At 61.7% G+C, this 916,111-nt stretch carries 834 protein-coding genes, 25 pseudogenes and 2 riboswitches (1 of these 861 cut by a window edge); of the genes and pseudogenes, 394 read left to right on the plus strand and 465 right to left on the minus strand.

The genetic code is table 11. The features are described from left to right. Positions 1-413 precede the first annotated feature (413 nt). The gene (locus C2L66_RS23375) at positions 414-1,514 is read right to left on the minus strand and encodes a malate/lactate/ureidoglycolate dehydrogenase (protein ID WP_060606416.1); all 1,101 of its coding nucleotides are present in this window, start codon (positions 1,512-1,514) and stop codon (positions 414-416) included. A gap of 101 nt (positions 1,515-1,615) precedes the next feature. Further along, the gene (locus C2L66_RS23380) at positions 1,616-3,076 is read right to left on the minus strand and encodes a M20 family metallopeptidase (protein WP_060606413.1); all 1,461 of its coding nucleotides are present in this window, start codon (positions 3,074-3,076) and stop codon (positions 1,616-1,618) included. A 182-nt stretch (positions 3,077-3,258) separates the two neighbouring features. Between C2L66_RS23380 and C2L66_RS23385 the strand changes: the two genes are divergently transcribed. Together C2L66_RS23385 and C2L66_RS23390 are read left to right on the plus strand one after the other, a co-directional pair. Beyond that, a complete protein-coding gene (locus C2L66_RS23385; protein ID WP_054934988.1) occupies positions 3,259-3,567 on the plus strand; it encodes a superinfection immunity protein in 309 nt (102 codons plus the stop codon). A 35-nt stretch (positions 3,568-3,602) separates the two neighbouring features. Continuing rightward, the gene (locus C2L66_RS23390) at positions 3,603-4,757 is read left to right on the plus strand and encodes an epoxide hydrolase family protein (protein WP_060606410.1); all 1,155 of its coding nucleotides are present in this window, start codon (positions 3,603-3,605) and stop codon (positions 4,755-4,757) included. A 45-nt stretch (positions 4,758-4,802) separates the two neighbouring features. Here the strand turns inward: C2L66_RS23390 and C2L66_RS23395 are convergent, their stop codons facing one another. After that, positions 4,803-5,216, minus strand: coding sequence for a winged helix-turn-helix transcriptional regulator (locus tag C2L66_RS23395; protein ID WP_060606407.1), 414 nt, complete (start codon positions 5,214-5,216; stop codon positions 4,803-4,805). Positions 5,217-5,298: 82 nt separating this feature from the next. On the opposite strand from C2L66_RS23395, the gene C2L66_RS23400 reads away from it, so the two are divergent. Both C2L66_RS23400 and C2L66_RS23405 read left to right on the plus strand, forming a co-directional pair. After that, the gene (locus C2L66_RS23400) at positions 5,299-5,616 is read left to right on the plus strand and encodes a DMT family transporter (protein WP_035988128.1); all 318 of its coding nucleotides are present in this window, start codon (positions 5,299-5,301) and stop codon (positions 5,614-5,616) included. Between the two features lie 45 nt (positions 5,617-5,661). Then, positions 5,662-5,759: riboswitch (ZMP/ZTP riboswitch) on the plus strand. Between the two features lie 38 nt (positions 5,760-5,797). Next, positions 5,798-6,430, plus strand: coding sequence for a LysE family translocator (locus C2L66_RS23405; protein WP_060606404.1), 633 nt, complete (start codon positions 5,798-5,800; stop codon positions 6,428-6,430). Between the two features lie 910 nt (positions 6,431-7,340). Here the strand turns inward: C2L66_RS23405 and C2L66_RS23415 are convergent. The 3 genes from C2L66_RS23415 to C2L66_RS23425 form a co-directional block, all read right to left on the minus strand. Further along, positions 7,341-7,613 carry a YodC family protein gene (locus C2L66_RS23415; RefSeq protein ID WP_054934996.1) on the minus strand — a complete coding sequence of 91 codons (273 nt, stop codon included), beginning with the start codon at positions 7,611-7,613 and terminating at the stop codon, positions 7,341-7,343. Between the two features lie 531 nt (positions 7,614-8,144). Then, positions 8,145-9,644 carry an MFS transporter gene (locus C2L66_RS23420; protein WP_060606399.1) on the minus strand — a complete coding sequence of 500 codons (1,500 nt, stop codon included), beginning with the start codon at positions 9,642-9,644 and terminating at the stop codon, positions 8,145-8,147. Between the two features lie 47 nt (positions 9,645-9,691). Next, on the minus strand, positions 9,692-10,324 hold the full coding sequence (locus C2L66_RS23425; protein WP_060606397.1) for a TetR/AcrR family transcriptional regulator: 633 nt from the start codon (positions 10,322-10,324) through the stop codon (positions 9,692-9,694). A 636-nt stretch (positions 10,325-10,960) separates the two neighbouring features. On the opposite strand from C2L66_RS23425, the gene C2L66_RS23430 reads away from it, so the two are divergent. Next, complete coding sequence (locus tag C2L66_RS23430; protein WP_231950167.1) at positions 10,961-11,137, plus strand: LysR substrate-binding domain-containing protein; 177 nt, start codon at positions 10,961-10,963, stop codon at positions 11,135-11,137. 33 nt (positions 11,138-11,170) lie between these two features. Continuing rightward, a pseudogene (locus C2L66_RS41305) lies at positions 11,171-11,454 on the plus strand (PAS domain-containing protein); the annotation flags it as partial. Between the two features lie 42 nt (positions 11,455-11,496). On the opposite strand, the gene C2L66_RS23440 reads toward C2L66_RS41305, so the two are convergent. From C2L66_RS23440 to C2L66_RS23460, 5 genes are all read right to left on the minus strand, one after another. Continuing rightward, positions 11,497-11,928 (minus strand): YeeE/YedE family protein, encoded by a 432-nt coding sequence (locus C2L66_RS23440; protein WP_060606394.1) that lies wholly within the window; start codon positions 11,926-11,928, stop codon positions 11,497-11,499. 7 nt (positions 11,929-11,935) lie between these two features. Beyond that, entirely contained in the window at positions 11,936-12,364 is a 429-nt protein-coding gene (locus C2L66_RS23445; protein WP_060606390.1) for a YeeE/YedE family protein, read from the minus strand. A 109-nt stretch (positions 12,365-12,473) separates the two neighbouring features. Next, complete coding sequence (locus tag C2L66_RS23450; protein ID WP_060606387.1) at positions 12,474-12,971, minus strand: TPM domain-containing protein; 498 nt, start codon at positions 12,969-12,971, stop codon at positions 12,474-12,476. Positions 12,972-12,973: 2 nt separating this feature from the next. Then, positions 12,974-13,825 (minus strand): TPM domain-containing protein, encoded by an 852-nt coding sequence (locus C2L66_RS23455; RefSeq protein WP_060606385.1) that lies wholly within the window; start codon positions 13,823-13,825, stop codon positions 12,974-12,976. After that, the gene (locus tag C2L66_RS23460) at positions 13,822-14,463 is read right to left on the minus strand and encodes a LemA family protein (RefSeq protein ID WP_060606382.1); all 642 of its coding nucleotides are present in this window, start codon (positions 14,461-14,463) and stop codon (positions 13,822-13,824) included. The genes C2L66_RS23455 and C2L66_RS23460 overlap by 4 nt, the downstream gene beginning before the upstream one ends. A gap of 383 nt (positions 14,464-14,846) precedes the next feature. On the opposite strand from C2L66_RS23460, the gene C2L66_RS23465 reads away from it, so the two are divergent. The 4 genes from C2L66_RS23465 to C2L66_RS23480 all read left to right on the plus strand — a co-directional run bounded on the left by C2L66_RS23465 (position 14,847) and on the right by C2L66_RS23480 (position 20,134). Next, entirely contained in the window at positions 14,847-15,614 is a 768-nt protein-coding gene (locus C2L66_RS23465; RefSeq protein ID WP_225031534.1) for a BON domain-containing protein, read from the plus strand. Between the two features lie 174 nt (positions 15,615-15,788). Further along, entirely contained in the window at positions 15,789-18,653 is a 2,865-nt protein-coding gene (locus C2L66_RS23470; protein ID WP_054935000.1) for an AAA family ATPase, read from the plus strand. Between the two features lie 506 nt (positions 18,654-19,159). Next, positions 19,160-19,639 (plus strand): lecithin retinol acyltransferase family protein, encoded by a 480-nt coding sequence (locus C2L66_RS23475; protein WP_060606376.1) that lies wholly within the window; start codon positions 19,160-19,162, stop codon positions 19,637-19,639. 228 nt (positions 19,640-19,867) lie between these two features. Continuing rightward, on the plus strand, positions 19,868-20,134 hold the full coding sequence (locus C2L66_RS23480) for a hypothetical protein (protein ID WP_082670447.1): 267 nt from the start codon (positions 19,868-19,870) through the stop codon (positions 20,132-20,134). Between the two features lie 70 nt (positions 20,135-20,204). Here the strand turns inward: C2L66_RS23480 and C2L66_RS23485 are convergent, their stop codons facing one another. Both C2L66_RS23485 and C2L66_RS23490 read right to left on the minus strand, forming a co-directional pair. Further along, the gene (locus C2L66_RS23485) at positions 20,205-20,522 is read right to left on the minus strand and encodes a chaperone modulator CbpM (RefSeq protein WP_054935002.1); all 318 of its coding nucleotides are present in this window, start codon (positions 20,520-20,522) and stop codon (positions 20,205-20,207) included. 6 nt (positions 20,523-20,528) lie between these two features. Further along, entirely contained in the window at positions 20,529-21,470 is a 942-nt protein-coding gene (locus tag C2L66_RS23490) for a DnaJ C-terminal domain-containing protein (protein ID WP_060606373.1), read from the minus strand. A gap of 432 nt (positions 21,471-21,902) precedes the next feature. On the opposite strand from C2L66_RS23490, the gene C2L66_RS23495 reads away from it, so the two are divergent. Next, positions 21,903-22,373, plus strand: a complete 471-nt coding sequence (locus C2L66_RS23495) for a CreA family protein (protein ID WP_054935003.1) — start codon at positions 21,903-21,905, stop codon at positions 22,371-22,373. Positions 22,374-22,568: 195 nt separating this feature from the next. Here the strand turns inward: C2L66_RS23495 and C2L66_RS23500 are convergent, their stop codons facing one another. Next, positions 22,569-22,772 carry a hypothetical protein gene (locus tag C2L66_RS23500; protein WP_054935004.1) on the minus strand — a complete coding sequence of 68 codons (204 nt, stop codon included), beginning with the start codon at positions 22,770-22,772 and terminating at the stop codon, positions 22,569-22,571. A gap of 447 nt (positions 22,773-23,219) precedes the next feature. Here C2L66_RS23500 and acs point away from each other — a divergent pair, with 447 nt between their 5' ends. Continuing rightward, positions 23,220-25,118: an acetate--CoA ligase gene (gene acs / locus C2L66_RS23505; RefSeq protein ID WP_233445035.1), complete on the plus strand. Its 1,899-nt coding sequence runs from the start codon at positions 23,220-23,222 to the stop codon at positions 25,116-25,118. Between the two features lie 401 nt (positions 25,119-25,519). On the opposite strand, the gene C2L66_RS23510 is transcribed toward acs, so the two are convergent. Both C2L66_RS23510 and C2L66_RS23515 read right to left on the minus strand, forming a co-directional pair. Beyond that, positions 25,520-27,181, minus strand: a complete 1,662-nt coding sequence (locus C2L66_RS23510) for a cation acetate symporter (RefSeq protein ID WP_054935005.1) — start codon at positions 27,179-27,181, stop codon at positions 25,520-25,522. Next, positions 27,178-27,483, minus strand: coding sequence for a DUF485 domain-containing protein (locus tag C2L66_RS23515; protein ID WP_054935006.1), 306 nt, complete (start codon positions 27,481-27,483; stop codon positions 27,178-27,180). The genes C2L66_RS23510 and C2L66_RS23515 overlap by 4 nt, the downstream gene beginning before the upstream one ends. A gap of 463 nt (positions 27,484-27,946) precedes the next feature. Between C2L66_RS23515 and mgtA the strand changes: the two genes are divergently transcribed. Together mgtA and C2L66_RS40770 are read left to right on the plus strand one after the other, a co-directional pair. After that, the gene (gene mgtA, locus C2L66_RS23520; RefSeq protein ID WP_103323717.1) at positions 27,947-30,616 is read left to right on the plus strand and encodes a magnesium-translocating P-type ATPase; all 2,670 of its coding nucleotides are present in this window, start codon (positions 27,947-27,949) and stop codon (positions 30,614-30,616) included. Positions 30,617-30,837: 221 nt separating this feature from the next. Then, positions 30,838-31,380 carry a hypothetical protein gene (locus tag C2L66_RS40770; RefSeq protein ID WP_148654626.1) on the plus strand — a complete coding sequence of 181 codons (543 nt, stop codon included), beginning with the start codon at positions 30,838-30,840 and terminating at the stop codon, positions 31,378-31,380. An 80-nt stretch (positions 31,381-31,460) separates the two neighbouring features. Here C2L66_RS40770 and C2L66_RS23525 read toward each other — a convergent pair whose 3' ends face one another. Next, positions 31,461-31,814, minus strand: coding sequence for a BON domain-containing protein (locus C2L66_RS23525; RefSeq protein ID WP_060606370.1), 354 nt, complete (start codon positions 31,812-31,814; stop codon positions 31,461-31,463). Next, positions 31,814-32,464: a BON domain-containing protein gene (locus C2L66_RS23530; RefSeq protein WP_060606367.1), complete on the minus strand. Its 651-nt coding sequence runs from the start codon at positions 32,462-32,464 to the stop codon at positions 31,814-31,816. The genes C2L66_RS23525 and C2L66_RS23530 overlap by 1 nt, the downstream gene beginning before the upstream one ends. Positions 32,465-32,697: 233 nt before the next feature. Between C2L66_RS23530 and C2L66_RS23535 the strand changes: the two genes are divergently transcribed. Next, positions 32,698-33,657 carry a universal stress protein gene (locus C2L66_RS23535; RefSeq protein WP_060606364.1) on the plus strand — a complete coding sequence of 320 codons (960 nt, stop codon included), beginning with the start codon at positions 32,698-32,700 and terminating at the stop codon, positions 33,655-33,657. 25 nt (positions 33,658-33,682) lie between these two features. Here C2L66_RS23535 and C2L66_RS23540 read toward each other — a convergent pair whose 3' ends face one another. From C2L66_RS23540 to C2L66_RS23550, 3 genes are read right to left on the minus strand one after another with little or no spacing between them, the layout of a single operon-like run. Then, positions 33,683-34,348, minus strand: coding sequence for a hypothetical protein (locus C2L66_RS23540; RefSeq protein WP_060606361.1), 666 nt, complete (start codon positions 34,346-34,348; stop codon positions 33,683-33,685). Between the two features lie 33 nt (positions 34,349-34,381). Continuing rightward, positions 34,382-36,889 (minus strand): cation-translocating P-type ATPase, encoded by a 2,508-nt coding sequence (locus tag C2L66_RS23545; protein ID WP_082670445.1) that lies wholly within the window; start codon positions 36,887-36,889, stop codon positions 34,382-34,384. A gap of 13 nt (positions 36,890-36,902) precedes the next feature. Beyond that, positions 36,903-37,379, minus strand: a complete 477-nt coding sequence (locus tag C2L66_RS23550; RefSeq protein ID WP_060606358.1) for a hypothetical protein — start codon at positions 37,377-37,379, stop codon at positions 36,903-36,905. Between the two features lie 339 nt (positions 37,380-37,718). On the opposite strand from C2L66_RS23550, the gene C2L66_RS23555 reads away from it, so the two are divergent. Continuing rightward, positions 37,719-39,083 carry an MBL fold metallo-hydrolase RNA specificity domain-containing protein gene (locus tag C2L66_RS23555; protein ID WP_060606356.1) on the plus strand — a complete coding sequence of 455 codons (1,365 nt, stop codon included), beginning with the start codon at positions 37,719-37,721 and terminating at the stop codon, positions 39,081-39,083. A gap of 404 nt (positions 39,084-39,487) precedes the next feature. Here C2L66_RS23555 and C2L66_RS23560 read toward each other — a convergent pair whose 3' ends face one another. Both C2L66_RS23560 and C2L66_RS23565 read right to left on the minus strand, forming a co-directional pair. After that, positions 39,488-39,727, minus strand: coding sequence for a hypothetical protein (locus tag C2L66_RS23560; RefSeq protein ID WP_060607275.1), 240 nt, complete (start codon positions 39,725-39,727; stop codon positions 39,488-39,490). Between the two features lie 65 nt (positions 39,728-39,792). Beyond that, complete coding sequence (locus C2L66_RS23565; RefSeq protein WP_054935015.1) at positions 39,793-40,443, minus strand: BON domain-containing protein; 651 nt, start codon at positions 40,441-40,443, stop codon at positions 39,793-39,795. A 161-nt stretch (positions 40,444-40,604) separates the two neighbouring features. On the opposite strand from C2L66_RS23565, the gene C2L66_RS23570 reads away from it, so the two are divergent. Together C2L66_RS23570 and C2L66_RS23575 are read left to right on the plus strand one after the other, a co-directional pair. Next, the gene (locus tag C2L66_RS23570) at positions 40,605-41,201 is read left to right on the plus strand and encodes a rhomboid family intramembrane serine protease (RefSeq protein WP_060606353.1); all 597 of its coding nucleotides are present in this window, start codon (positions 40,605-40,607) and stop codon (positions 41,199-41,201) included. Between the two features lie 92 nt (positions 41,202-41,293). After that, the gene (locus C2L66_RS23575; protein ID WP_060606346.1) at positions 41,294-41,962 is read left to right on the plus strand and encodes a SagB/ThcOx family dehydrogenase; all 669 of its coding nucleotides are present in this window, start codon (positions 41,294-41,296) and stop codon (positions 41,960-41,962) included. 225 nt (positions 41,963-42,187) lie between these two features. Here C2L66_RS23575 and C2L66_RS23580 read toward each other — a convergent pair whose 3' ends face one another. The 3 genes from C2L66_RS23580 to C2L66_RS42390 form a co-directional block, all read right to left on the minus strand. Then, positions 42,188-42,625 carry an Hsp20/alpha crystallin family protein gene (locus C2L66_RS23580; protein WP_054935017.1) on the minus strand — a complete coding sequence of 146 codons (438 nt, stop codon included), beginning with the start codon at positions 42,623-42,625 and terminating at the stop codon, positions 42,188-42,190. A 64-nt stretch (positions 42,626-42,689) separates the two neighbouring features. Next, the gene (locus tag C2L66_RS23585; RefSeq protein WP_233444965.1) at positions 42,690-42,983 is read right to left on the minus strand and encodes a BON domain-containing protein; all 294 of its coding nucleotides are present in this window, start codon (positions 42,981-42,983) and stop codon (positions 42,690-42,692) included. Between the two features lie 117 nt (positions 42,984-43,100). Beyond that, complete coding sequence (locus C2L66_RS42390; RefSeq protein ID WP_148654625.1) at positions 43,101-43,400, minus strand: universal stress protein; 300 nt, start codon at positions 43,398-43,400, stop codon at positions 43,101-43,103. A 238-nt stretch (positions 43,401-43,638) separates the two neighbouring features. Between C2L66_RS42390 and C2L66_RS23590 the strand changes: the two genes are divergently transcribed. Genes C2L66_RS23590 through phaZ form a run of 4 tightly spaced genes read left to right on the plus strand, consistent with a single transcriptional unit; the run spans position 43,639 to position 49,477 of the window. After that, complete coding sequence (locus C2L66_RS23590; protein WP_319636738.1) at positions 43,639-44,523, plus strand: polysaccharide deacetylase family protein; 885 nt, start codon at positions 43,639-43,641, stop codon at positions 44,521-44,523. A 44-nt stretch (positions 44,524-44,567) separates the two neighbouring features. Then, the gene (locus C2L66_RS23595; RefSeq protein ID WP_060607266.1) at positions 44,568-45,782 is read left to right on the plus strand and encodes a putative glycoside hydrolase; all 1,215 of its coding nucleotides are present in this window, start codon (positions 44,568-44,570) and stop codon (positions 45,780-45,782) included. Continuing rightward, complete coding sequence (locus C2L66_RS23600; protein WP_082670444.1) at positions 45,737-48,157, plus strand: exo-beta-N-acetylmuramidase NamZ domain-containing protein; 2,421 nt, start codon at positions 45,737-45,739, stop codon at positions 48,155-48,157. Before C2L66_RS23595 ends, C2L66_RS23600 begins: the two co-directional genes overlap by 46 nt. Positions 48,158-48,175: 18 nt before the next feature. Continuing rightward, complete coding sequence (phaZ, locus tag C2L66_RS23605; RefSeq protein WP_063803378.1) at positions 48,176-49,477, plus strand: polyhydroxyalkanoate depolymerase; 1,302 nt, start codon at positions 48,176-48,178, stop codon at positions 49,475-49,477. Between the two features lie 187 nt (positions 49,478-49,664). Here phaZ and C2L66_RS23610 read toward each other — a convergent pair whose 3' ends face one another. From C2L66_RS23610 to C2L66_RS23625, 4 genes are all read right to left on the minus strand, one after another. After that, entirely contained in the window at positions 49,665-49,940 is a 276-nt protein-coding gene (locus C2L66_RS23610; protein ID WP_060606338.1) for a DUF1488 family protein, read from the minus strand. A 540-nt stretch (positions 49,941-50,480) separates the two neighbouring features. Then, positions 50,481-50,672 (minus strand): DUF2964 family protein, encoded by a 192-nt coding sequence (locus C2L66_RS23615; RefSeq protein WP_060606335.1) that lies wholly within the window; start codon positions 50,670-50,672, stop codon positions 50,481-50,483. Positions 50,673-50,686: 14 nt separating this feature from the next. Beyond that, positions 50,687-51,163: a universal stress protein gene (locus C2L66_RS23620; RefSeq protein WP_054935024.1), complete on the minus strand. Its 477-nt coding sequence runs from the start codon at positions 51,161-51,163 to the stop codon at positions 50,687-50,689. 36 nt (positions 51,164-51,199) lie between these two features. Beyond that, complete coding sequence (locus C2L66_RS23625; protein WP_060606332.1) at positions 51,200-52,216, minus strand: universal stress protein; 1,017 nt, start codon at positions 52,214-52,216, stop codon at positions 51,200-51,202. Between the two features lie 273 nt (positions 52,217-52,489). On the opposite strand from C2L66_RS23625, the gene C2L66_RS23630 reads away from it, so the two are divergent. Further along, on the plus strand, positions 52,490-52,957 hold the full coding sequence (locus C2L66_RS23630) for a hypothetical protein (protein WP_054935026.1): 468 nt from the start codon (positions 52,490-52,492) through the stop codon (positions 52,955-52,957). A 49-nt stretch (positions 52,958-53,006) separates the two neighbouring features. Here C2L66_RS23630 and C2L66_RS23635 read toward each other — a convergent pair whose 3' ends face one another. The 12 genes from C2L66_RS23635 to atpD all read right to left on the minus strand — a co-directional run bounded on the left by C2L66_RS23635 (position 53,007) and on the right by atpD (position 61,541). After that, complete coding sequence (locus C2L66_RS23635; protein WP_233444966.1) at positions 53,007-53,666, minus strand: potassium channel family protein; 660 nt, start codon at positions 53,664-53,666, stop codon at positions 53,007-53,009. Positions 53,667-54,004: 338 nt separating this feature from the next. Continuing rightward, the gene (locus C2L66_RS23640) at positions 54,005-54,253 is read right to left on the minus strand and encodes a hypothetical protein (protein WP_054935028.1); all 249 of its coding nucleotides are present in this window, start codon (positions 54,251-54,253) and stop codon (positions 54,005-54,007) included. A gap of 219 nt (positions 54,254-54,472) precedes the next feature. Continuing rightward, the gene (locus tag C2L66_RS23645) at positions 54,473-54,928 is read right to left on the minus strand and encodes a hypothetical protein (RefSeq protein WP_060606327.1); all 456 of its coding nucleotides are present in this window, start codon (positions 54,926-54,928) and stop codon (positions 54,473-54,475) included. Continuing rightward, positions 54,916-55,806 (minus strand): F0F1 ATP synthase subunit gamma, encoded by an 891-nt coding sequence (locus C2L66_RS23650; RefSeq protein ID WP_054935030.1) that lies wholly within the window; start codon positions 55,804-55,806, stop codon positions 54,916-54,918. Before C2L66_RS23650 ends, C2L66_RS23645 begins: the two co-directional genes overlap by 13 nt. After that, entirely contained in the window at positions 55,803-57,356 is a 1,554-nt protein-coding gene (locus C2L66_RS23655; protein WP_060606323.1) for a F0F1 ATP synthase subunit alpha, read from the minus strand. Before C2L66_RS23655 ends, C2L66_RS23650 begins: the two co-directional genes overlap by 4 nt. Then, positions 57,343-58,086, minus strand: coding sequence for a F0F1 ATP synthase subunit B family protein (locus tag C2L66_RS23660; RefSeq protein ID WP_060606315.1), 744 nt, complete (start codon positions 58,084-58,086; stop codon positions 57,343-57,345). The genes C2L66_RS23655 and C2L66_RS23660 overlap by 14 nt, the downstream gene beginning before the upstream one ends. Positions 58,087-58,093: 7 nt before the next feature. Next, on the minus strand, positions 58,094-58,339 hold the full coding sequence (locus tag C2L66_RS23665) for a F0F1 ATP synthase subunit C (protein WP_054935033.1): 246 nt from the start codon (positions 58,337-58,339) through the stop codon (positions 58,094-58,096). Next, on the minus strand, positions 58,336-59,034 hold the full coding sequence (locus C2L66_RS23670) for a F0F1 ATP synthase subunit A (RefSeq protein WP_060606312.1): 699 nt from the start codon (positions 59,032-59,034) through the stop codon (positions 58,336-58,338). Before C2L66_RS23670 ends, C2L66_RS23665 begins: the two co-directional genes overlap by 4 nt. Continuing rightward, positions 59,031-59,324, minus strand: coding sequence for an N-ATPase subunit AtpR (locus C2L66_RS23675; RefSeq protein WP_054935035.1), 294 nt, complete (start codon positions 59,322-59,324; stop codon positions 59,031-59,033). Before C2L66_RS23675 ends, C2L66_RS23670 begins: the two co-directional genes overlap by 4 nt. Next, a complete protein-coding gene (locus C2L66_RS23680; RefSeq protein ID WP_060606309.1) occupies positions 59,317-59,631 on the minus strand; it encodes an AtpZ/AtpI family protein in 315 nt (104 codons plus the stop codon). Before C2L66_RS23680 ends, C2L66_RS23675 begins: the two co-directional genes overlap by 8 nt. Then, positions 59,628-60,059, minus strand: coding sequence for a F0F1 ATP synthase subunit epsilon (locus tag C2L66_RS23685; protein ID WP_054935050.1), 432 nt, complete (start codon positions 60,057-60,059; stop codon positions 59,628-59,630). Before C2L66_RS23685 ends, C2L66_RS23680 begins: the two co-directional genes overlap by 4 nt. A gap of 15 nt (positions 60,060-60,074) precedes the next feature. Then, complete coding sequence (gene atpD / locus C2L66_RS23690; RefSeq protein WP_060606307.1) at positions 60,075-61,541, minus strand: F0F1 ATP synthase subunit beta; 1,467 nt, start codon at positions 61,539-61,541, stop codon at positions 60,075-60,077. 203 nt (positions 61,542-61,744) lie between these two features. On the opposite strand from atpD, the gene C2L66_RS23695 reads away from it, so the two are divergent. Next, a complete protein-coding gene (locus C2L66_RS23695) occupies positions 61,745-62,359 on the plus strand; it encodes a LemA family protein (RefSeq protein ID WP_060606304.1) in 615 nt (204 codons plus the stop codon). 96 nt (positions 62,360-62,455) lie between these two features. Beyond that, entirely contained in the window at positions 62,456-63,481 is a 1,026-nt protein-coding gene (gene adhP, locus C2L66_RS23700; RefSeq protein WP_054935039.1) for an alcohol dehydrogenase AdhP, read from the plus strand. Between the two features lie 78 nt (positions 63,482-63,559). On the opposite strand, the gene C2L66_RS23705 is transcribed toward adhP, so the two are convergent. From C2L66_RS23705 to C2L66_RS23715, 3 genes are read right to left on the minus strand one after another with little or no spacing between them, the layout of a single operon-like run. Beyond that, positions 63,560-64,090: a flavodoxin family protein gene (locus tag C2L66_RS23705; RefSeq protein ID WP_060607264.1), complete on the minus strand. Its 531-nt coding sequence runs from the start codon at positions 64,088-64,090 to the stop codon at positions 63,560-63,562. A gap of 52 nt (positions 64,091-64,142) precedes the next feature. Then, entirely contained in the window at positions 64,143-64,889 is a 747-nt protein-coding gene (locus tag C2L66_RS23710) for a beta-ketoacyl-ACP reductase (RefSeq protein ID WP_060606296.1), read from the minus strand. A 1-nt stretch (position 64,890) separates the two neighbouring features. Next, positions 64,891-65,394 carry a hypothetical protein gene (locus C2L66_RS23715; protein WP_054935041.1) on the minus strand — a complete coding sequence of 168 codons (504 nt, stop codon included), beginning with the start codon at positions 65,392-65,394 and terminating at the stop codon, positions 64,891-64,893. Between the two features lie 205 nt (positions 65,395-65,599). Here C2L66_RS23715 and C2L66_RS23720 point away from each other — a divergent pair, with 205 nt between their 5' ends. Genes C2L66_RS23720 through C2L66_RS23730 form a run of 3 tightly spaced genes read left to right on the plus strand, consistent with a single transcriptional unit; the run spans position 65,600 to position 67,789 of the window. After that, positions 65,600-66,439 (plus strand): universal stress protein, encoded by an 840-nt coding sequence (locus C2L66_RS23720; RefSeq protein WP_060606293.1) that lies wholly within the window; start codon positions 65,600-65,602, stop codon positions 66,437-66,439. Positions 66,440-66,455: 16 nt separating this feature from the next. Next, the gene (locus tag C2L66_RS23725; RefSeq protein ID WP_060606291.1) at positions 66,456-66,959 is read left to right on the plus strand and encodes a universal stress protein; all 504 of its coding nucleotides are present in this window, start codon (positions 66,456-66,458) and stop codon (positions 66,957-66,959) included. Beyond that, on the plus strand, positions 66,956-67,789 hold the full coding sequence (locus tag C2L66_RS23730) for a universal stress protein (RefSeq protein WP_060606289.1): 834 nt from the start codon (positions 66,956-66,958) through the stop codon (positions 67,787-67,789). Before C2L66_RS23725 ends, C2L66_RS23730 begins: the two co-directional genes overlap by 4 nt. Positions 67,790-67,922: 133 nt before the next feature. Here the strand turns inward: C2L66_RS23730 and C2L66_RS23735 are convergent, their stop codons facing one another. After that, positions 67,923-68,381, minus strand: a complete 459-nt coding sequence (locus C2L66_RS23735; RefSeq protein WP_060606286.1) for a universal stress protein — start codon at positions 68,379-68,381, stop codon at positions 67,923-67,925. A 552-nt stretch (positions 68,382-68,933) separates the two neighbouring features. Between C2L66_RS23735 and C2L66_RS23740 the strand changes: the two genes are divergently transcribed. The 4 genes from C2L66_RS23740 to C2L66_RS23755 all read left to right on the plus strand — a co-directional run bounded on the left by C2L66_RS23740 (position 68,934) and on the right by C2L66_RS23755 (position 72,404). After that, complete coding sequence (locus C2L66_RS23740; protein ID WP_054935053.1) at positions 68,934-69,581, plus strand: response regulator; 648 nt, start codon at positions 68,934-68,936, stop codon at positions 69,579-69,581. 360 nt (positions 69,582-69,941) lie between these two features. Next, positions 69,942-70,703 (plus strand): fumarate/nitrate reduction transcriptional regulator Fnr, encoded by a 762-nt coding sequence (fnr, locus tag C2L66_RS23745; RefSeq protein ID WP_409372640.1) that lies wholly within the window; start codon positions 69,942-69,944, stop codon positions 70,701-70,703. 257 nt (positions 70,704-70,960) lie between these two features. Beyond that, positions 70,961-71,992, plus strand: a complete 1,032-nt coding sequence (locus tag C2L66_RS23750) for an Acg family FMN-binding oxidoreductase (RefSeq protein ID WP_060606283.1) — start codon at positions 70,961-70,963, stop codon at positions 71,990-71,992. A 67-nt stretch (positions 71,993-72,059) separates the two neighbouring features. After that, complete coding sequence (locus tag C2L66_RS23755; protein WP_062916716.1) at positions 72,060-72,404, plus strand: c-type cytochrome; 345 nt, start codon at positions 72,060-72,062, stop codon at positions 72,402-72,404. A 135-nt stretch (positions 72,405-72,539) separates the two neighbouring features. On the opposite strand, the gene C2L66_RS23760 is transcribed toward C2L66_RS23755, so the two are convergent. The 3 genes from C2L66_RS23760 to C2L66_RS23770 form a co-directional block, all read right to left on the minus strand. Beyond that, positions 72,540-72,857 carry a hypothetical protein gene (locus C2L66_RS23760; protein WP_060607260.1) on the minus strand — a complete coding sequence of 106 codons (318 nt, stop codon included), beginning with the start codon at positions 72,855-72,857 and terminating at the stop codon, positions 72,540-72,542. A gap of 166 nt (positions 72,858-73,023) precedes the next feature. Next, positions 73,024-73,533 carry a hypothetical protein gene (locus C2L66_RS23765; protein ID WP_060606282.1) on the minus strand — a complete coding sequence of 170 codons (510 nt, stop codon included), beginning with the start codon at positions 73,531-73,533 and terminating at the stop codon, positions 73,024-73,026. Between the two features lie 179 nt (positions 73,534-73,712). After that, positions 73,713-74,837 carry a porin gene (locus C2L66_RS23770; RefSeq protein WP_060607257.1) on the minus strand — a complete coding sequence of 375 codons (1,125 nt, stop codon included), beginning with the start codon at positions 74,835-74,837 and terminating at the stop codon, positions 73,713-73,715. A 502-nt stretch (positions 74,838-75,339) separates the two neighbouring features. On the opposite strand from C2L66_RS23770, the gene C2L66_RS23775 reads away from it, so the two are divergent. Beyond that, a complete protein-coding gene (locus tag C2L66_RS23775; protein ID WP_060606278.1) occupies positions 75,340-76,881 on the plus strand; it encodes a methyl-accepting chemotaxis protein in 1,542 nt (513 codons plus the stop codon). Positions 76,882-77,223: 342 nt separating this feature from the next. On the opposite strand, the gene C2L66_RS23780 is transcribed toward C2L66_RS23775, so the two are convergent. Next, entirely contained in the window at positions 77,224-78,387 is a 1,164-nt protein-coding gene (locus C2L66_RS23780) for a porin (RefSeq protein WP_054935076.1), read from the minus strand. 850 nt (positions 78,388-79,237) lie between these two features. Between C2L66_RS23780 and arcD the strand changes: the two genes are divergently transcribed. From arcD to C2L66_RS23800, 4 genes and pseudogenes are all read left to right on the plus strand, one after another. Continuing rightward, positions 79,238-80,719: an arginine-ornithine antiporter gene (gene arcD / locus C2L66_RS23785; protein ID WP_060606275.1), complete on the plus strand. Its 1,482-nt coding sequence runs from the start codon at positions 79,238-79,240 to the stop codon at positions 80,717-80,719. A 28-nt stretch (positions 80,720-80,747) separates the two neighbouring features. Then, positions 80,748-81,131: pseudogene (locus C2L66_RS23790) on the plus strand (arginine deiminase family protein); the annotation flags it as partial. A 15-nt stretch (positions 81,132-81,146) separates the two neighbouring features. Then, positions 81,147-81,431: pseudogene (locus C2L66_RS23795) on the plus strand (ornithine carbamoyltransferase); the annotation flags it as partial. Between the two features lie 606 nt (positions 81,432-82,037). Further along, positions 82,038-82,274 (plus strand): hypothetical protein, encoded by a 237-nt coding sequence (locus tag C2L66_RS23800; RefSeq protein ID WP_054935060.1) that lies wholly within the window; start codon positions 82,038-82,040, stop codon positions 82,272-82,274. 290 nt (positions 82,275-82,564) lie between these two features. On the opposite strand, the gene C2L66_RS23805 is transcribed toward C2L66_RS23800, so the two are convergent. The 5 genes from C2L66_RS23805 to C2L66_RS23825 form a co-directional block, all read right to left on the minus strand. Next, a complete protein-coding gene (locus C2L66_RS23805) occupies positions 82,565-83,800 on the minus strand; it encodes an MFS transporter (RefSeq protein WP_060606265.1) in 1,236 nt (411 codons plus the stop codon). Positions 83,801-83,844: 44 nt separating this feature from the next. Continuing rightward, complete coding sequence (locus C2L66_RS23810) at positions 83,845-84,405, minus strand: hypothetical protein (RefSeq protein ID WP_054935062.1); 561 nt, start codon at positions 84,403-84,405, stop codon at positions 83,845-83,847. A 93-nt stretch (positions 84,406-84,498) separates the two neighbouring features. Further along, on the minus strand, positions 84,499-85,299 hold the full coding sequence (locus tag C2L66_RS23815) for a hypothetical protein (RefSeq protein WP_060606263.1): 801 nt from the start codon (positions 85,297-85,299) through the stop codon (positions 84,499-84,501). Between the two features lie 148 nt (positions 85,300-85,447). Next, positions 85,448-86,833, minus strand: a complete 1,386-nt coding sequence (locus C2L66_RS23820; protein WP_060606260.1) for a sigma-54-dependent transcriptional regulator — start codon at positions 86,831-86,833, stop codon at positions 85,448-85,450. Then, positions 86,818-88,302 carry a sensor histidine kinase gene (locus C2L66_RS23825; RefSeq protein WP_060606257.1) on the minus strand — a complete coding sequence of 495 codons (1,485 nt, stop codon included), beginning with the start codon at positions 88,300-88,302 and terminating at the stop codon, positions 86,818-86,820. Before C2L66_RS23825 ends, C2L66_RS23820 begins: the two co-directional genes overlap by 16 nt. Positions 88,303-88,942: 640 nt before the next feature. Here C2L66_RS23825 and C2L66_RS23830 point away from each other — a divergent pair. After that, positions 88,943-90,319: a sialidase family protein gene (locus tag C2L66_RS23830; RefSeq protein ID WP_225031563.1), complete on the plus strand. Its 1,377-nt coding sequence runs from the start codon at positions 88,943-88,945 to the stop codon at positions 90,317-90,319. A 44-nt stretch (positions 90,320-90,363) separates the two neighbouring features. On the opposite strand, the gene C2L66_RS23835 is transcribed toward C2L66_RS23830, so the two are convergent. After that, the gene (locus C2L66_RS23835; protein WP_231950034.1) at positions 90,364-91,437 is read right to left on the minus strand and encodes a TadG family pilus assembly protein; all 1,074 of its coding nucleotides are present in this window, start codon (positions 91,435-91,437) and stop codon (positions 90,364-90,366) included. 52 nt (positions 91,438-91,489) lie between these two features. After that, on the minus strand, positions 91,490-92,035 hold the full coding sequence (locus C2L66_RS23840; protein WP_054935067.1) for a TadE/TadG family type IV pilus assembly protein: 546 nt from the start codon (positions 92,033-92,035) through the stop codon (positions 91,490-91,492). 539 nt (positions 92,036-92,574) lie between these two features. Between C2L66_RS23840 and C2L66_RS23845 the strand changes: the two genes are divergently transcribed. Further along, positions 92,575-92,943, plus strand: coding sequence for a hypothetical protein (locus C2L66_RS23845; RefSeq protein WP_054935068.1), 369 nt, complete (start codon positions 92,575-92,577; stop codon positions 92,941-92,943). Between the two features lie 260 nt (positions 92,944-93,203). On the opposite strand, the gene C2L66_RS23850 is transcribed toward C2L66_RS23845, so the two are convergent. The 4 genes from C2L66_RS23850 to C2L66_RS23875 form a co-directional block, all read right to left on the minus strand. Beyond that, on the minus strand, positions 93,204-94,382 hold the full coding sequence (locus tag C2L66_RS23850; RefSeq protein WP_409372641.1) for a DUF4382 domain-containing protein: 1,179 nt from the start codon (positions 94,380-94,382) through the stop codon (positions 93,204-93,206). Between the two features lie 679 nt (positions 94,383-95,061). After that, positions 95,062-95,334, minus strand: a complete 273-nt coding sequence (locus tag C2L66_RS23860) for a hypothetical protein (RefSeq protein ID WP_060606252.1) — start codon at positions 95,332-95,334, stop codon at positions 95,062-95,064. Between the two features lie 417 nt (positions 95,335-95,751). Further along, on the minus strand, positions 95,752-99,672 hold the full coding sequence (locus C2L66_RS23870; RefSeq protein ID WP_325098868.1) for a WD40 repeat domain-containing protein: 3,921 nt from the start codon (positions 99,670-99,672) through the stop codon (positions 95,752-95,754). Then, positions 99,623-100,990 (minus strand): toll/interleukin-1 receptor domain-containing protein, encoded by a 1,368-nt coding sequence (locus C2L66_RS23875; protein WP_060607251.1) that lies wholly within the window; start codon positions 100,988-100,990, stop codon positions 99,623-99,625. Before C2L66_RS23875 ends, C2L66_RS23870 begins: the two co-directional genes overlap by 50 nt. A 677-nt stretch (positions 100,991-101,667) precedes the next feature. Between C2L66_RS23875 and C2L66_RS23880 the strand changes: the two genes are divergently transcribed. Both C2L66_RS23880 and C2L66_RS23885 read left to right on the plus strand, forming a co-directional pair. Then, positions 101,668-102,360 (plus strand): phosphatase PAP2 family protein, encoded by a 693-nt coding sequence (locus C2L66_RS23880; RefSeq protein WP_054935079.1) that lies wholly within the window; start codon positions 101,668-101,670, stop codon positions 102,358-102,360. A 381-nt stretch (positions 102,361-102,741) separates the two neighbouring features. Beyond that, complete coding sequence (locus C2L66_RS23885; protein WP_054935080.1) at positions 102,742-103,656, plus strand: hypothetical protein; 915 nt, start codon at positions 102,742-102,744, stop codon at positions 103,654-103,656. Positions 103,657-103,798: 142 nt separating this feature from the next. On the opposite strand, the gene C2L66_RS23890 is transcribed toward C2L66_RS23885, so the two are convergent. From C2L66_RS23890 to C2L66_RS23905, 4 genes are all read right to left on the minus strand, one after another. After that, on the minus strand, positions 103,799-105,562 hold the full coding sequence (locus C2L66_RS23890) for an MOSC and FAD-binding oxidoreductase domain-containing protein (RefSeq protein WP_060606249.1): 1,764 nt from the start codon (positions 105,560-105,562) through the stop codon (positions 103,799-103,801). Between the two features lie 96 nt (positions 105,563-105,658). Continuing rightward, positions 105,659-106,597 (minus strand): aldo/keto reductase, encoded by a 939-nt coding sequence (locus tag C2L66_RS23895; RefSeq protein WP_060607248.1) that lies wholly within the window; start codon positions 106,595-106,597, stop codon positions 105,659-105,661. A 112-nt stretch (positions 106,598-106,709) separates the two neighbouring features. Next, complete coding sequence (locus C2L66_RS23900) at positions 106,710-107,837, minus strand: YbdK family carboxylate-amine ligase (protein ID WP_054935082.1); 1,128 nt, start codon at positions 107,835-107,837, stop codon at positions 106,710-106,712. A gap of 366 nt (positions 107,838-108,203) precedes the next feature. Next, positions 108,204-109,151, minus strand: a complete 948-nt coding sequence (locus C2L66_RS23905) for a hypothetical protein (protein ID WP_098021642.1) — start codon at positions 109,149-109,151, stop codon at positions 108,204-108,206. Between the two features lie 732 nt (positions 109,152-109,883). On the opposite strand from C2L66_RS23905, the gene C2L66_RS23910 reads away from it, so the two are divergent. The 3 genes from C2L66_RS23910 to C2L66_RS23920 all read left to right on the plus strand — a co-directional run bounded on the left by C2L66_RS23910 (position 109,884) and on the right by C2L66_RS23920 (position 114,040). Beyond that, a complete protein-coding gene (locus tag C2L66_RS23910) occupies positions 109,884-111,452 on the plus strand; it encodes a DUF3300 domain-containing protein (RefSeq protein WP_409372599.1) in 1,569 nt (522 codons plus the stop codon). A 326-nt stretch (positions 111,453-111,778) separates the two neighbouring features. Further along, the gene (locus tag C2L66_RS23915; protein WP_054935083.1) at positions 111,779-113,110 is read left to right on the plus strand and encodes a DUF3300 domain-containing protein; all 1,332 of its coding nucleotides are present in this window, start codon (positions 111,779-111,781) and stop codon (positions 113,108-113,110) included. 12 nt (positions 113,111-113,122) lie between these two features. Continuing rightward, the gene (locus C2L66_RS23920) at positions 113,123-114,040 is read left to right on the plus strand and encodes a DUF2950 domain-containing protein (protein WP_054935084.1); all 918 of its coding nucleotides are present in this window, start codon (positions 113,123-113,125) and stop codon (positions 114,038-114,040) included. Between the two features lie 169 nt (positions 114,041-114,209). Here the strand turns inward: C2L66_RS23920 and C2L66_RS23925 are convergent, their stop codons facing one another. From C2L66_RS23925 to C2L66_RS23970, 10 genes are all read right to left on the minus strand, one after another. After that, positions 114,210-114,635, minus strand: a complete 426-nt coding sequence (locus tag C2L66_RS23925; RefSeq protein ID WP_224099480.1) for a hypothetical protein — start codon at positions 114,633-114,635, stop codon at positions 114,210-114,212. 332 nt (positions 114,636-114,967) lie between these two features. Next, positions 114,968-115,357 (minus strand): BON domain-containing protein, encoded by a 390-nt coding sequence (locus C2L66_RS23930; protein ID WP_060606246.1) that lies wholly within the window; start codon positions 115,355-115,357, stop codon positions 114,968-114,970. Positions 115,358-115,387: 30 nt separating this feature from the next. Beyond that, entirely contained in the window at positions 115,388-116,533 is a 1,146-nt protein-coding gene (locus C2L66_RS23935; protein WP_054935086.1) for a porin, read from the minus strand. An 83-nt stretch (positions 116,534-116,616) separates the two neighbouring features. Beyond that, entirely contained in the window at positions 116,617-118,245 is a 1,629-nt protein-coding gene (locus tag C2L66_RS23940) for a 3-(methylthio)propionyl-CoA ligase (RefSeq protein WP_060606236.1), read from the minus strand. Beyond that, positions 118,233-118,706 (minus strand): Rieske (2Fe-2S) protein, encoded by a 474-nt coding sequence (locus C2L66_RS23945; RefSeq protein ID WP_060606232.1) that lies wholly within the window; start codon positions 118,704-118,706, stop codon positions 118,233-118,235. Before C2L66_RS23945 ends, C2L66_RS23940 begins: the two co-directional genes overlap by 13 nt. Before the next feature lie 39 nt (positions 118,707-118,745). After that, complete coding sequence (locus C2L66_RS23950; RefSeq protein WP_060606229.1) at positions 118,746-119,306, minus strand: RBBP9/YdeN family alpha/beta hydrolase; 561 nt, start codon at positions 119,304-119,306, stop codon at positions 118,746-118,748. A gap of 19 nt (positions 119,307-119,325) precedes the next feature. Next, positions 119,326-120,174 (minus strand): TauD/TfdA dioxygenase family protein, encoded by an 849-nt coding sequence (locus C2L66_RS23955; protein ID WP_060606226.1) that lies wholly within the window; start codon positions 120,172-120,174, stop codon positions 119,326-119,328. A gap of 10 nt (positions 120,175-120,184) precedes the next feature. Further along, positions 120,185-121,165 (minus strand): quinone oxidoreductase family protein, encoded by a 981-nt coding sequence (locus C2L66_RS23960; RefSeq protein WP_054935091.1) that lies wholly within the window; start codon positions 121,163-121,165, stop codon positions 120,185-120,187. 77 nt (positions 121,166-121,242) lie between these two features. Continuing rightward, positions 121,243-122,562 carry an MFS transporter gene (locus tag C2L66_RS23965; protein ID WP_060606223.1) on the minus strand — a complete coding sequence of 440 codons (1,320 nt, stop codon included), beginning with the start codon at positions 122,560-122,562 and terminating at the stop codon, positions 121,243-121,245. Between the two features lie 153 nt (positions 122,563-122,715). Further along, on the minus strand, positions 122,716-123,771 hold the full coding sequence (locus tag C2L66_RS23970) for a beta-keto acid cleavage family enzyme (RefSeq protein ID WP_054935093.1): 1,056 nt from the start codon (positions 123,769-123,771) through the stop codon (positions 122,716-122,718). 203 nt (positions 123,772-123,974) lie between these two features. Here C2L66_RS23970 and C2L66_RS23975 point away from each other — a divergent pair, with 203 nt between their 5' ends. The 3 genes from C2L66_RS23975 (at position 123,975) to phaC (ending at position 127,495) form a co-directional block, all read left to right on the plus strand. After that, a complete protein-coding gene (locus tag C2L66_RS23975) occupies positions 123,975-124,976 on the plus strand; it encodes an AraC family transcriptional regulator (protein ID WP_054935094.1) in 1,002 nt (333 codons plus the stop codon). Positions 124,977-125,255: 279 nt separating this feature from the next. Continuing rightward, positions 125,256-125,729 carry a MaoC family dehydratase gene (locus tag C2L66_RS23980; RefSeq protein ID WP_054935095.1) on the plus strand — a complete coding sequence of 158 codons (474 nt, stop codon included), beginning with the start codon at positions 125,256-125,258 and terminating at the stop codon, positions 125,727-125,729. After that, positions 125,726-127,495, plus strand: a complete 1,770-nt coding sequence (gene phaC / locus C2L66_RS23985; RefSeq protein WP_060606220.1) for a class I poly(R)-hydroxyalkanoic acid synthase — start codon at positions 125,726-125,728, stop codon at positions 127,493-127,495. Before C2L66_RS23980 ends, phaC begins: the two co-directional genes overlap by 4 nt. Before the next feature lie 89 nt (positions 127,496-127,584). On the opposite strand, the gene C2L66_RS23990 is transcribed toward phaC, so the two are convergent. The 5 genes from C2L66_RS23990 to C2L66_RS24010 form a co-directional block, all read right to left on the minus strand. Then, the gene (locus tag C2L66_RS23990) at positions 127,585-129,396 is read right to left on the minus strand and encodes an ABC transporter transmembrane domain-containing protein (RefSeq protein ID WP_060606217.1); all 1,812 of its coding nucleotides are present in this window, start codon (positions 129,394-129,396) and stop codon (positions 127,585-127,587) included. Positions 129,397-129,493: 97 nt separating this feature from the next. Continuing rightward, a complete protein-coding gene (locus C2L66_RS23995) occupies positions 129,494-129,739 on the minus strand; it encodes a hypothetical protein (RefSeq protein ID WP_060607242.1) in 246 nt (81 codons plus the stop codon). Positions 129,740-129,773: 34 nt separating this feature from the next. Continuing rightward, the gene (locus tag C2L66_RS24000; RefSeq protein ID WP_060606214.1) at positions 129,774-130,070 is read right to left on the minus strand and encodes a 4Fe-4S dicluster domain-containing protein; all 297 of its coding nucleotides are present in this window, start codon (positions 130,068-130,070) and stop codon (positions 129,774-129,776) included. After that, positions 130,067-130,381 carry a hypothetical protein gene (locus C2L66_RS24005; protein WP_054935099.1) on the minus strand — a complete coding sequence of 105 codons (315 nt, stop codon included), beginning with the start codon at positions 130,379-130,381 and terminating at the stop codon, positions 130,067-130,069. Before C2L66_RS24005 ends, C2L66_RS24000 begins: the two co-directional genes overlap by 4 nt. A gap of 16 nt (positions 130,382-130,397) precedes the next feature. Further along, positions 130,398-130,985: an RNA polymerase sigma factor gene (locus C2L66_RS24010; protein WP_054935100.1), complete on the minus strand. Its 588-nt coding sequence runs from the start codon at positions 130,983-130,985 to the stop codon at positions 130,398-130,400. A gap of 320 nt (positions 130,986-131,305) precedes the next feature. On the opposite strand from C2L66_RS24010, the gene C2L66_RS24015 reads away from it, so the two are divergent. Then, on the plus strand, positions 131,306-132,808 hold the full coding sequence (locus C2L66_RS24015) for an HdeD family acid-resistance protein (RefSeq protein ID WP_060606211.1): 1,503 nt from the start codon (positions 131,306-131,308) through the stop codon (positions 132,806-132,808). Positions 132,809-132,840: 32 nt separating this feature from the next. Here the strand turns inward: C2L66_RS24015 and C2L66_RS24020 are convergent, their stop codons facing one another. Together C2L66_RS24020 and C2L66_RS24025 are read right to left on the minus strand one after the other, a co-directional pair. Then, positions 132,841-133,680 carry an isocitrate lyase/PEP mutase family protein gene (locus C2L66_RS24020; protein WP_060606208.1) on the minus strand — a complete coding sequence of 280 codons (840 nt, stop codon included), beginning with the start codon at positions 133,678-133,680 and terminating at the stop codon, positions 132,841-132,843. 120 nt (positions 133,681-133,800) lie between these two features. After that, positions 133,801-134,226: an OsmC family protein gene (locus C2L66_RS24025; RefSeq protein ID WP_035988268.1), complete on the minus strand. Its 426-nt coding sequence runs from the start codon at positions 134,224-134,226 to the stop codon at positions 133,801-133,803. Positions 134,227-134,552: 326 nt separating this feature from the next. On the opposite strand from C2L66_RS24025, the gene C2L66_RS24030 reads away from it, so the two are divergent. Then, entirely contained in the window at positions 134,553-134,846 is a 294-nt protein-coding gene (locus tag C2L66_RS24030; RefSeq protein WP_054935112.1) for a DUF4148 domain-containing protein, read from the plus strand. Between the two features lie 145 nt (positions 134,847-134,991). Here C2L66_RS24030 and C2L66_RS24035 read toward each other — a convergent pair whose 3' ends face one another. The 4 genes and pseudogenes from C2L66_RS24035 to C2L66_RS24050 form a co-directional block, all read right to left on the minus strand. Further along, positions 134,992-135,546, minus strand: coding sequence for a carboxymuconolactone decarboxylase family protein (locus tag C2L66_RS24035; protein ID WP_054935103.1), 555 nt, complete (start codon positions 135,544-135,546; stop codon positions 134,992-134,994). A gap of 32 nt (positions 135,547-135,578) precedes the next feature. Beyond that, entirely contained in the window at positions 135,579-136,916 is a 1,338-nt protein-coding gene (locus C2L66_RS24040; protein ID WP_060606205.1) for an aspartate aminotransferase family protein, read from the minus strand. Positions 136,917-137,183: 267 nt separating this feature from the next. Beyond that, a complete protein-coding gene (locus C2L66_RS24045) occupies positions 137,184-138,044 on the minus strand; it encodes a MurR/RpiR family transcriptional regulator (protein ID WP_060606202.1) in 861 nt (286 codons plus the stop codon). A gap of 774 nt (positions 138,045-138,818) precedes the next feature. Next, positions 138,819-140,020, minus strand: a pseudogene (locus tag C2L66_RS24050) (DNA recombination protein RmuC). Positions 140,021-140,415: 395 nt separating this feature from the next. Between C2L66_RS24050 and C2L66_RS42395 the strand changes: the two are divergent. Further along, positions 140,416-140,658 (plus strand): DUF4236 domain-containing protein, encoded by a 243-nt coding sequence (locus C2L66_RS42395; RefSeq protein ID WP_082434072.1) that lies wholly within the window; start codon positions 140,416-140,418, stop codon positions 140,656-140,658. Between the two features lie 818 nt (positions 140,659-141,476). Here C2L66_RS42395 and C2L66_RS24065 read toward each other — a convergent pair. The 4 genes from C2L66_RS24065 to C2L66_RS24080 all read right to left on the minus strand — a co-directional run bounded on the left by C2L66_RS24065 (position 141,477) and on the right by C2L66_RS24080 (position 147,700). Next, positions 141,477-142,595, minus strand: a complete 1,119-nt coding sequence (locus C2L66_RS24065; protein ID WP_098021640.1) for an Imm72 family immunity protein — start codon at positions 142,593-142,595, stop codon at positions 141,477-141,479. Further along, positions 142,592-144,160, minus strand: a complete 1,569-nt coding sequence (locus C2L66_RS24070; RefSeq protein ID WP_060606187.1) for a hypothetical protein — start codon at positions 144,158-144,160, stop codon at positions 142,592-142,594. Before C2L66_RS24070 ends, C2L66_RS24065 begins: the two co-directional genes overlap by 4 nt. A 2-nt stretch (positions 144,161-144,162) precedes the next feature. Next, positions 144,163-146,931, minus strand: a complete 2,769-nt coding sequence (locus C2L66_RS24075) for a type VI secretion system Vgr family protein (protein ID WP_060606185.1) — start codon at positions 146,929-146,931, stop codon at positions 144,163-144,165. A 598-nt stretch (positions 146,932-147,529) separates the two neighbouring features. Continuing rightward, positions 147,530-147,700 carry a diguanylate cyclase domain-containing protein gene (locus C2L66_RS24080; protein WP_082670443.1) on the minus strand — a complete coding sequence of 57 codons (171 nt, stop codon included), beginning with the start codon at positions 147,698-147,700 and terminating at the stop codon, positions 147,530-147,532. Positions 147,701-147,949: 249 nt separating this feature from the next. On the opposite strand from C2L66_RS24080, the gene C2L66_RS24085 reads away from it, so the two are divergent. Continuing rightward, complete coding sequence (locus tag C2L66_RS24085; protein ID WP_054935115.1) at positions 147,950-148,741, plus strand: EAL domain-containing protein; 792 nt, start codon at positions 147,950-147,952, stop codon at positions 148,739-148,741. Between the two features lie 421 nt (positions 148,742-149,162). Here the strand turns inward: C2L66_RS24085 and C2L66_RS24090 are convergent, their stop codons facing one another. The 11 genes from C2L66_RS24090 to C2L66_RS24145 all read right to left on the minus strand — a co-directional run bounded on the left by C2L66_RS24090 (position 149,163) and on the right by C2L66_RS24145 (position 161,616). Beyond that, on the minus strand, positions 149,163-149,513 hold the full coding sequence (locus C2L66_RS24090; RefSeq protein WP_054935116.1) for a copper-binding protein: 351 nt from the start codon (positions 149,511-149,513) through the stop codon (positions 149,163-149,165). After that, the gene (locus tag C2L66_RS24095) at positions 149,510-152,713 is read right to left on the minus strand and encodes an efflux RND transporter permease subunit (RefSeq protein ID WP_060606182.1); all 3,204 of its coding nucleotides are present in this window, start codon (positions 152,711-152,713) and stop codon (positions 149,510-149,512) included. The genes C2L66_RS24090 and C2L66_RS24095 overlap by 4 nt, the downstream gene beginning before the upstream one ends. Continuing rightward, positions 152,710-154,251, minus strand: a complete 1,542-nt coding sequence (locus C2L66_RS24100) for an efflux RND transporter periplasmic adaptor subunit (protein ID WP_060606179.1) — start codon at positions 154,249-154,251, stop codon at positions 152,710-152,712. Before C2L66_RS24100 ends, C2L66_RS24095 begins: the two co-directional genes overlap by 4 nt. Positions 154,252-154,262: 11 nt before the next feature. Then, the gene (locus C2L66_RS24105) at positions 154,263-155,558 is read right to left on the minus strand and encodes a TolC family protein (protein ID WP_060606176.1); all 1,296 of its coding nucleotides are present in this window, start codon (positions 155,556-155,558) and stop codon (positions 154,263-154,265) included. A gap of 93 nt (positions 155,559-155,651) precedes the next feature. Further along, positions 155,652-156,017, minus strand: a complete 366-nt coding sequence (locus tag C2L66_RS24110) for a hypothetical protein (RefSeq protein WP_060606173.1) — start codon at positions 156,015-156,017, stop codon at positions 155,652-155,654. Positions 156,018-156,241: 224 nt separating this feature from the next. Then, positions 156,242-157,183 (minus strand): copper resistance D family protein, encoded by a 942-nt coding sequence (locus C2L66_RS24115; RefSeq protein ID WP_054935121.1) that lies wholly within the window; start codon positions 157,181-157,183, stop codon positions 156,242-156,244. Next, positions 157,183-157,557 (minus strand): copper homeostasis periplasmic binding protein CopC, encoded by a 375-nt coding sequence (copC, locus tag C2L66_RS24120; protein ID WP_060606170.1) that lies wholly within the window; start codon positions 157,555-157,557, stop codon positions 157,183-157,185. Before copC ends, C2L66_RS24115 begins: the two co-directional genes overlap by 1 nt. 65 nt (positions 157,558-157,622) lie before the next feature. Continuing rightward, positions 157,623-157,970 carry a copper-binding protein gene (locus tag C2L66_RS24125; protein WP_054935123.1) on the minus strand — a complete coding sequence of 116 codons (348 nt, stop codon included), beginning with the start codon at positions 157,968-157,970 and terminating at the stop codon, positions 157,623-157,625. Between the two features lie 63 nt (positions 157,971-158,033). After that, positions 158,034-159,329: a copper oxidase gene (locus tag C2L66_RS24130; protein ID WP_060606167.1), complete on the minus strand. Its 1,296-nt coding sequence runs from the start codon at positions 159,327-159,329 to the stop codon at positions 158,034-158,036. Between the two features lie 2 nt (positions 159,330-159,331). Then, complete coding sequence (locus tag C2L66_RS24135) at positions 159,332-160,837, minus strand: TolC family protein (RefSeq protein WP_060606163.1); 1,506 nt, start codon at positions 160,835-160,837, stop codon at positions 159,332-159,334. Positions 160,838-161,208: 371 nt separating this feature from the next. Then, on the minus strand, positions 161,209-161,616 hold the full coding sequence (locus C2L66_RS24145) for a hypothetical protein (RefSeq protein ID WP_060606161.1): 408 nt from the start codon (positions 161,614-161,616) through the stop codon (positions 161,209-161,211). A 246-nt stretch (positions 161,617-161,862) separates the two neighbouring features. Here C2L66_RS24145 and C2L66_RS24150 point away from each other — a divergent pair, with 246 nt between their 5' ends. From C2L66_RS24150 to copM, 3 genes are all read left to right on the plus strand, one after another. Next, positions 161,863-162,063 (plus strand): heavy-metal-associated domain-containing protein, encoded by a 201-nt coding sequence (locus C2L66_RS24150; protein WP_082434077.1) that lies wholly within the window; start codon positions 161,863-161,865, stop codon positions 162,061-162,063. Positions 162,064-162,081: 18 nt separating this feature from the next. Next, a complete protein-coding gene (locus tag C2L66_RS24155) occupies positions 162,082-163,044 on the plus strand; it encodes a YVTN family beta-propeller repeat protein (RefSeq protein WP_060606158.1) in 963 nt (320 codons plus the stop codon). Positions 163,045-163,182: 138 nt separating this feature from the next. Next, a complete protein-coding gene (gene copM / locus C2L66_RS24160) occupies positions 163,183-163,533 on the plus strand; it encodes a CopM family metallochaperone (RefSeq protein WP_409372642.1) in 351 nt (116 codons plus the stop codon). 49 nt (positions 163,534-163,582) lie between these two features. Here the strand turns inward: copM and C2L66_RS24165 are convergent, their stop codons facing one another. The 5 genes and pseudogenes from C2L66_RS24165 to C2L66_RS24185 form a co-directional block, all read right to left on the minus strand. Continuing rightward, positions 163,583-164,296, minus strand: a complete 714-nt coding sequence (locus C2L66_RS24165; RefSeq protein ID WP_060607239.1) for a phosphatase PAP2 family protein — start codon at positions 164,294-164,296, stop codon at positions 163,583-163,585. Positions 164,297-164,511: 215 nt separating this feature from the next. Further along, positions 164,512-166,671 (minus strand): annotated as a pseudogene (locus tag C2L66_RS24170) (copper-transporting P-type ATPase); the annotation flags it as partial. A 116-nt stretch (positions 166,672-166,787) separates the two neighbouring features. Beyond that, the gene (locus tag C2L66_RS24175; protein ID WP_054935162.1) at positions 166,788-167,444 is read right to left on the minus strand and encodes a methyltransferase family protein; all 657 of its coding nucleotides are present in this window, start codon (positions 167,442-167,444) and stop codon (positions 166,788-166,790) included. Continuing rightward, the gene (locus C2L66_RS24180) at positions 167,428-167,688 is read right to left on the minus strand and encodes a DUF2933 domain-containing protein (RefSeq protein ID WP_082434079.1); all 261 of its coding nucleotides are present in this window, start codon (positions 167,686-167,688) and stop codon (positions 167,428-167,430) included. Before C2L66_RS24180 ends, C2L66_RS24175 begins: the two co-directional genes overlap by 17 nt. A gap of 25 nt (positions 167,689-167,713) precedes the next feature. After that, complete coding sequence (locus C2L66_RS24185; protein WP_060606149.1) at positions 167,714-168,145, minus strand: hypothetical protein; 432 nt, start codon at positions 168,143-168,145, stop codon at positions 167,714-167,716. Between the two features lie 646 nt (positions 168,146-168,791). On the opposite strand from C2L66_RS24185, the gene C2L66_RS24195 reads away from it, so the two are divergent. Next, on the plus strand, positions 168,792-170,129 hold the full coding sequence (locus tag C2L66_RS24195) for an ATP-binding protein (RefSeq protein ID WP_233444969.1): 1,338 nt from the start codon (positions 168,792-168,794) through the stop codon (positions 170,127-170,129). Between the two features lie 243 nt (positions 170,130-170,372). Then, on the plus strand, positions 170,373-171,179 hold the full coding sequence (locus tag C2L66_RS24200; RefSeq protein WP_060606147.1) for an RMD1 family protein: 807 nt from the start codon (positions 170,373-170,375) through the stop codon (positions 171,177-171,179). Between the two features lie 22 nt (positions 171,180-171,201). Here C2L66_RS24200 and C2L66_RS41755 read toward each other — a convergent pair. After that, a pseudogene (locus tag C2L66_RS41755) lies at positions 171,202-171,396 on the minus strand (NADP-dependent glyceraldehyde-3-phosphate dehydrogenase); the annotation flags it as partial. A gap of 110 nt (positions 171,397-171,506) precedes the next feature. Between C2L66_RS41755 and C2L66_RS24210 the strand changes: the two are divergent. Further along, complete coding sequence (locus tag C2L66_RS24210; protein ID WP_060606144.1) at positions 171,507-172,193, plus strand: gamma-glutamylcyclotransferase; 687 nt, start codon at positions 171,507-171,509, stop codon at positions 172,191-172,193. Positions 172,194-172,386: 193 nt separating this feature from the next. On the opposite strand, the gene C2L66_RS24215 is transcribed toward C2L66_RS24210, so the two are convergent. Beyond that, positions 172,387-172,839: a hypothetical protein gene (locus tag C2L66_RS24215; RefSeq protein WP_062916795.1), complete on the minus strand. Its 453-nt coding sequence runs from the start codon at positions 172,837-172,839 to the stop codon at positions 172,387-172,389. Between the two features lie 1,091 nt (positions 172,840-173,930). Between C2L66_RS24215 and C2L66_RS24220 the strand changes: the two genes are divergently transcribed. Continuing rightward, positions 173,931-174,167, plus strand: a complete 237-nt coding sequence (locus C2L66_RS24220; RefSeq protein WP_035988279.1) for a hypothetical protein — start codon at positions 173,931-173,933, stop codon at positions 174,165-174,167. An 87-nt stretch (positions 174,168-174,254) separates the two neighbouring features. On the opposite strand, the gene C2L66_RS24225 is transcribed toward C2L66_RS24220, so the two are convergent. Continuing rightward, positions 174,255-174,638, minus strand: a complete 384-nt coding sequence (locus C2L66_RS24225; protein WP_060606141.1) for a hypothetical protein — start codon at positions 174,636-174,638, stop codon at positions 174,255-174,257. A 106-nt stretch (positions 174,639-174,744) separates the two neighbouring features. Here C2L66_RS24225 and C2L66_RS24230 point away from each other — a divergent pair, with 106 nt between their 5' ends. Then, positions 174,745-175,536: a phytanoyl-CoA dioxygenase family protein gene (locus C2L66_RS24230; protein ID WP_060607237.1), complete on the plus strand. Its 792-nt coding sequence runs from the start codon at positions 174,745-174,747 to the stop codon at positions 175,534-175,536. A 24-nt stretch (positions 175,537-175,560) separates the two neighbouring features. On the opposite strand, the gene C2L66_RS24235 is transcribed toward C2L66_RS24230, so the two are convergent. The 4 genes from C2L66_RS24235 to C2L66_RS24250 all read right to left on the minus strand — a co-directional run bounded on the left by C2L66_RS24235 (position 175,561) and on the right by C2L66_RS24250 (position 177,413). Next, positions 175,561-175,866 carry a hypothetical protein gene (locus C2L66_RS24235; protein WP_224099708.1) on the minus strand — a complete coding sequence of 102 codons (306 nt, stop codon included), beginning with the start codon at positions 175,864-175,866 and terminating at the stop codon, positions 175,561-175,563. Positions 175,867-176,148: 282 nt separating this feature from the next. Then, positions 176,149-176,514: a hypothetical protein gene (locus C2L66_RS24240; protein ID WP_231950039.1), complete on the minus strand. Its 366-nt coding sequence runs from the start codon at positions 176,512-176,514 to the stop codon at positions 176,149-176,151. A 174-nt stretch (positions 176,515-176,688) separates the two neighbouring features. Next, positions 176,689-177,033 (minus strand): hypothetical protein, encoded by a 345-nt coding sequence (locus C2L66_RS24245; protein WP_054935140.1) that lies wholly within the window; start codon positions 177,031-177,033, stop codon positions 176,689-176,691. Positions 177,034-177,242: 209 nt separating this feature from the next. Next, on the minus strand, positions 177,243-177,413 hold the full coding sequence (locus C2L66_RS24250) for a hypothetical protein (protein WP_233444970.1): 171 nt from the start codon (positions 177,411-177,413) through the stop codon (positions 177,243-177,245). A gap of 223 nt (positions 177,414-177,636) precedes the next feature. Between C2L66_RS24250 and C2L66_RS24255 the strand changes: the two genes are divergently transcribed. After that, on the plus strand, positions 177,637-178,827 hold the full coding sequence (locus tag C2L66_RS24255) for a porin (protein ID WP_060606133.1): 1,191 nt from the start codon (positions 177,637-177,639) through the stop codon (positions 178,825-178,827). Positions 178,828-179,026: 199 nt separating this feature from the next. On the opposite strand, the gene C2L66_RS24260 is transcribed toward C2L66_RS24255, so the two are convergent. From C2L66_RS24260 to gltA, 10 genes are all read right to left on the minus strand, one after another. Next, on the minus strand, positions 179,027-180,382 hold the full coding sequence (locus tag C2L66_RS24260) for an LLM class flavin-dependent oxidoreductase (RefSeq protein WP_060606131.1): 1,356 nt from the start codon (positions 180,380-180,382) through the stop codon (positions 179,027-179,029). A 43-nt stretch (positions 180,383-180,425) separates the two neighbouring features. After that, positions 180,426-181,775, minus strand: a complete 1,350-nt coding sequence (locus C2L66_RS24265) for an LLM class flavin-dependent oxidoreductase (protein ID WP_054935144.1) — start codon at positions 181,773-181,775, stop codon at positions 180,426-180,428. A 61-nt stretch (positions 181,776-181,836) separates the two neighbouring features. Continuing rightward, positions 181,837-182,181 carry a DUF3088 domain-containing protein gene (locus C2L66_RS24270; protein WP_054935145.1) on the minus strand — a complete coding sequence of 115 codons (345 nt, stop codon included), beginning with the start codon at positions 182,179-182,181 and terminating at the stop codon, positions 181,837-181,839. Between the two features lie 126 nt (positions 182,182-182,307). Next, complete coding sequence (locus C2L66_RS24275; RefSeq protein WP_060606128.1) at positions 182,308-183,531, minus strand: acyl-CoA dehydrogenase family protein; 1,224 nt, start codon at positions 183,529-183,531, stop codon at positions 182,308-182,310. 224 nt (positions 183,532-183,755) lie between these two features. After that, entirely contained in the window at positions 183,756-184,484 is a 729-nt protein-coding gene (locus C2L66_RS24280) for a cysteine hydrolase family protein (RefSeq protein ID WP_060606125.1), read from the minus strand. 107 nt (positions 184,485-184,591) lie between these two features. Continuing rightward, positions 184,592-185,182: a TetR/AcrR family transcriptional regulator gene (locus C2L66_RS24285; RefSeq protein ID WP_060606122.1), complete on the minus strand. Its 591-nt coding sequence runs from the start codon at positions 185,180-185,182 to the stop codon at positions 184,592-184,594. A gap of 101 nt (positions 185,183-185,283) precedes the next feature. Continuing rightward, the gene (locus C2L66_RS24290) at positions 185,284-186,867 is read right to left on the minus strand and encodes a class I adenylate-forming enzyme family protein (RefSeq protein WP_060606119.1); all 1,584 of its coding nucleotides are present in this window, start codon (positions 186,865-186,867) and stop codon (positions 185,284-185,286) included. A gap of 136 nt (positions 186,868-187,003) precedes the next feature. Next, positions 187,004-187,747: a DUF2278 family protein gene (locus C2L66_RS24295; RefSeq protein ID WP_054935150.1), complete on the minus strand. Its 744-nt coding sequence runs from the start codon at positions 187,745-187,747 to the stop codon at positions 187,004-187,006. 43 nt (positions 187,748-187,790) lie between these two features. After that, a complete protein-coding gene (locus tag C2L66_RS24300) occupies positions 187,791-190,070 on the minus strand; it encodes an amylo-alpha-1,6-glucosidase (protein WP_054935151.1) in 2,280 nt (759 codons plus the stop codon). A 1,279-nt stretch (positions 190,071-191,349) separates the two neighbouring features. Continuing rightward, on the minus strand, positions 191,350-192,651 hold the full coding sequence (gltA, locus tag C2L66_RS24305) for a citrate synthase (RefSeq protein WP_060606116.1): 1,302 nt from the start codon (positions 192,649-192,651) through the stop codon (positions 191,350-191,352). Between the two features lie 404 nt (positions 192,652-193,055). Here gltA and C2L66_RS24310 point away from each other — a divergent pair, with 404 nt between their 5' ends. Then, positions 193,056-193,457, plus strand: a complete 402-nt coding sequence (locus tag C2L66_RS24310) for a hypothetical protein (RefSeq protein ID WP_054930561.1) — start codon at positions 193,056-193,058, stop codon at positions 193,455-193,457. A 15-nt stretch (positions 193,458-193,472) separates the two neighbouring features. Here C2L66_RS24310 and C2L66_RS24315 read toward each other — a convergent pair whose 3' ends face one another. The 3 genes from C2L66_RS24315 to C2L66_RS24325 all read right to left on the minus strand — a co-directional run bounded on the left by C2L66_RS24315 (position 193,473) and on the right by C2L66_RS24325 (position 196,375). Further along, positions 193,473-194,255, minus strand: coding sequence for an alpha/beta fold hydrolase (locus tag C2L66_RS24315; RefSeq protein WP_054930611.1), 783 nt, complete (start codon positions 194,253-194,255; stop codon positions 193,473-193,475). 184 nt (positions 194,256-194,439) lie between these two features. Further along, positions 194,440-195,492: a rod shape-determining protein gene (mreB, locus tag C2L66_RS24320; RefSeq protein ID WP_054930562.1), complete on the minus strand. Its 1,053-nt coding sequence runs from the start codon at positions 195,490-195,492 to the stop codon at positions 194,440-194,442. A gap of 223 nt (positions 195,493-195,715) precedes the next feature. Next, positions 195,716-196,375, minus strand: a complete 660-nt coding sequence (locus tag C2L66_RS24325; protein WP_060607234.1) for an alpha/beta hydrolase — start codon at positions 196,373-196,375, stop codon at positions 195,716-195,718. 290 nt (positions 196,376-196,665) lie between these two features. Between C2L66_RS24325 and C2L66_RS24330 the strand changes: the two genes are divergently transcribed. Then, positions 196,666-198,318 (plus strand): DHA2 family efflux MFS transporter permease subunit, encoded by a 1,653-nt coding sequence (locus C2L66_RS24330; RefSeq protein WP_060607231.1) that lies wholly within the window; start codon positions 196,666-196,668, stop codon positions 198,316-198,318. Positions 198,319-198,340: 22 nt separating this feature from the next. On the opposite strand, the gene C2L66_RS24335 is transcribed toward C2L66_RS24330, so the two are convergent. The 18 genes from C2L66_RS24335 to C2L66_RS24420 all read right to left on the minus strand — a co-directional run bounded on the left by C2L66_RS24335 (position 198,341) and on the right by C2L66_RS24420 (position 216,675). After that, positions 198,341-199,096 carry an AraC family transcriptional regulator gene (locus tag C2L66_RS24335; protein ID WP_060606115.1) on the minus strand — a complete coding sequence of 252 codons (756 nt, stop codon included), beginning with the start codon at positions 199,094-199,096 and terminating at the stop codon, positions 198,341-198,343. Positions 199,097-199,375: 279 nt separating this feature from the next. Continuing rightward, positions 199,376-200,170: an MBL fold metallo-hydrolase gene (locus C2L66_RS24340; RefSeq protein ID WP_233444971.1), complete on the minus strand. Its 795-nt coding sequence runs from the start codon at positions 200,168-200,170 to the stop codon at positions 199,376-199,378. Between the two features lie 218 nt (positions 200,171-200,388). Then, a complete protein-coding gene (gene dmpG / locus C2L66_RS24345) occupies positions 200,389-201,432 on the minus strand; it encodes a 4-hydroxy-2-oxovalerate aldolase (protein ID WP_060606108.1) in 1,044 nt (347 codons plus the stop codon). Further along, complete coding sequence (locus C2L66_RS24350; RefSeq protein ID WP_060606105.1) at positions 201,429-202,391, minus strand: acetaldehyde dehydrogenase (acetylating); 963 nt, start codon at positions 202,389-202,391, stop codon at positions 201,429-201,431. Before C2L66_RS24350 ends, dmpG begins: the two co-directional genes overlap by 4 nt. Before the next feature lie 223 nt (positions 202,392-202,614). Further along, complete coding sequence (locus C2L66_RS24355; protein ID WP_060606102.1) at positions 202,615-203,382, minus strand: 2-keto-4-pentenoate hydratase; 768 nt, start codon at positions 203,380-203,382, stop codon at positions 202,615-202,617. Continuing rightward, positions 203,379-204,176, minus strand: coding sequence for a 2-keto-4-pentenoate hydratase (gene mhpD / locus C2L66_RS24360; RefSeq protein ID WP_060606099.1), 798 nt, complete (start codon positions 204,174-204,176; stop codon positions 203,379-203,381). Before mhpD ends, C2L66_RS24355 begins: the two co-directional genes overlap by 4 nt. 64 nt (positions 204,177-204,240) lie before the next feature. After that, the gene (trpC, locus tag C2L66_RS24365; RefSeq protein WP_060606097.1) at positions 204,241-205,026 is read right to left on the minus strand and encodes an indole-3-glycerol phosphate synthase TrpC; all 786 of its coding nucleotides are present in this window, start codon (positions 205,024-205,026) and stop codon (positions 204,241-204,243) included. A gap of 194 nt (positions 205,027-205,220) precedes the next feature. Further along, positions 205,221-206,342 (minus strand): porin, encoded by a 1,122-nt coding sequence (locus C2L66_RS24370; protein ID WP_060606094.1) that lies wholly within the window; start codon positions 206,340-206,342, stop codon positions 205,221-205,223. 115 nt (positions 206,343-206,457) lie between these two features. Then, positions 206,458-207,696, minus strand: coding sequence for a dienelactone hydrolase family protein (locus C2L66_RS24375; RefSeq protein WP_060606091.1), 1,239 nt, complete (start codon positions 207,694-207,696; stop codon positions 206,458-206,460). A 48-nt stretch (positions 207,697-207,744) separates the two neighbouring features. Beyond that, positions 207,745-208,458 carry an SDR family NAD(P)-dependent oxidoreductase gene (locus tag C2L66_RS24380; protein WP_060606088.1) on the minus strand — a complete coding sequence of 238 codons (714 nt, stop codon included), beginning with the start codon at positions 208,456-208,458 and terminating at the stop codon, positions 207,745-207,747. Next, positions 208,448-209,482: an amidohydrolase family protein gene (locus C2L66_RS24385; protein WP_060606084.1), complete on the minus strand. Its 1,035-nt coding sequence runs from the start codon at positions 209,480-209,482 to the stop codon at positions 208,448-208,450. Before C2L66_RS24385 ends, C2L66_RS24380 begins: the two co-directional genes overlap by 11 nt. A gap of 24 nt (positions 209,483-209,506) precedes the next feature. Beyond that, complete coding sequence (locus tag C2L66_RS24390) at positions 209,507-210,040, minus strand: 3-hydroxyanthranilate 3,4-dioxygenase (protein WP_060606081.1); 534 nt, start codon at positions 210,038-210,040, stop codon at positions 209,507-209,509. Between the two features lie 48 nt (positions 210,041-210,088). Then, a complete protein-coding gene (locus C2L66_RS24395; RefSeq protein ID WP_060606078.1) occupies positions 210,089-210,514 on the minus strand; it encodes a RidA family protein in 426 nt (141 codons plus the stop codon). Beyond that, positions 210,511-212,001 (minus strand): 2-hydroxymuconic semialdehyde dehydrogenase, encoded by a 1,491-nt coding sequence (locus C2L66_RS24400; protein WP_060606075.1) that lies wholly within the window; start codon positions 211,999-212,001, stop codon positions 210,511-210,513. The genes C2L66_RS24395 and C2L66_RS24400 overlap by 4 nt, the downstream gene beginning before the upstream one ends. A 116-nt stretch (positions 212,002-212,117) precedes the next feature. Beyond that, entirely contained in the window at positions 212,118-212,423 is a 306-nt protein-coding gene (locus tag C2L66_RS24405) for a Zn-ribbon domain-containing OB-fold protein (protein ID WP_060606072.1), read from the minus strand. Continuing rightward, complete coding sequence (locus tag C2L66_RS24410; protein ID WP_060606069.1) at positions 212,420-213,586, minus strand: thiolase family protein; 1,167 nt, start codon at positions 213,584-213,586, stop codon at positions 212,420-212,422. The genes C2L66_RS24405 and C2L66_RS24410 overlap by 4 nt, the downstream gene beginning before the upstream one ends. A 24-nt stretch (positions 213,587-213,610) precedes the next feature. Then, positions 213,611-214,966, minus strand: a complete 1,356-nt coding sequence (locus C2L66_RS24415; RefSeq protein ID WP_082670441.1) for an MFS transporter — start codon at positions 214,964-214,966, stop codon at positions 213,611-213,613. Between the two features lie 86 nt (positions 214,967-215,052). After that, positions 215,053-216,675 (minus strand): ATP-dependent acyl-CoA ligase, encoded by a 1,623-nt coding sequence (locus C2L66_RS24420; protein ID WP_060606063.1) that lies wholly within the window; start codon positions 216,673-216,675, stop codon positions 215,053-215,055. Positions 216,676-216,761: 86 nt separating this feature from the next. Between C2L66_RS24420 and C2L66_RS24425 the strand changes: the two genes are divergently transcribed. Continuing rightward, positions 216,762-217,670, plus strand: a complete 909-nt coding sequence (locus C2L66_RS24425; protein ID WP_060606061.1) for a LysR family transcriptional regulator — start codon at positions 216,762-216,764, stop codon at positions 217,668-217,670. Between the two features lie 127 nt (positions 217,671-217,797). Here the strand turns inward: C2L66_RS24425 and C2L66_RS24430 are convergent, their stop codons facing one another. Then, the gene (locus tag C2L66_RS24430; RefSeq protein ID WP_060606059.1) at positions 217,798-218,424 is read right to left on the minus strand and encodes a TetR/AcrR family transcriptional regulator; all 627 of its coding nucleotides are present in this window, start codon (positions 218,422-218,424) and stop codon (positions 217,798-217,800) included. Between the two features lie 236 nt (positions 218,425-218,660). Between C2L66_RS24430 and C2L66_RS24435 the strand changes: the two genes are divergently transcribed. The 3 genes from C2L66_RS24435 to C2L66_RS24445 all read left to right on the plus strand — a co-directional run bounded on the left by C2L66_RS24435 (position 218,661) and on the right by C2L66_RS24445 (position 221,767). Continuing rightward, positions 218,661-219,134, plus strand: coding sequence for a nuclear transport factor 2 family protein (locus C2L66_RS24435; RefSeq protein WP_060606056.1), 474 nt, complete (start codon positions 218,661-218,663; stop codon positions 219,132-219,134). A gap of 24 nt (positions 219,135-219,158) precedes the next feature. After that, positions 219,159-220,595: an MFS transporter gene (locus C2L66_RS24440; protein ID WP_082670439.1), complete on the plus strand. Its 1,437-nt coding sequence runs from the start codon at positions 219,159-219,161 to the stop codon at positions 220,593-220,595. Positions 220,596-221,176: 581 nt separating this feature from the next. Further along, entirely contained in the window at positions 221,177-221,767 is a 591-nt protein-coding gene (locus C2L66_RS24445) for a c-type cytochrome (protein ID WP_060606050.1), read from the plus strand. A 200-nt stretch (positions 221,768-221,967) separates the two neighbouring features. Here C2L66_RS24445 and C2L66_RS24450 read toward each other — a convergent pair whose 3' ends face one another. The 3 genes from C2L66_RS24450 to C2L66_RS24460 all read right to left on the minus strand — a co-directional run bounded on the left by C2L66_RS24450 (position 221,968) and on the right by C2L66_RS24460 (position 224,560). After that, entirely contained in the window at positions 221,968-222,630 is a 663-nt protein-coding gene (locus tag C2L66_RS24450) for an SGNH/GDSL hydrolase family protein (RefSeq protein WP_060606047.1), read from the minus strand. Between the two features lie 375 nt (positions 222,631-223,005). Further along, positions 223,006-223,722: a pirin family protein gene (locus C2L66_RS24455; RefSeq protein WP_060607228.1), complete on the minus strand. Its 717-nt coding sequence runs from the start codon at positions 223,720-223,722 to the stop codon at positions 223,006-223,008. A 73-nt stretch (positions 223,723-223,795) separates the two neighbouring features. Then, complete coding sequence (locus C2L66_RS24460) at positions 223,796-224,560, minus strand: SDR family NAD(P)-dependent oxidoreductase (protein ID WP_060606045.1); 765 nt, start codon at positions 224,558-224,560, stop codon at positions 223,796-223,798. A gap of 142 nt (positions 224,561-224,702) precedes the next feature. Between C2L66_RS24460 and C2L66_RS24465 the strand changes: the two genes are divergently transcribed. The 8 genes from C2L66_RS24465 to C2L66_RS24505 all read left to right on the plus strand — a co-directional run bounded on the left by C2L66_RS24465 (position 224,703) and on the right by C2L66_RS24505 (position 234,723). Beyond that, positions 224,703-225,620, plus strand: coding sequence for a LysR family transcriptional regulator (locus C2L66_RS24465; protein WP_054930570.1), 918 nt, complete (start codon positions 224,703-224,705; stop codon positions 225,618-225,620). A gap of 663 nt (positions 225,621-226,283) precedes the next feature. Then, positions 226,284-226,937, plus strand: a complete 654-nt coding sequence (locus C2L66_RS24475) for a DsbA family oxidoreductase (protein ID WP_060606042.1) — start codon at positions 226,284-226,286, stop codon at positions 226,935-226,937. Further along, a complete protein-coding gene (locus tag C2L66_RS24480) occupies positions 226,934-228,082 on the plus strand; it encodes an FAD binding domain-containing protein (RefSeq protein ID WP_060606040.1) in 1,149 nt (382 codons plus the stop codon). The genes C2L66_RS24475 and C2L66_RS24480 overlap by 4 nt, the downstream gene beginning before the upstream one ends. A 37-nt stretch (positions 228,083-228,119) precedes the next feature. Then, positions 228,120-229,334 carry an MFS transporter gene (locus tag C2L66_RS24485; protein ID WP_060606038.1) on the plus strand — a complete coding sequence of 405 codons (1,215 nt, stop codon included), beginning with the start codon at positions 228,120-228,122 and terminating at the stop codon, positions 229,332-229,334. Positions 229,335-229,488: 154 nt separating this feature from the next. Beyond that, on the plus strand, positions 229,489-230,601 hold the full coding sequence (locus C2L66_RS24490; RefSeq protein WP_060606035.1) for an alkene reductase: 1,113 nt from the start codon (positions 229,489-229,491) through the stop codon (positions 230,599-230,601). Positions 230,602-230,672: 71 nt separating this feature from the next. Then, complete coding sequence (locus tag C2L66_RS24495) at positions 230,673-231,953, plus strand: cytochrome c (RefSeq protein WP_060606032.1); 1,281 nt, start codon at positions 230,673-230,675, stop codon at positions 231,951-231,953. After that, entirely contained in the window at positions 231,950-232,462 is a 513-nt protein-coding gene (locus C2L66_RS24500; RefSeq protein WP_054930576.1) for a (2Fe-2S)-binding protein, read from the plus strand. Before C2L66_RS24495 ends, C2L66_RS24500 begins: the two co-directional genes overlap by 4 nt. Next, on the plus strand, positions 232,459-234,723 hold the full coding sequence (locus C2L66_RS24505) for a xanthine dehydrogenase family protein molybdopterin-binding subunit (protein ID WP_060606029.1): 2,265 nt from the start codon (positions 232,459-232,461) through the stop codon (positions 234,721-234,723). The genes C2L66_RS24500 and C2L66_RS24505 overlap by 4 nt, the downstream gene beginning before the upstream one ends. Positions 234,724-235,174: 451 nt before the next feature. On the opposite strand, the gene C2L66_RS24510 is transcribed toward C2L66_RS24505, so the two are convergent. Further along, the gene (locus tag C2L66_RS24510) at positions 235,175-236,131 is read right to left on the minus strand and encodes a TnsD family Tn7-like transposition protein (RefSeq protein ID WP_082670438.1); all 957 of its coding nucleotides are present in this window, start codon (positions 236,129-236,131) and stop codon (positions 235,175-235,177) included. Positions 236,132-236,133: 2 nt separating this feature from the next. Between C2L66_RS24510 and C2L66_RS24515 the strand changes: the two genes are divergently transcribed. Continuing rightward, positions 236,134-236,370: a hypothetical protein gene (locus C2L66_RS24515; protein WP_060606024.1), complete on the plus strand. Its 237-nt coding sequence runs from the start codon at positions 236,134-236,136 to the stop codon at positions 236,368-236,370. 64 nt (positions 236,371-236,434) lie between these two features. On the opposite strand, the gene istB is transcribed toward C2L66_RS24515, so the two are convergent. The 7 genes and pseudogenes from istB to C2L66_RS24550 all read right to left on the minus strand — a co-directional run bounded on the left by istB (position 236,435) and on the right by C2L66_RS24550 (position 243,166). Further along, positions 236,435-237,244, minus strand: a complete 810-nt coding sequence (gene istB, locus C2L66_RS24520) for an IS21-like element helper ATPase IstB (RefSeq protein ID WP_060606021.1) — start codon at positions 237,242-237,244, stop codon at positions 236,435-236,437. Next, positions 237,234-238,750, minus strand: a pseudogene (istA, locus tag C2L66_RS24525) (IS21 family transposase). The gene istB and the pseudogene istA overlap by 11 nt, the downstream one beginning before the upstream one ends. Positions 238,751-238,862: 112 nt before the next feature. Beyond that, positions 238,863-239,747: pseudogene (locus tag C2L66_RS24530) on the minus strand (transposase); the annotation flags it as partial. A gap of 330 nt (positions 239,748-240,077) precedes the next feature. Next, complete coding sequence (gene mdlC / locus C2L66_RS24535) at positions 240,078-241,625, minus strand: benzoylformate decarboxylase (protein ID WP_233444972.1); 1,548 nt, start codon at positions 241,623-241,625, stop codon at positions 240,078-240,080. 191 nt (positions 241,626-241,816) lie between these two features. After that, positions 241,817-242,176: a hypothetical protein gene (locus C2L66_RS24540; protein WP_060606015.1), complete on the minus strand. Its 360-nt coding sequence runs from the start codon at positions 242,174-242,176 to the stop codon at positions 241,817-241,819. Then, on the minus strand, positions 242,173-242,571 hold the full coding sequence (locus tag C2L66_RS24545; RefSeq protein WP_197496851.1) for a hypothetical protein: 399 nt from the start codon (positions 242,569-242,571) through the stop codon (positions 242,173-242,175). The genes C2L66_RS24540 and C2L66_RS24545 overlap by 4 nt, the downstream gene beginning before the upstream one ends. 127 nt (positions 242,572-242,698) lie before the next feature. After that, entirely contained in the window at positions 242,699-243,166 is a 468-nt protein-coding gene (locus C2L66_RS24550) for a cupin domain-containing protein (RefSeq protein ID WP_060606004.1), read from the minus strand. Positions 243,167-243,628: 462 nt separating this feature from the next. Here C2L66_RS24550 and C2L66_RS24555 point away from each other — a divergent pair, with 462 nt between their 5' ends. Further along, positions 243,629-244,900, plus strand: coding sequence for a phthiocerol/phthiodiolone dimycocerosyl transferase family protein (locus tag C2L66_RS24555; protein WP_060606001.1), 1,272 nt, complete (start codon positions 243,629-243,631; stop codon positions 244,898-244,900). Here C2L66_RS24555 and C2L66_RS24560 read toward each other — a convergent pair. Next, the gene (locus C2L66_RS24560) at positions 244,897-246,231 is read right to left on the minus strand and encodes a sensor histidine kinase (RefSeq protein WP_060605998.1); all 1,335 of its coding nucleotides are present in this window, start codon (positions 246,229-246,231) and stop codon (positions 244,897-244,899) included. The genes C2L66_RS24555 and C2L66_RS24560 overlap by 4 nt on opposite strands. Positions 246,232-246,920: 689 nt before the next feature. Between C2L66_RS24560 and C2L66_RS24565 the strand changes: the two genes are divergently transcribed. The 11 genes and pseudogenes from C2L66_RS24565 (at position 246,921) to C2L66_RS24615 (ending at position 259,324) form a co-directional block, all read left to right on the plus strand. Continuing rightward, positions 246,921-248,723, plus strand: coding sequence for an FUSC family protein (locus C2L66_RS24565; RefSeq protein WP_060605995.1), 1,803 nt, complete (start codon positions 246,921-246,923; stop codon positions 248,721-248,723). A 600-nt stretch (positions 248,724-249,323) separates the two neighbouring features. Continuing rightward, complete coding sequence (locus C2L66_RS24570) at positions 249,324-250,340, plus strand: alpha/beta hydrolase family protein (protein WP_060605993.1); 1,017 nt, start codon at positions 249,324-249,326, stop codon at positions 250,338-250,340. Positions 250,341-250,785: 445 nt separating this feature from the next. Next, positions 250,786-252,230, plus strand: a pseudogene (locus C2L66_RS24575) (IS1182 family transposase). A gap of 557 nt (positions 252,231-252,787) precedes the next feature. Continuing rightward, a complete protein-coding gene (locus C2L66_RS24580) occupies positions 252,788-253,537 on the plus strand; it encodes an IclR family transcriptional regulator (RefSeq protein WP_054930615.1) in 750 nt (249 codons plus the stop codon). 40 nt (positions 253,538-253,577) lie between these two features. Then, positions 253,578-254,351, plus strand: a complete 774-nt coding sequence (locus tag C2L66_RS24585; protein ID WP_054930581.1) for a transporter substrate-binding domain-containing protein — start codon at positions 253,578-253,580, stop codon at positions 254,349-254,351. 17 nt (positions 254,352-254,368) lie between these two features. Then, positions 254,369-255,037, plus strand: coding sequence for an amino acid ABC transporter permease (locus tag C2L66_RS24590; protein WP_017774876.1), 669 nt, complete (start codon positions 254,369-254,371; stop codon positions 255,035-255,037). Then, complete coding sequence (locus tag C2L66_RS24595) at positions 255,034-255,798, plus strand: amino acid ABC transporter ATP-binding protein (RefSeq protein WP_054930582.1); 765 nt, start codon at positions 255,034-255,036, stop codon at positions 255,796-255,798. The genes C2L66_RS24590 and C2L66_RS24595 overlap by 4 nt, the downstream gene beginning before the upstream one ends. Then, positions 255,795-256,343, plus strand: a complete 549-nt coding sequence (locus tag C2L66_RS24600) for a HutD/Ves family protein (RefSeq protein ID WP_054930583.1) — start codon at positions 255,795-255,797, stop codon at positions 256,341-256,343. The genes C2L66_RS24595 and C2L66_RS24600 overlap by 4 nt, the downstream gene beginning before the upstream one ends. Beyond that, positions 256,340-257,740, plus strand: coding sequence for a formimidoylglutamate deiminase (locus C2L66_RS24605; protein ID WP_060605990.1), 1,401 nt, complete (start codon positions 256,340-256,342; stop codon positions 257,738-257,740). The genes C2L66_RS24600 and C2L66_RS24605 overlap by 4 nt, the downstream gene beginning before the upstream one ends. A gap of 28 nt (positions 257,741-257,768) precedes the next feature. Next, positions 257,769-258,588: pseudogene (gene hutG, locus C2L66_RS24610) on the plus strand (N-formylglutamate deformylase). Between the two features lie 4 nt (positions 258,589-258,592). Then, positions 258,593-259,324, plus strand: coding sequence for an IS6 family transposase (locus tag C2L66_RS24615; RefSeq protein WP_060605987.1), 732 nt, complete (start codon positions 258,593-258,595; stop codon positions 259,322-259,324). A gap of 735 nt (positions 259,325-260,059) precedes the next feature. On the opposite strand, the gene C2L66_RS24620 is transcribed toward C2L66_RS24615, so the two are convergent. Beyond that, the gene (locus C2L66_RS24620) at positions 260,060-260,479 is read right to left on the minus strand and encodes a helix-turn-helix domain-containing protein (RefSeq protein WP_060605984.1); all 420 of its coding nucleotides are present in this window, start codon (positions 260,477-260,479) and stop codon (positions 260,060-260,062) included. Between the two features lie 1,403 nt (positions 260,480-261,882). Here C2L66_RS24620 and C2L66_RS24625 point away from each other — a divergent pair. The 3 genes from C2L66_RS24625 to C2L66_RS24635 all read left to right on the plus strand — a co-directional run bounded on the left by C2L66_RS24625 (position 261,883) and on the right by C2L66_RS24635 (position 263,984). Next, positions 261,883-263,031, plus strand: a complete 1,149-nt coding sequence (locus C2L66_RS24625; protein ID WP_054930587.1) for a porin — start codon at positions 261,883-261,885, stop codon at positions 263,029-263,031. Positions 263,032-263,190: 159 nt separating this feature from the next. Then, positions 263,191-263,565, plus strand: coding sequence for a hypothetical protein (locus tag C2L66_RS24630; RefSeq protein ID WP_103323719.1), 375 nt, complete (start codon positions 263,191-263,193; stop codon positions 263,563-263,565). Between the two features lie 41 nt (positions 263,566-263,606). Further along, complete coding sequence (locus C2L66_RS24635; RefSeq protein ID WP_060605976.1) at positions 263,607-263,984, plus strand: hypothetical protein; 378 nt, start codon at positions 263,607-263,609, stop codon at positions 263,982-263,984. 58 nt (positions 263,985-264,042) lie between these two features. Here the strand turns inward: C2L66_RS24635 and C2L66_RS24640 are convergent, their stop codons facing one another. Then, positions 264,043-265,533, minus strand: a complete 1,491-nt coding sequence (locus C2L66_RS24640) for a sensor histidine kinase (protein WP_158512180.1) — start codon at positions 265,531-265,533, stop codon at positions 264,043-264,045. Between the two features lie 396 nt (positions 265,534-265,929). Beyond that, complete coding sequence (locus C2L66_RS24645; RefSeq protein ID WP_054930591.1) at positions 265,930-267,201, minus strand: porin; 1,272 nt, start codon at positions 267,199-267,201, stop codon at positions 265,930-265,932. Between the two features lie 362 nt (positions 267,202-267,563). Between C2L66_RS24645 and C2L66_RS24650 the strand changes: the two genes are divergently transcribed. Beyond that, complete coding sequence (locus C2L66_RS24650; RefSeq protein WP_060605967.1) at positions 267,564-268,490, plus strand: LysR family transcriptional regulator; 927 nt, start codon at positions 267,564-267,566, stop codon at positions 268,488-268,490. Positions 268,491-268,549: 59 nt separating this feature from the next. Here the strand turns inward: C2L66_RS24650 and C2L66_RS24655 are convergent, their stop codons facing one another. Further along, positions 268,550-268,828 carry a DUF4148 domain-containing protein gene (locus C2L66_RS24655; protein WP_054930593.1) on the minus strand — a complete coding sequence of 93 codons (279 nt, stop codon included), beginning with the start codon at positions 268,826-268,828 and terminating at the stop codon, positions 268,550-268,552. Between the two features lie 308 nt (positions 268,829-269,136). On the opposite strand from C2L66_RS24655, the gene C2L66_RS24660 reads away from it, so the two are divergent. The 6 genes from C2L66_RS24660 (at position 269,137) to C2L66_RS24685 (ending at position 276,905) form a co-directional block, all read left to right on the plus strand. Continuing rightward, positions 269,137-269,454, plus strand: coding sequence for a DUF4148 domain-containing protein (locus tag C2L66_RS24660; protein WP_082433792.1), 318 nt, complete (start codon positions 269,137-269,139; stop codon positions 269,452-269,454). 206 nt (positions 269,455-269,660) lie between these two features. After that, the gene (locus C2L66_RS24665; RefSeq protein WP_060607223.1) at positions 269,661-270,335 is read left to right on the plus strand and encodes a response regulator transcription factor; all 675 of its coding nucleotides are present in this window, start codon (positions 269,661-269,663) and stop codon (positions 270,333-270,335) included. 177 nt (positions 270,336-270,512) lie between these two features. Next, the gene (locus C2L66_RS24670) at positions 270,513-273,758 is read left to right on the plus strand and encodes an efflux RND transporter permease subunit (protein WP_060605964.1); all 3,246 of its coding nucleotides are present in this window, start codon (positions 270,513-270,515) and stop codon (positions 273,756-273,758) included. Further along, on the plus strand, positions 273,748-274,971 hold the full coding sequence (locus C2L66_RS24675) for an efflux RND transporter periplasmic adaptor subunit (protein ID WP_054930595.1): 1,224 nt from the start codon (positions 273,748-273,750) through the stop codon (positions 274,969-274,971). The genes C2L66_RS24670 and C2L66_RS24675 overlap by 11 nt, the downstream gene beginning before the upstream one ends. Continuing rightward, positions 274,964-276,409, plus strand: coding sequence for an efflux transporter outer membrane subunit (locus C2L66_RS24680; protein ID WP_060605961.1), 1,446 nt, complete (start codon positions 274,964-274,966; stop codon positions 276,407-276,409). Before C2L66_RS24675 ends, C2L66_RS24680 begins: the two co-directional genes overlap by 8 nt. A gap of 217 nt (positions 276,410-276,626) precedes the next feature. After that, positions 276,627-276,905, plus strand: a complete 279-nt coding sequence (locus C2L66_RS24685) for a DUF4148 domain-containing protein (protein WP_054930597.1) — start codon at positions 276,627-276,629, stop codon at positions 276,903-276,905. A 294-nt stretch (positions 276,906-277,199) separates the two neighbouring features. On the opposite strand, the gene C2L66_RS24690 is transcribed toward C2L66_RS24685, so the two are convergent. From C2L66_RS24690 to C2L66_RS24710, 6 genes are all read right to left on the minus strand, one after another. Further along, positions 277,200-277,883 carry a winged helix-turn-helix transcriptional regulator gene (locus tag C2L66_RS24690; protein ID WP_060605959.1) on the minus strand — a complete coding sequence of 228 codons (684 nt, stop codon included), beginning with the start codon at positions 277,881-277,883 and terminating at the stop codon, positions 277,200-277,202. A gap of 49 nt (positions 277,884-277,932) precedes the next feature. Then, entirely contained in the window at positions 277,933-279,324 is a 1,392-nt protein-coding gene (locus C2L66_RS24695; RefSeq protein ID WP_054930599.1) for a sensor histidine kinase, read from the minus strand. 19 nt (positions 279,325-279,343) lie between these two features. Then, a complete protein-coding gene (locus tag C2L66_RS24700; protein ID WP_054930600.1) occupies positions 279,344-280,021 on the minus strand; it encodes a response regulator transcription factor in 678 nt (225 codons plus the stop codon). 1,187 nt (positions 280,022-281,208) lie between these two features. Next, the gene (locus tag C2L66_RS24705; RefSeq protein WP_054930601.1) at positions 281,209-281,517 is read right to left on the minus strand and encodes a DUF4148 domain-containing protein; all 309 of its coding nucleotides are present in this window, start codon (positions 281,515-281,517) and stop codon (positions 281,209-281,211) included. A 1,044-nt stretch (positions 281,518-282,561) separates the two neighbouring features. After that, positions 282,562-282,888, minus strand: coding sequence for a hypothetical protein (locus C2L66_RS40780; RefSeq protein WP_148654623.1), 327 nt, complete (start codon positions 282,886-282,888; stop codon positions 282,562-282,564). Positions 282,889-282,990: 102 nt separating this feature from the next. Next, positions 282,991-283,446 carry an NAD(P)/FAD-dependent oxidoreductase gene (locus tag C2L66_RS24710; RefSeq protein WP_224100717.1) on the minus strand — a complete coding sequence of 152 codons (456 nt, stop codon included), beginning with the start codon at positions 283,444-283,446 and terminating at the stop codon, positions 282,991-282,993. Between the two features lie 19 nt (positions 283,447-283,465). Between C2L66_RS24710 and C2L66_RS41760 the strand changes: the two are divergent. Next, positions 283,466-283,603: pseudogene (locus C2L66_RS41760) on the plus strand (IS91 family transposase); the annotation flags it as partial. 436 nt (positions 283,604-284,039) lie between these two features. Here C2L66_RS41760 and C2L66_RS24720 read toward each other — a convergent pair. After that, complete coding sequence (locus C2L66_RS24720) at positions 284,040-284,924, minus strand: LysR family transcriptional regulator (protein WP_054930602.1); 885 nt, start codon at positions 284,922-284,924, stop codon at positions 284,040-284,042. A 100-nt stretch (positions 284,925-285,024) separates the two neighbouring features. Here C2L66_RS24720 and C2L66_RS24725 point away from each other — a divergent pair, with 100 nt between their 5' ends. Together C2L66_RS24725 and C2L66_RS24730 are read left to right on the plus strand one after the other, a co-directional pair. Beyond that, positions 285,025-286,176 carry a TDT family transporter gene (locus tag C2L66_RS24725; protein ID WP_082670436.1) on the plus strand — a complete coding sequence of 384 codons (1,152 nt, stop codon included), beginning with the start codon at positions 285,025-285,027 and terminating at the stop codon, positions 286,174-286,176. A gap of 62 nt (positions 286,177-286,238) precedes the next feature. Continuing rightward, a complete protein-coding gene (locus tag C2L66_RS24730) occupies positions 286,239-287,228 on the plus strand; it encodes a malate dehydrogenase (RefSeq protein WP_060605956.1) in 990 nt (329 codons plus the stop codon). 570 nt (positions 287,229-287,798) lie between these two features. On the opposite strand, the gene C2L66_RS24735 is transcribed toward C2L66_RS24730, so the two are convergent. The 13 genes and pseudogenes from C2L66_RS24735 to C2L66_RS24805 form a co-directional block, all read right to left on the minus strand. Beyond that, positions 287,799-288,842 (minus strand): hypothetical protein, encoded by a 1,044-nt coding sequence (locus C2L66_RS24735; protein ID WP_148654622.1) that lies wholly within the window; start codon positions 288,840-288,842, stop codon positions 287,799-287,801. A gap of 82 nt (positions 288,843-288,924) precedes the next feature. Continuing rightward, complete coding sequence (locus C2L66_RS24740; protein WP_103323720.1) at positions 288,925-289,878, minus strand: SH3 domain-containing protein; 954 nt, start codon at positions 289,876-289,878, stop codon at positions 288,925-288,927. Positions 289,879-290,519: 641 nt separating this feature from the next. Continuing rightward, the gene (locus C2L66_RS41765) at positions 290,520-291,041 is read right to left on the minus strand and encodes a hypothetical protein (protein ID WP_148654621.1); all 522 of its coding nucleotides are present in this window, start codon (positions 291,039-291,041) and stop codon (positions 290,520-290,522) included. Continuing rightward, the gene (locus tag C2L66_RS24750) at positions 291,032-292,051 is read right to left on the minus strand and encodes a hypothetical protein (protein ID WP_060605944.1); all 1,020 of its coding nucleotides are present in this window, start codon (positions 292,049-292,051) and stop codon (positions 291,032-291,034) included. Before C2L66_RS24750 ends, C2L66_RS41765 begins: the two co-directional genes overlap by 10 nt. Continuing rightward, positions 292,042-293,232, minus strand: a complete 1,191-nt coding sequence (locus C2L66_RS24755) for an SH3 domain-containing protein (RefSeq protein ID WP_060605942.1) — start codon at positions 293,230-293,232, stop codon at positions 292,042-292,044. The genes C2L66_RS24750 and C2L66_RS24755 overlap by 10 nt, the downstream gene beginning before the upstream one ends. Before the next feature lie 80 nt (positions 293,233-293,312). Further along, positions 293,313-293,696 (minus strand): annotated as a pseudogene (locus C2L66_RS24760) (DUF2345 domain-containing protein); the annotation flags it as partial. A gap of 291 nt (positions 293,697-293,987) precedes the next feature. After that, positions 293,988-294,719, minus strand: a pseudogene (locus tag C2L66_RS24765) (IS6 family transposase). A gap of 113 nt (positions 294,720-294,832) precedes the next feature. Further along, on the minus strand, positions 294,833-295,642 hold the full coding sequence (locus C2L66_RS24770; RefSeq protein WP_082670434.1) for a class I SAM-dependent methyltransferase: 810 nt from the start codon (positions 295,640-295,642) through the stop codon (positions 294,833-294,835). Positions 295,643-297,057: 1,415 nt separating this feature from the next. Then, positions 297,058-297,381: pseudogene (locus C2L66_RS24780) on the minus strand (TPM domain-containing protein); the annotation flags it as partial. Positions 297,382-297,383: 2 nt separating this feature from the next. Beyond that, positions 297,384-297,671, minus strand: a complete 288-nt coding sequence (locus tag C2L66_RS24785) for a hypothetical protein (RefSeq protein WP_060605937.1) — start codon at positions 297,669-297,671, stop codon at positions 297,384-297,386. 82 nt (positions 297,672-297,753) lie between these two features. Next, complete coding sequence (locus tag C2L66_RS24790; RefSeq protein WP_054930619.1) at positions 297,754-299,160, minus strand: DUF2252 domain-containing protein; 1,407 nt, start codon at positions 299,158-299,160, stop codon at positions 297,754-297,756. A 327-nt stretch (positions 299,161-299,487) separates the two neighbouring features. Then, positions 299,488-300,012: a flavodoxin family protein gene (locus tag C2L66_RS24800; RefSeq protein ID WP_158512179.1), complete on the minus strand. Its 525-nt coding sequence runs from the start codon at positions 300,010-300,012 to the stop codon at positions 299,488-299,490. Between the two features lie 273 nt (positions 300,013-300,285). Next, the gene (locus C2L66_RS24805) at positions 300,286-300,537 is read right to left on the minus strand and encodes a hypothetical protein (RefSeq protein WP_318248529.1); all 252 of its coding nucleotides are present in this window, start codon (positions 300,535-300,537) and stop codon (positions 300,286-300,288) included. 220 nt (positions 300,538-300,757) lie between these two features. Between C2L66_RS24805 and acsA the strand changes: the two genes are divergently transcribed. Genes acsA through C2L66_RS24830 form a run of 5 tightly spaced genes read left to right on the plus strand, consistent with a single transcriptional unit; the run spans position 300,758 to position 305,932 of the window. Continuing rightward, positions 300,758-302,521 (plus strand): acetate--CoA ligase, encoded by a 1,764-nt coding sequence (gene acsA / locus C2L66_RS24810; protein ID WP_060605936.1) that lies wholly within the window; start codon positions 300,758-300,760, stop codon positions 302,519-302,521. Continuing rightward, entirely contained in the window at positions 302,518-303,537 is a 1,020-nt protein-coding gene (gene pdhA / locus C2L66_RS24815) for a pyruvate dehydrogenase (acetyl-transferring) E1 component subunit alpha (RefSeq protein WP_054930622.1), read from the plus strand. Before acsA ends, pdhA begins: the two co-directional genes overlap by 4 nt. Next, positions 303,534-304,508, plus strand: a complete 975-nt coding sequence (locus tag C2L66_RS24820; RefSeq protein ID WP_060605935.1) for an alpha-ketoacid dehydrogenase subunit beta — start codon at positions 303,534-303,536, stop codon at positions 304,506-304,508. Before pdhA ends, C2L66_RS24820 begins: the two co-directional genes overlap by 4 nt. A 27-nt stretch (positions 304,509-304,535) precedes the next feature. Further along, complete coding sequence (locus C2L66_RS24825; RefSeq protein ID WP_054930624.1) at positions 304,536-305,684, plus strand: dihydrolipoamide acetyltransferase family protein; 1,149 nt, start codon at positions 304,536-304,538, stop codon at positions 305,682-305,684. Beyond that, the gene (locus C2L66_RS24830; protein WP_054930625.1) at positions 305,681-305,932 is read left to right on the plus strand and encodes an acyl carrier protein; all 252 of its coding nucleotides are present in this window, start codon (positions 305,681-305,683) and stop codon (positions 305,930-305,932) included. Before C2L66_RS24825 ends, C2L66_RS24830 begins: the two co-directional genes overlap by 4 nt. Before the next feature lie 19 nt (positions 305,933-305,951). Here the strand turns inward: C2L66_RS24830 and C2L66_RS24835 are convergent, their stop codons facing one another. From C2L66_RS24835 to C2L66_RS24875, 9 genes are all read right to left on the minus strand, one after another. Continuing rightward, positions 305,952-306,419, minus strand: coding sequence for a CBS domain-containing protein (locus C2L66_RS24835; protein ID WP_054930626.1), 468 nt, complete (start codon positions 306,417-306,419; stop codon positions 305,952-305,954). 119 nt (positions 306,420-306,538) lie between these two features. Continuing rightward, positions 306,539-307,042 (minus strand): BCAM0308 family protein, encoded by a 504-nt coding sequence (locus C2L66_RS41775; RefSeq protein WP_082670432.1) that lies wholly within the window; start codon positions 307,040-307,042, stop codon positions 306,539-306,541. Between the two features lie 213 nt (positions 307,043-307,255). Continuing rightward, entirely contained in the window at positions 307,256-307,708 is a 453-nt protein-coding gene (locus C2L66_RS24845; RefSeq protein ID WP_060605933.1) for a CBS domain-containing protein, read from the minus strand. Between the two features lie 77 nt (positions 307,709-307,785). Next, entirely contained in the window at positions 307,786-308,748 is a 963-nt protein-coding gene (locus C2L66_RS24850) for a hypothetical protein (RefSeq protein ID WP_060605931.1), read from the minus strand. A gap of 3 nt (positions 308,749-308,751) precedes the next feature. After that, the gene (locus tag C2L66_RS24855) at positions 308,752-309,909 is read right to left on the minus strand and encodes a hypothetical protein (protein ID WP_060605928.1); all 1,158 of its coding nucleotides are present in this window, start codon (positions 309,907-309,909) and stop codon (positions 308,752-308,754) included. A 20-nt stretch (positions 309,910-309,929) separates the two neighbouring features. Continuing rightward, positions 309,930-311,252 carry an erythromycin esterase family protein gene (locus C2L66_RS24860; protein WP_060607217.1) on the minus strand — a complete coding sequence of 441 codons (1,323 nt, stop codon included), beginning with the start codon at positions 311,250-311,252 and terminating at the stop codon, positions 309,930-309,932. 92 nt (positions 311,253-311,344) lie between these two features. Continuing rightward, entirely contained in the window at positions 311,345-312,058 is a 714-nt protein-coding gene (locus C2L66_RS24865; RefSeq protein ID WP_060605925.1) for a phosphoribosyltransferase, read from the minus strand. A 96-nt stretch (positions 312,059-312,154) separates the two neighbouring features. Beyond that, positions 312,155-312,808, minus strand: a complete 654-nt coding sequence (locus tag C2L66_RS24870; RefSeq protein ID WP_060605922.1) for a dienelactone hydrolase family protein — start codon at positions 312,806-312,808, stop codon at positions 312,155-312,157. A gap of 220 nt (positions 312,809-313,028) precedes the next feature. Continuing rightward, positions 313,029-313,517: a hypothetical protein gene (locus C2L66_RS24875; RefSeq protein WP_060605919.1), complete on the minus strand. Its 489-nt coding sequence runs from the start codon at positions 313,515-313,517 to the stop codon at positions 313,029-313,031. Positions 313,518-313,561: 44 nt separating this feature from the next. Here C2L66_RS24875 and C2L66_RS24880 point away from each other — a divergent pair, with 44 nt between their 5' ends. The 3 genes from C2L66_RS24880 to C2L66_RS24890 all read left to right on the plus strand — a co-directional run bounded on the left by C2L66_RS24880 (position 313,562) and on the right by C2L66_RS24890 (position 316,681). Continuing rightward, positions 313,562-313,795 (plus strand): hypothetical protein, encoded by a 234-nt coding sequence (locus tag C2L66_RS24880; RefSeq protein WP_060605916.1) that lies wholly within the window; start codon positions 313,562-313,564, stop codon positions 313,793-313,795. 26 nt (positions 313,796-313,821) lie between these two features. Continuing rightward, entirely contained in the window at positions 313,822-315,579 is a 1,758-nt protein-coding gene (polX, locus tag C2L66_RS24885) for a DNA polymerase/3'-5' exonuclease PolX (protein ID WP_060605913.1), read from the plus strand. A 139-nt stretch (positions 315,580-315,718) separates the two neighbouring features. Continuing rightward, positions 315,719-316,681, plus strand: coding sequence for a ribose-phosphate diphosphokinase (locus C2L66_RS24890; protein WP_054930633.1), 963 nt, complete (start codon positions 315,719-315,721; stop codon positions 316,679-316,681). A 260-nt stretch (positions 316,682-316,941) separates the two neighbouring features. Here the strand turns inward: C2L66_RS24890 and C2L66_RS42400 are convergent, their stop codons facing one another. Next, positions 316,942-317,238 carry a DUF4148 domain-containing protein gene (locus tag C2L66_RS42400; RefSeq protein ID WP_082670431.1) on the minus strand — a complete coding sequence of 99 codons (297 nt, stop codon included), beginning with the start codon at positions 317,236-317,238 and terminating at the stop codon, positions 316,942-316,944. Between the two features lie 189 nt (positions 317,239-317,427). Further along, complete coding sequence (locus tag C2L66_RS40795) at positions 317,428-317,997, minus strand: hypothetical protein (RefSeq protein WP_148654620.1); 570 nt, start codon at positions 317,995-317,997, stop codon at positions 317,428-317,430. Positions 317,998-318,512: 515 nt separating this feature from the next. Between C2L66_RS40795 and C2L66_RS24900 the strand changes: the two genes are divergently transcribed. Next, on the plus strand, positions 318,513-318,695 hold the full coding sequence (locus C2L66_RS24900) for a hypothetical protein (RefSeq protein WP_148654619.1): 183 nt from the start codon (positions 318,513-318,515) through the stop codon (positions 318,693-318,695). A gap of 64 nt (positions 318,696-318,759) precedes the next feature. On the opposite strand, the gene C2L66_RS24905 is transcribed toward C2L66_RS24900, so the two are convergent. The 3 genes from C2L66_RS24905 to C2L66_RS24915 all read right to left on the minus strand — a co-directional run bounded on the left by C2L66_RS24905 (position 318,760) and on the right by C2L66_RS24915 (position 320,222). After that, a complete protein-coding gene (locus tag C2L66_RS24905) occupies positions 318,760-319,110 on the minus strand; it encodes a hypothetical protein (RefSeq protein WP_054930634.1) in 351 nt (116 codons plus the stop codon). Positions 319,111-319,134: 24 nt separating this feature from the next. After that, a complete protein-coding gene (locus tag C2L66_RS24910) occupies positions 319,135-319,338 on the minus strand; it encodes a cold-shock protein (protein WP_054930640.1) in 204 nt (67 codons plus the stop codon). A gap of 314 nt (positions 319,339-319,652) precedes the next feature. After that, entirely contained in the window at positions 319,653-320,222 is a 570-nt protein-coding gene (locus C2L66_RS24915) for a flavodoxin family protein (RefSeq protein WP_054930635.1), read from the minus strand. A 759-nt stretch (positions 320,223-320,981) separates the two neighbouring features. On the opposite strand from C2L66_RS24915, the gene C2L66_RS24920 reads away from it, so the two are divergent. Then, positions 320,982-321,782 (plus strand): DUF1269 domain-containing protein, encoded by an 801-nt coding sequence (locus C2L66_RS24920; protein WP_054930636.1) that lies wholly within the window; start codon positions 320,982-320,984, stop codon positions 321,780-321,782. 239 nt (positions 321,783-322,021) lie between these two features. On the opposite strand, the gene C2L66_RS24925 is transcribed toward C2L66_RS24920, so the two are convergent. The 5 genes and pseudogenes from C2L66_RS24925 to C2L66_RS24945 all read right to left on the minus strand — a co-directional run bounded on the left by C2L66_RS24925 (position 322,022) and on the right by C2L66_RS24945 (position 325,854). Then, complete coding sequence (locus tag C2L66_RS24925; protein WP_054930641.1) at positions 322,022-323,320, minus strand: nicotinate phosphoribosyltransferase; 1,299 nt, start codon at positions 323,318-323,320, stop codon at positions 322,022-322,024. A gap of 114 nt (positions 323,321-323,434) precedes the next feature. Continuing rightward, positions 323,435-323,950 (minus strand): BCAM0308 family protein, encoded by a 516-nt coding sequence (locus tag C2L66_RS41780; protein ID WP_082433795.1) that lies wholly within the window; start codon positions 323,948-323,950, stop codon positions 323,435-323,437. Positions 323,951-323,999: 49 nt separating this feature from the next. After that, positions 324,000-324,692: a CBS domain-containing protein gene (locus C2L66_RS24935; protein ID WP_060605907.1), complete on the minus strand. Its 693-nt coding sequence runs from the start codon at positions 324,690-324,692 to the stop codon at positions 324,000-324,002. Between the two features lie 11 nt (positions 324,693-324,703). Next, the gene (locus C2L66_RS24940; protein WP_233444974.1) at positions 324,704-325,039 is read right to left on the minus strand and encodes a GYD domain-containing protein; all 336 of its coding nucleotides are present in this window, start codon (positions 325,037-325,039) and stop codon (positions 324,704-324,706) included. Positions 325,040-325,269: 230 nt separating this feature from the next. Then, positions 325,270-325,854, minus strand: a pseudogene (locus C2L66_RS24945) (nicotinamidase). Here C2L66_RS24945 and C2L66_RS41785 point away from each other — a divergent pair. Beyond that, a complete protein-coding gene (locus C2L66_RS41785) occupies positions 325,735-326,394 on the plus strand; it encodes a hypothetical protein (RefSeq protein WP_233445048.1) in 660 nt (219 codons plus the stop codon). The pseudogene C2L66_RS24945 and the gene C2L66_RS41785 overlap by 120 nt on opposite strands. Positions 326,395-326,647: 253 nt before the next feature. Here the strand turns inward: C2L66_RS41785 and C2L66_RS24950 are convergent, their stop codons facing one another. The 9 genes from C2L66_RS24950 to C2L66_RS40800 form a co-directional block, all read right to left on the minus strand. Then, positions 326,648-326,947, minus strand: a complete 300-nt coding sequence (locus tag C2L66_RS24950) for a hypothetical protein (protein WP_060605905.1) — start codon at positions 326,945-326,947, stop codon at positions 326,648-326,650. Positions 326,948-326,994: 47 nt separating this feature from the next. Then, on the minus strand, positions 326,995-327,537 hold the full coding sequence (locus C2L66_RS24955) for an Hsp20/alpha crystallin family protein (RefSeq protein WP_060605902.1): 543 nt from the start codon (positions 327,535-327,537) through the stop codon (positions 326,995-326,997). 305 nt (positions 327,538-327,842) lie between these two features. After that, positions 327,843-328,412: a hypothetical protein gene (locus tag C2L66_RS24960; protein ID WP_054930649.1), complete on the minus strand. Its 570-nt coding sequence runs from the start codon at positions 328,410-328,412 to the stop codon at positions 327,843-327,845. Between the two features lie 103 nt (positions 328,413-328,515). Next, complete coding sequence (locus tag C2L66_RS24965; RefSeq protein ID WP_148654618.1) at positions 328,516-328,833, minus strand: hypothetical protein; 318 nt, start codon at positions 328,831-328,833, stop codon at positions 328,516-328,518. A gap of 39 nt (positions 328,834-328,872) precedes the next feature. Beyond that, a complete protein-coding gene (locus C2L66_RS24970; RefSeq protein WP_054930650.1) occupies positions 328,873-329,337 on the minus strand; it encodes a CBS domain-containing protein in 465 nt (154 codons plus the stop codon). A gap of 110 nt (positions 329,338-329,447) precedes the next feature. Further along, positions 329,448-330,026, minus strand: a complete 579-nt coding sequence (locus tag C2L66_RS24975) for a lipid-binding SYLF domain-containing protein (RefSeq protein WP_054930647.1) — start codon at positions 330,024-330,026, stop codon at positions 329,448-329,450. A 242-nt stretch (positions 330,027-330,268) separates the two neighbouring features. Continuing rightward, positions 330,269-330,910 (minus strand): response regulator, encoded by a 642-nt coding sequence (locus tag C2L66_RS24980; protein WP_060605896.1) that lies wholly within the window; start codon positions 330,908-330,910, stop codon positions 330,269-330,271. A 316-nt stretch (positions 330,911-331,226) separates the two neighbouring features. Next, positions 331,227-331,484, minus strand: coding sequence for a hypothetical protein (locus C2L66_RS24990; protein ID WP_054935269.1), 258 nt, complete (start codon positions 331,482-331,484; stop codon positions 331,227-331,229). Positions 331,485-331,812: 328 nt separating this feature from the next. Continuing rightward, positions 331,813-331,977, minus strand: coding sequence for a hypothetical protein (locus tag C2L66_RS40800; RefSeq protein ID WP_158512177.1), 165 nt, complete (start codon positions 331,975-331,977; stop codon positions 331,813-331,815). Between the two features lie 276 nt (positions 331,978-332,253). Between C2L66_RS40800 and C2L66_RS24995 the strand changes: the two genes are divergently transcribed. Further along, entirely contained in the window at positions 332,254-332,562 is a 309-nt protein-coding gene (locus tag C2L66_RS24995; RefSeq protein WP_103323722.1) for an HPF/RaiA family ribosome-associated protein, read from the plus strand. 387 nt (positions 332,563-332,949) lie between these two features. Beyond that, complete coding sequence (locus C2L66_RS25000; protein WP_060605891.1) at positions 332,950-334,650, plus strand: ABC1 kinase family protein; 1,701 nt, start codon at positions 332,950-332,952, stop codon at positions 334,648-334,650. Positions 334,651-335,677: 1,027 nt separating this feature from the next. On the opposite strand, the gene C2L66_RS25005 is transcribed toward C2L66_RS25000, so the two are convergent. Then, positions 335,678-335,914 carry a hypothetical protein gene (locus tag C2L66_RS25005; protein WP_060605888.1) on the minus strand — a complete coding sequence of 79 codons (237 nt, stop codon included), beginning with the start codon at positions 335,912-335,914 and terminating at the stop codon, positions 335,678-335,680. A gap of 76 nt (positions 335,915-335,990) precedes the next feature. Continuing rightward, positions 335,991-336,565, minus strand: a pseudogene (locus tag C2L66_RS42510) (YadA family autotransporter adhesin); the annotation flags it as partial. 359 nt (positions 336,566-336,924) lie between these two features. Between C2L66_RS42510 and C2L66_RS25015 the strand changes: the two are divergent. Both C2L66_RS25015 and C2L66_RS25020 read left to right on the plus strand, forming a co-directional pair. Further along, entirely contained in the window at positions 336,925-337,602 is a 678-nt protein-coding gene (locus C2L66_RS25015; RefSeq protein WP_225034127.1) for a heme-binding beta-barrel domain-containing protein, read from the plus strand. Between the two features lie 275 nt (positions 337,603-337,877). After that, the gene (locus tag C2L66_RS25020) at positions 337,878-338,186 is read left to right on the plus strand and encodes a hypothetical protein (protein WP_148654617.1); all 309 of its coding nucleotides are present in this window, start codon (positions 337,878-337,880) and stop codon (positions 338,184-338,186) included. 410 nt (positions 338,187-338,596) lie between these two features. Here C2L66_RS25020 and C2L66_RS25025 read toward each other — a convergent pair whose 3' ends face one another. Further along, the gene (locus C2L66_RS25025) at positions 338,597-339,211 is read right to left on the minus strand and encodes a PAS domain-containing protein (protein ID WP_082670472.1); all 615 of its coding nucleotides are present in this window, start codon (positions 339,209-339,211) and stop codon (positions 338,597-338,599) included. 407 nt (positions 339,212-339,618) lie between these two features. Between C2L66_RS25025 and C2L66_RS25030 the strand changes: the two genes are divergently transcribed. The 5 genes from C2L66_RS25030 to C2L66_RS25050 all read left to right on the plus strand — a co-directional run bounded on the left by C2L66_RS25030 (position 339,619) and on the right by C2L66_RS25050 (position 343,462). Next, positions 339,619-339,822 (plus strand): cold-shock protein, encoded by a 204-nt coding sequence (locus C2L66_RS25030; RefSeq protein ID WP_007584087.1) that lies wholly within the window; start codon positions 339,619-339,621, stop codon positions 339,820-339,822. Positions 339,823-340,015: 193 nt separating this feature from the next. After that, positions 340,016-340,243 carry a hypothetical protein gene (locus C2L66_RS41790; RefSeq protein ID WP_062916888.1) on the plus strand — a complete coding sequence of 76 codons (228 nt, stop codon included), beginning with the start codon at positions 340,016-340,018 and terminating at the stop codon, positions 340,241-340,243. Between the two features lie 147 nt (positions 340,244-340,390). Then, entirely contained in the window at positions 340,391-340,966 is a 576-nt protein-coding gene (locus C2L66_RS25040; protein ID WP_060605877.1) for a hypothetical protein, read from the plus strand. Positions 340,967-341,086: 120 nt separating this feature from the next. Beyond that, a complete protein-coding gene (locus C2L66_RS25045; protein WP_060605874.1) occupies positions 341,087-341,419 on the plus strand; it encodes an H-NS family nucleoid-associated regulatory protein in 333 nt (110 codons plus the stop codon). 498 nt (positions 341,420-341,917) lie between these two features. After that, on the plus strand, positions 341,918-343,462 hold the full coding sequence (locus C2L66_RS25050; RefSeq protein WP_060605871.1) for a methyl-accepting chemotaxis protein: 1,545 nt from the start codon (positions 341,918-341,920) through the stop codon (positions 343,460-343,462). A 272-nt stretch (positions 343,463-343,734) separates the two neighbouring features. Here C2L66_RS25050 and C2L66_RS25055 read toward each other — a convergent pair whose 3' ends face one another. Next, a complete protein-coding gene (locus tag C2L66_RS25055) occupies positions 343,735-345,144 on the minus strand; it encodes an amidase (RefSeq protein ID WP_060607214.1) in 1,410 nt (469 codons plus the stop codon). 180 nt (positions 345,145-345,324) lie between these two features. Here C2L66_RS25055 and C2L66_RS25060 point away from each other — a divergent pair, with 180 nt between their 5' ends. Then, the gene (locus tag C2L66_RS25060; RefSeq protein WP_054930696.1) at positions 345,325-345,900 is read left to right on the plus strand and encodes a TetR/AcrR family transcriptional regulator; all 576 of its coding nucleotides are present in this window, start codon (positions 345,325-345,327) and stop codon (positions 345,898-345,900) included. Between the two features lie 466 nt (positions 345,901-346,366). Here the strand turns inward: C2L66_RS25060 and C2L66_RS25065 are convergent, their stop codons facing one another. Continuing rightward, positions 346,367-347,272, minus strand: coding sequence for a LysR family transcriptional regulator (locus C2L66_RS25065; RefSeq protein ID WP_060605868.1), 906 nt, complete (start codon positions 347,270-347,272; stop codon positions 346,367-346,369). Here C2L66_RS25065 and C2L66_RS25070 point away from each other — a divergent pair. The 4 genes from C2L66_RS25070 to C2L66_RS25085 all read left to right on the plus strand — a co-directional run bounded on the left by C2L66_RS25070 (position 347,271) and on the right by C2L66_RS25085 (position 351,124). After that, positions 347,271-348,263: an alpha/beta fold hydrolase gene (locus tag C2L66_RS25070; protein ID WP_233444975.1), complete on the plus strand. Its 993-nt coding sequence runs from the start codon at positions 347,271-347,273 to the stop codon at positions 348,261-348,263. The two genes, C2L66_RS25065 and C2L66_RS25070, sit on opposite strands and share 2 nt — an antisense overlap. 88 nt (positions 348,264-348,351) lie before the next feature. Beyond that, positions 348,352-348,858, plus strand: coding sequence for a YkgB family protein (locus C2L66_RS25075; RefSeq protein ID WP_054930697.1), 507 nt, complete (start codon positions 348,352-348,354; stop codon positions 348,856-348,858). A gap of 88 nt (positions 348,859-348,946) precedes the next feature. Beyond that, complete coding sequence (locus C2L66_RS25080; protein WP_060607211.1) at positions 348,947-349,486, plus strand: carboxymuconolactone decarboxylase family protein; 540 nt, start codon at positions 348,947-348,949, stop codon at positions 349,484-349,486. Between the two features lie 60 nt (positions 349,487-349,546). Further along, complete coding sequence (locus tag C2L66_RS25085) at positions 349,547-351,124, plus strand: alpha/beta fold hydrolase (protein WP_233444976.1); 1,578 nt, start codon at positions 349,547-349,549, stop codon at positions 351,122-351,124. Between the two features lie 762 nt (positions 351,125-351,886). On the opposite strand, the gene C2L66_RS25090 is transcribed toward C2L66_RS25085, so the two are convergent. The 3 genes from C2L66_RS25090 to C2L66_RS25100 form a co-directional block, all read right to left on the minus strand. Next, positions 351,887-353,257, minus strand: coding sequence for an FAD-dependent oxidoreductase (locus C2L66_RS25090; protein ID WP_060605859.1), 1,371 nt, complete (start codon positions 353,255-353,257; stop codon positions 351,887-351,889). A gap of 106 nt (positions 353,258-353,363) precedes the next feature. Beyond that, positions 353,364-355,013 carry an FAD-dependent oxidoreductase gene (locus C2L66_RS25095; RefSeq protein WP_060607208.1) on the minus strand — a complete coding sequence of 550 codons (1,650 nt, stop codon included), beginning with the start codon at positions 355,011-355,013 and terminating at the stop codon, positions 353,364-353,366. Between the two features lie 128 nt (positions 355,014-355,141). Continuing rightward, complete coding sequence (locus C2L66_RS25100) at positions 355,142-355,603, minus strand: DUF3331 domain-containing protein (protein ID WP_233444977.1); 462 nt, start codon at positions 355,601-355,603, stop codon at positions 355,142-355,144. Positions 355,604-355,969: 366 nt separating this feature from the next. Here C2L66_RS25100 and C2L66_RS25105 point away from each other — a divergent pair, with 366 nt between their 5' ends. The 6 genes and pseudogenes from C2L66_RS25105 to C2L66_RS41795 form a co-directional block, all read left to right on the plus strand. Further along, positions 355,970-356,941: a GlxA family transcriptional regulator gene (locus C2L66_RS25105; RefSeq protein ID WP_060607205.1), complete on the plus strand. Its 972-nt coding sequence runs from the start codon at positions 355,970-355,972 to the stop codon at positions 356,939-356,941. A 311-nt stretch (positions 356,942-357,252) separates the two neighbouring features. After that, positions 357,253-358,053 carry an SDR family NAD(P)-dependent oxidoreductase gene (locus C2L66_RS25110; RefSeq protein ID WP_060607202.1) on the plus strand — a complete coding sequence of 267 codons (801 nt, stop codon included), beginning with the start codon at positions 357,253-357,255 and terminating at the stop codon, positions 358,051-358,053. A gap of 42 nt (positions 358,054-358,095) precedes the next feature. Then, positions 358,096-358,857, plus strand: a complete 762-nt coding sequence (locus C2L66_RS25115; protein WP_060605853.1) for an SDR family oxidoreductase — start codon at positions 358,096-358,098, stop codon at positions 358,855-358,857. A gap of 166 nt (positions 358,858-359,023) precedes the next feature. Further along, a complete protein-coding gene (locus C2L66_RS42170) occupies positions 359,024-359,158 on the plus strand; it encodes a hypothetical protein (protein ID WP_257722141.1) in 135 nt (44 codons plus the stop codon). Then, entirely contained in the window at positions 359,155-360,390 is a 1,236-nt protein-coding gene (locus C2L66_RS25125; RefSeq protein ID WP_060605849.1) for an MFS transporter, read from the plus strand. Before C2L66_RS42170 ends, C2L66_RS25125 begins: the two co-directional genes overlap by 4 nt. Further along, positions 360,359-360,666 (plus strand): annotated as a pseudogene (locus C2L66_RS41795) (GlxA family transcriptional regulator); the annotation flags it as partial. The gene C2L66_RS25125 and the pseudogene C2L66_RS41795, both read left to right, overlap by 32 nt. 109 nt (positions 360,667-360,775) lie before the next feature. Here the strand turns inward: C2L66_RS41795 and C2L66_RS25135 are convergent. The 3 genes from C2L66_RS25135 to C2L66_RS25150 all read right to left on the minus strand — a co-directional run bounded on the left by C2L66_RS25135 (position 360,776) and on the right by C2L66_RS25150 (position 363,528). Then, the gene (locus tag C2L66_RS25135; protein ID WP_060605846.1) at positions 360,776-362,221 is read right to left on the minus strand and encodes an IS1182 family transposase; all 1,446 of its coding nucleotides are present in this window, start codon (positions 362,219-362,221) and stop codon (positions 360,776-360,778) included. 547 nt (positions 362,222-362,768) lie between these two features. After that, positions 362,769-363,152 carry a hypothetical protein gene (locus C2L66_RS25145; protein ID WP_060605843.1) on the minus strand — a complete coding sequence of 128 codons (384 nt, stop codon included), beginning with the start codon at positions 363,150-363,152 and terminating at the stop codon, positions 362,769-362,771. Positions 363,153-363,180: 28 nt separating this feature from the next. Beyond that, the gene (locus C2L66_RS25150; RefSeq protein WP_054930671.1) at positions 363,181-363,528 is read right to left on the minus strand and encodes a hypothetical protein; all 348 of its coding nucleotides are present in this window, start codon (positions 363,526-363,528) and stop codon (positions 363,181-363,183) included. A gap of 469 nt (positions 363,529-363,997) precedes the next feature. Here C2L66_RS25150 and C2L66_RS25155 point away from each other — a divergent pair, with 469 nt between their 5' ends. Then, positions 363,998-364,720: a hypothetical protein gene (locus tag C2L66_RS25155; protein WP_148654616.1), complete on the plus strand. Its 723-nt coding sequence runs from the start codon at positions 363,998-364,000 to the stop codon at positions 364,718-364,720. Between the two features lie 215 nt (positions 364,721-364,935). Beyond that, the gene (locus C2L66_RS40805) at positions 364,936-365,430 is read left to right on the plus strand and encodes a hypothetical protein (protein ID WP_148654615.1); all 495 of its coding nucleotides are present in this window, start codon (positions 364,936-364,938) and stop codon (positions 365,428-365,430) included. 346 nt (positions 365,431-365,776) lie between these two features. On the opposite strand, the gene C2L66_RS25165 is transcribed toward C2L66_RS40805, so the two are convergent. The 5 genes from C2L66_RS25165 to C2L66_RS25185 are packed head-to-tail and all read right to left on the minus strand — an operon-like array spanning position 365,777 to position 371,603. Beyond that, complete coding sequence (locus tag C2L66_RS25165) at positions 365,777-366,547, minus strand: SDR family oxidoreductase (RefSeq protein WP_054930674.1); 771 nt, start codon at positions 366,545-366,547, stop codon at positions 365,777-365,779. 10 nt (positions 366,548-366,557) lie between these two features. Further along, positions 366,558-368,399 (minus strand): IlvD/Edd family dehydratase, encoded by a 1,842-nt coding sequence (locus tag C2L66_RS25170; RefSeq protein ID WP_060605837.1) that lies wholly within the window; start codon positions 368,397-368,399, stop codon positions 366,558-366,560. Then, a complete protein-coding gene (locus C2L66_RS25175) occupies positions 368,377-369,708 on the minus strand; it encodes an aspartate aminotransferase family protein (RefSeq protein WP_060605834.1) in 1,332 nt (443 codons plus the stop codon). Before C2L66_RS25175 ends, C2L66_RS25170 begins: the two co-directional genes overlap by 23 nt. 55 nt (positions 369,709-369,763) lie before the next feature. Next, the gene (locus C2L66_RS25180) at positions 369,764-371,005 is read right to left on the minus strand and encodes a branched-chain amino acid ABC transporter substrate-binding protein (protein ID WP_233444979.1); all 1,242 of its coding nucleotides are present in this window, start codon (positions 371,003-371,005) and stop codon (positions 369,764-369,766) included. Beyond that, positions 370,905-371,603 carry an HAD family hydrolase gene (locus C2L66_RS25185; RefSeq protein ID WP_054930676.1) on the minus strand — a complete coding sequence of 233 codons (699 nt, stop codon included), beginning with the start codon at positions 371,601-371,603 and terminating at the stop codon, positions 370,905-370,907. The genes C2L66_RS25180 and C2L66_RS25185 overlap by 101 nt, the downstream gene beginning before the upstream one ends. A 93-nt stretch (positions 371,604-371,696) precedes the next feature. On the opposite strand from C2L66_RS25185, the gene C2L66_RS25190 reads away from it, so the two are divergent. Beyond that, complete coding sequence (locus C2L66_RS25190) at positions 371,697-372,656, plus strand: TetR/AcrR family transcriptional regulator (protein WP_224100706.1); 960 nt, start codon at positions 371,697-371,699, stop codon at positions 372,654-372,656. A gap of 150 nt (positions 372,657-372,806) precedes the next feature. Then, positions 372,807-373,159 (plus strand): annotated as a pseudogene (locus C2L66_RS41800) (SET domain-containing protein-lysine N-methyltransferase). A gap of 179 nt (positions 373,160-373,338) precedes the next feature. Here C2L66_RS41800 and C2L66_RS25200 read toward each other — a convergent pair. Beyond that, positions 373,339-374,163, minus strand: a complete 825-nt coding sequence (locus tag C2L66_RS25200; protein WP_233444980.1) for an MFS transporter — start codon at positions 374,161-374,163, stop codon at positions 373,339-373,341. A 380-nt stretch (positions 374,164-374,543) separates the two neighbouring features. On the opposite strand from C2L66_RS25200, the gene C2L66_RS25205 reads away from it, so the two are divergent. From C2L66_RS25205 to C2L66_RS25225, 5 genes are all read left to right on the plus strand, one after another. Beyond that, complete coding sequence (locus C2L66_RS25205) at positions 374,544-375,329, plus strand: PadR family transcriptional regulator (RefSeq protein WP_060605831.1); 786 nt, start codon at positions 374,544-374,546, stop codon at positions 375,327-375,329. 34 nt (positions 375,330-375,363) lie between these two features. After that, entirely contained in the window at positions 375,364-376,191 is an 828-nt protein-coding gene (locus C2L66_RS25210; RefSeq protein WP_082670429.1) for a siderophore-interacting protein, read from the plus strand. 25 nt (positions 376,192-376,216) lie between these two features. After that, a complete protein-coding gene (locus C2L66_RS25215; RefSeq protein ID WP_060605826.1) occupies positions 376,217-377,482 on the plus strand; it encodes an MFS transporter in 1,266 nt (421 codons plus the stop codon). A gap of 1,028 nt (positions 377,483-378,510) precedes the next feature. Then, the gene (locus tag C2L66_RS25220) at positions 378,511-381,066 is read left to right on the plus strand and encodes an adenosylcobalamin-dependent ribonucleoside-diphosphate reductase (protein ID WP_098021633.1); all 2,556 of its coding nucleotides are present in this window, start codon (positions 378,511-378,513) and stop codon (positions 381,064-381,066) included. Between the two features lie 97 nt (positions 381,067-381,163). Continuing rightward, a complete protein-coding gene (locus C2L66_RS25225; RefSeq protein WP_082433803.1) occupies positions 381,164-381,685 on the plus strand; it encodes a hypothetical protein in 522 nt (173 codons plus the stop codon). Positions 381,686-381,825: 140 nt separating this feature from the next. Here C2L66_RS25225 and fdhA read toward each other — a convergent pair whose 3' ends face one another. Further along, positions 381,826-383,025: a formaldehyde dehydrogenase, glutathione-independent gene (gene fdhA / locus C2L66_RS25230; RefSeq protein ID WP_054930709.1), complete on the minus strand. Its 1,200-nt coding sequence runs from the start codon at positions 383,023-383,025 to the stop codon at positions 381,826-381,828. A gap of 197 nt (positions 383,026-383,222) precedes the next feature. Here fdhA and betI point away from each other — a divergent pair, with 197 nt between their 5' ends. From betI to C2L66_RS25255, 5 genes are all read left to right on the plus strand, one after another. Beyond that, a complete protein-coding gene (betI, locus tag C2L66_RS25235; RefSeq protein ID WP_007590103.1) occupies positions 383,223-383,813 on the plus strand; it encodes a transcriptional regulator BetI in 591 nt (196 codons plus the stop codon). A 38-nt stretch (positions 383,814-383,851) separates the two neighbouring features. Beyond that, on the plus strand, positions 383,852-385,321 hold the full coding sequence (gene betB, locus C2L66_RS25240) for a betaine-aldehyde dehydrogenase (protein ID WP_060605823.1): 1,470 nt from the start codon (positions 383,852-383,854) through the stop codon (positions 385,319-385,321). 11 nt (positions 385,322-385,332) lie between these two features. Beyond that, on the plus strand, positions 385,333-387,051 hold the full coding sequence (betA, locus tag C2L66_RS25245) for a choline dehydrogenase (protein WP_060605820.1): 1,719 nt from the start codon (positions 385,333-385,335) through the stop codon (positions 387,049-387,051). Positions 387,052-387,227: 176 nt separating this feature from the next. After that, the gene (locus C2L66_RS25250) at positions 387,228-388,643 is read left to right on the plus strand and encodes an MFS transporter (RefSeq protein ID WP_054930711.1); all 1,416 of its coding nucleotides are present in this window, start codon (positions 387,228-387,230) and stop codon (positions 388,641-388,643) included. 252 nt (positions 388,644-388,895) lie between these two features. Beyond that, the gene (locus C2L66_RS25255) at positions 388,896-389,114 is read left to right on the plus strand and encodes a hypothetical protein (protein WP_060605818.1); all 219 of its coding nucleotides are present in this window, start codon (positions 388,896-388,898) and stop codon (positions 389,112-389,114) included. A gap of 16 nt (positions 389,115-389,130) precedes the next feature. Here C2L66_RS25255 and C2L66_RS25260 read toward each other — a convergent pair whose 3' ends face one another. The 6 genes from C2L66_RS25260 to C2L66_RS40810 all read right to left on the minus strand — a co-directional run bounded on the left by C2L66_RS25260 (position 389,131) and on the right by C2L66_RS40810 (position 395,940). Continuing rightward, positions 389,131-390,276, minus strand: coding sequence for a metallophosphoesterase (locus C2L66_RS25260; protein WP_060605815.1), 1,146 nt, complete (start codon positions 390,274-390,276; stop codon positions 389,131-389,133). A 263-nt stretch (positions 390,277-390,539) separates the two neighbouring features. Continuing rightward, entirely contained in the window at positions 390,540-391,883 is a 1,344-nt protein-coding gene (locus C2L66_RS25265; RefSeq protein ID WP_060605813.1) for a sigma-54-dependent transcriptional regulator, read from the minus strand. Between the two features lie 638 nt (positions 391,884-392,521). Beyond that, a complete protein-coding gene (locus C2L66_RS25270) occupies positions 392,522-392,821 on the minus strand; it encodes a hypothetical protein (protein WP_054930715.1) in 300 nt (99 codons plus the stop codon). 299 nt (positions 392,822-393,120) lie between these two features. Then, positions 393,121-393,444, minus strand: a complete 324-nt coding sequence (locus tag C2L66_RS25275) for a hypothetical protein (protein WP_060605810.1) — start codon at positions 393,442-393,444, stop codon at positions 393,121-393,123. A 175-nt stretch (positions 393,445-393,619) separates the two neighbouring features. Continuing rightward, complete coding sequence (locus tag C2L66_RS25280; protein ID WP_060605807.1) at positions 393,620-395,611, minus strand: hypothetical protein; 1,992 nt, start codon at positions 395,609-395,611, stop codon at positions 393,620-393,622. 140 nt (positions 395,612-395,751) lie between these two features. Continuing rightward, positions 395,752-395,940: a hypothetical protein gene (locus tag C2L66_RS40810; RefSeq protein WP_148654614.1), complete on the minus strand. Its 189-nt coding sequence runs from the start codon at positions 395,938-395,940 to the stop codon at positions 395,752-395,754. Here C2L66_RS40810 and C2L66_RS25285 point away from each other — a divergent pair. The 6 genes from C2L66_RS25285 (at position 395,939) to C2L66_RS25310 (ending at position 402,350) form a co-directional block, all read left to right on the plus strand. Continuing rightward, positions 395,939-396,796 carry an ABC transporter ATP-binding protein gene (locus C2L66_RS25285; RefSeq protein ID WP_224102319.1) on the plus strand — a complete coding sequence of 286 codons (858 nt, stop codon included), beginning with the start codon at positions 395,939-395,941 and terminating at the stop codon, positions 396,794-396,796. The two genes, C2L66_RS40810 and C2L66_RS25285, sit on opposite strands and share 2 nt — an antisense overlap. Continuing rightward, the gene (locus C2L66_RS25290; RefSeq protein ID WP_054930718.1) at positions 396,793-397,611 is read left to right on the plus strand and encodes an ABC transporter permease; all 819 of its coding nucleotides are present in this window, start codon (positions 396,793-396,795) and stop codon (positions 397,609-397,611) included. The genes C2L66_RS25285 and C2L66_RS25290 overlap by 4 nt, the downstream gene beginning before the upstream one ends. Then, entirely contained in the window at positions 397,608-398,585 is a 978-nt protein-coding gene (locus C2L66_RS25295) for an ABC transporter substrate-binding protein (protein WP_060607197.1), read from the plus strand. The genes C2L66_RS25290 and C2L66_RS25295 overlap by 4 nt, the downstream gene beginning before the upstream one ends. 79 nt (positions 398,586-398,664) lie before the next feature. Then, on the plus strand, positions 398,665-399,990 hold the full coding sequence (locus C2L66_RS25300) for an amidase (RefSeq protein ID WP_054930738.1): 1,326 nt from the start codon (positions 398,665-398,667) through the stop codon (positions 399,988-399,990). Positions 399,991-400,060: 70 nt separating this feature from the next. Then, the gene (locus C2L66_RS25305) at positions 400,061-400,726 is read left to right on the plus strand and encodes a GntR family transcriptional regulator (protein WP_060605804.1); all 666 of its coding nucleotides are present in this window, start codon (positions 400,061-400,063) and stop codon (positions 400,724-400,726) included. A 112-nt stretch (positions 400,727-400,838) separates the two neighbouring features. Beyond that, positions 400,839-402,350 (plus strand): amidase, encoded by a 1,512-nt coding sequence (locus C2L66_RS25310; protein ID WP_060605801.1) that lies wholly within the window; start codon positions 400,839-400,841, stop codon positions 402,348-402,350. 2 nt (positions 402,351-402,352) lie between these two features. Here C2L66_RS25310 and C2L66_RS25315 read toward each other — a convergent pair whose 3' ends face one another. From C2L66_RS25315 to urtA, 7 genes are all read right to left on the minus strand, one after another. Continuing rightward, complete coding sequence (locus C2L66_RS25315) at positions 402,353-402,667, minus strand: FmdB family zinc ribbon protein (protein WP_082433806.1); 315 nt, start codon at positions 402,665-402,667, stop codon at positions 402,353-402,355. 53 nt (positions 402,668-402,720) lie between these two features. Beyond that, positions 402,721-403,953 (minus strand): formamidase, encoded by a 1,233-nt coding sequence (gene fmdA, locus C2L66_RS25320; RefSeq protein WP_054930721.1) that lies wholly within the window; start codon positions 403,951-403,953, stop codon positions 402,721-402,723. Positions 403,954-403,989: 36 nt separating this feature from the next. Further along, complete coding sequence (gene urtE / locus C2L66_RS25325; protein WP_054930722.1) at positions 403,990-404,679, minus strand: urea ABC transporter ATP-binding subunit UrtE; 690 nt, start codon at positions 404,677-404,679, stop codon at positions 403,990-403,992. Between the two features lie 24 nt (positions 404,680-404,703). Then, positions 404,704-405,447, minus strand: a complete 744-nt coding sequence (gene urtD, locus C2L66_RS25330; protein ID WP_054930723.1) for an urea ABC transporter ATP-binding protein UrtD — start codon at positions 405,445-405,447, stop codon at positions 404,704-404,706. Continuing rightward, entirely contained in the window at positions 405,444-406,589 is a 1,146-nt protein-coding gene (gene urtC / locus C2L66_RS25335) for an urea ABC transporter permease subunit UrtC (RefSeq protein WP_060605798.1), read from the minus strand. The genes urtD and urtC overlap by 4 nt, the downstream gene beginning before the upstream one ends. A gap of 46 nt (positions 406,590-406,635) precedes the next feature. Continuing rightward, positions 406,636-407,553, minus strand: a complete 918-nt coding sequence (gene urtB / locus C2L66_RS25340) for an urea ABC transporter permease subunit UrtB (protein ID WP_060605795.1) — start codon at positions 407,551-407,553, stop codon at positions 406,636-406,638. A 66-nt stretch (positions 407,554-407,619) separates the two neighbouring features. Continuing rightward, positions 407,620-408,885 carry an urea ABC transporter substrate-binding protein gene (urtA, locus tag C2L66_RS25345; RefSeq protein ID WP_054930726.1) on the minus strand — a complete coding sequence of 422 codons (1,266 nt, stop codon included), beginning with the start codon at positions 408,883-408,885 and terminating at the stop codon, positions 407,620-407,622. A 229-nt stretch (positions 408,886-409,114) separates the two neighbouring features. On the opposite strand from urtA, the gene C2L66_RS25350 reads away from it, so the two are divergent. After that, positions 409,115-412,573, plus strand: coding sequence for an ATP-binding protein (locus tag C2L66_RS25350; protein ID WP_409372604.1), 3,459 nt, complete (start codon positions 409,115-409,117; stop codon positions 412,571-412,573). After that, positions 412,566-413,534, plus strand: coding sequence for a response regulator transcription factor (locus tag C2L66_RS25355; protein WP_082670427.1), 969 nt, complete (start codon positions 412,566-412,568; stop codon positions 413,532-413,534). The genes C2L66_RS25350 and C2L66_RS25355 overlap by 8 nt, the downstream gene beginning before the upstream one ends. Before the next feature lie 206 nt (positions 413,535-413,740). Here the strand turns inward: C2L66_RS25355 and C2L66_RS25360 are convergent, their stop codons facing one another. Together C2L66_RS25360 and C2L66_RS40815 are read right to left on the minus strand one after the other, a co-directional pair. Then, positions 413,741-415,321 carry an isocitrate lyase gene (locus C2L66_RS25360; protein ID WP_060605789.1) on the minus strand — a complete coding sequence of 527 codons (1,581 nt, stop codon included), beginning with the start codon at positions 415,319-415,321 and terminating at the stop codon, positions 413,741-413,743. Positions 415,322-415,454: 133 nt separating this feature from the next. After that, a complete protein-coding gene (locus tag C2L66_RS40815) occupies positions 415,455-415,655 on the minus strand; it encodes a hypothetical protein (protein WP_148654613.1) in 201 nt (66 codons plus the stop codon). 235 nt (positions 415,656-415,890) lie between these two features. On the opposite strand from C2L66_RS40815, the gene C2L66_RS25365 reads away from it, so the two are divergent. Then, positions 415,891-417,234 (plus strand): MFS transporter, encoded by a 1,344-nt coding sequence (locus C2L66_RS25365; protein WP_060605786.1) that lies wholly within the window; start codon positions 415,891-415,893, stop codon positions 417,232-417,234. Between the two features lie 378 nt (positions 417,235-417,612). Continuing rightward, positions 417,613-418,398 (plus strand): Crp/Fnr family transcriptional regulator, encoded by a 786-nt coding sequence (locus tag C2L66_RS25370; RefSeq protein WP_054930730.1) that lies wholly within the window; start codon positions 417,613-417,615, stop codon positions 418,396-418,398. On the opposite strand, the gene C2L66_RS25375 is transcribed toward C2L66_RS25370, so the two are convergent. From C2L66_RS25375 to C2L66_RS25390, 4 genes are all read right to left on the minus strand, one after another. After that, complete coding sequence (locus tag C2L66_RS25375; protein WP_054930731.1) at positions 418,395-419,087, minus strand: aspartate/glutamate racemase family protein; 693 nt, start codon at positions 419,085-419,087, stop codon at positions 418,395-418,397. The genes C2L66_RS25370 and C2L66_RS25375 overlap by 4 nt on opposite strands. A gap of 45 nt (positions 419,088-419,132) precedes the next feature. Continuing rightward, a complete protein-coding gene (locus C2L66_RS25380; protein ID WP_054930732.1) occupies positions 419,133-420,635 on the minus strand; it encodes a sugar ABC transporter ATP-binding protein in 1,503 nt (500 codons plus the stop codon). Between the two features lie 85 nt (positions 420,636-420,720). After that, positions 420,721-421,695, minus strand: a complete 975-nt coding sequence (locus C2L66_RS25385; RefSeq protein WP_060605783.1) for a sugar-binding protein — start codon at positions 421,693-421,695, stop codon at positions 420,721-420,723. Between the two features lie 86 nt (positions 421,696-421,781). Beyond that, positions 421,782-422,738, minus strand: a complete 957-nt coding sequence (locus C2L66_RS25390) for an ABC transporter permease (RefSeq protein WP_054930734.1) — start codon at positions 422,736-422,738, stop codon at positions 421,782-421,784. 443 nt (positions 422,739-423,181) lie between these two features. Between C2L66_RS25390 and C2L66_RS25395 the strand changes: the two genes are divergently transcribed. Both C2L66_RS25395 and ypfJ read left to right on the plus strand, forming a co-directional pair. Further along, entirely contained in the window at positions 423,182-424,072 is an 891-nt protein-coding gene (locus tag C2L66_RS25395) for an NAD-dependent epimerase/dehydratase family protein (RefSeq protein WP_054930735.1), read from the plus strand. Positions 424,073-424,542: 470 nt separating this feature from the next. After that, a complete protein-coding gene (gene ypfJ / locus C2L66_RS25400; protein WP_054930740.1) occupies positions 424,543-425,409 on the plus strand; it encodes a KPN_02809 family neutral zinc metallopeptidase in 867 nt (288 codons plus the stop codon). Positions 425,410-425,488: 79 nt separating this feature from the next. Here the strand turns inward: ypfJ and C2L66_RS25405 are convergent, their stop codons facing one another. Further along, a complete protein-coding gene (locus tag C2L66_RS25405) occupies positions 425,489-426,820 on the minus strand; it encodes a leucine-rich repeat-containing protein kinase family protein (protein WP_060605781.1) in 1,332 nt (443 codons plus the stop codon). Between the two features lie 122 nt (positions 426,821-426,942). Here C2L66_RS25405 and C2L66_RS25410 point away from each other — a divergent pair. Then, a pseudogene (locus tag C2L66_RS25410) lies at positions 426,943-427,194 on the plus strand (helix-turn-helix transcriptional regulator); the annotation flags it as partial. Positions 427,195-427,267: 73 nt separating this feature from the next. On the opposite strand, the gene C2L66_RS25415 reads toward C2L66_RS25410, so the two are convergent. The 4 genes from C2L66_RS25415 to C2L66_RS25430 all read right to left on the minus strand — a co-directional run bounded on the left by C2L66_RS25415 (position 427,268) and on the right by C2L66_RS25430 (position 430,407). Next, entirely contained in the window at positions 427,268-427,750 is a 483-nt protein-coding gene (locus tag C2L66_RS25415) for an OsmC family protein (RefSeq protein WP_060605775.1), read from the minus strand. A 28-nt stretch (positions 427,751-427,778) separates the two neighbouring features. Next, complete coding sequence (locus tag C2L66_RS25420; protein ID WP_060605772.1) at positions 427,779-428,711, minus strand: 2-hydroxyacid dehydrogenase; 933 nt, start codon at positions 428,709-428,711, stop codon at positions 427,779-427,781. Positions 428,712-428,804: 93 nt separating this feature from the next. Beyond that, positions 428,805-429,317 (minus strand): DUF1697 domain-containing protein, encoded by a 513-nt coding sequence (locus tag C2L66_RS25425; RefSeq protein ID WP_054930744.1) that lies wholly within the window; start codon positions 429,315-429,317, stop codon positions 428,805-428,807. Between the two features lie 76 nt (positions 429,318-429,393). Further along, on the minus strand, positions 429,394-430,407 hold the full coding sequence (locus tag C2L66_RS25430) for an aldo/keto reductase (protein WP_060605769.1): 1,014 nt from the start codon (positions 430,405-430,407) through the stop codon (positions 429,394-429,396). Positions 430,408-430,566: 159 nt separating this feature from the next. Between C2L66_RS25430 and C2L66_RS25435 the strand changes: the two genes are divergently transcribed. Beyond that, positions 430,567-431,478 carry a LysR family transcriptional regulator gene (locus tag C2L66_RS25435; protein WP_054930746.1) on the plus strand — a complete coding sequence of 304 codons (912 nt, stop codon included), beginning with the start codon at positions 430,567-430,569 and terminating at the stop codon, positions 431,476-431,478. Between the two features lie 16 nt (positions 431,479-431,494). Here the strand turns inward: C2L66_RS25435 and C2L66_RS25440 are convergent, their stop codons facing one another. The 3 genes from C2L66_RS25440 to C2L66_RS40820 all read right to left on the minus strand — a co-directional run bounded on the left by C2L66_RS25440 (position 431,495) and on the right by C2L66_RS40820 (position 433,122). Further along, a complete protein-coding gene (locus C2L66_RS25440) occupies positions 431,495-431,758 on the minus strand; it encodes a DUF2164 domain-containing protein (RefSeq protein ID WP_054930747.1) in 264 nt (87 codons plus the stop codon). A 111-nt stretch (positions 431,759-431,869) separates the two neighbouring features. After that, positions 431,870-432,691, minus strand: coding sequence for an alpha/beta fold hydrolase (locus C2L66_RS25445; protein WP_054930753.1), 822 nt, complete (start codon positions 432,689-432,691; stop codon positions 431,870-431,872). Between the two features lie 221 nt (positions 432,692-432,912). Beyond that, positions 432,913-433,122 carry a hypothetical protein gene (locus C2L66_RS40820; protein ID WP_146174457.1) on the minus strand — a complete coding sequence of 70 codons (210 nt, stop codon included), beginning with the start codon at positions 433,120-433,122 and terminating at the stop codon, positions 432,913-432,915. A 339-nt stretch (positions 433,123-433,461) separates the two neighbouring features. Here C2L66_RS40820 and C2L66_RS25455 point away from each other — a divergent pair, with 339 nt between their 5' ends. Continuing rightward, complete coding sequence (locus C2L66_RS25455) at positions 433,462-434,652, plus strand: polysaccharide pyruvyl transferase family protein (protein WP_060605764.1); 1,191 nt, start codon at positions 433,462-433,464, stop codon at positions 434,650-434,652. A gap of 167 nt (positions 434,653-434,819) precedes the next feature. Continuing rightward, complete coding sequence (locus C2L66_RS25460; RefSeq protein WP_060605761.1) at positions 434,820-436,289, plus strand: sensor domain-containing diguanylate cyclase; 1,470 nt, start codon at positions 434,820-434,822, stop codon at positions 436,287-436,289. A gap of 35 nt (positions 436,290-436,324) precedes the next feature. Here C2L66_RS25460 and C2L66_RS25465 read toward each other — a convergent pair whose 3' ends face one another. Beyond that, entirely contained in the window at positions 436,325-436,639 is a 315-nt protein-coding gene (locus C2L66_RS25465) for a VOC family protein (RefSeq protein ID WP_060605760.1), read from the minus strand. 165 nt (positions 436,640-436,804) lie between these two features. Here C2L66_RS25465 and C2L66_RS25470 point away from each other — a divergent pair, with 165 nt between their 5' ends. Beyond that, positions 436,805-437,197: a VOC family protein gene (locus C2L66_RS25470; protein ID WP_054930751.1), complete on the plus strand. Its 393-nt coding sequence runs from the start codon at positions 436,805-436,807 to the stop codon at positions 437,195-437,197. Between the two features lie 21 nt (positions 437,198-437,218). On the opposite strand, the gene C2L66_RS25475 is transcribed toward C2L66_RS25470, so the two are convergent. Continuing rightward, positions 437,219-438,199: an AraC family transcriptional regulator gene (locus C2L66_RS25475; protein ID WP_060607191.1), complete on the minus strand. Its 981-nt coding sequence runs from the start codon at positions 438,197-438,199 to the stop codon at positions 437,219-437,221. Between the two features lie 368 nt (positions 438,200-438,567). On the opposite strand from C2L66_RS25475, the gene C2L66_RS25480 reads away from it, so the two are divergent. Both C2L66_RS25480 and C2L66_RS25485 read left to right on the plus strand, forming a co-directional pair. Then, positions 438,568-439,620: an NAD(P)-dependent alcohol dehydrogenase gene (locus C2L66_RS25480; protein ID WP_060605759.1), complete on the plus strand. Its 1,053-nt coding sequence runs from the start codon at positions 438,568-438,570 to the stop codon at positions 439,618-439,620. A gap of 189 nt (positions 439,621-439,809) precedes the next feature. After that, positions 439,810-440,769: a LysR family transcriptional regulator gene (locus C2L66_RS25485; protein WP_054930756.1), complete on the plus strand. Its 960-nt coding sequence runs from the start codon at positions 439,810-439,812 to the stop codon at positions 440,767-440,769. A gap of 743 nt (positions 440,770-441,512) precedes the next feature. On the opposite strand, the gene C2L66_RS41805 is transcribed toward C2L66_RS25485, so the two are convergent. Genes C2L66_RS41805 through C2L66_RS25520 form a run of 7 tightly spaced genes read right to left on the minus strand, consistent with a single transcriptional unit; the run spans position 441,513 to position 448,875 of the window. Beyond that, positions 441,513-441,782 carry a hypothetical protein gene (locus C2L66_RS41805; protein ID WP_054930757.1) on the minus strand — a complete coding sequence of 90 codons (270 nt, stop codon included), beginning with the start codon at positions 441,780-441,782 and terminating at the stop codon, positions 441,513-441,515. A 12-nt stretch (positions 441,783-441,794) separates the two neighbouring features. Next, positions 441,795-442,259: a dihydroneopterin aldolase gene (locus C2L66_RS25495; RefSeq protein WP_054930758.1), complete on the minus strand. Its 465-nt coding sequence runs from the start codon at positions 442,257-442,259 to the stop codon at positions 441,795-441,797. After that, on the minus strand, positions 442,256-442,906 hold the full coding sequence (locus C2L66_RS25500) for a sarcosine oxidase subunit gamma (RefSeq protein ID WP_054930759.1): 651 nt from the start codon (positions 442,904-442,906) through the stop codon (positions 442,256-442,258). The genes C2L66_RS25495 and C2L66_RS25500 overlap by 4 nt, the downstream gene beginning before the upstream one ends. After that, positions 442,896-445,895, minus strand: a complete 3,000-nt coding sequence (locus tag C2L66_RS25505; RefSeq protein WP_060605758.1) for a sarcosine oxidase subunit alpha family protein — start codon at positions 445,893-445,895, stop codon at positions 442,896-442,898. The genes C2L66_RS25500 and C2L66_RS25505 overlap by 11 nt, the downstream gene beginning before the upstream one ends. Continuing rightward, entirely contained in the window at positions 445,892-446,191 is a 300-nt protein-coding gene (locus tag C2L66_RS25510; protein WP_054930761.1) for a sarcosine oxidase subunit delta, read from the minus strand. The genes C2L66_RS25505 and C2L66_RS25510 overlap by 4 nt, the downstream gene beginning before the upstream one ends. Before the next feature lie 22 nt (positions 446,192-446,213). Then, positions 446,214-447,458, minus strand: coding sequence for a sarcosine oxidase subunit beta family protein (locus C2L66_RS25515; protein ID WP_042313915.1), 1,245 nt, complete (start codon positions 447,456-447,458; stop codon positions 446,214-446,216). Positions 447,459-447,486: 28 nt separating this feature from the next. After that, positions 447,487-448,875, minus strand: a complete 1,389-nt coding sequence (locus tag C2L66_RS25520) for an L-serine ammonia-lyase (protein ID WP_054930762.1) — start codon at positions 448,873-448,875, stop codon at positions 447,487-447,489. A 369-nt stretch (positions 448,876-449,244) separates the two neighbouring features. Here C2L66_RS25520 and C2L66_RS25525 point away from each other — a divergent pair, with 369 nt between their 5' ends. Further along, positions 449,245-450,330, plus strand: a complete 1,086-nt coding sequence (locus C2L66_RS25525) for a GlxA family transcriptional regulator (protein ID WP_054930763.1) — start codon at positions 449,245-449,247, stop codon at positions 450,328-450,330. A 112-nt stretch (positions 450,331-450,442) separates the two neighbouring features. On the opposite strand, the gene zwf is transcribed toward C2L66_RS25525, so the two are convergent. The 3 genes from zwf to lhpH form a co-directional block, all read right to left on the minus strand. Next, positions 450,443-451,927, minus strand: coding sequence for a glucose-6-phosphate dehydrogenase (gene zwf, locus C2L66_RS25530; RefSeq protein ID WP_054930764.1), 1,485 nt, complete (start codon positions 451,925-451,927; stop codon positions 450,443-450,445). 217 nt (positions 451,928-452,144) lie between these two features. Further along, positions 452,145-453,062 (minus strand): bifunctional Delta(1)-pyrroline-2-carboxylate/Delta(1)-piperideine-2-carboxylate reductase, encoded by a 918-nt coding sequence (gene lhpI, locus C2L66_RS25535; RefSeq protein ID WP_060605757.1) that lies wholly within the window; start codon positions 453,060-453,062, stop codon positions 452,145-452,147. 22 nt (positions 453,063-453,084) lie between these two features. Next, positions 453,085-454,092 carry a trans-3-hydroxy-L-proline dehydratase gene (lhpH, locus tag C2L66_RS25540; protein ID WP_060605754.1) on the minus strand — a complete coding sequence of 336 codons (1,008 nt, stop codon included), beginning with the start codon at positions 454,090-454,092 and terminating at the stop codon, positions 453,085-453,087. A 196-nt stretch (positions 454,093-454,288) separates the two neighbouring features. Here lhpH and C2L66_RS25545 point away from each other — a divergent pair, with 196 nt between their 5' ends. After that, positions 454,289-455,026 (plus strand): FadR/GntR family transcriptional regulator, encoded by a 738-nt coding sequence (locus tag C2L66_RS25545; RefSeq protein WP_054930767.1) that lies wholly within the window; start codon positions 454,289-454,291, stop codon positions 455,024-455,026. A gap of 867 nt (positions 455,027-455,893) precedes the next feature. Here the strand turns inward: C2L66_RS25545 and C2L66_RS25550 are convergent. Both C2L66_RS25550 and C2L66_RS25555 read right to left on the minus strand, forming a co-directional pair. After that, on the minus strand, positions 455,894-457,441 hold the full coding sequence (locus tag C2L66_RS25550; protein WP_060605751.1) for a methyl-accepting chemotaxis protein: 1,548 nt from the start codon (positions 457,439-457,441) through the stop codon (positions 455,894-455,896). Between the two features lie 180 nt (positions 457,442-457,621). Continuing rightward, complete coding sequence (locus C2L66_RS25555) at positions 457,622-458,572, minus strand: AEC family transporter (RefSeq protein ID WP_060605748.1); 951 nt, start codon at positions 458,570-458,572, stop codon at positions 457,622-457,624. 107 nt (positions 458,573-458,679) lie between these two features. Between C2L66_RS25555 and C2L66_RS25560 the strand changes: the two genes are divergently transcribed. Further along, positions 458,680-459,630: a LysR family transcriptional regulator gene (locus C2L66_RS25560; RefSeq protein WP_060605745.1), complete on the plus strand. Its 951-nt coding sequence runs from the start codon at positions 458,680-458,682 to the stop codon at positions 459,628-459,630. Here the strand turns inward: C2L66_RS25560 and C2L66_RS25565 are convergent. Further along, positions 459,621-460,391: a CbtA family protein gene (locus tag C2L66_RS25565; RefSeq protein WP_060605742.1), complete on the minus strand. Its 771-nt coding sequence runs from the start codon at positions 460,389-460,391 to the stop codon at positions 459,621-459,623. The two genes, C2L66_RS25560 and C2L66_RS25565, sit on opposite strands and share 10 nt — an antisense overlap. 21 nt (positions 460,392-460,412) lie before the next feature. Beyond that, positions 460,413-460,637, minus strand: a complete 225-nt coding sequence (locus C2L66_RS25570; protein ID WP_060607189.1) for a CbtB domain-containing protein — start codon at positions 460,635-460,637, stop codon at positions 460,413-460,415. 44 nt (positions 460,638-460,681) lie between these two features. After that, a riboswitch (cobalamin riboswitch) is annotated at positions 460,682-460,836 on the minus strand. Between the two features lie 47 nt (positions 460,837-460,883). Between C2L66_RS25570 and C2L66_RS25575 the strand changes: the two genes are divergently transcribed. After that, entirely contained in the window at positions 460,884-461,459 is a 576-nt protein-coding gene (locus C2L66_RS25575; RefSeq protein ID WP_060605739.1) for a histidine phosphatase family protein, read from the plus strand. 15 nt (positions 461,460-461,474) lie between these two features. Here the strand turns inward: C2L66_RS25575 and C2L66_RS25580 are convergent, their stop codons facing one another. Then, positions 461,475-461,873, minus strand: a complete 399-nt coding sequence (locus tag C2L66_RS25580; RefSeq protein WP_054930775.1) for a hypothetical protein — start codon at positions 461,871-461,873, stop codon at positions 461,475-461,477. Positions 461,874-462,086: 213 nt separating this feature from the next. Between C2L66_RS25580 and C2L66_RS25585 the strand changes: the two genes are divergently transcribed. The 3 genes from C2L66_RS25585 to infA all read left to right on the plus strand — a co-directional run bounded on the left by C2L66_RS25585 (position 462,087) and on the right by infA (position 463,501). Beyond that, on the plus strand, positions 462,087-462,305 hold the full coding sequence (locus C2L66_RS25585; protein ID WP_060605736.1) for a hypothetical protein: 219 nt from the start codon (positions 462,087-462,089) through the stop codon (positions 462,303-462,305). Between the two features lie 513 nt (positions 462,306-462,818). Next, positions 462,819-463,106, plus strand: a complete 288-nt coding sequence (locus tag C2L66_RS25590; protein WP_035988551.1) for a hypothetical protein — start codon at positions 462,819-462,821, stop codon at positions 463,104-463,106. A gap of 131 nt (positions 463,107-463,237) precedes the next feature. Beyond that, a complete protein-coding gene (infA, locus tag C2L66_RS25595; protein WP_007743365.1) occupies positions 463,238-463,501 on the plus strand; it encodes a translation initiation factor IF-1 in 264 nt (87 codons plus the stop codon). Positions 463,502-463,624: 123 nt separating this feature from the next. On the opposite strand, the gene C2L66_RS25600 is transcribed toward infA, so the two are convergent. Beyond that, positions 463,625-464,332 carry a GntR family transcriptional regulator gene (locus C2L66_RS25600; RefSeq protein ID WP_054930772.1) on the minus strand — a complete coding sequence of 236 codons (708 nt, stop codon included), beginning with the start codon at positions 464,330-464,332 and terminating at the stop codon, positions 463,625-463,627. A gap of 177 nt (positions 464,333-464,509) precedes the next feature. Between C2L66_RS25600 and C2L66_RS25605 the strand changes: the two genes are divergently transcribed. The 3 genes from C2L66_RS25605 (at position 464,510) to C2L66_RS25615 (ending at position 467,810) form a co-directional block, all read left to right on the plus strand. Beyond that, complete coding sequence (locus tag C2L66_RS25605) at positions 464,510-465,769, plus strand: cyanate transporter (protein WP_060605735.1); 1,260 nt, start codon at positions 464,510-464,512, stop codon at positions 465,767-465,769. A gap of 312 nt (positions 465,770-466,081) precedes the next feature. Next, the gene (locus tag C2L66_RS25610; RefSeq protein WP_054930776.1) at positions 466,082-466,657 is read left to right on the plus strand and encodes an ANTAR domain-containing response regulator; all 576 of its coding nucleotides are present in this window, start codon (positions 466,082-466,084) and stop codon (positions 466,655-466,657) included. Between the two features lie 10 nt (positions 466,658-466,667). Then, positions 466,668-467,810 carry a CmpA/NrtA family ABC transporter substrate-binding protein gene (locus C2L66_RS25615; protein ID WP_060605734.1) on the plus strand — a complete coding sequence of 381 codons (1,143 nt, stop codon included), beginning with the start codon at positions 466,668-466,670 and terminating at the stop codon, positions 467,808-467,810. Positions 467,811-468,635: 825 nt separating this feature from the next. Here the strand turns inward: C2L66_RS25615 and C2L66_RS25620 are convergent. The 4 genes from C2L66_RS25620 to C2L66_RS25635 form a co-directional block, all read right to left on the minus strand. Then, positions 468,636-469,577: a choline ABC transporter substrate-binding protein gene (locus C2L66_RS25620; RefSeq protein ID WP_054930778.1), complete on the minus strand. Its 942-nt coding sequence runs from the start codon at positions 469,575-469,577 to the stop codon at positions 468,636-468,638. Positions 469,578-469,616: 39 nt separating this feature from the next. Then, entirely contained in the window at positions 469,617-470,594 is a 978-nt protein-coding gene (locus tag C2L66_RS25625) for a GlxA family transcriptional regulator (RefSeq protein ID WP_224101237.1), read from the minus strand. Positions 470,595-470,726: 132 nt separating this feature from the next. Then, positions 470,727-471,632 carry a choline ABC transporter permease subunit gene (gene choW / locus C2L66_RS25630; protein ID WP_054930779.1) on the minus strand — a complete coding sequence of 302 codons (906 nt, stop codon included), beginning with the start codon at positions 471,630-471,632 and terminating at the stop codon, positions 470,727-470,729. Further along, positions 471,625-472,797, minus strand: a complete 1,173-nt coding sequence (locus C2L66_RS25635; protein ID WP_054930803.1) for a quaternary amine ABC transporter ATP-binding protein — start codon at positions 472,795-472,797, stop codon at positions 471,625-471,627. The genes choW and C2L66_RS25635 overlap by 8 nt, the downstream gene beginning before the upstream one ends. 452 nt (positions 472,798-473,249) lie before the next feature. On the opposite strand from C2L66_RS25635, the gene C2L66_RS25640 reads away from it, so the two are divergent. Next, the gene (locus tag C2L66_RS25640; protein WP_060605733.1) at positions 473,250-474,962 is read left to right on the plus strand and encodes an IlvD/Edd family dehydratase; all 1,713 of its coding nucleotides are present in this window, start codon (positions 473,250-473,252) and stop codon (positions 474,960-474,962) included. Positions 474,963-474,964: 2 nt separating this feature from the next. Continuing rightward, the gene (locus C2L66_RS25645; protein WP_233444981.1) at positions 474,965-475,894 is read left to right on the plus strand and encodes a dihydrodipicolinate synthase family protein; all 930 of its coding nucleotides are present in this window, start codon (positions 474,965-474,967) and stop codon (positions 475,892-475,894) included. 68 nt (positions 475,895-475,962) lie between these two features. Here C2L66_RS25645 and C2L66_RS25650 read toward each other — a convergent pair whose 3' ends face one another. Further along, positions 475,963-476,199 (minus strand): hypothetical protein, encoded by a 237-nt coding sequence (locus C2L66_RS25650; protein ID WP_054930781.1) that lies wholly within the window; start codon positions 476,197-476,199, stop codon positions 475,963-475,965. A 512-nt stretch (positions 476,200-476,711) separates the two neighbouring features. Here C2L66_RS25650 and C2L66_RS25655 point away from each other — a divergent pair. After that, the gene (locus C2L66_RS25655) at positions 476,712-477,389 is read left to right on the plus strand and encodes a response regulator transcription factor (protein ID WP_231950052.1); all 678 of its coding nucleotides are present in this window, start codon (positions 476,712-476,714) and stop codon (positions 477,387-477,389) included. A gap of 78 nt (positions 477,390-477,467) precedes the next feature. On the opposite strand, the gene rhaS is transcribed toward C2L66_RS25655, so the two are convergent. From rhaS to C2L66_RS25685, 6 genes are all read right to left on the minus strand, one after another. Next, the gene (rhaS, locus tag C2L66_RS25660) at positions 477,468-478,475 is read right to left on the minus strand and encodes a rhamnose ABC transporter substrate-binding protein (protein ID WP_060605732.1); all 1,008 of its coding nucleotides are present in this window, start codon (positions 478,473-478,475) and stop codon (positions 477,468-477,470) included. An 80-nt stretch (positions 478,476-478,555) separates the two neighbouring features. Beyond that, complete coding sequence (locus tag C2L66_RS25665; RefSeq protein WP_060605729.1) at positions 478,556-479,584, minus strand: ABC transporter permease; 1,029 nt, start codon at positions 479,582-479,584, stop codon at positions 478,556-478,558. Further along, positions 479,577-480,638: an ABC transporter permease gene (locus tag C2L66_RS25670; protein ID WP_060605725.1), complete on the minus strand. Its 1,062-nt coding sequence runs from the start codon at positions 480,636-480,638 to the stop codon at positions 479,577-479,579. Before C2L66_RS25670 ends, C2L66_RS25665 begins: the two co-directional genes overlap by 8 nt. Further along, positions 480,635-482,164, minus strand: coding sequence for a sugar ABC transporter ATP-binding protein (locus C2L66_RS25675; RefSeq protein ID WP_409372605.1), 1,530 nt, complete (start codon positions 482,162-482,164; stop codon positions 480,635-480,637). The genes C2L66_RS25670 and C2L66_RS25675 overlap by 4 nt, the downstream gene beginning before the upstream one ends. Positions 482,165-482,208: 44 nt before the next feature. Next, positions 482,209-483,102: an amidohydrolase family protein gene (locus tag C2L66_RS25680; RefSeq protein WP_060605719.1), complete on the minus strand. Its 894-nt coding sequence runs from the start codon at positions 483,100-483,102 to the stop codon at positions 482,209-482,211. A gap of 46 nt (positions 483,103-483,148) precedes the next feature. Next, positions 483,149-483,475, minus strand: a complete 327-nt coding sequence (locus C2L66_RS25685) for an L-rhamnose mutarotase (protein ID WP_060605717.1) — start codon at positions 483,473-483,475, stop codon at positions 483,149-483,151. A gap of 149 nt (positions 483,476-483,624) precedes the next feature. Here C2L66_RS25685 and C2L66_RS25690 point away from each other — a divergent pair, with 149 nt between their 5' ends. Further along, positions 483,625-484,593, plus strand: coding sequence for a LysR family transcriptional regulator (locus C2L66_RS25690; RefSeq protein ID WP_054930789.1), 969 nt, complete (start codon positions 483,625-483,627; stop codon positions 484,591-484,593). Between the two features lie 825 nt (positions 484,594-485,418). On the opposite strand, the gene C2L66_RS25695 is transcribed toward C2L66_RS25690, so the two are convergent. From C2L66_RS25695 to C2L66_RS25715, 5 genes are all read right to left on the minus strand, one after another. After that, complete coding sequence (locus C2L66_RS25695; RefSeq protein WP_060605714.1) at positions 485,419-486,201, minus strand: SDR family NAD(P)-dependent oxidoreductase; 783 nt, start codon at positions 486,199-486,201, stop codon at positions 485,419-485,421. Between the two features lie 12 nt (positions 486,202-486,213). Beyond that, positions 486,214-487,392, minus strand: a complete 1,179-nt coding sequence (gene rhmD / locus C2L66_RS25700; protein WP_060605711.1) for an L-rhamnonate dehydratase — start codon at positions 487,390-487,392, stop codon at positions 486,214-486,216. A 40-nt stretch (positions 487,393-487,432) separates the two neighbouring features. Further along, the gene (locus tag C2L66_RS25705) at positions 487,433-488,770 is read right to left on the minus strand and encodes an MFS transporter (RefSeq protein WP_060607183.1); all 1,338 of its coding nucleotides are present in this window, start codon (positions 488,768-488,770) and stop codon (positions 487,433-487,435) included. Between the two features lie 101 nt (positions 488,771-488,871). Beyond that, entirely contained in the window at positions 488,872-489,624 is a 753-nt protein-coding gene (locus tag C2L66_RS25710; RefSeq protein ID WP_054933870.1) for an SDR family NAD(P)-dependent oxidoreductase, read from the minus strand. A gap of 1,009 nt (positions 489,625-490,633) precedes the next feature. After that, positions 490,634-491,218 carry a hypothetical protein gene (locus tag C2L66_RS25715; RefSeq protein WP_062916979.1) on the minus strand — a complete coding sequence of 195 codons (585 nt, stop codon included), beginning with the start codon at positions 491,216-491,218 and terminating at the stop codon, positions 490,634-490,636. A gap of 148 nt (positions 491,219-491,366) precedes the next feature. On the opposite strand from C2L66_RS25715, the gene C2L66_RS25720 reads away from it, so the two are divergent. The 8 genes from C2L66_RS25720 (at position 491,367) to C2L66_RS42410 (ending at position 499,514) form a co-directional block, all read left to right on the plus strand. Beyond that, the gene (locus C2L66_RS25720) at positions 491,367-492,401 is read left to right on the plus strand and encodes a toll/interleukin-1 receptor domain-containing protein (RefSeq protein ID WP_060605705.1); all 1,035 of its coding nucleotides are present in this window, start codon (positions 491,367-491,369) and stop codon (positions 492,399-492,401) included. Positions 492,402-492,734: 333 nt separating this feature from the next. Next, the gene (locus C2L66_RS25725) at positions 492,735-493,421 is read left to right on the plus strand and encodes an NADPH-dependent FMN reductase (protein WP_060607181.1); all 687 of its coding nucleotides are present in this window, start codon (positions 492,735-492,737) and stop codon (positions 493,419-493,421) included. 404 nt (positions 493,422-493,825) lie between these two features. Further along, entirely contained in the window at positions 493,826-494,044 is a 219-nt protein-coding gene (locus C2L66_RS25730) for a hypothetical protein (RefSeq protein WP_009769690.1), read from the plus strand. A gap of 137 nt (positions 494,045-494,181) precedes the next feature. Further along, positions 494,182-495,087, plus strand: a complete 906-nt coding sequence (locus C2L66_RS25735; protein WP_054933861.1) for a hypothetical protein — start codon at positions 494,182-494,184, stop codon at positions 495,085-495,087. Between the two features lie 99 nt (positions 495,088-495,186). Beyond that, positions 495,187-496,641, plus strand: coding sequence for an indoleacetamide hydrolase (iaaH, locus tag C2L66_RS25740; protein ID WP_060605702.1), 1,455 nt, complete (start codon positions 495,187-495,189; stop codon positions 496,639-496,641). Between the two features lie 6 nt (positions 496,642-496,647). Then, on the plus strand, positions 496,648-497,397 hold the full coding sequence (locus C2L66_RS25745; RefSeq protein WP_054933859.1) for a CDP-diacylglycerol diphosphatase: 750 nt from the start codon (positions 496,648-496,650) through the stop codon (positions 497,395-497,397). Positions 497,398-497,535: 138 nt separating this feature from the next. Continuing rightward, positions 497,536-498,624, plus strand: a complete 1,089-nt coding sequence (locus tag C2L66_RS25750; RefSeq protein WP_060607178.1) for a fatty acid desaturase — start codon at positions 497,536-497,538, stop codon at positions 498,622-498,624. Between the two features lie 296 nt (positions 498,625-498,920). After that, entirely contained in the window at positions 498,921-499,514 is a 594-nt protein-coding gene (locus C2L66_RS42410; RefSeq protein ID WP_158512176.1) for a hypothetical protein, read from the plus strand. Here C2L66_RS42410 and C2L66_RS41820 read toward each other — a convergent pair. Continuing rightward, positions 499,481-499,615 (minus strand): annotated as a pseudogene (locus C2L66_RS41820) (sugar ABC transporter substrate-binding protein); the annotation flags it as partial. The gene C2L66_RS42410 and the pseudogene C2L66_RS41820 sit on opposite strands and share 34 nt — an antisense overlap. Here C2L66_RS41820 and C2L66_RS25770 point away from each other — a divergent pair. The 8 genes and pseudogenes from C2L66_RS25770 to C2L66_RS41825 all read left to right on the plus strand — a co-directional run. Further along, positions 499,607-499,795: pseudogene (locus C2L66_RS25770) on the plus strand (taurine ABC transporter permease); the annotation flags it as partial. The pseudogenes C2L66_RS41820 and C2L66_RS25770 sit on opposite strands and share 9 nt — an antisense overlap. Positions 499,796-500,159: 364 nt before the next feature. After that, complete coding sequence (locus C2L66_RS25780) at positions 500,160-501,140, plus strand: AraC family transcriptional regulator (RefSeq protein WP_322789547.1); 981 nt, start codon at positions 500,160-500,162, stop codon at positions 501,138-501,140. Between the two features lie 90 nt (positions 501,141-501,230). After that, positions 501,231-501,797: a carboxymuconolactone decarboxylase family protein gene (locus C2L66_RS25785; protein WP_060605690.1), complete on the plus strand. Its 567-nt coding sequence runs from the start codon at positions 501,231-501,233 to the stop codon at positions 501,795-501,797. Beyond that, on the plus strand, positions 501,794-502,873 hold the full coding sequence (locus tag C2L66_RS25790; RefSeq protein WP_060605687.1) for an acyl-CoA dehydrogenase family protein: 1,080 nt from the start codon (positions 501,794-501,796) through the stop codon (positions 502,871-502,873). Before C2L66_RS25785 ends, C2L66_RS25790 begins: the two co-directional genes overlap by 4 nt. Then, positions 502,870-503,634: an ABC transporter ATP-binding protein gene (locus C2L66_RS25795; RefSeq protein ID WP_054933853.1), complete on the plus strand. Its 765-nt coding sequence runs from the start codon at positions 502,870-502,872 to the stop codon at positions 503,632-503,634. The genes C2L66_RS25790 and C2L66_RS25795 overlap by 4 nt, the downstream gene beginning before the upstream one ends. A gap of 28 nt (positions 503,635-503,662) precedes the next feature. Then, on the plus strand, positions 503,663-504,853 hold the full coding sequence (locus C2L66_RS25800) for an ABC transporter substrate-binding protein (RefSeq protein WP_060605684.1): 1,191 nt from the start codon (positions 503,663-503,665) through the stop codon (positions 504,851-504,853). After that, positions 504,846-505,673, plus strand: a complete 828-nt coding sequence (locus C2L66_RS25805) for an ABC transporter permease (protein WP_060605682.1) — start codon at positions 504,846-504,848, stop codon at positions 505,671-505,673. Before C2L66_RS25800 ends, C2L66_RS25805 begins: the two co-directional genes overlap by 8 nt. A 67-nt stretch (positions 505,674-505,740) precedes the next feature. After that, a pseudogene (locus C2L66_RS41825) lies at positions 505,741-505,875 on the plus strand (nitroreductase family protein); the annotation flags it as partial. Here the strand turns inward: C2L66_RS41825 and C2L66_RS41475 are convergent. Continuing rightward, the gene (locus C2L66_RS41475; protein WP_060605679.1) at positions 505,870-507,153 is read right to left on the minus strand and encodes an acyl-CoA dehydrogenase family protein; all 1,284 of its coding nucleotides are present in this window, start codon (positions 507,151-507,153) and stop codon (positions 505,870-505,872) included. The pseudogene C2L66_RS41825 and the gene C2L66_RS41475 sit on opposite strands and share 6 nt — an antisense overlap. Before the next feature lie 282 nt (positions 507,154-507,435). Between C2L66_RS41475 and C2L66_RS25820 the strand changes: the two genes are divergently transcribed. The 3 genes from C2L66_RS25820 (at position 507,436) to yghU (ending at position 510,580) form a co-directional block, all read left to right on the plus strand. After that, positions 507,436-507,726: a co-chaperone GroES gene (locus C2L66_RS25820; protein WP_060605676.1), complete on the plus strand. Its 291-nt coding sequence runs from the start codon at positions 507,436-507,438 to the stop codon at positions 507,724-507,726. A 13-nt stretch (positions 507,727-507,739) separates the two neighbouring features. Further along, on the plus strand, positions 507,740-509,380 hold the full coding sequence (gene groL, locus C2L66_RS25825) for a chaperonin GroEL (protein WP_054933849.1): 1,641 nt from the start codon (positions 507,740-507,742) through the stop codon (positions 509,378-509,380). Positions 509,381-509,707: 327 nt separating this feature from the next. Continuing rightward, positions 509,708-510,580, plus strand: a complete 873-nt coding sequence (gene yghU, locus C2L66_RS25835; RefSeq protein ID WP_054933848.1) for a glutathione-dependent disulfide-bond oxidoreductase — start codon at positions 509,708-509,710, stop codon at positions 510,578-510,580. 72 nt (positions 510,581-510,652) lie between these two features. Here yghU and C2L66_RS25840 read toward each other — a convergent pair whose 3' ends face one another. Continuing rightward, complete coding sequence (locus tag C2L66_RS25840) at positions 510,653-511,051, minus strand: nuclear transport factor 2 family protein (protein WP_176056893.1); 399 nt, start codon at positions 511,049-511,051, stop codon at positions 510,653-510,655. An 81-nt stretch (positions 511,052-511,132) separates the two neighbouring features. On the opposite strand from C2L66_RS25840, the gene C2L66_RS25845 reads away from it, so the two are divergent. Next, positions 511,133-512,074, plus strand: coding sequence for a LysR substrate-binding domain-containing protein (locus C2L66_RS25845; RefSeq protein ID WP_060605671.1), 942 nt, complete (start codon positions 511,133-511,135; stop codon positions 512,072-512,074). 164 nt (positions 512,075-512,238) lie between these two features. Here C2L66_RS25845 and C2L66_RS25850 read toward each other — a convergent pair whose 3' ends face one another. Further along, the gene (locus C2L66_RS25850; RefSeq protein WP_054933845.1) at positions 512,239-512,769 is read right to left on the minus strand and encodes a winged helix-turn-helix transcriptional regulator; all 531 of its coding nucleotides are present in this window, start codon (positions 512,767-512,769) and stop codon (positions 512,239-512,241) included. A gap of 232 nt (positions 512,770-513,001) precedes the next feature. Here C2L66_RS25850 and C2L66_RS25855 point away from each other — a divergent pair, with 232 nt between their 5' ends. The 5 genes from C2L66_RS25855 (at position 513,002) to C2L66_RS25875 (ending at position 518,761) form a co-directional block, all read left to right on the plus strand. Continuing rightward, entirely contained in the window at positions 513,002-514,096 is a 1,095-nt protein-coding gene (locus C2L66_RS25855; RefSeq protein WP_060607176.1) for an NmrA family NAD(P)-binding protein, read from the plus strand. Between the two features lie 70 nt (positions 514,097-514,166). Next, positions 514,167-514,772: a hypothetical protein gene (locus C2L66_RS25860; protein WP_060605668.1), complete on the plus strand. Its 606-nt coding sequence runs from the start codon at positions 514,167-514,169 to the stop codon at positions 514,770-514,772. 149 nt (positions 514,773-514,921) lie between these two features. Continuing rightward, the gene (locus tag C2L66_RS25865) at positions 514,922-516,049 is read left to right on the plus strand and encodes an alpha/beta fold hydrolase (protein WP_201001572.1); all 1,128 of its coding nucleotides are present in this window, start codon (positions 514,922-514,924) and stop codon (positions 516,047-516,049) included. A 616-nt stretch (positions 516,050-516,665) separates the two neighbouring features. Beyond that, positions 516,666-517,847: a glycosyltransferase family 9 protein gene (locus C2L66_RS25870; protein ID WP_060605665.1), complete on the plus strand. Its 1,182-nt coding sequence runs from the start codon at positions 516,666-516,668 to the stop codon at positions 517,845-517,847. 125 nt (positions 517,848-517,972) lie between these two features. Continuing rightward, the gene (locus C2L66_RS25875) at positions 517,973-518,761 is read left to right on the plus strand and encodes a phosphate/phosphite/phosphonate ABC transporter substrate-binding protein (RefSeq protein ID WP_060605663.1); all 789 of its coding nucleotides are present in this window, start codon (positions 517,973-517,975) and stop codon (positions 518,759-518,761) included. A 22-nt stretch (positions 518,762-518,783) separates the two neighbouring features. On the opposite strand, the gene C2L66_RS25880 is transcribed toward C2L66_RS25875, so the two are convergent. From C2L66_RS25880 to C2L66_RS25895, 4 genes are read right to left on the minus strand one after another with little or no spacing between them, the layout of a single operon-like run. Next, a complete protein-coding gene (locus C2L66_RS25880; RefSeq protein WP_060605661.1) occupies positions 518,784-520,796 on the minus strand; it encodes an acetyl/propionyl/methylcrotonyl-CoA carboxylase subunit alpha in 2,013 nt (670 codons plus the stop codon). Positions 520,797-520,849: 53 nt separating this feature from the next. Beyond that, complete coding sequence (locus C2L66_RS25885; RefSeq protein ID WP_060605658.1) at positions 520,850-521,635, minus strand: enoyl-CoA hydratase/isomerase family protein; 786 nt, start codon at positions 521,633-521,635, stop codon at positions 520,850-520,852. Between the two features lie 28 nt (positions 521,636-521,663). Further along, positions 521,664-523,271, minus strand: coding sequence for a carboxyl transferase domain-containing protein (locus C2L66_RS25890; RefSeq protein WP_060605655.1), 1,608 nt, complete (start codon positions 523,269-523,271; stop codon positions 521,664-521,666). A gap of 19 nt (positions 523,272-523,290) precedes the next feature. Continuing rightward, entirely contained in the window at positions 523,291-524,472 is a 1,182-nt protein-coding gene (locus tag C2L66_RS25895) for an isovaleryl-CoA dehydrogenase (RefSeq protein WP_060605652.1), read from the minus strand. A 310-nt stretch (positions 524,473-524,782) separates the two neighbouring features. Between C2L66_RS25895 and C2L66_RS25900 the strand changes: the two genes are divergently transcribed. The 3 genes from C2L66_RS25900 (at position 524,783) to C2L66_RS25905 (ending at position 526,270) form a co-directional block, all read left to right on the plus strand. Continuing rightward, positions 524,783-525,577 carry a TetR/AcrR family transcriptional regulator gene (locus C2L66_RS25900; protein ID WP_054933837.1) on the plus strand — a complete coding sequence of 265 codons (795 nt, stop codon included), beginning with the start codon at positions 524,783-524,785 and terminating at the stop codon, positions 525,575-525,577. An 85-nt stretch (positions 525,578-525,662) separates the two neighbouring features. Continuing rightward, the gene (locus tag C2L66_RS41340; RefSeq protein ID WP_007743066.1) at positions 525,663-525,818 is read left to right on the plus strand and encodes a hypothetical protein; all 156 of its coding nucleotides are present in this window, start codon (positions 525,663-525,665) and stop codon (positions 525,816-525,818) included. 50 nt (positions 525,819-525,868) lie between these two features. After that, positions 525,869-526,270 (plus strand): PRC-barrel domain-containing protein, encoded by a 402-nt coding sequence (locus tag C2L66_RS25905; RefSeq protein ID WP_054933836.1) that lies wholly within the window; start codon positions 525,869-525,871, stop codon positions 526,268-526,270. 54 nt (positions 526,271-526,324) lie between these two features. Here the strand turns inward: C2L66_RS25905 and C2L66_RS25910 are convergent, their stop codons facing one another. Then, a complete protein-coding gene (locus C2L66_RS25910) occupies positions 526,325-527,230 on the minus strand; it encodes a LysR family transcriptional regulator (protein WP_054933835.1) in 906 nt (301 codons plus the stop codon). A gap of 112 nt (positions 527,231-527,342) precedes the next feature. On the opposite strand from C2L66_RS25910, the gene C2L66_RS25915 reads away from it, so the two are divergent. Next, positions 527,343-528,884: an MFS transporter gene (locus C2L66_RS25915; RefSeq protein WP_060605649.1), complete on the plus strand. Its 1,542-nt coding sequence runs from the start codon at positions 527,343-527,345 to the stop codon at positions 528,882-528,884. A 51-nt stretch (positions 528,885-528,935) separates the two neighbouring features. On the opposite strand, the gene C2L66_RS25920 is transcribed toward C2L66_RS25915, so the two are convergent. Continuing rightward, the gene (locus C2L66_RS25920) at positions 528,936-529,517 is read right to left on the minus strand and encodes a YMGG-like glycine zipper-containing protein (RefSeq protein WP_035996691.1); all 582 of its coding nucleotides are present in this window, start codon (positions 529,515-529,517) and stop codon (positions 528,936-528,938) included. 217 nt (positions 529,518-529,734) lie between these two features. Between C2L66_RS25920 and C2L66_RS25925 the strand changes: the two genes are divergently transcribed. Together C2L66_RS25925 and C2L66_RS25930 are read left to right on the plus strand one after the other, a co-directional pair. Then, positions 529,735-530,268: a MarR family winged helix-turn-helix transcriptional regulator gene (locus C2L66_RS25925; RefSeq protein ID WP_060605646.1), complete on the plus strand. Its 534-nt coding sequence runs from the start codon at positions 529,735-529,737 to the stop codon at positions 530,266-530,268. Next, positions 530,265-531,479: an MFS transporter gene (locus C2L66_RS25930; protein ID WP_060605643.1), complete on the plus strand. Its 1,215-nt coding sequence runs from the start codon at positions 530,265-530,267 to the stop codon at positions 531,477-531,479. Before C2L66_RS25925 ends, C2L66_RS25930 begins: the two co-directional genes overlap by 4 nt. A 27-nt stretch (positions 531,480-531,506) precedes the next feature. On the opposite strand, the gene C2L66_RS25935 is transcribed toward C2L66_RS25930, so the two are convergent. Both C2L66_RS25935 and C2L66_RS25940 read right to left on the minus strand, forming a co-directional pair. Beyond that, entirely contained in the window at positions 531,507-533,000 is a 1,494-nt protein-coding gene (locus C2L66_RS25935; RefSeq protein ID WP_060605639.1) for an aldehyde dehydrogenase, read from the minus strand. 97 nt (positions 533,001-533,097) lie between these two features. Beyond that, a complete protein-coding gene (locus tag C2L66_RS25940) occupies positions 533,098-533,649 on the minus strand; it encodes a cupin domain-containing protein (RefSeq protein WP_060607170.1) in 552 nt (183 codons plus the stop codon). A 436-nt stretch (positions 533,650-534,085) separates the two neighbouring features. Here C2L66_RS25940 and C2L66_RS41830 point away from each other — a divergent pair, with 436 nt between their 5' ends. The 12 genes from C2L66_RS41830 (at position 534,086) to C2L66_RS26000 (ending at position 548,225) form a co-directional block, all read left to right on the plus strand. Then, positions 534,086-534,292, plus strand: a complete 207-nt coding sequence (locus C2L66_RS41830; RefSeq protein ID WP_039901929.1) for a hypothetical protein — start codon at positions 534,086-534,088, stop codon at positions 534,290-534,292. 306 nt (positions 534,293-534,598) lie between these two features. After that, entirely contained in the window at positions 534,599-535,387 is a 789-nt protein-coding gene (locus tag C2L66_RS25950) for a gamma-glutamyl-gamma-aminobutyrate hydrolase family protein (RefSeq protein WP_054933830.1), read from the plus strand. Between the two features lie 35 nt (positions 535,388-535,422). Next, positions 535,423-536,757 (plus strand): glutamine synthetase family protein, encoded by a 1,335-nt coding sequence (locus C2L66_RS25955; protein WP_054933864.1) that lies wholly within the window; start codon positions 535,423-535,425, stop codon positions 536,755-536,757. Positions 536,758-536,791: 34 nt separating this feature from the next. Further along, complete coding sequence (locus tag C2L66_RS25960) at positions 536,792-538,228, plus strand: aspartate aminotransferase family protein (protein ID WP_060605636.1); 1,437 nt, start codon at positions 536,792-536,794, stop codon at positions 538,226-538,228. Between the two features lie 89 nt (positions 538,229-538,317). Next, the gene (locus tag C2L66_RS25965; protein WP_054933828.1) at positions 538,318-539,439 is read left to right on the plus strand and encodes a polyamine ABC transporter substrate-binding protein; all 1,122 of its coding nucleotides are present in this window, start codon (positions 538,318-538,320) and stop codon (positions 539,437-539,439) included. Between the two features lie 222 nt (positions 539,440-539,661). Next, the gene (locus C2L66_RS25970) at positions 539,662-540,807 is read left to right on the plus strand and encodes an ABC transporter ATP-binding protein (protein ID WP_233445040.1); all 1,146 of its coding nucleotides are present in this window, start codon (positions 539,662-539,664) and stop codon (positions 540,805-540,807) included. Beyond that, positions 540,804-541,781 carry an ABC transporter permease subunit gene (locus C2L66_RS25975; RefSeq protein ID WP_060605630.1) on the plus strand — a complete coding sequence of 326 codons (978 nt, stop codon included), beginning with the start codon at positions 540,804-540,806 and terminating at the stop codon, positions 541,779-541,781. The genes C2L66_RS25970 and C2L66_RS25975 overlap by 4 nt, the downstream gene beginning before the upstream one ends. Next, on the plus strand, positions 541,778-542,689 hold the full coding sequence (locus C2L66_RS25980; protein WP_060605626.1) for an ABC transporter permease subunit: 912 nt from the start codon (positions 541,778-541,780) through the stop codon (positions 542,687-542,689). The genes C2L66_RS25975 and C2L66_RS25980 overlap by 4 nt, the downstream gene beginning before the upstream one ends. Before the next feature lie 38 nt (positions 542,690-542,727). Next, positions 542,728-544,299 (plus strand): DUF3138 family protein, encoded by a 1,572-nt coding sequence (locus tag C2L66_RS25985; protein ID WP_054933825.1) that lies wholly within the window; start codon positions 542,728-542,730, stop codon positions 544,297-544,299. A gap of 185 nt (positions 544,300-544,484) precedes the next feature. Further along, positions 544,485-545,780, plus strand: a complete 1,296-nt coding sequence (locus tag C2L66_RS25990) for an NAD(P)/FAD-dependent oxidoreductase (protein ID WP_060605623.1) — start codon at positions 544,485-544,487, stop codon at positions 545,778-545,780. Beyond that, on the plus strand, positions 545,780-547,084 hold the full coding sequence (locus C2L66_RS25995; RefSeq protein WP_060605620.1) for an NAD(P)/FAD-dependent oxidoreductase: 1,305 nt from the start codon (positions 545,780-545,782) through the stop codon (positions 547,082-547,084). The genes C2L66_RS25990 and C2L66_RS25995 overlap by 1 nt, the downstream gene beginning before the upstream one ends. A 130-nt stretch (positions 547,085-547,214) precedes the next feature. After that, a complete protein-coding gene (locus C2L66_RS26000; RefSeq protein WP_060605617.1) occupies positions 547,215-548,225 on the plus strand; it encodes a DUF2891 domain-containing protein in 1,011 nt (336 codons plus the stop codon). 86 nt (positions 548,226-548,311) lie between these two features. Here C2L66_RS26000 and C2L66_RS26005 read toward each other — a convergent pair whose 3' ends face one another. The 4 genes from C2L66_RS26005 to C2L66_RS26020 form a co-directional block, all read right to left on the minus strand. Then, positions 548,312-549,760 (minus strand): MFS transporter, encoded by a 1,449-nt coding sequence (locus C2L66_RS26005; RefSeq protein WP_054933821.1) that lies wholly within the window; start codon positions 549,758-549,760, stop codon positions 548,312-548,314. An 84-nt stretch (positions 549,761-549,844) separates the two neighbouring features. Then, positions 549,845-550,135, minus strand: coding sequence for a hypothetical protein (locus C2L66_RS26010; RefSeq protein ID WP_060605615.1), 291 nt, complete (start codon positions 550,133-550,135; stop codon positions 549,845-549,847). Positions 550,136-550,351: 216 nt separating this feature from the next. Continuing rightward, positions 550,352-550,621 (minus strand): DUF1488 family protein, encoded by a 270-nt coding sequence (locus tag C2L66_RS26015; protein ID WP_035996740.1) that lies wholly within the window; start codon positions 550,619-550,621, stop codon positions 550,352-550,354. 447 nt (positions 550,622-551,068) lie between these two features. Next, positions 551,069-551,623, minus strand: coding sequence for an SRPBCC family protein (locus tag C2L66_RS26020; RefSeq protein ID WP_060605612.1), 555 nt, complete (start codon positions 551,621-551,623; stop codon positions 551,069-551,071). A gap of 176 nt (positions 551,624-551,799) precedes the next feature. On the opposite strand from C2L66_RS26020, the gene C2L66_RS26025 reads away from it, so the two are divergent. Together C2L66_RS26025 and C2L66_RS26030 are read left to right on the plus strand one after the other, a co-directional pair. Next, the gene (locus C2L66_RS26025; RefSeq protein WP_060605609.1) at positions 551,800-552,210 is read left to right on the plus strand and encodes a PPC domain-containing DNA-binding protein; all 411 of its coding nucleotides are present in this window, start codon (positions 551,800-551,802) and stop codon (positions 552,208-552,210) included. Positions 552,211-552,390: 180 nt separating this feature from the next. After that, a complete protein-coding gene (locus C2L66_RS26030; RefSeq protein WP_060605607.1) occupies positions 552,391-553,287 on the plus strand; it encodes a fructose bisphosphate aldolase in 897 nt (298 codons plus the stop codon). Between the two features lie 81 nt (positions 553,288-553,368). On the opposite strand, the gene C2L66_RS26035 is transcribed toward C2L66_RS26030, so the two are convergent. After that, positions 553,369-553,836, minus strand: coding sequence for a PRC-barrel domain-containing protein (locus C2L66_RS26035; RefSeq protein ID WP_054933816.1), 468 nt, complete (start codon positions 553,834-553,836; stop codon positions 553,369-553,371). A 268-nt stretch (positions 553,837-554,104) separates the two neighbouring features. On the opposite strand from C2L66_RS26035, the gene C2L66_RS26040 reads away from it, so the two are divergent. Beyond that, positions 554,105-554,293, plus strand: coding sequence for a DUF2970 domain-containing protein (locus C2L66_RS26040; RefSeq protein ID WP_007745548.1), 189 nt, complete (start codon positions 554,105-554,107; stop codon positions 554,291-554,293). A 16-nt stretch (positions 554,294-554,309) separates the two neighbouring features. On the opposite strand, the gene C2L66_RS26045 is transcribed toward C2L66_RS26040, so the two are convergent. Next, positions 554,310-555,725, minus strand: coding sequence for an aminotransferase-like domain-containing protein (locus C2L66_RS26045; RefSeq protein ID WP_060605604.1), 1,416 nt, complete (start codon positions 555,723-555,725; stop codon positions 554,310-554,312). Between the two features lie 79 nt (positions 555,726-555,804). Continuing rightward, complete coding sequence (locus tag C2L66_RS26050; RefSeq protein ID WP_060605601.1) at positions 555,805-557,325, minus strand: MFS transporter; 1,521 nt, start codon at positions 557,323-557,325, stop codon at positions 555,805-555,807. A gap of 124 nt (positions 557,326-557,449) precedes the next feature. Between C2L66_RS26050 and C2L66_RS26055 the strand changes: the two genes are divergently transcribed. Both C2L66_RS26055 and C2L66_RS26060 read left to right on the plus strand, forming a co-directional pair. Further along, the gene (locus C2L66_RS26055; RefSeq protein ID WP_054933813.1) at positions 557,450-558,328 is read left to right on the plus strand and encodes a LysR substrate-binding domain-containing protein; all 879 of its coding nucleotides are present in this window, start codon (positions 557,450-557,452) and stop codon (positions 558,326-558,328) included. 231 nt (positions 558,329-558,559) lie between these two features. Then, positions 558,560-558,820: a DUF1488 family protein gene (locus tag C2L66_RS26060; RefSeq protein WP_035996768.1), complete on the plus strand. Its 261-nt coding sequence runs from the start codon at positions 558,560-558,562 to the stop codon at positions 558,818-558,820. Positions 558,821-558,822: 2 nt separating this feature from the next. Here C2L66_RS26060 and C2L66_RS41350 read toward each other — a convergent pair whose 3' ends face one another. The 8 genes from C2L66_RS41350 to C2L66_RS26095 all read right to left on the minus strand — a co-directional run bounded on the left by C2L66_RS41350 (position 558,823) and on the right by C2L66_RS26095 (position 565,921). Further along, positions 558,823-559,158: a hypothetical protein gene (locus C2L66_RS41350; protein WP_170117176.1), complete on the minus strand. Its 336-nt coding sequence runs from the start codon at positions 559,156-559,158 to the stop codon at positions 558,823-558,825. Next, positions 559,100-559,675 (minus strand): H-NS family nucleoid-associated regulatory protein, encoded by a 576-nt coding sequence (locus tag C2L66_RS26065; RefSeq protein ID WP_060605599.1) that lies wholly within the window; start codon positions 559,673-559,675, stop codon positions 559,100-559,102. Before C2L66_RS26065 ends, C2L66_RS41350 begins: the two co-directional genes overlap by 59 nt. A 489-nt stretch (positions 559,676-560,164) precedes the next feature. Continuing rightward, positions 560,165-560,473 carry a DUF4148 domain-containing protein gene (locus C2L66_RS26070; protein ID WP_054933811.1) on the minus strand — a complete coding sequence of 103 codons (309 nt, stop codon included), beginning with the start codon at positions 560,471-560,473 and terminating at the stop codon, positions 560,165-560,167. A 200-nt stretch (positions 560,474-560,673) separates the two neighbouring features. After that, positions 560,674-561,039 carry a response regulator gene (locus tag C2L66_RS26075; protein ID WP_054933810.1) on the minus strand — a complete coding sequence of 122 codons (366 nt, stop codon included), beginning with the start codon at positions 561,037-561,039 and terminating at the stop codon, positions 560,674-560,676. Between the two features lie 70 nt (positions 561,040-561,109). Further along, complete coding sequence (locus C2L66_RS26080; protein WP_060605596.1) at positions 561,110-561,649, minus strand: hypothetical protein; 540 nt, start codon at positions 561,647-561,649, stop codon at positions 561,110-561,112. Then, a complete protein-coding gene (locus tag C2L66_RS26085) occupies positions 561,646-562,386 on the minus strand; it encodes a methyl-accepting chemotaxis protein (RefSeq protein ID WP_060605593.1) in 741 nt (246 codons plus the stop codon). Before C2L66_RS26085 ends, C2L66_RS26080 begins: the two co-directional genes overlap by 4 nt. A 17-nt stretch (positions 562,387-562,403) precedes the next feature. Continuing rightward, positions 562,404-564,794 (minus strand): HAMP domain-containing protein, encoded by a 2,391-nt coding sequence (locus tag C2L66_RS26090; protein WP_060605590.1) that lies wholly within the window; start codon positions 564,792-564,794, stop codon positions 562,404-562,406. Positions 564,795-565,018: 224 nt separating this feature from the next. Beyond that, a complete protein-coding gene (locus C2L66_RS26095; RefSeq protein ID WP_060605587.1) occupies positions 565,019-565,921 on the minus strand; it encodes a YihY/virulence factor BrkB family protein in 903 nt (300 codons plus the stop codon). Between the two features lie 439 nt (positions 565,922-566,360). Between C2L66_RS26095 and C2L66_RS26100 the strand changes: the two genes are divergently transcribed. The 4 genes from C2L66_RS26100 (at position 566,361) to C2L66_RS26115 (ending at position 570,600) form a co-directional block, all read left to right on the plus strand. Further along, the gene (locus C2L66_RS26100) at positions 566,361-567,389 is read left to right on the plus strand and encodes a sugar ABC transporter substrate-binding protein (RefSeq protein ID WP_054933805.1); all 1,029 of its coding nucleotides are present in this window, start codon (positions 566,361-566,363) and stop codon (positions 567,387-567,389) included. A 144-nt stretch (positions 567,390-567,533) separates the two neighbouring features. Then, positions 567,534-568,523 carry an ABC transporter permease gene (locus C2L66_RS26105; protein ID WP_054933804.1) on the plus strand — a complete coding sequence of 330 codons (990 nt, stop codon included), beginning with the start codon at positions 567,534-567,536 and terminating at the stop codon, positions 568,521-568,523. A gap of 22 nt (positions 568,524-568,545) precedes the next feature. Then, entirely contained in the window at positions 568,546-569,346 is an 801-nt protein-coding gene (locus C2L66_RS26110; RefSeq protein ID WP_054933803.1) for an ATP-binding cassette domain-containing protein, read from the plus strand. A 30-nt stretch (positions 569,347-569,376) separates the two neighbouring features. After that, a complete protein-coding gene (locus C2L66_RS26115; RefSeq protein ID WP_054933802.1) occupies positions 569,377-570,600 on the plus strand; it encodes an ROK family transcriptional regulator in 1,224 nt (407 codons plus the stop codon). On the opposite strand, the gene C2L66_RS26120 is transcribed toward C2L66_RS26115, so the two are convergent. Then, positions 570,594-573,671, minus strand: coding sequence for a transglycosylase domain-containing protein (locus C2L66_RS26120; RefSeq protein WP_054933801.1), 3,078 nt, complete (start codon positions 573,669-573,671; stop codon positions 570,594-570,596). The two genes, C2L66_RS26115 and C2L66_RS26120, sit on opposite strands and share 7 nt — an antisense overlap. Before the next feature lie 362 nt (positions 573,672-574,033). On the opposite strand from C2L66_RS26120, the gene C2L66_RS26125 reads away from it, so the two are divergent. The 4 genes from C2L66_RS26125 to C2L66_RS26145 all read left to right on the plus strand — a co-directional run bounded on the left by C2L66_RS26125 (position 574,034) and on the right by C2L66_RS26145 (position 577,925). Next, the gene (locus tag C2L66_RS26125; protein WP_060605583.1) at positions 574,034-575,311 is read left to right on the plus strand and encodes an NAD(P)/FAD-dependent oxidoreductase; all 1,278 of its coding nucleotides are present in this window, start codon (positions 574,034-574,036) and stop codon (positions 575,309-575,311) included. A gap of 129 nt (positions 575,312-575,440) precedes the next feature. Beyond that, positions 575,441-576,124: a TetR/AcrR family transcriptional regulator gene (locus C2L66_RS26130; RefSeq protein WP_060605580.1), complete on the plus strand. Its 684-nt coding sequence runs from the start codon at positions 575,441-575,443 to the stop codon at positions 576,122-576,124. A gap of 1,007 nt (positions 576,125-577,131) precedes the next feature. Beyond that, complete coding sequence (locus C2L66_RS26140; protein ID WP_054933795.1) at positions 577,132-577,470, plus strand: hypothetical protein; 339 nt, start codon at positions 577,132-577,134, stop codon at positions 577,468-577,470. Between the two features lie 137 nt (positions 577,471-577,607). Further along, complete coding sequence (locus C2L66_RS26145; protein ID WP_082670423.1) at positions 577,608-577,925, plus strand: hypothetical protein; 318 nt, start codon at positions 577,608-577,610, stop codon at positions 577,923-577,925. A 25-nt stretch (positions 577,926-577,950) separates the two neighbouring features. Here the strand turns inward: C2L66_RS26145 and C2L66_RS26150 are convergent, their stop codons facing one another. The 6 genes from C2L66_RS26150 to C2L66_RS26175 all read right to left on the minus strand — a co-directional run bounded on the left by C2L66_RS26150 (position 577,951) and on the right by C2L66_RS26175 (position 582,965). Further along, entirely contained in the window at positions 577,951-578,286 is a 336-nt protein-coding gene (locus C2L66_RS26150; protein WP_035996812.1) for a hypothetical protein, read from the minus strand. 105 nt (positions 578,287-578,391) lie between these two features. After that, positions 578,392-579,168: an AraC family transcriptional regulator gene (locus tag C2L66_RS26155; protein ID WP_054933797.1), complete on the minus strand. Its 777-nt coding sequence runs from the start codon at positions 579,166-579,168 to the stop codon at positions 578,392-578,394. 153 nt (positions 579,169-579,321) lie between these two features. Continuing rightward, positions 579,322-580,614 (minus strand): FAD-dependent oxidoreductase, encoded by a 1,293-nt coding sequence (locus tag C2L66_RS26160; protein ID WP_060605574.1) that lies wholly within the window; start codon positions 580,612-580,614, stop codon positions 579,322-579,324. Further along, positions 580,611-580,883, minus strand: a complete 273-nt coding sequence (locus tag C2L66_RS26165; RefSeq protein WP_060605570.1) for a (2Fe-2S)-binding protein — start codon at positions 580,881-580,883, stop codon at positions 580,611-580,613. The genes C2L66_RS26160 and C2L66_RS26165 overlap by 4 nt, the downstream gene beginning before the upstream one ends. Further along, on the minus strand, positions 580,876-582,003 hold the full coding sequence (locus C2L66_RS26170; protein ID WP_060605568.1) for an NAD(P)/FAD-dependent oxidoreductase: 1,128 nt from the start codon (positions 582,001-582,003) through the stop codon (positions 580,876-580,878). Before C2L66_RS26170 ends, C2L66_RS26165 begins: the two co-directional genes overlap by 8 nt. After that, entirely contained in the window at positions 582,000-582,965 is a 966-nt protein-coding gene (locus C2L66_RS26175; RefSeq protein ID WP_060607162.1) for a 4-hydroxyproline epimerase, read from the minus strand. Before C2L66_RS26175 ends, C2L66_RS26170 begins: the two co-directional genes overlap by 4 nt. Before the next feature lie 348 nt (positions 582,966-583,313). On the opposite strand from C2L66_RS26175, the gene C2L66_RS26180 reads away from it, so the two are divergent. Beyond that, on the plus strand, positions 583,314-584,219 hold the full coding sequence (locus tag C2L66_RS26180; RefSeq protein WP_054933791.1) for a dihydrodipicolinate synthase family protein: 906 nt from the start codon (positions 583,314-583,316) through the stop codon (positions 584,217-584,219). A 73-nt stretch (positions 584,220-584,292) separates the two neighbouring features. Here C2L66_RS26180 and C2L66_RS26185 read toward each other — a convergent pair whose 3' ends face one another. Then, on the minus strand, positions 584,293-585,018 hold the full coding sequence (locus C2L66_RS26185; protein ID WP_054933790.1) for a response regulator transcription factor: 726 nt from the start codon (positions 585,016-585,018) through the stop codon (positions 584,293-584,295). A gap of 264 nt (positions 585,019-585,282) precedes the next feature. On the opposite strand from C2L66_RS26185, the gene C2L66_RS26190 reads away from it, so the two are divergent. After that, complete coding sequence (locus C2L66_RS26190) at positions 585,283-586,590, plus strand: MFS transporter (protein WP_060605565.1); 1,308 nt, start codon at positions 585,283-585,285, stop codon at positions 586,588-586,590. A gap of 88 nt (positions 586,591-586,678) precedes the next feature. Then, a complete protein-coding gene (locus C2L66_RS26195) occupies positions 586,679-588,196 on the plus strand; it encodes an MFS transporter (protein ID WP_060605563.1) in 1,518 nt (505 codons plus the stop codon). Positions 588,197-588,289: 93 nt separating this feature from the next. Here C2L66_RS26195 and C2L66_RS26200 read toward each other — a convergent pair whose 3' ends face one another. Continuing rightward, positions 588,290-588,562, minus strand: coding sequence for a hypothetical protein (locus tag C2L66_RS26200; protein ID WP_054933788.1), 273 nt, complete (start codon positions 588,560-588,562; stop codon positions 588,290-588,292). Between the two features lie 145 nt (positions 588,563-588,707). Next, positions 588,708-589,145, minus strand: coding sequence for a DoxX family protein (locus C2L66_RS26205; RefSeq protein ID WP_054933787.1), 438 nt, complete (start codon positions 589,143-589,145; stop codon positions 588,708-588,710). Positions 589,146-589,400: 255 nt separating this feature from the next. On the opposite strand from C2L66_RS26205, the gene C2L66_RS26210 reads away from it, so the two are divergent. Then, positions 589,401-590,132: a DeoR/GlpR family DNA-binding transcription regulator gene (locus C2L66_RS26210; RefSeq protein WP_054933786.1), complete on the plus strand. Its 732-nt coding sequence runs from the start codon at positions 589,401-589,403 to the stop codon at positions 590,130-590,132. Between the two features lie 837 nt (positions 590,133-590,969). On the opposite strand, the gene C2L66_RS26215 is transcribed toward C2L66_RS26210, so the two are convergent. The 8 genes from C2L66_RS26215 to deoC all read right to left on the minus strand — a co-directional run bounded on the left by C2L66_RS26215 (position 590,970) and on the right by deoC (position 600,733). Next, positions 590,970-592,016 carry an ABC transporter permease gene (locus C2L66_RS26215; protein WP_054933781.1) on the minus strand — a complete coding sequence of 349 codons (1,047 nt, stop codon included), beginning with the start codon at positions 592,014-592,016 and terminating at the stop codon, positions 590,970-590,972. Position 592,017: 1 nt separating this feature from the next. After that, on the minus strand, positions 592,018-593,550 hold the full coding sequence (locus C2L66_RS26220; RefSeq protein ID WP_054933780.1) for a sugar ABC transporter ATP-binding protein: 1,533 nt from the start codon (positions 593,548-593,550) through the stop codon (positions 592,018-592,020). Positions 593,551-593,629: 79 nt separating this feature from the next. Next, positions 593,630-594,634: an autoinducer 2 ABC transporter substrate-binding protein gene (locus tag C2L66_RS26225; RefSeq protein ID WP_035996855.1), complete on the minus strand. Its 1,005-nt coding sequence runs from the start codon at positions 594,632-594,634 to the stop codon at positions 593,630-593,632. Positions 594,635-594,743: 109 nt separating this feature from the next. Continuing rightward, on the minus strand, positions 594,744-595,763 hold the full coding sequence (locus C2L66_RS26230; protein WP_054933779.1) for an ABC transporter permease: 1,020 nt from the start codon (positions 595,761-595,763) through the stop codon (positions 594,744-594,746). 50 nt (positions 595,764-595,813) lie between these two features. Further along, complete coding sequence (gene rbsK / locus C2L66_RS26235) at positions 595,814-596,773, minus strand: ribokinase (RefSeq protein WP_054933785.1); 960 nt, start codon at positions 596,771-596,773, stop codon at positions 595,814-595,816. Positions 596,774-596,775: 2 nt separating this feature from the next. After that, entirely contained in the window at positions 596,776-597,240 is a 465-nt protein-coding gene (locus tag C2L66_RS26240) for an RbsD/FucU family protein (protein ID WP_054933778.1), read from the minus strand. A gap of 69 nt (positions 597,241-597,309) precedes the next feature. Beyond that, positions 597,310-599,709: an aldehyde dehydrogenase family protein gene (locus tag C2L66_RS26245; protein ID WP_060607159.1), complete on the minus strand. Its 2,400-nt coding sequence runs from the start codon at positions 599,707-599,709 to the stop codon at positions 597,310-597,312. A 13-nt stretch (positions 599,710-599,722) separates the two neighbouring features. Then, a complete protein-coding gene (gene deoC, locus C2L66_RS26250; RefSeq protein ID WP_054933783.1) occupies positions 599,723-600,733 on the minus strand; it encodes a deoxyribose-phosphate aldolase in 1,011 nt (336 codons plus the stop codon). Between the two features lie 302 nt (positions 600,734-601,035). Here deoC and C2L66_RS26255 point away from each other — a divergent pair, with 302 nt between their 5' ends. The 3 genes from C2L66_RS26255 (at position 601,036) to C2L66_RS26265 (ending at position 603,006) form a co-directional block, all read left to right on the plus strand. Then, positions 601,036-601,818 (plus strand): DUF72 domain-containing protein, encoded by a 783-nt coding sequence (locus C2L66_RS26255; RefSeq protein WP_409372606.1) that lies wholly within the window; start codon positions 601,036-601,038, stop codon positions 601,816-601,818. A 323-nt stretch (positions 601,819-602,141) separates the two neighbouring features. Continuing rightward, complete coding sequence (locus C2L66_RS26260; protein WP_060605560.1) at positions 602,142-602,582, plus strand: Hsp20/alpha crystallin family protein; 441 nt, start codon at positions 602,142-602,144, stop codon at positions 602,580-602,582. 16 nt (positions 602,583-602,598) lie between these two features. Beyond that, on the plus strand, positions 602,599-603,006 hold the full coding sequence (locus C2L66_RS26265) for an Hsp20/alpha crystallin family protein (RefSeq protein WP_060605557.1): 408 nt from the start codon (positions 602,599-602,601) through the stop codon (positions 603,004-603,006). Positions 603,007-603,087: 81 nt separating this feature from the next. Here C2L66_RS26265 and C2L66_RS26270 read toward each other — a convergent pair whose 3' ends face one another. The 5 genes from C2L66_RS26270 to C2L66_RS26290 all read right to left on the minus strand — a co-directional run bounded on the left by C2L66_RS26270 (position 603,088) and on the right by C2L66_RS26290 (position 606,297). After that, entirely contained in the window at positions 603,088-604,650 is a 1,563-nt protein-coding gene (locus C2L66_RS26270; RefSeq protein ID WP_060605555.1) for a tetratricopeptide repeat protein, read from the minus strand. Between the two features lie 126 nt (positions 604,651-604,776). Next, positions 604,777-605,106: a hypothetical protein gene (locus C2L66_RS26275; protein WP_233444982.1), complete on the minus strand. Its 330-nt coding sequence runs from the start codon at positions 605,104-605,106 to the stop codon at positions 604,777-604,779. A gap of 89 nt (positions 605,107-605,195) precedes the next feature. Further along, on the minus strand, positions 605,196-605,435 hold the full coding sequence (locus C2L66_RS26280; RefSeq protein WP_060605549.1) for a hypothetical protein: 240 nt from the start codon (positions 605,433-605,435) through the stop codon (positions 605,196-605,198). Positions 605,436-605,477: 42 nt separating this feature from the next. Next, complete coding sequence (locus C2L66_RS26285) at positions 605,478-605,846, minus strand: nuclear transport factor 2 family protein (RefSeq protein WP_060605545.1); 369 nt, start codon at positions 605,844-605,846, stop codon at positions 605,478-605,480. Positions 605,847-606,042: 196 nt separating this feature from the next. Further along, entirely contained in the window at positions 606,043-606,297 is a 255-nt protein-coding gene (locus tag C2L66_RS26290; RefSeq protein ID WP_007585681.1) for a hypothetical protein, read from the minus strand. Between the two features lie 129 nt (positions 606,298-606,426). Between C2L66_RS26290 and C2L66_RS26295 the strand changes: the two genes are divergently transcribed. From C2L66_RS26295 to flhC, 6 genes and pseudogenes are all read left to right on the plus strand, one after another. Then, positions 606,427-607,296: an MmyB family transcriptional regulator gene (locus C2L66_RS26295; RefSeq protein WP_457920650.1), complete on the plus strand. Its 870-nt coding sequence runs from the start codon at positions 606,427-606,429 to the stop codon at positions 607,294-607,296. A 9-nt stretch (positions 607,297-607,305) separates the two neighbouring features. Further along, positions 607,306-607,848, plus strand: a complete 543-nt coding sequence (locus C2L66_RS26300; RefSeq protein ID WP_054933769.1) for a GNAT family N-acetyltransferase — start codon at positions 607,306-607,308, stop codon at positions 607,846-607,848. Between the two features lie 85 nt (positions 607,849-607,933). Next, positions 607,934-608,743 carry a 2OG-Fe(II) oxygenase gene (locus C2L66_RS26305; protein WP_082434000.1) on the plus strand — a complete coding sequence of 270 codons (810 nt, stop codon included), beginning with the start codon at positions 607,934-607,936 and terminating at the stop codon, positions 608,741-608,743. Positions 608,744-608,844: 101 nt separating this feature from the next. Next, a pseudogene (locus tag C2L66_RS41835) lies at positions 608,845-609,508 on the plus strand (YeeE/YedE thiosulfate transporter family protein); the annotation flags it as partial. Positions 609,509-610,056: 548 nt separating this feature from the next. Further along, positions 610,057-610,377, plus strand: coding sequence for a flagellar transcriptional regulator FlhD (gene flhD, locus C2L66_RS26315; RefSeq protein ID WP_054933768.1), 321 nt, complete (start codon positions 610,057-610,059; stop codon positions 610,375-610,377). Positions 610,378-610,394: 17 nt separating this feature from the next. After that, entirely contained in the window at positions 610,395-611,021 is a 627-nt protein-coding gene (gene flhC / locus C2L66_RS26320) for a flagellar transcriptional regulator FlhC (RefSeq protein WP_054933767.1), read from the plus strand. A gap of 100 nt (positions 611,022-611,121) precedes the next feature. Here flhC and C2L66_RS26325 read toward each other — a convergent pair whose 3' ends face one another. From C2L66_RS26325 to C2L66_RS26345, 5 genes are all read right to left on the minus strand, one after another. Next, a complete protein-coding gene (locus C2L66_RS26325) occupies positions 611,122-612,450 on the minus strand; it encodes an Nramp family divalent metal transporter (protein WP_054933766.1) in 1,329 nt (442 codons plus the stop codon). A 1,037-nt stretch (positions 612,451-613,487) separates the two neighbouring features. Continuing rightward, the gene (locus tag C2L66_RS26330; RefSeq protein ID WP_060607156.1) at positions 613,488-615,041 is read right to left on the minus strand and encodes an efflux transporter outer membrane subunit; all 1,554 of its coding nucleotides are present in this window, start codon (positions 615,039-615,041) and stop codon (positions 613,488-613,490) included. A 14-nt stretch (positions 615,042-615,055) separates the two neighbouring features. Then, positions 615,056-618,241 carry an efflux RND transporter permease subunit gene (locus C2L66_RS26335; protein ID WP_054933762.1) on the minus strand — a complete coding sequence of 1,062 codons (3,186 nt, stop codon included), beginning with the start codon at positions 618,239-618,241 and terminating at the stop codon, positions 615,056-615,058. A 73-nt stretch (positions 618,242-618,314) separates the two neighbouring features. Next, positions 618,315-619,637: an efflux RND transporter periplasmic adaptor subunit gene (locus C2L66_RS26340; RefSeq protein WP_060605538.1), complete on the minus strand. Its 1,323-nt coding sequence runs from the start codon at positions 619,635-619,637 to the stop codon at positions 618,315-618,317. 33 nt (positions 619,638-619,670) lie between these two features. Beyond that, a complete protein-coding gene (locus tag C2L66_RS26345; protein WP_054933760.1) occupies positions 619,671-620,525 on the minus strand; it encodes an alpha/beta hydrolase in 855 nt (284 codons plus the stop codon). 197 nt (positions 620,526-620,722) lie between these two features. Between C2L66_RS26345 and C2L66_RS26350 the strand changes: the two genes are divergently transcribed. Together C2L66_RS26350 and C2L66_RS26355 are read left to right on the plus strand one after the other, a co-directional pair. Beyond that, positions 620,723-621,727 carry a LysR family transcriptional regulator gene (locus C2L66_RS26350; protein WP_060605535.1) on the plus strand — a complete coding sequence of 335 codons (1,005 nt, stop codon included), beginning with the start codon at positions 620,723-620,725 and terminating at the stop codon, positions 621,725-621,727. Positions 621,728-621,905: 178 nt separating this feature from the next. Then, positions 621,906-622,214, plus strand: a complete 309-nt coding sequence (locus C2L66_RS26355) for a DUF4148 domain-containing protein (RefSeq protein WP_060605530.1) — start codon at positions 621,906-621,908, stop codon at positions 622,212-622,214. A gap of 203 nt (positions 622,215-622,417) precedes the next feature. Here C2L66_RS26355 and C2L66_RS26360 read toward each other — a convergent pair whose 3' ends face one another. From C2L66_RS26360 to C2L66_RS26375, 4 genes are all read right to left on the minus strand, one after another. Then, positions 622,418-623,485, minus strand: coding sequence for a purine-nucleoside phosphorylase (locus tag C2L66_RS26360; RefSeq protein ID WP_060605526.1), 1,068 nt, complete (start codon positions 623,483-623,485; stop codon positions 622,418-622,420). Between the two features lie 247 nt (positions 623,486-623,732). Continuing rightward, the gene (locus C2L66_RS26365; RefSeq protein ID WP_054933757.1) at positions 623,733-624,659 is read right to left on the minus strand and encodes a cation diffusion facilitator family transporter; all 927 of its coding nucleotides are present in this window, start codon (positions 624,657-624,659) and stop codon (positions 623,733-623,735) included. A gap of 43 nt (positions 624,660-624,702) precedes the next feature. After that, positions 624,703-625,764, minus strand: coding sequence for a selenide, water dikinase SelD (gene selD, locus C2L66_RS26370; RefSeq protein WP_060605522.1), 1,062 nt, complete (start codon positions 625,762-625,764; stop codon positions 624,703-624,705). Between the two features lie 139 nt (positions 625,765-625,903). Continuing rightward, positions 625,904-630,745 carry an NAD-glutamate dehydrogenase gene (locus C2L66_RS26375; protein WP_060607155.1) on the minus strand — a complete coding sequence of 1,614 codons (4,842 nt, stop codon included), beginning with the start codon at positions 630,743-630,745 and terminating at the stop codon, positions 625,904-625,906. A gap of 521 nt (positions 630,746-631,266) precedes the next feature. On the opposite strand from C2L66_RS26375, the gene C2L66_RS26380 reads away from it, so the two are divergent. After that, positions 631,267-632,709 (plus strand): acetate kinase, encoded by a 1,443-nt coding sequence (locus C2L66_RS26380; RefSeq protein ID WP_054933755.1) that lies wholly within the window; start codon positions 631,267-631,269, stop codon positions 632,707-632,709. A gap of 80 nt (positions 632,710-632,789) precedes the next feature. Here C2L66_RS26380 and C2L66_RS26385 read toward each other — a convergent pair whose 3' ends face one another. The 7 genes from C2L66_RS26385 to C2L66_RS26415 all read right to left on the minus strand — a co-directional run bounded on the left by C2L66_RS26385 (position 632,790) and on the right by C2L66_RS26415 (position 640,790). Continuing rightward, a complete protein-coding gene (locus C2L66_RS26385; RefSeq protein WP_060605519.1) occupies positions 632,790-634,313 on the minus strand; it encodes a hypothetical protein in 1,524 nt (507 codons plus the stop codon). A gap of 8 nt (positions 634,314-634,321) precedes the next feature. Next, the gene (locus C2L66_RS26390; protein ID WP_060605517.1) at positions 634,322-635,035 is read right to left on the minus strand and encodes a C39 family peptidase; all 714 of its coding nucleotides are present in this window, start codon (positions 635,033-635,035) and stop codon (positions 634,322-634,324) included. Positions 635,036-635,038: 3 nt separating this feature from the next. Then, positions 635,039-635,494, minus strand: a complete 456-nt coding sequence (locus tag C2L66_RS26395) for a hypothetical protein (protein WP_060607152.1) — start codon at positions 635,492-635,494, stop codon at positions 635,039-635,041. 202 nt (positions 635,495-635,696) lie between these two features. After that, on the minus strand, positions 635,697-636,926 hold the full coding sequence (locus tag C2L66_RS26400) for a hypothetical protein (RefSeq protein ID WP_060605514.1): 1,230 nt from the start codon (positions 636,924-636,926) through the stop codon (positions 635,697-635,699). Positions 636,927-636,943: 17 nt separating this feature from the next. Next, positions 636,944-638,173 carry a hypothetical protein gene (locus C2L66_RS26405; protein ID WP_060605512.1) on the minus strand — a complete coding sequence of 410 codons (1,230 nt, stop codon included), beginning with the start codon at positions 638,171-638,173 and terminating at the stop codon, positions 636,944-636,946. A gap of 749 nt (positions 638,174-638,922) precedes the next feature. Continuing rightward, on the minus strand, positions 638,923-639,759 hold the full coding sequence (locus C2L66_RS26410) for an alpha/beta fold hydrolase (RefSeq protein ID WP_060605509.1): 837 nt from the start codon (positions 639,757-639,759) through the stop codon (positions 638,923-638,925). Continuing rightward, positions 639,756-640,790: a M14 family zinc carboxypeptidase gene (locus tag C2L66_RS26415; protein WP_054933750.1), complete on the minus strand. Its 1,035-nt coding sequence runs from the start codon at positions 640,788-640,790 to the stop codon at positions 639,756-639,758. The genes C2L66_RS26410 and C2L66_RS26415 overlap by 4 nt, the downstream gene beginning before the upstream one ends. Positions 640,791-641,100: 310 nt before the next feature. Between C2L66_RS26415 and phnC the strand changes: the two genes are divergently transcribed. From phnC to C2L66_RS26445, 5 genes are all read left to right on the plus strand, one after another. Next, positions 641,101-641,979, plus strand: a complete 879-nt coding sequence (gene phnC, locus C2L66_RS26420; protein ID WP_060605505.1) for a phosphonate ABC transporter ATP-binding protein — start codon at positions 641,101-641,103, stop codon at positions 641,977-641,979. A 54-nt stretch (positions 641,980-642,033) separates the two neighbouring features. Continuing rightward, positions 642,034-643,002, plus strand: a complete 969-nt coding sequence (gene phnD, locus C2L66_RS26425; protein ID WP_054933748.1) for a phosphonate ABC transporter substrate-binding protein — start codon at positions 642,034-642,036, stop codon at positions 643,000-643,002. Next, positions 642,999-643,832, plus strand: a complete 834-nt coding sequence (phnE, locus tag C2L66_RS26430; protein ID WP_060605502.1) for a phosphonate ABC transporter, permease protein PhnE — start codon at positions 642,999-643,001, stop codon at positions 643,830-643,832. The genes phnD and phnE overlap by 4 nt, the downstream gene beginning before the upstream one ends. A gap of 312 nt (positions 643,833-644,144) precedes the next feature. Further along, positions 644,145-645,416: an IS256 family transposase gene (locus C2L66_RS26435; protein ID WP_409372571.1), complete on the plus strand. Its 1,272-nt coding sequence runs from the start codon at positions 644,145-644,147 to the stop codon at positions 645,414-645,416. An 873-nt stretch (positions 645,417-646,289) separates the two neighbouring features. After that, the gene (locus C2L66_RS26445; protein WP_060605498.1) at positions 646,290-647,126 is read left to right on the plus strand and encodes a DMT family transporter; all 837 of its coding nucleotides are present in this window, start codon (positions 646,290-646,292) and stop codon (positions 647,124-647,126) included. Positions 647,127-647,138: 12 nt separating this feature from the next. Here the strand turns inward: C2L66_RS26445 and pdxR (C2L66_RS26450) are convergent, their stop codons facing one another. After that, positions 647,139-648,695, minus strand: a complete 1,557-nt coding sequence (gene pdxR, locus C2L66_RS26450; protein ID WP_054933744.1) for a MocR-like pyridoxine biosynthesis transcription factor PdxR — start codon at positions 648,693-648,695, stop codon at positions 647,139-647,141. Positions 648,696-648,814: 119 nt separating this feature from the next. Here pdxR (C2L66_RS26450) and C2L66_RS26455 point away from each other — a divergent pair, with 119 nt between their 5' ends. Beyond that, on the plus strand, positions 648,815-650,098 hold the full coding sequence (locus C2L66_RS26455) for a 4-aminobutyrate--2-oxoglutarate transaminase (RefSeq protein ID WP_054933746.1): 1,284 nt from the start codon (positions 648,815-648,817) through the stop codon (positions 650,096-650,098). A gap of 671 nt (positions 650,099-650,769) precedes the next feature. Here C2L66_RS26455 and C2L66_RS40830 read toward each other — a convergent pair. After that, positions 650,770-650,979 (minus strand): hypothetical protein, encoded by a 210-nt coding sequence (locus C2L66_RS40830; RefSeq protein WP_148654612.1) that lies wholly within the window; start codon positions 650,977-650,979, stop codon positions 650,770-650,772. 27 nt (positions 650,980-651,006) lie between these two features. Here C2L66_RS40830 and C2L66_RS26460 point away from each other — a divergent pair, with 27 nt between their 5' ends. Next, on the plus strand, positions 651,007-652,473 hold the full coding sequence (locus C2L66_RS26460) for an NAD-dependent succinate-semialdehyde dehydrogenase (protein ID WP_054933743.1): 1,467 nt from the start codon (positions 651,007-651,009) through the stop codon (positions 652,471-652,473). Positions 652,474-652,567: 94 nt separating this feature from the next. Here C2L66_RS26460 and C2L66_RS26465 read toward each other — a convergent pair whose 3' ends face one another. The 7 genes from C2L66_RS26465 to C2L66_RS26495 form a co-directional block, all read right to left on the minus strand. Further along, complete coding sequence (locus tag C2L66_RS26465) at positions 652,568-652,879, minus strand: helix-turn-helix domain-containing protein (protein WP_060605496.1); 312 nt, start codon at positions 652,877-652,879, stop codon at positions 652,568-652,570. Positions 652,880-652,894: 15 nt separating this feature from the next. Then, entirely contained in the window at positions 652,895-653,278 is a 384-nt protein-coding gene (locus C2L66_RS26470) for a type II toxin-antitoxin system RelE/ParE family toxin (protein ID WP_409372607.1), read from the minus strand. A 212-nt stretch (positions 653,279-653,490) separates the two neighbouring features. After that, positions 653,491-654,465, minus strand: coding sequence for a lipoyl synthase (lipA, locus tag C2L66_RS26475; RefSeq protein ID WP_060605490.1), 975 nt, complete (start codon positions 654,463-654,465; stop codon positions 653,491-653,493). 2 nt (positions 654,466-654,467) lie between these two features. After that, complete coding sequence (locus tag C2L66_RS26480) at positions 654,468-655,580, minus strand: acetoin dehydrogenase dihydrolipoyllysine-residue acetyltransferase subunit (protein WP_060605486.1); 1,113 nt, start codon at positions 655,578-655,580, stop codon at positions 654,468-654,470. Positions 655,581-655,595: 15 nt separating this feature from the next. Beyond that, the gene (locus C2L66_RS26485; RefSeq protein ID WP_060605483.1) at positions 655,596-656,600 is read right to left on the minus strand and encodes an alpha-ketoacid dehydrogenase subunit beta; all 1,005 of its coding nucleotides are present in this window, start codon (positions 656,598-656,600) and stop codon (positions 655,596-655,598) included. Positions 656,601-656,638: 38 nt separating this feature from the next. Further along, positions 656,639-657,616, minus strand: coding sequence for a thiamine pyrophosphate-dependent dehydrogenase E1 component subunit alpha (locus C2L66_RS26490; protein ID WP_054933738.1), 978 nt, complete (start codon positions 657,614-657,616; stop codon positions 656,639-656,641). Between the two features lie 74 nt (positions 657,617-657,690). Next, positions 657,691-658,821 (minus strand): ATP-NAD kinase family protein, encoded by a 1,131-nt coding sequence (locus tag C2L66_RS26495; RefSeq protein WP_060607148.1) that lies wholly within the window; start codon positions 658,819-658,821, stop codon positions 657,691-657,693. Positions 658,822-659,273: 452 nt separating this feature from the next. Between C2L66_RS26495 and C2L66_RS26500 the strand changes: the two genes are divergently transcribed. After that, positions 659,274-661,223 (plus strand): sigma-54-dependent Fis family transcriptional regulator, encoded by a 1,950-nt coding sequence (locus tag C2L66_RS26500; RefSeq protein WP_054933736.1) that lies wholly within the window; start codon positions 659,274-659,276, stop codon positions 661,221-661,223. An 18-nt stretch (positions 661,224-661,241) separates the two neighbouring features. On the opposite strand, the gene C2L66_RS26505 is transcribed toward C2L66_RS26500, so the two are convergent. Then, entirely contained in the window at positions 661,242-662,213 is a 972-nt protein-coding gene (locus C2L66_RS26505; protein WP_060605480.1) for a helix-turn-helix transcriptional regulator, read from the minus strand. 151 nt (positions 662,214-662,364) lie between these two features. Between C2L66_RS26505 and C2L66_RS26510 the strand changes: the two genes are divergently transcribed. Further along, positions 662,365-662,664, plus strand: coding sequence for a putative quinol monooxygenase (locus tag C2L66_RS26510; RefSeq protein WP_233444983.1), 300 nt, complete (start codon positions 662,365-662,367; stop codon positions 662,662-662,664). Between the two features lie 296 nt (positions 662,665-662,960). Beyond that, positions 662,961-663,347 carry a DUF2917 domain-containing protein gene (locus C2L66_RS26515; RefSeq protein ID WP_054933733.1) on the plus strand — a complete coding sequence of 129 codons (387 nt, stop codon included), beginning with the start codon at positions 662,961-662,963 and terminating at the stop codon, positions 663,345-663,347. Positions 663,348-664,364: 1,017 nt separating this feature from the next. Here the strand turns inward: C2L66_RS26515 and pcaF are convergent. After that, the gene (gene pcaF, locus C2L66_RS26520; protein WP_060605477.1) at positions 664,365-665,567 is read right to left on the minus strand and encodes a 3-oxoadipyl-CoA thiolase; all 1,203 of its coding nucleotides are present in this window, start codon (positions 665,565-665,567) and stop codon (positions 664,365-664,367) included. Positions 665,568-665,967: 400 nt separating this feature from the next. Here pcaF and C2L66_RS26525 point away from each other — a divergent pair, with 400 nt between their 5' ends. Then, a complete protein-coding gene (locus tag C2L66_RS26525; RefSeq protein ID WP_060605474.1) occupies positions 665,968-666,792 on the plus strand; it encodes an IclR family transcriptional regulator in 825 nt (274 codons plus the stop codon). Between the two features lie 49 nt (positions 666,793-666,841). Here C2L66_RS26525 and C2L66_RS26530 read toward each other — a convergent pair whose 3' ends face one another. From C2L66_RS26530 to phnF, 4 genes are all read right to left on the minus strand, one after another. After that, positions 666,842-668,032: a M20 aminoacylase family protein gene (locus C2L66_RS26530; protein WP_054933724.1), complete on the minus strand. Its 1,191-nt coding sequence runs from the start codon at positions 668,030-668,032 to the stop codon at positions 666,842-666,844. 102 nt (positions 668,033-668,134) lie between these two features. After that, the gene (gene phnN / locus C2L66_RS26535; protein WP_060605471.1) at positions 668,135-668,734 is read right to left on the minus strand and encodes a phosphonate metabolism protein/1,5-bisphosphokinase (PRPP-forming) PhnN; all 600 of its coding nucleotides are present in this window, start codon (positions 668,732-668,734) and stop codon (positions 668,135-668,137) included. Further along, on the minus strand, positions 668,731-669,471 hold the full coding sequence (locus C2L66_RS26540) for a DUF1045 domain-containing protein (protein ID WP_060605468.1): 741 nt from the start codon (positions 669,469-669,471) through the stop codon (positions 668,731-668,733). Before C2L66_RS26540 ends, phnN begins: the two co-directional genes overlap by 4 nt. Beyond that, the gene (phnF, locus tag C2L66_RS26545; protein ID WP_060605465.1) at positions 669,468-670,226 is read right to left on the minus strand and encodes a phosphonate metabolism transcriptional regulator PhnF; all 759 of its coding nucleotides are present in this window, start codon (positions 670,224-670,226) and stop codon (positions 669,468-669,470) included. The genes C2L66_RS26540 and phnF overlap by 4 nt, the downstream gene beginning before the upstream one ends. Before the next feature lie 199 nt (positions 670,227-670,425). On the opposite strand from phnF, the gene phnG reads away from it, so the two are divergent. From phnG to C2L66_RS26595, 10 genes are all read left to right on the plus strand, one after another. Beyond that, positions 670,426-670,929 carry a phosphonate C-P lyase system protein PhnG gene (gene phnG / locus C2L66_RS26550; RefSeq protein WP_060605461.1) on the plus strand — a complete coding sequence of 168 codons (504 nt, stop codon included), beginning with the start codon at positions 670,426-670,428 and terminating at the stop codon, positions 670,927-670,929. Beyond that, a complete protein-coding gene (gene phnH, locus C2L66_RS26555; RefSeq protein WP_054933719.1) occupies positions 670,929-671,576 on the plus strand; it encodes a phosphonate C-P lyase system protein PhnH in 648 nt (215 codons plus the stop codon). Before phnG ends, phnH begins: the two co-directional genes overlap by 1 nt. After that, on the plus strand, positions 671,576-672,688 hold the full coding sequence (locus C2L66_RS26560) for a carbon-phosphorus lyase complex subunit PhnI (RefSeq protein WP_060605457.1): 1,113 nt from the start codon (positions 671,576-671,578) through the stop codon (positions 672,686-672,688). The genes phnH and C2L66_RS26560 overlap by 1 nt, the downstream gene beginning before the upstream one ends. Further along, on the plus strand, positions 672,685-673,593 hold the full coding sequence (locus C2L66_RS26565) for an alpha-D-ribose 1-methylphosphonate 5-phosphate C-P-lyase PhnJ (protein WP_060605454.1): 909 nt from the start codon (positions 672,685-672,687) through the stop codon (positions 673,591-673,593). Before C2L66_RS26560 ends, C2L66_RS26565 begins: the two co-directional genes overlap by 4 nt. Beyond that, entirely contained in the window at positions 673,590-674,360 is a 771-nt protein-coding gene (gene phnK / locus C2L66_RS26570; RefSeq protein WP_060605451.1) for a phosphonate C-P lyase system protein PhnK, read from the plus strand. Before C2L66_RS26565 ends, phnK begins: the two co-directional genes overlap by 4 nt. Positions 674,361-674,371: 11 nt before the next feature. Beyond that, complete coding sequence (gene phnL / locus C2L66_RS26575) at positions 674,372-675,127, plus strand: phosphonate C-P lyase system protein PhnL (RefSeq protein WP_054933715.1); 756 nt, start codon at positions 674,372-674,374, stop codon at positions 675,125-675,127. Positions 675,128-675,152: 25 nt separating this feature from the next. Then, complete coding sequence (locus tag C2L66_RS26580; RefSeq protein WP_054933714.1) at positions 675,153-676,286, plus strand: alpha-D-ribose 1-methylphosphonate 5-triphosphate diphosphatase; 1,134 nt, start codon at positions 675,153-675,155, stop codon at positions 676,284-676,286. A gap of 341 nt (positions 676,287-676,627) precedes the next feature. Further along, positions 676,628-677,410, plus strand: a complete 783-nt coding sequence (locus tag C2L66_RS26585) for an ABC transporter substrate-binding protein (RefSeq protein WP_054933713.1) — start codon at positions 676,628-676,630, stop codon at positions 677,408-677,410. Positions 677,411-677,680: 270 nt separating this feature from the next. Beyond that, a complete protein-coding gene (locus tag C2L66_RS26590; protein ID WP_060607145.1) occupies positions 677,681-678,796 on the plus strand; it encodes a succinylglutamate desuccinylase/aspartoacylase family protein in 1,116 nt (371 codons plus the stop codon). Between the two features lie 344 nt (positions 678,797-679,140). Further along, a complete protein-coding gene (locus C2L66_RS26595; RefSeq protein WP_054933712.1) occupies positions 679,141-680,313 on the plus strand; it encodes a porin in 1,173 nt (390 codons plus the stop codon). Positions 680,314-680,438: 125 nt separating this feature from the next. Here the strand turns inward: C2L66_RS26595 and C2L66_RS26600 are convergent, their stop codons facing one another. Then, a complete protein-coding gene (locus C2L66_RS26600; RefSeq protein ID WP_054933711.1) occupies positions 680,439-680,663 on the minus strand; it encodes a hypothetical protein in 225 nt (74 codons plus the stop codon). 313 nt (positions 680,664-680,976) lie between these two features. On the opposite strand from C2L66_RS26600, the gene C2L66_RS26605 reads away from it, so the two are divergent. Then, positions 680,977-681,228 carry a hypothetical protein gene (locus C2L66_RS26605; protein WP_060607142.1) on the plus strand — a complete coding sequence of 84 codons (252 nt, stop codon included), beginning with the start codon at positions 680,977-680,979 and terminating at the stop codon, positions 681,226-681,228. Positions 681,229-681,254: 26 nt separating this feature from the next. Here C2L66_RS26605 and C2L66_RS26610 read toward each other — a convergent pair whose 3' ends face one another. After that, positions 681,255-682,226: a threo-3-hydroxy-L-aspartate ammonia-lyase gene (locus C2L66_RS26610; protein WP_176056874.1), complete on the minus strand. Its 972-nt coding sequence runs from the start codon at positions 682,224-682,226 to the stop codon at positions 681,255-681,257. Positions 682,227-682,375: 149 nt separating this feature from the next. Then, positions 682,376-683,296: a LysR family transcriptional regulator gene (locus C2L66_RS26615; RefSeq protein ID WP_060605446.1), complete on the minus strand. Its 921-nt coding sequence runs from the start codon at positions 683,294-683,296 to the stop codon at positions 682,376-682,378. Positions 683,297-683,392: 96 nt separating this feature from the next. On the opposite strand from C2L66_RS26615, the gene C2L66_RS26620 reads away from it, so the two are divergent. Beyond that, positions 683,393-684,523: a DSD1 family PLP-dependent enzyme gene (locus C2L66_RS26620; protein WP_060605443.1), complete on the plus strand. Its 1,131-nt coding sequence runs from the start codon at positions 683,393-683,395 to the stop codon at positions 684,521-684,523. Between the two features lie 10 nt (positions 684,524-684,533). Here the strand turns inward: C2L66_RS26620 and C2L66_RS26625 are convergent, their stop codons facing one another. Beyond that, positions 684,534-685,166: a helix-turn-helix transcriptional regulator gene (locus tag C2L66_RS26625; RefSeq protein ID WP_054933708.1), complete on the minus strand. Its 633-nt coding sequence runs from the start codon at positions 685,164-685,166 to the stop codon at positions 684,534-684,536. Positions 685,167-685,356: 190 nt separating this feature from the next. Between C2L66_RS26625 and C2L66_RS26630 the strand changes: the two genes are divergently transcribed. The 4 genes from C2L66_RS26630 (at position 685,357) to C2L66_RS26645 (ending at position 688,333) form a co-directional block, all read left to right on the plus strand. After that, entirely contained in the window at positions 685,357-686,103 is a 747-nt protein-coding gene (locus C2L66_RS26630) for a carbonic anhydrase family protein (protein WP_060605440.1), read from the plus strand. An 81-nt stretch (positions 686,104-686,184) separates the two neighbouring features. Beyond that, the gene (locus tag C2L66_RS26635) at positions 686,185-686,583 is read left to right on the plus strand and encodes a DUF6232 family protein (RefSeq protein WP_054933706.1); all 399 of its coding nucleotides are present in this window, start codon (positions 686,185-686,187) and stop codon (positions 686,581-686,583) included. Positions 686,584-686,721: 138 nt separating this feature from the next. Next, positions 686,722-687,060 (plus strand): hypothetical protein, encoded by a 339-nt coding sequence (locus C2L66_RS26640; protein WP_060605436.1) that lies wholly within the window; start codon positions 686,722-686,724, stop codon positions 687,058-687,060. Positions 687,061-687,253: 193 nt separating this feature from the next. Beyond that, positions 687,254-688,333 (plus strand): hypothetical protein, encoded by a 1,080-nt coding sequence (locus C2L66_RS26645; protein WP_060605434.1) that lies wholly within the window; start codon positions 687,254-687,256, stop codon positions 688,331-688,333. A gap of 101 nt (positions 688,334-688,434) precedes the next feature. On the opposite strand, the gene C2L66_RS26650 is transcribed toward C2L66_RS26645, so the two are convergent. Beyond that, the gene (locus C2L66_RS26650; RefSeq protein ID WP_054933703.1) at positions 688,435-690,888 is read right to left on the minus strand and encodes a glycogen/starch/alpha-glucan phosphorylase; all 2,454 of its coding nucleotides are present in this window, start codon (positions 690,886-690,888) and stop codon (positions 688,435-688,437) included. Between the two features lie 381 nt (positions 690,889-691,269). Between C2L66_RS26650 and C2L66_RS26655 the strand changes: the two genes are divergently transcribed. Together C2L66_RS26655 and C2L66_RS26660 are read left to right on the plus strand one after the other, a co-directional pair. Continuing rightward, complete coding sequence (locus C2L66_RS26655) at positions 691,270-691,497, plus strand: hypothetical protein (protein ID WP_035997216.1); 228 nt, start codon at positions 691,270-691,272, stop codon at positions 691,495-691,497. A 288-nt stretch (positions 691,498-691,785) separates the two neighbouring features. Then, positions 691,786-693,168, plus strand: coding sequence for an MFS transporter (locus C2L66_RS26660; RefSeq protein WP_054933729.1), 1,383 nt, complete (start codon positions 691,786-691,788; stop codon positions 693,166-693,168). Positions 693,169-693,239: 71 nt separating this feature from the next. Here the strand turns inward: C2L66_RS26660 and ltaE are convergent, their stop codons facing one another. The 4 genes from ltaE to C2L66_RS26685 form a co-directional block, all read right to left on the minus strand. Continuing rightward, the gene (gene ltaE / locus C2L66_RS26665) at positions 693,240-694,244 is read right to left on the minus strand and encodes a low-specificity L-threonine aldolase (protein WP_060607136.1); all 1,005 of its coding nucleotides are present in this window, start codon (positions 694,242-694,244) and stop codon (positions 693,240-693,242) included. Between the two features lie 91 nt (positions 694,245-694,335). Continuing rightward, a complete protein-coding gene (locus tag C2L66_RS26670; RefSeq protein ID WP_060605429.1) occupies positions 694,336-697,083 on the minus strand; it encodes a bifunctional diguanylate cyclase/phosphodiesterase in 2,748 nt (915 codons plus the stop codon). Continuing rightward, the gene (locus tag C2L66_RS26675) at positions 697,080-697,886 is read right to left on the minus strand and encodes a substrate-binding periplasmic protein (RefSeq protein ID WP_060605427.1); all 807 of its coding nucleotides are present in this window, start codon (positions 697,884-697,886) and stop codon (positions 697,080-697,082) included. The genes C2L66_RS26670 and C2L66_RS26675 overlap by 4 nt, the downstream gene beginning before the upstream one ends. 710 nt (positions 697,887-698,596) lie before the next feature. Then, positions 698,597-699,955, minus strand: a complete 1,359-nt coding sequence (locus C2L66_RS26685; RefSeq protein WP_054933697.1) for an MFS transporter — start codon at positions 699,953-699,955, stop codon at positions 698,597-698,599. Between the two features lie 904 nt (positions 699,956-700,859). Here C2L66_RS26685 and oxlT point away from each other — a divergent pair. From oxlT to C2L66_RS26725, 8 genes are all read left to right on the plus strand, one after another. Continuing rightward, positions 700,860-702,209, plus strand: a complete 1,350-nt coding sequence (gene oxlT, locus C2L66_RS26690; protein ID WP_054933696.1) for an oxalate/formate MFS antiporter — start codon at positions 700,860-700,862, stop codon at positions 702,207-702,209. Positions 702,210-702,536: 327 nt separating this feature from the next. After that, a complete protein-coding gene (locus C2L66_RS26695) occupies positions 702,537-703,556 on the plus strand; it encodes an AAA family ATPase (RefSeq protein ID WP_054933695.1) in 1,020 nt (339 codons plus the stop codon). After that, positions 703,553-704,419, plus strand: coding sequence for a DUF58 domain-containing protein (locus C2L66_RS26700; protein ID WP_060605421.1), 867 nt, complete (start codon positions 703,553-703,555; stop codon positions 704,417-704,419). Before C2L66_RS26695 ends, C2L66_RS26700 begins: the two co-directional genes overlap by 4 nt. Further along, positions 704,416-705,294, plus strand: coding sequence for a hypothetical protein (locus C2L66_RS26705; RefSeq protein ID WP_060605413.1), 879 nt, complete (start codon positions 704,416-704,418; stop codon positions 705,292-705,294). Before C2L66_RS26700 ends, C2L66_RS26705 begins: the two co-directional genes overlap by 4 nt. Continuing rightward, positions 705,291-706,289 (plus strand): vWA domain-containing protein, encoded by a 999-nt coding sequence (locus tag C2L66_RS26710; RefSeq protein WP_054933692.1) that lies wholly within the window; start codon positions 705,291-705,293, stop codon positions 706,287-706,289. Before C2L66_RS26705 ends, C2L66_RS26710 begins: the two co-directional genes overlap by 4 nt. Next, the gene (locus tag C2L66_RS26715) at positions 706,286-706,846 is read left to right on the plus strand and encodes a hypothetical protein (RefSeq protein ID WP_060605410.1); all 561 of its coding nucleotides are present in this window, start codon (positions 706,286-706,288) and stop codon (positions 706,844-706,846) included. The genes C2L66_RS26710 and C2L66_RS26715 overlap by 4 nt, the downstream gene beginning before the upstream one ends. Further along, positions 706,843-707,847, plus strand: coding sequence for a vWA domain-containing protein (locus tag C2L66_RS26720; protein WP_060605408.1), 1,005 nt, complete (start codon positions 706,843-706,845; stop codon positions 707,845-707,847). Before C2L66_RS26715 ends, C2L66_RS26720 begins: the two co-directional genes overlap by 4 nt. Before the next feature lie 99 nt (positions 707,848-707,946). Then, entirely contained in the window at positions 707,947-708,270 is a 324-nt protein-coding gene (locus C2L66_RS26725; protein WP_054933689.1) for a hypothetical protein, read from the plus strand. A gap of 14 nt (positions 708,271-708,284) precedes the next feature. Here the strand turns inward: C2L66_RS26725 and C2L66_RS26730 are convergent, their stop codons facing one another. After that, complete coding sequence (locus tag C2L66_RS26730) at positions 708,285-708,659, minus strand: winged helix-turn-helix transcriptional regulator (protein WP_054933688.1); 375 nt, start codon at positions 708,657-708,659, stop codon at positions 708,285-708,287. 91 nt (positions 708,660-708,750) lie between these two features. Between C2L66_RS26730 and C2L66_RS26735 the strand changes: the two genes are divergently transcribed. After that, positions 708,751-709,533 (plus strand): SDR family oxidoreductase, encoded by a 783-nt coding sequence (locus C2L66_RS26735; protein ID WP_054933687.1) that lies wholly within the window; start codon positions 708,751-708,753, stop codon positions 709,531-709,533. A gap of 52 nt (positions 709,534-709,585) precedes the next feature. Here C2L66_RS26735 and C2L66_RS26740 read toward each other — a convergent pair whose 3' ends face one another. The 13 genes from C2L66_RS26740 to C2L66_RS26800 all read right to left on the minus strand — a co-directional run bounded on the left by C2L66_RS26740 (position 709,586) and on the right by C2L66_RS26800 (position 723,802). Further along, complete coding sequence (locus tag C2L66_RS26740) at positions 709,586-710,515, minus strand: LysR family transcriptional regulator (RefSeq protein ID WP_054933686.1); 930 nt, start codon at positions 710,513-710,515, stop codon at positions 709,586-709,588. Between the two features lie 118 nt (positions 710,516-710,633). Then, on the minus strand, positions 710,634-711,914 hold the full coding sequence (locus C2L66_RS26745; RefSeq protein ID WP_060605405.1) for an MFS transporter: 1,281 nt from the start codon (positions 711,912-711,914) through the stop codon (positions 710,634-710,636). 400 nt (positions 711,915-712,314) lie between these two features. Then, entirely contained in the window at positions 712,315-712,938 is a 624-nt protein-coding gene (locus C2L66_RS26750; protein ID WP_060605402.1) for a DAK2 domain-containing protein, read from the minus strand. Between the two features lie 13 nt (positions 712,939-712,951). Further along, positions 712,952-713,962 (minus strand): dihydroxyacetone kinase subunit DhaK, encoded by a 1,011-nt coding sequence (locus C2L66_RS26755; protein ID WP_082670471.1) that lies wholly within the window; start codon positions 713,960-713,962, stop codon positions 712,952-712,954. 19 nt (positions 713,963-713,981) lie between these two features. After that, positions 713,982-714,983: an ABC transporter permease gene (locus tag C2L66_RS26760; RefSeq protein WP_035997269.1), complete on the minus strand. Its 1,002-nt coding sequence runs from the start codon at positions 714,981-714,983 to the stop codon at positions 713,982-713,984. Next, entirely contained in the window at positions 714,980-716,542 is a 1,563-nt protein-coding gene (locus tag C2L66_RS26765; RefSeq protein WP_060607133.1) for a sugar ABC transporter ATP-binding protein, read from the minus strand. Before C2L66_RS26765 ends, C2L66_RS26760 begins: the two co-directional genes overlap by 4 nt. Positions 716,543-716,611: 69 nt before the next feature. Next, a complete protein-coding gene (locus C2L66_RS26770; protein WP_054933681.1) occupies positions 716,612-717,718 on the minus strand; it encodes a sugar ABC transporter substrate-binding protein in 1,107 nt (368 codons plus the stop codon). 93 nt (positions 717,719-717,811) lie between these two features. Further along, positions 717,812-718,492: a class II aldolase/adducin family protein gene (locus tag C2L66_RS26775; protein ID WP_054933680.1), complete on the minus strand. Its 681-nt coding sequence runs from the start codon at positions 718,490-718,492 to the stop codon at positions 717,812-717,814. Next, on the minus strand, positions 718,489-719,577 hold the full coding sequence (gene mtnA / locus C2L66_RS26780; protein WP_060605395.1) for an S-methyl-5-thioribose-1-phosphate isomerase: 1,089 nt from the start codon (positions 719,575-719,577) through the stop codon (positions 718,489-718,491). Before mtnA ends, C2L66_RS26775 begins: the two co-directional genes overlap by 4 nt. A 43-nt stretch (positions 719,578-719,620) precedes the next feature. Next, positions 719,621-720,889: an S-methyl-5-thioribose kinase gene (gene mtnK / locus C2L66_RS26785; RefSeq protein ID WP_060605392.1), complete on the minus strand. Its 1,269-nt coding sequence runs from the start codon at positions 720,887-720,889 to the stop codon at positions 719,621-719,623. A gap of 28 nt (positions 720,890-720,917) precedes the next feature. After that, positions 720,918-721,613 carry a GntR family transcriptional regulator gene (locus C2L66_RS26790; RefSeq protein ID WP_224100870.1) on the minus strand — a complete coding sequence of 232 codons (696 nt, stop codon included), beginning with the start codon at positions 721,611-721,613 and terminating at the stop codon, positions 720,918-720,920. Between the two features lie 134 nt (positions 721,614-721,747). Further along, positions 721,748-722,623, minus strand: coding sequence for a sugar phosphate isomerase/epimerase family protein (locus C2L66_RS26795; RefSeq protein WP_060605388.1), 876 nt, complete (start codon positions 722,621-722,623; stop codon positions 721,748-721,750). 54 nt (positions 722,624-722,677) lie between these two features. Further along, positions 722,678-723,802, minus strand: coding sequence for an ABC transporter ATP-binding protein (locus C2L66_RS26800; protein ID WP_060607130.1), 1,125 nt, complete (start codon positions 723,800-723,802; stop codon positions 722,678-722,680). 304 nt (positions 723,803-724,106) lie between these two features. Here C2L66_RS26800 and C2L66_RS26805 point away from each other — a divergent pair, with 304 nt between their 5' ends. The 7 genes from C2L66_RS26805 to C2L66_RS26835 all read left to right on the plus strand — a co-directional run bounded on the left by C2L66_RS26805 (position 724,107) and on the right by C2L66_RS26835 (position 731,363). Further along, a complete protein-coding gene (locus C2L66_RS26805; protein WP_054933674.1) occupies positions 724,107-725,459 on the plus strand; it encodes an ABC transporter substrate-binding protein in 1,353 nt (450 codons plus the stop codon). 25 nt (positions 725,460-725,484) lie between these two features. Continuing rightward, the gene (locus C2L66_RS26810; RefSeq protein ID WP_231950053.1) at positions 725,485-726,420 is read left to right on the plus strand and encodes a carbohydrate ABC transporter permease; all 936 of its coding nucleotides are present in this window, start codon (positions 725,485-725,487) and stop codon (positions 726,418-726,420) included. Next, positions 726,417-727,322: a carbohydrate ABC transporter permease gene (locus C2L66_RS26815; protein WP_035997298.1), complete on the plus strand. Its 906-nt coding sequence runs from the start codon at positions 726,417-726,419 to the stop codon at positions 727,320-727,322. The genes C2L66_RS26810 and C2L66_RS26815 overlap by 4 nt, the downstream gene beginning before the upstream one ends. 49 nt (positions 727,323-727,371) lie before the next feature. Further along, positions 727,372-728,352, plus strand: coding sequence for a sugar-binding transcriptional regulator (locus C2L66_RS26820; protein ID WP_060605386.1), 981 nt, complete (start codon positions 727,372-727,374; stop codon positions 728,350-728,352). Between the two features lie 17 nt (positions 728,353-728,369). Continuing rightward, complete coding sequence (locus C2L66_RS26825) at positions 728,370-729,116, plus strand: SDR family oxidoreductase (RefSeq protein WP_054933671.1); 747 nt, start codon at positions 728,370-728,372, stop codon at positions 729,114-729,116. A gap of 65 nt (positions 729,117-729,181) precedes the next feature. Further along, entirely contained in the window at positions 729,182-730,216 is a 1,035-nt protein-coding gene (locus tag C2L66_RS26830; RefSeq protein WP_060605383.1) for an NAD(P)-dependent alcohol dehydrogenase, read from the plus strand. Between the two features lie 55 nt (positions 730,217-730,271). Further along, positions 730,272-731,363 carry an alcohol dehydrogenase catalytic domain-containing protein gene (locus C2L66_RS26835; protein WP_060605380.1) on the plus strand — a complete coding sequence of 364 codons (1,092 nt, stop codon included), beginning with the start codon at positions 730,272-730,274 and terminating at the stop codon, positions 731,361-731,363. 80 nt (positions 731,364-731,443) lie between these two features. On the opposite strand, the gene C2L66_RS26840 is transcribed toward C2L66_RS26835, so the two are convergent. After that, on the minus strand, positions 731,444-731,884 hold the full coding sequence (locus C2L66_RS26840) for a hypothetical protein (RefSeq protein WP_060605376.1): 441 nt from the start codon (positions 731,882-731,884) through the stop codon (positions 731,444-731,446). Positions 731,885-732,010: 126 nt separating this feature from the next. On the opposite strand from C2L66_RS26840, the gene C2L66_RS26845 reads away from it, so the two are divergent. Continuing rightward, positions 732,011-732,316, plus strand: a complete 306-nt coding sequence (locus C2L66_RS26845) for a DUF4148 domain-containing protein (RefSeq protein ID WP_060605373.1) — start codon at positions 732,011-732,013, stop codon at positions 732,314-732,316. Between the two features lie 189 nt (positions 732,317-732,505). Here the strand turns inward: C2L66_RS26845 and pdxR (C2L66_RS26850) are convergent, their stop codons facing one another. After that, positions 732,506-734,011 (minus strand): MocR-like pyridoxine biosynthesis transcription factor PdxR, encoded by a 1,506-nt coding sequence (gene pdxR, locus C2L66_RS26850; RefSeq protein ID WP_060605370.1) that lies wholly within the window; start codon positions 734,009-734,011, stop codon positions 732,506-732,508. A 116-nt stretch (positions 734,012-734,127) separates the two neighbouring features. On the opposite strand from pdxR (C2L66_RS26850), the gene C2L66_RS26855 reads away from it, so the two are divergent. Both C2L66_RS26855 and C2L66_RS26860 read left to right on the plus strand, forming a co-directional pair. Further along, positions 734,128-734,766, plus strand: coding sequence for an FMN-binding negative transcriptional regulator (locus tag C2L66_RS26855; protein ID WP_060605366.1), 639 nt, complete (start codon positions 734,128-734,130; stop codon positions 734,764-734,766). 39 nt (positions 734,767-734,805) lie between these two features. After that, positions 734,806-735,129: an antibiotic biosynthesis monooxygenase family protein gene (locus C2L66_RS26860; RefSeq protein WP_060605363.1), complete on the plus strand. Its 324-nt coding sequence runs from the start codon at positions 734,806-734,808 to the stop codon at positions 735,127-735,129. 220 nt (positions 735,130-735,349) lie between these two features. Here the strand turns inward: C2L66_RS26860 and C2L66_RS26865 are convergent, their stop codons facing one another. Then, complete coding sequence (locus C2L66_RS26865; RefSeq protein ID WP_233445042.1) at positions 735,350-736,957, minus strand: alkaline phosphatase family protein; 1,608 nt, start codon at positions 736,955-736,957, stop codon at positions 735,350-735,352. A gap of 447 nt (positions 736,958-737,404) precedes the next feature. On the opposite strand from C2L66_RS26865, the pseudogene C2L66_RS26870 reads away from it, so the two are divergent. Next, positions 737,405-738,151 (plus strand): annotated as a pseudogene (locus C2L66_RS26870) (COG4705 family protein). 54 nt (positions 738,152-738,205) lie between these two features. Continuing rightward, complete coding sequence (locus tag C2L66_RS26875) at positions 738,206-738,640, plus strand: hypothetical protein (RefSeq protein ID WP_060605360.1); 435 nt, start codon at positions 738,206-738,208, stop codon at positions 738,638-738,640. 46 nt (positions 738,641-738,686) lie between these two features. Here the strand turns inward: C2L66_RS26875 and C2L66_RS26880 are convergent, their stop codons facing one another. Beyond that, a complete protein-coding gene (locus C2L66_RS26880; RefSeq protein ID WP_409372643.1) occupies positions 738,687-738,983 on the minus strand; it encodes a cupredoxin domain-containing protein in 297 nt (98 codons plus the stop codon). A gap of 98 nt (positions 738,984-739,081) precedes the next feature. Further along, positions 739,082-740,026 carry a metallophosphoesterase family protein gene (locus C2L66_RS26885; RefSeq protein WP_060605353.1) on the minus strand — a complete coding sequence of 315 codons (945 nt, stop codon included), beginning with the start codon at positions 740,024-740,026 and terminating at the stop codon, positions 739,082-739,084. A gap of 218 nt (positions 740,027-740,244) precedes the next feature. Between C2L66_RS26885 and C2L66_RS26890 the strand changes: the two genes are divergently transcribed. From C2L66_RS26890 to C2L66_RS26935, 10 genes are all read left to right on the plus strand, one after another. Continuing rightward, positions 740,245-740,433, plus strand: a complete 189-nt coding sequence (locus C2L66_RS26890) for a hypothetical protein (RefSeq protein ID WP_060605351.1) — start codon at positions 740,245-740,247, stop codon at positions 740,431-740,433. Between the two features lie 8 nt (positions 740,434-740,441). Further along, entirely contained in the window at positions 740,442-741,182 is a 741-nt protein-coding gene (locus tag C2L66_RS26895; protein WP_233444984.1) for a hypothetical protein, read from the plus strand. A gap of 236 nt (positions 741,183-741,418) precedes the next feature. Next, on the plus strand, positions 741,419-742,576 hold the full coding sequence (locus C2L66_RS26900; protein WP_060605346.1) for an amine dehydrogenase large subunit: 1,158 nt from the start codon (positions 741,419-741,421) through the stop codon (positions 742,574-742,576). A gap of 7 nt (positions 742,577-742,583) precedes the next feature. After that, the gene (locus C2L66_RS26905; RefSeq protein ID WP_060605343.1) at positions 742,584-743,150 is read left to right on the plus strand and encodes a MauE/DoxX family redox-associated membrane protein; all 567 of its coding nucleotides are present in this window, start codon (positions 742,584-742,586) and stop codon (positions 743,148-743,150) included. Further along, a complete protein-coding gene (gene mauD, locus C2L66_RS26910; RefSeq protein ID WP_060605340.1) occupies positions 743,147-743,764 on the plus strand; it encodes a methylamine dehydrogenase accessory protein MauD in 618 nt (205 codons plus the stop codon). Before C2L66_RS26905 ends, mauD begins: the two co-directional genes overlap by 4 nt. 40 nt (positions 743,765-743,804) lie before the next feature. Then, positions 743,805-744,344, plus strand: coding sequence for a methylamine dehydrogenase light chain (locus tag C2L66_RS26915; RefSeq protein WP_060605338.1), 540 nt, complete (start codon positions 743,805-743,807; stop codon positions 744,342-744,344). Continuing rightward, positions 744,341-744,850, plus strand: coding sequence for a c-type cytochrome (locus C2L66_RS26920; protein WP_060605336.1), 510 nt, complete (start codon positions 744,341-744,343; stop codon positions 744,848-744,850). The genes C2L66_RS26915 and C2L66_RS26920 overlap by 4 nt, the downstream gene beginning before the upstream one ends. Next, positions 744,847-745,410 carry a c-type cytochrome gene (locus C2L66_RS26925; RefSeq protein WP_060605333.1) on the plus strand — a complete coding sequence of 188 codons (564 nt, stop codon included), beginning with the start codon at positions 744,847-744,849 and terminating at the stop codon, positions 745,408-745,410. Before C2L66_RS26920 ends, C2L66_RS26925 begins: the two co-directional genes overlap by 4 nt. A gap of 25 nt (positions 745,411-745,435) precedes the next feature. Then, the gene (locus C2L66_RS26930) at positions 745,436-746,941 is read left to right on the plus strand and encodes an aldehyde dehydrogenase family protein (protein ID WP_060605330.1); all 1,506 of its coding nucleotides are present in this window, start codon (positions 745,436-745,438) and stop codon (positions 746,939-746,941) included. Between the two features lie 116 nt (positions 746,942-747,057). After that, on the plus strand, positions 747,058-748,296 hold the full coding sequence (locus C2L66_RS26935) for a porin (RefSeq protein ID WP_054933653.1): 1,239 nt from the start codon (positions 747,058-747,060) through the stop codon (positions 748,294-748,296). A gap of 815 nt (positions 748,297-749,111) precedes the next feature. Here the strand turns inward: C2L66_RS26935 and C2L66_RS26940 are convergent. Genes C2L66_RS26940 through C2L66_RS26955 form a run of 4 tightly spaced genes read right to left on the minus strand, consistent with a single transcriptional unit; the run spans position 749,112 to position 753,866 of the window. Further along, positions 749,112-750,179, minus strand: a complete 1,068-nt coding sequence (locus tag C2L66_RS26940) for a 2-aminoethylphosphonate aminotransferase (RefSeq protein WP_060605327.1) — start codon at positions 750,177-750,179, stop codon at positions 749,112-749,114. Next, positions 750,179-751,363: a phosphonopyruvate decarboxylase gene (gene aepY / locus C2L66_RS26945; protein WP_060605324.1), complete on the minus strand. Its 1,185-nt coding sequence runs from the start codon at positions 751,361-751,363 to the stop codon at positions 750,179-750,181. Before aepY ends, C2L66_RS26940 begins: the two co-directional genes overlap by 1 nt. Then, positions 751,360-753,069, minus strand: a complete 1,710-nt coding sequence (gene aepX / locus C2L66_RS26950) for a phosphoenolpyruvate mutase (RefSeq protein WP_054933648.1) — start codon at positions 753,067-753,069, stop codon at positions 751,360-751,362. Before aepX ends, aepY begins: the two co-directional genes overlap by 4 nt. A 26-nt stretch (positions 753,070-753,095) precedes the next feature. Then, complete coding sequence (locus C2L66_RS26955) at positions 753,096-753,866, minus strand: phosphocholine cytidylyltransferase family protein (RefSeq protein WP_060605321.1); 771 nt, start codon at positions 753,864-753,866, stop codon at positions 753,096-753,098. A 272-nt stretch (positions 753,867-754,138) separates the two neighbouring features. On the opposite strand from C2L66_RS26955, the gene C2L66_RS26960 reads away from it, so the two are divergent. The 3 genes from C2L66_RS26960 to C2L66_RS26970 all read left to right on the plus strand — a co-directional run bounded on the left by C2L66_RS26960 (position 754,139) and on the right by C2L66_RS26970 (position 759,027). Beyond that, positions 754,139-755,236 carry a molecular chaperone DnaJ gene (locus C2L66_RS26960; RefSeq protein WP_060607123.1) on the plus strand — a complete coding sequence of 366 codons (1,098 nt, stop codon included), beginning with the start codon at positions 754,139-754,141 and terminating at the stop codon, positions 755,234-755,236. A gap of 211 nt (positions 755,237-755,447) precedes the next feature. Then, on the plus strand, positions 755,448-756,989 hold the full coding sequence (locus C2L66_RS26965; protein WP_054933646.1) for a methyl-accepting chemotaxis protein: 1,542 nt from the start codon (positions 755,448-755,450) through the stop codon (positions 756,987-756,989). A 289-nt stretch (positions 756,990-757,278) separates the two neighbouring features. Then, complete coding sequence (locus C2L66_RS26970; RefSeq protein WP_060605318.1) at positions 757,279-759,027, plus strand: peptidoglycan D,D-transpeptidase FtsI family protein; 1,749 nt, start codon at positions 757,279-757,281, stop codon at positions 759,025-759,027. 9 nt (positions 759,028-759,036) lie between these two features. Here C2L66_RS26970 and C2L66_RS26975 read toward each other — a convergent pair whose 3' ends face one another. Next, entirely contained in the window at positions 759,037-760,650 is a 1,614-nt protein-coding gene (locus tag C2L66_RS26975; RefSeq protein ID WP_060605315.1) for a tetratricopeptide repeat protein, read from the minus strand. 435 nt (positions 760,651-761,085) lie between these two features. On the opposite strand from C2L66_RS26975, the gene C2L66_RS26980 reads away from it, so the two are divergent. Next, positions 761,086-761,340 carry a DUF2866 domain-containing protein gene (locus C2L66_RS26980; protein ID WP_007581331.1) on the plus strand — a complete coding sequence of 85 codons (255 nt, stop codon included), beginning with the start codon at positions 761,086-761,088 and terminating at the stop codon, positions 761,338-761,340. Positions 761,341-761,412: 72 nt separating this feature from the next. Here C2L66_RS26980 and C2L66_RS26985 read toward each other — a convergent pair whose 3' ends face one another. Both C2L66_RS26985 and C2L66_RS26990 read right to left on the minus strand, forming a co-directional pair. After that, a complete protein-coding gene (locus C2L66_RS26985; RefSeq protein ID WP_036001582.1) occupies positions 761,413-761,655 on the minus strand; it encodes a hypothetical protein in 243 nt (80 codons plus the stop codon). Positions 761,656-761,734: 79 nt separating this feature from the next. Beyond that, entirely contained in the window at positions 761,735-762,265 is a 531-nt protein-coding gene (locus tag C2L66_RS26990; RefSeq protein ID WP_054933642.1) for a lecithin retinol acyltransferase family protein, read from the minus strand. Between the two features lie 451 nt (positions 762,266-762,716). On the opposite strand from C2L66_RS26990, the gene C2L66_RS26995 reads away from it, so the two are divergent. Together C2L66_RS26995 and C2L66_RS27000 are read left to right on the plus strand one after the other, a co-directional pair. Then, complete coding sequence (locus tag C2L66_RS26995) at positions 762,717-763,001, plus strand: hypothetical protein (protein ID WP_035997411.1); 285 nt, start codon at positions 762,717-762,719, stop codon at positions 762,999-763,001. Positions 763,002-763,006: 5 nt separating this feature from the next. Then, positions 763,007-763,777: a PP2C family protein-serine/threonine phosphatase gene (locus C2L66_RS27000; RefSeq protein WP_060605313.1), complete on the plus strand. Its 771-nt coding sequence runs from the start codon at positions 763,007-763,009 to the stop codon at positions 763,775-763,777. A 21-nt stretch (positions 763,778-763,798) separates the two neighbouring features. Here C2L66_RS27000 and C2L66_RS27005 read toward each other — a convergent pair whose 3' ends face one another. The 9 genes from C2L66_RS27005 to C2L66_RS27045 all read right to left on the minus strand — a co-directional run bounded on the left by C2L66_RS27005 (position 763,799) and on the right by C2L66_RS27045 (position 776,454). Beyond that, positions 763,799-765,151 (minus strand): sigma-54 interaction domain-containing protein, encoded by a 1,353-nt coding sequence (locus C2L66_RS27005; RefSeq protein WP_054933640.1) that lies wholly within the window; start codon positions 765,149-765,151, stop codon positions 763,799-763,801. Further along, on the minus strand, positions 765,148-768,204 hold the full coding sequence (locus C2L66_RS27010; protein ID WP_060605310.1) for a peptidase domain-containing ABC transporter: 3,057 nt from the start codon (positions 768,202-768,204) through the stop codon (positions 765,148-765,150). The genes C2L66_RS27005 and C2L66_RS27010 overlap by 4 nt, the downstream gene beginning before the upstream one ends. Before the next feature lie 33 nt (positions 768,205-768,237). Further along, complete coding sequence (locus C2L66_RS27015; RefSeq protein WP_054933638.1) at positions 768,238-768,990, minus strand: peptidylprolyl isomerase; 753 nt, start codon at positions 768,988-768,990, stop codon at positions 768,238-768,240. Between the two features lie 91 nt (positions 768,991-769,081). Continuing rightward, positions 769,082-770,455: an HlyD family efflux transporter periplasmic adaptor subunit gene (locus tag C2L66_RS27020; RefSeq protein WP_054933651.1), complete on the minus strand. Its 1,374-nt coding sequence runs from the start codon at positions 770,453-770,455 to the stop codon at positions 769,082-769,084. Further along, the gene (locus tag C2L66_RS27025; protein ID WP_060605308.1) at positions 770,433-772,997 is read right to left on the minus strand and encodes an FHA domain-containing protein; all 2,565 of its coding nucleotides are present in this window, start codon (positions 772,995-772,997) and stop codon (positions 770,433-770,435) included. The genes C2L66_RS27020 and C2L66_RS27025 overlap by 23 nt, the downstream gene beginning before the upstream one ends. Positions 772,998-773,271: 274 nt before the next feature. After that, a complete protein-coding gene (locus tag C2L66_RS27030; protein WP_054933636.1) occupies positions 773,272-774,702 on the minus strand; it encodes an efflux transporter outer membrane subunit in 1,431 nt (476 codons plus the stop codon). 263 nt (positions 774,703-774,965) lie between these two features. Further along, positions 774,966-775,229, minus strand: coding sequence for a hypothetical protein (locus tag C2L66_RS27035; RefSeq protein ID WP_054933635.1), 264 nt, complete (start codon positions 775,227-775,229; stop codon positions 774,966-774,968). A gap of 293 nt (positions 775,230-775,522) precedes the next feature. Further along, positions 775,523-775,960: a DUF4399 domain-containing protein gene (locus C2L66_RS27040; protein WP_054933634.1), complete on the minus strand. Its 438-nt coding sequence runs from the start codon at positions 775,958-775,960 to the stop codon at positions 775,523-775,525. A gap of 68 nt (positions 775,961-776,028) precedes the next feature. Beyond that, on the minus strand, positions 776,029-776,454 hold the full coding sequence (locus C2L66_RS27045; RefSeq protein ID WP_007733396.1) for a DUF4399 domain-containing protein: 426 nt from the start codon (positions 776,452-776,454) through the stop codon (positions 776,029-776,031). Between the two features lie 250 nt (positions 776,455-776,704). Between C2L66_RS27045 and C2L66_RS27050 the strand changes: the two genes are divergently transcribed. Beyond that, the gene (locus tag C2L66_RS27050; RefSeq protein WP_060605305.1) at positions 776,705-778,585 is read left to right on the plus strand and encodes an SUMF1/EgtB/PvdO family nonheme iron enzyme; all 1,881 of its coding nucleotides are present in this window, start codon (positions 776,705-776,707) and stop codon (positions 778,583-778,585) included. A gap of 40 nt (positions 778,586-778,625) precedes the next feature. Here the strand turns inward: C2L66_RS27050 and C2L66_RS27055 are convergent, their stop codons facing one another. Further along, entirely contained in the window at positions 778,626-780,761 is a 2,136-nt protein-coding gene (locus C2L66_RS27055; RefSeq protein WP_060605302.1) for a serine/threonine protein kinase, read from the minus strand. 653 nt (positions 780,762-781,414) lie between these two features. Here C2L66_RS27055 and C2L66_RS27060 point away from each other — a divergent pair. The 11 genes from C2L66_RS27060 (at position 781,415) to C2L66_RS27110 (ending at position 785,831) form a co-directional block, all read left to right on the plus strand. Then, positions 781,415-781,639 (plus strand): hypothetical protein, encoded by a 225-nt coding sequence (locus tag C2L66_RS27060; RefSeq protein ID WP_054933630.1) that lies wholly within the window; start codon positions 781,415-781,417, stop codon positions 781,637-781,639. Positions 781,640-782,275: 636 nt separating this feature from the next. After that, positions 782,276-782,500, plus strand: a complete 225-nt coding sequence (locus C2L66_RS27065; protein WP_062917094.1) for a hypothetical protein — start codon at positions 782,276-782,278, stop codon at positions 782,498-782,500. Positions 782,501-782,546: 46 nt separating this feature from the next. Beyond that, positions 782,547-782,774 carry a hypothetical protein gene (locus C2L66_RS27070; protein WP_054933629.1) on the plus strand — a complete coding sequence of 76 codons (228 nt, stop codon included), beginning with the start codon at positions 782,547-782,549 and terminating at the stop codon, positions 782,772-782,774. A 48-nt stretch (positions 782,775-782,822) separates the two neighbouring features. Beyond that, entirely contained in the window at positions 782,823-783,047 is a 225-nt protein-coding gene (locus C2L66_RS27075) for a hypothetical protein (RefSeq protein WP_054933628.1), read from the plus strand. 92 nt (positions 783,048-783,139) lie between these two features. After that, positions 783,140-783,376 (plus strand): hypothetical protein, encoded by a 237-nt coding sequence (locus C2L66_RS27080; RefSeq protein ID WP_060605297.1) that lies wholly within the window; start codon positions 783,140-783,142, stop codon positions 783,374-783,376. An 809-nt stretch (positions 783,377-784,185) separates the two neighbouring features. Further along, positions 784,186-784,410 (plus strand): hypothetical protein, encoded by a 225-nt coding sequence (locus C2L66_RS27085; RefSeq protein ID WP_060605295.1) that lies wholly within the window; start codon positions 784,186-784,188, stop codon positions 784,408-784,410. Between the two features lie 48 nt (positions 784,411-784,458). Then, on the plus strand, positions 784,459-784,683 hold the full coding sequence (locus tag C2L66_RS27090; RefSeq protein ID WP_060605292.1) for a hypothetical protein: 225 nt from the start codon (positions 784,459-784,461) through the stop codon (positions 784,681-784,683). A 47-nt stretch (positions 784,684-784,730) separates the two neighbouring features. Continuing rightward, positions 784,731-784,955 (plus strand): hypothetical protein, encoded by a 225-nt coding sequence (locus C2L66_RS27095; RefSeq protein WP_060605289.1) that lies wholly within the window; start codon positions 784,731-784,733, stop codon positions 784,953-784,955. 46 nt (positions 784,956-785,001) lie between these two features. Then, the gene (locus C2L66_RS27100) at positions 785,002-785,229 is read left to right on the plus strand and encodes a hypothetical protein (RefSeq protein ID WP_054933629.1); all 228 of its coding nucleotides are present in this window, start codon (positions 785,002-785,004) and stop codon (positions 785,227-785,229) included. A 48-nt stretch (positions 785,230-785,277) separates the two neighbouring features. After that, a complete protein-coding gene (locus C2L66_RS27105; RefSeq protein WP_054933628.1) occupies positions 785,278-785,502 on the plus strand; it encodes a hypothetical protein in 225 nt (74 codons plus the stop codon). Between the two features lie 92 nt (positions 785,503-785,594). Next, positions 785,595-785,831, plus strand: coding sequence for a hypothetical protein (locus C2L66_RS27110; RefSeq protein ID WP_060605286.1), 237 nt, complete (start codon positions 785,595-785,597; stop codon positions 785,829-785,831). Positions 785,832-786,050: 219 nt separating this feature from the next. Here the strand turns inward: C2L66_RS27110 and C2L66_RS27115 are convergent, their stop codons facing one another. After that, positions 786,051-786,752 carry a FadR/GntR family transcriptional regulator gene (locus tag C2L66_RS27115; RefSeq protein ID WP_054933621.1) on the minus strand — a complete coding sequence of 234 codons (702 nt, stop codon included), beginning with the start codon at positions 786,750-786,752 and terminating at the stop codon, positions 786,051-786,053. A 210-nt stretch (positions 786,753-786,962) separates the two neighbouring features. On the opposite strand from C2L66_RS27115, the gene C2L66_RS27120 reads away from it, so the two are divergent. From C2L66_RS27120 to C2L66_RS27140, 5 genes are all read left to right on the plus strand, one after another. After that, positions 786,963-788,516 carry a sugar ABC transporter ATP-binding protein gene (locus C2L66_RS27120; RefSeq protein WP_060605283.1) on the plus strand — a complete coding sequence of 518 codons (1,554 nt, stop codon included), beginning with the start codon at positions 786,963-786,965 and terminating at the stop codon, positions 788,514-788,516. After that, positions 788,509-789,540, plus strand: a complete 1,032-nt coding sequence (locus C2L66_RS27125; protein WP_060605280.1) for an ABC transporter permease — start codon at positions 788,509-788,511, stop codon at positions 789,538-789,540. Before C2L66_RS27120 ends, C2L66_RS27125 begins: the two co-directional genes overlap by 8 nt. Before the next feature lie 57 nt (positions 789,541-789,597). After that, positions 789,598-790,545: an ABC transporter substrate-binding protein gene (locus C2L66_RS27130; RefSeq protein WP_054933618.1), complete on the plus strand. Its 948-nt coding sequence runs from the start codon at positions 789,598-789,600 to the stop codon at positions 790,543-790,545. 185 nt (positions 790,546-790,730) lie between these two features. Further along, the gene (locus C2L66_RS27135; RefSeq protein ID WP_054933617.1) at positions 790,731-791,741 is read left to right on the plus strand and encodes a zinc-binding alcohol dehydrogenase family protein; all 1,011 of its coding nucleotides are present in this window, start codon (positions 790,731-790,733) and stop codon (positions 791,739-791,741) included. Between the two features lie 31 nt (positions 791,742-791,772). Continuing rightward, complete coding sequence (locus C2L66_RS27140) at positions 791,773-792,936, plus strand: mannitol dehydrogenase family protein (protein WP_060605277.1); 1,164 nt, start codon at positions 791,773-791,775, stop codon at positions 792,934-792,936. A gap of 49 nt (positions 792,937-792,985) precedes the next feature. On the opposite strand, the gene C2L66_RS27145 is transcribed toward C2L66_RS27140, so the two are convergent. Both C2L66_RS27145 and C2L66_RS27150 read right to left on the minus strand, forming a co-directional pair. Next, complete coding sequence (locus C2L66_RS27145; protein ID WP_060605274.1) at positions 792,986-794,491, minus strand: GGDEF domain-containing protein; 1,506 nt, start codon at positions 794,489-794,491, stop codon at positions 792,986-792,988. Between the two features lie 276 nt (positions 794,492-794,767). After that, positions 794,768-795,331 carry a DUF3331 domain-containing protein gene (locus C2L66_RS27150; protein WP_231950056.1) on the minus strand — a complete coding sequence of 188 codons (564 nt, stop codon included), beginning with the start codon at positions 795,329-795,331 and terminating at the stop codon, positions 794,768-794,770. 268 nt (positions 795,332-795,599) lie between these two features. Here C2L66_RS27150 and C2L66_RS27155 point away from each other — a divergent pair, with 268 nt between their 5' ends. After that, on the plus strand, positions 795,600-796,571 hold the full coding sequence (locus C2L66_RS27155; RefSeq protein ID WP_035997496.1) for a GlxA family transcriptional regulator: 972 nt from the start codon (positions 795,600-795,602) through the stop codon (positions 796,569-796,571). Positions 796,572-796,762: 191 nt separating this feature from the next. Further along, positions 796,763-797,563, plus strand: coding sequence for an SDR family NAD(P)-dependent oxidoreductase (locus C2L66_RS27160; RefSeq protein WP_035997499.1), 801 nt, complete (start codon positions 796,763-796,765; stop codon positions 797,561-797,563). 217 nt (positions 797,564-797,780) lie between these two features. On the opposite strand, the gene C2L66_RS27165 is transcribed toward C2L66_RS27160, so the two are convergent. Further along, entirely contained in the window at positions 797,781-798,566 is a 786-nt protein-coding gene (locus C2L66_RS27165; RefSeq protein ID WP_035997501.1) for an IclR family transcriptional regulator, read from the minus strand. A gap of 185 nt (positions 798,567-798,751) precedes the next feature. Here C2L66_RS27165 and C2L66_RS27170 point away from each other — a divergent pair, with 185 nt between their 5' ends. Together C2L66_RS27170 and C2L66_RS27175 are read left to right on the plus strand one after the other, a co-directional pair. Beyond that, a complete protein-coding gene (locus C2L66_RS27170; RefSeq protein ID WP_054933627.1) occupies positions 798,752-800,035 on the plus strand; it encodes an MFS transporter in 1,284 nt (427 codons plus the stop codon). 4 nt (positions 800,036-800,039) lie between these two features. Further along, on the plus strand, positions 800,040-800,486 hold the full coding sequence (locus tag C2L66_RS27175) for a type II 3-dehydroquinate dehydratase (RefSeq protein ID WP_060605271.1): 447 nt from the start codon (positions 800,040-800,042) through the stop codon (positions 800,484-800,486). A 163-nt stretch (positions 800,487-800,649) separates the two neighbouring features. Here the strand turns inward: C2L66_RS27175 and C2L66_RS27180 are convergent, their stop codons facing one another. Then, entirely contained in the window at positions 800,650-801,570 is a 921-nt protein-coding gene (locus C2L66_RS27180) for a helix-turn-helix transcriptional regulator (RefSeq protein WP_035997509.1), read from the minus strand. 233 nt (positions 801,571-801,803) lie between these two features. Between C2L66_RS27180 and C2L66_RS27185 the strand changes: the two genes are divergently transcribed. The 11 genes and pseudogenes from C2L66_RS27185 to C2L66_RS41840 all read left to right on the plus strand — a co-directional run. Further along, the gene (locus C2L66_RS27185; protein ID WP_036001596.1) at positions 801,804-802,958 is read left to right on the plus strand and encodes an ABC transporter substrate-binding protein; all 1,155 of its coding nucleotides are present in this window, start codon (positions 801,804-801,806) and stop codon (positions 802,956-802,958) included. After that, entirely contained in the window at positions 802,955-804,529 is a 1,575-nt protein-coding gene (locus C2L66_RS27190; RefSeq protein ID WP_060605267.1) for a sugar ABC transporter ATP-binding protein, read from the plus strand. The genes C2L66_RS27185 and C2L66_RS27190 overlap by 4 nt, the downstream gene beginning before the upstream one ends. Then, the gene (locus C2L66_RS27195) at positions 804,513-805,466 is read left to right on the plus strand and encodes an ABC transporter permease (RefSeq protein ID WP_060605265.1); all 954 of its coding nucleotides are present in this window, start codon (positions 804,513-804,515) and stop codon (positions 805,464-805,466) included. The genes C2L66_RS27190 and C2L66_RS27195 overlap by 17 nt, the downstream gene beginning before the upstream one ends. Continuing rightward, positions 805,463-806,434: an ABC transporter permease gene (locus tag C2L66_RS27200; RefSeq protein ID WP_060605262.1), complete on the plus strand. Its 972-nt coding sequence runs from the start codon at positions 805,463-805,465 to the stop codon at positions 806,432-806,434. Before C2L66_RS27195 ends, C2L66_RS27200 begins: the two co-directional genes overlap by 4 nt. A gap of 58 nt (positions 806,435-806,492) precedes the next feature. Further along, a complete protein-coding gene (locus C2L66_RS27205; RefSeq protein ID WP_054933610.1) occupies positions 806,493-807,563 on the plus strand; it encodes a 2,3-butanediol dehydrogenase in 1,071 nt (356 codons plus the stop codon). 4 nt (positions 807,564-807,567) lie between these two features. Then, positions 807,568-808,476: an NAD(P)-dependent oxidoreductase gene (locus C2L66_RS27210; RefSeq protein ID WP_054933609.1), complete on the plus strand. Its 909-nt coding sequence runs from the start codon at positions 807,568-807,570 to the stop codon at positions 808,474-808,476. A gap of 30 nt (positions 808,477-808,506) precedes the next feature. Beyond that, entirely contained in the window at positions 808,507-808,791 is a 285-nt protein-coding gene (locus tag C2L66_RS27215) for a YciI family protein (protein ID WP_035997526.1), read from the plus strand. A 21-nt stretch (positions 808,792-808,812) separates the two neighbouring features. Next, positions 808,813-809,676 (plus strand): intradiol ring-cleavage dioxygenase, encoded by an 864-nt coding sequence (locus C2L66_RS27220; protein ID WP_035997529.1) that lies wholly within the window; start codon positions 808,813-808,815, stop codon positions 809,674-809,676. Then, the gene (locus C2L66_RS27225) at positions 809,673-810,752 is read left to right on the plus strand and encodes a maleylacetate reductase (RefSeq protein ID WP_060605259.1); all 1,080 of its coding nucleotides are present in this window, start codon (positions 809,673-809,675) and stop codon (positions 810,750-810,752) included. Before C2L66_RS27220 ends, C2L66_RS27225 begins: the two co-directional genes overlap by 4 nt. 72 nt (positions 810,753-810,824) lie before the next feature. Beyond that, positions 810,825-811,895 (plus strand): SDR family oxidoreductase, encoded by a 1,071-nt coding sequence (locus tag C2L66_RS27230; protein ID WP_060605256.1) that lies wholly within the window; start codon positions 810,825-810,827, stop codon positions 811,893-811,895. Between the two features lie 3 nt (positions 811,896-811,898). Then, positions 811,899-812,030, plus strand: a pseudogene (locus tag C2L66_RS41840) (ketopantoate reductase C-terminal domain-containing protein); the annotation flags it as partial. 134 nt (positions 812,031-812,164) lie between these two features. On the opposite strand, the gene C2L66_RS27240 reads toward C2L66_RS41840, so the two are convergent. Beyond that, positions 812,165-812,731: a phosphate-starvation-inducible PsiE family protein gene (locus C2L66_RS27240; RefSeq protein WP_060605251.1), complete on the minus strand. Its 567-nt coding sequence runs from the start codon at positions 812,729-812,731 to the stop codon at positions 812,165-812,167. A gap of 434 nt (positions 812,732-813,165) precedes the next feature. On the opposite strand from C2L66_RS27240, the gene C2L66_RS27245 reads away from it, so the two are divergent. From C2L66_RS27245 to C2L66_RS27260, 4 genes are all read left to right on the plus strand, one after another. Continuing rightward, the gene (locus C2L66_RS27245; protein WP_035997538.1) at positions 813,166-813,408 is read left to right on the plus strand and encodes a hypothetical protein; all 243 of its coding nucleotides are present in this window, start codon (positions 813,166-813,168) and stop codon (positions 813,406-813,408) included. Positions 813,409-813,435: 27 nt separating this feature from the next. Beyond that, on the plus strand, positions 813,436-813,675 hold the full coding sequence (locus C2L66_RS27250) for a DUF6566 family protein (RefSeq protein ID WP_054933604.1): 240 nt from the start codon (positions 813,436-813,438) through the stop codon (positions 813,673-813,675). A gap of 188 nt (positions 813,676-813,863) precedes the next feature. After that, positions 813,864-815,099: an NAD(P)/FAD-dependent oxidoreductase gene (locus tag C2L66_RS27255; RefSeq protein ID WP_054933603.1), complete on the plus strand. Its 1,236-nt coding sequence runs from the start codon at positions 813,864-813,866 to the stop codon at positions 815,097-815,099. 58 nt (positions 815,100-815,157) lie between these two features. After that, positions 815,158-815,430: a UBP-type zinc finger domain-containing protein gene (locus tag C2L66_RS27260; protein ID WP_036001599.1), complete on the plus strand. Its 273-nt coding sequence runs from the start codon at positions 815,158-815,160 to the stop codon at positions 815,428-815,430. 51 nt (positions 815,431-815,481) lie between these two features. Here C2L66_RS27260 and C2L66_RS27265 read toward each other — a convergent pair whose 3' ends face one another. The 3 genes from C2L66_RS27265 to C2L66_RS27275 form a co-directional block, all read right to left on the minus strand. Beyond that, a complete protein-coding gene (locus C2L66_RS27265) occupies positions 815,482-818,319 on the minus strand; it encodes an ATP-dependent Clp protease ATP-binding subunit (protein WP_060605249.1) in 2,838 nt (945 codons plus the stop codon). 373 nt (positions 818,320-818,692) lie between these two features. Further along, a complete protein-coding gene (locus C2L66_RS27270; protein ID WP_036001602.1) occupies positions 818,693-819,322 on the minus strand; it encodes an Hsp20/alpha crystallin family protein in 630 nt (209 codons plus the stop codon). A gap of 108 nt (positions 819,323-819,430) precedes the next feature. Next, on the minus strand, positions 819,431-820,006 hold the full coding sequence (locus C2L66_RS27275) for an HdeD family acid-resistance protein (RefSeq protein WP_060605245.1): 576 nt from the start codon (positions 820,004-820,006) through the stop codon (positions 819,431-819,433). A gap of 608 nt (positions 820,007-820,614) precedes the next feature. Here C2L66_RS27275 and C2L66_RS27280 point away from each other — a divergent pair. From C2L66_RS27280 to C2L66_RS27300, 5 genes are all read left to right on the plus strand, one after another. Next, positions 820,615-821,223 carry a helix-turn-helix domain-containing protein gene (locus C2L66_RS27280; protein WP_233444985.1) on the plus strand — a complete coding sequence of 203 codons (609 nt, stop codon included), beginning with the start codon at positions 820,615-820,617 and terminating at the stop codon, positions 821,221-821,223. Positions 821,224-821,583: 360 nt separating this feature from the next. Further along, positions 821,584-822,114 (plus strand): DUF1269 domain-containing protein, encoded by a 531-nt coding sequence (locus tag C2L66_RS27285; protein WP_035997555.1) that lies wholly within the window; start codon positions 821,584-821,586, stop codon positions 822,112-822,114. 160 nt (positions 822,115-822,274) lie between these two features. Beyond that, positions 822,275-822,484: a hypothetical protein gene (locus tag C2L66_RS27290; RefSeq protein WP_051454122.1), complete on the plus strand. Its 210-nt coding sequence runs from the start codon at positions 822,275-822,277 to the stop codon at positions 822,482-822,484. A gap of 65 nt (positions 822,485-822,549) precedes the next feature. Next, positions 822,550-823,764 carry an alkene reductase gene (locus C2L66_RS27295; RefSeq protein WP_082433996.1) on the plus strand — a complete coding sequence of 405 codons (1,215 nt, stop codon included), beginning with the start codon at positions 822,550-822,552 and terminating at the stop codon, positions 823,762-823,764. A gap of 1 nt (position 823,765) precedes the next feature. Continuing rightward, positions 823,766-824,209 carry a host attachment protein gene (locus tag C2L66_RS27300; RefSeq protein WP_318248509.1) on the plus strand — a complete coding sequence of 148 codons (444 nt, stop codon included), beginning with the start codon at positions 823,766-823,768 and terminating at the stop codon, positions 824,207-824,209. Between the two features lie 63 nt (positions 824,210-824,272). Here C2L66_RS27300 and C2L66_RS27305 read toward each other — a convergent pair whose 3' ends face one another. The 3 genes from C2L66_RS27305 to C2L66_RS27315 are packed head-to-tail and all read right to left on the minus strand — an operon-like array spanning position 824,273 to position 827,291. Beyond that, positions 824,273-825,181, minus strand: coding sequence for an amidohydrolase family protein (locus tag C2L66_RS27305; protein WP_060607117.1), 909 nt, complete (start codon positions 825,179-825,181; stop codon positions 824,273-824,275). 50 nt (positions 825,182-825,231) lie between these two features. Next, positions 825,232-826,509, minus strand: a complete 1,278-nt coding sequence (locus C2L66_RS27310) for an MFS transporter (RefSeq protein WP_054933598.1) — start codon at positions 826,507-826,509, stop codon at positions 825,232-825,234. A 59-nt stretch (positions 826,510-826,568) separates the two neighbouring features. Beyond that, positions 826,569-827,291, minus strand: coding sequence for a GntR family transcriptional regulator (locus C2L66_RS27315; protein WP_054933623.1), 723 nt, complete (start codon positions 827,289-827,291; stop codon positions 826,569-826,571). A gap of 222 nt (positions 827,292-827,513) precedes the next feature. Between C2L66_RS27315 and C2L66_RS27320 the strand changes: the two genes are divergently transcribed. After that, a complete protein-coding gene (locus C2L66_RS27320; protein WP_289814675.1) occupies positions 827,514-828,761 on the plus strand; it encodes an MFS transporter in 1,248 nt (415 codons plus the stop codon). A 68-nt stretch (positions 828,762-828,829) separates the two neighbouring features. Here C2L66_RS27320 and C2L66_RS27325 read toward each other — a convergent pair whose 3' ends face one another. Together C2L66_RS27325 and C2L66_RS27330 are read right to left on the minus strand one after the other, a co-directional pair. Continuing rightward, positions 828,830-830,461, minus strand: coding sequence for an amino acid ABC transporter permease/ATP-binding protein (locus C2L66_RS27325; protein ID WP_060605242.1), 1,632 nt, complete (start codon positions 830,459-830,461; stop codon positions 828,830-828,832). Further along, entirely contained in the window at positions 830,461-831,390 is a 930-nt protein-coding gene (locus C2L66_RS27330; RefSeq protein ID WP_060605239.1) for an ABC transporter substrate-binding protein, read from the minus strand. Before C2L66_RS27330 ends, C2L66_RS27325 begins: the two co-directional genes overlap by 1 nt. Positions 831,391-831,776: 386 nt before the next feature. Between C2L66_RS27330 and C2L66_RS27335 the strand changes: the two genes are divergently transcribed. From C2L66_RS27335 to C2L66_RS27365, 7 genes are all read left to right on the plus strand, one after another. Next, positions 831,777-832,808 carry an acetamidase/formamidase family protein gene (locus C2L66_RS27335; protein ID WP_060605237.1) on the plus strand — a complete coding sequence of 344 codons (1,032 nt, stop codon included), beginning with the start codon at positions 831,777-831,779 and terminating at the stop codon, positions 832,806-832,808. Between the two features lie 137 nt (positions 832,809-832,945). Then, positions 832,946-835,321, plus strand: a complete 2,376-nt coding sequence (locus C2L66_RS27340) for an acetamidase/formamidase family protein (RefSeq protein WP_060605234.1) — start codon at positions 832,946-832,948, stop codon at positions 835,319-835,321. A 138-nt stretch (positions 835,322-835,459) separates the two neighbouring features. Next, positions 835,460-836,362, plus strand: coding sequence for a polysaccharide deacetylase family protein (locus C2L66_RS27345; protein ID WP_060605230.1), 903 nt, complete (start codon positions 835,460-835,462; stop codon positions 836,360-836,362). Positions 836,363-836,438: 76 nt separating this feature from the next. Continuing rightward, positions 836,439-837,290, plus strand: coding sequence for an ABC transporter substrate-binding protein (locus tag C2L66_RS27350; RefSeq protein ID WP_233444986.1), 852 nt, complete (start codon positions 836,439-836,441; stop codon positions 837,288-837,290). A 57-nt stretch (positions 837,291-837,347) separates the two neighbouring features. Next, a complete protein-coding gene (locus C2L66_RS42300) occupies positions 837,348-839,048 on the plus strand; it encodes an amino acid ABC transporter permease/ATP-binding protein (RefSeq protein ID WP_060605223.1) in 1,701 nt (566 codons plus the stop codon). Between the two features lie 13 nt (positions 839,049-839,061). Continuing rightward, a complete protein-coding gene (locus C2L66_RS27360; RefSeq protein WP_060605220.1) occupies positions 839,062-840,078 on the plus strand; it encodes an alpha/beta fold hydrolase in 1,017 nt (338 codons plus the stop codon). A 336-nt stretch (positions 840,079-840,414) separates the two neighbouring features. Continuing rightward, positions 840,415-841,008: an IMPACT family protein gene (locus tag C2L66_RS27365; RefSeq protein ID WP_054933590.1), complete on the plus strand. Its 594-nt coding sequence runs from the start codon at positions 840,415-840,417 to the stop codon at positions 841,006-841,008. Between the two features lie 81 nt (positions 841,009-841,089). Here C2L66_RS27365 and C2L66_RS27370 read toward each other — a convergent pair whose 3' ends face one another. The 5 genes from C2L66_RS27370 to C2L66_RS27390 form a co-directional block, all read right to left on the minus strand. After that, positions 841,090-842,757 (minus strand): GMC family oxidoreductase, encoded by a 1,668-nt coding sequence (locus C2L66_RS27370; protein WP_060605217.1) that lies wholly within the window; start codon positions 842,755-842,757, stop codon positions 841,090-841,092. Between the two features lie 65 nt (positions 842,758-842,822). After that, positions 842,823-844,040 (minus strand): mandelate racemase/muconate lactonizing enzyme family protein, encoded by a 1,218-nt coding sequence (locus C2L66_RS27375; protein WP_060605213.1) that lies wholly within the window; start codon positions 844,038-844,040, stop codon positions 842,823-842,825. Next, a complete protein-coding gene (locus C2L66_RS27380; RefSeq protein ID WP_054933587.1) occupies positions 844,041-845,360 on the minus strand; it encodes an MFS transporter in 1,320 nt (439 codons plus the stop codon). A 152-nt stretch (positions 845,361-845,512) separates the two neighbouring features. After that, positions 845,513-846,937 (minus strand): aldehyde dehydrogenase, encoded by a 1,425-nt coding sequence (gene aldA, locus C2L66_RS27385; RefSeq protein WP_060605211.1) that lies wholly within the window; start codon positions 846,935-846,937, stop codon positions 845,513-845,515. Positions 846,938-847,327: 390 nt separating this feature from the next. Further along, complete coding sequence (locus C2L66_RS27390) at positions 847,328-848,068, minus strand: H-NS histone family protein (protein WP_060605210.1); 741 nt, start codon at positions 848,066-848,068, stop codon at positions 847,328-847,330. Positions 848,069-848,418: 350 nt separating this feature from the next. On the opposite strand from C2L66_RS27390, the gene C2L66_RS27395 reads away from it, so the two are divergent. The 3 genes from C2L66_RS27395 (at position 848,419) to C2L66_RS27405 (ending at position 852,727) form a co-directional block, all read left to right on the plus strand. Continuing rightward, entirely contained in the window at positions 848,419-850,434 is a 2,016-nt protein-coding gene (locus tag C2L66_RS27395) for a VTT domain-containing protein (protein ID WP_060605209.1), read from the plus strand. Between the two features lie 124 nt (positions 850,435-850,558). Next, positions 850,559-851,602 (plus strand): VTT domain-containing protein, encoded by a 1,044-nt coding sequence (locus C2L66_RS27400; RefSeq protein ID WP_060605205.1) that lies wholly within the window; start codon positions 850,559-850,561, stop codon positions 851,600-851,602. Positions 851,603-851,824: 222 nt separating this feature from the next. Beyond that, entirely contained in the window at positions 851,825-852,727 is a 903-nt protein-coding gene (locus tag C2L66_RS27405; RefSeq protein WP_054933582.1) for an aspartyl/asparaginyl beta-hydroxylase domain-containing protein, read from the plus strand. 30 nt (positions 852,728-852,757) lie between these two features. On the opposite strand, the gene C2L66_RS27410 is transcribed toward C2L66_RS27405, so the two are convergent. Next, positions 852,758-853,831, minus strand: a complete 1,074-nt coding sequence (locus tag C2L66_RS27410) for a diguanylate cyclase (protein WP_060605201.1) — start codon at positions 853,829-853,831, stop codon at positions 852,758-852,760. A 363-nt stretch (positions 853,832-854,194) separates the two neighbouring features. Next, on the minus strand, positions 854,195-855,136 hold the full coding sequence (locus tag C2L66_RS27415) for a LysR substrate-binding domain-containing protein (RefSeq protein WP_060605200.1): 942 nt from the start codon (positions 855,134-855,136) through the stop codon (positions 854,195-854,197). A gap of 221 nt (positions 855,137-855,357) precedes the next feature. Here C2L66_RS27415 and C2L66_RS27420 point away from each other — a divergent pair, with 221 nt between their 5' ends. After that, complete coding sequence (locus C2L66_RS27420) at positions 855,358-856,947, plus strand: inorganic phosphate transporter (protein WP_060605197.1); 1,590 nt, start codon at positions 855,358-855,360, stop codon at positions 856,945-856,947. A gap of 103 nt (positions 856,948-857,050) precedes the next feature. Here the strand turns inward: C2L66_RS27420 and ppk2 are convergent, their stop codons facing one another. The 11 genes from ppk2 to ehuR form a co-directional block, all read right to left on the minus strand. After that, on the minus strand, positions 857,051-857,977 hold the full coding sequence (ppk2, locus tag C2L66_RS27425) for a polyphosphate kinase 2 (RefSeq protein ID WP_054933578.1): 927 nt from the start codon (positions 857,975-857,977) through the stop codon (positions 857,051-857,053). A 151-nt stretch (positions 857,978-858,128) separates the two neighbouring features. Next, positions 858,129-858,515: a VOC family protein gene (locus C2L66_RS27430; RefSeq protein ID WP_060605194.1), complete on the minus strand. Its 387-nt coding sequence runs from the start codon at positions 858,513-858,515 to the stop codon at positions 858,129-858,131. A 118-nt stretch (positions 858,516-858,633) separates the two neighbouring features. After that, a complete protein-coding gene (gene ggt / locus C2L66_RS27435) occupies positions 858,634-860,364 on the minus strand; it encodes a gamma-glutamyltransferase (protein ID WP_060605192.1) in 1,731 nt (576 codons plus the stop codon). Positions 860,365-860,518: 154 nt separating this feature from the next. Further along, a complete protein-coding gene (locus C2L66_RS27440; protein ID WP_060605190.1) occupies positions 860,519-861,916 on the minus strand; it encodes an aspartate aminotransferase family protein in 1,398 nt (465 codons plus the stop codon). Between the two features lie 38 nt (positions 861,917-861,954). Continuing rightward, positions 861,955-863,460 carry an NAD-dependent succinate-semialdehyde dehydrogenase gene (locus C2L66_RS27445; protein WP_060605187.1) on the minus strand — a complete coding sequence of 502 codons (1,506 nt, stop codon included), beginning with the start codon at positions 863,458-863,460 and terminating at the stop codon, positions 861,955-861,957. Between the two features lie 985 nt (positions 863,461-864,445). Continuing rightward, positions 864,446-864,922 carry an Lrp/AsnC family transcriptional regulator gene (locus C2L66_RS27455; protein ID WP_060605184.1) on the minus strand — a complete coding sequence of 159 codons (477 nt, stop codon included), beginning with the start codon at positions 864,920-864,922 and terminating at the stop codon, positions 864,446-864,448. After that, entirely contained in the window at positions 864,919-865,938 is a 1,020-nt protein-coding gene (doeB, locus tag C2L66_RS27460; protein WP_060605181.1) for a N(2)-acetyl-L-2,4-diaminobutanoate deacetylase DoeB, read from the minus strand. The genes C2L66_RS27455 and doeB overlap by 4 nt, the downstream gene beginning before the upstream one ends. Positions 865,939-865,942: 4 nt before the next feature. Then, the gene (gene doeA / locus C2L66_RS27465; protein ID WP_060605178.1) at positions 865,943-867,172 is read right to left on the minus strand and encodes an ectoine hydrolase DoeA; all 1,230 of its coding nucleotides are present in this window, start codon (positions 867,170-867,172) and stop codon (positions 865,943-865,945) included. 9 nt (positions 867,173-867,181) lie between these two features. Then, positions 867,182-868,183 (minus strand): cyclodeaminase, encoded by a 1,002-nt coding sequence (locus C2L66_RS27470; RefSeq protein ID WP_054933567.1) that lies wholly within the window; start codon positions 868,181-868,183, stop codon positions 867,182-867,184. 13 nt (positions 868,184-868,196) lie between these two features. Further along, positions 868,197-869,171, minus strand: a complete 975-nt coding sequence (eutB, locus tag C2L66_RS27475) for a hydroxyectoine utilization dehydratase EutB (protein ID WP_060605175.1) — start codon at positions 869,169-869,171, stop codon at positions 868,197-868,199. Positions 869,172-869,328: 157 nt separating this feature from the next. Then, entirely contained in the window at positions 869,329-870,759 is a 1,431-nt protein-coding gene (gene ehuR, locus C2L66_RS27480; protein WP_176054615.1) for a MocR-like ectoine utilization transcription factor EhuR, read from the minus strand. Positions 870,760-870,983: 224 nt separating this feature from the next. On the opposite strand from ehuR, the gene ehuB reads away from it, so the two are divergent. The 4 genes from ehuB (at position 870,984) to ehuA (ending at position 874,243) form a co-directional block, all read left to right on the plus strand. Continuing rightward, positions 870,984-871,838, plus strand: coding sequence for an ectoine/hydroxyectoine ABC transporter substrate-binding protein EhuB (ehuB, locus tag C2L66_RS27485; RefSeq protein WP_098021626.1), 855 nt, complete (start codon positions 870,984-870,986; stop codon positions 871,836-871,838). Between the two features lie 181 nt (positions 871,839-872,019). Continuing rightward, positions 872,020-872,703: an ectoine/hydroxyectoine ABC transporter permease subunit EhuC gene (gene ehuC, locus C2L66_RS27490; protein ID WP_060607099.1), complete on the plus strand. Its 684-nt coding sequence runs from the start codon at positions 872,020-872,022 to the stop codon at positions 872,701-872,703. Further along, positions 872,700-873,359 (plus strand): ectoine/hydroxyectoine ABC transporter permease subunit EhuD, encoded by a 660-nt coding sequence (gene ehuD / locus C2L66_RS27495; protein WP_060605172.1) that lies wholly within the window; start codon positions 872,700-872,702, stop codon positions 873,357-873,359. Before ehuC ends, ehuD begins: the two co-directional genes overlap by 4 nt. Further along, the gene (gene ehuA / locus C2L66_RS27500; protein WP_405083877.1) at positions 873,356-874,243 is read left to right on the plus strand and encodes an ectoine/hydroxyectoine ABC transporter ATP-binding protein EhuA; all 888 of its coding nucleotides are present in this window, start codon (positions 873,356-873,358) and stop codon (positions 874,241-874,243) included. The genes ehuD and ehuA overlap by 4 nt, the downstream gene beginning before the upstream one ends. A gap of 40 nt (positions 874,244-874,283) precedes the next feature. Here the strand turns inward: ehuA and C2L66_RS27505 are convergent, their stop codons facing one another. The 5 genes from C2L66_RS27505 to C2L66_RS27525 form a co-directional block, all read right to left on the minus strand. After that, on the minus strand, positions 874,284-875,687 hold the full coding sequence (locus C2L66_RS27505; RefSeq protein WP_054933564.1) for an MFS transporter: 1,404 nt from the start codon (positions 875,685-875,687) through the stop codon (positions 874,284-874,286). A gap of 876 nt (positions 875,688-876,563) precedes the next feature. Continuing rightward, positions 876,564-877,328: a phosphocholine cytidylyltransferase family protein gene (locus C2L66_RS27510; protein WP_054933563.1), complete on the minus strand. Its 765-nt coding sequence runs from the start codon at positions 877,326-877,328 to the stop codon at positions 876,564-876,566. 21 nt (positions 877,329-877,349) lie between these two features. Further along, complete coding sequence (locus C2L66_RS27515; protein ID WP_054933562.1) at positions 877,350-878,354, minus strand: flippase-like domain-containing protein; 1,005 nt, start codon at positions 878,352-878,354, stop codon at positions 877,350-877,352. Then, a complete protein-coding gene (locus tag C2L66_RS27520; protein ID WP_374727064.1) occupies positions 878,351-879,163 on the minus strand; it encodes a HalD/BesD family halogenase in 813 nt (270 codons plus the stop codon). The genes C2L66_RS27515 and C2L66_RS27520 overlap by 4 nt, the downstream gene beginning before the upstream one ends. 41 nt (positions 879,164-879,204) lie before the next feature. Then, the gene (locus C2L66_RS27525) at positions 879,205-879,891 is read right to left on the minus strand and encodes a CDP-alcohol phosphatidyltransferase family protein (protein ID WP_035997659.1); all 687 of its coding nucleotides are present in this window, start codon (positions 879,889-879,891) and stop codon (positions 879,205-879,207) included. A gap of 257 nt (positions 879,892-880,148) precedes the next feature. On the opposite strand from C2L66_RS27525, the gene C2L66_RS27530 reads away from it, so the two are divergent. Both C2L66_RS27530 and C2L66_RS27535 read left to right on the plus strand, forming a co-directional pair. Then, positions 880,149-880,586, plus strand: coding sequence for a hypothetical protein (locus C2L66_RS27530; RefSeq protein ID WP_036001637.1), 438 nt, complete (start codon positions 880,149-880,151; stop codon positions 880,584-880,586). A 678-nt stretch (positions 880,587-881,264) separates the two neighbouring features. Continuing rightward, the gene (locus C2L66_RS27535) at positions 881,265-881,699 is read left to right on the plus strand and encodes an HIT family protein (protein WP_060605169.1); all 435 of its coding nucleotides are present in this window, start codon (positions 881,265-881,267) and stop codon (positions 881,697-881,699) included. A gap of 26 nt (positions 881,700-881,725) precedes the next feature. Here the strand turns inward: C2L66_RS27535 and C2L66_RS27540 are convergent, their stop codons facing one another. Beyond that, entirely contained in the window at positions 881,726-882,229 is a 504-nt protein-coding gene (locus C2L66_RS27540) for a hypothetical protein (protein ID WP_035997690.1), read from the minus strand. Positions 882,230-882,915: 686 nt separating this feature from the next. Between C2L66_RS27540 and C2L66_RS27545 the strand changes: the two genes are divergently transcribed. The 5 genes from C2L66_RS27545 (at position 882,916) to C2L66_RS27565 (ending at position 887,749) form a co-directional block, all read left to right on the plus strand. Continuing rightward, a complete protein-coding gene (locus C2L66_RS27545) occupies positions 882,916-884,070 on the plus strand; it encodes a porin (protein ID WP_035997692.1) in 1,155 nt (384 codons plus the stop codon). A 274-nt stretch (positions 884,071-884,344) separates the two neighbouring features. Next, positions 884,345-884,767: a hypothetical protein gene (locus tag C2L66_RS27550; protein WP_060605166.1), complete on the plus strand. Its 423-nt coding sequence runs from the start codon at positions 884,345-884,347 to the stop codon at positions 884,765-884,767. 225 nt (positions 884,768-884,992) lie between these two features. Further along, positions 884,993-885,331 carry a hypothetical protein gene (locus C2L66_RS27555; RefSeq protein WP_054933572.1) on the plus strand — a complete coding sequence of 113 codons (339 nt, stop codon included), beginning with the start codon at positions 884,993-884,995 and terminating at the stop codon, positions 885,329-885,331. Positions 885,332-885,460: 129 nt separating this feature from the next. Continuing rightward, complete coding sequence (locus tag C2L66_RS27560) at positions 885,461-885,970, plus strand: metal-dependent hydrolase (RefSeq protein WP_060605163.1); 510 nt, start codon at positions 885,461-885,463, stop codon at positions 885,968-885,970. A gap of 189 nt (positions 885,971-886,159) precedes the next feature. Continuing rightward, positions 886,160-887,749 carry an alanine/glycine:cation symporter family protein gene (locus C2L66_RS27565; RefSeq protein ID WP_054933558.1) on the plus strand — a complete coding sequence of 530 codons (1,590 nt, stop codon included), beginning with the start codon at positions 886,160-886,162 and terminating at the stop codon, positions 887,747-887,749. A gap of 13 nt (positions 887,750-887,762) precedes the next feature. Here C2L66_RS27565 and C2L66_RS27570 read toward each other — a convergent pair whose 3' ends face one another. Both C2L66_RS27570 and amaB read right to left on the minus strand, forming a co-directional pair. Continuing rightward, positions 887,763-888,935, minus strand: a complete 1,173-nt coding sequence (locus C2L66_RS27570) for an NAD(P)/FAD-dependent oxidoreductase (protein WP_054933557.1) — start codon at positions 888,933-888,935, stop codon at positions 887,763-887,765. A gap of 129 nt (positions 888,936-889,064) precedes the next feature. After that, positions 889,065-890,564, minus strand: coding sequence for an L-piperidine-6-carboxylate dehydrogenase (gene amaB, locus C2L66_RS27575; protein ID WP_054933556.1), 1,500 nt, complete (start codon positions 890,562-890,564; stop codon positions 889,065-889,067). A 325-nt stretch (positions 890,565-890,889) separates the two neighbouring features. Here amaB and C2L66_RS27580 point away from each other — a divergent pair, with 325 nt between their 5' ends. Further along, positions 890,890-891,522 (plus strand): helix-turn-helix domain-containing protein, encoded by a 633-nt coding sequence (locus C2L66_RS27580; protein WP_054933555.1) that lies wholly within the window; start codon positions 890,890-890,892, stop codon positions 891,520-891,522. A 910-nt stretch (positions 891,523-892,432) separates the two neighbouring features. Here C2L66_RS27580 and C2L66_RS27585 read toward each other — a convergent pair. Together C2L66_RS27585 and pcaQ are read right to left on the minus strand one after the other, a co-directional pair. Further along, complete coding sequence (locus C2L66_RS27585) at positions 892,433-893,560, minus strand: 4-hydroxyphenylpyruvate dioxygenase family protein (RefSeq protein ID WP_060607096.1); 1,128 nt, start codon at positions 893,558-893,560, stop codon at positions 892,433-892,435. 116 nt (positions 893,561-893,676) lie between these two features. After that, entirely contained in the window at positions 893,677-894,819 is a 1,143-nt protein-coding gene (pcaQ, locus tag C2L66_RS27590) for a pca operon transcription factor PcaQ (RefSeq protein ID WP_054933547.1), read from the minus strand. A 109-nt stretch (positions 894,820-894,928) separates the two neighbouring features. Here pcaQ and pcaH point away from each other — a divergent pair, with 109 nt between their 5' ends. Together pcaH and pcaG are read left to right on the plus strand one after the other, a co-directional pair. Next, positions 894,929-895,633 carry a protocatechuate 3,4-dioxygenase subunit beta gene (pcaH, locus tag C2L66_RS27595; RefSeq protein ID WP_054933546.1) on the plus strand — a complete coding sequence of 235 codons (705 nt, stop codon included), beginning with the start codon at positions 894,929-894,931 and terminating at the stop codon, positions 895,631-895,633. A gap of 2 nt (positions 895,634-895,635) precedes the next feature. Continuing rightward, on the plus strand, positions 895,636-896,226 hold the full coding sequence (gene pcaG, locus C2L66_RS27600) for a protocatechuate 3,4-dioxygenase subunit alpha (protein ID WP_060605157.1): 591 nt from the start codon (positions 895,636-895,638) through the stop codon (positions 896,224-896,226). A 179-nt stretch (positions 896,227-896,405) separates the two neighbouring features. Here the strand turns inward: pcaG and C2L66_RS27605 are convergent, their stop codons facing one another. The 4 genes from C2L66_RS27605 to C2L66_RS27620 form a co-directional block, all read right to left on the minus strand. After that, the gene (locus C2L66_RS27605) at positions 896,406-897,191 is read right to left on the minus strand and encodes a class II aldolase/adducin family protein (RefSeq protein WP_060605155.1); all 786 of its coding nucleotides are present in this window, start codon (positions 897,189-897,191) and stop codon (positions 896,406-896,408) included. 91 nt (positions 897,192-897,282) lie between these two features. Continuing rightward, entirely contained in the window at positions 897,283-897,537 is a 255-nt protein-coding gene (locus C2L66_RS27610) for an H-NS family nucleoid-associated regulatory protein (RefSeq protein WP_035997725.1), read from the minus strand. A gap of 326 nt (positions 897,538-897,863) precedes the next feature. Then, positions 897,864-899,516 carry an acyl-CoA synthetase gene (locus tag C2L66_RS27615; RefSeq protein ID WP_060605152.1) on the minus strand — a complete coding sequence of 551 codons (1,653 nt, stop codon included), beginning with the start codon at positions 899,514-899,516 and terminating at the stop codon, positions 897,864-897,866. Between the two features lie 310 nt (positions 899,517-899,826). Then, entirely contained in the window at positions 899,827-900,135 is a 309-nt protein-coding gene (locus tag C2L66_RS27620; RefSeq protein ID WP_036001651.1) for a hypothetical protein, read from the minus strand. A 352-nt stretch (positions 900,136-900,487) separates the two neighbouring features. On the opposite strand from C2L66_RS27620, the gene C2L66_RS27625 reads away from it, so the two are divergent. The 3 genes from C2L66_RS27625 to C2L66_RS27635 all read left to right on the plus strand — a co-directional run bounded on the left by C2L66_RS27625 (position 900,488) and on the right by C2L66_RS27635 (position 903,841). Next, positions 900,488-901,387 (plus strand): DUF72 domain-containing protein, encoded by a 900-nt coding sequence (locus C2L66_RS27625; RefSeq protein ID WP_054933553.1) that lies wholly within the window; start codon positions 900,488-900,490, stop codon positions 901,385-901,387. Positions 901,388-901,521: 134 nt separating this feature from the next. Further along, the gene (locus C2L66_RS27630) at positions 901,522-902,985 is read left to right on the plus strand and encodes a metallophosphoesterase family protein (RefSeq protein ID WP_060605150.1); all 1,464 of its coding nucleotides are present in this window, start codon (positions 901,522-901,524) and stop codon (positions 902,983-902,985) included. 22 nt (positions 902,986-903,007) lie between these two features. Next, the gene (locus C2L66_RS27635; protein WP_060605147.1) at positions 903,008-903,841 is read left to right on the plus strand and encodes a hypothetical protein; all 834 of its coding nucleotides are present in this window, start codon (positions 903,008-903,010) and stop codon (positions 903,839-903,841) included. A gap of 8 nt (positions 903,842-903,849) precedes the next feature. On the opposite strand, the gene C2L66_RS27640 is transcribed toward C2L66_RS27635, so the two are convergent. From C2L66_RS27640 to C2L66_RS27655, 4 genes are all read right to left on the minus strand, one after another. Beyond that, positions 903,850-906,237 (minus strand): penicillin-binding protein 1A, encoded by a 2,388-nt coding sequence (locus tag C2L66_RS27640; RefSeq protein ID WP_225033081.1) that lies wholly within the window; start codon positions 906,235-906,237, stop codon positions 903,850-903,852. 249 nt (positions 906,238-906,486) lie between these two features. Further along, on the minus strand, positions 906,487-907,962 hold the full coding sequence (mctP, locus tag C2L66_RS27645) for a monocarboxylate uptake permease MctP (RefSeq protein ID WP_060605144.1): 1,476 nt from the start codon (positions 907,960-907,962) through the stop codon (positions 906,487-906,489). Continuing rightward, positions 907,959-908,156, minus strand: coding sequence for a DUF3311 domain-containing protein (locus C2L66_RS27650; protein ID WP_054933538.1), 198 nt, complete (start codon positions 908,154-908,156; stop codon positions 907,959-907,961). The genes mctP and C2L66_RS27650 overlap by 4 nt, the downstream gene beginning before the upstream one ends. A 245-nt stretch (positions 908,157-908,401) precedes the next feature. Next, positions 908,402-909,295 carry a LysR family transcriptional regulator gene (locus tag C2L66_RS27655; RefSeq protein WP_035997750.1) on the minus strand — a complete coding sequence of 298 codons (894 nt, stop codon included), beginning with the start codon at positions 909,293-909,295 and terminating at the stop codon, positions 908,402-908,404. Positions 909,296-909,462: 167 nt separating this feature from the next. Between C2L66_RS27655 and C2L66_RS27660 the strand changes: the two genes are divergently transcribed. The 8 genes from C2L66_RS27660 to C2L66_RS27690 all read left to right on the plus strand — a co-directional run bounded on the left by C2L66_RS27660 (position 909,463) and on the right by C2L66_RS27690 (position 916,110). Further along, a complete protein-coding gene (locus C2L66_RS27660; protein WP_060605141.1) occupies positions 909,463-910,188 on the plus strand; it encodes a pirin family protein in 726 nt (241 codons plus the stop codon). A gap of 44 nt (positions 910,189-910,232) precedes the next feature. After that, positions 910,233-910,643 carry a DoxX family protein gene (locus C2L66_RS27665; protein ID WP_054933535.1) on the plus strand — a complete coding sequence of 137 codons (411 nt, stop codon included), beginning with the start codon at positions 910,233-910,235 and terminating at the stop codon, positions 910,641-910,643. A gap of 318 nt (positions 910,644-910,961) precedes the next feature. Next, complete coding sequence (locus C2L66_RS27670; protein ID WP_054933534.1) at positions 910,962-912,098, plus strand: porin; 1,137 nt, start codon at positions 910,962-910,964, stop codon at positions 912,096-912,098. A 177-nt stretch (positions 912,099-912,275) separates the two neighbouring features. Further along, positions 912,276-912,410 carry a hypothetical protein gene (locus C2L66_RS42175; protein ID WP_007731897.1) on the plus strand — a complete coding sequence of 45 codons (135 nt, stop codon included), beginning with the start codon at positions 912,276-912,278 and terminating at the stop codon, positions 912,408-912,410. A gap of 168 nt (positions 912,411-912,578) precedes the next feature. Further along, entirely contained in the window at positions 912,579-913,607 is a 1,029-nt protein-coding gene (locus C2L66_RS27675; protein ID WP_060605138.1) for a fatty acid desaturase, read from the plus strand. 48 nt (positions 913,608-913,655) lie between these two features. Further along, positions 913,656-914,003 carry a MocE family 2Fe-2S type ferredoxin gene (locus C2L66_RS27680; RefSeq protein WP_060605134.1) on the plus strand — a complete coding sequence of 116 codons (348 nt, stop codon included), beginning with the start codon at positions 913,656-913,658 and terminating at the stop codon, positions 914,001-914,003. After that, positions 914,000-915,247 (plus strand): NAD(P)/FAD-dependent oxidoreductase, encoded by a 1,248-nt coding sequence (locus tag C2L66_RS27685; RefSeq protein ID WP_060605131.1) that lies wholly within the window; start codon positions 914,000-914,002, stop codon positions 915,245-915,247. Before C2L66_RS27680 ends, C2L66_RS27685 begins: the two co-directional genes overlap by 4 nt. Next, positions 915,244-916,110: a sugar phosphate isomerase/epimerase family protein gene (locus C2L66_RS27690; protein ID WP_060605128.1), complete on the plus strand. Its 867-nt coding sequence runs from the start codon at positions 915,244-915,246 to the stop codon at positions 916,108-916,110. Before C2L66_RS27685 ends, C2L66_RS27690 begins: the two co-directional genes overlap by 4 nt. Here C2L66_RS27690 and C2L66_RS27695 read toward each other — a convergent pair. Continuing rightward, positions 916,100-916,111: the end of a LacI family DNA-binding transcriptional regulator gene (locus tag C2L66_RS27695; RefSeq protein ID WP_225033071.1), read on the minus strand. The gene runs 996 nt beyond the window's last position; 12 of the gene's 1,008 nt are visible here — the last part of the coding sequence; the start codon falls outside the window, past its right edge; the stop codon is at positions 916,100-916,102. The two genes, C2L66_RS27690 and C2L66_RS27695, sit on opposite strands and share 11 nt — an antisense overlap.

The following is a 916,111-nucleotide window of genomic DNA, read 5'->3' on the forward strand; positions in this document are numbered from 1 at the left end:
AAGCATTGCGAGCCTAAAACAGACCAGAATCTGGTGGGGCGGCCTAACCAACAGAAGCATGCAGTTCTTCATAAGTATGGCGACGCCCGCTGGGCGGGCTTCTTGCCAGGCGCGGCTGGCGCAAACGATTGCCGCCTGAAATAAAACTTCGAACAAGCGTTTTCACCGCCGCTTCAATAAGGGCGCAAAGCGGTAATTAGAATATCTGTTTTAATTCCGGCGAATGCGTGCGGCGAACGTTTTAGTGCAATCCGAAATTATTCTGATTGCATTGTTTTGTGAATTCGTGGCGAGCAGAGGCAAAAAGCGGCAAACGGGCAAAACCGCCGCTGTCAGTCGTGAAGGGCAGTCGGTGCTCGACGCGCGCCCGTCGATCGGTGCGCATGCAACGGCATGCGCAGTGACGGTGCGCTTTACTGCAAGCGCGCGGACCAGCGATCGGCGATTTCCTGCGACAGGCCCGCCGCGAGCGCGGCCTCGCGGATCTGCCGCCACGTCTGCGGATCGACGGGAATGCCGTTGGCCTCGCGCTCGGCGCGCGTCGCGCGCTCCGGCTCGCCCGGCGCATAGATGCACTCCGCGCCGCCCGCGAGCGGCGACGCCTTCACCCATTCGACGAACGAGTCCGCCTCGGCCTCGGCGTTGGGCGCATCGAATGCGGCAGGATCGGCGATCACCGACAGCATGCAGTTGATGATCGCATGGGTCTTTTGCAGCGTGTCCTCGTGGGTCGTGTAGCCGCCCGACAGCGCGCCGCCGAAAATCTCGCACATCGCCGCGAGGCCGAAGCCCTTGTGCCCGCCCGCCTGTCCGCCGACCGGCATCAGCGCGCCGAACGGCGCTTCCATCATCACTTTCGGCTCGACGGTCGGCTCGCCTTCGTGGTCGATCAGCGAGCCGGGCGGCACCTGCTTGCCCTGGTTGTACGCCACGCGCGTCTTGCCGTAAGCGACGGCGCTCGTCGCGAAGTCGAGCACGAGCGGCGCCCTGCCCTCGCGCGGAAAGGCCGCGCAAAACGGATTCGTGCCGATGCGGCGGTCCGCGCCGCCGAATGGCGCAACGAGCGGATCGCCCGCCACGTTGACGAAGTGAAACGACGCGAGGCCCGCCTTCGCGCACTGCTCGGCCCAATGCCCGATCCGCCCGATGTGATGCGCGTTGCGCAGCGCGACGGCACACACGCCGAGCTTTTTCGCACGCTCGATGCCGAGTTCCATCGCCTCGTGCGCGACGACCTGGCCGAAGCCCTTGCCGCCGTCGACGGTCAACACCGCGCCGACATCCTTCACGACGCGCGCATGCCCATTCAGCTTCAGCTCGCGATCGCGCAGCGAATCGACATAGCGCGGAATCATGCCGACGCCATGCGAATCGTGTCCCGTGAGATTGGCCGCGACGAGGTGATCGGCGACGAGCCGGGCTTCACGCGGCGAACTGCCCGCCTGCTCCCATATCGCGCGCACGTAGGCGTGCAGGTGGTCGACGGGAATACGGGGAGCGTGCGTGTCGTTCATTCGATGATCGGTTCGTCAAAGGAAACAGATAGACAGTGAGAGAAGCCGCCGGCTTCTCTCACGCGAAATAACGCTTCAGCGTCGAACGTTCGGGACGGACCTCAAGGCGCGGCGGCGATCACCTCGGCGACCGCCGCGGTCAGCTTCTTGCCGTACGGCACATGCAGGAACTCGTTCGGACCGTGCGCGTTCGACTTCGGCCCGAGCACGCCGCACACCATGAACTGCGAGGTCGGAAAGCCCGCCTTCAGCACGTTCATCAGCGGGATCGTGCCGCCCTGCCCGATGAACGCGACGTCCGCGCCGAAGTGCTGGCGCGACGCGTTGTTCAGCGCCGTGCCGAGCCACGGCGCGAGTTCCGGCGCGTTCCAGCCCGTCGCGGCGCCCGCGTCCGGCTTGAACGTGACCTTCGCGTTGTACGGCGGATCGAACTCCAGCAGCGACTTCAGCTGCTGCACCGCGTTTTCTGCGTCGACGAGCGGCGGCAGACGCAGCGACAGCTTGAACGCGGTGCGCGGACGCAGCACGTTGCCCGCATCCGCGAGCGACGGCAGACCCGCCGCGCCCGTCACCGACAGCGACGGACGCCACGTCGAATTGAGCAGCGCTTCTTTCGGATCGGTGGTGGTCGGCAGCACGGGGCCGCCGTCCTGGCCGCAGGCCCACGGCAGTTTTTTCCACACATCGTCGCCGAGAATCTTCGCGGTCGCTTCGGCTTCGTCGAGACGGTCGAGCGGAACCGGGCAATGGAAGCCCTTGGGCAGCAGCGTGCCGTCGGCGGCGTCTTCGAGGCGCTCGAACATTTGCCGCATGATGCGGAAGCTCGACGGCGCGATGCCGCCGTAGCCGCCCGAGTGAATGCCCTCGTCGAGCACCTGCACTTCGAGGTCGCCGGACACGAGGCCGCGCAGCGACGTGGTGAGCCACAGCTGATCGTAGTTGCCCGCGCCCGAGTCGAGGCACACGACGAGGCCGACCTTGCCGAGCCGCTCGCGCAAGGCGTCGACGTACGGCAGCAGGTCGTAGCTGCCCGACTCTTCGCAGGTTTCGATCAGGCCGACGCAGCGCGGCCGTTCGATGCCTTGCGCGTCGAGCGCGGCCAGCGCCGTGAGGCTGGCGTAGATCGCGTAGCCGTCGTCGGCGCCGCCGCGGCCATAGAGCTTGCCGTCTTCGAGCTTCGGCGTCCACGGGCCGAGGTCGTTGCGCCAGCCGTCGAACTCCGGCTGCTTGTCGAGGTGACCGTACAGCACGATGGTGTCCGTGCTGCCCGAGCGCGTGGCGGGCGATTCGAAGAAGATCACGGGCGTGCGGCCCGGCAGACGCACGATTTCCAGCTTCAGTCCGCGCACGGGCTGCTGCTCCGCCCACTTCGCGGCTTCCGTGATCACGCGCTCGATATAGCCGTGTTTTTCCCAGTCGGCATCGAACGCCGGGCTCTTCGCGGGCACGGCGATGTAGTCGGTGAGCGCCGGCACGATCTCGTCGTTCCATTTGCGATCGACGAATTCGCGCAGTGTGTCGTGATTCAGCTTTTGAGCCTGTTGGGTATCGTCGGAGATCATGATGGCGGGATCCGGTGCAGTCGAAACGCACATGATAGACCTTACGGCGCGGCTTGCCGAATTCGTGTGAACCTCATGTAAACAACAAGGGCACCTGCCTTGCAATCGCCCTTCAAACCGCAAGCGAACGATGCCCGATCGCGCGACAATGGAAAGATAGATGGCACGTCTGTGGAGGCTCGATGAACACCGTGATGATGATACAAGGCGTCGCGGCCTTCGCCGCGCTGGGGCTGTACTTCCTGCCGTCCATCATCGCCGACCGCCGCAAGCGCTACGACATGCTGACCCTTGCCCTGTTCAATGCATGCATGGGCTGGACGGTGTTCGGCTGGATGATCGCGATGTACTGGGCGTGGCAGCCGAATCCACCCGTCAATCTGGAAGGCGAAGTGGTGCGCTCGCGGCGCATCATCAGCATGCGAAGCTTTACGAAGGGGCTCGGCGAGCGCGTGCGGATGCGCGAATCGCGCGACCGTTCGGCCAAGTAGCACGCAGCCTGCCGCTCAACGACCAGGACCACACGATGCAAATCACTCCGTTCCGGATTTCGATTCCCGACTTCGAGCTTGCCGCGCTCAAGACGCGCCTCGCGCAAACACGCTGGCCCGACACCTTCGACAGCGCGCCCTGGGCGCTCGGCACCGACATGAACTATTTGCGCGATCTCGTCGATTACTGGGCGAGCGGGTACGACTGGCGTGCGACGGAAACGCGGCTCAACCAGGAGCCGCAATTCGTCGCGCAGCTCGGCGATCTGGCCGTGCATTTCGTGCATCGGCGCGGCACGGGGCCGAAGCCCTACCCGCTCGTCATCACGCATGGCTGGCCAGGCTCGTTCATCGAGTTCGCCGAACTGTTGCCGCAGCTGTGCGACCCGGCGTCGTTCGGCGCGGACCCTGCCGACGCATTCGATGTCGTCGTTCCGTCGATGCCCGGCTATGGCTTTTCGGAACGGCCTTCGAAGCCGGGCATGTCGGTGTTCGCGATCGCCGGCCTGTGGGTGGAGCTGATGCGCGGCCTCGGCTACACGCGCTTTGGCGCGCAGGGCGGCGATCTGGGCGCGGCGGTGTCGATCGCGTTGGCGGCCGGCCATGCGCAGCATGTCGACGGCATTCATCTCAACTTCCTGCCGAGTTCATATGCGCCGGGCGTCCCGCCCGACGATCCGTCCATCACGCAGGAAGAGCGGGATTTCCTCGCATCGAGGGCCGTATTTGCCGATGCCGAAGGCGCCTACGCGCACCTGCACGCGACGAAGCCGAACACCGCGGCGTTTGCGTTGAACGATTCGCCGGCGGGACTGGCTGCGTGGATCGTCGAGAAATTCCGTGCGTGGAGCGATTGCGACGGCGACGTGGAGCGCGTGTTTTCGAAGGACCAGTTGCTGACCGATCTGTCCTTGTACTGGCACACGCAGACGATCGGCTCGTCGATGCGGCTCTACGCGGAAACGCGCGCGCGGCCATTGCGCTTCGAGCCCGGCCAGCGCGTCACGCCGCCGCTCGGCTTTGCGCGCTTTCCGAAGGAGATCAGCCGGCCGCCGCGTTCGTGGATCGAACGTGTGTTCAACGTCACGCAGTTCGCGGATATGCCGCGCGGCGGGCACTTCGCCGCGATGGAACAGCCCGCGCTGCTCGCTGAAGAGATTCGGCGTTTTTTCCGGCCGCTGCGCGGCTGAGCGTTCAATCGCGCGTCGTTATCGACGCTAGCGACGTTATCGACGTTAGCGACGCGACTGTGCAAGCGTATCGAAGCGCTCGCGCGCGGCGTCGAGCGCGCCGCCGTGCGTTTCCGCCCAGCGGTCGAGCGTGACGAGTGCGTCGCTCAACGACAGCCCGAGCGCGCTCAACCGATATTCGACATGCAAAGGTTTCGTGCCGCACACGTCGCGGATCACGAGGCCGTTGCGCTCCAGTTCGCGCAGCGTCTGCGACAGCACCTTCTGCGAAATACCGCCAATCTTGCGCAGCAGCGCGTTGTTGCGCATCGGTCCGTTTTGCAGCGCGGGCAGGATCAGCAGTGTCCATTTACTCGCGATCAGTTCAAGCGCGAGCCGCGACGAACAGGCCTCGTCGAATACGTTGCCTGGGTGCTGCGCGTCGTGCGGGACGTCGACGGAATGGTCCGGCGCGGACATTGCCATGGTTACCAGAAGGTGCGTAATGGTCAGCGGGTCACTATACCTCTACGCTGCGTCCATTCTTCAAATGGAGGTAGTGATGGCGTGGTTAATCCTGCTCGCGGCAAGCGTCGTTGAAATCCTGATGGGTCTCGCGCTCAAGTATGCGAATGGCTGGACGCGTTTCTGGCCGAGCGTCGGCGGCGTGGCGGCCGCGCTTGCGAGCGTCTTCCTGCTGACGCTCGCGATGAAGCACCTGCCCGCAGGCACCGCGTATGTCGTGTGGACGGGCATCGGGTCGATGGGCATCACGCTGCTCGGCATCGTGCTGTTCGGCGATCCCGTGTCGGCGCCGCGCATCGCGTGCATGGCGATGATCGTTGGCGCGGCGGCGGCGCTCAAGTGTATCGACGGGTAGTGCGCTTTTTGTATCTGGCATGCGACGGCAGCGCGCGAAACAATTCGCTGTTCGCGCGACTGGCGCTCAATCGAGGTGGATCACCACCGGGGAGCGCGAACCGGGATGCAGATCCCGTCACGCCGCGCGCCTGGGCCTTGCCTTGATCGTTCGATCGGTCTTCCTTCAAGGAGCTCACGCAATGCCTCAAACCTCGCATCTCGTTGCATTTGCCGTTGTCGCGCTCGGTATGGCGCTCACGCCCGGGCCCAATATGATCTATCTGATCTCGCGGTCGATCTGCCAGGGGCGCGTGGCTGGTCTGATTTCGCTTGGCGGCGTGGCGCTGGGTTTCGTGGTTTATATGTTCTGTGCCGCGTTCGGCATTACGGCGTTGCTGCTTGCTGTGCCGTTCGCGTATGACACGCTGCGGTTTGGTGGCGCGCTGTATCTGCTCTATCTCGCGTGGCAGGCTGTGAAGCCGGGCGGACGCTCGCCGTTCCAGGTGCGCGATCTGCCCGTCGATAGTCCGCGCAAGCTGTTCACGATGGGCTTTATCACGAATTTGCTGAATCCGAAGATTGCGGTGCTTTATCTTTCGCTGCTGCCGCAGTTTATTGATCCGCAGTATGGGAGTGTGCTTGGGCAATCGCTGATGTTCGGTGTGGTTCAGATCGTGCTGAGCATTTCGGTTAATTCGGCCGTCGCGATGACGGCGGGATCGATTGCTGTGTTTCTCGCGAGGAAGCCGACGTGGGTCGTGGTGCAGCGGTGGATGATGGGGACGGTGCTTGCTGGGCTCGCGGTTAGGATGGGGATGGACGCGGGGCGGTAGGTTTTGATGTTTTGGTTTTGGTTTTGGTTTTGGTTTTGGTTTTGGTTTTGGTTTTGGTTTTGGTTTTGGTTTTGGTTTTGGTTTTGGTTTTGGTTTTGGTTTTGGTTTTGGTTTTGGTTTTGGTTTTGGTTTTGGTTTTGGTTTTGGTTTTGGTTTTGATGTTGTGTTCTTGGCTGTTGCGCTGGCATCCGCCTCATGACCCCGCGCTGGCATCCGCGATCCGTTAGCGTGCTTCAAGCGTTGCCCCTGTGCGGGGCGGCACCTACTTTTCTTTGCCGCCGCAAAGAAAAGTAGGCAAAAGAAAGCGGCTCACACCGCCAGCCCTTGACCTTTGTCCACGGGCCCCCAACGTCCCCACCCTTCACACGGCAACGCCCTTGTTCGTGTGCGTTGCCAACGCGCTGAATGAGCGCCTCACCCACTTCAAACACCCGTACATGTGCCAGCGGCAGCGAATGGTATGTGCCGCCCAGGTGGCAAACTGTGTGTAGGTTGTCGCGTCGTATGGCTTGGCGCTCTTACAGGGTGGGAGGCGTGCGCTATCGGGTCCGGAGTGGTGCGCGTATGGCGCGAAAGCCGACACACAGTTTGCCACCTGGGCGGCCGTGGATTGTCTGGCGCGGCGTGCTGAAACGCGGGGATATGAAGCGGGTGAGGCGCTTATTCAGCGCGTTGGCAACGAACGTGAGTCACGTGATTGCCGTGTGAAGCGTAAGAACCTTTGGGGGCCCTCAGGCAAGTATTAGCGCTGGCGGTGTGAGCCGCTTTCTTTTGCCTACTTTTCTTTGCGGCGGCAAAGAAAAGTAGGTGCCGCCCCGCACAGGGGCAACGCGTGAAGCACGGAAACGTAGCGCGGATGCCAGCGCAAAGGCCAAACAACCAAACCGCAGAGCGACAAAGCCCCCCACGTTCAAACCGAAACCCCACCCACAAACTTATGCACCAACCCCGCCGGAATTGACCGTGGCTGCCGCCACACCTCATCCTGCCCGAAGGTTTCCTGCCGCAATTCGCCATGGTCATCGAACCACTGGCAAACGAGCCATTCTCCCGTTTTCCGGGCAATCGCCCCGGCATAAGTCACCGTCATCCGCGGCCCGCCCGCTTTGAGCGTCACCACGTCACCGACCATGATTTGCACCGTTTGCGTCGTGTCAAATGCGTCGAAAGTAGCAGTCAGCATGGATGTCCCCGTTATAAGCATTAGGCTGGCTGGAAATTCACTGCCATAAACGCACCGCCGTCCAACGAATTATTAAGAGTGGGGGAAGATTAACAATCGAATATTTCGGCAGCAAGTAATTTTTATTGGAAGCGTTTGCAGCAAAACCGAAATAGACAGGCGGATATCTCGAACGTTCGTCCTTTATTGTTTAGTCCGGCAATCGCCTGTCAGTAAAGGCGGCATGTTGTCGCGCAGCACGGTCCAACCGCAGTTTAGGCGAATGTTCAGGGTATACGTAAATAAGCCCGGCCACCCACCGTCACGATACTGACATTCTGCGCGTTATTACCGGTCTAAAAACCATGCGCCACGCTTGAACGCCGCCATCTGTGAATAAGCGCATCACTGCTGAACGAGAAACAATAGTTGCAATGCGCAATGCACCATGGCTGCAATCGTATGACGCATACGCTGAAAACGTTATCAGATGATTTTCACGCGTATTTTTGTTCCGTCAAAAAACAAAAATGCAGCCGCTCGGGATTTTCCCTAAGCGGCCTTGATCGCCCGCAAGGAAGCGCGCTGCTGATGCCGGACCAACGTCACGCTGAGCGCAATACAGATCACCATCAAAACCGCGTTGATCGCAAGGCTGCGCTGGAACGCATACGCATAGCCGGCCGCCGATGCGTTCGCCGACAATGCGCCAAAGAACGCGCCGCTAATGGCAGCCGTGCCGAACGCCGAGCCGATCTGTAGCGTCGACGTCACCACGCCCGATGCAAGCCCCGCCTTCGCCGGCTCCACTTCGCCGAGCACGATGCGCATGATGGACGGCAACACGAGCCCTTGCCCGACGCCGGCAAGAACGAGCCCGGCATAAAACGATGCACCGAGCGCCGCGTGCGTCGCAGCCCAGCCCGTCACCGCGAAACCAAGCGCCATCATCGAAAAGCCGAGCGTCAGCACATAAGCCCCGATGCGCCGCACCACCGCGGGCGACGTCAGCGGCCCGGCGACGAAGCCGAGCGCGAACGGCATGATCGCGATGCCGGATTGCAGCGGCGTCCAGTGCAAACCCGTCTGCAGATAGATGCCGTACGTGAGAAAGAACGCGCTATTGCAATAGAACAGAAAGGCGAGCACGAGCCCCGTCGAAAAGGCCGGATTGCGGAACAGCTGGAGATCGACGAGCGGGCTGCCGCCGCTGCGCTCGACGCGACGTTCAGTGGCAATGAACGCGGCAAGCGCAGGCACGGCGAGCGCGAACATCGCGAAGGTCCACCACGGCCAGCCCGCTTCGCGGCCGTGCGTCATCGGATAGATCAGCAGGATCAGCACCAGCGACAGCAGCGCGACGCCTTTCAGATCGACGCCCTCGCGCGTCGCAGACTGATTTTCCGGCACATACTTCCACGCGCCGATAAACGCCAGCACGCCGACGGGAATGTTGATCAGAAAAATGGCGCGCCAGTCGAGACCGAACGGCTGGAAGGTGATCAGCGCACCGCCGCCCAGCTGCCCGACGATCGACGCGAGTCCGAACACGAAGCCGTAAAAGCCCATCACGCGAGTCTGCTGATGCAGCGGCACGACGGCCCGCACCGTCGCGAGCACCTGCGGTGCCATCACCGAGGCAGCCATGCCCTGCACGATGCGCGCGATCACGAGCACGTGACCATTCGGTGCAAAACCGCACAGCGCAGACGCGACGACGAAGCCCGCCATCCCCGTCATGAACATGCGCCGCCTGCCGAACAGGTCGCCGAGCCGCCCGCCCGTGATCAGCAACACCGCGTACGCCGACGCGTAGGCGGACACGATCAGCTGCAATTGCGCGTCGCTGGCGTTCAGGCCCGTGTGGATCGCGGGCAGCGCCAGATTGACGATGAAATAGTCGAGCGGCGCGAGAAAGGCCCCGACGAACAGCACGGTCAACGCAAGCCCTTGCCGCTCGAAACGCTGCTGCCCTTGCACCTCGACGCGCGGCTCCGCGCTGTCGACGCCGGGCCGGGACGCGGACGGCAAACTCACGCCCGACGCTTTCATGCATCTATCATTCATGACTGAACGTTCAAAAATTCGAGAAAAAAATTTCAGGTGAGCGCGCGCATCGCGATGTCGACGACCGCTTTCAGTTCGTCTTCCTTGCGCTTGCATTTGTTGAGCACACGCAAGCCTTGCGTCATGCACAGCAGAAAATCCGCGGCCGCCTTTTCATCGAGGTCGCCGTTGAATACACCCGTGGCCTGACCGCGGATCACGGCCGCCGCGAGCAGCGTGACGACGCGCCGCTGGATTGCGCGGATCTTTGCGTGCAGCGCTTCGTCGTCGGGTTGCAGTTCGAGCGTGCTATTGGTGATGAAGCAGCCGCTCAGCGACGACGCGGTGCGCGTGTGATGCAGCAGCGCATTGCGCAGCGCGACATCGGGCGGGACATTCGCGTTCAGGCGCTCGACGAGGCCGGCAATCGCTCCTTCCGCGTAATGATCGAGCGCGGCCATCATGATGCCGTGCTTGTCGCCGAATACGCCGTACAGACTGCCGCGCAGCACGCCCGTCGCGTTGCAGAGATCGTCGACAGATGTCCCGTGAAAACCGTTGCGCCAGAACACCTTGCTCGCCTCGGTGAGCACGGCTGCCGTGTCGAATTCGCGCGGGCGGCCACGCGGACAGGTTCCCTCCGCCTTGGCGGCGCTCGCGCGCCGAGGTGTGGTGTGATCGATCATGCACGGAAGTTTATGACTGTTCGTTCAATAATTCAAGGACAAATCCTCTTGGACTGCGCCTGATGGCTGTCCCTGCACAATAGACCGTGAAAATTGAGCAATAGACTCGGAAACTTCGCTGGACGGCCGAGGGCAATCTCGCCGGTGCACTGCCAAGCCGATTGACTCGATCTCGGCCGAAGCGGACGTTGGGGTGCCGATGGCTCAGGTCGAAGTTGCAGCGGCCATTCGGTTTCGGCGCACTGCTCGCCGGACAATCGTTTTCCGTCGATCGGTCGCGTCCTCTGCGGCTGTCAATTACCCACTGGAAATTGTCGACCCGTGGCACTCTCCGATCGGGCATGGTCGCACCGACCGGCCAACTCCGTCGCCTTTGTACGCTCTCGCAGTCACGGATAGCGCAGTCACCGACGTCCACCGGGTGTTAGCGCCACGAATACAAGCTGTGAAGGTTGACGCCGCACTATCCAGCGCGCTGGAGGATGTTTCCAGGATACGCCGTTTATCTTGCATCGGTGCGCGCCTACACTCCGTTCGTCTCAGCGATATATGCCTATGTGCCGTGCAGGTCCCGGCGCGTAGTTTCGCGCATATATCACCCTTGCGGCAGGTCTGGCTGGGGTTGGCGTCATTCAGATTTTCACTTTCAAGGTACGGCCCTTCATAGAGACCGGGCAACTGGTGTCGTTCCTGCAGGGTTTGGAACCACCACCGTACCCTTACCACGTCGTTTATCCCCGCAACCGCTACCTCAGTCAACGCGTAAGGATTTTCATCGACTGGCTTGTTGGGATGTTCGGCGAACTGGGCTAACGGGAGTTGATGAAATTGCTTCGGCTATATCGTCACCCGGACGACATCGACCGCGTCAAAGCCAGGCTCGCGGCGCATCTCGAACACAAGCACGCATACGACGTTGAATATCGGGCGCGCACGTGGTCCGACGAGTTCCTGTGGGTACAGTCTCGTGGGCAGGCGTTATGGAACGGCGCCGGTGAGCCCTATCGGATGGTCGGTTGGATTACACGCTGATCGATCAGCTTGTCACTTGTGTTCGACGGATCGCCTCGGATCTGCGTCCCGCCATGCTCGACGATCTCGGCCTGATTCCGGCAATCGAATGGCGGACCGGTGACTGAACTCCCGCGCCCACGTAAAGCGATATCCAGCATTCAGGCCTGCTGCCGACTCAGCTTCGCGCGCTCGAGAATCTCGAACACGGCCATGCCGCAGACCATCGCGGCCACAAAACCCCACCCTTTCCCAAAGCCGGCGCCCAAGGCGACCAGTGCAGGCCCCGGGCAAAATCCAGCGAGCCCCCAGCCGATGCCGAACACTGCGCTTCCCACCACGAGCCTCAACGTCACGGCGGAGCTGGCTGGAATCTGCATGGGCAGACCCAGCAGCGATCTTTTGCGGCGTTGCGCAAACAGGAACGCGATTGAGCCGACGGCTATCGCCCCGGCCATCACGAATGCAAGTGACGGGTCCCATCGTCCCGCGAGATCGAGAAATCCCAGCACCTTTGCCGGATTGGCCATGCCGGACACCATCAGACCAACGCCGAACAGAAGCCCGCCAAGTAATGCCGTAAGCAAAACCATTTCACCCTCACAGCAGATGTCTGGAAACGAATACGGTCAGAAAGCCGCTCACCATGAATGTCGCCGTCGCGACAAGCGATCGGATAGACCCTCGCGAGATGCCGCAAACGCCATGGCCGCTGGTGCAACCGCTCGCGTAACGCGTGCCGATGCCAACCAGAAAGCCAGCGACGAGTATTTCGCTCCATCCGGCCTGGATATCCGGCGCGATCGGGCGACCCAGCATGGCCGCCAGCACAGGCGATCCAATCAGCCCTGCAAGAAAAGCAACACGCCAACCTGCGTCTTTCTGTGGCGCACCCAGCAGGCCACCGAGAATGCCGCTGATGCCGGCGATGCGCCCGTTGAACAAGACGAGCACGGCAGCCGCAGCGCCGATCACCAGGCCGCCAGCCAGTGACAGACCGGGCGTGAAACTCGTGAAATCAATCGACATGCCCCCTCCTTCTGATCATCAAGCCAGATCATCCGTTTCGCGGACATTACCGCGCTGCATCCTGTCAGGAGTTGCGCAACCTGCGTCAGTCCGGGTTCCCTGTCGGGTATCACAATACAGCTGGCTTGCTCGGTAACTCACTTCGCCGGTCCTGCCTGGCGGGAAAGTGCCTTTCGAGCAGTTCGCTTACCTGCTCGACACCCAGCAGCACGCCGGCTTCATACTTTCCACGCCGAAAATTCGCCTCCATGCTCTGGCAGATGGATTCCCACTCGGTGGCGAGCACGTGAGCATGCACGCCTCGATCTGCAACGATTTCGACGTCACGGTCGGCAAGCAGGAGATAGATGAGTACGCCATTGTTGTGCTCGGTGTCCCACACCCGCAGTTGTGAAAAGACGTCGATCGCCCGCTCTCTTGCAGACATGCTGGTCAACAGCGCCTCGATTGGAAGCGCTCCCTCGACCACGAATCGAACCTGCCCGATATGGGCCTGATGACTTGCCAGAACCGCTTTCTCGATTGCGCGTAGCGTGCGCGGAGGGAAGGCAACCTTTACGTTCCACCGCGTGAGGAGCAGGTGTCTCACTATCCGTTTCATTCCCATGGCTACCACCTGCCCGAGGCCCCACCGCCGCCAAAGCCGCCGCCGCCGCCGCGAAACGTCGTGCGGCTGGACGCATTACCTGGGCCGCCACCAATGGCACGCCCCCCAACGAACGCCCCCAACCCGCTCCCCAACAGGGTAAAAAACAGGGCAATCGTACCGGCGACGATTGCGATGAGAACTGCCCCCGACAACAACCATGCGACCACCGCAACAGCGCCACCCGTCGCGACTGAACCCACCAGACGCCCGAGCACCGAACGAAGCACTCCACCTGCGACCAGCGTCAGGACGAAGAGTACGGGCAGATAGCCCCTGACGCTCCCGGCGTCTCCGCGCGTCTGCGTATCTGGCGCTGGCAATGGCTCGCCGCTGATGACATTCATCATGCTGCTGACGCCGGCCGACACGCCTCCATACAGATCGCCTCGCCTGAATCTCGGGACAATCACCTCATTAATGATACGGCTGCTGGTCGCGTCGTTGAGAGCGCCTTCGAGGCCATAACCAACCTCGATGCGAAGCGTCCGGTCATCTTTTGCGACGATGAGGAGTGCGCCATCGTCGATGTTCTTGCGACCGAGTTTCCACTGCTCGACAACACGCATGGAATATTGCTCGATCGTTTCGGGCTGTGTCGTTGGCACGATAAGCACGGAAATCTGGCTTCCTTTCTTCGCTTCGAACGCCTGCAGTGTCTGCTCGAGCGAAGCCCGCTGTTCGGTCGTGAGCGTTGCTGTTTCGTCGGTGACCCGCGCAGTCAAAGCAGGGATTCCGACATCCGCACTTGCGACTGATGACCAGAATGGAATGAGCGCGAGTAGTACTGTCCGCGCTGCCTTCAGGATGTTCAATTGGTCGCCCCGCTCGCCGGCGCCGGGGCCGCTTCGAAATTAACCTGCGGAGGCCGGGAAACTGCGGCTTCGTTCGACACCGAGAAGTTGGGCTTCTCCTTAAACCCGAAGACACTCGCCGTCAGGTTGGACGGAAACGAGCGCACTGTCACGTTGTAGTCCTGCACTGCCTTGATGTAGCGGTTTCTCGCAACGGCGATCCGGTTCTCGGTTCCTTCGAGTTGCGCCTGCAGGTCGCGAAAATTTGCATCCGACTTCAATTGCGGATAGTTCTCGGACACGACCAGCAGCCTTGATAGCGAACTCGTCAACTGGGCTTGCGCCGCTTCAAATTTCGAAAATGCTTGCGGATCGTTGATCAGCTCCGGACTGGCCTGCACCGACCCCACTCCCGCGCGGGCTTCCGTCACACGCGTCAGCACATCTTTTTCCTGGCTGGCGTAGCCCTTGACGGTATTCACGAGATTGGGAACGAGGTCGGCGCGACGCTGGTACTGATTCAGTACTTCCGACCAGCTCGCTTTCACCTGTTCGTCCTGCCTCTGAATAGCGTTGTAGCCGCAGCCGGAGATTCCCAGCACAGCGATTGCCATTAACCACGTCAACATTGCGCGCATTGGAGTGTTCCTGTTTTCCATCCGGTTCCTGGTTCTTCTTCTGCCCGTCTATCGTCGTTTCCGACCTTGCGCCGCAAGTCGCCACAGCGGCAGCAGCTTCAGGCTACGTCGAGGCAGACTGCTGTATTTGACGCAGGTCAAGCTCGCTACGAACTCGCACGGCACCAGCTGTCAGAGCCGGTTTCGCCGGTAACGGCTGGACCGTACGAGGGGGCATCGTGGCCGATATCGCTGCAGGAACCAACCTCTTCCCCGTGCCGCCGCTACCAGGACGCTTAAAATCTGAGCGACCAGCTTCAATCCATAACTGTTGATGAAAATCAAATGGCCCGCCTTATTCAGTCTCAAAATCGACCAGGATTCGAGACCACGGCAAGGCACAGGACTGTCTCACGCGTTTTTCAGTGACATACACAGGGTTGCATAACTGGCTTGCCTGTCGTCACTGCGTCAGTGTCAAGGATAAGGTCTCCAAGGTACAGGAACTGGACATGACTCCGACGGCAACCTTTCGCATCTCGCCTCGAGATTTCGAACTAGCCAATTCGATAGTTGACGTCATTCGGCGCGATCCCTCGTTATGCACGGAACCCGTATGTGTCGACGTGCGCGATGGAAATGTGACCTTGCGGGGTACGGTGTCGCGCTACGCGGCGATGATCGCCACGTGCGCTGCGGCCGAAGCCGTACCAGGCGTCTGCGGTGTGACATCAGACCTGACCGTTCAGATACCTGGGCCGTTGCGCCGTACCGACGACGAAATACGCGACGCCGCGCTCGCCGCCCTCAAGTGGAAAGCATGCCTGCCGCCGGGCTCGGTGAATGTGTGCGTGCGCGACGGAAGCGTCACGCTGCTGGGACAGGTTGACTGGTCGTACCAGAAGCGGTTAGCCGAACAGGTCCTCGAACCGCTCGATGGCCTGACTTCGATATGCAACAAGCTTTGTGTCAGTGACCGCCAGGTTGAGATGGAAGTCCTACGGAGAATCCGCACGGCGCTGCAGGTTGCCGCGCAGGCGCAAGCAGACGCAATCGAAGTCGAAGTGCGGGACGGAACCGTCTATTTGCGCGGGAGGCTGCCGTGCATCAGCGGGCGTGCTGTAGCGTGCTCTGCCGCACGAGGTCACCCGGAAGTGCGCAGGCTGTGCGATGAATTGCATGTGACGACGTGATCGTTGCGATTCGAAGCGATATCACGCCTGGGGTATCTCAACCGCGGCGTTCCCCTTTCTTGATCGATCTCAAATCATGCGGCAAATCGCGGCCCAGAATCGTCCTATCGATCTGCGCCAGGTGTGGTGCAGCTTCCGGCCAGACAGCCAAAGGACACTTCAAGGAGACAGACTATGGCGCAACACATGTGCGATCTCTGCGGCGCCCGGCCCGCGTCCGTGCGCGTCGCGGTTGTACAGAACGGACAACGCAGACAGCTGGACGTTTGCGACTATCACTACGCGCAACTCACACGCCATCAGCGTCAGGTGTCGCCGCTCGAGTCACTGTTCCGTGGCGGCCTGTTCGACGACTTCTTCGGCGATCGACCTTCGCCGCGGCAACCAGCCAGGGGTGCTCTGCCGGCCAGTTCCGCAGTCGAACGGGATGGCGTGAACCTGCAGCAACACTTCAGCGACCAGGCACGGGAAATCCTGCAGCGCGCTGCAGAACGCGCAGTGCAGTTCGGCAGGCATGAAGTGGACACGGAGCATCTCTTATACGAACTCGTCGACAGCGACGCCGTGCAACGCATTCTCAACGGCCTGAAGATTTCCGGCGCGGATCTCCAGGCGTACATCGACCAGCATGCGCTAAAGGAAGAAGCAGCGACGAGGCGAACCGATGGCGAGATCGCTGTCTCGCCGCGATTGAAGAGCGCGCTTGAGCGCGCGTTCATGGCGTCGCGCGAATTTGGTCACAGCTATGTCGGGCCGGAGCACATGCTGGCCGGACTCGCCGAAGTGACCGACAGCTTTGCTGGTGATCTACTGATGAAATACGGGCTCACGCCTCAGGTGCTGCGCCAGCAGGCGATCAAGTTTGCCGGTACGGACGAAGCCGGTCCCCAGCCCGCGAGCGACACACCGCAGTTGGACAAATACAGCCGCGACATCACACGTCTCGCACGCGAAGGCAAGCTCGATCCGGTGATTGGTCGCTCGAAGGAAACCGAAACGCTGGCGGAAGTACTGGCGCGGCGCAAGAAGAATAACCCGGTGCTGATCGGCGAACCGGGTGTCGGCAAGACCGCGATCGTCGAGGGACTTGCGCAGCGAATGATCAGCGGCGATGTACCGGAGACGCTGCGTGAAAAACGGCTTGTCGAACTGAATGTGAACTCGCTGGTTGCGGGCTCGAAGTATCGCGGCGAGTTTGAAGAGCGCGTCAAGCAGGTGATGGACGAAATCGCCGCGCACAAAGACAGACTCGTATTGTTCGTGGATGAGGTGCATACGATCGTAGGTGCCGGACAAGCCGGTGGCGAAGGCGGTCTCGACATCGCCAATGTGTTCAAGCCTCCGATGGCGCGGGGCGAGCTGAATCTGATCGGCGCGACCACCCTCGCCGAGTACCAGAAATACATAGAGAAGGACGCCGCGCTCGAGCGTCGCTTCCAGCCGGTGCTGGTGAGCGAGCCAACCGTCGAGCAGACCATCAGCATCCTGAGGGGTCTGCGGGACCGCCTCGAGGCACATCACAAGGTCGCGATACTCGATGACGCCTTCGTTTCGGCAGCCGAGCTATCGGACCGCTACATCACGGGCCGCTTTCTCCCAGACAAGGCGGTCGATCTGATCGACCAGGCAGCCGCGCGCGTGCATCTGTCGTCGACCTCGCGCCCCGCCGAGATCCTCGAACTGGAGTCTGAAATCGCACAGATCCGGCGCGAACAGGATTACGCGGCATCGCGCAAGCAGTTTGAGCGCGCCAAAGAACTCGCCGAACAGCTTGCCACGAAGGAAACCCAGCTGGCAGACGCTACCGCGATCTGGAAGCGCCGCGTCAGTTCGAGCAGCGCCGAAGTCAGTACCACGCAGGTGGCCGAGATCGTCGCCAGGATGACGGGCATTCCCGTCGCCGACCTGACCCAGGAGGAAAAGGACAAGCTCCTGAAACTCGAAGCCCGGCTGCATGAGCGCGTCATCGGCCAGGAAGAGGCGATCACCGCGGTTAGCGATGCGGTTCGGCGCAGCCGCGCAGGCCTCCAGGCGGGTCACCGTCCGGTGGCGGTGTTCCTGTTCCTCGGTCCGACCGGCGTAGGCAAGACCGAGCTGGCAAAGGCACTCGCCGAGGTCATCTTCGGCGATGAAGACGCCATCGTGCGCGTCGACATGAGCGAATACATGGAGCGGCACGCGGTCGCGAGGTTGATCGGCGCGCCCCCGGGCTACATAGGTTACGAAGAAGGCGGCCAGTTGACCGAACGGGTGCGGCGCCGCCCGCACAGTGTGATCCTGCTCGACGAGGTCGAGAAAGCGCATCCGGACGTCTATAACGTCCTGCTACAGGTGTTTGATGACGGCCGCCTGACCGACGGCAAAGGTCGCGTAATCGACTTCGCCAATACGCTGATCATCGCGACCAGCAATCTGGCCTCCGATGTGATCATGGGCACCAGGCGCAGCGGGCCAGGCTTTTTGCCAGGTGATGGCAATGGCGCTAGCAAAAGGAGCAAAGGCCGCAGGAGCGACGCGGGCGACACGATGCGCGACGGCGTGATGACCGTGCTGCGTTCGCACTTCCGGCCTGAATTCCTGAACCGGATCGACGAGATCATCATCTTCGAATCGCTTACGGAAGCCCAGATTCGCTTGATCGTCCGGCTGCAGCTTGAACACGTCGCTCGTATGGCAAAGAGCCAGGATATCGACCTGGTGTTCGACGACAGTATCGTCGAGCAGCTGGTGCTCGAAGGCTATCGGCCCGAGTATGGCGCACGGGAACTGAAGCGACGCATCCGTCAGGTTATCGAGAATCCGCTGGCGAAAGAAATGCTCGACGGCCGCATTAAGGAAGGCAGCAGGATTTCCTGCCGCTTCGACGCAGAGCAGGACTCGGCAGCGTTCGAGCTCGTTGCGCAACCTGGCGGCAGGCACGAGAAGGCCAGGATCCCCGCCAGTTCCGAAGAATCCGGGGACAGCGAGGCCGGCAAGAAACGCAAGCCCCCAGTGCGTAAGCGCAGCCCCCGCACCGGCCCGCGCGATATGACGCCGTGATCCGACAGTGCATGGACAAGCCTGCGCTGCACGATGGTTGTGCGGCGCGGACTTGCCACGCCGCTATTCGAGTTACACGGGAAGCGGCGTCAAGAACGCACCGGCGCTGCCGTGAAGCGGCGAGGCTGTCGACTACGAAGTCCACCTGTCGGTGTCGCCGCATTCAGGTCGTGTATCTACCAACCAGGTATCAACGCACCGACCTGTCTTGAAGGCAGGTGGGTCATCGTACCGTTCGAATTTTGGCGCACCCATCAATGACGGGGCGCGAGACCTCGACTCCCCTCCAGGCTCAGAGCATCCCTCTCCCGGTATCGGACAGTTCTGATATCGCTTCCAGATATCGGATGGCAAGTCCAGCCGTGGCCGATTGTTGCCGAATGCGCCGTTACCAATACTAAAGGCACGTCATCAAGCTGAGTTTCAGTCCAGCTGTAGCCTGTGTTCTTGTGTGGACGGCATGGCCAGGCACCAGCAGGAACCAGCTCATTGCGCAGGAGCCAGCCATGAACCATCGTGATCATGTGCAGGACGCAAACAACGCGTTCCAGCCCGACCTGCCGCGCGGGGTACATCTGGCCACGCGGCGTCCGGGTTATGTCCACCATGGCATCTATATCGGAGACGGAAAGGTTATCCACTACGCGGGCTTTTCCCGGCGCCTGTGCCGGGGCCCCGTTGAAATCGTCTCGATCGACCAGTTTGCGGCGGGTTTCGGTTTTGAGGTGATCTCCCATCCCTTTGCGAAATATGCGGGCCTTGCCGCCGTGCACCGTGCAGTGTCACGCCTCGGCGAACGCAACTATCGGCTTCTGACCAACAATTGCGAACACTTCTGTCTATGGTGTCTGTTCGGGCATGGCAAAAGCGAACAGGTCCGGGCATGCATCCGCAACCCGGCACACGGAGTGGTCGTGCTCGCGACGCTGGTCGTATTTGCGCTGGGCAGGCAATGGGAGGTTGCTGCGTCCGTCTCCCTCAACTGAATCGCGGGTCAGGAAAAAAAGCGGGCCCCGATCAACGTGCGCGCCTCATCAGCCGGTCACGAAAAGCAGTTGAAGATCGTCCGGCAAAATGGCCTCTCCGAAGCCGCGTCGCCAGTCGTTATCCAGCTTCAGGGCGCATTGACACCGATCAAGTCAATACAGTCCGCCGCAATGCAACATGTCGGCAAGAACTGACTCGCACCAATTTGTAAGGGAGCACGGTCGAGAATGAGCCTGTACGGTGAACTTGAGCGCGAGCTTGCACATATCAGAACAGCTATTGCACTGCTTGAACAGACACGCGGATATTTTTCCTCGCAGACGCCCGTTGGCGATCCGGCTTATTGGGCCGAAAGGTTAAGGACAGCCGTGAGCGGTTACGTAAGCGATCGCGCAATCGAAAAGCAGGCGGAAGAGCTTCTCGCCCGCCTGAACACGCTCAAAAACATGCGCCCCAAAGGTAGATGTTGCGGGCGAGGAAATCCGAACGCGTAGGAAATCCAGATTCTGCCGACCGATTTGAGCGTCAGGATTGTCGACCCGTCGTCCAATGGGTAGGGTTCGTTCAGTTGCCGGGCGAGCGCCGCGAACCTGTCTTTAGAGCGTCGATTTCGTCGAGCAGATCCAGGGCGAGCGCAATACCCGGCGCGTTGATCTGAAAATCGCGAGCCAGCCGAAAGGCAGTGCGCGCGCGACGCAGCGAAGCCCCACTAAAACGCCATTCCTGCGGTCCCGCTCCCTTCGGATCAAACACGCCTTCGGCAACCCAAAGGGTTATTTCCTCTGCCGATGCACCACTTGTCCGACTCAGTTCGACGAGAGTGAACTCAACGCCTTCATCGACGATCTGGCCCGCCAGCCAGGTTGGCTCGAATTCTTTCATAGTGAACTACCCATAAAGCCGCGCACGCGGGTCGAAGTTAAACGCCTGCCGCATGGCGTTGTAAGCAGCTTTGGCTGGCTCGCTGTCGGCTGGCGGCAATACGATGTTCAAGATCACGTACAGGTCACCGGGCGGATTCCCCGGAATTCCCTTGCCCTTCAGCCGCAAGCGTCTGCCGCCCGCCGAGCCCATTGGCACCGTCATTTCAACCAGTCCGTCGGGCGTCGGCACCTTGACATGTGCGCCAAGCGCCGCCTCCCAAGGTGCCACCGGCAAATCGAGCAAGACATCGCCTCCATTTACACGAAAGCGCGGATGCGCTCGAAACGCAATTTCCAGATAGAGATCCCCCGCCGGTCCGGCTCCCACTCCGGCTCCTCCCTGGCCCGCCAGTCTCAGGTGCTGGCCTGCTCGCATGCCCTTTGGAATGGAAACGTTCAGCGTACGCAACTGCAGCGAAACATGCCCTTGATCGTCGATGACAGGCAATTGCAGCGAAATCGTGCGCTGTGCTCCCCGATAGGTATCCTCGATATCGATCAACACTTTGGCATGGTGGTCCTGCCCCGTCGCCCGGGACGGCCCCTGCCGTGTCTGCGCCGCTCGGGTGCTGCCAAACATGGCTTCAAAAAAATCCTTGAGGTCGGCATGCGCGCCAGCTTCGTCACCCGCGCCACTGAACTCGAACCCTTCATCCCAATTCGGTGGAGGCTGGAAATCCTCGCCACTGTGCCATTGGGTTCCCAGTCGATCGTATGCTGCACGCTTCTCCGGATCCTTGAGCACCTCATAGGCCTCGCCCAATTCCTTGAAGCGTTCCTCCGCGTCGCTGTGCCCGCTGACGTCCGGATGATATTTGCGCGCGAGCTTGCGGTATGCGCGCTTGATCTCTTCCTGAGTCACGGTACGCTCCACACCCAGGATCGCGTAATAGTCCTTGTATTTCATTTCGGGGCACACCCATAAGGGATGGAGATGGCAGCACGCCTGATTCGCGCCAGGCATTTGCGATGCATTAACTGTACCGCAGCATGAGCAGAACTGGCGCCCTGGACAAGGCGATTGCTTTGCACCATGCCTGCCGCGCAGCAGCGCTCACCCGGCAATATTGCTGCAGTTTTCCCGTGGGCGCATTCAAGCCGCTTCACCGGGGCGTCCACCGCGCGGGAATGTGCCACCGCGCCGATATCGACGTAGTAAAGGGGGTTTCCAGGAAGGCAAGCAGTCTGGTAATAAGTGCGGCGTTGTCCGGCATGCCCGAGAGTAAGTGCATCTCAGGATCGGCTCCCGTTGACTTCGGTCAATGACGGTTGCATGTGTGCTCGTAATCTGGCTCAAACAACTACACAACCAGCCAGGCGATTTCGTAGGAGACACGCCATGACACGTCACTTTTCGATTTCCTGGATTCTGGCAGCACTGTTGCCGTGCGCGGCGTTTCCAGTTCATGGCGAGGATTTAGCGAGAATCGCGACTCACTCCCATCGCTATGGCGGGCAGATCAGGGTATCCGCCTACGACGACCCGCTCTTGAAAGGCGTGACCTGCTACGTTTCCAGATCTCATGATGAAAATGGTTTTGGCGGTAGCGCTGCGCCTACGCCTGACGTTGAAGTTTCCTGTCATCAGGTGGGCAAGTTGGAGACGCCGAACAAGATCCCTCACCAAGCCCAGGTTTTCGACGCTACGGTCGACCCGATTTTTGGTCTCCTGCATATATTCCGGATTCTGGACCCGAACCGACTGACGGTCCTGTATTTCAGTTACACGGAAAACGAATTGGCGGGGGATCTGCCGGGTCACGTCGACGTGATCCGGTTACCAGTACGTAGAAGACCGACCGAAGAATAAAGACGCAGGAATTCACGGCACCAATCCATCAGCATCGGCCGGGGCCATACGGCTCCACTCGACGAGTCGCACGGTCGGACTTCGTCCGCCTTCGAGCAATCGGAAAAAGAACTAGATGATCCAGGCAGGCGTGGTTCAACTCGCGTTCACGAGCGCGGCGTGCGCATTACGCTAAGTGCCCCGCGTCGTTAGCCCCTAGAGCGAGGTGCACGCGTTGAACTCTGAAAGCAGACACGTCGAGGTATAGGCGTCGGCGAATATTTCCGACTCGGTCTCCGCGTGTGTCATGAAATCAAGTTTGTTCAGGTGGATCACGACAGCAAACAGCACGATCGCAATGAAGACATGCGTGACAAATGCGGCCTTCTCAAGCATTTTGATGTCGACTCTAATCTGCATAAACTCACTCCGCGTGTGAAGTGTGAATCGCGGCGTAACGATGCTGGATCACGGCTTTGATCGCGGCACGTCCTTCGCGGCCTGGGTCTCAGCATAGTGATGAAACCGTCGACACAACTGATCTGGATCAACGCAAAATCGGGCGGCATCGCGCCCGACCCGGACTGGGGCCAACTCCCAAATCCTGTTGCTTGATCTGAATCAACCGCTCCCCTCTGCCACAAATCACACTGGTGGGGACGCCCGAAATCGCCCCCGCTCCGCACAGATAAAAGACAATCAAACCGTACGGCATGATCAATTGCCCCACGCGGCATGGATTGGGACGCGCGCCTGGCTGTTCTTTCCATACATCCACGTGAGGAGATTATGTCCACGACCCATGCGAGCACATACCGGCCTGACCCCGCAGATCTGCCGCTTCTGAGGGGCACGGCTATCGACGGCATGCCCGCCTATGAAGCGCTCGTCAACGAAGCGCAAACCGACCGCCTCGGATTCTGGGCACGGCTCGCACGCGAGCACCTGACCTGGCGGCGTCCCTTTACCCGGGTGCTGGATGAATCGAATGCGCCGTTTTTCAAATGGTTCGACGACGGCGTGCTGAACGCGTCGTACAACTGTCTGGATCGTCATCTGGACAACGGCAATGCGAACAAGACTGCAATTATTTTCGAAGCAGACGACGGTACCGTTACGACAATCACGTATCTGGAATTGCATGCACGTGTCTGCAGGTTCGCCAACGGTTTGCGCGAGCGCGGAATCGGTCTGGGCGACCGGGTGATGATCTATCTTCCGATGTCCATTGAAGGTGTCGTCGCGATGCAGGCCTGCGCCCGTATCGGCGCGCCACATTCGGTCGTATTCGGCGGCTTCTCGGCAAAATCGCTGCACGAGAGGATGGTCGATGTGGGCGCGGTTGCCGTCATTACAGCCGATGAACAGATGCGCGGTGGTAAAAGCCTGCCATTGAAGTCAATTGTTGACGAAGCGCTCGCTATGGGCGGCACAGACGACGTCCATACCGTAGTCGTATATCGCCGTACAGGCGGGTCCATCTTATGGGACGAGACACGCGACTGCTGGCTTCACGAGATCGAAGAGGCGCAGCCGGACACCTGCGAACCCGAATGGGTGGGGGCCGAGCATCCCCTGTTCGTGCTGTATACGTCCGGCTCGACGGGCACACCTAAGGGTGTGCAGCACAGTACGGCGGGCTACCTGTTGTGGACGTCGGTGACGATGAACTGGACATTTGATATCCAGCCGCACGACGTGTTCTGGTGCACAGCGGATATCGGCTGGATAACCGGCCATAGTTACATCTGCTACGGCCCGACAGCCGTCGGCGCGACGCAGGTTATCTTCGAGGGCGTACCAACATGGCCGAATGCCGGACGCTTCTGGGACATGATCGCGCGACATAAGGTCAGCATCTTCTACACAGCGCCAACTGCTATCCGCTCGCTGATCAAGGCATCGGAATCGGATGGAAGCGTGCATCCCCGGAGCTTCGACCTGTCCTCGCTGCGCCTGCTCGGCACAGTCGGCGAGCCGATCAATCCGAGCGCATGGCAATGGTACGCGCAAGAAGTAGGCGGCGGACGGTGCCCTGTGCTCGATACGTTCTGGCAAACCGAAACGGGTGGTCACATGATCGCGCCGTTGCCTGGTGTAACGCGGCTGGTGCCGGGTTCGTGTACGTTGCCGCTGCCGGGTATCGACGCTGCCATCGTCGACGAAACGGGCGTCGAACTGCCCAATGGACAAGGCGGACTGCTCGTCATCAAGCAGCCGTGGCCGTCGATGCTGCGTACCATATGGGGCAATCCGGAGCGGTTTCGCCACGGCTACTATCCATCGGAACTGGGCGGCAACCTTTATCTGGCCGGTGACGGCGCGATCCGCGACCCCGAGACAGGCTATTTCACCATCACCGGTCGAATCGACGACGTGCTGAACGTCTCCGGCCACCGCATGGGTACGATGGAAATCGAATCAGCGCTGACTGCGAACCCGCTTGTTGCCGAAGCAGCTGTCGTCGGCCGGCCGGACGAGACAAGTGGTGAAGCTATTGTCGCGTTTGTCGTGCTGAAAGGCCCACGTCCTGCTGACGGCGACGCAAAGCAGATTGCAGATCAACTTCGCGCGTGGGTCGGTAAAGAGATCGGCGCGATTGCCAAGCCCAAGGAGATCCGCTTCGGCGACAGCATGCCAAAGACGCGTTCCGGGAAGGTAGTCCGTCGGCTGTTGCGCTCCGTTGCAAAAGGCGAAGCGATTTCGCAGGACGTGTCTACCGTGGAGAATCCGGCCGTGTTGCATCAGTTCAGTCAACACACGTAAGCACGCGCTATCCACGGATGCCGACCGCCCGGTCCGCCTCGACCGGACGGTCATTCGTACGTCTCCATCTGCACACACAGACGATCGACTCGCGATCGTGGCAGCCTGACTCAATAGCCCCGCCAACCTGTCCGCAAAGAAGACATCGTCATAGAAATCCCGCCCTGTGCGTGTGGGGAATCTCTCTCGCGCTCAACCCCGTTCAAGCTCAGCACTTCTCGTCGCCAATAAATCGCCTCCTGAGTCCTCGTTCCCGCTGGATAAAAAAAAACCCCTCCAGCAAAGGAGGGGACAACTTCCCACACGGGGGCTTACTTGCCGGAAGGATGCACACCCAGAGTCAACCCGTCGCCAGTTGCAAGCTTGATTCCTGAGCAGCGTTACCAGTCGCAAGTTCTGGTTTAGTGACTCGCGCCTTCCACCGCTCCGATGCCAGTCTCCGAGCGTACCGACTGCGCCTCAAATCCGGCCTGATCAATGCGGCCGCGAGCGGACTTGTCCGTCACGGAGAAAAGCCAGATGCCGAAGAAACCCATCGCCATCGAAAAGAGTGCCGGCGACGCGTAAGGAAAAGGCGCGTTCGAGAAATGGAACACGTCAACCCAAACTGCTTTCGAGAGAACCGTCAGCAACACGGCCGATATCAGCCCGAGAAAGCCGCCGATGGTTGCACCGCGCGTCGTGCAGCCGCGCCAGAGCACGGACATGAACAACACCGGGAAGTTGGCCGACGCGGCAACAGCGAAAGCCAGCGAAACCATGAAAGCGATATTCTGCTTCTCGAACACGATTCCGAGCACGACAGCTACGATACCCAGCACGACCGTCGTGACGCGCGAAACGAACAGCTCGTTCACACTCGGTGCCTTACCATGCTTGAAGACGGTCGCATACAGATCGTGCGACACAGCTGATGCGCCGGCGAGTGTGAGACCCGCGACGACGGCAAGAATCGTCGCAAATGCAACAGCGGAAATGAAGCCGAGAAACACGTTCCCGCCTACAGCACTCGCAAGATGCACAGCAGCCATGTTTGTCCCGCCCAGCAGCTTGCCCGCAGCATCCTTGAAGACAGGATTCGTGCTCACCAGCACGATCGCGCCGAAGCCAATGATGAAGGTCAGAATGTAGAAGTAACCGATCCATGTCGTCGCCCAGAACACGGACTTGCGCGCTTCCTTCGCATTCGGCACCGTAAAAAAGCGCATCAGGATATGCGGCAGCCCCGCTGTGCCGAACATCAGCGCGATTCCGAACGAGATCGCCGATATCGGATCCTTGATGAAATTGCCGGGGCCCATGATAGAGGCCTTCTTCTCGTGCACCTCGACGGCCTTCGCAAACAGCGCTTCGGGGCTGAAATGAAACTGCCACAGCACCATGAACGCCATGAACGAAGCACCGGCAAGGAGCAGGCATGCCTTGATGATTTGCACCCAGGTGGTTGCCGTCATGCCTCCGAACAACACGTACACCATCATGAGCGCGCCCACGATCACCACGGCGATCCAGTACTCGAGACCAAACAGCAATTTGATCAACTGCCCTGCACCCACCATCTGCGCGATCAGATAGAACGCCACGACAACCAGCGTGCCCGAAGCGGCGAACGCGCGGATCGGGGCCTGCTTGAAGCGATATGCCGCAACATCGGCGAACGTAAATCTGCCGAGATTGCGCAGCCTTTCAGCCATCAGGAATGTGATGATCGGCCAGCCCACCAGAAAGCCGATCGAATAGATGAGACCGTCATAGCCGTTCGCATAGACGGCCGCCGAGATGCCCAGGAACGACGCAGCCGACATGAAGTCACCGGCAATTGCAAGTCCGTTCTGAAAGCCGGTGATGCCGCCACCTGCTGTGTAAAACTCCGCAGCGGAGCGCGTTCGTCTCGCCGCCCACTTGGTAATGAAGAGTGTCGCGACCACGAATACGACGAACATCGTGATTGCGGTCCAGTTGGTAGCCTGTTTGACCGTCTGCCCCATGTCTGCGCCAGCAGCGAAACAGCGCAATGAGACGACAGACAGCGCCGCGAGCGCGAGAAGACGTCGTGCGTTCATGCTGCCTCCCGCTTGATCTGCTCGGTAAGCTGGTCGTATGTGCTGTTGGCGCGACGTACGTAGAACCCGGTGACGACCACCGTGAACACGATGACGAATAGACCAACTGGCATCCCCCATGTCATCACACCTGCGCCCATCTTTGCAGCAAGAAACTGCTTGTCGAATGCAATCAACAGAACATAGCCGTAATAGACGACGAGTACGAGGGCGGTCAGCGTCCACCCAAGCCTCGAACGCTTTCGCACCAGTTCGCGGTATGCCGCGCTCGATTTGATTTTTTCTGCGAGTTTCAGATCCATCTTCGTCTCCTGCATGGAAAGCTTCCGCTGACTGACAAACACCCTCTTCCGGCCGTAGTCGCGACGAGGGGCATCTATTGGCACCTCGGGTCCCGCTAGGGATGTGGTGCAATGCATTCGCGCATGCGGTTCGATGCGTCGTTGTTCTGATGCGCTCGGTGTTACGTTAAACGCACCCGCTTACCCGCTTCTTACGGCGTATGACTTCTCGCGCCGGGGTTTACACGAAGATTCGCGCTTCCCTGCGGCCATCGACGCTGTCTGACTACGCTGTGCCGGGCGTCTCGCGCCGATGTGACGTTGATAGTTAGACGGCAATGCAGCGTCGCGATTGACGTAAGTCAACCGGATCCCGATACGTCGACCTCAAGCTCTGGGCGTACCGGTCACGAGTGCGCAAACGGTGAACGTGATCTTTTCCAATCGAAATCGGTCGATGCTCATTCATCGATAACGTGCCCCGATGCAAACAGCCGGCAAACACAGCACCCGTGATATCCCACCGTTTTTGGCGCGCTTGCGGCGTTCGTCGCGTGGCGCGGATCGCCAGACACATGCAGGCGCGGGCGCACTAGCCGAGCTAGCGCGTTTTTCTCCAGACGACGCTCTGGAACGACTGCACAGCCTGAGGGCCGGTCTCGAAGACGAGGAAGCCGACCGTCGCTTTCGCATCTCAGGCCCCAATCGCGTATTTCATGAAGTACACCACACATTCATCGACGAACTCGCGGCACGGACGCTCAATCCGCTGAATCTGCTGCTTCTCGTTCTTGCAATCGCGTCTTACGCTCTCGGCGATCCGCGGGCCGCGGTCATGATCGGCGTAATGGTCATTCTCAGCACGTCACTCAGTTTCATCCAGGAACATCGGTCGAATCGGGCCGCTGACGCACTCCGAAAAATGGTGCGAACGACTGCAACGGTAATGCGGCAAACGAAAGGACCCGGCTCGACGCAAATCGAAATACCCATCGAGCAGATTGTGACGGGCGACGTCGTATTGCTGTCAGCGGGAGACATGGTCCCCGCCGATCTGCGACTGATCTCCGCGCGCGATCTTTTCGTTAACCAGTCGGCCTTGACAGGAGAGTCGATGCCGCTTGAAAAGTCTGCACAGCCTTGCCTGACACCCGTGGAATCCGAGTTCGAGTTGTCGAACATCTGTTTCATGGGCACTGCGATCATCAGTGGCGTGGGTTGCGGCGTGGTCGTATCGACTGGCAAGACAACGATATTCGGACGTATTGCCGACGTAGTGGCGGAGCAGCGCGTGCAAACCAGCTTCGACAAAGGTGTCACGCGGTTCACGTGGCTGATGATCCGCTTCATTCTGGTCATGGCTCCCCTCGTTCTCGTCATCAATGGTGTGACGAAAGGAAACTGGTTCGACGCGCTGCTTTTCGCCGTCGCCGTCGCCGTGGGACTCACGCCGGAAATGCTGCCGATGATCGTGACAGTCAATCTCGCCAAAGGCGCAATGGACATGTCCCGCAAGAAGGTAATCGTGAAGCGCCTGAACGCGATCCAGAATTTCGGCGCGCTGGACGTGTTATGCACCGACAAGACGGGAACGCTCACTCAGGACAAGATCATCCTCAAACGTCATCTCGACATTCACGGCAACGAATCGGATCGCGTACTCGAATATGCCTACCTCAATAGCGCACATCAATCGGGCCTAAAAAATCTGCTCGACGTGGCCGTGCTGAAGCACGTCGAACTTCATGAGCAACTCAAGGCTCACGAGAACTACGTCAAGATCGACGAGATGCCTTTCGATTTCGAGCGCAGGCGAATGTCGGTCGTCCTCGCGCGGGACGATGGCGCTCATATCGTGATATCGAAGGGCGCGGTCGAAGAGATGTTCTCTGTTTGCACACGTTTCGCAATAGATGGCGATACGGGTGCGCTCGACGAAAGCCACTACGCCGCTACGAAGGAGATCACCGACGCGCTCAACGCCGATGGCTTTCGTGTGGTGGCAGTCGCCTATAAGGAAATACCGCCTGAACAGACCATCTATTCCGTCGCCGACGAATGCGGGATGACGCTGCTTGGCTTCATTGCGTTTCTCGATCCACCGAAGGATACCGCCGCTGCGGCGCTCGCCGCGTTAAAGGCCAGCGGCGTGCAGGTCAAGATACTCACCGGGGACAACGACCGTGTCACTCGCAAGATCTGCCATGAGGTCGGCATCACTGTCGACAGGATCGTGCTCGGCAGGGAGATCGAACTGCTCTCCCCCGCTGAACTGGCCGATCTGGCAGAACAGGTGTCGGTTTTTGCGAAGGTATCGCCTTCGCAAAAGGCGGCTATCGTCGACGCACTTCACAGCAAGGGGCACGTCGTGGGCTTCCTTGGTGATGGCATCAACGACGGTCCCGCGCTCAAGGCGTCCGACGTGGGCGTGTCGGTCGACAGCGCCGTCGACATCGCGAAGGAATCGGCAGACATCATCCTGCTCGAGAAGAGCCTTGCGGTGCTGGGCGAAGGGGTTCTTGAAGGCCGGAAAGTGTTTGGCAATATCACCAAATACATCAAGATGGGTGCGAGTTCGAACTTCGGAAATATGTTCAGCGTACTAGGCGCCAGCATCATGTTGCCATTCCTTCCGATGGCGCCGATTCAGGTACTCACGAACAATCTGCTCTACGACTTCTCGCAGACGGCCATACCGACCGACAACGTCGACCCGGAGTATCTGAGCGAACCGCGCCGGTGGGATCTCGGCAATATCATGAAGTTCATGCTATTGATGGGTCCGGTGAGTTCGCTGTTCGACTACGCCACCTATTTCATGATGCTGCGCATGTTCAACGCGTGGGACAACCCTGCTCTATTTCAGACCGGCTGGTTTGTCGAATCCGTGATTACGCAGACACTCATCATTCACATCATCCGCACCGCCAAGATGCCTTTTATCGAAAGCAGCGCCAGTCCTGCCCTGCTCGCAACGACCCTGCTCGTTGCCGCGACGGGCGTCGTACTGCCATTTACCCCGATTGGCCGCGTGCTCGGCTTCACCCCTTTGCCGTGGGCGTATTGGCCAGCTCTAATGCTGATTCTGCTTGGCTATATGACGCTCACGCATTTGATGAAAACGTGGTTTATCAAGCGTTTCGGACTGAGTTGACCTGCGCAAGATCCGCATTGCGGTCGTTCGTCTTCTCCGCAAGGCTGGTTACGATGCCTGTCAGGCGTACCACGCCAGCCCGCGCATGTATGGCCGACTTCCCGAGTCAGATGCCAATAGTTGATATGCGTCAACCCACAAAGGTCGAGACGCAAGCTTAATGAATGGCGAAAGCCACAGAGACGTAGCGCCCTGGAAAACCCCTGTTGGCAGGAGATCGCATGCTTCCGATCGAAATCCCTTCCGCGCAGCGCCGACGTGACGAACCAGCCCGATTCTGCTTTCGCTACCGCAGACATCGGCGCCATGCAGGTGCATACGACGTCTTCATCGAACTGGACGATACAGGAAACCATTGCCACATAGAGATCCATCATGCCAACGTGCCCACTGAAGAGCGGCGTCCCTTCACCGCCGGACCTCTAAACGTTCGCCGCCTGGGCAACGCTGTGAATCTGCTCGGCCTGGTTGACCGCGTCGTCGGCAAGGACAGGTCACGCCCCCTACCCGGTGGCCTGGTATTCGCCGCTCGACTTAAACCTCCGTATGTGCTCGCGCCGTCCGTCGCCCGGCGTCTACATACGGACAATAGCGGATCGCAAGCGAGGAGGAAACAGAACGGCGGCGGCCCCATTTCGCATACCCCGCCTCTGCGCGCATTTCAGTCCGAGCATGAGACGAAGATGATCCATAGAGATAGAGCGCCGCGTGCTCGCGCGCGCCATCGCTACCCTATTCGTCGGATCTCCTGGACCCGCGCGTGACCACCGTTCTTTTACACGCAGGAGAACGTTCGCCGAGCGTTCAATCGCGGTTTCAGAGCTTTTCTCAGCGATTCACGCCGTCAAGAAGCGAGTGGCAAACGCCCGCCCAGGTTAAACGGATTGTTGAGTTCTTCCGCTCCGCATATTCCTCCCGCTCGCATCTCTATCGCGGCTCGCTGGACGTCGCGATCCACGTTTCCGGTAAGCGTTACGCTCCCGCGCTCGACCTCAACACTGATGCTGTGAGGCGACAAACCTTCGACAGACGACAGAGCGACTACGATTCTAGAGGCGAGTTCCTGGTGCACCGTATCGTTGAAAGCGCGGCCTGCCTTCAGGCGGACGAGGACCTTGCGTTCCTCGTCTCCAATGGCACGAATCGCACGCTCCACAGCGCTGAATGCCGACGCAGGTGCAACAGCGGACCTACTCATCAGCCGATCACCAGCCGATCGATGATAGTTTTCACACCCGGTGTAGAGCGCGCCGCGCCCCAAACAATCGCGCGCTCCACAAGAGAGCTCAGGCGCCCCGTCAACGTGACGCTCCCTTTGTCGACCTGCACGCCCAGGTGTTTCATTTCACGGTCCGTGTGCCGCTGGATTGCCTTGCGGATGTTGTACTCGATATCGACGGGAGACACCGACCCGGAAATCCTGATGTCGTTTGTCACGCCTGTGACGCCCCGCATATGTTCGATGTTTTTCTCGGCGATGTGACTTCGGTAGCCGCCCTGGACTTCGCCGCTCAATGTCACCCAGCCCTTTTCGACCTTGATCTTGACGGCATCCTCTTCGAGACCGGAGATCCAGTCGAGCACCGCTCTGACGCTCAACGCAATGTCCTCATCGGTACGACGATTGCTTTCGGCGAGCCGCACGTCGATGTGCGTGACCACGGCCGCGACGCCGGCAATCTTGAGAGCGCACTTCTCGGCAGCTACCTTCTGCGCATAGTCCGCGACCTGTCCGGAAAGCGTGACGATGCCATCGACAACAGCGACGCCTATCCGGTTCGCGTCGATTGCCGGATTGGTGCCCAGATCATCTTCCACTTCCTGACGCAGTTGACTATCCGGCTTCATAACCAATGCCCTCCTGGAATCCATTTGTGGCGCACTGAACACTCCACGCTCTCAGCGTAGCGTCCACAAACCGGGCACAATTGATCGATATCAATCTCACCGCGTGGCAACGAACTCACCTCAGGGAAGTGCCGGCGCGGCGTGGTGCACTAGAACTTGACCAGGATCAATTGGGCACGCTTCGCTGAACGGAGAATCTATCAACGAAGTGCGGACTGAAACGGAGGAGCATCATGGCGCAAACATCGAACCCTGGCACGACGGCCTCAAAGAGCGCATTTCGGCGCGTTATGCTGGCCGTGGATGACTCGGAGGCGACACTGCGCGCAGCCGAATATGCAAAAGCATTGTTCGCCGACCGTGCAAAAATCAGGCTCGTAACGGTGGCCCAGAACCCGCGCACGCTGTTTCCTCTCGGCGCGACGACTCAGGGTTTTCTTGCCGCGGCGAGAGATGAGATCATCGGCGATGCCCGCGCCGCGCTTGCGAAAATTGAAGCGATGTTCGCCGGGATAGAGTTGGAGTTTGGACTGGTCGATCTCTCCGTACATAGCGGCAATACGGCCGATGCACTGCTCGCTACCGCATCGCACTGGAATGCGGATCTGCTCGTGATGGGCATGCGGCATCACCATGGTCTGTTGCGCTGGATCGAAGGTACCGTATCGGAGCCGGTGGCGCAGCGCGCGACCTGCTCTTTGCTGCTGGTGCCAGAGGATTGCCGTGTTCCTACGGACCGGCCCCCCGCGCGTATGGTCTTTGCACTGGATGGGAGCGCATGCTCACTCGCTGCTTTGCAGACGGGTCTCCAGATAGCTACCCCAGATGCGCTGCTGCGCGCGGTCTACGTCGTGGACCGGGCCGTCCATCTGTTCGATGACGGTGCCGCCGCGACGTTGGAAAGCGCATATCTGGAGCAGGGTTACACTGCGCTCGAGCGGGCCGCGCGCATCTGCGCCGATCAGGGCCGCGTCGCGGAGACCGCCCTGATCAAGACGCATACCACCCACGACGATGTTCCGCACGCAATCGTACGGGACACGGCGGAATGGAATGGCGACCTGCTCGTTCTCGGCACCCATGGCAGACGCGGTATCGCGCGATGGCTTCTCGGCAGCGTGGCCGCCCGCACCGTGCGGCTCGTGGATACGCCGGTGCTGCTTGCGCGTAGCGGCGAAGCGACGGCGGACTAGCCGGAACATGACGGCTGGCGGGCATCTACGGCGCCTTCTTTCGCGCCGACAGGCGACGTTTGCTCGTCCGCTCCCCAACGCCCTCCCTTCGCCAATGGGAAGGCCGCAGCCGCAATCTGCGCTCGTGAAGCAGCAAGCTCCAGTCCAGGCGGACGAAGAGCACAACCAGTCCGATCGTCGCGAGTTGCGACGCTATGAAATAAAGGCTGAAAAACGTGCCCTCGAACTCAGACTCTGGATCGATAAGACCATGCACCCACTGCGCGAGACTGGCCCATGCCGCATAACTTGCCACGCGCCCGATGAAGAAAGGCACGCCTATTAGCCAGAGATTCGCGCGCATCAGCCCATACGCGATGAAAAGATAATTCGACGGCAGTGGACTGAACGCGTAAAGGAGGAAGGCGCCCGCCATCGCGGCCTTGTGCCGACTCAGACGTGACTTCAGTATGTCGATATTCTCGCGGTCCGCCTCGCGCAGCCATCTGCTGCGCACCAGCCGTCCCGCGCTGCGCGCGAGCACCAGACGCGCACAGGTTGCCGCGCAGGCCGCGACGAGCGCGACCAGGAAGGGATTGGCTTCGGGACGCTGGAACCCGATCCAGGACATCGCGAGCCAGGTCGGCGGCGCGAACGCGGGAATCAGGTTCAACACGAACACCGCGGCGAACAGGATGAACAGATACTTCACGTCAGTGGTCTCACCTATATGCGTTCGCCTGACTCAGCCCGACCACGCCAGGACCGCGTACAGACCAAAGACACGCGCTATCGAGGGCGCCATCAGCAGCACACAAAGCGCGATCAGCGCAAAGCCCGCGACGGCCAACCCGTATGGATTCGTATCCCGCAGATGACGTGGCACGGCCCCTCTCGCCAGCAGGCGCACGGCCAGCATGATGCCGACGTTGCCCAACACCAGCATTGGAAAGGCGACCGTGCGCGCGGCGACTGCGTCGAATCCGCCCGACAACATCGAGGCATACGCCAGGACCACGGCAAGGCCTACCGCGCATCCGATCGCCACGCTGGCCGCGAGCGCCCGGTTGGTCATCAGGCGCTCGCCGGCGCGCCTCGGCGGTTCGCGCATGACGGTTGGCTTTTCGCGCTCATTCTCGAAGACGATCGAGCAAACGGGCGCGATGATCATCTCGACCGCCACGATATGCAACGGGCCGAGCATCGGCGGCCACCCGGCGAGAACGGGAATCGTCGCGGCGGCGATCATGGGCAAGTGCGCCGCCACCGAAAAGCTGATCGCCTGCTTCAGATTGGCGTAGATGCGCCGGCCGAGACGAATGGCCAATACGATTGGCGTGAAGTCGTCCCGCAACAGTACGAGAGACGCAACTTCGCGTGCCACCTCGGCGCCACGCCGGCCCATCGCGATGCCAATATGCGCGGCCTTGAGTGCCGGTGCGTCATTGACTCCATCGCCCGTCATGGCGACCACCTCGCCGGCGCGGCGGAATGCATTCACCAGCCGCAACTTCTGCTCGGGTGTCACGCGCGCAAACACGCTCGTGTCGCGTATCACCCGTTGCAGAGCTGCGTCGTCCATGGCGACGAGTTCGGCGCCCGTCATGACGCGCGCGGTATCGATGCCAACCTCCGCGGCGATCGCGCGCGCCGTCGACGGATAGTCTCCCGTAATCATCACGACACGCACGCCAGCCGCCTTGCATTCGGCAATCGCGCCCGCGACTTCCGGGCGCACGGGGTCGAGCAAGCCAACGAGTCCCACGAACGTGAAGTCGAAATCGTGCTGTCTGTCGGGCCATGTCTCGCCGCGATGCCGTGCTCGCGCCACCCCGAGCACACGCAATCCGTTCTCCGCCATCCGTGTCGCACGCTCGAGCACCGCTTGCGCGTCATGAGGAGACATTCCGCACAATGCGCAGATCGCTTCGGGTGCGCCCTTGCAAGCCACCAGACGATCGCCGCCATCGGAGGTCTGCCACCCGTGCGACATCGCAGGCAAGTCGGGCGTCAACGCATACTCCTGCACGAGCGACCAATGCCGGTGCAAGCGGCCCGTATTGGCAAGGTATGCTTGTCCCGCCTCGTGAAACGCGCGCTCCATCGGGTCGACGGGTTCGATCTCGCTTGCCAGCACGAGATACTCGATCAGTTCATGAAATACGGGGCTGATTTCCGGCGCGTCGCTCCTGATCCAGGCTTCGTCGCCGTTCGCATAGAGCACGCGCAATGACATACGGTTTTGCGTCAGCGTGCCCGTCTTGTCGACGCAGAGCACCGAGGTCTGCCCGAGCGTCTCGATCGCGCTGAGCCGCCGCGTCAACACGCCCTCGTTGACGATCCGGCGCGCGCCCAGTGCCATGAAGACGGTCATGATGATGGGGAGCTCTTCGGGCAGGATGCTGATCGCAAGCGTGATTCCCGCCAGTAGTCCCGGCAGCCACGCATCCGTGCGCCAGCGGTAGGCAAGAACCAGCAACGCACAGATCAGCATTGCCAGGGTCGCGAAACGCCTGACGAATGTGCGGATTTCGCGCTGCAAGGGCGACTGGGTCTCTTTCACGTCGGCAAGTTGCGTACCGATCTGGCCCAGTTGGGTCTTTGCGCCGATTGCTGTCACTGTCATGCAACCCTGGCCTCTGACGACCATCGTGCCCGAGAACAGCACGTTCGGCATGGTGGCGGGCAGCGGGCCGTCCGGCGAGCCCGCGAACTTGTCGACAGACATGGATTCGCCCGTGAGCAGCGACTCGTCCACGCTGAGTTCGTGCGCTTCCACGAGCAGGCCGTCGGCAGGCACTTTCGCGCCTTCTTCGACGAAAACGACATCCCCGGGAACGAGTTCCACCGCCGACACGGAAGTCCGTGTTCCATCGCGCAGCACGTGAGCCCGCGGCGCCGACAGGTCCCGCAGCGCGCGCAGCACGCTTGCCGTGCGATGACTCTGGAACATGGTCAGCGCGACTTCCGCTACGACGAAAGCAAGCAGCGTCATTGCTTGCGGCGTATCGCCCAACAGACCGTACAGCACCGCCGCAATGATCAGCAACACAAACATCGGCTCTGCGAGCACATCGCGCACCGTGCTCCACCACAGGTTGCGCGAGGCCGAAGCGATCACATTGCGGCCGTGCACGACGCGCAACGCGGCGACTTCGGCCGTCGTCAGACCGATGGCAGGGTTCGCGCCGGGTGTCGATCGAGTTGCACCATCGTCAACGAACGCCTCCGATGGCGTATCTTCGCGTCTCATGAACGGGCGCCCGCTAGAGACCCACCGACGGTCGACAGCGCGGGCAGCTCGCGTTCGTGCCCCGCGCGGCGCGCTCTTCGAGCGACAGATGAAGATCGGCGCCGCCGCGACGCGGCACACTCACCCACCGGGCCACTTCCGAGCCTCCTGCATTCGCGATGATGCGATAGCGTCCCGCCGGAAGCATGATGTACAGGAACGGCCCTTCGGTGCGGGTGTCGAGCAAGGTCTTCCCGCCCGCGTCGGCAATGCGGACGCCGACGTCTGCGAGATAACCGCCGCCGGGCGACGTGAACATCATGCGAAGACTGTAGCGCGGGGCGAGCGAGAGAAATGCCTTAGCTTCGTCTTCGCCGACGCCTCCCGTCATATACAGCAGACCGTTCGTGCTCACTGCTTCCGGGAGCGATTGCGCGGGCACGGCAATGCTCGCCGTGCCGATGCAAAGCACGAAGCACATCGTACGCAAAAAGTGGTCGAAGCGTTTCATCTGATCTGACCTCCTGAAAGTGCGCGCGGGGGCCGATCAGTCGGCATTTTTCCAGATGACGTAGTACATCACCGCAAGCGCAACCACGCCGACCAGCGCAATGAATCCGCATCCGAGCGCGACCAACCTGACCATTGCCGTTCTCCGGAACGTCTATCAATTACACCAGGCTAACACCCGCGACGGACGCGCAGTTGACACAAGTCAAGCCGGCTCGCACACGCGTCAGTGTTTTCAGTCGAGCGGCTTGAGCGATCCGTTCATGACCTGGATCAATGGCATCACGGCCACATCGGATGCAATGGAGCTTGTGAACATGCATCTGTCTGCGGAGGAGCGATGAAGCTGACCTTTCTCGGTGCGAGCGAAACCGTGACCGGCTCGAAATATCTGCTGGAAGAACCCGGCGTGCGGCTTCTCGTCGATTGCGGGCTTTTTCAGGGCGTGAAGAATCTTCGGATGCGCAACTGGGTGCCGCTACCCGTCCCGGCGGATTCGATCGACGCTGTGATACTGACCCATGCACATATCGATCACAGCGGCTATCTGCCGTTGCTCGTGCGCAATGGTTTTCGCGGCGCCGTGTACTGCACGCCGGGGACAGCTGCGCTCTGCGAAATCATGCTGCGCGACAGCGCGAGGCTTCAGGAGGAGGAAGCGGATTTCGCGAACCGCCACGGATTCTCCAAACATCATCCGGCGCTGCCGTTGTATACGCTCGAAGACGCGGAACGCGCGCTGCATCTGTTCGTGCCACGCCCTTTCGACACCCCCGTCGAGTTGCGGCATGGCATCTCGTTCCGGTTTCTGCCCGTGGGCCACATCCTCGGCGCGGGAAGCGTTGTCGTGTGCCGCAATCACAAGGTGCTTGCGTTCTCAGGGGACGTGGGACGGCCGGAAGATCCGATCATGCGCGAACCGACACCGCTGGCGCACGCGGACTATCTCGTCGTCGAATCGACCTACGGCGACCGTCTTCACCCGGATACCAATCCCGAAGATGAGCTTGCGCAGCTGTTCAGCAAGACCTTTGCGAAAGGCGGTGTCGTCGTAATGCCGTGCTTCGCGGTCGGGCGCACACAGGAGATCCTCTACTACATCTCGAAGCTGAAAGAAAAGGGGCGCATGCCGAATGTGCCCGTGTACCTCGACAGCCCAATGGCGACAAGCGTCACGGATGTCTACCGAAAACACCTCGACGAACATCGGTTGACCATCTCCGAAGCGAACGCGATGGACAAGGTGGCGATCATGACCCGAACCGTCGAACAGTCGAAGGCAATTGCCTCTCACAACGGTCCGATGGTGATCATCGCGGGTAGCGGAATGGCGACGGGCGGCCGGGTGCTGCATCACCTGCGCCTCTACGCATCCGATCCGCGCAATACCATTGCGCTCGTCGGATTCCAGGCGGCGGGCACGCGTGGCGCAGCGCTCGCGGCGCACGAAAGCTCGATCAAGCTGCATGGCGAATACGTTCGCGTGCGCGCCAATGTCGTATCGATCTCGTCCCTGTCGGCGCATGCGGACTACCGTGAAATGCTGCAATGGCTATCGAGTCTGCGGGACCCGCCAACGCGCACCTTCGTGACGCATGGCGAGCCGGGAGCCGCCGATGCGATGCGGCGACGCATCTCAGAGACGTTCGGGTGGGCTTGCGAGGTGCCGACCTATGAGCAATCGGTTGAACTGGATGGGCTATAGAAAGAGAGAGCGGCAGCCGTAAGCCGACGCCCCTCTCGACGGCTCGCAGACGAGCGCGGCGAGCAGGGTCAGCGTTTTCTGTTCATCGCCCGGCCGTCGCGAAACAGCGCCGCTGCGGCGATTGCGCCAGGAAATCGTATAAACCGTGTAGCCAGCGTCGACCACGCGGCGTGCTGCACAACGGGATTGGTGGCGACGAATTAGCTGGGCGAGCATGCATCCAGCCATTGGCGCGCAAGAGCCTGATGCGAGTGATCTCGCTGCGATGGCGCGTCTACGCGACGGAACGCTCGCGAGCATTCTCGCGCACTGCAGCGAAGGCGACGGGCGAATCGGGGTTTCGTCAGCACCACAAACACATTGTCCACGCGATCCGCGCAAAACAGCGCATAGACCGCCTGGCCTCACATCTTGAACGTTTGCGCCATCTTGAGCTCTATCCATGTCATCCCTTCGCGCAGGGCGTCGAGAACGGCATCGCGTTCAGTGTTGAACTTTTTCCCTTGACGAAAGGCGTGTTCGAATTCACCTTGCGGCGACGAATGCCTGACGTGGATGGTTGAACGATATCCGCCCTCTTCAGCGGGCTCCGTCTGCACGTTCACAGACCATGCACCTTCCTGCACGTTTCCCGACAAAGTCATCTGATGCTCCATTTTAGTTCGCAGCCACGCTCCGCGCGGGAGCCGCGACTGCGACATGCGTCAGGTCATTCGACGACGATATCGTCGACCACAGCGCGCACACCGGGCGCACTCCACGCGGCCCCTCTCGCCACTGAACGCTCCGCATAAGAGCCCACCTTGCCCGTCAGCGTCACCGTGCCATCCTTGACGTCGATACCGATGTGTCTGACCTCGCGTTCGGCGTGCCGCTGCATGGCCTGCGCGATTTTTGCGGCGATGTCCTCCGACGCGACGTTACCGCGGACCTCGATCCGATTGGCGACGCCACGCACGCCGCGCATGTGGCTGATTGCGCGGGCGACCACATGACTCTGGTACGCCCAGTCCACCACGCCCGTCAACGTCACCCAACCCTTCTCGACCTGAACCTTGACCGAATCGTCGGGCAGGCCGACGGTCCAGTGCACGATATCGTGTACTGCAATGCCAATGTCTTCATCGGTGCGCTCGTCCTTCTGAGGCAGCCGCACCTGCATCTCCACAACGACGGCCCGCACGCCGGCCACGCGATGCGCCGCCTTTTCCGCTGCAAGCTTCTCTGCGTAGCTCGGTGGATGTCCGGAGAGCGTGACGACGCGATCCGTCACCTCGACCCCGATGTCCGTCGCAGTAACGGCTGGATCCCACTCAAGTTCCTCCTCGACTTCATTCTTCAACTGCCGGTCTGATTTCATCGCGCAACTCCTGGAAATGAATCGTGGCTCGACCCACAAGAACCAAGCTTCAACCCGCAACCGGTTGAGCGGACTGATTCAGATCAATCGCGCGCATTTTCGCTGCCTTAACCTGATCCAGGTGTTACCTGCACACCTGTCCTTCGCATAGCCGCCAGCCCATGATTCCCTTTTTGATTGCACTCAACGTACTGGGATTCACGATCGAGGCAATGAGCCCCACTTCGCTGATCGACCGTTTTGCGCTGTGGCCACTCCAGCCCGAGACCAGCGACGCGCCCGCCTTCCATCCCTGGCAACTTCTGACTTACAGCGCGTTGCACGCGAATCTCACGCATCTCGCATTCAACATGCTCGGGCTGTTCATGTTCGGCACCGAGGTGGAACGTGTGCTCGGTGCTCGTAAAATATTGCTGCTCTATGCCGCCAGCGTGGCGTGTGGCGGATTCGCGCAGTTATTCATCGGCCTGAAGCTCGCAGGCAACGCGTATCCTGCAATCGGAGCGTCCGCTGGCGTATTCGGTGTCCTGGTCGCGTACGCCCTGATCTTTCCGCAGCGGCGGGTGGTACTTCTGTTTCCGCCCATTCCAATGCCCGCGTGGCTATTTGCCACCGGGTATGCGCTGCTTGAACTGTTACTGGGGATGTCGCGCGAAGCACCGGGCGTTGCCCACTTTGCGCACCTGGGCGGCATGGTCGGCGCCTTTGCGCTGATCGTCTTCTGGTCTCGCAAGCGGCATCGCGGCCCGCTTGACTGAAGTCAAGTGCGAAACATCGGCTCACCACTATCCTGGAAACGATGCACTGCCGGACGCGCGCGTGCATCCGTCCATCCATGGAGGAGTCGACCATGACCAACACACAACTGCTGACCTACGAACCCGCTCCCGTTCGCGCACCGGCTCGTGCGCGGGGTGAAGCCCCCGATTTCATCGAACTGCCCAAGCCTGACATGTCTTCCGGCGCACCATTGATGAAAGCACTCGCGCTGCGCTCCAGCACTCGCGAGTTCTCCGATGCGCCGCTTGCGCCCGCCACGCTTGGCGCGCTGCTATGGGCCGCCGACGGCATCAACCGTCCTCGCGAAGGCGGCCGCACCGCGCCCTCGGCGCACGCATTCAATGAAATTGACCTCTATGCGGTACTGGCCAACGGCGTCTATCGCTACGATGCGCCGATGCACCGGCTGGTGCTCAAGCATGCAAGCGACGCACGCAATCTGACGGGCTATCAGGACTTCGTTGGCGATGCACCGCTGGATCTGGTCTACGTAGTCAACATGTCACGCCTGCTCGAGATGCCGTCGCAGCAGCGTGACATCTTCTCCGCTGTGGTCGCGGGCGCCATGGCGCAAAACGTAGCGTTGTATTGCGCGTCCGAAGGCCTGGGCTGCGTCGTTCGAGGCTGGATCAACCATCGTTTGCTGAGCGACGCGCTGAAACTGAACGAAGACGAGTTACCCATTCTCGCGCAGACAGTCGGCACGATGGGTACGTCGCTGACTTCGCTTGCTGACTGAAAAATAGACCTCGCGCGACGCCCGGATGATGCAGGGTGCCGCGCGTTCGACACTGTCTCTTTACAGACGATTGCACAAATCCAGAACCAAAAAAAGAAAAGGCGGACCTGTAACTCAAGCCCGCCCTGCTTTGCGTCAGCCGTACCATTTCGTGGTTCAAGGCACTTTTGGTTTCCTATCTTTCCCACATATGCAACGCGTCGAATGACGCGCCGCCACGCCCGATCAACTGATCGTCAGGCGCTTCTGGTCGGTCGGCGCCCGTTTCGGAAGGCTCAAAGACAGCACGCCGTCTTTATACTCTGCCTTCGCGTTGGCTTCGTCGACTTCGCCCGCCAGCGAGAACGAGCGGCTGAACGCGCCGGAATAGCGCTCGCGCCGTATCACGCGCTCGCCATCCTTCTCTTCCTTGTTACGCTCGACCTTCGCATTGATCGAGACGATGCGCCCGTCGATCTGCACGTCGATATCCTTCTTGTCGACGCCCGGAAGCTCTGCCTTCACCGTATAGGCGCCGTCGCTCTCCGTCACATCGATCTTCATGGATGCAAGCTCGGTGTCCTGGGTTGTCGCCATCGAACGCATGGGACGGAAGAAACCCTGAAACAGATCCGCAACGACGGGATCCATCGAGAACGGGTCAAAACGCGTCAGATTGCTCATTGCACCTCTCCTTCAAGTAAGCAGGCCAGCACATGGCCACGATTGTCCGACCGCTAAAGCCGGCTCACAGCGTACCTGCGGCGCACGGCAGCCGCAGACGCACAATTTCATCTGCGATCGCTACGCGCCGATCGACAGGTAATCGATGACGTTGCGCCGCGTGGCGCGCCGCCAGCTTTTCCGCGAAGCTACCCAGATGCCCCGCGAGGGTGACGATACGGTCGCGTACTTCGACCCCCGTACTTCGACCCCCGTACTTCGACCCCCGTACTTCGACCCCGATACCTGCCGCGTTGATCGATGGATCCGACTCCAGTTCCTGCTCGACGTCCTTCCTCAACTGCATGTCGTTTTTCATAGGGTCTTTCTCCTGCACACAGGGCATGAACGTTCCTATGCCCTTCATGTCTTCGCGCGTTGTCGCATCTCGAAGCGATGTCTTTAGCGTACTCACGCGGGAAGCTCCGCAGTTGATTCAAGTCAATCGCGCCGTGTGCGCGAGCGAGACGTGCCGTCCGCAGCTTGCGGGCATCGCGCGAGGGGCATTGCGTCGGCATCGTGATTTCCCTGGGACAACGAGAAGCGGCATGTCCGTGAACGGCGCAACGGCCGCTGCGACGCTGCCATGGCGCCATCGCGCTTGCGGACCGGCACCGTGTGTGCCGAGCACCGGCAAATCGGCACACCATGCGTGCGCGGCTTGCAAGATCGCGATGCCCAGCTCCCGACGCAAGGCCTGGTCGACTTCCTGCCACAAGGCTTCGTCCGATTTCATGACGTGCCCCAAGTCTGCTGTTTCGCGACAAGTCCAGCTTCGTCGATAGCGCCGCACAAGGGTTGATGTCGATCAATCGCCCGCAATCCACATGGATCACGCGCATTGGCGCCGCCACTGTCCGGGCCCCGTTGATACAGATCAAGCCGGTGGCCGCAGGCTGCGACTTAAATATGCAGACAGTCCATTACGGTGGCGCAATGCGGCGCAATCGCGCCAACCTTCGCGGAGGTCCGTCGTGTCGCACAAGACGCTCGTATTTCATCGGGATGCACGGCAACTGCGGGCAATGCATCGCGCCGCAGCTCTGTTTCTGCTGGTTGCAATCGTGTCGATGATCGTCACACTGGTGGCCACGCCCTCGGCATTCGCAGCGCAAGGCGCCCATGACACGGTCTCGGCCGTCGCGATTCTTGTCTACCATCGGTTCTCCGATACCGCCGACGATTCGATGACCGTGCGCGTCAGCACCTTCGAAGCACAGCTTCGCTTCCTGAAGCAGCACGGCTACGAGATCGTGCCGCTGCGCGCGATCGTAACGTGGCTGCGTGACCCGAACGCGACGCTGCCGCCCAAAGCCGTCGCGCTGACCGTCGACGATGGTCATGAGTCGGTCTATCAAAGACTGATGCCGATCGCGCAACGCGAGAAGATGCCCATTACCCTCTTCGTTTATCCGTCCGCGATTTCGAACGCGTCATACGCAATGACCTGGGAGCAATTGCGTACATTGCGGGCGACGGGACTGTTCGACGTGCAGTCCCATACCTGGTGGCATCCGAACTTTCATGTCGAGCGGCGGCGCCAGTCGCCTGCTGAATTCGAGCTTTTCGCCAGCACGCAGTTGCAACATTCGCGCGAACTGATTGAGTCCAGACTCGGCGGACAGGTCGATATGCTCGCCTGGCCCTTCGGCCTGTATGACGACGATCTCGTGCGCATCGCGGGCAAGCTCGGCTATGTGGCCGCCTTCACGCTGAATCCGCAACGCGTGAAACCGTCTTCGCCGCTGCTGGCGCTGCCTCGTTTTCTGATGGTCGACGACGTGACGCCGCGCATACTCGGCCGTCTGCTCGGTGAGCCGGAGACGCCATCCGTCCCGGCGGCGGAGGTTCGTCGGTGAAGAAACGTCGCGTCCTTCTATACTGCGTTGCGGTACTCGTCTGCATCGGCATCTCGCCATCGCGCGCGGCGTTCGAGGTGCAAGGGGTCATCGTCGATGAAGCGACGCATCGGCCGATACCGCACGCGACGGTGACGCTCGACGGTAAACCTCAATATGCCGACGCCAACGGCAGCTTCGCCAGTGCCGGCACGGTCCGCATCGTCGCGGCGCGGGCACCGGGCTACCGTTCGGCATCCGTCAGTTTGAAGCCCGACCAGCCGCTCGTCGTTTCGCTGACGCCGTTCCGCGCCCGGGGCGTTTATCTGTCCATATACGGCGTGGCGACGCCGAGCTTGCGCGACGCGGCCGTTGCCCTCAAGGAAACCAACGGAATCAATGCGTTGGTGATCGATGCAAAAGGCGACCGGGGTCTGACGTCCTATCCAAGCGAGGCGCGCGAGTCGATCGGTGCAGCTGCGAACGCGCCCTCGCCCGCGCCCGTGGTCCGCGACATGGCCGGGCTGCTGGAGAACCTGCATCGCGAAGGCCTGTACCTGATCGCACGAATCGTCGTTTTCAAGGATGATCCACTCGCCACCGCGCATCCCGAATGGGCCGTTCGAGATGCACAAGAGAATGTCTGGCGGGATCGTGAAAAGCTGCAGTGGGTCGATCCATTCCGGCATGAAGTCTGGAAGCACAACCTCGACGTTGCGGAAGAAGCGGCCCGTCTCGGCTTCGACGAAATCCAGTTCGACTATGTGCGCTTCCCCGATGCACCGGGGCTGATTTTCAGCGAGCCGAACACGCGAGCGAACCGCACTGCCGCGATCACTGGTTTTCTCCAGGCCGCGCGCGCCCGTCTGGCCCCCTACAACGTTTTTGTTGCCGCCGACATTTTCGGCTACGTATGCTGGAACCTCGACGACACCGCGATTGGCCAACAGCTAGAAACGCTCGGCGCGCCGCTCGACTATATTTCGCCGATGCTCTATCCGTCCGGCTTCACGTGGGGGCTGCCCGGATGCACCAGGCCGACTGCTGATCCGGGACAGATCGTGCGGCGCTCGCTCGCCGAAGCACAGCGGCGCACCGGGTTGCCTGGGGTGCGGTTTCGCCCGTGGCTGCAGGCATTTCGCGACTACGCATTCGATCACCGTGACTTCGATGCGGATGAGATTCGTGCGCAGATCGATGCCGCTGACGCCGAGCATACAGATGGGTGGATGCTATGGAATCCCCGCAATCGCTACGATCCCGCGCAATTGCCGCACTGAGGCCGTTGGGTGCGTTCGCGTTCATTGCCTGGTCCGCGGCCTCGCACGCGCGAACCGATACCCTGCTGTTCGATGGGACGGCACGCGCCGTGCTTTCGCAGATCGTCTGGAGTGAGATAGCAAACGGCCGCGTTCCCGGGGCCGTTATTGTCGCCGGCACAGCTGACGGGGTATCGGCGCGGTTGGTTCTGGGCAACCGCATGCTCCGTCCGCACGTGGAACCGATGACAGCTGACACCGTGTTCGATCTCGCGTCGCTGACCAAGGTCATCGCTACGACGACTGCGATCATGCAACTCGTCGAGCGAGGCAAGCTGGACCTCACCGCGCCTGTCGCCCGTTACTGGCCCGCATTCGGCGCGCAAGGCAAGGCGCAGATCACCGTGCAACAACTGTTGACCCATACGTCCGGCTTGCCGGCCGAACCACCCGGCCTCGGAATAGCTGCGCAGCATCGCATGAAGCCGGCGGTGCTCCTGCGCAATATCGCCGGCATCGAACCCGTCGCGATGCCGGATGAGCGTACCGTCTATAGCGACGTCAACTTCGTCGTGCTTGGCGTGCTTGTCGCGCGCGTGTCCGGTATGCCCTTCGACGCGTATTGCCGCAGGTTCATATTCGCCCCCTTGGGTATGCAGGACACCGGCTTCACACCCGATCCGGCAATTTCCGCTCGCGCTGCGCCGACGACAACCGATTCCCACGGTATGCGCCAGGGCCGCGTCCACGATCCGCTCGCGAGCGCGCTCGAAGGCGTAGCTGGCAATGCGGGACTTTTTTCCACGGCCGCCGACCTGGCGCGTTTCGCGCGCATGCTCCTGAACGGCGGGCTTGCGGACAGCGAAGGCGCGACACCTGCCGCGGTCCGACGCGCACGCATTCTTCGTCCTGAAAGCATCGATAAGATGGCAGTGCCGCTCTCGGCTGACGCAACGCCGCCGTGGCGGGGCCTCGGCTGGGAACTCGACGCGCCGCTGGCTACCAACCGTTACCGTCTGCCGCCCATCGGCGCTATCGGCCACACGGGGTTCACGGGAACGGGCATATGGATCGATTTCGTGACACGGCGCTTTCTGATCGTGTTGACGAACCGCGTTCACGAAGCGAATGGCGGCGATGCTGCAGCGTTGCGTGCGCAGACGCTCGCGTTGCTGTCGAGCGGCATTGGGCCGGTGACGCCACGACAGATCGCACACGCGGTGCCGGATGCGCGCGATGCGCTCGGGCGGGCTGTGCGCCCGCCTGCCGCAAACGGTCCGGTGCGCACGGGCATCGACGTGCTCGCCGCACAACAGTTCAGCACGCTCGCGGGCATGCGAATCGGCCTGGTCACGAATCGCACCGGCTTCGACGCGCACGGCGAGCGGACAGTCGATGTGCTGCTGCACGCGCCGGGCGTGACACTGGTCAGGCTATTTTCGCCCGAACATGGACTCGATATCGATGCGGACGAACCCGTGCGCGACAGCGTCGATCCGTCGAGTGGTCTCGTCGTGCATAGCCTGTATGGGGATACGAAGCGCTTTGCGCCCGGCGCGCTCGACGGGCTCGACGCGCTGGTGTTCGACCTGCAGGACGCCGGGGTGCGCTTCTTCACGTACGAGACGACGCTGGGCTACGCACTGGAAGCGGCCGCAGCCGCGCATATTCCGCTCATCGTGCTCGACCGGCCCAATCCGCTCGGCGCCGACCGCTTCGGTGGTCCGTCACTGGACGCCGAGCGTGACAGCTTCACCGGGTATTTCCCGCTGCCGCTGCAGCACGGCATGACGTCCGGCGAACTCGCCAGACTGTTCAACGAAGCGCGGCATATCGGCGCGGACCTGCGGGTTGTGCCGATGGAAGGTTACCTGCGATCGATGCGTTTCGCGGATACGGGCCTCGGTTGGCTGCCCATATCGCCCAACCTTCGCACGCTGTCCGCGCTCGATCTATATCCCGACGTCGCACTGCTGGAGGGCGCGAATGTGAGCGTGGGCCGTGGCACACCGCATCCATTCGAATGGGTCGGCGCGCCGTGGATCGACGGCGCGAGGCTCGCTGCCGCCCTCAACGGTTCGCGCGACGACGCCCGCTTCGAACCCGTCGATTTCGTGCCGACCGAATCCACCTATCGCGGTCAACTCTGTCACGGTGTCCGCATCACGCGAACGCAATCGGCACGCGCGCCGGGGAGTCTCGGCGTAGCGCTCGTCGCGACCCTGCACACCCTGTATCCGCAAGCTTTCGATATCGCCGCGACACGCGATGCGATCGGCTCGGCAGCGATATGGCAGGCGATCGAGCGCGGCGATGGCCCCGACGCGCTGCAGACACTGATGGCCCGCGAAGCCGATGCGTTCCAGCCGGTCCGGCAACACTATCTGCGTTACTGACGGTTAAGGGAGCCGAGCATGTGGTATGGCCTCTTTGATGCACAACGACGTGCGGCTCGCGCTCTCGCCGGCGAATCTCGCAACGCGTCGCCTATCGAGGGGCCGCAGCAGACGCTTTGGAACTTCCACGAGGACGGGGCGAACGCATTCAGCCAATGGCTGCTCAGAACCTCCTGCGCCTATGACCACGCGCCGCCGTTCGCGATCCGCTCGGTTTGCCGCCACGGCAGACAACTCGAGGTTGTCGAAACCTCCGTCGAAACCTTGCCCGTCGGCACGCTGCGCAAATTCACATGTCGTCGAGGCGCAGCGGAACCGGCCGAAAGCTGGCCCGTCATGCTCTGCGCACCGCTGGCCGGACACCACGCCGTCATGTTGCGAGAAACAGTCGAAACGCTGCTGGAAGAGCGCGATGTGTTCATCACGGACTGGGCCGACGCGCGCGACGTCCCGCCCGAAGCTGGCCCGCTTTCGCTCGACGATTACGTTCTGGCGCTCGAGCACTTCATATGTACTGCCGCCCGGGCGGGACATCCGCTGCACATCATGGCCGTTTGCCAGGCGACCGTACCCGTTGTCGCGGCGGCCGCATTGCTGCTCGCCAGCAGTCAGGCCTCTCCCTTCGCCAGCGTCTCGCTGCTGGGCGGTCCGATCGATACCCGTGTGCAGCCGACCTTGATCGACCGGTTCGCGCGTTCACATCCGCTCGACTGGTTCCGACGAAACGTCATCGACGTCGTGCCCGCACCGTATCGCGGCGCCGGGAGGCGGGTCTACCCCGGCTTCGTCCAGCAGGCGGCCATCATCGCCGCGCATCCGGAGCGGCAGCTTCGCCTGGAGTCGGCGTACTGGTCGAACTGGTTCACAGGCGCCATGCCGGACGCCATGCGCGCGCTGCGGTCCTTGAACGAATATGCCGCCGTGCTCGATATGGCGGAATGCTATTTCCTCGACATCATCCGTGTGGTGTTTCATGAGTACCTGCTTCCGCGCCAGATGTGGTCGGTCGCAGGACGGCGTGTCGCGACGCAGGCGCTGCGCCACACGCCGCTATGCACGATAGAAGGCGACAGCGACGACATTGCGGGCCCCGGACAAACGCACTGCGCCCATGCGTTATGTCGTCCCATTCCGTTGCGATCCGATGCACAGCTTACGGTATCCCAGTGCAATCACTACGACCTCTTCACCGGCTCGCGCTGGCGGGATCTTGTGCATCCCGAGCTATGCCAGTTCTGGCACCGGGCGCAACGAGACGCGCTGGCCGCGGCTTGCATGACGGAATACGCGAGACAAGCGAACGACGGGAGGCACGCATGACCATCACGCCCACACGCAAATCGCCTGGATGCTCTGCTCCAACCGTGAGCCGCGGCGCGTTGCATCGTACAAACCGCGTTCGTGCCGCACAGCGCGAGGTATGCGGGCTCGATACTGCCTTGCAGAGAGCGGACACCTATCGTCATCCCGCAGGGATTGCACGGGCCGTCACGCAGGCGCAGGCCGCTCAGTTGCAAAAGCGGAAATAGCCGCTATGCAGAATCACGGGTTTGCCGCCGACTTCATTCAACAGACGTTGCGCGGCAAGCACGATTTCTGCGCGATGCGCGATGAACGCGTCCACCAGGTCCTCTTCTCGCGATGACCGCGCGCCGAAGTGATCCTCGAGCGCTTCGGCTGTAATCGAACACTCGATCAGGCGATCATCGACGAACGCAGGAAACTCCAGTGCAAGATCAGGTGCGCAGTATTCAGGCGCACAGGAAGGAAATGAAATGTTCATAGCCATCATCCATGGTCAGAAGACGTCTCGCAGCTGACGGGTTCAGCTCGCGCGATCTTTCCAGCCTATCGGCCCGAGCGCGGTTCCCGTTGACGTACATCAACCCGGGTGCCTGCGCGAACGTCACGCGCCGCTTGCAGCCCATGGCGATCGTCCCACGTCGCAAGCAGGCACGACGGCCCTCTGTTCCCGCCCCAGGCCGGGCGCAACGGACACGCGCGCAGTGTGCTCGAACTGAACGCGGGTACGTAGCCATGGCTGCGCACGGAAGCCTATTTTCATGGTCCGCAGATTCACATCATGGCGGGCGTCACGCTGCGAAGATTCAACGAACTCGTCGCACTTGCCGGTGGATGCGTGTACGCGCCGATCGGTTGGGGCGAACTGCCCGGCGTCCCGGCTCATCTCGCCGCGCGTGTCTCATGAATATGCTGGATCAGCGCCGTGAATTTCGCGCTGTCATTGACGAGCAGCTTGAATGCAAGGCGCAGGATGCCTCTCACCTCGTTCCCGCCTGATCGCGGCGGACGATAGCGTGCATCATCGTCCGTCTCCAGTCGAGAGATTAAGCAGCGTCACGACACCGGCAATCGAAACTGTCACGATGACGACGCCCCAGCGGAACGCGATGGCGTCGTCGAAGATCAGCCCGTGAATCGTCCAGACGAGCGCGCCAAGAGACACGAATACCCCGGCGAGTGCGAGCACGATCCTGTATTGCTGGCGGCGCATGGGTCGTTCCCGCGTCAGGCGTCCGTCCCGGACTCGTGCTCGGGCTCCGCGCCGCGGACCAGCAACACGGGACACTCGGCAAAGCGGACGAAGCGCTCGGCCACGCTGCCGAGCACAACGCGGCGCACGCCTCGACGGCCATGCGTGCCGAGCACGGCCAGGTCAACGCCTGTTCGCGCAGCGTAGTGTCGAAGTGTTTCGGCGACGTCCTCCGAAAGCCGCTCGGTTTCGATCAATTCCGCTTCGCACCCGACGCCCGCCGCCTTGCACGCCGCTTCCGCATTCTGGAGGGCCTCGCGGCCATCCCTGCGCAGCGCATCGACGAGTGCGATCGGGTCGTAGTATCCCGCATAGCTGAAAAGCGGCGTCTTGTCGACGACATAGACAGCGTGAACGGTACCCTGCGTGAGACTCGCCATCTTCACGGCCTGTTCCAGCACGTGCGCACTCGACTTGCTGCCGTCCAGCGCAACCATAATCCGTTTGTACATGATGGACTCCTCCTCAAGGAAAGTACGAACCACAATTCAAAGGAAGACGGGCGGCGGCGAAACGGCACCTTCCGATGCCACCGGCTGTTCGTTATTGCCTGCTGATTCGGCGCGCGTCGCGCGCCCCGCCGAAGGAGGACAGACAAGCACGGGACACTCGGCATCTCGCAGCGTGTGCCCGACGACATGACCAGGCAGCGGATGCATGAGCATCGGCCGGCTGCTCGACGCCATCACCACGAGGTCGGCCTGCCACTGTCTTGCTTCGCGCAGAATGACGCTGGCGACACCGTCATATTCGAGGTCTGTTTCACCGAGTGCGGTTTCTACCGGGAGCGACGCGCGCTTCATCACCGCTTCCGCCTCGGCCAGTGCGCGTGTGTCGTCATGATCGAAAAAGCCGTGCGGCAGCAGCTCTCTCAGCCCGGAGTGGCCGTCCGCTACATAGACCACCCTGAACGTGGCGCCGCTGGGCACGATACGTGACGCAACACGGAGCGCCTCCATGGAGGCATCAGATCCATCGACGGCAACGAGCACGCGCGCTACGGCTGCTTCCATTCCGCCGAGGCACGCGGTCGGCACGTGCAGCACCGGGCAATGGGACACGGCGACAAGTTCCTCGGGATCGAGCCTGCACGCCCAACGATGACTGCGTGGGTGCGAAGCGACGGCGATCAGGTCTGCGTGCCATTTCCGCGCGGCCTCACTCAACGCGTCGGTCGCGTGACGATGCATCTCTGCGAGATCGATCAGCTCGGTCTCCGGACGCGCCATGTATTCTGCCGCTTCATGCGCAGCCTGATTGAGACGGGTCTGTGCCGCATGCAGCATCGCGCGATGGGCTTCGCACCAGTCCGGATACGACAAAAGAAGCGTCGGGACGAGCGCGGCGGGGTTGCAGATCACATCGACGAGCCGCGCCAGCGCGTGAGGTGCTGCAAATCGCAACGCGAACCGCGTCAAAGGGATGAGGCCCGCGCCGCCTTCAGCGGCAACCAGTACCCGTTCTAACGCGACCGGTGCCGTGTCGTATGCCATTTTGCTGTTCATCGCCTTCCCTCATCCCCATTGCTGGCGTGTGCGCCAGGCATGCTTCTATATTCGATGCTCGCGTGCAGGCGGGATTGATTTGTATCAACGGTCGTCGAGGTGCTCGACCTCGCGCGTGTCACACTGACACCGGACGCGGAATACAAATCTTGATGTGCCTCAAACGAGCAGGCGAAGCGGGGTCTAGAGTCGATGTCGAAGCTATATTCATTGGACCGGGCGCGCGACATCGCGCGTCGAGATGCGGCTTTTTCAGAAACTCAGGAGACAGGCATGGATACCGCTCGCTCTGATCTGCACGCCACGCCACCAACTTCATGGTGGGGACATGTGCCGTCTTACCATTTGCCGTCGGGCGCAACGTGGGAGGCATTCGCTCTGGCACAGGCCGAAGCGCTCACGAAAGGCACGGCGCTCTGGAATGAGATGTGGATGCGTGTAGCATCCGCCAAAAGTCCGCTTGACTATGCGGTGGCGGCCACCTTGATGTGGCCCGACTGTGCCTCGCAGACCATGCTGTATTGCAAGCGCCTGTCAGACCTGGTCTCGGGTGCGTATCTCGATGCGAACGGCAGCGCAACCATCCCGCAGTCGGCTGCGTCGCCTGCGGCGACACATGCCCAGACAAAGCCGGAATCGACGTCGTGTCCGCCTGCCGACAGCCACGCCGCGAATGCACGACCGTACGCGAGCCGGTCAGTCAAACGTCCGGTTCCCGTTCCGCAGTTTCGCGGCGAGTAAAACGGCTCATCCGGCGCGACGACACGTGAAGCCGTCGCGCCACATCGCTTCATAGTCCGTGTTGGTCTCGCGGCACGGAATGAAGCGCTTCGGCGTCAGTGATCGCATCGCTCGATGGAGTAAGGCTTTCCCGCAATGCCCGCAACTCCGCGCGCAGCTGAACAATTTCGGCGTTCAGGTGTTTGATGTCGCGGTGCATTTCGCGGCGCAGCGCTCGTTCCTCTTTGCCGATGAACGCTGCCGCAATGCTGGCAAAAACCAGCGACAGCATGCCATACCCCAGTAACACGACGAACACGGCAAACACGCGCGATGCAGGTGTGGTGGGTGCGATGTCTCCATAACCGACCGTCGCGCTGCTTTCAAACGCGAGCCAAAGACCGTCGGCATAGTTGTGGACCCTCGGTTCGAGCCATAGGAATCCCGCACCTGCCATTGCCAGCACGCCGGCACCTGCGATCAGCAGGCCAATGAGTCGGTTGGGCGCGAAAAACACCTTCAACGACAGGACGATGCGGATCGCCACGAGGCCCACGAAGAGCAGCCGTAACACCCATTCGACTGTCTGCCACGGCGGCGCGCCCCACCCCGCGCTGAATGCGGCGCCGATCATGATCGTCACGTCGAGGCGATTGTGCGCAAGCCATGCTTTCGGCTTCCTGCTCGTGTGGAGCATCCACAGCAGGCAGAGCGCGAAGCCCGCGAACATGCACAGGTACAGGCTTCGCGCTACCGTCAGCGCTCCCTCTGAAGTCGACGTGAGTTCGCCATAGAACGCGGGGATGACAAGCAGGCTCCATCCGCACAGAAGCCAGCGAACGACGCGCCACGCGTGAACTGCGCGCGCACCGTCATGCGCATCCGCGCCGCCGATCGAAAAGAAGTCGAGCCCGTTAGCCATCGCGCAGGTAGAGTGGGAGAAGACGCTTTATGACATCGGGTGCTGCGAGCAGGCCAATGTGCCAGCAAAACGCCGATGCCGTTGCTTATCAGGCTATTCCATGCCTCGACGCATCGCTTGACTCAGATCAGGGTCTGCCATTGCAGTCAGAATGCGAACAGCCGCGTGCCCATGGCGGGCGACGGCGGCACGGGCGGAAACACATCCCACTCGCCGTTGCCGTGCCGGAAGAACACGATGCTCAACTGCCCCGTGGGCACCCGCCCTTCCAGGCGGACAAAACGCACGCCGGCGATGCCGAAACGTCCTGTTTCCGTCACGCGTGCCGGGACAGACCTCGTCGGCGCGAGCCATTTGTCGACGAGCGCTCTCAGGGAAATGGCGTGGCTGTTCATCTCGCCCTCCTCAATCTGTCCGTGGCCGCCACCGAAACTGATGTACAGGTGGTTAGCTACAGTATCGAGGGTGCCCTCGTCGATTGAAATCAGAGGGACTTTAAACGAACGTAGTAATTGCTTTCGAGCAATAGGAAAATTCCTAATCCAGGCGGCCTGTTTGCTGAGTCTGGGAGTGGCCCGGGCGCCCGGAAGACATTGGCTTCGGCGGAGCCGGGATCAGTCGCTCCGCTTCTCCAGCCACGCCCTGAAACCCGCCTCCACCGAAATGACCGATTTTGCGCACGTCGAATACAGCAGCCCGGCGTTGCCGTCGCTGTCGTACATGCCGCGGCACATCGCCTTCAGCCGGATGGCAGCGCCGCCTTCGCCGTCCGGGTCTTTCGACGCGGCCAGATAGACGAAGCCGAACGCATGGGGAAACGCCGTCTGAATCACGGCATCGTCGGCCTGCACGATGCGCGTCGCGGAGTGCCCTGCAATGTACGTTCTTGTGCGAGTCCATGCGTCATCGCAGGCGGCTGCCGTTGCGCAGACGATGCTCGCTTGCTGGCGAGCCCTGAAGAGCTCGACCTCCTCAGCGCGAAACAGCGTTTCGTGCGACGCCGTTGCACACGCTGCAAGCCATGCCGATCCGACAAGAGCAATGCACAGCCCGATATTCATCCGTGCCATGATGCCCCCTGCGCGCCCGATTGCATTGGCGTCCGCGCCGCTGTCGTCGCGAGTTCGACGATCTCGGAAGTAATCTCGTCCTGACGCACGATGCGCGACTCTCGCACCAGCGTTTCGAGTTTTGCCGCCACGTGATCGCTGGCAGCGAGCATCGCGTTCATGCGCGCCAGGTTTTCGGCGGCAAAGGAGAGCATGAGGCTCTCGCATAGCTGCACATAGACATAGCGTTCTGCGAGTCCCGTCAGCAGCCTGTCGAAAGGCAGCGTCAGCACAGGCGGCGGCCGTGTCGAAGCCAGCTTGAACCGTTCGAAATCGAAGGGTACGAGCCGTCTCGTCACGATGTTGTCGTGGGCCCCCGACACGGGTACGGCATGCATCAACCATACCGCCGAGACGGCATGGTCGCCGAAACGTGCGAACACGGCGTCGCTGATCGCGCCGGCGGTTCTTGCCACGTCGTTCGCGTGGCTCGCCATCGGCGCGGACCACACGCAGGACATCCCGCGTTCGTCGGCGAGCAACATGCCTCGCGTGCCGACGACAAAAAGCTCGGCTTGCGTATGCGACAGGAAATCCTCCACCCGTTCCCAAAGCCGCTCGTTGAATCCGCCCACGAACCCTTGCTCGGTGCACAGCACGATCAGGATCTGTGCGCGCTCTGGTCGCGGTCCAGGCTCGCGCGCCGACTGCGCCGGCGCGGCCGCCAGCACCATGGCGATCGCTTCGCCCACCGTCACGGCGACGGAGCGGATGCCTGCCAGCCGTTCCTGCGCTTCGCGCTCCCGCGCCGCTGCCATACCGCGCATCGCGCCGATGACGGCATCCAGCTGATGTGCCGCAGCGATCCGGCTGTCGATTTCGCTCAGTTTGCTGGTCATCGCGGCGCTCCCTTCGGTGTCGCATCGGCGACAAGTTCGTCGCGGGCGCGGCCGATAATGTCGCGCAACACGTCCGACAGGCGCTGACGCTGCGCAGCATCGAGCGAACCACGCAACCCGCCAGCATCGCCCGCAAGTGCCTGCGCGATATCCAGCGCCTTGAGCTTTTGCCTTGTTCGCGCAAGTGCATCGAGCGGCGCGCCGTCGAACAGGCCATCAGCGAGCGCTACCAGCAAGGCAATCTGATCGACCGTGCGCAACGCGGCGAAGCGCGGTTGCGCAAAAAGCGCACGTATCCGTCTGCCACGCTCGATCTGTGCCGTCACCCGGGCGTCCGCCAGTCCGCCAAAGCGGCTGAACACTTCCAGCTCGAGGAACTGCGCATACTCCAGCCGCAAGCGGCCCGCCACGTCGCGAAGCGCGGGATGCTGCGCCTTCCCGCCGACACGGCTGACGCTGAGGCCCACATCGACAGCCGGCCGCTGGTTCGCGGCGAACAGACCGGCGTCGAGCACGACCTGGCCATCGGTAATCGAAATCAGGTTAGTGGGAATATAGGCCGACAGATTGCCCGCCTCGGTCTCGGCAATCGGCAGCGCAGTCAGCGAGCCGCCGCCCAACTCCGCCGACAGTTTCGCCGCACGTTCGAGCAGACGCGCATGCAGGTAGAAGATATCGCCCGGATATGCCTCACGGCCGGGTGGCTCGCGCGTCAGCAACGCGAGTTCGCGATGCGTTGCCGCATGTTTGGTCAGGTCGTCGATGACAATCAGCGCATGCTGCCCGCGGTCGCGAAAATACTCGGCGATCGAGAAACCCGCGAACGGCGCGATCCACTGCAAGCCTGGCGGCGACGCCGCCGACGCAACCACGACGATGCAGCGTTCCGGCGCACCGTACTGCCGGATTGCATCGACGACACGCTGCACGGCCGTCGAGCGTTGACCGACTGCGACATACACGCAGATCACGTCGCCATGCTTCTGGTTCACGATGGCATCGACTGCGAGCGACGTCTTGCCCGTCGCACGGTCCCCGATGATCAGTTCCCGTTGACCGCGCCCGACGGCGAACAATGCGTCGACGATGAGCACGCCGGTTTCCAGCGGCTCGCTGACGAAATCGCGGGCGACAATCGCGGGCGCCGGGCGTTCGATGGGCAAGCGCCCCTCTGCCTGGATCAGGCCGCCGCCGTCCAGCGGTCTGCCAAGCGGATCCACCACTCGGCCGAGCAGCGATTCGCCAACAGGCACATCGAGCACGGTGCCTCTGCGGGTCACACGCATACCGGCTTTCACGCCGCCGCTGCTGTCGAGCAAGACCACGCTCGGCACGCCGACGTCGAGGGCATGCACATATCCGGCGACGCCGCATTCGATATCGACGAGTTCGTCGAGCGCGACATCGGGCAAACCCGACACGAAGGCGATGCCGTCGGCAATCTGCTCCACGCGGCCAATGCCCGTCGCGCGCGCTTCGAGTTCGATGGCTGCGAGTGTGTGACGTTTCGATGTCAGCCAGGTGTCGTCCGTGTCGTTACGTGCGTCCATCGTCGCCCTGTAGTCCCGATCGAATCTGTTCGAGCTGGTCTCGCCAGCTATTGCGCACGACGGCATGCGTGCCGGCCAGTTCGAGGCCCGCGATCAGCGCTGGCTCGATCTGCGTGCGCAGCGCAATTGGCCGCCCAAGCACGGCGGCGAGCGCAGCTTCGCAGGCGGCTTGCTCGTCGCCCGTCAACGCGCGCGGCACGATCAACTGCAACGCGCCGCCCGCCGACATGTCGTCCCGCGCAGCGGGCGACAGCCTGAGTACACCGTCTGCGAGGCCGTCGACGAACGGCATCACGCGCAGCGCATCCGGCACGCGCTCGAGAAGCTTGCCCGCGATATCGACCGCCAGGTGCACCGCACGCACCGACGCCGCCTCGTCATGGGCCTGCCGCTCCTGCCCGATCTCCGCAGCGGCCTGCTCGCGCAGCCGGGCAGCGTCTTCCTGTGCCGCTGCGACCAGCACGGCGCGCTGCTTCGACGCGTCGTCGCTAGCCTGCGCCATGGCGTCGGCCCGGTGTGCGGCAAGCCCGGCATGCTCGGCCGTCATCGCGGCTTGCTCTTGCTGAGCTGCGAGCCGCGCGGCCTCCGCGTCGCGCAGCATCGACACAGCTTGCGCCTGGCGCTCGGCGATGATCCGCGCGATGGGCCGAAACAGAAAGCGCCCGAGCAGCCAGACCAGCACCAGCACATTGACGGTCTGCAAGAGGAGCGTCGACCAGTCGATCTTCATCTTCGCGCTACTTCACAAAGGGATTGGCGAACAGCAGCAGCAACGCGATCACAAGGCAGTAAATCGCCATCGTTTCGATCATCGCGAGTCCGACGAACAGCGTGCGCGACACCGTGCCCGCTGCATCCGGCTGCCGCGCGATGGCATCCATCGCGGCCGCCACTGCGCGGCCCTCCGCGAGTGCCGGGCCGATTGCGCCGAACGACACAGCCAGCGCGGCAGCGGCGATGCTGACGATTTCAATCAGGTTCATGTCTGTCCCTTTTGCTTGTTGTGAACGGGAAGATGCGCTTCGCCAACCGCGGCGCCGATAAAGACCATCGCAAGCACGGCGAAGATGTAGGCCTGCACGGCGCCCGTCAGCAGGTCCAGCGCCATCAGGGGAATCGGAACGAGCATCCCGGCAAGCGACAGCACGATGCCCACGACGAACACGCCGCTCATCACATTGCCGAACAGACGCACCACGAGCGAGAAAGTCCGCGTGATCTGCTCGACTACATTGAGGGGAATCATCACCCACGTGGGCTCGGCGAACGTTGCCAGGTAGCCGCGCATGCCGCGCGTGCGCACGCCATGCACGATGGTGGCGAAGAACACGACCAGCGCGAGCGCAGCATCGGTTTCCAGATGGGCAGTCGGCGGCTCGATACCAGGTACGAGCGATGACCAGTTCGCCACCAGCACGAACACGAACAGCGTGCCGACCAGCGAGCGATAAGGCGCGGGTCCCGTTTGCATCGTGTCGCGAATCTGCGCATCGATCGTCTCGACCAGCAGTTCGAGCGCCGTCTGCGTGCGGGAAGGTTCGAGCGATAGCCTGCGTGTAAGCAGCGCCGACACGACGGCCAGGCTCGCGATGATCGCCCACGTCACGATCACGGGCGCCGTGATCGCGATGGGGCCGGCGTGTATCAGCGGCTCGGTTGTCAATGGCGAGTGCATCATGCTTCGACCCGGTGAAGCGCAAGCGCAACGCTGCGGGTCCAGATGAAACCCGCTGCTCCGCCCAACAGCGCGAACGCGCCCGCTTTCGCCAACGCGAAAAAAAGAGCCGCCGATACGGCGAGACGCGCGACCTGGATCGCCAGTGCGAAGCGGGTGCGCCCCGTTGCAAAACATGCTGCGTTCCAGCGCAACGAAGCGAAGTGGACACCTCCCGCCAGCAACCCGACCGCCAGTCCGATTGCGGCAAGCGCCAGCGCGCCATGCAGACCGCCAAAAACAGTATCAGTCACGCTTCCTCCCTTGCTGTCGGTGCATCCACTTCCATGCGGACCACAGTCCGAGCGCGGCGCCGATCATCAGCAACGGCGCCGAAAAAAACACCTTCGTTCCTGCCATTCGGTCGAGCCAGCGGCCCAATGCGAGACAGGCGAGTGTCGGCAAGACAATCGTCCAGCCAAGAATCCCGATCTGTCCAAGCCGTGCGGCAAGCGAGGGTTCCGGTTCATCCCGCGCGAGCACATCGCGCTGCGCGGCGCGGCGCGCAGCATTTGCCATGCCGTCCTTTTGACCGGCATCGTCCGGAGGTTGCCCGGTCATTCGAACTCTCCCCGTGTTTTCTGCGGACTCAGGTAGCGCAACATCTGCCGCACGGCCTGTGCATGAATGCGTGTCTGCTCGACCCGGGCGCGGCGGATCGCATCGAGACGGTTCGCGCGCGCCCGATGCACTTGCGCTTCGAGCCCCGCCAGCGAGTCTCCCGGTTCCGCTTCACGGCAAGCCAGAGAAACCGTCGTTCCATTCGATACGATCAGAACGCCGCCATCCACCGCGCAAAACTGTTCATTGCCGTCGGGTGTCGTCCAGCGCACCACTGACGCGCTCAACAATGTCACCATGTCCGCGTGCCCCACCCGGATGCCGAAAGCGCCGCTCTCGTCTTCCGCACGCAACGAACGGATAGCGAGCGTGTCGACCACCACTTCGCTGGGCGTCGCGATGGTCAGTGTCAGCGTGGTGAGCGGCACGTTCACTTTCTCCCGTCAGGCCGCGGCGCGCACGTCCGCGTCTTGCCGGCTGCGCATCTCTCGCTCGCGCGCCTCGTCGAGCGTACCGACCATGTACAACGAACGCTCTTGCCAGTCGTCGCATTCGCCGTCGAGAATCGCCTTGCATCCGGCGAGCGTGTCGGCCAGTGCGACGGACCGGCCGGGCTGCCCCGAGAACGCCTCCGTGACCGCGAAGGGCTGCGTCAGAAAGCGTTGCAGGCGGCGCGCGCGTTGTACGAGCTGACGGTCCTCGGCGCCGAGTTCCTCGATGCCGAGGAGCGCGATCACATCCTGCAATTCGCGCTGACGTTCGATGACGCGCCGCACGGCATTGGCAATAGCGGCATGGTCATCGCCCACGACGAGCGCATCGAGCAGGATCGACGTCGAGGCGACGGGATCGACCGCAGGGTACATGCCTTCCGCCGCAAGCGAGCGCGACAGAACCACCATGCTGTCGACGTGCGACGAAATCGTCGTCACGGCCGGGTCGGTGAAATCGTCGGCGGGAACGTAGACGGCTTCGATGGCCGTCACGGCCGCTTCGCCCACCGACGCGATGCGCTCCTGAAGCGCCGCGACCTCGCTCGCGAGCGTGGGCTGATAACCCACCCGCGACGGCATGCGCCCGAGCAGCCCCGATACTTCGGCACCCGCCTGCACGAAGCGGAATACGTTGTCCATCAGCAGCAAGACGTTCTGTTTGCGCTCGTCGCGGAAGTACTCCGCGACGGTCAATGCGGTGAGCGGCACCCGCCAGCGGGCGCCCGGCGGCTCATTCATTTGCCCATAGACGAGCACCGCGCGCGGCAACACGCCCGAGCTGCGCATGTCCGAGAGCATCTCGTGGCCTTCCCGCGAACGCTCGCCTACGCCCGCGAAAACCGAGATGCCGCCGTGCTGCTCGGCCATCGCGTGAATCAGTTCCATCACGAGCACGGTCTTTCCCACGCCCGCGCCGCCGAACATGGCTGCCTTGCCGCCGTGCGCGAGCGGCGTCAGCAGATCGATGATCTTGATGCCCGTCGAAAAAAGCCGGGTGGCGCCCCGCTGGACGGACAACGCGGGCGGCGGCCGGTGGATGGCGCGGCGCTCGACACCGTCCGGCAGCGGACCTTGCGAATCGCACAGTGAGCCAGCCACATCCAGAAGCCGGCCAAGCACGCACGTGCCGACGGGAACCTCGATCGCGCGGCCCGTCGCATGCGCCGGCATGCCACGCGCAATGCCCGCCGTCGCCTGCAAGGCAAGTGCCCGCACGACGGTATCGCTGACGTGCGCCTGTACTTCGACGAGCACCTGCCGGCCGGCTGCCACCGATACGAACATGGCCGTATCGACGGCGGGTAGCGTTTGCCCGGTGAAATCGACATCGATGACGGCGCCGCGCACCGCGATCACCCGCCCGGCCGCCGGGGCTGTGCCGGCCTGCCCGTCGTTTTCACCATGCTGGATCGACACGTTTTCCGCTCCATAGCGAATTCATGAACCCCTTCAAGATAACGGCCCGCTGCGTGTCAAAACTGATCCTGATCAACGACAGCCCGATTCTCTCGAATGCCGCCGGAAAAGCTTTCTAATCGTGAACCGGTTGACAGGGATCAATGGCCGGGGCGTGAACCGTTCTACGCTCGACAGGACTGATCTCCAATGAGCGATGCGCGATGACGAAGTCCCTTCTGTTCATTCCTCTCCTGTTCGCTTTCTGTGTGCTTGCGGGCTGCGGCACAGATCGCCCGCATGTACGCAATGACGAAGCGCAGGCGGCATTCTCCGAGGTTCTCGATCTGTATAACGACCGTCTTTCACTGGCCGACGAAGCGACAGCGCTGGCACGCCCCTACCTGCCAACGGGTTCGTCCGTACTCGCGGATATCGCCAGTGCCCGCTCGAGTGTCGCCGCGCTGCATGCGACGCCGGAATTCGTCGAGGCGCCAGCGTTATTCGCGCGCTTCGATGTTGCACAACGTCAGTTGACGGACGCGATGTCGCAATTGATGGTCGCGTGCGAATCCGTGCACAGGCTGAGCGTGACGCCGCGCTTTCGTCAGCTTCAGGCACGCCTCGCGACGTCGGCGGGACGCATCGCGGCTGCGCGCGATGGCTACGACAGTGCTGCGCGGCGCTACAACGCTTCGCTGCATGACTTTCCATTTAGCCTCGCGCAAGCCATTCATGCCGATGCCGGGAAGCCAACCTTCTCGGTGCGCGACGGTTCGCCCGTGCACCGCCGGCCCCGCACGGACTTCGGCGCACTACGCGGTTCGCTGCGTGTCTAGCGCGGTCGCGCGCACGACGCCTCTCTGTGCGGCGTGCCATCTGCTGTCACTGCTGTGGATCCCTGCCGCAGCGGTATTCTTTTGAAGGAGCAAAACATGACGCGTCACATGAAGGCCGCCGTCGTTCATCAGTTCGGTGCGCCGCTGAGTATCGAGGAAGTCCCTGTTCCCGAGGTCGGGCCGGGCCAGATTCTGGTCAATATCAAGGCGTCGGGCGTCTGTCATACCGATCTGCATGCAGCCGACGGAGACTGGCCCGTCAAGCCGTCCTTGCCCTTCATTCCGGGCCATGAAGGCGTGGGCTATGTCGCGGCCGTCGGCAGCGGCGTGAGGAACGTGAAGGAAGGCGACCGGGTGGGCGTGCCGTGGCTCTATACGGCCTGCGGCTACTGCGAGCATTGCCTGAGCGGCTGGGAAACGCTTTGTCACGACCAGCAAAACACCGGCTACTCGGTCAACGGCGGATATGCGGAATATGTGCTCGCCGATCCGAACTACGTCGGACACCTGCCCGACAACGTCGCATTCGACGAAATCGCTCCCATTCTCTGCGCCGGTGTCACCGTCTATAAAGGCATTCGCGTGACAGACACGCGTCCTGGCCAGTGGCTGGCCATTTCAGGCATTGGCGGCCTGGGTCACGTCGCCGTGCAGTATGCGATCGCGATGGGCCTGCACGTCGTCGCCGTCGACATCTCGGAAGAAAAGCTGGCGCTCGCACGCAAACTGGGCGCGAAGCTCACGATCAATGCGAACACGACGGACCCCGCGGCCACGATCCAGAAGGAAATCGGCGGAGCCCATGGCGTGCTGGTAACAGCCGTATCGCGCAGCGCATTTGCACAGGCACTCGGCATGGTACGGCGTGGCGGAACGGTTGCGTTGAACGGCCTGCCGCCCGGCGACTTTCCGTTGCCGATCTTCTCAACCGTGCTCAATGGCATCACGGTGCGTGGTTCGATCGTCGGCACGCGTCGCGATTTGCAGGAGTCGCTGGATTTTGCTGCACAGGGCAGTGTCCGTGCGCATATCCATCGCGACCGCCTTGAAAACATCAACAAGGTGTTCGGGCAATTGCGTGAGGGAACTGTCGATGGGCGCGTCGTGATGGCGCTCGACTAGCTTGCGAGGACAGGCGTCGTGAACGATTCAGCGACGCCTGTCCCTGTCCGATACGGATGGACGCGCCGTGCTCACTCTTCACACGCCCCATTCTGCTTCCAGCCGGGTGGCCAGCTTGTGCCTGATTTTCCGCGCGAAGCTCTGACGCAGCTCGCCATCGATCCGCTGATGCACGTCGTGCGTGGTAATTGCACATGTTGCGACAGGCGTCTGATGCGCCGTACCCGCGAGTTGCTCCAGCGCAGGCTTTGCCCCGCTGCCGCCGAGACAGCAGAACAGCGCGAGGCTCCGGATCTGTGCGCCATGCTCGGCGAGCCATGCCAACGCAGGTGCCGAAGCATGGCTGGCCCATACGGGAGAACCCATCACGACCAGTTCGTAGCCCGATGGATCGTGCAACGCGGGCATGATCCTGACCCGACGCCGGCACAGCGCGTCGATCAGTGAACGCAGATAGCCGCGCGCGCCCGCGCGCGACGCGTTCCCGCCCTGCTCACAGATGGGTTCGATATCGGCGCCAAGTTCCGCCGCCAGCATCTCCGCGATTCGACGCGTCGTGCCGGTGCGTGAGAAATACACCACAAGTATCGTGCTGCGAGGTTCGGACACGTCGGTCTCCATGGGTCGTGGCGGCGATCTGGCGATAACGGCGACGCCGGATTCATTCCATGTGCATCCCGCCGTTGATGGCGAGATTGGCGCCCGTCATGAACGCCGCTTCATCGGAGCAGAGAAACGCCACGAGTGCTGCGACCTCTTCTGGACGTCCGAGCCGCCCAACAGGTATCTGCGGCAGAATCTTCGTTTCCATGACGTCGTGGGGGACGGCCTGAACCATCGCTGTTGCCAGATACCCCGGCGACACCGTATTCACCGTGATACCGCGCTTCGCGACTTCCAGCGCCAACGACTTCGTGAAACCATGCACCCCCGACTTCGCAGCCGAATAATTGGCTTGTCCGAAGGCACCACGTGAACCGTTCACCGAACCGACATTGACAATACGTCCATAGCCACGCTCGACCATGCCTGGCAGAAACTGCTTGGACATGTTGAACAGTCCATCGAGATCGGTGCGCAGCACTACATCCCAATCAGCCTTGCTCATACGGGCAAACGTCGCGTCGCGTGTGATGCCGGCATTGTTGATGAGGATATCGACCTTCTTCAACTCATCGAGTACGCGTTTTGCGCAACGCTCGCACGAATCGTAATCGGTGACATCGGCTTCATACGCGTGAAAGTTACGGCCCAGATCACGCTCTTTCATCAACCACGTCGCAACGTGGTCATTTCGCATCGAGTAAGACATGGCCACTGTGATGCCGGCATCGTACAGCGCCCTGCTGATCGCTGTCCCAAGCCCGCCCATGCCGCCCGTGATGAACGCCACACGTGCTGTTTCCATGTCAGACTCCCGTGCCCGTTGCCTGATGGACAGGCGATTGAGTTGCATGCTCCTCGGGCGACGGTGCAGCGCCATGAACGATCGCGTCCTGACATGCCCGCAACCACGCACTAAAGCTGCCGATGGGCGCCTCGATGCCGGGCAGTTTCTGCAGCGGGGAAAAGCAGAACGCACGCCATGCGCCGGACCCAGAGGTAAGCGCCTCAACGAATTCCGCCTGACGCCTCGCCATCTGCATGCATGCATCGCCCCATATCGAGAAACTTTCGTTCGTGTATTGCCGTGTCGCTGACTGGATCGCACTGATCAGACCGTACCCGTCGCCCGAACGTGACAGCGCCGTTTCGACACGGCGCAGGGCATCGCGATCGCGCGCAAATATCCGGCCGGCCAACGTGTTGAGATCGCGACACCAGTCTTCGGCAACCTCGGTCACGTGTAAGGGCGCTGCCAGTTCCGCGCGGCACAATTCGAGCGGCGCAACAGCATCGGATTCTCGCTTCATGATCAATGCTCCACAGTCGGTGAATGGCAAAAGCTCCTCTCCCTAATCTAGCTGCGCATCACCGGAATAGATTGACCTGCATCAAGCCGACTTCCCGGATCCCGAGCCTTGATCTGCATCAACCGCCGCGGCGGATCGCCTCATAGACTCAATTGCACCGCGGGTGTGCGCCCGCTTCTCCGTATCGACACCTGGAGCCTTGGCGATGAGCTACCCAAGCATTCTCGTTCACCTGGACACGGGCACGCATGCGCAGTCCCGTCTCGAACTGGCGTTGCAGTTCGCGCATCGCTTCCACGCAAAACTCACGGGCGTCCTGTGCACCTTTACACCAGATCCGCATGCGCTCTTCGTCATGGCTGGCACCGTCGGTTACTACGTCGAGCACGAGCGGCAACGGGAAGACCGCTGCGCGACGCTCCAGCATCACTTTCACGCAGCGCTCACGCGTAACCAGATTGAGGGACGGTGGATCGCGACAACCGGCTATGCGAACGATGTCATGCCGCCATACGCGCGCCTTGCCGACCTGGTCGTCGCAGGCCAGACCGATCTGGACGATCCCGAGTCGTTCGTCGCCGAGCAGTTCATCGAGAATCTGGTGATGGCAGCGGGGCGTCCCGTGCTGGTGGTGCCGTCGAGCGGCTCTTTCACGGAATGCGGCAAGCACATTCTCATCGCATGGGACGGAAGCCGCGAAGCGACACGTGCGGTTCACGATGCGCTGCCTTTTCTGTCGCACGCCAGGAAAGTGACGCTGATTACCGTCAACGCGGAACGGGACGCGCCGGATTGCCCGCGCATTCCCGGGGCCGATATCGCGGTGACGCTGGCACGTCATGGCGTGAAAGTCGAGGTCCGCGAAGTCGCCGCCGAACGTGACACGCCAGTCGGAGACGTCCTGCTCTCTCAGGCCTCCGACCTTGACTGCGACATGATCGTAATGGGCGCGTACGCGCACACGCGTTTGCGGGAACTGGTGATGGGCGGCGCGACGCGCACGCTCCTCCGGTCGATGACAGTCCCCGTTCTGTTCTCGCACTAACCTTGGGAGAGGTGCCATGTATAGCCGCATACTCGTTGCACTCGACGGTAGCGACACGGCGTCGCGCGCGCTCGATACAGCATTGAAGCTCGCTGTGGAACATGGGGCGCAGTTGTTGCCGCTGTACGTGATCGACGTGCCCGTGATCGCCTACGACGCACCCGGCTTCGATCCATCCATCATCCGGGACGCCTTCGAAGAAGAAGGCAAGCGCATCTCATCGGATGCCAGGGCTCGCCTTGAAAAGCGCGGCGTGACGGGCACGCCGCAAGTCGTCGAGGTCACGCCGCCCGGCGAGGACGTCGCGCATCGCATCAACGCGATGGCCGCGCAATGGCATGCCGATCTGATCGTCATGGGCACGCATGGCCGGCGTGGCTTCCGGCGTCTCGTGCTGGGAAGCGTCGCGGAACGCGTGCTACGAAGCGCAGCCTGCCCCGTGCTGATGATTCCGGCACGTGCCGCCGATCTTCCCGCCGGTTCCGCTGCTGCAACGTCCAATGAAAAGGCATTGACATGAGCTACAAAACGCTGCTCGTCCATATCGACGATAGTCGCCACACCCCGATCCGGATGGCGCTGGCGCTCGATCTTGGGCGGCGCTGGGATGCTCACCTGATCGGGCTGTACGCCGTGTCCACCGACACATTCAGGCGATCGTTCCCGCAGGACGATCGTGCGTCGTTCGCCGCGTTCGAAGCACAGCTGGCCGAGCGCCAGCAGAGCGCGCACGACGCCTTCCTCGCCGCTGCGGAGCGTTCCGGCCACCGCAGCATCGAATGGCGAGCGCCACGTGGCCCTGCCCTGGAGGTGGCCACCCTGCATGCTCGCCATGCAGATCTGCTGATACTCGGTCAGGACGATCCACGGGATGCAGCGTCGTACGTTGCCCCAAAGTTCGTCGGCAGTCTGGTCCTCGACGCGGGCCGTCCGGCGCTCGTGATTCCTCATGCCGGCACCGTGAACTCGCCGGGAGAAAATATCCTGGTCGCCTGGGACGGCAGCCGCGAAGCGGCGCGCGCCGTAGCGGACGCGCTTCCGTTACTCAAGGCGGCGCGTTACGTGTCGGTCGACATCGTACAACGAGCCGAAGCGCATTCGGAGGCACCCGTCGGAATCGATGTCGCAGCGTGGCTGGACAGCCACGGCGTCAACGCGTCGTTTTCGCTGACTCCGCCCCGTCCCGCCACAAGAACGGGCGCATCGCTGCTCGCTCGCGCGTCGGATCTACACTTCGATCTGATCGTGATGGGCGCTTACGGGCATTCCCGTGCGCGTGAGCGGGTATTCGGCGGCGTCACGCAGACAATGCTCGGATCGATGACCATACCGGTGCTGATGTCCCATTGAAAGGGCGCCCGGCGTGGCGGTGACAACAACGTGCTCCGAAGGTCATCCGCCTCGCCGGCAAGTAGGCGTCCACGACAACACGCATTCAGACGGGCTACGCACCGCTCCCTCCGAAAGCGCAGGCCGCCCGAATTTACGGGAGATGGGTTGAATCGTGCCGCACGACGAGCACCGGCTTTTGCGTAGCACGCAAAACCGACTCGGCGACACTGCCGAGCAAAAGCCGCCGCGTGCCACGCCTTCCGTGCGTGCCAATCACGATGACGTCGGCGTCGCATTCATCAGCGGCCCGCGCCAAAACCGTGGAAACGTTTTCACCGTATGCGTCGATGGCCCGCACGGTTCCGCGCACGCCGGCTTCGCGCAACACCTGCTCTGCCCCTTCGAAGACCCTGCTGGCAATGCTCGCGGCGATACGCGTCTCAGGCTCGAGGCCATATGCGTTGTCGCCTTCCGCCGGCCACTTGCCTCTATCCACGACGGACAGCACCTCCACGACCCCATGCGACAGTTTGGCCAGCCGCACGGCTTCTCCTAGCGCGCGCTGCGCGCAAGCGCTGTCGTCGAGCGCGACGACGATTCGTTCATACATGGTCCACCTCCGTCCAATATGCCGCTGCCCGGAAAGGCGCGGATTGAAGGTAATTGACAGTGTGGTCCTGCTCGCTCCGTTGAACTTGACTCACGTCAACGGCTGCCCAAACCTCAAGTGCGCATGCCGAACATTCTGCGAACTCCCGACTGCGGCGGCTGACGCTGCGCGACGCCGCCGAACGCGTAAAATTGAATATGAGCCTGAGCGGTCTCGGGCTGAATGGCGGGTGTTTCAGGCTAATCGTCAGAACATATGTAAAACAGCACAGATACCCGCCACGCGGGGACCTGCATGAACGTCCGGGTTAGCAACTGTTCGCGATCGAGCAGTCCGTGCTAGCGGATGTCGTGCGAACTCGCGTTGCCAACGTGGCGTCATGAGGCATTTGCGCCGTATGCGAGGAACCGTCGATTCGACTGTTGCACTTACCAGCGTGTACGAACGGCACATGCCTCGCGGTGTCGCGCAGATCGAGACCGCGCAGAACACAGATTTTTCGATATTCGTGACGTTCCTACTGCTGTCCGTTCAACACGGAGAGATTCCGTCATGATCAAGGTTCTGCTTGCAGACGATCACACGCTCGTGCGTGATGGATTGCGCCATATTCTCCGGAGTGCAAGCGGGTTCGACATCGCTGGCGAGGCTTGGGACGCCGTGACGACCATTGCGTTAGTCCGGAACAATGATGCGAATGTGCTGGTTCTCGACCTGTCGATGCCTGGGCGCAACGGCATTGAACTCATCAAGCAGATCAAGGACGAGAAACCGTCGTTGCGCATCCTCGTGCTAACCATGCACGCGGAGCAGCAGTACGCCGTGCGAGCCTTTAAGGCCGGCGCGTCAGGCTACCTGACGAAGGAAAGCGCGAGCACCGAGCTCGTCGGCGCCGTCACAAAAGTCGCTTCGGGCGGCGTTTATATCAGTCTTTCGATGGCCGAACGCTTCGCCCAGAATCTGAACGAACCCGTGGACGCGTTGCCGCACCACAAGCTTTCCGACCGCGAGTTCGACATCTTCCGGCGCATCGTCGCCGGCCAGAGCATCACCGAGATTGCAAATGAGCTCTGCCTGAGCGTCAAGACCGTCAGCACCCACAAGACCCGCATCCTCGAGAAGATGGAGATGCCCAACGAAAACGCCCTCGTACGCTATGCAATACGCAACAAGCTCATCGACGACGAGGACGACCTCTGAAGATCGCACGCCCGTGCCAATCTGACTAGGATTTTTCCTACAGCACTGCCGGCATTCCTATCTCGTCTTAAAGCAACACCGATGTATTTTTGAGATACGTCCGCCGATACTGGTTCACATGGAGAAGGTCATGTCGGTACCACGACTGACATGCCAAGTGCGATTGCGTTACCTTTGCGCCGCGCTCGTCCTGAACACAACACCCAACTAACAACGATTGCTCGCAACAGCAGGGACACCTCTCCTGTGCGAGGTATCCGCGCACACCAAGGCGCTCCGTACAACTGCCTCGATCATTAACGCGTCACGCGCGCACAACTGAGCAAAGAGGAGACGATGATGCTTTCGCCGACTGCCCACATGCCCGATCGGTTTCCCGCGCGGCACACTAACGTCATTCCCATTCAACCGGCCACCAATGACACGGAGTCAAGGCAAGGCACAGTCCGCTGCTCCACGTGCTCGATGCGTTCAATCTGCATGCCGCCCGAATTGAGCGCTGAGGATCTGGCGAAACTGGATACCGTCATCTATTCGAGCCGCTCCGTCAAGCGTGGCGACACGCTGTATCGCGCCGGTGACGGATTTCAAAGCATCTACGCGATCCGGGTTGGATCCTTCAAAACCGTCGTGATGCATCGTGATGGTCGCGAGCACGTGACAGGCTTCCAGATCGCTGGCGAAGCGCTGGGTCTCGATGGCGTATGTGCAGGTCAGCACAACTGCGATGCAATCGCGCTCGAAGACAGCGTCGTCTGCATCATCCCGTTTGCCAAACTCGAAGTACTGTGCCGCGAGTTGCGGCCGATGCAGCATCATATCTATCAGATGATGAGCAGCGAAATCGTCCGCGAGTCTGGGCAAATGATGTTGCTTGGCACCATGTCCGCCGAACAGCGTTTAGCGGCGTTTCTCCTCAATCTCTCGAAGCGGTTCAAGAGGCGCGGTTTTTCAGCCGCTGAGTTCAATCTGCGCATGACGCGTGAAGAGATCGGCTGTTACCTTGGGATGAAGCTGGAAACCGTCAGCCGGATGTTCTCCAGGTTTCAGCGCGACCGTCTCGTCTGCGCGAACGGCAAGACGGTGAAGATCACGGACCCGGACGGGCTCGCAAGAGTTTGATTCGCCGATGCCCCAGATGCGCCTGACTTCTGCCAGGCGCCTTGTTGCCACGGCCCTGTCCTCGAATACCATTGCGGGGGAGTCCCTCACTCGGCACCCGTCTGCACACGCGTGCCGCCGCACCTGCGGGTTGACGCTTTTACGCTGCTCCCGCCTCGCCTCAATGCATCGCCAGAAGATTGACCTGCCTCAAATGTTCCCCAACGTTGCGTGCCACGATGAAGAGAAGTCCATCAAGGATCGAAAGGAAGAGTCCCATGAGCGCGCCCGTGTCCACCTCTGCCTGGCAGATCGACGAGCACCTGTTCGACGCCCTCGCGCCGATGAAGGAACAGATCCGCTTCGCACTGCAATATGCCGTGCTTGCACCCTCGAATCACAACGCGCAACCCTGGCGGTTCATCGTGGACGGGGACACCGTCCACCTCTGCGCCGACCGCACACGCGCGTTACCCGTCGTCGATCCTTTCGATCGCGAGATGCTGATCAGTTGTGGTGCGGCCTTATTCAATTTGCGCGTCGCGCTGAGCCATTTCGGACTCGCCTGGTCGATCAGGGTTTTCCCGTCCGACTTTGATCCCGATGTCGTCGCGCGTATCAAGGTCACCACTACAGGTCCCCACGACCCGTCCCTGGCGAATCTGTTCTGTGCCATAACGAAACGCGTGACAACCCGCTCGCCGTTTGCTAATGAACCCATCGCCGAATCCTTCAAAAACGGGATGATCGATGCCTGCGAGGCGGAAGGTGCCATTGCAATCTGCGTAGATGAAGAATCTTCCCGCCAGTCCATCGCGCAGTTGATCGCGGAAGCCGACCGCATGCAGTTTGCCGATCCACGCTTTCGCCGTGAACTCGCAAGCTGGATTCACCCGCGCCGGCACTCCGACGGCATGCCGGCGTATGGCGTGGCCGTGGGTAGCCTGCTCGATTTCGCACTACCGCTTCTGGCGTCAGTCGTTCGTGTATTCGACGTCGGTGCCGGGACGCCCGCCACCCATCAGCGGCTCGTCGAGGGCTCCCCGCTGCTCGTAGGCATTGCGACCATGCGAGACGACCGGGAGGCCTGGCTGGCTGCGGGGCAGGCGCTCCAACGTATGTTGCTGGTCGCCACGGCCAACGGGTTGACAGCGTCGTATCTGAATCAGCCCATTGAAGTCGCTACGCTGCGCGATCAACTCAGATCCCTGCTGAACGTCGACGCCGTGCCTCAGTTGTTGCTGCGCATCGGCCGTGGCCCAGATGCGGACCATTCGCCGCGGCGAGCTTTATCTGAAGTCGTAGATTGATGCGGGGAAATTTGCCTTCGGTAATGAAAAGAGAACAAATCCTGAACAGACAAAAGGAGTCGTTGTCGTGATTCATGCACGCCCCATCATTTTCCTTGCCTGCGCGTCGAGCCTATTCCTCGCCAGTGCGAGTCAAGTCCGCGCTCAATCAAATGAACCGGGTGGGTTGGTCGATCAGCATCACTGCATGTTCTGCCACACATCCGATGCACCCTTTCTTGCGCCTTCGTTCCATCAGATCGCAGATCGTTACCGCAACGTACCGAACGCAACACAGATGCTCGAAATCAAGCTTAGAAAAGGTGGGCGTGCACATTGGGGCGACACGGCCATGCCGCTGCCCCCGGAACGCGGCGGGCCCATCTCAGCAGAGGACGCTCACCAGTTGATCCAATGGGTGATGACGCAATAGCAGCCGACCGACTAACACTCGATAGATGCGGTCTCGTTCCTCGGCTAGCCTTGAGAGATCGCAATGTCACGATGCAAGCGCTCTGGAATGAAATAAAGGCTCCCGAGCGCGTGGAATGGCGGCGCAGCCGCCCCGTTAATGCTGCCGTCTGTCGATATCGGTTGCGGCCTGCAGCCATTGTTCTGCCGCATCGAATGCGCAGCGAACCGCCTCTTCTGGATTTACTTTCGCGCAGTGGCCGATGGGCCAGAGGTCGTGCGCAGGCGTGATGAGGTCGAGGCGAACATCGTACGTAACGCTTCCCGCCTGGGATCGAACCGCTTCTATCGCCAGATGACAGTTCGGGACAAGTGCGCAAAAGCGATTGAGCCGCACGAGTTGAGACGCCGCCTCGGCCTCGAGTTGTGACGTTCCGCAGAAGCCAAGATAGACAATTTGCATACCGATGCCCATTCTTTGCCTCCTACTCTTGCGAGCGTTTCCCGCCACTCGTTCAACCACATGGGGGCTCCCGCACATCATGACTCGCGCCCGGATAGGCTCGTTGACCCACATCAATCTTCAAACGACGCTTCAAAGCGTACAGGAGAGATCGTTCGAACCAACACTGCGACGCGTCTTATCGAATAACCATAACACCATGATCCGTTGATCCGTAAAGCAGGCACCGGGGGTGATCCTGCACGATGCGCTCCACCAGTTCAAGGTGCTTATCACGAGTCTCAACGATCAGGAGAACACACCCGCGCCGTATCGCATCAATGAAATGCCTGTACCGCTCACCCGCCTCCTCGATACCAAGCGTTGTCGACAGCCACTCTCCGAACCCGACGCCAGCGAGCGTAAGTGCCAACACGGCACCTCCCGCGACCGTCACACCAATAGGCAAAAGCATCATCGCAGCAAGCCCTGCGATCGTTCCGACCACCGCGCCTGCTGCTATCCCGCGCGCCACAATCTCCTTGATTTCAGAGTTTTCGACCAGCGGTGCTTCCGGTAATTCGTCAAGCGCGATATCCTGGTTTGCAACAAGGTGAATATGACGACGCTCGATCCCGCCACGCACCATTTCGCCCACTACAGTTCGCGCGACGTCGGGATCGGGGAGGAGAAAATACACTCGGCGCATGCCAAACGCTCCATTCCGGTTTGCGTACTAATCAGGATACGAAGGCATAACCTTGGCGCGTTGATCTGTCTCAATCCCCATGGAAACAGCAATTGGCTGCACATCCGGATCGGGGCTCCGAAGCACATCGCTCCTGCCAGGCACCGACGCCACTCGTTAGTCTTTCGTGCAGTCATCCATTAAAAGCGATGACGCAGCCCGATCGCCGCCACCAGTTGATTGCTGCCTGACGCGCGCGGGAAGTTCGATATCTGGGCGCCATGAATTCCTGTACCCTCAAGCTCGTTGGCTCGCTGATAGATCACTTCGCCGTACACGTCGCTTCGCTGGGAGAGGAAGTACGTGTTTAACAACCCGACCTGATGCCATTTCGGATATCGCGTCCCCGCCGGCGTGTCGAATCGTCCGTAAGTAAAGACGTAGGCAGCGGATATATGCCATTTTGGCGTGACGAAATAGCGCACGTTCACCTCGATGTTATCGAAGCGGACGGCGTCGTGCGGAAGTTTTATCGCGGTGTCCGCCACGTTATTGATCGACGTGGCGTTGTCGAGTCGTGTCTCGCTGAGTACGAGACCGAGCGTCGCTCTGGTAAGCCTATAGTTCCCACCCGCGGCGTAGGTTCGCTGACGGTCCGCGTTAAACGGCGCGCCAGCCGGCTCCGCGCCATCCGTATTGGCAGTAGCCAGATTGGACGCGTGATTGAACTGAAAATAGCCAGCACCAACGCGCATCTCGCCGAGGTGATAGCTGGCGCCAACGCTGTATTCCCGGCTATCGCTAAAGGCACCTGGCTTGTTTGAAAAACCGTAGGTGCCGCCGAACGCGAGTCCATGTATATCCGGACTCGAGTACTTTACTGCGTTGTTCGTGCGAGTGTAATTGTCGAGGTTGTCGTTATCGAAAGGGTGCGCGAACGCCGTCCCGCCGTATGTGGTCCCACCCAGCGCGAACGGTTCGACGTATTGCACGACTGCATCGAATTGCCTGCCCAACGTCAGCGTTCCTTTGCTGCGGGAACTCAACCCTACGAATGACTGGAAGCCAAACAAGCGTCCTTGTTGTGCCGCCGCGCCCGTCATTACCGAGAAGCCGTTTGTCAGCGTCATGATTGCGTTCAGGTCGTTGGTTATCGGATCTTCTCCCGTGAGTATCCAGCGGCTTATGTTGACGTCGCCATTCTTAATCTGCCATGCGGAATGAGCATCTGCTGTGCCTCCTGCATCGCTGACGTAAGCGATCCCTGCATCCATCGAACCCGTGAGCCGCAACGAACCCTGTGCATGCACGGCTGGAGCGGCCATAACGAGAAACACCCCTGACTTCCACCATGCATGAGGGCGAGTCAATCTGATGAACTTGTAAATACTCGTGACGTGCGCGAAACGCGCAGCGGCGTGGCGCTGAGCCGTAGCCTCGAATCTTTTCATTGAACGTTGGACGTTGTGATATTGACGCCGGCCAGTAGTCTCCCTGACTAAACACCGTGGCGCTCGATCTGATTGGCAAGCAAAATCGATCGCCTTTTTACCATCACGTCGCCCGTGCATTGAGACGCCAACCTGTAACAGTCCCTTCTCACACCGAAAGCGAATCGCGCAGATGCACATCCGCTTCCGTCAGATCGACAACCCATTCCTGAGCACACGTCAAAGCGGCATTCATGCAACTTCCTGCAAGGGACCTTTGCTCGACAGCCTCTGATTCGGTTTGTCGCGCTGCCGATAAAGCGTGTGCAGCAAAGAAAAGCCATCACTTGCCGCACCACACGGCACCGTCGACGACACCACATCAAGGTTGGAAAAAATGAAGCTGTCCTTCTCCCAGAAGCTTTGGCTATCACTCGTACTGAGTCTTTCGTGTCTCACGGGAATATATATCCGTGACGCTTTCCAGACGCGACGCATTCAAATGGAAGAGCGAAAAGACGATCTGATGCATGCGACCGAGATCGCACTCGGGGTGGTTAAAGCGCTCGCGGCCGAGAGCGCGTCAGCGACGATGCCGGAGGCCCAGGCCAAAGCGAAAGCCTTGGAAATTCTTCGCAACTCGCGTTATGGAGAGGATGGGTACTTCACCATTCTCGACTCACGACCGGTCATCCTTATGCACCCGATTCATCCGGAAATGAACGGGAAAGACGCGAGCGGTTATCGCGATCCGGACGGCGCTTACGTATTTCGTGACTTTGTCCACGCAGTGGGCCCGCGCGGCAATGGCTTTACCGAATTTTCGTTTCCGCGCCCCGGCGCGCGCGAGGCGTCCCGGAAGATTTCGTATCAGTTGCGCTACGCGCCCTGGGACTGGATCATTTCCACAGGGCTATATGTCGACGACATCGATACGGAGTTCCGCGCTGCGCTGTACCGCAGTCTCGGGTGGCTGGTCGTCGCCGCCGCGTTGCTGTCCGCAGCCGTCGTCGTGCTGAATCGCAATCTGATGCGTTCGCTTGGCGGCGAACCTTCCTATGCCGCTGAAATTGCTGACAGAATCGCTAGCAACGACCTGACGGCTGTCGTCAACGTCGCGCGCGGCGACAGTTCGAGCCTGCTGTTTTCCATGCGACGGATGCAGGCGGAACTCACGGGTACGATCCGCACTATCAGCCGGTCCTCCGACGCAATCGCGTCGAGTGCGCATCAACTCGCAGCCGGGAATCGGGACCTTTCGCAACGAACCGAAGAACAGGCGGCGTCGCTCGAAGAGACGGCCGCGAGCATGGAACAGCTCACTGCAACGGTTACCCAAAACGCGGAGAACTCCAATCAGGCGAGCAGGCTGGCCGAGGAGGCAATGCGAGCAGCCGAGCACGCCGGTAGCATCGTAGACCAGGTCGTCGGTACGATGAACGAGATCAATGCCGACTCCGGAAAAATGGCGACGATCGTGGACATCATCGAGGACATCGCCTTCCAGACCAATATCCTGGCCCTCAATGCCGCCGTTGAAGCAGCACGTGCGGGTGCACTGGGCCGGGGATTTGCCGTGGTAGCGTCGGAAGTCCGTTCCCTTGCACAGCGTTCATCCGGAGCATCGAAGGAGATCCGTGAACTGATTTCCGATTCCGTGCACCGGGTTCAGACTGGAACCCGTTACGTTCAGCAGGCTGGTTCCGCGATGAGTGGCATTACCACTGAAGTCAAACGCGTGACGGGCATCATGACCGAGATAGCATCGGCCTCTCAGGAACAGAGCAAAGGCATCGGCCAGGTCAGTGAGGCGGTGACGCAAATGGATAAAGTGACCCAACAGAATGCCGCCATGGTCGAGGAGGCGGCCGCCGCGTCACGCTCTCTTGAATCTCTCGCCCACGACCTGAACGCCGCGATATCGATGTTCAAGCTGTAACGCCACTGCCGTTAATGCGCTAGACGTGAGTGATTGCAGCAAACGCAATCCGTGCGGTAATCGGTAACGAACTGTTCCACGATTCGCCCGGAATTCAAGGCGTTCGACTATATACAATCCGGTTCATCGTTCAAATGCCATCGAGGTCAATCATGTTGAGCGACGAGGCACATGGGCATCGGGATCGGTCCGTCCGGTCTTTCCTTCGGTGGGCCAGGACAAGCGATCGTTTTACAGCAAGCACCAGGCACTTGTTTGCCGACCTACCCGCTCATCCGTGAAGCGGTATGCACCGCGCCGGCATGCAACGCCGGCGCGAAGATATTGCACCGTTGCCGTTTGTTAGAACACGTGCAGCAGTGCAACGCGGTAGACCATCTGGTTGCGACCCGAAGACACGTCTGCCGAGCCTGGAATGTTCGCAAAGTCGAAATCGGTGCCCGTATTTGCACTGACCGCATGCTGATAGGCACCTTCAGCGAACACCGACGTTCGTGCTGACAGATCATAATTCAGCTTCATGCTGAGTTGATGCCACTTCGGATCGAACTTCCCAACGGTTGAGGAAAGCTGAGCCTGGGTGTACGTGTAGCATGCGCCGAGATAGAGAGCGGGTGTGAAATGATAGAGTCCGCTCACTTCGAAGTTATCGAACTTCCATGCGTTCCATGTGCCGCCAGTTGGTTGGGTGGTGCCGGTGAAGTACGCATTCGATGTTGGCGCATAGACGTCGACATGCGAATAGGCAAATCCAACCAGCGTCTTGCCAAACGTGTAGTTGACGCCAACCCCGATGTTCTGCTGTGAACGTGCATTGAACGTATTGTCGCTTGTCACCGCTCCTGACGAATTGGCGGACGACGAGGTCGAAGAGCTCGCGTTATTCAGCTTGAGATACGAGCCACCCACCTGTAGCCCTCCGTTCTGATACTGCGCACCGAAACCGTACAACCGGTTGTTTGAGAATCCCCCCGCCTGGTTGCTGAATGCGTACATGGCCTCTGCGCTGAAGCCATGAATGTTCGGCGTAACGTACTTGACCGAGTTGTTGACCCGAAACGAGTAATCGGTATTGTCGTTATCGTAAGGGTGTGAAAACAGATAACCCGTCCAATTGCCATTCGCCGTCATGGGAGAAAACATATCGACGCTGGGGTCGTACTGTCTGCCGACTGTCACTGTGCCATACCGATCGGACGCGATGCCGACAAAGGCTTGCCTGCCAAACTCTCTTCCACCCTGCCCCATCTTTCCCGTATTGACGTCGAAACCGCTTTCAAGCTGGAAGATAGCCTGGTAACCGTCTCCCAACGTCTCATTGCCCTTTAGACCCCAGCGGCTTCCGTAGTCGTAACCACTTTGCATCTGGTATGCGTCGTGGCCGCGCGCATTGGTCGTGTAATTAAAGCCATCTTCTATTTTCCCGTAAAGCGTGACGCTGCTTTGTGCGTTTGCCGATGTCGCGATCACAAGTGCTGGCAACACCAGACATATTTCTTTTCTCACCACCGCTAGCCCCCTTCCGTTGAATGTACTGACGTATCGTCGAACAGCCGATCAATGATCGCGCCACAGGACATCCGCGAACACGAATCAATCGATCGACGCCGAACGTTAAGTCATTCAAATTTCCTCGCGTATCCGCGAAGCTGGAAAGGTCCTTTACGCCTCACACAACACTTCATTCGTGGCTTGATGTTCATCGCACAGAATCCTCATCTACGTGGCCCTCCTGACTCCGATGAACCCTGATCCCCCTCGTCATAACTCCCATGTTCCTGTGGCGCAGTGCTATTGCGATGCACTGCAGCAGCACCTTCGGCGGCGAGGTTTTTGTCCCGGCAATGCGGATCTCTGCCTGCGCCGAAACGCGATCCCGCGAGTCGGAGCTCGATGATTTCCGCTTTGAGCTGATCTCTCGTGAGATCGGGAGATGACTGTGCAAGCACCCAAACAGGAACAGCAAGGACAAGCGCGACGGGCGCCACCTGAATGAAACGAAGCAGATTCGATTTCAAACTGAGACCTTACGGTAACGATGACTCTCGACACGACACCTGGTTTGAGGTTTCGCGCAGTCTACTTGTGTGACAGTTGCTCGTGAACCGTGGCAACTGGAAGGGATTGTTCCGGAAAGCGCTCTTGTTCCGGCCTGGCCGCTCGGGTGAGCGTCCTGAACTTCGTTATAGAAGTGAGTCCGTGTACAAACGCGGTCGTTTAACCTTTGCGCGATCTAAGTCACGGAGGTTTGCGTACGGTCGCATTGACCGATTCATTGCGAGGCTGATCCAGATCAATCGCGCAGAGGCACGCCAGTGACTTAATTGTCTTATCTCGAAACCCGCGAGGTCGCGACATGAAGAACCTGGCCGACTTATTGCCGCATGCATCCGTGCCTGCGCCGCAGGCAAAACCCGCCGTATCACCGACGAAACCTCTGCGCCTTGGTTTGCTCACGGCGCTGGTCATTGGCTCGATGATAGGTAGCGGAGTCTTTTCGCTTCCGCAGAACATGGCATCGGGAGCGGGCGCGGGCGCGATCCTGCTCGGCTGGCTGATCACAGGCATCGGCATGCTGATGCTCGCCTTCGTCTATCAAACACTTGCCAGCCGCCAACCGGATCTCAACAACGGCATCTACGCGTACGCGCGCGCCAGCGCCGGCGAATTTGTCGGCTTTAACTCGGCGTGGGGTTACTGGGTCAGCGCGTGGATCGGAAACGTCGGTTACCTTGTCATTGTGTTCGGCACGCTCGGCTATTTCTTTCCTGTGTTCGGCGACGGAAACACGCGCGCGGCCGTGCTTGGCGCGTCGATCGTCCTATGGATCATGCACGCGGTGATACTGCGTGGTGTACGCGGTGCGGCGGTGCTCAACGCAGTTTCGACGATCGCGAAGATCATCCCCCTTCTCCTGTTCATCGTGCTTGCGATGGCTGCATTCAGGAGCCACATTTTCACGCAGGACTTCTGGGGCGCGGCAAAGCTGGGCAGCGCGTTCGCGCAGGTAAAAAGCACGATGCTAATCACTGTGTGGGTGTTCATCGGTATCGAGGGGGCCAGTGTATTTTCAGCGCGTGCGCAACATCGCGAGGACGTTGGGCGCGCGACGCTGATCGGCTTCTTCGTCGTGCTGCTGTTGCTGATGGCGGTGTCGCTCCTGTCGCTTGGGATTGTCTCTCAGGGCGAACTGGCGGCGATGAAAAACCCGTCAATGGCGGGTGTACTCGATAAGGCAGTCGGCAGATGGGGCGCCGTGCTGATCAGCATCGGCCTGCTTGTCTCAGTTGGCGGTGCCTTGCTGGCCTGGACGCTGCTCGCTGCTGAAACGCTGTTCACTCCGGCGAGCGACGGCGTGATGCCAGCATTCCTGTCGCGCGAGAACATCCACGGCGTGCCTGCCAATGCACTCTGGGTGACCAACGGCCTGGTACAGCTTTTTCTCATCATCACGCTGGTTTCGAACGCGACCTATCAGGCGCTCATCTCGCTCGCGACCTCGATGATCCTCGTGCCGTATCTGTTCTCGGCGATATACGCCACACGCATTGCGGTGCGCGGCGAAGGCTATGCACAGCCGGATCGCGCGAGGTCTCGCGACATTGCAATCGGCGCAATGGCAACCGCGTACTGCTGCTGGCTGCTGTACGCGGCCGGGCCGAAATATCTGTTGCTCTCCGCTCTGCTCTACGCGCCCGGCGCAATCCTCTATTGCTGGGCGAAACGCGAACGCGGAACCCGCCTGTTCAAGCCTTTCGAGCTTCTGCTCCTTGCAGCGCTCGGTACCCTTGCCGTCATTGCCGGCTGGCTGCTGTGGAACGGCGGACTTAGCCTGTAGACCACGAAGGATAAAAAGGAGAATAACCATGACGCATGGCGTGTATTCCGAAGTGGGCACCTTGCGCGAAGTGATCGTCTGTCGCCCGGGACTCGCTCAGGCGCGCCTGACGCCCGCCAACTGCCATGACCTTCTGTTCGACGACGTGCTTTGGGTATCGCGGGCAAAGACCGATCACTATGCATCCGTCAGCACGATGGAAGAGCATGGCGTCGAGGTGCTGGAAATGCATGATCTTCTTGCAGACATCCTGCAAGGGCGGGAAGCCCGCGAGTGGATTCTCGAACGCAAGCTAACGCCAGGCGTCGTCGATGCAGAACTGGGCGCACAGCTCGTGCCCTGGTTTGACGAAATGAAGCCGGAAGAACTCGCTGCAGAGGTTTTCTCGAAGATCAGCGCGATGTTCTTGCCTGTGAGCCTGCGAACCGATTCCGCCAGTTCGCAACTCGGCCGCAAGGAATCGCTGAAAGACACCGCGCGTGTGTTGGGGCGCCTCTACGACGGAATTGAGTATCGTGGCTTTCATCAGACGACCGTCGAAGAACTGGCCGCGTACTCACATGTTCCCGTCTGGAACGGCTTGACCGACGAGTTCCATCCGACTCAGGTGTTGGCCGACCTCCTGTCCATGCAGGAGTTCGGTGATAAACCATTGCATGAACTGTCGTTCTGTTATCTGGGTGACGCTCGCTTCGACATGGGTAATTCGCTAGATTGCAGCACGAACGCAACACTACTGCCCAGCCCCGTCATCAATGCTCGTGCGGCGACATGGGCTGGAGCCTTGAGTCCGTGATAACGCGGTAGTTATCGCGGCACGAAGCACTTCCAGCGTATCCGGAATCGCGCGAAGAGTGATGAGCTTCGATCGAGCGGCACCGAACCAACGATGACGAGCGCGCACTCGCAGAACGGCGGCCGCGCGGGCGTTTTTAAAAGACGCATCGTACCGGCTATTGCGCGTATAGTGATTTCACATGCCACTCCCGGCGTGAAAAGGGAGCGATCATGGAAACGCAGGTCTCTACGTCATATCGTGGGTACACAATCGACGTCTCAATCCGACCCAGCGAATCAGATTGGATGAAGGGTCGTCTCCGGTATGCAGCTTCGTGGGTGATCATTCCACCGGATGTATCGGCGAGACAGGTCGAGAACCTGACGGAGCCATCCAGATTCCTGACGCGCGATGCCGCATTGACGTATGCCGAGCACACGGCAAGGAAATTCATCGACGACTGCTTCGCGCCTGCCCCGGCGAACAGGCCGCAATGTTGAACCCCATTCTCTTCCCCGGCGCATTACGCGCGAGGCGCTCATGTTTCGAGTGATCCCATATCGCGGCTTCGAGATCCGCGTAACGTTGACGCCAGTTGAGCGCGACCTTTACAGCGTCACGTTCCAGATAACGGGGCACAACATCAGTGCTGACAATCTGGATGGTGCGCTCATCAAAGTTCGCCATGGTCCTTTCACGGAACGTTGGGCGTATCTGGTCGCGGAAATTGCTGGGCAAGCGGCGATCGACGTCCTGGCAGGGCCGCAAGGTGACTGACCAGTAACGCCTGAGTTTTGCCACCCTCGGACTTCCGGCAGCTCTTTTTGCGCGTCTGAGAACCGGATACCTTCCAGCCGCCTACTGCTAAGGCCGGACAGTATCGATGCAAGTGACTCACCGCAGATGGCAATGGGCTATGTGACGCATCTGGCCTTCGACCTGGCGAGAGTCAGTCTCGAACAGTTCCGCGACGGAACACACAATAATCAACGAGAAGCACCCGCCGGGACGCAGTACGACGCCCGCAGTGGCGGCAAGCGAGATGCCCCAGGAGAGGAAAGTCGGATTCATGTAGTAAGCGAGTTGGGACTGGCCCGATCGCGGCGAATGCCGCAGGCCATCTTCAGGGAGGTGCCGAACCGCAACCACAGCGCGAGCGAACCCGTCGACACAGCGCCCAGCACGAGAAATGCCGTCGCGTAGCCGAAGTGCTGCGCAAGCATGCCGCCCAACGCAGGGCTCAGCGCGGCACCGGCGCCCTGCACCGTCATCACCACGCCCTGACCCACATTCACGCGCCCGGTGCCCTGCAGCAGCCGCACGACGAGCGCCGGAACAGCGACGCTTTGCAGCCCCGCTCCAACGCCATCGAGCGCCTGCACGGGCCACACGCCCCAGGCCGTGATGAACATTGCTGCGACGAGGCCACGCAGCGGCAACGCGAGAAAGGTGATCAGGATGACCCGCCAGTACCCGAGTCGCTCGATCAGCCGGTTCGCGACGCACGCCGCGGCCACCATCACCAGTTGCGCGACCACGATTGTTTGCGCGGTGAACGCGCTCGGATCGCCCTTGTGCGCGGCGACGACGGCAAGGCCGTAGAGCGGCAGCATCGCGGCATTGCCGAGATGAAACATCGCGAGCGCGGCGGACAGCAGCAGCAATGGCCGGCAGGTCAGTAACACGCGAAAACCGCTCGCGTGCTCGTGCTCCTGTGCGGACGACGTCGCGGCTAGCCCCCGTGCGCTGTCGTGATCGATCGAATCGCGACGGATCAGCAGCGTCGAGATGACGGACAATGCACCGAAGCCGCCCGCAAGCGCGAAGATCGCGCCGAACCCATAGCGCCAGCCCAGCCAGCCCGACAACGCCGCACCGACGACATTGCCCGCGTGATTGGCCACCTGGTTGCGGCCGAACTGCCGGTCGAAGCCGCGTTCATGGAAGATTCCAAGCGTCACGCCTGCCACCGCAGGCCCAAGCGCGGCGCCCGTGACCGCCGTGAGAATCTGCGATGCCGCAACCATCCAGTACGAATGCGCCACCCACAGCACGAGCGAAGCGAGCGTTGTCATCACGCCAGCCGTGACGATGATGCCGCGCTTGTACCGGCTTGCGTCGACGAGTGCGCCGGCTGGCGACGTAGCGAGCATGCCCGCGATGCCGCCAAGCGTCATCACCGTACCGATCGCATCGGTATGCCAGCCCTGCGCCTGCAGAAAGACGCCGAGAAACGGCCCGATGCCCGCCTGCACATCGGCCATGAAGAAGTTCAGTGCTTCGAGCGCGTACTGGGGGGGCATCGGTCGCTCACCGTTGTTCTCTACTGATTCGCCGTCGCAACGCTTTACGCGTCAACTGCTGCGTCGACCAGTTCGGCGATCTCGTCCACTTCGATGGTTCGCCCGTGCCTGGTCCCGATGCCGTGCCCCCACGCCTGAACGTGCACCTTCGGCATGAGGTATGACGCCAGTTCGGCGGCCGCATGCGGCGGCATGCGCAACGACGTGCCATCGTCCAGCAGCGCGCCGCGCAGCTCGCCCTTCGGACCGAATAGCGGCAGCACCACTTCGCCGCTCGCCTGCATCGGTCTGCGCTCCACTTCCGGCCGCTGATGTTTCTCGCCGTCGTGATGCGGACCTTCGTCGAGAATGACCCTGCCCGTCTTCGTCGTGACTGACACGGCCGCGATCATGTCTGCGCTGCGCGGCTTTACGCCTCGCACGCGGATCTCGTCGCCCACCGCCACATGCCGCGCGATCTGTCGCGACAGGTGGGGCGGAAAGTGAACCTGCCGCGGTTGACGCGAACCGAGCACCAGGCCGTCGAGTTCGCCGTGCGGGTTCAAGAGAAAACGCGTCACCGTGCCGCGTGTTTCGGGGAGGCTGTCGGGATCGATCCAATGCATGTCGCTAGTCCTTTTTTTCGCTGATGGTTTATCTGGCTGAAGTCATACGCAGCACGAGGCCAGGAATCATAGGTGTGACCTCATAGGTGTGGCTCAAGGCGCCGGTAGCGCGCGGTCGTAGAGCCGGGTCAGGTTGCCGGGCGATCCGAATGCCGTCGCCTGCAATGCCGTGCCGTACTGGTTTCGGGTGCCATAGCCCTGCGCAGAAACCTTCACGCCCGTTTGCACGAGCGTTGGAAACTGCTGGGCGACCGGCGGTGTGAGCTTGATCACGGTGCCGTCGGCGAGAATCACGCCATCGGGTTCGCCGCGCGGTGCAGTCGTGACGTGCGCCACCTGGCCCTGCGCGCTCAGGCGCGACAGCCCCGCGCCGCGCAGTTCACGCGGCAGCGGCAGCGCCCCCGGCTGCGGCGGCTGATCCACCAGTTGCTGGCCGCTGCGGGTGTCGATGATGCGCTGCGCCGTCAGATTGCCGGCCGCATTCCGCCACCCGCTAACCTGCACCTCGTCGCCCAGGCGAACCGTCGCGGTGAGCTGTGCGCCCATGTGCGGCGGGAAATGCACGAGCACGCCGTCGCTCGTCAGAAAGCCATCGACATCGCCATCCGGATTGATGAGAAAGCGCGAGACGGTGCCCTGCGCGGTAACAGCAGGCCCGACGTCGGCAAGCGGCCCGCCGCCGCGCGGCGGCGGGAACGGCACCATAGGAGCCATGTCTCGCGGCGGTACGGGTGGCATCGCGCCTGTCGCGACGGGAGGCGGAGGCGCAGCGGGCGGCTCGGGTTGCGTCTGGGCCGCGCATCCCGCGCTCGCCACGACGAGCGCCGTAACATGGATTGCATTCAGGACGCGCGCCGTCGCATGGCGGCGCGGGTACTTCGGTATCGCTTGCATGGTCCACTCCTTCAATTGGCGTGGAGTGTTTTGCAAGGCCTATGCCATTGACCGAAAGCCCGTGGCGCCGGGCAGCGATGCGATTGAGCCGGAACGCAGTGTCAAGCAACCGGACAGTTGCCGTCCGTTTTTCCGACACCTGGGCACGTCAGGCATCAGAGTCGGACAGGCCCAGACTCGCCAGACGCGTGTAGAGCGACTGCCGGCTGATGCCGAGCCGGCGCGCCGCTTCGGCGCGATTGCCATCGGCGAGCGCGAGCGCTCGCGTAATCAACGCACGTTCAAGTTGTGCGAGCGCTTCGTTCAGTGGAAGTTCGATGAGGCTCGCGGGAATCGCGTCGGCCGGGTGCGTGCCTGAGTCGAACAGGAAGGCGAAGTCTTCACGCGTGAGCAGCGAAGAGGACGCGAGCGCATGCGCGCGCTCGATCGCGTTCGCCAGTTCGCGCACGTTGCCAGGCCAGGTGAAGCTGACGAGCAGGCGCTGGGCGTCGGCGGAGAGATGCTTGCGCGCCTCGTCGGACGGTCCTGCCAGCGCCACGAGAAAGTGTTCAGCCAGCGGCAGGATGTCCGCTATCCGCTCTCGCAAGGGCGGCATGTACAGCGGAATCACATTGAGCCGGTACAACAGATCCTGGCGAAACGTGCCCGCTGCGACCATGCCCGGCAGGTCGCGATGGGTCGCGGCTACGAGGCGTACGTCGACTGCAATCGTGCGGCTGGTACCGAGCGGCGTAATCGCCCGCTCCTGCAGCACGCGAAGCAGCTTAGCCTGCATCGCCAGCGGCATGTCGCCCACCTCGTCGAGAAAGAGCGTGCCGCCGTGCGCCTCTTCGAAACGGCCGCGCCGCTCCGCATGGGCCCCCGTGAACGCACCCTTGCCATGGCCGAACAGCTCGCTCTCGAGCAGATCCTGCGGAATCGCCGCGCAATTCACCGCAACGAACGGACCGTCGGCGCGCGCTGACGCACGATGCAGCACGCGCGCGGCCACTTCCTTGCCGGTGCCCGTTTCGCCTGTGATCAACACGGTCGAGTTCGTGCCCGCCGCACGGCCGAGGCGCTTCTGTACGTCGCGCATGGCTTCGCTGACCCCAAGCAACTGCGGTTCACGTGAAGACGGCTCCTCCGCAAACGCCTGCGCCGCTTCAGGCGCCGGCGCATCGACACGGGCCGCAAGGATGCGCTCAAGGAGTCTCGCGATCTCGTCGCGGCCGACCGGCTTCGTCAAGTGCTCCCAGGCTCCGAGCCGCATCGCGCGGATCGTGTTGTCGCTGGTCGCATACGCGGTCAGCATCACAACGGGAACCTGCTGCGGACCTGTCAGTCCGCGCAGCGACTCGAGCACCGAGAGACCATCCGCGTCCGGCAACCGGAAGTCGAGAAAGATACAGTCGGGCATCGGATGCTCACGCAACGATTCAAGCGCTGCTTCACCCGAGCGCGCCTCGAGCGGCGTGTGGCCAAGGTCGCGGACAGTTTCTGCGAGGCCGTCGCGAAAGGCGTCGTCGTCGTCGATGATCAGGATGGTCGCCATGGTATGTCGATCACAAAGCAGGTCTGATTGGACTCCTGGGCGAGCCACGCGCGGCCGCCATGGGCCGACGCGATCTCGCGAACCACAGCAAGGCCGAGACCCGATCCGTCGGGCCGGCCCGTCACGAATGGCTCGAAGATGCGCTCGCGTTCGTCTGCCTTCACGCCGGGACCATCGTCGAGCACCTCGAGCCTGAGCCGCTTGCCGCCGTCCTGGGTCGTGGCACGTGCCCGGACCGTGACCTGTCCGCCGGACGGCGCATGCCGCAGTGCGTTGACGATCAGGTTATCGAGCGCGCGTGCCAGTTGCGCGGCATCGAAAGCGGGACGCGTGGCACAGGAATCGGCTTGCGACGTCAACGATAGGTGCCGGTTCTCTGCGCCCGCTTCATGCGGACGAACGACATCGGAGAGCCACGCGGGCAGATCGACTTCCTGGGCGCGAATGATGACCGGCTGGGTTAGCGCAAGCAGGCTCGCGAGCTGCGACTCGACACGCCCGACCTGCTCGATGACGGTTCTCAAGGCAGCCTCCCGGCGTGCCTCGTCACCCGCGAGCGCGTTTTCCGCCTTGAGCCGCATCGCCCCTACGGGATTGCGGATTTCATGCGCGATCTGCGCGGCCATCTTGCCCAGCGCGCCGAAGCGCTCCGCCTGCCCGAGCTTTGCGCGCAGTTCGCCCGCTTCACGCTGAAGACGGTCGGCGCGCTCGACGTATCGATTGAGCGCGTCGACGATGTTGTCCAGATCCCGTTCGCCGAGCCGCTCGATGTGCCTGCCCTGTTCAAGCCTGCCGTTCGGCGCAAGTGCCAGTTCGAGTTGCGTGAGATTACGCTTCCAGCGCCTGAAGGCCATGGCGAGCAAGAGCGCCAGCACCACGATGATCGCGAGTACGCCTGCCAGCAAGGTCGCCGCGCGCTGACCATACGGCCCGAACGGCGGGCGCGCGCGCGTGAGCACCCATGCGAAGAGCCCGGCATGATGCGGGACGGGGCAGGCGACGGCGATCACTGCATCAGCACTCGCGGGTACGACGTCCGCCCGCATCTGGCCGGTGCTGGCTACATTGTGCAGCGTGCGGAGAATGAGCGGCGTTTCCGCCTCGGGGATGTCGCGCTTCACGCCGCTGCCTTCATAGGTCGGAAACGCATACGCGAGAAAGCCATTCGGTGCGCCGGCCGTGGGTGCGACACTCCAGAAGCCGCCTTCGATACCCTCCGTGCGGATCAGCACGAGATCGAGCACGGCATGCATGAGATCGACGTCAGCTTCATCCGGCCGCCGTATCGACAGATCGTAGCGCGATGCAACCGCCGTGCACGTCGCTGTCGCCTGTTGTTTCGCGGCATCGACACGCTCTCCGAGTGCCGACGACAGCATCAGCCACACGGCTACGATCAACATGCCACACAGGATGGCGACAAGTATCCACAGTACGTAAAGCTGGGTGGAGAACGACGGTCTCGGCATAAGGAGCCTGCACGGGAACTGAACGAGGATGATCATTAGCAAATTCTCTGCCGCCATCCGTGGATGACAGCGCGTTCGTTCAATTGTGCCTCAGCGCGATAATGCGGCGGACCGGGATTGCGAAAACCGATGCGTTCGCTTTGTTTCGGCATCAGCGTTCTATGCGGAAACACAGGCCGACTATGGATCGACGAATAAGAGTGCGTATCGCTTTCAATTGTTACAAAAAACTCGCGCAACGTCTTTCGTCACGACCTAGAGTCCATTCCACGCATCTGACAAATGACCGTCGTGGCAAAGAGGCCAGTCATCATGAACCGAGGTTTCTGATGCGTGAGAAAACCGTTTGCTATGCGTAGTTCAGTCTTGACCGATGCGCTGGCGGTGACCAGCGTTCGCGTTCTGTGGCGATCGAAGCGGTAGCACCTAAGGCGAGCGAACAATGGCGGAAACAAAACGCGCCGACGAAGCCGTCGTTGAAAACATCGGCGAAGAAGCAAGCCACTCCACTGATTTCGCAACCGCTAGCAGGCTACAGCACGTTGCTACAGGCCGCAATGGAAAGGAGCCTTCCATGCGTTGCTACAAGCCCCGTGTAGTGTTGAGTAGCATCCCGCTCGTTATTGTCCTCGCCACAATCATGCCGACCAGTCGTGCTGCGCCCGTTCTGGTCTCCGGTCCTAGTCCCTTTGCGAGTTGCACCACAGGCGGCCCCGGCACGAACTATCTGAACGCCGAAGTCGAGCCCTGGATCGCCAGCAGCCCGGCCAACCCCACGAAACTGATCGGCGTATGGCAGCAGGACCGATGGGACAACGGCGGCGCGCACGGCCTGGTTGCCAGTTCATCGAGCGATGGCGGTTTTACATGGAGTAAGCCAGCGCCATTGCCATTCAGCGCATGCGCGGGCGGGACAGCTTACGAGCGCGCGTCCGATCCGTGGGTGTCGATTGGGCCCGATGGCAAGGCGTACGCTGTTTCGATCTCATTCAATCAATCCGACAACAGCAATGCGGTACTCGCTTCGGTTTCGAACGACGGCGGCCTGACGTGGGCGCTACCGAGCACCATCATCGCCAACAACGAACCGACATTGCAGTTCTTCAACGACAAGGAGTCGGTGACGGCGAATCCCGTCAAGGCAGGCGTCGCCTATGCCGTGTGGGACCGGCTGGAATTGCCGAACGGGAACCCATACGCCAACCGGCATACGGCAGCGTTCCGGGGGCCGACGCTGTTCTCGAAGACGACCAATGGCGGTAAATCATGGAGCACACCAACCGAGATCGTGAAAGTACCTTCCCGCCAGCAGACCATCGGCAACCAGATCGTGGTCAATTCGCAGAAGGGAACGCTCTATGACTTCTTCAACCTGATCTCTCCGCCGTTTTCCAAAGCGGCCGGCAAAGTGGCGTTCATCAAATCGACCGATGACGGCGCAACGTGGACGAAGCCGAAAGTCATCTCGGGGCTGCAGACCGTATCGGTCTTCAATCCGAATACCGGCGATGCGGTCCGTTCAGGGGACATCATTCCCGAGCCCGCAATCGACCCGACTACCGGGCGGCTCTACGTCGTGTGGCAGGATTCCCGCTTCAATGGCGGGCAGTACGATGAGATCGTGCTTTCCACGTCAGGTGACGACGGCGCGACCTGGAGCACGCCGATACGGGTCAACACGCCCACAGGACGCCCCGCATTCAATCCGGGCATCGTTGTCAACTCGTCGGAAAGCGTTGCCGTGACGTACTACGATTTCCGCAATCTGGCGGCTGGCAACATCACTTCGCTACCGACGGATATCTGGCAAACGACATCGGCCAACAAAGGCGTCACGTTCGGCAACGAAATCCACCTGGCGGGCTCGTTCGACCTCACGACTGCACCGAATGCCGAAGGATTCTTCGTCGGGGACTATCAAGGGTTGATCGCGATCGGCTCGACATTCGTGCCGTTCTTCGTACAAACGAACACGGGAAATCTCACAAATCGCACCGACGTGTTTGCACAGCCGTAGATGCCAGGGAGCGATTCGATCCGTGAAGCGGACCTGGCGGCGGGTCACTGCACCAGGCGCGGCGGCGTGATGGCACCATAATTCGGTCCCACGCCGCCAGAGTTCGCCGCCTGGCACTTATCCGGCTGATTGCTCATCTGCACGAGTATGTACGGCTTCGATCCGTTGTCCGCCTTGAGAATGCGCACACAGGCAAACGCCACCACGGGCTGATAGCCCGTCCCGACACTGTTGACGACGGGCACCGTTTCGTACTCGCACGAATGGTCTCCGTTAGCGCTGCAGTTGTCGACCGCCGTGAAGAGCGTGTTCTTTTCGCCAGGCTGGATGTACGTGCCGGGTTGCGAGCCAATGCCGAGCGAATCGGCATTCTGGCCTGCGATCAGTCCTCTCACGAACGGCACATCGTTTTGCTGACTGGTCAGTGTCGTCCACTGCCCCGCTTCGCAACCATTTGCCTGATACGCCGACGAAATCTGGAAGACGTAGGGCGTATTGGGCGTCTGATTCACCGTCTGTCCGCTGAGGGGTGCCGTGCTCGTTGCCTGCTTCGGTGAGTTGGTCGAGGTGTTCCAGTAGTTGTCGTAGAGGCATTTCGAAATCGCGACGGGAAAGAGACCGCGGGGACCAACGTACCCTGGTCTCGACACCACCGCTGTCGCAATGGCAGCGGCCGACAGCGACGACACGCCCAGAATGCCCGCCAGATAGACGGGGATGCCACCGTTCGCATTGGCCGTACTCTTTGTCATCGTCACCTGGATAGCCGGCAGATCGTTCGCCCCAGGCGTAAATGGCACTGCCTGCAACTTGCCGGGCGCACCCGTCACGTTCCAGTAACCCGAGGCAATCTGCGTGAACTTGATCGCGGCGCCCTGGACCTTGTTCGAACTCGATGCCGTCGCAAAGCCCGATGCCTTTTGTGTCGCCGAACTCCAGTCAGGTGCCGTCGCCGTGGCATTACCGCACTGCGTACGCTGAAACAGACACGGCGCGCCCGCAAGTGCCGCAGCGTCGGCGGCATTCTGCAATTCGTTTCGCGCGACCAGCAAGTTGCCGATATCGATTGCCAGCGCCGCGAACCCTAGCAGCATGACCAGACTTATCGCAGTGACCACGGCAACGGCGCCTCGCTGCCTTGCTTTACTTTTACCGTGCATGATGGCCGTCTCACTCGTTGTTCATGATCGTGGTGGCCGTCATGACGATCGGCCCCGTGAATGCGGACAACATGGCACCCAGCCCTAACCCTGCGTACTGGTACGAAACGGTGACCGTGAGCGGCGTGCCGAACGTGCCGCCTATTCCGGATGGCACACTGACCGTCGGCGTGTTGCTTGAGCCAAACGTAATCAGATAGTTCTGGCAATAGGCCAGGACCACATTCGTGACGTCCTGTTTGCTCGGCTTCGGATTGCGTAACACGACACCAGCGCGTGCACCTTCGCGACTCGCATTCGTGATCATCGCCTTATCGTAAAGCGCCACCCCAAACTCGGCGGTGCTGAAGATGATCAGAAGCAGAAGCGGCAACACGATGGCGAATTCCACGGCCGCCACACCGCGTTGCGCCCCGAGATTCCTTCGGCGACGATTGTTCGCAACAGGTACATCGCCACTCACGCCATCGTGTGGAAGCGCACTGTCATTTACCCGTCGACTTAAATGCCGGGTGACGGTCGATGACCGGCTCTCACGTGCAGATTTGCGCTTCATGAACTCCCCCGTATTCGCTTGATGTATTGCCGGATGAATCCGGCTTTCGTCTTGCGCGTCGTATCCGTCAGAGCGAATCGACGCGAAGCGCCTGCAACTTCGCAAATGACATGCCAATGCCGGATACACCTTGCACACATGGGTCATCGCGACCGTTGCTTCGGGTTCTGCAGCGCAGGCCCGCCATGGACGTTTCAGCCTGGACACGCATGATCGATACGTCCGACGCGAGATGTCACGTCTTTCTATAATTAATGGCGTTCGGCTGAATTAACGGTAGCCGTCCGACCTGTCTCACGCTTGAGACAAGGCGGAGAAGCGTGCGAATAACGGAGGCGTATTCGCTTAAGCATCCCTTAAGCAATCGCGGCTATAACCGCTCTTAGATCAGCTTCGCCGCGCAGAAACATTCTTCATAAAAGAGACTCCGCGCGATGACTCGTTCTGCGCTTCGACAGATGTCCAGCCGACGCAACTGTCGCTAGAGGTAACAGACGCGAAACATGGTCACGAACCATTCGTGGCGAAAGGAGCCGGGAATGCAAGTCATTCGCTACGGTTTCAGTCATCAACGATCGGTCAGCGTGCTGTGCGCTTTGATATTGTCGTCGGTCGACGCACGCGCCGAATCGGTATGTCCCGCCTATGTAGAACTGCCGACAGGCAGCGCTTTCAATCTGGCGCGCCTGATTGCGGACACAGGCTCACCCGAGCTTGCACTCAGGAAGATTCGGGCTGCACTCGCGCAAGTCTCCGCTGCGGGCGGATGCCCCAAAGCCGAAGAGCCGAGTGCGTGTCAGGAAACATTGGCCGTGGCGAGAAAGGCGATGGCCGCGCTTCAGGCCTGTACGGCGAAGCCATCGCCCGAAGAAACGGCCGAACAGAACCGACCGGCGCCATCGAAATAGCGCAATGCGTTTTTTAGTGGAAATGCATGTTGTTTCGCAGCCGCTTATTAGCAGTTTCCTTTCTTGGCCTGACCCGGCGGGCAGTAGCCATTGCCCGGCCCTCCCTGCGGCTTGCCTTGCGGTACGACCACTGCATGAGGTTCATCGGGCAAATACACCGCGCAGCCTGACAATCCAGCCATTGCTGTCGTCAACAGGATCATGATTATTTTCATGGCGTGAATGGGGAAAGACCTCGTGGCCTCTCCCGCGCTCCCGGTCTAAAAGTTGAAATTGATACCCGCCTGGCTGCCCGACGACACGTTGACGCCCGTCGATTGAGTGGCGCCGCTCGCGCTATCGGCTTCGACGATATAGCCCCCAGTCGCAGCGGCCGACTGCGACAGCGCGACTGGCAAAGACCCGTTGTAGGTGCCCGTCAACGTCGCCACTGCCGGCGCAGCGAGCGTGTATGCGCCTGTATCGAGATTGGCGTTCGTCGATGTCACCTCGTACGATCCCACGCCGTCATTTTGCAGCCCGCGCATTGTGGCCTGTGCAGATGCCGTTACCGTGCCTGAAATCGTATTGACGGCGGACGACGGCAACGTAATCGGTGCCGCCGATGTTGCGATCGTCGTTTTGGCGCCCGCCGTGACGGGCACAGCGTGAATGACGCCGTTCGCGTGCCCATTAGGTTGCCTGTTATCCACAATCACAACATCGTAATTGCCGTTCGACGAACTCTGCACAAGCGGGCTCAGAATGAACTGGCCGCTGCTGTCCGCGACCGTGCCACGAATGACGTGGCCGTTCTGTTCCGCGTAGACGGTCGCCCCGGCCTCCGCCGTCGAGACATATCCCGCGATACTGCCGCTTACCACCATTGGAGTGGCCGTGACAACCGGTTTCAGGCTGTAGGTGCCATTGCCGCGCGCAACAATCGACTTGCATGCATTGAAGTCGAGTACGAGGTCCACAAGCGTATTGGCCTGGACCGTGAAGGGCTGAATGATCTTGTATCCGCTCTGTGTCGCACTCGGTGTTGCAAGTGACTGCTCGGCCGTCGTGCCACTTACGACAACAGAATTGGCGACCGTGTTGCCCTGATTCTGCGCGAGTACGAGTCTGATCTGCTGGTATTGGCCCGCAGCAAGCGGCGCTCGACCGAGATCAGTCAGGACGCCATTGGTCAGCGAAAGAAGATCGATCTTCTGCGGCGACGGCAGCGTGATATCGGTCCACCCGCCGTCGGTATCACCGGCAGAAGAACTTGCGTTGACGCGTACCTTGGTGACAGTCACATACACATGATCGAAACCGCAAGACGGTGCATCTGTCATTGCCACGTGCAGTGTGCCAGTGTTACTGCTGCTGTTGTCGCCGCCACCCCCTCCGCATGCAGCCAGCGCAAATGGAATCGCCAGTATGCAAAGCCGCATTTTTGTCGTTCTCATGATTCGTCCCTGATGATCTTTTTGTGTGGACAGAAGTGTACGGAAACAGGCGGTAACTTTGCTCAGAGAATTGCAATCGTCTGTAACGGATTGCGCCCAAGCGTCGACGACCCAGCATGCGTTGTGTGGATGAAAATCACTATCGACTCTATGGCCGGTATTCGCTTATACGGGCGCGGTGAAAGTCATGGTTCATGCCCGCACGGCGCCTTCTATCATCGCTTGAAGTCAAAAGAGCATTTAATCGCGAAGAGTGCTTCGGTTTCCCCACGGGCATCACAGGTCACGCTCTCGCGGACCGCGCTTTCGTTCAGGCACAGAAGTTCGGCGCACATACCGGCATCCCGTGCGAAGACACATGCGGCATCTCGCTCGACAACAACGGGTTCCTACGGACGGGCAACGATCTTCACGACGCGAATATGCTGTAGATATCGTTGCAGACCAGCGTCGAAGGTATTTCGCCAATGGCGATATTCGCTTGGGGTCGACGAGGCGTGTCGCGTCGGCAGTGGGTGAAGGCGCAGAGTGGTAGCGCAGATACAGGGGTTTCTGTCTCGCGTTTATTGAACAAACTGGCAGGGTGCAGCGAGACAGCGGAAGAAAGAAAGCAAAGACGCGCAGGCAGCCTGCGCGTCTCTTAGCGAATACATCGACAGTTACCCTGCGATCAATCCGCGATTTACGAACCGAAGTACACAGGCTTCATCCCATCGTTTGCATCCGGGCGGATCGAGCCTTCGATCTTGTGGCCCACACGGGAAACAGCGCTGCGGAACGCACGCAGTTCGTGATGGCTACCCGACGCTGACGTGCCATCGGCGACGCCGCCGGAATCTGCAGCAGCCGCGACTTGCGTGTTGATCGGTGCGGCCGTCTCGGTGGATTGAGCGAACGACGAGACAGCGGGAATGGCGAGGGCAGCAGCAACAACGAGCGATTGAACGAGTTTCATGGTACTTACCTCCAGGCTTGATTTCTCCGCAAACACCCGTTTGCGTTTCAGTGATGCCAGTCTAGGCCGGAGGCGGCTCGTAATTAAGTCCTCGCAGAACAATTGAATGTTGCCGATATAGGTACAAACCCCAGGCGGCTCGACGCGGTGGCAGACAACGGGTGCCACCCGCCTGGGCCCGTCAGATACCCAATGCGCAGCCGTCTTTGCGATGGTCCGACGCACCGGCCAGCGTGCCGTTTTCCCAGTCGATCCAGATTGCCCGCTCGCCGCCGATAGCCCAGTTCGGCGGCGCCAGCCTGACTCCGCGCCGGGTCAGTTTGTCGCGCGTTGCCGCCGGCAAGTGGCTTGAGCTTCGACGACCCCCGTGCCCGGTTGCGGAAACCTGATTCGCGCCGAGCGTTCAGCAAACCACCCTCACCGACAAACCGGCTTCGGCGCGGGCAACGCCGCACACGTCTTGCGATAAGGCATACCCGACATAAACTGCCGCCACTCCGCACAGTCAAGATTGCGATTTGCAATCGCGCAAGCATCCGTCAGCATCGACTCGCTGTCCCAGTTGCGCAACGACACCGTCCGATCCTCATGCAGCACGGCCACGCGACGTCCACCCGGACTGATGTCCACGCTCGACACCGTGCCGCCAGCGGCGCGCAGCCGGGCCAGTTGGCTCCCCTTGCGCAGATCCCACACCTGGCGTTCCCCCTTCGCTTCGCCGCTGACGAGCGCCTCGCCGTTGCCCACGAATACCAGCCGGTCAACCGGGCCGTCATGAGGGCCGAATCTGGCCACCGTTTGTCCGCTTTCGACGTCGTGCAGAATCGCCATCTCATCGTCGCCCCCCGATGCGAGCCGCTTGCCGTCAGGGCTGAACACCAGCTGCCGCACCCGATCCTTGTGCGGATCGGCCAGTTCCGTCATGGCCGCTCGCGAGCCGAAGCGGTACAGGCGCACCACGCCATCGTCGCCCCCCACCGCCAGCACCCGGCCGTCAGGGCCAAACGCGACGACTTCCGACCCGCGCTTCCCCGACAGCACGGTGTCGCGTCCGGTGTCGATCTCGTACACATGAATCGAGCCGTCCGACAGCGTGATCGCAAGGCGCCGATTGTCCCAACTGATCGCAAAGCGCTCGACGTCGGCATCCGCACGTTTCTGAAGCTGCCGAAGGACGCGACCCGTCATATCCACGACATCGACGGTGCCGTTGGCCCGCTGAATAGCGAGCAGCGAACCGTCAGGACTGAATTCGGCGCGGCGCATGCCGGGCTCGCTGCGCAATTGCGTGACATCATCAGGATTCCAGAAGTCCGCGATATCGGTGCCTTCGGGAACCGTCGCCAGCACCTTGCCGCTGCGGTTGAACTCCACTTCCTCAGCGTGATACAGGCCTTTGCCGGACCGCAACACCGACCCCGGCGCAAGCGACCATATGGTGTAAAGCGTCTCCTGTTGATCGATCTGGTACGCGACGGTGTTCCCATTCGGCGCAAACTGAAAGGCGGCCAGGCGCTGTCCTTGCCGGGTCTTGACGCGCGCGCGCCCGCCGTTGACGGGCTGAACCATCTCCTGCCCGCTGGCGAGGGCCGTGGCCAGCCAGCGGCCGTCCGGGCTCAATGCCATGCGAACGGCCCTGCCGTCTTCAGCCGCAACCGTGCCGATCTTTTGCAGTGGCTGCAGCTTCCACACGCTGGTCGTATGAGCGCTTCGAAGCGCAAAAAAACCGCCTCCGGACTCGAACACTGCCTGCAATTCGCCTTCGGCTGCGTCCAATGTTCCGATGACCGTATCCGTCGATTCATCGCGAAGCTCGACGACGCGCTTGCCGTCGGGGTTGGTGTGGAGCAGCGCATCGAAGCGGCAGTCGGGTGTGCGCGTGAGCGAAGGGCGTGTGGTCCTGAGCGAAGCTTCAGCAGCCGTCCCAGGACCGGTGGCGGCTACGCCGGGCAGCGGCGCAACGACGATGCTGTCCCCGGAACCGTAAAGCAGCGTCGCGTCTTCGCGGCCGAATCCAAGGCATCGACCGTCGCCGGTGCCGACGCGCTTCAGCACAGGGACACCCGGCTCGCCGGGCATCGTCAACACATGGACGGACGAATGCCCGGCAACCGCGACGAACTGACCGTGGTGACTGACGGCTATCCTGCTGATGTCGGGGGCATTGCTGACGGAGACACGCCCGATTTCCTTCCCATCCCGCACTTGCCAGGCAATGACGGTATGCTTCGCATCGGCCGATACGAGCCGTGACGTGTCCTGATCGTACGCCAGCGCCTGCACGGCAGCTTCGTGGCCTCGCCAACGCCGCAGCACGGTCCAATTCACCAGATCCAGGTCGATGACGTCGCCGCCGTCGGTGCCCATGGCCATCCGCTTGCCGTCAGGGCTGGTTGCGGACGCGGTCACCTTGTCGCCGATCGGCAGCATTTTGTGCACGCCGTCGTCGGCAATCAGCCGCGCCAGTTGCGTAAGCTGCGCATCCAGCCGAACCGGGGCGGCGCGGCTGGCTTCGGCGCCCAGCAGCAGCGCGCGATCGGGATGCTCCGCGTCCTCGGCGCTGGCGTTGGCAATCACGCCGGAGATGATCGCCTCGCGAGTCAGTTGCCCGGCATGAGCGGTGGCTTCGTCCGCCCGCTTCTGCTGGATAGCCGCCAACTCGGCATCCTTCACCGCGACCGCCTGTGCTTCTTTGGCCCGACGATCAGCCTCGGCGGCGGCGTCGCCCATCTTTTGCAGCTCCACTGCCGCCCGCTGCATCTGTTGCTGGGCTTCCTCGATGGCGAGCTTCGCCCGGATCGATTTCTCGGTCTCCTTGACCAACTGCTGCTTCGCGGCCACGGCATCGTTCTGCGCCATGCGGGCACGGTTTCGTTGCACCGTCGCTTCGTACGCGGCGTATCCGGCACTGGCCAGCAAAGCCATTGCAAACACGAGCGCGAAGCCAACCCACATCGCGTTGCGACGGTTACGCCGTTGTATCTCCAACGCCTCACGCACGCGCGCGGCCGCGGCCGCCGCCGCGTCACGGGCCTGCCGCGCATCGCGACTGTCCTTGACAACGCGTGTCAGCACGTCGTGGGTCAGTTCGAGCCGGCGCACGCCGAAGCGCTCATCGACGCGCAGCAGCCGCCCGGCCACGAGCCGCTCGATATCGCCGCGCGAGATACCGGGCAGCACGAGTGCATCCTCGAGCGCATAGCTGTCCCGATGGCCGGCGTCCGTGATCAGCTCATCCTCGATGAACACGCGCACGCGCGCGTCGACATCTTGCAGTGAACGCTCATAGAAATCGACCAGTATCTCGCGCTCGGCGCTCGCCACCAGCTCGGCACCGATGTGATCGCTACCCTGTGCGATACGGCGCAAGTTCAGTTCGCTACAGATCACGCTCAGCAGTGCGGGATCGACCTCCATCCGGCCATAGTCGTCCGCCGAAGGCGCTTCGGCGCGATTGCGCCACGCGAGACCGATGATGCGTTCAGCCACCGCCGGCACCACGAGCGCGCTGCCGCTGTCGACCACCGCACGGGCCTGGTAGCCGTCCATCGGCAACAGACGGTAGCGGTTGCGCATCAGCGACGGAATGTTCGCGCGCAAGCCTTCGACGTCCGCGAGGAAGTCTTCGCGAAAGCTCAGGACGACCTTGCAGTCCCGGCGGCTGAAATCGATGCTCTGCGCGGGTACCGCACCGGCATCGAGCGCCTGGCGCAACGCTTCGGGCGGGCGGTTCTCGATCAGGTCCGACAGCTCGTTGACGAACGCAGCAGCGCGACGGCGCGTCTCCTCGTCGACCTGGCCGAGGGTGAACAGCTCTTCGAACTGGTCGAAAACCAGCACGGGAATCACGGCCCGGTTGCGGGTGTTCCAGAAGCCGGCGCCCGCGCGATGAAAGTGTTCCCACAGCGACGCCTGCGGCAGCGGCGCGGTTGCATCGACGCCGGCGGCGCTGCAAGCGGCGGCGAGCGCCTGCCAGACCTGGTCGCGCAGCGGCAAGGCGGCACCGTGCGCGAGACGTATCATCACGGGCAGATGCAGATTCTCGCGCAAACGCGGAAAAAGTCCCGCATTGAGCAACGAGGTCTTGCCCAGCCCCGAGCGGCCGAACAGGACGGTCAGCACTTCACGGCGCACCAGCCGCGCCAGTTCTTCCGCCTCGCTCTCGCGGCCGCGGAAGAAGTACTGGTCCGCCTCCGTGAAAGACGCGAGGCCTGGCCAGGGGCGCGACGGCGTCAGCGCGTCTGCCGACAGCGCTTCGTGACGGGAGTCCAAGGCATCATCGGCCATATCAGCTCCGCCGGCCGCGGCTGGAGATTCGCCGGTAGAGATCGCGCACATGCGTGACGAACGTCTCGTCCGTGCGTGCACCCGGCAGCGTCATCCATTGGGCGGCGCGAAAGCGGTCGGGAAGCCAGTCGCCGTACTTGGGCGTGTCATCGATCACCACCGGGACGAGGAAGGGCTCGTCGGGCGCCATGCCGCGAGCGCGCTCGTCGGCGGCCATCCACTCGCGCCAGAAGTAATCCCGCCGCCGGCTCGGGTCCTCCGTGGCGCGCGAAATCACGGGCATGAACAGGCTGCTGGTGTCCACGCCGCGCCGGATGTTGCGCTGCCAGTCATCGCCGCCGCGGAGCTCGCTTTTATCGAACCATACGTCGATGCCCGCAGCATCGAGTTGTTGCGCCAATCCTTCTACGGCGTCGAGGTCCTGACTCGAGTAGCTGATGAACACCGCCCCCTCGATGGCGCGCGGCGCGACGGGTGTCGACGGTGCCGTCGCAACGCCCGTGGGGTGACGCTGGCTCCAGCGGGTGCGCAACTCGGCGCAGAAGACGGTCGGCTCCAGCGACACGACGCGGGTCGCCGGACTGAAGTCCGCAAGAAAAGCCTTCAGCGCCGGGTCGCGCGCGGCCATTGGATCGACCAGGTACTCGACCGTCTGGCGAGGTGACGAGAGCCGCTCGTTCTTGGCCGCGCGCAGGAAGAAGCGCGCGAGCCAGTCGGGGAGCCGGCAGCCGAGCAGCAACAGGTGATCGTCGCGCAACGCATCGAATAGCAGCTTCGGCCGGCGCGCGTCGTCCTGCAACGCGTGCAGGAACTCCAGACGATCCTCGTCGCAGATCACCCAATCGGGCGCTGACGACTGGCGGCCGAGCAGATGGAACACGGTCGGCGCGGCGAGGCGCCCGCGAGGCAGCGGCAGATCGGCAGGTCGATTCGGGGAGAAGCTCACAACGCAAGTGCGCGATTCCCCGCCGTGACGGACAAGGTCGATCGCGCGAGTCAGCAAGCCGTCGAACGAAAGCGTCACGAACAGATCGAACGGAGCCACGGCAGCGAGGTCCAGCAACGCTTGAGGAGGATCGACCGCCAGATCTCTCACAACCTGAGAGGTGCGAACGTACAGATCTTCCTTACGCGCGCGCGGCAGCAGCAGGTAACGGCTGACGACGTCGTCCAGCCGCGGAGGGTTGTCGAACTCAGTCAGGCCGATGCGGAGCTTTTCGGCCAAGCGGGTGGCTACGAGCGCATCGAATCCCAACGATTGACCGTCTTGACTGACGGGCAACAGCCCGTCATCCACCACTGCAACGACCCGCCCTTCGTCGATGTAATCGAGAAGGTCGCTCCAGAAGAATTCGTCGAGTTCTTCCACGAAATTCACTCCTGGAAATGTAAACTCCCCTGCTCATTTGACGGGTGCGGGTAGCCGGCTCCGCCGCGAAGCACTGGCGTCTGCCATGACGCACTCGTCATCCGTAGCTCTTTCGACTGATAAAAAACGATTGGATCATGCCTTTTGTCAAAAGACGCCGGTTATGGGAGCAATGAGGTCGGGCCGGTCACCATTTTGTCTGAACACACTGACTCAGATCGACGATAGAACATCGGGTGGCGCAGCGACAGGGCGCTAGGTGGGACAGCGCACATTCGGCGCTGCAAATTCCTTGCAGGAAAAGCGGCAGGCGGTGAGAAATCGCCTCGTCTGTCGGCATTCACCGTCGTTCCAGCGCACCCTGCGCCAACGATGCGCCTCCCGTCACGAAGGGATTCTTCGCCCCAATAAACCCGAACGCTGATTTCAATCGCGGATAAATTTTATATTTACTTCGACATACTTAATAGTTATCAGAAACCACCCAATGTCCTGCTCAACGGTGAATTCAGAGCGCGCATGCGCCGCCCAGCGAGGATACGCGCGCAGTACGCTTCAGTTAAGGCCGACGATGAAATTGCGCGGTAAAACTTGTCAGGAAAAGTAAGCGCCATAAATGCGGCGCACCGGGTGGGCTATGCTAATCCCGATGTTACCGGCTCCTTTCTTACTAACTAATGAATAGCTTCGATTCGTCTATTGAAACATATCTGTCCAACATACACCTCGGTCAATTCGCGACTCGCAGCATAGAAGCCATTGCTGACCTTTACACCTTCAAAGGCCTCGTACTCCTACCCCTGCTGTGGTGGATGTGGTTTCAGCAGGGCGAGCGCCGCGAATGGCGGCGACAGATGGTTCTCGCGACGCTACTCAGCGGTGTCGTGGCGCTGTTCGTCGGAAGGCTGCTGACTCACTGGCTGCCGTTCAGAGTGCGTCCCATCTATAGCACCGAACTGCATATGAACTTCGCCGGCAGCAATATCAAGGACGCACTGCTGACGAACTGGAGTTCCTTCCCAAGCGATCACGCGATGCTATGGATGGCGATCGCCACCGGCATCTTCCTCGTGTGGCGCGGCATCGGTGTGCTGGCGATTCTCTATGCCATTCTGTTCATTTGCGTACCACGCGCCTATCTCGGCTATCACTACCCAACCGACTTGCTGGTGGGCGCCGCTGTGGGAATCGGGATTACTTATGTCATGACGCGAGAGGCGATCCGCGTGCGCTATGCAGCTCCGGCGCTGCGATGGATCGAACTACGCCCAGGTCCGTCAGCGATGCTGGCCTTCATTCTGTGCCTCGAACTCGTGACACAGTTCGACGAACTGCGCAAGCTGGCGAGCGGTGTGATCAAAAATCTATGAACCACTCGTTGCGGTGCGGCTGGAAGCGCGTCGGCGCTCGTGTAGCGACCTGGGCCGTCAGCGCATCCCCGGCGCGTCCGCGCTGCTGACGTCCCGTCGTCTGCTGCAAAAGCACAAAGCCGGGCAGCGCCCTGCTCGCCAACATGGTCGACATGCTTGCTGCAAAGCAATGCGCTCAACGTCGATACGGCCGATCCGCTCCACCCCGCCCGATGCGATGAACTCAGCAACCAGAAGGGTGCGCTAGCGCACCGAACCGCGTTTGATCGGTTTTGCCTCAGGTGTACGATTTCCGCAAATCCCACGCATTGCGCGGTATTTGGCTTTGACGACAATATATTTCGTTTTCCTTACGGAAATCACATTGCAAGGAGTGATTGCATGGACATCTCCGCGGGTTTTCCGGTCCCTGAAACGACATTGCCAGACAAGTGGATCGACGTAGATTCCTCAGTGTTTCGAGAGCGTTTCGAGCGGAAGAGCTTCGAGGTCGCCCATCACCTGGCATCTCATCCGCAGTTCCAACTCTCTCAATTGATGGAGTTGACGGAGCGAACCCTGAGAACGCGCCCATCTGATCTCTACTACGACATGGGTGACGTCGCGCCGGGTCAAAAATGGAAAGATACGAATCATGCGTTCTCACCGCTGGATGCGTTGGACCAACTGGAAGATTCAAACGCATGGTTCATCCTGAGAGATGCGCAAAGAGATCCGGCCTACACCGAGCTATACCGGCATGCGATTGCAGAGGTCAAGGATATGATTGGCGGCGGCATCGAATCCAAGATCAGAAATGAGGAGATCATCATTTTCATAACGTCGCCGAAGCGGGTGACGGCATATCACATCGATCGTGAATGCAATTTCATTCTTCAAATCCACGGAGAAAAGGATTTGTACGTGTTTGATCGGGAAGATCGGCAGATTCTTCCGGAGGAGGAAATCGAGCAGTTCTGGACGATCGACAACAACGCGCCAAACTATAGACCCGAACTGCAGGACCGATCGCGCTTGTACAGATTGGCCCCGGGAAATGGCGTTCACGTTCCGGTCAACTGCCCGCACTGGTTGAAGAACGACGACAATATCTCGGTGACTTTAAGCGTAAATTTCCAGTTTATTGACTCTATTCGAGCGGATATCTATCGGGCCAACTATTACCTCAGGCGGCTTGGATTCAATCCCAATCCGCCTGGACAGAGCGCGGTGCGTGATCGGGCCAAGGCAATGGCGTATTCGACGGCGAGTGCCGTCCGCAGAGCGGCCCGGTCCGCTTTGAAAAAAGGCGGCTAGTCCCGAGCCGGCCCGTATGATTCCCAAGGCCCTCGTGGAAACGAGGGCCTTTTGCCTTATGGGCTTTCATCGCGTGCAACCGGCGCCTTATATATGCACCGGCCCTGCCACCCCTTTCGTCCACCTCACCGCGAAAACGACATCACAAATCGACTACGATGTCTCCCGCAGGTCGCGCGCAGCAGATGAGCACATTGCCGTCGGCAGGCTTGTCGAGCGGTTCCGGCTCATAGGCAACCGTCCCCGAAACAAGCCCGCTCTCGCAGTTGTGACATACACCCGACCGGCATGACCATCGGACGGGCACGTCGCAGGCTTCGGCCAGTTCAAGAATACTTGGGTAGGCAAGCGCATTCCAATGTGCGGCGATGCCGCTGCGCGCGAACGACACCAGTGGCCCCTCGGCGACCTCCGACGGCGGCAGATGCGGAGCGCGCACCGACGTCCCCGTCACGCCAGGATTGAACGACTCGACACCGCCGAAGCGCTCAAGGTGGAGTCGTGAACCCGGAACGCCCATGCGCTCCAGCGTTCCCTTCATGTCGTGCATGAACGACGCCGGCCCGCAAAGATAGACATCGGCATCGACGGGAAGGCCGATCTTTTCCAACGCCGTTTGCGACACACGCCCCGTGTCGTCGAAGTCGTCACCCATCCGATCGCTCGCGGCCGGCGCGCTGTAGCACACGTGGCCGCGCGCGTGCTCGAGCATGTTGAGCAAGCGCCTGGATTCGGCGCCGAACGGATGATGCTCGCCATCGCGGGCAGCATGTATCCAGAGAACCTGTCGCCTGGACCCCGCCACCGACAGCGCATGCAGCATCGAGAGGACAGGCGTCACGCCGATTCCGGCACTCAGCAATACAACGGGCCCGATGCCTTCTTTGAGAACGAAGTCCCCGCGCGGAGCGCTGACGTCGAGCGTATCGCCCACGCGAACACGATTGCCCAGATAGGTGCCGGCCGCACCGTTCGGCTCCAGCTTCACGCTGATGCGATAGTGGCCAGTCGACGGCGCACCTGAAAGCGAATAACTCCGAAAGAACGCCGGATCTTTAGCGCCCTGTCTCAAACGCAATACCACATATTGCCCCGGACGAGCCTGCTGAAGTGGCAGCCCATCCGTTGCCTCGAACACGAATGAAAGAACGTCGGCGGACTCTCGCTGGATTGCCGCGACTCCGAGCTGTCGAAAGCCTGGGGTGACCGCATTCGACGTCGCAGCGGGGGCAAGCCCCGCGTTGCCGCTAGTCGCGCCTGAGTCGATGGCGCCGAGTAGCGTGTTGAACGACGCTCGCCATCCGGGAGACAGCGCATCGATACACACTGCACGCTCCAACCGGTCACGTGGATGGACAGGCGAATACAGCAGCGCATTGATCTCTTCGACGGTCATCTGCTCCTTCGCCCCTCGCAGCTTGACGATCTCGTCGCCCGCACCGACGTCGCCTTCCTGCAGGACGCGCAGATAGAACCCCGGGCGTCCGCTGGAGGTCAACAAGGCCGCCATGCGCGGCTCGTCCATGCGGATGCCGAGGCGATAGCAGGTCACGCGCGGTTGCGTGACTTCGAAAATTGCATGACCGATCTTGTAGACGTCGCCGATACAGACTTCACGGTCCGGCAACCCATCGATGGTGAAGTTCTCGCTGAACTGTCCAAAGCCGAATTCCTTCCTGTGCAGAAACGCCTGCCAATGTCGATACGAGTCGATCTGATAGGCGAGCACCGCGCGTTGTTCCCCGCCATGTCCGCCAAGGTCCCCTTGACCGTCGCCGTCAAGGCCCAGACGCCTCGCGACGCACCGCCCTTGCACGGGCAGCTTCCAGCTTCCCGTATGCACGGTCCGCCCGTTCCATTCGATGTCGCGCGGAAGGCCAACATTCACCGATAGCAATCGTGCCATGTCACTCACACCTCGATACGGTTTCCGGCAGAGCGCGTCATTCCCGCAGCGCTCCGATGCGTCAAGCGATTCGTTAACAAGGGCCGTAAGCCGCTCTCATTGACGTGACGGAATGAATCCCGGCGTGCCCGTCTTCACGACTTCGTTGTATCGTCGTCTGGTCTGAATCTGATTGATCTCTTCGAATGCGTCTGCGGGGAGCGCGGAGATATTGAAGTTTTCTCGCGCGCGAGCTGCCGTCTTTGGCGTGGTCAGCATAGCCGTGCCGCGTTGCACGGCCCAGGCGAGTAGAACCTGCGCCGGTGTTTTCTCCACACGCGCGGCGATCGTTGCGACGGCGGGATCGTCGAGCGGGCCAGGCCTTATCCCATGTCCCAGCGGAGCAAAGGCCAGAAATATGATCCCGTTCGCGTTGCAGAACTCGAGAAGCTCCGTCTCCGGCAGATACGGATGGGCTTCGACCTGCACCGCCGCCGGTTTGATTCTTGCCGCTTCGTATAGGGGTTGCAGTTCATTCAACGTAATGTCGGACAGCCCGATCGCCCGGCATCGTCCACCGTCGACGAGCGCTTCCATCGCGCGCCATGTGTCGAGCAATGTGACACCGGCGTCATAGATGACGTCGCCATTCCTGTCGCGCGGGTCCTGGTCGTCTCCCGGCTGGAACGCAAATGGCGTATGGATCAGGTATAGATCCAGATAGTCGGTTCCGAGCTTCTTGCAGCTTGCCTCGAAAGCCAGTGGAACGCGCTCGGGCCGATGATTCGAGTTCCAGAGCTTGGTCGTCACAAAGACCTCTTCACGAGCCATCCCCCTGGCCGCGAGCCCTTTGTGCAGGGCCTCTCCCACTTCGCCCTCGTTTCTATATCGCTCGGCACAGTCGAGGTGTCGATACCCCTGCATTACGGCATCGTAGACAGCCGTCCTGGTCGTGGCTGCATCGGGAATCAGCGTGCCGAACCCAATGGCAGGCATGGCGCCAGGCCCGTGTTTGAGCGGAATTTCTCGCAACTGGAAATCTGTCGGCAGATCCATGGCGCTACCTCCGTAGCCTCGCATCCGGGAACCGATGCATGCCGGCTACGATATCCGCTATCACCCATGGGTGCAGCGGACGTGCCCTGCCGCTGTCTACACAAGCCGGCGTCTATGCCGGCATCTGCGCGCCGCGCCAGACCTGACATTGCTGGCGCGCGACCTCATGCAACGAATTGTGCACGCCGTAGATTCGGCGCAGCCACATTGCGTCGCTGACACCTTCAGTCACGGTACGCCTGACGATATCGATACCTTCCTCCGCGCCGAGTATGCGCGCATGCTCAGCGACGGCGTCCAGCGTGACGAGAATGTCGTCTCGAATCGGACCGCGATGCCCAGTCTCCGGATTCACGCATAGACCGTCCAGACCATAGCGGCAGGCCATGAACCGGTTCGTCCGATACACTTCGTAATCGCGCTCGCTGAGGTGCACAGGCTTATCGACCAGCAGATAGCGCGCAACCGCCTGGATATAAGCAGCGATCGCGGCGGCCCATTCGATGCGTAGCGGCGTATCCATGACGCGTATCTCGATCGTGCCGTATCCCGGGCTTGGACGTATATCCCAGTAGAAATCCTTCAGGCTATTGACGAGGCCCGTCTTCGCCATGCGCTCGAAATAGGCTTCGAACTCGGACCACGTCGTCACGAAGGGCGCGCGTCCCGACAAAGGAAAAGGCGCAACCGAATTGAGCCGGGCGCACTGAAACTTCGTGTCACTGCCCTGCACATACGGCGAGGAAGCAGCCAGCGCAATGAAGTGCGGAACGTAACGCGACAGCGAATGCAACAGAACGAGCGCCGAATCGGGATCCGGGCAGCCTACATGCACGTGCTGGCCAAAGATCGTGAACTGCTGGTATAGCGCGCCATATAGCCCCATCAGATATTCGGAGCGCTCGCGCCCGTCGGAACGCTGGTCGTACCAGTTCTGGAAAAAATTCGTGCCGCCGCCGCAGACCCCGACATTCAGAAAGTCGGCGGCCCGGACCAGGGTATCGCGAAGCCCCTGCAATTCGCGCCTCGCCTGGTCGAAGTTCTGGCATATGCCTGTCGACAACTCGATCATCCCCTCGGTTGTCTCCGGCTTGATCGCGCCTGCGAAGCTCTGTTCGCTCACCCGGTTCAGTAACTCCGTCGCCGCCTTCGTCAAGTTGTAGTCATGGGTATTGACGACCTGAACTTCGAGTTCGACGCCCATGGTGAATGGATCGGATGATGCAAATGGCTGCAGCATGAGATGCCCTCTCGCACATCGATGCTCGCGCCCGGCCGTGACTTACGCGCCGGCGCTGCCGCATCGGGTCGGATAAGCGTTGAGCATGAGCGCTGCCGAATGCAGTACCCGACTCAACCGCACTGTCGCATGTCGATCGGAGACGAGCCCGAACGGGGTATTTCATCATACGCGCCCCTGGCTGTCCGCATTGCGCCGCCTCTCGAAGTCCACCACCGGAATGCGTGCACGCATTTCGTGCAGGACGTCGCGCCAGCCCGTCAACGCCCGGCAGCCGCTCCTTGCATCGCGCGATTCAGGGTTTATACCGACTCCCGGTGCGGTCAACGACTCCTTCGCTGACGAGATGAGCGTTGCGCCGATACCTTAGAAACTCACGGCGAACCCGAACGACACGCCGTGCACGTTGTGTCCAAAGACGTATCTCACGAGAGCACGCGTGCGGGTGATGACGATCGGATACTTGCTGCTGTCGAGTTCGAGTCCAACGCCCAATGACGTGAGATCGTTGAAACCGAGCACCCCGGCGCTGTCGCCGAAGTAATGCGAGTAGGCGAATTCCAGTACATAGCGGACCGGCCGGTCGAGTGCATGCCAGCCTGTCGGCGCGCGCCAGCGCGTCCACAGGCTCACCTGTTGCGCCGTGGCCGAACCCTGAACAGCCTCCGACGAGCCGCCGAAGCTGCGCAGATAGATATCGGTCGCGCGCAATTCAGCGTCGATCTCATAGGTTGCGCGGTAGTGTTCGAAGTCGAGCACGAGCGAGCCGCCATAGCCATATGCATCCAGCGATCCATTGTTCAGGAACTGAAGGTTGCTGTCGGTCACACGGTTGACGACAGACTGCCCGATCTTCAGATCGCTCGATACGCGCCCGATCGTGCCGTTGAGAATCGGACGGAATACGAGTTCATCGGTGATCCGGAAGTCCCATCCGATCCCGACCGTGCTGCTGAACGTGTTCCACCGGGTTGGCAATGTGCGCTGATCGGCTCCGTCCGTGGCGACGAACATCGGGTCGTAGCGGCTGTACGCGAGCGTGCCCTCGACGTACAACGGAAAGGACCTGCTGATCGTAAACCCGCCCCCCAGTTGCGACTGACCGAAGCCAGGATTTCCGGAAGTAGCATTGTTGATCGAAAGCGAACTGGTGGTGACATCCGGGACCGTCGTATAGCTCATCACGGCGAGCACCGCATCGGCGTGCCGCTTCACGTTGCCGCCGATGACGGTGCGGTTCGACAGTTGTTGATCCGGTACTGCCTGGGCGTGAGCCGGAAGCGGCAGCAAGGCGATGATCAGGCCCGTGCCCATCGCCAGGCATAACGTGTAACGCGGCCGTGGCCGCCGGAAGATGGCCGTCGCCAGTCTGGCCTGGCGACCGTCCTCGAGACTGCAAGCTGACTCAATGGTGCGAAACCGCATCAAGCCCTCCCGTCAATTGACGCGTGCAGTTGCTTTACTTTGGTGGCGGCCAGTCTCCAACGGGAGCCGCGCCACGGCCACACTACCGCCCGGCGGCCGCTCGCGGCTTTCGATTCATGCCGGGCTGCCGAAGCGCGGCTCATCCTTTATCGTGGTGGTTCACATCCGCTTCGTCAATCTGTCGACACGCGATGCCCCCAACCGACGCAGCCAACCCATGCGGGCGACACATCAGCGCCACTACCCGAAACAGGCATCGCGAACAATGCGAAAAGCGAATCCATTGGCCGGATTGTTTCAGTAAAGATGGTGCGTGAAGGCATATGAGATCGAACGCAGCGCGCGATATGCGCTTCTTGTCTCGATGACTCTAGTTGAATGCCGCGATCCCGCCAACCTGTCGATGGAGTACTTCGTGCGCGCCTGTCATCTTCCGGAATTGCAGTATTGGACCCGACTGGATCTAACTGTACCGATCGTGCATCGAGTACTAATCTAATGAGTAAATCATCATCGGCTCGTCGTGCAGCGTCGCATCAATCTCTACTGGTCAGCGGACTCATCTGCTTCTCATGCGGCCTTGTGCGGTAGACGCCGCCTGACGGATAAACAGGGGTGGCCATGTCGATAAGGATTACACGACTGTTGAGCAGCAGCCTCGTCGTCCTGTTGGCGGGCTGTCCATCGAAACAGCAGGAGCAGCAGACCCAGACGCAAGCCGCTTCGGCGCCTGCTTCCGCGCCAGCCTCCGCACCAGCTTCTGCTCCCGCCACGGCCTCGATCGCGGCCGTGGCGTCGGCGCCGCTCGCGGCCTCCGTGCCGCAGCCTCAGGCCCAGCCATTCCCGCCGGAAGAAATCGAGGCGTTGGTCGCACCGATCGCGCTCTATCCCGACTCGCTGCTATCGCAAGTCCTGATGGCGTCGACATATCCGCTCGAGATCGTGCACGCTGCCCGCTGGGTGAAGACGCACAAGGACCTGAAGGGCGACGCTGCCGTGCAAGCAGTGCAAGACCAGCCATGGGACGTCAGCGTCAAGTCGCTGGTGGCTTTTCCGCAGGTTCTTGTACCGATGAATGACAAGCTCGACTGGACGCAGAGGCTTGGCGATGCATTCCTCGCAAATGAAAAGGACGTGCTCGACGCTGTGCAGCGCTTGAGGATACGTGCGCAAAAAGCCGGACATCTGGCGTCTAACGAACAACAGAAGGTCATTGTCGAAGCACCCGCCCCGAGTGCGAACGGCCAGCCCGTGCCGGCGCAACAAACCATCGTGCGCATCGAGCCATCCAATCCCCAGGTCGTCTACGTGCCCTCCTACAACCCGACCGTCGTCTACGGCGGCTGGAGCGCTCCCGCCTATCCGCCCACCTACTGGCCGCCGTATCCCGCCTATTATCCCGGCGCCGCGCTCGCGAGCGGATTCGCGTGGGGGCTCGGTATCGCTGCGGCAGGCGCGATCTTCAGCAACTGCAACTGGGGCGGCGGCGACGTCAACATCAACGTGAACAAGGCCGCCAACATCGACCGCAACTTCGACCGCACCAAGGTGGAGGGCGGCAAATGGAAACACGATGCGGGGCATCGTCAGGGTGTCGCCTATCGTGACAATGCGACTCGCAACCGGTACGCGAACGGTGTGCAGGGCGCCGACGCGCGACGCGACTATCGCGGCCGCACCGGCGGCGCTACGGAGCGTGCGGGGGTCGCCAATCGGGCCGAAGCCGCAAATCGCGCGGATCGTCAGAACAATGTGACGACGGCCAACCGTGCGGGCCGCAACGCGGGCGCCGGCAACCGGGCCGACAAGGCGGCTCGAAGCACCACAGCCGGCAACCGGGCCCAGACGTCCAACAGGACCGCTGGCGTCAACAATCGCGCACAGACGGCCAACCGCGGCGCTGCAACCGGCGACCGCGCACAACTGTCCAATCGCACGCCGACGGCGAGCCATGGAGCGCAAACGCCCACTCGCGCGCGCTCGTCGAGCGCGCAAACCGGTTACGGCGGCGCAGGCGGGTACGCGGGCGGCGGCCGCGACTCGGCATTCCAGGGTGTCGGCGGGGGCGCGGCGGCGACGCAGCGGGACTTCAATCGCGGGCACGCGAGCGCGCAGTCTTCGAACTTCAACCGCGGGAGCGGCGCAGCCCGAGGCGGCGGAGGCGGAGGCGCACGCGGCGGCCGGCGCTAGTTCGTCGCGTGACAGCCCCTTACCGAAAACATATCGCTACCCCGGTTCACGAGCGGTGAGCCGTTACGCTTCGTCTACTGATCGGATGCGATGAAGCATGAACCCGTCGCGAAGCAGAGATGTCAGGCACGCCAGCGCCGTCGTCAATCGCCGCCCAGTTTGCCCTGCGCCCGGAAGCACTGACTATTTGCATCGCAAGCGCCGATAGATGTTCTAACATCATATTGAGAAGACGCCGCAATATCCGCAAGCCATTGTGCAATCTGCCATCAGTCGCAACAGGACCGTTCGTCGAAGTTCCTGTCATCCAGTCTGAAGGAGCGGCCATGTCCTCGTGGAATCTACGACGGGCCAAAGCCACGTGTCTTTGGCTGCTTGTCGTGCTGGCGCTCGGAGCGGGCTCCGCACGTGCCCAAAACGAGCAGCCTGCGCCTGCCGAAGCATTCAAGCCGGAGGAAATCGAGGCGCTGGTCGCGCCGATCGCGCTGTATCCCGATTCCGTGCTGTCGCAGGTATTGATGGCATCGACCTATCCGCTGGAGATCGTGCACGCGGCACGCTGGGTCAAGGCCAATCCCAACGTCAAGGGCGACGCTGCCGTGAAGGCCGTCGAAAACCAGCCGTGGGATGTCAGCGTGAAATCGCTCGTCGCGTTCCCACAGATTCTCGAACCGATGAATGACAAGCTCGACTGGACCCAGAAACTCGGCGACGCATTTCTCGCGCAACAAAAGGAAGTGTTCGCCGCCGTGCAGCGACTGCGCGCCCGCGCGAAAGACTCGGGCAACCTCAAGTCGAACGAACAGCAGAACGTGGTCGTCGAACCGGCACCTGCGGGTGGCCAGACCATCGTGAAGATCGAGCCCGCGAATCCGCAGGTAATCTACGTGCCCGCCTACAACCCGACCGTCGTCTACGGTGCCTGGAGTTATCCCGCCTATCCACCGACCTACTGGCCGCCCTACCCGGCCTACTATCCGGGCGCGGCGCTGATGACGGGGTTCGCATGGGGCATCGGGCTCGCCGCGGCAGGTGCGATCTTCAGCAACTGCAACTGGGGCGGCGGCGACGTCAACATCAACGTCAACAAGGCCGCGAACATCGATCGTAACTTCGACCGCACCAAGGTGGAAGGTGGACGCTGGCAACACGACGGCAGTCATCGCCAGGGCGTGGCGTATCGCGACAATGCGACCCGTGAGAAGTATTCGCGCAATGTCGGGGGCGCCGAGGGACGCAATGATTTCCGCGGGCGTGACGCGGGCGCAGGTGGACGCGCCAATACAGCCGACCGGGGGAACGCAGGCAATCGCGCATCGGTCGCGGACCGCTCGAATCTGGGAGATCGGACGGGCGATCGGGCGGGCGATCGGACAGGGGACCGGGGTGGCGTGGGGGGCGTTGACAGATCCGCTGGCGGCAATTTCGGCGGCGGCGCGAACCGCGCGGGCACCAGCGACTTTTCGCGCGCCAGCGATCGCGTGGGTGGCGGTGGCGGCGTCAGCGGCGGCCGCGACAACGCATTTCAGGGCGTAGGCGCAGGCGGCGCCACGCAACGCAGCTATGACCGGGGACGCTCCAGCATGCAGGGCTCGGGCTTCAGCCGCCCGGCCGGCGGCGGCATGCGAGCGGGTGGCGGGCGCGGCGGAAGACGCTAGGGAGACACGAGCATGAAATCCACCTCAAGATTTCGTCCGGCATGGCTTGCGGGCATCGTGCGCACCTTTGCCGTTGGCTGTGCACTGTGTTTCGCCACATTGACGGCGGCGCACGCCGAGAAGGACTTCAACACGCCCGATGCCGCGATGAACGCATTCGGCGAAGCCGTCACGAACAACGACGAGGCGACACTGCAATCCATTTTCGGGCGCGACTTTCGCGATCTGATTCCGCCCGTCGGCGCCGACATCCGCAGCCGCTTCCTCGACGAATGGGGCAAGGCGCACCAGGTCGAGCAGACCGGCGACAATCACGCCCGTATTACCGTCGGCAACGACGGGTGGACGTTTCCTGTTCCACTCGTGAAGGGTGCGAAAGGATGGCACTTCGACATGCAGGCGGGCGCGGAGGAAATGCGCTTGCGGCGCATCGGCCGAAACGAACTCGCCGTCATTCAGACGATGCTCGCGATCTACGACGCGCAGCGCGAATATGCCCTCACCGATCACGATGGAGTCGGCCTGCTCAGGTATGCGTCGAAACTGTCGAGTTCGCCGGGAAAGCACGACGGCCTCTACTGGCCGACCGAGCCCGACGCGCCTCCTAGTCCGCTCGGCCCGGCTTTCGTGCAGGCGGCCACTCGCCACGCCGCGGATGCCGGATACCACGGCTACCACTACAAGCTGCTGACGTCGCAAGGTCCGCATGCGCCGGGCGGTGCCTACGACTATGTCGCGCATGGCAAGCTGTTCGGTGGCTTCGCCGTTCTCGCATGGCCCGTGCGCTACGGCGACACGGGCATCAAGAGCTTCATGGTCAGCCATGCAGGCCAGGTCTACGAACGCGATCTCGGTCCCGATAGCGCGGCGAAGGCGAAGGCGATTTCCTCGTTCGATCCCGGACCCGGCTGGGCGAAGGTGCAGCCTTGAAAAGACGCAGGCCAGCCGATTGGTGTGCCGCGTGACCCCGTGGCGGCAGCCGGCGTCTTTCTACGCTCATTGCCGCCAACGTCGCGGTCGCCAGTGCGACGACCAGTAAGGCGATACGAGAGCGATACGAGAGCGATACGAGAGGCCGTCATGCCGAGGCGCAAGACCCTCAGCGCCCCATGCGCCGATCGTAGCTGCGCGAAATGCGGTCGAGCAGCGTGGGGTCACGCGCGTCGCGTGAGTTGAACTGCACGACCACGCTGCCGTCGGCTTGCTGGCGTACGCTCGCCGTCACGGTGCTGCCATCGAGCGTGCCGACGACGTTGCCGCTGCCCGGGTCCTGGACGGTGACCGTCACGCCCTCGTCATGCATGGCGCCCGACGCAGCGGCAAACGACCGATCGTAGCTGGCTGGCGTCATCACGACGGTTCCTGGCGGCGCCGCGTAGTAGGGACATCCCGCCAGCGGCAGCAGGAACGCCCAAAGGCCGATGCGCAGGATGCGCGCGACGTCGAAACGTTCGCGAGCCGCGGGCCCGGGCCCGACGGCGTTTCCCGAGTCTGCGTGAAAGTACCGTTTGCTCCATGGCGTCATCGCGATTCCCCTCGACCGGATACGGCGATCAGCAATGCACATACGCACGCGAATGCCGTCGCCGCTTGAACCTGACATCGACATTCAGATAGCTACGACTGAAAGTAAAGCATAGCTCCCCTTCCGCAGGTTGCCGATGCATTCAAGAAACAGCGTCAGATACTACGGTTGACGCTGACATCATGATGCCGCGCGTGTTCGACCGCGATCCGACGGCAGCGCGTAATGCTCGCTCTTCGGCGCAGCCGTTCACGACAGAACTTGCCCGCCTGATGTCGTGATGCGAGGCCACGGCGACGAAGAGCAACCCGCACGCCGCCGCCAGCGTTTGCCTACATCCCGCCGAAAGGCTTCTTCACGACCAGTTTGTTGGTCACCGACGTCACGCCCGGAACGCCTTTGGCGATCTCCACGACCTTGTCGATCTGCGACGCATCGGCCACCGAGCCGTTCAACGTTATCGCGCCGTCTTTCGCCGTGACGCTGATATCCCCGGCGCTGATCTCCTTCTGCTTCCCGATGGCGGCATACACCTTCCGGCGCAGCGCCCGATCCGCTTTCCTGCCTGTTGCGGGTGCAGCCGCACCGGACGCCGTCGTCGCGGATGTGCCCGGTACGCTGGCGGGCGCCTTCGCCGGCTGCCCCGACTGGCACCAGGCACTCATGGATGCTGCGACGAGCGATGCCACGACGGCCAGTTGAACTACGTAATTGCTTTTCATCGAATACTCCCGTTGATCTCCGTGGCGGACTCAGAACGTATGGCGAATGCCGATCATCGCCGCAGTGGTCGACTCTCCCGGCGCAACCGGCGCGCCGTAGATAATCGTCTGGTTCATGGTCCCCTTGTTGTCGACATAGCCGACCTGCGCGTAAGCCCTGGTCCTCTGCGACAGGCTGTATTCGGCGCCCACTGCAAATTCGCTCGAGTGGTTCGCTGAATGGTTCCGGTCTTTCAGGTAGTAGTAGCCGGACGTGACCTTGAAGCGAGGATTGAACTGGTAGCCAAGACCGCCCGATATCATTTCGAAGTCGGCGGTGTTGCTCTTCGCTGGATTCTTGCCGACGCCGTAAGACGCGGATAGCGAAAACCCGCTGATCGTGTACATCGCGCCGAAGTAGTAGAAACGGTTATTGGCAAGACCTGTCGCGGGCACGGCGGGCGCGGCCGGATAGGTCAGCGGGAACGGGTTCGTGTCGTGTCCGTTGTAGTACACGGCAGACAGGTTCAGACCGTAGTTCGAATACTTGAGCACGGCGGATTCACGCGTGCCGCCCTGGAACTGACCGCCGACGCCGCCCGGCGCATACTCCAGCGCAACCGAGGCCCCATAGAATTTCGGCGAATTGTAGACGAGCGCGTTGCTGTCATACAGGGCGCCGATCGGCGCGTTGGTACTCGTGCCGGGCCAGCCGGCCGCCTGATTCATGCCCAGCCACGCAGTCAGGATACTGCCGAAATACTGCGCGCCGCGCACGTCGGTTTCGGCCATCGCGTAGATCATCGGGATGATCTGCCGCCCGGCGTCGAACGTGCCGAATGGCCCGGCTACCCCGACCGTCGCAAACTGGTTGAAGATCGCCGTCGTGCCCGGCGTATCGGCGAGACCGAACTTGCCGTTCGTGGAATTGAACACGCCCTGCAGCTTGAAGTTGATCTTGTAGCCGCCGCCGAGATCCTCGCTTCCCTTGAGCCCCCAGAAGCTGGCGTAGATACCGCCGTCCTTGAGCTGATAAACGTGGCCAAGGTTCGGCGCATGCGGCTGAAAGGTCGCCGCCGACGTGCTCTGATACAGCATCCCGGTGTCGATCACGCCATACAGCGTCACCGACGATTGCGCATGGGCTGCCGTGGCGAAAACCGCCAGCGCAGCAGCGCAGCATGACTTCAGTTTCATTCCGTCTCCTCTGGTTCCATACATGCCGGGATGTTCCCGGTCGTTTCTTGATTGAAAGTACGCGTACCGCGCCGCGTCGCGTGTCAGGCCGTCAGGTAATAGTCTGCGAACCGATCTCTCAGCTGGTTCTTGAGCACTTTGCCCGTCGCGCCGACGGGCACGGTATCGATGAACACCACCGCGTCGGGTTTCCACCAGCGCGCCACGCGCCCGTCGAGGAACGCGAGCAGTCCGTTCGCGTCCAGCCCGCTTCCCGGCTTTTTCACGACCAGCAGCAACGGCCGTTCGTCCCACTTCACATGGCGCGCGGCAATGCAGACGGCAGTCGCGACGTCGGGATGCAGGCACGCGACGTTTTCGATGTCGGTCGAACTGATCCATTCCCCGCCCGACTTGATGACGTCCTTGCTGCGATCGGTGATCTGCATGAAACCGTCGGCGTCGATCCTTGCGATATCGCCCGTCGGAAACCAGCCGTCGCGCAGCGGCGGCTGCCCTTCGCTGCCAAAGTACTCCCGCGCGACCCATGGGCCCCGCACCAGCAGATCGCCCGCCGCGACGCCGTCCCACGGCAACGCGGCGCCATCCGCATCGACGATCTTCATGTCGATGCCGAACACCGCGCGCCCCTGCTTCGCCTGCACCTCGTAACGCTTGCAGCCAGGCAGCGAGAGCTGATGCGCCTTGAGGCTGCAGACCGTGCCGACCGGGCTCAATTCCGTCATGCCCCAGGCGTGCAGGACCTCGACGCGATGCGACTCCCTGAACGCCGCCGTCATCGCCGTCGAACACGCAGCGCCGCCGACGATCGTGCGCCTCATGTGCGAGAACGCGCCCTTGATCGCGTCGACGTGTGCGAGCAGACCCTGCCAGACCGTCGGCACACCCGCCGACAGCGTGACCTGCTCGGCTTCGATCAGTTCGTAGAGGGATTGACCGTCGAGCGCCGGGCCCGGAAACACCAGCTTCGCGCCGACCATGCACGCGATATACGGCAATCCCCACGCGTTCACATGGAACATCGGCACGACGGGGAGAATCGCATCGCGCGCCGAGCAGTTGAGCGAATCGGGCAACGCCGCCGCATAGGTGTGCAGCACGGTCGAGCGGTGGCTGTACAGCACGCCTTTCGGGTTGCCCGTGGTGCCCGACGTGTAGCACAGCGACGAGGCGCTGTTTTCGTCGAGCAATGGCCATTCGAACACATCGTCGTGAAGATCGACGAGGTCTTCGTAGCACAACAGCATCGTGGACAGGCCGTGCGTTTGCGGCATGTGCGCCCGATCGGTCATCGCGACGAAGAGCTTCGGGCTTTTCACGCGCGGCGCGACGCTCTCGATCAACGGCAGGAACGTGAGGTCGAAGAACACCACGCGATCCTGCGCGTGCTCGATGATGTAGGCGAGCTGATCGACATGCAGCCGCGGGTTGAGCGTATGCAACACGGCGCCGGAGCCCGACACGGCGAAGTAAAGCTCCATATGGCGATAGCCATTCCACGCGAGCGTCGCAACCCGCTCGCCATGCCCGACGTCGAGAGCCGCCAGCGCATTGGCCATGCGGCGCGCGCGTTGCGCCAGATCCCGGTACGAATAGCGGTGAATATCGCCTTCGACGCGTCGCGACACGATCTCCCGCCCGCCGTGATGGCGTTCCGCGTGCGTCAGCAGCGACGCCACCAGCAGCGGCTGCTGCATCATCAAACCTTGCATTGTTGCTTCTCCTGTCTGGTCGCGCATTGCCGCGCTTCCGGTTGCCCTGCTGCCTTGCCGTCTGTACCGTCTGTACCGTCTGTACCGTCTGTACCGTCTGTACCGTCTGTGCCGTCTGTGCCGTCTGTGCCGTCCACCGGCGCCGCGCCCTGTTCGTCGAGATTCAGGACCAGCTTCGAACCGACCGTCGCGACAGCAAACGCGGTGAGCCTCAAGCTGCCCGCGCCGGGCGTGCATCCCGTGCGCAGATCGAAGCGCAGGCCGTGTGCGGGACAGCGCAGCATGGACCCTTCCATCTGCCCATTCCCGAGCGACGCGCCGTTGTGCGGGCACGAGTCGTCGATCGCGTAAATCGCGCCGTCGACGTTGAAGACCACGATGCAGCGACCGTCGACGAATACCCGCTTGCGCTGGCCCGGCCCGATTTCGCCGGCAACACCGATCCCTACCTGACGTGACATCGCAGGCTCCTTTCCTTGCCAAATGAGGTGACAGTCAGATCAGAGCAACTCGCCGATCAGCGTCGTCGCCCGCGGCCATTCTCCAAAGCCCGCAGCGGGATTGAGATGGCCGACTTCGCCGAGATCGACGAGACGGCTGCCCCAGTCACACGCCATCCCTTGCACACGCTCGAACTGCGCGAGCGGATCGTTACGGCTCGCACCGACGATGCTCGGAAACGGCAGCCGTTCGCGCGGAATGGGATGCCAGCCGTTCGCTGCGAGCACATCGAAACCCGGATAGCCGGCCGGCAGCGGCGTTTCGAGGTCGGCAGGCGCGGCGAGCAGCGCGCCGTGAATCTTGCGGTCGTGCTGCCTCGCCCAATGCACCGTGATCATCACGCCCGCGCTATGTGCGACCAGAATGACCGGGCCATCGATCTTCGCGAGCGCCGCATCGAGTGCCGCGACACGCGCCGCGCAACTGAGCCCGTCGTGTTCGAGCGGCGGCACGCAAGCCGCGTTCGGCAGCGTCTGCGCGAGCAGCGTTTGCCAATGCCCGGCGACGTGATCGCGCAAGCCCGGCACGATCAGAACGGTGGGTGTGAAAACGGGAGTCATGACAAGCTTGCCTTTCCCGTCAATACGGCTTGTCGCCGATGATCCCCGCACGCTCCATCTTGCGATGGCTCGGCGGGTAGTCCATCACCGCATAGTGTTGCGTGCTGCGGTTGTCCCAGATAGCGATGCTGTTCGGTTTCCAGCGCCAGCGCACCTGGTATTCGGGTATGTACGCCTGGCTGATCAGATAGCGCAGCAGATCGCCCGCGCCGGGATTCGCGTCCTGTCCGAAGCGCACCCGCGCCGCCGTGTGATAGTTGGTGAAATGCGTGGTGAAGGCGTTCACGAACAACACCTTCTCGCCCGTTTCCGGGTGCGTGCGCACCACCGGGTGCTCCGCGTCCGGGAACTGCGCCTTCAGTGCGAGGCGTTTCTCGACGGGCATCGCCGCGCCGAAACTCGCCTCGATGCTATGCCGGGCACGCAAGTCCGCGATCTGCGTCTTGATGTGCTCGGGCAGGTTCTCATAGGCGAGGACCATGTTCGCCCACATCGTGTCGCCGCCCACGGGCGGACACTCCACGCAGCGCAGCACCGCGCCGAACTGCGGCGCTTCCCGCCAAGTGGCGTCGGCATGCCACGCGTTCTCGTAGCGGTCGTTGGGCTGCTCCGGATTCTTGTAGATGCGCACGAGGCCGGGATGATCCGGGTCGCTGCCTGCGACGGGATGATCTTCCAGTTCGCCGAAGCGCCGCGCGAACGCCACATGCTGGGCGCGCGTGATGTCCTGGTCGCGCAGGAAGATCACGCGGTGTGTCAGCAGCGCCGCGCGGATCTGCGCGAACAGGCCGTCATCGTGGATCGCATCGGCGAGCTGCACGCCCGTCAGTTCGGCGCCGATCGTGCACGTCAAGGGTTCGACTCGCATGACTTGTTCCTCAGATGACGAAGACCGACGAGCCGGTCGTCTTGCGCGCTTCCAGGTCGCGGTGCGCTTGCGCTGCGTCCTCGAGTGCGTAACGCTGGTTGAGTTCGATCCTGATCCGGCCCGCGGCGATATGCCCGAAGATTTCGCCTGCCAGTTCGTTCTTTTCGACCGGATCGGCGATATAGTCGGCCAGCGCCGGGCGCGTCAGATAGAGCGAGCCTTTCACCGCCAGCATCTGCGGATTGAGCGGCGGAATCGGACCCGAAGCCGTGCCGACGCAGACCATCAGACCGCGACGCTTGAGCGAATCGAGCGAAGCCTCGAAGGTATCCTTGCCGACGCTGTCGAACACCACGTTCACGCCCACGCCGTCCGTGAGTTCGCGCACGCGCTTCGCGACGTTCTCCCGGCCGTAGTAGACGATATGGTCGCAGCCATGCGCACGGGCAACCTCGCCCTTGGCTTCCGTCGAAACCGTGCCGATCACGGTCAGGCCCAGCAGCTTCGCCCATTGCGACACGATCAGCCCAACGCCACCCGCAGCCGCGTGCAGCAGGATGACGTCGCCCGGCTTGAAGCCGTAGATACGGCGCATCAGATACGCCGCCGTCAGGCCGCGCATGGTCATGCCAGCCGCCGTTTCGCTGGAGATCGCATCGGGCAGCTTGATGAGCGGACCGGCGGGAACGAGGCGTTCGGTGCTATAGGCGCCGAGCGTATTGACGAAGCCGGTGTAGGTCACGCGATCGCCCACCGCGACGTTCGTCACATCCGGGCCAATCGATTCGACCACGCCCGCCGCCTCGACGCCCATGCCTGCAGGGAGTGGGACGGGATAGAGGCCGCTGCGGAAATACGTGTCGGCGAAATTCAGACCCACTGCCTCGTGACGCAGGCGGACCTGTCCTGGGCCGGGGTCGCCCACTTCCACGTCCTCGTAGCGCAAGACTTCGGGACCACCCGTTTCATGGAAGCGCACTGCCTTTGCCATGTTGAATCTCCTGTTCATTACTCAAACTACACATCGTTTCTTGCCTGCGTCATCACGCACGCGCTGCCATCGATCAATCAGCGTGCGGCTTCTTCACGCAGCGTATTGAGACGATCGAGGTCGCGAGCGTAATTCCGCTTGCCGATAAAGAATGCAATCGCGGCGACGAGCGGCGCAAACGGCACGAGTTGCAATGCGCCAAGCAGTCCGAGCCGGTCGGCCATGACGCCCGTGAGCACTGCGGCGGGCGCCAGACCCAGCAGGTTGTTCGCGAGCGTCAGGGTCGCAAATGCCGAGGCGTGGATCGACGGCGGCGTGAGGTTGGCCACCATCGCACCCGACGGACCGCTCGCGCCTGCGCAGAAAAACATGCCGACACCGATCACGATCAGTTGCAGCGGACCCGCGGGCATCCGAAAGCCGATCGCGAGCAGCGTGAAGCACACGAGGCAAAAGGCGATCGCGGCGGCCCACTTGCGTTCGCGTCCCTGCTTGCTGAGGCGGTCCGCGAGCGCGCCGCACACTACCATGCCGACGCCCGTCACCAGCACGAACACTGCCGCGCTCGTTGCAGCCTTGCCGGTGGGCATGCCGTAGTAGCGATTCAGGAAGCTCGGCATCCACGCCCAGACAGCGGCGGGAACCAGCAGATGGATACCGCTGCCGACATAGGCGCACACGACGGACTTCGTCGAGAACAGCCCCTTCATCAACGCGCGCAGGCTCATCCGCACGCCGAGCCCTTCCGCCTTGTTCAGGCTTGCCGGCTGCAGCCGGGCGAGACGCTTTTCGGTAACGACCAGCCGGTAGACGATCACCAGCACGATCCCCAGCGCCGCCATCGCGCCGAACGCCATGCGCCAGCCCATCTGGGCCGCGACCGCGCCGCCGAGAGCCATGCCCAGCACCGAGCCGAACGCGCCACCCGCCATGAACGTGCCCGTCAGCGTGGCGCGCAGCCGTGCGGGGAAAATGCTCAGGACCACTGCGATCCCGACACTGCCATAGGCAGCCTCGCCGATACCGACGAACGCCCGCGCCAGCAGCATCTCGCCGTAGTTCGTCGAGATCGCGCAGCCCAGCGTCGCGAGACTCCACATCGCCGCCATCAGGACAATGCTTTTCACGCGGCCCCAGCGATCGGCAAGCACCGACAGCGGAAAGGTCAGCACGCCGACCATCAGCGCGACCACGCTGCTAAGCGAGCCCAGCCGGGTATCCGAAAGGCCCCACGCGGCCTTGAGCAGCGGAAACACGGCATTCAGCACTTGCCGCGACATGTAGTCGGAGAGCAGCAGCCCGACCGTCAGGGCAAATACGATCCACGCATAGCCGCGCACATCCGTTTGTGTGGCGGCAACATTGCCCGCCGTGGGCTCGGCATGCTGCATGAGCATGATGTGTCTCCTTCGTCCCGCTTGATGGCGGCCGCCTCTGCCCGCAGGTCACGGCGACCGGTTATGAATATCGCAGTTCGTTCCCCGGCGCTAGCCGGGGAACCCGACCTTCGAAGGCCGCGACAAGCGACATCTGGGTTGCACGCCCACCCGTCACGCCGCGCGCAGCGGCAAGTTCCTGACGCCCGCCTCGCGGTTCGGCGCCATGCCGTTGGCAGCGAGCGTCTCATCGGCCGTCTCGTACTGCACGCCGATGCGGTAGATCTCGCGTGCCTCCTTGCCGGTGGCGATGTCGCGCCCGAGTTCGCGCGCCACACGCACGCACTGCTCGATCTGCTGCACCGACGTGAAGCGGTTGCCGTGCTGGTCGATGATCGTGTCTTCGATACCGCAGCGAGGATGCAGGCCCATCGCCATTGCCATCATGTTGAACGGCAACACGTTCTTCAGCAACGACTCGGCAGTGAGCGTGCAGCCATCCGGCGCGCGATGCACGAAGTTGAAGAAATTGAACGGATTCGGACCGTCGAAGCCGCCGCCGATGCCGATCCACGTCAGGTTCAGCGGACCCTTGTAGACGCCCTTGCGCACCAGACGCTCGAGCGTTTCGAGCGCGTGGATGCCCGTGAGCTGGAAGTGCGGCTGAATGCCCGATGCCTGCAGGCGGCGCAGATGTTCCTCGACCCATGCCGGGCCCGCAGGCACGGTCATCTCGCTGTAGGCAGCCATGAACGCGGGGTTCGACAGCGACGTGCCTGCCAGGTACTCCGGATAAAGCAGCTCCATGATGTTCATTTGCGTCGTGTTGATCGCGACCGTCACCTGGTCCGGTTTCGGGTCGAGATCGGCGAGCATGTGACGCGTATCGTCGGAGAGCCACTTCGCGGCCTGTCCGTCGTCTTCCGGTGCGAACGATATCGAGCCACCCACCTGGATGATCATGTCGGGCACGGCGGAACGCACGCCCGCGATCAGTTCGTTGAACTTCGACAGACGCTTCGAACCCTTGCCGTCCAGTTCGCGCACGTGCAGGTGAAGCACCGTGGCACCGGCGTTATAGCAATCGACGGCCTTCTGGACCTGTTGCTCCATCGTCACCGGAATGTCTTCGGGGAAGTCATCGGGCATCCACTCCGGACCATACGGGGCGGTGGTGATGACGACCTTGTCCTGGTTCTCCGGGTGGAGCGAATCGTCGAGAAACTGCATCTTGGTTCTCCAGTGCGGGGTGATGGTTTTCGGTGTCGCATCGCATCTGCAACAACACCTGACCGTTATCCGCACAGTACGGGAATCACGCGCTACACTTTTGTGATTGGGCGCCATTGTTTTAGCGTTGCATGCCACTGCGTGAAAACCCTGGCCTGTGGCAGATGCGAACTGGCAGCCTGCACGTTCAAGCGGGAGTAGCGATGGAAACGATGCTGCGATCGGTAGCGATGGGCGGCTATTTCGATGTGACACGGCGGCTCGGACTGAACCCGATCGAACTCGCGCAGCAGGTCGGGATCGATGCGGCCGCGCTCGCCAATCTGGACGATCGCGTGCCCGCCGCTGCATGCTGCCGGCTCATCGAACTGACGGCCGACAAGGCCTCTTGCCCGACCTTCGCCCTGCAAATGGCGGAAACCCGCCAGAAGTTCGGCACGGGCGTGGTCAACGTCCTGCTCGCCCACAAGCGCACGTTGCGCGAAGTGTTGCTCGCGGCAGCCGAATACCGGCACCTGCTCAACGAAGCGCTGGCCGTCTACGTCGAGAACGCGGGCGACACGGTCACCATCCGGGAGGAACTCGTCGTTGAACCGGGCACCCCGACAAAGCAGGCAATCGAGCTGGCGGTCGGCGTACTGGCGCGCCATGCCAGCGCTCTGCTCGGCGACCACTGGAAGCCGCGCACCGTTCACTTCACTCATGCCGGACCTGCCGACCTGACCTTTCATCGAAGGTTCTTCGGCTGTTCACTGCAGTTCGGCAGCGACTTCAACGGCTTCGTTTGCGCGGCGGCCGATCTCGACTACCCGAACCCTGCCGCCGATCCAGAACTGGTGCGATACGCTGAAAGCCTCGCCACGCCGCTGAACGCGGCGAATGCCGACTCGGCTGCGCTCGAAGTGCGCAAGGCGATCTACCTGCTGCTGCCGATCGAGCAAGCCACGGTCGAGCTGGTTTCGCGGCAATTGGGCCTGAGCGTGCGCACCATGCAGCGGCAGCTCGAATCGGCGCAGACCAGCTTCTCGACGCTGGTCGAGGAAGTCCGGCGCGAACTGGCCGTGCGCTATATGAGCAATCCACGTTATCCGATCGGCCGGGTTTCGGCACTGCTGGGCTACTCGCAGCAAGGCTCGTTCACGAAGTGGTTCACTTCGCAATTTCATATGACGCCGCGCGACTGGCGAAACAGCCGGTCGAAATGACGATACGGCTGACGCCGTCATCACGCACGCCGGCTTCCATCCGGCGTATCGCTCTCGACATACTGGCGCGCGCCCGCGCGCGACCGTCCCGCTTTGCCGCGAAGGTCAGCATGGCCTGCTTTGTCACTGCAACGGCAGATTTCGACACCGGCATGAACAGGCGCTGACAGTACGATGTCGAGCACGACAGACGGCTCGGACCCACTGGCCGACGCCGTTCCATGACGTGCGAGACACGATGAAAGCGGGGAATGCACGCCCCGGCAACTGGACAAGCGCATGAACGAACTGAACGGATACGACTACGAAGACCTGCAACCTGGCATGAGCGCCAGCTTTGCCAAGACCATCACGGAAGCCGACATTCTGTTGTTCGCTGGTGCGTCGGGCGACATGAACGCGGTTCACATCAACGAGCAATTTGCGCAGACGACGCCCTTCAAGGGGCGCATCGCGCACGGCATGCTCACGGCGAGCATCATCTCCGCGGCGATTGCCGGCCGGATGCCGGGTCCAGGCACCGTCTATCTTGGACAGAACCTCCGCTTCAAAGCCCCCGTTCGCCCAGGCGACACAGTGCATGCCGAAGTGACCATCAAGGAACTGATACCGGAAAAACGCCGCGTGGTGATGTCGACGATCTGCACGGTCGGCGGCAAGGTCGTGATAGAAGGCGACGCGCTCGTCATGCCCACTTCGCGCCGCGGCCTGGCTGTGGCATCCACGGATCTTTCAGGCCGGGGATCGAAATGAACAGGTTATTTAGCATCCCGGATGAGTTTGCCAAAGGCTGGCTCGATGCCGGTTTCGATTTCTGGCGCGGCATGCCGCTGACGGAGCGTCCCGGAACGACCGTAACGGACGCCGACGGCAACGACATCCATCCCGTCACGCCCGGTGCGCGCAACATCATGATGCGTGCCCAAACCCGATACTGGCAACAGCAAACAGCGCTTTGGCACGGCGTCTTTTCTCGCGTGCCCGGCGCACACCCGGGCACGGGTGCTGCCGTGAAGCCAGCGCGTGGCGACGGGCGCTTTCGTGCCGAAGAATGGTCCGCAAATGGCTGGTTCAGCTTTCTGAAGGAAAACTATCTGATCAACGCGCAGATGCTCGAAGACCTGACCGAGGCGAGCGCGTTGAACGAGAAGGAAAAACACAAGCTCCGTTTTTTCATGCGGCAATTCATCGACCTTGCGAGTCCTTCGAATTTTGCTGCGACCAATCCCGAAGTGATCCGGCGTGCGCTCGAAACCAGCGGCAGCAGTCTGCTGGCGGGCCTCACGCATCTGCTGGAGGATGTGAAGCGAGGCAGCATTTCGATCACTGACCAGAGTGCGTTCGAAGTGGGCCGCAGCGTTGCGGTGTCCGCAGGGTCGGTGGTGTTCGAGAACGATCTGTTCCAGCTGATCCAGTACGCACCGCTCACGCCAACGGTCGCGCGGCGCCCGCTCGTGATCGTCCCACCTTGCATCAACAAGTTCTACATTCTGGACCTGCAACCCGAGAACTCCTTTGTGCGCTTCGCCAATGACCACGGGCTCACCGTGTTCATGGTCTCGTGGCGCAACGTGGACGCACAGACGGCACATACCGGCTGGGACGATTACCTCGAACAGGGTGTGATGAAGGCCATCGAAGTCGCGCGCGCCATCAGTCGCGCCGATAAGGTCAATGCCTTGGGCTGGTGCGTCGGCGGGACGATGCTATCGTCCGCACTGGCTGTGATGCGCGCCAATGGCGACGAGTCGGTAGCCAGTGTGACCTTGCTGACGTCGTTGCTCGACTTCAGCGAACCGGGCGACCTCGGCGTGTTCATCGACGAGGCGGGTGTCGCGATGCGCGAGCAGACGATCGGCCGCGGCGGGCTGTATCCGGGGCGTGAGCTCGGCTTCACCTTTCAGACGCTACGCGCCAACGATCTGATCTGGCCGTACGTCGTGAACAACTACCTGAAGGGCAAAACGCCGGCCGCATTCGATCTGCTGTACTGGAACGCGGACACGACCAATCTTCCCGGTCCGATGTATAGCTGGTATCTGCGTAACATGTATCTGGAGAACAATCTCCGCGTGCCCGGCAAGCTCACGATGTGCGGCACGGCCGTCGATCTCAAGCGCATCGACATGCCTGGCTATCTGCTCGCAACGCGGGACGATCACATCGTTCCCTGGCAATCCGCGTGGCGCTCGACACAACTGTTGGGCGGCAAGGTCGAATTCGTGCTGGGTGCCAGCGGGCATATCGCTGGTGTGATCAATCCCGCGTCGAAGAACAAGCGCAGCTATTGGACGAGTGGGACGAGTGGGACGAGCGCGACGAGCGCGGAATCGGCCAGCGACGCCCGGGCATGGCTCGCGTCCGCCGAGGAACAGCCGGGTAGCTGGTGGAACCATTGGATCGTCTGGCTGAAGCAGCATGCGGGCGAGCAGGTGAAAGCGCGCACTGTGTTGGGAAGCGCGAAACACCGTCCGATCGAACCGGCGCCCGGCAGGTATGTGAAGGTGCGCGCGGACTAGTGTGGTCGCCGCGCCATGCTGCTGTGTTTGCGGCCATCAGAACGGAGAACGGCTGGCGGCCGGGTGCGGCGCGAATTCGCCCGCCCGGCTCACTGAAATCCTGCATGAGCGCGCGAGCTATCCCGCTCCACACTGCTCCCATGCAGTTCGCCAAACTGCAGTGCCGCAAGCTGCGCATACAGCGGCGAATTCTGCAGAAGCTCTGCGTGACGGCCTTGCGCGACAATGCGGCCCTGGTCCAGAACAACGATGCGATCCGCTTGCTGCACAGTAGCAAGACGATGCGCGATCACGAGTGTGGTACGGTTCATCGCGGCGTTGTCCAGCGCCGTTTGCACGAGCCGCTCGCTCGCGGCGTCGAGCGCGCTGGTCGCTTCGTCGAGCAGCAGAATGGGCGGATTCTTGAGAATCGCGCGTGCGATCGCAAGGCGCTGACGCTGACCGCCCGACAGCCGCACACCGCGCTCACCCAGAAACGTGTCATAACCTTGCGGCAGTTCCTCGATAAAACCAGCGGCCGCCGCCATTCCGGCGGCGCGCTGCACCTGAGCGAGGGTTGCGTCGGGCATCCCGTAGCGGATGTTGTCGAGCACGCTGCCCGAAAAGATCACCGATTCCTGCAACACGACGCCAATCGCCTTGCGCAACGAAGCGAGCGATACCTGATCCGTCGACACGCCGTTGATCAGGATGCCGCCCGACTGCGGCTCGTAAAAGCGCAACAGCAACTGAAACAGCGTCGTCTTGCCCGCGCCAGACGGCCCCACCAGCGCGACATGCTCACCCGGACGCACATCGAGCGAGAAGCCGGAGAGCGCGGCGATGCCGGGACGCGACGGATAGGAAAAGCTCACGTCGTGGAAACGGATACCGTCGCCCTGCGCGGGCAGCGGCACGGTCGTCGCCGCTTCCTGCACCGGCGAGCGCGCGGCCAGCAATTGCAGAAGCCGCTCGGTTGCGCCGGCAGCCCGCTGCAGATCGCCCCACACTTCGGCGACGGCGCCCACCGCGCCCGCCGTGAATACCGCATAGAGGATGAACTGCGACAACTGTCCCGCTGTCATCTGTCCGGCGAGGACCGCCTGTGCGCCCAGCCACAGCACGAACACGACGGCGGCGAAGACGAACACGATCACCACGGCCGTCAGCGACGCGCGCGCGCGAATGCGTGTGAGCGCAGTGTCGAAGGCCAGTTCCACGGCGCCACCGAAGCGCTTCGCCTCATACGTCTCCTGCGTGTACGACTGCACGGTCGGCATCGCGTTGAGCACCTCGCCCGCCAGCGCGCTGGCGTTCGCGATCCTGTCCTGGCTTGCGCGCGAAAGCCGCCGCACGCGCCGCCCGAAGATCACGATGGGCGCGACCACGACCACCAGCGTCGCGATAATGTAGCCGGATAGCACGGGACTCGTCGTGATCAGCATCGCAATCCCGCCGACGGCCAGCAGCACGTTGCGCAATCCAAGCGACAGGCTCGTGCCAACTACGGTCTGGATCAGCGTCGTGTCGGTGGTGAGGCGCGACAGCACCTCGCCCGTCTGCGTGGTCTCGAAGTACTGCGGGCTCATTCGCATGACGTGGTCGTAGACCGCGCGGCGCAAATCGGCCGTGACCCGTTCGCCGAGCCACGACACCCAATAGAAACGCAGAGCCGTCGCGGCGGCGAGAATCAGCGAGACGATGAAGAGCGCGATGAAGTAGCGATCGATATGCGTGCGGTCGCCGCTCGCGAAGCCACGGTCGATCAGGTACTTGAACGCGACGGGGAGCGCCAGCGTCGCGCCCGCCGACGTCAGCAGCGCGAGGAACGCGAGCGCCCAGCGCCGCGCATACGGACGCAGGAACGGCAGCAGGGCAAAAAGCGGAGCGACACGTAGCGTGCGCGCAGCGGTATCGGGCATGGAGTGTTCTGTGTGGATCAGCGACAGGTCGATTATGTCAGCCCGTCGACTGGAATGTCGGCGGCACGGTCCGTGGACGGATACCGTCCGTTTGCGGCTAGAGCAGATTGTCGTCTTCTGTCGTCAGCGCGTCACCGTCGTGATGTCGTTCGAGGCGCGCGGCGGCTTCAAGCATATGCATTCCGGCGGGCGTCAGCATCGGCCGATGCCATCCGCCGGCGCGCGGCTCGATAGAGATGAGCCGGTAATCCAGCAAGGTATCGAGTTCGATACGCGTCGTGTCGATCTGATCGGGTGCGCTGCGCACGAGCATCAGCGTAGCCAGTTCATGTGGACTGAGCATGGTCGTTTCCTCAACCATTATCGGGCGCGCCGGTTCAGCGCATCCTGACGAGCGTGATGGCGTGCTCCGGACACGCCGACACGCACTGGCCGCATGCGCGGCACGCGTCCGCACGCGGCGCGTAGGCGACCTTCATGCCGTGCACGCGCAGCTTGACGCGTTGCAATGGGCGCAGCGCCTGGTAGTCGGCCGCATCGATGCGGCGGATGTCGAAGACGTTCTCGGGGCAAACCACCGCGCAATCCGCCTTGCCCTCGCAGCGGGCGAAATCGACCTTGGGGACGATCGCGCCGGGCGGCTGTTTGCAGGCCGAAGTGGCATTGTGTGTCATGTGCCCGCTCCCTCGTTGTGGCGCGAAGCAGACGCCGGATCGTTGCGCAACCGCTCGCGCTCTTGTTGCGTCATCTGTTGCCAGTGCCGCCATTGGCGGGCTTTGTAGCAGCCCCCATGTCCGCGGAATCCGCCGAACAGAATCCGGCAGAGCACGAGCAGACCGATCGCGCGCGGATAGTCGATCGCATGCGCATCGATCACGAGGGCCGGGATGATCCAGTTCCATAGGCTCATGACGATCCAGCCCAGCAACGCAATGATCAGCACGAGCAACAGCGCCTTGGCGACAATTTTTCGGCGGAACTTCATTCCATTCTCCTTGGGTTCATATCTCGAAGCCGTCGTAAGACGATCGCAGGCGTTCGCGCAGATGCAGGACCGCATAACGCTTGCGCGCAAGCAGCGTGTTGACGCCTACGCCCGTCGCGGCCGCCATCTCCTTGAAGCTGCGGCCGTCCAGTTCGTGAGCGATGAACACCTCGCGCTGGTTCGCGGGCAACTCGTCGAGCGCGGCGCGCAGTGTGTCGAGCAGCGCCGCGCGTGCGTAAGCGGCCTCGGGCCCGGCATCGGCGGAAGGCAGCGTCAGGTCCAGGCGGTACGGGTCGTCGGCTTCTTCACCATCGACGGTATTGACGGCATCGGGCAGAGGCGCTTCTTTCTTCTTGCGGAAGCGGTCGATGATCCGGTTTCGCGCGACGCGAAACAGCCACGCGCCGACCTGCTCGACGGGGTCCGGCAGCCGCCAGGCCTCGACGAGTTCCTCGAAGACGTCCTGCAGGATGTCCTCGGCTTCGTCCTGGTCGATGACGCGGCGGCGGATGAAATTGCGCAGCCTCGGACGCTCGCGGGCAACCGTATCGGCAATTTCGCGGTCCTGCTCGGTCATCGTGCTCGGGGCGTTTGGCGGTTCCATACCCGTGATGACGTTCCGCGAAGAAAAATATTGTGAGGCGCGCGACTGACCCGCAACATTTTGTCCGGCGGGCGAGCGGTTCAAGGTGGCGTGTCGAGAAAGCTCGACAGACTCGACGAAAAAATTCACCGCTTATCGTCACACAAAACAGGCGTTTCAGCCCTCGACCTGCATCCTGGCAACTGTTCTCATACTCACCAGAATCGCACTATGATGCGTTCTGTTGCCGACGCGCGGCACAGCCCGCGTCGCCCACGGCAAGCGCAGTCCGGCTGGTCTCCTGGCGTAGGGCACCGGGGAAGTGCGGCAAGGATGAAATCATGGTCCGTCTCGCGATGATTCTTCTTGGTGTCGACTATCTTCGCGTCCGCTGGCGCGAGCTGTTGATGGTCGGCTGCCTGAGTGTCGTGCTCGGTGTGACGATCTTCTGCGATGCGCTCGACGGCGCGCTGTGGTTCCCCATCATGCCGTTTGCCGCCCTGCTGATGCTCGAAGGCGTCGCGACGGTATGCGTCGCGTGGACGGGCATGGGTGGCCAGCGCACCCTGCGCTACGTGAAAGGGACCACGTTCATTCTGTCGGCGGCGCTCGTGCTGGTCGGCGGGGAACACGGCAACTTTATTCTGTCGATGATCTTCGGCACGCTGTTTCTCGTGGATGGCGCATTGCAGATCATCGCGGCCAGAGTGGTCCGCTACCGGAAGTGGAAAATCGCAGCCGCAGGCGGCGCACTGGAGGTTGCGATTGCAATCTTCTTCTACCAGCCCTACCCCGATCACTATGCGGGCACCGTCGCGTACTGCGTGGCATTCGGCTTGCTGTTCGGCGGCTGGAACATGATCCTGCTCGCCATGCGCGTACGGCGAATGGCCGTCAATCCCGCCGTCGCCGATGAGCAAACCGCTGCGCGTGCAACTGCATCGGCAGCGGCCGTCACGACGCAAGCGCCCGCCGTACAGCCGCGCCCGCTGCCGGGCTCATTCGACGGCCCACCCGAAGCGCACGAACCTGTGCTGACCGTGCACGTCTGGACGCCCGTTGGAACAGCGAAAGCCGAAGCGCGGCGGCAGCCGATCGTCGACCGTTACATCGCAGCCGTCGACAAGAACGGCTCGATCTCGACGGGGCACGCCGCGCTCGAAACAGCCGAAGGCATTTATATCAGCCTCTACCCGGCCGTTGAAATCGAGAGGTCGCCGGAAGAATTCTCGCGGATCCTGCGCGCGACCCGCGACAACGATGTGCCCGGTGTGTTCCAGCCGGACTACGCGACGGAATCGGCAGCATGGTGTCCGTCGACGCGGCAGATCCGCATCCGTAACTACGATCCCGAGCGGCTCGCACGCTTCTGGGCCGAGTATCGCCGCGATACGACCTATAACCTCACGTACCGCAATTGTTCGAGCACCGTCGCTAAAGCGCTGGAAGCGGCGATCGAGGGTGCATCGGTGCGTGCCTGGGGAAAGCGCGGCGGCTGGCGGCCGTTCCTGCGCGTGGCGACCACGCCCGAACTGTGGGTCGCGGCACAGGTCAGAAAACGCTCGGCGACGATGGCATGGACGCCGGGACTCACGCTCGACTACGCACGCGCGCTCAGCATGCTGGCCGACCCGCGCCCGTCGGGATGGGTGAAAATGGCGCGCCTCGCGCTGCGCACGATGTACGCATCGCGCCAGCGCTGGCGCGCGGAAAAAGCAGCCGCGCCGAACATCTATGATACGGACGCCGACGGCCAGCCCCCGGATTCGGAACAGACGTTGGCGCAGCCATGGCAGCCGGTCGCCGATCAGCATTACCCGGCAAAACGCCCGGACGCTTCGTAACACGCGCGGATCACGCCACGCGCCGCGCTGCGTCAATCGGGCTTGCGCACGGCCGCAAACAGATCGGTGATCTCTTTCATCGTCGCGGCTTCGTTCGTGTACGTGAACGTACCGCGCCCGAGCATTTCGTTGGCGGCGCGCAGCAACGCGCCCAGCGCCGCACGCGCGAGCGCCCCGCCGACGCTGATCCGCTTCACGCCCATCTGCGCCAGATCGTCGACGGAAAACGGCATGCCCGCCATGCCCATCAACACATTGACGGGCCGGTCGACGGAACTGACGACGGCGGCAATATCCTCACGCGTTTTCAGTCCAGGCGCATAGAGCACGTCGGCGCCCGCCTCCTGGAAAGCCTGCAGGCGGCGGATCGTATCCGCGAGATCGGCGCGGCCGTTCAGATAGTTCTCCGCGCGCGCCGTCAGCGTGAACGGAAACGGCAGCGAACGGGCCGCTTCCACGGCGGCGCGCACGCGCTCGACGGCGAAGTCGTGGGCGTAGATGGGGTCGTCCGCGCGGCCCGTCGCGTCCTCGATCGAGCCGCCGACGACGCCCGCCGCAGCCGCCTGGCGAATCGTCTCGGCCGCGTCTTCCGGCGCGTCGCCGAAGCCGTTTTCGAGGTCCGCGCTCACGGGCAGGTCCGTCGACGGCGCGAGTTCGGCGAGATGGCGGATCATCTGCTCGCGGCCGACGGCGTTATCCGGCAAGCCCAGCGTGAACGCGTAGCCGGCGCTGGTGGTAGCCAGCGCCTTGAAACCGAGCGCTTCCAGCAGGCGCGCGGAGCCGATATCCCATGGATTGGGAATGATGAACGGCGCGCTGGCCTCGTGAAGCGCGCGAAACGCCCGCGCCTTGTCTGCTCGTGTTGTTGTCATGGCGGCTCCATCGGTCGCGCAAGTGGATGCGGAAGATTCGGAATGTGCGGAACGGGAAGTGTTGCCCGGCCTGTCTCGCGACCGGGCAAAAGCAGAAGATGCGCAGATCGCGCCGCTTGCTCAGGTTTCGAGCTTCGCGTCCATCGTGATCGTCGCGTTCAACACCTTCGAGATCGGGCAACCGGCCTTGGCGTCGGCTGCGGCCTTGTCGAACGCGGCCTTGTCGCCGCCCGGAATCTTCACTACGACGTCCAGATGCGAGGCCGTCACCGCGAAGCCGCCGCCGTCCTTGTCGAGCGTGACCGTGGCCGTGGTGGCGATACGCTCCGGTTTGATGTTCGCCTTGCCGAGCTCGGCGGACAACGCCATCGAAAAGCATCCCGCATGCGCCGCCGCGATCAGTTCTTCGGGGTTCGTGCCGATGCCGTTTTCGAAGCGCGTCGCGAACGAATACTGCGTGTCCTTCAGCACGCCGCTGTCGGTGGAGATCGAGCCCTTGCCGTCTTGCAGACCGCCCTGCCAGATTGCTGATGCCTTGCGCTTCATTAGTCGCTCCTGTGTCGCGTTCGTGCTGCCGCGTTCCCCACCACGATGCCGGCCGCGACGGTCCCGCCCGGAATCACGCGGCGCCGGCATCGGTCACGCGTGCCGCGCCGAACCCGTGGGCCGTGGGCGTGGACCGAAGCTTCATCATAGGCGGATATCGGTGGCACTGCCGTGAAGCAGCGTGCATGCCCATTATTTCATCCACTGCAAGAATCTTTATCCAATCTGCCGCTTTTTTCATCACCCTGGCGGAAATACACTCTGCTCAACGGTTCGGACATCGGTGTTCAAACCGAACCGATCAACAAATGTTCCCGGAGGTCATCATGAAATCGCTTCTTTCCGCAGTGGTCGTCGCATCCGCCCTGATCGTTCCCGCTGCCGCGTTCGCCCAGCAAGCCAATGGCCCTGTGACGCGCGCGCAAGTCCAGGCCGAACTGGTCGCCGCACAGCAAAACGGTTCGCTCGACCAGAACGACGTGGCGTATCCCACGGCCAAGCCGCAATTCGGTGCCACGTCGGGATCGACGGAAGTTGGCGGCGTCTCGGCTGGCTCGTCGCAATCGGGCAAGCGTCCGAGCGTCGAACAGCGCATCTTCTCGACGTTCCGCGGCAACTAAATTGTTCGTGATGACGCGGCGCGTGTGATCCGGCACGAGTATTCGACAATCACGCGCGACCGTCGAAACAACGAAGGCCCCGGCTGACGCATCAAGTCAGCCGGGGCCTTTGCTTTTGCCGCGCCGCTTTTGTCGCGCGGCGCGCTTACTCGGCGAACGGCAGCGAGTCCTGCCCTTGCGCGCGCATGCCGAACACGTTCAGCGTCATCGCGACGAGCGCGTAGTAGCCGAGCAGCCCGACCAGATTGATCGCGACCTCGTGACCGAAGCGTTCGACTGTCTTCGCGTAGGTGGCGTCGGTCACGCGCTTCGCATCGTACAGTTCCGTCGCGAATGCGTAGATGAGCGCATCGTCGGCGTCGGCGAACGAAGGCGTCTGTCCGAGGCGGATCGCTTCGGCGTCTTCGGCGCGCACGCCCGCGTCGAGGGCGATCGGATAGTGGATGAACCATTCGGCCTGCGCCTGCCAGCGCGAGGCCGTGACGAGAATCGCCAGTTCCGACAGCCGCAGCGGCAAGCCCGTCTTGTAGCGGCAGAACGCACCGAGGCGCTGCGCGTGCTGCGCGAGTTCGGGGCTATGAATCCAGCCGAGAAACGGCCCGTTCAGATTGCCGCGCGGTCCCGACAGGATTTCGTCGAGCACGGCTTTCTGGTCGGGCGTCGCGCGGCTGGCGTCGAAAGGAGGCAGGCGGTTGGTCATGAATCGCTCTTCGTGCAGGGTGGGTGGGTCGATCAGGCAGCGCCCGATGCCGCGAGCGCGCCTTCAATCGAATCCGTCAGGCGGCTGACGATCTCTTCGATATCGCGCGGCGTGCAGATGAACGGCGGCGCGAGCAGCACATGATCGCCGATCTTGCCGTCGACGGTGCCGCCCATCGGGTACACCATCAGACCGCGCTGGAACGCTTCGCGCTTGATCGCGGCATGCAGCTTCAGTTTCGCATCGAATGGCGTTTTCGTCGCGCGGTCCCGCACCAGTTCGACGCCGACGAACAGCCCGCGTCCGCGCACGTCGCCGATATAAGGATGCTGCGTATAGTGTTCGCGCAGCAGCGCGCGCAGTTGCTCGCCACGCGCTTTCACGTTGTCGAGCAGATGTTCGTCGGCGATCACGCGCTGCACTTCGAGCGCGGCGGCGCAGGCCGTCGCGTGGCCGATGTAGGTGTGGCCGTGCTGGAAGAAGCCGGAGCCGCCTGTGATCGCCTGGTAGATTCTGTCGCTCACGAGCGTTGCACCGATCGGCTGATAACCCGCGCCAAGGCCCTTTGCGATGGTCAGCAGATCGGGCGTGACGCCGTCCTCCTCGCACGCGAACAGGTGGCCCGTGCGGCCCATGCCCGACATGATTTCATCGAGAATCAGCAACACGCCGTAGCGGTCGCACACCGCGCGAATCTTGCGGAAATACTCGCGCACAGGCGGCACCGCGCCTGCTGTCGCGCCGACCACCGTCTCCGCGACGAACGCGGCGACCGAGTCGGAACCGAGTTCGAGAATCTTCTGCTCGAGTTCGTCGGCCAGACGCTGCGCGAACTGTTCTTCCGTCTCGTCCGCGCGTTGCTCGCGATACGCGTAGCACGGGCTCACGTGATGCGCGTCGATCAGCAACGGCAGGAACGGCTCGCGCCGCCACGCGTTGCCGCCGATGGCGAGCGCGCCCAGCGTATTGCCGTGATAGCTCTGGCGGCGCGCGATGATATGCCGCCGCTGCGGCTGCCCCACTTCGACGAAATACTGGCGCGCGAGCTTCAACGCCGCCTCGATCGCCTCCGATCCGCCCGACACGAAATACACATGCGCGAGACCTTGCGGCGCGCGTTCGACGAGATAGCTGGCGAGTTCCTCGGCGGGCTGCGTCGTGAAGAACGACGTGTGCGCGTACGGCAGTGCCTGCGCCTGACGCTTGATCGCATCGATCACGCGCTGGTTGCTGTGGCCGAGGCACGAGACGGCCGCGCCGCCCGATGCGTCGATATAACGCTTGCCCGTCGAATCGACGATCTCGATGCCCTCGCCTTTGACGGCGACGGGCAAGGTCTGCTTCGGCATGCGGTGGAATACGGTGGTCATACACTTTCCTCGAGTGAGCCAGTGAGCGGAAGCCGGCGACGCTCAGGCCGCCGTGCGTGCAATGAAGGTTCGCCGGGCCGGCGGCCGATTTCATACGACCCGCCCGCTATCCGATGCAACTCCCAACCCTGCTTCGGCACACGACACCTCGAACGTCAATCAACACGCGATGCACGTTTATAGTTCATTACAACATATGTTGTCAATGACGACGCAATCCGCCCGTCTGTTGCAGGAACGGAGTCTTTGCAGGTCGTGGGCGCCCGGTCAGGGCACGTAGGCGCCTTTCGCGTGCAGCGACTGCTCGGCGAGTTCGAGCTGCTGGACGGCGTCCGTGCCTTCGAGCGCGAGCAGATGCGCGACCAGCGATTCCGCAATCGCCGTCGCCGCCACCAGCGACGGGAAGAACGACGGGCTTTCGTGCGAGAAGATCAGCACCTTGTCGGCGTTCAGCGCGATGGGCGACACGGCGCTGTCAGTGATCGCGATGAGCTTGCTGCCTTTTTCCAGCGCGGCTTCGGCGACGCGCGCCGCCTCGACGGAATACGGCGCGAAGCTGACGACGACCGTCGCGCTGTCGCGTTCGATGCCGCGTAACTGCATTTCGAGCGTGCCGGCTTCGCCCGTCAGCAGCGACACGGACGAGCGAAACAGCCGGTATCCGTAGACGAAGCCGAACGCGACGGGAAAGCACGACCGGAACCCGGCGACATGCACGTGCGGCGCGCGCCGCAACAGCTTGGCCGCCTCGACGGTGACGCGCGTATTGTGCGCGGCCGTCACTTCGAGATTGTGCTGTTGCGCGACGAGCAGATCGTGCGCGAGGGCGTCTTTCGCATGACCCTTGACGAGGGATCGGGCACGGCTCGTCAGCCGCTCGGGCCGCGTGCGTACCCGCGCCACGAACAGATCGCGCAATTCATTCCAGCCCGGAAAGCCCAGTTGCTGCGACAAGCGCACGAGCGACGCCGGTTGCACCTGCGCGCGCTCGGCGACCTTGCGCATCGACGAGACGGCGACCTCGTCGGGGTGATCGAGCAGAAACGCCGCACCCATCTGGAACTGCGGACTGAGTTCTGAGAAACGTCCACGGATCAGGGCGGCGAGCTGGTCGAAGGTATCGGGCATGTGGTGTACCGGGGATGGGGATGACAACAAATGTTATCACCCGGTATGGAGGCAACGCCCGGCTCGACACGGTTGGTGAATCGCAAACGATTCCTGTCCTATCGTAATTCGACCTGTCCCAGCAATATCTCGCAAATCAAACTGGCCTGAGACTCAGGGCACCAAACAAGGATTCGCAATACAAACTGGCCTGATAGCCGTAACTCATTGATTCGAATACACGCAGTGCGAACCTACGGTGACGTATCGAACACGGGCGGAGAAGCGCCGCATAGGTGTTGCAAGATTTACAAGCGACAGCGCCTTCCCCGAATGCGAACCGGGGCAATGCAGACCGCCCTAAATTCAGTGGGTTAGCTGAAGCACTTGCAAACAAAACTGGCCTGCGAGAATGCAGTTGCAAACGATATCTGGCCCGACAAAGTCGACCATAGTCAATTGATTTTAAAGGGCTTTTCCAAGCTACAGAAGAGATGCCCGTGGCCGCAAGATAGGATGCAATGACACCCTGCCAAATTGCGCGTAGCGAAGTTGCTGCGCCGAACCGAGCTCAACAACAGTCTGTCGAATCGGTCGCTGGTTAGTTAAGCAGCCGAGTAAGCACGAAGTTCCTTCTCACTTCGAGCGGAATCGAGGTCATCGACGGAAACAACGACTTCCATGGCCCGCACGTAGTCTTCGAGCAAGTCCGCTTCCCGCGCGCCCAGCCGTCTGTCCCAATCGCTTTCTAGCCGCTGCGACCTCGTCCGCCTCCGGAGCAGGCCGCCGCCGATGCTAGTTTTCGGTCACAGCGTCGAGCGACGACGTCGAATCGGCCAGTCCAGCAATATCCGAGGTCATATCTGTTGAGGCGGCCTCGACAAGATTTGCCGGGAGTGTCTTGGATGGCTTTACACCCATTTCCCGTAGTAGTTCTGCCTGACGGATGACGTTTCCTCTACCTAATGAGAATTTGTTGTGCGCTTGGTCATACGCCTTCTGCGCCTGGTTGATTCCTTTTCCGACCTGCTGCAAATCCTCCACAAACCCACAAAGTTTGTCATACAACTCGCCGCCCCTGCGCGCGATATCCTGGGCGTTGCGGCTCTGTTGTTCCTGGCGCCAGAGGTGCGCCACAGTCCGGACCACGAACAGCAGCGTCGATGGACTGACAACCAGCACATTCTTACGCCACGCCTCCATGAAGAGGTCGTTGTCATTCGCCACTGCTAGCATGAAGGCCGGCTCAATCGGAATAAATGCGAGGACGAAATCGAGAGACCGCCCGTAAAGCGCCTGATATTGCTTTTCAGAGAGCGCTCTGATATGCCCCCGAACGGACTCGACGTGTTGGCGTAACGCGACGGTCCTCTCCGCGTCGGTGTCCGCTGAAGCGTACCGTTCGTAAGCATTCAGGGATACCTTCGAACCAGCTTTTTCTCGTCCGGAAGGTTTATCACCACGTCGGGTTGCGCACGCGTTCCGTCCTCACGCACCTGACTGTCTTGAACCAAGTACTCTTCTCCCTTCCGCAGACCCGACGATTCGAGCACTCGCTCGAGAATCAACTCGCCCCAGTTACCCTGAATCTTCGCGGAGCCCTTCAATGCACTCGTCAGATTCTTGGCATCCTGACTCAGCACCTGGTTGAGGTCGACCAACTGCTTCACCTGAGCTGCAAGCGCGGAACGGTCTTTACCCTCTTGGATGTAGACCTCTTCCACCTTCCCTTGGAATTCCAGCAGTCGCGCTTTCAACGGCTCAAGCAGCGTCCCGATATTCGTCTGATTCTGTTCCGTAAAGCGCTTCGACTTCTCCTCGAGAATTTCGTTGGCTAACATCTTAAACTGATTGCCCAGTGCCTCTTTCGCCTCTTGCAACAACGCTATTCGATACAACGCACAACGGTGAAAGCGTCGCCGCGAAAATATACTCGCAGGCGCTGCCACCCGAGCGACAAGCCAAGTTGCGGGCAATGGCGCAAGTTGGCGACACATACCTCAAGCAGATTGCCGCGTGGCCCATCAGTGTTCTCACAACAATTGTCCGGCGGGGATGACTGCTAGTCCGTCAGGCTGTGTCCCGATGGCTATGCCGACGAACGCTCACCGAATATCTGCAGATGGGCAATGGCAATGCGACGATGGCTTCATGAGATTCGGGGCAATCTGCATGGCGATTCAAGCAACGCCAGCCAATGCTCACCTCATCGGAATGGGAACGGACTGGGAATGCAACACCGGATTCCGGCGCGTTGGGAACTTCTGTTCCGCCGTGAACATTCCGCCAAACGCACACCTTGCCGATACATCGACCGGATGGGCGTGCGACTCAGGGTATCGAATGGCCAACAACTGGTGCATGCCTCACTAGGCAAAAATCGGGGGACAAAATGGGGCTGAGTTACAGAAAGTCGATTTCAGCGGGACCATTCCGCTTCAACCTGTCAGATAGCGGCATCGGAGTCTCGGTTGGCGTACCGGGCTTTCGCGTTGGCAGCGGTCCTCGTGGCAATTATGTATCGATATGTCCGTGCTGTTGCGCTTGTATGCACCTGTCGGATACGCCGAGTCTTCGGGGCAAGTTCGCAGTCGAGAACGCATTTCAATTCGATACCGGTTATCGGCTTCTATAAAAGTAAGTGTTCGCAACTTACTCACAGACGACTATCCAGAACTGCGACTACAGATACCACTTCACATGCAACAGATGGTCGAGGCATCGGTTATAAATGTTTCGCGAAATCGCGGACGAAAAATCGAGCCTTAGGTTGCTGTCAAAAACCGATGCGAGGGTACATCCGTCCAGCACCAACGAATTTTCCGTTTCGATGGCTTGCGCCAGCGGTAACGCACGACTGGCAAGCATTGCTCGTCGGACGACGTCGTCATCGCTCGGTTTCGCCGACGGCCAGAATCACGATGACTCGACCGCATTTTCAACTGACATCCATCGGCCTGTCGAATGGCTTGTTGCGAGATGGGAAATGACCAGAAACGTAAGCAACTCGGACTGTGCGCGAAGGTCGAATCGGAAATAAAGTGTCATCTAGAGAAACTCTCCTACGACTCATTGTAGGACGGTCTGCATGACTTCAATGGTCAACATTATCGTTGAAGCTCTGTACAGCTGCGTATCCACGCACTATGTGTACATCAATCGAGCAACGCTATGCGGCCAATCAATGCTCGTAATACGGCCGCTCCCTGTTACCACGTATCGACTGCAACATGTCAAGTCGTTTCGGTCTCCGATAATTGGGCCTTCCGCGCTGCAGGTATTGCAAGAAACTGGAGCGACGAGATTGGCCAGCGGGCGACCGTCGAAGGATGAGTCAGCAACCCCGTCAAGCACCGGACCGTTACAGTCTGTCTTATCGTCGTTAAGGAAGAGTCGACGGCTCACGTTTCCAGCTCCTTTCCGGAATCCGGTTGTCCACAATGCGTCAGACGTTCACCCTCTTCTGACGAGACGCCATGTGACCCAGTGAACCCGGCGCTCACCAGAACCGGCTGCGCTCGCGAGCACGTCCGGCATGACCATGCCCTGCAATGCCTCGATGCGGTGATTGTCGAAGTCTGTCGCTTCCCAAGTGCCAGTAACCGGGCAAATGTCACCTGTTCGAACTTCAATTTCTGCTTCAGGTTCCTCGTGAGCGGCGCCTTCATCAGCGGGCGCATCTCGGTGCTGCGCAACGAGGAAATATTGTGACTCGTCGGGAATCACTCCATCCTTATACCGCGTGTCCTCCCACAATAGCCGCCAGTGAGTACTGGTGACCGCGGACTGCAAGGTGCGTGGGTCAGGCCGCCCTTTGATATTCGGAGCGGGAGTTCCTTTAACCAGATAGTTAAAGCACCCATTGTTTTCTTCCGTCTTTTCCCCGACTGATAGCAGCCCTAGCACCTTGCCGCGACTAATCTTTACCGGCTCCCAAATGCCGTCGACGGTAACCTCGTCGCCGGACTCGATTACCGGACCTTGGGGTGGAGGAACTTGTGGAAGCGTTGGCGGAAAAACGGGGTAATCCAATTCGTAGAACTGGTACGTATATCGGTCCGGGTCCAGAAGTAATGTCGCCGACTGTAGCTGAGCAAAATTGTCGTTTGAGGCGGCCACCTCGAACGGCGCGTGTTCCATCTGGAACTCGGATGCACGCATCAATCGGGCAAGTCTGTCTACCTTGGGCGGATATGGAGCCTGTTGTGCGCCTCGCTCCCAGTACGACGGGTGGGGAAAGAAATACTGGCAGAGATGATAGTAACGATTGACCGCGAGCTTCAGTGGTTGACCATCTTTCCAAATGAAACGATATCCGCGCGCTAGCTGTTCCAGTCCTTTGTCATATAGGCTCAGAATCTCATAGATGGTTGAAAGGTTGTCAGCTGGCATGTACTCCGGGTCGTCCTCGGGCCACGTGTTGACCGCAACTTCGTATTCGTTGGCAAAGGTGGCAAACGCGTCACGCTTCCTTTTCCAGAGCGCATAGCTTGTCAGCCTCTGAAGCAACCAGAAGACTTGACGGCGAGTCAGGTCATCCTGCATGTCGTACTGTTTCATTGTATATATCACCGTTGCGTCTCGTGATTGGCGCCCGCTCTCACTGCAGCCGTCTTCACACTATTCGTCTGCGTGACCTTGCTCTGAACTTCATCGGTCGAGAGCCTCCGTGTTTTCGCCGCATAGCTGATATCGTCCTCGAATCGGCTGTACCCGTACACCTTTTCGACGTTTTCCCACTTCGTTTCAATGAAATCAACCCGAATACCGTCGATAATCATTGGCCCGTTGGCAGCTCGCTCGCCAGCTTTGATTTTTTCGCCAACCTTAGTTATCTCATCTGCCAGTGTGCCCAAGGCAATCACTACCTGCTCCCCTCCACCCTCCAGATACTGCACTGGCGTCGAACTTCCGAACTGCTCCGCAATCTTGCCTTGCCAGGCCTTCGCCTGTGGCATGCGCTCGGCGAAATCTTCTGGAAGATGCAGGACAACCAGATATCCGTTGCCGTTCCAGGTGTCGAGGACAGCGGAACGTGTGCGCCATTCTTCAGCGTTCTTAGGGGCCTCGCCGACACCCCAATATGCCGGGTTGCGCCCTCCGGCAGAACTTCCCGGTTTGTATGTCGCCAGCTCAGACTTCCTGCCAAACGCCCGATACAGCTTTTTCCCCGCTAGTTGCTGGGCGTCCACTGCCTTGATTTCGCCGTGAAATGAAGCGACGTCCAAGAACACCGTTTCCTCTCCAAACACGGGCATTTTGCCTGTCTTTCCAAAGAGGTTCGGCCACCCCTCGTCTATCTTAGGCTGATATTTGGCCCGAATCAGCGCCTCGGCCTCCCCCCCATCTGCTGCGCAAGCGGCGGAAGGAAACTTCCCTTTGCGGATTTGCCTCGCGAGCTTGCGTTCCTCCAGATACGCCTCGGCCTCGCGTCTTACCTTCGGCATGCCACCCGTGGCAATCTCGTGAATCTCGCCACGATAGACCATGTTCTGAAGGGTCTTCAACTTCGCATCGAGCTCCTTGACAGCCTGGGGAACCATTTGGTCAGCAAGGTCCTGAAGGGCGCGAAAACCGTCGCCAACACGTGCGAGTTGCGCGCGCCAGACCTCCGGCAGAAGTTGTCCAACGCGAGCTTTCAGAGAGCGCTCGATAGCCAGACGCACGGTTGCGCAGAAGTCTTTAACCTTAGAGAGCAACTGCGACTGGTACTTGCCGACGTCTAGCGCCTTCAGCCACTGCGGCGCGTCGCCATGCCCCATCCGGTTCAGGAACTGAACAACCTCCTGCAGCAGTTCGGCATCCTTTGCTGCGTCACCCGCGGCTCGTAGGGCGAGCCGGCCAACGCCCTTGATAACGCCGCCGACAACGGGAATCAACGCGAATATCAGAACGACGAACAGAACCCACTGCATCACCTCCTGGCGTTTTCGAGGGTCCGAACTCATGCCTATACCGACGGACAGCAGGTCGCGTACGGCTGTGGCGTCACCGACTAGCGGAATCATGCCGATGGCGGCGTCCGTGATGACCTGGCTGATAGTCTGCTTTTCGTTGAATGCACCCTGCAGTGTGCCCCAGCACCACTGACCGACCTCCAATGAAGTGGCCTTGAAGTCATCTATGCTCCAGCTCACTGTCACGCTCCCCCGTGCTTCTGAATCAGCGAATCGATGTCAGCCTCAGACAGTTGTTCTCCTTTAAAGTCTGGATTGCTGGTTTTGTCCTTGCGAGCGTATGAGCGTGCGTCGGGTCCAAGCTCGACCTTGACGGGGCCTACCGGGACATCATTAAGATTCATCCGTCCCTGTGCGTCTAAGGTGCCTTGCCGCGTGCTACCGTCGGATAGCGTGGCTATATATTTAGCTCCCTGCACCGGTTCATCGTCGTGATACAGATACTGCATCGCCGTATCGTATTTGGATGTCGGCAGCGCCGGCAGCGGGTATGTGGTACTTGTGGGCCCGTTGAATGAGTGCTGGCTACCCATGATGTCTATCTTTCCGGGGGCATGGATTTCAATGTTGCCTCCCGCAATACGAACGTATGCGCCGCCCGAGGTCAACAGGATTCCCTGATTTGCTGCTGCCTCGATTGTTTCGGTGGCGGACAGTACGCGAAGCGTCTTCTGCGCAGTTATCTCTACGTTATCCGAATGGGCTTGAATCTCCACCTTCCCCTTTGCGGCAAACAGTTTCATGCCGGCGTTCTGGACGAAGAGGCTGATACGCTGCGCCACGCTTGCGACCAGTGACTTGCCTGTCGCTATATGTATGCTCTGCCCGCTGACAAAATTCAGTTGCTCGTCGGCCGCAACATGCGTGGAATGAGGGGTGGACAGCGCAATGCCCGCCGGGCTCGCGAACAGCATCAAGGGCTCCTTGAAAGCATTGGCGTTGCCGGTGCCACCGCCAGCTGTATTTCCTCCTGACGACGCTCCCGGAACGCTGCTTTGTGTCGCATCGGTGAACGCTTTCAGCGACTCCCGTCCGTCCTTCAGGCTTTCAGCCTGATGGGTCTCGCTAGCATCCGATAACGACTCCAGCACACTCCCCGAATTGACGAGTTGCTGCTGCGCGTCGCGGACATCAAGCGGCTGGCTCGACGAACCGTTCGCCGGATGAGTCGACACGTACAAGCCTTGTCCGGCCCGCACGGCGCCGTAGGCGTCCGACTTCAGGTCGAATCCGCTGCCCAGGTATGAGCCGCGGTTGTTTCCCGACTGCTCGATGAGATATCCGAGATGCAAATGGGCATTGGCGCTGGTCGAATAGAGGTGAACGCGGTTCTGGCCGGTCGAATCGTCCATCACCAGCTGGTTGTAGCCGGCGCCACCAAGCTCTTTGGACTTGTACCCTGATAGCAGCCCGTTGGAATGCCAATGGGGGGACTTCTCAGCATTGAAAACGCGGCCGGTGACGATGGGCCGGTCACAGTCGCCATCGAGGAAAGAAACGATGACCTCTTCGCCGACGCGCGGCACGTGAACGCCGCCATAAGCTGCGCCCGTGTCTGAGTAGGCCACCCGCACCCAGCAGGAAGCATTTTCATCGCCGCTGTTCAGTCGGTCCCAATGAAAGCGGACCTTGACGCGGTTCAACTCGTCAGTGAAAACTTCAGCGTTGGCTGGCCCGGCGACCGTAGCGGTCTGCATGCTCATCACCGGCTTGGCATGCTCGAACGGGCTACGGAATGGAACGGTGCGGCGCTGGAGTTCAGCTTCAACGAGATAAAACCCCTCGCTCCCGTCGCCGTGGGCGACCACAAACTTCGGTGCGGCGCCTGCATGCGCCGCGCGCACCCGCGACAGCTCCGTCGAGAGACTGTGCGGGAAATCGGCCGTGGTGGAGACAGGCAGATTGTTTTCGATGTACCAATGCGTAGCAATGACCGCGAACTGTCGCTGTTTGTCTGGGTCCCGGTCGTGTTCCGGGTGGCCTTCGAGCTGGAACCACTTTCCGGCATCGATGTTCCGTACGCCACCAACAGCCATGAAGCGCTTCGCCCGTGACTCCCACTCCTCCATCCGGATTCTGGAGAGGTGGTCGCCGCGGTCCTGCGTCAGATGCGTATATGCGCCGGTATATTCGTAGACCTCGGTCTGGACCGGCAGACTGCCGTGAGTCGACAACGTGGGCACGTTGGTGGACTTTTCAGCGCCGGGAGATTTGTAGTCGAATGTCCTCGTCGACAACGAGGAACTATGCAGGGTGCGTGAACCCGCCCATTGAACCCAGGCGTCTGGCGAAGTGTTCGTACCCGCGCGAGCGAACTGCAGCGTTTCAGGTACCGCTGGCTTCAGCGAATACACGTCGTCCGTGATGACAAGTGTATGCGATGCACCATCATCGGCTTGCTCGAAATAACCGAACAGACCCTCCGATTCCATCAGCCGCTGACAGAAATTCCAGTCGTCTTCGTATTGAACGCAAAAAGACCGCTGCGGCAACGGTGTTCGCAATTCGAATCGAAAGGCACCCTGAGCCTGCGGATGCTGATTAAATACGTCGGTGAGAATCTCGTCGACGGATTTATCCTGCCAGACACGCGCGTCTTTGCGAAATCGCAAAAAATGCAGCCACGATGAAAAAGCAATCTGGTAGCTCGTGATACTGCCGTTTGAGCCAAGTCGACGCACCGTATGTGCATAACCGTGATGCGGGCAATAAGACTTGTCCGCCTGCTGAATCCAAAGCGTAACGGGCTGGGCTATAAGCGATTTAAGCTCAATGGACCCCGATGTCGATATCACATCGACTGTGAAATCAAAATTCCGGCCAAGGCGGGACCTACCAATGGCGCGCTGAGGCACCAGAATGTTATCGCCCAATGGGCCATCCAGCTTCAGCAGGCGCCCTTGCTGCATCATCACCCGAGCCGTCAATCCCGTTATGTCTTGCGCACCCATAGCGTCGTCTTCTATTTACATTGGCAGCCGCCGGCGCAATTCTACGAAATAATGCGAAAAATGGACAGGGAGAAATAGCGAATCGGCAGCTCCGAATATCCACCGTTCTGTGCGCGATTTTATGCAAATTGACTTAACAATTAACGATTCGACTCTCAGCTACCCCCTCAAACACCCTTTAACTATCTTGGAACAGATAGCGTATATGGCTCCAGCCGGTTGCCTTGCATTCAATTGAGATTTTCCGAATCAACCTCAATGCGCTCGGCATTATCGACAACAGTTAAACCGTCCCTTGAGGAAGGCACGCCACGTTTTGTCAAATTCGCTTCTGCAGGGGTAGAAACGGTCGACCTTACGCCGGATGGCGTCGCTCCGTCCACTGCGTTTTCGGCGACAAGCATGCGGTTTCTACCCATACGTTTTGCGCGTTAAAGTGCTGAGTCCGCCCATTCGAACAGTTCTGCAACATCCGACGGACGACGCATTTTCCCTTGCGCCACTCCCATGCTCAGCGTGACAACCTCCAAGGGGCTTTTAATATGGGTCAAGTGCAACGATTCGACCGCCGCTCACGCGTTCAGCCGAAGCCAATGCCTCAGCGGGCCCACAGTTCGCCGTTGAAGTTTTTGAAGTGGTCAACATCGGCAAACAGAATAGCGACCGCTTCAGCCGAGGGATGGCGGTTCTGCCAACGCAGGCGCTGCTCAATCCAGCTGTCAAGGTATCGACGATTCCACAAGCCGGTGAGGCCGTCGACGAACGCCATGTCTCGGAGCTCCTGCTCTTCTCTGAAACTTGAGCGCGGTTGGCCACGGTCAGACGCAGAAACCTAGACAATACCGAGACAGGATTAGCGGCTGGGGACATGACGTTGGCGGCCTAGAGCCTTAATGCTGCCGCGCCGCGGTACTCATCCCGCTAAAGTCTGTCCGGTGTTCTGCCGACAATATACTTACATACGATGATGCCCTCCTGTCATTGAAATCCCCCCGACAAACCCAAGTGGCAATGGCAGATGAACGCTTTCAAGATTCATTCGAAGGACGAGACAACCGACCAGCTTGGCAAGTGCTACGGCTGTCGAGAGTCAACGCAGGCACCCATTGATATTGCGTTCGCCTTTCAGCCGATTGTCGATGTGAACAGTAGAAGCATCTTTGCTTGTGAGGCGCTCGTGCGCGGTCCCCGCGGCGAGCCTGCCTATTCAGTGCTCTCTCAAATCGACGCCGCGAATCGCTACCAGTTCGACCAGCGATGCCGGCAAGTCGCCATTGCCAGCGCCGCCGCGCTTGGCATGGATTCGCTTTTGTCGATTAACTTCATGCCCAATGCGGTCTATAAGCCAGAAGTCTGCATTCGCAGCACGCTGGACGCGGCTCGGGCGCACGGCTTTCCAATCGAACGCATCGTTTTCGAGACCGTCGAGGGCGAAGATGTGCGCGACCGGGCGCATCTTGTCGATATCTTCAGGGCCTACAAGGAGTTTGGCTTCCAGACAGCGATTGACGACTTCGGTGCGGGTTATTCCGGGCTATCACTACTTGTCGACTTCCAGCCCGACCTCGTCAAGCTCGATATGGCGCTCCTACGTGGCATCGATACGGATACCGTGCGGCAGAAAATTGTCCGGGGCGTCATTACTATCTGCAATGACCTCGGCATTCGTATCATCGCGGAAGGCATCGAAACAAAGGGCGAACGAGATTTCTTCGTCGCACATGGCGTCAGCCTCATGCAGGGTTACTGGTTTGCAAAGCCGGATTTCAATGCCATTCCGAGCATTGACGATTCTGCTTACCAGGGCTAAGACTGGAAATCTTCCCATCTGGCATCATGCCGCAATCCGATGCTTATAGTAAGGATGCACCTTGTCCTCAAGAATCGCGTATTGAGCAGCAAGGTCTTTCGGATTCGGATTGAGCCAGGCCGCGACAAAGGGCTGTAAGCGGGCAGACTCATCTTCCACCTGCACGGCGAGAAGCTCGCCGGCCTGTGGGGACTGAACGAGAGGACTCTTGGTATCCGGCAGAGCATTCCACCGACCGGGTAATTCAGACCCAGCCAGTGAACGCTCTCAGCGAGTCGTCAAGACCGCTTTTGCAGCCCGATTCAAGCCGAAGGCGTGCCATTGCCTTATTGCATTGCCTTGTATCGCTGGGCCTACAGCCGGTTCAGTCAGGCCGCAACTGACCGTTGAGGGCAGGCTGCGGCCACGAATCAGCAACTCGTCACGACTGTTTTTCCAGCTTCACGATGGTCAGCGTGCCGTCGACGTTTTCGACACGCACCTTGACCTTGTCGCCTTCGTGAACGCGTTTGACCATGTCTGCGTCCTTCGCCTTGAACGCCATGGTCATCGGCGGCATGCCGACGTTCTCCAGTGCATCGTGCTTGATGGTGACCATTCCGGTAGCAGCATCAACCTTCTTGACCTCCGCATCCGTCAGTGCATTATTCGAGGTCATCTTCTTGGCCGATAGCTTCGCAGACATGCTCATGCCAGCCATGTCGTCACCTGCGAATGCCGGACCGGCCACAACAGCTACGAAAGCGGCGACAGCAACAATCATCTTCTTCATTGAGTTTCTCCAGTTTGAACAGAGGGCACTTGCGTGCCGGAAGGTACTGCATGAGGAAACCGCGCCTGGTGCCTCACGCGACGGCGCTGCAACAGTAACCAGGCTGCGGGAATAACGAACATCGAAAGGATGGGCGCGGTGACCATGCCGCCGACCATCGGCGCGGCGATGCGCTGCATGACTTCCGAGCCGGCACCGTGACCGACAATGATGGGAATCAGGCCGGCAAGGACAACCGAAGCCGTCATCGCCTTGGGGCGTACGCGCAACACGGCACCTTCGCGGATTGCGTCGAGTAGCGTGGCCTCCGTCATGGGCTCGCCAAGCTCGAGTCGCCGGTTGAGTGCACCCTTCAGGTATAGCAGCATCACGACGCCGAATTCGGCGGCAACGCCGGCAAGCGCAATGAAGCCGACCGATGTCGCAACGGACACCGCGTGACCCAATACCCAGATGAGCCAGAAGCCGCCGACGAGCGCGAACGGCACGGTCGACATCAGCAGAAGTGCGTCAGCCGCGGAACTGAACGTGAGGAAGAGCAGCACGAAAATGACAACCAGCGTGACCGGAATAACGGTGCGCAACTTCGCCGCCGCCCGCTCCAGGTACTCGAACTGTCCCGACCACGCAATCGAATACCCGGGCGGCAACTGGACCTTCTCTGCGACGGCGCGCTGCATTGCCTTCACGGCCGACTGCAGGTCCACGTTGCGAATATCGACGTAGACGTAGCCCGAAAGCCGCGCGTTTTCGCTGCGAATCGACGGCGGCCCATCGGCAATCTGCAGGTTGGCCACATCGCCCAGCTGTATCTGCGCGCCACGGTCGGTCACAACCGGTAACTGACGCAGCCGCTCGAGCGAGTCGCGGACCTCGCGTGGATACCTGATGTTGATGGGAAAGCGCTCCCGTCCCGTAATGACCTCGCCGACATTTTCTCCACCGACCGCCGATGAAACCACAGACTGAACATCGGCCACGGAAAGTCCGTAGCGCGCGGCCGCCTGCCGGTTGATGTCGACGTTGATGTACCGGCCACCATTCACGCGTTCGGCCAGCGCGGACGACACGCCCGGCACATCTTTCACCACTGCCTCAACCTGCGTGGCAATCCGGTCAATCTGCGTAAGGTCAGCGCCGGAGATTTTCACGCCGACGGGCGACTTGATTCCGGTGGAGAGCATGTCCAGACGGTTGCGGATAGGCGGCACCCAGAGATTCGACAGTCCCGGCACTTTCACCGTGCGGTCGAGTTCGTCCCTCAGCTTTTCCGGTGTCATGCCGGGTCGCCACTGGCTGCGTGGTTTGAACACAATCGTGGTTTCAAACATTTCGAGCCCAGGAGCCGGGTCGGTGGCCGTTTCAGCACGCCCCGACTTGCCAAATACTGTGGCGACCTCGGGCACCGTCTTGATGAGCCGGTCGGTCTGCTGCAGCAGTTCAGCGGCTTTCTCGGTCGAGATGCTAGGAAGCGCCGTTGGCATGTACAGGAGGTCACCCTCGTCGAGCTGGGGCAGGAACTCGCCTCCCAGTCGCGACAGCGGAATCGCGGTCAGCACGAGCGCCACGACGGCGAGTCCGATGGCGAACCAGGGACGGCGCAACGTCGCTTCCAGTAACGGCCGATAAAGACGCACCAGTACACGGTTGATGGGATTCGAGGCTTCGTGCGGGATGCGCCCGCGAATCAGATAACCCATTAGCACCGGAACCAACGTCACCGACAGACCGGCAGCGGCCGCAATCGTGTAGGTCTTCGTGAACGCCAGCGGCGAGAACAGTCGGCCCTCCTGTCCTTCCAGCGAAAACACCGGGATAAAGGACAGGGTGATGATGAGCAGCGAGAAGAAAAGCGCCGGCCCGACTTCGGCTGCTGATGTCGCAATCAACTCCCATCGCTGCACGGTCGTAATGGGCTTACCTGGATGCGCGTGCTCGTACGCCTCCAGGTGCTTGTGCGCGTTCTCAATCATCACGATGGCCGCGTCAATCATCGCGCCGATGGCAATCGCAATGCCACCCAGGGACATGATGTTCGCGTTCACGCCCTGATAGCGCATCACGATGAAGGCGGCGAGCACGCCGAGCGGCAGCGACAGGACCGCGACCAACGCGCTGCGCAGATGGAACAGGAAGACGGCGCACACGATTGCGACCACGATGAACTCCTCGATGAGCTTGTCCTTGAGGTTGTCCACCGCGCGTTCGATAAGCTGAGAGCGGTCGTAGGTCGTCACCACTTCGACGCCTTGCGGCAGCGAGCGCTTCAACTCCGCCAGTCTGGCCTTCACCGCTTCAATGGTTGTCAGTGCATTCTTGCCAGAACGCATCACGACGACGCCACCGGCTACCTCGCCCTGGCCATTCAGTTCGGCAATGCCCCGGCGCGGCTCCGGGCCAATCTGGATACGCGCGACATCGCCCAGCAGCACGGGTGTGCCTGCGTCATTCGTTCGCAACACGACATTGCGGAAGTCATCGAGGGAATGCAGATAGCCTGACGAGCGGACCACATACTCAGACTCGGCGAGTTCGACCACCGAGCCGCCGGACTCCTGGTTGGCCTTGCCCAGTGCATCGGCCACCATCCCCTGCGTGATGCCGTAAGCCCGCAGTTTGTCCGGGTCGAGCACGACCTGGTACTGGCGCACCATGCCGCCGATGCTCGCCACCTCCGATACGTCCGGCACGGACTTGAGCTCGAACTTCAGGAACCAGTCGTTAAGTGCCCGAAGCTCCCCGAGGTCGTGCCGACCCGTGCGGTCGACCAATGCGTATTCGTAGACCCAGCCCACGCCGGTAGCGTCCGGACCAAGTGAAACCGTCGCGCCCGGCGGCAAGCGGCTTTGCACCTGGTTAAGGTATTCGAGCACGCGGGAGCGCGCCCAGTACTGGTCGGTCTCGTCGTCGAACAGCACATACACGAATGCGTCACCAAACGACGAGTAGGCGCGAATGGTTTTCGCGCCCGGCACACCGAGCAACGTCGTCGTAAGCGGATACGTGACCTGGTCCTCGATGACCTGAGGCGCCTTGCCCGGATACGACGCCTTGATGATGACCTGCGTATCCGACAAGTCAGGCAACGCATCGAGCGGCGTTTCCTCGAGCGAATATACGCCCCATGCCGTGATGAGCACCGTCGCGAGCAACACCAGAAACCGGTTGTGAATGGACCAGCGGATAAGGCGTGCAATCATTTGGCGCCTCCCATCGGTTCGACCTTCGTCAGCGCGTATCCGTCGTCGGACTTTTTGAAGACGAAGTGCGCCGTCTGGCCGGGCTTCACATCTGCGAATGCATCGGACGCTGGCTTGTTGAATGACATCGTCATCGCGGGCCAGCCGAGCGCCGGCACGGGCTGATGCGAGAACGTGATGTCCGCAGCGGTCACCTTTTCGACCTTGCCGGTAGTCTCATAGCTTTGTGCGGCAGCGGGTGAGGAAGCCGCTTCCGGCGCACTTGCTCCTGTACCACTGCTACCCTCGAGTCTGGGCAGGATGCCCTTCAGGCTAGCTTCCGAGTCAATCAGGAACTGGCCTGACGCAACGACCGTGTCTCCGTCATTCAGGCCGCTGGTGACTTCGGTCAGGTTGCCGACATCATTTCCGACCGTGACGTTCACGGGCTGCAGGTGACCGTCAGCATGCTTGACGATGACGACCGAGCGCTTGCCTGTCGTGATGACGGCTTCAGACGGTACAAGTAGCCGCGAGACCGGCTTCTGCGCCGCGACGCGCACGCGCATCAGCATGCCGGGTGTGAGTTTCAAGGCGGAGTTATCGATTTCCAGACGCGCCTGCAGCGTGCGGCTCGTGGTGCTGATGCCGGGCAGGATTTCGCGAATCTGCCCCTTGAAATGCTGGGTCGCGTCACCGCTGAACGTCGCGTCAACGGTCATACCAGGACGCACGGTCAGCGCCAGGTTCTCGGGAATTTCGACGATGAGCCAGAGCTTCGAAAGCCCCGCGACCTTCGCCAGCGTCTGGCCGGGCAACACCTGCGCACCGTCCCGGACATTCAGTTCACTCACCACGCCCGTCTCGGGCGACGACAGGACAATATGGGTCTGCGCCTTGCCCGTGCGGTCGAGGCTCGCGATGACGCTCTCGGGAATAGACAGCGCCCGCATGCGCGCACGCGACGCTTCCAGCAAACCCATATCCATCCCGCCGCGCTTGAGCGACAGATACTCTTCCTGAGGTGCCAGCCAGTCCGGCACAAAGAGCGATGCAATCGGTGCGCCCTTCGAGATGCGTTGCATCGGAGCGCTCGCGTACAAGCGGTCGATGTAGCCCGTGACGCGCGTCTGCACGACGTCGGCCTGTGATTCATCGAATTGCGTGGTGCCGACGGCGTCGAATCCTTCCGTGGTTTCCTCACGCTGCACGCTCGCGTAGCGGATGCCCAGGTTTTGCTGGAGCCCCGGGTCTATCCTGACGCCGGTCGAGCTGCCACCTTCATCCGCGTACACGGGCTCGAGCTGCATGTCCATGAAAGGTGACTTGCCTGGTTTGTCGAAGTGCTGGTTGGGCACCATCGGGTCGTGCCAGTACAGCACCTTCTTGCCAGTCTTCGGGTCGACCTGGTCGCCCGACGCAGTGCCCGCAGCAGGATTCATGGATGTGGCCATATCAGTCGTCGAGGCGTGATGGGTGCCCGCGAAGTAGCCTGCACCGAGCAATGCCGCGCCGGCAAATACCAGTAGAACGGCGCGGACCAGTGGTTTATTCATCATCGTTCTCTCCTTCACTGGCCAGCGGCCATCGTCGATGGCACAACCTGGTACTCGAGCTGTGCCCAGGTCTGGGAAACATCGCGCCTGAGGTCGAGCACCTGAAGTTGCGCATCAAGCTGCGCGCGACGTGCCGCGAACGTATCGGCAAGCGAGCCTGTCCCTGACCGATAGGCAGCGTTCGCAAGCTGCACGCGCTGGTCGGCCGCGGGCAGCAGCGATTGGCTGAGATTGGCAATACGTTCGCGGCCGCTGGCGAGAGTAGCTGACTGGGCCTGAATATCCGCTTCAACCTGACGCTGCGTGTCCTCGTACAGCAGGCGCGCCTTGGTGGCGAGCTCCGACTTCTCGGCGGCGTCGCGGTTCTGGCGGTTTTTGCGGTTGATGGGCAGCGGGATGCTTACGCCAACCGACACCATGTTCGAGTACGCACCACCGCGTTGCTGGTAGGCAACCTCCCACGTCCAGTTGGGACTGCGCTCACTGTTTGCGACCGCCGTGTCGGCGTCGGCAACCGCGATGTCGTCGGCTGCGGCTACCAGCGTAGGCTGGACCTGCTTCAGTTCCTCGGGAGGCAGCGACGACACGAACGACGCCGGCGCAGGCGGCTCACCTGTGACGTCGGAAACGGGTGTCGCGGTCCAGCGCGAAAGCGCAATGAGGGCAGTCTTGTACGTCTGCTCGGCCTTGAGCACCTGGTCCTGCGTCTGCGCGAGCATCGCCTGACCCTGCACGACATCGGCGGCAGTCGCCTTCGCGCCCCGGTACGAGGCTTTCGTGGCGGCGAGTTCGTGGTTCATGTGCTCCAGCAGTTCCTGCTGGAGCGAGACGGCCTTCTTTGCATAGATGGCGTTAAGCCATGCACCGGCCGTCTGCTGACGCACGTTGGCGAGTTGCAGCAGATAGCCGTCGTGTCCACGATCGACCATCTGGTTAGCCAGTGTCGAGCGCAATTGCCGCTTCTCTCCCGAGACCCATTCCTGCTCGATACCAATGCGGCGCATCGTCATGAAGTCCTGGCCGATGGTGAATTTCTGCGGCCCGGTGACGGGCAGATTGTCAACACCTGCCTTGAGTGTCGGGTCTGGTAACTGGCCGGCCTTGACGGCGGCCTCCGAACTGGCGCGTTCCGATGCCTGTGCCGCCTGCATCGCAGCCGAGCGGTCGGTTGCGGACTGCAATGCGGCCTCAAGCGTGAAGGACGCGTTCTGGGAGTGCGCGGCGGCACTCGCGAGTATCAGCGCGACGACGGGCAAGCGCGCGCGCAGTGATGCACGCCGGCGCGGCGTGCCGATAGTTTTTGGTTGCATGTTCTAACCCTAACGGCGGAGACCCAATAGGGAATCCACGTCCTGGACGCAGGACGACCTCGCCGCAGATGCGGCGAACCAGTCAGACGAGGGTTAGATTGCTCTGGGAGGTCGCCAGAGGCCGCCCGGCTCGCGGCAAGCGAAGCACTCGGCGTAGTCAAAGACGACCTGATTGCTGACAGCCATGGGGTGACTGACGGTCGCCTGCGCAGGTGGGTAGTAGATGCTGGCGAACTGACACTGGGCCGTTATCTTGCATAAAACGCCCTTGGCCTTGCCCGCCGTCGGTGACTTCATCATGTTGCAGCCCGGCATGTCGACGGACATGGCGCCGTCGTCGTCATGCATGGACGCCGACTGCTGCATCGGACATTCGCCTGCCAAGCCGGTGGCTGCCAGCCCGCTCAGGGGCAGCATCGCACACAGCAGCAGCAGGAAAATGGTCCGGAGAATCTTCATGGCGTCAATCGTAGCGAATGCATTCTATCCTGGTTGCCCGGATATTTCCGTGGTGTTCCCTGGGCGAAATAATCGCGGGTCAGAGCATCGTAAAAAAGGGACCCGGCTTTACGCACGGGTCCCGTGAAAGACGGTCAAGCCTCACGTCGGTAAAGGAGCCCGCCTTCATCGACCGTCGGCGACGACCATCTGCGTGGACGTTGCGCGCATGAATGCATTGCGGCTTACATGGTCCCTGGCAGAGGACTCGAGACGAGAACCGCAGCGGCGACAAGCACGCCCGCCAGGACAACTGACTCCACATGCAGAACAGTGGCAAACCGTTTCAGCCGTCGGGCGATGCCTTCCGTGTGTCCTTCCCTCAACGAGGCAAGCAACTGCGGCATCTCGAAGAACCGGTTATGTCCGCCAAGCGCGGCAGCAATCAGCACGAGCGCGAATTTGAGCAGCAGCACTTGGCCGTACGCCGACGTCACAAGGCTCTCGGGTGCATTCACACCACGCCAGCCGTTGTATGCGCCGGTAATAAAGAGGACGACCAGCGCGAGGGTGGCAGCGTCAGAGAGTGATTGGACGAACGCAGCACTGTTCGCCCGCTCCGGGACGGGTGCACTGAATATGCGTGGCAAAACCACATACGTTGTCACGAGGACAAGTCCTACCCATACGCTGATAGCGAGCAGGTGTACCCAGTCGACCCACACTGGAAGGCTCAATACACCCGCATCGACGGGGTGGCCTGCGTGGCTGCGTGACATTGCAACACCGGCGAGCGCGAGCCAGATTGCCGGCTTGAAGCGTATCTGACGTCCCGACTGCACGAGCGATAGAATCATCATCACCAGCATCAAACCTGCGCCCGCCAGCCATGCATGGCCAAAGCCAGTTTCCACCAGCATCGAGCGGACGGCTGGGCCTGCCTCCCCGAGCGTTGATTCGCTCATCAGCGCGCAATGAATCCAGAAGGCGATTGCACTAGAGACAAGCACAGTGAGCGAACCGATGCGCAGGGTGAGCAGCAAGTGCCAGCTGACTCTGGTCTGCCAACGCGATGTGCCGCGAGACAGCCACGTGTCGCTCAGCAACGCTCCCACCAGAACAGCAAAGCTGATGTTCTGGAGCGCCACGAATGCAAGCCGCAAGACGCCGAGGAAACCGTCATTCATCACTTCACCGCAAACGTGTAGGTGCCTTTCGTCTTATGGGCGTCATGCGTCATGACAGTCCATTGCACCGTGTACGAGCCGGAGGCGAGCTTCGGAATCGCGACCGTAAGCACGCGCGGGTTCGAGGAATCGACTTTGGCTTTTTCTTTGGTCGCGGATGCGCCGGATGCATCGACAACCTTAATCGTGCTGAACGACGATTCGAGGTCCTCGTTGAAGGTCAGATTGAGTGACTGTGGTGACGTATCGACCGTGCTGCCCGCCGCCGGTGTCGCGCTTTCAAGTTTGCCGTGCGCAAATACGAGCACAGGTGAAAGTATGAAAGCAGTGGTTGCCACTGCACGAACAGAAAGTCTGCGCATTTTGGTGTTCATGACTGTTGCCTCCCTGAGAATGAATCGTGACGCTCTGCCGTTGTACGGCGGATGTCCCTTTGTACTCACTGCTTCTGCAGCTTCGTCACGGTGAGCGCGCCATCAACTTCTTCTGCGACGAAGTCAATCTTGTCGCCGACCTTCACTTGCGACAGCATGGCCGGGTCCTTGACCTTGAACACCATCGTCATCGCTTCCATATCGAGGTTCTCGAGTGGCCCGTGCTTGATGGTCAGCTTACCGGCGGCGTTGTCCACTTTCTTGACCTCGCCGTGCGACATGCTGCTCTTCGCGTTTGCCCCCTGTTGCGCACCGCTTGCCGGTGTCGTGTTGCCCGTGTCACCGGCCGCATATGCAGTTGCCGAGACGGCCATGGCACAACCCAGCACAATCGAAACAATCGCATTCTTCATCACGCTCTCTCCTGCAGTTGAAGTAACAAACCCGGCTGGCGTCATGTCCAGCCTTCTATGAAATCAGCTATCGGGCAGTTCACCCGTGTACTCGTATGCCACGGTCCCCTTCGGATGTTTGAACCAGCCCGGGTCGCGGTAATCGTTGCGACCGAGTCCTTCACGCACTTTGACGACAGTGAACATGCCGCCCATTTCCAACGCACCAAATGGCCCGGTACCCGTCATCATCGGCAGTGTGTTGTCCGGTAGCGGCATCTCCATCTCACCCATCGAACCGCCGGAACTGCCCATCGCCATGTAGTCCGGCACAAGTTTGTTGATACGTTTCGCCAGGTCTTTCTGCGGTACGCCAATGAGGTTCGGAACCTGATGCCCCATCGCATTCATCGTGTGATGCGACTTGTGGCAGTGAAACGCCCAGTCACCGGGCCGGTTTGCCGTGAACTCGATGGCGCGCATCTGACCGACTGCAACATCGGCGGTCACTTCCGGCCAGCGAGCAGAAGGAGGAATCCATCCACCGTCAGTTCCGGCGACCTCGAAGCTGTACCCGTGAAGATGGATGGGGTGGTTGGTCATCGTCAGATTGCCGAAGCGGATGCGCACTCGGTCTCCTGCGCGTACCGGCAGCGGGTCGACGCCAGGAAAGACCCGCGCATTCCACGTCCACATGTTGAAGTCCGTCATTTCGTTGACGCGCGGAGTGAAGCTCCCCGGGTCGATGTCGTAAGCGGACATCAGGAACACGAAGTCGCGGTCCACCTGCATGACGCTGCGGTCCTTCGGGTGCACGATGAACGTGCCCATCATCCCCATGGCCATCTGCACCATCTCGTCGGCATGCGGGTGATACATGAAAGTGCCGTGCTTCTCGAGCTGGAACTCATAGACGAACGTCTTGCCGGGCGGGATGTGCGGTTGCGTAAGACCGCCAACGCCGTCCATCCCGGACGGCACGAGCATCCCGTGCCAGTGAACGGTGGTGTGTTCAGGCAGTTTGTTGGTCACGAAGATACGAACCTTGTCACCTTCGACCGCCTCGATGGTCGGGCCAGGTGCCTGGCCGTTATAGCCCCAGAGATTTGCCTTCATGCCTGGTGCCATTTCGCGAACGACCGGCTCGGCGATGAGGTGGAACTCCTTCCAGCCGTTCTTCATCCGCCAGGGCAGTGTCCATCCGTTAAGCGTGGCCACCGGCGTATAGGGGCGACCATTGGGAGGAACAAGCGGCGGCTGCGTCGCCGTTTTTTCCATGATTGGCGCTTCTGGCAGTGAAGCCGCTCCAGCCTTGCTGACCAACGCCGCACCGAGGAGCGCCGCGCCTGAGCCGCCGAGAAAATTTCGACGTGAAACCATGTTCATTTACCTTCTGAATTCATCGGCGACGCGGGCTGCGTCGCAGGAGCGGGCAACGGCGAGTCCTGCATCGGAGCCGCTGCTGGTTGCGCGGCAGGAGCCGGCGCTTCAGCGCCGCGCAGTATGTCGGGCGCTTGCGCAATGGCAAGCCGCGGAAGCCGGCCACCCAGCGACTGTTGAAGGTCCGTCTCCGCAAGCCAGTAGTCTTTCAGCGCGTCGATGTATCCGTTAACGGCCGCGACCTGGTCGCGCGAATCGGCGAGCAGTTCGAATACGCTTGTCAGCATGCCGTTGTAGCGCAGCAGCATTTCATCCGAGATGGTCTTGCGCACAGGCACGACTTCATCGCGGTAGTGCCTGGCAACGTCGTAGCTCGTCACGTACGCGGAGTACGACTCGCGAACCTCGGAACGTGCATCAATCGCCGTCTGGGCAAGCCGGTTCGCCGACTGCATGTAGATAGCTTCGGCCCGTGCGACTTTCGCGCTGCCCCAATCGAAGATGGGAATATCGACGCTGATTTCGTACCCGTGCTCGTGCCCCTTGTCAGTCTCGAAGTTGTCGAGATAACCAACGTCCAGCGCATTGATGAACCGGGTTGCCTTGCTCAGACCCAGCGAAGTTGCAACGCCTTGTGTTCTCAGCTTCGCCGCCTGAATATCGAGGCGGTTTTGCATCGCAAAGCTCTCGACGTCATTCAGTTGAGGCCTGTCCTTCGGCACGTCAGGCAGACGGTCCTGCAGCTTGTACTGGGTTCCTGCGCCCCACAAGCCCATCGTGCGTGTGAGCTTCTCCCGGGCTACGACCGATTGCTGTCGGGCCTTGGCCAGTTGCGCGACCGACTCAGCGTAAAAAGCCTGCTCGCGCGCATAGTCGAGCTTGCTGAAACTGCCGGCCTGACGCATGCGCAACGCGAGTTCTGCCCCAGCTTCGGCCGAGTCCTTGACCTCGGCGGCGTAAAGGGCGGACTGCTCTGCAGCTACCGCGTTGACGTAGGCCTTTCGGGCGTCAGCAGCGACGATGAGCATCGCGTTGGCAGTCTCGAGCTTCGTCTGTTCAAACCGCCGACTCTCGATGCGGGTCGCCACCGGCAGAGTGAGCACCCCCAATACGCCCATCGAGAAGGTCCGGCTGATGCTGATGCCATCGCTCCAGTGCGTCCGACTGAACGTAAATCCGGGATTGGGCAGACGACCCGCCTGCACGAGGTCGGCCTCGGAGATGCCGAGTTCGGCGTACGATGCCTGGAGTCCCCGGTTGTTCAGCAGCGCGACCTGAACGGCATCGTCCATACCGAGCGGCTTCGACAGCAGTTCCTGAGTGCGCTTGAAAACGGCTTCACGGTCTTCGTCGGTTTTGACGTAGACCGCATCCTTGCCAAGCCGCTCAGACGCGGTAGTCGATACGGCGTTGAATCCCCCGTCCTTGGAGAACGTCGTGCAGCCGGCGAGGAGTGTTGTCGCGAAAGCGATGCATGCCAAGCGGTTAGGAGCGAGGTATCGAATCATTTCGACTCACCTCCGTGCTCGTGCCCGCCCTTCCCCTCTTGTGGCGATTCGGCTTGTTGACCGTGCTTCGTTCCAGTCTTCCGTTGACCGGGCGCGACAGCGCGATTCAGCTGTTGCCAGCCGGGTGTTTCCCCGTCCTGCCAGGATTTGTAGCCGTCAAACGCTGACTGCACGGTGACAGCCGGAACCGATGCCCCGGCATCTGTCGGGTCGGGCAAAGCAGCGTGCGCGAGCAACGGCAACACTGCGCCCGCGCCGATAAGCGCCGCAGATATTGTTCGCATGAATTTTTCTCGTCGTGAACCATCCGGAGACCATGACGGGCTCCAGAAAGACCTTCCGGTCGCAGCCAATGGCCGCGACTGCGTGGATTAGACGAGAATGGACCGAGGAGGACGTTCAATGCCGCCGGTCAGGAACAACGCGACGCCGGCGTCTGCAGGCATTGAGACAGAGAAATGAGTCAGGTCAGTCGAAGCGGAAACCGCAGAGACGGCCGGTAACGCTGCACCGACACAGCAGGATGCGCAGGTGAGGCACGCGTGAGCGTGGTGGCCGCCGTTATGGTCGTGGCCGTTATGGTCGTGGCCGTCGTGGTCATCAACGTCCGCCACGACCTCATGTTCGTCCATCGGCCCAGATTGGCCGAGATGGCGAGTAGCAGATTCGTTACCGGCCACTTCCGAAGGAGCACAAACCATCGAGACGGCCGCGAACGACTGAACCGGAAGGCTCAGTGCCAGCAGCACGACGAGAAAGAGTTTGCGCCAGTAGGACATGGGTGCAAAGTTTAGCACGGGGTCAAGGCCACTGTAAGCGCGCCAACGTGTCAGTGTGTAACGGCAAAAAGGCTGAGTTGGGGTAGTTTCACTCCCGCGTGAGGTTGGCGGGTCAGATGAATCCACGTGTTCGCGAAGGCATCCACGGCGTTGCCATGTCGGACCGGCGATTTCGCCCCCCCATTGACCTTCCCACCATGGGAAGGTGCATTCTGTACAGGTTGCCAGTTACAAGGAGCCGGAAAAATGGAATTCAACGTGCCCGATATGTCATGCGGCGGATGTGCGAGCGCCGTAAGCAGGGCGATAACAAACCTGGACTCGGCTGCCAAAGTCGAAATTGATGTCGCAGCAAAAACGGTGAAGGTCGGGTCAGCGCTGACGCAGGGGCAGATTGCCTCTGCAATTGAGGCGGCCGGTTTCCATCCGACGGCAACCACGTCTTAAGCGCGGGGAGATGGTGGCATGCGGACTGTATTAGCAGCGCTGGTTTTCGTGTTGACGGTTCAGGCACCCGCGCGGGCGGAAAACGTCATTGTTCTGAATTCCGGCGACGCGAGCGTGAGCCTTATCGATGAGGTAAGCCAGAAAGTAGTCGACACGATTCCCGTTGGAAAGGAACCCCATCATCTGATGGCGACGCCTGACAACCAGTCCCTGATAGTGGCTAACTCGGTCGGCAACAACCTCGTCTTCCTGGACCCAAGAAGCGGTAAGGTCCAGCGATGGCTGTCCGATATTGAAGACCCGTACCAGCTCGGCTTTTCAAACGACCGAAAATGGTTTGTTACCAATGGGTTGCGGCTCGACCGCGTGGACATCTATCACTACGACGGCAAGGACTTTTCCCTCGCCAAACGGGTGCCACTTTCGGCGATGCCGAGCCACATGACTTTCACCTCCGACAGCAAAATCGTCTTCGTGACGCTGCAGGAATCTGGTGAAGTCGCGGCGATTGACCTGGCGACCCAATCCGTACTGTGGAAGATGCCGGTCGGAAGGGCTCCAGCCGGGCTCTGGCTCACTTCCGGCGACAAATATCTCCTGGTGGGCATGACGGGTGCTGACTATGTTGCCGTTGTCGACTGGCGTGTACGCAAAGTCGTAAAAACCATTCACACGGACAAAGGGGCGCACAACTTCCGGTCTCTTGCCGATGGCCAACATGTGCTCGTGACAAACCGCGTCGGTAACACCATCAGCATCCTTGACCAGAACACCTTGATGAACGTCGGAACCATCACTGGATTGCTGCCAGGACCAGACGACATGGAACTGACCCCAGACCGGCAATATCTGTGGGTCACGTTCCGCTTTACCCGCTACGTGGGCGTCATTGACATGAAGACGCTGAAACTCGTCAACACCATCAAGGTCGGGAAGTCACCCCACGGTATCTACTTCTACAATCGCGCGCCATTGTTATAGGAGCACAAATCTGGGAGGTCGCGATGGACATTCACAGCGAACTGGGTCAAGCCCTGTCGTGGCAACAACATTGAAAACAAGGAGGTGAACATGCAAGCGCGAATTTCAATCAGGTCACTAGCCGTTTGTGCCGCATTGATGCTCGGTCTCACGGCTGGCCCCGCAAGTGCCCAGCAAGGAGCGTCCATGCCAGGCATGGCCATGAGCAGTTCTTCTGACGCTGACTCATCCGGCTCAACGCCGGCATTCAAGGCTGCAGACCAGAAAATGATGCAGAAGATGCAGGCACCGGCTTATACCGGTGATGCCGACAAGGACTTCGTCGCGCATATGATTCCCCACCATCAAGGCGCTATCGACATGGCTGAGGTAGAACTCAAGTACGGTAAGGACCCTGAGATGAAAAAGCTGGCACGAAGTATCGTCAAGGCCCAGAAAGAAGAAATCGCCCTGATGCAGCGATGGCAGGCCAAACACGGCAGCAAGTAAGCAACGTGTCCAGAGGTGAGCGGCGCACTCGAATGGCGATATCCCTTTGCTACATGGCAAAGCGGATGAAATCTAAGCTGTGACGCAAGGAAATATGCATCACGGCGTTCGCTAGAAAAGTGGAAAGCGCGACGACCCACAATACAGAGGACCCTTGCCTGTCGCGGTCACGGAGATGATGGGCAACAGACAGAAACGCAATCCAGGCGATACCGAGACTGAGGCCAGCCAGGACGTCCGAAAACCAATGGACACCAAGGTATATGCGGGAAAAAGATATCAGCGCTATTAGCGAGCCGCTTGCCACGGCAATCCTAAGTTGCGTATCTCTTTGATGACCTCGGCACACGAGATAAGCGAGGAAGCCATAAACGACGATACTCAATGTGGCGTGGCTGCTGGGGAACGAAAACCTCTCAATGCCATCGTAGATTGATACCGGCCGTAGCCTCTGAACGGCGAATTTGAGCATCTTGACGAATGCCTCCGCCGTCACCACAGCCGCAATCCAATAGCCTGCGGTGCGCCATTCGCGCCGATATACCAGCACGAGAAGCACGGCCACAGACACGGGTAGCGTTACGGCGGCATCGCCAAGCTCCGAGACCGCCACCACTATGTGGTCGACAAAGGGAAAGCGAAGTCTCTGCAGTCCGTCATGAAGCACCCCGTCGACGGTGACCAGGGGGTCCTTGCTAAGGATGTCTTCCAGGATGCCCAGAAACAGCCAGATACCGCCAAGTACCAGAACGACGGCCACCATCAACCTCGCGAAGCCGGTACGGCGAAGTACAAGTCGCCACCCCGGTCGGTCGCTGTCCTCTGCTTCGGGCTCTATGTGCGAACACCGTCGCAACAACTTGCCGGATAGGCTGCTCAGCAACTCCATCGATAACCTACAAATTGGTAAAGAATTAGATAGCCAGTCGCGCTGCTAGCACCTGGCTTCCACGTCCACGCACTGGCCTGGATAACGATTCACGTCCGAACCCTGCGCAGACGCAGCGCGTTCCCGATGACAGACACTGAACTCAGCGCCATCGCCGCACTCGCGATAATCGGGCTAAGGAGAATGCCGAGCCACGGGTAGAGGACCCCTGCGGCAATGGGGATGCCGATGGCGTTATAGGCGAACGCGAAGAACAGGTTCTGGCGGATGTTCTTCATCGTCGCCACGCTCAGCGAGCGAGCCCGCGCGATGCCTCGAAGGTCGCCTTTTACGAGCACCACCCGCGCGCTGTTCATTGCGACGTCCGTGCCCGTCCCCATCGCGATGCCCACGTTCGCCTGAGCAAGCGCGGGGGCGTCGTTCACGCCGTCTCCCGCCATGGCCACGATACGCCCCGACTTTTGCAGTTCCTGGACATGCCTGTATTTGTCTTCTGGCAGAACACCCGCCTTGACGTCATCGAGGGCCAGGGACGCTGCGACCGCGCGAGCCGTGACCTCATTGTCACCCGTCAGCATCACAATCCTGACACCGGTTGCCTTCAACTGCCGCACGGCCTCCGGTGTCGTGCCTTTGACAGGGTCAGCCACGCCGATATAGCCTGCCATCTCGCCGTCAATCGCGAGATACATGACGGTCTGTCCGGCCTCGCGCAGGCGGTCCGTGTCGTGGTCCACAGACCTGCAATCAACGCTCAGGTCCGCCATCAACCGGGCGTTACCCAGGGACGCCGCGTGCCCATCAATTTTTCCTGTCACGCCCTTGCCCGGCACGGAGTCAAAGGTGTCGACGTGTGCGGTCGTGGCTCCCGCTTCTTTTGCGAATGTCGTGATTGCCTGCGCGAGCGGGTGCTCGCTTGCGCCCTCCAGGCTAGCGGCATAGCCGAGAATCCGCGATTCCTCTGCGGGATTGACCGCGACCACCGTCTGAACGCGCGGCTTTCCCTCTGTCAGCGTACCTGTCTTGTCGACGACGACGGTATCGACTTTCTCCATCAGTTCGAGAGCTTCCGCATCCTTGATGAGCACGCCCTCCTGGGCACCCCGGCCAACACCGACGATGATGGACACGGGCGTAGCAAGCCCGAGCGCGCAGGGACATGCGATGATGAGCACACTAATGGCGACGACCAGAGCGTTTGCGAGCGCGGGAGTAGGTCCTGCAACAGCCCAGACCAGGAACGCGGCGACCGCGATGCCTATGACCGACAGCACAAACCAGCCGGACACCTGGTCCGCAAGCTTCTGGATAGGAGCACGGGAACGGCCCGCGTCCGCAACCATTTGCACGATGCGCGCGAGAAGGGTGTCCGAGCCGACCTTCTCCGCGCGCATCAGGAACGTTCCAGTCTGGTTGACCGTTGCGCCCGTCACCTTGCTCCCTGCAATCTTTTCCGAAGGGATGGATTCGCCCGTAATCATCGATTCGTCGACGCTTGAGCGACCTTCTGTCACTTCACCGTCTACGGGAATCTTTGAACCGGGTTTGACGCGCAAGATGTCGCCGACGATGACAGCCTCAAGAGGGACAGTCTCCTCCGCTCCATCTGGCCCGATGCGAACCGCCGTGTGCGGGGCGAGTTTCAGCAAGTCACGAATCGCGCTTGATGTGCGTGAGCGCGCGCGAAGTTCGAGCACCTGCCCAAGCAGAACGAGGGTCACAATGACGGCAGCAGCCTCGAAATACAGGGGCAGTTCCTGTCCGTGGCGGAATGCCTGTGGCAATGCGTTCGGGAAAAACAGTGCGAACACGCTGAACACGTAGGCGGCCGCGACGCCCAGCCCGATGAGGCTGAACATGTTCAGCTGCCGGGTCGCGAATGACTTCCATCCGCGCTCAAGGAATGGCCAGCCGCTCCATAGCACGACAGGCGTGGCAAGCAACGCCTGGCCGCATTGGGACCAGGATGCTCTCATCCAGTGTGGGGCGCCGGAAAACAGCCCGTCGATTGCGGACTCGATGTTGAACGGCAGAATCATTTTGCCCATCGTCATCATCAACAGCGGAATCGAAAGGACAAGCCCCACCCAGAAGCGCCGTGTCATCGACTCCAGTTCGATATTTCGCTCCTGCGTCCCGGCCGGAAGCACCGGCTCAAGCGCCATACCGCAGATGGGGCAAGAGCCAGGGGCAGACGCGCGAATTTGCGGATGCATCGGGCACGTGTAGACAACGCCGGTATCCGGCGCAGGGATGTTCCCCTCGTCCATGGCGCCGAGTGTGCGGGCGACACCCCCGCTCGCCCGTTGCGAGTCCCCGTGAACATGCGTATGCGATGAGGCCATCGTGTGCGTCCCGACTCAGCTTAATGAACCTTGACCGTATCGTCCCCGTACAGTCGCGGAATAAAGCGCGGCGTGTGTGATGCGTACTCTCGCCAGGCGTCCCCGAAGCGCGCTTCCGACTCGCGCTCTTCCTGGATTGCGAGCCTGAAGTACATCAATACGAGTACCGGAAACATCACCAGTGTGACAAGCGTCGGCCATTGCAGCAGGAAGCCAAACATGATGACGACAAATGCAACGTACTGCGGGTGCCGGATTTTTGCGTACGCGCCCGTTGTCGCGAGCTGTCCGACGCGTTGTGCCTCGTACAGAACGTGCCACGCGGTCGACAGCAGATAGAATCCGCCGAAAATAAAGACAATGCTGAGAATGTGCGGAAGCGCGAAATGTGGGTCGCCGTGTCGGCCCGTCATCGTCCACCAGATGTGTCCGGAGTCGTGTGTGAACAGATTGGTTTGTGGAAACCGTGTCTGTAACCAGCCCGATAAAAGATAGATAGTGAGCGGGAATCCGTACATCTCCGCGAAGAGCGCGACGACGAAGGCCGAAAATCCGCCGAACGTGCGCCAGTCGCGCCCGGTCGCCGGCTTGAAGAAGCTGAAGGCGAAGATAATGAAAACCAGCGAGTTGATGACGACCAGACTCCAGAGTCCGTAGCCGCTACCGATGCTGCTCATGGTCGCCTCCGTGTTCCGATGATCCTTCTTCATTCGCTGGACTGCGATGGCCATGACCATGTCCGTGATGCATGAAAAGATGCATCAGTGGGCACGAAAGCAGCAAAAGGTACGGCAGCACGCCAAGGAAATGCGCTCTGTGCTCAGAAAAGACCAGGAACAACGCAATAGTCGCGAACACCAGCAGCGCAATCGCCGACCGTGACTTCCAGAAGGGGCGCGAGCCGTGCGTGGTCTCGTCCATGGTCACCTCCGGTTAGATATTGAATCTACTTGCCTGTAGGCGGATTCTGCGCAGACTGCCGGTCCATCATCGCCTGCATCATCATTTGCATCATGTCGAGGCGCATTTCCATCATCTCGTGCTTCTGGCCTGACATCGGCATCCCGCTTGAATCCTGCTTCATCATGTCCATCATGTGCATGCCGTTCTGCATGGACTTCATCTGCTCATCCATCAGCGCGGCGCGCTCTTCGGGCGTAGTCGCGGCCATCATCTTTTCGTGCATTGCCTGCATCTGCTTCATCTGCTGGTCAACGCCTGCGAGTTTTTTGCTCTTTGCCGACGGCGCACTTGCTGTCGCCGGGTGATGCGCTTTGTGGGCGACGGCATCAGACGCCGGTTGAGCGCCAGTCGCAGCTCCAGCTTGCAGTACGAGAAGCGACGCAGCAATTAGTGCGAGCCGTTCTGGAAAAGTCATTCGTGCCTCCGTGAACACGGTTACAGGCAGCCGCCTCTGTGCCTGCTACCTTGAATGTATCGCCGCGCAGGGTGCGCTAGTTGATTTAGCTCAACCGAACCTTTCCGCTCAGACGGCCTCGCAACAGGCCTCGGCACGGAGCACCACCAAGCGTGGCGCCCTTGCAGGACTTGATGTATGTCAAGCCACCGAAGCGGAAGCCGCCGCAAGACGAAATGACACAAACGTGCGCCGTGGGCGCGAGAGTTGGCACGTGAATCTGTCGAATCGTAGGAGTCTCCCTATGCCAGGCAGCCAGAATCTCCGATGGCGCCCGACGCTTGGTTCGGACGGCTTTTCACGGTCCTGAATGGGAGACGAAGGGAGAAACATCGGCGAGTTCGTCGTCTTCGTCGTCAAGGGGCGGGATATCCGCCACATCGCTCACGGCGAACCTGAATGCGAGGCATTGGCAGACTGGCCGATGTTTACGACTGGAGAACATTGGCCACTGTCCTGTCAGTCGGCTACCGTTTGACGCGTAGGGCGAAGCGTGCGGCTTGATGTATGTATCTAGACGAAGTTCCGGGCGACTTGGTATTCGGGGTCCACAATTACATCAGTCGCCGCCCTTTTGCCGTGGTAACTTTTCTGGAAGAACTCAACCATGCCCAGGCCGCTCGCGTCGCCCACGGTCAGCCGCGTCCTGCGCACGGGCACCCTGGTGACTCAAGAGTTCGATGCACGCTTGGGTCGGTCCCCGGACTACGCTGCTGAAAACGAGGCGCTGCATGCGCTGGCGAAAGCGTTGACTGCGTCGCACTCAGCCATGCTTCAGACGCTGGTTGATACGGCCCTAACGCTGTGCGATGCCGGCAGTGCCGGCATCAGCCTGCGCGAAGCAGGCGCCGGCCAGGCGTCCGCGTACCGCTGGGTTGCGGTCTCGGGTCATTGCGCCAACCGGGTCGGTCACATCATCCCATCCGACGACAGCCCCGGAGGCGTCGCGGTAGCAGTCGGCGCTCCGCAGCTCTTTGCTTTCCCGAAACGGCATTTTGCCTGTCTGGCCAGCATCGTTCCCGAAGTCACTGAAGAACTAGTGGTGCCGGTCCCGGGCACGCCGGAGCCTTGGGGGGCGCTCTGGGTGATGTCCCATGACGACGACCAGCACTTCGACAGCGAGCATCGCCGCATTCTCAAGAGCCTGGCGGATTTCACCTGCGCCGCGCTGACCATCGCAAAAGCCAAGGCCGACGCCGAAGCGCGCGCCGTAGAGGCCGAGACGGCACGAAATGCGTTGTCCAAGGTCGCATGCGCCAAAGATGATTTCATCGCCACGCTGGGTCATGAACTGCGTGGTCCGCTTGCTCCTATTGATAGCGCGCTGGCAGCCGCGCAAAAGTTGGCGGCCGGCCGTCCCGCCGTTTTGTCAGCACTGGCCGTCGCCAACCGGCAGGTGCAGCAGCTCAAACGTATCGTCAGTGACCTGCTCGACGCTTCACGGGTGCGTCACGGCAAGCTGTCAGCGCGGCCTGGCTACGCATCGCTGGGCGACATCATGAAGGACGCTATGGCCGCTGTGAGCGACGAGGTCGAGCGACGCCAGCACCAGCTTCGCGCAACACTGCCTCCGTATCCCGTGACGGTCTTTGCTGATGCGCCCCGACTGACGCAGGTCATCTCGAATCTTCTGGGGAACGCGGTCAAGTACACGCCACATGGCGGTGTAATTACCGTGAACGTGGACGCGCCCGAGTCGGGGACGGTACCTGAACACGATTCGACGCCGCGCGAGCTAGTCGTCACCTTCAGTGACAACGGCGTGGGCATTGCCCCCGACGAGTTGCCACGCGTCTTCGACCTGTATGCGCAGTCCCCCTCCGCTCGGACGGTGGCAGAAAGGAGCGCTTCGGCAACGACCCGTTCACGCTGGTTTGATGTCAAGCCGGCGACGGTATGGTTGAAGGTGCGCGCGCTGAAGAAGCTGAAGGACGCAGCGGCATAGGCACCCCCGCCGCTTGTTAGAAGGCCCGCTTTTCGAGCAGGCTTTTTTAATGACATCTCCGACGTAACGCGGTCCGAACTCGCTACGGCAACTGTGCCCCAATGGCAACCCAACGCCTGCGTGTTCCCAATTGTTGGCTGAGTTTTCCGGCGTCCAAGACTGCGGTGGGTCAAACGCATACCGCAGCATTGGGTTCACGCCTATACTTTGCTTTCGATGACGTCAACGAATTGAAGTGACCCAATGTCGAATCTCGCCATCAGTTCGCTTCCGCAGGTACACGCCCGTGCGCATCTCATCGCCGACCGGATTGACCTCAAAAACTTCAAAATCACCGATTCACTCGCCACCACACCGCTGACGGTGACGGTAGGCGGCGCTGACGGCATCGCCATTCTTTTCAGGTACGGCGTCGTCGTGCTTTTTGGTGTGTCGTTCGGTGATGAGCAACAGTTTCTCTCCTCGTTAGCTCAGTTGCTGTACAACGCTTACGGACGACCTCAACTCGAAGAAATCGCCATCCAGAGCGGCAAGACGAACGTTGGGGTGCAAGGCGGTGCGGTCTGGCTCGATGCGCTGACGTTGGAAAAGGCTCAGGTGATAGCGGACAGCCTCAGCAAAAGCCTTGTGCTGTCGATGTATGAAGACAAGACCGCGAGCGAGTTCGATAGCATCATTCCGTTGGCATCGGAACTGGCGAAAACAGGAAAAGTGAGCGCGGACGCCAAAACGCTGCTCTCAAAAATTGGCGGGATGCTCCTAATCGAACACCGCATGGTCGGCCGGGCTGAAATCGGCGACAAGCCGGAGACCCTTTGGGAACACCCGGAGCTCGGCGGCCTTTATGCACTATTGGAGGACGAATACGAACTTCACGAGCGACAAGCCGCGCTTGAACGCAAGCTGCAGCTAATTTCGGGAACTGCGCAAACCCTGGCCGAAATTGCGGAAACCAAACACGTTCACCGCCTCGAATGGTATGTCATAGGCCTTATTGCGCTTGAAATCGTGATTGGTTTGGCGGACCTGACGCATAAGTTTCTTTTCTGAGTCCTTTCGCCTGGCCGGCCGTCGTGCTGCCCGCAGAATCCTTGCGCCCGGCAAATACGAAAACGCCCGGACTTCGCTGGCATTCGCAACTGAGATTAACACGGCATACTTGATTGACGAGCGGGTCGACCAACGCACCAATCTGAGCAGGGACAGTGCCGAAGGTGCTGACCTGCCCGTGGTCCGACGAGATGACGTACTCCAGCGGTGTCCCGATTGTCGCCGCTGAGTCGTAGGTGCGTCTATCAACACGCTATTTCTCCACCAAAGGAGCTCCGTCATACTTTGCCCACGTTTGGGGGCATTCCCATCACGACAAGGCACGACATGTTGACACGCCAAGCTATTCATTCGGGCGCATACCTGGAGAACTTTGAGTCCCTGCCAGATTTGTGGTCGCGAGAACGCATCGAAGCATACCTCGCGGAGACGATGCGTGACCGACCGGCGGACGCAACTGACGTCTGGATTCTCGCTTACGGGTCACTGATATGGAATCCGACGGTGATAATGGCTAGCAAACAGGCTGCAACGCTGCACGACTGGCAGCGGAGCTTCTGTCTTCGCATGGTTGTCGGCCGCGGCAGTCCGGATAAACCTGGGCGCATGCTTGCATTGGAAGCCGGTGGTCATACGGATGGTGTCGCATTGAAACTCTCAGAAGACACCGTCAACGAAGAGCTCCTGCTCGTATGGATTCGCGAGATGGTGCTCGGGTCATACCTGCCGAAATGGGCACCGGTGACATTCAGGGATGGCGCACGGACACACGCATTAGCGTTCGTAGCCGACACCACACGCGACCAGTTCGAGCCCGATTCTTCGGTGCCGACCGTTGCACCGTTTATCGCGTCTGCCTCCGGCAATTTCGGCACCAACGTCGAATACCTACACAAGCTTCATGCCTCGCTTGAGGCGCATGGCCTGCAGGACCCATACATCGATGCCCTCTCAAACGCGACTAAACAATTTCAGCTGAAGCCGGCATGCGACCTTCGCGGCGTCCACGAATGACTCCCCGAGGGTAACCATATCGTCTGCATTGCCTCCGTTACCGAAGGCGAGACGGCGGCGAACTGGAGCATCGAACCTGGCGATGCCCGGAAGTATCGAACTTCCAGAGCCATAGGATGAGCAGCAAGCGGCCTGAGAATCTGATACAAAAGCACAGAGACCGGCAGCCTGCGCGATGTACATCGCGCAGGCTTTAGTCGGCGTTCAACGCGGCGACACGCCTCAGGCATTCGTCGAAAAGGTCTTTATTCTTGCGCCTGAGCTTCCGCAAGTCCACCAGCACCGCTTCAAACCGGGTCGCCTCGGTACTATGTTTGATGTCGTCAATTCGCGCCTTGATGTCGAGGAACGCGTCGATAGCATCGTCACGTTTTACGTTGCTCTGCCTTATGAGCGAGTCGAGGGCGTCGGAGATGCGGCCAAGCTGCTTGCCGTAGCTCTCCTTGCTGACAATTGCCCGCTCCGCCGCAGGATTGCTCGAATTCGTCTGATTGACTACCAGACCCGCAAATGTCCACGGCAGTATCGACTGTTGAAGGTGCTGCGGTGTGGCAAAAAGCGCTTCCGCGAATGGGGATGGCCATAGCATGGCCGACCACGGCCACGGTATGTCTCGACTATCTGGTGACATGTTGTTCTCCTTCATATCAACGACACGTGTGCCATTCGTCGCGACAGGAGCGACGGCTGAATGCGTACCCGGAAACGCGTGTGTCGAATGCCGCCAGTAACAATCGTCTATGCGAAAGAATATTGTCTGTTAGGTGGCGCACGCGTGCGACCTGATAGCATTGCCGTCAACGCACACAGCATAGGTGTTGATGCTTCGGCCGGCCGAGCTCAAAGAGTCTGGCCTTCGATGGAGTTCGCATGCCGCATTCCTTGGGCAATCGGCTTCGCTTTGGCCTGGTAAGTCGGGAAGCAGCAGCTGCCGCATTGTGCCATCTCTTGAAGCCGGGGCGGCTCTACTGTCCGGACCGACCGCAGGAGGCGTATAGTTCTCGGAAGTGGCCGGCTGGCACGTTAGCTCATCGCTAAATGGCGCATGAGACGGACACGCTTCCTTGGGGCCTTGCAAAGACCTCAGGCACAGGCGGCTGGTTGAATACCAGAAAACAAGGGTGAGCTCCTCGGCAGTCTGCACATCCGGGCATGCCACCATCTCGGTTTGGAGCCAAAGGGGCTGGCGCGTCTGCTCTCAGATGGAAAGAGTGACCTGTTTTTCCTCTACCCCTCCTCTCGACCCGTTGCCGAGTCTGAGTTAAGCAGCAACGTTCGCCGAAACCCTAGGACAGATATCGTTTGCGAATCGCGTAAATCCGCTGTGAGGGCCTGGGCCAGATTCTTTTGCGACACAAGTTATGGGCATTTGTTACAACCCATTCAACATCAACGTGTTAGACGACCTCTTTGGGCCACTTTTCGTTTGCGAGCCACCAGGTCACCTGAAATCTCACAATGCAAAATCATCGCCCGTGTCACAAAACCGCATGCTGCATGGCAACGCGGAGGCGATGCACATGAGGAAAATACGTTTCGTTAGGTGAAATGAAACTAGCAAACTATTGATTTTACATCGATTTTTATCCGTTCGCCGCACCACACTCCGTGCTCGCGACCATCTCCTGATTCGGTACTCTCTTATACAAGAGGTGGAGACTCGACGACGACCAGCCGACCGATCGGCGAACCGGTGCGACCCGCCCAGTGCTTTTTCATACCGCTGGAGAAAATCAGATGTTGCACGTTTATGTCGAACCCGTACCGAAGGGCCGATGGGGGCCCATAGATGGATACACCGTCGAATTCAAGGACGGCACCAAGGTGACCCCGGAGATCTACCGCTCGGAAAAGCTCGCCGTCGGTGAGATCAAGCTGCGCGGCTATGTGCCGCTTCTCGCAAAGGTGCGCATCACCGACAAGGCCGTCACCGAGCACTGGCAGGCGGACGGGCAACCACTGCCGCAAGACTGACGACGACCCGCCGCGCACATTCGCTGCGCACAACGCGTGCTTCGCGCCCGTCCTCTGGCGAAGCACGCGCCCACCCCGCATGAAACATCACCTTCCATCTGGCTGGCGCAACAACGCTGCCTGACATGCCGCGCGGATAAGCAGGTACCGCTCCGCGCGCCTGTCGATATGAATATGATCGGTAAAGGTAGCCTGCATTCCGGCCGGATCGACGAGGCATGCGTGGCACTCGGCGAGACGCATCGCAAGCGGCAGCGCCCTGCTCGACAGCATGACCCGGCGCGTGACATCGACAGCGCTCGAATCGGGCATGTGCCAGCGACGCATCGCGCCGGCCGCCTGCGACGGCGACAGCCACCATCGTGTTTCCGCATAGACGAGCAGATGCAGCGCGACAATCAGCGTAAGCAGTTTGACCTGAGCTTCCACGTCGCAGTCGAATGCGGCTTGAGTCATGCGTGCGTTGCTCATTTTTCGCTCCCCACGAATCGATGCACAGCCGCGAGCATGAAACAGGCCCGACGCCGCGCCACGTATTACAGTGGAGACTTCCATCAACGCCATGCCGGAGACGCCGATGAGCCGCTATACGACAACCGAACTCGACTCGCTTGCCAGGCAGTTCGACGCCGACGGGATGGTCGTGCTGCGCCGTCACTTCCCCAAAGATACCTTGCTGAAGTGGCGCAAGGCCTTCGACGTGCTGCTCGAACAGCGCCTGCGGGAAAGTGCGACGGCCGTCAGAGGACCGAACCGGCATTACATTACGCTGCCCTTTACAGGCGAGTTCGCCGATGAAGCGATTTTCGCCGACCCCGACGTGCTGGGCATCGTGGAGCGTGTGGCGGGCGACGAGCCCGTCATGTGCCAGCTCGCTTCCGACACGCCGCTTCTTGGCTCCGACTATCAGGACGTGCACCGCGACACGCCCGCTCTCTTCGATGGCTTTCCGGAAACGCCGTCGTTCCAGCTGGCCGTCAATTTCCCGCTATGCGACGTGACGCCCGAGAACGGACCATTCGAAACCACGCTGGGCACGCATCGCATGCCCGATAAGCAAGCGCAGGAAGCGTATCGAACCGGGCTGGCGCCGATGCACACGATCACCATGGAACTGGGCGACGTCATGATCCGGGACGTGCGCGCGCTGCATAGAGGAACGCCGAATCTGACGAAAGCGCCCCGCCCCATGGTCGTGATCGGCTATAGCCGCAGCTGGTACTTCCGGCCGGAAGTGAAAATCGATGTGCCGGAAAGCGTGTATCAGCGCCTCAGCGCCACAGGCAAACGGCTTCTGCGCTATATGCCGCGCGTGGACGACGCCGATGCCGGCGCAGCGGGTGAAAGCTACACCAAGTTCGCCTATTGAGCGGTTCCTTACGGCGTAGCCTGCCTACTTCGCTGCAGTGCGCCCGTCGTTCTCCACGCCGTCAGCCTGGGGCCCATGCGCGCACGCTTCAAGCGCGACGACGGCTTTCTTCGCCACCGCCATCGTTTCGTCACACACGGCGCGCCGCACCGACTTCGGGCAACCGCCGTTTGCGGCGATCTCGTTGAGTGCGCCTCTGGCCTTCCTGAGCGCGGCCTCCGGAGAACCCGTATCCGCGATCAGCCGGGCGATGTTGAACACGCTGCCCGACGGCAGTATCACGTAGTCGGGACAGGTGGACTCGGCGTGGACGGGCGTCGCAACAAGCAAGGCGAATGTAGGAGGAACAAGCCTGGGAGCGAGCGTGCGAACAAGCGCGGAAACACGCCCAGTGGAGCGAAAATTGATCGGCATGACGGGCGACCTCCGAAATGGACATCGACGCTGGCGCCGGTTGAACCGGCTAGTCCGGGCCCTTTTCTGATCGTTGACTGGCAGCGACACGCAGATCGCATTTGCATCAAACGTTATAGCTGCGCAGCCTTAACGATCGCTTACGCCCGTTGCATTCTTAGCTTTCCGCCTGATCTGACGGCTTGATGGATTGGTCCGTCAAAAGTGCGGGTGACATTCGAACGTGAGTTGCGCCTCGTGAGTTTCGAGCGCCCGCACGCCCCTGGACGACTCCGACACGACGCTTGGCACCTCGCCGCGTTGCGCGCAAAAGTTGCTTGCGCTCTGCATGACTGCCTTGTGAGACCTCGCCCACGCCGCGTTACCGCCCGCCGCCGATGCGTGCAAGGTGTATCGCCCTGCATCGCCCGTCTCGACGACCGGACTGGAACTCGCGCACGCCTGCATCAGCAAGGGCACGAGCGCGACGATCGCTGCACTTGCGGCGCGCCGCCGCGCCACGACTCTCACCCGTTGCCTGATCAGATCGACCAGCGCCGACAGGACTTGGTTGACTCCAGACATATTCACGACAACCTCTAAGCTGAATGCTCGCACCTGCACGATGCGGTGCGCGACGATTGCGAAGTATGAATTGGCCCCGTCTCGCGATCAGCTATCGAAGTTGCAACACAGTGTTCGCCCGGTGCACGCTCCCAATTCAGCCCGACGTTTGCCGAGCGTTTGCCAGGAACATGTTCAAAGCGCTTCCTGACACAACGACATCATCCGTTGCACCATCGTGCTCGCTTCGTTCAATTCCATCTCGCTCGTGAAGAGCGCATTGACGCTGGACAGACGCACGGCGATGCCCGCATCCAGCAGATCCTTGCTGGCAATCTTCAACGCGAACTGGCCGATTCTGACGCGGTCGAGCCAATCCATCTTCACATCGTTTTTCGCGAGCCAGCGGCGGCAACATTCGACGACATGATCGACGCGCCATTCCTGCGTCAACGCGTACGACGCTGCCGCGATGGCCACGAGGTAGCAAAGCAGTTCTGGACGCGCGCTGCCCGCGTCATTGAATTCGGGTTTGAGCATGGGTTGTGGACCTCGATTCTGTTCGGCCTGTCTTCAGTACGTATGTGCTTTTGCACCGAAAACAACCTGCGCACATGGCAGACGGGGCGACTCCGATGAGCGCCCCGTCGCACCCGGTTCAGCGTGCCTAGCCGAAAGTCTACCCCTTTTTGCGCCCCCGCCGATTTGATGAGCGTCCCTTCTTGCGCCAACACAAACCGGCCGCCCGGTCAGCGCAGCGCCCGTCGTACGCCGAGCGCGACGATCACGGCACCGCATGCGCGGTCGATCCATTCCTGTGCGCGGCGATACGCGCCCGACACGGCCTCATGCGACAGAAACAGCGCGACGCCGACGACATAAACAGAGAACACGGCCGCCACGGCGGAGAAATCGATCATGGAGCCTCGATGAATATCGATTGGAGTTGCGAGTCCGGAGAGAGGGCCACTATGCCATAACGTAATCCGCTATGCGGCTGATCTGCATTCCACTGCGAAAGTCCGTTGTAAATCGCATTGCACGCGGATAACAAAGTAGAAATAGTTGCTTCGTGTTGAGTGTTCTCCCTAATAGCATCGGGTTCCTTATTAACCATGTGACTTCTACAAAAAAGGGAATCCAATGAAGCGTGTTGTTCTGGCCAGCGCCGCAAGTCTTGTCGCTGCATCGCCCGCGCTCGTGCATGCGCAGAGTGCCGTCACGTTGTATGGACTCGTCGACGCGGGCATCACCTATACCAACAACCAGAAAGGCGCGAGCAACATTCAGCAGACCAGCGGCAAACTCAACGGCAGCCGCTGGGGCTTGCGCGGCGCCGAAGATCTCGGTGACGGACTGAAGACGGTCTTCACACTGGAAAGCGGCTTTCGTCCGAACGACGGCACAGCGGCACAAGGCGGACGTCTGTTCGGCCGCCAGGCGTTCGTGGGCCTGCAGAAGACGGGCATCGGCACGGTGACGGTTGGCCGGCAGTACGAGCCTGTGACCGATCTCGTCTCGCAGTATGCAGGCCCGGGCTTCTGGTCGCCATCCACGCACATCGGCGATAACGACAATCTGAACCAGACGTTCCGCGTGAACAATGCAGTCAAGTTCCGCAGCGACACGATTGCGGGCTTCACCGTCGACGGTCTCTACGCATTCAGCAATCAGGCGAATAGCAGCAACGGCACGGGCTTCAGCAACAACCGCGCATGGGGCGTGGCGGCGAACTACACGAACGGTCCGTTTTCGATCGGCGGCGGCTATAACGTATTGAATCATCCGAACGCCGCATCGAACACGGGTGGCGCGATCGGCGGCGCATCGACCACCTCCGGCGACGACTACAGCGGCGCGTTCTTCTATGGATTGAATGGCGGCGTCGTGCGTCAGCAGATCGCGGCAGCGGGCACCAGCTACGCGCTCGGCGCGGCGACATTCGGCTTCGCATGGAGCCATACGCAGCTCGACTACAGCGACGGCTCGTCGCGCAAGTTCAACAACTACGATCTGAACGCGCGCTATCTGTTCACGCCCGCGCTGACGCTGATCGGCGTGTACACCCACACGGATGGACGCGCGACCAATCTGCCCGGCACCAACGGCGCGAACCTGAAGCCGCGCTGGCACCAGTTCACGCTTGGTGTCGATTACGCGCTGTCCAAGCGCACCGACCTCTATCTGTCGGCGGCGTATCAACTCGCGGCGGGCGATGCATCGACACGCGTCGGCACGGGTTATCAGAAGATCGCCGCGATTGCCGACGCCGGCACGGCTTCATCGACGAACCGTCAGGTCGCAGTTTTCTCGGGTGTGCGCGTGAAGTTCTGATAGTTCTGGTATGGGCTCGAATGCGTCACCCGTCGCGGGTGACGCAAGCACTCGATTCCACGCGCTCGACAATGCGCCTGCGTCGACACATCGAGCGCGAAGACGCGTTCATCGCACATCAACGGACGCGTTGCGAGCCCGAGCGCACAATGCCGCCCCGCTGCCACTGCAATTGACGCGCGCCGTCACACGTATCAGGTCAAGACGTCGCCGTTTCGCGTGCATAGCGCGAAACGGGCCGCGCCAAACCGAGGTTCTCGCGCAGCGTGCGCCCTTCGTACTCGCTGCGGAACAGCCCGCGTCGCCGCAGTTCCGGCAGCACGAGCCGGATGAAATCGTCGAGGCTGTTGGGCAGCAGCGCCGGCATCACGTTATAGCCATCCGCACCGTAGTTGACGAAGCGCTCTTCGAGCGCATCGACAATCTGCTCCGCCGTGCCGACCAGTTGCCAGTGTCCACGCGCGCCCGCGATGCGCAAATACAGTTCGCGGATCGTGAGGTTTTCGCGCCGTGCGAGTTCGAGCGCCAGCGACTGGCGGCTCTTGCTTGCGTTGGTTTCCGGCAGTTCCGGAATCGGGCCGTCGAGCGGATAGCCGGACAAATCGAAGCCGCCCGTCACCGTCGAGACCAGCGCGAGCCCCACGGCGGGATCGATCAGCGCCTGAAGCGCGTCGAACTTTTCGCGTGCCTCGCTTTCCGTCACGCCGACAATCGGCATCACGCCGGGCATGATCTTCAGATCGTCCGGCTCGCGGCCATACGCCGCCATCCGGCCTTTGACGTCCGCGTAGAATGCGACGGCATCGTCGAGCGTCTGCTGCGCGGTGAAGATCACTTCCGCCGTGCGCGCGGCCAGCGCCTTGCCCGCCTCGGACGAGCCCGCCTGCACGACGACGGGCCGGCCCTGCGGCGAGCGCTCGACGTTCAGCGGCCCGCGCACATTGAAGAACTCGCCGCGATGGTCGAGCACATGGCGCTTCGACGGATCGAAGTAGCGCCCCGATGCCTTGTCGCGCACGAACGCGTCTTCGTCCCAGCTATCCCACAGACCTTCTACGACCTCGGCGAATTCGACCGCGCGCTCATAACGCCGCGCATGCGCGAGATGCTCGTCGAAGTTGAAGTTCTTCGCCTCGTGCGCGCTCGACGACGTGACGAGATTCCACCCGGCGCGCCCGCCACTGATGTGATCGAGTGACGCAAACTTGCGAGCGATGTGATACGGCTCGTTGAAGGTCGTCGATGCCGTTCCCACCAGACCAATCCGTTGCGTGACGGCAGCGAGCGCCGACAGCAGCGTCAGCGGCTCGAACTGCGCGACATAGCTGTGTGCCGTGCGGCTCAGAAAATCGACGTTGTCGCCGCGCGTGCCCGCGCCGTCCGCGAGAAAGACCAGATCGAACTTCGCGGCCTCCGCGGCCTGCGCGAGCTGCACGTAGTGCCGGAAATCGCGCCCGGCGTCGACCAGCGAGTCGGGATGCCGCCATGCGGCAATGTGGTGCCCCGTCGGATAGAGAAAAGCGCCGAGGCGAAGATGACCCTTGCGTGAACTCATGACTGGAGAGAATAGGCGTGGATGGGCGTGAATGGGCGTGGACTCAGGCACTCTTGCGCCATAGCCGCGCATTGTCGGGACGCGCGAGCCCAAGGTGCTCGCGCAGCGTCGCGCCTTCGTAGCCGGTGCGGAAGAGGCCGCGCTTCTGCAGGATCGGCACGACGCCGTCCACGAAGTCCTGCAGACCGTCCGGCAACGCATCGGGCATCAGATTGAAGCCGTCCGCTGCGCCACCGTTGAACCAGTGCGCGATATCGTCGGCGATCTGCTCGGGCGTGCCGACGATCACGCGATGCCCCGTGCCGCCCGCCAGCGAGCGGATCAGTTCGCGCACCGTGTAGCCGTGACGGCGGCCCTGCGCGAGGGTCGCGTGAAAGAAGGTATGGTTGCCGTTGCCGCCGCCGGGCAGCGCGAGATCGTCGGGCAACGGCTGGTCGAGTTTCAGGCGCTCAGCGTCGATGCCCAGCGTACCCGCGAGGCGGTTCAGGCTGTAGCGCCACGGAATCTGATCGACCAGTTCGTCGCGGCGGCGCAGCGCCTCGGCCTCGGTCGCGCCGATGATGGTCGTGAGACCGGCGAGCACTTTCACGCCGGGCCGCCCGTATGCGGCTGCGCGCGTGTTGAGATCGCGCCGGTACGCCGCCGACTCCTCGAACGACTGTGACGCCGAAAACACCGCTTCCGCGTGGCGCGCGGCGAGATCGCGGCCATCGGGCGAACCGCCCGCCTGCACCAGCACGGGATGCCCTTGCGGCGAGCGCGGCAGATTCAGCGGACCTTGCACATCGAAGTGCCGCCCGCGATGCGCGACAGGATGCACTTTCGAAACATCGACGAAACGGCCACCCGCCTTGTCGCCGACGAACGCGTCGTCCTCCCAGCTGTCCCACAGCGCCTTTACGAGTTCGGTGAACTCGGCAGCGCGCTCGTAACGCTGCGCATGGTCCGGCACGGCGTCGCGGCCGAAGTTGCGCGCGGATGCAAGATCCGCCGTCGTCACGACGTTCCATCCCGCGCGTCCGTTGCTCACATGGTCGAGCGTCGCGAAACGCCGCGCGATGTTGTACGGCTCGTTATAGCTCGTCGATGCCGTGCCGATCACGCCGATGTGCGTGGTCGCGGCCGCGATGCTGGCGAGCAGCACGGTCGGCTCCAGCGCGGTGATGGGGCGGAAATCGATCTGGTCGACGATCGCGGCGTTATCCGCGAGAAACACGGCATCGAGTTTGCCCGCTTCGGCGATCCGCGCGACGCGCACATAGTGATTGACGTCGACGAAGGCGCGCGGGTCGGCGTCCGCCAGCCGCCACGCGGAAGGCACGAAGCCCGAATGCAGGATGTTCACGTTCAGATGCAATTGGCGCGGCGTCGCCGGTGCCGTGTTACGGCTCATCGAAATTCTCCGCTGTGTCGGGTGCGCCTGGACGCGCACTCATGATGCTTTCGCTGATGCGTCAATGCACCTTCGGAAAGCCGTGCCGCTCGGCAAGCAGATCGAGGATGCGGCGCGTGTCGGTGATGAAGCGGCGGTCACCCAGCGCTTGCGCATCGGCTGGGGCGGGTTGCTCGTCACCCAGCACGAGCACGGGCAAGCCTTGATGCGCTTCGTCGAGTGCTTCGACGACGGCCTCGCGCGGACGCTCGAACGGCACGCGCCGCACGTCGAGCCGCGCGACGCGCGCCGGGTCGCTGGCGAGCAGCCCTTCGATGGGCGCGCCGTCGGGACAGATGAAGCGTTCGCCAGGATAACGGGGATCGGTAAATCCGGGTTCGAGCAACAGAAGAAGATCACGGCTCATCGCGCGAGGCACCTGATTGGAACGTAACGCTGGTATTGTCGAATGCGGCGCTTGCACGCCGCCACGAAGAAATCGCCACATCGATATGCCGTGGCGCGCTATGCGCGTTCGCGCGTACGAATCACCCTAGAAAACACGGCCTTCCGTCAGATGCGTCGTCACGCCGTTCAACTCGTAATCGCCGATCACGCGCGCTTTGTGCAATAGCGGGTTGTGGCTGAAGATGGTGCGCAGATTGCGCCAGTGACGATCGAAGTTATGCGCACGCGAGGTCGCCGATGCGCCGCCCGCTTCGAACATGCGCTCGGCCGCATACAGCGCGAGCTTGCTGACGATCAGCTGCGTGCGCGCCGTCGCAAGCGCGCCTTCGAGCACCCGTGCCTCCGCATCGGGCTCGCCATTGCGGATCGCCTGCGACGAGCGCTCCAGCACGCGCGCGTTGTCGCGCACCAGCACGTCGATGGTATGGCTGTGTGCCGTCAGATCGCCGATCACCTGCTGGATGAACGCGTCTTCGCGCGCCGATGGCGCCGGACTGTGCAGTGCAGGACGGCCATGCCGCAGCACGTAATTCGTCGCATCCGCGACGACGTTGCGCACGATGCCCGCGCCCACTGCGACGAGATGCAACTGCCGCAGCGCGCCGCCGTGACGGCCGGCCAGGGTCGTCTGCACACGCGGCGTGACTTCGTCCGCGAGAACCAGCAGGTTGTCGAATTCGAGGCTGCCGCTTGCCGTCATCCGCTGGCCCATTCCGTCCCAGTCGTCGAGCACGCGAAAGCCCTCGCGTTTGACGGGCACGATGGCGATCACAGGATTGCCGTTCTCATCCTGCAGGTTCAGCCGCGCGAAGTCGGAGAACGCCGTGCCCGTCGCGTAGTACTTGCGGCCGCTCAACCGGTAGTGCTCTCCATCGCGGCGCAGTTGCGTCGTGATCTCGCCGGGACGGGACGTGCCCAGCTCCGTCGACGCGCCACCGAAAATCGCGCCCTCGGCCACACGCTCGATCTGCAACGCGTTGAACGCCGTGCGCGGCGATAGCAGCAACGACTCGGTCTGGTCGAAATGAATGCGCAGCGCGTGCGCGAGGTTGCTTTCCCCGGCAGCAAGCGTGGCGATCACGTCGAACACGTCTTCGAGCGAGCCGCCCAGGCCGCCCCACTCGACGGGCAACCGCAAACGCCCAAGCCCCGATTGCCGGAACAGCGCGAAGCCGTCAACCGGCAACTCGCGCTGCGCCTCGCGCGACGCCGCGCCTTCGCCGATGGCTTTTGCTAGCGCGGGCAAGCCGGCGAGCGTCGTCTGCAGGCGTGCACGTGCGGCACGATCCGTGAGGTCTTGAGCGGGCATTCGTGGTTCCTTGTTCTGGACATGCGGACCGGCATGAACATGCCGGACGTCGACGTTTTGTCGACCAATGAGCGTGCCAGTATAGGGACGGCTTCTTTCCCGGTTAACGACCGATTTTCGCTTACGTTATTCGCGTGAGTGCAATGAAGAAACCGATTCGGCTTTGCGACGATCCAGCAGCGAAAGCGCAGCAAACGCTGCGCATCGGATTCGTCCGGGTCCGATCAGGACGTGAGTTCCCGCACTGTCCGCTCCGTCGTCCACAGCGCGTGCGCGAGATAACGGAAGTTGATCATCGCGGCCAGATAGCCATCGCCGTCCGGCAATCGCGGACCTGCCGTCGCGTCACGCACCACGGCAACTTCGAATCCTTGTTCGATCAACTCGCGCAAGTGCGATTCGATACAAAGATTCGCCGCCATGCCGGCGAGAATGATCTGCGACACACCCTTCTTGCGAAGTTGCAGCGCGAGGTCGTTCGTCTCCGGACCATACACCTTGTGCGGCGATGCGATGATGGTTTTGCCGTCGAGAATGTATGGCTTGTACTCGTCAAGAAAGTCCGCGCCCGATCCCTCGAAATCCTCCAGCGTGTTCGGCCCTTTGCGATCGAACATACAGATGTTGTGCATCACCTTTTCCAACGGACCGCCAAAGTGCCACTCGTGGTCGCACGGATAGTAGTAATGCGGCGAAATCGCCACGGTGAGGCCCACCTGTTTCGCCGTCTTGAACAGTTGCCCGAGATTTGCAACCGTATTGTTCTCGGTGATGCTCGGGCCGAACACCGGCCAGCTCGCCCCTGACGGACTCAGGAAATCGTTCTGCGGATCGATGACTACCAGTGCCGCCCTCGCGGGGTCCAGTTTGAAGCCGGTTTGCGGCAACGCCGGATTGGCCGGGTCGGCGTATGGGTTTGCATTCTCTTGCGCTGCCTGGTTCGCGTTACTCATAAAACCCTCCGTATAAAAGTCACAACATGGGAATACGGCAACCGCGCAAAGTCCGGATGCGCATCAAATATAGATGACCGGTCGCTTTATAAAAATCGCAAAAAAAATCAACGAAGCAAGCGAGGCAATACGACCTTCTCGAAACGCTCGTATGCGTTACCGCTCTGCTCGATCTTGCCGCGCATGACTGCGCCTTCGTAAGCCTCGATCACGATCGCCGCGAGTTCGTCCGCGTTCTGCTTGCGGTCCAGTTCATTGCGCTCCTGCGCCTCGCGCAAGCAGACTGCAAGCGCCTCTTGCCAGCGCGCAAGCAAGGCCAAGAGTTTCGAGCGCGCCTCGTCGCTGGCGTTCGACAGTTCCAGTGAAAGATTGCCAATCAGGCAACCCAATGCGAAGTCGCTCTTGCTGTGATCGTCCGTCAATGCGCGGAAGAATTTCGCAATGCGCGCGAGCGGCCTGATTCGCGCGTCGTACAGAATCGGACCATGACGGTCCTCGATGGACTGCCAGTAGTCTTCGAGGATTTCGGCCGCAAACATCTCCTTGCTTTCGAAGTAGTTGTAGAACGAGCCCTTCGGCACGCCCGCAGCCGTCGTGATGTCCTGCACGCCGCAGCCGTTGAAACCACGGTCGTGAACTACCTCGCGCCCAACTGAAAGCAGGCGCGAACGCACTTGAGGATTGGCAGGACGTGGCAACTTCGTGATCTCCGTTGATTCGATAGATAACAAGATAACCGGTCATCTATTTATTGTCAACTTCACCGCCGAATTCGGCCGGCCCAGCCGATGTGATTGCATCAACGGGCGCCAAGGCGCTCGCTCATCGGCCGACGCGTACGGAACGACGGCTTGTCCATGCCGGCATGCGCCTGAACGAACAACGTCCTTTCGATCGCGATCCTGTCCACCTTGCCCTGCTCGGTGAGCGGTATCGCTTCCGTCTCCGACAACCTGACCGCGTTTGCCACCAGCTCGCCGAACGCCGCTTTCAGGGCATGCGTGCATCGCGCGACATCCACGCGCTGTCCGGCCCAAGGCTCGACGACGGCGTTCCATGCATGTTCGCCACCCTGGGTATTCGCCGCGAATGCCACGGCATATCGCACGTCGGGCAACCGGCAGAGCACATCTTCGATATGCACGGGACCGATGATGCGCTGATCGATTTGCGCGACGTCGGATGAGCGGCCCATCACATGAAGATAACCTGCATCGTCGATCAAGCCGATATCACCCGTCAGGCACCAGCCGTCCTTGAACTTCTGCGTGCTCTCGACGGCCTGATTCCGGTATCCACGCGCCACGGCAGCCGACCGGACTTCGATGCTGCCAGCGCGCCCGTTGGCCGCGAGCGTGCCGTCGGCGCAGCGCAGGCGCACGTCGACGCCGGGCCGGATGCGCCCGGCGCTGTCCAGACGCGCTGGATTCGTCGCGTAGTCGGGTGGCGGCAGCACGCTGACGAGTCCCGCTTCGCTTGCGCCATACATATGCGCGAGCACCGGGCCGAGACGCCGGGCCGCACGTTGCCGCAGGGCCGCGGGCGCCGAGCCGCCGACATGCGCAATACAGCGTAGCGACGACAGATCGCGACGGCCGACGTCCGGGTGATCCATCATCGCGAAGAGTTGAGGCTCGACGAGAAATACATCCGTGATGCGTTCAGACTCGATCGCTGCAAGCGTCGCCCGCGCGCTGTACTCCCGTTCGAGCACGACACTGCCGCCGCCGATCAACGTCGTGTCGACCAGCACTTGCGACAGGTACGCGAGCGGTCCATTGATCAGTTGACGCCGCTTGCCGTTGCGCGCCGACATCACCATCGCGGAATAGGCGGCGAACGAGCGGCGGCTCGCTTTCGGCACGCCCGTGGTGCCGCCGGATGAGACGATCACCCCAAGCTCGTGCGGCACGGCCCGGCTTTCGAGCGGTTGGTCCGACTGCACGCTGGCGAACCTGTCGAGATGCACCCATGGACTCTCGTAGCCGACAGAAACGATGCGCTGATCGACGGCGTCGCGGACCAGATGGGCGGTCTCCGGAAACACGACGAGCAGCGTCGGCCTGATTCGCGCCAGCAAGATCGCGCGGCTTTCGGCACGCGCCAGCGCAGGCATGAACATGGTGGCCGCGCCGAGCAGGTTCGCCGCATAGCGGACGGCGAGCGCATCGGGGCGATTCGGCGCATGGAGCGCGACCACCGCGCCACGGCCTATGCCGAGTGCGCCGAGCGCTCGCGCGTAGCGGTAAATCGCGCTGCGCAACTCGCCTCTCGTGACGTCTTTTCCCTGATAGCGGATGACGGGTTCGTAGGCACGCGTTTTCAGCTCATTCAGTAGTGCATCGACATACGGGCGATAGATCGTTTCTGCATGGGCTTCCATGTCGTTCTCCTCAGATGACGTCCCGAATGCGGGCTCTGTTGAGAACATCTTGCCGTTGCAGAATGAGACGGGAATTAGAGAACGGGAAAGATGAATGCGACCCGGGCGGCAGCGCACAGCCGCATAACGTCGGGCGTTAGTCGAGGATCGGATGCGACGTGCCGGGAATCGGCCATCCCCGGTTGTCGGTCGGCACGAGCTGGGTCTGAAACGCGACGAATAGCGCCTCGAAGCGCCCGTCCACTTCGACCATCACCGCGCCGTCCTGAAACGCGCCGTTCTCCGACGAATGATCCCTCACGCGGCTGCCCGGCTGCGGCTTCGGATTGCCCTGATTCATATGCGTTTCGTGCAAGCCGTCGTGCCCGGGCTCGAACAGGAAGCCGAAGCCGTACACGTTGACGTTCTTCGCCGGCTTCCAGCCGCGCCGCATGTCGTTGCCGCTCTTGCCCGGATACAGATAATCGACGGGCGCCGCCGACATATCCAGTTGCAGCATGTCGTTGACGAGCGCGTTGATGTCGTTGTGCGCGTTCGCGGTATCGAGCGTGATGGGCCGCATGGCCGACAGATCGACCAGACGCGGATCATGCACGTAGTCGAGCTTCGGAAACCCGGTCTGAGTCAGGCCGGGCGGCAGCTTGGAGAGATCGGCCGCCATCGGGTGATCGAAGTACTGGCGCCACGAATACAGCACGTGATAGCCGGCGGGTCCCGTCAGCGAACTATCCGATTTCACATTCGTGACGATCCGGAACTGGCCGCCCGCCGGATCGTCGACCACGATCACGTAGTGCGGATCGCCCTTGTAGCCGTCGAGAAAAGGCACGCCGAGCTTCAGCGTGCCTTTGAACACGACATAGACGTTCTGTTGTGGCATATCGCGCTCCGTCGCAGGCCCAGCGGCGATTGCAGCGATCGCCTTACAGCAGCGCGATCACCCGCACATCGCCCTGCTCCGCCGACGCCACGACCTTGCCCGCCACGCGCCGGAACGTGATCGACACCGACGCGTCGCCGACACGCAGGTCGCCGATCTCGATCCAGTCGATGCCCTCGGGCAGCATCGGCTGTTCGATCAGCACTTCGCGTTTTTGCGCATCGATGGTCATGCCCAGACACGCTTCGAGCATCATGAACGGCGATCCGGCCGCCCACGCCTGCGGCAGACACGCGACGGGGTACGCCGTGGGCGGTTCACCGCGACGGCGCGGAAAGCCGCAGAACAGCTCGGGCAGACGCATGTCGAAGTTGACGGCCGCCTGGAAGAGCGCCTGCAGCAGACGCACGGCCGCCGCCTTCGCGCCGTAGCGCGCGAGCCCGCGCGCGCAGAGGGCGTTGTCATGCGGCCATACCGAGCCGTTGTGATACGCCATAGGATTGAAGCGCGGCTGGCCCGCCGCCAGCGTGCGTACGCCCCAGCCCGTGTGGAAGAGCGTCGATTCGAGCGCGCGTGCGACGGCAACGCCGCGTTCGCGCGAAGGCAGCCCGAACGCGAGCAGATGGCCCGCGTTCGATGCGAGCACGCGGCACAGGTCGCCCTTGCCGTCGAGCGCGATGCCGTAAAAGTTCGAATCGTCCATCCAGTACTTGTCTTCCACGCACGCGCGGATCGCCGTGGCGCGCTCCGTGTAGCGGACGGCGTCGTCGGACAGGCCGCGCAGCATCGAGAACTGCGCCATCGTGTCGAAGGCGGCGCTCGCGTAGGCCTGCACCTCGACGAGCGCGATCGGCCCTTCGGGGAAGCGTCCGTCCGCGTGAAAAACGGAATCGTGACTGTCCTTCCAGCCCTGATTCGCAAGACCGCCGTCGGATGCGCGCTGATAATCGAGCAGCCCGTAGATATTGCGGTCGCAGACGCCCGCTACCCACTTCGCCGCGCGTTCGAGCGCGGGCCACAGTTCGTCGACGAGTTGCGTGTCGCCCGTGCGCGCCACGTAGGCGCCCGCGAGCACGATGAAGAGGGGTGTCGTATCGACCCCGCCGTAATACAGCGCGAACGGCACCTCGCCCGTCGCCGCCATTTCGCTGCGGCGCATTTCGTGCATGATCTTGCCGACGGCGGCATCGCGGAACGCGGAATCTTCCGTCGCCTGATGCTCGGCAAGAAAGCGCAGCACGCCGCGCGCGAGGCCGGGTTGGAGCCACAACATCTGCAGCGACGTGATGACCGCGTCGCGCCCGAACGGCGTCGAGAACCAAGGAATGCCGGCATACGGATACGGCCCGCTGGCGAGATCCGTCGTGAGCAGGTTCAGGTCGGCCTGCGAGCGGTCGATCCACGCATTGAACAAAGGGTTGCTCGAACGCACGCGCGCCGACGCGCGGCGCCGTTCGCGCATCACGAGGTGGGCATCGACGAGTGCCGCGCGCACGGCCGTGCGGCCCACTCGCGGCCGGGCCGCGTCGACCTGCGAGACGTGCAGCTCGGTGACGGTATGGGTTGATTGCGGCACGTCGATGTCGGGCGCGCCCTTGTGCGCCGCGACCTGCACGGCCACTGACAGATAGATCGACACGCACGCCTGGGCGGGGAGATTCACCGAATAATCGGCGCGGTCGGCGAGCAGCTTGTCGGGCATCGGCGAGAAAGCGACGCGCACGTGGCGCGTCACGTCGTCGAGTCCGATATAGCCGAGCAGCACTTCGTTCTTGTGCACGCGCGGCGTTTCGACCTTGCCCTGATTCGCGCGCTTCAGGCCGCGCACTTCGAACATGTCGCGGAAGTCGCTGGCAAACGAGATGGACAGCGGCACGACGGCGTCTGTCGTGCCGTAGTTGGTGAGTTCGATCGCTTCGTTCATGACCGTGCCCGACAGCACACGCACGCGCTCGACGTGAATCACGCCTTCCGGCGTGCTGTTGCCGCCGAGCGGCGGCAGCGGACGGTTGGTCAGATGCGCGGTGAATGACGTGTTGTCGCTGCTGACGCTGCCCGAGAGCAGCGAAGGCGCGCGTCCGCCGAAGGTGAGGCGCAGTTGCGACAGTACGCGGGTGTCATTGACGAACAGGCCGTCGTCGTGGCCCGTGACGTCGCCTAGGGGATCGTTGACGATAAACGTGCCGCCCGACTTCAGCACGTGCTGGGTTGCGCTCGCGACGTTCAGGTTTTCAGGCGCGATGAACACGCCGTCGGTCTCGTCGCCGCGATAGTCCACGCCGCCCTGATGGGACAACCCGCCGAGTGCTTCTGGATCCTGCATCAGCTTGCTCCTGTGCTAGTGGCTTCGTTTCGGTGATTGTAGAAGGTTCGTGGGATTACGACAGAGGATAGTGCCGCAGGTGCCACGATTCTTCACGATTTTTTCATCAAGATGGGGGTGAGGCGTGCTTGGCACGGGTCGTGCGGTCAGGTTTCTGAATGCTTCAGCTTCCTGGTGGGGGGGCGGGATTGTTTCGCTAGCGGCGACTTTATTTTCGCGTTAATTGCTTCGCTATCCTGTTGAACTGGGACACGCTGGGGGCGTGTAGTGGTTCATTGTGGGGTTGGTCTTTTGTGCTTGCAGCCGCGTGATTTCTTTGTGCCTCTTCGTGCTTCTTTGTTCGGTGTTTTGACCGTTGTGCTGGCATCCGCGTTACGTTAGCTTGCTTCACACGTCGCCCCTGTGCGGGGCGGCACCTACTTTTCTTTGCCGCCGCAAAGAAAAGTAGGCAAAAGAAAGCGGCTCACACCGCCAATTCTTGACGTTTACCCACGGGTCCCCAACGTCCCCATCCTTCACACACCAGCGCCTTGGTTGGTGCCCGTTGCCAACGCTTCGAACAAACGCCTCACCCGCTTCGATCACCCGTACCAGGTCGAGCGGCTGCGAACCGTATATGCCGCCCAGGTGGCAAACTGTGTGTAGGTTGTCGCGTCGTATAGCGTGGCGCTCCTACCGGGTTGGGACGCATGCGCTATCAGTCCGGAGTGAGGCGTGTGAGGCGCTACGGCCTACACACAGTTTGCCACCTGGGCGGCCGTGGACTGTCTGGCGCGGCATGCTCAAACACGGGTGTGTGAAGCGGGTGAGGCGCTCATTTAGAGCGTTGGCAACGGACGTGGGTCACGTGGTTGCCGTGTGAAGCGTAAGACCCTTTGGGGGCCCTCAGGCAAGAATTAGCGCTGGCGGTGTGAGCCGCTTTCTTTTGCCTACTTTTCTTTGCGGCGGCAAAGAAAAGTAGGTGCCGCCCCGCACAGGGGCGACGCGTGAAGTGAGCTAACAAATCGCGGATGCCAGCGCAAAGGCCCAATACACCGAACGGCGCCGACGCGTGAAGCAAGACAACAAATCGCGGACGCCAGCGCAAAGCTCCAACCACCGAACAAAGAAGCATGAAGCATGAAGCACAAAAGAAAAGTCGCAGATGCAATCAAAAAAAGCCCCCCATCGCAGACAAAAAAAAAGCGCCACCCCCGTCATACGGAAGCAGCGCCTGCACTTTCAAAAAACACCGCGTATAGCGGCCTTCAATCCCACACCATACAAATAAAAAAAACGCTCACCGCCGAGCGATCGGCCGAGCCTCCCTCGACGTTTCCCCAACGAACAACTGCCTCGGACGCCCGATCTTTTGCTCCGGATCAGCGATCATTTCATTCCACTGCGCGATCCACCCCACAGTCCGCGCAAGCGAGAAAATACAAGTGAACATCGCAGTCGGAATACCCAACGCACGCTGCACGATCCCCGAGTAAAAATCGACGTTCGGATACAGCTTCCGCGATACGAAGTATTCGTCCTCCAGCGCGATCTTTTCCAGCGCCATCGCAAGCTTGAACAGCGGGTCGTCGTGCAGCCCAAGTTCGTTCAGCACTTCATGGCAAGTCTCGCGCATCAGCTTCGCGCGCGGATCGTAATTCTTGTACACACGGTGACCGAAACCCATCAGCTTCACACCCGAGTTCTTGTCCTTCACCTGCTCGATGAACTTCGGAATGTTGTCGACGGAACCGATCTCTTCCAGCATGTTCAGCGCCGCTTCGTTCGCGCCGCCGTGCGCCGGGCCCCATAGACACGCGATCCCCGCCGCGATGCACGCAAACGGATTCGCACCCGACGAGCCCGCCAGACGAACCGTGGACGTCGACGCATTCTGCTCATGGTCCGCATGCAGAATCAGGATACGGTCCAGCGCGCGCACCAACACTTCGTTGACCTTGTACTCCTCGGCCGGGGTCGAGAACATCATGTGCATGAAATTCGCGCTGTACGACAGATCGTTGCGCGGATACACGAACGGCTGGCCGATCGAATACTTGTACGCCATCGCGACCAGCGTCGGCAGCTTGGCGATCATGCGGATCGCGGACACGTCGCGATGCGTCGGGTCGGAAATATCGAGCGAGTCGTGATAGAACGCCGACAGCGCGCCAACGGCGGCAACGAGGATCGCCATCGGGTGCGCGTCGCGGCGGAAGCCACGGAAGAAAAAGTGCATCTGCTCATGCACCATCGTGTGCTTCGTCACGGTGTCTTCGAATTCCGCCTTCTGCTCCAGAGTAGGCAGTTCGCCTTTCAGCAGCAGATAGCATGTTTCGAGAAAGTCCGCATTCTGTGCGAGGTTATCGATCGGATAGCCGCGATACAGCAACTCGCCCTTGTCGCCGTCGATATACGTGATAGCCGAATTGCACGACGCCGTCGACATGAAGCCCGGATCGTAAGTGAATTTGCCCGTTTGCCCGTACAGCTTGCGAATGTCGATGACATCAGGACCCAACGATCCTTTATAAACGGGCAGTTCGATCTTCTCGTCGCTATCGGAGAACGACAGCGTGGCTTTAGTCGTTGATACGTTCATCAGGGATTCCTTTCGACATTGCATTGCTCTGAACATGCGAGGCCGGATGCGCCGCGCCTCACAACGCACCCGGACAACAATCGTGCGCGCCGGCTAGTACGCGTTTTGCCGCACCGGCAGCCCTCAGCATTCTAAGACGCGCACGGCGTTTGATTGCATCCCTCGCGCGCAACAATCCATCTCGCACCAAGCAATACTCGACCAGCCGGCAAGGCTTCGCATCGACAGACAAATGAAAGTAAGCGCACCCGCAGCAACAATGTTTTGCTTTACGCAAGACGCCAAACGCGATCGCGTCTGAGATACTGAACCCGTGTTTAGCTTCCCCTGCAAACACATTGCTGTCTTGGACCCGCCACTGAAACGGCGGGTCTTTTTTAAAGTCAGACACAGGAATAACCACAATGAACATGAACCTCGACACGCTCTTTCCCGCGACCGAAGAAGCCGAAGACATCGCTGTCACGGCGCTGAACCACCAGGACATCGTACTGGCGATGTCGGCCGCACTCGCCTCGGAAAAGGTCGCCGTGCTGCACATGCTGTATCCGCGCACCGACGCGCGCACGCATCGCAGCCTCGACGAACTGGTCGACCGTCTGCATGGACATGGCCTGCATCAGGTCGCGCGGCTCGTCTCGCAGGAAGCGCACTATCTCGTGTTCAAGGAACCCGCCAAGGCGTGGAAGGCATTCAACGAAATCCGCCACGACTCGCTCGCAATCGGCGTGCATCTGTACTATTGCGGCCTCATCGGCGAAGGCGCCGAGCGCGCGCTCGACATCGACGCGCACGCTAAAGACTGATGCTTTAAAAGAAGCTCAACGCGTACCTTGAATGAACGCGTCGACGAAGCGGTTGAAGGCGGCAGGATGCGCGAGGTTCATCCCATGCGATGCGCCCATCACCGTTTCGCGCCGCGCGTCCGGCAGCCATGACGCGAGCGTTTCGGCCGCGCGCCGGAACATCAGCGGACTCTTCTCGCCGTCGATCAGCAGCACGGGGCACTTCACGTCATTTGCGCTCTCAGGCGTATAAGCAGGCAGCGGATCGCGAAACTGGCGCGCGAGCGTATGCGCGTTGTCGGTCGCCATGCGCCGGAAGGCGGGGGTGCTCTTCGCCCAGAAACCCGGGCGGCTCACGGAATCGACGAACAGCTGAAGGCCGGCGTCGACCTGCCCTTCTTCGATCAGTTGCGCGGCACGCGCGCGTAGCGCATTGACCGTCTCCGGCAGGCTCGCCGGCGCGCGTCCCGCAATCTGCAATGGCCCGCCGGGATCGGCGAGCGTCAGCGTCTTCACGTGCTGGCGATGATGCCGCGCGAAGTGATACGCGACACAGCCGCCGCGCGAATGACCCACGACATGCGCAGGCCCCGCGCCGAAGCGCTCGATGAACTGCGCGACCTCATCGGCATGATTGCGCCAGCTGAACGGGATCGCGGCGGGCGTTTCGACAGCGGGCCAATAATGCGTGAGGCTCACGGCCACGCATCGATAACGCTTCGACAGACCCGCGAGTTGCGGCTCCCAATAGCGGTAGTCGCACAGCGAGCCGTGCACGAACAGCAGCAGTTCGCCCTCGCCCTGTTCGACGTACGGCATGCGCAAGCCGTTGGGCAATTCGATGGAAAGCGTGGATGAAGCGGAAGTCTGATTCACTGAGAGAGGCAAATGAAAAGGCGCGCATTATCCATGATTTGCGCGCCGCAAAAGCCTCATTTTCACATGACGCCGGCACTCACGCGCGCGACGGAAAGCACGCTGTAAGCAATGTCAAACGATTGCGTCAGTCGTACGCGGCGGAATCGAGCAGCCCTGCGCTCGCCGCCGCACCGGCGCCACGCACGGCGCACGTGAGCGGTTCGTCGGCGACGCGCACCTCGAGGCCCAGCTCATTGCTGAAATAGCGCGCGAGATTGCCGAGCAGCGCGCCGCCGCCCGTCAGCACGATGCCTGCGTCCGCGATATCGGTGACGAGTTCGGGCGGCGCGTTTTCCAGCGCGGCCTTGACGGCCACCAGCACCTGGCGCAGCGGCGCGGCGATCGCGTCGACCACGTCCTGCGTCGACAGCTCGACCGTGCGGGGCAGGCCGTCGTCGACGCCGCGCCCCGTCGCGCGCATCGTGTCCGGCGGCACGACGGCAAGCGCCGAACCGATGGTCTTCTTCACATGCTCGGCGGTCTGCTCGCCGAGCAGCACGCCGAAGTTGTTGCGCACATGCTTGATGATGGCGGCATCCAGCTGATCGCCGCCGACACGGATCGAGCCGCTGTACGCCGTGCCGCCCAACGCGATCACGCCGATTTCCGTGGTGCCGCCGCCGATATCGACCACCATCGAGCCCGTCGCCGACGACACCGGCAAGCCCGCGCCGACGGCCGACGCGAGCGATTCATCGATCAGGTTCACCTTCCACGCCCCTGCGGCAGCCGCCGCCTCGCGGATCGCGCGGCGTTCCACCTGGGTCGCGCTGGCCGGGACGCAGATCGTGAACGCCGCGCGACGCCCGAAGAGCGGACGCGGGCGAGCCATATCGACGAACTGCCGGATCATGTGCTCGGCGGCGGAGAAATTGGCGATCACGCCGTGGCGCATCGGCCGCACCGCTTCGAGGTTGACGGGCACGCGGCCGAGCATCTGCTTGGCCTCGCTGCCCACCAGCGCGACGCGCCTGCGTCCCGCCGACTCCTGCTTGTCGAAGCACACCACGGACGGCTCGTTGAGCACGATGCCGCCGTCGTCGGTATAGATCAGCGTATTGGCAGTGCCGAGATCGACCGCCACGGACGAGCGGAAAAGGCGCCCAAAAAGCGATGACTGCGCATTCGATCTGGCCATGTTCAGGCTCTTTTGAAAGAAGTGAGCTGCGTTGCAAGCAGCGAAAACGTCAAACGTACGGCGCAGCAATGCTGCGCGTGCGTTCCTCGGAAACTTTTTCCGGCTCTTGATCGCATATCGGCAGATGCCAGGCGAACTTTAGGAGAATGATTTCGAAAACGTCTTACGGCCGCTTACATGCGGTCGAAAGACGTATCGCGCTGAGGAGGGGAATGCGAAGGAATCAGCTGCGAGCAAGCGGCGCAAGCGCGCGCACGAGGGTTTCGCGGCCCAGCGCCACGCCTTCGCCGGAAATCGTGTGGCCGACGCCCGGCAGTGCGAACGCCTCGACGTCGAAGCCCGCGTCGTGCAGCGCAATGGCCGCACGTTCGGTTTCTTCGACGGGGATCACCGCATCGTCTTCACCGTGAATCAGCGTCACGGGCGTGGCGCTCTTCGCGGTGACGGGCGACGCGAGCCGCCCGGAAAACGCGACCACCACGGCTGCGCCTTGCGGATTCGTCGCCACGTGATGCAGCGACATCATCGAACCTTGCGAAAAGCCCACTAGCGCGAGCTGGCCGTAGCCGAGGCCCTGATGTGCAAGCTCGGCGTCGAGCATCTTGTGCAGCGCGGGCCACGCAGCCGCGACGCGCCCCGGACGGTTCTGCTCGTCGACATCGCGCAGGCTGAACCACTGACGCCCGCCGAAGCCGCCGTCGAACGGCTCGCTACCGTCGAGCGACGTGAAGGCCGTTTGCGGCAGCGCTTCGCGCCAGATATCCGCGAGCGGCACGAGGTCCTGAGCATTGCTGCCGACGCCATGCAGCAGCACGACCAGCGAAGTCGCAGGTCCCGCGGCGGGTGCGAGCCGCCAGCCGTTGTCGAATTGTTCCCAGGCCATCGCCTTCATCCTTTCACTTTCATATTGCGCGGCGCGCACCGCGGGCCTTGCGCCGCTGCCCGATCAGGCATCGCCCGCGAAGGCGGGAGCATACGACGCGCCCCGTATTTTTGCGTGCTTTTCACGCAAAACGTCTGCAGCGCCCAACACCTGACATCGGCGCACGGCTCGGCACTGGACAACGCATTTCTGATTCGCTCTGCGCCGCGCGCCTGGGCACCTGGCCGATGCCGTTCGGCGCTTGCGACTATCATCGCGATGATGCGCCGCGCGAGCCTGCCCGGCAACCGATGCCGCGCGACACCTTTTCACCGACGGAGACCCGCTTGAGCGAACCGAAACAACCTGACCCGTCGTCCGCCCCGCCGTCCGCCCCTTCGAAGCCGGCCGGGCCGCCGAGCCCGCCCGCGCCGCCGCCGCTGCAGGGCGGTCAGCTGGCGCTCGCGACCTTCGCCGTCGCGCTGGCCACGTTCATGAACGTGCTGGACACCTCGATCGCCAACGTTGCAATTCCAACCATTTCGGGCAACCTCGGCGTATCCGTCGATGAAGGCACATGGGTCATCACCGTGTTCGCCGCATCGAATGCCGTATCGATTCCGCTGACGGGCTGGTTCACGCAGCGCTTCGGGCAGATCAAGCTGTTCGTGGGCGCGATTCTCGGCTTCGTGATTGCATCGTGGCTGTGCGGCGTCGCGCCGTCGCTGCCCATTCTGCTGTTCGCGCGCGTGTTGCAGGGCGTGGTCGCGGGGCCGCTGATTCCGCTGTCGCAAGCCATTCTGCTCAGCTCGTGGCCGAAGGCGAAATCGTCGACGGCGCTCGCGCTATGGGCGATGACGGCGACCGTCGGCCCGATCGCGGGCCCGGCGCTGGGCGGTTGGATCACGGATAGTTACTCGTGGTCATGGATCTTCTACATCAACATTCCCGTCGGCATTTTCGCGGCGGGCGTCACGTGGATGATCTACCGCTCGCGCGAAACGCCGACCCGCAAGCTGCCCATCGACGTCGTCGGCCTCGGCCTTCTGATCACGTGGGTGGCGTCGCTGCAGATCATGCTCGACAAGGGCAAGGACCTCGACTGGTTCGGCTCGCCCGTGATCGTCGCGCTTGCGGTCACGGCCGTGATCAGCTTCGCGTTCTTCCTGATCTGGGAACTGACGGAACCGAACCCGATCGTCGATCTGCGGCTCTTCACGCAGCGCAATTTCCTTGGCGGGACGATCGCCATTTCGGTCGCCTACGGCGTGTTCTTCGGCAACCTCGTGCTATTGCCGCAATGGATGCAGGAGTACCTGAACTACCGTTCCGTCGACGCCGGACTCGTCACCGCGCCGCTCGGCATCTTCGCCGTGATACTCGCGCCCGTGATGGGCCGCGTGCTGCCGCGCTCGGACGCGCGCATCATCGCGACGCTCGCATTCGTCGGCTTTGCGATCGTGTTCTTCATGCGCTCGAACTACGTGGTCGAGATCGACACATGGCATCTGGTGCTGCCCACCTTGCTGCAAGGCATCCCGATGGCAATGTTCTTCGTGCCGCTGACGGCCATCATTCTGTCCGGGCAACCCGGCCCAAAGGTGCCGGCCGCGGCGGGCCTGTCGAACTTCGTGCGCGTGTTTTGCGGCGCGGTGGGCACGTCGATCGCCGGCACCGCGTGGAATAACCGCACGATCCTTCATCACGAACGCCTGACCGAGCAGGCCAACGCCAACAATCCCGTCTTCGCGCAGCAGATCGACAACACGCAGTCGCTGCTGCATGTGAGTCCGTCGACTTCGAATGCGCTGTTCGATTTCACGGTGAACACGCAGGCCGCGATGATGGGGCTCAACGATATTTTCTACGCGTCGGCGATCATCTTCGTGCTGATCATTCCGCTCATCTGGATCACGCGGCCCGCGCGCGGCGGCGGTGGCGCGGATGCGTCGGGCGCGCATTGATGCCGACGCCCGCGCGTGAGCCCTAGCGGAAGAAACGCGCGGGCGTCTCGCCCAGCGCGTCCTTGAACACAGCGATAAACGACGACACATCGCTATAGCCGACCTCGAGCGCCACCTGTGTGACGCTCGCGCCGGTGCCAAGCCGCATCAACGCAGTCAACAGCCTCAGTTGCTGCCGCCACTGGCCGAAGGTCAGGCCCGTTTCCTTCGTGAAGAGCCGCGCCGCCGTGCGTGCGGTGATCGACGCCTGCCCGGCGAAATCGTCGAGCACGCCGGGGCGCGCCGGATCGGCAGCGAGCGCGTCGGCAATATGGCGCGCGCGCAGATCGCGCGGATATACCAGCGACAGCGCCGCTTCCGTCAGCCTCGGCAGGCGGTCGGCGATCACTGCCAGCAGGCGCAGCTGCTCGGCGTCGGCGGGCGCGGTCGCATCGAATCCGGACGCCGCCCCGAGCAACTCGTCCATCAGGCCGCTCACGGCCACCACGCAACAGCGCGCGGGCGCGGGCAGCGCGTTCTCGTCGGCATACAGGATGCGCAACACGACGGGCGTCGCCGACGACATCCTGTGCAACACGCCCGGCAATATCCAGACAGCGTGATGCGACGGCGCGACCCACAGCCCGCCCTCCGTATGCACGGCCAGCACGCCTTCCGCGACCTGCACGAACTGCGCGCGGCGCAGGCTCCGCCACGGTTGGTCGAGCGCGTCGTGGCGCACGCCCAGCACGAAAGCAGAACGGGCAAAAGAATCGGGATCAGGGAGCCCAGCACTCATTGAACGTGTCCGTTTAGCCCTGTTGGGGAGCGAAACCCATCAAGACTAGCATGCAGCGCGCTTGCATGCTTTATCGCGGTGCAGCAGCGCGGCCGGTCCAATAAATATGGGAAAACATCAAAGTCTGCTGGCAATCTTGACCGGAAGGGCGATGGCACCGTTGGAGTTTCACGCGGCAGACGTGGTCAAAGTTTGCGGCAGCAAATGGGCCACATAAAATCATGTTGCATCGCGCCAGTGCGGAGTTGCGAAAGTTAGCAGCCCCGCAGCAGGAACTGGCTAGAGCAGATCCAAAATCCTCTCAGGGCTAATAAACTCATATCGGTAGGCGGTATCCGTGCGCCGGATAAAGCCGGCGCACGGATAAGGGAAGTGCGCTGGCAGGATTAGCGTATCGGAGTCGGCGTGCGTTTCGAAAAAAATTCGCCGGGATTGACGAGACTGCTCGGGGTCGACGCAAAATCGGGTGTTCCAGTCGGGGTTTTCGCACTGAATGGCCGTATGGAACAGGTCCCCCGAAATCACCGCGCGCTGTCCGTCGCTTTCTATGCGAACCCCAACGTGTCCTGGCGTATGTCCCGGGAGCGGGATCACGCAAATCGACGGAGTGATCACATGCCTCGCATTGATGAAATCGGCTACTCCGAACTCGAACAGCGGGAGGATGCTATCCCCGACGTAGTCACCCGTACGTTCGAGCGGAGACGTTGCTGAGTCACTCGTCCAGAATTCGAACTCTTCGTCGACGAACAGGTATCGCGCCCGCGGGAACGTGGGCCGCCATCCGCCGTCGGCGTAGTAGGTGTTACAACCGACATGATCGACATGCAGATGCGTGGAAAGCACCAGGTCGACGTCGTCGACACGGATACCCGTCGCCTGCAGCCGGCTCAGCCAGCCGAAACGGGCGTCGTTGAATTCGCCTCGCGCTCTGAGCTTGCAGTCCCCGACGCAGGTATCCACCAACAGCGTGGTACCCTCGCTTTCGATGAGAAAGCCCTGGATAGCGACGACGAACCGCCCGCTGCTCACGTCGTAGAGTTTGGAATCCGAAGCGGCGACGGACTCCGACATGGAGTGCTCCGTCGCCTGGGGATAGAGTTCCTGCCATCGCAGTAGCGGCGCGACTGACTCCGCTATTACGGTGACTTTGACAGCACCGATTTTCAACTGGTACGCAAGCGGCTGATGCGGACGGGAAGCCGAGAGGGTTTGCATGATGGTCGACCAGAATCGCAGCTACTCGCTGCGACTATCAAAAGGACACGAGGCGACGCCTCCGTCACAACGGCTCACTGCGCTTCACTAGTGGTCGGCGCTTGACGTTTTAGCAGATCCAGCGCTACATCGACGATCATGTCTTCCTGGCCGCCAACCATCTTGCGCACGCCGAGTTCGACCAGAATATCGACGGTCTTCAGCCCATATTTGCTGGCGACGAGTTCTGCATGACGCAGGAAGCTTGAATAAACACCGGCGAAACCGAGCGCAAGCGTTTCGCGGTCAACACGTACCGGCCGATCCTGAAGCGGCCGGACTAGATCGTCGGCCGCGTCCATGAGTCGATACAAGTCGCAGCCATGATTCCAGCCCTGTCGATGTGCCGCCGCAATGAACACTTCGAGCGGCGCGTTACCCGCGCCCGCGCCCATGCCAGCCAGACTCGCATCGATGCGATCGCACCCCTCTTCCACTGCAACCAGCGAATTAGCCACGCCGAGGCTCAGATTGTGGTGCGCATGAATTCCAGTTTGAGTGTCGGCTTTCAAAACCTCTTTAAATGCCCGAAACCGGTCGCGGACATCGTTCATGCCTAGCGCGCCACCCGAATCGACCACATAGATACACGTCGCGCCGAACGTTTCCATCATCTTCGCCTGTTGAGCCAGCTTATGCGGTGTAGTCATGTGGCTCATCATAAGAAAACCCACCGCATCCATACCAAGCTCGCGAGCAAAGTCGAGATGCTGGCGGGAAACATCGGCTTCCGTGCAATGCGTTGCGACGCGTACAACACGTGCGCCTGCATCAAAGGCCTGCCGTAGATCGTGAGTAGTACCGATGCCGGGGATCAGCAACGTAGCAATCTTCGCCCTCTCGACGCTTTGCGCTGCGGCTGCAATCCATTCGACGTCGGTGTGAGCGCCGAATCCGTAGTTGAAGCTCGATCCCTGGAGTCCGTCCCCGTGAGCGACTTCAATGCTGTCGACGCCGGCATCGTCGAGGGCCGCAGCAATCGCCTTGACGTGGCCGATGCTGTATTGATGACGGATCGCATGGCTGCCGTCGCGCAGCGTAACGTCCGAGATGTAAAGTTTCTTTTCAGCTGAAATCATTGCGCCGTCTCCTTGTTACCGCGAGCGATGCCGGCGGTCATCCGGCGCTTTGCCATCATGTCACCACAGGTGAGTGCGGCCGACGTCATGATGTCGAGGTTGCCTGCATACGACGGCAAATAGTGGGCAGCGCCTTCCACCTCGAGAAATACAGATGTTTTCAGCCCGTGCCGCGGACCAAGGCCAGGGACGTTGAGTGGTCTGTCCGGCGGCACGACGTCGAATTGGACGGACTGCTTCAGGCGGTAACCCGGCACATAATCCTGCACGCTTCGCACCATTTCCGCGATGCTCGCCTCGATAGCCGCCGGCTCCGCGTTTTCCGATAGCACGAATACGGTGTCGCGCATGATCAACGGCGGCTCCGCAGGATTGAGAACAATAATCGCCTTACCGCGCTCCGCTCCCCCAAGCTTTTCGATAGCGGCCCGCGTCGTCTCGGTGAATTCGTCAATATTTGCGCGCGTTCCTGGCCCCGCAGATCGACTGGAAATCGACGCGACGATCTCCGCATAGTGAACTTTAGCAACGCGTGAAACGGCCGCCACTATAGGAATGGTCGCCTGGCCGCCGCAGGTCACCATATTCATGTTCGTCGCGTTCTCTTCTTCCAGATTGATCGATGGGATCACATATGGGCCGACCGCAGCGGGCGTCAGGTCGATCACCTGAATCCCATGCGCCTGCAGCACGTCGTTGTGATGTCTGTGCGCGCCTGCTGATGTCGCATCGAAAACGATATCGATCTCTTTGAATACCTCCAGCCGCAGCAAGCCGTCGATCCCTTCTGCTGTCGTCGGTACGTCCATGCGTGCCGCACGCGCCAAGCCTTCCGAATTCGGATCGACGCCAACCATAGCACCCATTTGCAGATGCCTGCTATTTCGCATGACCTTGATCATCAGATCAGTGCCGATATTGCCAGGTCCGATGATGGCGACCTTCACCCTCTCATTCATGTGTCGCTCCAAAATGTGTGTACGGCCAACCGTACGGCGCCGTCCGTAGATAGTGCTGGCGGCAACATGCCTGTAGCACGACCGACTCTCAATTCGTACACCCAGCGTTAGCGCCCGCAATGGCGACGCAGGTGCCCGCGGCTCCTTGCGCGAATCTCGCTACCAGATCCTGCCATCTGATAAATGTGACTAGTGCCTGTATGTCGAGGAGGCCTGCCTTGCGTCACCTCCTGATGTCAAAGTGCGCGCTGCCCAATCGTTCGATATCGACCGACACATGTTGTCCCGGCTTGATCCATTCCGCCGGAGTCGCCCCACCTGCCATCACGACCCACCCCGCCTGCAAGGGCTCGCCCGCCTCAGCGGAAAGCCGTGCGGCGGCGATCAGTGACCGCAATGGATGGCCGAGCAATGCCGCGGTTGATCCGACCTGCACGACGCGTCCATCGATATTCAGCGTGAGGCCAAGATTCGAAACGTCGACACTCGGGTCGCACCAAGGACCGATGACATAGCCGCTCGACGACGCGTTGTCCGCTATCACTTCGGGCAGCGTGAACTTGAAGTCCTTGTAGCGTGAGTCGATGATTTCGAGCGCAGGCGCTATGGCCTCGACAGCGGCTAACGCTTGTGGTCCTGTCACATCGCCATCGAGCGATCGCTTTAGTACAAACGCAATTTCGGGCTCGACCCGCGGATGCACGAAGCGTGATAAATCAATCGCCGTGCCCTCTTCGATCTGCATATCGGAAGTCAAACGTCCCCAGATCACATCCGACAGGCCCATTTGGAGCATCTTCGCGCGGCTGGTAAAGCCCATCTTGACACCTACGCGTCGATGGCCGCGCTCGACGCGACGTTGGATCGACGCCGCCTGAATCGCATAAGCCATATCCAGCGATAGCCTGCTTTCCGGGTCGAACTGGGCCATTTCCGTCGCGTTGGCTGCTGCCTCATCGAGCTGCCTCGCATATTCCATCGTGGTCGTCATTGACGTGCCTCGCTTAGATCATGGTCAAAGACTGCGCGGACCGAGCCAAGTCCATTTATGCGCGCCTCAAATACATCGCCAGGGCTGACGGCTGCCATCGGGCCCAACGCTCCCGATAAAACAAGGTCGCCAGCTTTTAGCGGCGTGCCAAGCGCATTCATCGTTCGGGCGAGCCACACAACGGCGTTGACCGGGTTGCCCAGACACGCGGCGCCCGCACCCACTGAAACAAGCTCTCCACCCCGCTCCATCGCCATGCCGCAAAGACGCAGATCGATACTCGACAGCTTGCGCGGGCTGGTGCCGATAACGTACGCGCATGACGATGCGTTATCGGCGATCGTATCGGCGATGCGAATATTCCAGTCCGCAATACGGCTGCCCACGATTTCAAGTGCGGGTAGCGCGTACTCAATCGCACCAAGCACCTCGACGTGGCTCGGATTACTCTCTGTGATATCGCGGCCGATGACGAACGCGATTTCCGCTTCGATCTTCGGTTGAGTGAGGATTGAAGCCGGAATGGCCTCGCCGTCGCCATAGCCCATGTGATCAAACAACATGCCAAAGTCGGGCTGCTCGACACCGAGTTGCTTTTGTACCGCCAGCGACGTCAAGCCAACCTTGCAGCCAACGAGGCGCCGACCATCTGCCAGTTGCTGTTCTGTGTTGATCCGCTGAATCGCATACGCCTCTTCAATACTCAGTTCCTCGTACGTCTCACGCAATGGCGCAATGTACTTGCGTGTCTTCGCTGCGTTTCGTAGCGCGGCCGCCGCCTGTTGGATTCGCATGATCTTCCTGATCTCTCTACTATGAGTGCAATGCACTTAAATACCGGTGCCGCTTCAGCGATGCCTAATAAAAGATACGCTTGAGCGCTGCACCTGGGTCCTCCGCTCGAATCAGCGCTTCGCCGATCAGAAAATGATCGACGCCTACCGCCCGGAGCTTTCTTACATCGTCCGCGCTCCGAATGCCCGACTCCGAAATCACGACCCTGTCATCGGGGATGAGTCGGCGCATTGCAACGCTTGTTTCGATGGTCGTTGCAAAAGTCGCCAGATCGCGGTTGTTCACGCCTATTAGCGGGGTCTTCAACATTAGCGCCGAGTCCAGCTCACGAGCGCTATGAATTTCCACGATCACAGCCATGCCTAGTTCGGACGCGAGACTCTCCAGTTCCCTCATTGCACCGGGACTGAGGACTGCTGCAATCAGCAGGATGCAGTCGGCGCCCATTGCTCGCGCCTCCCAAACCTGGTAAGCGTCCACGATGAAGTCTTTCCGGAGGACCGGCAGGCTTGACGCACGACGCGCCGCACCGAGGTCTGATGCCGATCCCTTGAAGAACGTCCAGTCGGTGAGCACGGAGAGACAGGCTGCGCCCGCCTCCTCGTACGAGGTTGCAATAGCCGCGGGATCGAAGTCCGGCCTCAGAATGCCTTCGGACGGACTGGCCATTTTCACCTCTGCAATAACGCCGGGCAGGCCTTTGCTACGCTTGTCGCGAAGGGCAGCAATGAAGTCTCTTGAGTCGACGGTCGTTGCGATCTCTCGAAGCGCAGTTTGCGGCATGCGTTCTGCTGCCAGCCGAACTTCGCGAGTCTTGCAATCGATAATCCGGTCGAGAATCGTATTCATACTGTTGTGCAAACCATTGTCTGTTCCGATACAAGTCCCACTCTCAACGCTCGACTGCCGCGCCTGCAGCGGCGATGGCGGTTTTTCTCTCTGGCCAGGGGCTCAACTGCCCGTCCGTCGGTCTCGCGCGTCACTGCGCGACACATGCAGCCGTCTGGCCGTCAGGCCCGCTTCCAGGAGACTTCAGCGCAGCGTCAAAATTTATGACGTATCCCCGCCACCACAGCCGCTTGCTCCTTCGTGCTCGACGGCGATGACAGGAACAGCACGGCTGTCGCCCTTGAACCTGAAGCACGGATGTAGTTGGCGTAGGCGAATATGTCCGTTCTCTTTGAAAGAAAATAGTCGAGACTCAGTTGCCCCTGGTTCCAGTGCGGGTTCGAGTCAAGACCGCCGTAAGTGCCGTGCGTATACAGGTAGGCAGCCGAAGCGAACAGCGCCGGGGTGAACTTGTACACGCCGACCAGGCTAAGGTTGTCCAGATGCAGGCTGGTGGTATCCAGGTAGTCATAGCGGACATCAGAAACAATGCCGCCGAGGCTAAGCCTGTCGAAGCTGTACTCGGCTCCTCCTGCTATCACGCGCTGTTTGCGCACCCCGACGGAAGAACTGAGCGGGCTCGAATGAAACAGCTGGAAAGGAGCGCCGGCATAGTCGTCGCTGACCGCACCACCCGGGTTCGCCGTGCCCGGATGGTCAATTTCAACGTAGACAAGCGAATATCGCTGCATACGCGCGTCGAAATTGACACCAGCACTGAACGCACGGTTCTGCTGGAAGCTGCCCGCCTTGTTGCTGAACGCGTATAGCGATTCGAACCCGAAACCGCCCCACACCGGACTGGTGTACTTGACGGAGTTGCTGTATCGGAAGTTTCCTTCGATGTTGTCGTTGCTGCCGACACTGACGCCCAGACCTGGACCCATGGCCTGTGGCTCGATACGGTTCAGATAGTCCCACAGCACGTCATACTGGCGGCCGAAAGTGATTCTTCCGTACGTCGGACTCGACAGTCCGACAAATGCCTGCCGTCCGAACATCCGCCCGCCTTGCCCAAGCTTGCCACTGTTGCTGTCGAAGCCGTTCTCCAGCGTTCCGACTGCTGACAGGCCGCCACCCAGGTCTTCATTCAACTTGAATCCCAGGCGATTATTCTGATTGGCTCCGCTTATCATCGTCCAGTTGGTGTGGCCGCCCTGATTGCTGACATAACCCAGCCCATTGGAAATGATTCCGTAGAGGGTCACCGAGCTTTGTGCCATTGCCGAGGCGGACGCAAATGCCGTAACTGCCAGTACACCTAACTTCATTTTCATGACGGAACCCGTATGGTTGATGCCCGCGACGGGGCACGATTTTTCCTTTGAAAGCAAAGCTCGACTAGCGGATCCGGCTTGCGCCGACGTCAGGCTCCCCGCTGCCTACCCAACTTCAGATTGGTTTCCCTTCGCTCGAGGCCCAGTTCTTCATCAGCTCGTTGCTTGGCAAGGTCTCATCGATCATCTTCTTCGCCGTCTGGATTCCGGCGATCGGCAGCCCCGTGGGATCGAGAACGCCAATCTGTACCAGCACCGACGCCTGATCCCAGTAGATATGCTCGTTGTACAACTTATCGCCACGGAAACAGATCACGGCGAGCATGGGAATCTCGAAGTACTTGCCGGTCGGCGCCAGCCCCGGAAGCATATAGTCGATCTCGCGATCGTGCGTTGCACAGAAGATGAATTCGTCGACGATGCGGTCCGCACCGATGGTGCGCGAGATCGGAATAAAACGGGCGTCCCCCGGATTGGCGTGAACGAAGTGATACTTGTAGAACCGTTTGAGATCGTTGTATCCCACCCCGCCCGTCATGGTCGGCACGTGATTGACATAGGGCGCCGAGACCATGGTCGGCATGATCGAATCGACATCGCGCGATTCGAACTCGTGGTAGCAGTGCAATTCCCAGATGGAATTGAGGTCATAGATCGGTCCGAGCACTTTACGCAACAACGCGAGAGTGCGTGAATAAGCCATCATCGCTGCCGGCTTGTCGAAGTGCTCACGTTGCGGGGTCGCGAAAGCGTGGTCACAGCCTGGATACACGTATTGCTCGACCGCAGGTAGTGCGGAAAGTGCTGACTGGATCGTCTCGCGTGTTGCCTCGGGGCATAACGCGTCATTACCAGCAAAATGAAAAACCATCGGGCAGCGGATCGACGGCACATCTTCCATATAGGCATCGAGCCCGACACCGTAGTAACTCACCGCGCAGTCGATTTCCGTGCGAGCAGCGGCCAGCATCGCGAGTTTTCCGCCCAGGCAAAAGCCTACCGCGCCGACTTTTCCGACGTGTTGATCGAGCGAGCGGAGGGTCCTGATCGTCGACGCAATGTCGGTTATCGCCAGATCAACATCGAACTCGTCGTTGTATCGCAACGCCGTGGCAAAGTCCTCGCCGGTGTAGCCGAGATTGACGCCGCGCTTCATGCGCCAGAACAGGTCGGGCACCAGCACCACATAACCTTCCTCGGCGAATCGATCGGCCATGTCCAACATATAGGCGTTGATGCCGAAGATTTCCTGCAACAGGATCAAGCCCGGCCCGGACCCTTGCCGGGGCCGCGCGAGGTACGCGGAAAAGGCTTGGCCGTTGCCCGCATCAATGTCAATGTATTCACCGTTCATGATCTTCGTCCTTTACTCAATGCAACGTTATTGCGGGTTAGGGTGCGTTCAAATAATCAAAAGGCGCGCATGCAGCGCCTGACGATCCGCGGCGAGTTCACGCGCAATCTCTTCTGCCATCGCGCCCATGTAGACCTCGTCCGCTCCGCCCTCCAATGCTGCAAGCACGGCGTCGACTGCTTCTCCGACCGGGATCTTCGGAGGCGGGACGTTCCGGCTCATTTCCGTGTCGATGGGTCCGGGAAGAACAGAAATGACCCGGACGTGATGCGGCGCGAGTTCGGCTCGCGCGCCTTCCGTCATTCGAAGAGCGGCAGCCTTCGATGCACTCAGCGACGCCATCGACGGCAGGGCGACGCGCGCGAGTATCGAAAGAATGTTGATGATCGCGCCGCCGTTCGATCTGAGCGCCGGTGAGAATGCACGCATCATGTTTAACGTGCCGAAGTAATTCACCTCCATTTCGGCACGCGCCGCTTCCGCGTCATTGGTCTCCAGTACCGGCTGCGTCCGGTTCAGTCCTGCGTTGTTGATCAGTAGCGTGATGTCATTGGCGTTGGACGCCGCGCTCGCCACCTGGTCGATGTTCGTGATGTCCACTTCAACCGGCACGACGCGCGGATCACCGTACGCGACGCCTTCCATCTTCTTGACGCCCGCGTAGACCTTGCGCGCGCCCCGCTCCAGCAACGCATCGAGCAGACCCGCACCGAGCCCGCGGTCGGCGCCCGTCACGAATGCCACGCAGCCTTCAATTTGCATTACGACCTCCTGAACCGCACTGAGGCGCCAGGTTGAAAAAACGTTGGGAATTGACGCCGAGGATTTTCTCCTTCGCTGCGTCGCTCAATTGCGGGTGATTCGTTACAAGGTCGCCCACCACCTTCTCGCCCAGTGGGAACGGATAGTCGGAGCCGAGCAACACACGGTCTTCGCCCATCGTCTCCACGAGCAACCGCAAGGCACCATCGCTGAAGACGGCACTATCGACATGAAAGCGATCGACGTACGAAGCCGGCGGGTTCGGGCAATTCTCGCGAACGATGTCTCGTTGCTCCCACGCGTTCTGCACGCGGCCCAGCAAGAACGCAAAGCTGCCGCCGCCATGGGCGAAGCAAAGTTTGAGTGTCTTCGGGATGCGTTCGAACGCCCCCGAGAGAATCAGCGACACTATGCTCAACTGTGTTTCAGCCGGCATGGCGACGAGCCAGGGCAACATCCACTTCTTCATGCGACCGTCCGTCATCATGTCCCATGGATGCACGAGCACCGGTATATCGTCGTTCGCGCAATGCGTGAGAAACGTCACCAGTTGATCGTCGTCGAGATCGCGCGCGCCCAGGTGATTGCCGATCTGCACGCCCCGATGACCGGCACGGTGTGCACGCGAGGCTTCCCGGCACGCCAGTTCGACGTCCTGCAGCGGCACTTGAGCCAACGGCATCAGGCGCTGCGGCGCGTGCGAGCAGAATTCCAGCGCGCGATCGTTCATGCGCACGGCCCATTCATGCGCCGCTGCTGCAGCGTACCGATAGCCGAACATCACGGGTGTCGCGCACATCAACTGGATGTCTACGCCGCATCTGTCCATCTCTTCAATCCGCGTGGCGGGATCCCACAAAGCGCGATAGACGGGTCGAAACTCGCGCTTGCCTGTCATGATCATCCCCGTCTCGCCGTCTGTATCGACCTTGAGCCACGGCGCATGCTCTTGATCTAGCCCACTTGCTTCGTTGTGCGAAATACGCGGAAAAAAGTGGGAATGCATGTCGATTCGCACTGTCATGTTGATTTGCTCTGGATGGTTCCGTTAATCAGCTCGGCCTTGCTTGCCCGCATGAACAACGCCGCAGCGCGGACAGCGACGCGTTTCTTCCGATGCGTAAAATGCTTCGAAGAGCGGAGGCAGGTCGTCGACGATGCTCTTTAGTTGCAACTCGACGCGATGAACGCGCTCCCCGCATGCATCGCAATACCACTCGAATCCATCCATTACGCCGTCCGGACGTTGACGCTCTATCACGAGGCAGGCGCTTCCCGGCTCTGGCCGCTGGGGCGAGTGACGTACGTGCGGCGGCAGTAGAAATACATCCCCTTCTTTCAGTTCGACGCGCTCGCGCCTGCCGTCGATCCACAAGTTGAGGTAGGCGTTGCCGCGCAGTTGATAGAAAAACTCCTCGAGCGGATCGTCGTGATAGTCGGTTCGCCGATTCGGTCCGCCCACCACTGTGACGATGAAGTCGCTGTCCTGCCATATCTGCTGGTTGCCGACCGGCGGCTTCAATAGATGCGCGTGCTCGTCGATCCAACGTTCAAAGTTGAACGGCTTTCCATAACTCAGCATGCTTGTCTCGCTTAAAAGAATCGATACGTTGAGCGTGCGGTTGGCATTTCAGCGTACCGGCACGTATGCGACTGCTTTCATCTCGACAAGCAGGTGGGGATGCGGCAACTGATGAACGGCGACAGTGGTTCGTGCTGGACCCGTCTCGTCGAAATACTCCGCATACACTTCGTTGTAGCCACCAAAGTCGCTCATGTTCACCAGGAACGCTGAGATTTCGACCAGGTTCGAAAGGTCCGCGCCCTCGCTCTTCAGGATGTCGCGGATGTTTTCGATGACGGCGCGCGTCTGTCGACGAATATCGAGTGTGGCAGTGCCGAATTCATCAGCCGATGCGCCATCGATTGTGTTGTCCGGACGTCGGGAACTGGTGCCCGATACGAACAGAAAGTCGCCGGCTCGCGCGATATGCGGGAAGCGCCCGCGCGGCGTCGCCTTGCCCGGCACTACACGCCCTTCAGTGGTCTGATTCATGCAATCCTCACGCAGACGTTCGTCAATTCCGAATAGAAGTCGAGCGAATGGCGACCGCCCTCGCGTCCCAGTCCCGACAGTTTCGCGCCGCCGAATGGCGTGCGCAGATCGCGCACGAACCAGGCATTGACCCATACGATTCCTGTCTCGATTCGCCTGGCAACTCGATGTCCGCGCGCAAGCTGTGTTGTCCAAATGCTTGCGGCAAGGCCATAAGCGCTGTCGTTGACGCGCTTTACGACCTCCTCTTCGCTGTCGAACGGCGCGACGTGGCACACCGGTCCGAATATCTCTTCGCGTACGCATCGGGCGGAATCGGGCAAGCCAGTCCAGATCGTCGGCATGACAAACGCGCCGTCATCGCGTGCGTCGCCAAAGCTCGGTGCGCCGCCTCCCGTCACGACAGTGGCGCCTTCTTCGACGGCGAGACGGAAATACGACAGCACCTTGTCGCGATGGCCGCGCGATATGAGCGGTCCCATCGTCGTAGCCGGGTCGTCGGGCGCCCCGACGCGCAGTTTTTCCGCCTGTTCCTTCAAGGCAGTCACAAAGCGTTCGAAGATCGGCCGCTCGACGTACACGCGTTCACTGCACAGACAGACCTGGCCGGCGTTCGTGAAACTCGATTTAAGTACGCCGGCGACCGCCGCATCGAAGTCGGCGTCCGCGAACACGACGGCCGCATTCTTGCCGCCCAGCTCGAAAGAAACCTCTTTGACGCCGTCCGCAACGGCCTTCATGATCGTGCTGCCGGTGCGCGACTCACCTGTGAAGGTGATTGCACTGATATCCGGATGCCGCGTGAGGAATTCGCCCGCCGCGTTCTGACCATGCCCATGAATCAGATTGAAGACGCCGGGTGGCAAGCCGACCTCGTGCATGACTTCGGCGAGCAACGAAGCGGAGCTGGGTGTCTCCTCGGAAGGCTTGGCGACCACGCAATTGCCCATGGCCAGCGCCGGCGCCACCTTCCAGGTGAACAACAGCAAGGGCAGATTCCACGGCGATATGATGCCGATCACGCCGAGGGGCTTGCGCGTCACGTAGTTAATCAGCTCACTGCCGTCCGCTGCGTGCGTTTCGAAGAACTCACCGCTTGCCGTGCGGACAAGATCCGCAAAGGTTCGGAAATTCGCGATGCCGCGTGCAATGTCGAGGGTGCGGGCCTGCGCGACCGGACGACCGGTATCGGCAACTTCGGCGGCCACGAACTCATCGAAGCGAGCCTCGATGCCGTCTGCGATCTTATGCAGCCAAACCGCCCGCTGCGCCGGCGTGGTGTCGCGCCAGCCGGCTCTCTGCGCAGCGTGAGCCGCACGGACGGCGTTATCGACCAGCGCAGCGTCCGCCTCACAGACATCGGCAAGCTTGCGACCGTCGACCGGACTCAGGTTTGCAAAGGTCGTGCTGCTCCCCACGAACTCACCGTTGATGTAATGGCGCAACAGCTGCCCGTCGCGCGAGGTCGAAACCAATTGTGATGTCACACCCTTCTCCTGCCTGATTGAATTTGCCTTTCCACGCACATGTTCGAGGTTGCATGGATCCTCACACCCCTCCGCCACATCTGTCGGCGTCGCTGGACGAACAGTTGCGCCACGGCTCAGGCGATGGGTAGCGCGAGAACGCGGTTGTGTTCGTCGATTGCAAGGCCGACGTCGTCGCCTACCCGCACGGCGCGCTCGAGCCGCGCGATGACGATCGGGCCAACGTCCGTTGTAACGCTCGCAAGAAGCACGTCTGCGCCGTCTTGTGCGCCGACGCGACGGCGCACCGTCGTGAATTCGTCAACAGTGCCGCGTTCGGCCGCTCGCTCGAGCCACCCAGCGCCACCGCACTCGAAGCAGAAATAACGCGCAGGAAACACGGTCGAACCGCACTGTTTGCACTGGAATACCTTGAGCGTCATTGCACACCTCGCTCAACCGCTTCGAGCACCACGGCATTCGCACACATGCCATAGCGATACTCGACCATTCCATAGCCACTCACGAGCGCCAGCCGGGCATTCGGCACCTGCCGCTCCCCCGCACGACCGCGCAATTGGGCTAGCGCCTCCACGAGACCATGCATGCCGCCCGCAGCTCCTGCCTGCCCCGCGGACAGTTGACCACCGGAGGTATTCACCGGCAGGTCGCGCGATGCGATGCGCGCGATCATCGCCCGCAGGTCGCCGTCGGGCGCGAAGCCGAGATCCGCCAGTTGCGCAATCGCCATCACGGGGTAGTCGTCATAGACGGAGACCATGTCGATGTCGTCCGGCGTGACGCCTGCCTGCCGCCACAAATCGCCGGCGATCGTAGCCAATGAAGTCTCAGTGCCATCCCCTGTCTGGTCGTCGCCGTTGTAACGGCATTGCAGAGAACGCACACGGACATTCCGGGCGCGACGCGCGAGATCGGCGCGCGCGATGATCACGGCGTTGGCGCCGCTGACCACGGGTACGCAATCGAACCGGCCCAACGGGTCAGCGATGATCGGCGCTTCGAGATAGTCGTCGATGGTCAGCGGCGTTCTATAGATAGCATTCGGGTTCAGCGCTGCCCAGGCGCGCTGCGCGACGCACAGCGCCCCATAGTCGCGTCTAGTCAGGTTGTGACGCTTCGCGTGACGCTGCGTGAGCATCGCGAACAGTCCGTTCGGCCCACCCAGGTCGAGCGGGCGCAACCAGTTTCGCGTTGTCAGGTTGTAGTGATCGACCAGCTGCTTGAAGTCAGCGGGCTCGAATCGGTCGCCGGACACCAGCGCAATCACCTTCGCGTCGCCGTGCTGAATTGCGCGTATAGCGTGCTGCAGCATATTGATGGCGCTTGCTCCACCGTGACAATCGTCCATGCACCAGCGTGGGCTGAGTCCGAGGCGCCAGGCGAGATCGATAGCATGGTCAGGAGCCAGTGTGAAAGACGCTACGCCGAGCCCGTCGATGTCTTTCGCCGTGAACCCGGATTCGTCGAGCGCGGCGGCGAAGGCCCGGGCAAGCAGATCGCCTGTGGAATCTGACGTCGCCTGTCGCCGGTACGGTATTTCCACACCGGCTGTCAGTAGTGCTTCGTCGCATTTGTCGAGTGTCATTTTCGATTTCCTTGAGCGCGACGATCAACGCTCGCGACGAGCAACCGTCTCGTGTGTGAAGAACAGTGAGATCACGGTGACCATGCCGAGGGCCGCCATCAGCAAAGCCACCGGCCAGGCTGCGTGATAGTGCGCGAGCAGCGCCGTCGCCAGCAGTGGCGACAAGCCGCCTGCAAAGACCGACGAAACCTCGTGTCCAAGCGCCATACCCGAGTAGCGCACTTCCGTGGTGAACAGTTCGCCCATCAGCGCGGGTTGCGTACCGAGCATCGCGCCGTGGCACACAGCATTACCGAGCAGGAATGCCAGCCAGATGAGAGCCGGGACCTTCGTATCGAGGAGCCAGAAAAACGGAAACGCGATAATGACGACACCCAGCGCACCGATCATGTACACGGGCTTGCGACCCAGACGGTCGGACAAGCGGCCCCACAACATCAGCGTAACGAGTTCCACCGCCATCGAGACGATCACGCCAGCGAGCATGATCTGGTTAGGTACGCCGATGAACTTCCCATAGACGAGCGCAAAGGCAATGACAATGTATGAGGCGCCGTTCTCGGCAACACGCAGCCCCATAGCCATTAGAACTTCCTTGGGATGTTTCCGGATGACGTCGAGTACCGGCATCCGCGCCCTTCTACCCTCGGCCTCGGCCTTCGCGAATTCGGCGCTTTCCGGCAACCGCGAACGGATATAGACGCCCACACCGAAAATAGCGATCGACAGCAGGAAGGGAATACGCCAGCCCCACGTCATGAACGCATCCTTCGGCAACATCTGCACGAGAAAGAAAACGCTCGCCGACAGCACAAAGCCTCCGCCGACGCCGATCTGGCTCATCGATGCGTAAAATCCGCGCTTCTCAGGTGGTGCGGACTCGCTGATCATCAGCACCGCGCCACCCCATTCGCCGCCCGCCGCGATGCCTTGCAATATGCGCAGGACTATCAGCAGCGCCGGCGCCCACAGTCCGACCTGGGAGTAAGTTGGCAGAAAGCCGATCAGAAAGGTCGCACCGCCCATGATCGACAGTGTCCACACGAGGGCACTCTTTCGACCATAGCGATCGCCGATGTGCCCAAACAGCGCGCCACCTAATGGACGAGCGGCAAACCCGACCGCGAAGCCCGCGAACGCGACAAGCGTGCCCAGCAGCGGGTCGGTTCCTTTCGGAAAGAACAGCTCACCGAAAACGAGCGCCGCGGCCGTGCTGTACAGGAAAAAGTCATACCACTCGAGCGCGTTGCCGGCGACCGACGCGAACACGATCCGGCGTAGGGATCTCTCGTCGACAGAGACCGCGAGCGGCTCTGGCACCACTTGAGATGGCGTGCTTACAGCAGAAAACGTTCGCGTGCTAGTCATGGGAGTCTCCATGTGTACATTCGAGATGTCCTCGATGTTGCTGTCTCAGTTGCTATGCGTTGAAGCGGCCCAAGCTTCCGGGAAAGGGGCAGCTCGCTTCATCGACGCTTGAGTCGGTAGCCGGACGTTTCCAGATCCCACGTCGTGGCGGTAAGGCCGGTTTGCCGCAATTTGAATTTCTGGATCTTTCCGTTTTCGGTCTTCGGCAGTTCCTGCTCGAAGTCCAGATAGCGCGGCACAGCGAAGTACGGCAGGCGCGGTTCGCAGTAGCGAATCAGATCGAGTGGCTCTAACAGCTCACCGTCACGCAGACCGATTACGGCCATCACCTCGTCTTCCGCGAGTGCGGAATTCACGGCGAACACAGCCGCCGTTTCGACCGACGGATGACTCAACAGCACTTGCTCGACCTCGTATGAGGAGATGTTCTCGCCTCGGCGGCGGATCGCATCCTTCTGACGATCGACGAAACGGAAATAGCCATCGGACTCACGTATGACGCGGTCGCCCGTATGAAACCAGAGATTGCGCCAGGCCTTCACCGTTTCCGCCGCCATGCCGAGATAGCCGCTTGCAAAGGAAAACGGCTCGTCGGCACGCAGGATGAGTTCGCCGGGCTCGCCGTCGGGTACAGGCTGATCATGCTCGTCCACGACTCGCGCCTGGAAGCCTTGAGCCAGCCTGCCCATATATCCGGGACGTCGTGCGCTCGCGACGCCGCCGATCACCGCATTCGTTTCCGTCGAGCCGTACCCGTCGATCAGTGCAATGCCGCAGCGAGCGGTGAATTCGTCCTGGAAATGTCCCGGCACGCCCGGTGCGAGCGCGACGCGGACCCGATGACTACGCTCGTTGGCAGCGACCGGCCGGCCCAGCAAGATGGGCACCATCGCACCGAGAACGAACGTCACGGTCGCTTGCGTGGCCACCAGGGCGTCGAAAAAGCCGCTTGCCGAGAAACGCCGGCCCACGACAAGCTGAGCATCCTTCATCAACGCCTGAAAGAAACTGTTGAGTGCGTTTGTATGGAAAAGTGGCAAACATGTGTACAGGACGTCGCCCGCGACAACTCCCAGATCACGCGCAGTGTTATGCCCCCACCAGTAGAACTGGGCGTGCGGGCAGATCACCCCTTTGGACAACCCGGACGTTCCCGACGTATAAAGCACGGCCAACGCATCTCCGTTCTCCACCTTCGCTGCTGGAATCGGCTCTGCTGCCGGCGGAAACGGGGAAGTCGCGTAACGGGGCGCAAGTGAATCGGTCGCCGGATCGCCGATAAGCCAGATGCGCTCCAAGGGAAGATCTCTCGCCTCGAGCGCGTGTACAACATCCACAAGATGGGCTTCGGCAACTAGCAGGCGGGCGCCCGAGTTGCGCAGAATGTGCTCGAGTTGCAGACCGCGCGATGCGGTGTTAATCGGAACGACCACCGCGCCGAGCCATCCGCAGCCGAGGACGACTTCCATAAATTCTGCCCGGTTTCCGCACAGCAATGCGACGTGGTCACCGCGCTTGACGCCATGGGCGGCCAGTGTGCCGGCGCGGCGCGATGCGACCTCCACAGCATCGGCGGCGCTCCATACAGTAGTTCCGTCTGAAAAGAGCGGACCCGCCCCGTTTCGTGCAACGCGCGCCGTCAGCAAAGCCGGCAAAGTGCGCGACGAAGTAACCGCTGTTTCTTCTACAGGCTGTTCGACGATCGTATCTGTCAGTTCCATGAACACTTGCCTCTCCTATGTGTGAGGCCAGTCTAGGATCCGTTAATATATCGGTCAAATCGATCAAATTTAGGGTGTACATAGACGTGATCAATTATCACAGCGTCGATCTCAACCTGCTGCGCGTCTTCCAGGTGATTCTTGAAGAACGGAGCCTCACACGCGCGGCGCAGCGACTCGATCTGTCGCAGCCCACGATCAGTTATTCGCTCGGGCGTCTGAGGTCGCTTTTTGATGATCCGCTTTTCGTTCGCACGCCTGACGGTATGTTGCCTACGGCCACCGCGGAAAGATTGGCTGTGCCGGTCAGCAACGCCATTGCGTCGATCCGCGAAGCATTGCGGCAAAGCGAAGAGTTCGATCCGGCGACGAGTACGCGCGAGTTTCGTTTGGCGATGTCTGACATCGGGCAACACGTTTTTCTGCCACGCATTTGCGAGAAACTTGAGCGCGTTGCTCCGGAAGTGCGTCTATCAGCCGAGCAGGTGCCGCTGCGAGAAGTTGAGGAGAAGTTGAGGCTCGGGCAAATCGATCTCGCTATAGGCAATCTTCCGTCGCTCATGCCGGTCACGAACCACGCGCTACTGTTTCGCGATGAGTTTGTGTGCATGACGCGAAAGCGCTCCGGGCTACCGGTCAGGAAGTTGTCACGGCAAAAATTCCTGGAATTCCTGCATGTGAGCGTGACAACCAGCGATAGCAGCCACCTTGCGATTGACGACATCCTGCGCACGCAGGGTTTGCACAGGCGTATTGCACTGCGAGTGCCCCATTTCACGGTTGTTCCGCAGATCCTGCAGCGCACGAACTGGATGGTGACACTCCATAAAGGCGCGGCACTTATGTTCAACGAAACGGGCCAGTTTTCAATCTATCCGATGCCGGCGGATATTCCTGACATTGAATCCACCGTCCATTGGCATCGTAACTTCGACAATGACGAAGGAATCCGTTGGTTCCGCCAACTTGTCATCGAGACGTTGCATCTCGACTGACACGCATCGAAAAAGACGGCCGTCCGGTCTTGCTCCTGGGCCAATCCTTGACTGATCGGCTTCATGGGCTAATGTCCGCGGCTCAGTTGCCCTCAGGCAACGAGGGGCTTTTCTGGGTTTTTCAGACCTACTTGGGCATCGACTGGTCCACTGCGGCATCCCAGATCCCCATCGCGTCAGTCGCAGCCTTCTCGATAACGGCATACTTGATGCGATCGCGGGCGAGCACAGACAGTCCCTGGAAGAAAGAGTCGAGCGCGATGGACAGCGATGTCGGATCCGTGCTGCTGCGCAGTTCTCCGCTCTTGATGCCCCGCGCTACGCAGGTGCGAAAGCCGGCGCGGGTGCGACTACGCACCTCACGAAGCAACTGGGTGACGGCTTCACTGCCGATGGAACTGGCCTCGACAACGCCCAGCGCAACCATACAGCCTTTCGGATGGCCGCTCTCAGTCTGCATCCTTGCCGACCGGAGCAGCGCAAGGAACACGCCCTCCCGTGGCGGAAGCGACGTGTCATGGAGACTACGCGTCACCTTGCCATAAAGCTCCATGTATCGTGCCAGCGCCTCCTTGTACAGCGCCTCCTTGGACTCGAAAGCCGCATAAAAGCTGGGCGCGGAGATGCCGCCGCCGATCGCCGCCTTCAGTTGCGACAAAGACGTCGATTCATAGCCATGTTCCCAGAACAGATGCATTGCCGAAATGATCGCCGCATCGCGGTCGAACGTGCGTGGCCGACCCCGCTGAACCATGAAAAATCTCCGTCGGTAAAGATATATATACTAGTCGATACACAATCGTTGAGCAAGTCGCAACTTGCAAACATCCCGCGCATGGCAGCGGGTCGTTCAAAAGGACGGTTGACATGGCCTTACACGCCCCCTTATATTTGTACCACTCGGTATGTAAATTGAGAGCAGCGCGGGGCCACTACATAAGCCCCGCATTTTTTTAGCCATTTATGTACCACTCGGTACGGAATACACCCATGTCCAAAGAACTCGAAGCACGTCTTGACGCAATCGAAAGCCGCTTCGCCATCGATGCGCTGATCGCTAACTACGCCGAGGCGTTCGACACCATGAACATCGAGCTGCTGGCCACTCTCTGGCATCCCGAATCGCGACTGCTGCTGGGTGCGAATGGCAACTCCGAGGGCATGGAGGCCATCTTGGCGCAAGCACGCATCAACATGAAACGCATGCCCCACATGCATCATTGGATGGCGAACGCCCTGATCACGATTGACGGTGACAACGGCCACGGCCTGGTAGCGGCGGATTGTCTCTTTTACGACGTCGATCAGGGCACGCTCCAGGTGAGCGGCCAATACCGCGACGTCTATCAGCGACGCCACGGCCGCTGGGCATTCCTGGAGCGCACCTTCACCATGCACTACGCCACACCGCTCCAGAACTGGCACCCCATCACGGGAACTGAACGCTTCGGCCGTCCGGCCTGACGCGGTCCGCAGCCGCCGAGACTTATGCATATGACAACCTCATCCACGCGTCGATGGTCGGCGTTCGCGGTGTTGCTGGTGGGAGCATTTCTGCCTCCACTGGACTTCTTCATCGTGAACGTCGCCCTGCCGTCCATTCGAAGCACCCTCCACACGAGTCCTGCAGAGCTGCAACTCGTCATTTCCGGATACGCCGCGGCCTACGCGGTATTCCTTATCACAGGAGGACGGCTAGGCGACCTCTTCGGCCGGCGGAGGATCTTCCTCTTCGGCGTCACAGGTTTCGGACTGACATCGGTGATCTGCGGCTGCGCATCGTCACCCGCCATACTGATCCTCGGGCGTGTGCTGCAGGGCCTGAGCGCCGCCGCCATGGCACCGCAAGGACTGGCCTCCGTTCACGCCCTGTTCCCAGAGAAGGAGCGAGCGCGCGCCTTAGGCCTCTACGGCGCCGCGGTGGGACTGGCTGCCGTAGCCGCGCAGGCGCTCGGGGGTGCCTTGATCTCTGCGAACATCCTTCACCTGGAATGGCGCGTGGTCTTTCTCATCAACCTGCCGGTCGTCGCCGCCGTCCTGATCTTCGGGCTACCTTTGCTACCCGACGTCCGCGGTGACAGCCCGGCAGCTGTAGACCGGATCGGGGTGCTGCTTTGCGCGCTCACGCTGGGCTTGCTCATCGTGCCCCTGGTCGAAGGGCGGGAACTGGATTGGCCGTGGTGGGCCTGCGCAATGCTGATCGCGTGCCCCGTCGCTGGCGTAGCCTTTTGCCGATATGAGATGGCCTACGCTCGCCGAGGCGGCGTGCCCTTAATCAGCGTGGAGCTGGTCCAAAGGCCTGGCCTGATGAGCGGGCTTACGGGCGTCCTCTTCTTTTACGTCGTCTCTGCTTTCTTCCTGACGTTCTCCGTCTATCTCCAGGGGGCGCTCGGCATGAGCCCATTCGAGACAGGGCTGGTTTTCCTGCCGTTCGGGGTCGGCGCCTTCATCGGGCCGCTGACGACGCCGCTGGCCATCCGCCTCTTCGGCGACCGCGTCCCCGCCATCGGCATGATGCTCGAGGTCGCCGGCTGCGTACTCCTCGCCGCCCTCGTATCCGGCGCGCCCGGACAGATACCGGCCCAGTTTCCGCTTTTCGGGGGCGTAGCACTCCTGGGATTCGGTCAAGGCTGGGCGCTGCCGACGCTGGTTCGCTCGGTTATCAATCGAGCGCCTTCGACCGGTTCCGGGATGATCGCGGGCATCACGAATTCGGCGTTGCAAATCAGCGCAGCACTCGGTGTCGCGGTCATCGGCGGTGTCTTCTTCAGTGTCGCAGGGACTTCACCGGATCCGCAGACCCTGGCCCGGGCACTGGTTGTCGCAATGATGTGCGTCGGTGGCAGTCTGACCGTTTCCGCCGTACTGTCTATCATCGCTTCAAGATCGAGCGCTCATGCCGCTGCAAGGACGGCGCCTCGTTGAGTCCATCCCGCCATCGCGCTCGTCGACTTGAGTGGATGCCCACCTGCTGACACGCTTGCGCGATCACCGCTCCAAGTAGGGATGTCTCGTTTGAAGAGCACGACGCGTCCGGAATGGAAGCGGCCAGATAGATCTGTTGCTGCGCCTCGGCCCGATCGAAAGGAGTCAGCTAGGTGGCCGGTGCCAGGAGTGCACGAGCCGTTCGAACGACGGCTTTGCAAGAGAGCCGCCCGGCAGAAAATGGCCGAACCCGGTCCTGCATTGAAGGGCTAACCTGGGCGATTGCTGGTCAGCCGAGTCGATCAGCAGTCGACCCGTTGCCGTCATTCAACTCTCGACAGCGGCAACGTCCGTTTTCAAAGTCCCACCGCCATTCGTTCACACCGGGACGCGTGACCCTTGTCGGCCTTGGCTCGCAACCTGCAACTGATGCGCAGACAGCGACGAACCCGAGAGTTCGTGAACATAAATGTCCAGCGTACACCTCCGGTCAGATAACAAATCGGTAATCTGCGCGTCGCTGTTCGGTAAGCAGGGCCACGGAGAATAGAAGTTCACAAACCCTATACGGCACGCACATCATGTTGTCCCTCCGTTCCAGAGTTACGACGATTGTCGCCACCGTTGCTGCGTTGTTCTTTTTGCTCGTCGCTGCAGGTTTGGCCTTCGTGTATTCCGGAATGTATGACGTCTCGGCAAGTTCCAAAGACAACCCGATCATGGCGAAGCTGCTGCATGATACGTACGAAGCCTCGATGCACCGGCACGCCAGATCTGACGTCGCACCTGGCGATCTGCTGTCGTTTGAAAACATTCGTTCGGGGGCGAAAATGTACGACTCCAGCTGTGCCCTCTGCCACGGTGCACCCGACCGTCCACTGAGTCTCATCGGACAGGGTATTCAGCCCGCCGCGCCCTCGCTCTTGTCTGCCAGCCGTCGGAATAAGCCCGAGCTGATGTTTTGGACGATCAAGCATGGCGTAAACATGACAGCTATGCCTTCGTTCGGGAAGACGCAGTCGGACCAGGCGATCTGGCAAGTGGCCGCGTTTATCTACGCCGAGCGCGGAATATCGAAGGATAAATACGAGCAGCTCGTACATCGCAACGCCCAGGTTGACAACACGGGTGTCGCTCTCACAGGTCCGAAACCGGAGCCAGGTAAAGAATGACCGAGCTGTTCTGATTCACTTGCCCGGTCGGTTGAATGATTCTCCTGGGTCTATAACATGAAACGCGTTGCTCGATGACCGAGCGCCAGCGTGAGCAAAGGGCATCTCATGGCCGATCGCTGCCGACTCCAGGCCCCCACGGCTGCCTGATAGTGCTCCTCCCGACGGCTTTAGAGCTAGTCAGTGGGCGGCGTGTCTAACTAACTTGAGCGTAATGTTTTTTCGGCTCTTGCGGCCGTCATACATAGCTCATGGAGCAGGTTCACGTCGGCAGAACTTAGTTTGATTTCGACTGCCCCGTCGGAGACCGCGTCAATGTCGGCAAATGAGAAAACGTGAGTGCACGCCGCTAAATATGACCCTATCATTGTTGGATGGCTTCCATCGGGCTCGTATAGGTCGATTGCAGGCCGCAGATTGCGAAACTGATCCCATGCCAGGCCGACTGGAATGACTCTGGCTCCCGTCACTTCAGCCAATCCCTGAAACGCCTGAACTATTTTCGCCTGCGACGCTGGGTCGTCCTTCCGAGCCCAAGTCATGTACAAATATGGCCTGGCACCGGCGGCTTGAATCTCATCGACGAACCTTCGCACATATTCCTGCATGCTTCTCAATGCGCGGAGCGGCCGAGTGCTTTGGTCCTGCAACACGACGGCATTCCATGTCTGGCCAGCCAGACGCTTTTGGACTTCGCCGCGGTTCCAGTGCGCCGCTAGCGACGCTCCGCCGAATGCAAGTACATCCGCCTTCACCCGCATACCAGGCATGCTTGCCTCAAGGAGGCGGGCTACCAGCGTTGGCATATCGTTTCTCGTTGTATAGCTGTTGCCAACAAAGAGGACTCGAAATTCGCTGCTCATAGTAGTGACGGGATATAACGACCGGTTTGCCAATCGATGCGATCACCGCAACGACATACCAATGCTGCTTCGTTCCGCATGGTACCCCGTTGAACGGCCACTCACCTGTGTGGCGACGAATGAGGTTGCCCTGAGTTGGTAGAAGCGGTCTGGCGATCCCGTGATCTCCCGTTTGAGCCGTGTCGAACTTCCGCTCTTTGCATGCATCCGCGTACGCTGTCGACAGAGAGTGGCCGAAAGCGCCCCTTACAGCTATCCGATCAGGTGGCGTCTAAATCTGCTGTTCACGCAAATCAGTCGCATAGAGCTATCGGGTAAGACGTTCGCGCAGATCTCGGTACAGCGGGAAATGTCGATACTGGCAAGCGAAACGCCTCACGCATCGTTACGCAAACGTTCAACGATCACGACATCCATGTCGTCGCGTGCCGTCAACGTAAGCTGCGCTTGATTGCGGATAGCAACGCCGTCGCGAGGCGCCAGGCGGACGTGTCCCACGTCGAGCCTCCCATGATCCGCGACCAGATAGGCTGACCCCGGCATCGGCAACGTGTGCTGCATGCTCGTGCCTTCGCGTAGCGTCGCGATACGCACGCGTGCATCAGCGTTGATCGGCAGCGCGCCCGCGGCCACGTCGTCCGCGTCGCCGCTCGCCAGTGTGATGAAGCGGCCTTCACGTAATTCGCGTGAACATGCACGCGTCGCCCAGCGGGGCGCACCGCCCGGCGTGCGCGGGCGCAACCAGATCTGGAACAGCCGCGCCGGTACGTCTTCCTCGTTGCGCTCGGCGTGATGGATCGCGGTGCCCGCACTCATCGCCTGAACGGAACCGGCGACGAGCCGCGCGCGATTTCCCGCATCGTCTTCATGCGTGATCGCGCCCGAGCGCACCCACGTGACGATCTCGACCTCGCGATGAGCATGCAGGCCGAAACCCGAATGCGGCGCGAATTCATCGTCGTTCCATACGTAAAGCGGGCCAAGCGGCGCATGGCCGTCGCGCCCGGTCTCACCAAAGCGGAAATGCAGCCGTGCGGCGAGCCAGTCGCGCCGGATTGCGCCTAGCGAGAAAAAAGGACGATGTTCGATCAAGATGACACTCCGTTCGAGCGAGTCAGGCGGGAATGCGATCATGGCTGACCGCATCCGCGTGTCCAGGCCACATTCAGATCTGCTGCTGACCACCATCGACGAACAGCTCGACGCCATTTACGAAGCTCGCATCGTCCGAGGCGAGGAACAGCGCAGCGCTGGCGATTTCGCCGGGTTCGCCAAGACGTCCCATGGGAATCTGCGCAGCCAGGTAGTCAGCGAGGCCCTGACGCTGCGCGGCGTCGTCACCGGCCAGATCGAGCAGGCCTGGCGTGCGGGTTGCGCCGGGGCTGATCGTGTTCACGCGGATCTGACGGTCCTTGAGGTCGAGAATCCAGTTGCGTGCGAAAGAGCGCACCGCGGCCTTCGAAGCCGAATAAACGCTGAATGCCGCCGTGCCCGCGCTGCCCGCTGTCGAACCCGTAAGAATCACCGATGCCCCCGCGGCGAGCAGCGGCAGCGCCTTTTGCACCGTGAACAGCACGCCCTTCACGTTGCGATCGAATGTGTCGTCGAAGTGCTCTTCGGTGATGCTGCCAAACGGCACCATCGAACCGCCGCCTGCGTTTGCGAACAGTACGTCCAGACGCCCCTGTTCTTCCTTGATCTGCGCGTACAGCGCGTCGAGTTCGCCGAGCTTCGTGGAGTCCACGCGCACGCCGGTTGCTTTGCCGCCCGCTTCGTGGATGCCCTTCACGGCGGCATCGAGTTCGGCCTGTCGGCGGCCCGTGAGGTAAACGTGCGCGCCTTCAGCCGCGAAGCGCTGGGCGGTGGCGAGGCCGATGCCGCTGCTTGCGCCGGTGACGAGTGCGATCTTGTTATCGAGTTTGCGTGCCATGGTGTTGCTCCTTCGGTTTCGTTCAGGGGATGTTGGGGTTCGGTGTTGCGTGCTGCGATGTGAGGAGAATATCGACGGGCTGATCTTTCCGAAATAGAATTGATTGCAAACCAACATTGCAAAAATGAAAAGATGAGGACGAATGGCGAAACTGCCTGATTTCGAAGGACTCGCGATGTTCGCGAAGGTCGCCGAGGAAGGATCGTTCGCGGCGGCGGCGCGCGCAATGGGCGTGTCCGTGGCGACGGTCTCGCGCGGCGTGGCCCGCCTGGAGGACCGGCTGGGCGCACGGCTCTTTAACCGCACGTCGCGCCAGTTGTCGCTTACCGAGTTCGGCCGGACGATCTGCGAGAAAGCCAGCGAGATCTACCGGCAGGCCGAGGAGGCGGAAAGTGCGGCGCGCGAGATGTCGGTGCAGCCGCGCGGGCTGGTGCGCCTCGCCGTGCCGATGTCGTTCGGGTTGCGCTGGGTCGCGCCCCTGCTGCCGGATTTCTTTCGCGCCTATCCGGAGGTGTCGATCGACCTGCATCTATCGGACGCGCCGGTCGATCTGGTCGCCGATGGCTTTGACGCCGCGCTGCGCATCGCCGCGTTGCCGGATTCGTCGCTGGTCGCGCGGCGGCTGTGCGCGGTGACGCAATTCGTGGTGGCGTCGCCCGACTATCTGCGGCGCGAAGGGCGGCCCGCTCATCCGCGCGAGCTGGTGGACCGGCCGTGTCTGTCATACGCATATCGCGCGCGTAGCGAGGTGTGGCGTTTCACGAACGACGCAGGCGAGGAAGAGCCGGTGATGCCGACCGGCCCGCTGCGCGTGACGAATTCCGATGCACTGTTGCCCACCTTGCTCGATGGTCTGGCGATCGCCGAGCTGCCTGAATTCATCGCCGGTGAATATCTGGCCGATGGCCGTCTCGAAGCGATCCTGACCGACTGGTCGCTGACGAGGGGCGGTCTCTACTTCGTGACGCCGTCAGCGCGCGCGCGACCCGCGAAGGTGGCGGCGCTGTCCGATTACTTCGCTGAGCATCTCTCCGATCCTACGTGGCGATGGCCGAAGTGATGCGCTGGCGAATCTGATTCGCGAACCCCAATACACCGGCGCAGGTATTTGCGGAATATGAAGTCGAAGCGCTCGTGCCGTCGACGGGGAAAATCTATCGGCAGATGCATTGCCGGGCGGCTCGTGACACGGGACGAAACCTGGTGTGATCAGACCCACAGTGGCGGCAACCTCGTTGCAACTGGCTTATGTCGCCGCGGGACATGAGTCGGCAGAAACTCGACTAGTGAATCTCTTTTGTATATGGCTCCGCTCATTCAGAACGTCGGCATCGACAGGCTCGTGCCCGGTAGCGACTAACAGCAAGGAGTCCTGTTGCGGAACGTTCCTGTATGAAGCTGAACAGCTTTTAATTGTTCTTAATAAGTGGCGCGATCGGCCGCCCATTGAATACATTCCACATCAACAGTGAGTAATGTTTGCTTGAACGGACATTCGACAAGTTGTTTCAGGCAACCCGGGTGAATGCTTCACGCCAGAACATTGCAATGACTGGCGGATCTATCGCGGGATTGGCGGGCGCCCTCACTCTACGTGTACGGGCCGAGAAGTACAAATCCGTCGAACGTTGCGTTCACCGCAACCCGAGATTGCGTTTTGGCGGGATTCTGCGGCGGCTACGCGAGCTATATCCTCTAGGCGCTATCTGGTTAAAGGTGCAACATGCAAACCATTCAGGTCGAGGTCAATTACGACTTCATTTGTCCGTGGTGCTGGATCGGACAACGTAATTTTGTCGCAGCGCTAGCGCAAGGCAGCGCAGGCGAAACCGTATCGATTCGCTATGTGCCATTCGAATTGAACCCGTCAATGCCCATCGACGGAATGGATCGCCGCGTGTATCGCACGCGGAAGTTCGGCAGTTGGGCGCGCTCGCAAATGATGGACGGGCAGGTCGCAGCCGCTGGCCTGGCCGTTGGCGCGCGGTTCAACTACGACATCGTGCAACGCACGCCGAATACGCGCCTTGCGCATCGCCTCATGCAGTTCACCCAGGAGCGCAACGAGCCGCAAAAGACGGCGGCGCTTTATGAACACGTTTACGCGGCGTATTTCTCCGATGGCCTCGACATCGGCGTGCTGGATACGCTTGTGGCGATAGCGGCCGTACAGGGCTTCGACCAGAATGCGGTACGCGCCTATCTGGTCTCGAATGCCGGTAACGACCAGATCGATGCCGCCCGCCAGCACGCAGACAGCCTGGGGGTTCGCACCGTGCCCACTATTGTGATCGACGGGGAAACTATCAGCGGCGCGCAGCCGCCCGACGTCTTCACGCAAGCGCTGCGCTCGGCGGCACTCAGGAGCGCAGCATGAGTTCGATCGGGAAACACCGGGCAGTTGTGATCGGCGGATCGCTTGGCGGCCTGCTGACAGCCTCGACGTTGCGCGCGGCGGGCTGGGAGGTCGACGTGTTCGAGACGTCACCGGGCCCGCTCGATAGCCGCGGCGGGGGCGTAGTGCTTCAGCCTGACGTGCTCGATGCGCTGCAGTTCGCTGGCGTGAAGCCGCCGGATCCGCCGGGCGTGCCTTCGGGCGAGCGCATCTACCTCGACCGCGAAGACAAGCGCGTCGAGGAACTCTATATGCCGCAGATGCAGACTTCATGGAGCCTGTTGTACCGCGCCATGAAAGACGCCTTGCCGGCGCAACATCTGCACTCGGGCGAAACCTTCGTCAATTTTCGCACGGAGGGCGACAAGGTCGTCGCGCTGTTCGACAACGGCCGCAGTGAAGAAGCGGATCTTCTGGTCGGCGCAGACGGCATCCGCTCGACGCTGCGCAGCCGGCTGCTGCCCGAGGTGATGCCCGCCTACGCCGGTTATGTGGCGTGGCGCGGACTCGTTGAAGAACTCGATCTGCCAGCACAGGCCGCGAGCACGTTGCGCGGACACTTTGCATTTCAGGAGGGGGATGGCCATTCAGCCCTCTCCTACATGATCCCGGGTGACGACGATTCGACCGAAGTCGGCAAGCGGCGCTGGAACTGGGTGTGGTATCGCAAGTACAGCCGCGCGCAGCTCGAGCAGTTGCTGATCGACCGCAACGGCGTAGCGCGGCCGTTTTCGCTGCCGCCGGGCTCGACCAAAACCGCCGACATCACCCAGCTTCGCGCCGATGCGAAGCTCATGATGGGGCCCACATTCCGCGCGCTAGTCGATTCAACCGAAGATCCATTCATGCAGCCTATCGTCGATCTGCGCGCGCCGAAAATGGTGTTTGGCCGCGCCGTGCTGCTCGGCGACGCCGCGTCGGTGCCGCGCCCGCACACAGCCGGCAGCACCGCAAAGGCCGCATCCAATGCTCACGCGCTGGCGCTCGCCCTTCTGTCGGCACAGCGCAAAGGCGAAACGATCGATTCGGCACTGAAGCATTGGGAAAGCCAGCAGTTGCAACGCGGCAAGCTCATGACAGAGCTGGGCATCTCGCTCGGCAACCGGCTAATGAAGATCGCCCGTTGAAGCTACGAATTCGTGTTTCATGGTTCAAGGAGTTGTTATGTCTACCCCTGCATCAGTGACGACGGGCGCTAGCAGCGCCGCCAAACTCACGCGAAGTCTGATCGCGCTGTTTGCCTTCTGCTGCGGCGCAATTGTCGCCAACCTGTATTACGCGCAACCCATCACTGAGTTGATCGCGCCGGACATTCACATGTCCCCGGACACGGCCAGCCTGATCGTCTCGCTCACACAGATCGGCTATGCGTTCGGTCTGTTCTTTCTCGTGCCGCTCGGGGACCTGCTCGAAAACCGCAAGCTGATGATCACGACCGCCCTGGTATCGATAGTGAGTCTCACAGCTGCGGCCTTTGCTCATCAGCCCGGCCTGTTCCTTGGGATCTCCCTGCTGGTGGGCTTCAGCTCGGTTGCCGTGCAGATCCTCATTCCCCTCGCCGCGCATCTTGCGCCGGACGAGTCGCGTGGCAAGGTGGTCGGCACCATCATGAGTGGCCTGCTGCTCGGCATCCTGCTGTCGCGTCCGATCTCAAGCGTGGTGGCCGGCCACTTCGGCTGGCGCGTGGTATTCGGTTCCGCAGCCGTACTGATGGCTATAGTGACCACCGTGCTCGCGCTGACCATTCCGCGCCGGCAGCCCGAGCACAAGGCCACGTATTTCGAGTTGATCGGCTCGCTCGGCCATTTGCTTCGGACAATGCCCGTCCTGCGTCACCGGTCGCTGTACCAGGGCTTGATGTTTGCGTCGTTCAGCCTGTTCTGGACGGCGATCCCCGTCGAGTTGACGCGGCAGTTCGGCTTGTCGCAAACGGCGATCGGCATCTTCGCGCTGGTCGGGGCAATCGGTGCAACGTCCGCTCCTGTTGCAGGACGTCTCGCCGACGCGGGGCATACGGCGCGCGCGACACTGATAGCGCTGGTAGTGGGTGCGCTCGCCTACACGCCTGCATTGATTCACCCAGCGTGGGGCGTATATGGCCTCGTGGTGACGGGCATCGTGCTCGACTTCGCGGTGCAGATGAACATGGTGCTCGGGCAACGTGAAATCTACGCGCTGCACGCGGCGAGCAGAAACCGTCTGAACGCGTTGTACATGACGAGCATCTTCGTTGGCGGCGCCTTTGGCTCAGCACTTGCCAGTCCGCTCTATCAGCACGGCGGCTGGCCACTGGTGGCGGCGGTTGCTACGGCCTTCCCGCTCGTCGCGCTGCTGCACTACCTGGCAATTGGCCGTCCCCACGCCGCGCGTATCGCCTGACACGCTCTGTCGACTCCGACATCCGGGCGGCGATGCTGCCTGGCTTAATAAAGTTTAAGCGTGATTTCAGGAATTTTTGTGGCGCTGACGATAGGCTAGCCAGCACAGTCCCCAGACCTGAGCAGCGCTTGATCGCTTGCCTAAGGAATCAGATATGTCCTCCCTTTCGCCCCTTCTCAGCGGGTACGACCTGCATGGCCTCGTTCTGCCAAATCGCGCCGTGATGGCGCCGATGACGCGCTCGCGCGCGCCCGTGCGCGGCCGCCCGACAGAGATGATGGCCCAGTACTATGAACAGCGTGCTTCCGCCGGGCTGATCATCACCGAGGCGACGAATGTCAGCCCGGCATCGGCGGCTTTCGAGTTGACGCCTGGCATCATGACGTCCGAGCAGATCGACGGCTGGCGCCACATCACCGACCGGGTCCACGCTGCCGGTGGGCGGATCTTCATGCAGCTCTGGCATAGCGGGCGCGTCAGTTCGTTCACCCTGCTTGGCGGTGAAGCGCCGCTCTCGCCCTCCGGCGTGAATGACGATATCGAGAAGTTGCAGGTGTGGGCGCAACTGCAGAACGGCAACTACACGCGCATTCATGCCACACCGTCGCGCGCCATGACGCTCGAAGAGGTGAAGCTCACCATTGACGCATTCAGGCAAGGCGCGGTCAACGCGATGACCGCCGGCTTCGATGGCGTCGAAGTCCACGCCGCCAATGGTTACCTGCCGCATCAATTCCTCTCGTCGACCACGAACACGCGCGACGACCACTACGGCGGATCGATTGCTAACCGCGCGAATTTCTTGCGCGAAATCCTTATGGCAATCGGCACATCAGTGCCGATCGGCAAGGTCGGCGTGCGCATCTCGCCGTATGCCCACTACAACAACGTCCGCGACGCCGACCCGGACGGCACCTATGACTACGTCGGCAAGATGCTTGGCGAGTTCGGCGTGGCATACGTCCATGCGGCCGACACGAACGGTTGGAGCGGCGCGCCGGATCTGCCGCGCATCATCGAACGGATCCGCAAGGTGTTCGACGGCCCGCTGATGGTCAACGGCGGCATTTCGGTCGACCACGCCGACGCATTGCTTCGCGCTGGCGATGCCGATCTTGTTGCGTTTGGCCGCGCGTACATCGCAAATCCCGACCTGGTCGAGCGGATCGCCAACGGGGCGCCGCTCGCGACGCCACACGCAGCGGGCTGGTACGGCGGCGACGGCACCGGTTATATCGACTATCCGTTCGCTGCCCGCGCCGCGTGACGGTGAGAACAACAACGCGCGGCGTAGGCGCGCGAAATTATCAATCGAGACGTGTGATGAAAGGTGCGTGAATGACTCTCAAGCCCAGATTGCTGTGGGGAGGAGGCCTGGTCGTCGTGGTCGTGCTGGTTGCCGCTCTGGCGCTCATGTGGAAGCCTGCCATCGCGCCGATCAGTCCGCCCCCGGCTTCGTCGTTCGACGCGCAGTCACGGCTCGCCGGTGCGCGTGTCGTGGCGCTTGGCGACTGCGTTGTGTGCCACACCGCGAAAGGCGGCCAGCCCTTCGCCGGTGGCCTGCCACTCGCCACGCCCTTCGGCACCATCTATGCAACCAATATCACGCCCGATGTCGACACGGGTATCGGCGGCTGGTCGCTCGAGGCCTTCACGCGCGCGATACGTTACGGCGTGGCTCGCGATGGCCACCTGCTCTATCCCGCGTTTCCGTATATTCACTTCACCCGCATGTCGGACAGTGACATCTCGGCGGCCTACGCATACCTGATGACGCGGGAGCCCGTCAAGGCAACCGCGCCCGCGAACGAACTGATCTTCCCGCTGAACTTCAGGCCCTTGCTCGCGTTCTGGAATGTGTTGTTCCTGCATCCTGGCGCAGAGGTGGCGGACGCCTCACACGACGCGCAGTGGAACCGCGGCAAGCTCCTGGTAGACGGACTCGGACATTGCGCCTCGTGCCACTCGCCGCTCAACCTGATCGGCGGCGAAAAGCACGGCCAGGCATTCGATGGTGGCGTCGTGGACGGCTGGGACGCGCCTGCGCTCAATGCGCTCGGCGCCGCTCCAAAGCCCTGGACCCAGGCGCAACTCGTCACCTATCTGCGCACCGGACGCGCCAGCGAGCACGGCGCCGCCGCGGGCCCGATGCTGCCAGTTACGCGCGATCTCGCCACCGTACCGGAAGAAGACGTGCAGGCGATCGCCACTTACATCCTGTCGATTCAGAAGCCTCAGCCAACGCCGCCGAATGCACCCGCGCCGACTGCTGCGCTGCCCCCCGAGGCAAAACGGGGTGCGGCGCTGTTCGCGGCGTCATGCGCGCAATGCCACGGTCCCCACTCGCCCATGCAGTCGATTGGTGGGCGCCCGACGCTCGCGTTCAGCACTGCTGTCAATGCCGCGACGCCGCGCAACGCGATCCAGATGATTCTCGGCGGCATCAACTGGCATGGCGAAGATTCGATTAACTACATGCCGGGCTTCAGCGAGGTCTACAGCGACCAGCAAATCGCCGATCTGACGTCCTACATCCGCGCGGCCTATTCGCAGCACGATCCGTGGAAAGACGTTGAACGGTCGGTCGCAACAATCAGAAAGGAGAACGACGCGCGATGATCACTCTTACCGTCAACGGCGTGCAGCATAACCTCGATATCGATCCGTCGACGCCCTTGTTGTATGCGCTACGAAACGACCTGCATCTGCATGGCGCAAAGTTCGGCTGCGGACTCGGACAATGCGGCGCCTGCACGGTGATCGTGGGCGACAAGGCTGTCTTCTCGTGCCTGATTCCCGTATCGGCGATCGGCAAACGCGCGGTGCGCACGGTCGAAGGCCTCGGCACGATCGAGCATCCCAGTGCGTTGCAGAAGTCGTTTATCGATCACCAGGCGGCGCAGTGCGGTTATTGCATCGCCGGGATGATCATGCGCGCCCAGGCCCTGCTCGATCGCAACCCGCGGCCGACAGAGCGCGAAATACTCGAACATATGGAACCGAACCTCTGCCGTTGCGGCACCCATCTGCGAATTCTTGCCGCGATTCGCGAGGTCGCGCACCTGCCGGCTGGCGACACGCTCTCCAACGAACCCATGGAGATAGCGAGCCTCGGAGGCGCGCAATGAGTGATACGGACGACAAGATCGACGAGGGACGCCGCCGCTTCATGCTGTCCGGCGCGCTGGTGGTGAGCTTCAGCATGTTCCCCGGCGTCAGCGCCATGGCGCAGGAAGTGATCGCCGATGAAGGCGCCGCCGTCCACATCGGGAAGGCAACCCAGGCACTCGCCGGCAGCCTGAAAACCAACCCTTATCTCGACGCCTGGATCAAGATCGATGCGGCGGGCAAAGTGACCGTCTATACGGGCAAGGTCGAACTCGGCACGGGTGTGCGCACCGCGCTGCTGCAAGTGGCGGCAGAAGAGCTGGACATGGCGCCCTCGCTGATCACATTCCTGACGGCCGACACAGGCGTCTCGCCCGATGAAGGGCTCACGGCCGGCAGCCACACGATGGCCGATAGCGGCAGTGCGCTGCTCAATGCGGCCGCCCAGGTTCGCGGCCTGCTGGTCGACGCGGCCGCGAAACACTTCGGCGTAGACAGCAAGCAGCTGGTCGCGCACAACGCGGTCATCAAGACGCCGGACGGCCGCAGCATGACGTATGGCGAAGCAGTCGGACTCGTCGATCTGCATCGCGTCGCCACGCCGACTTCTCCGCTGAAAAACCCGGCCAGCTTCGACATGATCGGCACCTCGCTGCCACGTGTCGATATTCCCGCCAAGGTGACGGGCGGCGCGAGCTATGTTCACGACATGATGATGCCGGGCATGCTGCACGCGCGCGTCGTGATGCCTCCCGTCTACGAGGCGAGGCTGCTGGACACCAATACCGACGAAGTGCTGAAAATGCCGGGTGTGGTCAAGGTGGTCCGCAACGGCAGCATGCTTGCCGTGGTCGCGAGAGTCGAATGGCAGGCGGTGCAGGCGCATCGCGCATTGTCGGCAGGCTGCAAGTGGACGCCTGGCCGCGCATTGCCCGATCCCGCCACGGTGCACCGCGACCTCAAGCAGATCTCCACCCAGCACATCGAAATCGCTAACACGCATCAGCCGGCTGGCGCGGCAGTGAAGACATTGAGCGCGAAATACACGAAGCGCTACATGATGCATGGCTCGATTGGCCCATCCGCCGCCGTCGCGTTGTACAAGGACGGCGAGATGACCGTCTGGACGCATTCGCAAGGGGTGTATCCGCTGCGCGACGGGCTCGCCGAAATGATGTCGATGCCGAAGGACAAGATCCGCTGCATTCACGTCGAAGGGTCAGGCTGCTACGGTCACAACGGCGCGGACGACGTCGCTGCCCACGCCACGCTCATCGCCCACGAAATCGAAGGTGCGCCCGTGCGTGTGCAATGGATGCGCGAGACAGAGCATACGTGGGATCACTACACGCCAGCGATGGTCACGGAAGTCAGTGCTTCGCTCGACGCAACCGGCAAGATCGTGGACTGGAATTACGCGCTGTGGAGCAGCTCTCACAACGAGCGGATCGTCAACGCCGGGCGCCTGATTCCCGCCCAGATGCTGGAGAAGCCGTTCGTGCCTGCGCCCTCGGTGCCGATGGTGCAGCCAGAAGGCGGTGGCGACCGCAACGCCATTCCGCTGTACTCGATTCCGAATATGCACATCATGAACAACTTCTCGCCGACGATGCCTTTGCACACCTCGGCAATGCGCTCCCTCGGTGCGCATATGAATGTGTTCTCAATCGAAGCCATCATGGATGAACTGGCAGCGGCCAGCGGCGCCGACCCGGTGGCGTTCCGGTTAAAGCATATGCAGGACCCGCGTGCACGCGATGTCATCCAGCTTGCCGCGCGAAAATTCGGCTGGCCGAGACGGACGCGCAAGCGCAATCATGGCGTCGGATTTGCGTTCGGCAAGTACAAGAATCTTATGGCGTATGTGGCCATGGCCATTGAGGTATCCGTCGTGCCCGAGACCGGCCAGGTGGTGCTGGAGCACGCCGAAGTGGCGGTGGACTCGGGGCAGATCGTCAATCCGGATGGGATTCGCAACCAGATCGAAGGGGGCGTCGTTCAGGCCGCAAGCTGGACGCTTTATGAAGAACTCAAGTTCGATACATCGAGAATCCGCAGCTTCGACTGGAGCACTTATCCCGTCCTGCGCTACTCCGCGGCGCCGCGTAGCATCAACGTGCATTTGATCGATCGTCCGGGTGCGCCGTTTCTTGGCGCGGCCGAGGCGTCTATGGGCCCGACGGCTGGCGCGCTCGCCAACGCGTTGTTCGACGCAACCGGCAAGCGGCTGCGCGACATGCCGCTGGCCGGCGACAGATTGCGGGAGCTGATCGACGCGTAACGCGCTCGGCGGTGGTCACGCGGTCGACGCGAGTCGCGTGATTCCTCACGACGAAAAAACGGCGAGCCATCCCGGTTCGCCGTTTTTCCTGCGAATGTAAGGCGACGGGGCATCGCGAGGATAAGTCGGCGGGCGTCTGGCTGCAGCTACAAACAGATCGGTATAACTGGGCAGCCTCCGCAGACTTTGTCGTGCCCCAACAAATTATGGAGATACATCAAAGTCTGCGGCGAAAATCCATCGAAACGCGGTTATCGCCGTTGATGTTCCACGCGTGGGACATATTTAAAGTTTGCGTCAGTTATCTCTAGTCTCGAGATCGCATCGGATTCAAGAACGCAAAGTCCGCGGGAGGTATGTGCCAACGGCAATATGACTGCGGCAATAACAAGGGTCATAGCAAAATTGTGACGCACTGCAGCAATCGACGCCCTAACCGTCCCGATTAGGGTCAACACTGGCTCGTGAAGTGAACCAACAGCTCGATTTCACGAATTCGCTGCCGCTGGCTGGTGGTAAATCTCGTGCGCCGCAACCCGGCCATGTGTATGGCTTCGTCGCAGTCACCCAACCGTTGTTCCGATGCCAAAGTGACGAGCCAAGAAATGACACGTTCGCGATAGGCCTGCTGGCATTCCTCCACTTCCGCCAAAACGGCCGAAAAAGATTGACTCGGAGTCCTTACTTGCCGAAAGCCTCCTCGATCAAGAATGGCGCTCTTAGTCGCTCTGATCGGTGGCTCAATTAACATCAGCTGGCGACACGCGTAGCGAATCTCGTCGGAGGTCGGTTCATACACCCTGCACGGCTGGCGCGACCGATGGCGTCGATTAAACGTGAGCAGCCAATCACGGTCATTTTTCAACAGGGCCGCATATACCTTTGAATTGGCTTCGACCGCGGCGGTGATGCGTTTTTTCGATGAAATATTCTCAACCAGTCGGCGCCACGTCGAGCGCAATTTTCTGACTTCTTGCTGGGGCAACATTTTGAGATTTCCCAGCTTTTCCTGTTGCGCCCAATACCGCGCGGTAGTTGGATCCAGATGGAGCTCTTGTGCCGCACGATCGATACTCGCCCCTCTACTGACCAACGCACGAAATCGACTACGATAGCGTGGCCCATACGAGGTCGGTCTCAATTTTTTGGGGACATGTGCAGTTGTTTTCAACGCTCTATATGCTATCCCGCACGTACACACGAGCCTCCATGCGCCTCTACACGTTGGCGAAACGTTGAAAACATCAGCAGGTCGATGTAACGCACCTGTACACGAATTCGGTCCCAAAACTGCAGAAACGATCTCCCTCTCGTCTGAGTAAGTTGGACTTTCATGCCGAATCCCTGGCAAATACGATCCAGGCAATTCGATGCAATGTTCGAGAAATGACTCTCCTGCGATGAACATGAATGGGTGACGATATCCGTCTTAGGTTGGAATCGGCTCCTCAAGATCAGTTTCTTCGGGAATATATCGAGTTATGGATCCGATATCGTGACTGGACATTTACGGGTGGTGGAGATACAGACCTGCAAGAACTGGCACATGCGATCGACTCATGGCATGACAAGCTACGCAAGACCGACGCGGTTTTCAATCATATATACCAGCCACTGTTGCGCTACCTGGAAATAGCCGAGTGTTGATTTGCACCGGAATCTGACGCACTTTTTGCATCTAAAATTGACCCACCTTGGATGTGCTGCAACGTCAATCCGGTGCGTCGATTTCCTCCTCTTTTTGCCGTTTGGGTGGGCTTTTTCGGGTTGCAGCCCGCGAAGCGGGCTGCCCCGCCGTGCTGTTTTTGAAGCGCCACGAATCGTTACCCGTTTCGACTATGTGGCAGTGGTGCGTAAGTCGGTCGAGCAGCGCGGTCGTCATCTTTGCGTCGCCGAACACGTTGGACCATTCGGTGAAGCTTAGATTGGTCGTGACGAGAATGCTCGTGTGCTCGTAAAGTTTCGAGAACAGGTGAAACAGCAGTGCGCCGCCCGTTTGAGTGAATGGGAGATAGCCGAGTTCGTCCAGAACGATGGCATCGACATACATCAGGCGATTTGCGAGTTGCCCGGGCTTGCCGGCGGCCTTCTCGGCCTCAAGCTGGTTCACAAGCTCAACAGTGGTAAAGAATCGAACTCGTTTTCCGTGGTTCTGTATAGCTTCGATACCGATGGACGTCGCGAGGTGCGTCTTTCCTGTGCCCGGGCCGCCAATGAACACGATGTTCTGCGCGGATTCGCAGAACCGGACTGTGTGGAGTTCGCGAACGAGCGCTTCATCGACGCTTGCCTGCTCGAAGTCGAACCCGGCAAGGTCACGGTGTGCAGGGAAGCGCGCAGCGGCCATCTGATAGTTGATTGACCGGACCTGCCGCTCAGCTGTCTCTGCCTTCAGCAGCATCTGCATGAATTGCTCCGGGTCGAAGTCGTTGTGACGCGCCTGCGCAACCAGTTCGGGCCACGCTTGCGCCATTCCGTGAAGCTTCAACGATTTGAGAAGTGCAGCGGTTTCATTCGACATGACCGTCCTCCTCGTTACGCATGACGCGAAGTCGCTCATAGCGGCGAACGTCTGCAAGCGGTTCGACGTTGAGCGTGATGGCTGTCCTGACTACATCGCCTGAGCGTGCTGCAGGGCTTTTGAGTCGAGCGAGGATGTTCAGAACATGCTCGCCGCTCGGCCGTCCTGACTCTAGCGCCAGCTCGACGGCAACCAGCACTGCCTCCAGACCATGAATGGGCGTCGCCGCGAGCACCTGTACCATCACGCGGTCGCCGCCAGCCTGCTTCAGCAAGTGCTTCTGCAGACGCTGCATCGGCTCAGGCATCGTCAGAAACGGTGCCCCGTTCCGTAGAGACCCGAGTTTCCGCTCAACCAGAGTGATGTAATGCCGCCAGTCGTAGAAGGTTTGATAACGGTCGAAGCTGCGCGGGTGGCGGGCAATCTCGATGCCGTCCGCCACAAGGCTGATGTAGGTCGGGTAGCAACGGAGGCTGACGATTTGGTGCGCATATTCGGTGGGCACGCCATAACGGTTCCGGTCGAGATGCACCAGGCTCGTTGGCGAAACGCGTACAGGCTTCTCGATGTAGCCATCGAACGGCTTCGGTATCTGCATTAACCTCGGACGTTCATCCAGCAGCGCATCTTCGACGCTTAGTTCCGGCCACTGGGGATGTCGCAATTGCTTCCACGCCTGATGGCACCGCTCGGCCAGCCATATGTTCAGGACCTCAAGTGACTCCCACCGAATGCTCACTGCGTCGTGCCAAATCTGCCGACGACGGTCCTGGACATTCTTTTCGACGATGCCCTTTTCCCAGCCAGCCGCGCGGTTGCAGAACTCAGGCTCGAACAGATAGTGGCCGCACATCGCGTGGAAGCGCGCATTGATAGCTCGCTTCTTGCCCGGACCAACCTTGTCGACGGCGGTCTTCATGTTGTCGTAGATGCCGCGTCGGGGAACGCCACCTAGCGCGACGAACGCTCGCGCGTGGGCATCAAACAGCATCTCGTGACTTTGCGTCGGATAGGCGACCAGCCAGAATGCCCGACTGGCAGCGAGCTTCATGTGAGCGACTTCAACCCGTCGCCTGAGCCCGCCGAGAAACACGTACTCGCAACTCCAGTCGAACTGGAATGCTTCGCCGTATTCGAAGGTGAGCGGCACGAACGCGCCGCGCTGCGCCCCCGATCGCGCTCCTTCTTCCAGTTGCGCACGAATGCGGAGACGCGGTCATAGCTGCCATCGTAGCCGGCAGCTCGCAAATCCTCGTACATCTGGGTCGCGGACCGGCGCTCTCGCCGGGGTCGCCTCGTGTCCGCGACCAACCATAGCCGCAGTTGCTCCGACCACGGGTCGATGACGCTGCTATTGACGCGTTTGGCGTATTTCGGCTCGCCCGTCGATGGTTCGCGCAGCCACCGGCGGATAGTGTTCCTCGAGAGCCCCGTTTGTCTCGCAATGTCCCGAAGCGGGACGCCGTCGCGGAAATGCATCCGCCGAATCTTGGCCAACATGCTCACGGTTATCACTCCGTTCTCCTGCCTGGCGTCCAAGCAGGAAGTTGAACATGTGGGTCAATTTTCGATGCAAATTTCTAGCGGAAGTGGGTCAGTTTTATCCGCGTATCAACACGATGCCTTTCTCCTGAACCATCCACGCAAGCATCGCCCCTGTTCCGTAGGCAGTGTCACCGACCAGACGCTTGGGTTTGAGTGCGAAGCGCTGTTCAACCCTATCGACCATCGTCTTGGTGGATTCCCCCTCCTGCGTTCTGTGTGCAGGTGTAGCCTCAACATCGACGATGATCCCCGCGTGCAGGTCAATCAAATAGTTTGTTGAGTATGCGAAGAACGCTGGTCCACCTGGCGCGGCGGTGTAGCGTGTGGCTGGATCGGTTAGCGAGATTCGTTTTGGCGGTGTGGCGGACTCCACGTCATCGGATGGCGCAGGGTTCGCTTCCTCCAGCGCACTTAAATACTCTTGCGCCGCCCGGCTCGGACTGTCGCCCTGACGCCAGTCGATGACTTCTGTTCCAGGTACTCCGCGAGCACGATTTGCGTCCGCCTTGACCACGCTCGCATCGACGGCGAAGCCTTCACCTTCAACAAGTCCTTCGCTCATACAGCGACGCAGGACAGATTCGAAGACGTGCCGCAATGCTTCGCTGTCGCGGAATCGTCCGTGTCGATTCTTGGAGAACGTCGAGTGATCGGGGACTGCGTCTTCCAGGCCAAGGCGACAGAACCAGCGGTAGGCAAGGTTGAGATGTACCTCTTCGCACAGACGTCGTTCGGAGCGAATGCCGAAGCAGTAGCCCACAATCAGCATGCGGATCATGAGCTCAGGATCGATAGAAGGCCGACCGGTGTGGCTGTAGTGCGGTGCGAGGTGCTCGCGAAGTCCATCGAGGTCGAAGTAGCGATCAATACCGCGCAACAGGTGCGTGCGCGGAACATGGTCATCAAGGTTGAAGGCGTAGAAGAGTTTGTCCTGACCACCACCTTGTTGACCCATCATGACGTTCACCCCCGTCGATCAATGTCTTCCAGGATAGCCAAAATTCGATTTGGCGGGGAGTTTTTCAACAGAATCGGCCGAGCCCGGATATCCGTCGGCTGACGACAAACGGCCCCCCGGCTGATCGCCGAACTTCCCTAGTCGACCCTTCTCTGCCGTTGACGGAATTACGATCGGAAAGGGCGGCTTTCGAATACATAGCCGTCGTCCGATTGGTTCGAGCAGGCACATTCAGCCGGCCTGTCCAGCCTGAAGTTGCGGTGCGTAATGAAACGCCGACACGGAAACCCGGTATTTCGACGCGAACCGATCAAGCACAAGCAATCAGGTTTACGTGGCCGGGGCGTCCAGCACCGTAGGGACCTCGATCAACATCGGGGCATTCGACGTCAACGCGGCCGACAATGCGTGCCTGAGCCGATCGGACGTGTCCGCTTGCACCGCGTGCACGCCGTAGCCTTTTGCGAGCGCGACGAAGTCGATGTCCGGCACATCTAGCCCCGGCACGTTATCGACCTTCAGCACGTTCGCAAACCAGCGCAGCGCGCCATAGCTCCCGTTCTTCATGATCAGAAATATGACGGGGATCTTATACTGTGCCGCCGTCCAGAGAGCAGTGATACTGTAGTTTGCCGAACCGTCACCGATGATCGCGATGACCCGACGGGACGGGGCAGCGAGTTGCACGCCGAGCGCCGCCGGCATGCCGAATCCGAGTCCACCGGCACTGGCGAAGTAATAGCTACCCTGATGTTCAAGACGCAGCCGCTCCCAAAGGACAGAAGTCACCGATGGCGCTTCGTTCACGTAAATGGTGCCCGCTGGCGCAATCTCGTCAACGATGTCAAAGACACCGCCGGCCGTCAGCATGTCGGGGCGCCCGGCCACGTCAGCGGCTCGCGACGGTCTCGGAGCTGGGGCCGGCAAAGGGCGGCCCATGCTGGGGACTCGTTCAGTTAGCGCTTCGAGAACCGCACGCACATCGCCAACAAAAGCGTCGCCGATTGGCGCGCGTGCGGCTTCCTGTGGATCCCCGACGATCGCGACAAGTTGCGCACCATCGGGTAAAAAATCACCCGGCTCGTACTGGTGATAGCGAAATACGGGCGCACCAAATACCACGATCAGGTCGTGCCCCTTCAACGCGGCGGACAGACTCGCGATCCCGGCGGCAAGCGGTCCTCGAAAGCAGGGATGGCTGGTGGGGAATGGACAGCGCCCGGCGGAAGGTGCAATCCACACAGGGGCTCCGAGCTTCTCCGCGAGTTGGATGGCAAAGCCATTCGCTTTGCAGGCATCGACATCGGCACCCAGCACCAGAACGGGACTTGCTGCTTCGCACAAACGTTTGACAAGACCGTCAAGCGAGGTAGCATCGAGCGATCCCGCTGCACATACCTGACGCCCAATCAGTGCTTCAGATCGAGGATCTACCTCGGCCGTCCAGTCGTCATAAGGCACAGACAGAAAGACCGGGCCGGACGGCGGCAGCGACGCCATGTGCATCCCACGGTTGATGGCGAGCGGCACGTCCCTGGCCGTGGCTGGCTCCTGACTCCATTTGACCAACGGCCGTGGCAAAACCGTCGCATCCAGATTGGTCAGCAATGGTTCGATGCCGCTCATCGCCCTCGTCTGCTGTCCAGCCAGCACGATGAGCGGCGAATGGGAGTTACATGCATTGGCAAGGGCGCCCATCCCGTTGCCGGTTCCGGCGGCGGAGTGCAGATTGACGAGCGCTGGCTTGCCCGTTGCTTGCGCATAGCCGTCTGCCATCGCAACTGCGACGCCCTCGTGCAGCGCGAGGTAGTATTGGAAGTCCGACGGGAACTCACTGAGAAAGGGTAACTCGTTCGATCCGGGGTTCCCGAAGACCATCGTGATGCCATGTTGACGCAGGAGCCTATAGGTACAGTCGCGAACACTCGTCATTGGTTTTACCTCGTGCTGATAGCACCCAAATGCGATTGGATCGGCGTTGAAATACGCTGATCGCCAATAGGCCGGACGTGCACCTTCGGCCGCGGAGGAAGACAGAACGGGGCGCGGCCCGTCGCGGATACCGGCTTCTACTTGTCCTCCGCCGATGCCGCCCAAGCCGAGCGCATGTCCCGCAACACCCAGGTGAGCGCCTCATCGGGAATCAGATAACCGCCGATACCATCCGTAAACAGAATGTCGTAGATCCGGCGGCTCACGGCATCGATCGTCGCCGGGTCAATCTCGCCAGTGGCCGGCCGAGCCGGCAGCAGGATCGTGATCGTATCCGGCTCCTGCGGCACGACTTCGATACGGTAATCGCCGGCGGGCATCGAGCCGAAGTACTCCCTCAGTCCCCCGACGGGATCGTCAATCAGTCGGCTACGCGCTGCCGGATCGCGCCGCAGCGTGCAATAGTGCGCGGTGAAAATATCGTGCCCGTCGTTCATTGGTTGTTCCTCCGGAAACTTTGGCGCATGCGCAACAGTTCCAGCTTCAGAGTCTGCGGCATGATCCAGCAGAACAGCTCGCCGCTCTGCCACAAATCCATCTGATTGATTACGGTCCGGGCATCTTCCTGTCGCGCCGCAAGTGGCGGAATTACGAAGTAAAGCGTATCGGGCCGCTGTTGCCGGATGTCGATCTTCACATCAGGCGATACCTCCACCCCAACGGTTTTCAACGCTCGCCGGGGATCGCGCTCCAGCATTTCGGCAAAATCAGGATATGTCCACGCAAGCTCGACCAGCCGGCGTTCCAGCGTCACACCACCTGCCTTTTCTGTCTTGAGTCGCACAGCCACCTCCGTCAAAATCCGACGACCTTCATGATGCACATCGGGCAACACATCCTCCTGACATCCTCTCACCCGACGGGCCGAAATCCTTGAGCTTTGTCAATCATCACCAATTTGACCGTCCCAACCATTCAGAGGACGTTGCACGCGCAGCGATCTCTCTCGCCGTACCCGGTCAGGGGCGACGAAGGGGCGGTCCCAGGAAGTCAACGCCCCATTTCCCGGCGAATGCTGTCAGCAGCGCGGCGTCGGGCCGGCCCGCCTTCATCACATCGCCCAACTCGGTGAAGAAGGCTTTGGCGTCAAGACCAGGGACGATCAGAACCAGTTGCCGCGAAGGGCGGTCGTCGAGGTTGACAAAGCCGTGTGGTACACCGCCTGGCACGGTGATCGTATCGCCGACGTTTGCGACGAATCGTTTTCCCTCGACCTCGAACAGGTAACGTCCTTCGAGCACATGAAAAATCTCGGTCTCGGCATGCCTGTGAAATGGAGGACCAAACCCCGGCGCATTGCATGTCTCGATCATCGTCAGTTGATTGCCGCTCGTCGACGGCTCCATGCACAAGCGAAGCTCTAGCCCAATGGCAGGAACCTTGATGGATGGATCGTCCGTCCGGGTGGTTGATAGTCGGAATGTCATGACGTTGTCTCCTCTGTTCACCGCTGCGATGGATGCATTTTGCGCGATGGGAATTAGCCAGGAATGAGGAGCAGCGTTCGCGCACCCCGCCGTGTCTCAGTCACCCTTAACGCGTCGCCGTCTTCGAGTCATGCATCGTTTATGAAACACCCGAAACGCCCATTTTCGATCAGACCTGGTCACCTGCGACGTCCGTGTGGGGCCAACCGGTGCGTCGCGCACTCGCTGTCACGAGAGCGATCGTCGTCCGCTTACGTCTGACTAATTCAGGGCTAACTCCGGGCTCTTACGATGCACAGCACTGACGCATGAGTCCGTGAACAGGCAAAGTCCCCGGTCGCGTTCCATGAAATCCGCGCATTCGCTCGCGAACACGATGATCTGGACAGGGAATCCCGCGATTGCGATTGCCTGACTGGTGACACCGCCTTTTTCCACTGCAATTCTTTTCAGGAGCCGGTAATGGAAACGCTCGACTACGAACAGACTTCGCTTGCCCGAGTGGCCCCTGCGAGACGCGTTTACCGCCAAGCTTCGCCGACGGAACTGACATACATCGAAACGCGCACGAACGTGGTGAGTCGAAGCAGCATCGCCGGAACGGTCACGAGAGACCAGTTCGATACGGCTGTGTCATACCTGGAATCGCGCTACGGCATTCTTCGTGCGGTCGTCGAGGACGGGCAATTCGTGGAACGGGCAGTAGACTCTTCGCCGGTCAAAGCCTGGCTGCCTTCCGATATGTATTCCGCCGATGATGTCTATGCGAAGCTGTTGAACGCCGAACTGGATACGCGGGTCAGCGTTTACAGTATCCACGTTATCGCCGGAGATGATGCGCTCGAAGTTTTTATTCATAGCGCGCATGCAATTACGGATGCAACCTCCCTGGTCGAACTGCATTCGTGTCTCGCGCATTTCTGCGATTGCGTCGTCCGCGGGGTCGCGCCGACCCTGCGGGTGCAGCCCTTTCCGAACCCGGTGGATGCAGCCGTAAGTCAAAGCCTGGCTTCGCTGCAGGCAGACCACCTCTGCACTCCGCCGTCCTTTTCCGGGGCATTCGCAGAAATCCCGATGCGTGCACTACCCGCGGGCCGGTCCTTGACACATCGTCTGGAGCGCACCGTGATCTGCGCGGACGACATGCATCGGATCAGCGCGGCAGCACATGCGCACGGTTCTTCCGTCCATTCACTCATTCTCGCCGCGTTTGCCCTTTCGATTCGCGACCTAACCCTGGGTAGCCCACGCCAGATCCTGATGCGGTCGAACCTCGACATGCGCCGCAGGCTTGAGCCACCTGTCTCCACGGAACTCGTCTTTACGGCCATCACGGGACACATCAGCTCCATTCCCGATCTCGACCAGCCGCTGTTCGACATCGCAAAGTACGTTTTTCATGAAATTCACGAAGGTGTGCACAATGGGCTTGTCTTTCACGACTACCTCAATTATCCGAACTCGTATGGCAGCACGAAACAGCCGCCCGTTGCGCTCAATATCTCCGACATGCAGAGGATCGACTTTCACTGGCCGACGCAGAAGCTGAGCGTGACAGGCTTTGAATTTGCGTTAGGGTGGACGAAAACGTTCCCCAACGTCTCGATCGCGGTCTATGACGGAACACTGATCGCGAACACGGTCTATGTTGAAGAGTTCATTGATCCCGCCATTATGCGGGCCATCTCTGAACAGGCAGTGAGCAGGCTGCTCGCCGCGTGCCAGTCCAGTTAGTTTCCGGGCGACGGGCGCAACGGCAAGACGAGTGTCGCGATCAGCCCGCTCTGGCCGTCGCGACGGTTTTCCAGCGAAATCGAACCACCGTGTTTCTCGACCACTGACTTCACGATCGACAGGCCCAGCCCCGTGCCTTCGACCGTTTCAGATTTCAACCGGAAGAAGCGGTCGAATACGCGGTCGAGCGCGTCCTCCGGAATTCCGGGTCCGGTATCAGTGATACGGACGACAGCATTCGTCGCATCCGCAAATACGTCGATGTCGATGCATCCACCCGCAGGCGTGTAGCGCAGCGCGTTCTCGATCAGGTTGCGCACTGCCATGCGCAGTTCTCCAGCGTGCGCATGCAGGTGCACGGCTTCGAAGCGCTTCACACCCAGGTCGATCAAGCGGGCATCCGAGACGGGCAGCAGATCGGCAACCAGCGTCTGAACCATCTGGCGCAAGTCGATTGCGTCGTCGACCGCATCGGGATCACGTTGCGCATCGGCACGTGCGAGCTCGAGAAGCTGCCGGATCATCGTCGCAGTGCGGACGATCGCTTCGCGCAACTCGCGCGTGCGCTCGGCGCGCGCGGTCGCATCGGGTGCATTTTCCAGGTTATCGATACGCAGTTGCAAAACGGCAATCGGTGTACGCAGTTCATGTGCCGCGTCGGCGATGAAACGCTTCTCTCCTTCGATGCCGATCTGCAAGCGCGCAATCATCCTGTTGATCGAATCGGCGAACGGCTTCACCTCTTCAGGTGCGTGCGATATGTCGAGCGGCGTCAGGTGGCCAATGCCAACGGCTTCGGCATCTGAACTCGCACGTTCCAGCGAAGCGAATGCGGTGTTGACGACCATCGGGATCGCAAACCATACCAGCAGGATCAGGAAAAATGTGGGTACCAGACTCTCGAGCGCCGCGCGTCCTGCGGACTGCTCGCGAAACGCCACGGGCTGGCCGACCTGATAGGTCAGATCATCCGCACTCTTCCTCAGCGTGTATATCCGATAGCGATGACCGTTGATCCGCTCAACCGAATAGCCGCCTGGTGCGTTCCTGTTGAATATGACTTCGGGGTCGGTATTGTCGGTCGGCGTGGAGAGTCCCTGTTTCCATATCTGCCCGACGAAGCCGTCGATCGAATGCTGCGGCGGGCCATTCGTGCCGATCGTGCCCACCTTGCCAGCGGCAAGCCATACCGCCGCGCCCTGCAGATGAACATCAAGCAGTTCGTCGATGTGTCTCATCGTAAGCCAGTACGACGCGCCGGCATCGGCGAGTCCGACGACGGCGAACAGTACGATTAATGTTCCGATGATCCGGCTCTTCAACGATTTCATGGCGCGAAACTCCGGCCTGTTAGTCGTGCGCATACGGTTATGACGGGATCTGCGTCATACGCGACGAAAGTACTGCAGGTATCCGCGCGCGCTTTCAGCGCTGGCCGGCCAAACTCGTCCAGCACTCTCAGTGCATAATAAGGGGACATAGCTCGCACGCGAGATCGTGCGCCGATTCAGGTTATCTGACAACGGGCTCGACATGCCTGCTTGAACCGTGGGACCGTCCTCAGCGCACGCTACACTGACGTGCCGCGCCTGCGCGCGAGGATTCGTTCGAGGACCGCCCGTCCGTTCGAGCCTGTGCCGCCGTAGCAGCTCGCGCAATACGCGCGAATCGCACGATGGTCAAGCTGTGAAGAAAGCACATGGCGCAATCCACACATCAGGTCAGTGAGTACCGCGATGCATCAGATAGTCCCGCTCGTTGTATGCGCGTTCACCAGTGCGACATGCCGCCCAACGCCCAGACTTCCTCAAAACCGCTCCGCCAGATTGGGCGAACGCGTAGTCTACGGGGCGCTGCCGGGCCATGCTCCATGTGATATCCGCACAACGCCCGTCCGCCCCGCACTATTGCTGGAACCAGGTCCAAACCCGGGAGTGTGCGCGTTTGCAGGTGTGTGTGCATGAATCGGCCGCCCAATTCGATATCGAATGCACCTGCGCCCCCCGCGCCCTCATTCGGTATGGGCATCCTTTTCCGTTTGCGGAAGTCGGGGGCGCGATGGCCCTTCGGCTGCCGCGCCGCGCTCAGCGTCGGGTTGCCGGTCGCCATGGGATGGGCGGCTGGCGACGTAGCGGCCGGGTTGACTGCAACGATCGGCGCATTTACGTCGATGTATGCTACAGACCGGCCATACCTGAATCGCGCGCGGCTTCTCGCGGGCATCGCTCTGTCGTTCAGCGCCATCGTCGCACTCGGCGTGTGGGTGCAGCAGTGGCCCACTGCGGCTGTGCCCCTCATCGTCGTGATCGCGATGGCGGCGACCTTCATCTGTCATTCACTCCGGATCGGACCGCCGGGCGCCTACATGTTCGCGCTTGTCTGTGCCGCCGGCACCTCCATGCCAGTCTCTGTCGATCGTATCGGCTGGCTCGTGCTGGGCGGCGGCATGGTGTCGTGGGTCGTGCACATGTGTGGGGCGCTTTTTGCACCGCGAGGCCCGGAAAAGGCGGCGGTCGCCGCCGCGGCGGACGCGGTGGCTCAATTCGCGCAGACGATGGGCACACAGGCACAAGATTCCTCGCGCCACGAAGCGGCGCTAGCACTTCATCACGCCTGGACCACACTCGTCACGTTTCAGCCCGCGTCGCAACACACCGATAACGCCCTCGCATTGTTACGTGCGCTCAACCGGGAACTACATCTGATTTTTGCCGCTTGCGTCGATGCCGACGAATCGACTGCGGGCAAACTGGCCACCCTGAGCGAACGCGCCCGTGACATCGGCATCCAGGCGACCGTTCTCCGTGCAGGTCAGGTTCCGCCCACAAACATTTCGCCCGTGCCGCTCGGACGACCGCCCATCTGGCAATTGTTGCGGGACAATCTTTGGGTGCGTTCGCCGGCATCGATGGTCACGGCACGCGTGGGATTCGCGGTCGTCGCGACGGGCCTAGTCAGCGTTACCTTGGGCCTGGAACGAGCGTATTGGGCAATTGCAACGGCAGTGCTCATGCTGTACCAGGGCCTCGACTGGGTGCGAACCGCGCAGCGTGGACTGGAGCGGGCCATCGGCACATTCGTCGGGCTGGTTCTCGCTGGCGCAATACTCACCGTGCAACCCACGGGTCCGTGGCTCATCGCAACCTTGATGGGCCTGCAGCTTGTGATCGAGATGCTGATCACCCGCAATTACGCTCTGGCTGTCGTTTTCATCACGTCGAGCGCACTCGTTGTCGCTTCCGGCGGCCGGTTCCTATCCGACCCCGGCGCCCTGCTCTGGGCACGTGGTGTTGACACCAGCATCGGCTGTGTGATGGCACTGCTCGTTTATGCTTTGCTCGGCCCCCGCGGCTCGCCTGCCTCCCTGCGCGAGCGGATGGTCCAGACCTTGACTGCAGTGCAGTCCGCACTCGACCACGCTGCTCCCGGCGGCGCGAACACTGATGCAGCGCTGCGCATTCGGCGCAATCTTCAGAACTCCCTCTTCGCACTGTTGAGCTCTTATGAGACCGAGACGGGCGGCATTCGACGTTATCGCGAGGCAGCTGAGCGTCTGTGGCCAGCGGTCGTCGCCACGCAAAGATTGGGCTATAAGGTACTAGCTGTGTTCTGGTCGATTGAAGCGTCAGACGACGCTGCCAACGTTGCCACGGCCCGCGCCCATCTCACGGCTGATGAGCGAGTCGCCGTCAAGGCGGCATTGGAAATCGTTATCGCCGCGGTGCGTCAAAACATCGGGCCGGTTGAGCTTCACCGATCGCCGCCTCCGCTGCGAGAAGAGCTGGTGGATCTGGGTGTGACGCTTGTCGCGGATGAGCGTTGAGAGTGCAAGGTGAACGCTTCCAGGCAGTTGGCGCCCTCGCGATCGACTCTGCTCGCGTCAACGGGCTTACGTGAGCGAAAAAGAGGAAATTTCGGAAAGCCGCGTGTGGTGCGTCGTAAGCGGGACAACCGGCGCAAACACGACGAACAGGCAAAGGGCGAACTGATGCGGAACAACTTCAAGCCAGGCGTGTCGACAGCGCGTATGGTCATGGATCACGGTACTCACCCAATCTCGTCCTGATCTGGATTCCGTCGGCCAGACTCACGCCGAGATGCTGGTGGTTCGATCGTCAAAGTGGCGAGCCTTCATGCAGGTCGGACACTTGCAGCGACGCTCGAGCTGGTCACACCGGCCCCGCTGTTTAGCTTGTCAACGGGGCACGATTTATAATGCGTTGAAACATCACAGTTGACAAAATGCCGAAGGACGCGGAATCACCGGATTTCACCTGGGCATATAAGCGGGCATAACGACGGCGCGAGCAAGCTCAACGTAATTTCGCTGGTTTACTCGGGTAATTCCGGTTAATACCAGGTTAGCAATCTGTCGATAGCGCGGTTTGCGGGCAGCACATTCTGGTGTGCGGGGAATATCCTTATGAACACAAATGCAGGTAATACCGGCATGGCTTCAGTGGATCACGCGCCGCTGCAGGTGCATGAAATCGGCAGCTTTCACGTAGGCGGCAATATAGTCTCGCTATCGGGTATGGCTCCGCGGATGCGGGTAAGTACCGCACGCGGCGCGGTTCATCCTATCGATCCCAACGGGGAAATGATTGTTGGTCAGATGTACGTGCAATATGTGAAGCTGGCATCCCCGCGCAGCGAACACCCTCTTTTGCTATGGCATGGGGGCGGAATGACTGGTGTCAACTGGGAAACGACGCCAGACGGGCGTGCTGGATGGCAAATGTACTTCCTCAAGGCAGGCTTCGATGTATTCGTTTCCGACGCGGTCGAACGGGGTCGCGCTTCGTGGGCTCCGTATCCCGAGGTCTATCCCGACGCACCGTATTTTCGTACGGCCCGTGAAGCCTGGGAGGAAACGTTCCGCTTCGGACCGGCAGGCTCCTGGAGTGTCGATCCTGCGCAGCGTCATTCTCACGAAGGACTCCGCTTTCCCGTCGCTCATATGGAAGCGTTCATGAATCAATTTGTACCTCGCTGGGGTAGCAATGACGTGCTCACCCAGCATGCGTATGACGCGCTCGTTGCCCGTCTGGATAGCAGCATCATTCTGACACACAGTCAGGGCGGCAATTTCGGATTTAAAGCGAGCTTGCGCGCGCCCGATCGCATCAGAGCGGTCATTTCGTTAGAGCCGTCGGGTGCACCCGATCCTGATCAATACGATCCCGCGCCATTACGCCACGTACCTCATTTGTTCATTTGGGGCGACTATCTCGGTCAGCACTCTTTCTGGATCAATTCCATCCCCAACGTGCGGCGCTGGTACGAAGCGCTGACCGCCGCGGGCACAGACACTCAATGGGTGGATCTGCCCGCATGTGGGATCGTCGGCAACAGCCACGCACTGATGGCTGACGATAACAGTGATGCTATCGCTAAAATCGTGCTCAACTGGATTCGAGAGAGGGGACTCGTCAGCTAAAACGAGTGCTCATCTTCCCGGTGATGACTATGCGAATCCGACGCACAAAATCCGGTGAAAATGTTTGATCACTTCGAACAGCGCCCTGCTTTGGGTAGATAGATGTCACCTGCTCGCCGCAATTCGCAGCATTGCTTCTGGCGGTGTTTACCTCTAGCTCTGGGGCAATTCTGCACGCCCGCAGGTGGCGACGACGTGCGGATAGCTATAAACCCATAATCGCCTTGGTGGAGGCGCAAAGCGCTCCGCCGCATTGATGGCCGACCTCGATGACAGAACGGCCGCTTGCCGCGGCGTAACGGACGCTTGAACGTCGTATTTCCCCCTACACCGAGTGACGGCTCGTGGCCGACTGCCGTCCGAGGTGGCGGCCGTGGACGACCCAGAGTGTGTGAAAACGCATTGATCGCCTAAACTGAATCAACGCATTGAGCCCGGGTGACTCATGAAGCGATTCGTTGAAGGCGATGACCGCAAGCAGGTCGCACTACTTCCAGAATGCGTCGATGACTACATCGGACAGGACAACCCGGTCAGGGTCATAGACGCCTTCGTCGACGAACTGGATCTTGCAGAACTCGGTTTCGACGGTACCACGCCGGCGATGACGGGCCGCCCGTCCTACCATCCGGGTGTGATGCTGAAGATCTATATCTACGGCTACCTGAACCGGATACCTTCCAGCCGGCGTCTTGAGCGTGAATGCCAGCGCAACGTCGAGTTGATGTGGCTAACGGGACGTCTGGCTCCGGACTTCAAGACGATCGCCGACTTTCGCCGTAACAGCGGCGCAGCCATTCGCAATGTATGCCGGCGTTTCGTCGAACTGTGCCGTGGGTTGAAGCTGCTGTCCAGTGACATGGTGGCCATTGATGGTAGCAAGTTCAAGGCGTCAAACAGCCGCGACAGGAACTACACGGCTAGCAAGATCGACAAGCGTCAGCAGCAGATCGAAGAAAGCGTGCAGCGGTATCTCGACCTGATTGCAACCGCAGACCGGACCAGTCCAACAGGTTTCGATGTGAAGACCGTTCGCCTATACGAGAAGATCGCCCGCTTGCGTCAGCAGATGCGTGAGCTCGCACAGATCAGGAAGCAATTAGAGAAGCAACCGGACAAACAGCTGTCGATGACGGATCCCGATGCACGCTCCATGGCAACAAGCGGAAAAGGCTCCGGCATAGTGGGCTACAACGTTCAGGCAGCCGTAGACACGAAACATCATCTGATTGTTGAGTACGAGGTAACCAATGTCGGAAACGATCACGGACAACTGAGCAGAATGGCGATAGCTGCGAAGGACGCGATGGGCAGATCGAAGCTGAAGGTGGTGGCTGATCGGGTTACTTCAGCGGGCCAGAGATACGTGCATGCGATCTGAACGACATCAGTGCGTATGTTCCCAAGCCACTCACCTCTGCATCCCGGAAGAAAGGCCTCTTCACCAAGGCCGACTTCGTCTACGTGGCAAAAAGCGACGTGTATCGATGCCCTGCGGGCGAGCGAGCCATTCATCGATTTACGACCGTTGAGCATGACATGAATCTGCGGGTTTATTGGCCAAGTGCCTGCCCGCGTTGTCCTATGAAGGAGCGATGTTCACCCAGCGACTATCGCCGCATCCGACGCTGGGAACACGAGAACACATTGGAAGCCATGCAGCGCCGGCTTGACCGGAAACCCGACGCAATGACCATCCGCCGAAGTACCGTCGAGCATGTCTTCGGTACGCTGAAGCACTGGATGGGTCCTGCACACTTCCTGACCAGGACGCTCAGGCGAGTGAGTACGGAGATGAGCCTTCAGGTGTTGACCTACAACCTGAAGCGGGTCATGAACATACTTGGCATTGCGGGGACGTTGAAGGCCATGAAGATGGCCGGAAGCTAAAGCCCCGAGGGGCTTTGTTGGGCTCGTGATGTTCGATTAGTGCAAACTCGTCGTATCAACCTCGATCAACCTGACCGGCAATCACCCGCTTAGCGGTAGAAATGGAGTTTCCACACACTCTGGACCCTGAACCGCCGGTCGCTGGATCATGATTTTGGCGTCGGGTAATGAAATACACCGGTTATTCGACCGCAGGGCCGAAATTTAAAAATCACGGAAAGCGATGTCATGGTGGCCGCACCCTGATCAAACGACGCGTCAAACGAGGCCATGTGTTGGAAGAAACCATGGCTGCTTTCGTCCGACCAGTCGACGAGCCATGCGAGTGGCTCAAGCCGGCAGGTCCAAATTCAAAAGAGCTAACTTCAGTGCCTAGCGCCGTGCGATCGAGGCGACGTTCGCATTGCGGTACTGCTGCGGCTGAGCATGGTTTTAGGTATGGGATAGTGTAAACCCTAAGTCGATATTCCCATTGAATGGGAATCGCATTTTTGTCCAGCGGGAGCGACGTGGCATTCTGCGTGATCGGAATCCCATCTCTTCGGGCAAAACTCAACGTGAAACAGGAATCCAGCGTCATCGGCGCCGAGCGCCTGCTGCTCGTACTTGCTTCGCTCGCGAGCCACGGCAAAGCCATGTCCGTGAAGGACATGCTCGGCGTGACCGGCCTCGCGCAAAGCACGCTCTATCGCCAGATCGCGCTGCTTAAGCGCTGGGGCTTCGTGACGGAGGACGCGGGCTGCTATGCCCCTGGTCCTGTGAGCCTGCAGCTCGCACTCGGCTTCGACATCAATTCGATGCTGGTCGAAGCGAGCCGCGACGGCATGGCGGAGCTCTCGCGCGCGACGCAGGAGAGCGTCGGGCTCATCATCGCCGTGAACGACCAGGTGATCTGCCTCGAGATGGTCGAGAGCACGCACTCGCTGCGTTGCTCGTTCGAAAAAGGCCGCGCGGTGCCGTTGCGCGCGGGCGCGTCCGCCAAGTCGCTGCTCGCCTTCATGGCGGAGAGAACGCGCAACGAAGCGCTGGAGCGCCAGTTCGCCGGCGACGACGCGGCGCGGGCCGCCCTCGAAACGGAGCTCGAGCGCATTCGCGCGCGCGGTTACGCCGTAAGTGACAGCGAAGTCGATCCCGGAGTCTGGGGCGTGAGTGCGCCCGTGTTCCGGCGCATGTCGCGCGGCGCGGGCGCGAGCGCATCGATCACGCTGATGGCCCCGTCCTTGCGCGCGGCGGGCCGCGAACAACAACTCGCCGACTGGACCGTGCGAACGGCCAACAGCATTTCTACCCGACTGCAATCTGCCTGAGCCTCACTCAACCACGACCACACACTTTGGAGCCCGCACCATGAAACTGAAAACCCTTCTCTCCACTGCAAGCCTCGGCATGGCGTTGCTGACGGCGATCGCGCCCGGCACGGCATCCGCGCAGGATTCGAACGCGCTCAACGTTGCAACCGACGCAACCTTCCCGCCGATGGAATTCGTCGACAAAGGCCAGCGCACCGGCTTCGACATCGACATCATGAACGCGCTGGCCAAGGCGATGGGTAAGCAGGTCCAGTGGACGGACATCGACTTCAAGGGGCTCATTCCGGGTCTTGTGGCGCGGCGGTTCGACGCGGCGATCTCGGGCATCTACATCACGCCTGAGCGCGCGCAAGTGGTCGATTTCACACAGTCCTACTTCGCGGGCGGTCTCTCCGCGCTCGTCAAGGCGGACTCGCCGATCAAAACCCTCGCCGATCTCAACGGCAAGAAAGTAAGCGTGCAGGTCGGCACGAAGTCAGTCAATTTCCTGCGCGACAACTATCCGCAGGTGCAGCGAGTGGAGGTGGAAAAGAACCAGGAGATGTTTGATCTCGTTGGTATCGGCCGTGCCGACGCCGCCGTCACTGGCAAGCCCGCCGCGTATCAGTTTGTGCGCACGCGCCCCGGTTTCCGTGTGCTCGACAAGGAGTTGACGACCGAAGCGTACGGCATCGCGGTGCGCAAGGATGAACCGCAACTACGCGACCAGATGAACGCCGCGCTCGCGAAGATCAAGGCGGACGGCACTTACGACGCCATCGTGAAGAAGTGGTTCGGCGCGAGTACCAGCACTGCGGCGAACGCCAAGTAATCCGGCGGACCCGACTCATGCAACTCGACTTCACGCCGGCGTTCGCCGGTTGGGCCGACATCGCGCACGGCGCGCTGGTCACAGTTGAAGTGACCGCCGCCGCGCTCGTGCTCTCGTGCCTGCTCGGCCTCCTGATTGGCATCGGCCGGCTCTATCCGCAACGGCGGCTCGTTTACGGCTTTTGCACCGGCTACTTGATCTTCTTCCGCGGCACACCGCTGCTCGTGCAGCTGTTCTTGCTGTTCTTCGGCCTGCCGCAGTTCAATATCCTGCTTCCCGCGTTCGTCTGCGGGATGCTCGGGCTTGGGTTGTATTCGGCGGCCTACGTGTCGGAGATCGTGCGCGGCGCGATCCAGTCCGTGGATCGAGGACAAATGGAAGCGGCACGCTCCATCGGCATGTCGTCGGGACAGGCCATGCGCGCGATCATTCTGCCGCAGGCCATCGTGCGCATGATCCCCCCGCTCGGCAATGAGTTCATCGCGCTGATCAAGAACTCGGCCCTGGTGTCGCTACTGACGATCGACGACCTCATGCACGAAGGCCAGAAAATCATCAGCGTGTCCTACCGGTCGCTCGAAGTGTATATCGTGATCGCGCTCGTGTATCTCGTGCTCACGCAGGCGACCAACTTCATTCTTCATCGCGTCGAGCGTCGGCTGCGCGCAGGAGGCATGGTGCAATGAGCAGCGTTCAACCCATCGTCAGCATTCGTGAACTCACGAAGTCGTTCGGCACACATCGCGTATTGAACGCCATCGACTTCGACATCCAGCCGAGCCAGGTCGTGGTCGTGATCGGGCCGAGCGGTTCCGGCAAGAGCACCTTCCTGCGTTGCTGCAATGGACTGGAACAGCCCGAGCGCGGCACGATCGATATTTGCGGTCACCGGCTCGTCGATCACGGCACGATGCTCAAGGACCGCCCGCTCAACGCGCTGCGCACCGAAGTGGGCATGGTGTTCCAGTCGTTCAACCTGTTCCCGCATCTCTCGGTGCTGCACAACATCACGGTGGGTCCGCGCATGCTGCGCGGCGCCTCGAAAGCCGACGCCGAAGCCGCTGCGCTTGCCCTGCTCAAGAAGGTGGGTCTCGAGCACAAGGCGGATGCGATGCCTGCGAGCCTTTCGGGCGGCCAGAAGCAGCGCGTCGCCATCGCGCGGGCTTTGGCGATGCAGCCGCGCGTCATGCTCTTCGACGAACCGACTTCCGCGCTCGACCCCGAACTTGTGGGCGAAGTGCTGCAGGTGATGAAGCTGCTCGCCTCCGAAGGCATGACCATGCTCGTTGTTACGCACGAGATGGGCTTCGCGAAGGAAGTGGCCGATGTCGTGGTCGTGATGGATGGCGGCGAGATCGTTGAAGCGGGGCCGCCCGCGCAGATTTTCTCGACGCCCACGCAACCCCGCACCCGCTCGTTCCTGCAGGCCGTGCTGTCGCGCGCGTGAACCCGACCTTGATACGCGGCGCCGCGCTCGTGGCGTCGCCGTGGAAAAACGGCGGCGGCATCACGCGCGACGTCGCGTCCTGTGCGCACGCGTGGCGCGTGAGCATTGCCGATATCGATCGCGACGGGCCGTTCTCGCGTTTCGACGGCATCGACCGCCTGTTGATGGTTCTCGACGGCGCAGGGATGACGCTCGGTGGCGCAGGCGTCCTGGGTGCGTTTGACGTTGCGCACTTCACCGGCGAGGCGCCAGTGACGGCGCACCTCGCAAACGGCACGGTGCGGGTGTTCAACCTGATGACGTACCGCGGCGCGGCGCGCGCCTCAGTCGACATCGTGCGCGCGCCGGGGCGCCGGACCTTCGCCGCGGACACGGCGTTGCTGCTTTGCGCGCAGGGATCGAGCGAGGTGCGGGCCGGGCCGGCGTGCATCGCGCTGACGCCACTCGACACGCTGCGCATCGACCGGGCGAATCCCGTCGAGATCGCCATAGAAGGAGATGGCGTGCTGGTGTGCACGTCGCTGAATACGGATGCCGACTCTTGAATTTATCACCGAAATCGCTCTTCGCAGCCCATGCGCTGCTGCCTGACGGCTGGCGCACCAACGTTCTGATCGAGTGGAACGACGCGGGTACGCTCGTCGCCGTTACGCCCGACACAACCATCGCGCCGACGGATGCCGGGGTCGCAGCGGGGCCGGTCATTCCGGGCATGCCGAACCTGCATTCGCACGCGTTTCAGCGCGCCATGGCCGGCCTCACGGAATACCGCGCCAATCCCACGGACAGCTTCTGGAGCTGGCGCGACCTGATGTACCGCTTCGCCGCACGCATCACGCCCGAGATGCTCGGTGCGATAGCGCGCTGGCTGTATGTCGAGATGCTCAAGGCGGGCTATACGTCCGTCTGTGAGTTCCACTACGTGCACCACGCGCAGGACGGCGGCCGTCACTCGCATCCGGCCGAACTCGCGCAGCGCGTCGTGGATGCCGCGGTCGAGACCGGCATCGGCATGACGATGCTGCCGGTGCTCTATCAGTACAGCGGCTTCGGCGCGCAACCGCCGCGCGCCGACCAGCGCCGCTTCATCAACGCGACCGACGCCTTTCTGGAGCTTCTCGGCGCGCTGCGCGCCGCGCGTCCGGAACACGGCGCGCTGCGTTACGGAATCGCGCCGCACTCGCTGCGCGCTGTATCGGAGGATTCATTGCGCGCCGCGCTCGAAGGACTCGACGCGATGTCGCCCGGCGCACCGGTGCATATCCACATTGCGGAGCAGACCGCGGAAGTAGATGCCTGCGTCGCAGCGCTCGGCGCACGGCCCGTGCAATGGCTGCTCGAGCGTTTCGACGTCGACGCGCGTTGGTGCCTCGTGCATGCGACGCACGTCGACGAACGCGAAACGCTTGCACTCGCGAAGAGCGGCGCGATAGCGGGCCTGTGCCTCACCACTGAAGCGAATCTCGGCGACGGCCTGTTCCCCGCAAGCGACTACCTCGATGCAGGAGGCGCATTCGGCGTCGGCTCGGATAGCCATATCGGCGTGGACTGGCGCGCGGAACTGCGCCTGCTCGAATATGGCCAGCGGCTCGCGCGGCGTCAGCGCAACGTGCTGGCCTCGCCGCAGGCATCGCATGTCGCCGACCGCCTGTTCCAGGGCGCGCTTGCGGGCGGCGCACGTGCGACCGGCCGCGCGGCCGGCGCCCTCAAGCAGGGCGCGCAAGCGGACTGGATCGTGCTCGATCCCGACCATCCCGATCTCGCCGAGCAGACCGGCGCGACGTGGCTGTCGTCCGCCGTCTTTTGCGAGCACGGCGAAACACCGGTGCGCGACGTCTTCGTCAACGGCGAGCGCGTGATCCACGAGCGCCGTCATCGCGACGAAGCCAGGCTTTACGCGGACTATCGTCGGGCGTTGGCGCAGCTTCTCGCCGACGCCTGAGCGCAACCGTCAACCGATCCCAGGCTCCATGAACGATCTCTTCTCACTCGACCGCGGCGATGCGCCGCTGATGATTTCCATTCCCCATCTAGGCACGCACATCCCGGTTGCGCTGCGCGACCGGTACACCGATATCGCGCTGAACGTCAGCTGACACTGACTGGCATCTGGACCGCCTCTACGGATTCGCCCGCGCGCTCGGCGCAACGATTCTAGGTGCGCGCGTGTCACGTTACGTGATCGACCTGAACCGGCCGTCGAACGACGAGAGCCTATATCCGGGGCAGACCACCACGTCGCTGTGCCCGACCGAGACCTTTCGCGGCGAGCCGCTGTATCGCGACGGCTGCGCGCCGGACGCGGCCGAACGCAATCGCCGCGTGGCCACTTACTGGCAGCCGTATCACGACGCCCTGCATGAAGAACTGACGCGCTTGCGCCGCCAGCATCTCAACGTGCTACTGTGGGAAGCGCACTCGATCGCGAGCGTGCTGCCACGGTTATTCGAAGGCAAGCTGCCGGACCTGAACATCGGCACCCAAGATGGCCGCAGCGCCGCGCCTTCAGTGCAGGAAGCGGTGCAGCGCGTCGCCGCGGCGAGTCCGTTCACGTGGATTGCGAACGGCCGCTTCAAGGGCGGCTTTATCACACGGCACGCCGGCGCGCCGCATGACGGCGTGCATGCGGTGCAACTGGAGATGTGCCAGTCCACCTACATGAGCGAGAACGCGCCGTTCGACTATCTGCCCGAGGTCGCGAAGAAAGTGGAGCCGGTGGTACGCGGCATGGTGAATGGTGCGCTCGACGCAAGGCGGTGTCAGGTTGGTGGACAGACAACGGTAGAATGAAGCGATGAACAAGACGAAATCGCTTTATCACGGCCACCGCTTCCCTGCTGTTGTCATCAGTTGCGCCGTTCGCTGGTATTTCCGGTTCAACCTGACCCTGCGCGACATTGAGGAGTTGTTGCTTGACCGTGGCGTCGTGGTCACGTACGAGACGGTCCGCTGCTGGTGCGACAAGTTCGGCGCGGGATTCGCCCGGTGGGCGAAGTTGGTGCGGCGGAAGTCGGGCAGCACCTGGCACCTTGACGAGATGTTCGTGACACTGCGAGGCGAGCCGTATCTGTTGTGGCGTGCGGTCAACGAGCATGGTGCCGAGCTCGACGTGCTGGTACAAAAGCGCCGTGATAAGGCCGCCGCGAAGCGCTTCTTCAGGCGGGTGCTGCGATCAAACCCGGTGCCGCGCAAGATCGTTACCGATCAACTGCGCAGTTATCCGGCGGCGAAGGCTGACATTCCTGAACTCGCTCAGGTAAAGCACGTCTTCGTCAAAGCGGCTGCTCGCGTGAACAACCGCGCCGAGAACAGCCACCAGCCAATCCGCAGGCGCGAACGCCAGATGTGCGGCTTTCGTGACGCGCGTCGCACGCAGGCGTTTCTCTCATGCTTCGGCCCGATCCGGCAGCACTTCGCGTTGCCCAGACATCAGATGAACGCGGCATGTCATCGCGCCATACTAAAAGAACGCCTCGCCACATGGCATAAATGGGCTACCGCAACCGCAGTCGAACGAGTTAGCTGATAAGGATACCTACGCGGTATACAGACACGTAGCCTACGCACCTCAACTTGACAGTGCCGGCGATCAGGGTACCCGCCCCATTCCAGAGCCGATATGTGCTGCTTGTCGGTGAGACGGTGCTCGGCTTCGCGCTGCGGTGATTGGGAGCGAGGCGATGAGCTTGTTCGGCCTTCCGATACCGCCTCCATTCGGGGCGGCGGACAAGGCAACACGCCATCGGCGAAACTTAGATCTTGTAGGCTGGACCACCATTGCCGTCGCGGCTGTCCATGCCGCGGCCGCGCTTTTTCATCACATCGTTTTACGGGATGACGTACGGCAAATGCTTCCAGGGCGAGCGCATGACAACAAGCGGACGGCCGCTGGGACAGGCTTTTAAGTTCCTCGGTAGACTTGCGTTTTTACGATACGGGTTTATCCTTACCCCGTCTCCTCCATGTCTCCTCCTGATATGGATTCGGCCCGCTATAGCGCGGGCTTTTCTTTTTTGGCTGACTGAGCGCGAGGTTGTTCCGGGTGCCGCCATTTCTGCTGGGCAGAAAGCGCAAGAGCCACGTGCCATAATCCAAATAGCTTACGCGGCCCCGACGGAGCTCGCGTCGACCACATGCGTATGGCGCTCCGGCCGCAGCCCCCTTGGCTCGCCGGATTTGAAAGAAATCGTTACGGTCAGTTGTAAGTCGACGGAGCCCCAAGCCTCGTCGAGTCGCTCGCCCACGAGCGAGCGTCCGCCGTTCATCGCCCGGCGTCGTGGGTCGCCATTGCCTGCCAGACACTTGGGGATGTGCCGATGACTTGCTTAAAAACCCGACTGTAATGTGCATAGTCAGCGAATCCGTATTTGTGCGCGATTACGGTCAGGCTTAAATCGCCTTTTTGCAGATCCCGTTGTGAACTGCGCACCTTTGCTCCAAGGCGCCAACTGTGGGGTGTCGTTCCTGTGGTGCGTTTGAACACGCGCAGGAAGTGCCCCTTTGACATCCGAATAGAAGCTGCTACAGCTTCTATCGACGTACCAATACACAGTGTCGCAAGCATCAGGTCCTTGGCCGCTTCAACAGCATCAAGCTCCCTAGCCAAGCGGCTGTCTTCCGCTTCGCTCATCGATCCGCAACTTTCGTCTTGCGCGGCCAGAGGGTTGGTGATTCGTTCCATGTCTTAGAGAATCAAAAGGCAGCTGGGCTTGACATCCTGTCGCATGGAAAACTTGTTTCATAGCCTCGTGCAATCAAAACACTCTTGATTTGGAATCAATAATCGACCGGGAACCGGCAAGCGCTTCGCCGTGTGTCTGGTAAGCCAACCGGAAACAGCTGCGCGCCACAGCGTGGTGAGCATCTCATTCCGACGGAATGTCGCGCCTGGCCACACTCGTGCGTCCGTCACCGCCCACCATGTCCGACCACCGCAGCGAACCGGCCGCAGTGAGGAAAGCACGATACAGCCGCCGTCATGGTACAACCACCCGCACTGCCCGGAAGACCTGCAGGCAGCCCAGTGGATTTCTAACCCCGCAAAAGCGGACATCTGAACTTGGCTGGACAGCGGACATCTGAATCTGGCTTTGACATGTCTTGAAGGAATCCTATATTTTTATGCGACGCTTCAAGCGACGCGTTGAAGTTGCGTCCCGCGTAGCTAGCGCGCTAACTATGGATGTAGCCGAAATCGTGAGGGATCAAATGAAAGCGGGTGACAACCCCGCGAGCAGATCCGCAGCAGGCTCGACGGACGGTCGGGCTGACATCAGCGACGCCCTCAACTGGCGCACTGGACAGAAAAGAACCCGGAACGATGTCCGGGCGAAAGGCGTGAACGATGTTCCAGCCAAACCATGAGGCACTCCCATCTGGCTATCACTATTCACCACCTGCGTGAATTGCGCCGCTTGCAAAAAGGCATGTGGATGTTATTCCTTCCCCCCCTTCACGACCCTGCTTGAACCGAAATCCTGCATGCCCGTTCTTCGATTCGGTCCTGCGCTCACAAATCGGGAATTCGAGACGGTACGGCGATCCGCATACGCCAGACGCGAAGGCGACGAACGGAGTCCTGCGTGATGGTAGTCTGCGTTCTGGTCAATCTTTGCTTGCGCGCCGACCGGGGCGATCGCTACCAAAAGAAACACGAGCCGAATTGTGGTTCTCGCGAGCAGTTTCCTTTTAATTTTCCATGTAGTCATGCGTCACCTCTGAGTTTGCGGCAGGAACCGCGATCTCGCGTTCATCCGTTCATTTCGACACACTCTAAAAGAGAGCATACAGAAAAGTCCCGATCCGACCGAAAGCAGTTAGATGAATTATTCTTTAGGTTAGGACTCGCTCCGTATTCCGAATTTATTGGCCAGCGCTGCTCTCGGATTTCGCTCCGATGCTCGCCAAATAGTCGCCACAATCCGCTTCGCTGCAATTCAGAATTTCAGTGTTTCTTTCCCGCCTTAAAAACTGGCTCCCTAGACTCACAACGCGCTCAATCAAGTGCATCTGCGCGGCCGCCACATAGCGGGTGCGCAGTCTTTCCACTCAACCTGAACGATTAGTGACCAAGGAACGACGGGAATGAATACGAAAATGCGGCTGCTGATTCCTGCACTGCTGATGTGGGCTGGGAGCGCCTGCGCGCAAAGTAGCGTGACGATGTATGGCCTGATTGACGAGGGTCTGAACTTCACAAATAACGCAGGGCATGGCTCCGCGTATCAGATCAAGAGCGGTGACGTCGTAGGCAGCCGGTGGGGTCTTAAGGGCGTGGAAGACCTCGGCGCGGGTAACAAGGCTGTGTTCGGACTCGAAGGAGGCTTCGATGCAAGCACCGGGCAACTGGGTCAAGGGCAGCGCCTCTTTGGCAGACAGGCCTATGCTGGCCTCGCCTCGGAAACCTATGGCACGCTGACGCTGGGCCGCCAGTATGATCCAACCGTCGACTTCTTCAGCGCGCTGACGGCAGCCGGCAATTGGGAGGGTGACCTTGGCGCCACCCCGTTTGACAATGACAACTCCGACTGGGATTTTCGCGTCAACAATTCGGTCAAGTATGTCTCTCCCACTATTGCAGGGCTCACGGGCGAAGCCATGTACGGCTTCAGCAACACCGCTGGCGGCTTTGCTGAAAACCGCTTGTACAGTGTTGCTGGCCAGTATCAGAATGGCGGACTTACGGCGGCGCTGGCCTATATGAAGATCGACAACCCCGGCGCGGGTACGTCAGGCGCCGTCACCAACGACGCGGTGTTCAGCGGTTCGTCCCAACAGAATATCGATGCCGCTGTCGGCTACAAGTGGAACAAGTTTTTCCTCGCGTTCGATTACTCCCATACCCAGATTGACGCACCGACCGCTAATGCCTTTCTGACTGGCACCATTCAGCCCCAGGGCGGCACGTGGTCGTCATGGAAATTCGACAACTTCCAGCTCAATGGTCAGTATTACTTCCAGCCGGATCTGTGGATCGGTGCCGCCTATGCATATACGCTCGGAAAGCTAGACTCGACGGCAGGCGACTACAGCCCGCGATGGCACCAGGTATCACTGATGCTTGACTATGATCTCAGCGCGCGGACGTCGCTTTATCTTCAGGGCGCGTATCAGCACGTTCAGAGCGCTCATACAGGTACGGAATTCGACAACGCACAGCTTCTCGCCAGCCCGGCCGCGTCGTCGTCGCCGAATCAGATGGTTTATCGCGTCGCGATGATTCATCGCTTCTAGTCGCGTCACCCGGTGAGTGCAGTCGAGGATACAGATTGTGCCTTGGATCACGCGCCGCCGAACCTAAAAACTCTTTCATCCGTTTGGCGTTGCATCACGCTGCGATGGTACGTAACTTCCGTGTCGTACCATCAACCGTCTTTGGCTGGAGGCAATCTTATGCATCACGGGCTAAAAATCGAAATGTTCGGAAACAATGGACAAAATGTGTTATCGATTACGGTCGGCACACGTCAATTACACATGGACGGCCATGAGACTGAACGGTTGATCGAACGTCTCGGCTTCTTCCGCGCCGCGATGCGTCCTGGCATCGCGACTCAGATGTCTCCAACGCATCATTATGTGATCGAGATCAACCCGAGCTGGCATGCGGAGCCACACCCCAACGGAGATGGACTCGTCGTATTGTTGCGGCACACTGGCTACGGCTGGACGGGCTTCTTCATTCCACATGCCCAGGTGCCGGTGCTTCTCGATCAGTTTGCTAATTTCATTGCCACACCGGTACCTATACCAATGTCGGCGAACTGACCAGGACCCTATCTCAAGCGCCCCACTATCTGGAGAACACAATGCTGTCCGATATCGACATGGAGATTATTAACGAGTATGGCGAGCAATCTCTGCTGCTCAAGCTTGGAAATGATCGTGCACAACTCGACGCATCGCAGCTCGATCAACTGATCGAGTACCTAAGCACGGTGCGCTCCGACGTCGGGCCTGAGACCTCCGACACACCGGCCCTTTCACATCAATACGTAATAGAAACCGCGCCACGTTGGCAAACAGTTCAAAACCCACTGCTGGATGGACTCGTCGTGTTCTTCCGTCATAGCGGTTATGGTTGGACAGGCTTCGGTTTGCCACGAGCCAGCATCGAACGGCTCAGCGAGATCATGGCTCCTCTGGGCGCCTCGCATGCAAGCGAGCGAACCCGTCTCTTCATGTGAAACAGTTCCGCACGCGGCGTTCCGCGCCGCGGGTTCTGCGCACCCAGCCCGCTCCACTTTACATTGCAGGATGCAGCATATGCGGCCAGAACTCGATCGTAATCAACGCACCACAGTGCTTTCCATCACACCCGTCTCCGATGTGCATGCGGAAATCGTGCAACCGTAATACCGCGGCGACGATCGAAAGGCCGAGGCCCGTCCCCCCTATATGTGTATTGCGGGCGTACTGCGTGCGGTAGAATGGTTTCGTCACCGCCTCACGTTCGCCAACAGGGATGCCAGGCCCCTGGTCGGCGATCGTGATACAAGGCCCGCAGAGCGAAGGATGCAAACTGAGCGTGACACGTGTGCCCGCCGGTGCAAACTTGATTGCGTTATCGAGCAGGTTCCCAAGCGCCTCTATGAGCAGTTCACGGTCGCCGTGAATAGCATTCACCGGTACTGCATCGTATTTCAACTGGATGGACTTTTCTTCAGCGAGCGGCGAGTAAAGCTCGACCAGTTCCTCTGCCAGTACGTTCATAGATATCGGCCTGAAGCCACTGCGCCGTTGCATCGATCCAATCTCTGCGATGCGCAGCATCGCGTTGAAACGCAACAATACCGAATCGGCCTCCGCGCGCAGGCGTTCGATTATTTCATCGGCCACTCTATCACCGCGCTGCGCCGCATGCTCAGCCAGACTAGCCAGTTGCAGGCGTAATCGGACGAGGGGTGTGCGCAAGTCATGCGCGATGCCATCGCATGTAGTTTTGATCTCTGCGATCACACGCTCGATTTCATCGAGCATCCGATTGACGAGATGCGCGAGCATATCGAGTTCATCGCGCCCCTGCACCCGCAGCCGCTGATCGAGATCCCCCCCCGCAATGAGCGCCGTAACGCGGCGCATGTCCGCCACCCTGCGCATCTGGTGCAAGCTCAGCAGGAGGCACGCCACAACACTCGCGACCAGGCATAACAGCGCTCCTCCCAGCGCTGCGTGCATCAGCTCGTTGCGTACGCGTGTCACATCGGCCAGGCTGCGGGCAATGATGAGCCGCTTTCCGTCTCCACGGCGCTCTCCCATTGCCCTCACGATCAGAGCCGCATGACCGTTCGCCAGTGTCAGCGTCACGCCCTTGGTCAAGCCGTGCGCGGCCCCCGGGGCATCGAGAATCAACCCCGCGGGCATGTCCACCATGTCGCCCGCGACGTGCCGCCCATTCGCGTCGAACAGGCCGTAATAGTTCACGTGGCGATGCTCGCGCTCGATGCGGCTGTCGATCGTGGCCGCGAGTTCGCTGACGGGTACCGAATCGAAATAGCGCAACTGCCATCGCACGCCGGCGTCGGCTGCACGTTCCATTGCACGAGTCACCGAAAACTCAATCACGCCGATCAGCACCGCCATCGACACCGCGAACACGGGAACGAAGATCGCAAGCCATCGAAAGGTCGTTGTGTGCCACTGCCGGCCTAATTGTTCCCCGGGCGTGGCAGCATCCCCCTCGACCGGCTGACTTTCGCTTCTCAGTTGACCAACAGGTTGAGCGATGTCGATCACACGCGCCTCGCAGATTCGAAACGCGCAGTCCCGCATCGATTCGCATGCGTGGGGAAGCTTGCATTTGTACTGTGGTAAGCGGGGTTCTCTATTTTCATTGCTGTTCGCTCTCGACTGATGAATGACATGTTGCGCACGACGTGCGCATTACAAGGCGTGTCGATGATATCTATTCATGAAGCCGTGAAGCGCTACGGAAACATGAAATCGGCCGGTGTGCGATTGCGACGGTACGGGGCAGTGAAGCTCTCGGTCTGAAGCCGCGTGACGACATTGCGCGAGACCCGCTGCCCTCCTGCACAACCGGGCAAAACCATGAAGGAAAGTTTATGAATTTTGTTGGCCCGCATCGACGGCATCGTCAAAAACAACCCGACGATGCGCGCCGCTCCACTTCTAGAACAACGTGCGGATGCCGGCGGCTACGATGTAGTCCGTCGGTTCGAATCCGTCGAACGCCGCCCCATTGAACTTTGAGAACATGTAACCCGCGTACACATCGGTGCGCTGGCTGAGACGGTAGTCCGCGACCAACGAATATTGAAGCTGGTTGCCGCCTGCCACGCCGTGCGACTGCATTGTCTGCGTATCGTAGAAACCTGCCGCCAGATCCAGATGTGGTGTGATCCTGTAGTCGCCACCAATGAAATACAGATTATTCTTGCTCGGAGTAGAGTTATTGGTCAGCGTCCCCGAGAAGCCGTAGTAGTTAACGATTGTCCCCGCGACGGCCGGGTCGCTTGGAGCTTTCAGTTCGAAACGTTCGTAACCGCCTTTAAGCGTTGCAGCGCCGAACGAATATTTGGCAGCCACCATGAAGTCTTCGTCGTTATTCAACGTTAATGTACCGACGCTCGTCCCGACGAGCGGACTGCCCACCGCATTCGCACCCGTTAGCGCGCCCGAGTGAACGGCATCCCGTGCGCTGTAGTAAGTCGCCTGTATCCCGAGGCCGTTCGCTTCATAGCCGACGTTTGCGCCGAACGTCGAGCCGGCGCCGAACTTGCCTGCCACGCCGCCGAAGCTATATGAGATACCATAGTTGAAAGGACCTGTATGGTTCGTGTATTTGATGTTGTTATCGGTACGCGATCCTTCCGTGATACCCCCCGCAGAATACGAACCTGAGAAGCCAAGCGGGGAGAATAGTTGAGAAGCGAATACCGGGTCATAGTTGAGGATCGTATCGAATCCCAGTGTCGTCGTGCGGCCGAGCGCCACAGAGCCGAATGTATCGTCGCGCAAGCCGACGAACGCCCCCCGGTTGAATAACTGTCCGTTCAGCGCAGATGCCGCGCCCACCGTGCGGTTCGTCCCCGCAATCGAACCCGCCGCGTTGTTGAGTTCGCCAGACTGCACATTGATGCCGGACTCAAGGCCGAAGAATGCGTGCAGGCCGCCGCCGAGATTTTCATTGCCACGGATACCCCATCGGGAGTCAGACATGCCGCCATTGAACATCCCATAGACGGGATGGTTAAACTGACGGCTCACTTTGCTTACCGGATTGACGGTTGCAGGAAATAGTGCACTGGCATCTGCGCTATGTTCGACAGCGCCGACAGCAACGTCGAGCACGCCATATAGCGTCACGCTGTTTCCGTCGTCCGCATGTGCGGCGCCGATCAAAGAACTCAACATGGCCGTGGTAATCAGATGCTTCTTCATTTATTAAGTCCCCTTGGACGTAGATCGAGTGGTCGCGACATAACGTGCGGTTCGCTTTCTTGCGTACATATGCAAGTGCCGGCACATTAGATCGAAAGCTTCCGACACCTGCTACCAAGGTAATGATTGAATGAAGAAACTAAGTATTCCGGAAAATTAAATACACTTGCTTCATAAGGCCACAAGGGCTTGCGACACTATCAAATGGTCGTCCCTTAGTTGCACGCGCGCGACACGGCTCCTGTCGACGCTTTCGCTTTTCATACCAAGCTAACGAGTAAACATTTCTTCACAAACATGTGGTGTGAAAGTTAGACGGTGTATTCGATGATGCATGGCATCGCCGGACTGGAGTCCTTTGAATGAACCAGATTCAGGGAATGCGCGTTTTCATGCGAGTGGTTGACCTGAACAGCTTCGCGCTCGCAGCACGTCAGTTGGGTATGTCCCCCGCTGCCGTGACTCGCAGCATCAACATGCTCGAGGCACACCTGAACGTGCGTCTGATCAATCGTTCAACGCGTTGCCTTTCATTGACCGAAGCGGGCACAGAATATCTTGAGGGGTGCCGGAGCATTATCAATACGCTCGACGAGATCGAGTCGAGCCTGATCAAGACGACCCGGTCGCCGCACGGAACGTTGAGGATAGCCACCTCCGCTGCGTTCGCGGTAACAGAGCTTTGCGAACTGCTCACCGCCTATCACCAGACCCAGCCGCTCGTCGACTTCGACATTACGTCGTTTGACTCGCAGATCGACATGATCGAAGGCAGTTTCGATGTAGGATTCGTGGATACGCGCCGCCAATCCGGCTCGTCTATGGTTAGCCGGGAGCTCGTAAATTTCGACGAAGTGCTTGCGGCGTCGCCCGCATATCTTGCGCGGCGCGGCGCGCCCGCCATGCCCACCGCTCTCGGCTCACACAGCCTGCTCATCGTTTCCGATGGCTCCCCACGAGCATGGGAATTGACGGACGGTACGGAAATCTACCGCGTCCAGGCGCTGCGCAATGCACTGCGTACGCCAAGCCATGCGGTAGCGCATGCCGCAGCCGTCAGCCATCTGGGCATCGCCTTGCTGCCAACGCCACTGATCCGCCACGATCTCGAACGAGGCGTGCTGGTGCGCGTTCTCGAGTCATATCCTCTCAAAGACGCATCGCGTACTGTATCGATCGTCTACGCCGGACGCACTCAGTTGACTGCAAAAGTGCGCACGTTCATCGACTTCTCGGTCGGTTTCTTCCGCGCCAAAGGTCGCTCCGTCCCACTTCGTGCTGTGGCCTAAACCACCCGACTGCGCAACGGGTTGCGGGCAACCGGCAAAACGCCGGTGCCCGTCACGCATCAGTGATGTGCATAGATCGTTTTGTTTAGCCAGGCGAGTTGGCCGTCCTGCCGCGCCCGAATCAGTTCCTGTTTCACCTGCGCACGGGTCTTCCCTTGCTCGTTGCTATCCGGGAGAACCCATTGCCCCCCCTGGATTTCACCTGATTGGAGCATCGTGCCCGTAGTGGCGGGCAATAATGAAGGCCCCTGCGGCGATGCGTTCGATTGCGCGAACGCGGTTCCCCAGGAAACGACGATCGTCGACGCCGTGATAAAGAAGATCAGGTTTCGCTTCATGATGCCCCTCCGGACGATGAACAGTATTGCGGATTGTCGATGATGGCAACGTCTCCCCTGAATCAACGATACGGGCGCCGCGCTAACGCCACGACCATCCACGCATGAAGAAAATTTTATCCGCCCGTCGGGCAACTCCCGGCTGTGCGCGAGATGCCGTCTAAAACGACCTTCATCTCTCTAAGGCCGTTCTGCGAGTTCCACCCTCCTACCCTGTTTAGCGCGCTTGTCGTGTTTTATACGGTCCGCACCGAGGAACACGGTCATTGATACGCGTGCTCTGCGATTTTTCTCTGGAGATGACGATCATGAATCGAACATTCAGGACGCTAGCGTGCACCGCACTGCTTGCCGTCACAGCCTCTGCATTCGCCGCTGGAAAACTCACGCCCCAGCAGTGCAACGACTATCCGTTCACACCGCTTAAAGGACCCGTCACGCACGCCCAATTGATGAACGAACTGAGCGAACTCGAATCTGTGGGATATGATCCGTCCGGTGGCGGCGATGCTGACTACCCGGCCCCCCTGGAAGAAGCCGAACATCGGCTCCATCTCAAGTACGAAGCGGACTGTGCAGGCGCCGCACCTTCCGGTATTTCGGCACAAGCAGAATCCGGACAATAGCGTAACCTATACACGGGTCGGGCCCGGCCCGAAAACCGCCGCGCCCGCGACAGATATCAATGAAATGCCAACCTCTATTTCATGAACATCGCAACAACATAAAGAATCCTTAATCGACATAGCTGCAACCTGTTAGTAGAGCTCCCCGAAGATGACCAGCGTCTTTCATACACGGTCTCAAACGGCCGCCGACACAGGTGAAGCAGATGCCGAAAATTCTCACTATTGAAGATGACGATCTGGTCGTCGAAGATGTGGTTCGCGCCTTGACCGCGAGCGGCTTTAACGTCGATGTTGCCCGAACTGGGCGCGACGGCATGGCCAAGGCCATGTCCGGCGATTATGATGTCATCACGATCGACCGGGTGCTACCCGACCTCGACGGACTGAAGATCGTCTCCACGATGCGCGGCGTCGGGATCGAAACACCCGTACTTGTGATGAGCGCGTTGTCCAATGTGGACCAGCGCATTCAGGGGTTGCGCGCCGGTGGCGACGACTACCTGATAAAACCATTCTCCCCCGAGGAGATGTCCGCTCGCGTCGAAGTGTTGATGCGACGCCGTCCGCGCGTAGGCAAGGAAGAAACGGTGCTGCGTACTGGACCGCTCGAACTCGATCTGATACGCCGTCGCGTTACGTATCGCGGCCAGGAACTGTCACTGCAGCCCACCGAACTACGTTTGCTCGAATTCATGATGCGTCATGCGGGCCAGGTGCTCACCCGTACGATGATCTTCGAGGCGGTATGGTGCTGCCGCTTCGACCCTGGTACGAATCTGATCGATGTGCACGTAGGCCGTTTGCGGCGGAAGATCGATGTGGCTGGCGACTCCCCGCTCATTCGCACCATTCGCGGGTCGGGCTATTTACTGGGATGACGCTCCCGGTATCCAGACTCCGTTACATGTCGCAGCGGGCATTAAACATCTTTCATGTTAGTAGACGCTGTGCGTTAGCGTCCTTTCCCGACAATACGGGCTCCCGCTTGTCCTGGTCGACGGCCAAAAATCCCTTTTGGTCGCGCTTGATGAGTGCCCTGCACGGAGTCGTTGTCCATGCTGAAAATTGTCCGGTTAGCGCTGGTCCGGCCTTATACCTTCATCGTTCTCGCTCTGCTCATCCTGATTGCCGGCCCCCTCGCCGCGCTACGCACACCCACCGACATCTTCCCCGACATCCGCATTCCCGTTATCAGCGTTGTCTGGAGCTACACCGGCCTTCAGCCGGACGACATGTCCGGCCGCATCGTCACGTATTACGAGCGCACGCTCGGCACGACGGTCAACGATGTCGAGCATATCGAGTCCCAATCGTTTCGTGGCTACGGCATCGTGAAGATCTTCTTCCAGCCTAACGTTGACATCCGCACGGCCACTGCGCAGGTGACGTCGGTCTCGCAGACAGTTCTAAAGCAGATGCCGCCCGGCACGACCCCGCCGCAGATTCTGAACTACAACGCGTCGACTGTTCCCGTGCTGCAGATCGCCCTGACAAGTAACAAGCTCGACGAACAGAAGCTCGCTGACTACGCGACGAACTACATCCGGCCGCAACTACTCAGCGTTCCGGGCGTTGCAATCCCAACGCCTTATGGCGGCAAGACACGTGAAGTGCAGATCGACCTCGACCCACAAGCGCTCCAGGCCAGACAGCTCTCGGCTCAGGATGTTGCGAATGCGCTTGCACAACAGAACCAGATCGTCCCCGCCGGTACCGAGAAGATTGGCCCGTTTGAGTACAACATCAAGCTGAATAACAGCCCGATCGCGCTCGCGGAGCTCAACGATCTGCCGATCAAAAGCGTGGGGGGCTCGACGATCTATATCCGCGATGTCGCACATGTGCGCGACGGCTTTCCACCGCAGACCAACATAGTGCGCGTCAACGGCCAGCGCGCCGTGCTGATGAGCATACTGAAGAACGGTAACGCCTCGACCCTGGACATCATCGCCGGCGTTAAAGCAAAGTTACCGATCGTCGAGGCCACGCTGCCGTCCTCGCTTAAGATCGTGACCCTGGCTGATCAGTCGACGTTCGTCAAAGGTGCTGTTAGCGGCGTCGCCCGTGAGGGCGTGATCGCAGCCGCGCTGACGTCACTGATGATCCTGCTCTTTCTCGGTAGTTGGCGCTCAACGCTCATCATCGCAGCATCGATCCCGCTTGCCGTGTTAAGTGCGATCGCCGCGCTCGCGGCCTTGGGTGAAACACTGAATGTGATGACGCTAGGCGGCCTCGCCCTGGCGGTCGGAATTCTAGTCGATGACGCGACCGTCACGATCGAAAATATCAACTGGCATCTTGAACAGGGCAAAGACGTACGCTCCGCGATTCTCGACGGCGCTGCTCAGATCGTCACGCCCGCCTTCGTCTCATTGCTTTGCATCTGCATCGTATTCGTCCCGATGTTGCTGCTGAACGGCATCGCGCGCTATCTGTTCGTGCCGATGGCAGAGGCCGTCATCTTTGCGATGGTCGCATCGTTCATCTTGTCGCGCACGTTCGTCCCGATGATGGCAGCCTATCTGTTGCGACCCCATGCTTCAGATGGCCACGCGTCTGGCGAGCTTTGCGCCGTGATGGCGGCACACGGCGCAATGGATCACGTGATACCGTCGCGCAACCCACTCGTTCGCCTGCAACGCGGGTTTGAACACCGCTTCGAGCGCTTGCGCAGAATTTACCGTGTGCTGCTCGGGCTCGCTCTGACGAGCCGCCTGCGTTTCGTCACGGGTTTCATGGTAGCCGTGATCGGCTCGCTGGCGGTGCTTTCGCCATGGCTCGGCCGCAATTTCTTTCCCGACATCGATTCGGGGGCAATTGTCGTTCACATGCGCGGACCTTCTGGCACGCGTATCGAAGACACGGCCGCGCTGGCCGACCGCGTCGAGGATGTCATACGCGAAATTGTCCCGTCCGACCAGTTGGCCAGCATCACGGACAATCTCGGTCTGCCGAACAGCGGCATCAATCTGACTTACAACAATAGCGGTACCACGGGACCGCAAGACGGCGACATACTGGTGTCCCTGCGCCCCGACCATGCTCCAACGTCCGGTTATGTGAAGACGTTGCGTACGAAACTGCCGCGCACCTTTCCTGGGGTGACGTTCGCGTTCCTGCCCGCGGACATCGTTAGCCAGATTCTCAATTTCGGAGCACCGGCACCCATAGACGTGCAAGTCGCGGGTCCCAATCAGGCCGCGAACCACCGCTATGCGATCGAGCTGTTACGCAAGATCAGGCTGATTGGTGGTGTCGCCGACCCACGTATACAGCAGGCGTCTAACTACCCCGAATTTACCGTGAGAGTGGACCGTTCGCGGGCCGACCAGCTTGGCATTACCGAATCCAATGTGACCGACTCCCTTGTCGCGAGCCTCTCGGGCACGAGCCAGGTCGCGCCATCGTTCTGGCTCAACTCGCACAACGGCGTGTCCTATCCAATCGTTGCACAGACACCCCAGTACCGGATGACGTCCTTGTCCGCCCTCTCCAATCTCACAGTCAGCGGCGCCGATGGCCGGTCGCAACTGCTCGGTGCGATTGCATCGATTACGCGCGGTGCCGGCGATCTCGTGATTTCGCACTACAACATCATGCCGCTCTATGACGTCTTCGCCACGATGCAGGGGCGCGACCTGGGAGCCGTCGCCGCTTCGATCCAGCATGTGCTCCATGCCACGGCCAAAGACCTGCCCAAGGGCTCGACTGTCACGCTGCGCGGCCAGGTACAGACAATGAATGGCGCATTCACCGGGTTGCTGCTTGGCCTGGGCGCTGCTGTGCTGCTGATCTATTTGCTGATCGTCGTGAATTTCCATTCATGGAGCGATGCGCTGGTCATTGTCAGTGCTCTTCCTGCCGCACTTGCGGGCATCGTGTGGATGCTCTTCACCACGCAGACGCCGTTGTCCGTGCCGGCGTTGACGGGCGCAATTCTTTGCATGGGGGTCGCGACGGCGAACAGCATCCTCGTGGTCAGCTTCGCGCGCGAACGCCTCGCGGTGGGCGGCGACCCGTTGGTCGCGGCGCTGGAAGCGGGCTTTACGCGTTTTCGCCCAGTACTGATGACGGCACTGGCAATGATCATCGGCATGACACCAATGGCGCTCGGCATGGGCGACGGCGGCGAGCAGAATGCGCCGCTCGGGCGAGCCGTCATTGGCGGCCTGATGTGCGCGACCTGCGCGACGCTGTTGTTCGTCCCCGTCATCTTCAGTCTCGTTCATCGAAACGACCGCCCTCAACCTGCTCAATGTTCTCTTACCAGTAACGATCGAGGAGAATCGCATGTCCACTGAAATCGACGTCCGTTCGCCGCGACGCCTCAATCACCTGAAGCTGGCCGGTATTGCCGCGCTGCTGGCCGCAGCGGCCATTGTCGGCAGCGGCATTACAAGCCGCATACATAGCCGCTCCGAAGTCGCGGACTGGACCCGGGCGCAGGCAATCCCCACGGTATCGGTCGTGCAGCCGCGCGCGCCCGTCTCTGCCCAACAGCTCGTGCTGCCCGGCCGGCTTGCTGCGTACATCAACGCGCCGATCTATGCGCGGGTGTCCGGCTATCTGCACGCCTGGTATGCGGACATCGGCACCCACGTGAAGGCGGGCCAGGTGCTCGGTATGATCGACACGCCTGATCTCGACCAGCAGTTGCAACAGGCGCGTGCCGATTTGCAGAACGCCGAAGCTAACGAAAAACTCGCAGCCACCACGGCGAAGCGCTGGACCCTGATGCTTTCGCAGGACTCTGTCTCGCAACAGGAAGCCGATGAGAAAGCCGGGGATCTCGCTGCCAAACAGGCCACTGTCGCCGCGCAACAGGCGAATGTCGCGCGCCTTGAAGCGCTTGAATCGTTCAAGCGCATTGCTGCGCCGTTCGATGGCATCGTGACCGCGCGCGACACGGACGTTGGCGCATTAATTGACGCCGGCGGAGGCAACCGCCCCCAACTCTTCACCGTGTCAGATGCGCACCAGCTGCGCGTCTATGTGAGCGTCCCGCAAAGCGAAGCCGCCTCGATCCGCACCGGCATGAGCGCGACGCTCACCGTGCCCGAGCGGCCGGGGATGACTTTCGACGCCCATCTCGTCGATACCGACGATGCCATCACGCCATCTTCAGGCACGCTGCTCGTACAACTCGCGGTCGACAACCATCGAGGCCTGCTCATCCCCGGCGAGTACACCGAGGTGCATTTCTCGCTGCCCGCGAGCAGGCGCGCATTGGAGGTCCCAGCGAGCGCGTTGATCTTCAGCGACGAAGGGCTTCAGATAGCTACTGTCGACAGTGGCGGACATGCGACTCTCAAGCACGTTGCGATCGCGACCGACCTTGGCACACAAGTCATTATCGGGTCTGGACTCGATCGCGCCGACCGCGTGATCGACAACCCGCCCGACTCGCTCGTCGATGGCGATGCCGTCCACGTCGCGGCCGCAAAGAACCCTGGTAACGACACGCGTGCAACGGAAGGCTCGAACCCGGGGCCGGGGGAGCACACGCATGGCTAGCCTGTCTGTTTGTGCGTCGCTGGCGGGCGCTGTCTTCGCGATCTCGTCATTCAGCGGATGCTCGTTCGCGCCGCAGTACCATGCCCCCCTCACGGAGATACCGGCCACGTTCAAGGAAGCTGGCAAATGGCAAACCGCGTCGCCCGCCGACCGAGTGCCGCGCAGTGCGTGGTGGACGGTCTTTCATGATCCCGTCCTTGATCGCCTCGAAGCGCAGGTCGGGGAAGCGAACCCCGATGTTGCCGCCGCCGTCGCCCGTCACGACAAGGCACTCGCACTCGCCGACCAGGCGCGTGCGAGCCTGTTTCCGACCATTGGCGCCGGGGCGCAGGTCCAGCGCATAAGGCAATCCGATAACCGGCCGCTTCGCAGCCCAGACCAGCCGTCCGTCTACGACTCAAGCACGTTCGATGTCGGCCTCGACTATGAAGTGGACCTATGGGGCAAGGTCCGCAACGAAATCGCCGCCGGAACTGCGACGGCCGAAGCCAACGCGGACGATCTTGCATCGTTGCAACTGAGCCTGCAGGCACAGCTCGCAAGCGACTACTTCGATCTGCGTGGTCTAGACGAACAGCAAAAACTTCTTAACGACGCCGTGGCGACTTATCGGCGCGCGCGCAATCTCACACAGAGTCGGCATAACGGCGGCATTTCCTCGGAACTCGACGTCTCGCGCGCAAGTACGCAATTATCGGCAGCGCGTGCGGCCGCCGACGACACCTTGGCGCGCCGCGCGCTCGATGAACATGCAATTGCAACGCTTGTCGGCGTGCCGGCATCGCAATTCACATTGCCCGCGAATGCCGTGCGTCCTTACCTGCCGCATATCCCGGCGGGGATCCCTGCCGCGCTGCTACAGCGCCGTCCGGACATTGCGTCTGCGGAGCGCACCGTCGCCGCCGCCAACGCGAAGATCGGCGTCGCCAAGGCGGCGTTCTTTCCCGATCTTTCGCTAAGTCTGGCCGGTGGATACCAGACCGACGTGTTGTCTCCGTGGCTCATCACGCCCAACGAGATCTGGTCAATCGGTCCGACGTTGCTGTTCACACTGTTCGACGGTGGCCGACGAACGGCCATCACGCACGCCGCCGAGGCACAGCTTGCCGAGAATGGCGCGAAGTACAGGTCCATCGTACTGAGCGCGTTCCAGCAGGTCGAAGACAACCTTGCGCTATTGCATCATCTCGGCGACGAATCCATGCAGGAGCAGGATGCATTGACCTCTGCGCAGCGCACGCTGACCCTGTCTACGTCCCGCTATCGCGACGGCGTGGTGAGCTATCTCGATGTCGTGACCGCGCAAACGACGGAACTGAACACTGAGATCAGTGCGTCGGCGCTCTACACGCGCCGTTTGACGGCGGCCGTAAGGCTCGTCCAGGCGCTGGGTGGCGGGTGGACACCAAACGGCACCGGAGCCGTCGCCGCGCGCTGATGCGTTGTGCGTTTCGCCTTGCAACGTTGAATGGCCTTTCATGAAAACGCAGCTCTATCGGGGTTCTCAGCGCACTACGCCGAGGAAAGCATAAACGGCGCATGAATATCTTTTCATACTGGTACCGCCAAAGCGCTAGTTCCACCTGTCTATCCTGATTCGTGTCCGATGCAACAACTCCGCATCGGTCATTCATTGCATAATATGGAGAACTAAGATGCATAAATTCACTTTGACAGCCGCGGCCTTGGGCCTCATCCTCTCCGCCTCGGCATTCGCACAGAGCACTCCCAGTACGCCCGGTACCTCGGGTGCCGCTGCCTCGCCTGCGCCACAGGTCGCGCAGAGTTCAGTGCCTGCCATGGCGGGGCAGTGGGTGCCACCTTATGGTGAAGCGGTTCAGCCCAAAACGCGTGCGCAGGTCTACCAGGAACTCATCCAGGCCGAGAAAGACGGACAGCTGGCCTATCTGAACTCTACCGTCTACGCGCACTGAGCGTCGTAGCGCGGATCTGCCATGAACGCGATGAACAAGCCTCGTCCACCTCGCGCGCTGTACCGACTTACAGCACGCCTCACGCTCATCGTCACGGTCCTGCTGTCGGGCTGCGCAGCGCAAAACACGCAGGCCGCCGGCGGTTGCGTCGGACCTCCGAGCTTTTGCAATATCTATTTTGGATCGTGAGCCGTTGAAGCCGGAATGCCCATATGCGTGGGCATTCCGCTTTATAGAAAGGAAGCAACGCGGGCACGACCGTGCGCCACAGGCAGCACGTGGTAGCCAGACAGACTAGCGCGTGCAGGAGATTTGATAGCCGAAACGGCTTACTGTTTCGATCTTGATATATGGGAATCGCTGCACCAGTTTCCTGCGCAGACGCGAAACAACCAGATTGACGCTTGCGGGGTCGACATCCTCCTTTTCCGACCATGCATACCGGATCAACTGGTCCCGTGGCACGGGCATGTTTGGCTGACGCAGCAGACATTCGAGAAGCTGATATTCACGCTTCGTCAGCGAAAGACGGGTGTTGCCGTCGACCAGCTCCCGCGTTGCAGTATCGAGCCTCGGGAGAACGCGCGCCGTCATGGCTTCGTTCCCTACCTTCGACGACGATCGGTGCAAAGCTAGCATCCGCTCGTGAATTTCGATGAACGACCACGGGTACGACAGACAGGCGTCGGCACCCGCGCGCAGCACGCTGATTCGATCCTGTGTGTCGATCGAACGTACCATTACGACTACTAGCGGACTATTCGGCAGACTCGCGAACAGCGGCACGGCGGCAAGCATCACGGCCCGTGCGGCCGCGTCGGCGGCCAGCACGACCACAGCATCGAAGGGCTCGTGGGACGCGAGAAATAGTCCGTCCCGTGCATCTTCAGCGCGTTGCAGACTATGTGCACTTTCCTGAAATGCCTTGTGCAGCCAGCCGGCTTCGGGAATTGCCGGTGACACCAATAGGATGCGCATGCGATCAGAGTGAATCGAATGGTTCGACTACGAATATGAACATGGCGGTCTACGCGAGTGTATGTGACCAGCATTCGACCGCCGCGCGGGTGCCCGGTGCGCAGTCGTCGATGGTCAGCCTGAAGTCGTGAACCCTCATGACGGCGCACACGACACTCAGGCCCAGCCCAGACCCTGCAAGATGCCGGGTCTGCTCGGCGCGGTAGAATCGTTGCATGATGGCGCCCCGTTCCGTGCTGGGGATGCCCGGCCCGTTGTCGATCACGGCTGCCAGCGGACCGAACGGCGTTTGTTTGAGCTCGATGCTCACCACTCCGTTATCAAGCACGAACTTAATCGCATTGTCGACTAAATTGCTCAGCGCTTCGAAAAGCAGCGCGCGATCGCCATGAATGAGCTCGACCGGCTCGCTTTGTACGGTCAATTCGATTGAGCGTGCCTCTGCGAGCGGCTCATACAGTTCACAGACATCGCGCACGAGGTCTTCCAGTTGCACCTGTGCAAATCCCCCGCGACGTTGCAACGCGCCGATTTCTGAAATGCGCAACATGGCGCGAAAGCGCTCTAATAATGAATCGGTTTCCTTGCGTGCGCGCGAAAGCATATCGAGAAGCATGGGATCGCCGCATGGTCGTGCATGCTGGTCGATATGTGCAAGCAGCGTACGCACGTGAGCGAGCGGCGTGCGCAGATCATGAGCAATGCCGTCACATGCGCCTTTCACTTCTGTCATCAAACGCTCGACCTCGTCGAGCATGTGATTGACGAGATGCGCAAGCATGTCGAGTTCATCTCGCCCGCCTACGGGCAACCGCTGATTTAGATCACCCCTCGCAATCGCCTGCGTAACCCGCCGGATGTTACTCAGCCGGCGCACCTGCCGAAAGCTCAACGCAAGGCCTCCCGCCATCCCTACGATCAGGCAGAACGGGCCGGCGATGAGCAGGGTGTTCACGAGGTCGTCGCGGATGCGGATGATGTGGGTTAGATCGCGCGCCACAACCAGAATATCACCGTTACTGCTGCGATTGGCCATCGCGCGGACCACAGGCGCGGCCACTCCTTCGCCGACAGGTAACGTACGGTCGAGCGTGACGGGACTACGATCGGTCGGCACGCCGCGCGGCACGCGCGTCACGTCCCCCGCAATGTGCTTCCCATCAGCCGCGAACAGCCCATAGTATGCGGCATGCATGCGCTCGTGCTCCAGACGGCGCTGAACGGCTTCAGCAACTTGATCCTGCGGGAGCGAATCAAAATAGGTAAGTTGCCAGTCCATCACGATATCGTTTTGTCGCTCCATTTCTCTCGTCACGACGAAACAGAGCACGGCGAGCAGCATCATCACCGTGATCGAAAAGATCAGCCCGTAGGCGGAAAGGAGCCGAAGGTTTGCGGTATGCCAGCGGCGCGATAGGCTCGAGCCAAGTGCAATAGTCATCTCGGTAGCGAATGATGATTTAGCCGAATATGTAGCCAGAGCCACGGACAGTTTGAATCATGGGTTGCGTCCCCGGAGGATCGATCTTCTTGCGAAGCCTTCCCATATGAACATCAATCAGGTTGGTGCCCGGGTCGAAGTGATAGCCCCACACTGCTTCGAACAACATCGTACGGGTGATCGTGCGTCCGGTATGACGCATCATGTACTCGAGCACGCGATACTCAGTCGGCAGCAGAGGAATTTCCTGCCCGTCGCGCGTTACCCTGCGTGCAATAAGGTCGAGTTCAATCGGACCGACCGTCAGCGAGGTTTCAGACTGCCCATGCGGCGTCGAGCGCCGCCGCAACAGCACTTCGAGTCGAGCAACCATTTCCTCCGGATCGAACGGCTTCGTGAGATAGTCGTCGCCACCCGCTCGCAACCCTCTTACACGCTCATCGACATCGCCCAGTGCGCTCACCATCAGAACTGGCGTGGTGATGCCGATGCTGCGCATGGTTTTCAATATGGTCAGGCCATCAACGCCTGGCAACATCCTGTCGAGCGTGATGATGTCGTATTCGTCGTTGAGCGCGTGGGTCATGCCATCGCGCCCGTCGCTAATACGCTGAACGGAGTATCCGCGTCGCGTCAGTTCGTTGACGATCTCGCTTGCGGCGACATCGTCGTCTTCAATGGTGAGCACTCGCAACATAGGTCTGCTTCAGACACCGCCGGCACGGCAAATAGAGGTTGGCTTGGGGGTCGCACACACGCGTGAAAGCCCACGCATTACATAGCTTTCAGTCAACGTTCTGAAAATGCAAGGTTAGCTGTATGCGAACGCTACGACCGCAGCATTTCAATGAAGAAAAATATAAGAACCTGATGGCGCATGTCGAGGCGCGCGGCCCAATGTGCGCTCCTGTCCCTGAAACGTGTTTAAGCGACTTATGATGCGTCTCCCGTCGAGACCCGCCTCTTAACAGGCACACTAGGCGACATCAACCTCGCAATACCGGATCGCTTCGCAACCACAAGGCCCGCAACGAGACAGAGCAAGACGAGCATGAGTGGAGGAGGGTCTTCGTCATTGAAGGGCCTGACACCGCATCAGGCGTCACCTGAACGGCGGCAGCTGCGATAATGCAGCGCAAAACTTAAATTCGACTTAATAGTTGAGAGCGTGATCGTCTAATTTCTAAGACAGGTCGATACAAGGACAAGACTTGATCAACAAGAAAAGAGCGAGATGACAGGGATGTGCCGGCGATTTAACGCCAGCTTCCGGGGGTGGAAGTAGAACGGATGGCGCGAGACCGAGGACGTGTCAAGGTCCTTGTCCATGAAGCTTGCCGACGGTTGTTCGAAAGCGAGACACACCGGCGACTGCCCCGGCTTGGCTAGCGGCCGTCTGGCGAAACGCGATAAGGCCCCCGGCCAGCTACCGCGCGGTGTCGTGACCACATCTCTGATGGGCTTCTAGTGACCTGATACCGTAGATCGCACACTCCGATCGCTATACCGGTTCGTTACTCAGCGCGACGTGATCACGTAACAGAATCATGCGGCGCGGCTGGGCAGCCCCGACCTCACGTTGCTTGAGTGATTCGACGGAAATGAAGCAAGTGACATGACCGGATGGCATTCGTTGCTACGACTGACAGCGTTTCTGATTATTCGGCATTCGGTATTCAGCAATATGGCAGAGCAAGCCTAGGAACGAGACTCGGCAGAATACTTATTGCGGTGCAATCTGACCATGTGCGCGACGGCAACGTGATAACTCCTGCCTGGTGGATCTTCACGCGTCACACGAATGGTGCCATCAATAGACGCAAGCGTGCAACTAATGAGGTTATCGCTCCCATGTCAAAGTATTCTACTCTCGCGGGAGCATAATCACTTTTCCGTCGCTTGAACACTTGCACCGAGTTGTGGCTTGACGCAGTCCCGTTGGTACTCCGACTGCAGGCGGGCTTCGGCGGTATCAAGATCGTCTGGATAGTCGTCCTCGCTGCCTCCCGGTTGATAACCAACTGCCTCTAGTTCGCTCAACTCATTCATCAACTGACTGTGCGTCACAGGATGCTGTAGCTTCGTAAAGGGATAGTCGTTGCACTGCTGTGGCGTGAGATGAGACGACGCAAAAGCGGGGACGCTCGTAAGAAAAAGCAGTGCAAACGCGGCGGTGATCGAAACAGTTTTCATGGCGACCCTCCAAAAGTTGATTTCGACAAATTCAGCTTACAGAGTGCACCTGACCAATTCGGCAGCATGGCGATGAAACTTGTTTAATGTGCGTGTCACACGCTATCGCCTGCCGGCCCTCCGGTAGACCGCATTGAAACCCCGTGCACGATGGACGGACTGCCTGTTGAAATACTATCCGCGCCGGTTTTTCGCGCGAGGGATAGACGTTGAGACAAGGAATCGAACAAAACTGAGACCGAGGCGGCGTGCACCGCCAGTCGACGCTGATGAAGTGTCCGTCAGCGTGCATCGTTAGCCCTGGGCTGAACACCATTACAACAAGTGCCGCCAGAAAGTACCGCTCCACGAAAATCTCAGGTGCGCGGATAGCCCCGCTGTCATGTTTCACTGCGTCGCTGTGCAAACCCCAAGCCGTGTGGCGCCGCAGTTAATCCAAGACCTGGTGCGCCGCAGCAGGTCCTCGCGAGGTTCGGTGTCGCACGGGGCGCCGGACTTATGTCACCGAGGGATTTCAGCAGCTATTCCAGATACCGCCGCTTTAGTATTCTACGCAGCGCGCACATGACGCCACGCTCTGTCCACGCCCGAATCGAAAATGCGTGCTGCCGTGCGCGCTCGAACATAAGCAGCGGAGTTTAGCGACGCTGGACGGCGTCCGTCGTCCATCCACATTAACGAATGACCTTGATTCCACTGACCCTGTAGAGCGGCATTGTCATTGAAAGGAGAGAACGAATGACTTCGACACCTGCATTTTCGATCCGAGCTTTAGCATGCCTTGTCAGCCTAGGTGTCTTGACGTACGGCACGCATGGACTTGCGTCGCATCAGCATTTGCATTTCGCCTATCTGACGCTCACGGCGCTCGGAGTAATTGGCGGAGCGCTCTTCACTAGTACGTGGACATTTAAGGCATGAGCGGGTCATAGCAAGACCGGCACCTATGCCGGGATCCAACATTCCTTCTTTTCGTGAACGCTAGGATCGCAGTATCGGTTAAGTGGTACAAAGAAGTCGGTATCAACTTCGCCCGGTGACCTGCTAGTCACCACGCTGAACTTGTCTTGCCGGCACCCAATAATTCATTGATCCGCCAGGTATGCCGAGCAGGACTGCGGAAGGATCGTCAACCCCGTCATCGGAAAGCTCGCATGCCAAAACATTGGCTGACAGCAGCGTTACCTGCTGCGACGCGGTCATTTTGGCCAGCTTTTCGACGGTTACGGGGTGAAGTTGGCGATAAATGTCGTAGCTGATAGCCCCCGGTACGTCGCCTCTCACATGCACCGGCGTTCCTCGAGTGCAATTCGCCGCATGTGAGTTTTGCGAACAGATAGCGGCTACGATCATAAGCAGGAACCCTTTCATACACACCTCGTGGACCAAAAGTCAATCTTAACCTGAACTGCGCGCTGTCGAACTGGATGCCGTTCGCCATACGGCCTGACGATAAACCTCTTTGCACTCATACTAACAATTCACCCTCGACGGCTTTCCAGGTATTTGTGAACGAATGCGATTGCCATACTGCCGTTCTCCAACGGCGGACGCGACGCGTTTGACCGGACTCAGTCGTACATCTCCGCATGCGAATACGCCGGGGATACTCGTTTCGAGTAAGTAAGGGTCGCGAGTTTCGGACCAGAGCCCGGCCTTAACGACATCGTCGCCCGTGAGCACGAACCCTCGTTGATCGCGCGCGATCTCCATCGGTAGCCATCCCGTCTCCGCGTCTGCACCGATAAAAACGAAAAGCCCTCCACAGGCTTTCCAGCTCTCCTCTCCATGTGACCCATCCCGCAAACAGATCTCCGAAAGACGGGACTCCCCCCGCACCGCGGTCACTTCCGAATCGAGTTGGACGGAGACGTTGGATTTTGCCTTGATCTGCTCGATTAGATAGCGGGCCGCCCGTCGCGGAATCACCCGTCCCCGGGGAAGACTACGCGACCGTTACCGGCGGCTCACCGGCAGGTCACTACGCGATTGCCCAGCGTGCGGCAAGGGTCATATGGTCCACATCGAAGGCGGTGTGCCTGGCATCCTGCCGCGCGCTCCTCCTGACCCGACCCATGTGCACTAGCCAGCATCATTGAGTCGTCCCCCTGTCTGACCGATCACCGTAGATCGATCAGCATGCTCCACCGCAGAACTGCTACATAGTCCTCGGCGACAAGCGCTTGCCGGAACATGGCCAGGCCTGCCAAGTGCTCGCCGACGCAACGCCCGAGATGGTATCGGGGCCTTCCTTAACGCACATCCGTGGCCGAAATGAAGTAGGGCCAGATTGCCAACTTATTTATGTAAAATATGCGGCAAGGGAGTCACTGGGCCGGCTGCAGTCGGCGTGAGACCGGCAGTTCGACGTCTCTTCACGAACGACGGCTTATCCGGCATGTAAGTCCGCATCAAATCCACGTCTGCCTGGGGAACTGCAAAGACGCTAGGTGGCCATGTTTGACGGATGCGCCCCCTTGGACCGCATGCGGGCCGCGCGCGGAGCTTCCAACGCGACTCCGTCAAGTAAATACACCAGTCGTCAAGTTGTGGAAAGCCTTTGCCGCCGGGGTGAGGCTCTGGTTCTTACGCCAGAGCATGTTGAGCTGGCGGACCACGCGAATGTCGCTAATGGGCAGCTCCACCAGATTACCGGCTTCGAGTTCATCTCTCACGGACAGACGCGACACCCACGACACCGCATGCCCGATGCGCAGCAGCCGCTTGATCGCCTCCTGGCTGCCGACCACCAGCCCCGGTTCAAGTGTGAGTTCGTGCGCCGCATAAGCCTGTTCGACGACTTCACGCGTGCCCGAACCCTTCTCGCGCATGACAAGCTCCACGTCGGACAAGGCCGCCGCGTTGAGCCTGCGCCTTCGCGACAGCGGATGATCCGGGCCCGCGACCGCGACGATCTCGTCGGCGCCGAGTGACATGACATCGAACGCATCGTCGCCGTAGGGTCCTTCGATCAAACCAAGCTGACAGCGCTGCCCAAGTACAGCGCTCTTGACCTGTTCAGTGTTGGAGATCACGAGTTCGATGGTCACGCCCGGATACAGATCGCGATATGCGTCCATCAGCGCGGGCATCAGATACGTGCCGATCGTATGACTCGACGCAATCACCAGATGCCCGCGTTTGAGACCGGCAAACTCTGCGACCGCCGCCTCGGCCGCGTCAGCCAGCCGGAAGATCTGGCCTGCGTATTCGGCGAGCATCCGGCCCGCCTCAGTCAACTGCATGCCGCGCGGCATACGGTCGAACAGCGCGACGCCCAGCCGCTCTTCGAGCTCACGTATCTCGCGGGTCAACGCGGGTTGGCTAACGTGCAATCGTTCGGCCGCGGCCGTCACGCTGCCCGTCTGCGCGACGGCATCGAACGCTGCCAGATGGGTGAAGTTCATGGAATACCGAAATGATATGAGAGCGATCGAAAAGATGTATTTTTAGTATATATCGACCCCCCCTAAAGTTCACTCACCGAACCCCTTAACGGAGATTGCGATGAGCCAAACCCTGACCGCCCGGCGCTCGCGCAGAGGCAACCATGAAAGCCTGCTGGAAAATATCCGCCAGTTCACGCCGAACTGGTTTGCCGTGACGATGGGCACGGGCGCCGCGTTTCTGGTGCTCAATGCGCTTCCGGTGTCGTTCGACGGCAAGGCGCTCCTTGCGCAGTCGCTCTGGATCGCGGATATCGGCCTGTATGCGATCTTCCTGTTGATGTTCGCGGGCAGATGCATCCTCTTCGGCGAGACGATCGGACCGCTGCTGCGTCATCCGTTGCAGTCCATGTTCCTCGGCGCCATGCCCATGGGGCTCGCGCCGATCATCAATGGCTTTGTGGCTTTCGCTGCGCCGCATCTCGGCGCACCGGCCTATCAGATCGCACTGAACCTGTGGGTATTCGACGCGGTGCTGTCGGTCGTGATCGCGATCGGCGTGCCCTATGTGATGTTCACGCGCCAGGAGCACAGTCTGGAGCGATTGACTGCCGCCCTGCTGCTTCCCATCGTCGCGCCGGAAGTGGCCGCATCCAGTGCGGGTGTGCTGGCGCCTCACCTGCCCGCTTCCCCGGCGCAGCTCGTGGTTGGAGCCGGTTACGTGTTGTGGGCTATTTCGGTCCCGCTGGCATTCGCGATTCTGACCATCGTGCTGTTCCGATTGATCATCCACAAGCTGCCGCATCGCGAACTGGGTGTGACCAGCTGGCTCACATTGGGTCCCATCGGCACGGGCGCACTTGGCCTCATCACACTCGGCGACGCCGCCAACAAGGCGTTCGCACATACCGGCTTGCATGACGTCGCCTCTCTCGCCAGCACCTTCGGCGTATTCGGCGCGCTGCTGCTGTGGGGCGCAGGTCTGTGGTGGCTTGCTTGCGCGGTGCTGTTCATGTGGCGCTATCGCCTTGAAGGGCTGCCCTTCAATCTCGGCTGGTGGGGTCTCACTTTCCCGATTGGCGTCTATACGCTCGCCACATTCGCCCTTGGACGCACGACTGGATTCGATTGCTTCGTGCACATCGGCATCGTGCTCGCTGTTGCGCTCGGCGCGCTGTGGATCTTCGTAAGTTGCCGCACGGCCAGGGCGCTGCTGCACAAGGAAGTGCGATTCCGCGCTCCGTGTCTTGCGCAAGCCCGCGCCCCGGCCTGATTGCACACCCGCTTTGCCCAACCGGGCATCGACAACCGTTGAAAGAGAGAAGGAAAAAAATCATGTCATCAAAAGCCAAACGCATTGCGGTCACGGGCGCAGCAGGTCAGATTGCCTATTCGTTGCTGTTCCGCATCGCCAACGGTGACCTGCTCGGCAAGGAACAGAAGCTCGTCCTACAACTGCTCGAACTTCCGCAGTCGATGGACGCGCTGCGTGGCGTCGTCATGGAACTGGAAGACTGTGCATTTCCGCTCGTCGAAGCCATCGAAATCGGCGACGATCCGTACACCGCTTTCCGCGATGCCGACTATGCGTTTCTGGTCGGATCGCGACCGCGCGGAAAAGGGATGGAAAGGCGGGATCTGCTGGCCGCGAATGCGGCGATATTCCGCACGCAGGGACAAGCATTGAATGACGCGGCAAGCCGTGACGTCAAGGTTCTCGTGGTGGGCAATCCCGCCAATACGAATGCATGGGTCACGCGGCAATTCACACCCGACCTTCCAGATGACGCCATCACGGCCATGATCCGCCTCGATCACAACCGGGCAGTGGGCCGTCTCGCTACCCGCTGCGGCGTACCCGCGGATGAGATTTATCACATGGCCGTATGGGGCAATCACTCGCCGACCATGTACGCGGACTACCGCCATGCGATGGCACGACGGGAATCTATTCGCGTGCTGCTCGCCGACGAAGCGTGGAATCGCGATGTCTTCATCCCCGAGATCGCACGACGCGGAACGGCGATTATCGAAGCGCGCGGCGCATCGTCTGCCGCGTCGGCCGCCAATGCAGCGATCGACCAGATGCACGACTGGGTCAGGGGCAGTCACGGAAGATGGGTGTCGATGAGCATCGTGTCGAATGGCGAATACGGCATTCCAGCCGGGCTCGTATTCGGCATGCCCGTGACCTGCGGTAAAGGTTGCTACCGCGTTGTATCCGATATTGATATCGATGCATTCGCACGTGCACATATCGATGCCTCTGTCGCGGAACTCATGGACGAAATGAAGGCCGTTCGCGCGATCCTCGGATTGCGATAGTACGCCCGAGGCATCATCTATAGCGCCTGCGCCCGTCGGGAAGGGGCGCGTTTCAGCTCATTGGTGTGTCGACGCGTGTGCCCTCCGTGCATTTTCAAAAACTTTCTTGCGATGTCGAAAGCGCCCCATTTGTACTACGGCGAGCATGTCTTGTAAGCCAAGAGAACTCATGGGAATAGATGGGGCCAGTTGCCCCGATATCTGGCGCCTAAACGCAGGCATCTTCTGAGAAGAACGCGAGAACGCCAAATCGAGGGCGTGTGAAAACGCACCCTAAACGCGACGCTCGAAAAAATCGACCCTCCAGATCGTGCTGTGTTGGCTTCGCAGTGCCTTGGGAAGGGTAAAGCGACACCTGAAAAACCGGGTACTGTCGAGTTTTCACACGCCCTCGACCCGGAGCGGACAATGAGATTGCTCGACAGCGGACACTCAATCGGCGGACGCTTGAATAGCGTTTTGATCCCATATCGGGCCGAGTCGGTGCGCAACATGTTTGCCTGGATGTCTGCCATTCGGACGCTAGCAATACGAGTCGTGTCGTATATCTCGCTCAGATTGCGGAGCACTTTACGGCTCGATCGTCAGTTGATCGGATTTGATCCAACGAAGCAGATGCTTGCCAGAAGCGTTGCCGTAGTCCACATAGGCCCAACCGGACGGCGACTGCTTCAATACCGATACTCTATCGTTTTTGACCAGATAGGCGCGTCCCGCGCTGGCATCATCCGGGGCCTTATAAAGTGTCGCTCTTTGCACCGATATGGTCGCGGCAGGATTCCCGATTTTCGCGGCAGATGAAAGTGGCGTGCCGACGATATCAATGTCCGCTTTTGAAAGCCCGTCGTCTATCAGTCGAGCATCGTTTCGCGCGCCTGCTGCATGCAAAGCGGCCGTAATCCCCTGATACGCCCCACGATTGGCCGCCGACGGCGGATCGCAACGCAGGAGATTTCCGGCGCCCGAGTCGTTGCTAACGAGTAACCTTGGTGGCTGACCAGCACGGATAAACCGCATCAGCCGGCTGGCCGATGGACGGTCTTCCTTCAACATCAGGTTCGTCTGGTCGTCGTTTCCCCACTGCGCGGGCTGGCCCGCACGCCAGCCCGCCCCGCATATCTCGCCAGTTTGATCCGCTGTAATACAGCCCGTGCGAATCTCGATGGCAGAACAGTATTCCCGGCTCGCACCAGACTCCGTTTCTGCAGGCCCCGACGAAACCGATCCCGACTCGATTCGTTCTATGACGACATATTGGCCAGAAGGAGAAATATTGCTGTCATGCGGAGGTTGCATTAACGCACCGGGCGCGGTCGAATCGCCGGCTTTTGGCAAGACGCTGAACGTCGTGCCGTTCGGGAAATAGAAGATGGCCTGCTGCCATGCACGCCGGGCTAACGGGGCTTGAGGATTCGTCGCCTTGCCATACACAATTGCCCCTCCGCCCGGCAACGCGAAACGGAATGTGGACGACGGAGCGGCGGCAAGCGCTGATTCGGCAGTACCGCCGATTAGCATCAAGGCTATGGCAAACGCCGCGCCGGTAGATACAGTGTGCATGCTAAAAGAGCGGATGCGAAGTAGCAGAACATGAGTGTCTATGAACTGTTTCAATCGCTTTTCCTATGCTCAATCTTCTTGAGGCGCACTCCGATAAGCACAAACGTTGCAATCAAGGGCACCTCCACGAAGTTAGTTATCGGTCGATGTTCGGTCGCTCCAGCCATGCTTCGATAGGTTCCTTCCCCGCGCGGTTATAGCGAACTCTCACCCAATCCGGCTTCTGTTCGCCAATAATGACAACGCGATCGCCGCGGATGAGATAGCCGCGACGGTTGCTTCCTACTGAAGGCCGCTCGTAGAGCCATGCTCGGTCGACCTGCACCGTCGATACCCTCAACGCATCAGCATCGGCTGGCATAGCTCTGGTGGAGGCGGGCGTCGAGTGGTTCCCGGCAGAGGATGCGTCGCCCAGCGCGGCCTGTATTTGCGCGTAATACCGTGCGTTTGCTGCGCTCGGCGGATCACATGCTCGAAGATTGTCCAGACCCAACGCGACGCGCAAGAATGGCTTGATATTCGTTGCTTTGGCCTGGCTGAATTGAGTCCATACGGCTCGCGCCGTCGGCTTTTCCAGCGCTTTCATCGATTGCGAGTCCGTTTTGCCTGAGTCGAGCTGGCTGCGCCATCTCGTCTCTTTGTCATCCCATGCGCCACCGCAAACAACGCCAGAATAGTCACGCGCGACACACTCAGTCACGGTGTCCAGGATCGGACAGAATTCACGACTTACCACAGTAGGCTTACCATCTTCGGTTTCCGTCACTCCGTTACGCGTGAGATCGAGTACGACATAGCGTCCATCGTGCGAGCGCGCTCTCGCGCCAACCGTCGAAAAGATGACGCCGCCCTGAGAAATGAGCGCTTCGTCCGGGACAATCGCAAGTGCGGTACCGTCTGGGCGCGTGATGGTGAGACGCGTCCAACCAGGCCCGAACGTGCGGCTCAGTTCCGGCGATACGGGTGCGGAATAAACCAGTTGCGCGTGATTGGGGAAATCGATCTCCCGCTGGTTATCCTGCGCACACCATGCCTGTTGGGAAACCAGAAAAGCTGAAAACAGCAAAGTGATTCGTGCTGGGTGGCTCATATCTGATAGCGCACATCGTACAGCGCGTGCCGATCGCCAGTTGATCCGATTCGGACGATCGAAGCAGACGCCTGCAGGAAGCATCGAAACGGTCCACATGACTGTAGGACCCGCTGCCGCTACTTCGTGCAGAAACATCATTCAGTGAATATCAACCTTCGACACAGGTACTTCATTGACTCCATCGAAAATTTTGTTCGAAAAACTCTTGTATCCCGAAGCCGTACATTCCTGATCAAATATTACTTTTCCATTCTTCGATACGTAGACCTCGCCTGGCGAAACAGACGAAACGACATACGTGTAAGCTCCTTTCGAGAATTTCAAATGCAGCCCACGAATACTACCTTCAGAGACGTCGGTAATCTTGACTGTGCTTGCGGGAGGAACATTCTGACCAGGAAATGCGAAAGCATTGTCCTTGGTACCGTATCGATATTGCACGTAGCCCCGATTAGGGGCAGTGTTGTCCTTTGCGCATACGGAGACAGTCTTTTGATTTTCTAGCGGACAACTGAAATAAATCTCTTCCCCGTCGTTGCAAAGTGTCTGTTCATTCTGAGAAGTCTGATCCTGCCCATTCGCCACGTCATATTTAACGAGCGAGAGCAGAATAATCGTTAGAATTCGTGCTATCCACATTACTTCAGTCCTCCCCAATTGCGAATCGACGCGAAATTATTTCGCCGATCCACGATGTCGTTCATATTCTCCGGATTGATCGGGTGACCAGGCTGATGCTTGAAAAGTCCGGGATTGATCGCTCGCGTGATGTTATCGACATCGTCTTCGGCTGCGCCATGATCGGCCGTTTCGTACATTCTGTTATTGATCCAATACGCCGCGGCCGATCTCACGGCGTATTTGACCTCGCCGACCAGCGCGTAATCTACCAGAAAGTTCAGATTGGCCTCGCCGGCCCAGCCACTTGAATTCTGTCGGTGCCATTCGGTAAACAATCGATATTGAGTTTGACCCGTAATCTGGATCAAGCCTCTGCCTCGGTACTTCCACCCGTCACCGCTTGCGATGTCTCCATTACCATTTCTGCGCTCATATGCGCGGTTCGCAATTGCTTGCTCATCGGCGGGATGCTCAGCCGTACGTCCGTACAAATCAGCCTCGTCAGGATGTGCCTGGAAATAGCTAAATTTCAGTTCCAACCGTCAGGCGGATAATTAAGGCTTTCACCATCGTGAACAGCCAACGACGGTCCTGCCTCACGTCGAATTTGTGCGAAGAAGTGCTCGCGTCTGAGTGGCTTGTCGAGTTTAAACAAATCGATATTCGTATTCAATTCCGTCATAGCTGCTTGCAGCGTCGCAACACTTGCACTCGGGAAAATGTGCTGCATCATCGCGAGCGTAAACTGGAAGTCGGTACGGCGGAAATTCCCCACGAGACCAAGAGGATGAAAATGATAAACGTTAGAGCTCGTTGGCCATCCACTCACACCGCTGATCCCACTCCAAAATCGCAGCACATCAATCCGCGTCTTCTCCGCTTGCCACACAGGCAGCCCTGCATGCATATGCGAATCGAGCGCATCCCACTTGCTCATCTCCCCGCCCCATTCACTCTCGTATCGCACGATCAGATGATCGATCCGATCTGCGAGCCACGGTTTGCCGAGCGCCGTCTGTAGTTCGTGTGCGGTGATCTTGCCATCGCGCTGCCCCTGAGCGTCGATCGCGTCTTCAAGCTTGCGAATGGTTTCGTCGGAGCGCGCATTCGCGAATGAGCCCTCGAATTGCGCGATCTCGTCCGGCGTGCCGCTGTCTGCGATATAGAGCGCGCGTGCAAACATGTCGGAAACCGACGCTTGCAGATTCAGGACATCGAATCCCGGCCAGTCCCAGGGACTTTTCAGCTCAACGAGAGGATGCCCGTGATCGCAAACCCAGCCATTGACTTCGGCATTGTTCCCGTCGGCGATGCTCACTGCGTACCACCTCTTGTTCTCAGCCTCAACACAACTTTGCGCCGATGCGGTGCTCACCACGCGTGTCCAGGCTGCCGCCGCGCCGCCCGCCGCCCGCCGCCCGCCGCCCGCCGCTTGCAGGGTCAAGGGAAACTGGCTCCACGCCGGGCGATCTTCATTGCCGTGCGGATCCGCGCGCGCAATCCAGAGCGCCTGATTGTTGAGCGGCTGCCCGCTCGGGTTTACCTGCAAGACCTTCCGCCACGCACCGCTGGCTGGCGAGCCCGGGGCGTCCTTGACGGATGCTCCGTGCGGGATCGATGAACTGGGAGAAGACGGCTGCACCAGCTTCGCGCCTTTCGAATCAGCAAGAGATTGCGCGATTTCGGATCGAGTTGCTGCGCCCGTGCGCGGCTGCGCGAAACGAAAGCGTTGATGTCGTCGCCCGTGAAGACCTCGACATGAAGCAGCGGTCGTTCACCCTGCTTGGGCGGCAAGCTATGATGCGCCCGCGCTTCCACGAGCCGCTGATACTCACCAATAAGCGCAACCGTCTCGCCTGCGGCGATAGCGTGAGGCTTCGGCAGGACATGGATCTGATCCACCGCAGACGGTTGGCTTTGCTTGTCCAGCTCGCCCAGGAAAACCCATCCTGTCGCGGCATCTGCTGGCAGGGCTGCGCCTTCCCGATACGATTGAACCGTACCCGACACAAAACCCCCGATCTTGCCCCATGCGCCGTGTTTCTGGCCGACCTTGATCTTCGTATCGCGAGCAAGCCAGCCTGTCACAGCACTACCGGCCGTATGCGACGCCCGAACGCGCAGGCCGGGCTGGTTGTGATCCTCGGAACCAGCGACGTTCTTGCGAGGATCGTTTGCCTTGTTGCCCACCGTATAAATGTCTGTCGCGCCATAGTAGGCGCGTAGAGCCTTCGCCGCACCGTAACCATCGAGCGGCAGCGTATGCATATAAAGGCTGAAGAACGTCAAAACGTCTTCGGCAGGTGTGCTTGTGTTCTGCGTCGGTGCACCGTTCGCCGTATTCGCCGGCTGCGCCGAAGGCGTGGACGGCGCGGGAGGCTTTGGCAACACGAGCCGATGCCGCACCAGCGTGAACCCGCTCGAGTATCCAGCCCTGGATCCGTCAGGATAGGCGAGCTCCTGCAGCTTCGAATTGAGGCGACATGCGACGACTTCACCGTCCGCAATACACTTGACGCCGGCATCCTGATCGAACTTGCCAGCTGTGCCTTTTCCGAAATGGATGCCACCGTGCCAGAGCCCGTTTGCACCGATTGGATAGAAGCCATCCTCCGATGCACTGAGGGCGCTCAGATAATCTTCGGGAGCGGGCTGCGCACCGGGGTTCTTCAATGAGAACGGATACGCCCAATTCTCGACTTGCGACGGCTTGTCCTGTTGCTGCGCCACTAGCTATCCTTTATTCAGTTCGTTTTTTACGGGACGCCCCATCGTCGTCACCCCGAAAAGTCTACTGACCGTTTCGGCTCGCTGTCAGTCCACGACGGGAACTTCTCGTCAAGCCGAACGGGCCCATTGAAGCCATGCTGAGCCCCCTTCACATCGATCGCGCCGGGTGAGTGAATCTCGATGTTGCCGTCTTTCAGCCGGATGTATGCGCCACCCGAAGTCAGCAGAATTTCCTGTTTCGCCACGCCTTCAATCGTCTGTGTCGCCGAGATGAGTTTGACGGACTTTTGCGCAGTCAATTCGATGTTGTCGTCGTGCGCCTGAATCTCGACCTTGCCTTTGCCCGCGAACAGCTTCATGCCCGCGTTTTGCGCGAAGAGACTGAGCTTTTGCGCGACGCTCGCTATCAGCGACTTGCCCGTTGCCACATGAACACTTTGTGTAGAGTTCATCAATTGATGTCGTAGTTTGACAATCAATTTTTGTCGCTTTTGACGGGTTGCACGGTCTGCTTTCTCACCGTTTCGCTCCACGTCCAACCAATACGTGTCGCCTCGGCACACAAATATTTAAAACTTTTGTGATCTATCCCTGTTTGACGCTGCGCCTTTGACTGGGACTCATTTTCTCTGGTGGCGCAAATAACCTCTGAAACGACACGAGCGCCGGTCTAGACCAGAAACTGAGAGGAATCCCAAGGGCGCTGTCACGTTGACGGGGCGACGGCGTAAAAACTTCTGAGGACATGTGTTTGCTCAGACGGCGGACGGAATCTGGGCGAGTTCGGTGAAACGATGCCACGCGTCAAAGCGTTGAGCGAGCTGTTTGCGGTAGAAAGACGCGCGCAGCAAATGACGCTTGAGCGCGAAGTGCTGCCGGATCGGTCCGAAGCTCGAAAGAAGCGCCTGGGTGCGCTTTGGGTCGCGAAATCCGCGCAAGCGCCGCTCACGTTCACGCGTAGGTTGATGGCTATTTTCGGCCCGATTGTTCACGCGGGCCGCAGCCTTGACGAACACGTGCTTGACGTTTGCCAGCTCGGGGATCCGGGACTTCGCGGCCGGATAACTGCGCAGCTGGTCAGTGACGATCCTGCGCGGCACCAGGCAAGACCGAAGGATGCGCTTGAAGAATCGTTCGGCTGCGGTCGTGTCGCGCCGCTTTTGCAGCAGGATATCGAGTTCGGCGCCGTGCTCGTCGGCGGCTCGCCACAGCACATAATGTTCACCGCGCAGCATCACAAACGATTCATCGAGATGCCAGGTACTGCCCGGTTTGCGCCGAGCAGCCTTGACGCGATGCGCGAACCCTGTGCCAAATTTATCGCACTAGCGGCGCACGGTTCCGTAACTCACCACGATCCCGCGCTCGAACAGCAACTCTTCAATGTCGCGCAAGCTCAACTGAAACCGAAAGTACCAGCGAACGGCACAACTGATCACCACCGCCGGAAAGCGATGACCATGATAGAGCGATCTAGATTTATTCATCTCCAGATTCTACGCGACCACCTCGGCAACGTGACAAAGCCCGCGCTGCTCCTTGCCATAGTGGAAAGTCAAACCCGAACACGTGTGCATCCAACTTGATTGCATGTATGCCGTCAACAAATTGTGAACACGTTGTTATGACCAACTCCTCCCAAAAAGCGCAGCTCGGAACAAGCTAATTCATGAACAACGCGTGACGGTCCGGGATGCCCGGCAAATGAGAATTTCGCTGGACGGTAGTCGGTATACAAGCTTGAGTCGTCCATTACCAGCAGACCGTTGTGAGCGAGCGCATCCCGGCAGACCTTATAGTCAGCCAATGCAACTTCATAATCGTGGTTGCCATCCACATAGATCACATTCCACGCTCTGGAACGGATGTGCTCGGTCGCAATCGTGTCCGTTGACAAAGCCTTAATAAAATTCGGATCAGGTAATCCGAAAGACCGATTAGAGGCAATCGCGTCGTCGAGATAATCAATGTTCTTACGATACTTACTCACGGTATCCGCGGCTGAAGAGAACGGTGAGATACCATGGACCTCGCATGGGAATGCGCACAACTTCGCGATCAGGCCCATGAGGGAGGTGATCTGTCCGCGATATACGCCGATCTCAAGAGCACGCTGTGGCTGATAATCGCGCAAGAGAAGCCACCACATTGCATGGAAGGCATCCTCTCCAAATCCGCGCCGTCGCTGGCTGAAATAGGACCGGTGGTGACGAATCTCTGCAGGCGCGATATTCCACAGATAATGATGCATATATGCATAAAGGGCATTCCGATCCGGGTACTTATTGACCGCCTGCTCGAAGGATAAATCTTCTGCAAGTGACTCGCGGTAATGCGCAAATGACTTGCGCTGCAAAGTTGCCTGAAAGCGGGAAATTCGAGCAGAGACCGCACCAGTTACAGAAACCATTTCATCTCCCGAAACAAGGTCGACAAGAACACCATGATTACTGCGCGTGAATTAGCTCATGCTTGATGTGAAACGCCCGCACGGAAGACACCCAGATCGGACGCCCCCGCATGTGCATTTTCACATTGCACGTAAGGAAACGGACTACGATCGAATTTTCCCCGTAGCGTTTGACCTGCTCGCTTGAACGCTCGATTATCTTTCGAACAACTTTCTCTTCACAATGTTGTCGCCCGATAGACAATCGGTGCTGTCTGCTTCAGACTCCCTGATAGACAGGGTCCAGCAATGCGCGAAAATCCACGCAGGCAATTCCGACGTCGCGTGCTCTTAGCGCCTTCAGCCTACCACCGCCATGCACGACTCATGAGTCGTTCGACACAATGGCGCATGGCAGCTCATTAGATACGATTCCAGAACTTGCGAGAGGCTTTCTGATTATCCGTATCGTCAGTCTAGTCATCGTTTGGCACTGCGGGATTGCTACGAACAAAAAAGCGATAGTTTTCTCAATTTGACTCGATATTGATGTATCTTTTTTACAGCAAATAAGATGTGTAGCGCATTCAAACCTCTGATGTTTAAGCCGATCAAGGTCGGCCCCGCTAGAGCACGTCGTAGGTCCGCGAAAACCGAAATGCGCAGCCACGCTATCCCTCTGGCGAGCGGATTATTGGGCCGTATCCAATATCCCCCAACTGTTATATGACGGTTGCTCGACAGACTGCACTACGACCTGGTCGAGTGGCGGGAACAAGCTGAATCTCTGCCCTACGACTACCCCGGAACGGAAAGACTCGGTCAGCGCGTGTGGGGGAGTATCGATCTGTCCCATGGCATTGACTTCGCCACGCCATTCGCATGTCTGCTGATATGGGTCACCAACTTAGACGATCTGTGCATGCGGCGGCCGGCCCAGAAGCCACATCATCACGCCGTCGCTGTCCTGTGCCTCGTCAAAAAGGATGAAGTCGGATTCGTGCGCGGATACCCTTGCGCCCATACTTTCAGATAGACGTCGGGAATAATGGCGCTGCGGTCACCCGGGACCGTGCTCTCACACCACAGACGCGCGACATATGGACTCGGCTTCGTCCCCTTCGTACGTCGACGATACTTGCGTGGGCCATTGACTTCAGTGGATTCCGTCACTGTGACTATCATTCTTTTGTGGACAGTCACATTCATGACCCGGCGAAAGCATGGCGTGCCCATCGTCGGGTGTCTATACGGTCACAGTCGGACACTTACCCGTTCTCCTTTTCATCATTGGGCGCAGAACTGTACAGCACACCGTCACGACCGCAATCGCTTCTGTTACGAGTTGCGCAACCTGCGTCAATCCGGTTCCCTGTCTGGTATCACAATACCGCTGGCTTGCTTGGTAACTTGCTTCGCCGGTCCTGCCTGGCGGGCACGTGAGCATGCATGCCTCGATCTGCAACGATTTCGACGTCACGGTCGGCAAGCAGGAGATAGATGAGTACGCCATTGCTGTGCTCGGTGTCCCACACCCGCAGTTGTGAAAAGACGTCGATCGCCCGCTCTCTTGCAGACATGCTGGTCAACAACGCCTCGATTGGAAGCGCTCCCTCGACCACGAATCGAACCTGCCCGATATGGGCCTGATGACTTGCCTGAACCGCTTTCTCGATTGCGCGTAGCGTGCGCGGAGGGAAGGCAACCTTTACGTTCCACCGCGTGAGGAGCAGGTGTCTCACTATCCGTTTGATTCCCATGGCTACCACCTGCCCGAGGCCCCACCGCCGCCAAAGCCACCGCCGCCGCCGCGAAACGTCGTGCGGCTGGACCCATTACCAGACACGCGCTGCGCATCGCCAATGACGTGCGGAGTTGCGGCGACGAATCCATCGCTTAACCATTTCGGTCGGAAGCGGCTGTAATCGACGTACATGCTCATTGGAGAATACGTTGTAGCTGAAAAAAAGATCGCGTCAGCATCGTACTCGTCAGCAAAACGCCACTTACTAAGGATCGCGTTGTCGTTTTGGGGTCCGGTTTCAACCATATGGTCACGCACGTTCCGCGATCGAGGCTGCTTCGAATATTCATCGGGCAACACCCTCCGCAATCAGAGTCTGCCGTTGGGTTCATTCAGGCGGGTCGAATTCGGCCTTAAGCGTACCCTCATCGATCGCCTGCTTGAACCTGGCATAGTCCGCCTCGTTCTGGTCGGCGTACAGGATCGAGAACGCGGCGATGGCCTTGTCGAACTCATCGCTCTTTCCCAGATATCCGCTGATGATGGACGGATCGCCAGAGCGTGCATGGGACAGCGCGAGCGATTGTCCGCACCAGTCGGCAAAGCCGATCATTTCGACCTTGCCGAAGGTCTCGACGGCAGGCTTGATTTTGACGTCCCGCAACTGGCGCACGTAATAGTCCCACCCTTGCTCCCCCTTTGTCCAACCGAGAAACATGTCGCTTGCGGGTTGAACCAGCCGATGGCCGTTGACGACACGTTGCCCGTGATTCTCATAGACGCTCTTTCCCGCGTAGGCTTCCAGCACCGAGGCGCGCGCTTCCTTGACCTGGAGGAAGAGCGGATCGCCCGCACCGTCCATTAGCAGGACGACCCAGCAGCGGGTCCCGACGCTTCCTACTCCCACCACCTTAATCGCAGCATCCACGATCTTGAAACGGTCGACGAGGACCCGCTGGGCTGGGGTCAGGCTTTCACGATAGCCGCTGAAGCCCTTCCTGATCGCAACCTCAAGGGTTCCGGGTTTCTGGCCCTGTGGATGGAAGATCGACGGACGTTCGTCCCTGATGAGCGCTGTCCCCCCCTTGCCGGAAGCGAGCTTCGGGAACAGAACTTCGGCCATGCTGCTTGCACGCTCTTTCTCCACCCTCCTGATCACGCGGCGGCGCAGAGCCGGGTCGTCGATGGAGGCGATCAAGGCCTCCGCCTCAATCGCGTGGTACCAGAGATCCAGTGATTTCATTTCGCTGAATGTTGCCATGCTCTCGCGGTACGAGCGCACACAGGCGAGAACCGCATCCTTCGCGGTGGAGTCGCTTAGCCCGTTGTCACGGCAGGCAATCGCGAAACTGACCGCAAGACGCTTCAGGTCCCAGTCCCACGGCGCAGGAAGGGTTTCGTCAAGATCGTTGATCGCAAAAATGATGTTGCGCTCCGCGGTCGCGAAGCCGCCAAAATTCATAAGGTGAGCGTCACCGCAACACTGCACATGTATGCCGGGAGTCGGCAGCGACGCGACGTCATGCGCCATGTTGAGCGCGGCACCTCGATAGAACGTGAATGGCGACTGAAGCATGCGGCCGTGTCGAAGCGGAACGAGTTCGGGCAGACGGCCCTCATTGGCTTGCTGGACCAGACAAACGGGGTCAGGACGATCGACAGTGCGCTTCCATGCGCCGTGCAAACCGCGCGGGCATTTTCCACGGAGGCTTTTCCCGAGCGCGCGCCGCTCCGCCCGCGAGGGAGAATGCGTCGCGGTGCCATCCTTAAACTCGCTTAACAGGATCTGTTCCATGACCGGCCCGCCTGCGCTTTTTAACTAACGATGGCACGGGGCCCGTGATTGGGATTGACGCACGTCAAGCAAACAGCCGGAAACGCAACGAGATGGAACCAGCGATGGGCGGCGCGAGGCGTGACCAGAGAATGCAGGTGCACTGGAGAATCAGTATCAAAATCCAAAACGACGACGCTGAGGGCGATGGCAGCCTGCCGTTCGTGATCCACGTCACGCAGTCGTAAGATGAACGCCATGCAGACGCTTTCATCAACACGGCTCCCTTTCTGGCCACCGATCATCGGCGAATGCACGCTGCAGCTTGCTGGCAAAGTTCACTAGTAATCAGCTGGCGTGGGCACGTTTCGCTTCGCGTGCTGTTATCTGGCATTGAGCAACAGGACCACTACCAACGAGTGCACGCATCTGGGCAAACGCCGTTTCACTTCCACGCCCTCCCAGGCTGCAAGAGAACGCGACGTGGCGAAATCCTGATTTATTCGCAATAAGATAGGCGCGAACCGGCGATGCCACCGACCCGGCCCATATTGGGGTCCCGACTATCACTAACTCGTACGACAGAGGATCTTTCGTGGTCGGCATAATACCGGCTGGACGCTGACGAATTGCCTCGACCAACGAACGCTGATACCCGAACGGACCGGCGCGGCCACGCCGATCGAGAATCTCTTCGACGTCCGGGTCCAGCATCTGGCCGAGCTCCGATGCGATCGCACGCGTCACGCCCGACCGCGAATAGTAGACGACCAATATCCTCTTCCTTTCCATTTCGAGCCCCCGCACATTTGAACGACGCCTGCACGAATGGCGCCAGAAACGCTTAAGCGAAGAATAGAGCTCGGGTTGCATAGGTACGTGCCAGATCAAGGGCGATACAACGCTTGTGTCAGAGCACGAGTGCATCTACGAGCGTATGCCCTATACAGAGGGGAGCGGGTCCGGCAACGAACGGAGCGGGATGCGACGCTCGTCGCTCCGGCACGCAGCGTGCTTACAGCAGGAGAGACAGCAGGAGGCACCGGCATTGTCGGGCAAGACGCAATCGTATTTCAACCTCCCAACTGCAACTGCTCACGGTAAAAGCGGACAAGCTTTGAGTAATCAATCGTACCAACGGTGGCTTCATAAATGCTTTGCTGCGAGTGGTTTGGCTTCAGGCAAGAACTGTTGAACTCTCCCGACCGAGCTGAGTATCGAACGACCCTGCGCGGTCAGACACAAGTGTGTGTATCCTGACGCGAGCGTCTCCAGCGAAACAAGTTGGCGCTCGCGCAACGCGTCCAGATCGCCAAGGTCGAGATGTTCCGACTGCCTGGTTGTCTCAACCAGCATCAGCGCTGCTATCTCATGTAGGCTAAGCATCGTCGTCTCCATTTATCTGACGGTCCATGCATTGATGGATTCTTTGAAGGATAGATGTTCATCAAATGCTGTCGATGCGCACTTTGTCGCATCCCGAGCTTCGGCACGGCAACATTGTGGATGTCATTTGCTGTGCTTGACGCAAATCAAGCGTGCCCGTCAAAGCGGGCCTACAGTGGAACCGTGCTGCACACCGTTCAATGCTGGGCAGGCACTCCGTTGAGACACATCTATGAACGCATCGTCGACCATCCGCAAGACGGCTTCAGATTTGCGGGTGACGCCTAATTTTTCCGATTACGAGGGCGAGCGCCACCGTTTCTCGTGGGCCGCAGCGGCAGCTGAACTGACCGCTGGGAAACGTGACATCAACATCGGATGGCAGGCCGTCGACCGGCATCGCGCCGAAGGCCTCGCAGACAAGCCAGCATTGCGCTTTCTCGCACGAGACGCTTCACCCCGAACATTTACATACGACCAGCTGGCCGCACAGACCAACCGCTTCTGCAACGTGTTGCACAGCCTTGGGATCGCGAAAGGCGATCGTGTCTTTATCCTTGCGGGGCGCATCCCGGAGCTCTACATCGCGCTGGTCGGCGGCCTGAAGTTCGGTGCCGTCATCTCCCCGCTCTTCTCCGCGTTTGGGCCAGAACCCATCATCACGCGCGTCAATCTAGGTGGCGCAACGGTGCTGCTGACCACGGATGCGTTGTTTGAACGGAAAATCGGCCCCTGGCGCGCCCGCATGCCGACCTTGAAACATGTGCTCCTCGTTGGGGAAGAAGGCGCACCGGTTGCCAGCCCCGGCACCCTCGATCTTTCCCAGCTCATGTCAGGCGCGTCAGACTCGTTCGACCACGCGGCAACGGGTCCCGAGGATCCCGCGCTGCTGCACTTCACCAGCGGCACAACAGGCACGCCCAAAGGCGCTGTCCATGTGCACAGTGCTGCCATCACGCATTGGGTGACGGGACGTTATGCACTCGATCTGCATCCCGAGGATATCTACTGGTGCACCGCTGATCCCGGCTGGGTGACGGGTACGTCATACGGGATCATTGCGCCTCTGCTGCACGGCGTGACATCCATCGTCGATCGGGAAGAGTTCGACGCGGAACGCTGGTATGGCATCTTGCACGACGAAGCTGTTTCGGTGTGGTACACGGCGCCGACTGCGATCCGGATGCTGATGCGCGCTGGCGCCGACGCGGCCGCAAAATATGCGTTCCCGCAATTGCGCTTCGTTGCCAGCGTCGGGGAACCGTTGAATCCTGAAGCAGTTCGCTGGGGAAAAGACGTGCTGGGTTTGCCGATTCACGATAATTGGTGGCAAACGGAAACGGGCGGGATCATGATCGCCAACACGCCAGCATTCGATATCAAGCCTGGTTCGATGGGCAGACCACTACCGGGCGTGGATGCCGCCATCATTCAACGCAGTGGCGACGGCGGTGTCCGTATCGTCGACGAACCTGGCGCGCAAGGTGAATTGGCACTCAGGCGCGGGTGGCCCTCCATGTTTCGCGGTTACCTCAACGAGGACGCGCGCTATCGCAAGTGCTTCAACGGAGACTGGTATCTGACGGGCGATCTGGCACAGCGGGATGCAGACGGCTATTACTGGTTCGTCGGCCGGGCTGACGATGTCATCAAGTCCGCCGGCCATCTGATCGGGCCTTTCGAGGTGGAAAGTGCACTCATGGAGCATCCCGCCGTAGCGGAGGCTGGCGTTATCGGCAAGCCCGACCCGGTGCTGGGCGAATCGGTCAAGGCCTTTATCTCACTCAACAAAGGTTTCGAACCGGACGAGGCGTTGCGCATGGCATTGCTCGGACATGCGAGGAAGCGGCTTGGCGCGGCTGTCGCGCCGAAGGAGATTGCCTTCGTCGCACAACTGCCGCACACGCGTAGCGGCAAGATCATGCGACGACTTCTGAAAGCGCGTGACTTAGGTCTGGCGGAAGGCGACACGTCGACACTGGAGAGCGCAGCATGACAGTCGACCATCCCGCTCCCCTGCCACCGTCGGGCCCCGTTCCCTATGAGAAGACCTTCGCGCTCGGGTTGTTGCGTGACATGCTGCGCGTGCGGCGGCTAGAGGAAAAATGCGCGGAGCTTTACGGCGCCGGCAAGATTCGCGGCTTTCTGCATCTGTATATCGGTGAAGAGGCAACCGCAGTGGGCGCGCTTCATGCGCTCACGTCCGAAGACAACATCGTCGCGACGTATCGTGAACATGCCCATGCATTGGTACGCGGCATGGACATGGGCGTGCTCATGGCTGAAATGTATGGCAAGTATGAAGGCTGCGCGCACGGACGAGGTGGCTCGATGCATCTGTTCGATCGAACGAAGCGGCTGTTCGGCGGGAATGCAATCGTCGGCGGCAGTCTCCCCCTCGCCGTCGGGCTGGCCCTCGCGCAAAAAATGCAAGGCAGCCACGGCATCACCGCATGCTTTTTTGGCGACGGCGCGGTAGCCGAAGGGGCCTTTCACGAATCGATGAATCTCGCTGCACTGTGGCGATTGCCCGTTCTGTTTTGCTGCGAAAACAATCTGTACGCAATGGGGACGGCAATCGAGCGAAGCCAGTCACAGACGGATCTGTGCGCCAAGGCCGCTGCCTATAACGTCGCCACACGCAGCGCGGATGGAATGGATGTCGTGTCTGTACACGAAGCCACGAGAGAGGCTGTCGCGTACGTACGAGCCGCACAGAATCCACTCTTTCTCGAGTTCAAGACATACCGCTTCCGCGCCCATTCGATGTACGACGCCGAACTGTACCGCGAGAAGGCTGAAGTTGAGCTATGGAAGACGCGCGGTCCGATCCACACTTTTACCGCCCGTCTGAAGGACGAGTGCAAATTGTCTGAGGACGAGTTCCTCGTACTCGATTCGGCGGCTCTGGCGGAAGTTGAGGGTGCCGTAGCGTTTGCGGAGGCCGGCACATGGGAGCGTGTCGAAGATCTCCTGACTGACCTCTACACCGCAACGGGGCAAACGCCATGACCCGCCATCTCACGTTCCGGGAGGCCTTGCGCGAGTCGCTGCGCGAGGCGCTCGCGAACGACCGTCGCGTGTTCCTGATGGGTGAAGACGTGGGTAAGTACGGAGGAACCTACGCGGTGTCGGCCGGACTTCTCGATGAGTTCGGGCCCGAGCGTATCCGGGACACACCGCTGTCGGAACTTGGCTTCACGGGAGCAGGCATCGGGGCCGCATTGGGCGGCATGCGCCCCATCGTCGAGGTTATGACCGTGAATTTCAGCCTGCTGGCGCTAGACCAGATCGTCAATACGGCGGCCCTCTATCACCATATGTCGGGTGGAAAATTCTCGGTGCCACTCGTGGTGCGTATGGCGACAGGCGCGGGTCGTCAGGTGGCGGCGCAGCATTCACACAGCTTCGAAGGCTGGTACGCGGGCATTCCCGGAATCAAGGTGATCGCTCCCGCGACCATCGAGGACGCCCGTCATATGTTGCAAGCGGCGCTCGCCGATCCGGACCCGGTGCTGATTTTCGAACATGCGGGGCTGTACAACCTCGAAGGGGACATGCCCGACGTCGAGCGCGTCGACATCGTCAGCGCAAAGGTCCGGCGCGAGGGGAAGGATGTGGCGATCCTTGCCTATGGCGGTTCAATGCGCAAGGCACTGGATGCTGCGCAGACGTTGGCGAAGGACGGCATCGATGCTGAAGTGGTGGACCTGCGCGTGTTGAGGCCCCTCGACGATGCAACGATTATGCAGTCAGTGTCGAAGTGCAGACGGGTCGTCATTGTCGATGAATGCTGGCGAAGCGCAAGCATCGCAGGCGAGATCATGGCGCGGCTGGTCGAACAGGTCTTTTACGAGTTGGATGCGCCAGCGTGCCGTGTGTGCTCCGAAGATGTGCCTATCCCCTATTCCCGCCATATGGAACAAGCGGCATTACCCCAGGTCGACAGGATCGTCTCCGCGGTGAAACAATTGTTTGCGTGATGCCACGTAATGCAGGCAGGAGGACGCATGATCGAGTTCACGTTGCCTTCGATGGGGGCCGACATGGACGAGGGTACGCTCCTCGAATGGAAAATAAAGCCAGGTGACGTGGTCACAAAAGGTCAGATAGTGGCCATTGTCGACACGAGCAAAGCGGCCGTCGACGTCGAAAACTGGTATGAGGGAACGGTATACGAACTGATCACGAAGCCCGGCGAGAAAATACCCGTGGGTACGCCGATGGCAATTTTTCTCGAGCGAGGTGAATCCGCGTCAGAGGTCAGGAAGCGTCCGCGCGCGATACCGCCGACACCCGCCCCACTGCCTGTCGATGCAGCTCCGCAGCGCCACAAGGTCTCGCCTGCGGCGCGAAAGCATGCTCAGGAACATCATGTCAATCTCGACAAGATCGTAGGTAGCGGCCCGGGCGGTTCGGTGACATATGACGACGTCGAACAGGCCATTCGCAGCGCCGCCTGCATCACACCTGCGCCAGCCGGCGACAGGCTCGCAGCGATCAGAACGGTGATCGCGGGTGCTATGGAGCGCTCGAAACGGGAAATACCTCATTACTACGTCAGCGAGATGATCCCAATCGAAAAAGCGCTCGAATGGCTTCACACCGAAAACGCCAAACGCTCGATCAATGATCGGATGTTGCTTGCAGTCCTGTTGCTGAAAGCGGTGACTGTGACACTGCGACGCTTTCCCGAGCTAAACGGCTTCTACCGCGCAGGCTCATTCGTTGCGGCCGGGAAGACTCACGTCGGGGTGGCAATCTCGTTGCGCCACGGCGGTCTCGTCGCACCCGCCCTGCTCGACACCCAGAATAAAACGTTGCTGCAACTCATGCGGGAGCTGACCGATCTCACGAAACGTTGCCGCGCCGGTTCGCTACGCAGTTCCGAATTATCGGAAGCCACCATCACCGTCACGAACCTCGGCGATCAGGGAGCCGCCGAAGTATTCGGCGTCATCTATCCACCGCAGGTTGCGCTGGTCGGATTCGGCCGCGTCATCGAACGTCCGTGGGCGTACAACGGGGAAGTCAAGATAGTACGCACGCTGACCGCCACGCTGTCAGCAGATCATCGCGTGTCTGACGGTCATCGTGGCGCGCTATTTCTTCTTGAACTGAGCGACGCGCTGCAACATCCTGAGGAACTCGATCAATGAACCATCCCGACATTCGTGCTATTGTGCTGAGCACACTGCAGACGATCGCGCCCGAGGTCGACACAACAACCTTGCGCGACGATCGCCCGCTACGCAAACAGGTCGATCTTGATTCGATGGATTGGCTCAATTTTCTGACAGGCCTCCACGAGAGGCTTCGTGTGGAAATACCTGAAGCCGATTATGGTCGCCTCGTCACGCTGGCCGACGTCGTTGCGTATCTGGAAGTCGAGAGCAACGACCGGTAGCTTCCCGATGGCATTGGCGTCACGCGTGCAAAGACGTCTGCAGCACGCTCCCAGATGCCTCGCGATTCTGCTCGTTGCGAAGGATGCTGGTCAGCATGATCCATTCGCGCCCGAGTGCTGTGATCACATCGTCGAGAGACAATATCCCCATGATGTCGATACCGTTGCTGACCACCGCCAGGCGGCGCACGCCATGGCTTGCCATCGCCTGCATTGCCTCAGTGATGTCGGCGTTCACATCGATAGACAGAATTTGCGGGCTCATCACCTCGCCTACTCGCACAGTGATCGGCGACGACCCGGTGCAAACCGACTGTAATACGATGTCCCGGTCGGTGAGAACGCCGAGTATGCGGCCTGAGCCACCGCCCTCCGATACGATCAGTGCGCCGACATGCTGGTCTCGCATTTGCACTGCCGCTTCCTGCAGACTGCAGGTTGCCGGAATATGGACCACACCCTGGCTGTAGAACTCACTGACTTTCATGGCAAACCTCCTCGGACTCGCGACGCAGCCTTGCAATAATGAGACCTATCGCCAGTCATATCCTGATTCAGCTCACAAGGCCAACACCGCAAGCTGCGGTCGTGCGGCCCAACCATCTCTTAGTCGCGCCGCCATCTCGCGCGAAGCACACCTTCGGCATCGCGATATTCGATCGTAAGGTGACCGTGATGCGCACGAACAAGCGCCTCGGCGAGTTTTCGCAGAGTGTGTGGGCCAGTGGTAGTCACTCGCATTCCGTCTGGCTGATCTTCGATGTTCATCAATCGCTCGAGCGCATGAAGCTTTTCTTCATCTGCTGACGCGTGACGGAAGAGTGCGACAACCTCTTCATGATGCGTACGGAGATACTCTCCCGACTCCAGCCATAGTTCGCCTGCTGGCGCGTGTTCAAGTATTCGGCGGCACGCCGGGCAAACCAGCTGACTTGTATGTTCCGCGCTTACACTCCACATCCAGCGTCCATTTTCAAACACGGCGCCACATTCTCGGCAGCCGGTGCCACCCTGCTCGCGAGCTGGCGACCGATAGCTATCGGTTGTGTGTGGCTGGAACCGTTTGTCTCGGCGCATCGTCGACACGTTCCGGTTGCGAGACTCTGTCATGATTTGTCTCCAGATAAATTTCTATGACTTTCTATCCGCCACCCAGCGTATTCTGCACCGCGGGTGGTGCTGACTTATGAACTATCTTCGGCCATCGGCCACGCCCCGGGTTGACCGACATCAACGGACCGCCTGTCTCGTCTTCGAGCTTTTTTGCAGCGCGGAATAAAGACGACACGTCTGATCTTCGACGCGCCAGGCCGTCACAGCCGGTCATGCACGCTGCTTCAGTTCAAAATGTGGTTGCCGCCCCGCGATGAGCGACAGTTCCGACAGCAGCGCACACGCCGAATCAAGCAGATCATCTAGCGAAATGACGCCAACCAGTTCTCTGGCTTCGTCGACAACAGGCACGCGGCGGATCGCATGCAATCGCATCCGCTTCGCGATTTGCCACGCGTCTTCCCAGTCATAGGCGCAGACAAGCGACGAGGACATCACATCGTCGACAAACAGTCTGGACGCGTCGACGTCTCGTGCAAGTACCTCGAGAACAATGTCCCGGTCGGTCAGTATCCCCTTTGGACGCAGTTTGCCGTCCGGGGTCTCCTCCACGACAACGATATCGCCGACATGATGAACGCGCATGATCTTGCATGCTTCCAGAACAGTTGTGCCCAGCAGGCACGTAATGACCTCTCTCGTGCAAATATCGGCGGCTTTCATACTGTCCTCCTCACTCGATGGAACGCGTAGCAATGTCATCAGGCTAGCGGGGTGGGCTAGGCCGACCTTGATCGACGTCATGCGGGCGAACAATGTCCGTAGCCGAGCATCGCGTCGAGGGCAGCGATAAACCCGTCGACCCTTGCAGGATCAAGTCCGTCGATGCCGGCGGCGGCACGTCTGCCGTTTCCGCCGAATTTCCTGCATAGGCGGTCTGCGCCGCACGGCGCTCTCACGCTGACGACATACTTACCGTCGGGCCGTGGCACAAGGACGGCATGCCCGCGCAAAGGCTCGCGTCTTGCCAGGAGGTTGGCGAACTCGCCTTGCACACGGTGTGACCATGCAGCCGCCGGCAACATATAGGCCGATGCGTTCGCTACGCGCTGCACCGTCGCGAGCCTTGAAGCACAATCGAGATCTTCCATGCGTGCCAGCGTCAGGCGGCCCGGCAGGTTGGTGGCCGCAATGAAATCCAAAGGATTTGGAAACGGCTGAATATTCCGATACATCGCGACAGGGTCGACCATCAGATCCGCAACGCTTTCTCCATATGCGTTGTAGTTGATCGCTTCGCCCAGTTCCCGCAGCCGCTGTTCCTCGGGAGGCGGCAGCGCACACGTGATGGCAAGCTGATGCGCGGCATGGGAAAGGTTGTCGCCGTACGCCGCGACTATCGCCCACAATCTGTTCTCGCCCCGAAGATAACGATTCACGATCAGGCCGGTGCATGTATCGGCTGACGTATCGATATGCGTAGCCAGTCGGGCAACGTGCGGAATGCGCCCTGGAAAGTGATGATCGAAATACTCGACGTTGACGCCGTGATCGAGAAGCGACACGAGTGAAGTGCGGTTTGCATCGAGCGAGACATCAAACACAGTCACCTTATCGCCGGAACCGGCCCTTACGCGGCGCAGCAGGCAGACGTCGCGCTTGACCCCCGTAACTAGCTGCGCATCGACAGGATGCTTGAGCCTCAGTTGATGCAGCGCACAGATTCCGTCGGCGTCGCCATTAAACACATCGAAGTGAGCCACCTGTCACTCCATTGGAGGAAACATCGGGCGTATCACTTGTGCGCCAGTTTGCAGCGCGACCGCACACTGTCGCGCATGTGCCTCCCCAATCCTCAAATAGGTCAGCGCGCGTCTGTGCCAATGTCCAGCCCGTCCAGTCTTGCGTTCGAGCAGATGTGCGGCAGCCAGTCTCGCTCTAACGGTAGCGGGAATGCTTTGATAGAAATGGAGCAGGCCCTCATCGACGGGATCGTGCATCGACTCGGCATACGCATCGAGAAGCACGGCTCCGATCTTGGGGGCGCCCAGGCGCTCGCATTCGAGCGCGAGAAAGCCCACCTCATCGAGGGTATCGATCGTCCGCAACCGCTCTGAAAATTCAAGACAATCGATGATCCCTATGGGCCGCGTCAGGCAAACATGTTCGGGACGGAGATCGCCATGACACTCCCTGATCCAACCGTGCGCGACACGCAGTTCGAGCCGGTTCAACACGCCGGTCAACATCGCGAGTTGGATGCCGCACAATCGCCGGATGTCGAAAGACTGTCGGGTCATGATGCGTGTCAGTACCGACTCGTTTCGCGCGATCTCTGACAGGAAGTGCGCGTGGTAAGCGGACGCGCTCATTTTGGCGCCTGGTAACGCACGATAGAACGTGCTGAGTCTTCGAACGATCCTTGCGATATCGGACTCGCGAACGGCGCCCCGCGCAAGCGCGCGATCGAGCATCAATCCTTCGGGCAATCGCCGCATCTTGAGAAGCCAGTCGACCACCTTCCCCGATCTGCCAACGCGCAGCACACCATCGGCACAGAGCGTAAGCGGAACGATCCCAAGATAAACCGATGGCGACAAACGGCGGTTCAGCCGAAGCTCCGTCTCGCAATTCCGTTTTCGTGCCGCCACGCTGCGCAAATCGACAGCATCGTAGCGCCCCGGCTTTTTGAGCTTCCACGCATGACGGGTCGTGAGAAAAACCCAGGACAGATGCGTCTCGATCACTTCGACACGGCGTGTCCGGTCAGGCCACACATCACGTTCCTGCAGCCGCGCAACCTTTCTCTTTGGAGACATGCCTGCTGCATCGCCTTGCTTCCTGTTGCTTCTGCGTTTTCGCTTGCGAGAACTCGCACCCACTTTTTCGATCGTATCGGCCATCCCTGCTTCAATGTTCGTCATATCACAGTCCACGGGCCGCTCTACACAAAAGGCGTCTCGGCAGTCCCCTCACGTCTATGCCACCCGGCGGCCGGTTCGAGTGGCTCGAGCGCGCTGGTTTCGTCGAGATGAAAGAGCGCGTCGAACTGTGACGCGAGCGTCGCTTCGAAATAGTGGCTCTGTCGCTCGGTCTGCGGCAGATACAGCACACCGATCGCCCGCTCAAGCAGCGGTTCATCAAGCGGACGAGCGCCTTCGTCCTGCATCGGCAAGAAGAAGCGGTCGTAGCCTGTGCTGTGAAAGAGATGCTCCCAGCTATCGGGTAACGCGGGACGCACCCATTTCTGCTCGACCTCGCCGTCCCAGTGCGATGCCGCCGACACATGCCCTGTGTACGTCGTGAATCCGACCAGCAGCGCCCGATGCTGAGCGTTCTCGCGCACGATCTGGCCGAGATTCCACTCCCCGCGACGCCGCGACTCTGTTGCACGGGCGTCGCCGAGGTGTGAGTTATGCGCCCAGACGACGACCTTGCCACTGCCGCCGCGGCGCATGCGATAGCGGGCCAGTGCGAACAGCGTGCCGGCCATGTGAGCGTCGCGCAGATTCCAGGTGTTCAGCCGGCTGCTGAACATCCCACGGTAGTACGCTTCGGCGTTGACCACGACCTGCGCATTCTGTTCGGCAAAGAACTGCGCATCGAGTGCGTCGGTTCCGTCGCGCGCCAGATAGTCGTATTCGTCTGCGCGCAACTGAAGAAGCTGCCGTACCGCACCGGCCTGAGCGGCAGGCCGGGCGCCGACGGCGGCAGCATAGCCGTAGGCCTGCGGCTCCCGCACATGGTCCAACGCAGAATAACGCACGCGCGCCGTCGCCGCCTCTGCGGGGTCCACACCCTCGAGGTACCGGATGACCGCGTCCGCAGATCGGTAGAGGCTGTAGAGATCGAGCCCATACACTCCCACCCGTTTCCGCTGCGGGCGCGTTGCGTTGATCGTGCGCAGCGCCACAATAAAGTCGCGCACTTCCCGATTGCGCCACATCCACACCGGGAAGCGCTCGAAGTCACCAAGCGCCGAGGTAGCGTCGTCGGTTCCCTCAGCCTGCACGAAACGATCGATGCGCCACGCGTCGGGCCAGTCTCCTTCAATGGCGACGGTGTCGAAACCGTTCTCGGCGATGAGCCGTAACGTGATCTCCGCACGCATTCGATAAAACTCGGCCGTGCCGTGAGTCGCCTCGCCAAGCAGCACCAGGTCGCGGCCGTGTGTCATTTCCAGCAATGCGTCGTAGTCGCTTGCGTTTCCGTTCAGACGCTGTCCAAGCGCGCGAACAGCAAGGAATGGTGTTTTGGAGGGCTGCATGATGAAATTCTCCGTGCGGGATACGAACGTGGCGCGATAGCACGACAAACGCAACGGGTGCGGCTTGCTGGACACGCCAGCCGAAAGGTCGATCAAGCCGTGCCACCTTTCGGCGAAGCGGCGTGCGCGCCCCCGTCTTCGCCAAACGAGGCTTTCTGTTGCCAAGCCTGCGCGGACGCCAGGCAGGCCCGCACCTCTTCGTCGGTCGTCTGCGTGAAATCAATGTAGAACTGTCCGATCCCCATGAACCAGTCCGGCTGCATCACGCAGATGAAATCATCCGCAACCGACTCGAAACTGGCTTCGGCACCGGCCGGGCATACGGGCACCGCGACGACAATCCGCGTCGGACGCCGAGTGCGCAATGCGTTAAGCGCTGCGTGCATCGTTGATCCCGTCGCCATGCCGTCATCCACAACGATGACTGTTTTTCCTTCCACGGCAGCTGGCGGCTGCGCTCCCCGGTAGGCGGACTCGCGGCGATGAAGTTCGATGCGTTCGCGCGCGATCGCCTCCATGATCTGCTCCTCGCTCACTGAAACGGCACGCAGCACTGACTCGTTGAGATACAGTGCGTCGCCCGTCGCGATGGCCCCAATTGCAAGCTCGGGGTTATGCGGTGCGCCGAGTTTGCGCACGACCAGCACGTCGAATGGGCAGCGCAAAGCCTCCGCCACCTCATATCCGACTGGAACGCCGCCTCGTGGCAGCGCCAGCACGACGATGTCGCTGCGTCCGGCGAAAGGCTCCAGCACCGCTGCGAGTTGCCTGCCCGCGTCGATACGGTTTCGAAAGATGTCGCCCATTGTCGATGTCCAGTAAGCAGTATGCTGCGCGCCGTGGCTAGCCAGGGAAGCTCAACCTTTTTGCCTCCGTGTGCGCGCGCAAGGAATGATCGTCGTTCAGGTCAACGGGGCAATCAGCCAGCGCGCGAACCAGCCCGCTGCCAGGCGCGTCACTTCGTCGAGCGCGCCGGGTTCCTCGAAAAGATGCGTTGCACCCGGAACGATCTCCACGCGATGCCCGCAGGTTAGTTGCCCAGCTGCCCTATCGTTTAGCCGGATCACCTCCGTGTCGAGTCCACCAACGATCAGCAACGTTGGTGCGGAGACCGACGGGAGCGCCGCTCGCGCCAGGTCCGGGCGCCCGCCCCTCGACACGATGGCATCGACGGAGCTCACCTCCGCCGCCGCGACAAGTGCTGCAGCAGCGCCGGTACTCGCGCCGAAAAGCCCCACGCGGAGCGTCGCAGTGTCCGGCCTTTGCCTCAGCCAGCCAAGGGTCGCGGACAGTCGGCGAGCCAGCAATGGGATATTGAAACGGTACGTCGCGTCGACGTCGTCGTGGCGCTGCTCCTCGAGCGTCAGCAGGTCGAACAGCAGCGTTGCGAAACCCGCGTGCTGCAGACCTGCCGCCACCTGCCGGTTTCGTGGGCTGAAGCGGCTGCTGCCGCTACCGTGCACGAACACGACCACCGCACGCGAATCGTCGGGAATTTCCAGAATCCCGCCAAGCTTCACGTAATCAACGGGAATCTCCACCTGCAGCGTCTGCATCTGTTTCTCCTGAGTACATCGCCGCGCTATACATCGGGTGACGGGGGCTTCAGCCTCCGGCCCTCCCCACGTCATCCCGTTCCATCGCGCGATGGCCGACCTCTTGCGTGAATGATCGTATTTGCTCCGCACTCGCGATTGACCTCGATCAACTCTCTGGTGCCGGCGAAGATCAACTGACCTCACATCCGCTGCGGCAGCAGCGCGCACGGCAACACAGTCACGTGGAGCCGTGCGGACGGCCGCCCCGTTTTGTTGGCGCCGCGTCGGCATGCGCGGAGCTACGGCGCATGCGCCGAATCCGCGCTCTTATGGCGAGCGCTGCAGCCGCGCCGATGCACATAATGACGAACCACAGCACCAGCACATACCCGATCAGTTGCCAGAATTCGGCAACGCGCCGTTGCAGCACCCACGTCTGGTACGAGGCCGCATCGTCTGCCGCGTCAGGAAACGACGCGCGATACATGAAGAAGGCAAGGCAGCGATCGCTCTCAGGCAGTGCGGCAGCGAGCTGTGAACCGGCCGGTGACGCACGCACTGGCGCGCACTCCGGCGCTTTCATCCCCGCCACCACGCCGACGTCCACTGGGAAGTCGAAAATCGCGCCCAGCCAGGTCGTGGCGATGGCGAGCGTCGCACTGGCGCACACGACGTATATGCATCGGCTAAGCCAGCGATGCCAATCGGGACGACCGGCTTTATCCATCGGGAACTCCTCCGCCCGCGCACCTGCTTGTTGAATGGCCGTGCGTGGAGATCAACGGCGCCGTCATCACCAGCAGACGCCTCGGGCCGACGGCGCTGTGGTACGAGACGGATCAATTTGAATCCTCGTCCCGCTGTAACCACATCAAGTTGACATCGATCAAGCACCAGTTCCGTTCCCTCGTTTCAGGGACGCTGATCTGGATCAACGGTTGGATCGCGCACGATGGCCATCCTGTATTCGAACCGGGTTTTGCATTCACACACTTTCCCGCGTGACATTCCCAGCGCACCGCACTGAGCCCATGCCAATCCATAATGTCGATATCGCCGACGTTTTCACCGAGATTGCCGACCTGCTTGAAATTCAGGGCGACAATCCGTTCCGCGTGCGCGCGTATCGCAATGCGGCGCGTTCGGTTGGCGAGTACGCGAGAAACGTGCGAACGATGATCGCGGAGGGTGCCGACCTGAAAACGATTCCCGCGATCGGCGACGACCTTGCGCTCAAGATCCGCGAAATCGTCGCCACTGGCTCATGCCCGCTACTTGCGAGCCTGCGAGCCCAGTTGCCGTCGGCAGTCGTCGCGTTACTGCGCGTGCCGGGCCTCGGACCAAAGCGCGTGCGGCAGCTCTACGAGCAACTGCATGTGCAGTCTCTGGAACAACTGGAGCAGGCCGCCGCGGAGGGCCGGATCCACACGTTGCGCGGATTCGGTCCGCTGACCGAGGCGCATATCCTTGCAAACCTGCAGGGTCGCCTCGACAAATCGCGCCGCTTTCAATTCGCACAGGCCAGCCAGCGCGCGGAGGCATTGCTGGTCTGGCTCCGGGCATTGCCCGACGTAGAACGCGTGGAATCGGCGGGTAGCCTGCGGCGCCTGCGCGACACCGTTGGCGACATCGACATTCTCGCCACGGCACGCGATCCGGCCGCGGTCACCCAGAGGTTTGCCCATTATGACGACGCCACCGCGGTACTCGCGCATGGCCCTACCCGAGCAAGCATCGTGCTTCGCGGCGGACTGCAGGTCGATCTGCGCGTGGTCGAACCCCAGAGCTTCGGCGCTGCACTCACCTACTTCACCGGTTCGAAGGCGCATAACGTCGCGTTACGCCGCCTGGGCCAGGAACTCGGCCTTAAGGTCAACGAATACGGCGTTTTCCGCGGAAAGACGCGTATTGCCGGCGAGACCGAGGAGTCCGTCTATGCGAGCGTCGGCCTGCCGTGGATCGCGCCAGAGCTTCGCGAAGACCGGGGTGAGATCGAAGCGGCGCGAGACGCTTCCCTGCCTGCCCTGGTTACGTGCAGCGATCTGCGCGGAGACCTGCACACGCATACGCTCGCCAGCGACGGCCGCGCATCGCTACGCGAGATGGCCCTTGCCGCCCGCGAGCGCGGCCTGTCGTATCTGGCCATTACGGATCATTCGAAGCGCCTGGCGATGACCCACGGCCTGGACGCAACGAGGCTCGCGGCACAGATCGGTGAGATCGACCAGCTCAACGCACAGTTAACGGGTATCACCCTGCTCAAGGGCATAGAAGTCGACATACTCGAAGACGGCCGGCTCGATCTTCCCGATGCTGTTCTTGCCCGGCTCGATCTTGTGGTCGGCGCGATTCACAGTCATTTCAATCTGCCGCGCGAGCGCCAGACCGAGCGTATCCTTCGCGCGCTGGACCATCCCTCGATGACCATGCTGGCGCATCCTTCCGGCCGGCTGATCGGCAGCCGGGAACCAGCGGACATCGATATGTTGCGCGTGATCCGCAAGGCGAGGGAGCGCGGCTGCTTTCTGGAACTCAATGCCCAGCCCGAGCGCCTTGATCTGACCGATACGGTCTGCCGCATGGCGAAGGATCACGGTGTACTGATTTCCATCGATTCCGACGCACACAGCGAGGCCCAGCTCGACAACTTGCGCTATGGCGTCAATCAGGCGCGCCGCGGATGGCTGGAAAAAACGGATGTGCTGAACGCACGCTCGCTCGCGCAACTGCGCCCGCTGCTTGCGCGGACCATGCGCTCACGTACTCGCGAGGCTTCCGAGAGTCCATAGGTTGCTTCGGTCAACCAGTCTGGCAGACGTATCTGGCAGGCGTGCAGCGGCTTAGCTGCACGCTTTGGAGAGACCACGAAGAGCGCGTAGCGCATGCTCACGCCGCACGAATGCAAACAGACCACCAGGAGACATCACGATGAACACCGCGCCAATGCTCTTCTCCCCTCCCGCGAGTCACGCCTACGCGCAGCGTGTGGCCACCACGCTTGGCACGGCGCTGGCCGAGCACGAGTGGCGTCCTTTCGAGGATGGTGAACACAAAATGCGCCCGCTCGAAAGCGTCCGCGGTCGCGACGTGTATGTGATCCATTCGCTGTATGCCGAACCCGGTCACACGGTGAACGACAAGCTGTGCGAGCTGCTTTTTTTCGTGGGAGCTCTGGTCGACGCCTCCGCGGCGCGTGTGAGTGTCATCGCACCCTACCTCTGTTACGCGCGCAAGGACCGTCGTTCGCAGACACGCGATCCCGTGACCACACGCTATGTTGCGCAGCTTTTCGAAGCCGTGGGCGCATCCCGTTTCGCCACGCTCGATGTTCACAATCAGGCCGCGTACCAGAACGCTTTTCGAATTCCGACCGAGCATCTCGAGGCAAACGGCCTGCTCGCACAGTGGTTCGCGTCACATTTGCGCGACAGGGCGCTCGTTGTCGTTTCGCCTGATGCAGGCGGTGTCCGGCGCGCAGAGGACTTTCGCGCCCGGCTTTCGAAGCTGCTCGATAGCCCCGTGGAAGCGGCGTTCGCTGGGAAACTGCGCGCCGGCGGCATCGTCACCGGAAAGCCTGTCGTCGGCGATCTGGCGGGCCGCTGCGCGATCATCGTCGACGACCTGATCGGTTCGGGAACCACGCTCTCGCTGGTTGCCGGCCATTGCCTTGCGCTGGGCGCGACCGAAGTTCATGCTGCTGCCACGCACGGTCTTTTCCTCGCCGATGCGTGCGAAAAGCTGGGCAACGGCACGCTGGCGAGCGTCGTCGTGACCGATAGTGTCGCGCCGTGGCGCGTGCCACGCGGTGCGTTTCTAGAGCGGCTTACCGTGCTGGATAGCGCGCCACTAGTTGCACAAGCTATCGCAAACATGCAAGCGAACGCCGGCTAGCGTGGTCCGCAAGGACCGGGTCCGCGGCGCTCTCGGCTTGAGATATCTCTGGAAGCGCTGCGACGGCAACGCAGCAGCGGCATTTTTCGCTGGCTGTGGACCGGACTACATACCCGGTCGGGCTTATCATCCGCTTACCAATTGTGCCAATTTCGGGCTGCCCGCTCGAAACGCAGATCCATCGCGGGGCGGCCTGTAAAGCAGCACTAAGATGACTTGCAACACCGCTGCGAGGAACGTCGTTTAAAGCGCACGCACGGTCACCATCGCGGTAGGCCATAGAACTCGTTGATGCGATTCATTTCGCCACTTTTCTTAGCCTGCTCCAGTTCCTGCTTCACCTGCGCACGCGTTTTCCCTTTATTTCCCGACATTTCCGCTGGAGCCAACGATCCTCCGCGAGATTCCGAGGCCATATCGTCTGGCGACTGGGCAGCCGATGGAGGCGCACTCGCGCTCTGCGCCTCCGTCAACCTTGGACAGCCAAGCGACATGATCAGTGCGGCCGCTATCCTAAATGATCTCGATCTGAATATAGAAGGCATGATGTGCTTCATCTCAGTACAGTACTGGCGCGGTCAGCGCGTCCCGTTTTGAAGGTGGTTGATGTCGAACGCAAATCGCGTACGCAACCTCCCTTGCGATCAGGCCAGGAACGCCTTTCGCGCAGTGGGGCATCTGAAGGAACGCCTCGTCTGCGTAATGCGCTGACCGCCAGATCCCGGATACAGTCGTTTTGCCACTCGTCATTGCCGCGCTCCGACAAACGCAAACCCGACTGTTGTCCAGGAGTTCACACCTACGGCAGTGATCTTCGTTCCTGAAACGACAGCTTCGACGTTCATTGATGTTCCGGTTCCAGACGCGCACGACACATCATTGAACGTTAAACTTCCATCAAACACGTGCTTGCCCGTTGGCCGTGCACGCACCGAGCCACTGAACGAACACGATCCCTGCGTGCCCGTGAAAGAAAGATCCGGGCTGATCGTGAGTCTGGTCTCCCCCGTACTGCCTATGTTTCCCACCCAGGTGCCAATGGCTTCCGATATATCTACCGGGGTGTCGTAGGCGGGGCTATAGGTCCCCGTGACCGCTCTGACGCCGCTGGACTCAGCATCGGTGAGGGATAGCGACTGTCGTGTCGTGACGGAACCCGTAACGCTCGCAGTAGTGGCGGCCCCCGAGGCCGGAAAATCGATCGCGGCATTGTCAATAAGCGTGTTGCCGCTCACGCTAAATGCTCCCTCGACCATGCCGCTTACCGTGGTGCCGGAAGAAAAGACCATAAAATACTGACCCTGTTCAAGGATCAAGGTGGAAACATCCCGTCCATCGCCCGCTGTTCCCTGCCAGAATCCTTGCGGGTCGGCGTTTGGCGTCGGCGGAGAACTACCACCGCCACATGCGGTCAAGCACACCGCTACAACCGCACATATCGTTCTTCCCCTCTTCGCTCCGTCCATGACGTCTCCCGAGTTCAGCGCCTGCCGCGAGCAGACGTCCGGCTTGATTCGCACTGTTACGCTATGAATGTACGATTGAGAGCTGCGATCCAATTGACTTCCGTCAACTAACGTAAGAGTGGCAGCGGGAAGACTGCGCTCGATACAGAACGACGTTTTGAGCGTACGCGTAACGCTGCAATTCGACCTGGTCGTTCCCTGATGGGCACGTGCATGGCCCAGGCGGGTCCTTAACGGGAAGCGCGGCTCCAGCATTAAACCGCGCGCAGCGTGAAAGTACGTCTTCCAAGCGATCCTTCAATCGCTCGCAGTGATCGGGCATTGCAGGCGTGTCGGATTCGCCGCGACCATTGCAGGCCTGGTTCTTGAAACAAGCTTCCAGCCGTTATCCCGGTGCGCGCGAAACCGCGCGTGAACCGCCGTGGAAAGAGGCTAACCAGTTCGAGGGCAACCCGATGCAGGATGTGCTGACGTACACTGTTTTTATGAACCTGTCAGCGCCTACAGTGGCGCATCACGCTGCGCAGCTTTACCATCCGAGGAAGTGATCTTGGCCCGTCCAGCCCATTGCTCCACTCCACCTCGTAGCCGTCGCATGGCTTCCCGACAGCATCAGGCCGGCCGCTGAAGCGCGATGTAATCGAACGCCAGCACGGCGCCCGAACACGCGAGGCCAAGCGCCAGATTCGTCAGCCGATGCTCGAAGTCCGGATGATGAGTGGACCAGACCAAGGCCATAAACAGCAGGGCGATGACAACCTGTACCGCGAACATGGCAAGCATCAGGGCATACTCATAGCCCGTCTGGCTGAATGCGACAAAGTTCATCCCCTGCTGGGAAACCCAATATCCGACGCGATAGATCTCGTAGATCAAGATCAATGCTGGAAACAGGTAGCTGACAATATAGGTCGGCACCGTGGCGTGCCGCAATTCGGGGTGAAAAGCGTGATCGCTCTGCATCGCAGTCTCCTCGTCATTGATTCTTCAGAGCGGGCGCACATCCATTGCCCGCAGGCCTTTTTGATCCGCTTTGACCTCGAAGCTGACCCGCTGGTCCTCGTGAAGGGACCTGAAGCCATCGGACTTGATCGAGGAAAAATGAACGAACACGTCCTCGCCGCCGTCATCGGGGGAAATGAAGCCGAAACCCTTCGTGTCGTTGAACCACTTCACCTTGCCTGTTTTCACGTTCGTTCTCTCTCTGTTTGCGAAGCACTTGAGCCAAGCGTATCGCCCGATCCGGACGAAAAATTGACGATGGTCAATTGCGGCACACATCTGAGCGTTAGTCTGAGGTTCAGCGAAGCGGCCATCGAACGGCCCTGTGCAGTTGCCCAACGATTTCGTGCGACTGCTTCGATGAAGAGCGAGTCGAGGCAAATGAAACAGCGCGCATAACATTCGCGTGATCTTGTTTCTTTTATGCAATGCGGGCCTTATGGCTCTTACGCAAATCATCTGTTCTCCCCGATTGCGTAGCCCACATCAGGCGCTACAGGTTGCTACAGATTGCTGGCGCTGGGACTGGTGTGGTACGGGCCTAACCCGGCTCCGGTTGCCGCCTGGGCTGCTTGCCCCGCCAGACAGTCATGGATCGTCACGGCGAAGCGCGCAAGCTTTTCTCGCGCATCACCACTTTCGACATCGCGCGCGGAGACGGCACAGGTCGCGATCGGCGCACGCTGCGCCAAAGCCTGCATCTGTGCGAATGCCCGATCGCTGCCGCGGCCACCCATCGTGCAGAAGAACGCTACATGGTGAAGTTCGTGATGGTGAGCAGCCAGCCAGGTAGTGATGGGTGTCGACGCCCGGCCCGCCCATACAGGCGTTCCAACTACAACCAGGTCATATTGCACCGGGCGATGTTTCATCGGCTGCAGATGCGCCGGACGCCCAAATAGCGTATCGAGGATCGAGCGGACAAAGCCCGTGATGCCCCGGCGCGACCTGGTACTCTCTTCATACACGCGTTCAAGATCGGCATCGAGTTCGTCGGCAAGTCGCCCCGCAAATTCTGCCGTCGTCTCGCTGCGCGAATAGCAAATGATCAGGGTGCGGTGTTTCGCTTGCATGACTGCCTCCGGCCGTTTGCGTGTGCTGATTGAATTCCAGCATACCGGTACAAGCGTTGTGAACGCTGACACAAATCAAGGAACCTCAGGTACGCAAAGCATCGGCGGGCGCTACCATACTGCGAATGGGCATTCGGCGTTTGTATTAACGGCAGACCGGCATCCGCTTCCGTCGGACGCAACCGGATCCTGACACATTAAGGTCCGTTCAAAGCATAGATTCGACGTCCATGTCAGACCTGCGCTTTCGAATCCGCCATATCGGTGGGCAAGCAGAATTGCGGCACAAATCACCGCGGACGCTGTCACCACGGAAAATGCCAGCCGCTCGAAAGAGGGAAGATGGCGACGCATGAAATGCTCCATAATCTTCGCCGCGGTTCCGCGGAAAAATGCCAGCCGCAGCGAGATCATGATGTGTGACACGTGGCCTCATAACACTGATGCAGATCAGCATTTTCGATAGCGATCCGAGACATTGGGGAACGCATTGAATTGCGGCGCGGGTGATTCTTCGCTCGGGAGCAAGGCTACATAACTGGGTCTCCCCCGGTCACGCCGCTGACCTGTGTCAAGACAAGTCGGCTTGTTGACGCTATCTTGAAGGCGGTCCGGGCATTCCGGGGCGCTGCGTTGCAGAACTACCGTGTGCTTCCCTATGAACCAACCTGGCGTATTGCGCGATTCGCAGAGTCAATACCCAATGCCCGCGTCTATGTTGCGAAGCTCCAGTTTCCGTACATTTGACGGAAGCTCGATATGACCAATTTCATCTTCGCCCTGTTTCCAGACGAAGCAAGTGCCCGCGCAGGGTTGGAAGCGTTCGAAGCGCTGCATATGGCAGGTGATATCACCCTGTTTAACCATGCGATCGTTCAACGCGGGATGGATGGCACTCTTGTTGTACTGGAAAGGGAAACTGCGCCCATTGGCTCCGGCGTCGGCGCGTTGATTGGCGGTACGGCGGGGCTTTTCGGCGGGCTCGCCGGCCTGGGCATTGGTGCGGCTACGGGCGGCATCATTGGTGCGGTGCTGGATCTTTTCAACCTGGGGGTGAGCAAGGAGTTTCTCAGCTCGATCTGCAAGGAACTTGTTCCCGGTAAGACCGCGGTATTCGCCGAAGCCTCAGAGGAATGGATAACGCTCGTAGACGCGCGAGTTGAGGCGTTTGGCGGAAGTGTCATCCGCGCAGCACGAGATGACTTCGTCGAAGACGAGATCAAAAAACGCGTAGTCAGACTGAAGCGAGAAGTCGCAGCACGTCGCACCGAGTTCGCTGCCAGACGGACGGAAAAGAGACTGCAGGCGCTGCATGAAGTTGTATTAAGGTCAGAAGAGAACTTGCGAAAAGCCGCTTTGGACGCTGCCCGGCACATTGAGCAGTACCGCGAGGAATCAGATGCGAAGCTCAAGGCACTTCATGATCAGCTTCAGAGTGCGTCGCCTGCGACAAAGGCTCGCATTGAACAACGCATCATCGATCTTCAGACCGACCAAAAGCAGAGACTCGCCAAAATCCACGATGCACTTCGTCTTGCGAGGGAAGCGATGGAGGCTTGACAGCTTTCGTAAGCCTCCTATTTCTTGCTAGCCGTAAGTGAAAAATTCGTTGAATCAAGGATGGGTCGCGGTGCGGCGTTGCACTGTGATGCGTGAAAACGGCGCCCGTATGGCGCGGCGCAGAGTTCACGCCTTCGTGGCGTGCGAGCCCAGGCAGTCGATGCGGCCTGAAAAGTGATGCCAGTTAAGACGGTCGCCTATATCCATCGGGAACTTTTATGCCAAGAAAGCACAAACGCTCAATGCGCGCTCTGCATGCTGTCTAGCTCCCGCGCAAGGTCGACCAATCGCTCAGAGATATCGACGCGATATGGTTCGTTCGACGGATTGAGCGCTGCAATACGCTCTGGCACCGAGAGCAGTTCACGCCGCGCATGCTGACGCATGACATCCAGCGTCAATCGATCGCAAAGACGCTGACCGTCAATCATGACCGGCTGCAGAAGTGGGACGCCCGCATGCCGCTCGTCTTCCAGGACAAGCGCATCCCATGCGAGCTTCCCTTCGGCACCATGCGTGCGGAAAACCTGCTTGACGCCTGGCAAGGTCGCCTTGCCTTCAGAGCGCTTCCGACGCGGCCGCCCCGCATACTGGGTAAGCTTGTAGGCGCAGTCAAGGTAAGGTGCATCGGCCGATGTATTCATACGGGTGCCGATACCGAATCCGTCAATCGGCGCCTGCGCATGAACAAGCTTCTCAATGCGCCATTCGTCCAGGTTGCCACTGACGAGAATGGTCACCGCATCCAGTCCACCTTCGTCCAGGATACGTCTGACCTTTTGCGCGTGGATGCTCAGGTCGCCGCTGTCGATCCGCACACCTTTGATGGTCATCTTCTCCGCTGCAAGCCGTTTCGACAGCGCCACCACCTTTTTTGCCGCGATCTCTGTGTCGTATGTGTCAATCAGGAGATGTGCATTCTCCGGCTGTGAGCGCACGAAATGCTCGAATGCCTCGCTTTCATCTCCATGGGCCTGAACAAACGAGTGCGCCATGGTCCCGAACATCGGGATGTGAAAGTCGAGCCCCGCCTGCAGCGTGGCGGTACCGCTGAAACCCGCGAGGTAGCTCGCACGCGCCGAGAGTATGCCGGCCTCTGCGCCATGGGCCCGTCGCAGGCCAAAGTCGACAAGCTGCTTTCCCGGCGCTGCGAGGACACAACGCGCGGCCTTGCTCGCAACCAGCGTACTGTAGTGCACGAGGTTCATGACCCGGCTTTCAACCAGTTGCGCCTCGCGCAATGGAGCCGTAATCCGAAGGATAGGCTCGTCAGGAAAGAACACAGTGCCTTCCGCCATCGCGTACACCGACCCGGTAAAGCGCAGCGACCCCAGGGATCGCAGAAACGCGCCGCTAAACCGGCCTGTGCGTGCAAGCATCTCAAGCCGGACATCAGTGAAGCGGAGATCGCACAGATAATCCAGAACCAGCTCCAGCCCCGCTGCCATCAGGAAGTTCCGCTGTGCCGGGAGTTTCCTGACAAATAGCTCGAATGTCGCCGGTTCGTTCATACCGCAGTCGAAGTACGACTGCAGCATCGTCAGTTCGTACAGGTCCGTCAGCAAGGCGCAATCGGGATAGAGGTGCGTCACTTTCGTTTCCTTGTTCCTGAACGTCTTTGCGCGCGAATGCACGCGTACGACACGATCTTCCTAATCGCCTGGCCGCTTCCATCGCGCACGAAGAATGCCTCCGCCGTCGCGGTACTTGAGGGAGAGTTGTCCGTGATGAGCCAGGACGAGAGCTTCGCAGAGTCTCCGCAACATGTGGCGGCCCGTGGTTGTCACCCGTACACCCTTTGCCTGCTCTTCAATGCTCATCAGCCGCTCAAGCGCGTAACACGTTTCTTCATATGCCGCCTCACGCTGCAGAAGGGAAACTACCTCATCGCGGTGCGCGAGAAGATACCCGCCCGCCTCCAGCCACAGTTCACCGGCAGGTGCGTGTTCAAGTATCCGACGGCATGCAGGGCAAACAAGCTGACCTGTCTGCTCCGCATTCGTGGTCCATATCCAGCGCCCTTTTTCGTAGACGGCGCCGCATTCGCGGCAGGCCTTACCTCCTTGCACGCGAGTCGGGGTCCGGTAGCTGTCGTCCGTATGTGACTGGAATATCCTGTCGCGGCGCATCGGTGACACGCAGTGGTCGCGAGAATCTGTCATCTTCATTGCCCAGTTTGATGTACGAGAAAGTTGCGACGCGTCTTGCTTCAGTCGGCTACATCGCTGGAAGCGTGACGGGATACTCGAGGTGACTGTTCACCTCCTTCACCCCCGGCACGTTTTCAGCCGCCACCCGAATCGCTTTGCGCTCCTCCTCGCTCGTGACGATCCCCCAAAGATGAACAACGCCGTGTGTAACAAGGACATCTTCGCGCGACAACGACCAACGCGTGTCCTTCATTGCTTTCACGATGGCATCGCGTATTGATTCATCTTCCGGTGCGACGGAAGGTACCGCGTCGGGAACCGCACTGGCAAGCGCACGAATGAGATTCGCGCGACTCACGAGCCCCGTCACCTTGCCCTCCTTCAACACAGGAACACGTTTGATCCGGTGTCGCTCGAGCATTTCGGCGATTTGAACAACAGGCGTATCCTCCGTTACCGAAACGACGTCGGTCGTCATCAGATCGCGGACCTTATGGGAATGCTCCCTGACATATCCGTGCGCCAGTTCCCGTGTCGATGCAAGGAACTCCAGCCACCATGCACGCTTGCCGACACCCGTGCCAATCTCGGCGCGGTGGAGAAGATCGCCTTCCGTGATCATCCCAATCAGCGCGCCCTTGTCGTCGATGACGGGCATGCCGCTAATATGATTCTCGGCGAGTGTCTTTGCGGTCTCCTGCACAGAGGTATCCGGATGTGCAAACAGGACCGACGTAGTCATGACATCAATGGCACGCATTCTTTCCTCCCTCAGTCGATCAACTCGATGAGCTTCCTGTGGAATTGCCTTTCGACAGCTGGCCAGATCTCGGAGTGTGAATAGCCGAACTTGCGCACCAAAGCCGAAACCTTCAGTGCCGTCTCCATGTCGTCTGCCGTAAAGATATCCAGAAAGTCATACGGTCCCATGAGCGCGTAGCTTTGCTTCCACTCGACACCCGGACAGTTCTTCCTGATCGCTTCCAAGGTCCTCTGCTCGCACTTCTCCGTCTCTTCTGCCGACTGGATACGCTCGGGAGAAAGTCTTGTAAATAGCAGGAAGTCTGGCATGATTGTCCCCTGAGGAGCGATTGCTGCAAGCTTCATCTTCGATGATCAACGACGGCCGGAATTGACCAAGATCAAATGACGATTTGTCTCGTCAGAACTTGTCTCCGCCAGGATGGCCCCCCGCTGAAACGTCTCACTCTCTACAGCCCTGGCTCGAGTGCCCGCTCACGGGCTGCCAGAGTAGTCGCAGTGTTTTTCCGCCACGCGCTCGCGGAACGGCACTTTATCCGTGTGAGTGTGACTATGCGCAGTGCCTCTGCTCGCATTCAGATCAGTAGTTCCTGCAATAGCACCCGTTCAACACAAGCATCGCTCATGGCGCGCCAGGCACGCGTCAATGAGTCTTCAGATTGATCGCGCGCGTTGCATCCTTAACAGCCGCGACTTTGAAACCCGCAGCGCGCGCGTCGAGTGCCGAATATGCGACACAGAATTCAAACGCCACAACACCATACCCGGGTGACGCCCGCTTCATGGAGGTATCCCGCGAGACCTGTTCGGGTTAGGCGATCGGCCTCGACAAATGCCGGGTAGCTGTCGACATCTGGCCGATAACCTTTGCGAATGACTGCGCGCGCGTGCAGTACGTCGAGGTCTGCATGTCACGCGGCGTCCAGAGAATCTTGCACGCAATGCGACGGCCGGAGAACGTGCTCACCATAGGGAAACGCCACGGTTTCAAACCGGTGTCGTCCCGGATGATTGGTGACGAATGACAGATGCGATCGGGGATGTCAGTCCTGCGTCAAAACAACGTTGCTGAAGCGCTGCGCGAGGCGGTTTATCACTGGCACAATTTCGTCGGCGCGTGGGACTGCCAGGGTACCACACGACATGAAGTCATTTTGCATGTCGATCACGAGCAGAACGTCTTTGACGTCAGTCATCGCACCCAACATAGTTTGCCCATCCGCGTTGCGGAACAATGCACGCGCCACATTCAAAAAATATGTCCCTCGACGATGATTGAGATGCGCCGACGCTCAAATGCGGCTCTGATCCGCCTGGCGACATTGCTTTTGCTTGCGTTGACGATTCGCCATCGCGAGGATCACATTAAGGAGCGCCGCTCCCGGTCCCATTTACCCAATCCGGGCGGCATCGGCAATTCCGCCCCCGGGATCGAGTCAGCACGACGAGCAACCGGTACTATGCCCCGAGGGCAGGTTCCGATGATCCCGCATGACATGCGACGCTGCGCATGCAGCGCGTTGACCAGAGCGGATCGCGGTCGGGGCACATCCAGAGCGGCCGTTTGCCTTGCCATCGATCAGCACGGAATTAGCCGTATATCGCAGGAGCGGCGCTTGGTTCAAGCGTGCTCCCAGGCAAAGCGGTCCACATTGACCAAGGTCAACCGTGGGGCTGTCCACCTGGAAGTGCGCGGCTAAACGGTGATATGTGGATGCCGGAGCCAAAGCCGTGCGGAAGTGCGTACACTGGGGAGTGTCGCTACGTAGCGGCAACTTCGAGCGACAGAGTCCGGCGCCCACCACCCCAGCGAGGCTGACGATCGCAACGATCAAGTCCGCTTCAGACGAGCGGGCGCCGGTTCTTCGGGTCGAAGCAGATAGATACTGAAGCCTGGGATGACGCGTCAGTAGTCCTGCTGCATTGTTTCAGAAGGTCTGTTGAAACGTGCACTCAGGCCAGGCGAATGACGGTGTCGCGCATGGCGCCGTCCGCCCAGATATCCTTATATTTTTCGAGCAAGGCAACGTAGTCCTGATCTCCCATCAGTCTTTCGTTGACCTGCTGCATCCTGTCGAGACTGTCGGCATCAAAGTGCCAATGAACCTTGAGGCTGCCGAATTGCTCGGCACCGAAACACATATTGAGCGAATACTCGTTATTGATGTGGGCGGTAACCTCCGATGCGAAAACCAGTGCCGACGGCAGCAGCGCCGCGTTCCTGACCGTTGCAGTACGGATAAATCTGTACATGACCGCACTCCTTGCGTATACGTCCAATCGTTTCAATGTGAGGCTAGTTACGCCGCCTTGATGGGAATCTTCTTTTCGGCGTTTTGTGCTTCCTGCGTCTTGGGCAGGGTCACTGTCAGGATGCCTTTTCGAAAGCTTGCCTCGATCTTCTCGCGATCAACGCCCTCCGGCATCTGGAAGTAGCGCTCAAAGGCCCCGAAGCGGCGTTCATGCAGGTAGTAGTCTTTCTTCTTCGCTTCTTTCTCCTCGCGCTTTTCACCCTTGATGGTGAGACCGCCATTGGCGAGTTTCACCTCAATGTCCTTCTCGTCGATTCCAGGCAGTTCGGCCACGATCTCGTAAGCCTTCTCGGTCTCCGATACGTCAACGGCGGGCACCGACACCCAGGAGCGCTCACGGCGCCAGAACGGTTCGAGACCAAAAAATGAACGTCGGAACGGCAGGATTCCAGGACCACGGTCGAACTCGTCAAAGAGACGGTCAATCTCCCGGCGCAGGCTTTCAACCGGATGCCATGCCTGTGACAGGCCTGCAGGCGGGGCTGTCTCGACCTCTTTCTTCACAGGCAGTTTTGTGGCTTGTTCATTCACGACGACTCTCCTTCATGGATTGGAGAAATCATTGTCGGCACGAACCTGATCGGCCTCTTGACGTACGTCAACTATATCGCCAGGCCCGGAGTGCCAGCGCTGGCAAGGGCGTGCTTTGCGCCGCTGTATATCTCTTACGCAGATGAAACGCAGCAAGGTTGTCGGGCAGCGCTTCGGTAAGCTAAGACTCGCTGCGTCCGCACAGAGTACGCGTCGCAGAAGGTTGCTCATCATCGGCTTCGCGATTGCCGCTCGGGATGAATCAGGGCGCTTGCCCGGCGTGCCTGGCAGTTATGGTGTGTCTCTTATCCACGCGTTTCGGGAAGCTGTTCGTTTGCGCGGCCCCGCTCCCGCACTGGCGTCAAGCCTTCAATACTCTCAGCAGTCGCCTGCGCGTCGTATCCGCGTTCGATGTCCGTGACGGCGACCCTTGTGTCGCGCTCATCTGACTCCGGTTCATTAAATGCGGGCGCTGACAGCGCGATATCCGCAGCCAACGGCCAGTGCTCCTCTTGCGCGTCAAACCAATCGACCTCGCCACGTACTCGGGCAGCAAACAACTTCCATCCACGCCGGTTTCCCTTGAAGAGGTGTTCACGAACACTGGCGGCAAACGCGTTTCGATCAAGCGGATCTGTGAGGAGCCACTGAGGCCACAGGCAAAACGCGCGTAGCGAGCGGGTAATGAAGTCTTCGACCAGCATCGTGCGATCCAGGTATTCCAGCAAAGGCTCGTCTTCGAGGATCGGATTGCGCTCGATCAGATTCCCGATAGTCGGAGGAACCGGCCGCATCTCGCTAATGCGGGCGGTCAACTGCATGACGCGGCCGAGATTGTTCAGCAGCGTGCGTCGTTCGTATGCGTCGTCTTTCATGTCTTCCTCCACCTGGACACAGCGCATCCGGACAGCAAGGCCGAATCAATATGCCCTCAGGGAAACCACGAACACGGGAGCAATGTGCCTTATCGGCGAGTCGTCAAACAGGCACGCTTGCGAGCTCCCTGTCGACAAACTCCCGGGCCTGTCTCTCGCCATAGTTATGGGCACCGTTATAAGAGATAAAGTCGGTCCGCACATCAACGCTTGTCGCTGCTGTGGCAACGTCGTCAACGGGACGGACTGACCAGGAGACGTTGTAGTGCCGGCGGGGCATGCAACTCAGCGAAATCACCGGGCTGATCGATACCCGCACTTCAATCAGATAGCCGCGGTACGGCTGGCACAGGTTAGGCATCAGCCCTTCCGGCAATTTGCGGCAATGTCCCACAGATGCCTTGTTCACGGCGTTTCGCATGATGTGCTCCCGGTCGTCCCTGGCGATACCCATGCCTTGTTACACGGGCAGCCGGGTCTGTACTGAACCGCAACTCTCGCGGTTCTGCTCACAGCGGATGATGCTCGACAACAACGCCAGATCCTGACCGAGCGCCTCGATCACGTCGTCAAGCGAAAGCACACCAATGATGTCCTGCTCCGCGTTCGTGACGGGAACCCGACGAACCCCATGACACGACATGGCTTGCATCGCGTCGGCCACATCCGCGTCGGCATCGACAGTCACCACATAGGGTGTCATCACATCCGTGACCAACAGTTCTCTCGGAGAAATGGTCCGTGTCACAGCCTTCAACACGATATCCCGGTCGGTCACGATGCCCGCGATCCGGTTGGTCGATCCGCCGCCCGTCACAACCAGCGTGCCAACGTGCTGGTCGCGCATCTGCGTCGCGGCTTCCTGCAAATTGCAGGACATAGGAATATGGACCGTTCCACGACTGCAAATATCTTTGACTTTCATGATTGCCTCCTGCCAAACGATGCGCACTGATCGCATCGCCGCGCATTGATATTTCCCGCTCGACCGTTGCCTGTCAGGTTCACCCCGCGATCGCCGTCTCGGGCGTTCACCTATACCGGAGCCTTCGAAAAATGCGTTCCCGTCAGCGACAGGTCGAACATCAGGCCACTCTTCGTGTCGACGAAACCCATGATCGCGTGGCGTGCCGTATTGGTGTCAAACTTTCCGCTCTTGCCTGCCTTGAACAGAACAACAGATCCATCGACACCCACCGTCCAGCCTTTGCTTTTGCGGAATCGGTCAAGCGATTCCTGGGTGAGAAACACGAGGATCACGCTCTTTGATTCGTAGCCGAGGCGTGCGCCTACGGAAGCGGTCTTCGCGTTGTAGTATGTGTTGGGCGCCCCGGGAACACGCAGGACGCCGCGTCCGTACTCGGCGCCTAGAATCGCACCGCCGGCACGAACATCAGGAAAGACCAGTACGCCATTTGCACCCGCTAGCAGTTCCCGGGTTCCTGGTGCCTTCGCGTACAGCCGTTCCAGCGCGGCGCTCGCGTCGCTGTCCGTCTGCTGGACATAGCCTGCAGTATCTTGAGTGTTTGTGCCCTCCTGTTCCGCGAAAGCGGCGGGTATTGCAGTGACCGCTGCGGCAATCAGGAGGGCAGAAATGATCTGGTTGCTGAACACGGCAAACGCCTCATCAGGTTGATGACCTGAGTATGTGCGGCACCAGGCAGGCAGGTTTGACTCATGTCAACGGCAACGATCACGGCTCTCTATTTGCGGGTTGGTAAGCTGCGACAAGTACTATTGAGGTAGGTGCCAATTAAGACTGGCGGTACCCTCTGACGAAGAGGTCTTGCACGCCAGTAGCCCCGCCGGTAGGCTGCCATACGACACGTGCAGGAAACGCGCCACTTTGGCCAAGGCTAGATTTCGTCCTCGAAGAGTTTGTGCCGTATGGCGTAGCGGATGAGCGCGCTTTCATTCCCCGCCTGCATTTTTTCGATGATGTGCGTCTTGTGCGTGCTGACCGTCTTCACGCTGAGGCACAGTTCATGGGCAATCTCGGTGAGGCTCTGGCCTTCGACAATTCGTCTGAAGACATCAAACTCGCGCTCGGATAGCCGCTGATGGGGCATTGCCTCCGCCGGTTCATTCAGGTTCTGGGCGAACCGCTCGGCCATTGACAGGCCCACATACACCCCACCGGATGCGATTTTCGTGATCGCATTGAGCAACTCGCTGCTCGCGCTTTCCTTGGTCAGGTAACCCGATGCGCCTGCCTTGAAGGCCCGCGCAGCGTACTGGTGCTCCGCATGCATCGACAGCACGAGTATCCGCAAGGCAGGGTTCTCGTCCTTGATCTGCCTGATGAGATCGATACCGTTCTGCCCAGGCATCGACAGATCGAGCAGGAGTACATTGGCGCCGACGGAGCGCACCATCGCGATGGTCGTCGTGCTGTCCCACGCTTCACCCGCGACTTCAAACCCGCTGGCGTCGAGCAGGACATGGCGTAATCCGTCGCGTACCACCGCGTGGTCATCAGCCAGTAGAACCTTGATCACGTCCCTTCCTCCTGTCGAGGGCCGCGTCAACGATCACGCCGATGAGCGGCCACACGCGCCTGCCTGAGTGCGCTGGCAGACCGGATGCTCTGCAGCTTCAGGGGAATCTACTCATCGGGCTCACAGTTGGCGACATGCGCTGTCAACCTCGGCCATGCCGCGTTCAAGCGCGAACTGCCTTGCCTCGTCCGCGTTTCCGAAACTGCCCAGTACCGACGAGGCCCTTTCCCTGCCGTCGGGTGACTGCACGATAAACATCGCGACATATTCGCCGCTCTCGTACGCCGCCAGAGGCTGGAGACGATACCCCCTGTACTTAATCCGGGTGCTGTGCATGCATCCTCCCCAGGCGACGCGATATCGCCGACAGACGCTCGAGCAGATCCTGTTTCTTCGTGATGACCTGCGCTGAGCTGGCGACGACGCACGTGCCCAGAAGCCGTCTGTGCCAGTAGTCGGGATCGGTGATGAACCGATGTTCCGAAGCACAGCCAGCAAGGTTGAGGTTTTCCAGGCGGGTTACCACCGCCTCGATATGAAGCAGATCCTGAATTTCCAGTTCATCGGTGCTCATGGTTTAACTCCTCGGAAAGCCAAACCATTCATGTGGTATCGGTGCGTTGCGATCGTCCGTTCCCGGCGGGCGCTCTGCCGTCCTCGCTCCTTTAGCGGTCGGCGCCCCTGCTGGTGATCACATCGGTAAGTTTATCCACCGATTTAGTTTTTGGATGACACGAGGTAATAAAGTAATGATCTCCTCGATATGATCCGGAATTGAAGCATCTATTTCTGAACAATAGCTGATCACTACATAGGCAGCCTATGCGGGCTAGGTGGTGGCGAATAGACGACTGCCAGACCTTACGTCCTCTGGCACGGAAGCCTTCCCCAGTCGTGATCGGCTACGCGTCCATCCCCCTGCCGACGCGCAGGTGAAGGTCGATCAGGACCACGTCTGGTCTGAGCAAATCCATATCCTTGCTGGCCTGACTGGCCTCATCGATCGTGTCCACCACCACCTTCGCCAATCCTGTCGCGAGGATGAGCGCGATGAGTTGCCTGAGCACAGGCGCGAATTCTCGATCACATACGCCAATAGTTTTGAGAAGGCCTGACCCATGACAGCACTATGTGGGTTTGCTGCTCGCCCGCCCAGTCGACGCGCGCTTTCTTCAACTCGGGATTGTTGAGGCAGGCACGGGCGTTTTCGTACCAACTGCCACACCGATGCCCTTTGATGCATGTCAACGGCAGCGGCTGCGGGCAAGCCATCCTTTTTCTATAGCGACACGCAAGGGTTGGGGCTGCGCAGCGACGGTGGAAGGACGAAAGTGGACATCGGTATGGACATCATCTATCTCGGCTTCAGCGGATCGGACTCGCTGGAAGCGGAAGCCGCCGCACAACTCATCCGGCTCGAACGCTACGCGGCGAAAGTATTCGGTTGCAAGCTCGCGATCGGTTTGACGCGAACCGACCGTGGAGATATCCGATACGACGTCAGCCTTGATGTCTTGATGGCCGAAGACAGTGCAACGCTCATCGGGCATGGGCAGAACGAAAGTATCGAACTTGCGATCGGCAGTGCATTCGATGCTGCAGAACGTGCGCTGCAAATCGAGGTCTTCAAGGCGCGAGGACGGTTACGTTGAGTTGGCAACGCGGTTTAACTTTCCCGCCGCTACGCGTCGAGGCGCGACCACCAGCCGACCGGCTTCGCCGGAACGGGTGCCGCGCCCGGTAACGTCAAGTCCAATTCTCGCTCAATGCAAAGACCTTTACCCGCAAAGGCAGCTTCGTTCCGTCCGAAAAAACCATACGGGCGTCGCGATTTCTTCCGCATGCGGGCCATTCCCGGATTGATTTGCGTCAAGCTGGCAGGAAAGCGGGGCGCTAACCTTTTTGGAATGACCGAAAGCCGGACCGCCCGTCACTCAGGCCCACGAGCCAACCGTGGATTTTGATTCGAAACGGGCGCCGTGCAGACCGGTTGACGAGGGACCTGAACGAGCGGCGTCCCGCATTAGAGGAGAAAACGAATGTGTTCCGCCGCCCGTTCAGATCCCCATAACGTGGCGATTGGAGGTTCCACGCCGGCCAGGCTGCCGCGACTTATGCAGATTATGCAGATAGTCGCGAGCACAGGATGGGCGCACTATGTCGAGCGCTTGCAGTTCGGTCGGGACGCTGTTGGAGCGGCGAGCACCGTTTCGGGACCCAGCGACTGCGACGCCAGACGTTTTCGTGAAATGCTTACACAGCTCGGCCCGGCGTTCATCAAGTTCGGGCAACTTCTCAGCTTGCGGCGTGACCTGTTACCCGAGGCATGGATTGTCGAGTTGCAGGCGCTCCAGGACAACGTCGCTCCGTTTCCTGGGGCGCACGCCCGCTCCATCATCGAGCGCGAACTCGCAAAGCCCGTCCATGAACTGTTTTCCACATTCGACGAGAAGCCGCTTGCCGCCGCATCAATCGGGCAGGTCCACGCAGCATACCTCAATGACGGAACAAGCGTCGTGGTCAAGGTGCAGCGCCCGGGGATCGAAGCCGTCATTCGCGCGGACATCGCGATCATGCGCTTTCTGGCCCGTCGGCTCGAGCAGCTGATTTCGGAAAGCCGCCGGTTTGGGCCGATGGACCTGGTCGAGGAGTTTGCCCGAACCATCAATGACGAACTGGACTATGAGACGGAAGGACGTCATGGCGACCGCCTGCGAGAGAACTTCAAGGACGACCCTAGCGTTTTTATTCCGCGTATCCACTGGGATCTCACCAGTCGCGTTGTCTTGACCATGGAGCGAAATGCCGGTCACAAGCTAGCCGATCAGCCATTACCAGACCGCCCGGAACGGCAACGTCTTTCGGCAAAGCTCATGAAAACATTCCTGAAACAGATTTTCGAGCATGGCTTCTTTCACGGGGATCCACACCCAGGCAACGTATTTGTCCGCTCAGATGGGCGACTGTGCTTTCACGATTTTGGCATCATGGGCGAGCTATCCGGTCCCGATCAGGAAGCCCTTGCGCAACTTATTCTGGCGATCAGTTCGGCTGACGTTGCATGGATGGTAGACGCCTACTTTGCAATGGGCGTTGTCGCCGTGGAAATTGACCGGACCGCTTTCACCCACGATGTATCGGATGCCTTAAAGGCATACTATCTGGCGGCAGGGAAAGGCTATTCCTTCAGCGAGATTGCACGTCAGTTCGGGCGACTCAGCCAGCGGCACCATATCCGCCTGCCACGGCAGTTTCTGCTGGTTGCAAAGGCATTCATGCTCGTGGAGTCGCAAGCGCTCGCGGTCGATCCGGATTTTAACGCGGTGATTTGCCTGCATGACTACGCCCCCCGGCTGCTCGCCCGCAGAATGTTGCATGGCCTGCTCCCCAAGCATGAGCTCGAACGTGCTTTCCGCGTTCTCCGTGCGCTGCAACGCACCGCCGTTAGTTTTCCCGACATCCTGAACCGGACGATAGACATACTGAGCAGCGGCAAGGCCACGATTCATGTCGAACATGATCGGTTGCAAACCCTGGAAAAGCACCTTGATCGTGCCAGCAATCGGCTCAGCCTGAGCTTGATCATAGCCAGCGTGGTGATAGGGTCGTCCATCGTGACGACATTCCATAGCGGTCCCCGCTATGCAGGCATTTCGTTGCTGGGGCTGGGGGGCTTCGTCGTTGCCGCGGCAATGGGCCTTGCATGGGCCGTTGCCATTCTGCGATCCGGACGTTTCTGACCCGCAGGCGCGCGAAAAAAGTCGAGATATGCCGGGTTGTTCGGCCGACGCGGGCGCACACTGCCCCATAAGATCTCTGCCGACGTGGCGGAAGAGGACGAGCAGGCTAACCATGTCGCCTGCAGAGAGGCAACGAGTATTCTTGAACTGGAAGGGGCTGCGACCAGCACCACGCCGAGCACGACAGGCAACACACCGCTCTCGCCTGCCGACACCGTTTTCTAGCACTGTACTTCAGCTGAACGGAGCATGAATTGTCGGGAGATCGGCCGGACACGTCGACCTGATCAGGCTGCCGATACAGGCAAGCCTGAGCAGATCCTGCATATTCTTGTAAGCACCTGCCATTGCGCTAAGAGCTTAAGCGCGACGATCGAGTCCGTGTTCTGCGGCCGCAGCCACTATCGCCGTCAACGTCGACTCTTAATAAGGCTAATCGTCCGAGCAGACGCTCGATCTGCGCAGCGATAACATCGTCACATTCAGCACTAGCCAGCGCTGTTCTCAGGCGCGCTTTCCGATACGCCGGATCTTTGACGGGGCTGCGCACTGCAAAATACGCTCTGGTCTGTTCGAGCAACGAGATGGCAGCCTTGAGATGCGCAACATCGCGCTCGAGTTCCCGATACGAAGATGAGGACATGGCGGCTCCGTGTAAGCAATGGTCTCCGGCTTCATACTGCCCGGCGATTTGTGGCAGGCATTTGACACCGATCAATTTGGACGTGCAAGACGGCCAGCACAGTCAAACTGTCTTCGGCCTTTCGTGCACGCGGTTCGCACGCAGATCATTTTGTGCTGCGGGGAAAGTATGGGCGACGTGACGGGGGCACCGACGGCATCCAGCTGCAGCCTGCATGGCACTGCCAAGTTTCATAGCCATACTCGTCGTACAGCCGGAATGCAGACCACGCAACTCCATATCACGTTATCACAAGACGGAGGAAAAATGCCTTTCGTGACTAACGCAGCTCTTCCTGCGTCCGTTCGAGATCATCTTCCTGCGCATGCACAGGACATTTACCGGTCAAACGCGGTCGATCCGGTCGATCGGCTGCACTACCTTGTCGCCGCAGATGCGTTGCGCTACCTTCATGCAGGTTGCCGCGCTCTCGAACAGTCCGTGGCACTCGGCCCGGTATGTCCTGAAGCCGTCGCTCGCGTCGACTGCATACGCGTTGAAGGTCGGGCCACTGCCTGCGGTGCAGCCGGTCACGGCAAGCACGGAGGTACAGAAAACGCTTGCGAAAAAGAGGCGGTTCATCAGCTACTCCATAGACTGTATTTGGCGGACCGTGCGGGATCGCGCGATTGCGGCGATTGCGGCACCCCCTCACGACTTACCATTGCATTGCCGCGCCGACACCGGCCGTCGTGCCGCCCGGGCTCATGCCCACGCCGGCTTTCATTTTCAGGTTGTCCGTCAGGCATGCCGTACCGCCGATCGCGACTGCCTGATAACCCCGAAAACCCGCGGTACTGATACCGAGCGACAGCGTCTTGTCCTTGTCCACTTCCGGGATCATCGTCAGCGCAGTCGCTGCAGCGATGCCCGAATGCGCATTGCGCGCAGTGGAATTGATTCCGTTCTGCAGTTCACTCATCCGGGCATCAGTGTAGGCGTTTGCCTGGGAAAGCGCGGCGTTCAACGGTTCGACGTTGACCCCGTCGTTTGGCGCCGTGCCGGCTGCGACATTGATGACCTGCCGGGCCGACGCGACCGGGCCGACTGACACGACATTTGCACGGCCGCCGTCGTTACTGTCCACGCCAAGCGCCGTCGACCCGCTACGCGTCGATGTTGCCCCGGCTCCCACCGCCGTCGAACTGCTGCCCGATGTCGTTGAACGTTACCCACCGCCGAGCTGTTTTTGCCGGACGCTACGGCCCCCTGGCCGCCCGCAGACGAATTCCATCTCCCGTTGATCGTAGAGTTCGGGCCGATCGCAACGCTATCGGTCCCTCCCCCCTGGCTGTCCGGTGCCGTCGAGTTCGCATGGAAGTACTAGGTGCCCGGAGCGGTGCCGCCGCCGGTGACGGCGTCGACGAGATTCTGCACGGACGAATACGCGTTCCTCTCGCCAACACCAACGTGCGAATGTCGAATTGCTTATCTTTCTCGAGGTCTGCTGGGATTGCACTCTGTCAAGATCGAGACATCGACCTGAATTGATCGTTGAGCCTTACATAACCACCGGTTTCATTTGAACACTTGTGGATTTTCTACGAGGGATCAACGATCGACTGAGGTTTGAGATAACGAAACCTCAAGAGATGTACATCGCCATGAAGCCCCATTTCAAGTTCATTGCCATTGCTATTCTGATTGCCGTCCCCTTCGCCACTACCAGCCAACATGTCTTCGCCGCTAGCCCGAATCAAGGGATTGTCATTAACGGGAAGGTGCAGGATTATGGTCCGCTCGCCGCACTGATCGGAACATGGAAAACAGTTCGAGATAGGGGGGAGGACGTCGCGCCGGGCCAGACCGGATCCCATGTCGGCCGAGGCGGCAAGGCGGTCTCGCCGTACTACGAGATCATCACCATTACCCCCAATATTCCTGACACCAACAACAGTGTCGAGCATTTGGTCTCGGTGCTTTATCATCAGACGGTATACAGGACAACCAATCACCATCAATTTCATGATCAGATCGGCTATTTGACCTATGACAGGACGAACAACCTGATCTACGATACCTCCTGCGTTCCTCGTTCCGTTTGTTTCGTAGCGGAGGGCCGGCCTGGCAATACCATGACCTTAACAACAAAAAACCAGGGAGTTGCGCAAGCTCAGTATATGGTTCATAACGACTCCACGAAATCCGTCAAGATTTCGTTTTCCTTGTCGGGCGATACACTGAAATATAAATACGAGACGCACCTCTTCGTCTACGGCAAGCCGTTTGTCCACACCGACGAGGACACTCTCGAGAAAGTGAACAACTAAGCGCGGCTATGAATACGGCAGCCTTAGCGTGACTGGAAAAATTGGCGCCGCATATATCAGGAATCGCATCGAGGCGCATCGTATTCCTCATAAGGTCAGTGCGCTGCGCCATCGGGCATCCGCGGTAATACTGCCGGTCTCGATCCAAGGCGCCTCGAGCCCACGATCGCCCGGCTTTCGTTGCGGGTAATTAGTCGCTGCGTTAGCATGCTGTCGAATCTGCACTCCTCCCCGCTTGCCGCACAGGGGCCATTTCTCCCTTTCGCAAGCGCAAAATGCATATCAAGGCACTTCGAATGCCGTCGTCTGTGGACGACCGGTTTATCTGCGACATCGAGGGTAAATTTGTTCACGTGGTACTGCGAAGAGGAGACGGCGTTTCTTGCCTTGCAGATCTGGATGGCTTCGACTCATTCGACGAGATCCGTGTTGCGACGCTGGGCGAGGCACGCGATCCCGCGATGCAGTTATCGCATGCGCTGATGGATGCAAGCGACGGCGATGTAATCGTCCTGTATTGTCGGGTCGAATCCTTACGTTATCTGCTGCTGCAGTTTCTTGATCCGGGCAAAACCTATCACTAGTTCGTTTTCGAACCGCCAGGCACCATGCCAAACCGACGGACGTGTTTGGCAGCCAACCCGGTCTTCGTATCTGCACTTCTCTCTCGACGCACGGGTTCGGCCGACCTGCTTATGTAATTTCGCATTCCCATTTGCGACACCGGGGTCGGAGGTCGAGCAGCAAGCGAACGCGCAACGGTGCGTGGCGGACTGATTTGCATCAAACGTCCAATGCCACTGGACGGGCATCTTGATCATCCGGGAAGTTTATGCCCCCACTTCCCGGCGCGTGGTTGTTGCGGCCTGCCGATATTGCCGGCAGGCTTTTTTTACGTCGGCACGCGGTCTGCGCATTTCAGGCGGAACGGCAGGGACCTGATACCAGTGCGTCCACCGTTGCAGCCTCACAATCCATTCAGCGGGAATTCGCTTCAACGGAGCAGAGCACAAACAATCGGGCTACTTCGTTGGAATGTCCGTTCGGTTCGCGGCCATGAGCAGTCCTTCGCGCTCCATCCGCGAACGCCCGCTGACGAATGACGAACCGCCATTCGGAAAGGCGGCTCGGCTTCGTGCCACTCCGCCGACGATGATTTCCGTTCGAGCGATCCCGTCCTGCGGTTCTCGCCAGGACGCTCGACCGCCATATGCTGAAAAGCCTGCCGCCGGACCAACTCGTCGCGTCCTGAAATCCTGCGCCGCTGTTGGACAGACGCACCGTAAGCGCGGTTTCGATGGCGTCCGGGCGTGGCTACAAATTCCTTGATCCCGGCAAATTCGATGAACTGGGCAGAATCGTCGTGCAGCGGATCGATGACCACGCTCGTCCAGAACTGGCCACCGTCCCTGCGCACCCGCCAGCCTTCGTCCTCGAATTTACCTTCGTCAAGGGCAGCTCGCAGGGCAAGCGCCGGACGACCGGCAATCTGTTCACATTCCGGGCAAAAAATGGAGAAGTGCTGACCGATGATCCCGCTTGCTGCGTATCCATTGAAGTGTTGCGCCCCGGCATTCCAGGTTCCGATGAAGCCCGCTGGATCAAGCATCAGGATGGCGTAGTCCCTCACGCCCGCGACGAGGAGCTGGAGAGAGGCTCCCCGGAACGGTCTTCGGGGCGAGGTATGGAATTCGTCATGGTTTTGTAGGGTAACGTCCTCTCGGCTGTTCGTCACCGCGCTGTCAGCGACTATCGTTTGGCCCTCGTGCGAGTAGGAGCCGCGCCAGAACCCATCGGGTGATTGCCGGGGGACGATCGGCTCCGGGACGAAGCCAGTCACGAAAAGCGTTGACAGACCCAGCCGCGCACTATATTGTGGATTTCGAAATATTCAAGAAGCTCGATTGCTGATCACCATTTTCCGCCTCATCTGCGCGGTACTCGTTGTCCTCTCTTCTTCCTTGAACTTTTTGTCGCTCCGCACTGGAGCTTTTATGTCTCATTTCAGGAATTCTCATGGATACCGGTACCGTTAAATGGTTCAACGATAGCAAAGGCTTTGGCTTCATTACTCCTGATGCAGGTGGCGACGATCTTTTCGCCCACTTCTCGGAAATTCGGGGCGACGGCTTCAAGACGCTCGCAGAAAACCAGAAGGTCAGCTACGAGACCAAGCGTGGCCCGAAGGGTATGCAGGCCGCGAATATCTCGCCGCAGTAACGTATTTTAAGGGCCGGGTTAGCGGCCCTTTGCTTTGTCAGCCTGACTAGCATCCTCGCGGAGCCATGCGCTCCCGATCTGATCGCCGCGTTTCGACGTGCGCATCATTTGTCATTTCGACACGATCCGTCTCGCCTCATTTTCCTTTTATTTTGCTAGTACGGCATTGATGTCGTGCGGCCGTTTATCGCGTATGCAAAACAATAAAAATCTTCACCATTACAACGGTTACTCAGTCTCGCCGTCCGCACATCGGTTACCTGACGGCTGGTTCGCCGCCAATCTGCTGCTCACCAGAGACGCCGTGGACGTTGATTCGATTTCCTACACATTTGATGCACTCGACCATTTTGACAGCGAAATGCAGGCAGTCAGGCACGCGACATCATGGGCGCGCGAGTGGGTCGATAGTCGCGGTTAATTTGTCCCGCAACGTCGGTCCGGAGAGCCGCGAAGATGTCGGGCTCGCGCCTCTTCTCTCGGAATTGCTACACAAACAGATCGCCAGCCTGGGCTGCCTGTTCTGCGTCGCGGTATTCCCAACAATCGCATCGCAAGGAGCACAGAGATGGCGTTACTGGTCATGCAGGTCGCAGTGAGTGGGGAACTCGTGGAGGTGTTCGAGGTGTCGGTTGACGACATTGATGGACACCGGATGCTCGCCAGCGCCAATGAGGATGAGCGGGTGATTCAACGAGCCGGCCAGACTCTGGAAGATGGTGAGGTCTGGATCGATCTGATCGACCGGGATGGTGAGACCCTATTTGACCAGGTGGCCTGTTTCCACCGGGCGGATGCCGCCGACGCGCTGCAGGTTCATTTCGGCATGAACGCCGATGTCGTCAAAGACTGTCTTTCCAGGTCCAATGTTGCGTCACTGTACGCGAGGCACCGCGCCGCGGCTCAAGCCTATTTTCGCAAGATCGATCGTCTGGTCGACTGCTCCGTGGTCAGTTCCAGACAGAGCAATCGCCGACGCGTGGGCGACGCCAGCGTCATGGATCTCGTGATCGAACTTCGCAGGCGGCTGGACGGTGTGGACACCCTGCTCGCGCTGAGCGAGCTGCCGATCCACGTACAGGCCGCCGCCGGGCAACTCCGGGAGGCGGCGAAGTCCTACGCGACTGCCGTCCAGCATCTGTGAAGCGTTATACCGGTCGGTAATTGAAGTGTAAAGAACGCTGGGCCGTGCAATGAACGGCGCGCTATCGCGGTTTCGCGATTTATATTGAATCGCTGGCGAAATACCTGACAGGAACTTCTCATGGATGAACGGAAGCGGGACAGCATGATTGTTTATCTCCGCCACCGCATGGATGATTTTGGGATCGGCCCGGATGACCTCGCTTCGTTTCTGGCGACCGCGACGGAGGGGGCGGACACAGGTCGCTACCGTAGCGCGGGCGGTGACACCTGGAGTGGCGAGGGCGAGGTGCCGCAATGGCTTAAACAGGCCACCAGCGCAGGACAATCCATCGGGCACTTTGAATTTTCGGGCCGGACGCTTGCACGACCGGCAAAGCAGACCGATGCGGACCGGAAAAACGATCCCTTCGCCGGAAGCCCGCTCGCGGGATCGAGTCATCCCAAGCCGTAGGCTCCAGGATACCGAATCGCGAGAGAGCCAACTTTGGTCACCACGGATACCTCTGATCACCGTTTGCGCGCTCTCCGCTTCGGCGCCAGCGAGTCGGGGTGGCCTCTTTCGGACCGGGTAGAGACGTCGAAAGAACGTCGCCGAAGGACCGTAAGGGATCGCCTCCAGCCGAAACGTCTGCGCCGGCAGACGCTGACTCGGCATGCAAAATCGCATCAGGTACTGATCGGCCAACTTGAGCCGGTCACCGATTTATCCCAGCGGTCCGCTTGGCGAGCCGTGAGGACAGTGCTTGAAAGTATCGTGACGCCCTCGCCGCGTTCAACTCCGAGGCAGAGACAGCGACCGACTCTACGGGAAAGGCAACTTAGCCGGGCAGTTCATCATCGCTCTGAAAGACTCAAGACCCCAATAACCATACCGTTAACAAGGACAAAGGGTCTGCGGCCCCGCTTTCTGCCGCGTATCGAATCTAACATTCCGAGCGGATCTGTCCTCATGCGAAACAATCAACCCGTCACGCAACGCGAATTCGAGTTTCCCGACAACGCGACGTTAATGTCGACCACGGACACCCAGAGCAACATCACATACGCGAACGCAGCCTTCGTCGAGGTCAGTGGCTTCAGTCCTGAGGAAATCCACGGCCAGCCGCACAATCTGGTACGGCACCCTGATATGCCCAAAGAGGCCTTCGCCGACATGTGGGCCACGCTCAAAGGCGGCGAACCCTGGACCGCATTGGTGAAGAACCGCCGAAAGAACGGCGATCACTACTGGGTTCGCGCCAACGCGACACCCGTTGTCAGAAATGGTCAGCCGGTGGGCTATATGTCCGTGCGGACCAAAGCCTCACGCGAGGAAATTGCCGCCGCTGAAGCGCTCTACAAGGATTTTCGTGAAGGCAACGCTCGCCGCCGTCGCTTTCATAGGGGGTTGATCCTTCGCAGCGGTCTGATGGGCTGGACATCGGTGGTGCAGACCATGCCCGTGCGCTGGCGCATTCGTTCGGCGCTCCTGGTTCTGGCGCCGACACTTATCGTCGGTGCCTGGGCGCTGGGTCTGGCGGGCGGCGCTCTTGGCGGCTTTGCTGGGGGGGCTTCGATCTGTTTGCTACTGGCCTCATGGTGGTTGGAAGCGCAGATCTCGCGGCCGCTCGAACAGATGCGAGAACAGGCGTTGCGCGTGGCCTCGGGTGATAGCCAGAAGGTCGTGCATATGAATCGCGTCGATGAGATCGGCATGACGTTGCGCACGATCAGTCAGCTCGGTCTGATGTTTCGCTGGCTGATCGACGACGTCAGCGGTCAGGTGTTCAATGTACAAACCGCGAGCAACGAGATCGCACAGGGTAACAATGATCTCAGCGCGCGCACCGAGCAGGCCGCGACAAACGTGCAGCAAACGGCTGCATCAATGACGCAGATGACCGCCACAGTTAAAAGCAACGCAGAAACGGCGACCCAGGCCAACCAGCTCTCAGGTTCTGCAAGCGATGCAGCGGCAAGGGGAGGCCAGGCAGTGTCGGAGGTGGTGACCACGATGAACGACATCACCGACAGTTCGAAAAGGATCGCCGAGATCATCGGCGTGATCGATGGCATTGCGTTTCAGACCAACATACTGGCGCTCAATGCAGCGGTTGAGGCTGCGCGTGCCGGCGAGCAGGGGCGCGGGTTTGCCGTCGTTGCTGGTGAGGTTCGCGCGCTCGCACAGCGTAGCGCCAGTGCGGCCAAAGAGATCAAGAGTCTGATTGGCGCTAGCGTCGCGAAGGTGGAATCAGGCTCGAGGCTCGTCGATGACGCCGGCAAGACCATGGACGAGATTGTCGTTCAGGTGAAACGCGTCTCGGACCTGATTGCCGAGATCAGCTCGGCCACCATCGAGCAGAGCAGCGGCATCACGCAAGTCAGCCAGGCCGTCAGCGATCTCGACCATATCACGCAACAGAACGCCGCGCTGGTGGAGCAGAGCGCGGCGGCGTCTGAGAGCCTGAAGCAGCAGGCAGCCCGCCTGGTCGATGCGGTGAGTGTTTTCCGCTGACGGCGCTTGCCCCTCCGGTTCTCCAGGCTTGCGCATGCGCGGATATATCCTGGAAGATGTGCTTGACGTAACAAGCTAACGTGAGGAGTGCGCGTGCCACGTGCTGGACCGCCCCGTCTCAGCCATTCGATCCCCGGGAGACTGAAGGTCGCTTGACGGAACGGACGCGGCCGTCCGTCGCGTTCTCTGGCTGTGACGCGTAACATTTTTCGACGCTACCTGTCATCGCCGATTGATCTCCGCTTTTCCGCGACGGACGAATCGCTGGGCACTCAGATGGTCGGATGCAGATCGCGCACAGGGCTGACCGATTCGAGCAGCGACGCCACGTGAAGAATGGTTGACTCATCCTGCCAACTGCCGACGATCTGCACGTTAATCGGCAGGCCCTCCGTGCTCGTGCCGAATCGCATTGAGATGCCAGGCAAACCCGTGACGTTCAATGGCACAGTTGCGCCCTGAAGATAAGTCGCATCTACCAAATGACCATCGATCGCGAACGTGTCCACGCCGTGCTTGTGAGCCGGGATGGGAAGCACATGCGTGATCAACGCGTCGTATGTCCGGAAGTATTCAGCGTATCCGTCCCGAAGACGCTCGGCAGCCTGCTCGGCATCGATATAGTCCTTCATCGACGTATCGGGCAACGCCAGCATCGTTTTCGCCATCTTGTACAGTTCGTCCTGACCGCGACCTGCTGTTGCTTCGGCGAAAGCCGGCTTCATTTCCATGACGTGCAGGCGGTTGAAGACATCGAGAGCGAAGTCGCGCTCCAGCGCAGGAATGCGGACGGGCTCCACGAAAATGTCGAAGCTCTTGAGCGCCTTCGCTGCTGCCTCAACGGTGGCGGCAACTTCCGGGTCGACTGGTCCGAAGCCGGGCCCCACCATCCAGCCCACTCGCAACGGACGGTCCGCAGACTGGCGCAGCCCGGCATCGAACGGGACGGTACTGCTGGCGAAAGCATCGTGCCCATCGGGACCTGACAGCTGCGAGAACGCGAGCGCCAGGTCGCGAATGCTGCGGGCCATCGGACCCACGTGCCAGAAGCGGCGCGGAGCGCGCGGCCAGATGCCTGTCATCGGTACGCGTCCGTGAGTTGCCTTCAGCGAGACGATGCCGGTCTGAGCAGCTGGCCCGCGCACGGAGATCGCCAGATCGGTGCCAAGTCCAAGCGGCGACATTCCTGCTGCAATGGCCGCCGATTCGCCACCGCTCGAGCCGCCCGGCGTGCGCTCCAGGTCCCACGGGTTATTCGATCGTCCACTGAGCAGGTTGTCGCTTTCGATCCAATATGAAAATTCCGGCAAGTTTGTTTTTGCGAGGAGGATGCCACCCGCTCTTTTCAACCGCGCAACGCTGGTCGCATCGGTGCCAGGGATGCGTCCTCTAAAGATCGGCGAGCCACGCTGAGTCGCCACGTCGGCCGTGTCGATCGAATCTTTGGCGGTGAAAGGCACGCCGTGCAGCGGGCCCAGAGCCTTACCCGACAACACAGCCGCTTCAGCAGCCTTGGCGGCTTCGAGCGCATCGTGAGCGACCGTAACAACGGCGTTAACTTTCGAGTCGACAGCGTCGATGCGGTCAAGGTGCGCCTGCACAACTTCCACCGGCGAGACTTCGCGCGTGCGGATGAGTTCAGCGAGACGGGTAGCGTCGAGATAGAACAGTTCCGAGGTCATGATTGTTCCGTTGCAGTTGCGGTTGATCGAATTGTGCAGCCTACCGAACATTAGTTAGGGTAAACGGGCCAGAAAAAATGCCGCTACTCCTGCGACACCAAGATATCTACCTAACGTTTGTTAGGGAGGACTTTAAGCGGTACAATGCGTCGGGTCAACCATTTTTTTACGAAGGCTGTGATGACAGATGAGGCCATCGCCCGCTCAGGGGACCGGATCCTCGCGGCTGCGACAAGAATGGCGCAGGCGCACGGGTACACCGGACTCAACATTCGAGAACTCGCGCAGGAGGTCGGCATTAAAGCGGCCAGCATCTACCATCATTTCGCGAGCAAAGCGGACCTCGCGGCGGCGGTCGCGCGACGATACTACGAAGACGCGGCCGTTGCCCTAGAAGAACTCTCAGCGTCGTCAAGCGATCCGCTCGTCAGTTTGCGTCGTTACCCGGAGACGTTTCGCCGGTCTCTAGAGTGTGACAACCGCATGTGCTTAAGCAGCTTTATGGCCGCGGAATATGACGATCTGCCTGACGCAGTCAAAAAGGAAGTGCAGACTTTTGCTGACGTCAACGTGGCCTGGCTTCGTAAGTCTTTGGAAGCGTCGGGCGTCGTCACTGCCGAGGGGAGCCAAGAGCGCGCGTGCGCTATCTACGCCGCAGTGGCCGGCGCTCAACTGATGGCGCGCGGCCGCGCAGACATCGCCTTGTTCGACACCTTGATGAGCAGTTACAGGGCGGTCGGATTGTTGCCCGGATAGGAGGTGCTCTGAACTTCGCGACGAGTGCGATCAACCTCCACACGCAACGTTCTAAGGCCGAAGCCGTCATTGATAGCCTCGACTACCGAATCATTGAGGTTGCGTGAAGTTGCCAACTGCTGCCCGACGTGATCGGCCGGCCACTTTGCCGTTTGCTTCCGCGCGGCAATGGCCGCCTCTTCAAGTGTAACCGTCGCTCAACTGTCTTCACGAGTGGCTGCCTGTATGAGCGAAGATGGCCGAACCAGGATATCCGTCGGCTGACGACAAACGGCCCGCCCCGGCTGATCGCCGAACTTCCCTAGTCGACCCTCAACTGCCATTCGAATTCCTGGCCACGCAATGACAGCCTTCGGGGCGCACCGGTCGCTCACCTCAGCAATCGGGTAGGCACGTTAATGACAGAGGAGTCAGATGCGTGATGCCGCATTCCAGCACGTCACCGGGTGCTCTCGCCCCACAGTTCTCAAAGACTTGCTTCCATCACCCGTTCTCGCAACAGCGGAACGACGAAGTCGACGAATGTGCGCAGTTTCAGCGGCAGTCGGCGTTGCCTGTCATAGACGAGATGAAGCGGGCGCGGCTCGGGCTCGAATTTCTGCAGGACGACACGTAGCCGCTGCTGCCGTACATACTCGACCACCTGATAGGACATCGCCCGAACCAGCCCGGTGCCCGACAGCCCGGCGTCGATTGCGGCATCGATGGTGTTGACGCTCAAGCGCGGCAGTATGGAAGTTTTGATCTCCTCGCCTTCAGACCAGAAGCTCCATTGCACCGACGCCGAAATACTTTCGAACGAGATCACGCTGTGAAGGGCCAGATCTTCCGGTTTGGTGGGCTCGCCCCGAGTGTCGAGATAGTCCGGACTGCCGCAGACAACGCGCCTGATCGAGCCTAATCCCACCGCTACCAGGTTGCTGTCGGGAAGGTCACCCACTCGCAGCGCCACGTCGACCTGATCGTCAAGAAAATGGGTGACCCGATCAGTCAGCACCAGGCCCACCGAGACCTCCGGATACGAAGCAAGAAAGCGCGTTACGACGGGCAGCACATGCAGCCTGCCGAACATGATCGGCGCAGTCACAACCAGGTCGCCTTTCGGCTCTGCATATTCTCCCGCAGCGATCCGCTCCGCCTCGACCACCTGCTCCAGAATGGCTTTCGCCGACACTGCGTAAGACCGTCCAGCTGGCGTCAATTCGAGCCCTTTCGTCGAGCGGACCAATAACGTTGCCCTCAGGTGCGTCTCCAGATCGGCCATCTTGCGGCTGACCGTGGCGAGCGGAACACCAAGCTTCCGGCCCGCCTTCGAAAAACTCCCCGTCTCCACTGCGGCGAGAAACACCGCCATCGCATCGAGTTGATCCATGGCCTTCCAGAAAATGAGAGGTCGCTTTCACATTTTACTGTCTATCGCCGCTTTCCGGGAATGCACAGAATGCTTTCACGACGTCGACACGGCGGTCGAATCGAAAGCGATTCATTCCACGGAGCCAATAATGAACACGCGCACATACCATCGCGCAATTGATGTGAACGGTCGAAAGGTCTTCTATCGTGAGGCGGGTGATCGGAAGTCGCCGACGATTCTCCTTTTACACGGCCTGCCGACCAGTAGCCAGATGTACCGTGGCCTCATCTCAATACTGGCAGACCGGTTTCATCTGATCGCTCCCGACTATATCGGCTTCGGTCATTCCGACGCGCCGCTGCGCACCGAGTTCAACTATACGTTCGACAATCTGGCCGAGCACGTGTCGGGATTGATCGATGCACTCGGACTCGACTCGTACATTCTCTACATGCAGGACTACGGTGGTGCCGTGGGTTTTCGTCTCTTCACGCAGCGCCCGGAGCGGGTGAAGGGCTTCATCATCCAGAATGCCAACGCATACATGGAAGGCGTGGGCGACGCACCCAAAAAGGTTCTGCTGCCGTTGTGGGAACAACGAACTGCCGAAACCGAAAAGCCGGCACGCGAGTTCGTCAGCCTCGAAGGAACCCGCTACCACTGGCTGGTCGGTGCGAAAGATCCTGAGGCCATCAATCCGGATAACTGGCTATTGGACCAGGCGCTGCTCGACCGTCCGGGCGTACAGGATTATCAGGTCGATCTTCTCGAAGACTACAAGTCGAACGTCGGGCTCTACCCGAGCTGGCAGCAGGCATTCCGCGATCACAAGCCAAAAACGTTGATCGTGTGGGGAAAGAACGACCCGTTCTTCATTCCACGCGGCGCGAGAGCATATCTCGGCGATCTGCCAGACGCGAAGCTTGTCTGGCTCGATGCAGGGCATTTCGTTCTCGACGAAAACTCAAGCCAGGTTGCTGCAGAAATCAAGTCGTTCTTTAGTGCTTAACCCAGATCTTCTGGCTCGCATTGCAGCCTCGGATGTGTTGCGAGTGGGAGACCATTTTCGCGATTTTTTCTTTATACGGAGTTTCATCATGGCAACGACCAATCAATCGACGGTCTCGGAGTTTGCAGTCGCCGAACGAGCCTCAGGGGCTTACGCATCGCAGGCCCTTCTGCGATGGTCTCTGGTAATCGTGTTCCTGTGGTTTGGCGGCATGAAGTTTACGAGCTACGAGGCGCATGGTATCGCCCCGTTCATCGCCAACAGCCCGATCATGAGCTGGCTGCACGTGGTATTCGGCATTCAGGGTGCAAGCTATGTGATCGGCACGCTCGAGCTTTCCACCGCAGTCGCACTTGCCGCCGGCGCATTCGTTCCCGTGCTCTCTGCGCTCGGCGCAGCGATGTCGGCAATGACATACCTGATCACGTTGACTTTCTTTGTCACGACGCCAGGAGTAGCCGAGGCAACGGCCGGCGGTTTCCCCGCAATTTCCGCGCTGCCAGGCCAGTTCCTGCTCAAGGACCTGGTACTTCTCGCGGCTTCCCTCAGTCTTCTGGTTACGTCCTTGCCGCGCCTGTTTGCGAAGACACGTTGACCGATCCCTGATGCCGCGCGGCTCGTTTGTCGCGCGGTGCTTGTAACGCACTTTAAGTTTTCTCAACCGAAGCAAAAGGAGTATGACCATGACGGCCATCAATGTCCCCACACGTGAAGATGTTTCACCCGCTAATCAAGTGATATTCGACAAGCTCAAGAGTAGCCTTGGCATGGTGCCGAACCTGTATGCGACGCTGGCCCATTCGGAACATGCACTCGTTAACTACCTGGCATTCCAGAACGCAAAGAGTTCGATCGTCGGCAAGGCTCGCGAAGTTGTGAACCTCGTTGTCAGTCAGGTCAATGCGTGTGAGTATTGCCTCGCGGCGCATACGGTTATCGGCAAAATGAACGGGTTGACGGATGAACAGATCCTCGAAGTCCGCGCCGGGACGGCAGGGTTCGACGCAAAGCTGGATGCTTTGGCTCGGCTGACGCGCAACATCGTCTTGAACCGCGGCCACGCCGACCCCGCTCTGGTGGACGCCTTTTTCGCAGCAGGCTGGGCAAAGGCGAACCTCGTGGATGTCGTCGTGCTCATCGGAGACAAAACCGTCACGAACTACCTGCACGGAACCACGCGGGTCCCGGTGGATTTTCCGGCTGCACCGGCGCTGCCCGTTTGATTGAGGCGCCGGTGACGGTGGGCTGCTGATGGCCCGCCCTTAACCGGTGCCAGAACCCAGGTGGCCGCTCTCCCTGACTGGTCTCCAGGACCCGGCCACGGCCCCATCCCGGGCACTAATCAAGCCCCTGCGCTTCGGCAACAGGGTCACGCCCGAAGCAATCTTGTACCGCACTCACCCGGATTACCCGCAAAACTGGAGGTTGTCATGTCTGCTACGCCCACGTATCAAACCGTCTCTGTTCCTGATAGTCGTACGGGTTCGACCATCGATGTGTTCTATCGCGATGCCGGACATAAGGACGCTCCCGTTGTCCTGCTGCTGCACGGCTTTCCGACTTCCAGCCACCAGTATCGCGGGATCATCAGCCGGCTCGCCGACAAATATCGTGTGGTGGCCCCCGACCTGCCCGGCTTTGGTTTCTCCGGTGCACCTGAAGCCAACACCTTTGCCTACACGTTCGACCATCTGGCCGAAGTGGTGGAAAGCTTCACAGATACGATTGCGCTGAATCGCTATGCGCTCTATGTCTTCGACTACGGCGCCCCTGTTGGCTTTCGACTGGCTGCGTCGCGGCCGGAGCGCGTGAGCGCGCTGATTTCACAGAACGGAAATGCATACGAGGAAGGTCTCAGTGAGGGCTGGAATCCGATTCGCGCCTACTGGGAAGCGGCAACGGACGAGAACCGCAACAATCTCCGCGCGTTCCTGAAGTCCGAGACGACGTCGTTTCAGTACATGCACGGGGAGTCGGATACCTCGCTGATCGCCCCCGAGTCGTACACGCTCGACCAGCATTTCCTGGATCGGCCGGGCAACGCCGACATTCAACTCGATCTGTTCGGCGACTACAAAACGAACGTAGCGGCGTATCCCCGCTTCCATGAATACTTCCGCACGCATCGTCCGCCGACGCTGGCTGTCTGGGGAAACAACGATCCTTTCTTTTTGCCGGCCGGCGCTGAAGCTTTCCGCCGCGATCTTCCGGAAGCCGAGATTCACTTCGTCGACGCGGGACACTTCCCGCTAGAAACGCATCTCGACGAAGTCGCGGCGATCATCCGGGCGTTTCTGGCGCGGACCGTGGATTCGGCGCAAGGCGCGGCACTGTTCGGAGACCTCGGAGAAGCATCGGCACCTGCCGAGGCGAAAGCATTGCTCGACGGCATGCGTGGCGTGTTCGGCTTCGTGCCTAACCTGGGCTACGCGATTGCCGCTGAACCGTCGGTGCTCGGAGCCTATATCGCGATGCTCCAGTCTCTTGGGGCAAGTTCGCTCGATCCGATCGCACAGCAAGTCGCAATGGTCTCCGCAAGCCGCGCAAACGCTGCGGATTACGGCATTGCCGTGCATGCTACTCTCGCGGCGAAACTGGGCGCATCGGTCGACGTCGTCCAGGCACTGAGAAACGGAAGCACAATTCCGGATTCCAGGCTGGAACCCGTGCGTCGCTTCGCTGCCGCAGTCGCAACGAACCGGACGCAGGTATCGGACAGCGACGTCAATGCCCTGAAAGCCGCGGGATTCGACCACCGCGCGATGGTGACCATCGCATTGGCTGCCGCCGCAAAGACACTCGTGAACACGGTTGCTCATCTGTCGCGACCCGAAATCGACGCCGCTTTCCGTGCCGACTAACCGGATAACAAAAAGCCCGACGGGACGGCAGCAGCAATGTCGTCTCGTGATCGCGCGTCGCGAGCGGCACAGACGGGACATTGATCAGCGTTTGCCCGATTCGACCAATGGTGATACGCGATAGGCCGAAGCCGACTGTTTCGATTTGCGGCGACAATACCACGATCAGGCACTGCTTGAGCAGTGCTTCCACTTATTCGCGCGAGCAGCAATATAAGTTGATCCTGCAAACCTGACTGGGCGTCGAACTGCGCGTTCAGCGGCAGGCGCAGTGTCCTCAACGGGGCGCCGCCGCAAATGGTATTCGGCCCCGACATGGCGGCGAACCGTTGCAACAAAGGGTGAAAGATGAAGTGCGATCGCATGGCTGAACATCTTCACTTCGTCCAAGCTGCGCTTTCTGAAAGCAGGACAACGAAATCCACACGCCGCGTTCGGAGGCGAAGTTCAAATGCACTGGCGGGTTCCCAACTCACGTTTCGCGTCGGCCCCCCCGCACTTCGGACATTCGACGGCGCTAGCCGAATGTCCCTTGATGGGCGAACCCGAAAATCCGAGGTCGCCTCGAACACCGCGATCCATGGTGGAAGCCGAACTTCCGTAGACGACCCGAAGCGGTCCCCCGAACCACTGCGGCTCTAACGGCGGCTTTCAACCGCAGAACGGTCGTCATAGAGCGCGCCGACGTTCGCAAAATCTAGCAGCCGCGATCGCGGTTCTCGATGAATTTATCAGCGAGGCTGGAGAATTCTCGCGCCGGTTTCACTGGCCGGTGCGTTGCGGTACCTTCGCCAGCAGGATATTGAGCCCCTCGGAGATCAAGGGGTGCGCAATGATCGCATCGCGCACGGCGGTATACGGCAATCCGCCGAGCATCGCCATTTGCACCGCGGTCACCACGTCGCCTGCGTTGGTGCCCAGCATCGCAAAGCCAAGGATATCGTCCGACTTCGCGTCGATGAGCATCTTCATAAAGCCTTTCGTCGCGCCGCTCGTGCGCGCCCGCGGCACTGCCGCCATCGGTAGCTTCGCAACACGCACCGCGATTCCGCGCGCTTTTGCATCGGCTTCACTGAGACCGACACGACCGAGTTCCGGCTCTATGAAAAGCGCATACGGAATGATGCGGTCGCGGGTCGTCACGTTTCCGCCAGCAAGCTGGGAGCGCAAGACGCGGTAGTCGTCAAATGATGCATGCGTGAACATCGGTGTGCCTGCCACCTCGCCGATCGCCCATGTGCGCTCGGCCGTCGTCGCGAGACGTTCGTCCGTTTTGATGAAGCCGCGCGCGTCGACTTCGACTCCCGCAGCGTCGAGACCGATGTCGGCCGTGACAGGCGTGCGACCTGCTGCGACCAGAATATGACTGCCGTTCACCGTGCTGCCGTCCTGCAGCGCAACCGTCACTGACTGTCCCGACTTGCCCGTCACGTTGACGGGTTTCGCGCTGGTTCTGATATCGATGCCCTCCTCCTTTAACGCGGCTTCGATCGCCTGAGTGACGTCCTCGTCCTCGCGCATCGCCACGCGTGGCGCATCCTGCACCAAGGTGACGTTGCTGCCCAGTCTGCGGAATGCCTGCGCCATCTCCAGCCCAATATAGCCACCGCCGAGCACGATCAGGCTCTCGGGTAGCCTCGTCAGCACCAGCGCTTCGACGTGCGTCAGCGGTCCAGCAGCGTTCAACCCCGGCACATCAGGGATCGCGGCCGTCGTGCCCGTGTTGATGAATGCATGTTCGCCTTCGATCACTCGCAGATTGCCGTCATTCGTTTTCACTTCGAGCCGGCGCGGGCCGACAAAGCGGCCCGTGCCCAACACGAATTCAAGGCCAGAGTCACGAAACGCATTGCGATTGATCTCCACCATACCGTCTACCACGGCCTTCACACGCTCGGAGACTTTCGCCATGTCGACGGCCGTACCAGCATGCCGATGCAGGAGGTGTTCAGTGCGCGCGGTCTGGATCAGCGTCTTGGTCGGAATGCACGCCACATTGATGCAAGAACCGCCGATCATGCCTCGCTCGATCACTGCAACCTTGCGGCCCGCCTGCGCGAGTTCCATCGCCAGCGTCTTTCCGCCCTTGCCACCGCCAAGAAACACATATTCGAAATGCTCGATCGTTGCCATCGCGGAGTTCCTTTTTATTCGTCGATTAAAATTGCCCGGTATGGGCAGCACCTTGAAAGTCGGCAATAGACGCCGCGTGCGTTGCACGCCAATCCATTCACGACGCTTATGCTTGAGCGACCGCTCGCTCCAGATGACGATGAATCTGCGCAACGACGGCGGCACCGTCTCCCACCGCCGCGGCAACACGTTTGGTCGAGCCGGATCGGACATCCCCCGCGCAAAACACGCCAGGCACACTTGTTTCGTGCTCTTGCAACCGTGGTCCGGCGGCTTCGCCCGTACGCACGAAGCCGTTCTGGTCGACAGCGACGCCGCAGCCGCCAAGCCAGGACGTGTTGGGCGAAGCACCCGTAAACAGGAACACGTGTTCTGCCAATACGATCGATCGTTGGGGCCCGCTTAAAAGCTCTACTTCTTCTAGCGTCCTGTCACCCCTAAGCGCGGTGATCTGTGTGCCGTATGTCACATCGACATTGTCCAGCGCGGCAATACGATCGATAAGATACTGCGACATACTCGCTTTCAGACTCCTTCCACGTATCAGCATACGAACTCGCCGCGCGCGCGACGCGAGGTACACGGCGGCCTGTCCCGCGGAGTTTCCGCCGCCGACCAACAATACGTTTTGCCCTGCGCAAAGCTTTGCCTCGACGGGTGAAGCCCAATAATATGTCCCTCGTCCCTCGAAGCGCTCTAAACCCTGAATGTCTGGCTTGCGGTACGCGGCGCCCGAGGCGATAACAATGGTTCTCGACCGGATGGACACGCCCGAGGACAAGCGCAGCGTGAACGGCATCGTGCCGCAATCAAGACTTTCCGCCTGAGCAGGAATTGCTACGTCGGCGCCAAATTTTTGTGCCTGCACGTATGCGCGCCCGGTGAGCGCATGCCCGGAAATCCCTGTTGGGAATCCAAAGAAATTTTCAATACGAGCACTGGCCCCTGCCTGTCCACCTGGTGCATTGTGATCAAGCACGATGACTCTCAATCCCTCGGACGCAGCGTAGACAGCCGTTGCCAAACCCGCCGGACCCGCTCCAACGATTGCAACGTCATAAACGTACTTCGGATCGAAATCGGGCAGCCAGCCTAATGCCCTCGCAAGCTCTGCTTCATCGGGCGCTCGCAAAATCGTCCCGTTCGGATGCAACACGAGCGGGTAGTCTGAGTCGTCGCGTACCCACTTTGCCACGTAACGCGCAGTCTCGTCGTCTTTCGACGAAGCGCCGATGACGGCATGAGGGACATTGTTACGTCGCAGGAAGCTTTGCAACGCGTGGAGGCGGGCGTTATGGGGCTGACTGACTATGACGATCCCATTGCCTCGCTCGATGAGCGCGACACGTCGGAGGATAAGCGCCCGCATGATGCGCTCACCCAGCTCCGCTTCGGCGATCAGAAGCGCACGGAGTTGCTCAGGGGGAATGTGAATTGCCGATACCTCCCCGACTGCATCGCCGTCTACGATGCATCTTCCTCCCGACAGCTGCCCAACTTCCGCAACGAAGTGCCCCGGACCATTCTCGCTAACGACGGCACGACGCCCGAGTGCGTCACGGCTAGTCACGCGGATCATCCCCTGCAACACCACGCACATCCCAAATCCTGGCGCGCCGACTTCAAAGATCCGTTCCGATGTCCAGGAGCGAACCGCGCCGTATTGACGCATTCGTGCTATTTCAGCCTCGGTCAGCCGCGGGTACTTCTGTTCATGACGGTCGGTAGCTGGCGCTAGCCATGTCGAGTGAGTCATTTGCATCCCTGCGGTTACGTAAGCGGTGGCAAAGGTTCGTGCTCTTGTAGCGAGGTTTTCTTTACATCGACACAAAGCGCTGTCGCGCCGAATGCACAGCGCAACACTCACAGCAAGGCGGTATGACGTTATGCGGCGGCTCTCTCAAACTGCGTAGAAGCGAATGTCGCAATCACAGCCGACGCGAGAATCATGCGACGGAAGTTCGCCGGGACGAGCGTCATGCTGCGTCGGGGGCGAAATACTTCATCGCCTCGCACGATGGGGCGCCCCGAGAGCACGCAAAAACCATCATCCCGTGCCAGACCCAGACGCCAGATCTGCTCTGCGTAATGTCCGGCCTGGGAATCGCTCCAGTAGATACTGAGCGTATGTGCCGACAGCATTTCTTGCACGACAATCCGGGCTGGTAGCGGGATCCACTCGGCCCGGTGACTGTTTTGCGCAGCCGGCACTCTTTCCCGGCGCATCTTCTTTTTGAACGAGGTCTCGACAGGCGGGGTCAGGAACAAAGGCCTCGGAAAAAGCAAACTTAGCAACGCCCGTTCGATAATCTCGCCGTCGTCCGACGTTGATGCCGCTTTAGACATTGGCATTCTCATAAGATAGAAATGCTGGTGGTTGATAACGTGCAAAGAGCGCGCGGCAGTCGCATCTGATCAATGTCGAACGTCCTGCAGGCGAGACTGTCCTTTGTACATGCGGGTGACCTGAGCTTTTCCGTCGCCGCACTTCTGATCGACGAACATATTCCTACAAATATTTGACGGATTATCGAAACTTTCCCGCGATTCTGATTCGAAACTGTTATCTACTGTCTAATTCCAGTCCTGGCTAATGCAATTGCGACACTCCTGTATCGAACGTGATTCATAGGTGCTTATCATCCACGTCACAAACGTTTTTTTCCAACGACATTTATACTCACCTTTTCGGACATGACGGCGGTGGAATTAATGCATCGAGTAGGCTACTTCTTGACGGATGACTTCCAGGTCATGGCCATTGGGACCCAGACCGTATTCGAAATCGCCAACATCGTCGCGCGCGAGCCTGTTTATCATGTGACGAATTACTCGCTCCAAGGCGGAGAAATTCGCTCGTCGCTCGGTGTCTCTGTCATCACAAAGCGGGCCGATTCGAACGCGACAGCCGACACATGGATGATTAGCGGCGTGGCCAATCCAACCGGCCGCACCACGACCGCTGAAGAACTCAAATTCGTCAGCGATGCGTCAGCGCGCTCGCGGCGCACGGCAGGCCTCTGTACGGGCGCATTCGTTCTGGCTGAAGCCGGGCTTCTCGACGGCAAGCGTGCGACCACACATTGGGCTTTCGCAGACGCCTTGCAAGCGCGCTGGCCACGCATTCACGTCGAAGCCGACCGCATCTTTATTGTCGATGGTTCGATATGGACGTCCGCGGGGTTGACGGCGGCGATGGATCTGGCGCTTGGCCTGGTGGAAAAGGATCTCGGCGCGGATTTCGCGGTATCGGTGGCGCGTGCGATGGTCATGCCTCATCGACGGTCAGGCGGACAGTCGCAGCACTCTGAAATGTTGGCGCTTGCACCGAAGTCGGATCGAATCCAGATGGCGCTTGAACATGCACGCCTAAATTTATCCAAGCCCCTTCGCGTCGACGATCTTGCCAAGGCGGCACATCTCAGCAGCCGACAATTTACGCGTATTTTTCTTTCCGAGACCGGGGAATCTCCCGCCAAGGCAATCGAGCGTCTTCGTCTCGAAGCGGCGAGAAACCTGATCGAACGTGGCCGTCATTCGCTTGAAACAATCGCGCGCGAAACGGGCTTTCGTGACAGGCGTCACCTCCGGGACGTTTTTACCCGGGCCTATCAAATGACTCCGCAGTCGTTGAGGCGAGAGTCTCGTAATGTGACCGATAATGAACGCCGGATCGACGATTAGTAAATTGATGGCGTATCGCCGCAGACACCGCGGCTTTCCGTGAATTCTATAATCGTTGTAACGAGATGAATTTCGTGCCGTCCTGGTCGGTTTCGGATTGAGGGCCGACCGCCTGCCTCACCCATTCCCCACTTCGCGATTCATTCTCTCTATAGCTCGCGCCACCGATGCGCGCTTCTCCCTGCTCGTTATTGCGCCGCCTGCTCCGCATTAGGAATGTCTTAAAACATGACCTTAAACGTCATTTGAGTTGCTGGCCGTCGGTACCACAATTCACTCCCACACAATCGTCTTCGACACGGAGTGACATGATGACGCATGCACATTTGGGCACCGCGCTGATTACCGGCGCATCGTCTGGCATCGGTGCGGTGTACGCCGAGCGCCTCGCGCGACGAGGCTACGAGCTCATACTCGTTGCACGCAACCGTGAGCGCCTCACCGCGCTTGCCAGCCGCATCACGACGCAAACGCAACGCAGTGTCGAAGTTCTCGCCGCAGACCTTGGTACTAAGGACGGCCTTTCGATCGTCGAAGCGAAGCTAAAACAGGACGCGACGATCACATTGCTGGTGAATAACGCAGGCGTCGGCACGCACAGGCCCCTTGCGGACAGTGACGTTGATGCGATGTCGCGCCTGATCGATCTCAACGTGACGGCCCTGATGCGCCTCACCTACGCCGCGGTACCCGAGTTTCTGTCGCGCGGCAAAGGAGCCGTCATCAATATCTCGTCGATCGTTGCAATTGCGCCGGAAGCGCTCAATGGCGTTTATGGCGGCAGCAAGGCGTTCGTGCTGGCATTCAGCCAGTCTCTGCATTACGAGCTCGCTAACAAAGGAATTCAGATCCAGGCCGTTCTGCCGGGCGCGACGGCTACCGATTTCTGGCAGACAGGCGGCCTGCCGCTCGAAAACCTGGACAAGTCGATCGTGATGTCCGCTGAAAACATGGTCGATGCCGCGCTGGTTGGGTTTGATCGGGGCGAGCTTGTGACGGTCCCTTCTCTACATGACGTTGCTAAATGGGTCGGATACGAAAGCGCGCGGCGCGCGATGTCTTCCCTGCTGTCGACCAACGTTCCAGCACCACGCTACACAGCCACGCATTGACATCCACATCAGATACATAGTCATCTCAAAGGAGATGTGAGCATGAAACTCTCTGGCAACACGATATTCATTACAGGCGGCACTTCGGGCATCGGCCGTTCGCTTGCAGAAGCTTTTCACAAGCGCGGCAACAAGGTCATCATCGCGGGGCGCCGCAAGGCCTTGCTGGACGAAGTCGCAAAAGCGAATCCGGGCATCGACACGATCGAACTCGACATCGCCGATGGCGCACAGATCCAGCAGGTCGCGCGGCAGCTGATCGCGAAGTACCCGACGCTCAACGTCGTCATCAACAACGCCGGTATCATGCCGTTCGACGATGCGGGCGGCGTCCTCGACGACGCGCAAGCCGTCCACTTGATCAACACGAACCTGCTCGGGCCTGTAAGGTTGAGCGCGGCATTCGTCGAGCATTTGAAGCAACAACCGGAATCGTACATCATCAACAACAGTTCGGTGCTCGCCTACGTGCCGCTCGCCACCACTGCGCTCTACTCGGCGACGAAGGCCGCGCTGCATTCGTATTCGATGTCGCAGCGTTTCATGCTGCGCGACACCAGCGTTCGCGTGCTCGAAATCACGCCGCCTTGGGTCGATACCGATCTCGTCCACAAGAGCGGCGACCCGCGCGCGATGCCGCTCGACGCGTTCATCGCAGAGACAATGGACAAGCTCGCCACGGCTACGACCGAAGTGGTCGTCAGCGTCGCGCAGCCGCTGCGCGACAACGCGGGCCCCAACGAGCACGCGTTTGTCGACCAGTTCAACCTCTCACTGCGCGACAACCCAATCCCCGTCGCCTGAGGCTCGGGCCGCCCTTCCAGTCCAGTTCGCCTAGAAACGGTGCGATTTCAAAACGTTCGGTTTAGCGGGGATAATCGTCGGCGTGATGGAGAACGCCATTTCGGACCCGCGGACCGACGTCACGAAAACGGCCAGCTACACGCTGCTCGCGAACGGCTGATTGCCCATGTCACGCACACTGCGTCAAACGCTCGGCTTGCTGATCTTCGTCGTGGGCGCGCTTCGCCTCGCGGCGGATATCGTCCGGTACGCGCCTGGTGTCGGATCGCTGCGCACCCGAACTCTGAAACCACTCGAATGAACACGCCATTTTCCGCGCCAACCCGACGCGCGCTTCGCACTCTCAGCCTCGCGTACTTCGTTCAGGCGACGGGCGCGCTGTCCGTCGTAGGCAGTCTCGATGCGATTTCGCGTCAATGGGGGCTCGCCGACTCACAAAGTGCCTACCTGATTTCCGTATTCGGCGTGACGTTCGCTTTTGCTGCGCCATTGCTGCAAGTCGGCTTCGGACACTTACGGCGCCGCCGCCAGGTATTGCTTGGATTGGGGCTCTTCAGCGCGGCGGCGCTCCTGTTTGCCGCGGCGCCGAACTATCCTGTGCTGCTGGTTTCACGCGTGCTGATGGGGCTTGGCGCGGGTTTCATCGGCCCCGTACTCGGCGCACTCGGATCGAGCCTCGCCGATCGTGAGCATCAGGGCAGCGCAATCGCCGTCGTGCTGCTCGGACTGAGCATCGCGGGCCTTGTCGGCATGCCGCTTTCGGCGTGGATAGCGCATGCGTGTGGGGCGCGAGTTCTGTTTCTGGCCGTGGCAGTGACAGGCGCCGCGACGGCGGCGCTCATCGCATGGGCGGTGCCCGACTCCAGCGAAGGCGAACATGTCAAGCTCTCGACGGTCACCGCGCTTTTGACGCGCACCGACACGCTCAGCGCGTTCCTCGTCGTGTTCTTTATTGCGGCGGGCGTTTACTCGACCTATTCGTTCATCGCGCCCATTATCCGCGACGTCTTTCATGCGGGGCCTGGAACGGTGTCGACATCGCTTGTCGTGCTGGGCGTTGCGGGCGTCGCGGGTAATCTGTTCGTAACGCGCGCGGCACGACGCTATAGTGCGGAAACCATGTTGCTCGCCGGCCTCGCGCTGCTTTCGGCGGACCTCGTCTTTCTATGGCTCGCATCGCCGAGCGTGGGGTGGCTGTTTGTCGCGCTGACCGCGTGGGCGTTCGCGACCGACCTGCTGTGGCCTTCGCAGCAACGACGCATCGTCGAACTCGTGCCGCAATTGCGCGGCGTAGCGCTGGCGCTGACCGCGTCGTTTGTGTTCTGTGGGATTGGTCTTGGTTCAGCCGTCGCGGGCTGGATCTATCCGGCACTCGGATTTGCCGGTGTGATTGGCAGTTCGCTGCTCTTTCTCGCGCTGGCAACTGCCAGCCTCAAAATCTCACGAGCGTCGGGCGCACAGGAGCGCCCGTTCGACAATATCGTCGTCGATCGACGTCGTGCCCGGCATGGTAGAAAAGGGGCACGACTCTGATTTCGCGACGTCGGTGCCGCGCGCTGGTCATGCATCACAGGCGATCCGGTGGACAGTCGCAGCATGGAGATGCTGGCACTCGCTCCAAAGTCGAACAGAATTCAAACGGCGCCGGAATACCTCCGTGTAAATCTGTCTAAGCCACTGCACGTAGACGATCTGGCAAAGGCTGTGCACCTAAGTATCCGACAATTCGGACGCATTTTTCTTTCCGAGACGGGCGAATTTCCGGCCAAAGCACTCGAGCGACTCCGTCTCGAAGCGGCCGAGGTTGTGTCGAAACGACTTTTTTCGCGTTAAGGCGAGTTTGCCTGCCGTGCTGGAGCGCGTTTTGTAGACCCGGCGATCTTCTCGAAATCGCCGGTCGCAAGAAGGCCCTCAAGCCTCAGCTTCCAGCCATCCTCATCGCCTTCATCGTCCTCGCAACCCCAAGTATATTCATGACTCGCTTAAGGTTGTAGGCCAGTACCTGGAGACTCATTTCCGTACTCACTCGCCCGAGCGTCCGCGTCAGGAAGTGTGTGGAACCCATCCAGTGCTTGAGCGTGCCGAAGACATGCTCGACAGTACTTCTGCGGATGGTCATTGCCTCAGGGTTCCGGTCCAACCGACGCTGCATAGCTTCCAGTACATGTTCGTGCTCCCATCGTCGGATGCGGCGATAGTCGCTGGGCGAACAGCGTGCCTTGAGAGGGCAGCGCGGGCATGCGCTGGGCCAGTACACCCGCAGATTCATTTCATTTTCGACAGTGTTAAATCGATGAATGGCGCGTTCGCCGGCTGGGCATCGATACACGTCGTCTTTTGCAACGTAGACGAAGTCGCGCTTTGTAAAGAGGCCCTTCTTCCTCGACGCCGAGGTCAGTGGTTTGGGGACATACGCTGTGATGCCGGCCAGATCGCACGAGCGGATCTCAGGACCGCTGTAGTAGCCCCGATCAGCCAGCACCTTCAGTCCCGGTTTGCCCATCGCCTCCTTCGCTGACGAGGCCATCTTGCTGAGTTGAGCACGATCGTTTCCGACGTTGGTCACCTCATGCTCGACAATCAGATGATGCTTCGTGTCCACGACAGTCTGAACGTTGTAGCCGACCGTTCCGGTTCTCCTGCCATCACTGGTCATGGAACGGGAATCGGGATCCGTGAGTGACACCTGCTTGTCGGGCTGGTTCTTCAACTGCGCTCTGATCTGCTCGAGTTCACGCATCTGCTGGCGCAAACGGGCGATCTTCTCGTAAAGCCGCACAGTCTTCACATCGAAACCAATTGGACTGGTTCGGTCTGCGGTTTCAATCGCGTCGAGGTATCGCTGAACGCTTTCCTCAATCTGCTGCTGACGCTTGTCGATCTTGCCCGCCGTGTAATTCCTGTCCCGGCTGTTCACAGCCTTGAACTTGCTGCCGTCGATGGCCACTGTATCGGCAGATAGCAGTTTCAGACCGCGGCATAGTTCGACGAAACGCCGGCATACGTTCCGTATCGCCGCGCCGTTGTCGCGGCGAAAGTCTGCGATCGTCTTGAAGTCTGGTGTCAGACGTCCTGTCAGCCACATCATTTCGATATTGCGCTGGCATTCGCGCTCAAGACGCCGGCTGGAAGGTACACGGTTCAGGTAGCCATAAATGTAGACCTTGAGCATCACGCCCGGGTGGTAGGACGGACGCCCTGTGACTGCCGGCGTAGCGCCGTTGAAGCCAAGTTCCGCAAGGTCCAGTTCGTCGACGAAGACATCTATGATTCTGACCGGATTGTCCTGTCCTACGTAGTCGTCGACGCATTCGGGAAGTAGTGCGACCTGTTTGCGGTCATCGCCTTCAACGAATCGCTTCATGAGTCACCCGGTCTCAATGAGTTGATTCAGTTTAGGCGATGAGTGCGTTTTCACACAGGCTCGGCCAGAGACATGATCGAACGTCGCCGTTATTCGCTTGAAACTATCGCGAGCGAAGTCGGAATTCGTGACGGACGCGATATCCGGGAAGTTTTTGTTCGGGCGTTTGGAACGGCCCCGCAATCGTTGAGAAGGGAGGCGCGCAGTCTTCCGGCTGATGAGAATCTGGTCAACGGTTAGCAGGCGCGGCTCTCCGTTGCTGATCGACTCGGACCTTTTCACCCCAATTCACAATGACTGCTCCCGTGCGTCAAGCGGACACAGGAGTGGCACATTGCTTTGCTGCCCCAATGACCGGAAGTGGCCGCATACGGTCCGACGGTGAGCCGACCACAGATGCTGCCGTCGCCCCGACTACATCAGACAGAAGTCGACCCGCAGCGGTCCTCAAACACCTCTTGGAGACAACGTCTGGTCCCGAAGCAATTCGGTCATTGGCCTGCGCAGCCTTTACTGCGGCAAGGCAGGCGGTAGATACAATTTGTCGCTATGGAGCATTCGCGATAAGGTTTGTCTCGGACAGTATGTTATTCGTGTCGAATGTCAGGTCCAGCTCATAGTGTTTCCCAATTTCGACGGCACCAGCGCCATTTGGTGCCGGAACCGGGGCCGCATAGAGTAGTAGCGCCTTAACCTTGTCCCACTTATAGACCAGTACATTCAGCTTCGGAAATGACTGCTCCGGTTCTCCGAGGACCAACAAAACGTCTTCCATGGTTGTAACCCCAACAACAAGCTTTGCTTGGGTTTGCTCCGAAATATTTTTACGCGAACCGACGTAATAGTAGTCCACAGGAAAAATGATACAGCCCGCGCACAGCGGAACAGTTATCAGGGAAATCAATATGAGACGACCGGCAAACGAGGACATATCTTGACCAAAGTTATCACTTTCACAATTACCTAACGCGTACAAGAGAGTGTTTCACCAAGATATCCTTCTCGTCGAATACAAGAACCAGGCTGTATAGCGTGACACCTGGTTCGGCGCTCCAGTTGTATTCGGTGCCTGCTGCATGCGGATGCAATAAAAGATAGCCGCCATCTTTCGGGCTTCCGATCCGATAGGTCAGGATTCTGTCACGATCAAACGTGCCTGATGGTTCACCAAGCTTGAACAGAGCGGTCTCCCGCGTCGTCGCGCCGTCTCCCAGGAAGTCAAGCAGGGTCTTGTCGCCCGGCACTGTAGTACACGCCAATATCGCAAATGAGAGCGCGGCTACGAGACTTGATATGAGATGGCGCATTCTTCCTCCCGTAAGCATGTGCAATAGCCAGCAATAGCCAACGGTACCAACAGGCGCAAATCAATCGCTCGGCTTCACCGTTTGGGGACGCACAGCCTATCCGATGCATCAGTGACTCAGATGAAGACTATGAGTGGCCGCTTCGGGTACGTCTGACATTGATCAAGTTATCTTCTGTTTCCTAAGCCAGTCGAGATCACAGATTCCGAAACCGAATGGAATGCGTACTGCATTGCAGATGGAACGGTGCAGGCCTTATTGCATGACCTCGACCAACGCGCGCCTGACCAATCGTCCCGTCGAACTCGCTGGGGGAAATATTCAATCGACACCGATCGGACTGCTTTGCAAGCGTCCTGTTACATCTTGATAGGGATCAAGAGCGGAGGCTCGATCCCATCTAGACTGAAGATACTTGTTGCAGACCGGGGAATGCGGCAAGGAAGTGAAAAACAACCTGGAGAGCAACATGAAGGCAAAGAGCACCATCGTATACGCAGTAGCTGCTGTATTCCTGAGCGCATGTGGGGGCGGCGGCGGCTCATCACCAACTGTCGTGAACGCTGATCCGCAAGGCTTTTGGCAAGGTAATTCGAGCGACGGTCACGCCGTCGCGACATTGGTGTTAGAGACGGGACAATATTTCGCCGTGTACTCGGCGAATAACGTAGTGGATGGCATGATCGAAGGAACGCTCACGGTCACCGGAAACAGCATCTCGGACAAGTCGGCCGTCGATTTTGTAGTTGGGACCGGGGTTTTCCCCGGATCACTCACAGGGACCGTGGCGACGAAGCAATCCCTGTCTGCCACCGTAAGTGAATCAGGTAGGTCCATCAACTTCAGCGGGACTTACAACGCAACCTACGACGCGACGCCCACAATTTCAGAGGCAGTAGGCACCTGGACTGGAACTGCCGCTGGTAACCCCGAGACGACAACCCTCACCATTGCTGCCGACGGCACTTTCAATGGTGCTACGGGGACGTGTGCCTTTAGTGGGTCCGCGAAACCGCGAGCAAGCGGAAAGAATGTGTTCGACGCCAACGTGACCTTCAACTCCGCGTCTTGCCCGGAGGGGGCGGGTACATCAATTGGATTTGAAGTCGTCATTTCAGGAACGCAGATGATCGCTGCGGGGGTCAATTCGGCGAGGAATGAGGGATTCATATTCCTCGGAACCAGGAGCTAACACAGCGGTTTCCCAACTAGGTCGCCGCAGGAAATCAACTGGCAGTTGTTGTTGCTATCAGAGCCACCCAGTGTAGATATGGCTCCTGGGACACCCCCCGGCGACTCCCGTCACGACGCCAGCATCGAAGGCGAGAATGGCGATAAGCGTCGGTTTGGACAACAAACTGCCTCTGCGCCTCCGCAACCGGCGATGATCATATTCTGAGGACAAAGTTGAATTCAAAGATTCTGCGGGCGTCGGGTATCACCGCCGTCGCCCTCCTTGTTGGGTGTGCTGCAACAACACAACCCACTATCGAGGCAGCACACGCCGGCGGTGAGAACTTGAGGACGCGCTTGAACGATGGGGTGGCTGAACCCACGGTGGACTCAAACGGACATCAAGTGCCCGCATCTGTGCGCGCTGGTGTGATCGATGCTTTTGAGCGTCAGGCGGACAAGGATGGATTGAAGATCGTCTCGACCGGCGTTCAGGTCAGGATTACGATTGAGGAATACAGCGCTCGATCCAGTGCCGCGAGGTTCTGGTTTGGGGCGCTGGCTGGCAGTGACCATATCAAAGCGATGGTCGATGTTGGCGACGCTAGCTTCGGGGTGGAAGACACGGCTCGTACGACGATCAACGGAATCGATGTTGTTGCCGAGGACGTCGGAATAGAAGCCGCGAATGGTGTAGCAATGCTTGCTGGGTTGTCGATCGCACATTGAGGGTGTCGAAGGGAACACAAGCGAAAGTGGCCGATGGCCCGACGATAGGGATGGCGAGTGGACGTCCGCTGCCTGCTCAGGATCGGCCATTTGAGCGTCTGCAGGCGCGCGCTAGCGAGTGGCAGGAGTTGGCCGCGTTGAGGCAGTGCCGCCAGCAATTCGCTCGCCGGAAACCGGCCATTGAGCGAGGGTAAACGAGACCTTGGCTGATCAAAACTGGAGTCGACCTCGACCGGCGGCTCTTGGCCGCGAATACTCATCCGACTGCAGCGAAAGCTGACTCATAGGTCGTCCCGACCTGCCGATGATGAATACGTCTACATCCGAAATCATATGAGGTGATGCGTCATCCTCGCCCGACAAATGGCATTTTCGTTGCCATCACGGTGTGAAAAAGCACATTCGCGTCGAGCGGCAAGTTCGCCATATACGCCACCGAACGACCCACTATTTCCGCGTCGATCAGCGGTTCCGCTGACAGTTCCCCATTGGCTTGCGGAACCCCGTGCGCCATAGGCCCTGCAAGGTCGCTGTGCGCGTTGCCCACGTCGATCTGGCCCACGGCGATGTCGTACGCACGGCCATCGAGCGCGGCGCAGCGCGTCAGGCCCGTCACGGCGTGCTTCGTGGCCGTGTAGGCGATCGAATTCGGTCGCGGCACCCAGGCTGACAGTGACCCGTTATTAATGACTCGGCCGCCACGCGGGGTTTGCGTCGACATGATCCTGAACGCCCTCTGCAAGCAGAAAAACATGCCGTTGAGGTTGACGTCGACGGTGCCGCGCCATTGTTCGGGCGTCCACGTTTCAAACGAACCGGGCGGATTGCCAATGCCCGCATTGTTGAACAGCAGATCGATCCGCCCGAAATGCGCAACGACGGCGTCAAACGATGAGGTAACGGCAAGCGGATCGGATACATCGCAAGACACCGCGAATGCGCGCTCTTCGAACGCGGCGTCATTGGCGATCTCCCGCAACGGCTCGATACGTCTGCCGAGCAGCGCAACCGCCCATCCGTTCCTCAGCAGTTCGAGCGCCGCCGCCTTGCCGATGCCCGACCCCGCGCCTGTCACGATAGCCACGCGCGGCAACTGAATCCCGTTTGCCTGAGTCATGGTCGCCCCGTCAGTGGTTGTCGCGCGATTCGCCGCGCAACTCGATGATGTTGAGATACATGGTCGCCGGTTCGAGACACGCGCCGTTGCCCTGCTGACCTACCATGCTTCGATACATGTCCTCCCAGGGGGTCTGATTGTGCAGCAACGGCGCAGACCACGCGGCCCGGCGCGCAGCAAGCTCGTCATCGGAGACCAGCAGGTCGACGCGTCGCCTCTTCAGATCGATGCGCAGCCGGTCGCCCGTTTTCAGCAGCGCCAGCCCGCCGCCTAACACCGCTTCCGGCGATACGTTCAGAATGGACGGACTGCCCGAAGTGCCGCTCTGGCGCCCATCGCCCATCGTCGGCAACGTGTCGATGCCGCGACGGATCAATGCTGCCGGCGGCTGCATGTTGACCACTTCGGCACCGCCCGGATAACCGACGGGTCCGCAGTTCCGCATGACGAGCATCGAGTTTTCGTCGATTGCAAGTGCGGGATCGTCGATCCGTGCGTGATAGTCCTCCGGGCCTTCGAAGACCACAGCCGTGACTTCGAATGCATCCGGATCGTCGGGATTCGACAGGAAGCGCCCTCTAAACCGTGCGTCGATGACGCTGACTTTCATCACAGCGTTGTCGAACAGGTTCCCGCCGAGCACGATATGGCCGCCTGCGGGCTTCAGCGGCGCATCGAATGCCCGGATCACTTCGCGGTCCGGCGCAGCGACCTGCGCCAGATTTTCCGCCAGCACACGCCCGGTGACGGTCATCTCGCCGCCGTGCAACCGGCCCGCAGCAAGCAATTCCCTCATCACGCCCGGCACACCACCGGCACGATGAAAGGCTTCGCCGAGGAAACGCCCCGCCGGCTGGCAATCGACAAGCAAAGGAATGTCGGCACCGACGCGCTGCCAGTCATCGAGCGAATGCGCCACGCCAATGTGTCGAGCGATCGCGATCATGTGGATTGGGCAATTCGACGAAGCGCCGATCGCGGCTGCGACGGCCACTGCGTTTTCGAAGGCCTTGCACGTCATGATGTCCGACGGCCTGAGGTTTTCGCCGATCATCTGCACGATCCGCTTGCCCGTCTCGTACGCAAACCAGCCGCGCTCGCGATACGGCGCAGGCACCGATGCGCAACCGGGCAACGACATGCCGAGTGCTTCGGCGAGCGAATTCATCGAAAGCGCCGTGCCCATCGAATTGCAGTGTCCCGCGGACGGTGCCGACGCCGCGACCTTTTCCATGAACGCCGCGTAATCGAGTTCGTCTCTCGCGAGTTCCTTGCGCGCCTCCCACACAACGGTGCCGGAGCCCGCCAGTTTCCCCTGATACCAGCCGTCGAGCATCGGACCACCCGACAGCACGATCGCCGGAATGTTGACGGTCGCAGCGGCCATCAGGCAAGCGGGCGTGGTCTTGTCGCAACCTGTCGTGAGCACAACGCCGTCTAGCGGATAGCCGTGCAGTACTTCGACCAGCCCGAGATAGGCCAGATTGCGATCGAGTGCCGCTGTCGGCCGCTTGCCCGTTTCCTGGATCGGATGAACAGGAAACTCGAGCGGAATACCGCCCGCGTCGCGGATGCCGTCGCGCACGCGTTTTGCAAGCTCGATATGGTGTCGATTGCACGGCGCGAGATCAGAGCCTGTCTGCGCGATTCCGACGATCGGCTTACCCGACTGCAACTCTTCGCGCGTAATGCCGAAGTTCATGTAGCGCTCGAGATACAGCGCAGTCATGCCGGGATTCGATGGGTTGTCGAACCAACGGCGGCTGCGCAGCGGCCTCGGCGCGCGAGCTGACTGATCAGATGTCAACGCTCTCTCCTCAGGCTGCCTATCAGGCGCGAAGCAGCGCTTCATATCGGTCGATGAACGACGTCACCGCTTCTTCGAGACGTTGCAGATCGGCTTCGTCGTGTGCCAGTGTCAGCACGATGAAGCCGCGGCGCGCGACGTAACATCCATGTTCAGTCATGTGAAAGAAGAACAGGTCTTTGAGCGGCGTTTCGGCCTCGCTGAGATCGTCGACGGAATGGATCGGCTGAGTGCCCGCATGCAGATTCATCAGCGATCCGATGCCTGTGAACTGCATCGCGACATGGCGTTCGCGGCACAGCCCGTTGATTCGCGCCCGCAGCCGCTCGCCTTTTTCGTTGAGCGCAGCGGCAGCGCCTGGCGTATAGAGGCGAGAAAGGCCCGCGTATCCGGCTGCCATCGACAACACGTTGTTGTTGAACGTACCCGCGTGCGGCGTGGCGCCGGGCAAGCGCGGATCGAACTGCGCCATCACATCCTTGCGGCCGCCAAATGCGCCAAACGACATGCCGCCGCCAATGTACTTACCGAACGTCGTGAGGTCGGGACGGATGCCGAGCAACGCCTGCCGTCCACCACCCGACAGGCGCGATGTCACGACTTCGTCGAAAATCAGCAACGCATCGTGTCGTTGCGTCAGCGCTCGCAATCCCTTCAGGAATTCAGGTTCGCCGACGATGCATCCACCTGCAACCTGCATCGGCTCCACGATAACGGCGGCGATCTCGTCCCCGTGCGTAGCGAAGACGGCTTCGACGGCGCTCAGATCGTTGTACGGCACGACGACGAAATCGTGCGGCACGTTCACCGCGCTATTGCCGCTACCGAAAGTCAGAACACCGCCGTGATAGCCGCCCTTAAGGGCAATGACTTTCTTGCGCCCCGTGAAGATGAGCGACGCCGCAATGGCCATCAGGTTCGACTCCGTACCTGAGTTTGTAAATCGCAGTGATTCGACGGAATCGAAACGCTCTTGCAACAGACGCGCAAGCGGCACTTCCAGCGTATTGTGGCCCGTCAGATTGAGACCGTTATCGAGTGCCTCGACAACGGCTGCGCGAATCACGGGGTGACTATGGCCATACATCGCCGTCGTGTACTCGGCGAGGAAGTCAGTATAGGCGTGACCGTCTACGTCCCACAAGCGCTTGCCCTCGCCGCGCGCGATCGTCAATGGGAACGGCGAATAAAACAGCACGGAACGGGTATTGCCGCCCGGCATGACGGATAAGGCTTCAAGATGCGCCGCTTCACTTTTGGGGTTCGACTTTGCGAACGCGCCCGAGGCGAGTGAAGCCGCGCGCCTGAGTTCCGCCATATCCGGCTGCGATGGCAATACGTTGGTTATCGACATATGCACTCCTGATTCATTCGGGATCTGTTGCTGAATATGGGTTCTGCGAGATCGGTCATTCGACGGGCACGATCGATCCGCCCGCGGACCGATATACCGTCATCGGTGCCTTGATCCATTCGCCGCGCTGATCGAAGCGTACTTGCCCGAACAGGGTGTTAAAGGTCGTCTGATGAAGCGTCTTGTCGAGTGCTTCTGGCGATAGCGATTGCGCCTTCGCAATTGCCTCGCCCATCATCAAGGTGGCGGCGTAGAAAGACGGTGCCTTCTGATCGGGATCGACACCATATGCTGCCTTGAAGCGGGCCTCGAAGCGTTTGCCATCGGGTAACGCTGCAAGCGGCACACCGCCTTGTGGACAGTACATTTTCTTGTCGAGCGCACCGTCGGCAAGCTTCGGAAATTCGCCGACGCACAGTCCATCGCCACCCATCAATACCGCGTTGATTCCAAGGTCGCGCATCTGTCTGGCCAGATAGGCGGCCTGCCCGTAATAACCGCCGTAGAAAATGGCTTGCGGTTTCTCCAGTTTCACCTTCGACAGCACCGCCTTGAAATCAACGGTGTGATCTGTAGCGTACTCGCGCGCAATAATTTCGATTCCCTGCTTCTTCGCCGTATTGGAAAACACATCCGCTACACCCGCGCCATATGCCGTGCGATCGTCTATCACCGCGACGCGCTTCAGATGCAGCGTATTCGCGGCAAAGTCAGCCATTTTTCCGCCAAGTACATTGTCGTCAGTGGTCAGACGGAATACGTACGGGTAGCCGGGAACCGTCAATGCGGGGTTCGATGCCGCGGGCGTGATCATGATCACCTTCGCATCGTTGTAGATCTTCGACGCGGGTATCGTCACGCCAGAATTCCAGTGCCCGATTACTGCGAGCACACCGTTGTCTACGAGTTTCTGCGCAACAGTCACTCCGGCCTTCGGATCGGATTGATCGTCCACTGAAATCAATTCAAACTTGAGCGGCTGGCCATTCAGCGTCATATGCTTTGCATTGAGATCATCGACAGCGAGTCTCGCGCCGCGCTCGTTGTCTTTGCCGCTCGCCGCCTGCGAACCCGTCAGTGGACCTGCGACACCAATCTTCACTACCGTGTCGGCATGAACCGCCGCGGATGCCAACGCAACGCTCAGGCCTGCCACAAGCATCTTCATTGCAGGAATACGCATGATCATGCTCCCGTCATTCGTTGATGAGATGTTCCAGCACGCTGCGCACAGGTTCGAGCGTCGCGAACTCATAATCCGGGCGCGCCTGGAAATCACCCAGTTTCTCGGCACCACGATTGATCCACGCCACCTTGATACCGAGCGGCTTGGCACCGTCGATATCGGCCCACGTGCCGATCGAACAATGGAAGATTTCGTCGGCTCGCATGTCGAGCGTGGCAAGCCCAGTTTTGAAGATCGTCTCCGATGGTTTGTACGCGCGGGCCATCTCCGCCGTCGTCACTTTCGGAAAGTACTCAACCAGACGACTTCGACGCCACAGGTCAGTGTCCATGTTGGTAATCGGCATGAGCACGAATCTGTCGCGTGCCCAGTCGAGGAACGCAACGGCGTCGTCAAAAGGCGGAGATGATTCAACCAGATGTGTCAGCAGCAACTCAGTCAACGCCGCCATTTCCTGCCCCCTAGTGCAGCCTTCATGTAGCGCCTCCAGACAATCCTTGAGCGCCTGTTGCGCGACATCGCGATAGCGCCGGTACGCGTTGCTTCTGTATCCCTGCACCGTGCGCCTGTCCCAGTCCGCATAGACATTGGCCGCTGTTTGCGTCGTGAGCGCAAGATGCTGCAATACGCCTTCAATACCGCGAATACCGCCCGTCGTCACATCGACGAGCGTGCCAAAGTAGTCGAACGTTAGTGCTTTGGGTTTCATAGCTCTCTTCCATCGTATAGTAGTGCTAACTTAACAAATATTGACCGGCTTCGAGACTGCCCTTCGACTTCGGCAGCCATGTCGACACGAGCGATGCAGAATCCCTTCTCTTCACGCGCGAGCCATGTCAAAACCATCGCAGATCATCAGCAACGCTCTCGAAGTGAATTTAATGTACGCCGTACAATTAAAATGTGCAAGCGAGCAAATTTGCGGGTTTTCCCCGACGTCTCGCGCGATCGCACCGTTTGCAGTAGAGTGACGCTCGTTCGAATTCAATGGCGAGAACTCACGTTGAGCAGAAAGGAAGAGTCAGCGGCGGCGGCTACCGCGCCCGAGAAGAAGCGACGTGGCCGGGCCCCGAAGGATCAGGGGCTATCGAGAGAACGTATCGTGGACGCTGCCCTCGCATTGATCGATGCCAAAGGCTACGCATCGTTCAGCCTGCGCGACGTTGCGAGAGAGCTGGGTGTCTATCCGACGGCTATCTACTGGCACGTGCCAAGCCGCGACGAGTTACTCGTCGAAGTGATCGCGGCGGCATTGGGCGACCTTGTTCCTCCAACACTGCCGGCCGCGCGCTGGCGCGACTGGTTGAAGGAACTGTTCAATCGTTATCGCGACGCCGTTGCGCGGCATCCAAACATCGCACCGTTACTGGGTTCGCAGATCATTTCGAATGCCAGTATGAATCCCGTGATGGTCGAAGCGGTTCTTCAGACCTTGCTTTCCGCGGGCTTCAGACCCGAAGATCTGATTCACGTGTACAACACGGTGATTACCGCGATGGTCGGCTTCGTGACGCTGGAATTCGCGGGCCACGGTGCCGACGAACGTGACGCATGGGAAGGCAGATTGCGCACGCGATTCGAAGAACTCGACCCCTCTGCCTTTCCCGTTCTGACGTCGAATGTCAAACGACTTTCGAATCAGGCATTCATCGTACGCTGGAAGGGCGGTACCAATTCGTCGCTGAAACAGAGCCACGAGCGGTACATCGATGTCGTACTGGATGGACTCCAGCGGCAACTGCCAGGTCCCGGAGGTTCATGAATAGCACACATGGATTGTTCGGCTGCGCGACATGGCACGAAATGGCTCAAAGAGGACTTCACACGTGCAACAGGGAAGTTTAAGGGCACGAAGTTCGGGTGCGTGACGGGATTCTTTGTCCTGGGGCGCATCGCGGCCGGCTAGCGGCTTATCGAATGCAGGGGCGAGCTGGCCAGCTGGCGGCGGGCGGCCGCGCGGCGGCGTGCCAATGTCGCACACACCTTCGTCGTCGGGCTCTCGGACGCACGGGTAATTGATGGCAGTCGCGATGGTAACAGTGCCCGCTTCCCGAATCACACGTGCTCACCGAACTGCGAAGCCATCGAACCGGGTGATCGTGTCTTCATCCATGCCTCACCGACATGGCGGCCGGCTGCGAGCTGTTCATCGACTATGCGCTGGAAATTGAGAGCGAACCCACCGATGAGATCAGGCAACTGTACGCACGCCGCTGGAACTCACCCGGGCGCCGGCGATCCATGCTCGGCGCCTCAGATGGTTGACGTCGATCAACCGAATGACTGTTGCCGGGGGCGCCGGACGCCCCTTCGCGACCCAACTCGGCCGTTCGAGTCAGCACGCTCCAAACGGCCGCTCCCGAGAAAGAACAGCCGTCCACGAATCGACTCGCAGCAACGCAAAAGCATCGAGAAGTCCAGCCAGGTTCGGGCGACGCGATTCCTCAGCGCTTGATCAGCATCGAAAGCACTGCGCTTGCTGCGCAAAGCCCTGCGACAATCGGAAAGATGATCGACGTATGGCCGGTGGCATCGATAATGTGGCCGATAACCGGTTCGCCGATGCCAGCGAACATGTACGACATGGTGTTTAGCACACCTGTTACTGTCCCCGCAGCGCGGCGCCCGAAAATATCAGGACACAAGGCCCAGAAAGACGACGCCGGCCCGAAGACAAAAAAGCCGCACAAAAACAGAAGCACGATCGCAAACATACTACCGTGCGGCACGAACATCATGAAGATTGCCGTCGCGCAGGCCAGCACCATGTACCAGACGATCGCCATATAGCTGCGCCCTTGAAACAATACGTCGGATATCCAGCTATTCGACAGCGAGCCGAGCGCCATGCCCACCGGTAACGCGACCGTGATCCATTTCGGGTCGATCAGCGCCGATGAAGTCTTCCAGTCCATGCCGAGAAAATGGACCGGCACCCAGACCACCAACGCGTACCGTGCGGCGTTCTGGAAACCGATTGCGAGACCCGTGATGTAGAGCCTCCAGTTCTTCATCACAAGCGCGTATCGCTGCGCGCTCGTCAACTCATTCTCCGACTCCGCCAGAGAGGTTGTCTCTTCCGATTTTTCAGCAGCCGGCAGATGCAGAGCCTCCGGTCGTTCAGAAACAAATAGCAACAACACCAGTGCGCCCAGCAGCATGGAAAGCGGCGCGAGACGGAATATCCAGACCCAGCCGAGTTGCATCGTACCCAGAATGATGACCGGAAAAACGTAAGCGAGCACCGAAGAGAATCCGGAGAAGCCCACATAAACGCCATAGACAAAACCGCGATGTTTGTGATCCCAAGTCAGTGCAACGTTACGGCGTCAATCGCCTCACCAACGAGCCTAGAGGACATATTCCAGTCGGCCCAAGCAATCTAGCGCGGCTCGGGTGCCCCCTTTGCGCTTAGGCCAGAAACCGTTGTATTGACTATCCAAGAGGTATCGACGATAGCAATCACGCATCGTCGTTGTGCGCCGCACACCGAATTTTCGCGTTCCCGCGCACTTTGTTGCACCTGAACGGACGTTTTCCCGTTCCCGCACACTTTGTTGTGCCCCAATACAAATTCGAGATTTGGCTTGACGAATTATCTTTAGATATATATCTTACGATACATCTTAAGACATTCGGAGATGCCGACATGCGTCACCACCATCATCGTTTTTCCCGTGACTTCGCCCGCGACGCCGACTTTGCCCGCGATCCCGCGTTCCTTGGCTTATACGAACGCTTCCAGATGTTCAGGGACGCGATCGGCCGCCATCAGCGCGGCGGCGGCCGGCACGGCGGGCCGTTCGGCGGCGGCGCGGGCGGTCCGTTCGGGGGCGGCTTCGGCGGAGGATTCGGCGGCGAAGGCGACGGCTTCCCGCGCGGACGCAAGTTCACGTCCGACGATCTGCAACTGCTGCTGCTCGCGCTGATCGACGAACAGCCGCGCCACGGCTACGAACTGATCAAGGCGCTCGAAGCGCGCTCGAACGGCTTCTACACGCCGAGCCCGGGGATGGTCTACCCCGCGCTGACCTATCTGGAAGAACTCGGCTACGTGACCGTGCAACTGGAAGGCAACCGCAAGCGCTACTCGCTCGCCGACGCCGGCCGCGAGTACCTCGCCGGCAACCGCGAGCGCGCCGACCTGATGCTCGCCAAGCTCTCGCATATCGCCCGCAAGATGGATTCGGTGCGCCGCGCGTTCGCGGGCGAGGCGGGACAGCAAGGCGAAGCGGGCGACGACGCGAGCGAATACGGCGGCTGGCTGCCCGAATTCGTGCAGGCGCGGCGTGCACTGAAACATGCCCTGCTGTTGCGCGACAACGCATCGCCGGAGGAGCAGCGGCGCATCGCGGCGATCCTCGCGCGCGCCACGGCCGAAATCGAAAGCAAGCCGCGCGAGAACGGCGGCAAAACGCCGGGCGAAGCCGCCTGACGCAGTCGATTCAACGACATTGAGAGAACACCTTATGCAAGCAACCCGAACCGATCTGAACGTGACGCGCGTGCGTCATCCGCTGAAATTCCGTCTGCTGCAAGTCAAGCACGTCGTGGCCGTCACGCCGCATCTGATCCGTGTGACGCTGACGGGCGACGATCTGCACGACTTCGTATCAGCCTCCTTCGACGATCACATCAAAGTGTTTTTCCCCGCGCCCGGCGAAGACAAGCCGACGCTGCCGGCAGCGGGCCCCGACGGCCCCGTGTTCCCCGCCGACCGCCCGCGCCCCGTCGCGCGCGATTTCACGCCGAAGCGCTTCGACCGCGACGCGCGCGAACTCGAGCTGGAGTTCGCGATGCACGAAGCCGGCCCCGCCGCCGAATGGGCGGCGCAGGCTAAGGCCGGGCAGTATCTGGGCATCGGCGGGCCGCGTGGCTCGTTCGTCGTGCCGACGGGCTATGACTGGCATCTGCTGATCGGCGACGATACCGCCCTGCCCGCCATCGGCCGGCGTCTCGCGGAACTGCCGCAAGGCGCGCGCGTCGCGGCCGTGATCGAAGTCGCCGATCCTTCCGCGCGCATCGAGTTCGACACGCGTACCGATCTGTATATCGAATGGCGTTATCGCAGCGATGCCGCCCATCGTGACGACCGAGGTGCAGAGTTGCTGAAAGCGGTGCGCGAAACCTTCCTGCCGGACGGCGACGGCTACGTGTGGGCAGCGGGCGAAGCGGCAACGATGCGCGCCGTGCGCGCGCTGCTGGTCAACGAACGTGGCATCGACAAGTCGCGCATCCGCGCGTCGGCGTACTGGAAACAGGGCGAGCAGGCCGTCCACGAGAATCTCGACGACTGACGCCTCAACCAAACGGAGCCATGCATTGCTCTCATTGAACGAATCACACGAGCGGCGCCTGCTGTGGCTGCTCGCGCTCACGCAGTTCACCATCATCATGGATTTCATGGTGATGATGCCGCTCGGCCCGCAGATCATGCACGCGTTCGAAATCTCGCCTGCGCGTTTCGCGACGGCCGTGTCGGCGTATTCGTGGTGCTCGGGGCTATCGGGCCTGCTGGCCGCCACGTATATCGACCGTTTCGACCGGCGGCGTCTGTTGCTCGCCATCTACGCGCTGTTCGCACTGTCGAACCTCGGCTGCGCGCTCGCGCCGAACTTTCCGCTGCTGCTCGTGGCGCGCGCTTTCGCGGGCATTACGGGGGGCGTGCTTGCTTCCGTGGTGATGGCGATCGTCGGCGACGTGATTCCTGTTGCGCGGCGTGGCGCGGCGACGGGCACGATCATGACGGCCTTCTCGCTGGCGGCGATTGCAGGCGTGCCGGCGGGCGTGATGCTGGGCGCGCACTTCGGCTGGGCATCGCCGTTTGTGCTGCTCGTCGTGCTGTCCTGCGTGATCTGGATGGGCGGTTTGCGCATGGTGCCGTCGCTGACCGAGCATCTGCAGAGACAGCGCGTGCCGCTCGCGCAGGTGTTGCCTGATTTGTGGCGGCTGTTCGCGAATCCGCGGCATCTGAATGCGTTTGCGCTGACGTTTGTGGTGATGGTCGGGCACATGCTGGTGATTCCGTTCATCGCGCCGACGCTCGTGGCGAATCACGGTGTCGCGCCTGCGAATCTGTCGTGGCTCTATATGGCGGGCGGCGCCGCTACCTTCTTCACGTCGCGCCGGGTTGGCGCACTCTCGGATCGCTTTGGCAAGAAGCGCGTGTTCCGGATCGCTGCGTTGCTGTCGGTGTTGCCTGTGCTGTTCGTCACGCATCTGCCCGATCTGCCGTTTTACGCGATGGTGCTGTTCTTTCCGGTGTTCATGGTCGCGTTGTCGTCGCGGATGGTGCCGATGCAGGCGTTGCTCACGACGGTGCCGGAGCCGCAGACGCGCGGTGCGTTTCTCAGCGCGAACAGCGCGGTGCAGGCGATGGGCACGGGTTGTGGTGCGTGGTTCGGCGGCTTGTTGCTGACGACCACTGCGCAGGGGCAGATCGCGGGTTTTGGCACGGTTGGATGGTTGGCGGCGGCTGCCGCAGTGCTGGCGTGTGGGTGGATCGGGCGTGTGAGGAGCGCTAGTGACGCCGCTGCGGGCGGGGCGGTGAAGTCTGCGGCGGGGGGTGAAGTGGTTGGGGAGGTGTGATGCTTTTCTTTCGTGGTTTTTTTCTTGCCTGGGTGTCTGGGGTCTGTTTGCTAGTGCGATAGCGGTGCCCGTTTTTTTTGCCCCTGTGCGGGGCGGCGGTTTTGGTTTTTTTGTGCTGGTGTTCGTGGTTTGACTCGTGCACCTTGCGCTTTGCGCTTTGCGCTGGCATCCGCGTTACGTTAGCTCACTTCAGGCGTCGCCCCTGTGCGGGGCGGCACCTACTTTTCTTTGCCGCCGCAAAGAAAAGTAGGCAAAAGAAAGCGGCTCACACCGCCAGCGCTTGACCTTTGTCCACGGGCCCCCAACGTCCCCACACTTCGCACGGCAATCACGTGACCCACGTTCGTTGCTAACGCGCTGAATGAGCGCCTCACCCACTTCACGCACCCGCGTTTCAGCATGCCTCACCAGCCAGTCCACCGCCGCCCAGGTGGCAAACTGTGTGTCGGCCGTAGCGCCTCACACGTCTCACTCCGGACTGATAGCGCATGCGTCCCACCCCGTAAGAGCGCTAAGCCGTACGACGCGACAACCTACACACAGTTTGCCACCTGGGCGGCACATACCATTCGCTGCCGCTGGCCCGGGTACGGGTAATTGAAGCGGGTGAGGCGTTTGTTCGAAGCGTTGGCAACGGGCACCAACCAAGGCGCTGGTGTGTGAACGATGGGGACGTTGGGGGCCCGTGGGTAAACGTCAAGAATTGGCGGTGTGAGCCGCTTTCTTTTGCCTACTTTTCTTTGCGGCGGCAAAGAAAAGTAGGTGCCGCCCCGCACAGGGGCGACGCCTGAAGCACGCTAACGTAACGCGGATGCCAGCGCAAAGCAAAAGCAAATAGGGATCCCAGCGAAAAGCACAAAACACCGACCAACAACAAACACAAGCCCCCCAACCATGAACGCCCAGCAAAACCCAAACCCATCGCACATCAAAAACCGATCGTGTGCGGTTTGCACACCCTGGACTAGTGCGTTATGGTGAACCCTCACAGCGACCGGGCGTCGCGCACACTGCCTCCGAGGCTCCTCATGGCTGACACCGACAACGAACCGACGCAACTGCAGCGCCAGCAGCAACTACACCCCCCCATCGCACCGCAGCAATTCTCCCTCGACGTCCTGCAAGAAAAGTACGCCAAAGGCGACGAACAAACCGCCGACGACGTCTACCGCCGCGTCGCGCGCGGCGTCGCAATGGCCGAGCCCGAACCCCTGCGCCCCGCCATCGAAGCCCGCTTCGTCGAGAACCTGCAAAACGGCGCACTCGGCGCAGGCCGGATCATGAGCGCCGCAGGCTCCGGCATCGCCGCAACGCTGATCAACTGCTTCGTGCAACCCGTCGGCGACAGTATTCAAGGCGTCGACGACCAGGGCTTGCCCGGCATCTACGTCGCGCTGCTGCAAGCAGCAGAAACCATGCGCCGCGGTGGCGGCGTCGGCTACAACTTCTCGGCCATCCGCCCGCACGGCGCGCGCGTCAAGACGACCAGTTCGTCAGCGTCAGGCCCCTGCAGCTATATCGATGTATTCGATGCCTCCTGCCGCACCGTCGAAAGCGCCGGCTCCCGGCGCGGCGCGCAAATGGCCGTGCTCGACTGCACGCACCCCGATCTGCTCGAATTCATCGAGGCCAAACATTCGAAAGGCCGATGGAATAACTTCAATGTCTCCGTCGCCGTCAGCGACGAATTCATGCGCGCCGTCGAAAACGACGAGATGTGGCAACTCGTGCATCACGCAGAACCGACCCCCGCCCTTCGAGCGGCCAACGACATGCACAAGCGCGAAGACGGCATGTGGGTCTACAGCGAACGGCGCGCGAAAGAAATCTTCGATCGCATCATGCGCTCGACCTACGACATCGCCGAGCCAGGTATCGTGTTCATCTCGCGCATGAACGACGACAACAACCTGCGCGCCGTCGAAACGATCCGCGCCACCAACCCTTGCGGCGAGCAGCCGCTGCCGCCTTACGGCTGCTGCAACCTCGGCCCGCTGAACCTGACGCGCTTCGTGATCGATCCGTTCGCGCAGCGGCATGGCGGCACGCCGTCGTTCGACTGGGACGCGCTCGCGCAACGCACACGCACCCACGTACGCTTTCTCGACGACGTGCTCGACGTGACGCTCTGGCCGCTTCCGCAGCAATACGACGAATCGCGCGCCAAGCGCCGCATCGGCGTCGGCTTCACGGGCCTGGGCGACACGCTCGTCATGATGGGACTGCGCTACAACTCGCAGGAAGGCCGTGATTTCGCGGTGCGCATCGCCCGCCTGATGCGCGACGAAGCGTATCGCGCATCCGTCGAACTCGCGCGCGAACGCGGCGCCTTCACGCTCTTCAACGCAAAGCAATATCTGGAAGAAGGCACGTTCGCGTCGCGCCTGCCCGATGACATCAAGAACGCCATCCGCACGCACGGCATTCGCAACAGCCATCTGCTCTCCATTGCGCCGACGGGCACGGTCAGCCTGGCGTTCGCGGACAATGCGTCGAACGGCATCGAGCCAGCGTTCTCGTGGACCTACACGCGCATGAAGGTGATGGCGAACGGCAGCCGCGAGCAGTTCGCCGTCGAAGATCATGCGTACCGTCTTTATCGCGAGCTTGGCGGCGATGTCGCCCATCTGCCGGACTATTTCGTCAGCGCGCTCGAAATGTCGGCACGCGATCATCTCGACATGATGGCCGCCGTGCAGCCGTATATCGACACGTCCATTTCGAAGACGGTCAACGTGCCCGCCGACTATCCGTTCGACGCTTTCGAAACCCTCTATTTCGACGCATGGAAAAGCGGCCTGAAAGGTCTCGCGACGTACCGGCCGAACGAAACGCTCGGCGCTGTGCTCAGCGTGACGCAGGAACCCGCCGCCACGCCCGACGACGCTCTCGCGGAAATCGATCTCGACCCGCTGCGCGTCGCCATCGACCATCGGCCGAGAGGGGAATTGCCCGCGATCATCGAGAAAGTGGAGTACCTGACGGCAGCCGGCAAGAAGTCGCTGTATCTGGCCGTGTCGTTCATCGAAGTGACGGGACGCGTCGGCGGCGAGGAAGTGACGATCGAACGTCCCATCGAGTTCTTCATTCCCGCCGGTCAGCGCGACGAGTCGCAGCAATGGATCACCGCGACAATGCGTTCGCTGTCGCTCGCCGCGCGCGGCGGTTTCGTCGCGCGCAACTTGCAGGACTTGCGCAAGGTCTCATGGGACCGTGGCCAGGTCAGGCTCGGCGAGGTACAGCGGATGGACGGGCACCATTCGCCGCGCTGGCACGACTCGGAAGTCGCGGCGCTCGCTTACGCGCTTCAGCAAATACTGCACCGGCGCGGCTTTCTCGATGCGGAAGGCAACCAGGTGCCGTCGCGTCTGCTCGCGCGACTGCCGCTCGGACAGACCAACCCCAATGCGTCGACGGCAGATCACGCACTCTCCACGATCGAGGATACCGCGGCGCAACACGGCGCTCAGGAATTACGCACGATGTATGGCCGTAAATGCGGCAATTGCGGCGCAAATGCGGTGATTCGCAAAGATGGTTGCGATTTCTGCACGGCGTGTGGAGAAATTGGTGCGTGTGGATAAGCGGTGGGATTATTTACCGGCAATATAAAAAGAACTAAATTGGATTATCCATGCCTTAACCGGTAAGGGTTCTAATGGACCAAGGACGGCCGGTAGTGTGATCAGTTTCGTCGCCGATTCGATAAGGCTCGTGATGCGCCGCAATCCAGCTCGCTGGATTGCCGGTGCATTATTGCTTCTGACTGGCGCGAGTTCATTCGCGAACGATCGCATCCACGTCACATCTGAGAGGCATTCCCCGTTTGTCCTGTTTTACTCGTACCCCGTCATTGCGTCATCGCCCTATGCGCCACAACGCCATGTGCATCGCTACGTGATGAAGAACTCGATGCAGTGGGCCAATTCGGCTTATGGCCTGCCTGACAACGGCGGCATCGCGCCGGGTAAACAGCGGTTCCGCGTTGGGCATACGCCAGGCAACCCATATCTCGCCCCGCTAGACAGCGTTCAGACTGGCCAGCCTCCGGGCCTGCCATATGGCTTCGGACTGCCGTCCGACGCTCAAAGCATTCCGCCCGCAGCCGCCAGCGACGACTGGAGCTTCAGGGCCGACCCGCTTCTGAACCTCAATCACGCGCACGAAAGAGGCGCGACATTCTCGATTCGGCACGACTTTTAACGGCTTGCCGCGCAGTCCCATTGCGTCGAAACACAAAAAAATGCTGCGCTCCTCACAAAAGGAGACGCAGCATCGTCCACGACAGGGGACAGAGGAGACTTCGACCTGCTACCCGCCCGATGCGAACCCTCCGGTTCGCATCACGCAGCCTTCAGCAATCCATGCGGATCGAGCACGAACTTGCGCGGCGCGCCGCCATCGAACTGACGATAGCCATCGGGCGCGCTGTCCAGCGAAATAACCGACACATTGACGATATCCGCGATAGGCAGGCGGTCCCACAGAATTGCCTGCATCAGATTGCGGTTGTACTTCATCACGGGCGTCTGTCCCGTATGAAACGAATGCGACTTCGCCCAGCCGAGGCCGAAACGGATCGACAGGCTGCCCTTTCTCGCCGCCGCGTCGGTAGCGCCCGGATCGTCGGTGACGTAGAGGCCGGGAATGCCGATTGCGCCGGCCACCTTCGTGATGTCCATCAGCGAATTGAGCACCGTGGCAGGCGCTTCCTCGCGCGAGCCATGGCTGCCGTGGCCGTGCGCCTCAAAGCCCACGCAGTCCACGGCGCAATCCACTTCCGGCTTGCCGAGGATCTGCGCGATCTGCTCGCCGAGCGTCGCGTCCTTCGACAGATTGACCGTTTCGAAGCCGACGGCACGCGCATGCGCGAGCCGCTCTTCGTTCATGTCGCCGACAATCGTGCACGCGGCGCCCAGCAAACGCGCCGACGCAGCCGCCGCCATGCCGACGGGGCCCGCGCCCGCGATGTACACCGTCGATCCCGGCTTTACGCCCGCCATCACGGCACCGTGATAGCCCGTCGGCAGAATGTCGGAAAGACAGGTGAGGTCGCGAATCTTTTCCATCGCGCGGTCGCGGTCGGGAAACTTCAGCAGATTGAAGTCCGCATAGGGCACGAGCACGTATTCGGCCTGGCCGCCGATCCAGCCGCCCATGTCCACGTATCCGTACGCGCCGCCCGCGCGTGAAGGGTTCACGTTCAGGCACACGCCCGTGTGCTGTTCCTTGCAGGTCTGGCAGCGGCCGCATGCAACGTTGAACGGCACCGAGACCAGATCGCCGATCTTCAGCGTTTCGACATCGCGGCCCACTTCGATCACTTCACCCGTGATTTCATGCCCTAGAACGAGGCCGATTTCAGCCGTCGTGCGGCCGCGCACCATGTGCTGGTCGGAGCCGCAGATATTGGTCGACACCACTTTCAGGATCACGCCATGACCGATCGCGCGTCCGCGCGGATCGACCATCTTCGGGTAATCGATCGACTGCACTTCGACCTTGCCCTGCCCCAGATACACGACACCGCGATTGCTGCTCATCGTCTCGTCTCCATGTTTGTCTGAATGCGCAAAAAAGCGCTGAGTCGAGGTTAGTCCCTTTGCCCCGTCGGCCAGTGTTCAAAAACCGACATGTGTTTTCCCCAAACCGACAAAGCCGTTTTGCGCGGTTTTTATTGATTGAACGTTCAATAAAAAACGACTAGAGTGACGGCTTTCGGGAGCATTGCGAGTCATCCATGCCCAAAGTCGGAATGCGCGAAGTGCGTCGCGCGCAACTGATCGACGCCACGCTGCTCACCATCGACCAGTCCGGTCTGTCGGGCACCACGCTCGCGTCCGTCGCACAGCGCGCGAACATTTCGACGGGCATCGTCAGCCATTATTTCGGCGACAAGGACGGCCTGCTCGAAGCGACCATGCGCCACATCCTGCGCGACCTGTGGGCGGCCACGACGCGCCGCCGCATCGCCGCGAAGCCGCAGCCGCGCGCGCGTTTGCGCGCCGTCGTCGCAGCGAATTTCGACGTCTCGCAGGTGAGCGGCCCGGTGATGAAGACCTGGCTCGCGTTCTGGTCCGAAAGCATGCACGAGCCGTCCCTGCGCCGTCTGCAGCGCGTGAACACGCGGCGTCTCTATTCGAACCTGTGCGCGGAGTTCGCGAAGGAATTGCCGCGCGCGTCGGCACGCCGCGCCGCCAGCGGTCTTGCCGCGATGATCGACGGCTTGTGGCTGCGCGGCGCGTTGTCCGGCGATCCATTCGATACCAAAGCGGCGCTGCGCCTCGCGAACGACTACATCGACCTGCTGCTGGCGCAAAGCGGCTCATAACGTCGCGCCACGAACCCCGCATTTCAAGGAGAAAACCGATGCCCGGATACGGCCTGCAACGTCTCTACATCGGCGGCGAATATGTCGACGCCACGAGCGGCGTCAGCTTCGACACCTTCGATCCCGCCACCGGCGAACGGCTCGCAACCGTCCAGCAGGCGAGCGAAGCCGACATCGACCGCGCGGTGCAATCGGCGCGCGAAGGCCAGCGCGCGTGGGCCGCGATGACGGCCATGCAGCGTTCGCGCATCCTGCGCCGCGCCGTCGAATTGCTGCGCGAGCGCAACGACGCGCTCGCCGAACTCGAAATGCGCGACACGGGCAAACCGATTGCCGAAACCCGCGCGGTCGATATCGTCACGGGCGCGGACGTGATCGAGTACTACGCCGGACTCGCCACGGCCATCGAGGGCCAGCAGATTCCGTTGCGCGCCGAGTCGTTCGTCTATACGCGGCGCGAGCCGCTGGGTGTGACAGCGGGCATCGGCGCATGGAACTATCCGATCCAGATCGCGTGCTGGAAATCCGCGCCCGCGCTCGCTGCCGGCAACGCGATGATCTTCAAGCCGAGCGAAGTGACGCCGCTGTCCGCGTCGAAACTCGCGGAAATCTACCTCGAAGCAGGCGTGCCGCCCGGCGTGTTCAACGTCGTGCAGGGCGACGGCCGGGTCGGCGCGATGCTGAGCGCTCATCCGGGCATCGCCAAGATTTCGTTCACGGGCGGCGTCGAGACGGGCAAGAAGGTGATGTCGATGGCGGGCGGCTCGTCGCTGAAGGAAGTGACGATGGAACTCGGCGGCAAGTCGCCGTTGATCGTGTTCGACGACGCGGACCTCGACCGCGCCGCCGACATCGCCGTCACCGCGAACTTCTTCAGCGCGGGACAGGTTTGCACGAACGGCACGCGCGTATTCGTGCATCAATCGGTGCAACCGGCCTTCGAAGCACGCGTGATCGAGCGCGTGAAGCGCATCCGTATCGGCAAGCCGTCCGACCCGTCGACCAACTTCGGCCCGCTCGCCAGCGCGGCGCAACTGGACAAGGTGCTCGGCTACATCGAAAGCGGAAAGAAAGAAGGCGCGCGACTCTTGACGGGCGGCGCGCGCATCACCGACGGCGACTACGCGCACGGACAGTATGTGCAGCCCACTGTATTCGCCGCTTGCCGCGACGACATGAAGATCGTCCGCGAAGAAATCTTCGGGCCCGTGATGAGCATTCTCACCTTCGCCGACGAAGACGAAGTGATCGCGCGCGCGAACGACACGATTTACGGCCTCGCTGCCGGCGTCGTGACCGAGAACCTGTCGCGCGCGCATCGGGTGATTCACCGGCTCGAAGCGGGTATCTGCTGGATCAACACATGGGGCGAGTCGCCCGCCGAAATGCCCGTGGGCGGCTACAAGCAATCGGGCGTGGGCCGCGAGAACGGCATCACGACACTCGAGCACTACACGCGCATCAAATCCATCCAGGTCGAACTGGGCAAATATCAGCCCGTGTTTTGAGGGAGCGCAGCATGGCAGCGAAGGAGTACGACTACATCATCATCGGCGCGGGTTCGGCGGGCAACGTGCTCGCGACGCGTCTGACGGAAGACCGCGACGCGACCGTGCTGCTGCTCGAAGCGGGCGGGCCCGACTATCGCTTCGACTTTCGCACGCAGATGCCTGCCGCGCTCGCGTATCCGCTGCAGGGGCGCCGCTACAACTGGGCGTATGAAACGGACCCCGAGCCGTTCATGAACAATCGCCGCATGGAATGCGGGCGCGGCAAGGGGCTCGGCGGCTCGTCGCTGATCAACGGCATGTGCTATATCCGCGGCAACGCGCTCGACTATGACGGCTGGGCCGAACGAAAAGGCCTGGAAAACTGGGCCTATCTGGATTGCCTGCCGTATTTCCGCAAGGCCGAGACGCGCGACATCGGCGCGAACGACTATCACGGCGGCGACGGCCCCGTGCACGTGACGACCAGCAAGCCCGGCGTGAACCCGCTGTTCGAAGCGATGGTCGAAGCGGGCGTGCAGGCAGGCTATCCGCGCACCGACGACCTCAACGGCTACCAGCAGGAAGGCTTCGGCCCGATGGACCGCACGGTGACGGCGAACGGCCGCCGCGCGAGCACCGCGCGCGGCTATCTGGATCAGGCGAAGCAGCGGCCCAACCTCACGATCGTCACGCACGCTACCACCGACCGCATTCTCTTCAGCGGCAAGCGCGCGCAAGGCGTGGTGTATCTGGACGGCGACGCGCGCATCACCGTGCACGCGCGCCGCGAAGTACTGCTGTGCGGCGGCGCGATTGCATCGCCGCAAATCCTGCAACGCTCGGGCGTCGGACCCGGCGCATGGCTGCGCGAGTTCGACATTCCCGTCGTGCTCGATCTGCCCGGTGTCGGCCAGAACCTGCAGGATCATCTCGAGATGTACATGCAGTACGAGTGCAAGGAGCCCGTGTCGCTCTACCCTGCACTGCTGCTGCGCAACCAGCCCGCCATCGGCATCGAATGGATACTGAAGGGCACGGGCATTGGCGCGAGCAATCACTTCGAGGCAGGCGGGTTCATCCGTACGCGCGACGACGACCCGTGGCCGAACATCCAGTATCACTTCCTGCCTGTCGCGATCAATTACAACGGAACGAATGCGATCAAGATGCACGGCTTTCAGGCGCACGTCGGCTCGATGCGCTCGCCGAGCCGCGGGCGCGTCAAGCTGCGTTCGCGCGACCCGCACGCGCATCCGTCGATCCTCTTCAACTACATGTCCGAAGCGCTCGACTGGCGCGAGTTCCGCGACGCGATCCGCGTGACCCGCGAGATCATCGCGCAGCCGGCGCTCGACCGCTTCCGTGGACGCGAACTGAGCCCCGGCGCCGAGCTGCAGACGGATGCGCAGATCGACGCGTTCGTGCGCGCGCGTGCCGAGACGGCCTATCATCCGTCGTGCTCGTGCGCGATGGGTTATGACGACATGGCCGTCGTCGATGGCGAAGGGCGCGTGCATGGTCTCGAAGGACTGCGCGTGGTCGACGCGTCGATCATGCCGCGCATCACCACAGGCAACCTGAACGCGCCGACCATCATGCTCGCGGAAAAAATCGCGGACCGCATTCGCGGGCGCGATCCGCTCGCGCGCTCCAACGCGCCCTACTATGTGGCGAACGGCGCACCGGCTCGTGGCGGGAAGCATGTTGCGCGCGCACCGGCACCGAGCGTGGCTGCCCATACGCAATGAACGAACGTGTGCGTCATGACCGATGGCGCACACCGGATGGCGCAGACATACCATCCCAATGCCGAATCTGTTCTATATGACGGATTAATGGCGGCATCTACTGGAACGAGCCGGCCCGTGAAGCAAGCGCGCTTCGCTGGACCGCCGGCCTCTTCCAACCTCCATCCGGGGATGACATGCCGACCATCGCACGACCCAGCGCCGCCGCGCGTCTAGAACGCCTGCCGTTTTCCGGCTATCACCGCACCATCTTCATCATCATCGCGATTGCGTTCTTCTTCGATTCCGTCGATCTCGGCACGATGACCTTCGTGCTCGGCTCGATCAAGACCGAGTTCGGTTTGTCGAGCGCAGCAGCGGGACTCGTCGCGAGCGCGAGCTTCTTCGGCATGGTGCTCGGCGCGGCCGTCGCGGGACTGTTCGCGGACCGCTTCGGCCGACGCCCGGTCTTTCAGTGGAGCATGGTGCTGTGGGGCGTCGCGTCGTATCTGTGCTCGACGGCGCAAAGCGTCGATGCGCTGATCGTCTATCGGGTGCTGCTCGGCATCGGCATGGGCATGGAGTTCCCGATCGCGCAAACGCTGCTGTCCGAATTCGTGCCGACGGCTTCGCGCGGACGGCTCGTCGCGCTGATGGACGGCTTCTGGCCGCTCGGCTTCATCACGGCGGGCGTCGTGTCGTTCTTCGTGCTGCCGCATTTCGGCTGGCGCACCGTGTTCGCATTGCTTGCGATTCCCGCCGTGTTCGTGCTGATCGTGCGGCGCGTCGTGCCCGAATCGCCGCGCTGGCTCGAACATCGCGGACGTCTTGCGCAGGCCGATGCCGTACTCGGCCAGATCGAGGCGAAGGTGATGAAGTCCAGCGGACTGCGTTCGCTGCCCGCGCCGTCGATGCTCGCCGATCAGGCCGTGCCCTCGAAGCACGGCGCGTTCCGTGAAATCTGGAGCGCGGCCTATCGTCAGCGCACGATCATGGTATGGGCGCTGTGGTTCTTCGCGCTGCTCGGGTTCTATGGTCTCACCTCGTGGCTAGGTGCATTGATGCAGCAGGCGGGCTTCGCCGTCACGAAATCGGTGTTCTACACCGTGCTCATCTCGCTTGGGGGCGTACCGGGCTTTCTGTGCGCCGCGTGGCTCGTCGAACGATGGGGGCGCAAGCCGACGTGTATCGCGTCGCTGGTCGGCGGCGGGGTAATGGCCTACGCATATGGCCAGACGGCATTGCACGCCGACAGCGTCACGCTGCTGATCTGCACCGGCCTCGCGATGCAGTTCTTCCTGTTCGGCATGTGGGCCGTGCTCTACACGTACACGCCCGAACTCTACGGCACGGGTGCGCGGGCGACGGGGTCCGGCTTTGCTTCGGCGATAGGCCGTATCGGCTCGCTGATCGGCCCCTATGCAGTCGGCGTGGTGTTGCCCATCTTCGGACAAGGGGGTGTGTTCACGCTCGGCGCGCTGTCGTTCGGCGTGGCCGCATTGGCCGTGTGGGCGATGGGTATCGAAACGAAAGGTCTGTCGCTCGAAACGCTGGTCTCACAGGTCGACGACGAAACGCCTGCCTGGCGCGCCACGGCCGATGACGCACGCTAACGCCGCGCAAGCAGGCGCGTGCTTTCCAGCTGCTGTAACGGGCTTACCCGCGCGTAAGCCTGTTACACGCCCGTCGTCGATTTATCGCCGCGCCATTCGCGCATGGGCCGCAAGCGCGGGACTGGCCGCCGCCTTTCGCGACCGTCAAACACGTAACCGCGTAACGGGATGAAATACACCCGTAGTCAAACTGTCGTGTCCTCCGACTAGCATGTCCGGACTGCTCGCTCACTTGTCCACGGAGGTGTCCTGATGTTGAGCCCTCACGAACTGGCGACGCTCATGCTGTTGAATGGCAATGACCGCCGCATCGAATCGCTCGAGCCCGATGTGCTCGCACTGCGCCACTACGAACTCGTCGAAGTGCACGAGCTTCGCGGCGGCATGGCCGCACTGCAGATCAGCGCGCGCGGACGCGATCTGCTCAGACGGCTTGGCATGGATACGGCGCGCCATGTGCCGCCGAATTGAATGACGCTTGTCGTCGCTATCGCCGGCGCGTGGCGACGGTATTCGCGCCCTGCTGCCCCTCGCTCACCATGCTGTGCAGGCTCATCCGCACGGTGATGTGCATGCCGTTCGAGACGAACGGTGTCAACGGTTCGGGCGCGGGCCTGGATTCGGGCGCGAGACGCGGCGCTTCGTTTTGAACGTCGTCATGACGCGCCGCCGTTGCAGCGGGAATCTCCAACGGTGCAGGATCGTCTGCCAGTGCGACGTCGGTCTCGCTCGTGGCCGCTTCAGCCATTGCGGTATGGGCCTTCAACTCAGGCGTTTGCGCGCGCGCCGCGCTGTTCGCCATGACCGGCTCGCGCCAGCCTGGCTCGTCCGCAACAGGAGAGCGCGGCGACACGTCGATCCACTGCGGCAGGTCGGCAAGGTCCATGATCGTGAGCTTGCCGCCGTAGACAGCGCCCGTGTCGATGTTGATCACGTTGTCCTTCGCGGTGACGGTGGACACGGGCGTATGGCCGACGATCACGGCCGTCACGTTCTCGATCCGTCCCACGGCATGCGCCTCTCCGCGCACGCTGTGTCGCGCCTTGTCTAGCAGACTGCGCAACGTGTTGCGTGACGGCGAAGGATGCGGTTGATGCGCCTTCCAGCGCGTGCGGGACCAGATCGCCTTGCGGCGCGTCTTGCCGTCCGCCCGTTCTCTTTCGATATCGGCGACCAGCCGGTTCCAGTCGGATACGGGCGAATCCGCGTGCACGATGCCAACCAGCCCGTGCTCAGTTTCGATCTCGATCAGGTACGGCAGCGATGCCATGTACGCGGCGATCGCATGAACCCATTCCCGTTCGTCGGCTCTGTCGAGCAGCCAGTCCGCGCCGTTGCCCAGCAGTGAAAGCGCCTGCTCCTCGCCGGCATGCCAGCGTAGGATCACGTCTTCGTGATTGCCCTTCACCGACTTGATCCTGTAGCGCTCGACGGCCTCCAGCACGCTATCCGATTGCGGCCCGCGATCGACGAGATCGCCGACGGCAAACAGCCGGTCGCGTTGCGGATCGAAATGGCGCGCCTCCAGCTCCGCGCGCAATTGCTCGAAGCAACCGTGCAGATCGCCCACGACGAAGTCGCGTCCCGAGTCGTTACGCGGATAGCGGTGAACGGCGCGATAGGGCTCTTTCATGGGTCAGGGAAGGTTCCGGTAACACAAAAACAACATAGGACGGAATAAAAAAATCCGCAAAAAATGGCAAATAACGTCGAGAAAAATAACCAGGGTAGATACGCGGAAATAGGCGCCGCGACGTTGACGGCAAGCATAGCGCGCAGATATGTGACAAGGTGCTACACAAAAAAGGTTTGTGTAACTGTTCGTGAAGCGCATTGCGGAATGGTCTGTTCGGGCCTGTTCGCGGGCGAGCGTCATTCCAGCGCCCACCCTGCCCCCTACGCGGAATCCATCCGCAACTCGCCCGGCGCCGCCACCGACCGCCGGGAGTCCGATGCCAGCATGCGGGCGAGCAGCACCCTGGAAATGCGCAACTCGGACGCAGCCGCATCGAGCCGGCCCTGATTTCGCGCGATGGCCAGCTCGACCGCCTGCCATTCGGGAATCTGGTCGTTATCGTCGGACGCGCTCAGCATCGGCACGCTCGCGGTCCGATCGAAACCGAGGTCAACGGCCGTGATGAGCGGGCCTTCACTGGCGACGATTGCATGGCGGATCCGGTTGATCATTTCCTGCAGATTGCCGGGCCACGTGTGCGCGTCGAACGCTTCCCACGCGCATACGGAAAAACCTTGCACCCCATGACGGGAATCGGAGCGGAAGCTCTTCAGCAGATGCGTGGCGAGCAAGCGAATATCCGGGCCGCGCTCACGCAGCGGAGGAATCGTGATCGTGTCGGGCGCAAGCCACGACAAAAGACGCGCGTGCAGACGATGTTCGTCTGCAGCGCGCTGCAAGTCGATATAGCTCGAGCAGATGATGCGCACGTTGCGCGCTCCTGAATCGAGCACGTCCGCGAGACGCTGCTGTGCCGACAGCGGCAGTTCGCAGATGCCGTCGATATACAGTGAGCCGCCCTCCGCCATGCCGAGGCGGGAGCGCTGGTTGCCCTCTTCGACTTCGGTCTCCTCGCCGCCCGCTTCCCCGAACAATTCCGCTTCCACGCGTTCCGGTGCGAAGGCCGCGCAATCGATCGACACGAACGGCCCTTCGCGGCGCGACGAACCCAGATGGATCGACGACGCCGCCAGCGTCTTGCCCGTGCCCGATTCGCCGATGAACGTCACAGGCCGTTCATGTTCCGACGCGCTACGGATTGCCGCACGCACGTCGCCCATCGCCGCGCTTGCGCCGATCAACGCGACGGCTCCCACGTTCGCGCTCGTATGCTCGTTCCCGTCGCCAGCGGACATCTCATACGCACGATCCAGTTCCTGAGCGACCATCTCCGCCGCCGCGGGCAAGCGGATATAACTCACACACCGCGTGCGGACGATCCGCCCAATTTCCGGATCATCGAGATGCGCATGGGTGACGACAGCCACCCAACTGATGGCTGCGCTGGTTCGCGTGAGTTCGTCGACTTCATTCAGATCACCGGGGATGCTCAACGAGGGAAATTCGATCAAACCCGCGGCGCGATCATTGGCGAGCAATGCGGCGCCTTGCCGTTCACGAATATCGATGCAACGAATTCGCCATTGCAGCGACGGAAGATTGCCGTCCAGGCATGCGCGCTCGGGATTGCATACGTGATAGAGCCGTTTCAGGTTCAGATTCATGATGTGATCGGTTGACCCGCCTCGAATAGATCGAACAAGTACCGACTGCTCCACGCCCCCGCAAATACGGCCGCGATCGGTTACTCAAAAAGTAATTGAATCTTGACCCCCTCAATATGGCGGGTTGTTACGGTTTGAAAACATCTGCGTGAGCTCGCGGGCAAGCGAATGCGTGCGCGCGACGGCGGCAGTCATCGCGCGCGCCGCTCCGTGGATCGCCTGGGAGGAGTGAACACCCGGTACGTGTTCGTGGTTCGCCGTTACGTGAGTAACGATCCTTTACATTCGGCGCACGCGACTGTGGCGGCCCGAACACACCGGTAATTAATGGCGTTTTGAATGCCGAACTTGTTCCCTGGTGGCATTCTGAATAATGACAAAAATACCGCGTCTCAGGGAATCAAAGCCGGAAGAACCGGTAATGCTGAATTAAATATTGCGGACTTGCGACATGCTTACCGGCGCTGTCGCAAAACGAGGACGGCATCATAAAGCGCAATTCTTAAGGGACGCTGATGCGAACCATCTCGGCGCGCCGATGAGAAAGAAAAGAGTCAAGCTTGCTACACAGACATATGTGTTGGGCTATCGGTTGCACCCGATCGCACTGCGCGATCGGGTGGACACGCGTCGAAAAGTCAATGCACGGTGTGGATGCTGCTGATGGCCCCATCGTTGTCCTCATCGGACGAGGCTTGCTCCAGGATCGCGCACCGGAAATCCGATTTAACGCGAAGAATCGCTGATTCGATACGTGCATCGCCGCGATGGCCGCTCAGGCGAGTATTGATTGCCTCCTCGACGGCGAGAATCGCCTGCTCGATGCTCTCGGGATCATCGCTATCGAATCCGATCTCAACCTCCACGCTCTCCAGCAGGTTCAACGCTGTTGCAATGTCCTCGGAAGCGACGAATAGTGTCTCGGCGTTGTCTCTCATCTTCCCTCCCCGTTGAGTTGTCCTGCGTCTTCAGACTGGTGCGAGTTCCATGCCCATCGTTACACATCGGGCGCAAACTTGCCGGGCGACGAAAAGCGTGTTGGGTTCGAAACAACGGATGGCTTGCTGTCCGTGAAGAAGCGAATAGAATCGAAGGTTCCAGCAGGCACACGCGCGGACCGATTTGCAGCCACCGACTATCAGTGTGAGTTCGATCGATCGCCCCGATCGGCATGTGAAATACGAAAAAACCCGCCGACCTCACCAACCCCGCATTCCGGATCCGCTGCGTAGGCGTTTTACCCTTCACGTCCCGCGTATGCATGAAGAGTCGATCGATTTTCCCTTTTGCCCGATGCGATGAAGTCAGTTGACTGGAGCGCAACTGTGTCTGAACCGCCGATCGACCGCTTGCTGCTGGCGCGCGCCACGATGCGCGTCAGAAACGTGTAGAAGAGTTCGAGCTGTCTTGCGTCGGAAGCGCGTGGTTCGAGGTCGAACACATCCTCGAGCACGCGGCGCGCCAGGTAGAAACGTTGAAGCCCGTGGACCACCCTGACCTGAAAGACGATGCCATCACTGTTGTGCGGCACCCCCGCCCAAATGAGCACATGGTTACTCATGGAGCCCCCGGTTCATCGTTGTGCGTTTCAAAAGCTGTTGATTGATGGTCGCACACTGAACGGCAGCCGAATATCTTTCAAATCTGTTTCACGCAGAGATTTGGCATTTTTACAACGGCCACATATTTCAACGCGGCAAAAAATAGCCAGACGATCTGCAATTCATCCCCCCGGCTCAATTCAGTTTCACCCAACCCGCTGCGCCCGTACCGCGATAGATGTACATGCCCGCCCCCGTTCCCCCGCCCTGCACCACTGCACCGGCGTACGAGGGCGTACCCGCGAAGTTGACGATATCGTTGTTCTGTGGGGTCAGCACAGCGCCGCTCGCGGTGATCGCCGCAAGGTCCGACTTCGTGATGCGCACGGTACCCGACACGACCGTGACCGCTTGCGCACCTGCGCCACTGACCGTGGTGCCGAACAGTGACAGGGTCGTCGCCCCCGCTACGTTTCGAACCAGATTCGCGCCTGTGCTCAGCATGCCGCCGACATAGGAAACGTTCGCGGTGAACGCACCGTTCATAAAAACCGGATGCGTCTGGTTCAGAATCTTGCAATCGCGCCACGCCAGCGTCACGCCGGCAGCGGATGCGTTATTGATCTGCACGCCCGCCTTGACGCCGTTGAAATAGCCATCGGAGACCACGCCGTAACCCACGTACGCCGTATTGGCGACCAGACAGATGCCTTGACCATCGGCGCCGCCATTCGGGCCGGTGATGTTGTTGCCGCGCGACCGGAAGTTGTTTACGCCACCCGCCAGAAGGAACCACGATTGCGGTATCTGATAACCCTGTGCGGTCACGATCCCGTCCAGCGTGAGGTCATCGATCACCGCCGCATTTCCAGCGCTGTACTGGTTGATAAAGCACGCCGCCGTAGGGGCGGTCGCGCCGCTCGAATTGATGGTGAGCCCGTCGATGATCACCTGGCGGGCAACCGTCTTATTGCCGAACTGGATAAACGCCTGGTTCGACGTCAGGTTCGACGGGGTCCATTCACAGTCTTTGAACTTCAAGCCATCCAGGTTGAACGTGTTGTACGGCACCTGTATCGACACGGCGATATGGCCATTGGCGCCGACCGACGCATCGCAGTGCACCTGTTCGACAACGACGTTGCGCACTGTCAGCGTGTTCTGGCCATCGGCAGGAGACCCGCTCGGCGTCTTCTGCACGACCATCATGCTGCAGTTCGAGTTCGTCATCGCGTAATAGCCACGCGTGATCCTGACGTTCTCGACCAGGCCGACGCCGGAATACTCGGAACCGTTCACCTGGTCGAAGTCGCCTGTGATCGCGATTCCCGGCGACGCCGGTGCGGCCGGCGCAGTATTCATATTGACCTCCCAGCCGTCCACCGACACATTCCTGACATTGCCGGTGCCCGTGCCGTTACCCGTCGTCCGCGTGCCCGGAAGAAACACCACGAGACTCGAAGTCCGGGTTTGGCCTGCGAGGCCGGTACAGCCGTAATACGCGCAGTCGTTGATCCGTACGTCCACAATGTCGCCGACTGTCGGACCGCTGCGGTGCCAGTCCCACGCGTTCAGCGCAATAAACGCGTCATTCGAGAACCCACTGCAACGATCCACGACAATGTGCTTCGACGGCCCGTTGATATGAATGAAGTCACGCGCCACATTCGGATTCATGTCGTGGAAATATGCGTCCGTACCGATGTACTGACAGAAGAAGCCATTCGTATTAAATGGATTTGCAATCGCGCACTCGAAGTTCTTCACGTTGATCATCGAGATTTCGCCCTGAATACCATAGAGAAAGGTATTGGCCGTAATCGCGCTGACTGCCTGTGTGAGGCTCGTCTGGCTCGCTGCGTTACCGTCGATCGTGCCTTGACCGAAAAACCCGATATTGCTGTCACCAACGGGTGGACTCTGAAGCGCCCCCTTGTTGATGAACATGCACAGGTTGTAGTTGGCGGGCTTGCGGTGCGTCACGCCATAGCCCAGCAGGAATGACGTGTTGGTCGGCATGACCACCTCATTGCAATAGTAGACGCCCGGGCTATTGACCTGGACCTGCACGTAGGTAAGCGTACCGACATTATTCAGTGCGTTCTGAATTACCGTCGCGTTCGCGGCGGCCTTCGTGGAATCGTTATAAATAATCGATGCACTCACATCGATGATTACCGAAGCCATGATGTCTCCCTACGCGATTTTCAGCAGTGAAAGCGCGGAGGGCCGGCGCATTCCTCGTCACGCCATAGGTGCGATAGCGTATTCGCTAGCGCTATAAACATAGGCGATATGTAATGCATCAGCAACCGGGAGGCTCGCGTTCACTGGTTCGCTTCGATCACCCCGCTTGCACCCTCTTGGTCTTCATCCCCATGCCCGCACCATCTTCGGGCGCGGAAATCCCCAATTGCGCGCCGAATTTTTTTCCAGTTGCGCCGCGTTTTTTTTGATTGTGCATTATGCGTTGTGCACAGCACAAACGCACACCACGTACCGATGGGGATGTCCATGAGTCTCTCTGCCTTTGCCACTGCGCCAGCAGCGGGTGCAATCGATACGACGCGCGCGTCGGGCACGGACCGCCTGAAGGTCCAACAACTCAGTCATGCATTTCGGAGCGCCGATGGCGTCGACGTGCCGATCTTCGAGCGCCTCGACTTCAGCGTGAAGAGCGGCGAGATCGTGTCGATCGTCGGTCGCAGCGGCGCTGGCAAGAGCACGCTATTCAATCTCGTTTCGGGGCTGATCCAGCCGCAATCGGGCCATGTCAGCGTGGGTGCGCGTGAAGACGGCAGCGCGGGCCGCATCGCCTACATGCTGCAAAAGGATCTGCTGATGCCGTGGCGCACGGTATTGCAGAACGCGGTGCTCGGTATCGAGCTGTACCGCAAGGTCAAAGCGGCTGATTACGAACGCGCACGCCAGATGCTGTCGCGTTATGGCCTGGGCGCCGTGGCCGACGCTTATCCGCACTCGCTTTCCGGCGGCATGCGCCAGCGCGTGGCGCTGACGCGCACGCTGCTCGTCGACCCCACACTGGTGCTGCTCGACGAGCCGTTTTCAGCGCTCGACTATGAAACACGGCTCGCACTCGAAGACGATGTGATGGCGCTGCGCGAGCAAAGCGGCACGAGCGTCGTGCTCGTCACGCACGATATCGAGGAGGCAATCGCGGTAAGCGACCGTGTGATCCTGCTGGGCGGCCGCCCCGCGCGCATCGAAGACGATATCGACGTGCGCCTCACCACGCACGGCCCGCGCACCGCCGTATCGGCGCGCGAAGCGCCCGAATTCCGCACCTTCCATTCGCGCGTCTGGAACGGACTGCGCAGCCATACCATCCAGCATGCGGGAGCCACGGCATGAGCGACGTAGCAATGTCATCCGACGCGCCGGTGCGCCGGCGCACGAAGCGAGGCCACGCGGCAAAGCTCGGCACTACGGGCGCTGTTGCCCTCATCGTCGTCGCGCTCATCGCGCTGTGGCAGGTGGCCGTCTCGGCTGGCTGGATCAACGGCAAACTGCTGGGCTCGCCTGCCGGTATCTGGCTGGCGGCGCAGCAAGGTCTCAACGGCGGCACGCTGGTCAGCGACACGCTCGTCACGCTCTACGAAACCGTGCTCGGCCTGGTGCTGGGCAGCGGGCTCGGCATCGGGCTCGGTTTGCTGCTGTGGTTCGTGCCGCGTGTTTCGGGCGTTGCCGAGGGCCTCTCGGTCATTCTTAACAGCATCCCGAAGATCGCGCTCGGACCGCTCATCGTCATCTGGTTCGGCTCGGACATGACGTCGAAAGTGTGGCTCGCCGGCATTTCCACCTTCGCGGTGGCAATGATCTCTTCCTGTGCCGCCGCGCGCGAAGTCGACAAGGACCTGCTCAACCTGTTCCGCTCGTTCAACGCGAAGCCTTCGATGATCTTCACCAAGCTCATTTTGCCGGGCGCGATGCCGTGGGTGTTTTCCACGCTGCGCGTGAACATCGGCTTCGCCCTGATCGGCGCGGTGGTGGGCGAGTACATCGCTTCGCAGGCGGGGTTGGGACACGAAGTGTTCGTCGCGGGATCGCTGTTCGATCTGAACACCGTGTGGCTCGGCATCATCGTGCTCACGCTGATGGCGACGCTGTTGAGCTGGATCGTTCAATTCACGGAAGCAAAGGTCATTTCATGGAAGGCAAAACGATGAAACGGATGAACGCACGCATGGGCGCGATCGCGGCGGCTGCCGCGATAACGGGGTTCGCGGCGCAATTGCCCGCGCAGGCGGCCGAGCCGGTGACGGTGTATCAGGCATTCCAGTCGATCCAGTATCTGCCGCTCTACGTGGCAATCGACAAAGGCATCTTCGCGAAGAACGGGCTCGACGTGACGAAGGTCACGGCAGGCAGCGGTGCGGCGGGCGTGGCTGCCGTGATCGGCGGCCATGCGGACTTTTCGCTGCAGGACCCGATGACGGCCGTGCTCGCGAATCTCAAGGGCGCGAGCGTGATCAGCGTGGCGAACGTGGTGGCAGGCGTGCCCGTGTGGGTGATCGCGCCGCCCGATGCCGGCGTGCATCAGCCCGGCGACATGTCGAGCAAGAGCGTAGCCGTCGCGCTGCCGCCCTCCACCAGCACTTACCTGCTGCAACGTCTGATCAAGGATCAGAAGATCGAGAAGGTCTCGCTCAATACCGTGCAGCTCGGCACCGAGCTCGCGCCCGTCAGCGCGGGCCGCAGCCAGGCGGCGGCCGTTTACGAACCGCAGGCCGACACCGGTATCGCGCAGGGCTACAAGATCGTCTACGGCTTTCCGAAGGCCTATCCCGGTGGCTACGCATTCTCGACCATCGACACGCTCGCCTCGACCATCAAGGACAAGCCGAAGATGGTGGCAGCGTTCGTGAAGTCGATCGCCGAGGCCGAGGCGCTCATCCATCAGTCGCCGCAGACGGCCAAGGATGTCGCGAAGAGCGAATTCCCGTCGCTCGACCCGAAGATCGTGGAAGCGGCCGTCGGACGGTTGATCGACCAGAACATCTACGCGCCGACGCCCGATATCTCCGAACAGGCTTTCCGCAACGCGCTGGATTTGCAGGAATCGATCGGCAATATCAAGCCGGGCGCCGCAACCTATGCGGGATCGGTCGACAATTCGTTTGCGGCTTCGCTGGGAAAATAAGGCATCCGCCGTCATTGCCGGCAATCGACCCACGCGTTCGCGTGCCCCCGTGCGCGAACGCTTCGAATGGAAGTGCGACATGACCGAAGCCTCGCCGTCGTTCGTGACGGAACTGATCGCGCAACGCGGCAATGCCGCCGCGAGCCGCGCCCGCCTCGACGCGGCCATCGCGCGCGCCGACGCGCTCGAAGCCACGCTGCATGCCTTCACGTACCGGCCCGAAGCGTATGTCGAGCCGGATGCGCGCGCGCCGCTCGCGGGTTTGCCCGTTGGCGTGAAGGATCTGATCGACACCATCGACATGCCGACCGCGTACGGCTCGCCGATCTATCGCGACCATCGTCCGCAGGCGGACGCCGCGATCGTGACGAAGCTGCGCCAATATGGCGCGCTCGTATTCGGCAAGACCGTGACCACGGAATTCGCGTGGCGCCAGCCCGGCCCGACCGTCAACCCATGGGGCCATACGCACACGCCGGGCGGCTCGTCGAGCGGTTCTGCTGCGGCCGTGGGCGCCGGCATCGTGCCGCTCGCGCTCGGCACGCAAACGGTCGGCTCCGTGATACGTCCTGCCGCGTATTGCGGCGTGGTCGGCTACAAGCCGAGCTATGGCAGCATCCCGCGCGATGGCGTGCATCCCCTCGCCGCGTCGCTCGATCACATTGGATTTTTCGCTCAATCGGTGGAAACGGCCGCGCTCGCGCATGCGCTGTTCGTGGCGGGACGCCCGGAGGCGATCGACCGAGCGCAGAGCTGGCAGGCGTGGTTCGCGCCGCTCGCCTCGCCGCCGCGTCTGGGCGTGGTGCGCACGCCTTTCGATGCGCGCCTGCAGGACGCGCAGCAGGCCAATTTCGAAGCATCGCTTGCGCAGTTGCGCGCAGCAGGCGCCGAGGTGGTCGAAATCGGATTCGGCGCGGATCTCGCGCAGATCGTCGATGCGCTGCAGGTGATCCTGCGCGTGGAGGCGTGGCACGCAATCGGCCCGGTGTCGGAGTATCACCGCGCGCAACTCAGCCAGCACATGCAGGCGCTCATCGACGAAGGCGCAGCGATGCCCGCAGCACGCTACCGCGAGGCACTGGCGTTGCAGTCCGCACTGCGCGCGGAATCGGCGGCGCTGCTGGCGGGCTGCGACGCGCTCGTGAGCGTACCGGCGCCGGGCGCAGCCCCCGAAGGTCTCGACGATACGGGCGACCCGGTGTTCTGCGCGCCGTGGAGCCTGCTCGGTGTTCCTGCCGTGACGGTGCCGTCGGGCTGGACAGCGCGGGGCTTGCCGCTGGGTTTGCAGATCGTCGGCGCATTCGGCGAGGATCTGGCGGTACTGCGCACGGCGGCGTGGGTCGAAGCCGCGATCGGTGCGAGGCGTGACCTCCCGCTCGATGCACGCCACGGATCTGCCGCCTGACCATTCTCGCCAACGCGAAAACACGGGTACGGACGGACGCCCGTAGATCAGGCCACCAACAGGAGACGCCATGGGCAAGCCATATCGCACGATTCAGGAATACGTACTGGGGACGCTGCGCGTGGAGATCCTGCAAGGCGTCTACGCGGCGGGCACACGGCTGCGCCAGGAGGAAGTCGCGAAGCGTCTCGGCGTGAGCACGACGCCGGTCCGCGAGGCGTTTCGCGATCTGCGCGCGGAGGGGCTCGTCGCGATCGATCCCAACAAGGGCGTCGAAGTGCGCGGCCTGACGGCTGACGACGTCAGCGAAATATACGAGTTGCGCATGATGCTCGAGCCGATGCTCGCGGCACGGGCATGTCTGAACGCGAGCGCTGAGCATCTCGACACCGCGAACGCATGTCACGAAGCGATGAGTGCGGTCGCACCGACTTCCGAGCAATGGACCCTGCTCAACGAGGAGTTTCATCAGGCACTGATGCACAGCGAAGCCAGCACGCGGCTGTTCGAGGTCGTGCGCGGGCTGTCGCTGCTCGCAAGACCCTATGTCTCGCTGTCCATGTATGTGCAGCCCGATATCATGGCAAGCAACAACGAAGAGCATGCGCAACTGCTCGCCGCCTGGCGTGCGCGCGACGCGGACGCGGTGCGCGAGCAGACGCGCGTGCATCTGCTCAATACACGCGATGCCATTGTCGCGTGCGTCGATCAGTCGGCGCGCCCGCTGGCAGCGTGATTCACTGCGTGACCTGCCAGCAGTAGCAGTGTCAGGATTCGCGTCGCCTTTCGCATCACGAGCCGCTGTCCTATCCAACCGCCCGGTCTCTCGCATCTCAATCACGATCCGCATGTCCGAAACCCTGCTGGAACTGTCCGCCGTCGAGGCACGGCGCCTGATCGGCGCAGGCGAGCTTTCGCCCGTCGATCTGCTCGACGCGTGTCTCGCGCGCATCGAAGCCACCGAGCCGTCCGTCAATGCGCTCGCCGCCACCGCGTTCGAACGGGCACGCGACGAAGCGCGGCGCGCACAGGAAGCCATAGCGCGCCGCGAACCGCTCGGCCTGTTGCACGGCCTGCCCATCGGCGTGAAGGATCTCGAAGAGACAGCCGGCCTGTTGACCACCTACGGCTCGCCGCTCTATCGCGAGCACGTGCCCGTCGCGGACAACGCTTTCGTTGCACGTCTGCGTGCGGCTGGCGCGATCGTCGCCGCGAAAACGAACACGCCTGAAATGGGTGCGGGCGCCAACACACGCAACGCGGTGTGGGGCGCGACGGGCAACCCGTTCGATCCGCGCCTGAACGCGGGCGGCTCGTCCGGCGGCTCGGCGGTCGCGCTCGCGACGGGCATGTTGCCGCTCGCCACGGGGTCGGACCTCGGCGGTTCACTGCGCATTCCCGCCGCGCTGTGCGGCGTGGTGGGTTTCCGCGCGTCGCCGGGCCTCGTGCCGTCGGCGCATCGGCTGCTGGGATGGGCGCCGAACTGGGTCAGTGGACCGATGGGCCGCTGCGTCGCCGACGTGCGTCTGCAACTGGCCGCCGTCGCGGGACAGGATGCCGCCGATCCGCTCGGCTATCCCGCGCAGCTCGATCCGCACGCCAGCGCGCGCCTCGACCCCGCCGCGCTGCGCATCGGCTATACGGAAGATTTCGGCGTCTGTGCGGTCGATGCCTCGATTCGCGCGACGTTTCGCGCAAAGCTCGCACGTATCGCCACGCAGGTGCGGGTGTGCGAACCCATCGAGCCAACCGCACTCGACATGGTCGACGCGCATCGCGTGTTCGACGTGGTGCGCGCGCAGGAATTCGTTGCAAGCCTGCGCGAGACCTACGAGCGCGATCCCGCTCTGCTCGGGCCGAACACGCGTGCGAACTACGAGATGGGCAGTGCACTCACGCTCGCCGACGTGACACGTGCCGACACGCAACGCACCGCACTGTACCGGCGCTTCCAGACCCTGTTCGGGCGCTACGACGCGATCGTTTCACCCGTGTCGCCCGTCACGCCGTTCGCGTGGACCACGCCGCATTGCGCGCAGATCGACGGCGTGGCGCTGGAAAACTACTATCGCTGGGTGGCACTGACCTACGTGGTTACGCTCCTCACCAATCCGTCGATGTCATTGCCCTGCGGCGTCGATCACATGGGCATGCCATTCGGCCTTCAGATCATCGGACCGATGCGCAGCGAAGCGCGCCTGCTCGATGTTGCGCAGGCGCTCGAGGCCGCGTTCGCCCGCGACGAGGCGCTCGCGCGGCCCGTGCCCGATCTGCGGAAGCTGCGCGCCATGCGCGGCGACGTGCAGGCAGACCTTCGTGCCATCGTTACGCATCCGCCGGGTTCTGCTTTTGTGAAATAGGATCAGTGGCTGATCATCCACGGCCGGCCGCCACCGTTGCTCTTTAATCCCGTTGGCGCTGCACCCGCCAGCCTCGGTTTCGTGCTGCTGCCACACCCGCAACCCGGGCCGTGACGATGCGGTGCATTCGCAGCACGCTCGTTGACCTGGTGCGCCGCGCGTTGCGTGGACGCCATCAGCGACAATGCGGGCAAGCTCAGTGTCCGCTGCGCGAGCTTGCCGCATGACGGACAAGGCGACGCGCAATCGCGCTCGGAGATGCGGCGCAGCACGGCGAAAGGGCCGCACGTGTCGCAACGATAATCGTAGGTCGGCATAGCCTGCTCCATCATGAATCGCCCGCCGCATCGCGACCCGGCGGGCTCGGACATCAGACGATGTCGGGCGACAGCGGCATATCGATATCGCCCTTGATGTGTTTGATCGGGCCATCCGCGCCCGGGCGAATATCGAAGTCGAATATCTGTGTGGGCAGCCACAACGTCGCGCACGCATTCGGCACGTCGACCACGCCGCTGATATGTCCTTGCACGGGGGCGGTGCCGAGAATCGAATATGCCTGCGCCCCTGAATAGCCGAACTTCTTCAGATATTCGATCGCATTGAGACACGCCTGGCGATAAGCGATGTGCACGTCGAGATAATGCTGCTTGCCGCCTTCGTCGACGGAAATGCCCTCGAAGATCAGATAGTCGTTGTAGTTCGGCGTGATCGGGCTCGGCTTGAAGATCGGGTTCTTGATCCCGTACTTCTCCATGCCGCCTTTGATGAGTTCCACCTTCATGTGAACCCAGCCCGCCATTTCGATCGCGCCGCAGAAGGTGATTTCACCATCACCCTGACTGAAGTGCAGATCGCCGACCGACAGCCCCGCGCCGTCGACATAAACCGGGAAATACACCTTCGAGCCGCGCGACAGATCCTTGATGTCGCAATTGCCGCCATGTTCGCGCGGCGGCACCGTGCGCGCGCCATCGGCGGCGGCTTTCGCCTTCGCGTCGCCAGTGAGCTTGCCCATGTGCGCAGTCGCCGCAAACGGGGGATTCGCAAGGCCTGGCACGCGCGCCGGATCGGTGGCGATCAGTGCGGCCTCGCGTTCGTTCCATGTGGCGAGCATCTTCGGATCAGGCAGACAGCCGATCAGACCCGGATGAATCAGGCCCGCAAAGCTCACACCGGGGATATGGCGTGAACTCGTGAAGAGCCCGTGGAAATCCCAGATGGATTTTTGCGCTTGAGGAAAATGATCCGTCAGGAATCCACCGCCGTTCTGCTTCGAGAAGAAACCGTTGAAACCCCACTGGCTATCCGCCTTCGTGCCGATATCCAGCAGGTCGACGACGAGCAGGTCACCCGGCTGCGCACCCTTCACACCCACGGGCCCAGACAGGAAGTGAACGATCGACAGATCGATATCGCGCACATCGTCTGCGCTGTCGTTGTTCTTGATGAAGCCACCCGTCCAGTCGTACGTCTCCAGAATGAAGTCGTCGCCGGGATTGACCCAGCATGCCATCGGGATATCGGGATGCCAGCGGTTGTGAACCTGCTCGTTGTCGTACGCGGACTGTTCGAGGTCCACCTTGATCAGTGTTTCAGCCATTGCTTACCCTCCTTTGAAATAGCGTGGACAGTCGGCTCACACCGACAGGTATTCGCGGATCTTCGCGGTGTCGGCCTCGGCGCGCGGTGTCTCGTGCACGAAGCGTCCGCCTTCGATCACGAACAGACGGTCTGCCACATCGAGCGCGAAGCTCAGCACCTGCTCCGATACCACGATGCTGATGCCGCGCAGCCTGCGAATCTCGTTCAGCGCATGCGCGATGTCCTTGATGATCGACGGCTGAATGCCTTCCGTGGGTTCATCTAGCAGCAGCACTTTCGGTTGCGCGACGAGCGCGCGGGCAATGGCGAGTTGCTGTTGCTGGCCGCCCGACAGATTGCCGCCCTTGCGGCTGCGCATGTCGTACAGCACCGGGAACAGTGCGTAGATTTCTTCGGGCACGCGCTTTTCGCGTGTGTTTTCGAGTCCCGTCTGAATGTTCTCCTCCACGGTCAGCGTGCCGAAAATCTGCCGTCCCTGTGGTACATACGCGATGCCTTTCTTCACACGCCTGAAGCTCTCGTCGCGCGATACGTCCTCGCCGTCTACACGCACAGCCCCGCCCTTGAGCGGCAGAATGCCCATCAGCGATTTGAACAATGTCGTCTTGCCCATCCCATTGCGGCCCATGATCGCCACCGTCTCGTTCTTTTGGGCGGTGAAGCTGATGCCGTGCAGTGCCTCGCTCTGGCCGTAGCTGACGAATACGTCGTCGACGTTCAGCATGTGCGGTCTCCTTTCAATGGCAACTCAGTGACCAAGATAAACGTCGATCACGCGCTGGTCCGATTGCACCTTCTCCATCGGCCCCTCCGCGAGGATCTTTCCCTGATGCATCACCGTGACCTTGTGCGCGATCTGTTCGACGAAAGCCATGTCGTGCTCGATCACGATCATCGAGCGGTTCTGGCAGATTCGTTTCAGCAGCTCCGCCGTAATCTCGCGCTCGCGCACGCTCATGCCGGCAATCGGTTCGTCGAGCATCAGCAGTTCCGGCTCCTGCATCAGCAGCATGCCGATTTCGAGCCATTGCTTCTGGCCGTGAGACAGCAGCCCGGCTTCGAGATCGAGTTCCTTTTCCAGGCCGATTTCCTGCGCGACGCTCTTTACGCGGTCCAGCACGTCGCTCGTGCGCTTGAACGCGAGCGCGCCGAATACGCCACGTCCGCGCGGGAACGACACTTCGAGGTTCTGGAACACGGTGAGGTTCTCGTAGATCGACGGCGTCTGAAACTTGCGCCCAATGCCTTTGCGCACGCGTCGAAATTCCGGCAGTCGCGTCATCTCTTCGTTGCGGAACTTGATGCTGCCCGCGTTCGCGCGTGTCTTGCCGCAGATCAGATCGAGCAGCGTGGTCTTGCCCGCACCGTTGGGTCCGATCACGACGCGAAGTTCGCCGCGATCCACATACAGGCTCAGATCGTCGACCGCCTTGAAACCGTCGAACGCGACGGACAGCCCTTCGACGGCCAGCACGAAATCGGTGTTGCTCATGACGTGCTCCTTGCGCCACGGCGCATGAGCCAGGGCTTCACGTGACTGTCGTAGAGGCCCGCGAGCCCGTTGGGGAACGCCATCACCACGCCGATGAAGAGCGCCGCCATCAGGAACAGCCACAGGTTCGGAAAGCTCTCGGAGAACCACGTCTTGCCGAGATTGACGAGAATCGCGCCGTACACAGCGCCGACCAGCGACATGCGTCCGCCGACAGCCGCATAGATCACCATCTCGATCGACGGCACGATGCCCACGAACGACGGCGACATGAAGCCCACCTGCAACGTGAACATCGCGCCGCCGATCGCCGCGAGCACGGCAGCGAGGCAGAAAGAAAAGACCTTGAACATCGCCACGTCGTAGCCGGAGAAACGTACGCGGTCTTCCTTGTCGCGCATCGCCAGCAGCAGCGTACCGAGCTTGCTGCGCGTGACCCGCCGGCAGAAGAGGATCGCGGCGAGCAACAGCGCCGCGTTGACGAAGTAGAGAACCAGCTTGGCGTGATCGCCGCGGATGTCCCAGCCGAGCAGCGTGCGCAAATCCGTGATGCCGTTTACGCCACCTGTATAGCCTTGCTGACCGATGATCAGCACCGACAGGATCAGCGCCACAGCCTGCGTGATGATCGCGAAGTACACGCCGCCCACGCGCCGCTTGAACATGGCGAAACCGACAATGAACGCGAGCAGGCCAGGCACCACCAGCACCGCGAGCAACGAAAACGGCAGTGAGTGGAACGGCTTCCACCATAGCGGCAGCGCGGTCAACTGGTTCCAGTCCATGAAGTCGGGGATGCCGGGCGTCGACTGGATTTTCGTGCTGACGGGATCGGAGGCTTCGAGCTTGAGGAACATCGCCATGCAATAGCCGCCCAGTCCGAAGAACACGCCCTGGCCGAGGCTCAGCACGCCGCCGTATCCCCACGCGATCACGAGGCCGACTGCGACGAACGCATAGGTCAGGTACTTGCCCATCAGGTTGAGGCGGAACACGTCGAGCGTCAGCGGAAACACGACGAGGATCAGCAGCGCCAGTACGATGAAGCTGCCGTAGCCGCCGCGATGCAGGAACATACGGCGCAACCAGCCCGCGGCCGGTGGCGCTTGCGTATCGACGGGGGCATCCGCGATTGGATTCATGGTCGTTTCTCCCGCTTGCGTCGAAGAGATTGAAGAGTGGGTCAGTTCACGCACGGCGCACCTTCGATGCGAACAGGCCCTGTGGCCGCAGCATCAGCACGATCACGATGGTGAGCAGCGTCAGCACACGCGCCGACGAACCCGTCATGAAGAACTCGGTGATCGATTGCATCTGCGCGATGCCGAACGCCGACGCTACCGTGCCAAGCAGGCTTGCCGCGCCGCCGAAGGTGACCACCAGAAACGAGTCGACGATGTAGAGCGAGCCGCTTGTCGGTCCCGTCGAACCGATCGCGGTGAAGGCAGCACCGGCAACGCCCGCCATGCCGCAACCGATCGCGAAGGTCATGCGGTCCGTCATCTTTGTGTCGATGCCGGCCGCGTTCGCCATCTGCCGGTTCGCTACCGTGGCTCGCACACGCAGGCCCCAGCGTGCGCGGTACAGCGCGAGCAACAGGCCGCCCGTCATCAGCGCAGCAAGCGACATGACGAAAAGACCATTGATGGGGATGTCGAGGCCCTGCTTCGGCGACCATGAACCCATCAGCCACTCGGGCAGGTTCGGGCTGACTTCCTTCGGGCCGAAGGTCGAGCGAAACACCTGCTGCATGCCCAGGCTCAAGCCCCATGTCGCGAGCAACGTGTCGAGTGGGCGCTTGTAGAGATGACGGATCAGCGCCCACTCCGCGAGCCAGCCTGCTGCGAACGCCAGCACGAACGCGACGACGATCGCGAGCGGGAAATACACCGGCCTGAAACCGGGCCACACCGTATCGGCGACCTGCGAGAACATGTAGATGGTGTACGCGCCGATTGTCATGAACTCGCCGTGCGCCATATTGATGACGCCCATCTGGCCGAAGATCACCGCGAGCCCAAGGCCCATCAGCAACAGCACGCTGAACAGCGAAAGGCCCGCGAAACCCTGCATCAACGTGATGTTGAGAATGTCCGAAGCCGACATGTTTCCCTCCTCGAATGAAGCCGCTCATATCACGTATGTGATGCGACACGAGCAGCGTGGCAGCGCTTACTGATAGCCCTTCGGGAATGGATTCGGCTCGATCAGATCCGGCGATTCCGCGACCACCTTGAACTGCCCGTCCGCCTGCGCCTGGCCGATGCGCGTCCGGCTCCACAAGTGGTGGTTCGCGTGGATCTTCACGTAGCCTTCGGGCGCCGTCTTCAGTTCGATGCCTGGCGAAGCTGCAACGACCTTGTCGACGTCGAAACTGCCGGCTTTCTCGACAGCCGCCTTCCACAGCCATGGCCCGAGGTACGCTGCCTGCGTGACGTCGCCGATGACCGCCTTCGGCCCATACTTCGCCTTGAACGCCGCGACGAATTTCTTGTTGTTCTCGTTGTCGAGCGATTCGAAATACTTCATGGCCGAATAGAAGCCCGCGACGTTTTCGCCGCCAATACCCAGTACCTCGTCTTCCGTCACTGAGATGGTCAGCAGGAACTGCTTGTCTGCCGTAATGCCCGCCGCCTTCAGCTGCTTGTAGAACGCCACGTTCGAGCCGCCGACGATGATCGCGTAGATGCAATCGGGCTTCGCGATCTTGATCTTGTTGATGAGCGAATTGAAGTTCGTGGTGCCGAGCGGGTAATACTCTTCGCCGACGACCTTGCAGCCCTGCAGGTGCCCCTCGATGTGCTTGCGCGCAATCTTGTTCGACGTGCGCGGCCAGATGTAGTCGGAGCCAATCAGGAAGAAGCTCTTCGCCTTCTTGGTCTGGTTCGCCCAGTTCAGGCCCCAGAGGATCTGTTGGGTCGCTTCCTGTCCGGTATAGAAGACGTTTTTCGACTGCTCGAGGCCTTCGTAGAAGGTCGGGTAGTACAGCAGACCGTTGTCGCGCTCGAAGATCGGCAACACAGCCTTGCGCGACGCCGATGTCCAGCAGCCGAACACAGCGGCCACATGGTCGTTTTCCAGCAGCTTCTTCGACTTCTCGGCAAAGGTGGGCCAGTCGGACGCCCCGTCTTCCTGAATGATCTTGATCTTGCGGCCCAGAATGCCGCCCATCCCGTTGATCTGCTCGATTGCCAGACGCTCGGCCTGAATCGAACCCGTCTCGGAGATTGCCATCGTGCCGGTAGCCGAGTGAAGCTGGCCGACAGTCACTTCCGTATCGGTCACGGCGAGGTTGGTCGTATTGACCTTCGCGGTCGGATATTGCTGCGCCCAGCCGATGGCCGGCACCGCGAGCGCGGGCGCTGCGGCGAGGCCCATCAAGAGTTTGCGGCGCATGGCCGACGGCATGATCTGGTCGTTGTGATCGTCGTGCGACATCGAAATCTCCCTTGTGGTCGTATCCGGTTTGCGTCTTCGGAGCGAAATGTAGGGAGCCAATTTGCGCGGTTGAATACGTCATATGACGTAGGGCGCTCGCGAAAACGGCTTCATACAATCGAGTCCGCCACGACGTTCCATAGCCAGACGTTCAAGGAAGGGCCATCGAATGGAATGCTACTTGCATGGCGAGCCCGATCCACCCGGAACCCGCCTACTCCAGCCATCGATGCACCAAAGGGAATCCCCGCCTGCCGCCACCGACGATGCAGCGACCCAAGCCGGGGCGTCGCGCCCGGCAATGGGCGGCACGCAACGTATCGTGAAGATTCGCCGCGACTACAACGCATGGGTCGCCGATGAAACGCTGGAGGACTACGCGCTGCGCTACACGCCGCGCGGCTTCCGGCGCTGGTCGGAACTGCGTGTCGCCAATACGGCGATGGGCGCCGTGTCCTTTCTCGCGCTCGAAGCCATCGGCGGCGCTCTTGTGGTGAATTACGGCTTCACCAACGCGGTGTGCGCGATTCTCGCGGTGGCGGTGCTGATCTTCCTGACGGGTATGCCGATCAGTTACTACGCCGCGCGCTTCGGCGTCGATATGGACCTGCTCACGCGCGGCGCGGGCTTCGGCTATATCGGCTCGACGCTGACGTCGCTGATCTATGCCGTCTTCACCTTCGTGTTCTTCGCGCTCGAAGCGGCCATCATGTCGCTCGCGCTGGAGTTGTATTTCGGCATACCGCTCTCCATCGCGTATGTGATCAGTGCGCTCGTCATCATCCCCGTGGTGACGTTCGGCATCACCTTCATCAACCGCTTGCAGGGCTGGACGCAGCCGCTGTGGATCGTGCTGCTCGTCGTCCCTTACGCAGCCGTGCTATGGCGCGAACCGCACGCACTCGCCGACTGGTTCACCTTCGCCGGGATCTCGGGCGAGGACCGCAAATTCAATCTGTTTGCGTTCGGCGCGGGCTGCACGGTGGCGCTGTCGATGATCGTGCAGATCGGCGAACAGGTCGATTATCTGCGTTTCCTGCCACCGCGCACGAGCAGGAACCGCGTGCGCTGGTGGATTGCGTTGATCGCGGCAGGACCAGGCTGGATCATTCCCGGCGCACTGAAGATGCTCGGCGGTGCATTCCTCGCGTTTCTTGCCATCCAGCACGAAATCGATCCGGCAAAGGCCGTCGAGCCAACGCAGATGTACCTCGTTGCCTATCAATACCTGTTCCGCTCGCCCGAAGGCGCGCTTGCCGCGATGACCCTGTTCGTCATCGTGTCGCAGATCAAGATCAACGTGACCAATGCGTACGCAGGTTCGCTCGCATGGTCGAATTTTTTCGCACGGCTCACACATAGTCATCCTGGGCGCGTGGTATGGCTCGTATTCAACGTGCTCATCGCCTTGCTACTGGTCGAGATGGGCGTATTCGAAGCGATCAGCAAGGTGCTCGCGCTGTATTCGAACGTGGCGATTGCGTGGATCGGGGCGCTCGTCGGGGACCTCGTCATCAACAAGCCGCTCAAGCTCAGCCCGTCGTATGTCGAGTTCAAGCGCGCGCATCTGTATGACGTGAACCCGGTCGGCATCGGCGCGATGTTCGTCGCATCCGCCGTCGCAGCGCTTTCGCATGCGGGCGTTTTCGGGCCGGTGGCCGAAGCGCTGTCGTCGTTCATTGCATTGCTGGTGGCGTTCGTGTGTGCCCCCATCATTGCACTCGTCACCCGGGGCCGCTTCTATCTGGCGCGTGACGACAGCACGCTCGCGCCCGGTGCGACCCTGCGCTGCGTGATCTGCGAAAACACCTTCGAACGCGAAGATATGGCGCATTGCCCCGCCTACGCGGGTTCGATCTGTTCGCTATGTTGCTCACTCGATTCACGCTGCAACGACTCGTGCAAGCCACACGCCCGTCTGACCACACAGCTAGGGCAAACCGTGCGCAAGCTGTTTCCGCGCCTGCAGCTCGGACGCGCGAGCTTGCGCATCGCGCAATACCTGGGGTTGTTGATTGTCGGGCTCGTCTTGCTCGGCGGCGTCATGTCGATCCAGTGGTATCAGAGCGTGAGCGCCCTGTCCGACCTCGACACGATAGCGCGCGACGCGCTTCTGCACGGTTACCTGGAAGCGTTCTTCGCACTCGCGCTGGTCGGATGCATTGCTGCGTGGTGGCTGGTGCTGGCGAACGAAAACCGCAAGGTCACGCAGGAAGAACTGCAGCGCCAGGCCGAATTGCTGATGCAGGAAATCGAGGCGCACCGCAAGACCGACGCGGCGCTGCAGCAGGCAAGTGCGGCCGCTGAATCAGCGAACCGTGCGAAGAGCCGCTATGTGACGGGGCTGAGCCATGAACTGCGCACGCCGCTCAACAGTATCCTCGGCTATGCGCAACTGCTCCTGCAAGCCACTGATGAACTCCCTCCCGCACGCCGTGAAGCGGCAGCGACCATCTATCGCAGCGGAGAACACCTGCTGGCGCTGGTCGACGGCTTGCTCGATGTCGCGCGCATCGAGTCGGGCAAGCTTCAACTGAACGTCACGGAAGTCTCGCTGCCGGATTTCATTACCCAACTCAGTGCGATGCTCGAACCGCAGGCGACCGACAAGGGCCTCGCGTTCGACTTCCAGACCACGGGCCGCATGCCGGAAGTGGTTCGTATCGACGAAAAGCGCGTGCGGCAGATTCTGATCAACCTGATCGGCAATGCAATCCGTTTCACGTCGCAAGGCCGCGTGAACGTGCGCGCCGGATATGCGTGGGAAACACTGACCTTCGATATCACCGACACTGGCCCGGGCATTCCTGCCGCCGAACTGGAGCGCCTGTTCCTGCCGTTCGAACGCGGCGCGGCCGCTCGCGAGCATGACCACGGGGCGGGACTCGGTCTCACCATATGCCGGCTGCTGACCGAGCTGATGGGCGGCAACCTGCAGGTACAAAGCGAAGTCGGTAAAGGCACGCGCTTCATCGTGAAGCTGTTCGCATCGGAAGTGCGCGCACCCGTGCGGTTTTCCGGTGGTCAGATCAACATCAGGGGCTATCCGGGCAAACGGCGCACCGTGCTGATCGTCGACGACCTGACGGAGCAGCGGCGCATCATCACGCAGACGCTCGTACCGCTCGGCTTCGACGTGATCGAGGTTGGGAGCGGCCCGCAAGCACTGCAATGGCTCGCGACGGGCGGAGCCGATCTCATTCTGATGGACGTGGCCATGCCGATGATGGACGGTTTCGAGGCGAGCCGGTTGATCCGTGACAATCATCTGTCGGACGCGCCCATCCTGATCCTGTCGGCAAACGCCTTCGCGGACGACCGCGAAAAAGGCGCGGCGGCCGGATGCGACGATTATCTGGCCAAGCCCGTGCACCTGCCGCTGCTGCTCGACAAGATGGCTACGCTGCTCGACTTGCAGTGGATCACCGAGCCCGCGCCGCTATCTGCCGAAGCATCCCTCTCGCCACAGGCGATTGCCTCACTACCGGCGCCCTTGCTCGACAATCTGCGCTCAACACTGGAGATGGGCTATATGCAGGGCTTCATCGAACAACTGGATGCCGCCGAGCATCATGCCCCCGAGCTCTCCTCGCTCCTTGAACCACTACGTGCAATGGCGCGGCGCTTCAGGCTTTCCGAACTCGCGCGCGTGCTTGCGCCACCTCAGCCGACCAACCCCGATGCATGACGATCAACACCTTCTGCCCAGCGAGACGGCGAGCCTGCCCGAGCTGCCCAACGACCGCGCGGTCGTGCTGATCGTCGACGACACGCCCGACAATCTCGCCCTGCTCTCGGATACGCTGAACGACGCGGGCTATGCGGTGCTCGTCGCGCTGGACGGCCAATCGGCGCTGCAACGACTCGCGCGAGTGACGCCCGACGTCGTGCTGCTCGACGCACTGATGCCGGGCATGGACGGCTTCGAGACTTGCAAGCTCATCAAGAGCGATCCGCGCAATCGACACTTGCCCGTGATTTTTATGACCGCGCTGACAGAAAGCGAACACGTCGTGCATGGCTTTCGCGTTGGCGGTATCGACTATGTGCCAAAACCAGTCAAGCCGAGCGAAGTGGTCGCGCGTATCGCCGCACACGTGCAACGATCCCGGCAACAACGGCATATGGATGTGGCATTGGCGATCGGCATGCGCGCGGCACTCATCGCCGCGGAAGACGGCACCATACGTTGGCAAAGCGAACTCGCACGCGAGCGGCTACCCCGCTACGCAGCAGTGGGTGCGCCCGGTGACGGGCTGCCTGACTTGCTGCATCAATGGCTGCTGCGCTGGATCGGCGCCGGCTGCGATTTGCAGGCGAGCTTCGATACGGTGAGCGGCCGCGTGCGTCAAAGCGTACGGGTACTCGGACGCGCGGAGCACGGCGACTGGCTCATCGTGCTGGAAGAGTTCGACGATGCGTCGCAGACCGATAGCCTCGCCGCACGTTTCAGCCTCACGAGCCGCGAGGCGGAAGTGTTGCTCTGGCTTTCACGCGGCAAGACAAACCGCGATATCAGCGACATTCTGGGCATGGCGCCGCGCACGGTTAACAAGCATCTCGAACATGTATTCAGCAAGCTGAGTGTCGAAACGCGATCGGCAGCCGCCGCAGTTGCCATGCGTTGCCTCACGCAGCAACAGAAATGAAGCCAGATTTTCAAACGGCTGCGTCAGATTCGAAACAGAAGCCGGCATCTCCGGAAAACACACCGGGTCTTCCTTCGCGGATCGACCGCGCATATCGCTCCTGCATGGACGCGCACAAGGAAACAGCGCCGGGACGCCACGAGCTATCGGGCGAAAAAAAACGCCAACCTGCATGGGTTGGCGTTTTACCCGGCGTATGACTGGTATCAGAACTGGTTCATGGTGTTGTCTTTGCCCGCCGCTTTCAGGGCAGCTTCGCCGCTGAAATACTCCTTGTGGTCATCGCCGATGTCCGAACCGGACATGTTCTGGTGCTTGACGCACGCGATGCCCTGACGGATTTCCTTGCGCTGCACGCCAGCCACATATCCCAGCATGCCCTGGTCGCCGAAGTATTCCCTCGCCAGATTGTCGGTGGACAGTGCGGCGGTATGGTACGTCGGCAGCGTAATCAGGTGGTGGAAGATACCTGCTTCGCGCGATGCGTCGGCCTGGAAGGTACGGATTTTCTCGTCGGCGAGTTTTGCCAGTTCGGTCTGATCGTATTCCACGCTCATCAGCTGGGCGCGATCGTATGCCGACACATCCTTGCCTGCGGCCTTCATCGCGTCATACGCCTGCTGGCGGAAATTCAGCGTCCAGTTGAACGACGGGCTGTTGTTGTACACCAGCTTGGCGTTCGGGATGACCTTGCGAATCTCGTTGACCATGCCTGCGATCTGGGCGATGTGCGGTTTTTCGGTTTCGATCCACAGCAGGTCAGCGCCGTTTTGCAGCGCAGTGACGCAATCGAGCACGCAGCGCGCTTCGCCCGTGCCGGCGCGGAACTGAAACAGGTTGCTCGGCAGGCGCTTCGGACGCAGCAGCTTGCCGTCGCGCTTGATGATGACGTCGCCATTGCCCAGTTCGTCGGCCGACAATTCTTCGCAATCGAGGAAAGAGTTGTACTGGTCGCCCAGGTCGCCCGGCGTGCGGGTCACGGCGATCTGCTTGGTCAGGCCGGCGCCCAGCGAGTCGGTACGCGCCACGATGATGCCGTCATCCACGCCCAGTTCCAGAAACGCGTAGCGGATCGCGCGGATCTTGGCGAGAAAGTCCTCGTGCGGCACGGTGACCTTGCCGTCCTGGTGGCCGCACTGCTTCTCGTCGGACACCTGGTTTTCGATCTGGATGCAGCATGCGCCCGCTTCGATGAACTGCTTGGCCAACAGGTAGGTGGCTTCAGCGTTGCCGAAACCCGCGTCGATGTCGGCGATGATCGGCACGACATGGGTGACGTGGTTGTCGATTTTTTCCTGGATGGCGGCCTTGGCAGGGCCTTCCGCTGCATCCAGCTGGCGGAACAGGCCGCCCAGTTCACGCGCGTCGGCCTGGCGCAGGAAGGTGTACAGCTCGCGGATGAGCGCGCTGACCGAGGTCTTTTCATGCATCGACTGGTCCGGCAGCGGGCCGAACTCCGAGCGCAGCGCGGCCACCATCCAGCCGGACAGGTACAGGTAGCGGCGTTCGGTGCTGTTGAAGTGCTTCTTGATGGAAATCATCTTCTGCTGGCCGATGAAGCCATGCCAGCATCCCAGCGATTGGGTGTACTTCGACGGATCGGCATCGTACGCAGCCATGTCGGCGCGCATGATCCTGGCGGTGTACTTCGCAATGTCCAGGCCCGTTTTGAATTTGTTCTGGGCACGCATGCGGGCGGCGTACTCGGGGCTGATCGCATTCCACGCGCTGCCGTGGGTCTCTTTCAAATCGGCAACTGCGCTGATGTCGTCTTGATACTGGCTCATGGTTTTCTCCTAAGGGCGTTTAACTGATCTGGCGTGTCGCTGCGTCTGCGTGTGCGAACTGCATGACTAAATGGTAGCGCCGTTTGACCAGCTTGAACCAAGTCTTATATAAGACATAAGACATAATTTTTGTTTATTTTTCAATGAGATACACGCCGCTTTTTGCCATGTAAAACATGCTTTCAGGTAACAAAAAGATCACGACGCTGAAAGCCCAAGCAAATCTCACAATATGAAACTCGCTTCCGGCTTCTGGAGAAATGGCGCGCGGGGGACCCGACCGGCGATTACCCGCCAGATGGCGATCCAGCGGCCAGCCAGATGGGACATCCATGCTGGACCCGGTAGATTCCCCTGGCTTGCCTCTTCAGGGCACAACGTGCTAATTTTGTTACCGATAACATCGAACGACGGAAAAATGGCAGGCTGAATTGTTATCGGTAACATCTTCGAGCCCGATTGTTCGATTACGGTGAACAGATCGAGGCCCGTCTGCGGGCAGACCCTGAATTCATGCAGGCGACGCCCACCGCCATACCGCTCGAGACATACAAAATGGAGACATTCCAATGCCAACAATCGCTCAGACTGCGGCTTCGCCTGCGGCGGTCGACGAGACCGAAGAACTGCTATACCGCAAGGTTCTGAAGCGGATTCTGCCGCTGCTTCTGCTGTGTTACGTCGTGGCTTATCTCGACCGCGTGAACGTCGGCTTCGCCAAGTTGCAGATGCTCGATTCGCTGGGGATGAGCGACGCCGTCTACGCTTTCGGCGCGAGTATCTTCTTCTGGGGATACTTCCTCTTCGAGATGCCCAGCAATCTCCTCCTTCACCGGTACGGCGCACGGTTCTGGATCGCACGCATCATGGTGTCGTGGGGCATCGTCTCCTCTTCACTCGCCTTTATCTCGCCGCTCGCCAGCTTCTTTCATGTCGAAACGTCCACGATGTTCTACATCCTGCGTTTCCTGCTGGGCGTCTGCGAAGCGGGCTTCTTCCCCGGCATCATCCTCTACATGAACTACTGGTTCCCCGCACGGCGCCAGAGCATCGCCATGTCCGGGTTCCTGATCGCCATTCCCGTGAGCCTGACGCTGGGCGGTGTGATCTCCGGCTGGCTCATGGAAAACACCCATGGCGCGCTTGGCATGGACGGCTGGCAATGGATGCTGCTGGTCGAAGGCATTCCGTCGATTCTCGTCGCGTTCCTCGTGCTGTTTCGGATGGGCGACGGTATCCAGTCGGCGAAATGGCTGACGGCATCCGAAAAGGCATTGCTGCAGAAGAATCTCGAGCAGGAAAGCACGAAGAAGACCCATCGCATCGGGGCGGCGCTCAAGAGCCCGCGCGTGTGGCTGCTGACTTTCATCCTGCTCACGTTCAACACGGGCTTTTACGGTCTCGCTTTTTGGCTGCCGTCCATCATCAAGGCATCCGGCGTCAAGAGCACGCTCAATATCGGCCTGCTGACGGCCATACCCTACCTGAGCGCGGTCGTCGCGATGATCTGGAATGCGCGCCACTCGCGCAAGACTGGCGAGCGGCGCCTCCATGCAGCGATTCCCGCGTGCATCGGCGGCATCGGCCTGATTCTCAGCGCCACCTTCGCGAACAACGTGCCGCTGTCCATCCTCTTCCTGACGATTGCCACCTGCGCCATCCTCGGTCTGATGCCGATTTTCTGGACCTTTCCCGGCCAGATTCTGTCTGGAACGGCTGCCGCGGCAGGCATTGCTCTGATCAACTCGGTCGGCAACCTGTCCGGCTTCACAGGTTCGATGATTACGAGTGTGGCAAAGGACCTGACGGGCAATATCAACAATGGTACTTACGCACTCGGGGCTTGCCTGCTCATCAGTTGCGTGCTTATCCTGTCCATTCCGAGGAGCATGCTGAACAACGACCGGGCCTGATACCGCAGCGGTCGCGCCCGGAGCACGGCTTTCCGGGCGCGTTTATCTGCATCGACAATTACCTCCGTCTGCGTAAGCGTGTCGTCATTAATACGGGCGTCACTTCTCATCCATTGCACCGCCCCACGCTTGCCGTCCACGCCTGCGAACAGGCAGCGCACAATAACCTGCGCGAGCGCGCGCTGCGTGTCAGCGGCACCCGCCCGATCGAGCCACGGCATGTCTGACATATCGCTTACGCCGCGCAGCGCGCATCGACGCGCAAAGCTCAGCGGCGCGACAATATGCTGGTTAGAATAACTGGCAATCAGGCGCCGGCGCGTCGCGGCTTCATCTCTGCCTCTGCAGCCATGCCGGCACGACACAAGGAGACACGCGATGTGGTTTGTCGGAAAAAGCGAGCTTCTCGCGCTGATCGAACGCAACTGCCTCGAAGAGGTCATGCCGGCCTTCAGCGATCACCGCAGCCTGCGCAAGAACGCACTGATCTATCGCCCTGAGGAGCAAAGCGAATACGTGTACCTGTTGAAGGTGGGTCACGTGCGGCTCTATCGGCTTACCGAGGAAGGCCAGGAAATCACGCTGTCGTTTATCAAGGCCGGCATGATCTTCGGCGACGGCGACGTGCTGAACGAAGCGAGCTACTCACACTATGCGGAGACACTCGCCGCATGCCGCATCTGCTTCATCCGCAAGGCAGACTTCAAAGATCTGCTCAAGCGCTACCATGTGATCAACCAGTTCGTGTTGCGCAGCCATCACCAGCGCTGGCAGGAAGCGCAAAAGCTGATCGAGAATCTGTCGCTGCACGACGTGCGCAAGCGCCTCGTCAATATTCTCGCGATGTTCGCCAACCAGATCGGCGCACCGTTCGTGCATGACGGCGCGACGGGCGCGGTGCTGATCGATCTGTCGATCGCGCAGGACAAGCTGGCGGAATTTATCGGCACGTCGCGCGAATCGGTGAACCGCCACTTCAGCGATCTGAAAGCCGAAGGCCTCGTCGATACGCACGAACGCAAGGTCGTGCTGACACCCGCGTTCGTCGCGCAATTTCTGCCGGGCATGACAGCGGCGCTCGCCGCCGCGAGCGTCGCGCAGCCTGTCGCCAGCAGCGCACAGGCGGCTCATCATGCGTACAAGGCGCCGCTGGTACGTGCCTAGTGCGTGCTTAGTGTGCCTTTAGTGCGTGCCTGGCGCGCGTCTGACAGCGCGGCCTTGACCGTCGCCACGCCGCTTTGCGGGCTGGACAGCACCGGCACGCGCGTCTGGCCAAGCGACGGCACGAGCCGCGCCATCGATACCTGCGCGAGCACCACCACGTCCACTTCGTCGGCAAGTGCGACGATGGTGTGCTTGAGCACCTCGTCGTGACGCGCGGCGTCGCCGGCCAGCAGCGCGGCGAACGCTTCTTCGGCGACGCGCTCGACCACACTGATCTCGCGGCCCGCTTCGGCGGCTTTCTTGCGAATCAGCCGGACGGTCGGCTCAAGCGTGGTTTTCACGGTGGCCACCACACCGATCCGCGTGCCGAGCCGGCTCGCTTCCTGCGCCATGGTTTCGTCGATCTTGATGATCGGCGTACGGATCATGCCGCGCAACGTATCGACCGCTTCGCCGACCGACGAGCACGCGTTCAGAATCAAGTCCGCGCCCATCGCCTGCGCGTTCGACATATACGAGTACAACCGGCCCGTGACTTCGGGCGTCAGGTGTCCGGCGCTGCGTACGTCGTTAAGCAGGCTGTCGTCGACGATATTGATCATCCGCACATCGGGCAGTTGCGCGGCGAATTGATCCTTCAACGGCTGAACCGTCACCGGACCGGTGTGCACTACGACTATGGTGGCCATCTCGATTGAAGCTCCGTGTTGAATAAACCGACTTGCGGCGGGACGTTATGCGGTTGCCGCCGCCATCACCCGCTCCTGGGTTGCGTCCGCGCGCTCGAACGTACCGTTCAGCCGCCCTTCGCGCACCACCAGAATGCGGTCGCTGATCGCCAGCACTTCCTGCAGGTCCGACGAGATCGCGATGATTGCAATGCCCTGCGCGGCAAGCCGCCCGAGCAGCGCATGCACTTCCGCTTTCGCGCCGATATCGATACCGCGGGTCGGCTCGTCGACGATGAGCACGCGCGGATGGCGCGCAACCCATTTCGCGAGCACGACTTTCTGCTGATTGCCACCGCTCAGGTTGATCACTTTCTGCTCGATGGTCGGCGTTTTGACGCCAAGCTTGCGCACGTATTCGCGGCAATGTTCGTCTTCGGCCGCGCGCCGCACGAACTGAAACGGCGAGTAAGTTTCAAGGTGCGTCAGGCTGAAATTCTCGCGCACGCTCATGCCGGCTATCAGGCCCTGCCCCTTGCGGTCTTCGGTGACGAAGCCGATGCCGTTGGCGATTGCATCGTGCGGACTTTCAATCGTCACGCGTTTGCCGGCGATCAGCACGTCGCCGCTCTTCGGCCGCATCCCGAAGATCATTTCCATGATCTCGGTGCGCCCCGAGCCGACCAGCCCCGCAATCCCGAGAATCTCGCCGCGGTGCACGGCGAAGCTGATGTCGCGAATGCGGCCCGGCACATGATTGCGTGCGCGCAGCGCCAGATTGCGCACTTCGAGTACGACCTCGCGTGTCGCATGCGACGCCGACACCGCATACAGTTCGTTCAGGTCGCGATCGACCATCTTGCGTACCAGCCACTCGCGGGTAACCTCCGCCATCGGCGCACCGCCGACGGTTGCGCCGTCGCGCAGCACCGTCACGCGGTCAGCGAGTTCGAACAGCTCTTCGAGCCGATGCGAAATATAGACAATGCCGATGTTCTGCAACCGCAGCCGCTTGATCAGGTCCAGCAACATGCGCGTTTCGTGATGGCTCAGCGACGCAGTGGGCTCGTCCATGATGATGATCTTCGAATCGCAAGAGACCGCCTTGGCAATTTCGACCATCTGTTTCTGCCCGACGCTCAGGCGGCTGACCTGTTCGCGCGGATCGACGCGCATGCCGATCGTTTCGAGCAGGGTGCGCGCCGCGTCGTTCATCCGCGCACGGTCGATCATGCCAAGCCGCGTGAGCGGCTCACGCGCGAGAAAGATGTTCTCGGCGATGCTCAGGTTTTCGACGACCGACAGTTCCTGATAAATGATGCCAATGCCCAACGCGCGCGCATGATTGCCGTCGCGCAAGGTCACCGGCTCGCCTTCGATGCGGATTTCGCCGCCGGCATCCGGTTCGAGCACGCCGGTGAGAATCTTCATCAACGTGCTCTTGCCCGCGCCGTTTTCACCCGCCAGCGCGAGCACTTCGCCACGTGCGATCTCCAGCGTGACGCGGTTCAACGCGCGCACGCCGGGAAACGTCTTCGAGATCTCGCGCACTTCGAGAAAAGGGGTCATCGGCGGTCCCTGGCTGGTGGCCTGGCGGTTTGTGCTTGCCGCGCGGGTGGCCCACGCGGCTTCGTGGCGCAGTTCCCTCCTGCCGTTACTTGGTATAGCTGCCGAGATTGTTCTTCGTCACCACGGTCACGCCTGTGTCGATATCGCTCGCCTGCTTCTCGCTGCCCTGGATCTGCGAAACCAGATGTTCGACAGCCAGCTTGCCCATGGTCACGGGGCGCTGCACCATGATCGCCTGGATCGAGCCATCGCGGACGCCCTTCACGGTGTCAGGCAGATCGTCGAACGCGATCACTTCGAGCTTGCCCTTCATCGCGCCGAACTCCTTGGTATTCAATACCTTTGCGACGGCCGGCCCGCCGACCTGGCTGACACCGAAGATGCCCTTGAGTTGCGGATGCGCGCGCAGCGTGGTCTCGACCACGGACACGCCGCGCGCCAGATCGTCGTCAGTGCCCTGCGTTTCGACGATCTTGATACCCGGATATTTAGCGAGGCCCTTCTTGATGCCAGCGATGCGCTCGTTCAGATTCACCGCGCCCAGTTGCCCGGTGACGATCGCGACATCGCCTTGACCGTTCAATGCCTTGCCCATCGTCTCGGCCATCGTCTCGCCCGCCGATTCGTTGCTGGTGCCGATATACATCGAGCGGCCACTATTGGGCGAATCCGAATCGTAGGTCAGCACCTTGATGCCGCTCTTTTCCGCGCGCTTCATCACGCTTTCGACCGACTTCGGCTCGTTCACCGAAATCGCAATGCCGTCGACGTGCTTCGAAATCAGGTCTTCGATGATCTGCACCTGCGTCGAACCCTGGGTGTTCTGCGGCACCACCCATTGGTAATTGACCGACAACTTGTCGGCAGCAGCCTTCGCGCCGTTATTGCAATCGTCGAAGAACGGCACCGCGACTTTCGGAATCACCGCGACCGAAATATCCTTCGCGTCTTTCGCGTGGGCGTTACCGGCCGGGAGCGCACAGAGCGCCGCTACGGCCGACACCGCGAGCAAAGCGTTCAGGCTGCGCGGACGTGCCACGCGAGTCAGGGTTCGTTGCATGATGTCGTCTCCAGAAAGCGTCGGTTTTTAGGAATTTGAAAAGTCACAAGACGGCCCGGCGCACACGCCAGACCTCGCTCGCAGCTTTAGCGCCCTTTGAAGCGCAGCCGCCAGATATCGATGCTCACGGCGATCAGGATGACGCAGCCGGTGATGGTTTGCTGCGCATAGGTGTCGATATTGAGCAGCACCACGCCATTGGTGATGATGCCCGCCAGCGCGGCACCGATAATCGCGCCTTCGACGCTGCCGACACCGCCCGACAGACTCGCGCCGCCGATCGCGGCGGCCGCGATCACGTCGAGTTCCGCGCCGAAGCCCGCGGCCGGCTCGGCCGACACGAAGCGCGAAAACGCGATGACACCGGCCAGCGCCGCAATCGCGCCGGACAGCACATAGACGATGAACTTCACGCGCGCTGTGCGTACGCCGCTCAGCAGCGCAGCGTTTTCGTTACCGCCAGTCGCATACACATGACGGCCAAAGCGCGTGCGCCGCATCACGATCGAAAAGCACACGGCAAGCAGTCCCATCACCACGACAGGGAACGGGATAAAGCCGAGATAACCCTGGCCGAGGAAAGTGAAACTGTCAGGCACATCCGGCGTGACGGGGACACCTTTGGTGATGATGTACATCAGGCCGCGGCCGATCGACAACGTGCCAAGCGTCGCGATAAATGGCGGCAACTGGACACGTGTGACAAGAAAGCCATTCAGCGCGCCGACCGCGACGCCCGTCGCGAGTCCCGCGGCGACGGCTCCTACCGCGCCGTAGCCGTGCTGAAACGACAGCGCCGTCACCAGCGACGACAGCCCCATCACCGAACCGACCGACAGATCGATGCCGCCCGTGATGATCACCAGCATCATGCCGACCGCCATGATCGCCGTCAGCGAAAACGAGCGGAATACGCCCATCAGATTGTTGGTGGTCAGAAAGTATGGCGAGAACAGACTGATCAGCACGCCGACCAGAATCAACACTGCGAAGATGTTGAATTCGCGCACCCTGACACAAGCGCGCAGCAGCGCGAGCGGCATCGGCAAAGCGGGCACGTCGGTTTTCGAAGAAAGGGCTTTCAACGGATGGTCTCCTCGGTGTCGCGCATCGACAGCACAGCGGGCCCACTACGATGCGAGGGCTCGACATCGTGGACGATCATAGGTTGAGAGCGCGCCGCAAAACTGTGACGGGCGTCATACAAACCTATTGGGGTTGTCCCGGGATTGGTGATTGCTGCAGTGCGATCGACGTGTGACTACCATTCGCGCGCAATCTGGCTGGAAGACAAAAACAGGCGAAAGTACTGCCGAAAAACGCTGCGGTGACCCGCAAATCGCGCATTGAACCCGCACGGCGATGCCGACTATGACGTCCGTCACAGAAATGTGCCGCACAAATTCATTAAGCTCCCGGCAAGGTCCGCCGGCTAGACACGCGACACGCATCCGGCCCCTCTGACATCTTTCAAGGAGCAAACCGTATGACGAAGCGAGTGATTGTGACCGGCGGCAGCGGACTCGCCGGTAAATGGGTAGTCGAAAATCTGGTTGAGCACGGCTACGAAGTGCTGAATCTCGACCGCGTGCCAATGGCGAAGCGCACCGCGCGTACGCTGATCACCGATATCACTGACGCAGGCCAGGTGTTCAACGCGCTCGCGTCGAGTACCGCGCCGGCCGAATTCGTGCCCGACCTCGAGCCGAAGCCGATCGACGCGATCGTCCATTTTGCGGCGATTCCGCGCATCATGGTCACCACCGACAACGAGGTGTTCCGCATCAACGTGATGGGCACCTACAACATTCTGGACGCCGCGTCGAAGCTTGGCATCCGCAAGGTGATCGTTGCATCGAGCGAAACCACTTATGGCGTGGTGTTTGCGCACCGGCACCGCAATCCCCAGTACTTCCCGCTCGACGAGCAGTATCCCGTCGACCCGATGGACAGCTATGCGACGTCGAAGGTCATCAACGAAGTGACCGCGAAGGCGTTTCATGCGCGCACCGGCGCCGACCTGTACTGCTTCCGGATCGGCAACGTGCTGGATCCGGAAGACTATGCGAAGTTCGCGGAGTGGAACAAGGACCCGTCGCTGCGCAAGCGCATTGCATGGAGTTATATCGACGGCCGCGATCTCGCTGAAGCGGCACGCCTTGGTATAGAGAAAGACGGCCTGGGCTTCGAGGTGATGAATGTCGCCGCCGACGACGTCTCTTCCGATCTGCCCACGGCGGAACTGCTGAAGCGGTTCTACCCGGAAGTGCCCGTAAAGAAGCCGCTCGGCGAGTTCGAGACGCTGCTGAGCAACGAGAAGCTCAAGCGCCTGCTCGGCTGGAAGCAGAAGTACTACTGGCGCGATCAGGCGAAGTAAGCGCCACGTCACCTGTCGTCGCTGCTCTACGCGCTTCACTTCTGGCGCGTTTCTACCGCGTGCGCCGCGAAGTATTGCGGCGCGCGCCCACGCTGCCGAGCAGCAAGCCGGTTGCGAACCTCTATCGGACATGTCCGCAACGTCCTGCGTAGATCGGCGGTTCGCCATTTCCGGCGCTTCGCGGTGCCCTTCCCGTTCCGTGCCGCTTACTGCCGCACGTTCCCTTACTGCCGCACGTTCCAACACGTCAACGCGCTACGCCGTCCCTTCGCGAGCGGCCATGTACGCATGTCGCTGCGCGTGAGAATCCGTAGCGCAATAGAAGCCGTTCTTGCACGCTCCACGCTGCGCAGCCGCCGTCATATAGCGTCGCCAGACTCACGCCGGCCGCGCGGAAACGGGCATGCAAACTGCTTACAATGACGGTCATATCCACGCGCAACTGCGCGAGACATCCGGAGGAAACGACCATGCGCCTCGATGACGAAGCAGAAAGTGAGAACGTCGAAGACCGGAGAGGCGGCGGTGGCCTGCGGGTGGGCGGCGGCATCGGTATTGGGACCATCGTCATCGCGCTGGCCGCGTCTTACTTTTTCGGCATCAACCCGATGACGATCATCAACGGCGCGCAAGTGCTGCAAGGTAACGCGCCTCAGCACCCGACGCCGACAACCGCGCGCCCTGTCGAGGATCAGGGCAGTCAGTTCGTACGGCGTGTGCTCGGCAACACTGAACGTACGTGGCAACATATCTTCCGGACGCGCTTTGATCAGGACTATCCAGCACCCAAGCTCGTCCTTTTCAGCGACGCGACACCTACCGCTTGCGGTACCGGTCAGTCCGCCATGGGCCCGTTCTATTGCCCGCCCGATCGCACTGTCTATATCGACCTGTCGTTCTACCGCGAATTGCGCGACCGTTTCGGTGCGGGCGGTGACTTCGCGCAAGCGTACGTGATCGCGCACGAGGTCGGGCATCATGTGCAGAACGTCCTGGGGATCTCCGGGAAGTATGAAGCCGCCCGTGCGCGTATGTCGGCCGCACGGGGCAACGCCTTGTCTGTGCGCCTGGAATTGCAGGCAGACTGTTTCGCCGGCGTGTGGGCAGCCGTCGCGCAGCAGCAGAATGCCAGGCTGATAGAGCCGGGAGACTTTGAACAGGGCCTCAACGCAGCTGGCGCGATCGGCGACGACCGGCTACAGCGGCAATCGCAGGGACGTGTCGTGCCCGACGCATTCACCCATGGCACGAGTGAGCAGCGGCAGCGATGGCTGCGGCGCGGCATGGCGACGGGCGATATCCGTCAATGCGACACGTTCTCCGCGCAGTCGTTGTAATCCCGGCGTTTAGTGGATGGGTGCGGGAGAAGTCGCCGCGTCTGGCTGCAGAGACGCGGGGATGCGTCGGCAACGCGAATCACACGCTCAACGCAGACAGCCGCCTGACGATCTCGTCGAAGGAAGGCCGCATCTCGACGCGCTCGCGGAAACAGTCTTCGATCAGCGCATCGAACCCGGCGGCGAGATCATCGGCCTCTCCGGCCAGACGTTGCGCGAGTTCTTCCAGCAGGCAGCCGAACGCGCGCACCTCGATCCGCTCGAGCGCCAGCGCCAAAGGGCGATCATCGATATCGTGGCACGATGCCGCGCCGAAGTCGCCGAGCAGTACGTGCCCTGCGCCGTCATGCAGGATGTTGTGCCCGTACAGATCGCCATGCATGATGCCGCGCCGATGCAGATGCTGCGCCGCAGATGCGATGCCGCGCGCGATATGCAACGCAACCGGCTTGTCGAAACGTACGTCGTCCGCATAGACATCACGTGTGCAGGATTCGAGGCTCGGAGGCCCCGCAAGATTGCCGAAGGCCGGATGGATCAGCTTCATCACGAGGCCGTGCTCGTCGAGTGGATGCCCCGTAATCTTGCCGAGCACCGGGATGAGATTCGGGTGCTGACCGGCTTGCAGACATGCGGCCATTTCGAGTTCGGGCAAACCGTCGCTCGTTATCGCGCCCTTGAACAGTTTGACGGCGACCGCCTCGACGGGATGCCCGTCGCGCAACAGACGCGTCGCGCGATGCGTCACGCCGGATGCACCTTCCCCGAGCGTTTGTCCAAGCGCGAGCGTATGCCAGTCGATTGCCGGCACCGGCGCATCGGCCAGCACCACCTGCTCGCGCGCTGCGTTCAGCGGATTGCCTGCGTAGGCGAGCCACGCCAGCCGCGGCAGGCGCAACAGCCAGTCGGGCAAGGCGTCGAGCCGGTTTGCCGAAATGCGCAGCAGTTCGAGGCGGCTGCAAGCGGCCATCGTCTCGGGTAGCGACGGCAGCCGGTTGCCGGCAAGCATCAGCTTCTGCAAATTCGGACGCTCGCCGAGTTCCGCGGGCAGCGTTTCGATATCGTTATCGGTGAGGATAAGCCAGCGCAATTGGGGCGGCAGCGCGCGCCCCGGCACGTGCCGGATGCGATTCGCCTTGAAGCCGACCATGCTCAGCGATTCGCAATCGCCGAGCACGGCGGGCAAGCCGGTAAACGCGTTGTTCGAGGCAAACAGGACGCGCAGGTGGCGCAGCTTCGGCAAATCATCGGGCAGTGAGGTGAGCGCATTGCCCGACAGGTCGAGCACCTCCAGGGTGTCGGCGAGGTCGAAGATCTCGCGCGGCATTTCGGTCAACCCGCAGGCGAGCTTGATCTGTCGCGCACCGGCGAGTTGCCCGGCACGCAAGTCTTCGAGGGTAGCAGTATTCACATGTAGATCGAATCGGAGAATGGCAAGTCAGTCGCGAGCGCCCGGTGCGTCGTGCGGACAGTGCGGCATCGGCGGGTCACGGCGCGTTGTGTGGCCTCTATTCTATCGGGCGAACCGCACGCCTGTTGGTTCACAAGTCTGGTTCGCCGAAACTGATCACGGCCGCGCGCGAGCACTCCGCCAACAGCCAGACGGCATTCGAACAGAAACTGCTGACGCGGATCGCGGAAGGCGAATCCGACAAAGAGATCGGCCGGCGCCTCGATACCAGCACGCACAACGTCGACTATCACCTGCGCAAGCTGCGCAAACCCTTCGGCGTGTCGAAGCGGATCGAACTGACGTACCTGACCGCGAAGAAAGAGTTGATCTGAAGGCGTTCAATTTCTGCTATTGGCAATGACGAGTCTCCGTCGAGACTCGACACAAGCACAGCATGATTGCCCGTCAAAGAATCTGCCCGAAGCTCCAGCTCCCTTCGACATCGATCACCGTCTTCACCGAATTGGCAAGAAAACACGCGTCGTGCGCGAGATGATGCAGATGCGCGAGCGCTTCATCGCTCGGTGCCTTCGCGCCCGCAAACGCAACGGCCGGTTTCAGCACGACACGCGTGACCACTTCCTTGCCTTCGTCGTTCTTCGCCATCGTGCCCTCGGCTTCATCGCGATACGACGTGACGACATAACCTTGTTCGGCTGCGATCGACAGAAACCACAACATATGGCAACTCGACAGCGCCGCTATATACGCCTCTTCAGGATCGACGCCGGCCGGATCGGAGAACGGCACGCGCACGACATGCGGCGAACTCGATGCGGGCACCACCGCGCCGCCGTCGAACGTCCATCGATGCGCGCGGCTATAGCGGTTGTCGGTGAACTTGCTGCCGTTGCCGCTCCATTCGATCAGTGCCGTATGCTTTGCCATGCGCGAAAGGTCCTCGTGATGTGAACGCTCAGATGGGTGTCAACACGTCTTCGCCTGCGAAATGGCGCGTCGCGTTCGTGATGAAGTTATCGACAGAAGCCGTGATCGCTTCGGGCGAGGTGCCCGCCACATGCGGCGTGAGCACCACGTTCGTCAGATGCACCAAAGCCTGCGGCGGCTGCGGCTCGCCTTCGTACACATCGAGACCCGCGCCCGCTATCACACCGTTCGCGAGCGCATGCGCAAGCGCCGCCGTATCGACGACGCTGCCGCGCGACACGTTCACCAGAAAGCCGTTTGGCCCCAACGCTTCGAGCACGGTGCGATCGACCAGATGCTGGGTAGCCGGACCGCCCGGCGTTGCAACGACGAGGTAGTCGCTCCAGCGCGCGAGTTCGTGCAGGTTGTCGAAGTAGCGCAACACCGCGCCGTCGCGCGGCTTGCGGTTGTGATAGGCAACGTCGATATCGAAGCCGGCCGCGCGCCGCGCGACTTTCAGCCCGATATTGCCGAGCCCCACGACACCCAGCCGCTTGCCCGACACGGAAGGCCGCATCGGCAATGAGTCGCGCCAGATGCCTTCGCGTGTCGCGCGGTCGCGTTGCGGCACGTCGCGCACAACGGCCAGCAACAAGGCCAATGCGTGATCGGCAACGCAATCGTCGTTCGTGCCCGCGCCGTTTGCGAGCACGATGCCGCGTGCTTTTGCATGGGATGTCGCGATGTTTTCATAACCCGCGCCGAGCGCGCTGACGAATTCGAGCGCAGGCATCTGGTTTATTTCATCCGCCGTGAGACCTGTCGTGCCGTTGGTCAAGACGGCACGGATCGCCGCGCCTTCTTTCGCGATGGCTTGAACGCGTGCTTCGTGCGTGGGGGCGTAATGAATATCGAAGGATGCTGAAATGCGCGCGCGACTATCGTCGCCAAGTGGAATCAGGATGAGCAGGGAAGGTTTCATGACGCGACGCAAGCGAAAGATGAGAAGTGCTGCTACGAAGTACCGGGCAACGCAAAGTGTAGCAACAAGCCCCGTTCCACGCAGCGCCCTTCATCATGATTGCGCGGCCCACTCCGCCAGTTTGGCAATCGTGTTGATGTTGCGCGCGGTGCCTGTCTTCGCGGCGGGAATTCTCAGCCGGGTCTTTGCCATGCCGTCGCCGTAGTGGACGTAAATCTCGTGCTTGCCGAGCGCGACCTGTTCGTTCTGCTGGCCGGCAATGTGTTTCAGCGTGTCGGCGGGCGGCGCTGCGTCGAGGAAGATCGCGACCGTGCGATTCGGCGCTTCGTCGCGAAACGGATTCGCGTCCAGCACGGCGGCCATCTCCTTGCCGGTGCGAATCAGCACGCCGACCGGCTTGCCCGCATACGCCTCGAGGCTGCGTTCGAGCGCCTGCTGCGCGGCGCGTTTGGCCAGCGTGCTGTCGAACACGACGTTGCCGCTCGCGATGTACGTGCGAACGTTGGTGAAGCCCGCTGCCTCGCACATCTCGCGAAGCTCGGTCATCGGAAGCTTGCCGGTGCCGCCGACATTGACGGCGCGCAGCAACGCAACATAAGTGGTCATGGGCGGAACGTGGAGTCGCGATTGCGTTCGATGCTACCGCATCTGCTTTGCAGCGATAGCGTCGACGCGCAACGCATCAATGCGCGCCGCCCTTTTCGCTGTCGAGATGCGCCATCTGCGCAGCCGCATAGCGTTCACCCGCTGCCGCGCCCTTCGGCACCGCTTTCTCGATCGCGGCAATGTCGTGCGCGTCGAGCTTCACGTCAATCGCCCCGAGCGCTTCCGTCAGCCGCTCGCGCCGCCGCGCGCCGACCAGCGGCACGATGTCGTCGCCTTGCGCGGCGACCCATGCAATCGCGATCTGCGCCACCGACACGCCCTTGCTGTCCGCGACCTTGCGCAGCGCATCGACGAGCGCGAGATTGCGCTCGGCGTTCTCGCCCTGGAAGCGCGGGCTCATCGCCCGAAAATCGCCCTTGCCCGCCGAATCCTTCTGCCAATGTCCGCTGATCAGTCCGCGCGACAGCACGCCGTAAGCCGTCACGCCGATGCCAAGCTCGCGCAGCGTGGGCAGGATCTCGTCTTCGATGCCGCGCGAAATCAGCGAGTACTCGATCTGCAGGTCGCTGATGGGCGTAACGGAGGCGGCCCTGCGGATCGTCGCCGCGCCCACTTCGGAAAGGCCGACATGCCGCACATAGCCCGCCTTCACCATCTCCGCGATCGCGCCGACGGTATCTTCGATCGGCACATTCGGATCGAGCCGGGCCGGACGATAGATGTCGATATGCTCGACGCCCAGACGCTGCAGCGAATAGGCGAGGAAGTTCTTCACGGCGGCGGGACGCGCGTCGTACCCCGTCCAGCCGCCCGCCGGATCGCGCATCGCGCCGAACTTCACGCTGACGAGCGCATTGTCGCGGCGCGACGCGGGTGCGCTCCTGAGCGCTTCGCCGAGCAGTATCTCGTTGTGGCCCATGCCGTAAAAGTCGCCCGTATCGAACAGCGTGATGCCTGCCTCTAGCGCCGCGTGGATGGTCGCGATGCTCTCGGCGCGGTCCGCCGGCCCATACATGCCCGACATGCCCATGCAGCCGAGGCCGAGCGCCGAACTCGCCGGGCCCGTCTTGCCAGCTTGCAGTTGCTTCATCTGAGTGCGCTCCGTGGATTCGTTGAAATAGCAGGTCTGTCGCGCCCCGACACCTTCGCGGGTCGAACATGTCGGGCGACGCTTGAGACGCAGTATCCGTGCAAACCGACCGTGCGATAATCCCACTCAATCCGAATGCCCCGTGCGGAATTCCGAACAATGCTCGAACCCGATCTGAGCGATCTGAAAGCCTTCGTCGCCGTCACCGCTGCGCGCGGCTTCCGCAACGCAGCGGCCACGGGCGGCGTGTCCGCGTCGTCGATGAGCGAAGCCGTGCGGCGGCTCGAGCAGCAACTGGGCGTGCGCCTGCTGAACCGCACCACGCGCAGCGTCACGCCGACGGAAGCCGGCCAGCGACTGTTCGAGCGGCTCGCGCCCGCGTTCGGCGAAATCTCGACGGCACTCGATGCGATCAACGTGTTCCGTGACAGTCCCACTGGCACGCTACGGCTGAACGTGCCGTCGATCGTCGCTCGCGAAGTTCTGCCCGCGCTGCTGTCGCGCTTTCTGGCCGAACACCCCGGCATCACCGTCGAGGTGGCCTCGAACGACACCTTCATCGATATCCTCGCGGCCGGCTTCGACGCGGGCATCCGCTACGACGAACGCATCGAGCGCGACATGATCGCCGTGCCCATCGGGCCGCCGATGCAGCGCTTCGTCGCCGCCGCGTCGCCCGCGTATCTGAACCAGCATGGCGTGCCCGAGCATCCCGACGAGCTTGTGCGGCACGCGTGCATCGGCCATCGCTTCGCAAGCGGGGTGCTGGCAGTATGGGAATTCAGGCGCGGCAACGACACGGTGCGGATCGTGCCGAACGGGCCGCTGGTTGGTTCCGTGATCGATATCGAGCGGCGCGCGGCCGTCGACGGGCTTGGCATCGTCTATTCGTTCGACGAGTTCCTGCGCCCCGCGCTCGACGACGGCACGCTCGTGCCGATCCTGCACGACTGGTGGCAATCGTTCACCGGGCCGCGTCTCTACTACGCGAGCCGCGAACACATGCCCGCGCCGCTGCGCGCCTTCGTCGACTTCGTGCTGCGCGACAATCGCAGCCGCGCCGCGGCATGACACGGACGGGCGCGATTCAACGCCGCCTGCCGTATTTTTTCCAGTAACCGAACGCGTCTTCGTGACACTCGATATCGAGTTCCGACACGCGTGCCTGCATACGTTCCTGCGCGTCCTGCACGGCGAGGTTGTAGATCACCGGGCCGATTTCCTCGACGAAGAAGCCGAGCAGCGCGCCCGCCTGGATATTGCCGATCGGCTCGTCCATGTTCTCCGCGAAGTAGCGCTGCAGCGAAGCGATCGCTTCGCTGCGCACGTCCTTGTCCAGTTCGATTGTCATGCGTGAGGTCATCCTTTCGTCAGATGCATCGGGCGATGCAGCACACTGCGGATGAAACAGCAAAGCGGCCCGTCCCGCAAGGGCGCGCCGCTTTCGACATATTCTTTGAGTTCAGCTGTTGATGAACGCGAGCAGATCGGCGTTGACCTTGTCGGCTTCCGTCACGCACATGCCGTGCGGCGCGCCTTCATAGATCTTGAACGTCGCGTTCTTCACGATCTTCGCGGACAGCTTGCCCGCTGCGTCGATGGGCACGATCTGGTCATCGTCGCCATGCAGGATCAGCGTCGGCACGTCGATCTTCTTGAGGTCTTCCGTGTAGTCGACTTCGGAGAACTCGCGGATGCACAGGTACTGGCCGTGGGCGCCGCCCGCCATGCCTTGCGCCCAGAACGCGTCGATCGTGCCCTGCGACACTTTCGCGTTCGGCCGGTTGAAGCCGAAGAACGGCACGGCGAGGTCCTTGTAGAACTGCGAGCGGTTATCGGCGACGCCCTTGCGGATGCCGTCGAACACGTCCAGCGGCAGACCGCCGGGATTGGCTTCCGTCTTCAGCATCAGCGGCGGCACCGCGCCGATCAGCACGGCCTTCGCGACGCGCTTCGTGCCATGCCGGCCGATGTAGTGCGCGACTTCGCCGCCGCCCGTCGAATGGCCGACGAGGGTTGCGCCCTGGATGTCGAGCGCGTCGAGCAGCGCGGCGAGATCGTCGGCATAGGTGTCCATGTCGTTGCCCTTCGACGGCTGATCCGAGCGGCCATGTCCGCGGCGATCATGCGCGATCACGCGAAAGCCGTTTTGCAGCAGGAACAGCATCTGCGCATCCCACGCGTCCGCATCGAGCGGCCAGCCGTGCGAAAAGACGACGGGACGGCCCGAGCCCCAGTCCTTGTAGTAAATCTGCGTGCCGTCCTTCGTGGTAATCGTGCTCATTGGGTTGCACTCCTTTTGGTGGTGACGCGTGTGGAGCCGCCATGCGGCGGCTGGATCGATCATGATCGACGCCCATGTTACAGGCCGATAAAACATCCTTCAGACGAAGGGCATCGACGCGTACGAGCGGCGGCGCGCGCGCGGCGTCACGGCGGGCGCGCGGTCCGCTTCGTGCTGTCGGCACGCGAAACGGCGACGATGAAACCGCGCTCTGCGCCGCTTCAATGCGCTTCGCGAGGCTGCGCATTCGCGACGGTCGCCACGGGCGCGACGGGCGCATCCTGCGCGACGAGCGTCGGCGTGACGGGCGCGTCGCCCGTTTCCATATCGTTGTGATGCGAGACGATGGCCTTGACGCCCGCTTCCGCGGCAGGCGTCGCGACATAGGGAATGAAGGCCGACACGGCGACGACGATGAGGTACGCGAACATGACAGTTCTCTGCTGAAAGACATGGCGAGACGCACCGGCATGCCGGCGCGTTGCAGACTGATCGTCGCCTGCTTCACGGCGAAGCGCGTCGAATGCCTTCACCGGAAAACACGTCTTCCTCGTATTGCGCGTGCCGCTCGCGTGCAGTGCCGCGAAGCGTGTTTGCGCGGCCAGGCGGGAATTGCGTGTACCCTCCGAACAGAATTCAGTGACTTGTATGAAGCTTTGCACCGATATAACCGACGACCGGTTAATTCGATTCGTAGGGCATGGCAATGCGAAAGTCAACTTGCGATCGCGCCACACGTGGTGCGTGCGAGGCGTTGGCGGAATAGATCGATGAGCGCGCAATCATTACCCGTCGTGCTGTTCGGTGCGTTCGACCGGCACAACTTCGGCGACATGCTGTTTCCCCATGTCGTTGCGCGCATGCTCGCGGGCCGCGACGTGCGCTTCGCGGGACTCGTGCCGCGCGATCTGCGCCCGCACGGCGGGCATCGCGTTCAGGCGCTTCGACAGTGGCACGAACGTGCGGTCGATCTGCTTCATGTCGGCGGAGAGATTCTCACCTGCGATGCGTGCGACGCCGCCGTGATGCTGCAACCGGACCACGACGCGCAACGGATCATCGCGTCGCAACAGCATGACCGGTCGGCGTGGGCGCAACATGTGCTCGACACGCGCGAGCTTGCGCCGTATGTCGTGTCGAAGGATGCATGGCCGCGTGCCGGGCGCGTTCTGTTCAATGCGATCGGCGGCGTGACGCTCGATGATTGCGACCTCACGATGCGCGACGAAGTGCTCGCCAAGCTCGCCCGCGCCGACGACGTCAGTGTGCGCGACATCCACACGCAGGCGCTGCTCGCGAAGTCGGGCATCGAAGCGCGGCTCGCACCCGATTGCGCGGTGATGGTCGCCGAACTGTTCGGCGACGCGATTCGCGCGCATGCAGCGAAGCAGGCCGTTGCGCGGATACGCGAAGCGGCACCGCACGGCTATCTGGCCGTGCAATTCAGCGCCGACTTCGGCGACGACGCCACGCTCGACCGGATCGCCGCGCAACTCGACCATGCCGCGCACGCACACGACCTCGCTATCGTGTTCTTCCGCGCAGGCGCGGCGCCGTGGCACGACGATCTGTCGTGCTTCGCGCGCACGGCTGCGCGCATGCGCGCGCCATCCGTGCATCTTTTCGATTCGCTGAATATCTGGGACATCTGCGCGCTGCTCGCGCACAGCCGCGGTTATATCGGCAGCAGCCTGCACGGCCGGATCGTCGCGATCGCACATGCGTTGCCGCGCATCAATCTGCTGCACGACGAAGACTTCGTGCGGCCCTGCAAGCAGACCGCTTTCGCGCAAACGTGGGAGGACGCGGACCAGCCTGTCGCCGCGCGCGTGAACGGGATCGCCGAAGGAATCGATAGCGCGCTGTCCGTCGATCCAGCACGGCTGAAGCACACCGCGGCGCGGCTCGTCGCGCTTTGCCGCGAGGGGTTTCAAACAACTGTTTCAGTGCTCACGCGATAAACACGCGCCGCCTCGATTCGAGTTTCGTGCGACGCCTGCAGAATCGCCGCGATTTGCCGTTATAACAGTTGCGGCCGCATCCGGCCGGGCCGGTACCGGACACCCGACATTTTCTCCGGGCCCAGTTGGCACCGTAGAATAGCGAGAAATTCGTTTCTGGACCCGTCATGCCCAACCACCCTCGCCCGCGCTCCACAGCCGACGACGACTCGGAAATGTTCGATCTCGCGCCCGTCGCGCTCTGGCTCGAAGACTTCAGCGGCGTCAAGGCGCTGTTCGAAGACTGGCGCGCGCAAGGCGTGACGGATCTGCGCGCGCACATCGGCGAGGACATCAAACGTGTGGCCGAGTGCGCGAGCCGCATCCGCGTGGTCAAGGTCAACCAGCAGACGCTGTCGCTGTTCGAAGCGGCGGATTTCAGCGCGCTGACGGACAACCTGTCGGCCGTCTTTCGCGACGACATGCTGAAGACGCACCTGGAAGAACTATGCCAGCTCTGGTCCGGCCAGCCCCACTTCACGAGCCAGACGGTCAACTACACGCTGGGCGGGCGGCGTCTGGACGTGCTGCTCAAGGGCAAGGTGCTGCCGGGCCATGAGGAACGCTGGGACCGCGTGCTGGTATCGACGGAAGACATCACGGAACTGGAAGGGGCGCGTCATCGCGTGATGGCGGCCGAGCAATACGTGCGCGGGCTGTTCGAGCATTCGCCCGTGTCGCTGTGGGTCGAGGATTTCAGCGCCGTCAAGCATCTGCTCGATGACGCGCGCGCGGCGGGCATCACCGATTTCCGCACCTTCACCGACGTGCACCCGGAGTTCGTCGAACGCTGCATGGCCGAGATTCATGTGCTCGACGTCAACCAGCACACGCTGGAGATGTTCGCCGCACCCGACAAGAAGACGCTGCTGGCGCGCCTTCCCGAAGTATTCCGCGACGACATGCGCCCGCATTTCCGCGAGCAGTTGATCGACCTGTGGGACGGCAAACTTTTCCAGCAACGCGAAGTGCTCAACTATTCGCTCGATGCGAACGAAGTGCACGTGCATCTGCAGTTCTCGGTGCTGCCGGGACACGAGCGCAGCTGGGACCTCGTGCTCGTCGCGCTCACCGACATCACCGCGCGCAAGAAGGCAGAGGCGTATCTGGAGTTCCTCGGCAAGCACGACGTGCTGACCAAGCTGCGCAACCGCTCGTTCTATGTGGATGAACTGAACCGGCTCGAACGCAAGGGGCCCTTCCCGGTGACGGTCATCATGGCCGACCTGAACGGCCTCAAGCGCGTGAACGATCAGCTCGGCCATGCGGCGGGCGACGCGCTGCTGCGCCGCGCCGGCGAAGTGCTCGCGAAAGCGATGGAGACGCCGTTCAACGCGGCGCGCATAGGCGGCGACGAGTTCGCGATCCTGCTGCCGGGCACCGACGAGCGCGGCGGCGCGACGATGATCGAGACGATTCGCCAGCTGGTCGAGCTGAACAACCAGTTCTATCCAGGCTCGCCGATCAGCTTCTCGATGGGGATGGCGACCGTGCAGCGCGGCGAACGGATCGAAGCAGGCGTGCAGCGCGCCGACCTGCTGATGTATGAGGAAAAGCGCGCGCACTACACAGCGCAGGAAGCGAGCGGCGCGAAGTAAAGCTTCTGCGTTTCGTTTTGCGATTCGCGGCGCGGTCAGCTTTGCACGGGCACGCCGTAAGTGCTCACGATCCGCCTGTCCTGTTCGGCTGCCGAAAACAGCTCCCATTCGAGCCCGTTGATGTCGACACTGCTCGAATAGCCTTCGACTGCGTCGTCCTCGAAGCCGACATGGCGCAACTGCCCTGCTTTTTCGGGCTTTTCGTTGATCGAGAAGTTGAGCAGATTCGTGCGCCACATCGCATACTGACCCGGCACGACGGCCGAGGGCGCTTGTCCGAGTCGCTCGCTATAGTCGGCAATAGATTCGTCGAGATTGGCGACGGCGAGTGCGATGTGAAAACGCTTCATGACATTGGGCTCCGTGAGTGTTGTTTGCGAGTTTGTCTGCGAGTGCCTTCGGGTGGGCAGCGCAGCCATCGTACTCACCACGCGAAAACATAGCCAGATCAGCAGTCATGCTGGTATCGGCGTTACCTGCCTCGCCGGATCGACACCTGAAAGGAGCCACACCCGATGCTTTCCCACGTATTCATCGGCGTCAACGATTTCGAGCGGGCATTCGCCTTCTATTCGGCGGTACTCGCCGAGTTGGGACTCGCGCTGAAGTTTCGCGAGGAAGACCGGCCTTGGGCGGGATGGATGAAGCCGGGCGTCGCGCGACCGCTGTTTCTCGTCGGCAAGCCGTTCGACGGCGCGCCTGCCGTTGCGGGCAATGGGCAGATGATCGCGCTGCTGGCCGCGGACCGTGCCACCGTCGATCGGGCGCACGCGACTGCACTCGCGCACGGCGCCGCATGCGAAGGGCCGCCTGGACTGCGCCCCGAGTATCACGCGAACTACTACGGCGCGTACTTTCGCGACCTCGAAGGCAATAAATTCTGCGTGTGCTGCCACGACGCCGCGTGACAGCACCGCGCGTGCGCAGCGTCAGTTGGTTGTCACATACTTTGCGACGGCGCGTTGCGGCTGCGGCGGCACGACGGGGTCCAGCGTGCCGCGCATGCGCTTCACTTCATCGACGGGGCTCAACCCGAACAGACGCTTGAATTCGCGGCTGAACTGCGACGCGCTTTCATAGCCGACGCGGGCCGCCGCCGCGCCCGCGTTCAGCCCGTCCTGCACCATCAGCAAACGCGCGTGATGCAGACGCGTGGTCTTCACGTATTGCATTGGCGACGTCGACGTGACGTTCTTGAACTGTGCGTGAAAGACCGCGAGGCTCATGCCCGATTCGCGCGCGAGTGTTTCGACATCGAGATCGCCGTCGTACTCGGTGTGGATGCGGCGCAATGCCTTCGCGATACGGCCGAAGTGATGCTGGTGTGTGAGCGCCGCGCGTATTGCGTTGCCCTGCACGCCCGTCAGCACGCGATAGCAGATTTCACGCACGATCGACGGCGCGAGAATGCGCGCGTCCACCGGCGATACCAGCGCTTCGAGCAGACGCAGCACAGCGTCGCTGAGCGGCTGGTCGAGCGGCGTGGAGTAGATGCCGCGCGGCTCGCTGTCGACGGCGCCGTGGGTTTCGTTGAGCAGCATGAGCAGTTCGGCGACCATCGTGAGATCGACGCGAACCGAAATGCCGAGGAACGGCTCGTCCACGCTCGCCTCCGTCTCGCATTCGAACGGCAGCGGCACGGACAGCACGAGATATTGTTGCGCGTCGTAGATGTACGCGTGGTCGCCGAGGTAGCCGCGCTTGCGGCCCTGACAGACGATCACGATGCTCGGCTCGTACATCACGGGGCGGCGCGGCATCGGGTGATTCGCGCGCAGGAACTTGACGCCTTCGAGCGGCGCGTCCGTCATGCCTTCGGCGGGCGCGAGCGTGCGCAGCAATTCGACCATGCGCTGCTGCGCCGAGCGCTCCGCGAGCGGCGCGCCATTTGAAAGTTTTGTGTCGGACATGATGGAATCCATTCGGCGAAAACATGTGCCGCCAGAGAATATGGCTTGAAATCTAGCATTAAATGGCCTAGAGCGGACGGCACCAGGAGAAATAGGCAAGCCTTCAAGATGTTCAGGTATTCCCTGAGGGGCGCCCGGTCCCTAACATGGGAACCCTGTCGCAAAGCCCGCTTGCTGTCCGCGACACCCCGTCCCGCGCCTCGCACGAGGCCTGCCAACCCGGCGCTGCCGCTTGCATGCAGCGCTAACGCCCATCGGACGGACCAGACGGCGGACATTCCGCGTGCCTCGGCGCGCGACAGATTCAATCGCCGCGCGATCGGCTCGCGCGGCGCCTCGCGCAATTGCATCTACAAGCTGGAGCCCTCATGTCCACGACCTACGCCTATGCCGCAACGGACGCGCAATCGAAACTCGCGCCGTTCGAATTTCAGCGTCGCGACCTGCGCGAACACGATGTACAGATGGAAGTCCTGTTTTGCGGGGTCTGTCATTCGGACCTGCACCAGGCACGCAACGAATGGAAGAACACGATTTTCCCCGTCGTCCCGGGCCATGAGATCGTCGGCCGCGTGACGAACGTTGGGTCGCAGGTGACGAAGTACAAGGTCGGGCAACTGGTCGGCGTGGGTTGTCTGGTCGATTCGTGCCGCACGTGCCCGAGTTGCCAGGAAAGCCTCGAACAGTATTGCGAGAACGGCTTTGTCGGCACGTACAACGGCAACGACAGGCAGACTGGCGCTGTGACCTACGGCGGTTATTCGACGCAACTCGTCGTCGATGAAGACTTCGTGCTGCGCGTGCCGGAGAACCTCGACCCGGCTGGCGTGGCCCCGCTGCTGTGCGCCGGGATCACGCTGTACTCGCCGTTGCGCACGTGGGGTGCGGGGCCGGGCAAGAAGGTCGGCATCGTCGGACTGGGCGGCCTCGGCCACATGGGCGTGAAGCTTGCGCACGCAATGGGCGCGCATGTCGTGCTGTTCACGACGTCGGCATCGAAGATCGAAGACGCGAAGCGCCTCGGCGCGGACGAAGTGGTGATCTCGAAGAACCCGGCGGAGATGGAAGCGCATCTGAACAGCTTCGATCTGATCGTCAGCACGGTCGCGGCGCAGCACGATCTGAATCCGTTCATCAGCCTGTTGAAGCGCGATGGGACGCTGACGCTGGTGGGTGCGCCGGAGCACGATCATCCGTCGCCGCAGGTGTTCAACCTGATCATGAAGCGCCGTCGTCTGGCGGGATCGCTGATCGGCGGCATTGCCGAGACGCAGGAGATGCTGGACTTCTGCGGCAAGCACGGTATCACCTCGGACATCGAGATGATTCAGATGCAGCAGATCAATGAAGCATATGAGCGCATGTTGAAGAGCGATGTGAAGTACCGCTTCGTCATCGATCTCGACTCGCTGCGCAAGTAACGGGCAGCAGGACCCAACCGCTTTACCTCTTCCATCCAGGCCGCGCAGGACGGCGGCCTGTCCCTGCTTCCCGCCTCGCATCCGTCGTTGCATGTGCAGTAGCGGCGCGCTTCCCTACCGGGACGGGGCGCGCCGTGGTGTTTTCCGCTCGTTGTCTTTTTCTGGAATGTCCCGTTTTTGGAGAGTTCCGTGATCGATCGTATCCAGGCGATGCGCACGTTCATGCGTATCGTCGATACCAATAGCTTTACACGCGCCGCCGAGTCGCTCGAGATTCCGCGCGCGACGGCAACAACGATTGTTCAGAACCTGGAAGCGCTGCTGGGCACGACGCTGCTCGTGCGTACGACGCGGCGGTTGAATCTCACGCCCGAAGGGGCTGCCTATTACGAGCGCTGCGCGCAGATTCTTGCTGATATCGATGAGATGGAAGCGACGCTGCGGCAGACGCTCGATAATCCGAGCGGGCGTTTGCGGGTGGAAATGCCTGGGGCGGTGGCGACTTCTATTGTGCTGCCGGCGCTCGATGATTTTCATGAGCGTTATCCGGGGATTGATCTTGCGATTGGTGTGAGTCATCGCAATGTGGATCTGGTCGGTGAGGCTGTTGACTGCAGCATTCAACTTGGCGAGTTGCCGGATTCAGGGCTCGCTGCCAGGCGCCTTGGGACGTTGGAGCATGTGACCTGTGCCAGTCCGGCTTATCTCGAGCGCTATGGGATGCCTGAGACGCTTGACGACCTTTCCGGGCATGTCGCGGTTAATTGCATGTCGATGATTACCGGGCGTGCTGTGGACTTTGATTTTGATGTTGGCGGGAGTCCGCTTACCGTCAAGGTGGATGGGTTTATCAAGGTCAGCGATGAACATGCTTATCTGACTTGCGGGCTGCAAGGGCTTGGGTTGATTCAGCCTGCAAGAATCGCTGCGCAAGCCTTATTGGACAAAGGGTTGCTGCGGGAGGTTTTGCCGCAGTGGAAGCCTGTGCCTATGCCTGTTTCGGTTGCTTATGTGAAAGGGCGGCGAGTGTCGCCGCGGGTCAGGGCTTTTGTCGATTGGCTCGCTGAATTGTTTGAACATCAGGGCCATGTGGAGGCGGATTTGTCACGGGTGAGGATGTTGATGCAAGGCAATTTGCACGTGGCTTGAGGTTTGGTGTTTTTGCCTTTGTGCTGGCATCCGCGAATTGTTAGCTCGCTTCAAGCGTCGCCCCTGTGCGGGGCGGCACCTACTTTTCTTTGCCGCCGCAAAGAAAAGTAGGCAAAAGAAAGCGGCTCACACCGCCAGTGCTTGACGTTTACCCACGGGCCCCCAACGCCCCCATCGTTCACACACCAGCGCCTTGGTTGGTGCCCGTTGCCAACGCTTCGAACAAACGCATCACCCGCTTCAATTACCCGTACCCGGGCCAGCGTCAGCGAATGGTATGTGCCGCCCAGGTGGCAAACTGTGTGTAGGTTGTCGCGTCGTATATCTTGGCGCTCCTACCGGGTGGGATGCATGCGCTATCGGTCTGGAGTGAAGCGTGTGGAGCACCGCGGGCCGACACACAGTTTGCCACCTGGGCGGCGGTGGACTGTCTGGCATGGCGTGCTGAAACGCAGGTGAGTGAAGCAGGTGAGGCGCTCATTCAGAGCGTTGGCAACGAACGTGGGTCACGTGGCTGCCGTGTGAAGTGTAAGAACCTTCGGGGGCCCTCAGGCAAGAACTAGAATTGGCGGTGTGAGCCGCTTTCTTTTGCCTACTTTTCTTTGCGGCGGCAAAGAAAAGTAGGTGCCGCCCCGCACAGGGGCGACGCGTGAAGCACGCTAACAATTCGCGGATGCCGGCGAAAAGCAAAAAACAAAGGCAAAGGCAAAAGCAAAACCAAAAGCAAAAGCAAAAGCAAACCACTACCCCCGCCCACCCCGCCCCGCGCGCAAGCGCGCCTCCCCAACAACTCTAGCCAAGGCATCCGGACTCATCCGCGCAGCAACACCCCTCACATACTCATGATGCCTGGCATCGAGCACCGCCTCGAGATACTGCGCCTGCAGATACCGAATCAAGGCAATCCGCCGATGCCCCAGCGCAATACTCTGCTCGAGCAGAGCAACAGCGGCATCGGCGTCTCCCGCCGCATACACACGTTTGACCAGTTCAGACGTTTGCGCACGCGACATATCAACGGCTCATCAGCGCAAAGCAGAACCGCCACGATGCGCTTCAAAATCGCCCCGCGTCCAGTCCAACTCAACCCCAATCCGCTTCGTGCCCTCACGAATCCTGGGCTTATGCAAAGCAAGCGTAATAGCCTCAAGCGCCGGCCACTCCGCAAACGAAAGCAGCGCAATTTCGACTGCCAAAGTCTCCAGCATCCGCGTATGCGGCTTAACGGAAAGAAACTCACTCACGCGGTTACAGTAACGCTCATAGTCGATCATCGCATGCGCGCCCTCCTCCGAAGGCTCGCAGCAATAAGAAAGACTCGCATCGATCACGACCGGCTGCGCCGCAAGATGCTCATGCGCATGAATGCCGATTCGCGTCGCCACGACAAGCTCATCGACAAACACACGCCAGCCCTTGCCGCGAGCCGCGCCACGCGCATCAGAAGCAGCCCGCACATAAGCCGCCAACGGCTCCTCGAACGGCTTCACGACAGCAGCGGCTCAGCCGCATCGAGCATGATACGAACGAAGTAATCGGCGAAACTGCGACGCACGACGATCTCATACGTATCATCCGCAATGGGCACGAGCACGATCGACGCCTTGAAGTAATGACTCTGCGCACACTGCCCCGCCGCAAGCACGCGCGGATGCAGATCCAGCGGACAGCCACGCGAAATCACGTCACGCACCTTCTCGCCGCTCACTTCGAGCACCGTCCAGCCGCTGCCAATATCCACCGCCGAAGCAAACTGCCCTTGCAGCGCCTCGACCAGCTTATCCTCGGCAACAGGCGCCTGAGGTTGCTGCGATCGCACGAGCCATTCATCGGGCCCGAGCCACAGCACGTCATAGCCATTGCCTCGTACCACGGTATTGGGCCTGGCAGGCGGACGGCAACCCGTCACGCTTTCGACTGCACCGAGAAACGCCGCGTCGCTCACATCGCCCCGCAGATTCACGAGATCGCAAAACGCCTTCTCACGCAGATGAAACTTCTTCGACGGCGCAGCCGCATGCTTCTTCACCAGTTCGCCGACACCCGCCAGCGGCGATTCCTGCCACGGTTGTCCCGCCACCCGGTTCGCGACAGCCGAGGTTGCGCCCGGTGCATTGTTCCTTGCTTCATTCCACATGTTGACGCACTCCTTCGGTGTCGTAGAAAACGGGGCTGGCGATCTTCGCGGCGATCTGCTTGCCGCTCGCCAGCGGAATCGTCACGTTTTGCCCCATCTTGTTCAGGCCGCCCTTGACCACGGCGAGCGCAATCGAACGATTCAGAATCGGGCTGTAGTAGCTCGACGTCACGTGTCCAAGCATCGGCGCCGTCTCGCCCTGGAAGGGACCGGCGACGATCTGGCTGCCCTCTGGAAGCACCAGTTGCGGATCGTCGGTGAGCAGGCCGACAAACTGCTTGCGCCCATCCTTCGCGGTATCCGAGCGTGCGAGCGAGCGACGTCCGAGGAAGTCCTTCGTCTTCGCAACCAGCCCGCCCATGCCGAGATCGTGCGGCGTGATCGAGCCATCCGTATCCTGGCCCACGATGATGTAGCCCTTCTCCGCGCGCAGCACGTGCATCGTTTCCGTACCGTACGGCGTGATATCGAACTCCGCGCCCGCGGCCATCAGCGCTTCCCAGACCGCGCGGCCCATGTTCGCCGGCACGTTCACTTCGTAGGCAAGCTCGCCCGAGAAGCTGATCCGCATCACGCGCGCCTTCACGCCCGCCACCGTGCCGTTGCGATACGACATGAACGGGAACGCCTCGTTGGCGAAGTCGATGTCGCTGCAAATCTTCTGCACGACCTTGCGGCTCTTCGGACCGACGACGGCGAACGTCGCCCAGTGATCCGTGACCGACGCGAGGCGCACCTTCATGTCCGGCCATTCCGTCTGCAGCCAGCGCTCCATCCACGTCAGCACGCGCGCCGCGCCGCCCGTCGTGGTCGTCATCATGAAGTGCTGGTCGGCGAGGCGCACGGTCACGCCGTCGTCGAACACCATGCCGTTTTCATCGAGCATCAGGCCATAGCGGCACTTGCCGACTTCGAGCTTGCTCCACGGATTCGTGTACATCCAGTTCAGCAGCTTCGCCGCGTCAGGTCCCTGAATGTCGATCTTGCCGAGCGTCGACGCATCGAGAATGCCGACGCTGTTGCGCACCGCGAGGCATTCGCGCTTCACGGCCGCGTGCAGATCTTCACCGCTCTTCGGAAAGTACCAGGGCCGCTTCCAGTTGCCGACGTCCTCGAACATCGCGCCGTTTTCGACGTGCCATTCGTGCACGGCCGTCTTGCGGATCGGATCGAGCAGATCGCCGAGTTCGCGGCCCGCGAACGTGCCGAAACTCACGGGTGTGTAGTTCGGACGGAACGTGGTCGTGCCCGTTTCGGGAATCGTCTTGCCGAGCGCATCGGCGAGAATCGCCATGCCGTTGATGTTGCCGAGCTTGCCCTGATCGGTGCCGAAGCCCATCGCCGTGTAGCGCTTCACGTGTTCGACGGATTCGAAGCCTTCGCGCGCCGCCAGCAGAATGTCCGCCGCCGACACGTCGTTTTGGAAATCGACGAACTGCTTCGGGCCGCGCGCCGCTTCCGTACGGCTGCCGACAAGCCACAACGGCTGCAACGGCGACTCGGCGACTTCCGCGGCCTGCGGCACTTGCACACGCGTGACCGCGTAACCGATCGACTTCACCGCTTCGACGCCCGCGTCGACGGCGAGACGCAGACCGCGCGCCAGGCTGAATTCGCCCGCCGCCGCGCCGATGCTCGTCTCCGGCTGCATGCCCTTGCCCGGCACGAAGCACGCCTTCGTGTCGTTCCAGTGCGCCTTGCCGCCCGATTGCGCGAACAGATGCAGCACGGGGCTGTAGCCGCCCGACATCGCGACGAGATCGCACGGAAGATCGGCCTGCTTCGCGCCCGTCTTGCCGTTCGCATACGCGACCACTTCGACCGACGTGACGCGCAGCTTGCCGTGCGCCGTCATCACGGCTGCGTTGTTCATGATCTTCACGCCATGACGCCGCGCCGCTGCCTGCAATGCGCCGTTGCCCTGTGCACGCGGATCGACGACCGTCACGCTAGCGCCGCACGCCTTCATGTCGAGCGCGCACTGATAGCCCGCGTCGTTGTTCGTGAACACCACGGCGTTACGGCCGGGCAGCACGCCAAAGCGATGAATGTACGTCGAGACCGCCGACGCCATCATCACGCCAGGCAGATCGTTATTGCCGAACACGATGGGACGTTCGTGCGCGCCCGTCGCGAGAATCACGCGCTTCGCGCGGATCTTCCACAGCAGCTCGCGCGTGCCCTTGCGCATCGACACGGGCAGATGATCCGTCAGGCGCTGCGTCACCGTGACGAGGTTGTGGTCCTGATAACCGAACGCCGTGCTGCGCGACAGGATCGTCACATCCGCCATGCGCGACAGTTCCGCTTCGATCTTCTCGACCCAGCTCAGCGCCGCACGTCCGTCGATCTCCGTCTTGCTCGACAGCAGGCTGCCGCCGAGTTCGCGCTGATCGTCGACGAGAATCACGCGCGCGCCGCTCACGGCCGCCGCGTGCGCCGCTGCCAGACCCGTCGGGCCGCCGCCGACCACCAGCACGTCGCAATGCGCGTAGCACTTGTCGTAGCGGTCGGCGTCGAGCACTTCGGGCGCCTTGCCGAGACCCGCCGCTTCACGAATTTTCTCTTCGTACTTCGGCCAGAACTTTGCCGGCCACATGAATGTCTTGTAGTAGAAGCCCGCGGGCATGAAGCGCGAGAACTTCTGATTGATCGCCATGCGGTCATGCTCGAGATTCGGCTCGGCATTCACGCTGGTCGCGACAAGTCCCTGATACAACTCGATTTCCGTGGCACGTGCATTCGGCACCGTGTATGCGCCGCGCTCCAGTTGCACGACGGCATTCGGTTCCGCGACGTCAGCCGTGACGATGCCGCGCGGGCGGTGATACTTGAAGCTGCGCGCGACGAAGTGCACGCCGTTGGCGAGCAGCGCCGACGCCAGCGTGTCGCCCTGAAAGCCCTGATACGTGCGCCCGTTGAACGTGAAGGTCAGCGGAATCGCGCGGTTGATGCGCCCACCGGCGCCGAGGCGGTTCTTCTGGCTCATTGCTTGTTGCCCCCTTGTGCGTCGGCGGACGTGTTGCCCGTCTTGAACGTGTCGTAACCTTGAATCTCATAGGAGACGGTGTCGCGCGTCGCCATGAACCAGCGCCGGCAACCCTGCGTGTGCAGCCATTGCTCGCGATGCACGCCGCGCGGGTTCTTGCGCATGAACAGGTAGTCGCCCCATTCCTTGTCGGTGAGCTTGTCGGTGTCGAGCGGACGTGCAATATCGGCTTCGCCGCCGCAGCTAAATTCGGATTCGGCGCGCGGCCCGCACCACGGGCATTCGATTGTCAGCATGATGATTTTCCGGTGTGTGCGTTTAGTGAGCCACGGCAGCGGCGCCGTGTTCGTCGATCAGATGGCCGGTATAGAAGCGGTCCAGCGAGAACGCCGCGTTCAGCGGATGCGGTTCATCGTTGGCGATGGTGTGCGCGAACACCCAGCCCGAGCCCGGCGTCGCCTTGAAGCCGCCCGTGCCCCAGCCGCAGTTGAAGTACAGACCCTTCACGTCGGTCTTGCTGATGATCGGGCACGCGTCCGGCGACACGTCGACGATGCCACCCCACTGGCGGTTCATCCGCACGCGCGAGAACACCGGGAACATTTCGACGATGGCCTGCAGCGTGCCTTCGATAATGTGGAAGCTGCCGCGCTGCCCAAAGCCCGTGTACTGGTCGACGCCCGCGCCGATCACCAGGTCGCCCTTGTCGGACTGGCTGATGTAAGCGTGCACCGCGTTCGACATGATCACCGAGTTGACGACGGGCTTGATCGGCTCGGACACCAGCGCCTGCAGCGGATGGCTTTCGAGCGGCAGGCGGATGCCCGCCATGTCGGCGAGCGTCGTCGTGTTGCCCGCTGCGACGACGGCGACTTTCTTCGCCTTGATGAAGCCCTTGACCGTATCGACGCCCGTCACGCGGCCGCCGTCGCGGCGAATGCCCGTCACCTGGCAGTTCTGGATGATGTCGACGCCCGCCTGATCCGCGCCGCGTGCGAAGCCCCACGCCACGGCATCGTGACGCGCGACGCCCGCACGGCGTTGAATCGAAGCGCCGAGCACGGGATAGCGGCTATTCAGGTTGATGGTCGGCTCGATTTCCTTGATCTGCTCGGGCGTGAGGAACTCGGCATCGACGCCGTTCAGCCGGTTAGCATTCACGCGCCGCTCGGTGTCGCGCACGTCCTGGAGCGTGTGTGCGAGATTCAGCACGCCGCGCTGCGAGAACATCACGTTGTAGTTGAGGTCCTGCGACAAGCCTTCCCACAGCTTCATCGCCTTCTCGTACAGCGCCGCCGATTCGTCCCACAGATAGTTCGAACGCACGATGGTCGTGTTGCGCGCCGTGTTGCCGCCGCCGATCCAGCCTTTCTCCAGAATCGCGACGTTCTTCACGCCGTGTTCCTTCGCGAGGTAATACGCGGTCGCAAGACCATGCCCGCCGCCGCCGACGATCACGACGTCGTATTCCTTCTTCGGTTCCGGGCTTCTCCACTGTCGCTCCCAGTTCTCGTGATACGACAACCCGTTGCGGAACAGACTGAATATCGAATAGCGGCTCATCTTGCAGACCCCTTGTTGCTCGTTACCATTAACATTCGATGACGTTCACGGCGAGACCACCGCGCGACGTCTCCTTGTATTTCGTTTTCATATCGGCGCCCGTTTCGCGCATCGTCTTGATGACGTTGTCGAGCGTCACGTAGTGCTGGCCGTCGCCCTTGAGCGCCATGCGCGATGCGTTCAGCGCCTTGATCGCGCCCATCGCATTGCGCTCGATGCACGGAATCTGCACGAGGCCGCCGACCGGGTCGCACGTCATGCCCAGGTTGTGCTCCATGCCGATTTCGGCGGCGTTCTCGACTTGTGTCGGCGTGCCGCCCATCACGGCCGCGAGCGCCGCCGCCGCCATCGAGCACGCGACGCCCACTTCGCCCTGGCAGCCCACTTCCGCGCCCGAGATCGACGCCGTTTCCTTGTAGATGATGCCGATCGCCGCCGCCGTCAGCAGGAAGTCGACGATGCCGTTTTCGTTCGAGCCCGGCACGAACTTCACGTAGTAGTGCAGCACGGCGGGAATCACGCCCGCCGCGCCGTTGGTCGGCGCGGTGACCACGCGGCCGCCGGCGGCGTTCTCTTCGTTGACGGCCATCGCGTACAGATTGACCCAGTCGAGCATCGACAGCGGATCGCGCAGCGACTCTTCCGAACGCGTGCGCAGTTGCACGGTGAGATCGGCGGCGCGGCGCTTCACGCGCATCGGGCCGGGCAGTTCGCCGTGCATCTTGCAGCCGCGTTCGACGCATGCGGCCATCGTGCGCCAGATGGTCAGCAGGCCTTCGCGCACGTCTTCCGGGGCACGCGACGCGCATTCGTTGGCGAACGTCACCTGCGCCACCGACAGGCCGCTTTCGCGGCACACGCGCATCAGATCGTCGCCCGTGCGGAACGGATACGGGACCTCGCCGCCCGCGCGCACCCCGTTCACGCGATCGCCTTCGCGATTCACAACAAAGCCGCCGCCGACCGAGTAATACTCTTTTTCGACCAGCAACTGGCCGTTCTCGTCGAACGCCTGGAAGCGCATGCCGTTGGGATGCACCACGCTGCCCGTGCCGCTCATCAGGCGGCGGAAGAACGCGATGTGCTCTTTTTCGTCGAAGGCGATCTCGTGTTTGCCGAGCAGCGCCAGGCGCTTGCCCTTGCGGATATCGGCGAGGCGCGGCTCGATCAGATCGGGGTCGATGGTGTCGGGAAGATGGCCTTCGAGGCCGAGCAGCACGGCCTTGTCGGTGCCGTGGCCCTTGCCCGTCGCGCCGAGCGAGCCGTACAGCTCGACTTTCACGCGGCGCACGAACGCGAGCAGGTTCGCGTCCTCGATATGCGAAGCGAAGCGGCAGGCGGCGATCATCGGGCCGACCGTGTGCGAACTGGATGGGCCGATGCCGATCTTGAACAGGTCGAAAACGCTGACGTTCATGGAAACCTTGCTCAGTTGAATGGGTGCGCTGCGTGGTTTGCGCAGTGACGCCAGTACACCAAAGCGTAAAATCGGCCGATAGAACAAAAACGGCATCGACGTGGGATGGCGACGCCAGATGGCGCCCGGACTTCGTTTCTCCGCAACTCAGTGACGGAAAAACGCAAGTCCAGTGCGGGCCGAGCGTGCCGGAGCCCAAGCCACATGGGGATGAACGCGCTTCGCATCAGCGCAAGTCGGTGTCGGAAAAGGACAAGAGACGCAGGCGCGAATCGGCGACGCTAGGGTTATGCCGCGTGCGGGCGCGTTTGGGTTTGGTTTTTCTGTTTTCAGTCGATTGAACTTGCTGGACCACTGCGCCATCGCGCCATGACCATCGTCGATTCGCTACCGTTGACTTCCATCGATGCGCTGCCCAAGGAGCGCATCCGCTTCGGCATCGTCCTGCTGCCGAACTTCACGCTGACGGCGTTCTCCGGCTTCGTCGACATGCTGCGCCTGTCCGCCGACGAAGGCGACTACAGCAAGCCCGTACGCTGCTCGTGGAGCGTGATCGGCGACACGCTCGCACCCGTGCGCGCGAGTTGCGGCATCCAGATCACGCCGTGGGAAACCTTCGCCGATGCGGAGCCGTTCGACTATGTGGTCGTGGTCGGCGGACTGTTGCATTCGGGGCCGCAGGCGAACGACGAGACCTTGCAGTTCATTCGCGCCGCGGCGCGCGGGAACACGACGCTGGTCGGCATTTGCACGGGCGTGTTCGCGTTGATGCGCGCGGGCGTGCTCGACGAGCACCGGATTTGCGTGAGCTGGTTTCACTACTGGGATTTCGTCGAGCGCTTTCCTTCCGTCAATCCGGATGCGCTGATCGCGGACCGGCTGTTCGTGATCGACCGTCGACGGATTACGTGTTCGGGCGGACGGGCTTCGATCGATGTGGCAGCGGCAATTTTGCTGCGTCACTTCGAGACGGCGACCGTGCAGAAGGCGCTGCGGATTCTGCTGGTCGGCGAAATGCAGAAAGGCAATGCGCCGCAGCCGCATCCGCCCGGGCTGGAGCCGGCGACCCATCCGAAGGTCAAGCGCGCGATTCTGCTGATGGAGCAGCATGTCGGGCGCACGCTGCCGCTGGAGGAACTGGCTTGCAAGCTGGATCTGTCGCCGCGTCAGCTGGAGCGGCTGTTCAAGGCGGAGACGGGGAAGAGCCCGCAGGCGTTTGCGAAGCAGGTTCGGTTGAGGACGGCGGCCTGGTTGCTGACGAGTTCGGACAGGACGGTGGCGGATATTGCTTCGAGTTGCGGGTTTTCCGATGCTTCGCACCTGGGGCGCGAGTTCAGGAAGGAGTTTGGGATGCCGCCGGTGATGTTCAGAGAGCAGCGCGGGGGAACGCCCGTTGAGGGGGACGCGGCGGTGGCTTATGAGGAGACGTTTCCGGGGAGAGTGGATGTGTTTTGAGGGCAGCACGCTCCCCATAGAGTCGGAAACGCGCTGCGCTTTTTCCTTATTTCGATAACCCCGCGCGAACGCTGAAAACAAAAAGGCGGACCTGTGGTCCGCCTTCGTTATCTTACGACTCCTCCGACCAAACCATATTATCCCGCGCCATCATCGCCGTCGAAGCCCCCGGCCCGAAGGTCCCGGCCGTATAAGCTCTCGGCTTGTCACCATTACGCTTCCACGCTTCGATGATGGGATCGACCCACGTCCATGCCGCTTCCAGTTCATCGCGGCGCATGAAGTGAGTGAGCCTGCCGCGCACGACGTCGATCAACAGGCGCTCATACGCTTCCGCGCGACGGCTCGTGAACGCCTGCTCCAGATCGAGATTCAGATTCACGGGCAACGTGCGCATCCCGCTGCCCGGCTCCTTGGCAAGCATCTGCAACTGGATCGACTCATTCGGCTGCAACTGGATCACCAACCGGTTCCCGCAATTACGCGGGCCACAAGGACTGTTCGGCATGATCGAAAACGGCAGATCCGCAAACTCGATCACGATCTCCGACAGCTTCTTCGCCATCCGTTTGCCCGTGCGCAGATAGAACGGCACATTCGCCCAGCGCCAGTTGTTGATATGCGCGCGCAACGCGACGAAGGTTTCCGCGCGGCTATCGGCGGGCACGTTCGCTTCTTCCAGGTATCCCTTCACCGGCTCGCCGCCGACAGCGCCCGCCGTGTACTGCCCACGCACCGTATCGCGCGAGATGTCCTCGGCCGTCATCGGACGCAGCGAGCGCAGCACTTTCAGCTTTTCGTCGCGCACGGCATCGGCGTCGAGCGATACGGGCGGCTCCATCGCGACGATGCACAGCAGTTGCAGCAAGTGGTTCTGCACCATGTCGCGCATCGCGCCCGTATGGTCGTAGAAGCCCGCGCGCGTGCCCACGCCGACCGACTCCGCCACCGTGATCTGCACGCTGCGGATATACGGCGCCTGCCACAGCGGCCCGAAGATCGCGTTGCCGAAGCGCAGCACCATCAGGTTCTGCACCGTCTCCTTGCCGAGATAGTGGTCGATCCGGTAGATCTGATGCTCGGAGAAATGCTTGCCGACGGAATCGTTGATCGCCTGCGCGGACGCCAGATCGTGACCGAGCGGTTTTTCGAGCACGACGCGCGAATGCTCGTCGAGCAGACCGTGCGACGAGAGGTTGTCGCAAATCGTCGTGAACAGTTCCGGCGACGTCGACAGATAGAACACGCGCAGCGCGTTCGGGCGCGATGCCTCGGCAAGACGCTCGTAGTCGCCGGCCTGGTCGACATCGACACGCACGTATTCGAACAGCGACAGGAAGCGGTCCCAGGCGGACGCATCGAACGCGCCCGATTCGATGAACGGACGGCTCTGCTCGTCCATCCATTTCAGATAGTCGTCACGCCCCCATTCGCGGCGGCCGATCGCGAGAATGCGCGTTTCGGGCGGCAAATTTCCGTGCGTGTGCGCCATATACAGCGCGGGCAGCAGCTTGCGGGCTGACAGGTCGCCGGCGCCGCCGAAAATGATCATGTCGAGCGGGCGGTCCGGCGAAGCAGGAGCGGTGGAAGTCGTCATAGCGCGGTCGCAAAAATTAACTGCTGGGAAAAACGCAAGCCCGTCCGGACTCACCTTTCAGGCGGCGCTGAAATCGGGCAGGTTTGCGCGAGACGACTATGTTGCAACGTTTTAGGATTGTTTGCACGCTTGCTGTCGTGACACGGCACGGACGTTCGTTCCGCTTCCTCCCTTACCCGGGCGGCGACGGAGAAGAACCCTGCGAGGCCTCAACCACTCAACCCGCGCCCAGCGCCGCCCGCGCGACACGCCCGGCCGCCAGATCCCATGCCGCGCAACCGACCGTCTTGAAGACGATGGGCGTATCGAACGATGGCTGGCTCGCCAGCGCGCCCTCGATGCCCGTCACCGTCGACCAGTCGATCCCAGCCTGGATGAAGTCCCCCGCTTCGTGCCTTGCGCCCGCGAGATCGTCGGCATAGAGCGTGCTGCCCGCAAGCGTGCGCGCGCCGATCTCGCACATCTGCGGAGTAAATGCACCGACGCCGATCACCAGCCGCCCGGCGCGCGGTGCTTCGTCGTAGACGGCCTGCCGGCTCGTCGTCAGCGCGATCACGGTATCGACGGAATCGGGAATCGCCGCGCCGCTCAAGGCTTGCAGATCGCGCACCGTGTCGCGCTGCGCATCGCAGAACGCCTGCGCCCGCGCCGCCGACGTGCCCAGCACACGCACGCGCGCCTGCGGATACAACTCGCCGATTGCCCGCAGATGGCTCGCGGCCTGCGTGCCCGTGCCGATCAGCAGAATGTCGTTCGGTGCGCCGCGCGACAGCGTCTCGATGCCGAGCATCGACATCGCGGCCGTGCGGCGTCCCGTGACGGTCGGACCGTCGAGAATGAACAGCGTCTTGCCCGTGTCGGGATCGAACGCCATCACCTGGCCGTGGATGGTCGGCAGCGCGCGCTCGCCATTGCGCGGGCAGACGTTGACGAGCTTGTGGATGGCGAGATCGCGTGCCGCGGCGGGCATCGACAGCATGATGCCGTCGTCGTTCAGCGGCACGACCAGCCGCTCGGGGCTCGCGACGCGTCCGGCCGCGTAGTCGGCGGCGGCTGTCTTCAGCGCGTCCACGAGCGCGCGAAACGGAATCAGGCGCGCCGTGCCGGCGGCGTCGAAAATCGGCGTGCTGCTCATGTCGGGGTTGCTCCTTGCGCGTTCAGCGCACCAGAAAGCCATACGTCAGCGGATCGCGCTCGTCGACGAGCCAGTTCGCGAAACCGCAAATATGCGCGTCGCCTTCGATCTCCGGAATCACGGCGTCGAAGCGGTCGAGCTTCGTCTCGGACAGCACACGCCCGCGAAACACCGTGCCGATGATCGATTCGTTGACAAGCGTCTCGTCCTTGCGCAGTTGCCCGCGCAGATATAGTTGCGCGACGCGCCCCGCCGTGCCCGAGCCCGTCGGCGAGCGGTCCACTTCGCGGTCGGCGAACACGCAGCAATTGGCCTGCGTGGAGCCCGCGTGACGCGGCGCGTTGTCGATGATGGTGCCGTAGATGTGATTGATCTCGGGGATCTGCGGATGCTGAACCTTGAACGCCTCGTTCGCCGCGCGCTTCACTTCGGCGCCGAACTGGATCAGGCGGTCCACGTGGTCTTCGCGCACATCGAGTCCGAACGGTTCGCCCGATGTGTAGAAGTAAAACGCGCCGCCGAACGCGATATCGCCGCGCACGGTGCCGAAGCTGGGCGTCTCGACGCTCACGTCGCGCAGCCAGATAAACGACGGCACGTTGACGAAGCGCACGCTGCCGGCGTGATCGCCGTCCCATTTGACGAACGCTTCGATGAAGCCGCAAGGCGCATCGATGCCGACGCGCGTTTCCGGCTCTGTGCGCTCGACCCACCCGAGCGAGACGGCCGTTGTTGCCAGCGCGATCACGCCGTGGCCGCAATGGTCGCTATAGCCCTCGTTATGAACGAAGATGATGCCGAAGTCCGCGCCTTCCGTGACGGGATCGGTCAGATAGCCGCCGTACATGTCGGCGTGGCCGCGCGGCTCCAGCATCAGCGCGCGGCGCAGATGATCGGCGTGCTCCTTGAGCCACGCGCGCCGCTCGACGATGGTCTTGCCGGGCATCTTCGGCAGCCCGCTCGTGACGATACGAAACGGTTCGCCGCCCGTGTGCACTTCGACCGTGCTGATCATGCGGTTCAGCTTCATGATGCGTTCGATCCTCGCAAGAAAGCTTCGGGCCGTTGCTGGTTCAACATATCGTCTCGCTCCATCGTCTTTGTCTTATACTGGATCGAAATGTAGACCAGCTTTGGTTGTCGATCAACCAGTTTCAAAATTTATCCTGCAGACTGGTTTGAAGCCAGTCCACATTCTGTTGTCATTTGTCGCACGGTACGCATTCATGGCCTCGACCTCATTCGCACTGGAACGCGCGTTTCGCCCGAAGCAGATTTACGAGCAGGTCGCGGAGCGCATGCGCGGCGAGATTCGCAGCGGGCAGTTCGCGCCTGAAGCGCGATTGCCGTCGGAGCGCGATCTGGCGGCGCGGTTCGGCGTCGGGCGGCCTGCCGTGCGGGAGGCGCTGGGCGCGTTGCAGAACGAGGGCTTGGTCGTGACGCGGCGCAATTCGGGGACTTACGTCTGCGCGGACGCGTTGCAGCGGTTGGCGGCGGCGCCTGCTGCTGGCGAGATGCCGGGTGATGCCGACTTCAGCCCTACGTCGGCGCTCGATGTTCGTCTGATCCTGGAGCCTGCGATAGCGCGCCGCGCGGCCGCGAATGCCCAGCGTGACGAGCTTGCCGAGCACTATCTTGCGCAGATGGATTCGATCGACGATGTCTCCGATGGCGTGCAGCGCGCGCTATGGAACGATAGCGATCGTTTGTTTCATCGGCAGTTGGCGGTGATGACGGGCGATGCCCTGCTCGTCAAGATCGCCGACGAAGTGGCGAAGGCTATGGATCAGCCTTTGTGGAAACGGCTCAAAGATGACGGGATTCATGATCCTGGGCGGATCAGGCTTTATGTGTCCGAGCATCGGTTGATCTATGAGGCTATCGTGGATGGGGATGCCGAGGCGGCTGCGTTTTATGTCGAGCAGCACATCAGGAGAGTGCGGAGGGATATCGCGCCTAAGTAGGTTTTTTTGTCTGTCTGGCGACGCTGGGTGGTTTGCTTGTGTTTTGCGCTGGCATCCGCGGTTTGGTTTCGTGGTTTATGCTTCGCCGTTCGGTGTTCCGGGTTTTGCGCTGGCATCCGCGATTCGTTAGCTCGCTTCACGCGTCGCCCCTGTGCGGGGCGGCACCTACTTTTCTTTGCCGCCGCAAAGAAAAGTAGGCAAAAGAAAGCGGCTCACACCGCCAATTCTTGACGCTTACCCACGGGCCCCCAACGTCCCCACACTTCACACACCAGTGGCCCTGGTTGGTGCCCGTTGCCAACGCTTCGAATAAACGCCTCACCCGCTTCAATTACCCGTACCCGGGCCAGCGGCAGCGAATGGTATGTGCCGCCCAGGTGGCAAACTGTGTGTAGGTTGTCGCGTCGTATATCTTGGCGCTCCTACCGGGTGGGACGCATGCGCTATCAGTCCGGAGTGAGACGTGTGAGGCGCTACGGCCTACACACAGTTTGCCACCTGGGCGGCGGTGGACTGGCTGGCGCGGCATGCCGAAACGCGGGTGCTTGAAGTGGGTGAGGCGCTCATTCAGAGCGTTGGCAACGAACGTGGGTCACGTGGTTGCCGTGTGAAGTGTAAGAACCTGTGGGGGCCCTCAGGCAAGAAGAAATGTTGGCGGTGTGAGCCGCTTTCTTTTGCCTACTTTTCTTTGCGGCGGCAAAGAAAAGTAGGTGCCGCCCCGCACAGGGGCGACGCCTGAAGCACGCTAACGAATCGCGGATGCCAGCGCAAAGGCCAAAACACCGAACGGCGACGACGCGAGAAGCAAGACAACAAACCGGCGGATGCCAGCAACAACACAAGCACACCCGAATCCACCCTGAACCCTCAGCCCACTCCCACCCTAAACGCCGCCGTCAACTCACTCAACCGCTTAGCCTCATCCGCAAGCGCCGCCGCCGTCGCAGCATTCTCTTCCACCAGCGCCGCGTTCTGCTGCGTCACTTCATCCATCTGCGTAACCGCGAGGCTCACTTCCTTGATCCCGTCGCTTTGCTGCTGCGACGCCGTCGCAATCTCGCCAACAATCTTCGCGACCCGAGAAATGGCGGTCTCGATATCGCGAATGGTATCGCCCGCGCCCGTCGCGATCTGCGCGCCGTGCGCGACGCGCGACGTCGAATCTGCGATCAGGATGCCGATCTCCTTCGCCGCCGCCGCCGAGCGTTGCGCAAGGCTGCGCACCTCCCCCGCGACGACCGCGAAGCCGCGCCCCTCCTCGCCCGCGCGCGCCGCCTCGACAGCCGCGTTCAGCGCCAGAATATTGGTCTGAAACGCAATCCCTTCGATCGCCGTGATGATGCCCGTCATCTTCGACGAACCGGCGTCAATCAGATGCATCGTCTCGACAAGGCTGCCGACGGCTTCGCGCCCGTGCGCCGTCATCGACGATGCGTCTTCGGCCAGCTTGCTCGCGTGCTGCGCGTTCTCGGCGTTCAACTGCACGGTCGATGTCAGCTCGTCCATCGCCGCAGCCGTCTGTTCCAGCGACGCAGCCTGCTCCTCCGTGCGCTGCGACAGATCGAGGTTGCCCGCCGCGATCTGCTGTGTCGCCGCCGCGATCGAATCGGAACCCTTGCGCACCGTCGTGATCGTCGCGCCGAGCTTGTCCTGCATCGTCGCGAGGCCGTGCAGCAGCGTGCCCATCTCGTCCTCAGAACGGATCTCGACGCGCGTGCGCAGTTCGCCCGATGCAATCGCGTCGAACTGGCCAAGCGCGTCGCGCATCGGCGACATGATCGCCCGACGCAACGCCCGCCAGCTGAGGTACGCGACGCCCAGCCCGACGGCAATGCTCGCGATGCACGCCGTCAGCAGCGTGCGAAACGTCGCGGACGAATGGTCGGCGGCGGCCTGCGCAGCGTCGTCGAGATATTTCTCCAGCGCGCCCTGACTCGCGTTCATCGCCGAATACAGGCCAATCAGATGATTCGCGCGGCTCTCGTCCATCCAGTTCGTGTCGCCACTGCCGATCGCCTGGATCAACTGGTCGATGCCGTCGCGCAGCACCGCCGTGCGTTTCGCGTCGAGATCGTCGGTAAGGCTTTGCAGCGCGGGGGTCTTCGGCAGCGCCCGGAATTCGGCCCATGCCCTGTCGGCGTCGCCGAGCAGACGCTTCGCGCGGTTCAACTGCTCGCCGAGCTGCGGCGAATGCGGATTGCTCATGGCCCAGTCGAGGCCGAAGCGCGCCCGCGACATCGCCGTCCCCGAACGGCCCAGCGCCACCACCGACGCAAAATTGACCTCGTACCCGTCGCGCTGCGCCCGGTTGCTCTTCGCCATGCCGAAAATGCCGAGCGCGCCCGTCGCGATCAGCAGCACGCCGAGAAACGCAATCGTCGTCGCGATCCGGGCGTTGATGGTCAAGCTTTTCATGTTGTCTGGTCTCTCGCTGTCTTGCTGTTTTTCGCCAATGAGCCCGGCCGCGCTTGTTCCATATATAAAACATGTTTCCTTATATGGAACTTTAGGCGAGTGTAAGGCGAAAAAAATGAGCAGACCACTGCTCATTCAGCGCGCGTTGCTAGCCCGCGACACCGGATCAACCTGCCGTCGTCACCCAGGCGCGTGCATATAGAACAGCAGCAGCGACAGCGAAACGAGCGATCCCAGCGTCGACAGCAGAATGGTCTGCGAGGTGATGTGCGCCTCGCGTTCGTAGAACTCGGCAAGCATGTAAGGGCCTGTGCCCGTCGGCAGCGCGGCGAGCAGCACGGCCATGTCGACCATCGGGGCGGGCAGCGCGAACACACGCGCGGCGATCCACCATGCGAGCGCAGGCTGAGCGATCAGCTTGATGGCCGTCAGCACGAACGACGTGACGGGCTCGGCCGCCTGCTCCGCCGGCGTGCGCTTTTCCGCGAGGAACAGCCCGAGGCTCACCAGCGCGCACGGGCTCGCCGCGCCGCTCAGCAGCTTCAGGAACGTCTCGACGCTGTGCGGCAGCGCGACATCTGCGCTCGCCGCCAGCACACCGAGAATCGGCGACGCGATCAGCGGATTGCGCAGCAGCCGCCACACCACTTTTGCGCCGAGCTTGTGCGGCGTGCGCTCGGTCTGCAGGCCGATCTCGATCAGCACGATCGCGAGCGCGAACAGCACGCAGGCGACGATGATCGTCGCGATGGTGGTCGGCGTGAGGCTCGCCCTGCCGAATGCGAGCAGCCCGAGCGGAAAGCCGATGTAGCCGGTGTTCGGATACGACGCGGCAATCGCGTCGACGCTTGCATCGGCAAGATGCCGCCCGCTGGCGAGCCGCGCCAGCAGCACAACCACGAACACGCCCGCGCAGGCAATCGAGAACGTCGCGATGAAGGCCGGCTGATCGAGCTGATGCCAGGTCGAATGGGCCATCGTGTCGAACAGCAATGCGGGCAGCGCGAGCCACACCACGAAGCGGTTCAGTTCGGAAGCTGCCGTGGGGCCGAGCAGATTGCGACGGCGGCAAAAGAAGCCCGCGAAGATCAGCGCAAAGACGGGCAGCAGGATTTCGAGCGTAGACAGCATGAAGTTGCGGCAACGAAGGTAAAAAGGGAGGAAACGCGCAAGGGTAAGCGTTTACACCTATACAATCCAATGCCGAATCCAACCCTCGACGATACTTTTTTTGCATCATGCTCGACGTCAAGCCGCTTCGCTACTTCGTCACGCTCGCCGAAACCCGCCATTTCGGGCGTGCGGCCGCGCGGCTGAACCTGTCGCAGCCGCCGCTGAGCCGGCAACTAGCTGCGCTGGAAGCCGCGCTCGGCGTCACGCTGATCGAGCGCAGTCCGCGCAGCGTCACGCTCACGGCCGCGGGCGAGCGTTTCTACGAGGACGCGAAGGCGATACTCGCGTCGATCGAGCAGGCGGCCAGACATGCCCGCGCGGCGGCCGCCGGCGACACTGGCCAGTTGACCGTCGGCTTCACGATGTGCGCCGCGTACAGCGTGCTGCCCAGCTATGCGCGCGCGTACGGTGACGCCTGGCCCGGCGTCACGCTCAACCTGCGCGAAGTCGTATCGAATGATCTGGCGCCGCAGGTGCTGAGCGGGCAGATCGACGCCGCAATCATGTTTCCGGGCGCGCAAAGCAAGGATCTCGACACCCGCGCGATCTTCACCGAGCCGCTATGCGTCGCGTTGTCGCGCGAGCATCCGCTCGCCTGCGCGCATCAACTGAAGATCGCGCAGCTCGCGCGCGAGCCGTTCGTGATGGCGTCGGAAGCCGTGTCGCCGAGCCTGCGCGCGACCATCGTCGATCATTGCGCGCAAGGCGGTTTCGCGCCCGATGTGCGCTTCGAAGTGCAGTTGCAGCAGACAGTGTTGAGTCTCGTCGACGAAGGCGTGGGGATCGCGCTGGTGCCGGAGTCGATGCGCAAGGCGCAACTCGTAGGCGTCGTCTTCAGACCGCTCGACGACGCGCCGACGATTTCGCAAATGCTCGTCTGGTCGCCGTCGAACCGCAACCCATGTCTGGCGCGGTTTCTGGAGATTGCCTGGAAGCGGCGAGCGGAACGAAACGGGGAAGAGAGCCGCGCGTCTGCGCATTCAGGCGCAGACGCGGAAAAGCAGCGTTACAGATAAGCCGAGTTGCGCGCCGATGCAGCCGATGCGCGCGCGATGCGTTCGCTGCGCTCGACCAGTGCCCCGAACAACAGGCCGATCGTGGCCCACATGATTGCCTGCATGCCGAGCGCCGTGAAGCGGAACTTCCACAGCACGACGGCGGGGAACGCTTCGGGCACTTCGTTGACCGTCGGCAGCGCGATCTGGATCGCGGCGATGATCGCGACGAACACGATTCCGCCCACGATCGACGCGTTCCACACGCCGAGCCGCGACACCAGGTGCTTGCGGACTTTCATCGAGAACACCGCCACGACGAGCGACGTGACGATCATCAGGAAGAACAGCCCCGTGCGCATGCCGATGGTTTCCGGATCGCCCACGGAAGGCGGATTCGCCGGATACTTGATGGTCGGCACCAGCACGACGGCGACATAGGCGCCCACTGCGAGCCACGCCGACAACGCACGTGCGCCGAGCCGGCCGACGCGTCCATGCAGATACGCGAACGTCAGCGCGAACAGCCCGCCGAACGCCATGCCATATGCGACGACGCCCGTCAGCAGACCGAGGCCCGCCTGCGTGCCGCGGCTGACGAGTTCTTCTTCATGATCGTGAGCGCCGCTGGCGTCGCCGTGATCGTGCGCGGTTTGCATCTTTTCTTCGAACGAGATCGCCGTATCGACGAGCGGCTCGCCTGCCACGCGCGCAAAGGCGAACGTCAGCAAACCCGCGACGATGCCTGCGAGCATCCCTCGCATCAATAACTTACCCACCATGGTGATGACTCCCTTACGCGATCAGTGGCAAGGAAAGCCGAGCAGATGGCGGCCGTCGTGCACGAATTCATGCACGTACATGCCGGGAATCAGCGAAGTCGCGCCCTGTTCGGCGCCGACGAAATAGAGCGCGAGCAGCATCAGCAGGCCGCCGAACAGAATCCAGGGCAGCAGCTCGCGCAGCGGGATGGGGGTGATGACAGGTTGATCGGTCTGACCGGCGTGGTCGAGAACGGCGTCGTTCATGACGGACATCTCCTTGGGGTTACGCGCCCCGATAGTCGAATGATGAGAGAGGTCGAAGCTTGGGTCTGGCTTCCGGCTTGTGTACAGCCTGTTGTGTACGCATTTGCTGCCGATTACAGTGGCGCGACCGCGCCGGGCTTGCACCGGCTTCCGCGCTTCGAGTGGCGACTATTCTACGGCTAAACTGCGAAACGCTCTCCTGTTTCTTACCCTCTTTCTTCCCATTTCCCGGACCCAAGGCCGTCGATGCGCACACGCCTGTTGTTGATCAGCCACCCGGCGACGGCCGCGCAACGCAAGGGCACGTTCCCCGCCGACGATCCCCTCGATACCCGCGCGGTCGAAGAAGCCACGTCGTTTCGCGCATCGCATGCCGGCTTGCTGAACGCCGATGCCGCGCTCAGCAGCCCCGCTGCGTGCGCGCTGGACACGGCGCGGGCGCTTGGACTGGCGGCGACGATCGTACCGGATCTCGCCGACGCCGACTTCGGCCGCTGGCGTGGGCGCCGTTTGCTCGACGTGGCGAACGAGGACACGAACGCACTCGACACATGGACGCGCGATCCGTCATCCGCGCCGCATGGCGGCGAATCATTCGATGCGCTGACCTTGCGTGTCGGCGGCTGGCTCGATGCGTTCGAGCAGCGCGGCACGGTCATCGCCGTCACGCATGCGGGAGTGATCCGCGCGGCGCTCATGCATGTGCTGCAAGCGCCGTCCGCGAGATTCGCGCGTATCGAGGTGCCGCCCCTTTCCGTCGTCGAACTGCAACGCGATCAGCGCGGCTGGACGTGGTGGCCCGCACCGGACCGTCGAAGCTGAGACGCCCGCGCGCGCTCACAGCGTCGGACACGACAGCACCTGCTGCGGATTGAGCGTCGTGCCAGGCATGCCGTCGGTGGCGGGCTTGCCCTGCGCCGGCGTCGCGATCAGGCGCACGGCATCCGTCCCCGCGTTGGCGAGCACGTAGCGCTCGGGGCGGCCTTGCGGCTGCCAGTACGCGCGATAGATGCCGCCGTCCTTCAACACATGCAGCGTGCCCGGCACCGTCTTGCCGCCCGCGATGAAATCGACGGGCTCGCCGTCGCGCAACGCGAAGCCGCTCGCGGCCGACACGCTCGATGCGCCCGACGCGCCCGCGCCCGCCAGCACGCCGCACGATGCATCGCCCGTTGCCGCGACGGCCAGTTGTGCGACGGTCCATAGCGCGAGCGGCGCGATTGCTCTGATTGTCATGGCGGACCTCGAGTTGTCTGGAATCGTCTGGAATGGCGAGCCGAATAGTGCGTCAGGCGCCTCGGGCGCGTTGCAAAGCGCATACCCGGCATGGCCTGCGGACATCTGACCGCGTGAATTTTGACCGCGTGGCACCGCGCTTTTTGATGTGCGATAAAAGACGAGACTCAAGAGTCAGATCATTCACAAGCGTTCACCGAAAAGAGGCAACTGATGGCTACGCTCGAAGCGTTTCGTTCCGTGCTCGACGATGCACGCACGCCCGAGATCATCCGCAATCACATCATCGATTCGCTGCAGTACGCGCTGCGCAACCACGGCCAGGTTTTCACGTCGAAGGAAGTCGAATGGCTTGCCAAGTGGGACGATGCGCGCATTCCGCTCGCCGCCAGCCGCGAACTCCAGAAACGCTTGACGCAAACGGCCGACTGAGCGCGCCGAGCGGCCGCGCGCGGTGCCGCGCGCCAGACGGGCATGCTCCGCGAAAGCGGTCGCGGGAAAGTTTCTGCTACCCAAAGCCCTGTTTTTAGGGCATAATATATTTAACGCAGCGCTCTGCCCGCATCACCCGTCAACTTCTTCACCGTAACGCGTCAACGTCTTCTCGTCTTCGCCGCGTTGCACTGATTGCATTGCATCCCAGCCGTCCCGTTATCGCGCAACATCATGCAGCGGCAACACGGCGGTCTTCGTCACTCCGGCCACGCGCTGCACGCCTGAACCCGACGGGGTGACATTCGCTACGTTCGTTGCCCGTGCGGCATCAGCGTATTTTTCTCCATCCGTTCCGCGTTGATCGCGGTTGCGTCCGAGCCAGCGCATACGGCTCGCGCGAGACTTTTTCCATTGCGGCGCGCCCCATGGCGCTGCGCCGCCCGCTGCCTATTCGCCGCGCCTGCCCGTTGCAGTGACGCGCGCCGGCAGCCGCATCACAGGACTGTGTATATGACGACGCAAGGCATCAAGACGTACAAGGGCTACGAAATTCATCCGCTGATCTATCCGCGCCGCACGGCGAACGGCGTGGCGCACCGCAATTCGATCGACAGCGGCTATGACGCGTCGGTTCGCATCTGCCGGGTCGGCGCGAACGCCGCCGCCGATGGCCGCGTGTTCCGCCTGTCGTATTTCCGGCCGTTCGAAGGCGCGGGCAAGGCCCGCATAGCCTGCATGGAGCATGCAGCACAAGTGATCGACGGCCGGGTCGACGGACAGACGGTTTCCGACCTTTGATCTCGCGCAGCGCAACGCGCGCATCAGCATCATCGTCTCACCGCATCGACGCGGCAGCCTTCGTGCTGCCGCGCAAATTACGCTGCGCGCCGCGCGCGCCGCACCCTTCCCTCATCGACCAGGAGTAATGCATGGCGAAAGAAGAACTGCTTGAACTGGACGGCATCGTCGACGAAGTACTACCCGATAGCCGCTACCGCGTCACGCTGGATAACGGCGTGGTCGTGGGCGCGTACGCGTCGGGACGCATGCGCAAGAATCACATCCGTATCCTCGCGGGCGACCGCGTCACGCTCGAACTGTCGGTCTACGACCTGACCAAAGGGCGCATCAATTTCCGTCACAAGGACGAACGAAGCAGCGGCCCGCGTAGCGCACCCATGCGCCGCCGCTAACGTAGCGGCAACCCACTGAAGCGTCCCGCGCTCATGACCGGCGCGACGCAATGGTGAATCGACGTACAGGGCAACCGTCGATCACCGTAAGAGATGCGGCATGTGCAACGCATGCCGATCGATTCACCCACGAAAGACCGCACGCGGATCGTCGCTCGCGCTGGTCTGCATACGCGTCACGACGCGCTCTTCCAGTTCCGCGAGATGCGCGCGCATTGCTTCGAGCGCCGCGTTCAAGTCACCATCGTCCAGCGCCTCGATGAGCTGCGCGTGTTCGTCGGCGGAGCAGGTCGTGCCCTTCGACGGATCGTAAAGCGCCTTGTACAGCTCCGTCTTCGCCACGAGTTGCGCGACGAAGCCCTGCAACTCCGCGCTCCCCGCGATCTGCGTCAGCAGCACATGAAAGTGCCCCGCCAGCCGCACCTGTTCATCCACGCGGCCTTCCTTCAGCGCCTTTTTCTCGCTTGCGATATGCGCCTTCAGCACACGCCTGTCCTGCGACGACAGCGCACCGCATAGCGCGGTGACGATCCCAGCCTCGACGATCTGCCGCGCGCGATAGACCTGGCGCACATCCTCCTCCGACGGCGCCGGCACGAACGCGCCGCGATTCGCTTCCAGCACCAGCTTGCCTTCGAACCCCAACCGCGCCAGCACCTTGCGCAGCGCGCCGCGCGTGCAGTTGAACGCGGCCGCGAGATCGCGCTCGACGAGCTGCGCGCCCGGGCGCAGCCGGCCTTCGAGCAGCGCCGTGGTGATCGACGCATAGATGCGGTCCTCGACGTTGTCGTCTTCCGGGGCAGGCGGCGGTGTGTGCGGGCGTGTGGCCATGGTGTGCGAGTGGGAAGGTGGCGGCGGCGGCCGTATTTTAGCGGCGCGCGGCCCTACGCGCATGAAGCGTCGACAGCATCGGCCCAATACCGGGGATAGCGGATTTGCGCCGAATGGTTAACCATTTTCCGATATTATGGTTAACCAAACGCTTTCGACTGATCCGTAGGACACCCCGTGAACCAGACTCCCGGCATCGATTCCCCGCGCATTTCGCATCGCACGACATCGTCGGCCCTATCGTGGCAGGACGGGCTCTGGCTTGCCGTCATCGTGGCGATCGGCATCAACCTGCGGCCGCTGCTGACGTCCGTGAGCCCGTTGATGGCGACGATCCGCGCGGCCACGGGTCTCAGTTTCTCGGGCGCCTCGCTGTTGACCAGCCTGCCTGTCGTCGCGATGGGATTCGGCGCGTTCGGCGCGGGCTTGCTGACGCGCGTGGTCGGCGAAGCGCGCGGGGTCGCGCTGGGGCTGCTGGCTATTGGTGTCGCGTGCGGCGCGCGGCTGGCTGCTTCGAGCGGCACGGCGTTGCTGATGACGGCGCTCGTCGCGGGCACGGGCGTCGCCGTCATTCAGGCGCTGTTGCCGGGCGTGATGAAGCAGCGCTTTCATGCACGCGTGCCGCTTGCGATGGGCCTGTTCTCCGCGTCGATCATGGGCGGCGGCGGGCTGGGCGCGAGCCTCAGCCCCTATGTCGCGAAGGCGTCCGGTTCATGGCACGCGGGCCTCGCGATGTGGGCCGTGCCTGCTGCGCTCGCCTGCATGTGCTGGCTCGCGCTGCAACGCCGCGCATCGGCGCTCGATGGACCCGCCGCCGCGCCCCTGGCTGCGAGTCCTGGGCACGCGCATGTGGCGATCTGGAAGAAGCGCCGCGCGTGGGCATTGGGCCTGCACTTCGGCCTCGTCAATGGCGGCTACACGACGCTGGTTGCGTGGCTGCCCGCGTACTACCAGCAACGTGGCGCGAGCGTCGCGCAGAGCGGTTCGCTGCTCGCGGCGATGACCGTCTTCCAGGCGGCGTCGGCGCTACTGCTGCCGCTCGCGGCCGCGTCGTTCCGCGACCGCCGGCCGTGGCTCGTCGCCGGACTGTCCGCGCAACTGGTGGGGATCGTCGGGCTGCTCGCGTATCCGGATGCGTTGCCGCTCGCGTGGGTCGCGATTGCAGGCGCGGGACTCGGTGGTACGTTCTCGCTGACGCTCGTGACGGCGCTCGATCATGCCGGCGATCATCGCCTCGCCGGAAAGCTCGTTGCGTTCGTGCAGGGCGTGGGCTTCATCGTGGCGGCGATTTCGCCTGTCGTCGCCGGACGCTTGCGCGACCTGACGGGCAGCTTCGCGGCCGCGTGGATCATGCTCGCGGCCTGCATCGCCGCGATGATCGCCTTGACCTTCGCATTTTCGCCGCGCAGCTACGCACGCTGGCTCGGCTCGCGGTAAAGCGCGCTACGCGAGCAGGTCGTAGATGGGCTGGCTCCGCACTCGCTGCTTCGCGCCAAACAGGTGCAGCGCACCGGGACGCGCACTGACACGGTGCGACAACAGGATGCTGCAATGATCACTCGAAGCTGTGCGCAGCAAACGTTAGGGCGATTGTCGATTGATGGCATACAAGTTGCAGGATGACTGCACGCTTTCCGCCAGGTCGCAGCAAACATGCAACTGCTGCCCACCCGCCGCAAGACGCAATGCAGAAGCCGCAATCCGACGAATGAAGCTGTGTAACTTCCCCTATTCCATACCGGGCAATCCATGCTGCGTGTTTTGCTCGTAACCGATACCGACAAACCCATCGGCGAGTTGCGCGATACGCTTGCGCGGCTCGGCTACGAGATGCTCGCCGCCACCGCGTCGCCGCAGGCGCTGCACAAGACTGTCGAGAGCGAACGGCCCGACGTGATCATCGTCGACACGGAATCGCCTTCGCGCGATACGCTCGAACAGCTTGCCGTGATGAACGCGACGGCGCCGCGCCCGGTGCTGATGTTCAGCCACGACGCCAACCAGCAGCTGATACGCGATGCCGTCGGCGCGGGCGTGACGGCATATCTTGTCGAAGGACTGGCGACGGAGCGCCTCGCGCCGATTCTCGAAGTGGCGCTGGCGCGCTTCGCGCAGGAGTCACAACTGCGCGAGCGGCTGGCGCAGGCCGAGAACGAACTGGCCGAGCGCAAGCTGATCGACCGCGCGAAGCGCCTGCTGATGGATTCGCAAAAGATGACCGAACACGCCGCCTACGCGACGATGCGCAAGCGCGCGATGAACCAGGGCGTGAAGCTCGCCGAGGTTGCGCGCCAGATCGTCGCCGCAGCCGACCTGCCCGATTGATGCGCTGCCCATGAACTCACCCGCCTACCTTTCTTCCCCCGACGAACCCGGCAAGCTCGAGAAGACGCACTTGCGGCTTGGTTTCGTCGCGCTCAGCGACGCTGCGCCGCTGGTTGCCGCGAAGCTGCTCGAATTCGGCCATGCGCACGGACTGACGATCGAACTGCTGAAGCAGCCGTCGTGGGCCGCGATACGCGACAAGCTGTTGTCGGGCGATCTCGATGCTGCGCATTCGCTTTATGGCCTCGTGTATGGCGTGCAGCTCGGCATTGGTGGCCCGCAAACGGATATGGCCGTGTTGATGGTGCTGAACCGCAACGGCCAGGCGATCACGGTATCGAACCGTCTTGCTGCTGCGCTCGACGAGCACAAGACGCTGCCTGCCGCGCTGGCGACGCTCGGGCGCAAGCCCGTGTTCGCGCAGACTTTCCCGACGGGTACGCATGCGATGTGGCTGTATTACTGGCTCGCTTCGCAGGGCGTGCATCCTTTGCGCGATATCGAAGGCGTGGTGATTCCGCCGCCGCAGATGGTCGATGCGCTTGCGCAGGATCGGCTTGACGGGCTGTGTGTCGGCGAGCCGTGGAATGCGGTTGCGCAGGAGCGCGGTGTTGGCAGAACGATCGCGTATACGAGTGAGGTGTGGCCGGATCATCCAGAGAAGGTGCTGGCGAGCCGGCGCGATTTTGTTACGCGGTATCCGAATACGGCTCGGGCGCTCGTGCAGACGATGCTCGAGGCGTGCCGGTGGCTTGATGACGATGTGCATCGGGTGGAGATTTCGGCTCGGCTCGCCAGCGATGAGTTTGTTGGCGTGCCTGCCGGGCTGATTGCTCCACGGTTGATTGCTGCGGGTTCTGATGAAAAGCGGCGGGCTGTGAAGTTTTTTGCTGATGGGGCGGTGAATTATCCGCATCCTGCGGAAGGGGTTTGGTTTTTTGCGCAGTATGCGCGGTGGGGGATGGCTGGGTGGAGGGATGATTTTGCGCGTATTGCGGGGGAGGTTAATCAGGTTGAACTGTATTGCCAGGCGGCCGCCAATGTTGGAGTGAGGGTGTGGGCCGATGCGCCGTCGGCGGTGCTCGTTGATGGGCGGGTTTGGGATGGGAATGCGGATCAGGCTTATATGCGAGGGTTTTTGATCAGGGCCTGAAGGGGGTTCTTGTCTGCGACTTCGTGGCGTGGCTGGTTTGTTCTTTGCGCTGGCATCCGCGTTGCGTTAGCTTGCTTCACGCGTCGCCCCTGTGCGGGGCGGCACCTACTTTTCTTTGCCGCCGCAAAGAAAAGTAGGCAAAAGAAAGCGGCTCACACCGCCAATTCTAGTTCTTGCCTGAGGGCCCCCAAAGGGTCTTACGCTTCACACGGCAATCACGTGACCCACGTTCGTTGCCAACGCTGTTGCGGCGCGCCTCACCCGCTTCACGCTCCCGCGTCACGGCACGCCTTGCCGGGCAGTCCACGGCCGCCCAGGTGGCAAACTGTGTGTCGGCTTTCGCGCCATACGCGCCTCACTCCGGACCGATAGCGCACGCATCCCACCTGGTAAGAGCGCCAAGCTATACGACGCGACAACCTACACACAGTTTGCCACCTGGGCGGCACATACCATTCGCTGCCGCTGGCCCGGGTACGGGTACGGGTACGGGTACGGGTACGGGTACGGGTACGGGTACGGGTAATTGAAGCGGGTGAGGCGTTTATTCGAAGCGTTGGCAACGGGCACCAACCAGGGCCACTGGTGTGTGAAGTGTGGGGACGTTGGGGGCCCGTGGGTAAGCGTCAAGAATTGGCGGTGTGAGCCGCTTTCTTTTGCCTACTTTTCTTTGCGGCGGCAAAGAAAAGTAGGTGCCGCCCCGCACAGGGGCGACGCCTGAAGCGAACTAACGTAACGCGGATGCCAGCGCAAAGCCAAATCGCGGATGCCAGCGCAAACCCAGGCAATCCAAACCAAAACAAAAAAACCAAACCCAAACCCACTTCAATGCGCAGCAATATAAGCCTTAACAGCTGGCAGACCATCCTTCCCATCAAAAGTCTGCACCCCAGAAAGCCACTTATCCAAAGCCTGCGGATTAGCCTTCAACCAGGCAAGCGCCGCCTTATTAGCATCTTCCTTGTTCATGATAGGCACCATCACATGATTCTCGATAGCCGTCGTGAACTGCAAGTTCGACACCAACTTCGCCGCATTCGGACACCGCGCAGCGTAATCCGGCGGCGTAGCCGTAAACACCTTAGCCTCGCCATAATTAGGCCCGAACACATCATCCCCGCCAGACAGATAATCGATCTTCATCTGCACGTTCATCGGATGCGGCTCCCAGCCGAGAAACACAATCCACTTCTTGTCTCGAACCGCACGGTTCACTTCCACCAGCATGCCCGCCTCGCTCGACTCGACCAGCTTGAACTTGCCAAGCCCGAACTGATTCCCATCGATCATCTTCTTGATCAAAGCATTGCCGTCATTTCCCGGCTCGATGCCATAAATCTTTCCATCGAGCTTGTCCGCATACTTCGCAATATCGCTGAAGTTCTTCAGCCCGCCGTTGTACACATAATCCGGCACCGCAAGCGTATACTTCGCGCCCGTCAGATTCGGCGTCGCCAGCACCTTGATCGTGCCGGACTTCACGAACGGCTGGATGATCGGGTCCATCGTCGGCGCCCAATACCCGAGGAACACGTCGATCTGCTTGCTCTTGATACCCGCAAACGTAATCGGCACGGAAGCAATCGTCTTCGTCGGGTTATAGCCGAGCCCCTGGAAGAGCGTCGATGCCAGCCCCGTCGTCGCGGCAATGTCGGTCCAGCCAACATCAGCGAACCGGACGTTGCGGCACACGGCAGGGTCGGCGGCATGCGCGGTCGCGGCAGCCGTCGCGCACAGCGCGGCCACCATCATCAGCTTGCGTTTCATCAGATTCTCCTCAGTATGATTTGTTGGCAACTCGACGCGCTAGTTCGCGTGGCGGCGCTCGACGCTCGGCGCATGGCCGAACTGCGCGCGATACGCCTTGCTGAAATGACACGGCGAATGAAATCCGCACACAGCCGTCACGCGCGCAATCGATGCATCCGTCGTGCGCAGCAGATCGCGCGCGCGCCGCAAACGCAACGACAGGTAGTAATGCGTCGGCGACACGCTCAGATAAACCTTGAACATCCGCTGTAAATGGCGCTGTGACAATTGCACGAGCCGCGCGAGTTCTTCGAGCGACAAAGGCTCTTCGATATTCGCTTCCATCAACCGCACCACTTCGATCAGTTCGGCACGCGAGAACCCGACCCGCGCATCGACAGGGATCGGCTGCGGATCGCTCGCGCTACGGATGCGCTCCAGAATGAACTGCTCGGACACCTGCGCCGCAAGGTTCTGCCCAAAGCGGGAACTGACGAGATCGAGCATCAGATCGAGCGGCGCAGTGCCGCCCGTGCACGTCAGCCGATCGCGATCGATCACGAACAGCTCGTCGGCGAATTGCACATGCGGATAGTCCTTGTGCAGCGCCGACAGGTCCTCCCAATGCACGGAGCAGCGATAACCGTCGAGCAGCCCCGCCGCCATCAACGCATAAGCGCCCGTGCAAATGCCGCCCAACGGCACGCCTTGCGATGCGGCATCCGCGAGCAGCGTCTTCACGTTGGCATCGACGGCATTGCGTATCTGCGTGCCGCCGCACACGATCAGCACGTCCGGCATGCCCGCCTCTTCCAGCGTGCGCGTCGGCTTGACGGTCAGGCCGTTGCTCGCCCGCACGGGCACGCCGTCCGTCGTGATCACAGACCAGCGATAGTGCTGCGCACGCGAAACATAATTCGCCATTCGCAGCACCTCGACCGCGCTCGTGAACGCGATCATCGAAAAACTGGGCAAAGTCAGAAAGCCCACATGCGCAAGATTCGACAACGGCGCTTCAGCCCTGATAGACGTCACGTCGCGCTCCGTGATGCACAAAGAAGAATGTGTTTGGCCACCGCGAAAGCCAAAGGCTCTCGCGGGACGACCACTATTGGTTCTATTGCAGACGCGCCGAAAATCCGGCGCCTGAGTGAAAACGACAGAGACCTAGCTTTGCGCGACAGCCGGCTGCTCGCGGCGTACGCGCATCACATTGCGCAGACCCGCAAAGCGCGGCGCGGTAGCCGAGCCGGGAGAGCGGCCGAAGCTCTCGGTAATACGGTCCAGAATGATCGCCAGCAACACGACGGACAAACCGCTTTCGAAACCCAAGCCGATATCGAGGCGCTGAATACTCGCGAGCACATCGTTGCCGAGACCGCCCGCGCCCACCATCGACGCAATGATCACCATCGACAGCGCCATCATGATGGTCTGGTTCACGCCCTGCATGATCGACGGCAAGGCGTTCGGGAATTGCACCTTGTACAGCAGCTGCCACGGCGTGCAGCCGAAGGCCTGCCCCGCTTCGACGATCTCGCGATTCACGTGCTTGATGCCGAGACTCGTCAGACGCACGGCGGGCGGCATCGCGAAGATCACGGTGGACAGAATCCCCGGCACGCGCCCAAGACCGAACAACATCGCAGCGGGAATCAGGTAGACGAAGGCGGGCATCGTCTGCATCAGGTCGAGAATCGGCCGCACGATCATCTGCACATGCTTGTTCTTCGCGGTCCAGATGCCGAGCGGAATGCCGAATACGAGGCTGATCAGCGTCGAAGACAGCGTGAGACCCAGCGTGATGACCGTCTGGTCCCAGAAGCCGGTTGCGTAAATCAGCAATAGCGAGGCAGTAGCGAAAATGGCAAAGCGCCAGCCCACGCGCCACAAACCGATCGCAATGAAGAACGCCATCAGCGCCCACATCGGAATGGCCTGCAGGCCATGCTCGATCATCGCGGCAAAGCTCTCGATCGCCTTGCCGATCGAATCGAACGTGCTCGCATCGTGATCGAGCAGATAGTGAACGGACTGGTCGACCCAACGGCCGAGTGGAATCATCTCAGACATGGGCGCCACCTCTGTTACGCGTAATGACCTTCAGGACCGCGGCCTGATCGACGGAACCGCAATAGCGGTCCTCGTCGTCGACCACGGGCAGAGCCGTCGTGCTCGCGCACACGCGCGACACGACATGTTCGAGCGGCGCGCCGCGCGAAATGCATTCGACCTTGTTGAGCGACGGCGACGCATTGCCGATCGCATCGCGTGTGACGAAGCCGCGAATGCGGCGCTCGGCATCCAGCACGAATGCGTACTCGGCGCTGCCGTTCAGCGACTCGGCAACGCTCGTCTGATCGAGATTGCGGACCAGCGGCACGCCGTTCGCCTGCATCAGATCGCCCGCCGTCAGATAGCGGCTGGTATCGACGCCTTCGAAGAACGCGCGCACGTAGTCGTCCGCCGGGTTCGCGATGATGTCCTGCGGCGTGCCGATCTGCACGACGCGCCCGCCTTCCATGATCGCGATACGGGTGCCGATACGCAGCGCCTCTTCCAGATCGTGGGACACGAAAAGAATGGTGCGCCGCTGGTTCTTCTGCAATTCCAGCAGCACGTTCTGCATTTCCTTGCGCTTGAGCGGGTCGAGCGCCGAGAACGCTTCGTCCATGATCATCAGCGACGGGTTCACTGCCAGCGCGCGCGCCAGCCCCACCCGCTGCTGCATGCCGCCCGACAGCTCGGAAGGCAGCTTACCCGCGAAGGTCGCGAGGCCCACCTGTTCGAGCACTTCGAGGGCACGCTTCTCGCGCTGCTTGCGGCCCATGCCTCCGACTTCGAGGCCGAACGCCGCATTCGACAGCACCGTGCGTTGCGGCATCAGCGCGAACGACTGGAACACCATGCTCATGTCGGTGCGGCGCAGCGAGATCAACTCCGAGCGCTTGATGGCGGCGACGTCGCGGCCATCGATAATGACCTTGCCGGCCGTCGGTTCGACGAGCCGGTTGATAAGACGGATCAGCGTGGACTTGCCGGAGCCGGACAAGCCCATCAGCACGAAAATCTCGCCTTCCTGCACGTCAAAGGAAACGTTGTGGACGCCCACCACATGCCCCGTCCTGGCGAATACCTCGTCCTTCGACGCGCCTCGCGAGAGCATGTCCTGCGCCAACTTCGGGTTAGGCCCGAAAACCTTACATAATCCTTCGACCACGACCTTTGGGGATTTCATCGAGTCCATCTCCTCGTGGTGCAGGCGCCGGCCTGCACATGTGTGACTACATAGTTGCCAGAAAAAACCCCGCCTAGCCGACTAATTGCGACAAACCCTTGCGCAAATGCGACACGAGGAAAAGCGAACGGGCGTTAGCGGATGCGTGCAGCCCTTGTCCAGCAAGGGTTTGCGAGGATGCTGCAGTGCGTGATGAGCGAATGCGCGTGTCGCTTATTGGAAGGTCCGCGTGCAGCGAATCACGCATGCGAGCGCGTCGCCGCATGGGCCAGCAAGGGTTCTCCCTGCCATGCCGCGCACGCTCGTTGTGCGATCGCTTCTGTTGCGCTGCAACGGCGCCGCGTCGCAAGCCTCGCACGCTTTCGGCGAATGCCATCTCGCGCGGCGAATCGGCTAAGCTGATCAGCACCGAGGTACGAATTACGAAAAACGAAGCCAGGACAGGAGACCCCATGCGCAAACTCCGCTCGCAAAGCTGGTTCGGCCGTAACGACAAGGACGGCTTCATCCATCGTTCGTGGATGAAAAATCAGGGCATTCCGCACGATGCATTCGACGGCCGCCCGGTGGTCGGCATCTGCAATACATGGTCGGAGCTGACGCCCTGCAACGCGCACTTCCGCGAGCTTGCCGAGTACGTGAAGCGCGGCGTGCGCGAGGCGGGCGGCCTGCCGCTCGAATTCCCCGTGATGTCGCTCGGCGAATCGAATCTGCGGCCCACGGCGATGCTGTTTCGCAATCTGGCTTCGATGGATGTCGAGGAGTCGATACGCGGCAATCCGCTCGACGGCGTGATCCTGCTGGTCGGCTGCGACAAGACCACGCCCGCGCTGCTGATGGGCGCGGCCTCGTGCAACCTGCCCGCACTCGCGGTGTCGGGCGGCCCGATGCTCAATGGCCGCTTTCGCGGCCGCACGATCGGCTCGGGCACGGGCGTGTGGCAAATGTCCGAGGAAGTGCGCGCGGGCACGATGAGCCAGCAGGAATTCATCGATGCCGAATCGTGCATGAACCGCTCGCGCGGGCATTGCATGACGATGGGCACGGCATCGACGATGGCGTCGATGGTCGAATCGCTCGGCATCGGCCTGCCGCACAACGCGGCGATTCCCGCTGTCGATGCGCGCCGCCAGGTGCTCGCGCATCTGGCCGGACGCCGCATCGTCGAGATGGTCCGCGACGATCTGACGATGGACAAGATCCTCACGCGCGAAGCCTTCGAAAACGCGATCCGCACGAACGCTGCGATCGGCGGATCGACGAATGCCGTCGTGCATCTGATTGCGCTTGCGAGGCGCATCGGCGTCGATCTCGCACTCGACGACTGGGAACTCGGCTCGGATGTGCCGTGCCTCGTGAACCTGCAGCCCTCGGGCGAGTACCTGATGGAAGATTTCTACTACGCGGGCGGCTTGCCCGCCGTGCTGCGGCAACTGGGCGAACAAGGGCTGCTGCATCGCGACGCGTTGACCGTCAACGGCAAGACCCTGTGGGACAACGTCTGCGATGCGCCCAACTACGATCAGAAGGTGATTACCACGTTCGCCGAGCCGTTCAAGCCGCACGCGGGCATCGCCGTGCTGCGCGGCAACCTCGCGCCGGATGGCGCGGTCATCAAGCCGTCGGCGGCGACGGCCTCGCTGTTGAAGCATCGCGGGCGCGCGGTGGTGTTCGAGAACGTCGAAGAACTGCACGCGAAGGTCGACGACGAAGCGCTCGATATCGACGAGCATTGCGTGATGGTGCTCAAGGGCGCGGGGCCGAAGGGCTATCCCGGTTTCGCCGAGGTCGGCAACATGCCGCTGCCGAAAAAGGTCCTGCAAAAAGGCATCACCGACATGGTCCGCATTTCCGATGGCCGCATGAGCGGCACGGCATATGGCGCCGTAGTGCTGCACGTATCGCCCGAAGCGGCGGCGGGCGGACCGCTTGCGCTCGTGCAGACGGGCGACATGATCGAACTCGACGTCGCCGCGCGGCGCCTGCATCTGGACGTATCCGACGACGAACTGGAACGGCGCCGCGCCGCCTGGCGCGCGCCTGAACTGCCCGCGCGCGGCTATTACCGTCTTTACGTCGAGCATGTGTTGCAGGCCGACCAGGGCGCCGATCTCGACTTCCTGGTGGGCGCGAGCGGCGCGCCCGTGCCGCGCGATTCGCATTGATCATGACGCGCCCCGCCCCGTTCTCGCCACACGGCATGTGGCCCGTGCTCTACGCCTGCTTCGACGCGAACGACACGCTCGACCGTCAAGCGATCCACACGCAGATCGACGCGACGATCGATGCGGGCGCAGGCGGCATCGTGATTCTCGGTCTCGCGACGGAAGCGCACCGTTTGTCGCTCGAGGAGAAGCAGCGCTTTATCGAATGGACGGGCGCGCGCATTGCGGCACGCGTGCCGTTCGCCGTCACGATCACGGGCGACACGCCGGACGCGCAACTCGCATTGGCGGATTACGCAGCGGACCACGGTGCGTCGTCGCTGATCCTGCAACCGCCATCCGTGCGCGGCAAGCCCGAATCGTTCTACTTCGATTTTTTCGCCGACGTCATGCAGCGCGTGCGCGTGCCCGTCGGCATCCAGAATGCGCCTGAATATCTGGGCGTTGGACTCACGGTTGAATCGCTGGTCGCGCTTGCCGCACAATGCGGGCAGTTTCAGTGGCTCAAGGGCGAAGGCCCCGCCACGATCATTCAATCGACGATCGAACAACTGCGCGAACAAGGCAGTCCGTTGCCCGCTTTCAATGGGCGCGGAGGCCAGGAATTGATCGACAATCTGCGCGCCGGATGCGCGGGCCTGATCGTCGCGCCTGATTCGTTCGACTGGCAAGCCGCGATTTACCGCGCTTTCATGGAGGACGATCAGGCTAACGCGCAAGCGCTATACGAACGCATCCTGCCATCCATCGTCTTCGTGATGCAATCGCTCGATGCATTGACCTGCTACGGCAAACGGATCGCAGCGTGGCGCATGGGTTTCGATGTCGCGCACGACCGGGGCATGCGTCCGACTGCATTCGGTCTGTCATGTGCGCGCCGCTTTGCGGCGGCGCTCGGTCCGTTTGCGGATCGGCGCAACACGGCCCGTTGAAGCAAAAAAGAGGAAGGCGGTCTCGCGACCGCGCTTCCTCCTTCGGCATCAGCGTGGAGCGCTAAGCCTTACTGTGCTGCCGATGCTGCTTCGTCGCTGGCTGCCTTTGCGGGCGCTGCCTTCTTGTGTGCGTGCTTCTTCGCGTGGTGGTGCTTCTTCGCGTGGTGCTTGGCAGCGGGTGCCGATGCTGCTGCCGGCGCTGCTTCCGTTGCTGCGGCAGCCGTTGCTGCGGGAGCCGATGCCTGCGCGAATGCAGCGATCGAGAACAGACCTGCCAGAGCGGCGGCGATGATGTGCTTGTTCATTGCTTGAATCCTCAAACCTTGGGTTGTTGACTGACGGCTCGCTGGCCGTCTGACCTGATTGGGTCATCGCTCTAAACGCGCCGGGTCATGAAGCGTTGACGCATTTCTCGCGGCAATCGCCATCCTTGACAGTTCTTTACACGAACTGCCATTCCGCCATCAATGACGACCTTTTTATTGCCGCTTAGCCGCCTGAAATCCTGGCGCGCAAATGCATCGTTTTCTTAAAAAAAGCATCGCCGGTCGAACGGGATCGGCCATTCGATTGCGTCTGCGAAGCGAAGAAGTGTTGCAAATCGTGCACGCCTATTGCGTCGGATTTTTTCGAAATTCGTCAGTATTGCTTCAAAACCCCACTCAGCGGTTGCGCTGTTCGCTAACCTTACGTCTTCTGTTCATTTTTCCTTCAGCGCGCAGGAAAAAGCCCGCGTCCAGCCAGAAATGGCGTGCATCGCGCCGCCACGTTCCGAAGTCCATTGGACGTTCCACCGACGTTGTCCAGCTTTCCCATCATGAATGCCACTCGTATCGATGCCGCTCGCGATTTCCGGATTGCCATTGCAGACGACCACCCCGTTATCCGGCACGCTGTCATCAACGCGTTGTCCAGCATGCCAGGCTATAACGTCGATGCCGCCGCCAGATCGGGCAACGAACTGCTGCAGGTGCTGTCCGATGGCAACTGGGATCTGATCATCACGGACCTGACAATGGGGACCGCGCGCAACGACATCGACGGGCTCGCGCTTATTGCGCGGCTGCGCAAGCGCCACCCCGACATTCCCGTCGTCGTCTTCACCATGCTTGCCAACGATGACGTACTGATCCGCGTATCCCGTTCAGGTGTCGCGGGCATCGTCGACAAGCGCGAGGGGGTCGACGAATTCCGCATCGCCGCGCACGAAGTGATGCAGCATCGCCGGCCTTATTTCTCGGCGAATATCCGTGCGCGGCTTCGTCATCATCGCCCTCAGGGCAATGAAAAGGACAGCGGCAAGCCCGTCCTGACGAAAAAGGAAATGGATGTGATCCGGCTGTTTGCTTCCGGCGCGTCGTTGACCGAAATCGCGCGACAGGTGAACCGGTCGGTCTCGACCGTCGCGACGCAAAAAAGCACCGCAATGAAAAAACTGCAACTGGCGACGAATGCCGATCTCGTCAAGTACTCGCAGCTCAATGGCCTGATCTGATGCGCGGTCTCCGTTCGCATTGAAAAAGCCGCTCGCGTCGCGCGAGCGGCCCGCTTCCAGCAAGGGACGGGATGAGCCTCAGAAGTTGAAGTTATCGATATTGCTTGCGTCGAAGGTGGTCGGCGGTCCAAGAATGATTTCGCCTTGCGCGCCGATGGTGCGCTTGCCCAGTTTGCCCGCGTCGAACGATTCGCCTTCCTTGCCCGTGATCGCGCCCGACGCGAGACTTGCAGCCGCGTACGCCGCGAGATAGCCCAACTGGCCCGGGTCCCACAACTGGAACGCTTTCACGGTGCCGTTCTTCACGAACGCGCGCATCTGGTTAGGCGTGCCGAGCCCCGTCACCACAACCTTTCCTTTGCTCGACGACGTCGAGATATAGCGCGCCGCCGCCGCAATGCCAACGGATGTGGGCGCCACGATAGCCTTCAGGTTCGGATACGCCTGCAAAAGCCCCTGCGTCTCGACGAACGACTTCTGGTCATCGTCGTTGCCGTACGCGATCTTCACGAGCTTCAGCTTCGAATACTCGGGCTTCTTCAGTTCTTCCTGCATCCACTTGATCCACGTATTCTGGTTCGTCGCGTTCGGCGTGGCCGACAGAATCGCGAACTCGCCCTCGCCGCCCATCAGCTTCGACACAAGCTGAATCTGCCCGCGCCCGATGCTCTCCGCGTTGGCCTGATTCACGAACAGCTGACGGCCATCGGGCGCCGTGTCGGAATCGAACGTCACGACCTTGATGCCTTGCGACATCGCCTTCTTCAGATACGGCACGAGCGCATTCGCGTCGTTCGCCGCGATGACGATGGCATCCTGACGCTGCGTGGTCAGCGTATTGATGTACGACACCTGCGACGACGCGCCCGCGTCCGACGGCCCCACCACCTTGCCCTGCCCCTTGAACTCCTTGATCGCGGCCATGCCGCCGTCGTCGGCGATCACTTCGTACGGGTTGTTGATCTGCTTGGGCACGAACGCGATCTTCAGGTCCGGCTTGATGCCTGCTGCGGACGCGGCGACGCTCACGCCCAGCAAGGCCGCGCAAAGCATCATCGCTCCCGCGTGACGCAGTGGTTTGTTCATCTGTTGTCTCCTGGTGGTGGATCGGACTTTTTGGCGTCCGGTTGAATTAAACGGCATCATGTACGGCGGTTCGACCTGGCTTACGGCGCAGCCGGCTTCGTCAACGACTGAGCGGCGATCAGCTTGCGGTCGCGCATCGCGCGCCAGCGCGCGACGAGGTTCGGAATCAGTACCGATGCGAGCAGGAGTGCGCCCGTCACGATGGTCAGCGTTTCGCTGGAGACGTCGTCGAGCGTGAGGGCGTTCTTCAATACGCCGATGATCAGCAACGACAGCAGCACGCCGACCATCGACCCGCGTCCGCCGAAGATGCTCACGCCGCCGAACAGCACGGCCGCGATCACCGACAGCTCGAAGCCTTCGCCGTTGTCGCCCCGCGCGCTCGTGAAGCGCAGCGTGTAGACGATGCCTGCGAGCGCGCTCATGAAGCCCGACAGCATGAAAAGACGCATCCTTACTTTCGCGACCTCGATGCCCGAGAACGCGGCCGCCGTCGAATTCGCGCCGATCGCGTAGAGACTGCGGCCGAACGCCGTTGCCTGCAACAGCACGGTGAACAGCACGGCGCAAACAATGACGATCACGAACGGCAGCGGAATGAACGTGCCGAACAGCGTGTCCATGCCGAACGCCGTGTAGCCCGGCGGAAAATCCGCGACGGCCTGATCGCCGAGCAGCACATACGACAGCCCGCGAAACAGCGCGAGCGTGCCGATCGTCACGGCAAGCGACGGCAGATTCAGCTTCACGATCACGAGCCCGTTGAACAGCCCCGCGATCATGCCGAACAGCAGCACGAGCGCGATCACCACGGGCATCGGCAGGCCCATGTGCCACAGCACGCCCATCAGCGCGCTCGACGCGCCCAGCACCGACGCCACGGACAGGTCGATCTCCGCCGCGACGATGATCAGCGTCATCGGCAACGCCATCAGCGCGATCTCGGTGAGGTCGGCGAGCACGTTGCTGAGATTCGCGCCCGTCAGGAACACGGGCGACAGCAAGCGCCCCAGCCCGAGCGACAGGATCAGCACGACGACCAGCAAGGTTTCCCAGCGCAGCGGCGTTTCGCGCTTGCGCGTGGGCAGTGCGGAATCGGGTTTAGCCATGATCGCGTTTCCTCATCATGCGTTTGGCGACGGAGCGGGCCAGCAGCGTGTCGGCGGCAATGGCAGCGACGATCAGCGCGCCTTCGATAGCCTGCTCCCAGAACGGCGACACGTGCAGCACGACGAGCGCGATGCTGATCACGCCGAGCACGAGCGCGCCGAGCGTTGCGCCGAGTATCGTGCCGACGCCGCCCGTGATCGCCACGCTCCCGACGACGGCCGCCGCCACCACCTGCAGTTCGATGCCTTTCGCGGTGCTCGCGTCGACGGTGCCGAAGCGCGCGAGCCACAGCGCGCCCGCGAAGCCCGCAATCGCACCCGACAGCAGGAAGCCCGACATCACCCGCCGCTCGACGTTGACGCCCGCGAGGCGCGCCGCCTCGGGGTTCGAGCCGATCGCGTAGTGCTCGCGGCCCGCGCGGAAATGCTTCAGATAGAACGACAGCACCAACAGGACGGCGGCGGCGATCAGCGCGAGCGTCGGGATGCCGAGCACGGTGCCCGTCGCGAGACGCGAGTACGCCTCGGGCAGGCTCGTTGCGTTGATCTGGCCGCCATGCACCCACGCGTAGTCGGCGCCGCGGAAGATGTAGAGCGTCGATAGCGTCGCCACCAGCGACGGCACGCGCCCCACTGCGATCAGCAGCGCATTGATGCCGCCCGCGACGAGCCCGATCGCGACGCCCGCAACGAGTGCCACCAGCACGGGCATCTGCGGGAACGCCACGTACAGACTGCCGACGGCGTATGCGCTGATGCCGACCGTCGAGCCTATCGACAGATCGATGTGCCGCATCAGGATGACGACCGTCATGCCCGCTGTCAGCAAGCTGACGATCGACACGTTGAGCAGCACGTCGCGCAGATTCTGCAGGTTCAGGAACTGCGGGCGCGCCAGCGACGTGCCGAGTATGAGCAGGATCAGCACGACGAAGAGCGTCGTCTCGCGGCTCTTCGCGATGGTCCCGACTATGCCGCCCGGACGGGAGCGCGCGCGTTGCAACGGCGCGTGTTCGATCGACGCCGCGTGTGAATGAGTCGAATGCCGGATCATGCTGCGCGCCCCAGTAATGCCGCCGATTGCCCGAGTGCCGCGCTCATGATGCGCTCCTCGCTCGCCTCGGCGCGCGGGATGTCCGCGCTGATGCGGCCTTCGTGCATCACGAGCACGCGGTCCGCCATGCCGAGCACTTCGGGCAGTTCGCTCGATATCATCAACACGGCCATGCCTTCCTGCACGAGTTCGGAGAGCGCGCCATACACTTCCGCTTTCGCGCCGACATCGATGCCGCGCGTCGGTTCGTCGATGATCAGCACTTTCGGGCCCGTTGCGAGCCATTTGCCGAGCACCACTTTTTGCTGGTTGCCGCCTGACAGCGTGCCGACGGGTGCGGAAGGATCGCTTGCCTTCAGGCGCAGACGCGTGCCCCAGCGCGTCGCGAGTTGCGTCTCGCTGCGCGTCGAGATCAGGCCGTGGCGCACGAGGCGCCCAAGCACCGTCATTGACGCATTGCGCGCGATGCTCAGCTCCAGCGCCAGACCTTGCTGGCGGCGATCTTCCGGCACGAGCGCAAGGCCGGCGCGCACGGCCGCGGCGGGACTGCCCCTCTTCAGACGCTGGCCGGCGATCTGCACTTCGCCCGAATCGATCGGGTCGATGCCGAAGATCGCGCGCGCCACTTCGCTGCGGCCCGCGCCGACCAGGCCCGCGAGCGCGACGATTTCGCCTGCGCGCACATCGAACGAGACATCCTTGAACACGCCGACACGCGTCAGGTTGCGCACCGACAGACGCACGTCGCCGGGCGTCACATCCGCCTTCGGATAGAACGTTTCGAGGTCGCGTCCTACCATCTTCGCGACCACCGATTCCGTCGTCATCTCCGACGTCGGCGCATCGAACACCTTCGCGCCGTCGCGCATGATCGTGACATGCTGTGTCAACGCAAACACCTCATCGAGCCGATGCGTGATGAACAGGATCGCGACGTCGCGCTCGCGTAGCTTGCGCACGATCGCAAACAGCCGCTCGACTTCGGGCAGCGACAGCGCCGCCGTCGGCTCGTCCATGATCAGCACGTTCGCGTTCAGCGATAGCGCCTTCGCAATCTCGATGACTTGCTGGTCGGCGATCGACAGGCCGCGCACCAGACGATCCGCGCGCAGATCGACGCCCAGCGACGCCAGCAGCCCATCGACTTCGCGGCGCATTGCATCGTGCTGAATGCGGCCGAAGCGATCGACGGGCTGCCGTCCCATGAAGATGTTCTCGGCAATCGACAGATCGAAGAACAGCGTCGGTTCCTGATAGATGACGGCGAGTCCCGCGTCGCGCGCTTCGGCGGGCGTGGCGAAACGGCGCTCGACGCCATCGATGCGAAGCTCGCCCGTATCCGGCTGATGCACGCCCGCGAGTATCTTCACGAGCGTCGACTTGCCCGCGCCGTTCTCGCCGAGCAGCGCATGCACTTCGCCGGGCCACAGCACCAGTTCGCCGTCCGACAGCGCGCGCACGCGGCCGAACGTTTTGCTGGCGTGCCGCAGTGCCAGCCGCGGCACGCTTTCAGTGTGTTGCTCCACCCTGTTCTCCTTCATGCTGCGACGGCATGTTTTTCGAGGCTTCTTCAGATGCGGTAGAAGCGTTCCGCATTACGCACGCAGAGCGCGTCTTTTTCCGCATCGCTCGCGCCGCCGACGATCGATGCATACGCGCGCCACAAGTCGCCATACGTTCCAAACAGCCTGTCTACTGGAAAGTTCGATGCGAACATCGCGCGCTCGACGCCGAACGTATCGATCGTTTCGAGCACGTAAGGCCGCAGGCTTTCGACTGTCCACGTGTGATCGAACATCGCCAGACCGCTGATCTTCACCGCGACGTTCGGACATTGCGCGAGCATCTTCATGCCGTCGCGCCAAGCGCGATAACCCGCGACGCTGTTGCGATCGACGAACATGCCCGTGTGATTGACGATGAACTGCGTATCGTGATGTGTGTTTGCGAGCGCAGCCGCGTCTTCCATCTGCGACGGGTAAAGCTGCACGTCGAACGACATCCCGTGCTGGCGCAGCAGCCGGAAGTTGTCTCGCCATGTCGCGTCGCGCATGAAGTGGCGGCCTACGTAGTCGTAAAATTTGTCGTGATGCACGTTGAGGATTTGCCGCACGCCGCGCGTGTTGGCGAATGCGGCATGCTGTTCGAGAACCTCGGCCGCGTTATCCGCGGAAAGATCGACGGCGGCGACGATGCCATTGGGCATCGCGTGCGAACCGGGATTGTCCGCGACGCCTTGCAGCCAGCGTGTTTCTTCGACGGGATCTTTGGGATCGTGATTGGCCTCGACGTGCACGCACTTGAGCAACTCGATGTCGCCCGCGTCATTCAGCAGATCGGCGATCAGATAGTCGTGCTTGAGCGCGCGCGCATCGCCGACGAACGACACGCCCGGGTTGGCGAGCCAAGGGTAATGATGTGTCTTCAGGTCCCACAGATGAATGTGCGGGTCGACAACTTTCATGGCGCGTCCTTCCTCGCCGGCGCGCGTGCGCGGCGAGCGTCGCGAATCAGTGGAAGGGATGCTGCAGTTCGAACACTGGAACCAGCGTTTGCTGGAGCGGCGTATGGTCGGGCGCCGTCTGCATGATGTCGGCCATGTAATCCCACCATTTGCGCATCACGGCGAGCTCGGGCAGACGCTCCATCGAATGATCGGTGTTGCGCGTCAGTATCGCGAACAAATGGTGCGTGTCTTCGTCGAGAAAGATGTGGTAATCACGGACGCCCGCGTTGTGCAGCGCATCGACGAGTTCCGACCAGATTGTCCGATGCCGGCGCTCGTACTCGTCGCGCATGCCGGGGTTCAGCACCATCCGGAAAGCGATTGTCTCCATGCCGGGCTTGTCTCCAGTGTCTTTGATCACTTGTTCTTGCCGCTCTCTGAGGTAGCGTCTTGATGCGACTATAATTCGGGCGTCGATAGCATCTCAATCCGTTGTTGGGATTGGGCGATACTCAAACCGAATCGCACCGCTGATCCTCCATGAGCCAGAACGCTGCCACTGTCGCCCTCGTCAACCGGCTCAAGTTCAAGCATCTGGCGCTGCTCGTCGCGCTCGACGACGCGCGCAACGTCCATCAGGCCGCCGATGCCATCAATGTCGCGCAGCCCAGCGCGAGCCGCATGCTCGGCGACATCGAAGAGGCGCTTGGCTTTTTGCTGTTCGAACGCAACGCGCGCGGCATGCAGCCGACGCCGCTGGGCGTCGTCACGCTTGCCTATGCGCGGCGCGCGCTGGCGGATCTCACGCGTTTTGCCGAAGACCTGGACGCGAAGCGCAGGGGCGGGCATGGACAACTGACCGTGGGCGCGATCATGGGCGCCGCTCCCGATCTGCTGGCGATGGCCGTCGCCGCGCTGAAAACCGAACGGCCGTTGTTGCATGTGTGCATTCTCGGGGAAACCAGCGATCAGGTGGTGCAATTGCTGCATCGCCGCGAAGTCGATCTCGCGCTGGGGCGGTTGACGAATCCGTTGCAGCATAACGATTTCAGTTTCGAGCCGCTGGCGCGGGAGACATTGGTGCTGGTTGTGCGGGCTGTGCATCCCGTGGCTGGGCGGGCTTCTGTTTCGCTTCGCGAGTTGATGGAGTGGCCCTGGGTTGCGCAGCCTGTTACCAGTCCGGCCCGGGTTCTCTTTGAAGAGGAACTCGCCCGGGAGGGGCTTGGGACGCCGGCCAATCTTACCGAGTGTGCTTCTATATTCGCTACGCTGCAGTTGCTTGAGAATTATGATGCTGTGGCGATGTTGCCTGAGTCTGTGGTCCGCGATCATGTGCGCGGGAAGTTGCTCGTTGCGTTGCCTGTGGAGATTGGCAAGAGCCTTGCCGGGTTTGGAATCCTTACCAGGAAAGAAGAGGCTCTGGCTGAGCCTGCGCAGCGGTTTGTCGATTTGTTGCGGGTTTATTCGCGGCGACTTGTTGTTGAAGATAACCTGGCGGTTGGGGTTTGAGGTTTTTTTTTGTTATCTGTGATTGCTGGGTGGGTTGGTTTGTGTTTTCGCTGGTATCCGCCTTTTGCTTTTGCTTTTGCTTTTGCTTTTGCTTTTGCTTTCGCTGGCATCCGCGATTCGTTAGCGTGCTTCAGGCGTCGCCCCTGTGCGGGGCGGCACCTACTTTTCTTTGCCGCCGCAAAGAAAAGTAGGCAAAAGAAAGCGGCTCACACCGCCAATTCTAGTTCTTGCCTGAGGGCCCCCAAAGGGTCTTACGCTTCACACGGCAACCACGTGACCCACGTCCGTTGCCAACGCTCTAAATGAGCGCCTCACCCGCTTCACACACCCGTGTTTGAGCATGCCGCGCTAGACAGTCCGCCGCCGCCAAGGTGGCAAACTGTGTGTCGGCCCTCGGTGCTCCACACGCTTCACTCCAGACCGATAGCGCACGCGCCCCACCCGGTAAGAACGCGAAGCTATACGACGCGACAACCTACACACAGTTTGCCACCTGGGCGGCACATACCATTCGCTGCCGCTTGACCGGGTACGGGTATTCGAAGAAGGTGAGGCGTTGATTCGGAGCGTTGGCAACGGGCATTCACCGGGGCACTAGCGTGTGAAGGATGGGGACGTTGGGGGCCCGTGGACAAGAACAAGGGCTGGCGGTGTGAGCCGCTTTCTTTTGCCTACTTTTCTTTGCGGCGGCAAAGAAAAGTAGGTGCCGCCCCGCACAGGGGCGACGCCTGAAGCGAGATAACGAATCGCGGATGCCAGCGCAAACTAACAATTCCCGAATGCCAGCGCCAAAACCAAACCAAACCCAACCCAACAAACGACCAGCTACTGCAAATTCACAAACAACCCACCATCTACCAACAACGCAGCGCCAGTAACATACCTCGCCCGATCAGAAGCAAGAAACACAACACAGTCTGCGACATCCTCCGGCTGCCCAAGCCGTCCAAGCGGAATCCGCTTCTCAAAGTAAGCCTTCTTGGCATCATCGCCGAGATCATCGGCATTAAGATCAGTGGCAATCGTCCCAGGCATAACAGAATTACACCGTATGCCATAAGGCCCAAGCGCAATCGCGCAAGACTGCATCAGCGAGTGCACGCCCGCCTTGGTCGGCGTGTAATGCGTCTGCATCCCACCCCCAACAAGCGCACTGATAGAACTCGTCGCGACGATCGCACCGCCCGTGCCCTGCGCCTTCATCTGCTGCGCCGCAGCCTGCGTAACAAAAAACGCCCCATTGAGATTGACGGCAACTGTCGTCTCGAGCACATCGGCAGGCATATCGAGAAACGCATGAAACGGACAAATGCCCGCATTGCTGGCCAGCACATCAACCTTCCCGAACGCCTCGACCGTGCGCCGCACAAGCTCAGGCCCCGTCTCCTTCAACCCGACATTGCCTTCGACGGCAATCACCCGCCGCCCGAGCGATTCGATTTCACCCACCACCTCCTCGACCGCGGAACGCCGGTTATACGATGCATCGTTGTCGCCCCAGTAGTTGATCGCAACGTCGGCGCCCTCTTTCGCACACGCCACGGCAATCGCCCGCCCAATGCCGCGCGAGCCACCCGTAACGATCACCGCCTTGTCTTTCAGCAGCACATGCTTCTCCGTTCAATGTTGATAAGGCCGCTCGAGCGCACACTCGGGATTGAGCCGCACACCGAAACCCGGCGTGTCAGGCACCTTCATGCGGCCATTCACGGGCACCGGCTCGTCGAGCAGCAGCGGCGTGAACATCGGCACTACGTGATCGGCCTTCGGCGCCATCATCAGGAACTCGGCGAACGGCGAGTTGTGACGCGTGACCACAAAGTGATAGCTGTACACCGACGACCCATGCGGCACGACCATCACGTTATGCGCATCGGCGAGCGCGGAAATCTTGATCAGTTCCGTGATGCCGCCGCACCAGCCCACGTCCGGCTGGATCAGATCGCAGCAGTTCATTTCGAGCAGCATCCTGAAGCCCCAGCGCGTCGCCTCGTGCTCGCCCGTCGACACCATCATGCCGCGCGGCACGTTGCGGCGCAGTTCGGCGTAACCCCAGTAGTCATCGGGCGACAGCGCTTCTTCAATCCACTTCAGGCCATATTCGTGCGCGGCCTTCGCCAGCTTCGTCGCGTACGTGACGTCGAGGCTCATCCAGCAGTCGTACATCAGCCAGAAATCGTCGCCGACGCGGCTGCGCATTTGCGCGAGCTTCTCGATGTTCTTCCTGAGTCCCTCCTCACCTTCCGCCGGATTGTGCTGCAACGGCAGCTTGCCGCCGATAAAGCCCATTTCCTTCGCAAGGTCGGGCCGCGCGCCCGTCGCATAGAACTGCAACTCGTCACGGACCGGGCCGCCCAATAGCTGATACACCGGCTCATTGCGCACTTTCGCGAGCAGATCCCACAGTGCCAGATCGACGCCCGAAATCGTGTTGAGCACCACGCCCTTGCGTCCGTAATAGAGGGTCGAGAAGTACATCTGATCCCACATCTTCTCGATGTCCGTCACGAGTTGTCCTTCGAGGAAGCGCGCCAGATGCTTCTCGACGATGAACGCACCGATCTCGCCGCCCGTCGTCACCGCGAAGCCGACCGTGCCGTCGCTCGCCTCGATTTCGACCACCAGCGTCCCCAGCACGTTGATGCCGAACGACTGCCGGCTTTGCCGGTACTGCGGATAACGCGCCATCGGCGTCGAGATGTGATCGTCGATCCAGTGTCCGTCGGCCTGATCGTGATAGTCCGCGCCGCCGCCGCGGACGACGAAGGCACGCACGTGCCGGATAGTGGGCATCGCCATGTTCTAGAGCTCCGTTCGTGGGTTGCGTGCGCCTCGCTTGTCAGCGGGCGCGATGAATGGGTTGCGGGAAGGCGGGCGTGTCGCGCGCCGCGTCGCGGCGCACCAGCGTGCCGATGAGCAGCGCCGCCAGCAGACTCGCCGCACCGAGCAGCAGCAGACCCGCCGAGGTCGACTGGAACGCATGCTCGGCGCTCGTGCGCAGCGTCGGCGCGATAAAGCCGCCCAGGCTGCCGAGCGAGTTGATCAACGCGATGCCGCCTGCGGCCGCCGCGCCCGTCAGGTAGCGCGTCGGAAAGGTCCAGAAGAGCGGCTGTGCGGCGATGAAGCCGCTTGCCGCGCAGCACAGCGCGGCCATCGCCAGAAGCGGACTATGCGTCGCGCCCGATACGCCGATGCCGCATCCGGCGAGCACCAGCAGCGCGACAGCCCAGCGCCGGTGCGTGCCCGTTGCGTCGGCGCGGCGCGGCACGAACCAGGTCAGCGCGAGCGCGCAGATCCAGGGCACGGCCGCCACCATGCCGACGCGCACGCCGACCGACTCGCCCATCAGCGCCGCGACCTGCTGCGGCAGATAGAAGATCACGCCGTACACGCTCATCTGGATCAGCAGATAGATTGCCGAGAACAGCAGCACGCGTTTATCGACGAGCGCCGCAAGCAGATTGCGAGGGCCGTGCGCGGACGCGGCGCGTGCATCGTCGTCGAGCGCGGCGCTCAAGGTCTTGCGCGCTTGCGGCGTGAGCCAGCGCGCGTCTTCGGGCCGATCGTCGAGATAGAAGAACGCCCATACGCCGACCACCGACGCCAGTCCGCCTTCGATCAGAAACAGCCACTGCCAGCCCGCAAGATTCAACGCCCCGTGCAACTCGAGCAGAAAGCCCGACAGCGGGCTGCCGAACATGAATGCAAGCGGTGCGCCGAAATAGAACACGCCGACGGCACGCGCACGCGCCGATTGCGGAAACCAGCGCGTCAGATAATAGATGACGCCCGGAAAGAAGCCCGCTTCGGCGACGCCGAGCAAAAAACGCAGCACATAAAACGTGGTGCTCGTGTGAGCGAGACTCATCGCCGCCGACACGAGTCCCCACGTGACCATGATCCGGCACATCCACAGCCGCGCGCCGACGCGATGCAGCAGCAGATTGCTCGGCACCTCGAACAGCGCATAGCCGACGAAGAATACGCCAGCGCCGAACGCGAATGCGGCGTTCGAGATTCCCGTGTCGTGCTGCAGGGCCTTTTGTGCAAAGCCGATGTTCGCGCGGTCGAGGAACGCGAGCACGTACATCAGCAGCAGGAACGGCAACAGCCGCCGCATGACCTGGCTGACGATGCCGTCGAGGGAGTCGCGGATTTCGGACGAGGTCCTGTTCATCATGTCTCCGTTTCGCCTTCGTGCGAAGGCCGGGCGGCATGCGTGTGCCGCCATCGTTCGTCGCTTTGTGCGTGATTGCTATCGTGTGGGTGCGAGGGGGTCTAGTAGGTTGCGCGGCCGCCCGAGAGATCGAACACGGCGCCCGTGCTGAATGCGCAGTCTTCTGACGCGAGCCACAGAATCAGCGACGCTGCCTCGTCGGGCAGCAGGAAGCGGTTCATGGGAATCTTCGACAGCATGTAGTCGATGTGTTCCTGCTTCATCGAATCGAAGATTTCGGTTTTCGCGGCTGCGGGCGTGACGGCGTTGACGAGGATGTTCTTGGTCGCGAGTTCCTTGCCTAGCGATTTGGTCAGGCCGATCAGCCCCGCTTTCGAAGCGCTGTAGTGCGATGCGTTCGGATTGCCTTCCTTGCCCGCCACCGAAGCAATATTGACAATGCGCCCGTAACCCTGCTTCAGCATCTGCGGCACGACCGCGCGGCATGCGAGATACGGACCGATCAGGTTGACGTCGATCACGCGGCGCCACAAGTCCGGTTCGAGTTCCCACGTCGTGCCGTTGCCGCCCGTGATGCCGGCGCAGTTGATCAACACGTCGATGGCGCCATGGGCGGCGAGCGTCTTGCTGACGGCGGCGTCGATCTCGGCCTCTTTGGTTTGATCGACGGTGACGGCTGTGACCTTGCCGAGTTCTCCTAGCGCTTGCGCGCTGCGCTCTAGCCGCTCCGCGTCGACATCCCAGAGCGCCACGGCCGCTCCCGAGCGCAGCGCGCGCTGGGCTACCGCATAGCCGATTCCCCGCGCGCCGCCCGTAATGACGACCACGCGGTTCTCCAGATCGATCTGATTCATCGCTGCGCTCCTCTGTTTTGATCCTGATGCGGATGTTGCTCGCGCATTTTTTGTTGGTGTTGATGTTGGGTCACGGACCCTCGGTGTACGCAATATAAAGCCGGTGGCGATTCGGGAACAATCCGACTGTTGGATGGGGTGATAACAAAAGTGAATCAGGGATGAGGCGGTGCGGCGCTTGCAGCGCGAGTTTTTGGGCTTTGCGATGGCAGTGGCGTTGTGGCTTTGTGGGGTATGCGTTTGTTGTTCGGGGTTGTGGTTTTTGCCGTGCGGTGTTCCGGGTTCTGCGCTGGCATCCGCGTTACGTTAGCTCGCTTCAAGCGTCGCCCCTGTGCGGGGCGGCACCTACTTTTCTTTGCCGCCGCAAAGAAAAGTAGGCAAAAGAAAGCGGCTCACACCGCCAATTCTTGACGTTTACCCACGGGCCCCCAACGTCCCCACGCTTCACACGCCAGCCATTCTGTTCACGCGCGTTGCCAACGCGCTGAATAAGCGCCTCACCCACTTCAAATACCCGTACCCGGTCAAGCGGCAGCGAATGGTATGTGCCGCCCAGGTGGCAAACTGTGTGTAGGTTGCCGCGTCGTATAGCTCGGCGCTCTTACAAGGCGGGATGCGTGCGCTATCGGTCCGGAGTGGTGCACGTATGGCGCGAAAGCCGACACACAGTTTGCCACCTGGGCGGCGGTCGACTGTCTGGCGCGGCATGCTGAAACGCGGGGATATGAAGCGGGTGAGGCGCTCATTCAGAGCGTTAGCAACGAACGTGGGTCACGTGATTGCCGTGTGAAGTGTAAGAACCTTTGGGGGCCCTCAGGCAAGAACTAGAATTGGCGGTGTGAGCCGCTTTCTTTTGCCTACTTTTCTTTGCGGCGGCAAAGAAAAGTAGGTGCCGCCCCGCACAGGGGCGACGCGTGAAGCACGCTAACAATTCGCGGATGCCAGCGAAAGCAAAAGCAATTCCCGAATACCACCACAAAGGCAAAAAACCGAAAACGCACGCCCTCGTTCAAGGGCCCTTAGCCCGCAACAACTCCTCCGTATCGATTCTCCGCACTTCCCCATGCCGCGCCTCGACGGCCTTCACGAGATCATACGTACCGCCCGGCCCGTCGCCGCGCTTACCGTCCCACACACACAGCAACCGAAGCACATTCGCGCGAACACTCTCGGCATCCGACAACATCAGCAAATTGTTGCGCGTGAACGCATCGTCGCCCGGCGCCAAAGGCCCCAACACATCATCGGCAAAAATACACCCCGTCGCTTCAGTCACGCGACGATACAGCGCCACCCACCGCTCCCCGCCCGTCGCGACCGATCGCTCGATGAAAGTCCCTTCATCGAAAGGCAGATAGACCCGCAGCGTCACGCCCCGGTCGAGCGCGGCGCTCGCGAACAGCAGATCGCCGCCGCACGCGGCACTGCACAGTCCAATGTCCCCCGCGCCCGCGCCTATCGCGTCCAGTTCGCCCGCAATGGCCCGCGCGACCAATTCCTCGAGACGCGCAGGGAACCGCTCGGAAGCGCGCCCTGGCGCATCGATCATATGGCCGCAAAAGAGCACGACCTGGTTTGCACTGGCACCCGTCATCCAAGTTCACCTCGTTCCGTTGCGCGCGGCACCGCGCCATCACCCACCATGCAACGCTAACAGGACACGGCGCGCTCTGCTTTAATAAAAGAGCATTTGAATTGCAGGATCGGCTCGCCGTTCAACCCGATGAGGGAGGAATCGTTCGATGCGGCCCATTTTCATCAGTTACCGGCGCGAGGATACGGAAGGCCAGGCTGGCCGCCTGTTCGAATCGTTGCGCGAAGTGTTCGGCGAACACACCGTCTTCATGGACGTTGCAACGATCGAGCCGGGCGCCGACTTCCGGCGCGCAATCGAGACCAACATCGACAAGTGCGCCGTACTGCTCGCGCTGATCGGACGGACCTGGCTCACCGTCACAGACCGGGAAGGCAAACGGCGCATCGACAATCCAAACGACTTCGTGCGGCTCGAAACGTCGTCGGCGCTCAAGCGCGACGTGACCGTGATACCCGTGCTGGTGCAAGGCGCGACGATGCCGCAGGAAGCCGATCTGCCCGCCGAAATCAAGGACCTCGCCTACCGCAATGCCTTCGAGCTGACACACGCACGCTGGGACAGCGACGTGGAGCTGCTGATCCGGACCTTGCGCGCGCGCGCAGTCGACGCCCCCGGCGAGCCCGCCTCCGCCGCCACGCCGCACGCAATACCCAGCCCGAACGCAAACGCGGGCAAAGGTCACGCGCGCATATGGACGATCGGCGGCGCGGTCGCGGCCGTCGCCCTGATGGGCGCAGTCGTATTGAAGATCTCAGGGTCTGCTCACGAGGCAAAAGCGAACCCGGCTATTGTCGCATCGGAGCCCGTCCCGGCGACGACGGCGACGACGCCCGGCAATCAGGCGGGCAAAGGCGATCAGATGGTGTCGAAGAAGGCTTTGCAGCGGGCCGCGCACGATCGCGGCGCGTGCGTCAAGCCGTTCGTCTGGCGCCAGGCGCAACCCCGCGACAAGGTGTGCGTGACGCCCGACACGCAATCGCGCATCCTCGCCGAAAACCGCGCCGCCTCGGACAACCGCATGCCGAACGGCGGCGCCTATGGGCCGGACACCTGCAAGCAGGGCTTCGTATGGCGCGCGGCGTTCGACGGCGACACCGTGTGCGTGACGCCCGAATCGCGGCAGATGACGGCCGACGACAATATGCTCGGCGCACGGCGAATCGTGCCGTTGCCGCAGTAAGCGCGCGCGCCGGTTTCTCCGAAGGAAAAAAAAGCCCCGGATTCTTTCGAATCCGGGGCCAATCCCATGTCAAGGAGTTCTCATGGAGGAGACGGTTTCATCTTAGCGCCCGCCCGTCCCCGTTCCAACGAAGCCTTTTGCACAAGCAATCCACGCCGCCGCGCGCAGCCGATAACCCTTTCGCCGTTATATCGTTAGAACAAAAAGTCGTTTCCCGCTGGTACGATCGGTCACTAACATGGCGGTTCAGGTCCAGAGGCCCGTTCGCATGGGACACGCCACAGGCGTCGAACATGCATCCGGCCGGCCGCCACTGCAGCAAGGAGCTTGAAGTTGACCCGTTTCGACCAGAACCGCCGCCCGCTCGTGATCGGCATCGGCGGCACCACGCGCGCTGCATCGTCTACTGAGCGCGCGCTCGGCTTTGCGCTGCGCGGCGCGGAACAGGCGGGCGCACGTACGCGTCTGTTTGGCGGCACAATCCTGCACAGCCTGCCGCACTATGCGCCCGAAAGCACCCAACGCACCGACGAACAGATCGAGTTGATCGAGGCCGTGCGTCACGCCGACGCGCTCATCATCGCGACACCCGGTTATCACGGCGGCGTGTCCGGCCTCGTGAAAAATGCGCTCGACACGCTCGAAGAACTGCGTGCCGACGAGCGCCCGTACCTCGACGGCCGCGCGGTCGGCTGCATCGTCACCGCATATGGGTGGCAGGCGGCGGGCTCGGTGCTGACGTCGCTGCGCTCCATCGTGCATGCGTTGCGCGGCTGGCCAACGCCGTTCGGCGCGGGCATCAACACGCTCGAAACGCGTTTCGAATCCGCCGATACCTGCTCCGATCCGAAGGTGGTCGAACAGCTGTCGATAGTCGGCCAGCAGGCCTCGCAATTCGCGCTCGCGTTCCGCTCGCATCACGCCTCACATCACGCGGACGGCGCCGGCGCGGCCTCCGCCACGCCGGCGAGCGACGCCGACGACACGCGACCCAAGCGCGTTCTCGCACTGGCGAACTGATTCGCCGCCTCCGCACGCGCAATGCCATGTGCCGCATCCAGACGGCGCCCGGCATTGCGCGTGCGCGTCAACGCTGCGTCAACGCTTCTTCACGCTCACGCCGCCCGCTCATACCATGCAGCCGCAGTGTCTCGCTGCGTGCGCTGGCCAACACGCGCGGCGACGCGATCGTGGTCAAAACAACAGACCGGCCGCCCCCGCCGCCGCATGATCGCGACAACGCACGCGATAACGCCTCATCCAGATCCCCGCAGACCGTTCCCTGGCCGCCCGTGATTTGCTTGCGACGAATGATTGGTTCACGCGCTCCACGGCCCAGCCTACGCTAGTCCCTGCCCGCTTCGATTAACTGATCGCCGTGCTGCGCGCCATTCGTCGCGGGGAGGCGATCGAACATGAAACAGATGAACAGACATATCCGCTACAAGGGCTACGAAGTGGCCCCCGCTGCACAGCGCCTGCCCAACGGGCTCTTCGCAGCGAACCTCACCATCGAGAAAGCCACGGCCGCCAGCGGCGGACACGCCTACTCGTTCGACGCGCTCGACTATTTCTTTGACGAAGAGCACGCGCTTGCGTATGCGTTCCGTTGGGGCCGGCTCTGGATCGACAGCCATCAGTAAGCACGCAGGCCCATTGCAATTTTTGACGGCACGCAGCGCGTAAAGACGTCCCGCAGCACGGCGCATGCCCGCTCGACGCCACAAATTGACGGGTTATGACAGAATAGGCGGAATAACTAGCCACGTTTCCGCCTGACATGTCAGACACCCTGGTAACAGAAGCAGAGGCCGCTCACGATCACGCGCTGCGCAACTGGACCTTCGATGGCCACGCACGCATGCGGGTCGGCTCCGACGAACACAAGCAGATGTTCTGCCGGATGCTTCTAGAAACGCATAACCCTTACAAGCCAGCCGTTATCGACTGGCCGCAATTGCCGCCCGATGCGCTCAAGCGCATCACGTCCCTGCCGATCTGGGACATCGCCGTGCAGACGGAAGGCCGCGCGTCGATTCGCGTCGCCACATATGCCGCGCAGGTGCAGGACCCGCTGATCCGCGAAGCGATCGAAATGGACGCGGCTGAAGAGGCGCGCCACAAGCACGTTTTGTCGCGCCTGGTCGCCGCCTACGGCATCGAGCTCGCGCCCGAACCGCAGTATCCCGCCCCCCGCGACGCCGAATGGGCGTGGATGTTCACGGGCTACAGCGAGTGCATCGACAGTTTCTTCGCGTTCGGGCTGTTCCGCTCCGCGCAGCTGTCGGGCTATTTCCCGGAAGAACTGGTCGAAACCTTCGAGCCCGTGATTCAGGAAGAAGCGCGCCACATTCTCTTTTTCGTCAACTGGGTCGCCTGGTATCGCCGCACGATGCCGTGGTGGCGCCGGCCGTGGCACTCGCTGCGCGTCGGCGCGATCTGGGTCAAGCTGATCTGGGACCGCGTCGCGATTGCGAAGGGCATCGACTCGGACGGCGTCGCGCACGACTCGAACTTCCTGCCCGCCAATAGCTCGACGATCGGCCAGGCACTCTCGACGCGTCAGCTGATCGAACTCTGTCTCCAGGAAAACGACCAACGGATGGCCGGCTACGACAAGCGGCTAGTCCGTCCGGCGCTCGTTCCCGCGCTCGCGCGCCTCGCGCTGCGCCTGATGCGCAAGTAGGCCGCCGCAGGCGCGAGCAGCGGCACGATTGCTGAAGCACATCGGCGAGCCGCGCGCGGGCGCACTTACGACACGTATCAATCCAGGGAGACAGACCACATGCATTGGACCGTCGATGAGCAACTCGCGCTGAGCGCAACGCAGGCCGTTGCCGCCATCCAGTCCGGCCGGCTCGACGCACTCGACTACGTCGCAACCCTGCTCGCGCGCGCCGCAGCACTCGATACGCTCAACGCGTTCACCGCCATCGACATGGAAGGCGCGCTCGCCGCCGCGAAGCGCATCGACGCGCTCCCGCCCGACGAAAAAGCCCGGCTACCGCTCGCGGGCCTGCCCGTCGTCATCAAGGACAACATCAACACGGCGGGTCTGCTGACCTCGGCGGGCACGCCCGCGCTCAACGGGTTCAAGCCGAAAACGGACGCGCCCTCCGTGCGCAAGCTGATCGACGCGGGCGCGATCGTGCTCGGCAAGACCAACATGCACGAACTCGCGTTCGGCATCACGAGCGCGAATCTGTCCCCGCATGCGGGCGTCGTGCGCAATCCTTACGACCCGTCGCTGATCGCGGGCGGCTCGTCAGGCGGCACAGCCGTCGCCGTCGCCGCGCGCGTGTGCCCTGCCGGCCTCGGCAGCGACACGGGCGGTTCGACGCGCATTCCCGCCGCGCTCACGGGGATTGCCGGCTTCCGCCCGTCGGTGGGCAACGGCGGCGCCGAGCGCCGCTATCACGACCCGCATGCCGTCGTCCCGATCAGCCACACGCGCGATACCGTCGGGCCGATGGCACGCACGGTCGCCGACGTCGCGCTGCTCGACGGCGTGATTACGGGCGATACCGCGCTGCCCGACGTGCCGTTGCCGGCGCTGCGCATCGGCTTGCCCGAACCGCTGTGGGCCGATCTCGAAGGCGCGACGGAAGACGTCGCACGCGCCGCGCTGACGACGCTCGCTGCCGCGGGCGTCACGTTCGTGCCCGTCGCGATGCCCGACCTGCTGCGGCTGAACGAGCAAACGGGCGGTCCGATCGCGATCCACGAAGCGCTCGACGACGTGCGCGACTACCTCGTCGCCAACGATGCGCCCGTCCGGACGGTCGGCGAGCTCGCGGCGCGCATCGCCAGCCCGGACGTGCGCAATATCTACGACGTCGTGCTGGCGGGCGCGCTGGCGCAGCACTATGCCGACGCGATGAACACGTGGCGTCCGCAATTGCAACGGCATTATGCGGACACGTTCGCGGCCGAACGCCTCGACGCACTGCTTTTTCCGACCACACGCCTTGCCGCCGTGCCGATCGACGAAGTGAACGGCTCGTCCGTCGTGTCGATCGACGGCGCGCCCGCCATCGACGAAATGACCGCCTATCTGCGCAATACCGATCCCGCCAGCAACGCCGGCATCCCGGGCCTGTCGCTGCCCGCCGGCCTGACGCAGGACGGCTTGCCCGTAGGCATCGAACTGGATGGACCGCTTGGCAGCGACCGCCGGCTGCTTGCCATCGGCATTGCGTTCGAAGCGCTGCTCGGCGCGGTCCCCGCCCCGACTATCTGACGCCTCATGATCCGACCACGCATCAGGCACCTCGCGGCGCTCGCCGTCGCGCTGTGCACGTCCGGCTGTGCGCTCATCGCCGCCGCCGATCCCAACGCGCTCTGGAAGATCGTCGATCACCAGTGCGTGCCCGCCGCGCGCGCGTCGGGCGGCGCGGGCTTCTGCACGGCCGTCAATCTGCCCGGACGCTACGCGATCCTCAAGGACATCAACGGCAACACGCAATATTTGCTGATTCCGACGGACCGCGTGGCGGGCATCGAGAGCCCGAGCGTGCTCGCCGCCGATGCGCCCGACTACTGGGCCGACGCGTGGGCCGCGCGGCAGTACGTCGGATCGCGCATCGGCCTGACGTTTCCGCCCGATCAGCTCGGCCTCGAAATCAACTCGCAGTTCCGCCGCACGCAGAACCAGTTGCATATTCATATGGACTGCATGCAGGACGACATCATCAAGGACCTCGCGCGCTTTCGCACCATCGAGCCGGGCCAGTGGCACTGGACGAAGCTCGACGGCAGCGCGTACCGCGTGATGCGCGTGCTGTCGCTGACGGGCGACAACGACCCGTTCCGCATCGTCGCACGCGACCGGCAAGGCAGTGACGCGATGGCGCAGCAGACCATCCTCGTGACGGGCGCGGGGCCGAAGGACAGCGACGGCTGGCTGGTCGTCAACAGCGGCCTGGAACTCGACGACGGCAGCGGCACGGCGGAGGGCATGCTCGATCACGCGTGCAGAATCGGCATGCATCGGTAAAAGCGCTGAGCATTTGTTCAATTCGCCCGTATAACGGGAGCCAAATCCGCTTTACTCACAAGCTTTGCCGAACAAATTGGTTCGGCGACGGCGGATGCGCCTTTAGGATCGGTGAACTGCAATACGACCGATCCGCCGATGTCTTTCTATCTCGACGACGCACAACGCCACGCGCTCACGCAACGCCGCAACAGCTTCACATGGCGCACCGAATGGCCGACGTGGCTCCTGATCGGGGCGATCTACGGCGGATGGTTTTTCATCGCGAGCCACGCGCGCGGGTTGGGTCTGAGCATTGCGATTCCGCTGCTCGCCGTGTTCAGCGCGTGGTACATGTCGCTGCAGCATGAACTGCTGCACGGGCATCCGACGCGCTCACCGTTCGTCAACGGACTGATCGGGTTTGCGCCGCTCGCCGTGTGGTTTCCGTATCGGGTGTATCGCGATCTGCATTTGCAGCATCACGACGATGCGCATCTGACGCATCCCGAAGTCGATCCTGAAAGTTATTTTGTTAGTCGCGAGGCCTGGCGGCAGGCGGGGATGCTCACCCGTGTGCTGCTGATTGCGCGGAATACTTTCGCGGGGCGGCTGTTGCTCGGGCCGGCGTTTTCGATTGCGGCGACGTCGACGCAGGCGTTGCGGAAGGTTGCCCGGGGTGATTGGGCTGATGTGCCTGCGTGGGCGGCGCATATTGCGGCGCTTGTTGTGCTCGCTGTCTGGCTTGATCGTCAGTGCGGGATTGCGCCTTGGCTGTTTATCGCGGGGGTCGGGTATCCGGCGCTGGCGTTGAGTTCCGTGCGTTCGTTTCAGGAGCATCGCGATGCGGAGTTGCATGAGCATCGATCGGTGATCAACGAGGCTGCGTGGTGCTGGCGTCTACTGTTTCTGAATAATAACTACCATCTGGTTCATCACGACTTGCCGCATGTGCCGTGGTTTGCCCTGCGGAAAGTTTATGACGCGTCCCGGCAGCAATATATAGAGCGCTCGGGAGGATTTCTGGTAAAGGGCTATAGCGAGTGGTTGAGACGTTATTCGTTCGCCAGGATCGCGCATCCGGTTTATGGAGACCCGTCCGGTTTGATCTGGGACAGTCCGTTCGCTTCCGATCAGTTCGCGGGTAAATTACGGGTGAAATCTATGCGAGTTGTCCGTCGAGGAGAACTCCACGAGGCCGACCTGCCCGCGGTTGCTGAACGCCAAACCGCAAGACAGATCCTATAAGATTCGCGACCGCGATTCCATGTATCAACGGGTGTCGGTCTCGGGTTCGAAGGTATGGAGATCTGACTACCGAACTGACCGAATCCGGAAATTCGCTAATTGCGATGACGAAGCTCGTGTACTGCGTAGCTAGCTGCAAGGACGCCGACTAGTATCGCCGCTACCGACACCGACTCGGTGAACTGTCCAGCTGACGCCGAAAACTTCGCGTCACACCAGAGCCCCAGGCCCACCGACGTAATGATCAGACCGAACGCAACGCCCCACACCGGACCAGCCTTGCCTGATTCGAGTTTGTGAGAAAGCTTCATCGTAATTCTCCCCGCAACAAATACGCGCTGGTCAATCAGCGCTTCATGCTTTCAGCGCGTGCGCCGCGACTGGACCGTGTGCCGGGCAGTCAACAGCGCGCCGCCTTCGAACGCAACGAACAATACGATATATACCGTTTTCAAAATTACCTGTCATTCCTTCAGAGCGTCGCCATGGTCACGCCCTCCGCGTCGGTACGCGACAGACCATGGCCTGCAGCGGCCCCGCCGTACCCATGTGTGCCCGCTACGACGCTACGCCGCCACGGCGCTCGCTGCGCGCTCGTCTGGCGCCGCATTTTCAGCGGCCTCACTGAGGCTCACCTGCGATGCGCCAGTAACATGCACGATTTGGCACGGCGGCTTCGGCATCGGCTCGTCGTCGGCAAAGGCGGTGGCGCAGCGCATCGCAAACGCCAGCGCCGATTGCCGGTTGGCGAAGTAGCCCAGATCGCCCAGCGAAGTCGCTTCGCCATCTTCCTCGAGGCAGCGCGCACCGACACCGCCCCGACCACGGCGGGATTGGTCGCCGCGGTCGCCACCCATACGACGTCTTTCAGCGACTCCGGCAAACCATGATTGACGATGATGGCCGACACGCCGAGGCTGATTGCCTGCTGAATCTGCTCGCGCTGTTCCGACGCATCCTGACGGCCTTCATAGATGCGCAAGTTCCTTCCGCTGCGCCGGACGTGCTGACGGGCATTCGTATCGGCCTGGGCGTCGGCTGGTCGGTACTGGTTGCCGCGGAACTGATCGCGGCCACGCGCGGGCTCGGCTTCATGATCCAGTCCGCCAGGCAGTTTCTGGAAACCGTTGTGGTCATCATGGGCATCATCGTGATCGCGCTGCCGTCATTGCCCGCCCCGACGCGTGCCAGACCTGCTTCATGTGCGAGCTGTACTGCCCCGCCGACGCGCTGTACGTGCACCCGTTCGCGAACGAGCACGTGGCCGTCGACGAGGCACAGCTCGCGCGCGAAGGCGCTTGGCGCCTACGGCCGTTCGCTCGGCTGGAAGCGGGCACGCGCAGGCGGCACCGGGCGCGATGAAACACATCGCCTGTTCGAACTTGGCGTGACGTAGGGCACAGATCCGCAACAGTCCGCCGGAAATCGCCCGCCACGGTGGAATGCATATGCCTCAAACGCATATGCATTCGACGATCGCTTGTTTTACGGCGCAGCGGCGCGACGCTAAGCTCGGAGTCCGCCATCGACTTTCCATGGCTTCACCGCCTACGCTCATCATGCCGACCTCCGCCGAACAGGCCGCCGACAGGCTGCTCTCCGGACTCGAATTGCGCAGCACCCTGTTTCACGTAGGGCGCTACTGCGGGGCGTATCGCGCGTCGACGGCGGGACATCAGCGCGCGAGTTTTCATCTGGTGCTGGAAGGCACGTGCTGGCTTCATCTCCCCGCCAAAGAAGGCCGCGCCGCGCAAAGCACACGGCTCGTCGCGGGCGACGCCGTGTTCCTGATGCACGACATGGCACATTGCCTGACGCCCGACCCCAACGCTCCATCCGACGACGAATACGCCGTGCGCATCGGCGCCATGACGCCGCTCGACACGCTCGACCGTTCACACGATGGCATCGCGCTGGCGTGCGGCTTCTTCGAATTCCGTTCCGATCTCGGCGAAGCGATCACCGGTCTGCTGCCCGATCACATCGTCGCACGCCATGACGACACGAAGCTGGCCGGCGCGCGCACGCTATTCGATCTGATCCGCGTGGAAGCCGCCCGTGCCCAAGACGCACCCTCGCCGCTCATCAATCGTCTGACGGACGCGCTGTTCTTCTATGCACTGCGCGCCGTCGCGAGCGCCGACGATTTCGCGCCGGGCCTGTGGTCGGTGATGCGGCGCTCTGAATTTACGCCGCTCGTCAGCGCGATCATCGAGAAACCCGGCGACGACTGGACCACACACACGATGGCGGCGTTTTGCCACATGTCGCGCGCGCGTTTCTGCAAGCAGTTTGCGCAAGTGTGCGGACAACCTCCTGCGCAGTTTCTCGCGCTGCTGCGCATGAAGGTCGCGGCGGAAATGTTGAGGCACGGCGCATCCACCCTCAGCACGGCGGAGCACGTCGGCTATCAGTCGGAATCCGCCTTTGCACAGGCCTTCAAACGCGTCACGGGCCTGCCGCCGGGTACATGTCGCCGCGAGCCCGCAGGCGTCGCACAGACGCCCGTCCATTGAGTTGAGACGAATGCGCATGAAAGCGAGACGGCGGCGCATTGCCGGCTCGGGTGGCGGCGTCAACAATGAGGCTTTCCGATCGAGGATGCCATGAGCCGTCTGCCTCTCCAAACCATCGAAAGCGCGCCCGAAGCCAGCCGCCCGTTTCTTCAGAAGTCGCAAGCCGCGAATGGCTTTCTGCCGAATCTGGTTGCGGCACTTGCCAATGCGCCCACTGCACTCGAGACCTATCTGACCGTCGGCGAAATCAATTCACGCAGCGGTCTCACGCTGGCCGAACGCGAAGTCGTGCAAATCACGGCCGCCGCGATTCACGGCTGCGGTTTTTGTGTCGCCGGTCATACGGCTGTCGCGCTGAAGAAGGCGCAATTGCCCGAAGCGATTGTGGATGAAATCCGTGCGCAAGGCACCGTGTCCGACGTGCGTCTGCATGCCGTTGCCGCATTCGCGCGTGAAGTGATCGCCACGCGTGGCGCCGTGTCCGACGAAGCCTTCGCCGCGTTCAAATCCGCCGGTTACAGCGACGCCAACGCACTCGAAGTGGTTCTCGGCGTGAGCCTAGCGACGCTGTGCAACTTCGCGAACAACCTGGCGCGCAACGAGTTGAATCCGCAGCTCGAAGCGTATCGCTGGGAGCCGAAGGCGCAGGCCGCATGAGCGGGCCCGTGAGCTTCGACGCGCTCGACGCGTGGCTCGACGCGAACGCCGAGGCACTCGACGTCGACGCATCCCGTGCGTCAGAGGTGCTGCCGCAACTGGTGCGCTCGCGTGCCGTTGCGGCGGGCGTGCCCGAAGCGCTGGGCGGCGCGGGCGGCAGCATCGCGGACGCAATCGATACGGTCGCCGCCGTCGCACAACGCTCGCTGACCGCGGCCTTCGTGCTGTGGGGGCATCGCACCTTCATCGAATACGTGTTGCAAAGCGAGAACGAGGCACTGCGCACACGGTGGCTGGCACCGCTTCTGGCGGGCGAGATCGCGGGCGCCACAGGGCTGTCGAATGCGATGAAGTATCTGTCCGATATCGAGCCCTTGCAGATGCACGCGGCACGCAGCGGCGACGCATTCGCGCTGAACGGCAGCCTGCCGTGGATCACCAACCTGCGGCGTGAAGGCTTCATCGCCGCCGCAGCCTTCGATCACGACGACGGCTCGCCGCCCTCCATCTTTGCAATCCCGCACGATGCACCCGGCGTCGAGCGCAGCGACGATCTCAACCTGATCGCCCTGCGCGCGAGCAATACGGCTGCGCTGCGCGTCAACGGCACGGTGCTCGACGACACGTATCGCCTCGCCGCCAACGCACCCGTTTGGCTCGCCCGGGTGCGTCCGGCATTTCTCGGCCTGCAATGCGGAATGTCGATCGGACTCGCGCGACGTGCGTTGCTCGCCACGCTGGAAGCGAGCGAAGCGTCGCGCGGATCGATCCATGAAGAAATTCACGAGCTGGAAGCGACACTCGCCAATCAGTCGTCGCAACTGAAGCAGGGCGTGCTCGACGGCACCTTCTTCAACGCGCCCGCAACGATGTTCGAACTGCGCATCGCACTCGTCGATACCGTCACGCAAGCCGTCTCGCTCGAAGTACAGGCGACGGGTGGGCGCGGCTATCTGCGCGGTCAGAGCGGCGGCGCGCGGCGTGTGCGCGAGGCATCGTTCATTCCCATCGTGACGCCGAGCCTCGTGCAACTGAAGTCGCAACTCGCGCGGCATCGACGGGCGGCAGCGGCATGACGCAAGGCGCGCATATCGTCGCAAGCGGCGTCACACTGCGCTATGCCACGCGTGGCGTGCTGAATGGCGTCGACCTGGCGGTCGCGCCGGGCGAACTCGTTGCGCTGCTCGGACCGAGCGGTTGCGGCAAGTCGTCGCTGTTGCGGGCCATCGCGGGCCTGACGCGAACCACGTCCGGCGCGATTCGCGTCGATGGCGCAACGGTCGATGGACCGCGCCCCGAAGTCGCGCTCGCGTTTCAGGATCCGTGTCTGCTGCCGTGGCTCACGGTCGAGCGCAACGTGGCTTTCGGGCTGACCTTCGCGCGTCAGCCGCAACTCGCGCGCACGGTCCGCAAGGAACGCGTGACGAAAGCGCTGGCCGCCGTCGGGCTGGAACATGCCCGTCACTGGCTGCCGTCGCAGCTCTCCGGCGGCATGGCGCAGCGCGTCGCGCTGGCACGCTGCCTCGCGCGCGAGCCACGCGCATTGCTGCTCGATGAACCGTTCGGCGCGCTGGACGAAGTGACCCGCGCCGACATGCAGCAGCTTCTGGTCGCCGCCGTGCGCAACACAGGCGCATCCGCGCTGTTCGTCACGCACGACATCGACGAAGCGCTGCTGGTCGCCGATCAGATCGTGCTGCTCGGCAATCGCGGCACGCTCGTCGGACGCTGGGCAATCGAACTGCCGCAGCCGCGCCACACCCAGTTGCGCTCGCTCGGCGAGTTGCGCATATCCATCCTTCAGGCGCTGCAAAACTCGATATCAGCGGCAGCCTGAATCCGGCACACACAAGCGGGGAATCTTCATGTGCAACGTACCGATGTCACGACGCGAATGGCTCAAGCTCGCGTCACTCTTCACCGTCGCAGGCGCGGCGCCGCTGCTGAAATCGCTCGACGCGCGCGCTGCCGTCGATCCCGATGCGCCCGTGCGCATCGGCTACCTGCCCATCACCGATGCAACGCCGCTGCTCGTCGCCCATAACAACGGGTATTTCGACGCAGCAGGCGTCCGGGCGGAAAAGCCCACGCTGTTGCGCAGTTGGGCGCAACTCGTCGAGGCATTCCTGTCGGGACAGGTCAACGTGGTGCATCTGCTTTCTCCGATGACAGTGTGGGCACGCTATGGCAGCAAGGCGCCCGCGAAGGTGGTGGCATGGAATCACGTGAACGGATCGGCATTGACGGTTTCGCCCGAGGTAAACACGGTGGCGGATCTCGGCGGCAAAACGGTTGCCGTGCCGTTCTGGTATTCGGTGCATAACGTCGTGCTGCAAGACCTGTTGCGCGCGCAGGGCCTCATGCCCGTGCTGAAGCATTCCGGTACGCCCGGGCCGAAGGAAGTCAACCTGATCGTCATGCCGCCTTCCGACATGCCACCCGCGCTGGCCTCGAAACAGATTGCGGGTTATATCGTCGCCGAGCCGTTCAATGCGGCCGCCGAGCAACTGAACGTCGGCAAGATTCTGCGTTTCACGGGCGACGTGTGGCGCAATCACGCGTGCTGTGTGATCTTCATGCACGAGCAGGATCTGACACAGCGCGCGGCCTGGTCGCAGAAGGTGGTCGATGCCATCGTCAAGGCGCAACTGTGGACGCGCGCCAATCCGCAAGAGGCCGCAAAGCTGCTCTCGAAGGAAGGTCCGAATCACTACACGCCGCACGCACCGCAACTGCTCGCGCGCGTGCTGGCGCCACAGGCCGCCGATCACGGCCGTTATCTCGGCGACCATGCGATCCAGCACGCCGACTGGAACTCGAAGCGGATCGACTTCCAGCCCTATCCGTATCCAAGCTACACGGAAGAACTCGTGCGCCGGCTGAAAACGACCCAGGTGGAAGGCGCGAGCCAGTTCCTCGCGTCGCTCGATCCGAAACAGGTCGCAAGCGATCTCGTCGATGACCGCTTCGTGAAGAAGAGCATCGAAGCATCGGGCGGCCTAGCGGCGTTCGGTCAGGATGCCAGCTATTCCCGCAAGGAGACGATCGTTGTCTAGCGTGCTCGTGCGTGAGGCTTCGTCACCGGCACGCAGCCGCAGGCCGGCGTCCGCGCATTGGCGCAGTGTCGTGCTCGGCGCCGCGGGCCTGGCCGCCGCCTTGGCGCTCTGGTGGCTCGCCGCCACGCTGCTCGCGGACCACAACGCGATGGCCGCGCAGTTCGCGCCGCAGCGCGCGCTGGAAGCCCTGCCTGCCCTTATCACCAGCGACCAGTTGCTCGTGCATGTGGCGACCAGTCTCAAGCGTATTGCCGTCGGACTTGCATGGGCGCTCGTGGTCGGCGTGCCACTGGGTTTCGCCATCGGCCGTTTGCGCTGGCTCGAACAGACGCTCTCGCCCACCTTGCAATTCCTGCGCATGATCTCGCCCCTTTCGTGGATGCCGCTGGCCGTGATGTCGCTCGGCGTCGGCGATCGTGCGGTGTATTTTCTGCTCGCGTTCGCCGCTGTGTGGCCGCTCGTGATGAGCACGGCGTCAGGCGTCGCACATCTGGACCGGCGCTGGATCCAGCTTGGCGAAAGCCTCGCCGCCACGCGCGCGGAAATGCTCTGGCATATCTATGTGCCGGGCGTCGCTGCACATGTGCTCACTGGCGTGCGACTCGCTATCGGCATCTTGTGGATCGTGCTGGTGCCTGCGGAAATGCTCGGCGTGAGCGCGGGACTCGGCTATCTGATTCTCGATACCCGCGACCGGCTCGCGTATTCGGAGCTGACGGCCGTCATCCTCGTAATCGGCGTGCTGGGTTTTCTGCTGGATCTCGCGGCGCGCGCCATTGCCGCGCGCCTGTCGAGTGATGTGGCGATGCGGGATCAGTAGATCCCTGTATCACGCCGACGCGTTGTTGACACGCAGTGAACCGGTCCGTCACGTCGGATGCGCCTGAGCCTCGCTGCTGACCTTCCTCGAAGCGGCGCGCCGGGCGCCCGCTTCGTATAACTCGCAACCGTGGCGCTTTGTGCATGCGCGTCGCGGCACGGCACGCGGGGACCGCTTTCCCGGCTTTCTCAGCGAGTTATCCGTTGACGGCAACCGCTTGACCGGCCGCTGCGCGCTCCAGTTCACTGCGCGAATGCGCGAGACTGAAGCGTTCGTTGGACGGCGTGCCGTTCAGATGATAGTTGCCCACGGCCGCTTCACGCTGGATCGCCGGGTTATGCGAAGCCAGCACGCGCGCATTGCGCCAGTGACGGTCCAGCCGTCGCGTTTCGCTGGTTGCCGAGGCGCCGCCCACTTCGAACACCAGCGTTGCCGCTTCCAGCACCTGTTCGATCACGATTTGCTGCGCCTGGTACGCCTCGATATCGAGCGCGATATACGTTTCCTTCGTTGCGTGTCCCGCGAGTCGCGCCTGATAGGCGCTTTCCAGCGAGCGCGCGACCGATGCCGTGATGCTCTCCGCCGAATACGCGAGACTGGCGAGGCGCCCGACTACGCGATGCACAAGCGGATTGTCACGCGGACTGGAGCGGCCAGGTACGCCGAAGGTTCGCGTGTGCCCCTGCGCAAAGGCCACGCCGTCACGCAGCACGGCCCGCGCAATGCCTGTCAGCGTCGCAAGATGGACAGTCTGATAGAACGCCGTCAATGAAGTATTGCGGCGCGGCTCCGACGCCTTGTAACGCACCAGCAGCTGATCGTCTGTCACATGCACCGACTCGAAGCGCGTCGTGCCGCTTGCCGTCAGACGCTGGCCAAATCCGTCCCAATCGTCGATGCGCGCGACACCCGGTGCGTCCGCGCGCACCACCACGCGCACGTCGTCGGTGCTGTCATGGGCGGCAACGTCGATCCAGTCCGCGTAGAGCGCGCCCGTGCTGTAGTACTTCTCGCCATTCAGCCACCAGCCATTGCCGCCCTTGTCCGCTACCAGTGTGACGGTGTTGTGCGTGCTGCCCGTACGTTCGGAGATCGCCGCACCAACGGTTTCGCCCGCCGCAATCTTCGGCAGCCAGCGCTCGCGCAGTGCTTCGTCGTCGCTTTCGAGCCGGCTTTCGATAAAGCCCGAATTCAGCCGCAAGATCTGCGGCAGATTCGAATCGGCCTCGCCGAGCCGCGTCAAAAGACGAAAGAATTGCGGCAGGCTCACGCCGCTGCCGCCATAACGCTTCGGCACGCGCAACGCGGTAAATCCCGCTTCCTTCAGCCAGCGCACGGCTTCGTAGGCGAGTTCCCGATTCTGCTCGCGCTCGATGCTGCCGGCGGCAATCCGCTCGAATACAGGCGCAAAGCGTGCGTCGAGTTCCGCATCGTCGGCGCCGCTGGCGGCGTCGTGCGGGGCGGCGGGAATCGTACTCATCGACAGTCTCCGGACAGGTTCACAGCCCTCCAGACTAAGCGCCGCCAACACGGCGCTGCAACCAACAAAAGCCGATAACGATATGCGCCAGACCGCGTAGCGCACCTTTGTGCCTATACGCCGCTACGTGCATTGCTAATCTCGCGCGGCCGGTTAAGTTTCTGCAAAACGATTATTGGAGCGTGCACAGCTCGCTTTTTATACTCGGCTCTCAGTCAGCACTCGCCGCATGAGAGTGCCAGCGAGAGTCCCATTTTTCATTTGCCTGGAAGGAAGGAACAGATGAGTTTGCGTCCGTTACATGATCGCGTGATCGTGAAGCGTCTCGATCAGGAAACCCGTACTGCATCGGGCATCGTGATTCCCGATAGCGCCGCCGAAAAGCCGGATCAGGGCGAAATCGTGGCCGTCGGGCCGGGCCGTCGCGGCGACGACGGCAAGCGTATCGAACCCGATCTGAAGGTCGGCGAACGCGTGCTGTTCGGCAAGTACTCGGGCCAGTCGGTGAAGGTCGACGGCGACGAACTGCTGGTGCTGCGCGAAGAAGATATCGTCGCGGTCGTTCAATCCTGAGGAGAATTCAATCATGGCAGCCAAAGAAGTCGCTTTCAGCGATCACGCACGCTCGAAACTGGTGGAAGGCGTCAACCTGCTCGCCAATGCCGTCAAGGTGACGCTCGGCCCGAAAGGCCGCAATGTCGTGCTCGAACGGAGTTTCGGCAGTCCCATCGTCACCAAGGACGGCGTGTCCGTGGCAAAAGAAATCGAGCTTGCGGACAAGTTGCAGAACATCGGCGCGCAACTCGTGAAGGAAGTCGCGTCGAAAACCAGCGATGCCGCAGGTGACGGCACGACGACGGCCACCGTGCTCGCGCAGGCCATCGTGCGCGAAGGCCAGAAGTACGTGGCGGCAGGACTCAATCCGCTCGATCTGAAACGCGGCATCGACAAGGCGGTGATCGCCGCCGTCGAAGAACTCGCGAAGATCAGCAAGCCGACCACCACCAGCAAGGAGATTGCACAGGTTGCGACCATCTCGGCAAACGGTGAAGAATCGATCGGTCAGCGCATTGCAGAAGCCATCGACCGCGTCGGCAAGGAAGGCGTGATCACCGTCGAAGACGGCAAGTCGCTGGCCGACGAACTCGACGTGGTCGAAGGCCTGCAATTCGATCGCGGCTATCTGTCGCCGTATTTCATCAACAATCAGGACCGCCAGCTCGCCGTGCTCGAAGAGCCGTTCATCCTGCTGCACGACAAGAAGGTCTCGAACATCCGCGATCTGCTGCCCGTGCTCGAACAGGTGGCGAAGTCGGGACGCCCGCTGCTGATCATCGCAGAAGACGTGGAAGGCGAAGCGCTCGCGACGCTGGTCGTGAACAACATTCGCGGCATCCTGAAGACAGTGGCCGTCAAGGCACCCGGCTTCGGCGACCGTCGCAAGGCACTGCTCGAAGACATCGCGATTCTGACGGGCGGCCAGGTGATCGCAGAAGAGACCGGCTTGACGCTCGAAAAAGCCACGCTCGCCGAACTGGGCCAGGCCAAGCGCATCGAGGTCGGCAAGGAGAACACCACGGTCATCGACGGCGCAGGTGAGAAAGTCAACATCGAGGCACGCGTGAAGCAGATTCGCGCGCAGATCGCCGAGGCAACGTCCGACTACGACCGCGAGAAGCTGCAGGAACGGGTGGCGAAGCTTGCGGGCGGCGTGGCCGTCATCAAGGTGGGCGGCGCGACCGAGATCGAAGTGAAAGAGAAGAAAGATCGCGTCGACGATGCGCTGCACGCTACGCGCGCGGCCGTCGAAGAAGGCATCGTGCCGGGCGGCGGCGTGGCGTTGATCCGCGTGAAGCAGGCGATCGCCGAGCTGAAGGGCGCGAATGCCGACCAGAATGCCGGCATCAACATCGTGCGCCGTGCGCTCGAAGAACCGCTGCGCCAGATCGTCGCGAATGCAGGCGAGGAAGCGAGCGTAATCGTCGCCAAGGTCGCGGAAGGTTCGGGCAACTACGGCTACAACGCGGCCACGGGTCAGTACGGCGATCTCGTCGAAACGGGTGTCGTCGATCCGACCAAGGTCACGCGTACCGCGCTGCAAAATGCGGCATCCGTGGCCAGCCTGCTGCTGACGACGGACGCCACCGTGCATGAAGCGCCCAAGGACGCAGCGCCCGCTGCTGCGCCGGGCGGTCCGGGCGCGGGTGGTCCTGGCTTCGACTTCTGACGCACGGTTGAGAGAGTGCGCTGACGCTGTGAAGCGTCAGCGCCAAAAACGCCGCGCGTATCGTGATGGCGCCGTCTTGCAACACGAACAGGCCGCCATTGCTCTCCTTGTCCCTTCCGAGGTCGGAGATCACCGCCTTCACAGGCGCATGCGGCCGCGAGTTTCGCGATCGAGCCGTTGAATGCGCCACCGAAACGGGCGTTGCCCGTGACGCCGTGACAGCCGCCTGAATGTCCCGCGGGCCGCTGATCGCATGAACAGACCGTCGGCAGGTTCTCCGTCGCTTTGTTAAGCTCCTGATGGTGCGCTTTGCGATAAGGATAGGGAATGAACGATCAGTCTGAATTTGTGCCGCCAAAGGTGTGGAGCTGGGACAAGCAAAACGGCGGGCGTTTCGCCAGTATCAATCGTCCGGTTTCAGGCGCTACGCATGAGAAAGCGCTGCCTGTCGGCAGACATCCCCTTCAACTGTATTCGCTCGGGACGCCAAATGGCGTGAAGGTCACCGTAATGCTGGAGGAGCTCCTCTCGGCAGGCCATGTCGGTGCCGAGTACGATGCATGGCTTATCAGAATCGCTGACGGTGAGCAGTTTGGAAGCGGATTCGTCGAGGCAAATCCAAATTCCAAGATTCCTGCCCTCGTTGATCGCAGTGGCACCGAACCCGTGCGCGTCTTTGAGTCAGGCGCGATCCTCCTGTACCTCGCGGAGAAATTCGGCGCGTTTATTCCTCGCGACCCTTCACAACGTGCTGAATGCCTGTCCTGGTTGTTCTGGCAGATGGGCAGCGCCCCTTACGTCGGAGGCGGTTTTGGACATTTCTACGCCTACGCGCCGACCAAAATGGAATATCCAATCAACCGGTTCACAATGGAGACGAAACGCCAACTGGATGTACTGGACAAGCGACTTGCGGAGAATCGATTCCTCGCAGGCGATCAATACACGATTGCTGACATCGCCGTCTGGCCCTGGTACGGCGGGCTTGCGAAAGGATGGCTATACGATGCAGCTGAATTCCTGTCCGTGGATGAGTACAAGCACGTTCAGAGATGGGCAGACGAAATCTATCGACGGCCTGCCGTCCAGCGCGGCCGTATGGTCAATCGCGTCTATGGCGACCCCGCGACGCAACTTCACGAGCGTCATGACGCAAGCGATTTCGAAGCACGCACGGAAGACAAGCGAACAAGATCCTAGGCCGGGCATCTGACAGAAGCGTTGTAGCAACGGTCCTCGCAAATCCAGGCGCGAATCCCGTCAAGCCGTGAGCTACGCGTATTTGTCACCGACCGTGCTGCGAATCGGATGGGTATCGTAGACGATGACCATCCGCTCGATGAGCCCATCGTCGTCGAATTCGAAAACATCGACGCACTCGAAACGCACCGCGGTCCCATCTTTTAGCCCCCAGTCATAGACGAAGTATCCGGTCGCACGTCGGGCTCCCGTCGTGCTAACGCAGATGTCGATAGGCGTTATTCTGCTTTCTCCAGACGCTGCGCTGACCTTCGCAAAGAATGGCGCAGGGCGCATCCAGCCGAGAAACGGCGAGAAGATCTGGGCGTCCGGCGTGAACAACGCGCAGATCGCCGCGACATCGCCGCGCTCCAACTCGCCGAGATAGTTGCGAACCTGCCGCGTGTATAGTGCTTCCGACGATGAGTCCATCTTCATTCTCCGATCATTCGTTGACAACTCCGCGCGTTCGAGCGGACGCGCATCCGATGCAGGCACGATAGCGATGCACCGATGACCGAACAATCGAAAAATCCGCAACCCGGGTATGCAACCCATGCATATCCATTAGCCGACCTCACGCGGGCGCTGCCGCCGCTGACAGCGTTCCAGTCATTCGTCGCCGCGGCGCAACTCGGGAGCATCAGCAAAGCCGCTGACCATCTGTGTCGAACGCAGGGCGCGGTGAGCCGGCAGATCCAGCAGCTGGAAGCGCACTACCGGTGTGCACTTTTCGTGCGCCACGCGTCGGGGCTGACGCTGACGGCGGAAGGAAGCCAACTGTTGACCGTGGCCGTAAGCGTACTCACGCAACTGGTTCAACACGCAGACATTCACGCCAGCACAGCGTCTGTCGTCACCGTGCGGTTGCCGTCCACATTCGCAATTCGCTGGTTGCTCCCGCGGCTGGCAGACATCCATCACGCGTTGCCTGGAACAGAACTGCGCATCTCCACATCCGCGGACGACACGCCGGATTTCACCACGCCTGACGTCGACGCCATCGTTGTTCGTGGAACCGGGCAGTGGGCGGGTATGGACGCGGTTCCGTTGTTTGCCGAGCACCTCACACCGATGTGCACAAGCGAAATGGCCGCATCGCTTGGCTCGGCAGCCGACCTTGCAGATGTCACATTGCTCCATCCCGGGCGCGGCCACGAGGAGTGGCGATGCTGGCTGGACAGCGTCGGGGCACGGCACATCGACGCGGACCGTGGGCTCGTTTTCGATACCCTCGAATTGACGCTCACCGCTGCGGCGGAAGGGCATGGAGTTGCAATAGGCGATCCCCGGATGGCGAGGGACCGCCTGCGGGCAAAGACACTGGTGACGCCTTTTATCGACGTGGCGCAAAACGGCTTGTCGTACTTCGTCGTCTACCCCTCCCAACGAGCCGCACAGTCCAAGATTCGCGCCCTCGCTGACGTCCTGTTCCGGCTTGCGCAGGAAGCGTGATTGTTATCGAGGAAAGCAGTCCTGTCGTGCGACGAGACCGTCGGCGGCACGCGACCGCCCCTGTTCCGCCGTTCTCGCAGCCGTCAAAGCCGTCCCGATAGTAGTTCTCCTGGAAACGACTCATCCCGAACCAGCGCGGGAACCAACGCACTCATTCAAACGATCTATTTCGCGGGAGATCTGTTTCCGTCTGCCTTCTGACGACGTTGATTACCTTGCGACAGCCGCCACCGGACCGACTCGTCCGCGCCGGGACCTGCCTGGATCTCCAGATCCGCCGGGTTGGTCTGCTCCCCCGTCTCCTGATCGATAAAGCTCCACCGTACCTCGGCCCCTGTCTTTCGATTCACGAACTTCATCGGAGGCGCCGAGGCTCCGGAAACTTCCAGACTGTCCCCAATCTGCGCGAGTACCGGCATCACGGGGGCGATCTGCCAGCCTTTGTGAGTCAGCAGATATTCGAATCGCTCGGGATTCGCCTGATAGCGCCTGCGCTCAACGAGGCCGTTGGCCTCCAGATGCTTGAGCCGGTCGCTGAGCGTTGCGTTGGTTATGCCGGACGACTGGCGGAACTCGTCGTAACGGCTCAAGCCGCAGACCAGGTCGCGCAGTATCAGCAAGCCCCATCGGTCGCCTATCGCCGCCATAACACCGGCAATCGGGCACACCATTCCGTCAAAACCCTTCGAGCGCATGAGCCATTTCCCTGATTAGCCTCGGCAATCGTCGCCGGGGGTGAGTCTCATTATAAGAGCCACGCGGACATCGACGATACGTTTTCACGCAAGTGGCCCGCCGCCTTCCCTGTTCAAGCGCCGAAAAGTTCTTGTCGTGTGGGTCACTAACTCTTATCATAAGAGTTAGTGACCCACTTGCCGACCTCCGTCGTCGGTGGGCGTCCGCCGTATCGAACTCAAGGAAACCATCATGCCTCCCCACGCCACTTCCAGAATCTTCGTCATCGGCGGTACAGGTGCGCAGGGTCTGCCTGTCATCAGCGCGCTCGTCGCGGACGGCAAGTATTCCGTTCGCGCCCTGAGCCGAGACCCCGATTCCCGGCGCGCCAGGGCGCTGCTCGCACTCGGCAACGTATCGATCCTGAAAGGCACGTTTGCCGACGAAGCCGTTCTGCGGGCGGGCATGCGCGGTTGCGACGGTGCGTACGTCAACCTGGACGGGTTCAACACCGGCGAGAAAACGGAGATCTACTGGGCAATGCGTTGCTACGAAATCGCTCTGGAAGAAGGCATCAAATTCTTCGTCTACGGCAACCTCGACTACGCGCTCAAAAAGGCTGGCAACGATTCCCGCTTTCGGACTGGCCATTACGACGGCAAAGGTCGCGTAGGCGAATGGATCCTGTTCCAGAACCAGACGAACCGGGACCGCATGGGCGCGGCCGTGTTCACCACCGGGCCGTACATGGAGATGGCGATTTCCGCGATGACGCCAATGACGCCGTTCGTCGAGGACGGTGTCGTCACCTGGCGCGTGCCGCTCGGCGACGGGGCGGTGCCACATGTCGCGCTGGAGGACTGCGGCTACTACGCGCGCTGGCTGTTCGATCATCCGGAGCGCGCGAACGGCATGGATCTCGAAGTCGCCATCGAGCACGTCGAGTACGCAAAGCTGGCCGATGCGTTCGAAAGGGTGACCGGGCATCCGGCGCGCTACATCGACACGGATCTGGACACTTACTGGAACGGCCCGCTCAAGATGGCGGCGAACCTGCCCGCCGGATACAACGCGGACCCGAATGACAAGAGCACGATGAGTTTCCGCGACAACTTCACCGGGTTCTGGAACATCTGGAAGCACGGCGTGATCCGCCGCGACTACGCGCTACTCGACGAAATCCATCCGAACCGCATCCGGAGCGTCGAGCAATGGCTTCGACGCGAAGACGAGCGTGGCCGGCAGCAAGGCAAAGGGAGTCTCTGGGAGCGGGTGCAGCCCGACGTCCTGTTCAAGTCGGTGCCGCTCCTGAAGCTGTCCGAAGACGGCAGAAAAGGCGCGCTCTAGGTTCCCGCATCACGTCCCGCAGATATCAGGAAGTCGATCAAACAGTTAGTTAACCTAATTGATACTGGAGATGAATCAGATAGTTGAAATCCGGAAGAACGGCGGGACGGGCGTCCTGCTGGGTGTGCTGATCGTCTGGGGATTAGCCGTTGCCGCGGCGGCCGAAGCCGGCGCTTATCGAGCGATCTACCCGCTGGGGCTCGCGAGCCTCATTGCCCTCGGCATCGTGGCGCCAGTTGCCGTTTATTCGATGTCCCGGAGCTTTCGAGCATACATCGCGAACATCGGGCTAAGAACGCTGACGGCGTTTCATATCTGGCGGATCGCGGCCGCGCTGGTGTTCTTCTGGTACGGGGCGCACGATCTCCTGCCGGAAGCCTTCGTCAGGAACGCGGGATGGGGGGATCTCATCGCGGGGTTGATGGCGCTCGGCGTCACGATGCTGCCGAAAACCCGCAACCGGTATCTGATCTTCCACCTGTTCGGGTTCGCAGATTTCGTCGTGGCGGTCGGTACGGGATTGACCTACTTCCTGCTCAACGATCCCCGCATGTCCGGCATCCAGACGCTGCCCATGGCATTGATCCCGTTCTACGGCGTCGGGATTTCAGGAGCGAGCCACATCATGGCGTTCGACCTGCTGCGCCGCCGCCCAGGCCTCTCGAACGTGGGGTGAAGTTTGCCGAAGCGCCGGCACTAGCGGCCCCCGTGCAAAACCGCTTATTCAATCAGAAGGAAATCAACGTGAAATTTCGTCGTACTTGTGCCGCAGCCAGCGTGCTGTTCGGCTTGCTGCTGTGCGGCTCATCGTTTGCAGCTAGCGCATTGGCGCAACCGGGCAGCCCGTCGGCCGCCTCCGCCGGTGAAGCGGCAGCGCCGTGGGACCAGCGCGCGAATCCAACGGCGGTTGAGGCCGATGCGTGGTTCGACAACTACCGGTTCCGGGACGGCGAGACGCTGCCCCGGTTGAGAATCCACTATGCAACGCTCGGCACGCCGCATCGCAACGACCAGGGTGCCGTCGACAACGCCGTTCTGGTCCTGCACTGGACCGGCGCAGACAGTCGAACGCTGCTGAGTCCGACTTACACAAAGGCACTCTTCGATCCAGGGCGTCCGCTCGACGCGAACCGCTACTACCTGATTTTTCCTGACAATGTGGGCCACGGCCAGTCGAGCAAACCGAGTGACGGGTTAAGGGCGAAATTTCCGAACTACGATTATGGTGACATCGTCGATCTCCAGCACAAGCTGGTGACCGAGACCTTGGGCATCCGTCATCTTCATGCGATTCTCGGCATGTCGATGGGCGGCATGAACGCGTGGCAATGGGCGGAAACCTATCCCGACATGATGGACGGCGTCATGCCCGTGGTCTCGCTACCGATCACGGTCTCGGGCCGCAATCTGTTGTGGCGGCGCATGGTGATCGACGCGATCCGCTCCGATCCTGAGTGGAAGAGCGGGGAGTACACGCAAACGCCCCGCGGCTGGATCGAAGGCTTCGGGGTGTTGCGAATGATGATCGACAGTGCGCCCGCGCTACAGCAGGAAATTCCAGACGGCGCGGCGGCGAACAAGTTTCTCGCGACCACCCGCTTTCAGGCGGAGCATGTCGACGCGAACGACATTCTTTATTCGCTCAAGTCATCGTTCAGCTACGATCCCGAGCCAGGACTTTCCAGGATCAAGGCCAAGCTGTTCGCCCTGAATTTCTCCGACGACGAATTCAACCCGGACACCCTGCGCGTTCTCGAACGGGTCGTGCCGACGCTTCAGCATGGCCGGTACGTGGTGCAGCAGGGCACGCCGTCGTCGCCGGGGCATTTCACGATGACCCGTCCCGACCTTTGGGCGCAGCATGTAGGCGAATTCATGCAATGGCTGGGCGAGAGATCCTCACAGGCAAGCCATGGCGACGCCCGGGCGATTCCGGATTCAGCCGGATCATGACGCGTTCTACAACGGATGGATCTGCGACGACCAAGTTTAAGATGAGACACAACCGAGCGATCCATTGAACGCTCGGCCAGTGGCACCTACTAGCCGAGCCAGGTCGGAGGGAGTATCGCACCGCACAGCTTGTTGCTCTTACCGGAAACACCAATCCAGCAACCGGTCCTGAGTGATGCGCACACGACGCGAAAGCCGACACACAGTTTGCCACCTGGGCGGCGGCGAACTGTCTGGCACGGCGTACGGTGACGCGGGCATATGAAGCGGGTGAGGCGTACCGAGAGGGCGTTGGCAACGCACGTGCACAGGTGCGCTGCCGTGTGAAGGTTGGGGACGCTGGGGGCCCGTGGGCAGACGTCAAGCGCTGACGGTGTGAGCCGCTTTCTTTTGCCTACTTTTCTTTGCGGCGGCAAAGAAAAGTAGGTGCCGCCCCGCACAGGGGCGACGCGTGAAGCCAGATAACGCATCGCGGATGCCAGCGAAAACACACCCAAGCCAAAACCAAAACCAGAAAATTGACCGAATAAACCGGAACCTCGTCGTTTCCCCCCGCCCACAACCCGTCAAAATCAACCGCACAACGCGCACCCTTGCCCGCAGGAGACCTCACTCCATGGACTGGAAAAATCTGCTAATCGAAACGCCAGTCTGGCTGATGGCCCGCTTCCATCCATCGCGTTTCGACCCACGCAACAAAACCCCACGAGAAATCCTCATCCTCCGCCCCAACGACTTCGGCGAACTGCTCACCACCACCCCGCTCTTCGAATCGCTGCGCAAGCAGTTTCCATCGACACGCCTGATCGCCGGCATCGGCAGCTGGGGCCGTCCAATCCTGGAAAACAATCCATATATCGACGAAATCGTCGAACTCGACGCGCCCTGGAACAACAAGATCGTCGCAGACCGGTCGCACAAGAACGTCCTGCGCTTCCTGTGGAAGTCCCCGCAGATCGACGCGCTGCGCGCCCGCGGCGGCTTCGACGTCGCGATCGACGTGCTCGGCAGCTACATGGGCGCGCTGCTGATGATGCGGCTCGGCGCGCGCTACCGCATCGGCGTGCGCGGCTACCGCGGCGGCTGGAGCGGATGTCAGGCCCACGTCGTCTACGCGAGACGCCAGGCCGGACGCGCGGCGCTTGCGCAAGGGGAACTGCTAGGCGCGACCGCGCTGCCCGAAGTGCGCCCGCAACTCTTTCTGACGGGCGACGAACGCGCGCGCGCCACGCAACTGTGGATGGCAAACCCGCCAGCAGGCCGACCCACCGTGCGCATCGTCGCCGGTGTCGGCGCCGGCGTGCCCACCAAGGCGTGGCCCGCGCGCCAGCTGGGCGCGGCGCTCGCGCAAATCGCGCAAGCGCTGGAACAGCAAGGCCGCGCGTGCGAAATCGTGATCGTCGGCAGCGCGGCGGATCAGCCGCGCGCGGCCGAGGCCATCGCCGCAGCCGGTCCGGGCGCGTCCGTTCGCTCCGTGGCAGGCGAGGTGCCGATGCGCGTCATGTTCGCGCTCGTCGAGCAGGCGGACGTCGTGCTGACCAACTCGACGATGCTGATGCACGTCGCAGCCGCGTTCCGTCGTCCAACAGTCGCCGTCCTGGGCGGCAGCATCACGAAACCGGATGTGCACGACGCGATATGGGGTTATCCGCCGCCGTACGTGAGCGTCACGCCCGAGAATTCCGCCGACGGTCAGCGGCTGCAGGCATGGCCGGACGTCGGTCGCGTGGTGCAAGCGGTGTCGCAGTCCGTCGCCACAGTGGACCAACCGCGCACGAGCCTCGACGCCGCAGCCTGACGGCGCGAGCGTGCTTCGTCGACGCTGCCGCTCGACGTCGCCCGTGCCGTCACGATGGCCGCAACCAGGCGGTCGCGCGACGAACCCCGCTGCCCGCAGAGCGATCAGCGTTTAGAATCGCCTGCATGAATCCGATCGCCGCTCTGCCGATGTACAACGTATCGCCCGCGCTCGCAGCCGACTGGCATGCACTGCTCGCAGACGTGCTGCGCAATGTCGAGCCGCGCGCCGCGATCGTCGAACCTGAGGACCTGCACGCGTTCTGGCGGAGCCCGGACCTGCTGCTGTCGCAGACCTGCGGTTACCCCTACGTGCTCGGGCTGCACGCGCATGTGCAACTGATCGCGACGCCGCGATTCGAAGCCCCCGGCTGCGAGGGCGCGAACTATTCGAGCGTGCTCGTCACGCGCGATGACGCCCCCTTCGATTCGATCGAAGCCTGTCGCGGCGCGCGCGCCGCCTTCAATTCCACCGATTCGAACAGCGGCTATAACGCCTTGCGGCACAGCGTCGCGCCGCACGCGAAGCACGGCAGGTTCTTCGGGGCCACGCTGGAGACGGGATCGCATCTCGGCTCGCTGCGCGCCGTTGCCGAAGATCGCGCGGACCTTGCCGCGATTGATTGTGTGACGATGGCCTTCGCGCGCGACGCGTATCCCGAACTGACGGGTCGCTTGCGCGACATCGGCTACACGCGCTCATCGCCGGGACTGCCGTTGATCGCGTCGACGCATGTCGCGCCTGAACAGGCGGAAGCATTGCGCGACGCGCTCGACGAAGCCGTCGCCGCGCAACCCGAACGCGCCCAACGGCTCAGGCTCAAAGGCTTTTCGCGCTTGCCGCCCGAAGCATACGAAAGCATCCGCCAAATGGAAAACGAGGCGCGCGTAGCGAACTACGCGCGCCTCGCATGACGCTTCCTCGAAACCCAGCGCCTTATTCGACGTCCAGCACCAGCAGTTGCGCGCCGTCGGTAACCTGATCGCCGACGGCATACAGCACCTCCGCCACCTTGCCCGCTGCGGGCGCGCCGATCGTGTGCTCCATCTTCATCGCTTCCATCACGATGAGCGGCTGCCCTTTCTCCACCACCGCGCCCTGTTCGACCAGCACCGCGATCACCTTGCCCGGCATCGGCGCCGTGAGACGCCCTTCGCCATGCTCGGCGTCGGCTGCATGCGCGAGCAGGTTCTGCCATTCGAAAGCGAGCGCCTCGCCGCGGCAGAACACATGGAACGTATCGCCGTCGATAAACACGCGGCCCGTCACATGCGCCGCGCCGATCGTCGCGCCATATTCGTGCTGGCCCGCGCCCGTCCACCAACTGAACGGCTCGGTGCGGCCATCGTGAGTGAGGGTCCGCGTTTCGCCGTCGCGCGAGAAAACCACGGCAAACGCAGTCTCTTTCTCGATGTCGCGCCAGTTGAGCGTCTGCGTATAACCGCCGTTCAGGCGCCAGTGCGACAGCGCATCCCACGGCGACGCGCCATGCGCGACACCGCCTTCTCGCGTCAGTAGCGCGCCGCACGCGAGCGCCAGAGCTTCGAGGAACGGCTTTTCGACAGGCGCGAACAGCGCATCGTGATGACGCTCGATCAATCCCGTATCGAGATCGCCCGTCGAAAACGGCACGCTCGCGACGATACGCTGCAGGAACTCGACGTTCGTATGCGGGCCGACCACCTCGCAGCCGCGCAGCGCCTGGCTCATGCGCTTCAGCGCTTCTTCACGGCTTGCGCCATGCACGATCAGCTTCGCGATCATCGGATCGTAGAACGGCGTGATCGTATCGCCTTCGCGCACGCCGCTGTCGATACGCACGGGCGCACGCTCGCCGCCCACGCCAAGCGAAAACTCCACGCCTTGCGGCATGCGCAGATGCTTCAGCGTACCCGTCGACGGCAGAAAGCCGCGCGCCGGATGCTCGGCGTAGATGCGCGCCTCGATTGCATGACCTTCGATTCGCAGTTGATCCTGCGCAAGCGGCAGCGGCTCGCCCGCCGCGACACGCAACTGCCATTCGACGAGATCGAGTCCCGTCACCATCTCCGTCACAGGATGCTCGACCTGCAGACGCGTGTTCATCTCCATGAAGTAGAACTCGCCGCCTTCCGTCATGATGAACTCGACCGTGCCCGCGCCGACGTAATTCACCGCGCGCGCCGCCGCGACAGCCGCCTCGCCCATCGCGCGCCGCACATGCGGCTGCAAGCCAGGCGCGGGCGCTTCTTCGAGCACTTTCTGATGGCGGCGCTGCACCGAGCAGTCGCGGTCGAACAGATAGACGGCGCCGCCATGCTTGTCAGCGAACACCTGCACTTCGACGTGACGCGGTCGCATCAGATACTTTTCGATCAGCACGCGGTCGTTGCCGAAGCTGCTCGCCGCCTCGCGCTTGCATGACGCCAGCGCGGCGTCGAACTCTTCGGTGCGCGTCACCACGCGCATGCCTTTGCCGCCGCCGCCCGCGCTCGCCTTCAGCAGCACGGGATAGCCGATCTCATCGGCCTGGCGGTGCAGCAGGTCGGCGTTCTGATCGTCGCCGTGATAGCCCGGCACGAGCGGCACGGCCGCGGAGTGCATCAGCGCCTTCGCAGCGGCCTTCGAGCCCATCGCGGCAATCGCTTCGACGGGCGGTCCGATGAACGCAATGCCCGCCTTCTCGCAAGCGTGCGCGAAGTCCTCGTTCTCCGACAAAAAACCGTAGCCGGGATGCACGGCCTGCGCGCCCGTCGCGATGGCCGCCTCGATGATGCGTTCGACGCGCAGATAGCTTTCCGCCGCCGTCGAACCGCCGATATGCACGGCCTCGTCGCACGCGGCGACATGCTTCGCGTTCGCGTCGGCGTCGGAATAGACCGCGACGCTCGTGACGCCGAGCCGCTTGCAGGTCGCGGCGACGCGGCAGGCGATTTCGCCCCGGTTCGCAATCAGGATCTTGTTGAACATGAGGTGTCTCGATGGATGTTGTTCTGTGCCGTGGCGACGTTCAAAGCGCGCTGTCAAACCCGCCACGAAGGCGAGCGCTTCTCGAGAAACGACGCGACGCCTTCGCGCCCTTCCGCGCCCGCACGTGTTTTCGCAATGCGCGCGGCCGTGTCTTCGATCAACGCCGCGCTGATTTCGCGCCCGGCGATATCCTGCACGAGCTGCTTGCACGCCTTCACCGCTTGCGGACCATTCGCGCACAAGGTGGCCGCGAGTTGCTGCACGGTTTCGTCGAGCTTGTCAGCGCTCACGCATTCGGCGACGAAGCCGAGCCGATAAGCCGTCGCGCAATCGAATGCCTCGGCTGTCATGAAGTAACGGCGCGATGCCTGCTCGCCGAGCGCGCGGATCACGTACGGCGCGATCGTCGCGGGAATCAGGCCCAGGCGCGCTTCGGACAGGCAGAACTTCGCGCTGTCCACGGCGACCACGATATCGCACGCCGAGATCAGGCCCATGCCGCCCGCGTAGGCGTCGCCGTTCACGCGCGCGATCACCGGCTTGTTGCAGCGATAGATCGACGCGAGCATGTCGGCAAGGCGCATGGCGTCGGCGCGGTTCTCGTCGTCCGAGTAACCGGCCATCTTCTTCATCCAGTTCAGGTCGGCGCCCGCGCAGAACGCCTTGCCGTTCGCCGCGAGCACGACGGCGCGCACGTCGTCGCGCGTGTTCAGCGCGCGAAACACCGACGTGACTTCCGCGATCATCGCTTCGTTGAACGCATTGCGCACGTCCGGGCGATTGAGCGTGACGGTGGCGATCCCGCGCTCGAACACAACGCTCAGGTTGTCGTATTGCATGGCCGAAGCTCCTTTCGCTGCGCCGTCGTTACATGCGGAACACGCCGAAGCGCGTGTCTTCGATCGGCGCGTTCATCGCCGCCGACAGGCCGAGGCCCAGCACGTCGCGCGTCTGCGCGGGATCGATCACGCCGTCATCCCACAGACGGGCGCTCGCATAGTACGGATGACCCTGATGCTCGTATTGCTCGCGGATCGGCTGCTTGAACGCCTCTTCCTGCTCGGCCGTCCACGTGCCGCCCTTGCCTTCGATACCGTCGCGCTTGACGGTGGCGAGCACCGAGGCCGCCTGCTCGCCGCCCATCACCGAGATACGCGCGTTCGGCCACATCCACAGGAAGCGCGGCGAATAGGCGCGGCCGCACATGCCGTAGTTGCCCGCGCCGAACGAGCCGCCGATGATCACCGTGAACTTCGGCACCCTCGCAGTAGCGACGGCCGTCACCATCTTTGCGCCGTTGCGCGCGATGCCTTCGTTCTCGTACTTGCGGCCCACCATGAAGCCCGTGATGTTCTGCAGGAACACGAGGGGAATCTTGCGCTGCGCGCACAGTTCGATGAAGTGCGCGCCCTTCAACGCCGACTCCGAAAACAGAATGCCGTTGTTCGCGACGATGCCGACGGGATGCCCCCAGATATGCGCGAAGCCGCACACGAGCGTGGTGCCGTAGCGGGCCTTGAATTCGTCGAACGCGGAATCGTCGACGATGCGCGCGATCACCTCGCGGATATCGAAGGGCTTGCGCGTGTCGACGGGAATCACGCCGTAGATGCTCTTCACGTCGAAGCGCGGCGGCTTCGGTTCCTGCATCGTGACGGGCACGTCCTTGCGCCGGTTCAGATTGCCGACGATGCTGCGCGCAATCGCCAGCGCGTGTGCATCGTTTTGCGCGAGATGATCGACCACGCCCGACAGACGCGTATGCACGTCGCCGCCGCCCAGGTCTTCCGCGCTGACCTCTTCGCCCGTCGCCGCCTTGACCAGCGGCGGGCCGCCCAGAAAGATCGTGCCTTGATTCTTGACGATGATCGATTCGTCGCTCATCGCGGGCACATACGCGCCGCCCGCCGTGCACGAACCCATCACCACGGCGATCTGCGGAATGCCTTGCGCGGACAGGTTCGCCTGGTTGTAGAAGATGCGGCCAAAGTGATCGCGGTCGGGAAACACCTCGTCCTGATTCGGCAGGTTCGCGCCGCCGGAATCGACGAGATACACGCAAGGCAGGCGGTTTTCCTGTGCGATTTCCTGCGCGCGCACGTGCTTCTTCACGGTCACGGGATAGTACGTGCCGCCCTTCACCGTCGCGTCGTTGCAGACAATCACGCACTCCTGGCCCGCAATGCGCCCGATGCCCGTAATCACGCCCGCACCCGGCGCGTCGTCGTGATACATGCCGAATGCCGCGAGTTGCGACAGTTCGAGAAATGGCGTGCCGGGGTCGAGCAGTTGCGCGATGCGATCGCGCGGCAGCAGTTTGCCGCGCGATACGTGCTTGTCGCGCGCGGCGGGACCGCCGCCCAGCGCGAGCTTGCTGATCTTCGCCTTCAGGTCTTCGACGAGCGCCTCGAGCGCGGCCGCGTTGGCGCGGAAATCGTCCGAGCGCGGATTCAGTTTCGATTCGATGATCGGCATGTTCTCGTTCCCCGGCGCTTTACATCGTTTCCGCAAACAGTTCGCGGCCGATCAGCATGCGGCGGATTTCGCTCGTGCCCGCGCCAATTTCATAAAGCTTCGCATCGCGCCACAGACGTCCCACGGGATACTCGTTGATATAACCATTGCCGCCGAGAATCTGGATCGCCTCGCCCGCCATCCACGTGGCTTTTTCCGCCGTGTAGAGAATCACGCCCGCGCAGTCCTTGCGCACCTGGCGCACGTGCGCCGTTCCAATCGTGTCGAGCTGACGGCCGACCGCGTACAGATACGCGCGGCAGGCCTGCAACGTGGTGTAGAGATCGGCGACCTTGCCCTGGATCAGCTGGAATTCGCCGATCGACTGACCGAACTGCTTGCGGTCGTGAATGTACGGCACGACGGCATCCATCACCGCCATCATGATGCCCGTCGGGCCGCCCGCGAGCACCGCGCGCTCGTAGTCGAGGCCGCTCATCAGCACCTTCACGCCGCCGTTCAGCTCACCCAGAATGTTCTCTTCCGGCACTTCGACGTTCTCGAACACCAGCTCGCCCGTGTGCGAGCCGCGCATGCCGAGCTTGTCGAGCTTCTGCGCGACGGAAAAACCCTTCATGCCCTTCTCGACGATGAACGCCGTGATGCCGCGCGGACCGGCTTCGATATCCGTTTTCGCGTAGACGACCAGCGTGTCGCAATCCGGGCCGTTCGTGATCCACATCTTGGTGCCGTTCAGCACGTAGCGATCGCCCTTCTTCTCGGCGCGCAGCTTCATGCTGACCACGTCCGAGCCGGCATTCGGCTCGCTCATCGCCAGCGCGCCGACATGGTCGCCCGACACCAGCTTCGGCAGATACTTCTCTTTTTGCGCCGCATTGCCGTTGCGGTGAATCTGGTTCACGCACAGGTTCGAGTGCGCGCCGTACGAGAGACCGACGGACGCCGAGGCGCGCGAGATTTCCTCCATCGCGACCATGTGCGCGGTGTAGCCCATGTTCGCGCCACCGTATTCTTCGGAGACCGTCATGCCGAGCACGCCCAGATCGCCGAACTTCTTCCACAGGTCCATCGGAAACTGGTCGGTGCGGTCGATCTCGCCCGCACGCGGCGCGATCTCCTTCGCCGCAAACGACGCGAGGCTGTCGCGCAGCATCTCGATCTCTTCACCAAGCGGGAACTGCATACCGGGCAAGTTGCTCATGTGTGTCTCCAGGAGTTCGTGGCGGGCGGCTCACGCGCGTCGTGGCTCGCAGCGCCGCCTCGCATCAGGCAATTTTTCTGAGCCGGACTCAGCCGGCTGCTTGGCTGCGCAGCCTGAGTGGCTCGTCATTCATTCGACATGTGCGGCTGCGCGGCAGCACAGAGCGCATTTCACTCCAGATTTACGTAAGCGTCAATCGGTATTTTTGAGTGTCACTCAAAAACCGTGAAGTACGCGCTGAACGGCTTGCCAGCGTGGTAGTATCGGCCGCAACGGAGCCTTTGCGCTCCGAAATCTGAACTGGACTCATATGATGGGCGTAGCAAGGACCGAAGTATCGGGATCGCGCCGCCAGCCGGCGGGCCGCAAGTCGCAGCAGCGCGTGAAGGAGATTCTTCAGGCGGGGCGCGACGTCTTTTCCGAAAAGGGCTACGAACGCGCGACGACAGCGGAGATCGCGCAGCGGCTGGGCATTTCCGAGGCCACGGTGTTCAGTTACTTTCGCGGCAAGCGCGAGTTGTGCGCGCGCGTGATCGGCGACTGGTACGACGAGATCATCGAAGCCATCGAATCGGGCCTGCCGCGCGACGGCAGCATCCGCCAGCAGTTTGCGTTCATCGTGCGCACGCATTTGCGGCTGATGCTGGTCAACGGCACGGGGCTGTGCGCGCTCGTGCTGTCGGAAGGCCGCACGCGTCAGCACGAACTCAGCGAAGAACTGACGGGCTTGCAGCGCCGCTACACCGCGCCGCTGATGCGCGTGCTGTCGCACGGTCAGCAGACGGGCCAGATCCGCTCGGACGTGCCGCTGCGCCTGCTGCGCTCGCTCGTGTTTGGCCCGATGGAACATGTACTGTGGGACGCGACGCTCGGCAATCGCCGCACCGACATCGACGCCACGGCAGACCGCCTGATCGACGTGCTGTGGTCCGCGTTGCAGCCGCCCGACGCGTCGCTCAGCGCGCTCGTGCAGTTCCGCCAGGAAGTGAGCGAAGCGGCGCGCCGTCTGGCCGAGGCGGAAGCCGCGCATCAGCAGAATGCCAGGCAGGCGGCGCCCGAACGCAGCGAGCGCAGCGGGCACATCAACACGGGCGAAGACGCTTAAGCCCACGCATTGCACCGGGCGCCCGGCCGGGTGCGCAACTTGCTGAAGCATGAATGCCAGCAACGCGCCCCAAGGAGGCCCGGCCATGTCGACCACGCCCAACGAAGGCGAAAACCCTATCCGCCCCGACCAGTCCGACGTCGTGCAGACCGATCTGCCCGACGTCGGTCCGTCGCAGGACCCGGACGCGCCGCCACTCGATCCCGACGTCAACCCCGATTACGAGGACGACAAACCTTAGGACAGGCAACGTTGGTCACACGCATCGAATGTCAGGGAGGGAGGATCATCGTGCAACACGCATTCAACAGAACATGCCGGATCGGCGTCGCGAGCCTGTTCATCGCGCTCGTCTCGACGTCGGCGCTCGCGCAAGGCGCGCCGCAATCGGTCACCGAGCGCCGCACGGAAGTCATGCAGACGGGCAGCGGCTTTCGCGCCTCGAAGCTCGCGGGAACGAGCGTCTACAACCGCGACAAGGACAAGATCGGCACCATCGACGATCTGATCGTCTCGCCGTCCGATCACACCGCGTTCGCGATTCTGTCAGTGGGCGGCTTTCTCGGCATGGGCAAGCACTACGTCGCCGTGCCGTTCCGCGATCTGCAGATCACGGCTAAACAGGTGACGATGCCGGAGGCGACCAAATCGTCGCTCGAAGCGTTGCCCGAGTTCAAGTACGCGCCGGACTGAGCGCCCAACGCTCCGGCCGCCCCGCATCGGATGTGCCAGCGGCCGGTTTCGTCATCATTCTTCGATCAGCGCGGGAATCTCCGCGACGAGCGCATCGATCGCGCAACGCACCTTCGACGCCATGTAGCGCGTCTGCGGCCACACCACGTTGATCTCCAGCGGCGGCAAACTGCAACGACCCTTGACCAGCGCGAGTTCGCCCGACTTCACGTAGCGCGCGAGCAGCCATGACGGCAGGCGCGCAAGCCCAAAGCCCGCGACCGCCGCGGCGGCGATCGCCTGCACGTCGTCCATGCTCAGATGCGGGTTGATGTTCACGCGCTTTGGCTGGCCGTCGTCGCCCTGGAAATCCCACGGCGCGAGCGCGCCGCCCCGCGCATACACGATACCTTCGAGCCCGTGCATCTCGTCGAGCGTAGCGGGCATGCCGTGCCGCGCCAGATACGACGGCGCCGCGCCGACGCAGGTGTACTGCACGCCCAGGCGCCGCGCGGCGAGACTCGTGCTGTCGCGCAACTCGCCGATCCGCACGGCGAGATCGAAGCCTTCTTCGACGAGATCGACCATGCGGTCGCTGAACGACATGTCGATCTGCAGCTTCGGATGCCGGCGCGCCAGGTTCATCAGCACGGGCGCGACGCACAGCTGGCCGAACGCGAGCGGCAAGCTCACGCGCAGCCGCCCGCGCGGCGCGCGCCGTCCGCCTTCGAGTTCGGCCTCTGCCGCCTCCAGTTCCGCGAGCGCACGCACGCAGCGCTCGTAGTATGCCTGGCCGTCTTCCGTGAGACTTTGACTGCGCGTCGTGCGATGGATCAGGCGCACGCCGAGCCGCGCCTCCAGGCGCGCAATCACCTTGCCGACAGCCGAGCGCGTGAGGTTCAGCCGTTCGGCCGCGAGCGCGAAACTGCCTGCCTCCACGACCTGCACGAAGGTCGCCACGCCATCCAGGCGGTCAGTCATCGTGCCGCCTAATTGGTTCCTTTTTGGCCTCATTCATGAGAATTAGCCTCGTCAATCGGGACTGATGTTCCCGATATATTAGCCGTTCATCGACCGTAACGGGGTTCACGTCATGCAGTTTCTTCATCCGCGCAGGAACACGCTTGCCCTGCTCGCCGCCTGCCTTTCATCGCTGATGTTCGGGCTCGAGATTTCCAGCGTTCCCGCGATCCTGCCTGCGCTCGAACATCTGCTGCACGGCGATTTCAAGGACATGCAGTGGGTCATGAACGCGTACACGATCGCCTGCACGACGGTCCTGATGGCGACAGGCACGCTCGCGGACCGCTTCGGCCGCAAGCGCGTGTTCGTGCTCAGCATTGCGCTGTTCGGCATCACGTCGCTGCTGTGCGGGCTGGCGTCGAACATGGCCGTGCTGATCGCGGGGCGCTTCCTGCAAGGCGCGAGCGGCGGCGCGATGCTGATCTGCCAGGTTGCCGTGCTGTCGCATCAGTTCCAGCAGGGACACGCGCGCGTCAAGGCGTTCGCCGCGTGGGGCATCATCTTCGGGATCGGGCTGGGGTTCGGGCCGATCATCGGCAGCGCGACGGTCGCGCTGACCGGCTGGCAGTGGGTGTTTCTCGTGCACGTGCCGCTGGCGCTCGCGACAATCGCGCTCGCCTTCAGCGGGGTGAGCGAATCGCGCGATCCGCACGCGCACAAGCTCGATATCGTGGGCGTCGTGACCTTGTCGCTCGCCGTGTTCGGCGTCGCCTTCTACATCACGCAGGGCGCGGACTTCGGCTTTGCCAGCCTGCCCGCGCTTGGCATCGTCGCGGCCAGCGCGCTCTGCCTGATCGCGTTCTTCGTCGCCGAGAACGTGAGCGCGCATCCGATGTTCGACTTCTCCGTTTTTCGTCTCCGCAAGTTTTCGGGCGCGCTGATCGGATCGGCTGCAATGAATTTCAGCTTCTGGCCTTTCATGATCTATCTGCCCGTGTACTTTCATCAGGCGCTCGGCTACGACGATCTGCACGCGGGGCTTGCGCTGCTCGCGTACACGCTGCCCACGCTGGTCGTGCCGCCCGTCGCGGAACGTCTCGCGCATCGCTATCAGCCGGGCTTCGTGATTCCCGGCGGGCTCTTCACGATCGGGCTCGGCTTCATGCTGATGCGTCTGGGCAGCGGCGCGGAGCACGCCAGCTGGATGACGATGCTGCCCGGCTGCGTGGTCGCCGGCGTCGGACTCGGCCTGACGAACACGACTGTGACGAACACGACGACGGGTGCCGTGCCGCCAGCACGCGCCGGCATGGCCTCGGGCATCGACATGAGCGCGCGGATGGTCTCGCTCGCAATCAACATCGCGTTGATGGGGTTCGTGCTGGTGGCGGGCGTCGAAGCGGCTGTGTCGCGCGCGTGGTCGGGCGCGCAGGACGCCGCGCACATTCACGCGACTAGCGCTGCGATCGCGGCGGGCCACGCCGTGGCGCTCGACGGCAAGATCGCGCACGATGCGCTCGTGCACGGCTTCGGCTGGGTCATGCTGTATGCAGGCGTGGGCGCGTGGCTGCTCGCGGCGGCGAGCTTCGCGACCTTCGGCGCGTTGACGAACCCGGCCCGTTCCAAGCTGCAAGACACACGCGCGGCGACATCAACGCAACGCACGGATTGATACAAAAAGCGTGAGCGCGGACGACGCGCTCACGCTTTCAAGACGTGCGGATCAGTAATAAGGATACGGCGCGTAAACGGCGCCCGGCGGGGCATAGTAATAAGGACGCGGCGCGTAGTAGACGGGGCCCGGCGCATAGTAGGCAGGCGGCGTTGCATAGACGGGCGCGGGCGGTTGCGAGATGGTGTTGCCCTTCGACGTCATGCACTGCGCGTAGGCCGCGTCGTAGCGCGCCTGCAGCCCATACGCCGAATACGACGCGCCATTCGCGCCCGTTGCGCCGCCGACCAGCAACCCGCTGCCCGCGCCGATTGCCGCACCGGCGCCCGGATTGCCCGCCGCCGCACCGATCAGCGCGCCGACGGCCGCGCCGCCCAGCGTGCCGACAGCCGCGCTGCCCACGGCATTGTTGGTGGCCGCCTGCGATGCCCCATTGGCGTCCGTGCTGCGATACGCATAGTCGCGGCACGCGTAGTCGTCCTGCTGGAACTGTTCGAGCGGCTCGCCTTTGCGCGGCAGCGCAACCACGCTCGGCCCGCTGGGCGGGACGACGGCGCACCCGCCCAGTGCGAGCAACACCCCGACGACGATCGTCGGCATTGCGACCTTTCTTGTGACCTGAGTCTTGTTCATGTTCGTCGACCTGCCAATGAAGAATGCCAATGTCCAATAGGAGAACAATAGTCCAACAGACTTAAGCTTGAGTTACGAATGCGTTACTGGATATTTCTGCACTCTGCCCTGGCGCAGCGCGCAAAAAGTAAAAAAGGGTCAGCGGAATTCGCCTTGAAATCGCAGCCAGATATGTGCATCATGCACATATGCACAGTGCACATATCGAGGTGAAGCGATGACCCGACGCATGGAAAATCTGCTCGGCGTGCTCGCCCTTCTGGTGACGGACGAACTGAACGCACAACCCAGCATTCCCGCGCTGGCCGGTTCGACTGCGCGCGCCATGCTCAATGCCATCGGCCAGTACCCCGACTCGTCGATCGAGCTGCTGCGCGAGGCCGTCGACCTCTCTCATCCCGCCGCCGTGCGGGCGGTAGCGGGACTCGTCGACGCAGGCCTCGTCGAAAAGAAGGCGGGCAGCGACAAGCGTTCGGTTGCGCTGGCGCTCACGGCCGCTGGGCGCCGCGAAGCGAGCCGCTTGCGTACCGCGCGCGGGCGCATGCTCGAACGCATCGTCGCGCGGCTCGATGAAAGCGAGCGCGATGTGTTCGAAGGTCTGCTGATCAAGATCCTCTGGAACGAAACGCGCGACTCGCCGCATGCGATGCAGCTTTGCCGCTTGTGCGACGACAAGCCTTGCCTGAAGGCGGGTTGTCCCGTCGAGTGCCGCGAACAGGGACTGCCGATGCCCGAGCGGAGCGCATCATGAACGCCGCCGGAATCGACGCGATCCGCTCGAACGCTGCGCCCGTGCGCTGGCGCGCGGTGGCCGCGCTGACGGTCGTCTCGACGCTCTCGCAGATCGGCCAGTTCGGCATCGGCTTCATGGTTCTGCCCGTCTGGCTCGCGCATCAAGGGCTCGACGCGCCGCGCGCGGGACTCTTCGCTGCGGCGCAATGGGCGGGGATGTTCGTCGGACTGTTGCTCGCGCCGCGTCTGATCGAACGCATCGGATCGAAGCTGACGGTGTCGCTCGGGATTGCCGCTTCGCTGATCGCGTATGCATCGTTCGGTGCGTTGTCGTGGCCCGCGTGGATCTTGCCCGGCATGCTGACGGGGCTCGGCATCGGCTTGCGCTGGATCGCGAACGAAACCTGGCTCTACAGTCTCGTGCCCGCCGACAAGAGCGGCAAAGTCGTCGGCGTTCATGAAACCCTGATTGCATCGGCGGGCGTGCTCGCGCCGGCGCTCGCAGTCTACGCCGGCGTGAGCGGGACACTGGTGTTCACGTCGGGCTCGCTGCTGACGCTTGCTGCCGCCGTTCCGTTGTGGCTCACCCGTTCGTCCTCGCCGCAACCTGTCCTGGAGCCGCATGTCGCGCATGGCAAGCGCCGCGAACTGGGACCGGTTGTTTGCCTCGGGCTCGTGACGATTGCAGTCGGCGGCATTGGCGACGGCGCGCTCTATGGTCTCTTCCCGCTCTTCGCCGACAGCCGCGGACTCACGGCCGCGCAAACCGCGACCATGCTCGCATGCTTCGGTATCGGCGGCATGGCGCTGCAATTCCCTGTCGGTTGGCTCGCGGATCGCGCCGGTCTCGCGGCAACGGTGATCCTCTGCGCGTTGACCAGCACGGTGGCTATCGTGGCGTTCGCCTTCGCGCCGGCCGCGTCGCTTGCGTATGTCGGCGCCGCGCTGCTGCTCGGCGGCATGAACAGCGCGTATATCACGCTCGGCATGTATGCGGCCGCTTGCGGCGACAAACAGGCAATCACCCGCAACATGCGCGTGCTGTCGCTCGCCTTTACTGCATGCTCGATCGCCGGGCCGCTCTTCGCGGGGGCTGCGATGAAGGCGCTCGGCAACGATCTGTTGATGTGGCAACTCGCGATCATGAGCGGCGCGCTCATGATCTATACGCTCGGCATGCGCGAAGGGAACAGGCAGGCAAGGCAGCGCGCGCCTTCGGCCTCTTCGTGACGACCGTGGTCGCGCGCCGCGTTTCGCTCAGCGCAAGCGCACCAGCGTCGACTTCAGCTCCGTGTACTTTTCGAGTGCATGCAACGACTTGTCGCGGCCATTGCCCGACTGCTTGTAGCCGCCGAACGGGAAGTTCATGTCGCCGCCTTCGTCGTAGCAATTGACCCACACGGTACCCGCGCGCAGACGCCGCGAGACTTCATGCGCCGTGGTCAGGTTCGCCGTCCACACGGCGGCGGCGAGACCGTAGTCGCTGTCGTTGGCAATCGTCACGGCTTCGTCGATCGTATCGAACGTGATCACCGACAGCACCGGCCCGAAAATCTCTTCACGCGCGATCTTCGCATCATGCTTCGGCACATCGAAAACAGTCGGCTCGATATAGAAGCCGCCGCTTTCCTGCTGTACACGCGTGCCACCGTGCAATAGCTTCGCCTCGGCCCGCCCTGCTTCGATATAACCCAGCACGCGATCGAGCTGCACCTGATCGACGATTGCGCCCATCGACGTCTTAGGGTCCAGCGGATTGCCCGGCGCGTAGCTGCGCGCTGCCGCGACCAGCTTGTCGAGGAACACGTCCTTGATGTCGCGATGCACGAGCAAACGCGAGCCCGCCGTGCACATCTCACCCATGTTGTAGAAAATCGCACCCGCCGCCGTTTTGGCAGCGCGGTCGAGATCGGGACAATCGGGCAGCACGATATTCGGCGACTTGCCGCCCAGTTCCAGCCACACGCGCTTCAGGTTGGACTGCCCGGCGTATTGCATGATCAGCTTGCCGACGTTCGTCGAACCCGTGAACGCGAGGCAATCCACATCGTGATGCAGCGCGAGCAGCTTGCCCGGCTCGCCGCCGCCGGGCACAACATTGAACACGCCTGCGGGAATGCCCGCTTCATGCGCGAGTTGTGCGACGCGAATCGCCGTCAATGGCGACTTCTCCGAAGGCTTGAGCACGACGCTATTGCCCGCGGCGAGGGCGGGTCCGAATTTCCACGATGCCATCAGAATCGGGAAATTCCACGGCACCACGGCGGCGACGACGCCGAGCGGCTCGCGCGTCACGAGGCCGACCAGGTGATTATCGGCAGGCACCACTTCGCCGCCCACCTTGTCGATAGCTTCTGCAAACCATTCGACGCAATACGCCGCGCCGGGCACGTCGACGCTGGTCGTGTCGCCGATCGGCTTGCCTGCGTCGAGTGTTTCGAGCAACGAGAGCTCGTCGAGATGCTCGCGCATCAACGCAGCCCATTTGAGCAACTTCGCTTTGCGCTGGCGCGGATTGAGGCCGGCCCATACGCCTCGACTGAATGAATGGCGCGCGGCGCGCACGGCCGCATTCACGTCGGCCTCGCCGCAATCGGCGACTTTCACGAGTACTTTGCCGTCGATCGGACTCACGCAGTCGAACGTACGCCCGCTTTCGGCCGGCCGATACTCGCCGTCGATAAACGCGCGCCCTTCGATTGCGAGCGCCGCTGCCTTGTCCTGCCAGTAAGCCAATGTCGTCTTGTCCATCAGGATGCCTCAATGTTATGCGTTCGGCGCAGTGAAAATGGCATGTGCGATGCAACGCTGCGCGAAACGCGTTGACGCGAAGCGATGTGCGAAAAGTTCAGAAAGTGGGCGGCGAATTGGCCGACACGACTTCGCACACCTGCTGCGCGCTGGGATTGCGAAAACGATGCGGTAAGCGGCTTTCGAAGTAATAGCTGTCGCCGGGGTCGAGCAGCCACGTCGTACCGTCGACGGTCAATTCGAGCTGACCGCTGACCACGACGCCGCCCTCGTGCCCTGCGTGCTGCAACATTTCCGGGCCGGTATCCGCGAGCGGCTGATACACCTCGCGCATGATGCCCATATTGCGGTCCTTGACACTCGCGCCCGCCAGATAGAACTCGATTTGCTCATTGCCGAGGTTCGGCATCTCCGCGCGGCGCGACACCACGGTGCGGTCGGCCTCGATTTCAAATGTGAAGAATTCGGCGAGACTCATGGGTATGCATTCGAGCAGCTTCTTCAGCGATCCGACGGACGGACTCACGCGGTTCTGCTCGATCAGCGAAATCGTGCCGTTTGTCACGCCCGCCCGTTTCGCCAGTTCCCGCTGCGAAAGACCGTGCTTTTTCCGGATGTACTGCAGGCGGGTTGCCACTTCAATTGACATCAATGCACTCATGAGAACGGGTAGTACTTCACGAAAAGAGCGCATTCGAATAGCACGCGCGTGTGTTGAATATTCTAATCACTTTAAATTGAACGCTTCTGGGGAAAACCCTGAAAGCGAAACGAAATTTTTACGCATCTACCGGCTTCAAAGTTGACTTTATTACGCATAGATGGCTCAGGGTAAGCCCTCATCAAAGTTTCGTAAAAAGACTTTGACGGCCTTTTTGACTCGTATATCCTGAACTACAGGTTGATGTTTCCTGATTCGATTACCGCTGCGGCGGCCGGTTTAATCGCCGAAGCAGCGAGTAAAGAATGCGTTACGGGTAACAGCCTGTCGTCCCGTTTCTTTAAACGTTCGACGCGTTTTCCGAACGGGGCGTTCAATACTTTCAACGTGCCAGTCGAGTGTAATCGTGAGAGTCCGAGGCCCTTTGGTTAGGTGGGATCGTAGTCAGTTCGCGAGGTGTCTTCGCGCTGACAACGCCATCGCCGACGGCAGCAACGGCAGGCTTGCGTTTCGCCGCTTTCTGTCCGTCTTCACGATCCTGTCGCGCCGTTCCGTTCGTCGTCACAACTCTATTTCAGCGCGTGCGTTCATCGCGGTTCACACCGACGAAGTCGCGTCGCTCTTGCCCTAGCGCCTTTCCACCTGCCGCTGTCAGGCCCGCTTGCGGGTCGATGCTTCGCGCGCGTTATCGCGCCGCGTCTTCGGTCGCGCTCGTCCCAACATCGGACACGCGCCGTTGCACGCCTGCAATCGCGCGCAGCGGAGCGAACCGGACAGCGTATCTGTTTGCAACGCGCGGCGCGATCCGCTGACGACGCTGCCACGCAAGCACGCTTCCAGTAGCGTTGCGCTCCGCGCATCGCTGCGGAATCGTGCCGCGCGTACGCACACCATGATTTGCCGCGTTCCCGCAGTCAACGACGAATACCCGTTAGTCATGCAAATGAAACCTTTAGTCGGCGTCACGGCCGACAGAACGATGATGGGTCCGCATCCTTCGCATGTGGCCGGCGAAAAGTACCTCGCGGCCGTGGTCGACGGCGCGCAAGCGCTTGCGATGCTGCTACCCGCGTTAGGCGACCGGCAGGCGCCGGACGATCTGTTCGCGCATATCGACGGCCTGCTGTTTACGGGCAGCTATTCGAATGTCGAGCCGCATCGTTATGGCGGTCACGCGAGCGCACCCGGCACGCTGCACGACGCCGCACGCGACGCGACGACGCTGCCGCTGATGCGCGCCGCGATCGACGCAGGCATCCCCGTGCTCGCTATTTGCCGTGGCTTTCAGGAAATGAATGTCGTGTTCGGCGGGACGCTGCATCAAAGCGTTCAAACGGTGGACGGCTATGACGATCACCGCGAGAACAAGGAAGACGACCTCGACGTGCAGTACGGGCCTTCGCATGCGCTGCATCTGATGCAAGGCGGGCTGTTGCAGAAGCTCGCCGGCGGCGCAAGCGAAGTGCGCGTGAATTCACTGCACGGCCAGGGCGTCGAGCGGCTCGGCGACGGCCTCACGGTCGAAGCCCACGCGCCGGACGGGCTGATCGAAGCGATCAGCGTGACGCATGCGCGCGCCTTCACGCTGGGTGTGCAATGGCACCCGGAATGGAAGCACGCAAGCGACACGCTATCGACAGCGATCTTCCGTGCGTTCGGCACGGCGTGCCGCGAACGAATGCGCATGAGGACGGGTTCGGCAGCGGCTGCAAGCGCACATGTCTGATCCCCGTTCTGCGCAAAAAAACAGAGAGAACGATCATGCAAGACATTGACGAGTTTCTGAAGAAGCATCACATCACCGAAATCGAGGCGATCATTCCCGACATGGCAGGGATCGCGCGCGGCAAGATCATTCCGCGCAGCAAGTTCGAATCCGGCGAATCCATGCGCCTGCCGCAAGCCGTGATGATCCAGACGGTGACGGGCGAATATCCCGAAGACGGCTCGCTCACGGGCGTCACCGACCCGGACATGGTGTGCGTGCCCGATCCATCGACGATCCGCATTATTCCGTGGGCCGTCGATCCCACCGCGCAGGTGATTCACGACTGCGTGCATTTCGACGGCACCCCCGTCGCGATCTCGCCGCGCCGCGTGCTGCGCCGCGTGCTCGATCTCTACAAGGCCAAAGGCTGGAAGCCTGTCATCGCACCAGAGCTGGAGTTCTATCTGGTCGACATGAACAAGGACCCCGACCTGCCCTTGCAACCGCCCGTCGGGCGCACCGGCCGTCCCGAAACAGGACGTCAGGCGTATTCGATCGAAGCCGTGAACGAATTCGACCCGCTCTTCGAGGACATCTACGAGTACTGCGATATTCAGGAACTCGAAGTCGACACGCTGATTCACGAAGTCGGCGCCGCGCAGATGGAAATCAACTTCCTGCACGGCGATCCGCTCAAGCTCGCCGACCAGGTCTTTCTGTTCAAGCGCACCGTGCGCGAAGCGGCGCTGCGTCATCACATGTACGCGACGTTCATGGCAAAGCCGATGGAGAACGAACCCGGTTCCGCGATGCACGTGCACCAAAGCCTCGTCGATGAAGAGACAGGCCAGAACCTGTTCACGGGCAGCGACGGCAAGCCGACCGACCTGTTCAACCAGTACCTCGCCGGCCTGCAGAAGTACACGCCCGCATTGATGCCGATCTTCGCGCCGTACATCAATTCATATCGGCGCCTGTCGCGCTTTATGGCCGCGCCGATCAACGTGCAATGGGGTTACGACAACCGCACGGTGGGCTTCCGCATTCCGCATTCGGGCCCGCAGGCACGCCGCATCGAGAACCGCATTCCGGGCGTGGACTGCAATCCGTATCTGGCGATTGCGGGCACACTCGCGGCCGGCTATCTCGGCATGACGCAGCGGCTCACGCCGACCGAGCCGCTCACCAGCGACGGCTATGAATTGCCGTACCAGTTGCCGCGCAATCTCGAAGAAGGACTCACGTTGATGGGCGCGTGCGAGCCGCTCGCCGAAATCATGGGCGAGCAGTTCGTCAAGGCGTATCTCGCGCTGAAGGAAACCGAATATGAAGCGTTCTTCCGCGTGATCAGTTCGTGGGAACGCAAGCATTTGCTGCTGCACGTCTGAGTCCGGCGTCATCCGCAAAACAACTGGAGGCAACATGAGTTACAGAACAGAAGAAGTCGCTTACGTGCAGTCCGCGCAACCGGCCGCGAAGGCGAGTGCTTCGCAACAGCAGCGCAGCACGGCTGAATACCGCGCGCTCGATGCCGCGCATCATATTCATCCGTTCTCCGATATGGGCGCGCTCAATCGTGCGGGCAGCCGCGTGATCGTCAAGGCAGAAGGCGTCTATCTGTGGGACTCCGATGGCAACAAGATCATCGACGGCATGGCGGGACTGTGGTGCGTCAACGTCGGCTATGGCCGCAAAGAACTCGCGGACGCGGCGTACAGGCAGTTGCAGGAACTCCCCTTCTACAACACGTTCTTCAAGACCACGCACCCGCCCATCATTGAACTGTCGGCCTTGCTCGCCGAATTGACGCCCGCGCCGTTCAATCACTTCTTCTACTGCAATAGCGGCTCGGAAGGCAACGATACGGTGCTGCGCATCGTTCATCAGTATTGGGCGACGCAAGGCAAGAAACTGAAGAAGTTCGTCATTTCGCGCAAGAACGGCTATCACGGTTCGACGATCGCGGGCGGCACGCTCGGCGGCATGGGCTATATGCACGAGCAGATGCCTTCGCAGGTAGAGCACATCGTGCATATCGATCAGCCGTACTGGTTCGGTGAAGGCGGCGACATGACGCCGGAGGAATTCGGCCTCGAACGCGCGCGTCAGCTCGAAACGGAGATTCTCGAGCTTGGGGCTGAGAACGTTGCTGCGTTTATCGGTGAGCCTTTCCAGGGAGCGGGCGGCGTGATCTTTCCGCCTTCTACCTACTGGCCGGAAATCCAGCGCATCTGCCGCAAGTACGACGTGCTGCTGGTCGCCGATGAAGTGATCGGCGGCTTCGGACGCACGGGCGAATGGTTCGCGCATCAGCATTTCGGCTTCGAACCCGACCTCATCACCATGGCGAAGGGCTTGACGAGCGGCTACATCCCGATGGGCGCCGTCGGCCTGCACGACCGCATTGCCGAGGCGATCATCGAGAACGGCGAGTTCAATCACGGACTCACGTATTCCGGCCACCCCGTCGCCGCCGCCGTGGCCGTCGCGAACCTGAGGCTGTTGCGCGACGAAAAGATCGTCGAGCGCGTGAAGAGCGAAACGGGGCCGTATTTCCAGCGGTCGCTGCGCGAGACGTTCGCGAACCATCCTATTGTCGGTGAAGTGGCGGGCGCGGGACTTGTCGCGGGCATCCAGCTCGCGCAAAACCCGAAGACCAGACAGCGCTTCGAGAATGGCGGCGATGTCGGCACGATCTGCCGCGACTTCTGCTTCAACGGCAATCTGATCATGCGCGCCACGGGCGACCGCATGCTGCTCTCGCCGCCGCTCGTCGTCACGAAGAGCGAGATCGACGAAATCGTCGCGAAGGCGAAAAGAGCCATCGACGCAACCGCACAACAGCTAGGGCTTTCGTAACGGCAGTCAGACCACCGGCGCGGGCGCCGTGACGCATCGACAACGCGACACACGCTCACGCCAGACTTTTACCTCCAAGGGAAATCAACATGAGCGTTTGTCATCTTCGTCATGCGGTCGCGGGGGCCGCGCTGGTAGTCGTGACGGGCATTGCCGCACTGTCGGGAACGGCAGCGCAGGCGGCCGATACCGAACTGAACGTCTATAACTGGTCCGACTACATCGCGAAAGACACGATTCCAAACTTCGAGAAACAGACGGGCATCAAGGTCAAGTACGACAACTACGACAGCGACGACACGTTGCAGGCCAAACTGCTTGCCGGCAGTTCCGGCTATGACATCGTGGTGCCGACGTCGAACTATATGGCCAAACAGATTCAGGCCGGCGTCTATCAGAAGCTCGACAAATCGCAGATGCCGAATCTGAAGAATCTCGACCCGACCTTGATGAAGATGATTTCCGACGCGGACCCGGGTAACCAGTACGGCGTGCCGTGGGCATACGGCACGGACGGCATCGGCTACAACGTGCAGGCCGTGCAGAAAGTGCTGGGCCCGAATGCGCCTGTTGACAGCTGGGCGCTCGTGTTCGATCCCGCCAACATGTCGAAGCTCAAGAGCTGCGGCGTGTCGTTCCTCGATCAGGCCGTCGACGTATTCGCCGCGACGCTGCAATACATGCACAAGGACCCGAACAGCACGAACCCCGGCGACTACCAGGCGGCGTACGAAGTGCTGAAGAAAGTCCGCCCGTACATCACCCAGTTCAACTCGTCGGGCTATATCAACGACCTCGCGAATAACGACGTTTGCGTGGTGGTCGGCTGGTCCGGCGACGTCGGCATCGCGCGGCGCCGCACGCAGGAAGCGAAGCGCTCATACGAAGTCAAGTTCTCGAACGTGAAGGAAGGCGGGCTGCTGTGGTTCGACGTGATGGTCGTGCCGAAAGACGCACCGCATCCCGAAGCCGCGATGAAGTGGATCAACTTCATTTCGGACGCGAAGAACAATGCAGCCATTACCAACGAAGTGTTCTACCCCACCGCCAATCGCGCCGCGCGCCAGTTCGTCACCCCGGCTGTCGCGCAGGATCAGACGGTCTATCCGGCCGACGACGTGATCGCAAAGATGACGCTGATGAAACCGATGCCGACGGATATTCTGCGGCTCGAAAACCGCCTTTGGGCACAACTGAAAACCGGTCATTGAAGCTGTAGTTCAACACCGGTTTTCAGGGACATGAAAGGGAACTGAATGAGACGAACAGGGATCGCTCGATCCCTCTTCGTAGAGCAGTAGCGCAGTCAGTCTGCGTCTTGCGCGCAGCCCCGTGTTTCCCCGATTGCAGCACGACACCTGCGAGCGCTTCCCGCGCCTCGCCAGGGCCCGTTCGTGCCTGCGATCCGCAAAGAACGGTCACATATGAATACGATGCACACCACGCAAGCAGCGAATGCGGCCACGCAGCCCGCGATGACGAAAGAGAAGACAGATCAATTCGTTCGCATCGAAAACGTCGTGAAGAAGTTCGGCGACAGTACGGCTGTCGACAACGTCAACCTGAGCATCGCGAAGAATGAACTGTTCGCGCTGCTCGGCAGTTCGGGCTGCGGCAAGTCCACGCTGTTGCGGATGCTGGCGGGCCTGGAGACGGCTACGTCCGGCAAGATCTATGTCGACGGCGAAGATCTCGCGGCCTTGCCGCCCTATCGCCGCCCCGTCAACATGATGTTCCAGTCGTATGCACTCTTTCCGCATATGACGGTCGAGTCGAATGTCGCGTTCGGCCTTAAGCAGGAGGGCACGCCGAAGAACGAGATCAGGGAGCGCGTCGCCGATGCGTTGAATCTCGTGCAGATGTCGAAGTACGCAAAGCGCAAGCCGCATCAGCTATCGGGCGGGCAGCAGCAGCGCGTCGCGCTGGCGCGCTCGCTCGTCAAGCGCCCGAAGCTGTTGCTGCTCGACGAGCCGATGTCCGCGCTCGACAAGAAGATCCGCCAGAAGACTCAACTCGAACTCGTGAACATCATCGAGAGAGTCGACGTCACCTGTGTGATGGTCACGCACGATCAGGAAGAAGCGATGACGATGGCGAGCCGCCTCGCCGTGATGAGCGAAGGCCGCATCGTGCAGATCGGCTCGCCGACGCAGGTCTACGAGTTTCCGAATAGCCGCTTTTCCGCCGAGTTCATCGGCTCGACCAATCTGTTCGAAGGTGTCGTCGTCGAGGACGAACCCGATCACATCTTTGTCGAAAGCGAGGATCTCGAAGCGCGCATGTATGTGAGCCACGGCGTAACGGGGCCACTCGGCATGCCCGTCGGCATTTCGGTGCGCCCCGAGCGCGTGCGCGTGACGCGCGAGAAGCCCGGTGCCGCGCACAACTGGGCGCGCGGCGTCGTGACGGATGTCGCGTACATGGGCAGCTATTCGCTGTATCACGTGCGCCTGCCGAGCGGCAAGACCGTCATGTCGAATCTCTCCAGTTCGCACCTGATGAGCGAAGGTGCGCCCGTCTATCAAGACGACGTGTTCGTCTCCTGGTCGCCTTCGAGCGGCGTGGTGCTGACGCAATGAGAAATCCCGCCCAAACCTCCGCGGCGCAACTGCGCGCCGCCCCGAATGCGAGCCCCGCGCTCGCATCGTTCAAGCAGCGCCTCGCGAAGCTGCTCCCTTCGGGCCGCAGCACCGTGATCGGCATTCCCTTCATCTGGCTCGCGGTGTTCTTCGCGCTGCCTTTCGTGCTGGTGCTGAAGATCAGTTTTGCCGATTTGCGCCTTGGCATTCCGCCTTATACGGAACTCGTCAGCGTGAAGGACGGCATGGTGCATTTCGCGCTGCAACTGAGCCATTACGCGTTCCTGTTGCAGGACAGCCTAGACGTCGCAACGTATCTCAGTTCGCTGAAGATGGCCGCCGTCTCGACCCTCTGCTGCCTGTTGATCGGCTATCCGATCGCGTACTACATCGCGCGTTCGGCACCCGCTACGCGCAACCTGCTGATGATGGGCGTGATGCTGCCGTTCTGGACGTCGTTTCTGATCCGCGTGTACGCGTGGATCGGCATTCTGAAAGACGACGGCCTGCTCAATCACACGCTGATCGCGCTCGGCCTGATTCACACGCCCTTTCGCCTCTATCACACGGATATCGGCGTCTATATCGGCATGGTCTATTCGTACTTGCCGTTCATGGTGATGCCGCTGTATGCGCATCTCGTGAAGATGGACCTGACCCTGCTCGAGGCCGCCTACGACCTCGGCGCAAAACCGTGGACGGCGTTCACACGCATCACGTTGCCGCTGTCGAAGAACGGGATTATCGCGGGGTCGCTACTCGTGTTCATTCCCGCTGTCGGCGAATACGTGATACCGGAACTGCTCGGCGGCGCGGACACGCTGATGATCGGCCGCGTGATGTGGGATGAGTTCTTCAACGACATGGACTGGCCGATGGCGTCCGCCGTGACCGTGGCGATGGTGCTGCTGTTGCTCGTGCCGATGGCCGTATTCCAGTACTACCAGGTCAAGGAACTGGAGGGTGCGAAATGATCAAGCCGAACAAGCCTTTGTCCGCCACGGTGCTGACGCTCGGATTTCTCTTTCTCTACATTCCGATCATCAGCCTTGTCGTGTTCTCGTTCAACGAATCGAAGCTCGTCACCGTCTGGTCCGGCTTCTCGCTGAAGTGGTATGGGGCGCTGCTGCATGACGACGAACTGCTCACGGCCGCGTGGCTGTCGCTGAAGATCGGCTTGATGACGGCGTGCGCGTCCGTCGTGATCGGCACGTGGGCGGGTTTCGTGCTGGCGCGCTTTGGGCGCTTTCGCGGCTTCACGTTCTTCGCCGGCATGATCAACGCGCCGCTGGTGATTCCCGAAGTGATTCAGGGCATATCGCTACTGCTGCTCTTCGTCGCGCTGGAACAGATGATCGGCTGGCCCAAGGGACGCGGCGTGCTGACGATGTGGATCGGCCACGTGATGCTGTGTGTTTCGTACGTCGCAATCATCGTGCAGTCACGCATCAAGGAACTGAACCGGTCTCTCGAAGAAGCGGCACTCGATCTCGGCGCGACACCGTTCAAGGTGTTCTTCGTCATCACGCTGCCGCTGATCTCGCAGGCCTTGCTGTCCGGCTGGCTGCTGTCGTTCACGCTTTCCATCGACGATCTCGTGCTGTCCGCATTCCTGTCCGGCCCGGGCTCGACGACGCTGCCGCTGGTGGTGTTCTCGCGCGTGCGCCTTGGCCTGAACCCGGAAATGAATGCACTTGCCACGCTCTTCATCACGGCCGTGACGATCGGCGTGATCGTCGTCAATCAATGGATGTTGATGCGCGACCGCAAGCGCACTCGCGACATGCAGATGGCGTTCGCAATAGCCGACGCCGCCGATGCCCCTTCGACAACCACACGCCCTGCCGTGGCGACCAACACGCTCGATACGGCCAACGCATAAGAAGTTCTTCGCAATACGACAAACAAGGAGAAAATTGCATGAGAAAGAAACTTATCTGTCTACTGGTAGCGGGGGCTCTGCCGGGTGCCGCTTTTGCGGACTCGACCAGCGCACAGATCAAGGCGCTTCAGCAGCAACTGAACGCGTTGCAAAAGGAAGTGAAGGAATTGCGCGCGCAGGTGGCCACCGCGCCTGCCGCGAAGCCTGCTGTGGGCACGGCCGCTACGCCCGCGTTGGCAGCGGCTCCTGTCGATATCACGTCGCCCGATTACGGCCGGGCGCCTGCCAACATCAGCAACGACGACCTGACCACGATCAGGCAGCAGATCGCGAATCAGCAGTTGAAGGTCGATTCGCTGGAAGACGCGGCGCAGACGGGGCCGATCGCAGGTCTTTCGGTGACGGGTTATATCGACCCGACGTACATCTATAACCGCGCGCAGAGTTCGTCATCGTTCCTGTTTGCGAATCACGAGAGCGCGTACAACTACTACAACAGCACGTTCGGCGATCTGTATCTCGACATCAAGAAGACATTTGGTGTCGGGCCGATGGCGCCGTCGGCGGAAATCACGTTGATGCCGAACCGTGGCAACGGCATCACGCTGCTGCAGAACTCGCACGGCGACATTGGCAACAACATCCTGAACACGGCCGTCGTCAATGTGCCGCTGACGGGGTCGACGACGTTCGTTGCGGGTTTGATTCCGAGCTTTGGCGGCTATGAAGTGCAGCAGTCGAACCAGATGCTGACGCTCACGCACAACCTGCTGTATGACTTCTCCGATCCGGGCAGCTATGTGGGTGTCGGCGCGAACTATACCGCGGGCAACTGGGCCTGGAAGTTCTTTGTCGGCAATGAACAGTACCGCACGTATGGTGCCGTCACGCAGACGGGCACGAATGCACTGGGCGATCCGATCACGACGAGCAACAAGATTCCGACGTTTACTGCGCGCGCCGACTATACGTGGTCCAGTGCGCTCGATATTGGCGGGTCGTTCAATATTGGACGTCAGACGCTGCCGAGTGCCGTCGATCCGGTGACGGGCAATGTCAGTTATGGCGTGGGCGGTCAGGCGCCCAGCTCGGGCGGGACTTTCTTCTTTGGCGAAGTCGACGCGACTTATACGCTGGCGGATGTGCAGTACAACGCTGAACTCGATTATGGGCAGCAGCAGAACGCGGCGTTCAATGGCGGCCAGGCGCAGTGGTATGGTTTGTCATTGCTCGCGCATCGGAAGTTCAATATGCCGGTGGTGGGTCGCATGGGTGCGACTGTGCGGTATGACTTGCTCGTCAATAGCAAGAATGGTGGTGGCGGTGGTGGGATTGCCTTGAATTCCAATGGTATGGATGTGAATAACGGTTTTGGTATCGGTGCTGATTGTCTCGCTAATTCGCAGGCCAATGGTGGCCTTGGGTTTGAGTGCAAGGGGGCTAACCGTCAGGATGTCGCGCTGGATCTGTTGTTCTTCCCGACGCAGCAGATTACCGTCAAGGTGGAATATCGTCATGACTGGGCTAATCAGAAGGTGTTCCTGCGGAATGATGGGTCTTATAGCAAGTCGAATGATTTGCTGGCTACGCAGTTTATTTACTCATTCTGAGGGGTCGCGTTGCTGGCAGCTGCGGTGTGCCTCTGCTCGCTCTGGCATCCGCGATTCGTTAGCGAGCTAACGCATCGCGGATGCCAGCGTAAAAGCCCCAGAAAACCAAACCAACCGCAACACATAAACCACCAAGGCAAAAACCGCCGAGAAAGCAAAACACACCGGCCCAACAACTTCCGCCCATGCCAGAAAACCTCACCTCCCAACCTCACGTAGCATCGTGGTACGCAGCAACCACAAACGACCAGACCCGCCATCCAGCACTGGATGAAACCATCACAGTCGACGTCTGCGTAATAGGCGCCGGCCTGACCGGCATCTCAACCGCATTGAACCTCGCCGAACGCGGCCACACGGTAGCGGTGCTAGAAGCATCAAAAGTCGGCTGGGCAGCAAGCGGCCGAAACGGTGGCCAGCTAATAGGCGGTTTCGCCTGCGAAATAGACACGTTCGCGAAGTACATGCCCGAGAGCGACGTCCACCGCATCTGGCAAATGGGTTTGGAAACGCTGGACATAGTGAAAGACCGCGTAGCGAAGCACCGCATCGACTGCGATCTGACGATGGGCTACCTCACAGCCGCCAACAAGCAAAAACATGTAGACGCACTACGCACCTGGCGTGATAACGCAAAAAGGCGCTTCAACCACGACCGGTATCGATACATCGAACGCGCCCATTTGGATCAGTACGTGCAATCATCCCGCTATCTCGGCGGCCTTTTCGACCCGGACAGCGGCCACCTGCATCCCCTCAACTACACACTCGGCCTGGCCCGCGCAGCCGCCGAAAATGGCGTCCGCATCTACGAAAACAGTTGCGTCAAGACACTACGCAAAGAAAACAGCACCCATCTGATCGAAACCGCGCAAGGAACGGTGCGCGCCAAATACGTAGTGCTAGCCTGCAATACATGGCTGGGCGCGCTAGCACCCCAGGTATCGCGAAAGATCATGCCCGTCGGCACCTACGTCATCGCCACGGAACCGCTCGACCCGGCCCGCGCCGCCGCGCTCATGCCCGCGCGCGCCGCCGTCTGCGATAGCCGCTTCGTGCTCGACTACTTCCGCCCTGCACCCGACAACCGTCTGCTCTGGGGCGGCAAAGTCAGCTACTCGACTTTCGCGCCGCGCAATCTCGGCGAAGCCATGCGCCGCGACATGCTAAAAACTTTCCCGCAACTCGCCGATGTCAAAGTGGACTATGCATGGGGCGGCTTCGTCGACATCACGATGAACCGCGCACCGCATTTCGGCAGGCTCGCGCCGACCGTCTACTTCGCGCAAGGCTTCTCGGGACACGGCGTCAATACGACCGGACTCGCAGGCAAGCTGATCGCGGAAGCCATCCATGGCCAGGCGTCGCGATTCGATCTGTTCGGTAAAATCCGCCATCGCGACTTTCCCGGCGGCGCACTGCTGCGCACACCCGCACTCGTGCTTGCAATGACCTGGTATCGAATGAAGGACTGGCTCTGATGACGGAAACACTCGACCGCCGCGCGGATGCGCTGATCCGCAACTCGTACTACGAAGCCACCGTGTCGCGCCCGCTCACGGACGATCCAATGCTGCAAGGCTCCCTCGAAGCCGACGTCTGCGTGATCGGTGCCGGGTTCTCGGGCTTGTCGGTGGCGCTCGAATGCCGCGCGCGCGGGCTCTCGGTCGTCGTTCTCGATGCGCATCGCCCCGGCTGGGGTGCGTCGGGACGCAACGGCGGACAGGTGCTCGCCGGTTTTGCAAAAGACGAGATCGTCGAAAAGCAACTCGGCCTCGAAGGCGCGCGCGCTGCGTGGGCGTTGTCCGTCGATGCCGTCAAGCTGGTGCACGAGAGAATCGAGCGCTATGGAATCGAATGCGATTTCACCCCGGGCTTCATGACGGTCGCGACCAAAGCGAAACGTGTCCCCGATCTGCGTGCATGGATGGACGCGGCGACGAACCGCTGGGGTTATCCGCATCTGTCGTGGGTCGATGCCGGCGACATGCGCGATCGCATCGCCTCGGAACGCTATCTGGCAGGCGTCCACGACGCGTTATCCGGACATCTGCATCCGCTCAAGTATTGCCTCGGACTCGCCGATGCCGCGCGCCGCGAAGGCGCGCAACTCTTCGCGCAGTCGCCCGTGCTCGAAGTCGTGCGCGGCGCACGGCCTGTGGTACGCACCGCGACGGGCGAAGTGCGCTGCCGCTTCGTCGCCGCATGCGGCAACGCCACACTCGGCAATGTCTTGCCCACAGCGATCGCCGCACGCATCGCGCCCATTGCGTCGTACATTGTCGCGACGGAATCGCTCGGCAAATCACGCGCGGATGCATTGATCAGGAATCGGCCCGCCATCTGCGACAACAACTTTTTTCTCGACTACTTTCGCGTGTCGGCGGATCATCGCGTGCTGTTCGGCGGACGCGCGAGTTCGACGGGCGCTTCGCCCGCGCAACTGACAGGCGATATCCGCCAGCGCATGCTCGCCGTCTTTCCGCAACTCGCGGATACAAAAATCGAATTTGCGTGGGGCGGCTTCGTCGATATCACGCGCAATCGCGCGCCCGATTTCGGCGCGATCGATCCGAACTACTTCTATGTGCAAGGCTTTTCGGGTCATGGCGTGGCGCTGACGGGCATTGCGGGGCGCGTCATTGCAAAGGCAATCTCGGGTGACACGGCCGCGCTCGATCTGTTCGGGCGCATCAGGCACGCGCGCTTTCCGGGCGGCCCGGCGCTGCGCGGACCGGCGCTGGAACTGGGGATGCTCTATCACCGGATACGCGAGCTGTTCTGAATCGCATTGCAACACGGCTTGCACATGACAGACCGGGTTCAGTAAAGGCAGAATGTGCACCTCACCCTCGATGCGACACACCCGCATTCAAGGCTTACCGTAACCCACAACCCGTTACGACGAGGCGTCGATGACTGCCGTACTCACTTCTGAAATCGCATCGAAATTCGCGGGCCTCGCGCTGGCTCACCTCACGCGCGAGTATCCGAACAAGCTCACGCATTCGCTGGCCGGGCCGCAGGACGTGCAAGGCCCGCGCGAACTTCATCCCATCTTTTACGGCAGCTATGACTGGCACTCGTGCGTGCACGGCTACTGGTTGCTGTTGCATCTGGTCGAACGCTTTCCGGAGTTGCCGGAAGCGCCGCGCATCGTCGCCGTCGTCGACGAGCATTTCACCGCGCAGAACATCGCAGGTGAGCGCGCCTATCTCGACCTGCCGCATAACCGCGGCTTCGAGCGCCCGTATGGTTGGGCGTGGCTGCTTGCGCTGTCGGGTCAGGTCGCATCGTTGAAACTGCCGCAAGCCGAGCGCTGGGCACAAACCATCGAGCCGCTGACAGCGGCTTTCGTCGAACGCTTCGAAGAATTTCTGCCAAAGGCGACGTATCCGCTGCGGGTCGGCACGCATTTCAACACTGCATTCGCGCTGGCGCTTACGCTCGACTTCGCGCATCGCACGCAGCGCGATTCGCTCGCGCGCCTCGTCGTCGATACGGCGAAAGGCTGGTACCTGAACGACGCCGGATGCCAGGCGTGGGAGCCGTCGGGCGACGAGTTCCTGTCGCCGTCGCTGATGGAAGCGGAGTTGATGCGCCGCGTGCTGCCGCCTGCTGAATTCGCCGGATGGTTCGAGCGCTTCCTGCCCGATCTCGCGCAACGTCGACCCGCGACGCTGTTCGCCCCCGCCACCGTCACGGATCGCAGCGACGGCAAGATCGCGCATCTCGACGGGCTGAACCTGAGCCGCGCGTGGTGCCAGCGCTCGCTGGCGCGCGCGCTGTCGAACGACGATCCGCGCCGCGCCGCGCTCTTCGAAGCCGCCGAACTTCATCTCGAAACCGCGTTGCAACACGTAGCGGGCGACTACATGGGCGAGCACTGGCTCGCCACGTTTGCTACGCTCGCGCTGGAGGCATAACGCCCGTAGCGTCATAGAAAATGGCCAGTGTCTGTGAAGACACCGGCCATTGCTTTTTTAATGCAGCAACAGACGCGTGTTGCCGATCAGTGCGAGATCTCTTCGAGTGCAACGCCGCGCGTGCGCGGCCCCATCACGCCGATCACCAGCATCACGATCGCCATCGCGCCCGCGATGAACACGAACACGCCTGTCGATCCGAAGTACTTGAGTACTGACGCAATAAAGAACGCCGTGAAAATCGCCGAGAAGCGGCTCCATGAATAGACGAAGCCCACTGCACGCGCACGGATGCTGGTCGGGAACAGCTCTGCCTGATAGGCGTGATAGCTGTACGACATGATATTGCTGCCCAGCGTCAGCCCGACGCCGAGACAGATCAGCAGCGCGGCCGCCGTCGTCTGACTGAACCACAGTCCGCACACGATGATGAGCGCCGCCATCGCGACGATCACGCTCTTGCGTTCGTACTTGTCCGCAATGAAAAGCCCGATGATGGGACCCACGGGTGCCGCGAGCGCGATCACGCTCGAATAGGCAAGGCTCGTCGTCACGGTAATGCCCTGCTTGATCAGCAGCGTCGGCACCCAGTTCGCAAAGCCATAAAAGCCGACTGTCTGGAAGATGTTGAAGATGCTCAGCATCAGCGTGCGGCTGCGATAAGGCGGCACCCACATGTCGCCGAAGCGTCCGCTCGGCGGCACGGGAACGGGCGGCGCAGCCGGCGGCAGCGGTTTACCGTACTCGGCCTCGACCTTCGCTTCGAGCGCGCGCATCACGCGGTCCGCTTCATCGACGCGCCCTTGTTGCGCGAGCCAACGCGGGCTCTCGGGCAGATTGCGCCGAATCCACCAGACGAACAGCGCGCCGTGCGCGCCGATCAGCACGACCCAGCGCCAGCCATCGAGCCCGAGCGGCGCGCGCGGCACCAGCAGCCAGGCGAGAAACGCGACGACAGGCACGGCCATGAAGCCCACTGCCTGTTCGCACGCGAATGCGCGGCCGCGAATGTGCTTCGGGACCAGCTCCGAGATGTAGGTGCCAATCGTCACCAGTTCGACGCCGATTCCAAGGCCCGCCATGAAGCGCCAGAAGTTGAGCCCGGTGGCTGTTTCCTGAAACGCCATGATGACGTTGGCGACCGTGTACCACAGCAGCGAATACGTGAAGATCGCGCGGCGGCCGAAGCGGTCCGCAAGAAAGCCGCACGCAATCGTGCCGATGAAGAGCCCGAGAAACAGCGTCGCGATGAAGCTCGCGATCCCCGTCGTGCCGAACAGGCCTTGCGTGGTCGATGTGAGGATGCCGCTCCTGACGATGCCGGGCGCGACGTAGCCCGTATAGAGCAGATCGTAAAGCTCGAAGAAAAAGCCGAGACTCAGCATCACGACGAGCTTCCATACCGAGCGCGTCGCGGGCAAGCGGTCGAGCCGCGCGCTGATGGTGCCGGCGTCGACGGCGGAATGCGACGATGCGGGCGCACTCGTCTGCGTGGCCCCAGGCTGCGGGATGCCCGCCTGGTCTTGCGTTGTCATTGTTCTGTCTCCTGTGTCGAAGGCCTGCCGCGACTTCGGGTGCAGGCCAGGCTCGCATTGTAGCCGCGCATCGGCAGGCAGGCGTCAGTTGCCTTCCTGCCGCATCACCACACCAGCATCGGCCCGCTGCAACAGACGCCAGTTACGCACCGGGAGATCGGTCAGGCGCAGGCGTTTGCCGAGCTTTGCATAGCGCGCGTGCAGTGCTTCCAGTGCCGCAATCGCCGAATGATCCGCACAATGCAGATGTCGGCAATCGAGCGTCACGTTGGCCGGCATCGCGATGCGGATCGAACCGCATGAAAATGCGCGATCGATGCGAATCTCGCTCGCGTGCCGCGACGCACAGGCACGGCTGAACGGATTGCAGTGCACCCTTGCTGTGCATGACGGACATGCCGTGCAATGGACGCCGCAAGCCAGAAGGCGTGCGGCGGGCACAAAGGTGAACGGGGCGGAAAGATGACAGGCCCGTGGCGAGAAGCCCGAGCCAAGCAGCTGATGTGCGCGGCTCTCGCGCAGCGCACGCGATTTTACGTGGTCAGAGGCTCATGCGCGGCGGCGCACGGTAAAGCTAAAAGCAGGCGGTCTTTAGCGGTATTCGAAATCGTCTGCGGTAATCAACACATGCGTCGCGCCCTTCGCGAGCGCCTTGCGCTCGGCGACGGCGGCGATGCGGCGCTGGCCGTTGCCGAACGCCTTTGTGAGGTGCGACTCGTCTGCTCCGCGCTCCAGCCAGAAGTGCTGCTCGAGCGCATCGCGCGTAATCGCGCAGCCTATCGCGCGCTTTTGCACGACGATATCGAAAGTCACGGCCTGGCCGTTGGTCGAAAGGGCGAAGTTGCTTAAGGACTGTTCCATGTTCAGCCTCTCGTGAACTGCGATATACCTGTGTTTCGTGTTGCTTTCATGAAGCCGCCACCCCTATTCCCGCATACAAACTATCTCACTCCATTCCGCATCGATCAGTTCGGGCGAACCCTTGAAGCCTGCCGATGCAAACGTTTGTACGGCCGGTGAGCGCGGCCTGCACAACAGTGCCGATAAAAAAACGTGCGACATGTTCGCATTTTGAAGGCCATCGTGCAGTCGACCTTGCTGTCAGACAGCCGCTTCGTCTCGCAGTTTCGCGTGCGCTTGCACGACGCGTATGGCAGCGTTTCCGTCTGACGAAAACTTTGCGCACGAGCGAATAAGCTTAACGCCTGCGCGCTTCGTCAAGCATACATCGCAATCGTTTGCGCCATATGTCACGTTGCATCTCATAGAGAATCCATGTGATCGCAGAACCTCGCGTGACGACTTACGCTATGACTTTTCGAGGATCTCCTTGAGCCGGTCGACGGCTTCGTCCGACTCGGCCTGAATCTTCGCGCGCAGCAATGCCGCGTTCAGCAGCGCGAACCAGAGTGTCGGCGAACGGTACGTGAATGTGCGCTCGAACTGCGTGACGTCCTTGCCGTCTTTGCGGTTCGCCTCAGCCGTCAGCGCGTAGCTGACCGTGCCGGCTGGGCGGCCCTGGATCGTGCCGTCGATCGTCCATTTCTCCGGGCGTTTGCGTTCGACCACCGTCCACACGACCTCCCCGCGCCGCCCGGCGACGCGAAATTCTTCCGTGGTCCGCTCGCCGATACCGAGCGAATGATCCGTCGCGCCCGTCACGGAAAGCGAAGACGGATGCCACGCAGGCCAATGCGCGGGCGTCGTCACGTAGTCGAACACAGTCGAACTGTCCCGTTCGATCGGCATGACGGTGACGATGCGCGTCGACAGGTTGAATGCGCGCGGCAGCGGAATGAACAGCACGCCGATCACGGCCGCCACGCAGGCCACCATGACGACTGCTCGCAGTAGCGCTTTCATCGCAGTTCCCGCCGTACGGACGCGGTCCGAATGATGAGGGTGTTGGCTTCGCAGCCGCGCACGGGATTGCGGCCTGTCCGCCGTTCTTACTGGTACTGTATGTTAGCGGCGTGACCGCGCCAATGAGGATCGACGCGCGCCGCCGAGATGTCGCAACGACCCATGGAAGACCACTGATGCAAGCTCATCCTCTTCGCCTGCGCCCCGGCCAGGATCTTCGCGACGCCCTGGAAGACACGGTGCGCCGGCTCGGCGCGACAGCCGCGTTCGTGGTTCAGGGTATCGGCAGCTTGAGCGTCGCGCAGTTGCGATACGCCGGAATCGACCGGCCGACTGAACTGTGCGGCGACCTGGAAATCCTGACGCTCGCCGGTTCCGTTGCGCCAGACGGCGCGCATCTGCACATGTCGGTTTCCGACGCCGACGGGCGAGTGTTCGGCGGGCATGTGGCGCGCGGCTGCGTCGTACGAACTACCGTTGAAATTCTGCTCGCGTTGCTGCCCGATCATGCGTTCTCGCGCGAAGCCGATCCGCACACGGGTTTCATGGAGTTGTTCATCCGCGGCCGGCCACGCAGCGAGCCGTAGCGAGTCGTGGCGGCAGCGCCGCACCCGAAACGAACTCCGCCAGCGCAGCTGGAACGTTCTTCGCTTGTCTGTTCGACTGGCCGCCTTTCCCGCCATGTAGGAGCGTGCGCCGCAATGCCTTACACTTGTCGGGTCGGAAACACATGGTCACTCATCAGTTGTTCAAGGAGGGAAACGTCCGTGGCAAATGAAAAAATGTTGGCGCAGATTTCTGATAAGGCGGGTTTCATCGCCGCGCTCGACCAGAGCGGCGGCTCCACGCCTGGCGCATTACGGCAGTATGGCATCGAAGACAACGCCTATAACGGCGACGCCGAAATGTTCAAACTGATCCACGAAATGCGCGTGCGTATCATCACCGCGCCCGCATTCTCGGGCGACAAGGTCATCGCGGCCATTCTCTTCGAAGCCACGATGGACGGGCAGGCGCAAGGCAAGCCGGTGCCTTCGTTTCTCTGGGAAGACCGCGGCGTCGTGCCGTTCCTCAAGGTCGACAAGGGACTCGAAGCGGAAAGCGACGGCGTGCGTCTGATGAAGCCGATCCCCGGACTCGACGCATTGCTCGCGCGCGCCGGCAAACTCTGCATCTTCGGCACCAAGATGCGCTCCGTCATCGAGCAGAACTCGCCTGCGGGTATTGCCGCCGTCGTCAAGCAACAATTCGAGTACGGTGCGCAGATCGACGCGGCTGGCCTCATGCCGATCCTCGAACCCGAGGTGTCGATCAAGACACCCGATAAAGCGGGCGCCGAGAAGACGCTGCGCGACGAGATCATCAAAGGCCTCGACGCACTGCCCGCCGACAAACAGGTGATGCTCAAGCTGACCATTCCCGACGTCGCCGATTTCTACAAGCCGCTGATCGATCATCCACGGGTATTGCGCGTTGTGGCGCTATCGGGCGGTTATACGCGCACCGAAGCGTGCAAGCTGCTCGCAAAGAATCACGGCATGATCGCGAGCTTTTCGCGCGCGCTCATCAATGACCTGAAAAAACAGATGAGCGACAGCGAATTCAACGCGAAGCTGGCTGAAGCCATCGACGAGATTTACGACGCTTCGGCCGTCAAGGTCTGAATGGCATGTGCAGCGAAGCCGCGCATAGATGGGTATGCGCGGCTTCGCATTAGCGCGCATGGCAAGCCTTAACGCCTCGCTTCAATGCGCGGTTGGCGGCACGTCGGGGTCGACGTAGTCGCGGCGCGAGTTCCAGTATGGGTCGCGGTTGTAATACGTATGCAGCGATTCGCCCCATGTGGGATCGGCCATGCTCGGCCAGTGATCCTTGTCGAAGCCCGGTTCGTCTTTCAGCATCTGCGCGCTGATATCGACGTGAAAGCACTTCTGATCGGTGTCGAGCGTCAGGGCGCTCCACGGAATGGCGTGCAGCGTGGCGCCCATGCCGAGAAAGCCACCTTCGGACAGCACGGCATACGCAATGCGTCCGCTGCGCACGTCGAGCATGATGTCGGAAATCTTGCCGACATGTTCTCCATCTGACGAATACACCTTCGTTCCGTCGAGCGTCGAGGCTGCCATCACCTCCGGTCCCGGACCTTCGCCGACGCCGCCGCCGACAATATCGGCACCACCTGTTCTGCGCGTTTGCGGATTGATCGAGCCCATATTTGCCTCCTATGAAAGTGAGCGCATGAAGGCGCGCAATAGGCGTTCCTGCATCTGACAAGGAAAGCGGCGGATGGAGTCGATTGAAAACTTTACCTGGTTGAACCAGCCGCAGGTCATATTTCCCGACAGCGATATCCGGTGCGACAGCCTGCCGCACCGCTGCTACGCAGAAAAAGCAGTCAACTGCTTCTTATGCCAATGCCCTCGCCCGCCTACGATAGACCCGTGAAAACGCGTGACTTACGCAACTGGCGGGAGAACTGAAATGGGCTTGCTGAACATGATGCGCATGGTGCTGTGGAGTTTCTTCGGCGTGCGGCGTGGCGCTGCGCACGAAGCCGATCTTGCTACCGTCAAGCTGCCGTTGCTGCCCGTGATGGCCGTCGTGCTCGCGCTGTGCTTCGGCGGGCTTCTCTTTGCGTTCGCCCGAATCGCCGTCACGATCGCGCATTGACGCTCGCGCTGTCCGCTCAAGTGGCTTGTGCGATCAACCCGCCAAGCACATGCACGGCGCGTTCGATATCGGCATTCCATGGATGCCCGAAGTTCAGCCGCACGCAGTTCCGAAAGTTGCGCGACGCGGAAAAGATCGGCCCAGGCGCCACGCTCACGCCCTGTTCGATCGCCTGCCTGTGCAGCGCCAATGCATCGACGTGCCCGGGCAATTCGAGCCACACGAAATAGCCGCCTGAAGGACACGTCCACGTCACGCCTTTCGGCATCGCGCGGCGCAGCGCGAGATTCATGGCATCGAGTTGCGCGCGCAACGCAGCACGAAGTTTTCGCAGATGCCGGTCGTATCCGCCATGCTGAAGATAGTCGGCGATACCCGCCTGCACGGGAATGCTCGCCGATAATGTCGTCATCAATTTGGCCCGCTGTACTTTCTCCGCAAACTTCCCGGCCGCCGCCCAGCCAATCCGGTATCCCGGCGCGAGCGTCTTCGAGAAAGAACTGCAATGCATCACGAGTCCTTTCCGGTCGAAGGCAATGGCGGGCAATGGATAATCCGCCTGAAAATGCAGTTCGCCATATACGTCGTCTTCGATTAGCGGCACGTCGTGCCGCGCGAGCAGTTCGACGAGCGCCTTTTTCTTTTCCACCGGCATCGTCGCGCCCGTCGGGTTCTGGTAGTTCGTCATGAACCAGCATGCGCGAATGGGCTGCTTCTCCAGCGCTTGCGCAAGCGCGTCCAGGTCGAGGCCAGTGCGCGGATCGACGGGTATTTCAACTGCGCGCAGATCGAGTCGCTCGATAGCCTGAAGCGCCGCATAGAAGCCGGGCGATTCGACGGCCACGACATCGCCGGGACGCGTCACGGCCATCAGGCAAAGATTCAGTGCTTCGAGCGCGCCATTCGTGACAACGATCTCATCGAGCGGTTGCGACAGTCCCATGCCGAGATAGCGCAGCGCAATCTGCTGGCGCAAAGCCTCGTTGCCCGGAGGCAAATCGACGACGGTGCTCCACGGGTTCATTGTCCGCGACGTTTGGGCCAGCGATTTGGAAAGACGTTGTAGCGGAAACAGCATCGGTGAAGGAAACGCCGAGCCCAGCGGTACGACACCCGTATGCTTTGCCGCTTCGAGCACGCTGAAGACCAGTTCGCTGATATCGACCTTCGCGGACTCGGCGAGAGCGCGCTTCGCGGTCGCTTCCCGCGTGTCGCGAACGGCTGCGCCCGGCGCGACATAATAGCCGGAGCGCTCCTGCGCGCGAATGAGGCCCCACTCCTCCAGCAGATAGTACGCACGAAACGCCGTCGATTGACTCACGCCATGCTGCGCAATGACCTGCCGCAGCGAAGGCATGCGCGCGCCGACAGCAAGACTGCCCGAGCGTATTTCGGCCGCCATCGTGTTGGCGAGTGCTTCATATCGGTTCATTGAAAATTGCGCGTGGCGGCACGCTCATGGCACGGAGCTTTTTATACTAATCGGTACACGCCTGCGCAATCAACTGACATCAACACTTCCTGTTCCGCATCGACACGAATACGATCGCCGCAGACAAGGCCGCCACGATCGATGCGCCCGCAAACGCGCGCGCAAAGCCTTCGCCATAACTCGACCGTGCGATATGAACGAGTACATCCAACGATGCCGGCGGATAAAGCGCGAACGCACGCGAGAAGTCTCCCGCCATCACGCGCTCGATAAAACCTTGCATGACGGGTACATGCGCCTGTGTCATCTGCGCCGTCAGCGCGGAACGCACGCCTTCTGCCAGCACGGCACCCAGCCCCGAGAAGCCGAGCAGAATGCCCGTGAAGCGCGAGGTCGTGCTGATGCCGGACGCCATGCCCGCGCGCTCGCGCGGCACCGTGCCCATGATTGCCTTCTGCGTCTCGCCGTTCAGCAGGCCACCGCCGCTGCCGAGCAACGCCATCGCGCCGATCAACCATGCGTGACTGGCGCTGCGTGCGGCGACCATCATCGCGAGATTGCCGCATGCCACCACCGCAAGACCGAGCGTGAGAATCTGGCGCGAGTCCAGGAACGCCGCGAGCTTGCGACCTAGCTGAGGCAAGATCAGCATCGCCAGCGCGAACGGCAGCATGCCCGCGCCCGCGAGCAGCGCGCTTTCTCCACGCGCGTTTTGCAAAAACAACGGCAATAGCGAAGCCATGACCTGCGCCGACGACGCGTAAGCAAACATCGCGACGATCGCGCCGACGAACGGCAGCGAGCGGAACAGCGCCAGATCGAGCATCGGATGTGCGCGCCTGCTCTCCACCCACACGAACAACGCGAAAAGGATCACGCCGGCACACGCGCGGGACAGCGCCTGCATGCTCAGCCATCCGCGCTCAGGTCCAAGAATCAGCGCCCACGTCAGCGAGAACATCGCCGCGGCGAACAGCGCGATACCGGGCAGATCGAGCGATCGCGGCGTCGGATCGCGCGATTCGTCGACGATCCGCACGACGCCCGTCGCCAGCAGCGCGCAGATCGGCACGTTGATCGCGAATGCCCAGCGCCAGCCGAGCCACGCGCTGATCACACCGCCGATCAGCGGCGAGAGGACCATCGTCAGCCCCATGATGCCGCCCCACACCGCCCAGGCGCGCGCGCGTTCGCGCTCGTCATGAAACGCGTGGCCGATGATGGCGAGCGCCGGTGCGAGCAGGAAGGCCGCGCCGACGCCTTGCGCAGCTCGCGCGATATACAGCAGCCCGGCCGTCGGCGCAAGGCCGCAGGCGAGCGACGCGGCCGCGAACAGCGCTATGCCCGTCAGAAATACGCGCTTGCGCCCGAAGCGGTCAGCAAGCGAGCCGGCGGGCAAAAGCAGCGCCGCGAAGCACAACACATACGCACTGATCACCCATTCGATATCGGCAAAAGAAGCGTTGAGATCTCGCGCGATAGTGGGCAGAACGATGCCGACCACGTTGGTGTCGAGCACCGTCATCGCGCAACCCATCGAGGCGATGAGCAGCAGCGGCGTGCCGCGAGAGACGGAACGGGAGGCGGTAATCGAACTCATCGGACGGACCCGGCGGAGAACTTGCGGAAAGGAAGGCTGTATTCCACCAGCTTTCTCTATTCCGTTCATTGCCCATCGTGTTCAATATAATTAGGTTTTACCTAATACAGGGAATGGTCGCGTTATGGAGCTGAGGCATCTGCGTTATTTCATCGCCGTCGCCGAGCGACTGCATTTCGCGCAGGCCGCAGAAGCACTCGGCATCGCGCCGCCTACGCTCACTGTGCAGATTCAGGAGATGGAGCGCGCGTTGCAGGCACAGCTGTTTCGCCGCACGCGGCGCTCGGTTGTGCTGACGCCCGCCGGCGAAGCGTTTCTCGCCGAAGCACGCGAGACCGTCGCGCAGTTCGAGCGGGCGTTGCATGTCGGCCAGCGCGCCGGGCGCGGCGAGCTGGGGCGTATTCATATCGGCTATGTCGGCTCGGCGGCTTTTTCGGGCATCTTGCAGAAGCAATTGCGCGCGTTCCGTAAAGCCAGGCCGCACGTGCTGGTGCAAGCCGCCGAGTACCCGATGGGCGAACTGCCCGCACTGCTGGAGGAAGGCCGCGTCGACGTCGCGTTCGTGCGGTTGCCAGTGGATCTGCCGCCGTCGCTGCGCGCGCACGTGCTGGTACGCGACGCGTTTTGCGCGGCGCTGCCTGCAGAGCATCCGCTGGCGGCTGCCGCAGGGCCGATCAAGGCGCGCGCGCTGGCGGGCGAGAGTTTCGTCGTGCCGGAGCAGGAACGGGGCACGCGGGAAGTCGCCCGGCGCGGCCGGTTCAACCCGCGCATCGTCAGCGCGCCCGGCACGCTGCTGGCCGTGCTGACCCAGGTTTCCGTCGGCGTAGGCGTCGCCATCGTGCCAAATGTGCTGACGCGGGTCGTCAATCTCCCCAATGTCGTCTTCAAAACGCTGGCAGGCGAGCCGATCGCATCCGAGGTTGCGGCCGTTTTCCGCAAATTCGAACAATCGCCCGCGACGAAAAAGCTCATCGCGCAGATGACGGGCGCGCCGGATCAGTAGTTTCCCGGCTTTTGCGCCTTTCACGGCCTATCATGTGAGAACGATCCCGATTCCCGGCGTTCCTCGCCCCCAGCGGTTGGTTACAAGTTGGACTGGATCGTTCCTTGCTGCGCAGCACCGAAGCGAGCGCCTCATCTCGCGCCGCCTGGCCCTGGACCGCGAAAACATCCGCCGGGAAGCCGGCGCTAGCGAGCGTTCGTGAATTTCATCTGGCACTCACGGAGAAATCAAATGACCATCGAATTCACCAGCCGCCGGCACGTCGTGGCCGCATCGCGAGTCGCATTCGAAGCGACCGTCGAAGGAAAAGAGGTATGGTGCAGCGTATCAATCGACGCCCTGAACAGCCACTTCGGCAATACAGGTACGTCGTCGCACGATCTGATCACGACATTCGAGGGTAATCGCAAGACAATCGAGGACGCAGCGCGCCGCGTGCTGCAACGAAACGGGGGGCAGTCGGTCGAACTCGAGACGCTCGACTTTCACTAGGCTCATTGAGAAGCGAGCGCGCGCCGGCAAGCAAGGACGGCGCGCGCGGTGCCGCCGGAATCGGGCGGCACCTGTCTATGAACCATTGAGCGCGAAATGGCTCGCGCATAAAAAAAATGCAGTGCAGCCGGCCTTGCGCATTCGCCAATAAAGTCGGCAAATGCAGGTCGGAAAATGCGGTTCGGCAAAAGCATACCGGCTTCGCCACCAGGCAAAGGTTCTTTTGCCGACAAAGAAGCGAGAACGCCGTCTCGCCCCTTCTGATTCTTCTCGCCGCTCTTACGCGCGCGTTTTTCTTCCGGCCTTTTTGGCGCCAACCTTCTTTCGCGCAACGCCATTCATACCCGCCGCTTTTGCACCGTCGACCAGGAACTTGCTACGGTCCTTTTCGCCAGCCAGCCATGCCGGTGCAGGGCCACGGCCGCTCCATGTCGCGCCCGTTTCGGGGTGACGATATTTCGCCGGCTGCGGTCCCTTTGGCTGGCCATTGCCCGTGCCGTGCTTCACGGCGACGCGCGTCGCGGCCGGGGCGGATGCACCCGCCACCAGGTACTTCGAACGGTCTTTCACGGTGGCGATCCACGCAGGCGCACGGCCATGCCCCGTCCAGGTTGCACCCGTTTTCGGATTGGCGTATTTGGCTACGCCTTTGTTTTGCACGCCTGCCGACTTCAGCGAAGGACGGCCACGCTTTTTGCCTCCCAGATGCGCGTCGATATCAGCCGTGGTCAGATTGTGCTTTGCCATCAGTGCGCGAATACCTTCGAGCGCCGCCGTCGACTTTTTCGACGCAATGGCTTCCGCCTGGGCCTGAAGCTTTTTTATCTTTGCCTGAAGTGCCTCGAGTGTAGCCATATTGAAACTCCTGATTGAAGATACCGGCACTATGCCATGGACCGGTCATATATGGCTAGAGTTCATCTATTACATGAAAAGACACGCGCGCGACGTTGTACTGCCTGATTGTCCGAGAGTGTCCAATCGAGGCCCCAATTGCCAGGATTCATCTGGTGTACGACAAATGTCAATTGGCTTGCATCGATGTTGACTGTCCAATTACTCACGCTATCCATAAGACTTTTAAAACCCCACGTCCGAAAGCGCTGACACGCCACTCGGAATTAGGGCGTTGCGCTTCGAGCGAACAATGGGACTGATTCGATGCAGCACGCAATAAATTCACATTCACTACTTCTTTTTTCCAATTTGCCTCAATACCAGGCGGCCGGAGTGAATAGTGAATGTGAAAAGGCCGAAGCCAGTACATGACAGGCTTCGGCCTCGTGGTGGACTCAGAACTGGCGGCAGTCAGCAAATCTGCATGCGCCGTCCCGCCAACAACTGTTAATGGTGCGAGAACGTGATGCCATTCGCATCGGCGCGCACGCCGGCGTCCGATACGCCATTCGGCACGCCACCCAATCCGCTTTGCTGGGCCGACGCAGCCTGTTCTGCGGCCAAACGTGCTTCAGCAGCCTGAATATGCGTGGGATAGCTGTTGCGATCGTCGAGCGGGCTGTAACCGACGTTATGCAATTGCACGAGTTCTTCGCGCACCTGTGCGCGCGTCACGGCTTGATTGCTCTGCGCGAATGCAGCCAGAGGGGCGCTGACAAGAGCGGCGACGATAACGAATTGACCGAGCGATTTCATGGCGACTACCTCCGGATCTCTCTGTTGGGTTGCGCGAGAACAGATGTTCTGCAACCGTTGAACAGAGTGTAGAAGCGCGACCGCCGCCGATAAATACGTGAGGCTTGAATAGATCTTTCAAGGAATTGCTACAATCCGCGCGGCATGAAACGCCCTGCGCGCCCCCGGCCCGGCCGTCCGTCCATGCCGCGCAAAGCCCGTCAGCTGGCCAGCTTGCGGAACGTATCGAGCACTGCATCGCCCTTGAACGGCTTCACAATCCAGCCTTTCACGCCCGCCGCCTTGCCGCGCTCTTTCATTGCAGGGCTGCTTTCCGTCGTCAGCATGATGATGTTGACGCTCGCATTGGCCAGTTCGCCACGAATCTTTTCGGCCATCGTCAGGCCGTCCATATTCGGCATGTTGACGTCGCTGACCACGAGACGGATGCCGGGCGACGCCTTCAGCTTCGCGAGCCCGTCCTTGCCGTCCACCGCCGTGTCGACATCGAGACCATTCTTCCTCAGAAAACCTGCGACCTCGTCGCGCACCGTGCTCGAATCGTCCACTACCAGAACCTTCGCCATTACTTACCCCATCGCGCCTTTCATGCGGCGCATTGATTGAAAATGTGCTCTCTGCGCTACTCAAAAGCATTCAAAAGAGTTCGAGTTCACCCGTGCTCTCCTCAGCTTCGTTGACATACGCGACGAAGTCGACGGGCGAACTCGCGCACATGCACAGCGTCGCGCCCAGTTGTACGTTTGCGCCGATGCTCACGCGAAAAGTCGCGAGATAGCCGGGCTTCAACTCCGTCAGATGCGGCAAGCAAGCGCCATTCAGCTGATAAGGCGTCGACATCCCGAGATCTGGAAAGAACTCGACCAATTGCTGATTGATCGCGCCGCAACACAGATTACCGACTTCCATTAGCGCTTCCGCCAATGAGCGCTCTTCCGCGTCGCGCAGATAGTAGTCGCGCGTCGCCTCGTCATCGTTGAAATGCAGTACGAGCAGAAAGCGGAATGCGATCGATGAAATGGTCAGAACGACGATATGGCTCGCCAGCGCGGTATTGGCCTGCTGCGCGTCGAGTGCCGTGATTTCGCATGCGTCGCTGGAATTGCCAGGCAATCGGGTGCGCGCGGAATGCAAGAAGATCCGCTCGATACTCTCTTTCGCTTGCTGACTGATCACGTCTTCGCCTGCTCTAACCGGGATTGAATCTGACCGGCAAGCGCCTCGACGCTCGCCAGCGAGGCCGCAATCATCTTGCCGCCCGCCTGAATGTCCTGAAACGTCGCCGTCGTGATCAGGTCATTGCGGTTCAGGCTGTCGTGATAGCTCTTCGACAGTTCCTGCGAGCGCGCCGCGAGGGCGCGCACTTCGCTTGCGACGATCGAGAAGCCGCGCCCCGCCGCGCCCGCGCGCGCCGCTTCGATCGACGCATTCAGCGACACGATCAGCACGTGTCGCACGATCGACGACAGCTCATTGTTCTTCGCGTGCATGTCGTGGTTCTGCGCCATCAGCGAAATCATCTGCTCGTGCCAGCGCTCGAACGTGGCGGACAGATGGCGCAGGCGCCCCGCTTCCGTGGAAAGGCGCGTCGCCTGCTGCAGCCATTCGTCCTTTTGCAGATGCAGCGCGTTCAGTGCTTCGCGCGCTTCGTCTGCCGACACCGATTGTTGCGCGAGATCGCTGCGCAGCGTATCGACGAGCGCGTGCAGTTCGCGCGCCTGCTGCTCGTGCTGCCGGACCTCGGCGGCATGGCGCGCTTCGGCCAGCGCGAGCACGGTGTTCTGCGAGTCGAGCGCGGTCTGCTGTTGCGCAGCCGCCCGCCTCCTGTACCACCACCGATGCACGAACAAACCTGCCAGTGCGCCCCACGCGACACCCGCGAGAGCAGCCGCAATCACATACTGATCAACCACAAGGTATCCCCGTCGCGCTATTCGGAATGTGCATTTGCCTGAATCGAGCTCACTGTTTGCGCGGCGTCATGCATCGACGTGCCGACGCTATCGACAGCGCAGTTCTCCGGCAGATAGACGATCGTCTGGAACTGGCGGAAGTCGGCGCCCCCGCGATCGTCGGTGAAGCGCAACTCGATGCGCCCGCCCTCGCGCCGAATGAAATCGCGCACGGCATCCATGCCGACACCGCGGCCCGACACTTCCGTCACGTTCTGCGCAGTCGAGAAGCCCGGACGGAAGATGAATTCCGCCACCGCTTCGTCGCTCAACTGCGAATCGGGCTGAAGCCAGCCGCGATCAGCCGCGATGCCGCGAATGCGCGACAGCGCGAGACCGCGTCCATCGTCGCTCAACGTGATCTGCAACGCGCCTTCGGCGACGCCCACTTCGATATCGATCACGCCCGCTTCCGGCTTGCCGAGCGCGGCACGCTGCGCGGGGGGCTCGATGCCGTGATCGACGGAATTGCGCAACAGGTGCATGAACGCGTTCTTGAGCATGCTGCCCGCCTGCGTGCGAACGCGATAGCCGTTGTCGTCGATACGCACGGCGGGCACAGCCTTGCCGAGCTCGGCGGCCAGCGAGGGCAACGAATGCAGCACGCCGGCGAGCGCCTCTTCGACTTTCTCCGTGCCGAGCAGGCGCAATGTTCTGCGCACCGCATCGCGCGCCGACAGCAGCGCGAGTGTGTCGGCCGGGTTCGCCGCATCGAGCAGGCGCAAGCTTTCCTGGATATGCTCGCGATCGACCATCAGATAACGTTCGGCGCTGCCGACCCGGCCCGCCTTGCGTCTGCCGAGGCTCACTTCATTGATCGTCGCGTAGTGCTGCAACGCCTCTTTCACCCGCGCCAGTTCGGCAATGAGTTGCTCCTGATCCCACTCATGCGCGGCCTCGGGTTGGCGCAGTGCGTCGTAACGCTGCTCGGTTTCGTGCACGATGCTAGTCAGATGCTGCAGGCTGTAGGTCCGCGCATTGCCCTTGATCGTATGCATGTTGCGGAACAGCTCGGCGACAGCCGGCTCGTTGACCTGCGCATGCTGACGGATGATGCGTTCGTTCTCGTTGATGAAGCCCGTAGCACTATCAACGAAATGGTGGAACTTCTCCTCGCTCACCGCGAGAATTTCGCCGATCATTTCGAGGCGGCGCTTCTGTTCGCCCGCTTCGGCGGCAAGCTGGCGCAACTCGGTTACGTCTCGCACGCACAGCATCAGGCGCATGACCGTGTCGCTCTCGTCGGTGATCGCGGACCAGCTCAGATCGAGCGTCTTCACGCGGCCATCAGGCATCTTGCGCGTCAATTCATTGACGAGCAGATGCTGGTTGAACTCGAAATTGATGCTGTCTTCGCCGATGCACGCCAGCACGGCCGCTTCGACTTGCGACACGGTATCCGAGCCCAGCTCGCTGTCGCCGAATACGAGGTCCATCAGCGCACGCCCGGCGATATCCTTCGTTTCGAAGATCTCTTCCAGATAGGCCGAGTACTCCGAGTGAATCTTCGCGTCTTCGACAACCGTCAGAATGCCCTGCTGCATGTTCTGCAACATGGCCTGAATGTCGGCCGTCTTCTGCTTCAGTTGCGCGGAGCTTTGCTGGATCTTTTCGATCATGCCGTTGAACGCGACGATCGAATGACCGATCTCATCCATGCGGCCGACGGGCACGCGGCGCGTGAAGTCCTGGCTCGATGCGATCTCGCTCATCATCTCCTGCATGCGAGAGAGCGGCCGCGTGATCTGCCGGTATAGCAGCAGGCCAATGGCGATCAGTACCAGAATCGCCGCGCCCGACGCGCTGCCAATCGCCGTCGTAGTCGTCGCGAGGCCCGTATTCAGCGCGTCGATAGCTTCGTCTTTCTGGCGGTTCTTTTCGATGCGCAACGTTTCGACGATGCCTTCGAGTTCGTCGCGGTACTGTGCGACGTTCGCGAACAGATAGGCTTGCGCGAGATCGTTCTTGCCTTCCGCCTTCATTTTCGCGGTGTCGTTGATGGCCGAAAAGTAGTTGGCGAGGCTGTCGCGCGCCTGCGTGACGAGCCCTTCCTGCGCGTGGCTCGCGGCTGCTTTGGCCTGCACGTCGAGTGCTTCGCGCAGCGATTTCTCTTTCGCCGCGAGTTCTTTTTGCGCCTGCTCGACCATGTTCGCGTCGGGCGAATAGACGAGCGTCATCGTCGCGAGCTGCACGTCCTTGAGCTGCGAAACGAGATCGGCCGAAGCCAGCGCGCTCGGCACGACGCCCTGCGTCACTTGCCGGACGTCCGCGGCACTGCCGCGAGTCCGATAGACAGCGTATCCACCGATCGCCGACAAGGCGACCAGCATCGACACCACCAGTAGAGTGATGCGGTGACGGATGGTCATGTGGTATTCCCCGTGGTCTGTCACTGCCAGGAAGCAGTGCTGCCCGCTCTGAATGTGTCGATTTGACGGGCGACGGGATTATTGTCGGCGGGTCATGACGAAGCTGTGACCACCGCGCATTCTTCTGGGGATTAAAAGACGCAATAGAACATCGATTCAAATGGCACTAAAGTTCTCGCGCGCTTTGCCGTTAACCGCCTCGCGCCAGTTTCGATGCGACTGTGTCAACCCGTGACCAATGGCTGCGCGGCAGGCTCTACCGGACCGGCATTGAGCCGCTCGTATTCGGCGATCAATTGCGCGCCGAACAGCATCAGCGTCGCCAGCGCTTCGAGGCTGAACAGCACGACGATGGCCGTCGTCAGCGATCCATACACGACACTCACTTGCGATAACGTCGCGAAGTACCACACCAGCACCCGCCGCGTGACTTCCCACAGCACAGCGGCCGCGACCGCCCCGAACAGCGCGTGCCGCAGCGTCGTACGTCCCGCGGGTATCACCAGATAGATGGCTGTCAGCACGAAAATCTCGCCGGCAAGACCGAACAGATACAGCACGATGCGCGTCGCGCCCGTTAGCGAAACGGTGTGACCGAACAGCACGATGCTGTCGCTCGCGACGGCCTGCAGACTACTCGACACGAGCGTCACGAGCAGTACGCCAATCCCCAGCGAAAGACTGAACAGATAAGGCAGGATGGCCGACAGCAGAAAATGCCTGCGCCGGATCGCAACACGATGCACGAAGATGATCGACAGCGCATTCTCCAGCACCGTGAAAGCGAGCGAACTGAAGAAGATCATCGTGAGGACGAGAAACCAGCCGATCACCGTGCGGTGCGCGAGAAAGTTGGCAAGCTCCCTGACGATCGCGCGCGACTGTCCCGGCACCAGCCATTCGAGAAGACGGGCAAGCGTATCCAGCAGCAGCTTTTCGCCGACGAAATGGCTGAACGCGATGGCGACCAGAATCAGAAGCGGCACGATGGAAAGCAACGCGTAATAGGCGATCGCGCCCGCGAGCAACAGCCCCTGGTTCTTGCGGAACGCCTTGACCACCTGCAACGCGAAGCGCGCGGGATGCGTCGCGACGAAATGCAGCGCGCGATTGTGCGTCCTGTTCAGTTCAACCTCCGCTCGCGTAATTGCGGCCGGACCCTGGAATCACCGGAGCAAGTGGCGGTCCTGAAGGCTTCGAGATCACGCGTCGGTCGATCATTTGCTCATTCGATGAACAAAAGATGTTAATCGCTGGGTTCGCTCACTCCTGATTTACCCCAATTCCGCGCTCTCGCCGCGGGCCTTCCTTATAAGCCGAAAGCCTTTCCCATCAAGGAGTTGCAGGTATTGACGCGACTTTCCACAGCCGCACCGCAGCAAAACCCAGCCTTGATTTTCGAGACGCTCGCTGCTGTACTAACTAAAACAACTTGATTTAGTAAGGCCCGCGTTTCCGGCGCATCCAAAGTCCGGTGAACGCGCAAGAAGGCGCGATCAGCGCACCGCCAGCAACTGGATCACCGCTGATCACAACGTCGTTGTCAATCATCCGGAGGAGCGTCCCATGAACCCGATTTCCCGCAGGCAACTGCGCCGCGCGTCTCGCACGCAACCCGTCGTCAAGGGCATCGCCGCTGCGTGCGTCGCCGCGTCTGCGCTATGGTGCGCAAGCGCCAGTCTCGCGGCCGATCAGCCCGTCGTCGGCCTGATCACGAAGACCGACACCAACCCGTTCTTCGTCAAGATGAAACAAGGCGCGGAATCCGCCGCGCAGAAAGACGGCGCGAAGCTGCTGACAGCCGCCGGCAAGTTCGACGGCGACAACGCGGCGCAGGTCACGGCCATCGAGAACATGATCACCGCGGGCGCAAAGGCGATCCTCATCACGCCGAGCGACACGAAGGCGATCGTGCCGAGCATCAAGAAGGCACGCGCGGCAGGCGCGCTGGTGATCGCGCTCGATACGCCGACCGACCCGCAGGACGCCACCGACGCCCTGTTCGCCACCGACAACTTCAAGGCAGGCGTGCTGATCGGCCAGTATGCGAAGACCGCGCTCGGCGGCAAGCCCGCGAAGATAGCGACGCTCGATCTCGCGCCCGGCGTTTCCGTCGGCGTGCTGCGTCACAACGGCTTTTTGCAGGGCTTCGGCGTGAAGGAAGGCGATCCGGCTATCGTCTGCAGCCAGGACACGCGCGGCGACCAGGCAAAGGGCCAGACGGCGATGGAAAACTGCCTGCAAAAAGCGCCCGACATCAATGTCGTCTACACGATCAACGAACCGGCCGCAGCCGGCGCGTATCGCGCGCTGAAGGCCGCGGGCAAGGACAAGAGCGTGATGATCGTCTCGATCGACGGCGGCTGTGAAGGCGTGCGCAACGTGAAGGCGGGCGCCATTGCCGCGACCTCGCAGCAGTATCCGTTGAAGATGGCCGAGCTCGGCGTGCAGGCAGGCGTCGACTACGCGAAGACAGGCAAGAAGGTCTCCGGCTATCACGACACGGGCGTCACGCTGATCACCGACAAGCCGCAAGGCGGTGTCGACAGCAAGGATACGAAGTTCGGCCTCGATAACTGTTGGGGCAACAAGTAGGCACGCAGTCAACGCGCAGTAACTGAGCCGTAACTGAGCAGTCACGGAGGCGCGCACGGCGCGCGTCTTCCGCAAGTTCTCCAGCGTGAGCGTGGCGTACGTGTACCGCGCGCAGGCCACGCATTGCTTCGAAGGAAACATATCATGTCGACTCCCACCGCCCCCGCTCACACCCATCGCCGGTTTGCGGATCATCTGCCATCGCTTGCCGAAGCCGGGCCGCTCGTCGCGCTCGTGCTAGCGTGCATCTTTTTCATCTCGCAGAGCGACCGCTTTCTGTCGTTCCAGAACCTGTCGCTCATCATGCAGCAGACCATGGTGGTCGCCGTGATCGCCATCGGTCAAACCCTGATCGTGCTGACGGGCGGCATCGATCTGTCGTGCGGGATGTTGATGGCGTTCGGCTCGATCGTGATGACGAAATTCGCCGTCGTGATGGGCGTGCCGCCCGTCATCGCGATTGCCTGCGGCGTCGGCGCGAGCATGCTGTTCGGCCTGCTCAACGGCGTGCTGATCACGCGCATCAAGCTGCCCGCGTTCATCGTCACGCTCGGCACGTTGAATATCGCCTTCGCGGCCACGCAGCTTTATTCGAACGCGGAGAGCGTGTCGAATCTGCCCGACGCGATGATGTTCTTCGGCAACACCTTCAACCTCGGGCCGGCCACCGTCACCTACGGCACCGTGCTCACACTGCTGATGTATCTCGGGACATGGTTCGTATTGCGCGACACGGTGCCCGGACGTCACCTCTACGCGCTCGGCAATAACCCGGAAGCCGCACGCCTGATGGGTCTTTCCGCGCAACGCATCCTGATCACGGTGTACACGCTGGCGGGCGCGCTCTACGGCATCGCCGCGCTGCTGTCCGTGTCGCGCACGGGCGTCGGCGATCCGCAAGCAGGACAAACCGAGAACCTCGACAGCATCACGGCAGTCGTGCTCGGCGGCACGAGTCTGTTCGGCGGGCGCGGCTCGATTGCGGGCACGCTGCTGGGCGCATTGATTGTCGGCGTGTTCCGCAATGGCTTGACCTTGATGGGTGTGTCGTCGGTGTACCAGGTGCTGATCACCGGCATTCTCGTGATTCTCGCCGTCGCCGCCGACAAGCTGTCGCGCCGTGGCGCACGTTGATCATTATTCGAAGGAGCCTGTGATGTCCACCACCCCCTCTTCCTCCAACGGCGCGACGCCCGTTCTGCAAGCGCGCGGTCTCATCAAGCGCTACGGCCAGGTCACCGCGCTCGACGGCTGCGACTTCGAAGTGATGCCCGGCGAAATCATGGCCGTGATCGGCGATAACGGCGCGGGCAAGTCATCGCTCATCAAGGCGCTCTCCGGCGCGCTCGTACCCGATGAAGGCGACCTGCTGCTCGACGGCAAATCCGTCAAGTTCCGCAGCCCGCTCGACGCGCGCCAGCAAGGCATCGAAACGGTTTATCAGGATCTCGCCGTGGCGCCCGCCATGAGCATCGCGGAGAACCTGTTCCTTGCGCGTGAACTGGTGAAGCCCGGCTGGCGCGGCAAGCTCTTCAAGATCATCGACAAGCGCCGCATGCTCGAAGAAGCGACCAATGCGATGAAAGACCTGCAGATCGGCATCCGCTCGATGCGCCAGGCCGTCGAAACGCTCTCGGGCGGTCAGCGCCAGGGCGTCGCGGTGGCGCGCAGCGCGGCCTTCGCGCGGCACGTCGTGATTCTCGACGAGCCGACCGCGGCACTCGGCGTGAAGGAAGGCAACATGGTGCTGGAGCTGATCCGGCGCGTGCGCGACCGTGGCCTGCCCGTCATTCTGATCAGTCACAACATGCCACATGTGTTCGAGATCGCGGACCGCATTCACATTCAGCGGCTCGGACGGCGCGCGGCGCTCGTGAACAAGAACGAGATCCACATGTCGGATGCCGTCGCGATCATGACGGGCGCGAAACAGGCCGACGTGCGGGCCATCGCATGACGAACCGACTCGCGTAACCGGACACAGCCGATGGATACGGGCACCCGCTCACCGCTCAAACGCACGGTCGGCTCGAACCAGGTCGGCATGCGGCAGTTCAACGAACGCATCGTGCTGCAGGCGATCCGTTTGCATGGACCACTGCCGAAGGCCGACGTGGGGCGGCTCACGCGTCTGTCGATGCAGACCGTGTCGATGATCGTCGAGCGATTGATCGACGACGGCCTGCTCGAAAAGCAGGCGCGCGTGCGCGGGCGCATCGGGCAGCCTTCCGTGCCCATCGCGTTGCGCGCGGAAGGCGCCTATACGATCGGCGTGAAGGTCGGACGGCGCAGCCTCGATGTGCTCGCGATGGATTTTCTCGGGCGTGTGTGCTGCCGCGAAGTGCAGGAGTACGCGTATCCCGATCCGCGCACGCTGTTCCCGGCGCTCGACAGCAAGCTCGCGCGCATCAACGAGGCTCTCGGCGCACGACGCGAGAAAGTGGTCGGCGTCGGCGTGGCGGCGCCGCTGTGGCTCGGCGGCTGGCGCGATTTTCTCGGCGCGCCGCGCGAAGCGCTCGACGCGTGGAACGACATCGACATCCGCGCGCGCATCGCGTCGATGACGGGCCTGCCCGTCGAGTTCGCGAAAGACACGACGGCCGCGTGCGCCGCCGAACTGGTGATGGGCCAGGGGCGCGGCATCCACAACTTTCTGTATCTGTTCCTCGGCACGTTCATCGGCGGCGGGCTGGTGATCGACGGACGCCTGCATGGCGGGCCGCACGACAACGCGGGCGCGGTCGGCTCGATACCCATCATGAGCGGCCAGCCGCGTCAGCCTGCGCAACAGCTGCTGCACGCGGCATCGGGCTTCGTACTCGAAAAACTGTTCGTCGATGCGGGCGCGCCCGCCACTGCCGCGCACGATCACCGCGCGTTGTCGCCGGATCTGTGGCGGCTCACCGAGCAATGGCTCGACACCGCGTGCCCTGCGATTGCGGGCGCATTGACGAACGCGGCGGCGCTGCTCGATCTCGAAGCGGTGGTGATAGACGGCGAAGTGGACCGGCAACTGGTGCGCGAAATCATTCGCCGCACGGAGCGCGTGCTCGACAAGTTCGAGTGGGAAGGCATCGTGCGGCCGCAATTGCTCGAAGGCACGATCGGCTCCGACGCGCGCGCGATGGGCGGCGCAATCCTGCCGCTCTACGCGCACTTCGCGCCGATGCACGAACTCTTTCTCAAGCCCGCGACCGACGTGAGCTATTGAACCTTCGGCACCGTGGTGACAGCGACTTTCGGCGTGTCTTTCGATGCAGGTTCGTCGAGCAGCGGCTGCAACTCGGGTGCCATGGACTTCAGCAATTGCACGGCGAGCGCGCTCGTGAAATCGTAGCGCTTCGCATACGGCTCATGCACGACAGCCGTCAGCGTGCCGAAGAAGCGGTCGCCGATCGCGAACACGAAGGTCGCCGTGCGATTGACCTTGCGCGACTCGATCAGCCTGCGTCCCTTCGCGTAGATGTTCAGGCGCTGATCGCCCGTCCCCGTCTTGCCGTAGACCTCCAGCGTCTTGCCGTTCGGAAACGTGATGCCGCCCGCCAGACGCCGCGCCGTGCCGCCCGCGACCACGTCGCGCAACAGCGTCTGCGCGACCCGCGCGATCTCCGGCGAGATGGCTTCCGTGGGCTGCGGCGTCGCGCGCACGAAACGCGTTTCATACGGCGTGCCCTTGGCGAACTCGAGTTCGGTCAGGCTTTGCGTCGGTGCCTGATTGCCCTTGTTCGCGATCACGCCCATCAGTTGCGCGAGCGCGGCGGGCCGGTCGCCCGACGCACCGATCGCGGCTGCATACGACGGCGTCAGATGCGAGAACGGATAGCCGAGCGCCTGCCACGACCTGCCGATCGCATCGTAAGCATGCTGCTCGACCATGCGGCGGATGCGCCGGTCCTGCGTCGCGTGATAGCGCGTCTTGAAGAGCCACTTGTACGAATCCGCGCGCACGTCGCGGCTCGCATCCATCACCTGGTTCGCGTTCGCGTCGGGATGCTCGCGCAGATAGTCGACGAGCCACAGCTCCAGCGGATGCACGCTCGAAATGTACGCGCGGTCGTTCAGATTGAACTTGTCGATGCCGTACTTCTCGTAGAGCTTCGCGAGCGCGTCGTCGGGCGGATTGGCTTTCGGCGTGTTCTTCAACGCGGCGCGCATCTGGTCGTTGAACCAGGCCTGCGGCGCGTCGGGCCGCACGCTGCGCAACACCGTCGCGATCTTCGGCGGCGACTTGCGCACGCCGCGCAGCAGGATCGCGAGCATCTCATCCTGCGTCTTGCCGTGATACTTCGTGTAGAAGCGGTTCATGTACACGCGGCTTTCCTGGTCGGCGAAGCGCGTCAGATACAGGTTGCGCGTAGCGGGATCGTCGAGCCATTGCGAGGACGGGCCGGACGTCCTGATCGTTTCGTAGTGGACGATGTCGCGCATCATCCGTACGAACACCAGATTCACCGAATGCTGGAATGCCTGATGCACGGTGAGAATGCGCGAGTTCTCGTCGGCCTCGAAGTTCGTGAAGGTCTGCGCGCCGCCGCCCGTGTAGAAGGTTTCGCCCGCATTGGCCGAGTACTTGCGCTCGACCGACGCATCGAGCATCGCGCCCAGCGAATGGTCCTTCGTGTGCATGAAGTAATCGACAGCCCAGCGGGTCAACGCGTCTTCGCGCTCGGGCTTCACGGCGCGCAGTTCTTCCACGCTCATCTGCCCATAGCGCGCATGCAGGTCCTGCATGATCTGCAGATACGTGATGATCGTGCGGAGCTTGGCCGTCGAACCGAGATTCAGGCGCGCGCCGGAGTTGATATCGAACGGACGGTTCACGCTGTCGGTCTGCACGCGCAGCAAATTCGCGCCATCGCGCTTTTCGAACAGCGTGAAGCTGAAGGCGATCTTCGACGGGTCGTCCTTCGGTTGCAGCATGTTGAAGCCATAGAGGCCAGCTGCCTGCGCGCCCTCTTTGGTCGTCGCAGCGGCAAGGCGGTCGTTGATGTCCTGCTGGACCTTGTTGTTCATCGTCGATGTGACGCGCAAGTCGAGCCGGTCGAGGTCGTACAGCGTCGACACACCAAGCGACGACAGCAGGTGCGTGCGCAGCGACGTCACCGCCTTGCGCTCGACGAACGAGCCTTCGGGCGGCGCAAGCTTCGCGCGCGTCAGCACGAGTTGTTGCGAGAGCGCGGCGTCGCGCAGTTGCGGGGTAATCACACCGTTCGCGGCAAACAGGCGCAGATAGCTTTCCGTCAGCGCATTGAGATCGTCGTTCTTGCGCAGCAGGAAGTGTGACGGCCCGCGCTGCGCGATCATCAGCGACAGCACCTGACGGAACGCGAGGCCCTGCCCGGCGAGATTGTCGGGCGTGGGCGGCGCTTTCAGCACGCGGTTGACTTCGGCGAAATCGCGGCCGTACCACGCCGTGAGTCCGTCGCCGATACCGTTGATCTCGCCGATGCCGGGCTGCGCGGCGAGCGGCACCGAGTTCAGGTAGCGCACGACGATCTGCTCGCGCGCAGGCATCGTGCGCGGGCCGTCGAGATACGCCCGCACCGACGCCGACGCGATCTGCCGCAGTTTCTCCTTCGGCGTCGCCGTGCGGCCGCCGGGCGAATGGCGGAACTTCTCGATCTGCGTGGCAAGCGTGCTGCCGCCGGGCTGCGCCTGGTTGTGATTGAAGACGCGCAGGCCCTGATCCATCAGCGCGCGGCTGAAGCGTCCCCAGTCGATGGCGGGATTGCGGTTCGGCTGGTCGGGGTCGAGCAGATGGCGGTCTTCGATGAACAGCAGCGCCGACACCACGAGCGGCGGCACTGACTCGAAATCGTCATACACGCGAGCGGGAAACTGCGAGCCGAACAGGCGCGTGCCCGTGGCGTCATACAGCATCAGTCCCGCCTGATCCTTTTCTTCGTAGGGAACGAACAGGCCGTCGTCGGCGAGCGATGCCATGCGTTCGGAATCGCGCGCCTGCGACGCAACGGAGAAACCGCGCTCTTTCAGACGGCGTTCGAATGCGGGCAGCAGCGCATAGCCGAGGCGGATGTCATAGGGGCCGTCGGTGGGAAAGCGGATGTTGTCGCTCGGACCTTCGGAGACGGTAAACCCGACGTCGCGCGTCAGTTCGGACAAGTAGCGCGCCTGCAACCGCGACGTGTCCATTTCGATCTGAACAAAGCGCACGCCGAGGGCGACGGCCACGAGAAACGAGGCGAAAAAGAGCCACTTGAACCACTTCCAGGCGGAGGTGGTGCCGATTGCGCGTAGCGGAAACCGTAGTGGCCGATTCATGGCGGCGTCTCCTTGCAGATGCCTGACCACACTAACCTCGACTATGTCAGTCTAACCCGTAACAACGGTTGTGAGGGTCAGGTGACGCATCGACTTGATCGGGTGAGTACGGCACGCAACACAGCCGTCAGGCGGGCGCGACGGGACGGCATCTTTTGCCGCATGCCGCCGCCTTTCGCGCCCGGATGGGTAAAGACGGCCGCCGCTTCGATGCCGATGCAACCTCCGCACGCGCCTTCCGCCTGCGCCGCCTCCCTGGAATACCGAATACGACGGCCGTGCGAAATTGAGTAACATGGCCACGCACTGCAGGCATCGCATGTCGCCGCATTCCTGGTGACGCCCCCCACCTCCTGAATCTTATGCAAAGCTACTACGAAGCGACCGTCGAGCGGCCCGTGCGCCCTGCGCTGTCCGGAAACCTGAGCGCGAACGTCTGCATCGTCGGCGGCGGGCTGGCGGGCCTGTCTACCGCGCTCGGACTGGCCGAGCGCGGCGTGCGCGACGTCGTCGTGGTCGAAGCGAACCAGGTCGGCTATGGCGCGTCGGGCCGCAACGGCGGCTTCGTGTTCGGCGGGTACAGTCTCGATTGCGCGGACCTGCTGAGGATTCTCGGCCCGGAGCGCGCCCGCGAACTGTACGCGCTGACGATCGACGCCGTCGACCTGATGCGCGCGCGCATCCAGCGCTACGCGATCGCCTGCGAAGCGACGGACGCGGGCGTGATCCTCGCGAACTGGTTCGACGATCCGTCGCGCCTCGACAGTCAGCGCCGTTTGATGAAGGACGCGTTCGGCGTCGAATGGGAGCCGCTCGGCGCCGACGAGCTCGCCGTGCGGCTGAAGACCACGCGCTATCACGGCGGGCTGTTCGAGCGCAATGCGTTTCACTTTCATCCGTTGAAGTACGTGCTCGGTGTCGCGCGCGCGGCGGAAGCGGCGGGCGTGCGGATCGTCGAGCAGTCGCCTGTCGCGTCGCTGCACAGGCAAGGCGCCGGGTACGTCGTCGGGACGGCGCAAGGATCGATCGACGCCCGGCATGTCGTGATGGCGGGCGGCGGCTATGCGCGCAACGTGTACCGGCGCGTCGAGCGCGCCGTGCTGCCGATTGCGACCTACGTGATGGCGACCGAGCCGCTCGGCGCGCGGCTCGCCGATGCAATCGACTGCCGTTGCGCCGTCTACGACACGCGCTTCGCATTCGACTACTACCGTCCGCTGCCCGACTCGCGCATTCTGTGGGGCGGGCGCATCTCGATCCTGGAACGCGAGCCTGAGGCGATTGCGCGGCTGCTGCGCCGCGATCTGCTGAAGGTGTATCCGCAGTTGCGCGACGTGCGCATCGACCATGCGTGGGGCGGCCTGATGAGCTACGCGCGGCACAAGATGCCGCAGATCGGCCAGAGCGCCGACGGCGTCTGGTACGCGGTCGGTTTCGGCGGACATGGGATGGCGCCGACCACGGTGTCGGGCGAACTGCTGGCGGCGGCGATCGCGGGCGAGCGGCCCGTGCCCGATGCGTTCGCGGCCTTCGGTCTGACGCACACGTTCGGCGCGCTGGGCCTCGCCGCCGCGCAGTTGACATACACGGCGATGCAGACGCGCGATGCGCTCGCGGACCGTTCGCGGCGCCCGAACTGAGCCCTCGGGTTGCGCCCTTCCGGCGGCGCAGCCGCACGTGCGCGCAATGAAGCCGGGCATGCCGCCAGGCCATGCTGGCTGGTGATTTCGGCATGCTAGAATGAAATGTCACCGCCGCCGGAACACACAATGAAAAAGGGAAGCCGAGCTATCGCGCCCGAGCATAACGAGACCCCGAACGAACCCTCCGAACCACGGCGCAAATACGATCCCGAAGAGACGAAGCGCAACATCCTCGAGGTGGCCACGCAGGAGTTTTCGTCGATGGGACTCACGGGTGCGCGTGTCGACGCGATTGCGGAGCGCACCAATACCACGAAGCGCATGCTGTACTACTACTTCGGCAGCAAGGAAGGGCTGTACGAGGCCGTGCTCGAGAAGGTGTATGGCGATATTCGCGAGCTCGAACAAGATCTGAAAGTCAGCGATATGAGCCCTGTGGACGGGCTGCGTAGTCTCGTTGAGTTTACGTTTGACTATCATGATAAACATCGCGATTTCGTGCGTCTTGTGACTATCGAGAATATTCACGGCGCGAAGTATATCGAGCAGGTCAAGACCTTCAAGAATCGTAATGCGACGGTGATTCACACTATTGAAGATCTTCTTGCACGAGGCGTTGCTTCAGGGGATTTTCGTGATGATATCGATCCGATTGATCTGCATCTGTTGATCAGTTCGTTGTGCTTTCATCGGATTGCCAATCGGCATACGTTTGGGAATGCGTTTGGGCGCGATCCCTCTCATTCGAGGCTCAGGGCGCGGCATCGCGCGATGATTGTTGATGCTACTTTGAGGTTTGTTGCTCGTTAGGTTGTTTTTGCCTGCGGCGCTGGTTTGATGTTCCTTCCTTTGCGCTGGCATTCGGGTTTTGTTTTTGCGCTGGCATTCGCGTTTTGTCTTTGCGCTGGCATCCGCGATTTGTCTTTGCGCTGGCATCCGCGATTTGTTATCTAGCTTCACGCGTCGCCCCTGTGCGGGGCGGCACCTACTTTTCTTTGCCGCCGCAAAGAAAAGTAGGCAAAAGAAAGCGGCTCACACCGCCAGCCCTTGTCCTTGCCTGAGGGCCCCCAAAGGTTCTTACGCTTCACACGGCAATCACATCATTCCTGCTCGTTGCCAGCGCTCTTGCTGAGCGCCTCACCCGCTTCACGCACCCGCGTTTCAGCATGCCTCACCAGCCAGTCCACCGCCGCCCAGGTGGCAAACTGTGTGTAGGCCCTCGGTGCTCCACATGCTTCACTCCAGACCGATTGCGCACGCGCCCCACCCTGTAAGAGCGCTACCCTATACGCCGCGACAACCTGCACACAGTTTGCCACCTGGGCGGCACATACCATTCGCTGCCGCTTGACCGGGTACGGGTATCCGAAGCGGGTGAGGCATTCATTCGAAGCGTTGGCAACGGCCATCAATCAGCAAGTTGCCGTGTGAAGCGTGGGGACGTTGGGGGCCCGTGGACAAAGGTCAAGCGCTGGCGGTGTGAGCCGCTTTCTTTTGCCTACTTTTCTTTGCGGCGGCAAAGAAAAGTAGGTGCCGCCCCGCACAGGGGCGACGCCTGAAGCACGCTAACAATTCGCGGATGCCAGCGAAAGCAAAACCAAAAACAAAAGCAAAAACAAATCAAGCAAACAGACAGACCAACATTGAACGATTGAACCGCCGGCGGCAAAAGCCACCCCCACCTCAATCGCACGCGAAAAATCAGGCACACCGCTTGCCCCGATATAATTTCCCGAACGTTATGCGGTTCCGCATCGACGAGCCCGTCCGTCACCCGACGCCTCGTGCGGCGCCCACCGCCAACCAGAAGGAGACTCATGAAGAAGCTAGCCGTCACCCTGTCCATCCCGTTGCTGCTCGCCGCCTGCGCGCAATATCAGGCGTCCCACAACCCGGATGCCGGCGATCCGATGAAGGACAACATGACGAATCGCCCCGTCAACGACGTCATCCAGTGCATGACCCAAGCCGCGGCAAAGCACGACACGCCCGTCAAAGCCACGCCTATTCCACAAGGCCAGATGCTCGATTTCGGCGAATCCAACATCGTCAAGGTTCGGGCCGACAACGGCGCCACGACGTTCCGCTACTACGCAGGCAAACGCAACACGTCGAACCTGTGGATCGAAGGCGCAAGCAAGGAATGCGCGCCCTGAGGCCGCTCGCGAGTGCGGCGGCGTAACTGGATGTAACAACTTCTCCGCCCTCGAAGGCGGGGAGCTTAAGAATCGTTTAAGTCTGCGCTGCCAGTATTCGTCCTTGACACTGACCCGCGTTCCAGCCAGGTGCCCGGATGGATTACTACAAAGACCGCAACGACCCGACGAAGCGCATCGCGACCGAAACCCCGGCCGCATCCGCGCAAGCCGCCGCCGCGAAAGCAGCGCCGCCTAGAAAGACGACCATTCTCCGCCGGCTCCTCAGCCCGCATGAACTCGCCACGCTGCTGCTGTTGCTGCACGCACCCATGGCCGCGCTCGCCAAGCCGGAAATTCCGACGCTGCAGGAAGCCGGCCTCGTCGAAAGCATCGCCACGGATGCCGGCGATGAACCACACATTCGCCTGACGCCCGAAGGCAACGCGATTCTGCGCGGACTCGGCGTCAAGTAAGACCAGCGCATCCCGCGCTGCGAAACTACGCCTGCCACACGCCGTAACCCGCTTCGCGCAAGCCGATCGCCAGTTCGACTTCCATGTCGCGCGCGCCGTCGTAAGGCAGCGGATTGAAGACTTCATACAGTTCCGGCATCAGCCGCAAACCATAGTCGCGCACATAGCGATTCGACTGAATGCCCGCCTTGTGCCGGTCGAAACGCAAGTCCGGGTCCAGCCCGGTCATGCCCACATACACGCACGGCCGTTCGAACCGATACTCGGGATTCGCGCGTCGAAAGCGTGCTTCGTTCCAGACCGTATCGTCGAGCGCGACCACATACACGTAATAGCGAAGCTTCGCGCGGCGGACGGGCATGTTCTTGTGGCTGCTTATGTCTGGATGTTCGTGACCGGCTTCCGACCGCAAGCGCGGTTGATCGCTGGTTCGTTTTTGCTCAATGTGACTGTGCGAAACTGACAGTTAGTTGCGTGAGGTGCCGTGCAACAGCATCCGGTATTCGGTAGGCGTAACGCCGACCGTCGCCTTGAATTGTCGCGTGAACGCGCTGTGATCCGTATAGCCGCACAAGGCGGCGACATCGGTGACCTTGTCGTGTGACACGAGCAACGCCGTCGCCGCATCGAGCCGGGTCTTCAGCAGCACCTGGCGCGGCGTCAGATGAAACACCTTGTGAAAATACCGTTCGAGCTGCGCAACCGACATATCCGCCATCGCGGCAAGCTGCTTCAGGTTCAGCGGCTGCACGTAGTTCTCTTGCAGATACTGCACGACCGTCGCGAGCCGGCTATACGCGGGGTGGCTGCTTTCATCGGCGCGCAGATCGCGCGAAATGCCCGCCAGCCCGACCACTCGCCCTGCCGCGTCGCGCAACGGCTGCTTGCAGGTCAGGCACCAGCCCGGTTGCCGGCCAGGATACAGATGCAGTTCCAGCTGATCGACCATCTGATTGCCGACATGGATCACAGCCTTGTCCTGCGCCGTGTAGATACGGCCGAAGCGGCTCGGAAACACGTCTTCCGCCGTCTTGCCCAGCAGCTTTTCCTTCTCCTTGAATCCACAGCGCGACACCAGCGTGCGATTGACGAGCGCGTAACGCGCCTGCGCGTCCTTCACGAAGAACACGATATCGGGCATCGCGTCGAACACGGGTTCGAGTAGCGCGAAATGCGAGAGCATCCCGGCCAGCGACGCCGCAGCCGAATCGAGCGCGTCAGGCGTGGAAGCGAACGTGTTCATCGTGAGGATTCCGTGCATGGGCTGCGAGAACGTGAAGATTGCCCCGGCCTGGTCGCGGGCTGATCGATTATAGGGCGGCGCGTGGCAGGCGAAAAAATCTCGCGTCAGTGCGTTCGATGCGCGCCCAGGCATTTTTCTCGCAGACGGCGCGGATCAATGCGCGGCCGTATTCTCGTCGGCCGCAAGCATCAATGTGGCGATCTGCGCGGGGTGGATGGGCGGACGAACCTGCGTCACATCCCAGCCGAGCAACGCCTGCGCCGCACCGCCGCAAATGCGGCCCTGGCACGCGCCCATTGCGCAGCGCGTGTGCAGCTTCGCGTCGCGCCAGCTCGCATGCGCGCGAACCTCGCCGACCGATACGTCTTCGCAACGGCACAGCAAGGTGTCGTCGGCGGGTAGTTGGCGCGCGGGGTCGCGCAACGCGAACGCCATCTCGACTCGCGCTGCGAATCGCTGCCAGCGCGCGCGTTCGCGCCTCAATTGTTCAAAGGTTTCAGCTTGCGCGAGACCTAGGGCTGCACGCCCCGCAATTCGCCCTTCCACCCGCGCAAGCTCCATCCCGCCGACGCCCGCGCATTCGCCTGCCGCGAAGATGTTAGCGACGGACGTGCGCTGCGCACAGTCGACGGCGATCGCGCCGTCGGCGCGCGTCGCGCAGCCCAGCGCGCGAGCGAGCGTCGTGTCCGGCACGAGGCCGTAACCGCAAGCGATACGATCGCAGTCGAACATCTGGATGCGTCCGTCCGCGCGTTCGACGATCGCGCGCTCGACACGTCCGCTACCCTTCGCCGCACGCACGACGCTCGACGTCAGATAGCGAAGCCCGGTCAAGCCGCGTGTCAGTTGCGCGGCTTGCACGAGCTTCGCGGGCGTCGCCGCAAGCGACGCGCCAAAGCGCATCACCGACACCAGCGATGCCTGCTCGACCACGGCCACGACCCGCGCGCCCGCCGCACGCGCGGTCGCGAGCGAGGCGAGCAGCAGCGGCCCGCTGCCCGCGATCACGATGCGCTCGCCGCGCACCGGCACGCCGCCCTTGATCAACGCCTGCAAGCCGCCCGCGCCCGTCACGCCGGGCAGCGTCCAGCCGTCGAACGGCAACAGCAGTTCACGCGCGCCCGTGGCAAGGATCAGGCGGTCGTAGCCGATGCACGCGCCGCCATGTTCCGCCGATTCGATCAACAGCCGGCCTTTGTCGAGTGGGGCAATGACGCGCGCGGCAGACGCGAGCGTCACGTTGCCGCTCGACTGGATCTCATGCAGACGCGCGGCCAGTTCATCCGATGGCGGATGCGCGGGGCCAGTGCGCCATACCTGGCCGCCCTCGCGAGGGTTGTCGTCGAGCACGGCGACGCGCGCGCCCGTTTTCGCCGCTTCGCAAGCGGCAGCGAGACCCGCCGGCCCCGCGCCCACGACGACGACATCGAAGCGCTGACCGTTCATCGCGGCCTCGTCGTTTGCACGATCTGGCCGTCGCGGCACAGGGTCTGACATGCGAGCACATGCATGCGTCCATCGACGCTCACGCGGCATTCCTGGCACACACCCATGCCGCACATCGGCGCGCGCGGCTCGCCAGTGACGGACACGCGCGTGCCGTATGCGCGCCCGCCGCACACCGCCAGGGCAGCGGCGATGGTGGCGCCCTGCTCGATCTCGACAGGCTGGCCGTCGATCGTGATGCGAACGCGTGGACGAACGGCTTCAGACATGACATGCCCCAAGCTCGAAACGCGCAGGCAGAAACGGATCGACGGCAATGGCGGCCGCTGTCTGCGTGATCTGCGCGGCGAGCAACTGCGCCGTGCCGAGCGACGTCGTCACGCCCAGACCTTCATGACCGACAGCGAGCCACACGCCAGGCGCCGCGCCGCCCGCTGGGCCGATCAGCGGCAAGCCATCCGGCGATGCCGCGCGAAACCCCGTCCATGCGCGAATGCCGTTGAGCGTCGGCAATGCGGGCAGATAGCGGGCCGCGCGCTGCAGCATCTGCGCTAGCACGGGCATATCGACGGCTGGGTCGGTGGTGTCGAACTGGCGCGACGAGCCGATCAGCAGTTGTCCCGTCGGGCGCGGTTGCGCGTTGAACGCCACGGATGTTCCCGTCGCATGATGGGCGCTCTTGATGTAGCCGAGTTCGAGCAGTTGATGGCGGATGTAGCCGGGATAGCGGTCGGTGATCAGCAGATGGCCTTTTTTAGGCTGCAACGGCAAGCCGGCCACGAGTTCGCGCGCCTGTAATCCGTTCGCGACGACGATGTGCGCGCCGCCAACGCGCTCGCCATTCGACAGCGTGACATGCCGTGCATCGACGGCCACGGCTTGCACATGCAGCCGCACGTCGATCCGCGCAGCGCCGGGCGATTGCGTGAGCAGCCATTGCGTAGCAGACGGCGCATACACGATGCTGTCGTGCCCGATGAGCAAGCCGCCCGCCATGCCCGGCGCAAGCGACGGCTCGCAGTCGTAGAGCGCGCGCTCGTCGAGCAGTTGCGCCGCCACATCTTGCGCGGCGAAGGCTGCGTGCATCTCACGCGCGGCGTCGAGTTCTTCGGCGTCGGCTGCGACCCACAGCGTGCCGCAGCGCGCAAACGCATCGCGCGTTCGCAACTGCGGCGCGAGCGCGAGCCACAAGTCGCGCGAATAGCGGCTCAAAGCGAACTCCGCCGGCGAGTCGTTCATCACCACGATATGCCCCATGCCCGCCGCCGTCGCACCGCCGCCGATGCCAGCAGCGTCGAGCACCGTCACGCGCAGCCCACGCGCGGCGAGCTCCGCCGCGCACGCCGCGCCGACGATGCCCGCACCGACGATCACGACATCCGCCGTCATACCGTGCGGATGCCCCACGCGAACGGATCGCGCTCGTCGAAGCAAAGGCGGCTCTCGGCCATGATGTGGGCGTGCCCGGTGATGGTCGGAATGACGGTCGCGATGCCGTCCTGCGTGCCGCCTTGCGCGTAGCTCGCTTCAAACACGCTGCCGATGACGCTCTCCTGCCGCCACACCGTTCCCGCCGCCAGCTTGCCGTCGGCGGCGAGGCATGCGACCTTCGCGCTGGTGCCCGTGCCGCACGGCGAGCGGTCGTACGCGTTGCCCGGGCACAGCACGAAGCTGCGGCTGTCGATGCCTTCGCGCGAGCCCGGCCCGAACAGCTCGATGTGGTCGATCAGCGCGCCGTTCGCACCCGTGATCCCCGCTGCGATCAGCGCGTCGCGGATCGCCGAACTGAAGTGCGTGAGCTCGGGAATGTTCGACGCGTCGAGCGAGCGGCCATGGTCGGCGACCAGAAAGAACCAGTTGCCGCCCCACGCGATATCGCCCGTCAACGCACCGAAGCCGGGCACCTCGACAGTCACGTCCTTGCGATGCCGGTACGCGGGCACATTGCGCACCGACACGCTGAGATCGGCGTTGAGCGTCGCCTCGACGATGCCGACGGGCGTGTCGATCAGATGCCGGCCCGGCCCGATGCGCCCCATATGCGCCAGCGACACCACGAGACCAATTGTTCCGTGCCCGCACATGCCCAGATAGCCGACGTTGTTGAAGAAGATCACGCCCGCCGCGCACTCCTTGCGATCCGGCTCGCACAACAGCGCGCCGACCACCACGTCCGAGCCGCGCGGCTCCGTGACGATGCCCGCGCGCCAGTCGTCGTAGCGCGTGCGAAACGCGTCGAGCCGTTGCGCAAGCGTGCCGCCGCCAAGTTCGGGACCGCCGGACACCACGAGGCGGGTCGGTTCACCGCCCGTGTGCGAATCGATGACGTTCAAGGTTTTCATGTTGCTCATGGTAGGAACGCGGCGGCGCGCAGTCTTGAAGCGGTTGCGCGTGGATTGTGACGATTTCAGCATAGCCAGAAGAACGCGGATGTGGCTTGCATTCAGGCTGCGGCCGGGCGGTTCATCGAGCAGGCGGAGCGCAGCTGCACCGCGCGCGGACGCGGTATCGATCCAGCGAGCTTCGACAGTTGAATGACGGGTAAAACCGGAGCTAAACATCGAAAGCATCGTAAATCATGGATTTCTCTCGCATAGCCGTTATGCCGAAATCGTCACGCGGGACGCGCGATTCGCGCAAGACATCCGAATATTCCCTGCTTACACTGCACTCGACTCATCACTTTCAGGAGAGCAGTCGTGGCGCATATCTGGGAAGGCGTATTGCCCGCAGTCACCACCAAGTTCAACGCGGATTTCAGCATAGACCGCGCGTGGACCGGCAAGAATATCGAGGCGCAGATCGAAGCGGGTGTCGACGGGATCATCGTGTGCGGCTCGCTCGGCGAAGCGTCCACGCTTTCCCTCGACGAAAAGCTGCAGGTCCTCGACGTGGCCGTCGAGGCATCGCGCGGCCGCGTGCCCGTGCTGCTGACGATCGCCGAAAACAGCACGCTCGACGGCTGCCGACAGGCCGAAGCGGGCGCGAAGCGCGGCGCAGCGGGCTATATGGTGCTGCCTGGCCTGCGCTATCTGTCGGACCGCCGCGAGACGCTGAATCACTTCCGCATGGTCGCCGACGCCAGCCCGCTGCCGCTGATGATCTACAACAATCCGCTCGCGTATGGCGTCGACATGACGCCGGAGATGTTCGCCGAAATCGCCGACGAGAAGAAGATCGTCGCGATCAAGGAATCGTGTGGCGACGTACGGCGCGTGACGGATCTCATCAACGCCGTCGGCGACCGCTACGCGATTCTGTGCGGCGTCGACAATCTGGCAATGGAAGCGATCCTGATGGGCGCGCACGGCTGGGTCGCGGGGCTGGTGTGCGCGTTCCCGCACGAGACGGTCGCGATCTACAGGTTGCTGAAGGCGGGACGGCTGGAAGAGGCGCGCGCGATTTATCGCTGGTTCGCACCGTTGCTCGCGCTCGATGTGTCGGCCAAGCTCGTGCAGAACATCAAGCTGGCGGAAGCGATTGTCGGCCTCGGCACGGAGCCGGTGCGCCCGCCGCGCCTGCCGCTCGCCGGTGAAGAGCGCAAGGCCGTCGAAACGCTGATCCGCCGCTCGATTGAAACGCGTCCATCTCTGCCGAAGCTGTAAGCGAACGCGGGGAACATAAAAAAGCGGCGGCTGCCTTCCACAGGCAGCCGCCGCCAGAACCGCTCAAATCCACTCAGGCCGCTTCCGCATGCGGCACAGCGGCGACTTCGTTCGTGCGCAGATGCAGCAGGCGATAGCCGCTCTTGTACACGGGCTGCAGACGGAAATCGTTGTGCGGCTCGATTTCCAGCAGCGTGCGCAGGCGCGACACGTGACTGTCGATCGTACGTGTCACCTCGCGGAACTCGCGGCCCCAGACCATCGCGAAGATGTGATCGCGCGACAGCACGCGACCGATGTTCGAAAAGAACAGCGAGGCCAGCCGGTACTGCGTGCCCGACAACTGCACGGGCGCGCCGCGCAGCGTGACCAGTTGGCGGCGGGTGTCGAAGTGATACGGCCCGACGTCGAAACTGTCCTTGCCGTAGCGTTCCGGATACGCGCGCCGCAGCAGCGCCGACAGGCGCTCGCGAAACTCGGCATGCCGCACGGGCAGTGTGGCGTAGTCGTCGGCACCCAGCACGAACGCGCGCACGACGTTTTCTTCCGAGCTATCTGCCGAAGCGAACATCACGGGCATGCGCTCGCCGCCTACCGAGCGCACGGCCTTGAGCACATCCGTGCCCGACAGACGCAGCGCGTGCCAGTCGAGAATCAGCAGATCGACCGTCGAACGGGCGAGCACCTTGGAGAGCGTCAGGCCGTCGTCGTACACGACGCAACTGTGGCCAGCCTGAACAATGATTTTTTCCAGCAACTTACCCTGCACGAGGTCACGTTGAAGAATGGCGATACGCATGGATGAGTCCCCGACAATTGGTCCAGGAACGCGATTCTGTTCACGCTATACCGTTAAGCCCATAAGACTTGTCTGAATTTGCAAAGGTTTTGCTACAAATTACATACTGTAAAATCGCGGGCTGGCCAAAATCGTCATCACGCCGCCCTATCCGGACCGGTGTGCCGTGTCCCGTGCGCTACCCCGCACTGTCGCACTTCCCGCCTGACGACCGCCGTACTCCGCGCCCAACGCGCGGCTCTTCTATTCATACAACGACAGGCAATGCAAGCAACAGAACTGGGTAGACCACACGCCAGGGACAGCGCGCACGCGCGCCCCTTGACCCGCCACGACTACAAGACGCTCAGCCTCGCCGCGCTCGGCGGCGCGCTCGAGTTTTACGACTTCATCATCTTCGTGTTCTTCGCTCCGGCGATCGGACAGCTGTTCTTCCCGCAGTCGATTCCCGACTGGCTGCGCCAGCTGCAAACCTTCGGCATCTTCGCCGCCGGTTATCTGGCGCGGCCGCTGGGCGGCATCATCATGGCGCACTTCGGCGACCTGCTCGGCCGCAAGCGCATGTTCACGCTGAGCGTGCTGCTGATGTCGCTGCCGACGCTGCTGATGGGCGTGCTGCCCACCTACGCGAGCATCGGCATCATGGCGCCCGTGCTGCTGCTCCTGTTCCGCGTGATGCAGGGCGCGGCCGTCGGCGGCGAAGTGCCGGGCGCGTGGGTGTTCGTCTCCGAGCACGTGCCGCAGCGCCACGTCGGCTATGCATGCGGCACGCTGACGGCGGGCCTGACGGCGGGCATCCTGCTCGGCTCGCTGGTTGCGTCGGCCGTGAACCGCCACTTCGCACCCGCTGACATCGCCGATTTCGCCTGGCGCATCCCGTTCCTGCTCGGCGGCGTGTTCGGTCTTTTTTCTGTGTATCTGCGCCGCTGGCTGCACGAGACGCCCGTGTTCGCCGAAATGAAGCAGCGCAAGTCGCTGGCGGCGGAAATTCCGCTGAAGGCGGTGCTGCGCGATCACGGCCGCGCCGTGATCGTGTCGATGCTGCTCACGTGGATGCTGTCGGCCGCGATCGTCGTCGTGATCCTGATGACGCCGACGCTGCTGCAAAAGCAGTTTCACATCGCGCCGGCAACGGCACTGTTCGCCAACAGCATCGCGACGCTGTTCCTGACGATCGGCTGCGTGCCGGCGGGCTCGCTCGCCGGGCGCTTCGGCGCGGGCCGCACGATTTTCGCCGGCTGCGTGGGGCTCGGCATCGCTTATTACGTGCTGTTCCAGCAACTCGCCGTCGACAGCGCGATGCTCGTGCCGCTGTACGCAATCGCGGGCCTGTTCGTCGGCGTGATCGGCGCGGTGCCCTTCGTGATGGTCAACGCGTTCCCGCCCGTGGTGCGCTTCTCGGGCATCTCGTTCTCGTACAACGTCGCGTACGCGGTGTTCGGCGGCCTGACGCCGATCGTCGTTTCGCTGATGCTGAAGTCGAATCCGATGGCGCCCGCGCTTTACGTCGGCGCGCTGTGCGTGATCGGCGCGCTGACCGCGTGCTTCGTGAAGCGGGACGCCGCGCAATAAGGCTGTTTCAAGTGGCGTGCGCGGGCACGTCACTTGCCCTTCTGGACCGGTCGTCGCATCGACACTTCATGCCGGTCCGAAACGTCGCATGGCGGGGCCGCCCGATCATCGACGCATGAATACTTCTCCCGTACCCCGCTTCACGCCGGCGCTCGCGCGCATCGTCGCGACGGTCAGCGTCGGCTTCGTCGTCACGCAACTCGACGTGACCATCGTCAACATCGCGCTCGCGAAGATCGGCGCGGATCTGCATGCGGACGTCACGGGCCTGCAATGGATCGTCGATGCCTACACGCTCGCGTTCGCGGTGCTGATGCTGTCGGCGGGCGTGCTGGGCGACCGCTTCGGCGCGCGCCGGATGTTCGCCTGCGGTATCGCGCTGTTCGCGGCGGCGTCGCTCGCCTGCGGGCTCGCATCGGGCCCCGCCCTGCTCGTCGCCGCGCGCGCCGTGCAAGGGATGGGCGCGGCGGCGATGCTGCCCAATTCGCTCGCGTTGCTCAACGAGGCATGCAGCCACGATCCGAAGCTGCGGGCCCGCGCCGTCGGCCTGTGGACGGCAGCAGGCGCGATCGCGATTGCGGCGGGCCCGGTGATCGGCGGACTGCTGATCGCCGCGTTCGGCTGGCGCGCGATCTTTCTGGTGAATCTGCCCATCTGCGCATTGGGGCTGGCGGCGACGTTCGCCTGGGTGCCGCGTCCGCGAACGGCCTCGACGGGTAAGGCGCCCGGCAAGTCCGCTACGACTTCGACCGCGCGCGGCATCGATCCCGTCGGCCAACTGCTCGCGGTCGTCGCGCTGACGGCTTTCACGGGCGCCGTGATCGAGTGGCGGCCGCTCGGACCCGCGCATCCGCTCGTTTATGGCAGCTTCGTGCTTGCGCTGATCGCGACCGTCGCGTTCGTCGTCACCGAGCGGTGCGTCGATACGCCGATGCTGCCGCTCACGTTCTTCGGCAACCGCACTTTCAGCGCGGCTGTGCTGTTCGGCATCTGCGTGAATCTGACTTACTACGGCGTCGTGTTCGTGCTGAGTCTTTATCTGCAGCATGCGCGCGGCGAGACGGCGTTGCAGGCCGGTCTCGCGTTCCTGCCGCTGACGGGCGGATTCCTGGTGTCGAACGTGGCGAGCGGCTGGGTGGTCGGGCGCTTCGGCGCACGGGTGCCGATGATCGCGGGCGCGATCACGGCTGCCCTCGGCTACGGCCTGCTGCACTTCGCGCAAGCCGCCTCGCCGCTCTGGACGCTGCTGGTGCCGTTTCTGCTGATCCCGTCCGGCATGGGACTCGCCGTCCCGGCGATGACCACAGCCGTGCTCGCTTGCGTCGACGTGAATCGCGCCGGCACGGCATCGGCGGTGCTGAACACGGCGCGCCAGGCAGGCGGCGCGGTCGGCGTGGCGGCGTTCGGCGCGCTCGCGAGTGCGAGCGCGGCGGATGCGGCGGGCGCAGCGCAGGTGGTAGCCGGGCTCAGATCGTCGACGCTGATCTCGTCGTGCATTCTGTTGTGCGCACTCGGGCTCGCCTGTCTCGTGCACCCCGAGCCGCACGCGCACGACCGGGCGCGCGCTGGCCGCAACGCCGCACGGCCTGCGAACGCCAGCGAATGACGCACGCATGACACACGCATGACCCGCCAAAAGCGCAACACCCACGCTGCACGCGGCATCGTGGGTGTTGCAATGGTGGAACGGCAGCAGAGGTTACAGCGTCGTTTCCTGAATCGCGCCCGTATCGAGCGCCTTTTCTATGAGCCCTTCGCCCTGCACCTTGCGGATCGCGTCGGCGACGAGTGTCTCCGGCTGTTCGATCTCCGCCTTGATCGAACTGATCAATCCGGCTGCATCGAGGATCACGAGCGTTTCGGCCGTATCGGCCCGGCTGATGATCACGCGATGCGGCGTCGGCCCTTCGCCGAGGCTCGCGCAAAATTGCATGACCGTGCCGTTGATCGTCTGGTCAAAAGCTTGAATCATCGCGTGCTCCTTTTAGTCGAATTGGCTTGCAGCTTTGCATAGTGCACGAATGATGCCCGCTCTTGCGAAAGCCTCGCAACGGAAGGCGCGCTTATTTCCGCTTTCGTGCCGTTTTTATGCCGCTCCGGCGCAGCGAGCGCAACGATCACAGGCTGCTGCCCAGCCCCCCGCGCGGCGCACGCGCGCCGTCGATGCTGAAGCGTCCTGCGCCCGTCACGAACAGCAGCAGGAATCCGCCCGCAATGCCGACGTTCTTCCAGAAATGAATGATCATGTCGCGCTGCAAGGCGGCGTCGGTGATATTCCAGAAGTCGTGTCCGAGAACGGCTGTCGCGATCGTGTAGGCGGCCATGAACAGGCCGAGTGCGCGGATTCTGAAGCCAACCACGAGGAAGAGTCCGCCGAGCAGTTCGACGGCCGTCGCAATCGGCGCGGCAATCTGCACGAACGGCACGCCCTTCGAATGCAGATAACCGACGAAGCCCGCATAGCCAAGCAGCTTCATCACGCCGCCCCAGAGGAACAGCAGGGCAAGCGCGAGGCGGGCAAGAAGAATTACGCCGGAATCGACGGGACGCGTCATGGATGTGGCTCCTGATTTGAATTAAGCAGAAGACCGGGCGACACATCATCAGTTCCCGGGCGCTCAAGTCAGAATAAGTGGTATGCCCCGCTTTTCCAAGCAATCGACATAGGCTAAATCTGACGCACTCTGATTTCTAATCGGCTCGCAAATTCATCAGCCGATGCGGGCGCGAGCTTGTTATAATCTTCTCAGGAAATCGAACGAAATCTAACGCACCATCTTCGCTGAACGTGCGTTGAAGAGACCATCCCCATGCTGAAAACTGAACGTCTGCGCATGCTCGCCGATGCGCTGGCCAAACAGAGCGTGATGCGCCTGCGCGACGCGGCGACGTTACTGGGCGTATCGGAGATGACGGTACGCCGGGACATTGCCGCGAGCCCGGAGCACTTTACGTATTTGGGCGGGTATATCGTCAGCGCGACGGACGTGCCGAACACGGCTGGCTATTCGCTGGAACAGGAAAAGGACCATTTCGCGCAGGCGAAGGCGGAGGCGTCGGCGGTAGCGGCGAAGCTGATTGGGAACAACGAGACGCTGTTTATCGATTGTGGTACGACGCTTACTACGCTGGCGCGGCTGATTCCCAACGATCTGCATGTGACGATTGTCTGCTATTCGCTGAACGTTGCGGAGATTTTGCGGCGCAAGCCGAATGTGCGGATGATTCTTCTGGGCGGTGTTTATGTGCCGTCGTCGGATTCGTTTTCAGGCGAAGAAAGCATCGAGGTACTTCGGCGCATGGGGATCAACAAGGCGTTTATTTCCGCCGGTGGGGTTGATGATGCGCACGGTGTGACGTGCTGGAATTTTCATGAAGTCGCGCTGAAACAGGCCGCGATGGCGGCGGCTGTCGAGAGTCATCTCGTGGTTGATAGCAGCAAGTTTGGTGTGGTTAAGGCGGTTCGGTTCTCGAAGGTCGAGGAGTTTGCTTCGATTATTACTGAGAAGGGGCAGCAGGTTACTGTCAGGCGGAAGGGGTAGTTTTTTGTCTGCGGTGCTGGGGGTGGTTTTGTTTCTGCGCTGGCATTTCGCGGTAGAGCATTTGTGGGGCCAGGCGATGCCGTTCGGTGTGTTGGCCTTTGCGCTGGCATCCGCGTTACGTTAGCTCGCTTCAAGCGTCGCCCCTGTGCGGGGCGGCACCTACTTTTCTTTGCCGCCGCAAAGAAAAGTAGGCAAAAGAAAGCGGCTCACACCGCCAATTCTTGACGTTTGTCCACGGGCCCCCAACATCCCCACACTTCACACGTCCGTGCCCTGGGTAGTGCCCGTTGCCAACGCTTCGAATGAACGCCTCACCCACTTCAAACACCCGTACATGAGCCAGCGGCAGCGAATGGTATGCGCCGCCCAGGTGGCAAACTGTGTGTAGGTTGTCGCGTCGTATGGCTTGACGCTCTTACCGGGTGGGGCGCGTGCGCAATCGGTCTGGAGTGAGGCGTGTGGAGCACCGAGGGCCGACACACAGTTTGCCACCTGGGCGGCCGTGGACTATCTGGCGTGGCATGCTGAAACGCAAGTGTGTGAAGCGGGTGAGGCGCTCATTTAAAGCGTTGGCAACAAACGTGGGTCACGTGATTGCCGTGTGAAGTGTAAGAACCTTTGGGGGCCCTCAGGCAAGAAGAAGAGCTGGCGGTGTGAGCCGCTTTCTTTTGCCTACTTTTCTTTGCGGCGGCAAAGAAAAGTAGGTGCCGCCCCGCACAGGGGCGACGCATGAAGCACGCTAACAATTCGCGGATGCCAGCGCAAAGCAAAGGCAAATCGCGGATACCAGCAAAAACAACAAGCAAACCACCCAGCGTCGCAGACAAAAGAAACCCCTTACCCCTTCCGCTGCAAAGCAAACAACGTCCCAGCAATCAAGATAAACGCCCCGATAATAACCTTCTGCCAGGTACTAGGCACCCCAACCAGAATAAGCACGCTATTAATGAGCGTAACAAGCACGACCCCAAGCAGCGTGCCAACTACAGTCCCCGTCCCACCGGTAATCCGGGCCCCGCCCAAAATCACCGCAGCGATCACATCGAGTTCAGTACCGACAAGATCAAAAGGATTCGCGAGCCGGTTATTCGACACATGCAGAATGCCTGCAATACCCGCAAGCATCCCCGTATAACCGAACACAAAAAGATGAATAGCCCGCAGGTTATAGCCAAGCCGCTCGGCAATGGCAAGACTGCCACCCATGGCATACACACCGCGCCCCATCATCGTGCGATTAAGCAACCACCACGTGACAACAGCAGCAATCACGAGCGCCAGCACAGACGCAGGCAACACCGCCCGCAGCCCGTCCGCCGTGTGATAAAAGAACAGCGGAATACGCCCAAAATGATCCATGCTGTGCGGAATGTTCATAAAGAACGTCGTGCCGATAAACGTCAGCAAAATCCCGCGATACAGATACTGCGTGCCGATCGTCACGATCAGCGAAGGCGCCTTCAGCCGATGCACCAGCAAGCCATTGATCACGCCAAGCACAATACCGCCCACCGCGCCAACAACAAGAATCAACGCAAACGGCGCATCCGGCCACCAGGCAAACACAGCCTTGGTAATCGCATACATGGTGAGCGCGCCAATCGCCGTGAACGACACGTCAATACCGCCCGACGCGAGCACAACGAGCGTCCCCAGCGCGAACAGCGACATCGTCGTCGCCGAATGCAACAGATCGAACAGCGTCGCAAGCTGAAAGAAGCGCGGATTGATCGCGCCAACGATCACGCACGTCACGACGATCAGCGCCGCCGTGAACCACTCCGGGTTGCGCGAGAGCTTCGCGCGCCACGTGGGCGGCTTCACCTCGGGCGCGATTTCGACGACGTTGGGGGTAGTCACGGTCCGGTCCATGATAGACGACATTTTATGCAGCCTCTGACAGCAAAGCGTGATAAAGCTCCGCTTCGTTCAACTGATCCGCGCGATACTGATTCGCCACGCGGCCTTTCTTCATCATCAGAATGCGATCGCAGTTCTGCAGCAGCTCGGGCAGGTCATCGCTGATCAGAATGATGCCAATGCCACGCTGCGACAGCTTCTGCATGATCCGATAAATGATGTCCTTCGAGCCCACATCCACGCCGACAGTCGGCCCGTGCAGAATCAGCACGCGCGGATCGATCGCCAGCCAGCGGCCAATCAGCACGCGCTGCTGGTTGCCGCCCGACAGCGACTGCACCGGCTTGTCGACACCAGGCGTCGCAATCTGCAAGTCCTTCACCGTCTGCTCGGCAAGCTGCTGCGCGCGCGCACGGTCGATCTGTCCAAAGCGGTCGCGCAAGCTCGAAATCATCGCCGTGATCACGTTGTCGCGAATCGGCTTGTCGAGAAAGAGCCCTTCGTTCAGGCGATCTTCGGGAACATAGCCGATCCGATGATCCTTCGCGTGCGCTGGCGTGCGCAACACCACGTGCCTGCCTTCGAGCGTGACCGTGCCGCTCTCGGCCGGCGCGACACCCGCCAGCGCGCGCGCCAGTTCGTTGCGGCCCGAATCGAGCAGTCCCGTGACGCCGAGAATCTCACCACGATGCAGTGCGAACGACACATCGCGGAACTGCGCGCCGCGCGTGAAGCCCTTCACGTCGAGCACGACTTCCTTGCCGACTTCGCCTTCACGATACCGCTCGCTCGACAGATGACGGCCTGTCATCAGCTCGCTGATCTGCGTTTTCGTGTAATCGGCGATCGGGCCTTGCGCCATCTTCTGGCCGTCACGCAGCACGATCACTTCGCCGCCGATCGCATAGCACTCGTCGAGCTTGTGACTCACGAACAGCACCGTCACGCCCTGCGCGCGCAGATTCGCGAGCACGGCGATCAGGTTGTCCACTTCTTTTTGCGTCAGCGACGTGGTCGGCTCGTCCATGATGACGAACTTCGCTTCGCTCGCAATCGCACGCGCGATCGCCACGAGTTGCCGCGTCGCGAGCGGCAACTGTTCGATCAGCGTCGACTGGAATCCGGCGTCGCCCGGCAGACCTACGGCTTCGAGCGCTTTCGCCGCGGTGCGCGCGAGCGCCTTGCGATCGAAGGTACGCGTGAGGCGACCATTGTGTTCGGCAAGCTCCGACGTCAGCGCGACGTTTTCGGCGACGCTCATGTTCGGCAGCAGCGACAGGTCCTGATAGACCGTCTCGATGCCTGCCGCCAGCGATTCGAGTGCCGACAGCCGCGCATGCGAAACGCCTTCGATGATCAGTTCACCTTCATCGGGCGGCTGCGCGCCGGAGATGATCTTGATGAGCGTGCTCTTGCCGCAGCCGTTTTCGCCGAGCAGGTGATAAATCTGCCCGCGCTCGAATGACAGGCTCACGCCGCGCAATGCATGCACGCCCGTGAACCGCTTGTGTACGCCGACCACCTGCAGGAACGGCGTGGAGGAAACGTTTTGATTCATGCTGAAAAGCCGTGCTCCAGATGAATGTCGAAGCGTGCGGGCGCTCGCTCGCGAAAGCCCGCACGCGGTGATGCCGCGATCAGAAGTTGTATTGCTTGTAGTTCGTCTTGTCGACGTTCACCCAGCCCTGGCCGCGCACGATGATGCCCTTGCCCGGACCCTTCTCGACCGTCACCTTCGTATAGCCCGGAATGCCGAGGTCGGCGCCGTTCTGCACGGTCTTGCCGTCGACCAGCATCTGCGCGACCTTGTTCATCGCGAGACCGGCCAGCTTCGGGTCCCAGAACGCGATGCCGTTCACCGCACCGCTTTCGAGGAACTTGCCCGCTTCCGTCGGCAGGCCCGTGCCGTACACGCAGATCTTGCCTTGCATGCCCGCCTCTTCAACCGCGCGGCCAATGCCGATCACATCCAGCGACGACGAACCCTGGAAGCCCTTCAGGTCGGGATGCTTGCGCAGCACTTCCTTCGCGACTTCATACGCTTTCTCGCCGTCGTTATTCGTTTCGAGCTTCGGCTCGACGAGATTCAACTTCGGATACTTGGCCTTCGCGTTGTTGATGCCGCCGTCGGCCCATTGCACCTGCGAGCGGCTGCCGAGCGAGCCGACCAGCACGGCCCACTTGCCGTCCTGATGCATGCACGATGCGAGACGCTCGTTCAGGCCCGCGCCGTATGCGGAGTTGTCGAAGGCCTCGATGTCGACCATCGTGTTCTTCGCGTTGTCCGCTTCATGCGTGACGACCTTGATGCCGCGATCCATCGCCTTTTTCAGCGCGGGTTCGAGCGTGGGCGGATCGTACGGAACGACGGCGATGGCCGTCACTTTCTTCGCGATCAGGTCTTCGATGATCTTCAGTTGCTGCGCGGCATCGGCGCGGCCCGGGCCTGTCTGATACGCCTGCACGCCGGGGTTGTCCTTCGCGAACTCCTTGACGCCTTCGTCCATCCGGTTGAACCAGTTGATGCCCGTTACCTTGACGACCGTGACGATCGTTTCGTTGGTTGCGGCCTGCGCGGCGGCGATCACGCCGAGGGCGAGTGCGCCGGTTGCAAGGGCGGCGCTCAGTCGGGTCAGTTTCATGTGTTTGTCTCCGTTGCCTTTAGTGATCTGGTCATTGAGTTAGTGTCGCCCCTTCATATGCACGCGGAAATCCAGGGCCCCGATGTCCGCTGAAACTATCGCTGCAACGCTAGCGCCTTTGATTCGGCTGCGCGAAACCGAAGATCGCGCGCACGCGCTCGCCGCCCGCAAATGCGAGTGACGCGAGCAGCAGGAAACCCCACGCGCAATCGCCGAAAAACTGCGACACGCCGAGCAGATTGAAGAAGCTCGACAGAAACTGCAGCACCGTCGCCGCGAAGAACACGCAGACGATGCGGCCATAACCGCCCGCCGGATTCACGCCGCCCATCACGGCAATCAGGATCGCGATCAGCAGATACGAATTGCCGTAGTCCCACTTCGCACTCGACGTGTGCGTGACGCTTATCAGCCCCGCGAGCGATGCGAGGATGCCGCACATCATGTACGTGAGAATCAGCATCCGCGCGCGCGGAATGCCCGTGTAGAACGCCGCCTTCGGGTTCGTGCCCATCAGATACAGACGCAGGCCGAACGGGCTGCGCCGCAGCAGCCAGCCGAGCACGACGACCGCCGCAATGAAGATCACGAACGACACGGGCACCTGGAACCACGTGCCATTGCCGATATCCGACAACGGCTCGACATAATCGACGTGCACCGACGCGCCATTGCTCAACACGACGGCACAACCCGTGAACAGCAACTGTGTGCCGAGCGTGCAGAGAATCGGCGTGAGGCGCAAACGTGCGATCACGATGCCGTTCACGAGCCCGCCAATGGCGCCCATGCACACGACGATCGCGCAGAACACGCCCGTATAGAGCATCGGCGCATCGTCGCCGCTGATGAACTTCGGCACGACCAGCGCCGCGACCATTCCCGACAGGTTCGCGAGCCCGACGCCCGACAGGTCGATGCCGCCGTTGCCCGACACCATCGACAGCATGATGCCGAGCGCGAGCAGCCCGAGTTCGGGCAACTGGCCGCCCATCGACTGCAGGTTGTCGAGCGAGACGAACTGACCGTGCGAGATCCATGTCGCGGCGAGCACGACGAGCACGTTCACCGCTAGCAGAAAGTTCAGTTGCCGGTCGCGGAACAGGCCGGAGGAAAGCGAGGACTTCATGTCGAAACGAACTCCTTCATGCCGCGCGCCGCACCGGGCGGCGCACGCGCTCAATGCGTTGAAACGGGATGACCGGCCTGGGCCAGCACGTCGTTGACTTCGGCGAGCGTGGGCATCGAAGGCGCGGTGCCGGGCCGCGTCACCGAAATGCCCGCCAGCGCGCAGCCGAAGCGCGTTGCCTCGACGGCATCCGCGCCGCGCGCAAGCGCTGCCGCGAAGCCGCCCGTGAAGCCATCGCCCGCGCCTGCTGTTTCAACCACGCGTCCACACTGGAACGCGGGCACGAACACCGATTGCTCCGCCGAATGCAGCAACGCGCCCGCTTCGCCGAGCGTCACGATCACATTGCGCACGCCTTTCTTCAGCAGCACGTCAGCGGCACGGCGCGCATCGTCCACATTGCCGACCTCGATGCCCGTCAGCGCGGTCGTCTCCGTTTCGTTCGGCGTGATGTAGTCGCACAGCGGGAAGATGCTGTCGTCGAGCGGCAACGCGGGCGCGGGATTGAACACGGTCGTCACGCCATGCTTGCGCGCGACTTCGAGGCCATGCTTCGCAGCGCCGACCGGCTGTTCGAGTTGGGTGACGAACACGCGCGCCGAGGCGATATCCGCTTCGATCGCGTCGACGTCGCCTGCATTCATCGTCGCTGCCGCGCCGGACGCGACGATGATCGCGTTCTTGCCGGTGGTGTCGTCGACGAAAATGTGCGCTGCGCCCGTCGATGCGCCGTCGATCACCGACGCACGCGACGTAATGCCCTCGACGTCCCAGGTGGCCCGCGCGATCTGGCCGAACGCGTCGTTGCCGATGCGCGTGCAGAAAACTACGTCGGCGCCCGCACGCGCCGCCGCGACGGCCTGGTTCGAGCCCTTGCCGCCCGGGCCCATCTTGAACGCATTGCCCGCGATCGTTTCGCCGATCAACGGCATGCGGTCCGCGCGAAACGTGAGATCCGTCACATAGATGCCGAGAATGACGACGCGGCCTTCTTTCTGTTGCGTCGCCATCGTCATGCCTTTGGTGCGTCGGGCGCGAGCAGCACGCCCTTCTTGAAGATGAAGCAGCCGTAGCCGCGCGTTTCGCCCGTGGCGATCACGCAGTAGGCTTTCTTCGCGCGTGCATAGAACGCAAAGCGCTCGATGCCGACGAACGGCACGTCGCGCCCTTCCGCCTCGTTCACTTCGGCTTGCGCTTCGCGCTGCACGGCGGGAAGCGTGTTCGGCTCGCCGACCACTTCCATGCGCGAGGCGGGATCGTCGACGAACGTATCGAGCGGCAGCACCGACAGCAGCGCGCGAATCGCGCGCGGCGCATCGACGCCGTCGAGCCGCAGCAGTTTGCCCGTCACGGACTCCCGCGCGACCGAGTCGCCAGGAAAGTTCGCGTCGCAAATCACCACTTCGTCACCGTGGCCCATCGCGCGCAGCGCGTGCAGCACATCGGCGTTCAACAGCGGGTCCAGATTCTTCAGCACGTTGTCTCCTCCGTTATTCGGTTGGCGCGCTATCGTTCTGTCATGCCCTGTCAGGCGATCAGAAAGCGATCAGTCGCCATACGGTATCCAGATGTTCTTGACTTGTGTTGCATGGCGCAGAAACGCCGGGCCTTCGCTCGATGTGTCGAACCAGTCGAACGCACGGCCATGGTCGACGAACGTGCGCTTCAGGTTGCCCACCGACTCGCGTTCGGCAAGCGCCGAATCTTTCGCGGAGCCGAAGCACCACAGCGCATCGACATCGTCGTGCTTCGCGAGCGCCGGCAGCAGCGCATCGCGTTCGCCCGTCACAATGTTGAGCACGCCCGCGGGCACGTCCGACGTCTCCACAATCTGATAGAAGTCGGTCACTGTAAGCGGACTCGACGAACTCGGCAAGGCAACCACACGATTTCCCATCGCGAGCGCAGGGGCAATCAGCGAAATGAAAGACAGCAACGGCGCTTCATCCGGGCACGCAATGCCGATCACGCCGAGCGGCTCGTTCATCGCGAGCGCGACGCCGCGCAGCGGCGGCGCATGCACCGCGCCGTCGAATTTGTCGGCCCACGCGGCATACGTGAAGAGCCGCGTCACCGACGCATCCACTTCGCGGCGCGCTTGCGCAACGCTAGCGCCCGTTCGCTTCACCAGTTGATGCACGAATTCATGCGCGCGCACCGCAAGATTTTCAGCGAGGTAATAGATCACCTGTGCGCGGTTGTGCGCGGTGGCCTGCGACCACTTCTGCGCGCCACGCGCCGCCGCGACGGCATTGCGGATGTCCTTGCGATTGCCCTCGCCCACTTCGCCGACGAGCGCGCCATCGGCGCCGTAGACGGGCAGCGTGTAGCCGCTGTCCGGCCGCGCCTGCTTGCCGCCGATAAAGAGCTTGGCCGTGCGGTCGATCGCCAGCACATCGGCCGTTTGTTCAAACTCATGCGCTTGCGCCGACACCTCCGTCACGCGATGCACCGGGCGACGCTCACCGAGCGCGAGCCATGCCTTCGGCTTCACATATTCGTAGATGCCTTCGCGGCCGCCTTCGCGTCCGTAGCCCGACTCGCGATAGCCGCCGAAGCCGACGGCCGCGTCGAACAGGTTCGTCGCGTTGACCCACACCACGCCGCACGCGAGGCGCGGCGCGATATCGAGCGCGCGGCCGATCGTCTCGCTCCAGATGCTTGCGGCGAGTCCGTAGCGCGTGTTGTTCGCGAGCGCGACGGCTTCGTCGGGCGTGCGGAACGTCATCGTCACGAGCACGGGGCCGAAGATTTCTTCCTGCGCCAGCGTCGAGGCGGGCGCGACGCCCGTGACGAGCGTCGGCGGATAGAAGCAGCCGCCCGCGGGCACCGTGGTTTGCGTCGACTGATAGATTTCGCAACCTTCCAGACGGCCCGCTTCGACCAGTGAGTCAATGCGCTCCAGTTGCACCTTATCGACAATCGCGCCGATATCGATGCTCTTGTCGAGCGACGGGCCGACGCGCAGCGTCGCCATGCGGCGCTTGAGCTTGTCGATGAAGCGCGCAGCGACGCCTTCCTGCACGAGCAGACGCGAGCCCGCGCAGCACACCTGCCCCTGGTTGAACCAGATCGCGTCGACCACGCCTTCGACAGCACCGTCGAGATCGGCATCGTCGAACACGATGAACGGCGACTTGCCGCCCAATTCCAGCGTCAATGACTTGCCCGTGCCCGCCGTTGCCGCGCGGATCAGGCGGCCCACTTCCGTCGAGCCCGTGAACGCGATCTTGTCGACGCCCGCATGTTCGACCAGCGCGGCGCCCGTGCGTCCGTCCCCCGTCACCACGTTCAGCACGCCCTTCGGCAAGCCCGCGCGGTGCGCGAGTTCGGCGAACAGCAGCGCCGTCAGCGGCGTGTATTCGGCCGGCTTCAGCACGACGCAATTGCCCGTGGCGATAGCGGGCGCGATCTTCCATGCGAGCATCAGCAGCGGGAAATTCCACGGCACGATCTGGCCGATCACGCCGAGCGGCGCGAAGTCCTTGAACTCGCTGTCCTGCAGTTGCGCCCAGCCCGCGTGATGCAGAAAGTGCCTTGCTACCAGAGGGATATCGATGTCGCGCGTTTCGCGTATCGGCTTGCCGTTGTCGAGCGCTTCGAGCACGGCGAACAGGCGGCTGTGACGCTGCACCATTCGCGACAGCGCATACAGATGACGCGCGCGGCCCGCGCCGCCCAGCGCGAGCCAGCCCGGCTGAGCGGCCCGCGCAGCGGCAACGGCGGCGTCCACATCCGCTGCGTCGCCTTGCGCGATGTGCGCGAGCAACCCGCCAGTGGCCGGTTCGTGCGACGCGAAACGCTCGCCTGCTGCGGGCGCGCGCCATCCGCCGTCGACGAAATGGCCAAATGTCGCGTCATGCTGCGCAAGCCAGGCGCGCGCAGGCTGATCGTCCTCGGGTGCGGGACCGTACTCCATTGATGAAAAATACTCGGCTACGCTCATGGGATCGATCTGCTCAGGCAACAGGGTGGCGGTTGAAGGCGGAATAGCGGCCAGTCGCGTAATGCTCGAGCTGGCGTTCGATATCGGCGAGAAGACTGGAAGCGCCGAAGCGGAACAGTTCGGGTTCGAGCCACGCGCGGCCCAGTTCTTCTTTCATCAGGATCTGATACAGCAGCGCCGTCTTGGCGTTCGACACGCCGCCCGCCGGCTTGAAGCCAATCAGGATGCCCGTGCGCGCCTGGTATTCGCGGATCATGCGCGCCATCACGAGCGACACGTCGAGCGTCGCGTTGACACCCTCCTTGCCCGTCGACGTCTTGATGAAATCGGCGCCCGCCATCATGCAGATCATCGATGCCCGCGCAACGTTCGACAGCGTCTGGATATCGCCCGTCGCGAGAATCGCTTTCAGATGCGCTTCGCCGCATGCGGCGCGGAACTCGCGCACTTCGTCGTACAGCGCCTGCCAGTTGCCTGTCAGCACGTGCTCGCGCGTGACGACGATGTCGATTTCCCGAGCACCGTCAGCCACCGATGCCTCGATTTCCTTCAGCTTCAGCGGATGCGGAATCAGGCCCGCCGGAAAACCCGTCGATACCGCCGCAACAGGAATGCCGCTGCCCGATAGCGCATCGACGGCAGCCGCGACGTAGCGGTGATACACGCACACGGCGCCCGTCGTGATGGTATGCGGCGGCACGCCGAGCGCCGCCAGAATGTCGGCGCGCACCGGCTGTCTCGCTTTCGCGCACAGACGCCGCACGCGGCCTTCCGTGTCGTCGCCGTTGAGCGTCGTGAGGTCGATGCAGGTGACGGCTTTCAGCAGCCATGCGGCCTGCGCATCTTTCTTGACGGTGCGGCGGGTGCCGAGCGTCGCCGTGCGCCGCTCGACAGCCGACTGGTTGACGCGCAACCCGTCGAGCCACGCGAGATCGAAAGGCACGCCCGGGTTACGGGCGGGATGAACGTGGGCCGCGCGCCGCAGCGCGACGACCGACGAGGACTGGGTAGGAGCTTCAGGCATGGACATCCGCAAGTTTGTGCAATGCACCGCAACGGCTGATGGTTTATTTGCATGCATCGTACATCGCTTGAGAGGATTCTAACAAGCTTCGTTACGATCGTTTCCAGCACTCACGAACGCGGCAGGCCCGGCGCACACGTGCGAAAGTCTTGTCCAGTAAGGCTTTGTTCGTAGCCGGCAGCGCGCATCGGTGTTTTCACCAGGGTGTGACGGGAGGTGACCGGGGTAAGCGGCGTCACAACCGTTGGAACGGCGCTTGCGGCAAGCCGTCAGGGTCGGGGTGACGGGCGGGGGACACGCACATGAACGTGAAGATCGGTATTTCGGGTTGGCGCTACGATGGCTGGCGCGGCGTGTTCTATCCGCAGGGACTGGCGCACAGGCGCGAACTCGAATTCGCGTCGCGCGCCGTCGACACCATCGAGATCAACGGCTCGCACTACTCGCTGCAAAGCATCGGCAGTTATCTGTCGTGGTATGAGGCGACGCCCGACGGCTTCACGTTCAGCGTCAAAGGCCCTCGTTATCTCACGCACATGCTGCGCTTTCGCGACGAGACCGCACTGCCGGCGATCGCAAACTTCTTTGCGTCCGGCGTATTGGCGCTACGCGACAAGCTCGGCCCCTTCCTCTGGCAGTTTCCACCGAACTTTCCATTCGAGCCCGACCTGTTCGAACGATTCCTCGCGCTGCTGCCGCAAGACTTCGATTCCGCCGCGAAACTCGCGCTTCAGCACGATGGCCGCGTGAAACAGCCGTGGTTCGCGGTGGAAACGAACAGGCGCTTGCGGCACGCAGTCGAAATCCGTCATCCGAGCTTTTGCGTGCCGGAATTCGTCGCGTTGCTTCGCAAGCACAAGGCGGCGCTCGTCGTGTCGGACGCCGTCGCGGGCTGGCCCTATGGCGAGGACGTGACGAGCGACTTCATTTACATGCGCCTGCACGGCAGCGAAACGTTGTACGGCGGCGCGTACACCAACGCGGCGCTCGACCGCTTCGCCGCCCGTGTCGACGCATGGGCACGCGGTAGCGAACCGCGCGACGCGGTGCGCTTCGATCGTCGCGCCGCCGCGCCGCTCGCGTGACGTATTCGTCTATTTCGACAATGACAAGAAAGTGGAAGCGCCTTTTGATGCGGCGCGGCTCAAGACACGTCTCGAGCAGATGAAAAAAACGGGACGCGCCGCATGAATCCACCGATATGAGGCCGCCTGACCTCATTTCAAGGCGCCGTTTTTTGCAGAAATTGCACTTGAAAGTTTGCGCAGGCTTCCTATCTATCGAGTCACCAGGGCAGCCGCTGCATCGACATGACGGCGCTGCGTGTATCCATTCGTTCGTCGCGGCATGACAGGCAAACCGGCACACTCAGGCCGGCGCGCCTCGCCGCTCAGAGGAGAGAGCGACCATGAGTGACTTGTACTTCGGAACCGATGTGTTCAACGAACTCGACCGCTTGCAGCGGCACATGTCGAGCGTGTTCAACGGCTTCCCTTCGAGCCTGCGTTCGAGCCGCGCCGGCACATTCCCGAGCCTCAACATCGGCACGACCGACGAAGCCATCGAGATCGTCGCGTTCGCACCCGGCATCGATCCGTCGAAGCTGGAACTGTCGATCGACAAGGGCTTGCTGACCATCGCAGGCGAGCGCGCGGCGGCACGCCCGGCGCAGGAAGAAGGCGCGCGGGCCTATGCACAGGAACGCTTCAACGGCGCGTTCCGCCGTGTCGTCGAACTGCCGCAACAGGCCGATCCCGACAATGTGCAGGCACGTTATGTAGACGGTTGTCTGCTGATCACGGTCGGCAAGCGCGAAGCGTCGAAGCCGCGCGCAATCACGGTTCAATAAGGGCGAGGAAAAGATCATGAGCGACAATACTCAAATGACCCAGCGCGACGAGAGCGCGGTAAGCCGCAACGGCGCGCGCCAGCAGGAACGCCGCGTCACGCTGACGCCGCCCGTCGATATCGTCGAGGACAGCAAGGCGGTGACGCTATGGGCGGATCTGCCCGGCGTATCGAAGGACAAGCTCGACATCCGCGTGCACGACGGCAGCCTGACCATCGAAGGCGAATCCGTGGTCCCGGCGGCATCGAATGTGCGGCTCTCGCATGCGGAAGTGCGCGCGCCCTTCTTCGCGCGGCGCTTTTCGATCAGCGACGACTTCGACACGTCGAAGATCGAAGCCAATCTGAAAGACGGCGTACTGAAGCTCGTCATTCCGCGCCGCGAACAGGCGCAGCCGCGGCGAATCGAAGTGAAACTCGGCTAAGCGTTTCATCGATGTGAAAAAGGAGCACCCGACATTGCGGCGTGCTCCTTTTTTGTCTGCGTGCAACGAACCAGCGGCGCGCTATGCCGGTCGATTCAGCGCGGATCGCAAGCTCGCGATCACGTCGCTCCAGTCGTTGCGCTTCGACTGACGGAACAGGCGCATGTGCGGATACCACGGACTGTCGTCGCGCTTCAGTTGCCAGCGCCAGTCGGGTGTGAACGGCAACGCGATCCACACGGGCTTGCCGAGTGCGCCCGCAACATGTGCAACGGCTGTGTCGACGGCGATCACGAGATCGAGTTGCGCGATCAGCGCGGCTGTCTCGGCGAAACTCGTCAACCGGTCGGACACATCGCGCAACACGCCGCGCGCCACGTTTGCATCGAGACACGCGCGATCGCTCTCGCGCACATCCTTCACCAGCGACACGAACTGCGCGTTCGCATCGAACAGCGGCATGCACTGCGCGAGCGGAATCGACCGGTTGCGGTCGTTCAGATGCGTGCGGCTGCCCGACCATACGATACCCACGCGCGGCCTTGCATCGTCTTGCGCGAATACGTCAGCCCATTGCCCGGCCAGTTGCGAATCAGCATGAATGTAGGGGCTTTCCGTGGCCAGATCGGCTTCGCGTAGCTTCAGCGCGAACGCGAGACTGAGCATCGGGATATGGTAGTCGAACGCGGGCAACGGCGCGCTTTCGCCGATCACTTCAGCCGCGCCGGGATAGCCGCGCAACAGCGGCAGCAACGCATCCTGAACCCGCACGATAACGCGCGCACCCATCGCACCCAGACGCCCGACGAAACGGATGAACTGCACCGTGTCGCCGAAACCCTGCTCGCCATGCACGAACACCGTCTTGCCATTGAGCGGCTGCTTGCCCGTCCACAGCGTCGTGTCGGGCAAACCGTGACGCATCGTGCCGTCGAGCCAGCGCCATTCGTATTCGCGCCAGCCGTGCTCGAACTCGCCTAGCAGCAGATTGGTCTGGGCGCGATTGGTGCGGGCGCCGGCGTCGTTCGCATCGATCGACACGGCCTTCCTGAACTGCTGCAACGCTTCGTCGAAACGATGCAGATCGCGCAACGCGACGCCCAGATTCACGTATGCGCGCACGAAATTGGGCTTCAACGCAATCGCCTGGCGATACGCGGCGAGTTCTTCGTCATAGCGCTCCATCTGCCCGAGCAGCGTGCCACGGTTGTAGTGCACTTCGGCCGATTGCGGATAGCGCTGGGCGAGGCGCGCGAGACGTTGCAGCGCGCGTTCGTGCTCGCCCGTCGCAACGAGCGACATCGCCGCGCCATGCAGCGATTCGGCGTGATCGGGATATGCGGCAAGCACGCGCTCGTAGAGCGCGATGGCGTCGGCATGACGCCCCGCGAGCTGACAGATATGCGCGGCAAAATGAAGCTGCTGCGGGTTCGTCGAAGCTGGCCGCGCGGCGCGCGTCGCGTAATCGGCGGCGCGCGCGTAATCGCCCTGCTTCGCCGCGACGTAGCCGAGCGCTTCGAGTGTTTCGTTGTGGTCTGGATCGATCGACAGAATGCCGTGCAGCAGCGCTGCCGCTTCGTCGTATTGGCCAGCGGTGAACTTCTGCTGCGCGTCAGCGAGGCTTTGGGCGATATCGTGATTCATGATGCAGCGGTTCGGCGCAACGCCGCGTCGCGCCCGGGGACGAAGAGGTCGATTGTACGCGAGCCCCTCGCCTTGCCTTGGCTTTAGCGTCTTTCCGCTGCTGTCACGCCGTAGCGTGCGGTGTCGTCAAACTGACACGCGGATCTTATGGTCCTTCTGCATTTCCTCGAGTTGCTTCTGCGCTTCGAGTTCTTTCTTTATCAGGTCGCGGACTTTCTGCATGACTTTTTCGCGCTCTTCCGGCGACATCTTCTTCAGGTCTTCTTCCGTGATGCCGAGCTTCGCGAGAATCATCTTTTCGATTCGTTCGCCCGTCGAGCCTTTGGTGTAATCGGTCAGTTGATCGAGCAGTTCCTTGAAGCTCGGTTTGTTGCCCGCTTGCGCGCCGGAACTGCGGGCAGCCGCGCTATTCGTGCTGCCCGTGCCGATCGTTCCGATGTTGTTCGTCGTTTGCATGGTCTTGCGTTCCCCGAGGTCTTGTTGAAATTCGAATCCGACATCTGCATTACGCTTGCGCAGGACTTTAGTCAGGACGAACAACGACGTCAACGGTTCGCCGCTGACATATTCGGACACAAACACCATCTGAGCCAGCCGACCAGCGCGAGCAGCATGAGCCCCGCGCCGCCGAGTACCGGCTCACGCCACGCGACGAGCGCGATGAACGTGAATGCGCGGGCGCCTGCGAGCAGCGCGAATCCGGCGATGGCACCCGATGCCGCATCGATTGCCCCCTGGACGCGCGCATACGCATCGGCGTTCAAGCGGACGGCGGGCTCATGCATGATCGATCTCCTGTCTTGGTATGTGGGACGGCCGTTTATGCGTCAGGCTGCGCCGGGCGCTTCGTCGAGAAAGCCGGTGACGGACTGCAACCGGCCGCCCGGTTCGACGATGCCGAAGTCGGAGCCCTTCACGATCGAAACGCCCGAGGGCGTCAGCAATTCCCACGAGAAGCGCAGGCGATCCGCAAAGCCGTCGACTTCCGTCGTGCGGCGAAACGTGTGATGCGCAAAGCGTTCATGGACGGCGCGGATCATCGCGTCGATGCCGTCGTGCCCGTTGCCGGACAGAAGCGGATCGAGGTAAGCGGCATCGCTCGCCCAGGTCGCCGAAATCAGCTCGCGGCGGCGGCCGGCATCGGTTTCGTTCCAGGCGTCGAAGTAACGGTCGATCAGTGCGGTATGCGCGTTCATCAGGGATTCCTTCAGTGGGTGAATGGTCGAGAAGTCCGCCGCGTATTGCCTGTTTGCGGCGGCCTCGGACTGAAGATTCGTCGATGAACGTACGTGAGTCGATTACGCGGGAGGTAATGATCCGGCGGCACCTGCCGCTTCACAGCGGGCAGGTGCCGGAAGGAAAGAGATGCGGCGTGGTTTGAGCGTACGCGCGCTAGGCGTTCGCGGTGCTGATCTGATCGGCGAGCCGCCGGCCTGCGTCATACCCGGCTTCGCGCGCTTCCTCTTCGCTGTGGAAAGTCGCGACGAGTTCCTGGAAGCGGCGGCTTTGCCCCGCAAGATGCGCGTCGGCGCCGTGATGGCATACATAGCCGACGTAGTGCCACAAGGTCTCCGGCACGGGCGGCCCATAGGCCGTGACGGGAAGCACCCAGACTTCCTGGCCGTTGTGCTCGATCTTGTCCCACATGTTCGCCTCCGGAACGGTCGCAAGGGACTTCAGTATGAGCGCGTTTGGCTGCGCCGGCGATCCTGCGTGCGGCGACGCTTTACCTCCAAGGTAATGGAATTGCGCCAGGGTTTGGCTATCATCGACGCCATGAACACGCTCACTGCCACCCTGCCCGCGCCCTCGGGCGCCCCTTCGATGAGCCGCACGGTCGGCGACATGCTGCGCGACTGGCGTCAGCGGCGCCGGATGAGCCAGTTGCTGCTCGCCTCCGAAGCCGAGATCTCGACGCGCCACCTGAGCTTCGTCGAATCGGGCCGCGCGCTGCCGAGCCGCGAAATGGTCATGCATCTCGCCGAACGGCTCGACGTGCCGCTGCGGGCGCGCAATGCGCTGCTGGTCGCAGCGGGCTATGCCCCGCTCTACCGCGAACGGCAATTGAGCGACCCGCAACTGGGCGCGGCGCGCGAAGCGATCGATCTCGTGCTGAAGGGCCACGAGCCGTATCCCGCTGTCGCCATCGACCGGCACTGGACGATCGTCGCCGCGAACAGCGCGCTCGCGCCGCTGCTGACGTCGGCGACTCCCGCGCTGCTCGAAGCGCCCGTCAACGCGCTGCGCCTGTCGATGCATCCGGACGGCATCGCGTCGCAGATTGCCAACTGGCATGCGTGGCGCACGCATCTGCTGTCGCGCCTGCAGCGCCAGGTCGACGTCAGCGCCGATCCGACGCTCGCCGCGCTCTACGACGAACTGGCCGCCTACCCGACGCCGCCCGACGCCGAACCTGCCGACGACACCCCCGCGACGCCGCTTGAACAGATCGCCGTACCGCTGCGCCTGCGCACCGGACTTGGGGTGCTGTCGTTCTTCAGCACCACAACCGTGTTCGGCACGCCCGTCGACGTCACGCTGTCGGAACTCGCGATCGAAGCCTTCTTCCCCGCCGATCCGCAAACGGCCGACGCGCTGCGCAGATTCGCGGATACGCGCGCGTCGTCGGACGCCGCGAGCGACTGAGGAGCGCGCATGCACGAAGACATCTCGATCCGCCAACTGGAAACCGCCGACCGCGATGCGTTTTTCGCGCTGCGTCTGCGTGGCCTGAAAACCCACCCCGCCGCGTTCGGGCAAAGCTATGAGGAGGCCGTCGAGCTTGGCCCGTCGCAACACGACGCGATGCTGTCCGGCGCGGGCGCCGCATTGGGCAACTTTCTGCTGGGCGCGTTTTGCCCGACGGATGGCGCGCTGCTCGGCACAGTCGGGCTGCGGCGCGACGTGGGGCACAAGCACCGGCACAAGGGCCACGTGCTCGGCATGTATGTCGCCGACAAAGCCGCCGGACGCGGCGTGGGACGTGCGCTGCTGACGGAGTTGCTCGAGCGTGCGGGGCAGATCGACGGCTTGCGGCAGATCGCGCTGAACGTGACGAGCGCAAACCGGTCGGCGCGTGCGCTGTACGAATCGCTCGGCTTTCGGGTGTACGGCACCGAGCCGGATGCGCTGTGCATCGACGGCATCTTTCACGACGCCGACCTGATGGTGCGCTTCGTCGAAAGCCGAAACGAATGAGATAGCAAACGCCGGGATGTGTGAGCGCTGACGCGTGCGTAGACTGAGTGGTATCGACAACGCGGAAGACGCGACGGAGCCGCTCATGCAGGATTTCGCATTCGACCACCAGTCCACGCTGTTCGGCGACGCAGACGAAAAGCCGCGCAAACGCCAGCGGCAGTCCGTGCCCACGATCGCCACGCCGCAGTTTGTCGAGCGGCGCGTCGACGCGATCGACTGGCGCCGTATCGCGGCCGAACTGGACGCGCAAGGCTGCGCCATGCTGGACAACCTGCTGAGCGCCGAAGCATGCGACGCGCTGAGCGCGCTCTACCCTCGCGACGATCTTTACCGCAGCCGCATCGCGATGGCGCGGCATGGCTTCGGGCGCGGCGAGTACAAATACTTCGACTATCCGCTGCCCGACGTGGTCGGCGCGTTGCGCACAGCCGTCTATCCGCATCTCGCGCCGCTCGCGAATGCCTGGAACGAAGCCATGCGTATCGACGTGCGCTTTCCGCCGACACTCGCCGCCTTCCTGCGCCGCTGTCATCAGGCGGGGCAATTGCGCCCCACGCCGCTGATGCTTCAATACACGGCTGGCGATTACAACTGCCTGCATCAGGACCTGTATGGCGAGCACGTTTTTCCCTTGCAGCTCGCGATCCTGCTGTCCGAACCGGGCAAGGATTTCACGGGCGGCGAGTTCGTCCTGACGGAGCAGCGTCCGCGCATGCAGTCGCGCGCGGAGGTCGTGCCGCTGCGCAAGGGCGATGCCGTGATCTTCGCCGTGCATCACCGGCCCGTGCAGGGCGCGCGCGGCGCGTATCGCGTGAACATGCGGCATGGCGTGAGCCGGCTGCGGTCGGGGCATCGGCATACGCTGGGGGTGATTTTCCACGACGCAAAATAGGTCTTACGACTCCGCAGTGCGGCATCGAAGGCGCTGCGGACCGCCCGCCCCGGCATCGAGCCAGCAAGCGCGCGACGCCCCGCATCCTCCGTCATGACGTGCTGGGCGCCCGCTGGGCGATCGCGGTCAATCTCTCGCCGTCTTCGCGGCGGCTGCTGCGCTGACGGCCGTGATCGAGAGACGCCGTCACGGGCACCTCGTCGGCGATGCGCCGCGCAACGGCAGTGCGTCGCCGTGGCTGCACGGACCGTGGCCGCTGTTCGCGGGGCCGTGGCGCTCGCGCTGCTCGACTTTGCGACGCTCGCCCTGTCGGGCCGTCCGTGGGGCGTGACTTCGGCGTTTGCACTGTGGGGCGCGAAGCTCTTCGCGCTGGCGGGCAACGACGTCGCCGGTTGGCCTTACTGGAGTTCTCACACGAATGCCACCGCCCTCGCATCGTCCGTTACACGCGATGTAACGAACGTAATGGATGCGGGCAATGTGCGCGGCGCGATGGCTGCGGCCGCTCTAGCGGGCTGCCAGGCGCCCGTCTGGCGCGTGCCCATGCGACCCCCTCGTCGCCGCCGTCGTGGGCGGCCTGATGCCCGGCTACGGCGCCCGGCTGGCCTGCGGTTGGAAGGTGGGGCGCGTATTTCAGTCCGGACGTGTCAGGCAGCCTGCATGGCTGGTGGTGGCACGTCGCCGCGTTTGCCGCAACGCAATCGGCACCCGCCTGCGTCCCCTTTCGGCCTGGAAGTCGAGCAAATCCGCCAAACGGGCTGCTGACGCGTTACAAACTCCGACCGTCCCTGTAACAAGTTCAGCGCCAACCCGTTACATTTCCTTCCCAGTTTGTAACGTCTTTTCGTTACATCTCGGGTTATCCCCGAGCCGCTAACCCGCAGCGTATTTTTTACCTGGCGCTTTTTTGTTTTCTTTCTACCGGCTTTCTGAACTTATATGATTTTAGCATAAGCCAGGTTGCAGGCGTAAATCGGAAACTCTTGCTTGAAGCCTTATCTGACAAGGGTTTTCCAGAAGCCCGTTGCAAACGTTTTCCGTCTGTCCAGCGATTATGACGACGCCATGAAAGAGTTACCGAAACGAGTGTTGTTTTGTCGTATCTTTTTTTTGAGAAAGGTGTTGATTTCTGGAAATCCTGTTCATACAATTCCGCCCAAGCTGTTACGAAATGTAACGGGTTGTATCAAAGGTTGGCTGGTTGTATCTGTGCACCAAGTTGACGCCGGAAATCTTCAGTGTCCGGCGGGGCATAAGACCATAACGGCAGAAAATGCCGACATAAGTAATTCGGGGCTTCGGAAACAGAGAAAATGGACCGTAGCAGCGAGACGCTGGATTCAATCCGCGAAATCAATTTGTCTTACATCATGCTCGCACAACGTATGTTGCGCGAGGACAAGGCAGTCGGCATGTTCCGCCTGGGCTTGTCGTCGGAGCTGGCTGATATTCTTGCCGGGCTGTCGCTCGCGCAGATCGTCAAGCTGGCCAGCTCCGATCAGCTTTTGTGCTTCTTCCGCTTCAACGACCACACGATGTTAGCGGCGTTGACGCACACGTCCCGTCACGCGGAGGTGGCATCGACGCATGCCGCGATCCTGCTGGCTGGACAGCCCGCAGAGCAGTTCGCTTAAGACCGGAGAGGACTGCCATGCTGAAAAAGAGCCTTACCGAAGACGCGCAGGAAGTGTTCCGCGCGATCGCGCTGATTGAACTGGGCGCGCGCATGCAGGTGCTCGAAAGCGAGCTGACGCTGTCGCGCGACCGGATGATCCGCCTGTACCGCGAGGTCAAGGGCGTATCGCCGCCCAAGGGCATGCTGCCGTTCTCGGCGGACTGGTACATGACGTGGCTCGCGAACATCCACGCATCGCTCTTCTACAACACGTACCTGTTCCTGAAGAACGAAGCGCGCTGCTCGCATCTGGACGCGCTGACCAAGGGTTATCGTCTGTATCTGGAGCATTGCCGTCATAGCGAGACCGAGCCGGTGCTCGATCTGACGCGTGCATGGACGCTCGTGCGTTTCTTCGACGCCGACATCCTGCAACTGACGCCGTGCTGCCGTTGCAGCGGCAAGTTCGTCGCGCACAAGCACGACTTGCAGCACAACGTCGTATGCGGCGCCTGCCAGCCGCCGTCGCGCGCGGGCAAGACGAAGAAGGCCGCCGCCGCGAAGCGCGAGGCGGAGAAGGACATCGTATCCGTGCCGCAAGTCGCGGAAGAAATCGAAGTACTCGAAGAACAGATGCTCGAGGAAACTGCGTTGGCGGCCTAGCGCCGCGCATTGCTCAGTCCATCCGAAGCTACGCAGTATCTTGAAGCCGGTCTCGCGAGACCGGCTTTTTTTCGTCTGTGCTCGATGCGCGCTGCAACGCTCAGCCTGCGAACCCGAACGTCTGCACGACCAGCCAGATATTCGCCGCGCTGATCACGACGAACAGCGACCACGCGATGATGCGCGTCGGCAGCCGGTTCGTGAATTCGCCCATCAGCGCGCGGTCGTTCGTCATGCGGATCAGCGGGTAGAGCGCGAATGGCAACTGCAGGCTCAGCACCACCTGACTCGCAACGAGCAACTGGCCGACAGCGCCATTGCCGAGCATCTGCACGCCGACGAGCGCGGGAATCAACGCGAGCGCGCGCGTGATGAAGCGCCGCTGGTAGCACGGAATCTTCAGTTGCAGAAAGCCTTCCATGATGACCTGCCCGGCGACCGTGCCCGTGAACGTCGAGCTTTGCCCCGACGCCAGCAGCGTGACCGCGAACAGCACGGCCGCGAAGCCCGTGCCGACGATGGGCGCGAGCAGCCGGTAGGCGTCCTCGATCTCGGTGACCTGGGTATGCCCGGTTGAATGGAACGCAGCCGCCGCGAGAATCAGGATCGCGGCGTTGATCAGCAGCGCGAGAAAGAGCGCGACGATCGTATCGATACGCGACAGCGAGATTGCACCTGCGATGCCTTCGCGGTCGCGCTTGATCGCGCGCGTCTGCACGATGGACGAATGCAGATACAGGTTATGCGGCATTACCGTCGCACCGAGAATGCCTATCGCGAGATAAAGCGGCTCGCGTTCGCTGACGGCTTGCCACGACGGCACGAGTCCCGCCGCGACGGACGGCCAGTGCGGATGAACCAGCGCCAGTTCGATGACGTATCCCAGGCCGATCGTCGCGACCAGGCCGAGCATGATCGCTTCGAGGTCGCGAAAATTCTTGCCCTTCAGGCCGAGCACGATCAGTGTGTCGAATGCGGTCAGGATCACGCCGACCGTCAGCGAGCACTTGAACAGCAGATGAAACGCGAGCGCGCCGCCCAGCACTTCGGCGAGATCGCAGGCGATGATCGACAGTTCGGCGAGCAGCCATTGAATGCGTGCGACACCTGGCGAGTAACGCGTGCGTGACAGTTCCGCGAGATTGCGGCCCGTCACGATGCCAAGGCGCATGCTGAGGCATTGCAGCACCATTGCTGCGAGGCTCGACAGGACCACGACGAACAGCAGGCTGTAGCCGTAGCGCGAGCCGGCTTCGATGTCGGTGGCCCAGTTGCCGGGGTCCATGTAACCGATCGACACCAGCAGGCCGGGACCTGCGAACTGAAGGATTTTTTTCCAGAATGGAGCGGACTGCGTGACGGCGACGGAGCCCTGCACCTCGGATGGGCAGAACGGCGCGGTAGCTGTGGTTGGAAGTTTGAACTGCAAAGCCGGTGACCTCAAGGGAGTGATATCGCAGCGCGATGAGAGTCGCTAATGGGTCGCTGGCGCGAAACCTGGGTTGCTGCCCGCGAAACGGCTTCAAGTGTACAAAGAAATATAGGGTTCGGGCGTGCAAGGGTGCACGGGATGGTTGGTGGTTTGGGTTTGCTTTTGGTGGTAGGCGCGCTTTGTTGTCTGCCTTTGGGCTGGCATTTGTAGGTTGGTTGGTCTGGCCTTTGCGCTGGCATTCGCGAATTGGCTTTGCGCTGGCATTCGCGATTTGGCTTTGCGCTGGCATCCGCGATTCGGCTTTGCGCTGGCATCCGCGAATTGTTAGCGTGCTTCAGGCGTCGCCCCTGTGCGGGGCGGCACCTACTTTTCTTTGCCGCCGCAAAGAAAAGTAGGCAAAAGAAAGCGGCTCACACCGCCAGCTCTTGTTTTCATCCACGGGCCCCCAACGTCCCCACGCTTTAAACGGCAACGCGCTTATTGATGCCCGCTGCTAACGCTTCGAACAGATGCCTCACCCGCTTCAGGCACCCGTACCCGTGCAAGCGGCAGCGAATGGTATGTGCCACCCAGGTGGCAAACTGTGTGTAGGTTGTCGCACTGCACAGGTTAGCGCTCTTACCAGAAACACCAACCGTGCTACCCAGTCCGGAGTGGTGCGCGTATGGCGCGAAAGCCGACACACAGTTTGCCACCTGGGCGGCGGCGGACTGCCTGGCGCGGCGTGCTGAGACGCGGGTGTATGAAGCGGGTGAGGCGTACGGAGAGGGCGTTGGCAACGCAGGTGAACAGGTGCGCTGCCATGTGAAGGATGGGGACGTTGGGGGCCCGTGGATACGAACAAGTGCTGGCGGTGTGAGCCGCTTTCTTTTGCCTACTTTTCTTTGCGGCGGCAAAGAAAAGTAGGTGCCGCCCCGCACAGGGGCGACGCCTGAAGCAAGCTAACGTCACGCGGATGCCAGCGCAAAGGCCAGAACAATCAACCTGCGGATGCGAACACAAAGACAACCCGCAACTGCCAGCGCAAACAAAACCTACTGCTTGGCCACTTGCTGCGACTGCCCGTCGGCGCTGCCGACATCAGCCTTCACATCCCCCCACCCACCCCCAAGCGCACGAATCAGATTAACCGTCGCGACCGCCTGGGTTCCGGCAAGATGACTCAACTGCAACTGCGACTGCAGCGTCTGCCGCTGCGCATCGATCACATCCAGATACGCAACCTGCCCTTCCTGATACTGCGTCTGCGACAAATGCTCCGCCCGCTTCGACGCGTTGACAGCATCGTTCTGCTCCCGCGTCTGATCCCCAAGCAAACGCAAATCGGACAAGTTGTCCTCAACTTCCCGAAACGCCACGAGCACCTGCTGCCGATACTGCGCCACATCCTCGTCATACTTCGCGCGCGCATTCGCGAGATTCGCCTTGCGTCGTCCGCCGTCGAAGAGCGGCACCGTGAGCGCCGTCCCGGCAAACGGACCGAGCAGGAACGCGCGGCTCGACCACTGGAACAGATCGCCGAGCGTCGTCGACTCGTAGCCGAACGCACCCGTGATGTCGAGCTTCGGAAAGAACGCCGATTTGGCCAGGCCAATCCGCGCATTCGCGCCCGCCATCGCGCGCTCCGCCGCCGCGATATCGGGCCGGCGCTCGAGCAGCGCCGACGGCAATCCAGCAGGCACGCGCGCCGTCACCGGCACAAGCGGCGTCTCGGGGAACGAGAACTCCGCAGGCGCCTTGCCAAGCAGAATCGCAAGGCCATGCTCGGACGCCGCGCGCTGACGCGCCACGCCAACCGCATCGGCACGCGCCGTCGCCAGTTCATTGCGGGCGCGCGACACGTCGAGCTCGTTGATGTCGCCTTCGTTGAAGCGGCGCTCGACGAGTTTCAATGCGTTCTCACGCAACGTCACCGTCTGACGATACAAGCTCAACTGCGTATCGAACTCGCGCAACTGGAAATAGTTCTGCGCGACGTCCGCCTGCAACGCGAGCTGCACCGAACGGAACAATGCTTCGCTCTGCGCCTGGTCGGCACGCGCGGCATTCACGTTCGAACTGACGCGGCCAAACAGATCGACCTCATACGAAGCCGTCACCTGGGCGCGCCACAGCGTTTGCGTCGGCACATGCGCGTCGTTCGGCAGGAATTGCGAAGCGGGCGACAGACGCTCGCGCGTCGGCCCGAAGCCCGCATCGAACGACGGGAACCACGAGGCGCGCGCCTGCTGCGTCAGCGCGCGCGATTCCTGCACGCGCGCCGCGGCGGCCTTCAGGTTCTGGTTCGCATCGGCGGCCTGCTTTTCCAGATCGTTGAGCGTCGAATCGCCGAAAATCGTCCACCATTCGCCGCGATGCGCATCTTCAGCGGGCTCGGCCGTCTTCCATGTGCCCGCCTCGCTCGCCGGCAGCGGCGCATTCGCCGCGTCCGTCGTCGACGCCGACACGGGCGCTTCCTTGAACGCCGCCGGCGTCGCCGCATCGGGACGCTTGTACGTCGGCTCGACCGAGCACGCCGCGAGCAGCAACATCAGCAGCGTGCTCGCCGCCGCGCGACCCAGGCCGCTCATCTGTTCAAAATTTTTCATTGTCATTTTCTCCATCAGGCGTCCGTCGTATGCGCGACGAGATGCGGCGAGTCCTTTTGCGCGACGTGAATCTTGCCGCCCGCCAACGTACGCAGCACCACGTAGAACACCGGCGTCAGCATCAGGCCGAACAGCGTCACACCCAGCATCCCGAAGAACACGGCCACACCCATCGCGTGACGCATTTCCGACCCCGCGCCGCTCGACACCACCAGCGGCACCACACCCATGATGAACGCGATCGACGTCATCAGAATCGGCCGCAAACGCATCCGGCTCGCTTCGATGGCGGCCTGCAGCGGCGTGCGTCCGTCGTGCTCCAGCTCACGCGCAAATTCGACGATCAGAATCGCGTTCTTCGACGCCAGCCCCACCAGCACCATCAAGCCGATCTGCGTGAAGATGTTGTTGTCGCCCTGCGTGAGCCACACACCCGCGAGCGCCGACAGCACGCTCATCGGCACGATCAGGATCACCGCAAGCGGCAGCGTCAGGCTTTCATACAGCGCAGCGAGCACGAGGAACACGAGCAGCACGCTGATCGGGAACACCCACAGACCCGCGTTCCCCGCGATGATCTGCTGATACGTCAGGTCGGTCCATTCGAGCTTCACGCCCTTCGGCAACACTTGCGCCGCGATGCGCTCGGCCGCTGCCTGCGCTTCACCCGACGAGAAGCCGGGCGCCGGGCCGCCGTTGATGTCGGCCGCCGTGTAGCCGTTGTAGCGCACCACCATTTCCGGACCATACGTCGGCGTCACCGTCACCAGCGACGACAACGGCACCATGTCGCCATTCGCGTTGCGCGTCTTCAGTTGCAGGATGTCGTCGGCCTGCTGACGATACGGCGCATCCGCCTGCACACGCACCTGGTACACGCGGCCGAAACGGTTGAAGTCGTTCACGTACAGCGAGCCGAGATACACCTGCATCGTGCTGAACACGTCCGTCACGGGCACGCCCAACTGCTTCGCCTTCACACGGTCGAGATCGACGTTCACCTGCGGCACGTTGATCTGGTAGCTCGAGAACGTCGGGCCGAGTTCGGGCGTCGTTGCAGCCTTCTTGACGAACGCTTCCGTCGCCTTGTTCAGTTCTGTGTAACCGACTGCGCCGTGGTCCTCCAGCTGCATCTTGAAGCCGCCGAGCGTACCGAGACCGAGCACGGGCGGCGGCGGGAACACGGCGACAAACGAGTCCTTGATCGCGCTGTACTGCTGGTTCAGCGCGCCCGCAATCGCACCCGCCGACAGCGCCTTGCCCTTGCGGTCATGGAACGGCTTGAGCGTGACGAACACGATGCCCGCACTGGAACTGTTCGTGAAGCCGTTCACCGACAGACCCGGGAACGCCACCGCGCTTTCCACGCCAGGCTGCTTCAGCGCGATGGCGCCCATGTCGCGGATCACCTTCTCGGTACGATCGAGCGATGCGCCATTAGGCAACTGCGCAAACGCGATCAGATACTCCTTGTCCTGCGCCGGCACGAAGCCGCCCGGCACGATACGCGACACGAGCACCGTCAGGCCCAGCAGCACCGCATACACGACGAGCATCGCACCCTTGCGCTTGAGCACGCCGTTCACGCCGCGCCCATAGCTTTCCGAGCCGCGATGGAACACCTTGTTGAAGCCCCTGAAGAACGGGCCCAACACGCGGTTCATCGCGCGCGTCAGCCAGTCTTCCTTCGCGTCGTGGCCGCGCAGCAGCAGCGCCGACAACGCGGGCGACAGCGTGAGCGAGTTGAACGCCGAGATCACCGTCGAGATCGCGATGGTCATCGCGAACTGCTTGTAGAACTGGCCCGTCAGACCCGTCATGAACGCGAGCGGCACGAACACGGCGACCAGCGTCAGCGCGATGGCGATAATCGGCCCGCTCACTTCCTGCATGGCCTTGTAGGTCGCATCTCTCGCACTCAAACCGCTTTCGATGTTCCGCTCGACGTTCTCCACCACCACGATCGCATCGTCGACCACGATACCGATGGCCAGCACCATGCCGAACAACGACAGCGCGTTGATCGAGAAACCAAAGGCGAGCAGCAACGAGAACGTACCGACAATCGACACAGGCACCGCAATCAACGGAATGATCGACGCGCGCCACGTTTGCAGGAACACGATCACCACGATCACGACGAGCGCAATCGCTTCGAGCAGCGTGTGCACGACGGCCTCGATACTCGAACGCACGAACTGCGTCGGGTCATAGACGATCTTGTACTCGACGCCAGCCGGGAAGTCGGCGGCGAGTTCTTTCATCGTCGCGCGCACTTCGTCGGAAATCTGCAGCGAGTTTGCACCCGGCGACTGGTTAATCGCCATCGCGACGGCCGGCTTGTTGTCGAGCAGCGAACGCAGGCCGTATTCCGAGGCCGCGAGTTCGACACGCGCGATATCCTTCAGATACGTTACGGCGCCGTCGGGCGCAGTCTTGACGACGATGTCGCCGAACTCGGCTTCTGTTTTCAGACGGCCGCGCGCATTCACCGACAGTTGCAGCGGCGTGCCCGGCACGGAAGGCGATGCACCGATCACACCCGCCGCGACCTGAATGTTCTGCTCGCGGATCGCATTGACGACTTCCATCGCCGTCAGATTGCGTTGCGCGACCTTTGCGGGGTCGAGCCACACGCGCATCGCGTAGTCGCCCGCGCCCCACAACTGCACCTGCCCGACGCCCTTGATCCGTTCAAGACGGTCCTTCACGTTGAGCAGCGCGTAGTTGCGCAGATACGTCATGTCGTAACGGTCGTTCGGCGAGATCAGATGCACGACCATCGTCAGCGTCGGCGAACTCTTGATCGTCGTCACGCCGAGACGCTGCACGTCTTCCGGCAGACGCGGCAATGCCTGATTCACGCGGTTCTGCACGAGCTGCGTTGCGAGATCGGGATTCGTGCCGAGCTTGAACGTGACCGTCAAGGTCAAATTGCCGTCGCTATTCGCTTGCGACTGCATGTACAGCATGTTCTCGACGCCGTTGATCTGCTCTTCGAGCGGCGACGCAACGGCCTCGGCGATCACCTTCGGGTTCGCGCCCGGATATTGCGCGTGCACCACCACGGAAGGCGGCACCACTTCGGGGTATTCGGAGATCGGCAGCTGGAACACCGCGATCAGCCCCCCGAGCAGAATCAGGACCGATAGCACGCCAGCGAAGATCGGCCGGTCGATGAAGAATTTGGATATGTTCATGTAAAGCTCTTGATATTGGAGCGCTTACGTCTCGTGCGCATGCATCGAAGGATTGCGTGTGTGCGTGGACCGATCACGAATCCTTGCGCGCCTTCGTGCGCGGCTGCGCCTGTGCCTGCGTTTGCGTACCCGTTTGCGTACCCTTTTGTGCTTGCGGTTCGGCGTGCTTCTGCTTCGCTCCGTCTAGCTGCGCCTGCTTGTCCGCCTGCGCGTCGTCGGCAACGGGCGCACCGCTCGCGTCGCCGTCGCCCATCGGCACCATGTGCGCGCGGACCTGCGCGCCCGGACGCACGCGCTGCGTGCCGTTCACGACGATGCGGTCGCCTGCGTGCAAGCCGCTCTTCACGACGCGCAGATTGCCTTGCAGGTCGCCAGGCTGGATCTCGCGGTACGCGACGTGATCGTCCTTGTCGACCACGAACACGAACTTCTTGTCCTGGTCGGTGCCGATTGCGGCGTCGTCGATCAGCAGCGCGCCATGCGGCTCGCTGCCGCCCACTTTCACGCGTGCATAGAGACCCGGCACCAGCGCGCCGTCTGCGTTGTCGAAGCGCGCGCGCACGCGGATCGTGCCCGACGACGTATCGAGACGGTTATCGACCGACTGGATCGTGCCCTTGCGCGAATAGCCCGTTTCATTCGCCAGGCCCAGTTCGACGGGCACCTTGCTGTCGCCCTTCACCTGGCTGATGTACTGCAGGTACGTCTGCTCGTCGGCGTCGAACTCGGCGTAGATCGGCGAGACGGACACGAGCGTGGTCAGCGGCGCAGCGCTTGCGCCCGCGTTCACGACGTTGCCGAGCGTGATTTCCGCGCGCGACACGCGGCCCGCCACGGGCGCGACGATCTTCGTATAGCCGAGATTGATCTGCGCGGCTTCGAGCGCGGCCTGCGCAGCCTTCACGTTCGCGCTCGCCTCGCGCGCGGCGTTCTGCTTCTCGTCGTAATCGCGCTTTGCGATTGCGCTATCGCCGATCAGCCGTTGCGCGCGCTCCCAGTCGCTTTGCGCGTAACCCGCGCGCGACTGCGCCGCTGCCAGTTGCGCGGCGGCACGGTCGACTTCCGCCTGATACGGACGCGGATCGATGACGAACAGCACGTCGCCCTTCTTCACGAGCGCGCCGTCCTGGAAGTTCACGGACACGATCGTGCCAGACACGAGCGGCCGTACATCGACCTTTTCTACAGCCTGAAGACGGCCCGAATAGCTCTGCCAGTCGGTGATGGTCTTCTGGATGACAGTGGCGACATCGACTTCCGGCACGATGGTCGGCGCGGACTGCGCCGGCGAGCGCGCGTCGACGCGAATCGCGCCAAACGTGCCGAGGCCCGCAATGACAAGCACCGCTAGCGCCGCAACCGCCAGCTTCGAACGCGAGAGAGGAAAAACAGACATGACAGACTCCGGATTTAGTTAATAGAAGTTTGTTTATCGGAGTGCGCGCTCATCGAAGCGCCACTGAAAGAATCGGACCGCCTCGAGCAACGCCGCCGGATGATGGGCCAGCGCCGCGTGCGACACGCTTGGGTAACGGACCACCTGCGTTTGCACGCCCGCATCGATCAGATTGCTGGCGTACTTCTCCGCTTCGACGTGCAGCACGTCGTTTTGCGCGGTGGCAATCAGCGTCGCGGGCAAGCCGGCGAGCCGCACCGACTCGAGCGGCGCCGCATACGGATGGATGCGTTGCGCTGCCTGCGGCAGATACGCGCGATAACAGGCCGCGCATTCGCTCGCCGTGATGTCGGAGCTCAAACGCTTCTCGTCGCCAAGACGCGTGAGGCTCGGATCGAGCATCGGTCCGAACAAAGCCTGCGCATCGATCCGCACATCCCCGCGATCGCGGCCGATGAACGCAAGGCAATTGGCCAGCGAGCCACCCGCATCGTGGCCCGCTACGCCGATTTTTTTCGTATTGCCGCCGAACGCCCGTGCGCGAGTCTGCACCCACAGCGCGGCGCGGTGCGCATCTTCGGGCGCGGCGGGAAACGGAAACTGCGGCGCGAGCGAATAGCCGACGGAAACGACGAGGGCCGGCGTGTGCTGCGCGAAATAGCGCGCGGCGTAATCGGCTTCCTCGATCGAGCCGCGTACGAAACCGCCGCCGTGAAAATAGAGCAGGATCGGCAGGCCGTTTTTGGCGGCGGCTCGCCGGTAAAGGCGCAATGTGATGTCCTGTGCGTAACCTTCGATCCGCACGTCGGTGACGTCGAGCGACGCGGCGTTATCCCCGAGGCTCGCGCCGGACGGGACAAAGGTGTGACGCGGGTTGAATGCATCCATGTCGGAACAGCGCAATGCGCGAAGCTATCGAATGGTGCGAATTGTGGGACCAGCAGACTTCCAAATAAATGCCTATAATCCGGCAACACAATTCGGTGCACCTGAACAATCGAATGACTTTATTCGGCGCCTTAGCCAATCGTTAAATGGCTGATGCGGCTGCTTCAACAGTGCTCCGGCTCTTTCGGAGGTTTGCAATGGACCGGCTCCAGGCCATGCAAGTGTTCACCCGGGTCGTCGACACCAATAGCTTCACCCGGGCTGCGGAAACGCTCGATCTACCCCGCGCTTCCGTCACGACGATCATCCAGAATCTCGAAGCGTTTCTCGGCACACGCCTCTTGCATCGCACGACACGCCGTCTGTCGCTGACACCGGACGGCGCCGCGTACTACGAGCGTTGCGTGCGCATTCTCGCGGACGTCGAAGAGACGGAAGCGAGTTTCCAGAGCGGCAACAAGAAGCCAAATGGGAAGCTGCGCGTCGACATGCCGGGATCGATCGGACGTCTGCTCGTGATTCCCGCGCTGTGCGAATTCCACACGAAGTACCCGGATATCGATCTGCAACTCGGCTTGTCTGACCGCCCGGTCGATCTTCTGCAGGAAGGCGTCGATTGCGTGGTGCGGGTCGGCGCGCTGCAGGATTCGTCATTGGTCGCACGCAGAATAGGGTTATTCGAAGGCGTGACGTGCGGGGCGCCCGCGTATATCGAACGCGCGGGTATTCCTCAGACGCTCGAAGATCTCGAACAGCACAAGGCAGTGAATTATTTTTCGAGCCGCACGGGCCGCATCATGGACTGGTCGTTTCTCGTCGACGGCAAGGAAGTCGAGGTGAAAATGAAGGGCGTGGTGTCCGTCAACGACGCGGACGCTTACGTGACATGCGGCCTCGAAGGCTTCGGCCTGATCCAGCCGCCGCTCTTCATGGTGCTGCCGCATCTGCGTTCGGGCCAGCTCGTCGAAGTGCTGCCCGACCTGAAGCCCCTGCCGATGCCGATCTCCGCGGTGTATCCGCATAGCCGGCATCTGTCGTCCAAAGTGCGCGTCTTTGTCGACTGGATTGCGGAGATATTCGATCGCTGCCCGCTGCTGAGCGGCCGCGCAAGCCTCGACAAGACCTGCACGCAACGCACGTTCGAACAGAAAGAGGCAGCCCCGGAGTTCAAGACGCCTGTGATGTCGGAGTGGGTCGCCTAGGCTGCCAGGCCTTTACTTAAGGGACGATCGCGGCCGCGCGCCGCGATTGTTCTGAAATTGCGACAATTCATTTCATGAAAGCCGGGTTTATCGCCCGCGCGTCAAAGCCTACATTTCACCCTGTCGCAACGCCGGACCAGATCGGCGAAGCAAATGAATTAGACGATAGGAGTGAATCATGAAACGCAATCTGCTGGCAGGTCTTGCTCTCTCGCTGCTCGTCAGCGCACCGGCATTTGCCGGCGGCGGCGGTGGCATCGGCCGCGCAGGATCGTATAACGATCAATGGTGGCAACGCTCCGCTGACGCATCGGCACCGAAGTCGCGTGCAGAAGTGCGCGCGGAAGTGAACGACGCGTATCGCGACGGCACGCTGCCTTCGTTGAACAAGACCTCGTACCCCGAACAGGGCCTGATTGGCCGCACGCAAGCCGAGCGCCTCGAAGTGCAAAGCGACCACAGCGTGCGCCTCGCGCGCGGCCAGTAATCGTCATTTAATTTTGAGTAGCAGGAGTCGAACATGAGCCCATCGGAACTCGATGACTGGGCCTCGGACATCCCCGTCTGGACGCCCTATCGCTCGCACTAAACGTGCGCTAAAAGAAAGTGAAGTGTGTGTGCTGCGCTCAATCGCATGAAAGCGATTGAGCGCTTTGCATTGGTGCGGATCTAACGTTCTGCGCTGCGCGATCAGCGTTGCGGCACGCCGTTGCGCCATTCACCCCAATGCGAAACGATGTCCTGAACGAGTGGATTGCCCGCGCGGTACAGGTTCTCCAGCGCGATAGTGAAGCCACCTTGCGCGGCATAGTTGAGCAGGTTGTCGGCGCTCGTCTGTCCATCATAAGGCCGGTCGAAATCCGAACCCGCGCGCAATACCGCCACGCGATTCAAATCGACGCGATGCACGCTTGCTGCGCGCTTCAACGCTTCATACGTTGAATTGTCTTCCTGCTGCGTCGTGCAGTAGACGCCCTTGCCGTCCGTGAGAATCTTGGTCCAGTCGCGCGCGCGTTCGCCCAGCTTCGTACCGGACCACCACGTGTCGCCCGCCAGCGTGTCGCACTGAATGACGGTCGGCGCACGATTGGCGGGCGCATAGCTGTATTTGGCACGCGCCGCTTGCGCCTGCGCGTTGTCAGATAGCACGACATTGCGCGATAACGCAAAAGCCGTTTCGGCGAGGCGTGGATTCAGTTGAAACACTTCCGTGCGGTAATCGAGCGGCGGCTTCTCCGAAGGGCTTTTCGTATTGATGCCGAGATAGCCGGTGTTCCAGCCCGGCGGAATTTCGCGTCCGTCGATTTCCCATTGAATGCCGAAATCGACAAGATACCTGGCCCACGCAGCGGAGCCGACCGTACCTTGAATCGGATCGATGCCCGCAATGCCCGCCACCATGAAGTACGTATGGCGCAAGTCGAAACGCGACGAGAATGCGAGCGCCATGGTCGACGCGGCGGCATTCGTGTGGCCCATACCCGTCGTCATCACGCAGATGTCCTGCCGGTTGCAATGAATAGCCGGATAGTCCGGCGAAAGCCCCGCAACGGGAATGTCCTGCCACGGCCCGAGTTTATCGAGCCATACCTGCCCTTCCGGTCCGAACATCGAAATAATCATCACCTTGACGGGGCGGCCGTGCGATTCGCCGTAGCCTTGCGCAAAGCCGTCGTCCTGCGCATTCGCCAATGGCGAGACTGCCGTGCATGCGGCCAGTGCCAGAGCCGTCAATGCGCCTACCGTGCGAGTTACCATGACAAGTCCTTTCTTTAAGCTCGTTAAAGGATTGGGAATGGAATGCATGCCCTCGCGTAACAGGGCGGAGCTAAGTATAGGCGGCGTCGAATTGTTTTCCATTAGCTAATTCCACTTGTCATTTCGAATAGCCGATACGCATAAATCGAAAAAGAACTGCACTACGAAAAGTGCGTCAGAAAACGAAAAGGCCCGCGAACGTTGCATCGAGTGCATCATTCGCGGGCCGTGAATCATATATCGAGGTTTAATCGAGGGACGCCTCGGTTCTCACTCGCGGCACATCCGGCTCGAAAAACACCCACCGCACTTGCGGAAATTTTGCCTGCAAATCGGCTTCGACGATATTGATCGCATCGACCATTGCGCGGCCGCTGTCGTAGTCGATCATCTCGGCCTGCACGGCAACGACCACATGACGGCCCCACTGCAGTGTGATCAAATTGATGATGCTGCGTATCTCCTTGCGCGTGCGCAAATGCGCTTCGATTGCACGCCGCACTTCCGGGCTCGCGGATTCGCCGATGATCATCGATTTGACTTCCCGCCCGACCATCGACGCAATCACCATCAGCAACACACCTACGCCGATGGAACCCCACGCGTCAAACTCGGGATTGCCTGTGATCATCGTCATCAGCACCGCGACAAAGGCAATCGCAAGGCCGAGCAGCGCGGCCACGTCTTCGCCCGTGACGACGAGCAATTCCGATTCGCGTGTTTCGCGAAACCATCGCCACATCGACTTGTCCGGGTTGGTCTTGCGGATTTCGCGGATCGCACCCATCAGCGAAAAGGTTTCGAGCACCACCGAAACACCCAGCACGCCTAGCGCGATATACGCATGCGACAACGGCTCATGCGCCATCAGACGATGCACGCCCTCATAAACGGAAAACACGCCACCGACAAAGAACAGCAGCAGCGCCACAATCAGCGAATAGAAATAGATGACCCGCCCCGCGCCGAGCGGATGCAACGGGCTCGCGGGACGGCGCGCCTGCTTGAGGCCGAACAGCAGCAAAACCTGGTTGCCGCAATCGGCCGTCGAGTGAATCGCCTCGGCGAACATCGAGCCGGAACCCGTGAATGCAGCGGCCGCGAACTTGCAAACTGCTATGCCGAGGTTCGCCGCCAGCGCGTAAAAAATGGCCTTCGGTGATTCTTCTTTCATAGGCTCTTCAATTTTCTCTTGACGCAATTGAGGTGGGAAAGAATCAAACGACTTCGACACGCGGCGCGCCTCCGTGCAATTCACCGATCACCACTGCGCGATCAAATCCGTCCGCGCGGAAGATCGCGAGCACCTCGTCGACGGCATTGGGCGCGCACGACACCAGCAGGCCGCCCGATGTCTGCGGATCGGTCAGCAACGCGCGTGCCGTGTCGGGCAACGACTCCGCGAGACGTATGTCGTCGCCATACGAAGCCCAGTTGCGGCCCGACGCGCCCGTGATGACGCCCGCCGCCGCAAACGCTTCGGCGCCTGCGATCCACGGCAGATCCGCGTAGCGCACACGCGCAGTCAGTTGCGCGCCGCGTGCGAGTTCCAGCGTATGACCAAGCAGGCCGAAGCCCGTCACGTCCGTCATCGCATGCACGCCTTCGAGTGCAGCCAGGTCGGTGCCCGGGCGGTTGAGCTTCGTGGTGGCCGCGATCATCGCGGCATAGCCTGCCGCGTCGAGCTGATTCTTCTTGAGCGCCGCCGACAGCACGCCGACGCCGAGCGGCTTGCCGAGCACGAGCACGTCGCCGGCTTGCGCGGACGCGTTGCGCTTCACGCGCTGCGGATGCACGACACCGAGCGCGGCAAGTCCGTAGATCGGCTCGACGGAGTCGATCGAGTGGCCGCCCGCGACAGGAATGCCCGCCTGTGCGCAGACATCCTCGCCACCGCGCAGCACGGCCGCGATCACATCGTGCGGCAACACGTTGATCGGCATGCCGACCAGCGCGAGCGCGAGGATCGGCTTGCCGCCCATTGCATAGACATCGGACAGCGCGTTGGTCGCGGCGATGCGGCCGAAGTCGTAAGGATCGTCGACGATCGGCATGAAGAAGTCGGTGGTCGCGATGATCGCCTGTTCGTCGTTCAGGCGATACACGGCGGCGTCATCCGAGGTTTCGGTGCCGACCAGCAGGTCCGGAAACAACGGCATCGGCACGCTGCGCTTCAAAAGATCGGACAGCACGCCCGGCGCGATCTTGCAGCCGCAGCCGCCGCCATGAGACAGGCTGGTGAGTCGGGGCACGTTGGAACTGACAGCGGATTCGGTCATGATGATGAAGTGTCGGAGGATCGATAACGGCTATTATCCGGCAATCCGCGAAAGCGCTGTCCAACCGGTCGCGCAAAGAGAAACGCGCCGTCGTCTGTGTGTGACGACGGCGCGTTGCGTCGAAGACAGCCGTGCCTGGTTAGCGGCGTTCGAGTGTCGCCATCTCCCGCACGATCACGAGCAGCATCGACAGGCTCGCGCCGCCCGCCGCGCGCAAGTCCGTCAGCAGTTGCGCATAGCGCGCGAGCGCGTTCTCGCGTTTTGCGCGCCACGCATCGACTACCCCTTCCGCGGTCGTCGCCTCGGGCGCTTCCGTGAGCGCGCTCGTCGTCAGCACGCGCTTGAGTCGTGCAAGCTCGGCGAGCGCGGCGGCCCGCGCCATCACGTCCCAATGCGTCGAGGTGGGCAGCGCCTCGGCGCGCTCGCCGATCCACCCGTAATTCAACTGCGTGCCCAACGCGAAGTACACGCCCGCGACGAGTTCGAGCCCGCGCCCGGTGGTCGCCGACACTTCCGCGATATCGAGCAGCGCAGCCGGTATGTCGCCGCTCGCGACGCGCACCGCCAGTTCGCTGTCCACGCCTGCATCGACGAGCACCCGCTGCCGCTCGGACAAGGCTTCGAGTTCCGCGCCGGGCAACAGCATCGGCAATTGCGGTGCGAGCCGTTGCGCCGCGTCGCGACAGCGCGCAATCAGTTCCGTCACGCCGCCGTCCTTCACTTCGCCCGACTGCAGGTGCCGCAAGAACCACAACGCAGCGCGCTCCAGCAGTTTCGTGATCTCGACGAACATGCGCGCCTGCACATCGTCGGCGACGCGGTTGTCGAGCGCGTCGATATTGCGCCACACCTCGTTCAGATCGAACACGTCGCGCGCAATCATGCACGCACGCACGATATCGCCCGGCTTGCCGTCGGTCTCTTCCATCATCCGGTGCACGAACGCACAGCCGACGCGATTCACCAGCGCGTTGGTCAGATGCGTCGCCAGAATCTCGCGGCGCAGCGGATGGCGATGCATCGGCTCGCTGAAACGCTGGCGCAGCGGCTTCGGGAAGTACTCGGTCAGCATGCCCGCCACCAGCGGATCTTCCGGCACGTCGGTTTCGAGCAGTGCATCGTAGAGCCACATCTTGCTGTACGCGAGCAGCACCGCGCGTTCGGGCGAAGTCAAACCCTGTCTGGCGGCGAGACGTTCGTTGATCTCGTCTTCGGACGGCAAAAACTCGATCACGCGATTCAAACGGCCCGCGCGTTCGAGATAGCGCATCAGCCGCATTTCGGCGTCGAACAGTTCGGCCGCATAGCGGCCTCCAATCGACAACGCCTGCGTTTGATAGTAGTTGTCCTGCAACACGAGCAGGCCCACTTCCTCCGTCATCTCCGCGAGCAATGCATTGCGCTGCTTGTCCGTCATCTCGCCATCCGCGACCACGAGGCCGAGCAGAATCTTGATGTTCACTTCGTGGTCGGAGCAGTCGACGCCCGCGGAATTGTCGATTGCATCCGTATTCAGGCGGCCGCCGCGTTGCGCGAACTCGATGCGCCCGAGTTGCGTGAGGCCCAGATTGCCGCCTTCCGCGACCACCTTGCAACGCAGATCGCAGCCGTTCACGCGCACCGCGTCGTTGGCCTTGTCGCCGACCTGCGCATGCGTTTCGCGGCTCGCCTTCACATAGGTGCCGATGCCGCCGTTGTACAGCAGATCGACGGGCGCCTGAAGGATCGCGCGCACCAGTTCAGACGGCGCGAGCGCGGCAGCCGTGATGCCGAGCATCGATTGCACGGCCTGCGAAAGCGGAATCGTCTTCGCAGTGCGCGCAAACACGCCGCCGCCTTGCGAGATCAGCGCGGGATCGTAATCGGCCCAGCTCGAACGGTCCAGATTGAAGAGCCGTTGACGTTCGGCGAAGCTCGTCGCGGGATCGGGATTCGGATCGAGGAACACATGCCGGTGATCGAACGCAGCGATCAGGCGGATATGCTGCGACAGCAGCATGCCGTTGCCGAACACGTCGCCCGACATGTCGCCGACGCCGACCACGGTGAAGTCCATGGTTTGCGTGTCGACACCCATTTCGCGGAAGTGGCGCTTCACCGACTCCCACGCGCCGCGCGCGGTGATGCCCATTTTCTTGTGGTCGTAGCCGACCGAGCCGCCCGATGCGAATGCGTCGTCGAGCCAGAAACCGTATTCCCGCGAGATCGCGTTCGCGTAGTCGGAGAACGTGGCCGTGCCCTTGTCGGCAGCAACGACGAGATAGGGGTCGTCGGGATCGTGCCGCACGACGTCGGGCGGCGGCACGATCTGGCCGCCCACGCGGTTATCGGTGAGATCGAGCAGCCCGCGCAGGAACGTCTGGTAGCACGCGACGCCCTCGCGCATCCAGGATTCGCGATCGGTCGGCGGCGGCGGATTCTTCACGACGAAGCCGCCCTTCGATCCCACCGGCACGATCACGACGTTCTTCACCATCTGCGCCTTCATGAGACCGAGCACTTCCGTGCGGAAATCCTCGCGACGATCGGACCAGCGCAAGCCGCCGCGCGCAACACGCCCGCCGCGCAGATGCACGCCTTCGACCCGCGGCGAATACACCCATATTTCGAACATCGGTTTCGGCTCGGGCAGGCCCGGCACTTTCGCGGGATCGAACTTGAACGACAGATAAGGCTTCGGCTTGCCGCCCTCGTCGCGCCGGTAGTAGTTGGTGCGCTGCGTCGCGTTGATCACGCCGAGGAACTGCCGCAGGATGCGGTCCTCGTCGAGATTCGGCACTTCGTCGAGTGCGCCTTCGATCGTCTTCAGCAGCCGCTCGACACGCGTCTCGCGTGTCGTGGCGGGCGCCGGATCGGACCGCGCGATGAACAGTTCGACCAGCATGCGCGCGATGGCGGGATTGCCCGTCAATGCACGCTCGATATACGCGTCGCTGAACGTCGAGCCCACTTGCCGCAGATACTTCGCGTAGGCCCGCAAGATGATCACCTCGCGTGCGCTCAGTTGCGCGCGCAGCACGAGGCGATTGAAATTGTCGTCTTCGATATCGCCCGTCCAGACGCGCTCGAATGCATCTTCGAACAGGCCTTTCACGCGCTCGATGTCGAACTCGGTGTCGTCGGCCAGTTCGAGGCCGAAGTCGTGAATCCATGCGGGCGCGGCACCCGGCGCCTCGATCAGGTAAGGCCGCTCTTCGTCGACGCGCACGCCCAGATGTTCGAGCATCGGCAGGCTGCGCGACAGCGCGATCGGCTCCCCAACGCGATACACCTTGAAGCGGAACGCGCGCGGCCCCGCTTCGATGGGCCGGTACAGGTTCATCGCGATCTGCTCGGTGCCCTGCACGCGCTCGATCAGCTCGATATCGCGCACCGCCGTGCGCGCCGGATAGTCGTCGCGATAGCCGGCCGGAAACGAATCCGCATAGTGCTGCAACAGGCGGTTGCCCTGCTCTTCGCCGAACGCGTCGAGCAATGCATCGGCAAGATCGTCCTGCCAGCGGCGCGACACCTGGATGAGACGCTGTTCGAGTTCGCGCGTATCGACGTCCGCCATCGCGCCCGGCTCCGCATGCACCACGAAATGAATGCGCGCGAGCGTCGACTCGGACAGGAGCGGCGTGAACTCGACGTTCGTGCCGTTGAACGCGCTCATCAGCAGCCTGGCGATCCGCCGGCGCAAGTCGGTGTTGTACTTATCGCGCGGGACGAATGCGAGGCACGATACGAAGCGGTCGAAGCGGTCGCGCCGCACGAACATCCGCGTGCGCTGATGCTCCTGCAAGCGCAGCACGCCCATCGCCGTTTCGTAAAGCTCGCTCTCGTCGGCCTGGAAGAGTTCATCGCGTGGATACGTTTCCAGTACCGTCACCAGCGATTTGCCGAGATGCCCCTTCGGCAGAAAGCCCGCACGCCGCACGATGTTCGCGCATTTGCGGCGCACGATGGGAATCTCCGTCGCCGATGTCGTATAAGCCGTCGACGTATACAGCCCGATAAAGCGCCGCTCGCCGTTGATCTTGCCGTCCGGGCCGACCAGCTTCACGCCGACATAGTCGAGGTAGCCGGGCCGATGCACCGTCGCGCGCGAATTGGCCTTGGTCAGAAAGATAGGCGTCGCGCCCGCGATGATATCGGCAGCGGCGGCCGGCAACGGTGTCACTTCAGAGGTGCCCTGAGGCCGCATCGATTCGCGCAGGATGCCGAGGCCCGAGCCCGGCACGCCACGCAAGCCGTATTGGCCGTCATGCGTGACGAGTTCGTAATCGCGCTGTCCGAGAAACGTGAAGTGGTCCGCGACCATCCATTCGACGAACGCGCGCGCTTCGACGCCCTCCGGGCTCGTCTCGCGCGCAGCCATGTCGCGGATCGTCGTGCGCGCTATGTCGACGATCTTCGGCCAGTCTTCGACGGCGGCGCGCACATCGCCCAATACCTTCGCGATCTCGTTGCGTAAGGCGTCGAGCTTCGCGGCATCGCCGCAGCGGTCCACTTCGAAATGAATGAACGACGCGAGTTGCGAATGGCCGTCGTCGCTCGACGCACCGCCGGGCGCGATACGTTCGATGCCGCCGTCCTTGCCGCGCCATATGCGGAATACGGGGTGCAACACGGAATGCAGCGACAGACCGAGACGATTGACGGCCATTGAAACCGAGTCCACCAGAAACGGCATGTCGTCATTGACGATCTCGATGACGGTGTGATCCGAGTGCCAGCCGTGCTGTTCGAGAATCGGGTTGTAGACGCGCAAACGTTCGCTGCCCGGCACGAAGCGTTGCGCCGTTTGCCAATGCGCCATCGCGGCGCCGTAGAGATCGGCGATGCCGCGGCTTTGCAGATCGTCGGCATCGGCGAAGTCGTAGTAGTGACGCAGGAATGGCTCGACAGCTGCGAAAGCGGGCTCGGGCAATCGTCCTCGCGCGAATTCGACGACATCGTTGAGCAGATGGGCAACGGCTTCTTCGTTCTTCGCTTGCATGACGTCCTCCGCGACGGGCGACAATCGAGTGCATAGACTGAAGCGCATTATGCACCCGTTGAGCCGAAACGGATTGTGCATGCGCACATCGCGCATGCTTGCTCGCGGCTGTGACATAAGCGTGTCGATTGAAGCTATGGATAGCGGATCGGGCGCTTCGATGCCCGATGAAAAATGCTCCGCTCTGTTGGCTAACCATCACAGGCCAGGGTTCTTCTTATTAGCTTATGTAGCACTGATGCGTTAGGCTTTTATGGTCCGCAATAAAGCAATAGACGGTCATTTCTTTAAAGGCGTTATTGCGGATGCATGAATACAGGTTGGAAATAGATACCAATAGCGAATCACGGTTCCAATACCGATGCCATTCGCCAGCATGGAGACGCTCTTGAGTCGCGCAAAGCGGTCATACGAAGGGGTTGCTTCATGCCCAGCACAACGACTCGACGTGTCGATGCCGCTGGCCTGTTGTCGAGGTGTACCGGGGTAGAACCTGCAAGCCTGACATGGAGAACAGACCCATGAAGCGCGAGCCATTTCGACATGTGCGGACGATCAGTTACGCAACCATGCTTCTCTTTTACGTTGAAGCCCATGCGCAATCGCTTCAAGATCAAACCGCACAAGAAAATATCGCAACCCTTCGCCAGGAACTGAACAACCGTATCAAGGAACTCGATGCACTAAAACGCAAAATCGCTGAAGAAGAAGCGCAATTCCAGCAGTTGAGCAAGGCACTCGATTCACGCATGCTCGAGGTGACGCGCGGCACGGGCCAACCGGGCTCGGGTGCGGCGCCCGCCACGGGCATTGCGCAGAGCACGCCGGCTGGCGGCAATGCAGAGGCAGCGCCCAATGCCGCCGACGCCTCAACGGCAGGCGCCGCAACGGGCGCAACAGCGGGCGCCGCAACGGGCGCGGCACCCGCGCCCGTGATCAACATGGCGCAAAACGCAGGCGGCGAGCAACCGGTCCAGCCCGTCGGCCAGGCACCCATCCCCGACACCGCACCACCCGCCGTCGCGCCGATCTTCGATCAGCCCGGCGTGCTCACGCCGAAGAACAAGTTCGTGCTCGAGCCGTCGTTCCAGTTCGGCTATTCGTCGTCGGACCGTGTCGCGCTGGTTGGGTACACGATCATTCCCGCCTTGCTGATCGGCCTGATCGACGTGCGCGAGATCAAGTCGAACGTACTCACGGCCGGCGTGGCCGCGCGTTACGGCATTACGAACCGGATGGAAGTCGAAGTGCGCGTGCCGTATGTCTATTCGACCAACGACACCGTCAGCCGCGAGATCTTCACGGGCTCGGCGCAGGACAACGTCTTCAATAGCAGCGGCCACGGCATCGGCGACGTTGAAATGACGTTGCGCTACCAGTTGAACGAAGGCGGCCCGGACAAGTTCTATTACATCGGCTGGCTGCGCTTCAAGACGGCCACGGGCAAGAGTCCGTTCGACGTCGTGACCGATTGCGTGACGCGCTGCATCGGCAATACGACGGGCACCGGCCTGCCGCTCGAACAGCCCACGGGTACGGGTTTCTATGCGATCCAGCCTGGTCTCACGTGGCTGTTCCCGAGCGACCCGGTCGTGTTCTTCGGCAACTTCAGCTACTTGCACAGCTTTGCCCGCAGCGATCTGAGCCTGCACATCCTGAACGGCGAGACCGATTTCGTCGGCAAGATCCAGCCGGGCGATATCTATGGCTTCAATGTCGGCATGGGTCTCGCGCTGAACGAAAAGGCTTCGTTCAGTATCGGCTATGACCAGAGCATCGTGCTGCCGACCAAGCAGAACGGATCGACCGTTCCCGGTTCGGTGCGCGTGATACTCGGCACGCTGCTGGTCGGCTACTCGTACCGCCTCACGCCAAAGACGACGCTCAACTTCTCGCTCGGCGCCGGCCTCACGCGCGACACGCCGGACCTCACGCTGACGTTCCGCATGCCGATCCAGTTCTAGGCCGGTTCGCCCATCACGCCTCTATCGAAACAAAAGCTCGCGACGCCTCCCCAGCGTCGCGAGCTTCTTCATTCAGGCTTCTATCTGGGCCTTACCGAATTCATCAATGCGTTGTTCAAGGTCGCACCCAGATTCATGCTCTTGAACAAACCCAACGAATTCACCGATGCATTGATCGTCGTCAGCGTCTGAATGTTCTGGTTGCTGAGCGTGTTCTGGATCACCGCGCCCGACAGGCCCTGCACGGCCCCCTGCTGCGCGATATTGCCGCCGCCGTTTTGCAGCAGCGACCCGATGTTCGCCGAAGCGAGCGCCTGCGCCTGTTGCGTCGTCATGTTGCTCAGGTCCGGAATATTGAAGCTGGTCTGCGTGACGAGATTGCCGTTCACGACTGCCATCCTCGATACGCCGAACGAGACTTTCAGGCCATTGGCCACATCGAAGCCGCCGCGCATCGAGTCGAGTTTTTCTTCGCTGATGGCGACTGTCGTTTTCGACGACCAGTTCGGATCTTCTGTGTCCGCTCGTGCCTTGGCTTCGTGACCGCGCTCGGGGGGCGTGTCGTCGCGCGACGCTCGAGGCACGGCAATCGGCGCCGCATAGGAAAGCGGCGCCTTGACCTGTGCCTGCGCGGGCAGCGCGGCGCGTTCCTTGATCTGCGGTTGCCCGGCTGTTTGCATCGATGTATTCATCGAAGCCGTCGAATCGTTCTGCACGCTCCTCGCCGTCTGCGCGACAGGCACGGCGATCGGACGCGCATAGGAAACGGGCGCCTTGCCGATTACACGCTCATTCGCAACTGGCGCTTCATGCGCGGGCGACACGGGGGGCGGTGTCGGCGTTGCATCGAGAGTCAGTTGTTCATGACGCGGCGGCTGCGCTTGCGCGTGATCTTCTACTTGTCGTGCGCGCGGTGCTTCGGTCTTTTCGGCCTTTTCATTGTTGTCACCTTTGCGCGCGGCAACCGCGATCGGTGCCGCATACGACACCGGAAGCGGTTGGACGGGCGCTTCGGCTTCCTGCGCGAGTGCTGGCGCTATGTGCGCCATGGGCGTTATCTGCGCGGCAAGCGCCGCGGCTGTATTGACTTCGGCCGCATCCTGGTGTTCAACCGCATCGCGCTGTGCCAGCACGTCGTTTTCTTGCGGAGACGACGACGAACCAGGCGTCGACGTAGCATCGACCGCATATAGCGCTTCGTCGATGACGGCTTCGTTCGTTGCGCGACTCGCTTCGTCATTCGCGTCCTGCTTCGCCGCGTTGTCCGCTTCGACCGCGTCTTCCCGCCGCGGCGTCGCGACGGCAATTGGCGCCGCGTACGACACGGGCACATGACGCATGCCGTCGGCGTCGCCGTCCTCGGAAAACGCGCGCGGCTTTTGCGCGGACAATGCATCGACGACTGCCTGCGTAATGGCATCCGCCGCATCGGCCGAAGGCGCGGCGTCGCGCAATACCAGCGGCTCGACGGCTCCGCCCGCGAGGTCGGGCGCAACGGCCGCCGCAGCAGGCGCGCCCTGTTCGAACGCATGCGCGCCGAACGTCACCATCGAACCACACACCATCGTGGCAATGCCGGCGAGTTTTCGGGTCTCGGTTCTCATGATGGCCCTCAGAAGTCACTCGCGCCGTGCTTCGGCATGACGGTGAAGAACAGACCATCGCGATTGACGCCCGTATAGAGCGGCGCGGGCGGCGCGACTCGCCAGTCGACGGGATCGTTGAAGACCCCGACGCCAGGTTTGTTATGGATGACGAACAGGACCTGGTCTTCCCATTTCGCCTCAAAGCTCTTCAACGGCACGGGACGCGTGCCCGTTGCGGGATCGCCGATCAGCACGCGGTCGTTCTTCAACCCTTTCACCACGACAAAATGGTGATAGCCGCTTTCGCTGATCAGCACGATTGCGGGCGTGTTCGTTTCGACGAGCTTTTGCAGCGGCAGCTCATAACCGTCCGCGATGAACCCGCGCCGCTCGAGAAAGCGCTTGATGTCGAGCAGCGAGAAGCCCTCGGTGCGGATCTTCGTTTGGTCGCCGTTCTCGAACATCTCCTGGAACGCGGTCTGCTCGCTCACCGGATAGTTGTATTGAAACGTGAGCAGCGTCGCCACGGCAGCAGACCCGCAACTGAAGTCGAACTGCTGCTTGATGGTGCGCTTGAAGCGAGCCTCTTTCAGGCTCGTCACGTGCATCGCGTAACCGGCGCCCGACGGTTCGTAGATCGTGATCGGGTCGGCGCGCGCCGGGCTTGCCGCCGTCAACGCGCACGCGAGCAGCCACGCGGCTCCCTGAAGACCTCCATGAAGGACTCCATGAAGTTTCATCGCTCATTCCCCGAAGCGCACATTGACGATCGTCGCGTTCTGGATCAGCACGTTCGCGCCCGTGTTCTGTATCACGGTAGGCAAGCCGCTCGCGTTCGAGAACGAGCCGCCCGCGATCACGTTCGACCCGGTGTCCACGTTGCGCGCGGTATTGTTCGCGACCGTGCCGCGCAGGTTCATGTCGTTGAAGACGGCTTCGCCGCCGCGATGCGCATCGAGTTGCTCGGCCGACATCGCGACACCGAAGGTCGCGTCGGCGGCGGGCGCCGGTGCAGGGGATGCAGCAGCTGTGCGGGCCTTCAGCGCACTCGCGTCCTGAGCGGCTGACACAACGGGGACGATCGACGTATCCGCTTGCACGGGAGAACGCAGTTCGCCGGCAACAACATAGGCTGCAAAGCAAGGCAGTCCGATGACGACAGGCAGTACCACCTTCGCAATGCGTTTGAACGCCTGCATGGTTGTCTCCTGGTGCTTCGCCGATCCGTGCTGCAACGGCCTTGCGGCGCGCGCGGCAGCGTCCGGCGAAGTGCGATTTGTGCGACCTTCGCCCGGCGCCGCTACCCCGTGCGCCGGAACGATGGAACAGGAGCCGTGGAGCGCGAACGCCCCACGGCACATCACACAACGACTTGTCGACGCTAACTGTCCTTCCCTTCAGTTAGCGGCCGACAGCCAGGTTTGCCTGCACGGTGACAGCCTGCTGTACGAGCGACGCCATACCGCTGTTCTGGTTCAGCACCATCACGCCAGCTGCCGACTGAGCCGCGCTCGCCATGTTGTTCGACATGTCGAATGAGCCCGTCGTCATCGTGACGGTTCCGCCAGCGCCGCCTGCACCGCCTGAGCCGCCTGTGCCTGCTGCGCCGGCTCCGGCCGAAGCCGTCGCCGCACCGCCTGCACCGCCTGCTGCACCCGCACCGCCTGTTGCTGCGCCGCCGTTGCCAGCCGTCGACGTCGCTGCGCCGCCGTCACCCGCTGACGAGGTGCCCGCGCCGCCTGCACCTGCCGTCGACGTCGCCGCGCCGCCCGTGCCCGTGCCTGCCCCGCCCGATGCCGTCGCTGCGCCGCCCGTCGCGGTCGCCGCGCCTGCCGTGGCTGCGCCGCCCGTGCCGCTGCCCGAAGCGGTTGCCGTGCCGCTGCCCGAGCCGCTGCCCGAACCCGACGCTGCGCCGCTGTTCGAGGTGGCCATGCCGCCGCCGCCGCCCGCACGTGAGGACAGATCGCCGCTGCCGGCTGCGCCAAGGCCGAGACCCGCACCAGCGCCCAGTGCCGCGCCCTTGCCGCTGCCGTTGCCGCCATAGGCAAGCGTGCCTGCTCCTGCACTGCCGCCCTTCGCGCCAGCGTCGCCGCCGCTGCCGTAGCCCTTGCCGCCGGATGCCTTCGACCAGCCGCCATCGCCGCCCGACGCTTTCGCGTAGCCGCCGTCGCCGCCCGAAGCCTTCGACCAGCCGCCGTCGCCGGCAATGGCGCGACCGCCGTTGCCACCGTCGCCGCCATAGCCGCCGCCAGCGCCAGCGCTTCCGCCTTTGCCGCCGATGCCCCTGGCGCCGTCTCCGCCCTTGCCGCCATTGACGTTGCCGTAGTTGGTCGCGACGTTGCCGATGCCAGTGACCCTGACATGGCTCACGGTGCCGTCAAGCTTGCTGACGGCCACAGTCTTCGTGTTGTTCCACGAGTCCTGCGAGACCTTCGAGTGTCCCGTCACTTCGTTGACGTTGTTGCCCGTCGTGCTGCCCTGGGTCGACGACGCCGTGTTCGACAGGGAGTTATCGCCGCTGCCCGACTTCTGGTTGCACGAGTAGTCGCCATTCGCGCAGGGGTTGGCCATCGCATAGCCGCTAAAGCCCAGCGCGACGATGGCAGCTGATGCCAAAAGTGTCTTACGCATGAAAGCCTCCTATTGGATTAGCGGCCCACGCTCAGGTTTGCCTGAACGGTGACGGCCTGCTGCACCAGCGAAGCCATGCCGCTGTTCTGGTTCGCGACCAGGATGCCGGCCGCCGACTGAGCGACGCTCGTCATGGTGTTGGCCATGCTGAAGTCACCCGTGCCGACGCCGATCGAGCCGCCCGCGCCGCCAGCACCGCCTGAGCCGCCCGTGCCCGCGCCGCCGGCTGCTGCCGTCGCCGTGGCTGCTGCGCCCGCGCCAGCTGCACCGCCTGCGCCGCCCGTCGCATTGCCGCCGTTACCGGCCGTCGAGCCTGCCGCGCCGCCTGCGCCTGCCGTGGCCGTCGCTGCGCCGCCCGCACCTGCCGTCGACGTCGCTGCGCCGCCCGAGCCTGTGCCTGCGCCGCCCGTAGCGGTGCCCGTTCCAGCCGTAGCCGTTGTTGCGCCAGACGTGCCTGCGCCGCCGCTACCCGTACCCGTGCCCGAGCCGCTCGCCGTTGCCGTGCCCGTACCCGTGGCGGTCGCAGCACCGCTCGCCGAGGAGGCGCTGCCGCCGCCGCCATTGGCCTTCGAGTGCACGTCGCCGCTGCCCGCAAGTCCAGCGCCCGCACCGAGTGCGAGACCTGCGCCCTTGCCGGAGCCACGTCCGTCGCCGCCTGCCGCTGCCGATCCAGCGTACGAGCTGCCGCCCTTGGCCCATGCGTCGCCGCCACTGCCGGAGCCCTTGCCGCCGGACGCCCTGGCATTGCCGCCGTCGCCGGCGTAGGCCTTCGAGTTGCCGCCATCGCCGCCCGATGCCTTCGAGTTGCCGCCGTCGCCAGCGATGGCCTTGCCGCCATTGCCGCCGTAGCCGCCGTCTCCGCCGATCGCCAATGCGCTGCCACCCTTGCCGCCAATGCCCTTCGCGCCGCTGCCGCCGCGTCCGCCGTTCGCATTGCCGTCGTTATAGGCATGGTTGCCAATGCCATAGACGCTTACGCCCGATACAGACCCGGACAGACGGCTCGCTGCAACGATCTTGGTGCTGTTGAACGAATCCTGCGCGACCCTCGCACCCGTCGTAATTTCATTTGCGTTGTTGCCCGTGGTGCTGGTTTGGGCGGATGTCGCCGAGTTTGTCGATGTGTTGCTCCCGCTGTATGACTTCTGGTTGCAGGATGAATCGCTATCACTGCATGGGTTTGCCATTGCGTAACCGCTGCAGCCCAAGGCGATGACTGCTGCGGACGCCAATAGAGTTTTGCGCATGGAATCCTCCTGGAGGAGATGGGGGGCGGCTTGGCAGACTGCGCCAATCCGGCTCGCCGTGTCGCATAGGCGATGCCATGCATGTAAGGCATTGAAATATAAAGAAATTTTGGATTTCCCGTGATGCGGGATGGAAAGCTGCGGGTAATTACCTACGTTTTATGTTTCGCGTTTGAAACGCATAAACCGGCATTGCGCCGGCCTTAGAAAACGAGGGTTTTTGCAATTGCTTTTAATTCAAACGATTAGCAGAATTTACTAAGGGAAAACACGAGATTTTAAAAACGTTTCTTTTTTGACGGGCGCGATTCTTGAGTACCAGGATAATCTACCCCGGAACCCCCACTATTTTTCGATAAAGGCCGTTAGTGGCCTTGCGCACCATGGCTTTGCGCCAGATTGGCGATGGCGAAACGCGGCGCATTGGTGGCGTAAAAAAACGTATCGTTTACGACGCCGCAAGCCGCATGCAGCCTCTTTCTGCAAGTTTTTCCGCACCCTCCAGCCGCAGGCGGAATTATTTTACAATTTCAGTATGTGCCTAAATGCACCGAACCCCAATCAATTATCACACGTTAATGGCGCGAAGCATCAATTTGCCATTAATACGACTGCATGTCCACTAAAATAATCCGGCGCATAACATTGTCGCTAAAGGCAATGCGGCGATATTGCATTGCACTAATGCAGCGCATCAGCAGCGCGTATTTTCACCACATCTGAAACTTAATGAGATATTTAATTATCGGCTATTCATCGGTTAAATCGGATTGCGCATTTTCGATTTCTGGATCGGCGGCCGGCTGCGCGAGCCAGGCACCGATGCGTTCGACGGTCCATACGGGATCGTCGTGCGGCAAATCGTGGCCGGCCCATGCGTGCCGCCAGTGTTCGGCGCTCCACGCGGCGGCCAGCGCCGCTGAGCACGCGGGATCGACCAGCCCGTCTTCCCGCGACGACAACACCAGCGTCGCGCACGCCGGCCGTTGCCGCGCGGCGCTGAAGCGCGCGGCCGCGAGCAGCTGGCGCAGCGCGTTCGCCCGGCTGACAGGTGCGCTGTCGCGGATGGCAACCCACTCCTTCAGGTCGGCCTCGACCGTGTCGCGCTGATTGCAGGTCAGGCGATGAATTGCCTCCTCCACGGCACGCGCGTCGCGCCAATGCGAAGCGATGCGGGCCAGCCCCGGCCACGCTTGTGGACGCAGCCGTTCGTCGAAGCGGCTGAACGGGCGCATGCTGGTGTTGATCAGCACGAGCCGCGCGATGTCGGCGGGATGACGCTGCGCCCAGCAGGTCGCGACCATGCCGCCCAGCGACATCGCCAGCACGCAATACGGTCCCGCCGCGCCGCTGGCGCGCGCCGCCGCGCGTACGAAGTCGACCATCCCGGCGACATCCAGCGGCGCGCGCAGGCTCGCGTATTCGCCGTTGCCGGGCAGGTCGATGGTCAACACGCGGGTGGGCTCAGCATTCGTGGCAGACGCGCATCGGCTCGCGCCGTCCAGTGCCGCGCGCAACGTGCCGGGCAATGCGCCCCAGTGCCGAGCCTCGCGCGTCAGGCCGCGCAGCAGAATCCACGTACTCATGGTTTGCCTGGCTTGTACCAGAGTTCCGTCGCGCTATCGAGCAACTGCTCGCGACGGCTGCCTTGCGGCAGCCAGCGCTGCGACGCGTAGGCGGCACGCGTCAGGAAATCGAGCAGATTCGCGTGGCGCCGCAGCACGCGCGCGGTGCGGTGCGCTTTCAACGGGTTGAACATGCCCTGGCGCGAAAAGATCTGCCTGGGGTTTTTCTTGATCCATAGCCACGAGCCCAGTTCGAGCGTCATCGGCAGAAAGATGTTGGGAGGCGGCGCGCGGTCGTACGCCCAGTCCCACAGGTCGCCGTGCAGCAGATACTGATGGCTTTGCGGCTCGAACATGTAGCCGTGGTGTGGGTGCGCGCGCTCGAACATCGTCTTCAAGGCGTACATCTCCGGCAGATGCGGCATCGGGCGACGTGTCTTCGCGTAAGGGAACCAGATGCTGTCGCTCCAGCCATAGCCCGAATGGCAATCGAGCGCGAACGACAGCGGGCGCGCCGCCAGTTCGTCCGCGACCACCCGCAACAGCGCCTGCGCCTCCGCTTCCATCGGCGCGCCGCGCCGCCCGCGATACCACGGCAGCCACGAGCCGACGCGCTGTCCGCCCGCGAGCCAGGGCACGCGCTCTTCGGCGTCCTGCGGCGCGTTGCGCATCAGATCGACGCCGTTCGGATTGGCGCGCGTCGCGGCCCACATTCCGCCCGGGTTGACGATAGGGACGAAAATCAGGCGGATCGACTGAAGCTGGCGCACCAGCAGTTCGTCCCATTCGAGCCGCCCGAGCAGCGCGCGCATGTAGTCGAGCACGAGCTGCGTGCCGATCCGCTCGAGTCCGTGTATGCCGCCAAAGAAACCAATCGCGGGCGCCCGCGGATCGCGCGAGCCAATGCTCGCCGTCTGCACGGCGAAGGTCCTGCCGCGCACCCGCGTCTCGCACATGGAACGAATCTCGAAGCTGCCGCTGCCGACCTCGAGAATCGCCTGGAGTTCGTCGTACTCCGCAAACGTATCGGGCAAAAAGCTCAGAGCCTGCATGGGCTGCGCCGGTTATGGTGTGAGGTTGTTGGAGACGGCTCACGCGTGACGTCTCCAACTATAGCGGTTCGTGCCTGCCAATGGATGACAGCGGGAATGACAGCGCGGACGACAGCGGGCCGCGTCATTGCGTTTGTCATATCGATGACACACTGCGCGATCCGGCACAGCGGCGCGCCGCACGCTGCCGTGCGAATTGACGAAAGATGTAGTCGTCTAGATGTTGCGACGCCTTCACTCAACCGTCACAGACGCTTTCTAGAATGTCCCACAACTTCCGGCACGCACCGGAGTCATCGACAGGACACACATGGAAGCCATCCGCATCGAACGCCTGAGCAAGACATTCGGCAACGGCCGCAAGGCGCTCGACGAGATCGACCTGCGCATCGAGCAGGGCGAAATGGTCGCGCTGATCGGTGCGTCGGGCTCGGGCAAGTCGACGCTGCTGCGGCATATCGCGGGCTTCACGGTATCGGATGCGCAGCCTTCGCAGATTGCGATACTCGGGCGTCCGATCCAGCAGAACGGCCGCATCGTACGTGAAGTGCGCAGCATTCGCCGCGATATCGGTTTTGTTTTTCAGCAGTTCAATCTCGTGAACCGGCTGACGGTCGAAGCGAACGTGCTGATCGGCGCGCTCGCGCGCCTGCCGCTGTGGCGCCGTCTCACGGGCTGCTTTCCGCGCAGCGAGCGGGTGCTGTCGATGTCGGCATTGAACGAGGTTGGCATCGGCGAGCATGCGCGCGAGCGCGCCTCGAACCTGTCGGGCGGACAGCAGCAGCGCGCCGCGCTGGCGCGCGCGCTCGTGCAGCAGGCGCGCATCATCCTCGCCGACGAGCCGATTGCATCGCTCGACCCGGAATCGTCGCGCCGCGTGATGGAGATGCTGCGCACGCTGAACATCGAGCATCGTTTGACGGTGCTGGTCTCGCTGCATCAGGTCGACATCGCGATGCAGTACTGCCAGCGCACGATCGCGATGCGGCGCGGCAAGGTCGTGTATGACGGGCCGTCTGCGGCGCTGACGCCCGCGCTCTTGCAGAAACTCTATGGCGACGACGCGCGCGAACTGCTCGACGACAGTCTGCAGTCCGATGGCGCCAATGGTGCCAATGGTGCCGATAGTGCCGCGAGCGCCGCGCCTCGCGCGCGCGTGCTGCCGCTCAAGGCGGCGCGCTCGGCCTGATCCCATTTCCGGAAAGACACGCTGTATCCGATTCACTCACCTGGAACAGAACTCATGAAATTTCTGCGCTCACTGCTCGCCGGCGTTGCCGCTGTGTCGGCATTCGCGAGCTTCGCCGCCCACGCTGAAGACCTGAATCTCGGCATCATCTCGACCGATTCGTCGGCGGTGCTCAAGCAGCGCTGGCAGCCGCTCATCGACGACATGAACAAGCAGACGGGTCTGAACATCAAGGCGTTCTTCGCGACCGACTACGCGGGCATCATCGAAGGCATGCGCTTCAACAAGGTGCAGGTTGCGTATCTCGGCAATGCGTCGGCGATCGAAGCCGTCGATCGTTCGAATGGCGAAGTATTCGGCAAGACGACCTACGCGAACGGCGATGCCGGTTACTACTCGGTGCTGATCACGAATGTGAACAGCCGCTTCAAGACGCTCGACGACGTGTTCAAGAACACGAAGGACGTGACGCTGGGCTTCGGCGACCCGAACTCGACGTCGGGCACGCTGGTTCCCGGCTACTACCTGTTTGCGCAGCGCAACGCGCCCGTGCGCACGTCGTTCAAGACGGTGCTGCCGTCGAGCCACGAAGCGAACCTGCTCGCGGTCGTGAACAACAAGATCGACATCGCGACGAACAACACCGAGATGCTCGATACGCTGAAGAAGCAGCACCCCGACCGCTTCGCGCAGGTGCGGGTGCTGTGGCAATCGCCGCTGATTCCATCGGACCCGCTCGTGTGGCGCAAGGATCTGCCCGACGCGACGAAGGAGAAGCTTCGCCAGTTCTTTTATAGCTATGCCAAGACCGACCCGCGTGAAAAGGCCGTGATGGCGAACATCTTCAGCTACGGCGGGTTTGCGCCGTCGACGGATGCGCAGTTGCAGCCGATTCGCCAGATCAAGCTGTTCGAGCAGAAGCAGAAGATCGAAGCGGATGCGTCGCTGTCGGATGCGGATCGCAAGACGCAGATGGCCGCCATCGACGCGAAGCTGTCCGCATTGAACGCGCAAAAGCAATGAACGCAGCCGACCTGAGCGCCGGGCGCTCGAGCGTGCCGCCGCAGCCTTCTCGCGAGACGATGGCCGCGGCGGCGGGCAAGCGCAGCTGGATTTCGTTGCTTGGCTGGATCGTTGTGATCGGCGTGCTTGGCTTGTCCTGGCATGCCGCCGACATGCGGCCGCTCGATCTGCTGACTGACTCGGGCAACATGGGGCAGTTTGCGAAGGACTTCTTCCCGCCAGACTTCACGGAATGGCGCACCTATTTGCACGAAATGGGCGCGACGCTCGCGGTTGCGGTGTGGGGTACGGCGCTGTCGATCGTGTGTGCGATTCCGTTTGGGCTGATGTCGGCGCACAACATGGCGCCGGCGTGGGTTGTGCAGCCGGTTCGGCGGTTGATGGATGCGTGCCGCGCGATCAACGAGATGGTGTTTGCGATGCTGTTCATCGTCGCGGTTGGGCTGGGGCCGTTTGCTGGCGTGCTTGCTTTGTGGGTGCATACCACGGGCGTGCTGGCGAAGCTGTTCGCCGAAGCCGTCGAGGCTATCGATCCGCGTCCCGCTGAAGGTGTGCGCGCTACGGGGGCTACCAGTCTCGATGAGATCGTGTATGGGGTGCTGCCGCAGGTTTTGCCGTTGTGGATTTCTTATGCGTTGTATCGGTTTGAATCGAATGTGCGGTCGGCGATGGTTGTTGGGATGGTTGGGGCGGGAGGTATCGGTGTCGTGCTTTATGAGTCGATTCGGTCGTTTAATTATTCGCAGACTGCGGCTGTTATGTTGATGGTCGTTGTGGTTGTTACTGTTATTGATGTGGGGTCGGCGTGGATGCGGGAGCGGGTGATCTAGTTTTTTTTGCCTCCGGCGGTTTGGGCTTTTTTTGCCTTGGCACTGGCGTTCGAGTTTATGTCTTCGCGGCGCGGGTGGTTTGGTTTGCTTGTGGTTTGGTTTGCTTGTGGTTTGGTTTGCTTGTGGTTTGGTTTGCTTGTGTTTTCGCTGGCATCCGCGTTTTGTTAGCGTACTTCACACGTCGCCCCTGTGCGGGGCGGCACCTACTTTTCTTTGCCGCCGCAAAGAAAAGTAGGCAAAAGAAAGCGGCTCACACGGACCTATCCGTCATTTTGTGGGCGAGGCATATCATGAGAGGTAAAAGTCATGGATATGCCAATGAAGAAGAAACGCACGGTGGCGTCTCAGGCAGCGGCCCGAGGGCCGCTGCCTGAACTGCCCAAAGCGCTGCTGGACGAGCTGGTCAAGGGGCCGATGACGCCGACCGAGGTGCAGGATCTGATGCTGGCGTTTAACAAGGCGATTATCGAACGCGCGATGGGTGCGGAGATGAATCTGCATCTGGGGTATCCACCGGGCGAATCCAAACCCGCTGGCCAGGCCAACGAGCGCAACGGCGCCAGCCGCAAGACGGTCATCACCGATCGTGGCGTCGTCCGGGTCGAGTTGCCGCGCGACCGCGACGGCAGCTTCGAGCCGATCCTGATCCCCAAACACGAGCGCCGCTTCACCGGCTTTGACGAGCGCATCATCGCGATGTACGCGCGTGGCATGAGCGTGCGCGAGATCCAGGCCTTTCTGGCCGAGAGCTACGGCACCGAGGTGTCGCCCGATTTCATCAGTTCGGTCACCGACGAGGTGATGGCCGAAACGCTGGCCTGGCAGAACCGTCCGCTCGAGACGATGTATCCGGTGGTCTTCTTCGACGCGTTGCGGGTCAAGATCCGCGATGACGGTGTGGTCAGCAACAAGGCGGTGTATCTGGCTCTGGGCATTCAGGCGGACGGCCAGCGCGATGTGCTGGGCCTGTGGATTGAGCAGACCGAGGGCGCGAAGTTCTGGCTCAAGGTGTTCAACGAACTCAAGAACCGCGGCTGCCAGGACATCCTGATTGCGGTCGTTGACGGCCTGAAGGGGCTGACCGACGCGATCGGCGCAGCTTACCCGAAGACGGCGGTGCAGACCTGCATCGTGCATCTGATCCGCAACAGCCTGGAATACGCTGGCTGGAAGGACCGCAAGGCTGTCGCCCAGGCGCTGCGTCCGATCTACGCAGCTGCCAGCGAAGAGGCAGCGAAGCAGGCTCTGCAGGCCTTTGCTGATGGGCCATGGGGCGCGAAATACCCGACTATCGTGCAGTCCTGGCAGCGCGCCTGGGAGCACGTCACGCCGTTCTTCGTGTTTCCACCCGAGATCCGGCGGGTCGTGTACACCACGAACGCCATTGAGAGTCTGAACATGCAGTTGCGCAAGATCATCAAGACCCGCGGTCACTTCCCCAATGACGAGGCTGCAATCAAGCTACTCTGGCTGGCATTGCGCAACGTCCTGGCCAAAAACGTGCGCTCAGCCTTCGACTGGAAGTCAGCCATGAACCAGTTTGCTATTCTGTTTGGCGATCGATTTACGCAGGCGCGCGGCTAACGATTCCTTTAACCGCCTCGCCCACAAAAATGCGGACAGGCTCGCTCACACCGCCAGCCCGTGTTCTTGTCCAGGGGCCCCCAACGTCCCCACGCTTCACACGGCATCGCACTTGTTCACCTGCGTTGCCAACGCCCTCTCCGTACGCCTCACCCGCTTCATATGCCCGCGTCACAGCACGCCATGCCAGACAGTCCGCCGCCGCCCTGGTGGCAAACTGTGTGTCGGCTTTCGCGCCGTACGCGCACCACTCCGGACTGGGTAGCACGGTTGGTGTTTCTGGTAAGAGCGCTAACCTGTGCGGTGCGACAACCTACACACAGTTTGCCACCTGGGCGGCATGTACCATTCGCTGCCGCTTGCCCGGGTACGGGTGCCTGAAGCGGGTGAGGCATCTGTTCGAAGCGTTGGCAACGGGCATCAATAAGTGCTTGCCGTTTGAAGCGTGGGGACGTTGGGGGCCCCTGGATGAAAACAAGAGCTGGCGGTGTGAGCCGCTTTCTTTTGCCTACTTTTCTTTGCGGCGGCAAAGAAAAGTAGGTGCCGCCCCGCACAGGGGCGACGCCTGAAGCACGCTAACGAATCGCGGATGCCGGCGCAAAGGCCAGAACAAGCAACCTGCGGATGCCAGCGAAAGCAAAAGCAAAAGCACACCGCGGATGCCAGCGCAAAGACCGAAAACACCAAACCAGCAACGCCCGCACCGAAACATCTCGACCCGGCTGCCCCGCGCAAGGCCCCAAAAATCCAAAAACCCAAAAACCCAAAAACCCAAAACCCAAAACCCAAAACCCAAAAACCACACCAACAATATCCCCACAACAACACAAAAAACCACATCTACGGAATAATGTCGGCTTTAGCCCGACACCCATGGAAACCCTCATCGTCCTGCTCGTCCTGCTTTCCGCCATGCTCCATGCGAGCTGGAACGCTTTCCTGCGCCTGGCCGAAGATCGCATCTGGCTGCTCGGCATGATGTCGATCCCCTACCTCGCCGTGAGCGCGATCGGCGTGATCGTCCTGCCCCTTCCCGCGCCCGCCGCATGGCCCTACATAGCCGCATCGGTCGTGCTGGAATTCGGCTATTGCCTCGCGCTCGTGCGCGCTTACCGCAGCGGCGACTTCGGACAGATCTATCCGATCGCGCGCGGACTCTCGCCCTTGCTGGTGTTCGCCGGTGCCCTCGTGTTCGTGCACGAAACCTTGAAGCCGCTCGCGGCAACAGGCGTCGCGCTGGTGTCGATCGGTATCGTGTCGCTCGCGTTTCGCCGCGACATGCGCTTCTCCGGCGAAAGCGTGCCCTACGCTCTGCTCACGGGTCTTTTCATCTCGGCATACTCCGTCGTCGACGGAATCGGCGCGCGCGTCGCGGGTAACGGACTCAGCTACATCATGTGGGTCTATCTGCTGTGGAACGTGCCGCAGTTTCTGCTCGTGTGGCACTGGCGCGGCGGCGCAAAAGGACTCTTCACGTCGCGTGAAACGATGATGAAAGGCATGCTGTCAGGCGTGATCGCACTGGTCGCGTATTGCCTCATCATCGAGGCGTATCGCTATCTGCCCATCGCCATGGTCTCCGCGCTGCGCGAACTCAGCTCGATTTTCGCGGTGCTGATCGGCTTCTCGTTCATGCACGAAAAACTGACCGCGCGCCGCGTGTTCGCCTGCACGCTCGTCACGCTCGGCGCAGTGCTGATTCGCCTCTAACGCGCACGCGGCTCACGCGAAAAGCGGCAACGTCGCGTCGATCGCATCCGCGAGCGTGTCGAATGCGGGAGCGATCTCCTCGTCGGGCACGCACGCATAGCCGATCAGCAACCCCGACTGCGCCCGCGACGGTTGCGCGTAATACCCGGACAACGCACGCACGACAATATTGCGCTCGAGCGCAGCCGCCGCCACTGCGCGGTCATCCGTGCCTTCGGGCAGTTGCATCACGAGATGCAGCCCCGCGTCGCCGCCGACAGCCGGCAATGCATCGCCATAACGCCGCGCCGCGGCATCAAGCAGGGTCGAGCGGCGCTGCCCGTAAAGCGTGCGCATCTTGCGGATGTGCGACGTGAAATGCCCCTCGGCGATGAACTCCGCGAGCATCGCCTGCTGCAGTAACTGCCCTTCGCGATACAGCTCGGCACTCGCCGTCGCGAAGCTCTCCGCCAGCGCCTCGGGCACCACGAGATAGCCGATCCGCAGTCCCGGGAACAGCGTCTTGCCGAAGCTGCCTACGTAAATCACCTGCCCCGCCGTATCGAGCCCTTGCAGCGAAGCAAGCGGCCGGCTCCCGTAGCGGTACTCGCTGTCGTAGTCGTCCTCGATGATCCAGCACTGGTTCTGCCGCGCGTATTCGAGCAGCATGCGGCGGCGCGCGAGGCTCATCACCATGCCGAGCGGGTACTGGTGCGACGGCGTCACGAGGATCAGCTTCGGCGGATGCGCGAGATCGTCGGGCGACGGATTGATGCCTTCGTCGTCGATGGAAATCGGGCGCGACTTGAGGCCCGAAACGTGCATGACGCTGCGCACGCCCCAATAACATGGGTCTTCCGTCCAGATAACGTCGCCGGGATCGGACAGCAGACGCACGGCGAGATCGACGGATTGGTGAATGCCCGTCGTGATGATGATCTGCTCGGGCGTGCACCGTACCGAGCGCGACGTGCGCAGATAGTCCGCCAGCGCGTGGCGCAGCAAGGACAGGCCGCCGCCGGGCGCGTAGGTCAGCAGATCGGGCCGCAGACGCCGCCAGTACTTGTTGTGCAAGCGGCTCCAGACACGCGCCGGAAAGCGCGTGACATCGGGCACGCCCGGCATGAACGCGCCCCATTGCCGCTTCGACACGCCCGCGCCGGCGATCAGCCGCGAACCGCGCTGCGACAACGCGCGTGCGGCAGGCTGTTGCGCGTGCAGCGGCGACTTCGAATGTGTCGGCGGCAACGCCTGCTGCAACTGCTGCACGGGCGCGGAAACAGGCGCAGTCTGTCCATCTGTCGAGCCGACGATTTCATCCGGCGACGTATCGGCGACGAATGTGCCGCGCCCCGTCGCCGACGTGACATAGCCCTCCAGCGCAAGCTGCTCGTAGACCTGCGTGACGGTATTGCGCGCGATGCCCAGTTCGTTGGCCAGCAGCCGCGACGACGGCACCTTGCTGCCGGCGGGCAGTTCGCGCGTCAGAATGGCCTGTTGCAGCAGCCGATGCAGCTGCCGGTAGATCGGCAGACCGTTGCCGCGGTCCAAGCGCTGGGCCAACCAGTCGGACAAAACACTCGCGCGCATGAATTGGCTCCTTATTTTTTACCGAAATGGCTCTGAAATTTAGAGCCAAATCTGATTATAGTCGCTGCATGTGCCGCGTGAACGCGAGCGCCCGAACGAACCCCAAACAGGAGATCTCCGTGAAGAATGCTGAACTGAAGAGCCGCAAGGACGCCGCGACCCCGCGCGGCGTGGGCGTGATGTGTGATTTCTACGCCGCGCGCGCTGAGAATGCGGAGCTGTGGGACGTCGAGGGCCGCCGCTACATCGATTTCGCGGCGGGCATCGCGGTGTGCAACACGGGCCACCGTCATCCGAAGATCGTCGAGGCTGTGCGCGCGCAACTGGACAACTTCACGCACACGGCTTATCAGATCGTGCCGTACGCGTCGTATGTCGAGCTGGCCGAGAAGATCAACCAGCGCGCGCCGGGCGACTATCCGAAGAAGACGGCATTCTTCACGACGGGCGCCGAGGCTGTCGAAAACGCGATCAAGATCGCGCGCGCCGCGACGGGCCGTCCGGGCGTGATCGCGTTCACGGGCGGCTTTCATGGCCGCACGATGATGGGCATGGCGCTGACGGGCAAGGTTGCGCCGTACAAGCTGAACTTCGGCCCGTTCCCGGCCGACGTCTTCCACGCGCCGTTCCCGAATCCGCTGCACGGCGTGACGACGGCGGACTCGTTGAAGGCGATCGAATTCCTCTTCAAGGCCGACATCGATCCGAAGCGCGTCGCGGCGATCATTTTCGAGCCGGTGCAAGGCGAAGGCGGTTTCTATCCGGCGCCTGCCGAGTTCGTGCGCGCGCTGCGCAAGCTGTGCAACGAGCACGGCATTCTGCTGATCGCCGATGAAGTGCAAACGGGGTTTGCGCGCACGGGCAAGCTGTTTGCGATGCATCACTACGACGTCGTGCCTGATCTGATGACGATGGCAAAGAGCCTGGCGGGTGGCATGCCGCTGTCGGGTGTGGTCGGTCGTGCGGACGTGATGGATGCTGCTGCGCCCGGCGGGTTGGGCGGCACGTATGCCGGCAATCCGTTGGCGGTGGCTTCGGCGCTTGCCGTGCTCGATATCATCGATGAAGAGAAGCTCTGCGAGCGGGCTGTTTTGCTTGGTGACCGGTTGAAGGCACGGTTGACCGCGTTGCAGGCGGAAGTGCCGCAAATTGCCGATGTGCGCGGGCCGGGCGGGATGGTGGCGGTTGAGTTCTGCAAGCCTGGCAGTTCCGATGCGGATGCTGATTTCACCAAGCGGGTGCAGGCGCGGGCGCTCGAGCGTGGGTTGTTGCTGCTCGTTTGTGGTGTCTATTCGAATGTTGTTCGGTTCTTGTTCCCGCTGACTATTCAGGATTCTGTCTTCGATGAGGCGGTTTCGATTCTCGAAGAAGTGTTGAAGGAGACTGTCGGCGTTACGGTCTGATTTTTTTGCCTGCGGCGGCTTTTTTTGGTCGCCGTTTTTGTTTTTGTGGTTGGTCGGGGATGCTGGGTGGTTTTGGTTTTTTTGCTGGTGTCCGCGATTTGCTTTTGCTTTTGCTGGTTTCCGCGATTTGTCTTTGCGCTGGCATCCGCGATTTGCTTTCGTGCTTCAAGCGTCGCCCCTGTGCGGGGCGGCACCTACTTTTCTTTGCCGCCGCAAAGAAAAGTAGGCAAAAGAAAGCGGCTCACACCGCCAGCTCTTGTTTTCATCCTGGGGCCCCCAACGGCCCCACCCTTCACACGGCAGTGCCCCGATTGGCGCCAGTTGCCAACGCTTCGAATCAACGCCTCACCCGCTTCACGCACCCGTACAAGGGCCGGCGGCGGCGAATGGTATATGCCGCCCAGGTGGCAAACTGTGTGCAGGTTGTCGCGTCGTACAGGGTAGCGCTCTTACAGGGTGGGAGGCGTGCGATATCGGTCCGGAGTGAAGCGTGCGAAGCACTACGGCCTACACACAGTTTGCCACCTGGGCGGCGGCGGACTGTCTGGCGCGGTGGGCTGTGACGTGGGGGCTTGAAGTGGGTGAGGCGTACAGAAAGGGCGTTGGCAACGCAGGTGAACAGGTGCGCTGCCGTGTGAAGGGTGGGGACGTTGGGGGCCCGTGGGCAAACGTCAAGAATTGGCGGTGTGAGCCGCTTTCTTTTGCCTACTTTTCTTTGCGGCGGCAAAGAAAAGTAGGTGCCGCCCCGCACAGGGGCGACGCGTGAAGCACGAAAGCAAATCGCGGATGCCAGCGCAAAGACAAATCGCGGAAACCAGCAAAAGCAAAAGCAAATCGCGGACACCAGCAAAAAAACCAAAACCACCCAGCGTCGCAGACATCAAAAAAACCCCAAAGGACGAATCCAAATGACTGACTTGCGTAGCAAATTGAAAGACCCTTCCCTGCTGCAAAGCAAGGCCTACCTCAATGGCGAATGGCAGGATGCCGACAACCAGGAAACCTTCGAAGTCCTGAACCCGGCAACAGGCGAACTGATCGCGCAAGTGCCACGCATGGGCGCCCACGAAACCCGCCGCGCGATCGAAGCAGCCAACAAAGCCTGGCCCGCCTGGAAGGCAAAAACAGGCAAACAGCGCGCAGAAATCCTCCGCAAGTGGAATGATCTGATGCTGTCCAACGCCGACGACCTGGCGTTAATCCTCACCACCGAACAAGGCAAGCCGCTCGCCGAAGCAAAAGGCGAAATCGGCTACGCGGCCTCGTTCCTCGAATGGTTCGGCGAAGAAGCCAAACGGGTCTATGGCGATACGATCCCCACCGTCGCGAACGACAAACGCATCGTCGTCACGAAGGAACCCGTCGGCGTCTGTGCCGCCATCACGCCATGGAATTTCCCCGCCGCGATGATCACCCGCAAGGTCGGACCGGCGCTCGCAGCAGGCTGCCCGATCGTCGTCAAACCCGCTGAAGCTACCCCGCTCTCCGCACTCGCGCTCGCCGTGCTCGCCGAACGCGCAGGCGTGCCCGCCGGAATCTTCAGCATCGTTACCGGCGACCCGAAACCGATCGGCGGCGAAATGACCAGCAACGCGACCGTACGCAAGCTGTCGTTCACGGGCTCCACTGCAGTCGGCCGTCTGCTGATGGCGCAGTGCGCGCCGACCGTCAAGAAGGTATCGCTGGAACTGGGTGGCAATGCACCCTTCATCGTGTTCGATGACGCCGATCTCGACGCAGCCGTCGAAGGCGCTATCGCATCGAAGTACCGCAACAGCGGTCAGACCTGCGTCTGCACGAACCGCTTCTATGTGCACGACAGCGTCTACGATGCCTTCGCCGAAAAACTCGCGGCAGCCGTGACCAGACTCAAGGTCGGCTTCGGCACCGAGCAAGGCGTGCAGCAAGGCCCGCTCATCAATGAAGCCGCCGTGCTCAAGGTCGAATCGCATATCGAGGACGCACTCGGCAAAGGCGCGCGCGTCATCACGGGCGGCAAGCGTCACGCGCTCGGTCACGGCTTCTTCGAGCCAACCGTGCTCGCCGATGTCACGCCCGACATGAAAGTCGCTCGCGATGAAACCTTCGGCCCGCTCGCGCCGCTGTTCCGCTTCTCGTCGGATGCGGAAGTGGTCGAAATGGCGAACAGCACGGAGTTCGGGCTGGCATCGTATTTCTATAGCCGCGATATCGGCCGTATCTGGCGCGTCGCAGAGGCGCTCGAGTTCGGCATGGTCGGCATCAACACGGGAGCGATCTCGAACGAGGTTGCGCCGTTCGGCGGGGTCAAGCAGTCAGGGCTTGGGCGCGAAGGCTCGCACTACGGCATCGACGAATATGTCGTGATCAAGTACATGTGCATGGGCGGTGTTTGAGCCCGCTCCGGCGCAACGCTTTCGCGCTGCGCCGGATGTGCCGCGATATGGCAAAGCCCGCTCGAAGCGGGCTTTTTCGTCTCTGCAAGGTCAATCATAAGGTTTCGAGCATCTGGATCGTCTCAGGATGCTTTTCAACCAGCTTGATCAGCACGGCAGCCTGAGCGTTCGGTTTCGCCCTCCCTTGCTCCCAATTCTGGTACGTCCGCTCGTTCACGCGCAGACGGCGTGCCATGACCGCCTGTGACGCGTTGATGGATTCGCGGACGGCACGGATCTCCTCGGCCGTTACTTCCAGCTTGTCACGAATCTCAACCTTGACCTTGTGAAGTGTGGTCTTGCCTTCGTGAGCGGACTTGAGTTCTTCGAGCCCTTCCGTCAATTCGGCTAACAGATTCCGTTTCATGTCGCATCCTTTTGCTTATCGATTCGCAAGCTTGATGACTTCTCTCAGCATCTCGGAGAGAACCCCTCGTTCCTTCGACGACAGGTCTTCAGCTTCGTCCTTGTCGTACAGCGTGAACATCCAGAACTCGGGGCCCTTTACCCAGTAGTAGTAGATCACCCTGAGCCCGCCGCGCTTTCCCTTCCCGCGCCGTGCGTCGCCGAAACGGAGTTTGCGCAGCCCACCCGTTCCCCTGATGACATCCCCTGCTTCCGGGTTCTGCATCAGCACAATCTGAAGCGCGCGATATTCGTCGTCCGTCAGATAGTCGTCCCGCCACCGGCGAAATGGGCCTAGCTCGACGAAAGTCGCCGCCACGAGGAAATTATACGTTAATTGCGTATGGTTTGGTAATCTCAAGAATTCACCTCGCTCACCGGACCGGAAACCGATGATACGAGGGACAGGCCGTGATTCGAGGTTGAATCCGGCCGTAAAACGCACTTGCAGAAATTTCCGCAACGCAGTTCAGATCAGGGAGACGTGTCGTACGAAAAGGCTTTGAAGATCGGATCGAATCGGACCCGCGGGGCGTGGTTTAGCTACCAGGCAGAAGCCCACCGCTGTCACCCTCAAAACCCCGCCGTCTCATTCGCATGATACGAAGACCGCACCAGCGGCCCCGACACGACTTCTCGAAACCCCAGCTTCAACCCCTCCTCTCTGAAAACAGCAAAAGTCTCCGGCGACACATAGCGCTTAACAGCCATATGAAACCTCGAAGGCGCGAGATATTGCCCAACCGTCAGCACGTCCACATCGTGCGCACGAATATCACGCATGGTTTGCAGAAGTTCATCATCGCTTTCGCCGAGCCCGACCATCAATCCCGACTTCGTGAGCACTGAAGCGTTCGCCTCCTTCACCCGCCGAAGCAGCGTCAAAGACCCGTGATAATCCGCGCCCGCGCGCGCCGCGCGATACAGCGACGGCACCGTTTCGATGTTGTGATTGAAGACATCCGGCCACGCCGCCGACAACGCGTCGAGCGCCCGCTCGACGCGTCCGCGAAAATCCGGCGTCAACACCTCGACACGTATCCCCGGCACGCGCTCGCGCAATAGCGCAACGCAGCGCGCAAAATGCGCCGCGCCGCCATCGCGCAGATCGTCGCGATCCACCGACGTAATCACCACATATCGCAGCCCCAGCGCAGCGACGGCATCGGCGAGCCGCGCCGGCTCTTCGTGGTCGAGCGGCAGCGGCCTTCCGTGCGCAACGTCGCAGAACGCGCAACGCCGCGTGCAGACGCCGCCCATGATCATGAACGTCGCCGTGCGCTGCGCAAAGCATTCGCCGATATTCGGGCACATCGCTTCCTCGCACACCGAATGCAGACGATGCTCGCGCAGTATCGACGCCATGCCCGCCACCGTCTCGCTCATCATCGGCCTTGCGCGCAGCCATGCGGGCTTCGGCAGCGCGCCGCCCGGTTCGGGCGGCACGACCTTCACGGGAATGCGCGCGAGCTTGTCGCGGCTTCTCAAGCCATGCTGCCCGAGCGCGGTGACGCTGTCGTGGGCGGATACCTGCGGCGCGGCGTCCATCGTCAGGCTCCGAAGAAGTCGTTGAGCAGGCGGTTCACCTCCGATGCCGACTCCATCTGCACCATATGCCCCTTGCCCGGCAGCACATGCACGCGGATATCGCCGGGCAGCCCTTGCGCATGGCTCGCGGGAATGATCTGATCGAGTTCGCCCCAGATCACCAGCGTGCGCGGCGCGAGACTGTCGATGCGGTCGCGATAGCTGCGCTGCTGGGCGCCATCCCTGAACGCCGACGCCGCGATCTTCTGCAAGCTCTCGCCCACGCCCTCGAGCCGCTTGTACTTGACGATGTCCTCGACAAGCTGCCGCGTGACGAGCGAGCCGTCGGCGAACAGTTTCGTCAGATGCGGCTTCAGCGTATTGCGGCTGTTGCCCTGCACGAATCCGTCGATGTACTCGCGGTTGATCTCGTCGCCGAGACCCGCACCCGCAATCAGCGCAAGCGACGCCACGCGCTGCGGCGCTTTCGCTGCCACTGTCATCGCGACGAGACTGCCCATCGAATGCCCGACGAAATGCGCGCGTTCGATACCGCGATCGTCGAGAAACGCGATCACACTGTCGGCCAGTTCATCGGCGCTGCCCGACTCCACCGCTTTCGCCGATTCGCCATGCCCTGGCAAATCCAGCGCATACACCGTGCGATGCGCCGCGAGGTCGGCGTGATTGAACAGCCAGTTGTTCAGATCGCCGCCGAAACCGTGGATCAGCACGGCCGGCGTGCCGCCGTCGCCGATCTTCAGGTAGCGAATGGTGCGCCCGCCGATCTGCGCTTTCTCCGGCTGCGGCCCTGCATCGGCGGAATCGGCGGCGAGCGGCACGAAGTCGCGCTGGAACGCTTCGACGGCGGCATCGATGTCCGTGTCCGTCTCCTGCTCATCGGCCACCACGCCGAGCAGCGCGCCGACGGGCAGCGTGTCGCCCTCCTGCGCGACCTGCCGTCGCAGCGTGCCGTTGAACGCACACTCCACACCCGAAGCGATCTTGTCGCTCTCGACGTCGAGCACTTCGTCGCCCTTCGCCACCGTGTCGCCAATCGACTTCAACCAGCCGTTGACCTGCCCTTGCTGCATCGACAAGCCCCATTTGGGCATCGTGATCATGTGAATCGACATTGCTCGGTTCCTCGCTCAGTGTCGCGTTGCTTTGACGGCTGCGACAATCTTGTCCGCCGACGGGATATACAGGTCTTCCAGCACGCCCGAGAACGGTGTGGGCGTATGCGGCGCGGTGACGATCCCGACGGGCGCCTTCAGCGAATGAAACGCTTTCTGCGCGGCGAGCGCGGCGATATCGGCGGCGATCGAGCAGCGCGGGTTCGCTTCATCGACGACGACCAGGCGGCCCGTGCGCTCCAGGCTTTCCAGAATCGTCTCTTCATCGAGCGGCGAGGTGGTGCGCAGATCGATGACCTCGGCCTTGATGCCTTCTTTCGCGAGCCGGTCGGCGGCGTCCGTCGCGTAGTGCACCATGCGGCCATACGTGACGATGGTCGCGTCGTCGCCTTCGCGCACCACGTTGGCTTCGCCGAACGGAATCGCGTACAGCTCTTCGGGCACGTCGCCTTCGCGGGTGTAGAGGAGCTTGTGCTCGCAGAAGATGACGGGATCGTTTTCGCGGATCGCCTGGATCATCAGGCCTTTCGCGTCATAGGGCGTCGATGGGCACACCACTTTGAGACCGGGCACATGCGTGAACAGCGACGTCAGCATCTGCGAGTGCTGCGCGGCGGCGCGCAACCCGGCGCCCTGCATCGTGCGGATCACGACGGGTGTGACGGCATTGCCGCCGAACATGTAGCGGAATTTTGCGGCCTGATTGAAGATCTGATCGAAGCACACGCCCATGAAGTCGATGAACATCAGCTCCGCGACGGGGCGCATGCCCGCCGCCGCCGCACCGACCGCTGCGCCGATGAAGCCGCCTTCCGAGATCGGCGTGTCGAGCACGCGCCCCGGATACTTGTGGAAAAGCCCTTTCGTGACGCCGAGCACGCCGCCCCATGCGTCCTGTTCGCCCGGCGATCCCGCGCCGCCCGCGTTGTCTTCGCCCATCACGATGACGCTTTCGTCGCGCGCCATTTCCTGACTCAGTGCTTCGTTGATCGCCTGAGAATATGTGATCTTGCGTGCCATGTCTGTCTCCTTGTTTGCCTGGAATAAAGCTCGATGAGTTACGGATACGACACGTACACGTCGGTCAGCAGATCGGCTTCCGTCGGCAGCGGTGCGGCCTTTGCCTTTACTACGGAATCGTCGATCAGCGTCTTCACATCCGCATCGATCTTGCCCAGATCGTCGGACGACAGCATCTCCGCACGCACCACGCGCTCCGCGAAACGCTTCAGGCAATCCTTCTCGTCGCGCAGCTTCTGCACTTCGCCCGGCGCGCGATACGTTTGCGCATCGCCTTCGAAGTGGCCGAAGTAACGCGACAGCTTCACTTCGACGAGCGTTGGCCCACCGCCGCCGCGCGCGCGTTCAATCGCTTCGCCTAGCGCTTCGTGCACCGCGAAGAAATCGAAACCGTCGACGATCACGCCCGGCATGCCGAAGCCGCTCGCGCGATCCGCGATGTTGTCGGACGCGACGGACCATGTCGAAGACGTGGCTTCCGCATAGCCGTTGTTCTCGGCGACGAAGATGGCCGGCAGGCGCCACACGCTCGCGAGGTTCATCGATTCGAAGATCGTCCCCTGGTTCGACGCGCCGTCGCCGAAGAAGCACACGCCCACGCCGCCCGTTTTCTTCAGCTTCGCTGCGAGCGCCGCGCCGCAGACGAGCGGACCTCCCGCGCCGACGATCCCGTTCGCGCCGAGCATGCCCTTCGACAGATCCGCGATGTGCATCGAGCCGCCCTTGCCCTTGCACACGCCTGTCTGCCGGCCGTAGATCTCGGCCATCATCCCGTGCACGTCGACGCCCTTTGCGATGCAATGGCCGTGGCCCCGGTGCGTGGTCGCCACATAGTCGCGGTCGTTCAGATGCAGCATCGTGCCGACGGCCGACGCTTCTTCGCCTGCATACAGATGCACGAAGCCGGGAATCTCGCCCGTCGCGAACTCGACGTGCAGGCGCTCTTCGAACTCGCGAATGGTGCGCATCAGCCGGTACGCTTCCAGTAGTTTTTCCCTGCTCAACTGATTTGACATGGTGTGTCTCCTTGATGATGTCGATCGTTACGGCAACGGGTGCGGATGGGCTCCGCGTGATTGATGAACTCCCTTTATTTCGTGTGTGTTTTTGCTTGCATCAGGGTTCGCATCGAAGCGCCCGCCATCTCGCGCATCAACTGACGCGACGCCGAGAAACGCAGCGTGCGGCTCACGTCGACAGTCAGCGGGCCGCTCCAGTCAAGCGAGATTTCGTAGCGGTCGTCACGCCCGATTTCGATCTCGCGCTCGCCGTCGAATGCGAGCGTGCCGCGGCGCGCGTCGATGGGCAGCCAATCGCCGGGTTCGAAGCGCTCGCAGGTCCGCATCGTCACCTGATCGATGCGGCCGGGCGCAATGGGCGCGAAGATGGGCACCCCGTCGGGAATCTCATCGGGACCACCGTCGCGCTTTGCAAAGCCATCCTCGTCGTGCAACGCGAACGTGAGATGCAAGCCGTGCGGCGCCGTGCGCTCGACAGGCGCCCACGCGCCGCCTATCGACGACAGCCCGATGCCATCGGGCGCGGCGAACGTGAGGAACAGCGACTCGATATCCGACGGCTCCGACACGGCCCGCGCGCCGACGAAGCGCTGACGGCTCACGCACACATCGACGAGCGCGATCTCTTCGCGCCCGCGATTCGGCCCCGCCACGCAACGCACGACGAGCCGCTTGTTGCGCGTCAACGCGACATCGGGCGGCACGACGCCCGACGCCACCAGTGCGCCCGCCATGCCCGCAACCGTCGCTTCGCGCATGTCGGGAAACGCGTTGTTGGTGCCAGTCGAGAGGGTAAGCAGCGGCACGCCGCCGCAATGCGCAGCCACCGCGCGATGCGTGCCGTCGCCGCCGAGCACGGCAATCAGCTCGACACCTTCGCGCACCATATGCGCGGTGCCCGTGTGCGTATCGGCGACGCTATCGGTGATGGGCAGATCGACGAATTCGACTTCGGGCCAGCGCTCGGCCGTGCCCGTCGCCTGGTGCGTGTCGATCGCGCGCAGCAGCAGCGCGGCAACGCCCGTGCGATCGCGCAGCGTCAGCACGCGATCGACGCCGAGCGCGCCGAGTCCCGCGATCAGACGCACGACCATGTTGGCCTTTTCGGCTGTCGGGAACACGGACGCGTGCGTCGTGAGGCGGCGAATGTCGCGACCCGACGCGGGGTTCGCAATCACGCCGACGGTGATGGGCGATGCCACTGGCTTGTCTCCGTTGTGTTTGTCGAGCGCGGCTTGCGGGTCGCACGCAAGGCCGATTCGTGTGACGGGCATTACTGCAACAGCTATGCCAATCGCTCGACGAACCCGCAAAGAACGCGGAGAACCTTGTGTGGCAAGGCTTGCGTGGAATGTGCGACGCGTCGACGCGCGCACTACTCGCGTCGCATGACGCGGTGCACATGACGCACATCGCGCCTCTCACCGCACTCATCGCGCGGCGACGCGACGCGCATGCATTGCGGCATCGAACGATGCGCGTCTCACGGCTGTCTCACGCATGGGTGAGACGTTCGTCTCAGGCGTCTCGCGTGCTGCAATGCAGTGTGATTGCGCGAACGGGATGTGCTACAAGAAGGTCCGGCCGAAGGCAGCACCGCAGGCACCAGCGCGATCAATCCACCCGTATCGTCCGTTATAGACGGGAGCCGACCATGCCTTACGTCTCTCAAACGCAGCACGTCGACCGCGTGCGCGGCGCCATCGAAGGCCGCCTGCCCGCGCCTGCCAATTCGTCGCGTCTCGTGTCGTCGTGGCAGCGTTCGTATGAGCAATACCAGCTCGATCCCAGTTCGGTGATCGGGCCGCGCGTGCTGACCACGTCCGAACTACGCGAAGTGCAAGGCAAGGAAGAAGCGTTTCTGCGCGCGTCGGGTCAGTGCCTCACGCGTCTGCACGACATGATCCGCGTGGCCGACTACTGCGTGATGCTCACCGACGCGCACGGCGTCACGATCGATTACCGTATCGACCGCGATCGGCGCGGCGACTTCAAGCATGCCGGTCTTTACATCGGCTCATGCTGGTCGGAACGCGAGGAAGGCACGTGCGGCGTTGCGAACGTGCTGACGGATCTCGCGCCCATCACCGTGCACAAGACCGATCATTTTCGCGCGGCGTTTACGACCCTCACGTGCAGCGCTTCGCCGATCTTCTCGCTGACGGGAGAACTGATCGGCGTGCTCGATGCGTCCGCCGTGCAATCGCCCGACAACCGCGACAGCCAGCGGCTCGTGTTTCAGCTGGTACGCCAGAGTGCCGCGCTGATCGAAGACGGCTACTTCCTCAACCAGACTGCGCAGCATTGGGTGATCTTCGGCCACCAGAGCCGCAATTTCGTCGAAGCGCAGCCGGAAGTACTGATCGCCTTCGACGAATGCGGCAACATCGCCGCGTCGAATCGCAAGGCGCAGGAATGCATCGCGGGCTTAAGCGGGCCGCGTCACGTCGACGAAATCTTCGATACGTCCGCCGTCCATCTACACGATGTCGCGCGCACCGATACGATCGTGCCGCTGCGCCTGCGCGCCACGGGCGCCGTGTTGTATGCGCGGATTCGCGCGCCGCTCAAGCGCACGTCGCGCGTCGCACCTGTCGTGTCTTCGGCGAGCGCCGTCAACGCGTCATCCGATGCGCACGCCGACACGAGCCTCGACGCCATCAGCCGCTTCCTGCACAGCCGCGACTCGCGCATCGCGCGCAATGCGGAAGTCGCGCTGCGCATCGCGGGCAAGCATCTGCCCGTGCTGATTCTCGGCGAAACGGGCGTGGGCAAGGAAGTGTTCGCGCAGGCGCTGCATGCATCGGGCGCGCGGCGCGCCAAACCGTTCGTCGCCGTGAATTGCGGCGCGATCCCCGATTCACTGATCGAAAGCGAGCTGTTCGGCTACGCGCCCGGCGCGTTCACGGGTGCGCGCAGCCGCGGCGCCCGCGGCAAGATCGCGCAGGCGAACGGCGGCACGCTGTTCCTCGATGAAATCGGCGACATGCCGCTCAATCTGCAAACGCGCCTCTTGCGTGTGCTCGCCGAAGGCGAAGTGCTGCCGCTCGGCAGCGATGCGCCCGTGCGCGTCGATATCGACGTCATCTGCGCGACGCACCGCGATCTCGCGCGCATGGTCGACGAAGGCACGTTCCGCGAAGACCTGTTCTACCGGCTGAGCGGCGCAACGCTGCACATGCCGCCGCTGCGCGAGCGCGCCGATGTGCTGGACGTCGTGCGTGCGGTGTTCGACGAAGAAGCACAAAGCGCGGGACATGTGCTCACGCTGGATGCGCGCCTTGCCGAGCGGCTTGCGCGTTTTTCGTGGCCGGGCAATATCCGGCAATTGCGCAACGTGCTGCGCTACGCGTGCGCCGTGTGCGATGCGACGCGCGTCGAATTGCGCCACGTGTCGCCCGATCTGGCGGCCTTGCTCGCGCCCGACGAAGCCGCGCCGCGTGCCGCGCTCGCCGGCCTCGATGACGAGCGCGCGCGTATTGTCGATGCGCTCACGCAGCATCACTGGCGACCGAACGCGGCAGCCGAAGCACTCGGCATGTCGCGCGCGACGCTGTACCGGCGGATTGCGAAACTGGGGATCGTCGGGCCGCATCGGAGTTGATGCGTTGAACGGCCGCGGTCAACCCGCGTTGAGCGTCGCAATCTGCTCGCCGAGCTTGCGCAGGCGCTGGCGCAATTGCGGCGGGTCGAGCACTTCGACATGACCGGCCAGACCGAGCAACTGCTCGGCGGCGTAGCCGAGTTGCTCGACGGGCAAGATCACTTCCTGCCAACCGTCCTGCGCCGAAGGCGGCGCGATCTGCGCCTGTTCGACGGCCGCCGCGCCGAGCCGGTGCAGACGCGTCATGCCTTCTGGCGAAAGCCGTAAGCGCGCGGTGTGCTTCAGCAGGCTCGTTTCGAACGAAGCAACGGCCGCGCTCCACTCGTCGCGCAGATCGAACCCTTCCGGGCGTTCGAAGGTTTCGTCGTGCACCGTGAGCTGCGTGATGCTCGACACGCGATACGTGCGCAACTGCGTGCGCACGCGCGTGACCAGGTACCATTCGCCGCCCTTGAGCACCAGCCCGAGCGGATCGCGCACGCGCACGGCCTCGTTTTCGCTGCTGGCGTTCCACGTTCGGTATTGCATCGATATGCGCTTCTGTTCCCACACGGCGCCCGCTAGCACGGTCAGCCACGGTGTCGGCGAGGGCCGCTGATACCAGCCGACGGGATCGATATGCACCCGCGAGCCGATGCGCGAGGTATCGGGCGCGGCGTCGGGCAGCGCGGTGACGAGCTTCAGTTGCGCGGCCCGCAACTGCTCCGACAGGCCGAGATCGGACGCGGCGCCCGTCAGCCCCGCAATCGACAGCGTTTCCGCTTCGGCCTTCGTAATGCCCGTCAGTTTCGCGCGATAACCGTCGAGCAATGCGAAGCCGCCGCCCGGCCCGCGATCCGCGTAAACGGGCACGCCCGCCGCGCTCAACTGGTCGATGTCGCGATACACGGTGCGGATCGACACGTTGAATTCGTCGGCGAGTGCCTGTGCGGTCACGCGGCCTTTGACCTGGAGCATCAACAGCATCGAAACGAGTCGGCTCGTCGCCAATTTTTTCGCTCCCTTCTAATTCATGACATCGGTTGTCAGTTATTGCCGAGTATAAAGGTAGTTATAGACGAAGATCTTCAGGAGTGTGCGGAATGTGCGTGACCTACGTAGTTCGCTTTCAGGTGTTGCCCGACAAGCGCTCGAACGCTTCATGTCGCTGCTCGACGGCGTACTCGACGCGATGCGCGGCGAGCGCGATTTTCGTGAGGCGGTGCTGCATCGCGATCCTGATTCGCCGTGTCGGCTGATGCTCTATGAGACGTGGGAAAGCCCTGACAACGAAAGCGAAGAGCAGATTCATCGTCCGTACCGTCGCGGCTATCACGAGGCGCTCGCCGACCTGCTGGTGCGCCCGCGCGAAGTCACGCAATGGCACACCGTGCGCGCAGACCGATGCGCCGCGCGGCTCGAATCGCGCGATGCCGAAGAACTGGCCGAGGTGCGCGCATGAGCATGCGAACGTTCGTTTCCAATGCGAGGGCGATGCCATGACGATGCAACACGTGCGACAAAACTGGTTGACAACACATCGACGTCAAGACAAACTCGAATGCATGCTGACCCTCATCACCAACGCCTACGTCATTAAAAACCGTCTGGCACGCCATCGCGGCGGGCCTATGGGAGCGTGCGTGCGTTAGTAACTGCAGCAGTCAGCGAATCGATCCCAAGGCCCCGCCGGAAACGGAAGGGGCCTTTTGTTTTGGGTAAGCCTTCCGGCCTCTGGCTCAATTGACGGAGTGCATGATGGACAAGGCTTGTCAGCAGTTCACCGATGACGAATCACTTTGCTTTGCGCGCTCACACGAAGAGCGTTTGCCGAGAGTCGTCGTCCACTTTGAAGTGCAACCTGGCGCGACGATGTCGTGGCGCGTCGATGCGAACACGGAGCTTCTCGTGCAAGGCGCGCGCGTGTGGTTGACGCGCGCGGCGTCGCCGTACGACCACTGGTTGCAGATCGGCGAGACGTTCCGGCTGCATCGCGGGGAGCGCGTCTGGATTAGTGCGGACGGCAACGTGCCGGCAAGGCTTTCGTTGACGACGCATCCCGTGGCGTTGCAAGGCAGACTGGCGCGTCTGCTGGAGCGCTGTTCTTCATTGGGCGCGGATATTTTTGCACCGCGGTCGCGGTGAGTTGTTTTTCTTTTGCTGCGCAGGGTTGGGGGTGTTTGCTTTTGCTTTCGCTGGCATCCGCGATTCGTTAGCGCGCTTCACGCGTCGCCCCTGGGCGTTTGCCTTTGCGCTGGCATCTGCGATTTGCTTTTGCTTTCGCTGGCATCCGCGAATGGTTAGCTTGCTTCAAGCGTCGCCGTTCGTGTGTTTTGAGCTTTTCGCTGGCATCCGCGTTACGTTAGCTCGCTTCAGGCGTCGCCCCTGTGCGGGGCGGCACCTACTTTTCTTTGCCGCCGCAAAGAAAAGTAGGCAAAAGAAAGCGGCTCAAACCGCCAGCTCTTCTTCTTGCCTGAGGGCCCTCAAAGGTTCTTACACTTCACGCGGCAACGCACTTGTTAATGCCCGTTGCCAACGCTTCGAACATCTGCCTCACCCGCTTCAAATATCCGTACCCAGTCAAGCGGCAGCGAATGGTATGGGCCGCCCAGGTGGCAAACTGTGTGTAGGTTGTCGCACCGCAGAACTCGGCGCTCTTACCAGAAACACCAACCTTGCTTTTCAGTCCGGAGTGATGCGTGTATAGCGCGAAAGCCGACACACAGTTTGCCACCTGGGCGGCGGTGGACTGTCTGGCGCGTCATGCAGTGACGCGGGTGTATGAAGTGGGTGAGGCGCTCAGCAAGAGCGCTGGCAACGAGCAGGAATGATGTGATTGCCGTGTGAAGGATGGGGACGTTGGGGGCCCGTGGATAAGAACATGGGCTGGCGGTGTGAGCCGCTTTCTTTTGCCTACTTTTCTTTGCGGCGGCAAAGAAAAGTAGGTGCCGCCCCGCACAGGGGCGACGCCTGAAGCGAGCTAACGTAACGCGGATGCCAGCAAAAAGCTCAAAACACACGAACGGCGACGCTTGAAGCAAGCTAACCATTCGCGGATGCCAGCGAAAGCAAAATCAAAAGCAAAACGGGGATGCCAGCGCAAAGGCTAGAACACCAAACCAAACCAAACCAAACCAAACCAGACCAACCCCATCCCCTCACTCAAACCCGCTCAATCGCAATCGCAATACCCTGCCCCACCCCAATGCACATCGTGCACAGCGCAAAACGGCCTTCCGTGCGCTGCAACTGATACATCGCCGTCGTCACAAGCCGCGCGCCGCTCATCCCGAGCGGATGCCCAAGCGCAATTGCACCACCGTTCGGATTAACGCGAGCATCATCATCAGCAACACCCAGCGCGCGCAGCACAGCAAGACCTTGCGACGCGAACGCCTCGTTCAACTCGATCACGTCGAACTGTCCGATGTTCATGTTCAGCCGCGCAAGCAACTTCTGCGTCGCCGGCGCAGGACCGATGCCCATCACGCGCGGATCGACACCCGCCGTGGCAATCCCGAGCACACGCGCACGCGGCGTCAGGCCAAAGCGCTTCGCGGTCTCCGCGTTGGCGAGCAGCAACGCCGCCGCGCCATCGTTGACGCCCGACGCGTTGCCCGCCGTCACCGTCCCGTCCGGACGCACGACGCCCTTCAGCTTCGCAAGCGCTTCAAGACTCGTCTCGCGCGGATGCTCGTCCTTCGACACAACAATTGCATCGCCCTTCTTCTGCGGGATCGTCACGGAGACGATTTCCCGCGCGAGCGTGCCGTCCTGCTGCGCGCGCGCCGCCTTCTGCTGGCTGCGCATCGCGAACGCATCCTGGTCGGCGCGGCTGACGTTGTAGTCCGTTGCGACGTTTTCGCCCGTTTCCGGCATCGAATCGACACCGTACAGCTGCTTCATCAGCGGATTGACGAAGCGCCAGCCGATCGTCGTGTCGTAGATGTCGGCCTGACGCGAAAATGCGCTCGTCGCCTTGCCCATCACGAACGGCGCGCGGCTCATGCTTTCGACGCCGCCCGCGATCATCAACCCGGCCTCGCCCGATTTGATCGCGCGCGCCGCGATGCCGACGGCATCCATGCCCGAGCCGCACAACCGGTTCACCGTCGAGCCCGGCACGTCTTTCGGCAGGCCCGCCAGCAACAGCGACATGCGCGCGACGTTGCGGTTATCTTCACCGGCCTGGTTCGCACAGCCGTAAATCACGTCGGCGACGGCGCTCCAGTCGACGTCCTTGTTGCGCTCCATCAGCGCCTTGAGCGGCACAGCGCCCAGATCGTCGGCGCGCACCGACGACAGCGAACCCGCGTAGCGGCCAATCGGCGTGCGAATCGCGTCGCACAGGAAAGCTTCCGTCATGAGATGTCTCCAGTAATGGCGGGGCCGGCGTATCGTTGAAGGCGCCAGCATCGGCGCATTGGGTAGCGCCCGAAAAAACGTGCCGATAAAGCGAAATTTGTTCTATACTCGAACAAACGATCATCTATCGAACATTTCAGGTTCGATAATAGGCGGGGCGTGGAAAGACTGTCAAGCGCGCCGGAGGGTGGGTGGGTCGTCGAAAACGGCAATAAGGTACGGCGAAAACGGCAGGAATGCGCGCTTCGCCGGGTTTTCCTGAGGCCGGTTCGCGCGCGCCACACGCCCCCGTCCACGAAGTTGGCGAATCCTGGCGCTTGCGCTATCGTCACGCCTTTCCGTAGCGTAACGACCGCTTGTCCCGACGTCCGCACGTTTCGCACCGATTTCACATAGTCCCATGAGCAAACTACCCGCCGCGTCACAAGCCGTTCCCGTCAACGAGACGGACGCCCCGGACAAACCGGGCGACTCGTACGTGCAGTCGTTCGCGCGCGGCCTCGCGGTGATTCGCGCGTTCAACGCCGAGCGGCCGGAGCAGACGCTGACGGACGTCGCGTCCGCGACGGGTCTCACGCGCGCGGGCGCGCGCCGCATTCTGCTGACGCTGCAGACGCTCGGCTATGTCGAAGCGGAAGGCCGCCTGTTTCGCCTGACGCCGAAGATTCTCGACCTCGGTTTCGCCTATCTGACGTCGATGCCGTTCTGGAATCTCGCCGAGCCATTCATGGAAGAACTGTCGGCGGAAGTTCACGAAAGCTGTTCGGCGGCCGTGCTGGACCGCACGGAAATCGTCTACGTGCTGCGCGTGCCGACCCACAAGATCATGACGATCAATCTGTCGATCGGCAGCCGCTTGCCGGCGTATTGCACATCGATGGGCCGGGTGCTGCTGTCGGCGCTCGACCCGGCGGCGCTCGACGCGATCCTCGACGCGTCACCCATCGTCGCGCACACGCCGCGCACGATCACCGACAAGGACGAGTTGAAGAAGGTGATCGCGCAGGTGCGCAGCCAGGGCTGGTCCATCGTCGATCAGGAACTGGAGGGCGGGCTGATCTCGCTGTCCGCGCCGATCCGCAACCGGCGCGGGCAGATCATCGCCGCGATGAACATCAGCGGCAACGCGCAGCGCAATTCCGCAAAACAGATGGTGAAAGCGTTTCTCGAGCCGTTGCAGAAAGCCGCGCAGTCGGTGTCGAACATGGTCGCGTTGCGCGGCTGAGGCCGCTCGATGCCTGTGGGCGCACCGCGCCTGCTCTCAACGCACCCGATCAACGGCCCAGATAGCGCTCCACGAGACGCGCCCAATACGCCGCTCCGACGGGCAGATTGCGGTCGTTGAAATCGTAGTGCGGGTTGTGCACCATGCAGCCGTCTTCGCCGACGCCATTGCCCAAGCGCAGGAACGAACCCGGCCGCTGTTCGAGCATGAACGCGAAATCCTCGCTGCCCATCAGGATATCCGCGTTCGGCTCGACGTTCTCCGCGCCGACCAGTTCGCGCGCCACCTCGATCGCGAACTCCGTTTCCGCGTCCGTGTTCACGACGACGGGATAGCCCTCGACATACTCGACGTGCGCCTTGCCGCCATAACTCGCGGCTTGGCTCTCCGCCAGCTCCGTAATGCGCTGTTTCAACAGCGCGCGGACTTCCGGGCTGAACGAGCGCACGCTCAATTCGAGCTTCGCGCTCGACGGAATCACGTTGTTCGCCACGCCCGAGTGCATCGTGCCGACCGTCACCACGGCGGGCTGCGAAGGGTTCACATTGCGCGCGACGATGGTCTGCAGCGCCATCACGATGCTCGACGCGATCACGATGGGATCGACGGTCAGATGCGGGCGCGCCGCGTGGCCGCCGACGCCTTCGATCGTGATCGTCGCCTTGTCGCCCGCCGCCATGAACGCGCCCTTGCGGAACAGAAACTTGCCCGGCTCCGCGCCCGGATGGTTATGCACGCCGAACACGGCGTCGCACGGAAAACGCTCGAACAGGCCGTCTTCGATCATCTTCTTCGCGCCGCTGTCGATGCCGCTTTCCTCAGCCGGCTGAAAATACAGATGCACGGTGCCGGAAAAACGGCGGGTGCTCGCGAGATGCTGCGCGGCGCCGAGCAGCATCGTCGTGTGGCCGTCGTGACCGCAAGCGTGCATCTTGCCGTGCGTGCCGCTCGCGTACGGCAGCCCCGTCTGCTCGGTGATGGGCAGCGCGTCCATATCCGCGCGCAGGCCGATGCTGCGCGTCCCGTCGCCCGCCTTCAAGGTGCCGACCACGCCCGTCTTGCCGACCCCGCGCGTCACCTGCCAGCCCCACGCTTCCAGCTTTTCCGCGACGAGCGCCGCCGTCGCGACCTCTTCGTACGCGAGTTCCGGATGGTGGTGAATGTGATGGCGAATCTCGCGCAGCGCGGCGGCGGCGGGTTCCAGGTCGGTGATTTCGGTAAGACGGGTGGCGTCGGTCATCAGGTGAACTCCGGGGTTTGCCCACTGCGTCTTGCGCGCAGCGTTAAAACCGCAAACTATAGCAACGCGCGGCTGTGCCCGTAAGACGACCACATCTTGAGCTTACTTGACGCTTTCACTCGAAGCGGGCTCGGCGGCATGCTTCCCGTCATGCGTGTGTGCGAAGCCCTTCAGCACGTTGACGAACGCGAGGCCTGCTTCTTCCAGCGAGCCGGAGTTGTCGATATGCGTCAGATGCGCGCCGTCGGGCAGCGCGAACGGCGCCTGACGCGCGAGGCGTGCCGAAACCTGCTCTTGCGTTTCGCGCCCGCGCGCCGACAGACGTGCCGCAAGAATATGCGGCGCCGCGTGGATATGCACGACTTCGAGATACCGATAGCGCTTCAAGGCGCGCGACAGATACGCGCGCGAGCCATTGACGACGACCGTGCAACCGCGCGCGAGCCAGGCATCGATCTCGATGCCGATGCCATAGTGCAATTCGTGACTCGACCATTCGAGCGCAAAGAGCCCCTGCGCCGAGCGTGCCTCGAACTCGGCGCGGGTCAGCGCGATGTGATTTTCGTTATGCCCTGTCTCGCGCGTGATGTAGCGATGCGCGAACACGACGGACGTGCCCGCGACATGCTCGCGCGCGAAATGCAGCAACGAGTCCTTGCCCGCGCCCGATGGGCCGACCACATAGATCAAGCGGCCTTTCATGCGTTCCCCCGTCCTCCGTTCGCCGTGAACGCGAGCCGTTGCCACAACATAAACGGCTCGCCCGGCGCAGGCTCGACGAAGATCGATGCGCCGTCGATCGTCAACGGTCCGAGACGCTGCGCCTCACGATGCCACCATTCGACGATCGTGGCGCGATCAGCGGCGTTGTCGAGCGAATTGGACACCGTCATGTGAAAGCGAAACTCGTCGAGCACATACGGATATCCCCATTCGACGAGCAATTCGCGTTGACGTTCCGTGAGCGGCGCTGCCATGCGTTTTGCAATATCCGCTCTGGATGGCGCGACGCGCAGTGGCGTGAAGGTGCGCAAGGCATCGGCGGCGAGCGCGCGCATCTGTCCGTCGCCGGATGGCGTGGCAGGACGCAAGGCCACGAAGTCGCCCAGCGTCGCCGCTTCGACGGCCAATGCAAACGGCACCTGCGTTTGCGCCCAGTTTTCCGATACTTCGAGCAGATCGGCGACGCTCACATGCTCGGCGAGATGAAACGGCGCGACCAGTGTGCCGTGCCAGCCGTAACGGCGCGGCGAGGCCGTCAGTTGCGCGAGCGGTTGCGACAGCGCGGGCGCGTCATGCGGAACGAGTGATGTACCGCTTTCGGCATCGCGTGCGAGCCATGTCGAACCGGCGTCCCACCAGCCCGACGCACGCGCCGGCGCGTAATAGATTGCGAAGCGCGCCTGTGCGCTCCACGCATGCTGGATCGCCGCACTCATACGTCGTGCTCCACCATCAGTTGCACGCGGTCGGCGGCGAAGTGCGTGAAGCCGTATTTGATCGGCGTGCCTTCCGTATCGACATCGACGTTCTCGACCCACAACACCGGCTGCTGCCGGTTGATGCCCAGACGCCGTGCAACTTCCGGCTCGGGCAGCACGCTGCCGATACGGCTCCACTTGCGCAGATAGTCGGTCACGCCGTACTCGGCCATCGCCTTCGTCATGCCGCCCACGCGTTCGAGCACATCGGGCAGATCGGCGAAGCGCGCGGCCGGATAGAAGTTGCGCGCATACGTGAGCGGCACGCTGTCCGCTTCATGCAGCGACTCGATGCGATAGACGAATGCGCCCGCGCGAAGTCCCAGCGCCTTTGCGACAGTCGGATCGGCCTTCACGCGCGCCGCCGACAGCATCGTGCCCGCCGCCGAATGATGTTGCTGACGCAGGTTTTCGGTGAAGCGCGTGCGACGGCCGATCGTGTAATCGATCGCGCCCGGCTGCACGAACGTGCCGCGCCCCTGCTCGACGCTGACGAGTCCTTGAGCCGCAAGACCCAGCATCGCGCGGCGGACCGTATGGCGGTTCACGTCGAAGCGTTTCGCCAGCTCGCCCTCGCTCGGCAAACGTCCATCTTCGCCGAAGCCGCTTGCGGCGATCTCCTTCGCGAGTATCTGCTCGATCTGCCGCCACACGGCGACGCCCGCTCCCCGCTCTAGCATCGTGCCCGGCGCTGCGCCGTCGTTCGATGTCATGGTGCTGTCATTCCCTTCGGTTCAAATAAGCGTTCTGTGCATTGTAGTCCGCAAGCCGTGGCGGAAATATGAAACCGCGCCTTCTGTCACGAGCCAGCGACAGTTTAACTCTAAACGTCTAGACGTTTAGATGAATAGATGCTCAAATGTCTGGACTCGCCGTAGACCATTCCTCTCCAGGACACCGCCAGGAAACCCGATGAGCGCCGCCTCCCCTCCTTCAGCCGACTCCCCCGCTTCCACCCATCCTGCCCGCCGCGCGTGGATGGCCGTCATGGCCCGCTCCGCGCGCGCCGATCTCGAAGCCGCGCTGACCCGCGCGATGGAAGGCCTGCCGCTTCCCGCATTCGACTGGCTGCGTCCGCCCGAGATCGGGCTGGCGATGGTGCGCGGGCGCATCGGCGGCACGGGCGACGCGTTCAACCTCGGCGAAGCGACCGTGACGCGCGCGACGCTGCGTTTGCGCGACGAACGGGATGAAGGCACCACCGTCGGCGTCGCATGTCATCTGGGCCGCGACCGCCGCCGCGCCGAACTCGCTGCTATCGCAGACGCACTGCTGCAAACGCCGCAGCACCACGCACGCTTGCAAGCGCAACTGATTGCGCCGCTCGCCTCGCAACTCGTCGCGCAACACGCGCAACGCAGACAAGACGCTGCATCGACGCGCGTCGAATTCTTCACGATGGTCCGAGGCGACTAATGAACACTTCCGCTCAATCCCCGCAGATCGCGCTGTCGACGCTGACGCCGGGCTTCGCCGATCCCGTGCACGACACGCAATCCGTGTTCCGCGCGCTGCTCGACGCGCTGTCGCGTCCGGGCAAGCCCGGCACGATCGACAATGTACTGCCGGCATCGCGCAGCGACGCGCGCAACACGCTGCCGCACGCGCGCGCCGATCTCGCCGCCTTCGCCGCGCTGCTCGCGCTGTGCGACTACTCGACGCCCGTGTGGCTCGCCCAACCCGACGCCGTGCTCGGTTCCGCCTTGCGCTTTCACACGGGCGCGCCGCTCGTCGACGAACCGCAAGATGCCGCGTTCGCGTACGTGCACGACGCGAGCACGCTGCCGCCGCTGTCATGCTTCGCGCTCGGCGAACCTGAGACACCGGAGCAATCGGTGACGCTGATCGTGCGCGTCGATTCGTTGACGCAAGGCTCGCCCGTCGTCTTGCGCGGCCCCGGCATCGAACACACGCATACGATCTCACCCGCCGGCCTGCCCGAGCGCTTCTGGCGCGAGCGTGCGGAACTCGCGCCGCTCTTTCCGTGCGGCATCGACTGTTATCTCGTCTGCGGCGACACGCTGATCGGCCTGCCGCGCACGACTCACGTGGAGCTGAACTAATGTACGTTGCCGTCAAAGGTGGAGAGCGCGCGATCGAAGCATCGTGGCGCCTGCTCGACAAGGCGCGCCGTGGCGACACGCAGTTCGCCGAATTGAGCGTCGCGCAAATTCGCACGCAGTTGCGACTGGCCGTCGCGCGCGTGATGACGGAAGGTTCCGTCTACGACGAAGAGCTTGCGGCGCTGGCAATCAAGCAGGCTGCGGGCGATCTCGTCGAAGCGATCTTCCTGCTGCGCGCGTATCGCACGACGCTGCCGCGTTTCGGCTATACGCAGCCCGTCGATACGGAAGACATGCGGGTCGAGCGGCGCATCTCCGCGACCTTCAAGGACGTGCCCGGAGGCCAGATGCTCGGCGCGACGTACGACTACACGCAACGTCTGCTCGATTTCACATTGCTGGCCGAAGGCAATGACGACAGCGCACTATCGGCGAAACGCACGGAATCCGCCGCGCAGGAAGCCATGCCGCGCGTCGTGTCGCTGCTCGACAAGGAAGGCTTGATCGAACAGGAACGCGTCACGCAAGACGCGCCGGAACCCCGCGACTTGACGCGCGAGCCGATAGCGTTCCCCGCGAATCGCGCCACGCGTTTGCAAAACCTCGCGCGCGGCGACGAAGGCTTTTTGCTCGCGATGGGCTATGCAACACAACGCGGTTACGCGCACTCGCATCCGTTCGCAGGCGAAATCCGCTTCGGCACGGTCGCAGTCGAAATGGAACTCGATGAACTCGGCGAAGCCGTCGAGATCGGCGAGATCGACGTAACGGAATGCCAGATGATCAACCAGTTCGCGGGCAGCACCGAAGTGCCGCCGACCTTCACGCAGGGCTACGGTCTGGCATTCGGTCATTCGGAACGCAAGGCGATGGCGATGGCGCTGGTCGATCGCGCGCTGCGTGCCGAAGAACTCGGTGAAACGATCGGCTCCCCGACGCAGGACGTCGAATTCATGCTGTCGCATAGCGATAACGTCGAAGCGTCGGGCTTCGTGCAGCATCTGAAGCTGCCGCATTACGTCGACTTTCAGTCCGAACTCGAACTCGTGCGGCGGCTGCGCGCAAAGCATGCGTCACGCGAAGACCACGACAACGAGGAGCAAGCCGCATGAACGCGCCCGACACGACGATGCAAACGGCCGCGCACGACAGCGCCGCCGAAGGCTACAACTTCGCGTATCTCGACGAACAGACCAAGCGCATGATCCGCCGCGCGCTGTTGAAGGCCGTGGCCGTGCCGGGCTATCAGGTGCCGTTCGCGTCGCGCGAAATGCCGTTGCCGTATGGCTGGGGCACGGGCGGCATTCAGGTGACGGCGTCGATCATCGGGCGTGACGACACGCTGAAGGTGATCGACCAGGGCTCCGACGAAACCACCAACGCCGTGAACATTCGCCGTTTCTTCGCGCGCACCGCGGGTGTGAACACCACTCGCAAGACCAGCGAAGCGACCATCGTGCAGACGCGTCACCGCATTCCCGAAACGCCGCTCACGGACAAGCAGATTCTCGTCTATCAGGTGCCGATGCCCGAGCCGCTCTATCGGCTGGAGCCGCGCGCGGCGGAATGCAAGAAGCTGCATGCGCTTGCGGATTATGGGCTCATCAGCGTGAAGCTGTACGAAGACATCGTGCATCACGGCAGCATCGCGACCACGTACGACTACCCGGTAATCGTCAATGGCCGCTATCTTGCGTCGCCGTCGCCGATCCCGAAGTACGACAACCCGAAGATGCACATGAACGCCGCGCTGCAACTGTTCGGCGCGGGACGCGAACAGCGCATCCACGCAATTCCGCCGTACACGCCCGTCAAAAGCCTCGATTTCGACGACCATCCATTCGAAGTGCAGCGCTGGGAGCATGCATGCGCGCTGTGTGGATCGAAGGAAAGCTTTCTCGACGAAATGATCGTCGACGATGCGGGCAAGCGCATGTTCGTGTGCTCGGACAGCGATTACTGCCACGACCGGCGCGAACAGCAAGGCACTGAAAGCAACACAGGAGAAAGCGCATGACGCCGCTTCTGAGCGCCCGCGCGCTCACCAAACAGTACGGCGGCCGCAACGGTTGCCGCAACGTCAGCTTCGATCTGTATCCGGGCGAAGTGCTGTGCATCGTCGGCGAATCGGGTTCGGGTAAAACGACGCTGCTGAACACGCTCGCGCTGCGCAATGCCGCCGATTCCGGCACCCTGCACTATGCAAGCGCGCACGGCGAAACGCTCGATCTGCTCGCGCTGTCCGAGCCGCGCAAGCGTCTTTTGATGCGCACCGAGTGGGGCTTCGTGCAGCAGAATCCGCGCGACGGATTGCGCAACGCCGTGTCGGCGGGGGCGAATATCGGCGAGCCGTTGATGGCCGTCGGCGCGCGCCACTACGGCAAGATTCGCGACACGGCCACGCAATGGATGGCGCGTGTCGAACTCGATACCGCGCGTATCGACGAACTGCCTTCGGCGTTTTCGGGTGGCATGCAGCAGCGTCTGCAGATTGCGCGCAATCTCGTCATCGGGCCGCGCCTCGTGTTCATGGACGAGCCCACGGCGGGTCTCGACGTATCCGTCCAGGCGCGTCTGCTCGATCTGCTGCGCACGCTGACGTCGACGCTGCATCTGTCCGTGCTGATCGTCACGCACGATATCGGCGTGGCGCGTCTGCTCGCGCATCGGCTGATGGTGATGCAAGGCGGCGAAGTGGTCGAAGCGGGTCTCACGGATCAGGTGCTCGACGATCCGCAGCATCCGTACACGCAGACGCTGGTTTCCTCCGTTCTTCCCGTTTGAGGTCTCACGCGATGCCAACCTCCATCGAAACATCGTTCATCGACAACGACGCGCTGATGCTGCGCGCCGTCGGTATCGGCAAGACCTTCACGCTGCACGGTCAGGGCGGCGTGCAGATCGACGCGCTCGCGGGCGTGTCGCTCGACGTCCAACGCGGCGAGTGCGTCGTGCTGGTCGGGCCGTCGGGCGCGGGCAAGAGCACGTTCTTGCGCTGCCTGTACGGCAACTATCTGGCGAGCACGGGCACGATCGCGATTCGCGACGACGCACAGCAAGCCCGACATCTGTCGATCACGGGCGCGGAACCGCGCGACGTACTGCATTTGCGGCGCGGCGTAGTCGGCTACGTGAGCCAGTTTCTGCGCGTGATTCCGCGCGTGAGCACACTCGATCTCGTCGCCGAGCCTTTGCTGTCGCGCGGCGTCGATGCAGATGAAGCCCATGCACGCGCCGCCGCGCTGCTCGCGCGGCTCAACGTGCCCGAGCGTTTGTGGCCGCTCGCGCCCGCCACCTTTTCGGGCGGCGAGCAGCAGCGCGTGAACATCGCTCGCGGTTTGATCGCGGGGCATCCCGTGTTGCTGCTCGACGAGCCGACCGCGTCGCTCGATGCCGAGAACCGCGACATCGTCGCTGATCTGATCGTCGAGGCGCGCGAGCGCGGCGCGGCGATCGTCGGCATCTTTCACGACGAAGATACGCGCGCGAAAGTCGCCACACGCAGGCTGGAATTGACGCCACCGCTGCGTCGCACAACGGCATTACACTGATATCGATCCGATACGGAGCATCGACATGCTGATCAAGAACGCCCGCGTCGTCACGCGGGACGAAGTTTTCACTGGCGTCGTGCGCGTCGAGGACGGCGTGATTCGCGACGTCGCGCGCGGCACGACGTCGGCGGCCGGCGCGCAGGACTGGGAAGGCGACTATCTGCTGCCGGGCCTCATCGAGCTGCACACGGACAATCTGGAAAAGCATCTGTTGCCGCGGCCGGGCGTCGAATGGAATACGGACGCCGCGTTCGTGATCCATGACGCACAGGTCGCCGCCGCGGGCATCACGACCGTGTTCGACGCGCTCGCGATCGGCTCGCGCTCGAACGTCGGCTTGCGCCGCGCCGACACGCAAACGCGCTGCGCCGAAGCGCTGCAGCGCTTCTCCGAGCGCAAGCTGCTGCGCGCCGAGCACTTCCTGCATCTGCGCTGCGAAATCGCGACGGCCGATGTGGTTGAACTGTTCGATACGTTGAAAGACCATCCGCTGCTGCGTCTCGCGTCGGTGATGGATCACACGCCGGGCCAGCGCCAGTGGCACGACCGCGAGCAATGGCGCCGCTTCCAGGAGCGCCACGGCAAGATGACGGACGAACACATGGCTGCGACGCTCGTCGAACTGGAGGACGAACAGCAGCGTTTCGCGGATGCGCACCGCCGCGAGATCGTCGAACGCTGCAAGGCGCTGGGCGTGCCCGTCGCGAGCCACGACGACACGCTGGTCGAACACGTGCAGCAAGCCGCTGACGAGGGCATCGTGCTCGCCGAATTTCCGACCACGCGCATCGCCGCCGAAGCCGCGCACCGCCACGGCATCGCGACCATCATGGGCGCGCCGAACATCGTGCGCGGCGGCTCGCATTCGGGCAACGTGTCGGCACTGGAACTGGCCAGGGCGGATCTGCTCGATATTCTGTCGTCCGATTACGTGCCGTCCAGCCTGCTGACGGCTGCGTTCGAACTCGTCGAGAAAGCCGGCTGGAGCTTGCCTCGCGCGATGGCGACTGTGTCGGCGGAACCGGCCCGCACGGCGGGCCTGCATGATCGCGGCGCAATCGAAACAGGACTGCGCGCGGACTTCGTGCGCGTCACGATGCTCGACGCATTGCCGGTACCGCGCGCGACCTATCGGGGCGGCGAGCGTATCGTTTGATCGCGAACCGTGTCCGCCGCCGGCCAGGCGCTTGAAAGAAAGGCGTTTGCCGCACTGCCGCATTCATGCCGAACGCCTGTATCGCGGCGCTTTTGCCTTCGTTTTGCTTTCAGTGCGCTCTTCCTGCCCCATATCACAAAAGCGTCCGTTAGAGGCAATACTCCTGTGCCATCCGGTGTTTCACTAGCACCGCAAATATTTTGATTTGTTAAGCTTGGCGCGCGTTGCTGGCTGGGCCAGCCGGCAACCGATATAGACAAGCCCGGCACAACGGCCGGGCAACGTCGCGCAGCGGCACAACCGCATGCGGGACACTTTGAACCACTCCCGGGAGTACATCAGTGAAGAAACTGCTTGCGGCTTTGACGGTTGCCCTGCTCGCCACCGTATCGATCGGCGCACACGCCAAAGACTGGACCACCATCCGCTTCGGCGTCGACGCCAGCTATCCGCCGTTCGAATCGAAGGGTTCCGACGGCAAGCTGGTCGGTTTCGATATCGACCTCGGCAACGAAATCTGCGCGCGCCTGAAGGCGAAGTGCGTGTGGGTCGAAAACGACTTCGACGGCATGATCCCGGCACTGAAGGCGAAGAAGTTCGACGGCGTGCTGTCGTCGATGTCGATGACGCCGCAACGCGCCGAACAGATCGCTTTCTCGTCGAAGCTGTTCAACACGCCGACGCGCCTCGTCGCCAAGAAGGGCTCGAACATCCTGCCGACGGCGGAATCGCTGTCGGGCAAGACGGTTGGCGTCGAACAGGGCACGATCCAGGAAACGTACGCGAAGACCTACTGGGAGCCGAAGGGCGCGAAGGTCGTGCCGTACCAGAACCAGGACCAGGTCTATGCCGACCTGATCTCGGGCCGTCTGGACGCCGCGCTGCAAGACGCTGTGCAGGCTGAAATCGGCTTCCTGAAGACGCCGCGCGGCGCTGGCTTCCAGTTCGTCGGCAAGGACCTCGAAGACAAGAAGATCCTCGGCGAAGGCGCTGGCATCGGCATGCGCAAGGAAGACACCGATCTGAAGGCGAAGGTCGACAAGGCGATCGCCGACATCATCAAGGACGGCACCTACAAGAAGATCGAGAAGAAGTACTTCGACTTCGACGTGTACGGCGGCTGATCCTCACTGCCACGCGTTCGCGCGGTTCGCCCGCGCGGCGCGCCGGCATGCAGACGGGCTCCATTCGGAGCCCGTTTTGCTTTTGACGCCGATGCAGGGTGGTCCTTGCGCATGCGCGGCGGCGCAACGTCGCCCGCGCTGCGCAAATGGGCTAAGATCGAACGATTCACGGCGCAGCCGTTGTGTGCGCCACCGTTTTCAGCAGTCAACCGAAGTCTCATCTCTGCAACTATAGGGCGCCCGCGCGTTGCAGGCGGCGCCACACCAATCATGCAAACCCTCAATCATCCGCTGATTTCCCCGACCCTCGGCACCGCTCGCAGCCTGACGAGCTTCCACTACGGTCCGAGCGGTGGACAGAAGGTCTATATCCAGTCATCTCTGCACGCTGACGAACTGCCCGGCATGCTGGTGTCGTGGGCGCTGCGCCGCAAGCTCGAAGCGCTCGAAGCGGCAGGCAAGCTGCGCGGCGAAGTCGTGATCGTGCCCGTCGCGAACCCTATTGGGCTGAACCAGCATGTGCTCGGCCTGCTCGCCGGCCGCTTCGAAACGAACACCGCGCAGAACTTCAACCGCAATTTCTATAACCTGTTCGACCTGATCGAACCGGTGATCGAAGCGCGTCTGACGACGGATGCCGACCAGAACCGGACAATCGTCCGTCAGGCCATGGGCGAAGCGCTCGACGCGCAAAAGCCGCGTACCGAAGTCGAATCGCAGCGCCTCGCGCTGCAACGGCTCTCGTACGACGCGGACGTCGTGCTCGATCTGCACTGCGACTGGGAAGCGGCGCTGCATCTGTACACGAACCCGGACCTGTGGCCCGACGTCGAGCCGCTTGCGCGCTATCTGGATTCGAAGGCTTCGCTGCTCGCGGTGGATTCCGTCGGCAATCCGTTCGACGAGATTCACAGCTTCTGCTGGTCGGAACTGCGCACGCGCGTCGGCGACCGCTTCCCGATTCCGAATGGCTCGATCTCGGTGACGGTCGAACTGCGCAGTCAGCGCGACGTGTCGTATGAGTTCGCCGAGCACGATGCGCAAGGGATCATCGAATATCTGACGCATCGCGGCGTGATTGCAGGCGAAGCCGCGCCGATGCCGCCGCTCGAATTCGCCGCGACGCCGCTCGCCGGCACTGAGCCGATCGTGACGCCCGTGAGCGGTGTCGTCGTGTATCGCCAGGAAGTGGGCAAGTGGATCGACGCGGGCGAGCCCATCGCCGACATCGTCGATCCGCTGACCGATCAGGTCATTACGTTGAAGTCGACGGTGGCAGGCGTGATGTATGCGCGCCATCTGTCGCGCTTCGCGCAGGCGGGGATGGAGATCGTGCGGATTGCGGGCGCGAAGGCATTCCGCACTGGGCAGTTGCTGTCGGCCTGACGACCATGGCGGCGCGCACGCCGCCTCGCCATTGAATGAGAACGCCCGCTTCATGCGGGCGTTCTTTTTGGCTCCATCCAAATGCATATCGGCGCTTGTTTCGTGGCGACACTAAACAAACCGGCTTGTCACCCGTCTGACGGCGTCGCGGTTATCAGGCATATGCACAGATTTGTGCACGACCCTTTCGTACGCAAAGCAAATCTTGTCGCATTTGTACTACATATTTAGCAAAAACATTTGCTGTCATATTCCTTTCCCTTCTCCTCGTTACATTTGCGCCCGTCGCGCGACCTCCCGCAGAGTCTGGCTCGCGATCGCCATTTTTCAATCTGGAGAAAGTTTTGAACAAGAAAGTACTGACCACCGCTCTACTCGCCTCGGCATTCGCAGGTACCGCACACGCACAAAGCAGCGTCACACTGTACGGCATCATCGATGCAGGTATCAGCTACGCAAACCACTCGAAGACCGCATCCGGCGGCAGCGGCAAGCTGTTCAAGTATGACGACGGCGTGGCGCAAGGCAGCCGTTGGGGCCTGCGCGGCACGGAAGACCTGGGCGGCGGCCTGAAGGCACTGTTCGTGCTCGAAAGCGGCTTCAACAGCGGCAACGGCACGTCGGGCCAGGGTGGCGCGCTGTTCGGCCGTCAGGCATTCGTGGGTCTGTCGAAGGACGGCATCGGCTCGCTGACGTTCGGCCGTCAATACGCGTTCACGACCGATTATCTGGGCAGCAACTATTCGACGGGTGGCCTGACGGTTGCGGGCAACTACGCTTACCACATCAACGACGTGGACCAGCTCACGTCGAGCCGTATCAACAACGCGGTCAAGTTCAGCAGCGCGAACTACGCGGGCCTGACGTTCGGTGCGATGTACGGCTTCTCGAACCAGGCAGGCGCCTTCGGCGGCGCACCGGCCACGGGCACGGCAGCGGCTCCCGTCGCGGGCTCGTCGCGCGCTTACAGCTTTGGCGTGAATTACGCGAATGGCCCGATCGGGTTGGGTGCAGCGTACACGGATATCCGCTTCCCGGGCCAGGCATCGCCAGCATTCTCGACGTCGATTGCCAACGTCACGACGGGCACCGTGCGCGACCTGCGCACGTTCGGCCTTGGCGGCCGCTACATCATCGGACCGGCGACGCTCTACGCGCTGTGGACGAACACGCACTTCGAGCCGATCACGGGCGCGTCGACCACGTACAACAACTTCGAAGGCGGCGCGAAGTACGCATTCACGCCGGCGCTGACGACTGGCCTCGGCTACACGTACTCGCGCCTGACGGGCGCGACGACGGGCCACTTCAACCAGGTCGACGCAAGCGTCGACTACGCGCTGTCGAAGCGCACCGATGTCTACGGCCTGGTGATTTACCAGGACGCGTCGGGCAAGACGGCTTCGGGTGCGCCGATCCAGGCTCAGATCGGTTCGTCGACGTCGTACTTCAACACGTCGGGTTCGGGCTCGCAAAACCAGCTGGCGTTCCGCGTCGGCATGCGTCACAAGTTCTAAGCGGTCTTGTAGGGCGCGGCGCTTTCGCGCGCTTCGCCTGCATGCTTGCAGATGGACTGGAAACGCCCCGCTTTTTTGCGGGGCGTTTTTGTTGGTGCGGATGGGGGAGCGTGAAACTCAGGCCATCAATCGGGCGACACGAATACCCGCACGTCCCCGTTCGCCGTTGGCATCGTGAAGTCGTTCGTGCGGCCGGCACGCACGTCGAAGAGCAGGCGTTCCAGCCGCTCCAGTCGTGCCGCCTTTTCGTCGCCGCTCACGAGGGCATTGTCAGAATCCTTCAGCAATGCAGCGCGCGCGCTGATGATGCGCGCGACTGCGCTCGATTTCGATGTGAAAACCTCTTCCATGTCGGGTACTTCCTTCCCGCTGCGGCCACATGGAAAGCTTCATTTCGCATGCCGCTCCAGCAAAGTTCATCAAAGGCGTCGCCCGCATTGCCGGACGCGCGATGATTCTATGAGCTGGCGCAAATTCTTGCCGTGACGTTGACATATCTGCGCGACGCCCACGCCCCCGCAAAAATCATCCATTAAAAATTATGATAAACATAAAAAACATCAACTATCATAAATGCACCGGCGATCCTACTCTTCAGTTCACCCCACGGCATCGCGCGAAAGCAGCGATGTGAAACAGCGGGACGAGTCACAGGAGTCGATCATGAACACCGCCGCCCAATCGCTGCACTCTCAGGTCGAAAAGTGGCTCGCCCCCGGACCACAGGGGCAGATTCGCGTCGTGCGGTTTGGGCATCGTCGCAGGGACGGAACGAGATACGCGCACGTCGAGGCGTCAACGACGTGCGGTGCGCGGGCAATCTTCTTCTTTCGTCATCACGACGGCGGCTGGTGCGTCTTTCCGCCTCACGCAGACGGGCCGTCGATGGCGGCGCATCCCGGCGTGTACTGTTAGTCCCGTCGCAGCAGAGGCGGCTTTTTTCAGTTCGCCGAAACGAACTCCGCGAACTTTTGCACGTCGACATTGCCGCCGCTGATCAACACGCCGATCCGCTTGCCCTTGAGCTTGTCCTTCATCTGGCGCGCGGCGGCGAAGCCCAGACAACCCGTCGGTTCCACGACGATCTTCATGCGGGCCGCAAAGAAACGCATGCAATCGACGAGTTCCGCGTCGCTAGCCGTGAGCACATCGGTCACGTCGCGCTGGATGATCGGGAACGTGTAGTCGCCGAGATGCTGGGTTTGTGCACCGTCGGCGATCGTCTTAGGCGTGTCGATGTGAACAATCTTTCCTGAGCGGAACGACTGCTGCCCGTCGTTGCCCGCTTCCGGCTCGACCGCGTAAAGCGCGCAATCGGGCGACAGCGCGCGCGTCGACAACGCCGAGCCCGACAGCAACCCGCCGCCGCCGAGCGGCACGAAGAACGCATCGAGCGGGCCGACTTCGTCGAACAGTTCTTTCGCCGCCGTGCCCTGCCCCGCCATCACATCCGGATGATCGTAGGGCGGAATCAGCGTCAGGCCATGTTTCCGCGCGAGTTCGCGGCCAATCTGCTCGCGGTCCTCCTTGTAGCGGTCGTAAATGACGACGTTGCCGCCGTAGCCTTTGGTCGCCTCGACCTTCATCTGCGGTGCGTCGTGCGGCATCACGATCGTCGCGGGCATGCCGAGCAGGCGCGCGGACAGCGCGACCGCCTGCGCATGATTGCCCGACGAAAACGCAACCACGCCCCGACGGCGCTGCTGCTCATCGAACTTCGACAGCGCGTTGAACGCACCGCGAAACTTGAACGCGCCCATGCGCTGGAGGTTTTCGCATTTGAAGAATACTTCGGCGCCGAACGCTTCATTGACGGTTCGCGAAGTCAGGACGGGCGTGCGGTGCGCAACGCCTTCGAGCCGCTTCGAGGCGGCGACGACGTCGTCATAAGTGGGCAGAGTGAGCATGGTCATCCGGGATATCGAGTGGTGAGCGACGCGGGCGTGGAACGCGAGCTGCCGCGACGCGCAATTATCCCGCTGGATTGATCGAATTGTGACTAGACATATTGTCTATGTCAATACATTTTGTAAATTCGTGACATCGATACAGCTATGCAGCGCTATTTGCGCCAAGGCGGCGGATCCATCGCGGCGCGCGCAGCGTCGAGAAAAAGCCGCACCCGTGCAGGCACGCCCTTTCGCATCGGCACGAGTGCGACGATCGGCGCGGGTGCCAACCGCCACTGCGGCAACAGGCGCTTGAGTTTTCCGCTTTCGATCAGCGCGCCCGCGTCCCATTCGGATCGCACCATGATGCCCAGTCCGCGCATCGCCCAATCGCCGATCACGCCGCCATCGTTCGACGAGAGTGCGCCTGTCACGCGCACCGTTACGGTCCTGCCCTGTTTCGCATGTCTGCCCGACGCTCTTTCGAAACGCCAGCGCGATACATCCTCGTCGTTCTCGCGCAGGCACAAACAGGGCAGATGCGCGAGTTCTTGAGGATGCGCCAGCGCGTCGAGACTGGCTGCAAGCCGCGGGCTTGCGCACAGATAGCGCTCGTTCGGCGCGAGCACATGCGCGACCCACGACGAATCTTTCATTTCACCGATATGGATCACGATATCCGCGCCCGCGCTGTCGGCGAGCGGGTTATCGGAGAGATTCAGGCTGGCCTTCACGTTCGGATACATCAGGTGAAAGTCCCGGAGAACGGGCGCCACGTGAATGCGCCCGAAACCCAGCGGCGCGACGATGCGCAAGCTCCCCGATACCGACCGATGTTCCGCGGCGATCCGCTCGGGCAGTGTTTCGAGACGTTCGAGCAGATCGATTGCTTCGAGCATCAGCCGCGTGCCTTCGTCCGTGAGCGAAATACCGCGCGCCTCGCGCACCGCGAGATGCACGCCAAGACGCTCTTCGAGCTTTTGCAGCCGCACGGTGAGCGCGGGTGGCGTGACGTCGAGCAGCCGCGCAGCGCCCGCAAGCGAATGCATCGTGCCGAGCGCCCTGAACATGCGCATGTCTTCGAGATCGACCATTAAACTGGATTAAATGACACGTTGATGGATCATTAACCACACTGTATCCCAAAGGCCCTACAGTGACTGCGCACACTTCGCAACAAGGAAAGCACTGTGACTCTCGCCTCGCTCAACACGCCCGCCGCCATCGTCGATGTCGACGTCATGACGCGCAACATCCAGCGCATGCAAACGCGGATGAACGCACACGGCGTGACGTTCCGGCCGCATGTGAAAACGACCAAATGCGAGCATGTCGTGCGTGCGCAGCTTGCCGCCGGCGCGCAAGGCATCACCGTTTCGACGCTGAAGGAGGCGGAGCAGTTCTTCGCCGCAGGCATCGGCGATATCGTCTATGCAGTGGCCATGGCGCCCAGCAAACTCGAACAGGCGCTGCAACTGCTGCGATGTGGCTGCCGCCTGAAGATCATCACGGACAGCGTCCATTCGGCGCAGGCCATCGTGGCGTTCGGCAACGCTCATGCAGCGACGTTCGAGGTGTGGATCGAAGTCGACGTCGACGGACATCGTTCGGGCATCGCGCCGGATGACGATCTGTTGCTCGAGGTCGGGCGCATTCTGCACGAAGGAAAGATGAAGCTGGGCGGCGTGCTCGCGCATGCCGGATCGAGCTACGACTACAGCACGTCGGCAGAGCTTGAGCGAATCGCTGAGCAGGAGCGCGCCGGCTGCGTGCACGCAGCCCAACGGCTGCGCGCAGCCGGCCTGCCTTGCGACACGGTCAGCATCGGCTCGACACCAACCGCGCTCGCCGCGCGGCATCTGGAAGGCGTCACGGAGGTTCGCGCGGGCGTCTATGTGTTCTTCGATCTCGTGATGCACAACGTGGGCGTGTGCGGCAGCGACGAGATCGCGCTCAGCGTGCTGACCACGGTGATCGGTCATCAGCAAAGCAAGGGTTGGGCGATCGTCGACGCGGGCTGGATGGCGATGAGCCGCGACCGCGGCACGCAGCGCCAGAAGCAGGACTTCGGCTACGGGCTCGTATGTACCGAGGACGGCGTGCCTGTCGAAGGCTTTGTGATGAGCGCCGCGAATCAGGAGCACGGCATCGTCTCGCAAGCCGGAGCGCCGGACACGGCGATCGCGCAGCGTTTCCCGGTCGGCACGCGGCTGCGCATTCTGCCCAACCACGCATGTGCGACGGGCGCTCAACACCCGGCGTATCACGCGCTGTCACGCGACGGCAGTGTGTGCGCGTGGCCTAGATTCTATGGCTGGTAAGCACACGCGGTCACTTCGTATCGTTGTACACCGTCGCACGCGATACGCCCAGGTGCGCAGCAATGATTTCCATCGACTTGCGCACCTCCAGAAAACCCGCCTGCTTCAATTCCTGCATCAGCGCGCGCCGGTGCTCGGTCTTCAGCGCCTGCGGCGTGGTGGACAGCGACATCGCATATTGGTCGATGCGCTCCCGGATCGCTTCGGCATTGGCTGGATCGAGCGATTCCTTCGCACCGACGCCAGAAGCCCTGCAGAACTGCTCCAGCACGTTCTGAATGCCGCGAAACAGATTCAGATCGACATTCAGACACAACGCGGCGATATAGCGTCCCGACGAATCCTTGATCCCGACCGACGTGCTCTTCGCCCGGCGGCCGTCGCCAAACTGGTTCGGATAGTTGGCCAGCAACTGCGGATAGTCTTCGTCCGCGATCCGCGCGAGTCCGAGTTCCGTCGCCGGGTCGCCGACAGCGCGCCCGGACAGGTTGTTGTGAATGGCGAGAATCGCATGTCCCGGGTCGCGCAGATCGTGGACGACGACCTCGCAAAATGGCGCGAACGTCTGCCCCAGACCGTCGGCGATCTGCATCACCTGAGCAAGAAGCGATTCGTGCTCGCGTTCCCACGTGCTTTTTCTCATGGTAGACGTTTAATCTAAAGTTACCCATATTGTACAGTCAATCGCAGTCGCAGCCTTAGCGAACCAAAGCGCGGCGCGGTTTCATGGTTCTTGAACGCCATCCGGCATCGCCTATATTCGACTCATGCGTGACGCATCGAACGCAGCGCCTTTGAGTCGTAACGACGTTGCAAAACGAGTGAGGCCGTTCATGTGCAATACGTATGAATATCCGCGCCAGTACAAAGGCCCGGGCCGCCGACGATTTCTCCGGTTGACTGGCACCGCAGCCGTTGCAGGCCTGGCCCAGATCACGCTTGCGTCCGGCGAGGCACATGCCGACGCATTGACCCGCGCACAGCGTGACCGGATGTCGCCGCAGGAAATCATCGACGATATGAAACAGGGCAACGCGCGCTTCCAGAAAGGCGAGCGAAAGCCGCGCAATTATCTGGGCGAGCAGCGCGCCAGCGCAGCCGGGCAATATCCCGCGGCCGTGCTGTTGAGTTGCATCGACTCGCGCGCACCCGCCGAAGTCATCATGGACCTCGGTATCGGCGATATCTTCAACTGCCGCGTCGCGGGCAATGTCGAGAACCCCGATATCCTCGGCAGCATCGAGTTCGCGTGCAAGCTGTCGGGCGCGAAGGTCGTCGTCGTGATGGGTCACACGGCCTGCGGCGCGATCAAAGGCGCCATTGCGAATGCGGAGCTGGGCAATCTCACCGGGTTGCTCGACAAGATCAAACCCGCCGTTCAGGCCACCGGGTACGACGGCGAACGCTCCGCAACGAACTACGCGTTCGTGAATGCCGTGGCGCGCAAGAATGTCGAACTGACGATCGGCAACATACGTCGCGATAGTCCCGTGCTGGCAGAAATGGAGCAGCAAGGCACGATCAAGATCGTCGGCGCGATGTACAACCTGAGCACGGGCGCGGTGGAGTTTCTCGCTTGATGGGTAGCCTGATGGGCAATTGGCAAGGCGATCGAATTTTCTGTTACCCTGCGCCCTTTCTCCCAGCTTGAACCCGTAAAGATGGATACCCCTTTCAACGAACGCGGCGTGTCGGTCACGCGCAATGCGCTGTCGGCGGCCGGCCAGGTCTTTCCGTTGCGCGAGATCAAGGACGTGCGCGTCGTCACCGTGCAGAAGAACAAGCTCGTGCCCTGGGCAATTTCGCTGATCGGCGCGGTGGGCGCAGTGGTTGGCGGCATGTTCGCGTCGCCCGTGGGTGTCGTGGCGGGCGTGATGCTGATCGTCGTCGGCTGGCTCACGTGGATCACGCAGGACGTCACGCATCGCCTGATGGTCGAGACCGCGGGCAGCGAACGCGAAGCCCTGTCGAGCATCGATCTGTCGTTCGTCGAACGCGTCGCGCAAACGGTCCGCGACGCGCTCGCCTCCGTCGCCGCCAGCGCGTCGAAGACCCAATAACTCGCACATACTGCCTCGCCGTCTTTACACAAAATTGACGGCCCGCGTAGTCCCTTTTTGCATCGGCTTGAGACGCCGCCCGCTACAGTGAACGCGTCTCCACAGCCGCGCCGCCCGCTTCGCGGCGGCGCATCGACGATGCATACCGCTTTCGCTTCATCGCGCACGCTGCCGCGCCGCGCGCCCGCCATCGAACGCTCCACACCAGCCGCCCTGTCGCTCGTGACGATCGACGTGACGGTGCCCGGCACCTCGTCGGCAGCGGGCCGCCGGGCGCTGCTCGCGGCGCTCGGCGAAGGCTCGCGCCTGTTCGTGATGACAGTCGATAAGCGCAACGAATCCATCACCTTTCGCGTCGACGTCATGGCGCGCAGCGTCGGCGATGTAGTCGGCGCACTCGCGGGCGCGCTGCGCCGCGCGACCATCGGCCGCGTGCGCTCGATCGCTCTTACGCAACGCGCCGCGCGGCAGCACTAACACAACGCCAGTCACCTTCACACATTTTTGCAGGTCGTGGTGAGCGCGCGCGTAGAGTCGGCGCTCCCGTCATCACGCGTGTCCTCGCGCCAGGCCCGCGCACACCGCCGAGCCGGATCGGCTGCACCCGCCGAAGCCTGAACGGCCGGTATCGCTGTCATCGCAGGTCACGCATTTCTGCAAGGTGTGTGCGATGTCTGTCCATTTCTTCCGGCGTCTGGCCGGCTTTGCGGGCGCGTTGATCGTGCTCGCGCTCGCGGCCTCGCTGTCGGCCTCGCTGTCGGCCTGTTCAACGCCGATTTCCACGCCCGTCCCGCCCGAGATGAAGGCGAGCCTCATCAACGAAGGACGCGACGGCCTACTGGTGATGCTGTCCGCGGAACGCAGCGACAAGCGCGGCCGCGCGTCGATCGGGCTGCCCGTGCAGATGGACGGCAAGGCTGTCTATCTGATGCTCGATACGGGCACGAACGGCGTGCGCGTGCTGTCGAAGGTCTTGCCGCGATCGAGCTATCCCGCTGCGGGCACGCGGACCTCGTACGCGTTCGCGACCGACGCGCAGGTCTCCGGCGCAACCGTCACGGTGCCCTTCAGCATCGCCGGCACGAGGCCTGTCGATCTCGCCGTACAAGCTGTCGACGAAGTCAGCTGTCTGAAGATCAACAAGCGCTGCGTTGCGCAGGACGGCTACACGGGCGAATTCGGCTGGGCGTTCTCGGGCATTCTCGGCATCGGCGCCGACGACCCGCGCGCCGCCTGCTGCACGCAGCCGCTGCGTGCGCTGCCCGGGCATATCGGCCAGCGCTATCTGGTGCGCGCCAAGCTCGATCGTCCGCTGCTCGTGTTGAGCCCGTCGAACGCGCTGACGAAAGACTTCACACTCGTCCCGTTCACGATGGGCAAGGACGGCTCCGCGCAATGGCCCGTCGGCTGCGTGCAGGTCGGCAACAAGATGCGCTTCTGCGCGCCCGTCGTGTTTTCGACGGGCGGCACCGACATGATCCGCGTCGAAACCGACAAGGCGCCCGACTGGGCCGACGACGTCGACGAGCACAAGCCGATCGCGCAAGGCAACTACGACGTGGTGCTGGGCGTGGGCGACTGGGCGCACCGCTTCAACGACGCGCAAACGACCATCGCGAAAGCCGCACCCGGCGCAAATCGCATCGTGATCGGGCTGATGGCGCTGCAGAACATCGACTTGCTGTTCGACTTCGCGCATGGGCAGCTCGGGCTGCGCGCGCTGCGCAACAACGAGCGCATGGGTAGCTGACGCAACGTCCCGCACACAACCGGCACGAAACAGAAAAAGCCGCCGCGCGATGTTCAATCGCGCGGCGGCCTTTTATCGTGCGTACGTCACGTCACATCGCGTCATTCAAGTTCGAGCGGCTTCACCTTCCAGATATCCCGTGCGTACTCGGCGATCGTACGGTCCGACGAGAACTGCCCCATGCCCGCGACATTCTCGATCGCGCTCATGGTCCAGCCGCGCCGGTCGAGATAACGCTTGTCGACTTCATCCTGCGCCTTCGCGAACGCGGCGAAATCGGCGAGCACCATGTAGTGATCGCCCCAATCGACCAGCGTGTGGAAGATGTCCGAGAAGCGCAGCGGATCGTCGGGTGAGAAGAAGCCCGTGCGAATCTGGTCGAGCGCCATCTTCAGTTCGGGATCGTGCTCGTAGATTTCGCGTGGACGATATCCCGTCGCGCGCAAGTCGTCGACCTGATCCGCGGTGAGTCCGAAGATGAAAATGTTCTCGCGCCCCACGGCATCGCAAATCTCGATGTTCGCGCCGTCCATCGTGCCGATTGTCAGCGCGCCGTTCAGCGCGAGCTTCATGTTGCCCGTGCCCGACGCTTCCGTGCCTGCCATCGAAATCTGCTCGGACAGATCGGCGGCGGGAATGATCAGCTCGGCCACGCTCACGCCGTAGTTCGGCACGAACACGACCTTCAACCTGTCGCCGATGATGGGATCTTCATTCACCGCCTTGCTGACGTCGCCGATCAGCTTGATGATGGTCTTCGCCATCCGGTACGCGGATGCCGCCTTGCCCGCGAACATCACGACGCGCGGCACCCAGTCGCGCTCGGGATGCGCGCGAATGCGGTTGTAGCGCACGATCACATGCAGCACGTTCAGCAATTGCCGCTTGTATTCGTGGATGCGCTTGACCTGCAGATCGAACAGCGCATCGGGGTCGAACGTCATCTTCGTGTGATGCTGCAGGCGCTGGATCAGACGCAGCTTGTTCTGCCGCTTGGCTTCATGAAAGGCGTGGATGAACGACGGGTCGTCGCGCAGATCGCGCAGCTTGCCGAGCTCGAACAGATCGCGCCGCCAGTGCGTGCCGATCTGCTGGTCGATCAGGTGCGACATCGAAGGACTCGACTGCGCGAGCCAGCGACGCGGCGTCACGCCGTTCGTGACGTTCGTGAAGCGCTCGGGCCAGATTTTCGCGAAGTCGGAGAAGATGTCGCGTGTCATCAGTTGCGAGTGCAGCTTCGACACGCCGTTGACCTTCTGGCTCGCGACGATGGCCAGATGCGCCATCCGCACGCGCCGCTGCCCGTATTCGTCGACCAGCGAGATGCGCCGGATCATGTCGACGTCATGGCCCGAATGCTCGCTGACGTGCTTCAGAAACTCCGCGTTGATCTCGAAGATGATTTCGAGGTGGCGCGGCAACAGGCGCGCGAGCGTTTCGACGTCCCACGTTTCGAGCGCTTCGGGCATGAGCGTGTGGTTCGTGTACGAGAACATCTGCTGGATGTCTTTCCACGCTTTCGCCCACGGCACATGGTGCACGTCGACGAGCAGACGCATCAGTTCGGGAATCGCGAGCACCGGGTGCGTGTCGTTCAGATGCACCGCGACCTTCTCGGCGAAGCGGCCGAAGGTGCTGTGCGTGCGCTGATAGCGGCGAATCAGGTCCTGCATCGTCGCCGACACGAAGAAGTACTCCTGGCGCAGACGCAGCTCGCGGCCGGCGGGCGTCGAATCGTCGGGATACAGCAGGCGCGAGACGTTCTCCGACATGTTCTTCGCATCGACGGCGCGGCGATAGTCGCCCTGATTGAACGCGGACAGATCGAGTTCTTCCGTGGCGCGCGCCGACCACAGTCGCAGCGTGTTCGTCGCACTCGTGGCGAAACCGGGGATCACGGTGTCGTACGCCATCGCGTTTACGTGCTGCGTTTCGATCCATTCGACATGACCGTCGCGCTGCACCGTGCGTCCGCCAAAATGCACGATGTATTGCACTTCGGGGCGCGGAAATTCCCACGGGTTGCCCGCGCGCAACCAGTAATCGGGCGTTTCGAGCTGCTCGCCGTCGACGATCTGCTGCTTGAACATCCCGTATTCATAGCGGATGCCATAGCCGAAGCCCGGAATGCCGAGTGTCGCCATCGAATCCAGAAAGCATGCGGCGAGGCGCCCGAGGCCGCCGTTGCCGAGCGCGGCATCGGGCTCGAGATCGACGAGTGCGTCCATATCGACACCGAGGCCCGAGAGGGCTTCCTTCATCTGATCATAGATGCCGAGCGCGAGCAGCGCGTTGGTGAACGTGCGCCCGATCAGGAATTCCATCGACAGGTAATACACGCGCTTCACATCCTGCTCGTACTGCAGGCGCGTGGTCTTCATCCAGCGCGCGACCAGCCGGTCGCGCACGGCGAGCGCCGCGGCGTGCAGCCAGTCCTGCGGGCGCGCTGTCACGGCGTCCTTGCCGACGCCGTACATCATGCGGTTGGAAATCGAGCGCCGCAGCGCATCGACAGTACTGTTGAGCTGGTCGAATTCCAGATCCACCGCTGTCATCGAAGCCTCCGGTAAAACGACGCGGCACGCGCTGAACGGCTTGCGTGTTGGGTGCGGGCGGCGCGAGCCGGTCTGGTGGACAAATAAGCAGAGTAGGACATTTTGGGTAATCCCGTGTCTGCGGCGATTGCGTCATCAAGAGCTCGCTAATCCAAGCAGACAACGCCTACCGCTGCGCAGTTCCATGACTGCCGGGTTGGACTTTGCCTGGCTTAACGCTGAAGTCCTTGTATCTGGCACGATGCCGGTGCAGACGGCTCTGTTCCTTGCACTAGTATGGATGAGTAACAAGGCGGATCGGAGACTGTATCGTCATACCGCGTCCCGCCGGGTCCCTGCTGTACAAGCCGCTAGCGTCGTCGCGCTGCTGTGGAGGTCGAAATGAACGCACAATCCGTGCTCGGTATCATCCATGCGCAGGAACTGCTCATTGTGTCGCTGATCCGCGCGCTTCCGCCCGGCGAGCGGCGCAAAGTGTCAGACGAGTTCCAGGATCAGGTCGAACTGGCGGAAGCACCTCATCTGAGCGCCGGTCACGATCGCGAGATGACCGAGGCATTCAAGGCGCACATCCGCAAGCTGTCGATTCTGCTGGCTTCGTGTAACTGACGTTGTGTCGCGCCGCTGGCGCATTTCGTCCCGTTGGCGCGCACGGGCATTGACAGTTAGTTGCGACGCGTAGGCGCGGGGCAGAGCTTCCAGACAGCTTTCAGAAGAGCTGTTTTTGGGCGGCTCCGAGCACGATCCGCGCCGCTCTGTAACAATCGCTTCATTCGCTGCGAGCACGCCCGTCGCCCCATGATGCGGCCGATGCCGATATGCGCCACGCTCAGTCCTCTGCAGAGCCAGTCCTTGTCCGAGAACACACCCAATCCGGCCCGCGTCGCCGACGCGCCGATGTCCGCCGGTCACCGTTTCGCGATGGCGGCGATCATGCTGTCGGTGGCCCTCGCCTCGCTCGATACCGCCATCGCCAATACTGCGCTACCCGCCATGGCTGCGGATCTGCACGCGAGACCGGCGGCGTCGGTATGGATCATCAACGCCTATCAGCTGGCGATGGTCGCGACGCTGTTGCCGCTCGCCGCACTCGGCGACATCGTTGGGCACCGGCGCATTTACATCAGCGGGATCATCGTGTTCACGGCGGCCTCGCTGGCCTGCGCGCTATCGCCGACCTTGCCCTGGCTGGCGGGCGCGCGCGTCGTGCAGGGTCTCGGCGCGGCGGCGATCATGAGCGTGAACACCGCGCTGATCAAGCATCTGTATCCGCCGCATCGGCTGGGCGCGGGCGTCGGGCTGAATGCGCTGGTGGTGGGCGTGTCGTTTGCCGTGGGGCCGACGGTTGCGTCGCTGATTCTGTCGGTGGCCAGCTGGCCTTGGCTGTTCGCCGTCAACGTGCCGCTCGGCGTGCTGGCGTTGTCGTTCGCGTTGCCGGGACTGCCGCACACGCCGCGCGGCACGCATCACTTCGACCGGGTTGCGGCGTTGCTCAACGTGATCACGTTCGCCGCGCTGGTGTTCGCGCTCGGCGAAGCGGCGCAGCGCGCCTCGACGCCTGTCGTGCTCGGCGCGGCGGCTGTCGCGATCGTGTTCGGCGCGCTGCTGATGCGTCGCGAGACCGGCCACCCCGCGCCGATGCTGCCCGTCGATCTGTTCAAGCTGCCCGTGTTCGCGTTGTCGGCGGTCACGGCCGTGTGCTCGTTCGCCGCGCAAGGGCTCGCGTTCGTTTCGTTGCCGTTCTATTTCGAGGACGTCCTGCATCGCAGCCAGGTCGAAACCGGCTTTCTGATGACGCCCTGGCCGGTGATCGTCGCGCTGGCGGCGCCGTTCGCGGGACGGTTGTCGGATCGCTATCCGCCGGGACTGCTCGGCGCAATCGGCCTTGCGATTCTATGCGCGGGCATGGCGGCGCTCGCGATGTTGCCGCCGCATCCCAGTGTGATCGACATCTCGATCCGCATGGCGATCTGCGGCGCGGGCTTCGGATTTTTCCAGTCGCCGAATCTGAAGGCGCTGATGGCGAGCGCGCCGCCCAATCGCAGTGGCGGCGCAAGCGGGATCATCGCGACCTCGAGGCTGATTGGGCAGACGACGGGCGCGGCGCTGGTTGCGTTGAGCTTCAGCATCGCCGGACGTCACGGCCCGACGCTTTCGCTGGCGACGGGCGCCGTGTTCGCGGGGGCTGCGAGTATTGCGAGCGGGTTGAGGTTATTTGCGCCGTCGCATCGGGGGCAGGCGAGTGTCACGGTGACTACCGTGACGGCGAAAGAACAGTAGGTAGCGCGGGCGAGTATTGCACTCGCCGCCAGCACGCTTCACGCAAACCAGGCGTGAAGCGGCGCCCTCTCTCACCGCGCGAAGTATTCCTTCACAGCCGTCACGAACGTATCGATATCCGCGCGCGACACGTCCATATGGGTGACAAACCGCGACGCATACAACATCTGCGTAAGGATGCCGCGCTCCTTGAGCCACGCCTCCAGCGGCGCGCAATGCGCTTGCGGAAACTGCGCGAACACCATGTTGGTCGCCTGCGACTGCACCTTGACCTGGTCGATCTGTGCAAGTCCCGCCGCGAGATGCGCGGCGTTGTCGTGATCTTCGGCAAGCCGTTCGACGTTGTGATCCAGCGCATAGAGACACGCGGCCGCCAGCACGCCCGCCTGCCGCATGCCGCCGCCCAGCACCTTGCGCCAGCGGTGCGCAACGTCGACCAGCGCCTTGCTACCCACCAGCACCGAACCCACAGGCGCCCCGAGCCCTTTCGAGAAGCAGATCGAAACCGTATCGAAAGGTGCGCACAGCGCTTCGACGGGCTGCTTCGACGCAACCGCCGCATTGCAGACGCGCGCGCCGTCGAGGTGAGTCGACAGCCCGCGATCGCGCGCGAGCTGCGTGGCCTCGGCGACGTAACCCGCCAGCAGCACCTTGCCGCCGATCGTATTTTCCAGCGCCAGCAGACGCGTGCGCGCGAAGTGGTTGTCGATGGGCTTGATCGCGGCAGCGATCTTGTCGAGGGGAAGCGAGCCGTCGAGCGCGTTTTCGATTGGCTGCGGCTGGATGCTGCCCAGCACGGCTGCGCCGCCGCCTTCGTACTTGTAGGTGTGCGCCGCCTGGCCAACGATGTATTCGTCGCCGCGCGCGCAATGCGCCATCAGCGCGGCGAGATTGCTCTGCGTGCCGCTCGGGAAGAACAGCCCCGCCTCCTTGCCCGCGCGCTCGGCGACGGTGGCTTGCAGCCGCAGGACCGTCGGATCGTCGCCCCAGACGTCGTCGCCGACTTCGGCGGCTGTCATCGCCGCGAGCATGTTCTTGGTCGGACGGGTCACGGTGTCGCTGCGCAAATCGATCATGTGCTTTTCCTCGAGGATGACGGGTCGCCCCACGTGCAACGGCACGACGCGTGAAGCGTGCGATTGAGTCCGCAAGTTTATCAACTCCGTCTCAAGGCGTCTCCAGCGCCCACTCCTTCGAATCGAACGTATCCGCGAACACCTCGAAGTCTTCGATCGGCAGCGGCCGGCAGAACAGATAGCCCTGGTACGCCTGACACCCCGCATCGGCCAGGAACTGCCGCTGCGCTTCCGTCTCCACGCCTTCCGCGATCACGCCCAGGCCGAGACTCTGCGCGAGCGTGACGATCGCGCGCGCGATCACGGCATCGTTCGGATCGTCGAGCACGTCGCGCACGAACGACCTGTCGATCTTCAATTGCCCCAGCGGCAAGCGCTTCAGATACGACAGCGACGAATACCCGACGCCGAAATCGTCGAGTGAGAACACCACGCCTTTCGTGCGCAGCAGCATCATCTTGCCGATGATGTCCTCGACGTTGTCCACCAGCACGCTCTCCGTCAGTTCGAGCTTCAGACGGCTCGGTTCCGCGCCCGTGCGCGCGAGCGCATCGAGCACGCTGGCGACGAAGTTTTCCTCGCGCAGCTGCTGCGCGCTCACGTTGACGGCAATCGACAGATGCGCCCGGTCGGCGCGCGTCGCCCACTGCGCGAGTTGCCGGCACGCCGTATCGAGCACCTTGTCGCCGACCGGGAGAATCAGCCCCGTCTCTTCGGCGAGCGGAATGAATTCGGCAGGCGGCACGAGGCCATGCTCGGGATGCTGCCAGCGCACCAGCGCCTCGGCGCCCGTCACGCGGTCGCCGTTGAACACCTGCGCCTGGTAGTGCACGAGCAACTGGTCTTCGTCGATCGCTCGGCGCAGCGCCGCCTCCAGCGCCGCGCGCTCCATCACCACCGTCTGCATGGCCGGATCGAAAAAGCAGATCGCGTTGCGCCCGCTTTCCTTCGACTTGTACATCGCCAGATCCGACTGTTTCAGCAACTCGTCGATCGACGTTTCGTGGCCCGTGAACAGCGTCGCGCCGATGCTCGCGGTGGTGCGGAAGTCCGTGCCGTCGAGATAGTAAGGGCTCGACAGCGCGGCCAGCACCTTTTCGGCGGCGCTCTCGGTCTCGCTCGCCGCTTCTTCGCGGATACGGCTGAGGTCGCCCAGCACGATCACGAACTCGTCGCCGCCCATGCGCGCGACCGTGTCGCCCTCGCGCACGCTCGCCAGCAGGCGTTGCGCGACCTGGCTCAGCAGCAGATCGCCCTTGTCGTGGCCGAGCGTGTCGTTGAGCGTCTTGAAGTTGTCGAGATCGACGAACAGCAGCGCGCCGTGCGTATGGTTCTGCGCGCTCAGCGCGATCACCTGCCTGAGCCGGTCGCGCAGCAGCGTGCGGTTCGGCAGATGCGTGAGCGCGTCGAAAAACGCCAGTTCCTTGATCTGCTCTTCGGCGAGCTTGCGCTCGGTGATGTCGTAGTGCGTGCCGACATAGTGCGTGACGCGGCCGTCGTCCGCCTTGACGGCCGTGATGGTTAGCCACTTCGGATAGATCTCGCCGTTCTTGCGGCGGTCCCAGATTTCGCCCTGCCATCCGCCCACGCGCCGGATCGTGTCCCACATGTCGCGAAAGAACGCGGCATCGTGACGGCCCGAACTGAGGATGCGCGGGTTCCTGCCGATCACGTCTTCGGCCGTATAGCCGGTGCACTCGGTGAACGCCGAATTGACGCGCAGGATGGTGCCGTCGGCGTCCGTGACCATCATGCCTTCGAGCGAATCGAACGCGACGGCGGCAATGCGCAGTTCGGCCTCGCTCTCCCGCACTTCCGCCGTCATCTTCGACGCGAGCCGCATCGCGCGGCTGCGGCCGCTCGCGAGGCTCCATGCAAGCAACGCGAGCAGCAAGCTCAAGCCCGCGCCCGTGCACGCGATCAGCAGCTTCGCGTTGCGGCCGAAGCGCGCCTTGAAGTCGGGCTGCGCGGTCATCGACAGCGTCCAGTCGTGGCCGCCCACCACGAGGTATTCGTTGGCGGAGATCACCTCGACGTTCTTCGGCTCCGACGAACGGTACAGCAGCGATTCGGACGACGGGTGCGTGCCGTCGTAGATCGACAGATAGAGACCGGGCGGCTGCTCGCCGTAGAGGCTCGCCAGCACGTCGCGCATACGGAACGCCGCGTACACCCAGCCCAGCAGATGCGCGCGGCGGTCGGCGACGTTCTCCTGCGGCTCGCCGCGCGCGTAGATGGGCAGATACATCACGAAGCCGGCAACGGGCGGCGCGCCCGCGTCCGATGCCAGTTGCACCTTGCCCGACACGACGGCAAGGCCGGAATCGCGTGACTTCTCCATTGCCAGCCGCCGCGCGGCATGGACCCACGAGTCGAAGCCAAGCAGCCCATTACCCGCGCCGGAGATCGGCTCGCGTGCGATCAAGGGCGCGTAGCCGTTGCGCTCGCCGGGCGGATCGATCGCGTAGCGGCGGCCCGCGCGGGTACGCATGTCGGCCATGTGCGCGTCCCGCCGCTGCGCAGGCACCCATTGCACGACGCCGATCGCCTGCACGCCCGCGAAGTTCGCGTCCGCGTTGATCGCGCCCAGGTAGCCGTGAAACGCGTCGAGATCGAGCGCGCCGCGCGCCGCGAACATGCCCTGCACGCCGCGCAGCATCTGCTCGTAGGTCGCCATGCGCTGCTCGATGCGGCTGACGGCATCGCCGAGTGCGAAATTGAACTCGGAAAGCAGTTCGCGCCGCGCGGCCTGGCGCTCGTGATCCCACACTGACCAGGTGATGCTCAACCCGGTCAGGAGGATCAGCAGCGGCAACAGGACGAGGCGCGCGCGGTTCATCTGGGTAGCGTGAAGTCGACCATCGAGTCCGCGAGTTCAGGTTTGAAGTACTTCCTGAAGATGCGGCGCACCGTGCCGTCCGTGCGCATCTCCTCGACAAGGCCGCGCCATTTCTCCCGCTCCTGCGGCGACAGCGCCCTCTTCGACATGATGAGGCCGTGCGGCACGGCGGCGTCGTTGAATTCGATGATGGTGGTGATGTCGCGGATGCGCTTCTCATCCAGCGCCGGATAGTCGAACGGCTCGATGATCATCCCCTGAATGGTGCCGCGCATCAGCGCCTGGTAGAGCGGCTCCAGCCCGCCCGCCTGACTGACGCGATTGGCTGCGGCGAGCGTATCGACCAGTTCGTTGGCGGACTGACTATACCGGAAGCTTCTTATGACGCCGAGTTGAAACTGGTCGTTGTGTTCGAAATCGGACAACTGCCGAATGCCGGCGTCCTTGCGCACGAGCAGATAGAACTTGTCGCTGAAGTACCACGCGAACTGCGCGTAGCCGTCGCGCTCGTCGTTGGTGATGCCGGACAGGCTGAAATCGAGCGCACCCGACTCGATCAGCTTCCAGATGCGCGCCCGCGACATCAGGCTCACGCGGATATCGCAGCCGCTGCGGCGGCTCAGTTCGTCGGCGAAATCCTTGTCGATGCCCGCGTTGGTGTCCTGCGAATACAGCAGGCCGTGGTCGTGCAGCGCGAGGGTGAATGGACGCGTGCAATCGGGGCCGCCCGCCAATGCGCGCGTGCTGGTGGCACCCAGTGCCGCGAGCACGACCAGCAAGCCTATGAATCCGCGGTGAATCACGCTGATGCTCCCCGTTGTTCTTTGGTGAGTGGTGCCTGCGCCCGCTGCGCGCGGAGGACTCGCTCGCGAGACGATGGCGAGCCTACGCGAAAACGGACCATTCGGGTTAACGGCAAAAAAGACAGCTGACTTGACCTGGGTTTTGCCTGGTGTCTTGCGAAGATGATCGAACCGCTCGACAGCGCAGGCTCACCTGCCTGCTAATTTCAGTTCGCCAACGAATGACGCAACCTGCCGGTGGACGCGCCTCGTAGCTGGAACCGCAAGTCGACTGCGAACAGCTCCGCTACGTTGCCGTTGATCGCGCAATGACAGCCTGTCCCGACGTTATGGAGCGTGACAGACGAACGTTTCAGTTCTTCGCGCGTGCGTTTCGGGTTCGCGATTGACGTCAGGTTCCGGTGATGCGGCGAATGTCGCCACCAGGCCGGCAGCAGGCCTGAATGTGAATGTGCGGGGCGAGCTGCGAGTTTCACCGGCCCGCCCGCGCGAAGCCTGGCGCTCGCCATCACGCGCAAAAATGGCATGTCGCTCGAACATGGTTACGGCAACCCGCCACGGAAACCTTAGAAGCGGGAACAGAGTGTTGTCGCTTGCCGAGCCATTTGACAATTCGAATCCGAAGGCTCGAACGCAACGCGCCCACGATCTCGACGATCGTGGGCGCGAACGAAGTCCCAACCCGCTTTGAACGAAGAAAACCCGCGTGCTCAGTGGCCCAGCGATTCCAGCTTCGCTCCCGCCACCTGGCTAACCTGCGGCCTCGCCATCTGCTTGATCAGCAGCGCGACGCACGCAACCAGACCGGCAATCGCGATGGTGGCGAACACGCCGGAAAACGTGAAGTGACGGCGCGTCAATTCAGCGACGAGGAACGAGCCCGCAATGCCGCCGAAACGCCCCACGCCGAGCATCCACGCGACCCCCGTGCCGCGCCCTTCCGTCGGATAGAACGCAGCCGCAAGCGCGGGCATCGACGATTGCGCGGTGTTCATCAATACACCTGCAATGAACACGATCGCCACGAGCGCGCCGACATTGCCCGCCGCCTGCCCGATGCAGTACACGCTGACGGCCGTCAGCGCATAGCACACGGCAATCACGCGGTTCGCATTGAAGCGATCCATCAGCACGCCTGCCAGCACCGCGCCGACGCCGCCGAGCGGGAACAGCGCCGAGATCAGCGTCGCGCTCTTCGGCGTGAGGCCTGCGTCCTTCAAGAGAATCGGCATCCAGTTGATCGACGCATAGAAGATCACGAGGCCCATGAAATACGTGAGCCACAGCATCACCGAGCCGACAATGTAAGAGCGCGACAGCACCACGCCGAGCCCTTTGCTGCCCGTTTGCGGGGCCGTCTCCGTCATCACGAACGAGCCTGCGTTCAGCGCTTCTGACGAGATGCGCGCGAGCGTCGCGCGAATCCGTTCGACGGGCTGACTGCTCGCCACCATGAAGCGCACCGACTCGGGCATCTTGAGCAGCAGCACCACGCCGAGCAACAACGGCGTCACGCCGCCGAGCATCAGCACGCTGCGCCAGCCGAAATGCGGGATCATCCACGCCGCGAGAAAGCCCCCGAACGCCGCGCCCAGCGGAAAGCCGCAGAACATCAGGTTGATCACCGTCGCGCGCCGGCGGTCCGGGCAGAACTCGCCCATCATGGTCACGGCATTCGGCATCGCGGCGCCGAGGCCGACGCCCGTGATGAAGCGCAGCACGGTCAATTGCCCGATGCTCGACGAGAACGCCGACGCAAGACACGCAACGCCGAACAGGAAGACGGACGTGAGCAGCAGCGAGCGGCGTCCGAGCCGGTCGGACAGCGGACCCGAGCCGAGCGCGCCGCATGCGAGGCCGAACAGCGCGGCGCTCAGCACGGGCGCGAGATCGGGCCGCGACAGGCCCCACTCGGTCAGCAGCGACGGCGCGATAAAGCCGATCGCCGCCGTATCGAAACCGTCCAGCAGGACGATCACGAAGCACATGAAAAACACGAGCCATTGAAAGCCACCGAATGGCTGCTCGTTGATGAACGTCTGGACGTTCACGACGGAAGGGCGGTTCATCGACTGTCTCCTGCTACGCGCGGCGCAATGCTGCGCCTGTGATCCTATATTGCCTCAGAAGCGAGGCGCGATACCCATGCTCATTACGAACACGCTGCGCGGCGTGACGCGATGGCGTCAGGCAACGTTGTTCGTATATCGCACAATCTTTCAGATTGCGAACACTTTAGCGTTTTGCATCGGCGAGCGTCAATGAAGGGTTATCACTGATGGATGGGTGTCGGGACCGCGGAAGCAGCACGCCGGGCGTCTCGCGACAGCGAACGTGCTTCGCGCGACATCGACTTGGCATCGAGCATGTCTGTGACGTTTTAGCCCGAAAAAAAAGGCAAAAAATGAAACATCAATAGTTTTGGATACCTTATCAAATGCGTTTTGACGCTACGAAAACGGACAGCATCCACACCGGCGAACACTTCACGAACGTGGCGGCGAAGAACGCGCCGCCAGCCAGACCGTCGAGGTGAAAGGCGGTAGCCGTCTCATTTCGACCTCGATCGACACGTTTTCACCACGCCCACTTACTTACAAACAAAAAACTTTCCTTACTTTTTACTTTCATATATAACGGCAGGGCATGTCGCGAACACGCCTGTCTCGCACATGTCCTCAGCCCACCCGTGCTAGCCGGTGGGCTTTTTTTTGGTGTATCCGCTTAATCGCAGGATACATACAAATTCCTTTCATCAGTCCATACGCCTCGGTGAAAACCCCCTCACGCTTTCACTTGACTTACTTGATATATCACATATCGTATGGAATCTATCAGCGTCGCATTTTTAGCGCCGATGATCGGAAGAGCCGCTCAGGCCCCCGCAAAACTCAACAGGCAAGTTTCGCAACTATCGTGCACGCGACGTGAGGGGCGCCAAGGCGCTCACTCCCGTCGTCAAAGGAGACAGCGATGAAGACAGAGCATCAGGATGGGCCGTCGTCGTGGTATGCATCCCCATGGGTACAACTCGTATTCGGCGTCATCTGCATGGCGATGATCGCCAACATGCAGTACGGCTGGACACTGTTCGTCAACCCGATCGACGAGAAGTATCACTGGGGCCGCGCGGCCATTCAGGTTGCGTTCACAATCTTCGTCGTGACGGAAACGTGGCTCGTGCCGATTGAAGGCTATCTCGTCGACAAGTACGGTCCGAAGCCTGTCGTAGTCGGCGGCGGGCTGCTGTGCGCCGTCGCCTGGGTGATCAACTCGATGGCGTCGTCGCTGCCGCTGCTGTACCTCGCGGCCGCCATCGGCGGGATCGGCGCGGGCGCGGTCTACGGCACGTGCGTCGGCAATGCGCTGAAGTGGTTTCCGACCCGCCGCGGGCTCGCCGCCGGGATCACGGCAGCCGGCTTCGGCGCGGGTTCGGCGGCCACCGTCGTGCCGATCGCCAACATGATCAAGAGCAGCGGTTACGAGGCGACCTTCCTGTGGTTCGGCCTCGGCCAGGGCATCGTCGTGTTCCTGCTCGGCATGTTCCTGCTCGCGCCGTCCGCCAACGTGCTGGCGACTGCGAAGAGCGCGCTGTCCAGTGCCAGGCGCCTCGTGCACAACGCGACGCCGCGCGAGGTGGTGTCCGCGCCCGTGTTCTGGGTGATGTACCTGATGTTCGTAATGATGGCGGCAGGCGGCCTGATGGCGACGGCGCAGCTCGGGCCGATCGCGAAGGACTTCGGCCTGCATGACTCGCCCGTTTCGCTGCTCGGCCTGACGCTCCCCGCGCTGACCTTTGCACTGACGATCGACCGTGTACTCAACGGCCTGACGCGTCCGTTCTTCGGCTGGATCTCGGATCGCATCGGCCGCGAAAACACGATGTTCATCGCGTTCGCCATCGAGGCTGTCGGCATTCTCGCGCTGTCGAAGTTCGGTCAGAGTCCGGTGGCGTTCGTCGTGCTGACGGGCATCGTGTTCTTCGCGTGGGGCGAAATCTACAGCCTGTTCCCCGCCACTTGCGGCGACACGTTCGGCCCGAAATTCGCGGCCACCAACGCCGGCCTGCTGTACACGGCGAAGGGCACGGCAGCGCTGCTGGTGCCGTTCACGAGCATCGTCACGGCCGCAACGGGCAGCTGGCACGCCGTGTTCATGCTCGCGTCGGGCATGGCCGCCGTCGCCGCATTCCTGGCGCTCTTCGTGCTCAAGCCAATGCGCCGGGCTTATGCGCTCCGGCATTCGGAGGCATCACTGGACACGCCGTACGGTGGGTCGACGCGCATCAGCGACTCGGCGCGTATTTCGGCTGAAGGAGGCTGATCGGCAGCACGTGTTTTGAGGTTGTCAGGATGCCCGTCTGCCAGCGCGCGACGGGCATCCGTCATTCCGCAAGCTCCAGCATGACCGCTCTCGCACGCCATTCCTGGCGCACTCTGTAGCAGCGGGCGTGACAGACTGCGCTCATCGCGCTGCCGCCCGTCCGATTCCGCGCCGCACATCGCCGCTGCAGCAGACTGGCACGAACCGTGCGCGCCAAGCTCTCGCCGATACGCACGCCGCCCAGCAACGCTTCGCCGCCGCAATCCGTCGACTCCGCGGGCGTACGTGTCGCCCTTCCGACACTGGCCGATTGCAGAGGCGAATCCGATGGACCGCGAAGAGCTACTCGAAGACTGGCGCACGCTCGCGCTCGATATCGAGCATCAGGTGGAAAACGCAGTCATCGGGCAGCCCGAGACCATCCGGCTGATCAACGTCGCGCTGTTCGCGCGCGGCCACGTGCTGCTCGAAGGCGGCGTCGGCGTCGGCAAGACGACGATCCTGCGCGCGTTCGCACGGGCGATCGGCGGCGATTTCGAGCGCGTCGAAGGCACGATCGACCTGATGCCGGGCGATCTCGTCTATCACACGTACGTCGATGCCGAGGGCAAGCCGCGCATCGAGCCCGGCCCGCTGATCAAGCACGGCGAACGTCTCGCCACCTTCTTCTTCAACGAGATCAACCGTGCGCGCCCGCAGGTGCAATCGCTGTTGCTGCGCGCAATGGCCGAGCGCTCGGTGTTCGCATTCGATCGCGAATACCGCTTTCCTTATATGACCGTGTTCGCCGACCGCAACAAGGTCGAGAAGGAAGAAACGTTCGAACTCGCGGCGGCGGCGCGCGACCGATTCATGTTCGAACTGAATATGTCGACGCCCGACGACGCAACCGCCCGTCGCGCGCTCGTCTTCGATCCCGACTTCCACGACACGGAAGCGCTGCTCGCGCGCGTCACGACCGACGTGCTGCCGTGGCAACGACTGAATGCGATCGGCGCGAGCATTCAACGGACCATCCACGCGAGCGAAGCCATCGAACGCTACGCGCTCGACATCTGGCGCGCGACCGAAAACCCGTTGCAGTTCGATATCACGCTCGACGACGTGGACATGCAGCGCCTGATTCTCGCCGGCGCGAGCCCGCGCGGCATGAGCGCGCTGCTGCGCGCGGCGCGCGTGGTCGCGTGGCTCGACGGGCGCACCTATCTGATGCCCGAGGACATCCACCGCGTGCTGCTGCCGACGCTCGGGCATCGCGTGTACTTCACCCCCATCTACGAGTTGCGCCGCCAGGAACTCTCCGATGCGCTGATGACGCAGATCGTTTCGAGGATCGCCGCGCCGTGAACACGTTGGCGGAGTTCCAGTACCGGCTTCCCGTGCGGGTGTCGGGCGCGCGTCCCGGCGGGCATCGCGGGTCGAGCGTCGGCATCGGCCAGGAGTTCGCGGCGCACACGCGGCTGTTCGATCATCCCGATCCGCGCCGGATCGATGTGCGCGCAAGCATTCGCAGCATGCAGCGCGAATGGCTCGTGCGCGTGCACCGGCAACGCGTGGCCGTGCCCGTGCACGCCGTCGTCGATGTGTCCGCGTCGATGCGCTTCGGCGCCGCGAGCACGAAGCTGGACGTGGCGGCGGCGTTCGTCGAAGCGCTCGGGCATAGCGCGTTCCGGATCGGCGACCCGGTCGGCATGCTCGCATTCGACGACGCAGCGCGTGAGGATCTTTTCGTGCCGCCGCGACACGCGCGCGGCATGGGTCCGTTGATGGCGGAGTTGCTGCGCGATTGCGCGCCGCGGCAAACGCGCGCGCAGTCGCGCGAGCGCGGCTTGCGCGAAATCGCGACGCGGCTCGCCGGCCGCGCGTGTCTGGTCTTTCTCGTGTCGGATTTTCATTGGCCGCTCGCCGCGCTGCCGGGACTGCTCGACACGCTGACTCACGCGTGGGTCGTGCCCGTCGTGCTGTGGGATCGCGCGGAAGTCGAGCCGCCGTCGCACAACGGCTGGATGTCGCTCGTCGATATCGAATCGGGCGAAATGCGCTCGATGTGGATGCGCGATTCCGTCCGCGAGCGCTGGCGCAGCGCGGTCGCGGAACGCCGCGCGCAGATCAACGCGCTGTTCGCGCGACACGGCATCCGCCCGTTCTTCAATCAAGGCGCGTTCGAGCCCGAAGCGCTCAGCCGCTACTTTCTCGAGATGACGGCATGACGCGCACCGGCACCTGTGCGACCGCGCTCGCATGCGCGTTGACGACCGCGAGCGCAGGCGTGCATGCGGAACCCGCGACCGTGCAGCAGCCGCGCGCCTTCGGCCACGTGCTCGGCGACATCGTCACGCAACAGGTGCTGCTCGGCCCGGACGATCGCGCCGCCGAATTGCCGGCGCTGCCGTCGACGGGCCGCGTCAACGCGTGGCTCGAACGCCGGCCGCCGTCGATCAGCACGGATGCCGACGGCCACCGCTGGCTCGTGCTCGACTATCAGGTGATGAACTCGCCGCGCGCGCCCGCCGTGACGTCGACGCCGCCGCTGCAATTGCGGCTCGCGTCGGGCAAGACGCTCGATGTCGTGGCAAGCCCGCTGTCGATCGGTCCGCTTGCGCCGCTGGGTCTCGCCGACGCCGGACGCCTCGCGGGACTTCAGCCCGACCGGCTGGTCGCGCCAGAATCGACGGCGCCGTTGCGGCGCGCGTCGACCGTGTGGATCGCGCTCGCCGTGGCGGTGATGATCGCGTGGCTCGGCTGGTGGCTATGGCGCAATCAGCGCGACGCGCGGCAGCTGCCGTTCGCGAAGGCATGGTCGCGCTTCGGCCGGCAGGACGACGCCGCACTCGACGCGAATCCCGCTGCGTGGCGCGGCCTGCATCGCGCGCTCGACGAAGCGGCGGGACGTGTCGTGCTGGCGGGTTCGGTGCCGGAGCTGACGGCGAAAGCGCCCCATCTGCGTGAGCTGCAGCCGCAACTCGAACAGTTTTTCCAGCGGTCGTCAGACCGGTTCTTCAGCCAGTTGCCGGCAGCGACGCCGTTTTCATTGCGCGAGTTGTATCGCGCGCTGTATCGCGCGGAAAAGCGCCATCACCGATGAGCACGCCGCCTGATTTTCTCTACCCTTGGGCGCTCGTTTTGCTGCCGCTCGCCGCTTTGCCGCTGCTGCGCCGAAGCATCGATACGCTGCCGTATTCATGGGTCGCATGGCTGCCGCGGGATCGCGCGGGCCGCGTGATCGCGTTCATCTGGCGCGCCGCCGCGATGGTCGCGCTGGCGGCCGTGATCGTCGGGCTTGCGGGGCCGGGCTGGTCCGGCGAGCAGACGCGCATCACGGGAACGGGCGCGGAGATCCTGATCCTGATGGACGGCAGCGGCAGCATGAACCAGCCGATCAGCAGCGGATCGATGAATGTCGCCGACGCGCCCACAGCAGGCGAAACCAAAAACCAGATGGCGCGCGATGCGATCACCGCATTCGTCGCGCAACGCGTGAACGACCGCTTCGCGTTCATGCTGTTCGGCACGCATCCGATGCTCGCCGTCCCCTTCACCCGCGACCGCACGGTGATCGACGCCGCGATTGCTGCAACGGGCGTGGGGCGCGGCACGCCGGATACCTTGCTCGACCGCGGCATCCAGTATGCCGTCGAACTGTTCGACGGCCGCGCGCGCACCAGCAGCCGCGCGATCGTGCTGGTCTCGGACGGCGGCGCGCGGCTCGACGACGTGGCGCGCGAGCATATCCGCGCGGGGCTGTCGCGCAACGGCGTGGCGTTTTACTTCGTCTATCTGCGCAGCGGCATCTACAGTCCCGACCTGCACATTCGTCCCGCCGATACCGACCATTCGCCGGAAGCCGAACTGCACCGCTTCTTCCTGTCGCTGCCGACGCCCTATCGTCTCTATCAGGCCGACAGTCCGCAACAGGTTGCGCGCGCGATGAGCGATATCGCGCGCAACGAAAACGCGCCGGTGTCGTTCGTCGAACGGCTGCCGAGGCAGGATCGCAGCACCTGGTGTTACGCAACGGCGCTCGTCTGCTGCGCACTGCTGACAGGCGTGTGGTTCATGCAAAAGCGGAGCCTGCGATGAAACGGCTGCCTATCCATCTGATGTTCGGCGTGGCGACGCTGTGCTGCGTCGGCGTCGCGGGTTACTACGCGGTGCGTCTTCAGCACGTCGCGCAGGCGAACGCCGCGATCGCCGCGATCGGGACGCAACCGCGCGAGCAATGGAGCAAGTCCGCGGCCGACAGCAACGCGCCCGCCGTGCGGCTCGCGCAAGCCGTCGCGCTCGCGCGCGATGGGCAGCATGCGGAGGCGGGCAAGCTCTACTACGAACTCGCGCGGCTCGCGCCTTCGAGTGAAACGGGTCGGCTCGCGCTCTACGATCTCGCCAACATGTATCTGCGCGAAGCTGCCGGCGACAACGCGCAAGGCCCCGTCCGCTCACCGCCGATGCTCGAAACCGCGAAGGCGCGCTATCGGGAACTGTTGCGGCTCGAGCCCGGCAACTGGGATGCGCGCTACAACCTCGAGCGCGCGCTGCGCCTCGCGCCCGAAGCGCAGGACACCGCCGAGGACGTCAACGACGTCAAGGAACAGCACAACATCAACGTGCGCGGCGCGGCGCCGGAGGAACTGCCGTGAAGCGCGGCGCGCGGCCCTGGATGCGCTATCTGCGCGGACGCTGGTGGCAGCTGCCCCTGGCGTCGCTGCTGCTGGCGGCAGCCGTGCTGATGCCGCCCTTCGAATTCAGGCGCCCCGTGTTCCGGTATGTCGTCACCTTCGATATCACGCAGAGCATGGACGTCGAGGACGTTGCAATTGGCGGCAAGCCCGTGAGCCGGATCGACTTCGCGAAGGCGGCGATGAGCGACGTGCTGCAGCATCTGCCGTGCGGGTCGGAAATCGGCTGGAGCGTGTTCACGAATCAGCGCTCGCTGCTGCTGGTCGCACCCGTCGAAGTCTGCAGCAGCTACGATGCGCTGCTCTCGTCGCTCGATCAGATCAGCGGAAAGATGCGCTGGGTCAACAGCAGTGTGATCGCGCAAGGCGGCATCTATTCGGCCGTCCGCGCCGCCACCGATCTGGGCCACAACACGGACGTCGTGTTCATCACCGACGGCCAGGAAGCGCCGCCCGTCGCGCCGAACGAAACGACGGTGCGCGACATTCCGCAAGGACTCGTGCATGGCTGGCTGATCGGCGTCGGCGGCGACCAGCCAGCGCCGATTCCGAAGACCAATGCCGACGGCGTACGCACCGGCTTCTGGCAAGCCGATGAAGTGCGGCAGGTGCGGCCCGAGCCCGGCGCGCCCACCGTTGCGGAGAGCCACGAAGAACTGTCGCAACTGAGAGAAACGTATCTGGAAGCCCTGGCCGGACATCTCGCCTTCGGTTACAGACGGCTCGTCGGCCCGACCACGCTGCGCGCGCCGCTGATGGACGCGCGTTACGCGCACCCGGTCCCCGTTGCCACCGATATCCGCTGGGCGCCCGCGCTGCTCGCGCTGGTGTTGCTGGTGTGGCGCTTTCTTCCGGCGCGGCGGATGGTGCGCGCGGAAAGACCCGCAAGCGCGTCAACCGTCACGGCGCGCACGCGCACGCGCACGCACAGCGCGCCTGTCACTGCAGGCTCATCGCAGTAAGTTGATCGCGCCGCGCGTCGAATTATTTGGCACGCGCTTAAAGAAACTGCCGGGCACGCAGAGTGCTCCTACGTCATCATTTCGTAAGGACACCCGGCCATGCACTCGACACTTATTTCATCCGTCTCCCGCCGCCTGCTTGCATCGACGGGCGTATTCTGCGCCGCGATGTCGCTGGCCGCAGTCGCCGACGCACAGATCACGGCGCCCGCCGGCTCGGGCTCGCAGGACAACCGCACCGCGCCGATGGGGACGAAGTCCGATCCGCCGCCCGCGCACACGCTCGAATCGAACACGCCGCAAGCCGCCGAAGCGAAGCCTGAGCAACGCAGCAACGCAAAAAACAAGTCGGGACACAAGCCGGAAGGCGCGGGCGGTTTCGACAACGGTCTGTATGGCACAGGCGCGGGCAGCAACAAATAACATGCAAGCCGCGGTCACGATTCTCCGACGCGATCGATGTTCTTTCGAGTCACGTCCTCTTCACTTCCCTGCTTTTCTTCGGACCATTTGAGCAACGAATCGAGCGCGGGACACAATGCCTGTCCCCACTCGGTCATCCGGTACTCGACCTTGGGCGGCACCTGCGGATATTGCCTTCGCTCGACAATGCCGTCCGCCTCCAGTTGTCGCAACTGTTGAGCGAGCATCTTTTGCGAAATGCCGGGAATCAGCTTTTCGAGGTCCGAGAAGCGCTGCACCTGGCCGCCAAACAGATGAAAAAGAATCACGAGTTTCCAGCGTCCTTCGAGCAAACGAAAAACGGCTTCGACGTCGGCGGCGGCCGTTGCGGCCGTATAAACCTTCCTCATAGGTAAGTCACTTACTTTTCCGTGCGTTCTTGTGGAACAGGTTGGGGATAGCGAGAATGAATGTATCGCAATTCACGACTTCATATCGGATATGGCATTGAACGCATTGAACCTCGCAGGCATGCGAACGCTCGTCACGGCAGGCACGAAAGGGATCGGCAAAGCGGTTGTCGAGCGCTTCGTCGAACTGGGCGCAACGGTGTTGACGACTGCGCGCACGCACACGCCGGATCTCGACGCACAACACTTCGTGACCGCGGATCTGAGCACCGCAGAGGGTTGCGCAAGCGTCGCGCGGGCGGTTCAGGAAAGGCTTGGCGGGCTCGATGCGATCGTGCACGTGCTCGGCGGTTCATCCGCGCCCGCCGGGGGCTTTGCCGCGCTCGGCGACGACGAGTGGCAACGGGAACTCGACCTTAATCTCTTTCCCGCCGTGCGGCTCGATCGCGCGCTGCTGCCGGCCATGATTGCGCAGGGAAAAGGCGTCGTCATTCATGTGACGTCGATACAGAACCGTCTGCCATTGCCCGAATCGACGACAGCCTATGCGGCCGCGAAGGCTGCGTTATCGGCGTATAGCAAAGCGCTGTCGAAGGAAGTGACGCCCAGGGGTATCCGCGTCGTACGTGTATCGCCTGGCTGGGTCGAAACGGAAGCCGCCGTCGCATTGGCGGAACGTCTCGCCGCGCAAGCGGGCACCGACTACGAAGGCGGCAAGTCGATCATCATGAAGTCGCTGGGCGGCATTCCGCTCGGTCGTCCGGCAAAGCCTGCCGAAGTCGCGAATCTGATCGCGTTCCTGGCTTCGCCGCTCGCATCGGCGATCAGTGGAACGGAGTATGTGATCGATGGGGGAACGGTGCCGACGGTGTAGGCGCGGCTCTTGTTCCCGCAGCCGAGGCGAGCCGTCTTGAGACACCGTGCCGCTAGCGTACCCAACCACGTTCGATCAACGGCACGTCCCATCCTGGCTCGGAGCCAAGCCAATCCGCCAGAAATTCGACGAGCGCCTTCACCTTGAGCGCCTGGCGTTGCGTGGCTGGGTACACGGCCGCGAAGTTCAAAGGCGACAGCGCGTAGTCGGCCAGAACGGGCACCAGCGAGCCGTCGAGTAGCGGCGCGCTCGCCACCAGCGTAGGCAAACACACGACACCGCCGCCCGTCAGCGCATAGTCGCGCAGCAGATGCACGGAGTTCGAGCGGATCATGCCGGGCAGTTCCATTTCGAAGACCTCGTCGCCGCGCGTCATCGTCCAGTGGTTGCGCGATGGATAGCCTGAATAGAGCGCCGTCGTGTGCTCGAGCAACTCGCGAGGGTGCTGCGGCGCGCCATGCGCTTCGACGTACGACGGCGCCGCGCAAAAGAGCCGCCTCACGGTAAAGAGCCGCCGCTCGATCAACGACTCCGAGATAGCGGGGAAGACCTGAAACGCGACATCGAAGCCTTCTTCGATGGGATCGACTACCCGGTCGTTCACGATGATGTCGAGCTGGATGGCGGGATAGCGCCGGTTGAATTCCCCTAACACTGCGCCGAAATGACCCAACGCGAAACCAGGCAGCATCTGGATCCGCAGCCGCCCGGTAGGCGTGGCGCGCAATTCGCGCATCTGGTCGGTCAGGTCGTTGACGCGTCCCACCACCTCCGCGCATTCACGGTAGAAGGCCTCGCCGACTTCGGAGAGGCGCACGTGCCGCGTGCTGCGGTGGAACAACGGGGCGTTGACGAAGCGCTCCAGTTGCTGGATGCGGTTCGTCACGACCGAACTGGTCACGCCGAGTTGTCGTGATGCCTCCGCGAAGCTGCTCGTTTCCGCAACCCGCACGAAAGCCTCGATACTCAGAAAACGATCCATGCCGCTTCCCTGTCATCGTGTACAGCACGTCAGTTTATACGCGCTGACGCCAGTGACAGTGGCATGCAAGAACGTTGGCCCGGGCACGCCGTGCGCACGGACCTCGGTATCGGCGGCTTTATTCGAATTGCTCAGCCGCAGGAAACTCCGCCGTCGATGCATTGCTGCGGCGCACTTTGGCAGGCGCCGTCTCCTTGAGCAGCAAGCTCACGCCGATGCCAAGCAGCACTGCGCAGATCGGCAGCCACAGGATATTCTGAATGCCAAAGCGAGTCGCAACGAAGCCAGCAAGCGAAGGCGCGACACCGCCGCCGAAGATCTCGCCCGCGCCAACCACGATCCCGATTGCCGTCGAGACCATGCCGACGGGCGCCGCCTCCGTCGCGACCGGGCCGGAGAGCAGCGAAACGAGACCAAGCGTGAAAAACGCCGCCACGAACAGCACCGCGAACAAGGCGACGGGCTGCGCGCCGAGCCCGCGAAACACGTACAGCATCACAGCCGTCCCCGCAAAACCGATGACGCTCGCAAAGCGCCGCCCCGTCAGATCAGAAAGCCCCGGCAAGCCGAATTGGCCGACGAACCCACCGAAGCCGATCGCCGAGACCACGATGCCCATGCGCTGCGTGTCGAGCCCCAGGTATTCGGTGAGATAGAGGGGCAGCATCGCCCCCAGCACGAAGACACCCGTCATCGCACAGAACAGCGCGACCATGGCGACGCGGATGTTCCCGCTTTTCAGCACGTCGCGCCAGTTGCCGCGCCTCGCTTGCGCCACGGCCGGCGCGGACGGATCGGACAGCGTCGATACACGCGTGGTCCTGGGCTCGCGAATCACGCGGAACATCAGCAAGCCGAGGATCAGCCCGGGAATGGAGACCAACGCGAACACCCAGCGCCACGACATCACGTTCAGTAACTGCGTGGCAATGATCGGCGAAAGCGCCAGTCCGAACAGCGCGAATCCGCTTTGCTGGAGCCCGAGATTGAAGCCACGGCGTTTCGGATGCGAGGCGTCGGCGGTCGCGGCGAAACTGGTCGGGCAGAACGAACCCTCGGCGACGCCCATCAGGGCCCGCACGGCCATCAGACTCGCGAGTCCGCCCGCAACCCCCGACAATCCCGACAATAACGAGAACGCGATGATCGCGGGAATCAGAACCTTGCGGCGTCCGAACCTGTCGGAAATGCCGCCCATCAACGCCGCGAAGATACCCCATGAAAGACCGAGGATGCCGATACAGTTGCCGACGTCCTGGGCCGTCAGATGCAGGTCCTTCATGATGGACGGAAAGAGCGGCGCGATCAGCCACCGGTCGAGGCCCACCAGCCCGAAGCCGAGCGCGAGCAGCGTCACTGCTTTCCATTCGTAGGACACGTCCCACTGGTTCGATCTCATCCTTGTCTCCTGTATCAGATTCGACGGCGACCGCACGCAGTGCAAGCAGCCCGCGGCGTACACAGCGCCGACGTGGGAAGAATGATCCAGGTGCCACGGGGAAAGAATGCGACGACGACCGAATACGTCATTCGCGAATTGCAAACAATGTCCGCGACACGCCCCGCGAGGCGCACCGGACAAGGATTTGGGCTGAAAGCGAAGGTGCCGGCACCGGGTGTTTGGCACGCCCCAGGGCTACTCCCGGTAGACGCGCGCGCGATCTGGCGGCGGCCTGATGTCAGTGAGAGAACCGGCTGCGTGGCGACGCGCGGCGGACGACTTCCCCGGGGCTGTGCCGGAGAGTCAATGACCCCGGGTCAGACGCTCGCCGCCTGCCCGATCCTGTAATTCGTGTCTTTCAACCTAGCGCTGCCAAGAGCGCCTCCAGAAACCTCAAATACGCGGTTGCCCCCGGATCGGCGTGACCGATGCTGCGCTCCTGCACCCACGCCGCACGCCCCTTCTGCGACTGCAGCGCGGCCGTCGTTTCTACCTGCCGCCGCGCGGTCGCAATCATCTCCGCCAGAATCTCACGCGCGCTCCCGCTCGACGCCTCGAGCACATCGAGGCTCGGCACCAGCGCATCGAGCACGGTCTTGTCGCCGACCTTGCTCTTGCCGCGTTCGACGATGCGCGCCGCTATCGCGCGCCCGATCGTGAGCATGTCGTCCTTGCCGACCTCATGCTTATCCGCCATCGTCTTTGCCGCCGCCAACAGGCCGCCGCCCGTCAACGCCGCGAACGTCGACGGATTAGCCGTCGAAAAGGCCTGGCCGGCGGCCCGCAACATGTCGCTTATCGCTGGGTCATCGGGTAAAGCGGCGAGCGCTTTCACGACGGCGGCCGATCCCGCCTTCACCGTGATGCCGAGATCGCCGTCGCCAAGCGCCGCATCGAGGTCGCGCAATTCGTCGGTGTGCGCCGGCAGCGCATCCAGCACACGCATCAACAGCGCACGGACTTCATTGGAGGACAGGCTCATGATGTGCGCTCCATCAAACCAGCAGCCAGTCGCGATAGAGCGGCGAACGCGCGGGCGCAGCGAGCAGCGTTTCGAGTTCGTCGTCGAGCAGCATCACGGTGATCGACGCCCCCGCCATTTCGAGGCTCGTCACATATTCGCCGACATACGAGCGTGCAATCGATAACCCGTGATCCCCAATCACTTTCGCCGCACGCCTGAACAGCAGATACAGTTCTTCGAGCGGCGTCGCGCCGAGCCCGTTGATCAGCACGGCCAGCCGCGATCCCTTCGGCGCCTGCAGATCGCCAAGAATCTGACCCATCAGACGATCCGCAATGGCATCGGCGGATTCCAGCTTGCCGCGATGCGTGCCGGGTTCGCCATGAATCCCGATGCCGATCTCCATCTCGCCATCGGGCAGCGTGAAGGTGGGTTTGCCCGCAGCGGGCAGAATGGTCGGCGACAGGCCGACGCCCATCGTGCGGCACTGAGCGTTCGCCTTCGCGCAAATGCGCGCGACTTCGTCGAGCGAATCGCCGCGTTCCGCCGCAGCGCCCGTGCACTTGAAAACGAACGCCATGCCGGCCACACCGCGCCGCTCGCTCGCGCGCTCCGCTGGCGCCGACGCGACATCGTCGGTCAGCAACACCGTTTTGATGTCGATGCCTTCGGGTTCCGCGAGATCGGCGGCGAGATCGAAGTTGAAGACGTCGCCGCCGTAGTTGCCATACACGTACAGCACGCCCGCTCCGCCGTTCACGGCTTTCGTGGCTTCGAAAATCTGTTCTGCCGACGGCGACGAGAACACATTGCCTACCGCGACGCCGCTGCACAGCCCTTCGCCGACATAGCCAAGAAATCCCGGCATATGCCCCGAGCCGCCGCCCGTGACGATGCCGACATGCCCTGCTTTCGGCGCATCGGCACGCACGAGCGCGCGCCGGTCGGCTGTCGCGGCCTTGATCCAGCCTGGGTGCGCGATCAACAGCGCATCAATCACTTCGTCGACGAAATCATCTGGCTGGTTGATGATCTTTTTCACGCGGTTCTCCTTGTGATGATCAGTTCTTGCGCCGTTGGCTGAGCGCATCGAGCATGACGGCGGCGAAGATGACGCCGCCCTGAATGAACTGGGTCCAGAATGGATTGACGCCGAGCAGCGACAGACCGACGTTGATGACGCCGATCAGCACCACGCCGATAAACGTGCCGACGATCGAACCGCGCCCGCCCGCCAGCGATGTCCCGCCGATCACGACGCCCGCGATCACCTGCAATTCGAGCCCGTTGGCGGCCGAAGGCAACGCGGAATTAAGGCGTCCCGCGAGCACGATCCCGGCAATCGCCGCTGTCACGCCGGCGAGCGTATAGGTCAGAAAGATCACGCGACGCACAGGAATGCCCGCCAGCCGCGCGGCTTCCTGATTGCCGCCGACTGCGAACACCTGATGTCCGAACGTCGTCTTGCGCAGCAACACGTGGCCGATGACGAACACGATCAGCATCACGATCATCGGCGCGGGCAATCCGGCGAACGTCTTCGCGCCGAACAGCGTGAAGGCGTTCGGAAAGTCGAACTTGGTGCGGCCATCGGAAATGGCGAGCGTGAGGCCACGGCCCATCGCCATCATCGCGAGTGTCACGATGAACGGCACGAGTCGCAGCCATGTCACCGACAAGCCGTTGAGCGCACCGACGAGCGCGCCGACCGCGAGCGCTATCGCGAGACCGGCAATGCCGACTCCGACGGCGTCGGGTGTCGAGCCCGCCATGAAGGTCGCGGCGACCATCCCGCTCAACGCGACCAGCGAGCCGACCGACAGATCGATGCCCGACGTGATGATCACAAACGTGCCGCCCACCGCCGCGATGCCGACCACCGAGGTCTGCACGAGGATGTTGGTCAGCGTGCTGGTGGTCAGAAACTCGGGCGATGCGATCGACAGCACGACGCAGATGACGATCAGCGCGGCCAGCAACGGACCGACACCGCTGCGCAATTGCCGGATCACGCGACTCGAAAGCGCTTCCGGGTCAGTCTGTTTCGCGGCCGTCGAAGTCATGCTCGTGCTCCTGTTGTCGCCCATTGAATCACCGTCTCCGAATCGGCTTCGTCGCGGGGCAGTTCCGCAACGATCCTGCCGCGATACATCACCAGCACACGGTCGGACATGCCGAGCAGTTCCGGCAGTTCCGAACTGACCATCACCACGGCCGCACCCGCGCGCGCCATCGCCACCATATGCGCGTAGATTTCCGTCTTCGCGCCGACATCGATGCCGCGTGTCGGTTCATCGAGCATGATCACGGCCGGCTGCGTGGCCGTCGCGCGCCCGAGAATCACCTTCTGCTGATTGCCGCCCGACAGATTGCCCGTAATCTGCACGACGCTCGACGCCCGCACGCCGAAGCGCGCGCTCGCCTTCTGCGCGAGCGCACGCTTTCGCGCGTTGCGCACGAAGCCGCCCGTCGCGATTGCCTTGAGACTCGACAGCACGATGTTTTCTTCGATACTCGCTTCGAGCACGAGTCCTTCCAGCTTGCGATCTTCTGCGGTGTACACGAGACCCTGGCGCACGCCATCGGCGGGCGAGCGGACCACCGTCCTGTTGCCGCGAATGAAAATGTCGCCTTCGGTCACCTTCTGCGCACCGAAAATCGCCTTCAGCAACTCCGTGCGGCCCGCGCCCGCAATACCCGCAATCCCGACGATCTCGCCCGCGCGCACCTTGAAGCTCGCGTGCCGCACGATGGGCGGACTCGCGAGATCGCGCACTTCGAGCACGACCGGGCCGTAATCGCGCGGCTCCCACGGGTAGAAGGAATCGAGATTGCGCGCGACCATCGCCTGCACCAGATCCTGTTCGGTCCACGCCGACATCGGGCGCTCGCTGACCGTCGCGCCGTCGCGCATCACGACGGCCGAATCGGCCAGCTCGAACACTTCTTCCAGATGGTGCGATATGAAAATGATGCCCATGCCCGTTGCGCGCAAACGCCTCACCACGGCATACAGATGCGAGATGTCGTCGCGCTGCAACGCCGCCGTCGGTTCGTCCATCACCAGAATGCGCGCGTCGCGTGCAACGGCTTTCGCGACTTCGATCAGCTGACGCTTGTTGAGCGGCAGATCGCCGAGCCGCATGGCGGGCGACACGCCGTCGAGGCCCACTTGCGCAAGCGCCTGTCGCGCATTCTGATCGGCCTCGCGCCGCTGGACGAAGCCGTTGCGTGCCGGCATGCGGCCAAGAAACAGGTTTTCCGCCACCGTCATGTCGTTGACGAGCGACAGTTCCTGATAGATCACCGCGACGCCCGCATCGATGGCCGCGTGCGTACCGCGTGCGAGCGGCACGCCGTTGATCTCGATCGTGCCTTCGTCCGGTTCGTAAGCGCCCGATAGCGTCTTGATCAGCGACGACTTGCCCGCGCCGTTTTCGCCGACGATGGCCAGCACCCGGCCCGCCTCGAGCGTCAAACTGACGCCGCGCAACGCCTTCACACCCGGAAAGCTCTTGACGATGCCCGCCATGCGCAGCAACGGCGGCACATGGCTGTCCGCACCCGCTTGCGGGTGTGACTGCACGTTGTCTTGTGGCTGCGAACTCGTCCCGGCATTCATGTGCTGATTCCGCATTCGATGACGGGCCCGCGCCTCGCACACGCTGCCCGTCGAAGTGACATGGCTACGTTACTGGCTCACCTGCAGCGACCACAGACCGTATTTCTTCGTTTCATCCGAATCGATATTCGACTTGTCGATGAGGAACGTCGGCCATGCATAGGTGGCGGGCACGGCCTTGCCCGCCGCGTTGTCGGCGATGAAATTGAGCGACTTCGCCGCCATTTCGATCGGGTTCTGCGAGATCGTCGCGTCCTGCTTGCCTGCGCGGATCGCCGACAAGGCCTGCGCCGTGCCATCCGCGCCGATCACGAGGATGTGCGCCTTGTCATCGAGCGGCTTGTAGCGGCCCGCGTTGTCGATCGCTTTTTCCGCGCCCACGGTGTTGTCGTCATTGGCTCCGAACACCGCGTCGATCTGCGGGAATTTTTGCAAGATGTTGGTCATCGCGTTTAGCGACTTCTCCTGATCGAAAGCGCCTTCCTGACGCGCGACGACCTTGATGTCCGGGTACTTGGCGATCTCGTCGCTGAAGCCTTTTTCACGATCGGTGGCGGCCGTCGTGCCGACCAGGCCGATCAGGTCGACGACATTGCCTTTCGCCGAGCCATAGCGTTTGGTCAATTGATCGGCAATCCATTTCGCGCCTGTTGCGCCGAGCGCGACGTTATCCGACGCGACGAACGACGTGACTTTGCCGCCGTCCGATCCGCGATCGAGCGTGAAGACAGGGATGTTCATCTGATTCGCTTTCTGCACCACGGGGATGATCGCCTTCGAATCAATCGGATTCAGAACGAGTGCGGTGATGCCTTGACTCAGCAGATTGTTGGCGTCGTTGACCTGTTGCTGCGCATCGCCGTTCGCATTGGTCTGTACCAGTTCGAACGACTCGGCTTTCGAGCCCTTTTCGACACCGAGTTTCAAGCCAACGAAGAACGCGTTGTTCAGCGTCGCGATGGAGAAGCCGATCTTGGTCTTGCCTGCCGGGGCCGACGCCGGTGCAGCGCTCGCGACTGCGGCGCCGCTCGCGCTAGCATCGCTGGCCGCGGTTCCCGTCGACGGCGACTCGCTCTTCGAGCAACCGCTCAATGCAGCCGCGACGCACAACAGTCCAGCACCCGCCGGCGCGGCGAGTGAACTCCATCCGTTAAACCGTGCTGAATTCCAGGCCATGAGCGTCTCCGTTATTCAAATAGTCAGTTATCAGATACCGGGAGTCGATGTACGCGGATGCGCACCGACGGGTCAGACTCGACACACTGCACACTACGGGCGTTTGCGTCGCACGCCATATTGACTAAACCTGTCCACCACCTCGGCCATCTGCTCGTCCGACAGCACAGGCGGCACGCCGAGCGTCGCAGCGAGCAGATACTGCTGTGCCAGTACTTCGACTTCATTCGCGAGCCACAAGGCCCGCGCGAGATCGGGTCCAAGCGCAATCACGCCATGATGCGCAAGCAGACATGCCGTGCGGTCTCGCAGCGCGGCCACCGCGTGATCCGATAGCGCCTGGCTGCCGAAGGTCGCATAAGGCGCACAACGAATCGAATTGCCGCCCGCAGCGGCGACCATGTAGTGATGCGCGGGAATATCGCGGCCGTGAATCGACATCGCCGTGGCCGCGTTCGAATGGGTGTGGACGACTGCGCCGATTTCGGGCCGTGCGTGGAGAATGTCGCGATGAAAGCGCCATTCCGTCGACGGCCGTTTTTCGTCGAACACGGGCGCAGTCGCTTCGATATCGAGCGGCAACCAGACGATCGTGTCCGTATCCAGTTGCGCCGCCGGCACGCCGCTCGGCGTAATCAGAAAGCCGTCGCGCCAGCGCGTGCTCACGTTGCCCGACGTGCCCTGATTGATGCCCAACCGCACCATCTCCTGCATCGTGTTCACGATGTCGGCACGCAGTGCGTCTTCCGTCGCTGACGGGTCGTTCACGCTCACGATGCCGTACTCGCAGCAGGCGCCTCGGCCTGAAACAACGCGGCAAGGTTCGCTTCGAACGGTTTGGCGACGATGCCTCGTTCCGTGATGTAACCCGTCACGAGATCGTGCGGTGTGACGTCGAATGCGGGATTCAACACCTTGATGCCAGCAGGCGCGATCTGCTGACCTCCGAGGTGCGTCACTTCGTCGCCGTGCCGCTCTTCGATGACGATCGTGCTGCCATCGGGTGTCTGCAGATCGAGCGTGGAAGACGGGCACGCAACATAAAACGGCACGCCGAAGTGACGCGCAGCAATGGCAAGACTCAACGTGCCGATCTTGTTCGCAAAGTCGCCGTTCGCCGCCACCCGGTCCGCGCCGACGATCACAACGTCCACCTTGCGCCGCGCCATCAGCGACGCCGCTGTGCCGTCGGTGATCAACGTGACGTCGACATTGGCCTGGCGCAGTTCATACGCCGTCACGCGCGCGCCTTGCAGTAGCGGCCGCGTTTCATCCGCGTACACGCGAAACGCGATGCCTTCCCGATGCGCCAGATAGATCGGCGCGGTCGCGGTGCCAACTCCCGTCGTCGCCAACGCGCCGGCGTTGCAGTGCGTCAGGACACCGCAGCCCGCCGTGATGAGCGGCATGCCGTGCAAGCCGATTTGTTCGCACAACAACTGGTCTTCGCGATGAATCTGCATCGCCTCCTCAACCAGCGCGCGATACAGCGATACGGAATCGCTTGCGCCCGAACGGTCGGCGGCGCGCAACATGCGCTTGAGGCTCCAGTTGAGATTCACCGCCGTTGGCCGCGCGCTGTCGAGATACGCCGCCTGCTCGATCAATGCGGCACGAAAGCCATCCAGCGGAAGGTCACGTGAGACCTGCATCGACACACACAGACCATAGGCCGCCGCGACCCCGATTGCCGGTGCGCCGCGTACCCGAAGTTCGTGAATGGCCCTCCACACTTCGAAAGCTGTCGTTAGCGCTTCGATCACGGTTTCGCGCGGCAAGCGTGTCTGATCGATGATTCGCAGACTGTCGTCTTCCCACGTGAGCGTAGCCGGCAGACTTTCGAAAATTGGCAAAACCATAGTCACTCCACGGCAATTTGATGTGTGCCCGACTGCGTCCCGTTCATTGCAACCGATGCTCACGGTCCTGCACATCGCGCGCCAATTCCACGACCTCCCCGATCGACCCAAACGCATGACGCTCGATCAGCAGACGCTCGGCAAACTGCACGCATTTCACTTCGACGGCCGCACGAATCGCATCGTCTGAAATGCTGGTGATATCGGCAACCTTGGCCATGCCGACAATCCGCCGAATCATCTTGCATCCTGCAAAGCCCAGCGAGTTCGCCAGCAGGCGCTGCATGAAGCGCGCGCGGTAGGCTTCCGCGCAGTGTCCGCCCGGATCGTCTCCGATGAAGTGACTTTTCCGACGCCTCTCATGCTCGCGCCACAACAGCGTGAATTTATTCGCGAACTCCGTCCAGATGCCCGTGATCTGACCGAGCAGCCACTCGCGATAGTCGTCGGATCGCTGCGCTGTGCGACGGTCATGCCAGTCGCGCGAGAAATAGGCAAGCAACAGATTCGCCAGCACTGCGCCGACGTCGAATCCCATGGGTCCGTAGAACGCGAACTCGGGATCGATAACGTAGGTTTCGTCCTCGTTCACCATGATCGAGCCCGTATGCAGGTCGCCATGCACCAGGGTCTCCGTATCGTTCATGAACGACCATTTCATCTCGGCCACGGCCACGCGCAGCGCGGGCGTCCTCCAGGTGCGCTCGATCATCTGTTTCGGGAAAGCGTTGCTGTAGACGTTGGATGGATGATCTTCGAACGGGAAGGTGAACACGAGGTCTTCGGTAATCTTGCAAAGCTCGGTGTTGATCGCCGCGCCCACCGCCTGCTTTTTGACTTCGGGTGCAAGAAAGAGGTCGGAGCCGTAGAACAGCGTATGCGCAAGATAGGTCGACAGATGATCGGTGAGCTTCGGATAAACATGGCCCTCCATCAGCTTCTGCCGCAGGATCGCGTGCGACGACAGCCGCTGCATCACCATCAGATACAACTCGGTATCGGCGTGATACACGCGTGGTACGTGTTGCGGACACAGTTCGCCGAAGCGGCGCAGTGCCGCCACTTCGCGGATCATCCGGTGCCGCGTCAACGGCCATGTCTTGCCCACGAGCCGCAGAAACGGCGGGGCTTGTTTGACGACGACACTTTTTTCCGGCGTCCGCGCGTTGCTGACGAAGTAGACGTAGTTGAGATTACCGTCACCCACTTCCGCGATGTCGAGTTCGCCCGGTTGATTGAGCAACGCATACACGGATGGCACGCCTCGCAGATAAGCGGCCAGCTCCGAAGAACTCAGTGCTTCGAATTCCATCAACGTCTCCTCCGCGATCGATCCGGTTTCAGCGCTTCTTGCGCACCAGATCGAACTTGAAGATGCTCGTGTTGTAGTAGTCGTTGCTGTAACAGATCGGCTCGCCGCTTTGATCGAAATCGACTTCATCGAGCAACAGAAACAGACCGAATCCGTCGCCGAGTTCCGGCAGATCGCGCGGCGTCAGGATGGTCGGCTGGATCGATGTGTGTGTATGCGACAGCCGGCGACCCGTGCGCGCGAACATCGCGAACAGCGACTCGCCAAGTTCGCCATTTGCCGCATCGAATACATGCTTCGGCACCGTGTCGATGCAGTACGCGGCGATTGCATCGTCGGCGCATCGCACCCGTTCGATGCGTACACAATCGGCGCCGACGCCTAACCGCAGTTTCGCGGCGAGGTTCTCCGACGCCTTGATCTGATCGATCCGCAACCGGCACGTGGTTGGAACCGCACCGACACTCCGGATCATGTCCGTCACGGACATCAGATCATCGAGCCCGCCTTCGAGCTTCAACGAAATTTGTCTGATGAAGGTACCGCGCCCCTGCACGCGAGACAGCAAACCGTGCGAAATCATTTGCGCGACCGCCTCGCGCAGACTGGAACGTCCTACGCCCAGCAGCTCGCATAGCTCTGTTTCCGTGGGGATCTGATCACCTGGCTTGAGCGCGCGATCCCGGATCATCGACGTCAACGACTCCTGGATCTTGTCGCTCATCGAACGTTCGACACTCAGGCGCATGCGCGTACCCAGTATTGAAAGTAGATGAAATATAGATCAGACGTCTGATGTTTTTATCGGTGTTTACCCGCGCGAAGAGGGTGGCCCTTGATTGGGACCGATAGAACCCGTTACCTGTGTTGCTTCGCTTTTGCAGCAGCATTGAGTCCGCCAGCGATGAACCGGCGAGCGTGTGTCGCGAGGTCCATGCTGTCGTCCCACAAATTTCGCCAGATGGCCAGCGCATTGGACAACTGCTCATTGACGACGGCGGATGAAAAACTCTCGAAGGTGACCACGCCTTGATAGTCGATCATCGCCAGTGCATGGAAGAACTGTGCAAAATCGATCGTGCCGGAGCCAAGGTATCCACGATTGCTCTCGCCAATATGAACGTAACCGAGACGCGCTCCGCATTGAAGCACCGGCTGCATGAAGTCGCATTCTTCGATGTTCATGTGGTAGGTGTCCAGATGCACCACCACGTTCGGCGCGCCGATCTCGTCCAGCATGCCAAGCGCTTGCGACGCCGTGTTGAGCAGGTTGCTCTCGTAGCGATTGACCACTTCCAGTCCGAGCGTCACATTCTTTTTCAACGCAAGCTCTGCAATCCGCTTGAGCGATTCGACGGCATTTCGGCGCCCTTTTGCGGTAATGGGCGCATGGTACTTGCCCATCGCACCGTACAAAATACCGCCGAAGTAAGCGCCGCCGAGTTCCGCGGTAATCCTGACACCCTCTTCCAGCAGCGCCATGCCTCGCGATACCACCGAGGGGTCTTCGCTGGATATGTCCGCATCGAACGTCAGCCCGCGCGAGCAGCCAATCTCGAGGTTGTGCTCCTGCAGCAAGCCACGGGTCAGCGAGAGGTCCATGACCTTCGGACCATGCAAGGAGAGTTCGATCAGGTCGAAGCCTGCCGCTTTCGTCTGGGTGATGACCTTGCGCGTCGACTCCGGCGACAGGTCGCCTGCCCATACCAACGCATGGACGCCTAGTTTATTCATCGCGCTGTGCCTCCCATTGCGACGGCTACGCCCGTCAACGACCCGTGTCCGCTTTCAGCTCACGCGCATCGCATCGGTAACGGGCTGCTTGCGTTCGAGCGCCATGCCGTCCTGACGGAAGAGATGCACGTGACGCTTCGAAAAGCCTGGCTTGATGGGCTGCCCTTCCAGTGCGGTGGATTCCCCCGAGCCCTTCACCTGGATCACCCGCTCGTCGGCAAGACGCACATGCAGAAGCGTCTCGCTGCCCAGATGTTCGATGACCATCACCTCGCCTGCCAACGTGCTGTCGGTGTCGCTATTCGCCGACTCGCTCAGATGCTCGGGCCGAACCCCGAGCACCAGCTTTTGATCCGGCTCGACAGCGTCGCCGTTGCACGGCACGACGAGCGGCGCGCCGCCGGGCAGTTCGATCGTGACGCCCGCCTCGTCGCTCTTCTGCACGCGGACCTCGAGGAAATTCATCTTCGGAGAACCGATGAAGCCCGCCACGAAACGGTTGCGCGGCGTACGGTACAACTCGAGCGGCGAGCCGATCTGCTCGACTCCGCCGTGATTGAGCACGACGATCCGGTCGGCCATCGTCATCGCTTCCGTCTGGTCGTGCGTGACGTAGATCATCGTGGCGTTGAGCTGCTTGTGCAATTTGATCAGTTCGAGGCGCATCTGCACGCGCAACGCGGCGTCGAGGTTCGACAGTGGTTCGTCGAAGAGAAACACCTTGGGCTCGCGCACGATCGAGCGTCCGATCGCCACCCGTTGACGTTGCCCGCCCGACAGCGCGCGTGGGCGGCGCTCGAGCAATTGCCCGATCTGCAGGATATCCGCCGCCCGATGCACGCGCTCCTTGATCTGCGCTTCGGGCAACTTGATCATGCGAAGCCCGAACGCGATGTTCTCGTACACGGACATATGCGGATACAGGGCGTAGGACTGGAACACCATCGCCACGCCGCGCTCCGACGGTTCGAGCTCCGTCACGTCTTCGCCTTCGATCACGACCCGGCCCGAATCGATCCGCTCCAGCCCGGCGATACTGCGCAACAAGGTCGACTTGCCACATCCCGACGGACCGACGAACACCAGAAATTCGTGCTCCTTGACATCGATGTCGACGCCCTTCAGCACGTCGGTGCCTGCAAACGCTTTGCGGATCTTCTGCAAATGTACGGCGCTCATGCGTGTCTCCTGTCCCATGCAAGGCCGTACGGCGCCATGCGCTGGTCTCATGCAAAGCACTGGCTGCTTCATGACGGAATGCGCAGCGAACCCAAACCGCGCATGCCGCGACGCACCATCCAGCACTTGACGATTTTCTTCTTGACAACCGGTGCGCGTCAAAATATACATTTGTAAAACGCAAATTACAAGTGAAACGACGAGGGCACGCCGTATGTTTTGCACGCGTCGATGCACGTCGCCGCAATGACCCTGACCGCCGCGGCATTTGCCGATGGTTCAAGAACAATCAAGGAGACGAACGATGAAAAAGCGCTTTCTGCGGCCTGCTGCCATAGCGTTGTCGCTTGCCACGGCGTCGCTGCTCTGCGCTGCCAACGCGGATGCATGGACATTGAAGGAGGCCGCGCAGCCGTACTCGGGCACCACCATCAAGGCGATCTTTCTCGATCGCCCCGGCTACAAGGCAGCGCAGAAACTCATTCCGCAGTTCGAAAAGGAAACGGGCATCAACGTGAAGTGGGAAGTGATCCCGTACGAGAACACGCGCGAGAAGGAAGTGCTCAATTTCGTCGGCGGCGGGGATCAGGACGTGGTGCTCGTCGACGTCGTGTGGATTGGCGAATTCGCCAGCAACAAGTGGCTCGTTCCCATCAAGACCTTCACCGACAACCCGAAGCTCGCCGATCCGAAGCTGAACCTGCCCGGCTTCTTCCCGATTCTGCTCGACTCGTTCGGCTCGTGGGACAAGGTCACCTACGGCCTGCCGTTCGATAACTACTCGGGCCTGATGTTCTACAACAAGTGCATGCTGAAGGACGCGGGCTTCAACGAGCCGCCGAAGACCTGGGACGAACTGCTCAACGTCTACGCGCCCAAGCTGACGCAGGCCAGCAAGAACCAGTTCGCGTTCGCGCTGCAATCGCGGCGCGGCGAAACGCAGTCCGCCGACAGTTTCATGCGCGTGCTGTGGCCGAACGGCGGCTCGCTGCTCGACGCCAAATTCAAGTCGAACCTGATGTCGGCGCAATCGCAGGCTGGCCTCGAATACCGTCAGAAGCTGATGAAGTACATGCCGCCCGGCATCGTCGATTTCGATCACGCCGAAGCCGTCAACGCGCTCGCGCAAGGCCAGGTCGCGATGATCACCGAGTGGTCGGCGTTCTATCCGACGCTCACCGATCCCGCCAAATCGAAGATCGGCAACTGCCTGGCGATCACCACGGAACCGAAGGGTCCCGCCGGGCTGAAGCCCGCGCTCGGCGGCTTCTCGCTGGCCGTCAACGCGAAGTCGAATGCGAAGAAGCAGGCGGCTGCGTGGCTGTTCATCCAGTGGATCACGTCCGAAGAAATGGCCAAGCCGTATCTGGAAGCGGGCGGCGTGCCCGCGCGCACGGCCGTGTACCAGGACAAGGCCGTGCAGGACAAGTATCCGTTCGTGAAGCCGATGGTCGAATCATGGCAAGGCGGCGTGCCCGACTATCGTCCGCGCTTCCCGGAATGGCCCGCTGTGTCGGAAGTGATCGGCGAATGGGGCACGAAGATCATGCTGGGCCAGGTGTCGGTGAAGGACGGCGCGCAGACCATCGGCTCGAAGACGGAAGAGATACTGAACAAGGCGGGCTACTACAGCGGCAAGAAGCCTTTGCTGAAGTAACGGCAACGCACCGAAGGGAGCATCGATGTTGAACGGCACTGCTCGGCCCGGCAACGGCATGACACCGGCAAGGCCCCGCTCGCGGGTGCGCTTGCCGGGTTCGGCTGCGTTCTGGTTTCTGATCCCGGCGATCTTCACGCTTGCCGCAATCGGTATCTATCCGCTGCTGCTGGCGTTGTACAACTCGTTTCATCAGTACAAGCTCGCGGATCTCGCCTCGGGCACGCCGTTCATCTGGTTCGACAACTACATCGCGACGCTGAGCGACCCGTCGTTCTGGGGCGCGCTGGGACGTACGGCGCTGTTCCTGTGCGTGACCTTGCCGATCGAAGTCGCGCTCGGACTGTTCGCCGCTTTGATGCTCCATCGCACGACACTGCCGTGGATGCGCGCTGTCGCGCGTGTCAGCCTGGTGATTCCGATGGCGACGACATATGCCGTGGTGGGCCTGATCGGGCGGCTCATCTTCAACCGGCAGTTCGGCGTGGCGAACTACCTCGGCGGTCTGGTCGGCATGCCGCCGCAGGACTGGCTCGCCGACCCGACGCTCGCGTTCGTCTCGGTAATGATCATGGACATCTGGCAATGGACGCCGTTCTGCGCGCTGATCCTGCTGGCCGGCCTGACGATGGTGCCGAAAGAAGCCGAAGAAGCCGCGCGCCTCGAAACGCCCAGGTGGAGCAAGATTCTGTGGCATCTGCAACGGCCCTATCTGCTGCCCGGCCTCACTGCAATCCTGATCCTGCGTTCCGCCGACATGCTGAAGATGTTCGACGCCGTCTTCACCATGACGCGCGGCGGGCCCGGCACCGCGACGGAGTTCATCAGCGTGTATATCCAGCGCGTCGGTTTCCGCCTGTTCGATCAGGGCATGGCGTCCGCGCAGGCGATCCTGCTGCTGATCCTGACCATCGTGCTGTCGCGGCTCTATATCCGCTTTGTCTACCGGGAGGCCGCGTGAACGCACCTTCGACACAACGCGCGAGCGGCGACGCCGCGCTGCCCGGCAACCCTCGCCTGACGGCACGCGCACGCCGTGCACGCGCGGCGCGGCGCAATGCCACCGGGTGGCATTTTCTGGGGCTGCTGGTCGTGTTCCTGTCGTCCGTGTTTCCGTTCTACTGGATGGTGACGACGAGCCTGAAGAGCCAGGCGGAGGCGCTCGCCTATCCGCCCGTGTGGCTCTTCAAGCCGACCTTCGTGCATTACGTGGAAGCACTGTTTACGCACGAAGTGGGCGGTAGTCTGATCAACTCGCTGATCATCGCCAGCAGCACGACGGTGCTGTCGATCCTGCTCGGCACCCCCGCTGCGTATGCGCTCGCGCGCTATGAATTCCGCGGCAAGGAAGACCTGTGGTTCTGGTTCATCTCGAACCGCATGGTCAGCCCCGTCGTGCTCGCCGTGCCGTTCTTCCTGATCGCGACGAAGCTCGATATCGTCGATACGCACATCGTGCTGATCCTGCTGTACATCACATTCTCGCTGCCCATCGTGATCTGGATCTGCACCGACCAGTTCCGCAACATCCCCGTCGAGCTCGACGAAGCCGCGCGGCTCGACGGCGCTTCGCCGTGGCGGATCTTCTGGCGCATCAATCTGCCGCTGGCGATGCCGGGTATTGTCGTATCGGCGATCTTCGCTTTCATCTTCTCCTGGAACGACCTGCTCTACGCGCTCGTGCTGACGCGCACCGACGCGATCACGTCGCCCGTCGCGGCCACCAGCTACATGAGCGGCTATGAGCTGCCGTGGGGCGAGATCATGGCGACGGGCACGTTGATCGTGCTGCCCATGGTCGTGTTCGCGCTGCTGGTGTCGGGCCGGCTCGTGCAAGGGCTGACGATGGGCGCAGTGAAGTGACGCTCTGGTATAACCGCGTGTTGCTTTCCACCCGGACACAAAACGATTCATGACCAAGACCGCCCCACTCGTCACGATGCCGGAAGCCGACGTTACCGTCGACGCCGAAGAGGAATTGCAGGCGCGCGTCGCGTGGCATTACTACATCGGCAACATGACGCAACAGGAAATCGCGCATCGCATCGGCAGCAACCGCGTGCGCGTGAACCGGCTGCTCGCGGCGGGCCGCGAATCGGGCCTCGTGCAGATCACGATCAATAGCCGGATCGCGCCGTGCATCGCGCTGGAGCAACAGCTCGTCGAACGCTTCGAACTCGACGACGCAGTGGTCGTGCCGACGGGCATCAGCCCCGAGGCGAACATGGCCGCGCTCGGCATCGGCGCGGCGGGTTGCCTCGTCAAGCGCATCACGGAAGGCGCGACGGTCGGCGTCGGCTGGGGCCGCACGATACGCGCGGTGCTGCGCGCGATGCCCCAGCGCGCGTACGGCGCCGTCAACGCCGTATCGCTGCAAGGCGGCCTGTCGCATTGCCCGAGCATCAACACGTTCGACATCGTCTCGGACTTCGCGAATCTCTGCCAGGCCGACGCCTATCTGTTCGCGGCGCCCATTTATGTCGGCAGCCAGAAGGCGCGCGATCTGATCCTTCAGGAAGAAACCGTGCGCGGCACGTATGAGCTCGCGCGCAATGCCGATCTCGCGCTGCTGACCTGCGGCGACCTGACGGAATCGCTCGTGGTCACGTATGGAATCTCGAAGCCCGACGATCTGCGGACCTTGCGCAAGGCGGGTGCGATTGGCGACATGCTCGGCCATTTCATGGATGCGAACGGCGACCCCATCGATCATCCGCTGAACCGCCGCACGGTCGCGATCTCGCTCGACGACCTCCGCAAGATCGACGACGTGGTGCTGGTATCGGGCGGCACGAAGAAGTTTCATGTGACGCGCGCCGCGTTGCGAGGCCGCTATGCGTCGGTGCTCGTGACGGACGAAGACACGGCGCGCCGACTATGCGACGAACCTTGAATACTTAGGGAGCCGCGATGTCCACGCACGACGACCCTCGGCAGTTCGACGGCAAGACCGTGCTCGTCACGGGCGCGGGCAAAGGCATCGGCCGCGCGACGGTGCAACTGCTGGCGCGGCGGGGCGCGCGCGTGATTGCGCTGAGCCGCTCGGCCGCCGATCTGCGCACGCTCGAAGACGAGACCGGCTGCACGACGCTATGCGCCGATCTCGGCGATGCAGGCGCGGCACGCGGCGCAGCGGAAGCGGCGCAGCCCGTCGATCTGCTCGTCAACTGCGCAGGCATCGTCGAACTGCAACCGTTTCTCGACACGAGCGTCGAGGCCTTCGACACCATCATGGCCGTCAACGTGCGCGCCGCCATGATCGTCGCGCAGCAATGCGCACGCAGCATGATCGGGCGCGGCGTGAGCGGCTCGATCGTGAATGTGTCGAGCCTGTCGGCCACCGTCGGCTTGCCGCTGCACGCGGCCTATTGCGCATCGAAAGCCGCGCTCGACGGCCTGACGCGCGTGATGGCCGTCGAACTGGGTCCGCACGGCATCCGCGTGAACACGGTGAACCCGGTCGTCACGCTGACGCCGATGGCCGAGAAGGCATGGAGCGACCCGGCAAAGTCCGCGCCGATGCTCGCCCGCATTCCGCTGAAGCGCTTCGTGCAGCCGCTCGAAGTCGCGCGCACGATCGCTTATCTGCTCAGCGACGAGTCGGCCATGGTGAGCGGCGTGAGCCTCGCCGTGGACGGCGGCTTCCAGGCCGGCTGAACACACGCGGCGCGCGCCCAATGCGGGCTCCGCCAATCAATCTCTCTCTTGCGAAAGGAACGACGATGGAAGCATTGGTACTCGAAGGCGCACAACGCATCAGCCTGCGTCCGTTCAGCCTGCCGCAGACAGTCGGACCGCGCGACGTGCGCATCCGCATCCATACGGTCGGGATCTGCGGCAGCGACATCCACTACTATCAGCACGGACGCATCGGTCCCTTCGTCGTCAACGAGCCGATGGTGCTCGGGCACGAGGCGGCAGGCACCATCGTGCAGGTCGGCGACGACGTGCAGCATCTGAAACCCGGCGACCGCGTCTGCATGGAACCCGGCGTGCCTGACATGGATTCGCGCGCATCGCGCGAGGGCCTCTACAACCTCGACCCGAAAGTGCGCTTCTGGGCGACGCCGCCCGTGCACGGCTGCCTCGCGCCGTTCGTCGTCCATCCCGCCGCGTTCACGTACAAGCTGCCCGACAACGTGAGCTTTGCCGAAGGGGCCATCGTCGAGCCGCTGTCGATCGGACTTCAGGCCGCGAAGAAAGCGGCCATCAAGCCGGGCGACGTCGCCGTCGTGCTGGGCGCCGGCACGATCGGCATGATGTGCGTGCTCGCGGCGCTGGCGGGCGGATGCAGCCGCGTGATCGTCTGCGATATGGTGCCGGAGAAGCTCGCGTTGATCGGCAGCACGCCGGGTGTGACGGCCGTCAACATCCGCGACGCATCCGTCAAGGAAGTGGTGCGGCGCGCGACGGACGACTGGGGCGCAAATATCGTGTTCGAAGCGAGCGGCAGCGAGAAAGCATTCGACGGCATCGTCGATCTGCTGTGCCCCGGCGGCTGCCTCGTGCTGGTCGGCATGCCGCAGCATCCCGTCCCGCTCGATATCGTCGCGTTGCAGATCAAGGAAGCGCGCGTCGAGTCCGTGTTCCGATACGCGAACATCTTTCCGCGCGCGATTCAACTGATCGCGTCGGGACGCATCGACGTCAAGCCGTTCATTTCGCGCTCGTTCGCTTTCGCAGACGGCATCAAGGCCTTCGAAGAAGCGGCGAGCGGCAATCCGACCGACGTGAAGGTGCAGATCGTGATGGAGTGACCGCGCAAGCGGTGCGGGTTGCCCGTTTGCCAAACAAACCAGCGTGAGGTGCAGCATGAACGCGACCCAGGATGCAGCGTCAGCCATGACGGCGGTCGTTTGCCGCGCGCCGAAGGACTATCGCGTCGAGCAAGTGGCGCGCCCGCGCGCCGGGCGCAACGAACTGGTGATACGCATCGCCGCGTGCGGCATCTGCGCGAGCGACTGCAAATGCTGGTCGGGCGCAAAGATGTTCTGGGGCGGCCCGAACCCGTGGGTCAAGGCGCCTGTCATTCCGGGCCACGAGTTCTTCGGCTATGTCGAGGAACTCGGCGAGGGCGCGGCAGAGCATTTCAATGTGCAGCTGGGCGAGCGCGTGATTGCCGAACAGATCGTGCCGTGCGACAAGTGCCGCTATTGCCGATCAGGCCAGTACTGGATGTGCGAGGTGCACAACATCTTCGGCTTCCAGCGGGAAGTCGCCGACGGCGGCATGGCCCAGTACATGCGCTTTCCGCCCACGGCCATCGTCCACAAGATTCCCCTTGGCGTATCGCTGGAAGATGCGGCGATCATCGAACCGCTCGCCTGCGCGATTCACACCGTCAATCGCGGCGACATCCAGCTCGACGACGTGGCCGTGATCGCGGGCGCGGGACCGCTGGGCCTGATGATGGTGCAGGTCGCGCATCTGAAAACGCCGAAAAAGCTGGTGGTGATCGATCTGGTCGACGAGCGTCTCGCGCTCGCGCGCGAATACGGCGCAGACGTGACGATCAATCCGGCATCCGACGATGCACTCGGTGTCGTCCGGTCATTGACTGATCAGTATGGTTGCGATGTGTATATCGAAACGACGGGCTCGCCGTCGGGTGTCACGCAGGGATTGGATCTGATCCGCAAGCTCGGGCGCTTCGTCGAATTCTCCGTGTTCGGCAGCGACACGACGACAGACTGGTCGATCATCGGCGACCGTAAGGAACTCGACGTGCGCGGCGCGCATCTCGGCCCGTATTGCTATCCGATCGCCATCGATCTGCTGGCGCGCGGGCTCGTCACGTCGAAAGGGATCGTCACGCACGGGTTTTCGCTGGAGCAATGGGACGAGGCGATCAAAGTCGCGAATTCGCTCGATTCGATCAAGGTGCTGCTCAAGCCGAAAACGTGACATGCGAGGTGAGCGCAAGGTGCCGGGCCATTGCCGGAACTCGCGCCCACCATAGAGCACGCGTGCGCGGATAACGCAGGCTACGTCGACGCGGCCGCGAAGTCGGGATCGTCGAACAGCTTGCGCAGCAGTGCCTGAAAAATCGCCGTGGACTGGTTCAGACCGTTCGACGCGGCGATCGCCCCGAGAAATGCCGAGTCCCAGTGCGCGTCGGCGTGCAGCACCTTGTCGTAACGTACCGACGGCCCCTGGCGGACGACGAAGTGGCCGGTGACCTGCGCCTGGCCGTCGGCAATACGCACTTCGGAGAGTGTCGCCTCGATGCGCGCCGCCGCGTTCGCGTCATAGTTGCCTGACGTAGCGAGTTCCGTGCGAAGCGCCTGTCCCAGATAGGACGTCCACGAACCATCGCCCGGTGCGGAGATACGCATCGAGCGGATCGTCGTCTGCACATCCGCTGGATCGCTACCCGCCGCCGCTACCTGGAAACGGGCGCCGCGCGGCAGGCTGCTCAGCTTCATCTGTTGCTTCGCGGGCTTTTTCGGGGACAATCAACCATCGCAATACAGTAGCGTGCGGCTCGCGTGGCATGCCCCTGCAGGCCCGTCTATCTGCTTACACGTTCGATTCGTCCAAGGGGAAAGCACATGAGGAGTTCAGAGATCCGCGCGTCGCTGGCGGCGTTGACGCTCTTGCTCGCTGGCTGTGCCGCAGGCGGCATGCCGGGAGGCGCAACGCATCTGAGCGCCGCCCAGTGCCGCGACCTGACCGAGCTTCGGAACCATGCGCCCCTCACCCGCCAGCGCAACCTCAGCGAACTGGCAGCACTCAGGCAAGCGGGTTACGACCCGTCCCGGTGGTTCGATCCGTACTACCCGGAAGATCTGCAGGCTGCGCAAAGCCAGGTCGATCGCTGGTATCACGATGAATGCCAACAGGCCCAGGTGAAATGAACCGCACAAGGCCGCTTCGGTTTCATGCCTCGCCGGGATTGGCGGCGAAGCAGGTCCTGGCCATCGCCCGGTCAGGGTGAGTGCGCAATTGATCCGTGGCGACAAGGGACGTGCGAGACACTCGCCTGAAGTCTGTGAGCGTCTCTGGCCGCCCCCGAGCCGGACCTTCGATGTGCTGGTATGCCCTGGCTATCTGCGCCGAGGCTTTCCCTCTCGTGAACCCGCGATGACCGCCGCCAGGCGCTCAGCAGCGGCCCTCATCTGCTCGCTGCTGAACCCTCCGAAGCCAAGAACAAGGCCCGGCCGTCCCGTCTGCGGCGCGAACATGGGCGACACGGCACGTACCGCGACGCCCTCTCCGGCGGCGCGCCCGACAAGCTCCCGGTCGTCCAGCCCGTCTGCGAGCCAGAGCACGAGGTGCATCCCCTGATCGCCGGGCTCGATCCACGCGAGGTCAGCGGGGAGCAAAGCTTCGAGGGTATCGATGAGTTGACGCCGATGTTCGGCGTAGACATTGCGAACCTTGCGTATGTGCCGTTCCAGATGTCCTTCCGCCATGAAGGCGGCGAGCACGTGCTGATCGGCAGTCGGCGGGTGGCGGTCCATGAGCACGCGGGCACCGCAGAACGCATCGACGAGATTGCGCGGGACGATCAGATAGCCCAACCGCAGGGACGGAAACAGAATCTTGCTGAACGTACCGAGATAGATCACGCGGTCCGGCGCCAAGCCCTGCAGGGCCGGAAACGGATAGCCCTCGTAACGGAGCTCGCTGTCATAGTCGTCCTCGACTACCCACGCATCGCTGCCGCGTGCCCACGCGAGCAAGGCCGTGCGCCGTGCCATGCTCAAAGGCATTCCCAAAGGGTACTGATGGGACGGCGTAACGAATGCCGCGCGTGCATGCGGGGCCATGTTGATGCCAGCCTCGACATCGAGACCCTCGGCGTCAACGGGCACACGGATCACGCCCTCGCGATAGCCGATGTTTTCCAGTATGGCGGTGACGCCACGGTAAGCGGGATTCTCGACCCACGCCTGATCGCCCGGACCAAGCAGGACCTGACTCGCGAGAAACAGTCCTTGCTGGGTACCGCTGGTCACGATGACCTGGTCCGGCTCGCACCGCACGGAGCGGGACCTTCGCACATAGGCTGCGATCGCTTCTCGGAGGGGCAACGCGCCCAAAGGATCGGCGTATCCCGTGGGCGCACCCGGGCCCCTTGCGCGTACCCGGTTACCCAGGCGGCGCCAGATATCGCCGGGCGCGGTCAACCCGACTGGGACAGATATCGCGAAGGGGATCGGCTCGAGCGGACGAAACTCTCGTGCGATCTGGGCGAACGCCAGGGCGCGCGCGGGTAGCCCGGACTTCGTTGCCGGCTCCGGGGTCGCCTCGGGTGCGCTGACCGACTGCGACTCCGCCAGGGCCTGGGCGACATGCGTTCCCGCTCCCGCTTTCGATTCCAGAAACCCTTCGGCAAGCAATTGCTCGTAGGCCTCGATCACTGTCCCTCTCGCCACGCGAAGTGAGGCAGCGAGCGAACGCGATGACGGCAGTCCGTCTCCGGCTCTGATGTCGCCCTTGCGCACGGCCTCCCGCAGCGCCTCCGCAATTTGACGGCTCAGATTGCCAGCCGTGCGATCGAGCGCGCCAAGCGACGGCATGTCCGCGTCACGCGCAGTTCTCGCCATAATTCTGGTTCACTGGAAATTTAATAAACTGGTCCTTCAGAATAAACCACTTTTACCGCAAACTGGAAGGATCGCTGTGATACCAACCCATCGTCCTTAGCAGCCAGAGACCGCGTATGTACGTACCTGCCCACTTTGCCGAAACCCGGAAGGAAGTTTTGCACTCCCGCATCGTTCAACATCCGTTTGGCACGTTGATCACGCACGGTAGCAGCGGACTCGACGCCAATCACATTCCGTTCGAACTTGCTGCAGAGGACGGCGAACTCGGCGTGCTGCGTGCGCATGTGGCGCGGGCCAACCCGGTATGGCAGGAGGTCGCGAACGGCGACGAGGTCCTCGTCGTGTTCCATGCGGGCGACGCCTATATTTCTCCGAACTGGTATCCGAGCAAGCACGAACTGCACAAACAGGTGCCGACCTGGAACTACATGGTTGTGCATGCGCACGGCCGCATGACGATTCTCGATGATGAGCGTTACGTGCGAGGCGTAGTGGGCCGCCTCACTCGCACACATGAGGCATCGGAACCGAAACCCTGGAAGATGGGCGACGCACCGAAGGACTACGTGGATGCGATGGTAAAGGCGATCGTCGGTATTCAGGTTGAGATCACGCGTCTTGTCGGCAAGAGCAAGCTCAGTCAGAACAAGGAAGCGCGAGATATCCAGGGTGCTGCCGAAGCACTCAAGTCGAGTGGCGAATCCCAGCTTGCCGATGCCATGCTCGCCGGGGTCCCGACGAAGCAACCATAAAGAGCGGTCGGCATCGCTCAACGTTCTTCAGATAATGCAATGTACTCTTCCACGTTCATTTTTCGGGCCGGTCAATACGACGAGGCATTTCATGAACTCGATCAGCGGATTGCCGCAGTGGCTCGGTCCATTCCGGGATATGTGAGTGAGGAGACGTGGGAAAACGCCAGTGAAGGATTGACCCAGAACGTCTATTACTGGGAATCGGAAGAGGCATTGCTACAACTGATCCGGCATCCCGTGCACGTCGAGGCGAAAGCGAAGCAAAGCCGCTGGCTGGATGGCTATCGGGTCATCATCGCGCGTGTGATTCGGGAATATGGTGATGGCCGGCTCGTGAAGCAGGTCCACGGCCGTCAGTAAGTGACGAGGCTGAAAATAAAACCGTCTTCGACAACGCACAGAACGTACGAGCACCCTGAATCAGTGCAATGCCACTGGCCCACTGGACCAGTGGCATTTGAACCTGCCTGACAGTATCGGCACGAAGCGCCATGCGACCAGGCCGAAGCAAACCGCACATTTGAGGTACGCAATCTTCAAATGCTCGCAAGCAGCAGTCGAGCCGCATCAGGCATCCCGGTCAATCGTCATCCTCTCCCAACCCCGGTAGCGGCCGGGTGCCCTCCATACGAACGGACTGCAACGATTTCGGGTCCAGCCCGAGTGCGCGCAAGATCGTAGGTGCAACCTGTGTGGTGCTGACGCGCCGATCGACATGCCTTTCATGATGATGTCCATCGGGATACGCGACGATCAGGCCCAGATGGCTGTCGTCCGGCGCGTTCCCGCCATGCTCCTCGTCTTTCGCTTTGCTCGATGTGTAAATAACACCGGGGTTGGGCTGCACGATGATATCGGGCGTGCGTCCATATGCCGGGTCGCCAAATAGCGCCGCGAGCCGCGGTCCCGAAAGGATGTAAGCCTGCGGCCCGTCAGCGCAGATTCCTGGCGCGTTGCAACCCAGGTTGGCCTTCAGCGTCGACACGACATCCTGAACCTGGCTCTGGTCCCGCAGCCAGATGAGACCGACATCGTCGGTTTGCGCGAAGCCCGTGCCGACGAGACCCGTCCCGTCATTCAGGTTGCCCGTCGTCGTGCTGTTTTGCCCAAAGCGGCCGTTCGGATCGAGATAGTTATGCGCTTCGAGCAGGCCCACCAGCGTGTCGCCGTTCTTGACCAGCCTGGTGTGGTCGCTGGGCGACTGGCCGTGTTTGGCCGTTACGATCACCATCGTCGACTTCGCGAGATCTCTCGACTTCAGTGCATCGACCATCTTTCCAAGCGCATTGTCGACATAGGCAATCGCGTCCGTCACCTGCTTGCCCGGCGTAAAGCTCGCATCTAGATAGCCGCCGCCGGACGCGACGGGCGCCTTCTGCGCAACGCTCAATGTCTGAAAGTTCGTACCGAACAAGGTCGGTACAACGGCGTTTTGCTTGCCCGTTGAGTCCTTTCCGTCGATCTCATTGATGATGGACTGAACATGCAGGTTATCGAACTGTTCGGTATGCGCGTATGCGTCGGTGTAGTTCGTGCCCGTCGCCGGATCGATCGAGTTGATCTCGGTACGTGACAGATCGTCGACGCCCTTGCCTGACGGACCATTTAACCAGTCATAGCCCCACGCATGCTTGTCGGCCCAGGCCGTGCGGGCACCGTCGACGTGCTGCTTGACGGCCTCGAAGATCGTGTTCGTCTTCAGATAGTTATGTGGATAAACAGGCACGCACACGCCATTTGTCTTTGCGTGTGGAATCGCTTGCGGATTGAAGGCGCCTCCTCCGTCGAGATGCGTAAGCGCCCCGCCGTTCTCTGCGTCTATGCCCGTGGTTTCGTCGAATACGACATTCCAACCTTGCTTGCCCTGGCAAGTCGGGTCTGACGGCGCATAAAGCGTGCGATCGTACGAAACGTCATAGAACAGTCCCGCCGATTTCGGCGAGCCGCCCGTCACGAGCGCCGCAAGGCCAGGAAACGAGTCGGAGAGTCCAGGCGTATAAGCATTGGAGTACGTTACGCCGGACTTCGCCAGCAAAGCCAGATTCGGACACGTATTAGCGGCAATGCAGCGCGCCACATCCTGCTCGTGGAGACCATCCACACTGATCAGCAAAACCCGTCGCACGTCGGCGTCGCGCCGGTCGTGATCGTGACCATGTTCCTTGTCATCGCCAGCATGAACGATCATCGGAAGCGCAATCGTTGCCGCCAGGATGCCTGCTCCCATTTGCCTGATAAGACGACTCATCTCCACCTCACTGAATGTTTGAATTCGAAGTGACTGCAGCGAGGTAATGTGCCCATTTAATACGTCATCGGAATGACTTTTCCCTTTCGTTTAACCGAATTCATGAGAATGAAAATCACGACCCACAAATAGAGTCCTGGCGCCGAATGGTGTCGCGTCCTCTCTCGATTTCTTAAGAATTGCATAAGGAAAGGATTGATTTATTCGAACGTTTCTTCACGGGCAAATAGCTCTTTTGAAAGAGGAACGAACGCATACCGTCATCACCTAAGCATTCGATAAGCAATGCGACGCCATAGTGCAGCCTGAGGCTCCGATCTGTACTTCGATCAACGAGCCGGACATCATGAATGAGGATAAGTCATGGCGCATCGGCCCGTCGCACCGATACAAAACAAGGTTCCGGAAGTCACGATCACCTTCTGGACAATCAAGATCTTTTCCACCACGGTCGGCGAAACGGGTGCGGATTACCTCGCTGTCCATGTCGGCCTCGGCGCCACGCTGACCATAGCCATCACGCTTTCCATGCTCGCTGCCTCGCTCGTTACACAGTTGAGCAACCGAACCTATATTCCGTGGATCTACTGGTTGACCGTCGTGCTGGTAAGCGTGGTCGGCACGCAATTGACGGACGTGCTCACCGATGTACTTGGCGTAAGTCTTTACGCGAGCACCGTCGCATTCGCGGTACTGCTCTGCTTTATTTTCGCGTTCTGGTACTACAGAGAAAGGACCCTCTCCATTCACACGATCGTCACCCGCAATCGCGAACTCTTTTACTAGACTGCTATCCTCGTCACGTTTGCACTCGGCACGGCAGCTGGTGACCTTGCGACGGAAGCGTTAGGGCTCGGCTTCAGTCTCGGCGCCCTCATATTCGGCGTCATGCTTGTCATGATGGGAGTTGCGGCCTATCTCGGCGCCAATCGAGTACTGATCTTCTGGCTTGCTTACATTTTGACCCGGCCTTTTGGTGCGTCACTCGGCGATCTTCTCTCTCAGGCAACTGAGTACGGCGGAATTGGATTGGGTACGGTCTTCACCAGCATCGCGTTTCTCTCCATCATTGTCGTCCTGGTATTCCTGCATACGGCTGCGAGAGTCCGGCACAGCAGGATCAGCAGTACCTAGGCGCACGCCCCGCTTTTACCCGTTCACCGTCGTCTTTCAGCCGGAGGTTTAGCAATGAAGCGTGTTATCGTCAATTCCGCATTCCTGCTTGTCACTGCCACGGCCGTCGCGGCCAGTCACGCATCGGCCGCCGTGCGTATGCCGCCATGGATTGCGGCACTGTCACCCATCTCGTCAGCAAATGCTGCTACAGAGGCATCGAAACTCGGCGATCTTTCGAAGTTCCGCGTGATCGTTGTCGACACCTCGAAGCTGGTCGACGCCAACGACCTCGCGGGCGCGAAAAAGCGGATCAAGGATCTGGAAACGTCGTGGGACGAGGCCGAAGCGGGACTGAAGCCACGCGCCGCCGCCGACTGGCACAAACTCGACAAGTCGATCGACGACGCGCTCGCGGCCCTTCGCGAAAGTTCACCCAGCCAGGCCAGGTGCAAAAAGACCCTGACGGATTTGCTCGCGATGATGGACCGGATGAGCGGCAAGGTTTAAAAGGTCAACGTCGGGGTTCCGCCTCTTAAGCTCGATCCGATCACCTCTACTGCACGGTAATGACTTCCTTCATGTTCGGATGTATGCCGCAAAACACGTTGTAGACACCAGGCTTGTCGAACCTGAACTGATAAGTCTCGTTCTGATCCAGCGCGGCGGAGCGAAACAGGCCGGAGTCGCTAACCACGGTATGCGGTTCGCCGTCCAGATTTTTCCAGGTCACCGTCGAACCCGCTTTAATCGTGGTGGACATCGGTGAAAACATGAAATTCTTGATAACGACAGCATTGGCCTCCTGCGCCTGCGCGGCAGTCGTCCCTGAAGTGAATGCCGCCACGATCATCCCGACTCCAACAGAGACAACCAGCGTACGACGAAAGATGGCAGATAGCATGATCCCGTTCCTTGCTTGATAAGTAGATAAGTAGAGGGTGATTGCAATCAGACGAGCGTCGCGTCGGACAGCGTCGCCTTGAGCGGATGACGCGAGATCTTGATGCTGGTCACGCCAAGCATGCTGGCAAGCTGATCGCTCGCCACCTTGAGCGGCATGGGCCCAGGGCCGTTTCCGGCCGTCGGTTGCGGATACGCGGTCGAGCGCGCGGTATGGAAAGTAATATTCCCCTCTACCTTGGACACGATCTGATGGATATGTCCATTCAGCACGGTGACCGAGCCGAACCGCTTCAGGTAGTCCATCGCGCGGCCAGCGTCGCCCGTGCCCCATCCCCATGGTTCGTAAATTGTCCACATCGGCATGTGTGCAAACACAACGATCGGCGTACTCGACGAGCGCCCTTTCAGATCGCTTTCCAACCATTCAAGCTGGTCGTCGCCAAGGCTCCCTAAACCATTCGGTTTGAAGTGCATCACATTGACGAGCCCGATGAAATGCACGCCGTTGTGATCGAAGCTGTAGTACCCCTTGTTGTCCGAGGCTTTGCCGAAGCGCTGGAAGTACTCGGTTCCCGGTCCGTCTGTCACATCGTGCTCACCAGGCACGGTGTGCAGTTCAGTGATATTCAGCCCCGACAGCAATTGGGCCGCGAGATCGAATTCCGCGGCCTTCGAGAGGTGCGTGATATCGCCCGTGTGTATCGTCAGTGCTGGCTTGACGGGCATCGCGTTGACGAAGTCGATCGTCTCCTTGAGCGTACCGGCGACATCCGGATTGGCTTCCTTGTTGAAGCCGATATGTGTGTCGCTGATCTGAAGGAACAAGGGCAGGCCTGAAGATGCCGGCTTGTCGGCCGTACCGGCGGCGAGCGCTAACTCGACAGGGGTGAGAATGCCGCCTGCAAGGACGAACAGGGTGCCGGCGCCGCCATAGGCGAGGCATTTCAACGCGCTGCGGCGCGACGGATTGGAAGGCGTATCGGATGACATGATGTGCTCTCGATTGGGGGTTCAGAAGGTATAGACCGCCGAATCACCCAGTGGACCTCCGCCGGCTGGGTTCAAGCACTAGACTGAGATGACGTCCGTTCTATTCCCGAAACATGAACTGCTGTTGCTGCGTCGACTCATGCGCTGACCTTTTAGTGCGGAATATCCGGCGCATGTGGACGGTCTGGCAAGCAGGACACACGAATTGGGGAATCGAAATGGACATCATCGACCTGGCCCGTGAATCGGGACTGACAGTCATCCTCGATGGCAGAATCGGCCGGGAGGAATACCACAGCGTATGCGGCTCGATTTCGGCGTTATCGCGACTCGCCGAATCGGTATGTCAACGCACGGCGACCCCGGATGACTGCGCGTCGGGCCAGGCCCGCACATCCGTGAATTGAGGCTTCGAGTGCAATCCGTTCTGCGCCGTCTTCAGCTCGGGTCGGGCATCGTGTTGCTGACCTATCTCCTCCTCCATCTGATCAATCACGCGCTCGCCGTCTGGTCACTGGAGCTTGCCGGGCGCGCGCTGCAGTTGGCGTTGTGGCTCTGGCGTAGCGTCCCGGGCACATTGGCGCTGTACGGTGCGGCAGCGCTGCACTTTTGGCTCGCGCTGCATACGATCTACACGCGCCGCCACTGGACGCTACCCGGGGCCGATTGGGTCCGCCTCTGGGCGGGCCTCAGCCTGCCGCTGCTGCTGATCCGCCACGCGGTGACGACCCGGCTGGCCTCCACGCTCTATGGCTTCGAGCCGAACTACGAGCGTGTCGTCATCACGCTGCTCACGAGCGGCACGCAGGGACTGCAGCTTGCGCTGCTCGCGCCCGGCTGGGTACATGGATGCCTCGGATTGTGGTTCCGCTTGCGCCATCATCCGTTGGCGCAACGCATGAAGCCCGCATTGCTTACGTTCGCCATCCTCTTGCCGCTGCTGTCCGCGGCGGGTTTTATCCAGATGATGCGAACCGTCGAGACAAAGCGCTTCACATTGCCCGCACCCGATCCAAAGCTGGTTGCCCATCAACTCGCCCTGGATGCGTGGCGCCACGATCTCGTCGCCGTCTATCTCCTGATGACGATCAGCGCATTCGTTGCCGGCCAGATGCGTAACAGGCTCGAACGGCGAAGCCAGCAAAACAACGGCTGAATACGTCGCCGCAACCCACGATGTCTGACAACTCGTGCACGGTTAGAAAATGCCTAGAAACAAACCCTAACCCGCAACAGCAGCACCGCGCCTAACCCAACACCCGCCCTACATCCCTTTCAGCAAGGCTACCAATATCCCAAATCGGCACGCACGCCTTGCCGGTTTCGGCGTTGGCCCGATTTTTCGTCGATCTACAGTCGCCTCACACAACGTGAATCTCTAACGGAGGCGACATGAGAATAAGGCGACGAACCGCGTCCATCGCGGCGACGCTGTCATTTGCTGCGGCATGCATCGGCAGCGCGCACGCAATCGAAAAGCCCGAAGAACTGACCGTGCAGAAGCTGCCGCCCTGGCATCCGCATGAGGTATTCGTCGTCGATATTTCGATGCCGTCGATGACGGACGCACGCATCTATCTGTACGACGCCGATGCGAAGAAGCTGCTCGGCCAGATCGACGCAGGCTTCGCGCCGGGCTTCGCGATCTCGCCGGACCACAAGACGAGCTTCGTCGCGACCACGTATTTCGCGCGCGGCTCGCACGGCGAGCGCACCGACGTCGTCGAGATGACCGACAACGCGACGCTCGATCACACAGGCGAAATCGTGATTCCGCCCAAGCACGGCCAGCACGTGCCGTCGCCGTACAACACGACGTTCAGCGCGGACGGCAAGCGACTTTACGTGACGAACATCACGCCCGCCGCATCGGTGACGGTGATCGACGTCGCGTCGAAGAAGGTGCTGTCGGAAGTCGATATGGCGGCCTGCGTGCTCGCGTTTCCGTCGGGCAACGACCGCTTCACGGGCCTGTGCGAAAGCGGCAAGGCGCTCACCATCACGCTCGACGCGAACGGCAAGGAAGCGAAGCGCACGATGTCAGACGCGTTCATCGACGTCGACAAGGACCCCGCGTATATCAACGCATCGCCGTACCAGGGCGGCTATCTGTTCACGACTTTCCACGGCATGGTGCGCACCGCCGACTTCCGCGGCGACAAGCCCGTGTTCGGCAAGCCGTGGTCGCTGCTGACGGACGCCGAGCGCGCCGAAGGCTGGCGTCCGGGCGGCATGCAGCAGACGGCCGTGCAGGCGAAGCTGCATCGCTATTACGTCGCGATGCACAAGGGCGGCGAAGGCACGCACAAGGACCCCGGCACGGAAGTCTGGGTGTACGACCTGCAAACGAAAAAGCGCATCGCGCGCTGGGACCTGTCGCAGCAGAAGATCGACCCGATCGCCTCGATCCAGGTCAGCGACGACGACAAGCCACTGTTCTACGGCATTACGGGCACGTCGGATCTCGTCGTGATGGATGCGCGCACGGGCAAGCTGCAGCACGTCGAAAAGCAGGTCGGCAATACGTCGTCGCTGCTCGTCAATCCGTGAGGCCGACATGATGCTCGATCCTGTACTCGCAACGGGCGCGCAGGCCAGCACGGCGATTGTCGTGCTGCTGGGCGCCGTCGCCAAATGGCGGCGTCCTGCCGCGTTCCGTCAGGCGCTCGGCGACTACCGCTTGTTGCCCGACGCGTTGACGGCACCCGCCGCCATCGCGATCGCGGCAGCGGAAACGGTGGGCGCCGCCGCGCTGCTGTTCCCCGATACGCGCGTCATCGGCGCGATCGTGCTGGTCGCGCTGCTGCTCGCCTTCGCGGCGGGGCTCGCGTTCAACATCCTGCGCGGCCACACCGATATCGACTGCGGCTGCTCGGGCTTTGCCGCGACGCAATCGGCAACGCAAGCGAATGCGCCGCGCGGCATCGGCTGGTTTCATGTCGCGCGTGCCGTGCTGCTCGCTGCGCTCGCCGCGACCGCGTTCATCGAACCCGCGACGCGTTCGATCGTGTGGTTCGACTACCTGACGCTGTTCTTCGCCGTGCTGCTGATCGTCTGCGCACTGCTCATTTTCGACGTGCTGCTGGCCAACGTGCCGCGCCTTTCTCACTTGAGGAATTCATGATGCAAACCGCTCTCACTGTTTCCACCGCGCTCCTGTGGATCGCCGTTCTCGCGCTCGGCGCGATCTGTCTCGCGCTGGTTCGCCAGGTCGGCATCCTGTACGAACGCATCATGCCCGCAGGCGCATTGATGATCGACAAGGGCCCCGCTGTCGGCGCGATTGCGCCGACCTTCGAACTCTCCGACATTCGCGGCCAGAACGTGAAGGTTGGCGGCATCGACGCGCAAGGCAAGGCCACGCTGCTGTTCTTCCTGTCGCCGACGTGCCCCGTCTGCAAGAAGCTGTTGCCGCTGCTGCCTTCGCTGCAATCGAGCGAAACCACGCCCGTCAACATCGTGCTCGCCAGCGACGGCGACCTCGCCGAGCATCAGCGCTTCGCACAGAAGCAGAACCTCGACCGCTTCCCGTATGTGCTCTCGCAGGAACTGGGCATGGCGTATCAGATCGGCAAGCTGCCGTATGCCGTGTTGCTCGACGACGGCGGCAAGGTGCGCGCCAAGGGTCTCGTCAATACGCGCGAGCATCTGGAAAGCCTGTTCGAAGCGAAGGAACGCGGCGTCGCGTCGCTGCAGGAGTTCGTGCACGGCGATCATCGCCACGAACAGCACGCTTGACGCATCGAACCCACTGACAACCTGAGCGGAGAACAATCACATGGGCGTTTTTGATTCATGGTTCGAGAAGTCGGCGCGCGGCGTCGCGCAGCGCAGTTCGCGGCGCAGCGCGATGGCGAAGCTAGGCCGCGTGCTGGTCGGCTCGGCGATGCTGCCGCTGCTGCCCGTCGATCGCACGGCCTATGCAGCCGATGCTGCGTCGGCTGCATCGGCTGCATCGGGCGCATCGGGCGCCAGCGACGATCCGATGAGCTGCGATTACTGGAAGTACTGCGCCATCGACGGCTGGCTCTGCAGCTGCTGCGGCGGCACGTCGAGCAGCTGCCCGCCGGGCACGACGCCTTCGCCGATCACGTGGATCGGCACTTGCCGCAATCCGCACGACGGCACCGACTACATCGTCTCGTACAACGACTGCTGCGGCAAAACCTCGTGCGGCAAGTGCTTCTGCAACCGCAACGAACGCGAGAAGCCGCTTTACAAGCTGTCGCTCGACAACGACATCAACTGGTGCATGGCGAACGGCAATTCGAACTATCACTGTTCGGTTTCGGTCCTGCTTGGAGCAGCAAAGCAATGAAAGTGACGCATTTTTCAAGGCCCGCTGGGAAAATCGCGGCCGCCTGTGTTGCGGCGGCTGCGTCGTTGACGATGCCGGGTATCGCGTTCGCGCAGACCGTGCACTACCCCGCCGGCAAGAGCATGTTCGACGCGCAGTGCGCGGTGTGCCACCAGGCTGGCGGCAAAGGCCAGGACGGACTCGCGCCGCCGCTCACCGAGTACCCGGGCAAGTATTCGACAACGGCGCCGGGCCGCGCGCAATTGACATCGACACTCGTGCACGGCATGTTCGGCGAGATCAAGGTTCACGACAAGAGCTACAACTTCAAGATGCCGAGCTTCGCAAGCGCAAGCGACGAAGACCTGGCGCAGGTGTTGAACTATGTCGTGTTCGATCTGAACGCGCAGCACGGCGACGCGAAGCCGTTCACGGCCGCCGACATCAAGGCGGCACGCGCCCAGACGATGGACAGCGCCGCCGTCCATACGCAGCGCGCCGTCGTCACGAAGGGACTCGGCCTATGAACGCCGCTCGCGTGTCTCGTGCCGGCGACCGCGTGCCCACGCAGCAGCCCGTGCGCGGCGCGCGCGCGGTTTCATCGGCGGCGTTGTGGGTCGGCGCGGCGCGGCGCATGTCGATGCTGCTCATCGCGTGCGCCGCGACGCTCGCGCCGCCCTCGCCCGCCAATGCGCAAGGCAGCGCCGACGCATCGCTCGCGCAGCAGCACTGGGTGCTCAACTGCATGGGCTGTCACACGGCGACGGGCGGCGGCATTCCCGGCAAGGTGCCGCCGCTCGCGCACTCGCTTGGCTACTTCGAGCATCTGCCCGCCGGGCGCGAGTATGTGATGCGCGTGCCGGGCGCATCGAACTCGGCGCTCTCCGATCAGGAACTCGCCGACGTGCTGAACTGGTTGCTCACGACGATGAACCACGAAGCGCTGCCGAAAGACTTCAAGCCCTACACGGCTGCCGAAGTCTCCGCACGCCGCCGCCCCGCTCTCTCCGATGTCGCGACCGTGCGCGCCGGACTGATTCGCGATCTGCACGAGCGCGGCATCAAGGGCGTCGCGGACCGCTACTGAACATCCCCTATCAAAGGAATCGAACATGGAGACGACTCACACCTTCCCGCTGCTCGCCGCAACGCAGGCGTTCATCGCGAAGCCGAAGAAGATGCTGATCGGCGCGGAGTGGACGGATGCATCGTCGGGCCGCACGCTCGACGTCGTGAATCCCGCCGACGGCGCCGTCCTCACGCGCGTGCCTGAAGCGAACGAGCACGACGTCCAGCAAGCCGTCGCCGCCGCACGCCGCGCGTTCGACGCCGGCCCGTGGCGCACGATGAAAACCACCGACCGCGAACGTCTGCTGCTGAAGCTCGCCGATCTCGTCGAAGCGAATGCGCGCGAGCTCGCGGAAATCGAATCGCTCGACAACGGCAAACCGGTGATGGTCGCACAAGGTCTCGACGTGTCGATGGCGGCGCAGTGCTTCCGCTATATGGCCGGCTGGGCGACGAAGATCGAAGGCAGCGTGATCGATGCGGGCATGCCGTACATGCCGGACAGCGAAGTGTTTGCCTACACACGCAAGGAACCCGTCGGCGTGGTCGGCGCGATCATCCCGTGGAATTTCCCGCTGCTGATGGCCGCGTGGAAGCTCGCACCCGCGCTCGCGACGGGCTGCACCGTCGTGCTGAAGCCCGCCGAAGATACGCCCCTCACCGCCTTGCGGCTTGGCGAACTGATCCGCGAAGCGGGCTTTCCGGACGGCGTCGTCAACATCGTCACGGGTTATGGGCATACGGCGGGCGCGGCGCTGTCGCGCGATCCGCGCATCGACAAGATTGCCTTCACAGGCTCGACGCAGACGGGCAAGCTGATTGGCCACGCGGCGCTCGACAACATGACGCGCATGTCGCTCGAACTGGGCGGCAAGTCGCCTGTGATCGTGCTGCCCGATGTCGATATCGACAAGGCCGCGCAAGGCGTCGCGAACGCGATCTTCTTCAACTCGGGCCAGGTGTGCACGGCTGGCTCGCGCGTCTATATCCACAGCAAGGTGTTCGACAAGGTGATCGACGGCGTCGCGCAGATCGCGAAGAGCCTGAAGGTCGGCGCGGGCATGGACCCGTCGACGCTGATCGGCCCGCTGGTGTCCGCGAAGCAGCGCGAGCGCGTGTGCGGCTATATCGACTCGGGCTTCGCGGAAGGCGCGCGCGCCGCTGCGGGCGGCAAGATCATCGACAAGCCGGGCTTCTTCGTCGAGCCGACCGTGATGGTCGACACGAACCAGACGATGCGCGTGGTGCGCGAAGAGATCTTCGGGCCGGTGCTGGTCGCGATGCCGTTCGACGAGATCGACAGCGCCGTGCAACTGGCCAACGACACGCCGTATGGTCTTGGCGCGAGTATCTGGTCGAACGACATGTCGGCCGTTTATAAGCTGATTCCGCGCATCGCGGCGGGCACGGTGTGGGTCAATTGCCACTCGCTGCTCGACAACGCGCTGCCGTTCGGCGGCATGAAGCAATCGGGCTTTGGCCGTGAGCTGGGACGCGCTGTCATCGAGCAGTACACGGAAAGCAAGTCCGTGATGATCAATTACGCGTAAGGGTTCGGGCGCTGCCTTGCCGAAGCGCTTTTAGCATTGCGCTTTGAGGTTTAGACGGGCAAGGCAGCCGGATCGCACGCTCACGAAGCAGACGGATAAGACAAAGGGGAAGAGACATGAAATACAGGACGACGCCGCGCACCATCGCGGCGGCGGTGGCCGCGCTCGCGGGCGCCATGGCTGCGATGACTGCGCCCGGCATGGCGCATGCGGAGAGCAGCGTCACGTTGTATGGCGATGTCGACGCGGGCATCACGTACACGAATAACCAGCAGGTGACGCATGCGGATGGCAGTGTCGGCGGCGGACACAATTTTCAGTTCACGGGCGGAAATTCTGCGCCTTCGCGATTTGGGTTGACCGGGAGTGAAGATATTGGCGGCGGCACGTCGGTGACCTTCAAGCTCGAGAACAGTTTCTACACGGGAAGCGGTAGTTTCGTGCAGGGCGGCACGCTCTTCAATCAGAATGCGTGGGTCGGGTTGACCAACGAGCAGTACGGCACGCTGACGTTCGGCCGTCAGTTCGATTCGTACACGAATGCACTGGCGCCATATGCTTCGAGTATTACGTGGGCCACGTTGTATGGGTCGCATATCGGCGACGTCGATAATCTGAATGCCGCGCTAAATCTGAACAATGCGGTGCAGTATGTCAGTCCTACGATTGCGGGTTTTTCTGTGAGCGGCACGTATTCGCTGGGCGGCGTGGCGGGTGATTTTTCGCAGAAGCGTGGCTGGGCTGTTTCTGCCAGTTATAACAATGCGCCCTTCTCGTTCGGGGTCGGCTATCTCGATCTGAATAATCCGCTCGATGCTGCGCTAGGCGGCGAGCAGGGTTATATCGGGGATTTTGCGTGCTCGAATCCGACTGCAATGTACTGTGAGTTGCAGAATGCGCATTCGTTGAAAGCGTTTGGTGTGGGTGGGTCTTATACCTTCGGGCCAGCGACTTTTGGACTGGTTTATACGCATACGCGGCTGGATGATAGCCAGTACTTTGCGAGCGCCACACTGCCGCAAGGCGCGGATGTGCGGTTCGATATCGTCGAGGTGAATGCGACGTATGCGTTGTCGCCCGCTTTTACGCTTGGGGCTGCGTATATCTATAACTCGATGAAAACCGATGTCAGCGGGTCGCCGAAATTTCATCAGGTCAATCTTGGGGCGACGTATAGTTTGTCCAAGCGGACGACGTTGTATGCGGTTGGGATTTTTCAGAAAGCCGCTGGCAGTGGGATTGGGATGGATCCTGTCACCGGACAGAGCGTGAATTATGCGCAGATTCCTAATCTGCCGAATTCCACGACGGATAAGCAGGTGTCTGTGACTCTCGGGCTGAAGCATAACTTCTGAGTTTTTTTTGTCTGCGACGCTGGGTTGGGGTTTGCGCTGGCAGATGCGGTTTGCTCTGCGCTGGCGTTCGCGGTTTGCCTTTGCTCTCGCTGGCATCCGCGTTACGTTAGCGTGCTTCAAGCGTCGCCCCTGTGCGGGGCGGCACCTACTTTTCTTTGCCGCCGCAAAGAAAAGTAGGCAAAAGAAAGCGGCTCACACCGCCAATTCTTGACGTTTACCCACGGGCCCCCAACGTCCCTACCCTTCACATGGCAACGCCCTTGCACGCGTGCGTTGCCAGCGCGCCGAATCAGCGCCTCACCCGCTTCAGACACCCGTACACGGGCCAACGGCAGCGAATGGTACATGCCGCCCAGGTGGCAAACTGTGTGTAGGTTGTCGCACCGCACAGGTTAGCGCTCTTACCAGAAACACCAACCGTGCTACCCAGTCCGGAGTGGTGCGCGTATGGCGCGAAAGCCGACACACAGTTTGCCACCTGGGCGGCAGTGGACTGTCTGGCGCGGCGTGCTGCGACGCGGGCGCGCGAAGCGGGTGAGGCGTACGGAGAGGGCGTTGGCAACGCAGGTGAACAGGTGCGATGCCGTGTGAAGCGTGGGGACGTTGGGGGCCCGTGGGCAAGAAGAAGAGCTGGCGGTGTGAGCCGCTTTCTTTTGCCTACTTTTCTTTGCGGCGGCAAAGAAAAGTAGGTGCCGCCCCGCACAGGGGCGACGCGTGAAGCGCGCTAACGTAACGCGGATGCCAGCGAGAGCAAAGGCAAACCGCATCTGCCAGCGCAGAGCAAAAGCAAAGACAAAAGCAAAGGCAAAAACCGCTTACCGCATCAACTCATCAAAACTGACAAGCAGCCGCTCGATATCAGGAGAATGAATATCCCCCATAGTAGAAATCCGGAAAAGCTCCTTGGACAATCCACCCTGCCCGGCATAGATAACAAAGCCGCGCGCTTTAAGCGCATCATGCAACCGCTCATAAGAAACGCCGTCCGGCAACTTATAAGCCCGCAGCACAACGGAAGACTCAGCCGCTGGCAAAGCACTCCCAATCCCACGCGCAAAAAGCCCCTGCCGAGCCTGCTCGGCCAGAGCCAGATAACGAGCATGCCGCGCCCGCCAACCACCTTCCTCATCAAGCTCGCGCAGCGCCTCCACAAGCGCATAGTAAGCGTGAACAGAAGGCGTAAACGGCGTATTCCGCTGATCCTGCAAACTGGCAAGCCGCACAAGCCCGAGATAATAAGTCCGGCTCGCAGCAGCCGCCAACGCATCCCGCCGCACAATAACAAAAGCGGCACCCGGCACGCCATGCAGACATTTATTCGCCGTCGCGGCAACAGCCACAATCGTGCCTTCAGCGAAATCGATCTCTTCAGCACCGAAGCTGCTCACACCATCAACCAGCATCTTCACATTGCGCTCGCGGCAAACCACCGCCAGCGCCTTGAGATCATTCAAACGCCCCGTCGTCGTCTCGTGATGAATCACGGCAACATGCGTAATCGCCTTATCGGCATCGAGCGCAGCCGCAATCCTCGCCAGATCGGGCGCCTGCATCCACTCATGCTTCACGACGCTATGCGCGATGCGATACTGCGCCGCGATCTGCGCAATACGCTCGCCATACACACCATTCTCGACAATCAGCAACTTGCCGTTCTCCGGCACCAGCGCCGCGATCATGCTCTCGACCGCCGCCGTCCCCGAGCCCGTCATCAACACGGCGCTCCATTGCGCAGGGTCGAGGTCGTACAGTTTGACCAGACGCGCGCGCGCTTCGTCCTGCAAGTCGAAGAACTCGCTCTCGCGATGACACAAGTCCGTTTGCAGCAGGCTGTTACGCACACGCTCGGTCAGCGTGACAGGGCCTGGATTCATCAGCAGCATCAACGTGCTCCTTCGTTCGAGCCGGCAGTGGCGATATGGCGCATCAGGCGCGTCTTCACATCGGGCGGCGTGATGGTCGGGCGCGGCAAGCCGTCAGGCGTGCCACGGCGGATCGCGACGCGCACGAAGCGCGGGCCGTCAAGCAGCGGCGACGCGAACAACTCGTCGATCAGGCCCGCGTCATCGCCTTCGACCGCGGACGCATAGCCGCACGCCGCCGCGACACCCGCAAACGACACCTGCGGCGAGACCGTCGACTGGCCGCCGGTAGAATCGTGAGCGCCGTTGTCGAGCAGAATGTGCGTGAGATTCGACGGACCATATGCGCCCAGCGTCGCGAACACGCCCATGCGCATCAGCGCCGCACCGTCGCCGTCGAGCGCGACGACATGCAGGTCCGGCCGCGTCAGTGCGAGCCCCAGCGCAAACGGCGTAATACAGCCCATCGAGCCGACCATGTACAACTGGTTCGGCCGGTCGTCGATCGCGTAAAGCTCGCGCCCGCAAAATCCCGTCGATGCAAGCACGACCGTCGAGTTCACCGGCGTATGCGCAATCACGCGCTGCAAGGCCTCATTGCGCGTCGGCAAGGCGTCGGCGGCAACAGCACGCGACACGTCACGCGCGGCACGCACGTCGCGCTTCGTCGCGCGGCCCGAGTCCTTCAGCTCGTATGGCGCAACGCTGCCCTTCTGCATCACGAGCGCATACGGGCGGCCCGTCGCGTCCATGTGCGCAATCGCACGGTCCAGCGCGGGACCGATCGCTTCCGCTTCCGTCGGGAACGTCTCCCACGGAATCTCCATCGTGTCGAGCATCGCCGGCGTGATGGGGCCCATCAATTGATGCTGCGGCTCGTCCGCGACGCCGGGCTGGCCGCGCCACGTGACGATCAGCAGTTGCGGCAGGCGGAACGTCCACGTCAGCGACGTGAGCGGGCTCACCGCGTTGCCGAGGCCCGAGTTCTGCATCATCGTCACGCCGCGACGGCCATTCTGCGCGCCGAGCGTGACACCCGCGATGAACGCGACCGCATCGCCTTCGTTCGCCGCCGACACGTAATGCAGCTTCGGGTCCTGCAGCACGTAGTTGATGAACGGCGTCAGATACGAGCACGGCACGCCCGCATACCAGTCGAAGCCGCGCTCGCGCGCCGCCTCGACGAACTGTGCTGCCTCGATCATTGCGCCGCGCCTCCCGCTGCATCGCTCTTCGCAAGCGGCGTCGCTTCGTGCGCGAAGTCGCCCGCGCGACGGAAGTCTTCGAGGTCGTTCACACCGCGCCAGTGGCCATGCACGTATTGCACTTCGACTTCTTCACCGGCTTCGATCAGCGCATTCAACAGGGCAGGCATGTCGAGCGAATCGAAATCGGGGCGCGCGCGCAGCGTGTTCATCACCGCCTGCAGACGCTCGCGGCCCGCGCCGCGCACGTTCAGCAAACCGATCCAGCGGCCGTGCGGCGCTTCGCCCTTCACGTCGGCTTCGTTGTTCGCCACACGGCGCAGCAGCACCTTGTTGCCGAACAGGCCGCGATCGTCGGCGGCCGAGCACCACGCGAAATCGCGCACGCTCTGGTTCGTCGCGCCCGCTTCGGCTACCGTCGTCGAATCGACGACCACGCTGAACAGCGCTTCGCTATCCACCAGATCGCGCACGATGTAGCTGCGGAACAGCAGGTCGCCGTACGAGATCACGGTGTCGTTCTGCAAGCCGTCGACCGCGCACGCGAGCGACGCCAGTTCGCCCGTCTGCTCGTGACGCTCGTTGACCACGAGCTTGATGCCCGCCGTGTCGATCGCGTCGGCGCGATAGCCGCCCACCACCGTGATGTCGTTGACGCCCTGCTTCTTGAATGCGTCCACGAGCCAGCGCAGCAGCGGCTTGCCCGCGATGGGCAGCATGACCTTCGGACGATCCGTCGTCACGGCTTCCAGGCCCTTGCCGCGGCTCGCGGCAAGCACCACGGCCGAACTCGCCACACGCGACGACGACAGATAACGCTCTTCCGCTACCGAGTACTCGTCGGCATCCTGCAGACGGAAAATTTCATTGACGGTCGCAATGCGGTCTTCCACATTGACGAGCGTCTGGCTCTCGTAGATTTCCTTGACGACCGCCTGCATCGCGGAAGTGGCCGCGCGAATCTGATGATTCGCCCAGATGACCGTGCTGATGCCCGCCTTGCGGAACACTTCCGTCGGCGTGCTGTAGTACTTGGTCGGCACGATCACCAGCGGACCGCGGCCTGCCCATTCGCGCGCGAACTCGAGAATCTCGTCGGCGCGCGACAGCTTGCTGTGGATCAGGATCGCATCCGCACCCGCCTGGCGATACGCTTCGGCGCGCTTCAACGCTTCGTCCATGCCCCAGCCGGCGATCAGCGCTTCGACGCGCGCGACGATCGAGAAATGCTCGTCCGTCTGCGAGTCCTTGCCCGCCTTGATCTTGCCGCAGAACTCGTCGATATCGGCGAGCGGCTGCGCTTCGCCCTTGATGAAGCTGTTCGTCTTCGGAAACACCTTGTCTTCGATGCACACGCCCGCGATGCCGCGTTGCTCCAGCTTGCGCACCAGGCGGCGCACGTTGTTGAAGTTGCCGTAGCCGGTGTCGCCGTCGAGCAAAATGGGCAGGTCGCTCGCGTCAGCCATGAATTCGAGCGTATCGACGACTTGCGTCCAGCTCGCTTCGTTGTTGTCGCGCACACCGTATTGCGCGGAGATCGCAAGGCCCGAGCCCCAGATGCCCTTGAAGCCGGCTTCGCGCGCGATGCGTGCGGAGATGCCGTTGTGCGCTTCCATCAGGAATTCGAGTTCGTTGCTGGTGAGCATCTGGCGCAAGCGTGCGCTGCGCGACAGAGTGGAAACAAATGAGGGTTCGCGTGCGTTCATTGTGTGGCTCCTGATTTCGGCCCGAGTTAGCGCTTCAGCGCTTCATGCAAAGCCGGCCGCTGCAATTGCGGCAGGACTTCTTTAGTTGCTCGCGCAACGTCGTTGGGAAAATCGATTTCGATCCAGGGCAGGCCGGTGACATCGGCCGTATCGAATGCGTGGCTGCGCTCCAGCAGCAGGTCGCGCATGGCTTCTTCGTGCGGCAGGTTCGCGCGACCGCTATTGACATAGCCCGCCACGATCTCCGCGAAGCGCCGGGCAGCGGCCTCGGTGAAGCGGAAAAAGCCCACCGATTCGCCGATCGTGTCGTAGTCGAGGCCGACGGCCAGCTGCTTGCGCAATTCGATGGGCACGCCCTGTTTCAGGCACAGCTTGACGGGCTCGTCGCCCGCTTCGAAGTCGCGGTCGATCAGCAGGCGATTGGCGTGCTCACCCGCCACGAGCGCGGCCAGCATGCGCTCGTCGTACAGCACGTCGGCGTCCATCAGCAGCACGTCGCCGCCGCGCGTGAGGGCATCGGCGACGGTGTGCACGGTCAGCACGCTGCCCAGATCGAAGCGCGGATTGAGCCTGATCTCGGGCACCTTGCGGCCGGCCCGCGTCAGTTCGGCTTCGACCTGTTCCGGCTGAAAGCCGAGCGCGAGCACGACTTCATCGACGCCCACGGCTTCGAGCATCTGCAGATGGCGCTCCAGCAGCGTGACCCCGTCAAAGCGCAACAGACATTTTGGAAACTGCTCCCCCGGCGGTTGCTGGAGTCGCAAGCCGAGGCCTGCGGCAAGAATGATTGCTCGCATTCGATTTCCAGGGAAAGGGTTAATTGGCTTATTGGCTCTTTTAATCCGGCATTCGAAATGGCTTGCGCGCTGTGCGCGAAGGCGTCCCGGCGAGCCAAAAATGGCGACTATATCGGAATTGAGAACGGATTGCAGACCAGCCGGGCCGGTTTTGGCAATTGATGGAATTAATTTGAAAAATGTGGTGATTTTGTTTGCAAACGACGCTGATTCACCTGTTTCAGCCGATGAAAGGGTATTCTGCGCTTTCAGTTAATGCGAGGCACGATTTCGTGAGGAAAGCAGCAAGCCGATCAGTGACGATCGCGCCGGAAAAGCAACAGGCGCATCGATCGAAGGGGCAGAGGTACTTCAATTCACTCGTCAAGCAGATCGAAAACCGGCGTGGACGGCTCGCGCAATGGGAAAGCTTCACGCCCGTCTTCCAGAAGAAATATGTCGACGTGCTCGTCCCGCTCCGGAAGCGTTCGCGGGACGCGCAGGTGAAGCTGATTCACCGGCTCGACGCGGTCCATGGCGATAAAGGCCTGAATGCCGTCGACCGTCGAACCGTCTCGGCACTGATCGTCGACCTGTTGCAGCCAATGATCAGCCTTCACGACGACGACACCTTGCAGTCGATCCACGACCGGCATGCTTCGCCCGGCGACGGCGAGCCGGCCGATATCGACCTCGAAGGCATGAAAGCGGCGATCGAAGAGATGCTCGGCGTCGAATTCGAAGACGACGTGATCTCTCCACAGGAGTTCTTGAAGCGCGCGTCCGAACAGTTCGCGAAACTGCGCAGGGAAGCAGCCGAAAAAGCACAGGCGCGCGAGGAGCGCCGTGCGAAGCGCAAGCCAACGCCGAAGCAGCTCGCCGCGCAAGCGCGCAAGGAAGCGGCGAAGGCGGAAATCAGCCAGTCGCTGCGCGATGTCTACCGCAAGCTGGCGAGCGCGCTGCATCCCGATCGCGAGCACGACCCCGAGGAGCGCGCACGCAAGACCGTGCTGATGCAACGGGTCAACGAGGCGTACGCGAAACGCAAGCTTCTGCAGCTACTGGAATTGCAACTGGAACTCGAACATATCGACCAGAAGACAATCGACGGCATCAGCGAAGAAAAACTCGCGCACTACAACGAGGTGTTGCGCGAGCAGCTCGGCGAACTGGATCGCGAACTCTCGGACGTCGAACAAAAATTCAGGGGCGCATTCGGCTTTCCGCGCGGCCCTCGCATATCGCCTGACTTCGCGATGGAAGATCTCGACGACGAGATCGCGCAGCGCGTGCACATGGTGCACGAGATCGAACACGATCTGCCCGTGTTCGACGACATCAAGAAAACGAAAGCCTGGTTGAAAGCGGTCAAACGCGACCGTCCCATCTGATCCCGCGCATCGCCTTCCATCCCGCCGGGCGCGCTCGCGCCCATTTTCTCGTCATACCAATACGCGCCGTGCTCATTAGGGGTTTCCCCGGCTGCTGCAAGCGTTTGCGGCGGTCGTAAACCCTGTCAGGCATCGCCTGTATCTGCCGCCATCCTGCACAAAACCCGAAGACCGTCACACGCAACCCCAGCCGCCGCAAGCAAAGCACACCATGACTCTGAACAAGAAACTCGCCTCGATGATCGCCATCCTGTGGATCGGCCTCGTTCTCATCGGCGCGTTCGGCGCGTGGCAAAGCCGCTCGTCGATGATCGCCGACCGCCGCGATCAGCTGACTACGCTCGTCGAACAGGCCAATTCGATCGTCAACCGCTACTACACGCTGTCGCAGCAGCACGCGATGAGTGAAGCCGACGCGAAGAAACAGGCGCTCGACACGCTGTCTGCGCTGCGCTACGGCACCGACGGCTATCTGTCCGTCAACGATTCGCAGCCCGTCATGCTGATGCATCCGTTCAAGCCGGCGCTGGTCGGCAAGAACCTGTCGGGCTTCACGGACCCGGCGGGCAATCACCTGTTCGTCGATATCGTCAACGCCTCGAACCAGGGCAAGGGCGGTTTCGTCGACTACCTGTGGTCGAAGCCGGGCAGCGACACGCCCGTCCCGAAGACCAGCTACGCGATGCGCTTCACGCCGTGGGACTGGGTGCTCGTCACGGGCATGTACATGGACGACGTGCAGAAAGCGTTCTACGTCGATCTCGGGCGCTGGCTCGCCATCACCTTCGTGCTGGGCGGCATCGCGACGCTCGTGATGGTGCTCGTGCTGCGCAGCGTGAAGCGCACGCTCGGCGGCGACCTCGAAGTGGCCGTCGAAGCAACCCAGCGGATCGCGCGCGGCGACCTGGCGACACCCGTGCCGCTCGCGCACAACGACCGCGCGAGCCTGCTGCACGCGCTGCACACCATGCAAAACGGTCTGGTCGATACCGTCTCGCGCGTGCGCGCCGGCACCGAGAACATCAACGTCGGCGCCAGCGAAATCGCCGCAGGCAATACCGATCTGTCGCAACGCACGGAAGAACAGGCGGCCGCGCTGGTGCAGACGGCATCGAGCATGGACCAGATGACGTCGAACGTGAAGCAGAACGCCGAAAGCGCCGCGACAGCCGCCGGGCTCGCAAGCGAGGCCGCCGACATCGCGAAACGCGGCAGCCGGGTGGTCGACGACGTGGTCCGCACGATGGGCGACATCACGAGCAGCTCGAAGCAGATCGGCGACATCATCGGCGTGATCGACGGCATTGCGTTCCAGACCAACATCCTCGCGCTCAATGCCGCCGTCGAAGCGGCGCGCGCGGGCGAACAGGGCCGCGGCTTCGCGGTCGTCGCAGCGGAAGTGCGCAGCCTCGCGCAGCGCTCGGCAACGGCGGCAAAGGAAATCAAGGCGTTGATCGAAACGTCGACGGGCAGCGTCGAGGAAGGCGCGGCGCTGGTCGCGAACGCCGGCTCGACGATGGGCGAGATTGTCGCCTCGGTGCGCCGCGTCAACGAGATTCTCGAGGAAATCAGCCATGCGTCGCGCGAGCAGAGCGCGGGCATCGAGCAGGTCAACCGCGCCGTCGGCGAAATGGATCAGGTCACGCAGCAGAACGCGGCGCTCGTCGAGCAGGCTGCGGCGGCCGCCCATTCGCTCAAAGACCAGGTCGGCGGCCTGCGCGAGGCGATTTCAAGCTTCTCGCTGCCCGCCTGACAGTACTGCAAGGCCCTGCCCGGCGCGGTAGACAATAAAAAGAAGGCGCTCATCGAGCGCCTCGTTAACACGCCGCGTCGGAGACGACGCATCAGTTGAACGGGCGACGGAGACGGCTTTTTCAACGCGGCCCTGCGGGCTGCGTGCGCCGGACCACAATCGGCACGGCCTCTGAATCCCGCCCGCCGCGCAAAAACCTTTCTCGAAGCTCGCGCTCAGATTACGTTCTTATTACAATCTGATCCACGTTCACTGTGGACCGGTTGTCAGAGCGGCCGGCTTCGCCCTCATGTTCCGCAAGAAAAATCACGATCCGTACGCGCCCGTCGCGAAGAATCCCGTCCTCGTCGCGCGTCTGCCGATGTGGCGCTCGAAGCTGATCGTGATCCTCGTGTTCGCGGCGTTCGCCGCGCTGATCGGCCGCGCGTTCTGGGTGCAGATCGTCAATCAGGACTTCTACGTCGAACAGGGGCAAAAGCGCTATCAGCGCACCATCGAACTCGACGCGACGCGCGGGCGCATCGTCGACCGCAATGGCGCGATGCTGGCCGTCAGTCTCGCCACTTACGAAATCTGGGCGTCACCGAAACTGCTCGCCGAAGCCGCGTATCCGCCGCTGGCGAAGCTGCTCGACATGCCGCTTGCCGAGTTCACGCAGCGCGTCTCCGGCAACAAGAGCTTCGTGCTGCTCAAGCGCCAGGTCGATGCGGAAACGGCCGCGCATATCGACAAGCTCAACCTCGCGGGCATCACGCGCATTGCGGATTCGAAGCGCTTTTATCCCGAGGGCGAATCGGCGGCGCACGTGGTCGGCTTCACCGATATCGAGGACAACGGCCAGGAAGGCATCGAACTCGCCGCCAACGACCTGCTCACGGGCGAGCCGGGCGAGCGCGAGGTGATCCGCGACCGGCTCGGCCGCGTCGTGTCGGACACGCGCCCGCTGACGCCGGCGCAACACGGCGCGACCGTGCATCTGACCGTCGACCGCCGCATCCAGCAGCTCGCGTATGCGCAACTCAAGGCGGCCGTCGCGAAGCACAGCGCGCAGGCGGGCAGCGTCGTCGTGCTCGATGCGCGCAACGGCGAGATTCTCGCGCTCGCGAACTATCCGAGCTTCGACCCGAACGACCGCTCACGGCTCACGGGCCGCCAGTTGCGCAACCGCGCGGTCGTCGATACGTTCGAGCCTGGTTCGACGATCAAGCCGCTGGTGGTCGCGCTGTCGCTCGATCGCGGCCTGGTGCGGCCTGGCACGATGATCGACACGGCGCCCGGCTGGTACAAGATCGGCCCGAGCGTGATCCACGACACGTCGAACCACGGACGCATGACGATTGCGGAAGCGTTGCAGAAGTCGAGCAATATCGCGCTCGCCAAACTCGCGCTGAACCTGCCCGCCGAAACCATCTGGAACAAGTATCAGGAGTACGGACTGGGCCGCGCGCCGGAGCTGACGTTTCCGGGCGTCGCGGCGGGCCGCGTGCGACCGTTCGCGCGCTGGCGGCCCATCGAGCAGGCGACGATGGCCTATGGCTACGGCCTGTCGGCGTCGCTGCTGCAGATCGCGCAGGTCTACACGGCCTACGCGGGCGACGGCACGATGCACCCCGCCACGCTGCTGATCGACCCTGCGCGCGCCGCGCCGGACGGCCAGCGCGTGACGATGCCCGCCACGGCCGCAGCGATCCGCTCGATGCTCGAAATGGCGACGAGCGAAGGCGGCACGGGGCGCGCGGCGAACGTCGACGGTTATCGCATTGGCGGCAAGACGGGCACGGCGCGCAAGCAGGTCGGCGCGGGATACGCGAAAGGCCGCTACCGGTCGCTGTTCGTCGGCATGGCGCCGATGAGCGATCCGCGTCTGGTCGTGGCCGTGATGATCGACGATCCTGCGGGACGCGCGTTTTACGGCGGCACGGTGGCGGGTCCCGTGTTCAGCGCGGTGACGGGCGGCTCGCTGCAACTGCTCGGCGTGCCGCCCGACGCGCCTGTGACGGCGCCCGCTTCGGAAGCGGCGCACGCGCCCGGCGTGTAGCGCGGCAACTCATGCGCGGGGTTTCGCCAGCGCGCGCAGATCCCGCGCGACGTCGTCCAGCACCGGCTGCCATTGTCCGAACTGCCGCTGCCGGTACAGCGTAGCCGTCGGATACCACGGGCTGTCGCGCCTGTCGATCAACCACGTCCAGTACGGATTCACGTCGAGCAGGACCCACGTACGCTGACCGAGCGCGCCCGCCAGATGCGCCGCCGACGTGCACACGCTGATCACCAGATCGAGCTCGCTGACGAACGCAGCCGTATCGTCGAAGCTGCGCCATTCTTGCGTGAAGTCGTGCATCGGCAGGCCGGATGCGCGGGCGGCCCCGACGTCGGCCGCGGCGCCCGGTTGCAGCGAATAAAACGCCACGCCGTCGATGTCGCGAAACGCCTGCGCATAGCGCTGCCCGCCGACGCGCCGGAAGCGGTTGCGTCCGTGATTCAAGCTGCCCGTCCATGCAAGCCCGACCTTCAGACGCTTTTCGCCGGCGAGGCGCGCGCGCCATGCGTCGCGCAACTCCGCGTCCGCGCGCAGATAGGGCACCACGGACGGAATCGATTCGATGCGCGTGTCCAGCATCAGCGGCGCGCTGACGAGCGGCAATTCGAAATCAAACGGCGGCAAGGCTTCGACTTCACGCGCGGCGGAATACGCATCCACATGCGCGCCGAAACTGCGCGGCAACAGCGCGCCCATCTGCGGAAACGAGTTCCACACGATACGCCCGCCTTCGCGATGCACGCGCTGCGCGAGGAGCGGCATGAAGCGGCAAAACTGCAGCACGTCGCCCATGCCCTGCTCGCCCCACACGAGCAAGGTCTTGCCCCCAAGCGATTCGCCGCGCCACTGCGGCTTGCCGAATGGCGGACGCCCGTTCACCAGCATGCTGGCGGGATCGTTCCAGCGCGCCTCGTGCGCGGGCCAGCCTTCGGCATAGTTCCCGCGCAGCAGGTGCAGCACGCCAAGCCCTGTGCGCATCGATGCGTTGTCGGGCGCCAGTTCAGATGCCGTCGTCGCATGCGTCAGCGCGTCGTCCCAACGTTGAGCTTCCTTGAGCGCCTGCGCGAGATTGCCATGCGCCACGGCGCTGCGCGGGTCGATCTCGACGGCGCGCCGCGCCGCCGCAAGCGCGCCGTCGAGATCGAAGCAGGCGCGCCGCGCGCTCATCAGGTTGATCCACAGCGCGAAGTCAGATGGGTCCGCTGCGACAGCCGCTTCGAGCAGTTGCCGCTCTTCGGCGGGATCGCCGCCCGTGCGGTTCAGCGCGATCGAGAGGTTCTTGCGCAATTGCGGGTACGCAGGGTCGATCGCGAGCGCGTGGCGATACGGCGCGAGCGCGTCGCGATGCCGGTTCGCCATCTGCAGCGCGTAGCCGAGCCGCACGCTGGCCGCCGCGCTGTGCGGCTCGAGTTGCGCGATCGTTTCGACGAGCCCGATGGCTCGCGCGACGTCTTGCTGTTCGAGCAGTTCAAGCATCAGCCGGTCGATCGACATGCTATCCGCCGGGTGTAGACAAGACGCCGCTTCGAGCCACAACGCACGCGCGCGCACATCGCCCTCGGACTGCGCGGCGAGCGCGCGGCGGAGGAAGCTCAGGAATGGATCGAAGGTCGGTGGCATAAAGGTGAACGGAAGCGTTGGGCGAGGCATCGCGTCGGCACGCGCCCGGCGCACCAGGCGCGCCGGGTCGGATATTCTCCGGCGAATGGCGTGACCTGTCGTAAAGAATCGTCAAGTACCGACGCGATATCAACGGATGGATGCGTCGTGCCCGGTCGCGTTCACGCTTCGTTTATAGCCTTTCCGTCCCGCGCCTTGCGCGAACGGCACGCATGCGCTGGCCCCAGCGAGCCATATTGAAGGAGCGGAAAGAATAGGACCACGTGTCTTAAGCTTCGTTTAATTCTTTGCTGTGAAGATGCCACTCGACATTCCCTGTCGACCGGAGTTGGCGCTTTAGCGCCTTATTCTGGTCCCATGCAAAGCTGTTGTGCCGCTTGCGTACCGGCGGTATTTTTTATCCACCGGCGGGGCATCCCCGGCAGGAGAGACACGATGGTTGAGGACACGGTGTTCGAACATCTACGCGCGCTGCACGGCAACGCGCAGACGCTGACCATCCGCAGTTGCACCGTCTCGCCGCCGATGCAGCACCCGTGGGGCCGCTCGTTCCGGCTCGTCGAATGGACCTTCAGGCACGACGTTGAATCCTTCCGGCGCGTCGTGCCTGCCGAGAGCACGCCTCGTCAGATTGCCGAAGCCGTAATGTCGCACGTGCCGGGGCGGCGCTTCTGCCAGCCTGGCGGATAGATTGCGCGCCGCACAGCGCGAGCCGCTCGATACGCGCGCCGCGGGCGCTCGACGCCGGGTTGCCGTTTTTCATCACGCAGTCCTCCACGCAGACATCGCCGGCCGTGTTTCGGCGGGCGGAAACACATTCCACGAACCGTCGTCGTGACGGAAAAAGAAAATCGACAGCAACCCGTTGGGGCGCACCGCCTCGACGCACACGCAGCGGCGATGCATCTGCGTACGGCAGAAGCGCACCACGCGCGCGGGCATCGCGGGAGTCGGTGCGAGCCATTTGTCGACGGCCCAGTGCAGTGTTTTTCCGGTCGGGCTCATGGTGGTCTCCTTCGCTTTGCTGACTGCTTTTACGGCATTAAACGTTTCGAACTTCAATGTCGCTGTTCAATTGCGACGCTCATGCTGCGTTAACAACGGCGCGGCCGATTTTCATCCGGTTGCCGACAAAAGCACTGGCGAGGCACAGCAGCGCATGCATGCCCGCGCGCGGATGCGTGAGACATGCATGGACCTGTTCGCTGCGGCTTTCGCCGAGCAGACACCACGCGCAGAAGTGCTCGCAGTTGTTCGTCAGCAGGCGATAGTGGTTTTCGCCGAGGCGCGAGCGGGCGCGCAGCACGGTTTGTTCGGCGGTGTACTTCGGGAACGGATGCGGGCGCACGGCAACGGCGTGACCATCGGCGAAGGCTTCGAGCGCCACTTCTTCGACGGGACCGCGATGCGCGGACTTTGCGAAACCTGCGTAGTGAATGACCTTGCCGCCACCGACGTAAATGCCGTGATGTTCGTAGCCGCGGCGTTGGGTGATCAGGTGGGCACCGAGGGCGGGTTCGTCGCTGGAACCGTCGAGCACCACATCAGCCGATGCGTAAGCAGCCGCGCGGTTTGCACCTTGTTCATTGCGAGATTGTTGGAGGTTGCGGTTCATGGCTTTGCTCAGGTATCCGGTTCAAAAGGCCAACACTGTTGCTGGCTCTTTTGCATCATCCGGACCAGGCTATCTAAGCCATTGATTTACCGCAATATTTCACACAGACAAGGCACGTTGCAGGGGGCCTGTGTAGGGACACACCCAACAGAATTTCAGGCGGTTGTGTTGTGCGACCACCACCACTTTTCGCTCCGCGCGCCTGTGCATCGCGCGGCGAAAATGTGTTGGTTCCCCCATCTTTCGCGGCGGCGCGCTGTTGGACGACGGCCAACGTCCCAAAGGACTCGCGCGCGGCGCGCGCGCGTATGTGCCCGCTCTATCCCACGTCCAGCAAGGAGCCACGCGAGCGCGCACAGGCAGGCCCCACATTGGCACGGCCCTTGCACGTCATAGCGCAACTTCCTTTGACTTCGCGCCGCGCGACGGGCGGCCATTCTGGAGACACACCATGGCTTCCATCACCATCAGCGACCTTTCGCACAACCTCGCTCTCGATCGCAAGGCGATGGCCGCGATCAGCGGCGGCGGCGGTGCGCCGTGGGTATTCGGCTGGATCACACCGTATGTGCACGAAACGCCGAGCGTTGGACCCGTCGTCAACCTGTACGACGTCACGAACAACTTCTATGCTAACCAGATGATCAATCAGTTCCAGAATGTTGAAGTGAACAACACGGGCAACAACTCGAACATCAACGTATCGCCTGACGCACGCAGTACGAACCTGGCTTAGATACCGTGACCTGTACCAGTCAATTCCGGTGGGCGTCGGCGGCGCGCACCGACACGGGCCGGGTACGCGAGATCAATGAGGACGCCTGCCTCGATCAACCGCAGCGCGGCCGCTGGGCGGTGGCTGACGGCATGGGCGGGCACGACGTCGGCGATCTCGCGAGCCAACTCGTGGTGGAAACGCTCGGCCAGTTGCCGGAACAGGCGGGTATCAAGCATTGCATCGCCGAAGCGCGCACGCGTCTGCAGGATGCGAACCGTCAGTTGCGCGACGAAGCAAGCCGCAGGCAGGTGCAGCGCATCGGCACGACCGTCGTCGTGCTGCTCGCGTGCGACCGCTTCTGCGGCTATCTATGGGCAGGCGACAGCCGCATCTATCTGCTGCGCCAGGGGCAATTGCGGCAGCTGACGCGCGATCACAGCCAGGTGGAAGCGCTGCGGCAGTCCGGTCATCTGACCGAGGAAGAAGCCCGCCACCATCCTGCGCACAACATCATCACGCGCGCCGTCGGCGCAACCGATCATCTGGAGCTCGACGAAGACGCAATCGAAGTCGCGGACGGCGACGTGTTCCTGCTGTGCAGCGACGGCCTCAGCAACGAATTGACCAACGAGGAAATCCAGCAGACGCTCGCGAGCGTCGATTGTCTGCACGCGCCCGATGAACTCGTCGATATCGCACTCTCGCGCGGCGGCCGCGACAACATCACGGCTGTCGTCGTGCAGGCGGAAGATCCGCAAGCGTCGGACAAAACCTTGTTGAACCCGTCGCCCTGATCCGCTTTGCCAGCCGTTGCTTCAATGCAGCTCGGCTTCGTCGTCCTCTTCCGTGTCGTCCTTGCGCGCATTGGCCTGTGCATGCGCGCGGCGAAAGTCCTTCGAATGCAGTCCGTGCTTCTTCAGCAACATCTGAAGATGGGAGCGGTTCATGTCGACGCGGCGCGCCAGTTCGGCGACCGTGCCGCCCACTTCCTGCAAGCCGCGCTGCAAGAAAGCTTTTTCCGCTTCGTCGCTGGCGGCGCGCTTCGCATCGCTCAACGACAACAGATTGGTCACGCTCGCCGTGCCGTTCGCGGCCTCGCCCGCCGTGCCGAATATCGACGACGTAACGGGTGCCGTGGGCCGCATATCCACCGGCAAATGATCCACATCCGCGATGTCGCCCGCGAGGCACGAGATGCGGTACATCACGTTGCGCAATTCGCGGATATTGCCCGGATATGCATAGGTCAGCAGAAAGTCCCGCAATTTAGGGGTGATTCTCACAGGACGGCGCTTGAGCGCGCCCGCCGCCTCGTCGCCGAAGTACTGGATCAGAAGCGGAATTTCATCGCGCCTTTCGCGCAGCGGCGGCAAGGTCACGTGAATCACGCTCAGCCGGTAAAAGAGATCTTCGCGGAACGTGCCCTGTTCGCTCAGCTTGCGCAGATTGCGATTGGTGGCGGCGACAATGCGCGTATCGACGCCGATCGGCTCGTCCGATCCCACGCGCTGTATTTCATGCGCTTCCAGCACGCGCAGCAGTTTCACCTGCCCCGTCAAAGGCAATTCGCCGATTTCATCGAGAAAGATCGTCCCCGTATGCGCGCTTTCGAATTTGCCTTTACGGTCGTTGGTCGCGCCCGTGAATGCGCCTTTTCTGTGGCCGAACAGTTCCGACTCCAGCAGGTTGTCGGGAATCGCGCCGCAATTCACGGAGATAAACGGCTTGTCCGAGCGGCTGCCGTTCGCATGAATGACCTTCGCCATCAGTTCCTTGCCCGTGCCGCTTTCGCCGTCGATCAGAACGGGGAGATCGGTCGGCGCCGCTTTCTCGGCGATTTCGAGCGATTCCAGCAGTTTCGGGTTATCGCCGAACGTGCCTTCGAAAATAAAGCTGCGCGCGAGCAACGCCTGCCGCCGCGCGCCGCGCGACAGGTCGCCGCGCATCGGCTCGACCACGGCCGCCTGCACGAAGCGCTCCTTGTGCGACATTTGCATCACTTCGTCACGCAACGAACTCGCCTGTTTCAGGAGCTTTTCGATATCCGAGCGTTCGAGCCGCGACGACCAGCGCAGCGTCGAGCGCAGGATTTCGATCTTCTCGATCAACCCTGCGTAAGAGATGGCGGAGCCGGTTTCGTCAGGCTGCTGGTCGAGTATTTTCATCAGGCGCTCAACTGTTTCTGGACGAGCTGGTAGTACATGCCCTTCCGGTTGACCAGTTCCTCGTGACGCCCCTGCTCGACGATCGCGCCTTCATAGAGCACGAGAATCTTGTCGGCGCGCATGATCGTGCTCAGCCGGTGCGCGATGATGACGGCCGTGCGTCCCTTGAGGATTTCCTGCATGTTGCCGAGGATATTGCTCTCCGATTGCGTATCGAGTGCCGACGTCGCCTCGTCGAATACCAGAAGACGCGGATCGTGATACAGCGCGCGTGCAATGCACAGCCGCTGAATCTGGCCGCCCGACAAACCAATGCCGCGCTCGCCGACCACCTGTTCGTAGCCGAGCGGCAGCTTGGCGATGAACGCGTGAGCGTCGGCCATCCTCGCCACCTCCTCGATGCGGCGGCGGTCCGGCGTGTCGTCGCCGCTCGCGATGTTCTCCGCGATCGTGCCGGAAAACAGCAGGTTCGTTTGCATCACATAACCGATCTGCGCACGGAAGAACGCCTTGTCGATCACGTTCATGTCGTAACCGTCGACCATCATCTTGCCGTCGCTCGGCGTGTAAAAGCCAACCAGCAGCTTCGCGAGCGTGGTCTTGCCCGAACCACTGCGCCCGACGATCGCCACCAGTTCGCCCGGTTTGATGTCGAAGCTGATGTTCTCCAGCACGTAGGCGCTCTCTTCCTCGCCATAGCGGAAGTACACGCCGTTCAGGCTGATCTCGCCTTGCAGGTCGGGCAGCATCACGCGCGACGGCAGGTCTTCTGGCTTCTGCTCCGGCTCGATATCGAGCACGTCGCCCAAACGTTCCATTGCGACGCCCGCGTCGTTGAGCATGCTCCACAAGCCCACCAGCCCCATCAACGGCGTCAGCACGCTGCCCATGAACGCGTTGAACGCGATCAGCTGGCCGATCGTCATTTCGCGGGCGAGCACGAGATTCGCGCCGACCCAGAGAATCGCAATCGTCGTCGCGGCATTCAGCAACTGGCTGATAAAGCCGATCACGATGTTGAACGCGTGAGCGCGGTATTGGACCTCGAGGGCCTTTGCGTATTTCTTTTCCCAGCGCAAGCGCACGGGCCGTTCGATGCCCATGCCCTTCACCGTTTCGACACCCGACAACGCCTCCATCAGGAACGATTTCGAATCCGTCCCGGCCGAAAATGTTTCGCGTGCGTAGTTCTTGATCTTCGGCGTGGCGATCAGCGTGAGCGCCATGATCGGAATGACGAACGCGATCAGTACGAATGTCATCTTCGCGTTATAGAAGAACATGATCGCGAAGTAGATGAATACCATCAGCAGATTCAACGCCGTCGTCACCGTCGATTCGGTGAGGAACGCGCGGATCGTCTGGTTCTCCTGGAAGCGCGCAAAAATGTCGCCCGTCTTGCGCTTGGCAAAGAACGAGAACGGCAGCGACATGGTGTGCCTGAAGAACTGCGACATCATCGCGAAGTCCATGTTGCGCACCATGAAGTTCGACAGGTACGCGCGCACCATCGACATCAGCTGTGAGAACACATTCGAAATGATCAGGCCGAGTATCAGCAGATGTAGCAGGCTGACGTTCTGATGCACGATCACGCCGTCGAGGATGTTCTGAATGATCAATGGCGGAATCACGCCCAGTACCTGGATCACGAAGGTCGCGAGGAACAGGTACATGAGAATCTTTTTATACGGCGTCAGATAGCCGACGAAGCGCAGCCACGGCGAGCGCGACGCGGACAGCTGCACGAGATTCGGCCCCGCCGAGAACAGCAGACACGTGCCGCTCCAGCCGCGCTCGAAGTCTTCGAGACTCAGCTTGCGGAATCCCAGCGCGGGATCGGCGAGCCAGACATGACTTTTCGACACGCCGTACACGATGATGTAGTGATAGCCTTCCCAGTGCACGATGAACGGCAGGTCGAAACCGCGCAGCGAGTCGAACGTGCACTGCACGCCGCGCGCCGTGAAGCCGAGCGATTCGCCCGCGCGCGCCAGGCTGTCGAGCGTCGCGCCCTGCGTCGTGACGTTGGCCAGTTCGCGCAGCTTGCCGAGCGTCATCGGAATACCGTAGTGCTTGCAGATCATCGCAAGACATGCGGCGCCGCAATCCATTTCCTCCGCCTGCTCGACAAGTCCGAAGCGCCGTATCACGCGCTCGCCGAGTTCGGGCTTCGTATGCAGGTCGAGCCGCAGAGGCCGCTTGCGGCGCTGCTCGATGCGCTTTTGCCGGTCCAGTTCGCGATCGGCGTATTTGATGCGCTCGTCGAGCACTTCGCGCAGCTTCGGATTGCGCTCCAGAATGAAATGCACCGTGCGCTCGGGAATCACGAGCAGCCGCGTGTCCGTCGTCGCAATGGCCGATGCCGTCTGCTCCTGTCGCATCAGGCAAGCCTTCTCGCCGAAGATTTCGCCTTCGCGCAATGTGGCGAGCGTATAGTCGGTGCCGTCCTCGTTGCGCACGATCCGCACCTCGCCCTGCCGCACGACATACAGCCGGCGGTCGTCGCGCGCGTCCTGCTTGAGAATCTCCTTGCCCGCGCTGACTTTTTTGACACCGACGCTGCGCACGTATTCCTCGAGTTCCTGCTTGTTCAGCTTGCCGCGCAAATCGAATAACTGCGCGACGAAGCCGCCCGCCGAGTTGATTGCCACGTAGCTCGCGACGAACGCCAGCGCCGCCTGATTGCCGGCGACGATCGGCTCCATGGCGGCGCGCGGAATGAACAGCAGCTCGGTCTTTCCCGATGAGCGCACCGAAGACTCATGCGAATACGCGCGCAGCATCGCAATGTCGGCGAATACTTCGCCCGCTTTGCGCACGCCCATGCTGATCTCTTTGCCGTGCTCTTCGGTGAAGATACGCACCGAGCCGGACTTGATCACACAGAGCCCATCGGCGGGATCGCCCGCGTTGCACACCGTTTCGCCAAACGAATAGAAGCGCGACTGCACGTGCTCCGCGAGGCGTTCGAGTTCTTCGCGCGTAAACGGCGACAGGATCTCGACCGTCGAGAGGAAATCGGCGATGGAAGGCGTAGTTTGCGGTGCATCCATGATGCGTGGTTCCCCGGCAGCAGCGCGCGTCGATCAGAGCGCTTCGATAATGTGTTCCTGCGCGCGCGTCATCAGCCATTGCTCTCGCAACAGCCGCTTGATTTCCGACGCGACGTCCTCGTCGAGTTGAGCCGGATACTTCGCCGTCACCGCAAAGATCTCGAAGCACGAGCGGTCCAGCGAGGCAAACGGTCCAAGCAGATCGCCCACTGCTGCGTTGAAAATCTTCGCCTCGATATCGGGCTTCAGGGACCCGCGCAGTACTTTTCCGATCACGCCGCCCGAGTCTTTCGTATCGGCAATCGAATGCTCGCGCGCCATTTCCGCGAACGCGTCAGGATCGTCGCGCAGGTACGAGATCATTTCCTTCGCCTTGCCTTCGTCGTCGAGCAGAATGTGGCTGACCTCGATGGCATCGAACTTCGGCGAATTCATCGAAAAGTACTCTTCGATCTCGGCTTCGCTACCCACCTTGTCGAGCATCTTTTCCTGATACAGGCTGTCGGTGATGAACGTCTCGAACTCGTCGAGACCGACTCTCAGCGTGTCGAGATACTGGTTCATGTCCGCCGCGCGATGCAGCCCGCGCACGCGCCGGAACTGGTCGGCGCGCTCCTGTATCTCGTCGGCGCTCACGGTCACGCCGTGCTTCTTCGCGGCGTGCACGGTCAGCTTGTCGCGCACCATCTGCTCGATCAGGCTTTCGAACTGGCCCGTGAGTTTCAGTAGACGTATGAATTCGCCGACATCCACGACTTCATCATCGATTCGTACGATCGCGGTCATCTCGTCCGCTCCTCTAGTGACGGCCCGAACGAACGGGCGGCTGGCGGTTGTACTTTCGGCTACGCTTGCGTTGCAATGAGTGCTTTTGAAGCTATCCGGCCAGTTGCCTGAACGGGTCGAGCCCAAGATCGATCAGCCGCCGCTCGCGCACGACGATTTCGGCGCTCGCCGTCATGCCGTAGCGCAGCGGATAGCGGTTTTCCGCGATCTGGTAATAATTCCTGTCGAGCTGGACGCGGCCTTCATAGACAGGCTGCTTGTCCTGCGCCGATGGCTTGGTTGCCGGCGAGATGTACGCGAGCGTGCCGTTGATGAGCCCATACCGCTGATACGGAAACGCATTGAATTTCATCTTGACGGTCATGCCTTCGTGCAGGAACGCGCGGTCGCGCTCGGCAATCTCGATCTTCAGCACCGGGCGCGCGTCCTTCGGCGCGATACCGCCGAGCGGCGCATTCGCCTGGATCTTGTCGCCCGTTTGCGTCGACGTCACGTCGGTAATCACGCCCGAAGCCGGCGCGAGTATCAGCAGAAAGTTGTCCTTGTCGATGTTTTCGAAGCGGATGCGCGCGGCCGCGTCCGCGACGAGGCGCGCCGTCTGCAATTGCAGGCGCAGTTTCTCTTCGGTGCTGGTGATGTCGCGGATCAGATCGTCGTATTCGAGCTGCAGCTTCGTCGACTGCTGGCCGCTCGTTTCGAGCTGCGCGTTGGCCTCCGCGTATTCGTGACTCAGTTTGAAATCGAGTTCGGCGAGCCGCGATTGCGCGACGCGGTACGCGTTTTCCGCCTCCAGAGCGGTGTTGCGCTTCGCCTCGACCTGCAGTTCGGCGACGCCCCCGCCGCCGGGCTGCGCGAACAGGCGCGCGTACTTGTCCGCTTCCTGACGCGCCGCGTCGCGCGCGCGGCGCGCATTGTCGAGCGTGCTGCGCGCTTCTTCGAGTTGCGCTTTCTGGCCTTCCGCAAGCTTGGTCGTACCTTCCGAAATGCGGTTCTCGTGCAGGCGCTCTTCCACTTCGATCTGATCCTTGAGCGCAGTCGCCTTGCGCTCCATCAATTCCTTCTTCTGCGGAAACTCTTTCCATTCGCGCTCGGCGTCGTCGAGCTTCAGTTGTGCCTGCAGCGCATTGGTCGCCGCTTCGATGGCGCCGCGCGCATTGAGCCGCGCGAGCACATCACCCTTCGATACGGGTTGTCCTTCGGCGATATAGAGATCAGTGAGTTCGCCGTCGATCGGCGCATAAATGCGCCGCACATCCGATTCCGGCGCGAGCGTGCCTTGCGCCGTGACGATCACGTCAGCGCGCCCGAAGAACGACCACATCAGCCCGGCGACAACCAGCGCGACCATGGTCAGCACGAGCGCCTGCGCGATGCGCACGGGTTCCGCCGTGAGAATCGCAACGCCTTCGGCGCTGTGATCTTCGAGCGCCTCATAAAGCGGCTTAGGGTGATTGTCGCGCTTCACTTTCGTCACTGCCTCCAATCAACGCAAGCTTCGATTTCAGCAAGCCGGGTTCGAGCACCATCCGCAATTCCTGCAGCGAGCGGCGCTGCAATTGCGTTTCCGCTTCGATGTCTTCGAGCAACTGATCCGAGCCTGCCGGATGCGGCGCCTTCAGTTGCGTATACACGCGCATGCCCTGTTGCGCCGCCGTATTCGCGCCCGACAGCAGCAGCGCCTGACTGCGGAAGCCGCCGGAGATGCCGGATTCCAGACGCTGTGTGCCGCCGATCGAACCATTCGCTCGATACTGACGCCACAATCCCTGGGCGCGATCGATCTGATCTTGCGCGCGCGCCAGCGCCTTGTCGCGCAGTGCATTGACGTCGCCCTGAACGGACCGCACGAAGTACACGTCTTCGACGGGATCGAGACTGGCGTAAAACGACAGCAGTTTGTCGTCGCGATCCCCCGCACTACGGCTTTTCTGCAAATCGGCGAACTGGTCGAGCAACGCCTTCTTGTGTGCGAACTCGGCTGCGATCACATCGGACCAGGGGCCAGCGGGAATTGCCTGCAAGCCGGCCAGCGCCTGCTGGCTATCACCGCTTTGCCATGCGGCGCTCGCCGCGTCGTGTCTGGTCACGACGTCCGCCGAAGGCAAGCGGCTCGTACTCAATTGCGCATATTGCGACCTGAACGGCGGCGTGTTGAAGCGCGCCTTTTTCATCAATGCGAGCAGGGGAACGAGGCGCCGTGCCGTCATTTCCTTGAAGATGTCCGTGTACTGGCGCAAGTCGCTACGCAGCGCATCCAGCCCGGCGAGCCGTGGATAGCGTTGTGCGTAATCGTCCAGCACGGCGGGCAGCGCATCGGGCTTGTCGCGCCCCAGCTCCGTCGCGATGGTCGAGTTGAGCCGGTCGATTGCCGCGAGGTACACGGAGTCGTCGCTTTGAAGCTTGCGCAGATGGCTCATCGCCTGCGCATACGGCTCGGTGAATTCAGGCACGTACGACGCAATGCGGTCCAGAATCCGCTGATGTCCCTTTGCATCGTCCTCCCAACGCTTGAGCAGATTACCGATACGGTCCTCGTCGCTATAGATGCGAATCGGCGCATCCGGGCCACCGCGTCCGACGACAAAACGTTCCAGGTCTCCAACCCAATTCAACTGATCGATCAACGCGAGCGCATCGGGATTGTTATGGCTCGTCGTGCGCATGCCTTCGATCAATGCGGCGGCACGATCGAACTGTTTCCCCTGCAAAGCCGAAAGCCAGCCGGGCACACGCGCTTTCATCAGCGCTTCGCTGGCCAGCGCGCGGATTGCGTCGCTCGCGGGGTGGCGCTGTAGCGACGACGTGGCAACATCCGCCGCCGCTTCGTATTCTCCCGCCGCGAGCAGGCTCTTGATATCGCGTTCCGCCGCGCCGCGCATGTACAGCGTGACGGCCAGTCCCGTCACGACCACCAGCACCGCGAGCCCGCCCCAGCCGATACGCCGCATCGTCGTGCGGTCGCCTGCCGCGAAGGTGCGCGTCAGTTCGCGCATCAACAGTTGCCAGCGGCGGCGCGGACGGCGTGGTTGGGCTTCCGTCCCTTCGTCCGGTGTCAAGGGCGGTGCATTTTCATTCACCTCGTCTTCGCGCTGCAATGCGCGATCGACGCAGAAGATGTCGAGAAACGAATGGGCCGCGCCGACAAAGGTGGTCTTGTCGGGATCTTCCACGGGCATCGCCGCCACGGGCGCAGCAGCCACGGGCGCAGCGGGCACAGGCGCTGCGGGAACGCCCAGTTCGGCGGCGGGCGGCACCATTTGAGTCACGGTAGGCTCGATTTCGAACGACTTTTGCAGCGCTACCTGATAGACGAAATGATCGCCGCCGAATCCAACGGTATCGCCGTCTTGCAACGCCACAGCCGATTCGCCGAGACGCTTGTGATTGAGAAACGTGCCGTTCGTGCTGCCGAGATCTTCGATCCACGGTTCGCCGCCCTTCATGAAGATATGAGCGTGGCGCCGGGAAATGTAATTGACCTGATGCGGATAGCGATCCTTGTAGCGCGAGAACAGTTCGTCCGTCTTGCTGACGAGAAACGGAAATGCAATGAGGTCGATGGGTTCGAGCCCCAGATCCGTACGCTCGGGCTTGAGCGTAACCGTCAGATGCTGCACGCCGCGTGCGGAAGCCGAGCTGAACGGACGCGGCTCGATCGCGACGCGATACGTCAGATCACCGCCGAAGCACACTTCGTCTCCCGCCCGCACGCGCGACGGCGTCATCCGCACGGCGACGCCGTTGACCGTCGTGCCGTTCTTGCTGTCGAGATCCGCCACATACACCGCACCATGCTCGCTAAAGATGCGCGCATGACGCCGCGAAAGTTTGATGACCCGGTCGCGCGGATAGTCGGCAAACGGCGCCTCGCTGCGGCCAATCGCAAACAGATCGTCGACGATGCGAATGGGGCCGAGAGAAGGATGCGAGACGGGCAGCAGCAGGACATCGAACTCCTTGTCCAGAGCCGCCCGCATCTCAGCAATCGGAGCTTCGCCGGGATTCATCTCTTTGCATCACTAAGCGTGGATACGAACGGAGCGTTCGACAGACGCGGCGATCAGGACACAGTCGACGCAACCGTCATGCTGACCATATGAGCGGCTAATCAGGAATTTTAAGTCACGCATGGTGTTAGTCAATTATGGGTACGGCTAATGCGGTCTATATTCAGGCAACGGTTTTCACAGACATCGTTTTAAGAACCGTGCCAGCTTTTCCTCTGTTCGCGTGCGTCACGCTCGCGTTACGCGCGCGGCACTGCCGCTTCATTGCCCGACCTCATTGCTTTACTTGTGTCTGCACATCGACGGCCGGCCAGCCGCCGCCCAGCGCCTTGTAAAGCAGTACCGTGTCCGACAGTATTTGCTGGTGATTCGTCAGCAGATCGAGTTGCGCCTGGAGCAGCGTGCGCTCCGTTTCAAACACATCCAGCTGCGAAATCATGCCCTCGCGCAACTGCGACTGAATTTGCGCGTTGACGACGCTCAGCCGCTCCACTTCCTGTTGCAATTCGACGCGCTGCTTCTTGTGCGAGTCGAGATTGACGAGGGCGTTTTCCACTTCCTCGAATGCGCCCATCACGGTTTGCCGGTACTGCTGTTCGGCGACGGTGGTTTGCGCCTCGGTGGTCTTGACGTGCGCCCGCACGCCGGGATCGAGCAGCGGAATATTGATGCTCGGCATGAAGCCGAACGTGAACGACTTCAGCAGATCGGACAGTGCAAAGCTCGCGGTGCCGCCATGGCCCGTCAGGCTGATGGTGGGCAATTGCGCCAGTTTGGCTTCGCCGACCAGGTTATACGCTTCGAGCACGCGCAATTCCGATGCGACGATATCGGGCCGGCGCGACAGCAGTTGCGAAGGCAGCCCGCCCGGCACGGGCGGCTGTTGCACGCGCTGCTGCAAATGGCCAACGGGCACGGCGAATTCACCGGCGGGCACGCCGATCAGCGTGCACAGCGCGTTGTTCGCAATGTTCCGCGAGCGGCGCAGATCGAGCAGATCCTTGGTTAGACGATTGACCTCCGCCTGTTGACGCATCACCTGCGTCTTCGGCACCAGGCCGTTACGGCTCATGCCGTCCAGGATCGAGAGAATCTTCTTGTTCTCCTCGACCATTTTTTGTTGCGCGTCGATCTGGTCGTCGAACTGGAGAATCTGGAAATACGTGGTTGCCACGTTCGACACCAGTTCCAGATAACCCGCGCGCCAGTCGGCTTCCGTCGCATGGAACTCGGCCTTTTGCGCCTGCACGCCCTTCTCTACCTTGCCCCAGATGTCGATGTCCCAGTTCACCTGGGCGGCTACGTTGTACTGCCGTGTGAACGGTTGCCCCGTGGTCTTCTGGAAATTCGCGCCTGCGCCGAGATCGGCCGTCGGCAATGCACCCGCCTTCGCTTCGCCGATCTGCGCGCCCGCTACGTCGATACGCGCGGCGAGCACCTTGATGTCGAAGTTGCCTTCGATCGCTTTCGCGATCAGCGTATTCAGATACGGGTCCTGGAAGCCCTTCCACCAGTCGGGCACGATGGTGTCGGCAGGTGAAACGAGCGAGCCCGTCTTGTCGGACCACGAGGCCTTGGCAGGCGTATCGGGGCGCTTGTAATCGGCCATGTGTACGTCGACGCAACCGGCCAGCATGGCGGTGCAAACAGCAGCGGCAGAGATGGCGCGAGCGACGGCGACGAACGAATCAGGCAACGCAGACACGATATTCTCCGATCATTCCCGGGTGACCTGCACGTGCAGAGCGCGCCTTTAAAGTAAAGCACGTCCAGCGCGGCATCTCTATCGATGTCGGCGGATTTCGTTCGGCGTGGAGTGCGTGCGGTCGCGCGGCGGTCGTGTGGACAGGACGAATGGCTTCTGAATCTTTTTGACGATGCACGGTGAAGCAAACTTCTCAGCCGGCTTCGGGATTTCCCCGGAATCCGCGGAGGCCGGTCCAGACCTCCGCGGGCATCGCCGTTTGCTTAGCGCACGGAGACGCTGTTGTTGGCCAGCATCGTCGGCGTGATCGTCGTGGTCAGGCCCGAGGCGAGCGCGTTGCCGCCGCTCACATTGCTGATGTTCAATTGCTGCTGGATCATTTGCTGCACATCGCCGATCTTCTTGCTGAAGTCGAAATTGAAGTCAGGAAAATGCGGATCGGCAACAAAGCCGCCGCGAACAGCCTTCATGGTCTTTCCGTCGAGTTCCTGGGCAACGGACAGGTCTTTGATCATCAGTGCGCTCATGACAGTTCTCCTAAGAGGCAAGCGAAGCTTTGCCAGGGTCTTTCGGGTTGGGTTCAAGCATCTTGTCTGCTCGGACCTGACAACGCATAGGCCGTGCCAATTGCACTGCCAGCGCCGCGAAAAACCTGCAAAGCCTTGCTGCCATTGGGCTATGTATCAGAGCGATGTAGCGCAGACGAATTCGAGGCGCGGCGATCGCGTCTCATGGTGCCGCTGAACGGCCAACATTCGACTGGAAACTGTTGGTTCGAAAAAGACAGAACAGGCATGGAACATCGAGTACGCCCGTTCGCTCACTTCGCGATCACCGTGATCTTTTTCGAATAGACGGGCGGATTGTGCGGAATGTGATTTTCGTCGCCCATCAGCAACTGAAGCGTGTGCTTGCCGGGCGGCAAGGTGACCATCGTTTCCGTTTCGCCCGCGCCGAAATGCAGATGCTGGCGGTCGGAAGGAATCTCCTGATCCGCCGGCGGCAGGTCGGTGTCGATCAGCAGATGGTGATGGCCCGTGTTCGGGTACTTCACGCCTTTGGGCGCGACGCCCATATAGCGCAAGCCGAACCAGACGCGGAACGGCTTGTTGGCGGGCACGACCTGTCCGTCGTTCGGATAGCCGATGTACGCGTAGGCATCCTTGGGCGCAGGCGTCGGCCCGGCGAATGCGACGTTCATCGAAGCGAGGGCGGTGAGGGCGGCGAGTGCCGCAGCGGCAACAACGATCCTGATCATGGCTGATGCTCTCCGTCTTGCGTCGTGCGTCTGGTGCGCCCTTGCGCCGGCGCAACGCTCGCGCGTGCTCACTTCACGATGATGGTGATCTTCTTCGAATAGACGGGCGGATTATGCGGCACATGGTTGTAGTCGCCGAGCAGCAATTGCAGCGTGTGCTTGCCGGGCGGCAGCTCGATGCGCGCATCCGTTTCGCCTGCGCCAAAATGCAGGTGATTCCGGTCAGAGGGAATTTCCTGATCCATCGACGGCAGATCCGTGTCGATCAGCAGATGGTGATGCCCCGTGTTCGGAACATTGACGCCCTTAGGGCAGACACCCATGTTGCGCAAGCCCATTCGCACCCAGAGCTTGCCGCCTGTGATCACGGTGCCGTCCGCCGGCCAGATAATGTAGACCTCGGCGCCAGGCGGGGCAGGCGTCGGTCCAGCGAACACCTGCGCGGAAGCCAGAAAGAGCGCGCCGATAGCCGCGAGCCTTATTCTTCTTTGCATTGCGCATTCTCCCAGGGAGGGTCAGTGCTGCTTGCTTCCGTTTTAGCTTAGGACGTAACTTGTTAAAAAGAAACGCCATGCTCGTTAACCTTCTGACGTTCTAACTGCGTGCTATCGTTTGTGAAGGTGGTCCAGGTAAATACGTTACGCGGGCATCGGGCGGCATGGCGGGCAGCGACTGTCCTGCTCGAGCCGGTTCGTCCGATGGCGAGGTTCTATCGAGAACGTCCAGAACAACCAGGATCTGAATATGTGGCGAAAACTCCTGCTGGTATGCATGATCGGGGTATTCCAGATGCGAGAAGGCGACGCTCGACCGATGCCGCGCGGCGCGAGCGATGTCACTTCTCAAGCCGCCGCGAATAGTCGCTTTGCGCTCGCGGCGCAAGCGGCTGATCGCAAGGTCGCGCTCGTAATCGGCAACGCCAGCTATCCGGCCGGCTCGCTTCCCAATGCCGCGCGCGATGCGCAAAGCGTCGCCGGGTTGTTGCGTGCGCAAGGCTTCGATGTCGTCCTGCGCACCGATGTAACCGCGCCGCAAATGCGCGATGCGCTTGCCGAATTCGGCCGCCGCCTGCGGCCTGGCGGCACGGCGCTGTTCTATTTCGCAGGCCACGGTCTGCAGGCGGGACGCACCACGTTGCTCGCTTCCGCCGGTGCCGATCCGCGTGCGCCTGCTTCCTTGATGACGACGAGCATCGATCTGTCGAATGTGCTCGACACGCTCGCGGCGCCGCGCAAGAACGCGCTCAATCTCGTCGTGCTGGACGCATGCCTGACGCAACCGTTCGAAGCGGCCCGCCTCGCGATGCCGTTGCCTCCGCAAACATTGATTGCCTACGCGACGACGCAAGGCGCGCAAGCCGCCGACGGCACCCGTCACGGCATTTTCACGGGTGCATGGCTGCGCGAGATGCACCGCGCGCCCGACGCGCCCGTCGACTCGATGTTCGATCGTGTCGCACGACAAGTCGCTGAAGAGACGCATGGCGCGCAAAGACCGTGGCGTTCGTCGTCGATGACGGAGCCGGTACGGCTTTTCGCTTCGCATCATGTGTCTGAGCATAGGGATGAGGAGCCGAACGCAGTCGTCGCATTGAATAGCCGTGGCATTCTGCCGAAGGACAGCAACGAGCAATACGAGCTGACGTTCTGGGAATCGATCAAGGACAGCAACTACGCGAGCGATTACGAGGCGTATTTAAAGGCGTATCCGAACGGCCGCTTTGCGGCGCTCGCGAAGGCCAGGATCGACAGGCTCAAGGCTTCCGGGCAAACAGCGCCGCCAGCAGCGCCGTCGCGCCCGGCCGCTGCTGCAGCGCCTGCGCCACAACCGGCACCGGCACCCGCACCGACACCGGCACCTGCGCCGAAAGCCGCCGCCCCTGCCCCCGCGCCCGCACGTGCCCCGACCGCCGGCGGCGAGAGCAAGGACTGCGCGGCCTGTCCCGCGATGGTCTCACTGCCCGCAGGCTCGTTCATGATGGGCAGCAATGCCGACCCCTCCGAAAAACCGCCGCATCACGTGACCATTGCAGCGCCGTTTGCGATCGGCAAATACGAGGTGACGGTCGAGCAATGGAACGCATGCGCGGACGTCAACGGATGCCCGAAGCTATCGCCCGAAAATAATTCGGTGAAGAATGCGCCCGCGCGCGATCTGAGTTGGGACGATGCGCAGGCATACGTGAAGTGGCTGAGCAAAGTCACGGGCAAAGCGTATCGGCTGCCTACGGAAGCCGAATGGGAATATGCCGTCCGCGCGGGCACCACGACCAAATACTGGTGGGGCGAGCAGATGCGCAAAGGCATGGCGAACTGCAAGGACTGTGGCGATCCGTATCACAAGGAAGCGCCCGAGGCCGTCGGAACCTTCGCGGCGAACCCGAACGGCTTGCACGACATGAACGGCAGCGTCTGGGAATGGGTCAGCGACTGCTGGCATAACTCGTACCAGGGCGCGCCCAACGACGGCCGCGCGTGGGACGCGCCCGCCTGCAACATGCGCGTGATTCGCGGCGGCTCATGGCGGGAAGGCAACGACTACATGCTCAGCTCGACGCGCTTCAAGTACAGCCAGAGCGTACGCCAGTCGCAAGACGGCTTTCGCGTGGTGAAGGAACTCAAGTGACCTGAGATGCCGCAAAGCGCACGACCGCTAACACCCGCCCTCAACGCGCGCGTGCCTTGCTCGTGATCTGCGCGAAGTCCGCGACGATATGGTCTTGCCCGTATTTGGCGGCAAGCTGCTTGAGCCTCGTATCGAGCGCGCGCAGATAGTCCGCGCGCGACTCGCTCTCGGGCCGCGGCGCATCGAAGAGCGGCGCCGGCGTGATCAGCAGGACAACCAGTTCCTGACCGAACGGCTTCGAGACAATCCAGTCCCCGCCGCTGCCGATGGTCGCCGAGTAATGCGCGGGTGCCTGGTTATCTTTCGCGCGCGGCCCCGGCACCATGTGCACGACGCTGCCGTCCAGCACGTAGTAGTCGATGTTCACATACGAGTCGTAGCCCGGCGTACGCACGTCGACGACGAGAGGATCGCCCTCCGTCAGCACGCCGTTCGGCATGCGCGCCGTCAGCGACGCGATATGCCCCGCCTGCCAGTTGCGCGTCCAGTACGAGCCGAGTTCCTTCAGCACCTCGCATTTGTCGCTGCTCACGTGCTGCACGTCGACTTTGGTCGACGCCACCCCGGGCAATGCCGCAAGACGCTCGTTGACCTGCGCCTCGCCATGTTGCGGCACGAATCCGCGCACCTTTACCGCGCGTTCCTGAATCGAAGCGGCAAGCGCCGAGCATGGCAATGTCGCGAGTGCCGAGGTGACGGCCGCGAGCGTCGGCGGGGCGGCTGTGACGGGCGCTGACGGCGCGGATGCAGCGGCGGGCACGGATGGGGTGACAGGCGTGATGGGCTGAACGGGCAAAGTCGCGCTCGCGGAAGGGCGCGCGCTGCCTGCATCGGACGCCTGGCTCACCTGTAGCGCCGCATTCTCCTGCTCCAGAGTCCGCGAAGCGCGATAGAAGTACAGCGCGCCGCCTGCCGCGCAAGCGAGCGCGAGTCCCGCAACGCCCGACTTCACCAGCATGCCGGTGCGATCGACATTCCGCCCTGACGAATTCGAAGCCGACGGCCGCTCCTGCGCGCCGAACTCTTCGACGAAGCGCGACACCGTCGGCGTGCGCGACTTGCGGTCGAAGGCGAGCGTCGCACGTAATGCGCGCCATTGACGGTTGCTCAGATTCTCGGGCCGCTGCGGTTGCCGGTTCGACGCGCGCGCCTGCGTCGCCGACTGACGGTCGAACGGATGACGGCCCGTCAAAAGCTCGTACGTGATGCAGCCTAGTGCGTAGATGTCGTCGCGCGGATCGGGTTCGAGATGCTCGAGCATCTCGGGGCTGGCATAGGCGGGCGTCAGCGCGCCGAGGCTGCCGGGATCGAACACGGTGGCGTCGCTTTCTTCTTCGGGGCGCTGAAAGACGCGCGCGATGCCGAAGTCGATCACCTTCACTTCACCCGTATCGGTCAGAAACACGTTGGCGGGCTTGAAGTCGCAATGCACGAAGCCGCGCTCGTGCGCGTAGGCCAGCGCGCTCGACATGCCGCGTACGATCGGCAACGCCGATTGCACCGGCATGCCCTTGAAATCCTGCGTGCGCAGGATCTGGCTGAGCGGCTTGCCGGACAGGTATTCCATCGTCAGATAGACGATGGCGCCATCGCGGTCGAAATCGTAGACGGTGACGATATTGCGGTGCGCGAGGACCTGTGCCTTGCGCGCTTCACGCTGCAACGCAATCAGCGACTTCGGGTTGCCGCGGAACTGCGTGTTCAGCACCTTGATGGCGAGATACGGCTTGCGGTCCGACGCTTCGAGCTTGCGCAGATCGAGCGCCTTGTAGACCGTGCCCATGCCGCCGACGCCCAGACAGTCTTCGAGCACGAAGCGGTTGTTCAGCGTGTCGCCCGTACCCTTGACCTGATCGAGTCCGGAACCGGATGCACCTGCGTCGCCGCCACGCGCGGGTTGCGGCGTGGGCGGCGGCTCGGCCACCGTTTGCATGCGCGTTTCCTCGCCGCCCGCCGCGGCAAGGTTCGATACGGGCATCTGTTCGATGCGGCGGCGCACTTCCGCGTAAAGGGCAGGAGGCAGCGGCTTCCTGACGTGCGCTTCGCCGAGTATTTCGAGCAGACGAGCCGAACCGACGCCTTCCGTTGTGAGCGTGCTGTCGAGTTGAGCGACGAACGCGTCCTGCGTGAGTGCGCCGCTCTGAAAGTCCCGAATCACGTGCGCAAGGCTAGCCATGTGTTCAAAGCGCCGCAGCTCCCGATGGTCTAAGGATTTCCCTGTCGTAACCAATTACATGTGCTCGTTCGATAGTAGCCCGCACCTATGCCTTTCGCAAACCAGGATTGGCCCGCGACGGCGGGTGCCGTGTTGCTCCTGGCCGCTTTGTTCGGTCTGAACAATGACTCGCCGTTCGGTAAGCCGTTCGGCCCCCTGTTCAGCCCCACCGTTCGGCGCATTTGGCGCGCAGCCTTATGTGTAAAGCCCCGGCGTTTTTTTCCGCTGCGCCTGTTCGACTGGCACAGCCCATGCAGGATCCGGCCCGAGCGGACAAGATGCTCGAAGCTGATTCGAAATGCCCTGTTCGCGAGTCGTCGCGCCGTATTTCGGCAGCAGCAAGCCCGACTTCGACAACAGCAAGACGGTCGATGCCCGGCAGCTTGTAAACAAAGGCCTCAACTTAGGCAATGCGGCCGACAGGAACGAGGCGCTCGTTTGGACTCTACCGGAGATGAACTGCCTGCGCGTCGCAGTGTCCGCAATGCTCGGCAGCGCACACCGCATCGGGCGTGAATTACCTATACTGGTTGTTCGAGACATACGCGTGCCGTCATCGACCGAAGTACATTCCCAACACGACAGCGTCACGCGACATTTCTTCTGGAACAGCCATGTCCAAGCTCGTCATCAAGGATCTCCCGGAAAGCGTGCAGCTCGATCGCGCAGCGATGACCGCCATCGTAGGCGGAGCGCGAACAGGAGGGCGTTTCTTCGGCGTCACCGCGCAGGCGCTGCCAGCGGCGACGCGCGTCGTCGATTATCCCGTGGGATTCCCGACGGCTGCTCGCCAGCCCGTCGACGAACGCATACCGCCGCAGAGTCTGTTGCGCAAATAGCGCTCGCCCTCGAGGTATTGCCAGTCCCTTCCTTCTCGTGACGTGCTGCACGCGGACGGCTTGCGGCACGTGTTTGCGCGCGCGTCTGTTTGCCTGCCGACTTCTAGCCTTCTGTTTTATTCCGCCAACTTTCCGCGCTTTACGGTAGGCCTTTGCTAAGGGTTCTGCGTCCGGTCGATGGTCAACCGGTCGTATACGCGTGTGCGTCGCCAGTTACTCCCAAGCGAGACGGTGCTCTTCAGGGCACAACGTGCAATGTGCCTCAAAAGCACATCCCATTCGATGAACGCACATTGACGCAAACCATCTCGGGTTCAGCAGCGGTGCGCTCAGGGCTCGCCGTACAGGGGTGTGCCGCTCAAAAGTACTCATGGAGAAAGCCGAATCGCGTGCTGTTCGGTTAAAGCCGACAGCTTCGCGATGATCTGTTTGCTGAGAACAGACCTCTATTTCCCGGCTAATCGCCCGAAAGCCCGCTTTTCAAAAGTACTCACGGAAGAATCACCTTTGATTTCATACGGTTAGCGTGTGATTCCAGCGTCCTTGGCCCCACTGGCACACCCTGTGCATATGTAGCAGCGAGCGCAAACAAATCGTGCTCTTCCAACCGAAACAACTGATCCAAGGAGATCGACCATGGCATCGCTGACCATCAAAGACCTTTCGCATAACGAATCACTCTCCGTCGAAGCACTCGCCTCCGTGCGCGGCGGCAGCAACTACAACGTCGGCAACGTGAACGCCGCGTTCGGTGGCGGCTTCGCCAGCCCGGCCATCGTGGTGGCGCCCGTCACGCAGACCGACACGAAGGTCGTCATCCCGACGATCCAGAACTTCGGCGGCCTGCAGGCTGTGCTGTAACTCGCAAACATCGCCCCTTTATCACACCCCATTCAGGAGATTCATCATGGCATCGCTGACCATCAAAGACCTCTCGCATCACGAAGCTCTCTCCGTCGAAGCACTCGCCTCCGTGCGCGGCGGCAGCAACTACAACGTCGGCAACGTGAACGCCGCATTCGGCGGCGGCTTCGCCAGCCCCGGCGTGGTAGTGGCGCCCGTCACGCAGACGGACACGAAGGTCGTCATCCCGACCATCCAGAACTTCGGCGGCCTGCAAGGCGTGCTGCTGTAAATCGCAAACCCGTCATCCTCTTACCGCATCCAATCCAGGAGATTCATCATGACCTCGCTGACCATCAAAGACCTCTCGCATAACGAAGACCTCTCCATCGAAGCACTCGCCTCGGTGCGCGGCGGCAGCAACTACAACGCCTACAACACGAATGCCGCATTCGGCGGCGGCTTCGCCAGCCCGTCCATCGTGGTGGCGCCCGTCACGCAGACCGACACGAAGGTCATCATCCCGACGATCCAGAACTTCGGCGGACTGCAGCTGGTCAAGTAAGGCAACACACGGGAGAGTCGCGCCGCGTCTTCGCACTGCGCAGGCCGAGCGCCCTCTCCCGTCCCGCAACACGCCATATCAGGAGCTTGACCATGGCCTCGCTGACGATCACGGATCTTTCGCATCATCAGGCACTGTCCAGCGACGCACTGTCGGCAGTGCGCGGCGGCAGCAACTACAATTTCGGCAACGTGAACGCAGCGTTCGGCGGTGGTTTTGCCAGCCCGGCTATCGTCGTGGCGCCCGTCATCCAGACCGACATGAACATCAATATTCCGACGCTGCAGAATTTCGGCGGAATGCAGTTTCTCAAGGGACTGCTGCAATAAAAAACGTTGGCGGGTTCGAAAGAGCCCTTCAAACAGTACGGGGTAGCATTACGAGAAGCGCCGTCAGGTCTTGTTCCTTGCCGGCTTCAGGTCCGCCAGTCCGATCCCCTGGCGGGCCTTTTTATTTCTGTAGCGCTGGTCGCGACCCGATCATGGCTTGGAATCAACCTGCTCAACCGCGCCCCGGTCTGCAGGTACGTCCACGCCATTCATTGGCCACTGCCACGGCGTTCTCGAACGCGCTAGCGTTTTCGGGCGCCGTCGAGCTACGCCCGTGGGTCTGCCTCAAGCGAATGCTGACACGGCATCTCGCGCGCCTTGCGAACTCTCTCGCAGCTGTACGCATAAGCGGCACTGCTGCACGTCACTATCGTCGATCCGCACGGCCCTCACGAACGAAAACACCATCGGCGCGCCTCTGAGGCCGGACCGGCGTCGCCACATCGATGCGGTTGAGTAGCAGCAGCGATTATGCGGTGCGCAAGAGCACAACATTGTCGACGCATGCGCTGCTGTTTCCCGATTGCTTTCCACAATCTGTGACGCGAATGGCTGCATGAAGTGCTGTTCGGTTAAAGCCGACAGCTTCGCGATGATCTGTTTGCTGGGAGCAGACCTTCATTTCCGGGCTAATCGCCTGAAAACCCGCTTTCGAAAAGCACTATCCGGAAAATCACCTTTGATTTCATAAGGTTAGCGTGTGATTCCAGCGTCCTTCGCCCCACTGGCACACCCTGTGCATATGTAGCAGCGAGCGCAAACGAATCGTGCTCTTCCAACCCGAAACAACTGATCCAAGGAGATCGACCATGGCTTCGCTGACCATCAAAGACCTTTCGCATAACGAATCACTCTCCGTCGAAGCACTCGCCTCGGTACGCGGCGGCAGCAACTACAACGCCTACAACACGAATGCCGCGTTCGGTGGCGGCTTCGCCAGCCCGGCCATCGTCGTGGCGCCCGTCACGCAGACCGACACGAAGGTCGTCATCCCGACCATCCAGAACTTCGGCGGCCTGCAGGCTGTGCTGTAACTCGCAAACCCAACGCCCCTTTATCACACCCCATTCAGGAGATTCATCATGGCATCGCTGACCATCAAAGACCTCTCGCATCACGAAGCACTCTCCGTCGAAGCACTCGCATCGGTGCGCGGCGGCAGCAACTACAACGTCGGCAACGTGAATGCCGCGTTCGGTGGAGGCTTCGCCAGCCCGGCCATCGTCGTGGCGCCCGTCACGCAGACCGACACGAAGGTCGTCATCCCGACGATCCAGAACTTCGGCGGCCTGCAGGCTGTGCTGTAACTCGCCAACCCATCGCCCTTTATCACATCCCATTCAGGAGATTCATCATGGCATCGCTGACCATCAAAGACCTCTCGCATCACGAATCACTCTCCGTCGAAGCACTCGCCTCGGTGCGTGGCGGCAGCAACTACAACGTCGGCAACGTGAACGCCGCGTTCGGTGGCGGCTTCGCCAGCCCGGCCATCGTCGTGGCGCCCGTTACGCAGACCGACACGAAGGTCGTCATCCCGACCATCCAGAACTTCGGCGGCCTGCAGGCTGTGCTGTAACTCGCAAACATCGCCCCTTTATCACACCCCATTCAGGAGATTCATCATGGCATCGCTGACCATCAAAGACCTCTCGCATCACGAAGCTCTCTCCGTCGAAGCACTCGCCTCCGTGCGCGGCGGCAGCAACTACAACGTCGGCAACGTGAACGCCGCATTCGGTGGCGGCTTCGCCAGCCCCGGCGTGGTAGTGGCGCCCGTCACGCAGACGGACACGAAGGTCGTCATCCCGACCATCCAGAACTTCGGCGGCCTGCAAGGCGTGCTGCTGTAAATCGCAAACCCGTCATCCTCTTACCGCATCCAATCCAGGAGATTCATCATGACCTCGCTGACCATCAAAGACCTCTCGCATAACGAAGACCTCTCCATCGAAGCACTCGCCTCGGTGCGCGGCGGCAGCAACTACAACGCCTACAACACGAATGCCGCATTCGGCGGCGGCTTCGCCAGCCCGTCCATCGTGGTGGCGCCCGTCACGCAGACCGACACGAAGGTCATCATCCCGACGATCCAGAACTTCGGCGGACTGCAGCTGGTCAAGTAAGGCAACACACGGGAGAGTCGCGCCGCGTCTTCGCACTGCGCAGGCCGAGCGCCCTCTCCCGTCCCGCAACACGCCATATCAGGAGCTTGACCATGGCCTCGCTGACGATCACGGATCTTTCGCATCATCAGGCACTGTCCAACGACGCACTGTCGGCAGTGCGCGGCGGCAGCAACTACAATTTCGGCAACGTGAATGCAGCGTTCGGCGGTGGTTTTGCCAGCCCGGCTATCGTCGTGGCGCCCGTCATCCAGACCGACATGAACATCAATATTCCGACGCTGCAGAATTTCGGCGGAATGCAGTTTCTCAAGGGACTGCTGCAATAAAAAACGTTGGCGGGTTCGAAAGAGCCCTTGCGCGCTGCGGCTTTGTCTCCTCCGCCCTCAAGCGGCCATTTGAATCGACGTGCATTGCCCAAGCCACGCAATCGCAGGCGCCTTCTCGAACTGATCTCTACTGTTTCGAGTTCGCCCGACATCGCAACAAAAGCAACCGACCGATGGCGGCACGACACACGGCCCCATCAGCTCTCGCGACACGCCGTCTCAGTCGCTATCCCGCTTCAGCACGCCGCCGATCCAACGCTCTTCCGAAGCCATCAGATGCGCGCGCATCGCGGTCTGCGCGGCGATCGGATCGCCCGACTGCAGCGCTCGCAGGATATCCTCGTGTTCCCGCACTGCGTCGGTCCACGTCTTCGCGCTCTCCGTATGACCACGCATCGCGGCCGCAATGGGATCGTGGCGGCTATCGAACAGTTCGCCCACGAAGCGCGCAAGCACCGAGTTACCGGCCGCCTCCGCTACCAGCATGTGGAACTGACGGTCGGCGTCTACCGGTGTCTTGCCGGCCGCGGCCAGCCTGCGCATCCGGTCCACAGTGCGCCTCAAGCGGTCCACCATGGCGGCCGTCATGTGTGCAGCGGCAAGCGCCGCGACGCTGCCTTCAATGGCCGCGCGTGCCTGCATCAGTTCCGATGGACTGTCGCCCAGGGCGCCGACCACGTTTTCATCGTCTGCGCCGGTGTCGCGCACGTAGACACCCGAACCCATCCGGATTTCGACGCGGCCACCAATCTCGAGTGCGATCAACGCTTCGCGCAATGACGGACGGGAAACGCCAAGCCGCAGCGCAAGCTCGCGCTCGGGCGGCAAACGTTCGCCGGCAGGAAACTCGCCCTCGCGGATCAGTTTGAGAATCTCCGCGGCAACAGATTGGTAAAGCCGCTTGGGCTCGATTGATTTCATAAACAGCCGGCATCCGTTAGGCAGATATGCGCGCAAAACAGCGTCGTGGCGAAGTCTAGCAGCGCCCGGCGCGGCCCTGCAAACGGCCACGCTGGTAAGGTCAATCTGCAAACTATCACATTGGCTTGACCAAACGGCAATATTGCGGTTCAATGCATCACAACTGGACTGACCAGCGTAATGCCAGGTCGGCCGTCAAAAGGAGACACGATGAGCGCGCCTTGCAGCCCGCAGGACCTCGCCGGCAAGTCGAACACCCAACCGTGGGATGGAGAGATCCTGCGTCTCGAGGGCATTCGCAAGCAGTTTCCCGGCGTCATCGCGCTCGACGGCATCAACCTCGATCTGTGCTGCGGCGAAGTCCATGCCATTTGCGGCGAAAACGGAGCAGGCAAATCGACGCTGATGAAAATCATCAGCGGGCAATACCGTCCGGATGGAGGAACTGTCGTCTACCGGGGCGAGCAGGTGAATTTCCGTTCGACATCCGAAGCGCAAGCGGCGGGCATTGCGATCATTCATCAGGAACTGAATCTCGTCCCAGATCTTTCCATTGCGGAAAATCTTTATCTGGCGCGTGAACCCAAGCGCGGCCCCTTCATCGACAGGCGCAAGCTGAATGCCGACGCCAAAGCGTGTCTCGCCCATATCGGTTTAACTATCGCGCCCACCGCCAAGGTCGGCGCGCTTTCCATTGCGCAGCAGCAGATGGTGGAAATCGCGAAGGCCTTGTCGCTCGACGCGCAGGTCCTGATCATGGACGAGCCGACTTCGTCACTGACCGAGTCGGAAACCGTCCACCTCTTTCGCATCATTAAAGAATTGCGAACTCAAGGCGTCGCGATTCTCTACATTTCGCATCGGCTCGACGAGATGGCGGAAATTGTCGACCGCGTAACTGTGTTGCGAGACGGCCGCCATATCTCGACCGACGACTTCGCAGCGATCACCATAAGCGACGTTGTCGCGCGCATGGTCGGCCGCTCGCTCGACGATGCCTATCCGCGGCGCCAGTCGGTGCCAACCGATGAGGTGCTGCTGAGCGTCGACGGCCTCGAGCGCGAAGCCGTGTTCGGGCCGCTTTCATTCGAACTGCGCAAAGGCGAGATTCTTGGCTTCGCCGGCCTGATAGGCGCAGGCCGCACAGAAGTTGCACGCGCCATTTTCGGTGCCGACCCGCTCGACAGCGGAACGATGCGGCTGCACGGCCAGCCGGTCACGATACGGTCGCCGCGCGAGGCGATTCGCCACGGCATTGCTTATCTCTCGGAAGATCGCAAGAAAGAGGGCCTCGCCCTCAGCATGCCCGTTGCCGCGAATGTGACGCTCGCCAATGTCCGCGGTATCTCCACGCGTGCTGGATTCTTGCGCTTCAACGACGAAGCGCGCATCGCCGCACGTTATGTACAGGAACTCGCGATCCGCACGCCTTCCATCAATCAGGTCACACGCAACCTGTCCGGCGGCAACCAGCAAAAGGTCGTGATTGGAAAGTGGCTATATCGCGGCTCGAAAATCCTTTTCTTCGACGAACCCACACGCGGTATCGACGTCGGCGCGAAGTTCGCCATTTATGGATTGATGGACCGGCTCGCCGCCGATGGCGTAGGCGTCGTGCTGATCAGTTCGGAACTACCGGAACTGCTCGGCATGACGGATCGGATCGCCGTATTTCACGAAGGCCGCATCGCGGCGGTGCTTGAAACGGCTCACACCAGCCAGGAGGAGATCATGCGTTACGCGTCGGGGCAAACTCATGCTTGAAATGACATCAGATCGTTCGCAGGCAGCCGATCGGTCCGCGCAACAGCGGCGGCGTGAGCTCATTCAGAAGTTTGCGGCATTGGGCAGCCTGGTGATACTCGTGATCGCATTTTCGATTACGAGCCAGGCGTTCTTTTCGGTCGACAATCTGATGACCGTGGGGCTGCAGGTCACATCGATCGCCTATCTGGGCGTGGCAGCAACCTGCGTCATCATCACGGGCGGCATCGATCTCTCCGTCGGCTCGGTGCTCGCGCTCGCCGGCGTCTGTGCTGCGCTGCTTGCAAAAGCGGGCGCGCCCGTACCGGTTGCCATGCTGGCCGGCGTGATGGTGGGCGCGCTGTGCGGCCTCATCAACGGCATCTGCGTCACGCGGATGGGCCTGCCGCCGTTTATCGCAACACTCGGCATGATGCTCGTCGCGCGCGGGATGGCGCTGCAGATCACGGGCGCGCGTCCGGTGTCCGATCTCGGTGAAGCGTTCGGCGAACTGGGCAATGGCGCGCTGTTCCGCATCTCCCGAATCGGCGCAGACGGTTTTCCCGACACGACATTCCCCGGCATACCGTATCCCGTCGTCATCATGGTCGCGCTGTTCGTCGTCGTCTCCATTCTGCTTTCGAGGACGTCGCTTGGCCGGCACATCTATGCGGTCGGGTCCAATGCGGAGGCCGCACGGCTTTCGGGCGTCAACGTGCAAGGCGTAAAGCTCTTCACCTACGTGCTGTCCGGCGCGCTTGCGGGCGTGACCGGTTGCGTGCTGATGTCCCGGCTCGTGACCGGGCAGCCAAACGAAGGGGTGATGTACGAGCTCGACGCGATCGCCAGCTCGGTGATCGGCGGAACGTCGCTGATGGGCGGCGTCGGCACGATTTCGGGTACCGCCATTGGCGCATTCGTCATCGGCGTGCTGCGCAACGGCCTCAACATGAACGGGGTGTCGAGCTTCATCCAGCAGATCATCATCGGTGTGGTCATTCTCGGCACGGTCTGGATCGATCAGCTTCGTCACCGCAAGCGATAGGCACAAGCGCTTGGGGGCAGTCAGGAGAAGTTCAACCACTAAAGACAGGAGCGAGACATGAAAAAGTTTCCCATGCTGGCAGTATCCGCAATCCTCTGCGCGGCGTTCAGCACTGGCGTGTTTGCGGCAGGCGGCGAGATCGCCGTGATCGTGAAAACGGTCAATTCGAATTACTGGCAGAACGTGCAGAAAGGAGCAAACGCCGCACTTGCCGACGCGAAGGGCTACACGATGACCTTCCAGGGGCCCGCTGCAGAGTCCGACATCACCGACGAAGTCAACATGGTCGTGAATGCCGTGAACCGGCACGTCGCGGGCATCGTACTCGCGCCGTCCGATCCCGATGCGCTCGTGCCCGCGATCAAGCAGGCCTGGAATGCACATATCCCCGTCGTGATCATCGACTCCGCCATTGCCGATTCCGGCAAGCCTTACTACCAGTCGTTCCTGACGACCGACAATGAGAAGGCGGGCGAGCTGTGCGCGAAGGCGCTGATCGATCGCGTCGGGCAAACCGGCAAGATCGCGATCATGTCCTATGTACCGGGCGCGGGTTCGGAAGTCAGCCGCGTGGGCGGGTTCCGGAAATACATCGAGAGCCACTCGAAGCTGCAGATCGTCGGGCCGTATTACTCGCAATCGCAGATGGCGATGGCCTTGAACCAGACCACCGACGTGCTGTCCGCCAATCCCGACCTGAAAGGCATCTTCGGCGCGAATGAGCCGACCGCGGTCGGCGTGGGCCGCGCACTCAAGCAGTCGGGCAAGGCAGGCAAGCTCATCGCGATCGGTTTCGACGGCAACGAGGACCTGCAGGGGTTCGTGCGCGACGGCACGGTGCAGGCCATTGCTGTCCAGGGCTCGTGGCAGATGGGACACAAGGGCATCGAGACGGTCGTCGGCGTGATCGAGCACAAGCCGGTGCCGAAGCTCGTCGATACCGGCGTCGTGATGGTCGACAAACAGAACCTCGATTCGCCGCAAGCGAAGAACGTCCTTTACTGACAGAACCACGTTGAATCGTGACCGTCCCGCAGCGTCAAGGCGCGCTGCGGGTCCGGCCGATGGCTCGACGCATCGAACGGTGTTCCCTACCTGCTCATGAAGGCAATCGCAAAACGCAACTTGCCACGCGGCAGTCTGTCGCGCGCAGAACACCACGCCTCTTTCCTGCTCATGAGGATCTCCCTATGCTTAGCGTGATTTGCGAATCCCCCCGCGTGCTTCGCGCACACCAGTCCGACGTCCCCGAGCGCAAGCCCGGAGAAGTGTTGTTGCGCGTGAGCCGCGTCGGCATCTGCGGCACCGATCTCCACATCTTCACGGGCAATCAGCCGTACCTCGAATATCCGCGCGTAATGGGCCATGAACTGTCGGGCGTCGTCGTCGAAGCGGATGGCGATGCGGGACTGGCTGTCGGCGACGGCGTCTATGTGATGCCGTATCTTTCTTGCGGAACATGCGTCGCCTGCCGCCAGGGCAAGACCAACTGTTGCGTGAACATCAAGGTGCTCGGCGTACACCGCGACGGCGCGATGACCGAGTATCTGAGCGTGCCCGCCCAGTTCGTCCACAAGGCAGAAGGCGTCTCGCTCGACCAGGCGGCCATGCTCGAATTCCTCGCCATCGGCGCGCACGCGGTACGGCGCGCGAACGTGCAGGCCGGGCAGCGGGTGCTCGTCGTGGGCGCCGGTCCGATCGGCATGGCGGCCATGATCTTTGCGAAGCTGCGCGGCGGCAACGTCGTGTGCCTCGATACACGCGCCGACCGGCTCTCGTTCTGCAGTTCGCAACTCCACATAAGCGCCGCCGTGTCCGTCGGACCCGACGACACCGCGCAACTGTCGTCGCTGACGAACGGAGAATTTTTCGATGTTGTTTTCGATGCAACCGGCAACATCGACGCGATGAACCGCGGCTTCGGCTTCGTCGCGCATGGCGGGACATACACGCTAATTTCGATCGTGCCCGGCCAGGTCAACTTTTCGGACCCGGAGTTCCACAAGCGGGAGACGACCTTGCTCGCGAGCCGCAACGCGACAGCAGCCGACTTCGAAATCGTGCTCGAGGCGATGCGCGCCGGCCAGATTCCGGACCGGGCGCTCAACACCCACCGCATGCGCCTTGCCGACGTGCCCGAAGCATTTCCTCGCCTGCTGGAGCCGGGGCAGACGGTCGTGAAAGCACTGGTCGAATGCTGAGCGAAGGCGCTGCGCAAACAGGATCGAACTCATGAGCGCACCGATACTTCAATTCGGCACCAGCCGCTTTCTTCTCGCGCATGTTGCGCTGTTTGTCTCGGAGGCGCTGGAACGCGGCGACGCGATTGGCGGCGTCAGCGTCGTGCAGACGACAGCGAATCCGGCGAGCCGCGCGCGGATTGCCGCGCTGTCCCATGCGGATCACTACCCCGTGCACATACGAGGTCGCGAAGCCGCAGGCGTGGTGGACCGGGTGGTCGAATGTCGCGCTGTGCGCAATGCGTGGGCAACCGATACCGACTGGGCCGCGATCCGTCGCGCAATGATCGACGACGTACGCGTTATCGTATCCAATACAGGCGATGCGGGTTACCAACTCGATGAGCGAGACACGGCCGACCTGCTATCGAACGATGCGCTCGTGCCGCACAGTTTTCCCGCGAAACTGTTGACGTTGCTGAACGCCCGCTGGCGCGAGCGCCCGCAGGACGGTGTGTCGATCTATCCGTGCGAACTCGTCGACAGAAACGGTGACGCCTTGCGCGATATCGTGCTTGGCTTGGCCCGGCAGTGGCTGCTGCCCGAACTTTTCATCCGCTATTTGCAGGAACATTGCGTCTGGGTAAATTCACTCGTCGACCGTATTGTTTCCGCGCCGATCGATCCCGTTGGCGCGATCGCGGAGCCATATGCGCTGTGGGCAATCGAACGGCGCGTGGGGATGGATCTTCCATGTGCACACGAGCAGATCGTGATCACCGATGACTTGCGCCGTTATGCACGGCTCAAGCTGTTTTTTCTCAATCTCGGTCATACGTGGCTTGCCGATCAATGGCTCGGCGAAAATCGCGCGTTGCAGGAAACGGTGTTGCAGGCGATGAATACGCCTCGCGTGCGCAGCGGGCTCGAGACGGTGTGGCATGACGAGGTGCTGCCCGTCTTCAGCGCGATGGGGCTGCAAAACGAAGCTGAGACTTATATCGATAGTGTTCGCGAGCGATTTCTGAATCCCTTTCTCGCCCATCGTCTTTCCGATATCGCCGCCAATCATCGTGAGAAGATCAGGCGCCGGATACTGCCGCTCGTAGAAATGGCCGATTCGCAGTCTTTGCCGCTGACGCAGCCGAGGTTGCGCAGATTACTGGTGGCCAACAATCTGCTGCTGGACGGCGAAGAAGTGAGCCGGTCGTCCTGATGGTCGCAATGGACTGTCAACGCGCAACGTCCTGACTGACCGGGTTGCGTCAAGCATGCGCGATGGCCGCCGCTCTGACGCAATTTCGACCTGCACGCTTCGCTTCGTAAAGCGCAAGGTCCGCCGCCTTCGTCAGTTCGTCCAAAGTGGTCGGGCATCCGCGTCGACCCGTTGCGCATCCGACGCTGACCGTGAAGGGATGAAGCCCGGCCGTTCCAGCCTCACGCCATGACGCCTCCAACGTCTCGCGTACACCTTCGGCGACGCGCAAAGCGTTCGCCGCATCGGTGTCGGGCAACACGGCCACGAATTCCTCGCCACCATAGCGGGCCGCGCAGTCACTGCGACGGCGGACGCGTTGCGCAATACAGCCGGCCAGATGCTTCAACGCCTTGTCGCCTTCCGCGTGACCGTGTTTGTCGTTGTATTGCTTGAAATGATCGGCATCGATATAGAGAACGGAGAGGCAACTCTGCGTGCGCTGTAGCCTCTCCCATTCTGCTTCCAGCACCTCGTCGAGCGCGCGGCGGTTCTTGAGCCCCGTGAGCGAGTCGGTTTGCGTGAGTTCCGTCAGGCGGCCTTCGGCGAGCGCGCGGTCGCGCAGCGCAAATGCCAGCAACCAGACCACCGCGCAAAAGGCGAAACTGATCGCGCAAGCGGACGTGCCTACGATCCACGAAAGCGTCTTCCATGAGGCGAGCACGTCGTTGAGCGCCGGCGCGACGACCGCAATCAGCGGCGTACCGGGCACGCGTTGAAACGTGTAAAGTCTCAGCACGCCGTCGGCCGGCGAACGCGCCGCATAGAAGCCGGAATCCTGGTTCACCATGCGCGGAAACGTCTGCGATTTACTGAAGTTCGGTGCAATTGCCAGTCGTATATAAGGATTCCTTGCTACAAGTGTGCCGTCGGTCCGAACGATTGCCGTGACACCGCCTGGGCCGACGTTCAGCCCGTCGAGCAGGCGGCTGAAGTACGCCACGTCGATGGCGACCAGCGCCACGCCCTTGAAAGAGCCGTCGGCGTTGTTCATCCGTCTGCTCAGTGCCAAGGCTTCCACACCCTCGCGCGAGCGCGCCCGATACACGGCGGAAACATACAGGCCCGCGTTCGCCGACTGGCGATGTACGAGGAAGTAATCGCGGTCGCTGAAGTCCCAGTGATGCGTGCTCGAACAGCACCCGTCCATCAACTGCCCGTGTTCGTTGGTCACGCCCATGCCCGTCACGTATTGCGAAGTTGCGGTACGGTTGAACAGCAGTTCGTGCCGCACGTCCGCGTTCATATGTTGAACGGCCGGCTTGTCAAGAGCGGCGATAAGCGTCCTTAACGATTGATCCGAGGATTCGACGGTGTGGGAGATATTGCTCGACAATACCGCGGCAACGTTCCTGGATGTCTCGTGGGCGTGGCGAATCGCTGTGTCGCGCGCGGCAACAAGTGTTAGCAGGCTCACGCCCAGAACAGCCGCCGCAAGCAGTGTGCCGAGCGCGCCCACGATGCACGGACGACGGCCCGCGATAACGGCCGCGCGCCTGACAAAGTTTGGGAACACGTGATTTTTTGTGGGGTGTCGCTTTTTAGCGCGTCGACGCTTGTGCGACATGGTTGCGCAGGATAACGACAGTAGTATCGGCAAACGGAACGAAAAATTGAGAGCTTTGAGCGGTTTTTTCAGTCAAAGCCCGCTCCGTCCGCTGGACGGCCTTTGGCGACAATGGCCTGTCGACCGCTGTCAGACAGTTGACAGGCACGTTGCCGCCTTTGGTGCCGTCGTAGCCTCGAATGTCGGGTGCCGATGCGGGTGACGCGGCTAGTCACGCGGATCGCGTTAGACGGCGGCCCTCTCGATCGGCGCAGAAGCGAAAGTCGCAATCACATCCGATGCGAGAATCATGCGACGCCAGTTCGCCGGGACGAGCGTCATGCTGCGGCGAGGGCGGAATACTTCGTCACCACGCATGATGGGGCGCCCCGAGAGCGCGCAAAAACCGTCATCCCGTGCCAGACCCAGACGCCAGATCTGCTCTGCGTAATGTCCCGTCTGGGAATCGCTCCACGAGATACTGAGCGTGTGAGCCGATAGTATTTCCTGCACGACAATCCGGGCTGGCAGCGGGATCCATTCGGCCTGGTGATTTTTTCGCGCAGCCGGCAATCGCTCCCGTCGCATCTTCTCCTTGAACGAGGTTTCCACTGGCGGAGTCAGGAAAAGAGGCGTCGGACAAAGCAAACTTAGCAGCGCCCGCTCGATAATCTGGCCGTCGTCCGACGGTAATGCCGCTTTAGACGTTGGCATTTTCATTCGATAAAACTGCCGGTGGTTGATAACGTGTTGGCAAACAGCGCGGGAGTCCCAGCTGATCAATGTCGAGGGTTCTGTTGACGCGATCATCTTTTGTACATCCGGGCGGCCTGAGTCTCTCCGGCACTGCACTTTTGATTGACGAACAAATTTCCGCAAATACGCCATGTATTAACGAAACTTTCACACGATACTGATTCGAAACTGTTATCGACCGTCTAAAACAGATTCTGGCTAAAGCAATAGCGGCATTTACCTGTTCGAACGCGGTTCATAAGCGCTTATCATCCACGCCACACGCATTTTTTTACAACGACATTTATACTCACTTTTTCGGACATGACGGCTGGTGGAATTAATGCATCGAATTGGCTACTTCTTGACGGATGACTTTCAGGTCATGGCCATTGGGACCCAGACGGTGTTCGAAATCGCCAACGTCGTCGCGCGCGAACCTGTTTATCACGTGACGAATTACTCGCTCGAGGGTGGAGAAATTCGCTCGTCGCTCGGTGTCTCTGTCATCACAAAGCGGGCCGATTCGAACGCGACGGCAGACACATGGATGATCAGCGGCGTGGCCAATCCAACCGGCCGCATCACGACCGCTGAAGAACTCAGGTTCATCAGCGACGCGTCCGCACGATCGCGGCGCACGGCAGGCCTTTGTACGGGCGCGTTCGTTCTGGCTGAAGCCGGCCTTCTCGACGGCAAGCGCGCAACCACGCACTGGGCGTTCGCAGACGCCTTGCAAGCACGCTGGCCACGCATTCAGGTCGAAGCCGACCGCATCTTTATTGTCGATGGCGCGATATGGACGTCAGCGGGATTGACGGCGGCGATGGACCTGGCGCTTGGCCTGGTGGAGAAGGATCTCGGCGCCGACTTCGCGATATCGGTGGCGCGTGCGATGGTCATGCCTCATCGACGCTCAGGCGGACAGTCGCAGCACTCTCAAATGTTGGCGCTTGCACCGAAGTCGGATCGAATCCAGATGGCGCTTGAACATGCACGCGTCAATCTGTCCAAACCCCTGCGCGTCGACGATCTCGCCAAGGCGGCACATCTGAGCAGCCGACAATTCACGCGTATTTTTCTTTCCGAAACGGGCGAATCTCCCGCCAAGGCAATCGAGCGCCTGCGTCTGGAAGCGGCGAGAAACCTGATCGAGCGTGGCCGTCATTCGCTTGAAACCATTGCTCGAGAAACAGGGTTTCGTGACAGGCGTCACCTCAGGGACGTTTTTACCCGGGCCTATCAAATGACTCCGCAGTCGTTGAGGCGAGAGTCTCGTAATGTGACCGACAATGAACGCCTGATCGACGATTAATACATTGATGGCGTATCGCCCCGGGTACCGCCCTGATCGTTTATTGCGTTATTGCGCCGCCCGACATTCAACGCCGTACAGGTCATCTCCGCAGCAGGAATGTCTTAAAACATGACCTTAAACGTCATTTGAGTTGCTGGCCTTCAGCACCACAATTCACTCCCACACAATCGTCGATACGGAGTGACATGATGACGCAAGCAAATCTGGGCACAGCGCTGATTACAGGCGCATCATCGGGCATCGGTGCGGTGTATGCCGAACGCCTCGCGCGGCGCGGCTACGAACTCATACTCGTTGCCCGCAATCGTGAGCGCCTCGCCGCGCTCGCGAGCCGCATCACGACACAAACACAACGCAGCGTTGAAATTCTTGCCGCAGACCTTGGCACCAGGGACGGCCTTTCGATCGTAGAAGCGAAGCTAAAGCAGGACGCGACGATCACCTTGCTGGTGAATAACGCGGGCGTCGGCACCCACACGCCGCTTGCGGACAGTGACGTCGATGCGATGTCGCGCATGATCGATCTCAACGTGACGGCCCTGATGCGCCTCACCTACGCCGCCGTACCCGGCTTTCTGGCGCGCAGCAAAGGAGCCGTCATCAATATCTCGTCCATCGTCGCCATTGCGCCGGAAGCGCTCAATGGCGTCTATGGCGGCAGCAAGGCGTTCGTGCTGGCATTCAGCCAATCGCTGCATCACGAGTTGGCCAGCAAAGGCATTCGGATCCAGGCCGTTCTGCCGGGCGCGACAGCGACCGATTTCTGGCAGACGGGTGGCCTGCCGCTGGAAAATCTCGACAAGTCGATCGTGATGTCCGCTGAAAACATGGTCGATGCCGCGCTGGTCGGGTTTGACCGGGGCGAGCTCGTGACGATTCCTTCGCTACATGACATCGTGAAATGGGACGGATACGAAAGCGCGCGGCGTGCGATGTCTTCCCTGTTGTCGACCAACGTTCCGGCGCCGCGCTACACGGCCACGCATTGAGATTCACCTCGGATACTGAACTGATCGCGAAGTATCCGACGCGTCAATCTGAAGTAGCGGGAATGGCCGAACTGCAGACGACAGCCTCAAAGCCAGTTCTTCAAGAAGAGAACGCCATTACGCGACGACGTTCGGTCATCCACGCCGAAGTACCGGAACCGCAATACGAACGCAGTGCGCCTGCCCCGGCGGCCGCACTGTGTTGGTTCGGTTCCTGTCATCCTTTGCCCAGCGGCGGCCGGCTGGGGAACCCGGCCATGTTGCTCAACTGAGCCAGTTCATTTGCAGCCTCGCGCAGCAGGACCGAGTACTCGTGGATCTTCCCGGCGGTCAACCGCACCCGTGGCCCGGCCAGACTGATCACGCCGACGCAGCGCGAGCCACTGATGACGGGCACGGCGACCGCTGACATACGCGGCGCAAACACCTCGTCGATCATCGCGTAACCACGCACACGCGCAGCTTGCAGGAACCCCAACAGCGCTTTGACCGTCGTCGGCGCGTTGGGTCCGAACTCGTTCGGCTGTCCAAAGCCCTGCTTCAGAACGAGCGCGAGCGCCTGTTCGTCCGTCATCGTCATGAGCCACGCATGTCCCGTCGATGTGCACGAAAGCCGTGCCGCCTGGCCCATGTCGGGATCGTAGCGAAAGCCGACGCGCTGCCCATCTGCCTTGCCCACCCAGATAATCGCTTCTCCGTCGACCAGCGACAGCCGCGCCAATTCGCCCGTCCGCGCGGCAACCCGTTCGATGATGGGCTGCGCAATATCGGCGATGCCCGTGAGACTCAGGAATTCGAGCCCGTTCGACGTCATCCGCATTGTCAGAATGTAGCGGCTGTGATCGACCAGTTGCCGGACGTACCCACCCGCAACGAGTTCGGTAAGCAGGCGATGGCATGAACTGCGCGGCAGGGACAAGGCGTCGGCAATCGCCACGAGACCCGCACCTTCGCCTTGCGACGCCAGAAAATCAAGAATGCGTAGGCCTTGTTTGAGCGACATCGATCGTCGATTCCACAATACGAAATGAAGTTCCGGTGCGGAACGGTTCCTCTCTGCAGCGCGAACAATAGCACTTGTTCGGCACCCGCAACGAACGTTTCACCACATAGAAATGAGGAGACAACATGTCATCTATTGCTGACCCAGACCTCGCCGAAACGAGCCAGTCCGCGCATGCCCAGCTGATGGCGCGCCGGGCGGTGGCCGGGGCAACCGTAGGCACCGCGCTAGAGTGGTTCGACTTCGCGTTGTATGGCGTGGTCGCGGCCACGGTCTTTCCGAAGCTCTTTTTTCCGTCGCTCGACCCGACCGCCTCGCTGCTCGCGTCGCTCGCCAGTTTTTGGGCCGGGCTCGCCGCGCGCCCCCTGGGTGCGATCGTGTGCGGAATGCTCGGCGACCGCTGGGGTCGCCGCAAATTGATGCTCGTTACTGTCTCTGTGATGGGCGCGTCGTCGTTTCTGATGGGCCTGCTGCCCACCTACCAGCAGGTCGGCATCCTCGCGCCGACGTTGCTGGTTTCGCTGCGGATCGTCCAGGGTTTCGCGCTCGGCGGCGAATCAACGGGCGCCCAACTGATGGCGGTGGAGCATGCATCGGCAGCGCGACGCGGCTGGTATTCGGGCTTGCTCGGCATCTGTTCGCCACTCAGCCAGATTCTCGCCAATTTCACGCTGTTCACGCTGGCGGCCGTGCTTTCGTCCGACGATTTTGATTCCTGGGGCTGGCGAATCCCGTTTCTCGCAAGCTTTGTTCTTGTACTGCTAGGCATCTACATCCGCAGTCGTGTATCCGAGACACCCGCCTTCGAGGCACTCAACAAAAGCGGCGTACGGGCACGCGCCGCGAATCCACTCGGCATCGTGCTGAAGTACCACTGGCGCACTGCACTTCGCCTGACGCTGTTCTTTTGCGGGCCCGCTGCGCTGTTTTATCTGATCGTGGTGTTTTCGCTCAGTTATCTGACCAAACACCTCGGCGTGCCAAAGCAGACCGGCTTCATGCTGTTGATGATCGCCAATGTCTGCGCCATCGTCGGCGCACTGGCGGGCGGCTATCTGAGTGACAGGATTGGACGCAAGCGCGCGCTGATGCTCGGCTCGTTTTGCACGCTGGTCTGCTGCCTGGTCTACTTCCCGGTTCTCAACCAGAACTCGATCGCCATGACCATGGCCGTGATGGGCGCGTTCCTCGGCTTTACGCAGTTCCAGAGCGGCATCCAGCCGGTCTGGTTCGCCGAGTCCTTTCCGACCGAGGCACGCTATACGGGGTCCGCGCTGTCCTACTCAGGTGCGAACCTGCTCACGGGCGGCCCGATGCCCATTGTCGCCGTCGCGCTGCTGAATGCCTTTCACGGTTCTCCCTGGGCCATCGTCGCCGTGTGCGGCTCCTTGAATCTGCTTTCCTTTCTCATGATTGCAGTATCGCGGGAAACCAAAGGCACTGTCCTTGAACGCTCCTCCACACATTGAAACCATGACTCGCAAACTTTATATCCTCAATGGCTCGAACCTGAACATGCTCGGCGTCAGGGAGCCTCACATCTATGGCACCACCACGCTTGCGGACATCGAACAGAGCTGCCTGACACTCGCTGATTCGCTGAGGTTCGACTGCGTATTCCGTCAGACCAACAGCGAAAGCGAGCTGATCGACTGGATCCAGGAAGCGTTTCTTCAGGATGCCGCGCTGATTATCAATCCGGCCGGCTTTTCGTTCGGTCGAATTCCCGTGCTCGATGCAGTCAAGCTCGTCAGGCGGCCGGTGGTGGAATTGCATATCACCAACATCCACGCGCGCTCGGAAGAATATCGTCACTCGACAATCTCGGTCGCGGCTACGGCGGTAATCTGCGGGGCAGGCGCAAACGGATATCTGCTGGCAATCCGCGCGGTTGACGATCTATGGAGCAAGCAGCCCTGAGCCGCGCACTTCATGAATGACGGGGGCGCGTTGACGAAGCCTGCCGGAAGCGACGTCCACGCGTCGCGCATCGACTGATGCGCGAGTTTTAGAGCCGTTCGAACAACCGCGGCGTGGCACCGGCGAATAGCAGAAAAAGGGCAAAAAAAAATGCTCGCCAGGATCATCCGCCGCGCCCTGTTTTCGAAACCCGAGACTTTCGAAAAGTATCGAGTACCGTAGCGGCTTGAACAGGAATTGCAGCCGCATTGCTGGCTTTCATCAGTGCCTCGATACGCTGGGCAGTATCCGTCGACGGCGCGGGCGTGTACACCATGATGCGCATCCCCGGCGCATCGGGCACTTCCAGCGATAGCGCATCCAGCTCGAGCAACCCTGCTACCGGGTGCTCGATCACCTTGCGCCAGTCGCTGCGCTTGAGCACTTCGTGTTCCGCCCACCAGCGGCAGAAGTCAGCATCCGTATCGCTCAGTTCTTCGACGAGATCGCGCAAAAAGACCTCACCCGAAGGCCGAAGAATGTAGTCGCCGCGAAACTGCGCCAACACGCATTTCGCGTAGGCGTCCCAGCCCTGAAAGAGCGCACGCGCGCCGTCTTGCTGAAACGTGAACCACAGCAGATTGCAGCGGCCCGCAGGCATCTTGCGAAAGTCCGTGAATACACGCACCGCCGCCTCGTTCCACGTCACATAGTTCCAGTTGCCATCGACGACATAGGCCGGCATGTTGCCAAGCTGATCGAGCATGCGCCGAACCGTATCCGTCACGTTCTGTGCAATCGGATACGGGCCAGGCGGCGTGTAGTGATTGGCCAGTTCGAACAGATGCGTGCGCTCGTGCGGCGAAAGCTTCAGCGCATTGGCGAGGCTTTCGATCGTCTTGAACGACACATTCACTTCCCTGCCCTGCTCGAGCCACGCATACCAGGTCACGCTGATGCCGGCGCGTTCGGCCACTTCTTCACGGCGCAGGCCCGGTGTCTTGCGCCGGGCGCCACTCGGAAAGTCGATGTCCTCGGGCCGAAGACGTGCGCGGCGCGTCCTCAGAAAATCGGCCAGTTCGTTCAGGCGCTGCTGCTTTTCCATGTCTCGCCTCCTCATGCTTTCCCTGTTACTGCCATTACTAGTAATGGCAATTGCTAGATGCGCTCCGTCAACCATGCCACATTGGCGCCGTCGGGAAGCACGCTGTGTCCAGCATCGGTAACGCCAGATTATAGAACCCGTTACCGGTGCCTGTGACGGCCAGACGCGTTGAAGCGCAGAGACGACGACGCGCGCGTCTTCCGATGGATATCAAAACATTTACGGAGACATTCATGCGTCGTTCGATCCGCTTTCACCGTGCAAGCGTATTCGCTGCTGCGGCATTCATCCTGACGGCTTCCTGTGCCGCACGTGCAGACTACACCGGCGCGGCGCGCACGTTCCTGTTCAATCCCGCCGTGCAGATTCCGTTCTCCGATACCGCGAAGTTCAAGAAGAAACCGCCCTACGTGATCGGCTTTTCGAATGCGGGACTCGGCGACAGCTGGCGCGTCGTGATGCAGCACTCGTTGATGAAGGCGGCGGCCGAGCATCCCGACCAGATCAAGCAATTGTTGATCACCAACGGCAACATGGACGACGCCAAACAGGCTGCCGACATTCAGGACCTGATCTCGCGCGGCGTGGATCTGCTGATCGTCAGTGCGAACACGCAAAAGGCGCTCGACCCCGTCGTCACGCGTGCGATGAAACAGGGCATTCCCGTCGTGATGGTCGACCGGCGCATTTCATCGGACAACTTCGTATCGTTCGTGACGGGTTCCGATGCGATGATGGGCCGCGTGTGGGCGCAATGGATCGTCGAGAAGCTGCACGGCAAGGGCAACGTGATCATGCTGGCGGGCCAGGCGGGCTCCAGCGTCAGCGCCGACCGTGAAGCCGCCGCGCACGAAGTGTTCTCGCAATATCCCGGCATCAAGGTGCTCGACACGGTCTACTCCGACTGGAGCCCCGTAAAGGCCAAGCAGCAGATGCAGGCGATGATCGCGAAGTACGGGCACACCATCAACGCCGTATGGTGCGCGCATGGCTTGCCCGTCGCGGGCTCGATCGAAGCGTTCCTTGCGGCTGGCTTCAAGCCCGGCGAAATCCCGCCACACACGACAGCCGACCTCAACGGTCCGCTCCAATTGGCGTTGAAGTACAAGATTCCGATGCTCGAAATCGGCTATCCGCCTTCTATGGGCGGCACATCGCTCGATGTTGCGCTCAAGGTACTGCAAGGTCAGCCATTGCCGAAAATCTACGAGATCAGCCCGCAGATCGCGCTGACGCGTGGCGACGAGACGGCGTCGGTGCCACATCCCGATCAGTACATCGATCAGGTCGTCGATGCAAAGGGTCCGCCCGACAAGATCATCGACGGCGGCATGGGAGCGGACTACAACCCGTCGACGTTCAAGATCAAGCTGCCGGGTGAGAAATGAACGCGCATATAGCGGGTGTTTCAGGTAATGGCGTCGCGTCCCCGCCCGACGTCATCCAGGTCAGCGGCATCGTCAAGCAGTTCCCTGGCGTCAAGAGCCTCGATGACGTGAGCTTCGGCGTGCGCGGCGGCGAAATTCACGCACTGGTCGGCGAAAATGGCGCGGGCAAATCGACACTGATGAAGGTGCTCGCCGGCGCGTATCTGCCGGACGAGGGCGCATTGTGCTTCGACGGTCAGCCCGTCGCGTGGAAGTCCCCCGCAGACGCAAAGGCGCACGGCGTTCACATCATCTATCAGGAACTCGTGCTGTTTCCACAGTCGAGCGTCGCGCAGAACATCTTCGCGGGGATCGAGCCTCGCACCCGGCTCGGCACCATCGACCACCGTGCGATGAACGAACGCGCCGCCACGTTGCTGCACGAACTCGGCGTGCAACTCGATCCGCGCGAGCGAGTGGGCGCGCTCTCTGTCGCAAGCCAGCAGATGGTCGAGATCGCAAAGGCGATGGCGAGCGAAATACGCGTGCTCATCCTCGACGAACCGACGGCGGTCATCGCCGGCAAGGAAGTGCAGCTCCTCTTCGACCGGCTGCGCGTGCTGCGCGCGCGCGGCGTCGCAATTATCTACATCTCGCACCGGCTGGATGAAATCTTCGAACTGTGCAACCGCGTGACCGTCATGAAGGACGGCCGCAAGATCGGCACACAAGCCGTGTCGGAAACGACCCGCGCCGAGCTCGTGCGCATGATGGTCGGCCGCGAAATGAAAGACATCTATCCGCCAAAGCCCACGCTGGCCCCGGGCGGCACGGTCCTGATGAACGTCGAAGGTCTGCAGGTCGGCAATCGGGTCGTCGATGCTTCGCTCGCCGTGCGCGCGGGCGAAATCGTCGGGCTCGCCGGTATGGTCGGCTCGGGCCGCACCGAACTCGCGTCCGGCCTGTTCGGCGCGTTGCCCGCGCGCGGCACCGTCGAAGTGCGTGGCGCGCGCCATACGCGTATGACGCCAGCAACGGCGATCCGCCTCGGTCTCGGCTTTGTCACGGAAGACCGTAAATCCGAAGGCTTGCTGATGTACCTGAACGTCGCGCAGAACGTCACGGCGACCACCCTCCGGCGCGTGTCCCGGTTTGGATTGCTGAGAGCGAAAGAAGAGCGCACGGCAGGCGCGGATGCAATCCGCGAATACGGCATTGCGGGCGCGCGGCCTGCGGGCAGCGTCGCGACGCTCTCGGGGGGCAACCAGCAGAAGGTACTCATCAGCCGATGGGTACGCGTGTGCACCAGCGTGCTGATTCTCGACGAACCGACCCGCGGTGTCGACATCGGCGCGAAGGCGGAAATCTATCGCCTGATGCGCGAACTGACGGATCGCGGCCTCGGCATCCTGATGATCAGTTCCGAGTTGCAGGAGGTAATCGGCATGTCCGACCGCGTGCTGGTGATGCGCGAAGGACGTATTGCGGGCGAACTCAGCGGCCAGCAGATGACCGAGCACGACATCATGGCGCTCGCAACGGGCGGCGCGCAGCTCGCGCAGACGGGAGGCGCCGATGCGTACGCTCATTAGACGCCACGTCGCACCGAACGCAGCGCCATTCATCGTCGCAGTGCTGATCGCGGTGCTGTTTGTCACGGGCACGAACGTCAACGACCGTTTTTCGACGCTGTCCAATCTGCTGAACATCCATCAGCAGGCGACGGGCCTTGCGCTCGTCGCGCTCGGGCAGACGCTCGCCGTTCTGACAGGGGGCATCGATCTGTCCGTTGGTTCGTTGATCAGCGTGACAGCCACGCTCACATCCGGCATCTCCGATGCGACCCAAGGCGGATGGGGCATGGCGATTTCGGCCGCGATTGCGCTGTCCGTGATCGTGGGACTGGCCAATGGCCTGCTCGTGCTCTGGCTGCGCGTGCATCCGCTGATCATCACGCTGGGTATGGGCGCCATCCTGCAAGGCGGCATCCTGTACTACGCGAACGGCCCCGCAGGCAGCGTGCCGGACGGCTTCGACGCGCTGGCTTATGGACGCTATACCAACGTGCCCGTCACCGCCACCGTGGTGCTGCTTCTTTATGCCGGCGTGTCGTACTTCATGCGCAACACGCGTCTCGGCCGGTACGTCTATCTCGTAGGCGACGACGACAATGCGGCGACGCTATCGGGAATTCCCCGCAAACGGGTCATTCTGTTCGTCTACACGTTCTCGTCACTCTGCGCAGGCCTCACGGGCATTTATCTCGCCGCCCAGTTCGGCTCCGGTCAACCGTATCTCGGCGCCAACTACACGCTTGCGTCGATCACGCCCGTGGTCGTCGGCGGCACGATTCTGAGCGGGGGGCGCGGCGGCGTCGTCGGCACGTTGCTCGGTGTGTATCTGCTGAGCATGCTCAACAATCTGATCAACTTTGCCGGCGTGCCGTCCCAGTATCAGCTCATCGTGCAGGGCATCGCGATCATCGCGGCAGTCTGCGTCAACGTCCAGCAGAAACGGAGGCTCGCATGAACTCAGTTGCTCCGCGCAGCGACGCCACACCGGTGCGCGCGCTGTCGCTGCGTGCCGTACAGCGCTATGGCATCTATCTGTTCCTCGTGGCGCTGATTGCGCTTTCGGGCGTGTGGTCGCCCACTTTCCTTCGCGCCGATAACGTCGTCAACATGCTGGTGCAGTTCGCGCCGCTCGGCATCGTCGTGATTGGCCAGGTGTTCGTGATTCTGGTGGGCGGACTCGACCTGTCGGTTGCCTCCGTAATGGCGACGGCGGCCGTGATCGCCACTGCGTTCGACGACACGAACCATTCAGCCCCAGCCGTCTTTGGCGTGACGCTTGTGCTGTGCATCGGTGCCGGCTTGCTCAACGGCCTGCTTGTCACGAAGCGTCAGGTGTCGCCGTTTCTCGCGACCTTCGCCACCGCCGTCGTGCTCGACGGCCTGCGTTTCGCCTACACGCAGGGCGCGCCTTCCGGCAACGTACCACCGCTCTTTCACGTACTGGGAACAGGCTCGATTGCGGCAGTGCCCGTCAACGTGCTGCTGCTGTTCGTGTGCACGATCGTATTCGGCACGCTGCTGCATCTGTCCACGTTCGGACGGCGTGTGTACATGGTGGGCGGCAATGCCGTGGCCGCGAGACTGGTCGGCGTGAGTCCCGACACCGTGCGTATCGCGTGTTACGTGATCAGTGCGCTGCTTGCGGGGCTGGCGGGACTGATCCTGTCCGGCTATGTCGGCATCGTAGACAACTGGGTGGGCCGCGGCTTCGAACTCGATTCGATCGTCGCCGCTGTCATGGGCGGGCTCGCGCTCTCCGGCGGCCGCGGCTCGCTGCTGGGCGGCCTCGCGGGTGCAGCCATTCTCGTCATCGTCTTCAACATCGTGCTGCTGATCGGCATGCCCGTGCAGGCGCAGATCATCGTCAAGGGCGTCATCATCATCGGCGCATCCGCGTGCTACGTGAGCCGCCGGCAACGCTGAATTTTCCAGATCCACACGAGGCCATTCGAAATGGCCCGTCTAAACCAAGGAGTCGAATATGAGAGCAGTGCGTTTTCACTGTGCGCACGATATCCGGGTCGAGAACGTCCCCGACCCGACGAGCATGGGCGCGAGCCAGATGATCGTCAAACCGCTGTGGTGCGGCATCTGCGGCACCGACCTGCACGAGTATCAGGCCGGTCCCATCGTCGTGCCGACCGAGCCGCATGCATTGACGGGAGCAAAAGCGCCTCAGGTTCTCGGTCATGAGTTCAGTGCGGAGGTCGTCGAAGTCGGCAAGGACGTGAAGAACGTGCAGCGCGGCGACCGTATCTCCGTGATGCCGCTCGCGTCGTGTGGTCAGTGCTACTACTGCGCGCGCGGCATGCGCCATCTCTGCACGAAGATGGGTTGCGTCGGGCTCAGTTGGGACGGCGGCGGTATGGCCGAATACACAGTGCTCAACGACTATCACGCGAACCGCCTGCCCGACACCGTCAGCGACAAGCAGGGTGCGCTGATCGAGCCAGCTGCCGTCGCACTGTATGCCGTGGACCGGGGCGGCGTCACGGTCGGCTCGACGGTGCTGATTACAGGGGCGGGCCCGATCGGCGTGCTTGCTGCCCTCGCCTGTCACGCAGCGGGCGCCACGAAGATATTCGTCAGCGAACCCAACGCGGCGCGCGCCGCGAAGATGGCCGGCTTCGGCGTCACGACTGAAATCTTCGATCCGTCCGACGGCGACCTGCCGCAAAAGATTCGCGATTTGACGGAAGGCGTGGGCGTCGATGTCGCGATCGAATGCGCTGGCAACCAGCATGCGCTGAACGCCTGTGTCGATGCCGTGCGTTCGGCGGGCGCCGTGGTCCAGGCAGGTCTGCACGTCGGCACAGCGAGTGTCGATCCAATGAAATGGTCGCTCAAGGACATCCGCATCGAAGGAACGTGGTGTTACCCCGTGACGATCTGGCCGCGCATCATCGGCATGATCGCGAACGGCAAATTCCCGGTCGAAAAGCTCATCCACGATCTGATCGATGCCGACGATGTCGTCGAAAAAGGCTTCGACGTGTTGAGCGACAAAGGCAGCGACAAGATGAAGATTCTCATCAATCCCCAGGTACGGTGACGACATGCCGCAAACGCAAGAGAAACACAACGCACAACAGATCGGCTGGATCGGCCTCGGCAAGATGGGCACGCCGATCGTGCGCAATCTGCTCGCCGCAGGATTCCACGTGACCGTGTATGACGTCGACGCAGCGCGCATCGACGAGGCCGTTCGACTCGGCGCCCGCCGCGCTGAGGATCTCGCCAGCGTCGCGCGTTCGGCCCCGCTCGTGTTCTCGATCATTCCCGACGACGCCGTATTGCGTAAGGTCGCGCTCGGTGCACATGGCGTGATCGAAAACGCAAACGACGGCGCCGTCTATATCGACATGAGCACGGTCTCGCCCACGGCGTCGGGCGAAGTACGCGACGCGGCGCACAAGCGCGGAATCGGCTATATCTGCGCGCCCGTATCGGGCAGCACCGTTCTTGCCGACAAGGCGCAGCTAACGGTATTCGCATCCGGCCCGCAAGACGCGTACGACCGCACGTTGCCCGTCTTTGAGGTCATGTCGGCGCGCCAGTACTACGTCGGCGAGGATCAGCAGGCACGTTATCTGAAGCTCGCCATCAATCATCTGGTCGGCTCGACGGCCGTGCTGCTGGCTGAGGCGCTCACGCTCGGCACAAAGGGCGGGCTCGACTGGGCCAGGATGCTGGAGGTGATCGGCGATAGCGTCGCGGCGTCCCCGCTCGTCAAATACAAACTCGATCCACTGAAGAATCGGGACTTTTCCCCTGCCTTTTCGTCGCGGCAGATGCTCAAGGACATGTCGCTCGTCGTCGATGCGGGCGCGGACGCCGGCGTGCCGATGATAGCCGCAGCGCTCGTGCGCGAGCAGTTCGCGCGCTACGCAGAGGGCGATGGTGCGGATCTGGATTTCTTCTCGATCGTGCGCGCCGTCGAAGCGCAAGCCGGCATTTCCCGCTGAACGCTTTTCTCACCACATTCAGGAGTTGCGATGCACTACACCGTCTACTGCCTCGACCATGACAACATGGTCGAACGCCGTCTTGCCCATTACGAAGCACACAAGGCTTATCTGGCCACCTCGCCCGTCAGGATGGTCATGTCCGGCCCGCTGCTGGCAGGCGATCAGGAAACGATGATCGGCAGTTTCTTTCTTTTCGAAGCTGACGAGATCGGCGACGTGATGCGCTTCAACAGCAACGACCCGTTCAACAAGGCGGGCATCTGGCGCAGCGTGGATATCCGTCCGTTCCTCAAGCGCGTCGACAACCGCTAGTCACATCAACGGATTCGATCCATGCGAAACCTCGACGAGAACACCATCACGGATGCCGTACTTGCACGCCACGAACAGGCACCCGATGAGCGGCTCAAGACGATCGTCACGAGTCTCGTGCGGCATCTGCACGGCTTCGCCCGCGAAGTCGGCCTGACCGAGCGCGAATGGGAAGCCGGCATCCGCTTTCTCACCGATGTCGGCCATATCACCGACGACCGCCGCCAGGAGTTCATTCTGTTGTCGGATACGCTCGGCCTGTCGATGCTCGTGACGGCAATGGCGCATCGCAAGCCGAAGGGCTGCACGGAGGCAACCGTTTTCGGTCCTTTCTTCGTCGACAATGCGCCCGAATATCGTAACGGCGACGACGTCGCCAACGGCGCGCGCGGCGAACCGTGCTTCGTATCGGGTGTCGTGCGCGGCCAGGGCGGCGAGCCGGTAAGCGGCGCGCGCATCGAAGTCTGGCAGGCGGACGCCGATGGCTTCTACGATGTCCAGACCAGCGACGCCGACACGCATCGCGCAAGAGGTGTGCTGCATAGCCTTGCCGATGGACGCTATCACTTTCGCTCGATCGTGGCGGAGCCCTATCCGATTCCTCACGATGGTCCCGTTGGACGCATGCTCGAAGCGCTGGGGCGTCACCCGTGGCGCCCGGCGCATCTGCATTTCATGATTACGGCGCCCGGCTATGAACGGCTCGTCACGCACGTGTTCCGCGAGGGCGATCGTTACCTGGACTCGGACGCGGTATTCGGCGTGCGCTCGTCGCTGATTGCGCCCTGGACTCGCCACGAACGTGGCACGGCGCCCGACGGTACGGTGATGGCGACGCCGTTCAGCACGCTCTCATTCGACTTCGTCCTGAGTCAATGCCCATGATTGCCTTCACCTATATCAGCCGGCCCGGCCGCATCGTCTTCGGCACGGGAGCGATCGAGCGCCTCGCGGATGAACTGGACGAACTGTGCATCCGCCGCGCGCTCGTGCTCTGCACGCCCGAGCAGCGCTTTCTTGCCGACCGCGTGCGCAAGCTCGCGGGCGAGCGATGCGCGGACATGTTCGATCGGGCCGTCATGCATGTGCCCGTCGAAACCGCGCAGGAAGGAGTCGCGGCGGCGCTCGCAGCGGGCGCGGATGGACTCGTCGCAGCGGGAGGCGGCTCCACGCTCGGGCTCGCAAAAGCCATTGCGCTCGAAACCTCGTTGCCGATTCTCGCCATTCCGACCACGTACGCCGGGTCGGAGGTCACGCCTATCTACGGCATGACGTCGGCGAGCGAGAAAAAAACCGGCAAGAGTTATCGCGTACTGCCGCGCACCGTGATCTACGACGCGTGCCTCACACTGACCTTGCCCGCGTCGCTGTCGGCGACGAGCGGCCTCAATGCAATTGCGCATGCGGCCGAAGGGCTCTATGCGCAGGACGCCAACCCCGTGATGTCGCTGTTTGCTGAAGAAGGCATCCGCAGCCTCGCGAATGCGTTGCCGCGCATCGTGAAGCAGCCGGACGATATCGCGGCGCGCGAAGCCGCCCAGTATGGCGCCTGGCTGTGCGGGACCGTGCTGGGGAGCGTCGGCATGGCATTGCATCACAAGCTGTGCCACACGCTCGGCGGAATGTTCAATCTGCCGCACGCAGAGACCCATGCGGTGATGCTGCCTTATTCGATGGCGTTCAATCTGCCCGCGGCGCCAGCCGCCCACGAACGCCTGTGCAAGGCACTGGACACCCGGGAACCCGCCGCGGCGCTGCACGACCTTGGCCGCTCGCTTGATGCCCCCGCGTCTCTCGATATGCTAGGCCTTCGCTCAAGCGATATTGATGCTGCCGCCACGGCAGCGATGCAGGCTCCCTACTACAACCCAAGGCCGCTCTCCCGCGAAGCGGTACATCGCTTGCTGGCGTGTGCTTTCGACGGCATACGGCCCGACAGCCGGACCTTCCAGAGCGTATAGCCGCGTCCCCTGGCGAAGCGCGCATCCGCAGATTCTTCCTGCCAACATTGCAACTTTCGATATTTACTTTACATGGACAAACGGGCACTCATCATTGGCGCGACGGGCATCGTCGGCGGCAATCTCGCGCAACATCTACTGGCGCGCGGAGGCTGGAACGTAACGGGTCTCTCGCGCGGACGCACCAAAGCGCCCGACGGCGTCGAATCCGTCACAGCCGATCTCACTTCCGCGCAATCCGTTACGGATGCGCTGCAAGGACAGCATTTCAGTCACGTCTTCTTTACCGCATGGTCGCGACAGGCAACCGAGCGCGAGAACATCGAAGTGAACGGCGCAATGGTCCGTCACGTGCTGGATGCGCTCGGCCCGACCGGCAAGCTCGAGCACGCCGCGCTCGTCACGGGCCTCAAGCATTACCTCGGCCCTTTTGAAGCGTATGCGCAAGGCAATGTCCCGCTCACGCCGTTTCGGGAGGAACAAGGCCGGCAACCCGTCGATAACTTCTACTACGAGCAGGAAGACCGGTTGTTCGAAGCCGCGCGTCGATATGACTTCAGCTGGAGCGTGCATCGACCGCATACCATCATCGGCTTCGCGCTCGGCAACGCGATGAACATGGGCGTCACGCTCGCGGTGTATGCGACGCTGTGCAAGGAAACGGGGCAGCCGTTCGTGTTTCCCGGCTCGGCCGCCCAATGGAACAGTCTCACGGATATGACCGACGCGCGCCTGCTCGCGCGGCATCTGGAGTGGGCGTCCACCTCTCCCGCCGCACGCAACGAGGACTTCAACGTCGTCAATGGCGACGTGTTCAGATGGAAATGGATGTGGTCCCAGCTCGCGCAGTATTTCGGCATCGAGCCCGCGCCTTTCGACGGCGAGACGCGTCCGCTCGAACATCGCATGCAGGATGCGGGCAGGCAATGGGCGGATATCGCGGGCCGCTACCAACTGAAGGAACCGGATATCGGCAAGCTCGTGTCGTGGTGGCATACGGACGCCGACCTCGGACGTCCGATGGAAGTGTTGACTGACATGAGCAAGAGCCGTAAAGCCGGCTTCCTCGATTATCAGCCCACACCGGATGCGTTCTTCGCGCTCTTCGATAAATTGAAGCGCGAACGGATCATTCCTTCCTAGACGGGACTCTCGCCCGCGTTCACGACCTCGATGCTGCATCGCCTGGAGAAAGGATCGGTTACGGAGATCGAGTTCGTCAACGTGACGGTCCTGCTCTGGGGTGAACGGCTGGGGGTTCCGACGCCCGTCAGCGCTGAGACGAAAGGGCTCGCGCTCGAAGCGCCTGTCCCGGGCGCAACCGGAGGCGACCGGACTTGCCGCGATCATCAATCCCGTCCACCGGATTGAAGGCTTACGCTCTCACCACCTGACGAGCGCGGCGACCCTGATCATTTGTCGGGTTGGCCGCCTTCGCGGGGCAGTCCCCGTTGCTGCCGCTGCGTGTGCACCGCGGGATCACGCTCTGCTTGCGCGGCCGTCACCGCGTCGACCGGGTCATCACGCTGCCGCATCAGCCAGTAGACGCTCCCCAGTGCCACCAGCGCAAACGCAAGCGCCGCGATCTGGGCGGGCGCGCTGGCCGGATCGAGAATGATGAATTTGCGGGCAATAGCCAGCAGCGCAACCAGAAGCACCGTTTTGACCTGCACGATGTGATCGCGCCGCGCCATCACGCGCGTAATCGAATGCTTGAATTCCATCGCGATCAGCAGCGTCATGACCATCCCGAAGATGGTTTGATACACCGCGTGATCCAGCGGGTTCAGCGCGTCCGAAACCAGCAATGAAATCACCGCGTGAATCAACTGCCAGAGCGACACGAGGATAATGATGGAAATCACGACGCTCAGCACATGCGCGACAAGCTGCTCGAATCGTTCATAAAAGGTGAGCATGTCCCACTGCAGACGCAACGCATCGATATCCCTGCGTAGCCAGCTTTTCTTACTTTCCATGATTTGACTCCCGGAGAGCCGTCGTTGCGCCGCGAGCGCATCGCGCGTGCATGGAGTGCACATGCGCCATGCACAGTCCATTCACGAGTCGCGTATGCACATGCTACTGTTTTTCGCGTTTGTGCGGCTTCTTTGTGGATAGCTGCTCAAAGCGACACGGGCTGACCAGGAGAGGATCGGGCCCTCGTGGCCCTCGTGGCCCTCGTGGCCCTTGTTGCCCTTGTTGCCCTTGTGCCCTTTCGCATCGTTCCGATCAGCAGCTTTGCGGCGCGCCTTCCGTTGATGCTGTTCACAAAAGCGCGCGCTAATCCGTGCATCTCGGGATTAGCGACTAGACTTGAAGCGTCGTCGGTGCATGCGCACGCAGCAGGCACGTATGCGCCATTCAGTGAATTCAGTCACGATTGGAAGGTGCAATCGAAGGAGCCAGACCGATGCCGAAGACCGTTCGAACCGCCGAGCAGATCCGCGACGAACTGCAGAACCGCGTGACGAAAATCGCCGCTGATGTGCCGGGAGCTTTGCGGGTGCGCATACCGCTACCAGAGCGGCATCCGCCCGACGCATCCGGCCGCAACTGGAACATGGTGCCGCTCAATGACCTCGGCGTAGATTGCGCACATTATGTCCAGAAGGCGATCGAAGACATGCGCAGCGAGTTCGTGCTGCCAGATTGACGCCTTGATACGAAACGGGAGCCGCTCATGCAAACGCACGTGTTTGAGCATCGAGGCTACGAGATCGCGGTACACCCGGAGCGGAATGCATACGGCGCGTGGCAGGCGACCGTGAGTGTGCGCCATGCCGATAGCCGCGTGGCCGAATTCCGTCCGGAGACGATTCAGCCGGAATGGCTTACGCAGGAGGAGGCGGTCCGCGATGGCATCGAATGGGGCATGCGTTTTGTCGATCGCAAGCTGGATGAGTCGCACGACCTGATGTGATCGAACGATCAGCGGAAAGGGGACAAAACCTGGCAGTTTCGCGAAAGACACCCGCCTCCGATGCGCTTATAGTGCTTGAGTACGGCCAAGCGCCGATATCCTGGCGATACCTCGGCGCGGCCGGCTGCTCGTGAAGCGCGAGAATACGATGCAAAGTCGTGACGTCCTCAACAGTGGATAGCATATTCATGGTCAGGATCTATGGACGCATGCGCAGCGCACAGGGCTACGCGATACGCGACTTCCTGCATCGCAGCGACATACCGTTCGAGTGGATCGAACTGGGCAGCGATAAGGAAGCCGAGGACCTGGCGCACGTGCAGCATCTTTCCGATTCACGCCTGCCCGTCTGCGTTTTCCACGACGGCACGCGGCTCGAATGTCCGACCATCCGGCAAATCACCGAGAAGCTCGGCTGGTTTGCGAGTCCCTCTCGTGAAGCCTACGATCTTGCGATTTACGGCGCAGGACCGGCGGGATTGAGCGCCGCAGTGTACGGCGCATCGGAAGGGCTGCATACCGTACTGGTGGAGCGCTGGGCATTGGGCGGTCAGGCAGGCAGCAGTTCGAAGATCGAGAACTATCTCGGCTTTCCACAGGGCCTGAGCGGCGCGGAACTCGCTGAACGGGCGCGCGACCAGGCCGTCAAATTCGGCGCTGAAATCCTGCTGGCGCGCGCCGGTGTGCACGCGGAGTTTCCGCCTGGCCAGGGCATCGTATATCTGGAAGACGGCACGCGTATCACGGCGCGCACCTCCATCTGCGCGACGGGCGTGGCATATCGCACGCTAGGCCTCGCGGGTGAAGAGCGCTTTCTCGGCGCAGGCCTCTATTACGGCGCCGGCGCCAGCGAGGCTGCGTTGATCCACGGCGAAGACGTGTATGTGGTGGGCGGAGGCAATTCGGCGGGACAAGCCGCCATGCACTTTTCGCAGTCCGCCAATCGCGTCTATATGCTCGTCCGTGACGCATCGCTCAAGAACACGTTGTCACGATACCTGGCGGATCGCATTACATCGGCGTCGAACATCGAGGTGTGCACGTGCACCGAAGTTACCGCGCTTGCTGGCGACGACGTGTTGCAGGAGATAACGCTGACCGATGTGCGAACCACCCAGTCCCGCAGGGCAAAAACGCATTGGCTATTCGTCTGCATTGGCGGCGTGCCGCAGACGGAATGGGCACAGGAGGTCGGCGTCGTTCGCGATGAAGGCGGCTATCTCGTGACCGGGCCCGATCTGCAGGAATATCGGGCGAACCTGAACTGGCCTCTCGAACGCGCGCCACTGCATCTGGAAACGAGTGTGCCCGGCGTATTCGCAGCGGGCGATGTGCGTCACGCATCGATCAAGCGCGTAGCGTCGGCAGTCGGCGAGGGGGCAATGGCTGTGGCACTGGTGCATCGCTATCTGAATAGCAGCTGAGCGCGAGCGCAACCTTGATCCCCGCGCGTCTGCGCACACCTGTCCGAGGAGCACGATGATGACCGCCGGTTGCACGCACCTGGGCCAAGCCCGCATACTCAACACGTCCATCGACTATTGCGAGGACTGCGTGAAGCTCGGCCAGCCGTGGGTACATTTGCGGCTTTGCCTTTCTTGCGGACACGTCGGCTGTTGCGATTCGTCGCCCAACCGGCATGCGAGCAAGCATTTTCACGCGACCGGTCATCCGCTGGTCAGGTCAATCGAACCCGGCGAAACGTGGATCTGGTGCTATCGCGACGAGATCGTGGCCGGTGAACTTGAATCGTGAGGGCGACGCCCCCGCGCGGGCGGGGGCGTCGCACTCCTGATCGCGCCAGCATCACGCATGTGCCGGTGCCTGCGTTGACGCGTCGCTGCGCGCTTCTGCTTCTGTGGGCGATGCTCCTTTCTGCACACGCACAGAACGCGTCCCCGAGTCGTAGGTCATGGTGACCTTGTCGCCATCGCGCACGTCGCCTCGCAACATCGCATCGGCGAGTTGTGATTCCACCTCAAGACGGATCTTGCGTTTGAGCATCCGCGCGCCGAACTCGGGGTCATAGCCGATCTGTGCAAGATGATCGCGCAACGCGTCGTCGAACGACAGATCGATGTTTTGGGCCAGCGCGGTACGCCGTACGCGTGCAAGTTGCAGGTCGACGATACGGCGAATCTGCTCCTTGCCCAGCGCATGGAACACGACGACTTCATCGACCCGGTTCAGAAACTCGGGCCTGAAATGATGCCGCAGCATTTCCATCAAGCGGTCACGCAGTTCAGGGTAGCCGAGCTGCTTCGAGTCGGCCTTCATGTTGTCCTGGATCAGTTGCGAGCCGATATTGCTGGTCGCGATGATGATCGTGTTGGTGAAATCGACCAGACGTCCCTTGCCGTCGGTGAGCCGCCCTTCGTCGAACAGTTGCAGCAGAATGTTGTGCACCTCCGAGTTCGCCTTCTCGATCTCGTCGAGCAACACCACGCAATATGGCCTGCGCCGCACTCGCTCGGTGAGTTGCCCGCCTTCCTCGTAGCCGACGTATCCGGGGGGCGCCCCAACCAGCCGCGCCACCGTATGACGCTCGGAATACTCGCTCATGTCGATGCGCACCAGCGCGTTCTCGTCGCCGAACACGGAAGCGGCCAGCGCCTTCGCGAGTTCGGTTTTACCCACACCCGTAGGCCCAAGGAAGAGGAAGCTCGCAGTCGGCTTGCCGGCCTCCGTCAAACCGGCGCGCGAAAGCCGCACCGCTTTGGCCACTGCGGAGACGGCTTCATCCTGTCCGACTACGCGTTCCTTCAGATGGTCTTCCAGTCGCAACAGCCTTTCACGGTCTTCGGCCGTGAGTTCGGCTACCGGTACGCCCGTGAGGGACGAAACGATTTGCGCAATGTCTTCCGCCGTCACTTCCTGCGAACTGGTGCCGCGCTCCTTCTTCCATGTTTCAGTGGCTTCATGCAGGCGTTGTTGTTCCGCGACGAGCTGTCCTTCCAGTTCCTTGGCCTTATCGAATTGCTTTGCAGCGCTGGCCGCGTCCTGTTCCTGCCTGATGCGGCGAATGCTCGCCTCGACGTCGTGCAATGGTTGCGGACGCGAATTCGACGAAATGCGCACGCGGGCGGCGGCCTGATCGAGCAAGTCGATTGCCTTGTCTGGCAAAAAGCGTGCGGCGATGTAGCGATCCGAAAGTTTTGCCGCTGCAGCGATCGCCTCTTCGGTAATTTTCACCTTGTGATGTGCTTCGAGCCGGTCGCGCAGGCCGCGCAGGATCTCGATCGTTTCCTCGACGCTAGGCTCAGGCACCGTCACGGGCTGAAAGCGCCGTTCCAATGCCGAGTCCTTTTCAATGTATTTCTGGTATTCGTTCAAGGTGGTCGCACCCACGAGGTGCAACTCACCGCGAGCGAGCGCAGGCTTGAAGACATTGCCGATATCGAGGCCGCCTTCGCCGCCGCCCTGGCCCGCGCCGACAATCGTATGCAGTTCGTCGATAAATACAACGAGGCGGTCCTGGTTCTCGATGATCTCATCCAGTACCTGCTTGACGCGCTCCTCGAACTCGCCACGATACTTCGCGCCAGCCACCACGCTATTGATATTCAGTTCGACCACGCGCTTGCCGCGCAGCACTTCCGGCACCTGATCCTGAGCAATGCGCTGCGCCAGACCTTCGACGATAGCGGTCTTACCCACGCCGGGTTCGCCGATCAGCACGGGATTGTTCTTGCGCCGCCGCGCGAGCACTTCAATGGTCGTTTCGATTTCCTTGTCGCGGCCGATCACCGGATCGAGCTTGCCCTGGCGCGCAAGCGCGCTGAGATCGCGCGCGTACTTGTCGAGCGTGGGCGTGGTGGAACGGCCTTCCACCTTGCCGTCTTCGGCACCCTTGCCGACCACGTTGACTGCTTTTTGCCGCAGCGATTGCGGCGACAGCCCGAGCTTGCGCAGCAATTCACCTGCAAAGCCGTCTTCTTCCTCGACGAGCCCAATCAGGATGTGCTCGGGTCCGACATAGCTGTGACCCAGTTCCAGCGACGCCTTCAACGCATTTTCCAGCGCACTCTTCGCGCGCGGCGACACGCCGATCTGCTCGTTGTCGCTGGGCTCCTTGCGGGTGCCGCGCGGCGCGCTGTGGTCGATGGTCTTCTTGATCTCTTCAGGATCAAGCTTGAATTCGCGCAGGATTTCCTGCACCACATTGTTATCGGCAAGCGCCAGCAACAGGTGTTCCGTATCGACTTCGTTCTTGCCATATTCGACCGCGGCTTGGGCTGCCGCTTGCAGGCGGTCCAGACCGCTCTGGCTCAGGTACGTCTGCAGGTCCACCGCTTCACGCGCCCGGCGATGCCGGCGTGTACGGCCGCCTGGCTGTGCGCCTGCCGAATCGCCCGTCTGTCCGCTGCCGGCCGCTGTACCCTTATTTGCGCCGCCGGATTGTCCAGCCGAGGGCCCGGTGAACCGGGTACCTCGGCCGCTTTCCATCTGCGGCCACATGTCGTCGAACAGACTGTCGAACAATCCGCCATGAAAGAGGGACTCGAGCGGCGACAGGTGGCGCTGATTGCGCGTCATGAACTCCATGTAGTGCTCATTGCACAGCATCAGCTGACGGCGCTGACCGTTTTCGGTGATCGTGATCTGTGAGGTTGCGGGCCTTCCACAGACGCTGCACTCAGCCATGATGATCTCCTTTTCGTCCGTGCGGAAATTGCTTCCCGCGCGGCTATCGGGTGGGTGAAAAATACCTGTTCCGCTATTTGTTCCGCTGTTTGTTCGGCTACCTGTTCCGGGCTCGCCTTGTTCGCGTGCCGGGCTCGCGCTGCACTCGAAGCGATTCAGGCGAATCCCATCGTTCTTCGTCGCGTCGGCCAGCGCACCGATTCATCGTGCAGTACCAACAGCGGAAGGCAATGCAACGTGTCCTCTCCAATGGATATGCGTCGGATCGTCATGCAAGGTGTAACGCTCCAGCAGGTTGTCGCGTCGCCGGCGGGCAGACGGGCGCGCACAACTCGCGCCGTCAAGCCGACCAGTTCCACGCTGACGGATCGTGTCATTTGATCTCAATGCGCCGTTTCGCTGCCGGTTCTCCGGCCGCTTTGGGGACGCGCAGCGTCAGCACGCCGTTTTCAAATCTGGCCTCTGCCCGATCGAGATCGATGCCCGCGGGCAGTGGGACTGCGCGCTGAAAATGTCCGAACGACCGCTCGACCCGATAGCATCCCTGTTCTTCGCGCGTCGATTCGAAGCGCTTGTCGCCGCTCACGATCAACATGTCGTCTATCACTTCGAGTTCGACGTCGTCACGGTTCATGCCCGGCAACTCGGCGACGACACGCAGTGCGTCGCCTTCGTCGGTGACGTCGATCCGCGGTTGAAACTCGCTCGCGCTGAAGTCGCCGAACCAGCTTCCGAGCGGTCCACGACCTCCGAACGGATCGCGGATCAATTCGGTTAGCAGATGAATCGGGTCAGGCAGCGGCCAGCTGGCAGTCGCAAGTGATACGGGCGCAGCACCGAATTCCATCGGCGCCCCGTTACCCGTTTGTGTGCCAGTCTGTTGCGCGTTTTGCTGGGCGCCTTGCTGACCGGTGCGCGGCGCGTCGGCGCGGCCGGATGCGCCTTTTTGCGCGTGCGAGCGCAAAAACCGGAACGGGTTCCATTTGTCGAGATCCAGAGCCATATGATTCTCCTTACGTGAGGTGCGCCAGTGCCAGACCTGAGGCAGGACCTGGCGCAGCATCACCCGCGGGTTTCACTGTGTAACCACGAGCGCCCGTGAGCGATGCATTCACGGATGCAATGGTGCGTGTGTCTGGCTGGTCAGGTCGTCATGGCGCCAGGCACGCGCAGTGATGCCGATTACGACTAGCAGCGCGCCCGTGAACAACGCATACACGGCGATCAGCCAGACGAGCGCTAGCGCGCCGGCGCCCGGAAAGAGCAACACGAAGATGCCGAAAAGCACGGACAGTACGCCTGTCACCGCTAGCATCCACGCATTGCGCAGGCGCCGGTGCAGACGCGTTGCTGCGATCAGATCCAACACGCCGGTGATAATCGCGTTCGCGCCGATTACGGCGACCAGCACGAGGGCGGTAATGCCCGGGACCAACGCGGCTATCACGCCGGCGCCGACACTGCAGATGCCGAGCAGCAAGGGCACCCACCAGCTGCCGTGCGTCGCCCGGTAGCGGATGGCCGCGACAATGGCGACAACGCCGCTGGCAATCGCATACACACTAAAGAGGGCGATGAGCAGAAGAAGAGTAAGACCGGGCCAGAATAACGCCAGTGTGCCGAACAACAGCGCTACTGTGCCGCGCAGAATGAGCATCCACCAAGCGCGCCCAAGCAGTTCATCCATGCAGGACTCCACGTGTACGTCAGGTGATGAGCTTCAGTCTAGGCTCCATGCATCTGCCGTTCTTTCGCGTTTCTGCCATGCTTTTCGCGATTCTGTGTTCGTAAGGTTTTGCCGAGCCTGAACTTCTGCCCGCGCATGCGCGCACATCGCTTGCGACGCGTGGTCTTTGACGCAAAGCGCGTGAGCACGCCGACTCGAGTCTGAAGGATGTGTAGGTTTGAATCCCGCTACCACCGGTCGCGCATCGCCTGAGCAGCGCAGGGACAGCTCAACAGCGGTCCAACGGCGCGAGGTCGCTTCTGCCCAAATGACTAATACATCTTAAGCAACGCTGAACTACGGCATAATCTTTCGATAAGCCCAAGGTGGAAAAGAGAATCCTGACTATGATGAACCAGGCTACGAGATTGGCCACGGCTCGCGGATTACGATGCCAACCGATGCATGTCGCTTTTACCGACCGCGGACGGACTTTGATGCCTGGATTTCAGCTTGTTGTACCGACAGGCCCCACCGTTGTGCGCGCCGTCGGCTGCGACGACCTCGGCAGGAGTCACTCTATCCTGATAGGTGCACCTTTTACCGCAGTTATCCCCACGATGGCGAGGTTGGACACGATCGCGGACTGCGCTCCCAACGGATGGGTTATCGCGCTCGAATCAGGCGTACTTGGGCAAGTCTCGCAAGAGGCGTTTTGCGCGGTCCCGAAATGGTCTACGTCCTGGGACCCCTTCCTGCGCGAGACCGTGGATACATTGGGCGCCTTGCATAATGCGGATCTCATCGACGCCGCCTGCGCCGACGCGTTTGCCGATGTCATCTCGATGCACATTGCCTTACGCTACGGACACTGTGCTGGTTCGGCACAGCCGGACACGCCACTTACGCGTCGAATGCTGACTCGCATTCACCTCTTCATTCATGAGCACATAGCCGAAGCCATTTCAGTCGAGCAACTCGCAGCGCTGGTGCACATGAGTGCCTCGAACTTCGCACGCGTTTTCAAAACAGCGACAGGTAACCCGCCCCATCTGTACGTGACACTCGAACGAGTGAAGTTTGCGAGGACGATGTTGTGCGAGGACACGCTTCCCCTGGTTGAGGTTGCCGCGCACGCCGGTTTCCAGACCCAGCAGCATTTCACCGACGTGTTTCATCGATATACGGGTATGACGCCTCGCACATTCCGGCTTGCCCACCGAAACGTTGGTGGTTAGTCATTTTCTGGAAAGCGCATCCTCGATCTCGTGTTTGAGTTCTTCGAGCTTGCCCTTCGGCTTGATCTCGTTCGTCACGTTCACATCCGAAAGCCGCGCAGCCGAAGCTGCAGATATCCGACACGTCCTGCAGGAACGAGGAAGACGTGCAAGCCGCAAGAATCTAGTCTTGATGCCATCGTCGTCGCGTCGATGGCCCCGTTAAAGTCCCAGGGTGTGCGCCGGGCGGCATATGCGAGGTTGGCTGGCACCGCAACTGCTTCGCGGCGCGGTCGACGGGCTCGCGGGCAGCGCTGAGCCCGACTCAATCATGCTGCGCAAGAGCCTTGGTTTATTCCCGGAGAATAGAGGAGAAAATCGATGAGCGATCTAGTCGTTGTAAGCTTCAAAGGCGAAGAGACAGCCGACCAGGTGTTGACCAAACTCCGACAGATGCAAAAGGAACATCTGATTGATCTGGAGGATGCCTGCGTCGTGGTCCGTAGCGCGAAGGGCAAGGTACACCTCAAGCAGGCCGTCGATCTCGTCAGGATCGGCGCTGTCAGTGGCGCGGCCTGGGGTGGTCTATTTGGCGGTCTGGTTGGGCTGATGCTGCTCAATCCCCTCGCCGGGCTGGCAACGGGCATGGCCATTGGCGCTGGCACGGGCGCATTGTCGGGCGCGCTCTCGGACTATGGAATCGACGACGATTTCATGCGTTCGACGGGCCAGAACATTGAGCCGGGTTCGTCGGCGCTGTTCATCCTCGTGCGTCGCGTGAATTTCGACAAGGTCCTGCCGGAGCTGAAGCCTTTCGGTGGGAAGGTATTAAAGACATCACTCACGAACGATCAGGAAGAACGCCTGAGAAAGGCGCTAGAGAGCATGAACAGCAGTGATACGACAGCGTAAGCATCGCAGCCCTGCGTCAGGGTTGCGATCTTGAATACTGTTGAAGTTCGCATTTGGGCCGGATCGGCACCCTGATAATTCAAGCGGATTATTCGACGTGGACGTCGATCACGTCGACGCGCAGTTCGACATTGAAGCTGGTTCCCTTATGGAGCGCTATATGACAAAGGCAAGTTGCGTCGACGTCCAGAAGCCGAATATCGCGGCGCAGGAAGCGCCGATGACCCCGGATGAACAACTCGACGAAGCGCTCGAAGAGACCTTTCCTGCGAGCGACCCAATCGCCGTTCACCCCGAACCCGAACAACCCGCGAAGACGCAAACTCAGTCGTCGTCGGTACCAGGCGGCAACATTTTCGATGTGATCTGACGCCGACAAACTGACGCGTCTATGGCAGGACTTTTCGGGCCGAATCAAAGACACAAGGAGCGAATATGCCAGAGACGGAAATCGCACCCGGGGACGCCGGGCAGCGCGACGAGAAAGTCCCGCTGCGCAAGCTCTTCGAGCCCGTAAAAGTCGGCCCCTACACCCTGCGGCATCGTGTCGTGATGGCGCCCCTGACGCGTTCGCGCGCGAGCCGACCAGGCAATATACCGTCGCAGCTCAACGCCTGCTATTACGAGCAGCGCGCAGGGGCCGCGCTCATCATCAGCGAGGCGACGCAGGTGTCGATGCAGGGACAGGGCTATGCATGGACGCCTGGCATCCATAGTCGTGAGCAGGTCGAAGGCTGGCGGCGGGTGGCGGACGCCGTGCACCAGGCGGGCGGGTTGATGTTCATGCAGTTGTGGCACGTAGGACGCATATCGCACCCCTCGTTGCAGCCCGATGAAATGCTGCCCGTTGCGCCCTCTGCTGTTCTGCCGAAAGCGGAGGCGTTCATCGAGAACGAGCGCGGCGAAGGTGTCCTCGCACCCTGCGTCACGCCTCGCGCGCTGCAGGTCGAAGAGATGCCGTATCTCGCGCGCCAGTACTTCAGAGGTGCTCGCAACGCAAAGGCTGCCGGTATGGACGGCGTCGAAGTGCACGCAGCGAACGGGTATCTGCTCGATCAGTTTCTGTTGTCCGGCACGAACCGCCGCACGGACGAATACGGCGGATCGAGCGAGCGTCGGGCCAGGCTGCTATTCGAGGTGATCGAAACGGTTTGCGAAGTATGGGGACCGGAAAAGGTCGGCGTCCGGCTGTCCCCTCTCGGCACCTTCAATGACATGCATGATGACGATCCCGAGGCGACCTTTTCTTACGTCATCGAGAAGCTCAATCGATACGGGCTGGCTTATTTGCACATCGTGAATCCCGCGCTGGCGGCGACCGGTGAGGATGCCGCTTTCATGGAGCGCGCGAAACGCATGAGCGAGATGGTACGCCGCACGTATCGTGGCGTGTTGATGGTTGCGGGCGGGTTCGACGGCGGCAGTGCGGAAAGATGGCTCGAGGACGGCAACGCGGACCTGATCGCGTTCGGACGCTTGTTCATCGCCAATCCCGACCTCCCGCAACGCTTGCGGTCGCGCGCTCCACTCAATTCGCCGGATCCGTCCACGTTCTACGGAGGCGGCGAGCGGGGCTATACCGATTATCCATCGCTCGCGCAGGAGCGAGGGGAGGCCCCACGGTCCGTTGTCGATGGGCGTTGGAGATAGCGTGTTGCTGACCGGCGAGCTCGCCAGCGTAACGCGACGATTGGCGGCGCCCGCCGGGCCAGCGACCAATCACACTGAGAGGCGCATCATGGCTGTCAATACTTGGGTTGTCGTTGCCGACGGCAGCCGCGCAAGGATCTTCGAGACACCGGGACTCAAACTGGATTTGCGGGAAATCGAAGACATCGTCAATGTCGTCGCTGGTGGACAGGCGCTAAGCGAGAAAGATCGCGAAAAATTCGCCAAGACCGTCGCCGACTACATCGAACAGGGGCGTCTTCATCAGCGGTATCAGCGATTGCGGCTTGCCGTCGAGCCGAAGTTTCTCGGGATGCTGCGCGCACGTTTGAGCGAGGAGACGCGTCGCCTGATTTTCGAAGAGATTGACGAAGATCTCTCGGCTCTCGATGCGCACGCAATTCAAGCGCACCTGCAAAGACATTAACGGCACTTTGTCTGCGCTGCCACTGCCACAGGAAGTTCGCGCGAATGCTTTCAGGAAGGCGTTTTAGCCAACCTTCCCTTGTAGTGCGCCAGGGGAATCACACTTCTCGAACATATAAAGTCTTGCAGGTGTGTCTGCCAGGACGACCTTTCGCTCTTCGTCAACGGGAAGCAGCGCCCGCAGGAGTGCGAGCGCGTGAGCAAAACTCTCGTCCGCTTCGAACTGCGTGTGCGGCCAGTCGCTGCCCCACATCAGGCGATGCAGGCCGAAGGCCGCTTTCAGAAGACGGAACGCCTCGTGCGCGTCATCGTCATGCGGGCGAAGCTGGCGCCGGTTCCGATATGCCGCCGATATCTTCACCCACACGCGCCGCGTCTCCGCCAGTTCCAGAAGACGGCGAAAGCCCGCGTCACGTACGCCGCTATCGGGATCGGGCCGGCCGAAATGATCGACGACGACATTCACGCCAGCGTCCAGAAGCGGCTCGACGATGCGTGGCAGCCGCGCAGCTTCCGCATGCACTTCGACATGCCATTTCAGCGCACGAACATGCGCGAGCGTTTGCGCGCTCACCCAGCTGTCGAGCGACAGATCCGCATGCCCGATCAGGTTTAGCCGAATCCCTGCAATGCCCGCCCTTGCCATCTCCGTGAGCGCGTCGATATGGCAATCGCGCTCGATCACCGCGACGCCGCGCAGCCGCTGCGGCGCGCGGCGCAGCGCATCGAGCAGATAGCTGCAATCGGTGCCGAGAAAGCTGGGCTGCACCAGCACGCCGTGCGATACACCGTGCGTATCCAGTTGCGCAAGATAGGCGGCGAGCGGGGCATCGTAGCCGGGCGCATAGCGTCGCTGCCGGACGAGCGGCAAGCCTCGCTCGAATACATGAGCATGGGTATCGACAGATGCGATGCGGGCCGGACGATACGCCGTCTGCCCGTGGCTCGCGCCCGTCGCCGACTTCTCCATCATGAACATTCCTTTCACAGGTGCTGCGCGGTTGCGCGCCAGCGCTCCGCGCATCAATGCCTTTGCGCGTGGGAGAGCGCGCCGGTGTGTTCCGGATCGAGCGCGGCTTCGCCTAGCGCGCGGCCGCGTGTCTCCGGCAACATAAGCACGGACAGCACGACAATCGCGTAGGCGAGACCCGCATCGATGCCGATCGCCGTCCCGAGCGACATATTTGCAGACATATGCCCGACGAGCACCGGAAATCCCGCCGATACGACACGACCGAAGTTGTAGCAGAACCCCACGCCCGTGCCGCGCATACCGCGCGGATACAACTCGTTGAACAACGCGCCCATGCTCGCCGGAATGCCGGCTGCAAAAAAACCGAGCGGAAATCCGAAGAACAGCATCGCGGTATTACCGAGCGGAAGAAACAGATAGGCAGTCACCGTAATCACGCAGCAGATTGCGAACGTGAGAATGGTCTTGCGGCGTCCGATCCGATCCAGCAGCTGCGCACTCACGAGGCACCCGCAGAAGAACGCGACGATTACGACGGCGAGATAGCCGCCCGTGCTTAGCACCGACAGGTGGCGCTCGCTCTTGAGAAAGGTCGGCAGCCAGGTCATTAGCGCGTAGTAGCCGCCGTGCGCGCCAACGCCAAGCAGTGCGCCGATCATCGTCATGCGCAGCACTTGCGGAGAAAAGATGCCGGCGACGACGCCAGGCGTGCGCTCCTGTTGACGCGCGCGCGCGGGCGCGGCGGGCTCCTGCACACCGCGCCGGACGTACAGAATCAGCAGCGCGGGAACGATGCCGATCCCGAACATCACGCGCCACGCGGTATCGCCAGGCAGCAACGAGAACATCAACGCATAGAGCAGCACTGCCGCGCCCCAACCGACGGCCCATGCGCTCTGCACGCTGCCCATCGCCTTGCCGCGATGTTCGTTGCGGATCGTCTCGGCCATCAGCACGGCGCCCGCTGCCCATTCTCCGCCGAAGCCAAACCCCTGCAGCGTCTTCAGCACCAGAAACTGCGGATAATTCTGCGCAAACGCGCACAGGAACGTGAACACTGAAAAAAACGCGACGGTCCATTGCAGTGTCTTCACGCGTCCCAGCCGGTCCGACAGCATTCCCGCGATCCAGCCGCCCAGCGCCGACGCCACCAGCGTGACGCCGCTGACAAGTCCCGCTTGCGTGCGGTTGATCGACCATTCGGCGATGATCGCCGGAATCACGAGGCTGAACATCTGCACGTCGAGCGAATCGAGCGCCCATCCGCCGAAGCACGCCCAGAACGTCCGGCGTTCGTTACCTGAGATCTCGCTGAACCATTTGAACATCGCTGTCTCCTGGGTCGCCGTTCCTGCGTGGGGACGACGTATTTGTTAAGGCGCGACCGCTAGCGGATCTCGGCCTGATAGATGAATTCGCTGGCGGGCCCGCGCGAGCGGCGCCATTCGAGCGGCTGCCTGTCATAGCCGTACGCAAGACGCTCGATGACGACAGCGGGCGTACCCGGCTCGATGTGCAACAACCGCGCATGCAACGGGCCAATCGCTTCGACGGTCAGTGTTTCCGTGGCGGACGCCACGACCTGATTGCACTGCGCCTCGTACACCGGGTACAGCAGGTCACCCACGTCATTCAGGTCCATCTGCGCAAACGCCGCAAAGCGCACGTAGGGCAGCCAGATTTCTTCGGCGAGCATCGGCACGCCGTCGATCAGCCGCAGGCGCGACATCTGGATCACGCGGGCACTGTTCGAAATTTGCAGGATCGCGGCAACGGCCGACGGTGCGTCGACGACCTCGCGGCGCAAGATGCGGCTCTCCGGAATGCGCCGTTCGCCCTGCCGTGTCTGGAAGCGGAAGAAACGGAACAACGAACTGTCGAAGCTCGCGCGTCGCACGAACGTCCCCCTGCCCTGGAAGCGCTCCAGCAAGCCTTCCGCGACGAGCAGATCGACGGCCTTGCGAACGGTCCCGACAGCGACGTCGTAGCTGCTGGCGAGCGCCTGCTCGGTGGGGATCGCTTCACCCGGCCGCCAATGGCGGGCCGCGATCAGGGCAACCATTTCGTCGCGCAGACGCTGGTAACGGGGCAACCGGTCCTCGGCAGGCATTTTCGTCTCCATCAAATTCATATATATGATTTCACATGCACGGTCGATGATGGATCGGTAATAACCCGTAAACGCACGTATTTGTGCACGTTTCGGGTTTCCACGCATTGTTGCAAACGCCGATTCAACAAAACATATATATGAATTCTTAAACGGAGATTGATTGTGAGCCAAACTCTGGTTGCCGAGCAGGCAGTCGTGAAAAAAGTTGCCTGGCGGCTCATGCCGCTGTTGATCGTGATGTTCCTGATCGCGTTCATCGACCGGCAGAACGTCGGCTTTGCCAAGCTGCAGATGGTGCACGCGCTGGGGATGTCGGAAGCGTCGTATGGTCTGGGCGCGTCGCTGTTCTTTATCGGCTACCTGATGTTCGAGGTGCCGAGCACGCTTGCGCTACATCGTTTCGGCGCGCGCCTGTGGCTCGCGCGCATCATGGCGACCTGGGGCGCCATCACCGTGGCGATGGCGTTCACGCATTCGACGGGACTGTTCTATGTGTTCCGGTTTGCACTGGGTGTCGCCGAAGCTGGCTTCTATCCGGGCGTGATCTTCTATCTGACGCTCTGGTTTCCGCAGAGTCATCGGACGCGCATGCTCGGCTTTTTCACCTTGGGCAGCGCGCTTGCCAACATGCTCGGCTCGCTCGCGGGTGGCTTGCTGTTGTCGCTGGACGGCAACCTCGGTCTCGCCGGCTGGCAATGGGTGTTTGTCGCAACGGGGATACCTGCCGTCCTCGTCGCACTCGTTGCGTTGCGCTTCCTGCCTGAGTCCGTCGAACGCGCGCCGTTCCTGTCGGACGACGAGAAAGCCCTGATGATCGCGGCACTCCGGCGCGAGGCGCCGGCCCAAGCGGCCGCCGGGCATCCGTGGCGGGCGCTCGTCGACAAACGCGTGCTGATGTTCGCGTGCGGCTACATGCTGATGTCCACTTCGCTTTACGGCGTGACGTACTGGCTGCCGACGCTGCTGAAAAGCGGCGGCGTCTCGCATTCGTCGCTCAACGGCCTGCTCAACATGATTCCGTGGATGCTCTCCGCGCTGCTTCTGCTGTGGCTGCCCGCGAAGCTGAAACGCGAGGGCGTGGTACTCAAGGCGATGGCGATGGTGGCAGGCGTCGGCGTGATCGGCTTCGCGCTCAGTCTCGTGCTGCCGGGCCTGCCGCTGCAATTTGCCGCGCTCGTGCTGGGCGGGGCATGCATTCCGCTGCTCTATCCGTGCTTCTGGTCGCTGCCGCCGCGATACTTCACAGGCGCCCGTGCTGCGGCGAGCATCGCGGCGATCAATTCGATCGGCAATCTTGGCGGCTTCTTCGCGCAGAACCTGATGCCCTATATCGGCAAGGTGGCGGGCAACGCGAGCGCCCCGATGCTGGTGCCCGTCGTCTGTCTGACGCTGCTCGGCATGGGCATGTCGATCGCATCTGCGCGAAGCAGCGCAGGCGAGCGCGTGCGGCTTGCGCCGCGGCAGTGACAAATGATTGCTGCAAGGCACGCGCGACTGACCACCGGGTTGATGCTTGCGACGAAGCGCTACCGCGCCTATGACGCGACTTCGAACCCACTGTCAGCGCCCATCACGCTCAGAAAGCGACTCGTCAAAGGATGCCTCGGATGCGTGAGCACATCGTGCGCAGGTCCCTCTTCGACGACCATGCCGCCGCTCATAAAGACGACGCGATCGGCAACCTGATCGGCGAAACGCAATTGATGGGTGGAGATGATCATGGTCAGTCCGTCTTCGATCGCGAGCCGCTGGATCACGTCTAGCACCTCGCCGACGAGCTCCGGGTCTAGGGCGGACGTCGGTTCATCGAGCAGCAGCACGCGAGGATTGGGAGCCAGCGCGCGGGCGATCGCAACACGCTGTTGCTGCCCGCCAGAAAGATGGCGCGGCAATGCGTGGGCGCGATGACTGAGACCGACGCGTTCAAGCAACTCGTGTGCGCGGCGCTCCGCGTCGGCGGGCTCCATGCCATGCACCCACCGCAAAGGCCCCGCGATGTTCTCGCACGCGCTCAGGTGACTGAACAGATTGAAGTGCTGAAACACCATGCCGACGCCGATGCTCGCGCGCTCGTTCGCGATGTCGTGCTGCGTCATTGGCCGGCCGTCGGCGCGAAAGCCAACGCGCCTTCCGTCAATGCGGATTTCGCCCGCGTCCCAGTGTTCGAGGTGGTTGATGCAGCGGAGCAGCGTGCTCTTGCCTGAGCCGCTCGGCCCGAGCACCACGACGACTTCACCGAAGCGAACCGTCAGGTCGAATCCATCAAGCACTGTCTGCTTGCCGTACTGTTTGCGCAAGGCGCTCACCTGCACCGCTGCGCCCTGCCGGGCAAGTTCCGCCTGGCGCTTTACATGATCCGCCCGCCTGTACACCTGTCTGCGCGTGGGCGTACCGCTCTCGCGAAGCGGATCGGCAGTGAGCGGCTCGGGCCGCGGCGCCGCTCGCGCGCCAGCCGCTGTATCTTCCGCCACAACGGCACGGCGCCACGGCCATACACGCGCGACCCTCCCGGAAACGGGGCGATCGAGATCGAGCGCGGCTTCCGCGATCAACTGGATTACGGCAACCGCCCCCGTCAGGATCAGGTACATCAGCCCGGATGCGAAGAAGATCGAGAAGAAGTCGAACGTCGACGAGGCGAGTTGCGTGCTGCGCAACGTCAGCTCATCGACGGCGATCACCGAGGCCAGCGATGAGTTCTTCAACGCGCTGACCGATTCGTTGCCAAGCGCCGGCACGATTGCACGGATTGCCTGAGGTGCGATCACGCGGCGCATCAGGACGGCCGGTGTCATGCCAAGCGCCTGTCCTGCGAGCAGTTGGCCGCGTTCGACGCCGAGCACGCCCGCCCGCAGGATCTCCGCAATGAACGGTCCCTCGTTTGCTGCGAGCGCGAGACCGGCGGCGCCGATTGCACTCAGCTTCAGCCCGATATGTGGTAGCGCGTCATACGCGAAAACAAGTTGCAGGATGAGCGGCGTACCGCGGAAGATCACCGTATAACCGCGCGCGAGCGCCGCTAACGGGCCGACCCTGCTCAGCTGCATCGCTACGAGCACCAGCCCTACGACAACACCGCCGGCGAGCCCGAGGACCGTCACCGCGATCGTGAAGCCGATGCCGCGCAGCAGATACGGCAAGCCGAGATAATGCAGAAACAGTTCCATCAGTTCGACACGATCAGTTTGGGTGTTTCGAGATTTTCAGCGCCAAGCGACCACTTCTTCAGCAACTCAGCCTCGATGCCCGCCTTCTGGATCGCCACGAGCGCCGCCATCACGGCCGCGCGAAATTCCGGCTTGTCCTTCGGTACGGCGATGCCGACCGAGTACGGCAGCGTCACCGCGCTCGCCTTTTCGAGCTTGTCCGGATACGCCTTCACTGCCTGGTCCACCGTGTTCACGTCGTTGATGTACGTATCGGCGCGACCCGAGAGGATCGCCTGAATGCAGTTCGCGTTGTTGTCGTAAAGCTGTATCGCGGCCTCCTGCCTGTTGGCCGCCTTGCAGGCCGGCCCAAGATTCTGGATCAGAGGCACTTCGACATAACCGGTGTTTTCCGCGGCCGTGGTACCGCACATGGTCGGGTTGATTCCCGTGATCTTCTTCGGATTACCTTTTGCGACGAGAACGCCGTCGAACACCTTCGAGTAGGTGATAAAGTCCGCCGCCTTCGCGCGCTCTTCGGTCGCATAGATGTCGGAGATCACAATGTCAGCCTGACCGCTTTGCAGCGTCGTCAATAGCGCGGCGAACGTCACCGGCTTGTACGTCATCGTGAAGCCGAGGCAGTTGCCGATCGTCTCGCCGAGGTCTATATCAAAGCCGATGTATTTGCTGGGGTCGCTCGGATCCAGCGCTTCGTAGCCAGGTGTGTGGGGATTGATCGCGTTGACAAGCGACTTCCCCTTGAATTGCGGATACCGGGCCTGAAGCGCCTTGCACTCGGCGGGCGCGGCCGGTGCGGCGGCCTTTGCGTGGCCCGATATCAACAGTGCCAGCAAACAGACGGCGCCAATGACGAACTCGTGCCAGCGACGAAAGCCAATACCTTTGTCGAGCAAGCTAGGTCCGTGTTCAATGAGCTTGGTATGCATCCGGAAGACTCCCTCAGCGGCAGATGTCAATGGCCTACCCCATGTAAGCCTTGTTGCATCGCATCAGCGCAAGCGTAGGTGGAGGAAATTTCCCGGACTTGTCCCGGTGCGCACAAATCCTTGTACGGTGATGAAGGGGAAGTCTGCCTGCAGGCGGCGTCGGATTCGCGCGGCATTATTTGAACGAGGACGTGGCGCACGTGGAAGTTCACCACATGGTTTCCGCCCGGACATCGCAAGACTCCCCAAGCGGAGTGACGCGAAGCAGATTCGTCCACGCACAAGCTTTTGTACGCAGTCAACCAAGTCTGTCAATTCTGTCGCCCGTACGATCGGTCATCAATCGCGCCGCATCCATTGGACACTCTTACGGAGCTTTAGAAAGCATGCTTTACGACTTGCCTGCCATTCAGAAAAATGTTCATTGGGGATATTTCGATGCGGCGCTAGCGCCCGCGTTGATTGTCGAGAGCGGCGACTTTATTCGCGCCGAAGCGATCACGCATCATGCAGGTGACGCACCTGACCTCATGATGGATGACAAGGTGCGTGCCCTCTACGACACGATTCCCGAGTCCGATCGCGCGCCTGGCGTGCATCTGATGACGGGTCCGATCTTCGTGCGCGACGCCAGACCCGGCGATCTGCTCGAAGTGCGCTATCTGCAAATGACCCCGCGCTTCAACTACGGCTCGAATCTCGCGGCGCACTGGGGCCATCTGTTCACCGATTTCGAGAAAGAGCGCGTCACGATCTACGAACTCGATCAGGCTTCAAACACGGCTCACGCGCTCTATGCGTATGACTATCCCGGCAAATATCTGGTGCCGGGCAAGCGTTCGGAGATTCGCGACTGCTGCCGCGAGCTCGCGCTTGAAGGCATTCGCGTGCCCGTGCGCCCTCATCTGGGCACGGCAGGCGTCGCGCCCGATGTGGCGGGCCGTGTGAGCACCGTGCCGCCGGGTGCGCATGGCGGCAATATCGATAACTGGCGCATCGGCGCAGGTTCGACCATGTATTACCCGGTCGCCGTGAACGGCGGGTTGTTCTCGATTGGCGATCCGCATGTATCGCAAGGCGATGGCGAGATCAGCGGCACCGCGATCGAGGCATCGCTCAATGTAATGTTCCAGATCGTGCTGCGGCGCGACTTCGCGTTTCCCTCGCCGCTGCTGGAAACACCGGACTTCTGGATCGTCCACGGCTTCGATGAAGATCTCAACATCGCGACCAAAAACGCTTCACGCGATATGTTGTTGTTGCTCACCGAGCAGCAAGGCCTCTCGCGTGACGATGCGTATTCGCTGATGAGCGTCGCCGCGGATTTCTCCGTGACCCAGGTCGTCGACGGCCGTCAGGGCATTCACTGCAAGATCCCTCGCAGCGTCTTTCCTCCTAAGAAAAAGCCTCGCGTGTGAGCAGTGCGTGCGCGCGCGGTAACGGTGCATCCACGCACCGTTACCGCGCGCCGCAGCGCTAGCGGCGTCATTATCAATGGCACGGACATTGCCTTTGAATCATTCGGCTGACGTTCGTCAGCGTCCGGGAGCCCAGGTTGGACTTACTGCGTTTCACCACCGAGTCGTACGCCGAGAGAGATCGCCTGCGCGCATGGACCGAGGCGCTCGACCGGCTCGGGCTGCACTGCGGCGCGCCTCTTGTTGCCGGGCGCCCATTGCATGGAACCATTACGTCGCGCAGGTCGACGAGCGGCTTTGAGCTGATCGCGCTGGCCGCATTCGCGCAAACCATCGAGTTCAAGGTCGACGGCGCCGACAGTCTCATGATCGTGCTGCATCTCGACGGCGGCGCAACGCTCGTCGCCGACGGCGTGCGTGCGCGGATTGCAACCGGCGATATCATTTATGCGTCGTCGCGCGAGGAAGCCCACCTGGCGTACCCATCCGACTTCCGCGCGTTCGCCATCCGCGTGCCCCGATCCGCCATCAATGCACGCCTTCTTACACCATTCTCGCTACGTGCCGGGCGTTTGCCAGGCGAGGCCGGCATCGGTCACGTGTTCTCCGGCTTTCTGCGCTCGATTGCTGAAAGCGTGGAGACATTGACGCTCGACGAGTTGCGCCCCCTCGAACTCGCGCTCGCGGAATTTCTGGTGGCGAGTCTCGCCGCTCACGACAAGGAAGGCAGTTTCAGCGGGCTCACGCCCTCTCAGGCCGCGATCTTCTCGCGAGTGTGCCGGACCATCGAGGGCAATCTCGCCAACCCCGATCTGGGGCTCACGTCCATAGCCAAAGAAGAGCGCGTCTCGCCGCGCTATTTGCAGAAGCTGTTCGAAGCGGTCGGCCAGAATTTCTCGATCTACTTGCGCTCGCGCAGGCTGGAGCGCTGCCGCGCGGAGTTGGTGAATCCGCTGTATGAAAAGGTTTCGATTGCCGATGTCTGTTTCCGCTGGGGTTTCAACGATCCCGCGTATTTCAGCCGGGTGTTCCGCGAGCAATATGGCGCGTCGCCGCGCACCTTTCGACACGAAGCGGGTCTCGAACTAGCGCGCCATCTCGTGCGGCGAATCTCGCGCGGCTTGCCGGTGAATGCCGGGAGTTTGATCGTACATGCACAACTTGCCGGGCAGGGTGTGGCTCACGAAGTTGCCGATGAGGCCGACTCTGCCGGGCAGCCCGAGGCCCCTGCCGCACAAGCACAGCGCGAGTCCGGCAAGCCGCGTCACCATCTGTTGCGCGCAACGGCCAACACCATACACTGGGGATACTTCAGTCACGATCTTAAGCCCGTGCTCGAAGTGAATAGCGGCGACACGGTAACGATCGAAACCCTCACGCAACACGCGGCGGACGACTGGGAGCGCATGGTGCAAGGCGATCCTGGCGCCGAAAGTGTGTTCCATTGGACGGCTGGGCGCAAGAACGTCAACCGCCGCGGCGCAGGGCCCATGGACGCGTCCATCTACGGACGCGGTGCGGGAGAAGGTATCGGCGTGCACATCTGCACAGGTCCGATCGCTGTGCGCGGCGCGGAACCGGGTGATGTCCTGGAAGTGCGCATAGTCGATATTCATCCGCGCGGTTGCGCCAATCCGAAATTCGCCGGCCGCGCGTTCGGCAGCAATGCCGCTGCGTGGTGGGGCTTTCACTATCGCGAGTTATTGACCGAACCGAAACCGCGCGAAGTCGTCACCATCTATGAAATCGACGACGCCGCCACCGCGGGCGAAACCGCCTACGCCCGTGCGGTCTACAACTTCCGCTGGACGCCTCAGCGCGATCCCTTTGGCGTGATGCATCCGACCATCGACTATCCCGGCGTGCCGGTCGATCATTCGACGGTCGTCGAAAATCACGACATCCTGAAGAATGTGAAAATCCCGGTGCGCCCGCACTTCGGAGTGGTCACCGTCGCACCGCAGCAGGACGGTCTGATAGATTCGATTCCACCGTCCACTTTCGGCGGCAATCTCGACAACTGGCGTGTAACGCGCGGCGCGAGCGTCTTCCTGCCAATCGGAGTACCCGGCGCGCTGCTCTCCGTTGGCGACCCGCATGCATCGCAAGGAGACTCGGAACTGTGCGGCACTGCGATCGAGTGTTCTCTTACGGGTGACTTCCAACTGGTGCTTCATAAGAGAGACACGTTAAGCGGACAACCGTTTGCAGACCTCACCTATCCACTCGTCGAAACCGCCGACGAATGGGTGCTTCACGGCTTCAGTTATCCAAACTATCTCGCCGAGTTTGGCGCGAACGCGCAAAGCGCGGTGTATGAAAAATCGACCCTCGACCTCGCGATGCGCGACGCGTTCATCAAAACACGGCGCTTCCTGATGACGACCAAAGGCCTGTCCGAAGATGAGGCGATCTCGCTGATCTCCGTGGCGGTCGACTTCGGCGTGACACAGGTAGTGGACGGCAACTGGGGTGTTCACGCGATCATCCGAAAAGCGCTGTTCAACTCGTGAAGCAGCGCGTCTCATCTTCGATGCGCGTGCAGACAAGAGTTTGTTCGCAACAGGCTCGATGCGGCTATTTTGGCATCCCTACCATGGGTTCTGACGTGACCAACGGCGTATGCGCCGCTCGACAGGACTCTTTGGATCATGAATTCTCCCGCACATCGCGTGCTGCCCGGCCACGGGCGCTTTCCTTATTTGCCGATCAACGGTCGCCCTGTTTATCGCTGGCCTGACGGTTCGCGGCTCGCGGTCTATATCGGCTTCAACATCGAGCACTTTGCATTCGGCGCGGGACTGGGGCCGACTATCGGTCCGGTGATGCCGGAACCCGATGTGCTGAACCACGCGTGGCGAGAGTACGCATTGCGTGTGGGCGCATGGCGCTGTCTCGATCTCTTCGATGAACTGGCGCTGCCGACGGCCGCCATCATCAACACCGCGCTCTACGATCACTGCCCGGAGCTGGTCGCCGCATTCGCTCAGCGCGGCGATGAACTGGTCGCGCACGGTCATACGAATTCGGAACGGCAAGGAACGCTCACGGAAGACGACGAACGCGCGCTGATCACGGCATGCCGGGAGCGGATCGCGGCGGAGAGCGCGCAACAGCCAGCGGGCTGGTTGTCGCCGTGGCTCTCGGAAAGTCATGTCACCAGCGATCTGGTAGCCGAAGCGGGCTATCAGTACACGCTCAACTGGTGTCACGACGATCAGCCCACGCGCTTGCACACACGCAACGGTCAGCCGCTGTGGGCGATTCCGTATCCGGAAGAAGTCAACGATATCCCGATGATCCTCGCACGCCAGATGGATGCCAGGTCGTTCGCCGATCTGGTGATCGATCACTTTGACGAAATGCTGCGGCAATCTGCACGTCAGCCGCTGGTGATGGGCATTGCGTTGCATGCATACCTGATGGGTCAGCCACATCGTTTGTGTCACTTGCGGCGGGCACTCGAACATATTGCGCGGGCGCGCGACGAGGGCCTCGCCTGCATCACTACGCCGGGCTCGATCGCAAGCCACATGGATTTTCTCGGCCGTTAGACCACTTCATCCCTGCTTCGCTGTACTCCTTCTTTCGCACTTATATCGTTCAACCTGAATAGGATTCGCCATGTTCATGTCAAAGGCAATCAAGCTGCTGCTATGCGCAGTCACCGGCCTCCTCCTCGCGCAAGCCGCGTCGGCGCAATCGTGCGAACCGTCCAAGGTGGCGCAGAAATACCCATCGCTAGCAGGCAAGACGATCAAGATCGGCGTCGACCCAGAATCGCCGCCGTACGCGTTTCGTGACGGCAAGGATTTCAACAAGATCATCGGCGCCGACGCCGACATGGCCCGCGCCGTGTTCGCCTGCGCTGGCGTGAAGACCGAATTCTTTACGGCTGGCTGGCCTGGGTTGCTGCCCGCACTGCGTGCCGGACAGATCGATGTAATGTGGGACTTGTTGTACTACACACCTGAGCGCGCAAAGGAGACCAGCTTCGTCACCTATATGCAGGCCGGTACGGGTGGTCTGGTCGCAGCCGGCAACCCCAAGAAGATCGATGACATCTCCAGGCTTTGCGGCCTGACGGTCACAGCAGGCATCGGCACTGTCGAACTGACGATGGCACAAGCGCAAGGCGCCAAATGCAAAGCGGAAAACAAGCCCGACGTAACCATCATGACATCCGCCGATATCGCGTCAGGCGCACGGCTGGTTGCAAGCCATCGCGCCGACGTCATGATGTATGACCTCGCGCTCGTCGACGGACTCGCAAAACAGTACCCTCAGCTCTACATGCGCGGCTTCATGGTGACGAGCGGCATGAAGATCGGCGTGGGCGTGAAGAAAGGCAACGCCGATATGATCGCTGCCGTATCCGATGGACTCAAGATCATGCAGGCCAATCAGACCCAGAAGAAGACCTTTCTGCAGTACGGCGTAGACCCGTCGCTGGAAATGCCGACCACGCTACTTACTCAATAAAGGCTGCTGCCGGCACACCACAGCGTGTGCCGGCAGCGTCATGGATCAGGCCCGGAAATGAAGGCATTGCGTATCAAACACAAGATCGTCGGCGCCCTCGGTATGGCGGCCATGTTCGTATTGCAGCCGGCGATGGCCGCCGGCCTCGAAGGCGTTCAGGTGCTCGACGGTTTCAAAGAGCTGGCAGGTTACGTCGGCTCGCCGTTCCTGCTCGGCGGCGCGTGGATTGCAGTGAAGATCACGCTGATTGCGATGTCGATTGGGCTCATGCTCGGGCTAGGTCTTGCGCTGATGCGGCTGTCGCGGTTCAAGGCCCTGGACTCAGCGGCCTGGAGTTATATCTGGTTCGTGCGCGGCACACCGCAACTGCTGCAACTCGTATTCATCTTCGACGCCTTGCCGCTGATCGGTTTGCGTTTCGATGAAGTCACGACTGCGGTTATCGGCTTCGCCTTGAACGAAGCGGCGTTCAGCGCTGAGCTGTTTCGTGCCGGGATCCTGTCGGTGAACCGTTCGCAATCGACCGCGGCCGCCGCTCTCGGCATGGGACCGTTGCTGACGTTGCGCCGTATTATCCTGCCGCAATCGATGCGCGCGGTGATCCCCGGGCTCGCCAACGACACCATCGGCATGTTGAAGCTGACGTCGATCGCGTCGGTGATCTTCGTCAACGAGCTCACCTTTCGCTCGCAACAGGTCGTCGGGCAGAACTTCAAGTTCTTTACCGTGTTCGGCGCGGCGGCGGTGATTTATCTGGTCCTGACGAGCGGCATCTCATTGCTTCAGGTGTGGCTCGAACGCATCTTCGATCACGAGCGCGACCGAAAGCTCACGTTCTCGTGGTTCGGACTGCGTGCATCGAGTGATGTGGAACCTCTCGACGCACCGATTGCTTTGCCCGTCGCCGCCAAAGCGCCAGAGACGAACGATCACGCATGGATCCGTACCCTGCTGCCTGACGAAAGCCGCACGCCGCGGCGGTGCGATGAACCGTTTGTCGTTTGCAAGAACGTCTGGAAATCATATGGCAAACGCGAGATTTTGCGCGGCGTCGACCTGTCAATCGCGCATGGCGAAGTGGTCGTGATACTCGGCCCGAGCGGCTCCGGAAAAAGCACGCTGCTCAAGCTCATCAACCATCTCGAACCGCTTGACTGGGGAACGATCAAGGTCGATTCGCAGTATGTGGGCTATCGCGAAGTGCCGGGCGGCGGCGGCACGGTGCGGCCGCTGCACAATCTCGCACGTGCACGCGCGGAAGCACGCGTGGGCATGGTGTTCCAGCATTTCAATCTGTTTAGTCATTTGAGTTCGCTGGGCAATATCGTTGAAGCGCAGCGCCGGGTCTATGACGTGCCGCGCGCGGAGGCGGAAGCGCTCGGGCGCGAGCTGTTGAAGAGCGTGGGCCTGGCCGGACACGCGGATTTTCTGCCGCACCGCTTATCGGGCGGACAGCAGCAGCGCGTGGCGATTGCACGTGCGCTCGCGATCAAGCCCAAGTTGATGCTCTTCGACGAACCTACTTCGGCGCTCGATCCAGAACTGGTCGGCGAAGTGCTTGGCGTGATGCGCGGGCTTGCCGATGCCGGCATGACGATGATCGTGGTCACGCACGAAATCCGCTTTGCCCGCGATGTCGCTGACCGCGTCGTCTTCATGGACGGCGGCGAAGTGATCGAGCAAGGCACGCCGCAGCAGGTCATCGACAACCCGACCGAAGAACGCACCCGAAAATTTCTTAACGTCGTTGCCAACTAAATATGAGGCTCAAGTGACCGACTTCGAAACTTTCAATCTTGGCCGCGTCGCGCTGCAATCCGGTGCGACGCTGCCTGACATGCGGCTCAGCTACAAGACCTACGGCCGGCTAAATGCAGCGCGAGACAACGCGATTGTCTATCCGACCTTCTATAGCGGCAGCCATGTCGACAATGAGTGGCTGATCGGCGAGCACATGGGGCTCGATCCGCGGGAGTATTTCATCATCGTGCCGAACATGTTTGGCAATGGCGTATCGAGCTCGCCGAGCAACTATCCGCCCCCGTATGATCGTGGCCGCTTTCCGCATGTGACGCTATACGACAACGTCGCGATGCAGTTTCGCCTTGTGACCGAGAAGTTTGGCATCGAGTCTCTCAGGCTCGTCACCGGCTGGTCAATGGGCGCGATGCAGGCATTCCATTGGGCGGCGATGTATCCGGAGATGGTCGAGCGCATTCTGCCGTTTTGCGGGGCGGCTCGGTGCTCGCGGCACAACTTTGTGTTTATCGAAGGACTTAAGGCACCATTGCTGTTGGACCCCGATTTCAGGAACGGCTTTTACGATGCGCCGCCGACGCGTGGAATGCGCGCTGCTGCCCGTGTGTTCGCCGGCTGGGGATTTTCGCAGGCGTTTTTGCGTCAACGCCTCGACATGGAAGCGATGGGGTATGGGTCGCTTGAGGACTTCATTACCCAGTTCTGGGAAGGCGATTTCTTGAAGAAGGACGCCAACAATATTCTGTCGATGATGTGGAGCTGGCAGAACGGCGATATTTCCGCAAACTCACTTTACGAGGGAGATTTCGATCGGGCGTTGGGCAGTATCAAAGCAAAGGCGATTGTGATGCCCGGGCGCACGGATCTGTATTTCCCGCCGGAAGATAGCGAGTACGAGGTTTCGAAGATGCCTGATGCGCGTCTGCGGCCCATCGAGTCGGTGTGGGGGCATTTTGCGGGCGGTCCTGCAGCCAATGCTGTCGATGTCAAGTTCATCGACAGTGCGGTGAGGGAGATTCTGGCTATGTAGTGGTCGGAGTTTTTTCGGGTTTATTTATTCGCGCCGTTTGCCTTGGAGTCGTGACAGCGCGGCAAGGTATCCAGCCATACTGGATCGGGAATGGGGAGACGGATCGCGCCGGATGAGGAGTCCGGCATCGCCCCAGCCAGAGCTAGATCCGCCATGCGTTGCATTATCGGCTCGCGCGGCGACCGCGTCATCACACAAGTGCGCAAGAGACTCTTTCCGGATGCGTCAAAATAGCGCCATCCCGTCGCATCGCGCGCCGGACCCATTCCGGACCGCGCAGCCATATCCGCTAAGATAACCACCTGACCCCACCCAAACCAACCGACGCTTGCCGCCTTGCCGACCTTCACTCTCCCCTCTGCGCTGCAGGCGGAACTCGACATCCGCAAAAGCCGCTTTATCGCCTACGCGATTCCCGTCGCCGACCGCGACGCCGCGATGGAAGAACTGCGCCGCCTGCGCGAAGCGCATCCCACGGCCACGCATGTCTGCTGGGCGTTACTGGCGGGCGGCCAGTCGGGCATGTCCGATGACGGCGAGCCCTCGGGCACGGCGGGACGCCCGATACTCGAAGTGCTGCGTCATCACGATCTGGATGGTGTGCTCGCCGCTGTCGTGCGCTATTACGGCGGCGTGAAGCTGGGCGCGGGCGGCCTCGTGCGCGCCTATACGGACGCAATCGCCACCGCGCTGCAGGACGCGCCGCGTGTCGAGCGGATCGCGCTCGCGTCGTTGGAGGTAGAAATCGGCTATCCCGACGAAGCCCGCGTGCGACGCTGGATCGAACAGGAAAACTTCGCGCTCGAAGCGAGTGCGTACGACATGAACGTGCAACTGACGATCCGCATGCCCGTCACAGCCATCAAGGCCGCGCGCGAAGCCTTGCGCGACATGACCCAAGGCCGCGCGGTTTTCGCCGACAACGATTGAGCGCATCAAAAGCAAAACGGCCGCGTGCCGGAAAAAGTCTCCGTACACGTGGCCGCCCGAAACACCGTTTATCGACGGCGATCAATGCGCCGCAGCAAACGCCTTCGCCGATTCCTTCGCTTGCGCACCCGCCGCTGCCCGCGCGTCTTCGAGAATCATCTCGGCGCCCTTCTCCGCGACCATCATCGTCGGCGCGTTGATATTGCCTGACGTGATGTTCGGAAAGATCGAAGCATCGACGATCCGCAAGCCCGACATGCCATGCACGCGCAGACGCTCGTCGACGACCGAGTTGCCGTCGTCCCGTCCCATCGCGCACGATCCGCACAGGTGATAGATCGAGCCCGACTGCTCGCGGAAGTACTTCAGGAACGCATCGCGATCCTGCACCTGCGGGCCGGGGGAAATCTCTTCGACCGTGATGTCCTTGAGCGCCGCCGTCGACATGATCTTGCGCACCAGCTCGCAACCTTCGATGGCTTCGTCGATATCTTTTTGCGTCGTCAGCGCGTTGATGCGAATCTTCGCGGCATCTTCGGCGCGATCGGACGCGATCTGGATCGAACCGCGGCTACTCGGACGGCACGGATTGAAGCACAGCAGAAACCCCGAATACGGTTCCGGTTCGAGACTCGCCTTGTTGCTCTTCGGAATGCGATACGACAGCGGATTGAAATAGAGTTGCAGATTAGGCAGTGCCTCTTTCTCGCTGCTTTTGAAGAAGCCGCCAGCCTGATTTACGCTCATCGCAAGCGGGCCTTTGCGCGTCAGCATGTATTGCAGGCCCAGCTTGATCTTGCCCAGCAACGGGCGCATTTCGTCGTTCAGCGTCTTCACGTTCGAGCGATAGTAAAAGCTCACGCAAAGATGATCCTGCAGGTTCTGGCCGACAGCGGGCAAATGATGCACAAGGGGAATGCGATGTTCTGCCAGTAGCGCGCTATCGCCGACGCCCGACAGTTGCAGCAGCTTCGGCGTATCGACGGCGCCCGCCGAAAGAATCACTTCCCGGCTGGCGGTGAACTGGCGCGCACTGCCGTTCTGCTTGACGACGACGCCCGTTGCGCGCCGCTTTGCGTCGAACAGCACCTGCGTGACAAGCACTTCACGTTCGACCGTCAGGTTCTTGCGATTGAGCACCGGGTGCAGGTATTCGAAGCTGCTCGACGAACGCTGGCCGTTGCGCGTGTTCACATCGTAAATGCCCGCGCCTTCGAATTGCGCGCCGTTGAAGTCGTCACTGCGCCGGTAGCCTGCCTGCTCGCATCCCTTGATGAACACGTGGCAAATGGGATGCGCGGCATCCTTCATCGGCGAAATGCCGATCGGGCCATTCGCGCCGTGATACTCCGTGTTGCCTAGCGGATGCGATTCGAGCTTGCGGAAATACGGCAGCACGTCGCGATACGACCAGCCCTTGTTGCCCGCCTCCGCCCAGTCGTCGTAATCCTGCGCCTGGCCGCGCACGTAGATCATTGCGTTGATCGAACCGGAGCCGCCCTGCACCTTGCCACGCGGGCAATACAGCGAGCGGTTGTCGAGTTCCTTCTCCGGCTCGCTGTAGTACATCCAGTTGTACGTTTCGTTGTAGTACGTCTTCGTGAAACCAACTGGAATTTTGAACCAGAACGAATCGTCGCTGCGCCCCGCCTCGAGCAGCAGCACCGAGTACTGGCCCGACGCCGACAACCGGTTGGCGAGAATACAGCCCGCAGATCCCGCTCCGACGATGATGTAGTCGTAATTCATGTTCTATTCGCCCGCAGGCGTCCAATACGTGGATACGTGGAGTCCGTTATGGCTCGCTCGCGCACTCAACCTTTGGCGGGCGCGAGATCCTTCACGTCGGCCGGTTTCGACGCCATCTGCAGATGCAGGCGCTCGCCCTTGTATGGCGTGTGCTGATTGACCACTTCCATGTTCAGCTCGACGCCGAGGCCCGGTTCCGTCGATGGAATGATGTAGCCGTCTTCCCAGCGGATCGGCGTCTTCAGAACCTCCGCATGGAAACCGCCCCACGTGCCGATGCTTTCCTGAATCAGGAAGTTCGGCGTGCACGTTGCCAACTGAATGCTCGCGGCGGCGCCGACCGGACCGTTGTAGAGGTGCGGCGCGATCTGCGCGTAATAGACCTCGGCGAGGCTCGCCACTTTCTTCGCTTCGAGCAGGCCGCCGACGCGCGCCACGTTCAGTTGCAGGATCGACGCGCCGCCCGCTTCCAGCAGTTTGTGGAATTCGTACTTCGTGGTGAGGCGCTCGCCGGCTGAAATCGGAATGCTGGTGTGGCGCGCAACTTCCGCCATGGCGTCATGCTGCCCCGGCGGAACAGGTTCTTCGAACCACAGCGGGTCGTATTTTTCGAGGCGCTTCGCAAGACGGATTGCCGAAGCCGGCACCATTTGCCCATGCGTGCCGAACAGCAGATCGGCCTTGCTTCCCACGGCTTCACGCACCTTGCGGCAGAACGTTTCGCAGCGGTCCATCACTTCGAGCGACAGATGATGGCCCGAGTAAGCCGTATAAGGACCGGCGGGATCGAACTTCACCGCCGTAAAGCCGCGCTTGACGTTTTCCGCCGCGCATTCGGCCGCGAGATCGGGATCGTCGTAGTCGTATTCGCCACGACGGTTCTTCGGATACAGATACGTGTACGAACGCAGGCGCTCATGCACGCGTCCGCCGAGCAACTCGTATACCGGCTTGTTCGCCGCCTTGCCGATGATGTCCCAGCATGCCATTTCGAGGCCGCTCACAACGCCCATCATCGTCAGATCGGGACGCTGCGTGAAGCCGCTCGAATACGCTTCGCGCCACAGACGCTCGACATGATGCGGGTCCTTGTCCAGCAGATAGCGCGAGAACACGTCGTCGATGATGGGCGCCATCGCATTCGGATGAAACGTGGCGGAATAGATTTCGCCGACGCCTTCAATGCCGCAATCCGTCTTCAGCTTGACGAAGATCCAGTACATGCCGCCGATGTGCGGCGGCGGCACGGCAACGATATGCGTTTCGAGCGAGACGACTTTCATTTACGCTTCCTTCCTGTTAAGCATATTGCGCAGCACGAGCCCCGCGCAGCCGCCGACGGCGGACACGGCGGCCACATAGCCAAAGTACATTTGATAGCCATGCACGCCCGGATAGTTCTGCGTCAGATATCCGTTGATGAGCGGCAGGAAAACATCGGGTGAATAGCCGAGTACCGAAATCAACCCAATCGCAAGGCCCATTGTTTCAACGGGCACATTGCAGCGATCGAGCAGCGACCAGTAGAGACCGCGAATCGCATACGTCAGCACGCCGATAAAGAGCACAAGGAACACCAGCAACACATGGCTGCTGATTTGCGGCGCGGCGATCAGGCCGAGCAGCGAAAGCGACGCGAGAAAGAGCGCGATGATCAGCACGGTCACTTTCGAAAAGCGGTCGCCGAGAAAGCCGCCGCCAATGCCGCCGATGGGACGCATCCACAGCTTGAGCGTCGTGATCGTGCCCGCCATCACCACCGACAAGCCAATCTCGCCCTCATGCAGATACGCGGAGAAGCTGTAGGTCGCCCAGAACACCTGATAACCGCAGAACACGATCGCTGCGACCAGCCACAGTTCGGGAATCTTCGCGAGCGTGATCAGATCGGCGATCACGTTGCTGCGTTTGGCCGCTTGCGCACGGCTCGATTGCTCCGCTTTCGACGACGGATCTTTCACCAGGGCGAGCAACACGCCGAGGCCAATACACAGGAACGCGTACATATACACCACGACCTTGAAGCCGACAGCGGCCGGTTCGCCCTTCGTCTGCGTGAGCCATGCGAACAGCGTGATGGCGATCGTCGCGAGCATCGCTTCGATCAGCCCGCGGCCGCCGTCGAGAAAGCCGAAGAAGCGGCCCTGTTCGTCGGCACCCGCGATCATCGACACGCGCTTGATGACGGCCGCCCAGAACGTCAGCCCCGTCGACAGGCCCCAGCCGCCGAAGATCACCAGCAGCAGATTGAACGACGGTGCGGTCGAGTACACCAGCCCGAGCAGCCCCGTGGCGACGAGCGAGAAGCTGATCAGCAGGCGCGGCGCGATGCGGTCCGCGAGCCAGCCGCTAGGCAGGTAGCTCAGCAGAAAGATCGTGCCGAGCATCGAATACAGATAACCGAGCTGACTTTCGCTGATGTGGAAAACGTCCAGCATCGTCGGTTGATAGACCTGACGCAGATAGAGAATCGGATAAATCGCGCCGGCTGCGATGACGAGCAGCAACAGCTGCACATAGCGCTGTGTCTTGTTGCCGGACTGGTCGGTTGCGCTGGCGGAACGGCGCGCCGAGGCGTCCGCTTGAAGAGGTTGGCTTGCCACTGAAATGCTCCTGGGAGACGCGCGAGGAGCACAGCATGCGCCGTGGCCGTCGTGTCTCCATTACTTTGTTATGAATGCAGCGTGTGCTTTTTATGGTTAAAAAGAGAGCGCATCCCGTGTTGCTTTCGCACGCGGAATGCGCCCCGACAGGATCAGTACTTCATGACGACCAGACGCGTCTGCGTGAATTCCAGCATGCCGTGCTTGCCGTCGTCGCCGCCGAGCCCCGAGCGCTTCCAGCCTGCGTGGAAGCCCTGATACGGATCGGCGGGCGTGCGGTTCACGTAGAGTTCGCCCGCTTCGATGTTGTTCGCGACTTTCATCGTGGTACGGTAGTTCTCGGTGTAGAGCACCGACGACAGACCGAACTGGTGATCGTTGGCCATTTGCAGCGCTTCGTCGAGCGTGCTGTAGCGCACGACGGGCATGATCGGGCCGAACGTTTCTTCGCGGATGATCTCCATGTCCTGGCGGCAGTTCGTCAGCAGCGTAGCCGGATAGAAGAAGCCCTTGCCCTCGGGTATCGCGCCGCCCGTTTCGAGCGTTGCGCCATCGGCTATCGCGCGCTGCACCATCGCGTGAATCGACTGGCGTGAGGCTTCGTTGACGAGCGGCCCCATCGAGGAAGCATCCGCGCTGCGGTCGCCGCTCTTTACCGCGCTCATGTGCTTTTTCAGCAGCGCGACGAACTGGTCGTGCACGCTCTCGTGGACATAGACGCGTTCGATTGCCGTGCAAAGCTGGCCGCAGTGCGTCGTCTTCGAGCCGACGAGTTCGCGCGCGGCCTTTTCCAGATCGGCGTCCGGCTCAATGATGGCAGGCGTCTTGCCGCCCAGTTCGAGCGACGGCTTCGCAATGTTCTCTTTGCAATAGTCGAGAACCTTGCGGCCCGCGCCGACGCTGCCCGTCAAGGTGATCATGCCGACCGCGGGATGCGTGCAGACGGCTTCCGCCGTTGCGTGGCTCATCGCAAGAATGTTGACGACGCCCGGCGGCAATTCCGCGCGAATCACCGCCTTGGCGATTTCGAATGCGGAGGTGGGCGTGTTGTTGCTCGGCCGCACCACCACCGTATTACCCGCGATCAACGCCGGCGCGATTTTGCGCATGAACGTATAGACGGGATAGTTGAACGGAATCAGACATGCGACGACGCCGATCGGCTCGCGGTGCATCACGAGGTTCTCGTCGGGGGTGTCGCTGGGAATCACTTCGCCTTCGATACGGCGCGCCCACTCGGCGTGATAGCGCGTGATCTGGCTGGCGTAAATGGCTTCGTTGGTCGCGTCGGCCACGCTCTTGCCGGACTCCAGCGCGAGCGCCGCGCCGATGGAGGGCGCGCAGTCGGTCAATGCGTCGGCGAGCTTGTGCAGATACGCTGCGCGCTCCGCCGCGGGCAGCTTGCGCCAGCTCTTTTGTGCGACGGCAGCGGCAGCGACTGCCGCTACGGCCTCTTCGCGAGACGCGCCCGATACCTGGGCAATGTGCGCCCCGGTAGCGGGGTTATAGACGGAGATGAGTTCGTCCGTTGCGGGTTCGACGAACTGGCCGCCAACGAAATTCCGGTCGAGTCGCATGGTGTTTTACCTGGTGACGCGTGCGCGAAGCACATTACCGGCGGCGGGTCAGAGCGATTCGAAACATGCAGCCGGCGCATGACCGGGATTCTTCTCTGCGGCCTTATGCCGCGCAAGCGAGTATTTCGACCGTCGAACATTCATAAAACTCATGTTTCGAGGGCGATATGACGTGTACACGAACGAATCGCCAGAGGATGCGGCGGATATGTGGAAATGCGTCTTCCAGGGGAGGAGCGAAGAGCGCGTCAAGGCGGCGAATCCGCTCTTGCGCGAACCGGCATTGCACCGGCTGCGGGTAAATGGCGCGGCGATCTGCCCGTCGCGCCTGGGAACGGTCCGGCAGGATGTCGCCGGACCGGGATTACATGAAAGCCGCTTCGACGCGGATCAAGCCTCGCCCGTCGCGGGCGTAGATGCCTGCGCCGTCACGGGCGCTTCGACCACGGACGTAACGGTTTTCGCGGGAGCCTTCTTTGCGGCTGCCTTCTTTGCAGGCGCCTTGCTCGCGCTGGTTTTCTTCGCGGCGGCTTTTTTCGCAATGACGCGCTTGCCGGCAGTCGGCGCGGCGGACTTCGCAGCGACCTTTTTAGCGGCGGTCTTCTTGCCGGCCGATTTCGCGGCCGCTTTCTTCGCAGCGACTTTCTTCACAGCGGCTTTTGCACCTGCCGATGCCTTCTTCGCAACCTTGCGGCCCGCCGACTTCGCCGTTACAGCTTTCTTCGCCGCCGCTTTCTTCGTCACTGCCTTTGCAGTCACCGCAGGTTCCGCCGCAGCCGCAGCAGCATCGATCAGAAACTTGCTACGGTCTTTTACGTCCTTGATCCATGCCGGCGGTCGAGCATGACCGCTCCACGTTGCACCCGTCTTCGGATCGCGATATTTGGGCGGCAACTTGCCTTTCACCGCCGCTTTGATTCCAGCCTTGCCGCTGCTGACGCCAAGACGCACCTTGCGCTCGCGTTCGCGCCGTGCCTTTGCGCGACGCTCGATATCTTCCGTCGTGAGACCGTGTTTGATCATCAGTTCCCGGATCTGGTCCAACGCCCCTTGCGCGCCTTGAGCAATGAGCGCTTCGGCCTGTGACTGAAGTTTCTTTATGCGAGCCTGGATGATTTCCAATGTAGCCATTATTGCCTCCCTTTGAATTGCATACGCGGACTATGCCACGGAATTGCTTAGAAGCGCTATCGTTTTAAAGCTTGAGTAAGAAAACCGTTGTCCTCAGATACGCTATTTCCCTTAAGCCTCGCATAAGACTCGTCACACGCAATTGCTGAAGCGGCTTTTGACATTGGCTTGCATGCCGCGAGAATAATAGCCCGCCTTCAACCGTTAATTCCATTGACTGCCAATTGCTGCATGGCCGCACGCCTGCGCTCAACGGTACGACACTGATAAACTTTCAACGTCCCTTTCCTTTGAGCCCACATGCGCATCGCCGTGCTCTTGATTGGCCGCTTCGACACCTGGAGATATTGATGGAGCACGCGTACGTCCAGCTTCTGCACCTGCTTGCAGGCCACACTGCGTGGACGCTGGTCGTGGTTTTTCTTGCTGCGTTTCTCGAAGCCGTCGCGATCATCGGCACCTTCGTGCCGGGCAGCACGGCGATGTTCATCGCGGGCGCGCTGGTCGGCACGGGCACGCTGAATCTCGGCTGGCTCTTCGCGAGCGCGATTGCAGGCGCTGTGGCGGGTGACGGCATGAGCTACTGGTTCGGCCGCCGTTATAAAGACAGGATCAGCAGGCTCTGGCCGTTCAGCACGCACCCGGGGCTGCTCGAGAGCGGCCAGAAGTATTTCGACAAACATGGCGCGAAGAGCGTCGTGTTTGCGCGTTTCGCCGCACCGCTGCGCGCGATCATCCCGGTGATCGCGGGCATGCTCGAAATGCCGCCCATGCGCTTCTACGCGATGAACGTGCTGTCCGCGTTGTTGTGGGCGCCCGCGCATATTCTTCCGGGCGTCGTATTCGGCGCCTCGATCCAGCTGGCGGGTGCCGTGTCCTTCCGTCTCGTCGCGGCGCTGGCAATCGTGGTCGCCATCGTATGGTTGTGCTTCTGGGTGATGCGCGTAGTCGTCTCGCACGCACGCGCATGGGCCGGTGCATCGCGCAGCGGCCTCGTGGCGTGGGCGCGCGATCATGAAGCGCCGTATGGAAAGCTGGTCTATCGGATCGTCGATCCCGAGCGCGCGGCTATCGGCCTGCTGGTCGGCATTTCGGTTTTCGTGCTGGTGTGCGCGGGGATTTTCTTTGGCGTCATGCAGGACGTCGTATCGGGCGATCCGCTCGTTCAGGTCGACATGTCCTTCTATCGCTTTCTGCAATCCGCGCAGGCGCCGTGGATCAGCGAAGCGCTCGCGCGTGCCTCGACGCTCGGCAGCATCCCGACGCTCGCGGCGCTGGTCATTGCGTCGACCATCATGATCGCCTTCGAGAAACGCTGGCGCATGCTTATTTATTGGCTCATCGCAGTGATCTTCTCGCAGGTGCTGATCTTCGCGATCCAGGTCATCGTGCCGCACGCGCCGCCCGCCGCCGCGCTGTCCGATCTCTATGCATTTCCCAGCAATCACGTCGCCGCGAGCGTCACGGTCTACGGCTTTCTAGCGTTCGTCGTGGCGCGCCGCGTCAACATGCTGACGGGCATCGCCGTCACGGCCCTCGCGAGCCTGATCGTGATCGCCATTGCGTTCGCGGGCCTGTATTCCGGGCGCTTCGCGTTCTCCGATGCCGTGGGCGGCGCAGCATTCGCGGCCGTCTGGGTCGCTGTCGTGGCACTGACGGCCGTATGGCGGCACCCGGAAGCGCCGCCTTCGCGCGAATACATGCCTGCCGTTCTGCTGGTCGTGCTATGCGCGAGCGTCGGGCTGCAGATCGCCGTGGGACATCAGCCGGACGCGGAGCCGCAGGTGCGCCAGCGGCCGCCCGTAGTGGTCACGCAGGCGCAATGGACGGACTCGCTGTGGAAGCAGTTTCCGTGTTACCGCTCCGACATGAAGGGCGACCGGCGCGAGCCGATCACCGTGCAATGGACGGCTGACCGGCAGCAGATCGTCGCGCAATTGAGCAGCAGAGGTTGGCTCGAAGGCACGCGCTTCAATGTGCGCAGCCTGTTTTCGCTGGTGTCGCCCGACGTGCCCGTGATGGATCTGCCCGTGCTGCCCAAGCTCAACGACGGCGAGCCGTCGACACTCGTTTTCAGCCGTCAGCGCACCCGCACCGACGAACGCGACGTATTGCGTTTCTGGCGCACGGGCTATGCCGTTGCGCGCCGCAACGGCGCGGCGCCCACGCCGATCTGGCTTGGTTCGCTGGTGCATGAGCGTCTGCTGCGCCCATCGTGGCCCTTCAATGTGCTGCGCACCGACAGACAACTCGATCCGCTGATTTCCCCGAAATCGGTGAATGGCGAATGGCGAGAACTTGAACTGTCGAGCAGCATGGGATGTACCGACATTCCCGTCACGCTCATCGCATCCATAGAACGCTAAGTCATTTGTAGCGGTTGTACCGGTTCTGTGCCCGCTTGCCAGGCATGCGGTATGGTCAGCCGTGCAACAATGAACGACAGCCAGTGCGCGGCGAAGCGAACTGATGCGCAAGGAGCTATTTCAATTGGTCGATCTCAATCCGTCGGCAATTTCTACGTGGGGCGCGGCCGTTGTGTTCCTGAACGTGCTGCTCACGCGCCTCGGCGTTCCCGTGCCTGCCGTGCCCGTGCTGCTGCTCGCCGGCACGGCGATCGCCAACGGCCATCTGTCCTTCTGGCACGTGTTGACGGCCGCGCTTGCCGCTGCGCTGATTGGCGACGGAGTGTGGTTTACGGCGGGCCGCATGCTTGGACGACGGCTGATCCATGCGCTCGCGCGTCTGTCGGCCGCCGTGGAAAAGCGCGTGCGCAAGGCGCGTGCCCTCTTTGTGCACTTTGGACCGGCAATCGTCTCGGTCTCCAAATTCATACCGGGTCTCGCCATCATCACGCCGCCGCTGATGGGCACGACGCGCGTCGGCGTCGTCATATTCTTCGCGTGGGACGCCGTCGGTATCGTCGCGTGGGCAACGTTCTGGCTGCTAGGCGGGGCGATTTTCGAGCGGCAACTCAGCCTGCTGATTCACGAAGTGCGGGCGCACGGCTGGACGATCATCGATGTGCTGACCACCATCGCCGCGAGTTATCTGGTGTTCCGTTTCGTGCAGCGCTGGCGCCTGCAACGGCCGCTGTCGCTCGCGGCTATCTCGTCGGAACAGGTCGATGCGATGATGCGTCCCGACAAGCCGCCCGTCGTGCTCGACGCCCGCCCCGAGCAGATGAAACGACAGACGCCACAACCCATTCCCGGCGCGCTGCCGCTCGACGTCCATTCGCCCGCCACGGTCGACGCCGCCTTGCTCGCGCGCGATGTCGTCGTCTATTGCATCTGCGCCGACGACGTCACGGCTAGAACGCTGTCGCAGCAGATGCGCGACAAAGGCTTTACACGAATTCGCGCGCTAAGGGGCGGGCTGGACGCGTGGGAGCGGCGCGGCTACTCGGTGGAGCCTTTGATCGCACCGAACATCGGCGCCGCGCAACCCGGGCGCGACAAATCCCGTGTTATGTCGCAGGAACGCGGCATTACTTTGCGCGGTATTGCACCAAGAGGCGCCGTCTCCAGTTAATAGCGCACGTTTTCACGCGTCTGTCTGCCCCATTACCACGCAATCACACGCTAAAGAAAAACCACGCTTTGGTGCTATTAACAGCGAGCCGCTTAACGGTTTGGCGAACGGCGTTCCATTGCGTACCCCTCGAGAGCAGGCTGGCGCAGTTCTCGCTAAGATTCCACTTTCAGATCTGGTTACTAAAGACCGATTGTTCAGGTGGAACCTGGAGAGCAAGGTATGCGCTGGCTATTTATCATCTGGTTTATCGTGAGCGTCACGTATGTAGTAAGACGCGGCAATGCCCGTTTCACATTCGGACGCCAGCTATCAGATCATTCGACCTTTCTGGCTCCCATCAACTGCCTGTTCTATCTTTTCTCGCCGCTCAAGGCCAAAGCTTATATCGACGAAAAGCATTTCCCGGAATTGGCACCGCTCAAGTCAAACTGGGAAGTGATTCGCAAAGAAGCGCTTGCTGTGGATGCTGCACAAAAAATAGCCGCGTCGTCCCATTACAACGACATCGGGTTCAATTCATTCTTCAAGACTGGCTGGCGTCGCTTTTATCTGAAATGGTATGACGCGCCGCATCCGTCGGCGCAATCGCTGTGTCCCGTGACCACACGTCTGCTTCAGGACATTCCGACGATCAAGGCTGCAATGTTCGCGCAGTTGCCGCCGGGCGCGAGCCTCGTGCGGCATCGCGATCCGTATGCCGGGTCGGTGCGCTATCACCTTGGACTCGTCACGCCGGCAAACCCCAAATGCTATATCGACGTGGACGGCCAACAGTACTATTGGCGCGACGGCGAAGCGGTGATGTTCGACGAGACCTATATTCACTACGCGAAGAACGAGACCGACGTATCGCGCATCGTGCTGTTCTGTGACGTCGAGCGGCCCATGTACTTCCGCTGGGCCACCGCATTGAACCGGATGTTCTCGAATGTCGTGATGCGCGCGGCCAGTTCGCCGAATGAAGAAGGCGACCGCACCGGCTTTCTGAACCGCGGATTCAAGTATCTGTACGCGGTTCGCCGCGTCGGCAAGCGCCTGAAAGCGTGGCATCGGCCGACTTACTATGCCGTCAAATGGGCGCTGTTCGGCACGATTTTCGCAGGCATTATTTACGCGCTATGAAGCGTGAAGCGTCTGCGCGCTTCGGCATGGTCAGCCGCGCACCACTTCCTGAACGGGCGCAAGACCGCCGACGACGATCCTGTCGCGCCCCGTCGCCTTCGCCTGATAAAGACTGCGGTCGACTTCCTGCAACCACGTGTGATAGTCGGACAGATCGTCGGTCAATTGAGCAATGCCGATGCTGATCGTGCACGGGCATTGTGTCGACGCTTCTTTCGTCTTCTCCCTCACGCGCTGCACCAGCACCTTCGCAACCGTATGCGCCTCGCGCAATGTCGCGCCCGGCAAAACGACGCCGAACTCCTCGCCACCATAACGGCCAATGCTGTCGCCCGCGCGGAAATGGCTGCGCAGGAGATCGGCGAACGCCTGCAACACCGCGTCGCCAGCGGGATGACCTAGCGTGTCGTTGATCCGCTTGAAGTGATCGAGGTCGATCAAAAGCAGGCACGACGCGTAGCGGTTCGCGCGGCAGCGCTCGAATTCCTCGGCGAGCAGACCTTCCCAATGCCGGCGGTTCCAAAGGCGCGTCAGGCCGTCCGTGCGGCTCAGATGCTCGAGTTCGCGCGTGCGCTGCGCGAGCATGAGCGACAGCCGGTAGCTCGTAAAGCCCAATGCCAGCGGATAGATAATGAGGAACGGCAGACACGCGAGAATGGTCGGCATTTGCGACATCGGCGAAAACACGAAGCCGACCGTGACGAGTCCCGTCAGCACACCGAGCACATGCGCGACCACGCCGCGAGTGAAGAGCCGCAGCCCGCCCGCGGCGATGTTGTCCATGCTGAGCATCGCGAGAATCAGCACACTGGGCAGCACGTTGAACTGCATCGCCACGACCCAGAAACCGCCGAGCATCGAATCGACCATCAGATTCAGGCGTTCGCCGCGAAACGGCACTTCACAGGCAAGCGCCGCGCGCCGCGCGACATGCGGCCAGACGAAACCATGAAACACGAGAAGCGACCACAGCACGAAGCCGCGATGCTGTAGCGCGAAAACGGAAGCGACGCAGAAGAAGCCAAGCCCCAGCCCGGCAATGCGCAAGCGGTAAATGCGCTCGACAAAGCTCTTCCCTTGCCCGGCCCTGCTTTTCGTTGCCAACGTTATCGATCCCCGAGCAAATGACTGAGAATGAGGCCGCGCGCGTTCGTGCGCTGCGTGCCGCAGGGTCCCTGTTTGCACCAAGCTTTGATAGAGACGCTGCGCGCTTCGATGCGGGCGCAACGTCATGGATTGGTATAAAAAAATGATACCAGCATCCGCAGTGGGTAATTAGTCCATTTACGCGTTGGAAGCGCTTCTGTGGTTTTTCAGTGTTGCGCACGACGGGCGATGGACGCCCAACGTTTGCGCCGCGTGGCAATGGATGTCGACGGCGCTAGCGCGTCCGCTTGCTCAATGAGAGTTATGTGAAGCAAACGAATCAGCTTAAGTGAGTCAAAAGCCGCGCAAGCGGCAAGCGAGTCAATGGCCGCTGATCAAAGGCACCCGCGCGGCCGCCGATGTTTCGACGCTGCGCTGCGTCAGCCACACTTCCTGTTGCAGCCAGTCGCGAAACACCGTCACATGCGGCAGGTCGCCCTGTTCGGGACGGGTCACGAGCCAATATGACTGGTGTCCGTCGACATGTACGTTCAGCACCTGCACAAGGTCTCCATTGGCGAGTTCGTGCGCAATCATATGACGATCGGCGATCGTGATGCCGAGGCCGTCGACAGCAGCGCGTATGGCGTGATCGAGCAGGTCGAATTCGAAACCGCCGGACGTATCCACACCTTCGATACCCGCCGCCTTCAACCAATGCTGCCAGGTCAGATAACGCTGGTTGTCGCCCGCTAAAACATGCAGCAAAGTGAATTGATTGAGATCGATGGCTTCATTGCCCGCCTGACGTGCAAGCAACGCGGGCGAGCACACGGCGATATGCCGCTCGTTCATCAGCAGCAGGTTATCGAGTCCTTCCCATTCGCCATTGCCGAAACGGATCGAGCAATCGAGCACGCTCGACTCGGCAAGATTGTCCTCCAGCCGCGTCGACAGGCTCAATTCCAGTTCGGGATGCTCGGTGTGCAAGCGCCCGAGGCGCGGCAAAAACCAGCGGCTGGCGAAAGTGGGCGGCGCATTGACTCGCAAGCGGTTCAGATGCGTCTTCTCCTGAATGGAACGCACGGTCCATTCGATCTTGTCGAACGAATGCTGCAACGCCTGCAGCAGCACGCGGCCCGACGCCGTGAGATCCAGATGATGATGCCTGCGCTGCAATAGGGTTTCGCCGAGTTGCTCTTCGAGTTGCCGCACCTGGCGGCTCACTGCACTTTGCGTGACGTTGAGCAATTCCGCCGCGCGCGTGAAGCTGCCCGCGCGCCCGGCGACTTCGAAGGCTTTGAGCGCATTGAGCGCTGGCATTTTTCTTTTCAAGGAGGTCTCGATTCGGGTCGGCGCCCTGGCGCCACGCGCTTATTTTAGCGTCTGGGCGGCAAGGGCCTTCTCGCGATGCGTCCGGTTCAACACGGCGTGACGCGGCGCACAAATGTTAAGGGGCATACCCGTCATGCGTTTGTCATCGTATCGACATGCTGGGCTTGCAGGATCGGAGATCCCCCCGACCATCCCCCGAGGCCCAGGCCATGCCGGAACTCTCATATCCGCAGACAGGCACCGCGAGTGCCAAAAACCGCAACTTAGGACTCGCCGTCTTTGTGATTGCGCTGGTCGCTGGCGCGATCTATTGCGCGTTTCAGCTAATCGGCGATCTCGAGCCGATTCGCACGGGCTCGATCGTCCCGTATCTGCTGCTGGGCGTCGCCCTTCTGATCGCGCTCGGCTTCGAGTTCGTCAACGGCTTTCACGACACGGCAAACGCCGTCGCGACCGTGATCTATACGCACTCGCTCTCGCCCAACGTCGCGGTCGTCTGGTCCGGCACGTGGAACTTTCTTGGCGTGCTGACCTCGAGCGGCGCAGTCGCATTCGGCATTCTCCAGTTGCTGCCCGTCGAACTGATTCTGCAAGTGGGCAGCAGCGCAGGCTTTGCGATGGTGTTCGCGCTGCTGATTGCCGCGATCATCTGGAATCTGGGTACCTGGTGGTTCGGCCTGCCGTCGTCCAGCTCGCATACGCTGATCGGCTCCATCATCGGCGTCGGGCTGATGAACCAGCTGCTGCATGGCGCGGACGGCACGAGCGGCGTCGATTGGGGGCAAGCTGCCGGCGTCGGCAAGTCGCTGCTGTTCTCGCCGCTGATCGGTTTCCTGCTCGCCGGCCTTTTATTGCTGGTCCTCAAGGCGCTCGTGCGCGTGCCCGCGCTGTACGCCGAGCCGAAAGGCAAAGAGCCGCCGCCGTTCTGGATTCGCGGGCTGCTGATTCTGACCTGCACGGGCGTGTCGTTCGCGCATGGCTCCAACGACGGCCAGAAAGGCATGGGCCTCATCATGCTGATCCTGATCGGCACCGTGCCGACGGCCTACGCGCTGAACAAGGCCGTCACGGCAAACGAAACGCAAACCTTCCTCGCCGTTTCGCAGCAGGCTTCCGCCGCGCTCGGCAAGTACGCGACGCAAGGCGTGCCGCCCGTCGTCGCGCCGCGCAGCGAAGTGGAGAATTTCGTGCGCACGCGGCAGCTCGCGCCCGCGACGGTGCCCGCGCTGCAGAAGCTGATGGAGCAGATCGGTCAGCAGGTCAGCGCGTCGGGCACGATGGCGAACGTGCCGCAAGACAAGGTCGATAACGTGCGTAACAACATGTACGTCGCGTCGGAAGCAATCCGTCTGATGGAGAAGGCGAAGCAACCCGCGTTTGCAGCGGACGACGCCAGGGCAATCGACAACTTCAGGAAGCAGATGGACCACGCCACCAAGTTCATCCCGACGTGGGTGAAAGTTGCCGTGGCAATCGCACTGGGGCTCGGCACGATGGTGGGCTGGAAGCGCATCGTCGTGACGGTGGGCGAGAAGATCGGTAAGCAGCATCTGACCTATGGGCAGGGTGCATCGGCCGAACTCGTCGCGATGGTCACGATAGGCGCCGCCGACATGTACGGCCTGCCCGTATCGACGACACACGTGCTGTCTTCGGGTGTGGCAGGCACGATGGCCGCCAACGGCTCGGGCCTGCAATGGGGCACCGTGCGCAGCCTGGTGCTTGCGTGGGTGCTGACGCTGCCCGTGTCGATCGCGCTGTCCGGGGGACTGTACTGGTTGTTCCGCCACCTCTTCTGACGATTCACGCTTGCCGCCGCGGCGATTCGATCGAGCGGCGCATCCAAACAAAAAGCGCGGCATTTTCATGCCGCGCTTTTCATTTCAGCCCTTCAAACAGGGATCAGAATACGTCGGGCACGATCATCGAGTCCGGCACGGGATGACGGCTGTAGTCCTCGTGAAAGACGCGTTCCGGCAACACGATGGACGGATGTTCGATCTCGTGATACGGCACCTGACTCAACAGATGATGGATGCAGTTCAGCCGCGCGCGTTTCTTGTCGACGGCCTGCACGACCCACCACGGCGCTTCGGGAATATGCGAGCGCTGCAGCATCACTTCCTTCGCCTGCGTATAGCGTTCCCAGCGGCGACGGCTTTCGAGATCCATCGGGCTGAGCTTCCATTGCTTGAGCGGATCGTGGATACGCGCCTGGAAGCGGATTTCCTGCTCTTCGTCGGTGATCGAGAACCAGTACTTGATGATCTGAATACCGCTGCGCACCAGCATTTTCTCGAACTCGGGAACCGAACGGAAGAACTCGTCGTATTCGTCGTCGGTGCAGAAACCCATCACGCGCTCGACGCCCGCGCGGTTGTACCAGCTGCGATCGAACAGCACCATTTCGCCGCCTGCGGGCAGGTGGCTGACATAGCGCTGGAAATACCATTGCGTGCGTTCGCGATTGTTCGGCGCGGGCAGTGCCGCGACCCGGCACACGCGTGGATTGAGTCGCTGCGTGATGCGCTTGATCGCACCGCCCTTGCCAGCCGCGTCGCGCCCTTCGAAGATCACGACAAGGCGATGCCCTGTCTTGACGATCCAGTCCTGCAACTTGACGAGTTCGCCTTGCAGACGGAACAGTTCGCGGAAGTATTGCTTGCGCAATTCGCGCGCTTCGGGCGTGAAGCCTTCGCCGCCGTCGAGGATACGGTCGTCGACTTCCATTTCGAGTTCCTCGTCGTACGCATCGACGAGGTCCTCTTCGAAGCGGCGCTGCCGGGCGGCGAGCGACGCGGCGTCAAGTTCCTGTTCGGATTCCTTCATCACAGTGGCTCCTGTTCTTTCCGTAGCGCGGAAAAGGGTACACGCGGCGCGTGGGCTCGTGTGATTGTCAGCTTTCTCGGTGTCAGTCATATTACTCTTGCGCAGCGCGTGCGGCTCGTCAAAGCGCCTCTTTAGGCGCTTCACAGCCGCTTCACAGCCTCCTGGCGATGCTGATCTCGTGGCCGTCAGGATCGGTGATATGGAAATAGCGCTCGCCCCATGAAGCATCGGCAGGCGCGGCCTCGGGTTGGTATCCCGCTGCCAGTGCCTTGCGATAAACGGCGTCCACGTCGGACACGTGCACGATCACGCGTCCCCACCATCGTACCGGTCCTCTCGTGTCGAGAATCAGGTTCAGATAGGTGCTGCCGAACGCAAACGACGTGAACGCCTCCAGGGGTCCGCCATAGGCAAGCGGAAAGCCAAGCGCCAGGTAAAACGCAACGGCGCGCTCCATGTCATGCGTAGCGAGCGTGACGGCACTGAGCCCTTCGAATTGCGGCTCTTGCGTATGGCTCGGTGATTCCGGCTGATTCATCGCTGACTCCCCGCTTCTGAAAGTGAAAACAGCGGACACGCCCACCGGCGATGTCCGCTGCAAAGCGAATCGACATGGCGCCGCGGGATTGGCCGCGACGCCAGCGCATGCCGCGAGATTACGGTATCACACGCGACACGCCACGTCCGCGCGGATCGGATACGGCCTCCGGCCGCTCGCCGTTGATCTTGATTGCCTGAATGTCGCCGTTGAAATCCTGCGTCTTCAGCGTATAACCCTTCGCTTCGACCTGCCTTGCGAGGTCGCCTTCGATAGGCGCATACGGCTCCACGAAGATCGTATTCGGCGGCAACAGTTGATGGTGGAAACGCATTGCGCCAACCGCATCTTTCAACGGCATATTGAAGTCGTACACGTTATTGACCACCTGGAAGATCGACGTGAAGATGCGCGATCCCCCCGGCGTGCCGATCACCAGCGACACCTTGCCGTCCTTCGTCAGAATGGTCGGCGTCATCGACGACAACGGGCGCTTCTTCGGCTCGATCGAGTTCGCGTCGCTGCCCACCACGCCGAACATGTTCGGCACGCCGGGCTTCGAAGCGAAGTCGTCCATCTCGTCGTTCAACACGATGCCCGTGCCTTCCGCAACGACGCCGGAACCGAAATAGCCGTTGATCGTGTACGTGTTCGACACGGCATTACCCCACTTGTCGACCACTGAGAAATGCGTCGTCTCCGCTTTCTCGGGCATCGACGTACCGAGCCCGGGCTGCACGCTCTTCGTGTCCGACGGCGCGTTGGGATTCACTTCCGCTGCGCGCTTCGCGATATAGGCGTCGTCCGTCAGTTGTGCGACGGGCACCTTATAGAAGTCCGGATCGCCCAGATATTGCGCGCGATCGGCAAAGACGCGCTTTTCGATTTCCGATATCAGGTGAATGTACTGCGGCGAGTTGAGATCGACATTGGTGAAGTCGCTCTTCAAATCCGCCTTCATCTTCAGCAATTGCACGAGGCCAATGCCGCCCGAGCTCGGCGGCGGCGCCGTGATCACGTGATAGCCGTTCCAGTCCGCCTGAATGGGTTGACGCCACACGGCGCGGTAGTCCTGCAGATCGCGCTTCGTGATGAGGCCGTGACCTTTCATCGACGCCGCGATCAGATCGGCCGTCTTGCCGTTATAGAACTCGCGCGCGCCCTGATTCGCGATGCGCGTGAGCACTCCCGCGAGATCCGGTTGCTTGAAATTGACACCCTGTTTCAGATTGCCGAAATAGGTGTCGAAATTCGTCTTGCCTGCGAAGTCCTTCTCGGCGTCTTCGCGACGCTTCGCCAGTTGCTCGTCGACTTCGAAGCCGTCGCGCGCATATTTGATGGCGGGCGCCAGAACCTGTTTCCATTTCAGCTTGCCGAAGCGGTGCTGTGCTTCCCACATGCCCGCCACGGTTCCGGGCACACCCGCTGCGTAATAGCCGAAAAGGCTCTTGCCCTTGATGACATTGCCCTGATCGTCGAGAAACATGTTGCGCGTCGCAGCGAGCGGCGCGCGCTCTCGATAGTCGATGAAATAGGGCTTGCCGTTCACGTACAGCGTCATGAAACCGCCGCCGCCGATGTTGCCTGCTTCGGGGTACGTGACGGCCAGTGTGAACGCGATAGCGACAGCGGCGTCGACGGCATTGCCGCCTTCCTTGAAGATCTGCTCGGCAGCGTCGGCGCTGTACTTGTCAGCGACGGCGACGGCCGATGCGTTGAGTACGGGTTGCTGCGGCGGGGGTGCTTTCGCGTAAGCAGGTGCGGACTCGAGAAAGCCTGCGGAAGTCGTGAAGAGCCCTGCGACGGCGAGTGCTGTTGCGGAGAATTTCGCTTTATCGATTAGTTTCAATGCGTGCCTCCAAAGACAATCATCCAGTGATGGAACTAAAAGCCTGTCTTTGGGCTTATAACACGCAACGAGTGCATTTGCGAAGCAACCCTCATGCTGCAGCCGCAGCGAGTTGCTTCGCGCGATTACCAATTGCAATACGCTTGCGACGCTGTTAGACAGCAGCAGATTTCTTTAGCACCTGCGAAGCGACTTCATCCACGGCTGTCCTGGCCAGCTTGACGATCTCGTCGACTTCCGCGCGTGTCGTCACGAGCGGCGGCGCAAAGCCGAGAATGTCGCCATGCGGCATCGCGCGCGCAATGAGTCCTTGTTGCAATGCAACGGCCGACACGCGCGGACCGACTTTCAATGCGGCGTCGAATGGACGACGCTCTTCTTTATGCGCCATGAATTCGACCGCGGCAAGCATGCCTGAGCCGCGCACTTCGCCGACGAGCGGATGCGAATCGAATGCGGCATGCAACTGTTGCTGCAGATACCCGCCGACTTCCGCCGCATTCTGCATGAGGTTCTCGCGCTCAAGAATGTCGAGATTCGCGAGCGCCGCGGCAGCGCAAACGGGATGTCCGGAATAGGTCCAGCCATGCCCCATCGGACCATGTTCCTGCGATCCCTGCGCAATGACGTCCCAGACCTTCTCGCCGACGATCACGGCCGACAGCGGCGCATACGCGCTCGTCAAACCCTTTGCGACCGTGATCAGATCCGGCTCGATGCCGAAATGCTGCGCGCCCATCTTCGAGCCTAGCCGTCCGAAGCCGCACACCACTTCATCGCTGATCAACAGAATGTCGTGCTTCTTCAGTACTTTCTGGATGGCGGGCCAGTAACCGGCCGGCGGCGGCAGAATACCGCCCGTGCCCATCACCGGCTCACCGATGAAAGCGGCGATCGTATCCGCGCCCTCCTTCGCAATCAGCTTCTCCAGTTCTTCGACGCAATAGTCGACGAACTGCGCTTCGCTCATGCCAGCGGGCGCCTGACGATACCAATGCGGACAGACCGTATGCTTGACGCGATCGACGGGCAAATCAAAGTGCTGATGGAAACTCGGCAGACCTGTCAGGCTGCCCGTCACGATGCCGGAGCCGTGATAGCCGCGCTGGCGCGAAATGATCTTCTTCTTGTTCGGACGGCCTTTTACATTGTTGTAGTACCAGACAATCTTGATCTGCGTTTCGTTCGCGTCGGAACCGGACATGCCGTAATACACCTTTTTCATACCCGTCGGCGACCAGTCGATGATGCGCGACGACAGTTCGATGATCGTATCGGTCGAATGCCCGACATAGGTGTGGTAATAAGCCAGTTTCTTTGCCTGCTCATAAATCGCGTCGGCCACTTCCGTGCGGCCGTAGCCGATGTTCACGCAATAGAGGCCCGCGAATGCGTCGATGAACGACTTGCCTTGATGATCCTCGATGCGGATGCCTTTGGCGCCCGTGACGATGCGGCCGGGCAGCGCGCCGCTGGCGTGATCGTGAGCATGCGTCGAAGGGTGCATGAAATGCGCGCGGTCCGCGCTGAACAGTTGATCGAACTGGGTCATATGACACTCCATATTTAATCGATAGTTGAATGACAGACTCACGCGGCGAGCGGCCGGCGAGCAGGCGAAGCGACGTCGGTTAGGGGCAAGCCCAATTGACCGAGGCAGAAGTACCGCGTTTCGACGAACGGCTCGAAGCCTTCGAGTCCGCCTTCGCGGCCGAGACCCGATGCCTTCATGCCGCCGAATGGAATCGGCGCGCCCGTGAATTTCGCGCCGTTCACTGAGACCATCGCGAAGTCCAGTTGGCGAATGACCTGAAAGACCGTGTTCAGATCTTTCGCGCACAGATAGGCGGCGAGACCGTACTCGGTGTCGTTGGCGCGCGTAATCGCTTCTTCGAGCGTGTCGAAGGGCGACACGGCCGAAATGGGTGCAAAGTTCTCTTCATCGTAGATGCGCATGCCCTTCTGCGCATCGGCGATCACGGTTGGCTCGAAGAACCAGCCGCCGCGCTCATGGGGCACGCCGCCGGCCAGAACACGCGCGCCTTTCGCACGCGCATCCTCGACGCGTTGGACGGTCGCATCGAACGCGGCTTGATGCATCAGCGGACCGACTTGGATGCCCGGTTCGAACGCCGCGCCGACCTTCAACTGACGCACGGCCTGCGCATAGCGCTCGACGAATGTTTCGTAGACGGGACGCGCAACGAGTATGCGATTCGCCGCGCAACAGTCTTGCCCTGACGTCTGAAACTTTGCTGCCACGGCCACGCGCACTGCCTGATCGATGTCGGCGTCATGCGTGACGATGAACGGCGCGTTGCCGCCGAGTTCGAGCGCCGTCTTCTTGATGCCGCTTTGGGCGACGGCCTGCATGACGAGGCCACCGACGCGCGTCGAGCCCGTGAAGCTGACGGTACGCACGCGCGGGTCGCGCACCAGTGTTTCCATCGTCGTTTGCGGATCGCCGAGCACCACGTTGAAGACACCCGGCGGGAAACCGGCCTCTTCTGCGAGCTGCGCGAGCGCGAGTGCGGAGAACGGCGTTTCGTGCGCGGGCTTCACGACGACTGTGCAGCCTGCTGCGAGCGCCGCTGCAGCCTTGCGGGTGATCATCGCGTTGGGGAAATTCCACGGGGTGATCAGGGCGGCGACGCCGACGGGTTCCATGATCGTGCCGAGATGTGCGCCGTCGATATGCGATGGGATCGTGCGGCCGTTCAGTCGCTTTCCTTCATGCGCGAACCATTCGATGAAGCTCGCGCCGTATGTGATTTCGCCCGTTGCCTCGGCGAGTGGCTTGCCCTGTTCCAGGGCGAGGATGCCTGCGAGGTCGTGTTGATGGCGTTGGATCAGTTCGTGCCAGCGGAGCAATATGGCGGCGCGTTTTGTGGCTGGGATCCAGCGCCAGGTTTCGAATGCGCGATGTGCGGCGTCGACTGCCTGTGTGATCTGGTGTGCTTCCAGCATCGGGACGTGGCCGATTACTTTTTGATCTGCAGGGTTCTGTATCGCTATTGTCGAAGCTGTTTCGCTGTGGACCCAGCGGCCGTCGATGTAACACAATGATTTGAAGAGAACAGGGTGGCCGAGCAACATGGTGATCTCCTTTCTTTGATATCTCTGGCTGTTACTTTAGGCGCTGCGCGGGCTCTGTTTTTTTTGTTCTCGGGGTGTTTGGGTTTTGGTTTTTCTGTTTTCTGGTGGAGGTGGTCGGTTTTTTTCGCTGTCGCGGGAGGAGTTGGGTTTTCGGTTGCTATTCGTGATTAGCCTTTGCGCTTGCATCCGCGATTCCGCTGGCATCAGGGAATTGCTTTTGCTTTTGCTTTTGCTTTTGCTTTTGCTTTTGCTTTTGCTTTTGTTTTCGCTGTCGCTTTCGCTTTCGCTGGCATCCGCGATTCGTTAGCTCGCTTCAAGCGTCGCCCCTGTGCGGGGCGGCACCTACTTTTCTTTGCCGCCGCAAAGAAAAGTAGGCAAAAGAAAGCGGCTCACACCGCCAATTCTTGACGTTTACCCACGGGCCCCCAACGTCCCCACACCTCACACACCAGTGGCCCTGGTTGGTGCCCGTTGCCAACGCTTCGAACAGGTGCCTCACCCGCTTCGATTACCCGTACCCGAGCAAACGGCAGCGAATGGTATGCGCCGCCTAGGTGGCAAACTGTGTGTAGGTTGTCGCGTCGTATGGCTTGGCGCTCTTACAGGGTGGGACGCGTGTGCTATCGGTCCGGAGTGAGACGTGTGAGGCACTGCGGCCTACACACAGTTTGCCACCTGGGCGGCGGTGGACTGTCTGGTGACGCATGCTGAAGCGCAGGTGCGTGAAGCGGGTGAGGCGCTCATTCAGAGCGTTGGCAACGAACATCAGTCACGTGGTTGCCGTGTGAAGCGTAAGAACCTTTGGGGGCCCTCAGGCAGAAAAAAGAGCTGGCGGTGTGAGCCGCTTTCTTTTGCCTACTTTTCTTTGCGGCGGCAAAGAAAAGTAGGTGCCGCCCCGCACAGGGGCGACGCGTGAAGTACGCTAACAATTCGCGGATGCCAGCGAAAAAGCAAAAACCAAAAGCAAAACCAAAAGCAAAAACCATCACCCCACCTCAGCCCAGTCGGGCACCGACTCCCCCCCCTCTTTAACTACCTTAGTCACCACATAAGTAAAATACCTCTCAATCCCCACCTCCTCGGTGAGCAGCGAATCAATAAACCGCTGATAGTGATCAATATCCCGCGCCACCACGTGTAGAAAATAATCCACCCCACCGCCAGTAGCATGGCACTCCACAACTTCCTCCGCCCGCCCAACCCGTTCCTCGAACCGCCGCATATCATTCGCCGTATGCCGCGCCAGCGTCACTTCAACAATAATCCGGCTACCCTTAAATGCCTTAGCCCAATCGACATCCGTCCGATAACCACGAATCAAGCCACTCTCTTCAAGCCGCCGCACCCGCTCCCACGCAGGCGAGATCGACAAATTCACTTCCTCAGCGAGCCGCGACTTCGTAATACGCCCATCTCGCGCAAGAATGCGAAGAATCGCAAGATCGTAGCGATCGAGTTTCATACGCGAATACCACGCTCGACGACATCCGCAACCACGGCCACCGTATCGCCAATCCGCACGAGCCCCGGAAAATGCCGCGCAGCAAGCAAGCCGCCGCGTCGCGCACGATACTCGACAGCCTTCGCACCCGTCCGCGTCATATCGTGAACCCGCGCGATCACTTCGCCCGCTTCGACGCTTTCTCCCAGGTCCTTGCACATTTCCAGCAACCCATCGTGCTCGCAAGTCGTATAGCAAGTACCGTCCGGCATATCGAGCAAAGTTGTCGTGCGCTGCGCCGTATGGTCGCCGTCATGCAATGACAACACACCCGCATTCGCAAGAAAGCCCCGCACGCCGCGCTCGGCGACGGCCACGCTCGACACCGTCGCGGTGCCGCCGCCGCCCAGTTCAGTCGAGACGAACACCTTGCCCGCTTCTTCGACAGCCGTGTCGAACAGGCCAACGCTATCCAGTTCCAGCATCCGCATCGAATACGGCGCGCCGAATGCGCGCATCGCCGCTTCGCAACGCGCCTGCTGCTTCGCATCCGCCAACACGTGCACGGCGGCGAACGGCACGAAATCGAGCGTGCGGCCGCCCGCGTGCAGGTCGAGCACATAGTCCGCGAGGGGCAGCAGATAGCGCTGAAAGTAGTCGGCAATCTTCTCGGTCACGCCGCCGTCCGGCTTGCCCGGAAAGCTTCGGTTGAGATTGCCCCGATCGATGGGCGACGTACGGCTGCCCGCGCGAAACGCCGGATAGTTCATGAACGGCACGACGATCACGCGCCCCGTCACATCGCTCGCCTTCAGCGTCGATGCGAGCTTCGACAGCACGATAGGACCTTCGTACTCGTCGCCGTGATTGCCGCCCGTCAGCAACGCGGTCGGCCCGTCGCCATTGCGGATCACCGTGATGGGAATCATCACGGCGCCCCACGCGGATGCATCATGCGAATGCGGCAACTTCAGAAAGCCGTGCTGTTCGCCGTCGGCCTCGAAATCGATCGTCGCGGATATGGGTGAAGCCCGCATTGCCCTACTCCTTGACGAACAGCTTGCGCGGCGTGTTGCAGAAGGTCTCGACGCCCGACCCGGTAATCAGGATGCTTTCCGTGATTTCGAGTCCCCAGTCGTCGAGCCACAGGCCCGGCATGAAATGAAACGTCATGCCGGGTTCGAGGACGGTCTTGTCCCCCGGACGCAGGCTCATCGTGCGCTCGCCCCAATCGGGCGGATAGCTCGCGCCAATGGGATAACCGCACCGGCTGTTCTTCTCGATGCCCGATTTGCGCAGCACCGCAAAGAACGCGTTCGCGATGTCCTCGCAGGTGTTGCCGGGCTTCGCGGCAGCAAGGCCCATTTCGATGCCTTCGACAACCGCCTTCTCCGCATCGATGAAATGCTTCGGCGGCTTGCCGAGATAGACGGTGCGCGACTGCGGGCAGTGATAACGCTTGAAGCAGCCGGCAATTTCGAAGAACGTGCCCGCGTCGTTTTCAAACGGCGAATCGTCCCAGGTGAGATGCGGCGCGGCGGCATCGGCGCCTGTCGGCAGCAGCGGCACAATCGCGGGATAGTCGCCCCCATATCCGTCGACGCCCATAATCCCCGCCGAATAGATCTGCGCAACGAGATCGCTCTTGCGCATGCCCGGTTCGATCTGCTCGACGATCCGCGCATGCATCTTCTCGACGATGCGCGCAGCAATGCGCATGTACTCGATCTCGCGCGGCGACTTCACAGCGCGCTGCCAGTTGACGAGCGCCGTCGCATCGCGCCATGTCGCATTGGGCAGATTGCGCTGCAACGACGCAAATGCGGCCGCGCTGAAATAGTAGTTGTCCATTTCGACGCCGATGCGGCGCGCCTGCCAGCCGCGCGCCTCGATCACTTCGCGCGCGAGATAGTCCATCGGATGACGCTCGGGAGACTGCACGTAGTGGTCCGGATAGCCGACGATGTTCTCCCGCTTCATGAACACCGTGCGCAGCGCGCCGTTCGCATCCTGTCCGCGGCCGTACCAGACGGGTTCGCCGTCCAGCGCGAGCAGCACGCACTGATGCACATAGAACGACCAGCCGTCGTAGCCGGTGAGCCATCCCATGTTGGTCGGGTCCGTCACGATCAGCAGATCGATCTGGGCCTTCTCCATTGCCCGGCGCGTCTTTGCGATGCGTGCGTCGTACTCGCTGCGATCGAATGGCAGGCGGACCATTGGTGCCGCCTGCTCGACATCGTCCCGCTCCAGTTGAGGTGTGTCTGACATGGTCTCCTCTCAGCGCTTCATGTCGTTGCGGAAAAGGGTGCCTGCATTGGCCGCGCGCGCACGCGCGACGGCGAGCGTCGCGATGGCCGTGTCCTGCGCGCCCGTGCCCGTGAGGTCGCACAACGTGATGTCGCTGTCGCGCGTGCGGCCCTGGGCCTGTCCTGCGATGATCTGTCCGAGTTCCGCATGCGGTGCGGCCGCATCGACGGCGCCCGCTTCAATGGCGTGATGAAGTTCGCCGAGCACACGCGTCTGCGTGACGCGGTCGCACACATAGCGCGCCGCCACCAAGGCTTGCGGTGCGATTTCGTTCTTGTGTTCGGCATCCGAGCCCATGGCCGTGATGTGCAGACCAGGATGCAGATCGGCCGCATGAACCAGCGGCTCGGTGGTGGGCGTCGTCGTGATCGCGATGTCCGCTTTGGCGAGCGCATCATGCACGTCGCGCGCCACTTCGCACGCGATACGCAGTTGCCCGGACATGTCGGCTGCAAACTGCTCGGCGTTCGCGCGATTACGCGCCCATACCGTTACGCGCTCGACCTTGCGCACCATCGCGAGCGCCTGCAATTGCAGACGCGCCTGTTCGCCCGCACCGATCACTGCGACATTCGGCGCGTGCTGTTTCGCCAGCCAACGCGCTGCAACAGCGCCCGCGGCAGCCGTACGCACGGCCGTCAGATAGCCGTTATCGAGCAGCACCGCTTCCGTCAATCCCGTTTTAGCGGACAGCACGAGCATCAGTCCATTGAGGCTCGGCAGTCCGAGCTTCGGGTTGTCGAAGAAGCCGGGGCTGACCTTGATCGCGAAGCTGTCGAAGCGCGGCAGATAGGCCGTCTTCACATCGACTTCGCCGCGATGCTCGGGCAGATCGAGCCGCAGGATCGGCGGCATCGCGACGGCTTCCGTCGCGAGCGAGAGAAACGCGGACTCGATCTGATCGATAGCGGCGAGATCGAGCGGCACGAGTTCCCTGAGTTGCGCTTCGCCTAGCAGGGTAATAGCTGTCATCCGTCACTCCGTATCAGGCTGCACCGACAATGCGGCGATGCTGGTTCATGTCGATGTTGGCGCCCGTCACGATCAGCACGATCGGGCCGCGTGCAAGCGGCGCATTGCCGGGACGCCTCGCGAGCAGCGCGGCGATGCCGACGGCGGCAGCGCCTTCGAGCACCAGATGTTCGACTTCATAGGCGTGCACGATGCCGCGCGCAATCGACGCCTCGTCGAGCAATACGATCTCGTCGATCAGTTCGCGTGTCAGTGAAAACGTGTGCTGGTTGTCGAGCCCGATGCCGCCGCCCAGCGAATCCGCGAGCGTCTCCAGTTCATCGACGGGCACGGGCTTGCCTGCTGCGAGGCTCGCGTGCATCGCGGCGCCGCGCGCCATCGTCACGCCCGTCATGCGCACGCTGGGCGCGATCTGCTTCGCGGCGAACGCCACCCCTGAAAAGAGTCCGCCGCCCGACAGCGGTACCACGATGTGCCCGACGTCAGGCAAGTCTTCCGCGATCTCTACGCCGATGGTCGCCTGCCCGGCGATCACGTCGAGATGATCGAACGGCGGCACGTACGCGTAACCTTCTTCGCGCACGAGGCGTTGCGCTTCATGTTGTGCATCGTCCTGACTCCTGCCGACGATGCGCGCCTGCGCGCCCAGCGCGCGCACGGCCTCGACCTTGTTCGACGGCACCAGCGACGACATGCACACGGCCGCCTCGATTCCCAGCGCGCGCGCTGCGTGCGCGACGGCCCGCCCATGATTGCCTGTCGACGCGGTGACCACGCGCGTGCAACCGGTTTCGGCAAGGCGTACGAGTGCGTTCGTCGCGCCGCGCAGCTTGAAGCTGCCTGTCGGCTGCACGGTTTCGAGTTTCAGATAGACGGGTGCGTTCGCAACGGCCGACAAGGCAGGCGATTCGACCAGCGGCGTGCGCAGCACGCGCCCTTCGATACGTCGGCGTGCAGCGTAGACATCGGCAAGCGAAAGTACGGACATTGACGGCCCTTGCACCTGTTCACGACCGCTGTAGTACGCATCGCAGGGATTCGATGCGGGCCACAGCGGACTCAGTGCGGCCAGTCTAATGTTCTAAATATTGTTTTCTATTGTCCTGGTACATTTTCGTTTTGCCCGTTCGCATGCAATGACGCATTCAGCCAAAGTCATGCACCTGCGGGTATTGCTCGAACACGTCACGCATCGTTTCGAGCGCTTCCTGATAGAGCTCGTCGCTCACTTCCGCGCCCACGCACAAGCGCACGGCGTTGGGCCGGTCCGCGCCGCGCACGAGAAACGGATCGGGCGACGTCACGGCAATACTCCGGTTGCGCAGCTCGCGCACGAGCCGGTCCGCCTGCCAGTGATCGGGCACGCGCAGCCATACCGACAAGCCTTGCGGATGCGAGCCGAGCACATATGGGCCCAGTACTTTTTGCGCGATCGCCTGGCGGATCGCCAACCGCCCGCGCTGCATCTCGACAAGCCGCGCGGCCGTGCCGTCGTTGATCCAGCGGGTCGCTACTTCCGCCATCGGCGAGGTCGCCATCCAGCTGCTCACGCGCAACACGCTCTCGGCGCGCAGCGCGAGCCGGCGCGGCGTGGTCAGATAGCCGATGCGCAAGCCAGCTAGCACGGACTTCGACATGCTCGTGCAGTAGAACGACAGGTCCGGAATATGACTCGAAATGGGCGCGGGACGCGACACGGGCAACGGTCCATACACGTCGTCCTCGATCACGAACACGCCGTAGCGCTCCGCGATCCGCGCAATCGACCGGCGTCGCGACTCGGGCATCATCGCGACGGTGGGATTGTTCAGCGTGGGTGTGCAGACGAGCGCCGTGATGCGCTCGCTGTCGCACATCTCTTCGAAATGCTCGGGGTGAATGCCGTACTCGTCGATCTCCAGCCCTTTCAACGTAAACCCAAGTACATTCGCGGAGCCGATTACGCCATGGTCGGTCAGGCTTTCGCATAGCACCGTATCGCCGGGACCGACCAGCGACGCGAGCGCGAGAAAGATGCCGTGCGCCGCGCCATTGGTGACGAGCATCGTGTCCATCGAAGCGGGCATGCCCATTGTCTGCAGCCACGCAATACCCGCCTGCCGATGATGCTCGAAGCCCGCAATCGGCCTGAATGCGCGAATCCACGGCTGGTCTTCGATCTTCGACAGCGTCGCGCACACCTTGCGCCACATCGCGTCGTGCTCGGGCGTATGGATGATGCGTGCGATCGAAAAGTCGATGACGGAACGCTCCGCCGTATCGAGCATATAGTTCGACATCGTTTCCGTGACGCGCTCGGCGACGAAGCTGCCCCGCCCGACCTCGCAACGGATCAGCCCTTGCCGCTCCAGTTCCTTGTACGCATTCGTCACGGTCTGCACGCTGATCGACAGCTCTGACGCGACGTCGCGCTGCGGCGGCAGACGCGCGCCCGCGCGCAGCGACTCGCTTTCGATATCGATCGCAATCGCCTTCACCAGCCGCTTGTATTTCGACTCGACGCCATGCACCGCGCCAACCGCTTCCCGCCATTGCTCGATCACCTGCCGACTCCCGTTCCATGCAAAGCCGCGCATGCAGCGCGCTCCACACCATGCATAGTGCGACAAAAGCGGTACTGAAAATTATTGTCCTAGAGCAATCGGAACAAAAAAATGGCTTTGTATGCTGCGTTCATGGGTCGCATCGCAGCACATGTCGAACGCGCCGGAATCCTTGCCACATCGGGTTTTCCCGCGCTTCGGGCATGCACCGCACTGCGTCATTTGTCACTCTCTTTTCGCCCTCATACGGAATCGCCATGAAATCGAAGCGCACGTCAGTCATGCTCGGCGCCCTCTGCCTCGCGGCAGCGAGCCTCGCCATGCACACCCAGTTCGCGTCGGCTGAAACGACGTTGCAGCGCATCCAGCGCACCGGCGAGGTGCGCATCGGCTATGCGAACGAGGCGCCGTTCGCCTACACGCAGCCCGACGGCAAGGTGACGGGCGAGTCGCCGGAAATCTCGCGCAAGATCTTCGGGAAGCTCGGCGTGAAGAAAGTCGATGCCGTGCTGACGGAGTGGGGCTCGCTGATTCCAGGCCTGCGCGCCGGCCGCTTCGACGTCATCGCTGCGGGCATGTACATCACGCCCGAGCGTTGCAAGCAGGTTGCGTTCGCCGATCCGCAGTATCAGATCCAGGACACGCTGCTGGTGATGAAAGGCAACCCGAAGAATCTGCACAGCTATGGCGACGTCGCGAAGCAGCCGGACCTCAAGCTCGCGGTCATGGCGGGCGCCGTCGAAGTCGCCAATTCGCGCGACGCGGGCGTCAAGGACGCGCAACTGCTGCAGGTGCCCGACACGACAGCGCAACTGCAGGCAGTGCGCACGCGCCGCGCCGACGCCGCAGCCGGCACCGCGCTGACGATGAAGGGACTTGCATCGAAAGATGCGGGCCAGGTCGAAACCGTCTCGTTCTTCAAGGACGATCCGAACCACACGGGCTATGGCGCGCTGGCGTTCCGGCCGGAAGACACCGACCTGCGCGATGCCGTGAACAAGCAACTGCATCAATGGCTCGGCACCCCCGATCATCTCGCGACGGTCGGACCCTTCGGCTTCGACAAAACGAATCTGACCACGAAGACAGCCGCGCAAATCTGCGGCCAGTGATCCGACGCAATGGGGACGCAGGGTCAATGCGTCTCCATTGCGAGGCAAGCGATGTCATGCGCCGCGATGCAATACGCCGGCGGCGCAATCGGGATCGCGCACGCCTGGGAGGCACCGAGATTGCTTCCAGCATTCAATCCCGCGCACATCCATGCGCCATCATGCAAGCGAGGCAACCGCCATGCGTGAACTGTTTCCCCTGCTGCTGCAAGGCACGCTCGTCACTATCCAGATCGCCGCGCTCGGCACGCTGCTCGCGATCGCCATGGCCTTCGTCGCTACGGCTGCGAAGCTTGCGCCATGGGCGCCCGTGCGCTGGCTCGGCAACGTCTATGTCGAAGTTTTTCGCGGCACGTCGCTGCTCGTGCAGTTGTTCTGGTTCTTCTTCGTGCTGCCGCTGCCGCCGTTCAGAATCGAGCTGACGCCTTTCACGGTGGCCATCGTCGGGCTTGGTCTGCACTACGGCGCATACGGCTCCGAGATTCTGCGCGGCGCGCTGCGCTCGGTGCCGGGCGGCCAGTTCGAAGCGGCCGTCGCGCTGAACATGTCGGCCTTCGCGCGCATGCGCCGCATTATCCTGCCGCAGGCGATGATCAACGCATTGCCGCCCGCGACCAACCTGATGATCGAGTTGTTGAAGGGCACTTCGCTGGTCTCGCTGATCACGCTGTCGGATCTCACGTTCCGCGCGCGCCAGCTCGACGAAGCAACGTTCAAGACCGCCGAAATCTTCTGCCTCACGCTCGTCATCTACTTCGTGCTCGCGCAACTGCTTGTCGCGTTGATGCATCATTTCGAGCGGCGCGTGAGCCACGGCATCATCGCTCACACTTCGCGTCAGATCACGCAAAAGGCGGCGTCATGAATCACTTCTTCGATCTGCAGTACGCGGCGCATATCCTGCCCGACCTGGCACGCGCATCCGTCTACACGATCCTGATCACGCTGGTCGGCTTTGCGATTGCGCTCGTGCTCGGCCTCGTGCTTGCGATCCTGCGGCGCAGCCCGATCAGGCTCGTGTCGCGCACGGTCGGATTCGTCGTCGAGTTCATCCGCAGCACGCCGCTGCTGATCCAGGTCTACGTGCTGTTCTATGTGCTGCCGGCTTACGGCATCACGATGTCCGCGCTCACGGCTGGCACGATCGGCATCGCGCTGCATTACGCGTGCTACACGTCCGAGGTGTACCGTGCGGGTTTGAATGGCGTCGCGCGCGGCCAGTGGGAAGCAGCTTCCGCGTTATCGCTGTCGCCATGGCGCACGTATGGCGGCGTAATTCTGCCGCAGGCAGTGCGGCCCATCATTCCCGCGCTCGGCAATTACCTCGTCGCGATGTTCAAGGACACGCCCGTGCTATCGGCCATCACTGTGGTCGAACTGATGCAGCAGGCGAAGAACGTCGGCTCGGAAACGTTCCGTTATCTGGAGCCGATCACGCTCGCGGGACTGTTCTTCCTCGTCATCAGTGTGACGTTCGCGCAACTCGTGCGGCAGCTGGAAATTCGCCTGAGGCTGCCATGAAGACGCACGCAGACACCGACACCACTTTGCAGTCCGAGTCCCCCGTGATGGAGAAAGAGATGAAGCGAGACCCCGTTGCCGCGCTGAGCGAAACACCGAACGCGAACGGCGACCAGCCGATGGTCCGGTTCGCCGGCGTAACGAAGCGCTACGGCGCGCTCACCGTGCTCGACGAACTCGATCTGGAAATCGCGCCGAACGAGAAGGTGGCGATTATCGGACCCAGCGGCTCGGGCAAGTCGACGCTATTGCGCGTGCTGATGACGCTCGATCCGCTGACGAGCGGCATGATCGAAGTGGACGGCGAGCCGCTCACCCACATGCGCAAGAACGGCGCGCTCGTGCCCGCCTCGCTTGCGCATCTGCGTCGCGTGCGCAGCAAGATCGGCATGGTGTTCCAGAGCTTCAACCTGTTCCCGCACATGACGGCGCTCGCCAATACGATCGAAGCGCCGATGCAGGTACTCGGCCTGTCGCGCAAGGAAGCAACGGAACGCGCGCGGGAGTTGCTTTCGCTAGTCGGTCTCGCCGACAAGTGCAATCACTATCCTTCGCAGTTGTCGGGTGGCCAGCAGCAGCGCGTGGCAATCGCACGCGCCCTGGCAATGCGCCCGAAGGTGATGCTGTTCGACGAAGTGACGTCCGCGCTCGATCCCGAGCTATGCGGCGAAGTGCTGAACGTGATCCGGCGGCTCGGCGAAGAACACAATCTGACGATGCTGATGGTCACGCACCAGATGGGTTTTGCGCGCGAATTCGCGGACCGAGTGTGCTTCTTCTCGCAAGGCAAGATCATCGAGCAGGGGCCGCCGCAGCAGTTCTTCACCTCGCCGCAGCACGAACGCACGCAGCAGTTCCTGCGCGCGGTTCGCGAAGCCGTCTAAAGCGTCTGGCGTCGAGGCGTGACGTTCCTGAATGCGCACGTCACGCTTCCCCTCTTCCGCCGCGCGCGAGTTCTTCGCCGCTGTTGTGGGGCAGCTTCGCCGTCACGGGAATCGACGCGAGCGAGAACAGGCCGACCACCAGAAACGCGGGCCAGAAGTCGGTCCATACGATGGTCGAATGCCCTTGCACGTTGTGCGATATCTGCAGCACGATGCCCGCGATCGTCACGCCGAGACCGAGCGAAATCTGTTGCACGACGCTGGCGACACTCGTTGCGCGGCCCACGTCCCGGCTCGGAATATCCGCGTACGCGAGCGAGTTCAGCGACGTGAATTGCAACGACGGAAACACGCCGCCGAATAACACGACGAACCAGATCACGGCGTGCGGCGTTCCGGGACCGAACAGTCCATAGCTGGCGATCGCGCAGCCGGCCAGCACGGCGTTGAACATCAGTACGCGCCGGAAGCCGAAGCGCGCGAGCACCGACGACGCGATCGTCTTCATGAAGATCGAGCCGAACGCCGAAGCGCAGGTGATCGTGCCCGCCGCGAACGGCGTCATGCCGAGACCTTCCTGCAACGCGAGCGGCAACAGGAACGGCACGGCGCCCAGGCCGATCCGGAACAGCGAGCCGCCTGCGACGCTTGCGTGAAAACTCGGGATACGCAGCAATCTGAGATCGAGCACCGGCCGTTCGACACGGCTCGCGTAACGCCAGTAGACGAGCAGCAGCACGGCGCCGAGCACGCACATTGCCGTCGATATGCGGTCCGACACCAGTTCGCCGCCGACCAGCGACAAGCCGAGCATGAACAGCGACGCGCCGCTCGCCGACAGGACGAAGCCGGTCCAGTCGAGCGGTCCGGGATGCGCTTCGCGCATGTTGGCGATGTGTTTGTTCGTGAGCCAGATGCCGAACAGACCGATGGGAATATTGACGATGAAGATCAGACGCCAATGCAGATACGTCGTGATGAAGCCGCCGAGCGGCGGCCCGACGACGGGCCCGAGCAGCGCGGGCACGGTCAGATAGTTGACGGCGCGGATGAAGTCCGACTTCGGCACGGAGCGGAAGATGATGATGCGGCCAACGGGCACCATCATCGCGCCGCCGATGCCCTGCACGAAACGCGCGGCGACGAAGAGCGGCAGGGTCGTCGATGCGGCGGCCATCAGCGAGCCGGCCATGAAGATACCGATTGCAGTGCGGAATACGGAGCGTGGGCCGTAGCGGTCGGCTACCCAGCCGCAGACGGGGATGAACACGCCGAGGCCGATCACGTAGGCCGTGATTGCGAGTTTCAGGGTGATTGGATCGTGGCCGAGGTCGCGTGCCAGTACAGGCAGGGATGTGACGAGGACCGTCGAGTCGACGTTTTCCATGAACATCGCGCAGGCGACGATTAGGGGCACGATGAAGGTGCCTATTGCCAGAGGCATGGGTTTGGGTTTGGGTTTGGGTTTTGTCTGCGACGCTGTTGAGGTTGGAGCTTGACGTTTGTTCGCTGCGCGAGTCGGGGTTGGGCGGTGTCCTTCTGATTTGCTGATTTGCTGATTTGCTGTGCGCTGTCTACCGTTTGTGCTGGCATCCGCGAATTGTTAGCCTGCTTCAAGCGTCGCCCCTGTGCGGGGCGGCACCTACTTTTCTTTGCCGCCGCAAAGAAAAGTAGGCAAAAGAAAGCGGCTCACACCGCCAACTCTTGGTCCTGCCTGAGGGCCCCCAAAGGTTCTTACGCTTCACACGACAACCACGTGACCCACGTCCGTTGCTAACGCTCGTGCGGTGCGCCTCACCCGCTTCACGTTCCCGCGTCACGGCAAGCCTTGCCGGGCAGTCCACCGCCGCCCAGGTGGCAAACTGTGTGTCGGCCCTCGGTACTCCACATGCTTCACTCCAGACCGATAGCGCACGCGCCCCACCCTGTAAGAACGCCACCCTATACGACGCGACAACCTACACACAGTTTGCCACCTGGGCGGCACATACGATTCGCTGCCGCTTGCCCGAGTACGGGTATTTGAAGCGGGTGAGGCATCTGTTCGAAGCGTTGGCAACGAGGATCAACCGGGGCACTGGCGTGTGAAGCGTGGGGACGTTGGGGCCCGTGGGAAAACGTCAAGGATTGGCGGTGTGAGCCGCTTTCTTTTGCCTACTTTTCTTTGCGGCGGCAAAGAAAAGTAGGTGCCGCCCCGCACAGGGGCGACGCATGAAGCACGCTAACGTAAAGCGGATGCCAGCGAAAACGTAAATCAGCGGATGCCAGCAAAAACAAAAGCAAACCACCCAGCGTCGCAGACATCAAAAAAACCAAACCCTTACCGCGCAGCACCCACCATCGGCTGCAGCATAGGAAGAATCTCCGCCGCCGCCCGCTTAACATCATTCGGAAAATCAATCTCGATCCAGGGCGCGCCCGTGACATCGGCAGTGTCAAAAACATGACTCCGCTCGAGCAACAAATCCCGCACCGCCTCTTCATGAGGCATATTCGCGCGCCCGCTGTCGACATACCCCGCCACGATCTCGGCAAATCGCTTTGCCGTCTCCTCGCGCAGACGGAAGAACCCAACCGACTCACCAATCGTGTCGTACTCAAGCCCAACAGCCAGCTGCTTGCGCAACTCAACCGGCACGCCATCCTTCAAACACAGCTTGACAGGCTCGTCGCCCGCCTCGAAATCGCGATCGATCAACAGGCGGTTCGCATGCTCGCCCGCAACCAGAGCGCTCAGGATGCGCTCGTCATACAGCACATCGGCATCCATCAGCAACACGTCGCCGCCGCCCGTCACGGCATCCGCAACGGTATGCACCGTCAACACACTGCCAAGATCAAAACGCGGATTCAGCTTGATCTCCACCTTGTGCGGCCACTCGATCCGCTCCAGTTCGGCTTCGACCAGCTCCGGCTGAAAACCAAGCGCCAGCACGACGTCCGTGACGCCCGCTGCGTCGAGCATCTGCAAATGACGCTCAAGCAAGGTCACGCCGTCGAAACGCAGCAGGCATTTGGGAAACTGTTCTCCAACAGGTTGCTGGAGACGCAGGCCAAGACCTGCAGCAAGAATGATGGCGCGCATTCGCGGTCCTTTCTAAAAAAATCAATCGACAGCAGGCAGACGCGAATCGCGTCGCCGCTGCCAGCTACGTTCGCTGAAATGCAAATACAGCAGGCCCGGCAGACCCAGCAGCAACTCGCGCGCGCGCTTCACCAGCGACAACGCCAGCGCCGCCTCGGGCGGCAGACCAACCAGCGGCGCGAGCAGCAGATAGCCGCCCTCCTGAATGCCAAGCGAGCCGGGAATCGCGAAAGCCGCGCCGCGTATCGCCTGGCCCAGACTTTCGAGCAGCAGCGCATCCACCCAACCAACAGGATGACCGAGGAAGCGCAGCGCCAGCCACACTTCCACCGTACCGATGATCCAGCCCGCAAGGCTCAGTGCGAAGCTCGCCGCAACCTTGCCACGCTGGTCGTACAGTTCACGCACGGCCACGTCGACGGCATCGGCGCGCGTGGTCAGCGCCGACCAGTCGCGCTTGCCGAACACCTTCGACACGACGCGCAGCGCCTTGCCGAACAGCCCGCGCCGCTGCGCCATATAGAAGCCGACGATCATCGCCGCCAGCACGCCCGTCGCGATCAGCGCCGCCGTCTGCAAGTCGTGCATCGCGCCATGCGCCGCCGACGCGCCGAACAGCAACAAGCCGAGCATCGCGAACACGATCTGCGCCAGCGCCTGCAACGTGGTGCTGACGGTGATCGCCGCCGCGGCGTCGCGCATGCGCAGCCCGCGTTGCGACAGCTGCCGCACCATCATCACCGGCCCGCCGATCTGACCAGCCGGCAACAGACTATTCACCGATTCGCCGATCCAGCGCGCGAACACCGCGTCGAGTTCGGTGACTTCCTTGCGGCGCCGGTCGAACATCACGGAGATCGCGCCCGCGTCGAGCACGAGCGGCAGCAAGTGGAACGCCGCGACGACGGCGAGGCCCCAGCCAGCCGCCATCAGCGTCGAAACGACCGAACCGAAGCCCTGCCATGCGAGCAACGCGACGAACAGCCCGCCGCCGATCGTCAGCAGGATCACGGCGGCACGCGTCACGCGCCTTCTCCTTTGGCGTTACGGCGCGCGAACTGGCTGAACACCTGACGGAAACCGAAGTACGCGATCGCGTCCTTCAGATTCGAAATCACGCGGCGCCACGGGCGCATGTTCGGATCGGTGACGTATTCGAACGTCAGCGAGACGCGTATTTCGTTGTCGAGCGCAGGCGTGATGCGGTGACGCAGCTTGTCACCGTCGAAGAACACGAGACCGCCCGGCGGAATCTGCACCGAGCCCGGCACGTCGGCTTTGTTGGGGTTGCGCGTGTGCAGTTCGTAGTCGAGACGGCACGACGATTCGTCGATCACGCCAAGCAGCAGCGTATAGCGACGGCCGTCGTAGTACGACGTGTCGTAGTGCCAGCCGATATGGTCACCTGGCTTCGTGTAGTAGTAGAGCGCGTACGCGTGGGGATCGTCAGCCGGTGAGAGCAGCAGCTTGTCGCCCGTCAGGTGTTCGAGGAAGCCGATCAGCTCCTTCGAGCGATACAGTTGCGCGATGAAGGGCGCGAGGCGATCGATCGTATGGCGGCTGACGCTGCCGCCCTGCTTGTGGCCCGGCAGATAGTTGCGGTTCACTTCGGGCAGCAGCCCGCGCGCGGCAGCGACCAGCTGCGCCGTGACTTCGGGCGCGAGGAAATCTTCCAGGTACAGAAACGCGCTCTGATCGTCGAAGTCCTTGCGCAGTTGCGCATTGTCGAACGTGCGGACGCGGCTCGCGACGGCGCGATCCGCATCGGGCACGCCGCTCGAAGCAGCGGCCCCAGAAACGGCAGAAGCCGGCGCAAGGCCGGCAGCGGGTTCCATCGGGTTGGTTGTAATCACGTTTTCTTCTACGGGCACACTCATCAACTCACCAACGCTTGACTGTCTTTTTGCGCCGGGCGAGTGCGGCGCAGGACGCGCCGGTAATCGATCACCACGTACGCAGCAAATAACGGCGCGCCGATCGACGCAGCCACGAGAAACGGTGCAACGCCGCCCGTCAGCGTGACGAGGGGTAGCAGATAAAGGACATCCTCGGTTTCGAAGCCGCCGACGGACGCCTGCTTCGTGCCCATCTTGCCCGCCATTTCCTCGATACGCATGCGCAGGAAAAAAATCAGCGCAACCGCGATGCCCGCAATCGTACCAAGCAGGAACGGCGGCACGGCCAGCCCGATCAGATTGCCGACCTGCGCCGACGTCATGCCGTAGCCCATGCCGCCGAACAGCAGCACCGTCACGAGTGCGTCACATGCCAGGTCGTAAAAATGACCGATGCGGCTCGTCTTGCCGCTGACGCGCGCCAGTTCGCCGTCCGTATGATCGACGAAGTTGGACAACACGATCAGAAACGCGCCGACGTTGGTCCACGCGAATCCGCCGCGCGCCAACGCCAGGCCGCCCGCGAGACCGATCAACAGGCGCACGGTCGTCAGGTGATTGGGCGTAACGGGTGTATCCACGAGCGGCATGATGAGCCGCCGGGCAAGCCGGGCGTCCCACATTCGGGGCGGCGGAACGTTCCGGGGAGGGTGAGATTGCGAAGTCATAACCCGGAAATATATACGGGATCGCGTTTTCTTGCCTTACTCGCGCACAATTCTGTTGCTTTTCAAAGACCTACTCGTGCTTGACCTGACAGCACGTTTTTCCGAACGCAGGTACAGTGCACGCCGGTCGCGCCAATCTTACCGGCTCGTTCGAACGGTTTTCGTGGTGTTTGCGGCCATTTGTCGTCGATCGTCGCGGTACTCCGTGCTTTTTTGCTTCCTGTCCGTCCGCGCCCGCGCGGACTCTCTTCAAACACATGAAACAGTTTTTTGTACGCTCCGCCCTGATTGCCATGCTGCTTGCGGCGCTGCCGCTCGCCGCGCGGGCCGCTTCGCTCGATGCCGCGCTCGCCTGCGACCAATCGGCGCACAAGTTCATCGCCGACCTCGCTGCTCAGCAACTGATCGATCCAAAGCCGATGCGCGTCGAAAGCAATTCGATCAATGCGTTCCGCCCGGTGCGCGGCGCGAGTCTGGATGCGTATGGTTTCAGTGTGTTCGCTGTGGTCGGCTATGAACAGGACGATCCGATCTTCCGCGTCGGCAGCGGCGAACCGCTCGCAAAGTCGGCTTACGGCGCAGTTGTCTGGGGCAGCGACGAAAAGGTTCAGACGGCCGTCACGGCTGCCGGCAGCACGGCCATCGTTCACCATGTGGCGCCACACGTGACGGCGATTTTCTGCAAGCGCAGTTGACTTGAGCGCCTTCGTTGAGGTCGGCGCGCCCGCCTTGGTTGCACCTTGGTTATCAACACTTTTCGTGGGTAAGCCTGTGAGTATCCTGCGCACGAACGCCCCAAGTCATTGATGTGGCTCGGAATGTGCGTCGTGCATGCGAGGGCGCATTGATTCCTCGATCGACGGCGTCCGGAACGCGCGCGCCTGTGATCTTGTCCACAGTTTTTGTTCACAAGCCTGTGAGTAACCTGAGCAAGACGGGCGCAAGTCATTGACGCCGCTCAGATTGCACTCGATGCACCCATGTCGCATCGCTTGCACGAGCTCCTCCGACGCGCGAACGCGGCTCGAGGTTGTCCACAGTTTTTGTTCACAAGCCTGTGAGTATCCTGCGCACGAGATCAGCAAGTGCTTGATGCGACAGGACTTAAACGCGTTGCATGCAGCAGGCAGGCGCGCAGGCCCGACGCACAGCATTCCGCTTATCCACAGATTTTGTTCACAAGGATGTGGACAAGCTGAGCACGCCACACGCAAGTGCTTGCCACGAAAGGAAGTTCGCCCCGCGTTGCCGATCGATGCATCGACACCCGCGCGCACCCGGCACATCGCCTGAAAGCGCCTCGGCTAAAATCCCCGGACCATTCATGCACGGCCTTCGACAGAGGCCAATGCGCCTGACCACCGGAGCCACTCATGCCCTACGATCAGCAGAACCCGTTTGCCCGCATCCTGCGTGACGAATTGCCGTCTATCCGCGTCTATGAGGACGAGCACACCGTTGCGATGATGGACATCATGCCGCAGGCCGAAGGCCACGTGCTGGTTCTGCCGAAAGAGCCCGCCGCCGAGCTGTTCGAACTGTCGGAAGACGCAGCGGCCGCCGCGATCCGCACCGCCCGCAAGGTCGCGATTGCCGTAAAAGCGGCGCTCAACCCGCCGGGAATGATGATCGCGCAACTGAACGGCGCAGCGTCCGGCCAGACCGTGCCGCACGTGCACTTCCACGTGATTCCGCGTCACGACGGCATTCCGTTGAAGATTCACGCCGCCGAGCGCGCCGATCTCGACGGATTGCGCGTGCTGGCCGGACGTATCAAGGCAGAGCTGGACAAGCCTGCGTCCGCCTGAGCCGCTAACAGTAGTTATGGGCGGCGTCAGCCCGGCCGACGAAACTCGTTCTCCACCCACGACGCCGCGCTCGCCCTGCTGAGCTTGAAGTTCGGCGCGACCTTCACTTGCGCGAGCTGCTCGCCGAAGGAATCGAACGCGGTGAGCAATGCATAGGGATCGTCCTCGTCGGGGACGATATCGAGCGTGACTTCGATGGTGGCGTCGCCGGACTCCACCGCCATCCGCTTGTGCAACTGCGCGTGCAGTTGCTGTTCATGGCGGCGCAGTACTTCCGAAGCCGTCTTCACGAGCGTGTTGAATGCGCCCGTGTCCAGCGGCTTCGGATTCTTCTTGTCGCGGCCCATCGTCCACGGGCCCACCAGCGCAGGCTCGGCCTCGCCGTCCTTGATCATCTCGACAGCCCAGCCGTCGTCGTCTTCGTTCTTCTTGACCCGCGCGGTCCAGCCGTTGTCGCGCCACAGACGGTCTTCATGCAGGGCTTCGGATGCGTTGCCAGCGTCGGGTTCGGTGAGAAGCGTATCGGTCATTGCAGAGAGGGTTCGGGTTCGTCGGGCGCCGCAGCGAGCCTGCAGCGCGAAAACCACTATTTTACCCAGGCGCGCCGCCGCAAAATCGGGCGGAGGCACGCCTATAACCAATGGACAAGAAAAGACGCCTTATCGTGCGAATATGAAAAAGTTCAATTTAATTCGACATCGATTTACGAAACAATCCATTGACTATTATTCAACGGAACGATTCTGATTTGATAAAAGGCAAAAAAAAGCGGCCCGAAGGCCGCATAAAAACAGATGAAAAAGACAACCCTTGGTCAAGGGGTAAGCCGGATTGTATAAGCTGCAACCCGTCCCGGCGAGCCCGTTGAGTGGAAGAGTACCTTTCCAAAAATCGCACTAATCGAGGCTTGCAAAACCCGATGAAAACGGATTTCAACGGGTTAACCCGTCTGACTTCCAGCTGTCACCGTCGCGCTGGTGCAACAATGCGACAATTGACAACAGCCCGCCAGGCACCCGCCGAATTCAAAAAATCCTTTAAAACCAAAATACTTAGCGACGTTAATCCGTCTATTCCGTTTTTCGGAAAGTATTGTTGCGCCAGATGAAAGTAAGCCAGCAAGTATCAGTAATACACTTCGCTCCGGATCGACGGCACGCATTACAGCGCGTGTTCCGTATTACGGTCTCCACGCAAAGTCTCGGAGTAATAAAGCATGAAAAAAACCCTTATCGCCGCGGGCATTCTCGGCGCCTTCGCAGCAACCGCCCACGCGCAAAGCAGCGTTACCCTGTACGGCACGCTGGACGCAGGCCTCATCTACACGAACAACCAGGCTGGCCACAGCAACTGGCAACAAGGCAGCGGCTCGGTTTCGGACACGTACTTCGGCCTGCGCGGCAGCGAAGACCTCGGTAATGGTCTGCACGCCATCTTCACGTTGGAAAGCGGCTTCAACCTGAACAACGGCAGCCTCAAGGAAAACAACACGCTGTTCAACCGTCAGGCGTACGTCGGTCTGCAAAGCAACCAGTACGGCACGGTGACCCTCGGCCGCCAGTATGACTCCATGGTCGACTACCTCGCGCCGCTGTCGGCAGCGGGCTCGGGCTTCGGTAACAACCTGGCAGGCCACCCGTTCGACAACGACAACCTCGACAACTCGTTCTCGGTCAAGAACTCGGTCAAGTACGCGAGCCCGAACTTCGCAGGCCTGCAGTTCGGCGGTCTGTATGGCTTCTCGAACGAAGCTAACGGCTTCGCGGACAACCGGGCATGGAGCGCGGGCGCTTCGTACAAGAACGGTCCGCTGAACGTCGCAGCCGCTTACCTGCAACTGAACAACTCGGGCAGCAACAACACGAACGGCGCGATCTCGGCGGGCGCGGGCGGCGCAGCGCAGCTGGCTGCACAAACGCAACGCACGTACGGCGTCGGCGCGAACTACACGTACGGCCCGGCAACCGTCGGCCTCGTGTACACGCACTCGCAGCTGGACAACCTGCAGAGCGCGAATGTCGGCGGCACGTTCATCAACGGCATCTCGGGCACGAACCTGCACCTGGACAACTATGAAGTCAACGGCCGTTACGCGCTGACGCCGGCGTTGAGCCTGGCAGCTGCCTACACGTTCACGGACGGCAAGGTTTCGGGCTCGAACGGCGACGGCTCGCCGAAGTGGCACACCGTTTCGCTGCAGGGCGACTACTCGCTGAGCAAGCGCACCGACGTGTACCTGGAAGGCGTGTACCAGCACGCTTCGGGCGAACTCGGCAACTTCGGCGCAAACGTCGCAGCGATCAACACGCTGACGCCGTCGTCGACGCAAAACCAGACGGCTGTCGCTGTCGGCCTGCGTCACCGCTTCTAAGCTGTCTGTCGACGACGCCACAGGCGGCCGGATCGGATGACGATCCGCGCTGGCCGCCCTGGTGGTCCGTCAAAAAACGCGCGCGTGCAGTCTGACGCGCGCGTTTTTTTATGCCCTATGCGCAAGCACGATCCCGCACGCATGCGCCCGACACATTCGTTGACACTTTTCTTTCGGTTTACTAATGATTTGATTCTGACTGTCGTTAAATGCTTAAACGCGCCAGCCATTTCTGACAGAACGAGCGCGACTCAAGTACGAAATCGGAGAGCATATGACGACGACAATCAGACACGCGAGCGTGCTCGCGCTGTTGCTGGCGGCCAGTTCGGCCGCGCATGCGGGACTCGATTGCAGCGGCTCGCGCGGCGGCTGGCGAGTGCAGTCCTCGGATAGCTGGACAGGCGGCGACAAACTCACGCACTTCGCCGTCTCGGCGCCATTCGGGGCACTGGGCGCCTACCTCGCGCGCGACACGCAACACCCCGTCGTCTACGGAACGCTGATCGGCACCGTGCCGGGCCTCGCCAAAGAAGTGTTCGACGGCACCTGCCGCACCGACGGCTTCTCCTACAAGGACCTTGCGGCCGACGCGCTCGGCGCGCTGGCGGGCGCGGCGCTGGCGCACTGGGCGATCATGTACCAGCGCACGGCGCGCGGCACGACGCTCGGGCTCGCGTACAGGAATCGCTTCTAGACAATGCGCGGCGCGATCCGCTTCGAATTAATTTCTAACACGATGCGGCATGCGCATTCCGCTTGCGTCGGTATACTCCGGCCAAAGCCGTTTTTGCAGTCGTTGACATTTCATTCGACGTCGATTCGCCGGATGAGCGCAGCGGCGCGAGCGGCTTCGTCGCGAAGCCTTGCGCTTCGCTTGCGCCCACGCACCCCGCAGCACGGAGACGCCGACGACACAATCATGAAACGACTCATCCTACTTGCCCCCATCGCCCTTCTCGCCGCGTGTGGCTCGTCGCACGGCCCCGACGCCGGCGCGTCTGGCCAACCGATGGTCTATGCATCGTCGGCGCGGCCCGCGTCGGACATCGCGCGCTGCCTCGACAGCCGTCTGTCGCGCGTGCACGTCTCGAAGAACAACGGCGTGACCGATCTGACCGTCGGCTCATCGTCGAACGGTTCGTACTTCATCACGCTGACGCCTTCGAACGGCGGCTCCGTCATCAAGGTCATACGCGGTTCGGGCGACGATCCGCCCGAAGAGGAAATGCGCTTTGCGATTGCGCGTTGCACGACCTGATGTGTAAGTCTTCGTAACGGCACGACCTGTTGTCATGGCCCGCGCATGTCGCGGGCTATTTTTTTGCATGGGCTTCTGCAAGAATGGCCGCCCGCGTTTCACCGCGACCTTCATCGTCGCGCGACTTCAATGGCATCGAGCAAGGCACATCACGCGACAGGCTGGGCGGCCGGCGTCATCGCGGCGGCACTGGCCACACATCATGGATGGCAAGGTCCTTTTCATGTATGGGCGTGGCTTGCGTTCGTGGCGGGCGTCGCGGGCGCGACTGCGCCGGACTGGCTGGAAGTGGCATGGTGGTCGCGCCGCAAGCGTCTGTGGATCACGCATCGCACGGCAACGCATTGGGGACTCGGCTGGCTCGCGGCGCTGTTCTTCTCATGGCAGGCGATGACACATCATCCCGTGGCAGCTGTCGCGTTTGGCTTTGCATGCGGCGGCGTGATGCATCTGCTGGCCGACTGGCCGAATCCGCTTGGCGTGCCGTGGATTCTCGGGCGTCACTCACTGAAACTCTGGAACAGCGGGCATTGCGATCTGATCGTCGTCGCCGCGTCCTGGGTAGGCGCGTGGTTTGTCGTCTCGCATATCTGGATGCCGGGCGCAGCGCCATTGACGTTCTTAAGACAACTGCTCTAGCCATCCGATCCGCAACGGCCCACTCATCAGAAGCAGGTCCGTTAGCTCATCGCCAGCGTGTCGGCAGGCGTGCAGCAGGTCCGTATAATGGCGGCCCGCGACGGCAACGCACTCGACGCCTGCCGCCCTTGCCTATCCCAAATTCAAAACGCCTGCTCAAGACAGGTCGACGCCTGAGAGGAAAGCCGCGTGGAAGATCTTTTCCAATCCGTGAACGCATTCTTTGCCTTCATTGCACCCATCTCGGATTTCCTCTGGGACTTTCCCACCAACTTCAAAGCCTGGTCGCAGATTCCCGTGCTCGGGCAATTCCCGTTCGCGATTCTCTTGCTGGTCGGCGTCGGCATCCACTTCTCGATCCGCACGCGCTTCATCCAGACGATGAACGTCGGCAGGATCGTGCGGATCATGCTGCGCCGGCAGTCGTCGAATACGGGCGTCAGCGCGCTCGCGTCGTTCATGCTCGGCCTGGCGATGCGCGCGGGACCGGGCAACATTGTCGGCATCACGGGGGCGATTTCCGTCGGCGGGCCGGGCGCGTTGTTCTGGATGTGGGTCGCCGCATTCTTCGGCATGGCGACGGCCTTCATGGAATCCACGCTCGCGCAGCTTTTCAAGGAAAGAAAGCACGACGAGTTCGTCGGCGGGCTGCCGTTCTATGGGCGGCGCATACTCGGCGACCGGCGCATCGTCGGCACGTTTTTGTCGCTGGTGTTCATCGTGTATGCGCTGTTCAACGTGCCGCCGCAAACCTTCAACGTCTTCACCGCGATCGGCACGATCGCCGACACCGTCTCGGGCACGCACCTCGCGCGCCAGTCGACGGTGTACTACGCGATCGCAGCATGCCTGATCGTCGCGTGCTCGTTCATCATCATGGGCGGCATTCGCCGCGTGACCGCGTACACCGACGTGCTCGTGCCCATCAAGGCCGCGCTGTTCTGCCTGATGTCGCTAGTGATCATCGCGATCAACCTGCCGCTGATTCCGTACTTCTTTCACGAGGTGATCGTCGGCGCATTCGCGCCGCATGCGCTGTTCGGCGGTGTGATCGGCACGGCGCTCGCGCAGGGCGTCAAGCGCGGGCTGATGTCGAACGAAGCGGGCCAAGGCACGATCACGATGGCGGCCGCGATTGCCGATAACGATCACCCCTGCGAACAGGGTTTCGTGCAAAGTCTCGGCGTGTTTTTCGACACGATGGTCATCTGCACGATGACGGGCTTCATCGTCGTGATGGCGCATGTGTGGACGGGCAGCGTCGATGGGCAGGCGTGGGAATCCGTGCGCGCGTCGAAGATCACGGTCTATCTGGCTTCCGTGCAGACGCTCGTGCCCGCGTCGGTCGCGCAGGCCGTCAGGATCGTGATGTGCGTCTGCTATGGCCTGTTCGCCTTTACCACACTGCTCGGGATGATTTCGTTCGCGGAGATTACGGCGAATTTCATATCGCGCAGCCGCGCTTTCATCACGGGCATTCGTGTCGTGGGCTCGCTGGTGTTCGTGCCGCTCGGCGCGCTGACCGTGCTGGCGGGACTCGAACTGCCCAACCTCTGGGCGCTGTCCGATCTGATGAACATCGTGATGGTGCTGCTCAACGTGCCGATCGTGCTGGTCGGGCAACGCCTCGTCTACAAGGCGCTCGCACACTATCGCGCGACGCGCGGCGGCCCGTTCGTGTCGGAACAGATCGGCGTACGCACTGAATACTGGACGGCCGATCAACGCAACGGCGCTCGCCAGCAAGCGGATACGCAAAAGGAACGCGTCGGCAGCTAGCAGGCCGCGACGTTCACACGACGTTTTTCTCGACGATCGGCCGGTTTTCCAGCACGCGCGCAAAACCGAGCGAAGAAAGATCGAGCGTCGTATAGCGGCCGTGCAGCACGAGCTCGCTGACACCGCGTCCCGTCGCGGGTCCTTGCTGCAATCCGTGACCGCTGAACCCGTTGGCAAAGATGCAATTGTCGACGTCCGGGTGATGACCAATGATCGCGTTTTGATCCAGCACGTTGTACTCGTAGTAGCCGGACCAGCAATGCTCGACGCGCAGCGCCTCGAATTGCGGCACGCGATGCGCGAGCGTCGGCCAGATCACGTCGTCGAACAATGCGTGATCGACTTCGTCGAGCGGCAGGTCGTCGGGATCGTTGTCGGGCGACGGCGACGTGCCGCAGATATACGACGTGCCCTCGGGACGAAAGTACACGCCCGTCGGATCGATCAGCAACGGAGCCTGTTCGAGGCTGGCCGGCGAACTGACGTTGAAGATGCTGCGGCGTCGCGCGAACACGGGCAGCTCGATACCCGCCATCGACGCCACGCGCCGCGCCCACGCGCCCGCCGCATTCACGACGACATCGCAAGGAAACGTCTCGCCGCGTGAAGTCACGACACGCGTCACGCGCCGCCCTTCGCGTTGCAGCGCCGTCACGTCATCGGCGACATAGCGCGCGCCGAGCGCCTGTGCTTTCTTGCGCAACGCCTGCACGAGCCCGTAGCCGTCGAACCAGCCCTCGCCCGTCTCACCGAATGCGCCCGCACTCAGGTCGCCGGTGTTGAGCCACGGAAAGCGCGCGGCCAATCCCGTCTTGTCGAGCAACGTGATGTCGGCGCCGAGGCGCTGTTGCAGCGCGTGATTTTCGCGCAGTGTCGCTTCGCCCGAAGGCGTCGCGAGAAACAGGTAACCGCCTTCGTGCAGGTCGATGGAAGGCTTTGCGCCGTCGATCTCCAGGCGCTCGCCAATGGTCCGCAGAAACTCGATGCCGAACAGCGACATCTGGATGGAGAGCGGCGTGGAGAACTGCTGGCGGATCGACGCCGCCGACAACGCCGAGGACGAGCGCGCATAGGTCGGATCGCGCTCGATCACGGTGACGCTGACCGTCGGGTCCGACAGACGCAAGAAATACGCGATCGAACTGCCGATCACGCCTCCACCGACAACGACGACTTTCGAACTCACAGGCCACTCCAGACGAAGCGGGTCGGCGGGCAGCGGATGCCCGCGACAGGTTGGACAAGTTCAGCAGTTTGATCGAAGCAAGCGCGGCGCGTCACTGACTGCAAAGCCCGAGCACGCCGCACCGAAGCATCAGCCGATATTGAAGTCGATGCCTTGCGCCAGCGGCAGCGCCGACGAATAGTTGACGGTGTTCGTCGCGCGCCGCATGTACGCCTTCCACGCATCCGAGCCGGACTCGCGACCGCCGCCCGTTTCCTTCTCGCCACCGAACGCGCCGCCAATCTCAGCGCCGCTCGGCCCGATGTTGACGTTCGCGATGCCGCAATCACTGCCCGAATCCGACGTGAAGCGCTCGGCTTCGCGCAGGTCGGTGGTGAACACGCACGACGACAGGCCATGATGCGCCGCGTTGTTCGCCGCGATGGCGTCGTTGAAATCCGAGTAACGCAGCACGTAGAGAATCGGCGCGAAGGTCTCCTTCAGTACGACGGCCGTTTGCGACGGCATTTCGACGAGTGCAGGACGTACGTAGTAACCGCCTTCGTAGCCCTTCACTTCGACGCGTTCGCCGCCGAACACCTTGCCGCCTTCGGCCGCCGCCTGTTGCAGCGCTTCCTGCATGCGCGCGAACGATTGCTTGTCGATCAGCGGCCCCATCAGCGTGCCCTTTTCGAGCGGATTGCCGATCGGCACCTTTGCATAGAGTTGCTTCAGACGCTCGACCGTTTGCTCGTACACGCTGTCATGCACGAACAGGCGCCGCAGCGACGTGCAGCGCTGCCCGGCCGTGCCGACCGCCGAGAACAGGATGCCGCGCAGCGCCAGTTCCTGGTCAGCCGTTTGCGCGACGATGCCCGCATTGTTGCCGCCGAGTTCGAGCAGCGACCGGCCGAAGCGCTTGGCCACTTCGACGCCGACCGTGCGGCCCATTTCCGTGCTCCCCGTCGCGCTGACGATCGACGCACGCGGGTCAGCGACCAGCTTCGCACCGACCTCGCGTCCGCCGTTGACGACAGCCGTAAGGCCTGCCGGCGCGTCGCCGAATTCCTTCAGTGCCTCGTTGAGAATCTGGTTGACGGCGAGCGCCGTCAGCGGCGTTTTCTCCGATGGCTTCCAGACCACGGCGTTGCCGCACACGAGCGCGAGCGCCGCATTCCACGACCACACGGCCGCCGGGAAATTGAACGCCGAGATCACGACGCAGGTGCCCATGGGGTGCCACGATTCGGCCATCCGGTGGCCGGGGCGCTCTGAAGCGATCGTGAGGCCGTACAGCTGGCGCGACAGGCCGACCGCGAAGTCGCAGATGTCGATCATTTCCTGCACTTCGCCGAGGCCTTCCTGCAGGATCTTGCCCGTCTCCAGTGTGATGATGCTGCCGAGCGCCTGCTTCTTCTCGCGCAGACGCTGGCCAAGCAGGCGCACGAGTTCGCCGCGGCGCGGCGCGGGCACGTTGCGCCATTGCTCGAATGCCTGCTTCGCGTTGGCCAGCACCGTATCGACCTGCTCCGCCGACTGGCTGGTCACGCGGCCAATGAGTTCGCCCGTGATGGGCGAATGGACGGCGATGTCGCCCGCTTGCGCTGCGTCTGCAATGCCGAGATCGGCAAGGATGCTCGATGCGTTCATCTGGATTCCCGTGATTTCCGATACGAAACAAAAGTAAGTTCGGAAACTATACACGCCGTCTTTTATGGCGACAAGCGGCGGTGCGACATGAACTTGCGCGAAGCGGTGATACGTCAGAACGAGGGAAAAATGAGGGTTTTCCCGAGTTTGTGAGCGTGGTGCTTTTCAGCGTGAGGCATCATCATGCACACTCTGCGGGTGCGTTTCAGATCGGAAATCCGCTTGCGTCGCTGACTCGCCGCGCCGGCCGTCCGGCAGTCCGCGGACAGGCCGATGTTATGATCGGAAACACTGAAAGCATCATGCTGCATAGTCATTTACGCCCATGGATACCTCGCTCACCAAGTCGCTCGAAAGCTCGACATCGGACCTTGGCCGCCGCGTGCGCGCTGCGCGGCTTGCCCACGATCTGACGCTCGAAACCGCCAGCCGCCTGTGCGGCGTATCGCGCTCGACGCTGTCGAAAATCGAAAACGGTCTGATGTCGCCGACCTTCGACGTGCTGCAAAAGATCGTCGTGGGTCTGAAGATCGATCTGGGCGAACTGTTCGGCTCGACGCCGAAGGTCAACGCGAGCGGCCGGCGCGCGCTCACGCGCAAGGACGCGGGGCAGCGTCACGCGTATCGCGGCTACCAGATGGAACTGTTGGCGACGGACCTTGCGCACAAGGCGATGCTGCCGTTTCGCATCCGCATCACCGCGCACACGCTCGATGCATTCGATGACTGGGGCCGCCATGAAGGCGAAGAGTTTCTGTATGTGATCAGCGGCAGCGTGTGCCTGTATTCGGAGCTGTACGCGCCGACGCATCTGAATGCCGGCGACAGCCTCTACTTCGACAGCCGTACCGGGCATGCCGCCGTTTCGACCAGCGAAGAAGATGCGGAAGTTTTGTGGATGGCGACTAGTGGTGATTTGCCGCAGGCGGCGGGTGCGGGCGCTGCATCGAGGAAATAGCCATCGAGGGTGGTTGGGTCGCGTCCTCGATGTGACTTTTGTGGTTTGCGCGTCGCGGTTCGGTGGTTTGGCCTTTGCGGTGGCATCCGCGATTCGCTTTTGCTTTTGCTTTTGCTTTTTGCCTTTTGCTTTTTGCTTTTTGCTTTTTGCTTTTGCTTTCGCTGGCATCCGCGAATTGTTAGCGTACTTCACGCGTCGCCCCTGTGCGGGGCGGCACCTACTTTTCTTTGCCGCCGCAAAGAAAAGTAGGCAAAAGAAAGCGGCTCACACCGCCAGCCCTTGTTCTTGCCCACGGGCCCCCAACGTCCCCACACTTCACGCGGCAGCGATTTTGTTCGCATGCGTTGCCAGCGCGCTGAGTAAGCGCCTCACCCGCTTCGAATACCCGTACTCGAGAAAGCGGCAGCGAATGTTATGTGCCGCCCAGGTGGCAAACTGTGTGTAGGCCGTAGCGCCTCGCACGCCTCACTCCGGACCGATTGCGCACGCGTCCCACCCTGTAAGAGCGCCACCCTGTACGATGCGGCAACCTACACACAGTTTGCCACCTGGGCGGCCTTGGAATGTGTGGCACGGCATGCTGTAACGCGGGGGTGTGAGGCGGGTGATGAGCACCGCAAGAGCGCTGGCAACGGGCATGAGTCACGTGGTTGCCGAGTGAAGCGTGGGGCCGTTGGGGGCCCGTGGGTAAACGTCAAGAATTGGCGGTGTGAGCCGCTTTCTTTTGCCTACTTTTCTTTGCGGCGGCAAAGAAAAGTAGGTGCCGCCCCGCACAGGGGCGACGCCTGAAGCACGCTAACGAATCGCGGATGCCAGCGAAAGCAAAAGCAAAAGCGAACCGCGACGCGCAAACCAAAAAAGGCATATCGCAATGCCAGCGCAAACCTCAAAAAAAACCAAAGGCAACAACTCAACCCACCAACCGAGCCTGCGCAAGCGCCCCAAGATTACCCTCACCAAATCCATGGTGCCCTTTCCGCTGCACGATTTCGAAGAAGATATCGCCCTCGCGCCGCAGCACAAACGTCTGAAAGAACAACAACGGCACACCGTCCGCGCCAATCTCTCCATCGACCAGAATGCGCCCCCGCTTCAACCGCTCGATATCGAGCCCATGCCCCGGCAAACGCGTATCGATCTGCTCGTAATACGCGGGCGGCGGCTCAACCAGCTCGATGCCGTTGGCCAGCAACTGATCGACACAGGCAAAGATATCCTCGGTGGCAAGCGCGATGTGCTGCACCCCCTCGCCCGGATGATCGGGCAAATATTCATGCATCAGACTCGTGCGCCGCGTGCCTTCCTCGTACAGCGGAATGCGGATCGCGCCGCACGGCGACACCATCACGCGCGATTCCGCCGACACATGCCAGTTCGCATGCAACTCGTGAATCTCACGGAAGTTCAGCAGCTCGCGATAGAAGTCGATCCACTCCTGCATGCGGCCAGCGCCGACCGTTTGCGTTAAATGATCGACGGCGATCAGGCCCGTGCCCGCGTGGCTCAGGTCGGCCTGCGCGGTACTCGGCTCAATCGGCCGAAAGTCGATGTCGAAGATCGAGATGTCGCCAAGGCCGCCCTTCTGGCCGCCGCGTCCGCGCCAGCGGTCGACGAAATAGATGTGTGAATCGCCGATCCCCTGAATGGCGGGAATCGTCAGCTCGCCCTTGCCGACCCGCTCGCCTTCGAACGACCACGCGCCGAGCTCCGTCGCGCGGTCAAAAGCGCGCTGCGCATCCGCCACGCGAATACCAATCGCGCAGATGCCCACGCCGTATTCTTCCGCATACCGCTCGGCGAACGAATCCGGCTCCGCGTTCAGCAGAAAATTCATATCGGCCTGACGGAACAGCGTCACGTCCTTGCTGATGTGGCGCGCAATCGGCTTGAAGCCGAGCTTCACGAAGGTGTCGGCGAGTATCCGCGGATGGCGCGCGGCAAATTCGACGAACTCGATGCCGGCCGTGCCGAGCGGATTGTGCTCAGGGTCCGCAACGGCCTTGAGCGCGTCGGCAGGGGTCGGCAGGTCGCTGGGCATATGCATCTCCATGGTCGTGCTGTTTCAACTCGGCAAGCGTGTGGATCGGCGCGCCGCGCACCGTGTTTTACACCGCGCAGCACCACTCGTGCAACCTCGATTTTGTACTAGTCGGTTCAAAGACGCACCTTCCTGCGTGACGTTCCCGAGGCTTTGTCCCCTCGTGGCTTCGTGGCGCGCGGTGTTAAACCTTGGCTCGCGTCGCGCGTTACGTCAACACCCGCGTCAACACCCGCGTCGACTTTGACGTCATTCCCGGCGTCGCGCTTCGTGCGGCCCTTCGCCGGGCGCTTGCCCCGCCCATCTTCGGCGCGCGCCTGCACATGGCGCGCAAGCCGCTCGCGCGCGACCTTGCGCACGGCATCGATCAGCGCGCGGCCGACGGGCGTCGGCTGCGTGTCCGAGCGCAGAATCAGGCCGACGGGTTCCTCCGTGCCGGCAATGGGCAACGGCAAGGGCACCAGCAAGCCGTGCGCCAGTTCGTACTCGATTGCGCTGCGCGGCACGAACCACACGGCATCGTTTTCGAGCGCGAGCGCGCGCCCCACCGACACCGACAGCACCTCGACGAACGACGACAGCGGCGGCACAGCCCACGCGCGCAGCAGGCTTTCCGCCGACTGCCGGATCAGCGTCCCGTACGGTGGCACGACGACGGAAAACTCCAGCAAACGCGTGGCGGACGACAGCGGGCCCGACGCCAGCGCATGCCCCGCGCGCACCACGGCGACGAGCGGCTCGCTATATAGCTGCTCGAACGTCAGCCCCACCATGCGCTCGGGATCGGCCAGCCTGCCGACCGCGAACTCGATTGCGCCCGCCTTCAGGCGCTCCAGCAGTTCGGTGTTCGAGCCTGTCTTGAGCCGCACGATCGCGTTCGGCCACTGCTCGCCGAACAGGCGCATCACGGGCGGCACGAGCGATGTCGCGACGGTCGGCAGCACGCCGATATCGAGTGTCGCGGCAGCCTCGCCTTCCACGCGCGCAAGCAGATCGACGCCCTGGCGCAGCGCGCTCACGCAGGCGCTGGCATGCGGCATGAAGAGCTGGCCTTCGCGCGTCGGCACGGCGCCATGCCGGCCGCGCTCGAACAGTCGCACGCCGAGAATTTCTTCCAGTTCGGCCACCGTCTTCGACACAGCCGGTTGCGTGATCGACAGGCTCTGCGCCGCCTTCTGCACGCCGCCGAACTGCGCGACGGCGAGAAAGCACTGCAGATGCCGGAATTTGACGCGGCTGTCCGCGAGGCTGCGTTGCATGACGGATCGTTATACGAGATGGGAAAAAACGTCATTTTGCATAACTTCTCGGCTTCTATAAAGTCACGTCATCCACTAGCCCAAATCGAATCCCCCAAGGAGACACCTGATGGACGATTCCATTCTGAGTCCGCGCGACTTTCCTTCGCATCCCGCCTATGTGCATTCGCCGTATGGATCGTCCGTCAAGCGCGGCCCGACCCGCCCGCTGATTCCGCTGAGGGAGCGCCTGCGCGACCAGCGCGTGCCCGTCTACGGCGCGGAAGACCTCGGCGCGCTCGACAACGACCTGACGCGCAATGCTGCAAAGAACGGCGAGCCGCTTGGCGAACGCATCATCGTGACGGGCCGCGTGCTCGACGAAGGCGGCCGCCCGGTGCGCAACACCCTGGTCGAAGTGTGGCAGGCGAATGCAGCCGGCCGCTATGTGCACAAGAACGATCAGCACGACGCACCGCTCGATCCGAATTTCCTCGGCGCGGGCCGCTGCCTGACCGACAATGACGGCCGCTACCGCTTCATGACGATCAAGCCGGGTGCGTATCCGTGGGGCAATCACCCGAACGCGTGGCGTCCGAACCACATTCACTTCTCGCTGTTCGGCGACTACTTCGGCTCGCGTCTCGTCACGCAGATGTACTTCCCGGGCGACCCGCTCCTGCAGTACGACCCGATCTTCCAGGGCACGCCGGAAGGCGCCCGCGACCGCCTGATCTCGCGCTTCACGCTCGACGTCACCCAGGAAAACTACGCGCTCGGCTATGAATTCGACATCGTGCTGCGCGGCCCGAACGAAACTCCGATGGAGCGCTAATCATGACGACGCTTAAGCAAACCCCTTCGCAGACGGTCGGACCGTACTTTGCATACGGCCTGTGCCCCGAGCAATACAATTTCGACCTGAAGAGCCTCTTTACGAACGAGCTGGCGGACCGCGAGGCAGCGGGCGAGCACATCACACTGATCGGCCAGGTATTCGACGGCGACGGCGCGGCGATCGGCGACGCAATGATCGAAGTGCAGCAGGTGGACAGCGAAGGCCGCTATCCGCAGTCGCGCGAAGACGTGGCGAAGACGGGCTTTCGCGGCTTTGCGCGCTTCGGCACGGGCACGGACCCGCAGAAGCGCTTCATCTTCGAAACGGTGAAGCCGGGCCGCGCGTCGCCTGACGAAGCGCCGCATCTGAACGTGATCGTGACGATGCGCGGCATGCTGCTGCACACGTTCACGCGCGTCTACTTCGACGACGAAACGGCCGCGAACGACAAAGACCCCGTGCTCGCGAGCGTGCCCGCCGAACGCCGCGCGACGCTGGTCGCAAAGCGTGAAGCGAAAGGCGGCAAAGCGGTCTATCGCTTCGACATCCACATGCAGGGCCCGAAGGAAACGGTGTTCTTCGACCTGTGATGCGACGCACAGTGCGTGAGCCTCGCATGCATTCGATGCAAGGTTCATCGCCTGTTCACAAATGAAGGTTAGGATGCGTTGCGCGAGTCAAATCGCGCAACGAAACTCCGAGCAGTTTTTAGACGCCCGCTTTGACGCGGGCTTTTTTTCGTCTGCGATTCGTGGCGCTGCGCCGTGGGTCAACTGCGGTAATCCGACACCGGATTATCGATCAGCCGCAACGCCGATTCCCACGCCAGTTCGGCGATGCCTTCCTCATCGTCGCGCGCGAACTGGCTGGCCGTTAGCTTGCGCACATGCTCGGGCGGCAGCGTCAATTCCGCATTGCCCGCGAGTGCGTCGATCTGGATCTGACACGCGCGTTCGAGGAAGTAAATCTCCTGAAACGCCGTTGCCGCCGACTTGCCGCCCGCCAGCAAACCGTGATTGCGCAGGATCATCGCGTTGCAAGATCCGAGATCGGCGACGAGGCGCTCGCGCTCGCCGAGATCGAGCGCAATGCCTTCGTAGTCGTGATACGCGAGCACGCCGTAGAACTTCAGCGCATGCTGACTGATGGGCAGCAAACCCTGCTTTTGCGCGGACACAGCCGAACCCGCCGACGTGTGCGTGTGAATCACAAAGTGCAGATCAGGCCGCGCGGTGTGCACGGCCGAATGGATCGTGAAGCCCGCCGCATTCACGCGATAACGCTTCGGATCGGCAGCGACCTTGTCCGCCGCTTCCAGAACGCGCCCGTCGCGATCGATCTTCACGAGATCCGACGCGCGCATCTCGTGAAAAAGCACGCCATAGCGGTTGATCAGAAAGTGGTGCTCGGGACCCGGCACGCGCGCCGTGATGTGCGTGTCGATCAGATCGGTCATGCGGAAATGCGCGACCAGCCGGTACAGCGCGGCAAGCTCGCAGCGCGTCGCCCATTCTTCGCTGCTGTATCCAGCCTGTTGCGAGGTCATGTCGGACATGGCGGAGTCTCCTGAAAACAGTCGCGCGGCGCGTGAACTGAAAGCGGAAAGCGAAAAAACGGAATCAGTGAAGCGCCCGCGAATGCGGCGCTCAGACGCGGAAATGCTCGATGTCCTGACCTGCGTTGATGGCGCGCGTGAGCCAGTCGGGGCGGTCGCCCTTGCCGTCCCATTCGTGTCCGAATGCATCGCGGTACCTCGGCACGGCGGCGTCCGCGATTAGCGCCTCTTCGAGCGCTTCAAGCGTAATGCCAAATTCATCCATGCGGCGACGGATCCACAAGACCAGCCGCTCACGAGCTTGACCGTCGAGGTCGAGCGTCCGATGTTCCTCTCGCTCTTTCATAACGTGCCGATAACGTATCGAATTACGCGGCCAATTAGCACGCGTTAAATAGATTATTCGCTTCACACTTGCAGCGAAGCCTTAATACGGATCCATCAACTTCTGCCGAATGAAGTTGTCAGCGCGTTTCGACAGATTGAATGGCGGCGAAAAACCCGCATGACGCGTACTGGAATTCGCCATGAACCTTGAAGAACCAAGGTCGCTTCCCTGATTTACTCAGGATTCTAGCATTCATTCCCGTGCGTGCGCGTCATACCCGGTGCTTTGATAGATGCGGAAAGCGGCATGGGCTCTACGTTTGCGATGATCAGACCATAAGCATGCTACTTTTTCTCCGGCTCCTGATCGATCGCGCTCGACGACTTCACGCGCGCGCGCAATTCGAATTTCTGGATCTTTCCCGTCGAGGTTTTTGGCAATTCGCCGAAGAAGACTGCTTTAGGCAATTTGAATCCGGCGAGCAATTGACGGCAATGCGCAATGATTTCCTTGGCGCTAGCGTCCGCGCCGTCCTTCAGTTCGACGAATGCGCAAGGCACCTCGCCCCATTTCGCGTCCGGCATCGCAACCACGGCGGCCACCGACACGGCAGGATGCCGGTACAGCGCATCCTCTATTTCGATGCTCGAAATGTTCTCGCCGCCGGAAATGATGATGTCCTTGCTGCGGTCCTTGATGCGCACATAGCCGTCTTCGGTGATCACGCCGAGATCGCCCGTATGAAACCAGCCGCCACGGAATGCGGCCTCGGTGGCGCGCTCGTTCTTCAGATAGCCCTTCATGCAGATATTGCCGCGAAACATCAGTTCGCCGATCGTCTCGCCGTCGCGCGGCACGGGTTCGAGCGTATCGGGATCGCGCACGTCGACGGCTGCCTGCAAGTGGTAGCGCACGCCCTGACGCGCGTTGAGCCGCGCGCGTTCGTCGTCGTCGAGCGCATCCCATGAGTCCTGCTTCGCGCAGACGGAGGCGGGCCCATACACTTCCGTCAAGCCGTACACGTGCGTCAGATCAAAACCGATCGCCTTCATGCGGGCAATCACGGCAGGCGACGGCGCCGCGCCCGCCACCATCGTCGAGACGCGGTGCGCAATTCCGTCGCGCCATTCGGCAGGCGCGTTCGCCAGCGCGCTTTGCACGATGGGCGCGCCGCAATAATGCGTAATGCGCTCGCGGCGAATCAGTTCGAATACCAGCTTCGGATCGAATTTGCGCAGGCACACATTGACGCCCGCGCGCGCCGCGACGGTCCATGGAAAACACCAGCCGTTGCAGTGGAAGAGCGGCAGTGTCCACAGATACACAGCGTGCTTCGGCATATCCCATTCGAGGATATTGCTGAGCGCGTTCAGATAGGCGCCGCGATGGTGATAGACGACGCCCTTCGGCTCGCCCGTCGTGCCCGACGTGTAGTTGAGCGCGATGGCGTCCCATTCGTCGTCAGGCAGCGCCCACGCGAACTGCGGATCGCCTTCTTGCAGGAAAGCTTCGTAGTCGGTCGCGTTCGGGAAATGGCGAGTATCGGCGGGCTGCGCATCGCTGACACTGATAATGCGCAATTGCGGAAACTCGCGCGCGGCACGCAGCGCAAGCTCTCCGTATTCGCTATCGACAATCAGCACTTTCGCCTCGCCATGCCGCAGCATATACAGGATCGACGCGGCATCCAGCCGGGTATTCAGCGTATTGAGCACGGCGCCCGCCATCGGCACGCCGAAATGCGCTTCGATCATCGGCGGAATGTTCGGCAGCAGCGCCGCGACGGTCTCGCCGCGCGCGACGCCCGCGCGTTGCAGCGCACTCGCAAGACGCCGCGCTCGCTCATACGTCTCGCGCCACGTGCGGCGCATGTCGCCATGCACGACGGCCAGCCGGTCGCCATAGACTTCGGCGGCCCGCGCAATGAAATCGATCGGCGTCAGCGGAACATGATTGGCTTCGCGGCGGGCGAGCCCCGCTTCGTACATATTCGTCATGGCTGTGTCTCCTCCGAAGCGCGCGGCCTCGTCGGTTCAGTTGTCTTTTTGGCAATGGGTTTCGGGTTCGAAACACGCTGACTCACGCATTGTAGATGCGTAATGCACGTGCAAAGCGCACGTGCAAAGCGCACGTGCAAAGCGCACGTGCAAAAGCATCGCATGAATCAATGCTGCAACTAGCCCCGGCACAAGATTTTGTGCGCAGCCGCAATGCAGCGCGGAACGCGCGGCAGCCGCGACGAACGCGGCCCGCGCGCACCTACCGGAAATCGGGCCTTCGCCCTTAGAACATCGCGCGCCTGAAAAATCAGACGCGCGGCAGGTCGTCGATGAATTTCTCGACGTGGCCGTCCGGTACTTCGGTATCGATCCCGTCGTGGCCGTCGGCATGCGAGACCGTTTTGATCTTCGGGCCCAGCAGATTCAGGCCGCCCAGCGTGAAGAACGACCACACGGCATTGCCCGCATGAATGGCCGTCACGACGTCCGCGACTTCGACGATTTCGTGCGGCGAAAGCCATTCATTCGTTTTCGGATTGACGAGAGCCCAACGGACGTGGGTGACGCGGTCAGTCATAGGGTTAATGCGTACGGCATCGATAGCATAGGTCGCCATTTCCACCTCCATCGTCGTCACCCAGGCATCGTAGCACTTATGTCTGGGTAGACGAAACAGGCGCGTATCGCCCCATGCAGACGGACCCATTCGAAGAGCACCGCTCCGTTGCACGGCCACTGTCCGGATGTACTCTGCGGCGCCGGCCGCCGCGTGAAAGCGTCAGTGCAGGGAATGACTGCATCTTCGAATGGCTTCCACTTTCTATAACGGTCGTGCGTAAATTGTTCTGAACCCGGGTTTGCACCAATGCGGCGCGGCGCACATACGGGCGCGCGCCGTACTCAGCGTGCTCATGATCCGCGGGCACATGCAGTACGATGGCCGCACTGACCTGCACGGAAGACGAGCCATGTCGATCGAAGTCGGGACGGCGTCGTGGACGGACGCCACGCTCATCAAATCCGGCCGCTTCTACCCGAAGGGCTGCAACAGCGCCGAGGCACGGCTGCGTTTCTATTCGAGCCAGTTTCCTATGGTCGAAGTCGATGCGTCGTACTACGCGATGCCCAGCGCGGCAACCAGCGCGCTGTGGGCCGAGCGCACGCCCGAGCACTTCACGTTCAACGTCAAGGCATTCCGGCTTTTCACCGGGCATCAGACGGAGCGCAAGTTCTTCCCGCCCGACATTCAGCCGCTGCTGCCGCAAAGCGATAAACGAAACCTCTACTACCGCGACGTGCCGCCAGACCTCGTCGACGAGATGTGGCGGCGCTTCTTCGAGGCGCTGGAGCCGCTGCGCAAAGCGGGCAAGCTCGGCGCCGTGCTGTTCCAGTTCGCGCCGTGGATCTCCACCGCGCCGCGCGACACATCACACGTGCGGCACTGCGCGGACCGGATGACGCCCTATCTGACGGCATTCGAATTCCGCAACGCGAGCTGGTTCGACGACCGCCATCGCGAATCGACGCTCGCATTCGAACGCGAACACGGCCTCGTACATGTCGTGATGGATGCGCCCGAAGGCGTGCCGAATCGCGCGCATACCGTATGGGAAGCGACCTCGCCGGAACTGGTGATCGTGCGCCTGCACGGCCGCAACGCGGACACCTGGAGCGGCAGCACGACGGCCGCGGGCCGCTTCAATTACGACTATACCGAGCGCGAACTGGAAGAAATCGCCGTGCCCGTGCGGGAAATCGCGAAACGCGCGGGGCGCACGCATGTCGTGTTCAACAACTGCTTCGAGGACGCTGCGCAACGCAACGCGCACTCGATGATTCGCATCCTTCAACAAGAGCGCTTTGCGTAAAAGCGCGTTGGCACCTTCAATCACGCAAGGCATTAACGCGTTTTCCGGTTGCAATTCAGTTTGCATCGACTAGCCTCGTCTTATTCGAACCAGACAAATACCTTTCATAAGACGAAAAAGACAAAGGTGCACCGATGCTACTGACGGCTTATGTGCAGGCCAGCAAGCCGGGCCTATTGCAGCTATGGATCGGCATGTTCGGCGTGGCCGCGCCGCCCGTGCCGCAGGTTTCCATCGACCGGCAAGCGGCCGTGCCGCTCGATCCGCCCGCGTTCTTTCCGATTCGCGATTTCAGCGTCGACGGCAACGGCCAGTCCATCAATCATCAATGCGTGCTGCGCTTCGACGTGCCAGACGAATCGCGGCCGCGACAGATCGTGATCGACGCGGGTGGCGAACGGTTCGAATTCGCCAGTACTTCGTTGCCAAAAGAAGTGCCGACACTGATGGACGGCAGCTTCAATATCCTGTTGTCGTCGTGCTATTCGCAGCCGGAAGATATCGACGGACTGCTCGGCACGATCGTCTCGCAGATCAAGGTGCAACCGCATCTGACCGTGCTCGCGGGCGACCAGGTGTACCTCGACCTGCCGCTCACGCAGCGCGTCCCCGATCAGAACCCGGACCGCGCGCGTCTGCTCGCCAACAAGTACTACCTCAACTGGCTCTCCGGCGCGTTGCGCGTGCCGGGGTTGCAACCGGTACTGGAGCGCGCGCCCGTCGTGTGCATTCCCGACGATCACGAGTTCTGGAACAACTATCCGTTTGCCCAAAAGCAGTTGCCCGATACGTGGACGGACGGATCGCGCCAGTTGCTCGGCGACACGGCGCGCGCACTGTACGAGGACTATCAGATCGGCGGCGCGCCGGGCGGCGCGGGCGGTGCGATCCGGCTCGACGTCGAGCCGTTGAAAATGCTGTTCGTCGATATGCGCTGCGACCGCGACAGCGCGTTCAAATCGTTGATGGGCCCTAAAGCCGTTGCAGCGATGCAGGCCTGGGAACACGATCTCGTCGATGCGCGAGCAGCGGGACGACCCGTTGTCGGCCTGCTCGCTTCGGGCCAGGCGCTCTTCATCGATCCGCCCGAAAGCAACTGGCGCAAAAAGACCTTCGATGCCGAAATGCCGAATTACGCGCAATTCGACGTGCTGCAAGCGACCCTCGGCCGGCTTGCGGACCAGGGCGTTCCCGTCGTCTACATGACGGGCGACGTGCATTGGGGACGCGTCGCATCGGGTCACGATTTGCAGACGGGCACGGCGCTCTTCGAAGTGATCGCCTCGCCGTCGCGGTTGATCCGCACGCCGTTGCTCGATACCGCGAAAGAAGCGGCCAATTCGGTCAAGGGGATTTTCGGCGGCGGCAATGCGTGGCCGCGTCACTCCGATCCCGAGGATGTGCCCGACCGCTTCGGCGTGAATCATCGCTTCGCACTCAAGCAGGAATTCGGCCGGCGCGGCGATCAGGTTGCGATCCTGTCGTTCACGCGCGTGGGCAGCGGGGTGGATATGCAGGTCATGTACTACGGCATTTCCAGCGACAAAGCGCTTTCCCAATCGGAATCCACCACGCGCTTCGAACTGCGCGCGCGTTAATCAAAAAAGACGAGGCAAGGTCATGCTGAAGATCGTACGATCGACGACGACGCAATCGAATCCACAGTTCACGCCATTCGAGCGCAACGCAGGCGAGAGCAATACCGCATGGGGTGAGCGTGCGGTACTCGATATGCAAGCGGGCGGCCCCGATGCGTGGACCTATGTCGTGCTGCTAGGCGGCAGCGATACGCTGGCGTTTCGCGTGCGCGTCGCGCAATCGCATCTGCGGCATGACATGCTGCCGTCGTTCTGGTCCGAGTCGATTCTCGTGCGCCTCGCCAGCGCGACACTCAAGAACGCCGAAGCCTTGCATGTGCCTTTGCATCAGCCGGAAGGGCCGGCGTTCGCAGCGCGCGTGAATGGCGTGGTCGCGCGTCCGTTGACGGATTTCGACGACACGTCGCGCTTTCCGAACATCGCGGTCATCGCGCTACCCATTGCGCAGGACAAGGTGGTCGACAAAGTGGCGAGCTTCGAGCAGTCACGCGCGACGCTCGATGCACTCGAGCATGTCTTGCGCTGGCTCGCTTATGCATGGGGCGCGGCACGCACGCCGAATCCGTTGCACGACAACTACGGCTTGCCGTCTACCTGCATGATCGAAACCGTGTGCGCCGCTGCGAATTTCGACCTGACGCCCGGGCTCGAATCGCGAGCGTCATGTCCTGAAGCAGTCTGGGCCGCGGCGAATTACTGGCATGAGTACTTCGAGAAGTTCAACGGGCGCGAGCCGATTGGGCGCTTTTACGCGCCGCATACCTATCCGATCATCGAGCCGGCCGCTGCGCCTGCGCCTTCTCCTGCCCCTTCTCCCGCGCCTTCCTCCGCGCCCAAACGCAAAGCGAAGAAGTGAGCTTCAGTTCAAGGCTGTGATGCGGGCGCGCTTGCAGCAGGCGTCGACGCGAACGCGGGCGCTTCGCCGTTGACGCCAGCGGGCGCGCTCGCCTCGCCCGGCGCAGGCAGAATCGGCGGCTGCGATGCGGCGGGCGAAATGATCTGCGGCGGTTCGATATCCGTCGGCGCGGAAGCCTCGGCAACGGGCGACGCATTCTGCACAACAGGCGCAGCGGGCGTAGCCGGTGCTGGACGCGGCTTCGGGCGCGGCGCAGTGGCAGGCGTCTGCGTCTTTGCCGAAGAAGAGAACAGGTACGCCATCCACGCACGCAACTTCATGCGCAAGGTATCGAACATGCCCGGCGGCGGCTCTTCCGCGAACTTCGCGCGCGGATCGACGAGACGCGAGCGCAGCGAACGCTGAAAGAAATCGCCGACGATCGGCAACGCGCTATGCGCGCCCTGCCCCCAGTAGTCGCTGCGCAACGTCACGCGGCTGTCGTTGAAGCCGATCCATGCGCCCGCGACGAGTTGCGGATGCATCAGGATGAACCAGCCGTCCGCGTTGTCCTGCGTCGTGCCCGTCTTGCCCGCGACATCGGCCCGAATGCCAAAACGTGTGCGAATGGCCGAGCCCGTGCCCTTGTTGACGACCGAGCGCATCACGTCGAGCAAGGTTTGCGCGCTAGCAATGGGCATCACGCGGTCGGCGCGCGACGGCTGGAACTCGGCGAGCACTTCGCCCTTGCGGTCTTCGATCCGCGTGACGAGCATCGGCGCGACATACGCGCCTTCATTCGCGATCGTGCCGTACGACGACACCATTTCTTTCAGCGTCACCGGGCTCGTGCCCAGTGCCAGCGAAGGCACCGCGTCGAGCTGGCTGTCGCGCACGCCCATCGCGCGCGCAAGCCGCGCGACCCTGGCGGGACCGACCGATTCCATCAATTGCGCGGTAATGCGGTTGCGCGAATACGCAAGGCCATCGCGCAACGTGATGGGACGGCCGCTCGGCGCGTCTTCGTCGCTTGGCCGCCAGATTTCGCCGCCTGCCAGCGGGATTTCGACAGCCTGATCGGGGTAGGTATCGTCGGGCTTTGCGCCCTGTTCGAACGCCGCGCCGTAGACGAACGGCTTGAACGTCGAACCCGGCTGGCGGCGCGCCTGCGACACGTGATCGAACGGGTCCTGCGTAAAGTCGCGGCTGCCCACCCACGCCTTGATCTCGCCATTGCGCGGGTCCATCGCGACGAATGCGGCCTGCACGCGCGTCTTGCTGTCGCATAGCGCTTTCATGAACCCGCGATCTGCCGACAGATGCTTGAGCGCATCCTCGTCGCTCATGCCCGAATCTTTCGCGCTGTGATACTCGGGCGTCTCGCGGATGAACGCATCGAACACATCCTTGTGCCCGCTGCACGCGCTACGCGCATTCCACGCCGCATTCGCAATCGACTGCAACTGGTTGCCCTGGAACGTCAGCGCCTGGGTCGCCATGGTTTGCAGGCGCGAGTCGATCGTCGTGCGCACGACGAGTCCATCCGAATAGATGTTGTAGTCGTTCGCATCGGCCCATGCGATCAGCCACTTCTTCAATTGCTGCGCGAAATGCGGCGCGGGACCGGGCGGCTCCGTCTGACGCTCGAAGTCGACGCGCAGCGGCTTTCCTTTGAGCGAATTGAATTGCGCTGGCGACAAGCGCCCGTATTTCACCATTTGCCCGAGCACGATATTGCGGCGGTCCAGCGCGCGCTCGGGATTGATCACCGGGTTGTAATAGCTGTTGCCCTTCAACATGCCGATCAGCGTCGCGCTTTCGAGCACGGTCAGATTGCCGGCGGACTTGTCGAAGTATGTGCGCGCCGCCATTTCGATGCCGTACGCGTTATAGAGAAACGGCACTGTATTCAGGTACGTTTCGAGTATCTCGCTTTTCGTATAGACGGCTTCGATCTTGAAGGCGGTCAGCGCTTCCTTGATCTTGCGCGTAAGCGTCGGCGCGCGGCCGATGTCGTCGGGATAGAGATTGCGCGCGAGCTGCTGCGTGATCGTCGATCCGCCCTGGCGATCGCCCGAAAACGTATGCAGCGCCGCGCCCGCCGTGCGTCGAAAATCGATGCCGTGGTGCTCGTAGAAGCGATGGTCTTCCGTGGAGATCAAGGCATCGACGACATGCGGCGAAATGTCGGAGAGCTTCATCCACACGCGGTTGGTCGGCTTGAATTCGGCGATCAGCTTGCCGTCCGCCGAATAGATCTGCGCTGGCTGCTCGATCTTCGCCTTGCGGATGTCCCCGATGCCCGGCGTGAACGGCACCAGGATCAGCACATACAGCAGAACGAGCGCGGGAATGGAGGCGACCGACAACGCCACGCCACGCCATGTCGGACGACGCAAACGTTGCACCGCGCGCATGAGCGGCGGTTTTGCATGGGCCCAGGCCCGGACGGAGATTTCCCGGAGGAACGACAGTATCGACTGTCTCACGCTAACGCACCATCGGCAGAAAAGGCTGCATCCTACCAAAACAGCGCGAATGTCCTGGCGTTTTGCAACAATCGGCGGCGCGAGTGGACGCCGCGATGCGACGCCAGAAACGACATCGGCCGAATCCGCGCCGCTTGCGCGGGCGGATTCGGCCGAACCATGCAAACACCAGCGCGATCAGGCGTGAGCGCGCTTCGGCGTGACCAGCGAAACGATGAACGTCACCACCACGTTCACGACCAGCGCGATCAGGCCAATATAAAGCGGCCAGGTCGAATCGCCGACATGCAGCGCGAACACGGGCTTGAGGCCCTGCGAAATCGCGAGACCCGTACCGACGACGATCCCCACCAGCCAGCCGAGGAACAGGCCCGGCGTGTTCAGACGGCGCGTGTACAGCGAGAACACGATGGCCGGGAAGACTTGCAGAATCCACACGCCGCCGAGCAGTTGCAGGTCGATCGCGTACTGCGTGGGCAGGAACACGATGAACAGCAGCGCGCCGAACTTCACCACAAGCGACACGATCTTCGCCGTCGACGCTTCCTGAGCGGGCGCCATGTCCGGCGACACCAGCGGACGCCACAGATTGCGCGTGAACAGGTTCGCCGCGCCGATCGACATGATGGCGGCGGGCACCAGCGCGCTGATCGCGATGGCCGCCGCCGCGAAGCCGACGAACCACGACGGGAACAGCGTGCCGAACAGCGTCGGCACGACGTCGGACGGCGACTTCACGTGAATGCCCGCGGCAATCGCCATATAGCCGAGCAGCGCGATCAGGCCGAGCAGCAGCGTATAGGCGGGCAGGAAGATCGCGTTCTTGCGCACGGTCTGCATCGACGAAGACGACAGCACGGCCGTCATCGTGTGCGGATACATGAAGGCCGCGAGCGCCGAGCCGAGCGCAAGCGATGCGTACGCGGTGAACTGCGTCGGCTTGAGGATGATGCCCGTCGCGCCGCCCTTCGCCTGGAAGAACTGGTCAGCCGCGTCGAACACATGGCCGTAGCCGCCGAGCTTCGCCGGAATCAGCCACACCGCCGCGATCACGACGATATAGATCATGATGTCCTTGACGAACGCGATCATCGCCGGTGCGCGCAGGCCGCTCGTATACGTATAGAGCGCGAGGATGATGAACGCGATCACGAGTGGTGCTTCGCCCGAGATGCCAAGTCCCTTGATGACAACCTGCATGCCGACCAGCTGCAGCGCGATATACGGCATCGTCGCGACGATGCCTGTCAGCGCGACTGCCGCCGGGAACCACTTGCCGCCGTACTCGCCCTGCACGTAATCGGCTGCCGTGATGTGGTTCTTCGCGTGCGCGATCTTCCACAGCTTCGGCATCACAGCGAACACAAACGGATAGACGATGATCGTATAAGGCAACGCAAAGAAGCCATACGCGCCGACCGAATAGACCAGTGCGGGCACTGCGATCACCGTATAGGCCGTATAGAAATCGCCGCCTACCAGAAACCACGAAATGATCGTGCCGAATTGCCGGCCGCCCAGGCCCCACTCGTGCAGCTGCGTGAGATCGCCCGCTTTCCAGCGCGCGGCAACGAAACCCAATACGGTGACGAGAAGAAAGAATGCGATAAAGACGGTCATCGCGACCGGGTTCACAGGGTTCAGATCGCTCATTTAATGCCCCGGTACACGACGTAGATCAGCAGCGACGTGAGCGGAACCCACAGAAACTGATACCAGTAGAAGAAAGGAAAGCCGGCGAATGACGGGCGCGTATCGTTATAGAACGGCAGCCACAGCAGCGCGACATAGGGGATCAGCAAGATGAGCCAGAGCCATGAACGGCCGGCCGGTTCGGTAGGTTCCACGTTTGTCCCTCTTTGGTCTATCTGATTGAATCCGCTTTGCTGATGCGCATGCCGAACAGGCGTGAACGTGCATATTCACGCGCGCGCCCGCTGCACGCGCCGTTGCACACGCCGTTGCACGCGCCGTTGCACGCGCCCGCAAAGGTACGCGCATTATCTGCGAAAAGTTCCGTTGCTGCTCGCACGGTAACCAGCCCTTATTCAAGGCGCGCAGAAGCTTTCAATTGGTCTATAGAAACGCCGCGCTATCTGCTGTGTATCGCCTTGGCAAAACGATCGCGCAGGAACTGCGTGAACGCGCGTATCGTGACGGAAGCCTGCCGATGCTGCGGATAGACGGCATACAGGGTCAACGGCGGCGAAACGAAATCGCCAAGCACTTCGACGAGCTTGCCGCTCGCCAGCGCATCGGCCACGATGAATTCCGGCAGACGCGCAATGCCGATCCCCGCAATCGCGGCATCGCGGATCACTTCGCCGTTGTTGACGCGCAGCGGGCCATGCACCTCGATAGTCCGGCTCGCGCCATCCACGATGTATTCCCAGCCGCTGCGCGCTTCCTGGCCATATAGCAGGCACGCGTGGCGTGCGAGATCGTCGGGCGTCGCAGGCGGGCGTCGCGCCTTGCGATACGCGGGGCTGCAACACGCAACCATGCGCATTTCAGCGAGCTTTTGCGCGATCAGCGTCGAATCCGCAAGCGTGCCGATGCGCAGCGCCATGTCGAACCCTTCGCCGACCACGTCGACGACCCGGTCGCTCAACTCCAGATCGATGCGCACGTCGCCATGCGCGCGCAGAAACGCGGCGACAAGCGGCGACAGATGGATCATCCCGAACGACATCGGCGCGCTGACGCGCAGCAGTCCGCGCGGGTCCGAGCGCCCCGACGACATTGCCTGCTCGGCGTCCTCGACGTCGCCGAGGATGCGCGTGGCACGCTGATAGAACTCGTAGCCGAGGTCCGTCACCGCGAGCTTGCGCGTATTGCGCACCAGCAGCCGCACGCCGAGGCTCGCCTCCAGCGCCATCACGCGTCGGCTGACGAACTGTTTCGACAGCTGCAGACGGACGGCAGCCGCCGTGAAATTGCGCGCGTCGACGGTGGCGACGAATATCTTCAGATCGTCCAGCTGCATGGCTTTGCCTTTGCGTTACGCGTTTATTGTCCACTTCTATGTGACAGTGATTCTCTTTTGGCATCGATTATATCCACTCTGATTGACCTACACTTCAATCACTGCTTCAGACAACGGCGCCGCCGGTGTTACGAGAGGCAAAGGCAATTCAAAAACGGAGAAGAGAAATGATCGACATCAGACACGCCAGCGAACGCGGACGCGCCGAACACGGCTGGCTTAGCTCGCGTCATACGTTTTCTTTCGCGAATTACTACGATCCGAAACAGATCGGCTTCTCCGACCTGCTCGTGATCAACGACGATCGCGTGGCGCCCGGCCGCGGCTTCGGCAAGCATCCGCACCGCGACATGGAAATCTTCTCGTACGTGCTGGAAGGCGCGCTCGAGCATAAGGATTCGATGGGCACGGGTTCCGTGATCGTCCCCGGCGACGTGCAACTGATGAGCGCGGGCACGGGCGTCGCGCACAGCGAGTTCAATCACTCGGCGAGCGACTCCGTGCACTTCCTGCAGATCTGGATTGCACCGTCGGTCAAGGGCGCGACACCGCGTTACCTGCAGCAGAACTTTTCGGAGCAAGACAAGCGCGGCAAGTTGCGTCTCGTGTTGTCGCCTGAAGGCACGGACGGCTCGCTCGAATTGCGCCAGGACGCTCGTGTGTATGCCGGTCTTTTCAACGGCAATGAAACGGCAGGCGTCGATATCGCCGCCGACCGCTATGCGTATGTGCATGTGGCGCGCGGCAGTGTGAAGCTGAACGGCGTCGAGTTGAACGAAGGAGACGGCGCGCGTATTCGCAATGAGCGTCGCCTCGAATTCACCGAAGGACAGGATGCGGAAGTACTCGTATTCGACCTGCGCAATAACGAAGTATCGGAATTGTGGTCCTGAGCGGCAAACGCCAACGACCCGGCTACATTGAAAGAGGATTGAACATGAACGCCTTTATCGAACAACGCAAGGATGCACTGCTGCTCGTCGCACGCGTGCTATTGGTAGTGCTTTTCGTGCTGTTTGGCTGGAGTAAGCTCACCGGCTTCTCGGGCACCGAGCAATACATGGCGTCGACGGGCGCGCCCGTCCCGGCATTGGCCGCCGTGATCGCGATCGTGATGGAACTGGCCGTTGGCATCGTCATCGCCGTGGGCTTCAAGACGCGCGTGCTGGCACTGCTGCTCGCGCTCTATACACTCGGCACCGCGTTCATCGGCCATCACTTCTGGACGCAGACAGGCATGGAGCAGTACGTCAACATGATCAACTTCTATAAGAACATCAGCATCATTGGCGGCTTGCTGCTGTTGTTCGTGACGGGTCCGGGCAAGTACTCGATCGACCGCGCATAGGCGAATCGAACGGCAACATGAGTGGTCAAGCGGGCGGCCTTCTGGCCGCCCTTTTTCGTTGTTTGCAAAGCAACGCCGTGTACTTTCGGCATGAATGCAACACTCTTGTCATGTTCGCGGCATGGTCGAAATTGATGTGATAAAAGTCCGCGGGCCTGCATGGGATCACGTGCGCACGGACCGATAAGACTTCAAATGGCCGATATGCATCGCGCTTGAATAGCGACACACAAAGACGCGAACACAATTGCGCCACCCGCGCCGCACTACAACAACAAGCTCGTGCAGGGGTTCTCAACATATGAAAAGACAACACCCATGACCAAGCAATTCAAACGGACAGTTACCGCGCTGGGCGCAACGGCCATTGCACTCGCCTGCCAAAGCACATTCGCGCAAAGCTCGGTGACCCTGTATGGCGTCGCGGACGTCGGCATTCGCTATCTCACGCATTCGAATGCCAACAACGACGGGCGCCTGTTCATGACCAACGGCGCCATCACGAACAGCCGTTTCGGCATTAAAGGCTCGGAAGATCTCGGCAATGGACTGAAGGCGATCTTCCAGCTGGAAAGCGGCATCGATCTGCAAAGCGGCGCGCAGTCGGATAGCAAGCGCCTGTTCAACCGCGCCGCCTATGTCGGCCTGTCGAGCAACTACGGCACGCTCACGCTCGGCCGTCAAAAGACGCCGCTGTTCGATCTGCTCGGCGACACGTACGATCCTCTGACTGTCGGCAACTACTTCGAAAACGCATGGCTGCCCGTCGCGCTCGGCGCAGGCCTCTATGCGGATAACGCAGTGAAGTACGACGGCAAGTTCGGCGGCCTGAATGTGAAAGCGATGTACTCGTTCGGCACGAACTCGACGTCGACGGGCGCGGACGGCTTCTCCGGCCAGGTGCCGGGCCACCTCGGCGCGGGCAACATGTACGGCTTCACTGCATCGTATGCATTCGGTGCGCTGAGCATCGGGGCCGGCGTGCAGCAGAACAGCGACAACTCGAACCACAAGCAGACCATCTACAACGCGAATGCCGTCTACGCGTTCAGCACGACGAAGATCTACGTCGGCTATATTCATTCGAAGGACGACACGGGCTTTGTCGACAGCACGCTGTCGCAGCGCGATCTCACACTGGGTGTCGATATCCTGAAGGGCTCGGGCCGCAAGGACGACGGTCCGTTCGCAGGCGTGACGTGGCAAGCCACCCCCGCCTTGCTGCTGACGGGCGCGTTCTACTACGACCACATGAAGAACGCGGCAATTGGCGGCGGCGCGCTGGGCAGCGGCAACCGCTACACGGGCGTGGCCGTTGCTGAATACTCGCTGTCCAGGCGCACGGAAGTGTATGGCACGGTCGATTTCAACAAGGTCACGGGCGCGGCGACGGTCGAACTGCCGGGCACGTCGAACCAGACAGGCGTGTCGCTCGGTCTGCGCACCATTTTCTGATGTAGCGTTACGACATGCGCGCTGCAAGGCGCGCGTGATCGCGATAGCGGGCGGCACGGCTTAACAGGCCATGCCGCCCGTTTCATTTTGTGCGGCGTAGACGATGCATCCCGCACAACTGTGATATACAGGGAAAACCCGTAATTGCAGTTATCACTTTGTAGAGCAGTACCCCGTATGAAACGCATTGCCGCCTTTTGTCTGACGACGTGGTCTGCCGCCGCGCTCCTTTATTTTGGCCAGCACTCGGTTGCGCTCATCGCATTGAGCGGAGTCGTCGTGTTCGGCGGATACGATCTGCTGCGCCCCTAAGCCCCTGTTCCGCTGCGCACTGGCGCGCGCTCGCCGCCACTTGATGGAGAACCATCATTTTTCGGCGTGAGGCTTCGCTCTCCTTCAACTATCTTTGTGCAAACGGAATGTGTCCCTGGCGCGCCGCGCTGATGGGATTCCCGCAACCACAAAAGAAGGAGACGATTCATGCCCTCGACCTCGGCAGTCGACAGCACCACTGCGCCTTCCCCCTCCGATCCCTCCTTCGACGCGCGCATCGCCGAGCAGTGGTATCAGCCGCGCATTCCGCGCGCGGTGCTCAAGGAACTGATAAAACGCGACGACGCAGCGGGCCTGCGCAATTTCATTCCGTGGTTCGCGTTGCTCGTGGCATCCGGCGCGGTCGCCGCCTTCACATGGGGAACATGGTGGGCCGTGCCTGCCTTCTTCGTGTACGGCACGATCTATTCGTCCAGCGACGCACGCTGGCACGAACTGTCGCACGGCACGCCGTTCAAGACGCGCTGGATCAACGACGCGTTCTATCACCTGTCGTCGTTCATGACGATCCGCGAGGGCTACTGGTGGCGCTGGAGCCATGCGCGCCACCACACGCACACGTACTTTCAGACGCGCGACCCCGAGATCCAGGTCACGCGCCCCACCAAAGTGCTGCCCATCGTCGCGGACTTCGCGGGGCTGGTCGGCTGCACGCTCGAAATCGGCAAGGTCGTGCGTCATGCGTTCGGCCGCGTCGATGCCGCCACCGACGCGTTTTTGCCCGCGAGCGAAAAGCCGAAAATGATCTGGTCGTGCCGCATCTATCTGGCTGTCGTGCTCGGCACGATTGCACTCGCGCTCGCGTTGCATAGCTTCCTGCCGCTGATGTTCGTGTGGACGCCGCGCTTCTACGGCGGCTGGTTGCATCAACTGCTCGGCCTCACGCAGCATGCGGGGCTCGCCGTCAACGTGAAGGATCACCGGCTGAACACGCGCACCGTGCACACCAACTTCGTGTTCCGCTTTCTCTACCTGAACATGAACTATCACCTCGAACATCATCTGCTGCCGATGGTGCCGTTCCACGCGCTGCCGCGCCTTCACGACGCGATCAAGGACCAGTTGCCGCCCGCGTACCCGAGCGTGTATGCCGCGTATCGCGAGATGCTGCCCGCGCTGTGGAAACAGCGCAGCGATCCGAAGCACGTGATCGAGCGGACCCTGCCCGCTGCGTGATCGCCGCGACGCCCCGTCAACGCACGAAGAACATTGGAGGAGATAGCCATGAGCGTCGAAACGAATGCAAAGGTGCACTGGATTGCCGCCTGCGCGCCCGACGATATCGACGAGGAAGACGTGATGCGCTTCGATCACGACGGCGCGAGCTACGCGGTCTATCGCATCGCGGAAGGCTACTACGCATCGGATGGCTGGTGCACGCATGAGCACGCGCATCTCGCCGACGGCTTCGTCGTCAATCGCGAGATCGAATGTCCGCTGCATCAGGGGCGCTTCGACATTCCGAGCGGCAAGGCGAAGAGCGCGCCCGTTTGCGTGCATCTGAAGACCTATCCGGTGCGCGTCGAAGACGGCGAGGTGCTGCTCGGCCTTCCCGTGCAGGGCGCATCATGAGTGCACAAGCCGCGATGGTGATTATCGGCGCAGGCCAATGCGGCGTGCGCACGGCAGCCGCGCTGCGCGAGAACGGCTGGGAAGGCGAGATCACGCTGCTCGGCAACGAAGGCTCGGCGCCGTACGACCGGCCGCCGCTGTCGAAGGCCGTGCTGCTCGGCCAACGCAGCACGGCGCAATGCGCGTTCTACGACGACGCGTTCTATCGCGACCAGCGCATCGACTTGCGCGTCGATGCCTGCGTGCAGCAGATCGACCGCGGCGCGCGTAAGGTCGTGTTGCGCGATGCGCGCACGATCGACTATCAACGTCTGCTGATCGCGACGGGTGCCGAGCCGAGGCGGCTCGACGTGCCGGGCGCGAATCTCGATGGCGTGCATCTGCTGCGCACGGCAGGCGATGCCAACGCGCTTGCCGAAGTATTGCAGCCTGCACGGCGCATCGTGATTGTCGGCGCGGGCTTCATCGGCCTCGAAGTGGCCGCGTCCGCTGTGGCGCGCGGCTGTGAAGTGGTCGTCATCGAGGCGGGCGCCCGCGCGTTGATGCGCGCGGTGCCTGAAGTGGTGGCGGGCTATCTGATCGACAGGCATCGCCAGATGGGCGTGCAGTTCCACTTCGGCGCACAGATCGAGCGGCTGCTGGGCAGCACGCGCGTGACGGGCGTGAAGCTCAAGGACGGCACGCAGATCGACTGCGATTGCGTCGTGGTCGGTATTGGCGTGAAGCCGCGCACGGAACTCGCCGAAGCGGCAGGCATCGACGTCGCGGACGGCATCGCCGTCGACGACACCTTGCGCACGAACGACCCGCATATCTTCGCAGCGGGCGACGTGTGCTCGTTTCCCCATCGTCTGTTCAGACGGCGCATCCGGCTCGAATGCTGGAAGAACGCCGAAGATCATGCGCGCATCGTCGCGCGCAACATGCTGGAGCGTGGCGAAACGTATTCGGAAGTGCCGTGGTTCTGGTCGAATCAGTACGACATGACGATCCAGATTGCCGGCCTGCCCGCCTTCGGCGTGGAAAGCGTGGTGCGCGAAACGGGCGACACGTCGCGCATTTTCTTCGCGCTCGACCGCGACGGCGTGCTGGTCGGCGCAAGCGGCGTCGGTAAAGTCAGCGAGATCGCGCGCGATGTACGCATCGCGCAAACCTTGATCGGGCAGCGCGCCTGCATCGACCCTGCCTTGCTCGAAGATCGCAGCGTCAAACTGAAGGGACTCGTCGCCGCGGAGGCGCTATGACGCAACGGCTCGCCGTATATCAGTCGCTGTGGGCGATGGAGCGGCGTCATACCGACGGCTTCGAGCGCACACTCGAAGACAACGTCGCGATGATCGCGCAAGCGGGCTTCGAAGGCGTGAGCACATCGTACGGCTCGCGCGAAGACGTGCGGCGTCTTGCGCCAGTGCTCGCGCAACATGGCCTGCAAGCAGAGGCGCAATGCTTTCCGCGCACTGTCGAAGACCTGTGCCCGATTCTCGAACACGCTGTCGAGTTCGGCGCGCACCATATCGACTTGCAGCCGGACGTGCGGCCGCGCCGTGTCGCCGACGCGCTCGCGCTGATCGACGGCTGGCAGCGGCTCGCGGAACAGGTGGACATTCCCGTCTACATCGAAACGCATCGCGACCGCATGACGACCGATCTGCATTTCACGCTCGATCTGCTCGACGCGCGGCCCGATCTGCGGCTGCTTGGCGATCTGTCGCATTACCTCGTGGGCCGTGAATTCGCGTGGCCCGTGAACGAAGAAAACGAGGCGGCGATGCAACGGATCATCGATCATTCGTGGGCGTTTCATGGACGCGTCGCGAGCCGCGAGCAGGTGCAGATCGAAATTTCTTTCGAGCCTCACCGCATGTGGGTCGATCTGTTCCTGCGCTGGTGGCGCGACGGTTTCGTGTCGTGGCGCAAGCGCGCCGGACCCGACGACACGCTCGTCTTCACCTGCGAACTCGGGCCGAAGCCTTACGCGATCATCGGGCGCGACGGCAACGACACGACGGACCGCTGGGCCGAATCGCGGTTGATGCGCGAATGGATACTCGAAGTGTGGAACGAAGTCGCGCTGGAACCAGCGCCTGCGCTCGACACTAGTCCGTAAG

This window comes from Paraburkholderia caribensis (genome assembly GCF_002902945.1).
GTDB lineage: Bacteria > Pseudomonadota > Gammaproteobacteria > Burkholderiales > Burkholderiaceae > Paraburkholderia > Paraburkholderia caribensis.

Excerpts from the sequence above, each read along its gene's own strand:
- C2L66_RS24855 (WP_060605928.1), bottom strand. The coding sequence starts at position 309,909 with ATGACGAACATTGAAGCAGGGATGGCCGATACGATCGAAAAAGTGGGT.
- C2L66_RS27200 (WP_060605262.1), top strand. The coding sequence starts at position 805,463 with ATGAACTCAGTTGCTCCGCGCAGCGACGCCACACCGGTGCGCGCGCTG.
- urtD (WP_054930723.1), bottom strand. The coding sequence starts at position 405,447 with ATGAGCAACACCGATTTCGTGCTGGCCGTCGAAGGGCTGTCCGTCGCG.
- C2L66_RS23375 (WP_060606416.1), bottom strand. The coding sequence starts at position 1,514 with ATGAACGACACGCACGCTCCCCGTATTCCCGTCGACCACCTGCACGCC.
- lhpH (WP_060605754.1), bottom strand. The coding sequence starts at position 454,092 with ATGAAGCTGAACCGCATGATCAGCACGGTCGAAGTGCACACGGGCGGC.
- C2L66_RS25350 (WP_409372604.1), top strand. The coding sequence starts at position 409,115 with ATGCACCAAAGGGAATCCCCGCCTGCCGCCACCGACGATGCAGCGACC.
- C2L66_RS25580 (WP_054930775.1), bottom strand. The coding sequence starts at position 461,873 with ATGACAATCAGAGCAATCGCGCCGCTCGCGCTATGGACCGTCGCACAA.
- C2L66_RS25425 (WP_054930744.1), bottom strand. The coding sequence starts at position 429,317 with ATGACCACTTATGTTGCGTTGCTGCGCGCCGTCAATGTCGGCGGCACC.
- C2L66_RS26750 (WP_060605402.1), bottom strand. The coding sequence starts at position 712,938 with ATGAGCCTGTCCTCCAATGAAGTCCGTGCGCTGTTGATGCGTGTGCTG.
- C2L66_RS23820 (WP_060606260.1), bottom strand. The coding sequence starts at position 86,833 with ATGGCGACCATCCTGATCATCGACGACGACGACGCCTTTCGCGACGGC.
- C2L66_RS27230 (WP_060605256.1), top strand. The coding sequence starts at position 810,825 with ATGGACAAACGGGCACTCATCATTGGCGCGACGGGCATCGTCGGCGGC.
- C2L66_RS25355 (WP_082670427.1), top strand. The coding sequence starts at position 412,566 with ATGCATGACGATCAACACCTTCTGCCCAGCGAGACGGCGAGCCTGCCC.
- C2L66_RS26685 (WP_054933697.1), bottom strand. The coding sequence starts at position 699,955 with ATGAACCGCCCTTCCGTCGTGAACGTCCAGACGTTCATCAACGAGCAG.
- C2L66_RS27240 (WP_060605251.1), bottom strand. The coding sequence starts at position 812,731 with ATGGAAAGTAAGAAAAGCTGGCTACGCAGGGATATCGATGCGTTGCGT.
- C2L66_RS25060 (WP_054930696.1), top strand. The coding sequence starts at position 345,325 with ATGACAGATGAGGCCATCGCCCGCTCAGGGGACCGGATCCTCGCGGCT.
- C2L66_RS41340 (WP_007743066.1), top strand. The coding sequence starts at position 525,663 with ATGTCGACCACGCCCAACGAAGGCGAAAACCCTATCCGCCCCGACCAG.
- C2L66_RS24230 (WP_060607237.1), top strand. The coding sequence starts at position 174,745 with ATGAGCCGCTATACGACAACCGAACTCGACTCGCTTGCCAGGCAGTTC.
- C2L66_RS24405 (WP_060606072.1), bottom strand. The coding sequence starts at position 212,423 with ATGACGCTCAAGGTATTCCAGTGCAAACAGTGCGGTTCGACCGTGTTT.
- C2L66_RS24635 (WP_060605976.1), top strand. The coding sequence starts at position 263,607 with ATGCTGTCCGATATCGACATGGAGATTATTAACGAGTATGGCGAGCAA.
- C2L66_RS24965 (WP_148654618.1), bottom strand. The coding sequence starts at position 328,833 with ATGCGAAACGCCGTGAACAAGGCATCTGTGGGACATTGCCGCAAATTG.
- C2L66_RS24835 (WP_054930626.1), bottom strand. The coding sequence starts at position 306,419 with ATGAAAGTCAGTGAGTTCTACAGCCAGGGTGTGGTCCATATTCCGGCA.
- C2L66_RS26800 (WP_060607130.1), bottom strand. The coding sequence starts at position 723,802 with ATGAGCGCCGTACATTTGCAGAAGATCCGCAAAGCGTTTGCAGGCACC.
- C2L66_RS27505 (WP_054933564.1), bottom strand. The coding sequence starts at position 875,687 with ATGCCTCTGGCAATAGGCACCTTCATCGTGCCCCTAATCGTCGCCTGC.
- C2L66_RS23740 (WP_054935053.1), top strand. The coding sequence starts at position 68,934 with ATGATCAAGGTTCTGCTTGCAGACGATCACACGCTCGTGCGTGATGGA.
- C2L66_RS27670 (WP_054933534.1), top strand. The coding sequence starts at position 910,962 with ATGACCAAGCAATTCAAACGGACAGTTACCGCGCTGGGCGCAACGGCC.
- C2L66_RS26660 (WP_054933729.1), top strand. The coding sequence starts at position 691,786 with ATGTCCGCCGGTCACCGTTTCGCGATGGCGGCGATCATGCTGTCGGTG.
- C2L66_RS25800 (WP_060605684.1), top strand. The coding sequence starts at position 503,663 with ATGTGCAACGTACCGATGTCACGACGCGAATGGCTCAAGCTCGCGTCA.
- C2L66_RS27085 (WP_060605295.1), top strand. The coding sequence starts at position 784,186 with ATGGCTTCGCTGACCATCAAAGACCTTTCGCATAACGAATCACTCTCC.
- C2L66_RS26710 (WP_054933692.1), top strand. The coding sequence starts at position 705,291 with ATGAGCACGCCGCCTGATTTTCTCTACCCTTGGGCGCTCGTTTTGCTG.
- C2L66_RS24445 (WP_060606050.1), top strand. The coding sequence starts at position 221,177 with ATGTTGTCCCTCCGTTCCAGAGTTACGACGATTGTCGCCACCGTTGCT.
- C2L66_RS23475 (WP_060606376.1), top strand. The coding sequence starts at position 19,160 with ATGAACCATCGTGATCATGTGCAGGACGCAAACAACGCGTTCCAGCCC.
- C2L66_RS24225 (WP_060606141.1), bottom strand. The coding sequence starts at position 174,638 with ATGAGCAACGCACGCATGACTCAAGCCGCATTCGACTGCGACGTGGAA.
- C2L66_RS27295 (WP_082433996.1), top strand. The coding sequence starts at position 822,550 with ATGCCAGAGACGGAAATCGCACCCGGGGACGCCGGGCAGCGCGACGAG.
- C2L66_RS26305 (WP_082434000.1), top strand. The coding sequence starts at position 607,934 with ATGCAGGATTTCGCATTCGACCACCAGTCCACGCTGTTCGGCGACGCA.
- C2L66_RS23515 (WP_054935006.1), bottom strand. The coding sequence starts at position 27,483 with ATGGATCTGAAACTCGCAGAAAAAATCAAATCGAGCGCGGCATACCGC.
- arcD (WP_060606275.1), top strand. The coding sequence starts at position 79,238 with ATGAAGAACCTGGCCGACTTATTGCCGCATGCATCCGTGCCTGCGCCG.
- C2L66_RS26530 (WP_054933724.1), bottom strand. The coding sequence starts at position 668,032 with ATGACCGACGCCACCCGTCTTACCGAAATCACCGACCTGGAACCCGCC.
- C2L66_RS27070 (WP_054933629.1), top strand. The coding sequence starts at position 782,547 with ATGGCATCGCTGACCATCAAAGACCTCTCGCATCACGAAGCTCTCTCC.
- C2L66_RS27470 (WP_054933567.1), bottom strand. The coding sequence starts at position 868,183 with ATGACAGCTATTACCCTGCTAGGCGAAGCGCAACTCAGGGAACTCGTG.
- C2L66_RS27270 (WP_036001602.1), bottom strand. The coding sequence starts at position 819,322 with ATGGCTCTGGATCTCGACAAATGGAACCCGTTCCGGTTTTTGCGCTCG.
- C2L66_RS24145 (WP_060606161.1), bottom strand. The coding sequence starts at position 161,616 with ATGTCCTACTGGCGCAAACTCTTTCTCGTCGTGCTGCTGGCACTGAGC.
- C2L66_RS23730 (WP_060606289.1), top strand. The coding sequence starts at position 66,956 with ATGAGCTACAAAACGCTGCTCGTCCATATCGACGATAGTCGCCACACC.
- istB (WP_060606021.1), bottom strand. The coding sequence starts at position 237,244 with ATGTCGAATGAAACCGCTGCACTTCTCAAATCGTTGAAGCTTCACGGA.
- C2L66_RS25935 (WP_060605639.1), bottom strand. The coding sequence starts at position 533,000 with ATGGACAAGACGACATTGGCTTACTGGCAGGACAAGGCAGCGGCGCTC.
- C2L66_RS26270 (WP_060605555.1), bottom strand. The coding sequence starts at position 604,650 with ATGAATCACGATATCGCCCAAAGCCTCGCTGACGCGCAGCAGAAGTTC.
- C2L66_RS25550 (WP_060605751.1), bottom strand. The coding sequence starts at position 457,441 with ATGAAAAGCTTGACCATCAACGCCCGGATCGCGACGACGATTGCGTTT.
- C2L66_RS26940 (WP_060605327.1), bottom strand. The coding sequence starts at position 750,179 with ATGCTGCTGATGAATCCAGGCCCTGTCACGCTGACCGAGCGTGTGCGT.
- C2L66_RS40830 (WP_148654612.1), bottom strand. The coding sequence starts at position 650,979 with ATGTCTGCGACGCTGGGTGGTTTTGGTTTTTTTGCTGGTGTCCGCGAT.
- phnN (WP_060605471.1), bottom strand. The coding sequence starts at position 668,734 with ATGAAAGGCCGCTTGATCTATGTGGTCGGCCCATCGGGCGCGGGCAAG.
- ehuB (WP_098021626.1), top strand. The coding sequence starts at position 870,984 with ATGAAATCGAAGCGCACGTCAGTCATGCTCGGCGCCCTCTGCCTCGCG.
- C2L66_RS27290 (WP_051454122.1), top strand. The coding sequence starts at position 822,275 with ATGACAAAGGCAAGTTGCGTCGACGTCCAGAAGCCGAATATCGCGGCG.
- C2L66_RS24555 (WP_060606001.1), top strand. The coding sequence starts at position 243,629 with ATGGAAACGCTCGACTACGAACAGACTTCGCTTGCCCGAGTGGCCCCT.
- C2L66_RS24725 (WP_082670436.1), top strand. The coding sequence starts at position 285,025 with ATGAGCCAAACCCTGACCGCCCGGCGCTCGCGCAGAGGCAACCATGAA.
- C2L66_RS27370 (WP_060605217.1), bottom strand. The coding sequence starts at position 842,757 with ATGAATTACGACTACATCATCGTCGGAGCGGGATCTGCGGGCTGTATT.
- C2L66_RS23750 (WP_060606283.1), top strand. The coding sequence starts at position 70,961 with ATGAGCGCGCCCGTGTCCACCTCTGCCTGGCAGATCGACGAGCACCTG.
- C2L66_RS25465 (WP_060605760.1), bottom strand. The coding sequence starts at position 436,639 with ATGAAGCGTTTTCACATCGCACTCGCCGTCGCCAATCTCGACGAATCT.
- C2L66_RS24385 (WP_060606084.1), bottom strand. The coding sequence starts at position 209,482 with ATGACAGTGCGAATCGACATGCATTCCCACTTTTTTCCGCGTATTTCG.
- C2L66_RS24970 (WP_054930650.1), bottom strand. The coding sequence starts at position 329,337 with ATGAAAGTCAAAGATATTTGCAGTCGTGGAACGGTCCATATTCCTATG.
- C2L66_RS26810 (WP_231950053.1), top strand. The coding sequence starts at position 725,485 with ATGTTGAACGGCACTGCTCGGCCCGGCAACGGCATGACACCGGCAAGG.
- rhaS (WP_060605732.1), bottom strand. The coding sequence starts at position 478,475 with ATGAACAAACCACTGCGTCACGCGGGAGCGATGATGCTTTGCGCGGCC.
- C2L66_RS25655 (WP_231950052.1), top strand. The coding sequence starts at position 476,712 with ATGAATGCCACTCGTATCGATGCCGCTCGCGATTTCCGGATTGCCATT.
- C2L66_RS26920 (WP_060605336.1), top strand. The coding sequence starts at position 744,341 with ATGAAAGTGACGCATTTTTCAAGGCCCGCTGGGAAAATCGCGGCCGCC.
- C2L66_RS25975 (WP_060605630.1), top strand. The coding sequence starts at position 540,804 with ATGAGAAATCCCGCCCAAACCTCCGCGGCGCAACTGCGCGCCGCCCCG.
- C2L66_RS26580 (WP_054933714.1), top strand. The coding sequence starts at position 675,153 with ATGCTGATCAAGAACGCCCGCGTCGTCACGCGGGACGAAGTTTTCACT.
- C2L66_RS23920 (WP_054935084.1), top strand. The coding sequence starts at position 113,123 with ATGAAATCCACCTCAAGATTTCGTCCGGCATGGCTTGCGGGCATCGTG.
- C2L66_RS25040 (WP_060605877.1), top strand. The coding sequence starts at position 340,391 with ATGGCGTTACTGGTCATGCAGGTCGCAGTGAGTGGGGAACTCGTGGAG.
- C2L66_RS26975 (WP_060605315.1), bottom strand. The coding sequence starts at position 760,650 with ATGCCACCGACCTTCGATCCATTCCTGAGCTTCCTCCGCCGCGCGCTC.
- C2L66_RS26365 (WP_054933757.1), bottom strand. The coding sequence starts at position 624,659 with ATGAAAGAAGAATCACCGAAGGCCATTTTTTACGCGCTGGCGGCGAAC.
- C2L66_RS23905 (WP_098021642.1), bottom strand. The coding sequence starts at position 109,151 with ATGGGCACGGGCCTGATCATCGCCTTGCTGCCGCTTCCGGCTCACGCC.
- C2L66_RS26400 (WP_060605514.1), bottom strand. The coding sequence starts at position 636,926 with ATGCGTAAGACACTTTTGGCATCAGCTGCCATCGTCGCGCTGGGCTTT.
- C2L66_RS25255 (WP_060605818.1), top strand. The coding sequence starts at position 388,896 with ATGTTGAGCCCTCACGAACTGGCGACGCTCATGCTGTTGAATGGCAAT.
- C2L66_RS26290 (WP_007585681.1), bottom strand. The coding sequence starts at position 606,297 with ATGTGGGACAAGATCGAGCACAACGGCCAGGAAGTCTGGGTGCTTCCC.
- C2L66_RS24615 (WP_060605987.1), top strand. The coding sequence starts at position 258,593 with ATGAACAAGACGAAATCGCTTTATCACGGCCACCGCTTCCCTGCTGTT.
- C2L66_RS25280 (WP_060605807.1), bottom strand. The coding sequence starts at position 395,611 with ATGGCTTCGGTAATCATCGATGTGAGTGCATCGATTATTTATAACGAT.
- C2L66_RS41780 (WP_082433795.1), bottom strand. The coding sequence starts at position 323,950 with ATGAAGATGACAGATTCTCGCGACCACTGCGTGTCACCGATGCGCCGC.
- C2L66_RS26465 (WP_060605496.1), bottom strand. The coding sequence starts at position 652,879 with ATGAAACGGAATCTGTTAGCCGAATTGACGGAAGGGCTCGAAGAACTC.
- C2L66_RS26405 (WP_060605512.1), bottom strand. The coding sequence starts at position 638,173 with ATGCGCAAAACTCTATTGGCGTCCGCAGCAGTCATCGCCTTGGGCTGC.
- C2L66_RS26275 (WP_233444982.1), bottom strand. The coding sequence starts at position 605,106 with ATGCAAACGACGAACAACATCGGAACGATCGGCACGGGCAGCACGAAT.
- C2L66_RS23945 (WP_060606232.1), bottom strand. The coding sequence starts at position 118,706 with ATGTCACGTCAGGTAGGGATCGGTGTTGCCGGCGAAATCGGGCCGGGC.
- C2L66_RS24295 (WP_054935150.1), bottom strand. The coding sequence starts at position 187,747 with ATGCCACAACAGAACGTCTATGTCGTGTTCAAAGGCACGCTGAAGCTC.
- C2L66_RS24490 (WP_060606035.1), top strand. The coding sequence starts at position 229,489 with ATGTCCTCCCTTTCGCCCCTTCTCAGCGGGTACGACCTGCATGGCCTC.
- C2L66_RS24240 (WP_231950039.1), bottom strand. The coding sequence starts at position 176,514 with ATGTCTGGAGTCAACCAAGTCCTGTCGGCGCTGGTCGATCTGATCAGG.
- C2L66_RS25175 (WP_060605834.1), bottom strand. The coding sequence starts at position 369,708 with ATGTCGATAACCAACGTATTGCCATCGCAGCCGGATATGGCGGAACTC.
- C2L66_RS24330 (WP_060607231.1), top strand. The coding sequence starts at position 196,666 with ATGCCGCGCGACACCTTTTCACCGACGGAGACCCGCTTGAGCGAACCG.
- C2L66_RS23555 (WP_060606356.1), top strand. The coding sequence starts at position 37,719 with ATGAAGCTGACCTTTCTCGGTGCGAGCGAAACCGTGACCGGCTCGAAA.
- C2L66_RS24700 (WP_054930600.1), bottom strand. The coding sequence starts at position 280,021 with ATGTTGCGAGTGCTCACCATTGAAGACGACGATGTCGCCGCAAGCGAG.
- C2L66_RS27640 (WP_225033081.1), bottom strand. The coding sequence starts at position 906,237 with ATGCGCGCGGTGCAACGTTTGCGTCGTCCGACATGGCGTGGCGTGGCG.
- pcaH (WP_054933546.1), top strand. The coding sequence starts at position 894,929 with ATGGACGATTCCATTCTGAGTCCGCGCGACTTTCCTTCGCATCCCGCC.
- mhpD (WP_060606099.1), bottom strand. The coding sequence starts at position 204,176 with ATGCGAATCCAACAGGCGGCGGCCGCGCTACGAAACGCAGCGAAGACA.
- C2L66_RS23760 (WP_060607260.1), bottom strand. The coding sequence starts at position 72,857 with ATGGGCATCGGTATGCAAATTGTCTATCTTGGCTTCTGCGGAACGTCA.
- C2L66_RS27655 (WP_035997750.1), bottom strand. The coding sequence starts at position 909,295 with ATGCAGCTGGACGATCTGAAGATATTCGTCGCCACCGTCGACGCGCGC.
- C2L66_RS24340 (WP_233444971.1), bottom strand. The coding sequence starts at position 200,170 with ATGTCGGAGTCCGTCGCCGCTTCGGATTCCAAACTCTACGACGTGAGC.
- C2L66_RS25900 (WP_054933837.1), top strand. The coding sequence starts at position 524,783 with ATGATGGGCGTAGCAAGGACCGAAGTATCGGGATCGCGCCGCCAGCCG.
- C2L66_RS23420 (WP_060606399.1), bottom strand. The coding sequence starts at position 9,644 with ATGAAAGCGTCGGGCGTGAGTTTGCCGTCCGCGTCCCGGCCCGGCGTC.
- C2L66_RS25940 (WP_060607170.1), bottom strand. The coding sequence starts at position 533,649 with ATGTCAATTGAAGTGGCAACCCGCCTGCAGTACATCCGGAAAAAGCAC.
- C2L66_RS27150 (WP_231950056.1), bottom strand. The coding sequence starts at position 795,331 with ATGATCGCGTCAACAGAACCCTCGACATTGATCAGCTGGGACTCCCGC.
- C2L66_RS24435 (WP_060606056.1), top strand. The coding sequence starts at position 218,661 with ATGTCCAAAGAACTCGAAGCACGTCTTGACGCAATCGAAAGCCGCTTC.
- C2L66_RS25055 (WP_060607214.1), bottom strand. The coding sequence starts at position 345,144 with ATGACCTCGGAACTGTTCTATCTCGACGCTACCCGTCTCGCTGAACTC.
- C2L66_RS24650 (WP_060605967.1), top strand. The coding sequence starts at position 267,564 with ATGAACCAGATTCAGGGAATGCGCGTTTTCATGCGAGTGGTTGACCTG.
- C2L66_RS42400 (WP_082670431.1), bottom strand. The coding sequence starts at position 317,238 with ATGAAGCACATCATGCCTTCTATATTCAGATCGAGATCATTTAGGATA.
- C2L66_RS23400 (WP_035988128.1), top strand. The coding sequence starts at position 5,299 with ATGGCGTGGTTAATCCTGCTCGCGGCAAGCGTCGTTGAAATCCTGATG.
- C2L66_RS24935 (WP_060605907.1), bottom strand. The coding sequence starts at position 324,692 with ATGCGTGCCATTGATGTCATGACTACGTCGGTCCTGTTTGCACATCCG.
- C2L66_RS25780 (WP_322789547.1), top strand. The coding sequence starts at position 500,160 with ATGGCTTCACCGCCTACGCTCATCATGCCGACCTCCGCCGAACAGGCC.
- C2L66_RS40770 (WP_148654626.1), top strand. The coding sequence starts at position 30,838 with ATGCTTCCGATCGAAATCCCTTCCGCGCAGCGCCGACGTGACGAACCA.
- C2L66_RS25105 (WP_060607205.1), top strand. The coding sequence starts at position 355,970 with ATGCATCGAGTAGGCTACTTCTTGACGGATGACTTCCAGGTCATGGCC.
- C2L66_RS24175 (WP_054935162.1), bottom strand. The coding sequence starts at position 167,444 with ATGAGCAGCATCGGTAGCGGCTACGGACTCTGGAGTCTGGTCGTCATC.
- C2L66_RS27120 (WP_060605283.1), top strand. The coding sequence starts at position 786,963 with ATGAGCGCGCCTTGCAGCCCGCAGGACCTCGCCGGCAAGTCGAACACC.
- copC (WP_060606170.1), bottom strand. The coding sequence starts at position 157,557 with ATGAACACCAAAATGCGCAGACTTTCTGTTCGTGCAGTGGCAACCACT.
- C2L66_RS25115 (WP_060605853.1), top strand. The coding sequence starts at position 358,096 with ATGAAACTCTCTGGCAACACGATATTCATTACAGGCGGCACTTCGGGC.
- C2L66_RS27015 (WP_054933638.1), bottom strand. The coding sequence starts at position 768,990 with ATGACCGCGATCGTACGAATCGATGATGAAGTCGTGGATGTCGGCGAA.
- C2L66_RS24730 (WP_060605956.1), top strand. The coding sequence starts at position 286,239 with ATGTCATCAAAAGCCAAACGCATTGCGGTCACGGGCGCAGCAGGTCAG.
- C2L66_RS27585 (WP_060607096.1), bottom strand. The coding sequence starts at position 893,560 with ATGCCCAGCGACCTGCCGACCCCTGCCGACGCGCTCAAGGCCGTTGCG.
- aepY (WP_060605324.1), bottom strand. The coding sequence starts at position 751,363 with ATGATCGAGGCAGCACAGTTCGTCGAGGCGGCGCGCGAGCGCGGCTTC.
- C2L66_RS24415 (WP_082670441.1), bottom strand. The coding sequence starts at position 214,966 with ATGGAGACTCCCATGACTAGCACGCGAACGTTTTCTGCTGTAAGCACG.
- C2L66_RS23720 (WP_060606293.1), top strand. The coding sequence starts at position 65,600 with ATGAGCTACCCAAGCATTCTCGTTCACCTGGACACGGGCACGCATGCG.
- C2L66_RS23495 (WP_054935003.1), top strand. The coding sequence starts at position 21,903 with ATGACACGTCACTTTTCGATTTCCTGGATTCTGGCAGCACTGTTGCCG.
- C2L66_RS27090 (WP_060605292.1), top strand. The coding sequence starts at position 784,459 with ATGGCATCGCTGACCATCAAAGACCTCTCGCATCACGAAGCACTCTCC.
- C2L66_RS24940 (WP_233444974.1), bottom strand. The coding sequence starts at position 325,039 with ATGAAGCTTGCAGCAATCGCTCCTCAGGGGACAATCATGCCAGACTTC.
- C2L66_RS24510 (WP_082670438.1), bottom strand. The coding sequence starts at position 236,131 with ATGTTCATCGCAGGAGAGTCATTTCTCGAACATTGCATCGAATTGCCT.
- mreB (WP_054930562.1), bottom strand. The coding sequence starts at position 195,492 with ATGGCCAGATCGAATGCGCAGTCATCGCTTTTTGGGCGCCTTTTCCGC.
- ehuA (WP_405083877.1), top strand. The coding sequence starts at position 873,356 with ATGAAGACGCACGCAGACACCGACACCACTTTGCAGTCCGAGTCCCCC.
- C2L66_RS24620 (WP_060605984.1), bottom strand. The coding sequence starts at position 260,479 with ATGGAACGAATCACCAACCCTCTGGCCGCGCAAGACGAAAGTTGCGGA.
- C2L66_RS25570 (WP_060607189.1), bottom strand. The coding sequence starts at position 460,637 with ATGAACGACGCCGTTCTCGACCACGCCGGTCAGACCGATCAACCTGTC.
- C2L66_RS26635 (WP_054933706.1), top strand. The coding sequence starts at position 686,185 with ATGGATACCCCTTTCAACGAACGCGGCGTGTCGGTCACGCGCAATGCG.
- C2L66_RS24355 (WP_060606102.1), bottom strand. The coding sequence starts at position 203,382 with ATGACGACCACGATGGAATATGCGAGGCAGCTCGATGAGGCAGCAGCC.
- C2L66_RS24480 (WP_060606040.1), top strand. The coding sequence starts at position 226,934 with ATGAGTTCGATCGGGAAACACCGGGCAGTTGTGATCGGCGGATCGCTT.
- C2L66_RS27430 (WP_060605194.1), bottom strand. The coding sequence starts at position 858,515 with ATGAATCAGCCGGAATCACCGAGCCATACGCAAGAGCCGCAATTCGAA.
- C2L66_RS26925 (WP_060605333.1), top strand. The coding sequence starts at position 744,847 with ATGAACGCCGCTCGCGTGTCTCGTGCCGGCGACCGCGTGCCCACGCAG.
- C2L66_RS27630 (WP_060605150.1), top strand. The coding sequence starts at position 901,522 with ATGCTACTGACGGCTTATGTGCAGGCCAGCAAGCCGGGCCTATTGCAG.
- C2L66_RS42395 (WP_082434072.1), top strand. The coding sequence starts at position 140,416 with ATGGGGCTGAGTTACAGAAAGTCGATTTCAGCGGGACCATTCCGCTTC.
- C2L66_RS24990 (WP_054935269.1), bottom strand. The coding sequence starts at position 331,484 with ATGAGCACCGATGAACTGGAAATTCAGGATCTGCTTCATATCGAGGCG.
- C2L66_RS23640 (WP_054935028.1), bottom strand. The coding sequence starts at position 54,253 with ATGAACAGCCACGCCATTTCCCTGAGAGCGCTCGTCGACAAATGGCTC.
- C2L66_RS25955 (WP_054933864.1), top strand. The coding sequence starts at position 535,423 with ATGCAAGACATTGACGAGTTTCTGAAGAAGCATCACATCACCGAAATC.
- C2L66_RS23710 (WP_060606296.1), bottom strand. The coding sequence starts at position 64,889 with ATGGAAACAGCACGTGTGGCGTTCATCACGGGCGGCATGGGCGGGCTT.
- C2L66_RS27510 (WP_054933563.1), bottom strand. The coding sequence starts at position 877,328 with ATGCGCGCCATCATTCTTGCTGCAGGTCTTGGCCTGCGTCTCCAGCAA.
- C2L66_RS26770 (WP_054933681.1), bottom strand. The coding sequence starts at position 717,718 with ATGGCCTGGAATTCAGCACGGTTTAACGGATGGAGTTCACTCGCCGCG.
- ppk2 (WP_054933578.1), bottom strand. The coding sequence starts at position 857,977 with ATGAAGGAATCCGAACAGGAACTTGACGCCGCGTCGCTCGCCGCCCGG.
- aepX (WP_054933648.1), bottom strand. The coding sequence starts at position 753,069 with ATGAACGCACGCGAACCCTCATTTGTTTCCACTCTGTCGCGCAGCGCA.
- C2L66_RS24210 (WP_060606144.1), top strand. The coding sequence starts at position 171,507 with ATGTTGACACGCCAAGCTATTCATTCGGGCGCATACCTGGAGAACTTT.
- C2L66_RS27025 (WP_060605308.1), bottom strand. The coding sequence starts at position 772,997 with ATGAATCCCGGCGAAGCTCCGATTGCTGAGATGCGGGCGGCTCTGGAC.
- C2L66_RS27135 (WP_054933617.1), top strand. The coding sequence starts at position 790,731 with ATGCTTAGCGTGATTTGCGAATCCCCCCGCGTGCTTCGCGCACACCAG.
- C2L66_RS41775 (WP_082670432.1), bottom strand. The coding sequence starts at position 307,042 with ATGACAGAGTCTCGCAACCGGAACGTGTCGACGATGCGCCGAGACAAA.
- C2L66_RS26605 (WP_060607142.1), top strand. The coding sequence starts at position 680,977 with ATGAACACCGCCGCCCAATCGCTGCACTCTCAGGTCGAAAAGTGGCTC.
- C2L66_RS25145 (WP_060605843.1), bottom strand. The coding sequence starts at position 363,152 with ATGTCCTCGTTTGCCGGTCGTCTCATATTGATTTCCCTGATAACTGTT.
- C2L66_RS27050 (WP_060605305.1), top strand. The coding sequence starts at position 776,705 with ATGTGGCGAAAACTCCTGCTGGTATGCATGATCGGGGTATTCCAGATG.
- C2L66_RS26360 (WP_060605526.1), bottom strand. The coding sequence starts at position 623,485 with ATGGTAACTCGCACGGTAGGCGCATTGACGGCTCTGGCACTGGCCGCA.
- C2L66_RS24870 (WP_060605922.1), bottom strand. The coding sequence starts at position 312,808 with ATGCAGACGCTGCAGGTGGAGATTCCCGTTGATTACGTGAAGCTTGGC.
- C2L66_RS26260 (WP_060605560.1), top strand. The coding sequence starts at position 602,142 with ATGAGTGACTTGTACTTCGGAACCGATGTGTTCAACGAACTCGACCGC.
- C2L66_RS25920 (WP_035996691.1), bottom strand. The coding sequence starts at position 529,517 with ATGAACAAGACTCAGGTCACAAGAAAGGTCGCAATGCCGACGATCGTC.
- C2L66_RS26185 (WP_054933790.1), bottom strand. The coding sequence starts at position 585,018 with ATGCGTATCGCCATTCTTCAACGTGACCTCGTGCAGGGTAAGTTGCTG.
- C2L66_RS24420 (WP_060606063.1), bottom strand. The coding sequence starts at position 216,675 with ATGGAACTGACAGATACGATCGTCGAACAGCCTGTAGAAGAAACAGCG.
- ehuD (WP_060605172.1), top strand. The coding sequence starts at position 872,700 with ATGAATCACTTCTTCGATCTGCAGTACGCGGCGCATATCCTGCCCGAC.
- C2L66_RS24665 (WP_060607223.1), top strand. The coding sequence starts at position 269,661 with ATGCCGAAAATTCTCACTATTGAAGATGACGATCTGGTCGTCGAAGAT.
- adhP (WP_054935039.1), top strand. The coding sequence starts at position 62,456 with ATGACGCGTCACATGAAGGCCGCCGTCGTTCATCAGTTCGGTGCGCCG.
- acsA (WP_060605936.1), top strand. The coding sequence starts at position 300,758 with ATGAACGCATCGTCGACCATCCGCAAGACGGCTTCAGATTTGCGGGTG.
- C2L66_RS26820 (WP_060605386.1), top strand. The coding sequence starts at position 727,372 with ATGACCAAGACCGCCCCACTCGTCACGATGCCGGAAGCCGACGTTACC.
- mgtA (WP_103323717.1), top strand. The coding sequence starts at position 27,947 with ATGCAAACAGCCGGCAAACACAGCACCCGTGATATCCCACCGTTTTTG.
- C2L66_RS24690 (WP_060605959.1), bottom strand. The coding sequence starts at position 277,883 with ATGCGCATCCTATTGGTGTCACCGGCAATTCCCGAAGCCGGCTGGCTG.
- C2L66_RS25420 (WP_060605772.1), bottom strand. The coding sequence starts at position 428,711 with ATGAAACCTTCCCTGCTCATCCTGATTCCACTTGGCGACGATAGTCGC.
- C2L66_RS27100 (WP_054933629.1), top strand. The coding sequence starts at position 785,002 with ATGGCATCGCTGACCATCAAAGACCTCTCGCATCACGAAGCTCTCTCC.
- C2L66_RS25190 (WP_224100706.1), top strand. The coding sequence starts at position 371,697 with ATGCAGAATCCCTTCTCTTCACGCGCGAGCCATGTCAAAACCATCGCA.
- C2L66_RS24110 (WP_060606173.1), bottom strand. The coding sequence starts at position 156,017 with ATGAAGATTCTCCGGACCATTTTCCTGCTGCTGCTGTGTGCGATGCTG.
- C2L66_RS25980 (WP_060605626.1), top strand. The coding sequence starts at position 541,778 with ATGATCAAGCCGAACAAGCCTTTGTCCGCCACGGTGCTGACGCTCGGA.
- C2L66_RS27010 (WP_060605310.1), bottom strand. The coding sequence starts at position 768,204 with ATGGATGCACCGCAAACTACGCCTTCCATCGCCGATTTCCTCTCGACG.
- C2L66_RS24625 (WP_054930587.1), top strand. The coding sequence starts at position 261,883 with ATGAATACGAAAATGCGGCTGCTGATTCCTGCACTGCTGATGTGGGCT.
- C2L66_RS23440 (WP_060606394.1), bottom strand. The coding sequence starts at position 11,928 with ATGGTTTTGCTTACGGCATTACTTGGCGGGCTTCTGTTCGGCGTTGGT.
- C2L66_RS25960 (WP_060605636.1), top strand. The coding sequence starts at position 536,792 with ATGAGTTACAGAACAGAAGAAGTCGCTTACGTGCAGTCCGCGCAACCG.
- C2L66_RS26140 (WP_054933795.1), top strand. The coding sequence starts at position 577,132 with ATGAAGAAGCTAGCCGTCACCCTGTCCATCCCGTTGCTGCTCGCCGCC.
- C2L66_RS24105 (WP_060606176.1), bottom strand. The coding sequence starts at position 155,558 with ATGCAACCAAAAACTATCGGCACGCCGCGCCGGCGTGCATCACTGCGC.
- C2L66_RS23880 (WP_054935079.1), top strand. The coding sequence starts at position 101,668 with ATGAATAGCTTCGATTCGTCTATTGAAACATATCTGTCCAACATACAC.
- C2L66_RS27110 (WP_060605286.1), top strand. The coding sequence starts at position 785,595 with ATGGCCTCGCTGACGATCACGGATCTTTCGCATCATCAGGCACTGTCC.
- C2L66_RS23670 (WP_060606312.1), bottom strand. The coding sequence starts at position 59,034 with ATGATGCACTCGCCATTGACAACCGAGCCGCTGATACACGCCGGCCCC.
- C2L66_RS26980 (WP_007581331.1), top strand. The coding sequence starts at position 761,086 with ATGGTTGAGGACACGGTGTTCGAACATCTACGCGCGCTGCACGGCAAC.
- C2L66_RS26150 (WP_035996812.1), bottom strand. The coding sequence starts at position 578,286 with ATGCCCGTCCGCCGCGCGAAGCTTCGCTATTACGTGTATGTGGTCGCG.
- C2L66_RS24260 (WP_060606131.1), bottom strand. The coding sequence starts at position 180,382 with ATGAGTTCACGCAAGGGTCATCTTCGCCTCGGCGCTTTTCTCTATCCG.
- C2L66_RS25525 (WP_054930763.1), top strand. The coding sequence starts at position 449,245 with ATGACCATCGTCGATTCGCTACCGTTGACTTCCATCGATGCGCTGCCC.
- C2L66_RS25285 (WP_224102319.1), top strand. The coding sequence starts at position 395,939 with ATGAGTCTCTCTGCCTTTGCCACTGCGCCAGCAGCGGGTGCAATCGAT.
- C2L66_RS25645 (WP_233444981.1), top strand. The coding sequence starts at position 474,965 with ATGACGCGCCCCGCCCCGTTCTCGCCACACGGCATGTGGCCCGTGCTC.
- C2L66_RS24540 (WP_060606015.1), bottom strand. The coding sequence starts at position 242,176 with ATGAACGACGGGCACGATATTTTCACCGCGCACTATTGCACGCTGCGG.
- C2L66_RS27420 (WP_060605197.1), top strand. The coding sequence starts at position 855,358 with ATGCCGGAACTCTCATATCCGCAGACAGGCACCGCGAGTGCCAAAAAC.
- urtE (WP_054930722.1), bottom strand. The coding sequence starts at position 404,679 with ATGCTGAACGTCGACGACGTATTCGTCAGCTACGGCCAGAGCGAGGCA.
- C2L66_RS24995 (WP_103323722.1), top strand. The coding sequence starts at position 332,254 with ATGGACATCATCTATCTCGGCTTCAGCGGATCGGACTCGCTGGAAGCG.
- C2L66_RS25070 (WP_233444975.1), top strand. The coding sequence starts at position 347,271 with ATGGCCTTCCAGAAAATGAGAGGTCGCTTTCACATTTTACTGTCTATC.
- C2L66_RS23860 (WP_060606252.1), bottom strand. The coding sequence starts at position 95,334 with ATGAAACTCGTTCAATCGCTCGTTGTTGCTGCTGCCCTCGCCATTCCC.
- C2L66_RS27690 (WP_060605128.1), top strand. The coding sequence starts at position 915,244 with ATGACGCAACGGCTCGCCGTATATCAGTCGCTGTGGGCGATGGAGCGG.
- C2L66_RS25475 (WP_060607191.1), bottom strand. The coding sequence starts at position 438,199 with ATGTCCGACACAAAACTTTCAAATGGCGCGCCGCTCGCGGAGCGCTCG.
- C2L66_RS23840 (WP_054935067.1), bottom strand. The coding sequence starts at position 92,035 with ATGAAGCGCAAATCTGCACGTGAGAGCCGGTCATCGACCGTCACCCGG.
- C2L66_RS26110 (WP_054933803.1), top strand. The coding sequence starts at position 568,546 with ATGTCCACCACCCCCTCTTCCTCCAACGGCGCGACGCCCGTTCTGCAA.
- phnH (WP_054933719.1), top strand. The coding sequence starts at position 670,929 with ATGAACACTTCCGCTCAATCCCCGCAGATCGCGCTGTCGACGCTGACG.
- C2L66_RS24135 (WP_060606163.1), bottom strand. The coding sequence starts at position 160,837 with ATGATTCGATACCTCGCTCCTAACCGCTTGGCATGCATCGCTTTCGCG.
- fmdA (WP_054930721.1), bottom strand. The coding sequence starts at position 403,953 with ATGGCTGAAACACTGATCAAGGTGGACCTCGAACAGTCCGCGTACGAC.
- C2L66_RS23545 (WP_082670445.1), bottom strand. The coding sequence starts at position 36,889 with ATGAGACGCGAAGATACGCCATCGGAGGCGTTCGTTGACGATGGTGCA.
- C2L66_RS26195 (WP_060605563.1), top strand. The coding sequence starts at position 586,679 with ATGGCGGGGCCGCCCGATCATCGACGCATGAATACTTCTCCCGTACCC.
- infA (WP_007743365.1), top strand. The coding sequence starts at position 463,238 with ATGGCGAAAGAAGAACTGCTTGAACTGGACGGCATCGTCGACGAAGTA.
- C2L66_RS25295 (WP_060607197.1), top strand. The coding sequence starts at position 397,608 with ATGAAACGGATGAACGCACGCATGGGCGCGATCGCGGCGGCTGCCGCG.
- C2L66_RS26215 (WP_054933781.1), bottom strand. The coding sequence starts at position 592,016 with ATGTCGTCTATCATGGACCGGACCGTGACTACCCCCAACGTCGTCGAA.
- C2L66_RS24215 (WP_062916795.1), bottom strand. The coding sequence starts at position 172,839 with ATGAAGGAGAACAACATGTCACCAGATAGTCGAGACATACCGTGGCCG.
- C2L66_RS23625 (WP_060606332.1), bottom strand. The coding sequence starts at position 52,216 with ATGAACAGCAAAATGGCATACGACACGGCACCGGTCGCGTTAGAACGG.
- C2L66_RS26230 (WP_054933779.1), bottom strand. The coding sequence starts at position 595,763 with ATGAAGTCCTCGCTTTCCTCCGGCCTGTTCCGCGACCGGCAACTGAAC.
- C2L66_RS24220 (WP_035988279.1), top strand. The coding sequence starts at position 173,931 with ATGTTGCACGTTTATGTCGAACCCGTACCGAAGGGCCGATGGGGGCCC.
- C2L66_RS24165 (WP_060607239.1), bottom strand. The coding sequence starts at position 164,296 with ATGGTGGCCGTCGTTCTGGTACTTGGCGGTATCTGGCTGTTTCTGGGC.
- C2L66_RS26050 (WP_060605601.1), bottom strand. The coding sequence starts at position 557,325 with ATGAGTTCGATTACCGCCTCCCGTTCCGTCTCTCGCGGCACGCCGCTG.
- C2L66_RS24695 (WP_054930599.1), bottom strand. The coding sequence starts at position 279,324 with ATGACTATTGCACTTGGCTCGAGCCTATCGCGCCGCTGGCATACCGCA.
- C2L66_RS24560 (WP_060605998.1), bottom strand. The coding sequence starts at position 246,231 with ATGAAATCGTTGAAGAGCCGGATCATCGGAACATTAATCGTACTGTTC.
- C2L66_RS26935 (WP_054933653.1), top strand. The coding sequence starts at position 747,058 with ATGAAATACAGGACGACGCCGCGCACCATCGCGGCGGCGGTGGCCGCG.
- C2L66_RS27405 (WP_054933582.1), top strand. The coding sequence starts at position 851,825 with ATGCGCTGGCTATTTATCATCTGGTTTATCGTGAGCGTCACGTATGTA.
- C2L66_RS26825 (WP_054933671.1), top strand. The coding sequence starts at position 728,370 with ATGTCCACGCACGACGACCCTCGGCAGTTCGACGGCAAGACCGTGCTC.
- C2L66_RS24630 (WP_103323719.1), top strand. The coding sequence starts at position 263,191 with ATGCATCACGGGCTAAAAATCGAAATGTTCGGAAACAATGGACAAAAT.
- C2L66_RS25730 (WP_009769690.1), top strand. The coding sequence starts at position 493,826 with ATGAACAGACATATCCGCTACAAGGGCTACGAAGTGGCCCCCGCTGCA.
- C2L66_RS23660 (WP_060606315.1), bottom strand. The coding sequence starts at position 58,086 with ATGAAGATCGACTGGTCGACGCTCCTCTTGCAGACCGTCAATGTGCTG.
- C2L66_RS24570 (WP_060605993.1), top strand. The coding sequence starts at position 249,324 with ATGAACACAAATGCAGGTAATACCGGCATGGCTTCAGTGGATCACGCG.
- C2L66_RS23385 (WP_054934988.1), top strand. The coding sequence starts at position 3,259 with ATGAACACCGTGATGATGATACAAGGCGTCGCGGCCTTCGCCGCGCTG.
- C2L66_RS24045 (WP_060606202.1), bottom strand. The coding sequence starts at position 138,044 with ATGCCCGATACCTTCGACCAGCTCGCCGCCCTGATCCGTGGACGTTTC.
- C2L66_RS23885 (WP_054935080.1), top strand. The coding sequence starts at position 102,742 with ATGGACATCTCCGCGGGTTTTCCGGTCCCTGAAACGACATTGCCAGAC.
- C2L66_RS25080 (WP_060607211.1), top strand. The coding sequence starts at position 348,947 with ATGACGGCCATCAATGTCCCCACACGTGAAGATGTTTCACCCGCTAAT.
- C2L66_RS26705 (WP_060605413.1), top strand. The coding sequence starts at position 704,416 with ATGACGCGCACCGGCACCTGTGCGACCGCGCTCGCATGCGCGTTGACG.
- C2L66_RS41805 (WP_054930757.1), bottom strand. The coding sequence starts at position 441,782 with ATGTCGCGTGCGCAAACGTCTGAACTGGTCAAACGTGTGTATGCGGCG.
- C2L66_RS40810 (WP_148654614.1), bottom strand. The coding sequence starts at position 395,940 with ATGGACATCCCCATCGGTACGTGGTGTGCGTTTGTGCTGTGCACAACG.
- C2L66_RS23560 (WP_060607275.1), bottom strand. The coding sequence starts at position 39,727 with ATGACTTTGTCGGGAAACGTGCAGGAAGGTGCATGGTCTGTGAACGTG.
- yghU (WP_054933848.1), top strand. The coding sequence starts at position 509,708 with ATGAACGATCAGTCTGAATTTGTGCCGCCAAAGGTGTGGAGCTGGGAC.
- C2L66_RS26130 (WP_060605580.1), top strand. The coding sequence starts at position 575,441 with ATGAAAAAGGGAAGCCGAGCTATCGCGCCCGAGCATAACGAGACCCCG.
- C2L66_RS24075 (WP_060606185.1), bottom strand. The coding sequence starts at position 146,931 with ATGGGTGCGCAAGACATAACGGGATTGACGGCTCGGGTGATGATGCAG.
- flhC (WP_054933767.1), top strand. The coding sequence starts at position 610,395 with ATGCTGAAAAAGAGCCTTACCGAAGACGCGCAGGAAGTGTTCCGCGCG.
- urtC (WP_060605798.1), bottom strand. The coding sequence starts at position 406,589 with ATGAATCCAATCGCGGATGCCCCCGTCGATACGCAAGCGCCACCGGCC.
- C2L66_RS26025 (WP_060605609.1), top strand. The coding sequence starts at position 551,800 with ATGCAAGCTCATCCTCTTCGCCTGCGCCCCGGCCAGGATCTTCGCGAC.
- C2L66_RS27310 (WP_054933598.1), bottom strand. The coding sequence starts at position 826,509 with ATGTTCAAATGGTTCAGCGAGATCTCAGGTAACGAACGCCGGACGTTC.
- C2L66_RS25065 (WP_060605868.1), bottom strand. The coding sequence starts at position 347,272 with ATGGATCAACTCGATGCGATGGCGGTGTTTCTCGCCGCAGTGGAGACG.
- C2L66_RS25370 (WP_054930730.1), top strand. The coding sequence starts at position 417,613 with ATGTGGTTTGTCGGAAAAAGCGAGCTTCTCGCGCTGATCGAACGCAAC.
- C2L66_RS26915 (WP_060605338.1), top strand. The coding sequence starts at position 743,805 with ATGGGCGTTTTTGATTCATGGTTCGAGAAGTCGGCGCGCGGCGTCGCG.
- C2L66_RS23830 (WP_225031563.1), top strand. The coding sequence starts at position 88,943 with ATGCCGACCAGTCGTGCTGCGCCCGTTCTGGTCTCCGGTCCTAGTCCC.
- C2L66_RS26160 (WP_060605574.1), bottom strand. The coding sequence starts at position 580,614 with ATGAACGGTCAGCGCTTCGATGTCGTCGTCGTGGGCGCGGGGCCGGCG.
- C2L66_RS25925 (WP_060605646.1), top strand. The coding sequence starts at position 529,735 with ATGACCCGACGCATGGAAAATCTGCTCGGCGTGCTCGCCCTTCTGGTG.
- C2L66_RS26805 (WP_054933674.1), top strand. The coding sequence starts at position 724,107 with ATGAAAAAGCGCTTTCTGCGGCCTGCTGCCATAGCGTTGTCGCTTGCC.
- C2L66_RS26730 (WP_054933688.1), bottom strand. The coding sequence starts at position 708,659 with ATGAGGAAGGTTTATACGGCCGCAACGGCCGCCGCCGACGTCGAAGCC.
- flhD (WP_054933768.1), top strand. The coding sequence starts at position 610,057 with ATGGACCGTAGCAGCGAGACGCTGGATTCAATCCGCGAAATCAATTTG.
- trpC (WP_060606097.1), bottom strand. The coding sequence starts at position 205,026 with ATGAATACGATTCTCGACCGGATTATCGATTGCAAGACTCGCGAAGTT.
- C2L66_RS25950 (WP_054933830.1), top strand. The coding sequence starts at position 534,599 with ATGCAAATGAAACCTTTAGTCGGCGTCACGGCCGACAGAACGATGATG.
- C2L66_RS24250 (WP_233444970.1), bottom strand. The coding sequence starts at position 177,413 with ATGATCGATTTCTCCGCCGTGGCGGCCGTGTTCTCTGTTTATGTCGTC.
- urtA (WP_054930726.1), bottom strand. The coding sequence starts at position 408,885 with ATGTCGCACGACGATCACAACGACCAGATCATGCCGTCGGCCATGCGC.
- C2L66_RS26600 (WP_054933711.1), bottom strand. The coding sequence starts at position 680,663 with ATGGAAGAGGTTTTCACATCGAAATCGAGCGCAGTCGCGCGCATCATC.
- C2L66_RS25995 (WP_060605620.1), top strand. The coding sequence starts at position 545,780 with ATGACGGAAACACTCGACCGCCGCGCGGATGCGCTGATCCGCAACTCG.
- C2L66_RS26830 (WP_060605383.1), top strand. The coding sequence starts at position 729,182 with ATGGAAGCATTGGTACTCGAAGGCGCACAACGCATCAGCCTGCGTCCG.
- C2L66_RS25365 (WP_060605786.1), top strand. The coding sequence starts at position 415,891 with ATGCCAACAATCGCTCAGACTGCGGCTTCGCCTGCGGCGGTCGACGAG.
- C2L66_RS25880 (WP_060605661.1), bottom strand. The coding sequence starts at position 520,796 with ATGTTCAACAAGATCCTGATTGCGAACCGGGGCGAAATCGCCTGCCGC.
- acs (WP_233445035.1), top strand. The coding sequence starts at position 23,220 with ATGCCCGCCTATGAAGCGCTCGTCAACGAAGCGCAAACCGACCGCCTC.
- C2L66_RS26510 (WP_233444983.1), top strand. The coding sequence starts at position 662,365 with ATGTCGCTGCTCGACGGCGTACTCGACGCGATGCGCGGCGAGCGCGAT.
- C2L66_RS23895 (WP_060607248.1), bottom strand. The coding sequence starts at position 106,597 with ATGGATCTGCCGACAGATTTCCAGTTGCGAGAAATTCCGCTCAAACAC.
- C2L66_RS24565 (WP_060605995.1), top strand. The coding sequence starts at position 246,921 with ATGGGCATCCTTTTCCGTTTGCGGAAGTCGGGGGCGCGATGGCCCTTC.
- C2L66_RS27095 (WP_060605289.1), top strand. The coding sequence starts at position 784,731 with ATGGCATCGCTGACCATCAAAGACCTCTCGCATCACGAATCACTCTCC.
- C2L66_RS24500 (WP_054930576.1), top strand. The coding sequence starts at position 231,950 with ATGATCACTCTTACCGTCAACGGCGTGCAGCATAACCTCGATATCGAT.
- C2L66_RS26190 (WP_060605565.1), top strand. The coding sequence starts at position 585,283 with ATGCAAGCAACAGAACTGGGTAGACCACACGCCAGGGACAGCGCGCAC.
- C2L66_RS26040 (WP_007745548.1), top strand. The coding sequence starts at position 554,105 with ATGGGCTTGCTGAACATGATGCGCATGGTGCTGTGGAGTTTCTTCGGC.
- C2L66_RS24315 (WP_054930611.1), bottom strand. The coding sequence starts at position 194,255 with ATGCCGTACGTCGAACAGGGCGAGGGCGAACTGCTGCTGTTCGTGCAC.
- C2L66_RS25015 (WP_225034127.1), top strand. The coding sequence starts at position 336,925 with ATGTACATCGCCATGAAGCCCCATTTCAAGTTCATTGCCATTGCTATT.
- C2L66_RS25610 (WP_054930776.1), top strand. The coding sequence starts at position 466,082 with ATGCTGCGTGTTTTGCTCGTAACCGATACCGACAAACCCATCGGCGAG.
- C2L66_RS26015 (WP_035996740.1), bottom strand. The coding sequence starts at position 550,621 with ATGGAACAGTCCTTAAGCAACTTCGCCCTTTCGACCAACGGCCAGGCC.
- C2L66_RS25990 (WP_060605623.1), top strand. The coding sequence starts at position 544,485 with ATGCCAGAAAACCTCACCTCCCAACCTCACGTAGCATCGTGGTACGCA.
- C2L66_RS26855 (WP_060605366.1), top strand. The coding sequence starts at position 734,128 with ATGTACGTACCTGCCCACTTTGCCGAAACCCGGAAGGAAGTTTTGCAC.
- C2L66_RS25970 (WP_233445040.1), top strand. The coding sequence starts at position 539,662 with ATGCACACCACGCAAGCAGCGAATGCGGCCACGCAGCCCGCGATGACG.
- C2L66_RS27625 (WP_054933553.1), top strand. The coding sequence starts at position 900,488 with ATGTCGATCGAAGTCGGGACGGCGTCGTGGACGGACGCCACGCTCATC.
- C2L66_RS23580 (WP_054935017.1), bottom strand. The coding sequence starts at position 42,625 with ATGAGCAATCTGACGCGTTTTGACCCGTTCTCGATGGATCCCGTCGTT.
- C2L66_RS23470 (WP_054935000.1), top strand. The coding sequence starts at position 15,789 with ATGGCGCAACACATGTGCGATCTCTGCGGCGCCCGGCCCGCGTCCGTG.
- C2L66_RS23725 (WP_060606291.1), top strand. The coding sequence starts at position 66,456 with ATGTATAGCCGCATACTCGTTGCACTCGACGGTAGCGACACGGCGTCG.
- C2L66_RS23925 (WP_224099480.1), bottom strand. The coding sequence starts at position 114,635 with ATGACGCCATGGAGCAAACGGTACTTTCACGCAGACTCGGGAAACGCC.
- C2L66_RS24090 (WP_054935116.1), bottom strand. The coding sequence starts at position 149,513 with ATGAAGAAGATGATTGTTGCTGTCGCCGCTTTCGTAGCTGTTGTGGCC.
- ypfJ (WP_054930740.1), top strand. The coding sequence starts at position 424,543 with ATGCGCCTCGATGACGAAGCAGAAAGTGAGAACGTCGAAGACCGGAGA.
- C2L66_RS42390 (WP_148654625.1), bottom strand. The coding sequence starts at position 43,400 with ATGAAATCGGACGAAGCCTTGTGGCAGGAAGTCGACCAGGCCTTGCGT.
- C2L66_RS26840 (WP_060605376.1), bottom strand. The coding sequence starts at position 731,884 with ATGAAGCTGAGCAGCCTGCCGCGCGGCGCCCGTTTCCAGGTAGCGGCG.
- C2L66_RS27160 (WP_035997499.1), top strand. The coding sequence starts at position 796,763 with ATGACGCAAGCAAATCTGGGCACAGCGCTGATTACAGGCGCATCATCG.
- C2L66_RS25855 (WP_060607176.1), top strand. The coding sequence starts at position 513,002 with ATGCCTCCCCACGCCACTTCCAGAATCTTCGTCATCGGCGGTACAGGT.
- eutB (WP_060605175.1), bottom strand. The coding sequence starts at position 869,171 with ATGTCCGTACTTTCGCTTGCCGATGTCTACGCTGCACGCCGACGTATC.
- C2L66_RS24410 (WP_060606069.1), bottom strand. The coding sequence starts at position 213,586 with ATGACACTCGACAAATGCGACGAAGCACTACTGACAGCCGGTGTGGAA.
- C2L66_RS23950 (WP_060606229.1), bottom strand. The coding sequence starts at position 119,306 with ATGACTCCCGTTTTCACACCCACCGTTCTGATCGTGCCGGGCTTGCGC.
- C2L66_RS23980 (WP_054935095.1), top strand. The coding sequence starts at position 125,256 with ATGAACGAACTGAACGGATACGACTACGAAGACCTGCAACCTGGCATG.
- C2L66_RS26630 (WP_060605440.1), top strand. The coding sequence starts at position 685,357 with ATGTGCAATACGTATGAATATCCGCGCCAGTACAAAGGCCCGGGCCGC.
- C2L66_RS24275 (WP_060606128.1), bottom strand. The coding sequence starts at position 183,531 with ATGCCCGCTCAAGACCTCACGGATCGTGCCGCACGTGCACGCCTGCAG.
- zwf (WP_054930764.1), bottom strand. The coding sequence starts at position 451,927 with ATGACGACTTCCACCGCTCCTGCTTCGCCGGACCGCCCGCTCGACATG.
- C2L66_RS25650 (WP_054930781.1), bottom strand. The coding sequence starts at position 476,199 with ATGAACAAGCACATCATCGCCGCCGCTCTGGCAGGTCTGTTCTCGATC.
- C2L66_RS27525 (WP_035997659.1), bottom strand. The coding sequence starts at position 879,891 with ATGACTTCGCAATCTCACCCTCCCCGGAACGTTCCGCCGCCCCGAATG.
- C2L66_RS25430 (WP_060605769.1), bottom strand. The coding sequence starts at position 430,407 with ATGAAGCAACTGCAAGCTGGCAAGACGGGCCCGGCGAGTTCGGCGCTC.
- C2L66_RS26175 (WP_060607162.1), bottom strand. The coding sequence starts at position 582,965 with ATGAGCAACATGAAAACCTTGAACGTCATCGATTCGCACACGGGCGGT.
- C2L66_RS24200 (WP_060606147.1), top strand. The coding sequence starts at position 170,373 with ATGTCGAATCTCGCCATCAGTTCGCTTCCGCAGGTACACGCCCGTGCG.
- C2L66_RS24485 (WP_060606038.1), top strand. The coding sequence starts at position 228,120 with ATGTCTACCCCTGCATCAGTGACGACGGGCGCTAGCAGCGCCGCCAAA.
- C2L66_RS26105 (WP_054933804.1), top strand. The coding sequence starts at position 567,534 with ATGTCGACTCCCACCGCCCCCGCTCACACCCATCGCCGGTTTGCGGAT.
- C2L66_RS23935 (WP_054935086.1), bottom strand. The coding sequence starts at position 116,533 with ATGAAACTGAAGTCATGCTGCGCTGCTGCGCTGGCGGTTTTCGCCACG.
- C2L66_RS23460 (WP_060606382.1), bottom strand. The coding sequence starts at position 14,463 with ATGGAAAACAGGAACACTCCAATGCGCGCAATGTTGACGTGGTTAATG.
- C2L66_RS24660 (WP_082433792.1), top strand. The coding sequence starts at position 269,137 with ATGAATCGAACATTCAGGACGCTAGCGTGCACCGCACTGCTTGCCGTC.
- C2L66_RS26280 (WP_060605549.1), bottom strand. The coding sequence starts at position 605,435 with ATGCATGAGCCCGCCGTCCGCTTGAACGCCGATGCGTATGCGCGCGTC.
- C2L66_RS23955 (WP_060606226.1), bottom strand. The coding sequence starts at position 120,174 with ATGCGAGTCGAACCCTTGACGTGCACGATCGGCGCCGAACTGACGGGC.
- C2L66_RS26625 (WP_054933708.1), bottom strand. The coding sequence starts at position 685,166 with ATGAGAAAAAGCACGTGGGAACGCGAGCACGAATCGCTTCTTGCTCAG.
- C2L66_RS24255 (WP_060606133.1), top strand. The coding sequence starts at position 177,637 with ATGAAGCGTGTTGTTCTGGCCAGCGCCGCAAGTCTTGTCGCTGCATCG.
- C2L66_RS25665 (WP_060605729.1), bottom strand. The coding sequence starts at position 479,584 with ATGGCTAAACCCGATTCCGCACTGCCCACGCGCAAGCGCGAAACGCCG.
- C2L66_RS23630 (WP_054935026.1), top strand. The coding sequence starts at position 52,490 with ATGGATACCGCTCGCTCTGATCTGCACGCCACGCCACCAACTTCATGG.
- C2L66_RS27685 (WP_060605131.1), top strand. The coding sequence starts at position 914,000 with ATGAGTGCACAAGCCGCGATGGTGATTATCGGCGCAGGCCAATGCGGC.
- C2L66_RS23535 (WP_060606364.1), top strand. The coding sequence starts at position 32,698 with ATGGCGCAAACATCGAACCCTGGCACGACGGCCTCAAAGAGCGCATTT.
- C2L66_RS26745 (WP_060605405.1), bottom strand. The coding sequence starts at position 711,914 with ATGAGATCGAACCAGTGGGACGTGTCCTACGAATGGAAAGCAGTGACG.
- C2L66_RS25500 (WP_054930759.1), bottom strand. The coding sequence starts at position 442,906 with ATGTGGAATGAAGCAAGGAACAATGCACCGGGCGCAACCTCGGCTGTC.
- C2L66_RS23395 (WP_060606407.1), bottom strand. The coding sequence starts at position 5,216 with ATGTCCGCGCCGGACCATTCCGTCGACGTCCCGCACGACGCGCAGCAC.
- C2L66_RS25305 (WP_060605804.1), top strand. The coding sequence starts at position 400,061 with ATGGGCAAGCCATATCGCACGATTCAGGAATACGTACTGGGGACGCTG.
- C2L66_RS26200 (WP_054933788.1), bottom strand. The coding sequence starts at position 588,562 with ATGATTCAAGCTTTTGACCAGACGATCAACGGCACGGTCATGCAATTT.
- C2L66_RS24300 (WP_054935151.1), bottom strand. The coding sequence starts at position 190,070 with ATGCAGGATCCAGAAGCACTCGGCGGGTTGTCCCATCAGGGCGGCGTG.
- C2L66_RS26615 (WP_060605446.1), bottom strand. The coding sequence starts at position 683,296 with ATGGTCGATCTCGAAGACATGCGCATGTTCAGGGCGCTCGGCACGATG.
- C2L66_RS26930 (WP_060605330.1), top strand. The coding sequence starts at position 745,436 with ATGGAGACGACTCACACCTTCCCGCTGCTCGCCGCAACGCAGGCGTTC.
- C2L66_RS26395 (WP_060607152.1), bottom strand. The coding sequence starts at position 635,494 with ATGCAGGCGTTCAAACGCATTGCGAAGGTGGTACTGCCTGTCGTCATC.
- C2L66_RS27635 (WP_060605147.1), top strand. The coding sequence starts at position 903,008 with ATGCTGAAGATCGTACGATCGACGACGACGCAATCGAATCCACAGTTC.
- C2L66_RS26020 (WP_060605612.1), bottom strand. The coding sequence starts at position 551,623 with ATGAAAGCGCTACTGCGAGCAGTCGTCATGGTGGCCTGCGTGGCGGCC.
- C2L66_RS24015 (WP_060606211.1), top strand. The coding sequence starts at position 131,306 with ATGGTCCGTCTCGCGATGATTCTTCTTGGTGTCGACTATCTTCGCGTC.
- rbsK (WP_054933785.1), bottom strand. The coding sequence starts at position 596,773 with ATGGCGACGCAACAGAAAGAAGGCCGCGTCGTCATTCTCGGCATCTAT.
- C2L66_RS27260 (WP_036001599.1), top strand. The coding sequence starts at position 815,158 with ATGACCGCCGGTTGCACGCACCTGGGCCAAGCCCGCATACTCAACACG.
- pdxR (WP_054933744.1), bottom strand. The coding sequence starts at position 648,695 with ATGCGCGCGAGTGTTTTGTCCGACTGGTTGGCCCAGCGCTTGGACCGC.
- C2L66_RS24150 (WP_082434077.1), top strand. The coding sequence starts at position 161,863 with ATGGAATTCAACGTGCCCGATATGTCATGCGGCGGATGTGCGAGCGCC.
- C2L66_RS23450 (WP_060606387.1), bottom strand. The coding sequence starts at position 12,971 with ATGGGAATGAAACGGATAGTGAGACACCTGCTCCTCACGCGGTGGAAC.
- C2L66_RS42300 (WP_060605223.1), top strand. The coding sequence starts at position 837,348 with ATGAAGGCATTGCGTATCAAACACAAGATCGTCGGCGCCCTCGGTATG.
- C2L66_RS26435 (WP_409372571.1), top strand. The coding sequence starts at position 644,145 with ATGCCAATGAAGAAGAAACGCACGGTGGCGTCTCAGGCAGCGGCCCGA.
- C2L66_RS27040 (WP_054933634.1), bottom strand. The coding sequence starts at position 775,960 with ATGATCAGGATCGTTGTTGCCGCTGCGGCACTCGCCGCCCTCACCGCC.
- C2L66_RS23845 (WP_054935068.1), top strand. The coding sequence starts at position 92,575 with ATGCAAGTCATTCGCTACGGTTTCAGTCATCAACGATCGGTCAGCGTG.
- C2L66_RS26125 (WP_060605583.1), top strand. The coding sequence starts at position 574,034 with ATGCAAAGCTACTACGAAGCGACCGTCGAGCGGCCCGTGCGCCCTGCG.
- C2L66_RS25290 (WP_054930718.1), top strand. The coding sequence starts at position 396,793 with ATGAGCGACGTAGCAATGTCATCCGACGCGCCGGTGCGCCGGCGCACG.
- C2L66_RS27105 (WP_054933628.1), top strand. The coding sequence starts at position 785,278 with ATGACCTCGCTGACCATCAAAGACCTCTCGCATAACGAAGACCTCTCC.
- C2L66_RS26990 (WP_054933642.1), bottom strand. The coding sequence starts at position 762,265 with ATGAACCGCAACCTCCAACAATCTCGCAATGAACAAGGTGCAAACCGC.
- C2L66_RS26880 (WP_409372643.1), bottom strand. The coding sequence starts at position 738,983 with ATGATCGTGGCGGCATTCACTTCAGGGACGACTGCCGCGCAGGCGCAG.
- C2L66_RS24025 (WP_035988268.1), bottom strand. The coding sequence starts at position 134,226 with ATGAAGCGCAAGGCATCAGCAATCTGGCAGGGCGGTCTGCAAGACGGC.
- C2L66_RS26330 (WP_060607156.1), bottom strand. The coding sequence starts at position 615,041 with ATGAAAAATTTTGAACAGATGAGCGGCCTGGGTCGCGCGGCGGCGAGC.
- lhpI (WP_060605757.1), bottom strand. The coding sequence starts at position 453,062 with ATGAGCAGCACGCCGATTTTCGACGCCGCCGGCACGGCGCGCCTGATT.
- C2L66_RS25600 (WP_054930772.1), bottom strand. The coding sequence starts at position 464,332 with ATGGCCACACGCCCGCACACACCGCCGCCTGCCCCGGAAGACGACAAC.
- rhmD (WP_060605711.1), bottom strand. The coding sequence starts at position 487,392 with ATGGCGATGCCCACTATCCGGCACGTGCGTGCCTTCGTCGTCCGCGGC.
- C2L66_RS23620 (WP_054935024.1), bottom strand. The coding sequence starts at position 51,163 with ATGTACAAACGGATTATGGTTGCGCTGGACGGCAGCAAGTCGAGTGCG.
- C2L66_RS25840 (WP_176056893.1), bottom strand. The coding sequence starts at position 511,051 with ATGGACTCATCGTCGGAAGCACTATACACGCGGCAGGTTCGCAACTAT.
- C2L66_RS27190 (WP_060605267.1), top strand. The coding sequence starts at position 802,955 with ATGAACGCGCATATAGCGGGTGTTTCAGGTAATGGCGTCGCGTCCCCG.
- C2L66_RS24430 (WP_060606059.1), bottom strand. The coding sequence starts at position 218,424 with ATGGTTCAGCGGGGTCGGCCACGCACGTTCGACCGCGATGCGGCGATC.
- C2L66_RS26225 (WP_035996855.1), bottom strand. The coding sequence starts at position 594,634 with ATGAAACTGACCCGACTGAGCGCCGCCCTTGCAACCGGCGCACTCGCC.
- C2L66_RS24010 (WP_054935100.1), bottom strand. The coding sequence starts at position 130,985 with ATGGAACCGCCAAACGCCCCGAGCACGATGACCGAGCAGGACCGCGAA.
- C2L66_RS25895 (WP_060605652.1), bottom strand. The coding sequence starts at position 524,472 with ATGAGCAACTTGCCCGGTATGCAGTTCCCGCTTGGTGAAGAGATCGAG.
- C2L66_RS23610 (WP_060606338.1), bottom strand. The coding sequence starts at position 49,940 with ATGAACATTTCATTTCCTTCCTGTGCGCCTGAATACTGCGCACCTGAT.
- C2L66_RS25170 (WP_060605837.1), bottom strand. The coding sequence starts at position 368,399 with ATGAAGCGCTGCTTCGCGCCTGATAGGCAGCCTGAGGAGAGAGCGTTG.
- C2L66_RS25030 (WP_007584087.1), top strand. The coding sequence starts at position 339,619 with ATGGATACCGGTACCGTTAAATGGTTCAACGATAGCAAAGGCTTTGGC.
- phaC (WP_060606220.1), top strand. The coding sequence starts at position 125,726 with ATGAACAGGTTATTTAGCATCCCGGATGAGTTTGCCAAAGGCTGGCTC.
- C2L66_RS25090 (WP_060605859.1), bottom strand. The coding sequence starts at position 353,257 with ATGGCAACGATCGAGCATTTCGAATATGTGTTTCTTGGCGGTGGCAAG.
- C2L66_RS26385 (WP_060605519.1), bottom strand. The coding sequence starts at position 634,313 with ATGAGAACCGAGACCCGAAAACTCGCCGGCATTGCCACGATGGTGTGT.
- C2L66_RS24825 (WP_054930624.1), top strand. The coding sequence starts at position 304,536 with ATGATCGAGTTCACGTTGCCTTCGATGGGGGCCGACATGGACGAGGGT.
- C2L66_RS25565 (WP_060605742.1), bottom strand. The coding sequence starts at position 460,391 with ATGGTGGGTAAGTTATTGATGCGAGGGATGCTCGCAGGCATCGTCGCG.
- oxlT (WP_054933696.1), top strand. The coding sequence starts at position 700,860 with ATGAAGACAGAGCATCAGGATGGGCCGTCGTCGTGGTATGCATCCCCA.
- C2L66_RS27155 (WP_035997496.1), top strand. The coding sequence starts at position 795,600 with ATGCATCGAATTGGCTACTTCTTGACGGATGACTTTCAGGTCATGGCC.
- C2L66_RS24925 (WP_054930641.1), bottom strand. The coding sequence starts at position 323,320 with ATGCTGCAGTCGTACTTCGACTGCGGTATGAACGAACCGGCGACATTC.
- C2L66_RS25110 (WP_060607202.1), top strand. The coding sequence starts at position 357,253 with ATGACGCATGCACATTTGGGCACCGCGCTGATTACCGGCGCATCGTCT.
- C2L66_RS23390 (WP_060606410.1), top strand. The coding sequence starts at position 3,603 with ATGCAAATCACTCCGTTCCGGATTTCGATTCCCGACTTCGAGCTTGCC.
- C2L66_RS27255 (WP_054933603.1), top strand. The coding sequence starts at position 813,864 with ATGGTCAGGATCTATGGACGCATGCGCAGCGCACAGGGCTACGCGATA.
- C2L66_RS25220 (WP_098021633.1), top strand. The coding sequence starts at position 378,511 with ATGGCTGACACCGACAACGAACCGACGCAACTGCAGCGCCAGCAGCAA.
- C2L66_RS26375 (WP_060607155.1), bottom strand. The coding sequence starts at position 630,745 with ATGCAAGCGAAGAACGAAGAAGCCGTTGCCCATCTGCTCAACGATGTC.
- C2L66_RS26210 (WP_054933786.1), top strand. The coding sequence starts at position 589,401 with ATGCTGAAAACTGAACGTCTGCGCATGCTCGCCGATGCGCTGGCCAAA.
- C2L66_RS25075 (WP_054930697.1), top strand. The coding sequence starts at position 348,352 with ATGGCAACGACCAATCAATCGACGGTCTCGGAGTTTGCAGTCGCCGAA.
- C2L66_RS24865 (WP_060605925.1), bottom strand. The coding sequence starts at position 312,058 with ATGGGCGACATCTTTCGAAACCGTATCGACGCGGGCAGGCAACTCGCA.
- doeB (WP_060605181.1), bottom strand. The coding sequence starts at position 865,938 with ATGCGGGCTTCACCCATATCCGCGACGATCGATTTCGAGGCCGACGGC.
- C2L66_RS26285 (WP_060605545.1), bottom strand. The coding sequence starts at position 605,846 with ATGAACGCGCATACCGCACTGATCGACCGTTACTTCGACGCCTGGAAC.
- C2L66_RS24325 (WP_060607234.1), bottom strand. The coding sequence starts at position 196,375 with ATGGCCTGGGAACAATTCGACAACGGCTGGCGGCTCGCACCCGCCGCG.
- C2L66_RS25445 (WP_054930753.1), bottom strand. The coding sequence starts at position 432,691 with ATGAGCACGATTACCACGAAGGACGGCACGCAGATTTACTACAAGGAC.
- C2L66_RS27325 (WP_060605242.1), bottom strand. The coding sequence starts at position 830,461 with ATGGAACTGTTTCTGCATTATCTCGGCTTGCCGTATCTGCTGCGCGGC.
- C2L66_RS24265 (WP_054935144.1), bottom strand. The coding sequence starts at position 181,775 with ATGAGCCGTAACACGGCACCGGCGACGCCGCGCCAATTGCATCTGAAC.
- C2L66_RS26255 (WP_409372606.1), top strand. The coding sequence starts at position 601,036 with ATGAACGTGAAGATCGGTATTTCGGGTTGGCGCTACGATGGCTGGCGC.
- C2L66_RS23485 (WP_054935002.1), bottom strand. The coding sequence starts at position 20,522 with ATGAAAGAATTCGAGCCAACCTGGCTGGCGGGCCAGATCGTCGATGAA.
- C2L66_RS27305 (WP_060607117.1), bottom strand. The coding sequence starts at position 825,181 with ATGATGGAGAAGTCGGCGACGGGCGCGAGCCACGGGCAGACGGCGTAT.
- C2L66_RS24475 (WP_060606042.1), top strand. The coding sequence starts at position 226,284 with ATGCAAACCATTCAGGTCGAGGTCAATTACGACTTCATTTGTCCGTGG.
- C2L66_RS26965 (WP_054933646.1), top strand. The coding sequence starts at position 755,448 with ATGACTCTGAACAAGAAACTCGCCTCGATGATCGCCATCCTGTGGATC.
- C2L66_RS23775 (WP_060606278.1), top strand. The coding sequence starts at position 75,340 with ATGAAGCTGTCCTTCTCCCAGAAGCTTTGGCTATCACTCGTACTGAGT.
- C2L66_RS23635 (WP_233444966.1), bottom strand. The coding sequence starts at position 53,666 with ATGTTCGCGGGCTTCGCGCTCTGCCTGCTGTGGATGCTCCACACGAGC.
- C2L66_RS26055 (WP_054933813.1), top strand. The coding sequence starts at position 557,450 with ATGGAGCTGAGGCATCTGCGTTATTTCATCGCCGTCGCCGAGCGACTG.
- C2L66_RS27205 (WP_054933610.1), top strand. The coding sequence starts at position 806,493 with ATGAGAGCAGTGCGTTTTCACTGTGCGCACGATATCCGGGTCGAGAAC.
- C2L66_RS26265 (WP_060605557.1), top strand. The coding sequence starts at position 602,599 with ATGAGCGACAATACTCAAATGACCCAGCGCGACGAGAGCGCGGTAAGC.
- C2L66_RS27620 (WP_036001651.1), bottom strand. The coding sequence starts at position 900,135 with ATGGCGACCTATGCTATCGATGCCGTACGCATTAACCCTATGACTGAC.
- C2L66_RS24115 (WP_054935121.1), bottom strand. The coding sequence starts at position 157,183 with ATGAATGACGGTTTCCTCGGCGTCTTGCGGCTTGCATTCGTGGCGCTC.
- C2L66_RS41785 (WP_233445048.1), top strand. The coding sequence starts at position 325,735 with ATGTCAGTCCTGCGTCAAAACAACGTTGCTGAAGCGCTGCGCGAGGCG.
- fdhA (WP_054930709.1), bottom strand. The coding sequence starts at position 383,025 with ATGAGCAGCAATCGCGGTGTCGTGTATCTGGGGCAGGGCAAGGTCGAA.
- C2L66_RS25415 (WP_060605775.1), bottom strand. The coding sequence starts at position 427,750 with ATGGCAAAGCATACGGCACTGATCGAATGGAGCGGCAACGGCAGCAAG.
- C2L66_RS27250 (WP_054933604.1), top strand. The coding sequence starts at position 813,436 with ATGCAAACGCACGTGTTTGAGCATCGAGGCTACGAGATCGCGGTACAC.
- C2L66_RS25165 (WP_054930674.1), bottom strand. The coding sequence starts at position 366,547 with ATGACTCAGGCAAACGGGATTCAGTTGCCGCGCGTGGCTATCGTGACA.
- C2L66_RS26955 (WP_060605321.1), bottom strand. The coding sequence starts at position 753,866 with ATGCGAGCAATCATTCTTGCCGCAGGCCTCGGCTTGCGACTCCAGCAA.
- C2L66_RS25620 (WP_054930778.1), bottom strand. The coding sequence starts at position 469,577 with ATGAAACGCAAGCTGATGATGGTGGCCGCGCTGTGCGCGACGGCTGCC.
- C2L66_RS23655 (WP_060606323.1), bottom strand. The coding sequence starts at position 57,356 with ATGGACGCACGTAACGACACGGACGACACCTGGCTGACATCGAAACGT.
- C2L66_RS24595 (WP_054930582.1), top strand. The coding sequence starts at position 255,034 with ATGAGCAGCGTTCAACCCATCGTCAGCATTCGTGAACTCACGAAGTCG.
- C2L66_RS24585 (WP_054930581.1), top strand. The coding sequence starts at position 253,578 with ATGAAACTGAAAACCCTTCTCTCCACTGCAAGCCTCGGCATGGCGTTG.
- C2L66_RS26890 (WP_060605351.1), top strand. The coding sequence starts at position 740,245 with ATGGACATCATCGACCTGGCCCGTGAATCGGGACTGACAGTCATCCTC.
- C2L66_RS26500 (WP_054933736.1), top strand. The coding sequence starts at position 659,274 with ATGCCTTACGTCTCTCAAACGCAGCACGTCGACCGCGTGCGCGGCGCC.
- C2L66_RS24465 (WP_054930570.1), top strand. The coding sequence starts at position 224,703 with ATGGCGAAACTGCCTGATTTCGAAGGACTCGCGATGTTCGCGAAGGTC.
- betI (WP_007590103.1), top strand. The coding sequence starts at position 383,223 with ATGCCCAAAGTCGGAATGCGCGAAGTGCGTCGCGCGCAACTGATCGAC.
- amaB (WP_054933556.1), bottom strand. The coding sequence starts at position 890,564 with ATGAACGCATCGAGCATCCTTGCCGATCTCGGCATTGCAGACGCAGCG.
- phnL (WP_054933715.1), top strand. The coding sequence starts at position 674,372 with ATGCCAACCTCCATCGAAACATCGTTCATCGACAACGACGCGCTGATG.
- C2L66_RS26865 (WP_233445042.1), bottom strand. The coding sequence starts at position 736,957 with ATGATCGTTCATGCTGGCGATGACAAGGAACATGGTCACGATCACGAC.
- C2L66_RS23765 (WP_060606282.1), bottom strand. The coding sequence starts at position 73,533 with ATGCGCCGAGTGTATTTTCTCCTCCCCGATCCCGACGTCGCGCGAACT.
- C2L66_RS23695 (WP_060606304.1), top strand. The coding sequence starts at position 61,745 with ATGACGAAGTCCCTTCTGTTCATTCCTCTCCTGTTCGCTTTCTGTGTG.
- C2L66_RS27580 (WP_054933555.1), top strand. The coding sequence starts at position 890,890 with ATGGATACCTCGCTCACCAAGTCGCTCGAAAGCTCGACATCGGACCTT.
- C2L66_RS24680 (WP_060605961.1), top strand. The coding sequence starts at position 274,964 with ATGGCTAGCCTGTCTGTTTGTGCGTCGCTGGCGGGCGCTGTCTTCGCG.
- C2L66_RS26490 (WP_054933738.1), bottom strand. The coding sequence starts at position 657,616 with ATGTCAAATCAGTTGAGCAGGGAAAAACTACTGGAAGCGTACCGGCTG.
- C2L66_RS24460 (WP_060606045.1), bottom strand. The coding sequence starts at position 224,560 with ATGGCACGCAAACTCGATAACAAGATCGCACTCGTCACCGGCGCAAGC.
- C2L66_RS24770 (WP_082670434.1), bottom strand. The coding sequence starts at position 295,642 with ATGGTTTCTGTAACTGGTGCGGTCTCTGCTCGAATTTCCCGCTTTCAG.
- C2L66_RS25100 (WP_233444977.1), bottom strand. The coding sequence starts at position 355,603 with ATGTCTAAAGCGGCATCAACGTCGGACGACGGCGAGATTATCGAACGG.
- betB (WP_060605823.1), top strand. The coding sequence starts at position 383,852 with ATGCCCGGATACGGCCTGCAACGTCTCTACATCGGCGGCGAATATGTC.
- C2L66_RS26835 (WP_060605380.1), top strand. The coding sequence starts at position 730,272 with ATGAACGCGACCCAGGATGCAGCGTCAGCCATGACGGCGGTCGTTTGC.
- C2L66_RS23975 (WP_054935094.1), top strand. The coding sequence starts at position 123,975 with ATGGAAACGATGCTGCGATCGGTAGCGATGGGCGGCTATTTCGATGTG.
- C2L66_RS25930 (WP_060605643.1), top strand. The coding sequence starts at position 530,265 with ATGAACGCCGCCGGAATCGACGCGATCCGCTCGAACGCTGCGCCCGTG.
- C2L66_RS27520 (WP_374727064.1), bottom strand. The coding sequence starts at position 879,163 with ATGGAACCCGCTGCCGGCCTTGCGCCGGCTTCTGCCGTTTCTGGGGCC.
- C2L66_RS25050 (WP_060605871.1), top strand. The coding sequence starts at position 341,918 with ATGCGAAACAATCAACCCGTCACGCAACGCGAATTCGAGTTTCCCGAC.
- C2L66_RS24720 (WP_054930602.1), bottom strand. The coding sequence starts at position 284,924 with ATGAACTTCACCCATCTGGCAGCGTTCGATGCCGTCGCGCAGACGGGC.
- C2L66_RS23965 (WP_060606223.1), bottom strand. The coding sequence starts at position 122,562 with ATGCTCATGCAGCATGCCGAGCCCACGGCGGGCAATGTTGCCGCCACA.
- C2L66_RS23715 (WP_054935041.1), bottom strand. The coding sequence starts at position 65,394 with ATGAAGCGAGAATCCGATGCTGTTGCGCCGCTCGAATTGTGCCGCGCG.
- C2L66_RS23615 (WP_060606335.1), bottom strand. The coding sequence starts at position 50,672 with ATGCGCCGCCAGCAATACAGGATCGTGCTCGCACTCGCCGGGGTATTC.
- C2L66_RS24370 (WP_060606094.1), bottom strand. The coding sequence starts at position 206,342 with ATGAAAATGAAGTTAGGTGTACTGGCAGTTACGGCATTTGCGTCCGCC.
- polX (WP_060605913.1), top strand. The coding sequence starts at position 313,822 with ATGCCAATCCATAATGTCGATATCGCCGACGTTTTCACCGAGATTGCC.
- C2L66_RS26735 (WP_054933687.1), top strand. The coding sequence starts at position 708,751 with ATGGCATTGAACGCATTGAACCTCGCAGGCATGCGAACGCTCGTCACG.
- C2L66_RS24740 (WP_103323720.1), bottom strand. The coding sequence starts at position 289,878 with ATGAGCCACCCAGCACGAATCACTTTGCTGTTTTCAGCTTTTCTGGTT.
- C2L66_RS26565 (WP_060605454.1), top strand. The coding sequence starts at position 672,685 with ATGAACGCGCCCGACACGACGATGCAAACGGCCGCGCACGACAGCGCC.
- mdlC (WP_233444972.1), bottom strand. The coding sequence starts at position 241,625 with ATGGTCTTCGGGAACCCCGGATCGAACGAGTTACCCTTTCTCAGTGAG.
- C2L66_RS26640 (WP_060605436.1), top strand. The coding sequence starts at position 686,722 with ATGCATACCGCTTTCGCTTCATCGCGCACGCTGCCGCGCCGCGCGCCC.
- C2L66_RS23500 (WP_054935004.1), bottom strand. The coding sequence starts at position 22,772 with ATGCAGATTAGAGTCGACATCAAAATGCTTGAGAAGGCCGCATTTGTC.
- C2L66_RS24805 (WP_318248529.1), bottom strand. The coding sequence starts at position 300,537 with ATGGAGACGACGATGCTTAGCCTACATGAGATAGCAGCGCTGATGCTG.
- doeA (WP_060605178.1), bottom strand. The coding sequence starts at position 867,172 with ATGTCAGACACACCTCAACTGGAGCGGGACGATGTCGAGCAGGCGGCA.
- C2L66_RS26045 (WP_060605604.1), bottom strand. The coding sequence starts at position 555,725 with ATGAACCGATATGAAGCACTCGCCAACACGATGGCGGCCGAAATACGC.
- C2L66_RS24390 (WP_060606081.1), bottom strand. The coding sequence starts at position 210,040 with ATGCTGAGTTATGGAAAGCCGTTCAACTTTGAACGTTGGATCGACGAG.
- C2L66_RS25395 (WP_054930735.1), top strand. The coding sequence starts at position 423,182 with ATGACGAAGCGAGTGATTGTGACCGGCGGCAGCGGACTCGCCGGTAAA.
- C2L66_RS26065 (WP_060605599.1), bottom strand. The coding sequence starts at position 559,675 with ATGGCTACACTCGAGGCACTTCAGGCAAAGATAAAAAAGCTTCAGGCC.
- pdxR (WP_060605370.1), bottom strand. The coding sequence starts at position 734,011 with ATGGCGAGAACTGCGCGTGACGCGGACATGCCGTCGCTTGGCGCGCTC.
- C2L66_RS23870 (WP_325098868.1), bottom strand. The coding sequence starts at position 99,672 with ATGTGCGCGATCTCTACCGGCGAATCTCCAGCCGCGGCCGGCGGAGCT.
- C2L66_RS23570 (WP_060606353.1), top strand. The coding sequence starts at position 40,605 with ATGATTCCCTTTTTGATTGCACTCAACGTACTGGGATTCACGATCGAG.
- C2L66_RS23530 (WP_060606367.1), bottom strand. The coding sequence starts at position 32,464 with ATGAAGCCGGATAGTCAACTGCGTCAGGAAGTGGAAGATGATCTGGGC.
- C2L66_RS25455 (WP_060605764.1), top strand. The coding sequence starts at position 433,462 with ATGAGCGCGCAATCATTACCCGTCGTGCTGTTCGGTGCGTTCGACCGG.
- C2L66_RS24005 (WP_054935099.1), bottom strand. The coding sequence starts at position 130,381 with ATGAAGTTCCGCCGAAAAATTGTCGCCAAGGCGCTGTTGCTCGTGCTG.
- phnF (WP_060605465.1), bottom strand. The coding sequence starts at position 670,226 with ATGACATCGAACGACGGCGCAGCGCCGGGCACGATGCTAGAGCGGGGA.
- C2L66_RS25440 (WP_054930747.1), bottom strand. The coding sequence starts at position 431,758 with ATGACAATCGAACTGGACAAGGACGTGCGCAGCGAAGCGATCGCTTCG.
- C2L66_RS24670 (WP_060605964.1), top strand. The coding sequence starts at position 270,513 with ATGCTGAAAATTGTCCGGTTAGCGCTGGTCCGGCCTTATACCTTCATC.
- C2L66_RS26985 (WP_036001582.1), bottom strand. The coding sequence starts at position 761,655 with ATGAGCCCGACCGGAAAAACACTGCACTGGGCCGTCGACAAATGGCTC.
- C2L66_RS24125 (WP_054935123.1), bottom strand. The coding sequence starts at position 157,970 with ATGAAGAATGCGATTGTTTCGATTGTGCTGGGTTGTGCCATGGCCGTC.
- C2L66_RS25820 (WP_060605676.1), top strand. The coding sequence starts at position 507,436 with ATGAGTTTGCGTCCGTTACATGATCGCGTGATCGTGAAGCGTCTCGAT.
- phnK (WP_060605451.1), top strand. The coding sequence starts at position 673,590 with ATGACGCCGCTTCTGAGCGCCCGCGCGCTCACCAAACAGTACGGCGGC.
- C2L66_RS26410 (WP_060605509.1), bottom strand. The coding sequence starts at position 639,759 with ATGAGTACGTGGATTCTGCTGCGCGGCCTGACGCGCGAGGCTCGGCAC.
- C2L66_RS26760 (WP_035997269.1), bottom strand. The coding sequence starts at position 714,983 with ATGACTTCGACGGCCGCGAAACAGACTGACCCGGAAGCGCTTTCGAGT.
- C2L66_RS25390 (WP_054930734.1), bottom strand. The coding sequence starts at position 422,738 with ATGCCGCTCGCGCTGCTGCGCGCTTGTGTCAGGGTGCGCGAATTCAAC.
- C2L66_RS24645 (WP_054930591.1), bottom strand. The coding sequence starts at position 267,201 with ATGAAGAAGCATCTGATTACCACGGCCATGTTGAGTTCTTTGATCGGC.
- C2L66_RS25375 (WP_054930731.1), bottom strand. The coding sequence starts at position 419,087 with ATGGCCACCATAGTCGTAGTGCACACCGGTCCGGTGACGGTTCAGCCG.
- ehuC (WP_060607099.1), top strand. The coding sequence starts at position 872,020 with ATGCGTGAACTGTTTCCCCTGCTGCTGCAAGGCACGCTCGTCACTATC.
- C2L66_RS27680 (WP_060605134.1), top strand. The coding sequence starts at position 913,656 with ATGAGCGTCGAAACGAATGCAAAGGTGCACTGGATTGCCGCCTGCGCG.
- C2L66_RS40780 (WP_148654623.1), bottom strand. The coding sequence starts at position 282,888 with ATGAAAGGGTTCCTGCTTATGATCGTAGCCGCTATCTGTTCGCAAAAC.
- C2L66_RS27220 (WP_035997529.1), top strand. The coding sequence starts at position 808,813 with ATGCGAAACCTCGACGAGAACACCATCACGGATGCCGTACTTGCACGC.
- groL (WP_054933849.1), top strand. The coding sequence starts at position 507,740 with ATGGCAGCCAAAGAAGTCGCTTTCAGCGATCACGCACGCTCGAAACTG.
- C2L66_RS25845 (WP_060605671.1), top strand. The coding sequence starts at position 511,133 with ATGACCGAACAATCGAAAAATCCGCAACCCGGGTATGCAACCCATGCA.
- C2L66_RS27225 (WP_060605259.1), top strand. The coding sequence starts at position 809,673 with ATGATTGCCTTCACCTATATCAGCCGGCCCGGCCGCATCGTCTTCGGC.
- C2L66_RS24375 (WP_060606091.1), bottom strand. The coding sequence starts at position 207,696 with ATGAACGGTGAATACATTGACATTGATGCGGGCAACGGCCAAGCCTTT.
- C2L66_RS23970 (WP_054935093.1), bottom strand. The coding sequence starts at position 123,771 with ATGCAGTTTCTCGACGATTCGCTCCACCCGGAGAACCAGGACAAGGTC.
- mtnA (WP_060605395.1), bottom strand. The coding sequence starts at position 719,577 with ATGGTTTTGCCAATTTTCGAAAGTCTGCCGGCTACGCTCACGTGGGAA.
- C2L66_RS25910 (WP_054933835.1), bottom strand. The coding sequence starts at position 527,230 with ATGACTGACCGCCTGGATGGCGTGGCGACCTTCGTGCAGGTCGTGGAG.
- C2L66_RS24875 (WP_060605919.1), bottom strand. The coding sequence starts at position 313,517 with ATGGATAAAGCCGGTCGTCCCGATTGGCATCGCTGGCTTAGCCGATGC.
- C2L66_RS26100 (WP_054933805.1), top strand. The coding sequence starts at position 566,361 with ATGAACCCGATTTCCCGCAGGCAACTGCGCCGCGCGTCTCGCACGCAA.
- C2L66_RS27610 (WP_035997725.1), bottom strand. The coding sequence starts at position 897,537 with ATGAAAGAGCGAGAGGAACATCGGACGCTCGACCTCGACGGTCAAGCT.
- C2L66_RS24100 (WP_060606179.1), bottom strand. The coding sequence starts at position 154,251 with ATGATGAATAAACCACTGGTCCGCGCCGTTCTACTGGTATTTGCCGGC.
- C2L66_RS26350 (WP_060605535.1), top strand. The coding sequence starts at position 620,723 with ATGGACCGGCTCCAGGCCATGCAAGTGTTCACCCGGGTCGTCGACACC.
- C2L66_RS24380 (WP_060606088.1), bottom strand. The coding sequence starts at position 208,458 with ATGCAAATTGAAGGCTGCGTGGCATTCGTGACGGGCGCCGACCGCGGG.
- C2L66_RS27665 (WP_054933535.1), top strand. The coding sequence starts at position 910,233 with ATGAACGCCTTTATCGAACAACGCAAGGATGCACTGCTGCTCGTCGCA.
- C2L66_RS27330 (WP_060605239.1), bottom strand. The coding sequence starts at position 831,390 with ATGCATACCAAGCTCATTGAACACGGACCTAGCTTGCTCGACAAAGGT.
- pcaF (WP_060605477.1), bottom strand. The coding sequence starts at position 665,567 with ATGACGGAAGCTTTCCTGTGCGACGCGATTCGCACGCCGATTGGCCGC.
- C2L66_RS27115 (WP_054933621.1), bottom strand. The coding sequence starts at position 786,752 with ATGAAATCAATCGAGCCCAAGCGGCTTTACCAATCTGTTGCCGCGGAG.
- C2L66_RS27180 (WP_035997509.1), bottom strand. The coding sequence starts at position 801,570 with ATGGAAAAGCAGCAGCGCCTGAACGAACTGGCCGATTTTCTGAGGACG.
- C2L66_RS26345 (WP_054933760.1), bottom strand. The coding sequence starts at position 620,525 with ATGGATGCATTCAACCCGCGTCACACCTTTGTCCCGTCCGGCGCGAGC.
- C2L66_RS25545 (WP_054930767.1), top strand. The coding sequence starts at position 454,289 with ATGGCCTCGACCTCATTCGCACTGGAACGCGCGTTTCGCCCGAAGCAG.
- C2L66_RS27170 (WP_054933627.1), top strand. The coding sequence starts at position 798,752 with ATGGCGCGCCGGGCGGTGGCCGGGGCAACCGTAGGCACCGCGCTAGAG.
- C2L66_RS26885 (WP_060605353.1), bottom strand. The coding sequence starts at position 740,026 with ATGTCATCCGATACGCCTTCCAATCCGTCGCGCCGCAGCGCGTTGAAA.
- C2L66_RS26790 (WP_224100870.1), bottom strand. The coding sequence starts at position 721,613 with ATGAGCGACAAGATCCAGGAGTCGTTGACGTCGATGATCCGGGATCGC.
- C2L66_RS27130 (WP_054933618.1), top strand. The coding sequence starts at position 789,598 with ATGAAAAAGTTTCCCATGCTGGCAGTATCCGCAATCCTCTGCGCGGCG.
- C2L66_RS26005 (WP_054933821.1), bottom strand. The coding sequence starts at position 549,760 with ATGACAACGCAAGACCAGGCGGGCATCCCGCAGCCTGGGGCCACGCAG.
- C2L66_RS26075 (WP_054933810.1), bottom strand. The coding sequence starts at position 561,039 with ATGGCGAAGGTTCTGGTAGTGGACGATTCGAGCACGGTGCGCGACGAG.
- C2L66_RS23415 (WP_054934996.1), bottom strand. The coding sequence starts at position 7,613 with ATGCTGACTGCTACTTTCGACGCATTTGACACGACGCAAACGGTGCAA.
- C2L66_RS23490 (WP_060606373.1), bottom strand. The coding sequence starts at position 21,470 with ATGAAATACAAGGACTATTACGCGATCCTGGGTGTGGAGCGTACCGTG.
- C2L66_RS27195 (WP_060605265.1), top strand. The coding sequence starts at position 804,513 with ATGCGTACGCTCATTAGACGCCACGTCGCACCGAACGCAGCGCCATTC.
- C2L66_RS24830 (WP_054930625.1), top strand. The coding sequence starts at position 305,681 with ATGAACCATCCCGACATTCGTGCTATTGTGCTGAGCACACTGCAGACG.
- C2L66_RS27140 (WP_060605277.1), top strand. The coding sequence starts at position 791,773 with ATGAGCGCACCGATACTTCAATTCGGCACCAGCCGCTTTCTTCTCGCG.
- C2L66_RS26795 (WP_060605388.1), bottom strand. The coding sequence starts at position 722,623 with ATGAATAAACTAGGCGTCCATGCGTTGGTATGGGCAGGCGACCTGTCG.
- iaaH (WP_060605702.1), top strand. The coding sequence starts at position 495,187 with ATGCATTGGACCGTCGATGAGCAACTCGCGCTGAGCGCAACGCAGGCC.
- C2L66_RS25300 (WP_054930738.1), top strand. The coding sequence starts at position 398,665 with ATGACCGAAGCCTCGCCGTCGTTCGTGACGGAACTGATCGCGCAACGC.
- C2L66_RS27535 (WP_060605169.1), top strand. The coding sequence starts at position 881,265 with ATGCCCTACGATCAGCAGAACCCGTTTGCCCGCATCCTGCGTGACGAA.
- C2L66_RS23915 (WP_054935083.1), top strand. The coding sequence starts at position 111,779 with ATGTCCTCGTGGAATCTACGACGGGCCAAAGCCACGTGTCTTTGGCTG.
- C2L66_RS24020 (WP_060606208.1), bottom strand. The coding sequence starts at position 133,680 with ATGACAACAACACGAGCAGACAAGGCGCGGGCGTTTCGCGCGCTTCAC.
- C2L66_RS25185 (WP_054930676.1), bottom strand. The coding sequence starts at position 371,603 with ATGAAACCCAAAGCACTAACGTTCGACTACTTTGGCACGCTCGTCGAT.
- C2L66_RS25435 (WP_054930746.1), top strand. The coding sequence starts at position 430,567 with ATGCTCGAACCCGATCTGAGCGATCTGAAAGCCTTCGTCGCCGTCACC.
- C2L66_RS23805 (WP_060606265.1), bottom strand. The coding sequence starts at position 83,800 with ATGCCCCCCCAGTACGCGCTCGAAGCACTGAACTTCTTCATGGCCGAT.
- C2L66_RS24280 (WP_060606125.1), bottom strand. The coding sequence starts at position 184,484 with ATGAGTAACGCGAACCAGGCAGCGCAAGAGAATGCAAACCCATACGCC.
- C2L66_RS26725 (WP_054933689.1), top strand. The coding sequence starts at position 707,947 with ATGCACTCGACACTTATTTCATCCGTCTCCCGCCGCCTGCTTGCATCG.
- C2L66_RS26415 (WP_054933750.1), bottom strand. The coding sequence starts at position 640,790 with ATGCAGGCTCTGAGCTTTTTGCCCGATACGTTTGCGGAGTACGACGAA.
- pdhA (WP_054930622.1), top strand. The coding sequence starts at position 302,518 with ATGACAGTCGACCATCCCGCTCCCCTGCCACCGTCGGGCCCCGTTCCC.
- C2L66_RS27215 (WP_035997526.1), top strand. The coding sequence starts at position 808,507 with ATGCACTACACCGTCTACTGCCTCGACCATGACAACATGGTCGAACGC.
- C2L66_RS25250 (WP_054930711.1), top strand. The coding sequence starts at position 387,228 with ATGCCGACCATCGCACGACCCAGCGCCGCCGCGCGTCTAGAACGCCTG.
- C2L66_RS25560 (WP_060605745.1), top strand. The coding sequence starts at position 458,680 with ATGCTCGACGTCAAGCCGCTTCGCTACTTCGTCACGCTCGCCGAAACC.
- C2L66_RS26905 (WP_060605343.1), top strand. The coding sequence starts at position 742,584 with ATGATGCTCGATCCTGTACTCGCAACGGGCGCGCAGGCCAGCACGGCG.
- C2L66_RS26845 (WP_060605373.1), top strand. The coding sequence starts at position 732,011 with ATGAGGAGTTCAGAGATCCGCGCGTCGCTGGCGGCGTTGACGCTCTTG.
- C2L66_RS26695 (WP_054933695.1), top strand. The coding sequence starts at position 702,537 with ATGGACCGCGAAGAGCTACTCGAAGACTGGCGCACGCTCGCGCTCGAT.
- C2L66_RS27125 (WP_060605280.1), top strand. The coding sequence starts at position 788,509 with ATGCTTGAAATGACATCAGATCGTTCGCAGGCAGCCGATCGGTCCGCG.
- C2L66_RS26000 (WP_060605617.1), top strand. The coding sequence starts at position 547,215 with ATGACTGCCGTACTCACTTCTGAAATCGCATCGAAATTCGCGGGCCTC.
- C2L66_RS25985 (WP_054933825.1), top strand. The coding sequence starts at position 542,728 with ATGAGAAAGAAACTTATCTGTCTACTGGTAGCGGGGGCTCTGCCGGGT.
- C2L66_RS24505 (WP_060606029.1), top strand. The coding sequence starts at position 232,459 with ATGAGTGATACGGACGACAAGATCGACGAGGGACGCCGCCGCTTCATG.
- C2L66_RS25715 (WP_062916979.1), bottom strand. The coding sequence starts at position 491,218 with ATGACGGGTGCCAGTGCAAACCAGGTCGTGCTCTTTTGCGGCCATATG.
- C2L66_RS23645 (WP_060606327.1), bottom strand. The coding sequence starts at position 54,928 with ATGGCACGGATGAATATCGGGCTGTGCATTGCTCTTGTCGGATCGGCA.
- C2L66_RS24180 (WP_082434079.1), bottom strand. The coding sequence starts at position 167,688 with ATGGACGAGACCACGCACGGCTCGCGCCCCTTCTGGAAGTCACGGTCG.
- C2L66_RS27075 (WP_054933628.1), top strand. The coding sequence starts at position 782,823 with ATGACCTCGCTGACCATCAAAGACCTCTCGCATAACGAAGACCTCTCC.
- C2L66_RS27335 (WP_060605237.1), top strand. The coding sequence starts at position 831,777 with ATGCTTTACGACTTGCCTGCCATTCAGAAAAATGTTCATTGGGGATAT.
- copM (WP_409372642.1), top strand. The coding sequence starts at position 163,183 with ATGCTCGGTCTCACGGCTGGCCCCGCAAGTGCCCAGCAAGGAGCGTCC.
- C2L66_RS27275 (WP_060605245.1), bottom strand. The coding sequence starts at position 820,006 with ATGGATGAACTGCTTGGGCGCGCTTGGTGGATGCTCATTCTGCGCGGC.
- C2L66_RS24440 (WP_082670439.1), top strand. The coding sequence starts at position 219,159 with ATGCATATGACAACCTCATCCACGCGTCGATGGTCGGCGTTCGCGGTG.
- C2L66_RS23565 (WP_054935015.1), bottom strand. The coding sequence starts at position 40,443 with ATGAAATCAGACCGGCAGTTGAAGAATGAAGTCGAGGAGGAACTTGAG.
- C2L66_RS25670 (WP_060605725.1), bottom strand. The coding sequence starts at position 480,638 with ATGATCCGGCATTCGACTCATTCACACGCGGCGTCGATCGAACACGCG.
- C2L66_RS25505 (WP_060605758.1), bottom strand. The coding sequence starts at position 445,895 with ATGAGCCAGAAGAACCGCCTCGGCGCCGGTGGGCGCATCAACCGCGCG.
- C2L66_RS26090 (WP_060605590.1), bottom strand. The coding sequence starts at position 564,794 with ATGACCATCCGTCACCGCATCACTCTACTGGTGGTGTCGATGCTGGTC.
- C2L66_RS24085 (WP_054935115.1), top strand. The coding sequence starts at position 147,950 with ATGAACGCTTTCAAGATTCATTCGAAGGACGAGACAACCGACCAGCTT.
- C2L66_RS23960 (WP_054935091.1), bottom strand. The coding sequence starts at position 121,165 with ATGGCAAAGGCAGTGCGCTTCCATGAAACGGGTGGTCCCGAAGTCTTG.
- C2L66_RS26445 (WP_060605498.1), top strand. The coding sequence starts at position 646,290 with ATGGAAACCCTCATCGTCCTGCTCGTCCTGCTTTCCGCCATGCTCCAT.
- C2L66_RS25890 (WP_060605655.1), bottom strand. The coding sequence starts at position 523,271 with ATGCCGATCATCGAATCGAAACTGAATCCGCGCTCGGACGATTTCCGC.
- C2L66_RS27395 (WP_060605209.1), top strand. The coding sequence starts at position 848,419 with ATGGAGCACGCGTACGTCCAGCTTCTGCACCTGCTTGCAGGCCACACT.
- C2L66_RS27445 (WP_060605187.1), bottom strand. The coding sequence starts at position 863,460 with ATGTTGCTCGGCCACCCTGTTCTCTTCAAATCATTGTGTTACATCGAC.
- C2L66_RS24040 (WP_060606205.1), bottom strand. The coding sequence starts at position 136,916 with ATGACCACCGTATTCCACCGCATGCCGAAGCAGACCTTGCCCGTCGCC.
- C2L66_RS27175 (WP_060605271.1), top strand. The coding sequence starts at position 800,040 with ATGACTCGCAAACTTTATATCCTCAATGGCTCGAACCTGAACATGCTC.
- C2L66_RS25025 (WP_082670472.1), bottom strand. The coding sequence starts at position 339,211 with ATGCTTGATCCAGCGGGCTTCATCGGAACCTGGAATGCCGGGGCGCAA.
- C2L66_RS23990 (WP_060606217.1), bottom strand. The coding sequence starts at position 129,396 with ATGCCCGATACCGCTGCGCGCACGCTACGTGTCGCTCCGCTTTTTGCC.
- C2L66_RS27320 (WP_289814675.1), top strand. The coding sequence starts at position 827,514 with ATGCCGCTGTTGATCGTGATGTTCCTGATCGCGTTCATCGACCGGCAG.
- C2L66_RS26335 (WP_054933762.1), bottom strand. The coding sequence starts at position 618,241 with ATGAACATATCCAAATTCTTCATCGACCGGCCGATCTTCGCTGGCGTG.
- C2L66_RS25460 (WP_060605761.1), top strand. The coding sequence starts at position 434,820 with ATGCCCAACCACCCTCGCCCGCGCTCCACAGCCGACGACGACTCGGAA.
- C2L66_RS24310 (WP_054930561.1), top strand. The coding sequence starts at position 193,056 with ATGAACATGAACCTCGACACGCTCTTTCCCGCGACCGAAGAAGCCGAA.
- C2L66_RS23770 (WP_060607257.1), bottom strand. The coding sequence starts at position 74,837 with ATGGCCGCTCCAGCCGTGCATGCACAGGGTTCGTTGCGGCTCACGGGT.
- C2L66_RS25555 (WP_060605748.1), bottom strand. The coding sequence starts at position 458,572 with ATGCTGTCTACGCTCGAAATCCTGCTGCCCGTCTTTGCGCTGATCTTC.
- phnC (WP_060605505.1), top strand. The coding sequence starts at position 641,101 with ATGGAAGCCATCCGCATCGAACGCCTGAGCAAGACATTCGGCAACGGC.
- C2L66_RS27045 (WP_007733396.1), bottom strand. The coding sequence starts at position 776,454 with ATGCAAAGAAGAATAAGGCTCGCGGCTATCGGCGCGCTCTTTCTGGCT.
- C2L66_RS25520 (WP_054930762.1), bottom strand. The coding sequence starts at position 448,875 with ATGAACGTCAGCGTTTTCGACCTGTTCAAGATCGGCATCGGCCCATCC.
- C2L66_RS23665 (WP_054935033.1), bottom strand. The coding sequence starts at position 58,339 with ATGAACCTGATTGAAATCGTCAGCATCGCCGCTGCCGCGCTGGCTGTG.
- C2L66_RS23910 (WP_409372599.1), top strand. The coding sequence starts at position 109,884 with ATGTCGATAAGGATTACACGACTGTTGAGCAGCAGCCTCGTCGTCCTG.
- C2L66_RS27390 (WP_060605210.1), bottom strand. The coding sequence starts at position 848,068 with ATGGCTACATTGGAAATCATCCAGGCTCGCATAAAGAAACTTCAGTCA.
- C2L66_RS24550 (WP_060606004.1), bottom strand. The coding sequence starts at position 243,166 with ATGACATTCCGACTATCAACCACCCGGACGGACGATCCATCCATCAAG.
- C2L66_RS25270 (WP_054930715.1), bottom strand. The coding sequence starts at position 392,821 with ATGAGAGACAACGCCGAGACACTATTCGTCGCTTCCGAGGACATTGCA.
- C2L66_RS24920 (WP_054930636.1), top strand. The coding sequence starts at position 320,982 with ATGACCAATTTCATCTTCGCCCTGTTTCCAGACGAAGCAAGTGCCCGC.
- C2L66_RS25640 (WP_060605733.1), top strand. The coding sequence starts at position 473,250 with ATGCGCAAACTCCGCTCGCAAAGCTGGTTCGGCCGTAACGACAAGGAC.
- C2L66_RS23380 (WP_060606413.1), bottom strand. The coding sequence starts at position 3,076 with ATGATCTCCGACGATACCCAACAGGCTCAAAAGCTGAATCACGACACA.
- C2L66_RS27080 (WP_060605297.1), top strand. The coding sequence starts at position 783,140 with ATGGCCTCGCTGACGATCACGGATCTTTCGCATCATCAGGCACTGTCC.
- C2L66_RS23525 (WP_060606370.1), bottom strand. The coding sequence starts at position 31,814 with ATGAGTAGGTCCGCTGTTGCACCTGCGTCGGCATTCAGCGCTGTGGAG.
- selD (WP_060605522.1), bottom strand. The coding sequence starts at position 625,764 with ATGACCGAATCCGCTGTCAGTTCCAACGTGCCCCGACTCACCAGCCTG.
- C2L66_RS23650 (WP_054935030.1), bottom strand. The coding sequence starts at position 55,806 with ATGACCAGCAAACTGAGCGAAATCGACAGCCGGATCGCTGCGGCACAT.
- C2L66_RS26970 (WP_060605318.1), top strand. The coding sequence starts at position 757,279 with ATGTTCCGCAAGAAAAATCACGATCCGTACGCGCCCGTCGCGAAGAAT.
- C2L66_RS26120 (WP_054933801.1), bottom strand. The coding sequence starts at position 573,671 with ATGAATCGGCCACTACGGTTTCCGCTACGCGCAATCGGCACCACCTCC.
- C2L66_RS26380 (WP_054933755.1), top strand. The coding sequence starts at position 631,267 with ATGAAGCGCGAGCCATTTCGACATGTGCGGACGATCAGTTACGCAACC.
- C2L66_RS25095 (WP_060607208.1), bottom strand. The coding sequence starts at position 355,013 with ATGACTCACTCGACATGGCTAGCGCCAGCTACCGACCGTCATGAACAG.
- C2L66_RS24035 (WP_054935103.1), bottom strand. The coding sequence starts at position 135,546 with ATGACCAACCGCCTGCCTCCTTTCGACGCCAGCCGCGCGACGCCCGAC.
- C2L66_RS25210 (WP_082670429.1), top strand. The coding sequence starts at position 375,364 with ATGCAAGCAACCCGAACCGATCTGAACGTGACGCGCGTGCGTCATCCG.
- C2L66_RS27185 (WP_036001596.1), top strand. The coding sequence starts at position 801,804 with ATGCGTCGTTCGATCCGCTTTCACCGTGCAAGCGTATTCGCTGCTGCG.
- C2L66_RS27345 (WP_060605230.1), top strand. The coding sequence starts at position 835,460 with ATGAATTCTCCCGCACATCGCGTGCTGCCCGGCCACGGGCGCTTTCCT.
- C2L66_RS26390 (WP_060605517.1), bottom strand. The coding sequence starts at position 635,035 with ATGAAACTTCATGGAGTCCTTCATGGAGGTCTTCAGGGAGCCGCGTGG.
- C2L66_RS27455 (WP_060605184.1), bottom strand. The coding sequence starts at position 864,922 with ATGAAACTCGATCGCTACGATCTTGCGATTCTTCGCATTCTTGCGCGA.
- pcaG (WP_060605157.1), top strand. The coding sequence starts at position 895,636 with ATGACGACGCTTAAGCAAACCCCTTCGCAGACGGTCGGACCGTACTTT.
- C2L66_RS25680 (WP_060605719.1), bottom strand. The coding sequence starts at position 483,102 with ATGAAAGTTGTCGACCCGCACATTCATCTGTGGGACCTGAAGACACAT.
- C2L66_RS26560 (WP_060605457.1), top strand. The coding sequence starts at position 671,576 with ATGTACGTTGCCGTCAAAGGTGGAGAGCGCGCGATCGAAGCATCGTGG.
- C2L66_RS27540 (WP_035997690.1), bottom strand. The coding sequence starts at position 882,229 with ATGACCGATACGCTTCTCACCGAACCCGACGCTGGCAACGCATCCGAA.
- C2L66_RS25275 (WP_060605810.1), bottom strand. The coding sequence starts at position 393,444 with ATGAGTAACCATGTGCTCATTTGGGCGGGGGTGCCGCACAACAGTGAT.
- C2L66_RS27660 (WP_060605141.1), top strand. The coding sequence starts at position 909,463 with ATGATCGACATCAGACACGCCAGCGAACGCGGACGCGCCGAACACGGC.
- C2L66_RS25870 (WP_060605665.1), top strand. The coding sequence starts at position 516,666 with ATGGACTGGAAAAATCTGCTAATCGAAACGCCAGTCTGGCTGATGGCC.
- C2L66_RS25860 (WP_060605668.1), top strand. The coding sequence starts at position 514,167 with ATGAATCAGATAGTTGAAATCCGGAAGAACGGCGGGACGGGCGTCCTG.
- C2L66_RS27615 (WP_060605152.1), bottom strand. The coding sequence starts at position 899,516 with ATGACGAATATGTACGAAGCGGGGCTCGCCCGCCGCGAAGCCAATCAT.
- C2L66_RS25685 (WP_060605717.1), bottom strand. The coding sequence starts at position 483,475 with ATGGAGACAATCGCTTTCCGGATGGTGCTGAACCCCGGCATGCGCGAC.
- C2L66_RS27065 (WP_062917094.1), top strand. The coding sequence starts at position 782,276 with ATGGCATCGCTGACCATCAAAGACCTTTCGCATAACGAATCACTCTCC.
- ltaE (WP_060607136.1), bottom strand. The coding sequence starts at position 694,244 with ATGATCGATTTGCGCAGCGACACCGTGACCCGTCCGACCAAGAACATG.
- C2L66_RS26900 (WP_060605346.1), top strand. The coding sequence starts at position 741,419 with ATGAGAATAAGGCGACGAACCGCGTCCATCGCGGCGACGCTGTCATTT.
- C2L66_RS25315 (WP_082433806.1), bottom strand. The coding sequence starts at position 402,667 with ATGCCGACCTACGATTATCGTTGCGACACGTGCGGCCCTTTCGCCGTG.
- C2L66_RS26170 (WP_060605568.1), bottom strand. The coding sequence starts at position 582,003 with ATGACGGCGGATGTCGTGATCGTCGGTGCGGGCATCGTCGGCGCGGCG.
- C2L66_RS23405 (WP_060606404.1), top strand. The coding sequence starts at position 5,798 with ATGCCTCAAACCTCGCATCTCGTTGCATTTGCCGTTGTCGCGCTCGGT.
- C2L66_RS25575 (WP_060605739.1), top strand. The coding sequence starts at position 460,884 with ATGCGCACACGCCTGTTGTTGATCAGCCACCCGGCGACGGCCGCGCAA.
- C2L66_RS27545 (WP_035997692.1), top strand. The coding sequence starts at position 882,916 with ATGAAAAAAACCCTTATCGCCGCGGGCATTCTCGGCGCCTTCGCAGCA.
- C2L66_RS24350 (WP_060606105.1), bottom strand. The coding sequence starts at position 202,391 with ATGAATGAGAGGGTGAAGGTCGCCATCATCGGACCTGGCAATATCGGC.
- deoC (WP_054933783.1), bottom strand. The coding sequence starts at position 600,733 with ATGCCTGAAGCTCCTACCCAGTCCTCGTCGGTCGTCGCGCTGCGGCGC.
- C2L66_RS40815 (WP_148654613.1), bottom strand. The coding sequence starts at position 415,655 with ATGGATGTCCCATCTGGCTGGCCGCTGGATCGCCATCTGGCGGGTAAT.
- C2L66_RS27245 (WP_035997538.1), top strand. The coding sequence starts at position 813,166 with ATGCCGAAGACCGTTCGAACCGCCGAGCAGATCCGCGACGAACTGCAG.
- C2L66_RS26670 (WP_060605429.1), bottom strand. The coding sequence starts at position 697,083 with ATGAACCGCGCGCGCCTCGTCCTGTTGCCGCTGCTGATCCTCCTGACC.
- C2L66_RS25795 (WP_054933853.1), top strand. The coding sequence starts at position 502,870 with ATGACGCAAGGCGCGCATATCGTCGCAAGCGGCGTCACACTGCGCTAT.
- C2L66_RS23995 (WP_060607242.1), bottom strand. The coding sequence starts at position 129,739 with ATGCTCAGTCCACATGAACTGGCTACGCTGATGCTCGTGCGCAGCGCA.
- C2L66_RS24395 (WP_060606078.1), bottom strand. The coding sequence starts at position 210,514 with ATGAATCAGACCACTGAAGGGCGTGTAGTGCCGGGCAAGGCGACGCCG.
- C2L66_RS27675 (WP_060605138.1), top strand. The coding sequence starts at position 912,579 with ATGCCCTCGACCTCGGCAGTCGACAGCACCACTGCGCCTTCCCCCTCC.
- C2L66_RS23825 (WP_060606257.1), bottom strand. The coding sequence starts at position 88,302 with ATGCCGAGACCGTCGTTCTCCACCCAGCTTTACGTACTGTGGATACTT.
- C2L66_RS41475 (WP_060605679.1), bottom strand. The coding sequence starts at position 507,153 with ATGAGTACGATTCCCGCCGCCCCGCACGACGCCGCCAGCGGCGCCGAC.
- C2L66_RS24515 (WP_060606024.1), top strand. The coding sequence starts at position 236,134 with ATGGGTGACGATATCCGTCTTAGGTTGGAATCGGCTCCTCAAGATCAG.
- C2L66_RS27165 (WP_035997501.1), bottom strand. The coding sequence starts at position 798,566 with ATGTCGCTCAAACAAGGCCTACGCATTCTTGATTTTCTGGCGTCGCAA.
- betA (WP_060605820.1), top strand. The coding sequence starts at position 385,333 with ATGGCAGCGAAGGAGTACGACTACATCATCATCGGCGCGGGTTCGGCG.
- C2L66_RS27315 (WP_054933623.1), bottom strand. The coding sequence starts at position 827,291 with ATGCCTGCCGAGGACCGGTTGCCCCGTTACCAGCGTCTGCGCGACGAA.
- C2L66_RS26765 (WP_060607133.1), bottom strand. The coding sequence starts at position 716,542 with ATGAATGCCGGGACGAGTTCGCAGCCACAAGACAACGTGCAGTCACAC.
- C2L66_RS24450 (WP_060606047.1), bottom strand. The coding sequence starts at position 222,630 with ATGAGCAGCGAATTTCGAGTCCTCTTTGTTGGCAACAGCTATACAACG.
- C2L66_RS27350 (WP_233444986.1), top strand. The coding sequence starts at position 836,439 with ATGTCAAAGGCAATCAAGCTGCTGCTATGCGCAGTCACCGGCCTCCTC.
- C2L66_RS24705 (WP_054930601.1), bottom strand. The coding sequence starts at position 281,517 with ATGAAAACTGTTTCGATCACCGCCGCGTTTGCACTGCTTTTTCTTACG.
- C2L66_RS23510 (WP_054935005.1), bottom strand. The coding sequence starts at position 27,181 with ATGAACGCACGACGTCTTCTCGCGCTCGCGGCGCTGTCTGTCGTCTCA.
- C2L66_RS23445 (WP_060606390.1), bottom strand. The coding sequence starts at position 12,364 with ATGTCGATTGATTTCACGAGTTTCACGCCCGGTCTGTCACTGGCTGGC.
- C2L66_RS27555 (WP_054933572.1), top strand. The coding sequence starts at position 884,993 with ATGAAACGACTCATCCTACTTGCCCCCATCGCCCTTCTCGCCGCGTGT.
- C2L66_RS24195 (WP_233444969.1), top strand. The coding sequence starts at position 168,792 with ATGCCCAGGCCGCTCGCGTCGCCCACGGTCAGCCGCGTCCTGCGCACG.
- C2L66_RS25850 (WP_054933845.1), bottom strand. The coding sequence starts at position 512,769 with ATGCGCTCGAAGGGTTTTGACGGAATGGTGTGCCCGATTGCCGGTGTT.
- C2L66_RS23940 (WP_060606236.1), bottom strand. The coding sequence starts at position 118,245 with ATGCAAGGTTTGATGATGCAGCAGCCGCTGCTGGTGGCGTCGCTGCTG.
- C2L66_RS25615 (WP_060605734.1), top strand. The coding sequence starts at position 466,668 with ATGAACTCACCCGCCTACCTTTCTTCCCCCGACGAACCCGGCAAGCTC.
- C2L66_RS26525 (WP_060605474.1), top strand. The coding sequence starts at position 665,968 with ATGAGCAAACTACCCGCCGCGTCACAAGCCGTTCCCGTCAACGAGACG.
- C2L66_RS24845 (WP_060605933.1), bottom strand. The coding sequence starts at position 307,708 with ATGAAAGCCGCCGATATTTGCACGAGAGAGGTCATTACGTGCCTGCTG.
- C2L66_RS23550 (WP_060606358.1), bottom strand. The coding sequence starts at position 37,379 with ATGAAACGCTTCGACCACTTTTTGCGTACGATGTGCTTCGTGCTTTGC.
- C2L66_RS24820 (WP_060605935.1), top strand. The coding sequence starts at position 303,534 with ATGACCCGCCATCTCACGTTCCGGGAGGCCTTGCGCGAGTCGCTGCGC.
- C2L66_RS26245 (WP_060607159.1), bottom strand. The coding sequence starts at position 599,709 with ATGAGCGTAGCCGAGTATTTTTCATCAATGGAGTACGGTCCCGCACCC.
- C2L66_RS24655 (WP_054930593.1), bottom strand. The coding sequence starts at position 268,828 with ATGAAGCGAAACCTGATCTTCTTTATCACGGCGTCGACGATCGTCGTT.
- C2L66_RS25720 (WP_060605705.1), top strand. The coding sequence starts at position 491,367 with ATGCGGCCCATTTTCATCAGTTACCGGCGCGAGGATACGGAAGGCCAG.
- C2L66_RS24290 (WP_060606119.1), bottom strand. The coding sequence starts at position 186,867 with ATGGAAGCCCATGCAGAAACGATCTATCGCCCGTATGTCGATGCACTA.
- C2L66_RS24030 (WP_054935112.1), top strand. The coding sequence starts at position 134,553 with ATGAAATCGCTTCTTTCCGCAGTGGTCGTCGCATCCGCCCTGATCGTT.
- C2L66_RS27440 (WP_060605190.1), bottom strand. The coding sequence starts at position 861,916 with ATGACCCAGTTCGATCAACTGTTCAGCGCGGACCGCGCGCATTTCATG.
- C2L66_RS27560 (WP_060605163.1), top strand. The coding sequence starts at position 885,461 with ATGGCATCGAGCAAGGCACATCACGCGACAGGCTGGGCGGCCGGCGTC.
- C2L66_RS26715 (WP_060605410.1), top strand. The coding sequence starts at position 706,286 with ATGAAACGGCTGCCTATCCATCTGATGTTCGGCGTGGCGACGCTGTGC.
- phnE (WP_060605502.1), top strand. The coding sequence starts at position 642,999 with ATGAACGCAGCCGACCTGAGCGCCGGGCGCTCGAGCGTGCCGCCGCAG.
- pcaQ (WP_054933547.1), bottom strand. The coding sequence starts at position 894,819 with ATGCAACGCAGCCTCGCGGACAGCCGCGTCAAATTCCGGCATCTGCAG.
- C2L66_RS26155 (WP_054933797.1), bottom strand. The coding sequence starts at position 579,168 with ATGAACACGTTCGCTTCCACGCCTGACGCGCTCGATTCGGCTGCGGCG.
- mctP (WP_060605144.1), bottom strand. The coding sequence starts at position 907,962 with ATGAGCGATCTGAACCCTGTGAACCCGGTCGCGATGACCGTCTTTATC.
- C2L66_RS26205 (WP_054933787.1), bottom strand. The coding sequence starts at position 589,145 with ATGACGCGTCCCGTCGATTCCGGCGTAATTCTTCTTGCCCGCCTCGCG.
- C2L66_RS25260 (WP_060605815.1), bottom strand. The coding sequence starts at position 390,276 with ATGAAAGAGCCCTATCGCGCCGTTCACCGCTATCCGCGTAACGACTCG.
- C2L66_RS25690 (WP_054930789.1), top strand. The coding sequence starts at position 483,625 with ATGAGCCAGAACGCTGCCACTGTCGCCCTCGTCAACCGGCTCAAGTTC.
- C2L66_RS24950 (WP_060605905.1), bottom strand. The coding sequence starts at position 326,947 with ATGTACAGATTTATCCGTACTGCAACGGTCAGGAACGCGGCGCTGCTG.
- C2L66_RS23585 (WP_233444965.1), bottom strand. The coding sequence starts at position 42,983 with ATGAAAAACGACATGCAGTTGAGGAAGGACGTCGAGCAGGAACTGGAG.
- C2L66_RS25205 (WP_060605831.1), top strand. The coding sequence starts at position 374,544 with ATGCGTCACCACCATCATCGTTTTTCCCGTGACTTCGCCCGCGACGCC.
- C2L66_RS26060 (WP_035996768.1), top strand. The coding sequence starts at position 558,560 with ATGACCATCGAATTCACCAGCCGCCGGCACGTCGTGGCCGCATCGCGA.
- mauD (WP_060605340.1), top strand. The coding sequence starts at position 743,147 with ATGATGCAAACCGCTCTCACTGTTTCCACCGCGCTCCTGTGGATCGCC.
- C2L66_RS26460 (WP_054933743.1), top strand. The coding sequence starts at position 651,007 with ATGACTGACTTGCGTAGCAAATTGAAAGACCCTTCCCTGCTGCAAAGC.
- C2L66_RS24960 (WP_054930649.1), bottom strand. The coding sequence starts at position 328,412 with ATGAAAGACGACGCATACGAACGACGCACGCTGCTGAACAATCTCGGC.
- C2L66_RS26355 (WP_060605530.1), top strand. The coding sequence starts at position 621,906 with ATGAAACGCAATCTGCTGGCAGGTCTTGCTCTCTCGCTGCTCGTCAGC.
- C2L66_RS25125 (WP_060605849.1), top strand. The coding sequence starts at position 359,155 with ATGAACACGCCATTTTCCGCGCCAACCCGACGCGCGCTTCGCACTCTC.
- C2L66_RS24495 (WP_060606032.1), top strand. The coding sequence starts at position 230,673 with ATGACTCTCAAGCCCAGATTGCTGTGGGGAGGAGGCCTGGTCGTCGTG.
- C2L66_RS24860 (WP_060607217.1), bottom strand. The coding sequence starts at position 311,252 with ATGCAGCCCTCCAAAACACCATTCCTTGCTGTTCGCGCGCTTGGACAG.
- C2L66_RS25045 (WP_060605874.1), top strand. The coding sequence starts at position 341,087 with ATGGATGAACGGAAGCGGGACAGCATGATTGTTTATCTCCGCCACCGC.
- C2L66_RS24890 (WP_054930633.1), top strand. The coding sequence starts at position 315,719 with ATGAACACCGCGCCAATGCTCTTCTCCCCTCCCGCGAGTCACGCCTAC.
- C2L66_RS27265 (WP_060605249.1), bottom strand. The coding sequence starts at position 818,319 with ATGGCTGAGTGCAGCGTCTGTGGAAGGCCCGCAACCTCACAGATCACG.
- C2L66_RS25265 (WP_060605813.1), bottom strand. The coding sequence starts at position 391,883 with ATGAATCTGAACCTGAAACGGCTCTATCACGTATGCAATCCCGAGCGC.
- C2L66_RS24335 (WP_060606115.1), bottom strand. The coding sequence starts at position 199,096 with ATGAGTGCTGGGCTCCCTGATCCCGATTCTTTTGCCCGTTCTGCTTTC.
- C2L66_RS23800 (WP_054935060.1), top strand. The coding sequence starts at position 82,038 with ATGTTTCGAGTGATCCCATATCGCGGCTTCGAGATCCGCGTAACGTTG.
- lipA (WP_060605490.1), bottom strand. The coding sequence starts at position 654,465 with ATGGACGCCGCGCCGCAGGTATCCGCCCACGACAGCGTCACCGCGCTC.
- C2L66_RS25915 (WP_060605649.1), top strand. The coding sequence starts at position 527,343 with ATGCAGTTTCTTCATCCGCGCAGGAACACGCTTGCCCTGCTCGCCGCC.
- C2L66_RS26485 (WP_060605483.1), bottom strand. The coding sequence starts at position 656,600 with ATGGCACGCAAGATCACATATTCTCAGGCGATCAACGAAGCACTGAGT.
- C2L66_RS26340 (WP_060605538.1), bottom strand. The coding sequence starts at position 619,637 with ATGTCTGTTTTTCCTCTCTCGCGTTCGAAGCTGGCGGTTGCGGCGCTA.
- C2L66_RS26070 (WP_054933811.1), bottom strand. The coding sequence starts at position 560,473 with ATGAAATCGCTCGGTCAATTCGTTATCGTCGCCGCTCTTGTCAGCGCC.
- C2L66_RS25785 (WP_060605690.1), top strand. The coding sequence starts at position 501,231 with ATGAGCCGTCTGCCTCTCCAAACCATCGAAAGCGCGCCCGAAGCCAGC.
- C2L66_RS26740 (WP_054933686.1), bottom strand. The coding sequence starts at position 710,515 with ATGGATCGTTTTCTGAGTATCGAGGCTTTCGTGCGGGTTGCGGAAACG.
- mtnK (WP_060605392.1), bottom strand. The coding sequence starts at position 720,889 with ATGGAATTCGAAGCACTGAGTTCTTCGGAGCTGGCCGCTTATCTGCGA.
- C2L66_RS25005 (WP_060605888.1), bottom strand. The coding sequence starts at position 335,914 with ATGAACCGCCTCTTTTTCGCAAGCGTTTTCTGTACCTCCGTGCTTGCC.
- C2L66_RS25000 (WP_060605891.1), top strand. The coding sequence starts at position 332,950 with ATGTGTTCCGCCGCCCGTTCAGATCCCCATAACGTGGCGATTGGAGGT.
- C2L66_RS25705 (WP_060607183.1), bottom strand. The coding sequence starts at position 488,770 with ATGAACAGGACCTCGTCCGAAATCCGCGACTCCCTCGACGGCATCGTC.
- C2L66_RS25515 (WP_042313915.1), bottom strand. The coding sequence starts at position 447,458 with ATGAGCCGCTATTCGATATTCAGTCTGTTCCGCAACGGGTTGTCGTAT.
- C2L66_RS24915 (WP_054930635.1), bottom strand. The coding sequence starts at position 320,222 with ATGCAAGCGAAACACCGCACCCTGATCATTTGCTATTCGCGCAGCGAG.
- C2L66_RS25635 (WP_054930803.1), bottom strand. The coding sequence starts at position 472,797 with ATGAAATCCCCAAAGGTCGTGGTCGAAGGATTATGTAAGGTTTTCGGG.
- gltA (WP_060606116.1), bottom strand. The coding sequence starts at position 192,651 with ATGAACGTATCAACGACTAAAGCCACGCTGTCGTTCTCCGATAGCGAC.
- C2L66_RS24905 (WP_054930634.1), bottom strand. The coding sequence starts at position 319,110 with ATGCAGAGCGATCACGCTTTTCACCCCGAATTGCGGCACGCCACGGTG.
- C2L66_RS25360 (WP_060605789.1), bottom strand. The coding sequence starts at position 415,321 with ATGAGCCAGTATCAAGACGACATCAGCGCAGTTGCCGATTTGAAAGAG.
- dmpG (WP_060606108.1), bottom strand. The coding sequence starts at position 201,432 with ATGATTTCAGCTGAAAAGAAACTTTACATCTCGGACGTTACGCTGCGC.
- C2L66_RS23600 (WP_082670444.1), top strand. The coding sequence starts at position 45,737 with ATGGAATCCCCGCAATCGCTACGATCCCGCGCAATTGCCGCACTGAGG.
- C2L66_RS25155 (WP_148654616.1), top strand. The coding sequence starts at position 363,998 with ATGAAGGCAAAGAGCACCATCGTATACGCAGTAGCTGCTGTATTCCTG.
- C2L66_RS23890 (WP_060606249.1), bottom strand. The coding sequence starts at position 105,562 with ATGGCACGATTGCTATCGGTGAATGTTGGCCTTCCGCGCGACATCGAA.
- C2L66_RS25380 (WP_054930732.1), bottom strand. The coding sequence starts at position 420,635 with ATGACCCCTTTTCTCGAAGTGCGCGAGATCTCGAAGACGTTTCCCGGC.
- C2L66_RS24270 (WP_054935145.1), bottom strand. The coding sequence starts at position 182,181 with ATGAGCCGTGATCTTCTTCTGTTGCTCGAACCCGGATTTACCGATCCC.
- C2L66_RS24590 (WP_017774876.1), top strand. The coding sequence starts at position 254,369 with ATGCAACTCGACTTCACGCCGGCGTTCGCCGGTTGGGCCGACATCGCG.
- C2L66_RS26480 (WP_060605486.1), bottom strand. The coding sequence starts at position 655,580 with ATGTCGATTCACATGATCACGATGCCCAAATGGGGCTTGTCGATGCAG.
- C2L66_RS23815 (WP_060606263.1), bottom strand. The coding sequence starts at position 85,299 with ATGCAAGCGATACCGAAGTACCCGCGCCGCCATGCGACGGCGCGCGTC.
- C2L66_RS27285 (WP_035997555.1), top strand. The coding sequence starts at position 821,584 with ATGAGCGATCTAGTCGTTGTAAGCTTCAAAGGCGAAGAGACAGCCGAC.
- C2L66_RS26590 (WP_060607145.1), top strand. The coding sequence starts at position 677,681 with ATGCAAACCCTCAATCATCCGCTGATTTCCCCGACCCTCGGCACCGCT.
- C2L66_RS40820 (WP_146174457.1), bottom strand. The coding sequence starts at position 433,122 with ATGTTCGCGTACCTCATCGTCGTCGCCGTGTCGGCCTTCATTCCCTAT.
- urtB (WP_060605795.1), bottom strand. The coding sequence starts at position 407,553 with ATGTCGGCTTCGGACATTCTCAACATCACGTTGATGCAGGGTTTCGCG.
- C2L66_RS27605 (WP_060605155.1), bottom strand. The coding sequence starts at position 897,191 with ATGTCCGACATGACCTCGCAACAGGCTGGATACAGCAGCGAAGAATGG.
- C2L66_RS42175 (WP_007731897.1), top strand. The coding sequence starts at position 912,276 with ATGAAACGCATTGCCGCCTTTTGTCTGACGACGTGGTCTGCCGCCGCG.
- C2L66_RS26035 (WP_054933816.1), bottom strand. The coding sequence starts at position 553,836 with ATGGGCTCGATCAATCCGCAAACGCGCAGAACAGGTGGTGCCGATATT.
- C2L66_RS23810 (WP_054935062.1), bottom strand. The coding sequence starts at position 84,405 with ATGCATTGGATCGATCCCGACAGCCTCCCCGAAACACGCGGCACGGTG.
- C2L66_RS24800 (WP_158512179.1), bottom strand. The coding sequence starts at position 300,012 with ATGCAACCCGAGCTCTATTCTTCGCTTAAGCGTTTCTGGCGCCATTCG.
- C2L66_RS25385 (WP_060605783.1), bottom strand. The coding sequence starts at position 421,695 with ATGCAACGAACCCTGACTCGCGTGGCACGTCCGCGCAGCCTGAACGCT.
- C2L66_RS25510 (WP_054930761.1), bottom strand. The coding sequence starts at position 446,191 with ATGCTGACAATCGAATGCCCGTGGTGCGGGCCGCGCGCCGAATCCGAA.
- C2L66_RS26515 (WP_054933733.1), top strand. The coding sequence starts at position 662,961 with ATGGACAAGGCTTGTCAGCAGTTCACCGATGACGAATCACTTTGCTTT.
- C2L66_RS24785 (WP_060605937.1), bottom strand. The coding sequence starts at position 297,671 with ATGGTTGAAACCGGACCCCAAAACGACAACGCGATCCTTAGTAAGTGG.
- C2L66_RS25965 (WP_054933828.1), top strand. The coding sequence starts at position 538,318 with ATGAGCGTTTGTCATCTTCGTCATGCGGTCGCGGGGGCCGCGCTGGTA.
- C2L66_RS41350 (WP_170117176.1), bottom strand. The coding sequence starts at position 559,158 with ATGGCGTTGCGCGAAAGAAGGTTGGCGCCAAAAAGGCCGGAAGAAAAA.
- C2L66_RS26645 (WP_060605434.1), top strand. The coding sequence starts at position 687,254 with ATGTCTGTCCATTTCTTCCGGCGTCTGGCCGGCTTTGCGGGCGCGTTG.
- C2L66_RS23735 (WP_060606286.1), bottom strand. The coding sequence starts at position 68,381 with ATGTATGAACGAATCGTCGTCGCGCTCGACGACAGCGCTTGCGCGCAG.
- C2L66_RS25710 (WP_054933870.1), bottom strand. The coding sequence starts at position 489,624 with ATGAATCAGATCGATCTGGAGAACCGCGTGGTCGTCATTACGGGCGGC.
- C2L66_RS24675 (WP_054930595.1), top strand. The coding sequence starts at position 273,748 with ATGTCCACTGAAATCGACGTCCGTTCGCCGCGACGCCTCAATCACCTG.
- C2L66_RS25150 (WP_054930671.1), bottom strand. The coding sequence starts at position 363,528 with ATGCGCCATCTCATATCAAGTCTCGTAGCCGCGCTCTCATTTGCGATA.
- C2L66_RS24000 (WP_060606214.1), bottom strand. The coding sequence starts at position 130,070 with ATGACACACAATGCCACTTCGGCCTGCAAACAGCCGCCCGGCGCGATC.
- C2L66_RS24790 (WP_054930619.1), bottom strand. The coding sequence starts at position 299,160 with ATGGAACAGATCCTGTTAAGCGAGTTTAAGGATGGCACCGCGACGCAT.
- C2L66_RS24130 (WP_060606167.1), bottom strand. The coding sequence starts at position 159,329 with ATGGTTTCACGTCGAAATTTTCTCGGCGGCTCAGGCGCGGCGCTCCTC.
- fnr (WP_409372640.1), top strand. The coding sequence starts at position 69,942 with ATGCCCGATCGGTTTCCCGCGCGGCACACTAACGTCATTCCCATTCAA.
- aldA (WP_060605211.1), bottom strand. The coding sequence starts at position 846,937 with ATGCGACTCGACCGGAATTTCGTTGGCGGCCAGTTCGTCGAACCCGCA.
- C2L66_RS27375 (WP_060605213.1), bottom strand. The coding sequence starts at position 844,040 with ATGAAAGTCGTCTCGCTCGAAACGCATATCGTTGCCGTGCCGCCGCCG.
- C2L66_RS25790 (WP_060605687.1), top strand. The coding sequence starts at position 501,794 with ATGAGCGGGCCCGTGAGCTTCGACGCGCTCGACGCGTGGCTCGACGCG.
- C2L66_RS25750 (WP_060607178.1), top strand. The coding sequence starts at position 497,536 with ATGTCTTTCTATCTCGACGACGCACAACGCCACGCGCTCACGCAACGC.
- C2L66_RS27530 (WP_036001637.1), top strand. The coding sequence starts at position 880,149 with ATGAAACAGTTTTTTGTACGCTCCGCCCTGATTGCCATGCTGCTTGCG.
- C2L66_RS25020 (WP_148654617.1), top strand. The coding sequence starts at position 337,878 with ATGCATATCAAGGCACTTCGAATGCCGTCGTCTGTGGACGACCGGTTT.
- phnG (WP_060605461.1), top strand. The coding sequence starts at position 670,426 with ATGAGCGCCGCCTCCCCTCCTTCAGCCGACTCCCCCGCTTCCACCCAT.
- C2L66_RS24080 (WP_082670443.1), bottom strand. The coding sequence starts at position 147,700 with ATGGCGTTCGTCGACGGCCTCACCGGCTTGTGGAATCGTCGATACCTT.
- C2L66_RS23900 (WP_054935082.1), bottom strand. The coding sequence starts at position 107,837 with ATGCTGCAGCCATTTGCATCATCCGATCCATTCACCATGGGCGTCGAA.
- C2L66_RS25135 (WP_060605846.1), bottom strand. The coding sequence starts at position 362,221 with ATGAAGCGATTCGTTGAAGGCGATGACCGCAAACAGGTCGCACTACTT.
- C2L66_RS23480 (WP_082670447.1), top strand. The coding sequence starts at position 19,868 with ATGAGCCTGTACGGTGAACTTGAGCGCGAGCTTGCACATATCAGAACA.
- phnD (WP_054933748.1), top strand. The coding sequence starts at position 642,034 with ATGAAATTTCTGCGCTCACTGCTCGCCGGCGTTGCCGCTGTGTCGGCA.
- C2L66_RS23425 (WP_060606397.1), bottom strand. The coding sequence starts at position 10,324 with ATGATCGATCACACCACACCTCGGCGCGCGAGCGCCGCCAAGGCGGAG.
- C2L66_RS24155 (WP_060606158.1), top strand. The coding sequence starts at position 162,082 with ATGCGGACTGTATTAGCAGCGCTGGTTTTCGTGTTGACGGTTCAGGCA.
- C2L66_RS26610 (WP_176056874.1), bottom strand. The coding sequence starts at position 682,226 with ATGACCATGCTCACTCTGCCCACTTATGACGACGTCGTCGCCGCCTCG.
- C2L66_RS27550 (WP_060605166.1), top strand. The coding sequence starts at position 884,345 with ATGACGACGACAATCAGACACGCGAGCGTGCTCGCGCTGTTGCTGGCG.
- C2L66_RS42170 (WP_257722141.1), top strand. The coding sequence starts at position 359,024 with ATGTCACGCACACTGCGTCAAACGCTCGGCTTGCTGATCTTCGTCGTG.
- C2L66_RS25470 (WP_054930751.1), top strand. The coding sequence starts at position 436,805 with ATGCTTTCCCACGTATTCATCGGCGTCAACGATTTCGAGCGGGCATTC.
- ehuR (WP_176054615.1), bottom strand. The coding sequence starts at position 870,759 with ATGCGCGGCTTTGCATGGAACGGGAGTCGGCAGGTGATCGAGCAATGG.
- C2L66_RS26875 (WP_060605360.1), top strand. The coding sequence starts at position 738,206 with ATGAAGCGTGTTATCGTCAATTCCGCATTCCTGCTTGTCACTGCCACG.
- C2L66_RS25885 (WP_060605658.1), bottom strand. The coding sequence starts at position 521,635 with ATGCAATACGACAACCTGAGCGTTGTGTTCGAGCGCGGGATCGCCACC.
- C2L66_RS24685 (WP_054930597.1), top strand. The coding sequence starts at position 276,627 with ATGCATAAATTCACTTTGACAGCCGCGGCCTTGGGCCTCATCCTCTCC.
- C2L66_RS23930 (WP_060606246.1), bottom strand. The coding sequence starts at position 115,357 with ATGAAAAGCAATTACGTAGTTCAACTGGCCGTCGTGGCATCGCTCGTC.
- C2L66_RS24095 (WP_060606182.1), bottom strand. The coding sequence starts at position 152,713 with ATGATTGCACGCCTTATCCGCTGGTCCATTCACAACCGGTTTCTGGTG.
- C2L66_RS25875 (WP_060605663.1), top strand. The coding sequence starts at position 517,973 with ATGAATCCGATCGCCGCTCTGCCGATGTACAACGTATCGCCCGCGCTC.
- C2L66_RS26115 (WP_054933802.1), top strand. The coding sequence starts at position 569,377 with ATGGATACGGGCACCCGCTCACCGCTCAAACGCACGGTCGGCTCGAAC.
- C2L66_RS25590 (WP_035988551.1), top strand. The coding sequence starts at position 462,819 with ATGACGACGCAAGGCATCAAGACGTACAAGGGCTACGAAATTCATCCG.
- C2L66_RS26220 (WP_054933780.1), bottom strand. The coding sequence starts at position 593,550 with ATGAATCAAAACGTTTCCTCCACGCCGTTCCTGCAGGTGGTCGGCGTA.
- C2L66_RS27210 (WP_054933609.1), top strand. The coding sequence starts at position 807,568 with ATGCCGCAAACGCAAGAGAAACACAACGCACAACAGATCGGCTGGATC.
- C2L66_RS27035 (WP_054933635.1), bottom strand. The coding sequence starts at position 775,229 with ATGAGCGCACTGATGATCAAAGACCTGTCCGTTGCCCAGGAACTCGAC.
- C2L66_RS26165 (WP_060605570.1), bottom strand. The coding sequence starts at position 580,883 with ATGTCTGAAGCCGTTCGTCCACGCGTTCGCATCACGATCGACGGCCAG.
- C2L66_RS27415 (WP_060605200.1), bottom strand. The coding sequence starts at position 855,136 with ATGCCAGCGCTCAATGCGCTCAAAGCCTTCGAAGTCGCCGGGCGCGCG.
- C2L66_RS26860 (WP_060605363.1), top strand. The coding sequence starts at position 734,806 with ATGTACTCTTCCACGTTCATTTTTCGGGCCGGTCAATACGACGAGGCA.
- C2L66_RS24245 (WP_054935140.1), bottom strand. The coding sequence starts at position 177,033 with ATGCTCAAACCCGAATTCAATGACGCGGGCAGCGCGCGTCCAGAACTG.
- C2L66_RS26995 (WP_035997411.1), top strand. The coding sequence starts at position 762,717 with ATGGCTTCCATCACCATCAGCGACCTTTCGCACAACCTCGCTCTCGAT.
- C2L66_RS23680 (WP_060606309.1), bottom strand. The coding sequence starts at position 59,631 with ATGACCGGGCAACCTCCGGACGATGCCGGTCAAAAGGACGGCATGGCA.
- C2L66_RS23575 (WP_060606346.1), top strand. The coding sequence starts at position 41,294 with ATGACCAACACACAACTGCTGACCTACGAACCCGCTCCCGTTCGCGCA.
- C2L66_RS26295 (WP_457920650.1), top strand. The coding sequence starts at position 606,427 with ATGAACACGCTCACTGCCACCCTGCCCGCGCCCTCGGGCGCCCCTTCG.
- C2L66_RS24185 (WP_060606149.1), bottom strand. The coding sequence starts at position 168,145 with ATGACTTTTCCAGAACGGCTCGCACTAATTGCTGCGTCGCTTCTCGTA.
- C2L66_RS27055 (WP_060605302.1), bottom strand. The coding sequence starts at position 780,761 with ATGGCTAGCCTTGCGCACGTGATTCGGGACTTTCAGAGCGGCGCACTC.
- C2L66_RS25480 (WP_060605759.1), top strand. The coding sequence starts at position 438,568 with ATGTCCACGACCTACGCCTATGCCGCAACGGACGCGCAATCGAAACTC.
- C2L66_RS25745 (WP_054933859.1), top strand. The coding sequence starts at position 496,648 with ATGATCCGACCACGCATCAGGCACCTCGCGGCGCTCGCCGTCGCGCTG.
- C2L66_RS26145 (WP_082670423.1), top strand. The coding sequence starts at position 577,608 with ATGGATTACTACAAAGACCGCAACGACCCGACGAAGCGCATCGCGACC.
- C2L66_RS26540 (WP_060605468.1), bottom strand. The coding sequence starts at position 669,471 with ATGAGTGCGGCGATCCAGCATGCGTGGAGCGCACAGGCGCGCTTCGCA.
- C2L66_RS26650 (WP_054933703.1), bottom strand. The coding sequence starts at position 690,888 with ATGACAGCGGTGGATCTGGAATTCGACCAGCTCAACAGTACTGTCGAT.
- C2L66_RS41790 (WP_062916888.1), top strand. The coding sequence starts at position 340,016 with ATGCAAAACAATAAAAATCTTCACCATTACAACGGTTACTCAGTCTCG.
- C2L66_RS26300 (WP_054933769.1), top strand. The coding sequence starts at position 607,306 with ATGCACGAAGACATCTCGATCCGCCAACTGGAAACCGCCGACCGCGAT.
- C2L66_RS26655 (WP_035997216.1), top strand. The coding sequence starts at position 691,270 with ATGAACGCACAATCCGTGCTCGGTATCATCCATGCGCAGGAACTGCTC.
- choW (WP_054930779.1), bottom strand. The coding sequence starts at position 471,632 with ATGTCTGAGATGATTCCACTCGGCCGTTGGGTCGACCAGTCCGTTCAC.
- C2L66_RS25310 (WP_060605801.1), top strand. The coding sequence starts at position 400,839 with ATGTCCGAAACCCTGCTGGAACTGTCCGCCGTCGAGGCACGGCGCCTG.
- phaZ (WP_063803378.1), top strand. The coding sequence starts at position 48,176 with ATGTGGTATGGCCTCTTTGATGCACAACGACGTGCGGCTCGCGCTCTC.
- C2L66_RS25735 (WP_054933861.1), top strand. The coding sequence starts at position 494,182 with ATGTCAGACACCCTGGTAACAGAAGCAGAGGCCGCTCACGATCACGCG.
- C2L66_RS25585 (WP_060605736.1), top strand. The coding sequence starts at position 462,087 with ATGGCTACGCTCGAAGCGTTTCGTTCCGTGCTCGACGATGCACGCACG.
- C2L66_RS27060 (WP_054933630.1), top strand. The coding sequence starts at position 781,415 with ATGTCCAAGCTCGTCATCAAGGATCTCCCGGAAAGCGTGCAGCTCGAT.